Annotated in this window: 797 protein-coding genes, 10 tRNA genes, 3 rRNA genes, 3 other RNA genes and 29 pseudogenes (1 of these 842 only partly in view); 419 read left to right on the top strand and 423 right to left on the bottom strand. The window is 49.9% G+C overall.

Annotation, left to right across the window (positions count from 1 at the left end; all coding sequences use genetic code 11):
* A protein-coding gene (locus tag P4D80_RS17295) for a DUF3352 domain-containing protein (protein WP_421655253.1) crosses the window boundary here: on the top strand, positions 1–1603 show its 3' portion. Its footprint begins 236 nt before the window's first position; the window shows 1603 of its 1839 coding nt (coding positions 237–1839); its start codon lies beyond the left edge, outside the window; the stop codon is at positions 1601–1603.
* On the opposite strand, the gene P4D80_RS17290 is transcribed toward P4D80_RS17295, so the two are convergent.
* From P4D80_RS17290 to P4D80_RS17265, 6 genes and pseudogenes are all read right to left on the bottom strand, one after another.
* Positions 1600–2286: a HEAT repeat domain-containing protein gene (locus P4D80_RS17290; RefSeq protein ID WP_421655252.1), complete on the bottom strand. Its 687-nt coding sequence runs from the start codon at positions 2284–2286 to the stop codon at positions 1600–1602. The two genes, P4D80_RS17295 and P4D80_RS17290, sit on opposite strands and share 4 nt — an antisense overlap.
* An 85-nt stretch (positions 2287–2371) precedes the next feature.
* On the bottom strand, positions 2372–3871 hold the full coding sequence (locus P4D80_RS17285) for a site-2 protease family protein (RefSeq protein WP_421655251.1): 1500 nt from the start codon (positions 3869–3871) through the stop codon (positions 2372–2374).
* Positions 3872–4673: 802 nt separating this feature from the next.
* A pseudogene (gene tsf, locus P4D80_RS17280) lies at positions 4674–5330 on the bottom strand (translation elongation factor Ts); the annotation flags it as partial.
* A 111-nt stretch (positions 5331–5441) separates the two neighbouring features.
* Positions 5442–6236, bottom strand: a complete 795-nt coding sequence (rpsB, locus tag P4D80_RS17275) for a 30S ribosomal protein S2 (protein ID WP_421655250.1) — start codon at positions 6234–6236, stop codon at positions 5442–5444.
* Positions 6237–6574: 338 nt separating this feature from the next.
* On the bottom strand, positions 6575–9028 hold the full coding sequence (locus P4D80_RS17270) for an HD family phosphohydrolase (protein WP_421655249.1): 2454 nt from the start codon (positions 9026–9028) through the stop codon (positions 6575–6577).
* Between the two features lie 148 nt (positions 9029–9176).
* A complete protein-coding gene (locus tag P4D80_RS17265; protein ID WP_421655248.1) occupies positions 9177–10217 on the bottom strand; it encodes an ADP-ribosylglycohydrolase family protein in 1041 nt (346 codons plus the stop codon).
* Between the two features lie 473 nt (positions 10218–10690).
* Between P4D80_RS17265 and P4D80_RS17260 the strand changes: the two genes are divergently transcribed.
* From P4D80_RS17260 to P4D80_RS17250, 3 genes are all read left to right on the top strand, one after another.
* Positions 10691–11512 carry a peptidoglycan-binding domain-containing protein gene (locus P4D80_RS17260; RefSeq protein ID WP_421655247.1) on the top strand — a complete coding sequence of 274 codons (822 nt, stop codon included), beginning with the start codon at positions 10691–10693 and terminating at the stop codon, positions 11510–11512.
* A 276-nt stretch (positions 11513–11788) separates the two neighbouring features.
* On the top strand, positions 11789–13924 hold the full coding sequence (locus P4D80_RS17255; RefSeq protein ID WP_421655246.1) for an ATP-binding protein: 2136 nt from the start codon (positions 11789–11791) through the stop codon (positions 13922–13924).
* A gap of 9 nt (positions 13925–13933) precedes the next feature.
* The gene (locus P4D80_RS17250; protein WP_421655245.1) at positions 13934–14404 is read left to right on the top strand and encodes a response regulator; all 471 of its coding nucleotides are present in this window, start codon (positions 13934–13936) and stop codon (positions 14402–14404) included.
* A gap of 196 nt (positions 14405–14600) precedes the next feature.
* Here the strand turns inward: P4D80_RS17250 and P4D80_RS17245 are convergent, their stop codons facing one another.
* The 5 genes from P4D80_RS17245 to P4D80_RS17225 all read right to left on the bottom strand — a co-directional run bounded on the left by P4D80_RS17245 (position 14601) and on the right by P4D80_RS17225 (position 17437).
* Positions 14601–15038 (bottom strand): hypothetical protein, encoded by a 438-nt coding sequence (locus P4D80_RS17245; protein ID WP_421655244.1) that lies wholly within the window; start codon positions 15036–15038, stop codon positions 14601–14603.
* Positions 15010–15627 (bottom strand): hypothetical protein, encoded by a 618-nt coding sequence (locus tag P4D80_RS17240; protein WP_421655243.1) that lies wholly within the window; start codon positions 15625–15627, stop codon positions 15010–15012. Before P4D80_RS17240 ends, P4D80_RS17245 begins: the two co-directional genes overlap by 29 nt.
* A gap of 36 nt (positions 15628–15663) precedes the next feature.
* Positions 15664–15954, bottom strand: a complete 291-nt coding sequence (gatC, locus tag P4D80_RS17235; RefSeq protein WP_421655242.1) for an Asp-tRNA(Asn)/Glu-tRNA(Gln) amidotransferase subunit GatC — start codon at positions 15952–15954, stop codon at positions 15664–15666.
* A 12-nt stretch (positions 15955–15966) separates the two neighbouring features.
* Positions 15967–16488, bottom strand: coding sequence for a photosystem I assembly protein Ycf3 (locus tag P4D80_RS17230; protein WP_421655241.1), 522 nt, complete (start codon positions 16486–16488; stop codon positions 15967–15969).
* Between the two features lie 823 nt (positions 16489–17311).
* Positions 17312–17437 (bottom strand): hypothetical protein, encoded by a 126-nt coding sequence (locus tag P4D80_RS17225; protein ID WP_421655240.1) that lies wholly within the window; start codon positions 17435–17437, stop codon positions 17312–17314.
* Positions 17438–17696: 259 nt separating this feature from the next.
* Between P4D80_RS17225 and P4D80_RS17220 the strand changes: the two genes are divergently transcribed.
* Positions 17697–22430, top strand: coding sequence for a CHAT domain-containing protein (locus P4D80_RS17220; protein ID WP_421655239.1), 4734 nt, complete (start codon positions 17697–17699; stop codon positions 22428–22430).
* A 201-nt stretch (positions 22431–22631) separates the two neighbouring features.
* On the opposite strand, the gene P4D80_RS17215 is transcribed toward P4D80_RS17220, so the two are convergent.
* Complete coding sequence (locus P4D80_RS17215; protein ID WP_421659554.1) at positions 22632–22769, bottom strand: DUF433 domain-containing protein; 138 nt, start codon at positions 22767–22769, stop codon at positions 22632–22634.
* 6 nt (positions 22770–22775) lie between these two features.
* Positions 22776–22904, bottom strand: a pseudogene (locus tag P4D80_RS17210) (IS982 family transposase); the annotation flags it as partial.
* A 207-nt stretch (positions 22905–23111) separates the two neighbouring features.
* Between P4D80_RS17210 and P4D80_RS17205 the strand changes: the two are divergent.
* Entirely contained in the window at positions 23112–23510 is a 399-nt protein-coding gene (locus tag P4D80_RS17205; protein ID WP_421655238.1) for a response regulator, read from the top strand.
* A 95-nt stretch (positions 23511–23605) separates the two neighbouring features.
* On the opposite strand, the gene P4D80_RS17200 is transcribed toward P4D80_RS17205, so the two are convergent.
* Positions 23606–23788 (bottom strand): hypothetical protein, encoded by a 183-nt coding sequence (locus tag P4D80_RS17200; RefSeq protein WP_421655237.1) that lies wholly within the window; start codon positions 23786–23788, stop codon positions 23606–23608.
* A 307-nt stretch (positions 23789–24095) separates the two neighbouring features.
* A complete protein-coding gene (locus P4D80_RS17195) occupies positions 24096–24353 on the bottom strand; it encodes a hypothetical protein (protein WP_421655236.1) in 258 nt (85 codons plus the stop codon).
* A gap of 313 nt (positions 24354–24666) precedes the next feature.
* Here P4D80_RS17195 and P4D80_RS17190 point away from each other — a divergent pair, with 313 nt between their 5' ends.
* Positions 24667–25197, top strand: coding sequence for a DUF2854 domain-containing protein (locus P4D80_RS17190; protein WP_421655235.1), 531 nt, complete (start codon positions 24667–24669; stop codon positions 25195–25197).
* A 94-nt stretch (positions 25198–25291) separates the two neighbouring features.
* Here the strand turns inward: P4D80_RS17190 and P4D80_RS17185 are convergent, their stop codons facing one another.
* Complete coding sequence (locus P4D80_RS17185; RefSeq protein ID WP_421655234.1) at positions 25292–25549, bottom strand: chlororespiratory reduction protein 7; 258 nt, start codon at positions 25547–25549, stop codon at positions 25292–25294.
* A 190-nt stretch (positions 25550–25739) separates the two neighbouring features.
* Between P4D80_RS17185 and dusB the strand changes: the two genes are divergently transcribed.
* Positions 25740–26810 (top strand): tRNA dihydrouridine synthase DusB, encoded by a 1071-nt coding sequence (dusB, locus tag P4D80_RS17180; protein WP_421655233.1) that lies wholly within the window; start codon positions 25740–25742, stop codon positions 26808–26810.
* Positions 26811–27564: 754 nt separating this feature from the next.
* Here the strand turns inward: dusB and P4D80_RS17175 are convergent.
* From P4D80_RS17175 to P4D80_RS17130, 10 genes are all read right to left on the bottom strand, one after another.
* A complete protein-coding gene (locus P4D80_RS17175) occupies positions 27565–29745 on the bottom strand; it encodes an ATP-binding protein (RefSeq protein ID WP_421655232.1) in 2181 nt (726 codons plus the stop codon).
* A 150-nt stretch (positions 29746–29895) separates the two neighbouring features.
* Positions 29896–30453, bottom strand: a complete 558-nt coding sequence (locus P4D80_RS17170) for an SET domain-containing protein (protein WP_421655231.1) — start codon at positions 30451–30453, stop codon at positions 29896–29898.
* A gap of 846 nt (positions 30454–31299) precedes the next feature.
* The gene (locus P4D80_RS17165; RefSeq protein WP_421655230.1) at positions 31300–32253 is read right to left on the bottom strand and encodes a PRC-barrel domain-containing protein; all 954 of its coding nucleotides are present in this window, start codon (positions 32251–32253) and stop codon (positions 31300–31302) included.
* A gap of 46 nt (positions 32254–32299) precedes the next feature.
* On the bottom strand, positions 32300–35983 hold the full coding sequence (smc, locus tag P4D80_RS17160; RefSeq protein WP_421655229.1) for a chromosome segregation protein SMC: 3684 nt from the start codon (positions 35981–35983) through the stop codon (positions 32300–32302).
* Between the two features lie 191 nt (positions 35984–36174).
* Positions 36175–37353: a sugar phosphate nucleotidyltransferase gene (locus tag P4D80_RS17155; protein ID WP_421655228.1), complete on the bottom strand. Its 1179-nt coding sequence runs from the start codon at positions 37351–37353 to the stop codon at positions 36175–36177.
* A 438-nt stretch (positions 37354–37791) separates the two neighbouring features.
* Positions 37792–38637, bottom strand: a complete 846-nt coding sequence (locus P4D80_RS17150) for a segregation/condensation protein A (protein ID WP_421655227.1) — start codon at positions 38635–38637, stop codon at positions 37792–37794.
* A 144-nt stretch (positions 38638–38781) separates the two neighbouring features.
* On the bottom strand, positions 38782–39147 hold the full coding sequence (locus P4D80_RS17145; RefSeq protein WP_421655226.1) for a LapA family protein: 366 nt from the start codon (positions 39145–39147) through the stop codon (positions 38782–38784).
* 291 nt (positions 39148–39438) lie between these two features.
* A complete protein-coding gene (locus P4D80_RS17140; protein ID WP_421655225.1) occupies positions 39439–40521 on the bottom strand; it encodes an AI-2E family transporter in 1083 nt (360 codons plus the stop codon).
* A 209-nt stretch (positions 40522–40730) separates the two neighbouring features.
* Positions 40731–41687: a DUF3153 domain-containing protein gene (locus P4D80_RS17135; RefSeq protein ID WP_421655224.1), complete on the bottom strand. Its 957-nt coding sequence runs from the start codon at positions 41685–41687 to the stop codon at positions 40731–40733.
* A gap of 73 nt (positions 41688–41760) precedes the next feature.
* A complete protein-coding gene (locus tag P4D80_RS17130) occupies positions 41761–42297 on the bottom strand; it encodes a hypothetical protein (RefSeq protein WP_421655223.1) in 537 nt (178 codons plus the stop codon).
* 428 nt (positions 42298–42725) lie between these two features.
* Here P4D80_RS17130 and P4D80_RS17125 point away from each other — a divergent pair, with 428 nt between their 5' ends.
* On the top strand, positions 42726–43280 hold the full coding sequence (locus P4D80_RS17125; RefSeq protein ID WP_421655222.1) for a hypothetical protein: 555 nt from the start codon (positions 42726–42728) through the stop codon (positions 43278–43280).
* 6 nt (positions 43281–43286) lie between these two features.
* Here P4D80_RS17125 and P4D80_RS17120 read toward each other — a convergent pair whose 3' ends face one another.
* Both P4D80_RS17120 and P4D80_RS17115 read right to left on the bottom strand, forming a co-directional pair.
* Positions 43287–44258: a DNA polymerase III subunit delta' gene (locus P4D80_RS17120; protein WP_421655221.1), complete on the bottom strand. Its 972-nt coding sequence runs from the start codon at positions 44256–44258 to the stop codon at positions 43287–43289.
* 5 nt (positions 44259–44263) lie between these two features.
* On the bottom strand, positions 44264–45598 hold the full coding sequence (locus P4D80_RS17115) for a dihydroorotase (RefSeq protein ID WP_421655220.1): 1335 nt from the start codon (positions 45596–45598) through the stop codon (positions 44264–44266).
* 184 nt (positions 45599–45782) lie between these two features.
* Between P4D80_RS17115 and lepB the strand changes: the two genes are divergently transcribed.
* Positions 45783–46376 carry a signal peptidase I gene (gene lepB / locus P4D80_RS17110; protein WP_421655219.1) on the top strand — a complete coding sequence of 198 codons (594 nt, stop codon included), beginning with the start codon at positions 45783–45785 and terminating at the stop codon, positions 46374–46376.
* Between the two features lie 121 nt (positions 46377–46497).
* On the opposite strand, the gene P4D80_RS17105 is transcribed toward lepB, so the two are convergent.
* Positions 46498–46719 carry a hypothetical protein gene (locus P4D80_RS17105; protein WP_421655218.1) on the bottom strand — a complete coding sequence of 74 codons (222 nt, stop codon included), beginning with the start codon at positions 46717–46719 and terminating at the stop codon, positions 46498–46500.
* A 168-nt stretch (positions 46720–46887) separates the two neighbouring features.
* Positions 46888–47013, bottom strand: coding sequence for a hypothetical protein (locus P4D80_RS17100; RefSeq protein WP_421655217.1), 126 nt, complete (start codon positions 47011–47013; stop codon positions 46888–46890).
* A 634-nt stretch (positions 47014–47647) separates the two neighbouring features.
* Here P4D80_RS17100 and P4D80_RS17095 point away from each other — a divergent pair.
* The 5 genes from P4D80_RS17095 (at position 47648) to P4D80_RS17075 (ending at position 56386) form a co-directional block, all read left to right on the top strand.
* Positions 47648–48625: a trypsin-like serine peptidase gene (locus tag P4D80_RS17095; RefSeq protein ID WP_421655216.1), complete on the top strand. Its 978-nt coding sequence runs from the start codon at positions 47648–47650 to the stop codon at positions 48623–48625.
* Positions 48626–48631: 6 nt separating this feature from the next.
* Entirely contained in the window at positions 48632–48802 is a 171-nt protein-coding gene (locus P4D80_RS17090; RefSeq protein ID WP_421655215.1) for a hypothetical protein, read from the top strand.
* Between the two features lie 111 nt (positions 48803–48913).
* Complete coding sequence (locus P4D80_RS17085) at positions 48914–49180, top strand: Uma2 family endonuclease (protein ID WP_421659553.1); 267 nt, start codon at positions 48914–48916, stop codon at positions 49178–49180.
* Between the two features lie 241 nt (positions 49181–49421).
* The gene (locus P4D80_RS17080) at positions 49422–51923 is read left to right on the top strand and encodes a tetratricopeptide repeat protein (RefSeq protein ID WP_421655214.1); all 2502 of its coding nucleotides are present in this window, start codon (positions 49422–49424) and stop codon (positions 51921–51923) included.
* On the top strand, positions 51845–56386 hold the full coding sequence (locus tag P4D80_RS17075; protein ID WP_421655213.1) for a tetratricopeptide repeat protein: 4542 nt from the start codon (positions 51845–51847) through the stop codon (positions 56384–56386). The genes P4D80_RS17080 and P4D80_RS17075 overlap by 79 nt, the downstream gene beginning before the upstream one ends.
* Before the next feature lie 332 nt (positions 56387–56718).
* On the opposite strand, the gene P4D80_RS17070 is transcribed toward P4D80_RS17075, so the two are convergent.
* Entirely contained in the window at positions 56719–57549 is an 831-nt protein-coding gene (locus P4D80_RS17070; protein ID WP_421655212.1) for a Uma2 family endonuclease, read from the bottom strand.
* A gap of 125 nt (positions 57550–57674) precedes the next feature.
* On the opposite strand from P4D80_RS17070, the gene P4D80_RS17065 reads away from it, so the two are divergent.
* Together P4D80_RS17065 and serS are read left to right on the top strand one after the other, a co-directional pair.
* Positions 57675–58430, top strand: coding sequence for a Uma2 family endonuclease (locus tag P4D80_RS17065; protein WP_421655211.1), 756 nt, complete (start codon positions 57675–57677; stop codon positions 58428–58430).
* Between the two features lie 64 nt (positions 58431–58494).
* A complete protein-coding gene (gene serS / locus P4D80_RS17060) occupies positions 58495–59772 on the top strand; it encodes a serine--tRNA ligase (RefSeq protein WP_421655210.1) in 1278 nt (425 codons plus the stop codon).
* Between the two features lie 6 nt (positions 59773–59778).
* Here the strand turns inward: serS and P4D80_RS17055 are convergent, their stop codons facing one another.
* Both P4D80_RS17055 and P4D80_RS17050 read right to left on the bottom strand, forming a co-directional pair.
* Positions 59779–59958, bottom strand: a complete 180-nt coding sequence (locus tag P4D80_RS17055; protein WP_421655209.1) for a hypothetical protein — start codon at positions 59956–59958, stop codon at positions 59779–59781.
* Between the two features lie 149 nt (positions 59959–60107).
* Positions 60108–60350, bottom strand: a complete 243-nt coding sequence (locus tag P4D80_RS17050; protein WP_421655208.1) for a hypothetical protein — start codon at positions 60348–60350, stop codon at positions 60108–60110.
* Between the two features lie 79 nt (positions 60351–60429).
* Between P4D80_RS17050 and rseP the strand changes: the two genes are divergently transcribed.
* The 3 genes from rseP (at position 60430) to rpsN (ending at position 63027) form a co-directional block, all read left to right on the top strand.
* The gene (gene rseP / locus P4D80_RS17045; RefSeq protein ID WP_421655207.1) at positions 60430–61530 is read left to right on the top strand and encodes an RIP metalloprotease RseP; all 1101 of its coding nucleotides are present in this window, start codon (positions 60430–60432) and stop codon (positions 61528–61530) included.
* Positions 61531–61712: 182 nt separating this feature from the next.
* A complete protein-coding gene (gene nth / locus P4D80_RS17040; protein ID WP_421655206.1) occupies positions 61713–62450 on the top strand; it encodes an endonuclease III in 738 nt (245 codons plus the stop codon).
* A gap of 274 nt (positions 62451–62724) precedes the next feature.
* A complete protein-coding gene (rpsN, locus tag P4D80_RS17035) occupies positions 62725–63027 on the top strand; it encodes a 30S ribosomal protein S14 (RefSeq protein WP_421655205.1) in 303 nt (100 codons plus the stop codon).
* A gap of 5 nt (positions 63028–63032) precedes the next feature.
* On the opposite strand, the gene P4D80_RS17030 is transcribed toward rpsN, so the two are convergent.
* Complete coding sequence (locus P4D80_RS17030; RefSeq protein ID WP_421655204.1) at positions 63033–63362, bottom strand: hypothetical protein; 330 nt, start codon at positions 63360–63362, stop codon at positions 63033–63035.
* A gap of 256 nt (positions 63363–63618) precedes the next feature.
* Here P4D80_RS17030 and aat point away from each other — a divergent pair, with 256 nt between their 5' ends.
* Positions 63619–64239 (top strand): leucyl/phenylalanyl-tRNA--protein transferase, encoded by a 621-nt coding sequence (gene aat / locus P4D80_RS17025; protein WP_421655203.1) that lies wholly within the window; start codon positions 63619–63621, stop codon positions 64237–64239.
* Positions 64240–64307: 68 nt separating this feature from the next.
* Here aat and P4D80_RS17020 read toward each other — a convergent pair whose 3' ends face one another.
* The 4 genes from P4D80_RS17020 to P4D80_RS17005 form a co-directional block, all read right to left on the bottom strand.
* Positions 64308–65123, bottom strand: coding sequence for a DUF3598 family protein (locus P4D80_RS17020; RefSeq protein ID WP_421655202.1), 816 nt, complete (start codon positions 65121–65123; stop codon positions 64308–64310).
* Positions 65124–65220: 97 nt separating this feature from the next.
* Positions 65221–66123: a cell division protein FtsX gene (locus P4D80_RS17015; protein WP_421655201.1), complete on the bottom strand. Its 903-nt coding sequence runs from the start codon at positions 66121–66123 to the stop codon at positions 65221–65223.
* A 265-nt stretch (positions 66124–66388) separates the two neighbouring features.
* A complete protein-coding gene (locus P4D80_RS17010) occupies positions 66389–67180 on the bottom strand; it encodes a dienelactone hydrolase family protein (RefSeq protein WP_421655200.1) in 792 nt (263 codons plus the stop codon).
* 309 nt (positions 67181–67489) lie between these two features.
* Complete coding sequence (locus P4D80_RS17005) at positions 67490–69094, bottom strand: NAD(P)H-quinone oxidoreductase subunit 4 (RefSeq protein WP_421655199.1); 1605 nt, start codon at positions 69092–69094, stop codon at positions 67490–67492.
* A gap of 661 nt (positions 69095–69755) precedes the next feature.
* Between P4D80_RS17005 and P4D80_RS17000 the strand changes: the two genes are divergently transcribed.
* Positions 69756–70271 (top strand): hypothetical protein, encoded by a 516-nt coding sequence (locus P4D80_RS17000; protein ID WP_421655198.1) that lies wholly within the window; start codon positions 69756–69758, stop codon positions 70269–70271.
* Positions 70272–70312: 41 nt separating this feature from the next.
* Positions 70313–71368 (top strand): YgfZ/GcvT domain-containing protein, encoded by a 1056-nt coding sequence (locus P4D80_RS16995; RefSeq protein ID WP_421655197.1) that lies wholly within the window; start codon positions 70313–70315, stop codon positions 71366–71368.
* 148 nt (positions 71369–71516) lie between these two features.
* Here P4D80_RS16995 and P4D80_RS16990 read toward each other — a convergent pair whose 3' ends face one another.
* On the bottom strand, positions 71517–71840 hold the full coding sequence (locus P4D80_RS16990; protein ID WP_421655196.1) for a (2Fe-2S) ferredoxin domain-containing protein: 324 nt from the start codon (positions 71838–71840) through the stop codon (positions 71517–71519).
* Between the two features lie 93 nt (positions 71841–71933).
* On the opposite strand from P4D80_RS16990, the gene P4D80_RS16985 reads away from it, so the two are divergent.
* The 8 genes from P4D80_RS16985 to dnaA all read left to right on the top strand — a co-directional run bounded on the left by P4D80_RS16985 (position 71934) and on the right by dnaA (position 81281).
* Positions 71934–74072, top strand: a complete 2139-nt coding sequence (locus P4D80_RS16985; RefSeq protein ID WP_421655195.1) for a hypothetical protein — start codon at positions 71934–71936, stop codon at positions 74070–74072.
* A 9-nt stretch (positions 74073–74081) separates the two neighbouring features.
* Positions 74082–74900 carry a 3D domain-containing protein gene (locus tag P4D80_RS16980; protein ID WP_421655194.1) on the top strand — a complete coding sequence of 273 codons (819 nt, stop codon included), beginning with the start codon at positions 74082–74084 and terminating at the stop codon, positions 74898–74900.
* Between the two features lie 231 nt (positions 74901–75131).
* Positions 75132–75401: a GlsB/YeaQ/YmgE family stress response membrane protein gene (locus P4D80_RS16975; RefSeq protein WP_421655193.1), complete on the top strand. Its 270-nt coding sequence runs from the start codon at positions 75132–75134 to the stop codon at positions 75399–75401.
* Positions 75368–76072, top strand: coding sequence for a chromophore lyase CpcT/CpeT (locus P4D80_RS16970; protein ID WP_421655192.1), 705 nt, complete (start codon positions 75368–75370; stop codon positions 76070–76072). The genes P4D80_RS16975 and P4D80_RS16970 overlap by 34 nt, the downstream gene beginning before the upstream one ends.
* A 29-nt stretch (positions 76073–76101) precedes the next feature.
* Complete coding sequence (locus P4D80_RS16965) at positions 76102–76851, top strand: PTPA-CTERM sorting domain-containing protein (protein WP_421655191.1); 750 nt, start codon at positions 76102–76104, stop codon at positions 76849–76851.
* Positions 76852–77198: 347 nt separating this feature from the next.
* On the top strand, positions 77199–78896 hold the full coding sequence (locus tag P4D80_RS16960) for a SpoIIE family protein phosphatase (protein WP_421655190.1): 1698 nt from the start codon (positions 77199–77201) through the stop codon (positions 78894–78896).
* A 3-nt stretch (positions 78897–78899) separates the two neighbouring features.
* Complete coding sequence (locus P4D80_RS16955; protein ID WP_421655189.1) at positions 78900–79361, top strand: ATP-binding protein; 462 nt, start codon at positions 78900–78902, stop codon at positions 79359–79361.
* Between the two features lie 516 nt (positions 79362–79877).
* On the top strand, positions 79878–81281 hold the full coding sequence (gene dnaA / locus P4D80_RS16950) for a chromosomal replication initiator protein DnaA (protein ID WP_421655188.1): 1404 nt from the start codon (positions 79878–79880) through the stop codon (positions 81279–81281).
* A gap of 119 nt (positions 81282–81400) precedes the next feature.
* On the opposite strand, the gene P4D80_RS16945 is transcribed toward dnaA, so the two are convergent.
* Complete coding sequence (locus P4D80_RS16945; RefSeq protein ID WP_421655187.1) at positions 81401–81859, bottom strand: IS1 family transposase; 459 nt, start codon at positions 81857–81859, stop codon at positions 81401–81403.
* A 4-nt stretch (positions 81860–81863) separates the two neighbouring features.
* The gene (locus P4D80_RS16940) at positions 81864–82097 is read right to left on the bottom strand and encodes an IS1-like element transposase (protein ID WP_421659509.1); all 234 of its coding nucleotides are present in this window, start codon (positions 82095–82097) and stop codon (positions 81864–81866) included.
* Between P4D80_RS16940 and P4D80_RS16935 the strand changes: the two genes are divergently transcribed.
* The 3 genes from P4D80_RS16935 to P4D80_RS16925 all read left to right on the top strand — a co-directional run bounded on the left by P4D80_RS16935 (position 82026) and on the right by P4D80_RS16925 (position 84672).
* Positions 82026–82214 (top strand): hypothetical protein, encoded by a 189-nt coding sequence (locus P4D80_RS16935; protein WP_421659616.1) that lies wholly within the window; start codon positions 82026–82028, stop codon positions 82212–82214. The two genes, P4D80_RS16940 and P4D80_RS16935, sit on opposite strands and share 72 nt — an antisense overlap.
* A gap of 755 nt (positions 82215–82969) precedes the next feature.
* Positions 82970–84181, top strand: a complete 1212-nt coding sequence (dnaN, locus tag P4D80_RS16930; protein WP_421655186.1) for a DNA polymerase III subunit beta — start codon at positions 82970–82972, stop codon at positions 84179–84181.
* Positions 84182–84486: 305 nt separating this feature from the next.
* Positions 84487–84672, top strand: a complete 186-nt coding sequence (locus tag P4D80_RS16925; protein WP_421655185.1) for a hypothetical protein — start codon at positions 84487–84489, stop codon at positions 84670–84672.
* A 332-nt stretch (positions 84673–85004) separates the two neighbouring features.
* On the opposite strand, the gene P4D80_RS16920 is transcribed toward P4D80_RS16925, so the two are convergent.
* Positions 85005–85286: a transposase gene (locus tag P4D80_RS16920; RefSeq protein WP_421655184.1), complete on the bottom strand. Its 282-nt coding sequence runs from the start codon at positions 85284–85286 to the stop codon at positions 85005–85007.
* 392 nt (positions 85287–85678) lie between these two features.
* On the opposite strand from P4D80_RS16920, the gene P4D80_RS16915 reads away from it, so the two are divergent.
* The 4 genes and pseudogenes from P4D80_RS16915 to P4D80_RS16900 all read left to right on the top strand — a co-directional run.
* Complete coding sequence (locus tag P4D80_RS16915) at positions 85679–85945, top strand: hypothetical protein (protein ID WP_421655183.1); 267 nt, start codon at positions 85679–85681, stop codon at positions 85943–85945.
* A gap of 169 nt (positions 85946–86114) precedes the next feature.
* Positions 86115–86465 (top strand): annotated as a pseudogene (locus tag P4D80_RS16910) (transposase); the annotation flags it as partial.
* A gap of 248 nt (positions 86466–86713) precedes the next feature.
* Positions 86714–86893, top strand: a pseudogene (locus tag P4D80_RS16905) (transposase); the annotation flags it as partial.
* 14 nt (positions 86894–86907) lie between these two features.
* Positions 86908–87216 (top strand): annotated as a pseudogene (locus tag P4D80_RS16900) (transposase); the annotation flags it as partial.
* A 41-nt stretch (positions 87217–87257) separates the two neighbouring features.
* Here the strand turns inward: P4D80_RS16900 and P4D80_RS16895 are convergent.
* Together P4D80_RS16895 and cobU are read right to left on the bottom strand one after the other, a co-directional pair.
* On the bottom strand, positions 87258–87683 hold the full coding sequence (locus tag P4D80_RS16895; RefSeq protein WP_421655182.1) for a hypothetical protein: 426 nt from the start codon (positions 87681–87683) through the stop codon (positions 87258–87260).
* Positions 87684–87961: 278 nt separating this feature from the next.
* Positions 87962–88516, bottom strand: coding sequence for a bifunctional adenosylcobinamide kinase/adenosylcobinamide-phosphate guanylyltransferase (gene cobU / locus P4D80_RS16890; RefSeq protein WP_421655181.1), 555 nt, complete (start codon positions 88514–88516; stop codon positions 87962–87964).
* Positions 88517–88627: 111 nt separating this feature from the next.
* Here cobU and P4D80_RS16885 point away from each other — a divergent pair, with 111 nt between their 5' ends.
* The 4 genes from P4D80_RS16885 to rsfS all read left to right on the top strand — a co-directional run bounded on the left by P4D80_RS16885 (position 88628) and on the right by rsfS (position 92787).
* Positions 88628–89458, top strand: coding sequence for a hypothetical protein (locus tag P4D80_RS16885; RefSeq protein WP_421655180.1), 831 nt, complete (start codon positions 88628–88630; stop codon positions 89456–89458).
* A gap of 342 nt (positions 89459–89800) precedes the next feature.
* A complete protein-coding gene (locus P4D80_RS16880; protein ID WP_421655179.1) occupies positions 89801–91294 on the top strand; it encodes a type IV pilus twitching motility protein PilT in 1494 nt (497 codons plus the stop codon).
* 139 nt (positions 91295–91433) lie between these two features.
* Positions 91434–92126, top strand: a complete 693-nt coding sequence (yqeK, locus tag P4D80_RS16875) for a bis(5'-nucleosyl)-tetraphosphatase (symmetrical) YqeK (RefSeq protein WP_421655178.1) — start codon at positions 91434–91436, stop codon at positions 92124–92126.
* Positions 92127–92349: 223 nt separating this feature from the next.
* Positions 92350–92787: a ribosome silencing factor gene (gene rsfS, locus P4D80_RS16870; RefSeq protein WP_421655177.1), complete on the top strand. Its 438-nt coding sequence runs from the start codon at positions 92350–92352 to the stop codon at positions 92785–92787.
* Positions 92788–92968: 181 nt separating this feature from the next.
* On the opposite strand, the gene P4D80_RS16865 is transcribed toward rsfS, so the two are convergent.
* Positions 92969–93883, bottom strand: a complete 915-nt coding sequence (locus P4D80_RS16865) for a carbohydrate ABC transporter permease (protein ID WP_421655176.1) — start codon at positions 93881–93883, stop codon at positions 92969–92971.
* A 125-nt stretch (positions 93884–94008) separates the two neighbouring features.
* Here P4D80_RS16865 and P4D80_RS16860 point away from each other — a divergent pair, with 125 nt between their 5' ends.
* Genes P4D80_RS16860 through P4D80_RS16850 form a run of 3 tightly spaced genes read left to right on the top strand, consistent with a single transcriptional unit; the run spans position 94009 to position 95559 of the window.
* The gene (locus P4D80_RS16860; protein WP_421655175.1) at positions 94009–94920 is read left to right on the top strand and encodes a type IV pilin-like G/H family protein; all 912 of its coding nucleotides are present in this window, start codon (positions 94009–94011) and stop codon (positions 94918–94920) included.
* 52 nt (positions 94921–94972) lie between these two features.
* On the top strand, positions 94973–95356 hold the full coding sequence (locus P4D80_RS16855) for a hypothetical protein (protein WP_421655174.1): 384 nt from the start codon (positions 94973–94975) through the stop codon (positions 95354–95356).
* Positions 95347–95559: a hypothetical protein gene (locus P4D80_RS16850; protein WP_421655173.1), complete on the top strand. Its 213-nt coding sequence runs from the start codon at positions 95347–95349 to the stop codon at positions 95557–95559. The genes P4D80_RS16855 and P4D80_RS16850 overlap by 10 nt, the downstream gene beginning before the upstream one ends.
* Positions 95560–95694: 135 nt before the next feature.
* On the opposite strand, the gene P4D80_RS16845 is transcribed toward P4D80_RS16850, so the two are convergent.
* Positions 95695–95871 carry a hypothetical protein gene (locus tag P4D80_RS16845; protein ID WP_421655172.1) on the bottom strand — a complete coding sequence of 59 codons (177 nt, stop codon included), beginning with the start codon at positions 95869–95871 and terminating at the stop codon, positions 95695–95697.
* On the opposite strand from P4D80_RS16845, the gene P4D80_RS16840 reads away from it, so the two are divergent.
* Both P4D80_RS16840 and purN read left to right on the top strand, forming a co-directional pair.
* Complete coding sequence (locus P4D80_RS16840; RefSeq protein WP_421655171.1) at positions 95870–96664, top strand: type IV pilin-like G/H family protein; 795 nt, start codon at positions 95870–95872, stop codon at positions 96662–96664. The two genes, P4D80_RS16845 and P4D80_RS16840, sit on opposite strands and share 2 nt — an antisense overlap.
* A 7-nt stretch (positions 96665–96671) precedes the next feature.
* Positions 96672–97355, top strand: coding sequence for a phosphoribosylglycinamide formyltransferase (purN, locus tag P4D80_RS16835; RefSeq protein ID WP_421655170.1), 684 nt, complete (start codon positions 96672–96674; stop codon positions 97353–97355).
* On the opposite strand, the gene rnc is transcribed toward purN, so the two are convergent.
* From rnc to corA, 5 genes are all read right to left on the bottom strand, one after another.
* Positions 97337–98053 (bottom strand): ribonuclease III, encoded by a 717-nt coding sequence (gene rnc, locus P4D80_RS16830; RefSeq protein WP_421655169.1) that lies wholly within the window; start codon positions 98051–98053, stop codon positions 97337–97339. The two genes, purN and rnc, sit on opposite strands and share 19 nt — an antisense overlap.
* A gap of 41 nt (positions 98054–98094) precedes the next feature.
* Entirely contained in the window at positions 98095–98739 is a 645-nt protein-coding gene (locus P4D80_RS16825; RefSeq protein ID WP_421655168.1) for a hypothetical protein, read from the bottom strand.
* Between the two features lie 145 nt (positions 98740–98884).
* An RNA gene (gene rnpB, locus P4D80_RS16820) (RNase P RNA component class A) lies at positions 98885–99348 on the bottom strand.
* 99 nt (positions 99349–99447) lie between these two features.
* Entirely contained in the window at positions 99448–100146 is a 699-nt protein-coding gene (locus tag P4D80_RS16815) for a hypothetical protein (protein ID WP_421655167.1), read from the bottom strand.
* Positions 100143–101522, bottom strand: coding sequence for a magnesium/cobalt transporter CorA (gene corA / locus P4D80_RS16810; RefSeq protein ID WP_421655166.1), 1380 nt, complete (start codon positions 101520–101522; stop codon positions 100143–100145). The genes P4D80_RS16815 and corA overlap by 4 nt, the downstream gene beginning before the upstream one ends.
* A gap of 160 nt (positions 101523–101682) precedes the next feature.
* On the opposite strand from corA, the gene P4D80_RS16805 reads away from it, so the two are divergent.
* Complete coding sequence (locus P4D80_RS16805) at positions 101683–102270, top strand: hypothetical protein (protein WP_421655165.1); 588 nt, start codon at positions 101683–101685, stop codon at positions 102268–102270.
* A 58-nt stretch (positions 102271–102328) separates the two neighbouring features.
* On the opposite strand, the gene bchB is transcribed toward P4D80_RS16805, so the two are convergent.
* Both bchB and rph read right to left on the bottom strand, forming a co-directional pair.
* Positions 102329–103855 (bottom strand): ferredoxin:protochlorophyllide reductase (ATP-dependent) subunit B, encoded by a 1527-nt coding sequence (bchB, locus tag P4D80_RS16800; RefSeq protein WP_421655164.1) that lies wholly within the window; start codon positions 103853–103855, stop codon positions 102329–102331.
* Positions 103856–104163: 308 nt separating this feature from the next.
* Positions 104164–104892: a ribonuclease PH gene (rph, locus tag P4D80_RS16795; RefSeq protein WP_421655163.1), complete on the bottom strand. Its 729-nt coding sequence runs from the start codon at positions 104890–104892 to the stop codon at positions 104164–104166.
* A 467-nt stretch (positions 104893–105359) separates the two neighbouring features.
* On the opposite strand from rph, the gene P4D80_RS16790 reads away from it, so the two are divergent.
* Positions 105360–105896 (top strand): P-loop NTPase family protein, encoded by a 537-nt coding sequence (locus P4D80_RS16790; protein WP_421655162.1) that lies wholly within the window; start codon positions 105360–105362, stop codon positions 105894–105896.
* 666 nt (positions 105897–106562) lie between these two features.
* On the opposite strand, the gene dcd is transcribed toward P4D80_RS16790, so the two are convergent.
* Positions 106563–107144, bottom strand: coding sequence for a dCTP deaminase (dcd, locus tag P4D80_RS16785; RefSeq protein ID WP_421659552.1), 582 nt, complete (start codon positions 107142–107144; stop codon positions 106563–106565).
* Positions 107145–107382: 238 nt separating this feature from the next.
* On the opposite strand from dcd, the gene P4D80_RS16780 reads away from it, so the two are divergent.
* Entirely contained in the window at positions 107383–108588 is a 1206-nt protein-coding gene (locus P4D80_RS16780; protein ID WP_421655161.1) for a GNAT family N-acetyltransferase, read from the top strand.
* Between the two features lie 143 nt (positions 108589–108731).
* Here P4D80_RS16780 and petA read toward each other — a convergent pair whose 3' ends face one another.
* On the bottom strand, positions 108732–109712 hold the full coding sequence (petA, locus tag P4D80_RS16775; protein WP_421655160.1) for a cytochrome f: 981 nt from the start codon (positions 109710–109712) through the stop codon (positions 108732–108734).
* A 133-nt stretch (positions 109713–109845) separates the two neighbouring features.
* On the bottom strand, positions 109846–110385 hold the full coding sequence (petC, locus tag P4D80_RS16770; protein ID WP_421655159.1) for a cytochrome b6-f complex iron-sulfur subunit: 540 nt from the start codon (positions 110383–110385) through the stop codon (positions 109846–109848).
* A gap of 657 nt (positions 110386–111042) precedes the next feature.
* Here petC and P4D80_RS16765 point away from each other — a divergent pair.
* Positions 111043–111261 carry a DUF3067 family protein gene (locus tag P4D80_RS16765; protein WP_421655158.1) on the top strand — a complete coding sequence of 73 codons (219 nt, stop codon included), beginning with the start codon at positions 111043–111045 and terminating at the stop codon, positions 111259–111261.
* Positions 111262–111800: 539 nt separating this feature from the next.
* Here P4D80_RS16765 and rdgB read toward each other — a convergent pair.
* Together rdgB and P4D80_RS16755 are read right to left on the bottom strand one after the other, a co-directional pair.
* Positions 111801–112382 (bottom strand): RdgB/HAM1 family non-canonical purine NTP pyrophosphatase, encoded by a 582-nt coding sequence (gene rdgB / locus P4D80_RS16760; RefSeq protein WP_421655157.1) that lies wholly within the window; start codon positions 112380–112382, stop codon positions 111801–111803.
* A 10-nt stretch (positions 112383–112392) separates the two neighbouring features.
* Positions 112393–113127 carry a GDSL-type esterase/lipase family protein gene (locus P4D80_RS16755; protein WP_421655156.1) on the bottom strand — a complete coding sequence of 245 codons (735 nt, stop codon included), beginning with the start codon at positions 113125–113127 and terminating at the stop codon, positions 112393–112395.
* A gap of 164 nt (positions 113128–113291) precedes the next feature.
* Here P4D80_RS16755 and P4D80_RS16750 point away from each other — a divergent pair, with 164 nt between their 5' ends.
* The 5 genes from P4D80_RS16750 (at position 113292) to P4D80_RS16730 (ending at position 115076) form a co-directional block, all read left to right on the top strand.
* On the top strand, positions 113292–113519 hold the full coding sequence (locus P4D80_RS16750; RefSeq protein WP_421655155.1) for a DNA-directed RNA polymerase subunit omega: 228 nt from the start codon (positions 113292–113294) through the stop codon (positions 113517–113519).
* 72 nt (positions 113520–113591) lie between these two features.
* Positions 113592–114065, top strand: coding sequence for a hypothetical protein (locus tag P4D80_RS16745; protein WP_421655154.1), 474 nt, complete (start codon positions 113592–113594; stop codon positions 114063–114065).
* A 3-nt stretch (positions 114066–114068) separates the two neighbouring features.
* Positions 114069–114434: a DUF1818 family protein gene (locus P4D80_RS16740; RefSeq protein WP_421655153.1), complete on the top strand. Its 366-nt coding sequence runs from the start codon at positions 114069–114071 to the stop codon at positions 114432–114434.
* Positions 114435–114551: 117 nt separating this feature from the next.
* Positions 114552–114625: transfer RNA gene (locus P4D80_RS16735), tRNA-Pro, on the top strand.
* Between the two features lie 217 nt (positions 114626–114842).
* Positions 114843–115076: an Arm DNA-binding domain-containing protein gene (locus P4D80_RS16730; RefSeq protein ID WP_421655152.1), complete on the top strand. Its 234-nt coding sequence runs from the start codon at positions 114843–114845 to the stop codon at positions 115074–115076.
* Between the two features lie 163 nt (positions 115077–115239).
* On the opposite strand, the gene P4D80_RS16725 is transcribed toward P4D80_RS16730, so the two are convergent.
* The 3 genes from P4D80_RS16725 to P4D80_RS16715 all read right to left on the bottom strand — a co-directional run bounded on the left by P4D80_RS16725 (position 115240) and on the right by P4D80_RS16715 (position 120771).
* Positions 115240–117510 carry a transglycosylase domain-containing protein gene (locus P4D80_RS16725; RefSeq protein WP_421655151.1) on the bottom strand — a complete coding sequence of 757 codons (2271 nt, stop codon included), beginning with the start codon at positions 117508–117510 and terminating at the stop codon, positions 115240–115242.
* A 442-nt stretch (positions 117511–117952) separates the two neighbouring features.
* On the bottom strand, positions 117953–118843 hold the full coding sequence (locus P4D80_RS16720; protein WP_421655150.1) for an ABC transporter permease: 891 nt from the start codon (positions 118841–118843) through the stop codon (positions 117953–117955).
* 374 nt (positions 118844–119217) lie between these two features.
* A complete protein-coding gene (locus P4D80_RS16715; protein ID WP_421655149.1) occupies positions 119218–120771 on the bottom strand; it encodes a rhomboid family intramembrane serine protease in 1554 nt (517 codons plus the stop codon).
* 529 nt (positions 120772–121300) lie between these two features.
* On the opposite strand from P4D80_RS16715, the gene P4D80_RS16710 reads away from it, so the two are divergent.
* On the top strand, positions 121301–122599 hold the full coding sequence (locus tag P4D80_RS16710) for a tetratricopeptide repeat protein (RefSeq protein ID WP_421655148.1): 1299 nt from the start codon (positions 121301–121303) through the stop codon (positions 122597–122599).
* A gap of 68 nt (positions 122600–122667) precedes the next feature.
* Here P4D80_RS16710 and ylqF read toward each other — a convergent pair whose 3' ends face one another.
* Entirely contained in the window at positions 122668–123510 is an 843-nt protein-coding gene (gene ylqF, locus P4D80_RS16705; protein ID WP_421655147.1) for a ribosome biogenesis GTPase YlqF, read from the bottom strand.
* 2 nt (positions 123511–123512) lie between these two features.
* Entirely contained in the window at positions 123513–123938 is a 426-nt protein-coding gene (locus P4D80_RS16700) for a universal stress protein (protein ID WP_421655146.1), read from the bottom strand.
* 128 nt (positions 123939–124066) lie between these two features.
* Between P4D80_RS16700 and P4D80_RS16695 the strand changes: the two genes are divergently transcribed.
* Entirely contained in the window at positions 124067–125287 is a 1221-nt protein-coding gene (locus P4D80_RS16695; protein WP_421655145.1) for a phosphoglycerate kinase, read from the top strand.
* Positions 125288–125571: 284 nt separating this feature from the next.
* Here the strand turns inward: P4D80_RS16695 and P4D80_RS16690 are convergent, their stop codons facing one another.
* The gene (locus tag P4D80_RS16690) at positions 125572–126117 is read right to left on the bottom strand and encodes a nuclear transport factor 2 family protein (RefSeq protein WP_421655144.1); all 546 of its coding nucleotides are present in this window, start codon (positions 126115–126117) and stop codon (positions 125572–125574) included.
* Positions 126118–126315: 198 nt separating this feature from the next.
* On the opposite strand from P4D80_RS16690, the gene P4D80_RS16685 reads away from it, so the two are divergent.
* From P4D80_RS16685 to P4D80_RS16655, 7 genes and pseudogenes are all read left to right on the top strand, one after another.
* Positions 126316–126582, top strand: coding sequence for a hypothetical protein (locus P4D80_RS16685; protein WP_421655143.1), 267 nt, complete (start codon positions 126316–126318; stop codon positions 126580–126582).
* A gap of 58 nt (positions 126583–126640) precedes the next feature.
* The gene (locus tag P4D80_RS16680) at positions 126641–127222 is read left to right on the top strand and encodes a sigma factor (protein WP_421655142.1); all 582 of its coding nucleotides are present in this window, start codon (positions 126641–126643) and stop codon (positions 127220–127222) included.
* A complete protein-coding gene (locus tag P4D80_RS16675) occupies positions 127219–128298 on the top strand; it encodes a DUF1822 family protein (protein ID WP_421655141.1) in 1080 nt (359 codons plus the stop codon). Before P4D80_RS16680 ends, P4D80_RS16675 begins: the two co-directional genes overlap by 4 nt.
* Positions 128299–128330: 32 nt before the next feature.
* Positions 128331–129725 carry a serine/threonine protein kinase gene (locus P4D80_RS16670; RefSeq protein ID WP_421655140.1) on the top strand — a complete coding sequence of 465 codons (1395 nt, stop codon included), beginning with the start codon at positions 128331–128333 and terminating at the stop codon, positions 129723–129725.
* Between the two features lie 293 nt (positions 129726–130018).
* Positions 130019–130480, top strand: a complete 462-nt coding sequence (locus P4D80_RS16665) for a hypothetical protein (RefSeq protein ID WP_421655139.1) — start codon at positions 130019–130021, stop codon at positions 130478–130480.
* A gap of 155 nt (positions 130481–130635) precedes the next feature.
* The gene (locus P4D80_RS16660; protein ID WP_421655138.1) at positions 130636–133041 is read left to right on the top strand and encodes an ABC transporter substrate-binding protein; all 2406 of its coding nucleotides are present in this window, start codon (positions 130636–130638) and stop codon (positions 133039–133041) included.
* Between the two features lie 261 nt (positions 133042–133302).
* Positions 133303–133524: pseudogene (locus P4D80_RS16655) on the top strand (transposase); the annotation flags it as partial.
* A 15-nt stretch (positions 133525–133539) separates the two neighbouring features.
* On the opposite strand, the gene P4D80_RS16650 reads toward P4D80_RS16655, so the two are convergent.
* Positions 133540–134532: a sigma-70 family RNA polymerase sigma factor gene (locus tag P4D80_RS16650; RefSeq protein ID WP_421655136.1), complete on the bottom strand. Its 993-nt coding sequence runs from the start codon at positions 134530–134532 to the stop codon at positions 133540–133542.
* A gap of 872 nt (positions 134533–135404) precedes the next feature.
* Here P4D80_RS16650 and P4D80_RS16645 point away from each other — a divergent pair.
* Together P4D80_RS16645 and P4D80_RS16640 are read left to right on the top strand one after the other, a co-directional pair.
* A complete protein-coding gene (locus P4D80_RS16645) occupies positions 135405–136382 on the top strand; it encodes a WD40 repeat domain-containing protein (protein ID WP_421655134.1) in 978 nt (325 codons plus the stop codon).
* A gap of 209 nt (positions 136383–136591) precedes the next feature.
* A complete protein-coding gene (locus P4D80_RS16640) occupies positions 136592–136837 on the top strand; it encodes a hypothetical protein (RefSeq protein ID WP_421655133.1) in 246 nt (81 codons plus the stop codon).
* A gap of 336 nt (positions 136838–137173) precedes the next feature.
* On the opposite strand, the gene P4D80_RS16635 is transcribed toward P4D80_RS16640, so the two are convergent.
* The 3 genes from P4D80_RS16635 to P4D80_RS16625 form a co-directional block, all read right to left on the bottom strand.
* Entirely contained in the window at positions 137174–140164 is a 2991-nt protein-coding gene (locus P4D80_RS16635; RefSeq protein ID WP_421655132.1) for a pre-peptidase C-terminal domain-containing protein, read from the bottom strand.
* A gap of 565 nt (positions 140165–140729) precedes the next feature.
* On the bottom strand, positions 140730–142637 hold the full coding sequence (gene dnaK / locus P4D80_RS16630; protein WP_421655131.1) for a molecular chaperone DnaK: 1908 nt from the start codon (positions 142635–142637) through the stop codon (positions 140730–140732).
* 771 nt (positions 142638–143408) lie between these two features.
* Positions 143409–143966, bottom strand: a complete 558-nt coding sequence (locus P4D80_RS16625) for an Hsp20/alpha crystallin family protein (protein WP_421655130.1) — start codon at positions 143964–143966, stop codon at positions 143409–143411.
* Between the two features lie 500 nt (positions 143967–144466).
* On the opposite strand from P4D80_RS16625, the gene P4D80_RS16620 reads away from it, so the two are divergent.
* Positions 144467–144808, top strand: coding sequence for a helix-turn-helix domain-containing protein (locus tag P4D80_RS16620; protein ID WP_421655129.1), 342 nt, complete (start codon positions 144467–144469; stop codon positions 144806–144808).
* Positions 144805–145431, top strand: a complete 627-nt coding sequence (locus P4D80_RS16615) for a transposase (RefSeq protein ID WP_421655128.1) — start codon at positions 144805–144807, stop codon at positions 145429–145431. Before P4D80_RS16620 ends, P4D80_RS16615 begins: the two co-directional genes overlap by 4 nt.
* 41 nt (positions 145432–145472) lie before the next feature.
* On the opposite strand, the gene P4D80_RS16610 is transcribed toward P4D80_RS16615, so the two are convergent.
* Positions 145473–145982 (bottom strand): TIGR00725 family protein, encoded by a 510-nt coding sequence (locus tag P4D80_RS16610; RefSeq protein ID WP_421655126.1) that lies wholly within the window; start codon positions 145980–145982, stop codon positions 145473–145475.
* Between the two features lie 353 nt (positions 145983–146335).
* On the opposite strand from P4D80_RS16610, the gene P4D80_RS16605 reads away from it, so the two are divergent.
* Entirely contained in the window at positions 146336–146566 is a 231-nt protein-coding gene (locus P4D80_RS16605) for a hypothetical protein (protein WP_421655124.1), read from the top strand.
* Between the two features lie 4 nt (positions 146567–146570).
* Here P4D80_RS16605 and P4D80_RS16600 read toward each other — a convergent pair whose 3' ends face one another.
* Positions 146571–147614 (bottom strand): C39 family peptidase, encoded by a 1044-nt coding sequence (locus P4D80_RS16600; RefSeq protein ID WP_421655123.1) that lies wholly within the window; start codon positions 147612–147614, stop codon positions 146571–146573.
* A gap of 191 nt (positions 147615–147805) precedes the next feature.
* On the opposite strand from P4D80_RS16600, the gene P4D80_RS16595 reads away from it, so the two are divergent.
* Both P4D80_RS16595 and P4D80_RS16590 read left to right on the top strand, forming a co-directional pair.
* Positions 147806–148000 carry a hypothetical protein gene (locus P4D80_RS16595; protein WP_421655122.1) on the top strand — a complete coding sequence of 65 codons (195 nt, stop codon included), beginning with the start codon at positions 147806–147808 and terminating at the stop codon, positions 147998–148000.
* 132 nt (positions 148001–148132) lie between these two features.
* A complete protein-coding gene (locus P4D80_RS16590) occupies positions 148133–149377 on the top strand; it encodes a class I SAM-dependent methyltransferase (protein WP_421655121.1) in 1245 nt (414 codons plus the stop codon).
* A gap of 3 nt (positions 149378–149380) precedes the next feature.
* Here P4D80_RS16590 and P4D80_RS16585 read toward each other — a convergent pair whose 3' ends face one another.
* Positions 149381–150499, bottom strand: coding sequence for a septal ring lytic transglycosylase RlpA family protein (locus tag P4D80_RS16585; RefSeq protein WP_421655119.1), 1119 nt, complete (start codon positions 150497–150499; stop codon positions 149381–149383).
* 509 nt (positions 150500–151008) lie between these two features.
* On the opposite strand from P4D80_RS16585, the gene purM reads away from it, so the two are divergent.
* Genes purM through ispE form a run of 3 tightly spaced genes read left to right on the top strand, consistent with a single transcriptional unit; the run spans position 151009 to position 153788 of the window.
* Positions 151009–152037 (top strand): phosphoribosylformylglycinamidine cyclo-ligase, encoded by a 1029-nt coding sequence (purM, locus tag P4D80_RS16580; RefSeq protein WP_421655118.1) that lies wholly within the window; start codon positions 151009–151011, stop codon positions 152035–152037.
* A 4-nt stretch (positions 152038–152041) separates the two neighbouring features.
* Positions 152042–152884: a 16S rRNA (adenine(1518)-N(6)/adenine(1519)-N(6))-dimethyltransferase RsmA gene (gene rsmA, locus P4D80_RS16575; protein ID WP_421655117.1), complete on the top strand. Its 843-nt coding sequence runs from the start codon at positions 152042–152044 to the stop codon at positions 152882–152884.
* Positions 152838–153788 carry a 4-(cytidine 5'-diphospho)-2-C-methyl-D-erythritol kinase gene (gene ispE / locus P4D80_RS16570; RefSeq protein ID WP_421655116.1) on the top strand — a complete coding sequence of 317 codons (951 nt, stop codon included), beginning with the start codon at positions 152838–152840 and terminating at the stop codon, positions 153786–153788. The genes rsmA and ispE overlap by 47 nt, the downstream gene beginning before the upstream one ends.
* A gap of 179 nt (positions 153789–153967) precedes the next feature.
* On the opposite strand, the gene fabG is transcribed toward ispE, so the two are convergent.
* From fabG to P4D80_RS16535, 7 genes and pseudogenes are all read right to left on the bottom strand, one after another.
* Positions 153968–154663, bottom strand: a complete 696-nt coding sequence (gene fabG, locus P4D80_RS16565) for a 3-oxoacyl-ACP reductase FabG (RefSeq protein WP_421655115.1) — start codon at positions 154661–154663, stop codon at positions 153968–153970.
* A gap of 111 nt (positions 154664–154774) precedes the next feature.
* Positions 154775–154981, bottom strand: a complete 207-nt coding sequence (locus tag P4D80_RS16560; RefSeq protein ID WP_421655114.1) for a hypothetical protein — start codon at positions 154979–154981, stop codon at positions 154775–154777.
* Positions 154982–155013: 32 nt separating this feature from the next.
* On the bottom strand, positions 155014–155709 hold the full coding sequence (locus P4D80_RS16555) for a response regulator transcription factor (protein WP_421655113.1): 696 nt from the start codon (positions 155707–155709) through the stop codon (positions 155014–155016).
* A 388-nt stretch (positions 155710–156097) separates the two neighbouring features.
* Entirely contained in the window at positions 156098–156268 is a 171-nt protein-coding gene (locus P4D80_RS16550) for a hypothetical protein (protein ID WP_421655111.1), read from the bottom strand.
* A gap of 240 nt (positions 156269–156508) precedes the next feature.
* Positions 156509–157065, bottom strand: a pseudogene (locus tag P4D80_RS16545) (IS1634 family transposase); the annotation flags it as partial.
* A gap of 122 nt (positions 157066–157187) precedes the next feature.
* Positions 157188–157426: pseudogene (locus P4D80_RS16540) on the bottom strand (IS1 family transposase); the annotation flags it as partial.
* A 74-nt stretch (positions 157427–157500) separates the two neighbouring features.
* Positions 157501–158757: an aminotransferase class I/II-fold pyridoxal phosphate-dependent enzyme gene (locus P4D80_RS16535; protein WP_421655109.1), complete on the bottom strand. Its 1257-nt coding sequence runs from the start codon at positions 158755–158757 to the stop codon at positions 157501–157503.
* Positions 158758–158872: 115 nt separating this feature from the next.
* Between P4D80_RS16535 and P4D80_RS16530 the strand changes: the two genes are divergently transcribed.
* Positions 158873–159691 carry an acyl-CoA desaturase gene (locus P4D80_RS16530; protein ID WP_421655108.1) on the top strand — a complete coding sequence of 273 codons (819 nt, stop codon included), beginning with the start codon at positions 158873–158875 and terminating at the stop codon, positions 159689–159691.
* A gap of 5 nt (positions 159692–159696) precedes the next feature.
* Here the strand turns inward: P4D80_RS16530 and P4D80_RS16525 are convergent, their stop codons facing one another.
* The 3 genes from P4D80_RS16525 to P4D80_RS16515 form a co-directional block, all read right to left on the bottom strand.
* Complete coding sequence (locus P4D80_RS16525; RefSeq protein ID WP_421655107.1) at positions 159697–160962, bottom strand: glutamate-5-semialdehyde dehydrogenase; 1266 nt, start codon at positions 160960–160962, stop codon at positions 159697–159699.
* Between the two features lie 4 nt (positions 160963–160966).
* Positions 160967–161374: a hypothetical protein gene (locus P4D80_RS16520; RefSeq protein ID WP_421655106.1), complete on the bottom strand. Its 408-nt coding sequence runs from the start codon at positions 161372–161374 to the stop codon at positions 160967–160969.
* A gap of 406 nt (positions 161375–161780) precedes the next feature.
* Positions 161781–161852, bottom strand: a tRNA-Gly gene (locus P4D80_RS16515).
* A gap of 122 nt (positions 161853–161974) precedes the next feature.
* On the opposite strand from P4D80_RS16515, the gene folB reads away from it, so the two are divergent.
* The 5 genes from folB (at position 161975) to P4D80_RS16490 (ending at position 168216) form a co-directional block, all read left to right on the top strand.
* On the top strand, positions 161975–162379 hold the full coding sequence (folB, locus tag P4D80_RS16510; RefSeq protein WP_421655105.1) for a dihydroneopterin aldolase: 405 nt from the start codon (positions 161975–161977) through the stop codon (positions 162377–162379).
* Positions 162380–162882: 503 nt separating this feature from the next.
* A complete protein-coding gene (locus P4D80_RS16505; protein WP_421655104.1) occupies positions 162883–165051 on the top strand; it encodes a CHASE2 domain-containing protein in 2169 nt (722 codons plus the stop codon).
* 323 nt (positions 165052–165374) lie between these two features.
* A complete protein-coding gene (locus P4D80_RS16500; protein WP_421655103.1) occupies positions 165375–165959 on the top strand; it encodes an LptA/OstA family protein in 585 nt (194 codons plus the stop codon).
* Positions 165960–166142: 183 nt separating this feature from the next.
* The gene (gene lptB / locus P4D80_RS16495) at positions 166143–166871 is read left to right on the top strand and encodes an LPS export ABC transporter ATP-binding protein (RefSeq protein ID WP_421655102.1); all 729 of its coding nucleotides are present in this window, start codon (positions 166143–166145) and stop codon (positions 166869–166871) included.
* A gap of 154 nt (positions 166872–167025) precedes the next feature.
* The gene (locus P4D80_RS16490; protein ID WP_421655100.1) at positions 167026–168216 is read left to right on the top strand and encodes an LptF/LptG family permease; all 1191 of its coding nucleotides are present in this window, start codon (positions 167026–167028) and stop codon (positions 168214–168216) included.
* Between the two features lie 243 nt (positions 168217–168459).
* Here the strand turns inward: P4D80_RS16490 and P4D80_RS16485 are convergent, their stop codons facing one another.
* Positions 168460–169881, bottom strand: a complete 1422-nt coding sequence (locus P4D80_RS16485; protein ID WP_421659551.1) for an NADP-dependent isocitrate dehydrogenase — start codon at positions 169879–169881, stop codon at positions 168460–168462.
* 794 nt (positions 169882–170675) lie between these two features.
* Here P4D80_RS16485 and P4D80_RS16480 point away from each other — a divergent pair.
* Both P4D80_RS16480 and P4D80_RS16475 read left to right on the top strand, forming a co-directional pair.
* The gene (locus P4D80_RS16480) at positions 170676–171371 is read left to right on the top strand and encodes a response regulator transcription factor (protein ID WP_421655098.1); all 696 of its coding nucleotides are present in this window, start codon (positions 170676–170678) and stop codon (positions 171369–171371) included.
* A 222-nt stretch (positions 171372–171593) separates the two neighbouring features.
* The gene (locus P4D80_RS16475; protein WP_421655097.1) at positions 171594–172964 is read left to right on the top strand and encodes a peptidoglycan recognition family protein; all 1371 of its coding nucleotides are present in this window, start codon (positions 171594–171596) and stop codon (positions 172962–172964) included.
* Positions 172965–172991: 27 nt separating this feature from the next.
* On the opposite strand, the gene P4D80_RS16470 is transcribed toward P4D80_RS16475, so the two are convergent.
* Positions 172992–174350 carry an SH3 domain-containing protein gene (locus tag P4D80_RS16470; protein ID WP_421655095.1) on the bottom strand — a complete coding sequence of 453 codons (1359 nt, stop codon included), beginning with the start codon at positions 174348–174350 and terminating at the stop codon, positions 172992–172994.
* Between the two features lie 9 nt (positions 174351–174359).
* Positions 174360–174734, bottom strand: coding sequence for a phage holin family protein (locus P4D80_RS16465; RefSeq protein ID WP_421655093.1), 375 nt, complete (start codon positions 174732–174734; stop codon positions 174360–174362).
* A 372-nt stretch (positions 174735–175106) separates the two neighbouring features.
* Here P4D80_RS16465 and P4D80_RS16460 point away from each other — a divergent pair, with 372 nt between their 5' ends.
* Positions 175107–176033, top strand: coding sequence for a GlcNAc-transferase family protein (locus P4D80_RS16460; RefSeq protein WP_421655092.1), 927 nt, complete (start codon positions 175107–175109; stop codon positions 176031–176033).
* Positions 176034–176640: 607 nt separating this feature from the next.
* Here P4D80_RS16460 and P4D80_RS16455 read toward each other — a convergent pair.
* A tRNA-Thr gene (locus P4D80_RS16455) sits at positions 176641–176712 on the bottom strand.
* A gap of 417 nt (positions 176713–177129) precedes the next feature.
* Here P4D80_RS16455 and P4D80_RS16450 point away from each other — a divergent pair.
* From P4D80_RS16450 to dnaK (P4D80_RS16440), 3 genes are all read left to right on the top strand, one after another.
* Positions 177130–177270 carry a hypothetical protein gene (locus tag P4D80_RS16450; RefSeq protein WP_421655091.1) on the top strand — a complete coding sequence of 47 codons (141 nt, stop codon included), beginning with the start codon at positions 177130–177132 and terminating at the stop codon, positions 177268–177270.
* A gap of 141 nt (positions 177271–177411) precedes the next feature.
* Positions 177412–179001, top strand: a complete 1590-nt coding sequence (locus P4D80_RS16445; RefSeq protein WP_421655089.1) for a hypothetical protein — start codon at positions 177412–177414, stop codon at positions 178999–179001.
* A gap of 163 nt (positions 179002–179164) precedes the next feature.
* The gene (gene dnaK / locus P4D80_RS16440) at positions 179165–181069 is read left to right on the top strand and encodes a molecular chaperone DnaK (RefSeq protein WP_421655088.1); all 1905 of its coding nucleotides are present in this window, start codon (positions 179165–179167) and stop codon (positions 181067–181069) included.
* A 236-nt stretch (positions 181070–181305) separates the two neighbouring features.
* Here the strand turns inward: dnaK (P4D80_RS16440) and P4D80_RS16435 are convergent.
* The 3 genes from P4D80_RS16435 to P4D80_RS16425 all read right to left on the bottom strand — a co-directional run bounded on the left by P4D80_RS16435 (position 181306) and on the right by P4D80_RS16425 (position 183111).
* A protein-coding gene (locus P4D80_RS16435) for an IS3 family transposase (protein ID WP_421655087.1) occupies positions 181306–182438 on the bottom strand; the annotation gives its coding sequence in 2 pieces (ribosomal slippage) (positions 181306–182183 and positions 182183–182438; 1134 coding nt in all).
* 61 nt (positions 182439–182499) lie between these two features.
* Positions 182500–182679, bottom strand: a complete 180-nt coding sequence (locus tag P4D80_RS16430) for a hypothetical protein (protein ID WP_421655086.1) — start codon at positions 182677–182679, stop codon at positions 182500–182502.
* Positions 182680–182922: 243 nt separating this feature from the next.
* Positions 182923–183111: a hypothetical protein gene (locus P4D80_RS16425; RefSeq protein WP_421655085.1), complete on the bottom strand. Its 189-nt coding sequence runs from the start codon at positions 183109–183111 to the stop codon at positions 182923–182925.
* Positions 183112–183512: 401 nt separating this feature from the next.
* Here P4D80_RS16425 and P4D80_RS16420 point away from each other — a divergent pair, with 401 nt between their 5' ends.
* From P4D80_RS16420 to cutA, 3 genes are all read left to right on the top strand, one after another.
* On the top strand, positions 183513–185780 hold the full coding sequence (locus P4D80_RS16420) for a ComEC/Rec2 family competence protein (protein ID WP_421655084.1): 2268 nt from the start codon (positions 183513–183515) through the stop codon (positions 185778–185780).
* A gap of 63 nt (positions 185781–185843) precedes the next feature.
* Positions 185844–185928 (top strand) — tRNA-Ser (locus P4D80_RS16415).
* Between the two features lie 288 nt (positions 185929–186216).
* Positions 186217–186564, top strand: a complete 348-nt coding sequence (gene cutA, locus P4D80_RS16410; protein WP_421655083.1) for a divalent-cation tolerance protein CutA — start codon at positions 186217–186219, stop codon at positions 186562–186564.
* A 513-nt stretch (positions 186565–187077) separates the two neighbouring features.
* Here the strand turns inward: cutA and P4D80_RS16405 are convergent.
* Both P4D80_RS16405 and P4D80_RS16400 read right to left on the bottom strand, forming a co-directional pair.
* The gene (locus P4D80_RS16405; RefSeq protein ID WP_421655082.1) at positions 187078–187809 is read right to left on the bottom strand and encodes an HAD family hydrolase; all 732 of its coding nucleotides are present in this window, start codon (positions 187807–187809) and stop codon (positions 187078–187080) included.
* A gap of 290 nt (positions 187810–188099) precedes the next feature.
* A complete protein-coding gene (locus P4D80_RS16400) occupies positions 188100–188402 on the bottom strand; it encodes a transposase (protein ID WP_421655081.1) in 303 nt (100 codons plus the stop codon).
* On the opposite strand from P4D80_RS16400, the gene P4D80_RS16395 reads away from it, so the two are divergent.
* From P4D80_RS16395 to ebsA, 5 genes are all read left to right on the top strand, one after another.
* Positions 188395–188661 (top strand): transposase, encoded by a 267-nt coding sequence (locus P4D80_RS16395; protein ID WP_421655080.1) that lies wholly within the window; start codon positions 188395–188397, stop codon positions 188659–188661. The two genes, P4D80_RS16400 and P4D80_RS16395, sit on opposite strands and share 8 nt — an antisense overlap.
* 23 nt (positions 188662–188684) lie before the next feature.
* On the top strand, positions 188685–189185 hold the full coding sequence (locus P4D80_RS16390; protein ID WP_421655078.1) for a hypothetical protein: 501 nt from the start codon (positions 188685–188687) through the stop codon (positions 189183–189185).
* A 291-nt stretch (positions 189186–189476) separates the two neighbouring features.
* Positions 189477–191423 (top strand): CHASE2 domain-containing protein, encoded by a 1947-nt coding sequence (locus P4D80_RS16385; protein ID WP_421655076.1) that lies wholly within the window; start codon positions 189477–189479, stop codon positions 191421–191423.
* Between the two features lie 268 nt (positions 191424–191691).
* Positions 191692–192384, top strand: coding sequence for a DUF928 domain-containing protein (locus P4D80_RS16380; RefSeq protein WP_421655075.1), 693 nt, complete (start codon positions 191692–191694; stop codon positions 192382–192384).
* A gap of 274 nt (positions 192385–192658) precedes the next feature.
* On the top strand, positions 192659–193036 hold the full coding sequence (ebsA, locus tag P4D80_RS16375; RefSeq protein ID WP_421655074.1) for a type IV pilus biogenesis protein EbsA: 378 nt from the start codon (positions 192659–192661) through the stop codon (positions 193034–193036).
* Here the strand turns inward: ebsA and truB are convergent.
* Both truB and P4D80_RS16365 read right to left on the bottom strand, forming a co-directional pair.
* Positions 193025–193978 carry a tRNA pseudouridine(55) synthase TruB gene (truB, locus tag P4D80_RS16370; protein ID WP_421655073.1) on the bottom strand — a complete coding sequence of 318 codons (954 nt, stop codon included), beginning with the start codon at positions 193976–193978 and terminating at the stop codon, positions 193025–193027. The genes ebsA and truB overlap by 12 nt on opposite strands.
* 6 nt (positions 193979–193984) lie before the next feature.
* Positions 193985–194908, bottom strand: a complete 924-nt coding sequence (locus tag P4D80_RS16365; RefSeq protein WP_421659550.1) for a methyltransferase domain-containing protein — start codon at positions 194906–194908, stop codon at positions 193985–193987.
* Positions 194909–195211: 303 nt separating this feature from the next.
* On the opposite strand from P4D80_RS16365, the gene P4D80_RS16360 reads away from it, so the two are divergent.
* Positions 195212–195349: a hypothetical protein gene (locus P4D80_RS16360; protein WP_421655071.1), complete on the top strand. Its 138-nt coding sequence runs from the start codon at positions 195212–195214 to the stop codon at positions 195347–195349.
* On the opposite strand, the gene tnpA is transcribed toward P4D80_RS16360, so the two are convergent.
* Positions 195335–195739, bottom strand: coding sequence for an IS200/IS605 family transposase (gene tnpA, locus P4D80_RS16355; RefSeq protein WP_421655069.1), 405 nt, complete (start codon positions 195737–195739; stop codon positions 195335–195337). The two genes, P4D80_RS16360 and tnpA, sit on opposite strands and share 15 nt — an antisense overlap.
* A gap of 597 nt (positions 195740–196336) precedes the next feature.
* On the opposite strand from tnpA, the gene P4D80_RS16350 reads away from it, so the two are divergent.
* From P4D80_RS16350 to P4D80_RS16330, 5 genes are all read left to right on the top strand, one after another.
* The gene (locus tag P4D80_RS16350) at positions 196337–196513 is read left to right on the top strand and encodes an NblA/ycf18 family protein (RefSeq protein WP_421655068.1); all 177 of its coding nucleotides are present in this window, start codon (positions 196337–196339) and stop codon (positions 196511–196513) included.
* Positions 196514–196916: 403 nt separating this feature from the next.
* The gene (locus P4D80_RS16345; protein ID WP_421655066.1) at positions 196917–197132 is read left to right on the top strand and encodes a hypothetical protein; all 216 of its coding nucleotides are present in this window, start codon (positions 196917–196919) and stop codon (positions 197130–197132) included.
* A 39-nt stretch (positions 197133–197171) separates the two neighbouring features.
* Positions 197172–197471 carry a hypothetical protein gene (locus P4D80_RS16340; protein ID WP_421655065.1) on the top strand — a complete coding sequence of 100 codons (300 nt, stop codon included), beginning with the start codon at positions 197172–197174 and terminating at the stop codon, positions 197469–197471.
* A 136-nt stretch (positions 197472–197607) separates the two neighbouring features.
* Complete coding sequence (locus P4D80_RS16335; protein WP_421655064.1) at positions 197608–198771, top strand: pyridoxal phosphate-dependent aminotransferase; 1164 nt, start codon at positions 197608–197610, stop codon at positions 198769–198771.
* A gap of 201 nt (positions 198772–198972) precedes the next feature.
* Positions 198973–199335, top strand: coding sequence for a DUF4342 domain-containing protein (locus P4D80_RS16330; protein ID WP_421655063.1), 363 nt, complete (start codon positions 198973–198975; stop codon positions 199333–199335).
* A 10-nt stretch (positions 199336–199345) separates the two neighbouring features.
* Here P4D80_RS16330 and mutL read toward each other — a convergent pair whose 3' ends face one another.
* From mutL to psb34, 4 genes are all read right to left on the bottom strand, one after another.
* Complete coding sequence (gene mutL, locus P4D80_RS16325; protein ID WP_421655062.1) at positions 199346–201043, bottom strand: DNA mismatch repair endonuclease MutL; 1698 nt, start codon at positions 201041–201043, stop codon at positions 199346–199348.
* Between the two features lie 41 nt (positions 201044–201084).
* A complete protein-coding gene (locus P4D80_RS16320) occupies positions 201085–202323 on the bottom strand; it encodes a geranylgeranyl reductase family protein (RefSeq protein ID WP_421655061.1) in 1239 nt (412 codons plus the stop codon).
* 91 nt (positions 202324–202414) lie between these two features.
* Positions 202415–202612 carry a cyclic electron transport protein PGR5 gene (gene pgr5, locus P4D80_RS16315; protein WP_421655060.1) on the bottom strand — a complete coding sequence of 66 codons (198 nt, stop codon included), beginning with the start codon at positions 202610–202612 and terminating at the stop codon, positions 202415–202417.
* A 127-nt stretch (positions 202613–202739) separates the two neighbouring features.
* A complete protein-coding gene (psb34, locus tag P4D80_RS16310) occupies positions 202740–202904 on the bottom strand; it encodes a photosystem II assembly protein Psb34 (protein WP_421655059.1) in 165 nt (54 codons plus the stop codon).
* Positions 202905–203347: 443 nt separating this feature from the next.
* Here psb34 and P4D80_RS16305 point away from each other — a divergent pair, with 443 nt between their 5' ends.
* The 3 genes from P4D80_RS16305 (at position 203348) to P4D80_RS16295 (ending at position 204677) form a co-directional block, all read left to right on the top strand.
* Positions 203348–204010 (top strand): SOS response-associated peptidase, encoded by a 663-nt coding sequence (locus tag P4D80_RS16305; RefSeq protein WP_421655058.1) that lies wholly within the window; start codon positions 203348–203350, stop codon positions 204008–204010.
* A 43-nt stretch (positions 204011–204053) separates the two neighbouring features.
* Complete coding sequence (locus P4D80_RS16300; protein ID WP_421655056.1) at positions 204054–204272, top strand: hypothetical protein; 219 nt, start codon at positions 204054–204056, stop codon at positions 204270–204272.
* Positions 204273–204521: 249 nt separating this feature from the next.
* A complete protein-coding gene (locus P4D80_RS16295) occupies positions 204522–204677 on the top strand; it encodes a hypothetical protein (protein ID WP_421655055.1) in 156 nt (51 codons plus the stop codon).
* On the opposite strand, the gene P4D80_RS16290 is transcribed toward P4D80_RS16295, so the two are convergent.
* A complete protein-coding gene (locus tag P4D80_RS16290; protein ID WP_421655053.1) occupies positions 204650–205243 on the bottom strand; it encodes a Uma2 family endonuclease in 594 nt (197 codons plus the stop codon). The two genes, P4D80_RS16295 and P4D80_RS16290, sit on opposite strands and share 28 nt — an antisense overlap.
* Before the next feature lie 359 nt (positions 205244–205602).
* On the opposite strand from P4D80_RS16290, the gene P4D80_RS16285 reads away from it, so the two are divergent.
* From P4D80_RS16285 to P4D80_RS16275, 3 genes are all read left to right on the top strand, one after another.
* Positions 205603–207087: an ABC transporter ATP-binding protein gene (locus P4D80_RS16285; protein ID WP_421655052.1), complete on the top strand. Its 1485-nt coding sequence runs from the start codon at positions 205603–205605 to the stop codon at positions 207085–207087.
* Between the two features lie 41 nt (positions 207088–207128).
* Complete coding sequence (locus tag P4D80_RS16280; RefSeq protein ID WP_421655051.1) at positions 207129–208208, top strand: ABC transporter permease; 1080 nt, start codon at positions 207129–207131, stop codon at positions 208206–208208.
* A 162-nt stretch (positions 208209–208370) separates the two neighbouring features.
* Positions 208371–209351, top strand: a complete 981-nt coding sequence (locus P4D80_RS16275; RefSeq protein WP_421655050.1) for an ABC transporter permease — start codon at positions 208371–208373, stop codon at positions 209349–209351.
* Positions 209352–209357: 6 nt separating this feature from the next.
* Here P4D80_RS16275 and P4D80_RS16270 read toward each other — a convergent pair whose 3' ends face one another.
* The gene (locus P4D80_RS16270) at positions 209358–209888 is read right to left on the bottom strand and encodes a pentapeptide repeat-containing protein (RefSeq protein ID WP_421655049.1); all 531 of its coding nucleotides are present in this window, start codon (positions 209886–209888) and stop codon (positions 209358–209360) included.
* Positions 209889–210206: 318 nt separating this feature from the next.
* Between P4D80_RS16270 and P4D80_RS16265 the strand changes: the two genes are divergently transcribed.
* On the top strand, positions 210207–210893 hold the full coding sequence (locus tag P4D80_RS16265) for an FHA domain-containing protein (RefSeq protein WP_421655048.1): 687 nt from the start codon (positions 210207–210209) through the stop codon (positions 210891–210893).
* A 103-nt stretch (positions 210894–210996) separates the two neighbouring features.
* On the opposite strand, the gene P4D80_RS16260 is transcribed toward P4D80_RS16265, so the two are convergent.
* Both P4D80_RS16260 and P4D80_RS16255 read right to left on the bottom strand, forming a co-directional pair.
* Entirely contained in the window at positions 210997–212451 is a 1455-nt protein-coding gene (locus tag P4D80_RS16260; RefSeq protein ID WP_421655047.1) for a CoA-acylating methylmalonate-semialdehyde dehydrogenase, read from the bottom strand.
* A 94-nt stretch (positions 212452–212545) separates the two neighbouring features.
* On the bottom strand, positions 212546–212674 hold the full coding sequence (locus tag P4D80_RS16255) for a hypothetical protein (protein ID WP_421655046.1): 129 nt from the start codon (positions 212672–212674) through the stop codon (positions 212546–212548).
* 83 nt (positions 212675–212757) lie between these two features.
* On the opposite strand from P4D80_RS16255, the gene P4D80_RS16250 reads away from it, so the two are divergent.
* Positions 212758–214113, top strand: coding sequence for an amidohydrolase family protein (locus tag P4D80_RS16250; RefSeq protein ID WP_421655044.1), 1356 nt, complete (start codon positions 212758–212760; stop codon positions 214111–214113).
* Here P4D80_RS16250 and P4D80_RS16245 read toward each other — a convergent pair.
* Positions 214106–215368, bottom strand: a complete 1263-nt coding sequence (locus P4D80_RS16245) for a glycosyltransferase (protein ID WP_421655043.1) — start codon at positions 215366–215368, stop codon at positions 214106–214108. The two genes, P4D80_RS16250 and P4D80_RS16245, sit on opposite strands and share 8 nt — an antisense overlap.
* A gap of 303 nt (positions 215369–215671) precedes the next feature.
* On the opposite strand from P4D80_RS16245, the gene glyS reads away from it, so the two are divergent.
* A complete protein-coding gene (gene glyS, locus P4D80_RS16240) occupies positions 215672–217825 on the top strand; it encodes a glycine--tRNA ligase subunit beta (protein WP_421655042.1) in 2154 nt (717 codons plus the stop codon).
* Positions 217826–217836: 11 nt separating this feature from the next.
* Here the strand turns inward: glyS and glcD are convergent, their stop codons facing one another.
* Positions 217837–219306 (bottom strand): glycolate oxidase subunit GlcD, encoded by a 1470-nt coding sequence (gene glcD, locus P4D80_RS16235; protein WP_421655041.1) that lies wholly within the window; start codon positions 219304–219306, stop codon positions 217837–217839.
* 869 nt (positions 219307–220175) lie between these two features.
* Here glcD and P4D80_RS16230 point away from each other — a divergent pair.
* The 3 genes from P4D80_RS16230 (at position 220176) to P4D80_RS16220 (ending at position 225785) form a co-directional block, all read left to right on the top strand.
* The gene (locus tag P4D80_RS16230) at positions 220176–223418 is read left to right on the top strand and encodes an ABC transporter transmembrane domain-containing protein (protein ID WP_421655040.1); all 3243 of its coding nucleotides are present in this window, start codon (positions 220176–220178) and stop codon (positions 223416–223418) included.
* A gap of 466 nt (positions 223419–223884) precedes the next feature.
* Complete coding sequence (locus P4D80_RS16225; RefSeq protein ID WP_421655039.1) at positions 223885–225219, top strand: HlyD family type I secretion periplasmic adaptor subunit; 1335 nt, start codon at positions 223885–223887, stop codon at positions 225217–225219.
* A gap of 107 nt (positions 225220–225326) precedes the next feature.
* Entirely contained in the window at positions 225327–225785 is a 459-nt protein-coding gene (locus tag P4D80_RS16220) for a HetP family heterocyst commitment protein (protein ID WP_421655038.1), read from the top strand.
* A gap of 491 nt (positions 225786–226276) precedes the next feature.
* On the opposite strand, the gene opcA is transcribed toward P4D80_RS16220, so the two are convergent.
* The 4 genes from opcA to fbp all read right to left on the bottom strand — a co-directional run bounded on the left by opcA (position 226277) and on the right by fbp (position 231708).
* Positions 226277–227629 (bottom strand): glucose-6-phosphate dehydrogenase assembly protein OpcA, encoded by a 1353-nt coding sequence (gene opcA, locus P4D80_RS16215; RefSeq protein ID WP_421655037.1) that lies wholly within the window; start codon positions 227627–227629, stop codon positions 226277–226279.
* Positions 227630–227748: 119 nt separating this feature from the next.
* The gene (zwf, locus tag P4D80_RS16210; protein WP_421655036.1) at positions 227749–229278 is read right to left on the bottom strand and encodes a glucose-6-phosphate dehydrogenase; all 1530 of its coding nucleotides are present in this window, start codon (positions 229276–229278) and stop codon (positions 227749–227751) included.
* A gap of 43 nt (positions 229279–229321) precedes the next feature.
* The gene (tal, locus tag P4D80_RS16205; protein WP_421655035.1) at positions 229322–230464 is read right to left on the bottom strand and encodes a transaldolase; all 1143 of its coding nucleotides are present in this window, start codon (positions 230462–230464) and stop codon (positions 229322–229324) included.
* Positions 230465–230643: 179 nt separating this feature from the next.
* Positions 230644–231708: a class 1 fructose-bisphosphatase gene (gene fbp / locus P4D80_RS16200; RefSeq protein ID WP_421655034.1), complete on the bottom strand. Its 1065-nt coding sequence runs from the start codon at positions 231706–231708 to the stop codon at positions 230644–230646.
* Positions 231709–233265: 1557 nt separating this feature from the next.
* Here fbp and P4D80_RS16195 point away from each other — a divergent pair.
* The 5 genes from P4D80_RS16195 (at position 233266) to P4D80_RS16175 (ending at position 242234) form a co-directional block, all read left to right on the top strand.
* On the top strand, positions 233266–234060 hold the full coding sequence (locus P4D80_RS16195; RefSeq protein WP_421655033.1) for a phosphate ABC transporter permease: 795 nt from the start codon (positions 233266–233268) through the stop codon (positions 234058–234060).
* Positions 234061–234695: 635 nt separating this feature from the next.
* Positions 234696–237134, top strand: a complete 2439-nt coding sequence (locus P4D80_RS16190) for a phosphoketolase family protein (protein WP_421655032.1) — start codon at positions 234696–234698, stop codon at positions 237132–237134.
* Between the two features lie 256 nt (positions 237135–237390).
* The gene (locus P4D80_RS16185; RefSeq protein ID WP_421655031.1) at positions 237391–238425 is read left to right on the top strand and encodes a 2-hydroxyacid dehydrogenase; all 1035 of its coding nucleotides are present in this window, start codon (positions 237391–237393) and stop codon (positions 238423–238425) included.
* A 116-nt stretch (positions 238426–238541) separates the two neighbouring features.
* Positions 238542–240176 carry an alpha-D-glucose phosphate-specific phosphoglucomutase gene (locus P4D80_RS16180; RefSeq protein WP_421655030.1) on the top strand — a complete coding sequence of 545 codons (1635 nt, stop codon included), beginning with the start codon at positions 238542–238544 and terminating at the stop codon, positions 240174–240176.
* A 120-nt stretch (positions 240177–240296) separates the two neighbouring features.
* On the top strand, positions 240297–242234 hold the full coding sequence (locus P4D80_RS16175; protein WP_421655029.1) for a GTPase family protein: 1938 nt from the start codon (positions 240297–240299) through the stop codon (positions 242232–242234).
* A 151-nt stretch (positions 242235–242385) separates the two neighbouring features.
* Here P4D80_RS16175 and P4D80_RS16170 read toward each other — a convergent pair whose 3' ends face one another.
* The 3 genes from P4D80_RS16170 to P4D80_RS16160 form a co-directional block, all read right to left on the bottom strand.
* Positions 242386–244092, bottom strand: coding sequence for an ATP-binding protein (locus tag P4D80_RS16170; protein ID WP_421655028.1), 1707 nt, complete (start codon positions 244090–244092; stop codon positions 242386–242388).
* A gap of 188 nt (positions 244093–244280) precedes the next feature.
* Positions 244281–244736, bottom strand: coding sequence for a response regulator (locus tag P4D80_RS16165; RefSeq protein WP_421655027.1), 456 nt, complete (start codon positions 244734–244736; stop codon positions 244281–244283).
* Between the two features lie 197 nt (positions 244737–244933).
* Positions 244934–247231, bottom strand: coding sequence for an ATP-binding protein (locus tag P4D80_RS16160; protein WP_421655026.1), 2298 nt, complete (start codon positions 247229–247231; stop codon positions 244934–244936).
* 276 nt (positions 247232–247507) lie between these two features.
* Here P4D80_RS16160 and P4D80_RS16155 point away from each other — a divergent pair, with 276 nt between their 5' ends.
* The 5 genes from P4D80_RS16155 (at position 247508) to P4D80_RS16135 (ending at position 252011) form a co-directional block, all read left to right on the top strand.
* Positions 247508–247780 carry a hypothetical protein gene (locus P4D80_RS16155; RefSeq protein ID WP_421655025.1) on the top strand — a complete coding sequence of 91 codons (273 nt, stop codon included), beginning with the start codon at positions 247508–247510 and terminating at the stop codon, positions 247778–247780.
* A gap of 171 nt (positions 247781–247951) precedes the next feature.
* A complete protein-coding gene (locus P4D80_RS16150; RefSeq protein WP_421655024.1) occupies positions 247952–248596 on the top strand; it encodes an NYN domain-containing protein in 645 nt (214 codons plus the stop codon).
* Positions 248597–248694: 98 nt separating this feature from the next.
* Positions 248695–248838 (top strand): hypothetical protein, encoded by a 144-nt coding sequence (locus tag P4D80_RS16145; protein WP_421655023.1) that lies wholly within the window; start codon positions 248695–248697, stop codon positions 248836–248838.
* A 189-nt stretch (positions 248839–249027) separates the two neighbouring features.
* The gene (locus P4D80_RS16140) at positions 249028–250359 is read left to right on the top strand and encodes an efflux RND transporter periplasmic adaptor subunit (RefSeq protein ID WP_421655022.1); all 1332 of its coding nucleotides are present in this window, start codon (positions 249028–249030) and stop codon (positions 250357–250359) included.
* Between the two features lie 434 nt (positions 250360–250793).
* A complete protein-coding gene (locus P4D80_RS16135) occupies positions 250794–252011 on the top strand; it encodes an ABC transporter permease (protein ID WP_421655021.1) in 1218 nt (405 codons plus the stop codon).
* Here P4D80_RS16135 and P4D80_RS16130 read toward each other — a convergent pair whose 3' ends face one another.
* Entirely contained in the window at positions 252012–252836 is an 825-nt protein-coding gene (locus P4D80_RS16130; RefSeq protein ID WP_421655020.1) for a DNA adenine methylase, read from the bottom strand.
* A 629-nt stretch (positions 252837–253465) separates the two neighbouring features.
* On the opposite strand from P4D80_RS16130, the gene P4D80_RS16125 reads away from it, so the two are divergent.
* The 3 genes from P4D80_RS16125 to P4D80_RS16115 all read left to right on the top strand — a co-directional run bounded on the left by P4D80_RS16125 (position 253466) and on the right by P4D80_RS16115 (position 256704).
* A complete protein-coding gene (locus tag P4D80_RS16125; protein ID WP_421655019.1) occupies positions 253466–254104 on the top strand; it encodes a TVP38/TMEM64 family protein in 639 nt (212 codons plus the stop codon).
* Positions 254105–254694: 590 nt separating this feature from the next.
* Positions 254695–255729: a chlorophyll a/b binding light-harvesting protein gene (locus P4D80_RS16120; protein ID WP_421659549.1), complete on the top strand. Its 1035-nt coding sequence runs from the start codon at positions 254695–254697 to the stop codon at positions 255727–255729.
* 243 nt (positions 255730–255972) lie between these two features.
* A complete protein-coding gene (locus tag P4D80_RS16115) occupies positions 255973–256704 on the top strand; it encodes an alpha/beta fold hydrolase (RefSeq protein WP_421655018.1) in 732 nt (243 codons plus the stop codon).
* Here P4D80_RS16115 and P4D80_RS16110 read toward each other — a convergent pair.
* The 4 genes and pseudogenes from P4D80_RS16110 to P4D80_RS16095 all read right to left on the bottom strand — a co-directional run.
* Positions 256623–257360, bottom strand: coding sequence for a lipid-A-disaccharide synthase-related protein (locus tag P4D80_RS16110; RefSeq protein ID WP_421655017.1), 738 nt, complete (start codon positions 257358–257360; stop codon positions 256623–256625). The genes P4D80_RS16115 and P4D80_RS16110 overlap by 82 nt on opposite strands.
* A gap of 1 nt (position 257361) precedes the next feature.
* A complete protein-coding gene (locus tag P4D80_RS16105; RefSeq protein ID WP_421655016.1) occupies positions 257362–257985 on the bottom strand; it encodes a hypothetical protein in 624 nt (207 codons plus the stop codon).
* 183 nt (positions 257986–258168) lie between these two features.
* Positions 258169–259587, bottom strand: coding sequence for an adenylate/guanylate cyclase domain-containing protein (locus tag P4D80_RS16100; RefSeq protein ID WP_421655015.1), 1419 nt, complete (start codon positions 259585–259587; stop codon positions 258169–258171).
* Between the two features lie 544 nt (positions 259588–260131).
* Positions 260132–260422, bottom strand: a pseudogene (locus P4D80_RS16095) (ISKra4 family transposase); the annotation flags it as partial.
* Between the two features lie 162 nt (positions 260423–260584).
* Here P4D80_RS16095 and P4D80_RS16090 point away from each other — a divergent pair.
* Genes P4D80_RS16090 through P4D80_RS16080 form a run of 3 tightly spaced genes read left to right on the top strand, consistent with a single transcriptional unit; the run spans position 260585 to position 262158 of the window.
* Entirely contained in the window at positions 260585–261127 is a 543-nt protein-coding gene (locus P4D80_RS16090; RefSeq protein WP_421655014.1) for an AAA family ATPase, read from the top strand.
* Between the two features lie 9 nt (positions 261128–261136).
* The gene (gene map, locus P4D80_RS16085) at positions 261137–261925 is read left to right on the top strand and encodes a type I methionyl aminopeptidase (RefSeq protein ID WP_421655013.1); all 789 of its coding nucleotides are present in this window, start codon (positions 261137–261139) and stop codon (positions 261923–261925) included.
* Between the two features lie 11 nt (positions 261926–261936).
* Complete coding sequence (locus P4D80_RS16080; RefSeq protein ID WP_421655012.1) at positions 261937–262158, top strand: hypothetical protein; 222 nt, start codon at positions 261937–261939, stop codon at positions 262156–262158.
* On the opposite strand, the gene P4D80_RS16075 is transcribed toward P4D80_RS16080, so the two are convergent.
* Together P4D80_RS16075 and P4D80_RS16070 are read right to left on the bottom strand one after the other, a co-directional pair.
* Positions 262155–262430: a ferredoxin-thioredoxin reductase variable chain gene (locus P4D80_RS16075; RefSeq protein WP_421655011.1), complete on the bottom strand. Its 276-nt coding sequence runs from the start codon at positions 262428–262430 to the stop codon at positions 262155–262157. The genes P4D80_RS16080 and P4D80_RS16075 overlap by 4 nt on opposite strands.
* A 75-nt stretch (positions 262431–262505) precedes the next feature.
* Positions 262506–264515 carry a PP2C family protein-serine/threonine phosphatase gene (locus tag P4D80_RS16070; RefSeq protein ID WP_421655010.1) on the bottom strand — a complete coding sequence of 670 codons (2010 nt, stop codon included), beginning with the start codon at positions 264513–264515 and terminating at the stop codon, positions 262506–262508.
* A 177-nt stretch (positions 264516–264692) separates the two neighbouring features.
* Here P4D80_RS16070 and P4D80_RS16065 point away from each other — a divergent pair, with 177 nt between their 5' ends.
* On the top strand, positions 264693–264962 hold the full coding sequence (locus P4D80_RS16065; RefSeq protein ID WP_421655009.1) for an NfeD family protein: 270 nt from the start codon (positions 264693–264695) through the stop codon (positions 264960–264962).
* 273 nt (positions 264963–265235) lie between these two features.
* Here the strand turns inward: P4D80_RS16065 and P4D80_RS16060 are convergent, their stop codons facing one another.
* From P4D80_RS16060 to P4D80_RS16050, 3 genes are all read right to left on the bottom strand, one after another.
* Positions 265236–267485 carry a glycoside hydrolase gene (locus P4D80_RS16060; RefSeq protein WP_421655008.1) on the bottom strand — a complete coding sequence of 750 codons (2250 nt, stop codon included), beginning with the start codon at positions 267483–267485 and terminating at the stop codon, positions 265236–265238.
* 83 nt (positions 267486–267568) lie between these two features.
* Positions 267569–267799, bottom strand: coding sequence for a NifU family protein (locus P4D80_RS16055; protein WP_421659548.1), 231 nt, complete (start codon positions 267797–267799; stop codon positions 267569–267571).
* Between the two features lie 534 nt (positions 267800–268333).
* Positions 268334–268987: a DUF3386 domain-containing protein gene (locus tag P4D80_RS16050; RefSeq protein WP_421655007.1), complete on the bottom strand. Its 654-nt coding sequence runs from the start codon at positions 268985–268987 to the stop codon at positions 268334–268336.
* Between the two features lie 232 nt (positions 268988–269219).
* Between P4D80_RS16050 and P4D80_RS16045 the strand changes: the two genes are divergently transcribed.
* Positions 269220–269636 (top strand): acyl-CoA thioesterase, encoded by a 417-nt coding sequence (locus P4D80_RS16045; RefSeq protein ID WP_421655005.1) that lies wholly within the window; start codon positions 269220–269222, stop codon positions 269634–269636.
* Positions 269637–269701: 65 nt separating this feature from the next.
* Here P4D80_RS16045 and P4D80_RS16040 read toward each other — a convergent pair whose 3' ends face one another.
* From P4D80_RS16040 to menA, 3 genes are read right to left on the bottom strand one after another with little or no spacing between them, the layout of a single operon-like run.
* Positions 269702–271171, bottom strand: coding sequence for a 2-succinylbenzoate--CoA ligase (locus tag P4D80_RS16040; protein ID WP_421655004.1), 1470 nt, complete (start codon positions 271169–271171; stop codon positions 269702–269704).
* Positions 271156–272172: an o-succinylbenzoate synthase gene (locus P4D80_RS16035; RefSeq protein ID WP_421655003.1), complete on the bottom strand. Its 1017-nt coding sequence runs from the start codon at positions 272170–272172 to the stop codon at positions 271156–271158. Before P4D80_RS16035 ends, P4D80_RS16040 begins: the two co-directional genes overlap by 16 nt.
* An 11-nt stretch (positions 272173–272183) precedes the next feature.
* A complete protein-coding gene (gene menA / locus P4D80_RS16030; protein ID WP_421655002.1) occupies positions 272184–273098 on the bottom strand; it encodes a 2-carboxy-1,4-naphthoquinone phytyltransferase in 915 nt (304 codons plus the stop codon).
* 355 nt (positions 273099–273453) lie between these two features.
* On the opposite strand from menA, the gene P4D80_RS16025 reads away from it, so the two are divergent.
* On the top strand, positions 273454–274920 hold the full coding sequence (locus tag P4D80_RS16025; RefSeq protein ID WP_421655001.1) for an isochorismate synthase: 1467 nt from the start codon (positions 273454–273456) through the stop codon (positions 274918–274920).
* Positions 274921–275008: 88 nt separating this feature from the next.
* Here the strand turns inward: P4D80_RS16025 and P4D80_RS16020 are convergent, their stop codons facing one another.
* Together P4D80_RS16020 and P4D80_RS16015 are read right to left on the bottom strand one after the other, a co-directional pair.
* On the bottom strand, positions 275009–276580 hold the full coding sequence (locus tag P4D80_RS16020; RefSeq protein ID WP_421655000.1) for a metallophosphoesterase: 1572 nt from the start codon (positions 276578–276580) through the stop codon (positions 275009–275011).
* Positions 276581–276972: 392 nt separating this feature from the next.
* Positions 276973–277872, bottom strand: coding sequence for a cation diffusion facilitator family transporter (locus P4D80_RS16015; protein ID WP_421654999.1), 900 nt, complete (start codon positions 277870–277872; stop codon positions 276973–276975).
* Positions 277873–278357: 485 nt separating this feature from the next.
* On the opposite strand from P4D80_RS16015, the gene P4D80_RS16010 reads away from it, so the two are divergent.
* Positions 278358–278708: a hypothetical protein gene (locus P4D80_RS16010; protein ID WP_421654998.1), complete on the top strand. Its 351-nt coding sequence runs from the start codon at positions 278358–278360 to the stop codon at positions 278706–278708.
* 190 nt (positions 278709–278898) lie between these two features.
* Positions 278899–279288: a hypothetical protein gene (locus P4D80_RS16005; RefSeq protein ID WP_421654997.1), complete on the top strand. Its 390-nt coding sequence runs from the start codon at positions 278899–278901 to the stop codon at positions 279286–279288.
* A gap of 170 nt (positions 279289–279458) precedes the next feature.
* Here P4D80_RS16005 and P4D80_RS16000 read toward each other — a convergent pair whose 3' ends face one another.
* Positions 279459–279680 carry a DUF4327 family protein gene (locus tag P4D80_RS16000; protein WP_421654996.1) on the bottom strand — a complete coding sequence of 74 codons (222 nt, stop codon included), beginning with the start codon at positions 279678–279680 and terminating at the stop codon, positions 279459–279461.
* Positions 279681–280045: 365 nt separating this feature from the next.
* A complete protein-coding gene (gene pdxA, locus P4D80_RS15995; protein WP_421654995.1) occupies positions 280046–281212 on the bottom strand; it encodes a 4-hydroxythreonine-4-phosphate dehydrogenase PdxA in 1167 nt (388 codons plus the stop codon).
* A gap of 218 nt (positions 281213–281430) precedes the next feature.
* On the opposite strand from pdxA, the gene P4D80_RS15990 reads away from it, so the two are divergent.
* A complete protein-coding gene (locus P4D80_RS15990; RefSeq protein WP_421654994.1) occupies positions 281431–281535 on the top strand; it encodes a PetM family cytochrome b6-f complex subunit 7 in 105 nt (34 codons plus the stop codon).
* Between the two features lie 205 nt (positions 281536–281740).
* On the opposite strand, the gene P4D80_RS15985 is transcribed toward P4D80_RS15990, so the two are convergent.
* Positions 281741–282160, bottom strand: a complete 420-nt coding sequence (locus P4D80_RS15985) for an ArsR/SmtB family transcription factor (RefSeq protein ID WP_421654993.1) — start codon at positions 282158–282160, stop codon at positions 281741–281743.
* Between the two features lie 286 nt (positions 282161–282446).
* On the opposite strand from P4D80_RS15985, the gene P4D80_RS15980 reads away from it, so the two are divergent.
* From P4D80_RS15980 to P4D80_RS15965, 4 genes are all read left to right on the top strand, one after another.
* The gene (locus P4D80_RS15980; RefSeq protein WP_421654992.1) at positions 282447–283415 is read left to right on the top strand and encodes an SDR family oxidoreductase; all 969 of its coding nucleotides are present in this window, start codon (positions 282447–282449) and stop codon (positions 283413–283415) included.
* A gap of 112 nt (positions 283416–283527) precedes the next feature.
* Entirely contained in the window at positions 283528–284469 is a 942-nt protein-coding gene (locus P4D80_RS15975; protein WP_421654991.1) for an NAD(+) kinase, read from the top strand.
* Positions 284470–284608: 139 nt separating this feature from the next.
* Positions 284609–285304 carry a response regulator transcription factor NblR gene (gene nblR, locus P4D80_RS15970; protein ID WP_421654990.1) on the top strand — a complete coding sequence of 232 codons (696 nt, stop codon included), beginning with the start codon at positions 284609–284611 and terminating at the stop codon, positions 285302–285304.
* A gap of 143 nt (positions 285305–285447) precedes the next feature.
* On the top strand, positions 285448–286161 hold the full coding sequence (locus tag P4D80_RS15965) for a DUF3318 domain-containing protein (RefSeq protein WP_421654989.1): 714 nt from the start codon (positions 285448–285450) through the stop codon (positions 286159–286161).
* A 57-nt stretch (positions 286162–286218) separates the two neighbouring features.
* On the opposite strand, the gene P4D80_RS15960 is transcribed toward P4D80_RS15965, so the two are convergent.
* On the bottom strand, positions 286219–286896 hold the full coding sequence (locus P4D80_RS15960; protein ID WP_421654988.1) for a zinc metallopeptidase: 678 nt from the start codon (positions 286894–286896) through the stop codon (positions 286219–286221).
* Positions 286897–287520: 624 nt separating this feature from the next.
* On the opposite strand from P4D80_RS15960, the gene P4D80_RS15955 reads away from it, so the two are divergent.
* From P4D80_RS15955 to P4D80_RS15945, 3 genes are all read left to right on the top strand, one after another.
* Entirely contained in the window at positions 287521–288072 is a 552-nt protein-coding gene (locus P4D80_RS15955) for a peroxiredoxin (RefSeq protein ID WP_421654987.1), read from the top strand.
* A gap of 77 nt (positions 288073–288149) precedes the next feature.
* Positions 288150–289028, top strand: a complete 879-nt coding sequence (locus P4D80_RS15950) for an alpha/beta fold hydrolase (RefSeq protein WP_421654986.1) — start codon at positions 288150–288152, stop codon at positions 289026–289028.
* Between the two features lie 25 nt (positions 289029–289053).
* A complete protein-coding gene (locus P4D80_RS15945) occupies positions 289054–289692 on the top strand; it encodes a LysE family translocator (RefSeq protein ID WP_421654985.1) in 639 nt (212 codons plus the stop codon).
* A gap of 121 nt (positions 289693–289813) precedes the next feature.
* On the opposite strand, the gene lipB is transcribed toward P4D80_RS15945, so the two are convergent.
* Positions 289814–290479, bottom strand: coding sequence for a lipoyl(octanoyl) transferase LipB (gene lipB, locus P4D80_RS15940; RefSeq protein WP_421654984.1), 666 nt, complete (start codon positions 290477–290479; stop codon positions 289814–289816).
* 338 nt (positions 290480–290817) lie between these two features.
* On the opposite strand from lipB, the gene hpf reads away from it, so the two are divergent.
* Positions 290818–291489 carry a ribosome hibernation-promoting factor, HPF/YfiA family gene (gene hpf / locus P4D80_RS15935; RefSeq protein ID WP_421654983.1) on the top strand — a complete coding sequence of 224 codons (672 nt, stop codon included), beginning with the start codon at positions 290818–290820 and terminating at the stop codon, positions 291487–291489.
* Positions 291490–291723: 234 nt separating this feature from the next.
* Here hpf and P4D80_RS15930 read toward each other — a convergent pair whose 3' ends face one another.
* The 3 genes and pseudogenes from P4D80_RS15930 to P4D80_RS15920 all read right to left on the bottom strand — a co-directional run bounded on the left by P4D80_RS15930 (position 291724) and on the right by P4D80_RS15920 (position 294750).
* Positions 291724–292620 carry a metal ABC transporter permease gene (locus P4D80_RS15930; protein WP_421654982.1) on the bottom strand — a complete coding sequence of 299 codons (897 nt, stop codon included), beginning with the start codon at positions 292618–292620 and terminating at the stop codon, positions 291724–291726.
* Between the two features lie 226 nt (positions 292621–292846).
* Positions 292847–293689 carry a metal ABC transporter ATP-binding protein gene (locus P4D80_RS15925; RefSeq protein WP_421654981.1) on the bottom strand — a complete coding sequence of 281 codons (843 nt, stop codon included), beginning with the start codon at positions 293687–293689 and terminating at the stop codon, positions 292847–292849.
* Between the two features lie 296 nt (positions 293690–293985).
* Positions 293986–294750, bottom strand: a pseudogene (locus P4D80_RS15920) (manganese catalase family protein).
* 68 nt (positions 294751–294818) lie between these two features.
* Here P4D80_RS15920 and P4D80_RS15915 point away from each other — a divergent pair.
* The 3 genes from P4D80_RS15915 to P4D80_RS15905 all read left to right on the top strand — a co-directional run bounded on the left by P4D80_RS15915 (position 294819) and on the right by P4D80_RS15905 (position 297826).
* Positions 294819–295373 carry a nickel-binding protein gene (locus P4D80_RS15915; RefSeq protein ID WP_421654980.1) on the top strand — a complete coding sequence of 185 codons (555 nt, stop codon included), beginning with the start codon at positions 294819–294821 and terminating at the stop codon, positions 295371–295373.
* Between the two features lie 734 nt (positions 295374–296107).
* Positions 296108–296776, top strand: a complete 669-nt coding sequence (locus tag P4D80_RS15910; RefSeq protein WP_421654979.1) for a GNAT family N-acetyltransferase — start codon at positions 296108–296110, stop codon at positions 296774–296776.
* 114 nt (positions 296777–296890) lie between these two features.
* Positions 296891–297826 carry a hypothetical protein gene (locus tag P4D80_RS15905; protein WP_421654978.1) on the top strand — a complete coding sequence of 312 codons (936 nt, stop codon included), beginning with the start codon at positions 296891–296893 and terminating at the stop codon, positions 297824–297826.
* A gap of 382 nt (positions 297827–298208) precedes the next feature.
* Here the strand turns inward: P4D80_RS15905 and P4D80_RS15900 are convergent, their stop codons facing one another.
* Complete coding sequence (locus P4D80_RS15900) at positions 298209–298457, bottom strand: hypothetical protein (protein WP_421654977.1); 249 nt, start codon at positions 298455–298457, stop codon at positions 298209–298211.
* A 74-nt stretch (positions 298458–298531) separates the two neighbouring features.
* Positions 298532–299740: a glycosyltransferase family 4 protein gene (locus tag P4D80_RS15895; protein WP_421654975.1), complete on the bottom strand. Its 1209-nt coding sequence runs from the start codon at positions 299738–299740 to the stop codon at positions 298532–298534.
* Between the two features lie 288 nt (positions 299741–300028).
* On the opposite strand from P4D80_RS15895, the gene P4D80_RS15890 reads away from it, so the two are divergent.
* Positions 300029–301102 (top strand): universal stress protein, encoded by a 1074-nt coding sequence (locus P4D80_RS15890; RefSeq protein WP_421654974.1) that lies wholly within the window; start codon positions 300029–300031, stop codon positions 301100–301102.
* 124 nt (positions 301103–301226) lie between these two features.
* The gene (locus P4D80_RS15885) at positions 301227–302552 is read left to right on the top strand and encodes a histidine kinase (protein ID WP_421654973.1); all 1326 of its coding nucleotides are present in this window, start codon (positions 301227–301229) and stop codon (positions 302550–302552) included.
* Here the strand turns inward: P4D80_RS15885 and P4D80_RS15880 are convergent.
* Complete coding sequence (locus P4D80_RS15880) at positions 302542–303189, bottom strand: YqiA/YcfP family alpha/beta fold hydrolase (protein WP_421654972.1); 648 nt, start codon at positions 303187–303189, stop codon at positions 302542–302544. The genes P4D80_RS15885 and P4D80_RS15880 overlap by 11 nt on opposite strands.
* Positions 303190–303403: 214 nt before the next feature.
* On the opposite strand from P4D80_RS15880, the gene P4D80_RS15875 reads away from it, so the two are divergent.
* The 7 genes from P4D80_RS15875 to P4D80_RS15845 all read left to right on the top strand — a co-directional run bounded on the left by P4D80_RS15875 (position 303404) and on the right by P4D80_RS15845 (position 313361).
* On the top strand, positions 303404–304474 hold the full coding sequence (locus P4D80_RS15875; protein ID WP_421654971.1) for a glycosyltransferase family 2 protein: 1071 nt from the start codon (positions 303404–303406) through the stop codon (positions 304472–304474).
* Between the two features lie 40 nt (positions 304475–304514).
* Positions 304515–306023, top strand: a complete 1509-nt coding sequence (locus P4D80_RS15870; protein ID WP_421654970.1) for an NAD(P)/FAD-dependent oxidoreductase — start codon at positions 304515–304517, stop codon at positions 306021–306023.
* Between the two features lie 62 nt (positions 306024–306085).
* Complete coding sequence (locus P4D80_RS15865) at positions 306086–307531, top strand: lipopolysaccharide biosynthesis protein (protein WP_421654969.1); 1446 nt, start codon at positions 306086–306088, stop codon at positions 307529–307531.
* 4 nt (positions 307532–307535) lie between these two features.
* A complete protein-coding gene (locus P4D80_RS15860) occupies positions 307536–308459 on the top strand; it encodes a glycosyltransferase (RefSeq protein WP_421654968.1) in 924 nt (307 codons plus the stop codon).
* 245 nt (positions 308460–308704) lie between these two features.
* Positions 308705–311791 (top strand): HAD-IIIC family phosphatase, encoded by a 3087-nt coding sequence (locus P4D80_RS15855; RefSeq protein ID WP_421654967.1) that lies wholly within the window; start codon positions 308705–308707, stop codon positions 311789–311791.
* 97 nt (positions 311792–311888) lie between these two features.
* Positions 311889–312917 carry a glycosyltransferase family 2 protein gene (locus P4D80_RS15850; protein ID WP_421654966.1) on the top strand — a complete coding sequence of 343 codons (1029 nt, stop codon included), beginning with the start codon at positions 311889–311891 and terminating at the stop codon, positions 312915–312917.
* A gap of 99 nt (positions 312918–313016) precedes the next feature.
* Positions 313017–313361: a hypothetical protein gene (locus tag P4D80_RS15845; protein WP_421654965.1), complete on the top strand. Its 345-nt coding sequence runs from the start codon at positions 313017–313019 to the stop codon at positions 313359–313361.
* Here P4D80_RS15845 and P4D80_RS15840 read toward each other — a convergent pair.
* From P4D80_RS15840 to P4D80_RS15830, 3 genes are all read right to left on the bottom strand, one after another.
* Positions 313351–313767, bottom strand: coding sequence for an acyl-CoA thioesterase (locus tag P4D80_RS15840; RefSeq protein ID WP_421654964.1), 417 nt, complete (start codon positions 313765–313767; stop codon positions 313351–313353). The genes P4D80_RS15845 and P4D80_RS15840 overlap by 11 nt on opposite strands.
* A gap of 86 nt (positions 313768–313853) precedes the next feature.
* Complete coding sequence (locus tag P4D80_RS15835) at positions 313854–314273, bottom strand: nuclear transport factor 2 family protein (RefSeq protein WP_421654963.1); 420 nt, start codon at positions 314271–314273, stop codon at positions 313854–313856.
* Positions 314274–314275: 2 nt separating this feature from the next.
* A complete protein-coding gene (locus P4D80_RS15830; protein ID WP_421654962.1) occupies positions 314276–315337 on the bottom strand; it encodes a threo-3-hydroxy-L-aspartate ammonia-lyase in 1062 nt (353 codons plus the stop codon).
* A 162-nt stretch (positions 315338–315499) separates the two neighbouring features.
* Between P4D80_RS15830 and P4D80_RS15825 the strand changes: the two genes are divergently transcribed.
* Together P4D80_RS15825 and P4D80_RS15820 are read left to right on the top strand one after the other, a co-directional pair.
* The gene (locus tag P4D80_RS15825; protein ID WP_421654961.1) at positions 315500–315652 is read left to right on the top strand and encodes a hypothetical protein; all 153 of its coding nucleotides are present in this window, start codon (positions 315500–315502) and stop codon (positions 315650–315652) included.
* Between the two features lie 145 nt (positions 315653–315797).
* Positions 315798–316007 carry a hypothetical protein gene (locus P4D80_RS15820; RefSeq protein WP_421654960.1) on the top strand — a complete coding sequence of 70 codons (210 nt, stop codon included), beginning with the start codon at positions 315798–315800 and terminating at the stop codon, positions 316005–316007.
* A gap of 240 nt (positions 316008–316247) precedes the next feature.
* On the opposite strand, the gene ssrA is transcribed toward P4D80_RS15820, so the two are convergent.
* Positions 316248–316636, bottom strand: a transfer-messenger RNA (tmRNA) gene (gene ssrA / locus P4D80_RS15815).
* Between the two features lie 80 nt (positions 316637–316716).
* Positions 316717–318015: an ABC transporter ATP-binding protein gene (locus P4D80_RS15810; RefSeq protein WP_421654959.1), complete on the bottom strand. Its 1299-nt coding sequence runs from the start codon at positions 318013–318015 to the stop codon at positions 316717–316719.
* Positions 318016–318405: 390 nt separating this feature from the next.
* Between P4D80_RS15810 and P4D80_RS15805 the strand changes: the two genes are divergently transcribed.
* The gene (locus P4D80_RS15805) at positions 318406–318813 is read left to right on the top strand and encodes a hypothetical protein (RefSeq protein WP_421654958.1); all 408 of its coding nucleotides are present in this window, start codon (positions 318406–318408) and stop codon (positions 318811–318813) included.
* Positions 318814–318867: 54 nt separating this feature from the next.
* On the opposite strand, the gene P4D80_RS15800 is transcribed toward P4D80_RS15805, so the two are convergent.
* Positions 318868–320006 (bottom strand): IS3 family transposase gene (locus tag P4D80_RS15800; protein WP_421654957.1). Its coding sequence is split into 2 segments (ribosomal slippage): positions 318868–319751 and positions 319751–320006, totalling 1140 coding nucleotides; the frame shifts between segments, so codons are not numbered across the junction.
* Positions 320007–320077: 71 nt separating this feature from the next.
* Here P4D80_RS15800 and P4D80_RS15795 point away from each other — a divergent pair.
* Genes P4D80_RS15795 through P4D80_RS15785 form a run of 3 tightly spaced genes read left to right on the top strand, consistent with a single transcriptional unit; the run spans position 320078 to position 323123 of the window.
* Positions 320078–320353, top strand: coding sequence for a hypothetical protein (locus P4D80_RS15795; protein ID WP_421654956.1), 276 nt, complete (start codon positions 320078–320080; stop codon positions 320351–320353).
* 44 nt (positions 320354–320397) lie between these two features.
* Positions 320398–321789 (top strand): flotillin family protein, encoded by a 1392-nt coding sequence (locus P4D80_RS15790; protein WP_421654955.1) that lies wholly within the window; start codon positions 320398–320400, stop codon positions 321787–321789.
* Positions 321790–321827: 38 nt separating this feature from the next.
* Positions 321828–323123 carry a flotillin family protein gene (locus tag P4D80_RS15785; protein ID WP_421654954.1) on the top strand — a complete coding sequence of 432 codons (1296 nt, stop codon included), beginning with the start codon at positions 321828–321830 and terminating at the stop codon, positions 323121–323123.
* Positions 323124–323182: 59 nt separating this feature from the next.
* Here the strand turns inward: P4D80_RS15785 and P4D80_RS15780 are convergent, their stop codons facing one another.
* Together P4D80_RS15780 and P4D80_RS15775 are read right to left on the bottom strand one after the other, a co-directional pair.
* Positions 323183–323410, bottom strand: coding sequence for an ISAzo13-like element transposase-related protein (locus P4D80_RS15780; RefSeq protein ID WP_421659547.1), 228 nt, complete (start codon positions 323408–323410; stop codon positions 323183–323185).
* 82 nt (positions 323411–323492) lie between these two features.
* Positions 323493–323678, bottom strand: a pseudogene (locus P4D80_RS15775) (transposase); the annotation flags it as partial.
* 272 nt (positions 323679–323950) lie between these two features.
* Between P4D80_RS15775 and P4D80_RS15770 the strand changes: the two are divergent.
* From P4D80_RS15770 to P4D80_RS15755, 4 genes and pseudogenes are all read left to right on the top strand, one after another.
* Positions 323951–324121, top strand: a pseudogene (locus tag P4D80_RS15770) (IS1634 family transposase); the annotation flags it as partial.
* A gap of 479 nt (positions 324122–324600) precedes the next feature.
* The gene (locus tag P4D80_RS15765) at positions 324601–325383 is read left to right on the top strand and encodes an HAD family hydrolase (RefSeq protein ID WP_421654953.1); all 783 of its coding nucleotides are present in this window, start codon (positions 324601–324603) and stop codon (positions 325381–325383) included.
* A gap of 497 nt (positions 325384–325880) precedes the next feature.
* A pseudogene (locus tag P4D80_RS15760) lies at positions 325881–326154 on the top strand (IS1 family transposase); the annotation flags it as partial.
* Between the two features lie 126 nt (positions 326155–326280).
* Positions 326281–327068: pseudogene (locus P4D80_RS15755) on the top strand (IS1 family transposase).
* 11 nt (positions 327069–327079) lie between these two features.
* Here P4D80_RS15755 and P4D80_RS15750 read toward each other — a convergent pair.
* Positions 327080–327661, bottom strand: coding sequence for an EfeM/EfeO family lipoprotein (locus P4D80_RS15750; RefSeq protein WP_421654952.1), 582 nt, complete (start codon positions 327659–327661; stop codon positions 327080–327082).
* Positions 327662–328045: 384 nt separating this feature from the next.
* Here P4D80_RS15750 and P4D80_RS15745 point away from each other — a divergent pair, with 384 nt between their 5' ends.
* Positions 328046–328240, top strand: coding sequence for a hypothetical protein (locus P4D80_RS15745; RefSeq protein WP_421654951.1), 195 nt, complete (start codon positions 328046–328048; stop codon positions 328238–328240).
* Positions 328241–328366: 126 nt separating this feature from the next.
* Here P4D80_RS15745 and P4D80_RS15740 read toward each other — a convergent pair whose 3' ends face one another.
* Entirely contained in the window at positions 328367–328510 is a 144-nt protein-coding gene (locus P4D80_RS15740; protein ID WP_421654950.1) for a hypothetical protein, read from the bottom strand.
* A 232-nt stretch (positions 328511–328742) separates the two neighbouring features.
* Here P4D80_RS15740 and P4D80_RS15735 point away from each other — a divergent pair, with 232 nt between their 5' ends.
* On the top strand, positions 328743–328874 hold the full coding sequence (locus tag P4D80_RS15735; RefSeq protein WP_421654949.1) for a hypothetical protein: 132 nt from the start codon (positions 328743–328745) through the stop codon (positions 328872–328874).
* Between the two features lie 70 nt (positions 328875–328944).
* Here P4D80_RS15735 and P4D80_RS15730 read toward each other — a convergent pair whose 3' ends face one another.
* Positions 328945–329079 carry a transposase gene (locus P4D80_RS15730; RefSeq protein ID WP_421659546.1) on the bottom strand — a complete coding sequence of 45 codons (135 nt, stop codon included), beginning with the start codon at positions 329077–329079 and terminating at the stop codon, positions 328945–328947.
* A gap of 323 nt (positions 329080–329402) precedes the next feature.
* Positions 329403–329624 carry a hypothetical protein gene (locus tag P4D80_RS15725; protein ID WP_421654948.1) on the bottom strand — a complete coding sequence of 74 codons (222 nt, stop codon included), beginning with the start codon at positions 329622–329624 and terminating at the stop codon, positions 329403–329405.
* 108 nt (positions 329625–329732) lie between these two features.
* Between P4D80_RS15725 and P4D80_RS15720 the strand changes: the two genes are divergently transcribed.
* Entirely contained in the window at positions 329733–329852 is a 120-nt protein-coding gene (locus P4D80_RS15720) for a transposase (protein ID WP_421654947.1), read from the top strand.
* 164 nt (positions 329853–330016) lie between these two features.
* Here the strand turns inward: P4D80_RS15720 and murA are convergent, their stop codons facing one another.
* Positions 330017–331378: a UDP-N-acetylglucosamine 1-carboxyvinyltransferase gene (gene murA / locus P4D80_RS15715; protein WP_421659545.1), complete on the bottom strand. Its 1362-nt coding sequence runs from the start codon at positions 331376–331378 to the stop codon at positions 330017–330019.
* Between the two features lie 215 nt (positions 331379–331593).
* Between murA and P4D80_RS15710 the strand changes: the two genes are divergently transcribed.
* Positions 331594–331677: transfer RNA gene (locus P4D80_RS15710), tRNA-Leu, on the top strand.
* 181 nt (positions 331678–331858) lie between these two features.
* A complete protein-coding gene (locus tag P4D80_RS15705; RefSeq protein ID WP_421654946.1) occupies positions 331859–332635 on the top strand; it encodes a TrmH family RNA methyltransferase in 777 nt (258 codons plus the stop codon).
* Between the two features lie 50 nt (positions 332636–332685).
* Here P4D80_RS15705 and P4D80_RS15700 read toward each other — a convergent pair whose 3' ends face one another.
* Complete coding sequence (locus P4D80_RS15700) at positions 332686–332937, bottom strand: hypothetical protein (RefSeq protein WP_421654945.1); 252 nt, start codon at positions 332935–332937, stop codon at positions 332686–332688.
* A gap of 270 nt (positions 332938–333207) precedes the next feature.
* Here P4D80_RS15700 and lpdA point away from each other — a divergent pair, with 270 nt between their 5' ends.
* The 5 genes and pseudogenes from lpdA (at position 333208) to P4D80_RS15675 (ending at position 339021) form a co-directional block, all read left to right on the top strand.
* Positions 333208–334641, top strand: a complete 1434-nt coding sequence (gene lpdA, locus P4D80_RS15695) for a dihydrolipoyl dehydrogenase (RefSeq protein WP_421654944.1) — start codon at positions 333208–333210, stop codon at positions 334639–334641.
* A gap of 148 nt (positions 334642–334789) precedes the next feature.
* Positions 334790–335689, top strand: a pseudogene (gene trpC / locus P4D80_RS15690) (indole-3-glycerol phosphate synthase TrpC).
* 92 nt (positions 335690–335781) lie between these two features.
* Positions 335782–336063 carry a DUF5340 domain-containing protein gene (locus P4D80_RS15685; protein ID WP_421654943.1) on the top strand — a complete coding sequence of 94 codons (282 nt, stop codon included), beginning with the start codon at positions 335782–335784 and terminating at the stop codon, positions 336061–336063.
* Positions 336064–336343: 280 nt separating this feature from the next.
* Positions 336344–337765 (top strand): hypothetical protein, encoded by a 1422-nt coding sequence (locus P4D80_RS15680; RefSeq protein ID WP_421654942.1) that lies wholly within the window; start codon positions 336344–336346, stop codon positions 337763–337765.
* 101 nt (positions 337766–337866) lie between these two features.
* The gene (locus P4D80_RS15675; RefSeq protein WP_421654941.1) at positions 337867–339021 is read left to right on the top strand and encodes a pyridoxal-phosphate-dependent aminotransferase family protein; all 1155 of its coding nucleotides are present in this window, start codon (positions 337867–337869) and stop codon (positions 339019–339021) included.
* Positions 339022–339200: 179 nt separating this feature from the next.
* Here the strand turns inward: P4D80_RS15675 and P4D80_RS15670 are convergent, their stop codons facing one another.
* The 9 genes and pseudogenes from P4D80_RS15670 to P4D80_RS15630 form a co-directional block, all read right to left on the bottom strand.
* Positions 339201–339395 carry a DUF2949 domain-containing protein gene (locus P4D80_RS15670; protein WP_421654940.1) on the bottom strand — a complete coding sequence of 65 codons (195 nt, stop codon included), beginning with the start codon at positions 339393–339395 and terminating at the stop codon, positions 339201–339203.
* A gap of 605 nt (positions 339396–340000) precedes the next feature.
* Complete coding sequence (locus tag P4D80_RS15665) at positions 340001–340567, bottom strand: DUF192 domain-containing protein (RefSeq protein ID WP_421654939.1); 567 nt, start codon at positions 340565–340567, stop codon at positions 340001–340003.
* Positions 340568–340672: 105 nt separating this feature from the next.
* A complete protein-coding gene (locus tag P4D80_RS15660) occupies positions 340673–340879 on the bottom strand; it encodes a hypothetical protein (protein WP_421654938.1) in 207 nt (68 codons plus the stop codon).
* A 33-nt stretch (positions 340880–340912) separates the two neighbouring features.
* Entirely contained in the window at positions 340913–341065 is a 153-nt protein-coding gene (locus P4D80_RS15655) for a Uma2 family endonuclease (RefSeq protein ID WP_421659544.1), read from the bottom strand.
* 384 nt (positions 341066–341449) lie between these two features.
* Entirely contained in the window at positions 341450–342016 is a 567-nt protein-coding gene (locus P4D80_RS15650; protein WP_421654937.1) for a hypothetical protein, read from the bottom strand.
* A gap of 3 nt (positions 342017–342019) precedes the next feature.
* The gene (locus P4D80_RS15645) at positions 342020–342385 is read right to left on the bottom strand and encodes a nucleoside transporter C-terminal domain-containing protein (protein WP_421654935.1); all 366 of its coding nucleotides are present in this window, start codon (positions 342383–342385) and stop codon (positions 342020–342022) included.
* Between the two features lie 106 nt (positions 342386–342491).
* A pseudogene (locus P4D80_RS15640) lies at positions 342492–343370 on the bottom strand (nucleoside transporter C-terminal domain-containing protein); the annotation flags it as partial.
* 430 nt (positions 343371–343800) lie between these two features.
* Positions 343801–345453 (bottom strand): DUF2079 domain-containing protein, encoded by a 1653-nt coding sequence (locus tag P4D80_RS15635; RefSeq protein WP_421654934.1) that lies wholly within the window; start codon positions 345451–345453, stop codon positions 343801–343803.
* Positions 345454–345674: 221 nt separating this feature from the next.
* On the bottom strand, positions 345675–347432 hold the full coding sequence (locus tag P4D80_RS15630; RefSeq protein ID WP_421654933.1) for a nucleoside transporter C-terminal domain-containing protein: 1758 nt from the start codon (positions 347430–347432) through the stop codon (positions 345675–345677).
* A 291-nt stretch (positions 347433–347723) separates the two neighbouring features.
* Between P4D80_RS15630 and P4D80_RS15625 the strand changes: the two genes are divergently transcribed.
* On the top strand, positions 347724–348014 hold the full coding sequence (locus tag P4D80_RS15625; RefSeq protein WP_421654932.1) for a hypothetical protein: 291 nt from the start codon (positions 347724–347726) through the stop codon (positions 348012–348014).
* A gap of 325 nt (positions 348015–348339) precedes the next feature.
* On the opposite strand, the gene P4D80_RS15620 is transcribed toward P4D80_RS15625, so the two are convergent.
* Complete coding sequence (locus tag P4D80_RS15620; RefSeq protein ID WP_421654931.1) at positions 348340–350256, bottom strand: ABC transporter ATP-binding protein; 1917 nt, start codon at positions 350254–350256, stop codon at positions 348340–348342.
* A 274-nt stretch (positions 350257–350530) separates the two neighbouring features.
* On the opposite strand from P4D80_RS15620, the gene P4D80_RS15615 reads away from it, so the two are divergent.
* The 4 genes from P4D80_RS15615 to P4D80_RS15600 all read left to right on the top strand — a co-directional run bounded on the left by P4D80_RS15615 (position 350531) and on the right by P4D80_RS15600 (position 355059).
* Positions 350531–350737 carry a hypothetical protein gene (locus tag P4D80_RS15615; RefSeq protein ID WP_421654930.1) on the top strand — a complete coding sequence of 69 codons (207 nt, stop codon included), beginning with the start codon at positions 350531–350533 and terminating at the stop codon, positions 350735–350737.
* 165 nt (positions 350738–350902) lie between these two features.
* Positions 350903–353131, top strand: a complete 2229-nt coding sequence (locus tag P4D80_RS15610; RefSeq protein WP_421654929.1) for a peptidase domain-containing ABC transporter — start codon at positions 350903–350905, stop codon at positions 353129–353131.
* 186 nt (positions 353132–353317) lie between these two features.
* Positions 353318–354388 carry a DUF3326 domain-containing protein gene (locus P4D80_RS15605; RefSeq protein WP_421654928.1) on the top strand — a complete coding sequence of 357 codons (1071 nt, stop codon included), beginning with the start codon at positions 353318–353320 and terminating at the stop codon, positions 354386–354388.
* 74 nt (positions 354389–354462) lie between these two features.
* Positions 354463–355059 carry a CPBP family intramembrane glutamic endopeptidase gene (locus P4D80_RS15600; RefSeq protein WP_421654927.1) on the top strand — a complete coding sequence of 199 codons (597 nt, stop codon included), beginning with the start codon at positions 354463–354465 and terminating at the stop codon, positions 355057–355059.
* 42 nt (positions 355060–355101) lie between these two features.
* Here the strand turns inward: P4D80_RS15600 and P4D80_RS15595 are convergent, their stop codons facing one another.
* Positions 355102–355332: a hypothetical protein gene (locus tag P4D80_RS15595; RefSeq protein ID WP_421654926.1), complete on the bottom strand. Its 231-nt coding sequence runs from the start codon at positions 355330–355332 to the stop codon at positions 355102–355104.
* Between the two features lie 823 nt (positions 355333–356155).
* Between P4D80_RS15595 and P4D80_RS15590 the strand changes: the two genes are divergently transcribed.
* The 7 genes from P4D80_RS15590 (at position 356156) to dnaB (ending at position 364141) form a co-directional block, all read left to right on the top strand.
* Positions 356156–357310, top strand: a complete 1155-nt coding sequence (locus P4D80_RS15590) for an HlyD family secretion protein (RefSeq protein ID WP_421654925.1) — start codon at positions 356156–356158, stop codon at positions 357308–357310.
* Between the two features lie 73 nt (positions 357311–357383).
* On the top strand, positions 357384–358013 hold the full coding sequence (locus tag P4D80_RS15585; RefSeq protein ID WP_421654924.1) for a hypothetical protein: 630 nt from the start codon (positions 357384–357386) through the stop codon (positions 358011–358013).
* 126 nt (positions 358014–358139) lie between these two features.
* Positions 358140–360338: a protein kinase domain-containing protein gene (locus P4D80_RS15580; RefSeq protein WP_421654923.1), complete on the top strand. Its 2199-nt coding sequence runs from the start codon at positions 358140–358142 to the stop codon at positions 360336–360338.
* A 196-nt stretch (positions 360339–360534) separates the two neighbouring features.
* On the top strand, positions 360535–361008 hold the full coding sequence (locus P4D80_RS15575) for a helix-turn-helix domain-containing protein (RefSeq protein ID WP_421654922.1): 474 nt from the start codon (positions 360535–360537) through the stop codon (positions 361006–361008).
* Between the two features lie 216 nt (positions 361009–361224).
* Positions 361225–361350, top strand: a complete 126-nt coding sequence (locus tag P4D80_RS15570; protein ID WP_421654921.1) for a hypothetical protein — start codon at positions 361225–361227, stop codon at positions 361348–361350.
* A 17-nt stretch (positions 361351–361367) separates the two neighbouring features.
* Positions 361368–361907, top strand: coding sequence for a COP23 domain-containing protein (locus tag P4D80_RS15565; RefSeq protein WP_421654920.1), 540 nt, complete (start codon positions 361368–361370; stop codon positions 361905–361907).
* 878 nt (positions 361908–362785) lie between these two features.
* Positions 362786–364141 (top strand): replicative DNA helicase, encoded by a 1356-nt coding sequence (dnaB, locus tag P4D80_RS15560; RefSeq protein ID WP_421654919.1) that lies wholly within the window; start codon positions 362786–362788, stop codon positions 364139–364141.
* On the opposite strand, the gene P4D80_RS15555 is transcribed toward dnaB, so the two are convergent.
* Positions 364138–364698, bottom strand: a complete 561-nt coding sequence (locus P4D80_RS15555) for an FKBP-type peptidyl-prolyl cis-trans isomerase (RefSeq protein ID WP_421654918.1) — start codon at positions 364696–364698, stop codon at positions 364138–364140. The two genes, dnaB and P4D80_RS15555, sit on opposite strands and share 4 nt — an antisense overlap.
* A gap of 334 nt (positions 364699–365032) precedes the next feature.
* On the opposite strand from P4D80_RS15555, the gene P4D80_RS15550 reads away from it, so the two are divergent.
* The 3 genes from P4D80_RS15550 to P4D80_RS15540 all read left to right on the top strand — a co-directional run bounded on the left by P4D80_RS15550 (position 365033) and on the right by P4D80_RS15540 (position 368186).
* Positions 365033–366796: a protein kinase domain-containing protein gene (locus P4D80_RS15550; RefSeq protein WP_421654916.1), complete on the top strand. Its 1764-nt coding sequence runs from the start codon at positions 365033–365035 to the stop codon at positions 366794–366796.
* A gap of 46 nt (positions 366797–366842) precedes the next feature.
* The gene (locus P4D80_RS15545; protein WP_421654915.1) at positions 366843–367031 is read left to right on the top strand and encodes a hypothetical protein; all 189 of its coding nucleotides are present in this window, start codon (positions 366843–366845) and stop codon (positions 367029–367031) included.
* 99 nt (positions 367032–367130) lie between these two features.
* Positions 367131–368186, top strand: coding sequence for a PPC domain-containing protein (locus tag P4D80_RS15540; protein ID WP_421654914.1), 1056 nt, complete (start codon positions 367131–367133; stop codon positions 368184–368186).
* 135 nt (positions 368187–368321) lie between these two features.
* On the opposite strand, the gene P4D80_RS15535 is transcribed toward P4D80_RS15540, so the two are convergent.
* The 3 genes from P4D80_RS15535 to ntcA all read right to left on the bottom strand — a co-directional run bounded on the left by P4D80_RS15535 (position 368322) and on the right by ntcA (position 370891).
* Complete coding sequence (locus P4D80_RS15535) at positions 368322–368759, bottom strand: pre-16S rRNA-processing nuclease YqgF (RefSeq protein WP_421654913.1); 438 nt, start codon at positions 368757–368759, stop codon at positions 368322–368324.
* A 33-nt stretch (positions 368760–368792) separates the two neighbouring features.
* The gene (locus P4D80_RS15530; protein ID WP_421654912.1) at positions 368793–370100 is read right to left on the bottom strand and encodes a DUF3084 domain-containing protein; all 1308 of its coding nucleotides are present in this window, start codon (positions 370098–370100) and stop codon (positions 368793–368795) included.
* A gap of 119 nt (positions 370101–370219) precedes the next feature.
* Entirely contained in the window at positions 370220–370891 is a 672-nt protein-coding gene (gene ntcA / locus P4D80_RS15525; protein WP_421654911.1) for a global nitrogen regulator NtcA, read from the bottom strand.
* 396 nt (positions 370892–371287) lie between these two features.
* Between ntcA and P4D80_RS15520 the strand changes: the two genes are divergently transcribed.
* Positions 371288–371818 carry an SDR family oxidoreductase gene (locus P4D80_RS15520; RefSeq protein WP_421654910.1) on the top strand — a complete coding sequence of 177 codons (531 nt, stop codon included), beginning with the start codon at positions 371288–371290 and terminating at the stop codon, positions 371816–371818.
* The gene (locus P4D80_RS15515) at positions 371739–372080 is read left to right on the top strand and encodes an SDR family oxidoreductase (RefSeq protein WP_421654909.1); all 342 of its coding nucleotides are present in this window, start codon (positions 371739–371741) and stop codon (positions 372078–372080) included. The genes P4D80_RS15520 and P4D80_RS15515 overlap by 80 nt, the downstream gene beginning before the upstream one ends.
* 175 nt (positions 372081–372255) lie before the next feature.
* Here the strand turns inward: P4D80_RS15515 and thrC are convergent, their stop codons facing one another.
* On the bottom strand, positions 372256–373296 hold the full coding sequence (gene thrC, locus P4D80_RS15510; RefSeq protein WP_421659543.1) for a threonine synthase: 1041 nt from the start codon (positions 373294–373296) through the stop codon (positions 372256–372258).
* A gap of 435 nt (positions 373297–373731) precedes the next feature.
* On the opposite strand from thrC, the gene P4D80_RS15505 reads away from it, so the two are divergent.
* From P4D80_RS15505 to P4D80_RS15480, 6 genes are all read left to right on the top strand, one after another.
* Positions 373732–373992, top strand: a complete 261-nt coding sequence (locus tag P4D80_RS15505) for a hypothetical protein (protein ID WP_421654908.1) — start codon at positions 373732–373734, stop codon at positions 373990–373992.
* A gap of 264 nt (positions 373993–374256) precedes the next feature.
* Positions 374257–375132, top strand: coding sequence for a low-complexity tail membrane protein (locus P4D80_RS15500; RefSeq protein WP_421654907.1), 876 nt, complete (start codon positions 374257–374259; stop codon positions 375130–375132).
* A gap of 3 nt (positions 375133–375135) precedes the next feature.
* Positions 375136–375663: an RDD family protein gene (locus P4D80_RS15495; RefSeq protein WP_421654906.1), complete on the top strand. Its 528-nt coding sequence runs from the start codon at positions 375136–375138 to the stop codon at positions 375661–375663.
* Positions 375664–375709: 46 nt separating this feature from the next.
* Entirely contained in the window at positions 375710–375904 is a 195-nt protein-coding gene (rpmG, locus tag P4D80_RS15490; RefSeq protein WP_421654905.1) for a 50S ribosomal protein L33, read from the top strand.
* A 215-nt stretch (positions 375905–376119) separates the two neighbouring features.
* Positions 376120–376335, top strand: coding sequence for a 30S ribosomal protein S18 (gene rpsR / locus P4D80_RS15485; protein WP_223047631.1), 216 nt, complete (start codon positions 376120–376122; stop codon positions 376333–376335).
* A 504-nt stretch (positions 376336–376839) separates the two neighbouring features.
* Positions 376840–378621: a ribonuclease catalytic domain-containing protein gene (locus P4D80_RS15480; protein ID WP_421654904.1), complete on the top strand. Its 1782-nt coding sequence runs from the start codon at positions 376840–376842 to the stop codon at positions 378619–378621.
* Between the two features lie 75 nt (positions 378622–378696).
* Here the strand turns inward: P4D80_RS15480 and P4D80_RS15475 are convergent, their stop codons facing one another.
* From P4D80_RS15475 to argS, 3 genes are all read right to left on the bottom strand, one after another.
* On the bottom strand, positions 378697–378951 hold the full coding sequence (locus P4D80_RS15475) for a hypothetical protein (RefSeq protein WP_421654903.1): 255 nt from the start codon (positions 378949–378951) through the stop codon (positions 378697–378699).
* A gap of 95 nt (positions 378952–379046) precedes the next feature.
* Positions 379047–379487 (bottom strand): hypothetical protein, encoded by a 441-nt coding sequence (locus tag P4D80_RS15470; protein WP_421654902.1) that lies wholly within the window; start codon positions 379485–379487, stop codon positions 379047–379049.
* 103 nt (positions 379488–379590) lie between these two features.
* The gene (gene argS, locus P4D80_RS15465) at positions 379591–381351 is read right to left on the bottom strand and encodes an arginine--tRNA ligase (RefSeq protein ID WP_421654901.1); all 1761 of its coding nucleotides are present in this window, start codon (positions 381349–381351) and stop codon (positions 379591–379593) included.
* Between the two features lie 189 nt (positions 381352–381540).
* On the opposite strand from argS, the gene P4D80_RS15460 reads away from it, so the two are divergent.
* On the top strand, positions 381541–382317 hold the full coding sequence (locus P4D80_RS15460; RefSeq protein WP_421654900.1) for a C39 family peptidase: 777 nt from the start codon (positions 381541–381543) through the stop codon (positions 382315–382317).
* A gap of 261 nt (positions 382318–382578) precedes the next feature.
* Here P4D80_RS15460 and nadC read toward each other — a convergent pair whose 3' ends face one another.
* On the bottom strand, positions 382579–383445 hold the full coding sequence (nadC, locus tag P4D80_RS15455; RefSeq protein WP_421654899.1) for a carboxylating nicotinate-nucleotide diphosphorylase: 867 nt from the start codon (positions 383443–383445) through the stop codon (positions 382579–382581).
* A gap of 12 nt (positions 383446–383457) precedes the next feature.
* Here nadC and P4D80_RS15450 point away from each other — a divergent pair, with 12 nt between their 5' ends.
* From P4D80_RS15450 to P4D80_RS15375, 16 genes are all read left to right on the top strand, one after another.
* Positions 383458–383607, top strand: coding sequence for a hypothetical protein (locus tag P4D80_RS15450; protein ID WP_421654898.1), 150 nt, complete (start codon positions 383458–383460; stop codon positions 383605–383607).
* Entirely contained in the window at positions 383553–383729 is a 177-nt protein-coding gene (locus P4D80_RS15445; RefSeq protein ID WP_421659615.1) for a hypothetical protein, read from the top strand. Before P4D80_RS15450 ends, P4D80_RS15445 begins: the two co-directional genes overlap by 55 nt.
* A gap of 15 nt (positions 383730–383744) precedes the next feature.
* Positions 383745–383993 (top strand): methylated-DNA--[protein]-cysteine S-methyltransferase, encoded by a 249-nt coding sequence (locus tag P4D80_RS15440; protein ID WP_421659542.1) that lies wholly within the window; start codon positions 383745–383747, stop codon positions 383991–383993.
* Between the two features lie 456 nt (positions 383994–384449).
* Positions 384450–385939 (top strand): 16S ribosomal RNA (locus tag P4D80_RS15435).
* 118 nt (positions 385940–386057) lie between these two features.
* Positions 386058–386131 (top strand) — tRNA-Ile (locus P4D80_RS15430).
* Positions 386132–386255: 124 nt separating this feature from the next.
* Positions 386256–386328 (top strand) — tRNA-Ala (locus P4D80_RS15425).
* Positions 386329–386594: 266 nt separating this feature from the next.
* Positions 386595–389470 (top strand): 23S ribosomal RNA (locus P4D80_RS15420).
* Positions 389471–389661: 191 nt separating this feature from the next.
* Positions 389662–389778: ribosomal RNA gene (gene rrf / locus P4D80_RS15415) — 5S ribosomal RNA — on the top strand.
* Together the 16S, 23S and 5S rRNA genes with 2 tRNA genes alongside form the textbook arrangement of a ribosomal RNA operon.
* 292 nt (positions 389779–390070) lie before the next feature.
* Positions 390071–390298 (top strand): hypothetical protein, encoded by a 228-nt coding sequence (locus P4D80_RS15410; RefSeq protein ID WP_421654897.1) that lies wholly within the window; start codon positions 390071–390073, stop codon positions 390296–390298.
* Between the two features lie 116 nt (positions 390299–390414).
* Positions 390415–390681 (top strand): hypothetical protein, encoded by a 267-nt coding sequence (locus P4D80_RS15405; RefSeq protein WP_421654896.1) that lies wholly within the window; start codon positions 390415–390417, stop codon positions 390679–390681.
* 213 nt (positions 390682–390894) lie between these two features.
* On the top strand, positions 390895–391095 hold the full coding sequence (locus P4D80_RS15400; protein WP_421654895.1) for a hypothetical protein: 201 nt from the start codon (positions 390895–390897) through the stop codon (positions 391093–391095).
* Between the two features lie 650 nt (positions 391096–391745).
* Positions 391746–391958 carry a hypothetical protein gene (locus P4D80_RS15395; protein WP_421654894.1) on the top strand — a complete coding sequence of 71 codons (213 nt, stop codon included), beginning with the start codon at positions 391746–391748 and terminating at the stop codon, positions 391956–391958.
* A gap of 155 nt (positions 391959–392113) precedes the next feature.
* Entirely contained in the window at positions 392114–392434 is a 321-nt protein-coding gene (locus P4D80_RS15390; RefSeq protein ID WP_421654893.1) for a hypothetical protein, read from the top strand.
* A 386-nt stretch (positions 392435–392820) separates the two neighbouring features.
* Entirely contained in the window at positions 392821–393612 is a 792-nt protein-coding gene (locus tag P4D80_RS15385) for a peptidylprolyl isomerase (RefSeq protein WP_421654892.1), read from the top strand.
* A gap of 59 nt (positions 393613–393671) precedes the next feature.
* Positions 393672–394436, top strand: coding sequence for a hypothetical protein (locus P4D80_RS15380; RefSeq protein ID WP_421654891.1), 765 nt, complete (start codon positions 393672–393674; stop codon positions 394434–394436).
* Between the two features lie 59 nt (positions 394437–394495).
* Complete coding sequence (locus tag P4D80_RS15375) at positions 394496–394696, top strand: hypothetical protein (RefSeq protein ID WP_421654890.1); 201 nt, start codon at positions 394496–394498, stop codon at positions 394694–394696.
* Positions 394697–394712: 16 nt separating this feature from the next.
* Here P4D80_RS15375 and P4D80_RS15370 read toward each other — a convergent pair whose 3' ends face one another.
* From P4D80_RS15370 to miaA, 3 genes are all read right to left on the bottom strand, one after another.
* A complete protein-coding gene (locus tag P4D80_RS15370) occupies positions 394713–395531 on the bottom strand; it encodes a PEP-CTERM sorting domain-containing protein (protein WP_421654888.1) in 819 nt (272 codons plus the stop codon).
* 1223 nt (positions 395532–396754) lie between these two features.
* Positions 396755–398467, bottom strand: a complete 1713-nt coding sequence (locus tag P4D80_RS15365; RefSeq protein WP_421654887.1) for an ArnT family glycosyltransferase — start codon at positions 398465–398467, stop codon at positions 396755–396757.
* A 16-nt stretch (positions 398468–398483) separates the two neighbouring features.
* Positions 398484–399611 (bottom strand): tRNA (adenosine(37)-N6)-dimethylallyltransferase MiaA, encoded by a 1128-nt coding sequence (miaA, locus tag P4D80_RS15360; RefSeq protein ID WP_421654886.1) that lies wholly within the window; start codon positions 399609–399611, stop codon positions 398484–398486.
* Between the two features lie 152 nt (positions 399612–399763).
* Here miaA and gyrB point away from each other — a divergent pair, with 152 nt between their 5' ends.
* Positions 399764–401704 (top strand): DNA topoisomerase (ATP-hydrolyzing) subunit B, encoded by a 1941-nt coding sequence (gene gyrB, locus P4D80_RS15355; protein ID WP_421654885.1) that lies wholly within the window; start codon positions 399764–399766, stop codon positions 401702–401704.
* Positions 401705–401773: 69 nt separating this feature from the next.
* Here gyrB and P4D80_RS15350 read toward each other — a convergent pair whose 3' ends face one another.
* From P4D80_RS15350 to P4D80_RS15335, 4 genes are all read right to left on the bottom strand, one after another.
* Positions 401774–402205: a DUF6335 family protein gene (locus P4D80_RS15350; protein WP_421654884.1), complete on the bottom strand. Its 432-nt coding sequence runs from the start codon at positions 402203–402205 to the stop codon at positions 401774–401776.
* Positions 402206–402273: 68 nt separating this feature from the next.
* The gene (locus P4D80_RS15345; protein ID WP_421654882.1) at positions 402274–402840 is read right to left on the bottom strand and encodes an HPF/RaiA family ribosome-associated protein; all 567 of its coding nucleotides are present in this window, start codon (positions 402838–402840) and stop codon (positions 402274–402276) included.
* Positions 402841–402977: 137 nt separating this feature from the next.
* Positions 402978–403100 carry a hypothetical protein gene (locus P4D80_RS15340; RefSeq protein WP_421654881.1) on the bottom strand — a complete coding sequence of 41 codons (123 nt, stop codon included), beginning with the start codon at positions 403098–403100 and terminating at the stop codon, positions 402978–402980.
* A gap of 135 nt (positions 403101–403235) precedes the next feature.
* On the bottom strand, positions 403236–403439 hold the full coding sequence (locus tag P4D80_RS15335; protein ID WP_421654880.1) for a hypothetical protein: 204 nt from the start codon (positions 403437–403439) through the stop codon (positions 403236–403238).
* A 430-nt stretch (positions 403440–403869) separates the two neighbouring features.
* Here P4D80_RS15335 and P4D80_RS15330 point away from each other — a divergent pair, with 430 nt between their 5' ends.
* Together P4D80_RS15330 and P4D80_RS15325 are read left to right on the top strand one after the other, a co-directional pair.
* Positions 403870–404223, top strand: a complete 354-nt coding sequence (locus P4D80_RS15330; protein WP_421654878.1) for a DUF4168 domain-containing protein — start codon at positions 403870–403872, stop codon at positions 404221–404223.
* 115 nt (positions 404224–404338) lie between these two features.
* Positions 404339–405445 carry a hypothetical protein gene (locus tag P4D80_RS15325; protein ID WP_421654877.1) on the top strand — a complete coding sequence of 369 codons (1107 nt, stop codon included), beginning with the start codon at positions 404339–404341 and terminating at the stop codon, positions 405443–405445.
* A 48-nt stretch (positions 405446–405493) separates the two neighbouring features.
* Here the strand turns inward: P4D80_RS15325 and P4D80_RS15320 are convergent, their stop codons facing one another.
* The 10 genes from P4D80_RS15320 to P4D80_RS15275 all read right to left on the bottom strand — a co-directional run bounded on the left by P4D80_RS15320 (position 405494) and on the right by P4D80_RS15275 (position 414582).
* A complete protein-coding gene (locus P4D80_RS15320; RefSeq protein ID WP_421654876.1) occupies positions 405494–405796 on the bottom strand; it encodes a hypothetical protein in 303 nt (100 codons plus the stop codon).
* A 177-nt stretch (positions 405797–405973) separates the two neighbouring features.
* Complete coding sequence (locus P4D80_RS15315) at positions 405974–406393, bottom strand: RusA family crossover junction endodeoxyribonuclease (protein WP_421654875.1); 420 nt, start codon at positions 406391–406393, stop codon at positions 405974–405976.
* 419 nt (positions 406394–406812) lie between these two features.
* On the bottom strand, positions 406813–406971 hold the full coding sequence (locus P4D80_RS15310; RefSeq protein ID WP_421654873.1) for a hypothetical protein: 159 nt from the start codon (positions 406969–406971) through the stop codon (positions 406813–406815).
* A 27-nt stretch (positions 406972–406998) separates the two neighbouring features.
* Complete coding sequence (locus P4D80_RS15305; RefSeq protein WP_421654872.1) at positions 406999–408339, bottom strand: hemolysin family protein; 1341 nt, start codon at positions 408337–408339, stop codon at positions 406999–407001.
* A gap of 40 nt (positions 408340–408379) precedes the next feature.
* Complete coding sequence (locus tag P4D80_RS15300) at positions 408380–409069, bottom strand: N-acetylmannosamine-6-phosphate 2-epimerase (protein WP_421654870.1); 690 nt, start codon at positions 409067–409069, stop codon at positions 408380–408382.
* Between the two features lie 190 nt (positions 409070–409259).
* Complete coding sequence (locus P4D80_RS15295; protein ID WP_421654868.1) at positions 409260–410018, bottom strand: ABC transporter ATP-binding protein; 759 nt, start codon at positions 410016–410018, stop codon at positions 409260–409262.
* Between the two features lie 197 nt (positions 410019–410215).
* The gene (locus P4D80_RS15290; protein ID WP_421654867.1) at positions 410216–411484 is read right to left on the bottom strand and encodes an FtsX-like permease family protein; all 1269 of its coding nucleotides are present in this window, start codon (positions 411482–411484) and stop codon (positions 410216–410218) included.
* Between the two features lie 168 nt (positions 411485–411652).
* Entirely contained in the window at positions 411653–413059 is a 1407-nt protein-coding gene (locus P4D80_RS15285) for an amidohydrolase family protein (protein WP_421654866.1), read from the bottom strand.
* A 336-nt stretch (positions 413060–413395) separates the two neighbouring features.
* Positions 413396–413725, bottom strand: a complete 330-nt coding sequence (locus tag P4D80_RS15280) for an Mpo1-like protein (protein ID WP_421654864.1) — start codon at positions 413723–413725, stop codon at positions 413396–413398.
* Between the two features lie 359 nt (positions 413726–414084).
* A complete protein-coding gene (locus tag P4D80_RS15275) occupies positions 414085–414582 on the bottom strand; it encodes a sterol desaturase family protein (RefSeq protein WP_421654863.1) in 498 nt (165 codons plus the stop codon).
* A gap of 551 nt (positions 414583–415133) precedes the next feature.
* On the opposite strand from P4D80_RS15275, the gene P4D80_RS15270 reads away from it, so the two are divergent.
* Complete coding sequence (locus P4D80_RS15270; RefSeq protein WP_421654861.1) at positions 415134–416411, top strand: aminotransferase class I/II-fold pyridoxal phosphate-dependent enzyme; 1278 nt, start codon at positions 415134–415136, stop codon at positions 416409–416411.
* A gap of 687 nt (positions 416412–417098) precedes the next feature.
* On the opposite strand, the gene P4D80_RS15265 is transcribed toward P4D80_RS15270, so the two are convergent.
* From P4D80_RS15265 to P4D80_RS15250, 4 genes are all read right to left on the bottom strand, one after another.
* A complete protein-coding gene (locus tag P4D80_RS15265) occupies positions 417099–417353 on the bottom strand; it encodes an Ig-like domain-containing protein (RefSeq protein WP_421654859.1) in 255 nt (84 codons plus the stop codon).
* 11 nt (positions 417354–417364) lie between these two features.
* Positions 417365–417598: a hypothetical protein gene (locus P4D80_RS15260; RefSeq protein WP_421654858.1), complete on the bottom strand. Its 234-nt coding sequence runs from the start codon at positions 417596–417598 to the stop codon at positions 417365–417367.
* 65 nt (positions 417599–417663) lie between these two features.
* A complete protein-coding gene (locus tag P4D80_RS15255) occupies positions 417664–419919 on the bottom strand; it encodes an ATP-dependent helicase (protein WP_421654857.1) in 2256 nt (751 codons plus the stop codon).
* Positions 419920–420449: 530 nt separating this feature from the next.
* Complete coding sequence (locus P4D80_RS15250) at positions 420450–420866, bottom strand: DUF1824 family protein (protein ID WP_421654856.1); 417 nt, start codon at positions 420864–420866, stop codon at positions 420450–420452.
* 541 nt (positions 420867–421407) lie between these two features.
* On the opposite strand from P4D80_RS15250, the gene P4D80_RS15245 reads away from it, so the two are divergent.
* On the top strand, positions 421408–421653 hold the full coding sequence (locus tag P4D80_RS15245; RefSeq protein WP_421654855.1) for an Asr1405/Asl0597 family protein: 246 nt from the start codon (positions 421408–421410) through the stop codon (positions 421651–421653).
* A 446-nt stretch (positions 421654–422099) separates the two neighbouring features.
* Entirely contained in the window at positions 422100–422708 is a 609-nt protein-coding gene (locus tag P4D80_RS15240; RefSeq protein WP_421654854.1) for a (2Fe-2S) ferredoxin domain-containing protein, read from the top strand.
* 122 nt (positions 422709–422830) lie between these two features.
* Here P4D80_RS15240 and P4D80_RS15235 read toward each other — a convergent pair whose 3' ends face one another.
* Entirely contained in the window at positions 422831–423271 is a 441-nt protein-coding gene (locus tag P4D80_RS15235) for a CAAD domain-containing protein (protein WP_421654853.1), read from the bottom strand.
* A gap of 388 nt (positions 423272–423659) precedes the next feature.
* Here P4D80_RS15235 and P4D80_RS15230 point away from each other — a divergent pair, with 388 nt between their 5' ends.
* A complete protein-coding gene (locus P4D80_RS15230; RefSeq protein ID WP_421654852.1) occupies positions 423660–425417 on the top strand; it encodes a putative bifunctional diguanylate cyclase/phosphodiesterase in 1758 nt (585 codons plus the stop codon).
* 11 nt (positions 425418–425428) lie between these two features.
* On the opposite strand, the gene P4D80_RS15225 is transcribed toward P4D80_RS15230, so the two are convergent.
* From P4D80_RS15225 to psaA, 7 genes are all read right to left on the bottom strand, one after another.
* Positions 425429–425785, bottom strand: coding sequence for a hypothetical protein (locus P4D80_RS15225; RefSeq protein ID WP_421654851.1), 357 nt, complete (start codon positions 425783–425785; stop codon positions 425429–425431).
* A 1067-nt stretch (positions 425786–426852) separates the two neighbouring features.
* A complete protein-coding gene (locus P4D80_RS15220; protein WP_421654850.1) occupies positions 426853–427272 on the bottom strand; it encodes a photosystem I reaction center subunit II PsaD in 420 nt (139 codons plus the stop codon).
* Between the two features lie 142 nt (positions 427273–427414).
* Complete coding sequence (locus P4D80_RS15215; RefSeq protein WP_421654849.1) at positions 427415–429442, bottom strand: DICT sensory domain-containing protein; 2028 nt, start codon at positions 429440–429442, stop codon at positions 427415–427417.
* Positions 429443–429541: 99 nt separating this feature from the next.
* A complete protein-coding gene (locus P4D80_RS15210) occupies positions 429542–431992 on the bottom strand; it encodes a putative PEP-binding protein (protein ID WP_421654848.1) in 2451 nt (816 codons plus the stop codon).
* 98 nt (positions 431993–432090) lie between these two features.
* Entirely contained in the window at positions 432091–432618 is a 528-nt protein-coding gene (locus P4D80_RS15205) for a pentapeptide repeat-containing protein (RefSeq protein ID WP_421654847.1), read from the bottom strand.
* A 257-nt stretch (positions 432619–432875) separates the two neighbouring features.
* Positions 432876–435101 (bottom strand): photosystem I core protein PsaB, encoded by a 2226-nt coding sequence (gene psaB / locus P4D80_RS15200; RefSeq protein WP_421654846.1) that lies wholly within the window; start codon positions 435099–435101, stop codon positions 432876–432878.
* A gap of 22 nt (positions 435102–435123) precedes the next feature.
* Positions 435124–437364 (bottom strand): photosystem I core protein PsaA, encoded by a 2241-nt coding sequence (gene psaA / locus P4D80_RS15195; protein WP_421654844.1) that lies wholly within the window; start codon positions 437362–437364, stop codon positions 435124–435126.
* 609 nt (positions 437365–437973) lie between these two features.
* Between psaA and P4D80_RS15190 the strand changes: the two genes are divergently transcribed.
* The gene (locus P4D80_RS15190; protein WP_421654843.1) at positions 437974–439089 is read left to right on the top strand and encodes a HAMP domain-containing protein; all 1116 of its coding nucleotides are present in this window, start codon (positions 437974–437976) and stop codon (positions 439087–439089) included.
* Between the two features lie 180 nt (positions 439090–439269).
* Positions 439270–441531, top strand: a complete 2262-nt coding sequence (locus P4D80_RS15185) for a hypothetical protein (RefSeq protein ID WP_421654842.1) — start codon at positions 439270–439272, stop codon at positions 441529–441531.
* A gap of 23 nt (positions 441532–441554) precedes the next feature.
* Here P4D80_RS15185 and P4D80_RS15180 read toward each other — a convergent pair whose 3' ends face one another.
* Positions 441555–442226, bottom strand: coding sequence for a hypothetical protein (locus tag P4D80_RS15180; protein ID WP_421654841.1), 672 nt, complete (start codon positions 442224–442226; stop codon positions 441555–441557).
* 400 nt (positions 442227–442626) lie between these two features.
* Positions 442627–443025, bottom strand: coding sequence for a response regulator (locus P4D80_RS15175; RefSeq protein ID WP_421654840.1), 399 nt, complete (start codon positions 443023–443025; stop codon positions 442627–442629).
* Positions 443026–443187: 162 nt separating this feature from the next.
* Here P4D80_RS15175 and P4D80_RS15170 point away from each other — a divergent pair, with 162 nt between their 5' ends.
* From P4D80_RS15170 to P4D80_RS15155, 4 genes and pseudogenes are all read left to right on the top strand, one after another.
* Complete coding sequence (locus P4D80_RS15170) at positions 443188–445788, top strand: DNA gyrase/topoisomerase IV subunit A (protein ID WP_421654839.1); 2601 nt, start codon at positions 443188–443190, stop codon at positions 445786–445788.
* 381 nt (positions 445789–446169) lie between these two features.
* Positions 446170–447048: a methylated-DNA--[protein]-cysteine S-methyltransferase gene (locus P4D80_RS15165; protein ID WP_421654838.1), complete on the top strand. Its 879-nt coding sequence runs from the start codon at positions 446170–446172 to the stop codon at positions 447046–447048.
* A 56-nt stretch (positions 447049–447104) separates the two neighbouring features.
* Positions 447105–447440 (top strand): annotated as a pseudogene (locus tag P4D80_RS15160) (EamA family transporter); the annotation flags it as partial.
* A complete protein-coding gene (locus tag P4D80_RS15155; protein ID WP_421659541.1) occupies positions 447441–447947 on the top strand; it encodes a DMT family transporter in 507 nt (168 codons plus the stop codon).
* Between the two features lie 400 nt (positions 447948–448347).
* Here the strand turns inward: P4D80_RS15155 and P4D80_RS15150 are convergent, their stop codons facing one another.
* The gene (locus tag P4D80_RS15150) at positions 448348–448857 is read right to left on the bottom strand and encodes a glycosyltransferase (protein ID WP_421659540.1); all 510 of its coding nucleotides are present in this window, start codon (positions 448855–448857) and stop codon (positions 448348–448350) included.
* Between the two features lie 1201 nt (positions 448858–450058).
* On the opposite strand from P4D80_RS15150, the gene P4D80_RS15145 reads away from it, so the two are divergent.
* The 6 genes and pseudogenes from P4D80_RS15145 (at position 450059) to P4D80_RS15120 (ending at position 455863) form a co-directional block, all read left to right on the top strand.
* Positions 450059–450694, top strand: a complete 636-nt coding sequence (locus P4D80_RS15145; protein WP_421654637.1) for a transposase — start codon at positions 450059–450061, stop codon at positions 450692–450694.
* Positions 450691–451119, top strand: coding sequence for a hypothetical protein (locus P4D80_RS15140; RefSeq protein ID WP_421654837.1), 429 nt, complete (start codon positions 450691–450693; stop codon positions 451117–451119). The genes P4D80_RS15145 and P4D80_RS15140 overlap by 4 nt, the downstream gene beginning before the upstream one ends.
* 277 nt (positions 451120–451396) lie before the next feature.
* Positions 451397–452404 (top strand): NAD-dependent epimerase, encoded by a 1008-nt coding sequence (locus tag P4D80_RS15135; protein WP_421654836.1) that lies wholly within the window; start codon positions 451397–451399, stop codon positions 452402–452404.
* 924 nt (positions 452405–453328) lie between these two features.
* The gene (locus tag P4D80_RS15130; protein ID WP_421654637.1) at positions 453329–453964 is read left to right on the top strand and encodes a transposase; all 636 of its coding nucleotides are present in this window, start codon (positions 453329–453331) and stop codon (positions 453962–453964) included.
* Between the two features lie 67 nt (positions 453965–454031).
* Positions 454032–454388 (top strand): hypothetical protein, encoded by a 357-nt coding sequence (locus P4D80_RS15125; protein WP_421654835.1) that lies wholly within the window; start codon positions 454032–454034, stop codon positions 454386–454388.
* Positions 454389–455155: 767 nt separating this feature from the next.
* Positions 455156–455863 (top strand): annotated as a pseudogene (locus tag P4D80_RS15120) (IS1 family transposase).
* Between the two features lie 117 nt (positions 455864–455980).
* On the opposite strand, the gene P4D80_RS15115 reads toward P4D80_RS15120, so the two are convergent.
* Entirely contained in the window at positions 455981–456184 is a 204-nt protein-coding gene (locus P4D80_RS15115; protein ID WP_421654834.1) for a hypothetical protein, read from the bottom strand.
* Between the two features lie 98 nt (positions 456185–456282).
* Positions 456283–456432: a hypothetical protein gene (locus P4D80_RS15110; protein ID WP_421654833.1), complete on the bottom strand. Its 150-nt coding sequence runs from the start codon at positions 456430–456432 to the stop codon at positions 456283–456285.
* A 129-nt stretch (positions 456433–456561) separates the two neighbouring features.
* On the opposite strand from P4D80_RS15110, the gene P4D80_RS15105 reads away from it, so the two are divergent.
* Both P4D80_RS15105 and P4D80_RS15100 read left to right on the top strand, forming a co-directional pair.
* A complete protein-coding gene (locus P4D80_RS15105) occupies positions 456562–457089 on the top strand; it encodes a phytoene desaturase family protein (RefSeq protein ID WP_421654832.1) in 528 nt (175 codons plus the stop codon).
* A gap of 59 nt (positions 457090–457148) precedes the next feature.
* Positions 457149–458252 carry a saccharopine dehydrogenase family protein gene (locus tag P4D80_RS15100; protein ID WP_421654831.1) on the top strand — a complete coding sequence of 368 codons (1104 nt, stop codon included), beginning with the start codon at positions 457149–457151 and terminating at the stop codon, positions 458250–458252.
* Between the two features lie 118 nt (positions 458253–458370).
* Here the strand turns inward: P4D80_RS15100 and P4D80_RS15095 are convergent, their stop codons facing one another.
* The 3 genes from P4D80_RS15095 to P4D80_RS15085 form a co-directional block, all read right to left on the bottom strand.
* A complete protein-coding gene (locus P4D80_RS15095) occupies positions 458371–459333 on the bottom strand; it encodes a protochlorophyllide reductase (protein ID WP_421654830.1) in 963 nt (320 codons plus the stop codon).
* A 335-nt stretch (positions 459334–459668) separates the two neighbouring features.
* Positions 459669–460478: a sterol desaturase family protein gene (locus tag P4D80_RS15090; RefSeq protein ID WP_421654829.1), complete on the bottom strand. Its 810-nt coding sequence runs from the start codon at positions 460476–460478 to the stop codon at positions 459669–459671.
* 3 nt (positions 460479–460481) lie between these two features.
* On the bottom strand, positions 460482–463328 hold the full coding sequence (locus P4D80_RS15085) for a DUF4912 domain-containing protein (protein WP_421654828.1): 2847 nt from the start codon (positions 463326–463328) through the stop codon (positions 460482–460484).
* A gap of 136 nt (positions 463329–463464) precedes the next feature.
* Here P4D80_RS15085 and P4D80_RS15080 point away from each other — a divergent pair, with 136 nt between their 5' ends.
* Positions 463465–469836, top strand: a complete 6372-nt coding sequence (locus P4D80_RS15080) for a PAS domain S-box protein (RefSeq protein WP_421654827.1) — start codon at positions 463465–463467, stop codon at positions 469834–469836.
* A 258-nt stretch (positions 469837–470094) separates the two neighbouring features.
* Here P4D80_RS15080 and P4D80_RS15075 read toward each other — a convergent pair whose 3' ends face one another.
* Positions 470095–470250, bottom strand: coding sequence for a hypothetical protein (locus P4D80_RS15075; RefSeq protein WP_421654826.1), 156 nt, complete (start codon positions 470248–470250; stop codon positions 470095–470097).
* Positions 470251–470431: 181 nt separating this feature from the next.
* Positions 470432–470827: a peptidoglycan-binding domain-containing protein gene (locus P4D80_RS15070; RefSeq protein WP_421654825.1), complete on the bottom strand. Its 396-nt coding sequence runs from the start codon at positions 470825–470827 to the stop codon at positions 470432–470434.
* A 325-nt stretch (positions 470828–471152) separates the two neighbouring features.
* On the opposite strand from P4D80_RS15070, the gene P4D80_RS15065 reads away from it, so the two are divergent.
* The 5 genes and pseudogenes from P4D80_RS15065 to P4D80_RS15045 all read left to right on the top strand — a co-directional run bounded on the left by P4D80_RS15065 (position 471153) and on the right by P4D80_RS15045 (position 477186).
* Positions 471153–472334 (top strand): response regulator, encoded by a 1182-nt coding sequence (locus tag P4D80_RS15065; RefSeq protein ID WP_421654824.1) that lies wholly within the window; start codon positions 471153–471155, stop codon positions 472332–472334.
* Positions 472322–472759 (top strand): sensor histidine kinase, encoded by a 438-nt coding sequence (locus P4D80_RS15060; protein WP_421659539.1) that lies wholly within the window; start codon positions 472322–472324, stop codon positions 472757–472759. Before P4D80_RS15065 ends, P4D80_RS15060 begins: the two co-directional genes overlap by 13 nt.
* A 388-nt stretch (positions 472760–473147) precedes the next feature.
* The gene (locus P4D80_RS15055) at positions 473148–473555 is read left to right on the top strand and encodes a response regulator (protein WP_421654823.1); all 408 of its coding nucleotides are present in this window, start codon (positions 473148–473150) and stop codon (positions 473553–473555) included.
* Between the two features lie 211 nt (positions 473556–473766).
* Positions 473767–473994 (top strand): annotated as a pseudogene (locus P4D80_RS15050) (IS5/IS1182 family transposase); the annotation flags it as partial.
* A gap of 261 nt (positions 473995–474255) precedes the next feature.
* On the top strand, positions 474256–477186 hold the full coding sequence (locus P4D80_RS15045) for a GH116 family glycosyl hydrolase (RefSeq protein WP_421654822.1): 2931 nt from the start codon (positions 474256–474258) through the stop codon (positions 477184–477186).
* 119 nt (positions 477187–477305) lie between these two features.
* Here P4D80_RS15045 and P4D80_RS15040 read toward each other — a convergent pair whose 3' ends face one another.
* On the bottom strand, positions 477306–478634 hold the full coding sequence (locus P4D80_RS15040) for a homoserine dehydrogenase (protein WP_421654821.1): 1329 nt from the start codon (positions 478632–478634) through the stop codon (positions 477306–477308).
* 27 nt (positions 478635–478661) lie between these two features.
* Entirely contained in the window at positions 478662–478943 is a 282-nt protein-coding gene (purS, locus tag P4D80_RS15035; RefSeq protein ID WP_421654820.1) for a phosphoribosylformylglycinamidine synthase subunit PurS, read from the bottom strand.
* A 235-nt stretch (positions 478944–479178) separates the two neighbouring features.
* On the opposite strand from purS, the gene P4D80_RS15030 reads away from it, so the two are divergent.
* Together P4D80_RS15030 and P4D80_RS15025 are read left to right on the top strand one after the other, a co-directional pair.
* Positions 479179–479592, top strand: coding sequence for a Fur family transcriptional regulator (locus P4D80_RS15030; protein WP_421654819.1), 414 nt, complete (start codon positions 479179–479181; stop codon positions 479590–479592).
* Positions 479593–480906, top strand: a complete 1314-nt coding sequence (locus tag P4D80_RS15025; protein WP_421654818.1) for an ATP-binding protein — start codon at positions 479593–479595, stop codon at positions 480904–480906. It abuts the gene before it with no gap.
* Between the two features lie 91 nt (positions 480907–480997).
* Here P4D80_RS15025 and P4D80_RS15020 read toward each other — a convergent pair whose 3' ends face one another.
* From P4D80_RS15020 to P4D80_RS15010, 3 genes are all read right to left on the bottom strand, one after another.
* Positions 480998–481327: a hypothetical protein gene (locus tag P4D80_RS15020; protein WP_421654817.1), complete on the bottom strand. Its 330-nt coding sequence runs from the start codon at positions 481325–481327 to the stop codon at positions 480998–481000.
* A 209-nt stretch (positions 481328–481536) separates the two neighbouring features.
* Positions 481537–482085, bottom strand: coding sequence for a DUF3082 domain-containing protein (locus P4D80_RS15015; RefSeq protein ID WP_421654816.1), 549 nt, complete (start codon positions 482083–482085; stop codon positions 481537–481539).
* A 260-nt stretch (positions 482086–482345) separates the two neighbouring features.
* On the bottom strand, positions 482346–483017 hold the full coding sequence (locus tag P4D80_RS15010; RefSeq protein ID WP_421654815.1) for a ComF family protein: 672 nt from the start codon (positions 483015–483017) through the stop codon (positions 482346–482348).
* A 127-nt stretch (positions 483018–483144) separates the two neighbouring features.
* Here P4D80_RS15010 and P4D80_RS15005 point away from each other — a divergent pair, with 127 nt between their 5' ends.
* A complete protein-coding gene (locus P4D80_RS15005; RefSeq protein ID WP_421654814.1) occupies positions 483145–485991 on the top strand; it encodes a PAS domain S-box protein in 2847 nt (948 codons plus the stop codon).
* A gap of 236 nt (positions 485992–486227) precedes the next feature.
* Here P4D80_RS15005 and P4D80_RS15000 read toward each other — a convergent pair whose 3' ends face one another.
* The 3 genes from P4D80_RS15000 to P4D80_RS14990 all read right to left on the bottom strand — a co-directional run bounded on the left by P4D80_RS15000 (position 486228) and on the right by P4D80_RS14990 (position 489267).
* The gene (locus P4D80_RS15000) at positions 486228–486434 is read right to left on the bottom strand and encodes an RNA-binding S4 domain-containing protein (RefSeq protein WP_421654813.1); all 207 of its coding nucleotides are present in this window, start codon (positions 486432–486434) and stop codon (positions 486228–486230) included.
* 250 nt (positions 486435–486684) lie between these two features.
* On the bottom strand, positions 486685–488196 hold the full coding sequence (locus P4D80_RS14995) for an ABC transporter ATP-binding protein (RefSeq protein WP_421654812.1): 1512 nt from the start codon (positions 488194–488196) through the stop codon (positions 486685–486687).
* A 6-nt stretch (positions 488197–488202) separates the two neighbouring features.
* Complete coding sequence (locus tag P4D80_RS14990) at positions 488203–489267, bottom strand: BMP family protein (RefSeq protein ID WP_421654811.1); 1065 nt, start codon at positions 489265–489267, stop codon at positions 488203–488205.
* Positions 489268–489500: 233 nt separating this feature from the next.
* On the opposite strand from P4D80_RS14990, the gene P4D80_RS14985 reads away from it, so the two are divergent.
* From P4D80_RS14985 to P4D80_RS14975, 3 genes are all read left to right on the top strand, one after another.
* The gene (locus P4D80_RS14985; protein ID WP_421654810.1) at positions 489501–489656 is read left to right on the top strand and encodes a hypothetical protein; all 156 of its coding nucleotides are present in this window, start codon (positions 489501–489503) and stop codon (positions 489654–489656) included.
* A gap of 105 nt (positions 489657–489761) precedes the next feature.
* Positions 489762–490337, top strand: a complete 576-nt coding sequence (locus P4D80_RS14980) for a thioredoxin family protein (RefSeq protein ID WP_421654809.1) — start codon at positions 489762–489764, stop codon at positions 490335–490337.
* A 48-nt stretch (positions 490338–490385) separates the two neighbouring features.
* The gene (locus tag P4D80_RS14975) at positions 490386–491537 is read left to right on the top strand and encodes an AI-2E family transporter (protein ID WP_421654808.1); all 1152 of its coding nucleotides are present in this window, start codon (positions 490386–490388) and stop codon (positions 491535–491537) included.
* Here P4D80_RS14975 and P4D80_RS14970 read toward each other — a convergent pair.
* On the bottom strand, positions 491523–492170 hold the full coding sequence (locus P4D80_RS14970) for a zinc-binding dehydrogenase (protein ID WP_421654807.1): 648 nt from the start codon (positions 492168–492170) through the stop codon (positions 491523–491525). The two genes, P4D80_RS14975 and P4D80_RS14970, sit on opposite strands and share 15 nt — an antisense overlap.
* Before the next feature lie 21 nt (positions 492171–492191).
* Positions 492192–492533, bottom strand: a complete 342-nt coding sequence (locus tag P4D80_RS14965) for an alcohol dehydrogenase catalytic domain-containing protein (RefSeq protein ID WP_421654806.1) — start codon at positions 492531–492533, stop codon at positions 492192–492194.
* Positions 492534–492800: 267 nt separating this feature from the next.
* On the opposite strand from P4D80_RS14965, the gene P4D80_RS14960 reads away from it, so the two are divergent.
* Together P4D80_RS14960 and P4D80_RS14955 are read left to right on the top strand one after the other, a co-directional pair.
* The gene (locus P4D80_RS14960) at positions 492801–492998 is read left to right on the top strand and encodes a hypothetical protein (protein WP_421654805.1); all 198 of its coding nucleotides are present in this window, start codon (positions 492801–492803) and stop codon (positions 492996–492998) included.
* A gap of 405 nt (positions 492999–493403) precedes the next feature.
* A complete protein-coding gene (locus P4D80_RS14955; RefSeq protein ID WP_421654804.1) occupies positions 493404–493958 on the top strand; it encodes a hypothetical protein in 555 nt (184 codons plus the stop codon).
* A gap of 89 nt (positions 493959–494047) precedes the next feature.
* Here the strand turns inward: P4D80_RS14955 and P4D80_RS14950 are convergent, their stop codons facing one another.
* The 3 genes from P4D80_RS14950 to P4D80_RS14940 form a co-directional block, all read right to left on the bottom strand.
* A complete protein-coding gene (locus P4D80_RS14950) occupies positions 494048–496306 on the bottom strand; it encodes a Tex family protein (RefSeq protein WP_421654802.1) in 2259 nt (752 codons plus the stop codon).
* 217 nt (positions 496307–496523) lie between these two features.
* Positions 496524–497885 carry a ribosome biogenesis GTPase Der gene (gene der, locus P4D80_RS14945; RefSeq protein ID WP_421654801.1) on the bottom strand — a complete coding sequence of 454 codons (1362 nt, stop codon included), beginning with the start codon at positions 497883–497885 and terminating at the stop codon, positions 496524–496526.
* Positions 497886–498210: 325 nt separating this feature from the next.
* Entirely contained in the window at positions 498211–498714 is a 504-nt protein-coding gene (locus tag P4D80_RS14940) for a DNA recombination-mediator protein A (RefSeq protein WP_421654799.1), read from the bottom strand.
* Between the two features lie 473 nt (positions 498715–499187).
* On the opposite strand from P4D80_RS14940, the gene P4D80_RS14935 reads away from it, so the two are divergent.
* From P4D80_RS14935 to P4D80_RS14920, 4 genes are all read left to right on the top strand, one after another.
* Positions 499188–500624 (top strand): carotenoid oxygenase family protein, encoded by a 1437-nt coding sequence (locus P4D80_RS14935; RefSeq protein ID WP_421654798.1) that lies wholly within the window; start codon positions 499188–499190, stop codon positions 500622–500624.
* A gap of 48 nt (positions 500625–500672) precedes the next feature.
* Positions 500673–501095, top strand: coding sequence for a 2TM domain-containing protein (locus P4D80_RS14930; RefSeq protein WP_421654797.1), 423 nt, complete (start codon positions 500673–500675; stop codon positions 501093–501095).
* Between the two features lie 220 nt (positions 501096–501315).
* The gene (locus P4D80_RS14925) at positions 501316–501582 is read left to right on the top strand and encodes a Mo-dependent nitrogenase C-terminal domain-containing protein (protein WP_421654796.1); all 267 of its coding nucleotides are present in this window, start codon (positions 501316–501318) and stop codon (positions 501580–501582) included.
* Positions 501583–501610: 28 nt separating this feature from the next.
* Positions 501611–501844 carry a hypothetical protein gene (locus P4D80_RS14920; RefSeq protein WP_421654795.1) on the top strand — a complete coding sequence of 78 codons (234 nt, stop codon included), beginning with the start codon at positions 501611–501613 and terminating at the stop codon, positions 501842–501844.
* Between the two features lie 39 nt (positions 501845–501883).
* Here P4D80_RS14920 and P4D80_RS14915 read toward each other — a convergent pair whose 3' ends face one another.
* From P4D80_RS14915 to P4D80_RS14895, 5 genes are all read right to left on the bottom strand, one after another.
* The gene (locus tag P4D80_RS14915) at positions 501884–502546 is read right to left on the bottom strand and encodes a response regulator (RefSeq protein ID WP_421654794.1); all 663 of its coding nucleotides are present in this window, start codon (positions 502544–502546) and stop codon (positions 501884–501886) included.
* On the bottom strand, positions 502543–503781 hold the full coding sequence (locus P4D80_RS14910) for a sensor histidine kinase (RefSeq protein WP_421654793.1): 1239 nt from the start codon (positions 503779–503781) through the stop codon (positions 502543–502545). Before P4D80_RS14910 ends, P4D80_RS14915 begins: the two co-directional genes overlap by 4 nt.
* 258 nt (positions 503782–504039) lie before the next feature.
* Positions 504040–505203, bottom strand: a complete 1164-nt coding sequence (locus P4D80_RS14905; RefSeq protein ID WP_421654792.1) for a biotin/lipoyl-binding protein — start codon at positions 505201–505203, stop codon at positions 504040–504042.
* Positions 505204–506014: 811 nt separating this feature from the next.
* On the bottom strand, positions 506015–507445 hold the full coding sequence (locus tag P4D80_RS14900; protein ID WP_421654791.1) for a peptidase domain-containing ABC transporter: 1431 nt from the start codon (positions 507443–507445) through the stop codon (positions 506015–506017).
* A gap of 33 nt (positions 507446–507478) precedes the next feature.
* Positions 507479–509020, bottom strand: coding sequence for a cysteine peptidase family C39 domain-containing protein (locus tag P4D80_RS14895; RefSeq protein ID WP_421654790.1), 1542 nt, complete (start codon positions 509018–509020; stop codon positions 507479–507481).
* 1301 nt (positions 509021–510321) lie between these two features.
* Between P4D80_RS14895 and P4D80_RS14890 the strand changes: the two genes are divergently transcribed.
* The 3 genes from P4D80_RS14890 to P4D80_RS14880 all read left to right on the top strand — a co-directional run bounded on the left by P4D80_RS14890 (position 510322) and on the right by P4D80_RS14880 (position 511760).
* A complete protein-coding gene (locus P4D80_RS14890; protein ID WP_421654789.1) occupies positions 510322–510711 on the top strand; it encodes a hypothetical protein in 390 nt (129 codons plus the stop codon).
* A gap of 105 nt (positions 510712–510816) precedes the next feature.
* Positions 510817–511224 carry a Spy/CpxP family protein refolding chaperone gene (locus P4D80_RS14885; RefSeq protein ID WP_421654788.1) on the top strand — a complete coding sequence of 136 codons (408 nt, stop codon included), beginning with the start codon at positions 510817–510819 and terminating at the stop codon, positions 511222–511224.
* Between the two features lie 26 nt (positions 511225–511250).
* Positions 511251–511760: a Coq4 family protein gene (locus P4D80_RS14880; RefSeq protein WP_421654787.1), complete on the top strand. Its 510-nt coding sequence runs from the start codon at positions 511251–511253 to the stop codon at positions 511758–511760.
* Between the two features lie 128 nt (positions 511761–511888).
* Here P4D80_RS14880 and P4D80_RS14875 read toward each other — a convergent pair whose 3' ends face one another.
* Positions 511889–512065 carry a response regulator transcription factor gene (locus tag P4D80_RS14875; RefSeq protein WP_421659538.1) on the bottom strand — a complete coding sequence of 59 codons (177 nt, stop codon included), beginning with the start codon at positions 512063–512065 and terminating at the stop codon, positions 511889–511891.
* 352 nt (positions 512066–512417) lie between these two features.
* Here P4D80_RS14875 and P4D80_RS14870 point away from each other — a divergent pair, with 352 nt between their 5' ends.
* The gene (locus P4D80_RS14870; protein WP_421654786.1) at positions 512418–512636 is read left to right on the top strand and encodes a hypothetical protein; all 219 of its coding nucleotides are present in this window, start codon (positions 512418–512420) and stop codon (positions 512634–512636) included.
* A 162-nt stretch (positions 512637–512798) separates the two neighbouring features.
* Here P4D80_RS14870 and P4D80_RS14865 read toward each other — a convergent pair whose 3' ends face one another.
* The 3 genes from P4D80_RS14865 to cobJ form a co-directional block, all read right to left on the bottom strand.
* Positions 512799–513977 carry a 5-(carboxyamino)imidazole ribonucleotide synthase gene (locus P4D80_RS14865; RefSeq protein WP_421654785.1) on the bottom strand — a complete coding sequence of 393 codons (1179 nt, stop codon included), beginning with the start codon at positions 513975–513977 and terminating at the stop codon, positions 512799–512801.
* 106 nt (positions 513978–514083) lie between these two features.
* Positions 514084–514557 (bottom strand): pentapeptide repeat-containing protein, encoded by a 474-nt coding sequence (locus P4D80_RS14860; protein ID WP_421654784.1) that lies wholly within the window; start codon positions 514555–514557, stop codon positions 514084–514086.
* Between the two features lie 135 nt (positions 514558–514692).
* Positions 514693–516741, bottom strand: a complete 2049-nt coding sequence (gene cobJ / locus P4D80_RS14855; RefSeq protein WP_421654783.1) for a precorrin-3B C(17)-methyltransferase — start codon at positions 516739–516741, stop codon at positions 514693–514695.
* Between the two features lie 381 nt (positions 516742–517122).
* Between cobJ and P4D80_RS14850 the strand changes: the two genes are divergently transcribed.
* The 4 genes from P4D80_RS14850 to P4D80_RS14835 all read left to right on the top strand — a co-directional run bounded on the left by P4D80_RS14850 (position 517123) and on the right by P4D80_RS14835 (position 521445).
* Positions 517123–518208 (top strand): Gfo/Idh/MocA family protein, encoded by a 1086-nt coding sequence (locus P4D80_RS14850; RefSeq protein WP_421654782.1) that lies wholly within the window; start codon positions 517123–517125, stop codon positions 518206–518208.
* Positions 518209–518594: 386 nt separating this feature from the next.
* Positions 518595–519914, top strand: coding sequence for a M16 family metallopeptidase (locus P4D80_RS14845; protein WP_421654781.1), 1320 nt, complete (start codon positions 518595–518597; stop codon positions 519912–519914).
* Positions 519915–520054: 140 nt separating this feature from the next.
* On the top strand, positions 520055–520564 hold the full coding sequence (locus tag P4D80_RS14840; protein WP_421654780.1) for an MliC family protein: 510 nt from the start codon (positions 520055–520057) through the stop codon (positions 520562–520564).
* 5 nt (positions 520565–520569) lie between these two features.
* Complete coding sequence (locus P4D80_RS14835) at positions 520570–521445, top strand: fructosamine kinase family protein (RefSeq protein ID WP_421654779.1); 876 nt, start codon at positions 520570–520572, stop codon at positions 521443–521445.
* A 186-nt stretch (positions 521446–521631) separates the two neighbouring features.
* Here P4D80_RS14835 and P4D80_RS14830 read toward each other — a convergent pair whose 3' ends face one another.
* Together P4D80_RS14830 and P4D80_RS14825 are read right to left on the bottom strand one after the other, a co-directional pair.
* Complete coding sequence (locus tag P4D80_RS14830) at positions 521632–522105, bottom strand: hypothetical protein (RefSeq protein WP_421654778.1); 474 nt, start codon at positions 522103–522105, stop codon at positions 521632–521634.
* A gap of 443 nt (positions 522106–522548) precedes the next feature.
* Positions 522549–523382 carry a hypothetical protein gene (locus P4D80_RS14825; protein WP_421654777.1) on the bottom strand — a complete coding sequence of 278 codons (834 nt, stop codon included), beginning with the start codon at positions 523380–523382 and terminating at the stop codon, positions 522549–522551.
* Between the two features lie 317 nt (positions 523383–523699).
* Between P4D80_RS14825 and P4D80_RS14820 the strand changes: the two genes are divergently transcribed.
* A complete protein-coding gene (locus P4D80_RS14820) occupies positions 523700–523867 on the top strand; it encodes a hypothetical protein (RefSeq protein ID WP_421654776.1) in 168 nt (55 codons plus the stop codon).
* A gap of 173 nt (positions 523868–524040) precedes the next feature.
* Here P4D80_RS14820 and P4D80_RS14815 read toward each other — a convergent pair whose 3' ends face one another.
* Complete coding sequence (locus P4D80_RS14815) at positions 524041–524418, bottom strand: STAS domain-containing protein (RefSeq protein ID WP_421654775.1); 378 nt, start codon at positions 524416–524418, stop codon at positions 524041–524043.
* Between the two features lie 636 nt (positions 524419–525054).
* Here P4D80_RS14815 and P4D80_RS14810 point away from each other — a divergent pair.
* Both P4D80_RS14810 and P4D80_RS14805 read left to right on the top strand, forming a co-directional pair.
* The gene (locus P4D80_RS14810) at positions 525055–525717 is read left to right on the top strand and encodes a DedA family protein (protein ID WP_421654774.1); all 663 of its coding nucleotides are present in this window, start codon (positions 525055–525057) and stop codon (positions 525715–525717) included.
* A gap of 15 nt (positions 525718–525732) precedes the next feature.
* A complete protein-coding gene (locus tag P4D80_RS14805) occupies positions 525733–527124 on the top strand; it encodes a UDP-N-acetylmuramoyl-tripeptide--D-alanyl-D-alanine ligase (RefSeq protein WP_421654773.1) in 1392 nt (463 codons plus the stop codon).
* Here P4D80_RS14805 and P4D80_RS14800 read toward each other — a convergent pair.
* Complete coding sequence (locus P4D80_RS14800; protein ID WP_421654772.1) at positions 527108–528028, bottom strand: thermonuclease family protein; 921 nt, start codon at positions 528026–528028, stop codon at positions 527108–527110. The two genes, P4D80_RS14805 and P4D80_RS14800, sit on opposite strands and share 17 nt — an antisense overlap.
* 83 nt (positions 528029–528111) lie before the next feature.
* Positions 528112–529641 (bottom strand): tetratricopeptide repeat protein, encoded by a 1530-nt coding sequence (locus P4D80_RS14795; protein ID WP_421654771.1) that lies wholly within the window; start codon positions 529639–529641, stop codon positions 528112–528114.
* A gap of 154 nt (positions 529642–529795) precedes the next feature.
* Here P4D80_RS14795 and P4D80_RS14790 point away from each other — a divergent pair, with 154 nt between their 5' ends.
* Together P4D80_RS14790 and P4D80_RS14785 are read left to right on the top strand one after the other, a co-directional pair.
* On the top strand, positions 529796–530383 hold the full coding sequence (locus tag P4D80_RS14790) for an antibiotic biosynthesis monooxygenase (RefSeq protein ID WP_421654770.1): 588 nt from the start codon (positions 529796–529798) through the stop codon (positions 530381–530383).
* Between the two features lie 68 nt (positions 530384–530451).
* Positions 530452–531147: a serine/threonine protein kinase gene (locus P4D80_RS14785; RefSeq protein WP_421654769.1), complete on the top strand. Its 696-nt coding sequence runs from the start codon at positions 530452–530454 to the stop codon at positions 531145–531147.
* Between the two features lie 220 nt (positions 531148–531367).
* Here the strand turns inward: P4D80_RS14785 and P4D80_RS14780 are convergent, their stop codons facing one another.
* The 10 genes from P4D80_RS14780 to P4D80_RS14735 form a co-directional block, all read right to left on the bottom strand.
* Entirely contained in the window at positions 531368–531550 is a 183-nt protein-coding gene (locus P4D80_RS14780) for a hypothetical protein (RefSeq protein WP_421654768.1), read from the bottom strand.
* 3 nt (positions 531551–531553) lie between these two features.
* Positions 531554–532753 carry a tryptophanase gene (locus tag P4D80_RS14775; protein ID WP_421654767.1) on the bottom strand — a complete coding sequence of 400 codons (1200 nt, stop codon included), beginning with the start codon at positions 532751–532753 and terminating at the stop codon, positions 531554–531556.
* Between the two features lie 10 nt (positions 532754–532763).
* Complete coding sequence (locus P4D80_RS14770) at positions 532764–532931, bottom strand: hypothetical protein (protein ID WP_421654766.1); 168 nt, start codon at positions 532929–532931, stop codon at positions 532764–532766.
* 216 nt (positions 532932–533147) lie between these two features.
* Complete coding sequence (locus P4D80_RS14765) at positions 533148–533405, bottom strand: hypothetical protein (protein ID WP_421659537.1); 258 nt, start codon at positions 533403–533405, stop codon at positions 533148–533150.
* A gap of 15 nt (positions 533406–533420) precedes the next feature.
* Positions 533421–533774, bottom strand: a complete 354-nt coding sequence (locus tag P4D80_RS14760; RefSeq protein ID WP_421654765.1) for a hypothetical protein — start codon at positions 533772–533774, stop codon at positions 533421–533423.
* Positions 533752–534789 carry a hypothetical protein gene (locus tag P4D80_RS14755; protein WP_421654764.1) on the bottom strand — a complete coding sequence of 346 codons (1038 nt, stop codon included), beginning with the start codon at positions 534787–534789 and terminating at the stop codon, positions 533752–533754. Before P4D80_RS14755 ends, P4D80_RS14760 begins: the two co-directional genes overlap by 23 nt.
* A gap of 74 nt (positions 534790–534863) precedes the next feature.
* Complete coding sequence (kbl, locus tag P4D80_RS14750) at positions 534864–536051, bottom strand: glycine C-acetyltransferase (protein WP_421654763.1); 1188 nt, start codon at positions 536049–536051, stop codon at positions 534864–534866.
* A gap of 36 nt (positions 536052–536087) precedes the next feature.
* Positions 536088–537062 (bottom strand): NAD-dependent epimerase/dehydratase family protein, encoded by a 975-nt coding sequence (locus P4D80_RS14745; protein ID WP_421654762.1) that lies wholly within the window; start codon positions 537060–537062, stop codon positions 536088–536090.
* 14 nt (positions 537063–537076) lie between these two features.
* Positions 537077–538351, bottom strand: a complete 1275-nt coding sequence (locus P4D80_RS14740; RefSeq protein WP_421654761.1) for a cysteine desulfurase-like protein — start codon at positions 538349–538351, stop codon at positions 537077–537079.
* A 204-nt stretch (positions 538352–538555) separates the two neighbouring features.
* Entirely contained in the window at positions 538556–539236 is a 681-nt protein-coding gene (locus P4D80_RS14735) for a 2OG-Fe dioxygenase family protein (RefSeq protein WP_421654760.1), read from the bottom strand.
* Between the two features lie 974 nt (positions 539237–540210).
* On the opposite strand from P4D80_RS14735, the gene P4D80_RS14730 reads away from it, so the two are divergent.
* From P4D80_RS14730 to P4D80_RS14710, 5 genes and pseudogenes are all read left to right on the top strand, one after another.
* Entirely contained in the window at positions 540211–541020 is an 810-nt protein-coding gene (locus tag P4D80_RS14730; protein WP_421654759.1) for a DUF1338 domain-containing protein, read from the top strand.
* A 176-nt stretch (positions 541021–541196) separates the two neighbouring features.
* A complete protein-coding gene (locus P4D80_RS14725) occupies positions 541197–541538 on the top strand; it encodes a phycobiliprotein lyase (protein ID WP_421654758.1) in 342 nt (113 codons plus the stop codon).
* Between the two features lie 46 nt (positions 541539–541584).
* On the top strand, positions 541585–541809 hold the full coding sequence (locus P4D80_RS14720) for a transposase-like zinc-binding domain-containing protein (protein ID WP_421654756.1): 225 nt from the start codon (positions 541585–541587) through the stop codon (positions 541807–541809).
* A gap of 117 nt (positions 541810–541926) precedes the next feature.
* Complete coding sequence (locus P4D80_RS14715; RefSeq protein ID WP_421654754.1) at positions 541927–542193, top strand: hypothetical protein; 267 nt, start codon at positions 541927–541929, stop codon at positions 542191–542193.
* Between the two features lie 84 nt (positions 542194–542277).
* Positions 542278–542546 (top strand): annotated as a pseudogene (locus P4D80_RS14710) (IS1 family transposase); the annotation flags it as partial.
* A 470-nt stretch (positions 542547–543016) separates the two neighbouring features.
* Here the strand turns inward: P4D80_RS14710 and gap are convergent.
* Entirely contained in the window at positions 543017–544066 is a 1050-nt protein-coding gene (gene gap / locus P4D80_RS14705; RefSeq protein WP_421654753.1) for a type I glyceraldehyde-3-phosphate dehydrogenase, read from the bottom strand.
* A 303-nt stretch (positions 544067–544369) separates the two neighbouring features.
* Between gap and P4D80_RS14700 the strand changes: the two genes are divergently transcribed.
* Positions 544370–547162 (top strand): cation-translocating P-type ATPase, encoded by a 2793-nt coding sequence (locus P4D80_RS14700; RefSeq protein WP_421654752.1) that lies wholly within the window; start codon positions 544370–544372, stop codon positions 547160–547162.
* Positions 547163–547286: 124 nt separating this feature from the next.
* Here P4D80_RS14700 and P4D80_RS14695 read toward each other — a convergent pair whose 3' ends face one another.
* The 11 genes from P4D80_RS14695 to P4D80_RS14645 form a co-directional block, all read right to left on the bottom strand.
* Positions 547287–549176: an aminopeptidase P family protein gene (locus tag P4D80_RS14695; RefSeq protein WP_421654751.1), complete on the bottom strand. Its 1890-nt coding sequence runs from the start codon at positions 549174–549176 to the stop codon at positions 547287–547289.
* A gap of 200 nt (positions 549177–549376) precedes the next feature.
* On the bottom strand, positions 549377–549709 hold the full coding sequence (locus P4D80_RS14690; protein WP_421654750.1) for a DUF565 domain-containing protein: 333 nt from the start codon (positions 549707–549709) through the stop codon (positions 549377–549379).
* Between the two features lie 141 nt (positions 549710–549850).
* On the bottom strand, positions 549851–550306 hold the full coding sequence (locus tag P4D80_RS14685; RefSeq protein WP_421654749.1) for a hypothetical protein: 456 nt from the start codon (positions 550304–550306) through the stop codon (positions 549851–549853).
* 334 nt (positions 550307–550640) lie between these two features.
* A complete protein-coding gene (locus P4D80_RS14680; protein ID WP_421654747.1) occupies positions 550641–551885 on the bottom strand; it encodes a Zn-dependent hydrolase in 1245 nt (414 codons plus the stop codon).
* A gap of 385 nt (positions 551886–552270) precedes the next feature.
* Positions 552271–553062, bottom strand: a complete 792-nt coding sequence (locus tag P4D80_RS14675) for a DUF928 domain-containing protein (RefSeq protein WP_421654746.1) — start codon at positions 553060–553062, stop codon at positions 552271–552273.
* Positions 553063–553088: 26 nt separating this feature from the next.
* Positions 553089–555266 carry a CHASE2 domain-containing protein gene (locus tag P4D80_RS14670; RefSeq protein WP_421654745.1) on the bottom strand — a complete coding sequence of 726 codons (2178 nt, stop codon included), beginning with the start codon at positions 555264–555266 and terminating at the stop codon, positions 553089–553091.
* The gene (locus tag P4D80_RS14665; RefSeq protein WP_421654744.1) at positions 555232–555441 is read right to left on the bottom strand and encodes a hypothetical protein; all 210 of its coding nucleotides are present in this window, start codon (positions 555439–555441) and stop codon (positions 555232–555234) included. The genes P4D80_RS14670 and P4D80_RS14665 overlap by 35 nt, the downstream gene beginning before the upstream one ends.
* Before the next feature lie 169 nt (positions 555442–555610).
* Complete coding sequence (locus tag P4D80_RS14660) at positions 555611–556543, bottom strand: DUF1822 family protein (protein WP_421654743.1); 933 nt, start codon at positions 556541–556543, stop codon at positions 555611–555613.
* Positions 556544–556565: 22 nt separating this feature from the next.
* Positions 556566–557216, bottom strand: a complete 651-nt coding sequence (locus P4D80_RS14655; RefSeq protein ID WP_421654742.1) for a sigma-70 family RNA polymerase sigma factor — start codon at positions 557214–557216, stop codon at positions 556566–556568.
* Positions 557209–558201, bottom strand: coding sequence for a GDSL-type esterase/lipase family protein (locus P4D80_RS14650; protein WP_421654741.1), 993 nt, complete (start codon positions 558199–558201; stop codon positions 557209–557211). Before P4D80_RS14650 ends, P4D80_RS14655 begins: the two co-directional genes overlap by 8 nt.
* A gap of 89 nt (positions 558202–558290) precedes the next feature.
* The gene (locus P4D80_RS14645) at positions 558291–558869 is read right to left on the bottom strand and encodes a class I SAM-dependent methyltransferase (protein ID WP_421654740.1); all 579 of its coding nucleotides are present in this window, start codon (positions 558867–558869) and stop codon (positions 558291–558293) included.
* A 358-nt stretch (positions 558870–559227) separates the two neighbouring features.
* Between P4D80_RS14645 and P4D80_RS14640 the strand changes: the two genes are divergently transcribed.
* On the top strand, positions 559228–564078 hold the full coding sequence (locus tag P4D80_RS14640) for a CHAT domain-containing protein (protein ID WP_421654739.1): 4851 nt from the start codon (positions 559228–559230) through the stop codon (positions 564076–564078).
* 7 nt (positions 564079–564085) lie between these two features.
* Here the strand turns inward: P4D80_RS14640 and cpdA are convergent, their stop codons facing one another.
* Entirely contained in the window at positions 564086–564883 is a 798-nt protein-coding gene (gene cpdA / locus P4D80_RS14635; RefSeq protein WP_421654738.1) for a 3',5'-cyclic-AMP phosphodiesterase, read from the bottom strand.
* Positions 564884–565448: 565 nt separating this feature from the next.
* On the opposite strand from cpdA, the gene P4D80_RS14630 reads away from it, so the two are divergent.
* Positions 565449–565519: transfer RNA gene (locus P4D80_RS14630), tRNA-Cys, on the top strand.
* 478 nt (positions 565520–565997) lie between these two features.
* On the opposite strand, the gene P4D80_RS14625 is transcribed toward P4D80_RS14630, so the two are convergent.
* On the bottom strand, positions 565998–567533 hold the full coding sequence (locus P4D80_RS14625; protein WP_421654737.1) for a hypothetical protein: 1536 nt from the start codon (positions 567531–567533) through the stop codon (positions 565998–566000).
* 93 nt (positions 567534–567626) lie between these two features.
* Between P4D80_RS14625 and P4D80_RS14620 the strand changes: the two genes are divergently transcribed.
* Positions 567627–568148: a prolyl hydroxylase family protein gene (locus P4D80_RS14620; RefSeq protein ID WP_421654736.1), complete on the top strand. Its 522-nt coding sequence runs from the start codon at positions 567627–567629 to the stop codon at positions 568146–568148.
* A 207-nt stretch (positions 568149–568355) separates the two neighbouring features.
* Here P4D80_RS14620 and P4D80_RS14615 read toward each other — a convergent pair whose 3' ends face one another.
* On the bottom strand, positions 568356–569192 hold the full coding sequence (locus P4D80_RS14615; protein WP_421654735.1) for a carbonic anhydrase: 837 nt from the start codon (positions 569190–569192) through the stop codon (positions 568356–568358).
* A gap of 313 nt (positions 569193–569505) precedes the next feature.
* Here P4D80_RS14615 and ppk1 (P4D80_RS14610) point away from each other — a divergent pair, with 313 nt between their 5' ends.
* A complete protein-coding gene (gene ppk1 / locus P4D80_RS14610; RefSeq protein ID WP_421654734.1) occupies positions 569506–571656 on the top strand; it encodes a polyphosphate kinase 1 in 2151 nt (716 codons plus the stop codon).
* A 163-nt stretch (positions 571657–571819) separates the two neighbouring features.
* Entirely contained in the window at positions 571820–572347 is a 528-nt protein-coding gene (locus tag P4D80_RS14605) for a peptidoglycan-binding domain-containing protein (protein ID WP_421654733.1), read from the top strand.
* A 1-nt stretch (position 572348) separates the two neighbouring features.
* Here P4D80_RS14605 and P4D80_RS14600 read toward each other — a convergent pair whose 3' ends face one another.
* Positions 572349–573056 carry a hypothetical protein gene (locus tag P4D80_RS14600; RefSeq protein WP_421654732.1) on the bottom strand — a complete coding sequence of 236 codons (708 nt, stop codon included), beginning with the start codon at positions 573054–573056 and terminating at the stop codon, positions 572349–572351.
* Between the two features lie 262 nt (positions 573057–573318).
* Here P4D80_RS14600 and P4D80_RS14595 point away from each other — a divergent pair.
* Positions 573319–573688: pseudogene (locus tag P4D80_RS14595) on the top strand (transposase); the annotation flags it as partial.
* Positions 573689–574283: 595 nt separating this feature from the next.
* Here the strand turns inward: P4D80_RS14595 and P4D80_RS14590 are convergent.
* The 4 genes from P4D80_RS14590 to P4D80_RS14575 all read right to left on the bottom strand — a co-directional run bounded on the left by P4D80_RS14590 (position 574284) and on the right by P4D80_RS14575 (position 580843).
* Complete coding sequence (locus tag P4D80_RS14590; protein WP_421654731.1) at positions 574284–575510, bottom strand: lysophospholipid acyltransferase family protein; 1227 nt, start codon at positions 575508–575510, stop codon at positions 574284–574286.
* 654 nt (positions 575511–576164) lie between these two features.
* Positions 576165–577307: a CO2 hydration protein gene (locus tag P4D80_RS14585; protein WP_421654730.1), complete on the bottom strand. Its 1143-nt coding sequence runs from the start codon at positions 577305–577307 to the stop codon at positions 576165–576167.
* Between the two features lie 148 nt (positions 577308–577455).
* Positions 577456–578982 carry an NADH-quinone oxidoreductase subunit M gene (locus P4D80_RS14580; RefSeq protein WP_421654728.1) on the bottom strand — a complete coding sequence of 509 codons (1527 nt, stop codon included), beginning with the start codon at positions 578980–578982 and terminating at the stop codon, positions 577456–577458.
* A gap of 25 nt (positions 578983–579007) precedes the next feature.
* Entirely contained in the window at positions 579008–580843 is a 1836-nt protein-coding gene (locus P4D80_RS14575) for an NAD(P)H-quinone oxidoreductase subunit F (protein WP_421654727.1), read from the bottom strand.
* 665 nt (positions 580844–581508) lie between these two features.
* On the opposite strand from P4D80_RS14575, the gene P4D80_RS14570 reads away from it, so the two are divergent.
* The 6 genes from P4D80_RS14570 (at position 581509) to P4D80_RS14545 (ending at position 586962) form a co-directional block, all read left to right on the top strand.
* Positions 581509–581817 carry a carbon dioxide-concentrating mechanism protein CcmK gene (locus tag P4D80_RS14570; RefSeq protein ID WP_421654726.1) on the top strand — a complete coding sequence of 103 codons (309 nt, stop codon included), beginning with the start codon at positions 581509–581511 and terminating at the stop codon, positions 581815–581817.
* Positions 581818–581913: 96 nt separating this feature from the next.
* The gene (locus tag P4D80_RS14565) at positions 581914–582255 is read left to right on the top strand and encodes a carbon dioxide-concentrating mechanism protein CcmK (protein ID WP_223050155.1); all 342 of its coding nucleotides are present in this window, start codon (positions 581914–581916) and stop codon (positions 582253–582255) included.
* Positions 582256–582264: 9 nt separating this feature from the next.
* Positions 582265–582564: a EutN/CcmL family microcompartment protein gene (locus P4D80_RS14560; protein WP_421654725.1), complete on the top strand. Its 300-nt coding sequence runs from the start codon at positions 582265–582267 to the stop codon at positions 582562–582564.
* Positions 582565–582702: 138 nt separating this feature from the next.
* Entirely contained in the window at positions 582703–584742 is a 2040-nt protein-coding gene (locus P4D80_RS14555) for a ribulose bisphosphate carboxylase small subunit (protein WP_421654724.1), read from the top strand.
* A 155-nt stretch (positions 584743–584897) separates the two neighbouring features.
* Complete coding sequence (locus P4D80_RS14550; RefSeq protein WP_421654723.1) at positions 584898–585542, top strand: hypothetical protein; 645 nt, start codon at positions 584898–584900, stop codon at positions 585540–585542.
* A 481-nt stretch (positions 585543–586023) separates the two neighbouring features.
* Complete coding sequence (locus P4D80_RS14545; protein ID WP_421654722.1) at positions 586024–586962, top strand: carbon dioxide-concentrating mechanism protein CcmK; 939 nt, start codon at positions 586024–586026, stop codon at positions 586960–586962.
* 6 nt (positions 586963–586968) lie between these two features.
* On the opposite strand, the gene P4D80_RS14540 is transcribed toward P4D80_RS14545, so the two are convergent.
* Entirely contained in the window at positions 586969–588066 is a 1098-nt protein-coding gene (locus P4D80_RS14540; RefSeq protein WP_421654721.1) for a hybrid sensor histidine kinase/response regulator, read from the bottom strand.
* A 411-nt stretch (positions 588067–588477) separates the two neighbouring features.
* Here P4D80_RS14540 and P4D80_RS14535 point away from each other — a divergent pair, with 411 nt between their 5' ends.
* The 3 genes from P4D80_RS14535 to P4D80_RS14525 all read left to right on the top strand — a co-directional run bounded on the left by P4D80_RS14535 (position 588478) and on the right by P4D80_RS14525 (position 592495).
* On the top strand, positions 588478–589842 hold the full coding sequence (locus tag P4D80_RS14535; protein WP_421654720.1) for an FAD-binding oxidoreductase: 1365 nt from the start codon (positions 588478–588480) through the stop codon (positions 589840–589842).
* Between the two features lie 3 nt (positions 589843–589845).
* A complete protein-coding gene (locus P4D80_RS14530; RefSeq protein ID WP_421654719.1) occupies positions 589846–591246 on the top strand; it encodes a (Fe-S)-binding protein in 1401 nt (466 codons plus the stop codon).
* Positions 591247–591379: 133 nt separating this feature from the next.
* Positions 591380–592495, top strand: a complete 1116-nt coding sequence (locus P4D80_RS14525; protein WP_421654718.1) for an N-acetylmuramoyl-L-alanine amidase — start codon at positions 591380–591382, stop codon at positions 592493–592495.
* Positions 592496–592524: 29 nt separating this feature from the next.
* Here the strand turns inward: P4D80_RS14525 and P4D80_RS14520 are convergent, their stop codons facing one another.
* Entirely contained in the window at positions 592525–593784 is a 1260-nt protein-coding gene (locus P4D80_RS14520; RefSeq protein ID WP_421654717.1) for a dicarboxylate/amino acid:cation symporter, read from the bottom strand.
* A gap of 174 nt (positions 593785–593958) precedes the next feature.
* Here P4D80_RS14520 and P4D80_RS14515 point away from each other — a divergent pair, with 174 nt between their 5' ends.
* The 11 genes from P4D80_RS14515 (at position 593959) to P4D80_RS14465 (ending at position 609488) form a co-directional block, all read left to right on the top strand.
* Positions 593959–595386: a 16S rRNA (cytosine(967)-C(5))-methyltransferase gene (locus tag P4D80_RS14515; RefSeq protein WP_421654716.1), complete on the top strand. Its 1428-nt coding sequence runs from the start codon at positions 593959–593961 to the stop codon at positions 595384–595386.
* A gap of 66 nt (positions 595387–595452) precedes the next feature.
* Positions 595453–595875: a TerB family tellurite resistance protein gene (locus P4D80_RS14510; protein ID WP_421654715.1), complete on the top strand. Its 423-nt coding sequence runs from the start codon at positions 595453–595455 to the stop codon at positions 595873–595875.
* 74 nt (positions 595876–595949) lie between these two features.
* Positions 595950–596733, top strand: a protein-coding gene (locus P4D80_RS14505) for an IS1 family transposase (RefSeq protein WP_421659536.1) whose coding sequence is annotated in 2 segments (ribosomal slippage) — positions 595950–596249 and positions 596251–596733 — 783 coding nt in all. Because the reading frame shifts where the segments join, the coding sequence is not laid out codon by codon here.
* Between the two features lie 579 nt (positions 596734–597312).
* The gene (locus P4D80_RS14500) at positions 597313–599784 is read left to right on the top strand and encodes a DEAD/DEAH box helicase (RefSeq protein ID WP_421654714.1); all 2472 of its coding nucleotides are present in this window, start codon (positions 597313–597315) and stop codon (positions 599782–599784) included.
* A 48-nt stretch (positions 599785–599832) separates the two neighbouring features.
* Complete coding sequence (locus tag P4D80_RS14495) at positions 599833–600489, top strand: hypothetical protein (protein ID WP_421654713.1); 657 nt, start codon at positions 599833–599835, stop codon at positions 600487–600489.
* Positions 600407–600934 (top strand): DUF3883 domain-containing protein, encoded by a 528-nt coding sequence (locus P4D80_RS14490; RefSeq protein WP_421654712.1) that lies wholly within the window; start codon positions 600407–600409, stop codon positions 600932–600934. The genes P4D80_RS14495 and P4D80_RS14490 overlap by 83 nt, the downstream gene beginning before the upstream one ends.
* Before the next feature lie 60 nt (positions 600935–600994).
* On the top strand, positions 600995–601378 hold the full coding sequence (locus P4D80_RS14485; protein ID WP_421654711.1) for a GxxExxY protein: 384 nt from the start codon (positions 600995–600997) through the stop codon (positions 601376–601378).
* 12 nt (positions 601379–601390) lie between these two features.
* Positions 601391–602830, top strand: coding sequence for a DUF1156 domain-containing protein (locus tag P4D80_RS14480; RefSeq protein ID WP_421654710.1), 1440 nt, complete (start codon positions 601391–601393; stop codon positions 602828–602830).
* A gap of 1927 nt (positions 602831–604757) precedes the next feature.
* Positions 604758–605330: a Uma2 family endonuclease gene (locus tag P4D80_RS14475; RefSeq protein WP_421654709.1), complete on the top strand. Its 573-nt coding sequence runs from the start codon at positions 604758–604760 to the stop codon at positions 605328–605330.
* 4 nt (positions 605331–605334) lie between these two features.
* Complete coding sequence (locus tag P4D80_RS14470; RefSeq protein ID WP_421654708.1) at positions 605335–605973, top strand: Uma2 family endonuclease; 639 nt, start codon at positions 605335–605337, stop codon at positions 605971–605973.
* A 74-nt stretch (positions 605974–606047) separates the two neighbouring features.
* Positions 606048–609488: a Swt1 family HEPN domain-containing protein gene (locus P4D80_RS14465; RefSeq protein WP_421654707.1), complete on the top strand. Its 3441-nt coding sequence runs from the start codon at positions 606048–606050 to the stop codon at positions 609486–609488.
* A gap of 707 nt (positions 609489–610195) precedes the next feature.
* On the opposite strand, the gene P4D80_RS14460 is transcribed toward P4D80_RS14465, so the two are convergent.
* Positions 610196–610267, bottom strand: a tRNA-Val gene (locus P4D80_RS14460).
* Positions 610268–610515: 248 nt separating this feature from the next.
* Between P4D80_RS14460 and P4D80_RS14455 the strand changes: the two genes are divergently transcribed.
* Positions 610516–610797, top strand: coding sequence for an HU family DNA-binding protein (locus tag P4D80_RS14455; protein ID WP_421654706.1), 282 nt, complete (start codon positions 610516–610518; stop codon positions 610795–610797).
* 455 nt (positions 610798–611252) lie between these two features.
* Here P4D80_RS14455 and P4D80_RS14450 read toward each other — a convergent pair whose 3' ends face one another.
* The 3 genes from P4D80_RS14450 to P4D80_RS14440 form a co-directional block, all read right to left on the bottom strand.
* Positions 611253–612035, bottom strand: a complete 783-nt coding sequence (locus P4D80_RS14450; protein WP_421654705.1) for a cytochrome c biogenesis CcdA family protein — start codon at positions 612033–612035, stop codon at positions 611253–611255.
* Entirely contained in the window at positions 612036–612578 is a 543-nt protein-coding gene (locus tag P4D80_RS14445; protein WP_421654704.1) for a hypothetical protein, read from the bottom strand.
* 303 nt (positions 612579–612881) lie between these two features.
* Positions 612882–613784 carry an SDH family Clp fold serine proteinase gene (locus tag P4D80_RS14440; protein WP_421654703.1) on the bottom strand — a complete coding sequence of 301 codons (903 nt, stop codon included), beginning with the start codon at positions 613782–613784 and terminating at the stop codon, positions 612882–612884.
* Between the two features lie 604 nt (positions 613785–614388).
* On the opposite strand from P4D80_RS14440, the gene P4D80_RS14435 reads away from it, so the two are divergent.
* Positions 614389–615414, top strand: coding sequence for a hypothetical protein (locus P4D80_RS14435; RefSeq protein WP_421654701.1), 1026 nt, complete (start codon positions 614389–614391; stop codon positions 615412–615414).
* Between the two features lie 198 nt (positions 615415–615612).
* Here the strand turns inward: P4D80_RS14435 and P4D80_RS14430 are convergent, their stop codons facing one another.
* From P4D80_RS14430 to P4D80_RS14420, 3 genes are read right to left on the bottom strand one after another with little or no spacing between them, the layout of a single operon-like run.
* Positions 615613–615849, bottom strand: coding sequence for a hypothetical protein (locus P4D80_RS14430; RefSeq protein ID WP_421654700.1), 237 nt, complete (start codon positions 615847–615849; stop codon positions 615613–615615).
* A 24-nt stretch (positions 615850–615873) separates the two neighbouring features.
* Positions 615874–616329: a molybdopterin-dependent oxidoreductase gene (locus P4D80_RS14425; protein ID WP_421654698.1), complete on the bottom strand. Its 456-nt coding sequence runs from the start codon at positions 616327–616329 to the stop codon at positions 615874–615876.
* Between the two features lie 2 nt (positions 616330–616331).
* Positions 616332–616655, bottom strand: a complete 324-nt coding sequence (locus P4D80_RS14420) for a hypothetical protein (RefSeq protein ID WP_421654697.1) — start codon at positions 616653–616655, stop codon at positions 616332–616334.
* A 237-nt stretch (positions 616656–616892) separates the two neighbouring features.
* Here P4D80_RS14420 and P4D80_RS14415 point away from each other — a divergent pair, with 237 nt between their 5' ends.
* Entirely contained in the window at positions 616893–617765 is an 873-nt protein-coding gene (locus tag P4D80_RS14415; protein ID WP_421654696.1) for a tetratricopeptide repeat protein, read from the top strand.
* 188 nt (positions 617766–617953) lie between these two features.
* Here P4D80_RS14415 and psaC read toward each other — a convergent pair whose 3' ends face one another.
* A complete protein-coding gene (gene psaC, locus P4D80_RS14410) occupies positions 617954–618199 on the bottom strand; it encodes a photosystem I iron-sulfur center protein PsaC (protein WP_106255483.1) in 246 nt (81 codons plus the stop codon).
* A 537-nt stretch (positions 618200–618736) separates the two neighbouring features.
* Here psaC and P4D80_RS14405 point away from each other — a divergent pair.
* Positions 618737–620095: a hypothetical protein gene (locus tag P4D80_RS14405; RefSeq protein ID WP_421654695.1), complete on the top strand. Its 1359-nt coding sequence runs from the start codon at positions 618737–618739 to the stop codon at positions 620093–620095.
* Between the two features lie 82 nt (positions 620096–620177).
* Here the strand turns inward: P4D80_RS14405 and P4D80_RS14400 are convergent, their stop codons facing one another.
* From P4D80_RS14400 to P4D80_RS14375, 6 genes are all read right to left on the bottom strand, one after another.
* Entirely contained in the window at positions 620178–621437 is a 1260-nt protein-coding gene (locus tag P4D80_RS14400) for a GNAT family N-acetyltransferase (protein ID WP_421654694.1), read from the bottom strand.
* A 33-nt stretch (positions 621438–621470) separates the two neighbouring features.
* The gene (gene aroF / locus P4D80_RS14395; protein ID WP_421654693.1) at positions 621471–622532 is read right to left on the bottom strand and encodes a 3-deoxy-7-phosphoheptulonate synthase; all 1062 of its coding nucleotides are present in this window, start codon (positions 622530–622532) and stop codon (positions 621471–621473) included.
* 12 nt (positions 622533–622544) lie between these two features.
* Positions 622545–623057 carry a PAM68 family protein gene (locus tag P4D80_RS14390; RefSeq protein WP_421654692.1) on the bottom strand — a complete coding sequence of 171 codons (513 nt, stop codon included), beginning with the start codon at positions 623055–623057 and terminating at the stop codon, positions 622545–622547.
* A 15-nt stretch (positions 623058–623072) separates the two neighbouring features.
* A complete protein-coding gene (gene rpsO, locus P4D80_RS14385) occupies positions 623073–623342 on the bottom strand; it encodes a 30S ribosomal protein S15 (RefSeq protein ID WP_421654691.1) in 270 nt (89 codons plus the stop codon).
* Positions 623343–623489: 147 nt separating this feature from the next.
* Positions 623490–623879 (bottom strand): alpha amylase C-terminal domain-containing protein, encoded by a 390-nt coding sequence (locus P4D80_RS14380; RefSeq protein ID WP_421654690.1) that lies wholly within the window; start codon positions 623877–623879, stop codon positions 623490–623492.
* A complete protein-coding gene (locus P4D80_RS14375; protein WP_421654689.1) occupies positions 623836–625194 on the bottom strand; it encodes an alpha-amylase family glycosyl hydrolase in 1359 nt (452 codons plus the stop codon). Before P4D80_RS14375 ends, P4D80_RS14380 begins: the two co-directional genes overlap by 44 nt.
* A gap of 137 nt (positions 625195–625331) precedes the next feature.
* On the opposite strand from P4D80_RS14375, the gene dacB reads away from it, so the two are divergent.
* Both dacB and P4D80_RS14365 read left to right on the top strand, forming a co-directional pair.
* Complete coding sequence (gene dacB, locus P4D80_RS14370; protein ID WP_421654688.1) at positions 625332–626861, top strand: D-alanyl-D-alanine carboxypeptidase/D-alanyl-D-alanine endopeptidase; 1530 nt, start codon at positions 625332–625334, stop codon at positions 626859–626861.
* 683 nt (positions 626862–627544) lie between these two features.
* Positions 627545–630394 carry a TIR domain-containing protein gene (locus P4D80_RS14365; RefSeq protein ID WP_421654687.1) on the top strand — a complete coding sequence of 950 codons (2850 nt, stop codon included), beginning with the start codon at positions 627545–627547 and terminating at the stop codon, positions 630392–630394.
* Here P4D80_RS14365 and P4D80_RS14360 read toward each other — a convergent pair.
* Both P4D80_RS14360 and P4D80_RS14355 read right to left on the bottom strand, forming a co-directional pair.
* A complete protein-coding gene (locus P4D80_RS14360; protein ID WP_421654686.1) occupies positions 630348–631181 on the bottom strand; it encodes an Rpn family recombination-promoting nuclease/putative transposase in 834 nt (277 codons plus the stop codon). The genes P4D80_RS14365 and P4D80_RS14360 overlap by 47 nt on opposite strands.
* Before the next feature lie 246 nt (positions 631182–631427).
* Entirely contained in the window at positions 631428–633131 is a 1704-nt protein-coding gene (locus tag P4D80_RS14355) for a S8 family serine peptidase (RefSeq protein ID WP_421654685.1), read from the bottom strand.
* Between the two features lie 134 nt (positions 633132–633265).
* Here P4D80_RS14355 and rpe point away from each other — a divergent pair, with 134 nt between their 5' ends.
* Complete coding sequence (rpe, locus tag P4D80_RS14350) at positions 633266–633976, top strand: ribulose-phosphate 3-epimerase (RefSeq protein ID WP_421654684.1); 711 nt, start codon at positions 633266–633268, stop codon at positions 633974–633976.
* Positions 633977–634070: 94 nt separating this feature from the next.
* Here rpe and P4D80_RS14345 read toward each other — a convergent pair whose 3' ends face one another.
* Together P4D80_RS14345 and P4D80_RS14340 are read right to left on the bottom strand one after the other, a co-directional pair.
* Entirely contained in the window at positions 634071–634670 is a 600-nt protein-coding gene (locus tag P4D80_RS14345) for a biopolymer transporter ExbD (protein WP_421654683.1), read from the bottom strand.
* A 71-nt stretch (positions 634671–634741) separates the two neighbouring features.
* Positions 634742–635395, bottom strand: coding sequence for a MotA/TolQ/ExbB proton channel family protein (locus P4D80_RS14340; RefSeq protein WP_421654682.1), 654 nt, complete (start codon positions 635393–635395; stop codon positions 634742–634744).
* 488 nt (positions 635396–635883) lie between these two features.
* Between P4D80_RS14340 and P4D80_RS14335 the strand changes: the two genes are divergently transcribed.
* Both P4D80_RS14335 and P4D80_RS14330 read left to right on the top strand, forming a co-directional pair.
* Positions 635884–636225, top strand: a complete 342-nt coding sequence (locus P4D80_RS14335) for a YkvA family protein (RefSeq protein WP_421654681.1) — start codon at positions 635884–635886, stop codon at positions 636223–636225.
* Between the two features lie 229 nt (positions 636226–636454).
* Positions 636455–637261 (top strand): hypothetical protein, encoded by an 807-nt coding sequence (locus P4D80_RS14330; RefSeq protein ID WP_421654680.1) that lies wholly within the window; start codon positions 636455–636457, stop codon positions 637259–637261.
* Positions 637262–637593: 332 nt separating this feature from the next.
* Here the strand turns inward: P4D80_RS14330 and P4D80_RS14325 are convergent, their stop codons facing one another.
* The gene (locus P4D80_RS14325; protein ID WP_421654679.1) at positions 637594–638772 is read right to left on the bottom strand and encodes an esterase-like activity of phytase family protein; all 1179 of its coding nucleotides are present in this window, start codon (positions 638770–638772) and stop codon (positions 637594–637596) included.
* Positions 638773–638980: 208 nt separating this feature from the next.
* On the opposite strand from P4D80_RS14325, the gene glgA reads away from it, so the two are divergent.
* The gene (gene glgA / locus P4D80_RS14320; protein ID WP_421654678.1) at positions 638981–640459 is read left to right on the top strand and encodes a glycogen synthase GlgA; all 1479 of its coding nucleotides are present in this window, start codon (positions 638981–638983) and stop codon (positions 640457–640459) included.
* Positions 640460–640721: 262 nt separating this feature from the next.
* On the opposite strand, the gene cruG is transcribed toward glgA, so the two are convergent.
* The 3 genes from cruG to P4D80_RS14305 all read right to left on the bottom strand — a co-directional run bounded on the left by cruG (position 640722) and on the right by P4D80_RS14305 (position 644888).
* On the bottom strand, positions 640722–641930 hold the full coding sequence (cruG, locus tag P4D80_RS14315; protein ID WP_421654677.1) for a 2'-O-glycosyltransferase CruG: 1209 nt from the start codon (positions 641928–641930) through the stop codon (positions 640722–640724).
* A gap of 12 nt (positions 641931–641942) precedes the next feature.
* Positions 641943–642875: a gamma-carotene 1'-hydroxylase CruF gene (gene cruF, locus P4D80_RS14310; RefSeq protein ID WP_421654676.1), complete on the bottom strand. Its 933-nt coding sequence runs from the start codon at positions 642873–642875 to the stop codon at positions 641943–641945.
* A gap of 198 nt (positions 642876–643073) precedes the next feature.
* Positions 643074–644888, bottom strand: a complete 1815-nt coding sequence (locus P4D80_RS14305; protein ID WP_421654675.1) for a ShlB/FhaC/HecB family hemolysin secretion/activation protein — start codon at positions 644886–644888, stop codon at positions 643074–643076.
* Between the two features lie 267 nt (positions 644889–645155).
* On the opposite strand from P4D80_RS14305, the gene P4D80_RS14300 reads away from it, so the two are divergent.
* Positions 645156–648038: a CHAT domain-containing protein gene (locus P4D80_RS14300; protein WP_421654674.1), complete on the top strand. Its 2883-nt coding sequence runs from the start codon at positions 645156–645158 to the stop codon at positions 648036–648038.
* Positions 648039–648162: 124 nt separating this feature from the next.
* On the opposite strand, the gene P4D80_RS14295 is transcribed toward P4D80_RS14300, so the two are convergent.
* A complete protein-coding gene (locus P4D80_RS14295; protein ID WP_421654673.1) occupies positions 648163–651444 on the bottom strand; it encodes a hypothetical protein in 3282 nt (1093 codons plus the stop codon).
* A gap of 348 nt (positions 651445–651792) precedes the next feature.
* Between P4D80_RS14295 and P4D80_RS14290 the strand changes: the two genes are divergently transcribed.
* The 5 genes from P4D80_RS14290 (at position 651793) to P4D80_RS14270 (ending at position 658195) form a co-directional block, all read left to right on the top strand.
* Positions 651793–652038, top strand: coding sequence for a hypothetical protein (locus tag P4D80_RS14290; RefSeq protein WP_421654672.1), 246 nt, complete (start codon positions 651793–651795; stop codon positions 652036–652038).
* A gap of 101 nt (positions 652039–652139) precedes the next feature.
* Positions 652140–655259: a phosphoenolpyruvate carboxylase gene (ppc, locus tag P4D80_RS14285; RefSeq protein ID WP_421654671.1), complete on the top strand. Its 3120-nt coding sequence runs from the start codon at positions 652140–652142 to the stop codon at positions 655257–655259.
* A gap of 571 nt (positions 655260–655830) precedes the next feature.
* Positions 655831–656010 (top strand): hypothetical protein, encoded by a 180-nt coding sequence (locus P4D80_RS14280; protein ID WP_421654670.1) that lies wholly within the window; start codon positions 655831–655833, stop codon positions 656008–656010.
* Positions 656011–656212: 202 nt separating this feature from the next.
* Positions 656213–657547, top strand: coding sequence for a hypothetical protein (locus tag P4D80_RS14275; RefSeq protein ID WP_421654669.1), 1335 nt, complete (start codon positions 656213–656215; stop codon positions 657545–657547).
* Positions 657548–657589: 42 nt separating this feature from the next.
* The gene (locus P4D80_RS14270) at positions 657590–658195 is read left to right on the top strand and encodes a Uma2 family endonuclease (protein WP_421654668.1); all 606 of its coding nucleotides are present in this window, start codon (positions 657590–657592) and stop codon (positions 658193–658195) included.
* A 183-nt stretch (positions 658196–658378) separates the two neighbouring features.
* Here the strand turns inward: P4D80_RS14270 and P4D80_RS14265 are convergent, their stop codons facing one another.
* Together P4D80_RS14265 and P4D80_RS14260 are read right to left on the bottom strand one after the other, a co-directional pair.
* Complete coding sequence (locus P4D80_RS14265) at positions 658379–659236, bottom strand: alpha/beta fold hydrolase (protein ID WP_421654667.1); 858 nt, start codon at positions 659234–659236, stop codon at positions 658379–658381.
* The gene (locus P4D80_RS14260; RefSeq protein ID WP_421654666.1) at positions 659226–660107 is read right to left on the bottom strand and encodes a polyphosphate kinase 2 family protein; all 882 of its coding nucleotides are present in this window, start codon (positions 660105–660107) and stop codon (positions 659226–659228) included. The genes P4D80_RS14265 and P4D80_RS14260 overlap by 11 nt, the downstream gene beginning before the upstream one ends.
* Positions 660108–660232: 125 nt before the next feature.
* Here P4D80_RS14260 and P4D80_RS14255 point away from each other — a divergent pair, with 125 nt between their 5' ends.
* Positions 660233–660448, top strand: coding sequence for a hypothetical protein (locus P4D80_RS14255; protein ID WP_421654665.1), 216 nt, complete (start codon positions 660233–660235; stop codon positions 660446–660448).
* Between the two features lie 235 nt (positions 660449–660683).
* Here the strand turns inward: P4D80_RS14255 and P4D80_RS14250 are convergent, their stop codons facing one another.
* Both P4D80_RS14250 and P4D80_RS14245 read right to left on the bottom strand, forming a co-directional pair.
* Positions 660684–662195 (bottom strand): UbiD family decarboxylase, encoded by a 1512-nt coding sequence (locus tag P4D80_RS14250; protein ID WP_421654664.1) that lies wholly within the window; start codon positions 662193–662195, stop codon positions 660684–660686.
* 51 nt (positions 662196–662246) lie between these two features.
* Positions 662247–662762, bottom strand: a complete 516-nt coding sequence (locus tag P4D80_RS14245) for a DUF4333 domain-containing protein (protein ID WP_421654663.1) — start codon at positions 662760–662762, stop codon at positions 662247–662249.
* 434 nt (positions 662763–663196) lie between these two features.
* Between P4D80_RS14245 and P4D80_RS14240 the strand changes: the two genes are divergently transcribed.
* A complete protein-coding gene (locus P4D80_RS14240) occupies positions 663197–664279 on the top strand; it encodes a glycosyltransferase family 4 protein (protein WP_421654662.1) in 1083 nt (360 codons plus the stop codon).
* A gap of 349 nt (positions 664280–664628) precedes the next feature.
* On the opposite strand, the gene P4D80_RS14235 is transcribed toward P4D80_RS14240, so the two are convergent.
* From P4D80_RS14235 to P4D80_RS14150, 18 genes are all read right to left on the bottom strand, one after another.
* Entirely contained in the window at positions 664629–664934 is a 306-nt protein-coding gene (locus tag P4D80_RS14235) for a hypothetical protein (protein WP_421654661.1), read from the bottom strand.
* A gap of 340 nt (positions 664935–665274) precedes the next feature.
* Entirely contained in the window at positions 665275–665949 is a 675-nt protein-coding gene (locus P4D80_RS14230) for a phosphoribosylanthranilate isomerase (protein WP_421654660.1), read from the bottom strand.
* Between the two features lie 488 nt (positions 665950–666437).
* The gene (locus P4D80_RS14225; RefSeq protein WP_421654659.1) at positions 666438–668135 is read right to left on the bottom strand and encodes a peroxidase family protein; all 1698 of its coding nucleotides are present in this window, start codon (positions 668133–668135) and stop codon (positions 666438–666440) included.
* 481 nt (positions 668136–668616) lie between these two features.
* A complete protein-coding gene (locus tag P4D80_RS14220) occupies positions 668617–670578 on the bottom strand; it encodes a PA14 domain-containing protein (RefSeq protein WP_421654658.1) in 1962 nt (653 codons plus the stop codon).
* Positions 670579–670951: 373 nt separating this feature from the next.
* A complete protein-coding gene (locus P4D80_RS14215; protein WP_421654657.1) occupies positions 670952–672049 on the bottom strand; it encodes an acyltransferase in 1098 nt (365 codons plus the stop codon).
* A 171-nt stretch (positions 672050–672220) separates the two neighbouring features.
* The gene (locus P4D80_RS14210; RefSeq protein ID WP_421654656.1) at positions 672221–673276 is read right to left on the bottom strand and encodes a glycosyltransferase family 4 protein; all 1056 of its coding nucleotides are present in this window, start codon (positions 673274–673276) and stop codon (positions 672221–672223) included.
* A gap of 186 nt (positions 673277–673462) precedes the next feature.
* Complete coding sequence (locus tag P4D80_RS14205; protein WP_421654655.1) at positions 673463–674641, bottom strand: glycosyltransferase; 1179 nt, start codon at positions 674639–674641, stop codon at positions 673463–673465.
* A gap of 157 nt (positions 674642–674798) precedes the next feature.
* The gene (locus P4D80_RS14200) at positions 674799–676004 is read right to left on the bottom strand and encodes a glycosyltransferase (RefSeq protein WP_421654654.1); all 1206 of its coding nucleotides are present in this window, start codon (positions 676002–676004) and stop codon (positions 674799–674801) included.
* Positions 675943–677448: an O-antigen ligase domain-containing protein gene (locus tag P4D80_RS14195; RefSeq protein WP_421654653.1), complete on the bottom strand. Its 1506-nt coding sequence runs from the start codon at positions 677446–677448 to the stop codon at positions 675943–675945. Before P4D80_RS14195 ends, P4D80_RS14200 begins: the two co-directional genes overlap by 62 nt.
* 74 nt (positions 677449–677522) lie before the next feature.
* Positions 677523–678359: a glycosyltransferase family 2 protein gene (locus P4D80_RS14190; RefSeq protein WP_421654652.1), complete on the bottom strand. Its 837-nt coding sequence runs from the start codon at positions 678357–678359 to the stop codon at positions 677523–677525.
* A complete protein-coding gene (locus tag P4D80_RS14185) occupies positions 678328–679497 on the bottom strand; it encodes a glycosyltransferase family 4 protein (protein WP_421654651.1) in 1170 nt (389 codons plus the stop codon). The genes P4D80_RS14190 and P4D80_RS14185 overlap by 32 nt, the downstream gene beginning before the upstream one ends.
* 163 nt (positions 679498–679660) lie before the next feature.
* Complete coding sequence (locus tag P4D80_RS14180; protein WP_421654650.1) at positions 679661–682183, bottom strand: glycosyltransferase; 2523 nt, start codon at positions 682181–682183, stop codon at positions 679661–679663.
* Positions 682184–682190: 7 nt separating this feature from the next.
* The gene (locus tag P4D80_RS14175) at positions 682191–683501 is read right to left on the bottom strand and encodes a glycosyltransferase (protein WP_421654649.1); all 1311 of its coding nucleotides are present in this window, start codon (positions 683499–683501) and stop codon (positions 682191–682193) included.
* 165 nt (positions 683502–683666) lie between these two features.
* Entirely contained in the window at positions 683667–684677 is a 1011-nt protein-coding gene (locus tag P4D80_RS14170) for a glycosyltransferase (RefSeq protein WP_421654648.1), read from the bottom strand.
* Between the two features lie 68 nt (positions 684678–684745).
* Positions 684746–686596: a heterocyst formation ABC transporter subunit HepA gene (gene hepA / locus P4D80_RS14165; protein ID WP_421654647.1), complete on the bottom strand. Its 1851-nt coding sequence runs from the start codon at positions 686594–686596 to the stop codon at positions 684746–684748.
* A 35-nt stretch (positions 686597–686631) separates the two neighbouring features.
* On the bottom strand, positions 686632–687558 hold the full coding sequence (gene hepC, locus P4D80_RS14160; protein WP_421654646.1) for a heterocyst development glycosyltransferase HepC: 927 nt from the start codon (positions 687556–687558) through the stop codon (positions 686632–686634).
* Positions 687559–687621: 63 nt separating this feature from the next.
* Positions 687622–689820: a GumC family protein gene (locus P4D80_RS14155; RefSeq protein ID WP_421654645.1), complete on the bottom strand. Its 2199-nt coding sequence runs from the start codon at positions 689818–689820 to the stop codon at positions 687622–687624.
* Between the two features lie 34 nt (positions 689821–689854).
* A complete protein-coding gene (locus tag P4D80_RS14150; protein WP_421654644.1) occupies positions 689855–690961 on the bottom strand; it encodes a glycosyltransferase in 1107 nt (368 codons plus the stop codon).
* 1215 nt (positions 690962–692176) lie between these two features.
* Here P4D80_RS14150 and P4D80_RS14145 point away from each other — a divergent pair.
* The gene (locus tag P4D80_RS14145; protein WP_421654643.1) at positions 692177–693640 is read left to right on the top strand and encodes an SLBB domain-containing protein; all 1464 of its coding nucleotides are present in this window, start codon (positions 692177–692179) and stop codon (positions 693638–693640) included.
* A gap of 325 nt (positions 693641–693965) precedes the next feature.
* Positions 693966–694295 carry a hypothetical protein gene (locus P4D80_RS14140; protein WP_421654642.1) on the top strand — a complete coding sequence of 110 codons (330 nt, stop codon included), beginning with the start codon at positions 693966–693968 and terminating at the stop codon, positions 694293–694295.
* Between the two features lie 178 nt (positions 694296–694473).
* Here the strand turns inward: P4D80_RS14140 and P4D80_RS14135 are convergent, their stop codons facing one another.
* A complete protein-coding gene (locus tag P4D80_RS14135) occupies positions 694474–694611 on the bottom strand; it encodes a hypothetical protein (RefSeq protein ID WP_421654641.1) in 138 nt (45 codons plus the stop codon).
* Between the two features lie 79 nt (positions 694612–694690).
* Between P4D80_RS14135 and P4D80_RS14130 the strand changes: the two genes are divergently transcribed.
* Complete coding sequence (locus P4D80_RS14130) at positions 694691–695284, top strand: hypothetical protein (RefSeq protein WP_421654640.1); 594 nt, start codon at positions 694691–694693, stop codon at positions 695282–695284.
* A gap of 48 nt (positions 695285–695332) precedes the next feature.
* Here P4D80_RS14130 and P4D80_RS14125 read toward each other — a convergent pair whose 3' ends face one another.
* On the bottom strand, positions 695333–697609 hold the full coding sequence (locus P4D80_RS14125) for an EAL domain-containing protein (RefSeq protein WP_421654639.1): 2277 nt from the start codon (positions 697607–697609) through the stop codon (positions 695333–695335).
* 210 nt (positions 697610–697819) lie between these two features.
* Between P4D80_RS14125 and P4D80_RS14120 the strand changes: the two genes are divergently transcribed.
* The 4 genes from P4D80_RS14120 to P4D80_RS14105 all read left to right on the top strand — a co-directional run bounded on the left by P4D80_RS14120 (position 697820) and on the right by P4D80_RS14105 (position 702043).
* Positions 697820–699703, top strand: a complete 1884-nt coding sequence (locus tag P4D80_RS14120; RefSeq protein ID WP_421654638.1) for a protein kinase domain-containing protein — start codon at positions 697820–697822, stop codon at positions 699701–699703.
* Between the two features lie 439 nt (positions 699704–700142).
* Entirely contained in the window at positions 700143–700778 is a 636-nt protein-coding gene (locus P4D80_RS14115) for a transposase (protein WP_421654637.1), read from the top strand.
* Positions 700779–700845: 67 nt separating this feature from the next.
* Positions 700846–701202, top strand: coding sequence for a hypothetical protein (locus tag P4D80_RS14110; RefSeq protein ID WP_421654636.1), 357 nt, complete (start codon positions 700846–700848; stop codon positions 701200–701202).
* 193 nt (positions 701203–701395) lie between these two features.
* The gene (locus tag P4D80_RS14105) at positions 701396–702043 is read left to right on the top strand and encodes a tyrosine-type recombinase/integrase (protein ID WP_421654635.1); all 648 of its coding nucleotides are present in this window, start codon (positions 701396–701398) and stop codon (positions 702041–702043) included.
* A 92-nt stretch (positions 702044–702135) separates the two neighbouring features.
* Here the strand turns inward: P4D80_RS14105 and P4D80_RS14100 are convergent, their stop codons facing one another.
* Positions 702136–702465, bottom strand: coding sequence for a hypothetical protein (locus tag P4D80_RS14100; protein WP_421654634.1), 330 nt, complete (start codon positions 702463–702465; stop codon positions 702136–702138).
* A gap of 238 nt (positions 702466–702703) precedes the next feature.
* Here P4D80_RS14100 and P4D80_RS14095 point away from each other — a divergent pair, with 238 nt between their 5' ends.
* Both P4D80_RS14095 and P4D80_RS14090 read left to right on the top strand, forming a co-directional pair.
* On the top strand, positions 702704–702907 hold the full coding sequence (locus tag P4D80_RS14095; RefSeq protein WP_421654633.1) for a hypothetical protein: 204 nt from the start codon (positions 702704–702706) through the stop codon (positions 702905–702907).
* A 318-nt stretch (positions 702908–703225) separates the two neighbouring features.
* On the top strand, positions 703226–703462 hold the full coding sequence (locus P4D80_RS14090; protein ID WP_421654632.1) for a hypothetical protein: 237 nt from the start codon (positions 703226–703228) through the stop codon (positions 703460–703462).
* 153 nt (positions 703463–703615) lie between these two features.
* Here P4D80_RS14090 and P4D80_RS14085 read toward each other — a convergent pair whose 3' ends face one another.
* From P4D80_RS14085 to P4D80_RS14060, 6 genes and pseudogenes are all read right to left on the bottom strand, one after another.
* On the bottom strand, positions 703616–704878 hold the full coding sequence (locus P4D80_RS14085; protein ID WP_421654631.1) for a PrsW family intramembrane metalloprotease: 1263 nt from the start codon (positions 704876–704878) through the stop codon (positions 703616–703618).
* A 156-nt stretch (positions 704879–705034) separates the two neighbouring features.
* Positions 705035–706471 (bottom strand): annotated as a pseudogene (locus P4D80_RS14080) (amidase family protein).
* A 796-nt stretch (positions 706472–707267) separates the two neighbouring features.
* Positions 707268–707600 carry a phospholipid-binding protein gene (locus P4D80_RS14075; protein ID WP_421654630.1) on the bottom strand — a complete coding sequence of 111 codons (333 nt, stop codon included), beginning with the start codon at positions 707598–707600 and terminating at the stop codon, positions 707268–707270.
* A 39-nt stretch (positions 707601–707639) separates the two neighbouring features.
* Complete coding sequence (locus tag P4D80_RS14070) at positions 707640–708203, bottom strand: hypothetical protein (RefSeq protein ID WP_421654629.1); 564 nt, start codon at positions 708201–708203, stop codon at positions 707640–707642.
* Positions 708181–708483 (bottom strand): hypothetical protein, encoded by a 303-nt coding sequence (locus tag P4D80_RS14065; RefSeq protein ID WP_421654628.1) that lies wholly within the window; start codon positions 708481–708483, stop codon positions 708181–708183. The genes P4D80_RS14070 and P4D80_RS14065 overlap by 23 nt, the downstream gene beginning before the upstream one ends.
* A 171-nt stretch (positions 708484–708654) precedes the next feature.
* The gene (locus P4D80_RS14060; RefSeq protein WP_421654627.1) at positions 708655–709293 is read right to left on the bottom strand and encodes a hypothetical protein; all 639 of its coding nucleotides are present in this window, start codon (positions 709291–709293) and stop codon (positions 708655–708657) included.
* A gap of 668 nt (positions 709294–709961) precedes the next feature.
* On the opposite strand from P4D80_RS14060, the pseudogene P4D80_RS14055 reads away from it, so the two are divergent.
* The 4 genes and pseudogenes from P4D80_RS14055 to P4D80_RS14040 all read left to right on the top strand — a co-directional run.
* Positions 709962–711338 (top strand): annotated as a pseudogene (locus tag P4D80_RS14055) (AAA-like domain-containing protein).
* Between the two features lie 6 nt (positions 711339–711344).
* Positions 711345–711518 (top strand): hypothetical protein, encoded by a 174-nt coding sequence (locus P4D80_RS14050; protein ID WP_421654626.1) that lies wholly within the window; start codon positions 711345–711347, stop codon positions 711516–711518.
* 36 nt (positions 711519–711554) lie between these two features.
* Complete coding sequence (locus P4D80_RS14045; protein ID WP_421654625.1) at positions 711555–711731, top strand: hypothetical protein; 177 nt, start codon at positions 711555–711557, stop codon at positions 711729–711731.
* A gap of 236 nt (positions 711732–711967) precedes the next feature.
* A pseudogene (locus tag P4D80_RS14040) lies at positions 711968–712084 on the top strand (PRC-barrel domain-containing protein); the annotation flags it as partial.
* 200 nt (positions 712085–712284) lie between these two features.
* Here P4D80_RS14040 and P4D80_RS14035 read toward each other — a convergent pair.
* Positions 712285–713070: an SDR family NAD(P)-dependent oxidoreductase gene (locus P4D80_RS14035; RefSeq protein WP_421654624.1), complete on the bottom strand. Its 786-nt coding sequence runs from the start codon at positions 713068–713070 to the stop codon at positions 712285–712287.
* Between the two features lie 100 nt (positions 713071–713170).
* Here P4D80_RS14035 and P4D80_RS14030 point away from each other — a divergent pair, with 100 nt between their 5' ends.
* Positions 713171–713728, top strand: coding sequence for a DoxX family protein (locus P4D80_RS14030; protein ID WP_421654623.1), 558 nt, complete (start codon positions 713171–713173; stop codon positions 713726–713728).
* A gap of 223 nt (positions 713729–713951) precedes the next feature.
* On the opposite strand, the gene P4D80_RS14025 is transcribed toward P4D80_RS14030, so the two are convergent.
* On the bottom strand, positions 713952–715349 hold the full coding sequence (locus P4D80_RS14025; protein WP_421654622.1) for an SGNH/GDSL hydrolase family protein: 1398 nt from the start codon (positions 715347–715349) through the stop codon (positions 713952–713954).
* A gap of 367 nt (positions 715350–715716) precedes the next feature.
* Here P4D80_RS14025 and P4D80_RS14020 point away from each other — a divergent pair, with 367 nt between their 5' ends.
* The 3 genes from P4D80_RS14020 to P4D80_RS14010 all read left to right on the top strand — a co-directional run bounded on the left by P4D80_RS14020 (position 715717) and on the right by P4D80_RS14010 (position 721204).
* Positions 715717–717285, top strand: a complete 1569-nt coding sequence (locus P4D80_RS14020) for a hydroxysqualene dehydroxylase (protein ID WP_421654621.1) — start codon at positions 715717–715719, stop codon at positions 717283–717285.
* Between the two features lie 354 nt (positions 717286–717639).
* A complete protein-coding gene (locus P4D80_RS14015) occupies positions 717640–720237 on the top strand; it encodes a tetratricopeptide repeat protein (protein ID WP_421654620.1) in 2598 nt (865 codons plus the stop codon).
* Positions 720238–720379: 142 nt separating this feature from the next.
* Positions 720380–721204 carry a hypothetical protein gene (locus P4D80_RS14010; RefSeq protein WP_421654619.1) on the top strand — a complete coding sequence of 275 codons (825 nt, stop codon included), beginning with the start codon at positions 720380–720382 and terminating at the stop codon, positions 721202–721204.
* 86 nt (positions 721205–721290) lie between these two features.
* On the opposite strand, the gene P4D80_RS14005 is transcribed toward P4D80_RS14010, so the two are convergent.
* The 3 genes from P4D80_RS14005 to P4D80_RS13995 form a co-directional block, all read right to left on the bottom strand.
* Entirely contained in the window at positions 721291–722442 is a 1152-nt protein-coding gene (locus tag P4D80_RS14005; RefSeq protein WP_421654618.1) for a JmjC domain-containing protein, read from the bottom strand.
* A gap of 287 nt (positions 722443–722729) precedes the next feature.
* Complete coding sequence (locus tag P4D80_RS14000; RefSeq protein WP_421654617.1) at positions 722730–723053, bottom strand: hypothetical protein; 324 nt, start codon at positions 723051–723053, stop codon at positions 722730–722732.
* Between the two features lie 419 nt (positions 723054–723472).
* Entirely contained in the window at positions 723473–724246 is a 774-nt protein-coding gene (locus P4D80_RS13995) for a 5-formyltetrahydrofolate cyclo-ligase (protein ID WP_421654616.1), read from the bottom strand.
* A gap of 516 nt (positions 724247–724762) precedes the next feature.
* Here P4D80_RS13995 and P4D80_RS13990 point away from each other — a divergent pair.
* From P4D80_RS13990 to P4D80_RS13970, 5 genes are all read left to right on the top strand, one after another.
* On the top strand, positions 724763–726088 hold the full coding sequence (locus P4D80_RS13990; protein WP_421654615.1) for an NAD(P)/FAD-dependent oxidoreductase: 1326 nt from the start codon (positions 724763–724765) through the stop codon (positions 726086–726088).
* A 228-nt stretch (positions 726089–726316) separates the two neighbouring features.
* Positions 726317–726778 carry a DoxX family protein gene (locus tag P4D80_RS13985; RefSeq protein ID WP_421654614.1) on the top strand — a complete coding sequence of 154 codons (462 nt, stop codon included), beginning with the start codon at positions 726317–726319 and terminating at the stop codon, positions 726776–726778.
* A 347-nt stretch (positions 726779–727125) separates the two neighbouring features.
* Positions 727126–729216, top strand: coding sequence for a glycosyltransferase family 2 protein (locus P4D80_RS13980; protein ID WP_421654613.1), 2091 nt, complete (start codon positions 727126–727128; stop codon positions 729214–729216).
* A gap of 51 nt (positions 729217–729267) precedes the next feature.
* The gene (locus tag P4D80_RS13975; RefSeq protein WP_421654612.1) at positions 729268–730116 is read left to right on the top strand and encodes a DUF547 domain-containing protein; all 849 of its coding nucleotides are present in this window, start codon (positions 729268–729270) and stop codon (positions 730114–730116) included.
* Between the two features lie 391 nt (positions 730117–730507).
* Positions 730508–731743: a nif11-class peptide radical SAM maturase 3 gene (locus tag P4D80_RS13970; protein WP_421654611.1), complete on the top strand. Its 1236-nt coding sequence runs from the start codon at positions 730508–730510 to the stop codon at positions 731741–731743.
* Between the two features lie 491 nt (positions 731744–732234).
* On the opposite strand, the gene arsC is transcribed toward P4D80_RS13970, so the two are convergent.
* The gene (arsC, locus tag P4D80_RS13965; protein WP_421654610.1) at positions 732235–732687 is read right to left on the bottom strand and encodes an arsenate reductase, glutathione/glutaredoxin type; all 453 of its coding nucleotides are present in this window, start codon (positions 732685–732687) and stop codon (positions 732235–732237) included.
* A gap of 852 nt (positions 732688–733539) precedes the next feature.
* Here arsC and P4D80_RS13960 point away from each other — a divergent pair.
* Positions 733540–734304 carry a lipase family protein gene (locus P4D80_RS13960; RefSeq protein WP_421654609.1) on the top strand — a complete coding sequence of 255 codons (765 nt, stop codon included), beginning with the start codon at positions 733540–733542 and terminating at the stop codon, positions 734302–734304.
* 8 nt (positions 734305–734312) lie between these two features.
* On the opposite strand, the gene P4D80_RS13955 is transcribed toward P4D80_RS13960, so the two are convergent.
* From P4D80_RS13955 to P4D80_RS13940, 4 genes and pseudogenes are all read right to left on the bottom strand, one after another.
* Complete coding sequence (locus P4D80_RS13955) at positions 734313–735809, bottom strand: DEAD/DEAH box helicase family protein (RefSeq protein ID WP_421654608.1); 1497 nt, start codon at positions 735807–735809, stop codon at positions 734313–734315.
* Positions 735810–735825: 16 nt separating this feature from the next.
* Entirely contained in the window at positions 735826–737286 is a 1461-nt protein-coding gene (locus tag P4D80_RS13950) for a class I SAM-dependent methyltransferase (RefSeq protein ID WP_421654607.1), read from the bottom strand.
* 22 nt (positions 737287–737308) lie between these two features.
* On the bottom strand, positions 737309–737998 hold the full coding sequence (locus tag P4D80_RS13945; protein ID WP_421659535.1) for a LysR substrate-binding domain-containing protein: 690 nt from the start codon (positions 737996–737998) through the stop codon (positions 737309–737311).
* A 69-nt stretch (positions 737999–738067) separates the two neighbouring features.
* A pseudogene (locus P4D80_RS13940) lies at positions 738068–738223 on the bottom strand (LysR family transcriptional regulator); the annotation flags it as partial.
* 731 nt (positions 738224–738954) lie between these two features.
* On the opposite strand from P4D80_RS13940, the gene P4D80_RS13935 reads away from it, so the two are divergent.
* Entirely contained in the window at positions 738955–739227 is a 273-nt protein-coding gene (locus tag P4D80_RS13935; protein WP_421654606.1) for a hypothetical protein, read from the top strand.
* On the opposite strand, the gene P4D80_RS13930 is transcribed toward P4D80_RS13935, so the two are convergent.
* The 8 genes from P4D80_RS13930 to P4D80_RS13895 form a co-directional block, all read right to left on the bottom strand.
* Entirely contained in the window at positions 739201–740073 is an 873-nt protein-coding gene (locus P4D80_RS13930; RefSeq protein WP_421654605.1) for an ABC transporter substrate-binding protein, read from the bottom strand. The two genes, P4D80_RS13935 and P4D80_RS13930, sit on opposite strands and share 27 nt — an antisense overlap.
* 204 nt (positions 740074–740277) lie before the next feature.
* Positions 740278–740460, bottom strand: coding sequence for a hypothetical protein (locus P4D80_RS13925; protein ID WP_421654604.1), 183 nt, complete (start codon positions 740458–740460; stop codon positions 740278–740280).
* The gene (locus P4D80_RS13920) at positions 740423–742666 is read right to left on the bottom strand and encodes a TonB-dependent hemoglobin/transferrin/lactoferrin family receptor (protein WP_421654603.1); all 2244 of its coding nucleotides are present in this window, start codon (positions 742664–742666) and stop codon (positions 740423–740425) included. Before P4D80_RS13920 ends, P4D80_RS13925 begins: the two co-directional genes overlap by 38 nt.
* Positions 742667–742822: 156 nt before the next feature.
* A complete protein-coding gene (locus P4D80_RS13915; RefSeq protein ID WP_421654602.1) occupies positions 742823–743716 on the bottom strand; it encodes an ABC transporter ATP-binding protein in 894 nt (297 codons plus the stop codon).
* Positions 743717–743906: 190 nt separating this feature from the next.
* Entirely contained in the window at positions 743907–744935 is a 1029-nt protein-coding gene (locus P4D80_RS13910) for a FecCD family ABC transporter permease (RefSeq protein WP_421654601.1), read from the bottom strand.
* An 8-nt stretch (positions 744936–744943) separates the two neighbouring features.
* The gene (locus tag P4D80_RS13905) at positions 744944–746128 is read right to left on the bottom strand and encodes an energy transducer TonB family protein (RefSeq protein WP_421654600.1); all 1185 of its coding nucleotides are present in this window, start codon (positions 746126–746128) and stop codon (positions 744944–744946) included.
* A 182-nt stretch (positions 746129–746310) separates the two neighbouring features.
* Positions 746311–746721 carry an ExbD/TolR family protein gene (locus tag P4D80_RS13900; RefSeq protein ID WP_421654599.1) on the bottom strand — a complete coding sequence of 137 codons (411 nt, stop codon included), beginning with the start codon at positions 746719–746721 and terminating at the stop codon, positions 746311–746313.
* Positions 746699–747361 (bottom strand): MotA/TolQ/ExbB proton channel family protein, encoded by a 663-nt coding sequence (locus P4D80_RS13895; protein WP_421654598.1) that lies wholly within the window; start codon positions 747359–747361, stop codon positions 746699–746701. Before P4D80_RS13895 ends, P4D80_RS13900 begins: the two co-directional genes overlap by 23 nt.
* Before the next feature lie 513 nt (positions 747362–747874).
* Between P4D80_RS13895 and P4D80_RS13890 the strand changes: the two genes are divergently transcribed.
* The 6 genes and pseudogenes from P4D80_RS13890 to P4D80_RS13865 all read left to right on the top strand — a co-directional run bounded on the left by P4D80_RS13890 (position 747875) and on the right by P4D80_RS13865 (position 755542).
* A complete protein-coding gene (locus P4D80_RS13890; RefSeq protein WP_421654597.1) occupies positions 747875–750508 on the top strand; it encodes a TonB-dependent siderophore receptor in 2634 nt (877 codons plus the stop codon).
* A gap of 27 nt (positions 750509–750535) precedes the next feature.
* Positions 750536–751642 carry a PepSY-associated TM helix domain-containing protein gene (locus P4D80_RS13885; protein WP_421654596.1) on the top strand — a complete coding sequence of 369 codons (1107 nt, stop codon included), beginning with the start codon at positions 750536–750538 and terminating at the stop codon, positions 751640–751642.
* Positions 751643–751703: 61 nt separating this feature from the next.
* Positions 751704–752063: a hypothetical protein gene (locus P4D80_RS13880; protein ID WP_421654595.1), complete on the top strand. Its 360-nt coding sequence runs from the start codon at positions 751704–751706 to the stop codon at positions 752061–752063.
* 12 nt (positions 752064–752075) lie between these two features.
* A pseudogene (locus P4D80_RS13875) lies at positions 752076–752465 on the top strand (histidine phosphatase family protein); the annotation flags it as partial.
* 390 nt (positions 752466–752855) lie between these two features.
* On the top strand, positions 752856–753260 hold the full coding sequence (locus tag P4D80_RS13870; protein ID WP_421654594.1) for a hypothetical protein: 405 nt from the start codon (positions 752856–752858) through the stop codon (positions 753258–753260).
* Positions 753261–753460: 200 nt separating this feature from the next.
* Positions 753461–755542, top strand: coding sequence for a TonB-dependent receptor plug domain-containing protein (locus P4D80_RS13865; RefSeq protein ID WP_421654593.1), 2082 nt, complete (start codon positions 753461–753463; stop codon positions 755540–755542).
* Here the strand turns inward: P4D80_RS13865 and P4D80_RS13860 are convergent.
* From P4D80_RS13860 to P4D80_RS13800, 13 genes and pseudogenes are all read right to left on the bottom strand, one after another.
* Positions 755539–756195 carry a hypothetical protein gene (locus tag P4D80_RS13860; protein ID WP_421654592.1) on the bottom strand — a complete coding sequence of 219 codons (657 nt, stop codon included), beginning with the start codon at positions 756193–756195 and terminating at the stop codon, positions 755539–755541. The genes P4D80_RS13865 and P4D80_RS13860 overlap by 4 nt on opposite strands.
* Positions 756196–756821: 626 nt before the next feature.
* A pseudogene (locus P4D80_RS13855) lies at positions 756822–757172 on the bottom strand (DinB family protein); the annotation flags it as partial.
* Positions 757173–757377: 205 nt separating this feature from the next.
* A complete protein-coding gene (locus P4D80_RS13850) occupies positions 757378–758949 on the bottom strand; it encodes an iron uptake porin (RefSeq protein WP_421654591.1) in 1572 nt (523 codons plus the stop codon).
* A gap of 231 nt (positions 758950–759180) precedes the next feature.
* Positions 759181–759609 (bottom strand): lactoylglutathione lyase, encoded by a 429-nt coding sequence (gene gloA / locus P4D80_RS13845; RefSeq protein ID WP_421654590.1) that lies wholly within the window; start codon positions 759607–759609, stop codon positions 759181–759183.
* A gap of 35 nt (positions 759610–759644) precedes the next feature.
* On the bottom strand, positions 759645–760568 hold the full coding sequence (locus P4D80_RS13840) for a hypothetical protein (protein ID WP_421654589.1): 924 nt from the start codon (positions 760566–760568) through the stop codon (positions 759645–759647).
* Positions 760569–761289: 721 nt separating this feature from the next.
* On the bottom strand, positions 761290–761808 hold the full coding sequence (locus tag P4D80_RS13835) for a hypothetical protein (protein ID WP_421654588.1): 519 nt from the start codon (positions 761806–761808) through the stop codon (positions 761290–761292).
* 101 nt (positions 761809–761909) lie between these two features.
* A complete protein-coding gene (locus P4D80_RS13830) occupies positions 761910–762233 on the bottom strand; it encodes a pentapeptide repeat-containing protein (RefSeq protein WP_421654587.1) in 324 nt (107 codons plus the stop codon).
* 114 nt (positions 762234–762347) lie between these two features.
* A complete protein-coding gene (gene rpsU, locus P4D80_RS13825; protein ID WP_421654586.1) occupies positions 762348–762536 on the bottom strand; it encodes a 30S ribosomal protein S21 in 189 nt (62 codons plus the stop codon).
* Positions 762537–762969: 433 nt separating this feature from the next.
* A complete protein-coding gene (locus P4D80_RS13820) occupies positions 762970–763272 on the bottom strand; it encodes an RNA recognition motif domain-containing protein (RefSeq protein ID WP_421654585.1) in 303 nt (100 codons plus the stop codon).
* 471 nt (positions 763273–763743) lie between these two features.
* A complete protein-coding gene (locus P4D80_RS13815) occupies positions 763744–763971 on the bottom strand; it encodes a hypothetical protein (RefSeq protein WP_421654584.1) in 228 nt (75 codons plus the stop codon).
* A gap of 41 nt (positions 763972–764012) precedes the next feature.
* Positions 764013–765497 carry a glutamate synthase small subunit gene (gltD, locus tag P4D80_RS13810; protein WP_421654583.1) on the bottom strand — a complete coding sequence of 495 codons (1485 nt, stop codon included), beginning with the start codon at positions 765495–765497 and terminating at the stop codon, positions 764013–764015.
* A 458-nt stretch (positions 765498–765955) separates the two neighbouring features.
* A complete protein-coding gene (gene gltB / locus P4D80_RS13805; protein WP_421654582.1) occupies positions 765956–770587 on the bottom strand; it encodes a glutamate synthase large subunit in 4632 nt (1543 codons plus the stop codon).
* An 877-nt stretch (positions 770588–771464) separates the two neighbouring features.
* A complete protein-coding gene (locus P4D80_RS13800) occupies positions 771465–772448 on the bottom strand; it encodes an alpha/beta hydrolase family protein (protein ID WP_421654581.1) in 984 nt (327 codons plus the stop codon).
* A gap of 410 nt (positions 772449–772858) precedes the next feature.
* On the opposite strand from P4D80_RS13800, the gene P4D80_RS13795 reads away from it, so the two are divergent.
* The 4 genes and pseudogenes from P4D80_RS13795 to P4D80_RS13780 form a co-directional block, all read left to right on the top strand.
* The gene (locus tag P4D80_RS13795) at positions 772859–772987 is read left to right on the top strand and encodes a hypothetical protein (RefSeq protein WP_421654580.1); all 129 of its coding nucleotides are present in this window, start codon (positions 772859–772861) and stop codon (positions 772985–772987) included.
* A complete protein-coding gene (locus P4D80_RS13790; protein ID WP_421654579.1) occupies positions 772984–773514 on the top strand; it encodes an IS630 family transposase in 531 nt (176 codons plus the stop codon). Before P4D80_RS13795 ends, P4D80_RS13790 begins: the two co-directional genes overlap by 4 nt.
* Before the next feature lie 214 nt (positions 773515–773728).
* The gene (locus P4D80_RS13785; protein ID WP_421654578.1) at positions 773729–773875 is read left to right on the top strand and encodes an integrase core domain-containing protein; all 147 of its coding nucleotides are present in this window, start codon (positions 773729–773731) and stop codon (positions 773873–773875) included.
* A 74-nt stretch (positions 773876–773949) separates the two neighbouring features.
* A pseudogene (locus P4D80_RS13780) lies at positions 773950–774093 on the top strand (IS5/IS1182 family transposase); the annotation flags it as partial.
* A gap of 399 nt (positions 774094–774492) precedes the next feature.
* Here P4D80_RS13780 and P4D80_RS13775 read toward each other — a convergent pair.
* On the bottom strand, positions 774493–774636 hold the full coding sequence (locus tag P4D80_RS13775; protein ID WP_421654577.1) for a hypothetical protein: 144 nt from the start codon (positions 774634–774636) through the stop codon (positions 774493–774495).
* Positions 774637–774849: 213 nt separating this feature from the next.
* Between P4D80_RS13775 and P4D80_RS13770 the strand changes: the two genes are divergently transcribed.
* Positions 774850–774972 carry a hypothetical protein gene (locus P4D80_RS13770; RefSeq protein WP_421654576.1) on the top strand — a complete coding sequence of 41 codons (123 nt, stop codon included), beginning with the start codon at positions 774850–774852 and terminating at the stop codon, positions 774970–774972.
* A gap of 141 nt (positions 774973–775113) precedes the next feature.
* On the top strand, positions 775114–776898 hold the full coding sequence (locus P4D80_RS13765; RefSeq protein ID WP_421654575.1) for a YncE family protein: 1785 nt from the start codon (positions 775114–775116) through the stop codon (positions 776896–776898).
* A 163-nt stretch (positions 776899–777061) separates the two neighbouring features.
* On the opposite strand, the gene petD is transcribed toward P4D80_RS13765, so the two are convergent.
* The 3 genes from petD to P4D80_RS13750 all read right to left on the bottom strand — a co-directional run bounded on the left by petD (position 777062) and on the right by P4D80_RS13750 (position 779222).
* On the bottom strand, positions 777062–777544 hold the full coding sequence (petD, locus tag P4D80_RS13760; protein WP_421654573.1) for a cytochrome b6-f complex subunit IV: 483 nt from the start codon (positions 777542–777544) through the stop codon (positions 777062–777064).
* A gap of 114 nt (positions 777545–777658) precedes the next feature.
* The gene (gene petB, locus P4D80_RS13755) at positions 777659–778327 is read right to left on the bottom strand and encodes a cytochrome b6 (RefSeq protein WP_421654571.1); all 669 of its coding nucleotides are present in this window, start codon (positions 778325–778327) and stop codon (positions 777659–777661) included.
* 481 nt (positions 778328–778808) lie between these two features.
* Positions 778809–779222: a hypothetical protein gene (locus tag P4D80_RS13750; protein WP_421654570.1), complete on the bottom strand. Its 414-nt coding sequence runs from the start codon at positions 779220–779222 to the stop codon at positions 778809–778811.
* Positions 779223–779630: 408 nt separating this feature from the next.
* On the opposite strand from P4D80_RS13750, the gene ctpA reads away from it, so the two are divergent.
* Together ctpA and P4D80_RS13740 are read left to right on the top strand one after the other, a co-directional pair.
* Positions 779631–780890: a carboxyl-terminal processing protease CtpA gene (gene ctpA, locus P4D80_RS13745; protein ID WP_421654569.1), complete on the top strand. Its 1260-nt coding sequence runs from the start codon at positions 779631–779633 to the stop codon at positions 780888–780890.
* The gene (locus tag P4D80_RS13740) at positions 780880–782190 is read left to right on the top strand and encodes an HD domain-containing protein (protein ID WP_421654568.1); all 1311 of its coding nucleotides are present in this window, start codon (positions 780880–780882) and stop codon (positions 782188–782190) included. The genes ctpA and P4D80_RS13740 overlap by 11 nt, the downstream gene beginning before the upstream one ends.
* Positions 782191–782320: 130 nt before the next feature.
* Here the strand turns inward: P4D80_RS13740 and ppk1 (P4D80_RS13735) are convergent, their stop codons facing one another.
* Positions 782321–784465, bottom strand: a complete 2145-nt coding sequence (gene ppk1 / locus P4D80_RS13735; protein WP_421654567.1) for a polyphosphate kinase 1 — start codon at positions 784463–784465, stop codon at positions 782321–782323.
* A 1551-nt stretch (positions 784466–786016) separates the two neighbouring features.
* On the opposite strand from ppk1 (P4D80_RS13735), the gene P4D80_RS13730 reads away from it, so the two are divergent.
* The 7 genes from P4D80_RS13730 (at position 786017) to pyk (ending at position 800954) form a co-directional block, all read left to right on the top strand.
* Positions 786017–788452, top strand: a complete 2436-nt coding sequence (locus tag P4D80_RS13730; protein ID WP_421654566.1) for a phosphoketolase family protein — start codon at positions 786017–786019, stop codon at positions 788450–788452.
* A gap of 606 nt (positions 788453–789058) precedes the next feature.
* The gene (locus P4D80_RS13725) at positions 789059–789523 is read left to right on the top strand and encodes an EF-hand domain-containing protein (RefSeq protein ID WP_421654565.1); all 465 of its coding nucleotides are present in this window, start codon (positions 789059–789061) and stop codon (positions 789521–789523) included.
* 1 nt (position 789524) lies between these two features.
* A complete protein-coding gene (glgP, locus tag P4D80_RS13720; protein WP_421654564.1) occupies positions 789525–793340 on the top strand; it encodes a glycogen/starch/alpha-glucan family phosphorylase in 3816 nt (1271 codons plus the stop codon).
* Positions 793341–793428: 88 nt separating this feature from the next.
* Positions 793429–793824, top strand: coding sequence for a hypothetical protein (locus tag P4D80_RS13715; protein ID WP_421654563.1), 396 nt, complete (start codon positions 793429–793431; stop codon positions 793822–793824).
* 195 nt (positions 793825–794019) lie between these two features.
* The gene (locus P4D80_RS13710; protein WP_421654562.1) at positions 794020–796530 is read left to right on the top strand and encodes a DUF4912 domain-containing protein; all 2511 of its coding nucleotides are present in this window, start codon (positions 794020–794022) and stop codon (positions 796528–796530) included.
* 245 nt (positions 796531–796775) lie between these two features.
* A complete protein-coding gene (locus P4D80_RS13705; protein WP_421654561.1) occupies positions 796776–799301 on the top strand; it encodes a glycogen/starch/alpha-glucan phosphorylase in 2526 nt (841 codons plus the stop codon).
* Between the two features lie 210 nt (positions 799302–799511).
* Positions 799512–800954, top strand: coding sequence for a pyruvate kinase (pyk, locus tag P4D80_RS13700; protein ID WP_421654560.1), 1443 nt, complete (start codon positions 799512–799514; stop codon positions 800952–800954).
* Between the two features lie 17 nt (positions 800955–800971).
* Here pyk and P4D80_RS13695 read toward each other — a convergent pair whose 3' ends face one another.
* Positions 800972–803671 (bottom strand): Ycf66 family protein, encoded by a 2700-nt coding sequence (locus P4D80_RS13695; RefSeq protein ID WP_421654559.1) that lies wholly within the window; start codon positions 803669–803671, stop codon positions 800972–800974.
* A gap of 429 nt (positions 803672–804100) precedes the next feature.
* Here P4D80_RS13695 and gndA point away from each other — a divergent pair, with 429 nt between their 5' ends.
* The 3 genes from gndA (at position 804101) to P4D80_RS13680 (ending at position 806510) form a co-directional block, all read left to right on the top strand.
* Positions 804101–805546 carry an NADP-dependent phosphogluconate dehydrogenase gene (gndA, locus tag P4D80_RS13690; protein WP_421654558.1) on the top strand — a complete coding sequence of 482 codons (1446 nt, stop codon included), beginning with the start codon at positions 804101–804103 and terminating at the stop codon, positions 805544–805546.
* Between the two features lie 567 nt (positions 805547–806113).
* Entirely contained in the window at positions 806114–806395 is a 282-nt protein-coding gene (locus tag P4D80_RS13685; RefSeq protein ID WP_421659534.1) for a glutathione S-transferase family protein, read from the top strand.
* Positions 806355–806510 carry a hypothetical protein gene (locus tag P4D80_RS13680; protein WP_421654557.1) on the top strand — a complete coding sequence of 52 codons (156 nt, stop codon included), beginning with the start codon at positions 806355–806357 and terminating at the stop codon, positions 806508–806510. The genes P4D80_RS13685 and P4D80_RS13680 overlap by 41 nt, the downstream gene beginning before the upstream one ends.
* Here P4D80_RS13680 and P4D80_RS13675 read toward each other — a convergent pair.
* On the bottom strand, positions 806481–808076 hold the full coding sequence (locus tag P4D80_RS13675; RefSeq protein WP_421654556.1) for an HD domain-containing protein: 1596 nt from the start codon (positions 808074–808076) through the stop codon (positions 806481–806483). The two genes, P4D80_RS13680 and P4D80_RS13675, sit on opposite strands and share 30 nt — an antisense overlap.
* 421 nt (positions 808077–808497) lie before the next feature.
* On the opposite strand from P4D80_RS13675, the gene P4D80_RS13670 reads away from it, so the two are divergent.
* Positions 808498–809340: a sensor histidine kinase gene (locus P4D80_RS13670; RefSeq protein ID WP_421654555.1), complete on the top strand. Its 843-nt coding sequence runs from the start codon at positions 808498–808500 to the stop codon at positions 809338–809340.
* 394 nt (positions 809341–809734) lie between these two features.
* On the opposite strand, the gene P4D80_RS13665 is transcribed toward P4D80_RS13670, so the two are convergent.
* On the bottom strand, positions 809735–811504 hold the full coding sequence (locus P4D80_RS13665; protein WP_421654554.1) for a trypsin-like peptidase domain-containing protein: 1770 nt from the start codon (positions 811502–811504) through the stop codon (positions 809735–809737).
* Positions 811505–812357: 853 nt separating this feature from the next.
* Here P4D80_RS13665 and bchL point away from each other — a divergent pair.
* From bchL to P4D80_RS13635, 6 genes are all read left to right on the top strand, one after another.
* Positions 812358–813224: a ferredoxin:protochlorophyllide reductase (ATP-dependent) iron-sulfur ATP-binding protein gene (gene bchL / locus P4D80_RS13660; protein WP_421654553.1), complete on the top strand. Its 867-nt coding sequence runs from the start codon at positions 812358–812360 to the stop codon at positions 813222–813224.
* Positions 813225–813364: 140 nt separating this feature from the next.
* Complete coding sequence (locus tag P4D80_RS13655) at positions 813365–813826, top strand: DUF5331 domain-containing protein (protein ID WP_421654552.1); 462 nt, start codon at positions 813365–813367, stop codon at positions 813824–813826.
* 54 nt (positions 813827–813880) lie between these two features.
* Entirely contained in the window at positions 813881–815287 is a 1407-nt protein-coding gene (locus P4D80_RS13650; RefSeq protein WP_421654551.1) for a ferredoxin:protochlorophyllide reductase (ATP-dependent) subunit N, read from the top strand.
* Positions 815288–815375: 88 nt separating this feature from the next.
* A complete protein-coding gene (locus tag P4D80_RS13645; protein ID WP_421654550.1) occupies positions 815376–815954 on the top strand; it encodes a hypothetical protein in 579 nt (192 codons plus the stop codon).
* A 185-nt stretch (positions 815955–816139) separates the two neighbouring features.
* Complete coding sequence (locus P4D80_RS13640) at positions 816140–816574, top strand: hypothetical protein (RefSeq protein ID WP_421654549.1); 435 nt, start codon at positions 816140–816142, stop codon at positions 816572–816574.
* A 255-nt stretch (positions 816575–816829) separates the two neighbouring features.
* On the top strand, positions 816830–817252 hold the full coding sequence (locus P4D80_RS13635; protein ID WP_421654548.1) for a hypothetical protein: 423 nt from the start codon (positions 816830–816832) through the stop codon (positions 817250–817252).
* A 572-nt stretch (positions 817253–817824) separates the two neighbouring features.
* Here the strand turns inward: P4D80_RS13635 and cax are convergent.
* Positions 817825–818934 (bottom strand): calcium/proton exchanger, encoded by a 1110-nt coding sequence (gene cax / locus P4D80_RS13630; protein ID WP_421654547.1) that lies wholly within the window; start codon positions 818932–818934, stop codon positions 817825–817827.
* Positions 818935–819290: 356 nt separating this feature from the next.
* On the opposite strand from cax, the gene P4D80_RS13625 reads away from it, so the two are divergent.
* The 7 genes from P4D80_RS13625 to mgsA all read left to right on the top strand — a co-directional run bounded on the left by P4D80_RS13625 (position 819291) and on the right by mgsA (position 824272).
* Complete coding sequence (locus P4D80_RS13625; RefSeq protein ID WP_421654546.1) at positions 819291–819716, top strand: hypothetical protein; 426 nt, start codon at positions 819291–819293, stop codon at positions 819714–819716.
* 10 nt (positions 819717–819726) lie between these two features.
* Positions 819727–819951 carry a hypothetical protein gene (locus tag P4D80_RS13620; protein ID WP_421654545.1) on the top strand — a complete coding sequence of 75 codons (225 nt, stop codon included), beginning with the start codon at positions 819727–819729 and terminating at the stop codon, positions 819949–819951.
* A gap of 75 nt (positions 819952–820026) precedes the next feature.
* Positions 820027–820224 (top strand): hypothetical protein, encoded by a 198-nt coding sequence (locus P4D80_RS13615; RefSeq protein ID WP_421654544.1) that lies wholly within the window; start codon positions 820027–820029, stop codon positions 820222–820224.
* 33 nt (positions 820225–820257) lie between these two features.
* The gene (locus P4D80_RS13610) at positions 820258–821223 is read left to right on the top strand and encodes a hypothetical protein (RefSeq protein WP_421654543.1); all 966 of its coding nucleotides are present in this window, start codon (positions 820258–820260) and stop codon (positions 821221–821223) included.
* 12 nt (positions 821224–821235) lie between these two features.
* Positions 821236–822033: a hypothetical protein gene (locus P4D80_RS13605; protein WP_421654542.1), complete on the top strand. Its 798-nt coding sequence runs from the start codon at positions 821236–821238 to the stop codon at positions 822031–822033.
* A 57-nt stretch (positions 822034–822090) separates the two neighbouring features.
* Entirely contained in the window at positions 822091–822993 is a 903-nt protein-coding gene (locus P4D80_RS13600; protein ID WP_421654541.1) for a hypothetical protein, read from the top strand.
* Position 822994: 1 nt separating this feature from the next.
* The gene (gene mgsA, locus P4D80_RS13595; RefSeq protein ID WP_421654540.1) at positions 822995–824272 is read left to right on the top strand and encodes a methylglyoxal synthase; all 1278 of its coding nucleotides are present in this window, start codon (positions 822995–822997) and stop codon (positions 824270–824272) included.
* On the opposite strand, the gene P4D80_RS13590 is transcribed toward mgsA, so the two are convergent.
* Complete coding sequence (locus tag P4D80_RS13590; RefSeq protein ID WP_421654539.1) at positions 824262–824408, bottom strand: hypothetical protein; 147 nt, start codon at positions 824406–824408, stop codon at positions 824262–824264. The genes mgsA and P4D80_RS13590 overlap by 11 nt on opposite strands.
* A 324-nt stretch (positions 824409–824732) precedes the next feature.
* On the opposite strand from P4D80_RS13590, the gene P4D80_RS13585 reads away from it, so the two are divergent.
* Positions 824733–825542: an FkbM family methyltransferase gene (locus P4D80_RS13585; RefSeq protein WP_421654538.1), complete on the top strand. Its 810-nt coding sequence runs from the start codon at positions 824733–824735 to the stop codon at positions 825540–825542.
* A 136-nt stretch (positions 825543–825678) separates the two neighbouring features.
* Here the strand turns inward: P4D80_RS13585 and P4D80_RS13580 are convergent, their stop codons facing one another.
* A complete protein-coding gene (locus P4D80_RS13580; protein ID WP_421654537.1) occupies positions 825679–826269 on the bottom strand; it encodes a transposase family protein in 591 nt (196 codons plus the stop codon).
* A gap of 66 nt (positions 826270–826335) precedes the next feature.
* A complete protein-coding gene (locus tag P4D80_RS13575; protein WP_421654536.1) occupies positions 826336–826530 on the bottom strand; it encodes a hypothetical protein in 195 nt (64 codons plus the stop codon).
* Positions 826531–826664: 134 nt separating this feature from the next.
* Here P4D80_RS13575 and P4D80_RS13570 point away from each other — a divergent pair, with 134 nt between their 5' ends.
* The 3 genes from P4D80_RS13570 (at position 826665) to P4D80_RS13560 (ending at position 830211) form a co-directional block, all read left to right on the top strand.
* A complete protein-coding gene (locus P4D80_RS13570; protein ID WP_421654535.1) occupies positions 826665–826865 on the top strand; it encodes a hypothetical protein in 201 nt (66 codons plus the stop codon).
* A gap of 164 nt (positions 826866–827029) precedes the next feature.
* Positions 827030–828940, top strand: coding sequence for an ATP-dependent zinc metalloprotease FtsH (ftsH, locus tag P4D80_RS13565; RefSeq protein ID WP_421654534.1), 1911 nt, complete (start codon positions 827030–827032; stop codon positions 828938–828940).
* Between the two features lie 8 nt (positions 828941–828948).
* On the top strand, positions 828949–830211 hold the full coding sequence (locus P4D80_RS13560; RefSeq protein WP_421654532.1) for a metallophosphoesterase family protein: 1263 nt from the start codon (positions 828949–828951) through the stop codon (positions 830209–830211).
* A 309-nt stretch (positions 830212–830520) separates the two neighbouring features.
* On the opposite strand, the gene P4D80_RS13555 is transcribed toward P4D80_RS13560, so the two are convergent.
* The 8 genes from P4D80_RS13555 to P4D80_RS13520 all read right to left on the bottom strand — a co-directional run bounded on the left by P4D80_RS13555 (position 830521) and on the right by P4D80_RS13520 (position 838223).
* Positions 830521–830760: a hypothetical protein gene (locus P4D80_RS13555; RefSeq protein ID WP_421654531.1), complete on the bottom strand. Its 240-nt coding sequence runs from the start codon at positions 830758–830760 to the stop codon at positions 830521–830523.
* 289 nt (positions 830761–831049) lie between these two features.
* Positions 831050–831727 (bottom strand): hypothetical protein, encoded by a 678-nt coding sequence (locus tag P4D80_RS13550; RefSeq protein ID WP_421654530.1) that lies wholly within the window; start codon positions 831725–831727, stop codon positions 831050–831052.
* A 244-nt stretch (positions 831728–831971) separates the two neighbouring features.
* On the bottom strand, positions 831972–832667 hold the full coding sequence (locus tag P4D80_RS13545; protein WP_421654529.1) for a hypothetical protein: 696 nt from the start codon (positions 832665–832667) through the stop codon (positions 831972–831974).
* 81 nt (positions 832668–832748) lie between these two features.
* Positions 832749–834191 (bottom strand): dihydrolipoyl dehydrogenase family protein, encoded by a 1443-nt coding sequence (locus tag P4D80_RS13540; RefSeq protein ID WP_421654528.1) that lies wholly within the window; start codon positions 834189–834191, stop codon positions 832749–832751.
* A gap of 221 nt (positions 834192–834412) precedes the next feature.
* Positions 834413–835507: a threonine-phosphate decarboxylase CobD gene (cobD, locus tag P4D80_RS13535; RefSeq protein WP_421654527.1), complete on the bottom strand. Its 1095-nt coding sequence runs from the start codon at positions 835505–835507 to the stop codon at positions 834413–834415.
* 10 nt (positions 835508–835517) lie between these two features.
* Complete coding sequence (locus P4D80_RS13530; protein WP_421654526.1) at positions 835518–835817, bottom strand: HU family DNA-binding protein; 300 nt, start codon at positions 835815–835817, stop codon at positions 835518–835520.
* A 251-nt stretch (positions 835818–836068) separates the two neighbouring features.
* Positions 836069–838033: a polyphosphate kinase 1 gene (ppk1, locus tag P4D80_RS13525; protein WP_421654525.1), complete on the bottom strand. Its 1965-nt coding sequence runs from the start codon at positions 838031–838033 to the stop codon at positions 836069–836071.
* Entirely contained in the window at positions 837984–838223 is a 240-nt protein-coding gene (locus P4D80_RS13520; RefSeq protein WP_421654524.1) for a hypothetical protein, read from the bottom strand. Before P4D80_RS13520 ends, ppk1 (P4D80_RS13525) begins: the two co-directional genes overlap by 50 nt.
* Positions 838224–838589: 366 nt before the next feature.
* Here P4D80_RS13520 and P4D80_RS13515 point away from each other — a divergent pair, with 366 nt between their 5' ends.
* Positions 838590–838730 carry a hypothetical protein gene (locus tag P4D80_RS13515; RefSeq protein WP_421654523.1) on the top strand — a complete coding sequence of 47 codons (141 nt, stop codon included), beginning with the start codon at positions 838590–838592 and terminating at the stop codon, positions 838728–838730.
* A 514-nt stretch (positions 838731–839244) separates the two neighbouring features.
* Here the strand turns inward: P4D80_RS13515 and tatA are convergent.
* From tatA to gmd, 3 genes are all read right to left on the bottom strand, one after another.
* Positions 839245–839454: a twin-arginine translocase TatA/TatE family subunit gene (gene tatA / locus P4D80_RS13510; RefSeq protein WP_421654522.1), complete on the bottom strand. Its 210-nt coding sequence runs from the start codon at positions 839452–839454 to the stop codon at positions 839245–839247.
* Between the two features lie 74 nt (positions 839455–839528).
* A complete protein-coding gene (locus P4D80_RS13505) occupies positions 839529–840119 on the bottom strand; it encodes a 5-formyltetrahydrofolate cyclo-ligase (RefSeq protein ID WP_421654521.1) in 591 nt (196 codons plus the stop codon).
* Entirely contained in the window at positions 840119–841198 is a 1080-nt protein-coding gene (gmd, locus tag P4D80_RS13500) for a GDP-mannose 4,6-dehydratase (RefSeq protein WP_421654520.1), read from the bottom strand. The genes P4D80_RS13505 and gmd overlap by 1 nt, the downstream gene beginning before the upstream one ends.
* 270 nt (positions 841199–841468) lie before the next feature.
* Here gmd and P4D80_RS13495 point away from each other — a divergent pair, with 270 nt between their 5' ends.
* Complete coding sequence (locus tag P4D80_RS13495) at positions 841469–842590, top strand: hypothetical protein (RefSeq protein WP_421654519.1); 1122 nt, start codon at positions 841469–841471, stop codon at positions 842588–842590.
* A 199-nt stretch (positions 842591–842789) separates the two neighbouring features.
* Positions 842790–843341 carry a phycobiliprotein lyase gene (locus P4D80_RS13490; RefSeq protein WP_421654518.1) on the top strand — a complete coding sequence of 184 codons (552 nt, stop codon included), beginning with the start codon at positions 842790–842792 and terminating at the stop codon, positions 843339–843341.
* A gap of 610 nt (positions 843342–843951) precedes the next feature.
* Here P4D80_RS13490 and P4D80_RS13485 read toward each other — a convergent pair.
* From P4D80_RS13485 to P4D80_RS13470, 4 genes are all read right to left on the bottom strand, one after another.
* Positions 843952–844725, bottom strand: coding sequence for a hypothetical protein (locus tag P4D80_RS13485; protein WP_421654517.1), 774 nt, complete (start codon positions 844723–844725; stop codon positions 843952–843954).
* Between the two features lie 149 nt (positions 844726–844874).
* Entirely contained in the window at positions 844875–847478 is a 2604-nt protein-coding gene (locus P4D80_RS13480; RefSeq protein WP_421654515.1) for a DUF3769 domain-containing protein, read from the bottom strand.
* A gap of 232 nt (positions 847479–847710) precedes the next feature.
* Positions 847711–847827 (bottom strand): photosystem II reaction center protein I, encoded by a 117-nt coding sequence (locus tag P4D80_RS13475; protein WP_421654514.1) that lies wholly within the window; start codon positions 847825–847827, stop codon positions 847711–847713.
* 109 nt (positions 847828–847936) lie between these two features.
* Complete coding sequence (locus P4D80_RS13470) at positions 847937–849280, bottom strand: hypothetical protein (RefSeq protein ID WP_421654513.1); 1344 nt, start codon at positions 849278–849280, stop codon at positions 847937–847939.
* 428 nt (positions 849281–849708) lie between these two features.
* On the opposite strand from P4D80_RS13470, the gene P4D80_RS13465 reads away from it, so the two are divergent.
* Both P4D80_RS13465 and P4D80_RS13460 read left to right on the top strand, forming a co-directional pair.
* On the top strand, positions 849709–850350 hold the full coding sequence (locus P4D80_RS13465) for a hypothetical protein (RefSeq protein ID WP_421654512.1): 642 nt from the start codon (positions 849709–849711) through the stop codon (positions 850348–850350).
* A 4-nt stretch (positions 850351–850354) separates the two neighbouring features.
* Positions 850355–851242 carry a pentapeptide repeat-containing protein gene (locus P4D80_RS13460; RefSeq protein ID WP_421654511.1) on the top strand — a complete coding sequence of 296 codons (888 nt, stop codon included), beginning with the start codon at positions 850355–850357 and terminating at the stop codon, positions 851240–851242.
* Here the strand turns inward: P4D80_RS13460 and P4D80_RS13455 are convergent.
* The gene (locus P4D80_RS13455) at positions 851235–851534 is read right to left on the bottom strand and encodes a hypothetical protein (RefSeq protein ID WP_421654510.1); all 300 of its coding nucleotides are present in this window, start codon (positions 851532–851534) and stop codon (positions 851235–851237) included. The two genes, P4D80_RS13460 and P4D80_RS13455, sit on opposite strands and share 8 nt — an antisense overlap.
* A gap of 421 nt (positions 851535–851955) precedes the next feature.
* Between P4D80_RS13455 and P4D80_RS13450 the strand changes: the two genes are divergently transcribed.
* Together P4D80_RS13450 and P4D80_RS13445 are read left to right on the top strand one after the other, a co-directional pair.
* Positions 851956–853185, top strand: a complete 1230-nt coding sequence (locus P4D80_RS13450) for a DUF4336 domain-containing protein (RefSeq protein ID WP_421654509.1) — start codon at positions 851956–851958, stop codon at positions 853183–853185.
* 124 nt (positions 853186–853309) lie between these two features.
* Positions 853310–853687 carry a hypothetical protein gene (locus P4D80_RS13445; RefSeq protein WP_421654508.1) on the top strand — a complete coding sequence of 126 codons (378 nt, stop codon included), beginning with the start codon at positions 853310–853312 and terminating at the stop codon, positions 853685–853687.
* A 390-nt stretch (positions 853688–854077) separates the two neighbouring features.
* Here P4D80_RS13445 and P4D80_RS13440 read toward each other — a convergent pair whose 3' ends face one another.
* The 3 genes and pseudogenes from P4D80_RS13440 to P4D80_RS13430 all read right to left on the bottom strand — a co-directional run bounded on the left by P4D80_RS13440 (position 854078) and on the right by P4D80_RS13430 (position 855454).
* Positions 854078–854206, bottom strand: a complete 129-nt coding sequence (locus tag P4D80_RS13440; RefSeq protein ID WP_421654507.1) for a hypothetical protein — start codon at positions 854204–854206, stop codon at positions 854078–854080.
* Between the two features lie 194 nt (positions 854207–854400).
* Positions 854401–855266, bottom strand: a pseudogene (locus P4D80_RS13435) (uroporphyrinogen decarboxylase family protein); the annotation flags it as partial.
* Positions 855267–855313: 47 nt separating this feature from the next.
* On the bottom strand, positions 855314–855454 hold the full coding sequence (locus P4D80_RS13430; RefSeq protein ID WP_421654506.1) for a hypothetical protein: 141 nt from the start codon (positions 855452–855454) through the stop codon (positions 855314–855316).
* 16 nt (positions 855455–855470) lie between these two features.
* Between P4D80_RS13430 and P4D80_RS13425 the strand changes: the two genes are divergently transcribed.
* On the top strand, positions 855471–856280 hold the full coding sequence (locus P4D80_RS13425) for a SulP family inorganic anion transporter (RefSeq protein ID WP_421654505.1): 810 nt from the start codon (positions 855471–855473) through the stop codon (positions 856278–856280).
* Between the two features lie 375 nt (positions 856281–856655).
* Here P4D80_RS13425 and P4D80_RS13420 read toward each other — a convergent pair whose 3' ends face one another.
* Together P4D80_RS13420 and P4D80_RS13415 are read right to left on the bottom strand one after the other, a co-directional pair.
* The gene (locus tag P4D80_RS13420; protein ID WP_421654504.1) at positions 856656–856907 is read right to left on the bottom strand and encodes a hypothetical protein; all 252 of its coding nucleotides are present in this window, start codon (positions 856905–856907) and stop codon (positions 856656–856658) included.
* A gap of 41 nt (positions 856908–856948) precedes the next feature.
* Positions 856949–860146: a filamentous hemagglutinin N-terminal domain-containing protein gene (locus P4D80_RS13415; protein ID WP_421654503.1), complete on the bottom strand. Its 3198-nt coding sequence runs from the start codon at positions 860144–860146 to the stop codon at positions 856949–856951.
* A gap of 464 nt (positions 860147–860610) precedes the next feature.
* Between P4D80_RS13415 and pds the strand changes: the two genes are divergently transcribed.
* Positions 860611–862050 carry a 15-cis-phytoene desaturase gene (gene pds, locus P4D80_RS13410; protein ID WP_421654502.1) on the top strand — a complete coding sequence of 480 codons (1440 nt, stop codon included), beginning with the start codon at positions 860611–860613 and terminating at the stop codon, positions 862048–862050.
* Between the two features lie 55 nt (positions 862051–862105).
* Entirely contained in the window at positions 862106–863149 is a 1044-nt protein-coding gene (crtB, locus tag P4D80_RS13405; protein ID WP_421654500.1) for a 15-cis-phytoene synthase CrtB, read from the top strand.
* Between the two features lie 253 nt (positions 863150–863402).
* Here the strand turns inward: crtB and P4D80_RS13400 are convergent, their stop codons facing one another.
* From P4D80_RS13400 to P4D80_RS13390, 3 genes are read right to left on the bottom strand one after another with little or no spacing between them, the layout of a single operon-like run.
* On the bottom strand, positions 863403–864395 hold the full coding sequence (locus tag P4D80_RS13400) for a CHAT domain-containing protein (protein ID WP_421654499.1): 993 nt from the start codon (positions 864393–864395) through the stop codon (positions 863403–863405).
* On the bottom strand, positions 864325–866016 hold the full coding sequence (locus tag P4D80_RS13395) for a tetratricopeptide repeat protein (RefSeq protein WP_421654498.1): 1692 nt from the start codon (positions 866014–866016) through the stop codon (positions 864325–864327). Before P4D80_RS13395 ends, P4D80_RS13400 begins: the two co-directional genes overlap by 71 nt.
* Positions 865982–866419, bottom strand: a complete 438-nt coding sequence (locus P4D80_RS13390) for a hypothetical protein (RefSeq protein WP_421654496.1) — start codon at positions 866417–866419, stop codon at positions 865982–865984. Before P4D80_RS13390 ends, P4D80_RS13395 begins: the two co-directional genes overlap by 35 nt.
* A 394-nt stretch (positions 866420–866813) precedes the next feature.
* Between P4D80_RS13390 and rlmN the strand changes: the two genes are divergently transcribed.
* On the top strand, positions 866814–867917 hold the full coding sequence (rlmN, locus tag P4D80_RS13385) for a 23S rRNA (adenine(2503)-C(2))-methyltransferase RlmN (protein ID WP_421654494.1): 1104 nt from the start codon (positions 866814–866816) through the stop codon (positions 867915–867917).
* 162 nt (positions 867918–868079) lie between these two features.
* On the opposite strand, the gene P4D80_RS13380 is transcribed toward rlmN, so the two are convergent.
* From P4D80_RS13380 to sufR, 6 genes are all read right to left on the bottom strand, one after another.
* Positions 868080–868313: a replication restart DNA helicase PriA gene (locus tag P4D80_RS13380; protein WP_421654492.1), complete on the bottom strand. Its 234-nt coding sequence runs from the start codon at positions 868311–868313 to the stop codon at positions 868080–868082.
* Positions 868314–869261: 948 nt separating this feature from the next.
* On the bottom strand, positions 869262–870482 hold the full coding sequence (locus P4D80_RS13375; RefSeq protein ID WP_421654490.1) for a glycosyltransferase: 1221 nt from the start codon (positions 870480–870482) through the stop codon (positions 869262–869264).
* Positions 870483–870954: 472 nt separating this feature from the next.
* Positions 870955–871935 carry a hydroxymethylbilane synthase gene (gene hemC, locus P4D80_RS13370; RefSeq protein WP_421654488.1) on the bottom strand — a complete coding sequence of 327 codons (981 nt, stop codon included), beginning with the start codon at positions 871933–871935 and terminating at the stop codon, positions 870955–870957.
* A gap of 211 nt (positions 871936–872146) precedes the next feature.
* Positions 872147–872278 (bottom strand): hypothetical protein, encoded by a 132-nt coding sequence (locus P4D80_RS13365; protein WP_421654487.1) that lies wholly within the window; start codon positions 872276–872278, stop codon positions 872147–872149.
* Complete coding sequence (locus tag P4D80_RS13360; protein WP_421654486.1) at positions 872271–872630, bottom strand: hypothetical protein; 360 nt, start codon at positions 872628–872630, stop codon at positions 872271–872273. The genes P4D80_RS13365 and P4D80_RS13360 overlap by 8 nt, the downstream gene beginning before the upstream one ends.
* Positions 872631–872909: 279 nt before the next feature.
* Positions 872910–873566: an iron-sulfur cluster biosynthesis transcriptional regulator SufR gene (gene sufR / locus P4D80_RS13355; RefSeq protein ID WP_421654485.1), complete on the bottom strand. Its 657-nt coding sequence runs from the start codon at positions 873564–873566 to the stop codon at positions 872910–872912.
* Positions 873567–873743: 177 nt separating this feature from the next.
* On the opposite strand from sufR, the gene P4D80_RS13350 reads away from it, so the two are divergent.
* The 7 genes from P4D80_RS13350 (at position 873744) to P4D80_RS13320 (ending at position 880313) form a co-directional block, all read left to right on the top strand.
* On the top strand, positions 873744–874106 hold the full coding sequence (locus P4D80_RS13350; RefSeq protein WP_421654484.1) for a ferredoxin thioredoxin reductase catalytic beta subunit: 363 nt from the start codon (positions 873744–873746) through the stop codon (positions 874104–874106).
* A gap of 95 nt (positions 874107–874201) precedes the next feature.
* Positions 874202–875638 carry a Fe-S cluster assembly protein SufB gene (sufB, locus tag P4D80_RS13345; protein WP_421654483.1) on the top strand — a complete coding sequence of 479 codons (1437 nt, stop codon included), beginning with the start codon at positions 874202–874204 and terminating at the stop codon, positions 875636–875638.
* A 46-nt stretch (positions 875639–875684) separates the two neighbouring features.
* Entirely contained in the window at positions 875685–875987 is a 303-nt protein-coding gene (locus tag P4D80_RS13340; protein WP_421654482.1) for a hypothetical protein, read from the top strand.
* Positions 875988–876091: 104 nt separating this feature from the next.
* The gene (gene sufC / locus P4D80_RS13335) at positions 876092–876877 is read left to right on the top strand and encodes a Fe-S cluster assembly ATPase SufC (RefSeq protein ID WP_421654481.1); all 786 of its coding nucleotides are present in this window, start codon (positions 876092–876094) and stop codon (positions 876875–876877) included.
* Positions 876874–878220 (top strand): Fe-S cluster assembly protein SufD, encoded by a 1347-nt coding sequence (gene sufD / locus P4D80_RS13330; protein WP_421654480.1) that lies wholly within the window; start codon positions 876874–876876, stop codon positions 878218–878220. The genes sufC and sufD overlap by 4 nt, the downstream gene beginning before the upstream one ends.
* 6 nt (positions 878221–878226) lie before the next feature.
* On the top strand, positions 878227–879489 hold the full coding sequence (locus P4D80_RS13325) for a SufS family cysteine desulfurase (protein ID WP_421654479.1): 1263 nt from the start codon (positions 878227–878229) through the stop codon (positions 879487–879489).
* 17 nt (positions 879490–879506) lie between these two features.
* Positions 879507–880313 (top strand): ion transporter, encoded by an 807-nt coding sequence (locus P4D80_RS13320; protein WP_421654478.1) that lies wholly within the window; start codon positions 879507–879509, stop codon positions 880311–880313.
* 381 nt (positions 880314–880694) lie between these two features.
* On the opposite strand, the gene P4D80_RS13315 is transcribed toward P4D80_RS13320, so the two are convergent.
* Positions 880695–881246: a PTPA-CTERM sorting domain-containing protein gene (locus P4D80_RS13315; RefSeq protein WP_421654477.1), complete on the bottom strand. Its 552-nt coding sequence runs from the start codon at positions 881244–881246 to the stop codon at positions 880695–880697.
* A 250-nt stretch (positions 881247–881496) separates the two neighbouring features.
* Here P4D80_RS13315 and P4D80_RS13310 point away from each other — a divergent pair, with 250 nt between their 5' ends.
* The 4 genes from P4D80_RS13310 to P4D80_RS13295 all read left to right on the top strand — a co-directional run bounded on the left by P4D80_RS13310 (position 881497) and on the right by P4D80_RS13295 (position 884335).
* Positions 881497–882756: an alpha/beta hydrolase fold domain-containing protein gene (locus P4D80_RS13310; protein ID WP_421654476.1), complete on the top strand. Its 1260-nt coding sequence runs from the start codon at positions 881497–881499 to the stop codon at positions 882754–882756.
* Positions 882757–883013: 257 nt separating this feature from the next.
* An RNA gene (ffs, locus tag P4D80_RS13305) (signal recognition particle sRNA small type) lies at positions 883014–883110 on the top strand.
* 293 nt (positions 883111–883403) lie between these two features.
* Positions 883404–883775 carry a phasin family protein gene (locus P4D80_RS13300; protein WP_421654475.1) on the top strand — a complete coding sequence of 124 codons (372 nt, stop codon included), beginning with the start codon at positions 883404–883406 and terminating at the stop codon, positions 883773–883775.
* Between the two features lie 146 nt (positions 883776–883921).
* Complete coding sequence (locus P4D80_RS13295; protein WP_421654473.1) at positions 883922–884335, top strand: hypothetical protein; 414 nt, start codon at positions 883922–883924, stop codon at positions 884333–884335.
* Positions 884336–884356: 21 nt separating this feature from the next.
* Here P4D80_RS13295 and thiD read toward each other — a convergent pair whose 3' ends face one another.
* Positions 884357–885163 carry a bifunctional hydroxymethylpyrimidine kinase/phosphomethylpyrimidine kinase gene (gene thiD / locus P4D80_RS13290; protein ID WP_421654472.1) on the bottom strand — a complete coding sequence of 269 codons (807 nt, stop codon included), beginning with the start codon at positions 885161–885163 and terminating at the stop codon, positions 884357–884359.
* 42 nt (positions 885164–885205) lie between these two features.
* On the opposite strand from thiD, the gene P4D80_RS13285 reads away from it, so the two are divergent.
* A complete protein-coding gene (locus P4D80_RS13285; protein WP_421654471.1) occupies positions 885206–885991 on the top strand; it encodes an MBL fold metallo-hydrolase in 786 nt (261 codons plus the stop codon).
* 120 nt (positions 885992–886111) lie between these two features.
* On the opposite strand, the gene ftsZ is transcribed toward P4D80_RS13285, so the two are convergent.
* The 10 genes from ftsZ to P4D80_RS13235 all read right to left on the bottom strand — a co-directional run bounded on the left by ftsZ (position 886112) and on the right by P4D80_RS13235 (position 896416).
* Complete coding sequence (gene ftsZ / locus P4D80_RS13280) at positions 886112–887242, bottom strand: cell division protein FtsZ (protein WP_421659533.1); 1131 nt, start codon at positions 887240–887242, stop codon at positions 886112–886114.
* A 379-nt stretch (positions 887243–887621) separates the two neighbouring features.
* Positions 887622–888473 carry a cell division protein FtsQ/DivIB gene (locus tag P4D80_RS13275; protein WP_421654470.1) on the bottom strand — a complete coding sequence of 284 codons (852 nt, stop codon included), beginning with the start codon at positions 888471–888473 and terminating at the stop codon, positions 887622–887624.
* A gap of 294 nt (positions 888474–888767) precedes the next feature.
* A complete protein-coding gene (gene pstS, locus P4D80_RS13270) occupies positions 888768–889850 on the bottom strand; it encodes a phosphate ABC transporter substrate-binding protein PstS (RefSeq protein WP_421654469.1) in 1083 nt (360 codons plus the stop codon).
* A 170-nt stretch (positions 889851–890020) separates the two neighbouring features.
* On the bottom strand, positions 890021–891241 hold the full coding sequence (locus P4D80_RS13265) for a metallophosphoesterase family protein (protein ID WP_421654468.1): 1221 nt from the start codon (positions 891239–891241) through the stop codon (positions 890021–890023).
* A 259-nt stretch (positions 891242–891500) separates the two neighbouring features.
* Complete coding sequence (locus P4D80_RS13260; RefSeq protein ID WP_421654467.1) at positions 891501–892574, bottom strand: WG repeat-containing protein; 1074 nt, start codon at positions 892572–892574, stop codon at positions 891501–891503.
* A gap of 124 nt (positions 892575–892698) precedes the next feature.
* The gene (locus tag P4D80_RS13255) at positions 892699–893820 is read right to left on the bottom strand and encodes an NAD(P)/FAD-dependent oxidoreductase (RefSeq protein ID WP_421654466.1); all 1122 of its coding nucleotides are present in this window, start codon (positions 893818–893820) and stop codon (positions 892699–892701) included.
* Positions 893821–893878: 58 nt separating this feature from the next.
* Positions 893879–894346, bottom strand: coding sequence for a photosystem II protein PsbQ (gene psbQ / locus P4D80_RS13250; RefSeq protein WP_421654465.1), 468 nt, complete (start codon positions 894344–894346; stop codon positions 893879–893881).
* 233 nt (positions 894347–894579) lie between these two features.
* Positions 894580–894993, bottom strand: coding sequence for a DoxX family protein (locus tag P4D80_RS13245; RefSeq protein WP_421654464.1), 414 nt, complete (start codon positions 894991–894993; stop codon positions 894580–894582).
* A 324-nt stretch (positions 894994–895317) separates the two neighbouring features.
* Entirely contained in the window at positions 895318–895824 is a 507-nt protein-coding gene (gene lspA, locus P4D80_RS13240; protein WP_421654463.1) for a signal peptidase II, read from the bottom strand.
* Positions 895825–895831: 7 nt separating this feature from the next.
* Positions 895832–896416 carry a biotin transporter BioY gene (locus P4D80_RS13235; RefSeq protein WP_421654462.1) on the bottom strand — a complete coding sequence of 195 codons (585 nt, stop codon included), beginning with the start codon at positions 896414–896416 and terminating at the stop codon, positions 895832–895834.
* A gap of 1 nt (position 896417) precedes the next feature.
* Between P4D80_RS13235 and P4D80_RS13230 the strand changes: the two genes are divergently transcribed.
* Entirely contained in the window at positions 896418–898046 is a 1629-nt protein-coding gene (locus P4D80_RS13230) for a glycosyltransferase family 4 protein (RefSeq protein WP_421654461.1), read from the top strand.
* On the opposite strand, the gene P4D80_RS13225 is transcribed toward P4D80_RS13230, so the two are convergent.
* Both P4D80_RS13225 and P4D80_RS13220 read right to left on the bottom strand, forming a co-directional pair.
* Positions 898043–898759, bottom strand: a complete 717-nt coding sequence (locus P4D80_RS13225; RefSeq protein ID WP_421654460.1) for a DUF928 domain-containing protein — start codon at positions 898757–898759, stop codon at positions 898043–898045. The two genes, P4D80_RS13230 and P4D80_RS13225, sit on opposite strands and share 4 nt — an antisense overlap.
* Positions 898760–899125: 366 nt before the next feature.
* Positions 899126–900223 carry an ABC transporter ATP-binding protein gene (locus tag P4D80_RS13220; protein ID WP_421654459.1) on the bottom strand — a complete coding sequence of 366 codons (1098 nt, stop codon included), beginning with the start codon at positions 900221–900223 and terminating at the stop codon, positions 899126–899128.
* A 342-nt stretch (positions 900224–900565) separates the two neighbouring features.
* Here P4D80_RS13220 and P4D80_RS13215 point away from each other — a divergent pair, with 342 nt between their 5' ends.
* Positions 900566–900916, top strand: a complete 351-nt coding sequence (locus P4D80_RS13215) for an STAS domain-containing protein (RefSeq protein ID WP_421654458.1) — start codon at positions 900566–900568, stop codon at positions 900914–900916.
* 377 nt (positions 900917–901293) lie between these two features.
* Positions 901294–901803, top strand: coding sequence for a DUF4330 domain-containing protein (locus tag P4D80_RS13210; RefSeq protein WP_421654457.1), 510 nt, complete (start codon positions 901294–901296; stop codon positions 901801–901803).
* 70 nt (positions 901804–901873) lie between these two features.
* Here P4D80_RS13210 and P4D80_RS13205 read toward each other — a convergent pair.
* Positions 901874–901946, bottom strand: a tRNA-Ile gene (locus P4D80_RS13205).
* A gap of 440 nt (positions 901947–902386) precedes the next feature.
* Between P4D80_RS13205 and P4D80_RS13200 the strand changes: the two genes are divergently transcribed.
* Positions 902387–903043, top strand: a complete 657-nt coding sequence (locus P4D80_RS13200; RefSeq protein WP_421654456.1) for a hypothetical protein — start codon at positions 902387–902389, stop codon at positions 903041–903043.
* 50 nt (positions 903044–903093) lie between these two features.
* Positions 903094–904578: a hemolysin family protein gene (locus tag P4D80_RS13195; RefSeq protein ID WP_421654455.1), complete on the top strand. Its 1485-nt coding sequence runs from the start codon at positions 903094–903096 to the stop codon at positions 904576–904578.
* Positions 904579–904714: 136 nt separating this feature from the next.
* Here the strand turns inward: P4D80_RS13195 and P4D80_RS13190 are convergent, their stop codons facing one another.
* The 5 genes from P4D80_RS13190 to P4D80_RS13170 all read right to left on the bottom strand — a co-directional run bounded on the left by P4D80_RS13190 (position 904715) and on the right by P4D80_RS13170 (position 908821).
* Entirely contained in the window at positions 904715–905983 is a 1269-nt protein-coding gene (locus tag P4D80_RS13190) for an MFS transporter (protein ID WP_421654454.1), read from the bottom strand.
* 233 nt (positions 905984–906216) lie between these two features.
* Positions 906217–906486, bottom strand: a complete 270-nt coding sequence (locus tag P4D80_RS13185) for a hypothetical protein (protein WP_421654453.1) — start codon at positions 906484–906486, stop codon at positions 906217–906219.
* A gap of 743 nt (positions 906487–907229) precedes the next feature.
* The gene (locus P4D80_RS13180; RefSeq protein WP_421654452.1) at positions 907230–907388 is read right to left on the bottom strand and encodes a hypothetical protein; all 159 of its coding nucleotides are present in this window, start codon (positions 907386–907388) and stop codon (positions 907230–907232) included.
* Positions 907389–907511: 123 nt separating this feature from the next.
* Positions 907512–908087, bottom strand: a complete 576-nt coding sequence (locus P4D80_RS13175; protein WP_421654451.1) for an Npun_F5749 family FMN-dependent PPOX-type flavoprotein — start codon at positions 908085–908087, stop codon at positions 907512–907514.
* Positions 908088–908110: 23 nt separating this feature from the next.
* Entirely contained in the window at positions 908111–908821 is a 711-nt protein-coding gene (locus P4D80_RS13170) for a M48 family metallopeptidase (RefSeq protein WP_421654449.1), read from the bottom strand.
* A gap of 358 nt (positions 908822–909179) precedes the next feature.
* Between P4D80_RS13170 and P4D80_RS13165 the strand changes: the two genes are divergently transcribed.
* The 3 genes from P4D80_RS13165 to wecB all read left to right on the top strand — a co-directional run bounded on the left by P4D80_RS13165 (position 909180) and on the right by wecB (position 912218).
* Complete coding sequence (locus tag P4D80_RS13165; protein WP_421654447.1) at positions 909180–909836, top strand: GNAT family N-acetyltransferase; 657 nt, start codon at positions 909180–909182, stop codon at positions 909834–909836.
* Positions 909837–910547: 711 nt separating this feature from the next.
* Complete coding sequence (locus tag P4D80_RS13160; protein ID WP_421654446.1) at positions 910548–910796, top strand: hypothetical protein; 249 nt, start codon at positions 910548–910550, stop codon at positions 910794–910796.
* A gap of 306 nt (positions 910797–911102) precedes the next feature.
* The gene (wecB, locus tag P4D80_RS13155; protein ID WP_421654445.1) at positions 911103–912218 is read left to right on the top strand and encodes a non-hydrolyzing UDP-N-acetylglucosamine 2-epimerase; all 1116 of its coding nucleotides are present in this window, start codon (positions 911103–911105) and stop codon (positions 912216–912218) included.
* 2 nt (positions 912219–912220) lie between these two features.
* Here wecB and P4D80_RS13150 read toward each other — a convergent pair whose 3' ends face one another.
* Together P4D80_RS13150 and P4D80_RS13145 are read right to left on the bottom strand one after the other, a co-directional pair.
* Complete coding sequence (locus P4D80_RS13150) at positions 912221–912508, bottom strand: DUF7219 family protein (RefSeq protein WP_421654444.1); 288 nt, start codon at positions 912506–912508, stop codon at positions 912221–912223.
* Positions 912509–913040: 532 nt separating this feature from the next.
* Positions 913041–913244, bottom strand: a complete 204-nt coding sequence (locus P4D80_RS13145) for a helix-turn-helix domain-containing protein (protein WP_421654443.1) — start codon at positions 913242–913244, stop codon at positions 913041–913043.
* A 786-nt stretch (positions 913245–914030) separates the two neighbouring features.
* Between P4D80_RS13145 and P4D80_RS13140 the strand changes: the two genes are divergently transcribed.
* Positions 914031–915014 carry a nucleoside hydrolase gene (locus P4D80_RS13140; protein WP_421654442.1) on the top strand — a complete coding sequence of 328 codons (984 nt, stop codon included), beginning with the start codon at positions 914031–914033 and terminating at the stop codon, positions 915012–915014.
* A 41-nt stretch (positions 915015–915055) separates the two neighbouring features.
* On the opposite strand, the gene P4D80_RS13135 is transcribed toward P4D80_RS13140, so the two are convergent.
* The gene (locus tag P4D80_RS13135; RefSeq protein ID WP_421654441.1) at positions 915056–915943 is read right to left on the bottom strand and encodes a LysR family transcriptional regulator; all 888 of its coding nucleotides are present in this window, start codon (positions 915941–915943) and stop codon (positions 915056–915058) included.
* A 217-nt stretch (positions 915944–916160) separates the two neighbouring features.
* Here P4D80_RS13135 and P4D80_RS13130 point away from each other — a divergent pair, with 217 nt between their 5' ends.
* Both P4D80_RS13130 and P4D80_RS13125 read left to right on the top strand, forming a co-directional pair.
* The gene (locus P4D80_RS13130) at positions 916161–916865 is read left to right on the top strand and encodes a pirin family protein (RefSeq protein WP_421654440.1); all 705 of its coding nucleotides are present in this window, start codon (positions 916161–916163) and stop codon (positions 916863–916865) included.
* A 567-nt stretch (positions 916866–917432) separates the two neighbouring features.
* Positions 917433–918113, top strand: a complete 681-nt coding sequence (locus P4D80_RS13125) for a potassium channel family protein (RefSeq protein ID WP_421654439.1) — start codon at positions 917433–917435, stop codon at positions 918111–918113.
* 75 nt (positions 918114–918188) lie between these two features.
* Here P4D80_RS13125 and P4D80_RS13120 read toward each other — a convergent pair whose 3' ends face one another.
* Positions 918189–918329, bottom strand: coding sequence for a hypothetical protein (locus P4D80_RS13120; RefSeq protein ID WP_421654438.1), 141 nt, complete (start codon positions 918327–918329; stop codon positions 918189–918191).
* 48 nt (positions 918330–918377) lie between these two features.
* On the opposite strand from P4D80_RS13120, the gene P4D80_RS13115 reads away from it, so the two are divergent.
* On the top strand, positions 918378–918530 hold the full coding sequence (locus tag P4D80_RS13115) for a hypothetical protein (protein ID WP_421654437.1): 153 nt from the start codon (positions 918378–918380) through the stop codon (positions 918528–918530).
* Positions 918531–918560: 30 nt separating this feature from the next.
* Here P4D80_RS13115 and P4D80_RS13110 read toward each other — a convergent pair whose 3' ends face one another.
* Positions 918561–919334, bottom strand: a complete 774-nt coding sequence (locus tag P4D80_RS13110) for a tetratricopeptide repeat protein (RefSeq protein ID WP_421654436.1) — start codon at positions 919332–919334, stop codon at positions 918561–918563.
* Positions 919335–919662: 328 nt separating this feature from the next.
* Between P4D80_RS13110 and P4D80_RS13105 the strand changes: the two genes are divergently transcribed.
* Complete coding sequence (locus tag P4D80_RS13105; RefSeq protein ID WP_421654435.1) at positions 919663–919977, top strand: YdeI/OmpD-associated family protein; 315 nt, start codon at positions 919663–919665, stop codon at positions 919975–919977.
* A gap of 19 nt (positions 919978–919996) precedes the next feature.
* Here P4D80_RS13105 and P4D80_RS13100 read toward each other — a convergent pair whose 3' ends face one another.
* The 3 genes from P4D80_RS13100 to P4D80_RS13090 all read right to left on the bottom strand — a co-directional run bounded on the left by P4D80_RS13100 (position 919997) and on the right by P4D80_RS13090 (position 922305).
* Complete coding sequence (locus tag P4D80_RS13100; RefSeq protein ID WP_421654434.1) at positions 919997–920548, bottom strand: protein-tyrosine phosphatase family protein; 552 nt, start codon at positions 920546–920548, stop codon at positions 919997–919999.
* Complete coding sequence (locus tag P4D80_RS13095) at positions 920545–921546, bottom strand: hypothetical protein (RefSeq protein WP_421654433.1); 1002 nt, start codon at positions 921544–921546, stop codon at positions 920545–920547. The genes P4D80_RS13100 and P4D80_RS13095 overlap by 4 nt, the downstream gene beginning before the upstream one ends.
* Positions 921547–921618: 72 nt before the next feature.
* Positions 921619–922305, bottom strand: coding sequence for a Rieske (2Fe-2S) protein (locus P4D80_RS13090; protein ID WP_421654432.1), 687 nt, complete (start codon positions 922303–922305; stop codon positions 921619–921621).
* Positions 922306–922746: the final 441 nt, after the last annotated feature.

Genomic DNA, 922746 nt, shown 5'->3' with positions numbered 1-922746 from the left:
AGAGCGGCGGCAGGCAAGGGCAGAGTTAGCTCAGTTACAGCAAGGCTTGCTGGCCAATACGGGTTTGAGTTATAAGCAGGATATCCAGCCCTGGCTGGGTAAGGAAATCACTCTGGCAGTCACCACCCTCGATATTGACCGCGATGCAGCGAATGGACGGCAACCGGGTTATCTGCTGGCGATCGCCACTCAGGATCCAGAGCGCTCCCGTGAATTTCTACAACTCTTCTGGCAAAAGCGGGCGATCGCGGGCACTGACCTGGTGTTTGAGCAGTACAAGGGCGTGAAGTTGTTGTATGGCAGCCAGGCTGAACAGGTCAGGAGCCTGGATTCTGGAGCCAAAGGCAAAAAAAGCTCAACCCTCCAATCTCAGCTTTCAACCCTTTCCTATTCCTCTCCCTCCCTTGCCAGTGCAGCGGTGGGCGATCGCTTCATTCTGTTTGCCAACCACCCCAAGGTATTGCGAGATGCAATCAATAACGTACAGGCTCCGGACCTTAGCCTGCGCAGTGCCAGCTTTTATGAACAGGCGTTAGAAACCCTGACCAAACCCCGAATTGGGCTATCTTTCATTAATTTGCCCGGACTGGCAGCGTGGCTGGCGGAGGAAACAGCGGTTCCTGGAAAAGACCCGACAAAGAGCGCCACCGTAAAACCAGAAACCACCCCTGCCTACCAGACGATGGCGATCGCCCTGGAACTGGATCGGCGCGGATTGGTGGCGGAAACCGCATTGTCGGGTGGTAAGAAAAGTTCGGTGGCTGCCTCACTGACACAACCAGTGGGGGCTTTGCAATACCTTCCTGCCAGGAGTGCTCTGGCTGCATCGGGAATTAATCTTGACCGACTCTGGGCAGGGCTTTCCAGTGATCTGAAAAGTTATGAGACGGCTTCTAAACTGCTGAACCAACCCCTAGCAGAGCTTCAGAAGCGATGGAAGATCGATCTGCCCAGAGATGTGTTTAGTTGGGTGAAGGGGGAGTATGCATTAGGACTGGTTCCCAGTTCTGGAACCCAGGCGGAACAGCGAGAAAAGAAAAAAACAAACGCTTCCCTCTCCACTCCTCCCGCTGTGGGTGACTGGATCTTTATAGCTCAGCGTTCAGACGTGGGTCTGGCGAAGCAGGGAATTGACCGATTGGATGCGATCGCCAAAGAGCAGGGATTAAGCGTGGGCCCCATTAAACTAGGTGACCAGACCGTTTCTGCCTGGACTCATCTAACCACGGAAGCGGGTAAAAAAGACAGTGCGTCCCTGGCATTGCAGGCAGAGGTGCGTGGAGTGCATGCCACAGTCGGCAATTACGAAGTGTTTACCAGTTCGATCGCCTCCATGGATCGAGTCCTGCGGGGAACGGACAATTCACTGATGAAAGATTCTCGATTTCAGCAGGCGATCGCCCCCCTGCTGCAGCCGAACAACGGCTATCTATACCTGGATTGGGCAACCAGCCAACCAATCCTGAAAAGCCAGTTTCCGCTGCTGAAACTGGTCGAGTTAACGGGTAAACCGCTATTTGACCATCTCCGATCCGTTACCCTCAGCAGCTATGGTAGCCAGGCTGGGGTGCAGCGGGGTGGGATGTTTCTTCAGTTGGGTTAACTTTCGGACGAATCTTGCGATTCTTCTAAGCGTTGCAGGGCAAGGGTTGCTGCCTGGGCAACATGGGGATGGCTATCCTTCGCCAGGTACTTCAAGGCAGAAATGCTCTTGGGTGTCGGCATATTACCCAGTGCTTCCGCTAACCGCTGGCGCACCAGCCAATCCTCAGACTGGGCAAAGCGAAGAATGTGATCGACTGCTTCGACAACTTTGATTTCACCCAGGGCCGCGATCGCCGCCTGCTGCAAAACTACTTCTTCACTATCTAACGCCTGGATAAGGACTTCATAGGCGCGGGGGTCCTGCAAATTTCCTAACGAAACCGCAGCGCTAAAGCGCACAAGCCAGTCGGTGTCTTCGTAAAATGCCCGTACCAGCGGCTCAAACGCCCGCGGATCCTGGAGATATCCCATCGCTCCAGCCGCATCAGCCCTGGCTCCATAGTCCTGGTCGTTTACCAGCAGATCCAATAGCAGCGGAAACGACTCTTCCGTTGGCTTAATGCCCAGGGCAAAGATTGCCATCGAGCGAATTTGAATACTTTCGTCGTGCAATACTTTCTTGATCAAAGGCACTGCGTCAGCGGGGGGCACATCCCTCAAAGAAGCGAGTGCCAGCATGCGATCGCGGGTGCTTTTGCTTTCAAGCTGAGCCGAAATTTGGTTTAGGTTTGATGAGTTCACGTTACAAAAATTCATGTCACATTTCCTCGATTATAAGGAAAGTCAGAGGTCTTTCCCAGAAATAGAGGAGGGGAGATAGCCGAACCTAAGTACCAATCCCCAAACGCCCTGCCAGACCTGGAGTGAGTGGTAGCAGGGTGGCTACCATCAAAAACAGTGCGAGCAGTCCCAGGGCGGCTCTGGCATCATCGGGTTCAGTGAGGTCATTCAGACAGGGACGCTCTAGTTCGCGTTGTAAGAATAACACCACGATCGCCCAATACAGCGCCAGTGGGTTGAAGATAGCAAACAGACCCAGCACAATAATGCTTCCAACCGTCGTGCGTCCGGCAATTTTTCGTCCATAAATGGCCTGGACAATCCGCCCCCCATCCAGTTGACCGGCAGGCAGTAAATTTAAGGCAGTAATCACTAACCCCAGCCAGCCCAAAATTACCAGTGGGTGAAGATCCACCAGAGGTTGTTGCAGCGATTCCCGCAGGGCAAGTCGGGCCAGAGTTCCTACCAGGATCGATCCCTTAAAAAACTCAGTTGGCAGTTGAAACAAGCTCCCCTGGTGAGAAAGTACCAGACCCGTTACCAGCATTCCCAGGGAAAGCAACCCACCAGCAGCCGGTCCTGCAAAGGCAATATCAAATAAAACGGTGCGGTTCGGAAGCAACGACTCAAACCGGGTCAGGGCTCCAAATGAACCAATCTGCCAGGTTGGGATAAAAAATGGCAGACTCAAACGAATGTTGTAACGCTGTGCCATGACCCAGTGCCCCAATTCATGCACCGCCAGAATACTGAGGATACCAAGGGCTAAGGGTAACACCTCCATAAACCGATTGGGGGTGCTGAAGAAGTCAAAGTTGCGCATCAGCCCGGCACTTTCAAGGCTGGCTGCAAAGGTTACCAGCAGCAGGACAACCGCAATCACCTTTTGAAACACGGTCATCGGTTTGGGGTCGCGGCTGCTTGGCAGAACAATCACAACGGGTTTATTGTTCTGATCCTCAACCAGAAACAGACGATATTGCTCGCCCAACCGCTCCTGCAAGTTCGCCGATAGCTTGGCATAGGTTTCTGCGGGCTCCCCCCGCAGGTTTCCCCGAAAAACGGCTCCTTCCTGGTAGGGAATGGTTTCGGTGGTAAAGAAGGTGTCGATCCCAAAAATGCCCTGAATGGCGCGCAAGTCTTCTGCAGGAATGGGAACAGCCCCGGTTTCTGCAACGATCCCCTCAGGCTGGACAGTGGTTGTCTCACTGTCAGTTGTGTCTTCGGCTTTAGTTTCAGATGGATTGGTGTTCTGAGAGTTGGCGATCGCCGAAGCACGCCGGGACAAAATGGCATCCTGTCCCAAAGCTCTCAATCGGTTACCGAGATAGATGTAAATCCCTGTAGACAGGACAAACATGAATAGCACTGCCACCAGGTTCAGGTAAATGCCCACGGCTGTCAGGCTGAACGCCAGAATCCAGGGAGCCATCAATACCACCGACTGTAACCAGGCCAGCAGCCCCAACTTGCCAAACGGTCTGGCACGATAGAAACCCCACCCCAAAAAGATCAGCGCCAGCAGCACAGTGATTGCAGTAATCATTCCCAATTTCCAAAATCAACCTGGAACCTATCAACACTTCCCCGTTTTCCCTGAAGGAAAGCAAAAGATGAACGGAATCCGATTTTTTTAGTCTTTTGTAACGAGGAAACCGCATTATAGCTGTCGCCAGGTTGCTCAGGACATTGGGTTTAAGGGGGGGGGTGGGGACTGTGTTCCAGCCAGGGGTTCCACCCCTGCACCCTGTTCCTAAGCTTAGTGACTATAGCTATAAGATCTAATTTACCTGAATCAGCGCTGCACAAACTTGTCTGTGAAAATAGGAAGCCGGATAGATTGCCTCTAGTGGTTTGTCAGTATTAATTTGCGTTCTAGATAAATCAAAATGGTTATTTTGTGAGTTAAAAACTCACAAAATATTGCTGTCGTCAGGTTAATCAGGACATTGGCTTTCAAGGGGGGTAGGGGCGCAGCCCCCAGAGAAAGGCCCCCTCTACCCCCCTTGAAAACTTTTGTTTTGCTCTACTAGGGCCAGATATTGCCAAAAAGGAGCCGCGATCGCCAGGTAGCATCAGTTGCACAACGCTACCCTCTTCTAAAGCACTGATCTTATTTTTTTCTTCTTCTTGCCATCTTTCTTGGCATCTTTCTTGGTTTCTTTCTTTTCAGGCTCCTCAGCGACAGGTTCGCTAACAACAGGCTCCTCAACAGCGGTTGCGGCAGCGACAGGCTCTTCAGTGACAGGTTCGCTAACAGCAGGTTCCTCAACAACGGTTGCGGCAGCGACAGGCTCCTCAGCAACAGATTCCTCAGCGGCTGGCTTCTCGGCTGGCCTAGTTTCCTGTTTCGCACCCATCTGGGCAGCGACCTCCGCGACAAAGTTAGTCTCTTCTTTTTCAATGCCTTCGCCCAGCACAAATCTGACAAAACGACGCACCTGGATATTTTCACCTAGTTGCGCGATATGCTGCTTCACCAGCTCTTCAACCGTAATATTTTGATCGCGGATATAGGGTTGATCGAGCAAACAAAGTTCTTTCAGGCGTTTTTCAATCCGCCCCTGAACAATTTTTTCCTTGATGTTGTCTGGCTTGCCTGCCAGGTCATCCTTCCCCATTTCGATCGCCTTTTCCTTTTCAACGATCTCTGCGGGAATGTCAGCCACCTTCACGTACTCAACTTGAGAATTGGCCGCCACTTGCTTGGCAATATCCTGCACCAGCTTCTTGAAGGACTCGTTGCGGGCAACAAAGTCGGTCTGGCAGTTAACCTCAACCAGTACGCCAATCCGACTGCCCGTGTGGATGTAGCTATCGACCAAACCTTCAGCCGCCGTTTTCCCGGATTTTTTCTCAGCAGAAGCAATCCCCTTCTTGCGCAGCCATTCCGTCGCTTTTTCAAGATCCCCGTTGTTCTCGGTCAGTGCCTTTTTGCAATCCATCATGCCTGCACCTGTCTTTTGGCGCAGTTCGCTCACTAACTTTGCGGTAATTTCTGCCATGTCCCTTTAGTCCCTGCTCTGAAATAGTTTTGAGTTTTTGAGTTTTAAGTTATGAGTTATGAATTTGATTCAAGTCAAAACTCATCACTCATAACTCAGCATCAGCATTTATTACTCTTCTGACTCCTCGTCATCCTCTGGAAGGAAGGAGAGGTCGTTGTCTTCGTAATCAAACTCTTCTTCAGCGCCTTCATAGTCATCGTAATCATCTTCGACTTCAAGCTGACCGTGACGACCTTCATAGATCGCATCTGACAGCTTACCCACTATTAGCTTAATCGACCGGATGGCATCATCGTTCGCAGGAATGGGGACATCCACCACGTCAGGGTCGCAGTTGGTATCTAGCAAAGACACAATAGGAATTCCCAGCTTCTGGCATTCCTGAACGGCGTTGTATTCTCGCCGCTGATCGACAATGACGACCACATCGGGCACTTTCCGCATCATTTTAATGCCACCCAAATATTTCTGAAGCTTTTCCAGTTCCCGGCGCAGCACGGAAGCTTCTTTTTTGGGGAGCAGATCTAGCGCTCCAGTTTCTTCTCGACGTTCTAACTCTTTTAGACGCTCAACCCGCGTCTTAATCGTGACCCAGTTGGTGAGCATTCCACCCAACCAGCGCTGGTTGACGTAGTAAGCACCACAGCGGGCTGCTTCTTGAGCCACAATTCCGGCAGCCTGACGCTTGGTGCCAATAAATAGAAAACGCTTGCCTTGCTCAGAGGCATTGCGGACGTAGTGGTAGGCTTCATCCATCAACTTGGCGGTTTGCACCAGGTCGATGATGTGAACACCATTTCGAGAAGTGTAGATGAACGGCTCCATCTTGGGGTTCCAGCGACGGGTTTGATGCCCAAAGTGAACCCCTGACTCCAACAGTTGAGCCAATGAAACGACTGGCATATTTTACTCCTGTATTCGGGTTAATCCTCCACCCAGGAGCATCTTTGAAAGCGATTGCTTAGCTGCTAGTTGTTAATTATTTAGATCGTGAACTTTCTAAAAACTAACAACTAATCACTAACAACTTTCTTCAGACACCCGAAATCCTGAGTGTGCGGTTTTTGACAACTCCTCTAAGGTAACACAGTCATGCAGGCTATGGAACCTGGCCCATCTTGTATAGCAAGAGGGCAGGGGCGAGGTTCAGAAGTCTGGATGGCGGGGGATGGGGAAATGGAGTACTCTTTATTCCCTCACTCCCCCTTCTGTCTTCCGTTTTCTGTCTTCTGTCTTCTGTATTACTTCACAGCCGTGGGGCTCTGTTCTTCCTGCAACACAGGCTGGGGTAGAACAGCTACTTTGGGATAGGCAATCCGCTGGTGATTGAACTGTTGCCAGACTTCGACAAAAATGGTGGCGATTTTAGACATTTCTTCGCGAGTTAGTCCAGAATTCACCAACTGTTTGTCCTGCCAGCGGGCGCGCAGGATTTTGTTGATCATGGAGAGGGCTTCGTCGTAGGTGGCTTCTTTGAGCGATCGCAGTGCCGCCTCACAGGAATCGGCCAGCATGACAATTCCCGTTTCCCGCGACTGGGGAATGGGTCCGTCGTAACGAAAATCGGCTTCCCGCACTTCGAGCAGAGTCCCATTCGGTTTTGGGTGTTGCTGCGCCCACTGCTGAGCCTGATGGTAGAAGTAGGCAATCAGCATGGTGCCCTGGTGCTCTGGAATAAATGCCTGGACTGCTTTGGGTAACCGGCATTTGCGAGCCATCACCAGTCCTTCAGAAACGTGCTTCTTGATAATTTCGGCGCTTTTCCAGGGATTGTTGATCAGGTCATGTTTGTTGGGGCCGCCCATCTGGTTTTCGATAAAACCCAGCGGATCGTGCATTTTGCCAATGTCGTGATATAGCGTTCCCGTCCGTACCAGCTCTACATTGCAGCCAAGGGCGCGGGCAGCCGCTTCTGCCAGGGTAGCTACAAACAGGGTGTGCTGGAAGGTACCGGGGGTTTTGGCGGCAAGTTGCTTCAGCAGGTAGCAGTTGGGGTTGGCCAGTTCCACCAGGCGGATGGTGGTCACCAGGTCAAACAACTGCTCCAGGTAGGGGCTGCTGCCGATCGCCACAATGCACCAGGCCAGACCCAACAGGGCATGAATCGCGGCTGACCCCAGCAAGGTGTACCAGACCATGCCAGACGCCACATTGAATACCAGGTAAAGGCTTCCCTGCAAAATGCCAACGCCGATTCCCAGAAGTGCCAGTTCTTCCCGCGATCGCAACCGACCCGCCATCCAGCCACCCAGTAATCCGGCTCCTGTACTGGAAAGCAACTGACTCCAGGGAATGGACATGCCAAAGGGTAAAATCACAGCCAGGATGCCAGTCACCGCAATTCCCAAAGGTGAGCCATAAAAACTGCCTACCAGCAGCCCAATGGCAGGCAGGTTGGTGGAGGGCACCCGGAGAACAATCAGTAGCGGGGTTGTCAGGCTCAAGAGCCAGATCAACAGGCGATCGCGGCGACGCATCCCCGGATTAAACTTGCGCTCCACAAACCAGAAGACCCCAACCGCACCACCGACTAAGACCCCAAACCCAATCAGCCCAGACCAGTTGATTTCCCGGCGGCTCAGCCCGAAGTGGTCTAGCAGCGCAAAGTCACCCGTGGTGATCTCTTCCCCTGTGCGAACAATGACCTCCCCCTCTCGAATGGAAACCATTTCCGGCTCAACCTGCTGAGCCGCCTGCTCCGCCCGCAGTCGGGTCTGTGCCTCATCCCGCACCAGGTTGGGTTGGAGTGAAGCTAAGAGGATCTTGATTCCCGTCTCTTCAGCAGCGGCTGGAAGGGTGCCCCTAACCCGGAGACGAACGGCACTTTCTAGAATCGCTTCGGTCAAACCCGGAGCAATCCCCTGGGCCAATATTTGCTCGGCCAATTGGGGGATCTTCACCCTGGTTTGCTGCCAGTCTGCGGCGCTAAGATCGAGCAGAGTTGCGTCGTAAATGGATTCCCCATCTGAAGGGGTGGAGCTAGAAAGGGAGCTTACCGTGGCAGCGTAAAGGGAACGGGCTTCTGCGATCGCCTCCAGCAGCGCAATATAGTCTCTGGAATCAGCCGTGCGGGGATAGGCTAGCAGTTCAGCCGCTGCCCGTCGCTGCTGGTCATTGGCCAGGTCAGACAACTTTAACCGAGAACGGGCAGTGGTAGTGCGAGGAAAAGACGCCGTTGGGTCGGCAACGCTTAGCAGCTTTTGCCATTCTGCCTCGCTGGCTTTGCGCAAATAGGACTGGGTTCCCAGCGAGAGAATAGACGTTTTGGTAAAGGGAAAGGGACCCGCCAATCGCCTCAATTCATTACCCTCATCCAGTAGCCGCTGCACATTGTCGCGGATCTGCTGGTTAACAGCCTGATCCAGCATCAGGACTGAAATGGCACTGGTTCGAGCAGCTTTCTGCTTTTCTTCAGTCGCTTTTTTATCTTCGATTGTCGCGTCCCTGGGGGCATAGATCGTTTGGGGAGCCGCCTTGCCTACATCCAGTTTGGGCGCATTATAGAAGCGGTGGCCCATCGCACTGGCCAGGGAAATCACTGCCAGGGCTGATATGACATAGGAACGAGTGACTTTGCCCGATTCAGGCAACGGCTGTAATTTCCGCCAGCCCCCAGTCAGGCCTTGATAGAGCCGTCCTCCATAACGCCGACAGGGTTGCTTAAGCTTTTGCACCAGTGGCTGAAACCGTTTCATAATGACCTGCGATCGCACGGTTGACTGGAAAAACGGGGTAGCAGTCAGGAAAAAATGGCGCCGCCAGCGTAGCCTTTCTATTATATGGAGCCACTTTCAATCACGGGAGTGGTGATTGCCCCCCGCTCAAACTGCCACCTGCTGCTAATTAAGACAGACGAATTACTCCTGGGGCGGCGATCGCGGGGACCTGTTCTGGAAAGTCTACTGAGTTGTATACTCCAGACCAAACGGCCAGTAATCGAGTCGCCAGTTGCTCAATCTTCGCACCCGACACTCCCCCCACCTGCTGGCTGGAATAGTGAGCATCTGCCATTCTCCACACCAGCGGAATTCCAACCCAACTGTTGTAGGCACCCATTAAAGCACCTGTTAGTCCACACACCTGAGGAGCATTACCGGATCGAGCTGCCCGAATCAACGCCAGCCGGAAATCTTCAGGCGTGCTTAAACTGCAATAGAGTGCCAGACAAATCATTTCAGAACTTGATCCAACTTGCTGGGACGACAGGAGACTGACCCTAGCAGCACCCAGATCTCTCCCTTCTTGAAGCAAGGTCTGGGTCTGCTCCAGTTTTGAAATGAAATCATGAAGGGTATCCTCTCGACTAAACTCATCCGATTGCAATTGGGTGACGATTTGGGGAATGAGATGGCGCGGAGAGAGTTGTTCTTTCAAAGCAGCGGCGATCGCACCAGTGAATGCCCATGCCTCCTGCCACGCACCCGGCTTAGCTTTAAACTGACTGGCAACCTCCTCCAAAGCCTGCCGACGCTTGAACTCATTGTCATGAAAGAATAGCGCAACAGGTAGGGTTGCGATCGCCAGATCGGCTCCTGTTACCCCTGGACTGGCAACGAAGGTAGCCTCTTTCCCGTCAGTCAATGCCGGGAGCCCAATCTGCTCTAAATCAAGCCCCTGCCAGCCACCTTTCAGAATCAGTTTTTCAGTCAAATAGAGAGCAACCTTTCCCCAGCCGGATGGCATTGATTGGCTCAGTGAAACCTCCTCCCTATCCGAGCCTGGATGCCAGGTAAATAGGTCAATATGCCCCATCTCTGCTGAATGTTTTGCTGGGAATGACCTCCTCTGTTGTAATTTTTGTTTCCAAAAATAGGAACCTAACTCTTCTCCCAGCGCTGCCCCTAACAGCACTCCTTGAAAGCGACTCAATAACGAGTAGCGCATCGATTTGTGGCCTGTGGTTACGCTCTCCATACTAACTGAGGATTGGATTAGGGAGAGGAGGGAGGTGTGAAAAGGGAAAGAAAAAAGAAGAAGTAAAGAAGAAAGAAAAGGGAGGATAGGAGCTGGAAGGGGGGGCTAAAAACGGGGCTCTAACTCCTTGAAACCCTGATTCCCTCGACCCCCTTTCCAGGATTGCCACAAAAGAACTGACAAACCCGCTGGAAGGGAACTCACTCTTGCACTCATTTCGCCTTTCTCTCGGCCTCTCTTTTCCTGTTTTTCCTTTTTTCTATGCTTCTCCCCATCTCCCTAACAAAATTTAAGAAATCCGATGGTCAAATCTGCCATTCCTCACTTATAGTAGCTCTACAGTATCTTAGATAGATTTGACCGCTACGGATAGGGTTGTCTCTGCTTACCTCTGGTATTTCTGGTATTAAAGTTATTTACTCTGTTGCCTAAGGATTCCTAAAATGCGTGCTTATCTAAAGCCAGGTTCCCTGCGATCGCTCACTCTGACTTTTGCTATGAGCTTTGCTGTGATAGGGATTTCCACGGCGGCTGGGTTGAGCCAGCAGTCGGGAGCGCCTGCTGCGGGTGGTGTTGATGGCACTGCGACTGAAGCTGTTAGTCGCTCAACACTCAAGCCAGGCAGCAAAGGAAATGATGTCACGGAGTTACAGGCGACGCTAAAGCTGCTTGGCTTTTATAACGGAGCGGTGGATGGGGTTTATGGACAAACCACCGTCAATGCGGTGTATTCCTTCCAACAAGCAGCCGGGTTAGATGCAGACGGTATTGCTGGTCCTGCTACCTGGGGACGGCTTTTTCCTACCACCCCCGTTGCGGCGCCCCCCCCTTCGTCTCTGGTGAGCCGTCCATCATCTTCTAAGCCAGCCAGTGCAGCGGCTACCAGCCCCAACCCCAACCACTCCGCTACCGCAAAACCTGCGAATCCAACTCTGGGTTCCTCGCCAGCAAAAGTAGCTCATGTCTCGCCTGCCCCCGCTGGTTCAACCGCGATCGCAGCGGCTAAAAAGCCAGCACACTCGATTGAGGGAGCTAACTCTACTCCTAGTTCAGAAGTGGCTTTGCCGATCTTAAGAGTAGGTATGAAAGGCCCAGCAGTCAGTGGGTTGCAGCAGCGGTTGCGGGCGATCGGCGTCTTAAAGAGTTCCGCTGATGGAGTGTTTGGCCCCGAAACGCAGGAAGCGGTAAAGGCTGCCCAACGCAAATTTAATCTTGAAGCAGATGGGGTCGTAGGTCCGGCAACCTGGAGTCAACTGTTGCAGTAGTTATCCTCACCTCTTGTTCACATTTCTTAACGCTTTGCAATCAATCAAAAGACTTTGTTGCAGGCTGCTCTATGATTAGACAGTAGTAGCTTTTGTTTTGCCGAATTTTTCTATAGCTGTCGCCAGGTTGCCCGAGACTTTGGGTTGAAGGGGGTGTGTAAGCTACGCCCCAGCCAGGGGTAGAACCCCTGCACCCCGTCCTAAACCTGGTGACTATCACTATGTTTCCTGTTTACTCAATCGTTTGCGGCGTTAGCACTGTCAGAGGTACTAGCCATGCCCAAGAAAAGCCGAGAGCTTACGGTCGATACTGAGCCGACTGAAGGCGCTCTGCTAAACCGGATGACGAATCGAATCCGCAAGTCTCTAGAGCTTCAGGAGGTACTCTCTGCCGCTGTTGCAGAAATCCGGTCATTTCTAGGAACAGACCGAGTCAAGATTTATCGGTTTGAACCGGATGGTTCTGGTCAGGTAATTGCGGAGTCTATCTATAAGCAGCGTCTCCCTTCACTGTTGGGATTGCATTTCCCAGCTGGTGACATCCCTCCCTCTGCGAGGGAATTGTTTGTTAAAGCCCGGCAACGGGTAATTGTGGATATTCCCAGCCAGATCACAACGCTGAGTCGGCTAGAAACCGCTTTAACAACAGCTGATCTGACGGTTGAGGATGTCTCCAATTTGCCACTGGAAGAAATTCTGCAACGCCCGGTGGATCCCTGCCACGTCGAATATCTGACTGCAATGGGTGTGCAGTCGTCTCTGGTGATTCCCCTGCTACACCAGCAAAAACTCTGGGGATTACTGGTGTCGCACCATGCAGAGCCTAAGAAGTTTTCTAAAAAGAAAATACAGACTGTCCAACTTCTGGCAGACCAGGTAACCATTGCGATCGCCCAGGCATCTCTTCTTCGGGATGCGCGAGAACGGGCCCACCGCGAAGCCATCGTCAACCAGATTACGACCCTGCTCCACTCGCCGTTACCCATCCCCGAAATCCTGCGCATTGTTCTGGAATGCATAGTGAAAGTCGTTGAGGGTTCGGCTGGCAGGCTCTACCTGTTTGGGTATCGAGCGGATGCTGCCGCCGATCTCTATACCTTTGGTAAACAGCCAATACTGCCTAACGATCAGGTGCTTGAAACATCTCGCTTCTGGCAGCATCTGTTGACGCAGAAGAGTGATCCATTCCAGCCTCTTGAAGAGTTATTTAAAACCTCAGAATTGCTGTCTGGCGAAGATCTTGAACGAAATACGCTATCTCTCAAAATTTACCGGCGTTTCAACCCGTATGCTGTTTCAGACATTTATCAAGAGCCCCAGTTAGAAGATGTGTTGCCCGCCTTTCACTCGAAACCAATTCGCAGTCTGCTGGTCATGCCATTGAGCTATGGAGAGGAGCCTCTGGGTTTTCTCACCATTTTTCGGGATGAAATTGACACCGACATTGTTTGGGCAGGCAGGTACAGTCCGGATAATCGCAACGACCGGGTGCGCGAGTCCTTTGCCGCCTGGCGCGAATTGAAGAAGGGGCAGGCGCGGGAGTGGACATCGGAGGAAATTGACCTGGTGCGATCGCTGGGTACCCACCTGACTATGGCCGTAATGCAAAATCGCCTCTACCAGTGTGAACGGGAACAGCGCATGATTGTTGAAATGCGTAACCAGGAACTGAATATTGCCCGCTCGGCAGCGGAAGAAGCCAGCCGTCTCAAGTCCGATTTTCTATCTTCCACCAGCCACGAATTGAGAACGCCCCTCGCCTCAACCCTGAATTATTTGAAACTGCTCAAAGAGGGGTTTTACGACAATCCTGAAGAGCTTCAGGAATATATTAACGTCGCTTACAACGCTGCCGAAAATCTGGTTGCTATCATCAATGATGTTCTTGATATTGCCAAGATCGAAGCAGGGCGCATGCATGTGCAGCTAGAATCGGTGAATCTACCAGAGATGCTGCGCGAAGAAGAAAACCTGTTTAGACCAGAAAGCCGCCAGAAAGGAATTTCTTTGATTATCGATTGTCAAGTGAATGAAGTACAGGCAGATGGCACTAAATTAAGGCAGGTATTGACCAATTTGTTAGCTAATGCCTTTAAATTTACTGACTCTGGCGAGGTGCGGGTGCGCGTCATCCAGCGGATGCAGGAGACGAACGGTTCCCTTCAACCTGTAGTTGAAATTTCAGTCGCCGATACAGGCATTGGAATTGATAATGAAAAAGGGGATCTTTTATTTGAGCCTTTCGTTCAAGCAGATGGTTCGATTAAGCGTCGTTATGGCGGTACAGGGCTGGGACTGACTATTTGTAAACGCTTAGTTGAGCTCATGGGGGGGCAAATTTGGCTAGAAAGCTCTGGCAAAGGGCAGGGAACAACTGTAACTTTTACGCTCCCCAATCCACCTAATCCTTAGGAAGAGACCTTGAATATTCTTCTTGTTGATGACGATGAAATCCTGGCGAAAGGTACTGCTAAGCTAATCTACCGTCTGGGCCATCATCAAGTCTCGATTACGGATGACCCCAGCGAGATTTTTCGCCTTTGCCAGACAGGAGAAGTTGATCTGGTGTTGATGGATGTCAACATTCCCGGTGCGGAATGGGAAGGACGGGAAGTTAGTGGGACTGACTTGGCTCGCGCGCTCAAAAATCATCCGCAAACGGCTCACATTCCGATTATTTTGATTACGGCCTACGCTATGCTAAGCGAGCGCAAAGCCCTGATGGAAGCTTCTCAGGCTGATGGCTTCTGCGCTAAACCTGTAACTGATTATAATGCTCTGCTAGAGATGATCGATCGCCTCGGCCAGAGGTCTACCAGTGGCCTGATCAATCACAATTCTGGTAAGGAGGGGGGGGTAGGGGTAGGGAATCAGGGGAGCAGGATGGAGTGATGAGGTGGATGAATGGATGAGTGGATGAATAACAACTAACAACTAACTATAGTAAATAGTAGAGTAAGTAATAGCTACCAGGTTTAGGACAGGGTGCAGGAGTTCTCCCCTTGGCTGAAGGCTAAGCGCCCCTAAGTCAATGCCCTAAACAACCTGGCGACAGCTATAACAACACGTCTCGCCTACTCCACAATGTCTATCGGGAACTATATTCCTCAATCCGGTGGTACCCTACTTCTTCGTAAGCGGCTAGCTGGAGCTTGAGGAACTGATTCTGATCTTCAATTTCCTTCAGTTCGGCCATTTTCTCAGCGATCGCCCGCGTAAAGTTGTCTGCGTTGGGAAGCTGGTCAGCAATCCAGGAGGTGTCGATTTCAATCTCGATCATCCTCAGAGTGCGGCGGTACTCCCGCATCAGACGGGCGTTGTTCGCAATTTGCTGCTTCAAGATCCCGATGGCACTGGTTGAGCGGTAGATGCGAACGGAATACAGGTCGCGATCGACATCCAGCATCTTGTGCTTTAACGCTTCTAGCTGGTCAATCAAAAACTGGGTGGACTTGCACTCATGATTCAATTCATCTAATCGATGCTCCAGTTTTGCTTTATGCACCAGAAGCTTCTGATCCGTCATTAAACGAGCCCCTTCCCGACCACAGGTTTCCAAAGCAGGGGGTAGAAAGCTGGGCGGTATCAGTCATTTTCAGCAGTAGCAAAACTCCCACTGCGCTAACCGCAGACACTAGAAACAGGTTAACTCCAACAACAAAGGAGCCAAGTAACAGTCCCAGCACAACAGTACCCAATGTGATCTTGATGTAACTGGCGCTGGGGATTGGGTTGGGTGGAACGTACTGTTTACCGGTCGTGTGGTTGGTAATCACCACCAGCTTCTTCATCAGGTAACCCTGCAGGGTATAAAGGGCTGAAACGATATCGCCGAGCTGGACGGGCAGATTATCTATTTTACCCGGCACGGAAAACTGGAGTAATTTCAGGTTGCGATCGGCGGTTGTGATTTGAAGGGTGTAATGGCGGCGATAGAAGGTTGGGAGTTTGGAGGAAAAATGGAGCAGCGTTTCGTAAATGGATGTTCGCCGCGACAGTTTGCCATAAACCACGCCAAACCTGGTTTTGCAGAAGACGCAGGTAACGCGAGAAGCCGTGTGGCTCAAGTCAGCGATCGGGCGGGAGCAGGTCGGGCATTGCAGCGACGGTTTCATCAAGCAAACTCCCAGGGCAATAGGGCGTAAGGCTTTCTATTCGGGGTTGATAATCTTCGGCACCTTAAAGAAATCGCCCTCCCGATCCGGCGCACAGTCTAAAATCGCGTCCCGATTGGGATAAGGCTGTAAAACATCAGCACGCGTGACATTGCTGACATCGATCGCCCGTGTTGTTGGCTGAACATCGCTCGTATCCAACTCGCTCAACTGCTGAAAATAGTCGAGAATATCACTCAATTGAGTCGTAAACGTCTCTTCCTCTTCTGGAGTCAGTTCCAGACGAGCCAGATAGGCCACTTTACGAACCTGGTCGCGATCGAGCATGAACTTAACCACTTAGAAATACACATCCATCTGAGATCGACCCGTGGTTTTAAGCCAGTTTTGGGCTTCGATGTAATTGTTGGGGGCAAGGCGAATCGCCCGCTTCCAGTAATCGGCAGCTTTGTCGTAGTAGGCATCTGCTTCATCATCATTGCCCGCTTCTTTTTCGCGCTCACCCAGGTAGTGGAAGATCACCGCAATGTTGTTAAGGGCCTGAGGCATGCGAGGGTTCAAATCCAGCGCTTGGTGGTAGTAATCCAGTGCGACGTTATGTTCGCCGTTGCTGGCGTGGATAAGCCCAATGTTGTAAAGAATGTAGCTACGGTCATAGGGGTCTTCTTCCAGCTTTAGCGCTTCGTTGTAGTTTTCCAGCGCTTCGGCGTACTCGCCGTCGGCCTGAGCAGACATCCCATCCCGGTAATAGGCAAAGGCTTCCTTTGCTTTTTTATTAGCAGGCAAGAGCTTCAGAATCATATCGGCCATGACGGTGAAGCTCTTGTCGATGAAGTTGTCGTTGCGTTGTGTTCTTGGCATAGGTCAACTCGGCGATCGCGCTCAAGAAGTGTAACCAGATGGTTCCAAAGTTTTACAGATGTTTATTAGTCTAACGCTGACGCGGAACTCTGGATAGTTTGAGAAATGTGAAGGAAATCCCCGTAATTTTACAGAATTGAGCTTCAAGTCGGCTAAAACAGCCTGAACCGCTTCAGAGAACTTACGGAAATTTGTCAGTGATATAGCTCTACGCGGGTGCATTAAGACATTGGAGCGGGTGCATTAGGACATTGGAATTATAGAGGGGGAGTGGGGGCTTTGCCCCCAGCCAGGGGTTCCACCCCCTGCACCCCGTCCTAACCATAATGACTACCGCTATAAGAGTCACCCGATCAGGTGAAGGTGGTCAGTAACCATCCTGCATCTGAATCATCCGGTAACAAGACAATCTTCACAGACTGTTAACAGCCCTATCACCCTGACGGGTTAAGAAATCGGGCGTTGCTGAATTTGGGTATGAAATAGGTGCTGTATGCTCGACTTCGTTTCGATTCATGCTGCTTTTCAGCAACACCGGCCAGAGAAAGCAGGCACCAATGTCTGCAATCAGGCTAACAGAATCCGTCAGCGCGGCAATTGAGATATCGCCCCAAAACCAGTCGAAGCGATCGTAAGGATGAATTTTTGTAGGCGTTTAAAAAAACACCACCAGGCTTCTGCTTTGGGTTTCAGGCGATTGCGCTACTTTTCCAGGTCTACCGTCGTAGCAATCAGTTTGCCATAATTCTGTAATCGCTCATCGAGGTGAATCAGTTTCAGTAGACCCGAAGTAGCCTCCTGAGGCAGGTCTGCTAAGGCTGATTCAACTATCCTGTGCCGCCAGAAGGTCGAGAATCTGTTCGGCTGAGGGCTTGGGAGTTGCCCGCTCCAGGTTGGCAAGTCTGGCGGCGTAGGTTTGCAGGGCGGCATCTAACCTGGGGGAATTCATGGGGGCGGTGCGTTTTACGGTGTTTCTTAGATCCGACAGCTACAGTCGTGTGGATTCGGGTAATGGGTACGAAGTGGGGTGAATGTCAATAAAAACGGCTGTAAGCGTTAAATTATTCAGGAGCTCTACATCAGTGATGACATATTGGCTGGGTTAGTGGGAGTGGCGTTAGCACTGGTGGCTGAATGACTTCTCTCACTAGCAAGTGTGAGCCGGGTCATGGTGGTCGTAGGATGCCTTGCATTTGGAGGGAATCGGCGTGACATTGGTTTCTCTGGTCATCACGGTTTATAACCGGGAACATTATCTGGGTGCAGCGATTGAAAGTGTGCTGGCTCAAACCTATTCAGATTTTGAACTGGTTGTTTGGGATGATGGTTCAACGGATCGCTCCCTGGAGATTGCGCAGGAGTATGCCCGCTGCGATCGCCGGGTGCGTGTGATTGCCGCTCCCCATGCAGGAAGGGTACCCGCTCTCCAGGCGGCGATCGCGAATACCACAGGTACTTATTTGGGTTGGGTAGACAGTGATGACCTGCTGGATCCCAAAGCTCTGGAAGAAACCGTAGCCATCCTCAATGCCCACCGGAATGTGGGGATGGTTTACACCGACTACCTGGATATGAATGAGTCCGGGCAGATGCTGGGCTATGGCTACCGCTGCCAGATCCCCTATTCCAGAGATCGTCTGCTACTAGATTTTATGACTTTCCACTTTCGCCTGATCCGGCGATCGGTGTTTGACCAGGTGGGAGGCATTGATGGCTCTTTGGACTATGTTGAGGATTATGACCTCTGCCTGCGCTTGTCCGAAGTGACCCGGGTAAGCCATGTCCGCAAGCCGCTTTACTACTACCGCCACCATGGGGGCAATGCTTCCCATGAATGGCGGATTGAACAGGTGCTGCGATCGCGCGCCATCATTCGTCAGGCTCTGAAGCGACGGGGACTGTCTGACCAGTGGGAAATTCACATCCAGTTCCCGGAGGGGCGCTTTGTCCTGCGTCGCAAGCAAGTGGGGCTCCGTCCATCTCCCGCCTGCGGCACGGGGACTGAGATGAGGAAAAAGCGAGCAGCCTTTCTGGTGCCCCTGTTTAGGGAAGGATGGAGGCAGCCGCTTTCCCCGCCGAAATTCTGCGTCGTCCCCCTCTTGCTGGCCCTGCCGCTGGCTACCCTCAGTCCTGCTGGAACGGTCCGCGCCCAATCCATTACGCCTACCCCTAACGGCACCAACACTATTGTTACGCCCACTGGCGATCGCCTCGATATCACCGGCGGTACCCAGGCTGGAGCCAATCTGTTCCATAGCTTTCAGCGGTTTGGGCTGGATGCGGGGCAAATCGCCAATTTTCTCTCCAATCCGTCTGTCCAAAATATTTTGGGACGGGTCACGGGGGGAGATGCCTCGATCATTAACGGGCTGATCCAGGTCACGGGCAGTAATGCCAACCTGTACTTAATGAACCCGGCAGGCATTGTTTTTGGTCCCAATGCCCGATTGAATGTGCCAGGGTCATTTATAGCCACCACCGCTAATGGGATTGGGTTTGGCTGTGCAGGACCGGGGGTGAGGTGCGCAGGCTGGTTCAATGCGGTGGGAACCAATGACTACACAGCTCTGGTTGGCACTCCTGACACCTTCGCCTTTACAATGGCGCAACCGGGGGCGATCGTCAATGCCGGGAATCTGGCGGTTGAGGATGAGCGATCGCTCATCCTCTTAGGCGGCACCGTCCTCAACGCCGGGCAACTTTCTGCACCGGGCGGACAGGTAACTCTCGCCGCTGTTCCAGGCAGCAACCTGGTGCGGTTGAGCCAGCAAGACAGTCTCCTGAATCTGGAATTTATCCCCACCACCACTCCTTCTCTGTCCTCTGGAGCTTCTCCGGCCCCCCTTCCCTTCACTCCCCTCACCCTGCCCCAACTGCTGACGGGTGGAAATCTGACCAGTGCAACGGGAGTTACGGTCAACCCGGATGGCACGATTCAATTGGGCGGATCGAGCCTGCGAGTTTCGACCAATCCGGGGACGGCCATTGTTTCTGGTAGCATTACCACCTCCAATGCCTCCCTCAGCCCCATTCCCGACTCTCCACTGCCAACGCCGCTCCTGGTGAATGTTTTGGGAACCCAGGTGGGGTTAATTGGAGCCACTATCAATGCTTCCGGGCTGACCGGAGGGGAAACCGTTCGGATTGGCGGAGACTATCAGGGGCGCGGTCCGGTGCCCAATGCCCAAAGTACCTTTGTAGACGCCAGTTCCACCATCAATGCAGATAGCTTGCGGAATGGAAATGGGGGCCGCGTCATCCTGTGGGCAGACCAAATTACCCGCTTCTATGGCAACATCAGCGCACGGGGTGGAGCCCTTTCAGGAGATGGTGGTTTTGTTGAGGTGTCGGGTAAGCAAGACCTGGTTTATCAGGGATTTGCGGATGTTTCTGCGCCTGCGGGCAACCCTGGCACTCTGCTCCTCGACCCGACCAATATCACCATTGTGGCGGGAGCCTATGGCTACGGTACGGGTGACACGGCCTTACCGGATATTTTCAGCACCGATTTTCCCGGCGCGTCCATCACCGTTTCTGAAGGAGCGTTAGAAGGATTTGGCTACGGCAATATCATCCTGGAAGCGACCAACGACATCACAGTGGCTTCCCTGGCGGATGGGGTGCTGAACCTGTTCAACTCCTCATCCGTTACCTTTAGAGCTGATGCAGATGGAGATGGGGCGGGTTCGTTCATTATGGGGGCTGGATATGGTCTGGTTGCCAATGGTCAGAATTTGACCATCTCTGGAGCCAATCTGATCCTGGGGAACATTGACACTTCCAGCCCAGAGTTTGGCAATGGTGGGGATGTGAATCTGGATGCAGCAGGCAATATCACGGTTGGCAACATTAACACCAGCAGTTTTACCGGATTGGGATATCGGGCTGGCAACGTGGATATCGCCAGTGCCAGTGGGGCGATCGCCACGGGCAATATCTTCACCAACAGCGATGTTCAGGCGGGAGCTGTGACACTCTCGGCCCCTGGCAGTAACAGTGACGTAACCTTTGGCAGCATCAGTGCTGTTGGAACTGGAGCTGGTTCAGCCGGGGCACCCGTATCGATTACCGCAGGTCGGTTTGTGCGAGGAACTGGCTTTATCGATGGCGCCACTACCCCAACCATTGATAGCAGTGGCGCAGGAACCTCTGGCTCTATCCGGATTGAGCATGGTGGTGGATTGGCCGATGTTCAGTTTGTAGTTGGAGATGCCGCCATCAACGGCACAGCAGGTCGATTGGTCACTGGAACGGCTGCCGCACCCAGCACCATTGAACCTATCCGCTCTTTCCCTGGCAGTTTCTCAACCACAGGGATTGATATCATCACGACGACTTCCCCACCCCCTCCGCCCCCCATTGATCCCGGTGATGGCGGTGGAGATGGCAATCAGGGGAGGCCAGACATTCCACTGGATGACCAGGAAGAGATTTCCTCTGACCTTGCCGATACATCTGAAGAGGACCTATTCCTGGATCTGCCGGATGGGGATGGCTCCTTTCTGGATGAGCCGGGCGACTCAGACGTAGCCAGTCTGGAAGAGGATGCCAACCTTGAGTTTGAAGAGTACTTAGATATTCCAGATGATCTTCCAACGCTGAATGCGGGTGATGCCGAGAACATCCTTGATCGCATCAGACTGGAAACCGGGGTCAAACCCGCCCTGGTCTACGCGTCCTTCATTCCGGCCAGTGTTGCCACGGAAAGAGGAAAACCCACAAAATTTCCTGCAAAAATGGCCTGGGCAAACGCCTATTCTGGTAGCAAAAACAGGGCAGATCCACCTTCACCCGGTCAATCATTCGTCAACAATCCAATTGGACAGCCCAATACCCAGCCAGGGAAGGTTGCCCAGAAGCAGCGATCGCAAACACTGCGACAGAAACTTCCCCCCAGTGACCAGGATCAGTTAGAACTGGTGGTCGTAACGGCTGAGGGAAAACCGATTCGGAAGCTGGTTGCTGGAGCGACCAGAGGCCAGGTACTCAAAATGGCCCGACGCTTTATTAACGAAGTTACCGATCCCCGCAAAGTACGCACCACTAGCTATCTGAACGCAGCCCAGCAGCTTTATCGCTGGATGGTGGCTCCGATTGAGTCAGAGCTACAGGCGCGAGGAATTGGCAACCTGGCCTACATCTCAGATACGGGCTTGCGGTTTATTCCAATGGTGGCGCTGCATGATGGTAAACAGTTTTTGGTGGAGAAGTACAGTTTTGGGTTAATGCCCAGCTTCAGCCTCACCGATACCCGCTACACCAGTCTCAAGAACGCGACGGTGCTAGCAATGGGGGCGTCGGAGTTTGCCGACCAGCCGCCCCTGCCTGCTGTACCGACGGAACTGAAAGTGATTACTAAAGACCTGTGGCGGGGAAGTTCCTTCCTCAACCAGGACTTTACCCTGGCCAACCTGAGAGCCCAGCGAACCGAGGAACCCTATCAAATCATTCACCTGGCAACCCATGGTGAGTTTCAGCCAGGTGCCCTGAGCAATTCTTACATTCAGCTCTGGGATACCCGTTTGCAGCTTGACCAGCTTCGTCAATTGGGCTGGAGCAACCCGCCAGTAGAGTTACTGGTTCTGAGTACCTGCCGTACTGCTTTGGGCAGCGATGATGCTGAACTGGGCTTTGCTGGATTTGCGGTGCAAGCTGGGGCTAAAACGGCTCTGGCCAGCCTGTGGAGTGTCAGTGATGAGGGCACCCTGGCGCTGATGACCGAGTTTTACCGCCAGCTACAAACCGCTCCGATTAAGGCGGAGGCTCTCAGACAGGCGCAAATTGCCATGCTGAAAGGGGAGGTACAGATTGATGGTGATCAGTTGCGTGGCTCACGGGGAGGAGGACTGGTGCTGCCTGCCACTTTAGTAGTGGGGAGTAAGCGCACATTAAACCATCCCTACTACTGGGCGTCGTTTACTCTGATTGGTAGTCCATGGTAAGCATCCTAACCACAATGCCTACCACTATAGCAATCTTATCTGGATAACCTTGAGCACCTAACAGACAAATTCACCGTTCTTTTTCCCTGACCATCCCATCTCGACAACTGTGTGTACTTCGTAATCGGCAAGCTCACGCTTTAAAGGACGTGGGGCACATTCATCAAGCAGGATTCGCATCGGCTGTCAACATTTCCTTTACTAATTCAAGAGCTGCGATCGCCTGTTCTCACTAACACCAGGAAAATGATCTAGAAATATCTCTAATGAATCACCAGCTTCAAGATAATCAAGCAGGGTTTTCATTGGTACACGAGTTCGATTACTAAGTAACGTCAGTTTGGGTTAAGCAGAAGCAGGCAAAGCAGTATCAATAATGAGTGAAGGCTTCTTCGGCTGATGACAGTAGGCAATCAAACCGCAGACTAAGTTGACCAAGCAGTTAACTGGAGAACGGAGACGAGAATGTTCAATCCCCCTTTCGTCTTACTCCCTTGCTCCCTTGGCCACTCCTGTTTCCTGACTTCTTTCTTCTTCCTGGCCACTCACCCGCCTTCTGTCTAGGCAGAAACGCGGATTGAATTAATTCGTATGGTAGAGGCGTTATTGAACTCTCTCCTACTAAGCTTGGTATTGACTCTTTCTGGAGAGTCGATCCTTCAGTAGCTGGCAGAATACCGAATGTTAACCTGGGACAAATCAAAAGTTCGTGTTCTAGTGGTGGATGATCACGAACTCACTCGATTTAGCTTAAGTCTGGCTTTACGCAACCAGCGAGACATTGAACTGGTCGGGTTGGCGAGTAATGGGATGGAAGCGATCGAACTGGTGAAACAACATCACCCAGATGTGATCATTCTAGATTTGCAAATGCCCGTCATGAATGGACTCAGCGCCTCCACCCACATCAAAGCAGCTTACCCAGACATTCAAATTCTTGCCTATTCCTCACTAGAGGATCCTCAAACTGAGGTCATGATTCAAACCGCAAACTTTGACGCCTTTTGTACAAAAGACACCGCAACCAGTGATCTGATTAGAATGGTCAGGCAGCTTAGCCAACAAGTTCCCGGCAGTTAAGCCAGAAAGCCAAAAATTAAAACCAGAACCCCCAACTTTATTAATACAACCTTTTGGCTTATGGGCTAAGGCCAATTCAGAAGTTAGGGATCTAATTAGTTCAAATCCAGATCGGGAAAAGTTTGCTTAAACTCCTCCAGCAAGTCATCCATTTCTTCAATTGCCTGATTGACATCAATTCTTAACGTACCCAGGTCTGGCTGTTCCAAAAGGCGTATTAATGCTTCACGCTTGCCCTTAATTACAGAAACTCTCTCTTGAATTGTTTCAGGTTCCATAATAACCAACTCCCTCCCTCAGGACAGCAAATTTCAAGTATTTATTCTATAGCGATCCTATCTGGATTTTGAAAAGGGATTTCGGCGGAATCCCTTTTCAAAAAGCCTTTTCACTTCACGAAACCATTTAGGACTGCTATACAACAGGGGGCAGGCGTTATACCAATTCAATATGAGGATACATAGAATTAGAACCCTCTGTAGTCCCCCTTGGTAAGGGGGACGGCGACAGCCGGGAGTTGATAATATACAGCTTCATAAAGCATTGGTATTTAGGTGGAAGAGGGGAAAGATGGTCGGATCCAACTTACCGCAAAAAAGGTGGGCGCTTTACATCAACAGGTTTACTTTTCACTACTTCATCAATGAACCGCTTAAGCGCCTGTTCCCGGTTCTTCATAAATGAGGCCCAAAACCCTGGCTGATATTCATCCATTGTTTTCGCTAACGCCCAAATATCAACTGCCAGAATGTTGTAAAGCATCTCATCCTCTCGTTTGAGTGAGTTGAGCTGCTCAACCAAGGAGCTTTTGCAAACGGCGGGCTGATCGTTATTTTTGATCATAAGGAGAGCCAACTGAGGAAGATGCAGCAGAGATTAATAGCATACTGACATATTTCTGTTTTTTTGTTACAGGCAACCAATCTGCAATATCGTGAGAGCTTCATTAGTGAGAGCTTCATTGAGAAAGGCACAGCAACTAAAAGCTATTCTCCTTTCACTAATTCTTCCCATCCATCTCAGCCTCTAACACCCAAATAGGTTTGGAATAAATGTGGCATTCGTAAATCGCCAGAGAGCGAGATAATGAATTGAGAATGACTTGTTGTAAACCTGAACAAAACCTTCCTCTATGTTACGTCAAACCTCTCTTGGTATGTTGGGTCTAAGCGTGGGGAGCCTCCTTACGCTGGTTGGTTTTGTGGCTTATTTTACAAACAACCCTACGTTAAATCTGGCTGGCTTTTTCTATGGCATCCCCCTTCTACTAGGTGGGCTGGCTCTCAAAGCCGCAGAATTGAAGCCTGTTTCTTTCAGCCAACCAACACCTGAACACGTACTGGCTTTACGCGAGCAGCAAGCCACGGCGACTCAAAATCAGATCCGTAATGATGTGATGCGCTACCGTTACGGTCAAAAAGCTCATTTTGAGAGCGCGTTGAATTACCTGGGGTTGAGCCCTACTGATGAAGAGCGACCGGACCTGATCGGTATTCGAGAAGAGGAGCGAGAGGGTTGCTATGCGCTGGTTTTAGAATTTGAATCACCCCAGATTCCTTTAGCCACCTGGCAGCAGAAACAGGAGAAGATGACCAGCTTCTTTGCGCCAGGAGTTAGAGTGGAGGTGAGCCAGCCTGAGGGCGATCGCATTGACCTGGCACTGGTTGCAACAGGTGAAAAGAAGTGAGTGGGGATCACTTCCTACTCCTCGCTCCCTGTTAAGAGTGAAAAGAAATACGAGAATATGTGCGAGAACCTAATTCTCTACTTTGCCTTTTGTCTCACTTCTCCAACCGTACCGCATACCACTGCAAAAACTGCCCCGGTTCTACCTCCAGTTCACAGGATGTTTCTAGCAAATACTTGGCCTGCTCCTGAACTGAAGAAAATTTTTGCAAGTCTCTAGGCAATTCATCCTGAAGTTCCGCCAAAACCTTTTGGAGCCTTTCTAGCATCTCTGAAGTTGAAAAAAACCGTTCTGCTTGACCCGGCTCTAACAGAACATAGGTATCACTTTCATAAAGTCGAGGGTCTGGCATCACAGTCTCCATTGGAGTGAACTCACTTCCATTCTGGCACCTTACTCTTCACCGCTCTCAAACATTATTTCGCTTTTTCCTTTCTGGCTCCTGACTTCTGGCTTCTAGCTCCTGCCCCCACTCTCACTCGCCACTGCAATCCCTGTAGCTACTGCTATACAATGGCAATTTGGGCTGTTGGTTGATGATTATGGTTACACTCTCCCCTGCTTTAAAGGAGCACCTTGCTAGACCGCTGAAGATCGGCAACTTTGAGGTTCAAAGCCGGGTGTTGCAGTCGCCATTATCAGGTGTAACCGATCTGGTATTTCGGCGGTTGGTGCGTCGCTATGCACCAGATTCCATGATGTATACGGAGATGGTCAATGCAACTGGGCTGCATTACGTGAGACAGTTGCCCCAAATTATGGAGGTTGACCCGCAAGAACGCCCAATTAGCATCCAGCTTTTTGATTGCCGTCCAGATTTTTTGGCAGAAGCAGCCCAAATGGCTGTCGAGGAAGGGGCAGATACAGTCGATATTAATATGGGCTGCCCAGTGAACAAGATTACTAAAAACGGGGGTGGCTCCTCCCTGTTGCGGGAGCCGGAAACAGCGGAGGCGATTGTCCGGGCGGTAGTGCAGGCAGTGAATGTACCTGTGACTGTCAAAACTCGAATTGGCTGGACGGATAAGGAAATCAACATTTTGGATTTTGCCAGACGAATGCAAGATGCTGGAGCGCAGATGATTACGGTGCATGGGCGTACCCGTGCCCAGGGGTATAATGGCCCGGCTAAGTGGGAATGGATTGGTAAAGTGAAGGAAATCCTTTCTATTCCTGTTATTGCCAATGGAGACATTTTCTCCGTTGAAGCGGCTGTGAAGTGCCTGGAGATGACTGGCGCAGATGGAGTCATGTGTTCACGGGGAACACTGGGTTACCCATTTCTGGTCGGTGAAGTGGATCATTTTCTGAAAACTGGGGAGGAAAAAGCGGCACCAACCCCTGTGGAGCGTTTGCAGTGTGCCCGTGAGCATTTGTGGATGCTCTGGGAATACAAGGGCGATCGCGGCGTCCGTCAGGCCCGCAAACATATGACCTGGTATTCCAAAGGTTTTATGGGAGCGGCTGAACTGCGTGGACAACTGAGCACGATTGAAAATGTGCAGCAGGGAATCGACCTATTGGATAAGGCGATTGACCGCCTACTCCAGCATGAAAGTTTTGAAATGAATGCAGAGCAGAATATTGAAACTGATCAATTTGTGATGATTTGAGCGCGATCGCCAGCAAGGATATTCCCTAGAGCGTCACTTTAGGAAAGTAAAGTATAGCGATCCTATTCGGCTTGTGAGCAAAAATTCTTGCAGAACTCTTGCCCACAAGCCTCTCCATCTCACAACTGATTTAGGACTGCGATAGCGTTCACAAACTATTTGTGAACAAGGGGAGTGGGGGCTGCACCCCCGAGCAAGGGTGGAACCTCTACATCTCGTTCAAATTTCAAGAAGGATCGCTATATTTAATTTTGCGTTGAGAATATCAATTTTTCGATGGAGAACTTAGTCCTTTCTTTCGACAAACCGTCTACTTCAGCCACTATTGTTGAAATTAACAAACTATTGTTGAAATTAACAAATGGATATCCAGCCTCTAGTCCTGGATTGCTGGAAGTTTAGGGTGTTTCTTAATCCGATTTCTTTGTTTATATTTTGGTTTATATTTTGACGAGTTTAACTATTTTATAGCGGTAGTCATTATGGTTAGGACGGGGTGCAGGGGTTCCACCCCTGGTTGGGGGCGAAGCCCCCACTCCCTCTCTCATTCCAATGTCCTAACGCACCCGCGTAGAGTTATAATGCGGCTAATTTTGATGATCGCAGTTATCCTAACCGTAAAATTGATCGAAGACGTAATACGCCTCAAATTCCAGGTGTAAACTATTCCAATTCGCTACAGCCCAATTCAGTCGGTCCTCACCATGAAGGTATGGCCCAGCGGGACCATCCCCAGCCTCTTTCATTTAGAAAGTTACATCTTTCTCTGCGCCCTATGGCGAACTGGGATTTGAATCAAAAACTCTGCTCCTTGCCTCGGTTCAGAAACACATTTGAGTACACCCTGGTGCTTTTCAACCACAATTTGATAGCTGATCGATAGCCCTAAACCCGTTCCCTTGCCGATGGGTTTAGTAGTGAAGAACGGGTCAAACAGTTTACTCTGATACTCCTTCGGGATACCCGGACCGTTATCCTGAATGCGAATGCAGACCATTGGCACTTTTTCCGGCTCATCCTCTTCGCGAATAACGGTAGATCCAGATACCCGACCATGTAGTAATTCTGTTTGAATCGTAATGGTTGCGGGATTTGCGGCAATTTCTTCAGGCGATCGCCGCTGATTAAACTGATCCAACGCATCGATCGCATTACTCAAAATATTCATAAAGACCTGATTCAGTTGCCCGGCATAGCACTCCACCAGTGGTAGGTTACCGTATTGCTTCACAATCTGGATGGCCGGGTGTCCCGGACTTTCCTTCAGCTTGTTTTGCAAGATCAGTAGCGTGCTATCAATTCCTTCATGGATATTGACCCGTTTCATCTCAGCCTCATCCAGGCGAGAAAAGTTGCGCAGCGACAGCACAATTTCCCGAATCCGGTCTGCTCCAATGCTCATAGAGTCCAGCATCTTTTGCAAATCCCGCACTAGAAAATCCAGGTCAATTTCCTTACGGTATTCTTCGATCTCCGGATCCCTGGTTCCATACTTCTGATCGTACAGTTTAATCAGCTTCAGCAAATCTTGCGTATAATTTGCGGCATGGGGCAAATTACCGTAGATAAAGTTGATGGGATTGTTGATTTCGTGGGCAACCCCCGCCACCATCTGTCCCAGGCTCGACATTTTTTCGGTTTGAATCAGTTGCGCCTGGGTTTGCTGGAGGGCTTGCAATGCTTTTTCAGACTTTGCCATCTCCTGCCGCAAACGCCGCTCATTCACTGTCACCTGCCCCAGTAAAGCGTAAAACGAAATGGTCAGACGGCCCAGTTCATCTTCCCGGTTCATCAATTCTTCGCTCTTAGCACTTGTTTCTGCCAGACGGTTACACTCATCCATAATGGGCTGCAACCGCCGGTTTAAGTGCCGGACAAACATCGCCACCACGATTGCCAATAGGATAGAAGCACCCACCACAGACCCCAACGCCCCCAGAGTTGTAAACCGCACAACCGGCCCCAGAACCACCGACTCCGGAACTACTGCCATTAAGACCCAGTTGTTATTTGGAATGAGTTCATAAGCCCAAAATTCCCGCTTACCCGTCTCATCGGTCCAGTGCAGAATCCCTTCTTTCTCCCCTGCCTTTAACCTTTGCTGAATCTGATGCCACAGCTCGCTGTAGTTGTTGAGGTGGGGAAAGGGCTTTAGGGCTAAGGCCTCCTGAGGAGCAGGAGGGTAGGCGATCAAGTTACCTTTGGCACTGACCAGAATAAAGTTCCCGTCATCCCGCATGACTTTCACCCCCAGCTTTTGGCTGAGGAACCCCAACTCTAAATCCTGGCTGAGGACTCCGAGCAGCTCTTTCTTCTTGCTGTAGAGCGGCATGGAATAGGCGGTACTGACGAGGCGCTTGGGTGGATTTAACGTTGTTTCCAGATAGGATTCTGGCTCCAGCCAAACAGGTTTGCCTGCCGCGATGGGCAGTTTGAAATAGTCCGCCTCAAAATCTTCCTGGTTGGATTCTCCGCCTTTAGCAATGACTTTTCCACTCTGCTCACGCACGGCGTAAGGGTAGGCATACTTACGTTTGGGAATAATGAGCCGCTGGTTAGGTGGTTGCCCAAAACCCAGACCAGTCCCCAAGGGAGAGGTTTGCAAAGAGCGGTTGATGAGATTAACGTAGACCTGCTCCCGTCGCTCTCCAGCTTCGTACAGGGTTTCTACGGCATCGCCAACTAGTCTCGTGGAATACTCAAAGGTCTTCAGGTCTCCTTCTAGACTCTCTGCTTTGACCTGTAAATTGGAAAGAAGTTCTGCTTCAGATTGCCGGGCCAGTTCCCGGTAAGACAGAAACGAGGTACTTGCCAGACCCACCAGCGAACCCGCTAAAACTGAGAGAAAAAGTCGGGAACCAACTGATCGCAAAAGTGATGTTCCCCGCTTACGACGCGGTGGGCTAGACTCCGCAGCGGTGGAAAACGTGTTCATGGCCCCAGGTTACCCAAATAGATTGTCAGAAGAATCACGGAGTGACCAGTGTCCTATCAGCAAGATTTTGTTGGACCGAAGATTTTCAAAACTTAATCCAAATCAACTCATAAAGCTTGCTCTACCCGTCAGATTGAGCTTGACAGACCATTAGCTAACGGCTTTCATCGTAGCAGAGCGATCGTAGTAGCACAAAAGAATTGAGTCCATTCTCTCCTTACCAAGTGCAATTGCATTCACTTTATCAATAAATTTATGTTCAATCAGATGTTTCAGAGGTTGCTCAACCCGGTTAAAGTAGCGCATGGCATCTGCCGCCTTCTGATCCCACTCCTTGTAGTAGCGCAGAATGTCGTTGGGCATAACCCTGGTACGCGAACAACCAGGCTCTGGAAAACAGTAGAAGGGCCTATCTAGATTAAAGTAGCCATAGTCATCCGTTAATTCTTCTCCAGGATAAATGTCTCTGGCCGCCACCTCGAATTTGTAAGGGGTTGCAATGCAACTGGAATTAAAGCTGTGGTTCACATAGCGGGCAATGTCCCAGCAAAGAATATATTTTCCCTCGTTGTCCCGGTAGCAATACTTGATGAGTCGCTCCTGTAAAAGGGGATCCAGGGAAAAGACGTAGGACTCATCAAACTTCTGGTCTAATTCATCCAAAACCCAGGTGATAGTTCCCTTAGGAATCAGTTTTGTAGCAAACACACCATATCCAATTGATTCGTTGATGAATCGGAGTTCTGTGTGTGGATGCATCATTATAGTCAAAACAGTATTCAGGCTAAAAAATTACTCAGTAAAACCGAATCGGTTCCCTTAAGAGTCTAGAGATAAGCAGCGCTTATTACCAGAGCACTCATCAACCCTATGGAGGCAATAGACTTTTCAAGGATAAGGACTTTACCATCCAGGCAATATTGAAATTCTGGGAGGTCTATAGCTATAGTCACCAGCTATAGTCACCAGGCGCGAGGCAGAGCACGCGGTTCTAGCTGGAAGCGCCCCCCCTTAAATCAGTGTTCTAAGTAATCTGGCGACAGCTTAGGATTATCCTCTTTCACCAAATAGCTGGGAAAGCAAGATTAACAAAAAATGAAAGAGTAGTTTACCTGTTCTTTCACCTTTGATGAATTAGAAAGCCACCAACTCCAAGCACTTTAGAAAGTGGCTAATAGTTCAATAATAAAAGCCTAGCAGGCGTGTGGGGAAGCTTCCTCTGAATTGATACTGAATTCGGCAAGAAAAGCAACCCTGTACTGAAGATTCTTTCGTTCCAAAACCCAAGCAAGGTTCCACCCCTACACCCCCAACCAAACTTTCGTTTTGCTATACCAGTGGTCTGTCAAGACTATTTTGAGGGTTTTCAACTCCTCAAAATATCCTGGAAATAGCTTTTATAGAAAATTTAAGATATTTCTCAAATTTATCCTGACGGACTAGGGTTGAGAAATGAGAAGTCTAATAAGGGGGCAGGTTCGAAATCTGACTCTACTAGAGAGGAGCAAAAAAAGAGCTGTGAATTGGGCAATATTGACTTAAATAGAAGGAGGTTTAGTAACCTTCTTCCTCATATTCTGGTGCTTTCTGCTTTTCAGGAATGTTCATTTTGGGAGGTTGGTAAGCCTTTTCTTCCTGGTCTTTCCAGTAATCGTCTTCGTACTCGTCTTCATACTCATCTACCGGGTAGGACTGGGGCTCGACGTACTTGTCGTACTTTTCTTCGTACAGATTGGTTGGACTGGCTTCTTTCCAGTTTTCTTCCTCATCTTCGTAGAGTGGCTCTGCCCGTCTTTGTTGCTGACGCAATTGTCTGGGTTCGTTGCCCCAATTATCGTCATCCCAAGTTTGTTGCACTGGTTCTCTGGTCTTTACGGGGGTAGAGATGGGTGTACGGACCCCGCTCGGAAGCTGGTTGTCAGGTCGGACGGTGGGAACGTAGCCTTCATCGTACTCATCTCGTTCCCAGGGTGCTTTGCCAATGCCGAGCCGCTCCAGCACGCCAACAGAAAGCTGAACTAACCGTTCTTCTGCCCCTTCAAATACGATCAGGCGATCGGGTCCGCTGCTGACAATTTCCTCAACTGGCAGTTCGTAAGTGCTGACAACCTGATCGGGAATCAGGGGAACTCCCAAGGAAGCAATAATCAGCGAAGTGAGTCTGCCGTCATCCACATCAAACTTGTAACCCCGAACCTTGCCAAGCAACTCGCCAGTTTCGGTGATGACTTCGCAGCCAATCAGAGTATTGTAGGATTCGACATCGATGTCCTCAATCACATTCTCATCGTCAACTAGAATGACGTCACCAATCTGCCGAATGCTGCTTAGAAGCATAGGCTGGGGAGTGCCGTAGAACAGGTTTGGACGCAGGCTCAGTGCAACTACTTCTCGCTGGTCGATATCGACCCAGAGTTGACTGACTACTCCCAGCTTTTTGCCCGTGTCACGGGTGATAACAAGGGTTCCAAGGAGGTCAGAGCGTTGGCGGATTTCTTCAGATGCCATTTTTAATTGCCGAATTTTGATTCGCGAATCCTAAATCAATATCAAATCACATAGAGGCGCTTTGGGGCAGCAGGCTAATTCCTAAAACTTGAGTATAGGCTCCTCGTGCCTGGGTAACCCCGATGGTACGTTGAGCTGACTCAATCATTGGACGTCGGAGGCTGACGACAATAAATTGCGCTTGTTGCGCCTGCTGTTTGATCATTCTAGCTAATCGCTCTACATTTGCCCCGTCCAGGAACATATCGACTTCATCGAAAGCGTAAAACGGCGATGGGCGGTAGCGTTGGAGGGCAAAGATAAAGCTGAGGGCAGTCAGGGATTTTTCTCCTCCAGACATTGAGGCAAGGCGCTGAACGGGCTTGCCTTTGGGGTGGGCAACCAGATTCAGGCCGCCATTAAATGGGTCTTGAGAATCTTCTAATTGTAGGTGACCGTCGCCATCGGAAAGTGTAGCGAAGATTGCCTGAAAGTTCTTGTTGACGGCATCGAAGGCTTCTTTGAATGCTCGCTGGCGGAGGGTGGTAAAGTTTTCAATCCGTAACAGAAGTTCGGTTCGCTCTTCTTCCAGGGTTTTGAGTTTGTCGGTGAGTTCTTTCAGGCGTTTTTGGGTGCGATCGTACTCTTCGAGGGCTAGCATGTTGACGGGTTCCATTGCCTGGATGCGTTTCTGTAGGGATCGCAGTTCGTGCTGTAGGGATGAAAGATCTTGAATTTCTACATCAGGGGGCAGGTCTGGGATGGGATGGGGGAGTTCCTGGCGTTCAGTTTCCAGTTGGGCCTGGAGGGTGGAAAGTTCTTCGCGGCGGGTTTGTTGGGTTTCCTGAAGTTTTTGCCGCTGCCACTCCAGTTGCTGCTGACGGGTCTGGTGTTCGCGGAGTTGGCGATCGCAGCGATCGCGTTCCTGCTTTTCTGTGCCCAACCGGCGATCGAGTTCTGCGAGGGCTGCCTGGGTTTCCTCGATTTGATGGGTAACGGCTGACTGCTGCTGGCTGAGCGCTGATTGTTGATTCAGTTGGGCCGTTTGCTGAGTGCGGTAGTCTTGTAGGCGTTCCTGCCCCTGCTGGATTTTCTCTTGAATCCGCTGGCATTGGTTTTCCAGGTCTTGCAGCCGCTGCTCCAGGGTACGGACTGCCAGTTCTCGATGGTTCAGTTCAGCTTCCTGGGTACGCAGGGTTGCCTGGATCTGCTGCCATTCGCTGTGGGTCTGGGAAGCTTCGAGGGTTGTCAGTTCTTGCCGCAAGTGGCGTAGCTGGCATTCCTGAGCGGGAATTTCGGACTCCAGAGTTTGCAGACGATCGCGGGCACCTACCAATTCCTGGGAATTGGAATCAAGCTGAGCTTGAATCTGGAGCAGTGAAGCCTCCAGGGTTTGCCGTTCTTTTCCTAGCTGCTCTAACTGAAGTTGGGCTTCCCGATGTTGCTGGCGGGCTTCTGCTAAACCCTGGGTATGTTCTTTAACAAGTTGACTGGCGCGATGGATGCTGTTCTCGCAGTATTCCAGGATTTGCTCAATTTCGCGCAGGCGATCGCGCAGTTCCGTCACCTCTACTGACTCTGCTGGGTCTACGGTACCAAAGTGAATGGACTGGCGTGGGCTGGTGCTGCCTCCAGTCATAGCACCGCTTGTTTCCAGCAGTTCCCCCTCCAGAGTGACGATACGATACTCACCCAGATGACGGCGGGCATCTTTCAGGGTTTCAAAGACAACGGTGCTGCCGAAGACGTAAGCAAAGACATCGCGGTAGCGGGGCTCGAAGTCAACCAGATTAATGGCATAGTCGATGCAGCCGGACAGCGATCGCACTCCCTGCCCTCCCGGAATACGCCCTGGTTGCAACTTATTGAGCGGCAGAAAGGTTGCCCGTCCTGCTTTCCGCTGCTTTAAGAGTTCAATTCCAGCGGCGGCGATCGCGTCATCTTCCACAACCAGATAGCCCAGTCGAGCACCAGCGGCTATTTCGAGGGCTAATTGATAGCGGGGATCAACTCGCCCCAGTTGGGCAACCAGGCCACAGATTCCAGGCAAGTTAGATTTCAGGATCAATTGGGCGGCATGGGTTCCCTGGGCTTCTTGCATTGCCTGGGTTTGGGCTTCCAGCTTGTCGAGTCGGCGCTGTTTATCTCGCTGTTCGTTCAGAAGGCGGCTCTGGGTTTCCTGCTGGATCTGCAACTCCTGTTCAGCAGCGGCTAGCCCTTCTGCAAGGGTCTGCTCCTGCTGCTGGGCAGTTGCCTGTAAAGTTTCTACCATTGTGGTTTGTTGGCGTTTCGCTTCAATTTGCTCTTGGAGAGCGTGGTAGGTCTGAGTTTGTTCCTGGATCTGGCGTTCTAATTGCCGAATGCGTTCCTGTAATTGAGCCTGCTCAGTCCGCTGAGGTTCCAGGGTGTTTAGCAGGGCTTCTATTTGACGATGGAGGGCGGCCTGCTCCTGCACTGAGGTCTCGGCAGTGGCGGCGATCGCATCAGCAGTCTCCCGTGTTTGTTGCAACTGCTGGCGGGCGCGATCGCGATCATCTCGCAGGGAAGCAGCGCGTTGCACCTCTAACCTCTGTTCCTGGATGAGGGACTCTAGATTCTGTCGTTGTTCTTGAATATCTTGTTGGGTCTGTACCAGGCGAGTGGCAAGTTCCCGGTTGGCGGCTTGCAGATCCTGCTCCTGGCGTTGAAGCTGGCGCAATTCTGCTTCGTGGGTAGCGAGGGTGGATTGAAGGGCAAGCTGTTCCTCTTCACCCAGAGCTCGAACGCGAGCATTCCGTTGCTCCAATTCAACTGTTGCCTGACGAATTTCTGTCATTAGGGTGGCGAGCTGTTCAGTGATTTCAGCCAATTCGCGATCGCCCGCTTCAATCTGCTGCCGAATTTTTTCCACAGCACAAGCAGACTGACGGTAGCGAATGATAATTTCCCACTGCTCCTTAGTTTGCAGTTCTTCCCGTAATTTTTGGTACTTTTCCGCTTTGATGCGGTCCTGGGCGAGGCGATCGCGCTGGTCGATCAACTCTCGCTCAACAATGTGATAGCGGTCTTCCCGTTCCTTGACGGCATCCAGTTTCTCCTTAGCCTGGTTGATTTTGCGGTCAAACGTAGCAACCCCCGCCAGTTCATCAATAATTTCCCGCCGTTCCCGGGGGTTCATCGAAATAATCCGGGTTACGTCTCCTTGCAGTACAACGTTGTAGCCCTCCGGATAGATCCGTAGCCGGTTCAACTCTTCATGCAGTTCAGTGAGGGTACAGGGAGTCCCATTAATGTAGTAGTTTGAGGTGTAAGTTCCCTGCTGGGTTACTCGTAGCTTACGCGTAACGCTCCATTCTTTGAAAACAGGTGCCTTACCATTTTCATTCTCCACCTGTTTGCTTAAATCAGCCGTGCTGTTGGTAGAACCATTATTAGCCTCTACTTTCAGCACTTTTCCGTTTCCACTCACCTGCCGCTCGATCACATCATCCAGCAGTTCAGGCTCATCGGAGAGGTCGAAGGTTACAGTCACACTGGCTTCCACAGCCGAACGATTGCGGCTAATTTGATTGTGGTTGACCAGGTCGGGGAGCCGTTCCGCCCGCATTCCTTTAGACCCGGCCAGCCCCAGGCAAAATAGCAGGGCATCAATGAGATTGGATTTTCCCGAACCATTGGGGCCGGAAATCACAGTAAAGCCGGGCAGCAACGGGATTGGCGTTGTGCCACCAAAAGACTTAAAGTTCGTGAGTTCCAGGCGTTTAATGTACACAGCCTGCCCAAATTAGAAGGGAAAGATCAGAGTTCAGTGTAACGGTTAGATGCCTGCTTGAGCAGAAATATCGCTACTTCCCAATTCATAGCACTTTTAGAACAGTTGTTCTGCATAAATTAAAATTTTTTCTGCCTCGCTCTCCCCCTGATCCCCTCCTTTCTCTTCTGACTCCTGGCTCCTGATTTCGCCTAGACCTCAATGGTTTTATTTTCAGTCCCCAGTAGTTCAGCGATCGCCTGTCGTTCTAGAGGCGGTTGGGCGGGTAATACCTGCCGGGCATCGGTAATTAACCAGTCTAGAGAAGCAGCCTGAACATCGATGGTGGCACCCGTTTTGTCTACACAGTAGCGGCCAAACACCAACTTATCCACCAGACGAACACCCGGACCCAATCGGGAATGTTCAAAGATGACACTGTTATCAACTACGGCACCACTACAGACCCAGCAGTTGGGGCCAATCATTGTCGGTCCAATAATCGTCGCGCCATCCTCAATCCGGGTCATTCCACCAATGTAAACGGGTCCCTGAACGTTGATTTTGTCCCAGTTCACAGCCACATTGAGTCCGGTGTAAATTCCTGGAGCCACTTGGTGACCGGGGATCTGGACATTTTTGATTTCGCGGGTCAGCACACCTCGAATTGCATGCCAGTAGTCGGGCACCTTACCGATATCCACCCATTCAAAGTCCATGGCAATGCCGTAAAAAGGCGCGCTTACCTCAACCAGCTTGGGGAAAAGCTGGCTACCGATATCGTATTCCACTCCAGAGGGAATGAAATTGAAGATTTCGGGCTCAAAAATATAAATTCCGGTATTAATGCAGGTGCTGAGGGCTTCTTCGACAGAGGGTTTTTCCTGAAAGGCTTTGATTCTACCGTCTTCGTCAGTCACCACTACACCATAGCTGGAGACATCCTCACGGGGAACCTCGCGCATGACGATGGTAGCGATCGCCCCTTTCTCCCGATGCCACTTGACTGCTGCCGTTAAGTCAAGATCAATCAGGGCATCTCCACAGAGCACGACGAACGTATCGTCGAAGAAGGGAGAAAAATCCTGGATCTTGCGCATCCCTCCAGCTGAGCCGAGTGCTTCTCCAACCAGTTCCCCATCCACAATCCGCCCTTCAAAGGAATAGGCGATTTGCACACCAAACCGTTGCCCATCCCGGAAGTAGCTCTCAATTTCATGGGCCAGATGGCTGACGTTGACCATAATCTCGGTAAACCCATGCTGGCGGAGCAACTCCAGCAGGAACTCCATCACTGGCTTTTGCAGGATGGGAATCATGGGTTTGGGAATAGTGTAAGTGATTGGACGAACCCGAGTTCCCTTACCGGCTGCCAGAATCATGGCTTTCATAGATGTTTATCTCCCCAACCCTTAGCCACAGATAATAATCAACTACAAGATCTCACCAGACTTCATCTCACCAGACTTCATCTCACCAGACTTCGGTAGACGACTGCCTTTCAAACTTCCCAGAATTGACCGAGATGCTTGGATGGCTTTAGTCTGAGCCACAAATCCACAATCAAACAATCCAGATGCTAGAAGATTCTCAGGACAGGCAGTAATTAAACATTGGACTCTTCGTCATTTTCTGCTTGAACCCAAGCATTTCTTCACAGCATCTACATCTAAACACCTATCCAAGTCTATTGGAAACTTCCCTCCTGCGATACAGCAAATCCTGCACAGGAGGGTATCGATCGCGGGAGTTGCAGGCAGCACGCATTACACATAGTTTCAACTCATACAACTTCAAATCCGTATTTGGTCACAGAAACTCCTCTTGAACTAATAATCAGGGGATGCACGGGTAGCCCAACTGGTTAAATCGGTTACCGACTGATCGGTGAGCTGGCGAATTTTCAGATCCCGGTAGAATTCTTCCTGGGCCAATTCGACTTTGGATTGAGACGTGAGCAACAGGAGCGCCCAGAAGATCCCAACCCGGTCGTGATTGGGTGAATGTTCCGTCGAGTCCGAAGCCACAGAGGAGGTTTGGAGCTGTTTCCAGAACGCTACCAGAAGTTCAAAGTCCAGCCACTCCTTATCCTGGGAAATTTCTGCCCAGTTATTCTGGAAAAATTCTTCCAGGGCGATCGCCATCTCCGATAAATTTTCCTGATGAGCCAGTTGGGCGATCGAGCGTACTGCCTGACTGCGAGATTGTGGGCGAGGGCGACGAACCCGCGTGCGTGGTGTTTTGTCTTCTAAGGCCGCTGCGATCGTCCGCAACTGGTCAATCAGCTCTTTCAGAGTTACCCTCCGCCGTTTAGGCGGCTGCGCAACTGCCCGACGGCTCAATCGCCGCTCCAAAAATGGAGGTAGAGCAGCCCCGTCAAAATCCAGTGCTTCTAGAAACTCGCCGTCGTCTTGTAGCTCAGGGTTCTCGACCTCCTCTTCGGCCTGGGATAAACTCTCTGCCTTCAGCAGCACCAGCATGGAAGCATACAAAAACGCCTGTCCTGATTGAGAAAGAGTCGCTTCATAGGGTTTCCCTTGAGTTATCACAGGAGCCAGATCACTCAGAAAGCGATCAATCACATCAATCACCTTGACATCCCAGGGGTCAATTTCTCCCCGTTCTGCCAGATCAATGAGAAAGGCGATCGCATCCTGTGCAAGGGAAATGGCCATGCAAAAACACTATCGGATAGGAGTCCGGGCAAAATAGATTGCAGCCAGAAGAATCAACCCTAGAAGCAGCAGAGGCACCCAAAGGCTCCAGAGACTGAGGGGGTTCACAAAATCAGACCACTCCATTCTCTGTATGCTAGCTCACTACTGCGCCGTTATAACCTCTGCTTCCGATTCTTCCGTCGTTTGTTGGGAAGCAGGCAACAGGCGTTGTTGCTCCTGAATCTCCGCCCGATAACGTTCAATGTCTTCTTCTAGCTGTTGGATGCGAGTATCCTTAACCCGAATTTCCTTACTTGTCTCTAACAGTTTTTGAACTGAAGTCCAGACGCTAAACACCCATGCCAAAACAGCCCCAATTCCCATCGCCAGAATCAACTCAATTGAAAGGGGGGCCTGTAGCTGAATGCCTTTGACAATATGAATTACCGCAGGCTCAGTATTCTCAATTCCAAATAGAACAAGGGCCAGACAGATGACGAAGATGATGACGAAATTAATTTGTCGCATACCAATTCCTACCTTTGCAGGTAACTTTTTGCGGCTCTCCTAACTTGCCGGTGAAAGAGTAACATAGATGCTCCTCCATACCAAACAAAATTCTCAAGATAGAGATTTTGTTGTAGTAATAAGCCTTACTTATTACTAAACTCTCAGAAGATTCCTTTCTTTTGTTTCTAGGGAGGGCTGAATTAAAATTAGCCCTTTCCAGACATACTGATCAAATTTTTAGCAGAGGGAGGGGGTAAATGTGGAATGTCTGGGGAAGGTTTTGGAATTGGGAAATGAAGTAAAAACCGATTATTCCTCCACTGTCGGCTCTTTAGACGCCGCTTCCTTCATCACCTGGGATTGCGCTCCTAAAATGGCATCCAGGGTGCCCTTAATCGTGCCAGCAACGGGAACCGCGATCACAACTCCAAGGAATCCAGCGATCTTCAGCCCTACTAGGAGTGCAATCACAATCCAAATAGGATTTAGCCCGGTAAAGTCACCCATCATCCGGGGAGCCAGAACATTATCTCGAATCTGGTGTAGAACAGTGGCAACAACCCCCACCTGAATGCCCAGCCCCACGTCTTGCAGCATCACCAACAGGGCAACCAGGCTGATCCCCAACGCTGCACCAATGAAGGGAATAAGCTCTGAAATGCCAATCACAATCGTAAATAGCAGGGCAAACGGTACCTGCATCCAGACAAAGATCGGAATCAACACCATCACCATAAAGATGGCCAGCAGAATCTGGCTGATGAAAAAGTTCTGGAAGTTGAGCCGCAGAGATTCGCTGAGGGGAATCCCAATCTGAGGGGGGAGGAGATTGATTAAACCCTGCCAGAGGCGACCGCCATAAAGCAGCATGTAGAATGCCAGCACCAAAACCAGAATACTGTCTATAACTCCGCTGAGGGTGCCCAGGGCTAACCCAACAGCCTGGCTTGCCAGTGTTTGTAGCTGGCTCTCAATTTGGGTATTAATTCGACCACTGAACCCCCTCAGATCGAGTGGGAGGTTATGCCTTTTTGCCCAGGCATCCAGGGCATCAAAATTCTGGCGGCTAGCTTCTAACCATTCAGGAATTTTGTTGACAAGCTGGGTAGTTTGCTCCGTTACGAGTGGTACCAGGGTCAACCCTATGAGAATGAGCAAGGCCAGAGTAATCAGTAACACCAGGGTTACTGATTGTGTCCTGCTCATGCGAATGTATTGAAACAACCGAACCAGATAGTTCAGCAAAAACGCCAGGATGGCGGCAACAATGAGTAATGTAATCAGATGCTCAAAATACCGGAAGACCTGGGTTAGCAGCCAAACGTTTAAAGCCACAATGGGACCGCTCAGACCAAAAATTAATAGGCGTTGGAGGTTGACTGAACGGTGCATCTTTCAACGCTGGGGCAAGGTTCTTAGTGATTGGTGACAGGTGAGGGGTTGAGGGAGAGGGACTGGGAATTAGAGGCTGGGGACCAGGAGAGGGGAAGGGCGAAAAGGTATTAGAAGCCAGGAGCCAGCCGCCAGAATTAACCAAGCCTAAATATAGGTCAATTTCACCTAAATATAGGTCAATTTCAAGTTAGGGAAAGTGAAGGGGGTTATGTAGCTGTATCGGGATGAGAGTCCGGCGATCGCGCCACTGAACTGTTTTTTTGCCCAAATCGTTGGGGATATTTCAGGTAGGTACCAAGGAAGACAAGAAGCACAATTATCAGGGTACCAATTCCAAGCGGGTTGGCTAGCCAGAACACGGCCTCTAAATGGTTCAATTCGCCAGGTACTAGCTGCCAGACCAACTCCTTACCGCTCCGATGGATCTCAGGTTTAGCAGATTTTGGTGTCAAACTGCGGCCACCCCAGGGAGTGGTGAGCCCAAACTCCAGATTTATCAGGTCACCGGGGCTGAGGAGCAGGTCGCCGCTGGAGGAGAGTACGCCCAGCGATCGCAAATCCAGGTCGTAGCGTAAGTGATTCCGCTCTACGAGTAAAAAGTTGCTGCGGGTCAACTCAAGGTGTGAGCTAATTTCGGGCAAGTCTGCAATAGCCCCTGTAGCAAATGAGCCGTCTTTTTCCGAAGAGCTGAAAAATTGGTTGAACTTCGCTTCCAGGTCGGTGTGATTGCTGAAGGGAATCGTTACGATGATTTCCTGATTGGGAAGACGCTCGACCTGTCCTCCCAGATTACGGCTCCGCTGAGCGATCGCGTCTAACCATTGCTGGGTTGTGGAGCCGCTCAGAGTTTGCAGCCGTTCTGCCAGATGAATATGCTGCACAATTTGGCCATGGCTTGGGCTCTGAAACTGAAGCTCGATATCATATTCCACACACCCCGAAAGCAGTAGCGCCACGAATAAGATGATCCCCAGAAGAGAAAAATCTTTGAGCAGGCCCTTATGGGTAGCAGCTACGGCAGGTGCATGGGAAGAACAGGCAAAAACCGATGGGTCAGTTTGCCCAGCCTGTTGATCTGTAAAGCGTTGCCAAAGGTCAACGGCACAGCGAGTAAGGTTTGAAATTCGGAAACCTAAAAAACGGAGAAATAGGAGTGGGCGCATGTCAACCCTCAGTTCGACTCCATCAGGAAATAATAGCCTCTGGTTAATTAGCCTCTAGTTCAAATATCATCCCCTATCCCCGACCCGATAGCCACCACAAAGTTCCCAGTACGAAGGCGGCTACTACTAATGCAACCCAAATGAAGCGATTACCTTGACTATTCACATGGTTGGGATCAACGGGTTCTAACTGAAATGCTGGCTTTTCCAAGTGAGATCGTTGGGCGACTGGAGCAGACGATCCCTTCCGGTCTTGAGCATTGCTGTCTGTAAGATTGGTCAAATCAGGAATTTGAGTCAGCCATTCGGGGCGGCTCCTCAGTTTAGGAGCTTCCAGAATATAGAGCAATCGCTTGCCCTGCTTGCGTGTGCTTAAGTCGGGATGACGACTGACTTGACGGCAAAGGGCGATCGCTTCGGTCCTTTGCCCTGCTGCCTCGTAGGCAGTCACCAACCAGGTTTGGATCTCGCCCCCCAATCGCGTTCCAGCCTCAACCAGAGCGTTGGCCGCTTCCAGATGTTGTACTGATTTTCGGTATTCACCCCGCTCAAAGGCTGTTCTACCAGCCCGGTACTCAGTTTCGATGATTTTAAGGTCGTCTGAACTCACAGTAAAAATTTGGGAAATACACACCTTCTGCCCATCCATCATAAAGGAGCCCAACTTTCATTGCTGACACTCATCGGGCAGATTTTCCAGCTTTATTGAAACACGTTAATCTGGAAGTTATAGCTATAGCCACCAGGTTTAGGACGGGGTGCAGGGGTGGAACCCCTGGTTGGGGCGCAGCCCACACACCCCCCTAAAACCAATATCCTAAGAAACCTGGCGACAGCTATAAACTCGAAATGACAGGGGGGCGAATCATATTCCCCTTTGGAATCGCCAATGGATGCGGGAATGAACATTCATTAAAAGTCAAAAAATTTAGAAGTGGTTGCCAGACGGTTGCCCATTCTTAACTTTGTAGTTTTGAAGCGTTCATTGTCCCAGGAGGATTGCACTTGCCAGTGTTTTCTTAACAAGTGGAAAAACCTATGAACCAACTAAACCTATGTTCCCAAAACCACTTAGCTGGGTGGGCTTCGTCTCTGACGCTGGTAGCGATCGCGGTCAGCCTTTCGTCTTCTCCAGTCAACGCCCGACCCGCCAATCTTGAATACCGCACCCATTCAAACTTCAGTCAGGCGGATTATGGAACGACCGTTTACGGTGGCTCAACCTCCTACGGGTCATACAACTCCGGTGGTTTTGGCGTTCGCATCGACGGCTATTCCAGAGAATATCCCTACACCTACCCCTCCTTCTACCACCCTAGCTACTCAACAGGGACTGTGGTCACTCAACCGATTTATCCCCACTACCCGGCTTATCCACACTATCCAGCAGGCTTTAACAAACCTGTACTGATCAATCCAACGGTTATCAATGGCCACTTCTACAAACCAACGCTGGTCAACCCAACCATTATTGGTACACCCCGATCAGTGGGTAGCCGTTCCTGGAGCCGGACGACCGTCATTCGCTATCCGGTTCCCTATGGGGCCTCTGGCGTCACCATTCAATTTGCCCCTCGTCGGGTCTATCCTTAACCCTCACTAAGAAACCATTCTTAGCAGGGTCACCTCCCAAACCAGGCGAGGCTGAACGTATCGCCGCAGATGTTCACGGGCACGCTCTAAATGCTGCAACGGTGCTAGGTTGGGTAGAGCTTGCGTTGAAAACCTTGCCTGGAGTTGCTGCCAGTAATGGTGTTGCAGGTAACTGATCAGCCAGAGTTGGGCTTCCGTATCAATTGCTTTATCGATTTGGCGGGCGAGATTAAGAGCATCCCGATGGGATCTGGGCAATTGGATCACAGCCTCCAGCAGATCGGGCGGGATTTCCTGGAGCTGCTGCCAATGGGCGATCGCCTCGCCCGGACTGCCCTCGGCCAGTTGTAACACCTGGGGATGGGCCAAAATTTCTGCCTGCCCCACTTGTTGCAATACGGCTGCAACTGCTTCATTCGTTAATCGGTAGAAGGGAATTCGTTGACAGCGGGAAACCAGCGTTGGCATCAGAGATTCTCCCCCTGGCGCAATCAAAATTAGAGTTGCCTGACCCGGTTCCTCCAGGGTTTTCAGCAACCCATTGGCCGGTGCCTCTGCCATCGCTTCTGCACATTCAATCACCACCAGCGATCGCGGAGCCTCCAGTGGCGCCCGCGAAAGAAATTGAGAAATTTCCCGCACCTGCTCCAGTCGGATTAACGGTGGTGCCTTTCGTTTGACCCCCGCTGCTGCTGCTTCTGTTGCCGTTAGCCGCTTACCCTGATACAGATACGTCGGTTCCACCCAGAGCAAGTCAGGATGGTTTCGCTGACGAATTCGACTCCGCAGAACCGCTCCTGACTTTTCAGACGTTGTTTTGCTAAACAACAGTTCTGCAAAACACTCCGCTGCCAAACTCCGCCCTACCCCAACCGGCCCCGAAAACAAGTAGGCAGGGGCAACCCGCTCCCTAACAACAGCCTGGGTCAACAGTTCAACAGCCTGAGGTTGTCCAATTAGAGCAGCAAAAGGAGACATAGGGACTACCCATCGAATCTCAAGGCGCGTCCACGGATGTCTGTATGCAGTTTGCCCCGCGCATAAACAATGTTTCCCCCCACAATGGTGTAAACTGCCCAGCCGGTTAATTTCCAACCTTCAAAGGGACTCCAGCCGCATTTGGTCAGCAGTTCTTCTCTCAAGACAGGGCGGTAGGTATTCAGATCGACCAGAACTAGGTCGGCGTCGTAGCCAGGAGCGATCGCGCCCTTATTGGGAATTCGATAGGCTTTAGCAACTGCGGTAGACATCCAATGGGCTACCTGGGCAACCGTACAGCGCCCCTGCATGGCCTGAGTCAACATCAGTGCCAGGGAGGTTTCTACCCCTGGCATCCCAGAAGGACTGTTGGGATAGGGTTGCGCTTTTTCTTCCAGGGTATGGGGGGCGTGGTCTGTGGCAATGAAATCAATTACACCATCCAGCAGTGCCTGCCAGAGGATATCGTTATCGTGGGGCGATCGCAACGGCGGGTTCATCTGTGCCAGGGTGCCAATCTTCTCATAGACACTGGTATTCAGAAGCAAATGCTGGGGAGTGACTTCGGCTGTCACCCAGGCGGGTTTATCCTGGCGCAGCAATTCTACTTCTTCTGCCGTGGACAGATGCAAAATGTGCAGCCGCCGTTGGTATTGTTTGGCAAGTCGAAGCGCTAGCTGCGTGGCGTTTAGCGCTGCCTGATTATCTTGAATGGTGGAATGAATAGCCGGATCGGTGATGCCAGCAAACTGCTGTCGCCGTTGCATGATGCGAGCCTGATCTTCAGCATGGACGGCAATCAAGCGATCGCCCTGGGCAAAGATCTTTTCCAGCAGTGCATCCTGATCGACCAGTAAAGGACCATGCATGGAACCCATAAAAATTTTAATGCCTGGGGCGGGCGCAGCTTCCAGTAAGTCAGGTAGCACCTCCGCAGTAGCCCCAATGAAGAAACCATAATTCACCAGACACTTTTGGGCAGCGCGTTGCAATTTATCGTCCAGTGCCGCCTGGGTGGTAGTCAGGGGACGAGTATTTGGCATTTCCAGGAAGGAAGTCACCCCCCCTCTGGCGCAGGCACAACTTGCAGTAAATAAATCTTCCTTATGCTCCAGACCAGGTTCACGAAAATGAACCTGGGGATCAATCACCCCCGGCAACAAAGTCAGCCCAGTTGCGTCTATTTCAGTAACGGAATCTTCCGGGAAAGGAGGCGCAATCTCGGGGGTAACCTGTACAATGACCCCATTCTGCACTAACACATCCCCTATCATAAACTCTCTATCAGGCTGGAGAATTCGTGCATGCCGGATCAACAAGGATGAATTTAATGCCATCATTTTGTCATGCAGGATTTGGAATCCTGGAGTAGTTTAGAAATGAATTCTTGTTTTCGGAAGTGAGTAAGGCTTATACAGTAGATGTTGGTAGATGTTGCTGCAATGACTTAACCAACCCGATCTTTTATTCGTGATCATTACCTTAGATTTACCAGAATTAGCGAGCACCTGACAGTTGAACCCTATGACGCGCGTACAGAGCAAAGTATCGGATGATAATTCTCCTAAGCAGCAAAAAACTGCTGAAAACCCCTGGATGGAGGGGCTCAAGACGATTGGCTTGAGCGCTGTTTTGGCGTTCGGCATTCGAACCTTTGTTGCCGAGGCTCGCTACATTCCATCGGGTTCAATGCTACCAACCCTCCAGGTCAACGATCGCCTCATCGTAGACAAATTGGGCTACTACTTCAAGAGCCCTCAACGGGGGGATATCGTCGTTTTCTCCCCCACTGATGCACTTCAGAAACAAAACTTCCACGACGCATTCATTAAGCGCGTAATTGGTCTACCAGGTGAAAAGGTTGAGGTGAAAGGCGGACGGGTTTACATCAACGACAAGCCCTTGAAAGAAAACTACATTGCTGATGCGCCTCAATATCAGTGGGGGCCGAAGGTGGTGCCCGAAGGGTCATACCTGGTGCTGGGCGACAACCGCAACAATAGCTATGACAGCCACTACTGGGGCTTTGTCCCGCGTGACAAGATTATTGGCCGGGCAGTGGTTCGTTTCTGGCCCCCGGATCGCGTAGGTGAAATTAAGCCAGACCCGACTTACTAAGTAGGTAGTCATCATTAATTTGTAAACGAGGGGAGTGGGGGCTGTGCCACCAAGCAGGGGATTTCACTCCCTCCACCCCCAAAATTATCCTTAATTTAATTGCGCCTGGCTACTTAATCCCTCAACCTGAGTAGGCAGCCATTTTTAACGCTCTGAGGTTGGGTATGCCATTGGCTTTGCTCGTAATGCCGTAACGGAGCGCAAGATTGCCTATTTGTTGGAGCTGCCCGCTTGCAGTGCCTCCAAACAGGGAAAAAGCGCGTCTAAACATCGCATCAAAGAACTCAAGCTGGACATTCAAGCCGACCGTCTCAATTGCCCTTACCGATAACTGGAGCCGCATAAAGATGCCCATCATCCCCCGCAACAAATAACCCTCGAACTCAACCAGTAACCTCTAAATGGTTGGGTCATAGGCGTTTTTAGCCTGCTGGTAAACACCACGCTACTACACACCCTGAACATAACGATCCTCCTGATAAATGCGCAAAGCGTATCTCCCTGTAACTGTTCACCGCAGGATTTGAATCTGTTCCACCATTTCATCAGGAAGTTGGTTCAATTTAGGAAAGCATCTACCATATTCAGGCGGCACTACTCCTGGAGCCAATAAACTGGCAAATGCTAAATCTGCCACTGAAAAGCAATCTCCTACCAGATACCTACATCCATACTGAGAGACGATCGCTCACCATGTTAAACATCTGTTGAGCTCGACGGTGTGCAGCCAGGGCACTTTCACGATGAACGTTGTAACTAGAATGGACTAAATATCGGGTCAAAGGAGGCGTCGCTGAATTTGGGTATGAAATAGGTGCTCTGTGCTTGAAACTTCGTTGCTTGAAACTTCGTTTCGATTCATACTGCTCTTCAGCAACGCCCTCCTAATGAGGTACGCATAGCCCTATGCTTGTTTACACCTTTTCTCTTGAAATACTGAAAGCGATCGCGTTCTAACCTACGCTTTCCGCAAACCCCAAATTTCCATAGTCTCAAACGTTAAGCTCAACTGATGATTTAACTTCTCACCGAAGAGTGAACAGAACTGTCCTTACCCAAAAACTATCGGTCTAACTCTTGCATAAGCTGATTTCTGGTAGAGCTAAGTAGCTGTGTGGCAATAAGAGGCGGGTGTTATAGCCAGTGAACGATTTTGAGGAAGGGAAGGCACTTTTCCCTTCAATGGACGGAGTGTGGATGAGGAGACGGTATGGCTTAACATCCAAATCAAGGTCAGCGTAGGATGTTTATTCACATTTTATCTCTTAGCTATGAAGTCAATCCGCAGAAATTTTCAGGTCCTTGGAACTGGAATTTTGAGCACGCTGTTTTTTGGCAGTCTGGTTGCTGTTAATGACCAGCTTGATTCAATGGCAACAGAGCATTCAGAAAAGAGGGTTGTTTCTCAGGTAAGGCGGGTCAACGATCCAGCAGAATTTCGTTTTAATACTGGTAGTAAACCTTTTTTTCCGCGATCGCTCGGAGTCTCTGACAATCCTTTTCCTTTCCGCACCATTATCGGGCAGGATGATCGGGTGCCGATGGTGAGCCGCAAGTTTCCCTGGTCTGCGATCGGTAGAATTGAAGGAGTTGCAGCCGAAGGTAAGCGCTATAGCTGCACCGGAACCCTGATTGCCAAAAACATTGTGTTGACCAATGCCCACTGTGTTGTGAATCCAAACACTCATAGAGTGAGCCGATCGCTCAAGTTCAAACCCAACCTGATCAACGGCGTTTTGCAAGATGAAGCCGACGTGGGCATTGTCCAGGCCTATTATTACGCCACAGACTTCAAGGGAGAAGCCGATGTAGTTGATGTCAACGACTGGGCTGTGCTGAAGCTTGATAAACCCCTGGGTCAAAAATACGGCTTTTTGGGTTGGAAGACGGCTCCATCCACCGAATTCATGAAAGTCTCTAAAAAGCTTGCCCTGGTCGGCTACTCCGCTGACTTTCCCAAAGCGCCCAAAAGCTATTCCGGGCTGGAACTGACCGCTGGACCTGGGCTAACCGCAGGGGTTCATCAGGGATGCAGCATTATAGGCGAAAAAGGAGGTCTACTGTTGCATGATTGTGACTCTAAAGGAGGAGCATCGGGTGGTCCGATTCTGACTAAGATTGATGGAGATTACTACGTGATTGCCCTCCATGCAGGCTGGCGAAAAGTCGATGGCAAGATCACCAACTACGCTGTGAAAATGTCTCAAATTGAGGACTGGCTAAATCGTTCCGCACAAAAGAACCAGTGAGGTGCAATGCAGAATACCCGTGAGGTTATTGGCATAAATCTGAAGCTAGAAGATGCTGTGCAACCAAGTTTGGAAAAGCAACGGTTCCTCCTTTCAGGGGTGACCTGGGAACAGTACGAAACCCTGCGAACCACGCTGGACAACTTTCTAGGTTTGCGGATGACCTACCTTGAGTGAATGCTAGAACTGTTTATGCTGTCTGAAGAGCATGAAGAGATTGAGACCACAATCGCCCGGCTACTGGAGTTATACGCCATCGAGCGAAATATCCGCCTCTAAGGCTATGCTCTGCGACTTAGGCTATGCTCTGGGACTTACCGTGAAAAAGCACGACAACCAGGGCTTGAACCCGATGAGTGCTATTACTTGGCAACCAAGAAAGAGTTTCCTGACATTGCGATTGAAGTGGTTGTTACCAGCGATTTGCTAGACAAGTTAGAAGTTTACCGGGGCCTGGAAGTGCCAGAGGTTTGGGTGTGGCAGGACAATCATCTTACCGTTTACCGACTTCGCCAGAATGGGTATGACCCATTCCCCATAGTGAGTTTTTGCTAGAGCTAGACCTGGATTTCCTGGATTTATTGATGCAATGTGTATTAATGCCTGATCAACAGGATGCCGTAATCGCATTTCGAGAGGCTTTACAGCAGGTCAACGGGAATTAGACCCTGGCACTCTATTGAAGGCATCAAGGGAATCAGGGGGTAGGGGAAGCTAGGTGTGATTCTGGGAAAGGGTGGGTAAAATAAGTCTGCCAGAAAGAGTATGACGCTCCCCCAGTCATAGGTATTCATTGATGATAGCCACACCGGATAGTCTGAAACTTGCTCTGCAACATCAGCGAGAAGGCCGGGCCAATGAAGCTGAACAGGTTTACCGTCAGATTCTTGAGCAACAGCCCGACTCCGTTGACGCTCTGAATTTACTCGGCGCGCTCGCTTACCAGCAGGGCAGGTTTCAGGAAGCGGTTGCTTGCTTTGAGAAGGTTCTGACCCTGCAACCCGACAATCCGGATTCCTATAACAGCATTGGTGTGGTGCTGAAGGGGCAGGGCAGAGCAGAAGAGGCCGTAAGCTATTACCGGCAGGCGTTGAAGTTGCGCCCAGACCACCCGGAAGTCCACAACAATCTGGGGAATGCGCTACGACAGACTGGCGAAATTGAAGCGGCGATCGCCGCCTATCAGCAAGCCATTGCCCTCAAACCGAACTATCCAGAAGCCCACAACAACCTGGGAGTTGCCCTGAAAGACCGGGGCCAGTTCGAGGAAGCGATTCCCCATTACCAGCAGGCGATCGCCCTCCGCCCCCATTATGCCGAAGCCTACCAGAATTTGGGAGTCGCTTTTCAGCGATCGGGCAGGCTGGAGGAAGCAACTCAGGCATACCAGCAGGCGATCAATCTGCGCCCCAACTATCCAGAGGTTTATAACAGTTTGGGTAACCTGCTCCAGCAGCAGGGACGGTTTGAAGAAGCGGTGGTTCAGCATCAACGGGCGATCGCCCTCAAACCCAACTATCCAGAAGCTCACCACAGTCTGGCAAACGCCTTTCAGCAGCAGAAAAAGCTGGAGGAAGCGATCGCCGAGTACAGACAGGCTTTAACCTTGCGCCCCGACTACCCAGAGGCGTGCAGTAATCTGGGCAACGCCTTACAAGAGCAGGGCAGGCTGGAGGAGGCGATCGCCCAATATCGACGAGCCCTGGAATTGCGCCCCAATTTTGCCGAAGCCCATAGCAATTTAGGAGCCGCCCTCAAAGAACAGCACAAACTGGAGGAAGCGATCGCTCATTTTCAAGAAGCGATCGCCCTGCGGCCCGACTATGCCGAGGTTTATAACAACCTGGGCAACGTCTACCAGGAGCAAAACCGGGTGGAAGAGGCGATCGCCTGCTACCGGAAAGCCCTGGAAATCAAACCCGACTTTGCTGAAATTCATAGTAATTTGGGCAATATCCTCCAGCAGGAGGGGCAGTTTAAGGAAGCATTTGACCATTTTCAACGGGCGATCGCCATTCAGCCCAACTATGCCGGAGCCTACAATAACTTAGGCATTGCCCTGCGGAATCAGGGTCGGATTCAGGAAGCGTCTGAAGCGTATGAGCAGGCGATTGCGATCGATCCCAATTTTGTAGAAGCCCACTGGAACAAAGCCCTCAATCAGTTGCTCGTCGGAAATTTTCGGGAAGGCTTCGCAGGCTATGAGTGGCGTTTCCAGTGGAGCCGCTTTCAAAAGCAAACGCCTCCCCGTTCCTATCCCCAACCCCGCTGGGATGGCTCGCCATTCGAAGGTAAAACCCTCCTCCTCTACGCCGAGCAGGGGATGGGCGACACCATCCAGTTCATCCGCTTTGCCTCCCTGGCTGCCGAACGGGGGGGGCGCGTGATTGTTGAGTGCCATCCTCCCTTAGTCGAACTGTTGAGAGTGGTCCCCGGTATCGCGCAAATCATCCCCTATGGCAGTCCCCTTCCCCCCTTTGATGTCCATGCCCCATTGCTGAGCCTGCCCTACATTCTCGGCACCACCTTAGACACCCTTCCTGCCAATGTTCCCTACCTCCCCCTCACCCCATCCCCCTATCACTCATCCACCTCTCTCCTCCTCTTCCCTCCCCCCGCCTCTCTCAAAATTGGCCTCGTCTGGTCCGGCAACCCCGAAAATCCCTATAACCGCGCCCGGACGTTTCCGTTAGAGCGACTGCTGACTCTGACAGATATTCCTGGCGTCTGGTTTTGTAGTTTGCAGAAAGAGCCGTCTGCCAGCGATCGCCCTCTGCTCCAGGCCCATCCCGAAGTACAGGATTTGCGGGAACACCTCACCAGTTTTATCGCTACTGCCACCTTCATCAACCAGCTCGATCTGGTAATTTCAGTCGATACGGCTGTTACCCACCTGACTGGAGCCATGGGCAAACCCGTCTGGTTGCTGCTGCCCTACGCTGCCGACTGGCGCTGGATGCTGGATCGAGAAGACAGCCCCTGGTATCCCACGATGCGCATTTTCCGGCAACCCTCGTTTGGAGATTGGGAAAGCGTCCTGGAACAGGTGCGTCAGGCTTTAGTCGAACAAATTGGAGGAATTGAAGCTGGGATACAGGAACACGTAGTAGCCCCAGCGAGCAACCTCCATCCACCACTCACCCCCCCATTCCCCCATTCCCCCATCCCCCCATCCCAGAGGAACTCAAGATCGCCATCCGCCATCAACAGGCCGGACGGTTGCGAGAAGCAGAACAGGTCTGCCATCAGATTCTTCAGCAGCAGGACCATCCAGAGGTCTGGCATCTGCTGGGACTGATTGCCCACCGGGAGCGCCGCTATGATGAGGCGATCGCTCACTACCGTCAGGTCTTAACCCGCGAACCCAACCATCAGGATGTGTGCAACAACCTGGCAGTGGCATTACACGAACAGGGAAAACTGGATGAGGCGATCGCCCAATACCAGCAGGCCCTCCGGCTCAAACCCGACTATCCAGATGCTCACAACAACTATGCCAACGCTCTACGAGCCAAAGGTCTGGTGGAAGAGGCGATTCATCACTACCGCATGGCCATTGCCTACAACCCTGGCTATGCCGATGCCTATAACAATTTAGGACTGGCTCTCTATGCCCAGGGAGAATTTAGTCAGGCAGCGGATTGTTACCGGCAGGCGGTTACGCTTCGTCCCAACTATCCCCAGGCCCATAATCACCTGGGCAATGCATTAAAGGAACTGGGCGATTTCAAACAGGCAGTAGAGCATTATCGGCAGGCGATCGCCCTGAAACCTGACTACGCCAAAGCCTACAACAACTGGGGCAACATCTTTCGGGATGAGGGCGACCTGGCAACGGCGATTCAGTACTACGACCAGGCGATCGCGATCGAACCCGAATTTGCCGAAGCCCACTGGAACAAAGCCCTTACCCTCCTGATTGGCGGCAATCTCCAGCAGGGCTTTGCCGAATACGAATGGCGCTGGCGGGTGAAGTTGCCATCCTTCCACCCCATGCGGTCTTTCCCGGCCCCCCTCTGGGACGGTTCTCCCCTTCAGGGCAAAACCATCTTCCTGCATGCCGAACAGGGGATGGGCGATATCATTCAATTTGTCCGCTATACTACCCTGGTTGCCGAACGGGGTGGAAACATCCTGTTGGAATGCCATCCCCCCCCCCTCGTCAACCTGCTCAAGCGCATTCCTCACATTCAACAGGTCATTCCCTACGGCAGCAGCACACCACCCTTTGATGTGCATGCCCCTTTGATGAGCCTGGCTTACATCCTGGGCACCACCCTGGAAACCATTCCGGCAACCGTTCCCTATCTAACCGCACCCTCCGAACCGGCCCTCCCCTTACCGGGGCAGGATCGCGATCGCGCCCTCCCCCCTCCCCCTCCCTCTCTTAAAGTTGGCCTTGTCTGGTCCGGCAACCCCGAAAATCCCTACAACCGATTTCGCACGATTCCCCTGACCCATCTCTTGCCCCTGGCCGAAATACCCGGTATTCATCTCTACAACTTACAAAAAGACCCTTCACCTGCTGATCTAGAACTGTTGGCTGCCCACCCAGAAATCTGGGATTTGCGAGAACAATTGACCGATTTTGTCCACACCGCAGCTCTGATTAATCAGCTTGATCTGGTGATTTCAGTTGATACCGCCATTACCCATCTGGCTGGGGCACTGGGTAAACCCGTATGGTTGTTGCTGCCCTATGCTCCTGATTGGCGCTGGATGCTAAAGCGGCAGGATAGTCCCTGGTATCCCACCCTGCGCCTGTTTCGCCAACCGTCCCAGGGAGACTGGGCTAGTGTGATGGAGCAGGTTAAGGGGGCATTGCTAACACAACTAGGGGCTGAAAAGCCTGGTCCGATTAGTTTTTCCCGACCTGTAGAATCTGGAATTCCCCAATCTGTTACTGCAGAGCCGACTGGCTTTAGAAAATCTCAGAAGCAAGAAACCAGGGGCAAGAAAAAACGAGAAAGGAAAGATGTCCCTTCACCGGCTGTCCTCTATCCCCTGCTCGAAACCGCTTTCCAGCAGTACACCTGCAATCAGCTTTTGGAGGCTGAGCGGACTTGCCGTCAAATTCTGGAACAGCACCCCGCCCAGGTTGAAACCCTTCATCTACTGGGAGTGATCCTATGCCGCAGCGGTCAGACGGAAGCTGCGATCGCCCAATTCCAGCAAGTACTACAGCAACAACCCGATTTTGCCGATGCCTGGTGCAACCTGGGCAGTGCACTCCGAGAACAGGGGCAAGTGGAAGAAGCGATCGTCCACTATCGCCGAGCGATCGCTCTCAACCCCAACCATGCCGATGCTCACTACAACCTGGGGATAGCCCTCCAGGATCAGGATGATTTAGAAGAAGCTCTTACCCACTGCCAGCAAGCCGCTGTTCTGAAACCCGATTTTGTCGATGCTTATTACAGTCTGGGGTTTGTGCTGCGCCGTCTGGGACGATTGGAGGAAGCGATCGCCAGCTACCGTCGAGCAATTCAGCTTGCCCCCAATTACCCCGAAGCCCACAAGAACCTCGGCCATGCCCTGTTACTGAAAGGCGACCTAGCAACTGGTTTTGCTGAATACGAATGGCGCTGGCAACAAAAAAACTGGTGCCCCCGCCCCTTCTCTCAGCCAGTGTGGGATGGCTCTTCCCTAAGCGGCAAAACCATCCTCCTGCATGCCGAACAGGGAATCGGAGACACCCTCCAATTCATTCGCTACGTCCCCTTAGTCAAACGCTACGGAGGGAAGGTCATTGTCGAATGCCAGCCCTCACTCCTGCGGCTGCTAAAAACAGTTGCAGACATTGACGATTTGATTCCCCAGGGTTCTCCCCTTCCCCCTTTCGATGTTCACGCTCCCCTGCTAAGCCTGCCTCACATTCTCGGCACAACCCTAGACACCATTCCTGCCAGCGTTCCCTACCTTCATCCCCCCCTTTCCCCCTCACCCCTTACTCCCTGTTTCAAGAGTAACAACCAACCACTAACCACTGATCTTCACCCTATCCTCCCATCACTCATCCCCCCATCCCCCCATCTCCCCTCTCCCCTCAAAATTGGCCTCGTCTGGGCAGGCAATCCCGCTCACAAAAACGATCGCCACCGATCCTGCAAACTGGAGTTATTTCAGCCCCTGTTAGACCTGCCGGGAATCTGCTTTTATAGCTTGCAGAAAGGGGAAGCCGCTGCCGATTTGCGACGCTTCCAATTTCCCATTCACGATCTCAGTACTGGGCTGGACGACTTTGCCGATACTGCCATGGCAATCGCCCAACTGGACTTGATCATCAGCGTGGATACAGCCGTTGCCCACCTGGCTGGGGCACTGGGCAAACCTGTCTGGCTGCTGCTATCCCATTCGCCCGACTGGCGCTGGATGCTGAATCGGCAGGATAGTCCCTGGTATCCCACTCTGCGCCTGTTCCGCCAGAAGCACCCCGGCGATTGGCAAAGTGTGTTTGAACAACTCCGAGAAGCCCTCCAGGAATGGAAGGAGGCAAATACAGCAAGTGGATTGGAGCCAGAAATTTCTTCTCCCCGCAAAACTCAAATTACAATCACCTGGCAACCAGAACTTATCTCCAGCACGGGTGTTTACGGACTTTACCTGACCCTTCAGCTTCTCAAGCATCCCACCTATGAACCAATAATCTCTGAAGCCACAGACATTCAGTCACTCACCCCTCTTTATCGGGAACTCCTGCGTCCGGCTCTTGCCAGAACTAAAAATTATTCAACAGAATCCGTTAGTCAGGTAGCCATTCACATTTGGCTAGATTCCCTTCCAGACGCTCCCTTACCAGAACCCATCAACAGCGACCATTCCGTGGGACTATTCCTGGCAACCAATACGCACCTTACGCCCGCTGCGATCGCCCATGCCAGAACCTATACCCAACTCCTGACAGGCTCAACCTGGAGTACCGAAATTCTCCAAAGTCAGGGACTCCATCCAATCCAGATTCCTTTGCAGGGGATTGACCCTACCCTGTTCTACCCTGGTTCAAAGGCGAATCTGTTTGGCGATCGCTTTGTCCTCTTTGCGGGTGGTGAACTCACCTACGTTACAGGAGCGGATATTGTTATTTCTGCCTTCAAAGCCTTTCAGAGTCGCCATCCAGAAGCCCTCCTCGTCACGGCCTGGTACCAGACAGGTGCCGCCCCAGCAGACAATCATCTCTTGCAGCATAGTGAGTGGATGGGTAGATGGGTGGATGGGTGGGTGGGTGCGATCGCCCCAGAAAACAGCCATCTTCTGCACCTGCCAGATAAGACTCAGAATAAGCAGGGGCAGTTCAGCCGATGGCTTGCAAAAGAACTCCCTCCAGATTCCTTCATCGATCTTGGAGCGGTGCCCTATCCCCAACTGGGTCAAATTTTGCGTGAAGTTGATGCCGCACTCTTTCCCAGTCGGTGTGAAGTAGGCATGAATCCGATTGCGATCGCCAGTTTGGCCTGCGGAGTCCCTACGCTCCTTTCTGCCAACACCGGGCATCTCGATCTCATCCGCCATAACCTCGGCTACCCACTCCGCTCTCAACGAACTATCGTTCCCCCCACCTCCATGGGTGCTACGACAGGTTGGGGCGAATCGGATTTTGAAGAAATCGTTGAAACCCTGGAATGGATTTACACTAATCCTCAGGAAGCAGCCTATCGGGGCACTGCTGCCGCTGACTTTGTCCAAGCATGGACCTGGGAAAAACAGATTCAGGCGTTGATGGATGCAATTACGAAGTCGAACTTCAAAATGGCGAAAAACTAATCCTTCCAGACTCAATTGCTGAGAAAATTGGTGCTGGACGTTGGCTTATTACGATTGAACCTGTGTCAGAGGATTCCGCAAAACCAATTCGTAGCCATAGTGCTTTCCTAAATGGCTATGCAACTGATATAGCGGTAGTCATTATGGTTAGGACGGGGTGCAGGGGTGGAACCCTGGCTGGGGGCAAAGCTCCCACCCCCCTTTAAAACCAATTTCCTAAGCAACCTGGTGACAGCTACACAAGCGGGGTTAGGCTAAAAAAACGTCCGGTACTGATTCTCTGGCTTGATGACAATAAAGAACATCACAAAATAGAAAACATTCCATTTCTGCTATGGCAACTCATCTGGATTAATTCCCGCCTCCTGTAGTTTCTGGAGCAAAGTCTCCAATTTGGCTTCAGCCTGTTCAGCCCGTAGACGTTCAGCTTCAGCCTGCTGTTGGGCTGCTTCAGCCCGTAGACGTTCAGCTTCAGCCTGCTGTTGGGCTGCTTCAGCATCAGTTGGCAGCCATTCACCCCGGGCATCGTACCAGCGCAGCCACAGCCGCTCTATCCCCTGATAACTGCCGTGCCACAACCCCAGGCCAATGTTTAAGTCTGGCATCCAGATTTTGGGTTCTGGCAACGTCAGTTCTTCGTAGTGACTTCCTTTCAGCACAAAGGCTTTGAGATGGTTGGTGTAGCGATCAAAAATCACATAGTAGGGCACACGCAGAATTTGTTCATACACTTCCCATTTGGTGGGAGGTTGGTCTTCGCCTCGTTCGGTCTGTCCCAGGTCTTCCTTCTCAGTTCCAGGGGACAACAACTCCACAACCACAATAGGAGCAATCCCTTCCTGCCAGATGACGTAGCTCAGGCGTAAATCAACCTCATCATACAAGCGAGGCACACCAACAACAGCGAACCAATCCGGGCGTTTGTGCCATAGAGGATGACGGATATCATAATAGAGGTTCATATCCGTGCCAGTGAAGATCTGATTGGGCAAATAATCAATCAGTCGGAATGTGGCACTGAGCAGTTGCGGCTGCAAATCATGAAACTCATCCGGCAAACCAGGCTCCTCCGGATCTTCGCTGGGTAGATCATACATGGTTGGCAGCGTTTCTCTGGGGGAACGCGGCGGGTCGGTTTGCTCAACGGGATACTTGAAGTTCAACACGATAACTTGAGGTCAATGAATGTGCTTAACGTTTATCATATGCTGCCCGATTTGAAAGCATGATCCCCCTTGCTATGCTAGGTTTAACCATTCCAAATCACGGTATCTGCGAGGCTACACCTATGGTTTCCCAACTGCCAGCAGTCTCTTCAACGGAGGTCATCTACCCCGAAAGTGACGGCAAGCCAATGGCTGATAACACCAAGCAGTTTCGCTGGATTGTTGTGATTCAGCAGAACCTGGATTGGCAATTTGCTAATGATCCCAATGTATTTGTGGCAGGAGACTTACTCTGGTACCCGGTTGAGGGAAAACCCAATATCGTTACAGCCCCCGACGTGATGGTGGTATTTGGCAGACCCAAAGGTGATAGGGGCTCTTACCAACAGTGGAAAGAAGCAGGGATTGCTCCTCAGGTCGTGTTTGAAGTACTTTCTCCCAGCAACACCCGAACTGAAATGGAGAAGAAACTTCTGTTTTACGATCGCTACGGAGTTGAAGAATACTACATCTACGACCCAGATACCAATGAACTGCGTGGCTGGTTGCGGGGAGAAGATGGCTTGGCAGTCATCGAATCAATGACTGACTGGGTCAGTCCTCAATTAGGAATTCGATTTGATCTATCCGGTGAAGTTCTCCAGATTTACCATCCCGATAGTAGCCCCTTCTTGAGCTACACCGAAATTGCTGAACAGGCCGAGCAGGAACGTCAACGGGCCGAGCAGGAACGTCAACGGGCCGAACAGGAACGTCAACGGGCCGAACAGGCAGAAGTTGAATTGGAGCGGGAACGACAGCGATCGCAAACTCTGATCGAGCGACTTCGAGCCATGGGCATTGATCCAGAAGGAATCGACCCGAATCAACCAATCTAGTACTCTAGAGTGAGATTTATTTGTTTCTATCTATTCACCAAGATCAAAATCGGCAAAACTACCTGTGCTTGACTTGAAGCTGATTCGAGAAAAACCTGATTTTGTGCAGGAGCGGCTGAACCTGCGCAACGGCGACTATGATATTCAACCTATCTTGCAGCTTGATGAACAGTGGCGCAAGTTGGAGAGCGATCGCTCTCAGCTCCAGGCACGCAGCAATGAAGTCGGCAAACTGGTCGGCCAAAAAATGAAATCGGGCAGTAAGCCCAACGATCCTGAAATTCTGGCCCTTAAAGAAGAAGGCAACCAGATCAAGGCAAAGTTGAGTGATCTGGAACCGCAGGAGAAAGATCTCAAAGCCCAGATTGACGCCTTGCTATTAACCCTACCCAATCTGCCCCATCCCTCTACTCCCATCGGCAAGAACGAAGCAGAGAATGTGCAGGTTCGGCAATGGGGCGATGAGTACAAACCAAAGACTGAAGTCCTCCCCCATTGGGAAATCGGAGAAAAACTCGGCATTCTCAATACTGAGCGAGCCACCAAAGTTGCCCAGACCCGCTTTGTCATGCTGTTGGGCGCGGGGGCAGCCCTGGAGCGGGCACTGATCCAATTCATGCTGGATCAGCAAATTACCGCTGGTTACCTGGAGGTGTTACCTCCATTTCTGATCAATACCCAGTCACTGACTGCAACCGGTCAACTGCCGAAGTTTGCGGAGGAAAGCTTCAAGTGTAGTGAGGATGATCTATGGTTAGCCCCAACCGCAGAAGTTCCCGTTACTAACCTCTATCGGGATGAAATTTTGTCTGCGGATCAGCTTCCCATTTACCACTGTGCCTATACCCCCTGTTTTCGGCGAGAAGCAGGGAGTTACGGGCGGGATACCCGTGGGCTGATCCGACTGCATCAATTCAACAAGATTGAGTTGGTCAAACTGGTTCATCCCAACACTTCCGAGCAGGAGCACCAGACACTCGTGCAAAACGCAGAGGCAATTTTGCAGGCGCTAAAGCTGCCCTATCGGATAGTTGAACTTTGTACGGGCGATTTAGGCTTTGGTGCTGCCAAATGCTATGACCTGGAGGTGTGGCTCCCTTCGGCAGGCACTTATCGGGAAATTTCGAGTTGCTCAAATTTCTGGGACTTCCAGGCAAGGCGGGGGAATATCCGGTTTAAGGAAGCAGGTCAGAAGGGAACTCAGTTTGTCCACACGCTGAATGGGTCTGGTTTGGCAGTGGGTCGCACAATGGCGGCCATCCTGGAGAATTACCAGCAATCGGATGGAACAGTGAAGGTGCCAGAAGCGTTGCAACCTTATTTAAACCGAGCAGTATTATAGGGCTCCTCAATTGGCAGAGCGTTCGGCACCAGGTTCATCCAGAGTCTGGGTGAAATCCATGTTTTCATACAGATCGGCGATCGCCCCCCGGAAATTGACACTTGCCAGATAAACCTCTTGCCCTTCTCGGTAAACATATTGGACCCAAAGTCCTTCGGCATTGCGCCGAAAGCATTCAATTCTCATTCGTGTTTGACTGATAAGCAAGTAGCCAGGCGCAATTAAATTAAGGATAATTTCGGGGGTGGAGGGGGTGAAACCCCCTGCCTGGGGGCGCAGCCCTCATTCCTTCTTCTTATCATTCCTTCTTCTTACAATTAATTGGGTGGAGCTACTTAATAGATGTTCAACGCTTGAATATGGCCTTCATATCCGACGAATAAATCAAACAGCCACTTCCCCCTGAGATAGCTGTTTAGCGCTGAAACCAGATTGATGCCAATCCGCACATGGGCATCGCTACCAACCACCATGGCGTAGGTCAGCCCATTTCTGTATTCGTGCCGAACTGAGCTGGTCAATTCTGTTTCCAGATATGCCTCTGGAAAGAGATGGGTTGGTGAGAGATCTGCATTCACAGCCTTGTTCCCGCCACCCTTCTACCGTAGCCTCTAGAATAGATAGAACATCTAACAAAATATTTCAGATTCTTTACCTATGTCAGTTTTGGCAGCGATCGCCGTCCTTGCAGTTCTGATCGTGGTTCACGAACTGGGGCACTTCATGGCAGCCCGACTCCAGGGCATTTATGCAAACCGCTTTTCCATTGGCTTTGGTCCCATCCTCTGGAAATATCAGGGTTCAGAAACAGAATATGCTGTTCGGGCATTTCCCCTCGGTGGGTTTGTGGGCTTTCCAGACGATGACCCGGAAGAAAATGGCATCGATCCCAGAGATCCCAATCTGCTCAGAAATCGTCCAATTCTGGATCGGGCGATTGTCATCAGTGCAGGGGTGATTGCCAACCTGATCTTCGCCTACTTTCTGCTCGCGATTCAGGTCGGTACGGTTGGTGTACAGAACTTCAACCCCCTGCCCGGCGTTGTCGTCCCCGAAGTCAGGTCCGAGTTGAGTTCGGCAGCAGCCAAGGCCGGTATCAAGCCCGGTGACATTATCCTAGCAGTGGATGGTAAAGAATTGGCCGCCTCTCCAGAGTCCACCAGGGTTTTGATGGAAGCCATCCAATCCAGCGCCAACCAACCAATTGAGTTGAAGGTGCAGCGCAATGGCAAGGAATTGCCAGAACCGCTTATTGTGACACCACAGGTTTCCGAAGACGGAAAAGCCCGGATTGGCGTTCAGCTTGCTCCCAATGGCACAATTGAACGTCGCCGTGTAACCAGCCCTGTGGAAATTTTGAGCCTGGCGGCAGGGGAGTTCCAGCGGATTACGGTGCTGACCCTGCAAGGCTTTGGTCAACTGATTACCAACTTTGGACAGGTTGCTGACCAGCTTTCTGGTCCAGTGCGGATTGTGGATGAAGGTGCCAAACTTGCCCGTTCCGATGCTGCCAGTTTGTTCAGCTTTGGAGCGCTGATCAGCATTAACTTGGCGATCATCAATATCCTGCCCCTGCCCGCGCTGGATGGTGGGCACCTGGCCTTTCTGTTGATTGAAGGACTGCGTGGTAAACCTCTCCCCACCCGAATCCAGGATGGAGTGATGCAGACCGGTTTAATGCTGCTCCTGGGCCTGGGAATTTTCCTGATTGTTCGTGATACGAGCCAGTTAGAGTCTATTCAGAAATTGTTTCGATAGTCTAAGAAGCCAGAAGCCAGGAGCCAGGAGCCAGAATACTGACTTCTGGCTTCTAGCTTTAATTTTTTTCTTCTTTTCCCCTTCGCCTTGGGGTGGAAAGGCTCCTGCACCTACCAATCCACTCTACTCCTCCTCCCACTCCCCACTCCTAAATCCCCTGCCCCCTATCCCATCCCTGCCCTATGAGCATTACCCGCAAACTCGCATCCAAAAAGCAACGGGCGATTGAAATCCTGCTTCGGTTGAAGCAACTCTATCCCGATGCCACCTGTTCACTAAATCATGAAACGCCGGTTCAACTGCTGGTCGCGACCATTCTGTCTGCCCAATGTACAGACGAACGGGTGAATATGGTAACGCCAGAACTATTCCGGCGATTTCCGGATGCTGCTGCGATCGCCGCTGCCGATCCGGCTGAAATCGAATCACTGGTTAAATCCACCGGGTTCTACCGCAACAAAGCGAAAAATATCCAGGCCGCCTGCCGCATGATCGTGACAGAATTTGGTGGTGAAGTCCCCCGGTTAATGGAAGACTTGTTGCGCTTACCAGGGGTTGCCCGCAAAACCGCCAATGTGGTGCTGGCCAATGCCTTTGGAATCAATATGGGCGTCACCGTTGATACCCATGTCAAGCGGCTGAGCTACCGTCTTGGGCTAACTCAACATACCGATCCAATACGGATTGAACGGGATTTGATGAAACTACTGCCCCAACCGGATTGGGAAAACTGGTCGATTCGGCTGATTTACCATGGTCGTGCGGTGTGTAATGCCCGTAAGCCCCTGTGCGATCGCTGCCTCCTTGCCGATCTTTGCCCCTCTGCGATTCTGCCGCAAAAACCGCTTGCCACTAAACCTGAGATAACAACAGAAACCCCAGATGATGCCCCCTTAGAAGTCGAAGAAGCACTTAAGTAGGTAGCCATCATTAATTGGAAATTGGAAAGGAGGGAGTGGGGGCTGCGCCCCCAAGCAGGGGTTCACCCCCTCCACCCCCTTGGCAGACTACTGTACAGCACGGCAGGAATACGGATACCATTCTGGCTCCCTCCGACTCCCCACTCCCCAACCCAATGGTTATTGGACTTATGCTATCGTCCACTAGCTACTTAAATAAAAATCAAATCACCAACTGCGATTCAAATTTGCTAACATACAAAATTGTGTCTTTAATTGAGCAACGGGACGGTACATGGCTAAGAAAAGCATGGTTGAGCGGGAAAAGAAACGGGCAAAGCTCGTTGAGAAGTATGCGAAGAAGCGCGAAGAACTGAAAGAGCAGTTTGCTAACGCCACTTCTCAGCAGGAGAAATTGGCAATTCATCGGCAGATTCAGCAACTTCCCCGCAACAGTGCACCAAACCGGAAGCGCAATCGCTGCTGGGCCACCGGGCGTCCCAGAGGGGTTTATCGCGATTTTGGATTATCTCGAAATGCTTTGCGGGAAATGGCCCATCAGGGGCTGTTGCCTGGTGTCGTGAAATCAAGCTGGTAAATTACCTACTGTCCACAACAGTGATCAATTCCAAGGCTATCTAGCAGCAAATCACTGACTGCGTTAGCCACGGCAAATTCACTGAAGAAGCTTTCGGAGAAGTCAAAGCTTTCCATCTCGGTGACGATCGCCATTACCAGTGAACCAAGGTCATTTTCTCCCTCCATACGCTGCCGGATAAAAATCTGGGCAACTCGTTCTGCTATTTGTTGATTGACCTGCTCTGGAATAAATTCGTAATCCAGCCAGCCAAGTAAAGCAAGGCGCAACCATTCTCCCTCTTGTTGAGGATTGCGGGCGGGGGGCAAGGTAATTGGCGGAATCGGTTCGGCCATTAGCTCACAGGATCTTTTCCCATCTGCTGTTTTGTACCATCTCTGGCACTGAACATCTTTCACCTGGATAGCTACAATTTTCCCACATTCGTTTGCTATAAAGCATCTAGAGGTCTATTAAGTAGGTAGCCATCATTAATCGTAAAGGGGGAAGTGGGGGCTGCGTCCCCAGGCAGGGGGTTTCACCTCCTCCACTCCAAAATTATCCTTAATTTAATTGCACCTAGCTACTTACTTATATAGTGAGCAATAGTTAGTGAGCAATAGTGAGCAGAGTTATAATTCCCCATTGAGCGATCGCGGCTATGATATTGCTTCCATCATCCAGGGATACGCCCAGGGTTACTTTTTGATGGCAGACGAGACGAATGGTGGAATTGGATGGTATTCCAGTCGTCAACGAACGTTAATCCCCCTGGATGAACGATTTCGCTACCCACGATCGCTGCGACGGATTTTGAACCAGAACCGTTTCACCGTTGCCGTCAACCGGGACTTCACCGCCGTGGTCGAAGGTTGTGCCAACCGGGAAGTCACCTGGATTTCCAATGAACTGAAAGAAATCTACCATGCGTTACATGAAACTGGTTGGGCCCATAGCTTTGAAACCTGGCAGGGCGATCGCCTCGCTGGTGGCATCCTGGGAATTGTTATTGGCGGTGCTTTTATCGGGGAGTCGATGTTCTTTCAGATCCCCGACGGCTCAAAAGTAGCCCTGGTGAAGTTAGTAGAGCGCCTGCGGGAACGACAGTTTATCCTCTTTGACGCCCAGATGATGAACCCCCACTTAGCGCGATTTGGTGCTTACATCATTGGTAACCAGCAATACAAAGATCTGCTGAGGCAGGCTCTGGAGTGCCAGTGTTCGTTGGAGTAAGGGGGAAGGAGATGGATGGATGGGTAAGTAGCTAATAGCATGTGGCAGGTGGTAGGTGACAGGTCCCCTCACACTTTGCGTTCGGTAACGAGCGTCAAGCTGACCCACTCCCCTTTGCTGTTGTAGCTGCGAACGATTCGCTGGCGCAAATCCGGTTGCAACAGCCAGCCCATTTCCAAAAAGATGGGTTGTCGGGGCTGAATCTGGAGCGGGCACATGGAAGAAGCGCCATCCGGCAAGAGCAGAACCCGATTTTTCTGAATACCTGCTTCAAAGTCGAGAATGGCACCATTGATTTGAGCGGTGGAGGTAATGGTGCGATCGCCGCCATAGAACAATTGCTGAAGCAGGCGATCGCCCTCCCGTTGTAGCTGGAGTTTTGTAGCGTAGGTATCGGGATTACGCCAATCAGGGTACAAAGTAATGGCTTCCCCTTGCCATTCGCCGATCAGGTCATCCAGTTTTAGGGGCGGACGCTCCAGGGAATCCGTACCTGCTAGCTTTTCGCGAATGAGGGTTAGTTGATCCAACCGACTTTCCTGGTTGAAAAGCTGAACCAGCCGGAGGCGACGATTTCCATCAATCAACCCAAATTCTGCCCCAAATTCTGAGAACGGGCCAAACTGAATCGACCCTTGAGAAAAAGCACCATTTTCAAAAAACAGAATACTGCGGCTAAGGGAGCGATATTCCAGCACCCGCTCCTCTGAACCCGGAATCAGCCGTTTCACAACCTGACGAATCATCTGGTTATTGTCCAACCCCTCCAGGGAAACCACCGTCGGAATATCCTCCAGCAGTTCACCTTGAGGCGAAACTCGGGTAAATGACCCCTGCCACTCTCCTAAATTCTCCAGTAAGCACTCCCATTGGGATTTCATCATTTTGAACGTTCAATCCTTTCGCCCTTAATCTCTCTCCTTTCACCCCATCCCCCCCTTTCGCCTCAGATGCAAAACTCAGAATTCATCCACCCATCTTTCATCGGAGTGCGATTCGCCGCACGGCAAACAAACTTCCCATCACCCCAACTGAACTGCCGAAACCAAGCAACACAAGGGGTAGGAGGATAGTTCTCAGTGGGCTGAGTTGCAGTCCATTTGCCAGAAATTGAACAAATTCGGGTTGCTGGGTGAGCAGGTTGGTCAAAAAGTGCTGGATGCCAGCGATTAAGCCCCAGGAAATAGCTGCTCCTGCCAGTCCAAATACCACACCCTGCAAAATAAAGGGTAGATAGATCCAGCTTGTGGTTGCGCCTACCAGTTGCATCACTTCGATTTCCCTGCGACGGGCCATTACAATCAGCCGGATGGTGGTAGTGATGACGGCGATCGCTGTCAAGGTCAACAGAGTAATAACTGTCAGGCTAATCCAGCTTAAACCCTGGTTGAGTTGGGCTACTCGCTTCACGGCCTCATCCACATACTGCACCTCATCCACTCCCTGCATTTGCTCCAGTTTTTGAGCGAGAGCAGGAACTTCCTCAGATGATTTTGCTTTGACCTTCAACTCATCCACCAGGGGATTGCCCTCCAGTTGCTTGGTAGCCCCATTGATATCGGATACCCCCAGATCTTTGATCAGGTTTGCCCATGCCTCTTCCTTCGGAATTGCTCGAACTTCCGCCACTTCTGGCATTGCCGCCACCACAGACTTGAGGTCGGTTGCCTGCACTCCCGTATCCAGGTAAGCAGACACTTCTAACTGACTACCAAATCGATTCAGTAGCCCCTCCAGGTGCCAGGAGGTTTGCAGGCTGACTCCAAACAGAAACAGCAATACCGTTACCGTGCTGACAGCAGCCCAGTTCATCCAACCACCCCGCCGCAATCCCAGGAGGGTTTCGCGCAACAGGTAGTCCAGTTTGGTCAGAAATTGAAACACAGGCACATCTCCAATGGCATTCAGTCTGATTGAGGCTTATTGAAGGGGCGTCGCTGCTGAATTTGGGTATGAAACAGGTGCTGTATGCTCGAAACCTCGTTTCGAGGTAGACCTAACAAGGTAATGATGTGCAACTAGCGCCGTACATCATTACCTACTCAAAAACCATTACGATTTGGGCACCCCACCCGTTTCGATTCATACTGCTTTTCAGCAACGCCTATTGAGGAAGGGAAGAGGGTGGAGGCGATCGCCACTCTTAACCCTACGGCTGGAAAAGTTCGTTAAAGAACTGTTGCATCGCTGCAAATGATCGCCGATCTGCCGTTGCATTATACGCAGATCCTTTAGATGGGTCATTCCCTGCTTCGGGATTCGTAAAGCTATGAACAACGCCGCCATAGGAAATCAGTTGCCAGTCTACCTGAGCATTATTCATCTCTTTTTTGAAAGCTGCCACTTGCTCAGGAGGTACGTAAGGGTCGATCGCCCCATGCAGAACCAGCACCTTGGCCTTGATATTCCTGGCATCAGCTGGATTGGGAGTATCTAAGTTGCCATGAAAGCTCACCACACCTGCAACAGGGGCACCGCTGCGGGCCAGTTCCAGCACAGTACCTCCCCCAAAGCAGTAGCCAATCGCCGCAATTTTCTCAGCATTCGTCAGCGGATTCTTTTGGAGTACCGACAGGCCAGCCGTGACGCGATCGCGCATCAATTTCCGGTCTTTCCGGTAAATGCCTGCCTGTGCTGCCGCATCTTTCGGATTGTCAGGGCGGATTCCTTTCCCGTACATATCTACAGCAAAGGCTACATAGCCCAACTTCGCCAGTTGTTCTGCCCGCTCCTTCACATAGGTCCCCAATCCCGTCCACTCGTGGACAATCAGCACTCCCGGACGGTTACCCTGAAAGGAATCATCATAGGCTAGATAGCCCTCCAGAATGGCACTTCCGTGTTTGTAATCGACTAACTGAGTTTTTAATTCTGCTTGAGCGGCGATCGCCATCAACACAGAAGCCACGGGAGCCACAAGCGTAGCCAGCAAAACCTTCATCCCAAACACCTCTAACGAAATCTTCCTACACAAACTTTACCGGGCGATTTGAATTCTAACCCCACGAGGAAGGGGAGAAAAGTGGATGGATGGGTGGATGAGTGGATAAGTGGATGAGCAATAGGGTGATGGGGTGATAGGGTGGTTGTTCTTTACTCCCCCACTCCCTCTCTAAATTCCAATGTCCTAACGCATCCGCGTAGAGCTATAACTAACAACCAACAACTAAAAAAAGCCCGGATAAAAAAGCCCGGACACCCAACGGCATCCAGGCTACCAGACTAAGGAAAATTTGAACCGATGCAAAACCTACTTCACAATCCCCAATAGCTCGCCTGATGTAACGGAGTTCAGCGTAGGAGCCTTAGAAACCTGGGAGAACAGTTGCAAAGGTTGCTGAGCCACTGTGGAAACAGCCATCCGGGCATGGTTAGCTACCTGCACAGTTTTTACATCATAGGTCTGGGTGAACAGCTTGGGATATAGACCTATTCCGATGATGGGAATCAGCAAACAAGCTGTGACGAACACCTCACGGGGCTTGGCATCCAGTAGCACAACTCCCTTAAACTCTATGTTCTCCTTGCCATAAAACATTTCTCGCAGCATTGAAAGCAGGTAAATGGGAGTCAGAATCAGACCGACCGCAGATAGCAACACAACCACTACTTTGAAAGCAGAAGTATAGGAATCGCTGGTTGCAAAACCAATGAATACTGCCAGTTCACCAACGAAGCCACTCATACCGGGGAGTGCCAGAGACGCCATTGAACCGATGGTGAACAGAGCAAATACTGTCGGCATTGACCTGCCCAAACCACCCATCTTATCGAGCATCAGGGTGTGGGTGCGCTCATAGGTGACACCAGATAGATAGAACAGGGCAGCAGCAATCAGCCCGTGGGAGATCATTTGTAACACTGCACCGCTTAATCCCAATTCGGTGTAGGAGGCGATACCCAGAAGCACGAACCCCATGTGGGAAACAGAAGAGTAAGCCATCCGGCGCTTCAAATTTCGCTGAGCAAAGGAAACCAGCGCCCCGTAAACAATGTTGACCACTCCCAGAATGGCTAAAGCTGGAGCGAAGTAAAAGTTGGCATCCGTCAACATTTCCACATTCATGCGGATGATGGCATACCCCCCCATCTTCAGCAGAACGCCTGCCAGGATCATGGAAACAGGAGCCGAAGCTTCCCCGTGAGCATCGGGTAACCAGGTATGGAGTGGGAAGATGGGCAGTTTCACCCCGTAGGCAATGATTAGGGCGGCGTAGACTAACAGTTCAAAGGTGAGCGAGTAGTCTTTCATGCCCAGCTCACGCATATCAAAGGTGACGTTGCCACCGTAGAAGGCCATCGCCAGGGCAGCGACCAGGATGAAGATAGACCCGATCGCCGTATACAGAATAAATTTTGTAGCGGCGTATAGCCGTTTGGGGCCACCCCAGATAGAAATCAGGATGTAAACCGGAACTAATTCCAGTTCCCACATCAGGAAGAAGAGCAGGATATCTTGAGCGCAGAACACCCCAATCTGGGCGCTATACATCGCCAGCATCAGAAAGTAGAAGAGGCGAGGTTTGTGAGTCACCTGCCAGCCAGCCAGCATTGAGAGTGTTGTGACGAGGCTGGCCAGCAGCACCAGCGGCATGGAAATGCCATCCACTGCAAGGGTCCAGTACAGTCCTAACTGGGGCAACCAGGCATAGGTTTCAACCAGTTGAAAGTCTGGATTCTGAAAATCGTAGTGGTACCAGAATGCGTAGACAATTAGAGCAAAATCTATCAGACCAACCGCAAGAGAGTACCAGCGGACTGTTTTGCCGTACTTATTGGGAAGAACCGGAATCAGGAGAGAAGCTACCAGAGGTAGTAATGTGATCGTCGTTAACCAAGGAAAGTTAGTACTCATCTTGACAACACAAGGGTCGTGGGAATTAAAAGCGTTGGGTTTGCCAGATGATGCTTATGCAACCCATGCTTAATCCGCAAAGAAGCCCACCTATCCCAAGTGGAGGACTGGAAATGAACCAGACGCGCTTGCATTTGATAACTGAGCAAAAGGGATAGCCAGCCAACATTACCAGGACAATGTGAGGCAATGACGATGAACTGATCCCATAGGTTTTCCTTGACAGACTAAGCAAACATTTAAGGCTTATCGCCTGTGAATAATTACCTATTAGATATGTTACCCCACTTTATTAAGAAAGTTTAAGCTATCTGCCCACCTTATGACACTTTTTGAATAGATATTTCTAAAATTCGACATTTATATAAACCTACAAGAGGGCTGAAACCTTTTCCTGAAATGGGTTTTATCCATAGATGTTGTCTGGAGCGATCGCCCCACCAGAGTGACAGTTTTTGTTCTTTTGTTTCAAGACCTTGAGAAAACGACTGTTTTTAGATAACTTAATATATTCGACAGCTATCTGACTTGAAAATAGAAGCCAGGAGCCAGGAGTCAAAATCTTTCTCTTTTGCCTCCTGACTTGAAATAGCTAATGGCCAACTACCTCTGCACATCCAACAAAACTTTCGTTTTGCTGTACTAGATAGGTTGAATCCCCATGCCGAAGTTCCAGGATATTACCACCTGGCAACAGGCAGAAATCCTGATGCAGCCATCTTTCATTCGGCTGATTGACAATATCCGCAAGCAGCTTGATCAATCCTCCTGGCACGGTAGCTATGTGGAAACAGCAATCTGGCCAGAGGGCACCAGCGAAGAAATTAAGTTTAAGGTGAATCAGCTTCAAGCAGAATTGGAGGCGGTTTCACCGGAGCAAGCTGACGAAATTGAAGAGGCACTCGCTGAACTGCCATCGCCCCTCCCCAGATACCAGCTTTGTCTTAAGCATCAGGACCACGAAATATATATCGATTTATGGGAGTTGTGTTATCGAATCTGTTTCCATAACTATGACCCCAGTAGCGGAACTTCCCACATCTCTAACGATGCCAATCAAGATGGGGTCGAGGTAGATACCAGCCTGCTGGATGAAACTGGAGAGGTGGACTGGAATCGGCTGGATGAAAAGACTCACACGATCGTGGCAGAAATATTTACCGGCTTGCCAAGTTAATCAAGCCGAGTTGATCAATTCCAACAATTTATTTGACGGCGATGGTTGAAAGCTTACAGACGTTACAGGAAAAAAGCGGTGCGGTCTTTGAAGCGAACTTAGCAGTCCCTGTTTGCTTTGGAAATGAGGCTGAGGCGGTTCGAGCGGCTAGAGAGGGTGTAGTGGTGTGCGATCGCTCCCACTGGGGTCGCCTTCAAATCACCGATGCCGATCGCCTCACCTTTTTGCACAACCAGAGTACGAACGACTTCAACCGCCTGAAACCGGGAGAAGGCTGTGACACAATTTTTGTCACTTCCACCGCTCGCACCCTAGATCTGGCAACGGCATATGTGCTGGAAGATGAAGTTCTGGTAATCGTTTCGCCCAATCGGCGTGAAAAACTGGTGACCTGGCTGGATCGCTATATTTTCTTTGGCGATAAGGTAAAACTGGCCGATATCACTGCTCAAACGGCTATGTTTAGCCTGATTGGACCTGGAAGCGATCGCGTTTTAGAGCAATTGGGCGCAGACGTACTTGTCAATCAACCCTATGCCAGCCACCAGCTTTTCAACCTTGCAGGTCAGGAAGTTCGAGTTGCAGTTGGGAGTGGGCTAGCACTGCCGGGGTATACCCTGGTGATGGGGCGGGAAGGAGCCGCAGCCCTCTGGCAGGCGCTGACGGAGGTAGGAACGGTGCCGATGGGCGATCGTACCTGGGAGCAACTTCGCATTGAGCAGGGCCGCCCAGCCCCCGACCATGAACTCACCGAAGACTATAATGCAGTCGAAGCTTCCCTCTGGGAGGCTATTTCACTGAACAAGGGATGCTACATCGGGCAGGAAACCATTGCCCGCCTCGATACTTACAAAGGCGTTAAACAGCAAATTTGGGGCATCCGGCTGAGTCGCCCCGTTGAAGTAGGAGCAACTATTACCTTAGATGAGGAAAAAATCGGTATCCTCACCAGCCTGACCGAAACTGAACAGGGACCCTTTGGGTTAGGTTATGTGCGCACAAAAGCAGGCGGCAAAGGACTGAAGGTAAAGATTGGTGACAGTGAAGGGGAACTGGTAGAAGTGCCCTTCTTGCAGCGCGATCGCCTGACTGATTGACGGGAGGGGACAGGAGGCGGGAGTCAGTAGTCAGAGACTAGGGACTGGGAGTTCGGGATCTGGTCTTGGGGCAACTCAGGAGGTATATAGGAAAAAATATCCCCGATGTCCTGGTTACAAAGTTGGAACTTTGTAGTCCACTACCCGATTACGAGTGAAATTTTGGATAAAGCATTGCTTTGACGGGTTTTCCTTCCAGTAAATGATGCTGAATGATCGATGGAACTTCCTCTGGCAGTACCTGGCTATACCAGATTTCTTCCGGCACGATCCGCACCATGGGTCCACTTCCACACTGCCCCATACAACCTGTGCCAAGCACGACGTAATCAGCGATTGGTTCTGCCTGAAAAGCAGCCAGTACTGCTGCTCCCTGCTTCAAGCAAGTGCGGTTTTGGCACACCAGCACATATCCCACAATCCTTGAGGTTTCAACAGGGGACAGGGAGGAGGATGGCATTTTAGAAACCATTGCGATAAATTTGGTTTTTCGGAGTTTGAAGAGTAGGATGTCAACTGTGTTGGTTCGAGGAGTTTGTACGGCACTGCCGTTCCCTTTGAGCGTATGACTAGAGATCCGGGAATTCCAGAACATCAAACCCCTGGCAACCCTTCAAGACCAGGAGGGGATCAGCGTCGGGGTAACCCCGTGTCTCGAAGGACTCCAGGTGTTCCCAAAAATGGGGCTTCCAGGCCGCGATCGCCCCGTCCGCCCCTGCCGACTGATCGAGAGTTGGTTACCCCAAATCGTGCAGAACCTCGTCCGAACCAGGGAGCCCGGTACGAATTTCAACCTCCTCAACACCGTATTCCCAGATCTGCCCAGCCTGATAGAAAGCGGCAGACAACGGTGCCATTGTCACACCAGCAGCCAGAAAGAGCGGAGCAACCCATCCCTAAAGACCAATCTTATTGGTTGAAATGGTTTTATAACTGGAAGCTGTGGCTCATTGCAACCCTGGTGCTCTTTGGTGGTTCAGGTATGGTGGCGGCTATGTTGCTATTCCAGATTCCGGGTTTACCGAATTGTCCAGCCATTTTCTGGCCCCTGGCTTCTGCATCGCTGCGCTTTGAGTGCGCCCGTTTGGCAGCCAGCAAGCAAACGGCTAAAGACTTGCTGGAAGCGATCGCCCTGGTTGACTCTCTCCCCCCCGACCATCCTATGCGAGAAGAGGCCAACCGCCTGGTGGAAGAGTGGTCCCAGGATGTTTTGCGGTTGGCTGAGGAAGATTTCAATGCAGGTAAGCTGGGAGATGCGATCGCCTCTGCTCGCCGGATTCCCAGTAAGGTCACAGCCTACAAACTGATTGAAGAACGAATCAAGCGCTGGCAGTCCATCTGGTCAGAGGCAGAAGAAATTTATAAAAAATCTGAAGAGCTTTTGCGGAAGCAGGACTTTCGCCAGGCATTTTCCAATGCGGTTCGCTTGCTGGATGTGGAAAATGAGTACTGGCGGACGACTAAATTTGAGGAGCTGAGCAACCGAATCACCGTTACCCGGAATGACGGCAACAAATTGGGCCGGGCCTATCGGCTGGCAGATGCAGGTGGGCTGAACAACGTGTTGCAGGCAATCAAATTAGTCGAATCCATTCGCCCTGAAAGCTACCTTTACCAGGCAGCCCAGCAGGCAATTCCTAAATTTGGACGGCAGATGCTGGAAATGGCACAGGCCGCCCTTGATCGGCGCAACTTGAGAGAAGCATTGGATATCCTTGACAAAATTCCTGAGAAGGCTTACTTGAAGGATGAAGTCAGGGATTATACGATTCTTGTTAACGCCCAATCCCAGGTTTGGCAGAATACAGTTCCTGCCGTGGAAGAGGCCATTTCCCAGGCTCAGCGAATTGGTACCAAGAGTCCGCTCTATCGCAAAGCCCAGCAACTGATTACCCGCTGGCAACTGGAAATTGAGGCGATCGCTCAGCTAGAAAAAGCACGACTCATTGCTCAGTCGGGTTCAGTGGATGACCTCAATGCCGGGATTGCCGAAGCTAATTTAATCGGACGAGCTAACCCTCGCTGGGACGAGGCTCAGCAGCAAATTCGACGCTGGAGGGCCCAGATCGAAACCATTCAAGACCGCCCCATTCTGGAGCAGGCAGACCAGCTTGCCAGTGGTGGAGATCTGCCCTCCCTTCAGGCGGCGATCGCTCAGGCGAAGCAGGTAGGGCGGGGTCGAGCGCTCTCCAGGGAAGCCCTCAACAAGATTCAAAAATGGACGGCTGAAATCCAACGAATTCAGGATGAACCTATCTTGTTACAGGCACGGGAGTACGCGAATGCAGGTGATTTGCGAGGGGCAACTAGTCTAGCCCAGCAGATCCGGTCCGGGCGATCGCTCTACAACGAAGCACAGGCTGATGTTCGTCGCTGGCAGGATCGAATTCAGGAAGAAACCGTTAAAGCCCAGGCTATTGCCACCATGCAGGAGGCCCGTCAGCTAGCCAATTCCGGTTCTCCTAATAACCTGGCAACAGCTATTCAGGTTGCTGACCGGGTACCTGCGGCCAGTTCGTTACGTGGGGAGGCAGCCAGCGCCATCAATGAATGGAGTCAACAACTTCTGCAAGTCGCCAAGACTCAGGCTAGCTACGACCTGCCGGGGGCCATTGCGATCGCCCAAAAGATCCCATCCCGTGCCCCTGTTTATGCGGAAGCCCAGCAACTGATTGAGTCATGGAAGCGTACTTTAGGGCTTTAGGTGAGATTTATGCAATCCCCTCTCTCACCCATCACCCTGCTGCCGTGTTTTCTTTTACTGCCATCCCCCACCTTGGCAGCGGTTATTTCCCAATCGAGCCCAGAGCCATTCCCCAAACATCAGGTCAAAAGCTCTGTTGCCCGCTGGCAGGGTGACTGGCTACGGATCGATCGGGTGCCAGCCCGCGGTATTCCCCTGACTCTGTGGGCAACTTTTTACTACGTCCACCAGGCCCAGAGCATTCCCTACGGGCTACCGCTTCTAGACCCAACAGGCAATCCTCTAGGTCCCAGCCTTTCGCGATGGGACTGGTGCCACGCCGCCCTGCAAGGTACGGTACTCATCCATGAAGGGCGTGGGCGATCGACAACCTATAACTTTGCCGGACGCAGTCCCACCCCCCAGGTGGATTGTTCCCCCTTTTTCTCCAGTCTTTCCTGGGAGGCGATCGCCAAAGTTAACCGGGTTCGCTTCCAGGTCGCAACTGCTCCCTACGGCTACGGTACAGCAGGTTTCAACCTGGTTCCCTATCGCACAGTCGCCGTTGATCGCACCCAAATTCCTCTTGGTTCAGTCCTTTACATTCCCCAGGCGCGGGGCACAACAGTCACCCTACCTTCCGGTCAGCGAGCAATTCACGATGGTTACTTCTTTGCCGCAGACACCGGCAGCGCCATCCACGGGAACCACATTGACGTTTTCATCGGAACAGCCGAGCGCAACCCATTTTCTTTTATCACCAGCCGCTCGAATGGAATATTTCAGGCATTTTTTATCCAGGATACCGATATTGCCCAGGCACTCCAGGCAATGCATCAGAGGCGGTAAGTCCTATTCCAACGGCATCACCAAAAACTCCTCTGGTAATACCGCAGGGATTACAGAATATGTAGCGGTAGTCATTAATGGTTAGGACGGGATGCAGGGATGGATATGCCCTCTGCATTTCTGCCGCCTATGCCTTAAGCAGCATTTTGGTTATTTCTTTCGGTAGAAGAAAGCGCTGGCCCGCCGTTGATATGTTGAAACTGTTAAAAAACAGCGTTTGGTTAGCGAACTATGAATATCATTGCTTGGGTAATCTTGGGTCTACTTGCTGGGGCGATCGCAAAAGCTATCTACCCTGGCGGCCCCGGTGGCATTCTCGGCACAATTCTGTTGGGAATTATTGGTGCCTTTGTGGGCGGTAGTCTATTTAGTTTTCTACAAACGGGTAGCCTCCAACTCGTTGCCGCCGGGTTCAGTCTTCCTGGTCTTTTTGTAGCCGTCATCGGTGCCATTATCGCTATCTTCTTATGGAGTTTGTTGGCTCGTACCAGCGCAATGTAAATCTTCGGCGCTCCCTTGCGCTGGTAGCTTGCTGGTTGACCATCGCCAACCCGATTCTGGCAAGCCCTGCACCGCTGACGCTGAATCAGCAAGTTGAAGAAGTAGTCTCCTATCTGGAAGGGACGATGGATACTACTCAGCAAGCGGCAGCCAACTCCAGAGCCCCCAGCGTCAGGATGACTACTTGCCGAATTTCAGTCTCAAATGCGCCCTCGGAAACTCCCGGCGCGTCTGTTTTTCTGTATCAGGAACAGGCCCTTACTAAAGACTTGACCAAACCTTATCGACAGCGATTCTTACAGATTAAGCCCAGCCCTTTGAGTCAGAGCGTGCGATCGCTCTCTTTCAGACCCATCAATCCGGCGGCATGGTCTGGTTTCTGCAATAAATCACTCGCCAACCGGGTAATTCAGCCAAAAGACTTGGGCACTCCCGTTTGTAGTGTGTTCCTGAAGCGATCGGGGGAAGGCTACGTGGGCAACACTCCCGTTGATGGGTGCCCTGCCAATGTCAGAGGTGCAGTCCGCATCACCAATCACATCGTCCTCCATCCAATGGGAATGGATACCTGGGATCGGGGCTTCGATGCGGATGGAAAGCAAGTTTGGGGTGCAAAAACAGAATCCTATCAATTTCGCCGGATAAAATTGGAAACTGGGCGAAAAGAGTAGTTATAACTGTGCACTAGGGCTGGTGACCTATGACTCTACACTCCAGGAAAGGTTTACCAGAAGTGGTAATGGCTTTTGGAGTGGCGATCGCATCGCCAATTCTATTCACCGAGTCAGCTCTTTCCCTTTCCCTTTCCCTGGGCGGCAATTCAGTAGAAGGGGAGGGGATTATCTCTGCCGTTCCGGGAGCGACAACCATTCGCTTCAATACTCTCATCAACGCCACCAGTCAAACTGAAGCGAACGTCCATGGTTATTCCGATGGTCTGGCAACCTACCACACTCCGCCTCCAGCTCGGGCAGCGGTAGTCTCAGGTTCTGTCCTGGGACGCTTCCTGACCCCACCGAATAACGAATCTGCCTACCTCACCATCGGCTCCTCCCAGGAACCCGGTCCGGTCACTATTTCCTTCAATCAACCCCTGGACTACTTTGGTCTGTACTGGGGTTCTGTCGATTTTTACAACGAAATCACTTTTTACAACAACAATCTTGAGATCGGCCATTTCACTGGACGCCACATTTATCAATTTGACAGCACCCTGGTGATCAGCGAAGAGGACTTCCCAGAATCCCGCTTCATTAACTTTACAGCTACTGGATCCCACGAGTTTTTTAATCGAATTGTGCTCAGCTCGACCTGGCCAGCGTTTGAAACTGATAATCACGCCTATCGTGCAGCCAATGTCCCACCCCCTCCTCCCTTTCCTGCCGTTCCCACGCCAGCCTTGCTACCCAGTTTGCTTGGATTAGCCTGGGGTGTGTTTCGCAAACGGTAATAGTGAGTCATTTCAAAACCTTGGAGGTTCTTTAAACCTCCGAGGTTTGCGTATAAGCCCTATTTGCAAAAATCCATCATCGGCTTCCGTACCATCTCCTGTAGGCTGTTAGAGATAACACATTGTTGGGTACCTTACTTTACAGAGAGTTGTTATAGCGATAGCCACCAGACTTGGGACGGGTGCACGGGTGGAACTCCTGGCTGGGGGCAAAGCCCCCACACCCCTCTAAAGCCAATGTCTTCAGCAACCTGGCAATAGCTATAGCAACAAACAGCGGGTACAGGCAATTTGAAGCTACGTTAGACTTCAGGAGAAAACTCAGCCCTCAGGACGCGGAGCATCACATGAGTCAGGGAACGAGTAGTAAGCTCAAATTGATGGTCGTCGATGACGAACCTGATAACCTGGATTTGCTGTATCGCACTTTCCGACGCGATTTTGACGTGATTCAGGCCGATAGCGCGATCGCTGCCCTCGACATTCTGGAGCAACAGGGCGAAATGGCGATCATCATCTCAGACCAGCGCATGCCAGAAATGCTGGGAACGGAATTTCTCAGTAAAACAGTTGATCGTTTCCCTGACACGATTCGGATCGTCCTTACCGGCTATACCGATGTTGAGGATCTGGTGGAAGCCATCAATGCCGGCAAAGTTTTTAAATATATCACAAAACCCTGGAATCCAGACCAGCTGAAGGGTGTTGTCCAGCAAGCTGCTGATACCTATCGGGTTGTCAAACAGCGCACCTATGAACTGCAACGTGCTCTGCGCCGTGAATCACTTTTCAACACTGTTACAACGGCGATTCGCGAGTCTCTCGATTACCATAGTATATTGCAAACCATTGCTGATACCCTGGGGCGAACGTTTGCAGCAGACCGCTGTGTGCTGTATCCAATTGAGGGCGATCGCCTGATTCCAGAAGCCTTTATTTATTCTGCCACCAATTCCGAAACCCAGGAACCCCTGAGTAGCATTCTTAAAAACGCCGAAACCGCTCCACTGATTCAATCAGTTATACAGCACCGCTGCATCCAGGCCAGTCAGGAATCCGATGCCATCCCTCAGCTAGTTGTTCCCCTCATCTATCAACAAGACTTTCTGGCCATCCTGGCGTTACAACAGTTAAGCAGCCAGAATCAGTGGTCGAGGGAAGACATGGAACTGATCCAGGGAGTCGCAGAACAGGCCGCTCTCGCCATTTCACAGGCCAAACTCTACCGTCGCACTCAGGAACAGGCCGAGCAGATGCGGGCAGAACTGGAGGTAGCCCGCCAGATCCAGGGCAACTTGCTGCGGCAAAGTCTACCCGAACTTGATGGCATGAAAGTGCAGGCCTGTTGCTATCCTGCGCGGGAAGTTGGAGGCGACTTTTTTGAGGTTTATGCCCATCCCCAGGGAGATATCTGGCTGGCAGTAGGTGATGTATCGGGCAAAGGGGTACCTGCTGCCCTGTTCATGGCCAGTGCTATCTCAGTCCTGCGGCGAGAGCTATCTCAAGAAGTGCCTCCAGAGCCGCATGTTGTGATGCAGAACCTGAACCGGAGCCTGTCTGAAGACCTGATTAGCGCCAACTGTTTTATCACAATGGTTCTGGCACGTTATACCCCCTCCACGCGCCAGCTGGTCTATGCCAATGCCGGACACATCTACCCCCTTGTCTGGTCGAACCGGGCGATCGCAACTCAGGTGGCAGCCCCCAGTCCATCCGCGGTAGAACCTAACTACCTCAAGGTGAGAGGAGTTCCATTGGGCATCTTACCCAACTGGAAAGCCGCATCTGGCAGCATGGAACTCAACCCAGGGGAGGTACTACTGCTGACCAGCGATGGCATCACCGAAGCCACCGTCCCCAGTGGCAACGGCAACGGTAACGGAAGCCAGAAAGCTTCCCGTTCCATGCTGCAACAGACAGGGCTGTGGCAGCTTTTAATTCAGGAGCAGAAACCTCTGGACTTATCTAACCTGCTCTCCCGGATTCGATCGCAAAATACAATTCAGGAAGACGACCAAACTATACTCTCTCTGGAGGTTCTGTAGGGAATGAGAACTGAGCTTCATGTACCCAGCGACCTGAAGTTTTTGTCCATCGTCGAGAACTGGCTGTTGGGCAGCTTGGAAGTTGAGGTGGGCGACCATGTGGATTGGCCCCGCCAGTCAAACCGCCTCCGGCTCGTTTTGGTGGAAGCCTACTCCAACGTCGTTCGCCACGCTCACAAGGATCAGCCGAACTTACCTGTTCTTATTCGCCTTGAACTGCGCGATCGAGACATTGAGCTAGAAATTTGGGATCAGGGCAAGGGCTATGATCTCGAAACCTACATGCCACCTACTCCAGAAGCGAAACAAGAAAGCGGCTATGGCTGGTTAATTCTGAACCGGCTGATGGACAGTGTTGAATATCGTTTGCAGTTGGATGGCCGCAACTGCCTGAAGATGCAGGCCAGTCTTCCAGAAGCAGCCCTCACAGGAGAGCAAGTGGGGAACGCGAACGGCATGAGGTGAGGGAACAGGGGAGAAGGAATCCAATCCTAAAGAAGGTCAAATCTTATCACCAGCCTGTGGAAAAATCAGATAAACTGCTTCTGGCAAAGTTTTCAGGGGTTTTGGATTATCCTTAATCCCTTAAATACGATTGCTCAAAAGCATAGCCATAGCCATCAGGCTTAGGACAGGGTGCGTGGGGTTCACCCCTGGCAGGGCCAAAACCCCACATCTCCTTAAACCCAGTGCCCTAAACACCCTGGCAACAGCTATAACTGCCGAGTTGGGACGTGGATGAGTAAGTGGGTGGATGGAGGGTTGATTTCAAATACTGACCTGATACACTATGCGTAGCATAGATGAGCGAGTCTAAGCGCTACGAATAGTAGTTGCGCCCTATTTTTGATTTGCTGCCGGGTCCCTTTTCAACGGAGCGAGTTCGCTTTTATCCCTCATTTGGGAGGCAGCAATGTTTTCTTTGTAATTTCTTTGTAAATTGTTGAACATTAGCCATCCTCACTATGAGGATTAGGGGTTGTGGTGGAAGTAACGCTTGAAAATGTTTGGTCAGAGGTATTAGAGCGCTTGCAGCAACTGCTCAACCGCCCTACTTTCGAGACCTGGATTAAAACAGCCAGCGTTGAGCAGCTGGAGGACGGATGCTTAGTTATCCGTACCCCTCACCCTTTCGCCCGCAATTGGCTCCAGAAATACTACATGAAAACCATCACTGAAGTGGTGCAAGAGGTTGTTGGTAGACCGATTGATATTCATATCTCAATCGCCCAGGGAGACGATGCCGCCCTCAACGGCCTTGATATGTTTTGGCCCCACCCAATGCTGGATGAGGCACCTCCGCCTCTCACCTCCAATCCGCAACAAGCTACTGCTAAGAGTCAGGGAGGCAATCGCAGCGACCTTAATCCCAAGTATGTGTTCTCCCGGCTGGTTGTCGGTTCCAACAACCGTATGGCCCACGCCGCATCCCTGGCAGTGGCAGAGTCACCGGGGCGAGAGTTTAATCCTCTGTTTCTCTGTGGGGGGGTCGGGTTAGGAAAAACTCACTTGATGCAAGCGATCGGACATTACCGCCTGGACATCTCTCCTTCTTCACGCGTGTTTTACGTCTCTACAGAGCAATTTACCAACGACCTGATTGCTGCTATCCGTAAAGACAGTATGCAGAGCTTTCGGGAACACTATCGGGCAGCGGATGTGTTGCTGGTAGACGATATTCAGTTTATTGAAGGGAAAGAATACACACAGGAAGAATTTTTCCATACCTTTAATACCCTGCATGAAGCCGGAAAGCAGGTCGTTCTGGCGTCGGATCGCCCCCCTAACCAGATTCCCCGCCTGCAAGAACGTCTCTGTTCCCGGTTCTCCATGGGGCTGATTGCCGATATTCAACCGCCTGATCTGGAAACCCGGATGGCAATTTTGCAGAAGAAGGCAGAGTACGAAAACATGCGTCTGCCCCGTGAGGTAATAGAGTACATTGCCTCCAGTTACACTTCCAACATTCGAGAACTGGAGGGGGCACTAATTCGCGCGGTTGCCTATATTTCCATCTCTGGGCTGCCGATGACAGTGGAAAACATTGCCCCAGTGCTAAATCCGCCTGTTGAAAAGGTAGAAGCGTCGCCAGAGTCAATAATTTTAATCATAGCAGAAGCTTTCGATGTTTCCGTGGAGGACTTGAAGGGTAACTCCCGACGGCGCGAAATTAGTCTGGCACGACAAATTGGCATGTACCTGATGCGTCAGCATACTGATCTTAGCCTGCCCAAAATTGGGGAGGAATTTGGGGGTAAAGACCACACAACTGTTTTGTATAGCTGCGAAAAAATTTCGCAGCTGAAAGATTCCGATCCATCCATAGCTCAAACATTGAGACAGTTGAGCGATCGCATCAACATGACCAGCCAGGGATCAAAGTAATCTGGCATTAAGGGGCAGGAGGTAGGAGCCAGAAGGGGGGATGGGGAGTGGGAATGGGATGGAAACGGAGTGATGGAGTATTGGATATGGTAATGTTCTAGACATGGGGATCGATGAAGTCAAACAGCCCACCCAAACTCGTAGCGATTGATGAACAATCCAATCACGATGTCATGCAGCCATTCGGACTTGGAGAAGCAGATGGTTTTGCGAGCTAATCGCTTAATTCGCGTTCGTAACGTTAAGTGTTTGCGCTCGATTTTTTGGGTATTCCACTTGCCAACGACGTGCTGGTCTTCATCCACCAAACGGGCATACGCTCCCCATCCATCGGTGTAAAACGTTTGAACGCCAAACGGCTCTAACAATGCTTTTAACTCAACGAGCGCCTGGTCTGTATGATCGGCCAGCACATAGGCCAACACGTACCCGGTTTGATGATCAATTGCGTGCCGTAACCAACGCTCCTGCTGCTTCGAGTGAACAAAACTCCCCATCTCGTCAGCTTCCGCTTCCTCAATGTGTTTGACGACTATCGCAGAGGTCGGCTTAAGTTGTTCTAACAAGGGTCGGTTCACGTGTTCAAGATGACGATCTTTTTTTTAATTCTTCAAGGACGGTGGTTGGGCTAATCTTGAGTACCCGCGCAGTATTGCGAATCCCGCCGCCGTTGAGCGCCATCTCGCAAATCTGTTGTTTCACAGTAGGCAAGTAGCCTCGGTAAGAATACTCCCGAACAAAGCTATGACGAGTGCATTCAGGATTACGGCATTTATACCGTTGCTTACCCTCGGCGGTTTTACCATGCTTGACGATATTCGTGCTCTCACAGGTGGGGCACAATGCACAGGTTCAAATACCATCGTAGTTGTTTGGGAGAATTTAACGGGTTCGAGTGCTCCGATTTTCCCTGACTCCTATCCCCATGTCTAGAACATTACCTGGATATAAAGAGATAGCACTCATCCACCTTCCTTGTCGCGCCCGTAGCGCCGCCTGTAGCAGAACTCGAAAATCATCTCCCTGTCGTTTTTTAGGTTAGCTTCAAGCCAGGGGGTGGTTTATCTATGGTTGGAAGTTATGATCGCCCTTCATCGATCACATTGGCTTATTGATCGTCAGTTTTAAGTGAAGAACTATTGCGATTCTTTTTATTTTATTAGTAGTTTATCAGTTTTTTAACTTTCAAAAATTCTAGTGATCAAGAGTGACTAAGCTAAATATTTAGTTGTGGAAAATCTTCCTATTTTCTGTGGAAAACTGTGGGGAAAATCTGTAAATAACTGCTGGGCGATCGTGGAAAAGATCGGCAAGTATTTATACCTTGTGAGTAAACCCCTATCTTTTCCACAGGTTTTCCACAGGCTTAAAGATCGTTTGAAGGTCAGTTAGACAATACTCCACACCTTTTTCCACATTTTCCACAGCCCCTACTACTACTCTTTAAATAAGAATTTCTTAAGTAGAGATCGATTCGAACTATCTGGACAAAACTCGGAAGTTGCCTCTAGATCGATCAGAACAGGGGTGATAACATACCGGAGCAACACTCCAAACACTAGGGGTAGAGTCTGCCGAATTCTCAAATCGCTAGTGATGGGTGTCCCTTTCTGGTCTCTGTCCAGCCTCCACTTCTATTTCTTCTCGCCCAAGCACTTCTATTTCTTCTCGCCCAAGGTTGAAGTTCTATGAAACTGGTTTGCTCTCAAAACAGCCTCGCCACCAATCTTTCCCTGGCTAGCCGTGCGGTTTCTTCCCGACCCAATCATCCGGTTTTAGCCAATGTACTGCTAGTTGCAGATGAAGAGTCTCAGCAGGTGAAGTTGAGCGCATTTGATCTTAGCCTGGGCATTCAGACCAGCTTTCCAGCGGAGGTAGAAGAAGGGGGTAGGTTGACTCTACCTGCCAAATTGCTGAACGATATCGTATCTCGCTTACCTGAGGGGGATATTTTGCTGGAGGAAGGGACTGCTGATAACACTACTGATGCCAGCCATGTGGTGACATTAACCTGCGCCTCTGGTCGTTACCAGGTTCGAGGGATGGGAGCAGAGGAATTTCCTGCATTGCCTCTTGTTGAAGATGGAGAGGCAATTCAACTGTCGGTGGAGAGTTTGATTGAAGGGTTGCGTAGTTCTCTGTTTGCGGCTAGCAGTGACGATACTAAGCAAGTTTTGACGGGAGTTCATCTGACTATTCAGACAGATGGGTTGGAGTTTGCAGCAACGGATGGACATCGGTTAGCAGTCGTGCAGACGACAAATGCTGAAGATGGAGCTGAAGTTTCTAAACCTGCTAAGGGCAAGGGCAAGGCCGCAGCGAAGGAATCTCCAGTCAAAGAATCAGCTGAGGCTCTGGATGTGACGATTCCAGCAAAGGCTTTGCAAGAATTGACCAAAATGTTAGAGCGACAAATGGGCGATTCGGTTACCGTCAAGTTTGACCAGAGCCAGGTGGTGTTTGAATGGACCGATCAACGCCTTACCAGTCGATTACTGGAAGGGCAGTATCCAAATTACAACCAGTTAGTGCCTCGCCAGTTTGCCCGCCAAATGGCCTGCGATCGCCGTCTGCTATTGAGTGCCCTCGAACGCATCGCCGTTCTGGCAGATCAAAAAAACAACATCGTCAAAATCACCCTGGACGGGGTGAATCAGCAACTTACCCTCTCAGTCGATGCTCAAGATGTTGGTAGCGGGAAGGAGACGATTCCGGCTCAAATTACAGGGGATGAACTGGATATTGCTTTTAATGTGAAATACCTGATGGATGGCTTGAAGGTCATCACAACATCCGAAGTTCAGATGCAATTGAATAGTGCAACAAGTCCGGCAATTTTGACGCCCCTTGGGGGTGTAAAGATGACGTATTTGGTGATGCCCGTCCAAATCAGGAATTAGTTTTGAAAATAATTTACGTCTAATCTGAATCAGACAAAGGAACGGGAGAGGATGAGAATCAAAGTACCATCAATGAAACTCATCTCTCCTATGACTAGCCTAGACTTTGCCGAGCTGATGATGGGTATCGTTTTCGTATTGATTGACGATTGGTATCAAGGCCAAATTGCCCCTTAAAATGGCTCATCCCGGTGTCCGCCCTCAATTCAGTGATAGCGAAATGCTACCCCTGACTTTGCTGATAGACTACTTGCCCTTTCCGGGGGAAACCCAATTCCTTGGCTTTATTCGCGCCAACTTACTAGTTGGTTTCCGCAACTCTTAGACCAGAGCAGTTCAGCCGTCGCTTAAGACAACTCGATGGGACGCTAGAGCGGTTGCGGCGCAGTTGGGTTGTGGAGTTAGGTGGGGTGGATGAAACGCACTTGCTAATTGATATAGCGGTAGTCATTGTGGTTAGGACGGGGTGCAGGGGGTCCACTCCTGGCTAGGGGCGAAGCCCCCATTCCCTCTCTAAAGTTCGCGCCTGAATCCCCCTGGTCTACCCAAATCTTCTTTAATCGCGATAATTTATTTCTTTCTTCTGACAAGATAAATATGGCTGCCAATCACTCAGACGTATTCGCTTCAGTCACGATAACCCCAATTACAAATACTTGCGAGTCAAAAACGATATGCGTTTACGCCCTTTAACCTCCTTGTCACTATCATAGTCGTAGATCTCCCTTTTTTTCTGTTTCGCAACCAATTGAGATCGGTAATAGCAACGGCTGAATCAGCGTCTCACCCCATCTTATTTGTTCTCAATGGATGTCGGATTTTGTCATGAATGTCCTGCAAATGCCTTTGCATTGCCATTTAGAGAAATAACTATAGACTGTGGAGTAAGGCGGACAATCATGAGGCAGTATCTCCCACTAACACCCTGTTCGCTGGCCGTAATAAAGATGGCATTGAGAATTTCTCTGAGATTGACGGTTCGGGGATGTCCAAACCCTTTGGGTTGAGGCAATAATGGTTGGATTAATTGCCATGCTGCATCACTGAGGTCACTCGGGTGGGGTTGGCGCAAGGGGGGGGGCTCGATTTCGGCTAAATGACTCATGATGAAAGGTGAACAAACGATATATGGTCAATCTAGAGGCTTTTGAGAGGATACTCACTGATCTTTAAAATCATACTTAAAGATCAGTTCTTATGCCCAAACCCACTTGTTTGTAACCAACGGTAATTCATTCTGCTTAACCACTCCTGTGTCTACTCCGCTACAGCAAGCCCTACCAGGTTCAAATTTGGGAGTGTTCAAAAAACTGGGTTTCACCAGGATGAAGCCCTTGAATCCCCGTTCCCATGACCTGGATTTACACAAAAAATCTAAACGCTCCCCAAATTTGGAGCGAGATCGAATGGGTTGAGGATCTAGGGTGGGAAGATTATACCAATTCTATTTTTATCTGCTACAGATAGAAAAAGGAAGTCATCAGGAAAGGAATCATCATGGTCGGGGTGTGCAAAATCGAGATCCCTGAAAGCGAAGCAGAACTAAAAGAACTGCTGCGAGACCAGAAAACAGCGAGCAGCAAAGAGCGAGTCCATCTATCGGCTCCAAGCCAAGTTGAAGAAGGTGCCTCGTCCGCGCAGTATTGGGCAACAACCACAGCAGATGACAACTTTAAAGAAACCTTTGCTACTCGTTTAGCGCTGATGCGGTTGGTCAACCGGGCGACCCATGTGCGCTACTGGTGCGAGGATGAATCTCGCTGAGGGTGAAAACCCCACCATGTCGCCAGATTACCGCCAAAGATGTTAAGCCTATGGGGCAGGGGCAACGGGAAGCGTTTCCTCTCTATGGCATCGTTGAACCCAAAACGGGGGAGAGCTTGTTCTACGAGTTCTCCCATTTCAGTTCTACGAGTTCTCCCATTTCAATAGTGCGTGCTTTGAGGGTTATCTGAAGTTGGTATCTGAGCAATTTCCCCATTCTCTCAACATCATTCAACTCGATAATGCCTTCGCTCATCCTGCCAAGTCTTTGCAGGTGCATGACAACATCTTGTTAGGTTTTCAACCGGCTCATGCTCCAAAACTCAATCCAATTGAGCGGCTCTGGCAGCACCTCAAGGCAGCCTTTGCTTGGCAAAATTATGAGGAATTTCAACCAACTGCGCAAAGCACTGGCACAGGAGGTGCAGAAACTAGAGTCACAGACGATTGCATCACTGACCGAATGGGATTTCATCCTCGATGCACTATCTGTAGCGGGTATTTCTTGAATTGGTATTAAAGTATTCCACAGTGAAAACATTCCACAGTGAAAACAGGCTTTGTTGCACGAATAGGAGGAAGAAGCGAAAATAGTCGAATCTAACTGTAGTTTGAGCGGTTGTCGATATGTCCAAATCAAACTCCGAGTACCAGTACCACATCCGCAATTGGTCTGAGTATGATGCTGCCTTGAAGCAACGGGGGAGTTTGACCTTTTGGGTCAGCGAGGCGGTAATTGAGGCATAGTTCAATCGGGAGAAAACTGGGCGCAAAGGAGCCTCAAACACTAATAGTGACTTGGCAATTGAGTTGATGGCAACCCTGCAATCGTTGGTTGGTTTGACGGAACGGCAAACCGAAGGGTTCGTGGAATCGCTGTTTGCTCTGATGGGAGTAGCGATGCGGGTGCCTGACCATAGGACCTTGTCGCGCCGAAGGGAGAATTGAGCATTGACGAAGCCATTCATGTCGTGGTGGATTCTACCGGAGTCAAGGTCTGGGGGGAAGGCGAGTGGAAAACCCGACAACACGGAGTGGGCAAACGCCGCACTTGGCGCAAACTGCCTGTAGGGATCAATGAGGCAACGGGAGAGGTGGTCAGTGCTTTGGTAAGTACCAACGATGTCAGTAACGATGAGGCATTTGAGGGGTGGCTTGACCAAGTGGAGAGTGAAATTGAACAGGTATATGGCGATGCTCACTATTGCTGCAATTCTTTTTTGACTCTAGGCTTTAAAATACGCCCTAGGGCCTTAAAGCTATTCATGTAACAAAGCCTCTTTAAAGACAGAGGTTACTGCAAAGACAGAAGTTACTGCCCACTTGCCTGACGCAGACGATCGCGAATGTGAAGTAGCAATGCCTGGCTATCAACAGGAGCACGAGGCTGGGGAATTTCACTGTTGGGCCAATCGGGCAGATCAAAACAGGGGCATTCAGAGGATGCAGATACACCTACCGTCCTAATCGGAACCGGCATAGAACAACGACTGCATGGATTAACTTCCCAGACAGGAGATAACAACTCAGCAATGGTTTGATTCGTGCCTTCCAAGTAAGCAGTACTTGCATTGGTAGAGCGTATTTTCTGCCAACAGCTTTCAAACTCCTGACTGTAATGATTGCCCTGGATCACAGGACGGGGGAGCAAAGCTTCCTCACCACCTTGGATGAGAACTCGTTTGCCAAGTTGAAACCAGTAAGCGAGATACTGCCTAACCTGTTGTTCAGATGCCATAGGTTTGTAGGAATTCAAAAACGCGATCGCTGTCTCTATTTGAATTAGAGGATTGTCGCCTCTTCCAATAGCTCCATGCTACTGTGCGCAACCCCTGTACTAATGAATCGAAATCTGTAACTAAAATTAAGTTCTACTAAAGAGCAGACTCTAGAGAGATTTCTTGAAAAGACCTGTCGTTGATTTAGCAGGCTCAGCATATCGCGGATTACAGAGGTTGAACTTCTGCCTTTTGTAAGAAATCAACCTGTACAACGGAGGTGAAAATGTAGCTTTACCTATTCCTCTAATCTCCCCTGCAAAGGAATGCCAATGCATTTCAGGTTCAGGGCATAACCCGCTGTAACCAGATAGACAGCATTGGCGATCGCTCCAATTTGTCGAGTTAAGGAGCCGAGGCGATCGCGAAACCTTCGCCCTGTTGGATAGGCCGGAACAACCCCCCATCCCGCTTCCTCAGCAACTATAATAATGTGGCACCCAGTCTTGCTTAAACTCTTCACAAGCTCAAATACTGTTGTGTTCCAGGTATCATCGTCCTGCTCCAGACAGTTTGTTAACCAGGTACCCAATGAATCGACCAGCAGACAGGTGTCCTGGGGCACTGAGAGAATCGTTGCCGTCAATTCAACAGGAACATTGAGGGTTTTCCAATTTGTCGGTCGGCGCTGCTGGTGGCGCTCAATGCGGGCCTGCCATTCATGATCCGTTGGGTCAACCTGGGCTGTGGCAACATAAATCACGCTCTTTCCAGAGTGAGCCGCCAATTTTTCAGCCCATTCGCTCTTACCACAGCGAGCCGGACCGGTGACTAGAATTAACCTCTTACCCATTTCAAGAAATCTGAAACATAATTGCCTCGCCGCAATAGAATACTAGGGCATTGTCGGCTTAGAGTAACATTCCGACCGCTTCACAATTACATTGTTTGAGGATAGACCGAAATGAAACAAAACTTGAAACGGATTGAAGCTGCATTACATCAGCTAGCAACCAAACGTTCCGATCTATTAGAGGCTTCCATTCCGTCTCGAATTGATTCAGATCAAGTACTGACTGTTTCCACCAGTTCTTCTAGCTCACCCAATTCTGTAAAAGCGAGTTTGCCGACACTGCCGATTCTACCTGTTGTGGAGTTGAAAGACTCCTCGACTGAAACGAGTCATGTCCCGAAAGAGGGGACGGTTGAGCCTTTATCAACCAGTCTGAGCGAGGTTAAAACTCCAGCCTTACCAAGGCTAAAAACGCCCAGCTTTAGCAGCCATCGTAATGCCGCTAACCCAACGCTGGCAATGGGTTTGCTCAAGGAAATGGAAACAATCGTTGCTGGTTGGCAGGAAGAACTCCAGCAAGTGCTCCGGCAAATTCAAGACCTCTATCTGGAAGGGCCGATTGTCGATGGCTGGCTGGAGTCCTATGCCCACCAGGATGGAGAAGCTCCAGAGTTTCGCCATGCCGATGTGGATTGCCTGATGGATTATGTTGAAAAGATGCGGGCTCATTCTCAAAAGGAGCCCCTGCCGACATCCACCAGCCCCTATGGCGAAAAACTGCAATCAGAGGCAAATGCTGCTGGATACCGCCTGTGTGGGTTGAATGAAGATGGGCAACTCTGGTTTCGTCATTGTCCGGCAGAGCAGGTGCCTGCGGTTGGGATGGCGATCGCTCGCTACCAGCGACTCCGGCTGCTACTTTCCCGCAAGCAATATCTGGAGACTCGTCTGGAGCAACTGGCTGAAACACTGGTTATGGTTCATAGCCGACTCAATGCGTAAGTGGCACCCAGTTTTATAAAGAATTGATACGATTTGTGCCATTGCCGCTGAGGTTCTTTGAATTTCAAGTGTATTTAGAAGCAAATGGCAGGATGTTTTCTATCTTTTCGTTTTATATTTATATTTTTATTGTTTCTCAATCTGGCTTCTCCGGGGTTGCAACTTGAATTTGCGGTAAATTCGGTTGCACCTATCTGACTCAGTCCAGTTAAATAGTTTTACTCCTGATCGAGTTTCTGGAACTGCCTTCAGCCAATGCATCTATCCATTTCCTCCGGGGTGAGGGGGTTGAGGCCCTTCTACCCGTATTCAAGTTCCTAGTCACACTGGAAACGATTTTCTATGACCGCAACTAAGGCTTCAGAAGAACACACAGCGTTTGATGCGTCTACCTCAATCCGATTCATTATCCAGGATGCCTATGACCGGGGTGCTACAGCGCTGTATCTTCAGCCGGGACGGCCACCCTTCTATCGCTTGAGTGGCAAGCTACTTCCTCAAGATCACATTGCTCCTCTGACGCCAGAACAATTTCGCCAGTACCTGCACGAGGTTTTGTCGCCCAAGCAGCTAAAGTACTACCTGGAACATCGCAAACTCGACGCAGATGCCCGTATTCCTGGGTTCATGCAGTGCCGTGTGAATTGCGGACCTACTGCCCAGGGAACTGAGGCAATGAGCCTGAACTCCATCGCCATTGATGGTCCTGGCTTAGAAATTCAGAGACAGGGGACGGTTCGCGCCCTGGTTGAAGACGCCTTTTCCAAAGGAGCTTCTGATATTCACCTCCAGGTTGGAGAGCCTCCCCGCTTCCGGATCCAGGGCAAGATGACACCACAGGCGTCCTATGGTCGAATCACGGCTCGCCAGTTTGATGATTTTCTGGAGGAAGTGCTGTCCTCCACGCAGTTGGAGCAGTTCCGGGCGCGGCAGGAGCTAGACACGGCCATTTTGTACGAAGGACTGGTGCGGTGCCGGGTGAATTGTGCCCAGTCCATTATGGGTGGTTCGATGGTGTTGCGTTTGATTTCGCTCAAGGTACCTTCTCTGGAGGAACTGGGTCTGCCAGACATTTTGGGTTATCTGGTGGAGGAGAAACAGGGGTTGATTCTGGTTACGGGGCCGGTCAATTCGGGTAAATCCACAACTCTGGCAGCCATGCTGCGGCATCTTAACGATACTTTACCGCGCAAAATTGTCACCATTGAAGATCCGATTGAGTACGTACATACGTCAAACCAGTGTTTACTGACTCAACGGGAAGTGGGTTTACATACCCAGGAGTTTAAAGACGCATTGCGGGCATCCTTACGGCAGGATCCGGATGTGATTTTGATTGGGGAAATGCGCGATCGCGAAACGGTTGATACTGCCATTCGAGCCGCTATGACCGGGCACCTGGTCCTGGGTACCTTGCATACAAAGGGGGCGGTCAACGCTTTCAAGCGCCTGCTTAATTTCTATAGTCCAGAAGAGCAGGATACGGTTCGGATTCAAATTGTAGATGCTTTACGGGCGGTGATTGCTCAGACGTTAGTGCCTACCGTTTTGGGTGGGCGAACCGCAGCGCTCGAAATTATGTTGAACACGGATGCCATTCGAGATTATTTGCTCAAGGGAAATACAGAAGAGATTTACCTGCTGATGGAGGAAGGAAATAATGGCAGCCAGACAATGAACCAGGCATTGTTTGACCTGTATGAAGCAGGGGTAATTAATGCTAATGATGCGATCGCGGCCTCTCTCGCTCCTGAAGATTTGCACTATATGCTGAAGAATCACACTCGCCGCTCAAGCCGCTCCGGTTTGATGTCATCGGAGTATTTCAGTCGATAGCTGAACCGGCTAAATTTCTTTAATGAAATTAAAATATTTGAAATCTCTAAGCTAAAATAGGGACACATTGATTCTCATCTCTACAGAGCGCCTATAGATGCTGATTTTGTCTTGGCACAAGCAAGGAGTTTCTTTCTGAATGCGTGAATCTTTCAGTGTTCTGCATTCAATCCCTTCTCAAACTGTCAGGCCTTTGCAGACAGTCTGCCAACCTGAAAGCCTGCCTCCAAGTCAAGCAACGCTGCCTGAGATTGAGCGCGATCGAGTTTTAAACTGGTTAAGTAAGAATGTCCCGGATGCTCGCCTGCAACACATTTTAAGAGTTGAAAGGATGGCAACCGAGCTGGCTCGTCATCATGGGTTAGATGAGGAGCGAGCAGCCCAGGCAGGATTGTTGCATGATTTAGCGAAATTTTTCAAACCCAAACGCCTTTTAGAAATAGCTCAAGCGGAAGGTTTGGAGCTAGACCCTGTAGAAGAAGCGAATCCTCATCTACTGCATGCAGAGGTGGGGGCGATCGTTGCTCGCAACGAGTTTGGCGTTCACGACGACGAAGTGCTTGAGGCAATTCGTAATCACACCCTGGGACGTCCTGGAATGAGCCCTCTGAGCTGTGTGGTCTTTTTAGCAGACAGCCTTGAACCGGGACGGGGTGACACTCCAGAGCTTGAGCATTTACGCCAATTGAGCCTGCAAAACCTTTACTGTGCAGTTTGGCAAACTTGCGATTACTCCATCCAGCAATTGCTGGCTTCCCGGCATCTCATCCATCCCAGAACTGTGCTGACTCGTAACTGGGCGATGGAGAAGGTAAGAGAGAAAAGGGGCTAGGAGAGTTTTGAGTTATGAGTTTTGAGTTATGAGTTTTGAGTTCTAAATGACACCTTCATTCCTATACCGCTCCAAAAACTTTCCCCTTAATCTCTCTTGGATCATCTTTAAATTTCTTTGTGAGGAGTCATGTCCATGTTCATTGAATTTTTTAATTCCCTAACTATTGATGATTGCTTGATGATTGTTCATTTGAAAAATCGCGTAAGGAACTAAAAATTGCATGCCAAATTATTCTCAAGTACCATCTTTTGTCTCTAATGTCGTGACTTCTGGGAAAGGCAATCAGCCTATTGATTTAACAGATCCCAGTTTGCGGTTAGCAATGGCGATCGCCCATGCGGCAGAAGAGCGTAAGGGAGCAGATGTCGCCATTTTGCGGGTAGCAGATGTGTCTCCTCTGGCAGACTACTTTGTCATTGTGACAGGGTTTTCAAAGGTACAGGTGCGGGCGATCGCGCGCTCCATTGAGGAAAAAGTCGAAGAAGATTTACAGCGCGCCCCAGCTCACATTGAAGGCCAGGCAGAGGGCACGTGGATTTTGCTGGATTACGAAGATGTCATCGTTCACACCATGCTGTCCCAGGAACGAGACTTCTATAATCTGGAAGCGTTCTGGGGACATGCGGAACGGGTTAACCTAGAAGCCCTGGCCAGTTGAGGATTAGAGGCTGAGAGGTGTTATCCTCACACCTCTCCCCTCACTAAGTAGCTCCACCCAATTACATTGTAAGAAGAAGGAATGGGGGGCTTCGCCCCCAGGCAGGGGATTCCACCCCCTCCACCCCCCGAATCTATCTTCAATTTAATTTTGTCAAGTTGCTTATTACTTACTTTGGCTCCTACCCATCTTCCTCCCAAATCCGAAGCTGGAAGTAAATCAGTACCAGGGTTGCTGCCAGTAACAAGGTCGCGGCGGCGGCGGCGTAGCCAAAGTCGAATTGGGCAAATGCCTGGTCATAGATGTAGTAGACCAGCAGATTGGTGGAATTTAACGGTCCACCGCCTGTAATCACATACACCTGCTCAAAACTACGCAGGGTGAAGATAGCGGTGGTTACGGTGACGAACACCAATGTTGGGCGCAAACCGGGAAGGGTAATGTGCCAGAATTTCTGCCAGGCTCCAGCCCCATCTAATTCAGCGGCTTCGTATCGAGTGGTGGGAATGGTTTGCAGCCCTGCCAGAAAGACCACCATGTTGAAGCCCAGTTGTTTCCAGAGGCTGAGCAAGATCAGTACCGGCATTGCCCAGGTTGTACTGCTGAGCCAGGGAACAGGAGCCATTCCCAGGGAACCCAACCAGTGATTGACGGGACCATCTGTTTGAAATAGCCAACGGAAACCTAAGCCAACGGCCACTAGAGAGGTAACCGAGGGAATGAAGTAGACAGTTCGCAGTAGATCTCGCAGGGCGAAGGTGTGATCGAGTAATACCGCCAAGCCCAGAGGAATGATCAGACTGGGAATGACGGTTGCCACAGTGAAATAGACGGTATTGCCCAGCACCTGCCAGAAATCAGGGCTGAGGACGAGCCGCCAGTAGTTACGCAAACCTGCCCAGTGAATGCCCGACCGGGTAAAGCTACCCGTTGTAAAGCTGAGGTAGAATAGGTAGCCAATCGGATATAGAACAAAAATACTTAGCAGAATTAAGGCAGGAGCTAGAAAAAACCAGGCTGCGATCGCCTCGTTGTCTAAATATTGAGAAGGCAGGTCTCTGATGGAGGATGGGTGAGAGGGCTGATCGGCAGACATAGAATTTACATTTGTTAAAAATTAGGACGTGCTGTTTCTATCGGTTGCTAGGATAGGCTGACGAAATCTGAAGCCTTCTCCAAATGGATCTTACTGGTTTGAAACAGTTCTGTTTTGAAACATCCATGAGAGTTCTGCTGGCATTGGGATTGCTCCTGGGTGCAGGGGGCTGGGAGACGCTCTCGCGGGAAAACTCCATCACCCCCTTCCCTGCCATTGCTAAAGATGCGCAGACTTCCCCCGAAGAAACAGATCTAGTCATTCAGAAACTGATTGGGCAATGGCAAACCATCCGACCACCTGCTGCCGAGGTGAGTAATGCTATCTTTACCTTCACTTCAGAGGGCAAACTGTTTATTTTAATGGCTGGCGCTTCAGGAGAAACAGCCGTTGCCAGTATGGCATATCAAATTGATTCAAAACGTCAACCCATGCATCTGGATCTCACCCTTTCAAACCGCTCGGATGACCAGATTAAGACGATTTTTGATTTCACAGAGGAGGGGTTGCTGCGGCTGCAACTGTCTGGCATCAATCCGTCTACTCCAAGACCGTCTGCGTTCTCGGATCCACCGTTGAAAAAGATTTCTAACAGCCCAACGATTCAACCGGATGTGAAGGACATTGCTCAAAAAGTGAGGGGCAAAAGTAAGGAAATGGAGGGCAGGTTGTATGTCAGTTCCTTGATTCAGGCGGAGCTTGCCTACTATCTGGAAAATAGTCAGTATGCTAGCGCAATTGACCAGTTGGGGGCTGGGTTTCAGCAAGAAACTGAAAATTACCGCTATGAGATTGTCTCAGGAGAAAAGAACCAATGGGTGGGGGTTCGAGGGGTGGCGAAGCGGCTTGGGCTCAAGAGTTTTGTGGGTGCAGTGTTTACAGCAACTGGAAAAGAAGGCCCTTTCACCCTAATAGCAGCCATCTGTCAGACAAAAGAGCCCACTCGCTTACCTCCCCGCCTGCCAGATCTGATTACGAATGAAGCTGGAGCAGAACCTAGAATTCGATGCCGTGAAGATACTCAGCCTTTTCCCTAATGCCGATCGCCCAACCTATCCTCTCAATCCATTCTGCTTATGACCTTTCAATTTGTCAATTCTGATTGCCAATTCTGACGAATTCTCCAAAAGAAGTGGCTGGTTAATCGCTACTCGCTTATCTGTTGGGTTTCTAAGTATAGTTTGCCTGGTTGCACTCCTGTCGCCCTGGGAAACTGCCAGTGCAAATCCAGTCATCCTGGCTCAAACAGCAAAACCCGGAATTCCTGCTCAGGCGGACGCGATCGCGCAAAAAATGTTGGGGCAATGGCTAACGAAGGAGCTTCTAGCAGGAGACATGGTGATGTTTGTGTTTGCACCCAATGGCAAAGCGTTTTTAATCTCTGGCAAAGCTCCCGATGGCAAACCGCTTGCTCGTGCGATTCAGTACAGTATCAATTCCAAAGCCAGACCCATGCATCTCCCATGCATCTGAATGTGATCTTGAGTCAAGATTCAACCGTTCAAACGGTGTTTGAGTTCACACCTGCTGGGGACCTGCGCATCCAGATGCTGGAAACCTACCCCAGCAAGCCCCGGCCCACTGCCCTGAACACTGATGCTACTGTCTTTCAACAGATTTCTGACTCCACAACCTTACCGCCAAATACCGTCTTGATGAATCCCAGCAGCCTATAGCGATCCTTTTTTGAAATTTGAACGGGGTGCAGGGGTTCTACCCCTTCCTGGGGGCTGCGCCCCCACTCCCCCCTTGACAATCAATGATGGCTACCTACTTACATCAGTAAGAGAGAGCAAAATTTGTGGAGACTGCTAATTTAGCAAGGATTCTGGCAGAATCAGGAGGTGGTATCTGCTGCCAATGAAATGAGTCGGTCTGTTGTAAACATCGATTGTAGTAAAACAAGAATCTGTATCCTGCCCTGGGTACTGCTGTTTGGGTTGGTGGGGGTAGGAGCAGTGGGGGGCGATCGCGACTTCTTCGACCATGGCTCAACCTGCCAGTCCGTCCCAAACCATTCCTGCCAGTCCGTCCCAAACCATTTCAATCACGCAACGGTTATTGGGAAAGTGGCAGCAACAAGGTACACCCCCTGGAGAGACGTTTGCGATCGTGTTCGGATCTGATAGCAAGGCAGCGTTCTTCATATCCACTCCAGAGTGGACAATCGCTTTTCACTCGGGGTACAAGGTTGATGCAAACGCTCAGCCAATGCGTCTGAATTTTTCCCACGCTAGCAACTCAGACGCAAAGGTTTTTGACTTTACGACTGATGGTCAGCTCCGGCTTCAAGGGATTGGTCAGGTTCAACCTTCTGGGTTTTCCGTCTTTAAGAAAATATCCACTAAACCCACTCTGCTACTGGAGCCGCAGATTGTGGCACGGCCAGCACAGGCAAATCCATCACCAGAGTCAGAAGGCAGGCTGTATACCAGTTCGATGCATCAGGCACAGCAAGCCTATTACTTAAAAAATTCAGCATTTGCCAGCACAATAGCTCAGTTAGGGCTAGATCTGAAGCCAGAAACCGAAAACTATCACTATCAGATTGAGTTGCCAGGGAATGCAGGTGAACAAGTCCGGGTGATTGGTCGTGCCAAACGCCCAGAGCTAAAAAGTTTTACGGGAGCCGTATTCAAAACCCAGGTGGACAATCGATACAATATTTTGTTGGGAGTGGTTTGCCAAACAGAACGTCCTTCCCTCACTCCACCCGCTATGCCTTTTTTGGACGGTACTCGCCCACAATGCCCTGCTGGCTCTCAACCTGCTATCTACTGAACCGTTCATGAGTACTGATTTTCCTTGCGTTGAAGCGTCTTCTAGCTTGATTGCACCAGAATTTCCGCCCAATCTACGTCAAGATTTGCCCCAGATCCGGTTGGGGGTGATGGCATCGGGAAGCGGCAGTAACTTCGAGGCGATCGCTCAGGCCATTGCCGACCAGCAACTCAATGCCAGAATTCAGGTGTTGATTTACAACAACCCTGGAGCCAAAGCTGCTATCCGGGCTGAGCGGTGGGGAATTCCGGCAATCTTGTTGAACCATCGTGAATTTGAGAGCCGGGAAGCGCTCGACCAGGCGATTGTCAAAACCTTGTGTGGATACGATGTGGAGTGGGTCATCATGGCCGGTTGGATGCGAATTGTCACCCCCACGCTCATTACCGCCTTCCCAAACCGGATTCTGAACATCCACCCCAGCCTTCTGCCCAGTTTCAAGGGAGCCCACGCCGTAGAGCAAGCACTGGCAGCAGGGGTCAAGATTACGGGTTGCACCGTTCATTACGTAGTGACTGAAGTGGATAGCGGAGCCATTGTGATGCAGGCCGCGGTTCCTGTGATGCCCGATGACACGCCAGAAACCTTGCACAATCGCATTCATATTCAAGAACACCGAATCTTTCCATGGGCGATCGCCCTGGCAGCCGCTCAACAATCGGTTGTTTACAATCATTCCAAAGGCTCTTGAATTGCCAGGAACGCGGCTTTGGCTGCGGCTTGCTCTGCGGCTTTAATCGAGCGTCCACTTCCCTGACCGAGCCGTTGTCCCCGTAACCAGACTTCTGCTAAAAAACGGTCTTCAGCACCGTGTTTTGCCTCCACTTCACTGACTTTATACTCTGGTAGCGTTTTATAATGAGCCTGGCTCCATTCCTGGAGGGCGGCTTTATAGTTTTTACGGGCAGGATCTCGAAGAATCTCTTCCACCAGTTCGTGCAGGTGGGCATCTAACCAGGGATGTACCAGTTCTAATGTATGGGTACTGAGGTAAAGCGCCGCCAGCATTGCTTCAAATGCCTGAGCCATACGGGACTCCTGCCCTAGCTTATCTCTCTGAGCGCTATCGGAGACCAGGAGATAGCGTTCCAGGTTATAGCAGGTTGCAATTTGCGCCAGGGCGCGATCGCTTACCAGGATGGAGCGGACTGCCGCAAACTCTCCAACGGGCAAATCGGGATAGTTTTTGTACAGAAACTCAGCGGCTGCCAACCGAATCACCGCATCTCCAACAAACTCAAGCTGTTCATAATTGTCGGTGCTAGAAATGGTGGCATGGGTTAGAGCCAGATCAAGGAGATGCCATTGAACAGGAGCACTCTCTGGCAGTCCAAGTTTCTGAATCAGGCTCTTAAGCTGTTTTTGGCGATGGGGATACTGGAGTGACATCACTGCCAGTCTATCAGGTCTAAATATCAATTCTCCAGTCTTCAGGCTGAGCAGGGAAGGTTATAGAGCTTCTCAACATAGTTTGCAGAAATGCTGGTAGGCATGTATCCTTCCCGAAATGACTGGAGCGTTTGAGGATTTAAAGCCGTTACATTGGGTCCTGTTTCGGATGAATTTGTGGAACCCAGAGGGTGGTGTTGGGAACGGGCGATCGCGATCGTCTGAGGCAAAACCCCAGCCAGCAGTCCCAACACTTCATCCGATAAACTTGCCAGCACTTGGTTACCAAAAAACGCCTCAAAGCCAGAAAAGAGCTTTTCTACGCGCTGAATGGGATCGGAGTGGTCAGTAATTTTTTGAATCCAGCGAATCCATTGAATTCTACGGCTATAAGCACGCTGGCGCTCTTCGTAGGAGGCAAGCTCAACAATTTCGGGAGAGCCAATGGCAATAATTGCGATACAGTTCTGATCTACAAGTGTGCCCACTGCCGCTCCGGGGCCAGCAAATTCTGCATGATGGGTCTGGCACAAAATCAGACCGCTCCGTTTGTGCTCGCTAACAGCTAATAGTAGGTAGGATTCCAGCAAAGTCACCGATTTGTCTACCGTTAAAACGTGAGAGGTCAAAGTATCCACACGCTCACCTACGAAGTTTTGCATGTGCTCTAGAGTAAGAATACTCATCCGTGTATCAATCCTAGTGCAGGTTCAAAATTCTGTGCTGATTCGCTGGAGCAGCTTTGTTGAATCTATATATTCGTTGAACCAATCAAAAAAATTCGATAAAACGATGACTTGAACGTTGATTGGACAGTTTGAGCGGGAATAGGGAAAGAGCAGGACATAAGCCGGGTTCTGTTCTTCTGAATGCGCTGCACCAGAAGGGCAGTTATCTATCTGGGACGCTTGTTACCAAACGCCTCTAGCGGACTGGCAGAAGGGGAATCCCCTCCTGCACGGAACTGGTAAAAGACCAACCGTAGTTCCTTCTGCCTTGCTTCCAACCGGGGTTTACCGAGCCAGCACCTCTCGATGCTGCTGGTGCGCTCTTACCGCACCTTTGCACCCTTACCTGAGTAGGATGTGGGGTGTAGGGTATGGGGCGTAGGGTTTTTCCCTATTCCCTATTCCCTGTGCCCTGTGCCCTATCTTTCGGCGGTATGTTTCTGTGGCACTATCCTCACGGTCACCCGCACTGGGCGTTACCCAGCAGGTCTGGTCTTTAGGAAGCCCGGACTTTCCTCAAGCTGTTGGGAATATTCTCAACAACCTGTAACTGCCTGCGCCTACTCTTCCCAAATCCAGTCTAGTACAGCAAAACAAAAGTTTTGTTGGGTACAGGGGTGGAACCCCTGTACCCCGTTCTGAGCCTGGTGGTCATTGCTATAATCGCTATTCCTTGGGGTTCCAGGGCAGTCCTACAGTCCAGGGATACTTTTTGAGGATGAACCGGCACAGGACGTAGAACCGATCTCCTCCCAGAGAATTTCTGGGACCGACTAAGCGAAAGGCCAGATCTAGGAAGAATTCCAATTCAATTGCCCGTTTCATAAATTTTTCGTACTTCTTTTTATCAGCTTTAAAGTCAATCAGGGGCTTGCTGACTTCGTACTCCAGATTGAGGGGAGAGTCTTTTTCTGGTTTCTTTTTGCGTTGCAATAAGTCTTCGGCAGTAATGTTTTCTTTAAGGGTTGTATTTGGAGCTACGGTGCTGAATACCTGGTTTTGAAACAGGTCAGTGGTGGTTCCTGGCATGAGGCGGGTGACCCGACGCGATCGCCCCCCCAAATCTGTTAACGCACTATAATCCCAGTCCACATAAATAGAATGATCACTTGATTTGTTGCTAATGCTAATCGAAAGTTGCTTCAATTTATCGAACTCATAGCGCTTATCGAAGCTAAAGCTGATGCCAATCACGTCATCCAAATTTTTTTCATCATTGACACTTTTCTCTGTCAGCGATTGCCTTAAGGCATCTTCATCCAACTGAATGCTGAACTCATCGTTGAATGATTTAATAATTCGAGAAATAAAGTAAGCAATACACAGTAAGTACGCCGTGAGAATGATGGGGTCGGCAGGATTCATTTACAACGCAAGACTTGAATAAATTTTTTTACAGAACCTTCTTTATACTCTTCTTTCACCGTCATTGTAGAAAGGTTTTCAAACCATCCTCTGCGCCAAAAAAAGAAAACCAGAAAGATTCCTATCACAGCCATGACTGCAAGACAGAGCGGGTAGCCCCAATACCAATTCAGTTCAGGCATGTTGAAAGGTGATTTTTCGGGATTAAAGTTCATTCCATACACCCCTGCAATAAAGGTTAAGGGAATGAAGATAGATGACATAACTGTCAAGAACTTCATGACTTCATTCATTTTGTTACTGACAGAAGACAAGTAGACATCCATCAAACTGGATGATAATTCTCGGTACGTTTCCACCATGTCTAGAACTTGAATGGTGTGGTCGTAACAGTCTCGCAGATAGACGCGAACATCGTTACTAATTAAAGCGCTACCGTCGCGAATCAGAGCGTTAATAGCATCTCGTTGAGGCCAGATTGCGCGTCTTAAGGATAATAACTCGCGTTTAAGCTCGTGAATTCGTTCTAAGGTTTTGCGGGTGGGGTTAGAGACAACCTCATCCTCCAACTCTTCAATTTGTTCTCCATAGATTTCTAAAACAGGAAAGAAACCGTCCACAATAGAGTCAATCAGGGCATAGGTCAGGTAGTCTGGGCCATGTCTGCGGATAGAAGCTTTATTGAGTCGTATTCGCTCCCGAATCGGTCCAAAGGAGTCATACTCGGGTTCTTCTTGAACTGTTAGTAAATAGCTTTTCCCTAAAATAAAACTTACCTGCTCACTAATGAAGCCGGTTCCCGTTTTGTCCAGAGTCACCATACGAGCAATGAAAAGAAGTTGATCATCGTATTCTTCTACTTTTGGGCGTTGAGGAACGTTGACAATATCCTCCAGTACGAGGGGATGGAGATCAAAGACGTTCCCCAATCGTTGCAACACATCTTCGCTGCCTAATCCTTTAACGTCTACCCAGGAAACCGATTCAGTATCTAAGTAGGGAGCGCATTCTTCGGGAGTGCTAATTTCGATGCGAATGGCTTTGGCTTCGTTATAGTCGATCAATACGATGATGGGAGGTTCGGCATCGGAGGGAATGGTCAGGGTTCCAGGGGCACTGCCGGGTTCATCATAGAAATAATCGACGTAGGACTCATCGTCTTCAAATTGGTCTTCGAGTTCATCTGCCGGTGTGAGTGTGCCGGGCACAAAGGAGCGATTCTCTACCATCCAGACTTGACCTCGTTGTTTGCTAAAGGAGTGCTTCCACCAATGTAATCGAGAAACTCCGGCTTTCTCGAATTTCTTGACAGAAGCGATCGCCCAGAAGATTTTGCGACTGGAATTCGTTGTCTTGTACGATAATTTTGCTTGCAATGAAAGTGAAAATGCTAGTAGGTGCAATGGCTTTTGGAATGATCCCTCTGATGCTTGATGATTCAATCCAGGGGAAGAGGAAAAGGATGTAGATCAACTGGCAGTTTAAGTATAGAAAACTCACTCACATCGGTATTCAAATTTTTTGAGGCAAGAAGGGATGAGGGCAATACAGCGCTATAGGGAGCAACAAACCGCAATTGCAAAGTCTCCCACAGAAGCCCAGATGGAGGAAGAGCGGATGCGCGATATCTTGTTGTTGCTTGACAGCCTCTTTAGACGGGAGGAAACAACAGCAAAGCTAATTCTGAACTGCCTCTATGATATTGGTTCGGTCAATTGGGTTAACAATAAGTTTCGCACTCGTCCTGCGAATTGGTTGATGAAGTGGATCGCACGCCTGACTAAACCCGCATTCAGGATGTTTGCGCTGCGATGGATGAAGCAGAATTGCCCGGAACTGATTGCTAAATGGATGCATTCAAAGGTTACGTTTGAACAGCCTCAGAATACCCCAGAGGCGGCTGTAGTTGAGGCTGAGACAGCTCAGGAAAATACCTCCCAAGATCTGGAATCGTGTACGCGAGAGATCGTGCGATTGCGATCGCAGGTTAGAACGCTAACCGCTCTATTAATTGGAATGACCGTTTCCCTTGGTAGTGCTGTTGCCTGGACGGTTTGGAAAGACCAGAGCAAGTTGCAATCAGTTACTCACCCGCGGAGTGTAATTACTAAGCGTGCTGAGTAATCGTTGAAATAGTGTACTGTAGCCTCAACCTGTACCTCCTCATGATTCAAATTTCCTATTAAGCTCCGACAGCTTCTTTCGCAGCGTACATCACTTCGAGCGTGATTTCGGTGATGCCGCGATCGCGGGCAAATTTTTCCGTATTCCGCTTCACTTTGCCCCGCACAAAGCCGGGAACTTTGTTGAGTTCGGCTTTAGCGTCTTTTGTCCAGTTCATCTCGGAGTCGGCCGTCAATGCTTTAGTAACCACTTCTTTCGTGTCATGCCCACCGAAGATCTCCAGCAGGTGGTCTTCCATACCCAGGGTGAAGGAGTTGTAGATCAAATCCACAATTTGATTGGTACCTTCGTAACCAACGAAGGGCTTGTAGCCAATGGGGAAGTTTTGAATATGGATGGGGGCGGAGATGACACCGCAGGGAATATCCAGGCGCTTGCCGACGTGACGTTCCATCTGGGTGCCGAAAATGGCAGCGGGTTCGACGCGGGCGATCGCATCCCCCACCTGGGTATGGTCATCGGTTATCAGCACCTCATCACAGTATTCGCTAACCTGCTGCTGGAACCAGTCAGCATCATATTTGCAGTAGGTGCCTGCCCAGACGACATGGATGCCCATTTCTCGGGACAGGATTTTGGTAATGGCAGCGGCATGAGTGTTGTCCCCATAGACAACGGCTTTTTTGCCTGTCAAATTCTGGCAATCAATCGAGCGGGAGAACCAGGCTGCTTGAGAGACGTGCAGAGTTTGCTCGTTGATGTAGTCTTCGTAGTTTACATCCACCCCGTTCTCATTCAGGATCTTCTGGATGGCACGGAGGCAGCGAGCAGTTTCAACCACGCCCATAGGAGTAATATCTACGTAAGGCATGCCGAACTCCGCTTGCAGATAGTTTGCTGCCATCATGCCCAGTTCCCGGTAGGGCACCAGGTTAAACCAGGCGCGGGGCAGGTTCTTCAAATTGTGAACGGAGGCACCTTCGGGAAGGATTTCATTGATTTCAATCCCCAAGTCTGCCATGAGACGCTTTAGCTCGGTGCAGTCGTGGTTGTTGTGGAAGCCGAGGGTGGAAATGCCGATGATATTCACTGAAGGTTTTGCGGTCTTACTCTCCGGCAACTCGCCTGTCTTGCGGGCTTTCTCAATATAGTACTGAACCACCTGATGCAGGGTACGATCGGCCGCTTGCAGTTCGTTGACCCGGTAGTGGTTGACATCCGCCAGCATCACGTCGCCTTTGGCTTCTAACTGGGCGCGATCGCAAAAATTCTGCAAATCTTCTTGCAAAATGCTGGAGGTGCAGGTGGGGGTGAGGATGATCAGGTCGGGGTGTTCTTCGGCATCCTTGCGGGTGATGTTATCGACGACTTTTTCCTGGGACCCCCGTGCCAACACGTTGCGATCAACAATGCTGGCCGTCACAGGGGTAAAGTCCCGCTCCCGTTCCAGCATGGAACGCATCACATTAAAATAATCGTCGCCGAGGGGCGCGTGCATAATGGCGTGGACGTTCTTAAACGAGCTGGCAATGCGAAGGGTGCCAATGTGAGCAGGTCCTGCGTACATCCAGTAAGCCAGTTTCATAGGGTGTCTCTCTTAAGGGGTGAGATGTGAGGGATGAGGGGTGAAGGGATGACCTCTGAAAACCTATTCCCTGCTTAAGTTGGTGATTTTAACGCCTATCGATTGTCTCAAACATTGTGTTGCTATGATGCAGCAGGTAAAAGTTGTTTGAGCTGCTTAACAACTCGCAAGAATCCCTAAAAGCCTGATTTAGAATCAATTAGAGCTATTGGCAGCGATGGGTTAGAGCTCCGATCGTTTATGATTCTTGTTGATTTGTAATAATTTGAAAAGTTGTGACTGAAGGTTGGCCTGGACATGGGTTATCCCTATCCTCCGGGATGTTGGAATGCCTGAGACTGGGCTTCTAGCAATTCCTTAATTCCCTTTTCGGCAACGTCCAGGATGCGATCAAGCTGTTTGCGGCTGAAGCTCCCATCCTCAGCGGTGCCCTGGATTTCAATTAAATCCAGCTTTTCGTTCATCACCACATTGAAGTCAATTTCGGCGGCGACATCTTCTAGATAGTTAAGGTCAAGAAAGGGTTCGTTGTGCAGCAAGCCAACGGAAATCGCCGCGACCTGATGGCGCAGGGGCGATCGCTCCAGTTCTCCACTTGCCACCAGCTTATCAATTGCGTCCTTGAGCGCCACAAAACCACCTGTAATCGAGGTTGTGCGCGTCCCAGCATCGGCCTGTAACACATCTGCATCTACGATGATAGTGCGTTCTCCCAGCGCTTCCATATCGAGGGTCGATCGCAGACTGCGCCCAATCAACCGCTGAATTTCTTGAGTTCGGCCTGAAAGCTTCATGAACTCGCGTTCTTGGCGATCGGGGGTTGCTCCCGGTAACATGCGATATTCGGCAGTCAGCCAACCCTGTCCCTTCCCTTCCAGAAATTTGGGCACCTTGGGTTGAATGGAGACATTGCAGAGAACCTGAGTATCACCAGCCTTTGCCAAAACGGATGCGGTTGCAAAACGGGTGAAGTTGCGAATAAAGCTTACAGGGCGCAGTTGGTCTGGTTGCCGACCGTCTGGACGTTGCCAAGTCATTGGATCTGCCTCAATTACTAAAAGGATGATTTTTATCTAATAACCATCAACTAACAACCAACATCCCCCATTCTTTAATTTCTACTCCCAATTTCTTTAGAATTTTCTGCCTGTCTAGGGATGAGGAGTAAGAGGTGAGGAGAGTTGTGAATTCTGAATTTTGAGTTTTGAGTTATCAAAATTCTTTCGTCCATTGCCTCTCGTCCCCCAATAGACCTGACTCTTACCCCCTCACCCCTACCTCCCTATTGACGGATCAATACATATGGTGTTTCATATGGGAGCAATGTCGGTGAAATACGCTATATTTTGCCTATCTATACTGGATGTAAGGCCCAGTTGAACGAAGGCAATCGTGCCTCTGTAATGTTTAGCTTTAATGTTTAGCTTTGATCATCCAAAGTTAGAGTCGGGGTAAAACCTTGCGACTGATCCCGCGCGTTGCTCGTCTATACAGGCATTTGCTCATGGTTTCACAGGTAGAAGCTCCAACCGTTAGTTCCAGCCAGCCCCTTACGCGTCGAATTGAAGGGTTGGTCCAAGTATTTACCTGCTCTCACCGCAGCTTCTTTACCAGCGTCATGGCCCAGGCGTTGAGAATTGCAGGCCAGGGAACCCCCGTTCTGGTCATCCAGTTTCTAAAGGGCGGAATTGGTCAGGGATTTGAGCATCCGGTGCAGTTAGGACAAAATTTGGATTGGGTCCGGTGCAATTTACCTCGATGTATTGATACGCCCCATTTGAGTCAGGAGGAGGCGCGATCGCTGGTTGCACTCTGGGATCACACGCAAGAAGTTGTAATGCAGGGGAATTATGAGTTGGTTGTACTGGATGAATTAAGCCTTGCCATTCACTTTGGGTTGATTTCAGAAACCGAAGTGCTGGCGTTTCTAAACAAACGTCCCCGGCATGTCGATATCATTCTCACAGGACCAGAGATGCCCCAATCGCTTCTGGATATTGCTGACCAGATCACCGAACTTCGCCGCAGTCATCAACCGTAGCAATTCAGGTAGCGCCTGGTTTCTTGTTCTCATTCAATAAAAAAGATTATTTGGCAGATGACGGTGGAGATAAGTCTACAGCCAGGAGCGGCAGTCATAATCGAGACAGCAGGGTTTGTGCAGTTTCCTAAATCCAGGTTTGGTCATATAGTTCCAAAAGTATCACTTTTACAGTATGGTTTGTCGAACATTTCTTCAAAAATAGATCCTGGCTACTATGGAAAACTCTCGATTACGGTTTTAATTTGGACAAAAGAAATATTTTTCTTAGGAAAGCACAGAAGTTTTGTACGATGTATGTTTTGAATATTCAAGATGATGTCATTCCTTACAACAAGGGTTCCAAAAAAATTGCGGGCAATTCTCAAACAGGAATCATAGCCAGAATCAAAGATTTTATTGAAGCGAACCAATTTATTGAAGCGAACCAAGCATTTCTTACGGCTATACTTATTTTTCTAACTACTATTTAGACAGCACTTCAAGTTGCTTAACTTTCACAACAGTTAACACAAAATAAAAGAGCAGTGATTCAAGAGATGAAGTCACCATAACCAGTGAGGATTAAGCAGAAGTTATGAAATAAAGCTCCATCAAAATTCACAAACCTTCTTAGATTTTTTTCTATAGATTTTTTTCTAAGATTCTTAAATCTATTCAGAAATTCTAGACTTTAGCAATAGTCACAGCTTGAGGTTGATTCTGATATTTCCCAAATCTATCTGCATAGGTGGTTTGGCAAGGCTCTCCTTCGAGAAAAAGAAGTTGTAAGACTCCTTCATTCGCATAGATTCGGCAATCAGCACTAGAAGCATTGCTGAACTCTAGAGTCAAATAACCTTCCCATGAAGCTTCAGCAGGGGTTATATTCGCGATGATCCCACAACGAGCCATTGTTGATTTCCCAATGCAGATAACTGTAATGTTTGGAGGAATCCGCAATCTCTCCAGTGAAACGCCTAAAGCATATGAATTTGCTGGAATAATAAAAAACGATCCATCTTCATCAGTCTGCAATGGAATACTTTCCAAGTTTTCAGGATTAAACCGCTTGGGATTAACGACAGTTCCTGGAATGTGTCTAAAAACTCGGAAGTCTGTTGGTGCAAGTCTCAAATCATAGCCGTAGCTAGATAAACCATAACTGATGACTCGCTTGCCATCTACCTCCCGCACCAGAGAGGTTTCAAACGGCTCGATCATTCCCAAATGAGCTTGTGCAATAATCCACTTATCGTTTTTCAGCATCTTCAAATTTTGCTCTAGAAATTGAATCATAAGAATATAGCAACTACTAGACTCAAACCACAATGTAAGTAATCCGCCATCTATAGGGAAAACGAGTGTAAACTCTGTTAACTACTACTACCTATAGTGTTTCTCTGGTTAGTATAAGCATTGATAGCTACTTTAGTACAGGTAAGTATTCTCTTCATCAGCCTTTCCTCACAGACTATCTAGTCCTGGCGGAGATCTATTACGCTGTATGAAGTGTTCGACGCTGGCTATGGTGGAACAACTTAAACCGCGTTATTCGATCGCCTGGATTAATCGAATGGCAGAAATCCCGCAGGCGGAGTGGGATGCTCTGGCAATGCCGCTGAAGACCCCATTCTTTGAATGGGAATGGTTGAACAATATGGAAACGTCTGGTAGTGCTACGGCACGGTCGGGCTGGTTGCCGAACCATTTAACGGTCTGGCGCGATCGCTCCCTGATTGCGGCAGCTCCCCTTTATGTGAAAGGGCACAGCTACGGTGAATTTGTGTTTGACCATCAGTGGGCGGATCTGGCAACCCGGTTGGGGATCGAGTACTACCCCAAGCTGCTGGGGATGTCGCCCTTCACTCCAGCGGAAGGATACCGATTTTTAATTGCACCGGGTGAGGATGAGGATGAACTGACGGCCATGATGGTAAATGCGATTGACCATTTTTGCGATCGCAACCAAATCTCTGGCTGTAACTTTCTTTACATCGATCCAGAGTGGCGGCCTGTCATTGAGCGTCATGGCTTTAGCAGTTGGCTACATCACAGCTTCATCTGGCAGAATCAAGGCTTTCAAACCTTTGATGACTATTTAAATTTGTTCAATGCTAACCAGAGGCGCAATGTCAAACGGGAACGGAAAGCTGTTGAAAAGGCAGGGTTGTCTTTACGTGCTTTAACGGGTGAAGCGATCCCAAAGTCGCTATTTCCTCTGATGTACGCTTTTTACAGTGATACCTGCGATAAGTTTGGCTGGTGGGGTAGCAAATATTTAACCCGTAAGTTTTTCGAACAGCTTTATCCCCGCTATTGCCATCGAGTTTTGTTTATTGCCGCTTACAATGAACAGGATCCGTCCCATCCCATCGGAATGTCATTTTGTCTCACAAAGGGTGACCATCTCTATGGACGTTATTGGGGTGCGTCTCAGGATATTGACTGTCTTCATTTTGATGCTTGCTACTACACTCCAATTGAGTGGGCAATTTCTCAGGGAATTCAGATTTTTGATCCCGGCGCAGGTGGACAACACAAAAAACGTCGCGGCTTCCCGGCCACTCCGAACTATTCCGTTCATCGGTTCTACCACCCGCGTCTGGCGCAGATTTTCCGTTCTTACATCAATGAGGTGAACGAGATGGAGCAGCGTGAGATCGATGCAATTAACAAGGTTTTGCCGTTCAAGCAAGAGATAAACAATTAAGGTAGGGGCGGTTTTTGTTATCTAACTTTCGCTCTGTTCAGATTTTTTCCCAAAACCTACCCATATCAATTTAGAGGGACAGGTATACCTGTCCCTCTAAATTGATTGTTCAATGATTGTTCAAAGCTGTCAGAAGTTATGGATTAGAAGTTCATTTCAGCCGCTTGCACTCGTTCTACCTGCTTCTTCTTGAGAATCAGGAAGATTTGGAACAACATAGTAATCGCAAAGAAAGCTAGCAGACCTTTGATGCGATCGGGGTTCTGAAGGACGATTTCCGTGTCAGCTTGACCAAATCCGCCCACATTCGGATTTTCGGTTAGTGCTTCACCCGACTTCACTTCTTGCCCCTCAGATACGATCAAGGCTGGGCCTGGAGGAATGGTGTCAACTACGGTACTGCCATTTTCTGCTTGAATCGTGACCTGGTAGCCACCATCTTCGGGCTTGGCAATTTTGGTCACCAATCCAGCTGCAGAAGCGGTGTAGACCGTATTGTTACTTTTTTCACCATTTGGGTAGACCTGCCCACGACCACGGTTGCCACCGACATGAATAGCGTACTTACCAAAGTGGATGGATTGATTAGTTTTTGGATCGGGAGATAGAACTGGAAAGACAATCTCCTGATACTGCTCACCAGGTAGCGGTCCAATTACTACGATATTTTCCTTGTCTTCACTGTAGGGCTGGAAGTAAAGGTCTTGAACCTTTTCCTTCATTTCCTCAGGAATTCGATCTTCGGGCGCAATTTTGAAACCCTCTGGCAGCATCAGTACGGCACCCACATTTAGGGGTCCCTTTTCGCCGTTGCCCAGCACCTGTTGCGCCGTCTTATCGTAGGGAATTTTCACCACAGCTTCAAATACCGTATCAGGTAGTACCGACTGAGGCACTTCAACCTGAGTTGGTTTAGCGGCCAGGTGACAGTTTGCACATACAATCCGTCCGGTTGCTTCCCGCGGGTTGCTGTAGGCTTGCTGCGCAAAGATTGGATAGGCATTGGCTGCCTGGGGCATGATGAGGTTTCCAGCCAGAAGAAGGGCGATCGCAGTAATCACCAGAGTCGCCCGCTTCAGCAGCCCCATACCGAATAACGATCTCTCTAAAGAAACGGTTTTCATTTGTAATGCCAGTCGCAAAAAGAACATTTACAAGAAGCAACGCCTGGGAACGGAATCCCTTTATTCCAGAGAGGTGAGGGTGAATCTTTACCAGATCCCTGAGCCCTCCCTGTCTCCCAATGAATGGCGGATCCTATGCCCACCAGGGCTCTTCACCCGTGCGGAAGTCGGTCTCTGTCCAGGGGGTAAAGGAAATTTTGTCATTTTCAACGGTGGCATGGGCCAGTGCCAGCGATAGAGGTGCGGGACCCCGGACAACCTTACCGTTGCTGTCGTACTGGGAGCCGTGGCAAGGGCAAATAAATTTATTTTCGTTCGCGTTCCAGGGCACAACGCATCCAAGGTGAGTGCAGACTGCATTAATGCCAAAGTCAGCGATCGATTTATCTTCTCTAACAACAATATAGGTTGGGTCACCCTTCAGACCTTGAGCCAAAACGTGGTCACCAGGAGCGTGAGTTGCCAGGAAGTTGCTAACCAAAATGTCATTACCCAATGCATCTTTGGCAATTGCACCGCCACTACTGCCCCCGGCGGAGGGCGGAATAAAATACTTGATGAACGGATAAGCCATGCCCAGTGCGACGACCGTTCCTGTGCCAAAGGTTAGCAGATTCATAAATTGGCGACGCCCCATATCAGGTACGTCGGAAGATCCAGAGAGTTGTGCCATGAGTACGCTTAATTCTATCGAGAAAAGGAAATCGGCAGAGTCGTAGGGATTTGAGCCAATAAACCCAAATTCATTGACTTAATAAACTGCAACCTGCACTTTTCCGGATGGGTTTCGCTAGCAGGAAGCAACTGTCACCTCAAGTTATCACCTCAATCATTGGCTGATAGTGATTTTGAGGTATCAGATCAAGGATATTACATTTCTTGACATTAGCATCATATCGAAGTAAGGGAACGCCAGTTTTATACGAAATGTTAAGTGGGTTATGCTAACTTCCGAGAACTCAATAAGTAGCTGGGCACAATTAAATTAAGGATAGTTTTGGGGGGTGGAGGGGTGAAACCCTCTGCCTGGGGGCGCAGCCCCCACTCCCCTCCTTTACAAATTAATTATGACTACCTATTTACTTGGCTATCCCTGTCCCTCAACCTAATTCTATTTCGCTGGCTAAAACCTTCGGTAGAGCTCTCGTTTCTCACCTGCGGTAATCTGAAAGTGCTCTCGCGATGTATTCACTCAAGCAACCAGCACCCTTTAGGAGACTTCATTACCCAATGACAGGAGAGGATCTGCGCCAGATTTTGTTGAACAAGTGGGGGGCGCTCCTATGACATTCAACTGCGACGCACCCAGGGCAAAATTTTTGTTCTGGTGATGTGGAAATATCTGGAACAAGCCTCTTTTCCATTGACAGAGGGGGAATACCTGGCGCATCTGGACACTGTTGCCACTTACCTCCGAGCATGGGGCAGTACCGGGCAGGTTCAGGCATTTATCGAGCGAACTCATGATCGCCCTCGGCTTGGAAAGGCTGTCAGTATCCCTCTAGAATTGGGCGATCGCGCCTCTGAATGGATTCTAGAAGATTTTTAAGTTGAATAGTTTAGGGCTTACGCAAACAGGGGAGTCAAAATACAGAGGTTTTCGGTTCAGTTAGCCACGGTCTTTAAGGGACTAGTGGTCTATCAAGACTGTTTTGATGGGTTGAAAACCCTCAAAACACCTGAGAAGTAGGTTTTGTAGATTTGAGTTATCCCTCAAATCTATCCTGACGGACTACTAGGGGTTAGGGGCTAGAGGCTAAAGAGTGATAAGTATAGCGGTAGTCATTATGGTTAGGACGGGGTGCAGGGGTAGAACCCCTGGCTGGGGGCAAAGCCCCCACTCCCTCTCTAATTCCAATGTCCTAACGCACCCGCGTAGAGCTATAACTGGACAAAATTAAATTGAAGATAGATTCGGGGATGGAGGGGGTGGAACCCCCTGCCTGGAGGCAAAGCCCCCACCCCTCTTTAATTCCAATGTCCTAACGCACCCGCGTAGAGCTGTACATTTGAAACTGGCCCTAAAAACTGGCTTCTGTCTCCTGATTTCTCAAGTCCTTTCTGTCCGATGCAACAAGCAAATTGGCATCAGGTGTCAAGGGTGAGAGCTTTTAGCTGGGGTAGTAGGGCTTGAAAGGCTCTGCCCCTGTGGCTGATCGCATGCTTTAGTTCTGCGGGCATTTCGGCAAAGGTCTGGCTGTACTCAGGGACATAAAAGATGGGGTCATAGCCGAATCCGCCCGTACCGCGAGGAGTGTGCAAAATTCTGCCGGGGCAGGCTCCTTCCGCTTGTAGTGCGATCGCCCCGTTGGGTCGAGCAAGGGCAATCACACAAACAAACTGAGCGTCCCGATTGAGTTCATTGCCCAATTCGTTCAATAAGCGTTCAATCCGTTCGCTGTCAGTGCTGCCGTAGCGGGCCGAAAAGACACCCGGAGCCCCATCCAGCGCATCTACCTCTAAACCGGAGTCATCGGCGATCGCCCATTGCCCTGTCATCCTGGCGACTTCAGAGGCTTTCAAACAGGCATTTTCTGCAAACGTACTGCCCGTTTCTTCTATCTCCAAATCCTCAGGTTTGAGAATTAACTCCCAATTCAAATCGGCCAGGTAAGCCTGCATTTCCTGCAACTTCCCTGGATTTCCCGTCGCGACTACCAGAATTGTCATTGATTAAAACCTATCCATCCTCTAGCAAGCCTGAAAGCTCTCCTGACACAAATTCCCCTACTTGCTCTGTAAAGGGGCGCCACTGAAGCAAATCCTCCAGAAGTGCCTGGTAGCCAGAAACATTAGGATGGAGGCCATCGGGAGACAATTGGGACCTGCACCACCCATCTCCCCGCTCCAGCCAGAGATCAAAAATATCGAGGTAGGGAATATGAAGTTCTTTACAAGCCAGACGAGTTGCCTCTTTGTAGCGATGTTGATCGATGTGGTTGTAATAGAAGCAGTCCAAAAACGGCATTTTCGATTCATCAACCGGAACCATGCCGACAAACAAAACTGGACAAAGACGCCGGGCTCGCCCCAGCAACCCTCTCATCTCGTTCCAGAACACGTCAAAATCTGTGAAGTTACGCCCATCAGGACGAGACAACCGGGCCGAATCGTTAACCCCGACCGACAGAATAATTAAGTCGGGAACCCGGTTGCGCAATTCGCCTCGAAAGCGATACTCATGCTCTAACCGAGAAGATACCTGCTTCACCCCATCGCCGCGAATGCCAAGGTTGTAGAGGGCATGACCAGGGCTACCTGGATGCATCCAGCTTCGTCGTAAGCGCTCTACCCACCCACCCCCAACTGGATCACCAAACCCATAAATGAGACTATCTCCCAGGGCAACAACCTTCAGAGGTTGAGAAACGGGCTTCAGGTGCGACGAATAAGAGGGAACAGCAACTGCCTGCATGAGTCTTGAAATAATTTCTTCCAGACAAATTCAACCTGGACTCTAGCATCTCGCCAAATCCATTGCAAATTTTCATTAAGGGACGGTGAAGATGTCAAGCTATCGGCAGAAGTTCTAAAGTCTTGATAAACTGAGTGTGAATGTTTCAATCTTCTTTAGGTTCTATGCACAAGCGTCCTACATTCGATAGCACTCAGTTGATGCGCCGGGCTGATGACCTGATCTCGGCTGCTTCTAACCGCTACCGAATTACGGTTCAGGTGGCAAATCGGGCAAAACGCCGTCGGTTTGAGGATTTTGACAGCGTGGATGACCCCACCATGAAGCCGGTGATGCGGGCGATTATTGAAATGTCGGATGAGTTAACTCAGCCTGAAATTATTGGCGAGTAAGGACTGTTAGGGGTGAGAAAGCGTCCAGGTTGCCAATGTGTAGGTGTTATTCTTACAGTTGCCGCTTTCCCAGTGTTTCTTTTTGCAGGGGGAATTTTGCTTTTCCCTCCCCTGGAAAATCAAGTTGCGGTTGCACAGCGGGTCCGTCCTGATGGGGTCTGGCAAACGATCTATGAGAAGTTGCCTGAGTTGCCTTTAGAAAATCAATACATTAGTAAGGAAACTAAACAACCTGCTACGGACAATACGCTGGTCGGGCGCTTAATTCGTTACCATATCTATGTAAAAGGCCGTCCTCCTTTCTTTCGTCTGGACTGGAAAGTTACCCTGGCAGATTATCTGGGTGTGACTGGGGCAATGGATCCATCTACCTATCCCAGTGCTAACACGTTGCGAACCAATCCCCTGGAAGGAGATATTGCTGCTATCCGACGATTGAGTCGGCAACAGCGGGACGCATTAGTTCAAGCCTTGGTTGATGCCTTCGCATCCCAATCAACGAGTACGTTACAACCTGGTTCTGCTCCAACCCCTTCTAATCCTTAGCCAATGGCTCGAATTGTAAAAAGCGGACCGGGTTGGCAAATTGGTTGGGATGCGGATGCTGAGGTCTTTAAAGGGCTGGTGGGAACGGATGATTGGGCACTGGAGTTGACTGAAACGGAATTAAACGACTTTTGCCGCTTGCTGAACCAACTGGCGGAAACCATGACACAAATGGCTTCTGAGTTGATGGATGAGGAAGCGATCGCCTGTGAAGCTGAAAGCGATCACCTCTGGTTAGAAGTTGAAGGTTACCCTCATAATTATAGTTTGCATCTAATTCTACTTACAGGGCGGCGTGGCGAGGGCCGCTGGTCTGCAACTGTTGTTCCTGAACTGATCCAGGCCATTCAATCATTCCAGGTTTTCTAGCTTCCTGGTGGTTTGTCCCAATCTACACTACTTTGTCCCAATTTACGCTACAGTGTTGTCGTCTTTCTTTTCCCTCATTCAATGCCCTGTCACAGTATGCTATATTTGTTGAGCTAACGGGGCGTAGCGCAGCTTGGTAGCGCACCACTTTGGGGTAGTGGGGGTCGTGGGTTCAAATCCCGCCGCTCCGATAGAATGAAACCCTCTCATTAAGAGGGTTTCGTCGTTTTAAGAAAAGCTGGATCTGGAGCAGCCATTCTCAATAAAGTATCTCAACCTTACACATCCTGACACCGTTTGACGCATTGATTGAGATAGGATTGCGATACTGAAATCCTCATGTAGCAATCCTTAGAGAAGCTGGATGGGTCAAGCCGTCTGTCGCGATCACAAGAAGCTGAATCTCAATTGAGTAAACGGAAGAAAGCTCCGAAAGGAACCGTTTCTGTGCAGGTGTTCAAAGGACGACTAAGACTGTGCTGGAGCTGCCGGGGTAAATGGTACTTTCTTTACCTGAAATTACCGGATGGTAAGACGAACCGGATTATGGCGGAGGTAAAGGTAAAGCAGATCGAAGGAGATATTGCGACAGGCAATTTCGATCCCACTCTGGCAAAATGTAGCTCTACGCAGTTGCGTTAGGACATTGGAATTAGAAAGGGAGTGGGGGCGAAGCTCTCACACCTCCTTAAAGCGAATGTCCTAATGCAACCGCGAGAGCTATATCAAATCATCGCAAGTGAGGAATAACCATCCCTTTCAGATAGATCCGGGCACTATCCGGAGTTTGATTTTTCCAGTTTGCTTACCGAACGACTTTACCCATATAGGTTCCCCACAGTTGCGCTGCCTGGGCACTGCTACCAGAGGTGGGGGAGTTGTCGTCGTTTCCAAGCCAGATGCCCGTAACCAGACTATCGGGAATGTATCCGACAAACCATAAATCGCGGTTATCGTTCGTGGTACCAGTCTTTCCCACTTCGCCCTGCCCGATCGCTGCCGCCTGTCCAGTTCCATTCGTCACGACCCCCCGCAGCAGCTCGGTCATCAACGCTGCAATTTCGGGTTGGAGGACGGGCTGGTTCATTTCCTTGTCGGGTTCCGCCGGGTAAATTACGCGACAAGATTTGTACTGGTTGCGGTCTTTGCAGTCGCCGCCATCCAGAATCCGTCGAATCGCGTGGGGACGGTTGCGCACCCCCCGGTTTGCCAACACGCTAAACGCCCCTGTCAGTTCCAAAGGGCTCACCTCGCTTTGACCCAGGGTCAGGCCGGGCACTGGATTTAGCTTTGACTGGATTCCCATCCGTTGAGCGATGGCTACCACCCTGCCCAGCCCAACTTCCTGGGCAATTCGCAGGGCAATTACATTTTCAGACAGGGCCAGCCCCGTGTACATGTCCATACTGCCACTCCCCGAACGGCAGCCTTCAAAAAATTGCCCCTCCCAGTTCAGTGGAGCACAGGAATAGGCTGTTGAGGGGGAAATGTTTTGCTCTAAAGCGGCGGTGTAGGGAAAAATTTTGAATGTGGAACCCGGCTGGCGGAGTGCCTGGTAAGCCCGGTTGAACTGGCTTTTTTTATAATCAGTACCTCCGGCCAGGGCCAGAATTTCACCCGTTTTAGAGTCGATGGTGACGATCGCCCCCTGGGAAAACCCAGAATTCGCTCCGGTGCTGTTGACAGTATCTCGCAGCGAGGCTTCGGCGGCTTCCTGAATGGACAAATCCAGGGCGGTTTCAATCACGAAGTTTCCTTCCTCCGCTAGTTGCTCCCCCAACAGTTGGCGCAACTCATCCATGACGTAGCCGTAGTAATAGGGGGCACGGGTGCTTTCCAGTTCTTCTCGCGCCTTAGGGTTGACTTCAATCCGCGATCGCCGCGCCCGTTGAGCCTCCTCCGCACTGACCATGTTCAGGTCTACCATCCGATTGAGGACGCGATCGCGGAGTTCGACCGCCTTCTGATAATCCCGCACTGGGTTGAAACTATTAGGACCTGGCAAAATTGCTGCCAGTGTTGCAGCTTCCGAAAGGTTCAAATCCTTAGCGGATTTACCCAGGTAGAACTGAGCCGCGTCTTCAAAGCCATAGGTGCCGCTACCCATGTAAACCCGGTTCAGATAAGTAAGCAGCAAAAAGTCTTTACTATAAAAAGTTTCCAGCTTGAGGGCAACCGCTGCTTCTCGCAATTTGCGGCCAGCGGAGTCATCTGTCCCTACATAATCCCGAAATAGACTGCGGGCAAGCTGCTGCGTCAGCGTACTGCCTCCTTCCCGGATTGCGCCACCCTGGATATTCGTCACCAGTGCCCGCAAAGTTCCAATCGGATCGACCCCCAAGTGCCAGTAGTAGCGGCTGTCTTCGGAGGCAATTACCGCTTTGGGCAAGTAGGGTGAAAAATCCCTCAGTTGCTTCAGTTCGGTATGGGTGCGGGTTGTGATTGTATGCAGTGGGGTTTCATCTCGCGAATACACCACATTCGGTCCCTGGACGGAGATTGGCAGGGGGGTGACGGTGAACTTCTGCCACTCCAGCAACACGGCAATCACGGTCAGTACCGTTAGCCCCCCAAGGCCGTACATGCCATACTGAAAAGCCCGCACATAGGTTGGTGGCGGGTCTACATACTTAATCCGGACGGAAGCTTCCAGTTCCGGTGGGCCGAGGGTGTAGACGGCACCGTGACGCAGCAGTTCCTTACGGATACGCCGCTTTCCCCGGTAGACCCCATTGGTAGACTTTTCATCCTTGAGAACAAAAGGAGCCCGGAAGAAATAGCTGAGTTTCCCCTTGGGCTGATTGTCACGGTTGAGCGAGAGATGTACCTGGCTGACCACCGGGTTACGAACGACGATCTCGCAAGACTGGGAACTCCGCCCCAGCAGGTAGCGATCGCCTAACAACGGATACACTTCTGCCTTCTCTGCTCCGGCATTCTGCACCCACAGTTCCGGTACCCTGGCATTGGGCTTGAGCTTGAGCTTGGAGAAATTAATTTTGGCCTGGACAGTCTGCACTGCCTGGGTGATGGCACCCATAATTGTTTGCGACTTGCGGGGCGACGGCGGGGTCATGAGCGCTTACTCGTCAAGGGCAGGACAGAGAATCGAAACCAGATGTTAAGGTTTCTCCTGACCTATTCTAGTCAACCACTGTTCTCACTCAGCAAGTTTATGTAGCAGGTGAAAGAGTGGGGAGTTGTTAGTTATTAAAAGGGTGGGGAGTTGTTAGTTATTAGTTATAGCGATAGCCACCAGGCTCAGGACAGGGTGCAGGGGTTCTACCCCTGGCTGGGGGCGAAGCCCCCAGCCCCTTTAAAGCCAATGTCCTAGGCAACCTGGCGACAGCTATAAGTGAGGTATGAGGTGAAAACTCAAACTCTTTTCATCCCTCGTCTCTAGTGGGTCACTCAAGGAACTTTGCCTGGTTATCTAAACCCAGAAAAACCAATGTAGGGGGGGTAAAGGGTTTGCAAACCCTTCAAAATCTGCTTGGCGGACTACTAGTCTGTAATCCCTACTCCTCATTTCTGATGCGCAACCTGGGATTCAACCATTCATTCAACCCCTCTCCTAGCAATGACAGGCCCATCACCATCAGCATCATGGTGAGTCCGGGAAATAGGGTTGTCCACCAGATGCCACCAGTGGCAAGCCCATCCAATGCCTGACGGAGATCCTGTCCCCATTCAGGGGTTTCTTCGGGCAGACCCAACCCCAGGAAACCCAGACCGCCTAAGGTCAAAATAGCATCGGCTGCATTGAGGGTAAACAGGACTGGGACACTTTGCACTACGTTGAGGAATAAGTACCGCCTCAGAATGTGCCCGGTGGAGGCCCCCATTGCCTGGGCTGCTTCAATAAACAGCTCAGTCTTGACACTGACTGTATGGTTACGCACGACCCGGTAATACTGGGGAATGTAGGAGATGCTGAGGGCGATCGCTGCATTCACCACGCCCCGTCCAACGACAAACGCCAGCGTGACAGACAGCAGCAATCCCGGCAACGTGTAGAGGGTATCCATCAAAAATAGCAGCACCCGATCCAGTCTGCCGCCCAGGTACCCGCTAACCATACCCAGTGGCACTCCCACCATCAGGCTCAGCAGGGTTGCCAGAATCACCACTTGCAGCGCTGCCTGACTCCCAAATACAGTACGCGAAAAAACATCGTAGCCTAGGCGGGTTGTGCCAAACCAGTGATTCCAGGAAGGGGGCTGGTGGGGTGGGTTGCTTAAGAACTCGGTTGGGTCTTGCAACAGACCGATACTTTGCAATAACGGAGCCAGCACCGCTAGCGCCACAAAGAAAATGGTGATCACCAGCCCAATCTGCGTCATTTGTGTGGAGAGGCTGGGGCGATCGCTGGACTTAAAGAAACGAGAGAACGGTAGGCGTACAGTCATAATGAAATGAAAAGCACTGTACCTTATTTGGGTTGTCTGGCAGTCTTGAATTATAGCTATAGTCACTAGTAGTCTGCCAGGCAGATTTTTAAGGGTTTGCAACCCCTTAAAAACCTTGTGAATTGGTTTTTCTGGGTTTAGATAATCAGGCAAAGTTCCTTTGGTGACCCACTAGTACAGCACGGCGGGAAACCGATACCATTCTGACTCCTTCCTACTCCCCATTCCCCAAGCCAATGGTTGCTGGACTTATGCCATCGTCCACTAGTGCAGGATGGCAGACGTTTTCCGCCAGTTATTTGGATGAGCACCCATCCCCCCATCCCCATCACAACTGAGCAGTTATTTCTACCACCTGCACCGGGCATCTGTTGTCAAGATTGCTTAAGTCGATATGACAACAGGTAGCCTGCCACAAACCCGAAGCTCAACCCTGAAAGGTGTCCTACCAGGCTGGATTCTGGGATGAGCAGGTCAGAAATGATTTGCAATCCAATCAGTGCCAGGAGCCAGAGCAACTGTCTGCCAGCAACTTGAGCTTTTTCGCGTTGCCAACCGTGCAGAAAAATAGCTCCCATTGCGCCCAAAAGCCCCATAACCGCACCGGAAGCCCCAACGACAAAGATGGGAGTTTCTGCTACCATAGCTACGATCGCAACGGTAAGCATTGCTCCGACACCACTGAAGCCGTAAATCAGCAGAAACCGACCGACTCCCAGAGCGGTTTCAACGAATCGTCCCAGGATATAGAGACCCAGCATATTTGCCAGCAGGTGCAGAAAATTGAGGTGGAGAAAGTTAGCTGTGACGACACGCCACCACTCCCCTGCAAAAACAACTTCTGGAACCAGTGCGCCCAGACCATACAGGGTTTCTGGATTGTCACTACCGCCGGAGGCTATTTCCCACCCAAACATGAATAGGTTTGCTGTAATCAAGAGATAGGTCACATAAGGTTTTCGACACCTGAATACTCGCCGCAGGCTGTAGTGAGTCTCTTGCCCAGTCTCCACACGCAGTCGGATCAGGATTTTACGCGAGGAAAGGTCAAGAACCTGATCCAGATCAATCGGGGGTTGGGATAATCGCCAGGCGATCGCGGCATTTTGCAGAGGGTCAACCTGTTGTTGGAGAGAGAGAAACTGTTGGTGAGCGAATGCCCGATTCCCAGCCGCCCACTCAGCCGTTGCCAGCCAGTACTGACGAGTCAGATCAGAGTAATTGGACAGTGGCCCTTCAAACAGTTGTCGGACTTCTTCGGTTTGTCCGCAAAACGCCAGGGCAAACATCCTGCCCAGACTCAGCGATGCTATATCACCCCAGCGGCCAAATTGGTGTTCAAACCGCTCAACGGCATGTAAAAGTTCGTTGAGATCCCCCACCTCTCCCAGCGATCGCAGATAAATCAATGCAACCGAAATGTCTTTGAATGCCACCCTCTCAGAAAGGGTTTGCTGCACCCAGGCGATCGCATCTTCCCAGCGTGCGCCCATACGGTAAAGCAATGCTCTGGCCGTGTTTCCAATCGTTGTCTTTGCCTGATGCTGCTCAAACAGCCGAATGGCTTCGTCCATCTTTCCTCGCTGCCCCAATTCCAGCCCCCGCAGCATGTCTGGATACTCAAATAGTCCATCTAAGGGATGTAACCAGCGTACCCAGCTTGCCAGTTTTCGGGCCTGTCTGAACCGCTCCTGGGCAACCAGACGACCGATCATGGCGTAGCCTGTCAGGGGCACAACTATCAGCGCTGCCCACAGTCCCCCGCTTACCCAGCCCGCGATCGCCGGGGCTAAAACCATCACCCCTACCAGCACCAGTAAAATGCCCCCTGACACCAAAATCCACCCACGCGCAATCCGCCGAGCCTGAAGCAGAATCAGAGCGCACGAAAAGCAGACGAGTTGGAGCAGAAAGGTGTTAACGCTCACGGACCAGTCAAGGGGAAGCTGATAGCCGAATGGAGACTCTTCGTTAGCATAACCAACCCATCTGGACAGCGGCTAGTGTTCTGTAGTGTGAGTTCGGCAACCATTATGGTTACTGGACTGATGCCATTGTCCACTAGACTCAATTAAATTGAGGATAATTTTGGGAGTGGATGGGGTGAAAACCGCTGCCTGGGGGCGCAGCTCCCATTTCTTCTTCTTACAATTAACTGGGTGCAGCTACTTAGTTAAGATATAGCAGTCCTAAATCAGTCGTGAGATTGAGAGGCTTTGTGAGAAAGGATTCCGCAGAAAATCCTTTCTGGGGGTGTTCTAGAAACAGGTCTCTGACTCATTAAAATCCTGATTCCCTCGACCCCCTTTCCAGGATTGCCACAAAAAAATTGACAAACCCTCCTTTCTCACAATCCAAATAGGATCGCGTTGCTGAATTTGGGTATGAAATAGGTGCTGTATGCTCGAAACTTCGTTTCGATTCATACTGCTTTTCAGCAACGCCTAGGATCGCTATATGAAGCAAAAGCTCAAAGCTTATCCACCCATCCACTCATCTACCCATCTACCTCTTCGTCACTCCATCACTTCCCCGTTTATCTACTCATCCACCCATTCACCCATCACTCCACTGATGAACTTGAGTCTTTGCATGATTGTGAGAGATGAGGAAGCTTTGCTACCTCGATGCCTAAAAAGCGTCCACGGTTTTGTGGATGAAATAGTTGTTGTAGATACGGGGTCTACAGACGGGACGGTTGATATTGCTAGAGCCTTTGGAGCCAGAGTTTATTCTTTTGATTGGTGTGATGATTTTTCTGCGGCTCGGAATGAGTCGTTGAAGTATGCCAGGGGTGAGTGGATTCTGGTGCTGGATGCCGATGAGGTGCTGGTGCCGGAAATTGTTCCGACCTTGAAACAGGCGATGCAAAAACAGGATGTCCTGGTTATGACCCTTCTGCGGCAGGAAGTGGGCAACCATCCCCCATCGCTGATTTCACGGGCATTTCGAAATCGCTCTGATATTCGGTTTACCCGTCCTTATCATGAACTGGTTGATGATTCCATCACGACGATTTTGAACCAGGAACCCCACTGGCAGGTGGTAGAGCTAGCAGGAGTGGCGATTCGGCATGGGGGATATGGGGCAGCAGCGATCGCCCAACGCCGCAAATTAGATCGCGCCCGCACTATCATGGAACGCTACCTGGATGCGAACCCCCATGACTCCTATATCTGTAACAAACTGGGAGCCCTCTACATCGACTGCGGCAATCTACCAGATGGCATGGAACTCCTGCAACGGGGGCTGCAATCTTCCCAGGTAGAACCGCCTGTGCTGTATGAACTGCACTACCATCTGGCAAGCGCCTATCGCCAACTTAATCAACCTACTCAAGCCAAATACCATTACCAGAGAGCCACCGAACAACCCATTTCTGCCCATTCAAAGCTGGGTGCCTATAACAACTGGGGTAGCCTGTTGCAGGAACAAGGAAACCTACCTGGCGCAAAAGCCTGTTTTCAACAGGCTGTGGAAATCGATCCCAATTTTGCTCCAGGTCACTTCAATTTGGGACTGACTCTGAAAGCAATGGGAGATCTGGAAGGGGCGATCGCCCATTATCAACAGGCCATTCAACTCAATCCCAGCTATGCCGATGCCTACCAAAATCTGGGCGTTGCCTTATTGAAACAGGGTCAGGTGATGGCAAGTGTCCATGCCTTCCGACAGGCGATCGCTCTACACAAACAGCACGGTTCTCCTGAGGGAGAGCGATTGGAGCAGACCCTGCGAGAGATGAGGCTTTTGTAGGAGGCGTGATGGGGTAGGGATGTGAGGGGTGAGGGATGTAAAGAGAATCACTCTATCCCCCCTCCCCCCTATCCCGGTGGCCTTTCCAGGGCGATCCCTCCCAGGGTGCCTTTGCGGAAATCATTTAAGAGTTGGCGGGCAGCCCGTTCCAGATCGTTCTGGTAGCGGAGTTCTGCCAGATGGTGGAGATAGTCTTCTCCGGTTCCGGAGGTGGCATCCAGTTCGTAACGATTCTGGAGCGCGGATTCCATCTGAAGCTGTTTCAGCAGGTCTACAAGGGCGGCTGCAACTCGCTGGTTATCGTAAGCGGCTTCGCCAATATCATCACAAATGGCCAGTTTGAGCGCAGCTTGCTGATCGTCCAGGCGGGAAGGTAAGACACCGGGAGCATCCAGCAGTTCAATCTGGTCAGAAACTCTGACCCAGCGCAGTTGGCGGGTGACTCCAGCACGACGGGCACTTTCTACAACTCGACGCTTTAATAGGCGATTAATTAAGGCAGATTTGCCTACATTTGGAAAACCAATCACGACTGAGCGAACGGGACGGGGAAGCATACCGCGATCGCGCCTGCGCTGGTTCATTTGTGCTCCCGCAGCCTGAACCGCTTTTGTGACGGCCTCAATTCCCTTACCATGCTGGGCATCGGTGAAGTAGGGCGTTTCTTCCCGTGCTTTGAACCATTCAGCCCACTGATCCCGCACATCTGTCGGAATCATATCCAACCGATTCAGAACCAGGACTCGCTCTTTATTACCAATCCACTGGGCTAGCTGAGGATGTTCTGTTGCCAGGGGAATGCGGGCATCCCTCACCTCCAGCACCACATCCACGAGCTTAAGCTGTTCTCGTAATGCCTTTTCGGCTTTTGCAATGTGTCCTGGATACCACTGGATGGGAGGGGAGGTCATACCTATGGAACAATCAACACCGGGCAAGGAGAAAGATTGATCACCCGGTTTGTGACGCTGTCCGACGCTCCTTCATCCGTAAGCCCCAAACCCCGGCAACCCATGATGATCAAATCGGCTTCAACCTCATCGGCAACGTCACAGATGGTAAAGGCCGGTTTGCCTTCGCGCTCAATCGTTTCAGCTTCAATGCCTTGTTGGGTGAAGATGGCTTTGGCGCTCTCCAAAAGTTTGGCGATCGCCTCAGGCGATGTCATGATATCAGTCCCTACTTCTCCATCGGGTGCTTCCACAACCGATAGCAGGATCAGCCGACTGCCATGGGCTTTGACAACGCCTGCAACCGTCTCTGCTGCCTGCCGCGACTCGCGACTTTGATCGATTGGAAAAAGAACTGTCTTAAACATCGTTTCTGATTCTTTCGTCATTAATTATTTTAGATCCCTTTCCTACCCCTCTTTTCAACTCACAAAGGGCAAATGTAAAACTTTCCTAAGATTTATGAGAAGATGGTAATAGGTAAAAAGACTTATTGATCATCTAGGAGGTTGGTCCGGTGGCCAAAAAGACTGTAGCAAATTTATCGTCCTCTGATTTATTGGGTAAGCGTGTTTTAGTCAGGGTGGATTTTAACGTTCCGCTGGATGATCAGGGCAATATCACAGACGATACTCGCATTCGGGCTGCTCTGCCAACCATTCAAGATCTCACCTCTAAAGGCGCAAAGGTCATTTTAGCTAGCCACTTTGGGCGGCCCAAAGGGGATGATTTTGCTTCCCGTGCACAGGATAAGTTTCGTCTGACTCCAGTTGCAAAGCGGCTCTCAGAACTCTTAGGTAAGCCCGTTGCTAAGCCAAATGACTGCATTGGTGATGAAGTCAATGCCACGGTGGCTGCCATGCAAAATGGTGATGTGGTTCTGCTAGAAAATGTTCGCTTCCACCCTGGAGAAGAGAAAAACGATCCAGAATTTGCGAAGCAACTGGCTTCTGTGGCAGACCTGTATGTTAATGATGCCTTTGGCACGGCTCACCGGGCCCATGCCTCTACCGAAGGTGTAACCCATTACCTCAAGCCATCCGTGGCCGGTTTCCTGATTGAAAAGGAATTGAAGTATTTGCAGGCAGCGATCGAAAATCCCCAGCCCCCACTGGCCGCTATCATCGGTGGTTCTAAGGTTTCTAGTAAAATTACGGTGATCGAAACCCTGCTGGAAAAGGTGAACAAGCTATTGATTGGTGGCGGTATGATCTTTACTTTCTACAAAGCGCGGGGACTGAGTGTTGGCAAGTCTCTGGTAGAAGATGAGTTCCTCGATCTGGCAAAGTCACTGGAAGCGAAAGCGAGAGAGAAGGGAGTGGAGTTGTTACTGCCAACGGATGTGGTAGTTGCCGATAACTTTGCTCCGGATGCGAATACCCAGACCGTTAGTGTTGAGAACATTCCCGATGGCTGGATGGGTCTGGATATTGGTCCTGATTCCGTGAAGGTGTTTCAGCAGGCTCTGGCGGATTGCAAAACTGTGATCTGGAATGGCCCAATGGGTGTGTTTGAGTTTGATAAGTTTGCGGTCGGAACGGAAGCGATCGCCCGTACTCTGGCAGACTTGACCAAAACCGGAACTACCACCATTATTGGAGGTGGAGACTCGGTTGCCGCAGTTGAAAAAGTCGGTGTGGCCGATCAAATGAGCCACATTTCAACCGGTGGTGGTGCTAGCCTCGAATTGCTTGAAGGCAAAGAGCTTCCTGGAATTGCAGCGCTGGATGAAGCCTAGTCGCCTGCTGAATCTTCTTCCTCACACCACTCGCCCTACCCTTGTTCTCTTCTACCATGGGAGGGACTGTAATTGGGGTAGGGCATTTTTCTATCTCCCCACTCCCCATTCCTCTCTTACATAGCTCTACGCGGGTGCATTAGGACATTGGAATTAGAGAGGAAGGGGGGCTTGCTCCCAGCCAGCGGTTCCACCCCTGCACCCCGTCCTCAGCTTGGTGGCTGTCGCTATATGACTCCTGGCCTCCTGGTTACTTTTCTAGGATGCCCTCCACTAAACACTATTCATTCTGACTTAAACCCAAGCCTGGAAACGGTTTTTAAGGATGTGACCAGAATCTGTCCTTTTACAAGTTCAAATTTCATCGAGGCATCGGAGGAGGACACCAGCGTACCAGGCTGATTTTTGATGGTAATTTCCTCGTCTAAGACATAGGTGGCAATCGCAGCTTTCTTGTCAGGCATCACCTGAATTTTGAGATTGGAGTATTGCCCCCGGTAGTTTTCGGTAATGTAAAAACCCTGCTGAAGGTACTGGTAGTACTGCGATCGCGTCAGGGTCATAGTCTGTGATTTTCCCTGGGCATCAATCGTCATTTGCACCTTGGCATTAGGGGCCAGAAACTTCATGATGGCTTCAGTATCCCGTTTGTTGCTGGCCGCCTGCATCTGATCCAGAATGGCGCGAATCTGGCTCTCGCTGAGGGTGGTTGTTTTTTGATTCAGGGCAACGACGGAATGTTGGGTGGGAATTACCGCGTAAGCAGTTCCCAGAGTGAAGATTCCAGCAGAAAGACTGGTTGCGATCGCGGTTGTCCAGATTGAAGCCATAGATGGAGATTAAGTCACTTCATTTGGCAGTTTACCCAACTTGGGCTCAGGTATTACTAGAGAAGTGGAAGAGTTGGGAGTAAGGGAATAGCAGAGTGAGGGAGCCCTGGATGGAAAAATCAATCACACATCATTCACACCCCATCACTTCTGTCACCGTCTATACCACTAGAAGAAAAGATAAGAACTCTATATAAGATGACCATCACGACCAAACACTTCACCTTTGAAGAATATCTGTTTTATCAGGATGGCACCGATACCCGCTATGAACTGGTCAATGGGGAACTAATCGCAATGGGAGCTGATATACACGACAGCCGATGCGGGGAGGGCCTGGAGAGGGGACAGAGTGTGGCTATGGCTATAGGATTCAGTCCCTATTTTAAAGCAGTAAAGATTTGTAAATTTCCAGGTAAACTTCCTCAATGCACTGATAAGCCCATAGAGCAATTCAGAGATTGAGTAGATACAGCCGGTGGAAATCATGATGCCCCCCTCCGCTTTACATCAAACCAACCGTATGTGCAATGAACTAGATCAACTTGCAATAGAAGCGGGTAACTATCCACGCGGGAGCCTGGAACGGCAGCAAAAATTGACTCAGCTTGTACAGAGGGTTCAGCGATCGGGCAGTCTCTGGAGGGGGGGGAATGCACCTGGGGACTATTACGAAGAAGCCCTTCAGCAAACCTGGTTGCATATTTGCCAAAGGATTGAAACTTACGATCCTCAAAGAGCTGGCTTCATTACCTGGATCAATTTCGTGCTGAAACATAAGCTGCTAGATCTCTACAGGGAGAGCAGCCCATCCCATGATTCAGTAGAGAATTTATCAAGCCTCCCACAGCCCCCACGCTTACCTTCCCTGGCTTTGGAAAAGATTCGATTGTGGGTTCAGCAAGAAAGTTCCAGATTGCGTCGTGTTCATGTCCGAGATCGTCCCGATATCAACTGTCAGATTTTAATTCTGTATCGTCTTCCTCCTGAAAAAACCTGGGAACAGCTATCTCAGAAGTTTGGAGTGCCAATCTCCACCCTCAGCAATTTTTACTGTCGCGAATGTAAACCTCGATTGCGAGGGTTTCTTGACTCCAATGAATGATTTCCATTCCTCACGACTACCGTCCCATGCTTTATTCCACCAACCTGGTTATTTCCATTCCCATCTCTCCTGCCAATCGACAACTCGCCAGGCAATTCGCTCAAGAACAACCAACGCAGGAGAAAGTAATGCAGGTCTACCTGAATATGCTGGCAGTTCAGGCTGTAAATGTTTACCTGCAAATGATGGACATTCCGACAAACTTAGAGGCGAGTGATAGCTGGCATTATGGCGATCGCCTCTGTACAGATGTGGCTGATTTATCGATTACAGGGATTGGCAGTCTGGAATGTCGCCCAATTCAAGCAGGTGAATCCCACTGTTTGATTCCACCAGAAGTTCGGGAAGATCGAATCGGTTATGTCGTTGTCCAGATTGATGATGATCACCGCAGCGGAACGATCCTCGGCTTTGTACCCAAAGTAGAAGCCAGTATTTTGCCGATTAATCAGTTGCAATCTCTTGACGCGTTACTGATTCATCTCCAGGAATTGAATAACGCTAAAGAACAGCATGTTACACAATTAAGTCAATGGTTTAACAACATCTTTGAAACTAACTGGCAAATGGTTGAAGAACTATTTGCTAACAAGGCTCCTGCGGTTGTTTTTCTGGGTGAGTCTGATCAGGAAACTTCAAATTTAGGAGCAGCAGTAGCGGAGCTTTCCGCAGAAATGGTTCACCTGATCCAGTCCACTGATGATGAGGAAACTCGCTGGAAAGCGGCTGAAAGGTTATGGACTATTGATCCGGATAATCCGGCCAGTGGCGTAAGGCGAGTGATGGATTTAGGGATACAGCTTGCAGGAAAGGCGATCGCACTCATGGTTGCCGTTTTACGCAAACCCGATCAGACTGTTGCAATTTTGCTGCGGGTGTATCCGATGGGAAACCGGCGTTACCTTCCTCCCGGCCTGCGGCTGGCTGGACTGCAAGACAATAAATCCTTTTTGGAAACGGAATCCCGCGATCGCGATGACTATATCCAGCTAAAATTCTGCGCTGAACTGGGAGAACATTTTCAGGTTAGGGTCAGTTTGGCAGAGGCCAGCATCACTGAAAGTTTTGTCGTTTGAATTAATCAGTTGAATTAATTAGTGTGAAAGCAATGAATCATCTCATTCATCAAATTTTGCACGATCGCTACAAAATTGAATCTCTAATCGGTCGCAAAACGGGACGCAGAACCTTTCTGGCAACCGATTTAGAAACGCGATCGCTGGTTGTTATCAAACTATTGCTGTTTGGTCCTGACTTTACCTGGGATGATCTAAAACTGTTTGAGCGTGAAGCACAAACCCTCCAATCTCTTGACCATCCAGCAATTCCCCAATATCTCGACTCCTTTGAAATGGAGACTGAACTGGGCAAAGGATTTGCACTGGTGCAAAGTTATATTGAGGCACGATCGCTGCGGGAATGGGTGCAATGTGGCTGCACATTTGGTGAAGCAGAGTTAAAAGAGATTGCAACCCAGTTGTTAGAAGTTTTGGAGTACCTTCATACCCGCCAACCACCTGTGATTCATCGAGATATCAAACCCGGTAATGTGTTACTCAGAAATCGCAGTGGCAATAGTGCCGGGCAAATTTATCTGATTGACTTTGGTTCAGTCCAAACCGCACAGCAGGGTGGAACTATCACTGTTGTCGGCACTTATGGCTATATGCCACCTGAACAGTTTGGTGGGCGATCGCTCCCTGCTTCTGATTTATATAGCGTGGGTGCAACGTTGATTTATCTGGCAACGGGTCAAGATCCTGCTGATTTACCTCAGAAAGATTTACAGATCCAGTTTGAGTCATGCGCAACACTGGGTCACCCTTTCGTTCACTGGATTCAGTGGCTAACCCATCCCGACTTATCTAAGAGGCCCGCTTCAGCAACAGAAGCGCTTCAGCCCTTACACCAGGGCTTTCAGGAACGGCTAATCTATTCACCCGCTCAACCGTTTGCCGTTGGCATCGGTGATCCAGGTTCCAAAATCCAGCTTCAGAAAACACCAGAAGTCCTTAAGATCACGGTTCCCGCAAATAAGTTTGGAAGTGGGGAAATTGACAGTCGAAAAAATCAACATGGTTGTTTGAGTGGTTTGGGGTGTTCTAGTAGTGTTTTAGGTCTTTTTCTGGGTGTGGCCTACCTGGGATGGATCGGTTTTTTCCTCTGGGTGCTGGGTGTGGCGATCGCAGGATCTCTTTGTTCCAGAAGCAGTAAACCGTATACCCCATCCTACAATCTCACACTGCAACACAAGGGGCACTCAATTACGGTTGATGTCATTGCCAATCAGTCCAAAGAAGATATGAAAATTCCTCAGATGCAACTCAAAACTATTCATGCAGGGCATAACGACGTTCCTAAATACCGTTTAAGTCTTAATTGTTGTTCGGATTTCTTCTATATCACCGGCAATCGAGCAGAAATTCAATGGTTGTGTGATGAGTTAAATGAGTGGACTGGGCTTGAAATTCAATATGAAAACTACACTACATATGCGGTTTGAATCATCGTTGATTCATGTAATGCATCAGCAATCAGTGATTGATTCTAACTCAGTTTTTGTCTTCACGTTAACCTGACTCCCCAATCCCCTTCCCCACAAGGAAAGTAGAAGAATTGAAAGTCCCTCTCTGCGTCAGGGAGGGGTTGGGGAGGGGTAAGAATAGCTTGAAACACAAATTCTCAAAATCAAAAAAATGATTTGAAAAATGTTCAAACTTGTCCAAAAACTCAGGGGAAGTTTCAATGAAAAAATTTAGCCGCAGGACTTCCAACATCTTAATATCCCTGGCAACAATGTGGACCTTTCTATGGATGGGTTCTATCTGTAATCGTTTGGTTATTTGCAGTACATCTTCGCTCTATCGTCCTGTCAAATTCAAGGTGACGGATGCAATCTACAGTGATGACGGTAGCCTGGCACGCTATTGGTTAGTTGGAACCATAGAAGGACAGGAAGAACGACTGATTCCCATAGTTTCGTCAAAGACAGGCATCCATAGTTCAAAGGACTTACTCGATCAGTTTCCGAAAGGAACAGAAATTGATGCTCTTTTCAATCCTTTCATGTCTAAAGCAATCATTCAAGGAGAAGCTTTGCGGGTTCGCCATGATACAGGGCAACATTGGGAAGCTGAGCGGGTTGCCAGACAACGGCTGATTTCCATTTGGTTTATTCCTACAATAGTGATGATCACGCTGGGTAGGTTACTGCGGTACCTTTGTCAGCGTGAAGCACGTATCGATGGACAACTTTAGGCAAATGATCCTTTGAGTTCAGCATGGATTTCTGTATCCGTTCCCTGGCTATAGCGATCCTTCTTGAAATTTAAACGGGGTGCAGGGGTGGGGGCGAAGCCCCCTTTGTTCACAAACTATTTGTGACGCTATAAAAGCCCAGATGGTAAACACCTATGGCCAAGCGGGTTGTCTTCAACATCGAAGAAGGTAGTTTCGAGCAGGGGTTTCCAGTCACCATTCGAATCTGGGAAACTGCTCAGCCCCATTACCGGGAAGTGCGGGGAAAGTTTCCGCCTGCACCCCAAATCCATGAATATTACAATCAGTGGCAAGATATTTATCGCCGCCTGGGGGTCATTCAGCGCATTACTGTTCCCCCCTCTCAGATTACAAATGTTTCCAACATCGAAGAATGCGAAGCTGCGGCAAATGTGCTGGAGGTGGGTTTAAACGAGTGGTTGAATCAGCCAGCAGTGCGTAGTCTGGAGCGAAAATTACTCAGAGCGATCGGCTCATCCGAACCAGCACGGTTTATTTTGCAAACTCAAAATTCTCAGTTGCGCCGGTTTCCCTGGCATTTATGGAGCTTCTTTCAGGAGTGTTATCCCCAGACTGAAATTACCCTGTGTGCTGAAACAGAACCTTACTCTAAACGGCTGAGAAGCCCAGTCAAAATTCTGGCAATTTTAGGAAACAATGCTGACCTCAATATCAAGGAAGACTGCCAGTTGCTGGAGGCATTACCGGGAGCAGCGGTGACATTTCTGGTGGAACCTGATCGCCACCAGATTGATGACCACCTCTGGAAACAGCCCTGGGACATTCTCTTCTTTGCAGGACACAGTGAAACCCAGGGAGAACAGGGACGGATCTACATCAACGCTCAGGAAAGCCTGACACTGGATGAACTGAAAGATGCGTTGCGGCGGGCGATCGCCCATGGTTTACAACTGGCCATTTTTAATTCCTGTGATGGATTGGGATTAGCGAAATATTTGACCGATTTAAAGATTCCCTACATGATTGTGATGCGGGAACCAATTCCCGATGTGGTTGCCCAACGATTTGCCCGCCATTTTCTGGAAGCCTTTGCGCGAGGAGAACCCTTCTATACTGCGGTTCAAGTTGCTCGACTGCGGCTCAGAAAGGATATGGAACATGAGTTTCCCTGTGCTTCTTGGCTACCCGTAATTTTTCAAAACCCATTGGCCCCTGAACTAAAATATCCCCGTCCCGTTCATTGGAAGAAAGGGGTTCTGGCTGTAGCTGGTGCGGTAATTGCGGCAATCGCTGCCGGGTTCCTGGTTGATACGGTTCAGTTTCGTAACCGCCTCAGCAAGGGAGAAAAAATTTTGATTCCATCCGTCCAAACACCAGACAAAATTGCGGGTGTGCAGACCCTCTGGTGGAAAGGCTATCCGCAAGCGGTCAGCAAGTTTGAAAATTCCTTGCGCCAAAATCGCAACGATCCAGAAACGGTTATCTATCTCAACAATGCCCGAATTGGCGATCGCCCCGCTTTTGAGGTGGCAGCGGTTGTTCCTATTGGCAGTAATCTGGATGTGGCCCAGGAAATGCTGCGCGGTGTCGCCCAAGCCCAGGATGAAATTAATCTCAGAGGGGGAATTCAGGGAAAACCGCTGAAAGTGACCATTGCAAATGATGATAATCATCCTGACATCGCCAGACGCATTGCCGTCACTTTTGTCAAAAATCCACAAATGTTAGCGGTCATTGGGCACAACGCCAGTGATGCTTCCGTGGCAGCAGCTCCTGTATACAACCAGGGAGAACTGGTGATGATTACCCCCACCAGTTTTTCTGACAAGCTCTCTTCCAGCGGCAAGTACATCTTTCGCATGGTTCCCAGCATCTGGTATGTTGCCGATAAATTAGCAGAGTACATTCGCCAAGCTGTTCCGCATGCGAAAGTGGCTATCTGTTCTGATGAGGCGGCTCCGGATAACGAGTCCTTTCGGAATCAGTTCACAACTGCTCTACTGAAAAAGAAAATCACCTTTATCAATGTCAATTGCGACTTTTCTGATCCATCCTTTGAACCTAGGACTGCGATCGCCCAGATCATCAGTCGCGATGCCAATACACTGCTACTAGCACCCCATGTAGACCGGGTTCGCAAAGTGGTGGAAATGGCCCAGGCTAATCAAGGCAGGCTTCCCCTGTTTGGCAGTCCAACTCCCTACACGGCTGAAACATTATTTGGAAAAGCCGCCGTCAGCGGTTTGACCTTAGTGGTTCCCTGGCATCCTGCTGCATTACCGGAAAATCCCTTTCCTCACCTTGCTATCCAACGCTGGGGCGGCAAAGTGAACTGGCGGACAGCAATGACCTATGATGCAGTATGGGCGATCGCAACCGCCCTTCAGCAAAACCAGACGCGCCAGGGACTCAAAGATATCCTCAGAAGTCCGGACTTCTCCACGCAGGGAGCCAGTGGAACCGTTCAATTTCTTCCCTCCGGTGAACGCCAGATCGTTCCCGGAATTGGCGTTTTGGTCAGAGTTCAACCCGATGCGCAATCGCCAACAGGCTATGATTTTGTGCCATTAAATAAGTAACTAGGCGCAATTAAATTAAGAATCATTTCGGGGGTGGAGGGGGTGAACCTCCTTGCCCGGGGGCACAGCCCCTACTCCTCCCTTTACCAATTAATTATGACTATAGCGGTAGTCATTGTGGTTAGGACAGGGTGCAGGGGTGGAACCCCTGGCTGGGGGCGAAGCCCCCACTCCCTCTCTAATCCCAATGTCCTAATGCACCCGCATAGAGCTATACCTACTTAACGTGAGTTCAGGATAAGGAGGGACGGAATAGATACAGTTGATAAGCTGCTCCTGCGCCGACGGGCAGTGGTTGAGTCTGTGATTGATCAGTTGAAGAACATTTCTCAGATTGAACATTCTCGTCACCGTTCTCCAGTTAACTGCTTGGTCAACTTAGTCTGCGGTTTGATTGCCTACTGTCATCAGCCGAAGAAGCCTTCACTCATTCTTCACTCATTATTGATACTGCTTTGCCTGCTTCTGCTTAACCCGAACTGACGTTAACTTCTTCCTTTACCGAATCCAATCTTTGAGCAACGCCTGTCTACGAGGATGGCGCAGTTTACGCATGGCCTTTGCCTGAATCTGACGCACACGCTCTCGTGATAGGTGATAGAGCTCACCAATTTCGGTCAGGGTATAGTGCTGTCCATCGGCGAGTCCAAATCGGAGTTTGATGATGTCTCGTTCGCGATCGCTCAGGTGATTTAAAACGGAGTTGAGGCGATCACACAGCAATTTGTGATCCAGGTGTTCGTTGGGAGCAACGTTGTCTGAATCCTCGATCAGTTGCATCAATTCTGTATCTTCTTCCCGCCCGACCCAGGCATGGAGTGAAAGGGTGCCCTGACTTACATCCAGAACCTGTTCCAGCTTATCTTCATCCAGCTCAAGGGCAGCGGCGAGCTCCTGCTTAGTTGGTTTACGCCCCAGTTCCTGCGAAAGTACCTGACGGGCTTTGCGAATTTGGTTCAGCTTTTCAACCATGTGAACTGGTAGACGGACGGTACGAGATTGGGAAGCGATCGCACGGGTAATTCCTTGCCGAATCCACCAGTATGCGTAGGTCGAAAATTTATAGCCACGCTCGTAATCAAACTTTTCAGCGGCACGCATCAATCCCATTGCACCTTCCTGAATTAAATCGAGGAAAGGAACGCCACGGTTGAGATATTTTTTGGCGATCGAAACTACCAGTCGAAGATTTGCTCGAACTAATTTCCGTTTTGCTTGCTCTGCCCGTGGTCCCCCCTTTGCAATTTCCCGAGCCAATTCAATTTCTTGTGCCTGGGTTAACAGTGGGTAGCGTGCCATTTCGCGCAAAAATAGCCCAACGGAATCATCGGTAAGGCCCAGCCGTTCTGCTTTGGTTGGTTTATAGGAAGACTTATCTTTGACTGAATCGACCGCTTCAATGTCCTCAATTTCGGTTAAATCGATCGCGAAGTCGATATCAGCAATGGGATCCGATTCAATAACATCTGTTTTGCTCGGATCAGAAGGCAAATTGGCACTCATACTCGCTCACATACACTCTCAGGAATTGGCGTAAAATTGCCTCCAACTTTAGCAAACATTTGCGAATGTGTTCACCTTTTCTGGAAGTTTTTTTTGAATTTTTTTGTGTGTTCGGTTGAGCATTTGCAAGTTTATAACAAGTTCTTAAAATTTTGCACCATTTGCTGAAACCTGTGCAGAATTTATAGATTTATCCAATTAGAGCCTGGCTTATCGATCAGGTTTTAAAAACAGTTGGGCGATCGCATTTCTGGGAGTTTGATTTAAGTAGATAGGCATAATTAACTGTATGAAGGGGGAGTGGGGCTGCGCCCCGGCAGGGGGTGAAACTCCCTCTACCCCCGAAATCATCCTCAATTTAATTGCGTCTATAGCAGTCCTAAATCAGTTGTGAGATGGAGAGGCTTTTTGAGAAGGACTTCCTGCGGAACTTCTTCTCACAATCCAAATAGGATCGCTATAGCTAAGTAGGTAGTCATCATTAATTGGTAAAGGGGGGAGTGGGGCTGCGCCCCCACGCAGGGGTGGAACCCCTGCACCCCGTTCAAATTTCAAAAAGGATCGCTATAGCTACTTATCTGTGGAATTTGATTGAACGCGTAGAGTAGGTAGAATTGCTTTCTTTTCTCCTGGCTCTGGAGTGGTTGTTTGAAGCCTGTCTGGCGGTTAAAATCACAGAATCATGAATGAGCTGGTTCGCTTGAAAGCCTTAACTGTAGAGCATGGGAAGTGGATCAGGATGTGATTTAATAAGTACCAACTCCCCCTGGTTATGAAAAATGGCAATCCAACAATGGCTCGAAAGACTCACAAACAGCTTAGTCTTTTTGGCGTTTGCTTCAGAAGTTGCGACAGGTGGAATGATTCGCTTGATATTGTTTCAACCGTTGCAGTCTCTGCGAGCTGAGTCCCCGGCACTGGCCGCCAGTCCAAAGGCACTTCAAGTGCAATTGGCGAAGACCCTCTCTGGGCATGGCAATACGGTGAATGCAGTGGCAATCGCCCCTGACAGTAATACGCTCATTAGTGGCAGTAGCGATCGCAGCATCAAAATCTGGAACCTGGAAACAGGTGAGGTACTCAATACCCTCTCTGGTGGAAAGGTTAATGCTCTGGCGGTGAGCCCCGATGGGCAAACCATTATTCATGCTGGGACAGATAAAACGGTCAAGCTTTGGAGATTGAGTGACGGCAAATTCATCCGAACGATTGATGGGTTTACCGGAGTGGTGCGGGCAGTGGCTATCAGTCCCGATAGTAAAACTTTTGCCACAGGCTCGCTGGACAAAATGGTTCAACTTTGGGATATGTCCAGCGGCGAGCGATTAACCACCCTGACGGGGCATGGCGACTTTGTCACCTCTGTGGCTTTTAGTCCGGATGGGCAAACGCTGGTTAGCGGCGGTGGAGGAACGGACAGAACCCTTAAAATTTGGGATCTCACAACAAATCAACTACGGCAAACCATCCGGGCTCACCAAGATTGGATCCTCTCGACGGCTATCAGCCCCGATGGCCGAGTGATCGCCAGTAGCAGTGCCGATAAGACGATTCGCCTATGGGACCTCTCCACTGGAAATCGACTCCGCACGCTGACGGGTCACAAAGATTGGGTGCGATCGGTCGTCTTCAGCCCAGATAGTAAGGTGCTTTTCAGTGCCAGTAAGGATGGGACGATCAAGCTTTGGAGTGTAACTACGGGTAAGGTGTTGCATACTTTAACGGGACACAGCAAACCCATTCTGGCGATCGCCCTCAGCCCTGATGGAAAAATCCTCGCTAGTGGCAGCGAAGACCGCACGATCAAGATCTGGCAGATGGGAAAGGGGCGTATCTAGTAGATGAGTACTTATCCACACATTGATATCAACTTTGATATATAGCTTCTGTTGTGAAGCACCAGTTACCGCAGGCTTTCACGCCGGGGTTTGACGGGTTGCAAGTCGATGGTTAGCTGGCGAGTGACGACGTGGCACTGGTCTTTGTTAACGTTCACTCCCATCATCACGAGTGTGGCGTATCCATCTCTTGAAACAGTAACAGTGTAGTGACCTGGACGTTCAAAGGCTCCACCATAGATCATCTGTCCGGCGGCGGTAATGCCATTGAGTTCCAGGGTCTCCTGAAAAGAGCCGTCTCTTACCGTAACCGTTGCTTCGAGGGGTTTGTGGGTTCTGGAATCGGAAACGGTGACAGTAATGGCAGGTTCAATGCTGGGGGGTACAAGGGGTCATGGCTTGGGGCTCCGGCTGACTGGGGATGGGGGCGATCGCAGCAGCAATCAGCGACATAAGGTATTGAACGAAATTCAACATATTTAGTTCCCGGTTTCGTACCGGTTTTTTTAGAGTTGTTAAGTCGCTAGGCACGATTAAATTAAGGATAATCTTGGGGGTGGAGGGGGTGAAACCCCCTGCCTGGGGGCGTAGCCCCCACTTCCTCCTTCTGGCACCTATAGCTCTACACAGGCGCCAGAAGGAGGAAGTGGGGGTAAAGAGTGAGAAGTTTTGAGTTGTAAGTTTTCGCTTCACCTCTCACTCCTCACTCTATTGCCTGTTGTGCGTTGCCTGTCGCCTGCTACTTGACTAACAACCAACAACTAACAATTGCCCTACTCCCCTCATTCTTCCTACCTGAACAGGGATGCTCCGGAGTAGAGATTGGCAAGATCGTATTGGCGACCCAGAGTGTAGGCGCGACGGACGGCGGCATCGGCGTTGACCAGACCACTACCGAAGGTATTGTCTCGACCGGCTGTTCCCAGATCCATGGCGGTGTCAACCATGACCTGGCGCAGTTGACCGCCATCCAGGTTGCCGTTGACGCTCCAGACGAGGGAGGCAATTCCTGCCATGTTGGGGTTAGCAGCAGAGGTGCCGCCAAAGGTGCGCAGGTTACCGAATTTATCCATAGCCGGAGAGTTGGTTGCCGCCACCATGGTCAGGTTAGAACCTCGATTGGAGTAGCTGGCGAGATCGACGGCAGAAGCGTTGGTCAGGCCATTGACTGTTGCAGTTCCCGTCCGCTGCAAGGCTCCAACTGACATAACGTTACTGTGCCCGGTTTGCAGTTTAGCCACTCCGCTAACGCTGGTCAGGTAGTTGGAGTCGGACAGGTTGCCGCCGGGCCCTCCATTACCGGCTGCGATCGCGAAGAAGGCAATGTCTGAATTATCTTGAATCAGTTGCTCCAGTTGGGCCTGGGTGCCGCCGTTGGTGAGCCAGCTTTCACCCTGAATGCCACCCTGGAACACGACGCGCTGGTTACGGGCACGGGCATAGGCGATCGTATCTTGAATAGCTTGCTGCAAATTCACGCCGCTGTACACATCAGTCACATATACATTGCTGTTCCAGTTAATACCAGCCACACCAGAACTGTTGTTTGCCGTCGATGCCATCACGCTGATGGCACTGTGTCCGTGTCCATAGTTGGCGAAGTTGTCATCATCGGTGGAATCGGTGATAAGGCGACCCGTGGAAATGTCAGTAATTCCGCCTGTTGCCCCCGCTGCGGTCAAAATTCCGGTATCCAGCGAGGCCAGTAAGACATTACTGGAACCCCGGCTAAAGCGCCAGGCGCTGCTGACATCAGAGACATGCAAGTTCCACTGCTGGTTGTAGAACGTGTCATTAGGACGTACCTGCAATTCCAGCGTAGAGCCATCGCTAAAACGGAGATTTTCGATGCCCTGGAAGTAGATCTCCCGTCCGTCGGTGAGGGAGAGGTAATCAAACGCGGTGCCGCCAAAGAATGCCTGATTCCAGGTGGAATTTGTGAGTGGGTTGAAAGAAACGAGGCTGAGCCCGTTGATGCTGGCAATGCTGGAGCGAGCAATGCCTAGGTTGAGGGTATCTGTTCCACCCCGTCCTAAAAAGACTGCACCTGTTCCCGCAGCCGCTGAGTAATTCAGGGTTTCACCTGCGAAGGTGCCATTGGTTCTGGCCCAGGGCACCACTTGAATATTTTGGGTTGCGGAGATGAACTCGGTGCCGCCAGTGGTGAGGGCGACTGCCCGCAGTTGGTAGTCACCAGTTGTAATACCGGAAAAACTGGACAGATTAATGAGCCCATTGGTCAGACTGGACCCATACCATGTGCCAAGGTTGGTAACGCTGCTGCCGTTGATGGCTTCTAAACGGACACTGGCGATCGCTGCGGTTCCGGCCAAATTGTAATTGAACCGCAGTGCCCCATCCTCAAATACGCGGTAAAGGGAACCATCATTGGCCGCATCCGATACGCTAAAGCTAGCAAACTGGTTAACTGGCGTTCCCGTCAGGTTCAGGGTGTAACTAGTCGCAGCACCGCCAAACGGATAAACCCGAACAAAATAAGTGCCGTCCTCCAGCCCACTCAGGCTAATGGATTCCGAAAAACTGCTGCCCAGGGTAGAACTGGCAATCACTTCACCCACATCTACCGTGCCATTAAAGTTGGCATCTCGAATGAGTTGCACATCCGCATCGGCGCTCAAACCGCTGAGCGACAGGCTAAAGTTGCTGTCCGTACCCAGGCTAAAGCGGTAATAGTCATTGGCGTCATAGAAGTAGCTGGAATTGCCACTGACCCAACCCGAAAAACTGCGGCTACCATTCAACGTACGCAGGTTGTAAGCATTTCCCAGGGTATTGTTGGGTTCTGTCGCCCAACCCAATCCGCTATAAGCGGTCAGGCTGAGGTTATAGCTGGTGCTGCTGGTGGTGCCACTCCACTGATAAACCTGGGCAAAGTAACTGCCTGCTCCCAAACCCTGGAGGTTGATTGACTCGGCTGTGCTGCCGCCATTGGCTGAGCGGATAATCTCCTCGCCAATGTCAACGATGCCGTTGCTGTTTGCATCCCGGATGATCCGGACATCCGCATCGGCACTCAAACCATTTAATGCCAGGTTGAGGTTGCCAGTGCTGCCCAGATTAAAGCGGTATACATCAGTGGTGTTGGTGGTGCTAATGAATCCGCTGGAGTTGCTGGCAACACCCGAAGTCAACGTTCCCAGGTTTGTTTCGGTGGGCAACAGGTTGCTGGGGTAGTTGGCAGAAATGTTGAGAGTGTAGTTGGTATTGCCACTGTACTGGTAGACGCGCACATAATAGTCTCCAACAGCCAGAGACGCCCGGTTGATGGCTTCGTCACTGGTGCCTCCCTGGTAAGACCCAGCAATCAGATTGCCATCGCCATCCAGAAGCTGAACGTCAGCATCGGCGGTCATTCCAGTGAGGGACAGGTTGAACCGTGTTGTGGCGTCAAGGTGAAACCGGAAGTAATCCCGGGTATCGCTGCTACCGACAAAGTTGACAGCGGTGCGGAGTCCTTGCAGTGTGCCCAGGTTGTTTGCCCCAAAGGTGTAGTTATCCGAAAAGAAGGGATGGATAGAGATGGAATCAATCAGATCGGTGGAAATGATTGAAGTCGAGATGAAATCACTGATTCCCGGTGGGTTATTGGGCGGAGGCGCACTGGAGCGCGAAATTTGAGGAATGTCCTGAAGCGCATCGCTGAGTCCTGGCAATGCTCCAGGTTTGAGCAAAGCCGTAGCCTTAGAGCCCAGGGAACCCGCATTAGGAGTGTAAGGATTACAAACGTCGAAGCGATTCGTCGATTTATCGGGGGCAAACATGCTTTACCTGCCTTTGTCAGAGTCGGATGGATAAAACGAGCACAGGGAACCCATGGCTCCTGATGGCTCCATCGCTGGGCCTGAGAGCCGTTGAGGATTTGTCTGACTCGAAGACAGGAGTTTTGCTAAAAGTTATATATCTTTACAAAGTTGGCGATACTGGCTCTAGTGCAGGATGGCAGAAATAACTGCTCAGTTATGATGTGGATGGGTAGATGAGTGGATGGGTAAATGGATGTTCATCCAAACAACTGATGGAAAACTTCTGCCATAAAGCTCTATTGGGTTGCATCGACGGGGGCGTGGGGAATCGCTCTCTCGCCATTTCTTGAGGTCTATAGCTGTCGTCAGGTTGCTTAGGACATTGGCTTTAGGGGGGCTTCGCCTCCACCGGGAGTTTTCCACCCCCTGTACCCCGTCTTGAGCCTGGTGGCTATAGTTCAACCGCGAAACTCCCAAGGTCATCGAAATTTTTCCATAAGAAAAGGCTGATAGATCAGTATTCCTGCTTCTATCAGCCTCTTGTAATTTAAGGAGCGTTTGAAGGCTCTACCGCGAGTGGAGGTTATTTGGATTCAGTGAAGTCAGCATCGATAACGTCATCATCACTGCTACCTCTTGAAGAGGGCGGTTCATTACCAGGAGGAGGGGAGCCTGCACCGTCAGCGCCTCCGGTCTGCTGGTAAATGCTGCTGCCAATGGTGTAAAGGGTTTGCTGAAGTTCGGTCATTAGGGACTTAATCCGATCAAAGTTTTCCTGGGCGATCGCATCCCGCAGGTCTTTAATCATGCCCTCGACTTTAGTCTTGTCGGCGGCGGGCACCTTGTCTCCCAGTTCGCTCATCTGTTTTTCAGCCTGGTAAGCCAGAGAGTCTGCCTGGTTCTTCAGGTCGATTCTCTCGCGCTTTTCGCGATCAGCAGCAGCGTTCATTTCGGCTTCGCGCACCATCCGTTCAACATCCTCTTTCGGCAGGGTGGAAGCACCTGTGATGCTGATGGATTGTTCCTTACCGGTGCCCTTATCCTTTGCAGTTACATTTAGAATGCCATTGGCATCAATGTCGAAGGTAACTTCGATCTGGGGTACACCGCGGGGAGCTGGAGGAATCCCATCCAGACGGAAGGTACCCAGGCTTTTGTTATCGTTAGCCATTTCCCGCTCACCTTGCAGGACGTGAATTTCTACATTGCTTTGCCCATCTACTGCCGTTGAGAAAACTTCGGACTTTTTGGTAGGAATGGTAGTATTGCGAGGGATGATCTTGGTCATCACGCCACCCAGAGTTTCCACCCCTAGAGAGAGGGGAGTGACATCCAACAGCAGGATGTCTTTCACTTCTCCAGCCAGCACCCCAGCTTGAATCGCTGCACCCACGGCAACGACTTCATCCGGATTAACGGTCTGGTTGGGATCTTTAGCCAAGAGGCGCTTAACAAGTTGCTGTACTGCCGGGATCCGAGTTGAGCCACCCACCAGTACCACTTCATCGATCCGGCTCTTGTCTAGTTTGGCATCACGGAGTGCATTTTCAACCGGGACGCGGCAGCGATCAATTAGATCAGAGCACAGTTCTTCAAACTTCTGACGGGTCAACACCATATCCAGGTGTTTGGGGCCGTCTTGAGTAGCAGTGATAAAGGGCAAATTCACTTCTGCTTGGGTTAAGCTGGAAAGATCAATCTTGGCTTTCTCGGCGGCTTCAGTTAGGCGTTGCAGAGCTTGCCTATCCTTTCTCAGGTCAATCCCTTCTGCTTTTCTGAATTCCTCTGCTAGATAATCCACAATCTTCTTGTCGAAGTCATCACCACCTAAGTGGGTGTCACCGGAAGTCGCCAGAACTTCAAACACGCCATCGCCCACTTCCAGTACCGATACATCAAACGTACCACCACCCAGGTCAAACACTAGAATCGTTTCGTTGCTCTTCTTGTCGAGACCGTAGGCGAGAGAAGCCGCGGTGGGTTCGTTGATAATCCGCAGCACTTCAATACCCGCAATCTTACCTGCGTCTTTGGTTGCCTGACGCTGAGAGTCGTTGAAGTAAGCGGGAACGGTAATGACTGCCTGAGTTACCTGTTCACCCAGATACTTACTGGCATCATCAACCAGCTTCCGCAATACCTGGGCAGAAATTTCTTCGGGTGCAAATTGCTTGCCAACGGCAGGACACTCCAGCTTCACATTGCCATTGACATTCAAAACCTTGTAGGCGACTTCGGTTGCCTCGTGGGTGATTTCGTCGTACCGACGACCAATAAATCGCTTGACGGAGTAAAACGTATTCTCCGGGTTCATTACTGCCTGACGCTTGGCGATTTGACCGACAAGGCGATCGCCATTTTTTGCAAATGCAACGACCGAGGGCGTGGTGCGAAAACCTTCAGCATTAGCAATGACAGTGGGCTTGCCACCCTCCATCACCGCGACGCACGAGTTAGTTGTACCTAAATCAATTCCGACAACTTTTGCCATTTGTGCTTTGGCTCCATCACTACATAAGGGAAAAATTTTAAGAGGGTGGCAATCCGCCAGCAAATTCGATGCAGGGTTAAAGTAAGCCGGGTTAGAACTCAGCTAAAACCGAGACAACCCCAACATCAAGAGCAGACCTTAGAAACTGCACATAATGCGCCTACTCTCTATAGTGCGTGTGGTTGCCCAATCTGATGAAGGCGTATTTACCGTACCTGCTTGGACGGTTCGGAAAGAGAAAGTTGTTAGTCGTTAGTTGTGGCGTTGCTGAATTCGGATATGAAATAGGTGCAGTATGCTCGAAACTTCGTTTCGATGCATACTGCTTTTCAGCAACGCCTTAGTTGTTGATTGTTAATCAGGTGAGGGGTCAAGGAGTTTTGAGTTCTGAATTCAAGGCTAAAGGGGATGGAATGGAGTGATGGAGTAGGAAGTAATGGAGTAAGAGAGTAACCGAGTGAAAGCATGGCTTATGAAAGCATGGCTTACCTAATCGCCCATCCACTTATCCACTCATCATTCCATCACTCTCCCACCTATCCACTTCTCGTTTCATTAAGTAACCGGACAAAATTAAATTGAAGATAGATTCGGGAGTGGAGGGGGTGGAACCCGTGGCCTGGAGGCGAAGCCCCCAGACCCTCATGTTGCAAAATTTAGTGTTTGCAACACGAGTGGATCACCGAAGGAACTTTGCCTAGTTGTCTGAACCCGTAAAAACCAATTTAACGGGGTGAAAGGTTGGCAACCCTTCAAAATCTCCTTGGCAGACTACGAGTTCTTAGTGACTTCTGCCCACACGTCGCCTTCGGCTGGCTCAGTTACAGTCTGGGATTTACCATTGGAACTGGCTTCTAAAGCAGGTTCGGTTGCGACACCACTTAAATTAACTTTCACGACTTTGGGGCGATCAGCTTCGAATTTAGGCAGAGAAAGAGTGAGGATACCATCTTTGAGTTCGGCTTTCACCTCGTTGTTACGGATAGCAACGGGTAGTGGAATGACACGATGGAAGCTGCCATAACGAAACTCAGAACGAATAACCCGGCCTTCCTTAGATTCAGTTTTGGTCTTGTACTCGCCAGAGATAGAAACGGCTTCGCGAGATACCTGGATGTCCAGGTCTTGAGCATTGATACCAGGCAATTCAGCGCGCAGAACCAGTTCTGTATCGGTGCTCTTCAGTTCGATCGCTGGTGCCCAGGCATTTCTGTTGCCATTGCTAAAAGAGGCACCACGAGTCACGGGAACGAACTCATCAAATAGCTGGTCCATTTGTTGGCGCAAGGTTTCCATTTCTTGCCAGGGTTGCCAGCGAATGATTGCCATAGGGGGATGACCTCCAACAGTGGGTGAAATAGAAAGTGGGTGAAATAGAAAAAAGAAGCCAGATCCATTGACTTTGTGTTGATGTTTCTAATGTAAAAAAGATCGGAATAGGCCGCATTGAGGCAAACCGTAAACTTCTGGTTAGGGTTCCCGATTCGGAACTAAGTAGGTAGCCATTAAGTAGGTAGCCATAATTAATTGAAGGCGGGAGTAGGGTTTCACCCCCTCCACCCCCGAACTTAGCCCTAATTTAATTGCGCCTAATACCGCGCGGCGGAAATGGGCATATCCTGAAGGAATCGGTGTTGGAGGATTGAGTCTGATGCCTGGTCCTGCCCTTCCCGCCCTGATTGTGAGTGAATCCGAGCGTCGTGAACTAGAGCAGTTGGTGAAGCGACCAAGTACGCCCCAACAACTGGCATTGTGAGCGCAGATCATTCTGCGTGCCAGCCAGGGAGACAGCCAAGGTCAGATTGCTCGAGAGCTCGGCTGAGTTGCCAGTGTCGGAGCGCTTAGCCGATGCCCCCCGTCCCGGTGCCCCCGCCACGTTTACCTTGGAGCAAATCACTCAACTCTATGCCCTCGCTTGTGCCCCGCCCGAGCACTCTGGACGCCCCATCAGTCACTGGACCCCTCCAGAGTTAGCTGATCAACTGGTCAAACAAGGCCTTGTGGCGCGGATCAGTGGTCGCCATGTCAGGCGTTTGTTAGCCGAAGCCGAACTGAAACCGCACCAGAGTCCCTACTGGCTTCATCCCCCGACCTGGACTTTGCCACCAAAGTCCAAGACATCTGCCAGGTCTACGAACAAGCGGCTGCGCGGGCCGAACGTGGGGAGATGACCTACAGTCTTGATGAAATGACGGGCATCCAAGCCTTGGAGCGCGTGATGCCGGATATTGAGATGAAACCCGGACGCTGTGTGCGGGTGGAATTTGAGTACCAGCGTCATGGCACCCAAAGCCTGATTGCCACCTTGAATGTCGCCACTGGATGCATTGACCAGGCGACTGTGGGCGACACCCGAACCGAGCAAGATTTAGCGGCTCATCTCGACGCCCTACTCGCCCAAGTCACCGATGCCCCTAAAATTCATCTGGTCATGGACTGTCTCAACACCCACCAATCGGTAGCTCTGGTGCCACTGGCGGTCGCCCTGGAACCCGAACCACCGCCGTTAGGGCGCAAAGGCAAATCCGGCATCCTGAAATCGATGGCCACCCGGGCTGCTTTCTTGAGCAATCCACAGCACCGCCTGGTCATATATTTCACCCCAAAGCATTGCTCCTGGCTCAACCCAATCGAAATCTGGTTCTCCATTCTCAGGCGCAAGTGGCTGCGACGGGCCAGTTTCACTAGTCAAGCTCAGCTCAGCGCCAAGATTCTTGACTTCATCGACTACTTCAATCGCACCATGGCCAAACCTTTCAAGTGGAACTATACGGGCAAGCCTCTGACCTCATGACAGCTATGTGTTGTTATGCCGCTGGGTACTAGTTACTTACTCTATGCTGATGGGTTAGACTGGCGAGAAAGAAGTTGGCGGGTGAGGGCGATCGCTTCTTCTACCTCGTCGGCTATAAATATCTGATTGTTTGCTAACTGTTGAAAAAATGCCTGGCTTTCCAGACTGGGATTTAACAAAATAACAGGTTTGCCTGCTTTCAGCGCCAGAGCCACCTCAGAAGCAGTGCCTGCACCCATCCCACAGGCAATGATGACATCACTGGAAAGCACATTAATATTGTTGCGGGCACTACCCATTCCCGTGAGGATTGGAATGTCTACAGCCTTGGAGAGGTGCTGGCGATCGCTCGCTGGCAGAATACCCACAGTCAAACCATTGACACTTTTTGCGCCCTGGTTAGCGGCATCCATCACACCAGAATTGCGGCCACCGGTCAGCAAAATCCAACCAGCTAAGGCAATGTGTTTGCCGAGTTGATACGCGGCCTGGGTTTCCTGGACGGTTGCTCCTTCACCGGGTCCCATGACCCCAATGATTGTTTTACTCATGGCAGTCCACCAATCCAGTAGGGGCCATTACATTAGTATCCTTACATGCGAAACCAATATTTCTGGTACACCATCATTGGCATCATCTGCATATGGTAAGCAGACAAATTTGTTCAGGCTTCTCATCCCTGAGTGTTGCTAATGTGAAGAACCCCGATTTCCCTACTGAATCAGTCGATCCTGAGTCAGCATTAGTTAAGGAAGTCACGAATCCAGACATCCTCAATCGCTCCCAATTTGATTTCTGGAAAGATTAATCTCAGAAAAATTTTCTGGTTCTCGGGAAAGATTTTGCCTGAGTGTCGTCAGTAAGAGCGTGAAGAAGTGGAAAGATTTGGTGAGAGGAGTTTGAGATGAGAGGTGAAATTGCCCTACTAACTCTGGGAGTCTGTTTAGGCTCAATTGGTTTGAGTGATTATGGGGGGGGGCAGGCAAACCCCTCCTCAACAGCGCGAACGGTAATGGGTGTAATTGCTCAACGTCCCGCTCCTGCCCAACCCAACTATAACTGTAGAACCCGTGAGACCTGGAATTCCCAAAAACAAGCCTGGTGCCAAAAAGTAGAGAAGCTCAAGAAAAACTAATGATTCACCGTCTGGCCAGCCGGTGCAGCCAGATATAGTCTTCGCCTTCAGGCGAACATTTTGTTTGGATGAGTGAGTTGGAGTAGTGAAGGTTCGCTCCAGAAAGATCGTTTCGGTATCCAGAGGAGGTCCACTCACCATAGGGATCGTTGACAAAAAATCCGTACTGGTCGTAACCGCGCACGACAATGATGTGTCCGAAATCCGTGAAGTAACCGTGGATAATACAGGGACGGCCTTCGGCGATCGCTTTCCGAATGTCGTACAGCCTGCCCCGCTCAGTATAATCGTCCACTAATCCGTAATTACGAGCCATGGTTGCCAGATCGTAGGGATCCCAGCGGCTCAAACCGTTGTTTTCCATATATCGGTAAAGCTCATCCTCCAACTGCCCAACTCCGGTAGTTCCTCGGATTCGAAAGTAAGCCATCACCATGGCGAAGGAGGTAACATTACAGGCTCCAGAAGGATTCAAAGCATTATCCAACTGGCTCTTGTAGGGAACGTTCAGGCGAACCGTGACGGGTAAGCCACCCGGATTGGGGGTAAGGGATTGGGAAATAGGTACAGGTTGCGGTTGGCGATTGATGAATTGAAGGTGGGGAGCGTAGGCATACCAGGTGTTGCGGGGTGGGGTTCCAAGGTTATCCCACAGAAGGGCTAACTTAAGATGATTGCTACTGGCCGTGGCCCAGGATTGGAGATTGAAAATTCTCCCGGCGGCGATCGCCACTTTATCCTCAGGGGGTAACTGAGAAGCATCTGCGATGGACTGCTTAAGGACTGTGTTTTGAATCACCCGGATGCTGGGTGGCCTGATCAGTTGAATATGAGGAATATAGGCACACCAGGTATTGCGAGGTGGAGTGCCTAACGAATCCCGCAGCAGCGCCACTCGAACGTGACTTGGATCAACAACTTTCCAGGAATGAATGTCAAATACTCGACCGGCTGCAACCTCAACTTTATCTTCTGAAGGCAACTGCGAGGAGGGCTCGCTGGTGCGTTTGAAAAGGGTGGTTTGAGTGACTTTCAACTGGATGGACATTGACCTGGCTACTCAATATGTACTTTTGTAAAAAGATTTGCGGTTTAGCGGGTTAACCGCTATCTATAGTAGGTACGTTGCCAGGTAAGACTAGATATAGTGTTTTAGGAATTGACCGCACTAGTTTCACTTTTCATCTACCAACCTCCTACCTGGCGCAAGGAAACCATTAGCCACTAAAGATTAGGACAATGAACTATCAACAGCAACTCAATCCCTGGGTAATTCACAAATTATTACCGAATCTGAAGCAATTGACCGTTACACGCTTTCGGCGTCGCAACGATGCAGAAGCCTACCTCCGTGTTCTAAAACAAACCCAACCCCATGCTAAGTTTGCCATCACCTTTGATGTGGGCCAGGGCGAGGTTAGCCAGCCCAGCTAAATCATGTCATTGGTGTTTGCTGTGTTTGCGGAGTGTGGTGTTGAAAAAATTGAATAGGATTCAATGCTTAATGCGTCCAAAGCAAAAGCATGGTCTAGCAAATCAATTCTCGTTCTGCCAGGCCCTCTGCCTATGTCACAATATAAGCCGCTACGGGTGGTGGACATGGCAGCGCAGTTGGGAGGAAATTCGTCCAATTTTTCGACTCTCGGCATCCTGATCGTTCAACGGATTGCCGAGAGTCCTCGTTTCAGGATTCCCTTTTTTGAATTTATGGAACTGGCGCTGTACCATCCGCTTCACGGTTACTACGCCAGTAGTGCTTCACAAATTGGTACGCGGGGGGATTTCTTTACCTCTCCCCATTTGGGGGCAGACTTTGGAGAGCTACTGGCTGAGCAATTTGTTCAGATGTGGGAAGTCATGGGTCAGCCACACCCCTTTCTTCTGGTAGAAATGGGAGCCGGACAGGGACTTCTGGCATCCGATATTTTGGGTTACGTGCAAAAAAGCTACCCCTCATTTTTTGAATCACTGGAGTACCTCATTATCGAGCGGGCAGCGGCTTTAATGGTGGAACAGCGGCGGCAATTGAAACCTCTGGAAATGATGGGAAATCGCTTGCGATGGTGCCGGTTTGAAGATTTGCCTGCGGAATCGATTACGGGTTGCTTTTTTTCCAATGAGTTGGTGGATGCCTTGCCTGTTCATCAGGTGATTCTGGAAACGGGGCAGTTGCGAGAAGTATATGTAACGGTACAGCCAGAAGCTGAGGCAGAAGTCCCGTTTGTTGAAGTGGTGGGTGATCTGTCTACTCCATATCTGGTGAAGTACTTTGATCAGGTGGGCATTAATTTGTTTTCTGGTGCTTACCCGAATGGGTATCGAACAGAAGTAAACTTGGCCGCGCTGGATTGGATGACCACCGTGGCCGAGAAACTCAAGCGTGGTTATGTTTTAACCATTGATTATGGATATACGAGCGATCGCTATTACCACCCGATGCGATCACAGGGAACCTTGCAGTGCTATTACCGTCATAGACATCATTCCAACCCCTACATTTACGTTGGGGAGCAAGACATCACTGCCCACGTAGACTTTACAGCCTTGCAACGGCAGGGAGAGCGGTGGGGGTTGCGCACTCTTGGCTTTACAAAACAGGGTATGTTTTTGATGGCGTTGGGGTTGGGCGATCGCCTCGCTGCCCTGAGCCAATCTGAAACCAGCGATCCCCAAGCCATCGTTGAAATCCTCCGCCGTCGAGATGCCTTGCAACAGCTTGTTAATCCGGTGGGTCTGGGTAACTTTGGTGTTTTAATTCAAGGCAAAGGCGTGGAAAATAATGAACCCCTGAAAGGTCTGCGGCAGGAGTAATGCTCAGTTATCTGCCACGGTTTTGGGATCCACAATGTCCAGTCGTACCGGCGCAACCCCGGTCTGGATCAAACCCAGTACCCGTGCGGCTGCCGTAGACAGATCAATAATCCGGTTGCCGTGAAAGGGGCCGCGATCGTTGATTCGCACGATGACCGACATACCATTGTCCAGATTGGTCACCCGCACCCGGGTGCCAAAGGGTAAACTCCGGTGGGCTGCCGTCATCTTGTGTTGACTGAAAATTTCGCCGCTGGCGCTCTGGTTGCCATCAAAGCCAGGACCATACCAGGATGCCATTCCGCTCAGGGCAATTCGGAAGGGCCCGATGGAAACTTCTGTTCGACGGCGGGGTTTGCCGGTGACCTCGGATAGGGGGTCAGCGTTGCCTAATAAACGGCGGAGGCGATTGGTGGCCTGGAGGGCGTCACTCTCCAGGTTGCGGGTGGTGTCCGGCAGGATAGTGTTGGAATCAACCACAGCCAGGGTTAGATCACGGGCTTTGATGACATAGCCTGATTTTGCTTCCCAGGCCACGGTGATATTTTTGGCGTCAAACCCATCACGGTTGAGCTGATTCAACCTGGCAGCGATTTCCGATGCTCGCCACACGGCGTCTCCCTGAGTTGCCTTTACCTCTTTTGGGGGAGAAGCAGAGGAGGTTGGATTTTGGCTGGCTTCTGGAGCAGATTCGAAAGACGATTCCTGCTGATTTGAAGTAGCCAGCCCTTTGTCCTGGATCCCCAACATGGAAGTGTTGGGCTGCTGAACTCCCATTTTGACGCCTTCGGAGGCAGCTTTTGTAGAACTGAGGACGGTCAGAACGGGAATATTGCGGACATAGAGGGTTGCTGCTTTGCGCCCCGCGAGTTCATGGGCATGAACTTTGGCGATCGCCGCCCCATTGGCTTCAGTAGCTGGTTGAGACGGCTGCTCTCCTAGCTTAACCACCTCACTCGACAGGTCGAGGGCCGGGTTAGAAGATTGGTTGGAGGCTATTTTGAGATTCGTCTCAGAACGCTGGTCAACTGCTTCAGAAGAATTGGCCTTTCCTGCGAGGGGAAGACCAACGGTTGAAATCAGCAAGGTCGCAGTTAGACCACTTAGAAGTTTTTGATTCATACACTCATGTGTGAAGGGCATCTGCTGCGAGAAAGCGAGGCCGATACAACTGGGCATGACACTCAATTGGCTGGCACAGCACTAACTCGTACTCGTTCCGTGTTCACTCCGGAGTTTCAGAACTGCAACAGATTATCACGAAGTTTTTCCATTGGGGATCAGGGATCCTACAAATCCACTGTGAAGTTCATTAAACCTTCTTGAACCTAAATTAGGTTCAATCCGTTACTGAGCAAAGGTTTCACCAGTTTCTTTCATTCCAGAAACTTTACAGTAACTTTATGAAATCTTCATACTTTTTGTGCCGATTCTTTGACAGAGGCTCTGGAACGGGGAGCGGTCCTGGTTGCTATCTCCGCCTGGTTCTCGGATTGGCTCTGAGCCAAGTACAATACAACCTACGCAAATGGCTCACCGAAGCGATGGGCACCGTTTGGCTAGAGAATAGGATAAAGGTTGGGGATGCGGCAGATGCAGAAGGGGCTAGGGGTTAGAAGGGAGCAGAGGGCATGGATTACCGCGAAGCGGGGGTAGACGTTGAAGCGGGCCGGGCGTTTGTAGACCGGATTCGGCGGATGGTGAACAGTACTGTTCGACCAGAGGTTGTGGGCGGTTTGGGTGGGTTTAGTGGCCTCTTCCAACTGCCAGCGGGCTATCAAGAGCCAGTTCTTGTGTCGGGAACGGATGGAGTTGGCACAAAACTGAAACTGGCACACAGCCTTGATCGCCACGATACTGTTGGCATAGATCTGGTGGCAATGTGTGTCAATGATGTGCTAACCAGTGGCGCAGAGCCTTTGTTTTTTTTGGATTACCTGGCAACGGGACATCTCAACCCCGCTCAGCTGGAGCAGGTCATTGCAGGGATTGTGACAGGATGTCACCAGGCAGGATGTGCCCTCTTAGGTGGCGAAACGGCTGAAATGCCTGGATTCTACCAGGCTGGGGAGTATGATCTGGCGGGTTTTTGCGTTGGCATTGTGGAAAGGCGCCGACTCCTGGACGGATCTCAGGTGCAGGTGGGAGATGTAGCCGTGGGTTTAGCAAGTCAGGGTGTTCACAGTAACGGTTTCAGCTTGGTGCGGAAGATTGTCCACGATCGCGGCTTCGACTGGAGCGATCGCCCCCCAACACTGGGAGGCAAAAGCCTGGGAGAGGTTTTGCTGACTCCTACGCAAATTTATGTAAAGCCTGTCTTTGCTGCTCTCCACCAGGGGTTGGAGATTCACGGGATGGCGCACATTACGGGGGGTGGACTGCCAGAAAATCTGCCCCGTTGTCTGGGCACAGGTCAGGCTATTAAAATCAATCCTGATTCCTGGGTGGTTCTGCCAATTTTTGAATGGCTGGCAAGAGAAGGTAATGTGAGCCCTGCTGCTATGTTCAATACATTTAATATGGGAATTGGATTTGTTGTTTTAGTTCCCTCTGACCAGGTAACAGAAGCTATCCACTATTTTGAGTCTCAAAATATCCCCGCTTATGCAATTGGGCAGGTAATCTCTGGGCAGGGTGAATTAGTGGGTTTACCGGAGTAGTACAGTGCCCAAAGCTCTTAAAAAGTTTGGCCAGCACTGGCTTCGGAGTGAAAAGGCTCTAAGTAAAGTTGTTGCGGCAGCAGAGCTAACGACGGGCGATCGCGTATTAGAAATTGGCCCTGGTACTGGTATACTCACCCGCCAATTATTGCCTTTAGCTGAGTCAGTTATTGCCGTAGAAATCGACCGGGATTTGTGTGAAATTTTGACTAAAAAGTTAGGAAAAATCGAAAATTTTTTGTTGCTACAAGGGGATTTTCTCACGCTGGATCTAAATGCACTTTTACAACCCTTTCCCAAATTCCAAAACCCCAACAAAGTGGTTGCCAACATTCCCTATAACATCACAGGGCCGATTCTGGAAAAACTGCTGGGCACGATCGCCCGTCCCAATCCCCGACCCTTTGAGGCGATCGTGCTGCTGGTTCAGCGGGAAGTCGCCCATCGCCTGACGGCAAAACCCGGTTCTACCCAGTTCGGTGCGCTGTCTGTCCGGGTCCAGTATCTGGCAGAGTGTCAATTTATTTGTGAGGTTCCCGCCAAAGCCTTTCAGCCACCACCCAAAGTGGATTCGGCAGTGGTACGCCTGCATCCCCGCCCGATTGATGTACCTGCCCAGGACCCGTGTCAGATGGAAACTTTAATCAAACTTGGCTTTTCCAGTAAGCGCAAAATGCTGCGAAACAATCTGAAAAGCCTGATTGACAGTGACCAACTGAGCCACTTGCTGGAACAATTGAATGTAAACCCCCAGTCTCGTGCCGAAGATTTGAGCGTCGAGAACTGGGTCGCGCTAAGTAATGAATTTGATGCGTTCCTACTCGCTACTGGCTCCCGCCAAAATTAATCTCTACCTGGAAATTCTGGGCGATCGCCCTGATGGCTTCCATGAACTGATCATGGTACTCCAGAGTGTGGATCTGGCAGACCAGATTGAGATTTGTGCCAATGGTACGCAGACCATTCACGTCCGCTGTGACCATCCCCAGGTACCGGGTGACAGCAGTAATCTGGCCTATCGGGCAGCGGCATTAATGAGTCAACAGTTTCCAGACCATTTTGCCCGTCTAGGTGGAGTGGATATCTATATAAATAAACAAACTCCAGTAGGTGCCGGAATGGCGGGTGGCTCCAGCAATGCCGCCGCCGTTCTGGTGGGGATTGACCTGCTGTGGAATTTGGGATTGACCTACGACGAACTTCAGGACTTGGGTGCCCAGTTAGGTTCGGATGTGCCATTTTGTATTGCAGGAGGCACAGCCCTGGCAACGGGACGTGGCGAAAAGTTGGATGCCTTGCCTGGGCTGGACAATCTGTATGCAGTGCTGGCCAAGTACCGCACGCTTTCAGTGTCCACACCCTGGGCCTACAAAACCTACCGACAGAAGTTTGGCGATTCCTATTTAAAGGAGACCGCGCTTGACCAGCGGCGGCAGCAAGTTCATGCAGGTCCCATGATGGCCGCGATCGCCCACCGCGATGGAGCCCAGATTGGCAAATTGCTGTACAACGATCTGGAAAAAGTGGTGCTGCCCGAATATCCTCAGGTTTTACAACTGCGGGAAACCTTTCAGCAAATCGGTACGCTGGGCACCATGATGTCCGGTTCTGGCCCCACTGTCTTTGCCCTGGCAGAGTCGCAAGCGCAGGCAGAGCACATCAAGCAGGAAATGAGAGCAAAGATTTCCGACCCCGACTTAGACCTTTGGGTAACCCGCTTCCGGCAGGCTGGGATTCAGGTTATTGAATAAGTAGCTAGGCGCAATTAAATTAAGGATAATTTTGGAATTAAGGATAATTTTGGGGGTGGAGGGGGGGTGAAACTCCCTGCCTGGGAGCACAGCCCCCACTCCCCCGTTTACAAATTAATTATGGTTAATTATGGCTTAATTATGGCTACCTACTTAGCTGGGGAAGAATAAAGCCACCCTCAAACATTCCCATAGACGGGAACGGCTGCACCTCGTATATCACGAGCTGCTTCTGAGGCTAAAAAACAGATAACCTCTGCCAGCGATTCGGGTTTTACCCATTGGGAAGCATTTTCTGCTCCCATTGCAGCTCGATTGGCTGGAGTATCGATAACACTGGGTAGAACAACGTTGGCAGTAATGTTAGTGCCTCTGGTTTCGTCGGCGATCGCCTGTGTCAATGCCACCACTCCTGCTTTTGATGCACAATAAGCTGCCAGTTGCCCAGCGGGTTGCACTGCGCCTCGCGACCCGGTGGTCACAATTCGCCCGTAGCCATGCTCTAGCATTCTTCTGAGGCTATGTTTACAAACCAGAAAGGTCGTAGTCAGGTTTAAGTCAAAGTCCTGTTTCCATTGTTCCAGGCTGTATGCATGGGTTGGACCCATGGAAAAGCCGCCTACCAGATGAATCAGTACATCCACCTGCTCCATGCTGTCTACTAGCTGCTGCACTGCTGATTCGTCCGTCAAATCCACCGCGACAAATTGAATCCGGGTGAAGTCGGCAGGAGACAAAAAGCCTTTCAGCCGCTCCACTTCTTTAGGATTGTGATAGGGAATCGTGACCTCCGCTCCCCGTGCCAGTACAGTCGGTGTTACGCCCAGACCCAGCCCACCTGTTCCACCTGTTAATAGAACTTTCTTACCTTTCATAGATCTCCGAGTTCTGTGATGAATCGCGATCGCTTCCTACATTTTGCATGGAAGCCGGAGATCGGGAGAAATCCAGGGGAGATGAGGAGCGATCGCTGCTTGTAGCAACTACTACTCAATCAACTGAAGCCTGACATGGTTATTTAGCACGGTAGGACATCCTCCAGGCGGAGATGGAGTTGCGGAAAAAGTGGTGAAGTGAGGACCGGTTGGTTCCATGTTGATGAGTTCTCCATCCGCTAGCTCGTAGCGGGGATTGTCTTGATACTGGGAAAGAAAAGCTTCAAAGGTCAGTGATTTGGGAGAAATGAAGGCCATCCTGGCACTTTCCTAAGCGGAGTTGTTTTGGATCAATTTTTCGTCAAGCCATGTTCCAGTGCATAACGAACCAGTTCGGTGCGACTGTTGGTACCTGTTTTGCTGAACAAACGACTAACGTATTTTTCGACATTCCGAACGCTAGTATCAAGGCGACGGGCAATTTCTTTATTCATCAAGCCATCAACGACCAGTTCCAGAACGCTTTGTTCACGGGGGGTGAAGTCGATTTTGATGGGAGTGGGAGACTGGGCGATCGCGCCTTTCTGCATCAGCATTGCTCTAATTTCTGCCATTTGGCGGGCCAGTTCAGCGATATTGTGCCCCTCATCGGAAGCGGCTGCATCTCTCAATGCACTCTGTTTTTCCAACAAATTAGTGACAATCGCCACCAGTTCATCGGGATCGAAGGGTTTGGAAAGGTAAGCATCAACTCCAGCGTTGTAGCCCTGGATGCGATCGGATGTCATGCCCCGTGCTGTCAAAAACACAACGGGTAGAGTTTTAAACTGGGGTTCTTCCCGAAGCTGCTTCAAAAACTGATAGCCATCCACCTGGGGCATCATAATGTCGGTAATCACCAGATCAGGAAGCTTTTGGTGAGCCAGTTCCAGCCCTTCAGTAGCATTGCTGGCAACATCAACGGTAAATCCGCTGTCTTCAAGGTAGGCCTGCACTGCCTCACGCAGGCCCGGTTCGTCATCGACTAACAACAGTTGACCAGCCATCTGGAACCCTTTCTTCTAACTCCTTATAGACCTATTGTAACGATAGTCATTAGTGCAACTGACTAAGTTTTCTCTTTCGTTATGGTCTCAACTATACTCCGCAACATCATGCTCAACTTAGTACTACAACGAAACATCTGGCAACCGACCTTATAGTTTCAAGCGACGACAATGAGACAGGGAGGTCGGATAAGTACATCTTGGGTGGTACTGAAGCACTGCGATCGCCCAGCCAGGTTCAAAGGCTTGGCGAGGAAGCCCACAAGCGAGAAGTAAATAGACCGATGGCAAGCTCAACAATGGCATTTTTTAGAAGTTTGCATTTTAAATCCACCAAGAAGTGATGGGCAGAAATACAGAGGAGGGGCATGTGGTAATGCAATCCTTGCTAATAGCGCACTTCATAATCACCCATACCTAAGTATTGCTCGCCCGCCTCAAAGCAGGGGTCAATCGACCAACGCATCCCACTCAGGCGGATGCGGGTTGGTTCAGAGGTCTGGGTGGGGGCATTGGATAGGTCAGTTTCCATCTCCCCATCGTGGGTAAGACGCAACACAACTAGACATCATGTCCTGGTAAATCTTGACGAACCGCCCCTAAACGTAGATAGGTGAAGTTGGCGATGATGGAACCTTTGCTGCCCTCCCTTTAAACTCCTGAATCAGACCTGCAAACCGAGTTTTATAGCTCTACGCAGGTGCGTTAGGACATTGGAATTAGAGAGGGAGTGGGGGCGAAGCCCCCAGCCAGGGGTTCCACCCCTGCACCCCGTCCTAACCACAATGACTACCGCTATATCTGACTGATTCCCATCTGCTAACTCAATCAAGGCTGGAATATCTCCGTCACTCCAACACACCAGGTTCATCACAAACTGTTTCAAATCACGACGGTGGTCACGGGAGTACCTGTAGGTAATGGCGATCGACAGGGGATTCGCATCTTCAACAACGGCTGATTCTAAATAATTGCCCTCGACGGCAAACGAGGTCGCGTCGAAATAGGCCCTCTTGCGCTCCACGCCAACCTTCTTGGCTGCCTTAAGAAAATGACCGTAAACAATAGGCTCAACCCATGCAGATACAACCTATCAAGCACCCGTCCCAGCTGATCGTCATTGAGATGCTCCGCCGGCATCCCTTCCCCAAACAGATGCTCCGTTGCTTCGCCCACAAAAAATTGTTCGAATGGATACAAAGGAGCAGAAACCAGTCCCAACCCATTCAGAATCATGGCTTTCACCATCACTCCTGGACTGACCTGCTCTCGGGGGGCTTCTCCCAGTTGCTGATTGATTTGTTCAACAATCTCCAGTTGGTCTACCCATCCGGCAACAATTCCAAGATGGTCCAGGTTCTGCTAGCTTGTATCGCACCTCCTTTTGCGGTTTGATTTTAGAAAAGTATGGGCTTAAATCCTCGATGGGACACTTCAAAGGGCGGAATGTGGGATGCATTGTAGTGATGGATGAAATACTAAGTGGCACCGATGTGCTTCTCCAAGGATTTGGAAAAGGACAAGGTTTTTCGCACTAACCAAGACACTTGTTGCCGCAAGGTATTAACGTATTGTTGAATTGCTCAATTTAGCTGGCTTTTCCAGTCTCTTTGCCCACCGTTCGATGATGCTTGTTCGATAGAACTGCTTTTTCCGCTGGCCAAAAGTCAGTGTAGGCGATCGCCTATGGGCGATAAACTGCAGACAAAGATTGCCATCACAAACACCGCTTCGCCTATCCCTCCCATCTACTCAGGCGTTGCTGAAAAGGCAACGCCTACTCATTCCCCCTTACGCTAAACCGACTGCTTCAATTGCAGCCTCTAGGGCGATCGCCACATGGGTCCAGTGAGTTCCTCCCTGGCAGAAGACGATGTAGGGTTCGCGTAAAGGGCCATCGGCGGAAAATTCGGATGTACTGCCATCGATAAACGTTCCACCGGCCATCACTAGCTGACTCTCGTAACCTGGCATCTCGGCAGGAATGGGGTCCAGGTAGGAACCAATGGGCGAATGCTTTTGGATAGCGCGACAGAAGGCAATGAGTTTATCGGGAGAGCCTAGCTGGATGGCCTGAATCACATCTCTACGAGGAGCTAGCGGTAAAGGATTAACTGGATAGCCGAGCCTATCAAATACATAAGCAGTCAGATGATTGCCTTTCATTGCCTCCCCCACCATCTGAGGGGCAAGAAACAGTCCCTGGAAGAGGAGACGGTTCTGGTCAAAGGTCGCTCCGCCGGAACTACCAATGCCAGGAGCTGTGAGGCGACAGGTTGCGGATTCCACTAGATCGGTCCGCCCCGCAACATAGCCGCCTGCAGTCACAATCGTACCGCCCGGATTTTTGATCAGCGAGCCTGCCATCAGATCTGCTCCAACGGCAGCAGGTTCTAAAGTTTCAACAAACTCGCCGTAGCAGTTATCAACCAAGCAGATAGTGTTTGGGTTCTGCTGTTTCACGCTATGAATAATTTTTTTGATATCGGCGATCGCCAGGCTGGGACGCCAGGAATACCCACAGGAGCGCTGTATCAATACTAACCGGGTTTCTGGCCTGACTGCCATTTCCAAGGCATGCCAATCAATTGTGCCCGGTTCGGTGAGAGACAGTTCACGATAGGTAATCCCAAAGTCTGCTAAGGATCCCTGATTGCTTCCTCGGATACCAATGACTTCTTCTAATGTGTCATAGGGAGCACCGGCAACTGCCAGCATCTCGTCTCCGGGGCGCAGAACACCATACAGGGCACAGGCGATTGCATGAGTGCCTGAAACAAACTGAACTCTGACAGCGGCGGCTTCGGCTCCCATCACTTCGGCAAACACCTGGTCTAAAACCTGTCGCCCAAGGTCATCGTGGCCGTACCCGCTGACTCCAGCAAAGTGATGGGTCCCCACCCGATGATGGCGCAAAGCATCCAAAACTCGTTTGAGATTTATCTTGACCTGAGAGTCAATACCAGAAAAAATCTGAGATAGTGCCTGTTCTGCTTCTTTAATCAGACTTAAGCTGTCCATTGCTACTTTTTGGGCTGAAATGCTCATTAATATTTCAGATATTCCAGTCACTTACATGGCAGTGCCTGCATCTAGTTGTCTAGAATGGGCGAGGTCTATTCTCACGCAGACTGGGCACACTAATCCACATTGAGATAAATGAATGACTGTTGCAACCTCTGAAAAACTAAAACCGGACTGGGTCATTATTGCTTACATGGCAGTTCTTCACCTTGGCGCCCTGGCAGCATTTTTGCCAGGAACCTTTAGCTGGTCCGCTGTTGGCCTGATGCTTCTGTTGCACTGGGTCACAGGTGGTTTGGGCATTACGCTTGGTTTTCACCGCCTGGTTACCCACCGTAGTTTTCAGGTTCCCAAATTTTTAGAATACTTTTTTGTCTTTTGCGGGACGCTTGCCTGCCAGGGTGGCCCTATTGAATGGATTGGGATGCACCGGATCCATCATCTCTATTCGGATCAAGCAAATGATCCCCACGACTCGACTAAGGGTTTCTGGTGGAGCCACATGGGCTGGATGCTTTACCAGCTCCCAATTCGAGAAGAGATTCCCCGATTTACTCGAGATATTAACAATGACCGAGTCTATCAATTTCTAAACAGCTATTTTATTCCGATTCAAATCGTATTGGGGCTCTTACTCTACGCTCTTGGTGGCTGGCCCTTTGTGGTATGGGGGATTTTCGTCCGGATTGTGGCTGTTTTCCATTGTACCTGGCTGGTGAATAGCGCCACCCATATGTTTGGCTACCGCACCTATGAGGCGGGCGATCGCTCCACCAACTGCTGGTGGGTTGCCCTCCTGACCTATGGCGAAGGCTGGCACAATAACCACCACGCCTTTCAGCACTCTGCCCGTCATGGCCTGCGATGGTGGGAAATCGACCTGACCTGGATGACCATCTCACTGCTCCAAATCTTAGGCCTGGCAACCAGGGTGAAGCTGATTGAGAAGGAAGGATAGTAACTCTAAAACTGTCCCGTCCCCTGAATAATATGTTTCACCGTCGTTAGAGTCTCCAACCCGATGAGCCCGCGGCGGTGACCTTTTTGGCTGGACATGCCTAAAAAGATGGAGTTGCCGCGCTGGGGGTTACGGCTAAAGCGGGGAGAGGCGTTGATGTAGGCGGAGGCGCTGTTAATGCCTAGAGCAAACTGGCGGCTCTCCTGATAGGACTCAGTTACCAGGCAATCCGCGTGGCCGCTACTGTACAAATTAATCCAGGCGATCGCTGCTTCCAGGCTGTCTACCACCTTGAAGGCGATCGTCTTCGAGAGGTAAGCCTGTTTCCATTCCGCCTCTTCGACCCGCTTTAGCTCCGGGAACTCCGCCACCAGTTCAGTATCCCCCCGAACTTCAAACCCTTTCTCCCGCAGGCTGTTCAGTAGCATCGTCAGCGAAGAAGGGTTCTGGTTACGGTGAATGAGGACTTTTTCGATCGCATTCACCGGATCAGGCTCACTCTGATGGCTATCCAAAATAATCCAGCGCACCGCTTCCAGACTGCCAGAGGGTGACCAGTAGAGGTAACAATTGCCCATCGCCGACTTCAGCACAGGTGCCGTTGCCTGACGTACAATTTGCTGCACCAAGCTGGGTCGCCCATAGGGAATCACCAGATTTAGTGACTGATCCTGAGTAATTAGATCCCGTACAGAAGCTCCTTGGTCAGACGACAGAAGCTGGAATGCATCCGTGGGAAGCCCAACTTCTTCGATCGCTGAATAAATGGCCTGGGCAATTACCAGATTAGAATTGCTGGCTTCAGTGCCCCCCTTCAAAATCAAACTATTCCCGGTTTTAACACAGAGCCCAGCGGCAATTGCCCCCAGTTCAGGAAAAGCTTCGTAGATAAGCGCAATCACACCCAGAGGCATCAGTTGAGAGTGAGTTTGGCACTGATCAACTTGATGCATGGCATTCATCACTCGCCCAATTGGATCGGGTAGCTCACTTAGCCGCTCCAGTAGTTGAATCGTGGACTGAATCCGCTCACGAGTCAGTTTTAACCACTCCAGCAACAGATCAGGAACTGCCATTTCCCGGCTGGCTTCCAGATCTAGAGTATTGGCCTCTAGAATTTCGTCTTGCTGGCGCTTGAGTGCCCTTGCCATAGCCAGTACAGCCCGGCTACGCACCGTGCCCTTTGTCGTTGCCATCTCAATCGATGCCCGATGCGCACTTTGAACGGCAGCAATGGAATCAGTCGATGGACTAAAAGAATCAGGTGTCATCAGGCTAACGTCTGTATGCAAGCAGAACCATAAGCGCCGGAAGCAATGCTAGAAGCAGTAATACGATCGCCCACAGGATGATATTAGAGTTTGACGGGGACCTGAGTGCCAGGGGAAGCCCAATAATCAACATCACCAGGATGATCCCCATTGCGATGGGCAGGTAGCTCTCACCCAGCCCCGGATTGGCAACACTCCACTGATAACCGTTCCATCGCCATGCTCGCTTATAGGGATAGCTGGTAGAAAGCTGCTCCAGCATATGACCGCTGTCCTCCACAACAAAAATCTGCTGGCAGCGACTGCACCCAAACGCCTCAGTCAAAGCAATTTGAGTTAAACGCCCCCGGCGGCGACAAGGGCAGGGGTATTCCTGGGTTAAATCAATCTTGTGAGCTTTTTGAGATTGCACAGGCGGTAGAACTGAAACTTCTGGCAAAGATCATCACAGGTATCCAAGCTAGAAAAGTGCCGGTTCATTCAATATTTACTTCCAATAGCCACTAACCAGGCACCTACATTGGGTAGACCACTTGCAGAAGGAGATTTTGTAGGTCATAACGGCAGAGTCGTTTACTCAGGCAAAACTAGAATCTTTGCAGGAGGTCCAATCGAAAATAGCAACCATTGCTCAGATCGCTTGCCGTTAAAGAAATATTAGCACTCCCATCCAAAAACTGAACCCACGCTAGAGTACAGAAATTCAGGTAGCCTCAGACTCGTGGATAGAAAAGTGAGGGTCAGTGACCGGTATTTGCAACACTAGTTGTCAGTACACCCTTTGGCTATCTGAATAATCAGACCTTCAAACTTATCGAAGCGGGTAACGCGATTCGAACGCGCGACATTCACCTTGGCAAGGTGACGCTCTACCACTGAGCTATACCCGCGAAATTCGGACGATCATTAGATTCGCAGAATAGGATACAGTCTGTCAAGTCAGTTCCAAAATCTGCCTGAACTTATGATAACGAAAATTTATCTCTAAACAACTTCCCTGGTTTTGTTTCCAATGGACAGCATTCATCTTAATGGAATCCGCTGCTATGGCTATACAGGCGTTTTGCCAGAAGAACAGGTGTTGGGGCAGTGGTTTGAGGTTGACCTGACGCTGGAGCTAGACTTATCAACTGCTAGCAGGAGCGATCGCCTGGAAGATACTCTGGACTATCGATCCGTGATTGGAACTGTCCAACATATGATCAAAACTTCAAAATTTGCCCTGCTAGAAAGGATGGCAGCAGCGATCGCCGATGCCATTTTGTATCCCGATTCTCCTATCGCTTCCCCCCCCGTTCAGCGGGTTTGTGTTCGCCTATCCAAACCCGCCGCTCCCATTCCCGACTTCGGCGGCAGGATAACGATTGAGATGGTGCGATCGCGGGAGATGGGAAGAGATGGATGGGTGGATAAGTGAATGTTTACTCCTCACCCAAAAAAACAGAAACCCCATTTGACTACCGGGTAATGGCAAGACCAATGGGGCAAGAGACGCAGTTAGGAGGTATCTCACTTTTCAAAGTAACTAGAGAAATACTGAATTCCTCTATTTTTAATAAGTTCTTAAACTCTTTCGCTGGTGATAGTGTTCACACACTATTTGTGGATAGAGGGGTGGGAATGGAACCCCTGCATCCTGTTCAAATTTTAAGAAAAACCGTCATAGCAGTCCTGAGAATGGTTGAGACGTATAGCTCTACGCGGGTGCATTTAGGACATTGGAATTAGAAAGGAGTGGGGGCTTCGCCTCCAGCCAGGGGTTCCACCCCTGCACCCCGTCCTAACCATAATGACTACTACTATAACTGAAACTGATCACCGGAACAGAAGCGTTCCTTGTGCCACAATCGATAGTGGATTCGTCCATGGTTTTATTAAGTGGCGATCGCAGCCTTTTTGCTTTAGCCTGACTCCCTTTGCATGCTGGGAACCCTCCTCAACGGACGCTACAGAATTATCCGGATACTGGGCAGCGGTGGGTTTGGGCAAACCTATGTTGCAGAAGACATCCAGCACCCTGAAGGCCCCCACTGTGTAGTCAAACAATTCAAACCTTCGCGGCAAGATGACTATTTCCTTCAAATTGCCCGTCGCTTGTTTTCCAGCGAGGTCGAAACTCTGAGGAGGCTTGGCAGTCACCCCCAAATCCCTTCCCTGCTGGATGATTTTGAGGAAAATCAAGAGTTTTATCTGGTACAGGAGTATATTGAAGGGTCGCTTTTAAGCGATGAACTGGCCACAGCCAAGCGATTAGACGAGGCTAACGTTGTTGCCATGCTGCGGGATGTGCTGCATGTGCTGAAGTTTGTACACCAGAACCAGGTCATTCATCGAGATATTAAGCCCAGTAATCTGATCCGACGGCAACCGGATGGTAAGTACGTTTTGATCGACTTTGGGGCAGTTAAAGAAATTCAAACTCAGATCACCACGGTACCAGGGCAAACCAATCTTACGGTTGGCATTGGTACCCAGGGCTACGGACCCAGTGAGCAACTGATGGGGAAGCCCCGCTACAGCAGCGACCTCTACGCTCTGGGGATGACCGCGATTCATGCCTTGACTGGATTGCAGCCTGCCCAGTTACCTACCCATCCCAGCACGGGTGAAGTTATCTGGCTAGATGCTGCCGAAGTGAGCCCCAAACTGGCGGCAATTTTGACCCGGATGACGCGCTACCACTTCAGCCTGCGTTACCAATCGGCTGCGCAAGTGTTAGAAGCTCTGGACTCACCCACAGAAGTCGTCCTCGATCAGCCAACGGAAGTTCCCCCTGACGAACCCACTGAACCTTGGACTGATGCCTTAGCCGATACTACCCAGTTGCCTGAAACCCAGATGGACCGCCTGAGAATACAGCCCTTAGAGGACATTCCTGCAACTCCATCCGTGTGGGCAGGTTGCACTAAAGGTGTCTGGCGATCGCCTATATCAGTTGGTATCGCCAGCATCGTCGTCACCGCCTTTGTGCTGGGGATTCGCCAGCTAGGCTGGCTGCAACCTTTAGAACTTTCAGTCCTTGACCGCATGGTGCAGATAAGTTCTGATCCGGGCCCAGATCCACGCCTGTTGGTTGTTGGGATTACCGAAGCAGACATTCAGGCTCAAAAGCAGTTTCCTCTGCCAGATGGGGTGATCGCCCAGGCACTCAAAACCTTAAAGTCTTTTCAACCCAGAGCGATTGGGTTAGATTTACTCCGCAATCTTCCGATTGAGCCTGGCAATCAAAGTTTGCTGAATGAATTAAAGGCGCCCAATGTGATTGCCATCACTAACCTGGGAGATTCAGTCACGCCACCGCCGCCAGGAGTACCACCAGAGCGGGTTGGATTCAATGACGTTCCGCTGGACCCAGGTGACATCGTGCGGCGGAATCTGATGTTTGCCCATCTCGAGTCGGAGGATACAGATTTCTACTCTTTTTCGCTGCGACTGGCTTTGAAGTATCTGGCGGTGGAGGGAATTACCCTGAAACCCAGTTCGCTGGATGAAAATCTGGCTCAGCTTGGTCAGGCAACTTTCAAACCCCTGGAAAAGGATGCAGGTGGATATCAGGCGATCGATACCCGTGGCTACCAGATCTTATTGAAATACCGGAGCAAGAATGTGGCCCGGCAAGTCAGCCTGGGTGAGGTCTTAAGTGGGAAGGTCAAACCGGAGTGGGTCAGAGATAAAGTGGTGCTGCTGGGTACAACAGCCCCAACTGAGAAGGATCTGTTTTCCACACCTTACAGTTCTGCCACCCAGGACATCCCCAGAATGCCGGGAGTCTTGATTCATGCTCAGATGGTGAGCCAGTTTCTAGACGCTGCGTTGGAGGGGCGATCGCTCTTCTGGTTCTGGCATGAGGGAGTTGAGAGTTTGTGGATCTTGGGCTGGGCAGTGGCTGGTGCGGCGCTTGCCTGGTCCATTCGCCGCCCGGTTTTACTGGTAGCAGGTGGAACTATGCTGTTATTGCTTTTAGGGAGCGTGTGCTTTGGCCTCTTTACTCAAATGGGGTGGGTTCCTGTGGCAGCTCCCGCGATCGCCGCGATTGCGGCAGGGGGGGGTGTAATTGCAGGGAGAGGAAGTGAGGGGTCAGGTGGGTAGATCCGCTTTTCTTAACCGATTATCCAAACTCCAGTTTTCAGGCTAGCTGAAGAATTTGCAGGCGTTTTAGGATTTTTATAGCTATCGCTAAGTTGCTTACCCTAGCTTAGGGTTGTTGTAGTCATTTTTGTGTTCATTGACTGTGCTGCTTAAGAATTTTTGACTCGATAATATAGCTATACAAGAAGCTTCAATCATGACTTTTTCAAGGGGTTAGCTGGGTCCAACTGAATTTAAGTAAACTACCTAAAGGGTTGATACCTGCATACTCTTAAATTAAATCAGTTAACTAATCGTCTTCTCCTTTGCCAGGTTCACGCTCCATGACGTCTTCTCCCACACCTCCTCGCTTCCCTATCCATCGTCTGTTATCGCCAATCATTCCATTCTTGGCGATAACAGCGTTTCTTCTGTTTGATTGTTTAGCTGCCTTCACCCCAAAACACCCTGCGGAGGCACAAACCACCCAAAGCCGCGCGATGACCCTGCGCTCTGATGTTCAAGAAGCGAATGCTAAAACTGGGGTTGTCACTGCTCGTGGTAACGTACAGATTAACTACCCGGCACGACAAATTCAGGCAACCGCTGCCCAGGCGCAATACTTTAGCCGTGAACGACGGATTGTTCTGAGCGGTAATGTTTATGTTCTGCAAGAAGGAAACAGCATGCGGGGCGAAACCATTACCTATCTCATTGATGAGGGACGCTTTGTCGCACTGCCTCAACCCCCTAAACAGGTCGAATCCATTTATCTCGTTCCAGAAAACAATCCGATCGCTCCATCTCCAGCAGCATCCCCTCCTCCTTTTGGACCCCAGTCAGAATTTTCTCCCCCCGCTTCTACCCAATCTCCTGATATACAGCTAGAACCCCGGACAAATACCCCTTTACCACCCAACCAGCGTTAACCTATGGTTCTTCAGCAAGCCGGAGAAAGAGGAGCGGAAGCGCCTCTTTCATCTCAAACGAAACCCCTGGAATATTGATCTGGCTCAAGTAATAAGCAGCGTTTATTACCAGACTCTCAAGGAGAGCTATACCTATTTTGATAAGATTAGATTTTTGTAGAGCGCGCAGGCAGGAGTGGACTGTTGAGAATTGCCCTTGAAAATGTTCACAAGTCCTATGGTCAGCGCGCAATTGTCAGTCGTGTTAGCCTCTCGGTTACGCAAGGAGAGGTTGTTGGGCTTCTAGGCCCCAATGGTGCAGGCAAAACGACGACGTTTTACATCGCAACTGGTTTAGAAAAGCCAGACCAGGGAAGAGTCTGGCTTAACGATATGGAAATTACATCGTTTCCAATCCATGTTCGGGCACGATTGGGAATTGGATACCTTGCGCAGGAAGCCAGCATTTTTCGTCACTTGAGTGTGCGTGAAAATATTCTCTTGATCATGGAACAGACGAATATTCCTCGTAACGAGCGAGAAAAGCGGCTGGCCTACTTGCTGAATGAATTTCATTTGAACAAAGTTGCCCATACGCTGGCGGTCAAGATTTCGGGAGGGGAACGCCGTCGGACAGAGCTTGCGAGGGCGCTGGCAAGCGGACGCGAGGGTCCCAAGTTTTTGCTGCTGGATGAACCGTTTGCGGGAGTTGATCCAATCGCTGTCGCGGAAATCCAACAGATGATTGCCCGTCTCCGCGATCGCCAGATTGGCATACTTATTACTGACCACAATGTTCGTGAAACATTGGCGATTACGGATCGGGCCTACATCATGCGGGATGGTCAGATTCTTGCATCAGGCAGTGCCGAGGAACTCTACAGTAATCCCCTTGTAAGACAGTACTATCTGGGAGATAATTTTCAACCCTAGCGAATGGTTAGGTGAGGAGGTTTATCCCTTCTAATGCAGACTCTGCTTCCCTGGCTGAACCACTCTGATTGGTCAGAGCACTTTGATAGTTAACACCGTTTGATCTCCCATCCCCCTATCACTCCATCACCACCTCTCCCCTTGGCTCGCTCCCATGACCTCAAGCTACTCCTCCCCGACCAAGCATCCCGTCAACCCCTTCGGTTGGCTAGGGCTAGGCGTGCCCATTATGGACCGCTATATTATTGGCGAGTTGATCCCACCCTTTCTCTTCTGCGTAGGAGCCTTCTCGTCGATTGGGGTTGCGATCGGGGTATTGTTTGATTTGTCTCGCAAAATTGCAGATGCCGGGTTACCCCCAACCATTGCACTGCAAGTTCTTTTGTTAAAGCTACCCTACTTCATCAGTTTTTCATTCCCCATCTCGCTACTCATCGCCTTCCTGTTCGTCTATGATCAGCTTTCTGGAAACAGCGAACTTATTGCCCTGCGTAGCTGTGGCGTCAGTGTCTGGCGGTTAGTGGCTCCGGCTCTGGTGCTGAGCTTAATTATCACCGGCATTACTTTTGTATTTAATGAAGCGGTCGTTCCTGCGGCCAATCGCCAGGCTAGCCGCACACTTGAACTGGCGCTCAAAGGCCGGGAACCCAAATTTCGTGAGAGAGATATTCTTTACCAGGAATTCGGTAGACAAAAGCTACCATCTGGCGGAACTGAAAGAGGGTTAACCCGAATTTTCTATGCTCGCGAATTTGATGGACAACAGATGAAAGGCCTGACAATCCTGGACTTCTCTCAAAACGGTTTTAATCAAATTGTGATGGCAGAGTCAGCCATCTGGAACCCCGACCAAAAAACTTGGAACTTCTTTAACGGCACCATCTATGTAGTTGATAAAGATGGTTCTTATCGCAACATCCTCAAATTTGAACAGCAACAACTTCAGCTTCCTCGCGCTCCCCTGGATATTGCTCAAGCAACCACAGATCCTATCGAAATGAATATGGCTGATATCCGGAGATATCTTGATACAGTGGGCGAGAGGAGTAACCAGAAGGAAGTGACCCGGCTGCGGTTGCGGCTCAATCAGAAGGTTTCCTTCCCTTTCATCTGCCCAGTTTTTGGGTTAGTGGGTGCGACCCTGGGAATCCGATCGCAGCGCTCTAGTCGGCGGGCTATTCGATTCCTGGTTGGCTTATTAGTGATTCTGTTCTATTTCCTGTTCACCCAAATCTGTGACACCCTTTACCTGCTTGGAGTCCTTTCTTCACCCATTGCCGCCTGGCTTCCTAACGTGACCATCCTGGCTGCCGGGGTAGCGCTTTTGATTCGTCATAACCGATAGAAGAGGCGTGCTCGATCTGTGGTTTACCAATTGTAGAGACGTTCTATGGAACGTCTCTACAGTCCAAATCAACATTTCTATAGCTGTCGCCAGGTTGCTTAGGACCTTGGTTTTAAGGGGGTGTGGGGGCTGGCTCCCCAGCCAGGGGTTCCACTCCTGCACCCCGTCCTGAGCCTAGTGGCTATCGCTATAGAACATCACCACTCTACTTTGTGGCTTAATCACAGATTTCAGCTCTTTGGACTAGAAATGGTTGATAATGGCTTGTGCAAATTCTGAGCATTTCAGGGGGGGGTCGACAGGTGGCTCCATCAACCGAGCCAGGTCGTAAGTAACCTCACGATTTGAAATCGCTGCCCCAATTCCTTTGGTAATCAGGTCGGCGGCTTCCTGCCAGCCCATGTATTCTAGCATCATCACACCCGATAGGATGAGAGAACCTGGGTTAACTCGATCTAAGCCTGCATGTTTGGGAGCAGTCCCGTGGGTGGCTTCAAAAATGGCACACTCATCTCCAATATTGGCTCCAGGACCCATGCCCAAACCGCCTACAATCGCCGCCGCCGCATCCGAAAGGTAGTCCCCATTCAGGTTCATCGTTGCCAGGATGGAATACTCATCTGGCCGGGTCTGAATTTGCTGAAAGATGCTGTCAGCAATGCGGTCATTCACCATAATCTTGTCTTTCCACTGTCCATTACCGTGGGTATCCCAGATGGAGTCAAGTACTGCCTTCACCTCAGCACAGGTCTTTTCCCGCTTTTCAGCCGTCATCGCATCGTAGCCTGGCTCAATCTGGCGGGCATTTTCTTCCAGGCTGATATCAGGTGTTTTCTCCCGATTGCTAAGAATCCAGGACTCCCGCTCGGTGACACACTCTGCCCGAAACTCATTGGTGACCAGTTCATAACCCCAGTCTCGAAACGCGCCCTCGGTGTACTTCATAATGTTGCCTTTATGTACCAATGTCACCATCTGCTTTGACCTGGGCAGGCGCATAGCGTGTTTAATAGCGCGACGCACCAGGCGTTGAGAACCCGTTTTACTGATGGGCTTAATACCAATTCCAGAATCTAGCGGAATGCGCTTTTTGCCGTGTTCAGGCGTTGCCGGAATCAGGTCTTCGTTCAGAAGTTTAATCAGGCGATCGCCCACCTCTGACCCCTGCCTCCACTCAATCCCCAGGTAAATATCCTCTGTATTCTCTCGATAGACGATAACATCTAGCTTCTCTGGGGTGCGGTGCGGGGAAGGCGTGCCGGGGTAGTACTTACAGGGGCGAACACAGGCATATAAATCAAAGATTTGGCGGAGAGCTACATTGAGTGAGCGAATTCCGCCACCGATCGGAGTCGTCAGTGGCCCCTTAATCGCAACCCCAAACTGTTTAATCGCCTGCAAGGTATCCTCTGGCAGGTATTGATAGGTGCCATACTTCTCACAGGCTTCATCCCCAGCGTAAACTTTGAACCAGACAATCTTCCGCTTGCCACCGTAGGCTGCCTCTACCGCTGCATCAAACACTCGTTGTGAAGCTGGCCACAGGTCAATTCCGGTTCCATCTCCTCGAATATAGGGAATGATGGGGTTATCTGGGACAACGGGTTCACCGTTCTGAAAGGTAATTTGAGAACCGATGCTGGGTGGAGTGATCCGTTCATACATCATCTACAGCAACTCCTGGTAACTGACGGGGAAGCTCTTAGTAGCCATAGTGAACTGCGTTCAGCGCTACGAAAGAAAAGGGGCGATAGCTATCAGCTATTGGCTGTTAGCCGTTAGCTCTTTTCAGATCGAGCCATGAACAACCATGGAAAGAGCAGAAGATTTCCACAACTTACACTAACAGCTTCAGTCTCATTGTTTTGCAGCAATTCAAACGAGTCGCTGCTACACAGACGAAATCTGCCGTCGCAGATTGTGAAAACGCCTGATTTCCCTGAATTTGTAGTGAAAGGCTTTGTCTGAGTAGTTGAGGTTTTAACCGCTAGACATTTTTCAAACACCCTCTAGACGGTTGATTACTACTGCAAAAAGAAGACTAACCTTTGGTAAGTAACCAAATTATCTACCGCTGATAAGTAGGTAGCCATAATTAATTGCAAGGGGGAAGTAGGGGCTGCGCCTCCGGCAGGAGGTTTTACCCTCTCCACCCCCGAAATTATCAATTTAATTGCTTAATTGCGCTTGGCTATTTGGTCATACTCCACGAATTTTTTCATAAACGAATTTTTTCATAAACTCTTGAATAATTTCTCTTTTTTATAAACTCCTGGTGCCGGCTGCATTCGCTCACGTTCCCTGGGAACCCTAAAATGAAAACAACGAGCAACCCATTTAGGGGTAAATCGTTAGTTCAGGTGTGGTGTCTCACTTCCATCGCGATTTTGCTCTACCCCCAGGAGGGCTGGCTACGAACAATCTTCAGTATGCATGCTTATATACCTATGGGGACTTAAATGAAAAGGATTTTGGTGGTTGACGACGACACAACCTTACGAATGGCGTTAACTCGCTATTTGGAGAAGCGTGGGTATCTGGTTCAAGACGTGGGTTCTGGAATTGAAGCCCTCAAAGTTTTTGAAGAAAATCCTCCTGATCTGGTTGTTTCAGATGTCATGATGCCAGAAATGGATGGGTTTGAATTTTGCCGTCGTCTACGAGCAACCCGTTCCGGACAACTGGTTCCATTCATTTTTTTATCCAGCAAGGGAGAAGTTGAAGACCGGGTGCAGGGGCATTCCATCGGGGCGGATGATTACTTGATTAAACCCTTCGAACCCAGAGAATTACTGGCCAAGATTGAAGCCCAACTGGAGCGATCGCGTCGAATTCACACCGAAATTATTCGTCTACTGCAAAAAGCCGAGCTGAACGGTTCCGCCAGCAACGAAACCGCTCCCATCCATGCTCCCTCAGGCAGCGATCCCACCCCCTTCCCCCTTACTCCCGCAGAAGAAAAAGTATTTTGGGAAGTGATTCAAGGTTATACCAATAAGCAAATTGGCGATCGCCTCTTTGTCAGCCCTCGTACCGTACAAACCCACCTCAGCAACATTCTCGGCAAACTTCAGCTCGAGAACCGCTCGCAACTTGTTCGCTTTGCCTTTGAGCGGGGGTATAAGCCACCCATCGAAGAAGCAGGGCAGAACTAGTGGGTCACTTGCTACGGTTGTGCCATTATTTGTGTGTCAAAGCCAAACTGGTCGTTTAGTCAGCCACCTCAAAAATTAACAACCATCATCTCACGCCTGCATCCTTCTGCTAGTCTTGAGCAAGCTAAAAGGCTCTCCTGCAAGTTGGGTGATAAGTTACTCTTTCACCAACGAGCTGGGAGAACCGCTAAATTTTCAAGGATTGCGAGAGGTGTTCCGGTCATGCTGAAGGTCATCCTGGCTCCCCAAGGACCTGTTCAAGTGAAGCAACCGTTTTTGATCACAGGAATTGCTTCCACCAATTACGCAGGCAGAAACTTAATCCTGACTATTGACAATCAATACAATGCCACTGGACCTAAAATCGCAGCAGATGGCACCTGGCAGCTCAATTTTTTGTTTCAACAGGTGGGGGCGCGACGGTTGAAGATCGCGATCGCCAATGAAAGCGTCGAACTGGTTCTCAATGTAGTAGCAACCTTGCCCCGATTGCGCTTTACCCAATCTCCGGTGAGAACAAAAGTGGGTCAAGCCACAACCTTTGCTGGAGAAGCAGATGGTTATGCGGATGGCACTACTCTCTTGCTGCGAGCTGACCAGCGCTACGATCTGGCCCGTCCTATAGTGCAGGCAGAAAAATGGCAGGCTCCCGTTTCCTTTAACCAACCGGGCACTAAGGTCATTGAAATCATTGGCTCCGGGCCGGATAAAGCGCAAACCTCTATTGAAGTTGACCCGGCTCCACCTCGCCCACCCCGACTCAACTTTATCAATCCACCTACCCAAATCAAAGTGGAACAGGTGGTTACTTTAACCGGCACGGCAACGGATTATGATGATGGGGATCAGCTTTTGCTACGAGCAGATCAGCAATTTACACTATCGCGTCCAGTAGTGACAAACCAACGCTGGCAGGCTTCGATTCTGTTTCGCCAACCCGGTAAGCGATTAATTGAAATTTTGGGTTCTGAGCAAGACCGGGCCCAGGTGATTATTGAAGTGCAGGCAGTTCCGACCGCTGCACTGACCATTCAAGCTCGAAGTAGCTGGACCAATACCCCAACTCCATCCGATTTGCCAAACCTGACTTCCCCGAAAGGAATTACAATTCATCACACCTTCCTGGAGGGGGCTCCCCCGGCCAGTGCCACGCTGGCTCAAGAGCAAGCTCGCATGAGAACCATCTTAAGCAGCCATATCAATGGCAATGGTTGGAGCGACATTGGCTATCATTTCATCATCATGCCTAGCGGGCGTGTCTTTGCGGCACGATCTGAACGAAAGCGCGGAGCCCATGATTTAATCAACGACGGTTTGGGAGTTGCCTTTGATGGCATCTACTCCAGCAAAACCATTTCTCAACAGCAATATCAGGCAGCAGTTGCCCTCTGTACACTCCTTTGCAAACGGTACGGCATTACCGATACGGTGACTCCAGTTCCTACACTCACCGCAGACTTCGGTACCCGTAATTTGCCTCGTATTTTCGGTCACCGCGATCGCGTCGCTACCGAATGCCCTGGCTCCGAAGGTGGCAGAACCGTCAGATTGCCAGAAATTCGCCAGGCAACGAATGCCCAGTTGCGAGGGTAGGGGGGAAGGAGTGATGGGGTTTTCCCCCTACCGACACCGTCCCCTTGCCCATTCGCCATTGTATGCCAGGGAAATTTCAGAGCCTGGATTGGGGTTGCCGCCGGAACGGTCGATAACGGTGATTTGGTCGGAGGGGGAGTTGGCGATTTGTCCCTGGTAAATTGGTTGCCCTTGCTGGTTCTCTCCGGCAGGGGTGAGGTATGCGACGGAGCGATCGCGAATTCGTTGATTTCTAAACACCACTCGCCTGAACTGGTTGTCGCGTGAAAAGGCGGTAAAGGCAGTATCGCCAAAGATGGTACCGAAGCAGCGAACATTGCCATCACCGCCACTAGAGTCATCAACAAACTCGTAAAGGTAACCGTTTTGGTCTACACGGCAGTATCCATCTGCACCGCTGTCGGTAGACCAGAGGACCTTGTAGTTTCGACTCCTTTCGCGGGGGTCAATATAGACTTCAATTCTGGTACCGGGATAGGCTTGTCTGGCGCGATCGCGGCATCGTTTGAGGGCAAGCTGCCGAGGAGAAGGTCGGTCGTTGGTAACAAAGGCAAGCACCCAACCATTCCGATTAACTCGGCAGAAGCCTGATCGGCCATCGGTCGTCCACCAGTCAACCCCAAAGGTGCCATCCGCATAGGCTGAAGATCCCCGCACCTCAATGTCATACAGGGATAACCCCAACTCACGGGCAACTCGATTCTCGCAACCCCTTAGCGCTGCCTGAGGGATGGAGGAGTCTGGGCCGTTGTTGTAAGTATTGACGAATGAGACAACCCAGCCATTGCGATCAACCGTGCAGGTGCCATAGGCTCCGCTATTGGAAGACCAATTCACGACATAGCTTCCATCTGAATTGAGCCATCCCTGGGAAACCTGAATTCGCTTTCCTGGAAGTTCCGCTTCAGCCTGGCTACGACAGCGCCGTAAAGCGGTATCAGAGTTGATGGGTGTGTTGGTGTTTGGGGCCGGATTGTTGGGAGAGTTCCCTAGAAAACGGAGTAGAGTGCCGTAGACCCAACCCTGGGCGTCAGCATGATCAAAGGTGACGTAGTACCAGGTCCTGCCGTTGCTATCCTGTTGCTGCCGGGTAACGTGAACGCGATCGCCCACTGTACCGTAGTAAATGACTGGAGCTTGAGTGCTGGGCTGTGAGTGAACGTTCATCTTACTTCCTTCCGGTAACCCTGATATAACAGCAGGACGACCAGAGGGGGCTGGATCAGAGGTCGTTGGAATTGGGGTAGGAGTTTCGGTTACGTCTGGAGTCGAAACAGGAGCTTGATCCGGTTGAAGACTTTGCATAATCGCCCGTACCAGCTCACAGCCGCCAATACCCACACTCAAACTAATCCAGAGAAGAAACAGAGTAGTTTTACGTTTCATTTAGACAGATCAGGAAACGGAAACTAGCCCCACAACTCCCAGGATATAAAACAGGATGCCATTGACAATGCTGAGGGCGATCGCTCCCAGAATGGCACTCAACACCCCATTGCGCAGCCGAAAACCCTGAACCAGCCAGGCAGATAACCCAAAAATGACGGTGTTCACAATCAGCCAGAGAAATCCTAAAGTCAGAAAATTGAGAATTCTAGACCCCCCCATCCAGCCCAACAAACCGTTCAGAATTCCAAAAATAATCCCGGCAGTCAACGCTTTGCCGAAGCTATCAACCTCAACACCCAGAAAGGGGATCTTAGAGACCACAATCAAGCTGATTGCCGTGACCAATGCTGTAATCAGAAAAGCAATGAGAAAGCTGATCATCCTAAAAATCCTTCATCGCCAGACAATTTCCCCCAGTAAACGGGAGGAACTTTATCCTGTCAACCCTTCCACTTTTCCATTCCTTTCGTCACTTTGGTAGCGCTCTTCCGCTTCCTGCAGACTACTGGTCTGTCAAGACTGCTTTGATGGGTTGAAAACCCTCAAAACACCTGAGAATTGGGTTTTGTAGATTTGAGTTACCCCTCAAATCTATCCTGACGGACTACTACACTAGGCTGTAGGCGATCGCTCCTCTCAACAAAACTGCAACCACGAAAACGCCTCCGAACCCTAAAACAATGGGTCGAAGACTCCCATCAACGAGCGCAGCGAGATAACCTACCCCTCCAACTGCCAGGCAAAACTGTACCTATGACCACCATCTTTGTCCAGATCGCCAGCTATCGTGACCCTGAACTGATGCCCACGATCGCCGATGCGTTGCAAAAAGCGGTCTACCCTCAGCGCCTGTCGTTTGGCGTGGTATGGCAGGGAAAGGTGGGCAGCGATCGGCTACCGCTGGAGCGAATGGAGTGTTGCCGGGTGTTGATGGTGGATAGCGATCGCGCCCGTGGAGTTGGGTGGGCACGCTCCAAAACCCAATCCCTCTGGGAAGGTGAGACTTACACTCTGCAAATCGACAGTCATATGCGATTTGCAGCGGGTTGGGATGAAACCCTGATCACAATGCTGCATCAATGTCCCAGTATCAAACCAGTACTGACCGCCTATCCCCCTGCCTATACCCCTCCCAACATCCTTCATGCCGGAGAACCGACTCGATTGGCCGCATCTCACTTCCATGAACAGGGCAGTTTGAGTTTGATTAGTGGCACTAGCCTGGCCCATTTCAATCAACCGCAACTGGGATTATTCATTGCAGCAGGCTTCTGGTTTGCGCGATCGCAATTGATTCAAGATGTCCCCTACGATCCCCACCTCTACTTCTATGGTGAAGAAATCAACCTGACTGTACGGGCCTGGACCAACGGCTGGGATATTTACCATCCCAACCAGATTGTTTGCTTTCACGAATACAACCGCCCAGGTAAACCTCGCCATTGGGAAGATCATCCCAACTGGTGGCAACTAGACCAGATTTCCCATCAACGTCTGAATCAACTCCTCAATCCGGAATCAGGTCAGATTCCCTTGAGTCACTATGGGTTGGGCTCCCACCGTAGCCTGAGTGCTTATGAAGCATTCAGTGGGGTTAACTTCAGAACCCGCACATTAAGTGATGCAGCAAGGAGGGGAATTCCTGGTGCAGATCGAACTAAGTCGTTCCTCTTACTATAACAAATTGGGTAGAGCTAAACAGGTAAGGATGCACTGTAGTGGAGCATTGCTGAAAAGCAGTATGAATCGAAACGAAGTTTCGAGCATACAGCACTTATTCCATTCCCAAATTCAGCAACGCCTTTTTTAGCCTGGACGTTCACTTGACGGGGCAAGTTCTGATATTGTTCATTGACGTAATGCTACAACCGTGTACAACCATGGTTCTGAAATACCCACGATTCTGACAATCCCTGCTAGCAGAATCTTCTCTAACAGCAATTGATCAACTATTAGACTTAATCGGAAACAAGAAGGGGAAATCAATTCTTTGCATAAAACTGTCAATTCTCATGACTTTATCGCCTATTCTCATATCGAGCGATTTATTTCCGATAATGTCTAAAGTAAAGTTTGGGTTGCTTGGGCAATGTTTTTTCTGGGGTTTTTGCACAAACTGCCTACCGCACTCACGGCATTTTAAGGTTTTATGTACCGTTGTGGATGTTGTCGTTTTTAACGGTATGGATAGAGTTACAGGTAGGATAGACAAGCGGAGCAGTTAACATAATCCGATTGAGGGAACTTCGTTTTCTCTATCCTTTCATCTTTAAAAATACCGCTTTTAAGCCGATGGCGGGATTTGAACCCGCGACCGCTCGATTACGAATCGAGTGCTCTACCGCTGAGCCACACCGGCACGTCGATTATTCAGTATATAGCAGTCCTGAATCATTTGTGAAAAAGGAGAGTTGTGAAGAGTTGAACGAAAAAGAGCGTAGATAGACAGAAAAAGGCACACAAACTCGCGGTTATCAAACTCCTCTAAGCAGAATATAGGATTACGCGCTTGTTATCTCAGTAACTCTTCGTGCTGGCAGGATTTCTGGTGCAAAAAGCTTGTTTCGGCTCGACCGTGCCTTTTGGTCGTTCACTCAGTTGTGAGCTTTCCTAGCAAGGAAAGTCCTTTCACAATCCAACCAGGATTACTATATTTCGCTCAGTCGCCTGTTCGGCTAACGGCTGGCTATTTCTAAAAAAATACCCAGACAGTCGCAGAGCTAACACTTGCTGTTCGTCGTCTACCTTTAGAAACGCGAGCTTGCAATCCTTGTTAATGAGGAAGAATTTTGGAAGGTTGAAGGGGATGCAGTGGGGCTGGTTGATGGATGGTATTAAGCCTGACAAATTGGATCTGTTCGGTGGTTGGGTTGTGCTACTGGGAGTGGTAATTATAATGTACGTTCCCAGAAATTAACGCAACAGGAGTGATTGAATATGCTTCTATCATTTGCGGTATTTTGTTGAAGGTGTAATGTCCATTAAAAGCAGTTTCCTTTTCAAAATCCTCTGAAATTCACCCATTCTTTTTGCCCCGATTGCCTATCTTTCTCCTCCAATGAGAGACCTGTTTGCCAGAGAAGCGATCGCCCAGATTCCTAAAATCCTCACCTTACTGGATCGAAACCCCCACAGCCCTACCTACGGATGTTTCGACCGCAATTTCTGGCAGTACAAGATTATCGACTTCCCCAGTGGCATGGCCCAGGAATTTGTATTGCCCCTTGCCCTGGCTTACACCACTGATTTACCCGGCAACCCTTTTTACCACCAGCCAGTACTGCGTGATTGGGTAGCCGCCGGAATTCTCTTTGCTGCTCGCAGTGCCCATATCGATGGTTCCTGCGATGATTACTTTCCCTTTGAGCGGGCAGGCGGTGCAGCAGCCTTTTCCCTGCTTGCCTGCATCGATAGTTTCCTGTTGCTGGAATTTCAGAATGAAGAAATGCTCCGGTTCCTGGTGCAGCGGGCAGAATGGTTAGCGCACCACCATGAAAGCGGCCAGCTCACTAACCACCAGGCCCTGATTGTTCTTTGTCTAGATCTGTTGGGAGACCTGCTGCAAGCCTCCCGCTGGGAGCGAGCCCGCACCGAACGACTGGAGCAGGTTCTGGCCTGGCAAAACCCGGAGGGCTGGTTTCAGGAGTACGAAGGTTGCGATCCCGGCTATCACACGTTAACCATTTCTTGCCTCGCCAGAATTTATCAGCGCAGACCCGATCCGAGATTGAAGGAGGCTTTAGTCAGAGCCGTAGAATTGGCGACCCACTTCATTCATCCCGATGGCTCCTATGGCGGGGAATATGGTAGTCGCAACACCTATAACTTCTTTCCTCACGGTTTTGAACTGGTGGGGCAGTGGATGCCGAAAGCATTGGTTGTCAACGATCAGTTCCTGATTGGGCTAAGGAATGGCCTGACTCCCTGCTATGCTGATGATCACATTATTGGCCACCATACCTGGAACTACTTCCTGGCCTGGCGTGATTTTGTTTTAGATCGTCCTCCCCCTGCCCCGCGTCCCACAGGCCGCATCTGGCTGAAGGACGCGGGGATCTTAATTGATCGCCGCAATGATACTGAACTCTACCTTGCACTGAATAAGGGCGGTGTTTTCAAGCTATTTCGGAACTCCAGATTAATCGCCTCAGACACTCAATTCTCAGTTCAGGTAGTAGAGGGAAATCGGCTAAAAAATGCAGTTGCTCATCTGATAGATAACTATGAGCTTTACGTGGACAGGGATGAAATTTCCATTCAAGGACAGTTGGGTTGGGCAAAGCAAAAGCAGATGACCTCGCTCAACTTGATGATTCTGCGAATTGTGATGCTGACATGGGGACGTTTCTTCCCTAACCTGGTTCGCAAACTACTGCAACGGATGTTGATCACTGGCAAGGAGCCTGCTCCCTTCTACTTCCATCGCCACCTTTACTGGCAGGATGGGCACTGGCAGGTGACTGACAACCTGCAAGCCAATTCCTGGCGAAAAGTTCAAAGTGTGGGAATTGGTTGTGACCAGACTTCAATCTACGTTGTTATGAGCCGCACCTTTCAAAAGGGACAATTGCAACCCTGGCTGGACTTAACCGAAAAGGTGAGAGTGCTACCTGATAATCAATCACTCTGTCTGGAACGCCGATTTTAAGTGAAGCCGATTTTAAGTGAAGAAGCCACCTGAGCGTTCTTCTCCAGGTACGGAAATCCCTAGTTTGGGTGGACGCCCTACCGAACTTGTTTTGAAGGGCATCTCTTCTAGGCTGGATCTTAGAGATAAATGAAAAGTTCTTGATTGAGAGAGGTTTGAGGTAATGGCTAAGGTTGTTGGAATTGACCTGGGGACGACAAACTCCTGCGTCGCAGTGATGGAGGGTGGTCAGCCAGTTGTCATTGCCAATGCAGAAGGGGGACGGACGACTCCTTCGGTTGTGGCGTTTACGAAGAATGGAGATCGCCTGGTGGGTCAAATCGCCAAGCGTCAGGCAGTCATGAACCCAACGAACACGTTTTATTCCGTCAAGCGCTTCATTGGGCGGAAGTACGACGAAATTACCGAGGAAGCTAAACAGGTTTCCTATAAAGTTGAGCGCGATGGCAGCAATGTTAAATTGGACTGTCCTGCAGCTGGCAAGAAGTTTGCGCCCGAAGAAATCTCGGCTCAGGTGCTGCGGAAACTGGTTGATGACGCCAGTAAATATCTGGGTGAAAAAGTTACGCAGGCGGTTATCACCGTTCCTGCCTATTTCAACGACTCCCAGCGGCAGGCCACCAAAGACGCAGGCAAGATTGCCGGAATCGAAGTTCTCCGAATTGTTAACGAACCGACAGCGGCAGCTCTTGCTTACGGATTAGATAAAAAGACAAACGAAATCATCCTGGTGTTTGACCTGGGGGGTGGCACCTTCGACGTCTCGCTCCTGGAAGTGGGCGATGGCGTAGTCGAAGTGAAAGCTACCAGCGGTGATACTCACTTGGGAGGTGATGACTTCGACAAGAAGATTGTGGACTGGATTGCGACTGAATTTCAGCGCAATGAAGGCATCGACCTGCGTAAAGACAAGCAAGCCCTGCAACGCCTGACCGAAGCCGCAGAGAAAGCCAAGATTGAGCTTTCCAGCGCAACCCAGACCACGATTAACCTGCCCTTCATCACCGCAACATCAGAAGGTCCAAAGCACGTGGATCTGACGCTGACCCGTGCAGAGTTTGAAAAAATGTGCGCTGATCTGCTCGATCGCTGCCGTAAGCCAGTTGAACAGGCCCTGCGCGATGCCAAACTCTCTGCTTCAGATATTGATGAAGTGGTGCTGGTAGGCGGTTCTACTCGGATTCCAGCCGTGCAGGATCTGGTTCGCAAACTGACCGGCAAAGAACCCAATCAGACGGTTAACCCGGATGAAGTGGTTGCAGTTGGAGCGGCTGTGCAGGCAGGTGTCTTAAATAGCGAAGTTGAGGGTATTCTTCTGCTGGATGTCACTCCGCTGTCCCTGGGTGTGGAAACCCTGGGTGGTGTGATGACAACCATTATTCCCCGCAATACAACGATTCCCACCAAGAAATCGGAGGTCTTCTCCACGGCAGTGGATGGACAAAGCAATGTGGAAATCCATGTGCTGCAAGGTGAGCGGCAGATGGCGAGTGACAATAAGAGCCTGGGTACTTTCCATCTGGATGGCATTCCACCGGCTCCCCGTGGTGTTCCTCAGATTGAAGTTACCTTCGATATCGATGCCAATGGTATCTTGTCGGTTTCTGCAAAAGACCGGGGAACTGGCAAAGCTCAATCGATCACGATTACGGGTGCCTCAACCCTCGACAAGAGCGAAGTAGAGCGGATGGTGAAAGATGCTGAGCGTAATGCTGAAGCGGATCGTCGTCGGCGCGAACAGGTAGACATCAAAAATACCGCTGACTCCCTGACATACCAGGCAGAGAAACAGTTGCAAGACCTGAATGGTCAGGTGCCTACCGCTGAAAAAAGTCGTGTAGAAGCGTTGGTGAAGGATTTGCGTGAAGCGATCAACCAGGAAAACTACAATCGCATGAAGTCCCTGACTAATGAGCTGCAACAGGCTCTCATGCAAATGGGTCAGGCAATCTATACCAACGCTAATGGAGGTAATGCTTCCAATGGCAATTACTCCGATGGTTCCACCACTGCTAACAAAGGCAACACCGATGACGTGATTGATGCTGACTTTGTTGAGTCTAAATAAAGTTAAGTCTAGATAATGGGCGTTGCTGAAAAGCGTATGAATCGAAATGCAGTTTCGAGCATAGAGCACCTATTTCATACCCAAATTCAGCAACACCGGATAATGCAAGAGGGTGGGCGATCGCCTACCCTTTTTTTATGTAGCGATAAAACCCACAAGATATTGTCAGGCCCCTGAAGTGAACCCTTAGATTCGGACAGAAGATCGAAGACTTTAAGGAAGTTTTTTCTTTTATATCACATTCTTCTTTGTTGTTCATGCCATCTCTTTTCATATTCATCTGGTGTTAGATATCCTAATGACGAATGTATTCTCTTGTTCATATATACATTCTCCAAAAACTGCTCAATCTGTTCATACGCTTCTGTGAAATTGCGATACTCTGACAAGTCAACTTCTTCCTCTTTGATCGTTCTCATCAGTCGCTCTGCATACCCGTTCTGCCATGCCTGCCCCACTTCCGCCATGCTTAGCTTAACCCCGTGCTGTTGCAGCAATCTTACATACTCGTTTGCCGCATACTGCACGCCCTGATCGGTATGATGGATTTCCGGTCGTCCCCTCACTAGCCCCTTGTTCAAGGCAGTGATCGTTAAGCTCACATCCATGCTTCTTGCCAAATGCCAACCCCGAATGTTGCGCGTAAACACATCCATCAACACAGCCAAATACACAAACTCCTGTTGCAGCCTGATGTATGTAATATCTCCCACCCAAACCTGATCCGGTCGCTCGATCGCTAAATTCATTACCAGGTTGGGATACCGCTTGAATTCGTGGTTGCTGTTGGTGGTGCGTTTTCGCTTGACCGGAGGTTCGCCCGCCAATCCTAACTCCCGCATCAATCGAGCTACCCGCTTGTGGTTGACCTCATGTCCCTGTCGTTTCAGCATTGCGGTGATGCGACGATAGCCATATGTTGGGTGTTGCCCACAGAGCTTGACGATGGCAGTTTTGATCTCGATTTCGTCTTTTGCAGGCTGTGGTTCGTAGTAGACCTGACTGCGCGGGTAGTTCAACACCTCACATACTGTTGCAATGGGATACGTCTGGCTGAAGTGCATTACCGCCTCCCGTTTTTGTCCAGGCTCAAGTAACTCGATGCTTTTTTTGCAATCTCAAGCTGTACCGTCAACTGTCCCACCAGTCGCTCTAGCTCAGCGATCTTCTGTTCCTGCTCACTGCCCGCTTCACCCCGCTCAAAAATGCTCGGTGCTTGTTCCAGAAATTCTTTGCGCCAGCGGTTCAGTACATTCGCGTTCAATTTGTGCGCTCGACACAAATCGCTCGATGTTTTCTCGCCACTGAGCACTTGCAGGACGACTTTTGCTTTGAATTCTGCGCTGTATTGACGACGCTTTGCTGCCATAATTGCCCCTCTCAAGAACAAGGATACTACTCTTAGCCTCCTGTCCGAAAATTGGGGCATTTCACCCGGCTGTATGAGCGGAGGCATGATCGAGTTGAATGATTTTGAGACTATCAGTAAATTGCTCGGATACCAGTTTCAGATAGACCTCAAAGCAGGTACTCTCGAAATGAGAGAACTCGTAGAAAAACTGTTTCCAGTTTTGGGTTCGACGATGCCGTAGAGATATAGCTGTAGCCACCAGGCTTAGGACGGGGTGCAGGGGTTCCACCTCTGGCTGGGGGCGCAGCCTCCCCCTTAAAACCAATGTCCTGAGCAACCTGACGACAGCTATATAAGGTTTCCCGTTGCTACTGCACCGGTCCAATAGGCTTGACACCTTTGGCCGTAATCTGGCGACATGGCAGGGTTTTCAACCCTCAGCGAGATTCATCCTCGCACCATTAGCGCACATGGGTCGCCCGGTTGACCAATCGCATCAGCGCTAAACGAGTAGCAAAGGTTTCTTTAAAGTTGTCATCTGCTGCGGTTGTTGCCCAATACTGCGCGGACGAGGCACCTTCAACTTGGCTTTGAGCCGATAGATGGATCGCTCTTTGCTGCTCGCTGTTTTCTGGTCTCGCAGCAGTTCTTTTAGTTCTGCTTCGCTTTCGTGGATCTCGATTTTGCACACCCCTATCCTGAGATTGTTTTCCTGATGGCTTTTTTCCCTGTCTTAGCACATAAAAATTAAATTGGTATTAATGGCAGAGTCAAACCGATTTTGCAAAATATCGGTAATGCCGAAAACGTCATTCAAGCGCATCATACTGATCCTCTATTCCAGGAAGTACTGCTTGGCTACTATATATTGCGATCGTCTGGTTCCGCTAGTATTTACCGAAAACGAAACCAATTTTGCACGGTTGTTTGTTGTTTAATGTGTCAAATATTGCTGTAACAAATATTGCTGTAACTCATAGTTAAGACCGTGGATTCGTATTGGCCTGGACGCTAATTTTTCTTGATCCTGGGCATCCTTAACCTAGCTTCAAGCATTGCTTGGGGCTTTTTAATTGCGGTTGGGGTTGCATCATGGGTCTGGCACACGGGATTGTTTTGTGTCTAGCGTATATCCTGGGGCTGCTTTCTACTGGCGTCTGGTGGGGAGGCTGGTTGGTTCTGATCCTGGGAATTGGCTGTGCTGTAGTCATTCCCCGCTGCTGGAGAACTGCGCCTCGCGCTCGAATTTGGCTTATAGCAGGGATCGTGGGATTTTTGGCAAGCCTATATTTTCAGGTGAGAGTGCCGCAACCCACAGCCCATGATGTTAGCAAGCTGATTCCGCCAGATGGAAATAATCGAGAATTGACGGTACAGGTTCAGGGGCAGGTGGAAAGTTCGCCACGCCTGACTCGTAGCCAGAAAGTCCAGTTCTGGCTGGAGGTGCAACAGGTTCAGGTGCGGGTGGGCGACAACAACCGCTCTCCTTCCAGGTCAGTTACTGGTAAACTTTACGTGACGGTTCCCCTGTTGCAAGCCACTGGGGTTCATGTGGGGCAGCAGATCAACGTGCTCGGTACCCTTTACCAACCCAGGTCTGCAGCCAATCCAGGAGCATTTGATTTCCAGAAATACCTGGCACGGGAGGGCTGCTTTGCGGGGCTGCGGGGAAAGCAGGTTGCCCTACCAGAAACAGTTTCCGGTTGGGGATGGTGGATGGTGCAGCAGCGGATTGTGCGATCGCAAATTCGCTGGCTCGGTAGTCCTGAGGGGCCTCTCCTCAGCTCGATGGTGCTGGGTAGCCGGGGGGTTGATTTACCCTATGACCTGAAAGACCAGTTCACACGAGTTGGGCTAGCCCATGCCCTTGCTGCATCGGGGTTTCAGACCTCCCTGATTTTGGGAGTTGTCCTCACTCTGACTCGGCGCTTTTCGGGATTGGTTCAGTTTGTTCTGGGAACACTGGCACTAAGTATCTTTGTTGGCCTGACTGGACTGCAACCAGCGGTTCTGCGGGCTGCCCTGATGGGGTTTGGTAGCCTGGTAGCGCTACTGGTAAGACGTAAGATTAAACCTCTGGGGGCATTGCTGGTGGCAGCGACGCTGCTATTGCTTTTCAATCCCCTCTGGATCTGGGATTTAGGATTTCAATTCAGTTTTCTGGCAACTTTGGGACTGCTGGTAACAGTGCCGCCACTCATGAAGCGGCTGGACTGGATGCCCAGTGCGATCGCGTCCTTGGTTGCGGTTCCCATCGCCGCTTATTTGTGGACATTGCCACTTCAACTCTACACTTTCGGAGTGCTATCGCCTTACACGATTCCGGTAAATTTGGTGACAACGCCGCTGATTTCGATACTTAGTCTAGGGGGAATGGTGAGCGCACTGGCGGCTCTGGTCTGGTCTCCAGCAGGGAGTGCGGCAGCGTGGCTTTTGAAATATCCCACTCAAGGGTTGCTGGTTGTGGTCGATTGGTTTAGCCAGTTACCTGGTAATGCCTACGCTGTTGGAACGATTTCAGCATTGACGGCGATCGTGCTTTACACCTTGCTGGGGCTCACCTGGCTGCAACCCTGGTGGCGACGAAAGTGGTGGCTGGCTCTCCTGGTGGGGCTGGGGCTGGTGATTGTTCCGGCATGGCAGGCAAGGGGAACTCTGTTACGGGTTACAGTTTTGGCAACATCAGGCCAACCTGTGATGGTGATTCAAGATGCAGGACGAACAGCACTCGTAAATGGAGGAGGGGACGAGTCAACCGTCAACTTCAGCATTCTGCCATTTCTGCAAAAAGAAGGTGTGAACGAACTTCAGTGGGCCATTGCAACCGAATCTCCTTTTCCCTCGCCGGGGTGGGAAAAGGTAATGAACCATCTACCCATCCGGCTCCTTTATGCCCCTTCCCCTGGTCTAAAGGAGATTTCCAGTCATCCTTCAGCCAAACGCCTCTCTTCCTTACTACCGCTCCCAACCCAGCGAGCCGCCCAGATGGGAACCATTCAGTTCCGTCAGATCAGCATAGAGCCAGCCATCGTTGAATTCCAGGTATCAAACCAGAAATGGCTCTGGGTTGGGACGATCTCGCCAGAGCAGCAAAGGGCACTCTTAAAGACAGGAAATTTACCCCAAATTCAAGTGCTATGGTGGTCAGGGAAGTTTCTGGACCCCGCTCTGATTGCGAGGTTAAAACCGGAGGTGGCGATCGCATCCAGCAAAACCGTTCATACCAAAACAGCAGTTTATCTTCAGAGCCGGCGTATCCAGCTTTTCTGGACAGGCCGTGATGGGGCAATTGAATGGTCTCCTGCCGAGGGGTTCAGCACAATTTTGCATCCTAAAGACAATGCCCCTTCCCCCTTGTAAAATGGTTAGAGTGAATCGGAAAAGACTTGCAAAAAGTCCAGATCAAAAACTGAAGATTCCCCTGGAGAGGTGGCAGAGTGGTTGAATGCGCCTGACTCGAAATCAGGTTTGGGGCGACCCAACGGGGGTTCGAATCCCCCCCTCTCCGTATATAGAAGTCTTACATCAGTCGTAAAGTTCAGAGACTTTGTGAGAAAGGATTCCGCAGGAATCCTTTCTCACAATCCAAATAGGATTGCTATGGTTCTAGCCACAGAGTATAGCTCTAAGCGGGTGCGTTAGGACACTGGAATTAGAGAGGGAGTGGGGGGGCACCCTCTCCACCCCCTTCAAAACTTTTGTTTTGATCTACTAGTAGGTCATGGGAGGTTGCCTTGAAAGTGGTAGGTGTTTCCTTATAGATTCGTTAGAGTTAAGCAATTGACGCTGGGTTTGGATGATGAACAGCCGTGCAGAAAACGATGGCTACGGTGTAGTGCTGGTTACTGCCTCTTCAAAGGCAGAGGCGGAGGCGATCGCCCAGGCACTCGTTCAATCTCGTTTAGCCGCTTGTGTCAGCCTATTCCCGGTTCACTCTATCTACACCTGGCAGGGGACTGTTCACCAAGAGGATGAATGGCAATTGATGATTAAGTGTGACCTAGCAAAGTTTCAGGTGTTAGAAGCCAAAGTACGAGAAATTCATTCTTACGACGTGCCAGAAGTTATTGCTCTACCGATTCTGGCAGGTTCGCAACCCTATCTGAATTGGATTGGGGAACAGGTTGGGAGGGAGAGTGGATGAGAGGATGGGGGGATGGAGTAAAGAAACGAGGGTGTTCTAGAAACGGGGCTCTGACTTCTCGAAACCCTGATTTCCAACCCCCTTTCCAGGATTGCCACAAAAAATTGATAAACCCAAAGAAACCTCACCCCATCACCCCATTCCCCTATCACCCCATCACTCCACCACTTATCTACCCCTTTATCCCTCTCTAACAACCAGCCACTAACAACTGGTTCTCACCTCCCACATCACTAATCACCAACGACCAACAATTAAGAAAAGAATTTCCTTCTTTCTCCTTAAAAACTCTAAAGACGCCCTTGGGGAGCGTCATTAAAGTTAGCTGTGTCGTTGTCTCAAGGTGGAATGGGCAAGTGCCTGTTCCTGGGGGCTTGTTATCTTTATAGTCCAATGAATCGGGGGATTTACGGGTGATCACAGTCGTGTTGGGGTTGTGATAATCTTAAGGCGATCGCGTGACCGGGATATTACCGACCCGTGATCACACAGAGTGACCGGCTGTGACGACCGTCACGAATAGGCATGATCTGGCGCACTCGATAGATTACTCAGAAAGGCCCAAAGCTCTGGAGCGGCGAAGTCAGACACTACTAGTGTTGCCCCAACGGTGTAAAGTACTTTTGGGTCTTGGGTAGAGGCAATTCCAATGGTTGGAATCCCCGCGCCTACAGCGGAACGAATCCCAGAGGGAGAGTCTTCAAACGCCACTGCCTGATTGGCACGGATGCCGAGCTGCTTGAGCGCATGTAGGTATGGAGCAGGGTCAGGTTTGCCAATTCCCAATTCGTCTGCAATCACAACCGGATCAAATTGACTATCTAAACGCAGGGTTCTTAATACGTGATGGACATTTTGGGGAGGGGCATTGGTTACTACGGCTTGTTTCAGTCCCCTTACTTCTGCCCATTTCACTACCTCCGTTAGCCCTGGCAGGGGTGTCAGTTGGGGAGCCAGTTCACGAAAGCGGGCTTCTTTTTGCTCAATAAACTGCTGTTTCTCTTCAGGTGAAAGCTGGGGAAGTAAATCCTGAACGATCGCCGGATTCAACCGTCCACTAATACGGGTTTTGTAGAACTTCTCGTCAATATCAATGCCAAAGTTGTATAGCAGTTCCTTCCAGGCGCGGTAATGAAACGGGTCAGTGTTTGCCAGCGTTCCATCTAAATCAAAGAGGAAGGCTGCTAGCCGGGTTACTTTACTAGAAGTGGCAACGGTTACGGTCAGGGGAAGGGTTGATTGCACAGCCATCTCCTCTTAACTTTTCTTCATTCAAGCTATCATCCCCGGTTTATTCTCAAAACAAAACGTGAAACATTGATAGCCTGCTACACTCCTAGGAGTGTAGTACACCCAAACTCTCAAAAGGTCGATACTCCTAATTCGGGCTTGCTGAACAAGTCGGATCGTGAATCAGAGAAATGTGGGGTCATAACTTAACCAAGGTTTTCAGGTTTGATTGACTCAAATCTGAAGACAGGCAAATGAAGGTCTCCTGGCAATTGTTACAAATTTTCCCACGCTGCTTTGATGCACTACCACAAGTCAGAACCGAAAAAGTTGGAGTGAGGTAGACGGCCTTCTACTGATCCTGGAGTGATCGCCCATTGCCATTGATGAAAGTACTGCCTGGTTCGAGAGAGTGCAAAGGCATGCTTAAGCCAGAATCCAACCGCCCAAAAGACAAAAAGGAGCAGTTGGAGCAGCCGCTCCCAATTCATCACCCGGAAGGTGATTGCAATCGTACATTCAGCGGTTGGAGCCAGCTTCGCCATGACCCGACCGAGGCTAAAGCGACGCTTGCCGACCCCCAATTTGCCCTCAATCTGATTGCGCACTGATTGCGCAGCGTCGCATCTGCAAGAACCGGGTTACAATTTTCCGCCTCATTTTGTGCTTTCGGCCTGCCGAGTGGTTTATAGCTCTACGCAGGTGCAGGTCACCTTGTTAGCCGACCGAGGCTTTGAACATGCTGCCCTGGTTCGCTGGTTGAGGCAGCAGCAGTGGTCTTGGGCAATTCGGGTCAAGTCGGATCTTGCCGTTACCCTCGCCAATGGGCAAATACGCTCGGTGGAACACCTCACCCCGCCCCCTTAGGCAGGCTTACCTTATACCCTAACGTGCAGGTCTTCACTGATATTGCCTGTCATCTTGCCACTGCTCACCAAGGCGATGCGAAAGACGCTGGGGCAGTGTTGTCTGACCGTCCGCCCTCGCTGCAAACCTTGGTGCTTTATGGTCAGCGCTTTGGGGGCATTGAACCCCATTTCAAGGATTACAAGTCTGCTGCCTTTGAGGTTTTGCACTCCGGTTTGCGCAATGCTCAGGCACTGACTTGTTTATTGATGCTGCTCGACTGTGCCACCTTAATTGCAGTGATGTTAGGAATGCTGCTGCAAGCAGGACAACATACTGTCATTGATTGGCATGGAGAGCGCGGTTTGAGTTTTCTGCAATTGGGTCTGCGACAGTTGGCAGGGCTTTGCTATCAGCGCTTACCCTTGCCGTCGCTGGTGGCGTTGACCCAAACAAACCCACCTCCAGCTTGTGCTTCTCAAAAGAAACGAACCGCCTTTGATAGCCGGATCGAATTCTCTAAAGTCATTGCATTCTCATATTGAGACAATCCTGAGTTTTCTGCACTACTAAGAACCTGCAAGGCTTAATCTGCCTATGACTAATTGAAATGTGTCAGGCAGTCAACTTATCAGGATTTTAATCAACTGCATGTGTATACCTTATTGAAACAGGAAAGCGGTATTGAATAGGAAAGTGACCCCTACCAAGGGGGTCAGCTCCATTGTTAGAATTGATACAGGTGCATCACTTCATTAAAATCACCTCCGGCAAGCATCCGGAACCGCTTGGGTAGTTTGAATTTGAAAGCATCTGTATCAAGCAAAAAACTTCCAATGTGGCTCCTACGGCTCAACCCGGCGAGTTTGCCTAAGGCCATTCTGGTGCCGTTTGCCATTGGGGCAACCAGTCTTACCGTGACGGGTGGTTTAGTGGTGGCACGTCAGCTAGAGTGGCTTCAACCGCCAGAGTTGGCAGCCTATGATCAGATGATGCGGCTGCGCCAGGATGCGCCCCCTGACCCCCGCTTGCTGTTGGTTGCAATTAACGAAGCAGATATTAAAAACCAGAACCGCTGGCCTCTTTCTGACCTGACCGTGGCAAGTCTGCTGACGAAGCTGCAAAAGTATCGACCGAAAGTCATTGGGCTGGATATTTACCGGGACCTGCCGCAAGAACCGGGAAACCGTGAACTGGCCCAACAACTGAAAGCACCTAATGTAGTGGTGATTACCAAGATCAGCGATGAAGAAGATCTGGGAGTTGCCGCGCCGCCGGGTGTCCCGAAGGAACGAATTGGCTTCAATGATATTCCTCCTGATACCGATAGTGTCATCCGTCGGAGTTTGCTGTATGCCGATACGGAATCTACTACCCTGACCTCGTTTTCGCTCCAACTGGCGATCGCCTATCTCCAGAATCAGGGAATAACTCCCCAGGCGGGACAATTGAACCCTGAACATCTCCGCCTGGGCAAAGCTGAATTTGTTCCACTGGAGTCCAGTTCAGCTCTTTACCAGAATATGGATGCGGCAGGCTATCAAATCTTGCTTGACTACCGGGCACGGCAAAATCTGGCACAGCAGGTGAGTCTGACCCAGGTCCTGAACAATGAATTCGACCCTCGTTGGGTTGAAGGCAAAATTGTCATAGTTGGTACCAGTGCCCGCAGTGTTAAAGATGTCTTTTTAACACCTTACAGTGCGGCAGCCCGCGATCGCAACTGGACTATGCCAGGTGTTGTCATCCACGCTCAAATAGTGAGCCATATTTTGAGTGCTGCACTGGGTGAGCAGCATTTGTTCTGGTACTGGAGTGACTGGGTAGAAGTGCTGTGGATTGCTGCCTGGGCGACACTAGGTGGGAGCCTTGCTTGGTTTATTCGTCATCCCCTTGGGTTGATTGGGGTAACGCTGGTTGTTTTAGTAATTCTGGGTGGCATTTGCTTCTATGGCTTCTTTTTGCAGGCGGGGTGGGTACCTGTGGTTTCCCCGGCCCTGGGATTGCTGATGGCAGCAGGTTTAATGGTTGCCTACCGGGCACAGCAAGCCTATCGCCAGCAGCAGATGATGATGAAACTGCTGGGGCAAAATACCTCCCCCGAAATTGCCAATGCTCTCTGGAAAAGCCGCGATCGCCTGCTCAAATCGGGCAAATTACCTGGGCAACGGCTTTATGCCACCATGCTGTTTACCGACATCAAGGATTTCAGCACCATCTCTGAATACATGCCCCCAGAGAACCTGCTGGAGTGGTTGAACGAATACCTGAGCGCGATTACCCAGGAGGTAATCACCCGTCACGGCATCATTAACAAGTTCACTGGAGATGGCATGCTGGCAGTGTTCGGGGTTCCCATCAACCGCACAGCTCCCATCGAAGTGTCTGCGGATGCCCGCTTTGCCGTTGAGTGTGCCCTGGCCATGCGCGATCAGCTTCAGCGACTCAACGTAGACTGGCAGCGACGGGGTCTGCCAACAGCTCAAATGCGGGTTGGCATCTTCACTGGACCCATTGTTGCCGGAAGCCTCGGCGGCAAAGATCGACTGGAGTACGGCGTGATTGGCGACAGTGTTAACATCGCTGCCCGTCTGGAAAGCTACGAGAAAAGCCGCCAGAGCGACGTTTGCCGCATTCTGATCGCCAGGGAAACCCTGGTGCATCTGGAGGATCGGTTTGAGGTTGAACCCTGGGGACCCCTCGCCCTCAAGGGGAAACAACAGATGGTTGATGTTTACCGGGTTCTAGGTTATGCCACCACTATGCCAAAAGTCATGGGCTAGGCAGGAAGAAAGAAATCAGGAAAGAAAGAAACCAGGATGTAAGAGACAGGAGGCAGGAGTCCGAGATGAGCAGGAGTCCGAGACAAGAAACTGGGGGCCAAGGGCCAGGGATCTGGTATTGGGACAACTCAAAACTAGAGCTTAGAACTCAAAGCTCATCCACTCATCCACTCATTCACCCCCTTTACCCCCTGCTTAACTAGCAATTAACAGCTAATAACTTCCAATACCTATGTTTCGCAATAAACCTTTTATTTCTGTCTTATCAATGGTTTTGGGATTGGTGATTGTCAGTGTTCCACTGCTAACATTTGCCCAGGAGTATCGTCCTCCCAAACGAGGCTTACCGGGGCGGCGGGAAGGAGCGGGTACACGGGGTACCTGTATGGAAGGGCAGAAATTTTTAATGCCTCTGACCCCGATTGACGGCTTCAGCGCTACCACTTCTAACAGCCCTACCTTTTTCTGGTATGTGCCACCCACCTCGGCTCAAATGGCTGAGTTCGCCTTGCTGGATGGCAATGATAGCCAACTTTACAGAACCACGATCGCCCTGCCGGGAACGGCGGGAGTCGTCAGTTACACCGTACCCGAAAAAGTGACCACATCTGTCCTGAAAACCGGCCAGGATTTCTACTGGCAGTTCACGATTGTTTGTGACCCCGGCCAACCCTCACGCAATCCCTTTGTGGAAGGAGTTGTGCAGCGAATCCAGCCCAGTAAGGAACTGGTGAGCCAGCTCAAGAAAGCACCCACGGCCTACAGTCGCGCCACGATTTATGCTTCCTCTGGAGTCTGGCAGGATGCGATCGCTACTCTGGCCCAACAACGATGCACAAACCCCAAAGACTCCTCTTCTCTGACCAGTTGGTTCACTCTACTGCAATCCGTTCAGCTACAGGAATTTGCCACAGAACCACTCATAGCTTCTTGCTCGATCCTGAGTGAGGGGAGAAGGTAAAGGGGAAATAGGGTAATAGGAGGGTAATAGGGAGATGGGTAGATGAGCTTTGGGTTTGGCTTGTCCTAAACATTAAATCTCTGGCCTCTAGCCCCCAGTTTCTCATCTCGGACTCCTAACCCCCTGTCTCCCTACCCCCTTACACTCCTTCACCTCTATCAATCAAAATTTTCCCACTCAGTTCATTGCCGCTAAAATTTGGGGAATACTTTAGTAGAGCCATCGAGCTCTACTGACCTACTTTCATCCCGATGGATATCTAGGAAGATTAAGCATGTCCATTGACAAACTTCAACCTGCTCCGAATAATCAGGTAGGTGTTTACATCCCCTACTATCCTCAGGCAGCCAAGCGATCGCTCCTGCCTCTGGCAATCAGCCTCTACCAGAAAGGGGTTTTGGAAGGTCAGCGCAAAATTGAAGGTGGCGACAGTATTTCTTTTATTGCAACCTGGAACGTTTCAACCTTACCGGCGGATTTAACCCGGTGTCGCATTCAGTTTGACGGTAATGCAGAACTAAGCTATGAACTGATGCTGGCCAATTTTGAGTTCGTAGATTTTCTGATTGAGGTCATCATGAACTTCAAGCGTGCCCGACTGGCAGATTTTTCTCAAGCCTTTTACCGTAAGCTCCTCAGGTTAGATGATTAACCCTTCGGCATCTGCAAAAACCACTTTGGGGCTGAGGACTAAGCCAGTCGGACCACGAGTTACCTGCCCAATTCCCAAAAATTGGCTGTTCCTATGGTGAACCCGCAGAACGAGGTTAGCCGTTGAAACGGTAGTTTTTCCTGCTCCTTCAGCAGAGGGGGCAGCCCAATCAGATTCACTCACCTCAACCTTCTGCCCCTGGCACCAGCGACGGGCGGGGGAGTCAGACAAGGCGATCACGGGCAAATGCTCCAGTGCCAGTTGTGGCAAAATAGGCTGAAACCTTCCTTCCTGAACTTGAATTTCTAACTCCTCTAGAGTCAGGCTGTTCGCCAGTTCAAAGCCACTGCTGGCTGTCCGAATGAGGGCGGCAAGGGTTCCACCAGTTTTGAGAGCATTGCCCAAGTCGCGTGCGATTGCCCGAATGTAGGTACCTGAACCACAGGCGATCGCCAGATCTACTTCAGGGAATTCTCCCGATCTCCAGCCCAATACTTCAATACTGAACACCTCTACCGAACGGGGCTGGGCAGCAATAGTTTCCCCTTTCCGCGCCAGTTCATACAATCGCTTGCCCTGAATCTGAATGGCACTGTAATCCGGCGGCACTTGTTGCAGGGTTCCTTGAAAGTGCGGCAGCAGAGCTTTGACCGTTTCCAGATCCAGTTCAGGTGCAGGCTGGGCCAGCAGAGTTTCCCCTTCCAGGTCATCGGTGGTTGTCCGTATGCCAAACCGAATGGTTGCCCGGTACGCCTTATCCTGACGCAAAAATTGCAGAAGCCGGGTTGCTCGACCCAGCGCAATGGGCAGAACCCCAGTCGCTGCCGGGTCTAATGTGCCTGCGTGACCTACCCGCTTTAGCTTCAGCAACCGGCGTACTTTCGCCACACCATCATGAGAGGTGAAGCCGAAGGGTTTGTTGAGATTGAGGAAACCGTGCATTTTCCCCTACTGTGCCGCTTGCCGGGTGCTGCGTTTGGCAATGACCGGAAATTTTCTGGACAGAATTCCAGCATCAAGCTCGGCAATGCCTTTGAGGGTATTGCCCTGAACTCGGCCATTGAAAACAGCGGTCATGGTCTGCCCCTGGATGTTTTCAGTGCGGCTGAAGGTGAGGCGATCGCCCGTCAGGGCAATTTTAGGAATGTTGTATTTCTGCCCGTCCACAATCACATCGCCTTTTACCTTCTGAAACTGCTGGCTGAACCGGAGAGTATAAGGATGGCGGCGACCGGGGGCGTACTCCAGGCTCCCCTGCCAGTCGCCTTCGATGTTGGCAGGTACAATCCAGTGGTAAAGGTTTTGCTGAGACGAGCGGGAAACTGAAATGGACTTATCTGGTTTCCAGTCACCCATTGGCATTCCATGGGAGACGATGCGGGTACCTGGTTTTAAGTCTGCCAGCAACTTAGAGCGAATTTGCTGACCTTTCTCTGTGGGCAGGGAAATTGCAACAACTGTGGCTTCCCGGAGGTTTGATTGGAGGGGCTCCTGTTGTAAAAACTGGATGCGATCGCCGAACCCAGCCTCTTGAGCATTGGCCTGGCTCTGTTGGATCAGTTCGGAATTGGGGTCAATCACCACAATGCGCTTTGGCTTGTAGGTTTGGGCAGCGGCGATCGCCAACTGCCCGTCGCCTGAGCCCAAAATATATAGCACATCATCCTGGCTAACCTCTGCCAGCTTCAGCAGGCTCGTCACCACCCGTTCAGACATGGGAGAGGAGCTATCCGGTTTGACTGGCGATGGGCTGACCTCTGGACTGGGCGGTGGAGTTAATTGAGCATTGCCCGGAAGACTAACCCAGATTCCTGGCAAAATGACACCCAGGCTGGCAACACTCAGTATCCCAAAGCTTACCGTTTTCCACATCGCCACGACATTTCCTCCTAATCATTCCACTGCGGTTCTTGCAGTCTGCTATTGAAAGAGTCATGTAAGAGCTTCTTTCATCCCGAACAAAATCTCTGGACTATTGATTTTGTTTGGATGATTATTACCGAACTCTCAGGAGAACCTCCATTGACTTTTGCCGTTTTATAGACTCTGCTGGTTAAGCGTCTGTTCCCTGTCTGAGATATTAACCCAGCAATGACAAAGAGTGCGATCACGCGGTATAGTTGCCCTCTTATTCATGGAATCACTGATTGTTGCAAAGCCTGTGGGGGTTGGCTTTTGCACCCTCAATCCCATATCCAGCGAGGGGCGATCGCCCTGCAATGGATGGCAATCACGGGCGCTTGCATCCCGTTGAGCTGGGCAACTGATGGTGAAGGCGATCGCGTTGGGGATTTGGGATCAACGGGCCGCTAAGCGCTGGTCTTCTACGTAGTCCTTGAGTTGCTCGATCGTCATGCCGCGGCAGGAGGTGATGTAGTAAGTGCCGTGCCAGAATGCATCTTTACAGAAATTATCAATACAGGCCTTAAATTCCTTGCGAATCAGACGACTGGAAACGGTTTTTAGATTATTCACCAGCTTGCTTAGTTGAACTTCAGGTGGAAAGTCAATCAACAGATAAACATGATTTTCATCTCCATGGAAATCTTCTAGCAAACAACCCCATTTTTGGCAGGTCGCTGTCATGATCTCATGGAGACGCTTCAGAATCTCCGAATTAATTAGCTTGCACTGATCCTTGGTAACCAGCACTAAATAAAACTTGAGGCTGTAAACGTTGCGATAGCCCTTATTTGGGTGCATGGCACTAAGTTTTTAATGCGGATATAATATTAGGTACGATACTTTTTCACTTCTAGTATCTGCTCAATCTTTCTTAAGAGGGCGAAAGCTGTAAAGCACTGAAACATTCCCCTATTGGCGTTTCATGGCGGCGTTCTATAGGTTCGCTGAGGAATTCAATTTTAGATGAGACAAGGCGCACTTCAAATCCTACCTGCTGTGGTGGTCGAACATAGCAGGTAAGCATGGAAGATTGAGTTCATTTAATCTACACAAACGTCTGTAGGATGAGCAAAGGATCATTGCCCATGCCCATTTCAGGCAAATTCCTTTCGATGGGCACGCTTCGTTTTACTCATCCTGCGGGAATGACTTCAATATCTGACCGGGAAAATTGCAGATCTCAATCCTAGGGTTGAGGAGCCCTTATCTTTCCGCAATTCGGGATGAGCGGAGGAAATTGATTGTCATAATCCCTTACTGTCATGACGCTGGAAAACCCGCAACGAAATCTTGCGGATTGCGTAATTCCTGGTTGCAAAACCGATCTTTACTAATAAGCCAGCGATCGCGCACCCTCTCATGTTTAGAATTTTTATTTGCGGAAGGAGATCTGCGATGAATCACTCATCTTTTAGCTTAACGTTAGAACAACAATTTCAAATGAGGTTAATTGAGGAATCTGCCCAGCAAATGTCACGTGAGCAGATGCAGGAAATATTGGTGCAAATAGCACGGCAATCGATGGTGAAAGATAACGTTATCCGGGAATTGATGAAAGGTTGTTTGATTTGAAAAGAGAGGAATAGCGATGGTTAAGCAGCTATCGCTGGAGCAGATAGTTGATTGTGGTGTGGAGCAAAATACGGCTATCACCTTTTTTGCCGCAGATCAATTACTGGCTTGCTTCGCTACCTGCAACTGAATGCTGACAACAGTTCATTCAACAGATCTTGCAGCCAAAGCAGCCCTTTGCGCTTCACCAACTCCCTTATAGCGGTAGTCATTGTGGTTAGGGCAGGGTGCAGGGGTTCCACCCTTGGCTGGGGGCGAAGCCCCCACTCCCTCTCTAATTCCAATGTCCTAACGCACTTGCGTAGAGCTATATAAGGTTACATTCCTGGATTGAAATCACCTCCAACAGGGTTCGCCACCTGTCTGGATTCCGTCGGCTAAGCAGATTCAGGCAACCAATATTGTGGCGTTGATCCGAGATATTGGAGTCCATTCCTATGCGGAGCTTCATGTCTGGTTTGCCCAATACTGTGCTGAGTTCTGGCATACCATGATGCAGCGATTAGGAATTCGCTTTAGGCAAAATTACGACGAAATTGTCGATCTCTCTCGCAGGGAAAAGATTCGACGGGCGATCGCCCAGCTTCCAGAAATCAATATTAGACTTAATCGGAAATAAGAAAGGAAGTCAATTCCTTGCATAAAATTGTCAATTTTCATGGTTTTATCGCCCATTATCATATCGAGCCATTTATTTCCGATAATGCATTTATTTCCGATAATGTCTATTGATCAAGAAATTCTGGACAAAATGCAACTGCGTCGTGCCATGCAGATCTACTCCTACCCGACCTATGCCTACGTTTGGGGAGAAGCTCTTCCGGTTCAGGTACTACCCCGTAACCTGACAGTTCCCTTTTACACTCCCTTTTACACTATTGCTCAGAAGTCAGGCCGCCCGCCTGTACTATCCTATGCCTCCTATGCACTGGATAATTGGGTCTGCATTGGGGAGTAGATTCCCATTCCCTATAAAGCCCGTAGACCTAACAAGGTAATGATGTGCGGCGCTAGTCGCACATCACTATCTGCTCAAAAACCATTACGATTTGGGCACCACCATAAAGCCATAACAATTTAAGGAAAAAATGATAATGAAATTTGCAGAACGGATGAATCGTTTAGGCACGGAGTCTGCCTTTGAGGTTTTTGCCAGGGCTAAGAATCTGGAAGCTCAAGGTAAAAGTATAATCCATCTGGAAATTGGGCAACCCGATTTTCCAACTCCGGTGAATGTCTGCCAGGCTGCCTTCCAGGCGATGCAGGATGGGTATACGGGTTACGGTCCGGCAGCAGGTTTGCTGGAATTTCGCAAAGTGATTGCAAACCATGTGGCAAAAACCAGAGGGATTGAGGTTCATCCAGATGAGGTTGTGGTGACACCTGGTGCCAAACCCATCATTTTCTTCACCATTATGGCGTTAATTGATGTGGGTGATGAGGTGATTTATCCTGATCCAGGTTTCCCCGTGTATGAGTCAGTGATTAACTTTGTGGGTGCGAGAGCTGTCCCGCTACCATTACGAGAAGAGGTGGACTTTCGTTTCCGAATCGATGACTTGATTGATGCCATTTCTGATCGCACTAGGTTATTCATTCTAAACTCTCCCCAAAACCCAACGGGCGGGCTGCTGAAGGCGGAGGATTTGGAAGCGATCGCCCACCTTGCTAACCGACATGACTTCTTCATTCTCTCCGACGAAATCTACTCCGGTATTATTTACGAAGGGCAGCACACAAGTATCCTGGAGTTCCCTGGTATGAAGGAGCGTACCATCCTGCTGGATGGGCACTCAAAAACTTACTCGATGACGGGTTGGCGACTGGGCTACGGTGTGGCGCCAAAACCGATGATTGAACACATCACTCGCCTGATGATTAATTCCAATTCCTGCACCTGTTCGTTTACTCAAATCGCTGGAATTGAGGCACTCACAGGACCCCAGGATGCCGTGGAACAGATGGTCGCCGAATTTAAGCGAAGACGGGATGTGATCGTCGATGGATTGAATGCAATTGCAGGGATTCGCTGCCTCAGGCCCGCTGGCGCATTCTATGTTTTCCCAAACGTCACTCAACTGCCTCTCTCTTCCGATCAACTGGCAGATTACCTGCTAGAAGAGGCCGGAGTTGCTGCTTTATCAGGCACTGCGTTTGGCAAATTTGGAGATGGATATTTACGGCTTTCCTATGCAAACTCCTTAGAGAATATTCAAGAGGCGTTGCAACGAATTCAAATGGCAGTTTGCAACCTCTAAAAAAATGCCCCAAAAGCAGGAGGTCCAAAATTTTGAAATTAGCGACACTAGTATTGCAAGTCATAAATTTTGCAACATGGGGGAGTAGGGGCTTCATCTCCAGAAGGGGTTTTACCCCCTCCACCCCCTTCAAAACTTTTGTTTTGATCTACTAGAGTTGTAATCAGACTTGAATCATAGACGTTACAAGGAGGTCTGACGATGACCGATATGCAAGAACACAAACAAGTTCAAGACACCCTGCAAACCATTGAAGTTAAAACGACCCCTGTTGTAACCGATAGCCCTCAAGAGCCTCCCAAAGAAGATGTGCGCGTTGAAGAATTTAAGATCAGTGGGGATGCTCTGGTGAGCAAAATTAAGGAACTGATTCACCAGGGAAACATTCGTCGAATTATCCTCAAGACAGAGGAAGGGAATACGCTGATTGAAATTCCGCTAACAGTGGGGGTGGTTGGTGGGGTTCTGAGTGCAGCAATCTTTCCTGTGATTGCAGCGATCGGTGTGATTGGGGCGTTAGTTGCTCACCTTACAGTTGTGATTGAGAAAAAGGTAAGTAACTAGAAGGCCTTCCTTAAATCCCGTGACTTTTACCAATCACCCAATGGCGGCGAAAGAAGCGGGATAGGGCCGATTCTTCCAGGGTGAGACAGATGGGGCGACCGTGGGGACATGTGCGGGGGTTGCGGGTTTGCTGCCACTGGTCGAGGAGAGTTTGCATTTCTTGTAGGGTGAGTGGGGTACCATTACGGATGGCGCTGCGGCAGGCGGTGGCAACCTGTGCTGTTTGTAAATCACCTCCCAAACTCAGCTCCCAAAGAGCATCGGCACAATCATCCCTCTGAGCTAAGAGTTCTGGAGCGGTGCGTACCACCCAGGCTTGCTCACCAAAAGGCTCCATATCCATTTCCAGGCGTTGTAGTTGTTCTACCTGCGCGGTGGAAAGTTGGTTGAGAACAATGGGCGATCGCAGTGTCACTATTTGCCAGCGATCGCACAACTGTTCATACAACACTCGCTCATGGGCAATGTGTTGTTCAATCAACCATACACCCGTTGAATGTTCAGCGAGGATATACATATTGTGAACCTGGGCGATCGCACGAAGGGGTGAGGAGTGAGGTTCTAGTTCTGACTTCTGGCTCCTAGTTCCTGGCTCCTGGCTTCTACTGGCATTGTAATGACTCTGCGCTTCAGCGGTTTTTAAAACCTTACCCACCCGATCAAAGTAAAGAGTGTCGGAGAAATTAATCGAACTGAGTTGTAAGGCTTTTTCAATTGCCTTGGTCAGTTGCTCTCGCCAGTAGTCCATGTGGTGCAGGTAAACCTCTGACTTGGCAGGATGGCGATTCCAGTCGATGTGTTCGGGTGGGATATGAAAATGGGCAAAGCAAACAGGAAAGCGATCGCGCGGTAGGGTGCGTCGGAATCCCGCCAGAATGGTTTGTTCCATTTCTGGGATTTGCACAAACCGCCCATTTAATGCCACCCGAATCCAGTCGGGGCGATGGCGATGGCAGCGATCGGGCAAACCGAGAAGGAGGTAAAGGAAAGACGCGGAGGAGAGAGGAGATTCTTCGCATTCGTCCCGCCAGACGATTTCCTGCAAATCGTTCCCCTGCACATCGCGCAGAATTTGCGGAAGAATCTGTCGTGCAGTTTTGCCCATCCACAGCGTGAGCCACTCGCGCTCATTCTGCTCAACCTGCCAGGTGACCTGGGGGTGGCAAAGTGCCATTTGATGAACCACGGCCTGCACCGCCTTGAGCTGTTGAGTTATCGGTGGTAGACCTTGACGGCGAGCAGGCCAGTTGCCAAAGATGTTATCGCCAATGACAACTGTACCGGGCGCAATCGCTGCGGGTTCCACCTGGCAAACCTTTCCCTGCGCATCGTAAGCAACCCACCAGCCTTCTTGACTGTTAGCGGAGCGGCTGACAATTTCCAAATCCGCTAACTGAGCCAGGCTGTACAAGGCCTCACCTCGAAATCCCAGGCTCATAATCTTAGTCAGATCTTGGCGATCGCGGATTTTGCTGGTGGTATGGGGAGAAGCCGCCCGTTGCAGATCCTCCAGGCTCATCCCATGACCGTTGTCTGCAACCCGAACTCGCCACTGATCCGGATAAAGAGAAATAGAAATTCGACTGGCTCCTGCATCGAGAGCATTTTCTGCAAGTTCCCGCACAACAGCCGCCAGCGAGTCAATAACCTCACCCGCCGCAATCAAATGAACAACGTCTAACGGTAACGCCTCAATCCCAGATTGCATGACTCCTAGTGTAGAAGATGGAGTGGGGTTGGTAGTTGGATTCACCCTCTCACCGGAATCAACCTGCTAATCATTGAGCGGCAAACGCTACGGAGCCCCCGACCCGCAATATTGCTGAAGGTGAAATTGCCTGCCAGGAGTTGGGCAGCGGCGTGGGTTGCTTTTGGATGTTTGACGCCGTACTGGTAGCAGACGTGGGGAAAGCGATAAAAAATCTGCGCGAGCAAACGTGCAGCGTCAAAATTGGCCGCAAATTCGGCGTGAATGCGATCGCTATATGCCTGACTGTTACCTTCCGCGATGCAGCTTGCCGCGATCGCCCCACTCTTGACGGCATGCAAAATTCCGTCGCCAAAGAATGGGTTAATGAGACCAGCCGCATCTCCAGCTAGCAGAATCCGCCCATCCGTACTGTGTACCTGCTCTTTACCATTCCAAACGGGCAGCGGGTGGGCATGGAACTTCAGCTTTTCCGGATCATAGGGTAACTGAAAACTATTTAAGTAATTAAAAATTGCCTGGCGCAATCGTTCACGAACCGAGCGAGCGTTGCGGGCATCTCCACCACCGGGATGAAACACTCCGGCACCGACGTTGAGATGCTCAGCTTTTGGGAAAATCCAGGCATATCCTCGTTTAACCGCACCATATTCCAGGTGAGCAATTTCAGATTGCAGTACAGGATGCTGATTGCTCCATTGATAGGGAAACTCCACTTCCATACCCAGGGCAATCGCCCGCCTTTGCCGCAAACCTGCTGCTTTCGCCGTCACTCCATTGGCACCATCTGCACCAATCACATAATCGGCAACAACATTAAAGTCGCTCCCCTGGCTGGAAGCTCCACGATTGCCCACCATCTGGCCCCGAACCCTGACGCGATTTCCTTCAATGGTCAAAGATCGGACTGCCGCCCCGTCCAGCAACTCTGCTCCAGACCGGGTTGCCTGTCGAGCGAGGGCATCATCAAAAATCGGACGCTGCACCATCCAAATTGACAATTTCCGGTCTTTGTCAGGCAAATTGATGGGGGCAAGATAGGAGTCGCCAAAATTCCAGGTATGGCGAAAGTAGAGCACATCGGATTCTACAAAAGCGTCGGGTGCAAGGTCATAAAGGAAATCCTTCATTACCATTGGCATACCACCGCCGCAGGTTTTATGACGAGGCAGGGGAAATTTTTCAATTAACGCAACCCTTAACCCTGCCCTGGCTGCGATCGCAGCCGCTGTCGCTCCCGCCGGTCCAGCACCACAAACAATAAGATCGTAACTTTTCACTGATTTATCCCTGACTCGCTTTTGCGAGCATCCTGATAACGTTTCAACCTCAATCAGGATAACGGGTTTGTGCATCAATATCAGGTATATTTTAAGCAAGCAGACCTAAGCGCTTACCATTGTCACGAGCCAGGCGAATCATGCTCTGCCGCTGATTCCGATCCACACCAAAGCGATCACAAAACCGAGTGATGACTTGAGCATGGAGTGCGATCGCCTGACCCCGTAAGCGAATAAATTTAGCATCTCCCATCAAGCGACGAACCAGAACAACAATAGGTGCAAACATTTCAAGTCTCCTTTCGATCGTGAAGCGGGAACCCGACTGCCCGAAATAAAAAAGGCAAAGCTATCAGCGATCGACTTCACAGAAACAGGAAGTTGTCAGAGCAACTGATAGCTGGACACCTTCAGAACTAAGCCGCGAATGCTGTCAAAACCAGAGCCGTAACAAACAGAGTTGCGAGAGCTGCCTGGAATGCATAACGGCGCTGTTGCTCAGGAGAGGGATATTCAGCGTAATAAACAGGAGGTTCAACAGCGTAGTTATTGAGCAGACCCTCTTCGTTAACGGTGTACATGGCGTTTCTCCTTTTGGGAACTTCGTTTACTTCCTTATGTAAATAAATGTAAACAAAACTGTTACAAAATGTCAACAAAACTTGCAAAATAAATTTGATGATGTTAAGCATACGCTCCGCTTATTGCCTCAAAACACCCCCTGGAGCGAAAAGCTAGGATTTAGGAAGAGGGAAAGAGGCTGAGAAAAGGGGCTAAGAAAAAGGAAAAAAGAAAAGAAAAAAGAAGACAGGAGTAGAAGTAAGAAGTCGAGAGACGCCACCCATCCACCCATCTATAGCTCTACGCGGGAGCGTTAGGACATTGGAATTAGAGAGGGAGTGGGGGCGAAGCCCCCAGCCAGGAGTTCCACCCCTGCACCCCGTCCTAACCATAATGACTACCGCTATACCCCACTCCCTACCCCCTCGAGCCTCACTAATAACCAACAACTAGCAACTTCCTCATGTGCGGACGTTTTAGCCAAAGCAAAACAGCCGAAATGCTGATCAAAGCCTTTCAGCTATCCACTACTCCCAATTGGCAACCCCGTTACAACATCGCGCCAACTCAGGACGTGCCGACTGTTCTTTACATGCCTGGCCAGTCTGAACGTCAGTTCAAGCTCTTGCGTTGGGGGCTCATCCCCAGTTGGTCAAAGGATTTATCCATTGGCTCAAAACTAATTAACGCCCGCGCCGAGACTGTGGCTGAAAAACCTGCTTTTCGATCTGCCTTTAAGCGGCACCGGTGCCTGATCCTGGCAGATGGTTTTTACGAATGGCAGCGGCTCAATGGCAAAAAGCAACCCTACTACTTTCGATTGGCCGATAGTCAACCCTTTGCCTTTGCTGGGCTATGGGAGCGCTGGCAGCAGGATGAAACCACCCTTGAATCCTGTACCATCATCACGACTCAGGCTAATGAGTTGCTACAACCCATCCACGATCGCATGCCTGTCGTGCTAAAACCAGAAACTTACGATCAATGGCTCGCTCCCTCCACCTCAACTGAACATTTACAATCTCTGCTGCATCCCTACAGCGCCGAGGAAATGGAGGGCTATCCTGTCAGTTCTCTAGTCAACAGTCCATCCAATGAAAGCCCAGATTGTTTGAAGCGTCTTTAGTAAGATATAGGCAGGTTTTTCAATTCCAACTCTTTAATTCTCCATGAACAGCGAACAACTGGCCCGTTACATCGAAGAAACCGATGGAATCTCTAAACCCTGGCTACTGGTGCTACTCCGCCTAAAAAAACTGGAAGAACGCAAAAACAGTATTCCTGACACAGAATACCAGCGAGAATTAGAAGACATTCACAAGGACATGATGAATCTGGGTGAATGGTGGATTGGTATTGAGGATGAGGTTTTTGGGGACGGGATCTGAATAAAGGTGGTGGAGTAAAAGAGTAATGGGGTTGAAGCTTAGTTGTTAGTTGTTGGTTGTTATACCAATTCAATATGAGGATGCATAGAATCAGAACCCTCTGTAGTCCCCCTTGGTAGGGGGGATGGCGACAGCCGGGGGGCGATAATGTATAGATTCATAAAACATTGTTATTTAAGAGGAAGTGAGGGGTGAAGAGTAAAGGGGTGATAGAGAGATTGTATAGCTGTAGCCACCAGGCTTAGGACTATGACCTGTGTCTCAAACTTTCCGAAGCAACTGAAATCTACCATTTCCCAAAAACCCTTTATAGCAGTAGTCATTGTGGCTAGGAAGGGTGATGCCTACCCTACTGGTTGTGTCAGGCTGAGCGATCGCTACTGGCCTGCCCGGCGAATTGTCTGACGAAACTCCTGTACAGCCTCATACTGGTCATGGTAAGTGATATAGCGACAAAACACATCTAGTGGCAAATGCTTCAACAGTTCACTTTGATTGACCCGTTGATATTCCCCACCAGATAGGTGGTAAATTGCCAGCATATCATCTTCCCAAAACCACACTTCCGGTACTCCCATGCGGCGATAACCTTCCAACTTATCTACCCCGCCACTGGTAACCGTCACTTCAATCACCAGATCTGGATAGGGCTTTTTGCTACCCAGGTTATAGGATTCATCTGGTTCATTTCTGGCTTTCAGTTGCCTGTTGCTCAACGTCGGACCACCACGACCGTAAAAGTGAATTCCTGCCTCTTCCAGGTAAGCCTCTAGCAACCGCCGGATGATGACTTTGAACTCCTTATGTTCCTCACTAACTGGCATAATTTCAGCCGTTCCGTCCAGATACACCAGCTTCAGCCCAGCAATATCTTCCAGGGAGCGATCCAACTCCTCCAATTGCTCCCAGGTCAGGTGATGAATCACCTTCGCAATTCTAGGCTGAGGAGTCTGTAGCAGCGGCGGCGTCATCGGGTTTAGATTGGGATTCTGGCATTATATGCGTATTACTGGGGGGATGAGGGCGGGGGGAGTTGGGAAGTGGTCAAAACTTAAAACTCAGAACCCAAAACTCAAAACTTATCCACCTTTTACCGTTGGTGGAGGTGATCAAATTGCTTCAGTAAATACGAACAACTAATTACAAAATCACCCATAATTGGTTCGATTTGTATCGGTTTTGTAGCGGCTTCTTGCGATCAGGATAGCGACAGTCATTCTGGTTGGGATGGGGTATAGGGGGGAAACCTCTGGCTGGGACACCACATCTATCCCCTCTTTAAGCCCGATGTACTAAAGCATTTGCATAAAGCGATATTCGAGGGTTTCGGATGAAGGTTGAACTCCAAAATATTTCCAAACAGTTTGGCGCAGTTCAAGCGAATGATAACGTGTCGTTGATAGTAGAAGCGGGTAGCATCCACGGGTTGCTGGGCGAAAATGGGGCAGGCAAAAGCACGTTAGTCAAAGTGTTGAGTGGTTTCATTAGCCGTGATGCAGGGGTTGTTTTGCTGGATGGGCAATCGGTTGAAATTCGGACGCCTGCGGATGCGATCGCTGCAGGTATTGGCATGCTGCACCAGGACCCGTTAGATTTCCCGCCCCTTGCAGTGCTGGACAATTTCACCGTTGGCAGACCGGGGCCATTGCTGATTAACCGTCGTCAGGTTGCAAAGGAATTTCGCCAACTGGCGGCCCAATTCAATTTCAACCTGGATATTAACGAGTGGGTCAGTAACCTGACGGTGGGTGAGCGGCAGCAGTTAGAAATTCTACGATTGCTATCGTTGGGGGTCAGCACACTGATTCTGGATGAACCGACAACGGGTATCTCGGCATCCCAAAAAAGCGCCTTGTTCACCACTGCTAAAAAACTAGCCGCTCAGGGCAAATCCATTATTTTTGTGTCGCACAAACTGGAGGATGTGAATGAGTTGTGTGATCGCGTTACCGTTTTGCGCCAGGGTAAGGTTGTGGGCGAGCTAGAAGTTCCCTGCCCGGATGAAACGCTGATCGAGCTGATGTTTGGTCGAGAACTGGCAACTCCCATTAAGCCCAAGACACGCCAGGCTGAACTGGTTCTGAAGCTAGAAAATGTCTCCCTCACTACTGACCGTTTCACGCTTAATTTTGGAAACCTGGACGTTTATAGAGGGGAAGTGATTGGGTTAGCCGGGTTGGAGGGCAGTGGACAACAATTGCTGTTGCGGCTGTGTGCGGGTCTGTTGCGAGCAGCGAGCGGGCGCATTTATGTAAATGGCATGGACATGACCGAACAGCCCTATCAGCAATACCTGAACATGGGAGTGGGCTATTCTCCTGCTGATCGCCTGCGGGAAGGACTGATTCGGGGGCTATCGATCCATGAACATGTTTCCCTCCGCACCCCACCGAAAGGCTGGTTTGTAGACTGGAAAGACACGCTGCAAAAAACCCTGCACGCGATCGCCCTGTTCAAAATTCGCGGCAACCCTCAAACGAAGGTGGAGCGTCTTTCTGGGGGGAACCAGCAGCGCACCCAACTGGCCCTCCTGCCCACGCCCCTCAACCTGCTGTTGATGGAACACCCCACGCGTGGCCTGGATATCGAATCGGTTTTGTGGGTCTGGCAACAACTGATTGCCCGTTGCGAAGGTGGTACTGCAATTCTGTTTACCTCTTCTGATCTAGATGAAATTATGCAGTACAGCGATCGTGTCGTTGTTTTCAGCGGTGGTGATGTTTCCGAACCGATTGATGTTGAAGATTTGACTGTGGATCGATTAGGTCAAATGATTGGTGGCAAGTTTGAACGTAACCACCAGTGGTCAGTCTAGGCGGCTTGAAGGAATCCATTCTCTCAGGAATGAGGTGAAAAATGCCCAAAGCTCTCTACTATCAGGTCGTTTCTCTCTCAATAGCACTAGGATTTATTGCAGTCATCATTCTGTTAATGGGGGCTTCTCCCATCGAAGTGATCAGCAAAATGGGGACGGGTGCTTTTGGCACACCAGGGCAGTTTGCTAGAGTAATGGCAACCCTGGCTCCTCTGTTGCTTTGCACTAGTGGGTTACTGTTTACCTTCACAGCCGGGCTGTATAACCTGGGCATTGAGGGACAAGTTGTGGCAGGGGCGATTGCTACGATGGTTCCCATTCGTTTGTTTCAGGACGTTCTGCCTGCTCCTCTGGTGATTGCATTGGCAATCCTGGCCGGAGCCCTGGGAGGAGGCTTATGGGGACTATTTGCAGGCATCCTGAATGTCTATGGTCGAATTAATGAAATTTTTGCCGGATTGGGGCTTAATTTTGTCGCCGATGGTCTGGCACTCTATCTCATCTTTGGACCCTGGCAAAAGGAAGGCGTCGCTTCCATGAGTGGCACCGAGCAGTTTAAAGAATCCCTCTGGCTCCCCACCTTCGGCAATACCGAAGCCAGTCCCATTGCTCTAGGGTTAGGAGTGGTCGCCCTTATTCTCACCATTGTTGTCATGCGGGGCACCCACTTTGGCTTACAACTTCGGGCGGTAGGGCTTAATCTGCGAGCATCCTACATTTTAGGTATTCGTTCAGTCCGCCAGTTAATCAGTGCCTTTGTGATTTGCGGGGCCTTTGCTGGAATCGCCGGATCGCTACAAGTTCTGGCGATTTTCCATCGCCTCATCCCTAGTATTTCCAGTAACCTGGGCTTTCTAGCTTTACTGGTTGCCATGCTGGTCGGCTTCAACGCCTGGATGATCCTCCCCGTCGCGTTTTTCTTCAGTGCCCTTAATATTGGCAGCTTGCAACTCCCCCTGAATCTAAATCTAGAGTCGTCCTTAGCTGGAGTGATCCAGGGCATGCTTGTCCTCGCCGTTTTACTCGGTCGTGGTCTCAGCGAAGTCAATGCCCTCTCCGCTATTAAAACCTACCTCTCCTCCCTCTCCCGCAGAGGTTCGACAGCTCTGGATGAGGGATAAACTTGGTTATCGGGCAAAGGACGAAAGAGTGTGATGGAGTGATAGGGTAACGGGGTAATAGGGTAAGGTTCTTTTATTCTCTCCCCCCATCACCCTACTACTCCTCCACCTATCCACTCCTTTCCCCTTCTGGCTCCTGACTTCTTTCTTTTTCCTTCTCCCATGGATATCATCGCCATTCTCTCAGTTGCGATCGCCACCTCTACTCCCCTGGTCTTCGCCTGCATTGGAGAAACCATCACCGAACGCTCAGGCGTGATTAACCTTTCAGCCGAAGGAACCATCCTGCTGTCTGCTATGACCGGGTTTGCTGTTGCCAAAACCACTGAAGGATTGGGCACCATCCCTAGTCTGCTGCTGGGATTTGTCAGTGCAGCCCTGGTGGGGGCAGTCGTAGCGCTGGTGGTTGCTTTTGGAGCGCTGTCCTTGCGGCAGTCCCAAGTTGCCATTGGGTTTGTGCTGGCTCTGCTGTGTGCCGATCTGTCTTCGTTCTTAGGAAATCCCTATGTTCGCATTCCTGGACCGACGGTTCCCAGTTTCAAACTCCCCTTGTTGCAGGACATTCCCGTCGTTGGCCGATTGCTATTTCAAAGCGATTGGCTCGTTTATGCCAGCTTTGCCCTGATCATTCTGGTCTGGGTATATTTCTACCGCACTCGCCCTGGCCTAATGCTGAGAGCAATGGGAGAACAACCCGCTGCTGCTTTTGCCAGAGGCACCAACGTCATTCTGATGCGCTATTGCTACACGCTACTGGGGGGAGCGCTGATGGGGATTGCGGGAGCTGCGTTTTCTCTGGACTTCAAAGCGGGATGGAGCCATCGTCATACCGCCGGCTACGGGTGGATTGCACTGGCGATCGTTATCTTTGGTAGCTGGAACCCTCTACGGGTTGCGCTTAGTTGCTACCTATTCGGCATCCTGCAATCTCTGGCAAGTCAGGCGCAAAATGCTATCCCCGTGCCCACACAGGTAATTACCGTTGCTCCCTTCGCATTGATGATTTTGTTTCTGGTTCTGACTTCCAGTGAATGGCTAGAACGTTTGCTAAAGCAGCTACCACCCAGCCTCAGCCGGGCCGCAGCTCAAACAATCCACAGCACACCACCCGCCGCTCTGGGACAGGCTTTTGAGCAAGATTAAATGTGTTCAGTCTTGCCGATACCCATCAGGATAGATAGTTGTTTGATCGGTATAAGCTTTGGACAAATCTGCCTGCTGTGTGCGAAATAGGTTGGTTCCACTTAGTTTCGCGCCGGTTAGATTGGCTTTTTCCAGGTTAGCTCGCCGGAGATCGACATTAGTTAGATTGCAGTCACTTAGATCTGCACCATACAAGTCTGATCCCTGTAAATTTGCTCCACTTAGGTCAGCACCCTGGAGTTTTGCAAAGCGCAAGTTAGCCCTGGGCATATTCGCTCTCCGAAGATTGGCTTGCATCAGGTTTGCCTGATAAAGCTGAGCATCTCCCATCTCAGTTTCCTGGAGTTGGGCTTCCCTTAGGTTTGCCTGACTCAAATTTGCGTAGGGTAGATGACTATGACTAAGGTCACAACCTGAACAATCAATTCCTGGCAGGCTGGCTTCGAACAGGTCTGCCCCACTTAAATCCAGGTTTTGGAAGTCTCTTTTACCCCCGGCGTATTGAAGAAGAAGCTCTTCTGTGTTTAACCTTTGCATTTCCGTTTCAACTTAACCAGAACGAAGTACACCGTGAGGTCAAAGCTTACGGTTGGATAAATTGGTAGGTATTTATACTTTGTAGAAATGTAAAGCATTGTGAATAAATTCCATTGATTTTTAACCATTTCTTCCAGAGATTTAATTTTTTATTAACTGAAAGCCCTTTTGGCAGGGAAATACCCTCTTCTAATTCCTTCCTGCTCTTAATTTTTGTCACAAAGGCAAAAGCTAACGTTAGCAACGGGTTTTCTTAGGGGAACTCTAGCTAGCGACTGTCGTTTAGAGGTAGACCGATCGCGGTTCTGAAAACCAAGCATGAATTCAGAACTAGGCCCCACTGAACTTCTCAAAAAAGCGGCTGATGAAGTGGATATGAATGACAATCTTGGGCTTGCTTTGTCGATGGCAACATCAGCCAGTCCCCGACAGATGGATGGTTGTGGGGCTGATATTGACGACGCGTCGTTTGCTAAAGTGCAAACACTTATGATCGATCACCCAGTGGGGGAGTCTGATAGTACGACTTTTGAAGTCTCTGGTGAAATCTTTAAGTACGTCCAGGGGGTTGTTCAGGGGCAGCGCGTTTATGTGGTTACCAACCTGTTGGGAGAGTCAGAGATTCTGCTTCAGCCTCAAATGGTATGGACCATTGGGCGAAATCGGGAGGCCGCATTACCACTGAAAGATCGAGCAATATCCCGTCGGCATGCGGTGTTGCTGTATGTGCAAGAGGTGGGTTTTCAGTTGATTGACCTGAACAGTATGAACGGTTCTTTTGTCAACGGTGCCCGAATTCGGCAACGTCATTTGCTAAAGGATGGCGATCGCATCCGTCTGGGCAGCGTCAACTTCACATTCTTCGTCAGCTGGGGTTTCCGTACCCTTCATCCCATCCATCCCGAAGTACTTGCCCGTTTCAAAGACTCTGGCTCCCGTTCTGCCGATTTTATGGATTATTCTGCGCTGGAAGATCCGGAGATTTTGTTTGGAAGAAATCGGTGATAGGCGACGGGCGACAAGCAATAGGGAAAGGGGAGAGGGGTGGACCGACCCTCCCACTTATCCACCCTTCTATCCTCGTCGCCTATCCTTAAAACTTCCTCGTCTACTCCTGCCAGCGCTCGACTACGACCTTTGTTTGAGTGAAGAATTCAACTGCCTGCTGTCCCTGAGCGTGCAGATCGCCGAAGAAACTATCTTTCCAGCCGCTGAAGGGAAAGAAGGCCATGGGGGCGGCAACGCCAATATTGATCCCAAGGTTGCCCGCTTCGGCCTCATAGCGGAATTTGCGGGCAGCGGCTCCGCTGGAGGTAAACAGACAGGCCATGTTGCCATATGGTCCCCGGTTAATGAGGGCGATCGCGTCATCAATTGTTTCCAGGTGAACCAGGCTTAAAACAGGGCCAAATATCTCGGTGCGGGCAATTTCGCCGGTGGGATCAATGTTTTGCAGAATGGTGGGGCGGATAAAATAGCCCTGCTCGTAGCCTGAAATATGGGGGTACCGCCCATCCACCAGAATGTTTGCCCCTTCCTCTGCCCCTTTTTGAATCAATCCTTCAATCCGACTGAGACTTTCAGCGGTAATTACCGGACCCATCTGCACCTGTTCGTCCAGACCATAGCCAACAATGCGGGATTGGGCGGTTTCGGCGATCGCCTCTGTGAAGGTCTTCCGGGCTTCCCCGACGGTGATGGCAACGGAGGCAGCTAGACACCGTTGACCGGCACAGCCAAAAGCACTGTCTGCCATGATGCGGGTGGTCATCGGGATGTCGGCATCCGGCAAAACGATGACTGGATTTTTGGCTCCCCCCTGGCACTGGGCCCGTTTGCCATTGGTCGCAGCGCGGCTGTAAATGTATCGGGCCACTGGCGTTGAACCGACAAAGCTGATAGCTCGGATGAGTGGATGATCTAGAATGGCATCTACCGTTTCCCTGGCTCCGTTCACCAGATTGACCACCCCTTTGGGTAGACCAGTCTGATCCAGCAGGTGCATGATTTTCTGCATTGTCAGAGGCACTTTCTCAGAGGGTTTGATCAGGTAAGTGTTGCCGCAGGCGATCGCGTAGGGCATAAACCAGAAGGGGATCATCCCCGGAAAGTTGAAGGGGCAAATGGCTGCGGCTACCCCTACTGGCTGGCGAATCATAAACTCATCAATGCCACGGGCAATATCTTCCGAGTTGTAGCCCTGCATCAAAACTGGAATGCCACAGGCGACTTCCACGTTCTCAATGGCTCGCCGCATTTCGCCCCTGGATTCTGCCAGGGTTTTGCCGCATTCCTGGGTGATGGTGCCGGCCAGATCTTCCAGGTTTTCTTCTAACAGAGTTTTCAGTTTGAAGAGATACTGAATGCGATCGCCTGCTGGAGTCCGCCGCCAGTTAACAAACGCCGCTGCCGCCGCTTGAGCTGCCTGATCAACCTCCTCAGCCGTAGACAGCGGTACCTTTGCCAGAACCTTAGCCGTTGCTGGGTTGACTACATTCAAATACTCAGTTGCCCTGGAACGACTCCATTCCCCATTGATGAAGTTTTTCAACACAATTGTCATTACACCTATCACCCTGAACTCACTGTCTTCTCTCTACCCTAGAGGGGTACCCAAGTCGTAATGATTTTGAGGGGGGTATACAACCCGTAATAGCCTACACACCAAACAGTTCCTTTCCGATATACGTTACAGGAGATTGACTGGTAGATCGAGGTTTAAACTGTATGATGACGAAGGCAACCCGATCTCCGCTGCGCAGGATGCGATCGCGGCTGTTCGGCATACCGGAGCAAGCCTCTTGCTGCCACTCAAATCGTTCGCCACCCTATAGCCCCTCAGACCCCCTCACACAAAAATCAAAAACTTATGGGTTGTACTGTCATTCGCCATGCCATTGTCTTTACGGTTAATGCCGATGATGTCATCTATTCGGATGGCACAGTCGTCCTTCAGGATGATCGGATCGTGGATGTGGGTTCCAGTGAGGAGGTATTCGTTCCAGACGATGCGACCCAAACCATTGACTGCCAGGGCAGAATGGCCGTCATCCCTGGGTTGATTGATGTCCACTCCCATTCCAGTTTGCTGCGGGGTGTCACAGAAAACCTGCAACTCTTGGATTGGCTGCCTCGCTACCAGTTAGAGCATCGAGCACTGAATGAAGAAGATGCCTATTACGCGGCCCTGCTTTGCTATCTGGAAGCACTCAAGGGTGGTACGACTTGTGTGGTAGATATGTATCGGTTCATGCATCGTTGTGCTGATGCCGCAGGCGTTTTGGGCATGCGTGTTAACTTGGTGCCCTATGCCGCCGATATGCCAGGCAAGGATTTTTTTGAAACTCCAGAAACTAACCGCAAGCTAATAGAAACGCACCATCTGTCTCAGAACGGACGGGTGCGGGTGGGGGTCGGGCTGGAGCATCTCCTCTACTGCTCAAGAGATGCTTTTGCCAAAGCCAGAGCCTATTCCGAGGAGTATGGGGTTCGGATTCATACCCACAGCAGTGAACAAAAAGAAGAAGTGGAGGCCGTGGTTCAGCATTTTGGTCAGCGTCCGATCGCGCTCTTCAATGAACTGGGGATTTTGGGAGAGAAAACAGCGATCGCCCACTGTGTCTGGCTTAACGAAGATGAAATTAAACTCCTGGCAGATACGGGTACCTCTGTCGCCCACTGCCCCACTAGCAACGCCAAGCTAGCCGGTGGCATCGCCCCCATCTTGGAAATGAAACAGGCAGGAATCACCGTTGGGTTAGGGACCGATGGCAATATCTCCAATAACAATCTGGATCTGTTTGAAGAAATGAAATTTGCGTCCCTGTTGCAGAAAGTTCATCGCTATGACGCCGCGGCCCTGTCTGCCCCAGAAACCCTCCGCATGGCAACGATTGAGGGAGCAAAGCTGCTTGGCTTAGACCACGAGATTGGCTCGATCGAAGCGGGCAAAAAAGCCGACTTACTATTGGTTGATCTCTGGCAGCCCAACCTGATGCCCCTTGTTTGGGATAACAATGATACCAATGTGCTGTGGAACTTAGTCTACGCAGCTCACGGTTCTAACGTACACACCGTTTTTGTAGATGGTGAAATGGTAGTGCAGGCCGGACGCAGCACTCGTGTTAATGAAGCAGAAGTTTTAGAAGCCATTCAGGGACAAACTCTGGATCACCTGAAGCGAAGGGAATCCTTTAAATCGACTCTCAACCCTGTGGTTAGCTGATGTAAATATCGTATCGCTCTGAAGCGAAGCGGTGATTGTACAGCCATTGTCGATTAGTAGGTGAATCAAATATCCAGCGGTTCAGTAAATCTGCAAACTTGACTGGGACTTGTAACTGCTCCCAAGTAGCTTTGGAATTTGCAGAAAGCCTTTGATAGAGATCAGGGTTTGAAAGCAATGTGACAATTCGTTCTGCTAAAGCAGAGGCATTTCCCGCTCGAAAAATTAGCGCACTTTGCCCATCAATCAGTTTCCTCCGGAACATGGGGTGATCTGAGGCAACAATTGGAGTGTGGGAACATAATGCCTCGTAAATGATCATTGGGAGGCCCTCAGGGTAACTATGGTGGCTGGGAATCATGACCAGATCGGCTGCCCTCATCAACTGCACAATATTGTTGTTGGGAATGAACCCTAAAAACTCTATTTGTTGCTCAATTCCTAGTTTTTTTGCCTGTTCAATATAGCGGGCAATGTCTCCTTTGCCTGCTAACTGAACGTAAGTCGAAATATTTTTAGCGTTCAGTATTGGAACAGCTTCTAAAACATCCCCAACCCCCTTTAAATCAATGATTGAACCCACGTATAGCAGTTTGAAAGTCCCATGATGGGTTCGCAGTTGTTTCGGAGTGAAATTGTCAGGAGTGATGACATGTGGCCAGTCCCAGGGAATGATTTTGTTGGGATTGACTCCGATCGCCCGCAAAGATCGACAGGCATTAGTGCCATGATTCGCCACCCAATCTATTTGGGGATGATTCAAAAGCCTGCCCAGAAAATAATTCTTGAGCGTGCTACGTACTCCTGTAGCTTGAAACGAATCGGCCAGGAGGGCAAGGGTTTTAACTTTGTTTCGAATCGCCCACTGAACCAATTCCAGAATAGGGGTATTGATGATCAAATGGGTTGGCTTTTGTTGTTCAACCAATTTGATTAACTCTTTAACAGGTACATTCGTTGCAAAGCCGCTACCAATGGCACGCACTCTATTCTCTAGTACTTCATTGTAGGGTTCATCCGTGTGGCAAACGAGGACAGTCATTTCCTCAACCTGCTGGCTAATTTCTGCCATTGTGTTGACCGAATACCGCTGGGCATAGTACGTTTCGTTTCCCCCTTGATTCAGGTGATTGACAGCTTCACGGTAATCTCCCGCATATTGGACAAACAAAACTCGTCGTCGAGTTGAACTACGGGTTTTAGGGGGATTTTCCAGAGTTAACTGAGTGACAAAGTCCTGATTTCTCTTTTCCATAAAGCTGAAGATCCTAGATCAAAAAATTTTCTCTAATTATTTATACTGAGAAAAGCAGAAAGGAGAAGGAAAGAAGCCAGGAGCCAGAAGGGGAAAGGAGTGGATGGGTAACGGTGTAATAGGGTGAGGGAGTAAAGAAACCTCACCTTATTACGCCGTTACCCTATTACTCCCTTACTCCTCACTCCTCACCTAGCTAACAACTAACAAGCAACAACTAATAACTGCTCCCATCCCCTAACTTCACTTCTCAAACCATCAGGTAAACTGTTGGAATTGGCGCGATTAAACAGTTCAGAATTTATGGCGACGTTTTTACTGGAAGTCGGTACAGAAGAATTGCCAGCGGATTTTGTGGATGAGGCGCTGGAGCAATGGCGATCGCGCATCCCCCAGAGCCTGGCTGCTCATTATCTGAACCCGGAGAGCATTGAATTCTATGGCACTCCCCGTCGCCTTGCCGTTTTAATTTGGGGACTGCCACCGCGCCAACCAGACCAGCGAGAAGATATCAAGGGACCCCCTGCCCAGGCTGCATTCAAAGATGGTAAGCCGACCAAAGCTGCCGAAGGCTTTGCCCAGAAGCAGGGAGTAGACCTGGCTTCCCTGGAAATTCGGGCAACGGAAAAGGGGGATTTTGTCTTTGCTCGCAAGATGATTGTGGGTAAACCGACCGCAGAGATTCTGACCCAACTGGTGCCAGAGTGGATTACCAATCTGGAAGGTCGGCGATTTATGCGTTGGGCAGATGGAGACTTACGCTTCCCCCGTCCAATTCGCTGGCTGGTGACGTTATTGGACAGCGAAGTATTGCCGATTGAATTGGTAAATGGTTCCCAGAGTTGCCGGGGCGATCGCCTCTCCCAGGGGCACCGGGTTCTGCATCCCCAACCAGTTGAAATTCCCCATGCAGAAGAGTACGTCCGCGTCCTGGATGCAGCGTCTATACAGGTCAATGTTGAAAAGCGACGCAGTTTGATAGAACGTCAGGTTGAGGAAGCGGCGGCTCAAATGGGTGGGGTCGCGCTGATTAACCCAGACTTGCTGGAAGAAGTGACCAACCTGGTGGAGTATCCCACAGCAGTGGTCGGCAAGTTTGACCCGGAATTTCTGGAACTGCCGCCGGAGGTCATCATCACAGAGATGGAAAGCCACCAGCGCTACTTTCCTGTGCTGAAGCAGGTGGGTTCTTCTGACCTGTTGCCCTACTTCATCACTGTTTCTAATGGTGATCCTGACAAAGCAAACATTATCGTCGCCGGGAATGAGCGGGTCATTCGGGCACGGCTTTCGGATGGCAAATTTTTCTTTAATGCCGATCGCGCCCATCCCCTGGAAAGCTATCTGCCCAAACTGGAAACCGTCACTTTTCAAGCCGATCTGGGCTCCGTGCGGGCTAAAGTTGATCGCCTCTGCCGTGTTGCCGACCAGATTGCTGACCAACTCAAGGTGAAAAAACGGCAGGACATTCAGCGGGCAGCCCTCCTCTGCAAAGCGGATTTGGTGACGCAGATGGTGGGTGAATTTCCCGAATTGCAGGGGGTGATGGGTGAGAAGTACGCCCGTGCCAGTGGTGAATCAGAGGCGGTCGCAGTCGCCATTTTTGAACATTATTTACCGAAAGGAGCGGGGGATAGGCTACCAGAAACCCTTGCGGGTCAGGTTGTGGGGTTGGCGGATCGACTCGATACCCTGGTCAGTATTTTTGGGTTGGGTATGTTGCCGACAGGATCCTCAGACCCATTTGCCTTGCGCCGGGCAGCCAATGCGATCGTCAACATTACCTGGGCTGCTAATTTGTCATTGAACCTGAATCACTTAATCGAGCAAGTCACAACTGATTTTGCCCAATCCTTTCAAACGGTGATGAAACTATCTCTGGAAGAGTTGCGGCAACAATTGCAAGACTTTTTTCTGCAACGGATTCGAACTCTGCTTCAGGAAGACCGGGAAGTTGACTATGACCTGGTCAACGCTGTTCTGGGTGAAAATGATCCAGAATATGCCGAACGGGCATTAAATGATTTGCTGGATGTGCGCGATCGCGCCCTCTTCCTGCAATCCATCCGCAACGACGGCACCCTGGAGAAGATTTACGAAACTGTCAACCGCTCTTCTCGTCTCGCTGCTCAGGGCGATCTGAATACCACTTCCCTGGAACCCACTTCTCTGGTCAATCCCAAACTATTCCAGCAGCCCTCAGAACAAGCCTTTTACAATGCCCTGGTAAAGCTAGTCCCTCAAACCCAGATAGCCCGTGCCAAACGAGATTACCGCAAACTGGTCAATGCCCTGGCAGACATTGCGCCGACGGTCAGCCAGTTTTTCGATGGTCCCCAAAGTGTACTGGTAATGGATTCTGACCCCGATATTCGCCGCAATCGGCTCAATCTTTTAGGGTTGCTGAGAAACCATGCACGGGTGCTGGCAGATTTTGGAGCGATCGTGAAAGCCTAAAACCGTAAAGCCTAAAACCATTCAATCCCCTCAAACTGTTTCGCCGTCTCTGCCCGTGCTGCTTCTCCGCAGGTGCGGGGCGTCGGGAAAATTTTACCTGGGTTCGCAATGCCCTTGGGGTCAAACACCTGACGTACCCATTTCATCGTCTCCAGGTCTGCTTCTGTAAACATTTCGGGCATGTAACAACGCTTATCTGCCCCAATTCCGTGTTCACCCGAAATACTGCCGCCCACCTTTACGCACAGCTTGAGGATGGCTCCCCCCAGTTCTTCCACTGTTTCCAGCGCACCGGGAACGGCATTATCAAATAAAATCAGGGGATGCAGATTGCCATCTCCTGCATGGAATACATTTGCCACCCGGTAACCGTATCGTTCGCCCAGGGCCTCAATTTCCCTTAAAACGTATTCTAGTTTTGTGCGAGGAATCACCCCATCCTGCACGTAATAGTCGGGGCTAATTTTCCCCATAGCGGCAAAGGCGGCTTTCCGTCCTTTCCATAGAGTCAACCGCTCCTCCAGATCAGTGGCAATGCGGACGCTGCGGGCACCGTTCTGGTAACAAATGGCTTCTACCCGTTTGCTGTTTTCTTCGGCTTCCACTTCCAATCCATCCACTTCAACCAGCAAAACCGCTGCCGCATCACGGGGATAACAGTTGGTGAGAACCACATCTTCGACAGCATTAATGCTGAAGTTATCCATCATTTCCATGCCGCCGGGAATGATACCTGCACTGATGATGTCAGAAACTGTGGCTCCGGCTGCTTCGACGCTGGTAAAGTCTGCCAGTAAAACTCGAACTGATTCAGGCGTTTTCAGAATTTTAAGCGTAATCTCAGTGGCGATGCCCAGGGTACCTTCGGAACCGACAAATAACCCGGTCAGGTCATACCCTGGCATTTCTGGAATGGTTCCTCCCACATCCACAATGGAACCATTGGGTAACACTAGTTTTAGCCCCAGCACGTGGTTTGTGGTGACTCCGTATTTCAGGCAATGAACCCCGCCTGAATTTTCAGCGACGTTGCCACCGACAGAGCAAATGATCTGGCTGGAGGGGTCGGGGGCATAGTAAAAGCCGGCTCCACTCACAGCCTGGGTCACCCAGTTATTAATCACACCGGGCTGTACCACAATTCGCTGATTCTCCAGGTCAATCTCAAGAATACGCTTCATCAGCGCAGTCACAATCAGAACACAATCATCCGTGGGCAGGGCTCCCCCTGAAAGCCCGGTGCCAGAGCCACGGGCAACGAAGGAAATTTGATGGCGATCGCACACTTTCACCACTTCTGCCACCTCTTCGGTTGTCCGAGGCAACACCACCACAGCAGGGCGATTGCGGTAGCTGGTCAATCCATCACACTCATAAACCAGCAATTCTTCCTTACGCCGGATGACGTTAGGTTCGCCAATAATCGCCTCAAATTGCCGAATAATGGGTGACCAATCACGCTTTTTATCCTGAGTAAGCATAAAACTCTGGGGCTTGCAAGGAGTGAACTTAAAGAGTCGGTGAAGAATGGGTGAACCTTGATCAGGTTATGTTGACATTTGGGGGGAATATTGACTAAATATTAATCTTTAAGTGGTGACTTAATTTTTTTAAGAACAGCAGCACTTAAGATCCTTCTAAAGATCCAAGAGATCCTTCTAAAGATCCAAGATCCTTCTAAAGATCCACTCTAACGTTATCACCATCGGGATTTAATCAATGTCGGGGTTGATAAGTCTGGTCTGATTTGTGTTTCTGAAAACTACTCATATCTGAAAAGAGGGGGTAGAGTCATTACCAAGGTTAAACAGGAAAGTCGCTCGTTCATAGCCTGTTAATCCACTTTGTCTAATGGGCACGTGGAACAAGCCACTCCCTAAGCTGGAACTCAGGTATGCATAGAGTTATTGAGATGTGAGGATAATCTTTACAACTTAGGCTTAGCAAAAGACTGCAACTGTACCGAATACTTGCTCCTAACAAATTCGCCTGAAGGATGTTTCAAGGTCCATCAATTCCCTAATCCGTAAACATGAATAAGTATGGGATGTCCCTTGGTGTAGTTGCAATCCATTAAGCTTCAGGCGGGATGGGTTAAACTTCCCTAGTCCTATTCTAGATATAAGTCTCAGAGTTTAGGTCTCAAATTCCGGCACCGCAAGTCCGTTTCCAAATAGGACTGAAACAGTACATTACTGAAATACTGCAAATATCTGCTTTCTAAATCGTTAGACATTTCCCCTGAAACACCGGAAAGTCGTGATTTGAGCGATTTGAGAATTTCACCTTCAGAACGATTTGTCCGTATCAGTTCGGCTGCGATTCAAGGATCAATTAGGAGATCAAAGCCATGAGCCAGCGCATGAAAGTCTCGCTATCAGCAGGAAACTCAATTCCAGCTCAACCATCGAAAAAACAGGAAGCCTGGTTTAACCTGCTGTACCCGATTGAGGGAAGCGAGTTTGCCGCTCTGAAATTAGCAGAACTCTCAAAAACCCGCGAATTTCAACTGGGGGAGGCGCTTAACTTCCATAATTATTCCGATGCCAGAGAAGATTCTGTTCATTCTGAACATGCTGAACATGACACTCCCAATTTCTATCTAATTGCTCAGGGACGAGTGCGATTGCTTTGTTTTGATGCGGAACAGCAGCGCGAAGTTTCGGTCCAGGTGCTGAAAGAAACGGAAACCTTTGGCGCCGATCGCCTATTTGGCGCATCCCCCTTTCCTTACCGGGCGATTGCCGCCAGCCCAGGTCAGGTATTGCAGATTCCAGCGACAGCCCTCCTACCCTGGTTGGAACAGTTTCCCCAGCTTAACCAGCGATTGCAGCAGCAAGCTACGCAACGGCAGCGGTTGATTTTTTTCAAAACGTTGACAGCTTTGAAAACCCTCCCCAGCCATCAAATTCAGCAACTGTTGCCCTATCTAATGGAACGCACCATTCCCGCTGGGGAAACCCTGACTCAAGCCCTGGGAAATGAGGCAGGTTACTTCTGGCTGCGTCAGGGCGAAATCCAGGGGGGAGACAGTTATTCTCCTGGATTGGCTGTTGGAAGCGGGTGGAGTTACTCTGACAAAGTTTCTGAGGACTGGTCCGCTCAAACGGACGTACTGCTCTACTGCCTGCCAGCAGAACATTGGGAAACAGCAACCGCGATCGCCCCCGTTTTAGGGAATACCTCCCTGTCTGTACCCACCGCTACCCCCACCGCAGGGAACCCCTATCCTTCAACAATGGGGCAGCCTTACTCCATGCCCGCCTCTTCCTTGAGGCAGGATCACCTCCACAGGAATGGGGGGGCGATCGCGGGCGATCGAGAAATTTTGCTCATGCCCAATGGTGATGATTCAAATCGGCCAAATGAGGAGCCACCGCCCAACGTCACCTTTCCCCAGCCCCAAAAGCGGCGTCGCCCCAGGTTATGGCACCGCTACCCGTTTGTGGAACAGCAGAGTTCTTCCGATTGTGGAGTTGCCTGCCTGTCCATGATTGGCCTGTATTGGGGAAAACGCATGAGCATCAATGCCTTGCGGAATCTGGCAAACGTGGGGCGGTCTGGTACATCGCTAAAAAACCTGGCAAAAGCGGCAGAACAGGTTGGTTTCAATGCTCAGCCAGTGCGAGCGAACCTGCCCCCCCTGCTGGAACACCCTAATCCCTGGATTGCCCACTGGGAAGGCGATCACTATGTCGTTGTCTACCGAATTCGCGGTAACCCGGCTGACCCAAATTGCCGCATTTTGATTGCAGACCCTGCCCGTGGAAGACGAACACTCTCAAGGGATGACTTTCTCGCCCGTTGGACGGGGTTTGCCCTGTTGCTGGAACCCACCCATCATTTGCATGCCGTTGAATCCAATCAGGCTCAGTCGCTCTGGCATTTTGGGCGCTTGCTTACCCCTTATCGATCACTCCTCTGGCAAATCATTCTGCTTTCGTTGCTGATTCAGGTATTTGGGCTGATTACACCCCTGTTTACCCAGGTCATTCTGGACCAGATTGTGGTGCAGAAAAGCCTGCCCATGCTGCATGTGTTTGCGATCGGGCTGGTCTTGTTTAGCATCTGGCGGATTGGGCTGATGGGTGTGCGGCAATATTTGCTGGATTACTTTTCCAATCGGCTCGATCTGACACTGGTCAGCGGTTTCGTCAACCATGCTCTGCGGTTACCATTAAAGTTTTTTGAATCGCGCCAGGTGGGTGACATCATCACCCGAATTCAGGAGAACGAAAAAGTTCAGTTGTTTCTGGTGCGTCAGGCGGCATTGATCTGGCTCGATGCGCTGACGGCGATCGTTTACCTGGGGCTGATGTTTTATTACAACTGGAATTTAGCAGTTCTGGTTGTCTGCCTGATTCCACCGATTGTTGTGCTGGCACTAGCGGCCACTCCCCTGCTGAAACAGGTGTCACGGGAAATGTTTAGTGCAACGGCAGAGCAAAACTCCCTTGTCGTTGAAATGATGACGGGTATTGCAACGGTGAAATCGGTGGCGGCAGAACAGGAAGTCCGCTGGCGTTGGGAAGACCGCCTCACCGGAATGCTCAATGTGCGGTTTAAGGGACAAAAGCTGGCAAACAATCTCCAGATTACCAGCGGATTGATTAATGCCTTTGGCAGTGCCATGTTGTTGTGGTACGGTGCGACGCTGGTGATTCAAGACCAACTCACCATTGGACAATTTGTTGCCTTCAACATGATGATTGGTAGTGTTATCAATCCAGTACTGGCGGTGATTGGTGTTTGGGATGAGTTGCAGGAAGTCCTTATTTCTGTTGAACGGTTGAATGATGTCTTTTCCACTCAACCGGAAGAAAGCCCCAGTAAACCCATGCTGGTGCTCCCTCCCATTCAGGGAGAGGTTCGATTTGAGGATGTTTCGTTTAGCTATGATGCAACGGACGATCGCAACATCCTGCAAAATCTTTCCTTTGAGGTCCATGCCGGTGAAACTATTGCCATCGTTGGGCGGAGTGGTTCGGGTAAAACCACCCTGGTGAAATTACTCCAGGGTTTATATCATCCCAACCGGGGGCGCATTTTGATCGATGGGCACGATATTCGGCATGTGTCTCCACCTTCGCTGCGATCGCAGCTGGGTGTGGTACCCCAGGAAACCTTCCTGTTCTCTGGCACCATTCTGGAAAACATTCAACTCTATCGCTCAGAATTTAGCCTAGGACAGGTGATAGAGGTGGCCAAACTGGCCGAAGCCCACACCTTTATTCAAGATCTGCCCCTAGGATACAACACCAAAGTGGGTGAACGAGGTTCAAACCTTTCAGGTGGGCAGCGACAGCGCATCGCTATTGCCCGCGCCCTGCTGGATAACCCGGCGATACTGATTCTGGATGAGGCTACCAGTTCTCTCGACACCGAGTCAGAACGGCGCTTTCAAGAAAATTTGGCTCGTATCAGCCACAATCGCACCACTTTTATCATTGCCCACCGTCTTGCTACCGTTCAGCATGCAGATCGCATTCTGTTACTGGATCGAGGAGTGCTGGTTGAGCAGGGAACCCATGAGGAACTCATTGCCTTAAACGGACTGTATTATCACCTGGCTCAGCAACAGCTCAATCTTTAACCTGGCATTAATCCAGAAAACTGCCAAATTGGCAACGTTAAGCAAACTTGAAAACTACTATAGGAGAAAGTAGAAACACAAAACCTCACTAAATCAGGTTCCAGTTTAGGTCTCTGTCTAATTAATGTCTGAACTGTCAGCACTAAATATCTTTGCAACTCAGTACCAAAATTAAGACGGACATTAGATATCCAAGCAAGTAAGTGGCTACACAAGCTTTTCCACGCTTTCTCTAAATCAATAATGGCTGGCTCAACTCAATCCATAATGTGCTCACCCCATGATAATTTCCGCAGGTTCCAAAATTTCTCACAATTTTGGTTGGCGATCGCAACAATAATTCGAACAAACCAGTAGTTCGAACAAACCAGTAGTTGGTAAATGTTTGGTGGCAGGCGTTTCCCCACGCCCCACATCCCTCTCAAACAACTAACAGCTAACAATTCGCTCCCATCAGGTTATGCCTATGCTACTTGCCCCTAAAAGCAAACCTCAGAATCTTGCCTCTCAACCTCAGGTTGTTTCAACAAAAACGGACCACTGGTCACCCGCCCTGCAAACAGTCCTGGAACATCCTCCCGCAACCTTGCCCACCCGCCTGGCCCTGGGTGGAACGGCCTTTTTCCTGATTTGTGCGGCCTGGGCCTGGTTTGGGCATATTGACCAGACCGCAAAAGCTTCTGGCAAACTCATTCCTCAGGATGAGGTTTTTAAGGTTCAGCCCGTTGAGTCTGGAAAAGTGATTGCCGTTGCAGTCAAAGAAGGGCAAGCAGTCAAAGCTGGACAGGTACTGATGGAATTGGATACCGAAATTGTCAGCAAGGAAGTGGAACGCCTGCGAGAACAGTTAAATGCTCACCGCACTGAACTTGATCAGGTGCAAACGTTGTTAAACAAAACCCAACTTCAAGCCCAAACCAAAGCGGCGATCGCGGAGACAGAAATCCAGGCTCAGAAGGTAGCTGTTGCTAAAGCAGAAGCTACCGCTGACAGTAATGAAGCCTTGCTTTCCCAACTTGAGGAAGATGCTGCTGCTCAAAGGGTGCGCCTGGAGCGATTGCAATCTCTCAGGGAAGAGGGGGCTATTTCTCAGGAGAGCCTGTTTGAGGTGGAACAACGGTTGCGCGATCGCCAGCGCACCATCACCGAAAGCCAGGGCACCCTGAAACGGACCCTGGCCGAAGTAAATCGCCTGGAAGTTGGTTTAAACCAGAAGCAAACCGAGGCACAACAGGCACATCTAGAAGCCCAGCAACAAGTTCAACAACTGGCAATGCGGGTAAGCGAAATCCAATCCCAAATTAAGGAAACCCAGTTGCTGCTGGATGCCGCCAAAGCAAGACTGAAACAGCATTTCCTTTACGCGCCTGTCGATGGTGTTGTGTTATCACTCAATGTGCGTCAGAGCGGCGAAGTGGTGCAACCCAAACAAACCCTGGTTGAAATTGCACCAGAAGGTAAACCTCTGGTATTGACTGCCCTCCTCCCCAACCAGGAAGCAGGCTTTGTCAGAACAGGAATGCCTGTTCAAGTAAAGCTAGATGCTTACCCTTACCAGGATTATGGGATCGTGCCTGGGCAGGTAGCCTTCATATCACCCGACAGCAAGTTGGATAGCCAGATGGGACAGGTTTATCAGGTCAAAGTTACCCTCTCCCGCAGCAGTATTAACACACGCGGGCAAACCATTCAGTTTAAACCAGGGCAAACGGCGACAGCTGAAATCGTCACCCGTCGTCGTCGGATTGCCGATGTGCTTCTGGATCCGCTGAAAAAGCTGCGAGGTGGTATCAATCTGTAGGTTCAAATCCAGCCACAGGGTGGGCACCATCCAGCACCCTTAACTTAGTGCTATTCAGCAATAGTTTTCAAACTCAAGTCAACCTTATTCACGGAGAGGACAAGAGCATGAATCAACAGATTCTTTGTTCTGAAAGCTCCCAAAGGGGCATCGATAGAGCTATGACAGCTGAACAGTTTACTCAGGTCATTGAAGCAATTTTGGCAGGTAAGTATTCCTGGGCCTGCGTTTTGATTTTGCGATTTGCCGGGTATAATCCGCTACACTACATTCCCTACCGAACCTACAATCGCCTGGTTAAGGAAAATAACAATTTAAGAAAGCCAGAACCTCAGGGGACCGATAGAGTTGATAACCGTTTCTATACAAGTACAAATACTAATTTTGAGAAACAGCCTTCTAAAAATTGTTTAAATCAGCTTAAGGATTTAGCGTATCTAGAACTTATAAACCCCGATCCACCACAAATTCAGGAAACTGGTCAAGGGCTTTCCCAAATTCGTGGAGGTAGCTTTAGTCAATGGTTGACTCGTAGAATTTCGGATTTCTGGTCGGCCCCAAACTAATACAGCTCTACGCGGGTGCGTTAGGACACTGGAATTAGAGAGGGAGTGGGGGCTTCGCCCCCAGCCAGGGGTGGAACCCCTGCACCCTGTCCTAACTATAATGACTACCGCTATATCGATTTAAGCAATGATTTAAGCAATGTTGATGGTAAGGTCTCGATGGAGAGGCCAGGAGTCAGAATCAATCCTTCTTCTAGCTCTTGCTTCTCTGTACCCATCCCTCCGATTTTCTATAGCTCTGTTGCTAGGTCGCTTAGGACATTGGCTTTAAGCGAGTGTGAGGGTTTTGCCCCCCAGCCAGGAGGTCTACTTCTGCACCCCGCCCTAAACCTAGTAGCTAAAGCTATAGTAATTTTTTAGTGAGTTTTTTAGTGAGTCACTCGGCAGGAAGATCACCATTTTTTAAGGTGATTGCCTAATAAGATGGCTGACTAAGCGACCACTTTGGCTTCGGCAGACAAGTAATGGTTACAACCATAGCAAGTGATCTACTAGTAGAGCAAGTGATCTACTAGCCTTTCAGTTTGAGAATTTTTACCGCTACGGCCAGGCTTTCTTCGTAGAGAACTTCTCGCCCCCCAGCGCTGCAATTGCTGGCTGAGCAGAAATTCTGCTTTCTGATCATTAATGGCAGTCACCATTTCGGTACGGGCGGCCTGGGCACTCCCTCCCGCTTCCATACGCATACAGCCTATGGTCTCTGAGCAAAGAATGGTGCTGCAGTTGGCATTCTTGTTTGTAGAGGCCAGGCGTAAACCAATTAGATCACCAATGATTTCACCAGCATCGGCTATCGGAATAGCCGCCAGTTCAGCTTCAATTTCTCGCTGGTTGTGCCCTTTGAATTTGACGTGTTTAAGGTCGTAGTCTCCTCCGGTCTCCTGGTAAGAGACCGGTTCCCAATTCAAACGGCTGGCAATCCAGCTAAGGAACATGAGGGCCTGGGCAGCATTGCCTTTTTCGTAATCGATCATGACGCGATCAATTTCACCAATGTCTGCACGGCGTTCGGGCGGATCAAAGGTTTCTGCCGTCAATTCCTGCCAGGGAAGCAGGCGGTGCCAGTTGAGGTCGGCTACTGAAATGCCTCGATCAATCAGGTCCTGGATTTTGAGGAACTCTGATTCAGGATCGCTGAAATAGCTGGAATCCATGATGATGCAGTGGCAAACCTCTACAACTTTCTTGAATAGCTCCTGTTCTGGGTTTGGAGTGGCTTTCCACCAGACAAATTTGGGCAGGTTAGGAATGAACAGGGAGGTGACCAGATCGCCGACCCGGTTGAGGGCTTCTTTGGTTCCCCGCAGGGTAATGTACTCGGAACAGATGAGATTGTCTCCGGTCACTTTTTGGACCGGGCAATAGGCCGAAACCTGGGCGGTTACGCCTTTATCTTCTCCCAGAGTGGGGCAGAGGGTGATGATTCGACGCGGATTCAGGGCGGAGATCGCATCATTAATGCTGAAACCCCTCAAATTAGGGTTGGAGATTGTCATCCGTTCTGAGGGCAGTTTAGCAACCTCCTGCCGTAAGCGGGTGAGGGTTTGAGCATCTACCCGTCCTGTAATCGGTAGCCCATAGGTCTTCTGGGCTTCATTCACCGCTGCTTTCGTCAACGGCCCATGAATTCCATCAACGGGCCCCTGATAGAATCCCAGAATCGCCAGCAATTGCTGAAACTCTTCCGGTTCGTAGACAACCATGCAAAATGTGGAGGCTCTCGTAGCAATTAGAGCGGCGTTATCTCCACTCTGACTGTTCCAGATCGAATTCAGCTCTTCCTCAATCTCATGGAGGGAAATATCCTTTGGTTTTTGGAGGGCAACAACAGAAGTTGGAGTCATAGGTTTGTTGTCTCAGTTGTCAATGGTTGATTGCAGTTGTCAGTTCATGGGTTCCTTGGTCTTGGGCATTCGTCTCCAGGTGCTTGCGATCGCTGTTATCCTTGCTCAACACTTCACCACTACAGCCTGCGCCACTTACGACCATCTCGATTCAACAGCAACTCCGCCTCGACGGGTCCCCAGGTTCCGGCTTCATACAGAGGAATGGAGTCGGGAGAAGTGGGAGCATCCCACGCCTGTAGCAACGGAGTTAAGATGCGCCAGGAAGCTTCAACTTCGTCCCCTCGGGTAAATAGAGTCTGATCCCCCAACATACAGTCAACCAGAAGTCGAGCATAGGCATCGGTATTAGGTTGACCAAAGGCACTTTCATAGCGGAAGTTCATATCAACTGGGCGGGTGCGTAGTGAGTTACCAGGAGTTTTTACATCAAAGCGGAGAGAAATTCCTTCATCCGGCTGAATTCTGAGGGCCAGGACGTTGGGATTCAACTGTTGTGCCGCCGACTGAAACATCATGAACGGCACTTCCTTAAACTGAATCGCGATTTCTGAAACCTTCTTAGGCATCCGTTTGCCCGTCCGCATATAGATAGGGACTCCCTTCCAGCGCCAGTTGTCAATGTAGAGTTTTAGCGCTGCGTAGGTGGGTGTAGTCGAGGTAGGAGAAGCCCCTTCTTCTTCGCGGTAGCCTGGGATCGCTTGCCCCTTCATCCAGCCAGCGGTGTATTGTCCACGGGTTGCGGTATTGACCAAATCTTCCACATCTGCCAGGCGCGTTGCCTGCAACACCTTCACCTTTTCGCCTCGAATACTGTCAGCATCCAGAGAGTTGGGAGCCTCCATCGCCGTTAGACAAAACAATTGCATCAGGTGGTTTTGCACCATATCCCGCAGGGCTCCAGCGGTTTCATAGTAACCTGCCCGTCCTTCCAGCCCAACGGTTTCAGCAACCGTAATTTGAATGTGATCAACAAATTGGCGATTCCATAAAGGCTCAAAAATAGCATTGGCAAACCGGAACACCATCAGATTTTGGACGGTTTCTTTTCCCAGATAATGGTCGATCCGGTAAACCTGCCGCTCATCGCACACTTTGCGAACAATCCGATTAAGTGCCTGAGCAGAGTTGAGATCCCGTCCAAAGGGTTTCTCGATAACCAGTCGATGCTTTTTAGGATTGTCAATCATCCCAGCTGCCCCAAGCTGAAGAATGGCTTCCGAAAAGAACTTGGGCGCAACGGAAAGGTAGAAAACCCGATTGCCACGGGTTCCCCGCTGTTCATCCAGTGTTGCCAGAAAATTTTTCAGCTTCTGGTAGCTGTGGGGATCATCCATGTCGGCAGAGCAGTAGTAAAGCCCCCTGGCAAACTCGTTCCAAACCACTTCGGAACCCAGACCACTACCAAACTGTTCAATTCCTTCGCGCATATGCTCGCGGAAGAAGTCATGAGACCAGTCGCGCCGGGCAACACCCACAATAGTCAATTCCGGCGGTAGTCGTCGCTCTCGCTTCATCTGATAAAGTGCGGGAACAAGTTTACGCTGGGTCAGGTCACCCGATGCGCCAAAGATCACGAGAATTTGTGGTTCGGGGATGCGGTCTTGCTGTAAGCCAACGCGGAAGGGATTTTCTAGAAGTGCAACCATAGATGGGGGAGTGGAGTAAGGAGGAAGAGTCGTTAGTTGTTGGTTAAACCGTGGCTAGCTGATTGGCTTTGTCTTCCAGGGATTGCATGAGGGAGTTGAAGGGCTGAATGAATTTATCAATACCTTCGTTCAGGAGATGGTCCATGACTTGATCTAAATCGATGTTGATGGTGGGGTCTTTGAGGCTCTCGATTAATTGGTAGGCATCATCGATATTGCTTTCGATGCGGTTGGCCACATTACAGTGATCGAAACACGCTTCAATGGTAGAGGGTGGTAGCGTATTGACTGTATCAGGCCCTACCAATTCGTCAACGTACATGACATCGCTGTAATTAGGGTTTTTGGTGCTGGTGCTTGCCCAGAGGAGACGCTGAACGTTGGCACCTTTGGCGGCAAGAGCTTGCCAGCGATCGCTCTGGATGATTTCTTTATACTCCTGATAAGCAATTTTGGCGTTGGCGATCGCGACCTTGCCTTCAATCGCTCTCAGTTTGTCAGCGATTTCAGGGGAGTCAGTGTTTTTAATCTTTGCCTCGAGTATATCATCCACCATGGAGTCAATTCGGCTGAGGAAAAAGCTTGCAACCGAGGCAATTTTGTTGATACTCTCACCGTTGGCAACCCGCTTCTCTAAACCGCGAATATAGGCCCAGGCGGCCTCGACGTAGCTTTGAACCGAGAACAGCAGCGTAATGTTGACATTGATTCCTTCGCTGATGGCCTGTTCAACAGCCGGTAACCCTTCTGGTGTACCAGGAATTTTGATCATCACATTTGGGCGACCGATTTCCCGGTAGTAGCGGCGGGCTTCCCGAATGGTGGACTCGGTATCACGGGCGATATTAGGAGGGACTTCGATGCTGACGTAGCCATCTAAGCCATCAGACTCTTCATAGACCGATGCAAAAATGTCGCAGGCGTTGCGAATGTCGTCAAAGATGAGCGATTCATAGATCTCCAGCAGAGGTTTGCCTGCTTTGATTCCGGCTTCGATGTCGGCGTCGTAGATTTTGTTTCCGGCGATCGCCTTCTCAAAAATTGCTGGGTTAGAGGTGATCCCCCGCAATCCACGGGTTTCAATCATCCGCTTTAATTCACCTGATTGAATCAGGTCACGGGTCAAATTATCCATCCAGATACTCTGACCAAGGGCTTGAATTTCCTGTAAGGGATTTGCAGTCATTACCTATGCTCCGAACGGTTGTTGACGGTTAGTAGTTAGGGAAGGGCGTGGGGAATGGAGTGATGAGGGGGATGGGGGATGGAGTTTTGAGTTTCAAGTTTTGAGTTTTAAGCTCTGATACCTGGCACATGGCTCTCGGCCCGCTGCTTTAACCCCCTTTCCCCTATAACCTCTCCTGATTAACGGGATGCAGCAAACTTCTCTTCTCGTTCCCTCGCTTTGTCCTGGATAAAAGATTCCACCAGGGCAACATCATCCGTACTACCGATGATGAGTGGCGTACGGGCATGAAGTTTATCTGGAACCACATCCAAAATCTCCTGAGTTCCAGTACTAGCACGCCCACCAGCCTGTTCAATCAGGAAGGCGAGGGGAGCAGTTTCATAAAGCAACCGCAATTTGCCCTCTGGCTTTTTGAGTGTGCCGGGATAGAGAAAGACACCCCCCTGAAACAAAATGCGGTGGATATCTCCAACCAGGGCTCCGCTATACCGGGCGGTGTAGCCCTCATGACGATGGACGTAGCGGATGTAGTCTCGAATTGACTCATCCCACTGCCAGAAGTTACCTTCGTTAACACTGTAGATCGGTCCGTGCTGGGGAATTTGCACATTCTCGTTAGAAAGAATGAACTCCCCCAGACTGGGGTCCAGAGTGAAGGCATGAACACCCTTACCGATGGAATAAACCAGGATAGTGCTGGGTCCATAGAGAATGTAACCAGCCGCGATTTGCTTCCGCCCGTTTTGCAGCAAATCCCTGGCAGCGCCATCGGTATCTTCTCCTTCCTGCTGACGAATCGAAAAAATGGAGCCGACATTAAGATTGATGTCTACGTTGGAGGAACCATCGATTGGGTCATAGAGCAGGGTATAACGACCAATCGGGCAGTTTTCCGGAATGTAGTAAGGGTTTTCCATCTCTTCAGAGGCAAGACGGCAAACAAGACCGCTTTGCTTGAAGGCTGAAATAAAGACCTCATTGGCATAAACGTCCATTTTCTTCACAGACTCACCCTGGACATTGACTTCACCTGTGAAGCCAAGTACCCCTTCCATTAACCCGGCCCGGCTGAGGCGGCGGGCAATGAGTTTGCCTGCGAGGGCAATGCGATTCATCAATGCACTCAGGTCTTGCGCATCGGGACCAAAGTTTTGCAGTTGCTGGAACACATGGCGGGACAACGTGGTGCAGTCACGATCCAGAGCCAGTTCATGATCTAGAGGTTGGTAGGCATCCACCATCGTTTTCTTCTCCCTCTTTGTATCGGGCTTGACCTGCTTTTTCTCCAGGTTACTGATGCCTGAATTTGCTACCTCCTATCTTAGGTAGGCAATTTTGGAATGGCGGTTAACTTTAGGTGAACTAAAGAAACTGAAATTTTGTTAGGTATCTCAACATATCTAAAGGAGGATTCTTGTTGTAGGGAAAATCCTCAACCTGGTCATTTGCATTCACATTTGTATTCATCAGATGCTCTGGAGGCGGTCTCATCCCCAGTTTAGCGTGCTGACTCAAAGGATTGCCAATCAGTTGAACAAGCCCTCAGGGAAATTAATTCATGCCAATTTAGAGTTGCTCTTTCAAGCAGTTTCTAAGCAACAGAAAGCAGGCTTTGTTCGTGGCGTAATGATGATTATCGCTCTGATTTTCTGTCAGAAAAAACTGGTCAAAGTTTAGTGGCCAAGTGAAGCATTGAGCACACTCACTTTTGCAAAAGGGTCCATAGCAATCTTATTTGGATTGTGGGAAGTACCCTGGGGTTAATTTGTAAGAGGTCTCTATCGGCAAATTCAGAATCGTACTGAAATCATCTGCGATCGCTCCCTCATTGCTTACTACTGCGATCGCTAGTAAGGAAAAAGCAAAGGGCGGAAGGAGGGGATGGGGGGATGGGGCGGTGATGAATGTAAAGGGCTGTCACTCTATCACCCCATCACCCCTCATCACTTTATTCATCCACTCATCTACTCCTCCCCCCTTTACCCCTCCACTCCTGCCCAAGTTTATAGCCAAAAAAATTGCCTGACCCTTAATAAGCCCCCAGGATCAGGCAGTCTACCTGTAAGGACGCTTCTTAGCCGAAAAAGCTAAACAAACATAGTTGCCCCCCTATAATTGCTCAGCTCTTCCGAAAGCGTTCCTCAGATATATTTAGATTTTGGTACTTTATAGTATCCAAAACCATCCGACATAGTACTAAATTTTATTCAAAGATGGATTGAAATTTTTAGCCTTTCTTCCGTAAATTTACGTCCCTTCTTGAAGGCGTAAGATCCAGCAAAAATTCAGATAAATTCTTAACCATTAGGGTTTTGTCATCCCTGCTTCATGAAGCACTGGGTATGAACCCTTAGACGTTCCTCCCAATGCTAACCTTTTTCATATAGCGATCCTGCTTGAAATTTGAACGGAGTGCAGGGGGGCCCCTCTGCGTAGGGGCTTCGCCCCCACCCCCCTTGTTCACAAACTATGTGTGAACGCGATAGATGTTAGGCTCGTATAACAGGAGCTACCTGGCTCAGGACAATCAGGATTTAAGGGATTAGGGGCTAGGAGTCCGTCAGGAAAGATTTGAGGGATAACTCAAATCTACACAACCCAATTTTCAGGTGTTTTGAGGGTTTTCAACCCATCAAAACAGTCTTGACAGACCACTAGGAACCAGGGACTAGAAAAGCTCTGAGTGCAGAGTTGTATCTATACCTTCTAACCCCTAGCCCCTTTTGCCCCCCTAACACCTGCTATAACGTCATTTGTAACCGCTGCCCACTCAATGTACCAGTACGTCAGCCACCTCCATGCTCATCCCCCTGACGCGTAAGACCTTTGAATCTCTGATTCCCAAAGTTGCTACGGGAGCCCAATACATCTATTACTGGGGCAAACTCTCTGATTTTCTCCGGCGTTTGCTGATTTCGGTGGTGGGGGTTACTGTTCTCATTCTGGGGCTTAGCCTGATTGTTGGCCCGGAGATCGGTTTTTTTCGGTTTCTGCTAGGCATCACCGTTGGGCTTTACTGGCTGTGGGGCCCTGTTCTATGGGCAAGCCTGAAGAATCTGGAGTGTCGAAAGTTCCCCTATAGCGGATTCTGGCAAGGGGAGGTTCTGGATGTTTACGTGACAGAAGAGCTGATTGGCAAAGAAGAGACTGTCAACGACCAGGGAGACCTGGTGATTGTTGAGAATCGGGAACGCTGCCTCAATATTGAAGTGGGTGACGAAACGGGTTTCTCTACCCGACTACGCGTTCCCCTAAAACGGGAGCATCAGGCAATCGCTCCAGGGGATACGGCCCAGATGCTGGTGATGTCCAATCGGGGAGATCTGAGTCGGATTAGCAAAACCTCTGACATCTACATTCCAGATCATGACGTTTGGGTGAGCGACTATCCTTATCTGCAACGAGAGGCCTTTGTTGATGTAAGTTACCGGTTGCGTTCCCAGGAACCGTATGAACTCCGCGAAACTAGCCGAAAGCCGTATCCTTCCCCAACTCGCTACCCTGAATCAGGGGAATCTCAAAGGGCACGCCCAAATCTGCGATTGAACCGACGTCGTTCTTCTCGCAAAAAACCTATAGCGGGAGATTGGTAGTCAGCCTGGTGTACTGAACCTAACAGAGAGCAGCCCTTAAAACTTGTTAATAAACTCTGTATTTAATGGGCACTTACAATGCAAAGTGTTACTCTTAGTAGCAAATTGCATAATACCAGCTTCCACATTTAGACCATATTTAGAATTGTTTTTCAATTTCTAATTGGAGTTATTTTTTGTATCAAGAAATGGCTCATTCAACAATAGTCGCAGCTTATGCGTTGCCAGATCAACTGTTAGTAACTGGACAAAATTAAGGGATCAGCTTACAAGTAAAATCTCAGGTTAAACGGGGTGGATGGGTGGATGAAAGTAGGATGTCATTTCTCAACAAGTCCTTAAGAAATGCGCCAGCGGTTCAATTGCGCTTTTTAATGGAACATGACAATGGGATCTGAGGGTACTCCTCTTCAGGCTTTGCTACATCTGTCGATGAATTTAGCTGCAATGTTTACTTGCAAACCTGGCAGGCGTTAGCCAGGAGTGAATAATTTGTTCCTTGGTAATAGACATTCTGCTTCACCGTTAAACCTCAAATGGGAATTGCCAAGGATTGTGAATGGGCTTAAAGATTCAACTCAACTAGGCTCTGCCTCAAAAGCTTCAATCCAGTGAACCTTAAGGAATTGAAAATTATGGTAGCCACTCCTTCCAAACTGATTACGGATGATAGGTCGATTAGTGCATTTGGCAAGGCGCGATCGACGGTAGAGGGATCCCCTCTTGATGCTGAAGAATTGAGGAAGATGCACGCCTACTGGCGTGCTGCTAACTATCTGGCGGTTGGCATGATTTATCTACGCGATAATCCGCTATTAAGAGAACCCTTAAAGCCTGAACACATCAAACACCGATTGTTGGGTCATTGGGGTTCTAGCCCTGGTATTGCTTTTCTTTACACCCACCTGAACCGAATTATCAAGCAGTTTGATCAGGATATGATTTTTGTGGTGGGTCCAGGTCACGGTGCTCCTGGCTTTTTAGGTCCCTGCTACCTGGAAGGCACCTATTCCAAGTACTTCAGTCAGTGCACTGAAGACGCGGAGGGAATGCAGCGTTTCTTCAAACAATTCTCCTTTCCGGGTGGGGTTGGAAGCCACTGTACACCTGAAACGCCTGGCTCTATCCATGAAGGGGGTGAGTTGGGTTATGCGATTTCCCATGCCTTTGGCGCGGCCTTTGATCATCCTGACTTGATTGTGGTTGCGATGGCAGGGGATGGGGAAGCTGAAACGGGGCCTCTTGCAACCTCCTGGCATTCCAACAAATTTCTGAACCCGATTCGGGATGGGGCGGTGTTGCCCGTACTGCATTTGAATGGGTACAAGATTAACAACCCAACTCTTCTCTCCCGAATCAGCCATGAGGAACTGGAGTCACTGTTTCGCGGTTACGGATGGACCCCTTACTTTGTAGAAGGGTCAGATCCAGAAACTATGCATCAGGCAATGGCGGCGACGCTGGATCACTGCATTTCTGAAATTAAGCGAATCCAGCAAGAAGCTCGTAGCAGTGGCAATGCCTTCCGACCTCGCTGGCCTATGATTGTGATGCGGACTCCCAAGGGATGGACGGGACCTGACGAAGTAGATGGACATAAGGTAGAAGGTTTTTGGCGATCGCACCAAGTGCCCCTAAGCGGTATGCATAACAATGCAGAGCATCTACGCATGCTGGAAGCCTGGATGCGCAGCTATAAACCGGAGGAATTGTTTGATGAGAACGGTACACTGCGGCCAGAAATTAAGGATATGGCCCCAAGGGGCACTAAGCGACTAGGCGATACTCCCTATGCCAACGGAGGAGCATTGCGCCGCGACCTCAGGCTGCCAGACTTCCGTCAGTATGGCATCAAAGTAGAAAAGCCAGGTACGGTTGAAGCTGAAAACACGCGCTTCCTGGGCGTGTTCTTGCGGGATGTGATGAAATTTAATCCGACGAACTTCCGTATGTTTGGTCCCGATGAGAATACGTCAAACAAACTCAACGCTGTTTATGAAGCCAGCAAGAAATTCTGGATTGCTGATTACCTGCCCGAAGATGCCGATGGGGGAGAACTTTCTCCTGATGGGCGCGTGTTGGAAATGCTGAGTGAGCACACGTTGGAAGGCTGGATGGAAGGTTATTTGCTGACAGGACGGCATGCGTTCTTTTCGACCTATGAGGCGTTTGCTCACATTATTGATTCCATGGTGGGGCAACATGCGAAGTGGCTGGAAATGTGCAATCGTATTCACTGGCGACAAGAAATCTCTTCGCTGAATATTCTGATTACATCGACAGTCTGGCGGCAGGACCACAATGGCTTTACTCACCAGGATCCTGGTTTTTTGGATGTAGTGCTGAACAAAAGTCCGGAAGTGGTTCGCATTTACATGCCACCCGATGTCAATACCTTACTTTCAGTAGTGGATCATTGTTTGCGCAGCGTCAACTACATTAATGTGATTGTTTCAGACAAGCAACTCCACTTGCAGTATCACGATATGGAGGCTGCTATCCGTAATTGCACCAAAGGAATTGATATCTGGGAATGGGCAAGTAATGATGCTGGTGAGGAGCCAGATGTAGTGCTGGCGAGCGCAGGAGATATTCCCACCCAGGAGTCGCTGGCAGCCTCAGTTATACTGCGGCAGCACTTCTCTGACCTGAAGATCCGATTTGTGAATGTAATTGACTTGTTCCGATTGCAGCCAGACACAGAACATCCTCATGGATTAAGCGATCGTGACTTCGACAGTCTATTTACCCTGGACAAACCCATCATTTTCAACTTCCACGGCTACCCCTGGCTCATCCATCGCCTGACCTACCGCCGCACCAATCATAAAAACCTGCATGTGCGCGGTTATAAAGAAAAGGGCAATATCAATACCCCACTGGAACTGGCGATTCAAAATCAAATTGACCGGTTCAATATTGCGATCGATGTCATTGATCGGGTGCCAAGACTCAAAGTCGCGGGGGCTCACGTTAAAGAAATGCTTAAGGATGAAATGATCTCCTGCCGCCAGTATGCCTATGAACACGGCACTGATAAGCCCGAAATAGTTAACTGGAAGTGGCCTTACTAATTCTTGAGTTGGGGGAAGTGGGGAGATGGGTGGGAGAGAATCAGGAGTCAGAAGCCAGAAGGGAGAGCGAAAGGAGTGGATGAACGGGGTAGGGGCGTGATGGAGTACACAGAGTAACAGGGTAATGGAATACCGATGTAAAGAACAATCACCCTACTACCCTATCACTCATCCACCTATCCACCCCCTCTCTAACAATGAACAACTCTATCCCTGATTTAGATCATTTTTTCAACCAGGTTTCAGAGAGAGGTCTATGAAGGTTGCAGTCTTTAGTACTAAAGCTTACGATCGCGAATTCCTCAATGCTGCAAATATTGCTGCCCACAGCAATCATGAACTGATTTATTTCGATGCTAGGCTTGAACCTAAAACGGCTCCGCTTGCAGCTGAATGTTCTGCAATTTGTGTATTTGTGAATGATGATGTGGGAGCAGAAACCCTGATCACTCTTGCAAAGCAAGGAGTTCGCTTCGTAGTTCTCCGCAGCACTGGATTTAACAATGTTGACTTGAAGATGGCAGCAGAGTTGGGAATTAAGGTGGCGCGGGTGACAACCTATTCTCCCTTCTCGGTTGCCGAACATGCCGTAGGTTTGATTCTTATGCTCAACCGTAAGCTCTATCGGGCTTATAATCGCGTTCGAGATGATAACTTTTCCCTAGAAGGGTTATTAGGGTTTGATTTGCACGGACGCACAGTAGGGGTAGTTGGTACTGGTAAAATTGGGTCGATTTTTGCCCAAATCATGCACGGATTTGGTTGCCAACTGCTAGGTTACGATCCCTACCCTAACCCCAATTTTGAAGCCATTGGAGCATCAAGATATGTACAACTATCTGAGTTATTTGAAAATGCTGATATAATTTCGCTCCATGTTCCTCTTTTTCCAGAGACGTATCACATGATTGATGCAAATGCAATTGGACAAATGAAGCCTGGGGTGATGCTAATCAATACCAGTAGAGGTGCACTCATTGATACCAAAGCCGCTATTGAAGGAATCAAGTCTGGAAGGATTGGTTATTTGGGAATTGATGTGTATGAGCAGGAAGATGAGCTTTTTTTCCAGGATTTGTCGAACACCATCATTCAAGATGATAATTTTCAACTGTTACAATCCTTTCCCAATGTTGTGATCACCGCTCACCAAGCATTTTTTACCCGAAATGCCCTGGAAGATATTTCACGCACTACAATCAAGAACCTGACCGATTTTGAGCAGGGACGCCCCTGTTCCAACGAAGTGAAACAACCGGAAAAAATTCCGGCAACAACATCGGTAGAATGACTGGTAAACCTCCAGAGGGAATGATCAATGGCACTACCGTCATCATTTTCAACTTAACAATCATCACGATTTGGGCGCTACTGAATGACTTTAGGACTGAGAGTAGGGACTGAGCAATGAAAGAGTTGGTGGTTGCAACTCAGCCCTTTCTAGATCAAAAGCCTGGCACTTCTGGGCTGCGCAAAAAAGTTTCTGTTTTCCAGCAGCCCCATTACCTGGAAAACTTTATTCAATCCGTGTTTGACAGTTTGGAATTCTGCCGGGGGCAAACGCTCGTACTGGGTGGCGATGGGCGCTATTACAACCGACGGGCCATTCAAACTATTTTGAAAATGGCAGCCGCCAACGGGTTTGGACGGGTACTCGTTGGGCAGGGAGGGATTTTATCTACTCCAGCCGCTTCCTGTATGATTCGTAACCATCAGGCCCTTGGCGGCATCATTCTCTCTGCCAGCCACAACCCGGGTGGCCTTCAGGGGGATTTTGGTGTGAAGTTCAACATCAGCAATGGGGGACCGGCTCCAGAGAAGGTTACGGATGCCATTTTTGCCCATAGTCAAACTATTCGTCAATTCAAGATTTTGGATGCTGGAGAAATTGACCTTGATCGATTGGGACGCACTCAATTGGGTGAAACGGTTGTAGAGGTGATGGATCCGATCGCTGACTACCTCAAACTAATGCAGTCCCTGTTCGATTTTAATCGCATTCATTCACTACTCTCCGGCGGTTACTTTCGTATGATTGTGGATTCCATGCATGCTGTCACTGGACCCTATGCCCACGCCATTTTTGAGCAGTCACTAGGTGCGCCTGCCGGGACCGTGATTAACGGCACCCCTCTGGAAGATTTTGGAGGGCAACATCCTGATCCGAATCTGGTCTACGCCCACGAACTGGTGGAGCGGCTGTGGGGGAAAGAAGCCATTGATTTTGGTGCCGCATCGGATGGGGACGGCGATCGCAATATGATCCTGGGGCACAAATTTTTCGTGACTCCCAGCGACAGCCTTGCCGTTCTCACCGCTCATGCAAAACTAGTGCCAGGTTATCAGTCTGGTTTGGTGGGGGTTGCCCGCTCTATGCCCACCAGTCAGGCTGTAGACCGGGTAGCAGCCCGTTTGGGCATTGATTGCTACGAAACTCCAACCGGCTGGAAGTTTTTTGGCAATCTGCTGGATGCAGGCAAAGCCACGCTCTGCGGGGAAGAAAGTTTTGGAACGGGTTCCAATCACCTGCGCGAAAAGGATGGGCTATGGGCCGTGCTGTTTTGGCTCAACATTTTAGCCATCCGGCAGCAGCCCGTCGCGCAAATTGTTAAAGAACACTGGCAACTCTATGGACGCAACTACTACTCCCGGCACGATTACGAAGGAATGGAAAGCGATCGCGCTGCCAGCCTGATCCAACAGCTTCACCACCAAATTCCGTTACTTGCGGGTAAGAAATTTAACAACTACGAGGTCAGTTATTCAGATGACTTCACCTACCACGATCCTGTGGATCACAGCGTTAGCAACAATCAAGGTGTTCGGATTGGTTTTACTGATGGTTCCCGGATTGTGTTTCGCCTTTCTGGTACGGGAACTGAGGGCGTAACCCTACGAGTTTATTTAGAAAGTTACGAACCCAATATCGCCAGGCACAATCTCAATCCTCAAAATGCTCTTGCGGGCTTGATTGCGATCGCTGAAGACATTGCTCAAATTCGCACCTTCACAGGGATGGATCAGCCTACAGTCATCACATAAAGGGGGAAAGGCAACAGGTAAGGAGTAAGAAGTGAATGGGTAAATGGGTCTCATCCATATAAATGGCGTAAAACTTCTCCTATGAAGGATTAGACTTAAAAAAGCGCTCAGGCTCAGGCAATGGTAAGGCTCCAGCCCTGGCAATGGATTGTTCTAGCACTCCCAATCGTGGCGATCGGGGGCTTTTTGATAACCGCCGCTGGACTCCAGATTCACCAGTGGGGGGTTAACTGGATCTGGGGAATCTTTGTCGTGGTCTTTGTGGGTTGGCGTTGGCTACTCGTTACCTGGACTAAGCCTGCCCTGGCACAGGTACAGGCCGTGGTAGACGAAGTCACCGAGGAACTGGAAGCATTCCCTGGTGAACCCTCAACGGTCCCTGCCAGCAAAGCGGCTCAGGCAGCAGAGGCATCCCTCCAAAAAATTCTGGAGGAAGCTCGCAACGATCCGCCCCTGTGGGAGAGTTGGGACCAGTTCTGGCGGCGATGTCAGCAACTTGTGGAAGCGATCGCCCGTGCCTATTACCCTCAGGAAAAGCACCCTCTGCTCAACATCTATGTTCCCCAGGCCTATGGGCTACTACGAGGGACTGTTGATGATCTGGATCAGTGGATGCAAAAACTGTCTCCCGCGTTGAACCAGGTCACCATTGGACAGGCATACCAGGCATATTTGGTTTATAAGAAGCTGGAACCCTCTGCCCGCAAGATCTGGCAGGTGTGGAACTGGGCCCAGTGGCTTTTGAACCCTGCCGCGGCTGTTGCCAGGACAGCTACCCAGCGCTATAGAGACCGGGCCAATCAGCAACTGTTGGTCAACTTGAGCCAGCTTTTACGGGAAGCTGCCCTGAGAAATCTGGGCAGGCAGGCGATCGCCCTCTACGGTGGAACTACCATTCCTGAGCTGGAACTGCCAGCCTCTCCAACCCCTACCCTACCCAAAGCAGAGACCCAAACCCTGCGTGACATCCTCACCAGAGCGGAGCCACCTGAAGCTGTCGAACAAAAGCCAATTAACATTTTGCTGGTGGGACGGACAGGAGCGGGGAAAAGCAGTCTGATCAACACACTGTTCGTGGATAATCGAGCGGCAGTCGATGTGCTGCCAAGTACCGATCGCGTTCAGGACTACCACTGGCAATCAGAAACTGGAGAAACGTTGACCCTCTGGGATACTCCTGGTTATGAGCAGGTAGACCGACCCGACCTGCGACAGCAAGTGATTGACTATGCCACCAAAGCCGACCTGTTGTTGCTGGTCACTCCTGCTCTGGATCCGGCATTACAGATGGATGTGGACTTTCTCAAGCAGGTAAAGGAGCAGGTTGCCGAATTACCCACCATTGCTGTGGTGACCCAGGTAGATCGTCTGCGCCCCATCCGTGAATGGGCTCCTCCCTATGATTGGAAGTGGGGCGATCGCCCCAAAGAAATTGCCATTCGGGAAGCCACTGAATACCGCGCTAAACTGCTGGGCGACTTTTGCAACATAGTTTTACCCCTCGTCACTGGAGATAAAGCCAGCAGTCGAGAAGCCTGGGGAGACGATGACCTGTCCGTTGGTTTATTGCAGGCGATCGCACCAGCCAAACAACTTCGCCTTGCCCGTTTCCTGCGTAACCTGGAAGCCCGCACCCTCGGTTCTGCCAAAATCATCGACCACTACACTTTCCAGATGACTACCACCCAAGGGCTTACCAACCTGCTGAAGAGCCCCGTCCTCTCCTTCCTTTCCACCCTGGCAACTGGCTCGCCCACCCTGGCCTATCTGCTAACTGAAAAGATTCCGATTGAGCAACTGCCGATCGTGATTGGCAAACTTCAGATGGCCTACGACCTGTTTTCCCTTTTAAACGAAGGCGATCCCGACGCACGCAATTTTGACCTCCTCTCCCTCTGGCCACTGTTGCTGGAAAACGATTCCCCTACGGATCGGAATGCCTGGGCGTTTGGTCATGCCGTTACTGAATACCTGACTCAGTCGTTCACGACTGAGGAGCTGCGATCGCGGTTTGAGTACTACCTCAGAACCACCACCACTAAGTACACATCTCCCTAAGGAGGAACCCCTGGCTGGAGGCGAAGCTCCTACATCTCCTTAAAACCAACGCCCTGAACAACCTGGCGACAGCTATAAATCTTACTTCTGAGAATTACGTGAATTACGTCCACATACAGAATCATCTACAATCGTTAGTCATCCACAATCGTTAGGATGCTCCTAACGATTTCCGCCCCCCTTCAGTGACGGACGAGTTGTACTTAGGCAGACGAACGGTAATCTTCGTCCCTTTCCCTAATTGACTGTCTACAGCAACTTCACCGCCATGCAGATCAACGCAGGTTTTTACAATGGCTAACCCCAAACCCGAACCCGGAATGTTCCCCACATTACTTCCCCGGCTGAGGAACTGAAACAATCGCTCCTGATCCTCAGTGGGTATCCCAATTCCTTCATCCTTGACTTCAAATATCAAATGTGACTCTGTTCCAATCAAGTGAACTTCGATACTGCCACCATCGGGAGAGTATTTAATGGCATTAACTAACAAATTCACTAAAACCTGTCGTAACAGAGCCTGATCTCCCCAAAAACCACGGGTATTTCCTGTAATCTTGAATATCAACTCATGGCGCGCTGGTGAGTCTGCACCTACACTGTTGATGATTCTCCGCTGCTCTTCAATGATGTCTGAGAAAAATTGTAGAACTTCAAATGGGTAAGGCTTGAAGGAGGTTTTATCCGATTCAAATGCTTCAATCACGAGTAAGTCTTCAACCAATTGAGCCATTTGCCGGGCTTTATCTTCAATCAGTTGCAAGAACCGCAGGTACTTTGTTTCATCTAACTTGCCTTTATGAACTTTCAGAGTAGAGGCGGCAGCCAGAATGGATGACAGTAGAGTCCGATATTCACGGGATACTGTAGCTACAAATTGAGATTTGAGAGTGTTCAGTTGCTTCTCACTCTCCAACGCTGTCAACGCCTGGGCCAGTTGTTGAGATTGCTTAATGGCGATCGCCAGATGTTCTGCCAGTTCACTAAACATCTCAATTTCATCCGGATGCCAGCGTTGGTTACCTGAACTGCGGCAGGCAACCAGCAGACCCCATAATGAAGTACCCGGAGGTCGAGAAGAATTCAAGGCGATTTCTTGTTCTTTAAGCCTAAACAGAATAGGAACCAGTAAATAGACTTCAGCGTGTTTGCGTTTACGCGAAGTCAGGACAGTAGCTTTTGGTATTAGGGGATAATTCTGATTTAGAAACGAGACGAATTGCCGGTTTGGCTCTACCGAATTCTTAAGCCCGGTTTCGCATAGTTTGGTTAACTGAAACACAGAGGCTGATAGGCTCTCTTTATCTGAGGATTGGGTAGCCTGATATAGTGTAACGCGATCGCACTCCAACAACTGGTGTACTTCCGTTACTGCCATCTGTACAATTTGCTCTAGATTTAGCGTTTGGTGAATGCGAAGGGCAATTTCAGCGATTAAGTGTCGCCGTTCTTGCACTTTCTCAAACTGGCTTTGCAGATGGGACTGCTGGATGACACTACGAACACTCAGTTGCAACATGTCTGGCTCGAGGTGCTGCTTCACCAAATAATCCTGAGCACCCCGCTTCAGAGCCTGTACAGCAACGCGTTCATCGCCTTGGCCTGTCAGCATGATGACGGGAAATGGCGCCTCCCAGCCCTGATGCTTAAGTTCATCCAAGAATTCAAGACCTGTCATATCAGGCAGGCAAAAATCCAGCAGAATGGCGTCAAAATGCTGCTTTTGAAATAGAGTAAGCCCCCCCTCCGCGGAAGAGGCTTCCAGGATCTGATAAGACTGGTCAGGATCGCTGGATAAATACTCTCGATAAATCTCCCGATCCTCGGCGCAGTCATCAGCAATGAGGAGTGTCCACATAGTTGGCATGGAGAAGAAGAGGTTGCCCTTCTATGGAGAAAACCTGAGGAATGTAACGAGAATCTAAAGAATAGCTCCTTTCAATCCTCTCAATAATACCAAACTCTTACAGAGGAAACACTCAATTTCCTATCAATCCAGGGTTTGAACTATATCCAGGATTTACTTAACAAATTTGCTTAACCCACTTAGTTGTGTTCGTTAGGCGGCGGGGTATTCACTTCCAACCAGAACTCGACAAATGCCTGCACCGTTTTCTCAAGCTCTTCGGAATCTACAGGTTTGATCAGGTACCCATTTGCTCCCTTCTGATAACAAAACTCAACGTCTTTAGGATTGGAAGAGGTGGTAAAGATAACCACTGGGATTTCTTTCAGTCTCTGGTCTTGCTTGAGCTGTTCCAACACGTCGCGACCATCAGTGCCTGGCAGGTTTAGGTCGAGCAGGATAATTGAAGGACGAGGGGCAATGTCTGGATTGCTGTAGTCGCCCTCTTGATAAAGAAAGTCTAAAACTTTATCCCCATTGGTGCAGCGATAGATAGGATTTTGAATTTCCATCTGCTGCATTAACAGTTGCAGCACTTCAAAGTCTTCATCACTATCTTCGGCGATTAGCAAAGGAGTTATCTGCTGAATCGTCATAGGTGTGTTATGGAAGTCCAATATTATTTGGACATATTACAGTATCCATTACAACTTTACAAAAGTTCAACTATCCTCACTTTCTGAGGATTAAGTAATAAGATTTAGTTATCATTCAATAAAATCATTTCCCAGAATTTCTGGGTGTAATGAAAGAGTGGAGTAAGCATTCTTTCATTGGTAAGTCTGACAACCCCTTATTGTAGGGTGAAAAAGAAGGTGGAACCTTCGCCGTAGGTGGACTCTACCCAAATTTGCCCACCGTGGCGTTCGATAATTTTGCGGGCAATGGTCAATCCGGCTCCTGTGCCGCCGCCATACAAATTTTGCTCGTGTAACCGTTTGAACAGCCGAAAAACAACTTCGAGATGGCGTTCTCGGATACCAATGCCGTTGTCGCGGATGTAGAAGAGGTAGGAGGAGGGAATAGAGTCCTGGGAGTTGGAAGGGAGTCCTTCTTCTCTCCTTTTTGTTTCCAATTCCCGATTCCTTTCTATAAAGCCAATTTCAATCCACTGTTCGGCCTTGTCATTGTATTTGAAGGCATTGCTGAGCAAATTGGTCAGCACTTCATTGATAAGCACCGGGTCACAGGTTACAATAGGCAGCGATCGCGGCCTGCGAATATCGGGGTGCCTATCTGGGTGGCTGATGCACAAATCTTTAAGAACCTGATCAACTAACTGATTCAGATCGGTGGGCTGGAGGTTGAGTTCGGCCTGTCCCAAACGGGAAAATTTCAGTAAGGCGTCGATCAACGATTCCATCCTCCGAGTCAGGCGAACCAGCGTTTGTAGACGGTTTTTGCCAGGTTCGTCTAACACTTCAGCATAGTCTTTCAGCAGCAGTTTGGAATAGTTGTGAATGCCTCGCAGGGGCTCTTTCAGATCATGGGAGGCGACATAGGCAAAGGAATCGAGTTCCTGGTTGCTGCGCTCCAACTCCTGGTTAATTCGGGTCAATTCATCGGCTTTTCTAAGGACGATGCCTACGATCGCATTGCGCAGATCCAGGGCATTTTCCAATTCGTAGGACTTCCAGGGAAGGGAAGTGAGCCGGACAGTTTCTTGCCAGCGGGCAAACGACTGTCGGGGGGATAGGGCACCGCCCGCCTTCACCTGCACCGAGTCACTGGGGTTACCGGCCCAGTCTACGGTTTGCAGCACCTCTGGACGAAACCAGAGGATGTAATATTGTCGCACCCTGGAGATTTGCAGCAAGAGCAAACCACTGGCGACTTCTTTATAGGCGCTCGCATCCGGGTAAAGCTTTGGTAGTGAATCGGTATGAAATAGAGTATCCCTGATTTGGGGAGCCGCCCATTGGATTAAAGCCTTGACTTGTTCAACCGTGGGCGTTGCCCCCACCAGTACGATTTCGTCTTCCAGACAAACGGCAGATCCCTGGGCATTGACCAGTTCCAGCAAGCGGGGTTCAGGGTTTACCAAAGCTTCTTTCAGGTCGTTGACCTGGGAAATCGACTCAACAAAGGCAGACTGGAGCGATCGCAGCTTCACAATATAGTCCAATTCTTCATAGTTCACCTTGTTGCTCAGCTCGGATGTCACAAACTGTCCCAGCAGTTCACAGGCTTCCCGAATCCCGTAGGAAAGCCACTTTGGATGGTAGTGGTGGCAGGAAATCAGTCCCCAGAGGGTTTCATGCCTTACCAGCGAGATCACCAGGATGGCAGCCACCCCCATGTTCTGGTGATATTCCACGCAGCAGGGGTCAACCCCTCTAAGAGCAATGGGACTGAGGTCAAGGGACTGTTGCGTCACCGGGTTTTGAGCCGGAATCATCTCAACAGCGGGAGCGTTCAAATCGGGAATAAATCGCACCTGCCCTTGCTGGTAAAGCTGGCGCACAGGCTCTGGAATATCTGTGGCCGGGTAGTGCAAGCCCAGGTATGATGGCAGGTCGGCTTTTTTAGCCTCCGCGATGACAGCCCCTGCTCCTTGGCCATCAAACTGGTAAACCATTACCCGATCAAACCCAGTCAGGCTTCGCACTTCCTCTGCCGCCAGTTGAAGAAATTCATTCAAGCTAGATTCGCGCTTCAGTTGGGCGATCGCTCGCTTGACCTGCGCCTGAATGCTGAAGAGAGGGGTTTCAACTGGTACCAGCGCAGGCTCAAGTTCAAGCAGAATAAAATTTCTCACCCGATGAACCATCCCATTAAAGGCTCGTTTGTCTGTCGGAGTAAGGATGGGCAGGGTCAGAGAATAAAAGTCATTTGCACTCTTTAAGCTTTGCTGGAATGCCTCAAATGAGGAGGTTTCCAGTAAGACTTGAAGGGAACGATTCAACAAATCCTGGGGTGTAATCCCTAAATAGTCTTCAATATTGGCGCTGACCTGCAAAATCTTAAGATCGGAGTCATTCAGTACCAACAACAAGCCGTAGGGCTGAATTAAGCCCGAAAACTGAACGGGTTCAGCCTGAGAACCTGCCATTCTTGCAAAGTGGGGATGACCGATTTCAGGATCACTCATAATTCTTGCTTAACAACTTTCTTAAGAATTTCAGCATCTGGGTTACTTGCTGCCGCGATCGCTCTCTGCCTCCAACCCTGAAAGCCAGGCATCAAAGGAAAGGTTGACTATTCTTGCTTAATATTTCAACAGGTCGAATAGTATTTCGAATGATTAAGAGCGCCTGGGCAAAAACATGAAGGAAATATTAAATTGTTAAGCGAAAGGTAGGCATAACTTAGTGCTGATTAGAAACCTTAAAAATATATTAAATGCTTTAGGGGGAAGTTTAAAGTGATGCTCAACAATACCTCAATGCTCCGCCTGGTTTGGACTGTGGTTGAGGAAACCCCAAGCAACAAACTACTAGCCCTCTCAGATACTGCACTGGTTAAGCTGATCTTGCAGCAAATTTCCAGCCAAATTCTGCTTAGTGGCGAGGAAGTTTGTACTCTATATAGCTATATTGGCTCTAAAATATCGCTTATCCGAGATATTGCCGCATCTCGCCACATCCCAAATAACTGTTCTATAGGGCGATCGCTGGTTACTACTAAACTTTGCTCGTAGCCTACGACAGGTGTGGCAAGACCGTTCTTTAGTACATTTCGTATCCTTGCTCCTGATTAATTTGTCGTTTTATCCAGCTCTTCTCAAGTTATTTCTTAATTTGTTTCTTAAGCATTTCTTAACCAGATTCAAACAAGTTGGAGTCCATTGACTGAGGGGGTGTACCACAATATGCAATTACTTCCAAAACCGCAGAAGAGCCACGATCATCGGCAAAAGCTAGAATTTGAACCCTTTCATGAATCGCCCTCATTAACTGTTTTTAATGCTTGCGACGTACCCAGTGTCCGGGCTCCTGATGCCTCTTACACTCATCATTTCCTGCAGGAAAACTTGAACCAGCGAGTGGTTATTTTAATTGATGGCTCAAACCTGTTTTATGCCGCTTCCTATCTTGGTCTTGAAATTGATTACACGAAGTTACTGCGCTGTCTAGTTCAAGACCGACGGCTGGTGCGGGCTTACTTCTATACTGGCGTCGATCGCACCAATGAAAAGCAACAGGGATTTTTACACTGGATGCGACGCAATGGCTATCGGGTTGTGAGTAAGGATCTGATTCAATTTCCCGATGGTTCTAAAAAAGCGAATGTGGAAGTTGAGATTGCTGTGGATATGATGACCCTGGCCAACTACTGCGACACGATCGTCCTGTTGAGTGGTGACGGAAACCTGGCCTACGCGGTCAACTCGACGGCCTATCGGGGAGTGCAGGTTGAAGTGGTGAGTTTACGTTCCATGACCAGCGATAGCCTGATTAATGTCGCTGATCGCTACATCGATCTTGAATCTATCCGAGAACAGATCCAGAGATAGTGACAATAAAATACTGACAATAAAAAGGTGCCATGCCTTCAACCATTTTACGGTCAGCCCAATCAATGCCAATATAAGCAGCATATAAGTCCTGGGTCATGGTGCTTCCTCAAACTACGGTTGGTGATGCAACTGGGACAGCTACCCATGCACCGCACGAAATTGCAGAAGCCGGTCTGGTGGTGGAAGGTAGTGAGTTGTTAGTTGCTGGTTGTGAGTTGTTAGAGAGGTGTAAGGCGTGAGGGAATAGGGGAGTGAGGGAATAGCCCCTGATCACCTGATCACCCCATCACACCCCCACTCTTCCACTCATCCACTTCTTCACCTTGATTGCCTGTCGCCTTCATTTGAACCCTTTCCTCGAATAACAAGTCTAATCTGGATGTAGTCGTGTTGCTTTAGTAGATCACACCAACGTTCGGGTTGACTTGATGAAAGCGCTCAAGCAAATTCCTGGGGCCAGTTTCCCCATCAAACTTCCTCGTTCAGCGATCACGCTGGTTCTGGTGAGTTTAGTTGCTGGGGGTGGTTTGGTCGCCTTCCGTTCTCTGGAAGCGAGGAAGCCACGCCGAAATGCGGAGGCAATGACGGTGCCTGTCAAATTGCAGGATCTGAGTGTTCGGATTCAGGCCAGTGGGACAGTGACGCCAATTCAGTCAGTCAACCTCAGTCCCAAAAGTGCGGGACGGTTGGTTGAATTGCTGGTTGACCAGGGCGATCGCATCCAGGCAGGGCAAGTTGTTGCCCGGATGGAAGATCGGGATTTGCAGGCTCGCCTAGCCCAGGCAGAGGCAACCCTGGCCCAGGCAAAGGCTCGTTACCTGAAAGCCCGCAACGGCAGCCGCCCAGAAGAAATTGCTCAAGCCCAAGGAAGGGTGGATGCGGCCCTGGCAGCCGCTCAGTTAGCCAGGGAACGGAGCGCACGGAATTTGGCGCTCTACCAGGAGGGAGCTATTTCTAGAGATTCCTATGACGCAGTTCTCACTGATGAGCGCAAGACCCAGGCAGACCTGAAGGTTGCTCAGGAAAGCCTGGATCAAACTCGTAGAGGCAACCGTTCGGAGGATATTGCCGATGCGGGAGCGGCGGTTGCCCAGGCAGAGGCACAGGTGCAGCAGATTCAGGTTGAACTGAACGATACGATCATTCGCGCCCCCTTCAATGGCATCATTACTCAAAAATATGCCAGTGTAGGAGCGTTTGTAACTCCTACCACCTCCGCTTCAGCAACCTCTTCCGCCACTTCCACATCGATTGTGGCGATCGCTAGCGACCTAGAAGTAGTGGCAAAAGTACCCGAAACTAGCGTCAGCCAGATTCGTCCAGGTCAGGCCGTTGAAATTCAGGCAGATGCCTATCCCGGTAAGAGGTTTAAGGGCACGGTTCGTCTAGTGGCCCCGGAAGCCGTTGTTGATCAGAATGTAACCTCGTTTCAGGTCCGGGTCGCACTGCAAACCGGGCAGCGGGAACTGAAATCGGGAATGAATGTGAGTCTGGTGTTTATGGGCGATCGCGTCAAAAATGCCCTGGTTGTGCCTGCGGTAGCCATTGTTTCAGAAAAAGGCAAAACTGGCGTCTTAGTGGCCGATGAGGGCAAACCCCAATTTCGTCCAGTCAAAATTGGCGTTTCGCTGGGAGATCAGACCCAGGTTCTGCAAGGGCTGAAACCTGATGATAAGGTCTTTGTGTATCTGCCCAGACCCACCCAAGATCGCAACTCAGGAGGGCAACAGGGCAGGGGGCCTGTTCTCCGGTTCCGCTAGTTGGAAAATAGAGAGCCGGGGGTGGGGGTAGATGGGTGGATGGGTGATGGTCAGTTGTTAGTTGCGGTTGTTAGTTGTTAGAGAGGTGTGAGGTGTGAGGTGAAAACTCAAGACTCAAAATTCCCCACCCCATCACTCCATCACTCTTTTACTCCACTGCTCCTCTACCCGTTCACACTCACCACTCATCCACTCCTTCTCCCCTTCTAACCTACTGTGTATACATTAGTGATTTGTTTCCGCTGGAAGCCTCTTAGATCTAACCCTCACCCCTTCCCTCCAAGGGAAGGGGAGCTCTGATTCAAGCTCCGCTCCGACATGGAGAGGGGTTTGGGGAGAGGTCAAGCGAGTTGTGTATACACGGTAGCCCCTTCTAACTCCTGACTCCTTCCGCCCCCTGCCTTCTACCTCTGCAAAACACTCAACAAAAAACAATGGATATCTCTGAAAGCATCAGCATGGCGCTCAAAACCCTTTCAGCAAATCGACTGCGAAGTTTGCTGACGGTGCTGGGCATTATTATTGGCAATGCTTCAGTGATTACCATGATTGGGGTGGGTCAGGGAGCGCAGCGCTATACGACTCAGCAGTTACAGTCCCTGGGAACCAATCTGTTGTTTATTTTTCCTGCCAGTGGGGATGCTCGACGAGGTTCGCAAGGAGGTAGCAATACGTTAATGCTGGCAGATGCTCAGGCGATCGCCCAAATGATTCCAGCCGTCGAAGATGTCGCTCCCCAGATTTCCGGGCAGCAATTGGTTACCTACCAGAGCAACGCCAGGCGCACCAGCGTGATTGGCACCACTTCGTCTTACCCAACGGTGCGCAACGCGCCAGTTCGAGATGGGCGGTTTCTGACCCCGGCAGATGTGGACTCCAACAGCCTGGTTGTCGCGGTAGGGGCACAACTGGCGCAGGAATTGTTTGGCGATCGCTCCCCCATTGGCGAAAGCATTCGGATTAAAAATATCCGTTTTGAAGTGATTGGGGTGATGGCCCCAAAAGGGTCCTCTAGTGCAGGCAACCAGGATGAAGCAGCATTTGTACCGCTCACAACAATGGCAAACCTGCTGACGGGGCGCAGTTCTCCCCGCGGCATTTCAGTCAACAGTATTGCCGTCAGCGCTCGCGATGCAGCCAGTGTAGACATTGCCCAGTACCAGATCACCAATCTCCTGCGCCTGCGCCATCAACTTTCCGGTCCTGATGATTTCACCGTTCGCAATCAGCAAGACATGCTCGATGCGGCCAACAACGTCACCGGCGCGTTAACCATCCTGCTTGCCTCAACAGCAGGCATTTCCTTGCTGGTGGGTGGAATCGGAATTATGAACATCATGCTGGCATCGGTGACAGAACGCACTTCAGAAATTGGTTTACGAAAGGCGATCGGGGCATCCCAGGTCGATGTTCTGCAACAGTTCCTGATTGAAGCGGTGATTCTGGCATTAACGGGTGGCGTGATTGGGACGGTGATCGGGGTGGGGGCTGTGGTGGTTGTGGGCATATATACACCCCTGCAAACCACTGTTTCAGTGGAGGCGATCGCACTAGCGGTGGGAGTTTCTGGCAGCATAGGCTTGTTTTTTGGCGTCTTCCCTGCCCGGCGCGCTGCCCGACTGGACCCCATTGAGGCACTGCGGAGCCTGTAGTCAGCAAGTAATTAGAAGTTCGGTAATTTTGCCCCGCTTTTTGGCGTTGGAATTGATGGATCGGGCAGCCTGAATCGTGTGAATCGTAAACCCCCGGTAAAGGTCTCGAATGAAGGGACAATCTGAATTGGAAAGCATGACCTGCACCCCTCGGTTTGCAAGAACGGCAAATGTATCTCGTAAACGGATCTGGTCCTCTGAAGAGAAGGTGTAGCGGTTATAGGATGTGAACTTACTGGTTGCACTGATGGGATGGTACGGCGGGTCAAAATAAACAAAGTCTTTGGAGTTTTTGGCATAGTCTAATACCGCCTCAAACGGTTGAACTTCAATCCGCGCATTTTGCAATGCCCGGGATGCGGCTCGAAGTAATTCTGGATCGCAAATTGCCGGATTCTTGTATCTCCCGACTGGCACATTAAACTGCCCTTTTGAATTTTCGCGATAAAGGCCATTGAAGCAAGTTTTATTGAGATAAATGAGCCGTGCTGCCCGCTCAACGTTTGACACACCTATTTGAGAACGCATGGAGTAGTAATATTCAGAACAGTGGCGATCGCGATGCTGCTTCAACAATTCAATCAACCACTCAACCTCATCCCGAACACAACAAAATACATTCACTAACTCCGGGTTAATGTCCATCAGAAACGACTGGACAGGTTGTAAATAGAAAAAAATAGCTCCTCCCCCAAGAAACGGTTCATAGTAAGTTGAGAAGTATTTGGGGAAGTGAGGAATATATTGCTGAATGAGTTGACCTTTTCCCCCTGCCCATTTCAAAAAGGGACGGGGGTGAATCGATTGTAAAAGCTGACTCTGCATTTAATCATCATACGAGCGATTTTCCTAACAGAAGCTTTTTTTGATTGCGGAAAGAGGAGATGACTAACAACTAAATAGGGCTTGCTGAGGAAGCCTAGAAGGCTTATGAGAATTGATGTCCAACAGGATCAACCCTTGATAAAATGCCGGCAAAAGCACTGTAGACCGCTGAAAACCTTGCATCCCCCTCTCCGATGTCGCGTCGTTCCACCCCCGGACACCTCGCATTTGAGAACTTCTACCTGCCGTTTGGTGGCAAACTGTCTAAGGAAAACTCCATAATCAGGTTTTTACCTTTATCATACACCGGAACCTGAACCATCAGAGTCTCCAAAAGCCTTACCCTGTGGGGATTTTCCATAATAAAACGAGAAAACAGGGGTTCTGGCTGATCCGCGGATTGTGAAGGCAGGTAACGTTTCTATCAGATTTATCAGAAAAACGGTGTTGCTGAATTTGGGTATGAAATAGGTGCTGTATGCTCAAAATTTCGCTTCGACTCATACTACTTTTCAGCAACGTCCCCCTTTTTTAATTAATTTTGGCTACCTACTTAGGATCGCTATATGATGCGGGTGCTATGAGTAGCATAAGTGGTGGGTCTAATAGGAAGTGAACGCAGGATTCTCATGAAATACAACTGCTTCAAAATCCTTCGCTGGGTCTTTATTGGAGTTCTGATTGTCTTGGTCGTCTGGTTGATCCGGAAAGCAGGCATTGAACAGCTTCGGGAACAGGTGGATCGTTTTGGCATCTGGGCACCGGCGATCGTCTTTGGGCTGCGCTTCACAAGTGTGATTGTGCCTGTGCTTCCGGGTACAGCCTATGCCATATTAGCTGGTGGTTTATTTGGATTTGCTCAAGGATTGCTCGTTGTAGCGCTGGCCGATTTAGCATCGTGTACATTCAATTTCTATGTTGCTCGCCGCTATGGACGTGATCTGGTCGAACGGTTTGTTGGTCCATCTTTTATGGAAAAGGTTGATCGCCTCGGTCAGCGTCACTTGGAGCGCAACTTTTTTCTGATGACTGGTTTTTTGATGACTGGATTATTTGATTTTGTCGCCTATGCCGTTGGCCTGACGAGCACCCGCTGGCAAAGCTATGTAATGGCTCTTCTGGTCAGTATTCTAATTGCTAAACCTCTCTGGGTCGCTGCCGGAGCAGGCATTTTTGAAGGTAGTCGATTGTTTCTCGGATTTGCCCTGCTGGGAGCCTTTGGGGTTGGGATTGTGACAGCCATTGTGCAGCGGAAAACGGAACCATAGGTTGCTGGACATCATGAGCTGAAGCAGGGAACAGAAGTCGGGAGTTAAAAGCCAGAAGCCAGAATGGTTTCCGCACCTTGTTCCTGAGTCTCCAGGAGGATAGACCTGAATTTATTAAAAATAATTCTCATCTAAAAATAGCTTCAAGTAAAGAGCGATCGCCTTTCAGAAGGTTTCAAAAACAAGGGCTTCAGAGAATGCTTAAAAACTCTTACTGCCTTTACAAAACCTTTAGATCCTCCTAAAGTCTGCTTAAGCGGTCAGGGGATTCAATCCAAGCAGTCGCTTACCGATAAATTTTGAATTATTGATAAATAGTTGCATTAAGCATGGTAGAATAAACCCCAGTTCTGATTGAGAGCCATCTGGCTCCTGGTCATTCACTATTCCCCAGTTTGGCAGATTGCTCAAACCTGACGGAAGCCAATTAACGGGTATTGAAGGGGTACAACCCGTCATATCCGTGTGGCAGAATACCTGATTTTAAGCGTTTGACTCATTTCAGCGATGAACTGCGTCCTGAGTGGGCTGTTTTTGCCTGGTCAGCGCAGATTCGCTGTGCAAAAAATCTGATTCAGGAGAAAGCTATTATGCAAAGTTATGGAAACCCAGTTGTGAAATATGACTGGTGGGCAGGAAACGCCCGGTTCGCAGACCGTTCTGGGCTTTTTATCGTAGCCCATGTTGCTCAGGCGGCACTGATCATGTTTTGGGCGGGAGCGTTTACTCTATTTGAACTCACGCAATACTCTCCAGAGATGCCAATGGGCGAACAGGGGCTGATTCTCCTCCCCCACCTGGCAACACTGGGGTTTGGAGTGAGCAAGGGAGGCGAAGTTGTGGATACCTATCCCTACTTTGTGATCGGAGTCTTGCATCTCATTTCTTCCGCTGTGCTGGGTGCTGGAGCGCTATTTCACCTGTTGCGCGCGCCAGAAGATCTGGGGCAGACAAAGGGGCTGGCGCGCAAATTCCATTTTGAGTGGAACGACCCCAAACAGCTCGGACTCATTCTAGGGCATCACCTGCTCAGTTTGGGCATCGGGGCCTTTCTGCTGGTCGCCAAAGCCACGATGTTTGGCGGATTATACGATGCTACGATTCAGGATGTACGGCTGGTGACCAATCCCACCCTCGATCCCTCAATCATCTACGGCTATCAAACTCACTTTGCCAGCATTAGCAGCCTGGAAGATTTAGTCGGTGGGCACATTTATGTGGGCATCATGCTGATTGCTGGAGGAATCTGGCATATTCTGGTGCCACCCCTACCCTGGGCAAAGCGGTTTTTGATCTTTTCCGGTGAAGCGATTTTGTCCTACTCGCTGGGTGGTATTGCCCTGGCAGGGTTTGTTGCGGCATATTTCTGTGCGGTTAACACGTTAGCCTATCCGGTTGAATTTTATGGTCCCACGCTACAGGTGAAACTGGGCATTGCTCCTTATTTTGCCGATACAGTGCAGTTACCGATGGGAGAACATACTGCCCGTTGCTGGTTAGCCAATACTCACTTTTTCCTGGCATTCTTCTTCCTGCAAGGTCACCTCTGGCACGCGCTCAGAGCTATGGGTTTTGACTTCAAGCGGGTTGAGAATGCCTTGAATGCGGTAGGAAACGAAACTTAATTGCAATGATAAGGAGGGGCGATCGCCCCTCTTTCCCTGGTCATTGGTCATGAGGGGAAAATGGCCAATGACTGCCAGCTAAAGCGATAGCCACCAGGCTCAGGAAGGGGGTTGGGGGTGGAACCCCTGGCTGAGGGCGGCCCCCACAGCCCCTTTTCCTAACCAGGATGCGTAAGGCTATAAAGCTGCGTGTGGGGTGGGAGGTAAAGGGTGTGGTTCATGAAGTGAAAATCGCTAAGTTCAATGCAAGATCCATTTCAAATTCTCTGGTTAAATGCCAGTCCCAGTCTGAAGCATTTTGACATGCCTTTGCTGCGGTATCTCTCGCAACATCTTCCAGTTTCTCGCTGGGAGTATTCACAAACGCAGGATGAAGCGTGTTCGCTGGATCAGGCTGTTGTGTTGTTGCATGACTATCTTAAGTTTCGCAGTGCACCAGTTCACCTGGCAGGGCATGGAATGGGAGGCGTCGTCGGGTTAATGTATGCGCGGCGGTATCCTCGACGGGTTCGCTCCCTGACTCTGTTAGCAGTCGCTGCTCAACCTGCAACCACCTGGCATACCCATTACTATGTCCAGCGTCAGTTACTCCCATGCAGCCGGGAGCAGGTGCTGGCTCAAATGGTACGCAGCTTATTTGGTTCCCAATTTTTCTACCCGGTTCGGGATCTGGTTGCTGCGCTCAGTCGGGATCTGGAAGAGACTCCTGCTTTGCATTCCCTGTTCAAGTTAGTGAGTTTGACCAAAGGAGGGGTGTCAGCACCTTTGATGATTTGTGGGAGTGGGAGTGATCCGGTAGTGAGCCTGTCGGAATTGCATGAATGGCACCAGTGGCTAAAACCCGGCGATCGCTTGATTGAGTTTGCTGACGGGCACCACTTTTTTCATACCTTCTACCCAGAACAGGTTGGAGCAGAACTCATCGAGTTTTGGCAGACAACGGATGCTTCCATCAAGCATTGCGCAATTCGTTGAGCGGCACCGGGTTTACCCATGCGACGGCGTCCGTTTTCAGCAATGATCTGCAGGCGATCGGGATTTTGCAAGAGGGAACAAATGGCATCAGCTGTTTGCTCTGGCTTGAGAATCAGGGTGACGGAAGGGCCCAGAAGGCGAGTTTGGGCTTCGGCAAAGGCGGGGGTGAATTGGGGGCCTTTGCCAGGAATGATGATAGCGGGTTTGCCTAAGCCGATAAATTGCTCAGTTGCGGTGCCTGCCATGGCGATCGCCAGGTCTGCTCGGTGCAAGAATTCTGCGTACCGATTCTGTGCAAGTATCAACGTTGCTTGCCGTTCTCCCAGCCCGACGGTATAACAGTCTTCGGCAACCTGCTGCCAGCGAAATCCTTTGATTGTCTGATGCATCTCATCTAAATCAAGACCTGGGGCGATCGCGGCCAGCAACATCAACGGTCGCTTTATCTGTGCCAGCAATCCATTAACGGCCAGTAAAATGGTTTCCCAATTGGCATAGGCTTCCGGTGGGCGAGAGCCGGGGAGGAGGGTGATGGTGAGGGGTGCGGCGGGGGAATGGGGGAATGGGGGAATGGGGGGGAGGGAGTTGAGGGTTGAATTTTCTTTTACTGCTTCTTTTGTATTCCATTCCAACCCATCCATCATCGGGTTTCCCATGTCAAAGGCAGGTATGCCAAGGCGGCAGAGACTTTCGGCAGTGAGGCGATCGCGCGCGGGGAAAAACAGCTTTGCAACGGGGATGGCTCATAAGCCAGCGTTCCCAGGGATGGTAAATGCAGCCCGTCCAGCGCTGGAGGCGATCGCTCCACCACGATTCTCTGGGTAACCAGCCAGCTTCATCTCGAATGTAGTACTCAGACTTTGCGGTTCCCACGAAAGCATAGGGAACACCACTGAACCAGGCGAAGAGAAGCGGCACAATATCACCAACCGCAAGAATGAGGGGTGGGGGGTGGGGGGTGGGGAGTAAGTTTTGAGTTTTGAGTTTTGAGTTTTGAGTTTTGAGTGGAGGTGTTCCTGTTTCCTTTGCCCAGGTGCGAATGGCTTTCAGTTGAGCGATTGTGAGCTGGAGCAGGCCGCCTTGAATATCCCGTGCTAGCTGTTTGCCGTCCATGTAAATGAAGCCGCCAGAGGGCATGGCCTTAACTGAGCCAATCAGAGGAATTCCGGCTTGAGTGTAAGCATGTCCTTCCCCTACAATGGGCAGGGCTTCGATTTGGGGGGGCGTTGGGAAGTTGCTGGAGGGCTTGCAGAATGTGGAGGGCGATCGCATCCTCCCCATGACCGTTGCTCAGGCAAAGTAAACGCATGAAGAACCAGGCATCAAAATCTAGGTGTATTGATACACAAGGTTTTATCCGTAGGGTGCTGTTAGCGATAGCGTAACGCACCGATTAAGTGGAATAACGGCTCGTGTCATTACATCTAGGGGCTAGGATAGGGCATCTTGCATCCCCCTACAAGCTCACACTCCTATCATTTCACCAGCTCGTTGCTTGAGCCAGTAGGTTCTCATGTTACCTTTGCCCTTGATGGGGATGATGCCGCGTTCCTCAAATCGATGGGTATTTTGCAGACGGCGATAGATTGCTTCAGTCACCTGAATCTGTCCTGGCATTCCCTGGGACTCCATTCGGCTGGCGATATTCACCGTATCTCCCCAAAGGTCGTAAATAAATTTCTTGATGCCAATTACTCCCGCAACGACGGGTCCGGTGTTGATGCCAATCCGCATGCTAAAGGATTCGCCCGTCTCCTGGTTGAGTTGTTCAATCGCTTTCTGCATATCCAGTGCCATGTCAGCGATCGCCTCTGCATGGTCCGCTCGCAGATTGGGCAACCCACCAACGACCATGTAGGCATCTCCAATCGTTTTAATTTTCTCTAATCCATGTTTTTCTGCCAAAGCATCGAAGCAGGAGAAGATTTGGTTCAGTCGAGCCACTAGCTCAGTGGGTTCCATACGGTTAGTCATTTCAGTAAAGCCAACCACATCTGCAAACAGAACCGTTGCTTCGGCAAAACCATCGGCGATAGATTGGGGAGTTTGCTTCAGGCGGTCGGCGATCGCTTCCGGCAGTATGTTCAATAACAACCGTTCTGATTTTTCCTGCTCTGCTGCCAGCTTTTTAGCCATGGCCTGGGTTTCTTTCAAGGACTTCCCTAAAGCTGATAGGGTTTGCTGAAGCTTATTCACAGCCGGACGGAAGATGAGAATGCCTTCAAAGATCAGTATGGCTAAAGTTAGCCCTAGCAGTCCAAATTCTAAACGCTGTAAGTTCCCAACTCGTTCTTTCGCCTGTTTTCCATGCCAGGCAATCACCTGATCGACCCTTTGAATGTACTCTCTTTCAGCTTTCAGGAGACGCAAACCTACAGCCTTTTCGCCAGGTAGGTTGGTGGTCGCCTGAATTGCCTGTCTTCTCAATGGACGTTGTGGAGACACAATGGCTGGAGAATGAACATTTTCAAGAACATCTCTGGCCGCTGTCGTAATCTCCTGAGCGGCGTCCCCAGCTTTTTTCAAAATGGGTTGGAGTTCTGTCAACTGGGAATCGGAAAACATTGATCGCAGTTCCTGGCGAACCACCTGACGGGATGAGTCCCATTGGGTGATCGCGTCTTGCAGTTCGGCCAATCGTTCCTGCCTGGCTTCTAGAGTTTGAGCCAGTTGAACAGCAAAGGAAGCCTTGACCACCTGCTGACAGAGGGTTTGTCGATTTTGAGCAGCGCTGATGATTTGAACGTCTTTCGTCTGTTGCACTAACATCTGCTGCACTAACACCTGACCCAGGATTGCGAGACCAGCGATCGCGCTCAACGAGGCCACGTAGCGAGTAGTCAGGTTACGGGTAGAGGAAGACGGATCGGAATGAGTTGCCATAAGGATTTATAAGGGGGATTGCTGATCAATGCATCAACGATTTACTTAAAATTTTCAACAGCCAATGGACAAATCAGAATTCAGATGTGGGCGTTGCTGAATGGCAGCCTGGAAAAGTAGTGCAAACCCCTATTTCTAATTACGATAGCCCATCTCCAATTGGATGTGTCCTTTTGTGCAGCTTTATTAAGTCTCTCATTCTTCCCCAGCTCTAATTGCTTCGCTAAAATCTACATTCCTTAACTTCGCTCCTGTAAACCGGGCATCAGTAACGATCCTATTTGAATTGCCTATTTGAATTGTGAGAAAGGATTTCGCAGGACTCCTTTCTCACGAAGCCTCTCAATTTCACGACTGATTTAGGAAGGACTGCTATATAGCTGTTGCCCGATTGCTTAGGAAATTGGCTTTAAGGGGGTGTGGGGGCTTCGCCCCCAGCCAGAGGTGAAACCCCTGCACCCTGTCCTAAGCCTGGTAGCTATCGCTATGTATCAAGAAGTGTCGTAGCAGGTAGGGATGTAGTATTCACGAATGACTACCTTGCTCAATTTAACCCATTGAGATAAGCACAACGATGAGCTAGAACCTGCGGGACATTTTCGCGGTTCCATTGTGCACCTGAAAGTTGCACTCGCTGACCAATCTGTTTGGTGGCCGATTCAACGGCACCTGAACCAATCGAATACAAACCTTCCGCTTGAGAATACTCGTAGTTCACAATGCGGTGTTGATGCCTACGCAGACACTCACAAAAGTTCTTTGCCTGTTTTCGTTGACAGTTGTCAAACAGCGCAATCGCTGCTTCAACTTGACCTTGCCATAGCAACCCCTCTGCTTGCCCCTGGAGTGAAGAGGAATCCTAAGGCGATCGCATCTCCCCCCGTGCGGAACGAGGAAACTCCGATAGAGTTCTATCAATGCCGTCATTGTCAGGGTAGCAAAGGGCAGCTGATGCCAACACCTCGAGTTTTCTGTCCAAATTATTGGAGGCATGGGCATGAAGTTACCTAAGTTTCGGTCATTGAAGCGGATTGTCGTTGTTGGTACGAGTGGAGCAGGCAAAACAACACTGGCACGGCAGATTTCTCAATCTCTGGATATACCCCACATCGAGTTAGATGCCCTTCATTGGGAACCGAATTGGACTGAGGCTGCTCCTGCTGTTTTCCGAACAAGAGTGCAGGAGGCACTGAACTGCGATCGCTGGGTCGTCGATGGCAACTATAGCCAGGTTCGTGACTTTGTCTGGAGGCAGGCAGATACTCTGGTCTGGGTAGATTATTCCTTTCCAGTCGTCTTCAACCAGATTGTACGACGGACGCTATGGCGTGCGATCAGCCAGCAGGAGTTGTGGAATGGCAACCGCGAAAGCTGGTCAATTGTTCTGGGTCGGGACTCTATGATTCTCTGGGTACTGCGCACCTATTGGAAACGCCGCCAGGAATACCCTTTGCTATTTCAACAACCAGAATATGCTCACCTCAAAATTGTACGATTGTCTTCTCCAAAGGCTTCCAGGCAGTGGTTAGAAGCACTATGATAGAAACCTATGGAAACTGAAGTCATTACCCTGCTTTCAAAACGGGAAATCGAGAAAATGCGCCGGGCCGGACACCTGGCGGCTAAACTTTTGTATCACCTCTCCCATCTGGTCAAGCCAGGAGTCACCACCCTGGAATTGAACGATGAGGCAGAACGCTGGACTCGCGCCCACGGTGCTAAAAGTGCTCCTCTGGATTACAAGGGCTATCCCAAGTCTATCTGTACCAGTGTAAACGAAGTCGTTTGCCACGGCATTCCCAGCGCTAGGCAAATTCTGAAAGATGGCGACATCATCAATATTGATGTGACGTTGATTGTGGATGGCTATCACGGTGATACATCAAAAACCTTCTTTGTCGGAGAGCCTTCACCGCTTGCCCGGAAACTGGTCAAAGTCACAGAAGAGTGTCGGCGACGGGGAATTGCCGCAATCAAGCCAGGGGCTAAAATTGGCGACATCGGTGCTGCGATTCAGGAGTATGCCGAGTCTCAGGGGTTTTCAGTGGTGCGGGATTTTGTTGGGCATGGAATTGGTCGGGTGTTTCACGCTGCTCCTCAAATTCCCCATTACGGCGATCGCGGTAAAGGCAAACGGCTTCGTCCTGGCATGGTCTTTACAATTGAGCCCATGATTAACGAAGGCACCTATGAGGTCGAAATCCTCGACGATAAATGGACAGCAGTGACTAAGGATCGCAAACTTTCCGCCCAATGTGAACATACCCTTGCTGTAACCGAGGATGGAGTTGAGATTTTGACTCCCTATCCCGGTGAAGATGAAATATCGGGAATTTAAGTGGTGGCTCTATGCTTGACAATCAGCGCATTATCCCTGCACCTCAGCCCACACCTGAAGTATTCATTATCTATAAAATGACTCACGACTTTTACCAGGAGGTTAAGTATCGTGAGGCGATTGAGAGTTATTGCCAGTGGTACTGGGCGATGGCAGAAAAACACCAAAAAGAACTACAGAAAATGCAGCAAGATATCAATATTTTGGGCTGGTTTTACCGGGGGTGGCGCTAGGATAACGATACTAACTCCAATTCACTTGCCTGGAAGTGGGCTCTGAACTTATTTTCAAACTTGACTAAATAGGGCAGGTTGGCACTGATGGGTTTTCCTTGCCACTCTCTCACAATTTCAATCACCTCTCCTTCCTGCCCCTTCATATCAAAGGGTTGATTCCGGTGTTCGGGATGGTGGTAAACGATCACCGATTTTGCGACCCGGACACGACTTCCTACTGGAAAGGTTTCACCAACTTGCATAACGTGCGCTTCCTGAATAACAGCCATCTCCCCGCTACCAGTGGAAATTTCAACTATTTTCTCGACAATTCCTTATCTTGACATAAGACTGTCCCCTTATGTTCACACCCCCAGGTTTTCAAAGGTTTTGAACGGAACGATTCGCTCGCGAAACCGCTGAAATCCATTAGGGTCCAGACGCGACCAGGCAATCATTCCAATCCCTCCTCCCAGCAACAAGAGGAGGATGGTACCTAGAATGAGGGCTCCTTTTCTCTGGATGCTTCTGGAAGTCGTAGAGGTTTCGGATGGGGTAGGCGACCCAGTTTCAGCTTTTACTTTAATCTGGGACCCGGAGTTGGCAGGCGTGGAGCCCCAGCTTCGGCCTCCAGACATTGTGGGTAGGAGGAGGTCTGGTACAGGGGAAGTGACATGGCAATGCAGCAAGGCGATCGTGGCGTTATCGTAACCGTTTTGTTGATTTGCCAGGTCTAGCCAGGTTCTAACGGCTAAATCCAACGACATTCTACCAGTGAGGACGGCTATGGCTGGCTCAACCCAGGTTCGTTCAATCAACCCGTTGTCGCTAACACCATCGGAACAGAGCAGCAGCAAGCCGTTTTCCTCCAGAATGAAGCGCTGGATGGTGGGCTGAAGAAAATCTGCATCCCGCGTACCCAATGCCTGAATTAGGGCTTCCGCATCGGGGCGATGAATCGCTTCTCGGCGCAGGGCTCGCCCCATGCGTACCTCTCGTGTGATCACGTTGTCGTCCACTGTCAGAGGATGGCAATGCCGCTGCGAGATCCAGTAGGCGCGGCTGTCTCCTACATGGACCAGGTAGAGTTCATGTCCATTTTCGCTGATTGTTCCACTGGCCGTTTTCACCCGCTGGGGTATCTGAACCGCCATCACCAGAGTTGTTCCCATCCGGCGGCGTTCTTCTCTGCCCTGAGAATCGTTCTGGCTGGCAATCAGGTTATTGACTACACGCACAGCGGCTTCCAACTGTTGCATGATTGTATCAGGAGGCGCAGGTTCCTCGGCTTCAGCAATTTCGGTTAGTAGGGCCTGTACCTGGAGTTTAAGGGACTGTACCGCTAATTGGCTGGCGACTTCTCCCCCTTCGTGCCCGCCGATGCCATCGCAGACGATCGCCACATGGGGTATTAACCCATCGGTGGGGGCTGGCTGGTTGAGTGTGATGGGATAGCAGGCATCTTCGTTGTGGCTTTTCTCCGGTCCAGTATCCGTTCCTCCAGCCACTTTAAGGTGAAGTGGCAGATGGGATGCCTGTTCCAGCAATAGCTGGTTGAGTTGGGTTGCGATCGCCTCCCAATCTTCCCCGGCTTGCATCTGGTGGCAGATGTTCCGCAAAGGCTCCGCAACTTCTGGCTTTGCCCCATCTATCCAACTCAACCAGAGGTTTGATAAGTCTGCCAGGTCCAGTGCTGGTTCGGCGGTAGTGGAAGTAGCCAGTACTTCCGTATCGTGGTAAAGCTGGCACAGTCGCACCCGCCAATCTTGAACACGAATGTTATCAGCAGACAGCAGGCTAGCAGCCACTCCCAGCTCTGAGAACGGTTGCCATAATTCCAACATTTGCCATAACCAGTAAACTTGCCGTACTGCTGTCGCTTTAGGCCAGGCTTCGGCGATCGCCGGATACAGCAGACCAACTTCGTCTAACGGCACGTTCTCTAACAAAAAAATTTCTTCTGCTGCGGCATCACCCTCTAAAATGCAGAATCCATAGACCTCTGGAACATGCAACTGGTAGGGATAAAGATACAAATAGGGAGTGACCGCATCTGACCAATCGGTTGGTACATCCGGTGGCAGGCTGGGCTGAGTATCCAGCCAGATGCGCCGCGCCGTAACGTAGTACCGACCACCGACCTGACTACTGGCAGGAAACTTTTCCACGGCCTTGCCCACTGCCCACAAGTAGCGATAAATCAGTGGGGTACCACATGCTTCACAGGTTGAAGTACCCAGAGCATTCAAAGGAGCGGGACAGTTAGGGTTGGGGCAACAAATCTGGGGTTTGGGTTGGCTCATGCATTTGTAGCGTAGATTCTTACGATTTTTGAGGAATGCTAACAACAGGGCAATTGTTACAATTGCCTGCATTTCTTTGCTGATCCTCTATCAGGCGATGAAGGATGGGTAGATGCGAACGATTTTCAGGATTGGAGATCACCCATCCGAAACCCGCCTGAACAAACTGGATTCAATATTAGGTGATGAATCTCTTCTGAATCAATGAACCTGTGGAGCGGTTGATATGGCGCTAAATCCCACCATGCTATGGCTGGTAATTGGTGTTGTGCTGTGCCTGGCAGAGGTGAGTTTGCCAACGACCTTTGTGGCTTGCGTGATGGGGGCAGTGCGCTGATGGTAGCCGCGATCGCCCATCTCATTCCCTTTAACTTGCAGGTGGTGTTCTGGATGGCACTATCCCTGGCACTGGTACTCGTCTCGCGCCGCTTTGTCCGTCAGAAAGCTGCAAAAAAACTGGACGCCAAAAAAACTGGACGCCACAGAAGCCGAAACCCTTACAGAAATTCCCACCGATAAGACCGGACACGCACTCTATGAGGGCAACTCCTGGGATGCCAGGTGTGAAATGAGCAGCTAACAGTCGCCCCCTTATCAAAAAGTCTACGTGGTTGGGCGGAAAGGCTCCACTTTAATGTGATTCCAGAGAGCATCGTCCATTCCTGATGGTCTTTTAATTCCCATCCTTAACTCAAAATCCTGATCTTAAGCTCTAGGAATCTGACCCATGTGGGGCTGGTGATATTCCCCCCAGCCCTGTATCACTCGCGATAACGTTTCAATCACCGTCGATTACGGTACCCCAATCGGGATCATCCTGTTTTCAGGCAGATGGCTGCGGTAGCGCCCACCGTCTGAAAGTACGATGACGAGCTGTAATGTCCAGTCTGGTTCTATCTGCAAATCTGCCCAGGGAACTGCGATTTCCAGGCAGGTATCCAGCCCGAACTGAGCTCGACTGGCGCGGGAATGCCAGCGAAATAGTTCTCCCGCCTCCTGAAACCAGAGGGTTCCGGTCATCAGGTTCATTCCCAGATGGTGGTGGAACAGGAAGTTGAGTGGAGGTTCTTCCGGCAGATTGACTAGGGGAATGGGGCTGTTGTGCATAGTCTGGTTGGGGTAGAACCAGAGCAGATTCAACTCCGGCGGAATATCCGTACCTGGTTTGACGCCTGAGCGAAAATCCAGGCGCAGGTAAAAATTGAGGTGGTCTACTCCATACCACAGACGTTGGACTGAACTGGCGCGATGCATGGTGCCGCGGGAACCGCCAATCTCAATCCGTCCAGCTTTGTCCCAGTCTTGCTCGTCCCCCCGTCCGTCGATAGAAGGATGGATGAAGCTCTGGGGATGGCGATCGCCCTGAGCAATGTGGCTTTCAACGGGAAACGTAACCTCTGGGGGCACTGACTCATTTAAGGACTCATAAACGGCTGCCAGGTGTTCTCGAAACAACTGGTCAAAAATGGCGTCCTGATTGGAAGAGTGTCCTTCCCCAAACCACCAGAACCAATCGGAGCCCTCAGCAGCATACAAAGCTTCCCAGACTTCTGGATTCACCTCCTCAGTCGCCTCCGGGTGTCTTGCCAGGGTTTGCCTTGCTTCAAACAGGAGATCCCAGGCGCGGTTTTTGGCTGCATCCCCAATCCAGGTCGTGAAGCTGCCATCCACCCAGGAGCCACTATGCAAATTGTGAGCAGGAATTGTTTCGGTAGGCGGAAACTGGTCAATGAATTCAGAAACGGTGACGAGTTGGATTTCAGAATGGTGACTGAGGATGTAGTAAAGGAATTCCAGAAAGGGTTTGCCATCCAGGGGGTAGAATTCCCAACAATTTTCCCCATCGAGGGCAATGGTTACGAGCCAGGGATCCGTTAGGGCGCTGCTGCCATCGGGTTGGTGAGCCTTGAGGGTGCGGGCGATCGCCTCCAGATGCCCCACCAGATCGGTAGCTGCTCTCTTCGGTTCCATAGCCCCGTAGGTGAACCCAATCAGGTCAGACAATCGGTGATCTCGAAATACAATTGCCAGGTCGCCAAAGGGAGTTTCCAGCCGATAAGGCCGGTAGAGCACCTGAGGAGCTTCCACATTCCCGGTGGCATCCCGGTGGAAGAAGTGTTTCAGCGTCCAACCCAAAACCGCTTCATCGGAGCAAATCCAGCGGAAGCCCTGCTTGGCAATATCGGGTAGGATTGCCGGACTGACCGACTGCTCCGAGGGCCATAGCCCACGGGGAGCGGTGCCAAAGCGATCCAGGTAAAGATCCCAAGCCTTTTGCAGGTGGCGGGGAATGTCCTCTGCCCACTGGAAGCGGTGGTTTGGCAGAACAATATTGGGAACAGCCACCTGAGCAGAATGGGTATCTGCCAGCAGGGGCAGAATGGGATGGGTGTAGGGAGAAGTTGTAACCTCCAGTTGACCCATTTCTTGCATCTTGCGGTGTTGGGGCAGGATCCGAGCCAAAATTTCTCGCTGTTTGGAATAAATTCGTTGGCGATCGCCCAGACTAAACCCTTTCCCCTTCTCCAGCCATTGCGCAATCTCTGGATCATCCCAAAACAAGGGGTCAAACCAGGCCAGGTTATGCCAGGCCAACAAATCACTATAGTCTTGCAGATTCCAGTTATCCAGACACCAAGTCTTTCCCTTGTCCTGCCGCTGCTGAAACAGTTCAGCATAGCGGGGATGGGGATCAATCATGGTGTGATGGTTGCAATCAAAAAAATGCTCAACAATAAATTCTTTCTGCTGCTGAGAAAGTTGTTCTTCTGGCAGCAGTGCAACGGTTAGATAGGGATCAAAAGCGGTGCCTGCGATATAGTCTTCAAGTTGAAGAATCAGCGAAGGCACTAGGTTAACTGTCTGGTGAAGCCTGGGATAGTTCTCCAAAGTCAGCACCAGATCCAGATAGTCTTTGGTGCCATGCAGCCGCACCCAGGGCAATCGGTATTGCCCCTCTGCCGACCCTATCTGAACGGATCGGCTCTTGTACAACGGCTGATGCTGGTGCCAAATGAAGGCAACGTAGAGAGGATGGGACATGGTGGAGGCAAATAGGGGATTAGGAGCTAGTGAAGAGAATAGCAGTTCCAGCCCTCAGCCCCTAATCTACCGAAGTATCCTGTCTAAATAACCTGTTCAACCTCAGCAATTTCGGGAATAAACTCGCGCAGGCGACGCTCGATGCCCATTCTCAAGGTCATAGTGGAGCTGGGGCAGGCACCGCAGGCACCTTGAAGCCGCAGTTTTACAATGGGACCATCAATTTCAACCAATTCAACATTGCCACCATCCGCCATCAGGTAAGGGCGCATTTCATCCAGAACGGTTTCAACGTTTTCAACAGTAAGAGGCAGGGTTTGAGACATAGTTAACCTTCAAGTTCTGCTATTTGCTACATGGATTGATCCTAACGGGAAAAGGACTGTTATAGCAGGTCGCAATTATTCGCTTTTCAGTACAAAGAATCAAAAATAAGTAGATGGCCACAATTAACTGTAAGAAGAGGGAGTAGGGGCTACGCCAGGCAAGGGGGTTCACTCCCTCCACCCCCAAAACATCCTCAATTTAATTGCGTCTATAGCAGTCCTAAATCAGCCGCGAGATTGAGAGGTTTGGTGAGAGAGGATTTCGCAGGAATCCTCTCTCACAATCCAAATAGGATCGCTATAGCTACTTATTAATGGATTAATAGGTGGTTTTCCCGACTTGCCCATGAGAGAGTAGCGGAAACTACTCTTTCATCTCAAACAAAACCCCTGGAATATTGATTTTGTTTTGGTGATAAGCGAAGCTTATCACCAAACTCCCAGGAGAACCGACGGATTCGTTTGAGGAAAAACAATACCTGGACGGCGCGGATGGACCGTACCCCCATGCAGGGGAAGCAATTAAACAGCTATTGGCTGCAATAAAGCCACATTTGAGAAGGCAAATTCAGTTGTGACGGGCTTGCCTTCTTCCTCCGAACGAATTGCCCGACGGGTCATGATCCAGTAACCACCAATTTTTTCGTAGGTATCTTCAAATTCCTGGCGACCCCCCTTCTGCTCCCCTGTTTTGGGATCGTGGTAAACAGAGTCGTAGGTATGGGACAGGTAACCTTCACCTGTATCAATTGTGCTGAAAGTGTTGATGGTGACAACCACGTTATGAATATGCCGATGCACCAGAGTTACTTCGTTGTTACGGACCTTGTAGCGATCGCCCTCTGATTTACCACCCACCAGAATTTCGACAGCACCCATTTCATCCGTTGCACCATATTCAAAGGTGTTCTTGCCATGGGTTTCTTCAAATGGACGACGAACCCGGTGTACTGCAATTTCCCACACCTGTCCGTGGATAGCCTTCTTCGCTTCCTCGTCAGCGACATCACTAACATCAAAGCTCAGGTCAGAGTTGATCCGAATCTTGCCGCTATAGAGCTGATCCCCCATCTTCAACTGAACATCAGCCGTATAACCAGGAAAATTTTTGTCCCAGGTATAGCGATTTTCGTAAGCAGCCCGAAATAGCTCGCGTGCAGACAGTTGTGCTGTCATGAAACTCTCCTTAGTTCAGATTCCCCTCTAGTTTAGGATGTCTGAGAAGGGGTGAGGAGAGTTTTGAGGTTCAAATGATGAGTTTTGAGTGCCAGGTTACTTAGGCCACTCAATTGAAAGGATGTTTGGGGGCTCCGCTCCCAGCCGGAGAGCACCTCTACACCTCGTCGTAAACTTGGTGACGATGGCTATAAACAATCAACAATTAACAACTAACAAATTTCCTATCCTCATGCCCTTCTCATACCAGCGGATTGTTCACTTTCAAGATACTGATGCAGCAGGAGTTGTTTACTTTGCTACGGTTTTGGCGATGTGCCATGAGGCGTATGAGGCATCTCTGGCAGCAGCAGGAATTGATTTGAAGTGCTTTTTTCAAGGGCAAGAGGTGGCGGTTCCTGTTGTCCATGCCAGCGTGAATTTTTTTGCCCCTATGTTTTGTGGCGATCGCCTGACCATTCAACTGACTCCAAGGCAACTTCGCGATAGTGAATTTGAAGTGGAATATGCGATTTTCAAAGAAAAACAATTGGACTCGGCGCTCAGCACTGCTAAAACTCGTCACGTTTGCATTGCCATTTCGTCCACTAGCCGTACCCGGCGAGAGCTTTCATCTGAACTGGTGGCCTGGCTTCGGCAATGGAGCTAGATGAGTTGTTAAGTAGTAGCCATCATTCAATGTAAAGGGGGGAGTGGGGGCGCAGCCCCCATTCCTTACCTCTTCACTTCTTTACTTTTATTGAGCTGAATTAAATCCACTACCCGTTGTTGTTCAATCTTTCCTTGAGCGTTGCGGGGTAGGTGTTCGATCGCAATCCACTGTTTTGGCTGTTTGAACTTGCTCAACTTACCAGACAGCGCAATTTGCAAAGCCTGCTGAGAAACATCAGGACTGGAAGGGACATACACAGCGGTGATGATCTGGCCCCAGTGGCGATCGCTCATTCCCAGAACACACACATCCTGCACTAACCCGGTTGCCCGAATTGTTGCCTCGATCTCAGCAGGAAATACATTTTCTCCACCTGTAATGATCTTGTCGCTGGTGCGCCCAACGACGTGAAGACACCCCTGCTCGTCGAAAAAACCCAGGTCATCCGTCTGAAATTCTGGCTGGTTTGAGGAAGGTTGGAAAGAATGAAACCTGGCTATCTCTGGGGTTTCCCCTTGAAGAGGGGAACTGGCTAACCCACTGGAAGTGGCTGGTTGATTTGGGTAATAGCCCAGAGCAAGCGATTTTGCCCAGACTGTAATGATCCCTGTCTGGTGAGGACCTAGGCGATCGCCCGTTGGGCTGCAAATGGTGATTTGGGCATGGGGCAGCACCTGACCACAACCAGTTTTTCCTTCCAAAAACTCTTCGGGCTTGAGTGTCGCTACCTGGGAAGCCGTTTCGGTCATGCCATAGGTGGGAGCCAGTGGAATTCTATGCTGCCTTGCAGTTTCCAGCAGGTCGGACCAGGCGGGTGCACCTCCCACCAGAACTGTTTGAAACCGGGATAGCCAGGGAATCCGCTCTGGCTGATTCATCAAACGCTGAAGCTGGGTTGGCACCAGAGACAGAAAGAAGGTTTCAGGCTCCACATCCCCCTCTTCTCCAGCCTCAACAGCCTTAAAAGGTAGAATCACCAGTCTACCCCCAGATGTGAAGGAGCGGAGAAACTGCATCAGTCCACTGACGTGGTAAAGCGGCAAGACACAAAAGGAGTTGACCTGGGTCAGTTCAAAGTATTGCTGGAAGCCCTGAACTGATGCCATTAGAGTTTGCCAGGTGTGAATGGTGAAGCGGATTTTGCCGGAAGTGCCGCCGGTGGGGATTAGGATGGGAGCGGGAGAGCGGGGAGCGGGGAGTAGAGAGAGCGGGACAGCAGACAGAGAATAGAGAACAGTTTCTGCTGCTTGCCAGATTAGATTGGGCTGAGCAAGTTCCAACACTTGCTGCCATTCAGTTGTTGCCCAGTTGAAGTTGCCGAGAAAGAGGGGACAATTAGCAATGCAGGCAGCTATAAAGCCTGACAGAAACCGGACAGGGTTTTGCTCTGCCAGAAAAATTCGGGGTGGGGTTTCCCAGGCGGATAGTTGCTGGAGGCGTTGCTGAGTCAGGTTGGCAAATTCCTGACTGCTGTAACCAACTAACCAGGGGTAAGTGATTCGCTGGTTGAAGCAGGCTAGAGGTGTTTCCATAGTTCTTCGGCGTCGGTAGAGCGGAGAGGATCGTTGTCTGGAAACCAGTGGTCAATGCCAAAACCGATCGCCCGCCCGCTCCCTATCCCATGAGCAACCAGATCGATTGCGGCCTGTTGCCCAATAGCCGTTTCCAGGACTGAGGATACCACCCCATCGATTCCCATTTCCTGGCAGAATTGCCGCAGACGGCCTGGGGAACCGGCGATCGCAGGCTTAATCACAAAAATTCCCCGCCAACCCCGGTCATAACAGGTTTGCAGTTGTTCGAGGGTGGCAACGGACTCATCCAGGGCGATCGGAGTTACGTGGCGCTCTGCCAGCTTTAGCAAATCATCGAATTGAGCGGGGGGCAGAGGTTGTTCCAGAAATTCGATCTGACCGCAGGGAGACTGTACGGAGTCCGATGCCAGTTCAGCACTGAACTGTAACCAGGCTTCTGCTTCAGCAAAACTCAGCCCACCGTTGGCGTCTAAGCGGAGCCTGGCACCGCAAGGTAAGGCCTGGATAAGAGGGGAGACGATTTTTGTCATCTCATCCTGAATCGGATAAACTCCCAGCTTGTACTTAAATGTGCGGTAACCCTGATTCCATAAAGGAATCCAGGCTTGAACGGCAGCTTCCCCTGGAGGTAGCAGAGCACTGCAAATCGCAGAGGGGGGAAATTTCCATTGCTCTGAGGGAACTGCAAACCGGGCTTCCTTCAGCCTGGTGATCGCCGATTCAAACCCAAACTGGCAGGCTGGCAGGCTGGTTGGAAGGGGCGCGATCGCCTTAACATTCACCTTCAAAGGCAATTGGCGACAAAACTCCAGAGCCTGCTCCAGGGTTTCTGTGCCAAACCAGGGAATGGGAGCGATTTCACCAAAACCCACCGTTCCTTGATCCCCCATCAAACGTAGAATAATCCCTTCTCGCACCGACCACTCACCGTGGGTAGTTTTCAACGGGGAGCGAAAGGGACGACGGTAGGGTTTGAAGTCAAACTGGATGCTTCCCATGCCTGCTCTACTCAACTGGCAAGCACAAATCCCAATCCCAACAGCAACCCACTCCAGAAGTGAAGGGCAACGGCAATAAAGCGGCAACTAGTGAGCTTTTCTGGCTGGCTGTAGTGGCTACCTATGAAGCGGCAGAGCTTGACAGCATAGAGCAAACTACCAAACACGAGCAGAGTCCAGATGGGGAAGAGCTTGAGAATTACAAATAGAACTGTCCAGCCGTAGATACTGCCGCAAATCCAGGGGAGCAGTTGGGCAGAACGTTTACTGCCCAGGCGCACCACAGGCGATTTCTTGCCGACAGCCGCGTCATCGTTCACCTGGTTAAAGTGGGAGCAGAACAGAATCAAACTGGTGGCGATGCCAACCACAACTGAGGCGGCAAAATTAGTCGTAGACCAGGATTGGGTCTGGCTGTAGTAAGCCGCAGCAAAGGCCAGAGGGCCAAAGGCAAAGAAGCAGAGGATTTCTCCAGCCCCCTGATAACTGAGGCGGAAGGGCGGCCCCTGATAGATGTAGCCGATTGCACAACAGGTCAGAATCAGCCAGATGACGGTCAGGTCTTGCTGCCAGAAAGCGATCGCTCCAATTCCCAGCAGTCCCAATGCCAGACAGAGATTGCTCAACCAGAAGATCAACGATTTGTTGCCCGTCAGGTTGACCACGGAATTGGCTTTGTTGACATCAACGCCTGTTTCGGCATCAAACACGTCGTTGCTCAGGTTTTCCCAGGCCAGGATCAGGACCGCGGCCGCCAGGAATGTCAGGAAAATTCGGAAATCGAAGGTTTGGGTTTCAGCGAAGGCGATCGCACTTCCAACGGAGATGGGCATAATCGCAACGCTGTACATAGGTGGCTTAATGGCAGCCAGCCATAGCTTGCGCTTTGAATGGGGAATGGGAGTCTCAATGGCTTTTGTGGTCATTGGAGCATTTGAGTCGTCATTGGGTTGCCCTATGCAAAGAGCAGATGTCTTTTCAGACAGCCTCATTATTCTACGATTCTGGTGGTTCCGACATTTTGGCAACCAGTCAAGACTTTAAACTTTGCAACACAACTGGTTTTCCCGGCTTGCCGGTGAAAGAGTAGGGTAAAAGCGACTCTTTCATCTCAAACAAAACCGCTGGAATATTGATTTCGTTTTAGTGATAAGCGAAGCTCATTACCAAACTCCCAGGGGAGCTACACCACTGGCCCGGTAAGATTGGCTGGCTGTAAAGCGCTAGTCATGGGCGATCGCAGAACTATACTGGTGTATACAGTTCCATTGCTTCTGTTACATGACAGTTACACCGTACTGCAATAATCTGTTTCAAAGCCGTAGGGATCTGCACCAATTTCTCTCAGCCTGTCAGCAAGATTCATCGGAAAAGAACCATCCTAAAATTATTAGCATTTCCCTGGAAATTGAGCCAGTTGATCCATTGGTCATCTTCGACCATATTGCTGAACCCAATCAATTCAACTTCTACATTGAAAGACGAGAGCTTAACAAGAAGATTGATCTTGAAATTAATAAAAACTCTCTCTCTAAAAGTATTAGTGGAATTGCGGCAATTGGTTCCGCTATCCATCTTCAAATCGGTGGTTCCAGTCGATTTGAAGCAGCAAAAGATTTCATTCAAACAGTTCTTTCAGACACAATCATTGCTGGAGATCTTCGTCTTCCTTTATCCGGTCCCCACTTCTTTTGTGGATTTACATTTTTCGATAGCAATTATGATTCCAATTTTTTCTTTCCCTCTGCGACTATATTCTTGCCAAGGTGGCAGATTTCCTATCAAGAAAACCGCTGCACAGTGGTTGCCAATTTAGCCATTCATTCAGAGACTCCATTGGAGCCAACGATTGATGATTTGTGGCAAACACTACAAATGATCCGATCAACGAACTACGAATTGCTAAGTCCCCATCTGAATCATCGAGCACTTCTGAAAAAACGGGACGTAGCTGATACCCAGCATTTTAAACAGTCCGTTTTATCGGCGCTCAGATCTATTGAAACCAATGTCTTTAGCAAAGTTGTCCTTGCTCACGCAGTCGATATTATTTCGCCGCTGCCCTTCCATGCGGTTCATTCGCTGCATAACCTGCGTAAGCTCCATCCAGACTGTTACATTTTTGCGATCGGCAATGGTAAAGGGCAGTATTTTATTGGGGCCAGTCCAGAGCGATTGATTAGTCTGCGAAACCGGCAGCTTGTGGCCGATGCTCTGGCTGGTTCCGCCCCACGCGGCAAAACCACCTGTGAAGATGCCCATTTTGCAAATGGTTTGCTTAACAGTACGAAGGAAATGCATGAGCATCAGGTGGTGCTTGAATTCATCACTCGCCAGCTTTGCCAATTGGGGTTGACACCCCAGCCTTCACCGCTACGCCTGTTGCAACTGTCCAATATTCAGCACCTTCAAACACCCATTCAGGCACGGGTTCCGGCTGGTATTCATTTATTGGATGCGGTGGCAGAGTTGCACCCCACTCCAGCCGTGGCAGGGGTTCCCAGAAAGGTTGCCTGCGAACATATCCGCCGCTATGAAGCGTTTGAGCGATCGCTCTATGCCGCCCCGATTGGTTGGGTTGATCACCAGGGCAATGGAGAGTTTGCCGTGGGCATTCGCTCGGCACTTATTGATGGCTGCCATGCTCGTCTCTATGCAGGAGCCGGAATTGTTGCCGGATCGGATCCAGAACGGGAACTGGCAGAAGTTCAACTCAAGCTTCAGGCTCTTCTAGCCGCACTGGTCTAGTGATGTGTTAATGACTGAATCGACTAGCAGAAGGCTTTCAAGGGGGGGGAAATGGGGCGATCGCTACCCGAAGTACCGCTTTCTCAAACTATATCCAGAATGGTTCAACCTCTCGTTCAATCCACTGATGTTGAAACCGTTCTGCCACCAGCGGGCGGATCACAAATTTAGGTGGACACCCATCTTTTACATCAATTCGCAAGGCCGAGTAGGGGCGGCGTTTTTTTGAACCCTGACCAGAACGACCAATAAACATCAAAGATTTCGCCACTGTGCGAACGTCCTTTTTGCCAAAATGTTCAAATGGCTCCATCAACTCAGCTCCTTCCTGCCGCTGTCGCCTCAGACTGAAACCACTTCCACCACACACCAGCCAGTGAATGTTGGCGTCGGCATGTCCCGTATTGAGGGTACGGAGATATTCCAGACAATGGGCATGGCCGTTTAACACCAGATCGACAATAGGGCGTCCCTGTGCCAGCTCACCAATCTCTTCGGCTACAGCATCCAGCACCTGTTGCAGATGACGACGAACGGCCAACGTCTGTCCCTGATACCACTTGGTTGCTTCCGTGACGTAGGGCGGATGGTGGAAGAAAAGCACCCGCCCACGGACAGCTTCTGTCTGCCAGGACTCAATTAAGCGTTGCTGTAGCCACTCTAGCTGTTCTATGTCGATCGCTCCCTTTTCTACGGTCAATTGCTTGTCAATATCCCGTTTCGTTTCCTCCAGTTGCTCTAACTTGGCCCGCAAGTCGTCCAACTGTTCCGCATCTTCGGGGTTATCGGAATTGAGACGCATGGACGTTTCATAAATTTCTTGAATCTGTCTTTCCAATTCCGCCCGTTGTTTTTCTAGCAAACGACGAAAATTAATACCATCCATATTTTTAGGTAAAGGGGCGGGTTCGTTGAAGGTATTGGAATCCAGTGCGAAGAAATCAATGCCACCCACGCGAAAGGTGTAGTAGCGGTTGGGCAGGCGGGTAAAATGGTTGGGCTGATAGCGGAGGCAATAGCCAGTGTCAGTTTTTACCGTGTAATGTTGATCCAGATGCCGTTCTAGCTCAAAGGGAAGATTGAGAGTTCGAAGGCAGTCCAGAAACGCACAGGCATAAGCATTGCCCTGTCCCGATCCATGCCAACCTACGTCCATATCTAGTTGCGACTGAAGCAACCGACGCAGAGGAAGAGCAACCTGGGCCAGCAACCCATAAAAAAATGGCAGGTCATAGTAATCGTGGTTACCAGGGACGGGAAAGAAAGGCAAATTGAAGACCATCCGATTGAAGGCAATTTGTTTCGGGTGTTCGCCGCCCACCAAAAACTCGCGATAAGGCTCAATAAAATTTTTAGGGTAGTACTCGCTTGACCCAACCAGGTAAACCACATCTCCTGTATGGATAAGAAAGCGGCATTCATCCCGATGGAGCAACAGTTTTTCAGCAATCTGACGTTGGGGATTATGTCCGCGATGGGGGCCAGAACCACTGTCGCCAATCACCAGGAAGGAGAATTCGGGGTTATCTGCCTGTCCGTCATCCAGTACTAGCCGAGTCTGGTCAATTTCCCGGCGTAATACTAACGGGTCGCGCCAGCGCACCCGTTGTCGCATTTTGAGGATTTTAGTGGCGATCGGTGGATCAGTCACAAATGCCATTGTTGGCAGCTCCTAGCTTCGGCGTTTTGCAATATAGCTGTCTCCAGGTTGCTTAGAACATGGGTTTTAAGGGGGTGTGGGGGCTGCGCTCCAGCCAGGGGTGGAACCCCTGCACCCCGTCCTCAGCCTGGTGGCTATCGCTATAATGTCGGCTCGTGCTGATTCTACCGTTGACCTAGTCGATACAGCAGCTTCCAAGGGGGGAGAGTTTTGAGGAAGGTGACAGACGACCGGGTAAGGGGTAGAGGGGTGGATTAGTAGGAGGGTGATGGGGTGATGGAGTGGATGAGTGAACGAGTTTTGAGCTTTGAATTCCCCCTAAACCCTGGCCCCCAGTCCCTTTCTCTGGCTCCTGGCTCCTGCCTCCTACGATTCGTAACTAATATTCGTAACTAATATTCGTAACTAATGTGGTTGGACTTGCAGGCGGGTGGCTCTACATGAATCAGGATACGCGCAGGACCAAAACGCTCCTCCAGGTGGGTTTCTACTTCCTCAGTAATTTGGTGAGCTGTTTCGACATCAGGTGCATTGACGATCAGGTGCATTTCGATAAAAATTTGGCGTCCAACCACGCCCCTGGACGCGATCGCATGGCAGTTGATCACTCCTGGCACCTGCATTGCTGTTGCATGAATGGCCTCTGGCGCGATCGCCATCTCATCTACCAACCAAGGCAAATTCTCCCGAATCACAGCCCAACCGCTTAAAAACACCAGCAATGCGACGGGAAACGCCAGCACCACATCTAACCAGTGGAATCCCCAGATCCAGATACCAATAAGCCCGCCCAAAACGCTGATTGTCACCCAAATGTCACTCATTGTGTGTCTGGCATCCGCAATCAAAATTGGGCTGCCAATATGATTCCCCACACGACGCTCATAAAAAGCGACAAAAATATTTACTCCCAGCACAATAAAAAGCAGCCCCAGTTCTGAGGCGGTAATTTTCACAGGTGGATGATCTGGCGACAGAATGCGTTCAACCGCTCCCTGCAAAATCTCAAAACAGGCAATCCCTAAAAAAGCAGCAATCCCAAGGGCACCAACAGCCTCAAACTTTTGGTGTCCGTAGGGATGGTCGCGATCGGGCATCGGTGAGGAAAATCGACTGGCAACCAAGCCCAGTACATTATTGGCGCTATCCGTAATGCCATGCAATGCATCTGCCAGCAAGCTAAGAGAACCTGTCGACCAGCCTACTACTCCCTTCAACGCCATCACAAACAGATTGAGTAACAGCGTAATCAGCAAAACCTTTTGAACTTCGGCACGGTGATCAGCAGCCACAATATTCCTGCACAGACTATTTCACATCGGTATTAAGGAATGAGAGTTAAATAACTCCGAAAACCTCACCCGATCTTTGGCACCCGCTCCGAGTCAGAGAGGGGAAGGGGGAGAGGTCAGTCCACTCAAAGAATGCGGTGTTATCAAATCCATGATCCTAAGTAGCTCCACCCAATTAACCCAATTATGTAAGAAGAAGGAATGGGAGCACAGCCCCCAGGCAGGGGTTCCACCCTCTCCACATCCAAATCTATCTTCAATTTAATTTTGTCCAGTTACTTATTAATCAATTTATCGTTTCGGTTCCCAACACCAGTACCATAAAAAATATGAGGACTTTTTGGGTTCTATAGCGATCTTTCTTGAAATTTGAACGGGGTGCAGGGGTTTCCCCCCTTGCGTGGGGCTTCACTCCTACCCTCTTGTTCACAAACTATTTGTGAACGCTATATCGAAATACTGACTCTCAACGGCCAGGTTCAACAATGTCCTTCCCTCCATTAAAAATCAATCTGGTTGAAGGTTCTGCAACGTTTAGCTTTACTCCACAAGCGGCACGGGAACTCCAGGCATCTCTTTCCCAGTTGATGGAAAGCCTTAAAGCTACAGCCACAAAGACGACTCCTGGTGGCCGGGCTATTCCCCAAAAGCCGATGGAGTATCAGTATACAGGCGAGGTGTTTCTAGAAATCTTTTGCAACCCCAATATCTGGCCATCTCCCTTTGCTGCCAAGGTGCTAATTACCTTGCGAGATGAGCGAATTCGCCTGACTACTGAAGCTGAACTGAGTCGTCTCGTAGAAGATGTCACTCAGTATCTAGAACAGGTCAGCTAGAGCCAACCCATGCAGTAAAATCGATTCACTCACAGCAGTTTGGGATCAGGCGTAACTGGTAAGCTAATGATGAGCGGCCCTAGCCACCATCGTTAACAGCTCAAAAATTACTATGATTTAGGCACTACCTGAGATTATGACTGGTAATTTTAGATTGTCCCACTGTTAACGCTATGACCTCTGAATTTCCATGAACTCTGATAATTTTATTGAATTGCTCCAAAAAGGTTTTCACATCACTCTCGGCGCAACTACCTCCCTGGTCGAATCGCTTCAAGATCCCCAGAAACGAGAAGAAAACCTGGCCAAACTTCGGCTGGAATGGAACCAGCTTTCAGAAGAATGGGCAAATAAAGGCGCAGTTACCGAGCAAGAAGCTAGGCGCTTCGTTGATACGCTTCTTAACAACCGGACCAATCCAGCGACCTCAGAACCGTCTGCCAGTTCTGGCTTCTCGTCTAATACCACCACACCGATTGTCCCACCTGAGATCCAGGTTGAGCTGCAAGAGTTGACAGAACAAATTGCAGCAATGCGGGCCGAACTAGAGAAGCTACGAAACTCAGATACCTCTTCCTGAAGAGATTTGGGTTTGATTGAACAAACTTTCAAGGGATATCCGCAACAGTCAAATTCCTGACAGGTAAGCTCCACCTATGGCTATAGTGGGGGGTATGGGGCCATTGCCCTACCCGTTCCACAGCCAGATTTTACACGCGTTGCCTTATGCCTGGTTTAACTAAAACAGCCTTAGTCGTTTTCCCACTCTTCGCGACCCATCAAATCTCCAATTCGATCTCTTAAGAGAAAATTGCACCGTTCGAGTTCACATTCAATGCAGGCCCACTCACGCGGAGGAATAAACTGGCAAAGGATGTAGATGGGTTGCTGACGGCTAACGACTCCTTTACGGACGAGTTCGCGAGCTTCGTCCTGAATCATATTTAGTGAGTACTGTGCAGACTGAAGCATAATCACCCTACTGAGCTTGCTAGCGGATCTCCATCACAAACGGAAAACGTTATTTAATAACTGGCATCGCCACCGGTATGTAAAGACGATCGTCTAAAAACACCGAATTAGAGATTACTCAAAATAAATTTGTAGTCAGATATACTGTACAAATTTCATTTTCGCGTTAAACCCACTTTGATTCTATTAAGAACTTTTGAAAAAGTCATTAAACTATGACCTGAAATTTCTGGTGTGGAAAATAAAAGTCGGGAGTCAGGAGCCAGAAGGAGAAAGTTTGGAGAAGTGATGGAATGAAGAAACCTCACCCTATCACTCCATCTCTGTCCACCCTTTTACCTATCGCCTGCTGCCTTGATCAAAACTCAAAACTTTTCCACCTCCCTATTCCCAACTGGTTTCTCTGGCAGGCTGCGATTGTGCCTCTGGTAGCTGAGTTCCCTTCCAAGGTTGATAGCTGCCTTCATGCTGCTGGCATCTGCAAGTCCCTTTCCGGCAATGTCGAAGGCTGTGCCATGGTCGGGAGAAGTTCGAACAAAGGGCAACCCGATGGTTGTGTTAACAGCCCGGTCAAAGGCCATTAGCTTGACCGGAATCAGTCCCTGGTCATGGTAAAGAGCAAGATAAGCATCGGCGGGAGAAGGGGGGGGGAAGGTGTTGTTTGCTGCATCTACGCTGCCTCCAATCTGACCTGCTTTCTCCGCTCTTTCTCTCCCTGTTCCAATTCCAAACCATGCCTGTCCTGGCTTGACCCATAATGTATCTGGAGGGATAGGACCCTCCAGTTGAGTGCGAGGCAATTTGAGGCGGGTTTGTTCTAGCCAGGGAATGAGCCAATCGACTTCTTCTCGACCGAGTTGCCCCTGTTCGCCGCTGTGGGGGTTGAGTCCGGCGATCGCCACTCTGGGGGTATCAATCCCAAAGTCCTGCCACAGGCACTCCAAAAGCAACTCAAGCTTGCGGCTCAACAGTTCAGGGGTCAGTGCAGTGGGTACCTGGTGCAGGGGAATGTGGGTCGTTGCCAGAAGAGTGCGCAAGGTCCAACCTGTATAGGGCGATCGCGCCACAAACAGCATGCCAAACCGATTGACTCCTGCCCTTTCTGCTAATAATTCCGTCTGACCAGGATAAAGGTGTCCCGCCGATTTCCAGGCAGATTTGGCAATTGGACCCGTGACAATGCCCTGAAACTTTCCTACCAGTGCATGGGCGATCGCCACTTCTAGATAGCGAAAGCTGAGAGTACCGCTTGCAGCACTCTCCTGGCCTGGAGTAATTTGTCGTTCTAAAGAAGGTTCTGAAACATCCAGAACCCTTAACTGGCCTGGCTCAGCGAGAGGAAGCCTGGGGTTGAGCGATCGCAACTGATCATAGGTTTGCTCCAGCAGGGTACGACTCCCCACCACGGTAACTTCACACCCTTGTGTTACCTCAGGATCGACCAGGGCCTTAAGAATGACTTCTGGACCAATGCCCGCCGGGTCACCCAGCGTTACCACCAATTGAGGATGAAAGTCTAGTGTTCTGAGCATAGGAATTTCGAGAAGTGTGAACAATCTGGTTTAAGATGCTTAATACAGGCATTACCTGACAAGAGCAGCCTCTCCAGGAAATGCCATTAGCTAGTACAGCAAAACGAAAGTTTTGTTGGGGGTGCAGGGGTGGAACCCTTAAATTCCCAGTTGCAAAATTTAGTGTTTGCAAAACTAGAACTTTGAGTACATGCGATCGCAAGGGAGAACACAACAAAATGTCTGGTGAGATTTTTAACGCTGCTATCCTCTCTGCTGTCCTCGTTATGGTGGGTTTAGGCCTGGGCTTCCTGATGCTCAAGATTCAGGGTGGTGAAGAGTAGACAATTCCCAGTACAGCACAGCGGAAATACGGATACCATTTTGGCTCCCTCCGACTCCCCACTCCCCACCCTAATGGTTACTGGACTGATGCCATCGTTTACTAGTGGTTCACCAAAGAAACTTTGCCTGGTTATCTAAACCCGAAAAAACCAATTTAGGGGGTTTTGAAGGGTTGCAACCCTTCAAAATCTGCTTGGCAGACTACTAGTCATCAGCCTCATCGAGATGTTCCGCCACTTCTCGATAGAGGTTTAACACATGACTGTCTTTGAGATAGTAAAAAACATTTCGCCCCTGTTTACGGTAGCCCACCAACCGCATGGCTCTCAAAGCACGAAGCTGATGGGAAACAGCTGATTCACTCATTTTCACCGCAGCAGCCAGATCACAGACGCACAACTCCTGCACAGCCAATGCTGATAGAATCCGCAGACGATTAGCGTCTCCTAATAAGCTGAAAAATTCCGCCATCCGTTGAGACTTCTCAACACTCAAAATCTCCCGGTGCAACTGACGCACATGATGCAGATGAATTGGGTGTTGATCTGTGCAGCTTAACTCATCCACCACCGGAGCAGAGACTTCATGGGAGGACACAGCAGGAACTAATTTGGAATTTGTCATAAAATTTCTAGCGCTACTGACTTCTAGTCTATCCCCAGCCTAACGTGTATCTAACGTATATCCCGTATCCGAAACCCAAGTTCGGCAAGTCAAGTATTTAAGGGGAATAGGGGGCACAAAACAGAAATAATAGCCAAATTTGCATCGAACTTTACTCGATGCGCTAAGTCTGTTATCTGTAATATTTCTAAACAAAACTCCTAATTTTCCCGGTAAATCCTGGCGGATTTTCCGAGAATTTCTGATAAAATCTTGCAAAAAGTTAAGAATTTGTCACCACTCTCTAATGACCCTATTAATCGTTGGTGCTACTGGCACTTTAGGAAGACAGCTCACCCGCCGCGCTTTGGATGAAGGATATCAAGTTCGATGCCTGGTGCGTGGTTTTAAGAAGGCTTCGTTTTTGAAGGAATGGGGAGCAGAGCTGGTGCCCGGTGACCTCTGTGAGCCTGAAACGTTGAAACCTGCTTTAGAGGGGGTCACGGCTGTCATTGATGCGGCCACTACCCGACCTACCGATTCTCTAAGCATTAAGCATGTGGACTGGGAAGGAAAGGTCAATTTAATTCAGGCTGCTAAAGCAGCCAATGTAGAGCGTTTCATCTTTTTCTCGATTTTAGACGCCGAGAAATATCCAAATGTCCCTTTGATGGAGATTAAGCGCTGTACCGAAGAGTACCTGGCTCAGTCAGGGCTTAATTACACCATTCTTCGCCCATGCGGGTTTATGCAGGGGTTAATCGGTCAATACGCCATCCCGATCTTAGAAGGGCAGGCCGTGTGGGTGATGGGAGACACTTCACCGATCGCCTACATGGATACTCAGGACATTGCCAAGTTTGCCATCCGTGCCCTCAATGTGCCTGAAACCGTTAATCGGTCCTTTCCCGTGGTGGGACCTCGCGCTTGGGGAGCCTACGAAGTCATTCGCCTGTGTGAACGTCTGTCAGGCAAGGAGGCCAGGGTGTCCCGGATGCCTATTGGACTACTGAGGGGAGTTCGCAATGTAACTCGCTTTTTCCAGTGGACCTGGAATGTATCAGACCGGTTGGCCTTTGCTGAGGTGATCGGTACGGGTAAGGCACTAAAAGCTCCAATGGAAGAGGTTTACAAAACCTTTGGTTTAGACCCCAACGAGACAACCACCCTGGAAACTTACATGCAGGACTATTTCAGCCGCATTTTGAAGAAACTGAAGGAACTGGATTACGAAAAGTCTAAAAAGAAAGAGAAGCGGAAATACCCAAGGGTTTAGCAGGTGTATTGGTTGGGCATCAAAGGATCTTTAAAATCAATCTTGAGCCTCTTAAAAGGTGCGATCGCCCAGCAAAACTGCACGAAATGATATAGTCCCTATTACTGTTCATTTGCGCCCCTGCCCTATTGCCGTCGTGCCTAAAGCTGGCATTATTTACAACGATGTCAAACCCATTGCTTGTCGGACGGCTGAAGAGCTAAGGGACAAGCTGATTTCCCGTGGTTGGGAAGTCTACATGGCTACGGGAGTTGGTGGCATTCTTGGCTACTCCAGCCCTGATCGTCCCGTTTGCCATACCCCAATTGACCATCTTAATCCCCCTGGTTTTGACTCAGACATGTCATTTGCCGCCGTTTTAGGTGGAGATGGCACTGTTCTATCTGCCTGCCGCCAGGTTGCCCCCTATAGCATTCCCCTGTTGACTATCAATACCGGCCATATGGGGTTTCTGACTGAGACCTACCTGAATCAACTGCCCCAGGCGCTGGATGATGTGATCGACAAGCGCTACGAAATTGAAGAGCGAGCGATGCTGACGGTACAGGTGATTCGGGAACAGAGCCTGCTCTGGGAAGCTCTCTGTCTGAATGAAATGGTCATCCATCGTGAGCCTCTCACCAGTATGTGTCACTTTGAGGTAGAGATTGGAAAGCATGCCCCGGTTGACATCGCTGCTGATGGCATCATTATTTCAACGCCAACGGGGTCTACGGCCTACTCCCTTTCGGCAGGAGGACCAGTGGTGACACCGAATGTTCCCGTGTTGCAGTTAGTTCCAATTTGCCCTCACTCCCTGGCATCCCGTGCTCTGGTTTTTGCTGACATTGAACCCGTCACGATTTTTCCAGCCAATTCCAATCCACTGGTGATGGTAGTCGATGGCAACGCAGGATGTTACATTATGCCAGATGACCAGGTGAGGATGCAGCGATCGCCCTACACCGCCCGCTTCATTCGGTTGGGGCCACCAGAGTTTTTCCGCCTTCTCCGCGAAAAACTAGGCTGGGGGCTTCCCCATATTGCCAAACCAACCTCCGTTGAGTTGCCTTAGTGCCTGATACTTACCCCCTATCCCCTGATTTAGTTCTGGGCATGCTAAAACAAGAAAGGAAAATCAGGAATTAATACCTATTGATTTTCGGACCCTCCGTCTAGAATTAGGATACACAGGAATTTCCTTTCCTTACTCTATGAACCATGCTACTTCTGAACCCAATCCTTGCGTTTTGTTAGTAGAAACTGACGAAGCTCTTGCTAGCCACGTTAGTCTGGATCTGCGGGAATCGGGCTATGATACCGTCGTTGCTCAGGATGCGGTTAGCGGATTACGTCAGGCTTCAGAAATGCATCCCTCCCTCATTGTGGTAGACCGGATGCTGTCTGGGGAATCGGGTTTGTGGTTATGCAATCGGTTGCGATCGCTCGGTAACCATGCCCCAGTGTTGATGTTGATGGCACGTGACACTCTGGACGACCGGGTCGCCTGTCTGGAAGCGGGAGCTGACGATTACTTCCTCAAGCCTTACCGGAGTGATGATTTTCTCAGGCTAGTGCGGCTGTATCTGCAACCCGACAGCCCTAACACTGAAAAGTTACGGTTTGGTGACCTGGTTCTTGATCTATCGACTCGTCGGGCTATTCGGAACGGGCGAGCGATCGACCTGACGATGAAGGAATTTGACCTGTTGAGGTACTTGATGGAACACCCCCGCGAAGTGTTAACCCGCGAACAGATCCTGGAAAATGTTTGGGGCTATGACTTTGTCGGCGAGTCTAATGTAATTGAAGTCTATATCCGCTACCTGCGCCTCAAAATTGAAGACGAAGGTGAAAAACGCCTGATTCAAACGGTTCGTGGCGTTGGTTATGTTCTCCGTGAAGCCTAATAAATTGCCATGTCCCTTGCTAAAGGCATTGAAAACATAGGCAATAGGTGGGATGAAGTTGTCTTCCCACCGGGTGATTTATACAGCGACGAACCGCCCTTGGAAACTGAACTGCATCTGAGGCAGATGCTACTACTGATTCAGTGTTTGGATTAGTGATGGCGCGATCGCCAAGACTGTTACGTGGCTGGAAATCTGACCATCTACTAGTGATCAACAATCTCCGAGAACACCTACCCTATCTTCCATCCCCTATGGAGTCCGATTTTGAAATTCGCCGCCTGCTAGAAGTGATGCCTGCTTCTGGGCGCATGATGACTAAATTGATTAGCAAACCAGAGCAGCCTGCGGTCATCGACAGTCCGTTTCCCATGCCCTGGATGCGGGAACGCCCGATCTGGATCAATTTTGACCTGTGGGGCCGTTTGTCTAAACCTCAGCGGGATCTGCTGATCCTGCGTACCGTCAGTTGGTTGATGAATGTGAAATGGTTTCGTCCCAGCCTGTATCAGGGGTTGGTCTTAGCGGGTGTGGTAGGAACGGTTGTCGAACTGGTACAGGCAGATGCGGTCGGCGTCATTGTGGCTGGGGGATTGAGCGCGATCGCTAGTACTCAAATCTGGCGCTCCAACCGTAGCACTGAACGGGAACTGGAAGCAGATGAAGCAGCTCTCAAAGTGGCTCAGCGGCGTGGCTACAGCGAAACCGAAGCGGCCCGCCATCTCCTGACCGCCATTGAAGCTGTTGCCACCATCGAAAACCGCCCCAGTTTGAACTTTACTGAACTGCTTCGCTGTCAAAACTTAAAGGCGATCGCAGGACTATCCTCAGTCGGGGTCCCCGATCGCCTTCGATAAAACAATGTGTCCCATCTCCTACTAATCTTTTCGATGGGCACTTACTCGATACCGTATCTACTCTCGCGACATCAAGAAATACTGGATCAGTTGCAGAATCGCATATAGTGCTGTTGCCACATAGGTAAAAGCGGCTGCATTGAGAACCTTACGAGCAGCTTTGTTTTCGTCCCCCTGCAAAATACCAAATTGATTGATCAACTTTAAGGCACGGCTGGAAGCATCAAACTCAACCGGCAGCGTCACGATATGAAAAAGAATCGCCGCCACCATCAGGGCCATGCCAATCTGGATGAAAATTCCGCCCATCGCCCCCAGCACAATACCAGCAATAATTAGAATGGGACCCAGGTTAGAACCTAAGTTGGCAACGGGCACCAGAGCCGCACGGACATTCATTGGCTTATAGCCCTGAACATCCTGTAAAACGTGACCACATTCATGGGCTGCCACAGCGGCAGCAGCAAGAGATTTGGAGCTGTAGACTACTTCAGACAAGCGAACCGCTTTGGCTGTAGGGTCGTAGTGATCTGTCAATTCTCCTGCGACAGATTCAACCCGTACATTCTGCACACCCATGCGCTGCAAAATGGTTTCTGCAACTTCTGCACCAGTCATGCCCATACTGGAGTTGATTTGAGAATACTTGCGGTAGGTTCCCTGAACCCGCTGCTGTGACCAAAAAACAAGAATAATTCCTGGAATCAGGATCAGGTAAGACCAGTGAAAAAACATTTCTTGCTCCTTTGCCAATATCTCTTAGTGAAATGTGATTAACCCGGTTCTGAGCAATATGCTAGCATTTCTGTTCTGGAATGCCCTGAGTATAGGAGTTGGAGGGCGATCGCTTATATTTGATGATGATTTACTCTCATTTTGAAAACTTATATTTAATGATGATTTACTCTCATTTTGAAAACATAGAGTTAATGCTTTTGATTAGGAGAAGTTCTGGCTGAAATCTTTCACGTTTCTTCTGTCGTGTTTATTTCGCTTCTAAATACCCTGGTTTAAAAGAGCATTCAGGATCTCCTTAAACGTAAAACGGCTTGGCTCTCCTGGGAGTTTGGTGATAAGCGAAGCTTATCACCTAAACGAAATCAATATTCCAGGGTTTTGTTTGGGGCGAAAGAGTAACTTACGCTGCTTTTTCACCGGCGAGCCGGGAGAACCAACGGCTTTCACAGAGTGTTCACAGATCAAAGTAGGCTATAAACTTGTGTAAAGTAAGCGATAGGCACCAGGCTTAGGACGGGGTGCAGGGGTTTCACCCCTGGCTGGGGACGAACCTTCCCCCCCTTTAAAGCCAATGTCCTCAGTAACCTGGCAGCAGCTATAAAACTCTGCGATTAATTTTCTATGCAACGCCGTCATTTGCTAGCCACTTCACTTGTTTTCTGTTTTTCGCTGTTCGCCTTGTTGAGTTTCACCCCTGCTGCCCATGCTCTGGGTGGAACCCAGCCTTCCCTCAACCAACCGGCACCTGAGTTCACTTTGCCAACCAATACGGGTGATGGCAGTATCTCTCTGGCTAATTATCGAGGTCAATGGGTAGTGGTCTACTTCTATCCCAAAGACTTTACCTCTGGCTGCACTTTAGAAGCTCGTCGATTTCAACAGGACTTACCCAAATATTTGAGTCGAAACACCCAGATTCTGGGAATCAGCGCGGACTCTGTGGATTCTCATGCTAAGTTCTGTGATTCAGAAGGGCTGAAGTTTCCGCTTCTGGCAGATACCGATGGGTCTGTAAGTAAAGCCTATGGTTCCTGGATGGGGTTTATTTCCTTGCGGCATACCTACATCATTGACCCAGAAGGCATTCTCCGAGCAATCTTTACAGGCGTAAACCCAGCCGTCCACAGTGCAGAAGTTCTGGCAAAGCTTGATGAACTTCAGTCGGCAGGGTGATTGAGATAACAGGGAATGCCCAGGTGCTAGTCTAAAAACTATAAGAATCATGGTTCTATGACTGCACTTTCGGCTGGATGGCAACATCACTTTCTGGATGGCAACATCACTTTATTGAAACCAATCACATTCGCTTGCATTGCGTCACTGAGGGAGAGGGTGATCTGGTTGTTCTCTTGCATGGATTTCCAGAGTTCTGGTATTCCTGGCGGTTTCAGATTCCAGTTCTGGCTCGTTACTTCAAAGTAGTTGTGCCCGACCTGCGGGGCTACAATGATTCGGATAAACCTGCCAGTGGTTATGACCTAGATACCCTTTGTGGAGATATTCAGGGACTCATTGAAAGCTTTGGTTACAAGCGGGCGCATATTGTTGGGCACGATTGGGGCGGCGCGATCGCCTGGCATTTGGGGCAGAAATTTCCCCAATATCTCAACCGTCTCGCCATTTTGAACGCCGCCCCTTCCCAACGTCTGGTGCAGGAAATGGTCAGCAATCTGGATCAGCTCCGACGAAGCTGGTACGTTTTTGCTTTTCAGGTGCCCGGCATTCCCGAATGGCTGATTCAGCAGAACCTGAAAGAATTCGTCAAAAGCGTGTTCCAGGGGATGGCCGTTCGTAAAGGCGTATTCTCGGCTGATAACACTGAAATTTATCGAGATGCGCTGGCAAAGCCAGGAGTTCTTTCTGCTGCACTCAACTATTACCGGCAAATGTTTTCTCCCTGGCACTGGTTAAAAGAGTTTGGACAACTACCCAACCCAATCATGGCTCCTACGCTTGTGCTATGGGGAGAAGAAGATGCTTTGCTCAGCCAGAACTTGACCAAAGACTTGGGGCAATGGATTCTGGCTCCCTATGAATTGAAGCTCATCCCCCATTGCGGCCACTGGGTTCAGCAGGAAGCCCCCCAAACAGTGAATCGAGAACTGCTGACATTTTTGCGTCAAGGTTAATTCTGCTGATTGTAGGAGTTACTCGTTGTTTTCTTCTGAGCGGCTTTTGGGGTTTGCGATCGCCTCCATCATCTGTACCATTGCTCCCGGTCCTGATAATCTGGCAGTACTCAGCCTGGGTTTGTCTCGTGGTCAGCGTGCTGGGATGGGCTTTGCCCTGGGTTGCGGGCTTGGCTGTCTGACCCACACCACCTGGGCAACGTTGGGAGTCGCCGCTACGATTGCTGCCTCTGAAGTAGCCTTCCAAAGCTTGAAATTTGCTGGAGCTGCTTACCTGCTTTACCTCGGCTTAATGGCGTTTCGGAGCAAAGGCATGAATCTCCGTGATGTTGGGACAACCAAAGCTCAACGCCCCAGTTTTGTCCGATTCATGGTGCGTGGATTCATCGCCAATGCAATTAACCCAAAAGTCGCGCTGTTCTTCCTTGCTTTTCTACCGCAATTTGTTAACCCAACTGCCCAGGTCAGCCTGCAAATGGCAATTTTGGGCATTCTGTTTTGCCTGATTGCGACTTTTCTGTTTTTGCTTTTGGGTTACTTTTCAGGCAGCATTGGTACGTGGCTAAGAACGAGAACTCATATTGGACAATGGCTCGATCGCATCGCTGGTTGCCTCTTCATTGGCTTGGGGATTAGCCTGATTCTGTCCCAAAAGCCCATTTGAAGGAGTAAAGGAGTGGATGAGTGGATGAGTGGATAAGTGGATGGGCGACCAGTAAACAATGAACCGTGATAGTGAAATCCCGATAAATGATAACTGACCCCACTCCCCACTCCCTGATCCCTCACACCTCAAGATCAACCTGAACCAAATGAACATTGAATACTTCGGCAAAAGCGATCGCAACCTGTTCCCGAACGTCCTCTAGTTGTATTCCTGGAATAAACTGCTCCATGCTGCCAACCGGTTTATCGACAATGCCGCAGGGCACAATCCGCTCAAAGCCGCTCATATCCGGGCAAACGTTGAGCGCAAACCCATGCATGGTAATCCAGCGGCTCACCTTAATGCCGATCGCCGCCAGTTTCTTGCCTTCGACCCAAACACCTGTCAATCCTGGCACCCGCTCCCCCTGCAAGCCGTAAGCAGCCAGCACCCGAATCAGCACTTCCTCCAACTGCCGCAAATACCAGTGCAAATCTTTCTGGTAAGTGTGCAAGTTCAAAATCGGATAGCCCACCAGTTGACCAGGGCAGTGATAGGTCACCTCTCCCCCCCGCTCAACCCGCACTACTTCCCATTCAGACTGGGTAGCATCAAATTTCAGGAAATCAAGAGTTGCCCCCTGACCTAACGTATAGATGGGTGGATGCTCCAGCAGAATCAGTACATCCTCCAGGTCAGGATTCTGCCGCCGTTCAGCGACAAGCGATTGCTGCCAGGAGTGGGCGATCGCATAGGGCACCACTCCCCGCTCGTACAGATGACAAACCCGGCGTTTTGAGTTCAAGGCGAAAGGGAGAAGGAGAAAGGGAGGAGGAGTCAGGATCCAGAAGGCGAAAGTACAGGCTATGGCAACAGGCAAAAGGGTAGATGGGGAAAGGAGTGGATGGGGGAAAAGGGGCATCTACTCATCTACTCTTGATGCCTGTCGCCTGCCACCCCACACTTGCCACTATCCAAACTTATTAAAAAATCAAGAGGGATCAGACCCAAATTTTGCCCGCTAGCGAACCTCTCTAAATCAAGAATTATCAAGGCTTGCAAAACATTTTAAAAGGAGCTGTTGGCCAGAATACAAAGTGCTAGGGTGAAGTTAACACCCAAATTGATAATGGGAGGAAGCTTATGAAGCTTGTTATCCAGGGAAAAAATATCGAGATCACTGATGCACTCCATGACTACGTGACTCAGAAGATAGAAAAGGCGGTGAATCACTTTCAAAACCTGACGACTGAAGTGGATGTCCATCTGTCTGTTGCCCGCAACCCTCGGATAAACTCCAAGCAAACCGCTGAGGTAACCATCTATGTAAACGGTGCAGTTGTTCGTGCTGAAGAGAGCAGTGAGAACCTGTATGCCAGCATTGACCTGGTTGCCGATAAAATTTCTCGGAAGCTACGCAAGTACAAGGAGAAGCGGCAAGATAAGCACCATACTCCCGTGAAGACGGCTGAGGTCTTGAGTGACCAGCCAATTATTACGGAATTACCCATTGATCGCGAACCCTCCCTTCCGGCGCAAGTCGTTCGCACGAAGTACTTCGCGATGCCACCGATGACCGTCCAGGAAGCCCTGGAACAGCTAGAAATGATTGATCACGATTTCTACATGTTTCTGAATGCAGAAACGGGTGAAATTAACGTCATCTACGAGCGAAACCATGGTGGGTATGGCGTAATCATGCCTCGTAAGACCAATGGGAATCAGCAGAACGGCAAACACAAGAAGGAAGCCCTCAATGGGTACGAATCCAATGGCTATAGTGCTTCAGAACAGTCCTCTGTAAGCCACGTTTAGCGATCGCTGCCGTTGATTAAACCCAAAAGGCACATGGAGAACGAAACCCGAATTTGTATCCCCTGTGCCTTCATAGTTGCTGCCAGGTTGCTGAGGACAACGGCTTTAAGGGGGGGCTACGCTCTGCCAGGAGTGGAACCCCTGCACCCTGTCCTAAGCCTGGTGACTATAGCTATGTTGTCTGGGATAACTCCATTACCCTATCACTCCATCACATTGCCCCCTTCCCTCCTGTTACCGACTAAACCCCAGTAGACCTCTCAATTCTTTCAACAATGGGGAAGTGCCGTTCCGTGGGGAAGGGTTGGTTAAAATTCCCTGGCTGGGGCTGAAAAGAAGTGCCAGTAGAAATAACCCAGAGACGACCAGAACGATCGCTGGTCCCGAGGGTAGGTTATAGAAATAGCTCAGATACATGCCACTAACGCTGGAAACAACGCCAATGGCAGCCCCTAATATCATTACCTGATACAACCGTTTGACCAGCAGGTACGCCGTTGCGCCTGGGGTGATCAGCAGTGACAGCACCAACACCACACCCACTGACTTCATGCTGGCCACGATCGTTAGAGCAATCAACACCATCAGCCCAAAATTCAACAGGTTCACAGGTAACCCTGCGGCTTGCGCTCCTAATGGGTCGAAGGTATAGAACAGCAGTTCCTTATAGAGCAACACAACCACCAGCAGCACGATCGCCCCAATCACCGCTGTTTCAACGACCTCTTCAACCGTTACCCCCAAAATATTGCCGAACAGAAAGTGGTTCAGGTCAATCTTGTTATCCTTCTGAATTAGCGTAATCAGGGTAATGCCAAGGGCAAAGAAAGCAGAGAACACAATGCCCATAGCAGCGTCTTCTTTAATGGGCGATCGCGTCCGGATCCACGTAATCACCATTGTGCTGGTGACTCCAGCAATGAACGCACCCAAAAAGATATTGGCCCCCAGCATAAAGGCAATGGCCAGCCCTGGCAGCACTGAATGGCTGATAGCATCTCCCAGTAGCGCCAACCGCTGCACCATCAAATAACTACCAACCACGGCACAAATCAACCCCACCACGATCGCAATAATGAGCGATCGCTGCATGAATCCGTAGTGTAATGGTTCAATCAAAAAATCAAACATGAAACACCCTTTCTGGATTGGTTCTAACTTCTAAGCAAGAAACCCAATTAAAGGAAATTTTCGAACTGAGTGAGAAGCAGTACGAAAGCCAGTTGGGTGATTACCATCAACACCCAGACAAAAGCTAAGTTCGACCACACCTTGATGTTGCCGTGCAAAAGTTCTCTCACCAGGACTAAATCCAGGTGGCCAAGGCGTTACTTAACGGCAAAAATCTTGTAAGTATTCATGCGGCTTCTCCATGAAAGAACATGACCTGTTCTTCATAAGCACGGCTCAAATTTTCAGGCGTCAACACCTGTTGGCGAGAGCCACTGGCAACCAATTCCCTATTGAGCAGGATTAAATCGTCAAAATGGGTAATAGATTGCCCCAGATCGTGATTCACTACCAGCACCGTCTTGCCAGCCTGGGCCAGTTCGTGAAAGACGTCAAACATCACAGTTTGAGTTTTTTGATCAACTCCAACAAATGGTTCATCAAAACAGAGAATTTCAGCTTCCTGTGCCAGTGCCCGTGCCAGAAAAACCCGTTGCTGCTGCCCGCCAGACAGTTGCCCAATCGGGCGATTACGAAATTCACCCATGCCAACCCGTTCTAGAGCAGCGGCTGCAATGTGACGACTGGGAGTTGAAAAAGGACGAAACCAACCCGATTTCCGCACCCGCCCCATCAGTACCACGTCCCAAACGGTAGCAGGGTAAGTCCAGTCAATTTGCGATCGCTGCGGCACATAGGCAACTCGCTCCAACTGATCGACCAGTGGCTGACCTCGATACAACACACTTCCACTAGTGACCGGAATCAACCCCAGCATTGCCTTAATCAGAGTGCTTTTGCCCGCACCATTCGGACCCAAAATACCCACTATCCGCCCCGGCTTCACCACAAAGCTGACATCTCTCAGGGCTTCCAGCGATCGATACCTCACCTGCAAACAGGTGACCATAATGCTGCCCTGATCAACCAGGCCAGGTGACTTTTCAAACCGTTTTGCCGTGGAAATTAGATAAGGGTTTTCAGGATCAGCACCCAGGTCAAACATCGATGAGGAAGCGATTATCTTCATGGTTGGTCTCCTTCTTCTACACCCAAGCCCAGCTTCAGATAATTGAAAATGAAAGGAAAATGAAATCTATCATTAACAGCCTAGCTCAAAAAATGAAAGAAAAATGAAAAGGTTATAAAAATTCTTGGGAGCCCCTGGTAAACTGGTAATTCCCATGTCAAACCCGATTGAGGGGATGTAAATCTGGCAAAACCCTACCCCAACCCAGGAGTGCCTGATTCAAATCGAAGTGTTTACCCAAAATCCTCCAAGTAGTAGAGTGGGCATTACTCACCCTATCTGGATTTAAACTCTCATCAGCGCGATCGCCTAATGGGCAGACTTTTGTTTGCTAGCAGCGGATGAACTGGTTGCCTTATCGGAGGCACCAATCTCGGTAGTGGTATACAATCAGGGTTCACCCGAAGAAAGTTTAGAGACTGTCCCAAAGGTTTGGGGTTCACAACGTACTCAAACTCGCCCTTACCGTCAGGTGATGGGCCTTTCGCCCAGTGTCCCTTGCTACTTTCAGTTCCTTCCGAATTGTTCCAGAACTGGCAAGCAACTTCAGACTTCTCCAGGTCTTTTGGAAACTTGCTGGGCACTAGCGTAGTCTCCAGTCCATCAGCTTCCAGCTCTTCGATCTCTGCCAGCCATTGGTTCTGGTGCATTGTGCCATGGGCAAGCAGGAAACTAAGCGTATCCCGCACACTGCGATCACTGGTCATTTCGTACAAACGCACTGCCTGCAAGCGCCCTTGAGACTCTGCCCGCAAGTTAGAACGGAAATCGGCCAGCAAGTTACCACTTGCCGCAATAAACCGACCATTTCAGGGAAAACCTGCACTGTCAGCAGGCATCGCACCCAAGCCAGAGACAATTCCATGTTGGGGATTCATGGTCGCAGCCATAATATCCATGGTAGTTTCCCTTGGGTTTGAGTCGCCCATTACAGCCCCATTGATGGGATCTTTAGCCCTATTTTCTTGCAGTTTGATTGGAGCTTTGTTCAATAAGTGGGCAATCAAAGTTGCCATTATCTCAATGTGACCAATTTCTTCGGTGCCAATATAGCGGTACAAAGTGCTATTCAAAGTTAAAAATGATTGTTAGTAACCATACTTAACTTGTGATTTTTAATTGCAGTGTGATGGCAAGAATTATTCTCGATTGTAGTTACGCTCCACCGATAAAAGAGTTTGATTTAGAACTCCATCCCTGTTTTGTTGCTCATGGTATTACCTGGGTTCGATCATTTGTCGCTGTTGATGGCACTCGCTCTATTTGCGAATTTAAAGCACCTTATGCAGAACTTGTGCGTGATGCTTGCCGCCAAGGTGGTATTCCCTATGACCAGGTTTGGCGAGCTGAGATCTGTTTGGAGCAAAGCCAGTTTTTAAGGTTACCGGGTTCGACTCTGGTCATTACTGAAGTGGTAGATGGCAAGCCGATCGCATCTGACGAATGGATTACCATTCAAAAGACTGCTCAGACCTATTTCCAGAATCAGGACATCCAATCCGTTCTTTCTCTGGTTTCAGTGGGAGGCCGATATGCGATCGCAATCTTTACTGACACTAATATGGATGATGTGCACAAAGCTTGTTGTAATGCAAATATTCCTCTAACACGTATCTGGCGATCGCGCCTTGTCGTTCCCGGTTCACACCACAGGCAATCTAGTAGATCAAAACAAAAATTTTGAAGGTAGTGGAGGGGCATCGCCCCCCACTCCCCCATGTTGCAAAATTTATGACTTGTAACACTGGCCTTGCGTTGTATAGCTCTACGAAGGTGCGTTAGGACATTGGAATTAGAGAGGGAGTGGGGGCTTCGCCCCCAGCCAGGGGTGGAACCCCTGCACCCCGTCCTAACCACAATGACTACCGCTATAACAAAGCTTTTTTGGTTTCCAAAGCTTACTGAATAATCTCCGAATGATTTCAGGGCAACTGTCAGGCTAATGTAATATCACGCTACCAAAAATCAGCATTAGAACAAGATCCAACTAATATGCCCTACCTGTGGCGTGAAGCACGGTTGAAAGATCCAGGTGGCCATGATATTCAGCTGTGTTTTGCTGCCGATAATCGTCTAAATCCCCCTGGGAACTCAAAGGGAAACTTGCCCTTCAACCAGGGGCTGACTTCTTCTATAGGGATGCGGGTGGGCTGGATGATTTCTGGATGATTCCCGGACGGTTTCAGGACTGGGGTCTGAATAATCTGATAGCAGAACAGCAGACCAAATCCAATCTTTCAGATCCAGGGGGTGATCCCAATACGGGTGAAATGGAAAACTCTCATTGCCAAAGTTACGGTTTGGATGGTGCTTGAGCTTCTCTTAAACCTCCTGGGTCTAGATCAATTCGCTGATTACAGCGAGTTCCTATTCCATCCCTATCCAACTACTTTATCAATGTCTTGAGTGCTTGAAATTATGTCTACATTTCAACCATCTGTAGAATCTGCAAATCACTTAAATCTGGAAGCAAAGTATCATGAGCAAGCTTTTCCAACTGAGCCGCTTACTAAACAGGTTAAACCTGTTGCCTTACCTGAACAGGAGCGGGCCATTGCAACCATTGTTTTAGCATTTAGTGCCGATCCCGCAGCACGCTGGATATATCCAAATACTCAGCAATATCTGACCTATTTCCCTCAATTTGTAAGAGTATTCGGAGGCAAAGCATTTAAGCATGGCACCGCTTACTCCATTGAAGATTACTCTGGCGCAGCACTCTGGTTTCCACCAGGGGTTGAGCCGGATGAAGAGCCACTGATGGCATTGCTTCAAGAAAGCATCTTTGAATCGGATCAGGCAGATCGATTTGCTCTATTTGAGCAAATGGGGCACTACCATCCCAGGGAACCTCACTGGTACCTGCCGCTGATTGGCGTAGAACCAGTTCAACAGGGCAGGGGCTATGGTTCAGCCCTGATGCAACATGTATTGATGCAGTGCGATCGCGATCGCATCCCTGCTTACCTTGAAGCTTCAAAACCAGCGAATATTCCCTTCTATGAACGACATGGGTTCAAGGTCCTGTGCAGAATTCAAGTTGCAGCATCGCCACCCATTTTTCCCATGATGCGCCTTCCGGGCTAGTTCCCATCCAGTATTGTTGCTTGACCCTCTACATGGCAAAGTCGCTGAAACACAACCAGAAAACAGCTTTTTCAACTGTGTTCAATTTCTAAAAACTACAACAGGAGAACAAACATGACTGCGATCGCAATCAACTCCAACCAGAGCTACGCACAATCCCTGCACCGCGCTGCTAAGGTCAACTGGCGGATTGAAGATCTTATTGGTGGCGATAAACGCCTGGACTTCAGCAAACGATTTATGCCGGAAGTGCTGGCACGAGTCAATCAGATTTCTTGTCTCAACGCATCAGAAAAGCTAATTCTGAATCAAATTCGCGGTAATAGCTATTTACATCTGTTTGGTTTAGTTGAAGAATTCATTGTTCCCTGTGTTCTCGATCATGTCAAAACTACAGGTCTGACTGATATCACCGCAACTCAAGCCCTGCTGCATTTTGCTGAAGAAGAGAGTAAACATATTCGGTTATTTCGTCACTTTGCTGAAGAGTTTGAGATTGGTTTCGGTAGCCGCTGTGATGGTATTGGTCCTGTACAGGATATTGCCAATGCGGTGCTTCAGCATCGTCCGCTGGGAGTGGTATTGATCATCCTTTATATCGAATGGATGACGCAATATCATTATCTGGCTAGCATCCGTGACAATTTTGGCGAAAGCCTGGATCCGCAGTTTTGTAATCTCTTACGAAATCACTGGCTGGAAGAAGCTCAACACACCACGTTAGATACTTTGATGGTGGAGCAATTGGTGTGCCAGTTAGAACCATCTGAGGTAGAAGCTGGTGTAGAAGACTTCTTTAAGCTAATTGAATTCCTCAATGGTGGACTGATGATGCAGGTGCAACTGGATATTGAAAGCCTTGCCAGGGCAACAGGGCGCACCTTCACCGAAGCAGAAAAGCAAGAAATTCAAACCGTGCAGGAGCAATCCTATCGCTGGACTTTCATTGGCTCAGGGATTACTCATACTCAATTTGTGGAAACCTTTAAACAAATAAGTCCTGTCCAGCAGGCACGGCTGTTGGAAGTTGCTGAGATTTACTGTCAGTAATACATCTGCGATTGCCCCTACTAAACATTAGGGGCGATCGCAGCAATAGTTTTCATCTTCTTCTTATAGGAAGTTAACAACTTCAGGATCGCAGTGACGAAGAACTAGTGAAAAGATTTAGTCCAGGGAAAAAGGCGTTAAGACGATCGGGTTGATGAAATCCACGACGGTAAGTTGCCTCTTAGCTCGACTTTGTCCATTGATTAAAATTGCAGCTATTCTTAGCGATGCCTGAATTTCAGACAGATTCTCGAACTTTTTTAAGTGTTTAGCGGTCAACTAATATCAAGAAAAGTCTAGAGAATATCAAGAAAAGTCTAGAAAAAATTTGACATGCCACAATTGCTACCAGTTAGGGAGTCAGAAATTGGATAAAGTCGAGCTAAGGTGAAAGGGAACGTTGTTCCAGCAAAGCAACGAGTTTGTTGACACTTTCTGCCTGAAGGCGGGCGGTTTCCGCTTGCTGCTTGATGGAATCCGCTTGCTGCTTGATGGAATCCGCTTGTTGCTTAGCGGTTTCTGCTTGTTGCTGAATCAGGAGCTTGATTTCAGTCAGCCCTTCGGTGAGGCGACCAATTTGATCGATCAGAATATCCAGTTTGCTGTTGATCAGGCGGTCGTCAGTAGTCATTCTGATATCCGAGATATTTTTGTATTTTTGCAGATTCTAACTGGAAGAGCAGAATTTGTGGCCGCGATCGCCCTCTACTCCCAAACCGTTTGCGATCGCTCGTGAATCACGCGTCCGTAGACGGCTTCTGTTTGCTGAGACAGCTTATCCCAGCGGAAGCGGCGGTCCAGATCTTCGTAAGCATTGTCAACTAACCAGTGAGCATAATCTGGGTTTCTCAACACTTCCAAAATACCCCAGGCCAGGGAGTCCGGATTGTTTGTCCAGGTAACGATGCCCGTCTTGCCATGACGGACAACCTCTGGAAAGCCACCCGTATCGGAAACCACAACCGGTACCCGGGCCGCGAAGCTTTCTAACGCCACAATTCCGAAGGGCTCGTACAGACTGGGAAATACGGCACAGTCGGCGATCGTTTGAAACCTATCCAGATCATCTTCGGGCATAAACCCGGTAAAAAAGCATTTGTGCCAGATACCCAAATCCCAGGCCTGCCGTTTTAAATGACTGGCATTGCCGCCTCCAATCAAAACGAATTTGACATGATCCCCAATCTCCTGAATCACTTTAGGAGCCGCACTCAACAGAACAGAGACTCCTTTCTCATGGGTCATGCGCCCGACATAGTACACAATCTTCTCGTCATCTCGGGCAAAGCGACGACGAAAGTTTTGGTAATCAAAGTCCGGATCGCGCTGTTTTTTTTCAGCCCGGATGCCGTTATAGACAACATCAATCTTGTCCCAGGGAGATTGCAGGGCCCGTTCAACCTCTAAACGCATGTAGTTGGTACAAACAATGATGCGCCAGGCGTTGTAGGCCAGCAGCATTTCCTTGCCGTGAATGTAGCGCTGCTGGTCTGTATAAATGCCGTTATAGCGACCGTACTCGGTTGCGTGAATAGTAGCAACTAAGGGGGTTTTGAAGGTATGCTTGAGGGCGATCGCTGCATCTCCCACCAGCCAATCATGGGCATGGATAATGTCAAAGGGTCCTTCCTCTGTTAAAAGCTTACCGCCGTGGCGTCCCATGCTCTCATTCATGTTGACGACCCAATGGAAGAAATCATGGCTGGGTCCAATCATGACCCGATGGACATAGATTCCATCCACCACTTCGTAACGGGGTGCCTGACCAAACTCTACGGTTACTAGATGAATTTCGTGCCCGCGCTTAGCCAGTTCTGGGTAGAGTTCTGCTACATGGCGAGCGATCCCGCCTACAATGCGGGGAGGATACTCCCATGCCAGTACCAGAATTTTCATCGCCGATTGTTTAGACACTTCACTTACTTACTAATCTATACAGCCCTCCAGTGCAGGTAGGCGGAAATCAGTAAACACATGGGGGAATGAAAGAGTATCTTGTGCTATTCTTTCACCGGCCAGTCGAAACACCCTTCTCCATAGGTTAGCCCAGGAGGGGAAGTCCATTTCGATAGAGTATAGAATCTCAGTACTGGAATGATTTCTGAACTCGGGAAGATGTGCTGTTAAAAATACAGGTTGTGTGGGAGCAATTATGGGCTTCGAGTATGGAACTGGATGGTGGACTGAGTCTGGAGTAAAGTCATGCAGGAAGTAACTTCTCCAGTTCTCTTTCCACCGCTGCTATTGGCAACTGATGGCTCTTCCAGTGCCCGTCTTGCTCAAAAATGGCTTTACTTGATTGCCCAAACTCTGCCCCAACCAGAGGAGTCCAAATCCACACTGGTTATGGCTCTAATGGTGCAACCGCGACGGTCTAGCCGCTCTAACCAATTGTTGAGAAGAATCAGACGTTTACCCGAACCCCAGCCAGACGAACCACAAGACCGCCCACACTTGAGCGATTCCTCCTCTGAAAAACTGTTTTCGGAAGCCAACCTGACTGAACTGCTACATACTGATTTCCCGGCCAAATTTCCGGTTTCGGTTGAAATTCGTCGGGGCCGCCCTGCCACGGAAATACTGAGTTACGCCCGAACCATTAGGGCAGGGCTGATTGCCGTAGGGTCTCGCGGGACAGGTGGAGTGCGGGAACTGTTGCTAGGGAGTGTGTCGGCAGTGGTCGCTCGCTACTCTTCCTGTAGCGTTTTGGTCGCAAGGGGAGCGGGTGAGGTAGCTACGGAACCTAGCTTAAAGCATGTATTACTGGTGGTGGGTACTTCTCCTGCAACCGAGGCAGCAATTATTGCGACCCAGCAGTTGGTTTCTGGGGGAATCCGGCAGGTAACTCTTCTGCATGTGCAGCCATTTCTCAACGCCGATTACCTGTTTGGTCCATTTGTTGCTCCCACTCCAAGCTGGCAGTTAAACCAGTCTCTACAGAAGGCTCAGAGGGAACAGGGTGAGCAGATTTTACATCTGGCGAAGGAAGCATTGGAATCGCCCAACCTCCAGGTCGAAACCTTGCTGCAAATCAGTGAGCCGGGGCCTTTGATTTGCCAGGTTGCTCAGCAGCAGGGCGTTGATCTGGTGATTTTGGGGAGTGATCGGAAGCAGCGATCGCTGCTACCATCCCTGCCGACCCTCCGCCCAGCTAAATCACTAGAACGAAGCCAAGAAGAGCCTCGCCCCCTTCTGCGCAATACCCGCCTTGGCCCCACCGCAGACTACACTATTCATCACGCTCCCTGCCCGGTGCTGCTTTGTCGCTCAGGTTAGCCATGACAGGAGTCGGTTTAACAGAGTAGGCTATAGGGAGGATCAAAATGGATAATTGATCCGGTTTTGATCCAGCATCTATCCTGAATATCCCGAACCCATTTGTCCTAGAGGAAGTGTTGGCATGCAGGCATTTCCCGAAAAGTCTGCCGATGTTGAAATGCCATTACAGCTTTTGCTGTTTGTTGATAAGCGTCCCAGTTCAAGGGAGCAAATTCGTCATGTGCAGGAAGCGCTCAAGGACTTGCGAGCGGAATATTCGTTTGAGCTTCAGGTGGTGGATGTTGGAGAGCAGCCCTACCTGGCTGAGCACTTTCGGCTGATTGCAACCCCTGCGCTGGTTAAGATTCATCCTGAGCCTCGACAAACGCTGGCTGGTAACAACCTGATTGAGCAACTCCAACACTGGTGGCCTTACTGGCAGCGCTCAGTAGAAGACTACTTTAAAGATTTGGGCTACCTCCAATCGTCTTCAGACAATCTGGGAGAGGAAAAGCTGTCACATCCCTCAGAAAAGGGGGCGTCTGTTAAACCCGTGCATCTCACAGATTCAGATCCTCAAGCGGCAAGTGGGGGAGGAAGTGATGTGCTTGATAGAGCAGTCAAATCTGCGCCGGAACCTTCCCAACCTTCTACGATTCGTCGAGCTGTCAATTCGATCGCCCGTTCAGCCGAGCTTATTCAACTTTCAGATGAGGTCTTCCGACTCAAGCGGGAGAAGGAAGAGCTGGAGCACCAGCTTCAGTTTAAGGACCAGATTATTGCCATGCTGGCACATGACCTGCGCAATCCATTAACGGCAACCTCCATAGCGCTGGAAACCCTGGAAATGGGGCATGACCCGGTGAAGGGATGGTCTACCCGATTGACCCCCGCCCTGACGGCCCAGCTTTTGAAGCATGCCCGGACACAAACACGGGCGATCGACCGCATGATTACCGATATCCTCCAAGCCGCACGGGGTGCGAATGCCGAATTGCGGATTCAACCCCAAAAACTGGATATGGGTGTTCTATGTCTGGAAGTGCTGGAGGAACTACGCGATCGCTTCAATGCTAAATCCCAGCATGTAGAGAAGGATATTCCGTCCGATTTACCCCCTGTCCTTGCTGATCAGGAACGGGTGCGCCAGGTAATTGTCAACCTGTTGGATAACGCGATTAAATATACTCCTTTAGGGGGAACCATATCGCTGTCTATTTTGCATCGCACCACCCAAAAAGTTCAGATTAGTGTGTGTGACAATGGACCTGGCATTCCCAAAGAAAACCGGGAGCGCATCTTTGAAGATCATTTTCGACTTGCTAGGGATGAAAACAAAGAAGGTTATGGAATCGGGCTTTCCCTCTGCCAGCGGATCATTCGAGCCCACTATGGCCAGATCTGGGTAGATTCAACCCACAGCCAGGGCAGTTGTTTCCACTTCACACTACCCGTGTTCAGGGAGTAGAAACGTCCCTTAGACAAAATCTTTGAATGACTTCCCAGATTTCATCCCTGACATCGGTTAGTGCATGGTTACTGTTCAGTTCAACCAGAGTTACCCAGGGGCGAGTTTGGGCATAGTGAATGCTGGCTTCAATGGGAATCACTTCATCGTGCCTGCCGTGGAGGATGAGAGTAGGTACTGGACGCTGAAGTTGATCTTCCTGATACTGAGCGGCATCTTCAACAAACTGATAGCTGAGCGGTAGCATTCGGTCTTCACCGTAGTGATAAACCGACAAAAATCCTGTTTTTTGCCATTGCTGTACCTGAGCCTGCCCCAGTTTTGGTAGCCAATGGGAGAGGAACCCAAAGGCAGGAGCCAGCAATACTAAACGCTGAACCTGGGGGTGCTTCTGCCCCAACCAGGCCGCGGTTAGCCCACCAAAGCTGGAACCAATCAGAGTGACTGGAATTTCATTATTGGGAAGCAGTGATTCAACCTGTTGAAGTTGACGGGTGAGCGTAAGGTGGGTGAAGTCTTGTTGGTTCAAATCTGGGATCAGGAGGGGAATGTTGAGCTGAGCGAAGCGATCGCCCAGATCTCTGGCCTTAGCCGAATGTGGGCTGGAAGCGAAGCCGTGGAGGTAGATGTAATGCATGGGGGATGGAGGGATGGGTAGAAGCGTTGGTCTTACTGGTTTTCGGTTGTCCTATACTGCTGGAAGATTGGGCGTAAGAATATAGCGGTAGTCATTATGGTTAGGACGGGGTGCAGGGGTTCCACCCCTGGCTGGGGGCGAAGCCCCCACTCCCTCTCTAATTCCAATGTCCTAATGCACCCGCGTAGAGCTATACAGGGATACGAAGATCTTAATGACAATGCCAGATACCGGATTCCAGCCAGACGAGCAAACGAATTTCCATCAGTCCACTCAATCTTTTCCCACGATTTCCATTATTGTTCCAGTCCGTAATGGGGGTAACAGTTTTCGTCACTGTTTGCAGAGTCTGACAACGGTGGCCTCCAGGGTGCTAGAAATCATCGTTGTGGATGACGGTGGAACGGATGATTCCAGTTTGTGGGCAGAACAGGCGGGGGCGATCGCCCTCAGACTTTCTACCAATGGAGGCCCGGCCCGCGCCCGCAATCGAGGAGCAGAAATTGCGAAAGGCGACATCCTGTTTTTTATTGATGCAGATGTCACCCTTACGCCTGAAACGATTGAGGGAGTGATCGATGCCTTTCGCGATCGCCCCACTCTAGCCGCTCTGATTGGATCCTATGATGATGCTCCGGGTGCCCCCAATTTTCTTTCTCAATATAAGAATCTGTTTCACCATTACACCCATCAAACGGGATGTGAAGAAGCGACTACCTTTTGGGGAGCTTGCGGTGCGATCCGGCGCGAAGTGTTTTGGGCCGTCGGTGGTTTTGATGAGCGCTATCGCTATCCTTCTGTAGAAGACATTGAGCTGGGCTATCGGCTCAAGCAGGCAGGTTATCAAATTCGGCTGTGCAAAGATGTGCAGGTCAAGCATCTGAAGCACTGGAAGGTAGGTTCCCTGTTGCGGGCAGAAATCTTTTACCGGGCTATTCCCTGGACAGAATTACTCTGGCGCGATCGCCAATTCTCCAATGACCTCAACCTGAAAAATGCCAGCCGTGTTAGCTTAATCTTGACCTATGCTCTATTTGCCTGCATGATTGCAGGATATTGGTGGTCACTGGTGTGGTTTGTGGGAGTGGGAATTGGCTGTATGCTTTTGTGGCTGAATCTACCCGTATATCGGTTCTTTTACAAAAAACGAGGGTTCCTGTTCACCCTTCAGGTCATTCCCTGGCACTGGCTGTATTTTCTCTATGGCGGGCTGGCATTTGCAGTGGGTACCCTGCGCTACTACTGGCGCAATGGGCTGAAAGCAAATCCCCTGTCCCTGTCCTGAATCAAGCCCTGTCCCTAAGTAAGTCCCTGAAGGTTGAGAAATGAAACACTATCCCGTTGTTGTCATTGGTGCTGGTCCTGCCGGACTCACAGCCGCTTACGAGCTGATGAAACGAGAGACACCGGCGATCGTTTTAGAGCAGGCCGATAAGGTCGGTGGCATTTCCCGAACAGAAGTGTATAAGGGTTATCGCTTTGACATTGGTGGACATCGCTTCTTCACCAAAGTCAGTGAAGTGCAACAGATCTGGCAAGAAATTTTAGGGGATGACTTCATCAAAGTCCCCCGTCTGTCTCGCATCTATTACCGAGGAAAATTCTATAACTATCCCCTTTCCCTGCTGAATACATTCCTCAACCTGGGGGTGGTGCCCAGTGCTTTGATTGTTTTGAGTTATTTGAAGGCCAGGCTGAAAGTCAAGCTCAACCCTGGCAAAGAAGCAGAAACCTTTGAGGAATGGGTGACTGAGCGCTTTGGGGCACGGCTCTATCGTACTTTTTTCAAAACCTACACTGAAAAAGTGTGGGGTATCCCATGCAGCAAAATTCGAGCCGATTGGGCAGCCCAGCGGATTCAGGGGATGTCGCTCAAAGGAGCGGTGATCAATGCCCTGTTTGGCAGCCAAAATGCTAAGAGTCTGATCAAGGAGTTCGATTACCCTTTGCTGGGTCCCGGTATGATGTGGGAGCGTTGCCAGGAAATCCTGGAAACGAGGGGAACGCCAGTTCATCTCAATACTATGGTGACTCGTATTGAGCGGGCGGGCACCCAGATCAAGCGCATCACGGCTAGGCAAGGAAACCGTACTTTTCAGATCAGTGCGGACCACTTTATTTCCACAATGCCGGTATCTGCTTTGCTGCGTTGCCTCGACCCCTTGCCTCCGCAAGAAGTCCTACAAGCTGCACGCGGACTCCGATACCGGGACTTTCTAATTGTGGCGCTGATTATTAATCGGGAACATCTCTTTCCCGATAACTGGATCTATATTCACAGTCCAGAATTTAAGGTTGGACGCATCCAGAACTTTAAGAACTGGAGCCCGGCGATGGTGCCTGACCCCAATAAGACCTGTTTGGGGATGGAATATTTTTGCAGCGTTGGAGAACCGCTGTGGGGAATGTCGGATGCGGAGTTGATTAGACTGGCAACCCAGGAAGCGATCGCCCTTGGTTTAGGAGTAAAAAGAGGGGATGTGGAAGATGGCGTTGTCATTCGCCAGCGAAAAGCCTACCCCATCTACGATGCCGAGTATCGTCAACACCTCCAGGTGATTCAGGATTACTTGGAAACCTTTGATAACCTTCAAACTGTAGGCCGGAATGGCATGCATCGCTACAACAACCAGGATCACTCCATGCTGACGGCCATGCTGGCAGTCCGCAACCTCTTTGGTGAGGAACACAACCTCTGGACGGTCAACACCGAGCGTTCCTACTACGAGGAGTTCACCCTTGACGATGCCAGGTCTAAGCCTGTGTTGGTTCCCCCCCGCTACCCAGAAAAAGGCCCCCTCTCTCCCCATCGACCCAAAGCAACCATTTTCTAATGGAGGCTAACCTGCCCACCCCTCCCGATTCACACAAGACCCTAACTACATCGGGCCGACACATGGCGTCAGGTACGCTCCAGGTCTTTCTGGCAGAGTCCCTCCTGCTGCCAACGGGTCTGCTGACGGCGGCTTACCTGACTCGTCAATTGGGACCCGAAGGCTATGGTTTGTTGATGCTGGCAACCACAATTGTCTCCTGGCTGGGCTGGAGCATCACTTCCGCGTTCACCCGCACCACGATTAAATTCATTGGCGAGGCCGAGGATTGGCAGTCGGTCGCAGCAACGGTGCTCCAGCTCCACCTGGTGCTTGGGGTGGCGGCAGCGGCTTTGTTCTGGATTTTTTCAGAGCCCCTGGCTGGAGCATTGGGCGAACCGGAGCTGACCCCCTACCTGCGTCTGTTTGTCCTGGAAGTACCCATTTTCTGCCTCACCTATGCTCACCGCAGCGTTTTGGTGGGTCTGGGCAAATTCAGTCAACGGGCGGTTTCTACAGCAGTACGCTGGGTCTCGCGCCTGGTGTTGATTGTGGCGCTGGTCGCATCAGGACTGTGGCTCTGGGGTGCCATTCTCGGCAGTCTGCTGGCCGCCTTGATTGAGCTACTGGTATGTCGCTTCTATGTTCACCCGCCCCTGTTTTGGCGATCGCCCTTCCCACTTCAAAAACTGTGGGGATACGCCGTTCCCCTGTTTCTGCTGGCTCTGAGTCTGCGCCTGTATGAAAAGCTGGATCTGCTCATGCTTAAACTGTTGGGCGGAACCGCTGCCGATGCTGGTTTTTATGGAACGGCGCAAAATCTTTCCCTAATTCCCAGTCTGTTTACGCTGTCGTTTGTGCCGCTCTTGCTGTCTACCCTGACGCGCACACTGCACTCAGCCGACCTGGAGAAGGCAAAACGCCTGAGCCGAGATGCTATGCGGTTGGTGCTGCTAATGCTGCCGTTTGCAGGGTTGGGGGCAGGAGCCTCAGCAGAAATTATTCAATTGCTTTTCAGTTCAACATTTCTGCCCGCCGCTCCTTTATTTTCAGTGTTAACTTTTGGAGCTGTTGCCCTGGCAATGATTGCTGTGACAACGGCCATTCTCACGGCAGCAAGCAAACCCAACTGGACGATCGCTCTTACTGGCCCGATGGTGCTTCTGGCAATCATTGGTCATTTATGGGTGATTCCAAAATTTGGCCCGATCGGAGCGGCGAGTGTCACAACCCTCGTTGCCAGCCTGGATGCGGTGGCACTCATTCTCGCCATCTACCTCCTCTGGCAAATCTTGCCCCCTTTTCTTTCCCTGGCACGCAGCCTGTTTCTGAGTGGGATAATGTACGGACTTGCTAGCCTGTGGGTCGTGTCAGGCTGGCTGCTGGTGGGCAAATTGCTGGTTCTAAGTACCCTGACTCTAGTGGGGTTTTTGCTTATGGGAGAATTGAGCGATCGCGAATTTGAGCTGGTACGATCAGGCATTCGTTCAACCGTTGGATATTTCTCTGGTAAACACCGTTCCAGCTAGGTGCATGACTCAATCCTCGTTCCCCTTCGTCTCTGTGATCGTTCCCGTCTTCAACGATGCGATTCGGTTGAAACAATGCCTGCTTGCGCTCGAACAACAAACCTATCCCCACCATCGTTATGAAGTGGTGGTGGTTGATAATGGCTCAGATGCGGATCAGCACATGGGGGAACTGGTGCTGCCATTTGAGCAAGCCACCCTTGTTTACGAAAGCCAGCCGGGTTCTTATGCAGCCCGTAACCGGGGGATTGCCGTTGCCAAGGGAACGGTAATTGCCTTCACCGATGCAGATTGTACTCCCGCCTTCGATTGGATCGAGCAAGGTGTCAGAGCCCTGTTAGTAACCCCTAATTGTGGATTTGTGGCAGGAAAAATTGAACCGTCCTTTCTAGACAAAGCTCACCCCACGCCCATCGAACTCTACGAAAGCCTGTGGTATGCCCTGCCCCAGCAGGAATTCGTTGAGAAACACCACTTTGGGGCAACGGCCAATATGTTTACCTTCGCCAGGGTCATCCAGCAGGTGGGAGCCTTTGACGGATCGCTGAAATCCAATGGAGACAGGGAATGGGGACAGCGGGTACATGCCGCTGGCTACCAGCCTGTTTATGCCGAAACGGTCTGCGTTACCCATCCCGCCCGCCACTCTTTTCAGCAACTCTATGCCAGAGCCCGTCGGATTACAGGTGGTCGTTATGACTTACAGAGAAAACATTCGTTTTTAAAGCGTAACAGTCTTTTTGTCTTTAATCTGGTGAAATATTTAATTGCCCCCATTTTGATGGTCGGGTTTAATCTATTCCTGGATAGACGTTTGAAAACTGTTCAGCAAAAGATCCAGGTTTCGCTGGTCATGTTTTTTGTTTCCTATGTTTATGTGATAGAGATGTTACGCCTCAAATGCGGTGGAACCTCCTATCGAGGCTAACTGCAAGATCAGGCCAGCGATCGCTCAGTTGAGCCAGTTGCTCTGACGGTTACCCCATTACTCCACCTCCCCCTTTACTCAAATTTCATGAGCGTTCGGGAGGATTTCCCGCAGCGGTTGAAGAGTATATAAAGTTCTGCCTAGGAAGTCGTCGGCTGCCTGGAGATTATTGTTTGATACAGGTGAATACTAGGCTATAGTGCCATCTTTGTGCTGACTTTTATCTCGTAGAACCCACTCAAACTATGCAAACGGTTGCTGAATCTCCAGTTCTTTCAAATCAGGGATATCAACAGGCGATCGCCATTGCAGCCACCTTCACCGCCGAGCCCATCGAAGCATCCCTCGCTTTCTGGGTAAAGGAATTGGATCTGCCGCTGTCCATTCGGATCGCACCCTACAACCAGGTTTTTCAAGAACTGCTGAATCCCACTAGCCTATTATCACAAAACCAGGGAGTCAATGTAATTCTGCTACGGTTTGAAGATTGGCGGCGCGATCAGGTAACTGGGGATGAAGCAGTTCTGATGAAAAAAGTGGAGCAAAATCTGCAAGACCTGATAGCTGCTATTCAAACCACAGTTACCCACTCTTCAACTCCCCATCTCCTCTGTCTGTGCCCGGATTCACCCACCGCCTTGGCTGTTCCTGGATGGGCTCAGTTCTGTCAGCGGCTAGAAGCGCAGATGGTTACCCAGTTGACGCAGATCAATGGTTTGTATCTGGTCACTTCCAAAGATTTTGCCCTCTATCCGGTTGAGGATTACTACGACCCTCAGCGGGACAAGTTAGGACATATTCCTTTCACGCCTCTGTTTTTCACAGCTCTCAGCACCGTACTGGCACGCAAAATCTACACCCTTAAAAGCGCTCCCTACAAAGTCATTGTGCTTGACTGTGACAATACCCTCTGGAAAGGGGTCGTGGGGGAAGATGGGGTCATGGGCATTCAGATTCCGCCAGCCTGGAAGACCCTACAGGAATTCATGGTGGCTCAACAACAGGCCGGAATGCTAATTTGCCTGTGCAGCAAGAATGTGGAACACGATGTTCTGGAGGTTTTTCAGCAGCGTTCAGAGATGCCGTTAAAGCTGGAAAATATTGTTTCCTGGCGGATCAACTGGCTACCGAAGTCTGAAAATATTCGCTCACTGGCCCAGGAGCTTAATCTGGGATTGGACAGCTTCATTTTCATGGATGACAATCCGGTGGAATGCGCTGAGATGCGGGCAAGCTGTCCAGAGGTCCTGACGCTTCAGCTACCGGGTGAGTCTGACATCCCCCGGTTTTTACAGCACGTTTGGGCGTTTGACCACCTGAAGGTGACGGAGGAAGATCGGCAACGGACAACCCTGTATAAGCAAAATATCGAACGCGATCGCTTCCAGCAGGAGGCATTGACAATTGAAGATTTCCTCGCCGGGCTGGAACTGAAAATTGAAATCTCGGAGCCATCCCCAGACCAGATCCAGCGAGTGGCTCAGTTGACTCAACGCACCAACCAGTTCAATTTCACCACCATCCGCCGCTCGGAAAGCGAAATTCAGCAGCTAGCTCAAGCAGGATTAGAGTGCTGCTGTGTCGAGGTGCGCGATCGCTTTGGAGACTACGGCCTAGTGGGCGTCATGATCTTTGGCAAAGACGCTACGGCTCTAAACATTGACACGTTTCTGTTGAGCTGTCGGGTCTTGGGGCGGGGCGTTGAACACGCCATGCTCATCCATCTGGCTAAAATTGCCCAGCAGGAGGGGCTCTCGCTGGTCAATGCCCCTTTCATTCCAACCAAAAAGAACCAGCCCGCTCTCAACTTTCTGGAAAGTGTTGCGGCTGATTACAAACAGGAAACCGAAACGGGCTTTAACTTTAGTCTGCCAACCGATGTGGCAGCGGCGGTCGCCTATTCACCCCATACAGGCGGAGCAGAGCCAGCGGCTGAAAAACCAAAGCAAGGAGCGATCGCTCCCTCAGTAGCAGAGTCACAGGTGAGCAAGTCAGAACGCTTTACGCGGATTGCAAACGAGCTATTTACACCCACTCAAGTTCTGGCACAATCCCAGTCCCAATGGCACAATGCCCGTCCCTCACTCGATCAGCCCTTCGTCGTGCCCCGCACTGAAACTGAACGATCACTGGCGGTGCTCTGGTCAGAACTGCTCCACATCGACCCTGTTGGAGTTCAGGACAACTACTTTGACCTGGGTGGCACGTCTCTTCTGGCGGTCGAACTGTTTGTCCGAATTGAAAAAGAATTTGGCAAAAAGTTTCCGCTCACCACACTGCTTGAGGCCCCCACTGTCGAACAACTCGCCAGACTGATCACAGGTACATCCAGCCTCCGTGATTCCCTGGTTCTGATTCGGGATGGGGGTTTAAAGCCTCCCGTATTCCTGGTTCATGATGGGGATGGCGAAACGATGCTTTACCGCAACCTGGCCTACCGCCTTGATCGGGCCCACAAGGTTTATGGACTCCAACCCTATGCCCAGGAAGGTTGCCCCATCCTGCATACGCGCATTCCAGAGATGGCCTCTTACTACATCGAAAAAATTCGCAGCGTCCAGCCCAAAGGACCTTACCTGTTGGGAGGAATGTGTGCTGGGGGAGTGATTGCCTTTGAAATGGCCCGTCAGTTGCAATCGCAGGGGGAGGCGATCGGCATGGTTGCCTTAATTGATGCGGCGGATGTGGAAGCACCAAAGCGAGTTGGTCGAATTGTCAGTCACCGACTGAAGCGGTTCTCTTCCATTTTTGAGCAGAAACAAACAATCAACCCTGTGGCTAAATTCCTTACTATCTTGAACAAAGTTGGACAGAAAGTGACCAATTTGCTGACCTACGAAGTTCAATCAAGGGCGACCAGAGTCTGGAATCAGTTCCGAATGAAACAGTTTAGAGCGTGTTTAGATAAGGGGGTTCCCATTCCTTCCTACCTTCACAATCTTTCGGTGCGAACGGTGTATACATATGCTGAAGCTGATTACATTCCTGAGAGTTTGCATCAGGGAGATGTACTCTTACTGAGGGCAACCGCTGGAGAGGGGACAGATGAACCCTGGATCGAGGTTTATAGTGATCCTTTCTTTGGCTGGGAGAAACGAATTACTGGAACCGTTTGCGTCTATGACATTCCAGGTGGGCACTCCAGTATGCTGCAAGAACCCAATGTAGAAGTGATGGCTGAAGTCATGCAGGACTACATTAACCGTGCCTTAACCCCTGAGTTCTCAGATGCGCCAGCACTAGTACAGCAAAACGAAAGTTGTGTTGGGGGTGCAGGGGCTCTACCCCTGCCTGGAGGCGAAGCCCCCAAACCCCCATGTTGCAAAATTTAGTGTTTGCAACACTAACAGTAGGTCGAGAATAGTCTGCTGTTTTGAAAAGAATTTTTAACCCGTTTGCCCATTTGATTTAATTCACCCTGCCTACCCTATGAATGAAGCCGTTCAGTCCAGCGAAAAGTGTCCGTTGCTGATTGTGATTGTGAACTACCGCACCGCAGACCTGACGATTAATTGTCTGCGATCGCTGGTGGAAGAGGTAAAGTCCCTACCCGGTACTCAGGTAGTAGTGGTGGATAACCCATCGGGAGATAATTCCGTTGAAAAGATTGGACGGGCGATCGCCACGGAAGGTTGGGAAGGTTGGGCATCTTTGATCGCGGCGGAACACAACGGCGGTTATGCCTCTGGTAACAACTTAGCCATTCGTCCAGCTCTGCAATCGCCAAATCCACCGGACTATTACTGGCTATTGAATCCAGATACGGTCGTTCGGCCTGGAGCATTGAAAGCACTGGTGGACTTTATTGCCCAGCGTCCTGAGGTTGGCATTGTAGGCAGCAGCTTTGAAGAAGCCGATGGCGAACCCTGGCCGATCGCGTTTCGCTTCCCAAATGTGTTGAGTGAATTAGACTCTGGTTTGCGTTTAGGCATTGTGACAAAGCTGCTCTCTCGCTGGGTAGTGGTTCAGCAAATGGGCAATGAACCAGCCCCGATTGACTGGATTCCGGGGGCCAGTATGCTTATCCGACGGGAGGTGTTTGAAGCGATCGGGTTGATGGATGAGGGGTATTTCCTTTATTTCGAAGAAACGGATTTTTGTTTGCAGGCGAAACGGGCGGGTTGGTCTTGCTGGTACGTTCCCCAAAGCCGAATCATGCATATTGCGGGACAAAGTACAGGAGTGACTGTCAGAAATGCTCGCCCAAAGCGATTGCCCCAGTATTGGTTTGATTCCCGCCGTCGCTACTTCATGAAAAACCATGGCTGGCTTTACACAGCACTGGCTGACGCCGCATGGATTGCGGGCTATTCTCTGTGGCGGTTCCGGCAACTCATTCAACAAAAACCAGATATGGATCCCCCCTATTTGTTTCAGGACTTTCTACGCAACACCGTTTTCATCAAACCGGGCATGCCTGAGTCGGACCAACCATCTAAGTTAGCAGTCAACCCATGAAGCTGCTTAACAGAGTTTTGCGAAGGCGGGCGATCGCAAACGATTTTCAATAAAATTGTTACTCCAAACTTTTTATTGGAAATGGTTTGGAGAATTCGCATGGAATTTACGTTTGAAATTTTGGGCGTTTCGCCGGTGCTGCAGTTCTTTAACTATCAGCAGGAAGTTCTAGATCACAAGCCTCAAACAGGCGTAGCCTATTTAGGGTCTTACAAGTGCACCCTGGATGCTCTGCTTGAGTCAGCCGAAACTGTGACTCCCAGTCGAGAGTGGGAACCTGAGCAGGTGGTAGAAGCGGTGATCAGTTTCTGGATGAATAATGTTGAAGCGGTGCGTCACTGGCGGCAGCAGTTAGAAAACACTGATGGGCAAAACATTCTCGTTTCGCGGTTAGCTGACTTAAAGTCGCTTCGGCTTGAGTTTGAGCGGCTGCTCAACTGTTAGAAGAGAGGGCATTAAAGGCTGCAATCATCTCTTTGGGAATGGGCTGGGGGCGCATTGTGGCGGCGTTTATCCAAACCCAGGTTGCTTCAGCGGTGACAAGCAGATCCTCCTCATCCTGACGTCGAATTTCATAGCGGCGAATGGCACGGGGGCCACGCATCTTTTCAACCCAGGTGGCAACTTCCAGCGTGTCTCCGGCAATTGCTGGACGCAGGTATTCAATTTCAATGCGACGCAAAACATAGACACCCCCCAGTTCCCGATAGCGCTCCAGGGTGAAGCCGCAGTGCTCAGAATGCTCAATCGCCGCCTGCTCCAGATAATGCTGATACACTGCATTATTCACATGGCCAAGGGGGTCCATCTCGTGATAACGGACCCGGATTTTGGTTTTGAAGGGCTGCATAGCGAGGGCATGAAGTAGAGAGTAAGAAGGGGAAGATTGTGAATGCAAATGAGAACTGCTAGATTTCCTGAGGTGAAGGAGGTGATTCAGGACGACGGCTGCGCAATTGTTTTGAAGCGTTCATTTGCGTTGTGGTCCATGACGAACACAATTTTCCAGCAACCCTGATATTTTCTAACAATATAGGTGGTGTCAAAGGAAATGATTTCGTCACCTGCTGCGGTTTCAAGTTTCCAGGTAAGGTCAGCGATCGCATGACCAGATTCATATTCACGGATTGCCAGGGTTTTGATTACAGCTTTACCAAAACCATCACTACGGTATTTTTCAAACAGAGCATCCATATGTCTGGCAGCCTGACGCAGCGAAGGAAAGTTAACCAGAAAATCAGGACTGGAGATTTGAAAAGGCTCAATATAAAATCTGCAAATGCGGGCTGTATCGCAGGCCGACAGAGCATCCCGATACTCAGCAAGGAAGCGCCGTATTTCTTCTATTTGTGACATCTCTAACTTAGTTCCCTTGCCCAGGGCACTTTCGGTTGTAATTTAGACGGTTTGTTGACTTTTACCAGTAACTTTCCTACCTGCTTTAAGTTCACATTGCCGCCACTAATGATGACCCCAATACGAGCGTTGGGTATTGATATAATTCCCTCCAACAGAGCTGAGGCTGCCACGGCTCCAGTAGGTTCTACCACAATTTTTAACCGTTCCCAGAGAAAGAACATGGTGCGAAGAATGGCGGCTTCAGAAACAGTGACCATATCGTTGACATAGTGCAACACCAGGGGAAAGGTGTACTTCCCCAGAGAAGGAGTGCGAGCACCATCTGCGACCGTATTTGGGTTGTGGACGGTTTGTAAGGTGCGACTGTGAAACGATCTCGTTGCATCATCTGCCCGCCTGGGCTCTACTCCAATCACCTGACAGGAGGGAATAAGGGCTTTTGCAGCGATTGCACACCCTGATAGCAATCCACCTCCCCCACAGCATACAAGCAATGCATCCAGGTCGCCCACCTCTTCGATCAACTCTTTCACGACGGTTCCCTGTCCTGCAATCACATGGGGATGGTCGTAGGGAGGAATCAGGGTCAACCCGCGATCGCGTGCTAGCTTTTCACCCAGTTCTTCCCGTGTTTGAATTTGACGGTTGTAAAGAATCACTTCTGCTCCATACTCACGCGTCGCTGCCAGCTTCACCGCAGGTGCATCCTCTGGCATCACGATGATGGTAGGAATGCTGAGCAACTGACCCGCCAGGGCGATCGCCTGGGCATGATTGCCTGAAGAATAGGTCAACACCCCCCGCCGCCGCTGCTCAGGTGACAGTTGCACCAGCGCATTCATTGCTCCGCGAAACTTAAAAGATCCCGTTCGTTGAAAGTTTTCGCACTTAAAAAACACCTGGCTTTGGGTCATGCGGTCAACCGTAGTGCTGGTGATGACCGGCGTGCGATGCACCTGATTCTGCGATCGGCGTGCCGCTGCTTCTACATCTATAAAAGATACAGCCAATGCAGCATCCATCGAACTATCGGCATGGGCAGGGACACTTGGGTTGGTCATTGGGAAACGAGTAAATCTCTATTTTATTTAAGGCGGTTTATTTAAGTTTATTTAAGGCGGTTTATTTAAGGCGGACTTACTGAACGTTTCGTATCATTCGTTAACCATAATTTCCCACGTTTAAGTTGAAATGACTGAACATAAAGGAGAGGGAAAGTGTCTATGCCAACCGATTCCCATCTCGGCAAATCTCGCTGTTTAGTCACGTTCTTTTGCCACCCTAATGAGGATGCCGCGATCGCCTGTCACCCACCTGCCAGAGTTGCGAGTAACCAGCCCTGTATCCACCCATTTCTGCTGGAGACTATTTGTTGAATCGGTTACAGGCGACCTATTGAAACAGAATGTCAAATTCATCCAATCGGGTGAAACAGACCTATCCATTTGGATGGCGAAATAGTACTGCCTTTCAGGCGAATCTAGAAGCATCGTCAAGCCCCATTTGCGGATGCATTACGCTATGAAGACCAGCAACAGTAATCCTCACTCTCAACTGACAATTAGGCAAATCCTCAACCGCGTCCTTGCAACGGGTAAGATCACTCGGGCCGATGAAATGTTTTTCTTAAGGATGCTAGCCAGTGGCGCATCGCTCGATGAACGTGAGATGGATATGGTCAGCGATGTTTTAGATCGCCTGCAAATGGGTTTATTGAAAGTTGCAGACTAGTAGTCCGTCAAGATAAATTTGAGGATAACTCAAATCTACAAAACCCAATTCTCAGGTGTTTTGAAGGTCTTCAACCCATCAAAACAGTCCTGAAAGACCACTAGTAGTGTTGCAAACACTAAATTTTGCACATGGAGGTTTGGGAGCGAAGCCCCCAAACAGGGGTGAAACCCCTGCACCCCGATGCTTTGCTGTACCAGTAAAAGTTGTAACCAGCAACTCTAGATGTTAATAAATGTAAAGTGGAGCTGACGGGAGTCGAACCCGTGTCCGTCCTGGGTATTAGTACACCGCTCATTCACAGGTTTAGCTTCTCTTACCCTCGAAGCGGGAACCGTCCCTTATCCCGGACGGTGGGATGCTCTGGTAAAGTCTTAGCCAGATACCGACCAGAGGCGGTGGTCTAGCGCATCCGTTGGGGGTTGGTCTGTAATCCTTAACGGAGTCAGATTACAGACGCTCGAACCAAATTAGAGGTTGTTAGGCAACTGCAACAGCAGCTTGCTTACGAGCAAAAGGAACGATGTTGTTTGCATCTATTTTTTTGAGCCTGTATTTACGAGAGGTACTCACTCTCGACCTGCATCACGGGGTATCGTTCGCCAGAACGTCGAAACCGGTACAGCCCCATGTTTCTTCTCATTATAGCGCTAGCGCTTTGCGAAAGGGTAGATGAGTGGGGCTTATCCCTCTTGCGCCTCTTCAGCCCCTATTTGGGAGCAAGTGTCTGTCCGGTTTCGCTATCGAACAGATGGATCTTATCGGGTGCCAGGGAGAGCCACAGTTGTTCGCCCATGCGGATGGGGCGATCGCTCTCAATCCGGGCTTGCAAGGAAGGAAGAGTTGGATCGGCCCCAGCCAGCCGAACAAATAAATAGGTTTCGCTGCCAAGCGCTTCGACCAGCTCTACTTGAACAGGTAAATTTTTAGGCGCAGGTGGACTGATATTGAGGTGTTCTGGACGAATACCAAGGGTTAATGTCCGCCCATCGTAACGTTGGAGAGACACAGCCCAGGTTTCGGGTAAGGTCAGGCGAAATTGGGGATGGGTAATAAGCAGGGGAGACTTAAATTGAACTGGCAGAAAGTTCATGGGTGGGGAACCAATGAATTCAGCAACAAAGCGATTGGCTGGACGGTTGTATAGTTCCAGCGGAGAAGCAATTTGCTGGATTTGCCCTGCATTCATGACGGCAATACGATCGCCCATCGTCATGGCTTCTGTCTGGTCGTGGGTGACATAAATGGTGGTAGTTCCCAGACGCCGCTGGAGCTTGACGATTTGCGATCGCGTTTCTGCCCGCAGCTTGGCATCCAGGTTAGACAGCGGCTCATCCATCAGAAATACCTGGGGGTAGCGGGCCATCGCTCGTCCCAGGGCTACCCGCTGTTTCTGTCCTCCCGAAAGCTGTTTTGGCAGTCGGTTCAAAAACGGTTCAATCTGAAGAATTTGAGCCACCTCTCGCACCCGCTGCTCAATCACCTTTTCTCGGTCTGACTGGTACCGCAGTCCCTTGGGTAATTTGCGAGTAGAAACAATCAACAGATTTTCAGCCCAGAGGGGAAGTGAGGGGTGAGGGGTATTCTGACTCCTTTCACCTTTCGCCTTTTGACTCTCCCCTTCTGGTTCTTGGCTCCCTTTCATTGTTCTCCGTAGCCCAAAGGCCAGGTTGTCGTACACAGTCATGTGGGGATAGAGCGCGTAATTTTGAAACACCATGGCGATATCACGCTCTTTGGGCGGCAGGTCATTAATCAGGCGATCGCCGACGTAGATATTGCCCCCCGTGAGTTCTTCTAGCCCTGCAATTAACCGCAACAGGGTACTTTTTCCGCAGCCAGAAGGGCCCACCAGCACCATGAATTCCCCATCCTGAACTGTGAGGTTAATGGCGCGTAATACAGCCGTGGGATGGGAACCAGAAGAGACGCCAGCTCGATTGTCGTCTGACTCTCGACTCCCACGCTGAAAACTTTTGTAGACGTTTTCTAGAACAACCTGTGCCACGGCAATTAATTTGACGCTATTGATGGGGAGTATGAAGTAGGGAGTGGGGAGTAATGGAGTGATGGAGTGATGGAGTAATGGATGTAAAGAGCAACCACCCCTTCACTCCTCTACCCAATCGGAGTTGCTGAATTTGGGTATGAAATAGGTGCTGTATGCTCGAAACTTCGTTTCGATTCATGCTGCTTTTCAGCAACGCCACCCAATCACCCGATCACCCCTCACTTCTCTCTAATAACTCACTATCAGATGATTAGCTTACTACTGTTTCTCTCAAATCGGGGGGATGTAAGTTAACAATCATTCCAAATTGTAACAATCATTCCAAATTGGAGCCACTTGGCTGTATGTACGCCTAAGATTGGAATGTTTTGGCTGGATTCTCTCTGAATGCTGTCAATTTATTGGTTCTGTTTTGCCATTGGTGGGGGGGGTGTCCTGCTTGCGGTTCTGGGTGGGCTGGATGGAGCCGATTATGATATTCATTTTGATACTGACTTCGACACGTCGATTGACTCAGATGTTGAACTGACCGATCCGGGCGATCGCAAAGATGCGAATCCTTGGCTCCTCAAACCCCATCGGTCAAGTGTCTGGCTGTTTTTCATTGGCATTCTCAAAAGCCTCAAGTTCTGGACGTTTGGTCTTTGCTTCTTTGGTCTGACGGGGCTGGTATTATCCCAATTTTTCCTGTCAGGCTTGTTGGTGGCGATCGCCGCTGCCGGAATGGGCATTCTTTGTGGAGCATTAATTTCAGGAATCCTTCAGGCACTCCGACAGCGACAGGTGAATAGCTGAAGTGAACCCTTAGATTCGGACAGAAGATCGAAGACTTTAAGGAAGTTTTTTCTTTTATATCACATTCTTCTTTTGTTGTTCATGCCATCTCTTTTCATATTCATCTGGTGTTAGATATCCTAATGACGAATGTATTCTCTTGTTCATATATACATTCTCCAAAAACTGCTCAATCTGTTCATACGCTTCTGTGAAATTGCGATACTCTGACAAGTCAACTTCTTCCTCTTTGATCGTTCTCATCAGTCGCTCTGCATACCCGTTCTGCCATGCCTGCCCCACTTCCGCCATGCTTAGCTTAACCCCGTGCTGTTGCAGCAATCTTACATACTCGTTTGCCGCATACTGCACGCCCTGATCGGTATGATGGATTTCCGGTCGTCCCCTCACTAGCCCCTTGTTCAAGGCAGTGATCGTTAAGCTCACATCCATGCTTCTTGCCAAATGCCAACCCCGAATGTTGCGCGTAAACACATCCATCAACACAGCCAAATACACAAACTCCTGTTGCAGCCTGATGTATGTAATATCTCCCACCCAAACCTGATCCGGTCGCTCGATCGCTAAATTCATTACCAGGTTGGGATACCGCTTGAATTCGTGGTTGCTGTTGGTGGTGCGTTTTCGCTTGACCGGAGGTTCGCCCGCCAATCCTAACTCCCGCATCAATCGAGCTACCCGCTTGTGGTTGACCTCATGTCCCTGTCGTTTCAGCATTGCGGTGATGCGACGATAGCCATATGTTGGGTGTTGCCCACAGAGCTTGACGATGGCAGTTTTGATCTCGATTTCGTCTTTTGCAGGCTGTGGTTCGTAGTAGACCTGACTGCGCGGGTAGTTCAACACCTCACATACTGTTGCAATGGGATACGTCTGGCTGAAGTGCATTACCGCCTCCCGTTTTTGTCCAGGCTCAAGTAACTCGATGCTTTTTTTGCAATCTCAAGCTGTACCGTCAACTGTCCCACCAGTCGCTCTAGCTCAGCGATCTTCTGTTCCTGCTCACTGCCCGCTTCACCCCGCTCAAAAATGCTCGGTGCTTGTTCCAGAAATTCTTTGCGCCAGCGGTTCAGTACATTCGCGTTCAATTTGTGCGCTCGACACAAATCGCTCGATGTTTTCTCGCCACTGAGCACTTGCAGGACGACTTTTGCTTTGAATTCTGCGCTGTATTGACGACGCTTTGCTGCCATAATTGCCCCTCTCAAGAACAAGGATACTACTCTTAGCCTCCTGTCCGAAAATTGGGGGCATTTCAAGCCTAGTGCGGGCCAGCGACCTGGTAGGGTTGACTGGAACGGTTGAACTTCCCTTTGATGCGACGAGTCGAGGCAAAGTGCGGCTCCTGGTGAAGGGCACAATGGTAAATTTTACTGCCTACACCGATGAGGCAAAGGAGTTCGGTTTGGGTGAGCAGGTACTGGTTGTTAGCACAGAGCAAAATCGCCTCTGGGTTGTCTCGACTGATAATCTCGACCAATCCTCAGAGGTTTCCAGGGAAAACCGATCTCAACGTTTGAAGGAAGAGCGTGAGTCATGAGGCTCGTCGTAATAGGAGTTTTTCTCAAATTCCTTGATATTGATATGAATAACTCAACGATCAAAACAGAACCCAAGTTTATTAGCCGACTCGAACAAGATGGCGTAGTGGTTCAGATAGCCCAGGTGAGCGCTGAGCCATATCCTCCCGTCCAAAAAATGGATGTGGGGTCGTTTGCGGCCGCCCTGCCCTTTGCCCTTACCTTCTTCGGATTGGTGTTACTCATCTGGTTCATCAACAGCTTCATGCAAATTTGTAACCCTAATGAGATCATGATTTTGTCGGGACGCAAACATCGAACTAAAGATGGCCAGGAGGTAGGGTATCGGGTCATTTTTGGCGGGCGCACAATTGTGATTCCCATTCTGGAAACGGTGGAACGGATGGATCTGACCACGATGCCCGTTCCGGTAGAGGTCAAAAACGCTTATTCCAAAGGCGGCACGCCCCTCCATATTCAGGCGATCGCGAATGTCAAAATCTCCAGCGATCCAGAAATTGTGGGTAATGCGATTGAACGATTTTTGGGACGCGATCGTTCCGAGATTGCCGCTGTGGCACGGGAAACGCTGGAAGGCAACCTGCGCGGCGTCGTGGCGCTCCTTACACCTGAACAGGTTAACGAAGACCGGCTTCAGTTTGCCGAACGCATCGCCCAGGATGTCTCTCGTGACCTCGCCAAACTCGGCTTGCAACTGGATACCCTCAAAATTCAAAGCGTCACAGACGATATGGACTACCTCCGCTCCATCGGACGGAAGCGCATCGCCCAGATCGTGCGAGATGCAGAAATTGCGGAAGCTGAAGCCCTGAGTCAGGCTGAAAAAATTGTGTCCGAGTGTCAGCAACAGGCGGAGGTTGCGAAGTCTCAGGCACTGGCCATCATTCAGCAAAAGCAAAACGAACTTCGCAAAATCAAAGCCGAACTGGAACAACAGGCCCGTTCAGAAGAAGAACGCACCATCGCTGCTGAAAAAGAAGCTAGAGCCAAAGCTGAACAACAACTCCAGACCGTGCGGGCAGAGCTAGAACGCCTGCGTTTGGAAGCGGATAAGGTGTTACCCGCAGAGGCCGACAAACAGGCGAAAACCCTTCAGGCAAGAGGATCGGCAGCAATCCTGGCAGAAAATGCCAAAGCCGCTGCAATGGTGAACGATATGCTATCTAAAGTCTGGCAAAAGACAGGGGTGGATGCTTCGGAACTGTTTTTGATCCAGCAAATTGAGATGGTACTTCAGGAAGCGGCGAAGATTCCCAAACGCATGAATTTAGAGCAGGTGAATGTGATTGACACCGGCAATGGCAAATCACTGACAACGCTAGTCAACGTTTACCCCGAAATTGTTCGTCAGTTTCTGCAACATGTGGATCAAACCCTGGGCATTGATGTGGCGGCAACGTTGAACCGCCGAAACGAACATCAGGATAGTCATTAACGGATTTTTTTCAAGTAAGAAAAGGGTTTGGAGGCATTATGATTGAGGCGATCGTGGCTTTATTAGCCATTTTGGGAGTAGGTACCGGTGCAGGCGTTTTTGTTATCCGCAACCTGTACTACATTTGTCAGCCCAATGAGATTCTGATTTTTGCTGGAGGTTCCCGCGAATTGGCGGACGGTCGCCGGGTGGGATACCGTCTGGTGAAAGGAGGGAGTGGCGTTCGCATCCCGTTGCTGGAGCGGGCATTGCGCATGGATTTAAGCAACATGATTATCAACCTGAAGGTGGCGAACGCCTACTCGAAGGGCGGCATTCCCCTGACGGTTGAAGGGGTAGCCAATATCAAAATTGCCGGGGAAGAACCGGCCATTCACAACGCGATCGAGCGTCTGCTCGGCAAAAGCCGTCAGGAAATTGAACAGATGGCCAAAGAAACCCTGGAGGGAAATCTACGGGGTGTGCTTGCCAGCCTCACGCCAGAGCAGGTTAATGAAGATAAAATTGCCTTTGCCAAAAGTCTGCTGGATGAAGCCGAAGACGATCTGGAAAAGCTGGGGTTAGTGTTAGACACCCTCCAGATTCAGAACATTTCCGATGATGTTCGTTATCTCGACTCTATTGGGCGCAAGCAGCAAGCCGATTTGCTCAGAGACGCCCGCATCGCCGAAGCCAAAGCCAAGGCCGAATCTGCCATCCAAACCGCAGAAAACCAGAAGATTACTGAACTCAGTCGCCTTGATCGCGATATTGGCATTTCCCGCGCCGAGGCCGATCGCCGCATCAAAGATGCTATGACGAAACGAGATGCTGTCATTGCCGAAGCGATCGCTGAAATCGCTTCTGAACTTGCCCGTATTCAGGCCGAAGTGCCCGTTCAGCAAGAACGGATTAAGCAGGTCGAGCAACAACTTCAGGCGGATGTAATTGCCCCTGCGGAAGCCGACTGCAAGCAAGCGATCGCCCGTGCCCAGGGGAACGCTGCCCGCATTATTGAGGATGGCAAAGCCCGCGCCGAAGGAACGCTGCGTCTGGCGGAATCCTGGAAAACGGCGGGTGCCAATGCTCGTGATATCTTCCTGCTCCAACGCCTGGAAACATTACTGCGGACCCTCACCTCCGCCGTCCCCGATATTACCGTTCACAATGTCACTGTAGTCGATACCAACCAGGGGAATAATGCTGTCAAAGCCGCCAGCTTCATTGAGCAATTGAAGCAAACTACGGGGATTGATCTGGCTCAGGTTGTCCAGAACCTATCGGATACCTCATACAAACAATTACCAGCCCCAACTCAAAATCTGAATGATAACCAGGAAGACTCTCAGAGTTAGGACTCTTACAAAAAGAACTTGAGTAACTAAGCAGGCCTTCTCGGCACAATTCGATAGTTTCATTCACCATGAAATTGACACCGCTCAATGACAATGGCATCGAATTGCTTATCGGTAACCTCAATGCCTGTGGGATAGTGATTGTCATCGAGTTGAGCATGAACCTCTAAGCCTGCTTGAGTCATAGTGTTGCTCGTCCAGTCAATCACCGTTTCTAAATCGATAAATCGATCAAGGGTCGTCCTTGCCAGTTGGGGCGTGATGTGACAGAACAAGCGGTGTTCAATTTGATACCAATTTCAATAGGATTACAGATAGGGCATCGAGAATGAAAGCGTATCCTGTGACAGAAGCAACGATTTCACATGTTCACGCAGCTAGCAATTGGTCAACTTTGTCTTGGCGTGGGTCAAGGGTTTTGAATGCAGCCCACTTGAGATCAACCCTGTAGTTTTCCCACAGGCGTTCAATCGGATTGAACTCTGGAGAGTAAGGCGGTTGCAACAACAAAATGACATTGTCTGGGACCACAAGATCTTGGCGGGTGTGAAACCGTCCATTATCGACTTCAAGAAGGTTGAGCCTATTGGGATTAGCTTAGAAAACGCCTCTAAAAACCACTGGTAAAACCGGGTATCGACATGAGAAAATTGCAACCAGGAAATCTCTCCGCTACCAAATTTAACCGTTCCATAGAGCAAAATGCTTGGAATAATCGCTGCTATGGTCCAATCGGCTTCACCCCCCCAGTTGTAATCCCTCGTCCAATTAGGGTTTTGAGTCCAAAGCGACTCTCATCTTGAACAAAAGTAGCCCAGATCCAGCCGAATCCACTAGGGCAAGGGACGCAACAACCCACTTTACGCTGGATTTTCCAGTGTTTTATGGCCGTCCACTATGTGAGACTGAATGGGGTGAAGCAAGGGGTGAATTTAACGGATGAGCGGAGTTGGATTCTCCAGTTTTTGGGTTCTACCTGTCGGTATTACTACTTGCTCTTGTTCCTCTTGTGCCAGCTCTTGTTCCTCTTGTGCCAGTTGGAAATGTGGAATGTGGGGTGAATCATTACTTGTGTAGCACTGCCCATAGCCCTTTTGGGTCACAAGCAATCTAGAGATTTGTCAAAACACCTTGGAAATGGATCTTATGGATTTGAGCTACCCTTCAAATCTATCCTGACAGAATACTAGACTAACAGAATACTAGACCAGCTAGTGATGAAGTTGGGAGGTGGTGGTGTCACCGAATTGGGGAATACCCCCTCACTCTTACTTACTCCCCATCCCGCTCCCCTTTTCCAGACCAACCCTATTCGATTTCTCTTGCTTACGGTAGGTTAGTAGCAGCGTCCATTCATTATTATAGCGGTAGTCATTATGGTTAGGATGGGGTGCAGGGGTGGAACCCCTGGCTGGGGGCGAAGCCCCTACTCCCTCTCTAATTCCAATGTCCTAATGCACCCGCGTAGAGCTATACCATGTCAGTCAGTCTTCCAACTGTCCTTGCACTTGATTTTGATGGAGTTCTTTGCGATGGGTTGAAAGAGTATTTTCAAACGGCGTGGCAAGCTTACAGAAACCTCTGGCATTTAGGTGATCAACCACCTCCTGAGGGGGTAGCGGAGCGATTTTATCGCCTGCGTCCAGTGGTGGAGACTGGATGGGAAATGCCAGTCGTATTACGAGCAATAGAGTTAGGCATTTCGGATGAGGACGTTTTGCAGAATTGGGGAGCCATTGCTCAGAAAATTGTGCAGAAGGAGAATTTGGAGCCTGCCCGGTTAGCGAGTGAGGTTGATGGGGTGCGCGATCGCTGGATAGCTTCCAATCTGGATAGCTGGCTAGCAGAGCACCGCTGCTATCCCGGTGTGATTGATCGCCTCAAGATCGTACTATCCAACCCAATTCATACCATCATCATCAGCACTAAAGAAAAGAGATTCATCGAAAAACTCTTACACCAGCAAGGTGTAGATCTGACTCATCTCCGCATTTATGGCAAAGAAATGCAGCGTCCAAAGCATCAGATTTTGCGAGAACTGATGTTGGAATACGGCAGGGATGAAGTTTTCTGGTTTGTTGAAGATCGACTCAAAACATTGCAGGCTATTCAAAAACAATCCGACTTGCAGGGAGTGCTTCTATTCCTGGCTGACTGGGGCTACAACACGCCAACGGATCGAGAAGTTGCAGAAGGAGATCCAACTATCCATCGAATCTCGATAGAGCAATTTAGCCAGGACTTTGATACCTGGCTGTGAAATTCAACAGTTTCTTTCGTGCTGTAGGTTTATTCTAGATGGAAGGATAAGCAACGGCGATACTACCTTCGCCCAAAACTTCATCTGTGAATCCGTACTTTCTCCCTGGTGAACTCATCGACTCAGTGAGTACCAATTGATGAGTTTTTCGAACGATCGTGATAATCCCAGGTAAACTCCAGCACCTGACCTATGGCAATCTCCTTCCGGGTTTGAGATTGCCTTTATCATCATAGATATATAGGTGTAAGTGCGATTGGATAACAACTGGTTATTGATGCCTGTTTGATAATTGAGTCGATTGCCATTGGCATCATACTGATAACTGTCCTGATAACTGTCATCTGTGAGAGTTGAATGGTCTGTTCCAGTACTCCACCTGATGCGCAAATACCATTTGAAAAGATTTATGAGTGGTTGCAGTTTTCCAGCGATCACTCAACGGTTGATGCCAAAAGCAACGGAATTGGGGTTTGGAATGTTGGAGGGAGGGTCAGTGCCTCTTCTATGTCACTGATGACTGGAAGGTTTATCAGATGTTCATTGAGGAAGGCGACCCCCTTGTCAGCAAGACCTATATGACCTTAAGTGGAGGGGGAGAACACTCGGTTACGGCATTACCTGGTGCGTCTGCACCGTAAGACCTTATGTTACTCCAAATCTGTTGAGATGCTGGAATGTTCACTTCATTTACTGCTTCACTACCTGAAGTATCGAACAGTTCCTCTGCCAGCTTATTTCACTACAATTTCAGCGATGCTTCGTTCGTAAGTCAAAGAGATCTCCTCAGGGCATGAGAAATCTGAGGTAGTGCCCTTTTATAAAGGGCAGAGAAAATTAGGAGTGGCTATCGTAGATGAACCCTAATTGTGCACCTACTGATAGACCGGATCCATCATGAAGCCGTATCTCCTGTGCCAGACCTGCGGTTCCGATGACATCATGAAAAACGGTACTACCCGTCGAGGCAAACAGAACTACAAGTGTCGCGATTGGGGTCGTCAGTTTGTGGAGAATCCCCAATGGCAACCGAAAGATAAAGACACCTGTGCGTTGATCGACCGACTGTTGCTCGATCAACGCATTCCCCTAGCAGGGATTGCACGAGTGCTGCAATTGTCCGAGAGTTGGTTGCAACAGTAGGTGAATGATTGCTACGCCAAGGTACCTCAGCAAGCAAAAGTAGTGGCCAAACCAACGACTCGACCGGTAGTGCAGATGGATGAGTTGTGGTCATTGGTGGATGAAAAAGGCAATAAGCAGTGGGTCTGGCTCGCGATGGATCGAGCAAGTCGTGAAATCATTGGGTGTCATGTGGGCGATCGTTCTACTGAATCAGCACCAGTGTTGTGGCAGTCTCTGCCCCGCCACTACCGGCAATATGCACGGATTTACACGGACCATTGGGAGGCCTATGGGAGTGTACTGCCGAGTAAACGGCATTTTGCCGTGGATAAAGATTCGGGTTTAACCAGTCATATTGAACGATGGAATAACACGTTGCGTCAGCGCACTCGCAGTTAGTGCGACGGAGTTTGTCATTCTCAAAGAAACAGGAAAAATTCTCAAAGAAACGGGAAAATCACATTGGTGCGATTTGGAACTTCATCCATCCCTACAATCAGACGATTCAGGAGAAATTACAACGAGAGCAAAGGGCTGACTTTTCTCCATCCCTTACCTAATGGCACTACCGTTACGCAGGATCGGGAATCCTCAGGGCAGTTTTAGCCTTCAAAAGAGCATCTCGATAACGATAGCTAGCCCTGACAATGGCTCCACGCTGTTCAACCGTTAACGAACTGTAAGGTGTAGCAGCCACCTGTCCCGCGCGGAAGAAAGGTTCTACCGTTTGCAAACAAGCTGTGTAAGCAGACTCTACTTCATCAGCAATAGCTCTATCAAGAATCGCTTCGTAAGGCTTGAACTGACTATGGATGCCAATCCAATTATGTTTAAAGATAAGTAAACTTTGATCAGACCAAGTTTCTTCTTCGCTAGAAATTTTTTTGGCAGGAATTTCTGTTGCCAAACTGAGCATTCCTTTGAAATTCAAAGGCGCACTGAAGTTCTCAGGCTTATTGAGTTCTGCAATCAGAGATTTCACACTTTCAACCAGTTGCTCACCGTAAGGTACTGCTGCATCAAGGTCGCCATCCCGATAGATGAGTGCTTCAATACGATGAAAGCCCTTGAACTCAGGCGAAGTCTCACCTCCATCAATAGCGTAGGGACGAGCATCTATATCTGCATCTTCCTTTTCGAAACTAGCTGCCAATACTTCAATTTCTTCATAAGGGGGGGGCGAGACTTAACGTAAGCATCCTTTGCTAAACTCACATCCCCACTCTTTAATGCTGATAGCAGATTTTCAGCTAGAAGAAGCTGTTCATTGGCAAGTTGACGAAAGTATGTTACCCCGGCATTTACTTGAGCGTTGTAGGGGTTTGGCTGAGCAGCCAAAGGCCTTGCAAATAGAAGTAATAGAATCAATGATATCACCATCATATATCGCACGCTAATCCTCATGATTTCCTTTACCTAATAGCCTTGCAGCACCAATTATGCCATTAGTTGACTAAATTAATGCAACTTATTCTTAATAAGCTTGCACTGTTCTTGTGCACATCTCCTGCATAACGACTAAGGTCAGCGGTTGCCAATGAACTGGAACGCAGCACCGATCGCCCCCTCCAATCCGCTGCACTGCCATGTTAGCTGGAGCACTCACCGATCTCCTCTCAACTCCGCCTCACCAACAATCTCCTGGATGTCTTCGGACTCGCTGATCGCCTCTCAACTAATGCCCTCACCCAATACCCTTCTGGGTGCTTCCGGGCATCCCAGACAAAACTGAAACCACTGCCGCAACAGACCATCTTCTGAGCGCTTTCGAACTGACAAATGACCTCAAACAATGAGAGCAAGGGGCTTTGTTGCATGAATAGCTTTAAGGCCTTAGCTTCCCGTCTCAAACTGCAAACTAGATTTCTAGCTTATAACTGTCAGGCTTACCATTTTGAATCATGCGATTAAGAGCCGCACATTGGAGGAATAGTTCAACGGCCTGATGGTCAAAACTGCGTCGTCGCAATTTTCCACCAAAGATGGTTTTGCAGCGAAACATGAAGGTTTCAGCCAGGGAGCGCCGATGGTATCGACTCTACTGCTGCCACTTTTTATGCCCTCTTTTGCGAATCTATCTCAGTTTCTCATCTCTGGAATGAGGGGGGCCTTTATCATCACTGACATCGTTGGTATAGCTCTACGCAGGTGCGTTACGAAATTGGAATTAGAGAGGGAGTGGGGGCTTCGCCCCCAGCCAGGGATTTCCACCCCTGCACCTCGTCCTAACCACAATGACTACCGCTATACTTACCAAAGCACTGACCACCTCTCCTGTTGCCTCATCGATCCCTACAGGCAGTTTGCGCCAAGTGCGGCGTTTGCCCACTCCGTGTTGTCGGGTTTTCCACTCTCCTTCCCCCTAGACCTTGACTCCGGTAGAATCCACCACGACGTGGATAGCTTCTGAAGCAGGTACAATCGGGATGTCAATGCTCAATTCTCCCTTCGGCGCGACAAGGTTCTATGGTCAGGCACCCGCATCGCTACTCCCATCAGAGCAAACAGCAATTCCACGAACCCTTTGGTTTGACGGAACGGCAAACCAACCAACGATTGCAGGGTTGCCATCAACTCAATTGCCAAGTCACTATTAGTGTTTGAGGCTCTTTTGCGTCCGGTTTTCTCCCGATTGAACTACGCCTCAATTACCGCCTCGCTGATCCAAAAGGTCAAAGGCGTTGCTGAATTTGGGTATGAAATAGGTACTGTATGCTCGAGATTTCGTTTCGATTCATACTGCTTTTCAGCAATGCCCCACGCGGATCTGTCACCGTCAACTGATTGTCCCTGGCATCATAGGTGTAAGTTGTCTTAGGTGACTGGAGAGGACCACTGTCATCTGGATCCGCTCCAGTTACCTCCAACAGTCTGTTTGTATTTAACTCATAAGTTTAGACTGTGCGGTTGCCATTCTCATCAATCTGGGGCGTTTGATTGCCCACCGCATCATACCCAAACCATTGAGTCGCCTGTTCAGCCGTGCCTTTTGCCACAGTGATGCTGCGTAACTGCCCATTGGGATTCAACAGTGGAATGGACTGACCGTTGATCCAGATGGTCATCGGACTGGTGCTGTAGTTATAACGAGTCACCCGTCCCAGTGCGTCAGTCATCGTCTCTATCCGACCTTCCACCATATAGTGTTGTGGTGCATCTCTAAAACTAGACACTTAAAAAGTCAGTTTTTTTAGAGATGCATTACACCTGAGTAAATATCGGGAATGAGCTTACAAGGCGTGCTCAACGCAATTTATTATCGTGCCGATAACGGCATCAAATGGCGCAACTTGTCCTGTGATTTTCTAGCGTGGCAGACGGTCTATGGGTGCTTCCAGTTGTAGGTCAAACTAGGTTTTGGGAGCAAATCAATAGCGCTTTGGTGGAAAAAGTGCAGGTAAGTAAGGGGGGCGAGGCTCAAGCCAATTTGGCCATCATTAATAGCCAGTTCGTTAAACTCGAACAAAAGGGGTGAGGAGCTTTCACCTCCTCACCCCTTTTTCACCCCTTATCCCACTTTTGTTGGAGCGAGTAGTTCATCGGTTTCTGCATTGCCATAAACTCTCTGAATTCGGGCTCCCAGCTTTTTTAGTTTGGTGTCCAGGTTTTCATAGCCGCGATCAAGGTGATGGAGCCCCTGGATTATGGTTTTTCCATGGGCTGCTAGACCTGCGAGCACCAGAGCAGCAGAAGCGCGGAGGTCAGTTGCCACAACTGGTGCGCCTGACAATACGGGAACTCCTCGGATAATGGCATGATTTCCTTTTACCCGGATGTCTGCCCCCATCCGGCTGAGTTCCGCTACGTGGCGCAAGCGGTTTTCAAACACGGTTTCGGTAATCACACTGTCCCCTTCGCTCAGGGTCAGAAGTGCCATAAATTGTGCTTGCATATCCGTTGGGAAGCCTGGATAGGGAAGAGTTTCAATATCGGTTGCAATATGGCGATGAGTAGAAACAACCCGCAACCGATTGGGACCTTCAGAGAGCACCTGAACGCCAATGGCTTGCAGCTTGGCAATCACGGCTGCCAGGTGGTTGGGCAAAACGGGGGACAGGCTAATTTCAGAGTGGGTAATGGCACCCGCAACTAGGAAGGTGCCCGCTTCGACCCGGTCAGGAATGATGGAGTAGTCCGTTGAATGCAGACTAGGCACACCGGAAATGATAATGGTATTGGTGCCCGCGCCCCTGATTTTGGCTCCCATCGCTCGACAGAAATTTGCCAGGTCAACCACCTCTGGCTCCTGGGCAGCATTTTCGATGATGGTTTCTCCATCGGCCAGAGTAGCTGCCATCATCAGCGTTTCAGTAGCTCCAACGCTGGGGTAATCCAGATAAATGCGGGCTCCCTGAAGTCGGTTGCTGGTTCCTCGAATGTTGGCGTAGACCATACCGTGGTCAATTTGTACATCTGCCCCCATCGCCTGTAATCCACGCACGTGCAGGTCAACCGGGCGGGCTCCAATCGCACAACCTCCTGGTAACGGAATCCTGGCGACTCCCAGACGTGCCAACAGGGGACCAATCACAAAAAAACTGGCACGCAACTGGCTGACTAGCTCGTAGGGCGCTTTTGATTGGGATATGTGGGAAGCATCAATGTTCAGGCAGTCTGCTTGCTGCTGTAGCTTGACCCCAAGCGATGCCAGGATCTCGCCCATGCGAGTCACATCCACCAGGGAAGGAACGTTGCGAATTCGACATTCCTGGGGACAGAGTAAAGCGCCAGCCATAATGACCAGAGCAGAATTCTTGGCTCCGCTGATGGTTACGTGCCCACTCAATGGGGCACCACCCCAAATATGTAGAACGGGGTTGCTTTCTTCTGGAGAAGCCGGAGAGTTGGGTAGGGTCGATGAAAGAGTAATTGGTCTATCCTCCGCAATCGATAACGAAATAAAACTTGGAAAGTTTTGGTTTAGATTCTACAGGAAAGATTAAGTTTGTCCAGGAATTCCTGGAATGGGCGATCGCCCCTAGTCAGGTTATCACCCCTGAGGATCGGCAACCTTATAAACTAAAATAGATTGACACGGGCATCAATTTAGTGAATGATTAAGAGTCACGGCTTCGTTGTTCACGAGCGGAACTGGCGGAATTGGCAGACGCGCTAGATTCAGGTTCTAGTGTCCGCAAGGACTTCCGGGTTCAAGTCCCGGGTTCCGCATATTATTCATTTAGGCAATTGGGCAGGCTTGGGCAAAGGTCTGCCCAATTGTTTTTTTAGTCTTATTAAGACTTGTTTATACCTTTGCTGTAATTTGTAACAAGATTTCAATAGGTCGGGAGGAGTAAAAGACAGGACAGTTTTGGGTTACGAATTTTGACTTTTGAATTCAAGGCCAAATATGCTCACCAGTCTTCAAAACCCTCTGGTTAAGCAGATGCGGAAGTTGCATCAGGCAAAGGAGCGCCATCGGCAACAACTTTTCTTGCTGGAGGGGACTCATTTACTGGAGGCAGCTTTGACTGCCCGATGTCCGTTAATCACCGTCTGCTGTACGGTCGAATGGCAGACTCGTTATCCTAAGCTTTGGGAGCAGGCAAGTCAGCAAGCCCAACGGGTAGAGGTTGTCAGTCCAGAAGTGATGCGGGCGATCGCGACCACCGTCGAACCTGATGGTGTGGCAGCCACAGTTGAACGAACCGTCACCCCCAGTCCCACCTTCACAAGTTTGGGGCTAATCCTGGAAACTATCCAGGATCCCGGTAACCTGGGCACCATGATTCGCACAGCGGCAGCCGTTGGAGTAGATGGGCTGTTGCTCAGTGCTGATAGCGTTGATCCCGACCATCCCAAGGTACTGCGAGCTTCAGCAGGGGAGTGGTTTCGGGTACCAATGGCATCCAGCCAGGATTTAGCAAAGGAGTTATCCCACTATCAACGGCAGGGGATGCAGATTATTGCAACTTTGCCGACCGCTCCACAAATCTATTGGCATCTCGACCTGCGGAGACCGACCCTGATCTTGCTGGGCAATGAAGGAGCAGGTCTTTCTCCCAAACTGGCTGCATTAGCTGATGAAACCTGCAAAATTCCCCTGAGTCCAGGGGTGGAATCACTCAATGTGGCGATCGCCGCTGCTCTCATCTTGTACGAAGCCAAACGGCAGCGGGAGCAGTAGCGGGGAAGGGGGTAAGAAGAGCCCCTTTCACCCATCTACACTTCCACTCCCTAACAACTCTCTCCTTCCCCCTGCTTCTGGTTCTCGATAAACGCTTCAATGTCGGCCACAGCCTGTTCAAAGGTGTTGAGGTCAAATTGAAGTAGTGGGGTTGCTTTCAGTCCTTTGGGTTGGGCGGTATCTGGCTCTGGCTGAGCAGGCTGAGTTTCCGGTGACTGGAGTGTATTGTGCAGTTGGTCAAGGGATTCCATAAAAGCCCTGGCTGCGGCACGACGCAATTCTCGCTGACGCTGGTTCATCATAGTGCTCAACTCCAAAAAAGTTAGGGATTCCAAAAGCCAGGCTGTATTTTTAGTGGATTTTCACACGTCTGGATCAAAACCAGAAGGCTAATTGTGACACTCTAAAATGAATGGCCTCGGGTTAGGGAGAGGGGTATGCGCCTAAACCTGTGATCTAGAATGCCCAATCTTGACCTGATGACTGCATCTTAAATGAGGCGATCGCAAGCCAGAGGTTGTCCAATCACCCCTTTCCAACCGAAAATAGGGAAGAATTAACGGGAGAAAGCTGTGAGCCAGTCATTCGATTACGATTTGGTTATTGTTGGAGCCGGTGTGGGGGGACATGGAGCCGCACTTCACGCCGTTAGTTGTGGATTGAAGACTGCCATTGTTGAAGCAGCAGACATGGGCGGAACCTGCGTCAATCGCGGCTGTATTCCGTCAAAGGCACTGCTGGCCGCATCAGGGAAGGTGCGAGAACTACGCAATGCCGAACATCTAAAAGCATTGGGAGTCCAGGTTGGAGACGTGAAGTTTGATCGGCAGGCGATCGCGGATCATGCAAACAACATTGTCACGAAACAGCGAGAGGCACTGGTGGCTAGTTTAAAGCGCCTCGGTGTGGATGTGATTCATGGTTGGGCCAGGGTTGCCGGGGTTCAGAAAGTGACTGTCACAACGGCGGCGGGTGAAAAGACCATCACCGCAAAGGACATTATTCTGGCTCCCGGTTCGGTTCCCTCTGTGCCGCCTGGAGTCGAGATTGATCACAAAACGGTCTTTACCAGCGATGATGCGGTTCGCTTAGAGTCGCTGCCGCCATGGATTGCGATCGTTGGCAGTGGCTACATTGGTTTGGAGTTTGCCGATGTCTATTCAGCGCTGGGTTGCGAAATTACACTAATTGAGGCACTCGATCAACTCATGCCGGGCTTCGACCCAGACATTGCCAAACTGGCACAGCGGGTATTGATTACGCCCCGTGATATTGAGACCAAAGTGGGCGTTCTGGCGAAGAAAGTAACCCCCGGTTCACCTGTAGTGATTGAACTGGCCGATGCCAAAACGAAGGAAACCATAGAAGTCCTGGAGGTGGATGCTTGTTTGATTGCAACCGGGCGCATTCCCTTCACAAAAGATCTGGGGCTGGACTCAGTTGGTGTAGAAATGGATCGGCGTGGGTTTATTCCCATCAATGATCATCTTGCCGTGCTGGCTGGGGGGGAGCCGGTTCCTCATCTGTGGGCCATTGGAGATGCAACCGGCAAAATGATGCTGGCACACACCGCTTCGGCTCAAGGAATCGCTGCTGTCGAAAATATCTGCGGAAGACCCCAAACCGTTGATTACCAGAGTATTCCAGCCGCCGCATTTACCCACCCTGAAATTGGCTTTGTGGGGATGACGGAACCTGCCGCCCAGGAGAAGGGAAAGGCGGAAGGATTTGAGGTGGCGTCGGTGCGAACTTACTTTAAGGGGAATGCGAAGGCGATCGCCGAAGGCGAAACCGAGGGCATTGCCAAGGTCATTTATCGCAAAGACACCGGGGAGGTTTTGGGCGTTCACATCTTCGGTCTGCATGCTTCAGATTTGATTAGCGAAGCCGCCAGCGCCATTGCCCAGCGCCAATCCGTTCACTCTCTTGCCTTTCTCGTTCACACCCATCCCACCCTATCGGAGGTCCTGGATGAAGCCTACAAGCGAGCGATCGGGGTGCATTAACGAACTCTTTGGCACCTGTAAATTCTTCCTGTTGCGTTACGCTATCAAATAGCTTTGATGGTAATCCCTTTGGAAAGGTCAGTTTTCCAGCGACCGTTATATTCACCCATCCTAACTCAAGTCCGGCTAGCAAAGTTAAACAAGGTTAATGGAGATCCGTCGTCGTCCCCCCAATCCAGTCGTTTCGGTTGAGGAAGCACGCTACCAAGTGAAAGTTCCCGGTAGCGATCCCCAGCATATTCTGGAGGAAATCGTCTGGCACAAAGAAGGTGAAGTTGAGCGGATGCGGGAGTTCCTGCCGTTAGTTGAACTTCAAAAGAAGGTGCGCGATCTTCCTCCCCCCGAGAACTTTTTAGAAGCATTGAAACACGGTAAAACTCGACCTGCTGTAATTGCGGAGGTCAAAAAAGCTTCCCCCAGTAAAGGCATAATTCGGGCAGATTTCGATCCGGTGGCGATCGCCTAGGCCTATGAGCGAGGGGGAGCAACCTGCCTTTCCGTTCTGACCGATCAAAAATTCTTCCAGGGTAGCTTTGATAACCTCTCCAAAATTCGGGCTGTCACCAATCTTCCCCTACTATGTAAAGATTTCATCCTTTATCCCTACCAGATGTATCTGGCGCGAGCCAACGGTGCCGACGCGGTGTTGCTCATTGCAGCCATTCTTACCAATAAAGACTTGCAGTACTTCCTCAAAATTGCCAAAACGCTGGAGATGACGGCACTGGTTGAAGTTCACACCCTGGAAGAACTGGATCGGGTTCTTTCTCTGGACGGGGTTACGCTTGTGGGGATTAACAACCGCAACCTGCAAAATTTTTCAGTTAGTTTACAAACCACCTGCGACCTTCTGGCACAGCGGCAGGAGCAGCTACAAGCCCGTGAAATTCTGGTGGTCAGCGAGTCAGGGTTGCATACGCCTGCCGATCTGCAGTTGGTGGCAAACGCAGGGGCGGAGGCTGTGCTGGTGGGTGAATCCCTCATGCGACATCCTGACCCTGCTGAAGCTTTAACTCAACTTCTGTCAGCTTCTGTTGCTCTTTCTTAAACTTCGACCGTTTGCGATCGCTCGTTATCTCTGGTTCATTACCCCCTTGTTTAGCCCGGTTGTTCATTAATCCATCAAAATAGGTCGCCTGCATGGAACCCATCCCCTTCCCGTCCCACATTCATTACGAATTACTACTTCAGCTTTTAGAACGTCAGACAATGTTCGCTGCCAATTCTAAGCCTGTTGTACAGGATCAGGTGCATCAACTCATCATCACCCTCCGTAAAGCACTGGCCCAGCAAAAACAGTTGGAAGAGAGTTGCCAACATCACAAGCTGCCAATCGAATATCGCTGGTCTCTCAATGACCTGCATCTGGAGCAACCTGCTACACAAACCATTGCTAGCGTGTCTCAAGAAAGCACGCCCTAAAAAAGGACTCAAAATTCCCGACTTTTTTCTGAAACGTTACTGGTTGGAGTTAACCCTGCTCAAGAAGTTGCGGATCCAGTACCCATGGAACTTCAATAGCCATGATCTGACTCAAATTTCTCAAACTTTGTAAAAAAATGGGGTTTCTGAGGGAACGAAGTTCAGAAAAGTTTCAATTAGATTTAATCTACAATATCGGCATTCTTCTACGGAGTCTACTAATGTAGATCAGGTTTGGTTGTGGAAGGGGTGAGCCAGCCAGCATTCCGGGAGGTCCTGAGTGTCTGAGCCGAACATTGTTCATGATTCCTGGACGGCAGAGGGGAACCCATGCTCTGACCGAAGAACTGTTGTGGGAGAGATGGCGATCGCCCCCCAGGCCCCAGCCCAACTAGAACTTTGCTTCGATCTCCTACTGGATACCGATTCCAGGGAGTTAGACCCGGCGGCTCAGGCAATTATTCAAAAATTGAAGCAACAGGCAACGGAGGAATTAGAGCGGCAGCGGCAGGTGTGGGAAAAAGAACAGGCCGTGCTGCTGGCAGAGTTGGTGCAGGTGCGATCGCTCTCCCACAGGCAGGTTGAGCGCATCCACCACCTAGAGCAGGCGCTCGATCAATCCCAGGCCTGCTTAAACGAAATGCGCCTTCAGATGATTGACCAGCAGTTTCTGGAGACCCAGCTTGCTTCGACTGAAGAAATTGCCAACATTCAGCAGCAAGCAATTGTCCGGCTCAAGCGGCAGCTTGCGGAGCAGCAAGAAACGCTGGAACACCAGAAGACGGACCATCAGGAACGAGATCGCAACCTGCAAGAGTTGCTGACTATGATGGAAACCCTGGCTCAGACCCAGCAGGCTGAGCTCGAAAATCTTCGCAACCAGATTGCCCGCGATCGCGCGGAAGGGCAAATTTATCAACAATCCTTAGAACATCAACTGGCGGAGTACAAATCGGCCTTTGGCACCCAACAACAACGACTTCTGGAGTTGGAAACTGCCTCCCTCTCTGCCCGAACGCGAATGGCTGAGCTAGAAGTGCAGCTAGAACAGGCCCAGGCGCAGGTAAAGGAGCTGACCCAAACGTTGAGCGACCGCCAGGCAACCCTCGACCAGTTAGAAGCAGAGTTAAAACAAGCCCGGAAGCATTTAGAAGACCAGCCAACGCTGATTGTGGACGGTCCCCAGTCAACCCATCACACTCACCAGAAAAAGGCCAATTCTGAGACTGAACGGGAATTGGCGATCGCCCAGACAAAGGTCGAAGAATTGGAAACCGAAATCGCCCGCCAATTAACCACCCAGGCCATGCTTCAGCACGCCTGCCAGGAGTTGGAAAAAGAGCGGGAGCTTCAGCAGACTCGTATCATTGCTCTGGAGCGGCAGACGCACGAAATGCAGGAGCAGATTTTGCGCCAGGCCCAGCAAGCCAGTGAATATGAAACAGCGGTGCAGCACTGGAAAGACCGCTATGTCAATAACCAGAACCGGGCATTGCAACTTAAAGACCTGCTGGAACAGGCATTTTCCAACCTCCCAGTGGAAATTGCCGAATTGCTGGCTGCTATGCAAACATCGACTGGTGGCATCTCCGAACCTGCCAGCCCGGCTCAGTTGACATCTCCCAGTTTGGCTCCCTCTCCCAAGGTAGACCTGCCGGAATTTTTGATGCGTCGCCGCAGCTACAAAACAAAGCGATCATAACCCTTAAAGAATCAGCGATCGCCCCAATCATTACGGCTGAATTGTGTAATCCTGGATCTGGCACAACTTGATGGAACCTTTTTGAGACAAGGGGCAGACTAATGGACGACAAGCTGATGTTGATGATTCCCGGTCCCACACCCGTACCGGAACAGGTTTTGCTGGCTATGGCAAAGCACCCAATTGGGCACCGTAGCGGCGATTTCTCCAAAATCATGGAGGAGGTGACCCAGAATCTAAAGTGGCTGCACCAGACCCAGAACGATGTGCTGATTCTAACAGCAAGTGGTACGGGAGCGATGGAGGCGGGCATCATTAACTTTCTCAGTCCAGGCGATCGCGTGTTGGTGGGAACCAATGGTAAGTTTGGCGATCGCTGGGCCCAGGTTTGCAAAGCTTACGGAGTCCAGACAGAAGTCATTTCCGCAGAGTGGGGCCAGGCCCTTGACCCAGAACAGTTCCGCTCACGGCTGGAAGCAGACAAGGAAAAGACCATCAAGGCTGTGATCATGACTCACAGCGAAACTTCAACAGGTGTTTTGAACGACCTGGAAACGATTAATCGTTATGTCAAAGCCCACGGTGAAGCACTGATGATAGTGGATACCGTCACCAGCCTGGGGGCTTACAATATACCCGTTGATGAGTGGGGGTTGGATGTGGTTGCCTCCGGTTCTCAAAAGGGCTACATGATTCCCCCCGGTTTGGGGTTTGTGGTCGTCAGCCCTAAAGCGTGGAAAGCTTACGAAACTGCTAAACTGCCCCGCTTTTATTTAGATCTGGGCAAGTACAAGAAAGATGCTGCCAAAAACACGACGCCCTTTACCCCACCAGTCAATTTGTTCTTCGCACTGCAAGCCGCCCTGCAGATGATGAAAGCAGAAGGGCTGGAGAACATTTTTGCCCGTCACATCCGCCTCACCCAGGCAACTCGCGCCGCAATCAAAGCCATTGGTTTACCCCTGTTTGCGGCTGATAATGCTGCCAGTACAGCCATTACAGCAGTTGCTCCCGATAAGGTTGATGCTGAACAGGTTCGCGCTGTGATGAAAAAGCGGTTTGATATTGCCCTGGCAGGTGGGCAGGATCATCTGAAGGGGAAGATTTTCCGTATCGGTCATCTAGGGTTTGTTAGCGATCGCGATATTCTCTCTGCCATCAGTGCCCTGGAGGTGACTCTGCAAGAACTGGGTTACGAAAACTTTACCCCAGGGGCAGGTATCACAGCCGCAGCCAGGGTAATTGCCAGGTCTTAATGAGGCGAAATTGAGATTAAAAAGAGCGGGCTGAACTCAACCCGCTCTTTTGATAATTCAGTTGCCAGAACTCGTCGTTTACAGAGAATCTGATTACACTTTAAGCCCGTACTGGCCTGCCATTGATTCATTCATTCATTGCCTCCTGGATCGACAGCATCCTATACCTGGATACCTCTTCAAGCAGTCTTTTCCAACCAGTCATAGATTTGGTCAAGCTGTTCCAGTGTAATCAAACCATATTGCCAGAGGATCATTGGCAATGGTCCAGGATCTTGCTCATTATGACGAAGGGCGATCGCAATCGAAGATGCCGAAAGTGCCAGGTCTTCTTGTAAGAAACGAATAAACCGACTGTACCTTGTAGGTGCCATGAACTGTTCACCTCCTTAATAGGACACCATTTTGAAATCGTTAAATTGTTTGATTTTAAGCGACAGTGACAGTCTTTATTCTGTCCGCTTGTGGTGTGTCAAAATAATAACAGCTGCAAGACTGCTGGTTCCGCATCAGAGCTATTGCTAATTAAGCAAACTCGATAAACCACCGCATCTGCAAATCTACAGATCATAAAGCCTGAACCGTAGATAGCTTCAGCTTTTCTACCTGAGTTCTAGTGGTCTGTCAAATTTCGTGAAAGTTGTGATATTCTCTTTGCCTCACACCATTATTGACGTGCCTATTGACTCGCTTTTCACCTTCTGTGATCAAGATCAGGGCAATCCCAGTCACCTATAGCGCTCACAACTATTTGTGAAAAAAGGGAGAGGGCGAAACTCCCATGCAGAGATGGAACCCCTGTACCCCGTTCAAACTTCAAGAAGGAGCGCTCTAACAGGAAGAACTTAGCGGATCAGGCAGGATAGAAGAGTTCCGAGACCCGAAACTCTACCTCCCGAAAGATTACCGCATCTGTATATAAATAAGGTTAAAGAGTAATGCGAAATTATGTAAATTTCAGAACAATTCTTACGGGCGGCTATAAATACTTCACAACCAGGCGATCGCCTACCTTTAATCCCAATTCGTCGGCTCGACCGCCCCTGAGTTCGATCACTTGATCGATGGGGACACCGGGACCATAAGTTGGGCAGGGCTCTTTTGTGCAGGGTGGCACGTCCATGGAAATGGCCTCCACTTTTCCATCCCGCAGAAACACCATATCCAGGTTAATCAGGCAATTCTTCATCCAAAACCCTACCAGCCGAGGTGAGTCAAAGGGAAACAGCATCCCCCGGTTATCTGCCAGTTCCTTCCGGTACATTAACCCAATCGCTTGTTGTTCCAGTGTTTTAGCCACCTCAAGTTGAATCACCTGATCACCAATTTTGACCTCTGCTTCAATGGGCAATTCCTGGCCTAAAGCTGTCGAAAGCGGTTGCTCCGTAGAGGGTAGAGCCTGAGAAGGTTGCGCCGATTCTGTGGGAGATACAGCAGGAACAGGAGGCGTGCAGCCAATCAGAAGAATTTGCAAGACAAGCAGGCTCATCAGGTATTTCTGATAAGTTCCCTGGAAGGTCATTCTGTAAAACACAGGCTGCTTCATATTTTCAATTCAATCGATGCTCAAAACGTAACGGTGGAAATGGGATACCCATAGAAACATCCATAGAACATAGCCTATAGAGAATTAACCACAGGTTTAGCAAACTTAAACTTGCCCGTTTTCGTTAGCTGGCAATTCACCGAAATGCTCTCGATAGCGAGCAAGGAGCGCTTCTGCCTGTTCTAACTGGGCTTCTGCTTCTTGCACTTTTCTCTGCTCTGCTAAAGCAAATTCTTCTGGGGTTGGTACCAGTTCTCCCTCTGCCGTAAAGAAACGCAATTTTTGACTATGAACGCCCAGATAAAGTTCCAATTGCTGGCTCCAGAGCCACCCCTGGGGAATAGGCTATAGATCCTGATATTGCCCTCTCAACAGTTCAAAGCCTTTAAGTTCAAGGCTTTCAGGATCAAACCAGAAATATTCAGGTGTGCGGAAGATGTCTTGATAAATTTGCTTTTTCAGCCCTTGATCGGTTGTAGCCGTTTTCGAAGAGAGAATTTCAACAATGATATTGGGGTATTTGCCATCTTCCTTCCAGACAACTCAACTTTTTCGCAGTTTGCGTTTTGTGTTTAAGACCACAAAAAAATCTGGCCCTCGAAAATCTCCAGATTTGCGTTGATGCGAGCACTATAGCTCTAAGCGGATGCGTCAGGACATGGAATTAGAGAGAGAGGGGGCTTCGCCCCCAGCCAGGGGTTTCCCCCCTGCACCCCGTTCCAATCTAAGGAGTATTGCTCTACTCTATCAAAGTGCTTGCAAACTGTTGGCAAGGGCAGACACCGCTGCGGGAACCTGTTCGCTTCCGGTTTGAGTCGCCGCAATCAACAAAAGCAAAATGTGGTTTTGGGAAGGGCGGACGAGGATAACGCCACCAACGGGCTAGGAACGCCCTCCAACGGTCAAGCTGCCCGTCCAATTAATCACAATTCCGCCGCCCGCTTTAAGTAGGGTTGGTCCGGGTTGAAATCCTTCGCCTCGCTGAAATACGGTAGTTGCAACTCTCGCCAGGCTTTCACTATCCAGTTCGGGGTTGAGGCCAAGCGGGTTCCCATCAGGTTGAGATTGGGCAGTTACCGTATAGGCCAGATGACCATCGGGTGATTTAACCAGGACAGACCCCGCCACTGGACTCACTTTGTACCCTGCCAAAATTCCAACTTTGAATCGGCCTGCCGGGTCGCGGTAGTCCCCATTCAGAGGAAGAGGAGGAGCCGTGGAGGCAGGGGGAATGGGGGGTGGAGTCAGGGTGGGCGGGATCTGAGGTGGAGAAGTGGGAGAGGGGAGGGGGGAGGGGGGTGGAGAAGGAGAGGAAGGGGGGAGAGGGGAAGGAGAGGGCGCGGGGGGGGATTGGGAGAAACTGGGACTGGGGGAAAGAATGGGATTGGCTGCGATCGCCACCACCACCACGATTCCCAAAATTATCAACCCATATTGTCTTGTTTTCATACCTTATTTCCCAATAATGGCAGGGTTCCCCAGGTCAAACAGTCCAGCAACGGCACCAATCATCATGGTTGCCAGAGTAGCTCCCCAGAGAGCTTTCCAACCCAGTTCAGTAATGTCCTTGCGGCGAGAGGGAACAAGCCCCACCAAACCGCCCACAAAAATGCCGACCGAGGCCAGGTGAGCAAAACCGCAAAGGGCATAGCTAACCACCAGGAGGGCGCGATCGCCAATCAATCCCTGATCTGCTAATGCCGCAAGTTGGAGGTAGGACGGAATTTCCGTTTCCAGAAGGCGCTGGCCGATGAGGCGAGATGCCTGCCACAGTTCCTGCGGGTTGAGGGAAACACCCGTGAGAAATGTCAGTGGCATGAACAGCACCCCCACAATATATGAACAGCACCCCCACAATATTCTGTAGCGTGACGACCTGAAATACTTGACCAATGCTCCGCAGTACAGGGTTCTGGCTGAGGGATAGGGAGGCCAGGTTGGCAAAGAACAGGTTGATGATCGCTACTAAACCCAAAATTGCAATCAACAGGGCAGCGATCGCGACTGCCAGCTTCGCCCCATCCAGCGCCCCCACTACCAGGCTTTCCATCGGACTGAGCCAGGAAGATTTAGCTGTATCCGAAAGTTCTCCATCTGGATTGATTAGTTCAGTTTTCTCCTCAATCACGGTGCCAAGGATCTTTGGAACCTCCGTTTCTGGAACCAGAATTTTGGAGATGACGAAGCAAGCCGGAATCGCCATGATTGAAGCAGACACCAGATGCCCGGTGATATTGGGAAAGGCAGGGCGCAAAAATCCCGCATAGGCAGCCAGAACCGTTGAGGCAATGCTGCCAAAACAAGAAGTCAGAATGGCACAAAGTTCACTACGAGTCATTTCGGCCAGATAAGGGCGCACTACCAGCGTGGCTTCAATGCCCACAAAAATATTGGCTGCCCCACTGAGGGACTCTGCTCCACTCAGGTTCATGGTGCGGCGAAAGAGGTGGGCAAACAGGTTGACAATCGGTTGAATCAGCCCCAAGGCGTAACAGATCGCCATCAGTGCCGAGAAAAAGATGACACTGGGCAATGCCCGAAACGCCAGGATGTAACCGAGATTGATGTTTTCGAGGCCGAGATAGTCTCCTGGAACGGGTACATAGGGCGGTGTAATGGCCCGTGCAATCCACCGTCCTGCTAGAACGGGGCCGGGTACACTGGTGCGATCGGGTACCAGAACCGAACCAAACACAAATCGGGCTCCCTTTTCCGTTGCATCCAGCACTGTATTGGCCACATCATTCAACACCACGATCGCATCCCGCGTAAACGGTACCCAAAAAACCAGAAACCCCAACACCAGTTGCAGCCCAATTCCCCAGAAAATCACTTTCCAGGGAACTGTCTAGCCGTTCTCAGACCCTAACCAGGCAATTCCACAAAAGGCAAAAATTCCAACCAGAGAAAGCAGATTGAGCCAGGGCATTTTTGTTAGTTGTTGGTTGTTATAGCTCTACGCGGGTGCATTAGGACATTGGAATTAGAGAGGGAGTGGGGGTTTCGCCCCCAGCCAGGGGTTCCACCCCTGCACCCCGTCCTAACCACAATGACTACCGCTATAAGTGAGGAGTGAGGGGCGGATGGGGAGATGGGGAGGTGGGGGGATGGGGAGAGGGAATGTCAATTTTTTTGTGGCAATCCTGGAAAGGGGGGCGAGGGAATCAGGGTTTCGAGGAGTCGGAGCCCCGTTTCTAGAACAGCCTCTCCCCCACTCCACTCCCTCCCCTCCATCATTCACTGCTTTTCAGCAGTACCTCGTACTCTTGGCGAAGCTTTGTCCAGGTTTGGAGGAATTCGGGTGAGGTGGCAACCCCTTTTTTCATCAAAATCACCCTGTCTTCCAGACCCAGAATTCCATATTTGTTCTGGCTGAGTAGGGTGTCAATTAAAGGCACAATTTGGGCGAAATGGTCACGTTCTAAGGGAAAGGCAATTCGATAGCGCTCTAACTGCCACAGATCGGCAATCAAATAATCCACGTCAACCACTTCTTGCTGGTCATTGCGAACTTGCAGAAAGGGCATTCGCAACATTTCGCGACGGCTGGCGAGGTGGGGCACAATGTAAGTCGTTGCAGAAACACTAGCATCGGGGGGAATCTGGTTGACCAGAGTACGGATGTGGCTGGCGTGCTCCCACTGGCGCGGTAGGGAAACATAAATCCAGGGTTGAAATGAGGTGGGAATTGCAAAGTAGAAGACCTGATGGGGGTTGTAGGGAATCGCAATCAGAATCGAGATTGCAATACAGGCAATCCAGAAGCGGCGAAATCCGGCTTTAAACCGTTCTGTGTGCTGAGACCACCAGAGAATGGTGCCGTAGAAAAGTCCAGGTACCAGGGTGATGGCGTAGCGAATGTGGATGGCGAGGGGAGACTCTCCCTGTTGCAAAAATAGCTGGAGCAGGGGAAAACCGGCGATCGCCCATGAGTAGGGAGCCACAAACGGCACAAACGCCAGTGGCAGGGTTTGTACCAGCAAGTAGAAGAATTTCACATCGGGCTTACGCAGAAGGTTGGCCACTAACCGGATGGGATTGCTGACAATGGCCCAGAGGATGTCCAATGTTGTGGCGCGATCGCCCGTTACATATTGCCCAAACCGTTCCAGCATGAAGCGGCGAGAAATGTCTTCCGAAAACATCGGCATGAACACGTTGGTCGCTGTCACCACATAGCTAAAACCCAGAACACACATGGCCAGCCCCGCCTTCGGAAAGCGACGACTAATTACCATGTAAACGCCAACCCCAAACAGACCCACGCCTGCATCTTGCCGCACGAGCAGGGTTAGCCCTGCCATCAGCCAGACCAGCCACCAGATGCGCTTTTCCAGTGCCAGCAAGAGGGTGAAGATGAACAGAGGAATCTGGCAGAGGTCGTGAAAGTTAGAAAAAACCGGACCAATGACGGCATTTGCCCCGTAATATCCTGCCATCAGCATGAACGACAGCTTTGCTGGCAAATAATGCCGCGCCAGGGCATAGAGCACCACCCCTCCTGCCGTAATCAGGCTGACCTGAATCACGACCAGTGTGGCCGCATTGGGAGCCAGCGCATAAATGGGCAGCCACAACAGCAGTGCAGGCGTAAAATGCTGACCCAAACGGCGATAGGCCACATCAGGCACCTGCCCATCATGAACCACATTGGTCGAAAGAACGGAAGACAGTGAACTCTGGAAGAATCGCCCGTGCAGATTATTCCAGAACACCTGGTTAAAGATGCCCTGATCGTAGGAAGCAAAGAAGGTGAAATAGCGGTGCAGCCCAAACACCAGCGTAATAGTGAAAAAAAGAGCCGCCAGCAGAATCACCATTCTGGTTTCAGGCGAAAGGTTGCGCAGGGAAAGGTGTTTGAAGGCGGGCACTTTGAGATGGCTCATGCAATAGCGGGTGATGGGGTGTTAGTTGGTAGAGAGGGGTTAGAGAGGGGAAGTTTTGAGTTCTGAGTGCAGAGGAAGGCGAGCAGCGGGCAAAAGAGTGGGGGTTGAAGGGATAGATGAGTAGGAGAGTAATGAGTCGATGGCGAGAGGGGTTGAATCCCATCTACTCGTCTACTCATTCACCCATCCACTCTCTCACCCTATCACCTCACTTTTCTTATTTAGGGAGCAGGCGATCGCGTAGGAGTTGGTTTGGGAGTCTGAGCAGGAATGGGCTTGACGGTGTTTTGAAGCGCCGGCTCGGTTGTGGTGGGGGAAGGAATCGGTCGAGGGGATGGGGTTGCAGTGGGGGAAGTGGTCGGGCTGGCAGTGGGAGAGACTGTTGGTGAAGGAGCGGTTGGTACCGAGGTGGGGCTAGTCACAGGCACAGGAGGAGCTTTCTCTCCTAAAATGCTGGGGTTGCCGTTGTCATACAACCCTGCGATGCAGGCAATCATGATCGTTGCCAGAGTGCCAACAAATAGGGCTTTCCAACCCAGTTGGGAAATATCCTTGCGACGGGAGGGGGCGAGGGCAATGGTGCCCCCTACGAAAATGCCTACCGAAGCGATGTGAGCAAAACCAGAAAGGGCATAGCTGATGATGAGAACGGCGCGATCGCTCAGCTCTCCTGCTGCGGCAGCCCGACCCAACTCCTGATAGGGCGGAATCGCTGTTTCAAACAATCGCCGTCCAATAATCACTGAAGACTTCCAAAGCTCATTGGGGTCGAGAGAAACCCCAGTCAAAAAGGTGACGGGTACGAACAGGAAGCCGAGAATATTTTGCAGGGTAACGACCTTAAAGAACTCACCGATGGGACCGGGCAGTCCTGCCAGTCCTCCAAAAAGCTGATTAATCAGAGATACCAGGCCCAAAATCAAAATCAGCACGGCAGCAATGGATACGGCCATCTTCACCCCATCCAGTGCCCCCAATATGGCCGCATCCATTGGGCTGACCCGTTCAATCGGCTCCCCACCCACCGTTTCCTTCGGCCCCTCATAGGTTGAATCGTCCTCGTCTGACTGAATTTTGGTTTGGGGGTAGCGCTCTTCAACTTTTTCAGCAATATTCTCCCGTCGCTCCGCCTCTTCCACCGCTTCAAGTTCGGTTCCGCGGACCGGTTTTTTCTCCTCCGGGATGCCACCTATCGTCTCTGGTACACTGGTTTCTGGCACCAGAATTTTAGACAAAACAAAACAGGCGGGAATTGCCATGATCGAAGCTGAAACCAGATGTCCCAGAATGTTTGGGAAGACCGGCCTGAGGTAGCTGACGTAGATGGCCAGGGTAGATGAGGCCGCTGTTCCAAAACAACAGGCCAGAATGGCACACAGTTCGCTGCGGGTCATTTTTGGAATGTACGGCTTGACGGCGATCGCCGCCTCAATTCCCACAAAGATATTAGCTGCCCCACTCAAAGACTCCGCGCCACTCAGACGCATTGCTCGATAAAACACCTTGGCAAATACGTTGGTAATCGCCTGGATGACACCCAGGTTATACAACAGAGACATTAAACCAGAGAAAAAGATCACTGCTGGTAATGCTCGAAACGCCAGAATATAGTTCAGCTTATCCGTACCACAGTAGCCTGGGATAAACGGAACCTGAGGCGGTGGACAGGCCGCAGCACCGGGAGGCAAAGGACGAACGATCAATGGGTCCTGCCCCGGTAACGGAACGAGATTTGGACCAAACACAAACCGGGCACCCGCATCCGCCGCAGTAAAGATGCTGTCGAGTAAGCCACTGAATATCCTTAAAAGCTCCCTGGTTGCCGGAAATTGAAATACAAGGAAGCCCAAAATTAACTGCAATCCTATGCCACCAATAATAACCCGCCAGGGAATAACCCTCCGGTCTTCCGAAAATGCCCAGGCAATCAGGCATAGACCTAAAATGCCGAAGAAGGAAATGGCGTTGAGGTATGTCATGGATGAAGTATCCTCAGCATGGAGCAATTTCCGGGCAAGCACCTCACAGGACACTTCCTGATTTAGCGGATGCCATCAAGACAATAACCAGAGTACGCGACATCAGCCCACTTCCAGCCACACATTATCTGTTAAATTTTCATAACAAGGAGGAGGGACTAGGGAACAGATAGCTCCCAGCCCCCAGTCCCTCAAACTACATCACAATTGAGCAGCGTGCACTGAATTTCTGAAAGAGATTAGCCCCCAGCCCCAACCCCTAGTCCCTCAAGTCCCCTTTTCCTGAAATCCATGGAAGCCTTTAACCCAACTCCACCTGAATGGACTAAGTCTGCTATTCACGCGAAGGAATTCAATTGTCCCACCTGTCGCCTGTCTGCTCAATCGGCTCAGCGAGTCTGGATTAACCGGCGATCGCCCGTTTTTACCGAAGATCATCGCCGCAAATGGCAAGAGTTTTACCTGTGTGAATGTGGGAGTTCCTGGTGGGCCTGGAGCAGCGATCGCCCCCCTTCCGAACTAGCAAACCAGGAACGCGAAGTACCTCCACCCCCGGGAGATTGGTTTAATCCATTTAACTAATGATTCTAATGGTTCACAAAGGAACTTTGCCTGGTTATAGCTCTACGCGGGTGCGTTAGGACATTGGAATTAGAGAGGGAGTAGGGGCTTCGCCCCCAGCCAGGGGTTCTACCCCCGCACCCCGTCCTAACCATAATGACTACCGCTATATCTAAACCCGGAAAAACCAATTTAGGGGGGGTGAAGGGTTGCAAACCCTTCAAAATCTGCGGGGCAGACTACTCGTGTTGCAAACACTAAATTTTACAACCTGGGGGCTTGGGGGCTTCGCTCCCAGAAGGGGGTGAAACCCCCTCGACCCCCTTCAAACTTTTGTTTTGATCTACTAGCTTACCGAGATTCCCCGCTGGGCCTGTCGTTCACGAATTCGATCTAAGCTGCCAACTGGAATTGCTGAGATGAGTTGCTGCGTGTAGGTTTTTTGCGGTTCGCGGTAGATTCGTTCTGAGGGACCGATCTCTTCAATTTCCCCCTTATTCATCACCATGATGCGATCGCTCATAAACTTCACAACACTCAGATCGTGGGAAATAAAGATATAGGTAAGATTAAACTCACTCTGAAGCTCCTTCAGCAAATTAAGTACCTGTGCCTGTACTGACACATCCAGGGCTGAAACCGATTCATCGCAAATGATGAACTTGGGATTGAGCGCAAGGGCACGGGCAATGCAAATTCGCTGCCGCTGCCCGCCGGAAAACTCATGGGGATACCGGTTTAAGGCATCAGCCGCTAAACCCACCCGTTCCAACAGGTAAATAGCTCGTTCCCGCTGTTCCCGGTGGTTCCCTGGCTTTCGATGAATTTGCATCGGCTCCATAATAGCGGCCCCTACCGAAATGCGGGGATCCAGTGCACCAAAGGGATTCTGGAAGATGATTTGCATTTCCCGCCGCAATAGCCGCAGATGATCGGGTGAGAGAGCCGTGACATCATCGCCATCAAAGATTACCTGACCTCCAGTGGGTTTGATCAAATGCAAAACGGCTCGTGCCAGGGTGGATTTGCCGCAACCGGATTCACCCACCAGCCCCAGGGTTTCGCCCGGATAAACATCAAAGCTGACACCGTTAACCGCCATCAAATACCGTCGGGTTTGGCCAAAAACACCCCGGATTGGGAATGCCACCTGTAAATTGCATACAGACAACAGCGGATTTTTTTTCTGGAGCAATGACAATCGCTGCTCCATGTCGGCAGCACTCACCTCTTCTGCCAGGCTCAGCGCCCGCCCCACATCGGTTTCCCGCTCCTCAATCAAGACCTCTCCAGAAGGAGTCACGCTAACCTGCATAAAGTCAGACACGGTAGGCAAGCGACGCAGGCGACGGTTGGGCTGCGGACGACAGGTGAGTAACCCTTTGGTGTAGGGATGCTGGGGGTTGGAAAAGATTTGCCAGACGGGACCTGCCTCCACAATTTTTCCCTGATACATGACAGCGACAGAATCTGCAATTTCAGCAATGATGCCCAGGTCGTGGGTGATGAAAATGATGGACATGCCACGCCGATCACGCAGATCCCGCAACAAATCCAGAATAGTAGCCTGCACGGTCACATCCAGCGCTGTGGTTGGTTCATCGGCGATTAACAGAGCCGGATCACAGGCGATCGCCATCGCAATCATCACCCGCTGCATTTGTCCCCCGGATAGTTCATGGGGATAGCGGTTGAGAAAGGCGGTTTTTTGACGATTGATCTGGCGTTCAATTTCGCGATCGCCAGGCAAAGGGCTATCGGGCTTCGTCTGGCGAAACTCATCGACCAGCCGCTGCCGCATTTCACTATCGCTGGGCAACAGGCGTACTTCCTGGAGCCGGGCGATCGCTTCCCGTTCTGCCTCGGCATTCGTTAATCGCTTATGGAGTTGAATGGCCTCCACCAGTTGAAACCCAATTGTAAAAACAGGGTTGAGGGAACTCATTGGTTCCTGGAAAATCATCGAAATTTCGCCGCCCCGGTAATCTTCCATCTGGCGGTTCGGCAATTTCAGCAAATCAACAGGTTGCCCCCCTTCCGCCCCCCAAAACAGCGCTTCCCCACTTGCAATTCTGCCGGGAGGGGGTACCAACCGCATGACAGACAGCGCCGTTACCGACTTACCAGACCCTGATTCCCCCACAATTCCTAACGTTTGCCCACGTTTGACTTCAAAAGAAATGCCATCAACAGCACGAATCAGTTTTTCGTCGGTTAGAAATTGAACTTCCAGGTCTTTAACGCGAAGAACGGTATCACTCATGGGGGTCAGGAACGAAGTTTTTAGCGATCTTAACAGCCTTATCCCAGAGTTAACACGCGTTGACAGGAATGGAAGGCGATTTACCCTACCTCTTCGTCATTTTTCCCATTTGTTGTTCTTGCTTTCTAACCTTTTCAGGTTCAAACATTTCCGAATTGTCCGGATAGGATAAATAGCCTTGGGAATATGGAGTACATAACCCTAAAACAATGGGTTCAAGATTTACCTCGCAAGTTCGGCAGCTTGTATCCATTCACTACTCAAGGAGTCTATCATGGAAGTTGCAGCTAAGGACACAGAAAACAAAGAGCTTTTCACCGATTTGACTGAAGAAGAATCTTCAACTGTTTCTGGTGGTCATTACTACTATGGTTGCAGACGGTATTATGGCTATCGCCCCGTTTACTACTACCACAGACCTTACTACGGCTACTACAGACCCCGCTATCGCCATGTCGCTTACTACGTTCACTACTGGTAAGAAGTAGGTCATGGACAGTTGCTGACCATTGACTTCAGTTGGTTCTTGAAACCTTAGTTTAAGCAGAACACCCGCAAATTTGCGGGTGTTTTTTTCGGAAGAGAGCGGAGTGAAGTTGAAGGTTGGTTTTATGGCAATCCATGTAGGATTGTGGGAGGTTGCCCAATGAAACAGGTTTTCAATTCGCTCTCTAAATTCGTCAGTAATTTGGGGTTGCAGTATCTACCAAGGAAACAAAATAAACGAATGAAATATGCGGTGTTCCTACAGCAGAATGAGGAGGATTGTGGGGCAGCCTGTTTAGGGTCGATCGCCAAACACTATGGACTCACGCTCACCCTTACCCGATTGCGAGAAGCCGTTGGCACGGGGCAACAGGGCACAACCTTGCTGGGGCTAAAACGGGGAGCGGAAAAATTGGGCTTTAATGCCCGTTCGGTGCGTGCCTCCGCCCAAATTCTGGAGCAGATCAATGAAGCGCCGCTGCCCGCCATTATTCACTGGATGGGAAATCACTGGGTTGTCCTCTACGGGCAGGAAAAGCAGAAGTATGTGATTGTTGACCCGGCCATAGGAGAGCGTTACCTCTCAGAAGAAGAGCTACGGGAGGGATGGATAGATTGGACAATGCTACTGCTGGAGCCTGATCCTGCCCGTTTTTTTGCCCAATCTTCGGATGAGCCGACTCGGGGAATTAGCAGCTTTGTGCAGCGGATATGGCTGTATCGCTCGCTGCTGGCAGAGGTGCTGCTGATTAATGGGCTGTTGGGGTTATTGTCGATCGCCACTCCCTTTCTAATTCAGATTCTTACCGATGATGTGTTGATTCGAGGCGATCTGCGGCTACTGAATGGACTGGCGATCGGGGTAATTGTGCTTAACTTATTTAGCAGTGGGTTGGAGTTGGTGCAAGCCAATTTGATTGCCTACTTTGCCCAACGGTTGGAACTGGGATTGGTGCTGGAGTTTGGGCGATCGATTTTGCGCCTGCCCCTAAATTATTACGAAACCCGTCGCAGTGGGGAGGTGGTCAGCCGTTTACGCGATATTCAAGACCTGAACCAACTGGTTTCGCAGGTGGTGGTCAGTCTACCCAGCCAGATTTTTATTGCGATTGTTTCCCTGATGCTGATGCTGATTTTTAGCTGGAAGTTGACCCTTGTGGCTCTTTTCATTGCCCTCCTGATGACAATTTCTACCGTAGTTTTTCTGCCAACTTTGCAGCAAAAGACTCGTAGCCTACTTGTGTTGGAAGCCGAAAATCAAGGTGTGCTGGTAGAAACGTTTAAGGGTGCGCTGACTCTAAAAACAACGACAGCAACAAATCAATTTTGGGAAGAATTTCAGAGTCGGTTTGGTCGGTTAGCCAATCTGGCCCTGCGCACTACCCAGATTGGCATCATTAACAATACCTTTTCCGATCTGGTCTCTGCGATTGGTGCAGTTGTACTATTATGGTTTGGTAGCAGTCTGGTGATTAGCCAGGAATTATCGATTGGTCAGTTACTGGCTTTTGCCAGCTTTAATACGAATGTCACTACTTTAATTGGTACGGTGGTCAAATTTACAGATGAGTTTGCCCGTGTTAGAACGGCAAGCCAACGTTTGAATGAGGTAATTGAACACCCCACTGAAACCCAGGGGGATGCTGCCAAACCCTTCGTCCGAATTCCACCCGATGCGGAAATCGAGTGCGATCGCCTCACCTTTCACTACCCTGGTCGCGTCGATCTGCTGGATGATTTTTCATTGCGGTTACCAGGAGGAGGGGTGATTGCGCTAATTGGCAAATCGGGATGTGGCAAAAGTACACTGGCAAAACTGATTGCCGGACTGTATATGCTTCAATCTGGCAACATCCGAATTGGTGGCTACAATCTTCAGGATCTATCTCTTGAATGCCTGCGGCGGCAGGTTGTGCTGGTACCCCAGGATGCCCACTTCTGGAGCCGCTCAATTCTGGAAAACTTTCGCCTGGGTACGCCAGATGTTTCCTTTGAAGAAATTGTTCACGTTTGCCAGGTGACGGGAGCCGATGAATTTATCAGCCGTTTGCCTGAAAAATATCAGACAATACTGGGTGAGTTTGGAGCTAATCTATCGGGTGGCCAGCGGCAGCGATTGGCGATCGCCCGTGCCCTGATCAACGATCCCCCCATCTTGATTTTGGACGAATCAACCGCTGGGTTAGATCCCGTCAGTGAAGCCGAAGTTCTGGATCAGTTGCTCTACTACCGCCAGGGCAGAACTACAATCCTGATCAGCCACCGTCCCAGGGTCATTAATCGCGCCGATTGGATTGTGCTGTTGGATCAGGGAAAACTGGTGACTCAGGGTAGTCTCAAAGATCTACAGTCCCAACTCGGCGAACACCTGGACTTTTTGACTCCATAGTGAAAGGGCGAAAGGAGTGGAAGAGTGAGGGAGTGGAGGAGTGGGAGGGTGAATGGATGATGGAGAGGCTGTTCTAGAAATGGTGCTCTAACTCCTTGAAACCCTGATTCCCTCGCCCCCCTTTCCAGAATTGCCACAAAAAATTAGCATTCCCTTTCCCCTTCCCTTGTTCCCCCGACTATATGTATGTCCAAACGTCCCTACACAGTATTGCTCATTGTGCCAACTGGCATTGGAGCGGCCATTGGGGGGTATGCGGGTGATGCGTTGCCAGTGGCGCGGGCGATCGCTCAGATTGCCGACTGCCTCATTACCCATCCCAACGTACTCAACGGTGCCCAGCTTTACTGGAATTTGCCCAATGCCCTCTACGTAGAAGGGTACGGGTTGGACCAGTTTGCGGCTGGAAACTGGGGGCTGCGTCCAGTCCACCAAAACCGGGTGGGTTTGTTGCTGGATCAGGGAATTGAGCCGGAGTTGCGCCAGCGGCAGCTTCAGGCAGCCGATGCCACCCGCGCTACCCTAGGATTGAACCTGACCGAATACGTCGTCACCGATACTCCCCTGGGAGTGAGTTTAAAGACGGCAGCATCGGGGGCAACCTGGGGCACCATTCAACATCCAGACAGTCTGTTGCGGGCAGCGGAACAGTTGATCCAAAGGGCTGGGGCAGAAGCGATCGCGGTGGTTGCCCGCTTCCCCGACGACCCCGGCAGTGAGGCGTTGCAAAACTACCGCCATGGTCAGGGGGTCGATCCCTTAGCCGGGGCAGAAGCCGTCATCAGCCATCTGGTGGTGCGAGAGTTTCAGATTCCCTGCGCCCATGCACCTGCTCTATTACCCCTGCCGCTTGACTCTGAGCTATCGCCGCGATCGGCAGCCGAAGAGTTGGGTTATACCTTTCTGCCCTGTGTGTTAGTAGGGCTGAGTCGGGCTCCTCAGTTTATCCCACGTTCTTGTTCAAACTTCCATCCTCAAATGGGTGATATCTGGGCAGAGCAGGTGGATGCTGTAGTAGTCCCGGCAACGGCCTGTGGTGGCAGCGCTGTGATGAGTTTAAGTCAGACAAATGCCTGCATTGTTACAGTGAATGAAAACACAACAACGATGCAGATTGCGCCAGAATCCTTGAAGATTTCTGCACTGCGGGTCAACTCCTACCTTGAAGCCATTGGCTTTCTGGTCGCCCACCGGGCAGGTATCACTTCAGCAGCCCTCAAGCCAGTCATAATTGCCCTAAACCAGATGGATAGGTGATAGGTGGATAAGTCTAGCTAGGCAGTCTGGAAGACTGGTAGGATCGAAAGACTGTATGTTTCTTTGGCTTTTTCGTGGCAGAACAACTTCCCGACAATCCTGAATTTGAACCTCTCAGTCGCACTCAAGTCCTGATTGCGATGGGAGTAACGGCGATTGTGTTGCTCCTTATCGCCAGGCTCTGGATGCAGTTTGGTGCGGTTTCTCTGCTATCTTTCCACTGGTCTGGGCTGGCAGTGCTCCAGGGATTAGGTTTGGGAATTGCCATTACGGCTGCCAGTTCCCTGGTCTATTACACCTGGTCGGCTTACCGCCAAAGTGCCGACTATTATTTGGAACTGGTGTTGAAGCCCCTGGTCTGGCCTGATTTAATCTGGTTAGGACTACTGCCAGGTTTGAGCGAAGAACTGCTGTTTCGCGGTGTGATGCTGCCTGCCTTTGGGTTGGATAATGAAGGACTGGTGCTGTCCAGCCTGTGCTTTGGGGTGCTGCATCTTAGCAGCCTAAGACAGTGGCCCTATGTTGTTTGGGCCACTGTGATTGGTGGGGCACTGGGGGCAGGCGCGATCGCAACCGGCAATTTGCTCGTGCCCATCGTAGCTCACATTTCCACCAACTTGATTTCAAGTAGTCTCTGGAAATGGGGCGAACGTAATCGCAGTAAAGGATAGTAGGGAGCGAAAGGAAGGGGTTGGGGGTAGATGCTGGTCGCCTTAGTGGTAATAGTAGTAAGCATAACTCGGAACAACGTAGCTGTAGCCTGAAACATAGCTATAGCCATAGCCATAGCTGTCGTAATTGGTGCCGTAGTAGTAGGGGTTGTAGCAAGAGGTGTGGCAAGAGGTGTAGCAAGGTCTGTAGTGGTAGCGTCTACCACCATTAATCTGAGCCGATTCTTCAGCAGTTATTTCAGTAAACAGATTGTCTTTTTCGTGAGTTTGCATAGGTGTCTCCTTCATTCAGTTGTTCAACGGTAAAAATGGCTCTCCTGGAAATTTGTTTGAGTTGAAGGAGTAACGTAAGCTACTCTTTCAGCAGCAGGTCGGTAGAACCATAGGAATTTATAGCCATAGCCACCAGGCTTAGGACGGGGTGCAGGAGCTCCACCCCTGGCTGGGTGTGCAGCCCCAACCCCCCTTAAAACCAATGTCCTCAGCAACCTGGGGACAGCTATAGAAGGTTGTGCTTAAAAATGGTGTTTGCGTCTCTAAGGACTTTCCATGAAACGTCCTGCAAGCCGCCAACCGCAGGTTTAACCCACAACAGATGTAGAAGTCTCCAAATGATGGCGCTGGCTGCCTCTAAAATCTGATTCAATCTCCCACAAAGATGATTATTGTCCGGACGAATTAATTCAGGTTTAGGATTCTTTATGCAAGCAAACCCGATTCAGTGGGGTAAGGGGTGATGGAGTAATAGGGGGAGGGTGTGGATGAGTGATGGAGTGATGAGCTCTGTTGCATTATTACAATTTGCGGATTTTGGTGTGGAGTCCTTGAAGAGATATAGAAATTCTCTAAATTCGAAATTCTCTAAATTCGATTGATGCTATCTAGGGGCACAAGCCCTGCGCCTGTACATTTGTTTGTTCAGCCATAGCCACCAGGCTTAGGATGGGGTGCACGGGTAAAACCGCTGGCTGGGGCAGCCCCCATACTCCCTTAAGACCAATGTCTTCAGCAACCTCGGGACAGCTATGATCCGATTTTTGAGAACTGGTATTAGTTGATATCTGGTTCACCTACGATGTCTAATCCTCTTACGAGAATGTTTGGTTCATCTGCTACGCCGAGTACTCTTGGAACGCCGGGTCCTTCTGGGGCATCAGCCCCCCTTGCCCTACCTGATGCACCGGATTCCGATATCCCCCCGCTTCAGAGCGAAGAATTTCTCCCACCTGTGAGCCGTTGGACAACGCTGGGGGGATATTTGATGGCGGGCACGTTGTGCGGCGCGATCGCCCTGGCATCTGTAGTGAGGTACAACGTGAAGGTGCAGGCCTCTGCCAGTGTGCGCCCGGTTGGAGAATTGAATGTTGTACAGTCGGCGATTGATGGAACGGTGAGTGCTGTGAAGGTACAGCCTAATCAGGTAGTACGGGAAGGGGATGTGATCGTTGAGATTGCAGTCGATCGCAATCGGCTAAGGGTTCTGCAAGCGAAAAAGAACACGCTGGAAGGATACATTCGCCAGTATCAGGACAAATTGGCAAACGTTAATAACCAGCTTCGCTCGGTAGAGCGAGAAATTTTAGCCAAAGCGAAGGTCACTCCCGTTCCTTCCAATAACCAATCCCAGACTGGAGACCAGTCAAAAACCCTGGTTGCAGGGGCACTGGAGACTTTAGGTAAATCAGGGGCAACATTGTCAAATCGGCGCGATCGCCTGTTGCAACAGCGCCTTGCTCTGGAAAATCAAATCCAATACGATGGCGAATCTTTACGAGCAGTTACCGCCGAAATTAATAAGCAAATTGTTAAAGCACCGACCGATGGCAAACTCCTGAAACTGGATGTTAACTACCCGGGACAGCCATTGCGGATGGGCGACCCCATCGCTCGAATTGTGCCGCAAAATGCTCCCCTGGTTGTAAAAGGGCAGGTGGAAACGCAAGACATCAGTAAAGTTGCTATTGGACAGCCGGTGCAGATGCGGGTTACAGCCTACCCCTATCCTGACTATGGCGTATTGCCAGGAAAAGTGCAGGCGATCGCCCCCGATGTTACAACCGTTCGGGATGGAAGTGGCAGTGGAATGTCCTATTACGAAGTCACCATTCAACCAGACCAACCCTACCTGACTAAAAATAGCCGCCAGTATCCCCTGCAGGCGGGAATGGAAGTGCGGGCGGATATTATTTCTCGGCAGGAAACCTTACTCCAGTTCCTTCTCCGCAAAGCTCGATTGTGGACAGATTTGTGAGCATTTTTTTCATCAGTCCTGTATAACAGTAGGGTCAAACGAAAAGCCTTCGTTTTCCTAGGGATGAGCTGTTATGAACATCCGCTTTTTGAAGATTCTGACTGGAGTGACTGGTTTTGCGATCGCTCCCCTGATTCTGGTATCTAAACCCGTTGATGCCCAACCCAACAATCAACCCTACGGAATGAGCGGCAGCTACCTGGGTGTCACCGTAGACCCCAGTAATGCCTTTGGACTGAGCCAGGACTACCTGCAACAGACGGGTTCTCCAGCCAAATGGTTTATTGATCAGGCCCTGCAAGGATCTCAATCCACACCCGATGCGACCGATACTTCCCAGGCTGGGGCTTCCAGCAGCAGAGGCTTCCAGGGGCGGATCGATCTGAATCATGTGCCTTTTTCAATTCGAGGTAAGGTAACGCTTAACGAAGACGCCAATGTGGTGCAACCTATTATTTCCTACGACCTGGCGATCGCCCGTAATGCCAATATTTACGCAGGTGCAGGCTATTCGTTTGTGAACTCAAAAAATAAAACCCAGGCCCCTGAGGACCAAAATGCATTTTTTGTAACCGCCGGAGCAGAAGCCGCCATTAGCGACAAAGTAGTCGTCTATGGTGACGCTCAATACCCCCTCGACCAGGGAAACTTCAACATCACTGCTCCAGTCAAGGTGCAAGTAGGCATTGGTTTTCGTTTTTAACGCCTTTTTCCTGCCTATAAAGCAATCAACTTTTCGTGGGGTATCCGGAGATGGGCCAAGGTTGGCGAAAGAGTTAATACAGCAAAACTCTATCAATCTTTAAGCTTTATACCGAAAGAAAGACCCATGACAAACTTGCTATCGCAGGATGGGATACCCTGCCTGGAACTGGAAGCACTGTTAGATGGGCGGTACCGAGTTATTCAGGTGCTGAATACTGAGGTATGGGGACAAACTTATTTAGCGCAGGACACTCGCCGCCCCAGTCAGCCTCAGTGCATCATTCAGCATATTAAACCAATTCATGTCGAACCCGAATATCAGGATGCAATTAGACACCTATTCGTCCGGGAAGCAGCCATTCTAGAAAAGCTAGCAGACCACGATCAGATTCCCCAGTTGTTAGCTTGCTTTGAAGACGAAGAAGGATTCTATCTGGTACAGGAATTTGTGCACGGATACCCCCTGAGTCTGGAAATTCAGCCAGAGCACCCCTGGATTGCAAGCGAAGTGGTGCAGCTATTGCTGGACAGTCTGGAGCCGCTTGCCTTTGCCCATAACCAGGGTATCCGCCATGGCAATCTGACTCCTGAGCATCTGGTTCGACGAGCGCACAATGGCAAAATCGTGCTGGTCAGTTTTGATAGCGTCAGGCAGCTTTATCTGTCTTTGCTTTCGCTCCACGGCCAATCAATTCTGACCACTAATGGGAATGAACAGAGCTATCAACCTCCAGAGCAACTGCAAGGAATGCCCTGTCTGGCCAGTGATGTTTATGCGATTGGAATGATCGCTATTCAAGCATTGACAGGTACCCATCCTGGCTCATTTTTGGCAACCTCAAACACTGAGAAAAACCACTGGTCAGCCCTGATTTCAGCCACTGAGTTTCCTGCCCACGAAGAATTGGTTGCAATTTTGACTCGAATGGTACACCCGGATTGCAACCAGCGCTATGCCTCAGCGGTAGAGGCGTTGGAAGCAGTTCATCAACTCATTCGCGCCATTCCAGTTCAACCTGTGAGCGAAATGGCTCTTCCGATCGCAGGAAGGCCTGGTACAATTCTCTACCCCACTGCCCAGGCAGAGCTCGCCCCAGACCATTCCCCAACCAAAAGGCTCTCTCCAGCTGAACGGCACGGGATGACTTTGATGGTGGGCCTGGGGATTGGTACAGTCGTAACCGCGACGACGGTTGGCTATGCCTTTCTGGTAAATCCCCCAGACCAGTTGGATCGCGGCCCGCAAATTCTGGAGCAGGCTAGAAATCAATACCAGGATGGTAAGTTACCGCAGGCGATTAGTCTGGCGGAGTCGATTCCCATCACCAGTCAGGCTTATGCCTCAGCACGAGATACGGTGAATGCCTGGAAACAAGACTGGAAGGAAGCAACTTCGATCTACCAGAAAATGGTGGATGCCCTCAAACAAAACCGATGGCAGGAGGTTTTGCAGGAAGCCAAAGCCTTACCCCAAAATGCTTACTGGAAAGAGCGCACAGCTGATCTTGTTACCCAGGCAAATCGACTGGCTGAGGATAAGGCGACCCAGTTAATGGTGAAAGCTTACAGTGCCGCGATCGCCAAAGACTTCACAGATGCCCTTAAAATCCTGAAGCAAGTCCCAGAAGACTCGACGCTGTACTCCATAGCACAGGAGAAAATCGGCGAATACACTCAGAAGCGAGAAGTACAGGCAATCGCACTGCTCCAAAAAAGTTATAACCGCGCTGCTGTGCGTGACTTTGAAGGAGCAATCGCTTACCTCAAACAAATCCATCCAGAAACCTCGATTTTCAATAAAGCAGAGAAAAAAATTCAGGAGTACAACAGAAAACAAGAAATTCGCCTCAAGGCACTGTTAGAGGCGGCAGATAGACAGGCCAGTGAAAGCAACTATCTGGCAGCCATCACTTCTCTGGAAAAAATTCCTGCCGATATAACCCTGGCTCCTGAAGTTCAGGAAAAAACCACCGAATATATCGACAAGTTCTACGTTTGGGCCGATTCCCTAGTAGAAAAGGCCAACCAGGAGGCAACCGAGCAAGATTATTCAAGCGCCCTCGCACTACTGAAAAAAGTTCCATTGGGCACGCCTTCCTATGGCGAAGCCCGAGAAAAAATTCAGGAGTATGCTCGTCTGCAACGTCAGCAAGAAGACGGAACTCCGCAAACCGTAGAGCCAATTGCCCTCACGTCTGAAGCAGAATCGGTGGGTACCGCATTCGATACAACCGGTTATCCTTTCAGCACTGTAACCACTCCCGTTTCTCGCCTTCAGGACCTCAACCCCGGCAATTACCTGCGGGAAATCAGCCCAAATTAACACTCCTAAAACGGAAGTTTTACGCACTGACCATGGTTTTATCCGGAGATTTTCCAAAACTCTAGATAAATAGAACGTAACCTGGCCAGCACCATTCACTCTGTGATGAAGCGGCTCCCTACCCCCTCGCCCCTCCACTTGTTTCTAATGGATTCACCCATCGGGGCGATTTATCTGATTCGTTGATCTTGAGGGCATGCCACCAAAAGCCCATCTATTCCCCCATCTAACCGCTGATGAACTCAAGCGACTCTATCGACAGGCTCAGGATACCACTGAGGCTCGTCGATGGCACCTCCTCTATCTGGTTGCCCAGCAATGGACGATTAAACAGGCAGCCCATGTGGTGGGTTTGAATTACGACTACGCTAAAGAAATTGTGCGGCGCTATAACCGGGAAGGCCCCACGGCAATTAAAAACCGCAGTCAAAAGCGGCAACCCTCTCCGCGATCGCTCCTCACCCCAGAACAGCAACAAGAACTGCGAAAAGCGCTGAAAAGCCCTCCACCAGAAGGGGGCAACTGGTCCGGCCCCAAAGTTGCCCGCTGGATCGCTGAAAGAATTGGCAGGCAAGTCTATCCCCAAAGAGGTTGGGACTACTTGAAGCGCCTGCGGGATGAGAATGGGATAAAAATTAAAGACTCTTACGGTTTGTCGGTGAAAGAGTAATACTCATTCCTGGGATTGTTGATTGTAAAGAGAGCGTGAAGAGAGGCGGATCTTTGTCCCGTTTCTCCTTTTTTTTTCTTCGCTACCGAGATTAATGAAGCGAGGGTTACTGATGAGGATGCTGTGCGACTTCTTTATGGGACAGCCTCCATTTAGTCATTTAGTAGCGCTCAGATCCCATTCAATGCGAGACAACGATCCTATGAAACTCCAACCATGCTTGAAACTGGGCTTGAAACTGGGGGCTTTGGGGGCGTTTGCTTTTGGCGCGATCGCCCCTATCCATCAATCCGCTGCGGCCAGCCCAGCAAACGCTTCAACTCCGACCTGTCCCCACTCTAACGACCGCCTAACCACTGTTGTTCCACCCCATCCGGTTTCCACCACTCCGGTTAGCTACCCACCCATACCGATGGAATGTATGGAGGAAGAGAAGGGTTTGCCAGCCAGCGGCGATCCCTCCTCCTCCAGTCATTTCCGATAGCTTCTTTTACCAGCCAGATCATCGGGGCAGGCCAACCACCTTTATTGCCACCCCCACTGGGATTTATCCCCTGATCAATTGGGTTTCCCACTACTTTTCTCGCTCTAGTTTCGACCCAGAAGTCCGCTGTCAAGAGGTTTCTAATCGGTTTGACCGCTACTACCGGGAAGGGAGGCTAAACTACATCACCACTGGCATCATTAATCGGCAACCAGTAGTCTGTGTAGCAACCGAAATTGGGGGCCCCTGCACGGGGCTTCTATTTACGTTGAAACCCAACGAAAACGCCAGTCAGGTCATCCAGCAACTTTTCAACGTGCGGGCAAGCATTCCTGGCTCTCTATACGTCAGCGAATCTCGACAGTACCTGGATGTCAGGCATTATATCCAGGCTGCTAAAACACCCCAATTGTAGGATATTGGTTCTCTCTGAACCTGGCTTCTGACTTTAACGAATCCCGATGTCCTTGAAAGACATTGGGGTTTTAAGTCCTGACCACGATCACTACTGCTATACAACTCATGTTCCCAGGTGATCGCATTTCTGCTCAAATTTGGAGACTGGCTTCAATCCTACAGAAGCCAGCCTCGCTTGTGATCAAGCCGACTGCCCCCATTGTGAAGTCAGTAATGCTTCAAAGTAAAATATAGCTGGCTGCGCACTCAGTGAGGCAAACTGCGTTGCAGCTAGCCGTGGCTTCATTTAGAAGGACGTTAACTCAGTTTGAAATGCAGCCAGCCTGGTTAAAAATGCAGCCAGCTTCCTAAACTGAAAAGCCAGCTTCATCCACACCTCAGTAGGGTAGGCCAATGCCCACTTTACAGCCCCCAGAAAGGCCTCAATATTCCAGCACGTGCTCGTTAAAGATGGATGTTGAAATGCGGAAAAGCTCCTTTCTTTACTGATAGACAAAATTTGTTCCAATCCTTCAAACCCTTATTCTTTCGTTGCTAGCGCCTGGAATTTGGTAGTACAAACGATTACCTTGACAGGGCTGAGCTTCGCTCTCACACTTCCTTAAACCCAGTGTCCTAAGCAACCTGGCGACAGCCATAAAGCATTCATCGCCAGCCTATTGAGATTGTGAACTGCCAGTAAACCTTGTTACTATAGTACAAAAGTACGATTTATATGAAATAAGGGTTGCTGCAGAAGTAAGCTGCGCTAAATCTAGTGCTTAAATTTTGAGATTTAACCGAAAACTCTAGATATAGTGTAGGATTGTACGGCTTAACCTTCTCAAGGGTTGAGTAGAAACCTCAGGTTTGGCAGTTGCCAGAAGAATTAGGATCATGGTTCAGGAACTAAATTTTCAGGCATACAGCGATCGCCTCCCTCCCCAAAATATTGATGCAGAGGAGGCGATTTTGGGTGGTATCTTGCTAGACCCGGAAGCCATTAACCGGGTTGCTGACCTGCTGCGGCCAGAGGCGTTTTATTTAAGTGCCCATCAGGAGATTTATCGAGCCGCCCTGGTTTTACAGAGTCAGGGAAATCCCACCGACCTGATGAGTATTACTTCCTGGCTGCGCGATCGGGGAATGCTGGAAAAGGTTGGTGGGCAAAGTAAACTGGTACAACTGGTTGACCGGACTGTGAGTGCGGTCAACATTGATCAATACGCGGCGCTGGTGATGGACAAGTACATGCGCCGCAGGCTTATTCGGGCGGGTAACGAAATTGCTTATCTGGGGCATGATTCTTCCACCGATTTAGAACATGTTCTGGATGAGGCGGAGCAGAAGATTTTTGGTATTACTCAAGAGCGCCCTCAGCAGGGGTTGATGGCAACTGCGGATATTTTGACTCATACATTTACCGATATTGAGAGCCGTTCACTGGGGATAGTGCTGCCGGGTTTATCCTGTGGTTTCTACGACCTGGATGCCATGACTCAGGGGTTTCAACGCTCAGACCTGATTATTGTGGCAGGTCGTCCATCTATGGGTAAGACGAGTTTCGTCCTCAACATTGCCCGCAATATCGCCGCCTTTCATAAACTGCCCGTTGCTGTGTTTAGCCTGGAAATGTCAAAGGAACAGTTGGTGCAGCGACTGCTGGCCAGTGAAGTCAGGATTGAGAGCGGGCGGCTGCGGGCAGGGCGGATCAGTCAGAATGAGTGGGAGCCTCTTGGCCATGCTATCAGTACCCTTTCCCAGCTACCAATTTTTATCGATGACACGCCCAATATCAGCATTACTGAGATGCGCTCAAAAGCACGGCGGCTTCAGGCTGAACAGGGAGGTGTTTTGGGTCTGGTTGTGCTGGACTACTTACAACTAATGGAAGGGGGGGGAGACAACCGGGTACAGGAGTTGTCGAAGGTGACACGGGCGCTTAAGAGTCTAGCACGGGAATTGAGTGTTCCGGTAATGGCCCTATCGCAGTTGAGCCGTAGTGTGGAGTCACGCACCAATAAACGCCCAATGATGAGTGATTTGAGAGAATCGGGCGCGATCGAGCAGGACGCAGACCTGATCATGATGCTTTATCGGGATGAATACTACAATCCTGACACCCCCGATCGCGGCATTTCAGAAGTGATCATCTCCAAACATCGCAATGGGCCCACCGGAACTGTCAAGCTGCTATTTGAGTCCCAATTTACCCAGTTCCGCAACCTGGCAACCCCAAATCGGAATTATTAGCCAACCCCTAATAACTCAACATCAAAGATCAGGGTTGAGTTGGGGGGGATGGGGCCAATCCCACGCGCACCATATCCCAGATCGGGAGGGATGATTAGCTGACGCCGTCCACCAACTTTCATGGTGCCAACTCCTTCATCCCAGCCTTTGATCACCTGGCCTATGCCAATTTTGAATTGGAATGGCTGGCCGCGATCGCGGGAGCTATCAAACTTCTTTCCATTTTCTAATGTGCCTGTGTAATGCACTTCAACCATTTGCCCTGATTTAGGAGAAGCCCCCGTTCCTTCCACTAAATCCACATACTTTAGACCCGAAGGGGTTGTAATCACTGGTTTATCTCCCGCTTGAGCTTGAACTGAAGTTGTCGCCTCGGCAACAGGTGTTGGCGTACTAACGTTAGCCCCTGAGCTGTCCGTAATGGTTGCGATCGCTTGAGGTTCGGTTTTAGATAGTTCGCCAGCAATGGCTTGCCCCCGATTCCCACCAATTTGAGACACCACCAGCAGCAGGAAACAGACAACCATTACCCCCAGACTGATCAAAATTTCCTTCACAACAACCCTCCATTTCCAATGGGAAAAGCAGCGAATCGATAATTTTAGGTAGCCGTGGCTGACCAGTGTTATTGTACCGGAATCTCTCAGGGGAACGAGGGAACATTGATAGTTGTGCACAAAGCCCTTTTCTGAATTCTGGCTCCTGGGATTTAGATGTGTTGCGACGAGTGAGAACCGCTATATTTACTCAAAAGGGGCCTGCAATTCATAGAACTAAGCTGCAAGTCGCCTGGTAATCGCAGCCTCCCTTTAGGGAGGAAATATACTCACAGCGCAACAAAAATTCTTGAGAGCCCGTCTGTTACCCTGTCTAACTGGTTATTGAACTGCAATGCGCCTGCTGACTGGCAAATTACTCGCCCGCCGCTACCGAATCATTCGCACTCTGGCCAGGGGTGGGTTCGGGCAAACTTACATTGCCGAAGATACCCAGCGCCCAGGTAACCCTAAATGTCTCGTCAAGCAATTGAGATCGGAGCGCAGCGATTCAGGTTCTCTAGGAGAGGTGAAACGGTTGTTTCAAACCGAAGCCGAAGTGTTGGAAGCCCTTGGACGGCATGATCAAATTCCCCAATTGCTGGCATTTTTTGATGAGAACCGGGAGTTCTTTCTGATCCAGGAACTGATTGAAGGAACTCCTTTGTCTGCCGAACTGAAACTCCGGAAACCCTGGTCCGAAGCTGAGGTATGCCGGTTGCTTTACGAGGTTTTGATGATTTTGGTATTTATTCATGGCTATCGCGATCGCGGCCATGAAGGCATCATCCATCGCGATATTAAACCCGATAACATCATTCGCCGCAACCGCGATCGCAAACCCGTTCTGGTTGACTTTGGCTCAGTCAAGCAAATCCGGGCGCAATCGGCTCAAGAGCAGAGCGGCATGACTATCAACATTGGTACCCCTGGCTACATGCCTGCTGAACAGGCCAGGGGGTCTCCTCGCCTCAACAGTGACATTTATGCTTTAGGCATTATCGGCATTCAGGCAAGTACAGGGCTGGTTCCCAACCAGCTTCAGGAAGATCGGGAAACGGGAGAGTTGGTCTGGCGATCGCACGCTGCGATAAGCAATGAACTCGCAGCCATTCTGACCCAGATGACCCGTTACTCCTTCAGAGACCGTTATCAATCGGCGCAGGAGGTAATTCGCGACCTTGAACCCCTGTTGCAAAAGTATGGAATTCCCGTTTCACCGATTGAGTCTCTCTCGACTACGGCATCGATTGTAGAGGAGACCTCAGCTAAATCCGAAATTCCTCCGGAGACAATTCCTCCCCCTCAACCAACCCTCGCCTCTCCATCCCCTTCTGCTATTATAGCCAGACCCGCAACGGCCAAGTCTGAGCAACAAGAGGAGAGTCAGTCAACTCTGATTGCGCCTCTCATGCCGGGGCGATCGCAACCTTCGATTCCATCAGAACCTTCTCCTTCCCCATTTCCATTGAGCAACAGACGGGTTTGGTGGGGAGGGGCGATCGGAGCGGTTACCCTGCTTGCCGTTTTGACAATTTCGGCTCTGCAACGCCAGCCTTCTCCTCCTCCAACTCCCAGCCCTGACCCACTTAGTCAAGACCAGGAAATCTTTAATCAAGCCGTTCAAATGGCTAAAAAAGGTGGTGCCAGTCTAGAAACGGCAATTCAAACAGCCCGTACCATCCCCCCAGATTCCCCCCTTTACAGCCAGGCACAGAAGCAAATCTTTGACTGGCAAGCCATTGTTTTACAAAAATTTTTACAGACCGAAGTACCCAAGCAATCTCAGGAACTGGCAGACGTCATCGCTACCATTAAGCCTAAAGTTGAGAGAATCGATGCCCAGCAAATTGCGATCAGCTATGACGGTTCAAGCAACGTCAGGCTAGTAAGCGAAGAAGGGCTAAGAATATTGACCGCCGCGGTAATGCAGCGATTGAGAGGCAATCAAAACGAGAAGATTCTTCCTAAATACAAAAACTTCCATCAACTGATTGTGTTCCCTCAAAACGAGAAGCGGCAGGCGATTTTGGCTGCCAGTGACTGGGACAGCTTTGTCAGCAGTGGAGCAAAGGAAAGATTTAAGATCTATCAGAAAGTTCAAATCAAAGGAAGATAACAGAAAGTTCAAATCAAAGAAAGATAAGTAGGTAGTCATAATTAATTTGTATTTGTCAAGGGAGGAGTGGGGGCTGCGCCTCCAGGCAGGGGATTTCACCCCCTCCACTCCCGAAATTATCCTTCATTTAATTGCGCCTGGTACAGCACGGCGGGAATACGGATACCATTCTGGCTCCCTCCGACTCCCCACTCCCCAACTCAATGGTTACTGGACTTATGCCATTGTTCACTAGCTACTTAGATACGGCAGGTGACAGGAACACTGTGGCACTCACAACGTCCAGAAATCTGGTTTTCGCTTTCAAGCAACTTGCAGTATCTCTCCACGAACTATGGCTGGCACCCCTAGAAAAGATGGTCACATCCTCATCCATCGTCTGCTGGCTTGTCTAACCAGTACAGGTCTGATCCTGGTTCAGGCTCTCCCGATCGCCGCATCCAGCATTGATCAGGATGCGGCCAGTTTGATTAAGAAAGAGCAACCAGCTGAACCAGCCTCTCCGCCGCCACCCCGGCAGCAAGATCCCCCACCCACGCCGCCACCTCCACCCGCGGCTTCAGGGGCCAGTGATGGAAGTGCTATCCCTGCATCAACTCAACCATCTACTCCATCTACTCCTGCTACTTCAGCCGAACTGGGTGGTGGTTCCAGTTCATCCCAACCACCGTCATCCGCGGCTCCGACATCACGCCCAGCCTCTCGGAAAGCAACCGTTAAACGCCTCAATTTTGTTGATGTGGAGTTTGGGGTTCTGGCCAAGGGAGACCCGGTAGCGAGCGATCGCTACTACCACACCTATTATTTTGAGGGTAAGAAAGACCAAGCCATTGCCATTCGACTGGTGGGTAGCCGAGATCCTCGCCTGAATCTGAACCCTGCCATGTTTCTTTATGGACCTGATGGGCAGGAACCGATCGCCCGTCGATTTGGAGGAGAAAGCACTGAAAAGAGTGCCTTTCTTCAGATCCGCCTGCCCGAAGACGGAACCTATTCCATTGTGGTAACCAGCCGGGAACCCCGAAAAGAAGGACGCTATAGTCTGGCCCTGCGGGATGACCGAATCTCCTATCTCTTAGACAAAACTGGCGACCTGACAGATGAAAGTCCGAAGCTAAAACAGGATGGAAGCTCCTTTCAGTCCTACGAATTTCAGGGCAAGCGGGGACAGTATGTAAACATTCGGGCGGATAGTCTGCGGGCTGAATTTTCACCCTCGGTTTATTTGCTCAACTCGAAGCGGGAGATCATTGCCACCAGCAGCGACATGAATTACATTTACTCAGCATTGATTGAACGAACTCAACTCCCAGAGGATGACACTTACTACATTGTGGTCAATTCGATGAATCCTACTGGACGGGGGCGATTTCGGGTGAGTGTGTATTGAACTGAGGGGTGGAAGAAATTTTAAGTGCAAGGCGAAGGGCGAAAGGGTGAGGTGGCTATAGAGGTCGTAAGCCTTTCATCCCCTTAAATCCAGTGTCCTAAGCAACCTGGCGACAGCTATATCCATGATCCTGAGCTAATGAACCAGGCGCTCTAAGTAGCGTTCAATCAGCAAGATAGCGACAATGTCGTCGATTGGACGGGGAATGCGACGTAGTGCCTTGGGGATCAGACGGTAAATGCCTTTTGGGGGATACATTTTCCAGTAGCGATCGCGCGCTTCCAGGCTGCTATGGCGCTCATCCACTAACACAACGCGCAGCGGGTCTTCAAGCTCAGTCGTTAGCCGCTGCTTCCAATCCTTGGCGGTGGTTTGGTCACCCATAACGACTATCGAGATTGGAAACTGCTGTCGTAGAGTTTGGATGGTAGCGATCGCCGACTCTGTAACCACAACCTCGTGATAACGTAATGTGCGGTCAACTCCCATAACCGCTAGACCGCACTTGCGGCGACCAGGGTCGAATCCCAGAATAACAGGCTGATCAGACGTTGGGTGAGAACTAGGGTACATGGGACCAAAATGTATCAAACAGGTTCACGACTCTTAATTAACGGTACCTGTATCTGGATGATTTGTTCTAAACAAGACCTTGCCATCCTGCGTTGCCAATAAATCAATTTTGAGGGGGCCAGAAACGTTAGTGACCTCCGCTGCAACAGCTTTCAAATCCACCATCTGGTTATATTGCTTCAGTTGGCTGATAAAGATAATCACATCCTGAATTCGACCAATTTCAACAGAATCGGTCAAAATTCCTAGGCTGCGAGCCCGAAAATTAGCGGCGGCAATTAGCAAATTAATGCGCTGTTGAATCTGCTCATCCGTCATCCGGGAGGGATCGATGGTAGTGGCGGCCACCACATCGCCTGCCAGAAAGATAGACCGATTGGGCACTGCGTCTGCAAAAACTTGGATGGGGGTTTCGCCCACCAGGTAGTTGGCAGCCGAAAAGATTCTGACTACATAGTCTTTTCCGTCGTCAATCCGACTGATCAACTGTTCCACCTCTGGTCTGGTAATTTGGATGATCTGTCCGCTGGTGCCGGGCCGTGTCAATCGGATCGCCGTCCGATTGGCTTCGGTTAAGAGCTGATCAACGGCCTGTTTCGCTGTTGAAGTTGATGGAATCCGCACAACCGCGGAAGCCAGAATCTGGCCGCGCTGAATTGCCACATTGCCCTGGCGTAGACCCTGACGCTCTAGTTCTAATTCTTGAATTTCTCTGGCCAGGAAGGCTTGCTGGGCTTCCAGTTTCTTGACTTGAGCTTCCTTGTCCCTGATTTCTGCGTCTCTTTGGGCAATAAGCCGATTCTTTTCTACTTGCAGCTGGCGAATCTCAGCCCGCAGTTGGTTCTGAATCCGATTTAATTCTGCTTCAGCGCGAACGGTTTCCGCCCGGGCTCGGGTACGTTCTGCGATCGCCCCCCTGAGCGCCCGGTCTGCTTCAGTAAGTTGTTGCTGTGCTCCCGTGAGCTGTTCTCTGCTGCCCGCCAGTTGCTTCTGCGCCAATACCCGATCAGCCCGCGCTTTTGCTAGTTCCTCCTCAGCCTGGTTTTTCTGAATCTGCGTTTGGTATAGATCCCGCCGAGTTCGCCTGATGGTTTCCTGCAGCGAGTCAATTTCAAACAACCATTTGCGCAGGTACTCACTGGTGGCAAACAAAACCCCCAGAGTGGAAGCCGAGATCACAGTGCCGGTAAGAATGGTGACGAGCGTCGCAGTTTTACGGGGACGGAGATTAAACAGGCTGAGGCGAGCTTTGCCAACGCGGGTTCCCAGGCGATCGCCCACCGTGGCAATGACCCCCCCCAGCACCAGCACTGCCAGAATCAAAATATATCCGGTGGACATTCACACTCCAAAGCGCCCTGCACTCCCGGCCACGCCTGCACAAGCACACCAAAGCAAACGCAATCACAGCGAACTCAACTACAGCCTACCTCAATGTTTCTACCAGTGGGTGTTGCTGATCAGGTAAATTGTTGGCTCAAAGTGACCGGATTGTGGACGGTAATCTTTTTCTTGTGAATGGAAATCATCTTATCCTGGCGCAGATCCCCCAAAAGACGGGTTACCGTGACACGAGTAGAGCCAATTGCCTCTGCGATCGCCTGATGGGACAACTTCAGGTCAATGGTGATGCCATCATTGCTGGGCACACCAAAATCACGACAGAGAATCAGCAAAAAACTCACCAATCGGGAACCCATATCCCGGTGTGCCAGAGTTTCAATCATCATCTCAGTCTGCAAAATCCGGGATGATAAGCCTCGCAGCAGTACCATCGACAGGTCCGGGTTATCCTTTAACGCCTTTTCCACCTGTTCAATGGGAACCGAAAGCAACTCAACTGGTGTAAAGGCTACTGCGTGATAGAAGCGATCGGACTTGTGCCCAGTGATTAAGGAAAGAACCCCAAACACGCTATTCTCCCGTAGCAGCGCAACGGTAATTTCTTCCCCAGCCTCATAGACCCTGGACAGCTTGACTGCTCCTTTAAGAAGAAAGTAGACACGTTCTGCCGGGTCACCCGGAAAGAAGATTGTTTTGCCCCGCTCAAAGGTTTCAACAATGGGTGGAAATGCTCCACCCCCCATCTGACGGAACACAGATGCGAGTGGTTTATCTTGCGTTACTACCATATCCCCTACCTGGTGCCCAAAGAATTGCCCAGCTAACTAACAGGTGAAATCCCTAAGTTAAGTGAACTCATTAAAAGATCTGTAACTTAGGACACTTAAACTTACTCAACCGCACGTTTTTGTGCCTGATGTTACATATTGGTTGGCTATAACCCTTGACTAACCGATTCCATAACCCAGGTTTAGCCTGCTCAATCACTGCTTAAATCACGATTTCCAGCAGTTTAAGACTATATTAGCTAGAGTGAATCGATTTGCTTACCTGCAATTTATTCGAAATCACGATTATTGGAACAGAATGATTGAACGGACTGATAAAAATAGGTGCTACCCGTTTCCATCTTTGAGTATTCTCATAAAGCAGTCCTAAGTAGTTGCTCTTAAAGATAGAGAGTTATGTTGAATTTGACTGGAAAAAATGCCCTGGTGACTGGCATTGCCAACAATCGTTCAATTGCCTGGGGCATTGCCCAACAACTCCACAAAGCAGGGGCAAATATTGGAGTTACCTACCTGCCCGATGAAGAACGCCGCGTCAAAAAACTTGCTGAACTGGTAGAACCCGTTCAACCATCCCTATTTCTTCCCTGTAACGTTCAACATGATGCTCAAATTCAAGCTACCTTCGATGCAGTCAAAGACAAATGGGGTCGGTTGGATATCTTGATTCACTGTTTAGCCTTCGCCAATAAAGAAGATTTATCTGGTAGTTTTGTAAACACTTCACGAGAAGGATTTGCGGCTGCCCTGGATATTAGTGCCTACTCATTAATTAAGCTGTGCGCTGCCGCCCAACCCCCTAATGACCGAAGGGGGCAGCGTTCTTACCCTGACCTACCTGGGGGGAGTGAAAGTAATTCCCAATTACAACGTGATGGGAATTGCCAAGGCTGCTCTGGAGATGAATGTACGCTATCTCGCCTCTGAATTAGGTCCCCAAAACATTCGGGTCAACGCCATTTCTGCTGGTCCCATTCGTACCTTAGCATCCTCGGCAGTCGGCGGCATCCTGGACATGATCCACCATGTTGAAACCGTCGCCCCCCTCCGGCGAACTGTTACCCAGCTTGAAGTGGGCAACACCGCTGCCTTTCTCTGTAGTGACCTTGCAAGTGGCATCACCGGACAAATCGTCTACGTTGATGCAGGCTACGAGATTATGGGAATGACGGAAGGGCGAAAGGAGTAGATGGGTGGATGAGTGGATGAGTGGATGGGTGAGGGAGTAATGGAGTGGGGGAAGTGATGGAGTGGGGAAGTGATGGAGTCAAGAAACCTCGCTCTATTATCCCGTTACCCTGGCACTCCCTTCCCCCTCTCTCCTCGCTTCACTAACAACGAATAACCAACAACTAACAACTCCTCTAAAATCCCATTGCCTGGGCAACAGATTTCAAGCTGGGTTCGATGCCCTGTTTGAACTGGCTGCTGCTGTGTTTGATGGCACAATCGGGGTCCTTCAACCCGTTTCCGGTGAGGACACAAACCACAGTGGCACCGGGCGGAACCTGGTCTTTGACTTTGAGGAGTCCGGCTACGGAAGCCGCGCTGGCAGGTTCACAGAAGATCCCTTCACGGGACGCCAGAAGACGGTAGGCATTCAGGATCTCGTCATCAGTAACGGCATTAAAGGTGCCCTGGCTGGCTTCCTGGACGGCGATCGCCCGTTCCCAATTGGCAGGATTACCAATTCGGATGGCGGTTGCCAGCGTCTCTGGGTGTTCCACCGCTTTGCCCGAAATCAGGGGGGCTGCTCCTGCGGCCTGAAAGCCCATCATGCGGGGAAGCTTGCTACAAAGTTGATGCTGGTGATACTCACAAAACCCCATCCAGTAGGCGGTAATATTTCCAGCGTTGCCAACGGGAATGCACAGCCAATCGGGCGCATCTCCCAATACATCGACCACCTCAAATGCTGCAGTCTTTTGTCCTTCTAACCGGTAAGGATTGACCGAGTTGACTAGAGTGACCGGATAACTGGCCGATATTTCCCGCACAATTTCAAGCGCTCGATCAAAATTGCCTTGAATTGCCAGCACCTCAGCTCCGTAAAGTAATGCCTGGGCCAATTTGCCCATCGCAACATAGCCATCAGGGATCAGCACAAAAGCCCGCATTCCTCCTCGCCCCGCATAGGCAGCGGCAGAAGCAGAGGTATTACCTGTACTGGCACAGATTACCGCCTGTGCTCCAGCTTCTTTGGCTTTCGAGAGCGCCAGGGTCATACCCCGGTCTTTGAAACTGCCAGTTGGGTTCAACCCATCAAACTTGACCAGGACTTGCACCTGTTTGCCAACGATTTCGGAGATCGCCGGCACTGGGATCAAGGGCGTGTTACCTTCACGAAGAGTAATGACTGGAGTTTGCTCAGTTACAGGCAAGTATTGCCGATAAGCCTCAATCAATCCAGGCCAGCCCTGGTAGGAAGAGGTTAATTGGGTATTGGGTTCGGTAGAAAAGGTATGGGAAGCAGATAAGGTTACAGCCACGGTTTTTAGCGATCGCTTTAAATCAAGGAACCCTATTCCACCATTTGCCGACTAAAATGCTGTGTTGGATATCGGAATCTAATGCGGAATACTCCATAGTTAGAATCCGGAGCTCCTTCACCTGAACTTTACATCTTTGTGGTGAGATAGGTTTTGTGGTGAGATAGGTACGTTAAGTGTACCTCGATCCTTGTCCAATGCCTCTCAGTTCAATGTCCTGTAATACAGAAGCCTTTTTCGGATTAACCAGTTTCAAAAGTGGCCAGTCCTGATTTATTCTTTTGTAACAGAGGGTTACATTCTCTCGTAAAGTTCAGGTTAAGATACTTTTTGTGGTGTAAGTGAGTAAAAATGACCAGTCAAACATTAACAGCAGACCGTTCCATCTCTGCATCTGTCGCTACAGCACTGGTTTCTATTCCTGAAGCGGCTTCCTCTGTTGATCCTCGACAGTCTCGCCTGCTAGAGGCGATGAAAACCCAGTATCGCCTTGACCAGCAGGTGAAGTTTCTGCACCTGCAAGCAGAGACAGAATCCCTGCTTCAGCAGCTAAAAGCAATTAAACAGCAGCGTCAGGCGTCAGAACCCCCCTCTGACACGGCTGATAAATAGCACCCAGTGAATCAAGGTTTTGTAGCTATAGTCACCAGATTTAGGACGGGGTGTAGGGGTGTCCCCAACCCCTCTAAAGCCAATGTCTTAAGCAACCTGGCGACAGTTATAAATAGCTCATTCTCTGGTCTTTGGGGAACCTGGTCTTTGGGGGATCTGGCCTGAACCTGAACAAACGGGATGGCTTCTCATCACTAAAAAACAATTTCTGGGAGAAGTCTAAGCTCTATACTTGGCATGGGCTTCATCCGTCGGTCTTTGGTTATGCGCTCTTTCTGGTCTGATCCTTACCTTTGGATTCATCTGGCTGGCTTAGCAGCAGTTCCAATTTTTCTGGAGCTGTGTTTGCTTGGTTTTGCAGTCGGTGATCCAGTCCTGCCGGTCTGGCTTGAACTGTTTTTGGTATCGGCAATTGGGATTGTTCCCATTCTCTGGATGCAGTGGCAGCGTCCGTTTTACATCTTCAGTCTGGTCGCAGTGGCGCTCAAGCCAGAACGTCTGACCGATGACCAACGCCGTCTGTTAACCCTGTTTAAATCCCAGCGCAATCAAATCCTGGCAGGGGTAGTATCTATCCCACTGATTTTTGTACTGCATCAGGTTTACCAAATTGCCCCCATTGCTACTCCAGTGGCTCATTTCCCAACTGAATGGAGGTTTTTGGGATTGATGCTGGCCGGGGTTGCTTTTCTGGCCGCCAACCTGTTTACTCAGGTTCCAGTAAGTGTTTTGGGAGTCATGCTGCATTCGGATGCAGTATTTGCAGCGACGGATCCCTATCCTCTGGAACAAATTGGATCCAGCTTTTCCCTGGTTGGCATAAAGGTTGCGCAAATTTTGCCTCCAATTGTTCTGGAAACGCCGCCCGCACCCGTGGTTGCATCTTCGGTTACAGTAGTCGAAACGTCAACCCAAGAGTTAGAAACGTCAAACCAGGAGCTAATCGACACAATAGGCCCTGAATTGGTTAAAACAGAAGAACCCGTAGTTGATCTAGCTTATGCTAAAGAGGTAAATCACTCCGAAACTTCAATTCAAACCTCAAAGCAAAACCTGCCTGAGTCCGACTCAGAGACATCCTCCAATGGGAACTCGACGAGTTCTGAAGTTTCTTCCGAGGAAGACGTTTGGGATCTGTAAGCCATGCGCGGTGGATTTAGGCCGCCTCGACATTACCCCAGGGTACCTCTGGGGCGGCGAGTAGCTGCCTTTGTCACTGATTTTGGGGCTGTTTCGTTCCTCAGCTTGTTTGGTGGAGGAAATCTTTATATTCCTCTGTTTATTTTCTTTTGGTTAGGGTTGCGTGTGGTGGTCGTAGCGAGGAATCAGGGTCAAAGTCTGGGGTGCTGGGCATTTGATATGAGACTCCTTGATCTCCGGTACGGGGCGACTCCAGGGTTAATGGAACTGGTCAAGCGGGAGGCGATCGCCGGATTTGCTAGCTTGCTGGTTTTCATTGGGCTGGTTAACCTCAGTCCAACGAATGGATTCATTCTTGTCGCTCCCATTCCCCTGCTGATTGACTGCGGACTCGCTCTTTTGGACGCAGAGAATCGGCAGGCGTTTCACGATCGCTTTGCCCGCACCATGCTAGTTCAAACCAGCCGGGGCTACTCATTGGATATTAAGCTGAAAAAAATGTTTGCGCAACATCATCATCGTATGAAATAATGGATGTTTGCGTCTATGCTTTCCAGTTTGTTGACTTTGTAGGATTATGGCTAAGAATAAAGGCGTTCGCATCATTATTACGCTGGAATGTACCGAGTGTCGCACCAACCCTAATAAGCGATCGCCCGGCGTCTCCCGCTATACAACCATGAAAAACCGTCGTAATACCACAGCACGGCTAGAGCTTAAAAAGTTTTGCCCGCACTGTAATAAGCACACGGTGCATAAAGAAATTAAATAAGGGATAGTTGAACAATCAGCGCTCCGGGAGTCAGAAGTTACTGGCCCCGTTGCCGATCTATCCGTTGTCGATCCCTTAATAAAAGGGGGAATTTGACAGATCTCATCGCTTAACCAAGAGGCGTCACCCTTCCTTTCCCTGCCACCAACCACCGGATACCATCCCTAACGTTTACTACTGCCCGCTGAGTAACTGACTACACTGAATCACTGACTATGACCTACTTTCGTCGCCGCGTATCTCCCATTAAGCCAGAGGACCCCATCGATTACAAAGACGTTGACCTGCTGCGTAAGTTTATTACAGAACGGGGTAAAATTTTGCCTCGTCGAATTACGGGTCTAACCGCTAAGCAACAGCGTGACCTGACCCAGGCAATTAAACGTGCTCGAATTCTTGCCCTCTTACCCTTCATCAATCAGGAAGGCTAGTGTTGCAAACACTAAACTTTGCACATGGGGGTTGGGGGCTCCGCCCCCAGGCAGGGCTGGAACCCCTAACCTCCAACAAAACTTTCGTTTTGCTGTACTAGTGGTTTGTCAAGACTGTATTTTGCGGATGAAAACTCCAAAAACATCTGGAAATTGGGTTTTGTTGGTTTTAAGTAAGTAGCTAGTACAGCACGGCGGGAATACGGATACCATTCTGGCTCCCTCCGACTCCCCACTCCCCAACCCAATGGTTACTGGACTTATGCCATCGTCCACCAGGCGTAATTAAATGAAGGGTAGTTTCGGGGGTGGAGGGGGTGAAACCCCTTGCCGGGGGGCGCAGCTCCCACTCCCCCTTTACAATTAATTATGGCTACCTGACTTATGCCTAAAATTAATTCTGACTGACTACTAGGTTCCCTACGATGGTTGGTTAAGCTCCTGGACCCTGGGTGATTGAAGGAGCTTTGAAGCCCTCTATCCCCTTACCCCCTCGTATGCCAAATGGAGAAGGGAACGCTTGTTGAATTTCGTCTCAATGGTGAGCGTCGCCTTGCGGTTGCAGAACGTCCAGAGGGCAAAAAGCACTGGATTGTTTTAGATGAGCGTGGCCAATCCCATACTCTTCATCCCCGGCAAGTTACCTATGAGGTCGGGGATGGTTATAAGCCTTCCGATATTCCCCAGTTTCTTAAAGCAACCCAGGCAAATCTAGATCCTTCTAGCCTTGAGGTAGCGTGGGAACTTTTGGTGGAAGAAGGCGAAACCGTTGATCCGGCAGAAATGGCACTGTTGCTCTTCTCAGATCAAAGTCCCGTTTTTTGCTACACGGCCCACTGCCTATTATCTGAAGATCGGCTGTATTTTAAGCAGAAGGGTGAACGGTATGAACCCCGCCCCAAAGCTCAGGTGGCTGAACTGAAGCACCAGCTGGAGATGGAGGCCCAGCGACAACTGGAATGGGATGGGTTTTTATCCCGGGTAGCCCAGGCATTAACCGGGCAGGCAGTTGAGTGGCAGAGTAGCGATCGCCCCCGTCTGGAGGCACTGGAACGATTTGCTACTCTGGGAGAGGATGCAACCCACCGGACACCTGCCCTGGAAACCCTGTTACACTTGAAACGACCTGAGACCCCTGAAGCGGCCTTCCAACTGCTGGTTGATCTGGGACTGTGGAGTCCCCATGAAAACCTGTTTTTGCGTCGCAGTCAGATCCCGGTTCAGTTTCCCTCAAAGGTACTGGAAGTGGTACATCAACGTTTGCTCTCTCCACCACCTGACTTGAATTCAGACCGTTTGGATCTGACCCATTTGAAGGTGTATACGATTGATGACGAAAGCACGCGTGAGATTGACGATGGGTTGAGTCTTGAGTACCTGCCGGATGGAACGCAACGGTTATGGATTCACATTGCTGACCCCAGTCGCTGGCTTGAACCAGGAGATGAGTTAGATTTAGAAGCCCGGCGACGGAGTACAACGCTCTACCTGCCAACGGGTATGGTGCCTATGTTTCCAGCAGAACTGGCAACCGGACCCATGAGCCTTGTACAAGGAAAAGTTTGCTGTGCGCTGAGTTTTGGGGTGATTCTAGACCCAGCTGGCGCTATTCAGGACTATCGCATTCACCCCAGTCTGATCAAAGCTACCTACCGACTGACCTACGAAGATGTGGATGAAATGCTGGAGTTGGGAGTAACAGCAGAGTCAGAGTTAGAGGCGATCGCCCAGTGGGCCAAGCGCAGACAGGAATGGCGACAGTCCCAGGGCGCAATCAGCATTCATATGCCAGAATCTTCCATCAAAGTGTCTGACGATGAAATTATCATCCAGGTTCTGAACGACTCCCCGGCACGCCAACTGGTTGCCGAAATGATGATTCTGGCAGGGGAAGTGGCTGCCCGCTATGGGCAGACCCACAACTTACCCCTCCCCTTCCGTTACCAACCCCAGCCCGAACTTCCGCCGGAAGAAGAATTGCTCCTGCTTCCGGCAGGCCCGGTGCGTGCCTGTGCCATTCGTCGTTGTATGCCGCGCAGCGAGATGGGTATTACTCCAGCCCGGCACGCCAGCCTGGGCCTGGATACCTATACCCAGGTCACCTCTCCTATCCGGCGTTACAGTGATTTGTTGGCCCATTTTCAAATCAAAGCCCACCTGCGTGGGGAAACCCTTCCCTTTTCCGTCGAGGAAATGAAGGAGTTAACCATGAGTATCAGCACCACCGTCCAGGAAGCGACGCTCGTGGAACGACAGACCAACAAATATTGGGGATTAGAGTTTTGACGGCGCAATGCCCATGAAGTCTGGCAGGCACTAATGTTGCGCTGGTTAAGAGAACACGAGAATTTAGGACTGATTTTACTGGAAGATTTGGGCATTGAGTTGCCCATGCGGTTTAGCCGCCCCGTTTCGCCGGGCGATCGCCTGGAAATTAAAGTCCTTCACGCCAACCCCCGCCAGGACTTCATTCAATTCCAGGAAATGATTCATCAGGAACCACAACCCGCCACTAACACTAATTAGTGCGCCATGCAAAAGCCTGTAGCCGGTAACGTAATCGTAATAGAGGGCATTACTGAAAAGCAGTATGAATCGAAACGAAGTTTTGAGCATACAGTACCTATTCCATACCCAAATTCAGCAACGCCCTTCATCACGCCGTCGCTCGGTGTGATGAAGGGCGAGACTCAAGAGGGATCACCCATTCACTAAAGACGAACTCCCCGACCGTTGGGACTCTCATTTGGATAAGGACTGTTCTGAATCGAAGGGTAGGGGCTGACGGGAATGTCATTTTGACCATTGCCATTCTGGCTAGCTGGGCTGACTAAACCCACGGCTCTAAAGTGACCAAAAACCTTAACTGCTGTATCTACGTTGCTTAATTGATCAGACATCCAGACGGTTCTGCCCGTTCGCCGAGAAGTACAAAATTGCCCCTTCAAGCTGTGCTGGCTCACAACCTGGTTAACCAACTGCATCCGCTCGTCATTACTGGCTTCGATAATGACAACCGTATTTCCTTTGCCCAGTTGACGGCAGGGCCCAACTTGCTGAGACCTGGCTGGACTGGAAAACTCTATCCACACGGTACTAGCAAAGACCGCAAGGCACAAACCCTTTAACAGAGGACGTTTGGAATGGTTCATAGCGCTGCTCTTTCATCAATGAGGGGATACCGATGGTGACCGCCACCATGATAGTCGCGAACCTTTTGAGTGGCACGAAAGCACGAAAATATACAAGACCCAATTACATCCGCTCTAACACCTCAATTCCAAGCAAGGATAGACCAAGCTTCAAGGTGCGGGCTGTGAGGTCACAGAGAATAAGTCGAGAGGTGCGGAGAGGCTCTTCAGCCTGGAGGACGGGGCAGCGATCGTAGAACTGATTAAATTTTTGACTGAGTTCAAACAAATATTGACAGAGTCGATTTGGCAAAAGATCCTGAGCCACTTCTGCCAGCGTCTCACTCAGTTGCAGTAAATGTTTTGCCAGGACCAGTTCGGGCTCTTCTTTTAAAGACACCTGGGCATCTGACCCCAAATGTTCAAAATCAATTTGACCTTTACGGCTAATCCCTTGCACACGCACGTAGGCGTAAAGCATGTAGGGAGCTGTGTTTCCTTGCAAAGCTAGCATCTTGTCATAGCTAAAGATGTAGTTGCTGGTGCGGTTCTGGCTCAGGTCAGCGTATTTGACTGCACCAATGCCCACAACACGAGCGACGTTCTCAATAAATGTTTCACTCTCCTGGCGGCCTTCTTCCTGAATCCGGGTTTCCAGATCCGTTCGGGCGCGGGCGATCGCTTCCTCCAATAATTCTTTTAGGGGAATCGCCTCTCCCGAACGAGTTTTCAATTTCTGCCCATCTTCTCCCAACACCAACCCAAAGGGAGCATGAATAAACTCCACCTCATCCGTAATCCACCCGGCGCGTTTTCCAACTTGAAAGATCTGAGCGAAATGATTGGTTTGCTCCGCACCCACTGGATAAATCACACGTTGGGCTTTGTCTACCTGCACCCGGTAACGAATGGCCGCAAGATCAGTTGTAGCGTAGTTGTAGCCACCATCAGATTTCTGCACAATCAAAGGCAAAGGTTTACCATCCTTATTCGTAAACCCTTCCAAAAAGACGCACTTGGCTCCGGCATCTTCTACCAACAAACCCTGCTGCTCAAGTTCCTTCACCACGTCAGGCAGGAAGGGGTTATAAAACGATTCTCCTCGCTCAATAAAGGGCAAAATTCCCATCAGGTCATAAATTTTTCGATAAGAGCGGCTCGATAGTTCGCAGACAATCCTCCAGGCACGCAGGGTTTCTTCGTCGCCAGCCTGGAGCTGCACCACAGACTGCCGCGCGACCTCCCGAAATTCTGCATCCGTATCAAACCGTTTCTTAGCTTCCCGGTAGAAGGTAGACAGATCACCCAAATCCAGGTTTTCGGTACTGCTGAGTGCTTCAGGGTAGGCTGTGCGCAGATGGGCAATCAACATGCCAAACGGAGTGCCCCAGTCTCCCACGTGGCTTATTCGCTGGACATCATGCCCAACAAATTCTAGAATCCGAGCGATACAGTCCCCAATGACGGCAGGGCGTAAATGCCCCACATGCATTTCCTTGGCAATATTGGGGCTGGGATAGTCTACTATTACTCGTTTGGGGTGACTGACGGGTGCCACACCTAAACGGGGGTCTGATTGAATTGAATTAAGCTGGGTTTCCAGATATTCTGGCTTCAAGGTCAGGTTGATAAAGCCAGGTCCGGCAATTTCGGGTGGTTGACACAGATCGGCAACATCCAGATGCTGCACCAGTTGTTCTGCGATCGCCCGTGGGGATTTCCCTAGCTTTTTGGTGAGCGACATCGCCACATTAGACTGATAATCCCCAAATCTGGGGTTGCTGGCAGGCACCAAAATGGGGTCAATCTCTGCAAACTCTGAACCAAATGCTGCGACCAGAGCATTTTCGAACTGGGTTTTCAGTTGGGTGATCGTAGAAATCATGAGAATAGGTGAGGTGCCTGAAAAGAAGATCTAGCCACAATCTAGCAATATGGCCTCTTTAATTTAACAACCAAGTCAACCCTTTAATAAGGTGGGACAACAAGCAAACAGCGTGTATCGATTGTTGAACAACTCCCGCTTTAGCTATTTTTTTCTGGCTAAAATGACCAAAAGTTACAGGATGCAACGATGCCAATAGTTCTCAAAACCCTCAACGTAACTACGCTTAAGAAGAAGCCCATTCAGTCTTCCCAACTGCCTGAAGAGCAAAAACAGCCACTCGAATCAAATCAGCAATTTGAGGTTAGCTCCTTTGCAATTGAGCGAGATCATGTCAGAGTTGCATTTGCTAAAGACTCATTCAAAGGTTTTAATACCTGGTATGCCTTTAGCGGACATATTCAGATTATTAAAGATGGAACCGTTGTGTTCCCAAAACCCAGGCCCAGAACAGTTAAATTAGCAATTCCCTATAAATCTCAGCTAGATAACGAGGAGAATCCAACGGGTTCTTGCAATGTCACTTCTCTAGCCATGTGTCTGGAGTTTTTGGGAGCCAGGCGTAAAACAACAATGGGGCAGTTTGAGGATGAGCTTTACCGCTATGCCATTAATCAGGGGCTGAGCCGACATGACCCCCACGATTTGGCCATTATTGTGGAGAATTATGGTTGCCGTGACGACTTTCGTACCAACGCCACCATTGAGCAGGTGCAAGCCTGGCTAGCCGATGGTAAACCCGCTGTGACCCACGGTTATTTCACCTCCTTCGGTCACATTGTAGTCCTCGCTGGTTTTGACGAGAGGAGTTTTCTGGTTCATGATCCCTACGGGGAGTGGACGCCCAGTGGCTACCGAACTGATTTAAGTGGTAAGTATGTGAACTATTCCTACACAATGATTAGAAACCTTTGCATCCCCGACGGTAGTTTCTGGGTTCACTTTATTTCAAAGAAAGCAGGATAGTAATTTTCCCTGTTCCGGTTTTGATCCACTCATTACCCTGTAAGGTTCATTACCCTGCAAGGTTTTGAATTCTCTGTGGCGATCGCTTTAAGAACAGCGACGCTCTACAGGAGAATCCCCTATCCCATTGTTCGTCAAGCCCTGGCAAATTTTCTCCAAATAGATTACGAACTCTGTTCCAAATCTCCACAACAGGATCTTTGGTAGAAGGACTATATAAAGGGGACGTCACTGTGGGGGTACTGAAATAGCATATAGCAATTATTCGATGCGCATACTTAAATCCAACCATGTCGCTCGTGTAACGGGAGCGCTACTCGAAATATAGTCAACCCCGGTCTTTGCTACTGAGCGAATCGTCTCTAACGTAATATTGCCAGAGGCTTCAATCTTAATCCGCTCATTTGCTTGACGAATCATTTTAACAGCCTGTTTCATCATTTCTGGTAGCATGTTGTCCAGCATAATAATGTCCGCTCCATACTTTATAGCCTCCTCCACCATATCTAGGTTTTCAGTTTCTACTTCAATCGTGAGTGGGTAAGGGATATGGGCGCGAATTTGAGCGATTGCCTTCCCAATTCCCCCGGCTGCTGCGATGTGGTTATCCTTAATCATCACTGCATCATCCAACCCCATCCGGTGATTCATCGCTCCCCCCACCTGTGTTGCGTATTTCTCCAACAATCTCAAACCGGGGGTTGTCTTACGGGTATCTACTAATTGAGCGGGTAAATCCTTAATCAGGTCTACATACTGGCGCGTCATCGTCGCAATTCCGCTCAACCGCATAGTCAGATTCAACGCAGTCCGCTCCCCCATTAGCAGTGCTTCCAGAGAACCTTCCAGGTATGCGATCGCTTGTCCCCGTTCACAAACCTCTCCCTCGGCGATCTTTGAGATCAGCGTCAACTGCGGATCGAGAAGCTGAAACACACGGGCTGCAATTGGCAATCCAGCCACAATTCCAGTTTCTCTGGCAATCCATTTCGCTTGCCCAACTTTATTAGCCGGAAGAGCAAGGGGCTGAGTGGTGCGATCGCCTCGCCCGATATCCTCCATTAGCCAGCCTTGCAATAATTGATCCAGTACCAAAAACGGCGGTAACACAGCGGTTGAATTGCTCATCACTCAACATTTATGACCAAACTACTGGTTGACACAATCAATTCCCAAATCGGGCGTATTCTAATCGTGACTGATAGCGAACATCTCTGCATGCTCGATTTTGCAGCTTGCGAAGCGCGTATAATGCACTTTCTTCAGAGGCGCTATCAACATTTGATCTAATTGCAACCAGCAATCCTCAAGGCTTCAGCCAACGCATTCAAGCCTACCTTACAGGCAATTACCACAGCATTGACGAGATTCCTGTCAACCCCGGCGGTACTCCCTTCCAACAGCAAGTCTAGTCGGCCCTCCGCACCATCCCACCTGGGATTACCCTTTCCTACAGGGAACTGGAAGCCAGAATTGATAAACCCACTGCCTATCGCGCAGTTGGCATGGCAAATTCTCAGAATCCAGTCGCGATCCTCCTACCCTGCCATCGTGTCGTAGGTACAGATGGTAGCTTAACAGGCTACACCGGAGGCATTGAACGCAAACGCTGGCTACTTCAACATGAGGGAGTCGATTGCTCAAAATTCAATAACCAGGATTCAGTCAGGTTATAGATCCAGTCTCTAACTGAATCAACTCCTGATTGATTACCCCATTGATTACCCCAGGCTCTACAACCACCGCATATTATTTTTGAAAACGCTAGCTATAGTGCACATCTTGTGATGCGTAACGTATCTCAAAATACTTTCTCTCTTAGAGGTTCAACTCCTTGGTGTGATAGAGTCCTTGATTAGCAGAGGTTTGAGCAATCGCTTCAAAAAACTTTCAGATTTTTTTCAGAAAAACAGTTGACACTCCATCTAGAGTTCGCTACATTAAATAAGCACGGTGAAGCAAACGACGCGAGAGCGGCGCTAGCAAGCCGTCCGAACCTAGACAAGAGAATAGTTTGAAAGCCAGAATAGCACCGAAACCTCGTCAAGGAAATAGGGAATAAGCGTATAGCTTATTTCGAAGGAACGAGAACCGGAGACTGAGAAGTTTCTGGAGCCAAGGAACTCAAGAGTAACATGGAGAGTTTGATCCTGGCTCAGGATGAACGCTGGCGGTATGCTTAACACATGCAAGTCGAACGGGCACCTTCGGGTGCTAGTGGCGGACGGGTGAGTAACGCGTGAGAATCTGCCTTCAGGTCGGGGACAACAGCTGGAAACGGCTGCTAATACCGGATGAGCCGAGAGGTAAAAGCTTTAGTGCCTGAAGATGAGCTCGCGTCTGATTAGCTAGTTGGTGGGGTAAGAGCCTACCAAGGCGACGATCAGTAGCTGGTCTGAGAGGATGATCAGCCACACTGGGACTGAGACACGGCCCAGACTCCTACGGGAGGCAGCAGTGGGGAATTTTCCGCAATGGGCGCAAGCCTGACGGAGCAATACCGCGTGAGGGAGGAAGGCCCTTGGGTTGTAAACCTCTTTTGTCAGGGAAGAAGGTCTGACGGTACCTGACGAATCAGCATCGGCTAACTCCGTGCCAGCAGCCGCGGTAATACGGAGGATGCAAGCGTTATCCGGATTTATTGGGCGTAAAGGGTCCGCAGGTGGTTTTTCAAGTCTGCTGTCAAAGCGCGGAGCTTAACTCCGTACAGGCGGTGGAAACTGAGGAACTAGAGTCTGGTAGGGGTCGCGGGAATTCCCAGTGTAGCGGTGAAATGCGTAGATATTGGGAAGAACACCGGCGGCGAAAGCGCGCGACTGGACCGGAACTGACACTGAGGGACGAAAGCTAGGGGAGCGAAAGGGATTAGATACCCCTGTAGTCCTAGCCGTAAACGATGGAGACTAGGTGTTGCCCGTATCGACCCGGGCAGTGCCGTAGCTAACGCGTTAAGTCTCCCGCCTGGGGAGTACGCACGCAAGTGTGAAACTCAAAGGAATTGACGGGGGCCCGCACAAGCGGTGGAGTATGTGGTTTAATTCGATGCAACGCGAAGAACCTTACCAGGGCTTGACATGTCGCGAACCCTCTTGAAAGGGAGGGGTGCCTTCGGGAGCGCGAACACAGGTGGTGCATGGCTGTCGTCAGCTCGTGTCGTGAGATGTTGGGTTAAGTCCCGCAACGAGCGCAACCCTCGTTTCTAGTTGCCATCATTGAGTTGGGCACTCTGGAGAGACTGCCGGTGACAAACCGGAGGAAGGTGGGGATGACGTCAAGTCAGCATGCCCCTTACGTCCTGGGCTACACACGTACTACAATGCTGTGGACAAAGAGCGGCGAGTCGGCGACGGCAAGCAAATCTCGGAAACCACGGCTCAGTTCAGATTGCAGGCTGCAACTCGCCTGCATGAAGGCGGAATCGCTAGTAATCGCAGGTCAGCATACTGCGGTGAATACGTTCCCGGGCCTTGTACACACCGCCCGTCACACCATGGGAGTTGGCCACGCCCGAAGTCGTTACTCCAACCGTTCGCGGAGGAGGACGCCGAAGGCAGGGCTGATGACTGGGGTGAAGTCGTAACAAGGTAGCCGTACCGGAAGGTGTGGCTGGATCACCTCCTTTATAGGGAGACCTACCCACTCTAATTCCGAAAGCACAGTGCAAATAGGAAAGAGTTGGTCATCCCAAGGTCGGTCGAGGACACGGTGTTGGCTTTCAAACTATGGCAGGTTCGGACAATGGGCTATTAGCTCAGGTGGTTAGAGCGCACCCCTGATAAGGGTGAGGTCCCTGGTTCGAGTCCAGGATGGCCCACCTTTGAAAGCGGGAAGAAAGAAGAAAGCTGAAAGTGAGAAGAATGAAGAGGAAAGTTTTCTACTTTTGACTTTTCTTTTTTGTTATTTCTTTTTTACTGTTCATCTTTTATCTTTCACCTAAGGGGGGTTTAGCTCAGTTGGTAGAGCGCCTGCTTTGCAAGCAGGATGTCAGGAGTTCGAGTCTCCTAACCTCCACTGGAGAATTGCTTAGGGTGATTGTCCAAGAGGAAAAGTCTTCAGCAACTCGACTAAAGAACTCAACCAGTTGCCTATACGGCTGCGTAGTGGGGTAAATTAGAGAGCCTGCTGGAGTCGAATCCAGCCAGAACCTTGAAAACTGCATAGAACTTGTCAGGTAGATGAGGAGTTGGTGACGTGGGAGTAGAGGGTAGGGATTGCCCTAACTTCTAAGACCCTAGTCCTAACACCTTTCATCACAGACACCAATGAACTTGTTAAGTGGTCAAGCTAATAAGGGCTAACGGTGGATACCTAGGCACACAGAGGCGAAGAAGGACGCGGTTACCGGCGATACGCCCCGGGGAGTTGGAAGCGAGCAGTGATCCGGGGATGTCCGAATGGGGCAACCCCTCAATACTACCCACTGAATCCATAGGTGGGAAAGAGCGAACGCAGCGAACTGAAACATCTTAGTAGCTGTAGGAAAAGAAAACAAACGTGATTCCCTTAGTAGCGGCGAGCGAAGCGGGAAGAGCCTAAACCAGTGTGCATGCACGCTGGGGTTGTGGGACAGCAACAAGGAATCTGGAGACTAGACGAAGCATTGGGATGATGCACCAGAGAAAGTGAGAGTCTTGTAGTCGAAAGTCAAAGGATACGAGCTGAATCCCGAGTAGCCTGGAGCACGTGGAATTCCGGGTGAATCAGCGAGGACCACCTCGTAAGGCTAAATACTCCTGTGTGACCGATAGTGAACCAGTACCGCGAGGGAACGGTGAAAAGAACCCCGGGAGGGGAGTGAAATAGAACATGAAACCGTTAGCCTACAAGCAGTCGGAGCCCGATTAAACGGGTGACGGCGTGCCTGTTGAAGAATGAGCCGGCGACTTATAGGCACTGGCAGATTAAGCCGGAAATGGCGAAGTCAAAGCGAAAGCGAGTCTGAATAGGGCGAAGCGTCAGTGTTTATAGACCCGAACCCGGGTGATCTAACCATGTCCAGGATGAAGCTTGGGTAACACCAAGTGGAGGTCCGAACCGACCGATGTTGAAAAATCGGCGGATGAGGTGTGGTTAGGGGTGAAATGCCAATCGAACCCGGAGCTAGCTGGTTCTCCCCGAAATGTGTTGAGGCGCAGCGGTGGACGTTATAGCTGGGGGGTAAAGCACTGATTCGGTGCGGGCTGCGAGAGCGGTACCAAATCGAGTCAAACTCTGAATACCCAGTGCACAGTCCGCCAGTGAGACGGTGGGGGGATAAGCTTCATCGTCAAGAGGGAAACAGCCCAGACCACCAGCTAAGGTCCCCAAATCACGGCTAAGTGAGAAAGGAGGTGGGAGTGCATAGACAACCAGGAGGTTTGCCTAGAAGCAGCCATCCTTAAAAGAGTGCGTAATAGCTCACTGGTCAAGCGCTCCTGCGCCGAAAATGAACGGGGCTAAGCCGTGTACCGAAGCTGTGGATTCGAAAGAATGGTAGGGGAGCGTTCTGCGGTAGTGAGAAGCATTAGCGAAAGCAGGTGTGGACGAAGCAGAAGTGAGAATGTCGGCTTGAGTAGCGCAAACATTGGTGAGAATCCAATGCCCTGAAATCCCAAGGGTTCCTCCGGAAGGCTCGTCCGCGGAGGGTTAGTCGGGACCTAAGGCGAGGCCGAAAGGCGTAGTCGATGGCGAATCGGTTAATATTCCGATACCGACTTTGGTTTGTACCGGGGGACGGAGAAGGCTAAACCAGCCAGGAGTTGGTTACTGGTTCAAGTATCCGAGGTAATGAGGAGCGGCGAAAACGCTCTGAGCTAAGGTGCGAGTACGAGGAGCTACGGCTCCGAAGTGGTTGAGGTCACGCTTCCAAGAAAAGCCCGAAGTACGTTAAGCCAAAGTTGCCCGTACCCGAAACCGACACAGGTGGGAAGGTTGAGAATACCCAAGGGCGCGAGATAACTCTCTCTAAGGAACTCGGCAAAATGGCCCCGTAACTTCGGAAGAAGGGGTGCCTCCTGCAAGGGGGGTCGCAGTAAAGAGGCCCAGGCGACTGTTTACCAAAAACACAGGTCTCCGCAAAGTCGAAAGACGAGGTATGGGGGCTGACGCCTGCCCAGTGCCGGAAGGTTAAGGAAGTCGGTCAGCGCAAGCGAAGCTGGCGACCGAAGCCCCGGTGAACGGCGGCCGTAACTATAACGGTCCTAAGGTAGCGAAATTCCTTGTCGGGTAAGTTCCGACCCGCACGAAAGGCGTAACGATCTGGGCGCTGTCTCGGAGAGAGGCTCGGCGAAATAGGAGTGTCTGTGAAGATACGGACTACCTGCACCTGGACAGAAAGACCCTATGAAGCTTTACTGTAGCCTGGAATTGGGTTCGGGCCTTGCATGCGCAGGATAGGTGGGAGGCTAAGAAGTCATCCTTGTGGGGGTGATGGAGCCGCCAGTGAGATACCACTCTTGTGAGGCTAGAATTTAACCTTCAGCCGTGAACCGGCGAAGGAACCGTTTCAGGTGGGCAGTTTGACTGGGGCGGTCGCCTCCTAAAAGGTAACGGAGGCGCGCAAAGGTGCTCTCAGGCTGGTTGGAAATCAGCCGTAGAGTGTAAAGGCATAAGAGCGCTTGACTGTGAGACTCACACGTCGAACAGGGACGAAAGTCGGCCTTAGTGATCCGACGGCACTGAGTGGAAGGGCCGTCGCTAAACGGATAAAAGTTACTCTAGGGATAACAGGCTGATCTCCCCCAAGAGTTCACATCGACGGGGAGGTTTGGCACCTCGATGTCGGCTCATCGCAACCTGGGGCGGTAGTACGTCCCAAGGGTTGGGCTGTTCGCCCATTAAAGCGGTACGTGAGCTGGGTTCAGAACGTCGTGAGACAGTTCGGTCCATATCCGGTGCAGGCGTAAGAGCATTGAGAGGAGCCTTCCTTAGTACGAGAGGACCGGGAAGGACGCACCGCTGGTGTACCGGTTATCGTGCCAACGGTAAACGCCGGGTAGCTATGTGCGGAGCGGATAACCGCTGAAAGCATCTAAGTGGGAAGCCCACCTCAAGATGAGTGCTCTCATGGCATCAGCCAGTAAGGTCACGGGTAGAACACCCGTTGATAGGCGGTAGATGGAAGTGTAGTAATACATGAAGTCGAGCCGTACTAATAGACCGAGGGCTTGACCTCACATTCATTGGGTTGGGGGTGAAGTCTCAGGAGAGCCGGTCACAGTGCTTGCTCTGAGCGAATCATCCTGATTAATATGACAAGTTACTATGCAGCCTTCAGGGTTCTGAGGGGGAAAGGGGTCAGGATAACGCCTGAGTCTGATGATTCGGTCTCCCCGTCCTGACTCGCTCCCCTCATTCCAAAGCTTTCCTGGTGTCTATGGCGGTGTGGCACCACCCTCATCCATCCCGAACTGAGGTGTGAAACGCATCTGCGGCGAAGATAGTTGGACGGCTGCGTCCCGCAAAAATAGCTCGATGCCAGGGTAATTGTGTTAAAAAGATCGCTTTCCAATTTAGAAAGCGATCTTTTTTTATTTCTTTTTATCTTTCTCTTTAATTCCAATGTCCTAACGTACCCCGCGTAAAGCTATATTTTGATGCAACTTCATATAAGCTTTATATTGCTTAGATTAATTGTGAATTTCAGAAAAAACTACTCACTCTAGTTTTTAATATCTGCCAAGTTGGCAACCTCACTCTTTTGATTCTGGCTAAATTACATTTGTCAACTATCAAGAGTTGTCAAATCCAAAGAATCACTTTGAGGGAAAAACACATGATTATTGCCGACTTGAATTATCTGGAAACCGCTTCTGAAAAATCCAACATTGTTGGTGCTGGTTGGTGGAAAAAACCTTTTGTTCCTGTCGCTAAGGCAGATGCGATTGCAACTTCAACCGCGATCGGTTTCAAAGCCCAATCTTACACTTACACTGATACACAAGCTGTTGCTGGTTTATTTGCTAGTTCTACATCGGCGTCTTCTGCAACTGCAGTAGGTTAGTAAGTGCATGCTGATTTGAAGTAATGGAAGGACAAAAATCGCTGAAAGTAAAAGTATAAAGTCTTTCAGCGATTTCCCTTCTTTAATTGCAACATGTTTTTACCAGGAGAAATATCATGGGTCAATTAGTCATCAATGATCTCAATTTTTTTGAATCAGCTATTTTTCGTGACCAGGTAAAAGGAGGGGCGATCGCTCCTAGAATTTCTACTGCTCTGCAAACAGACATTGACACTCGTTTGGTTGCCCAGCAAAGGATATCTGGTGATCTTGAAAATGGATTCAGAATCGATATCGTTGCGGTTGGTAGTGCTGCTGCCGCTGCTGCTGCTGCTGCCTCGGTTGGAGGGAGCACAATTGTGATTGCACGAGCCAGAGCATAAAAGTTTTACCCACTCTATTAGGGTATTTGATTCTCTTAGAAGTTTAGTGATAGGCATCACTAATGTCAAAATGGGTCGTCATTTCAAGAATTTATCTTGGAATGAAAGAGTATCTGTGCTACTCCTTCACTGGCAAGCCACAAAAGTGAGCGTTTCTGAAATGAAATGCATTGATTACGACCGGAAAATTGTTTTAATTTGAGGGGAAAGCTGATGATCATTTCTGACTTAATGTACTTGGAAGTAATTTCTGAGTCGCCCTACATCATACAGGGCGGAGTTAGTGCTCAAATCAATATTCTCACTGGCAAACAAAAGTCTCTTGCCCTTGCAAAATCTCTTGCCTTCTTTGGCAATGCCCGTGCGGAAGCCGATGCTGCTAGCGATCTTTTTTATAAGGGGATTCGTATCTAACCGGATCGTTAGAATCAAGTCAGAAACTGCCAGGAGCATAGGGGGTTACAGGAACCACTAAACTCCTGGTAGTTTTTTGTAGAATTAACTGGATTTTTGTAAGTTAAGTAGCCACCATAAGCTGCATACAGCGTCACGAATGAAAATGGGCGACAGCTACTGGCTGTTAGTTATAAGTAGGTAGTCATCATTAATTGTCAAGGGGGGAGTGAGGGCTGCGCCTCCAGGCAGGGGGTTTCACCCCCGAAACTATCCTTAATTTAATTGCGTCTAGCTACTTAGCTCTACGCGGGTGCGTTAGGACATTGGAATTAGAGAGGGAGTGGGGGCAAAGCCCCCAGCCAGGGGTTCCCCCCTGCCCCCGTTCAAATTTCAAGAAGGATCGCTATAGCAGTCCTGAATCAATTGTGAAAAAAAGAATTGCGAAAAGACTTTCCCACAAGGGAACGCTTTTCACAATCCAGATAGGATTGCTATGGATGATCTGGTTTTTATAAAACTATTGGTATAGATAGAGACAGACTGTTAGGAAAAATCTGTTGATTTATCTGCCAATTTGGCAACATTCACATTGGTTAACTCACTATATTTCTAATGACAACTGCATTCAGTTGTTCATTCTAACCAACCTTACTTAAAGGAGAGAAGCAATGGTTATTTCTGACTTGAGCTACTTGGAAACTCTGTCCGAGACCACCGATATTCAAGGTGGCTATTTCTTCAAGAAGGTTTACCAGTCTAACTACAGCAACATTGAGCAGTATGCCTACTCTAAGGCAGAAGCTAAAGCCTTCTACGATGATGCATACGCAAAGTCAACTGCTTACAATGTTGCATACGTTGGCCAGTTCAACTATAACTAATGGCAAATTCCTACTGCTAGTAGTTTGAGATTCTGTATCACAGATTGATCTGTATTACAGATTGAGAATTTGACACAGAAAAACCGCTGAAAGTTTAATATCAATAAAAGATGGTGATACTTTCAGCGGTTTTTATTTATTTAGGAGATGGTACTATGGCTTCATTACTTGTCAACGATTTAGATTTCTTTCAAAGTCTCAAAAACCATGAGAGGAGTAACCTTAAGGGTGGAATAGTAATTCTTCTTGGTTCTGCTACTTTACCGCTCGAAAATTTAGGGCTTGGGAACTCACTTGGGACTAACTTGCAACCTGGAGTACTCGCTAATTTACAGCCTGGAACAGCGGTAACAGCAAGTTCTGCTGCCACTTCTAGTAGCGGTGGTTATGGGATTGCTGCCATGGCTACGGCTGCAACCACTGCAGGAGAAAGTGGAATTTCCTACTATTTATCGACTTCGGTCAGCCTTTTATAGAAATACAAAATGAAGGGTGTTTTACCAATTGTAATCTTGCGGTTATGGTCCAGGCGCAATGGAAAAAATCCGAATTTAATGAGTTTTAGTCATTGATAGAAACAGTAAAGCGAAGTTGTGACTAGAAACTAGATAATCAGCAAGGTTTATAGCTGGTTGACAATAATTCTTTGAATTGCAGGTTGGTTTGAGTCACAAAACTAACATCGGCATAGGTTGCGCTTTGTCAACCCACTCTATGAATTTTCAGGATTGTCAAAAGTTTAGCCCGCCAAGCAGAGCTTCTAGTGTTTCTTTACTACGGTAACAATCTGCTTTGGCATTCATTGAAAAAACTGTTGTAAGTACTATTGCTCACCGGGTAAATATGTATCAGTCTTCTCATCATGACCAGATTGATTGAGCCTTATCAAATTCGGGATAGAATGATTAGTTTTTCGGGGATCGATGTCGATCCAGAGGAAATTATTTATTTCTTAAGGAAAAGTATTTCTTTGAGAGATATTTGCCAAAAGATTTTCTATCAGAGAGTCATAGAACAAGCTGCTCAAGAGCGGGGAGTTGTTGTTACTGCCGATGCAATCCAGGCAGAGGCAGATTGCTTACGCCGGCAGAAACGACTGGAGCGCGCAAGTGATACCCTGGCTTGGCTTGACGAGCAGATGATTACAGCGGAGGACTGGGAGGCAGGAATTCGCGATCGCCTATTAGCCCAGGCATTAGCTGAACGAATTTTTGGCAACGAAGTTGAGCGATATTTTGCTGAAAATCGACTTGATTTTGAACAGATTGTACTTTACCGCATTGTTGTTCCTTATGAGCCAGTTGCTCAAGAACTGTTTTATCAAATTGAGGAGAACGAAATCAGTTTCTACGAAGTTGCTCATTTGTATGATATTGATCCCCAACGGAGGCTGATGTGCGGATATGAGGGAAGGTTTCATCGGTGGGGTTTGAAACCTGAAATTGCTGCCGTTGTTTTTGGGGCCAGGATTGGTCAAGTTTTGGGACCCTTTGCCTCTGAGCAGGGGTATGAGCTTCTTCGGGTTGAGGAGTTTATTGAAGCGAGATTAACGCCCGAAATTCACCAGCAAATTGTTGGCCAGTTGTTTAAGGAATGGCTTGAGAATGAGCTTAATTTCCTAATTAATAGTCAGAGTTCTGAATCAGACCTTTAATACAAGTTTTTCTGTATTTCGTTACTTCCTGTGCCAGTTATTACAGAAGGGTTTTGCTCATGATAAAGAAAACTCATTTGCTGCCAGTTCGTCCATTCCTGGCTCAATATGCGGTCTATTCGAGTTTGGTCGTGCTCTGGGGAACGGCGATCGCCCATTCTGCCAATGCCAATCCTGCCCCTGCCAGGTTCATTCAAAGCCCCCATGGCTTGACCATTATCCGTGTTCCGATTTCACATTCTGGTGTCCCTGATGCAGGTGGAAATGTTAGCAGCAGCAGTTATTCCAGTACGTTTGTCAATAATAGCGGTGCGGGTGCCAGCAGCGGTGCTACCGTGACTTCTCCTGCCGGAACAACCAGTAGTAACAAAACCGTGTTTACGCCTGGAGCAACCTCTGCCAGTGCCAGTGCTACGGCTACTGCCTCAACGACTGGGCCTAACCTGGTGAACATTACAGCCAACACATCAAGTACAGCGCAGCCTGTTCCATTGACTATTCCATCTTTCAATACCATTCAAAATAGTGGAAATCCGGGACCAGAAAACCCTACAACTGCAATTTCAACCTTGAATACTTTACAGAATCCGCCATCCATTGCTTTACCGACCGTCCCACTCTCTTTATCGGTCAATGGAACTCCCAATGTTGTCGAAAATGGCTTGGTGACAGTACCTGCAAGTTCTTCATCTCCAGCCACATTTATCCAATCTTTTGCTAAACCAATCTCGCCGCCTGCTGTCACCTCAGGTCCCTATCGAGTTGTTGGATTGCCCAGTCGAGTATTTCCTGGTCTGGGTCTACGGTATGTTCCTGAAGATTAGGTACTCGATGGGTGCGAGTTGAATAATTTGAGCAAATGATTCGATTAAGGAAGTCAAGTATGCGCTACTCAAAAGTTCTGGAACAACGAATTGTTTCGGCAGATGGTCGGGCGATCGCAGAAGCCAGAAGCGAGGTAATCACTTCTGGCAATACTTGTAGCGTCATTCACCAGTCTGTTACCGTCAGCGCAGCTTCAGACAGCACAACTGTTGCCTCTAGTGCCAGCAGTTCTAGCAGCACTGCTCATTCGGATGGTTAGAGCTAAGAGCGGGAGATCAGTTAGAAGAAGAACGGCGACGGAGCTTTAACACTGCACCAGCAGCACCACTGAGTGCGATCGCAAAAATTGTGGTTGGCTCTGGAACTGCTGCAACTGTTGCCTGATTTCCTTTTCCTTCAACCAGGGTAATAAAAAGCGAATCCTGAAAACGACGACGGTAGGAACCTTCAACCTGTGCAAAAGCAGATTCACTGTTTCCGCCAAAAGAGGAGTTAAAGATGGAGTTCGAAGATAGGGTAATATTCGGACTTGTTTGGAAATCCAGAAAATCGTCATTGCCAGGGGTATTGATCTGACCAGCTACAAAAAACAGGTCAAGCAGCCTGGGATTGTTCTCATCCGTTGTATCAAAAAGTTGAAAAAACAATCCACCTCCTGCGGTTGCACTTTCAAAGGACGAATTATCAATCTCAGTTCTCAGGTCTAATAGTGCGGTAAAGTTGAACGCAAACTCATTTTCAACAAAAAAGCGCCCAACTACATTCGCTTCACTTTGTGCAAGGCCCGAATATTCCTGCCCTGCCCCCGATCCCTGGCTAACGGAAAAGTTGAAGACACCAGGTGGCTCAAAAACAAAATTAGCATCAGCATCGGCATTGGTGTTAACAACACCGTCTGGTGCGATGGCAACGGTATCTGTGTCAGTGAATGTCTCAGCAGCGGTAGACACTGCATTGAAGTCAAACAAATTAACTTGACTTCCAGAAAACGAAAAGGTTACCGCTTGAGCAGGAGAAATTGCAACTGCTGAACTTGCAACAACAGGAGCCACAAGTTGAATCAACCTCTGGGCAATCCCAAACGTTACTTTCATAGAATTTTCCTTCTGATAAAGGGCATCACAGATCTGATTGGTTGAGTTTGCACAGCCATGAGAAGCTATCCTGACCAGAGGGGAGCCAGGGAAATTACGGAGCAATCCGTAAAGTAAATTTCATTACACGCTAAATCTCAGTAAGATCCTAGCTTAGAGTTAGTAAAGAATACGTGTTTATACTGCTTTAATTTGATTAAGTTAGTATAAATACGTACTTTATCTCATTCTTTTAGCTCCTGAAAAATTAGTACGAGCAATTGCGCTGAATAAATGAGCGTCTCGCTATGCGTAGCATGAGCAATGGGCAATGATTAATAGCTAGAACGCTTAACTGCCAAAACCAGTGATGCAGAGCCTTTTGTGCAAAGCCTTTTAGAGTGATTTTCTGGTAAAAAGAACTGATCCATCATTTTGAATCGGTCTGGGTTATGCTGGCACCAACCTGGCCTACGATGGCTGTCTTTCATGCTCCCAACCTGACTTCGCAATAGTCTCCTTGACTCCCCTGACTCTCTCTTTCAGCCGTAGCACTGGATACAGTTCGTAGCCACTAGTGGGTCACTTGCTAGGTTGTAGCCATTACTTGTCTACCGAAGCCAAAGTGGCCGCTTAGTCAGCCATCTCAAAAATGGCTCCATCTCAAAAATGGCTATATTCGAGGCAAATGACCCACTAGCTAGCAAAGCTTCTTGATGGCGGAAAAAGCACCCCTGGAAGCAGCGCGGCAATAATGGGAAGGTAGTTCAACCCTATAGTCATAGCCACTACTGGTCTGTCAAGACTGTTTTGAGGGGTTTCAACTCCTCAAAACACCCTGGAAATGGATTTTATTTTAATAGATTTGAGCTACCCCTCAAATCTATCCTGACGGATTACTATGCTTAGGACGGGGTGCAAGGGTAGAACCCCTGGCTGGGGGCTTCGCCCCCACACCCCCTTAAACCCAGTGTCCTAAGCAACCTGGCGATACTATAAATCAAACTCGTATTTCTACAGAGATGCTAGCCCAGAGCAAATAAAAAACTGGTAAATCAACTTGGGAAATGAGGTGAAATTTATATGAACTTACAGTCTTTGGATAAAGAAAATAGCAGAGAAGAATTGGGATGATTGATAATTGCGCCTAGCTACTTATAACCATCTTTCTTGAAATTTGAATGGGGTGCAGAGGGTCCACTCCTGCGTGGAGGCTTCTCCCCCCAAGTCTCCTTGTTCACAAACTATTTGTGAACGTTCTCAGCAGATTTTCTGCGGTAAAGTTTCACTTCATCATCTTCCTTTTCAAGAAAATAATCGCGTTTAAGCCAATGATTTAATTCTGAATAGAATAGTCGATTATGCTTACCTTCCTTGCTGATTGTACTCATGACTATATAAAGAGGGCGCTTGCTCATCAGAGAAGATAGTTCTTGAATGGAGTTAACACCTGCTACCTTGGGCAAATTATCTCCGATTAAGAAAAATGGATAAGCATATTTGGTTGGAATTTTAGTATTGGAAAGGAAATATACAACTGGGTCATAATCGGCTATATAAATATATTCGTGGGGATTCACACGCAGTTGAAGGTACTTAGCAACTTCGGCAGGTTTATCCTGGTAATCAGGAACTCCTTTGACATAGCGAAAGTAGAAAAACCTAATACTTTTTCTAAAATCGGGAGTGGCATAAAAGCCAATGAATAGAATGGCTACTAATAGCCATAGAAAGCATGGTTGATAGCTTTCCAGGGAGCTGATATGAGTCTCAGAGATTGGATTCTGAGTTGCAATTAATCTTTTACTCTGCTTACCGGTGCCTTTGTTGAAATTATTTCTACCTGGAAATAAGTTCTTCAAGAAGGTCTGTCGCCAAAATACTCTAGTCAGGAAGAATGCGGTAACAAGGCTGAGGGGGGGGAGCAGGGGTAGAAAGTAGTGGGCATAAAAACGAACTCTAAAGGTTAGGAAAATTCCGGTCAGGGGAATCAGAATCCAAAGAAGCAAAAGAAGTAGTAGCGTTCGTTCGATGGATAAAATTCTTCTGGAGAATTTAGAAATCAGTGTTAGATAAGTTAAGCCAAAACAGAGCCAAAGTGGAAAATTACTTAACAAATGGGATAGAAAAGCTTTCGCAACTACGGTTGCAGAAAAGCCGCGATCGATTGTTCGGATTTTGTTAGCTGTGAAGTTTGCATAGAAAAAATCTGAGAAATATCCATTAAAGATAAAAACACTTGCCATTAGTAAAAATGGCAGCAGGAACCCGAACAGTAGAAGTGTAAGGATAATCAAATTATCAAAATGCTGCCTTCCATTAAAAGAGGATCTAAAGAACGGTTGAAGAATCGTAAGTAATAAGATGGCTATCAGGTCATAGATAACGATGTATTTAATGATAAAGGCTACCCCAAGTAAGAGACCAATAATTGAGAAAGTCCATTTTTTTCGCTTTAGATTCTGATTGGTTTGAAGCCACTCAAGAAATATCAAATAATAGGCGGTTGCTACAAAGGGTATAAAAAATATTTCAGTGTTGGCGGCAGTTCCTTCGTTTTGGAGGGAAGAAGCGACATAAATAAGTGCAGCAAATAATCCGATCGCCCGACCATCTTTACCAACATCTTTACCAAAAAGCCGACCCAAATAGTACAAAACGTAACAGGTGGTTGCGATCGCCAAACAAGATAGTAGCCTGATGGCAAAAATCGATTTCCCAAAGAGCGAAAAGGCGATTACGTATAGCACATAGATGCCAATGGGTTTATTGTCCCAGACTTCGATGTAAGGAAGGTTTCCATTCAGCATGCTCTGCGAAACCAGGGTGTAAAGGCTTTCATCCCAATCCAACCCTGACTGAAAAAACGTCCAGAACCGGAATAGAATCCCCACTCCCAGAAAACCGAAGAATATCCCAATCTTTTTTGGGGCTTGACCTGGTAAAGAGAAGTTCATAGATCAGGCAATGAAATCAATGCTGGTAAAAGAGTATTTTCTCAATGAAAGGTTCAATCCTTTTACCTACGTTTTCTACAAGATTGGGATCTTCCGAATCGAACCACTCAATGTTGGGATCAGCCCGAAACCAGGTACGCTGACGTTTGGCGAACTGACGAGTGTGCAATACAGTGAGTGCTTTGGCTTCATTTAAGGAGATCTCACCGACCAGATATTGCTTGAACTCGGCATAACCCAGAGTGTTGAGCAACGGTAAATCTACTCCATATTTTTGACATAGGCACTCAACCTCCTCCACTAGACCAGACTCTACCATTTGCTCCGTGCGCTGCTTAATTCGATGTTGGAGTGCTGCCGAGTCACAGTCCAAGCCAATTTGCAGGATGGGATAGGTTGGAGGAGCCTCCCCCTGTTGTTCTGAGATAGGGTAGCCCGTAGTGTAAAAGACTTCCAGCGATCGCAGGGTCCTGACTGTATCATTTGGATGAATTTTGGCGGCTGAAGTAGGGTCAACCTGCTGAAGCATGGCGTAGCACTGGTGCTGACCCAGGGATTGAAGTTGCGATCGCAATTCCGGTTGGGGCGGCACCCGCGGAATCTTCATCCCTCTCACAATGGATTTAATGTAAAGTCCAGTTCCACCAACAAGGAGGGGGAAGGGAGTAATGGAGTGATGGGGTGAGGGTGATGGCGTTTTGGGTTTTGAGTTTTGAGTTCTGAATGAAGGCAACAGGTGACGGGCAACAGGCAACAGGCATTCCTCCTGTTTCCCGGCTCCTTCTGACGCCTGGCTCCCGACCTCTGACTCCTGCCCCCTGACTTCTGGCTTAGCCCCCAACCCTTTCTCAATCAATTCCTGAGCTTGCTGCTGATATTCTGCTACGGTTAACGTCTCCGTAGGATTACAGATATCAATTAAGTAGTGGGGAACTTCTTGCTGCTGAGACAGGGAGGGTTTTGCAGTGCCAATGTTAAATTCTCGATATACTTGACGCGAATCGGCGCTAAGAATGACAGAATGCAACCGCTTTGCTAAAGCGATCGCCAGTCCTGATTTACCCGTTGCGGTAGGGCCACAGACGACGATCAAGCCTGGTACTAACGTATTATTTTTCGCTGTAATGTTATTAAGACCTGACATAAAATGAAGATAACGATCCATCCCCATTAAAAATTACTCAGGAGACAGTTCTAGAATCGCTTATAACCCTTTTGTGTTAGAATTTTGAACAGTTTTGGTCTTTTTTGCTAAAGACAGCTTGAGACCGTTTATTGGTTGGAGCGCTGAAATCCATGACGAATAACTACGGTGCGGAACAGATTCAAGTCCTGGAAGGAATTGAGCACGTTCGGAAGCGTCCAGGAATGTACATTGGCAGCACCGGACCCAGAGGACTTCACCATCTAGTTTACGAGGTTGTAGACAATTCTGTTGATGAGGCACTGGCTGGCTACTGTAAGAATATTGATGTGACGCTGAATGCCGACGGTTCTGTCACGGTTGTGGACGATGGGCGTGGAATTCCGACGGATATTCATCCGAGAACTGGTAAGTCGGCGCTGGAGACCGTCTTAACCAAGCTGGGAGCGGGGGGTAAGTTTGGTGAAGGCGGCGGTTACAAGGTTTCAGGGGGGCTGCATGGAGTCGGGATCTCTGTGGTCAACGCTTTATCTGAGTGGGTTGAGGTGACCGTTTGGCGCGATCGCAAGGTGCATACCCAACGATTTCAGCGAGGGATTCCGCAGACTGAATTACAGGTCAAGCCAGGAACTGATGATCGGACGGGGACCTCTGTCACTTTTCTGCCTGATATCACGATCTTCACCACTGGGATTATTTTTGACTACGCAACACTGGCGGGGCGTTTGCGGGAATTGGCTTTTCTGAATGGTGGTGTCAAGATTACCTTTACGGATAATCGGCTGGAGTATCTCAATCTGGAGGAACCCCACGTTGAGGTTTACTTCTACGAGGGTGGCATCCGGGAATACGTCAGCTACATGAATGCAGATAAGCAACCCTTGAATGAAGAGGTGATTCACATTCAGGGAGAGCGTAACAATGTACAGGTTGAGGTGGCATTGCAGTGGTGTACCGATGCTTACACAGATAACCTGCTTGGGTTTGCCAACAACATCCGCACTATTGATGGCGGTACTCATCTGGAAGGGCTCAAGGCGGTGCTGACCCGGACGATGAACGCGATCGCCCGTAAGCGCAACAAACTGAAGGAAAATGACTCGAATCTGGCAGGTGAAAATATCCGCGAAGGTTTAACGGGCGTGATTTCAGTGAAGGTGCCCGACCCGGAGTTTGAAGGCCAGACCAAGACGAAACTGGGTAACACTGAAGTCCGAGGGATTGTGGATTCAATCGTCGGTGAGGTGTTGACGGAATACCTGGAATTCCATCCCAGTGTTGCCGATTCTATCCTGGAGAAGGCGATTCAGGCGTTTAATGCGGCAGAGGCGGCTCGTAAAGCACGGGAACTGGTGCGGCGCAAATCGGTGCTGGAGTCTTCTACGTTGCCGGGTAAGCTGGCGGATTGCAGCAGTCGAGATCCTTCCGAGTCAGAGATATTTATTGTAGAGGGTGATTCGGCCGGGGGCAGTGCCAAGCAAGGGCGCGATCGCCGCTTCCAGGCCATCCTTCCCCTGCGAGGCAAGATTTTGAATATCGAGAAAACCGATGACGCCAAAATCTACAAAAACACCGAGATTCAGGCGCTCATCACAGCTCTCGGCCTTGGTATTAAAGGCGAAGAATTTGATTCTTCCCAACTTCGCTACCATCGAATTGTGATTATGACTGATGCAGATGTCGATGGAGCCCACATTCGGACGCTGCTGCTGACGTTCTTTTACCGCTATCAGCGGGCCATGGTAGATCAGGGCTTTGTTTACATTGCCTGCCCACCGCTGTACAAGATTGAGCGGGGACGCAATCACTACTATTGCTACAGCGATCGCGAACGGGATCAGATTATTGCGGGCTTTGGCGAGAATGCCAAGTACGAGATCCAGCGGTTTAAGGGCCTGGGTGAAATGATGCCCGATCAGCTCTGGGACACTACCATGAATCCAGAAACTCGCACTCTGAAGCAGGTGGAAATTGAGGATGCAGCTGAGGCAGACCGGGTGTTCACCGTATTGATGGGCGATCGCGTCGCCCCCCGGCGTGAATTTATTGAAACCTACGGCCCTAAACTCAATTTGACGGATCTGGATATTTAGAGGTTGTTAAGGAATAATTTCACACTTTCTCGTGGCGAAGTTCCAACTTCGTCTGCTAGACTATCGGTTCTAATCTCGTTCCTGGTAATCTTCGGCAGACTCCGGATTGAGTTCCCAGCGGCGGCGATCGCGCGACTCTAGCTTGTCTTGCGTATGCACTGACTCTCCATCTACCATCGGGATTCCGGCTGAGCGCAGTAAATCTTCGGTGACGTTTTGGTCAGGGGTGGGGTTTTCTCCACCCACCGCTTCTTCCCCCACAACCTCAGCCTGATACCAGTCATCGTCCGGGTCTCCTCCTGTCGTATCCGAGTCACGGTGTTGGGGCATTCTCAGGGTGAATAACCTGGGTTCGGTTGCCCCATCAAAATCAAACACCCCTTCTCCGGTAGGGTTAAGGTCATCGGTATTGACCAGTTCAGATAGTAAAACTTCTTCTGGCGGAGTATCCCGTTGAGATTCAGATGCGTTCGTTTCACCAAATTCATTAACACTTGCCATACAATTTACCTCCCTTTCCTAACGGTTTTCCCGCAACCAGAAGAGTTCAGTTCTGGTTTGAGGGTTGCTCAATCCGGTAGGGGATGCTTCCCAATGGCTCTAACAGAGCTAGCTTGGGGGCCCTTTTCCCCCAACTCCTCAACAAATCGCACACTACTACCGACTTGCAAATCGCGGAAACCTCCATTCAAAACGCTATTGGCATGGAAATAAATCTCGCGGCCATCGGGGGTTTCAATAAAACCGTAATCATCCTCCGGCAACAGGTTAATGACACGGCCATGGGGGGACATTTCGTGGACTTTTACTTCATGTCGGTGTATGTCCGCATAGTCTTTGAGTTTTCGTTCTGCGGCGGCAAAAGCATCTCGCATTGCAACCTCAGTATCTTCGTGGGGCTGATGTTGTTCCGGGTTTCGATTAATCACCAACTGTCCATTAGGCATCGTTAAATCAATCTGGACATGGTAAAGTTTGCCCTTGTGGTGATGCTGATGGGGAACTTCAACAATGACCCGACAGTTAGTAATTCGGTTGTAAAATTTACTGAGTTTCTCAACCCGTTGACGGATTCTGGCTTCGATCGCATCCGAAGGCTCAAAATTGCGAAACATGATTTGAAGCGGTAGTTGCATAGTTCCTCCTGAAGAATCAAATGACCTGTGCACTACCTAAACTTGTATCCCCGATAACTCTATGTTCCCTCAATAATGACGGGTTGGAGTAGGGACGATAAAAAACGAAAAGTGGAGACGACCCATATAAATGAAATTTATGGCGATTCTGAGGGAGGTTGAATTTCACCAGTTCTCACGCGATCGCGGGGTAATTCTAACTCTCGACTGATTTCTGCTTCTATTTGCTCAGGTTCATTCACCAGAAACTCAAATTGCATTCCTTTAGGAGTTAAGTGGACTGTCTTTACACTTTTGCAAGCCCTTGTTTCTGGTCCATTCCAATGGAAATGGATTCAACTACCTTGGATGGCTTTTTCCCCTGGCGCTTTTTGATCTCAAGCGGGTTGGTTATTTCATAGACCCGACTCAACATTTGATCCGTTAAAAAAAACGCTACCTAGCCAAAAGGCAACCCCCAGGACAGGCAATAGAAGCCAGAACTCTAATCCCAGCGAACGAAAAACTTTGAGCCAAGGCGATCGCATCATAGGACGGCTTGTCAGCAACTCCACCCGACTCTCCTGAAGGTTTGGTGATAGGCGAAGCTTATCACTCAAACAAAATCGCTATCCAGAGATTTTGTTTGGAATATTGGAATATAGCGATCGCCACTAGGCTGAGAATGGGGTGCAGGGGTGAAACTCCTAACTGGGGGCGAAGCCCCTCCACCCCTATGTTGCTGAATTTAAGTAGCTTGACTCAATTAACATTGATAAATTGAGGATAATTTCGGGGGAGTGGGGACACAGCCCCCACTCCCCCTTCTTAAGGTTAATTAAGGCTATCTACATTAGTATTGCAAACCTAGATTCAGCAATGCCCGAACAAATTAAATGCCCGAACAAATTACTATTAGAAATTGCTATTAGATTGTAGAGGGAGGCATGATGTATTGTGCAACGACAGCTTCATTCAATCTGGAAACCTTTTTGGCTTGCCTTCATAGCGCTTTTACTATGGTTACTTCCCCATTTCAATGCAGCAAGTTTGGCACAGGAGCCATCATCCTCTACTACCAGCCTAAATTCTCTACCTGAACAGATCATTACTAATCGGTTTGGACTCGATCCCAACAATATTCCTTCTGAAAAGGTCAGTCAGTTTGTGCATGCCTGTTTGCAAGTAGTCGCCCTAATTGAACGACGTGAGGGAGAACTTCAGGGAGCAGAAACTGAGTCAGAATCACAGCGAATTGAACAGGAAATTGAAGCGGAGGCGCTGGCAATCATTGAAAAGGCCGGATTGACCCGTCAGGAGTATCTCCAGCTGTTGGGTTTAGCAAACACGGATCCAGAATTTGGAGAGCGTATTGCCATTCAACTTCAGGAGGCAATGAGTTGAGGAAGGTGTGTCTGTAGAGGGTATGAGATCATTTCCTCCCACCCCATGCTAGATTGAAGCACTAAGGCGGCAACTGTATCGTACTTGTCTGTTTATGCTGCCTTGGAGGTGCTTCATGACCCAAGATCAGCCATCATCAGACTTACCAAATCACGAACTACAGGGAATGCCTGAACCCTCTCCTGATGCTCCTGAGCGGGCAACAGAAGAGGTTGGCGAAACCCCTCCAGTTCCGCTTGAGCAGACGGTTAAAGACTCTAAACACTTGTCTGAAAGGACAGAGCCATCTTTTTCCCACAACCTTCAGGATTATTGGGATCAAACCCGTCCATTGCTTAAAGCTCAGACAATTAAGGCTTTAAAAGCAATGATTCACATCCTGGAGAAAGTGGTTGAAAAGTTAGAAAAGCCAGAGCCAGAGCCCCTTTCAGTTTCTGATTCGGGTATTACTCCAGATGAAAGTTCCGCTCCCATTTTGAGCAATGGTTTGTGGGAGAAGATTCGCTCTGCCTGGCTTCAGTTTCAGGACTTTTGGAAACAACTTTTGGTGTGGGTCAGGGCACTTTTGCCGGAGGTCTGGAATGAGAAGTTATCAGACCGGGGGCTAACAGGGGCGATCGCCGGAGTTCTCATCTTGCTCCTCTGGGTAACCTCTGGTTTATTCTCCAGCAAGCCCAAACCCATCACCGTTGCTGTGTCTCCTGCGCCTAAAGAAACAAACTCCTCACCTCAGGTGAGCGTGCCTCCTGTTAAACCAACTGCCGCTCCAAAAATCAAAGGATCGGAGCCTGCCCAGCCCTCTGCGCCAAAATCAACTGAAGAGAAGCCTGTCACTCAAAAGCCTTTTACCCCAATGAGTCCTACTCCAGTGGCTAAGCCTGCACCACCCCCCCTGAAGTTAACACCGGAGCAGAAGTTAATTGCCCGGATTCAGGACCAGGTTGCCGAGGTGAGTAATCAATACGTCAATGGCTTGATTCAGGCTGTGCAGGCAAACTTCCGTAGTAGTCGTTTGATTGTTAAGGTTGGGCCAGGCTGGTATGGTTTAAGTTTGGTTCAGCAGAACAAGTTAGCCGATGAAATGCTAGGGCGGGCAAGACAATTGAACTTTAGCAAGCTAGAGATTACCGATTCTGAGGGGATTCTGCTGGCCCGAAGTCCGGTGATTGGATCTGAAATGCTTATCTTAAAGCGGGAAAATAGCTCTCCAGAGGCGGCTTGAATTTAAAGGGGCTAGGTACCAGAGATAAAACAACAGCAAAGATTTTCTCTAATCACGGGGATTAGTAATCACTAACTCAAATTCCCAGCCAGGCATCTGGCGGACCAGATCAGTCATCAAGCGGAGATCCTTAGGACCATTGAGGGTCAAATTTTCTCGGGATCGCACTTCAACCACGATCGTCTTCCCTTCACCTTTTGCAATTAGATCGAAGGGACATTGAGAAAGCGTTGGAGGCAGGTCTACGGACGAGGGATGAATCGTAACTGCATACCCCTTATGCCTGTATTCCCTCGCCACTTTCAATAGTCGCTGATGTTCCAGTTCAGTTTGATAGTCTGGCTTTGTCATACTATAAAATATATCCCCAAATTCTATGAGCCGCCAGAGAAAATGAGAACGTTTATTCAATTGAGACAATGAAGTAGGTGGCAATAATAACTTTAAAGAGGGGGTTTGGGGGCGCAGCCCCAAACCCCTTCCCTCCCCGAAATTATTCTTAATTTAATTTAATTACGTCTAGCTACATTAGTTTAACTCTGATGGGTCAGGGGCAGCCTCTATGCGAATATGTAAAAACTCCTGTCCACTACAAAATCCTTCTGCCAATATGGGAGACATTCCCTTAACCCGAAATGAACCGTTGAGACTGCGACGACGGCTGACGAAATCAGTTACCTGGTAGTCATCCACATAGATGAGCCCATTTAAGGCATCTCTAACAGGTTTCACAATGTTATCGCTATCAGGAACACCACTTTCGCCTCCAGGTTCTGCCTCATAGTAATGGGTAATCACAACTCTGACCGGTGCACCTATGGGTGCACCTGATTTCCAGCAGGCTTCAGCAGTGCTACGAACCACTGTTTTCCAGGCCTGAAGGCGCTTCCGATCCTTAGTTTGGTGGGAAATTGGCTTCCCAATCACGACAAATTCGAAGGGGAGCACTGGTGGAGTCCTAAGTGGCAGAACTTATAAATCGTTAATTCAACAGGTGTAGTGGTAGAGCCCCCATGGAGATTTTATTTTGTGTATAAAAACCTAAATTTGGAAAATGTCGAATCCCTATCCAGAGTGGGAGAAGTTGGCATCTGCCTGTTCTACAGGTTTAAGATTAATTGCGGTTGTCACTAGTCAAATTTAAGGATTGAGTCAGTATCCAGTATTTCAATTCCATGGTAATTCTGTTCTACCCTATGGTTTGACGATCAGGGGTAGGGGGAAAGTTGCAGGTGATTTGTCTAGTTCTTATAGCTCTACGCGGGTGCGTTAGGATATTGGAATTAGAGAGGGCTTCGCCCCCAGCCAGGGGGGCCGCCCCTGCACCCTGTCCTAAGCTTGGTGGCCATAGCTATATTTGTCTAAGTTCAGCTATTGACCTTCGTCAGGTTTAGGATGAAGAGGTAGCAGTACTCGATCTGCCGATTGCAAACATTAACAACCGATCGCCCAGCCAGGATATTCAGCCAGCCAGGATATTCAGAGTGTAGAACAATGGGTAGAACAGACGGGCAATTACGAAACAACGTCTTTCCAGATTTGTTTCACTTCAATTAATCATCCGCTTCGCTGTTCTCTTCTGGTTCTGAATCAACTGGCTCAATTGGCGTTACCATAACCTTATCCACACGGGTACCGTCCATATCAACGACTTCAAAACGGAACCTGCCTGCTTCAAAACTGTCACCCGACCTTGGAATCCGTTCTAAAGTTGCCATTACAAATCCACCCAGGGTTAAATAGTGTCCTGTTTGTTCATTGGGTAAGGTTTCACACTGCAAGAGTTCCTTCAGCTCATCAACCGACAACAGTCCGTCCAGCAACCAGGAACCGTCTTCCCTTAGAATTACTGCTGGCTCCTCCATATCTTCGTGGTTTGGCAATTCACCCACAATTGCTTCTACCAGATCGTTCAAAGTCACTAATCCTTCAATCCCACCGTACTCATCAGTAACTAGAGCAATATGGGTGCCTGATTCCTTAAACGTTTCCAAAACATTAAGGGCACGGGTATTTTCTGGAATGAACAGAGGGGGTTTTACAAGTTTCCTAAGATCAACAGGCTGTCCCGACAGATAAGTAGTTAGAAGGTCTTTCATACGTACAATGCCAAGATAGTTATCAAGGCTTCCCTGCCCCACTGGAAAGTAGGAATGAGGATATTCCATCATCTCACGCTGATTTTCTTCCATCGATGCATTTACGTCTAGCCAGGCGATCGCTGTTCGGGGAGTCATTAAGGTTTTAATTGGGCGATCGCCCAGCCGAAAAACTCTGGAGACCATTTCCTGTTCTGCTTCTTCAAACATCCCTGCCTGAGTGCCCTGCTGAATTAACCCCTTAATCTCCTCTTCGGTTACCATCGGTTCTTCCGATGCTTGAATGCCCAATAGCTTAAGTAGCCAATCCGTCGAAATGCTTAAAAAATGAACCAGCGGAGCGGCGAGGGTCGCTAGCGATCGCATTGGACCGGCTACCCGACAGGCAATCTGCTCAGGATTACTGAGCGCAATTCGTTTAGGGACAAGCTCACCAATCACCAGCGAAAGGTAGGTAATGGTTGCTACAACAATGAAAATACTGAGGGGTTGGCTATAGGGAGCAAGGGGAGAAATAGTGGCAAAGAACGCTCTAAGCCGTTCAGCAACTGTTGCACCACCCACAGCACCGCTCAAAATCCCAATTAGGGTAATCCCAATTTGAACCGTTGATAAAAAGTTATTGGGAGAGTTTGCCAGTTTTAAAGCTAGCCGCGCTCTACTACTTCCCTTCTTTGCTAGCTGCTCCAATCTAACTTTTCGGGCAGAGATAACTGCGATTTCAGACCCAGAGAAAATACCATTCGCAATAATCAGCAGGACGATTAGCAAAATTTCAAAGGTTATGGAGGTCATTTTTTAAGTTGTTTAAATCCAGGATTAGCTGCCTATGCTTTTAGCATAAGCCTATCTCTAGAGCTGACTGATAAGCCTTGACCTGAAGATCGATCCCAGTAATTGCCGTACCGACGACTACAGCATGAGCGCCCAGGTCGATTGCCTGTCGGGCCATTGCGGGCGAACTGATTCCTCCTTCGCAAAGGATAGGGGTGCTCAATTGCTTAGCTATTTGGGTCAAAAGGGCAAAGCCTGGTGGGGTGAATTGCCGGGTTTCTGCCGTGTAACCGTAGAGAGTTGTACCAATCAGGTCGGCTCCAGCGCTGGCCGCTGCGATCGCCGCTTCCAGCGTATCCACATCTGCCATCACCAGCTTGCCTAATTGGGTATGAATTTGCTGAATTAGAGATTCCACAGTTTCACCACCTGGACGTTCTCTCAGGGTGGCATCAATCGCGATGATATCTGCCCCAGCTTCGGCGATCGCAGCCGCATGATGAAACTGGGGTGTAATGTAAACCTCTGATCCCGGAATCTGTTGCTTCCACAGCCCGATGATGGGCGCAGACAGCCGTTGCCGCACAGCCCGAACATGGGCAGGAGTGTCAATCCGAACACCAACCGCACCCTGCTTCACCGATGCCTCTGCCATTGCTGCAATCACGAATGGTTCATGCATGGGTGAATCAGCCGGAGCCTGACAGGAAACAACAAGTCCGCCTTTGAGGGTCTGGAGCAGAGTTTTCATAAGGGGGATGGGGGGAGTGAGGGGTTGGGGGGGAGTGGGGAATACCCTATGACTTCCTCATTCTTTACCGCTTTCTAATAACCAGGCGTTACTGAATTTGGGTATGAAACAGGTAGTGTATGCTCGAAACTTCGTTTCGATTCATACTGCTTTTCAGCAACGCCCTAACAACCAACAACTAACAACTACCCTAACTCCGCAATATCCCGTCTTCCAGATAGGCAACCCGGTCGGCAACATCAATCAGGCGCGGATCATGGGTCACAATGAGAACCGTGCGATTCGACTCTTTTGCCAGTTGGCGTAGAAGTTCAATGACAGCGTGACCATTATGGGAGTCGAGGGAAGCGGTGGGCTCGTCTGCCATGATGAGTTGGGGATCACCGGCCAGGGCACGGGCGATCGCCACCCGCTGCTTTTGACCGCCTGATAAATCCCTGGGAAGCTGATTGGCCTTATCGGACAGCTTCACCTGATCCAGGAGATCCAATGCCTTCTGACGAGCGGTGGCCCCTTTAAACCCCTTCACCTTGAGGGCCACTTCCACATTCTCGGCAGCGGTTAGCGCCGGGAAAAGGTTAAACCCCTGAAAGATGAAACCAATATTTTCTAACCGGAACCGGGAAAGGCGATCGCGCCCCATGTTCGTAATCTCCTGCCCCAGCAGCCAGACATTTCCAGCCGTCGGCGTCAAAATCCCTGCTAGGATTGAAAGCAGCGTCGTTTTACCAGAGCCCGATGGCCCCATCAGGAGCTGGATATCTCCCTGCTGAATCTCAAGATCGATCCCATGCAGCACTGGGTAAAGCTCTGAACCCGCACGGAATACCATTTCAACCCCATGGGCAACAACCGCCTTAGAGACGAATCGCTCACCGGTGATTGGAGATGGAAGATCCTGCACAGGTTTCTGGACACTGGTTACAAATTTGGTTTTGAAAGCAGCCATTCGTTTTTACAGTACATAGGGTGGGTCAAATGGCGAGGAGAAAACAAAAACAACGTGTGCTGAGCTGAAGCTAAGCAGGAAATGATTTTAGGTCCACGGAGATCGCTCCTGATCCGAACATAGTCGGTGATCACTTTACATATCGTAAAGAAGTATACCGATTATCAACCTCCTCCGGTCAGGTGCAATGAATGCAATTACGCTTTAAACACAATTGCTGGATCAATATGGGTCACTTTTTGAATTGCAAACAGAGCAGAGCCAACACACATAATTATTGTCAGACCAAACACGCCAAAGGCTGTTGTGGGGGTAATTAAAATCATGATTCCCCGCGTTGCCACCGTCCAAGCACTCAACCCAATGCAAAGAACAATACTCGGTACGTAACCAAGCACTGCCATCCACAGGGCCTGTTCAGTGATAACGCGATAGATCACCCAATCCGATGCGCCCATTGCTTTCAAGGTACCAAATTCTTTGAGATGGTCTGATATCGAGGAATAAAGGATCTGACTGACCACGACAATCCCTACAACAAAACCTACGACCGCTCCTAATCCCAGGATAAAACCTACCCCAGTTCGTTTTTGCCAGTAGGTACGGGTAAGATCAACCATTTCCTGGGTGGTGTAGGCGCGGGTATCCGGCAGAGCCGCTTCTAAATTTTTTCGCAGTTTCTGGATGTCTTGTCCCGGCGCTGCCTTGACCAGAATATATGTGATGGGGTCTGATAGGTTCAACCGTCGCGGTGGCTTAGGCTCAAAAACTTTGGAAGTGGATTTAGAGTCAGCCTCAAACTCGTTGAGGCACTGAAGGTCGCCTGCCACCACTTTGCAATTGACTTTGGCGGAGAGCCCACCGAACAGATAAGCGTTTGCCGATTCCAAAGACGCGTACACGTAAGGACTGGATGCCATCGATTGGGTGTTTCGGCTGAGGCCAACCAGCTTTGCTGGCAGGGAAGAGATTTCTCCTGTTTCTCCAATCTGTTTCAGCCCCAGATTGTTGATATTCGATTTGTCCGTAATCAGGGTGTAAGGGGTTTTGAGACTGCTAATTTGTCCCTGAGTCATCTCCCAATGGCCGAATAATTGTCCGTCAGGGTTAAAGCCAAAGATGCGGACATTATCAATGTGTCCATTAGGAGCACGCCAGCGGGTTCCATGAATCGACAGTGCTTCTGCAGATTCCACCCCTTTCACGCCTGGACGCTCTTTTTCCCCCCGCACTTTAAGAAGTTGCTCAATGGATAGGGAAGAGGTTAATTCCAGGTATTCCATTGACTTATGAGCAACCCAAAGATCAGCAGTGGATTGCTCAATCAGGCGAACAGTGGAATGGGTAAAGCCATCTAAAATTCCCTTCTGGATAGTTATGAGACTGACAGCAAACATGATGCCTGCCTGGGCAACCAGAAACCGGGGAACATCCTCAAACAAATTCTTGCGGGCGATGGAAGCCATTTCTATGAATTTGAAACCACATGTCCTTCCATCTTAGAGATTTTCAAGGATTTATTCACTTTGTTAGAGAAATCGGGGAGAGAGTAGGGGATTGTGAGAAAGGATTCCACAGGAAGCCTTTCTCACAATCCAAATAGGATCGCTATAACAATCAACAACTCACCACTACTACCGACTGGCACTACTGAGGCTGGGAGAGGTGGCGACATAGGCGGGGAGGGATTGGCGCAGGCGATCGCCATACAGGGCAATAGCGTTTCCACCGAGCAACAGGCTGAGGTGGTCGCGATCGTAGTTAGAGACGGAAGCAGCATCTCTAACGCAGCCTCTCAAGACTCCATCCCAATGTCCATAGTCACCAGAGAAACAGGCGACGTGTTTACCCACTTCTCCCATACCAACAGGCAGGTAAGCAGGGCTGGGGTCATCAGATTCAAAGGAAACAAAGATCTGTCCCCGCTCAAAGTACTCCATAGGGTCACGGTGACGAATTTCAAAATGCTCGTAGAGGCTGGAGTCATTGATCTTGGTGGGGTCTTTGTCTGCTGTCCAGAGCAGGTCAAACAGGTTTTTTGCCTGGCTGATGATATTGGTGCTGCTGTGGGTTCCTCGCTCCTGAATCATCAGCTTAGTGAACTCCATCAGCGGAGGACGGTAGGGATTTTGAGGATCAAAGTCGCGAATGCGTTTCTCCCAATGTTCGTGCATGGCATGGGCCAGGTCAGGGAGCCAGCCACATCCCCCTTCTAGAAAACCAACTCGGAGGGTGGGGAATTGTTCAAAGGCACCATCAAACACCATGCGAGCCAAGGCGTGCTGCTGCTGGTTGCGCTGGACAAAAATGTGGCTGAGGACGAAGGTTTCCATGTGGTCAGCGATTCCACTCATCATGAAGCTACCGGGACTGCCGTGGATACCGAGAGCGATGTCTAGATCGACGGCAGCCTGAAGGATGGGGCGGAAGTCGGGGTGGCTGATGGCTTTACAGGTACGGATTTTGGGAAATGCTTGGGGTGCATCAGGATGGGGAATGGGCAGGTTGGGTGGAACGGCAACGCCAATCAGGCCCAGTTCGTTGATACAGCGGTGCATTTCCTTGACGGCTTCTTCCACATCTTGCAGGGGGAGGACTCCAATCCCTTTGAGCCGATTGTCATAGCCCCGGCAGTCGTCAGCGATGTAGTTGTTGTAGGCGCGGCAGAGGGCGATCGCCAGATCCCTATCCAAAATGCTGGGAAAAATCAGGTTCAGGGTGCCGTAAATGACATGGATATCGATTCCTTCCTGATCCATATGCTCAATCCGCACTCGATTGAACATGGCTCCCATCGAGGTTTCTGGATGTAAGCCACGGAATACGCCAAGGTTCGTTCCGCGGGGCCGGGGAAACATTTGCACCAGATCGTTTTTCCCGGTCTCCGGGTTATAGTCCAGAATCCTTGCTCGCTGATCGCCCCGTTCATCAACAACCAGTCCCACCCGGTTGCGATATTCTGGCTCGACGTAGTCTCGCAGCACCAGGGGATTTTCGATTTTGTGGGCATCGGCATCGATCACTAACAAACCGTCGTACATGATTTCTCCTTGATGGAATTTTAGCCATTCTCATTTATGTCCAATACGTTCTGTTGGGAGGGAAGATGGAGTAGGGGGCAGGGGACTAGGGGAGTTTCCAACACCCATCACTCCAACCCAACCTCTACCTTCCTGTCACCTGCTATGGTTGTCGCCAACTTGCCTAGAACACCGGATTAAGGGGGCGCCCCTAGCCAGTTCCACCTCTTCACCCGGTGTTGCTGAATTTGGGTATGAAAATAGGTGCTGTATGCTCGAAACTTCGTTTCGATTCATACTGCTTTTCAGCAACGCCCTTCACCCTGTCCCAAGCCTGTGGCTATGGCGATAACTCTCCTACCCGCGATTCTCCTCAGACCGGTGTGTGAAATAGGCTAATGCCTGACGCAGCCCAAACCAATGGTCAAGTGACCAGGAAAGGGATGCCAAGATTGTGATACCACCTGGATATTTGACAAAGGCTGGTTCATTTTTTCCAAAAAAGATGTGACCTCCGATCGCAAATATTTGGGTAAACACCAGGCAGATCAGGGTGATTCGCCAGTCAAGAAACAGAAAGATGACAGCGGCGATCGCCAGAAGGTTCGTCAGATGATGCAACGCTTGATTAACCGGATTTTGGTGAGCCGCAACAAAATGGGCTTTTGCTTCCTGGAAGTAGCTCAAAACTTCTCCTTGTGGTAATACCTGCAATCTTTTCTGGAACGATACCACAGGAGAGAAATGGAGGAAGGGGGAGCGATCAAATGTTTTTGGAATTGTGATCAGTTGTTTGTAAAGTGAGGGTAGGAGGGTGAATGAGTGGATGGGTGGATGAGTGATAAAGTGAAGATCAGTTGTTAGTTGTTGGTTGTTGACACTGCTGAAAAAAAATATGAATCGAAACGAAGTTTCGGGCGACAGCACCTATTTCATACCCGAATTCAGCAACGCCGTTGTTAGTCAATTGAGAGGTGCGAGAAAAGCTCTAAACTCATCTACTCATCCACCCATCCACTCATTCACCCTCCCATCCCATCACCCCATCACCACCACCGGAGTTGCCAGTAGTTGCGATGGGACTGTCTTTTCTCTTCTTCGGTGGGCCATTCAACAGGTTTGTAGGTTTTGAAAATGTGGTCCCACCAATCCACTCCTAAGCCAAAATTGTGGTGCCACATGTTGTGCTTATGGTGGACATAGTGAACGGGCATCTTCATCCAGAAACACCTGGTAGGATTGTCGTGTTGCAGTTGGTGGGCATAGGAGGAAAAAGCGGCATAAACAACTCCACCTGAGGTCCAACCGATGCCTGCTTCCAGGGAGACCAGGAACATGGGCACCATGATGATGAAGGTGCCTTTTACATAGTCCAGAAATTCCCAGAGAACGCCCTGCCCTTCGTTGCGACGGTGGTGATCTCGGTGGCGTTCGCCCAAACGGGGGGAGGCGTGCATTAGGCGGTGTACCCAGTATTCCACCAGACTTGCCAGAACGAAGGCGATCGCAAAGCACCCCATCCCTACCAGAAACTTTGCCAGCACAGACTTTCTCCTTCCTTTACACACACTTTTGAATAGTTCTCCTGGCTTACCAATGAAAGAATAGCGTGAGCGACTCTTCTTAACAAATCCCTGGAATATTAGTTTTACTCTGTCGAGGAAATTATCCACCAACTTCCAGGAGAGCTACTTGCACTGAGGAGGGTAACGGATATTTTTGGATTTTGTCATCTCTGTGGAGGGTTTGAGGTATAAATTTGAGGTTCGAGATTTGAGGGTTGAAGTCATACTATTTGATCTTCATCCAACGGGCTACGAATCCTCTATCTGGCTTTTGTAATGAAAAGTTAAGTGCTATGATTCACTCCAAGTTCAGTATGGGTTGATGTTAATAGAGTCACACGGCATATGCTAGTTGCTGGTCTGTCCCAGGCAGTTGGGGCACAAAGAGTAATCGGGCCGTCACATTTCCTATGACGCGCTTCGTTCGGAGACTTTGTCGTTCTAGATAGCAAATAGTCCAGATAGGCAAATATACTGTTGAGCGTGAGACGATTGGCTATCTAAGCAAATAATGGTGAGAGGAGTTAATTGTGCAAGTTGTCAAGGAGTACGTCCAGCGCTGGTACGAGAGTGGGCTTGATCCAGATGAGTATATCTGCCATCGCAAGCAGAAAAATATTGTAGAAATTGAAGAAGCCGCGACTGGCAAGCGCCGAGTGGTTCTGACCTTCTGTACAAACGATGTGTTGGGGCTGACTCAGGAAGAGTCAGTGAAGCAGGCGGCTATCAATTCCATCATGCAGTATGGAACATCGAACAGTTCCTGCTCCGTTCTCAGTGGTCGGATTGATTTGCACCGACAGCTTGAGGATGAAATTTCCGAATTTAAGCATTTACCCCATACTCAGCTTTTTATCAATGCCTGGATGGCAATGCAGGCACTGATGGATGCGTTTTGTCACCTTGCCATTCCTGTTCCTGGTTTCCAGAACACCCGTGAAACCCTGATTCTAACCGACGTTTTGAACCACGGCTGTATTGTTTCGGCGGTTGCAAATGCTGGAACCCGCTCTGGAAAGCTGTTTGGTCATAGCCCACGGGTGCGGGTACGGGCGTACCGTCACTGTGATGTGGAAGATCTGGCCCGCAAGCTTCAGCGCCATGCCCGACCGGAGGATCGCATCTTAGTCGTTTCTGATGCTGTCTTTTCGATGGATGGGGACATTGCTCCTCTGCCTGACATGATTGAGGTGATGAGCCAGTATGAGGGCAGTGTTTTAGTCATGGATGAGGCCCATGCCAGTGGCGCGATCGGGGAGACTGGACGCGGTATCTATGAGTATTTTGGCTTGCTGCCGCAGCAGGCGATCGAGCGGGGGGTGGTGCCGCTGATTATGACAACCTTTTCCAAATTTGCGGCATCGGCTGGAGCGGCAATCAGCACCCATGTGGCGGAGTTGAAGCCCTTGCTTAATGTCTCGCCTACATCGATTGGTACCATTTCGCTGGCTCCTCCTCTGACTGCTGCGGCGCTGGAAAGTATTCGTCTGGTACGCCGTTTTCCAGAACGGGTGAAGCGTTTACAGGAGAATACTCGATATTTGCGATCTCGCCTCGCAGCCCATGATTTCCTGGCGATCGGTGAAACCAACGTGATTCCAGTTGTTCTGCCACCAGAAATTAACCCTAAACTCTATGCCAGAGAACTGCTCGACTATGGAATTTGGGTTTCCCCCATTTGGTTCATTGCGAAACCTCGAATTCGCATTACGGTGAACGCTCTCCATACTAAGGAAGAAATGGACAGTCTTGTCGCAGCAATGGTGAAGGCACGGGATTTGTTATATGAGCCGACGATCAGTGCTTAGGATCATAGATTTAATAACACCGCATTCTTAAGTGAACTGACTTCATCGTTATTTAACTCTCATTCCTGAGGGAAGTTGTTAGTGGTTGATGGTGCTGAACAGCAGTATGAATTGGAACACAGTTTCAATTCATAAGTAGATAATCATAATTTCATAAGTAGTAAGTAGTCATAAGTAGTAGGTAGTCATAATTAATTGGTAAAGGGGAGAAGTGGGGGCGAAGCCCCCAGCCAGGGGTTCCACCCCTGCACCCCGTCCTAACCACAATGACTACGGCTATAACACCTGGTCAAACTCAATCCCTGGGTCAGAACTGGTGACTGGAGTGATGGTGTGCAGTGGTAAGGGTTAACCGCCATTGTCTGGCACGATTGGATAGGGTGCCTCCACATCGCTCAGGTATCCTGCACCAAGCCATTGAGGTGGTGCCTAACTTCCCGGCAATGCCGTCAATCAAGTGGGTAGATCCAGTGCAGGGGGAGTGTGGTCTAATTTGAACATCACGGATCGCTCTGTTAACTGGTCGGTTTCCGTTAAGAGTTGCAAGCGCAAGGTAGGTAGACATCAAGAGGTAATGATGAACGGCGTTAGTCGCCATCATTTCAAACTGAAAAATCATTATGATTTGGGCACTATCAGCGGCGATCGCGAGGGTATGAATGCCTTCTGGAAGATTGGTGGAGATGTCTACACTCCAGTGCCATTAGCATCGGCGATCGCGCTTCCTAACAGTTGTTGCTCTCGGTATAGTGTCACGGTGGCTCCGGCTTCGGCCATGTCAGTCACGGTGGGCGTGCGATCATTCATTACATTGTCCGTGCTACTCACTCCACTATCGGTAGCGGCACTCAATCGCAGCTCCGAAGGATCTGCTGAAACGAGGGTGTGATAGTCCGAGTCAGGGGAATCTGATGCTGCACGAGTATTGCCTGCTAGATCCACCGCTTTTGCACTCAGGCGGTGGCCACCGTTCCGTAGTTGGCTGATGGTGCCCGGACGTTATTTCTTGGCTTCTGTATAGAGAATTGATTCAAGCGAGCCATAATGACTCGGGTAGCTTGAGAAGGGTTTCTCTTTGAAAGATGCCGTGTGGGTATCAATTTTGAGTAAAGCTTCTCCCAGTTCAGGGAAAAAGGCGTTAAGGCGATCGCCCCACCATGCAAGAAGGTTAGCGGAACGTAACCCATCACTCCCTCTCCCTCATCCCTTATTTCCTTCGACCCCTATTTCCTTCGACCCCTGGCTTCTCTTTCTAACTCTTCGCCCACGGAAATTGCTCGATTAACGCCGGAATGACTGGGCAGAACTTACGTTCATCCAAATTATCGGGTTTATTCCAGGTGAAGGGTGCTTTTTGTGCGGCTGACATCCACAGGAGACGTTTTGCCCGCGTCATGGCAACGTAGAGCAAACGAAACTCTTCTGCTGTTTTGAGATACTTCGCCCGCTCCCAGGCGGTTTGGGTGTCTGGTAGAGGAAACTGATTGTGAACACTGGCGCGAATCTGAGCGCGGGCAACTTCCGCTAGGGTAAATTCGCCCAGAAACTGGGACTGGGGCGGAATCCATTGAGTTCCTGGAATGGTGTTTTCGTGTAGAAAGGGAAGAAAAACGAAGTCCCAGTCTAAACCCTTTGCTTTGTGCATGGTAATCACGGTCAACTGTCCGGCACGGACGTAGCGATCCTCCGGGTCTTCTGCATCAACGGGCTCAAACTGCTCTGCAGAAACAATCTCACTCAGTACCCTCAAAATCGTAGCGAGGGAATTGTCACCTGCGGATTGCTGACTGACTCGCTCTGCCAGCTTGTCCGCTGTAGCCAGTTCAGACTGGTCATAGTTAAGGGAGAGGGCCAGGAAAGGAATGAGCTGGTAAGGGGGCAGTTCTAACCGGGCATGGAGCAGGTTAGTGCAGAAATGCCGTGCCTGAATTACAGGTTCTGTTCCAGGCGGATCGAGGGGACCGGGATAGAGAAATTGCTCTGGCAGACTGACCAGGGCATTGAGGTCTTGAGTGGGAATTAGCTTGCGTTCAACTAGGGTAGTTAGAGCGGCTTTCAAGTAATCGGGAGAGTGGGGACGGTCGAGAAATCGCAGCAGGGTCAGAAGTTCGTCAGGAACGTGGGACTGGCGATCGCGCTGCCCCACCTCATAAACCTGCAATTTACCTCCATACCAGCGCTCGAGTTCCTTGACCACAAATCGTCCCTGTTCATTCGTCCGCACCAGGACGGCGGCCCGGCTGTCGGGGTTCTCTTTGAACAGGGCGATCGCCCGTTTCCCAATCCATTCAACCGTCTGATACACATCCTCTGGCCTGTAAATCTCCAACCCTTTCCCTTCAGCAGGCGGGTTCGCATTGGGCTGTGGGTCGTCCGGTGGAACGGGCTGAATCTGCTGAAACCGAAACGGTTGCTCGCTGCCAGCAATCCGGGATTGATTAGCCCACTGAAGCACGAAATTAGCTGCGTCAATAATTCGGCGATTGCTACGACCCGCCTGGGTCATCGTTGCCAGTCGTCCCTTTTGCTCACACGCTGCACAGAATTCGCAGAAGAAGACCGGGTCAGCCGGAGTAAAGGTTGAGTTAATTGCCTGATTGGGATCCCCGACCCGAACCAGGTTAGCCTGGTCAGGATTTTCGGGGTCGGCAGGTGCAGCCGCCAGAATTTCCAGCAACCGGGTCTGGAGTGGACTGGAGTCTTGAGCTTCGTCTTCAAATACTGCAAACACCTGCCTCTGCCAGGTTTCGCGCACCACTGGATCGTCCAGTACTCGTAGCGCTCCCAGGATCATTTCGTCGTAGTCAATCAGGTTCCGGAAGCGAAGCTGCATCTGGTAAAACTCGTACAATCCCGCCGCGATCGCCAGTACCGAGTATTCATCATTCACTTCCTGGCTCTGCCGACGCAAATCTTCCGGCATCAAGCCAGAACTCTTTGCTTCATGAATAACAGTGGATGCCAGCGCTGGAAGTACCTCCGTTCGCAGCACAGACTGACGCCGCAGACGCTCAGTTTCTTCCCCGTCAAACTGTTGTCCCTCAATTAAGGTTTGATAGTGACGGGCATTGGCCGAAATCCACTGCTCCACACAGGTGCGAATCAACCGATGGTTCTGGTTTGGCGTCACCAGCACACAGTCCTGATTCAACCCCGACAGTTCCGGGTAGGCGCGGGCGATCGACCAGGCCAGTCCATGTAGCGTTTGAACCGTAAAGCCGTTGGCGGGTAGTCCCAAATCCTTTAGGTAGCCTTTGATCTTGGCTTTGATATTGGCTGCTGCCGATCGCGTAAATGTCACCACCACCAACTGATGCCGGATATTCAACTGATAGCGAGCAATGGCGATCGCCGCTGCCGCCGCCATCCCTGTGGACTTACCCGACCCTGGCACCGCTGATACTGCCAGTGGCCCCCCCTGCCAGTCCGCAATCTCCCGCTGCCCCAACCGCAACGAATCCCGGAGTTGCTGAAGAGAGAGAGTTTCAAGGGAAGTAGGAGTAAGCATGGGCGAGTGGAGGAGTGGAGGAGTAATGGAGGAGGGAGTAAACAAACTTCACCCTTTACCTCTCACTGGCGTTGCTGAAAAGTAGTATGAATCGAAACGAAGTTTCGAGCATACAGCACCCATTTCGTACCCAAATTCAGCAATGCTCCTCTCACTTGACTAACAAGTAACAACTGAACCAACAACTAACAACTAACCATTACCCTATCACTCATCTACCCATCTACCCCCTCCTACCCTCACTTTAAAAACAACTATAGCTTTATGCGGGTGCTTTAGGACATTGGGTTAGAACATTGGAATTAGAGAGAGTGTGGGGGCGAAGCCCCCAGCCAGGGGTTCCACCCCTGCACCCCGTCCTAACCATAAGGCCTATCACTATAACAACCAACAACTAACCCTCCCTCCCTCATCCCCCTTCACCCTATTCCCTTCATCCAAAACTCAAAGCCTGGTGTTGTAAACACTAAATTTTGCAACGTAGGGAGTGGAGGGGGTGAACCCCCCTTCAAAACTTTTGTTTTGATCTACTAGTCCCACAAATCTAATGGCAAATGTCCAAACGTCTCGTTCACATCTCCATCGTAAGCAGACTGGCATGAAACCAGCACACCGCGATGACCGCCTGTATACGTGTCGGCATGGCAGCGACCTGTTTTGGGGTTGAACTTGACGTAAACGGGCCCCTCCTGGGCGGAAACCTCTGGCATCTGCTCATAACCCAAGGCCTTGAGGTAATTCATGAGAGCAATAGCAGCCTGGTCACTGCTATCAGCACAGATGCCAAAAATCTGGTAGTCCGAATGGTTGGCGACAAGTAGAAGCGCTTGACGCACTAGAGCCTTATCAGGAGCAAGTTCGCCTGTTGTCTGGTCAAGGGAGATAAAACGCCTCAGTACTTTTTGAGCAGATTCCAGTGTGAGGTGATCGGCATTCAGGGTAGACATAAGTAGCCAGGCGCAATTCAATTAAGGATATTTTGGGGAAGTGGGGCTGCGCCCCACTTCCCCCTTTACAAATTAATTATGCCTACCTAGCTTAGCTGGCAGAGCAGTAGAAAACGTGTCTCGATAGAAATAATGAGCATGCTGTAAGGATTCTAGCTCCTGAAGTCCAAATCATTCTCAACGGGAAAAGCTTATTGAGAATAATTTGCAGGTGTTAATTTTTGATGTAGGATGATCAATATATCTATTGATTGGTTTTTTCAATAAGAGCAGAAATAAAAGCAGAACTTCCTTCGTTTGATTAGGAAATTTTATTGGTTAAGGTGTATGAGTGAATAAGAGCTTTTGATTAGCCAGTTGAGGTTCTGGGCAACTTGAAATTAAGCAGGTTCTCTTCTGGCAGGATTATGTGTCTTCCAGGGCTATTCAAAACGAATGGAAACGCTCAGCTTCAAAGCAGAAGTAGGGTTTGTGCTGATACCTCTACCCATTTCACATAAGAATTAATCTCATTTAATTAGTTTGAACCCGATTGAACCCGATGAATCATTCCCAGCTTGAATCTCTGACCGTTCAGGTATTTTCCGTTTCCCGTTGCGATCGCTGGCAAGCCCGTGAACGCCTCCAAGCCCTCTCTATCCCCTGTCATTGCACAGCCGATGGTTGTCTGGTTGTCGAAATCAATAGCCCCCTGGCTGTCATCCAGCTAAAAAGTGTAGTTCAGCAACTAACCGCTTCTCGCGCGGAACTCGTAAATTGGTTAGAGAATTGTTGGGAAATGGACTAGTGGTTTACCAAAGGAACTTTGCCTGGTTATCTAAACCCGGAAAAACCATTTACGGGGTTTTGAAAAGGGTTTGCAACCCTTCAAAATCTGCCAAACAGATTACTAGTGGTCTGTCAAGACTTATTTTTGAGTTGAGAACTCAGAAAATAACCACTCCTACTCAAGCCGGAGATACAAGGAGATACAAAATTAAAACTGAATTAAAACTGACAAATCACTAGAAGATAAGAGCTAGAAGATCGGGGCTGGACTGGGAGTCAGGAGCCAGAATAAGTGAGGAGTGAGGGGTGAAGTGTCAGGGGCTAGAACTCAGGAGAAACGCCCTGTTGACTTTAGCCTTTATCGGAACTCAAAACTTATCCGCCTGTCCACTCATCCACCCTTTTGCCTGTAGCCTTCGTTAAAACTCACAATTCTTCCCCTCACCTAAAAAACGAGATAAACCGATGAGCAAAAAAGACAAGCAGGTATCGCTGTTCAATCTGGAGGGACGTTTCCTCGGTTTCATTATCGAAGATGGGTACAAGATTAAACGCCTGCGGCTGGAAACAGTAGAAGGTGAATACTGTATCAAGCTATCCAAGGAATCCCGTGCCTCCGTTGGCAGAGTGCTGATGCACGGGGACTGGCTCCAGGTTTGGGGCGAAAAGACGACTAAAGATGAGGGTGAGGTTAAGTTTAAAGCTTACCGAATTAGCGTCATTACCCCCAGTCAATCTTCGTCGATCGCCCCGTACCCAACTCCTCCTCAGGAAAAAGCTCATAAGGCAGCAAAAGCAGCAATTATGGTTTGCCAGAAATCAGACTGCATGAAACGAGGGGGAAGAGCTGTTTGTAAGGCACTGGAAAGCGCATTGAGCGATCGCGGCTTAACCGATCAGGTAACAATCCGGGGAACTGGCTGCATGAAGCACTGTAAAGCAGGCCCCAATCTTGTTTTCATGCCAGACAAGACTCGCTATAGCCAGGTTTCTGCTGCCGAGATTCCTACACTGGTTGATCGCCATTTCCCCATCCAAACCGAGCAAACTCACCCCACTTCATTACTTCATTAGAAAATGGATCGACTGCTGATGGGGGAAAATCTGGCGCGTCTCTGATTGTCAGATAGGAAATACTGATTGCCGAAAAATAGAGACGCAACCCTACATCTCTATCTCTGAGTTATGCCAATGCCCTACTGAGGACCCCCTTTCCCCAAAACTTCATCTTTAAGGGCATTAAAGTCGTTCACCAGTTCGCTACGGCTACTTGCCTTCCAGAGATAGCGATAGATAAACCAGACGCTATAGCCGATCCCAATCAGCTCAAAGGTTGGTGCTAGCAGGGGAATGTCGTTGATCGCATCTAAAAGCGCTAGCGTCAATTTCACTGAGACAATTGAGGCAAAAATGAGCCCAAGCGTCACCAGAGGACGCTTATACTCTCCAAAAAAGTCTGATAGATACTCGGGCAAACCCGATAGTACTTCGTAAATACGATCCCAAATCTGTTTCATTTGCTGCTTAGATTGACTCAGCGTGGAATTATCAACTTTAACCAGAGGGGCCTCAGCTTCGACTTTAAAATCTGGAGAGTTGACATCGACGAATTCGTTTTCCTTAATTTCGGGGTTCATATGCATGACCTGAAGACTTTACAACCTGAATAATCGTGAGGAGAGAGAGATAACGACCGAAGGTTAACAGAGTTTCAAAACTATTTTGGCTATTTTTCCAACATATCGACATTTATGCGAGATGGTATCACCGGTAAGAAAGATATTGGCTGGATCTACCTGTTTCCTTAAATGTCGCTAAAAGCCCAGTATAAAAGCATTTGACGCAACGAGAGGAGACAAAAGCAAATTTATACTAAGCGATTGGATTATATACGGATTGAGCTGCCATTCAACAAGACTCAAGTTAATCTTCCCAAAGGGAAGGGAATTCTGGGTCTAGATTCCCTGCGTAGTGCCTTCAAGGCATTGATATTTGAAGTTCTTATAGTCGAGTAGCTATTCACGCATGACTCAGATCCTCGTGATCGAGGACGATCCAAACGTCCGTACTCTTATCCTCAAACTACTTCAGGCGGAGGGTTTTGATACCCTTAGCGCTGAAGATGGGCGCACAGGGGTTCAACTGGCAACTATCTACGAGCCCGATCTGATCATTTGTGACATTATGATGTCCGAGTTGAATGGCTATGAGGTTCTTAGCCAACTGCGTCAAGATTCTAGGACCGATGCCATTCCGTTTATTTTTTTGAGCGCAAAGTCAGAACGAGTTGACCTGCGTCAGGGAATGGAACTGGGAGCAGACGATTATTTAACAAAACCGTTTAAGCGAACGGAGCTGTTGGGAGCGATTTCGGCGCGGCTGGCGAAGCAGGCAAGGCTGACTCAACCCTACATTGCTGAAATGAAGCGGGCGGCCCAAAACTTGAATCATTTAGCCTATCGGGACCCACTCACCAATCTACCCAACCGAATTTTGCTCCACCACAAGTTACAGGAGGCGATCGCACAAACATCCCGCCTGGAAAAATCGACACTTGCCCCTCAACGGCTAATTGCTGTTTTGTGCATTAGTCTGAACCGCTTTAAGGCCATCAGCACCAATCTCGGCTACGCCAACGGAGATTTACTGCTCAAGAGGGTCGCAGAACGTTTGGAGCAAACCTTTGGACAACGAGGAATGGCAGCCCGCCTGGGGGGAGACGAATTTAGCCTGCTGTTGAACAATCTGACCAGTCGCCAGGAGGCTGCGGATACCGCCGAAAAAGTGTTGAAAGCGTTAACTAAACCCTACAACCTGGATGGATACTATGTTCAGATTGAGAGTAGCATTGGCATTGCCCTATATCCAGACAACAGTGATAACCCAGATCGGCTGATCAATCAAGCCGATATAGCAATGCGCTCTGTCAAAACCAGAGGGGGCGGGTATCGATTTCATACCCAGGAAATAGATGCCCTGGCAGTGGAGCAACAACAAATGGAAAGTAAGCTGAATGCAGCCCTGGCAAATCAGGAGTTTCAGCTCTACTACCAGCCCCAGGTGAATCTGGTTACAGGACGAATTATCGGTGCTGAGGCACTACTCCGTTGGCGCAATCCAGAACTGGGAATGGTTCAGCCAGACAAGTTTATTGCGATCGCAGAAGATACGGATTTGATTATTCCCATTGGAGAGTGGGTGTTGAAGACAGCCTGCGCCCAGGCAAAAGCTTGGCAAAGTGCCAACCATTTATCTTTCCAGATTTCGGTCAACCTATCTGCACGACAATTTCGGCAGGAAAACCTGGTCGAAAAAGTAGCTAGTGCATTAAAGGAAACTGGATTAAGTGCCAATGTTCTGGTTTTAGAACTGACAGAAACCATCTTTATGGAAGATGTAGAAATTACCATTCCAATTTTGAAGGATCTGAAGGAGATGGGAATTGGGATTTCAATTGATGATTTTGGAACAGGATATTCATCCCTAAATTATTTGAAGCGGTTCCCCATTGACAAACTAAAAATTGATCGATCTTTTGTTCAAAAAATTACAACCGATCCCAATGATGCAGCGATCTCGAAAGCTATTATTGCTATGGCGCAGAGCCTGCAACTAAAAGTCATTGCTGAAGGGGTCGAAACTGAAGGGCAGTTTAACTTTCTGCGGCAAAGTGGTTGCCATGCCATGCAGGGCTATCTGTTTAGCCCACCACTTCCAGCCGAAGAGTTTGAAAAATTACTACTGGCGGACAAGCGTTTGATTTTTGCGCTGAGAACGGAGTGAACCGATGCCTATCAACCAAACCAGTGGGAAGGGGCTAACCCCGGATCATCCACTTCTGGAATGTGCTTGGTAATGGTTTCAGAGTGGCGATCAAAAATGCACCGAATTCCCTCATGAACCCATGCCTTGAGCAACTGTTTTTCTTCAAAAGACAACTGCAGTCGACAGGCATCGAGGGGTAGCTTTTCCATGTCCTCAAGTACGATATAGCTACCGGGTGTATGGCTGAGAACATAAGCAATCAACTCCTGACGCAAATCAGGAATAGAAAACGCTTGTTGAAAAGGATGGTCAGCGTAAGTACCCAGGACTTCCTCGACTTCTCTAGCAACCAGGGAGGTCCACAGGTTCACAATGGTTTTGGTCATGGGAGTATTTCTTAATGAGTACTTAATGAGTATCTTCTTGATGAGAGATGTGGGATAGATTCCCCTGTCTTAACCGTCCTGGTAGTAGTGTCTCTCCTGAGAGTTTGGTGATAAACCTCGCTTATCACCAAAACACAAGATCGAGATTCCAGGAATTTTGGTTGAGATGAAAGAAGTAGCTTACGCTACTTTTTCACCGACAGGCCGGAAGAATTGCGGCTGTTATACTCCTTCACACCACATAAAATCCGGGAACTCAGGTGAGGAAAGGGAAGAACCGGCTTTTGTGATACTTTCTGCGAGGCTTCAATGCAAAAATTTAAAGGTCAAATGAGGCTTTTCTTTAACCATCACTTTAATCATCAAATGTTGATTTGGTTTTAGTGATAATCGGCAATTATCGCAAGACTCTCATCAGAGCCAGATATGAGATTTTTTAGTGATAGCAATCCTAAAGGGAAAAAAAGTTCATACCAGGAAAGCCTTTCACAACTTTCGCTTTTCACCAATTTTCACCCTTTCAATTTTCACCCTTTTATGAATCAGGTGGAATTTTATGAATCAGGTGAAAGTAGTAAGTATTCACGAACAGTATATGGGCAGGAAGCAGGGGTTTTGCTCCAATGAGAGGCGGAATCTCTAAAACCCGTTGAGGTCTCGGGAAAGGAGACTTTGCATAGCAGTCCTATTTAGATCGTGATGAAGGATTCCTGATAAAGGATTCTTACAGGATTTTTTCTCTCAAAGGTTCCCCAACAATCTAATGATAAGTGATGCCTTTCATCGAAAGAAAATTGATCTTCTATGATTTTTATTGGGCTCAAAGAGCAATGTAGGCTACTTTTTCACCGACAAGTCGGGAGAACCCTCACAAAGATTTTTAATCTCACGACTGGTTTAGGATTGCTATAAGTGTAAAATCTTTTGAAACTAAAAAGCAATCTTCTACTTCTATTTCAGCATTTATTTAGAAAATTTCAACCTTTGCAACGTTGATTTTTGTAAAGAAGAAAATCGCCCCAGAGACGAATCTCTGAGGCGATCGCGGAAGGCTTAGATACTAATGACTAGGCTTCATAAGTAGTTGTGCCTGTAAACTTAAGTTTTGCAGGCTCTGGATTTTCACCAATGCGGCGATCCTTCGTGTTGACCATTGCTCTTCCTTGATTCACCTTTTCAGGGAAGACCCCATCCTTCGGATGCAGGTACTCAATATCCCCGTTTGGATAAATCCGGTAGATTTTATAGTCTGTGATTTTCAGTGGACGTAACTGCCGCCCACCTAGTGCGATACATTGCTCTTTACGAGCCAGATAAAGTAGGTTTTCACCTTGGCGCATCACCGCTGCACCACCTGTCGGCATCTCAAAGACTTGCTCTTTGGGGCTTGTCCAGGTGATTGCGTATTTTTCTTCAACTTGAGCTTTGGTGAGCAGTCCGCCAGTACTCCCACCAAACAAAGGAGGTTGTCCAGAAAGTTCTGTCATTTGGATTTCTCTCGCAATGTTTTACGGGAATCCTACCATTCGATATGGCCCTCCCTGCGCACTTCTTTGGGAACTGTAACAGTTATTAGCAATTGAGATAGGGGGAGTGGGGGTAGGGGGTGGGATGGATGGGTAGTCTTCTCTAAACTCGACTTTTTGCCGCTTTCCCCTTTGGCTTTTTTGCGGGTGTGGCTGGGGGACGGTTGGATTCACTTTGAAAGATGGGGATGGTGAGGTGAAATTGGCTGCCTTGATCTTTACCACCGGACTCTGCCCAGATGCGACCGCCTAAACCATGGATAATCTGACGACAGATGGCCAGCCCCAGGCCTGTGCCGCCTGCGGTTCGTCGGAGGGCACCTTCTTCCTGGTAGAAGCGATCGAACACCGCTTCGAGGCGGTTTGGCTCAATCCCGCGCCCGGTGTCAGAAATGGTGATTTCTAACATCTGGCCGCCATTTTCATGGGCTTCGATAGTGACTCGACCATCGGGATCTGTAAATTTGCAGGCGTTGTCTAATAGTTTTGAGAGGACTTCGACTAGCCATTCCCCGTCGGTTTGCACGAGGGGGAGTTCTGGTGACACTTGGGCAGTAATTTTGGGAAGGCGATCGTTGTGGAGTTGACGGGCGCGGACGCTACTCAGAGCCAGGTCAACACACTCTCTTAGGGGAAGGGGTTCCAGGTGCCACTTTACTCGCCCACTTTCTAACTCAGATAGGGTCAAAAAGTCCTGAATCAGCTTGCGCATCCGCTCAGCATCCGATAGGGCAGACCGCAGCATGATCTGTCTCAGTTCGGTGGGCATGTCAGGTTCACTGGCAAGACTTTCTAAACAGACCTGAATGGTAGAAAGGGGGGTGCGTAGTTCGTGCCCTGTGATGGCAATTAGATTGCTGCGGGTGCGATCGAGGGCTTCGAGCTGCTGGTTTAGGTCTTCCAGGTTGGCATAAGCTTCTGCCTGAATCAGGGCAACTCCAATTTGGGTGGCGATCGCCTCTACTAAGCTCAGTTCGGATTCTGCCCATTCGTACAGGGTGGTGCAGCAACGATGCAATTCCACAATCCCTAAAAGCCGATTTTGATGAATCACGGGTACCATGAGCCAGGATTGGATTTGCCAGCGCTGTACCGGAGATGCTCCATTGGAGCGATCGCCCAAGCTGGGGGGAGAAACCTCTGAACCGTTGTTAAGTACCCAGGGCGTTGCCTGAGCATCATCGACAAATACGGCTTCCTGCTGTTGCGCGACCGCCTGGAATAGCGGGTTATCTCGTAAATTCCATTCTTTGCCCACCAGAGATTCTACCGCTGCTCCCAGATACTCATGCTGGATGATGACGTGGGTATCTGTTTCTTTGCAGCGATAGATCAAACAGCGGCAGACCTTTAACGCCTGCCCCAACTCTTGCACGGCAATTTTGAAAATTTCATTGGGGTCGAGGGAGTGGCGAATGGCGGCTGTAATCGAGTTAACCAGGCGTTCCTTGCGTTCCTGTGCTGCGATCGACCGATAAGCTTTAATCAGCTTGTACTGTCCTGCTTGCAGGTAAGTTACCAGTCGTTCTGCAAAAGGTTCTGGGTCAAGGTTATTAAAGCCAGTGCGGGTTTCGGTCGAAAGCTCTGCCTTAACTTTGCCAACTTTACCGGCCAGTTCCGGTCGGTAAAGAAGGATGCGATCTAGTAACAGTTCAGCCGCTTTATAGACGGTGCGGCGGTCAAAGGTCCAAATTCCTTCAAATCGGCGGGATTGATCGCCAGCAGGCTGAATTGTCGATTTTTCTGAGGTAGCCTGGCGTTCTTTGCAGACCAGGCAGGCGGCATAACGGGGCCCCACAACAACCAGGTGCCACTCCTGGGCCAGCGCATCGGTTGGTTCAAAGGCGATCGTTTCATAATGCTCGGTACGGCTGGCGAAATTGGTTTCGGGAGCGGCCAGAACGTAAACCTGATCCGCCCGTTCAGAAATGCGGAGATAGCGATGAGCTTCCTGGCGATAGAAACGCTCGCGCTGAAAGCTAGCAATCACCAGCGTGCTGTTGACCCCAGCCAAAATCTGGTCTTCCATTGCATGAGACAGCGCAGTCAGAGAAGACTTGAAGTAGATTTGAGTCCTCAGGTCCGGTAGGGCTTGCAGCAGAGCTTCCAGGATGGAAGTGGAATTGCTCATCGAGGTGAACTCACTCGTTGACGCAGGGGAAAGCACTTAAGCCCACTATACCGTTTTGGTAAAGAGATTCGACAGTTCTATGGTTGCTGACAAACAGTTCTATGGTTGTTGACGAGCAGTTTCGAGCAGGAGGCGGCGTTCGGCGCGGGCGATTGCCCAGTAGGTGGTTTCTACGGCTTCTGGCTCTACAGAAATTGAGTCGATGCCCCAACGGATGAGGTCTGCTATGAGTTCTGGGTGTCGAACGGGGGCCTGGCCACAAATGGAGCAGGGAATGCCCGCCTGATGAGCCTGCTGAATGAGTTGGGCGATCGCAGCCTTGACGGCAGGGTGGCGTTCATCGAAAGCAGATGACAGCAGAGTATTGTCCCGATCAATGCCTAAAAGGAGCTGACTCAAGTCGTTGGAGCCGATGGAAATGCCTTTCACACCCGCTTTCACATACTCTGGCAGCAGAAACAGCACCGAGGGAACTTCTGCCATGATCCAGATCTGGAAATTGGGGTTGTGCATCAAGCCTGTTCGTTCAACCCGTTGTCGGCAAAATTCAAACTCCTCAACAGCCCGCACAAACGGCAACAACAAGTGGATATTGCGATTGCCTGTTTGTTGAGTGGCGGCCAATGCTGCGAGTTCCAGTTCAAACAGAGTTGGGTACAGAGTATAGCGAAAGGTGCCTCGCATCCCTAACACAGGATTGCCCCCAGGGGCGGTCGCCTCTCCGCCGCCGAGATCCCCAAACTCGTGGGAGCGTAAATCGAGCGAACGATAAAACACTGGACGCGGTGCCAGGGCTGAAGCGAATTGGCAGAGGGCATCTGTCAATCGCTCTACAAATTCCGCATGGTGTTCGGGTTGCAGCCAGTAGTGGGGAGGTTGGTTGTTGAGGAGGGCGATCGCCAGCAATTCTGACCGTAGCAACCCGACCCCGTCTATTGGCAAATCCGCAATTAGATCCAGAGAACTGAGCTGGCTCACATTCACCATCAACTGGGTCCCGATCGGTGGCCGTTCCAGAGAATCAGAAACTGGGAGAACATCAGATAGAGGGCGGGGAGGCGTTGATTGGAGAGCTTCCACATCTGCATGCCCCTGTCCCATAATGGGAGGGCTGGTCTCCTGTGCCCCATTTGGTTCAATGCGATAGATTCTTCCTCGGCTTCCATCTACCATTACTAGGTCGCCGGTTTGAATATGGGCCGTAGCATTGGTTGCACCCATCACGGCAGGGACCCCCACTTCCCTGGCAACAATCGCACCGTGGCTGGTCATGCTGCCTTGTTCGGTCACAATCGCCGCCGCCTGTTGAATCAGAGGCAACCACTGGGGCGGCAGCGAGGGGGCAACCAGCACTGTCCCTGGCAAAATTCCGATCGCGGCTTTTTGGGGGTCAGCAATCACGCTGGCACGAGCGATCGCTCGCCCCTGGGAAACCGCCAACCCAGTTAACAGGGGACGCCAATTGGAATTCATTACAGGCTCTTCATGGAGGGAGGATAACGGTTCCCAGTCACCCAAGTTGGTTGGTGACCAACTAGCTCTAACCAACTGGGGAATTACCTGAGTCAGATACACCTGGGGTTGGGAATTTGTTGCACAGGAAAGAACCCACTCTAGCTCCATCGGTGGGGCACAATCAACCAGGAGTCGTTGAACCAGGTGAATTAATTCTTCCAGTTGCCAATCCTCTATAGCATTGCTTGCCTGTCGAGTCTCATCGAGAAACCGCAGGGACAGATGCAAAGAGCTACCCTTAAGGTCGGCAGGTTCGGCAACAGGGTCATAAACGATGGTCTTTTTTCCCAGGTGTCGGGAAAGAATAGCCCCACTCTTGGTATGAATCTGATAACAGTCTGGAATCGTCTCACCCCAGGTGATCGCCATCCCTAATCCTGGAGTTGCTTGCACCTGAAAGTAGCTATCGTTCGCCTGCACTGTTCCTGCTGCGATCGCCGACCACAAAGGCTGCACCAGAACAGCCAGACAAATTTGCTGCAAGGGAATGCCGGTGCGCTGCCAGTAGAACAAACTTTTTGCCCCAAACAACTGTGCCCATAGCTGCTTTAATCCTTCGATCAGGCTTTCTTCCGTCATCCCGCAGGTCTGGATGTTGAAGAGTGCCGAACTTCGGCCATCTATCACTGGCTCAAACCTTGATGCATCAATTTTCCAGGAAGTTTTTCGTAGGGCTAACGAGGGACGCAGAATAACCACGGGTGAACCGAGCTGACTAACGGCAGATTTGACCTCTGAAACCCACTCAGTTAGCAAAGGAGCTATTGTAATAGCCTGCCGAATCTGGCGGGCTATTGCCTGAAGCTGTTGAGGGTTGTCAATATCCAACCGCAATGAAGAATGGGGCAAATCCGCAAACAGTGGCTCAGGCCAATTAACGGTTTCCAAAAATTCCCAGAACATCTGAGCTGAAATGACAAAGCCCGGTACGACTGGATACCCAGTTTGCAGCAGACGAGCCAGATGAAACGCTTTATTCCCTACAAGAGATTGATGCTCAGGCTGGATGCGATCGAGCCAGTAAAGATTAGCCACTGGGACAACCGATTCTTAACACAAATCAATCGTAGGAGGACTTTCGCATTAAGTATTCTTTCCTAAAGAATGAATGCATAATCGGATAGCCTGGCCGACTACTGATGCATTTTGCCATTGGGCATAATCGTTCGGGTCAAAATCGCTTCATCCAGATTGGCCCCCTTCAAATCCGCCTCCGTTAAATTGGCCTCCCACATAAAGGCTACTTTCAAATTCGACCCACTCAAATCAGCCCCACAAAGATTCGCTTTGGCCAGGTTCGCCCCCTGTAAAAGGCTACCGCTGAGATCAGCAAAAGCCAGGTTGGCCTCGCTCAAATAGGCCCGGTGGAGATTCGCACCGCTCAGATTCGCACCGCATAGATTCGCCTGGTGGAGGTTCGCTCCTTTCAAATTCACCCCGCTCAAATTACACCCACTTAAGTCAACCCCTCTCAAGAGAACCCCTCGAAAATCACGTTCTCCGGATGCATACTTTGCCAGTAATTCATCCACACCCATGCCAACTGACATTGACCGTCCAACAGAAATTTTGATGTCTTTCTGCTCGCTAACCATTCCATTTCGTTGAGGGATAGGCATAAGCACTTTCTGAATCTGGTCGATTTGGAGTTCATCAACCAAAAAGATGCTCCTTAATATAACGTTACAATTTTACATAAGTATTTTTACTCAGTCAACCTCTGGTTACTGAATGGCTATAGAGCGATCGCCACCAGGCTGAGGACAGGATGCAGGGGTGGAACCCCTAGCTGGGGGCAAAGCCCCCACACTCTCTTCAAACCAATGTCCTAAATAACCTGCGACAGCTATAAAATAATCCCCCGCCACTGGCGGGGGATACCCGATAGCCACCTCCAGGTAGCTTTAGCGCCTGAGCGCTATGGGAATTTGGCTGCCGTAGAGGCAATAACAAAGGCGGCGTAGGTCAGAACATAGCCAGCCGCAAAGTGAGTCAGACCGACCAGACGAGCCTGGACGATAGACAAAGCAACCGGCTTATCCTTCCAACGAACCAGGTTAGCCAGCGGAGTGCGCTCGTGAGCCCAAACCAGAGTCTCGATCAACTCCTGCCAGTAACCTCTCCAGGAAATCAGGAACATGAAACCCACTGCCCAGCACAGGTGTGCCAGCAGGAAGATCCAGGACCAGATCGCCAGGTTATTGACACCGTAGGGGTTATAACCGTTGATTAGTGGACCAGAGTACAGCCACAGATAATCACGGAACCAACCCATCAGGTAGGTGGAACTCTCATTGAATTGAGACACGTTGCCCTGCCAGATACCAAGGTGCTTCCAGTGCCAGTAGAAGGTAACCCAGCCCAGGGTGTTCAGCATCCAGAACATGGCCAGGTAGAAGGCGTCCCAAGCAGAGATATCGCAGGTGCCGCCCCGGCCTGGACCATCACAGGGGAAGCTATAGCCGAAATCTTTCTTGTCCGGCATTAGCTTAGAACCGCGAGCATCCAGGGCACCCTTGACCAGAATCAGGGTGGTGGTGTGCAGACCCAGGGCGATCGCATGGTGCACCAGAAAATCGCCAGGACCAATGGTCAGGAACAGAGAGTTGGTGCCGCTGTTGATAGCATCCAACCAACCAGGTAGCCAGACGTTACCATAGTTGGGCCAAGCCGTCGCTGCAATGCTGTCTGGGTTAGACAACAGCGTGTTCATGCCATACAACACCTTTCCAGAAGCAGCTTGAACGAACTGACCAAAGACCGGTTCAATCAAGATTTGCTTCTCAGGCGTGCCGAAAGCCACCACAACATCGTTGTGAACATACAGGCCCAACGTGTGGAATCCGAGGAAAAGGGAGACCCAGCTCAAGTGAGAGATGAGGGCTTCCTTATGCTCAATCATCCGCGCCAGCACGTTCCCCTTGTTCTGGTCGGGGTCATAATCCCGCACCCAGAAGATCGCACCGTGGGCAAAAGCACCCACCATCAAGAATCCAGCGATGTATTCGTGATGGGTAAACAGAGCGGCCTGGGTGGTGAAATCCTGCGCAATGAAGGCATAGGGAGGCATGGCATACATGTGTTGCGCCACCACCGAGGTAATCACACCCAGACAAGCTAGGTGCCAGCCGAGCTGGAAGTGCAAGGAGTTGTTGTAGGTCTCATAAATGCCCTGGTGAGGCATGTTGAAAGGACCTTCGACTGAGGTGCCGAAGAAGGTCTTGGAGTCCATCATCTCCTTGATGCTGTGGCCGATACCGAAGTTGGTGCGGTACATATGGCCGGCCACAATAAACAGAACGGCGATCGCCAGATGGTGATGAGCAATATCCGTCAACCAGAGAGACTGAGTCTGAGGATGGAAGCCACCCAGGAAAGTCAGAATCGCCGTACCAGCTCCATCAGCGGTGCCAAACACATGCTGAGCCGTGTCTGGATTCTCTGCATACACTCCCCAGTTGCCAGTAAAGAACGGCAGCAAGCCAGCCGGGTGAGGAGGAGTAGACAGGAAGTTATTCCAGCCCACATGCTGACCCCGAGACTCAGGAATGGCTACGTGGATCAGGTGACCAGCCCAGGCCAGAGAGCTAACCCCGAACAAACCAGCCAGGTGGTGGTTCAGGCGAGATTCAGCATTCTTAAACCAGGCGAGGCTGGGGCGGAACTTAGGCTGCAAGTGCAGCCAGCCAGCAAACAGGAACAGACCAGCCAGAATCAGAAGGAAAATTGAACCCTGGTAAAGATCACCATTGGTTCGCATTCCTTGGGTGTACCACCAGTGATAAACACCCGAATAAGAAATATCCACCGGATAGGAAGCGCCTGCTTGAGTAAACGCTTCAACCGCGGGTTTACCGAATTGAGGGTCCCAAATCGCGTGAGCAATGGGACGGATATGCAGCGGGTCTTTGATCCACTGCTCGAAGTTGCCTTGCCAGGCTACGTGGAACAGGAGTCCAGAAGTCCACAGGAAAATGATTGCAATGTGACCAAAATGGGAAGCAAAAATCTTTTGATAAAGATTCTCTTCCGTCATTCCGTCATGGCTCTCAAAGTCGTGAGCTGTGGCAATCCCGTACCAGATCCGACGTGTAGTCGGATCTGCAGCGAGGTCCTGGCTAAATTTTGGAAATTTAGTCGCCATATTTACTGTGTTCTCCTCGCGCTCATCCAAGTGACAGTGTGCGAGCCAGGAAGAATGCCCAGGTCGTGGCAATTCCTCCCAGGAGGTAGTGAGCAACCCCCACAGCTCGACCTTGAATAATGCTCAGCGCACGCGGCTGAATGGACGGAGCAACTTTCAGCTTATTATGTGCCCACACAATGGACTCAATCAGCTCCTGCCAATAACCACGACCACTGAACAGGAACATGAGGCTGAATGCCCAGACGAAGTGAGCACCCAGGAACAGCAAGCCATAAGCAGACAGCGCTGAACCGTAGGAAGTAATCACTTGAGTCGCCTGTGCCCACAGGAAGTCACGCAACCAACCATTGATGGTGATGGCGCTCTGAGCAAAGTTTCCAGCCGTAATGTGGGCGACTGACCCATCGGGGTTAACCGTTCCCCAAACATCCGACTGCATTTTCCAACTGAAATGGAAGATCACAATCGAGATGGAATTGTACATCCAGAACAGACCAAGGAAGACATGGTCCCAACCAGAAACCTGGCAGGTACCACCCCGACCCGGACCGTCGCAGGGGAAACGGAAGCCCAGGTTAGCCTTGTCTGGGATCAAACGAGAGCTACGGGCAAACAATACACCTTTAAGCAGGATCAACACCGTCACATGGATCGTGAAAGCGTGGATGTGGTGAATCAGGAAGTCTGCGGTACCCAGAGGAATACCGGAGATGGCAACCTTTCCACCCACAGCCAGCACGTCACCACCGAAAGCCAGGCTCGCAGGAGCGAGTGCATTGGGAGCGGTGTTGCCAGGAGCTGCAAAGTGCAGGCTCTGGATCCACTGAGCAAAGATGGGTTGAAGCTGGATGCCCGTATCCGAGAACATATCTTGAGGACGACCAAATGCTCGCATCGTGTCGTTATGCACGTACAGACCGAAGCTATGGAAGCCCAGGAAGATACAGACCCAGTTCAGGTGAGAGATGACGGCATCACGGTGACGAATGAACCGATCCAGGACGTTGTTCTGGTTGAGGGCAGGGTCGTAGTCACGCACCATGAAGATGGCAGCGTGAGCCGCGGCACCCACAATCAGAAAGCCACCAATCCACATGTGATGAGTAAAGATGGACAACTGGGTGGCGTAGTCCGTTGCCAGATAGGGGTAAGGCGGCATGGCATACATGTGCTGAGCCACAATGATGCTCAAAGAACCCATTCCAGCTAAGTTCCAGGCCAGCTCAATATGCCAGGAGGTAGTGAAGGTCTCGTAGATACCCTTATGACCTTCGCCAGTAAAGGGACCCTTGTGAGCTTCGTAAATTTCCTTCATGCTGTGGCCAATGCCCCAGTTGGTGCGGTACATGTGACCCGCAATGATGAACAGAACTGCGATCGCCAGGTGGTGATGCGCGTTATCCGTTAGCCACAAACTACCAGTAACGGGGTTAACACCGCCCTTGAAGGTCAGGAAGTCGGAGTACTCAGCCCAGTTCAATGTAAAAAATGGAGTGAGACCCTTCGCAAAGCTGGGGAACAAATCTGCCATCAGCTTGGAATTCAAAATGAACTCGTGAGGCAGGGGAATGTCCTTCACAGCCACTCCAGAGTCAAGCAGGGCATTGGTGGGCAATGCCACGTGAATGATATGCCCAGCCCAACCCAATGAACCACAACCCAACAGAACTGAGAGGTGGTGATTCAGCATGGATTCAGCATTCTGGAACCACTCCAGCTTCGGTGCTCGCTTGTGGTAGTGGAACCAGCCAGCAAACAGCATTAAGGCTGCCATAACCAATGCACCGATGGCTGTGCAATAAAGCTGGAAGCTGTTGGTGAAACCTTCACCCCTCCACATGTAAAACAGACCTGAGGTGATCTGAATCCCGTGGAAGCCGCCACCAACATCTGCATTCAAAATTTCTTGACCGAAGATAGGCCAGACGACTTGAGCACTGGGTTTGACACCAGTGGGGTTTGCCATCCAGGCTTCAAAATTTGAAAACTTAGCGCCATGAAAATACATGCCACTCAGCCAGATAAAAATTACGGCCAGGTGACCAAAGTGAGCGCTAAAGATTTTTCGGGATACGTCTTCTAAGTCACTAGTATGGCTATCAAAATCATGGGCGTTAGCGTGAAGGTTCCAAATCCAGGTAGTGGTTTTGGGCCCTTTCGCCAAGGTGCGATCGAAGTGACCAGGCTGTGCCCACTTCTCAAAGGAAGTGGGTACTGGATCCTTATCGACGACAACTTTCGCCCGTGGGGTAGTTGTCATTGAGACTCTCCTCTCTCTAGACAAGGAACGAGCAATACTCTTGCGCCAGGCACTACTCCGCACTTTTGAAAAACCACTGTCTTTGGTTAAAAACAGTCGCTGTACGACTCGGAAAAATGAAGCCAAGAGTCCCAAACAGGCTCGTACAGCGCGAGGTATGGCTATTTACCTCAGGTCAGAGAACGGAGCAGACACTGCCATCAGAACTGAAAAAGCCCATGAGGCAATGAAATCAGCCTGGTAAGAGTTCTCAACGTGTCATTATAGGTCTTGCTCTACATCGTGTCTGGGAGCCGTTAACAATAATTCAAAATCGTTCAATTGAAGTTCTGGACTGATTTGTAAATCCATGCGCCCTTCTAAAAGTCAAGAGGTGTTTGCATTACAGTTATAAAACGAAACAATAGAAAATCTCTATTGATCGACCGTCCTGAAACCCTTTTCATCTTCGATGATTGATAAATGTCTATGTTTTTTGGTGAGAATTTCTATGAGTAGGTGCTAACAATATTTGTAATCTTCACGACACTTTTTAACCAGATTTAAGAATTAATAATTTTAAGTCATTCGCATTCTTTGACACTTTTTGGATAGCGTGCGCAGGTTCACATGAAAAGGCTGCCCTCCCGGTTTTATGACTTTCTGCGTCTCTTTCAGAGTCGTCTATCACTTCGGATTGTTTTCTGGATTTTTCTCAGTATTGCTGTGATTGAGACGATCTTGTTGGTTCCTTCTGTGGAGCGGCGGAAACAGGAAGTCCTAGCCCGAATAGTGGAGGTGTCTTCAGGTAAAATGAACTGGATCTTTGCTACCTATCCGGAGGCAACGGGAGCAGAATTATTGGAACATACCAGGCAACTCTATGCCAACCCTATGCTCCGAATGATTGTGGGCGGTGCAGTTTATAAGCCGAATGGAAATCTGGTGGGAACCTTTGGAGAACCGCCTGTGATGACATTTGTTGAAGCCCAGAGGGAAAGCCGAATTTACCTTCAAGGGCAGGGAGGCGATCGCTACGAGGTTGCCTGGAAAACGCCTCAGGCAGATGGAGAGCATGCCATTGTAATTCGACACAATGCAGAGATTATGCGAAGCGAGATCTACGCTTATATCCTTCGCATTCTGGGGCTAGTCTTCATTATCTCGGCATTTGTGACCCTGGTGATGCTGATTACTCTAGGTCCTCTGGTAATTACTCCTATCCTGACTCTACGACGTGACCTGCTGCGGGCAGGGGAAGACGTTCGCCATGATCAGTTAATGCCAGGTTTTGGCTCAAGTACCATTAAACGACGGGACGAGTTAGGGGAAGTGATCACTGCTTTTCAGCGCATGTTTGCCCAGATTTGCCAGGCCATAAGTGAACGCAAGCAGGCGGAAAAGGAGTTGCTGCAAGCCAATCAACAAATGGAGCAATACATTCAACAGGCAAGCCGAGTCACCACGGCTGCTGCGGAAGTAGAAAAGGGCATTTTTCAGCCCGAAAGTTTAACGGAGATTGCCCTACGGAATGATGAGTTAGGGCAGTTAGCACGTGTCTTCCAGCGAATGGCCAGTGAAGTAAAGCAACGGGAAACTCAACTGAAGCAACAGATTGCCGACCTGAAAATTGAAATAGATCAGCACCGACGAGAGCAAGAAGTGGCTCAGGTTGTGCAAAGTGGCTATTTTAAGGAGCTTCAGCAGGAAGTTGACCAGATGAATTTGGATGAATTCTGGAGTTGAGCAACGCTATTTGGGCGCATAGGCGATTGGGTCAAAGGCCACGGGAAAAACCTCCCGCGCCCACCTTGCTTCTGTGGAATCAAGTCCACCAACCAGCGATCTAAAAATTATGAATTGTTAGGGGATCGATTCCGCTATAGTTCCCTATGGCGGACGCAACAAAAATCAGGAGTTTGTTTGGTGCTTGGGATGAATCATGGGCGATCGCTGCTCAAAATTTTGTTTGCCGTATTCCTGGTGACTCTGCTGGCCTTGAGTTCAGTGGGCACTCCGGGTGCTGTGGCCGCAGGGAAGGCAAAAATGCCAAAAACTGAGAAATCGAAAGCCACAGGTAAAGTCACGGGAACCTTAGCAGAAACTCCACCCCCCCCTACCATTCAGGATTTGCGGAAAGCATTAGAGAATTACCAGCCACAGGTCACGATTCTCAACCCGAAACCCAATGAGGTCTTGTCAGACAATACGGTTTCCGTCCGCTTCCAGGTCAAAGATCTGCCCATTTTTAAGAATGAAAAGCTGGGGTTAGGTCCACACCTCCATGTTTTATTGGACAATCGCACCTATCAGGCAGTTTACGACCTCAGCAAACCGCTGGTATTTGATCAGCTTGAGCCCGGCACTCATACCATTCGGGCCTTTGCTTCCCGCCCCTGGCACGAAAGCTTCAAAAACGAAGGAGCGTACACTCAAGTCACCTTCCACGTCTTTACAAAAACTGGAGAAAATAGCCCCAACCCCGATCTGCCGTTGCTGACCTATAGTCGCCCTCAAGGCACCTACGGGGCAGAACCGATCATGCTCGACTTTTATTTGACCAATGCTCCTTTACACCTGGTTGCCCAAGAGAGTAGCAAGGATGACATTGTTGATTGGCGCATCCGCTGCACGATTAACGGGGAAAGCTTTATTTTGGACCAATGGCAACCGATTTATCTCAAAGGCTTTAAGCCTGGCAAGAATTGGGTCCAACTGGAATTTCTGGACGAGAATGGTAACCCAGTTAACAACGTATTTAACAACACAGCACGGGTTATTACTTACGAACCCAATGGCCAGGATGCCCTTTCGCGGCTGGTGCGGGGAGATCTTTCTGCGGCAGAAGCCCGTAGTATTATAGACCCCAATTACGTGCCAGAAAAACCAGTGATTACTCCGCTTCCCAGCTCTAGCCCCTCTCCTAAACCTGCGGTAGAAGCTACCCCCAGCCCAGTTCCCGTTGTTCCACTGGTTCGCCCCACCCCCAGTCCAACCCCATCACCGGCGACCAGAGCAAAACCAGCCACAAAAGCGAAACCGTCTCCGAAGCCAACAACCAGTCCTGTGGCGCCTGCCAAACCGAAAACAACGGCTCCCTCCCCTGCACCCGCGCCTTTCAGCCCAGAGCCTTCTCCTCGCTTAGACAAAGGAGAGCCTGTAGAACCCTCTAAGACTGAGAAACCGCTTGAGAAACCGCTTGAGAAGCCAATAGCACCGAAGTTAGAGGCTCCGAAACCCGAAGTTTCTAAACCAGACGTTTCTAAACCTCAGGTTCCTAAATCAGAGACGCCCAAACCCGAAATTTCTAAACCGGAAACTCCCAAACTAGAGACGCCCAAACCGGAAGTCCCCAAACCCTCAGAACTAGAGGCGAAGCAGTCGAAGCAAGAACCCGGTTTACCTGGTTTTCTCAATCGGTTCCGTTCCACGCTCAAGTCGGTAGTGCCCTCACCTAAACCAGCACGCCCGGTTCCTGGTTCAGGGTTGCCATCTCCCAGTCCAACCCCTGCGGAAGAAGGGAAACCGATCCAACCTCCGTCTCAAGCAACGGAGGCTCCTAAACCGTCGCCAGTGCCAGCCCAGAGTGCACCCGCCCCTGAAACTACCCCGCTCAAGGAGCGTAAACCTGTTCAACCTTCACCCAGGGCGATCGCCCCTTCAAAACCCCAATCTCCAAAATCACCGGAATCATCCCCCAGTCCCAGCGAGTCTCCTGTCAGGAGTGAATCTCCTGCAAAGGTGCTTCAGCCAGCTCCTAAACTCCCAACGCCAACACCCAAACCGATTCCGCAGCGGCTAGAGCAACAGCCTTCTTCCCCCAGCCCGATCGCACCATCTCCTACTCCGGCTCCAGCGAAGGCGATCGCCCCTGCCAAACCTCCTGTGGCACCCCAGGCTCCTAAACCGCAACCATCGGCTTCCCCTACGGTGGCTCCGAACCGTTCTTATACTCCCAAACCAGAGGCTACCCAGCCAGAGAGCAAGGTGTCTGAAGATACCAAGCCGTCACCTGACAGTTCAAAACCAATCAAAAACCCAACTGCCAGTGACTTTTATGAGCACCTGCGACGCGCCAGAACCAGTCCAACGGCTTCCCCCTCTCCGCTTCCTCCAGCTACTCCCTCAACTGGAGAACCTGCGCCCCTGGCAAAACCTGCTGTGCCTGGAGGGACAGCCAATCCATAAAGTTGAAAGTTGAAAGTTGATTGTTACCAAGCCGCTTCTACGGCATCTCCCCCATAATCTGGATCTCCAGTATCGGCATCGCTAATTCCTCCATTGTCTGGATAGTTGTCATCTGGATACCCATCATCGGGTGGATAACTGCCGTCCGGGTAATCTCCGTTAGGGGGAGGATACCCCCCGCTCCAATAGTCATCATCGTCGGGTGGGTAGCGATCGCCCCAGTTGCCACCATCGCCCGGTCTATTTCCCCAATAGCCAGGTACACATAGTCCCAGGGTTGGTCTTAAATCTCCGTCAACGGCACTACGAGCCTGGGCGGGCATAAAACCAATATCGGGATTATTCACCCCGTAGGGAACGGCAACCTGGATGTACAATTCTCCATCAGGTCCCCGCGTTGCTGAGCCCTGAATCAATCTCACTCTTTGCCCTTCGTAAAGATAGCGGATTTCTTCGCCGTAGCTATCCGCGCTGGTGAAGAGAGGATACCTGCCCCCAATCACTCGCCGACAGTCTGAGCCAGTCGCCACCTCAACCAGGGAACCCGCAGGCAATGGAATGGCAGCCTGTAGCCGCACTGAGGGAGAAACAGAGGCTTTGGAGTTCAACATTGCGAGGGCTGAAACATAGCTGCCGATTGAGGCTGCCAGGATCAACAAAGCAACGGCAATACCCTGGCTAGCCAGCCCTTTCATTTCCTACCCCCGAAACACTACTCAGTACAAAAATACTTAATTCTAATAGTAGCGGTAGGTTAAGGACGATATACGCTATGAAGAGATTTTGCTGAAGATCAAGGAAATGCCCAGAATTTCTGCGAAAATAGTACTGAAGTACTTATAAAGTAATAGAAAAGTCCAATAGATTTCTTATCACATGCTGCTTCCAGTACACGGAATTAGTTCCTGTGCGGTAGTCTGGAAATCAAAGTCGCTACCACCGATGCCTTATCGTGACTGTATGGTGATCGCAGTTATCGTTCGAATGAGGCGAATGTTATAGGATTTACTGTCTTGTCTACCAGTGTTGTAAACACTAAATTTTGCAACACGGGGGTGTAGGAGCTTCGCCCCCAGGCACAATCTTGACAGACCACTAGGTTTCCGGTAAGAGTGCCATGATCTGGTCTACAAATGCTTGATGGTCAACCACAGGTTTAGAAATATAACCATCGGCACCACTTTGCCGCAGAAAGCTCTCGCGATCGCCCTCCATTGCGTGAGCTGTCACCAGAATAACAGGAAGGCTCGCCGTTTTGGGGTCTTCCTTCAGCATCTGGGTAATTTTGATACCATCCACAGGTTTACCCTGATAAACGCTGCGAGCCAGCGACACATCCATCAAAATCACGTCGGCTTCCCTTGCCTTAGCAATTCGTATGACTTCTTCCACGTTTTCAGTATGCTTAACTGCCAGACCACCGCGGTTAGTCAGAATCTTAGAAAAAACCAGTGCATTGGCGACATCGTCTTCCACAATCAAAACGGTTTTCATAGTCCCTTCCTTGCAACGTGACCCAGCATAATGCAGCAAATAACTGGCGTGATCTTACAGTGAAATCAGGCAATAACCGGCAGGGGGAGATGCCACTATGCTAGTCGTGCCAGACTCAAAATACATCAGGTTTTGTGAATTCAGGAATAAGGAACGACACTCATGGCTAGACAGTTAAACATGCTCTCAGCGGGACAGGTGATCACCACTGCCCTGCATACCGAGATGCAACAGTCCTACCTTGAATATGCCATGAGTGTGATCGTCGGGCGAGCGTTGCCCGATGTCCGTGATGGGTTAAAACCCGTACATCGGCGAATTCTCTATGCTATGCACGAGTTGGGCTTAACTCCGGATCGCCCCTATCGTAAGTGCGCCCGTGTTGTGGGGGATGTATTGGGTAAATACCACCCCCACGGAGATCAGGCCGTATATGATGCTCTGGTACGCATGGTGCAGGACTTTTCCAGTCGTTACCCGCTACTGGCCGGTCATGGCAACTTTGGTTCTGTGGATGACGACCCTCCAGCGGCCATGCGGTATACCGAGACCCGGCTAGCCGCCATCAGTAACGAGGGCCTGTTGAGTGAAATCGGCGATGCTACCGTCGGTTTCATTGGCAACTTCGACAACTCGCAGCAAGAGCCCATTGTTTTACCGGCTCAACTCCCCTTTTTGCTGCTGAATGGGAGTTCGGGCATTGCTGTAGGGATGGCAACAAATATTCCACCTCACAACTTGAATGAAGTGGTTGATGGCTTAATTGCGTTGATTGACTCTCCTACCCTGTCTGATGAAAAGTTGTTTGAACTCATTCCCGGACCGGACTTTCCCACCGGTGGCGAGATTGTGGGAACCGATGGCATTTGGGAAGCCTATACGACAGGTCGGGGCAGTATTCCGATTCGGGGGGTGGCTCAAATTGAGGAAATTCAGACTGGGCGTGGAAAGCACCGCCGTACAGCGATTGTGGTGACCGAGCTGCCCTATCAGGTCAACAAAGCTGGCTGGATTGAAAAAGTAGCGGATCTGGTCTCCCAGGGGAAAGTGGATGGAATCTCGGACCTTCGCGATGAGAGCGATCGCGAAGGCATTCGGGTTGTGATTGAGCTGCGGCGGGAAGCCAATCCCCACAAGATTCTCAACTTTCTCTATCGCCAAACGGCCCTTCAGACGAACTTTGGCGTCATTATGCTGGCACTGGATAACGGCCAGCCCCGCCAGTTATCCCTGCGAGATCTACTGCAAAGCTTCCTCAATTTTCGGGAAGAAACCCTCAGTCGCCGTTACCGCCACGAACTGGAAAAGGCTGAAAATCGGCTCGAAATTCTGGATGGCCTGCTGACCGCATTAGAAAACCTGGATGATGTGATTGAAATCCTCCGCAATGCACCCGATGGCACCACGGCCAAGCAAACCTTTCGGGAGGAATTTGAGTTCAGCGATCGTCAGTCCGATGCCATCCTGGCTATGCCTCTGCGTCGCCTAATGGCAACCGAGCAGGAGAGCCTGCAACAGGAATTTGATGAACTGGAAACCCGTGTAGAAGAATTACAGAAACTGCTGGGCGATCGGCGCGAACTGCTGAAAGCCCTCAAAAAAGATCTGCGAGCCTTAAAGAAGAAGTACGGCGATGAGAGAAGGACACGGATTGTCGCCGCTAACGGACAAGCCAATGGCAATGGGAAGGAATCCGCCGGAACTGGAAGCCCGGAACCGGAAGACTCCTTACCCCTCACCCCTCACCCCTCACTCTTCGAAGAAGAAGAGCAGGAAGTGGTTCTGGAAATTACTCAACGGGGCTATATCCGGCGAGTCACCCCGAAAACCTACCAACGCAGTCGTAGCCGCATGGCTGAAAAGCCCACCCTCGTATTGGAGGAAGGGGATGATTTTGTTGAGCAAACCCTGTTGACGAACACCCGCAAAACGCTGGTGGTGCTGACCAGGACTGGAAAGGCGTTCCCTATCAACATTAGCGACATTCCGCAGGCCACTGGAAGAAATGCCAAAGGTGTTCCGCTGTTAACCCTATTGCCACCTTCAGCCCAGGGCGATCGCAACGGGATTGTCAGCAGCTTTATTCTTCCTGACTCCCTGGAAGAAACTCATATGCTACTGGTGACTGCCGGAGGGCGGGTGAAACGTCTTCCCCTGACCGAATTTGCCGACCTGACGGGGCGTGGGCTCGTCGTCATCAAGTTTAAGGACGAGGATCACCTGGTTTACGTCAAACTGGTGGAACCGGATGAGCAACTCGTCCTGGCAAGTTCCGGTGGACGGCTATTACGACTGGAAGTGAACGACGACAGCCTGCCCGTGATGAGCCGTACCGCCCAGGGCAACCGGGGCATGCGGCTGCGCAAGCAGGATCGGTTAGTGGGGTGCGCCACTGTGTTTGAGGATGAAGAACTTTTACTCATCACCGAAGAAGGCTACACCAAACGGTTACTTGTCGATGAACTACGGCTTTCCAGTGCAGGCGAACTGGGGACTCAAGTTCGGTTCGCAACGAAAACTGACACCCTTGCTGGCATGATCAATGCCACTGCGGGCAGCGAAGTGGTGTTGCTGACCAGTGCCAACCGCATGAGCCGGATGGAGGTGGACTCAGCTCCCCTGGAAACCAAAGATGGGATGGGCGATCGCCTGTTTCAACTTAACCTGGATGAAAAGATTGTCACAGTAACTGAGATCGTCGATGATTCAATCAGACCGCTGGAGGACACTACCGAAACCAATTTAGAATCAGGGCGTTGCTGAATTTAGGTATGAAATAGGTACTGTATGCTCGAAATTTCGTTTCGATTCATACTGCTTTTCAGCAACGCCGCAAATCTTGAGAAAGGAGTAGAAAAGAGTCAAGGAAATCAAGATTTTAAGAAACCAGACCAACGTTGTAAGTAGCTAGGCGCAATTAAATTAAGGATAATTCCAGGGGTGGAAGGGGTGAAATCCCCTGACTGGGGGCACAGCCCCCACTCCTCTCTTTACCAATTAATGATGTTTACCAATTAATGATGACTACCTGCTTACTGCTGTCCGAATGAGATGACTTGATAGACAGCAAGAAACGGGTGGCGTTGAACCTCTGCTCTCGGTACATTGAGGAGTGCATGATGGACAGATGCTGAAACCAGTCCTATGAATTCCCCGGTAGAAACCAGCACGTATGATAGCGAAACTTATGAGCGTATTGCCAGGGCGATCTCGTTCATGCGTCAAAATCATCTGAATCAACCTGATCTCGCGACGATCTCACAGCATGTGCATCTGAGCGAGTATCACTTTCAGCGACTCTTCACGAGATGGGCAGGCATCAGCCCCAAACGGTTCTTGCAATATCTGACTGTGGAATATGCAAAATCAAAAATCGCTGAGACAGCTAACCTGTTAGATCTCACTGTAGATACTGGTTTATCTAGTCCAGGGCGGTTACACGATCTGTTTGTAAAGTTGGAAGCGATGTCGCCGGGTGAGTTTAAGGCAGGGGGTAGAGGGCTACAAATTGGGTATGGAATCCATCCAACCCCTTTTGGTGAATGCTTGATTGCAATTACTTCCCGTGGCATCTGTAATCTTCATTTCCTGGATACAACCCGTAAAGATGCTGCTGATATCCTTCGCTTGGAGTGGTTTAATGCTGACATCATCCAGGATCAGCAAGTAACCAAAGAGATCTGCGATCGTGTCTTCACACCAGTTGCCACGAACAGCAAACCTTTGATTCTTTCTGTCAAAGGAACCAATTTTCAAATTCAAGTTTGGCGAGCACTGTTGAGAGTTCCGTTTGCAGGAATCACAACCTATCAGGGGCTAGCGGAAGCGATGGGTCGTCCCACTGCTGCGAGATCCGTCGGCAACGCATTAGGTCGTAATCCAGTTGGGTACTTAATTCCCTGCCATCGAGTGATCCGGGAATCGGGTGAGTTGGGCGGTTTCCGGTGGGGCTTGGATCGCAAAACGGTTCTGCTGGGTTGGGAAGCAAGTCAAAATCAAGCAATTGGACAGGAGTTGACATGAAAGGTTTAGAGATTGCAGAACTTTTGCTGCTTGCTGCATTGTGAGGTGGCTCATTTCTATTTATGCGGATTGCAGCACCCGTCCTCGGTCCAATTTGGCTGATTGAGTTGCGCGTCCTACTAGCGGGTTTAGCACTGTTACCGATTTTAGTCCGCTTAAATCTCTGGCAACCAGTGCGACGGAATTGGATTTCACTTTTTATTGTAGGCTGTCTCAATTCTGCGATTCCATTTGCATTACTTGCCTTTTCATCCATGTCGCTATCTGCCGGATTCACGTCTATCTTGAATGCGACAGCGCCATTGTTTGGCACCATAGTTGCTTCTGTCTGGCTCAAGGAGAAATTCACCATCCCTCGAATGATTGGGCTCATTCTGGGATTCGTGGGTGTGATGATTTTGGTGGGTTGGAAAACAATCGTTGCAACGCCTGCTTTTGTCATGGCGGTATCGGCTGGATTGGTAGCAGCATTTATGTATGCGATCGCGGCTCCTTACATCAGACAAAAATTAGCGGGCGTTCCTTCATTAGTTGTGGCAACTGGAAGTCAGCTAGGTGCAGCATTCTTCCTTCTACCCGCATTGCCTTTTACAATCCCACAACAAGCACCTACGACAATCATCGTCGCTTCAGTACTGAGCCTCGCTCTATTGTCAACTGCACTTGCCTATATTTTGTACTTCCGCCTCATTCAAAATATTGGTTCTACAAAATCATTGACCGTTACTTATCTAATTCCCCTGTTTGCAATGCTTTGGGGTGCAGTGCTTCTAAAGGAAGCCGTAACGACATCGATGATTGTGGGATGTAGTTTGATTTTGCTAGGAACGGCGATCGCAAATGGTGTATTCAAGATGAAGCTCGGTGACAGAGTGAACAATAGACTTAATCGGAAATAAGAAAGAAAATCAATTCCTTGCATAAAATTGTCAATTCTCATGGCTTTACCGCCCATTCTCATATTGATCGATTTATTTCCGATAATGTCTAATGAGTAGCAACTCAACATTTACAGCGGTTTTCAGCTGAATAAGCCACAGTGAGCGAACCAGCCAAGGGCATCCTCATCGGAAATGCACTCATTGATAATCTGGATTAACACTTGATATCAAGTATTTCTGTGGTTCGAGTTTTAGCCGATCGCAGAAGTTGTTTGAGTTTTGACCAACATGATGCAATGGGTGAAAGAATAAGGGGGAGTGGGGGCGATGCTTCCACAGCATGGATTTCCCCTCTACACCTCATCACCATCCAAAGGCTGACTGCTATATCAATCATTAAACAAACTAAGAAACTGGCCTAAATTAGCTTCTGCTGTAAATTGATTAAGCCAGGATGCTGGAACAAATTTTTTTCACCGTCTAAAATTCGTACAATTGCTTCTGCGAGGAGATCGCTCTGTTCACACGGCAAGAGTTCGCCATACTCGCCGCCATTCAGAATTTCGGCTGGACCGTGGGGACAGTCAGTCGAGACAACAGGTACCCCCATTGCCATAGCCTCAATCAGCACGGTGGGCAAACCTTCATAAAGCGAAGATAAGGCAAAAACAGCACTGCGAGCCATGTAGGCATAAGGATTTCTAACAGCACCCAAAAAAGCAACATCCTCGTGCACGTCAAGAACCCGCGTTAAGTTCTCCAGCTCTGACATTTCATTGCCCCAACCCAAAATAACAAGGCGAGCCTCTCGTACCTTGCGAACTTTGGCAAATGCTCGAATCAGATTTGGGAAATCTTTTTGCTTCTCTAACCGCCCAACCCCCAAAATGACAGGAGGCTGACCTTCAGAAAACCAGGGGTGTTCTATCGGTTCCTTCCCCTTTTGAAAAACATCAGGTGTAAGTATTGGATTGTAGATGACACTGATTCGTTCGGAAGGTAAACCAGAAAAGTTCGCTAAATCGTGAGTAACCCCTTTTGAAACCGCTGCGATTTTGTTCGCGTATTAGTACAAAAATCGTGTACAGAATAGTGTAAGTAATCGATTGATTGGCCGGTGATCTATTTTAAGTTCTTGAGTGACGGTATTTTGTAAAGAGACAATTGCTCGATAAGAGTTTTGAGTTAGTAACTTTGTGAGTAAGTTAATAGTATCTGTAGAATAGAGAGTTGATATAACAATAGCAGGCTGTTCAGAACGAACATAACGGATAAAATCTTGAAGACTGCCGAAAAATCCTGAAGAGTCTAAGTTGAATACTCTTACTCCCTCAGGAATGAGATCCCTATGTTGTTCGAGCAGAAAATTAAAAACCAAATCAACTTGATAGCCTTTTTTAACAAGCCCGTCGGCTAACTGTAACATGGCACGATGAGCACCACTGACCGTAACATATCGCACAAAAACCGCTATATGGAATCTATTATCAAATCATAAATAGTCCTGCAAAAAATAAATCAAGAATATATTCTCTTATTTTCAGCTTTTTGCAAAAACTAATTTAAGGATCTTGAAACTATTGGTAGTGCTCAAATCATAATGATTTTTCAGTTTGAAATGTTGGTGGCCAGCACCACTCATCATTATCTCTTGAGGTCTACCAAACTATTAAGGGAATCAAAGTCCTTTTTGTAAAAGATGATTTTTCAAATATTTATGCAACTACTTTACTTTTTATACGCTTAATCTGACTATATGCAGAATTTTTGGTCTGAACGAAACTTACATAAGTATTGCCACCCAGCAATGCCAAACCGTAGTAGAAAAGATACTTTAAGTTGAATACATCAGCTCGCCAGCTCGCTAGTACCCAGCGGCATAACAACACATAGCTGTCATGAGGTCAGAGGCTTGCTCGCTGGTTGACTGACAAAATGAGAGGGACATGAAATAAAAGCTAGGAGGGAAGTAGAGCCTGATTTAAGCTGATGAGTGACCACACAAATCAATTAAATCAATGCCTCCGACTTTTCGTCTTTATGATGCGCTGTCGCGCTATTAGAGTCAACGTGAGATTCATTGGCAAGATGCCCGCCACCTGCAAACCCTGTGTTGGATAATCATCGGAATGATCCAGAGTCAGAACGTGCATCTGAATGGGTTTGGCGTGTATGTCAGAAGCCGTGCCCAAGTTGCCCAGTCGCACCAACGACGGTTTCGTCGATGGTTGTCCAATCGACGGATTCATGTCGTTAGGGCTCATCACAGCCTCATCGGGCACGCCTTGTCCCAGTGGAGCAGTGAACGATTGTACCTCAGCCTCGACACGACCATCGTATGGAATCGTTTTTGCATCGTCTGGGTAGGCGTGGTGTATCGGGGCAGAACCGTTCCTGTGGCGTGGCGAGTAGTGGCACAATCTAGCAATAGCGTCAGGTTGTGGACGATTCAAAGGGTGTTGCGGCAAGCGCAAAGGCTCCTGCCCACTGATGTAGCCATTGTCCTTTTGGCAGACCGAGGGTTTGCCGATGGGAAGTTGATGAAATACCTCCGGGAAAATCTGGGCTGGCATTTTCGGATTCGGATTCAACGTTCGTTTCAGTTTCAGCACCAGGACCAATGGCGCAAAGTATCGTCGATACAGTTACAGCCCGGACAGGTTTACTTCCCAGAGGCGGTATCAGTCGGCAGAACAAACCCCTACCCCAAGGTTACCTGGCGTTTGCTCACGACAAGCAAAGGGGTGAGGACTGGACGATTGTGAGCGACGAACCGACGAACTTGCCAACCTTTGCTCAATACCGACTCCGGTTTTGTGTGGAGGAGTCGTTTTTGGATTTGAAGTCCAACGGATTTAATCTCGAAGCTTCCAGGCTGGGTGACCAGTTTGCCCTTTCCCAGTTGTGCGGAGTGATTGCTTTAACAATGCTGTTTCTGGTGCTCCAGGGAGTGCAGGTCGTTGCTTCAGGCAATGGCCGCCGAGTCGATGCCCACTGGAACCGGGGGATGAGTTATCTCAAGCTGGGTTGGAATTGGATTCGTCTTGCCATTACCCAGCAATGGAAGATTCAGGTGTATCCGTTTCTCTCAAGTCTGCCTGATCCTCAACCTGCCATTGCATCCAAGCAACAACAGAATGATTCCTTTAAGCGTGAATTTACTGTCCTCAGTCGCTTTCCAGCTTCTTAGTTTTGTCAGTCAAGCAGGGGCTATCACTCTTTTCCAGTGACAACTGTTTCGTCAATATTTATTATTGTTTATACAAAATAATAAGCAAGCTGCGCTGCTTATCACCAGTGCTTATACTTAAACTTCATTGAAAAAACATAGAACCTGTTGCAATGGGGTTTCACAACTTAGTAGTACCTTGTGTAAGATTTGGTAGTACCTTGTGTAAGATTTGAAGGAACAGAAAAATGGCTTATCAATGATCAGGTGTCTCAGTTACCTCAGTTACAACTGAACTATGAAAATCCTAATCACTGGCGCTGCTGGTTTCATCGGTTATCATTTGGCACGACGCCTTTTAGGAGAGGGGGAACAAATCTATGGCGTTGACAACTTAACGGAGTACTATGATGTCAGCCTTAAAAAGGCGCGATTAGCACAATTACAAGCAGAATCTAATTTTACGTTCCAATTTCTCGATTTGAGCGATCGCGTCGCAACCCAACATCTTTTTCAAGACTCCCAGTTTGATGTAGTCATTCACTTAGCAGCTCAGGCAGGGGTTCGGTATTCTCTACAAAACCCCTGGACTTATATTGACAGCAATATTGCTGGCTTTGTTAATCTGCTCGAGGGGTGTCGCCAGCAGGATATTCAGCATCTAGTTTTTGCCTCCTCTAGCTCTGTTTACGGCGCCAATACCAAAGTTCCCTTTGCGGTAACAGATAACGTTGACTATCCTGTTTCTCTTTATGCTGCCAGTAAGCGAGCTAGTGAATTAATTGCCCACACCTACAGTCATCTCTATGGTATTCCTACCACTGGGTTGCGCTTTTTCACAGTTTATGGCCCCTGGGGACGTCCAGATATGGCTTATTTCAAGTTTGTGAAGGCGATCTTTGAAGGCAAGCCCATTGAAGTTTACAATTTCGGCCAAATGCGACGAGACTTTACGTACATTGATGACATTGTTGAAGGCATTGTCCGTGTCATGCACAAACCACCTCAGAAAACCCTCTCTGAGCAGAGGCAAGGGCCAAATACACCAAATAGCAATGCTCGCTACCGCCTATACAACATTGGTAACAATCAACCTGTTGAACTTCTGCACTTTATTGAAGTGATTGAGGCTGCGCTTGGCAAAGTATCTGAAAAGTGTCTGCTCCCAATTCAACCGGGTGATGTGCCCGCAACCTATGCGGATGTAGATGACTTGATACGAGATGTTGGATTTCGTCCATCAACCTCCATTGAACAAGGAATTTCGCACTTTGTTCGCTGGTACCGCAATTATTATGGGCTTTGAGAGTGTCTGGTCATTCTGTAGAGGCTTTGCTTCCCGTATCAAATATTCCTGTAAATCGTCCAGCATCTACTGTAAACACAAGAACTTATTATTCTGTGGCGGAGATTTTCTTAAAGAAGTGATGAAGTAGCTGGTCCATCTATTTGGATAGATTTACGGATAATCTACAATTCTTCAGCGTGTCTAGCTTTTACCTCATCAATATGGCCGAATGCCGTCTTCCCGTGACTAAACTATGTTCCCATAGGGACTATATTCCCATAGGGGGAATTAACTAGGGCATCTGGTTTTAGCCCTGTCGATCACTTAAGGCTGTGATTCTGTTGTTAAGTTCTTTAATTGAAGCTATCCGCCAATGAAGTTCATTTCAAAATTGTTGTATGTTTTTCCATCAAAATCAATAGTATTACTCCCATGGTTTCTTGTATTTGTTCTGTCCTCTGTTTTAGAAGTAGTTGGTATTGGAATTATTGGTCCCTTCATCGGCTTGGCAAGTAACCCTGATCTCATCTATAAAAATCCCTGGCTAAACCAAACCAAATTTATTCATTTCTAAATCTTGGCAAAGTTAACTATTTTATTATTTTTATTGGTTTTCTAGTGGTCACAATTTTTTGTATTAAATCGTTAATTAGTTGGTATGTTCAAGCCAGTATTTTTAAATTTACTTATCTCCAAAAGGAGAAGCTAATTTCTCGATTGATGTATGGGTACCTGGTTGACTGACAAAATGAGAGGGACATGAAATAAAAGCTAGGAGGGAAGTAGAGCCTGATTTAAGCTGATGAGTGACCACACAAATCAATTAAATCAATGCCTCCGACTTTTCGTCTTTATGATGCGCTGTCGCGCTATTAGAGTCAACGTGAGATTCATTGGCAAGATGCCCGCCACCTGCAAACCCTGTGTTGGATGATCATCGGAATGATCCAGAGTCAGAACGTGCATCTGAATGGGTTTGGCGTGTATGTCAGAAGCCGTGCCCAAGTTGCCCAGTCGCACCAACGACGGTTTCGTCGATGGTTGTCCAATCGACGGATTCATGTCGTTAGGGCTCATCACAGCCTCATCGGGCACGCCTTGTCCCAGTGGAGCAGTGAACGATTGTACCTCAGCCTCGACACGACCATCGTATGGAATCGTTTTTGCATCGTCTGGGTAGGCGTGGTGTATCGGGGCAGAACCGTTCCTGTGGCGTGGCGAGTAGTGGCACAATCTAGCAATAGCGTCAGGTTGTGGACGATTCAAAGGGTGTTGCGGCAAGCGCAAAGGCTCCTGCCCACTGATGTAGCCATTGTCCTTTTGGCAGACCGAGGGTTTGCCGATGGGAAGTTGATGAAATACCTCCGGGAAAATCTGGGCTGGCATTTTCGGATTCGGATTCAACGTTCGTTTCAGTTTCAGCACCAGGACCAATGGCGCAAAGTATCGTCGATACAGTTACAGCCCGGACAGGTTTACTTCCCAGAGGCGGTATCAGTCGGCAGAACAAACCCCTACCCCAAGGTTACCTGGCGTTTGCTCACGACAAGCAAAGGGGTGAGGACTGGACGATTGTGAGCGACGAACCGACGAACTTGCCAACCTTTGCTCAATACCGACTCCGGTTTTGTGTGGAGGAGTCGTTTTGGATTTGAAGTCCAACGGATTTAATCTCGAAGCTTCCAGGCTGGGTGACCAGTTTGCCCTTTCCCAGTTGTGCGGAGTGATTGCTTTAACAATACTGTTTCTGGTGCTCCAGGGAGTGCAGGTCGTTGCTTCAGGCAATGGCCGCCGAGTCGATGCCCACTGGAACCGGGGGATGAGTTATCTCAAGCTGGGTTGGAATTGGATTCGTCTTGCCATTACCCAGCAATGGAAGATTCAGGTGTATCCGTTTCTCTCAAGTCTGCCTGATCCTCAACCTGCCATTGCATCCAAGCAACAACAGAATGATTCCTTTAAGCGTGAATTTACTGTCCTCAGTCGCTTTCCAGCTTCTTAGTTTTGTCAGTCAAGCAGGTGATCAAGTCTATCTTATGGAGAAGGGCCAAATTGTTAAATCGGGCAGTTATCAAAACGTTGTTTTAGGGGGATGAGAGTTTGTAAAATTGGCTAATCCAACTGATTGACAGACAAAATTTGAAAAGGAGGGAGGCTAAGCCCTTGGTAAAACGGCACTCGCAGATTAGTGTGAAAGTTACCACCCAAACACAACTGAACCATGCGAACCTCCCCAGCTATGGGACCTTCTGGGTCAATCCACTTGATGCCATCTTTGCTAGCAAGCCCCACTTTTTCAAGAATCTTTGACCATGTTCGATCAGAGAAGTTACTTTCGACCATTGCTTTTCCTGTAGGGGACGGAAAAACCAAGTCATCGGGCCCGAAATCTTCAGGTCTGATCTTTTGTAACAACTCTTTGGGTCGTTGAGGACAGCTAAACCATCGCTTCACCGCAGTCTTATCCTCATACCGTCGCTAAAGCCTTCCTGACACCTCAACGATACTTTCGCAAAAGTGGACTCCGCTACAATCGGGCGAGACATTTCCCCACCGTAAGCCGATTGCTTCACACGGGCGACACCCCGTCCAGAACAAAAACTTTATGAAGGGAGCATAATGCCGATAATTGATGCCAGGTCGGGTATCGTTCTCAAAAGCTGTGATGATGCGATCTCGCTCCTCAATAGAGAATGCTACGGGAGGTGCTGGTTGGTAGTGCTCAAGATGTAATGATAAGGAGGTAGAGCTTCCGCCTGATGACCTACCATGTCTACCTGCCCAACTGGTGCATCGGCCCACACGGTTAAGAACGGTCGCATCCATAACGGCAAACGACGGTTCAAGTGTCGCGACTGTGGACGACAGTTCATTGAGCAACCCACGAAAAAAGTGGTTGACCAAAGCACACGGGACCTAGTTGACCGATTACTTCTGGAACGAATTTCATTGGCTGGAATTGCTCGTGCTGTCCAGGTTTCAGGGTAATGCTTGCAAAGCTACGTCAATGAGAAATACGCTGGGGTGCCTTGCTAAGTTCAGGTGACACCCAAAAACAGGGGCGCTTAACAATGCAGTGTGACGAACTCGGGTCATTCGTAGCCAACAAGGGGAATAAACAGTGGGTTTGGTTAGCCCTCGATGCCGACACTCGTGAGATGGTCGGGGTGTACATCGGCGCACGAGATGAGGCTGCCGCAGTGCAATTGTGGGCATTACTACCACCGGTCTATCGTCAGTGTGCCGTTGCCTATAGCGATTTCTGGGCAGCCTATGGAGCAGTGTTTCCCAGCAAGCGCCATCAAGCGGTCGGCCAAGAAACCGGGTTGACCCTACGTTGAACAATTCAACAACACCTTGTGCCAGAGGTTTGCTCGATTAGTGCGGAAAACCTTGTCGTTTTCCAAGTCACTGGAGAATCACATTGACGCAATTTGGTACTTTATCCATCATTACAATGCATCATTACTTCTGTAGCACTACCAGTCAGAGATTCAGTGCAAATCAATTGCGATGTGATGCCGTCGTTTGCAGATTTTTGGTGGGATGCGGCTTTGCAAAGCCGCATTCACTTGCGCTTCGCATGCTCCCATGTCATTGAGTTTCTCCAAAACGGATGCCATTGCCGCTCGGCGCTCCTTCCAGGCTACGCACCGTCTGCTCAATACTGTCACCTCGACTGGCTGCCCGCACCAAGATTTCAAACACCTCTGGCACTGTGTAGTTGCCGTTTATCTCCAACGGCAGGTGTTCCATTAAACACTCAATCGTACACTCCAAGGTGCTTTCATCACTCAAGGCAGGTGTGTCGCATAATAAAGTGGGGTAGGTAGTATGGCTATTTTGGTAAATTTTGGGTTAGCCTGACTCTACTCCTTCCTTAAAGGATTTTCGATCTACTTAATCTGGTTGATAAGAGTAATCTGGAGGCTGCTGACCTCTACCTGCGCGATCGCCTGGAACGACGCATTGTCAACAACAACGAAACCATCCTCAAAATTGACTGTGCCCTGTCCGAGCCTCTGCGTTTCGAGAACTACAACCATCAGGATGATTACCTGATTGGCTCGGTCCTGATTGCTGACTCAGTCAAGCAGGTTGAAATTGCTCACTCGGAACCCAGCATTGGCAGAATTCCAGACGCCGATCCTTCCATGTACGTTGTCATGCCAACTATGCTTGACCCGTCTATGGCTCCAGAGGGCAAACATACCCTGTGGATTGAATTCTTTGCTCCCTATCAGGTTGAAAATGCTGAAGGAACTGGCTTACATGGCACTGGCTGGACCGATGAATTGAAAAGCAAAGTGGCCGATCGCGTCATCGACAAACTGGCTGAATATGCCCCCAATGTGAAAAATGCCATTATCGCCCGTCGGGTTGAAAGCCCTGCTGAGCTAGGCGAACGATTGGGAGCACTTAAAGGAAAGTACTACCACATCGACATGAGCCTGGAGCAGATGGTTTTCTTCCGCCCCTTGCCAGAAATTGCCAACTACAAAACCCCCATTGAAGGATTGTTTTTGACCGGAGCGGGCACCCACCCCGGTGGCTCCATTTCGGGAATGCCCGGTCGAAACTGCGCCCGCGTTTTCTTACATACCCAGCGTCCCATCGCCCAAACACTCAAAGAAGCGCGAGACTCGATGAAGCAAACCGCCGAGTCGGTATTTAGAGTATTTCAGAATACCGAACTATCGTAGGATGGATCAGCGAAGCGTAACTGTGTGGCTCCAGGTATCGATACGCTTTAAGGAAAACAATGGTTAGTCGGGTTCTGGTATTGGGCGGACGGGGACGAATTGGGCGGGGAGTGGTTACTGATCTGTTGGCTCACAGCCAGGCTGAAATCACGATTACTGGAAGAACCAATCAAGCGGCTGGTGATCTGAAAGACTATCCAACAGAGCGAGTGCAGTTTCAAACGCTTGATCTGGCGGAGCAGCAACGTGTGACAGCGGCGATCGCCACCCACGATCTCGTCGTCCACTGCGCCGGACCTTTTCGCTATCGAGATGCGTCCGTTCTGAAAGCCTGTATTGAGCATGGCACTCATTACATTGATGTGAGCGACGATCGCAATTTCACCCGCACGGCTTTGAGTTGCCGGGCTGAGGCGCAGGCGGCAGGAATTACCGCAGTCATTAACACTGGCGTCTTTCCCGGCATTTCTAATAGCATGGCTCGTCTGGGAATTGAGCAATTAGAGGTGCCGGAGGAAGTTCATTTGAGTTATGCGGTAGCAGGGTCTGGAGGAGCCGGGGAAGCCGTCATGCAAACCACGTTTCTAACCCTCCAGCATCCGTTTAAGGTCTGGTTGCAGGGTCAGTGGCAGGAAGTGAAACCCTACACGGGGCGGGAAGTCGTTGAATTTCCAGAGCCGTTTGGTCGGACAGGTGTTTACTGGTTTGATATGCCAGAGTCGTTCACCCTGGCCGAGAATTTTCCTGTACAGACCGTGACCGTTAAGTTTGGCACCGTTCCCGACCTCTACAATCACCTCACATGGCTGGTTGCCAACTGGTTTCCGGGAGCCGTCATCCGACATCCCACAGCCATTCACCTCCTGTCACAGGTCAGCCGGATGATGACCGCGGTGAGCGATCGCTTCAGTGGTACAGGAGTTGCGATGCAGGCAGAGGTTAAGGGGCAAAAAGATGGAAAGCCTGCCCACTATCGTGCCACCTTTACCCATTCCGATGCCGCAACAGCAACAGGATTAGGAGCAGGCAGCATCGCCCAATTTATTCTCTCTGGCGATTTGAACCAGCCAGGAGTCTGGACCGTTGAGCAGGCTTTCCCAACCCATCTGTTTCAGCAAGCCATGCAAATTCGGCAAATCACAATTCAGCAGGAGTGGCGGTGATTACCAAAACCAATCACAACAGGCGTGTACATCACCAAAAATGAAACAGGGTCAGAAGCCAGAAATCAGCAGGAAAGAGAATTCTGGCTCCTGGCTCCTGGCTCATGACTTCTTTCCATCAGGCAAGTCCAACCAGCTTTGCACTCAACTCCCACATCCGCTCACCCTTTGCATCATCACGAGCCTGGCGAGAAACCTTTTGAACAAAAGCCTTACGACCTTCCTTCTGTCGGTTCCCCCAGCTAAAGTAAGCTCCCGATTGACGATACTCCGGATCGGCAACTACCGCTGCTACCCGTTCGCCAGCGAGGTCTTGAGAAACATAACCTCCTGTAATGTACTTCTGGAACAGGGGAAATAGTTTTTGAAACAGGGGGTAGTGATTGCGAAACAGGGGTGTGTCGGCAACGCACCCTGGATAGAGAGAACTGAATGTGATGCCCGTTGATTCGTGGTAGCGTCGATGCAGTTCGCGCATTGTCAACACGTTGCAAACCTTACTATCCTTATAGGCTTTGACGGGCTCAAACTTTTTGCCATCCACCATAGAGATGGGGTCTTTGAAACCGGCCTCAAACCCTTCAAAATTGCCGAGATCTGGACGTGGGTAAACCTTTCCACCCAACTCTTCGGGATTGTGCGTCACGGTGCCCAGAATCACCAGCCGCTTATCTCCAGGAGGTGAATTCTGCAAATCCTCCAGCATCAGATTACACAACAGGAAATGACCCAGGTGATTGGTGGTCATGGTTAATTCATACCCTTCTGGGCTCCGCAAGGGTTCCTTCAGCAAGGGCATGTAAATGGCTGCATTGCATACCAGGGCATAGAGAGGTCTACCACTGGCTCTAAATTCGCGAGCAAACCGCCGCACACTTTCCAGGTCTCCCAGATCGATGTGCATGAGCGTGAAAGTGCCCTGCGGAATACCGATCGCCTGAGCCGCTTCCCCCCCCTTGCGCACATCCCGGCAAGCCATAACCACATGCCAGCCTCTTTTGACCAGGGCCTTTGTAGCGTGTAAGCCCACTCCAGAGGAAGCACCCGTAATAACAACTGTTTTCTTTTGATCTTGTGCCATTTTCTTAAAGCCGCGTTAATCACCGTTGACCGTATTCATGATCTCATACCCAGTGCAAAGCGATCCTAGTTTTATCGCTCGATTCGACCCAGAGGTTTATCTATTACCTTTATCCATTAGAGCCAATATAGCGGTAGTCATTATGGTTAGGATGGGGTACAGGGGTGGAACCCCTGGCTGGGGGCGAAGCCCCCACTCCCTCTCTAATTCCAATGTCCTAATGCACCCGCGTAGAGCTATATCTGAGAAGAGAGGGATTAGGGAGGCAAGGGGAGAGGGGTGGATAAGGGGATGAGAGGATGAGTCACCCATTGACCCATCCCCCCAACGAACAACTAATGACTAATAAAACTGTTCCACCATTCGGTAAAGGGAGAAAAGCTGGCTTTCCAGAGGTTAGTTATTTTCTCACCGGAATGAAGTCCAGTTTCGGGGAACTCGCCGGGTTTGGGTGGGCAGTAACTTCCAAAAAGAATGTCCCAGATGGGGAAGTAGGCTGCAAAGTTTTTGTCGGCATGTTCTGGATGAATGGAGTGGTGGATGCGATGGAGTTGGGGACCGACGACGACCGGGGTGAGAATTCCCAATTGCAGCTTCCAGTTGGCATGAATGAAAAAAGCCCAAGCGTTAAAGACCGTTGCAACGATCCCCACGGCGACGGGCTGGATATCAAAGATGAGCCCCATGGGAATGGCAATCAGGAAGACACGGGCAGGTTCTTCCAACCAGTGATGGCGGCTTGAGGTTGTGACGTTAAGGGAAACATCGCTGTGATGTAGTTTGTGAATTGACCACAGGGCTGGAGTTGTGTGCTGGAAGCGATGAAACCAGTAGTAAAAGAAATCAAAAATTAGAAAATAAACGATGCCATTGGCAATTTGACTGGGAAGGTCGGTACCAAAGGTGAATGACATCCTGGGGATTGGGACAACGGCTTTTGCAACACCAACTAATTGATTGAGGGGAAAAATGAGCAAAATCGTGAGAAACCAGAACAGAAAAAACCAGAGCAGGTTGAAAACCAAATCCCGCACTGGCTGTTTCCGTTGCGCCGGAAAAATTTTTTCAATCACAAAAAATCCTGCATAAATTGGCAGGATAAATTGGGTGATTGCCAAAAACTGCCCGGTAATCGCGTTTAGCAAGCTCTAATATTCCTCCTCCTGAGCTTCCTCTTTTGTATTGGTCTGGCGGAAAGGGGTTTCCCGCACAAATTTCATGTGAATTGAGCGGTTTTGTTCGCCATCGGCAGCCACGGCCATGATCGGGAAGTCGAGCAGGCCATCCTGGAAAGACATCTGGAAGCGGAAGGTGCCATCGGGGTTGAGCTGAATTGGACGACCGGCAATCGTCACGGTGGCATCGGGCTCAGTCGCCCCGTAAATAATCAATTCGGCATCCGCTACTAACCAAAACTTGCGGGCGCGAATGGGCGGCATGGAGGCTGAGAAGCCAACCCCAGACATGGTTAATCCAGACAGGGTGGGCACTCCAGGTACCACTCCCACGCCAGAGGAGAAGACATAGGAACTGATGGCAGCTCCAGAGGCCATTTGCATGGAACCAAAGACTGAACCTGGAACGTGCTGCATGGAGCCGAAAAGGGAACCCGCAACGCGCATCGCCTCGGCAGATTCTGCCATACCAAAAATCTGATCGTAGATGGGGTTGCCGGTAGCTACCCGACGACCGGGAGGAATCAGCGTAGCAAAGGTTTTGCCGCGCAGGTCCTCATTCCAATCGATGGTGGCAAAGTGGTCTTCATACCAGTCGGAGGGAAAGACCGGCGGAATGCGGCAGGGGCTGGAACGCGCCAGCATGAGCCAGCGACCATCGGCTGTGAGGTAGCCAATTTCGGCAATGTAGTCGCGATCGCTCACCGGAATGGGCACATACCAGTCCCGTGCCATTTCATCACAGTCATACTGCTGCAAACTGTGGGGAGCTTGGTAACTCAGGTCAATATCGGTGACATCGTAAATTCGCAGGGCCAGCTTTTGCCCACCCTGACGCCGCACTTCCTCCTTGTGTTCATTGGGGGTGTCCCAGTAGGCATAGGCCCATTGCGGATCGCGAGGCATCAAAACAATCCGGCTCTCACCATAGCCATCGGGCAGGTCCGCAAGACCTTTATCCACAGAAGCCAGTTCTTCACTGCTGAGGTCCGTTTGTCCCACATCAAACTTCGCCGCTTCCACATTGGACTGATCATCACTGTCGCGTGCTGCCATTGCAATCGCTCCCGCTCCGGCGGCCAGAGTTGCCCCTGCCAGTGCCGGATCGATTTTGGGCGCATCGACCACTACCTCCTCGTCGGAATAGGTGGGGGGAGCGACCCGGACTGAGTTCGATCGCGCCATCGACAGCCAGCGACCATCCGCGGTCAGATAACCAACTTCCGCCACGTAGTCCCGGTTGTATTCTGGAATGGGCAGGTTCCGGTCCCAGGACCAATCGGCCACGTCGAACTCTTCAGTACTGTGGGGAGTGCGAGTTTCTGGATCTAAACCCGTGACATCGTAGAGGCGTAACATCAGGTTCTCGCCACCCTGGGCCTGGATTTCGGCTTTATGGTCATCGGTTAATTCCCAATGGGCATAGGCTTGATGATGGCCGCGGGGAGTCAACGTGATTTGGCTACGAGCGGCGGATTTGTCGCCTACCAGTCCGGCGGTTGCCGCCGCTCCGGCGCCCGCGGCAACCGCTCCAGCCGCCAACCCCATGTCGATTCCACCAGGCCTGGTTGGTACTGTTGCATCTGGTACAGCACCGACGGTAGCTTCCGGTGGGGTCACTCCTGGTACAGGGGAGACGGGCGGAGTTTCTGCGGGGGATGGCACAACGGGAGGCACTACTTCTGGAGGCGCGGGAGGAACTGCTGGTGGAGTGGCGGCTTCCAATGGCGGAGGAAGGGTACCATCGGCCATGCGTCTCCCTTTACTGCGTAAACCAAGCCAGCCCAAAAGTAACAGGGGCAGGAGCAACAGCCAGAGCCAGGGAGAAACGGAACCATCGGTAAAGTGACTGATGCTGCCCCAGTTGGTTCGCAGAAGGGCGGGGTCTGCGGGCTCGGTGGGTGCCGTAGCGGGTTCAGTGGGCGGTTCGGGGCTTACAGGAGCAGAAGTGGCATCAGGAGAAGGCGTGGCTTGGGCGATCGCCCCCTCTTCCCTCGCTTCCTCAATCGCCAGATCGTTTTCAGGGGCACCTGCAACCAGCAAAAATTGACGCACCGCTGGCGAAGATGCATCTTTATAAACGTAAACGAGGGGTTGAGAGAAGGGATAGCGGGGGTCATCGGGTAGGGTTTTGTGCATCGGTAGCACTCGCACACCCGGCTGGTCAACGACCTGATCAGCAATGGCGTAGCTGATACCATCGCTGCCTAATTCTTTGAGAATGGCTTCCGTGCTATCTTCTTCAACCTTGACAGCATCAGGTGTGACTTCAAAGGAAGCCGACTTGAACACAGGATAATTCTGAAATGCCTGGCGAGTGTCGCTTTCTTCGGGTCGGTCAATGAAGCGAATGGGACCGGGCGTGCCCCCCACCTGCGACCAATCGGTAATTTCGCCCCGGAAAATTTGGGCAAATTGTCGGTCTTCCAGACTGCCGCTAAATGGATTGTCCGGACCCACCACTATGGCAATTTTGTGGCGGGTGACAACGACTTGCTTCAGCCCCTGTGCTTTTTCGGCATCGGTCAGCGCCCGTCCGATCGCAGCCAGATCCGCCTTCCCATTCAGCAGAGCCTGGATCGCGGCAGGAGTTCCACTATAAGTAAATTCAACCGCTGTTCCAGGGTACTTGGCTTCGTACTTCTCTTTCAGCACCTGGTTGATGGTTTTCATGCTGGTTGAACCATCGACCCTCACCATCTGATTTTGAGGAGTGACCGGGGGCACACTCAAAGACGGCGTAGGAGACTGAGCTAACGCTGGGTTAGTTGAGAAAAACGATTGAACAAAGGGTTCAAAAGCCGCAGTAAGAGCAAGCAATAAAGCGAAAGGAAGGACGAAATCGTCTTTTTTTGACACTATCATATTAAAAGCACCGCAGCCAGTCCTATTTGACGTTAATTTTTGCAAAAGACTCCCGAATTGTATAGCCCTCTGTCCACGAAAGGAAGCCCACATGGACACTGCCCCCGTTGATCCGGCTCATCCCTTGCAACCCACTCTGAGCAAGATGGAGATAACGCTGGAAGCGATCGCGGACGCCATTGTCTGGACCGATGCTCAGCAATGCATTGAGTGGTACAATTCCGCCTTCGATCGCCTGGTTAACCATCCCTCCCCCTCCCTGATTGGTTCCAGACTGGCCGATTTATTGCCGTTGGCTCAGGCAGGGCAAGGGCTTACTGCCACCGCCTATCCCGATGCCAGGGCACGCCGGGGAGAATACCAGACAACCGAGTATGAGTATAGGCAGGGCGAACAGTCCCACCTGCTGGAAATTTCAGCCACCTGTGTCAATGCTGACAATGGTCAATCGGTAGTACTGGTGCTGCGGGACATCACCCAGGCCAGGCGGGTGGCGGCGGAGCATCAGCGGGTTGAACAGGAGCAGAAACAAACCCTTTCCCTCCTGAAGGCCACCCTAGAATCCACTGCAGACGGCATTCTGGTGGTGACCCACGATCGCAACACCCCCATCTATAACCAGAAGTTTCTGCAAATGTGGGGACTGCCAGAAACCTTAATGCAGCCCGGTCACGCCGATGAACGGTTGCAAGTATTAGCCGACCAGACGAAAGATCCAGAGGGCTTTACCGCCAGAGTTTGGGAGCTATTTCGCGATCGCCCTGAAGAAACAACCCTGGAATTACTGGAGTTCAAAGATGGACGGATCTTTGAGCGCTACTCCCAACCCCTACGCCAAGGAGATCGAATCATTGGGCGCGTCTGGAGCTTTCGGGATATTGGCGAACGCCAGCGCAATGAACAGGCCCTGCAACAGCAAGCCATTGCTATCAAGACCTCAATAGACGGCATCGCCATCCTGGATGCGAACGAAACTTACCTTTATTTGAACGAGTCTCACGCCCGCATTTACGGGTACGACAATCCCCAGGAATTAATCGGCAAAAACTGGCGGGCCCTCTACGACGAAGTAGAATTGCTCCGATTCGAGCAAGAAATCTTCCCAGAGTTTCACCGCACCGGTCACTGGCAGGGAGAAGCAATGGGTGTGCGGCGCGATGGAAGCCGATTTCCCCAGGAAGTTTCCCTCTCAGCAACCCAAAACGGTGGTTTTGTCTGCGTTGTGCGCGATATCAGCAGCCGTAAACAGGCAGAGGCCGCTCTCGGAGAAGCCGAAGAACGCTACCGTAGCATCTTTGAAAATGCTGTTGTTGGGATTTACCAGACGACTCCCGATGGACACTACCTTAACGTCAACCCAACCCTGGCTCACATGCACGGTTACGACTCTCCCGCTGAAATGATGCAGGCATTGACGGATATTGCCCAGCAACTTTACGTCAACCGCGATCGCCGCGAAGAATTCAAACAGTTACTGGCAGAAAATGAAACCGTCACCGACTTTGAAGCCCAGGTTTACTGCAAAGATGGCAGCATCATCTGGGTGTCTGAAAACGCCCGCACGGTGCGCGATCGCAATGGCACCATTCTCTATTACGAAGGTAGCAGCATCGACATCACCGAACGTAAACAAGCAGAACAGGCATTGCGAGACAGTGAAGAACGACTGCGGCTCGCTCTGGAAGCGGGACGCATGGGCATCTGGGACTGGAACATCCTCACCGGCGAGGTGAAATGGTCCGACAATCTGGAAGAGGTGCACGGCATGGAACGGGGCAGCTTTGGCGGCACCTTTGCTGAATTTCTTCAGATCATCCACCCCCAGGACCGGGAATGGGTCAGCCAGGAAATTGCCCGCTCCGTTGAAACAGGAGAAAAATACGACATCGAATTTCGCATTCTTTGGGCCGATGGCAGCATTCACTGGATCGCGGGTAAAGGGCAAACCTTCCGTGACAACACCGGCAACCCCATCCGCATGATTGGCACTGGGATGGATGTGACTGATCGCAAACAGGCCGAAGCAGCCCTGCGCCAGTCCGAATCCCGCTTTCGCATGCTTTATGAGGCAACGGGTCTGGCTGTGATGCTGCTGGACGAACATGGATTTTTTGATTGCAACCAGGCCGCTGTTAATCTGCTTGGCTATTCCCGACAGGACATTATCGGCAAGTTTCCCAGCGAAATTTCTCCTCCCTTTCAGATGGGTGGGCAGGACTCTGACAGCCTCGCCAGACAACTGATTGATATTACCCTTGAGCAGGGCAGCAACCGCTTTGAATGGACTCATCGCCGCCCCGATGGCAGTGAGATTCCGGTGGAAGTTTGCCTGACAAAAGTGGAAGGGGGCAGCGCCCTTGAACCATCCCTGCGCGATCGCGTCTTCATCCAGGCCATCCTGCAAGACCTGACCGAGCGCAAGCAAGTAGAAGCCGCCCTGGCAGAACAGGCCAGCCTGGAAGCCTTCCGGGCCGATGTAGACAATGCCCTCGCCCAGAGCGATACCATGCCCATCATGCTGCAACGTTGCGCAGCAGCGGTGGTCGTTCATCTCAATGCGGCCTTTGCCCGCATCTGGACGGTGAACCCCGAAGAGAATGTACTGGAACTGAAAGCCAGTGCTGGCATGTACACCCGGCTAGATGGGTCTTACAGCCGCATACCCATGGGAAGCCTCAAAATTGGGGCAATCGCCCAAAATCACCAGCCCTTCATTACCAACACAGTGCAGGTGAGCCCTAGTCCATTCAATCAGGAATGGGCAAAGCAAGAGGGGTTAGTGGCCTTTGCAGGCTATCCTCTGATGCTAGGGAATCAGTTCCTGGGCGTAATTGCCATGTTTTCGCGCAAACCTATTACCGATTCCATTGCTGAAGCGCTGGGATTTGCCGCCAGTGAAATTGCCCTCGGCATCGGACGCAAGCGAGCCGAAGCGGCATTACGGGAGAGCGAAATCAAGTTCCGCACAATTGTAGAAAATGCCAATGATGTGATTTTCGCCCTTACACCGGAAGGGGAAATTTCCTACATTTCTCCCAATGTGTTCTACACCCACGGATATGCCCCATCAGAATTGGAAGGCAAACCGTTTGCGAATTATGTTCATCCCGATGATTTACCGAAAAATATAGAAGCGCTCAACCAGGCAGTCACAACGGGTGAAAAACAATCAGGGATTGAGTACCGTTCCCGACACAGAGATGGACACTGGCTCTGGCAAATTGCCAATGTTTCCGTTTCTCAGGATCAGGATGGTCGTCCGTTAATTGTTGGAGTGGCACGGGACATTACCGAACGCAAGCAAGCCGAAGAACGGCTGCAAGAAAGCTTTAATCTGCTCAATGGGGTAATTAACGGCACCAATGACTTCATTTTTGTGAAGAACTTCCAGGGGCAATACATTCTGGTAAACCGTGAATTTACTGAAGCGTTTGGGCGATCAGCAGAGGAAATTATTGGCAGGGATGACTTTGCCATCTTTCCGCCGGAAACCGCACAGCAAATTCAAGACATTGATGCGGATGTCTATGCAGGCGGAACCTTCAGAACCTTTGAAGAAAAAATTCCCATCCACGGGAACCTGCGCACATTCCTAACCACCAAAACTCCTTACCGGGACGTGCAGGGTAAGATTATTGGATTGATTGGCATTGCCCGCGACATCAGCGATCGCAAACAGGCCGAAGAAGCCCTCCGACGCAGCGAATTGAAATATCGCAACATCTTTGAAAACTCCCATGTGGGGATCGGACGCACCCGCCTGTCAGATGGCCTGTTTCTGGAAGTCAATCAGCGCTATGCCGAAATTATGGGCTTTAGCGCCCCCTCCGATCTGGTGGGCAGACGGTTTACCCGTGAGTTCTACGCCAACCCAGAAGACCGCGATCGCCTTCTGAAAGCCCTGGAAGCCGAAGGCGAAGTACGCAACTTTGAAGAAAAACTGCTCCGTCCTGATGGCACCATTGCCTGGGGGCTGCTGTCGCTACAGCTGAACCGGGAAGAAAATTGCATTGACTTTGTGATTGCCGATATCAGCGATCGCAAACGCCTGGAAGAAGAATTGCGTCAGTCTCAACAGTTTCTCGACAGCATCATCAACAACATCCCCCTCGCCCTGTTCACAAAAGATATTCGCAACGATTTCCGTTACGTACTGATCAACCAGAACTCAGACCGGATTCTGGGATTTCCACGGGAAGGGGCGATCGGCAAAAACGATTATGACCTGCTGCCCAAAGAACTGGCAGACATCTACCGGGAACAGGATGAAACGGCGATCGCCCTGGGGACGGTCTACGAAATTCCCGAACATTTAATTCAAAGCAGCGATCAAACCATCCTGGCTCGCTCCCTCAAACTGCCCCTGTTTGACAGCAACGGCAACCCCACCTACCTGCTCTGCATTTCCGAAGACATCACCGAACGCAAACGGCAGGAAGAAGCCCTCCGGCTAATTGTGGAAGGAACCGCCTCCAAAACAGGCGAAGAATTCTTCCGTAGCTGCGTCCGTTACCTGGCAGAGGTCCTGCAAGTTCACTGTGCCTTTGTCACCGAGTGGGCCAACGAAAAACGCACCAAAGCCCGGATTCTGGCGATCTGGATGGGTGGCGAGTTCAGGAATAACTTTGAAATTGACCTCTATGGCACTCCCTGTGAACACGTCGTTGCAGATAAGCAGGTTTACTTCTATCCCAAAGATGTTCCCGCCCACTTCCCCAACGACCCCTACATTCACGTCTTAAAAGCAGAAAGCTACCTGGGCATTCCACTGCTTGGCTCATCAGGCAATCTGCTGGGCTATCTGGCCGTCACCGATATCAAGCCGATGCAACCCGACCCTGGACGGGAACTGATTCTGAAGATCTTTGCTGCCCGCGCCGGGGCTGAGCTGGAGCGGCAACATGCAGAAACCGCCCTCATGGTTGCAAAAGAAGCGGCTGAAACTGCCAACCGTGCCAAGAGTACTTTCCTGGCAAACATGAGCCATGAACTGCGAACTCCGCTGAACTCCATCCTCGGTTTTACACAACTAATGGTGCGCGATTCTACCCTGGCACCTCAGCAGCGTAATTTCTTAGAAACGATTAACCGTAGCGGCGAACATCTTCTCACCTTGATCAACGATGTGTTGGAGATGTCCAAAATTGAGGCGGGTAAAACCGTACTCAAACCTGAACCCTTCGATCTCCATTTGCTGTTGCAAACCGTGTATGAAATGTTCCATGTACGGGCAGAAAATAAGCGGCTATCGCTTCAGTTTAACCTGGCCCCAGACCTGCCCCAGCATATCGTCACCGACGAAGGCAAACTCCGGCAGGTGTTGATTAATTTATTAAGTAACGCCATTAAGTTCACCCAGACTGGAGGAGTGATCCTACGCGTGGAGCGGGGCAGTGGAAATGACGAAGATGGGAAAAACCAGAAATTACAGGATCAGAGTTCCTCGTCTTCTCACCCCTCCCTACTCCCTTACTCCCTCATCCTCCAATTTGAAGTAGAAGATACTGGCATTGGCATCGCCCCCGATGAGTTAACCGATCTCTTCCAGCCATTTTTCCAAACCACAAGCAGCAGCCAGCATCGTGAGGGAACCGGGTTAGGATTGGCAATCAGTCGCCAGTTTGTGCAGCTCATGGGAGGAAGCATTGGCGTCACCAGTACCCTGGGACAGGGTTCAATCTTCAGCTTCGATATCCCTGTTACCCTTGCCGATCCAGCAGAAATTCTGCCATCCAGTCATCATGGGCGTGTGATTGGCCTGGCTCCCAACCAACCCACTTACCGCATTCTGGTGGTGGACGATCGCCCCGAAAATCGCGACCTGATTGCCCAACTTCTCCTGACTGTCGGCTTTGCGGTGCAAACTGCAAACCACGGACGGGAGGCGATCGCTCAATGGCAAACCTGGCATCCCCACCTGATCTGGATGGATATGCGAATGCCCGTCATGGATGGCTATGAAGCAACCCGACACATTCGCGACATCGAATCCCGCGCCCTCGTGTGTGTGCAAAACACCACTAAAATCATTGCCCTGACCGCCAGTGCCTTTGACGAACAGCAATCAACTATCCTGACTGCTGGTTGCGATGATTTAGTCATCAAACCCTTCCGGGAAGAAGTGATTTTTGAAAAGATGGCAACCCATCTGGGCGTGCAGTACATCTATGCCGAAGAACCAGCCCCCCACGAACCCCCAGACACTCCAAAACCTGGCGATACAGACATCTCCCCACTTCCCACTCCCCACCCCCCACTTTCCATCACCCTCACCTCCATGCCCCCTGAATGGCTCGCCCAGCTCCATCAAGCCGCCCTTGCCGTCGATGCCGATCAGATTTTACAACTGGTTGAGCAAATTCCTGAAGGCGATCGCGCCCTGGCAGAAGCCCTCAAAGACCTCGTGCAACGGTTCAGCTTTGATGAGATCCTTGAGCTAACGCAGCAGGAGTCGGGTGGGTAGGCTGTCAGTTATTAGTTGTTGGTTGTTAGTTATAGCGATAGCCATCAGGCTAAGGACGGGGTGTAGGGGTAAAACCCCTGGCTGGGGGCGCAGCCCCCACTCCCTCTCTAATTCCAGTGTCCTAATGCACCCGCGTAGAGCTATATAAGTGAGGAGAGAGGTGTGAGGTGTAAGAGGACGAAACTCAGAACTCATCCACCCTCCTATCCAATCACTCCGTCACTCCATCACTTTCCGACTCATCCCCCCATCCCCCCTTCAGGGTATTTGCCTCGTAGTCACCATAAGTGACGAACCATGGGTGCTGGTTGTCGGATTATCTGCTGAAACGGTGTTGGGGGTGGTGTTTGCGATCGCCAGTAGTGCCAGAGTCGCTCCCACAGCGGTTCCCAATCTGTAGATTGTATTCATCATGGCGACAGCTCCTTACAGATATAGCAATAGCCATCAGGCTTAGGACAGGTGCAGGGGTGGAACCCCTGGCTGGGGGCGAAGCCCCCACACCCCTTTAAATCCAATGTCCTAAGCAACCTGGCGACAGCTGTAGACGATGATCAGGAAGAAAAAGGCTATTTTCAACCAAAGGTTCGTTTGCTTACAATTTCTGGTGCCAGCGACGATCAAATTCATCCAGTGTTTGGGTAGGAATTTGATCTTGTAGCCATTGCAGAGCTTCAGTCTGGTGAGGAAAATCCAGAGGCTTATAAAACAGGCACACATCCTCTAGTCGAATCGGCGGTTTGCCTTTGCACAACTCTCTCCAGACAACCGAGCCAATCGTTCCATCAGGAATCAGCCCATGCTGTTGCTGAAACAGGATTACAGCTGCTTTTGTCATAGGGCCCCAAAAAAAAACATCTATCGGCAAATTGGCTCCTTTTGCATTTAAGAGCTTTTGCTGTTCAACCACTGCCGGACCAAAATCTCCTTCATAGAGTGCTGGATTCGCAATGGCTGAAACAATCTCGGCAGGGAACTCATTAGGAACCACTCATTGGATTAAACCCCTTTGGTGAAGCAAATAGCCTATGGTTCCTAAGTTAGAGAGCGATAGGGAAGAACTGGGGAAGAAAAGCGATTATATAGTGTTCACAAATAGTTTTTGAAAAGGGGGGGAGGGCTTCGCTCCCACGCAGGGGTGGAACCCCTGCACCCCGTCCTAACCACAATAACTACCGCTACAAGGAAAAATAGGCAGCCAAAATCAGCAACCTATCAGCAACCTAAAAAATTTGCTGCAACTGTAAAACGCCACTCCAGACAAGCGTTAGGATGACACCAAACCCATCCTGAATACCCAATGCCCTCTTGTTGCAATGGCCCCGTCTGCATCCAACTTTCCCAGAGCCGATATCTTGGTCATCGACGACACACCTGATAATCTCAATCTGCTGTCTGCTATGCTGACTGACCAGGGCTACAAAGTCCGGAGTGTGACCAAAGGCTCTACGGGTTTGCGGGGTGCCCAGGTCGCCCCACCCGATCTCATCTTGCTGGACATCAATATGCCTGAAATGAATGGCTATGAGGTGTGTCAGCAGTTAAAAGCCAGCGATCGCACCCGCGAAATTCCCGTTATTTTTATCAGCGCTCTGGAAGATGTACTGGATAAAGTAAAAGCCTTTTCTGTCGGCGGCGTAGACTACATCACCAAACCCTTCCATATCGAAGAAGTTCTGGCCAGAATAGAAACTCATCTGACCATTCGTAATCTCCAAAAACAACTTCAGGAACAAAATTCTCAGCTTCAGCAAGAAATCCGCGAACGCCAGCAGGCCCAGGAAAAATTCACCAAAGCCTTTCGCTCCAGCCCCGCCCCGATCGCCATCTCCACTCTGGCTGAAGGGCGTTTTATTGATGTCAACCCAAGCTTTCTTAGAATGAGCGGCTATTCCTGGCAAGAAGTCATTGGGCACACCTCAGCCGAACTGAAACTGGGAATCGACCAGGAAACTTATAACCAAGCCATACAAGAACTGCGAGAAACTGGAACCCTCTTCAACCAGGAATGTGAATTTCGCACCAAGTCTGGTGAAACCAGAGCAGTACTGATTTGCATTGAATTAATTGAATTGAACGGTGTTGAATGCACCCTCAACATCATCACTGATATTACTGAACGCAAACGTCTGGAGAACGAATTCATTTCCCTAGTCAGCCATGAACTGCGCACTCCTTTAACCTCTATGATGGGAGCATTAGACATTCTTAGCGCAGGCAAGTTAGGCACCCTCACCGAGCAGGGGCACAACATTCTCAGCATTGCCACAACAAACGCCGAACGACTCATTCGCCTAATCAACGACATCCTTGACCTAGAGCGGATAAAATCCGGCAAAATTACGATGCAGAAGACGAAATGCAATGTGGTTACCCTGTTTACCCAGACAACGGAAGTGATGCAGGCCATGGCTGACCAGGCAAACATTACGCTGGTCACTAACCCCCCCTTAATCTCGATCTCTGGGCAGATCCCGATCGCCTTCTGCAAACCCTGACCAATCTGCTCAGTAACGCCATCAAGTTTTCAGAACCGGGAGGAACGGTGTGGCTTAGCGCGGAGGAAGTCTCAGGTAAAGAGAGAGGGGGGCAGGAGTTAGCAGTCAGGAGTCAGGAGGGTTTAGGGACCAGGGTCTGGGAGCCATCCCCCCATCCCCCCACCACTCCATCCCCCCATCATTCTGCTCTCCTAATCACTGTTAAAGATCAAGGTCGCGGCATTCCTGCGGACAAGTTGCAAACTATCTTTGAGCGCTTTCAGCAAGTCGATGCATCTGACTCTCGCAAAAAAGGAGGAACTGGCTTAGGACTTGCCATCTGCCGCAATATCATAGAGCAGCATGATGGCAAAATCTGGGTAGAAAGCACACCTGGCGAAGGCAGCACATTCTATGTGTTACTACCCCTCATGCTTCCTGAGTAGAGGAAAGCTCCCCGAATTCTTGAATTGAAGTGTTGACTGTGCTCACTCAATCTGATTTATAGTCATCGCCACCAGGCTTAGGACGGGGTGCAAGGGGAACCCTGAAACCCACACACCCTCAAATCCAATGTTCCAAGCAATCTGGCGACAGCTATAGAAATTGGAGAACTACAAAAAAAGTAGTGAATAAAATAATAAATTGTAGTGAATAAATTTTCAAGAAAGCGTTAATCTTCCAGCATTGCTGAAAAGCAGTATGAATCGAAACGAAGTTTCGAGCATACAGCATCTATATTCATACCCAAATTCAGCAACGCCATCTTCCCGACTTTTTCCCGATTGAGTGTTAAGGTCACCACAAAGTCTGGGCAGTAACAGAAGGATGACAATGAGCAAAACGGTCTTGATCGTGGATGATGAAGAAGATGTACGGGCGATCGCTAAACTGGGATTAGAAATGGGAGCCAGTTGGAACGTTTTAACCGCGAGTTCTGGTCAGGAAGCGTTAGCTGTAGCCGCTACTTACCAGCCCGATGTCATCTTGCTAGACATGATGATGCCAGAAATGGATGGGCGAGCAACCTTTCAGCAATTACAGGCAAACCCCACTACCAAACCAATTCCAGTCATCCTGGTTACGGCCAAAGCTCAGCAATTCGATCAGAACAGCTTTGTAGATATGGGAGTCGCCGCCGTCTTTGCCAAACCCTTCCGTCCCCTAAAACTGGCTGAGCAGATCAAAGAAGCCCTGGGTTGGGGGGAAGGGGGGATGAGTAGTGAGTGGATGAGTGGATGAATTTTGAGTTCTGTCTCCTCACACCTCTCTCCTCACATTTCTCTAACAACTAACAACTCACTACTCAAGGGTTGCTGATTCTGGGTATGAATTCGGGCTTGCTGAGGAAGCCTAGAAGGCTTATGAGAATTGGCGTCCAACAGGATCAATCCTTGATAAAATGCCGGCAAAAGCACTGTAAACCGCTGAAAACCTTGCATCCCCCTCTCCGATGTCGCGTCGTTCTCCCCCCGGACACCTTGCATTTGAGAACTTCTACCTGCCGTTTGGTGGCAAACTGTCTGGGGAAAACCGCTGGGTCAAGCCAGCGGCGCAGATGCCGTGGGAGCCATTTGAAACGGAGTATGCAAGGCAACTGAGTGAGAGCATGGGTGCCCCCGCCAAATCATTTCGGATGGTCTTGGAAGCGTTGATCATCAAAGAACGCCTCGGTATAGCTCTACGCAGGTGCGTTAGGACATTCAAATTAGAAAGGGAGTGGGGGCTTCGCCCTCAGCCAGGGGTGGAACTCCTGCACCCTGTCCTAACCATAATGACTACTGCTATACCACTACTTTTTCTAAAGTAAAGTGCTCGTAAATTCCTGAGAGAGCAGGAGAATGATGGTTTTAGCGATCGCTCGATTCTCTTTCATCCAGCTCGTTACCAAGCTCCAGCCTGGTAATGTAGCGATCGCGTCGCTACCCTCTAAAATCAGGGAATGCAGAATCAGAAACAACTCCCCCAAATCCCTGCCTGTGCCTGGAAACGTGCGATCGGTCTGGGCTGGGAAAAGCCTTATACCGTCCGCTATGCCAGCAATCTGGATGATGGTCCCTTTCATGGCATGCCATTGGGTGGCTTTGGTGCAGGGTGCATCGGGCGATCACACCGGGGCGACTTTAACCTCTGGCACATCGACGGTGGCGAGCATGTGTTCAAATCCATCCCTGCCTGCCAGTTCAGCGTATTTGAGCAAATTGGGGAAGCGTCGCAGTCCTATGCGCTGTGCACAGAAGCACCTGAAGATGGCAGTTTGAGCAGTTGGAGGTGGTATCCGGTAACAGAAACCAGGAGTCAGGAGCCAGGAGCTGCTCACAACACACGACACACTGGCACCTATCACGCCCTCTATCCTCGAAGCTGGTTTGTCTACGAAAACGTGTTTCAAGCTGCATTGGCCTGTGAGCAGTTTTCGCCCATCATCGCCCACAACTATCGGGAAACCAGTTATCCCGTCGCCATCTTTGAGTGGACAACGCACAATCCAACCAGCGAACCCATCACTCTCAGCATCATGCTGACCTGGCAGAATATGGTCGGCTGGTTCACGAATGGGTTGAAGTCATCGGAGGTTAGGATCCGCGATGATGGCAGTCCTGTGTATGAATACCAACCACGTTTGGGAGAAAGCGTTGGAAATTTTAATTCCTTAACCAGAGACGAACATCAGCTTGGAATTGTGATGGGTCGTCAGGAGACAGGGGAGCAGGGAAAGGAAAGAAGAAAGAAGGCGGAAAGAGGAAAGGAAACCAGAAGGCAGGAGACAGGGATTGGGGACTGGGAACTGGGGGACAGGGGTCAGGTCTTGGGACAACTCAGAACTCAACATTTATCTACCCATCCACCCATCTACTCATCTATCTCTTCTTTAAGAACTAACAACCAATCATTAACAACTGATCCACCCCCTGCCGAAGGTGACGGTCAATGGTCAATCGCAACTCTGCTGAATCCCGATCTTTATGAAGTCTTCTATCATACTCGCTGGAATCCGGTGGGTGATGGAGCTGATCTGTGGCGATCGTTTGCGGCAGATGGTTCACTGCCCGATATAGATGATGAAACTCCTGCTGTTGAGGGAGAGCAGATTGGAGGGGCGATCGCTGTTCGCTTCACCCTTCAACCGGGACAGACGCGCAAAATTCCCTTTGTCCTGAGTTGGGACTTTCCCGTGACTGAATTTGCCCAGGGTGTAGAATACTTGCGCCGCTATACCGATTTCTTTGGTCGAAATGGACAGAATGGGTGGGCGATCGGGCGCACTGCCTTGAAGCACTATCCCACCTGGCGCGAACAGATCCAGACCTGGCAGCAGCCCATTCTGGACCGGAAAGACCTGCCGGATTGGTTCAAGATGGCACTGCTGAACGAACTCTACAACCTCACCGATGGCGGAACGCTCTGGAGTGCGGCGGATGAGCGTGATCCGGTGGGGCAGTTTGCAGTGCTGGAGTGTATTGACTACCGCTGGTACGAAAGTCTGGATGTACGACTGTATGGCTCCTTTGCGCTGCTACACCTGTTTCCTGAGTTAGAAAAAGCGGTGATGCGGGCGTTTGCAAGGGCAATTCCGGCTAGGGACGATCGCACCCGCGTCATTGGCTACTACACCACCATTGGCGCAGAAAGTCCAAAAGCAATCCGTAAAGTTGCCGGAGCCACCCCCCACGACCTGGGCGCACCCAATGAACACGTTTGGGAAAAGACCAACTACACCAGCTATCAGGATTGCAACCTGTGGAAAGATCTGCCCTGTGATTTTGTGTTGCAAGTCTACCGGGATTATTTGCTCACCGGCGCAACTGATGGGGAATTTCTGGTCGAGTGCTGGGATGCGATTGTGCAAACCCTCACCTATCTGAAAACGTTTGACCAGGATGGGGATGGCATCCCCGAAAATTCGGGTGCTCCTGACCAGACGTTTGACGATTGGAAATTGCAGGGCATTAGTGCCTATTGTGGTGGACTGTGGCTGGCGGCATTAGAGGCGGCGATCGCGATCGGGCACCTTTTAGAAAGAGAAACTTCCAGTTCTGAATCCAACCCAACTCAAAATTCAAAACTCAAAACTCAAATCTCCCAATTTCAGTCCTGGCTCGAACAATCTCGCCCCATCTATCAAGAAACCCTCTGGAATGGGCAATACTATCGCATCGACAGCAACAGCGGTTCCAACATTGTGATGGCAGACCAACTCTGCGGACAGTTTTATGCCCGTTTGCTCAAACTACCAGACATTATTCCAGAGGAATGCGCTCAAATGGCTCTAAGGACGGTTTATGACACCTGCTTCCTCAAATTCAATCAATATTTAATGTCCGGTGCCCTCAAAGCTCAGACTTTCACCTCTGTTCAGGAAGCCAGAGTTGCAGAGGAGCAGGAAGAAGAAAGAGGAAAGCAGGAAAAAAAAAGAGGAAAAGAGGAAGAAGTCAAGAGACAGGAAATAGGGATTGGGGGCTGGGGGCTAGGAGTCAGGGATCAGGCATTGGGGCAACTTACAACTCATCCACCCATCCACCCATCCACCTCTTCTTTAAGAACTAAAAGCCAAACACTCACAACTGCCCTTGGCGCAGCCAATGGTGTTCGCCCAGATGGTTCTCCCGAAAATCCCAATGCTACCCATCCCCTTGAGGTTTGGACAGGCATTAACTTTGGCGTTGCTGCCTTTTTAATGCAAATGGGTATGGGGGAGGAGGCATTTACCCTGACAAAATCGGTGGTACAGCAAATTTATGAGAATGGATTGCAGTTTCGGACTCCAGAAGCAATCACTGCCAGCGGTACGTTTCGAGCCTGTCACTATTTAAGAGCTACAGCAATTTGGGCGATCTATCAGGTGCTAATCTTGCAAGAGCGATCGCCCTAGTGGACGATGGCACCAGTGCAGTAACCATTGGGTTGGGAAGTGAGGAGTAGGAGGGAGCCAGAATGGTATCCGTGGAGTCATTTGGTGGAGTTGTGAGTTGGAGATCAGGTTGTCTTCTGTCAAAGAACTCTCAAAGTGCTTGCTACACTGCTGACTGCTTCCATCGCATGAATTTCGTCCAGTGCTTTGCGAAAATTGCCTTCACGCACATCATGGGTGACCACTACAATTTCTGCCCGATCGCCGCGTACATCCGTTTGGACCACTGACTCTAAGCTAACGTTGTGGTTGCCGAAGCTGGTTCCGAGCTTGCCAATCACACCGGGAGTGTCGTTCGTGATAAAGCGAGCATAAAAGCGGGTAATTAGTTCATCCATGGGGGCGATCGCACAATAGTGCTGGTGGGAACAGGCCAGGAGTGGATCGAGTAGTGGAGTGCCATCGGATCGGGTAACTCCGCCTCGTTCGACTTTCAGTAGGGCCGCAATGTTCAAAATATCCGCCACCACTGCGCTGGCGGTGGGACCAGAGCCCGCCCCCCGCCCAAAAAACATGACCTGCCCAACGGGTTCCCCCTCAATCAAAATCGCGTTATAGACATCATTCACACTGGCGAGGGGGTGGGCTTTGGGCACCAGAGTCGGGTGGACGCGAATTTGCAACTGCTCTGGTTCCTCCGGCGAAGCCTGAGGGGTGCGCCTTGCCACTGCCAGCAGCTTAATGACAAACCCCAATTTTTCTGCGTAGGCGATATCCGCCGCGCTGACCTGACGGATGCCTTCGCAATGAACTTCTGAGAGTTTGATGCGTCCACCAAAGGCCAGCGATGCCAGAATGGCAATTTTGTCAGCCGCATCGAATCCATCCAAATCGGCAGTAGGGTCTGCTTCGGCATAGCCCAGACGTTGGGCATCTGCCAGCACATCAGCAAAATCTGCCCCTTCTAGCTGCATCCGGGTGAGGATGTAGTTAGTGGTGCCGTTGATAATGCCAGTGACAGTGTGAATCCGATTGGAGCAAAGGGACTGCTTCAACGGCTCAATGACCGGAATGCCTCCTCCCACTGCGGCTTCCAGCAAGACATAAACCCCCGCTTCAGAAGCCGCATCAAAAATTTCCTCGCCAAAGCGGGCGATCGCTGCTTTGTTGGCGGTCACCACATGCTTGCCGTGGGCAATGGCCTTGAGGATGAGCGATCGCGCCGGTTCCAATCCGCCAATCACTTCCACCACAATATCCACATTGGGGTCAGTGACAATCGATTCCAGGTCAGTGGTGAATAAACTGGTGGGCAGGGCAACGCTACGGGGTTTGTCGAGCGATCTCACCCCCACCCGATAAATTTCCAACTCCCGTAACAGCGGATGGCGTTGCGCCGGGTCCAGCAAAATTTCAACCGTCCCTGTGCCAACCGTCCCCAGCCCCAACAGCCCAATCTTGAACGCCACCTTCAACCCCCAAATAACACCAACAGCCTAAACCCCTGCCCTTACCGACGCAGGCAATTCTTGAAGTTCAAACCGATAATTTTCAATCACTGGGTTTGCCAGTAGTTGATCACAGGCACGGTCAAGCTGTTCACGGGCAGCCTCCTCACTGTCTGCAACCAATGTCATCTCGATGTACTTGCCAATTCTGACCTGTTCGACGTTTTCATAGCCCATATGTTTTAGCCCAGATTGCACCGCCGTTCCAGCAGGATCTAGAACAGACGGTCGAAGAGTAACATAGATTTGAGCCTGATACTTGCAAGCCACAACGTTGTTCCCATAATTAACAAACCCAGCAAACCCAGCTTAACAGGTGTTAGGTGTCGGGAGTTGTTAGTTGCTGGTTGTTTAGAGAGGAGGTAGATGGGTGGATGGGTGGATGGGTGGATGAGTTATGAGTTTTCCCAATGTCTTATCCCTGGCCCCCAGCCCCCAATCCCTGTCTCCTGTTTTCTCTCTTTTTCTTCCTTCCTCCGCTCACTTCTTTGACCCAAGAGCCGTTATGAAAACCCACCGTACCCGCAGTCAAGAGAAAATCCTGAATATCCTGAAAACCCTCAAACGGGCAATTTCGGCGCAGGATCTCTACATAGAGTTGCGAAATCGTGACCAGGCAATGGGGCTGGCTACTGTTTACCGGGCTTTGGAGGCATTGAAACTGGAGGGAGTGGTGCAGGTGCGGACAATCTCAGGCGGTGGTGAGGCACTCTATAGTCTTATCCAGGAAGATAAACACCACCTGACCTGCCTGCGATGCGGGGGAACGACCCCCATTGATGGCTGTCCGGTGCATGAACTGGAAGCCCAGTTGAACAAGTCTTACCAGTTCAAAATTTACTACCATATGCTGGAATTCTTTGGGCTGTGTACTCAGTGTCAAATGGCGAATGCTGCTAGCAGTGACCCTACAAACTAAATGGATGCTCAGATTGTTCATTCGGTTCAAATACTACTGCGCCAGGCTGCTTCTTTGCTGATTTATCAGTCGGTGCTGCATGGGGAAGCCGGGCAGGCGTTTTTGGAGCTGTTGCAGGCAATCCGTTATGCAGAGCGCAACGTGGCGGCTGAAAGTCTGGATTGCCTCCAGGCTTACGGTCGCTGGTTTATTTCATTGGCAGCGGCTCAACAAAGCTGGCAAGACTATTTGCTGAAGCGAATTTTACGAGATGACAATCCGTTTACACGTTTGGTGCAAGGGAGGGAGATTGCCGATCTATCCCCAGCGCTGATTGCAGCAGTCCGGCATGACCTCCAGATTTTGCAAAGTTTCTATAAGTGTAGTGGAGAACAGCTAAGCCAGTGGGTCAAGGCGGCGTCCCACCTGGCGATCGCCCCTCCCGTCTGGAGTGTAATGGATTCTCCAGAGCTGAACGAGCTGAAGCTGGGGTTGGGGTCGGCAAACTGGGCAGACGGGTTGGAACGATTGAGCGCTGTTTACCGCCAGAATGGGGTAGGACTGCTGGCGGAGTACCGCGCGTTTCGGTGGCAGGCGGGTGCATTGGTGGGGATTGCCCACCCCGATCCGGTGAGGGTAGCGGATTTGGTGGGGTATGAGGCACAACGGGCTGCCCTGTTAAAAAATACTGAATTTCTGCTACGCGGCTACCCAGCACTGAACGTATTGCTCTATGGCAGTCGCGGGTCTGGCAAGTCTTCCCTGGTCAAAGGACTGCTGCATGAGTATGGGGACAGTGCTTTGCGACTGGTTGAGGTTGCCAAGTCTGACTTAAAGGATTTGCCTGCGATCGCCGAACACCTGCGAGACCGGCCCCAGAAGTTTATCCTCTTCGTGGATGACCTGTCCTTTGAAGAAGAGGAAGATACCTTTAAGGCATTGAAGGTGGTTTTGGAGGGCAGTTTAACCGCCCGTCCGCAAAATGTGGTGGTGTATGCGACTTCCAACCGCCGCCATTTGATTCGGGAATTTTTCGGCGATCGCCCCCGTCCCAGAGACAACGAAGAAGTCCATGCCTGGGACACGGTTCAAGAAAAGCTTTCGTTTAGCGATCGCTTCGGCTTAACCCTGACCTTTGAACCTGCCGACCAGAAAACCTATTTGAATATGGTTCACCATCTGGCCTCGCAGGCAGGCATTACCCTTGAGCCAGACGAGTTGGAACATCGAGCACTCCAGTGGGCAACCCGCCATAATGGACGCTCCGGACGCACCGCCCGCCAATTTGTAGATTTTTTGATAGGGGAACTAGCCATCATAAAGGGAGAAGAGTGAGGTGAAAATTCAAAACTTAGAACTCAAAACTTACCTACTCATCCACCCCTCCACTCCCGCTTTCTAACCAGTAAGCGAAGGACAGGCACCTCTAACCACCTAACTCTTCACTGGCCCGACTATGAACGGTTTCTTGAAGGTGTTCAGCGTGTTGCCGCCCCTCTGCCGCCAATTTTCTGGCTTCTTCCTGAATGTGATCGGCAGTGTCTTGGAGAGCTTCAGTTGCGCGACTGAGGACGTTTTCATGCAAATTTTCTGCCTGCTGCCGTCCCTCTGCTGCCAGTTCGCGGGCTTCCTTCTGAATGGTTTCGGCTGACGCTTGCAGTGTTTCAGATGCCCGGCTCAAAACGTTTTCCTCAAGATTTTCTGCACTCTGGCGAGCTTCCGTTGCCAGCTCTCTGGCTTGCTCATTTGTGTTCATAATCAATTTCCTATCGTCGTTTTCAATCGTTCCACCCTCACTCTTGCACGATTCAATCGCTGGGTTAGGAACTACTGACAGAATGATATAGCTCTACGCGGGTGCGTTAGGACATTGGAATTAGAGAGGGAGTGGGGGGCTGCGCCCCCAGGCAGGGGGTTCCACCCCTGCACCCCGTCCTAACCATCATGACTACCGCTATAAAAAATTTAGTTCTTTGAAATAAAGCCCTTATGAGGTGATAGGGGAGATTTTGTTACCCCATCACTCTCCCACCCTCTCACTTCCCCCTCCCCCTTCTGGCTTCTGACTTCTGAGTTGTCCCATGCCTGATTCCCAGCCCCCAATCCCTCTCTCCTGTCTCCTGGTTTCTTTCTTTTTTCTTCTTCCTTCTTTCTCCTTTCTATCCCCCTCTCTTCCTGCCCTTTCAAGCGCTGAACTCCAAGCTGGATGCCTAACCCAAACAGACCCAGGGAAGCAAATCCAAAGACACCCGTCCCCAGGGTGCTCATGCCAATAACCAGCGTGCGCACGGCGGCGGCAATGCGATGGACGATGTAGTTATTGCTGTGGATGGGTTTGGCCGCAAAGGTATGGGCAATGGATGAAGTCATCTGGTAAAGGGCGATCGCAATCACACCTGCAACCACCGCACCCAGAAAACAGCGCCATGGACCGAGTTGCTTTTTGTCAGTATCAGAGGCTGAGGAGAGTTCTGATTGAACCTCTGATTCGGAAGATTGAGAAATTTCGCTCATGAAGAAAATTGGGGTGAACCACTGGATCAATTCTAGAGGGGAGAGGGGGAGAAGGGTGGATGGGTGGGAGGGTGAGGGAGGGAGGGAGGTGAAAACTCAAAGGGTTTGTCAATTTTTTGTGGCAATCCTGGAAAGGGGGTCGAGGGAATCAGGGTTTCGAGGAGTGAGAGCACTATTTCTGAGACATACCCAACTCAGAACTCAAAACTCCATCACCCCCTCACTCCTCACCCCTCTCTCTTCTTTCTAACAACCAACAACTAACAACTTTCTCTCAAGGCCCTTGCTACAACTACGATTCCATGAACGCGGATTCCATGTCGCCTCAGGGTTTGGGCAGCGGAGCGGGTGGTTGCGCCGGTAGTGTAGATGTCGTCTATCAACAGCACAGGGGTAGAGGGAGGTTTTTTGCAAAAGGTTTTTCCCAGGCTGAAGGCCCTGGCCAGGTTTTGTTCCCGTTCGGCTGGGGAAAGGGCAAACTGGGCGGTGGTTTCTTGCGATCGCTCCAGTCCCTCCAATACCAGTGGCAGTCGAGTGAATTCGCAAAAATGCTTTGCTAACAGATCCGCCTGGTTATATCCTCGTTGCTGGCGCTTGCGGGCATGAATCGGGATGGGAACCACGGTTAGCGAAGTAGCTTGATTTGCAACCAACCAAGAAGACGCAAGTTGCTGGGCGAGGAGACGGGCGACTTGGGGCTGATTGTGGTACTTAAGAGCCGCGATCGCCTGTTTCAGGGCTCCACGGTAGTTTCCCCAGGCAAACACTCGAGGCTGCCCCGCTTGAACGCGATCGCCTTCCGGTAACTGGCAACGCAGCACTCGCCGCTGACAGTCTTGGCAAAACTCGTGCGGAGTGGAGCGCTGACATAGCAGACAATTGGCTTCCAAAACGAATCCTGCCAGTTCCCGGAGCCACCCAAAGCTTTTCATAGAGATTTTTATCCAGGCTATCATGTCAAGAATGTGCACTCTTAGAGAGAGTGCCCAAATGTAGACGGGTGAAGCCACCTGGAGGATGTCATCAGTGCCCGCCTGGATCAATGTTCGTTTTCCAAAAATGCCTTCTCACTCGGCACTCCGAACAGTGGTACAGCCTGAACACTCCCGGCTAGTGCGGTATGGCGTAGCGGTTCTGGCGGTGCTTCTAGGACTGGGGCTGATGTTGCTGCTGGACCCCTGGATTTCGATGAAGGGGTCGCCCTTTGTGGTATTCTTTGCGGCGGTCATGATCAGCGCCTGGTACGGTGGCCTGGGGCCTGGAATACTGGCAACCCTCCTGTCTACCCTGGCGGCAAAGTATTTTTTTATTTCATTGATTCATGCCTGGCAGGTTGCAAATTTAGCGGACCTGGCGCGGTTAATTTTGTTTGTCCTGGTGTCGCTGATGGTAAGTTCCCTCAGTGCAGTGCGGCGACAGTTGGTTAAAGCTCTGCGAACAGAACGTGACCTGGTATCAGCGGTGGTCAGTACGGCGGGCAGCTTGATTGTGGTGCTGGATCGCCAGGGTCGGATTGTGGAGTTCAACCGTGCCTGTGAACGCACCACTGGTTACAGCTTTGAAGAAGTGAGGGGGAAGCATCCGTGGGATCTGCTGTTGCCAATGGAGTCGGTGGAATTCAGCAAGGAAGCTTTTCAAAAGCTGCGGGCAGGTTTTTTCCCCAGTGAGTATGAAGGTGTCTGGATTACTCGCCAGGGCGATCGCCGCTTTATTGCCTGGTCTAATACCGTTCTGTTGGATGATTGGGGTTTCGCTCGGTTCATCGTCAGTACAGGCATTGATATAACTGAACGCAAGCAGGCAGAACAGAACCTGCAAGAAACAAACCAGACGTTGCAAACACTAGTGCAATCCTCTCCGCTGGCGATCGCAGTCCTGGACCGGGTAGGTCGGGTCAAACTTTGGAATCCTGCATCGGAGCGAATGTTTGGCTGGAGTCAGGAAGAAGTACAGGGCCAGGTTATCCCCATCGTTGCCGATGATCAATGGGCCGAGTTTCAGACTAATCTGGAATCGACTTTGCGGGGTGAAGTTTTGAATGGGGTTGAAATTCACCGCCAACGGAAGGATCGTTCTCCGATTGCAATTGGTCTGTGGACGGCTATGCTGCGCGGTAGTCGGGCTCAGGATGACAGCATTCTGGCCATCATGGCGGATTTGAGCGATCGCAAACAGGCAGAAGCTGCCCTCAAGCTGAGTCAGGAACGTCTTACCAGCTTTTTTGAAAGCAATATCATCGGCATTGTGTTTGCCGATATCAACGGGGGCATTGAACAGGCAAACGATGCGTTTCTGCGAATGGTTGGATACACTCAGGCAGATATTGAATCCGGCTGCCTCCGCTGGAATGACATTACCCCGCCAGAATCCCTGGAAATCGATGCCTGGCACATTGCCGAAGCCCGGCAGCGGGGTGCCTGTACCCCTTACGAGAAAGAGTTTATTCATAAAAATGGCAGCCGGGTGCCGGTTCTGGTTGGTTTTACCCTGTTAGGTGAAGACCGGACACAGGCGATCTCCTTTGTGCTTGACCTAACTGAGCGTAAACGCCTGGAGCGCACCTTGCGGCGTCAAACCGAAAAGCTGGCAGAAGCCAACCGCATGAAAGACGAGTTCCTTGCCGTTCTTTCTCACGAGCTGCGAACCCCACTTAACTCCATGTTGGGCTGGTCACGGCTGTTACGCACTCGCCAACTGGATGCCGCAACCACTGCTCGTGCTCTGGAAACGATTGAGCGGAATGCCCGCCTGCAAGCCCAACTGATTGAAGACATTCTGGATGTTTCCAAAATGATTCGGGGGAAGTTGCGCCTGCAACCCCGACCAGCGAGACTGGAGCCCGTCCTGATAGCGGCAGTTGACGCCATGCGCCCAGCGGCAGAGGCTAAAAAAGTTCAGTTGCAATGCTCATTTGACTCCGGGATTGGAAACGTTTTAGGTGATCCAGATCGGTTGCAGCAGGTATTCTGGAATTTACTCTCCAATGCCATCAAGTTTACCCCTGAGGGAGGACAGGTACAGGTTCGGTTAACGAAAATCAGAGCGACTAAGCCATCAACCGAAAGCCGCCATCCCCTTTCATCGATTGACTATGCCCAGGTTCAGGTAATAGATACGGGCAAGGGCATCAGTGCCGACTTCTTACCATTTGTGTTTGATCGCTTTCGGCAGGCGGATTCTTCTATTACCCGACCCGATGGGGGACTGGGATTAGGGCTATCCATCGTTCGCCATTTAATTGAATTGCACGGTGGCAGCGTTTGGGCAGAGAGCCCCGGTCTGGGGCAGGGGGCGACATTTACGGTGAGACTTCCTCTGTTGGGCGATCGCACCCCCCACATGCCAGAGCAATCCATCACTGGCATTGACTCTCACGGAATTGACGAACGGGCCCGTGAAGAAAACCACGCTATCCTCAGTTCAGCCCAATCCCTGATTCCTACCTCCCACTTCGCCCAAGGGGAATCGTCATCCTCAGGAATACTGGCAGGTTTACGCATCCTTCTGGTGGACGATGAAGCCGATGTGCGTGATATTTTGCGCGCCGCGATGGAACATCATGGAGCCACCGTTGCAGTCGCCACCTCCGCCACCGAAGCTTTTAACTTGATTGCTTCTGGGGAAGAAAATGATGCACCAGAATCCTGGAAGCCTGATGTTTTAGTGAGTGATATCGCTATGCCCTTCGAGGACGGCTGTTCCCTGATTCGAAAGGTACGAGATTTGCAGGCAACCCGTGGCACGTTTACCCCTGCGCTGGCACTCACCGCCTTCGCCCGTCGGGAAAACCTGGATGAATCACTGGAGAACGGATTTCAATTATGTCTGTCCAAACCCATTGACCCTAATTCTCTGGTGACTGCCATTGCTGACTTGATGGGGCGATCAGGAGAAGTGGATGATTAATCGTTTGTCAGGGGTATAGCAGTTTTCATTTCAATGAGGTATGGGATTGTGAAGTACAGTGAGAATGTAGGGGTTCCACCTCTGGCTGGAGGCTGGCCCCCCACCTCCCTTGAAATCAGTGTTCTAAGCAACCTAGCGACAGCTATATTGCTGAAAAGCGGGATGAATCGAAACGAAGTGTCGAGCATACAGCATCCATTTCATTCCATTTCATATCGAGATTCAGCAATGCCTTGTCAGGCTTGGGGAAGCTGGACGGTAAAGGTTTCGCCGACTGTAGAGACGCGATCGCCCGCTACCAGCTTTCGTCCCCGGCGAGTTTCAACCGTTCCATTCACCTTTACTTCGCCTGCCTGAATCAGGAGCTTCGCCTCTCCACCCGTCTGCACCACGCCAACCAGTTTCAGAAATTGATCGAGCTTTATCGTATTTGTATCAATCATCAGCTATGGTATGAAATTAACGCTTTACTACAGACAGTAGGAAATTTAAAGCATCTTCTTACTTACAGCTAGTTTCAAATGCAAACTACTCTTTAGTCCTAGTCCCTAACCCCTAGTGGACAATGGCATAGATCCAGTAACCATTGGGTTGGGGAGTAGGGAGTAGGAGAGAGCCAGAACGATCTGGATTCCCCCCCTTTACCAATTAATTATTGACTACCTACTTAGTCCCTTAAAAAATGTGGCTAACTCAACTGGAAAACCCTGTACCTCCCGTCATAAGCAATCCTACATGTTCAGTTGTAGCCTTGCGGGTATCGAGAACATCGGCAAACTGACCTTCATACATCACGGCGATGCGATCGCTCATCGCCATCACCTCTTCCAGCTCAGTTGAAATGTAGAGAATCGCAGCTCCCCGCGATCGCTCTGCCAGCAGTGCCTTTTGCACATACTCAGTTGCCCCCACATCCAACCCCCGTGTGGGCTGCATGGCGATGATCAGTGCAGGTTTACCCGACAGTTCCCGCGCCAGAACAACCTTTTGCTGATTACCCCCAGAAAGCTGATTGACTCGCAGTTTGCCACTGGTTGCCCGGATATCAAAGGCTTGAATGGCATGGTTGGCATGCGTGTCGATAACCGTGTCGCGTAACAACCAGCGGCGGCAGAAGGGGAGTTGCTTAAAGACTTTCAAAATCAAGTTGCGGGCAATGGTAAAGCGCATCACGAGTCCCATCTTTTGCCGATCTTCGGGAATGTAGCCCAACTTCAGATGTTTGACTCGGTGCTGGGGAGACCAGTGGGTAATATCCTGTCCATTTAGATAAATAGTGCCATCGACCACTGAGCGTAGTCCAGCGATCGCATCTGCCAGTTCCCGTTGTCCGTTGCCATCCACTCCGGCAATTCCCAAAATTTCTCCAGCCCGCAGTTGAAAGGAAATGCCTCGTAGAGCGAGCAGGTTGCGATCGTCCCGTACCTGCAAATTCTGCACCTCCAAAACCACCGCTCCGGCTGGCTGTTCTATTTTGTCTGGCTGAAACAGCACCTCCCTGCCTACCATCAGCCGTGCCAGTTCCTGTCGGGTTGCCTCTTGCGTCGGTACTGTAGCTACCACCTGCCCCCGTCGCAGCACGGTCACCCGATCGCACAGATTCAAAACCTCTTCCAATTTATGGCTGATAAAAATAATTGTGTGATCCTGAGCCGCTAACCGACGCAGAACGTTAAAGAAACTATCCACTTCCAGCGGCGTCAGCACTGCTGTTGGCTCATCCAAAATCAGCAGCCTGGCCTTCCGGTAAAGTGCTTTCAGGATCTCGACTCGCTGCTGGCTGCCCACAGGCAAATCGTCAACCCTGGCCAGGGGGTCCACGGACAACCCATAGGCTTCAGCCATGGTTGCGATCGCCTTCGCCTTCTGGCGCAGGTTCAAATGCAGAGAGGACTCCGTTCCTAAAATGATGTTTTCAGTGACCGACAGTTGAGGCACCAGCATAAAGTGCTGATGGATCATCCCGATGCCATGCTGAATCGCCTCCCCAGGGGAAGAAATCTGCACTGGCTTGCCATTCAAATAAATCTGCCCCGCATCCGGCTGGTAAAGTCCCGACAGGATATTCATCAGGGTAGTTTTACCCGCCCCATTTTCACCCAACAATGCATGGATAGAGCCCGCCTGAACTTCCAGGTTGATAGCGTCATTGGCAACAAAGGAGCCAAAACGCTTGATAATGCCCTCCAGGCGAAGGTAAGCCATGAGAAATTAAGCGGCTCCCTTGACGCAACGGGTTTCTTTGCCACCTTCAGTACAGGCTTCAAAGGTAATTTTCCTGGCAAGAATCGCATCCTTGGTGGTATTTACCTTATCCTGAAGAGGTTTGGGAACAGCGGCGTTAAACTGGCCCAGGTAAAGAATTTCGGCCTCTTCCAGACCCAATGCATAGACCTGACCTTTGAGCTCGTTTTTAGAAGTCAGTTCCGCAAGTTTCGCGATCGCCAGGTCAATCCGCTTCACAGCACTGGTCAGAACCGCTTTAGGAGCAACCTCTAACTGGTCGGCAGTGTTCCCAAAAGCATAAACGCCCTTATCAGCACAGGTTTGAAGCACCGTTGGCGAAGCATTATCCAACCACTGATAGATCACATCAGCCCCTGCAGAAATGAGCGTCTCCGCTGCTTCCTTTGCCCTGGCAGCATCATTCCAATCACCTATAAAAGTAGAACTCACCTGAATATCTGGCTTAACAGACCTGGCACCCAGGATGAAGCCACGCAGCTCCTCCTGTGTCGCCTGAAACTCCTGCCCAGCAATGTACGCCATTTTTCCAGACTTGCTCATTGTTGCGCCAATAATGCCACAAAGATAACTGGCTTGAAGGTTTTCAATTAAAAGAGAGGCATGATTGGTGCCCGTAGCAGCCCCGTTCACCCCCACAAAGAAGGTGTTGGGAAATTGAGGTGCAACCTGTTTAATGGATGCATCAAATTGCCCACCGTGGGCATAGATCAAATTAAAACCTCGTCGGGCAAAATCTGAAAGGGCTTCCACCTGATCCGCCTGTCCCACTTTCTCAACATAGGCGACTTCAGCCTCCAGCCTGGATTTAATTTCGTTGAGTCCTTTGTAACCAGCCTGGTTCCACGCTTTGTCGGTAATGATTCCCGGTAGGACGATCGCAGCCTTCAACCCAGCAGCAGGTGTTGTGGGAGAGGCTGCGGGTGAGGTACCCGTTGTGGGAGAGGAGTTACTACAGGCTTTCAGCAATAAGCTTCCACCCACTGCGGCTGAACCATAGATGAAATGACGCCGACTGTACCTTCCCACCATGTTTTTCACTCCTCTCCTTAGCACTAACTACCTTGTGAAAAAGGGGGCGTTGCTGAATTTGGGTATGAAACAGATACTGTATGCTCGAAACTTCGTTTCGATTCATACTGCTTTTTAGCAATGCCTGAAAAAGGGGTACTAAGGAGTCATTAAAGAGCTTCTACAGCAGCAAGTCGTATTTTCGGACACATTTCGTTGCGTAATCATCTATGGGAAGGGGTTGGGAGTGAGGGGTGGAGTCAATCATTGCCTATGTTGTGGCTTCGGCGATCGCCTACATTTCTGCCAATGCCCCAACCGGAATTTCCCTTTTTGATGTCGCTCCCTTAAATGGAGTCGTTGTAGGTGCCGTTCTTTATATCCTTTTATCAAAGGCAACTCGGCAGTAGAGAGGGGTTGAGAGTTGGGAGTGAACCGTTAACAATAGAAGAGTAGAAAGGTGTTTTCTAACTCCAGGTTCCATGACTCTTGATTGACCCTATTCCCTCGAACCTATGGCTCTGACCCCCTCAACCATGCTGGCGCTTGGAACTCCTGCGCCAGATTTTTCGTTACCGGATGTTGTCTCTGGAAAAACCGTATCCCTATCCACCTTTGCCGATCAGCAGGCGCTACTAGTGATGTTTATTTGCCAGCATTGCCCCTATGTCAAACACGTGAAGGAGGAACTAGCAAAGATTGGGAAAGACTATCAGCACAGTGGACTGGGGATTGTGGCGATCAGTGCCAATGACGTTGCCAATTATCCCGATGATGCACCCCACAAGCTGAAGGAAATGGCGATCGCCCTCGGTTTCACCTTTCCGTTTTGCTACGACGAGAACCAGGAGACTGCAAGGGCATACACCGCTGCCTGCACCCCCGATTTCTTTCTTTTTGATGGCGATCGCAAACTGGTCTATCGGGGCCAACTGGACGATAGCCGTCCTGGCAATGGATTGCCCGTCACCGGGAAAGATCTGCGAGCGGCGATCGATGCAGCCCTGGCAGGACAGGCAATCGACCCTGAACAAAAACCCAGCATCGGCTGCAATATTAAATGGAAACCAGGAAATGAGCCGAGATATTAAAATAGGGGTGTTTTATGGCATCACCTGTTGTCCCCCCCTGGCGACTCTATGTTTGAAAATCTAAGCAAACTCCCTCGCCAATTTACAATTGGGCTTACGTTCCCCATCATTTTTCTGAATGTGTGGCTGCTGCTGGTGCTGGTTGAGCAGTTGCAGCCACTCGTCAGCATTTTGATTGTGGCAACGCTGATTGCATTTTTGCTGGACTATCCGATTCGCTTTTTGCAGCAGCTTGGGCTGAGGCGCATTTTTTCTGTTGGCATCGTGTTTCTGCTGGCGTTGCTGATTGTGGCCGTTTTAGTGTTGATATTGGGTCCGCTGATCTTGCAACAGGCGAATGAATTAATCATCCGTTTGCCAGATTGGCTACGCTCCGGTCAGCAGCAGTTAACCAGCCTTGAAGACTGGGCCGTGGCGCAACAGTTACCGATTGATCTGCGGGCTACCATCAACCAACTGATAGAACGGTTAACCAGTTTGCTGCGTTCTCTGACACGAGAACTCATCAGTCTGGCTTTCAGTGCGATCGGCAGCATTGTGAATGTGTTTTTGACAGTAGTATTTGCGGTCTTCCTGGTACTGAGAGGAGAAAGCCTCTGGCAGGGTGTTTTGAGCTGGTTACCAGCAGAGTGGGGCAGCCGGGTTCGGCTTTATTTGCCACAAAACTTTGAACGCTACATCGTTGGCCAGGTGACAATGGCCTCTATTCTGGCAATCATTCAATCCACAGCGCTGTTTATCCTGGGTTCGCCCCTGGCGTTGTTATTTGGCTTCATGATTGGCATTGGCAGCATCGTTCCCTTTGGTGGCTTAACGACCATTATTTTGGTCAGTTTGTTGGTTGCCTTGCAAAACTTCTGGTTAGGCGTAAAGGTGCTGGCAGTTGCAGTGGTGATTTCCCAAATCTGTGAAAACGTCCTTGCGCCTCGTATTGTGGGTGACTTAATCGGGTTAAACCCTGCCTGGATGCTGATTTCCCTGTTTATCGGGGTCAAGCTGGGTGGGGTGGTTGGACTGGTTGTTACCGTTCCCATTGCCAGCTTTATCAAAGGTACGTTTGACTCTATCCGTGCTAGAGGAGGGTTTGGTTCACCGTTGATGACGTTGGCACAAACGGCGACTGAGCAATCCATAAGCTCTGATGCGAACACTAGTTTAGAGGAGCGTGAGCAAAGAGTTAGTCAATCAGGGGTTTCCTGAGTCAGTGGTGGGAACCACAACGACCCGTCCAACGCTTTGCCCCTGTAGAACACGGTCAATCTGTTCTGGGAGTTGGGATAAATCAATCATCTGAGCCATATTTTTCAGATTGGCGGGTTTCCAATCTGTTGCCAGCTTGTGCCATAGTGCCAGGCGGGGCGGCATCGGGCAGTTGGCGGAGTCAATTCCTTGCAAGCAAACGCCCCGCAAAATGAAGGGATAAACCGTTGTGGATAATTCGGCTCCGCCCACCAGTCCACAGGCGGTAACGCATCCTCCGCGCGTGGACTTGAGTACCGTTGCCAGCATGGCACTACCGACCGTATCTATCACTCCGGCCCAGCGCTCCTTGAGCAATGGTTTGCCACTCAGGTCGATCGCCGCTTCTCTGGAAAGAATGGAGGTGGCTCCGAGCGATCGCAAGTATCCATGATGCTGCGCCACCTTCCCCGTCACCGCTGTAACCGAATAGCCCAACTTTGCCAGAATAGCGACAGCAAGACTGCCCACACTCCCCGTTGAACCCGTAACCAGCACATCACCCCCACTGATACCTCTGTGAATCAATGCGTCGATGCAGAGGGCTGCTGTCAAACCTGCGGTACCCAGGATCATGCTTTCTTTCAATGTCATCCCCTGGGGGAGCGGTACCACCTAGGCTGCTGGAACCCGAACATACTCGGCAAATCCACCCCAGGTATTCATACCTAAATCAAATCCAGTGACAATGACAGCATCATCGGCTTGAAACGCGGGAACAGTACTGGAAACCACGGTTCCGGCGGCATCAATTCCGGGGATGTGGGGGAAGATTTTAGTGACGCCGGAATGCCCGGTCACAGACAGTGCATCTTTATAGTTCAGGGAAGAGTAACTCACCCGAATTAAAACCTCACCCGCAGGCAATGTTTCAATTGGCTGTTGTACAACACGGCGGGTTACTTGAGCATCGCCTGTCTTCTCAACCAGTAGAGCTTTGAAAGTGTTAGAGAGCATGACAGTGGGTTGCTTAGTTGGAAAATGAGGAGTTGGGTATGGCTCAAACTTCACCCGATCAGGTGAACAGCTCAGGTGAGGGATTACGACAACCGTTGTGATTACTATCGAAGAGTTTGTGTTTCATCAACAAAGGAGGCGAAGCCATGCAGCCAATCGACGGCATCGCTTATGCATTTGTCAATTCAGCCGCCACTGGAACCGCTAACGTTTCCCTCAATTCGTGGTTCCGTGGACTGACCCAGTTCACCTGCGAGAGTCCCAGTCATGTTTTACATCACTTTTTTGCGTCGCACCTCTTCCAATCCAGAGAGTAATTCCCATTTCTCGGCTGCCCAGCCTCCATTGGAGGATGAACGGACCGAAGCTGCTGCGGTTCAAAGCCTCAATCAAACCCGGCGATCGCAGGAAACACTGAACCAATTCCGACAAACCTACACCCTGGAGCGGCGGTTATTTCTTTAGTAATCTATAAGCCCTGTTCCAGGGTGTAAAGAGGTACAGTGGGTTGCAGAGCACCTTCACTGTACCTCACACTCCCGTACCTCATTCAAATGAAAGCCGCTATATAGCAGTCCTAAATCCCATCATCAGCTAGATTGATGCTTACGCTACAGCTAACTTTTCAGTTTTTGCCCTTAAAGTGGAAGCAGGGGAATGTGAGTCTAAGTAGCAAGGCGTAATTCAATTAAGGATAATTTCGGGGGTGGAGGGGGTGAAACCCCCTGCCTGGGGAGCAGCTCCCATTCCTCCCTTTATAGTTAATTATGACTACCTACTTATTAATCTGGAATCATGCGCTGGTGTCGCGGCTGATTTCAGAACGGGTGCAATGAAATTCCAAACCCATTTACTTTTGGTAGCGAAACGATGTCGATCGGTCGAACTTTCCTCCTGCTGAGCGTTCCGCTAACGTTAATTGCTGGCAGTTATTTCTTTCATACAGCAAAAGCAACGGGCTCTAAACCCATTGAGACGATTAAGACCTTTCAGCGAGTCGAACAAACGGTTCGATCAGGGGTGAGCCCGGCGCATTATCCTCACCTGGTTGCTGAGGTGAACGAAGCGATCGCTCAACTCCCCGCAGATACGCCTCCTCGCGTTATTGAGTTGCTGCAAGGATCTTCCACGGCCTATGCACTGGCGTTCAAATATTGGAAGTGCGATCAACAACCGACTGGCAGCAGCCAATCAGAATGCCGCGATCGCAAGTTGGAAAAGGTAATTACTCAGTTTCCCCTGATCAAACGCAACATTACCCGCAGGCTAGAGCTACGCACCAACCCACCTACCTACCTCAGTTCATCCATTACTACCATAAACATGCTGCAACTGCTTCTAATGCAGGCAGAACTGAACCGGGTAGATGCGCACCTGATTTTGACTGGGGGCAAATACGATGGAGTTTACTCCAGTCAGGGCTAGGGAAATCTTTTCCCCGGTTCTTCCCGAATCAGGCGATATTTTCTGAATTGAAACCCTGGAGGGTTTGGCAGGATGCGTAAGTTCTGAAATTAAATTCGTTTGCCAAACTTTGCCTTCAGGTCCTCCAGAGTAGCTGATTGGGATTGAGGCTTTTTATCTTTGGCTTTGCGGTTCTGGGCTTCTGGTGGTTGATGATTGGCAGAACGCATAGAAAGGCTGATTCGTTTCAAGCCTTCGTTTACCTCCAGTACGCGTACCTTCACTACCTGTCCTACTTTCACCACCTGCTTTGGGTCGCTGACAAATCGATCAGCCAATTGGGAAATGTGAACCAGCCCATCCTGATGCACCCCAATATCAACGAAGGCACCGAAGTTGGCAACATTGGTCACAACGCCTTCCAGTTCCATCCCCACTTTCAAGTCTGAAATCTCTTTGATACCTTCCTTAAAGGTGGCGTATTTGAATTCAGCACGGGGATCTCTGCCGGGTTTTTCCAGTTCATTCAGGATATCGCGCAGGGTTGGTTCACCAACGGTGTCAGTCACGTACTTCTTCAAGCCAGCGGATTTGAGCCGGGCGGCAATTTCCGTAATTTGGGTCAGGGAAAGTTTCAGATCGGCGGCGATCGCCTCCACTACACCGTAACTCTCCGGATGCACCGCAGTATTATCCAGAGGATTGTTACCATCCCGAATGCGCAGAAATCCAGCAGCCTGCTCAAATGCTTTGGGTCCCAGTTTGGACACTTTGAGCAATTGGCGGCGATCGCGAAAGGCTCCATTCTCGTTTCGGTAGGCCACGATGTTGTTGGCAATGGTTGGGGTGATACCAGAAACGAAGGTCAATAGTTCCTTTGAAGCGGTATTAAGATCAACGCCAACGTAGTTCACGCAGCTTTCTACGGTTTCATCCAATTTCTTTTTCAGCAATTTCTGATCTACATCATGCTGATACTGTCCGACCCCAATGGATTTTGGGTCAATTTTCACCAGTTCGGCCAGCGGGTCCTGCAGGCGGCGACCGATGCTGATGGCCCCCCGCACTGTCACATCCTGGTCGGGGAATTCGGCGATCGCCACCGCACTGGCCGAGTAGACCGAAGCTCCGGCTTCATTCACCATCACTTTGATTGGCTTCCGTTCCAGCGAATTCAGCACTTCTGCCACAAATTCATCCGTTTCTCGACCCGCCGTGCCATTGCCAATCGCAATCAATTCAACCGCATATTTCTGAATCAGATGTGTCAGGATACGGGCTGCCTCACTTCGCTGATTGGCTGACTGATGCGGAAAGATTGTCTGATATTCCAGAAACTTGCCGGTCTGATCCAGCACCGCAACCTTACAACCGGTGCGAAATCCGGGGTCGATCGCCAGGGTTGGTTTCATTCCTGCTGGGGCCGCCAGCAGCAACTCTCGCAGATTGGCTTCAAAGGTTTTGATCGACTCAATATCAGCTTCCAGCTTTTTGGCATTCCGCACTTCGCTGATCAGGGACGTTTTCATCAAACGGTTGAACGCATCTTTGAGCATCTCCCGATAAAACTGACGAATCGCCGGAATCTTTGTGCGCACTTCGTGGGACTCTAGGTAAGCCAGAACCGCTTCCTCATCAAACTCCAGTTCCACCTCCAGAATGCCTTCCGCCTCGCCCCGGTAGAGTGCCAGCAGGTTGTGGGAAGGGATCGTTTTCACCCTGGCCCGATAGGAACGGTACATCTCAAACTTGGTCGAGCCTTCGGGGTGTTCCCCTCTGACTCTGGAGGACAGCATGCCCGACTCCATGAAGTAATCTCGCAGGTAGGCGCGATGCTCTGCCCGGTCTGCCACTTCCTCGGCCAGGATATCGGCAGCTCCTTTCAAGGCATCTTCAACCGTGGCAACTCCCTTCTCCTCGGAAATATATTTCGCCGCTTCCTCGTCCAGCGATCTGGCTGCGGCGTTAGGAAGATTTAGTGATTGAATGAATTCCGCCAGCGGTTCCAGCCCCTTTTCCCGTGCGATGGTTGCCCGTGTGCGCCGCTTAGGACGGTAGGGCAGGTAGAGGTCTTCGAGTTCGTTTTTTTGCAGACAGCCTTCGATCTGCTCCTGAAGTGCGGGGGTGAGTTTGCCCTGCTGGGCGATCGCCTGCAAAATTGTCTGTTTGCGCTCTTCCAGCTCAGTCAGGTAGGCGTAGCGGTCAAAGAGCTCGCGTAACTGGGTTTCGGTCATTTCTCCCGTGCGCTCTTTGCGGTAACGGGCAATAAAAGGCACCGTCGCCCCCTCTGCCAGCAATTCCAGGGCATTGGTCACCTGAAAGGGTTTGAGCGACAGTTCATTAGCCAGAAGTTGAGGAATGTTGAGCATTGCAATGATTTCAAAAAACAGTGGACCTCAGAGGGTTAAGGATGAGTAGCACTAGTAGATCAAAACAAAAGTTTTGAAGGGGTGGAGGGGGTGAACCCCCCTTCTGGGGGCGCAGCCCCCACTCCCCCCAGGTTGCAAAATTTAGTGTTTGCAACACTAGCCACCATCATTAACAACTAAAAATCATTACGATTTGGGCAAATATCCAGAAAACAAATCACACTTTTGTTGCCCGGTTGACACTGCCACGCTCCAGATCCCGGACTTTCTTACCGCGCCATAGCAGACGGATGGGGGTGCCGGTGAAGCCAAGGGACTGGCGGAACTGTCGTTCAATGTAGCGCCGATAGTTGTCATTGAACAGGTCGGGATCGTTAACAAACAGGGCGATCGCCGGGGGGCGAGTGCTGACCTGGGTGCCGTAGTAAATCTTACCCTGCCGTCCCTGCCGGGTGGTGGGCGGGGTGTGCCAGCGAACCGCTTCTTCCAGCACTTCGTTAATCACAGAGGTGGAAACTCGCCGCTGGTGCTGTTCAGCCGCAATATTGACCAGATCCAAAATCTTTTCAACCCGCTGCCCGGTCCTGGCACTGATAAAGATGATTTCTGCCCAATCCAGGAAGTGGAGGCGATCGCGCACTACTTTCTCGTAGTCATAAATTGTGTAGGAGTCTTTCTCCACCGCATCCCATTTGTTCACCACCAGGACGCAGCCACGCCCCTCATCGGCAATCCTGCCAGCCAGCTTTTGATCCTGGTCGGTCACGCCATCCAGGGCATCAATCACCAGCAATACCACATCTGCCCGACCGATCGCCTTGAACGCCCGGTTGATGCCAAAAAATTCAGGTCCGTATTCAACGTTTTTCTTCTTGCGAATGCCTGCGGTATCAATCAGGCGATAGGTGCGCCCCTCCCGCTCGACCAGCATATCGATCGCGTCCCGTGTGGTACCAGAAATGGGGCTGACAATGGAGCGATTTTCCCCGACAAACGCATTTAGCAAACTGGATTTGCCCACATTGGGACGACCGGCGATCGCCACCCGAATTTCTTCCTCCTCCGTCACTTCTTCCACAGGTGGCAGGTAGGTAATCAGTTGGTCCAGCAAGTCTCCCGTGCCATTACCGTGAATCCCCGAAATGGGATAGGGTTCTCCCAGCCCCAGTTGCCAGAACTCGGCAGCCTGGATCACCCCCTGATCGACTGACTCACACTTATTCACTGCCAGCAGAACGGGGACGGGCTGCTGCCTCAACCAACTGGCAATTTCTTCATCCGCTGAGGTCAGCCCTGCCTGCCCATCCACAACAAAAATTGCAACACTTGACTCCGCCAGGGCCGCCATTGCCTGTTCCCGAATCAGAGGCAAAAACTCGGTATCATCATCAAACACCAGCCCGCCTGTATCCACCACCTGAAATTCGCGATCGCCCCAAAATGCCCGTTTGTAGACGCGATCGCGGGTCACGCCCGGTTCATCATAGACGATCGCATCCTGCACCCCTGCCAATCGGTTGACAACGGTAGACTTACCCACGTTGGGGCGACCAATGATAGCGACGATGGGAAGCGGCATGGTGAGGAGAAGGAGGATAAATGGCTGTATTGAAGCGCAAATTTTGCCTCAACCTATCAATAGTTTTTTATTGTAGCGAACTGACTACGCACAAAGTCGCTGCATGCATCAGAAGTCATCAGTCAGAGCAGAATACGTTTTAGAGTAGTGGGTACATTAGACAACGTCAGGCACCCAAACCTTAGAATTAGAGGTGAGTGCGTGAGGGCAACCCGATGCACACCTGCGAGATCGGGGTTGGCTGTGATTATCGTCAGCGATACCTCTGCCCTCTCTAATCTTGCCATTATTAATCATCTCTGGTTGCTAGAAGCCATACCAGAGGCTAATCGAAATAAAACAATGTCACAATCTTTCGCTGCTCTTCAGCTTCACGACAGGTGTTGAGCAGAGTCTGGCTGTCGTGAAAGGCAAAACAAATCAACTGCTGGCAGCGGGAGACAATTTCGGCATTACACAACGCACTGGCCTCTGCCAGAGAAAGGGTGTCATTACTGGGATTTTCGACCAGGTGCATCACCTGTTCTAGCTGATCACGGGATTCTCGCGGTTGCCGCTCCAGACTTTGGGGGAGAATCACCGTTAACAGCGTCGGATCTGCCCTGAGTGCACCCCGGATCGCAGCAAAATTTGTTCCTGTCGCACCAGAAGTGATGAGCCGATTTCCTTCCAGAACAAGGGCATAGCTCATCATCTCAATCAGGTTTTGGTGGGTAATCGGAACATGGCGGGAACCCAGCAACGCAATGCGCTTGGAGCTAGTTTGCTGAATCGTCGCAAATTCCTGGAGAAGCTCGTCTACCCTGGGTATATCTATCGATTGACTCAACGGACAGCATCTGACTGAACAACCCAAATATCTTATCAGACAGAATACATTCTTTAGACGTTTATTGCGCGGCAAAGGGCGGGGGATAGGGGAATGGGGATGAGTATTGAGTTTTAAATGAAAGCAACAGGTCACGGACAACAAGCGACAGGCATTCCTTCTGACTTCTGACTCCTGGCGCCTGGTTCCCGATACAAGATAATCACTATGTTGAATATACAATCAGTTTAATATAATATGAGTTGTAGAGATTCTCTTCTTTCAGGAGCAACTCATAATGGCTTTGATTTCCGTCACCCGATTACGGTTGCGATCGCCCCTATTTCTGCCACCGTTTCTGGTCTATGCGGTATTAAAACAACACCTGGCCACCCGCGGTCGTACAGCCTGATTACCCCATCCTTCCCCGGCCCATGCCGCAGGAGCCCCCCTTCCTGATCATGCATTGTGACAAATGAATAACGGAGGCTTCCATGACAAGTACAATTCAACCCGCTCGAACTCAAGATTGGGCGAAGTGCGTCCTTCATACTGCTCAGGGGTTTGAACCCACGCCATTGCCAGTTCTTGCCGGGGCAATTCCAGCCGGGCTACTCGGTTCTCTCTACCGTAACGGGCCTGCCCGACTAGAACGTAGCGGTCAACGGGTTGCCCACTGGTTTGATGGAGATGGTGCCGTTCTGGGTATCCATTTTTCCCAGAATGGCGCAACTGGAGTCTATCGTTACGTGAAAACAGAAGCGTATCTGGTGGAAGAGAAAGCCGATCGCTTTCTGTTTTGGGGCTATGGGATGAAGCCCACCGGTTCCTGGATCGAACGGTTTACCCGTGATGTCAAGAATGCCGCCAATACTTCTGTGCTGGCTCTACCCGATAGGGTTCTGGCATTGTGGGAAGGGGGACCACCCCACGCACTTACCCTTGACACACTAAACACCCTGGGAATTGATGAACTGCAAGGGTTACACAGGTTACCCTATTCAGCTCATCCAAAACGAGATCCACTCACAGGGGAAATTTTCAACTTTGGGATCAGTCCCGGCAAGAATGCGACCCTGCATGTTTACCGGAGCGACTCCACAGGCAAGATTCAAAAGAAAGGAGCGATCGCCCTGCAAGGGGTTCCCCCTATCCATGACTTCGTTCTGGCTGGCAAGTACCTGATCTTTTGCATTCCCCCCGTGCGGCTAAGCCCATTGCCTGTTCTGATTCGGCTCAAGAGCTACAGCGATGGGTTAGAGTGGCATCCCGAACTGGGAACCCAAATTTTGATCATCGACCGGGATACGCTGGAAGTAGTCAACTCCATCGAAGCCGATTCCTGGTATCAGTGGCACTTTGCCAATGGGTATGAACAGCCCGCTGGTTCAGTGTTCATTAGCCTGGTACGTTATGCTGACTTTCAAACGAATCAGAACTTGAAAGAAGTCGCCAGCGGGCAGATCAAAACTCCAGGAAAAGGGACATTATGGGAACTACGGCTAGATCCAGCTTCTGGCAAAATGCTAGAAATGACTGAAGTGATGAACCGTGGCTGTGAATTTCCCACTGTAAACAGTCAGGAGGTGGGGCAGGCGTGGCGGTATTCCTACCTGTCAGTGCGGCATCGGGATAAGGCTGATGATGACGATGATTTGTTTGGTGCGATCGCCCGCTTCGATCACCAGACGGGAACCTTCACCGAAACCAACATCGGCAACCACTTCTACCCCAGCGAACCAATTTATGCTGCCGATACCGATAAGCCCGATCAGGGATGGCTGTTAACTGTTGTTTACGACGCGATCCAGGACAGGAGTGAAGTCTGGATTTACAATTCAAACCGTCTGGAGGATGCACCCGTCTGTCGTTTAGGCTTACCAGAAGTCATTCCCTTAGGTTTCCACGGTACCTGGAAGCCCGGGAGGTGAGGGGTAACACCCGATTCGTCAACCAAAGCACAGTGGAGAAGAATTGCTATGACTTACGGAACCGATGATGTGCAGCAAATTCTACAACGCGCCCTGACCCGTCAACAACAAGGCGAATTTTCACGAGAACAACTGGTTGAAATGGCGACGGAGCTTGGTATCTCACCTGAAACCTTACAGGCAGCTGAGCAAGACTGGTTGGCGAATCGAGACCAGGAAAAAGAGCGGCAGGCGTTTAATACTTACCTGCGGAAAAGCTTTAAAGCACACCTGATTCCTTACCTGGCAGTCAATACATTTTTAATTTTGATCAATCTGACCACCAGCCCAGGTTATTTGTGGGCAGTCTATCCCATCTTAGGCTGGGGATTGGGACTGTTTTTCCACGGTTGGGGAGCCTACCATACTGAGGGGCCAGCCTACGAAAAGATGTTTCAAAAGTGGTGCAAGCTACGTGCAAAGTATGGTTAACTTCCGTCCCCGAACTTTGCCGAGGATTAAGCAGAAGTTATATCATATAAATGATAATTATATTTTTAGCGTATTTGAATTTGTCAAATTTATAATTAAGCTATAGACATCGGTTGTTAGCCAGACCCATTCAGACGCACTTAAACGCATTATGTGGCATTTTGGATTAACCCTGATCAAGTACATTCATGGATTCACCAGGTTTTCAACGAACTCGCAAATGTCTCTCCGCGACAGTTTGTACCCTATTCGCCAATGGTTGAATCAACTGGAGGTTCGCAACGCTGCACTGGCCCATTTAATCTGCCGCCTAATTCCTGTGCAGTGCCCTTTTAAGCGAGATATTTGTCTATTTGGTCGCACACTTGTGCGTATTCCGCCGCTGTGCAAATTGAATCCATTGTATGAGGAAGTCATGAGTTTGAGGTTTCGAGCACTCTGCTATTTAGCCGATGAGTGTGGCGAAGATGTCCGTTACTATTGCTAAAGATATACCTCTGTTGAGGGCCAAAATCATGAATAGAGCTCCTGGTCAACTACGAACAGCTATCAGTGATGGCTGGGTAATTCACATCTATGGCGGCGATCGCCGTCTTCTTTGTTCCCTTTATCCGTCTCATGGTTGGGCATTTCTAACTGGAATCGGTTTGGGTTTCATCTTGGCACTGCTAAGCTTAGATAGCCAAATCATCGCTCAATCTTCTCCATCTGTTTCCACTCCCGTGAGTGCTCCACTCAATCTAGAGTAGTATCGAAGGATAATGGTTCCTGTGAGGAGGTGTAGAGAATCAGAGGAACCAACCATTTTGCAGAGCAACGATCGCCGCCTGGGTGCGATCGCGCACATTCAATCGGCTCAAGATATTCGTAACATGATTTCTGACCGTCTTTTCTGAAATGAACAAAGTATCAGCAATTTCTCGATTACTGGCACCCTGAGCAATCAGGCGTAAAATCTCAAGTTCTCTAGAGGTAAGTTCTGGGAATCCTCTGGGTTGGGAAATGACTGCTGGAGGATCGGCAATCACTTTACTGCCAAGTCCGGGACCAATTTGCATGTATCCTCGATAAACAAAGCGAATCGCCTGCACCAATTCGTCAAATGGAGTGTCTTTGAGTAAGTAACCAGAGGCTCCATTTCGGATTGCCTGAGCCACATACTCATCATCATCAAACGTGGTTAACACCAATACTTTGATTTGTGGAAAAGTTTGACAAATTTCTCGCGTGGCCGCCACTCCATCCATAATGGGCATACGGATATCCATCAACACCACATCCGGCTGTAACGATTCAGTTGTGCTGGTAGCGTAAGCCTGTTGGATAAAACGGATGGCTTCCTGCCCATTTTCGGCTTCGCCCACCACCTGTAACTCATCATCAGCCTTCAGCAAGGCTTTCATGCCGCGCCGGATCAGACTTTGATCATCCACCAGCAGTAACCGAATCATAGAGACGTGTCACCTGTTGTTGGGGAGTGAAGTTTGTAAGGGAATTGAACCATGATCTGACAACCATTTCCAGGGGAAGTCAAAATCTGCAAATTGCCACCCAGTGTAGCAGTCCGCTCTCGCATTCCCTGTAAGCCAAAACCCGTTGTAGTTTGATTGAGATCAAAGCCCTTACCATTGTCTCGGACGATTACCCGTACCTCATCCGGGGTTGTGGCGAGGGTAATGGCAACTTCTGTTGCGGCTGCATATTTACAAATGTTGGTAACTGCCTCCTGCACAATTCGATAGATAGCTGTTTTGATCTCTACTGGAATGGAGCAATTGATATCTATTTGAACCCTGGGGACAATTCCGGTAGACCGTTGAAAGTCATTCAGGACAGTGGAAATGGCTTCATCTAGCGATCGCCCTTCCAGGGGGTGAGATCGCAACACAGAAACCGATTGCCGCACTTCCTGTAAAGTCTTTGAGCCAATCTGCTTGGCTTCCATCAATAACTCCTTTGCCTCTGCTGGATTCGACTGCAACAATCGCAATGCCGCCTCCAGATGGAGATTAAAAACAGTCAACGAATGTCCCAAAGAATCATGAATTTCACGGGCAATGCGGTTCCGTTCTTGCAGCGTCGCCACATCTTCAATTCGGAGGGCGTACTGACGTAACTGCTCATGCGCGGTTGCCAGTTGCTCTCGACTGCGCCGCTCTGATAGCACGGCATTCACCAGCATTTGTAAAACAACCACCACCAAACCAAACAAAACTGCAAAGCTGAATCCTAAAGCGCCAATTCGTTCATCCATCAGGAATGGTGAGAAAGCAGCAGAGGATTTTAATCGGTGGATAATCGTCAATACACAGAATAGGAAAGCAATCCCAGCCACCATTGAACGTGTCTGCCGTTCAAAAATCAAGCAATTGCGAAGTACCAGCACAATGTAGAGAAAGGGAAATAGACGAATTCCACCGACGAGGGATGTGCTCACCAGAATAAAAAACTCAACAATTGTGTAAGCAATTTTTGCCGATTGGCGGGTTGGCAACCGCAACCCCATGAAGGTAAAGATACCGAGCCCCACGAGGTTCAGCAGGGGTCGTCGCGGCAAGGGGTAGAACCGGAAGCCAAAAATTTCACTAAACGCCACGATCGCCAATAAAACCCACTCTAAATAGAGCAGGAACTTAAGCGAATGACGGGTTTGCTGGGAAGCATTCATGAAGGTGGAGAAAGGCATTATTCTGATCAAAGCCTTTTCGGTGGGGCAAGCGCAAGGGGAAAAATTCCCATCTAGAGTTGGGACAATTGTCCTGACTCAATGCCCTGGTTGACTGACAAATCTTGTCTCCTCATTCCCTAACCCCTTCGCCCCTTGTGGGCTACCGTGTATACACAAATCGCTTGACTTCTTCCCAAACCCCTCTCCGACACGGAGAGGGGTGCCAAAGGCGGGGTGAGGTTTTCGGAGTTATTTAACTCTCATTCCTTAGTGTGATTAAGCACTTAGTATATAATTCAGTTCAGTTGTCAACCATTCGTTAAACAGCCGGGTTAGAATTTCCTGATACCGTTCCACTGTTAATTCGGCGGGAATTAACAATTGCTGAATTCTCTGCTGTGACTGTAACTGAGCATTGTGAGCTTCTGCATATTTACGAGTTAGCTCTGCCTGCTGCCGTTTGAATTCTGCAAATACCTGCTCCAGATCTGCCCGCAGACGTCTGGATTCTACGAGAGTTTGTTGAATGTCACCAATTTGCTGGGTAATGGTACGCTGACGCTCAGACAACTGTTGTTGTGCTTGAAAGAGTTGATCCCTGGCCAGCGCTCCCTCAGTAAACAGATACTCAAATCGAGAAATTCTTTCCCGTTGAATGGCTGCATCGGTTCGCAGTTGACAGAGCAGCGTTTGACCTGTGGCTGCTTGTTCTACCGTCTGATGAATAGCCGCCCTCTGGCTATCGATTTTTGCTTGAACTTGAGCGATCGCAGCTTGTTGAGCGCGTATTTCTGCCTGGGCGATCGCCAGGCGAGTTTGAGCTTCCAGCCGAATTTTATCAATCAATAACTCAATTTGAAGCAATTCCTTTTCGGAACTTTCACGCTGCTGGGTTGACCATTCAACCCGATTCAGGGCAATTTCATCGTCTAACTTTGCAATCACCTGACCGGCTTTCACTGACTGGCTTTCATTCACATAAACCTGTGCAACCTTGCCAGATAAAGCAGGTTGAACTTTGTAGGTTTCTCCTTGCGGAACGAGTCTTCCTTGAGCTCGACCCACTTCATCCATCTGCCCAACAGCAGCCCAGGCTGCAAAAGCAGCACAAAACATCACTCCTCCAACAACCAGATGGTTTGGAAGTGATGCAGGGGGACGATCCAACACAGCTTGCAGTGAAGTGGACCAGTTGTTTACGGGGGGAGTTGCTGATTTAGAGAATTCTGGTACAAATCCATACGCTGAGTCAGCAGAGGGCTGAGAGGTAGCAGCCATGGAAGCGCTGGTTCCTCCATAGAGAAGGGCAATCTCAGGCAAAACATCAGGATCTGCCTCCCATCGTAAATCGTGGGAATGGAAAACGAAAAGCTCAGCTTCTGGTGGGGCAATCGACTGGTTACAGTCTTCAGAGAACAACGACTCAATACGAATAGACATGATAGTGCTCTAACGCTACGGTTGGATTCGCGGATCGGTAGAGCTGACCCTAATTGATTTGAACAAGCTAAATAGGTGGAACAAATCAGACATAAAATGACTGAAGTATGGGTTACACTGCCGCTAACCCATACTGGCCAGGAGTTTGATGTATTAAAACTACATCTGACACCCCAAGGTTAATTTGCCTACCTACTTAACAACAAAACAGTAAAGCGAAATTTTGTTAGAAAACACTTAAAGGCTGTTTCCTTAAACTCTCTTTTGGAGTTAGTTTTGAACATCTGATCGTTCAGATAAGTTGTTTAGATTTGCTAAGCAGGTAGCCACAATTAATTGTCAAGGGGGGAATGGGGGCTGCGCCCCCAGGCAAGGGGTTTCACCTCATCTACCCCCAAAATTATCCTTAATTTAATTGTGCCCAGCCACTTATTTTTTTGAGTTTCAGTTTTGTCCTGTTTTGAAGAATTATCAAAAGGTTTCCCATTGTTATTCATCTCCATCATATAGAATATTTCAGTTATTGATAGGGAATAGACTGCCAAATTGGCAGCCATCTTCTGGTGCAATGTGATACTAGTGTTGTAAACACTAAATTTTGCAACATGGGGTTTGGGGGGCTTGGCCCCCAGGCGGGGGTGAAACCTCTGTACCCCCAACAAAACTTTCGTTTTGCTGTACTAGATGTCAAGCTGTTGTTGAGCCAATTGTGCATAGAGTCCCTGCTTTTCCATAAGTTGTTTGTGAGTACCCTGCTCTACAACAATTCCGTGATCCAAAACTAGAATCCGATCTGCATTACGGACGGTAGTCAGGCGATGGGCAATGATGAAGGTGGTGCGATTGTGGCAAATGTGCTGTAGATTCTTTTGAAACCGCCGTTCCGATTCAGTATCCAGCGAGCTGGTTGCTTCATCCAAAAAAGGATACGTGGATCGCATAGCAGGGCGCGGGCGATCGCGATCCGCTGCCGTTGCCCGCCGGATAACGTTGACCCTCGCTCTCCCACCCTGGTGTAGTACCCCAACGGTAAGCTCTGAATAAAGGTATGGGCTTCCGCCAGTTTTGCAACTTCAATTACAGCGTTTAGCTTGTATTCGGGACGATAGAGCGTGATATTGTCTAAAATCGTGCCTGAAAAAAGAAAGCATTCTTGCGGAACCACACCCAATTGTTGGCGCAGGGATGGCGGAGAAACATGCCGTAAGTCATAACCATCAATTGCAATACGACCTGTGGTGGGATGATACAACCCTTGCAACAGATTGATGAGTGTCGTTTTTCCAGAACCACTACGACCTACGATCGCAATGGTCTCACCAGCACGGGTTGCGAAGGAAATATTTTGCAGAATATTGCGATCGTCATCAGGGTTATAGCGAAACGTGACATTATCAAAACACACCTCACCTTTGAGTGGTGGAAGAGTCAACAGAGGCTTGTCAAGGCTTTCTTCTGGTTGAGTATTAAAAATATCTTCAAGTCGCTCAACAGACACCATCACTTCTTGCAGCTCATCCCAAAGCCCGACCAGCGACAGGACTGGACCAATAACACTACCAATCATCATGTTGAAAGCAACTAACTGACCAATGCTGAGTTGATCTTTAATCACAAGCGTTGCACCATACCACAACAATGCGGTGCTACCCAGGGTATTAATCAACCCGCTAATACCTTGCAAACCATTGGCTAATTTTTGACCTCGAAACTGAGCATTGAATTGGCTTGTTAAATGGTCTTCCCATTGCCAGCGCATATCCCGCTCTGAAGCGGTGGCTTTCACTGTCGCCACTCCAGTCAAGACTTCTACCAGTGCGGAATTTTGTTTAGCTGATTCATGGAATACTTGCCGTGATACGCGGCGTAGAAAGGGACTGGCGATTACCGTCAAAGCAATAATTGGCGGTAGCAGTCCGAGAATTAGTAGAGTCAGGTGCTGATTGTAGTACAGCATCAACCCCACATAGACAAAAGCCATGGTTGCATCTAAGCCAGCGGTAATGGCTTGTCGGGTTAGAAACAGTTGGACTTTATGATTCTCCTGAACCCGAGTCACAATATCACCAACATGACGGGCTGCAAAAAATTGCAGAGGCAGGCTCAAAGTGTGGCTGATGAAGCCACTAATCAACGTTAAATCGACCTGATTAGAGAAGTAGTCCAATAAGTACTGCCTAACCCACGTTAAACCCACTCGCCAAAAGCCTGACAGCAGCAACCCAATGATAAAAACATTCAAGGTAAGCAAGCTTTTATGGGCAAACAACCTTATCTAGAATGATCTGAGTAAATAAAGGTGTGACCAATCCAAAAATTTGCAATAAAACGGATGCCAGCATAACAGGCACCAGCATGGAGCGATACGGCGAGAATGCCCCCAAAATCGTCCTAAGGAGAGCTTAGAAGATGGCATAGCCTGTAGTAGCTCGGTGGGGGTTAACAGCAATGCATAGCCCGTCCAACTGGTTTGAAAGTCTGGAATACTGAGCGATTGCCGCCCCACTGCCGGATCTGCCAGAATCACTCGATTTCGCTTGACACGATAAACAACCACATAATGATCACCCTGCCAGTAAGCAATCCAGGGAGTAGTTTGTTCAGCCAACCGACTGAAGCTCGATCGCACCGGGCGTGATAAAAATCCGATGCTTTCTGCTGCCCTGGCAAGGTTCTTGAGAGAAGCCCCCGAACGTCCAACCCCCGCCAAATTCCGCAGCATGTTCAAACTCAATCGCTTCCCCCAATATTGGGCAATCATTGCCAGACAGGCTGCTCCACAATCTGAACTGCTCTGCTGCTGGATGAAAGGATAGCCCTTCCAGAACCAGGGTTGATGCCATTTTTGCGGCTTAGGTCTGGCAAAGCGAATCGGTGACGATTGTGAATGAGGCGGTAAAACCTGTTGGGGTTTGGTAAAGGCTACAGGGTGATTCGCAGGTTGGCTGATCACTTGTGGGTTAGCAAACCTCCGCTCAGGAGATACGTGACTTGCTTGAGATAACTGCGTGTTTAAGGCAGGAACCAGGACCTGGATCATTTCCCAGTGATCACCTGGAAGTTGGTATACCTGTAAGTCGGTTGCCGCAACCCAATCGGGTGGAACCGGGTCAGGATACCCCCAACTATTTCCAACTTCGGGAGGTGAACTGGACTGGCTATGAATTTGCCCGCTATATAGCCAGAAGCGACCGGCAGTAGCAGGTGTCGCTTGAGTCAAATTAGTTCCCGCAGGCAAATGAACTAGATTCAGGTAAGGTAACAATCGTTTCAGCGTGTGGCTGGATTGCGATCGCAGTTCTGTTGCAACTTTCAAGAAAATTAATTGTTGTCGAGTTAAAGTGACGTTGTGGAGGTAATCGTGCAGTTGAGGATGAGACTGCAACCACTGCGGTAGTTGGTTGCTCGCCATAACAGCAATCAACGCAGAACCTGCGGCAATCGCTCGATAGGGGAATGGGCGATCGCAGAATTGCTCATCAGCACCCCACATATCTCCCACTTCAAGTAGTCCGACAGGCACCGCTTGTTGATGAGTTGCATCAGAACATATCAGGCGAATAGAGCCCTGACAAACAATATATACATCTCTACATCCCTGGCATGCTTGAATCGAGTTTTCTAAAGAATTCGTATCGCTGGAAGTACTCGGCTCATCACCTAACTGAATCTCCTGAATTTCAAAAGCCTGGCTGAAGGCTATAACCCATTGATTGTCTGTTGGAAATCGAGCCAACAGAATTTCAGCGAGTAATTCATAAGCATTGGTAGATAGTGCTGGAAAACCATTTTTTCCAACATCTGCAATCCGTTTCATCTTTTTATAAGGCTCGTATAGTGGCCCTCCTGAGAGTTTGATAATCAGCGTCGCTGATTACCAAAACAAAATCAATGTTCCAGGGACATTACTTTAGGTGAAAGAGTAGCGTAACTACTTTTTCATCGGCAAACCGGGAGAACTGTGTGGTTATGAAGCGGGAAAGAACCACTGTCAGCCAGCTAGCTATCACACTTTATCAACCATAGGAGATTTCCAGATAAGGAAACAGACTCTACTTTGCAAGATAGGTTACGCTTCGCTAAACCCATGTCACTAAGTGTTGGTATTTTCTTTTGTGGAAATCGCCTACATAATAACCTTTGTTAAGTACTCAGACAAGCACTTTATCATGTATAAACTAGTTTGACAGCCTGGTAAATGCACGGTTGGTAGATGAACCTTCGGGTAAAACTTGCTACTTGCTCAGAGTTCCTTATCCTGATAGTTTGATAGGATTTACTCTGCATTGAGATTCAGACTTTAATTTTATTTCTATGCTATAGGGAGTAACATCGGAAGACTTAGAAAACCCGTATAAATTTACATTTCTTTATTGGTATTTGAATCGCCTTCGTGCATTCATAAGTTAAGAAATTTGATGAATGTAAACTATTTTCTGATATAGCGATCCTGCTTGAAATTTGAACGGGGTGCAGGGGTGGAACTCCTGCGTGGGGGCGAAGCTCCAACCCCCTCTTATTCACAAATAGTTTATGAACGCTATAGATATAGATGCAAAAGTGTTCCTACTCATGTCTCTTATATTCAAGAACTTAGCATCACCATCACACCTTTACAGGTACCCCTGAGGGTACTTCAAAGAAGTTCTGGAGCCTCTCCTGAGAGTTTGGTAATCAACTTCGCCGATCCCCAAAACACAATCAATATTCCAGGGATTTTGTCTGAAATGCAAGAGTTTAGCTATCGCCAGGTTGCTTAGGACATTCGTTTTGAGGGGGTGTAAGGGGTTCCACCCCTGCACCCCGTCCTAAGCCTGGTGGCTATCGCTATACATAAGCAACTCTTGTATCAGCAAGCGGGGAGAACTGGTCTGATATAGCGATCCTATCTGGATTGTGAAAAGGGATTCCGCAGGAATCCCTTTTCACAAAGCCCTTTCATTTCACGAATCATTTAGGACTGCTATTAGGAGAAAGCTTCCGGTTCCATTTGGGACAATTGTCCCGCTCAGATGAGGACACCTGCCTCAGGCGGGTAGGGCAATGCCAAATCTAGGATAAAGACGACGAATTCAATCCGGTGAATTCGACACCCATTTCACAAAGGAGAGATTGAGCATGCAAGTTCGTCGTCTGAGTTTGATTGCGATCGCGACCCTCGGCTTTGGAGTTGCCTTCAGCCCCATTGCCCAGGCGGGTGAACTCATTTACACAGGTCCCAACGGACGTACAACCACCGTCAATACCAATCGCCAGAAAACTGAAAACGGCGCAACCTTTCAGCGCACAACCACCTACCCTAATGGGCAAACCAGTTCTGCCTCTGGCGGTTTTACTAGAACTGGCAATGGGGGCTATCAGCGGAACGTGACCTATACCGGACCAAACGGTAATCAGTCCACTGTCTATGGTTCAGGCTCCTACCAAAATGGGGCCGTCAATGGAAGCCGTACCATTGTCTATCCCAATGGACAGTCTCGCACAGGAACGTTTCAATTCACCCGTTAACTGTTCGTCATGATTGATTCAGACATCGGGTTTCTTTGATTGCTTAGACAGAAACCCGATGTCTTGAGAAGGATTTTTTTAGAATTGAATTAGGAAAGCTTACCCATGAAACTGAAGTTTGTCTCAATCGTGGCAAGTGGTGTCTTTTTGCTAACTCCGTTCGCTGCGGCAACCGCCTGGGCACAAAACAATCCAGCAAATTCCTTGCCAATCATGACAGGAGTTAATTTGACACCTCAGCAAGAAAACCAACTGTCTCAAATTCGCAATCAAGCTCGTAGTCAAATTCAATCTATCTTGACGCTAGAGCAACGGAATCAATTTATTACCGCATTGCAAAAAGGGCAAAGTTTTCGAGCCGCGATCGCAGCTATGAATCTTTCTTCCAGTCAACAAACTCAACTCCGCACCGTCTTCCAATCGGCTCGTAAACAAATGGGGGATGTGTTAACACCGCAACAAAAACAGCAATTCATGCAAAATGTGCGATCTCGTCTGATGCAGTCTTTCTAACCATATAAGCAGGATTCTGAAAAACCATGACATCTTCCACTACGGTGCCCAATGGCAAATTCGTTCAGCACTTTCTGGCGATCGCTGATCAGATCGGAGAAGTGTTTAGGGCTAACGTTCCGCCCTTTGTGGATCTGGAAACATTACAGCACTTTCCTGAAGGAACACTCGGACGCACTCTGGCAGATTTCTTAGAGCACTACAATCTATCTCCACTCACCAGCGGTCCCCGGCGCAAGCAACTACACGATAGCGTTCACGTTCTCACCGGATACGGGACAGATCCTATCGGCGAAGCAGAAGTGCAGGCATTCTTACTGGGAGCCAAATTCAGCCCGATTCAAATCTTTCTGGGGCTGGGCCTGCTGCATATGATTCGGCGACAATCCCCAGATCGGCAGCACGAAGTTCAACAAAGGCTGCGGCAAGCCTACAGGCGAGGTCGTGCTTCCCACTTTGATGTCGATACCTGGCGACCAGAGGAACAATGGCATCTACCCCTCACTCAGGTGCGAGCGATGTTTCGCATATGTTGATTGATCAGTAAGTAGTCATCATTAATTGGTAAGGGGGGAGTGGGGACTGCGCCCCCAGGCAGGGGGGTTCACCCCCTTCACCCCCAAAACTATCCTTACTTAAATTGCGCCTCGCTACTTACGAAGCTTCAGGAATCTCGATTAATCAGACGTTTTTGGAGGTGCACGATCGCCGCCTGAGTGCGATCGTGCACCTCCAGTTTTTGCAGAATGGCATGCGCATGCACCCGAACAGTTCCCGGTGTGATGTAAAGAATTTCAGCAACTTCTTGATTTGATTTGCCTGATGCAATCAGGGCCAGAATTTCCTGCTCTCTAGTGCATTTTCAGGAGACCTTTTTTGCTAGGGGTTCTAGCAAGGGACAATCAAAATAGTCACAGACTCTGATCTTAACTTCTTGTGCGCTCAGTATAGCGGTAGTCATTATGGTTAGGACGGGGTGCAGGGGGTGGAACCCCCTGCCGGGGGGCGCATCCTCCACTTCCTCTCTAATTCCAGTGTCCTAACGCACCCGCGTAGAGCTAATAATTCCCAGACTTCACGGCAAGGGAGAACGAAAGTTGGGGGGCTGGTGGCGTTGACCGGGTGATCCAGCAAGCCATCCTGCAAGTGCTCACACCCATCTTTGACCCGGAATTTTCCGAGTCGAGTTTTGGATGTCGACCGAAACGCTCTGCTCACGGGGCTATCCGGCAGGTAAAGATGTTAAAGTGGGGTATCGGTATGTGGTTGACCTGGATCTAGAGAAATTCTTTGATCCGGTCAATCCCGATGGACTGATGTCGCGCATTGCCCGCAAAGTAACTGACAAAGTGCGTTTGCGGCTCATCCGTCGTGAATTGAGAGCAAGGGGGATTGGTCGATGGCACGATTGAGGCGACCAATTGGGGTACACTGCAAGGGGCGCCCCTATCGCCTTTATGATCCAATAACTTGTTGGATGACCTTGATCCTGTGATCTCAGCAATTTCACTACTGCTTCCTGAAGAAAAGTTATGGCAATAGTTAGACTTTGAATGCAGATGTATGATTCTGAGCTACTGCCCTACTGAGGGTTTAGCAGCATAATAGCTCTTTCCCGCGCCGTACCAGATGGATTCAATCCTCTGGGCGATCAACTCTCTCTCCTGCCTCCCTTCTTCCGCTTCTAGCAAGACAGTGACATGTCCAAGTTTGCGTCCGGGGCGGGATTCGGTTTTGCCGTACCAGTGAACTTGAGCATGGGGAATGGCAGCAATCTGCTGACGTTGCTCTAGGTAGCTACTGGTAGAGTGCTCATAACCCAGCAGGTTGACCATCACTGCTGCCGGTGCCTTCATGGCTGGGCTACCCAGAGAAAGCCCACAAACGGCTCTCAGGTGTTGCTCGAACTGAGAAGTTTCGCAGGCATCAAGAGTAAAGTGCCCGGAATTATGGACGCGAGGCGCAATTTCATTGACAAGGACATGACCGTCTTGAGTCAGGAACAGTTCAATGCCAAAAACACCGACCACTTGCAGGTGGTTCAGAAGGGTGCGGGCGATCGCGTTGATCTGGCCTCTCACAGCAGGACTGATTTCCGCGGGGGCAAATACACGGCGACAGACTTGCTGCTCTTGCTGGGTTTCAACGATGGGATAGATAGAGATGTCACCATTTACCGAACGGGCGGCGATCGCGGCCAGTTCCCGCTCAAACGGGATAAACTCCTCTACCAGCAACGGAACATTCTTTAACCGTTCCAGAATCGCGGTTAACTCCGGCAAATTTTTGATGATAAAGGTTCCCTGACCATCGTAGCCGTGGCGGCGGGTCTTGAGAACGAGTGGAAAGTAGGGTGGGGGATGGGGGTTGGGGAATGGAGGGAGTTCAAAAAAATTGGGAGTGGGTAAACCCAGATCGCGCAAATAGCAACGCTGATGATATTTGTTCAGTAAGGGCCTTAGCGCTTGTAGGCCAGGACGGAAACAAATACCCTGACTTTCCAGGAGTGAAAGAGCTTCCAGATCGACAAATTCATTTTCAAACGTAATCACGTCGCATTGGGTAGCCAGTTGCGCTGTGGCGGTTGCATCGGCGACCGGGGCAAAAATTGCATCGGCAGCGATCGTCACCGCCGGGTCGCATTTTGAAGGGGTTTGCACCACCAGTTCAACGCCCAACGTCTTCGCTGCCTCTGCCATCATCCAGGCTAGCTGCCCACCCCCAATCACCCCAACCCGCTTCACATCACCCATCTCAATTACTCACCTATCCCCGGAAAAATTCAAATTCAGCATGTAGGCACTGCCCCATCCACCCATCCACCCATCTATCCCTCACTAACAACCAACAACCTTACCCTCACTCCTGGCAGCCCAAAGACTCTTTCGTTTCTACCCCTGTTTTTGGGTTAGTTCCGTCTGCGATCGCGCATAACTGTCTGACTTGAGCACCGTCTAACAGAGCATTGGTGAAGTCGGCCCCTGTAATATTGACATCTTCAAAAGTTGATCGCAGTAGAATGGCATCCTCTAAAATCGCATCGCTCAGGTCAACGCGAATGAAGGGAATTTGATCCAGCATGGACTGGGCTAAGTCGGCTCCGTGCAAATTGGTTTCTGTCATGGTTGAAGCACTGAAGACAGCTCCCCGTAGATCGGCATTGGCAAAATTTGCCTGATACAGGTTAGCATTGGCAAACTCTGCAACCTCTAAGATTTGACCAGAGAAATCCTTCCCTGACAGATCTGCATTGCTATACGACAAAGGCGGCGCGTACTGTTTGGTATAGGGCAACCCAGCTGGTGATTGAGCCAGAGCAGGCAATGGAACCATCAGAAATAGCAGGGCAAGCCCTATAAGTAATAGGTGTTTCAAATTTCCCTTTAGGGCTTGAAGTTTAGATGCAGATGGGGGAGTGGTCATAAGCGTTGCCAGAATGCTTACCCTTTCCAGTGTAATGAGAAGTGATTATTCTGCATCAAAACCCAGGTAACCGCGGGGAGTAATCATCCAACGATTGTGAGTGCGGCTGCTCTGATTGCCAATTAGAACCAGGGTCAGCATATCAACAGGACATTGGAGAAATTCTGCCAGGGTAGTGATGGTTACCTGTTCATCTGGTCGGTAGGCAGAACGGACGATCGCAACAGGCGTTTCCCGATCCCGGTACTTCAAGAAAACTTGCTGGGCAGTCTCGATCTGATGAGTGCGGGTCTGGGATTTGGGATTGTACAGGGCAACTACAAAATCGGCCTGAGCAGCAGCAATCAGACGCTTTTCAATTACATCCCAGGGGGTGAGCAGGTCACTGAGACTGATGGCACAGAAGTCGTGCATCAGTGGTGCTCCCACCCGTGCGGCCGCAGCTTGCAGAGCAGTAATTCCAGGAAAGACCTGCACCTCTGGGGTGTGGCCATCCCAACCCTGGGTGTGTAACTGTTCCAGCACCAGTCCGGCCATGCCATAGATGCCGCAGTCGCCAGAGGAAATGACTGCAACTGTTAACCCCCAGTGGGCGAGGGCGATCGCCCGTTCCGCTCGCTGCCGCTCCTGGTTGATGGACAGAGCTTCCACAATTTGCCCCGGACGCAACAGGGGTTTGACCAGATCGATGTAGAGGGAATAACCAATGACCGCATCTGCCTGGGCGATCGCCGTTTGAGCTGCCGGGGTAATCTGGTCAAGCTGACCCGGTCCCGTGCCAACCAGCCAGAGTTTTCCACAGCGTCCCGTGTATTCCTGTTGAGCCTGGGCAACCGCAATGGTCACTGCTCCCGGTTCTCCCGCCTGTCGAATGATGTTTTTGGGCACTCGGAGGCATACTGCTGCTGGCGGCTTCGATGAAGTATCCAGAACAGGCACCTGACTTGCCCCCAAGAGGGCAGCAGCTTCGGCAACACTGGGGGTACCTACCTCAGTCTCAACGATCGCAGACGGATTGGGCACAGGGACAGTACGCAAAGCTTCTGCCGAAAAGCAATGCAAAGGCCAGTGGTGTGCGCGGCAAAACTCTACCAGCCCCATCTCATCTGCTTTCAGGTCAATGGTGGCGATGCCCGCGATCGCCTGCTGCGCGAGACGGTGCGATCGAAATACCTGCTGAAAGGCATGTTGAATCAGGGGTTTAGAAGTTCCCCGTTCGCAGCCGATCCCAACCCAGAGAACTCTAGGGTGCCAGCAGGCTTCAGGAATAGGGGGAGGGGTAAGGGGTGAGGGGTGAGGGGTGAGGGGTAAGCGGCCAGAGGAGTCAGAGGAAGAGGGAAGGGGAATCTGCTCAGTAGGGGTGATCCAGACTCTTGCCTGCGGCGATTCCTGGTTCCCGTTCGCCGTTCGCCGTTCGCCTGCTACCTGAAATTGGAATGGATGTCCGTCTGGCAGGTGTTTCTGCCAGAGGGTAGAACCGGCTTCTTGAATGATTTGAACTGGGGCATGGCGAGCGATCGCCGCACTCACCCCAGTCCAGTCGCCTTCTCCTTTCTGCCAGCCAAAGGGAATGCCCAAAACATCAATTCCCGGTAAGGCAGCTCGGTTAGCGGCTCCGGTGAGTACTGGCGTTGCCCCAAGCTGGAGGGCAATCAGACGGGCGAGTTGATCCGCCCCTGCCTGGTGCCCACCACAAAGACTGATAACAAACCGCCCAGTTTCATCAATAACCACCACTGCCGGGTCAGAGGCTTTGTCTTGCAATAGAGGAGCAATCAAGCGGACAACGGCTCCTGTTGCCAGGCAAAAGACAAAGCTGCGATGGGTACTCCAAAGCGTGGCAAGGTGAGTTTTGAGAGAACCCGTGTAGGTGTTGAAATTTGAGCGTTGAGCGTTGAGCGTGGGGTTTGTATTCAGTAGGGAATCGGGTAGCCAAAAGGAGATGGCATGAGATTGGGCAAATTTTAGAAGCTGGCTGGCTCCGGTGGGGGTGGTAGCGATCGCCGCAATTGGCTGAAAATCTTGAAAGATCAAGTCAGAAACTCTGGGTAAAGACTGAAACCAATTCTCCGACTTCCTGGCTGAATCATTCAATTCTGGGCTGGTCAGTTATAGCGCTCGCACCAGGCTTAGGACGGGGTGCAGGGGTTCCACCCCTCTTTAAAGCCAATGTCCTGAGCACCCTGGCGACAACTATATAAGAAGTCGGAGATCTGGAGGCATCATACCGTCATTCATGAAACCCAGAGCTCCGAACTTCTGGGCTGAACCATTCAACCTTGGTCTCATACCGTCCAAGAAATCGGAGATCTGGGTAGATTAAGATATTCTCAAATTAGCATATTTTAGCCGAGTAACCATTACTCCAATCATTAGAAACAAATCCTGAACTCTTCCCACCCCCTGGACAGAAAGACACGCCTCTACCCATCCACCCATCCACGTATCCATCCACCCATCCACCCATCCACTCCAATGAATCAACCCTCAATTGGTGTTGCCATTGTTGGCACAGGCTTTGGTCAAAAAGTTCATATCCCTGCGTTTCAGGTGCATCATCGAACTCATGTTGTAGCCGTCTACCATCGGGATCTGGCAAAGGCACAGGCGATCGCCCAGGCCCACAGCATTCCCCATGCCTGTCAGACAGTGGAAGAAATCGTTGCCCTACCGGAGGTGCAGGGTGTCAGCATTTCGACACCTCCTTTCCTCCACTATGCAATGGCAAAAACAGTATTGCAGGCAGGCAAGCACCTTCTATTAGAAAAGCCGACCACTCTGGTCGCCTCAGAAGCCAGGGAATTGCTTGACCTGGCAGAATCGAAAGGGCTTGTGACGACTGTTAACTTTGAGTTTCGCTGTGTTCCGACCTGGTTGCGACTGGCTGAATTGCTGGCAGAAGGCTATGTCGGAAACCTGCGGCTGGTAAAAATTGACTGGCTGGTCTCCAGTCGGGCAGATGCCTCTCGCCCCTGGAACTGGTATGCCCGCAAAGATCAGGGCGGCGGGGCACTGGGGGCTCTCGGTTCCCACTCATTTGACTATGTAGCCTGGTTATTTGGCGAGGTGAAGCAACTGTGTGCCCGGTTACATGTTTCAGTACCAGAGCGCCCTGATCCGGAGAGTGGACAACTGAAGCCAGTGGATGCCGATGATGTTTGTACGATTTTGCTGGAGTTGGCGGATGGAACCCCCTGTCAGATTTGCATCAGTGCGGCAACTTACCAGGGGCGGGGGCATTGGGTGGAGGTCTATGGCGATCGCGGTACCCTAATCCTGGGCAGCAACAATCAAAAAGACTATGTTCACGGATTCAAACTGTGGGGCAGCCAGAAAGGAGAACCGCTGACAGAAATTGATATTCCAGCCCATCTAGAATTTCCCCGTACCTTTGAGGATGGGCGAATTGCTCCCTTTATCCGAATTGTGGATCGCTGGGTCCAGGGTATCGACCGGGGCAAATCGCTGGCACCTTCGCTGCAAGAAGGTCTGTATTCTCAGTTATTGATGGACCTGACCCACCAATCAAACAAGACAGGAAGTTGGGTAAAGATGCCATAAAATAGAGCAGGTATCAGGTGTTAAAGGGGCAGGCATCAGAAGGCAAAGGGGAGAAACTAGAAGACAGGAGCCAGGAGGCAGGAGGGGCGGGGGCGGGAAAATAAGGTGTTGGGGACAACTCAAAACTCAGAGCTGGATATGTCTCAGAATATGGTGCTCTCACCCCTTGAAACCCTGACTCCCTCGACCCCCTTTCCAGGATTTCCAAAAAAAATTGACAAACCCCTCAAAACTCAGAAACCCATCCCTCCATCCCCCATCACCTCTCCCTCATCCTGTCGCCTGAATCAGGGGTAGAAACCCTGGTCTTATGGCTACTACTATAGGCAATTGCGGGGTTTAGCAGTTTAAGATAGGTAAAGATCCTGTCATCGCAAGGGCACTCCATGACTCAAACCCTGCTGAAGTTTCCGAATGTTCATCCTCTCAATGCACCAACTATCCATCGCCTCTCTAACGGACTAACCATCATCACTGAGCAGATTCCGGTTGAAGCGGTGAGTCTCAATATTTGGCTTAGTGTAGGATCAGCCGTTGAACCGGATAATATCAACGGGATGGCACATTTTCTGGAACACATGATTTTCAAGGGAACTCAGCAGCTCCAGAGTGGTGAATTTGAACGGCGGATAGAAGAACGGGGAGCCATCACCAATGCGGCCACCAGTCAGGACTATACTCACTATTACATCACCACGGCTCCTCGGGATTTTGCCGAACTGGCTCCTTTGCAGATTGATGTGGTGATGAATGCCAGCATCCCAGATGATGGGTTTGAGCGTGAACGCCATGTGGTGCTGGAAGAGATTCGGAGATCGCAGGATAACCCACGCCGTCGCACCTTTCAGCATGCTACAGAAATAACTTTTGAGCGTCTTCCTTACCGCCGTCAGGTGTTGGGGCCTGCCTCAGTCATTGAGCAATTGACCCCCCAACAGATGCGCGACTTTCATGCTCACTGGTACCAGCCGCAATCGATTACTGCTGTCGCTGTGGGAAATTTGCCCGTTGAGCAACTAATCGAGATCGTGGAAGCAGGATTTAGGCAGGCCATCAGCCATCGGCAACCGACAACCGATATTTCTGCTTCTTTACTCTCTACTCTATACCCCCTCTCCTTCACCCAGGAAGACCCGTTTCAGCAAATTATCCGCCGCGAGTTAACCGATCCCACCTTGCAGCAAGCTAGGTTAGTGATGACCTGGCGCGTGCCAGGCATGAATGATTTGAACCAGACTTATGCGCTGGATGTGTTGGCCTCCGTCCTGGGGCATGGGCGCACCTCACGACTGATCCAGGATTTGCGAGAACAGCGGGGGCTGGTTTCCAGCATTTCTGCCAGCAACATGACTTACCAGTATCAAGGGGTGTTTTACATTTCAGTCCATTTACCTGAAGAAAATGTAGCTGCGGTGGAAGCGGCGATCGCCCAGCACATCCGCACAATTCAAGAAGATTTGATTACCGAATCTGAAATCGCACGGGTGCGCACGCGAATTGCCAATCATTTTGTCTTTGGTAACGAGACGCCCAGCGATCGCTCCGGCCTTTATGGTTATTACCAGTCCCTGGTGGGTGATCTGTCCTCGGCACTAAACTACCCCAGCTTGATTCAATCAATCCATGCGGAGCAGTTGAGAGATGCCGCCCGTCAGTATCTTTCTCCAGATGCCTATGGGGTGGTCGTCATTCGCCCTGGTCAGTAAGGATTGCTCCAGATCCAATGTCTTCGTAGATAATTTCAGAAGCAAGCAGGCTCTCCCAGTTTGTCGGTGAAAGCGTTGCTGATCACCCCATTCTTTGGAAAGCCGCAAACCGATCTGATTTGTCTTTGAGGAACCCGGATATGAAACAAGTTTTAGCCCCCCTGACGATCACCCTGGCACTTACCACTGGTGCAATGGTCTCCTGGGCGGCGATCGCCCAGCAACCAACCCCTGAACCGTCTCCCCAACCAACATCTGAGCCTGCTCCCACCAACACGCCTGAACCGTCTCCCCAACCAACGCCTGTCCCCCCCTCGCCAGATGCTTCAGAGCCTTCCGTAATCAATAGTGTCAGGTATAAATGTGAAGCGGGCAAAGGCTTCACAGCCGATTACCTGACCAATAACACAGTGCGGGCCACCTTCGGCAGTAAGGTGCTGGTGTTGCCGCAGGTGGTTTCGGGATCGGGCATTCGTTACAGTGATGGCAACGTTACCCTGAGGTCAAAGGGGGACCAGGCGATGGTTGAAGTTGGCAATAAATTACTTTTCAAAAACTGTATGGCTGTCCAGGCGGTAGAAGGTCGGAGTTTGGCAGAGGAGCCTGGGGAAGAGCAGGCCGAGACGCAGGCGATTGAAGGGTTGTGGTAAGAACAATGGTTCAGTGGGAGCAGATTGCTGCACACATCAGCCAGGTTACTGGGAAGCCCTTTGAGCCGGATGATCGCCGCTCGGTTGGCGGTGGCTGCATTAACCAGGGGTACCGTCTGTCCGAGGGCGATCGCGCCTATTTTATAAAACTTAACCAGGCCAGCCAGATTGCCATGTTTGAGGCAGAAGCCGCCGGGTTACAGGATATGCAGAAAACCCGCACGATTCGGGTGCCAACTCCTATCTGCTGCGGAACAGACGGGTCCACTGGCTATCTGGTGCTGGAGTGGATTGATCTGGGACGTAGCAGTGGCCAGTCCTGGGAAGAGATGGGACGCCAACTCGCCGCCATGCATAAAACAACCAGCCGTAGTGGCTTTGGCTGGCAGCGCAGTAACACCATCGGTTCCACTCCTCAGATGAATCCCTGGACAACGAACTGGACGGAGTTCTGGGTTGAGCATCGAATTGGGTTTCAGCTTCGTCTGGCAAAACGGCGCGGTGGTCACTTTCCCCAGGCAGAACGCTTGCTCAAGGCGATCCCTGACCTGCTGGCAGACCACCACCCTCAGCCTTCCCTGGTGCATGGGGATCTCTGGTCAGGTAATGCCGCCATCAGCCGCTCAGGAGAGCCAGTCATTTTTGACCCCGCTACCTACTATGGCGATCGCGAAGTCGATATTGCGATGACAGAACTATTTGGCGGGTTTCCGTCGGAGTTCTACCACGGCTACAACCAGGCATGGCCGCTTGACTCCGGCTACCAGCAACGCAAAAATCTCTACAACCTTTACCACATCCTCAACCACTTCAACTTGTTTGGCAGTGGGTACGAGTCCCAGGCAAACCGAATGATTGAACAGCTATTGAATTCACTGTAGAGTAATCCTGCTATGTAGAGTAATCCTGCTATAGCGATCCTATCTGGATGGTGAAAAAGGCTTCCTAGCGATCCTACTTGAAATTTGAACGGGGTGAGGGGGGTTGCACCCCTACCTGGGAGCGCAGCCCCCTGGTTCACAAACGATTTGTAAACGCTGTAGCTCTAATGCCAGGTGGATCGGGGATTAAATCGACTGCAACATTTTTTCTGAGGTCAGGCAACTTTCTGATTGGTTCAGAAAGGGCGCATTCAACAGTAAATTGAACTGTTCGGGATCGTTCTGATACTGGATAAGGAGTTCCTTATCAATGTCGCTCAAATCGGGATCGCGATCGCTCTCCATCTCATGAAGGGTTGCTTCCACCAATTCAACCTGCTCTTCAGCTTCGCTTAAGGCCTCGTGGAATTCCGATTGCAGCAAAATCTCGAGCGGTTTCAGTTCCTCATATTTCAGCGTAGTTTCCTGGAGTTTTTCTTCCAGGGTTTGCTTTTCCTGGCTAAGTTGTTCCACCAGTTGTTTGTAAGTCTTCAGTGCCTTAATTAAGGGAACAACTTTACCTCTTAATGTCATGTACTCAACATCCAGCTTTTGGAACTTGTCAGAGAGCTTGATATAAGCATGACAGAGACGAGTGATGCGTTCAGCAGTTTGACTCATAAAAGACTCTCAAGTAATGGCTAATGGTTTCAGTAATCTTGTTATAGCGATAGCCACTGGGCTCAGAACAGGCACAGGGGCCCTACCCCTGGCTGGGGCCTTTGCCCCCCCTTAAAACCAATGTTCTAAGCCACCTGACGACAGCTATTAGGTGCAATTTTGAAAAAAGAGTTTCAGTCGCAATGCAGGCTCTTCAAAATTGCCAATTCAGCAACATAACTATTGATAAGTTTACACTGCAAATTGAACTGGCAATCAACTGGAAAAGAGAACTCCTGTATTCATATTAGGAAATCGATCAACATTAAAAATGTAATCAAAAGCACACCAGAAATGTCAATCAGAAAAAATGTCAGGGGATCGCCCAGACCAGTTTTGCGATCGCCTTAGGATTGCTTCTTTAACCCACCAGGATCATCTTATCCACCCTGGGAGAGCATCGCTCACTCTCCATTAATTGAATCCGGTAGAATGCGACTGACCTTAGCTGGGCAGAGAACGGTTTCGCCCTGTCGGTAGCCAACAAACCTGATATAGACCCAGTCTCCAGGCTGAATGTCAGTTGTATCGGGCTGGTGCAAGTGGGGATCGTAGACAACTTTGCTCCAGATTGGCCCAATGGTTTCATAACCCCAATCTTTAAGCAAATTCTCCAGGGGCGTAAACATCACAGCCAAGCTTTTGGCTGGTAGATGTGGCCTGGCATGGGCAATTTTCATGGCCGTGGGGTAGCTTACCAGCAAACTCTGTAGCTGCTTAAAGGTAGCCTGGTGCAACTCGTTTGCCAGTATGGCCTGTTGGTGTTGCAACTCTTGCTGCAGGTGAGTATATTCCTCAATCAATTGCACCTTCTGTTGTTCCAATTCTTGCTGGAGGCGAATGCTATCTTGATTAAGCTGGGCTTTTTGATGCTCAAATTCGTGCACCAGTTGATCCCGCTCGTGGATCAGGCGATCGCGCTCCTGCATCAGACGGTTACATTCCTCTACCAGCTTCTCCTCCTGTTGCTTCCACTCCTGCTGCCGCTGGAGGTGTTCCTGCATCAACTGGTCATTCTGTTTTTGTAACTCCTGCCGCAGACGTGTGCATTCCTGCCCTAACCTGGTTTTCTGCTGCTGAAGCTCCTGCTGACTCCGATGATAATCCTTTTTAAGCTGAGTAATCTTTCCCCATAAGCGATCGCCCGTTTCGGAAGCCGGGCGAACCAGCCACAGAATCAGCAAGACAAAACCTACTTCCAGAAACAACCCAAACCAAAACAGGTTGACTTCCTCCATTGCCCTGCCTCCAATACTCAGACCACCATCCTTATACGATTGGAGCAACAGATATAGTGATTCTGTTTGGATTGTGAGAAAGGATTCCTGCGGAATTCCTTTTTCACAAAGCCTCTCAATCTCACGACTGATTTAGGACTGCTATAGTAGGCGTTGGTTTTCGTTTGTAACCAGACCTGCGACTCTGCTGTCCCCAATTCATTTTTCGATTATACGCTTCTAATAACTTCTCTCTTAAAATGCCATACTGGTCTCATCCCAGCCAGGCTGATGGTGGTAAGTAGCTAGACGCAGTTAAATTCAGGATCACTTCGGGAGTGGGGAGGGAAAATCCCCTATTTGGAGGCGCAGCCACCATATTATTACTATTATTACAGTTAATTACGGCTACCTATTTAGAAGCCACTGAAGGATTCAAACCCATGCCCATCATCAATCCAGCAAAGATGGGACAGCGATCGCGATTAGAAATCTGTGAAAAATGAAGCGTTTGCCCCAATAATGGGCAAGCTAGGATACTCAGTGCTCAGTTATCGGCTCAGTATCTTGAAAGAGTGAGGCCTGTGATGATAGCTCTAAATTGCTGATGAACCAGCAGAAATTGACCAAGAATTCTAAACCCCATCTCCATCTATCTACCCACCTACGGGCACTGTCCCTATGCAGCAACAGGTTTAGCGGTAGGCCAGGAGCCCTGGTCGGAACCCTGTAGAACTTCTGCGGTTGCTTCCGAAAAGGTATCAAATAGCTCGAATACTGAGTCTAACTGAGTAATTTCGAAGATTAACCGGACTGAGGGACGCACGTTGCAAAATACCAGACGGCAGTTTTTCCGATTGGCCGCATTTAATCCACTGACCAAAGATAAAAGACCTGCACTGTCAATAAAGTCTACCTGAGCCAAGTCAACGATACACAGATTAAACCGTTCTGGTTCAATGGCCAGCACCTGCTGTTTGAGATTCATTCCTGCATGGGCATTGAGTTGCCCCTGGGGTTGAAGCAAAACGAACCTGTTCTCATGTACGAATTTCATATTCATATAACCCAGTACGTAGTGTTATTGACAGTAACTAGCAAAATCTCAAACATAGGCAGTGATGGCACAAGCCAATTCCTAGAATAGCCAGACTTGAGATTACTGAGCCCACAGGGAATAATTCGGAAGTTATTGAAGTGCTTAGTTATCTAAGTAGAATCACAGTGATTTCAACAAAATATAGAACTTACTTCGCTGAAAACAGTGTGCTTCTCGGTAACTTTACGCAATCTTTAATTTCTGCTCAGATAAGACTCTAATCCATCTGCTTTTAATAAACTTCATACTTTCGACAGAAAACCGTATTCCTCGACACTTAGTTCTTGAACAGAGGATTTTTAGGACCGAAATTCAGTGGGGGCTGACTGCAAAAACCTGAAATACAGTCATTTTCGGGTGCTTTGTAGTTATAGCTGTCGCCAGGTAGTTACTAGGACATCGAGTTCAGGGGAGTGGGGGCTTCGCCTCCAACCAGGATTTTCACACCTGTACCCCGTCCTGAGTCTAGTGGCTATGGCGACATAACAATTCCTTTAACAAGTCAATCAGCAGAGATTCCGCACGATTGACAGATTTTGTAAGATCACGCCAAGATTGAGACGGGATGATAACGTTTTGTAAAAGCCTTTCTGCATGTCTGAACTGCTATCGCTAGAGAGAATAGAAGAGATTGCCCAGCAGTATGGTTACTGGGCAGTGTTTTTGGGGATTTTGCTAGAAAATGTTGGACTTCCCATTCCTGGAGAAACGGTGACACTGGCAGGCGGCTTTTTGGCCGGGAGCGATCAACTGAACTACTGGATCGTTTTAGGTGATGCGGTGCTGGGTGCAACTCTGGGTGGTAATTTGGGTTACTGGGTAGGCCGATATGGGGGATGGCCGATGCTGGTGGGGATCGGTCGGATCTTTCGGGTTCAGGAAACCCAGTTGGTATCGCTCAAAAATCAGTTCAGTCAGAATGCGGCGAAGGCGATTTTTTTGGGGCGCTTTGTGGCCCTGCTGCGAATTTTTGCCAGTCCACTGGCGGGGATTGCTGAAATGCCCTACCCAAAGTTTATGCTCTATAATGTTCTGGGGGCGATCGCCTGGGCATCTGTAATGGTGACCCTCGCTTATTTCGCCGGGCAAATTGTTCCTTTAGAGAAGCTGGTTGAGTGGGCTAGTCGATTTGCGCTGTTAACTTTGCTGATTGTGGCTGCATGGATTGTGGTTCCAATCTGGTTGGAGTCTCGTAAGGCGAAGGGAATTGCGGTAGAAAACCAACCATCTGAGGATCAGGCGGTTGAAGGACAGTAGGACGGTAAATCAGTAATGCCCTGTCGTGCGACGCTAGCTCAGTTGACCGCCGTTCTTAATGCCACGCCAGTGAACCTATCGGCAGCCGCTCTGGCTAAGCAAGCGGAGGGGATCACAACCGATACTCGTAGTCTGGCTCCGGGTGAAGTCTTCCTGGCCTTGAAGGGAGAGACCTTTGACGGACATGAGTTTGTTACTGAGGCAATGCAGCGGGGTGCGATCGCCGCGATCGTGAGTGTGGATTCAGCTTTCAGTGCCCTGCGATCCAAAATGCTACCGACCACTCCATTTCTGACAGTGGCTGATACCCTGGTAGCCTATCAGGCGATCGCCCGCTGGTGGCGTGACCAGTTTACAGTCCCTGTGATTGCCGTAACAGGCTCCGTCGGCAAAACCACCACCAAAGAACTGATTGCTGCTGTTCTATCCCACTCCGCATCCCCCATCGCCTTACTTAAGAGTCAGGCAAACTACAACAACGAGGTTGGTGTTCCTAAAACTCTGTTAGAACTGGGACCGGAGCATCACTATGCTGTGATTGAAATGGGAATGCGGGGTCCAGGAGAGATTGCCTTATTAACCCGGATTGCTTCTCCGGATATTGCAGTCATTACCAACGTGGGTACGGCTCACATTGGGCGGTTGGGATCAGAGGAGGCGATCGCCCAGGCCAAATGTGAACTGCTGGCGGAAATGCCCCGCACGGGTACGGCCATTCTTAACCATGACAATCCGCTGTTGCTGAAAACCGCAGCATCCGTCTGGCAGGGAACAACAATTACCTATGGACTGGAGGAAGGGGATGTCCGTGGTCAATTGATCAGTCAGGGAACGTTGCTGGTGGAAGGGCTGGAGTTACCCTTACCCCTCCCCGGTCGGCATAATGCTCTAAATTATCTGGCCGCGATCGCCGTTGCAAAAGCCCTGGGAATTGATTGGTCACCATTGGCTCACGGGCTAACCGTTGATCTGCCAGCTGGACGGGCGCAACGCCATGAATTACCGGAGGACATTGTGCTTCTAGACGAGACCTATAACGCGGGACTGGAGTCAATGCTGGCGTCCCTGGAGCTACTTGCCCAAACCCCTGGCAAACGGCGAATTGCCGTGTTAGGAACCATGAAAGAACTGGGGGAGCGATCGCCAGAATTCCATGAACGGGTAGGGTTCGCTGTCAGGCAACTTAATCTGGATCGATTGCTGATTTTGGCTGAAGAACCCGAAGCCAGTGCCCTGACAGCAGGAGCCACCCCCTTACCCACGGAACGGTTTACCACCCATGAAGCACTCACAGCTCGCTTACAGGAGATTGTAAAACCGGGCGATCGCTTGCTGTTCAAAGCATCCCGTGCGGTTGGCCTTGATCAAGTGGTCGAAGCACTGCGTAACCCTAAGGCTGGTCAGTGATCTGGTCGATGGATGTCACCTTTAATTGAACAATGGGTGGTAAATCCTGGCGATTCTGGAACAATTGCAGAGCACCCGTGACATAGGCATAGTTACGTCGTGGATGGGTAACATCGTCAGATAAATAGCGGTTAACCAACAATTCCATCACCTGCTGGCTGTTTTCGCGCTCCAGGTCAGCAATGAAAACCTGGAAGGGTTGTTGCTCAGAGCCAATATCAATAATCAGATGATTGCCGCGAATTCTCTTAAAACTCCTGAGTTCTGTGAACACAGTTGCCTTCTTCTTATCCTTTGCCAGTTCAATGAGCCTGGCATAGTCTAAACGGGTATTCAGTATAGTGGGCATCGTCACCTTGAGCGATCGATACTCATCAATGACCGCAGCCCGAAGATGCCACCAGGTTGTCAACAAAGCGTAATTGTTAATTTCTGAGCCATTCGCTTGAATCTGATCCCAAATGCCCCGCCGTTCAGATTGGGCTTCACGTTCTGCCTGAATATAGCGCTGATGGTATTCTGGAAAATTAACATTACCGTATTTCACGAAGTAAGGACTATACCCCTCCAGAATCATGTGTTCCTGGTAGTCCTTACCATCTTTATGTACAAAAACCAGTAATCGACCATAGTTGTCGCGGTACTTTTCCAGGCAAACCTCTAGCGGTTCGGATCCAGCAAACTCCAGAGTAATTTGCGAGTTGATTGGGAAAAACTTTTGAGCCGCCTGCTTTGCTGCTTTACCGTGGGGAGTTACAGGTTTTGTACTGCTGCCACGATTTGATTCCTCAGTATCCAGAGCTGAGATGCGGAGGGATTCCTCTTTACCATCAAGTCGAACCCGTAGAGTATCACCATCCACTACACGCAAAACTGTAGCATTGACTGTTGTTCCATAAGTCATAGGGTCATCCCCATACATGGGCAAATTTGCACTTCCATATTGAACGGGGTTTTCCTAAGATGGTATTCCCCATCCGGGTACTTTTAGGAGGAAAGTCGGCGTAGCTCCTGAGCAACCTGATCACAAACTACAGTCCAGGCATTACGGTGAGGTTGACGAAACAACCGGGCGCTGGGATACCAGGGGCTATCTTCTCGGTACATCAACCAGCGCCAGTCGGGAGTAAAGGCAAGCAGTATCCAGACCGGTTTTCCCAGGGCCCCGGCCAGGTGGGCCACTGATGTGTCGACAGAGATAACTAGATCGAGTTGGGTGATCGCCGCTGCCGTATCTGCAAAGTCATTCAGTTGCGGTCCCAAATCCTGGATGGGCAATTCTTCGATTTCCGCCAACTCAGTGCTGTGGGGTCCTTTCTGAAGGCTATAGAAAACAATCTCCCTGGTGGTTAAAAACCGCCGAAATTCCTGAACCGGGCAGGAGCGATCGCGGTCATGCCGATGGTTTGGATCGCCACCCCAGACAATGCCAACTTTGAGGTGGGGCGATTCAGGCAGGGGAAACAGGGAAATCGAAGGCGGAGATAGGTAGGGAATGGAGGCGGGAATTGTTTCTAAAGTGGTGCCAAAGATGAAGGGAAGACTCAGGATGGATGCTTGCACATCAAAGGAAGGGAGGGAACTGTCCGTTGCAATCACGGTTTCAATCCCTGGAATGGACTGAAACAATCGCACGAGGGCTGGCTGGCACTCCAGAATGACTCGCCCACCTCGCTGGGCAACCAGGGGTGCGTAGCGAATGAACTGGATGGTGTCGCCTATACCTGCTCCGGTTTCGGTGTAGAGCAAAATGGATTGGCCATTCAAATTAGAACCATCCCAGGTCGGTTGGGAAAATGTCCGGCTGGATAAGCTCAAACGCCAAGGATCATATTCGGCAAATCCCTCACCCAGGTTGCCTGAAATGAGTTTTGCTCGAATGCGGCTTCCTTGCAGCTTGATGTGATTTGGAAACTGATTGATCGCCCCATCCAGTAATGCGATCGCCTCATCAATGCGTCCCTGTTCTTGCAAAGCATCACCTAAATCTCGGTAGGCTTCGGGATTATTCGGTGTAAGCTGCAAAGCAGTTTGATAGTGGGAGGTGGCCTGCTCTAACTCGCCCCGCTCTTTCAGAGCATGAGCCAGATTGCTGTAAGCCTCTGGCAAATTTGGGTTGAGGCGAATGGCTTTCTGGTAACGGGCGATCGCTGCTTCCAGTTTTCCCTGCTGTTGAAGTGTCACACCCAGGTTGATGTTGGCATTGGGATTATCCGGCTTAATTCGCAGAGTTGCCTGGTAGTGAGCAATCGCCGCGGCTAAATTTCCCTGCTGCTGAAAAGCTGCCCCCAGATTATTATGAGCCTCGGCAAAGTTGGGTTGGGAGGCAATGGCTTGCTGATAAAGGGCGATCGCCCCGTCCAGATTCCCCATTTGATGGGCAATCAATCCCAACAGGTACAGCGCATTTGGGTGATTGGGTTGTTGCTGCAACACCTGACGGTAGAGATGTTCAGCTTCCTGCAACTGCCCTGCCTGGTGATGTTGCATTGCAGTGGTAAGCAGATCAGCAATCATTGAAGGCAAGAAAGTGGTTGGCCATTATTGTAAGTGGTAAGCGTCCGGTGATCGATCCGATATCGGAATAAGTAAAAGGTTTTCGGTTAAGCGCTTATTGCTTAAACCAACATTTTATCTGAGCATAGGAATGGCTTATCCCATTCCCTGACTCATGCCGAACACCCAACAATCCTCAGAACCCATCACCCTCGTTATCTCAGAAATCGTTGAGCCCCATCGCATTCAAGAATATGAAGCCTGGACTGCGGGAATTAACCGGGCTGCCCAGCAGTGGGAGGGATTTCTTGGGGTCGAAATCATTCGTCCACGGGATCATGATTATCCCGAATACGTCATTATTGTGAAATTCGACGCCTATCCCCATTTCAGAAACTGGGTGGCGTCACCAACCTACCGAAAATGGATGGAAAAATCACGGGATTTAGTCTCGCGGCGATCGCTGCAACAGCTACCCAGCAGTCTGGAACTATGGTTCACCCTGCCAAAAAGTATGCAGCGCAAAATGCCCCAGCCCGCCTATCATAAAAAGGTTATTTTGGGCGTACTGGCTGTATACCCCTTGATTTTGATTGCTAATGCATTACTGGGTCCGTTCCTGAAAGTTTTTCATCCACTGATCGATTTACTGATCTCAGTCACCTTTGTATCTGCTCTGTTGACTTACCCAGTTATGCCCTGGTTAACAAAGTTGCTTAATTTCTGGCTGTATCCCTCGTCAACAAAATCACATCTCAAGTGAAATGTTGCCAGTGGGTTAGCTGCTGAGTTACCTTTGTGTCTTCTCCATTCCTGCACAGAAGGTTTTGCATGAATCGGCTGATCGAGAGCATCCATCAAGAACTCCTGCCTGGACTCCAGATTGAGAGCCTTGATCCTCATAATCCAGTAGTAGTTCATCAATTTCCCCCTCCCTGGCAATTACTCGGAACCGGCAATTATGCCGCTGTTTTCTACCATCCCGATTACCCCGATCTGGTTGTGAAAATTTATGCTCCTGGGCGTCCGGGTTTTGAGGAAGAACGGGAGGTCTACTGTCGCCTGGGGTCTCATCCTGCTTTCTCGGAGTGTGTGTATTCTGGAGAAGGCTTTTTAGTGCTGAAGCGGTTGCGTGGAGTTACCCTCTACGACTGTCTGCATCTGGGAAAGCGCATTCCAAAGCAAGTCATTCAGGATATCGACCAGGCATTAGACTATGCTCGCAGCCGTGGCCTTTATCCCCATGATGTTCATGGACGCAATGTCATGATGTTTGAAGGTCGGGGACTGGTGGTGGATATTTCAGACTTTCTGCATGAGGAAACCTGCTCCAAGTGGGATAACTTGAAGCGGGCTTATTACTGGCTGTATCTGCCAATCCTCTCACCACTGCGACTGCGAGTGCCCTACTTTCTTCTCGATATTGTTCGCTGGGGCTATCGGTTTTACTGCCGCTTAACAGAACGGCGATCGCGCTCTCAAACACTCAAACAATCTGATTCTCCCGGCTTGCCAGTGAAAGAGTAGCTGACGCTAAGAGCTATACCAATGTTTTATGAAGCTGTACATTATCAACCTCCGGCTGTCGCCGTCCCCCTTACCAAGGGGGACTACAGAGGGTTCTGATTCTACGCATCCTCATATTGAATTGGTATAGCGGTAGTCATTATGGTTAGGACGGGGTGCAGGGGTGGAACCCCTGGCTGGGGGCGAAGCCCCCACTCCCCCTTTTACCAATTAATGATGACTACCTACTTACTCCTTCATCCCAATCAAATTGGGCACTGAAATGTCTCAAGTAGGGCGGTTCACTCACAATTTTGAGTCCACGAATCGATTCACGGTTTTGCCAGACCTGGGCGATCGCCTCAATCACATAATCCATATGGGATTGGGTATAAACCCGGCGGGGAATGGCGAGCCGCAGCAAATCCTATTTTGCAGGATGTTCCATTCCAGTATGGGCATCCCGGCCAAACATCACCGTTCCCACCTCTACGCCACGAATTCCAGCTTCCAGGTACAGTTCCACCGCCAGAGCCTGCCCAGGATATTGGAGTGGTTCAATATGAGGCAAAAATCGACGGGCATCAATGTAAACGGCGTGCCCTCCAGCGGGACGAACGGTAGGAATGCCCAATTCATGTAATTGATCCGCCACGTATTTTGTGGAACAGATGCGGTAACGGAGATAGTCTTCATCTAACACTTCATGCAACCCGACGGCGATCGCTTCCAGGTCCCGTCCCGCTAACCCACCATAGGTCGGAAACCCTTCCGTCAAAATTAACAATCGCCGCAGTTCTTCTGCCAGCGATTCATTACGGGTACATAAAAAGCCGCCAATATTCGCAAAGGCATCTTTCTTCGCCGACATCAAACATCCATCGGCATAGCTGAACATTTCTTGCACAATTTCACGCACCGACATAGCATCATAGCCGGACTCACGCTGTTGAATGAAATAAGCATTTTCAGCGAACCGACAGGCATCAATGTAAAGGGGAATCCCATGAAAATGAGCCAATTTACTCACTGCCCGAATGTTCGCCATCGAAACGGGTTGTCCGCCACCGGAATTGTTTGTGACTGTCAGGAGAATCACGGGAATGTTTTCGGCTCTAACTTCTGCAATCAATCTTTCCAGTGCAGCCACATTCATATCTCCCTTGAAAGGAGACTCCATTGTCAGATCACTCGCTTCGGAACAGGGAAGATCGATCGCCCTCCCCCCTGCTGCCTCGATATTGGCGCGGGTTGTGTCAAAGTGCGTGTTGTTGGGAACGCTCATTCCTGGCTGAATCAGCACACTGGTAAACAAGCGCTCTGCGGCTCGTCCCTGATGGGTGGGAATGACCTGCGGAAATCCAAAAATCTGCTGCACGGTGGCTTCAAAGCGATACCAGCTTCTGGCTCCAGCATAGGATTCATCCCCCCGCATCAGTGCGGCCCACGCCTCGGCTGACATGGCTCCCGTACCGGAGTCGGTGAGCAGGTCAATCATTACATCTTCAGCTCGCAAGCGAAACAGGTTGAGTCCTGCGGCCTGCAAAGCCTGTTCCCGTTCAAAGCGATTGGTGAACCGGATTGGTTCAACCATTTTGATCCTGAAGGGCTCAATGACTGTTTTCATTGTTCAAATTTCATTGTTCAAATTTGATCTTGAATTGATGGGCTAAAATTGCTAGAGCAGTGGCCAGGAGTGAAGCTAACATGGCTGTGAAGGTTTGCTGGACGGTTGGGGCAGTCGGAGCGATCGCAATTGCCCAGGCTGTCAGCAGGATGGCGATCGCGATTAAGCTCTGCTTCAACCAGGTTTCGGTTTGATGAGCTTGTTGGCAGGAATGGCAGAGGTAGGTGTGGCGGATGTGGCGATCGCTGAGTAACTCCGGATCGGTGGACGGTTCTACAACAAGCTTCGCCGTGGCATAGCCCTGATAAAACGGAAGTGTTCTACCGAACCGATCCAGCCACTTCGGTACTCAATAGCAAATAAATCCAATGTTTTGAGGGACAGATAGAGGTCTTTAAGATAACTGCCGGTATGGGCGACCTGTTCTTGCTGACCCATAAATCAGAAACAAATCCTGCTCAAAGGTTTTATTCATCTTCAGATGAGTTAGCCAGCGGGGTTTGAATATCCATTTCCAGAGTGCAACATTGTGATAACCTCGAACAAGCACACGACATCGCCCTTTGTCCACTGGCAGTGAATAAAAGGTTAAGCCAACCCGCCAACCAAGCTTGCCAAGATTAAAGGTATAATTCACCATATTGGGGGCAATAAACTCAACGGAGTGTCACGGTTCATTCCCATTTCGGGTATACCGCCATCGCCCCTGAATTCCTTGCAGGTTACTCTGGATCACTTCCATTTCCAGCGGTTGAGCGTGTTCCCGTTTCCCCTGGGTGCCATGATGGCTGATATCTGCATGGGCCGGGTCAATTACGTTTTCAATCAAATAGGTCTGGTCGTAGGGCAAATCAATCATAAAGTCGGTGTAGACCCAACCCGGTTGGTCTAAAACGACCAGGTTGGGGATCTGTTGTTCATCGGCAGTTTCTGCTTCCCCAGCCCAGATCCAAACAATGCCCTGTCGTTCACGGGCAACCAGCGATCGCACACGGGCATTACGAGGAATCGCTGTTTCCACTGGTAACTGAGGAATGTGAACATACCGTCCCTCTCCGTCGAATTGCCAGCCGTTTCCGGCGGTTGTAGGGTTGCCGCACAATACTCTTCCACGTTTCTGTAATATGATGTTCAAACCGAACTAAATTTTCCAAACCCAATTCTTTGCGGAATTGAGCAGTAATTTCAATCATTTCGTTGTCAACCGAGTTGCTCCAGTTAAAACCTACAAGCGGTGTACTACCGTCCTCTCTGGCGAATAATTGAGCTCCCAACAGTGTCCACAGGGCGGAGTAGGGATTGTCATTTCCCATAAACACGGAAATCTTAAATTCAACATCAATCCCCAGGCGATAAAGCAGATAGCCAAGCAGGACGGTGCCAGGATTCAGGTTTAAAACCTGCCGGATGCCGTAGTGGGTGTAGTAGTAGAGATATTCATCCAGCCATTGGAGAGCGTGTTCGTTGGGCTGGCCGACTCCCCTAAAATAGCCGGTAATGGTTTCAGGTCCGCCTAAATGTAAATTGGAGCCATCCGTTCCTTTGGTGTCTAAAGTAACGACAAAACTGGCACCAATGATTTCTATGGCAGCAGCGATCGCAGGTAGATCTCCATCCATTTCCTGCTCTTTCATCTTGCGCACCTGAATGAAGCGTCCCGGCATGAGAGAACGCTGGGCGATCGCTCGTTTGGCAATGGCAATCACCCAGGGAAAGTATTGACAGGCGCTAATTTCCAGCGTTACAGCTAACTCATCGGTAAAGGTCTGGCGATCGACATTTTCTCCCAAGACCTGACGGCGATAATCGGCAATACTAATGAACGCTCCGGCCTTAGCCTGATCCTTCAACCAGAGCAGATCGGTAAAATAGTCCGGTCGAGTTTGCTCAACCCGTCGCAGCAGTTTTGAAAGCTCCACTGCCTGTTGTGCCTTTTCATTGATCTCTTCTGGAGTACCATATTTTGCAACAACATTCAGCAGATCATTAACTGCCCTCAGATCGGGTTTGATTAAAACCTGATTGATAACATCCAATCGTTCAGGTGAAATTGTAAGTCGTTCCTGAAGATGTTTTAATTTTTAACTTTGCATTTTTAATTTTGAATTTTCTAGATAATTTCATATTGTTTTCCAATGTGCGTAAACGCTTCCACACACCGATCCAGTTGTTCTCTTGTATGAGCCGCCGAAAGCTGAACCCGAATTCTGGCAAGACCTTCAGGTACAACGGGATAGCTAAATCCAATCACGTAGATCCCTTCATCCAGCAAATCCCCTGCCATTTCCTTTGCCGTCTGGGCATCGTAGAGCATGATGGGCACAATCGGGTGAATGCCGGGTTTAATGTCGAAGCCGCGATCGCCCAGTTGCTTCCGGAAGTAACGAGTATTCTCCATCAGGCGATCGCGCAGTTCACTGGTTTCATCCAGCATATTCAGCACTTTGAGACTGGTATGGGCAATCATCGGTGCCAGCGTATTGGAGAAGAGATAGGTGTGCGATCGCTGCCGCAGCAGATTAATAATGTCCTGACGTGCCGCAGTAAAACCGCCGGATGCTCCACCCAGAGCTTTTCCTAAAGTACTGGTAATAATATCAACTCGCCCTATCACCCCCCAATGTTCAATTGACCCACGCCCCGCTCTACCCAATACCCCCGTTGCATGGCTATCATCCACCATCACTAGGGCATCATACTTTTCAGCCAGATCGCAAATTTGCTTGAGATTAGCAATATCCCCATCCATGCTGAAAACACCATCCGTAGCAATTAATCGGATTCTTGCCGATTGAGATTCCTGTAACGCATGTTCCAATTCCTGCATATCACCATGGGCAAACCGATAGCGCTTGGCTTTGCATAGCCGGATGCCGTCGATGATGCTGGCATGATTCAGAGCATCACTGATCACGGCACAATCCGCATCCAAAAGCGTTTCAAATAGCCCGGCATTCGCATCAAAACAGGATGTGTAGAGAATGGCATCATCCGTGCCAAGAAACTGAGCAATTTTTTTTTCCAGTTCTTTGTGTACCGTTTGTGTTCCACAAATAAAGCGCACCGAAGATAACCCATAACCGTACCTGGCAATCCCCTCCTGCGCGGCTGCAATAATTGCCGGATGGTTAGCGAGTCCGAGATAGTTGTTAGCACAGAAGTTAATCACCTCCTGCCCACTCTGAAGCCTGATCTCAGCCCCTTGGGGAGAGGCTAACACTCGCTCCTCTTTAAACAAACCCAATTGGCGAATCTCATCCAGCGTTTTCTGAAAAGGAGAAGGAGTGGTAGTTAGCATGGTTGGAACTCCGAGTTAGTTGTTAGTTGTTAGCTGCTAGAGAGGGGTGGATGAGTGGATGAGTGGATGAATGGATGAGTGATGGAGTGGATGGAGTTTCGTTAGCATGTCTTCCACGATCGCTGCTAAATCGTAACGATGTTTCCAGCCCCAATCGGCCCTTGCTTTGGAATCATCAATGACTGAAGGCCAGGAGTCGGCGATCGCCTGCCGGAAATCGGGTCTGTAGTCACAAATGAAATCAGGCAGATGGTTTTGAATTTCTTTCACCAGTTCTTCTGCTGAAAAACTGACGGCTGCGACGTTGTAACTGGAGCGAATGGTGATGGTTGTGGAGTCTGCTTGCATCAGCATGAGAATCGCTGCGATCGCATCCGGCACATACATCATTGGAAGCCGGGTTTCGGGGCGAACAAAGCAGGTGTAGTGACCATATCGGAGAGCGCGATCGAAAATTTCGACGGCGAAATCGGTGGTTCCTCCTCCTGGCGGAGCGCTATAGCTAATAATGCCGGGTAGGCGAAGGCTGCGAACATCTACTCCCCAACGGTAGGCGTAATAGTGACAGAGGAGTTCCCCCGTTACTTTGGTAATGCCGTACAAAGTGGATGGATCTTCTACGGTGATTTGAGGAGTATCCAGCTTGGGCGTATGGGGACCGAATACGGCAATGGAACTGGGAAAGAAAACTTTTATGCCATAGGATTTCGCGATTTCCAGAACATTTCTCAAACCATTGATATTAATATCCCAACATTGGTCTGGATGATGTTCACCTTTAGCCGACAGTAAGCTTGCCAGGTGATAGATAGTGTCGATTTGGTAGCGTTTGACTATGGCTTCAAGTTGGGGTTGATTAGTTACATCCAAAACTTCATAGAGAAAGGAATCTCCTTGCAAATGGGAACGCCCACTTTCAATCACCTGATCATCCCCATAATGTTGACGCAGAGCCACTATAAGGTCACTTCCAAGCTGACCTCTGGCTCCCGTCACTAAAATTCTGTTCATTCCGGTCGTTCCTTTTAATGAGTAAGGGATGCAGTGGTTTTCACTCGATTAGCCAATGCATCTAATTCGTTGAGTAGTCGATCAATTTCTTCAACGGTGTTGTAGTGAACGCATCCAATTCGCAGCAGTCCGCCACGGGATTCAATGCCTAAAGTTTCTGTTAGTCCCAGGGCATAAAAGTTACCATTCCAGGTGAAAATGCCACGATCGCCCAGTGCTTCCGCAGCCTCTCGTGGAGTATACCCATCGATTTGGATGCCAACAGTGGGAGTTCGCCAATCGAAGCGATCGCGATCAGTGATGCCGTATACTCTGATTCCAGGAATTTCTAACAGCCCAGGAATTAACCGCTGGCTCAACTCTTGTTCATAGGTGCGAATGGCATTCATCCCGGCTATCAAGGCTGCACGACGGCTGGAAACCCCTGGCGATACCTGGCGACCAATTTCAGCCAGGTATTGAATAGTCTCTATCAAACCCGCCATTCCTTCGTAATTTTGCGTTCCTGTCTCCCACCGGTACGGCACCTCATCGGGGGCAGGTTGCACTTTGTAAGGACGTAACTGCGCTAGATGTTCACGCTTGCCATACAGAATGCCAATGTGGGGACCAAAGAATTTGTAAGCAGAACAGGTGAGAAAGTCACAGTCCAGCGATCGCATATCCATCACGCCATGAGGAGCATAATGCACCGCATCGACAAACACCATCGCATCAACCTGGTGAGCTAACTGAACAACTCTAGCAACATCATTGATCGTACCTACCGCGTTCGATGCGTACCCGACCGCTACTACGCGAGTCCGCTCATTTAGAAGGCGTTCTAGATCAGTCAGATTGAGAGTACAATCTTCAACCTGAATATCCATAGCATGAACCACAACCCCCCGTTCTTCCAGCACTTGCCAGGGAGATACATTGGCATAGTGATCCAGTTTGGTCACAATGATTTCGTCACCCGCTTGCAGTTCCCGTGCGATCGCCCGACTCATAGAAAAAGCGAGGGTGGTCATGTTTGGACCAAACACGACTTCATTACCCTCGCATCCCAGGAAGTCCGCAACTGCCTGCCGCGCGGAAGTAATTAATGCATCCGTTTGCACACTGGTTGCAAATGCTCCATGGGCATTGGCATTGGCATGAATTAAGTAATCACCCATGGCCTCAATGACTGTGCCGGGTACCTGGGTTCCACCGGGTCCATCCAGGAACATCGCTGGTTGCCCATGAATTTCCTGAGCCAACGCGGGAAACTGATTACGGATCCAGCCAAGATCAAGGTCAGCCATAAGGGAGTCCTGTTAAATGAGTGCGGGGTGAGGGAGTAGGAAGAGGAAAGGGGAAAGAGGAAAGAAGACAGGAGGCAGGGATTGGGGACTGGGGGTTAGAGATTAGGAAACGAGAATTGGGACAACTCAGAACTCAAAACTCAGAACCCATCCACCCATCCACCCCTTCACCCCACTTCTCGCTTAACTAAATAACCATCAACTTTATCGATCCTCTGAGGGAAACAGGCCGGGGCAGGTGAATACAAATACATCTCTCACGCCCTGTTCTACTCCACTGGTGGTGACAGGAGAGGTGTAGTGGAAGTACTGATCATCGCGGAATACCAGGAACTCGCCGGGGTGGAGAACTTTGCTGATGACAGGGCGTCCATTTTTTTCTTTATAAAGGTGAGTTTCGCCCCCTTCAATTCCTTCCCGATTGCAGGAAAAGATGCCAACTAAATCTACTCCATCTCTGTGAATACCTTCAGGCGCCGGGTTGCCGATTTGTTGGGAGGTTGCTGTTGTTCTGATTTGGTGTACAGCGACTTCATTGTGCTTGGTACAGAGTTGACAGAACTGGAAGAATTCCCAGATTACTTTTTGAAAATCCTCCAGTTCAATTAAACCGTCTTCCAATTCTTCGTATTCCCTCACCACGTCACCCAGTATGGGGTTATATTCTTTAGATTGAAATAAGCGTCGGTGGGGAAGCTTGATTAAGCGATCGCCAGAAATTTGAAAGTGAGAAAGTCGCCGAAAGCGATAGTTACCTTTCAGGTAGGGATCAACTGGAAGATTGTTAAAGAACAGCTTGAACTGATCAACATTCATTTCAGTCAGCATTTCTAAAACATAACTAGCCAGGCAATTGAATTCTTTCGGCTTGGATAAACTCAACATACTTTATCTTCCTCAACTTAAATCAACATCAGCAGAAAGGGTTGCTTGAATATTGGGGCAAACTGCACTTGTATTCAAACAGAATGAATACTCTACAGGTTTTATCAGCAGCAAAGAAGTACTTTATCCTACACTTTTATCGCCAAGTAAAATAAGTAACCCAAAGAGAGGACACGGAGAGAAATAATGAACTCCTAGAAAAATAACATTGTCGGAAACATGAGCCAGGCCAAGTAGTAGCTTCTCTCGAACGTGAGAGGCATCTCTAATTTGTTGATCAGTAGCGACAATAACTGTTAGCTCTTTTCAAGTCAGGTAAATCAGATTGGACTTTACATTGCAACATTCCTCAAAAAGTGAAACTTTATAACTACCACTCGATCTCTATAGCCCTCAGGTTCTATAACCAGTAGGGAAGACAGAAACCATTGTGGTAGAAAGTACCTTTTATCCATTGGTTCAAATAAAGCTGGCGATGCCTCAGGTGTTATGCGATCGCTTAAGTGACAACTTTATTTTGAGTTTCCACTGATTTAATTGTAGTTATATTTTTTAGGGTTGTCGATCCCCGGCAGATTAGAGTCAGGTTTTTACAGATTCTTTATTATTTCCCATCCTCAACTCAAAATCCTGGAGGCTTTTCTGCAAAGGCAAATCCTGGGTAAATGCTCATCTTTTCTATCAATTTGTTAACAATTAACCTTTTTAGAAATAGTTATAACAGGGCTATCTCCTCTCTGATTTGTAGTAGTCGGATTGAAGGAGATGCTTTGAAGAAGCTTAAGAAAAATAGGAGAGAATGTCTAACACCAGGCGAAAGGTTTGAAGAAAAATTGACTTGCTTCTGTCAAGTTTGTTTCTCTATCCAGAGGAGTAACACTTTAAAAAAAGATACGGTAGCTTTACACAAAAGCTACGATAAGGGGTTAGTTCTTTTTTGAGAAATTATCTTAAAACCTTGCTGGAGCGAACTTATGAATCCAGCCACTTTTTTCAGCCATCTCTGGCAAGACTATGTTCAGCTGGCACCCCAAGCAGCACGAATTCAACAGGTATTTCGCGATCGCGGCGAACCCATCGTCAACGATCATGTCACAATTCGCACTCTTAATCTGGAACCCATTTCCTTGGCTGCCTTGGAACCTCATCTATTGGCTGTGGACTATCAACAATTTGAACCCTATCAGTTTCCAGACAAAAAATTTGATGCCTGGAGCTATATACCACCAGATGAAACTCTCCCCCGCATCTTCCTAAGCGAACTGGACTGTGCAGCACTGGCCCCAGCATCACAATCCATCCTTCAGCAAATTTGTCTCCAGTCCAACCCGGAACAGGTCAACAATATTGCCATATTTTGGGCTGGGCGTTTGTGGCAACCAATTTCCTGGAGTGACTACCAGACCCTGCTACAAGAGAGTGAATATGCTGCCTGGGTAGCTGCTTTAGGTTTGCACGCCAACCACTTTACACTCAGCGTGAATCATCTGCGGCAGGTTTCAACGTTGGAATCTGTCTTACAGATCATTGACGAGCTGGGGATTCCACTTAATGAAGCAGGTGGACGAATTAAAGGCTCTCCGGCAGTCCTGCTAGAGCAGGCTTCTACTCTGGCTGATCAACTCCCAGTTGAGTTTGCAGATGGAGAAATACACTCAATTCCAACCTGTTATTACGAGTTTGCCTGCCGCTATCCGATTGCTGATGGCAAGCTCTATCAGGGGTTTGTCACCACCAGCGCCGATCGCATCTTTGAATCTACCCATGTAAACCCACCTAAATAAAAAAATACCCCCTGGAGGTAATGGCAGATTGAGTAAGCGTACTTCAAATTAGAGATCAGTAGCTCTGAATAAGTAGAAGAAGAAAGAAGCGGATGAGTAAATGGGTGGGATCACCCCCTCCCCTTTATCCGTCCACCCATCCACCCGCTCCTCTCTCTACCATTGAGGTCAATCCCATGACTTTACTCTTAACTGAACCCACATCTGATTCGCTCAAGCATCAAAATAATCACTTTCATAACTTGATGCAGCAGGCTGTAGGAACCTGGCAAAGCAATCGAGTTTATGAATCTGTAAAAACTGGTAAAGTTGTTCAGGTTTCGAGCCTGTTTACGGTTACTTTCAATGAAACCGAGCAAGCTTTTCTGGCTGAATTGCACAACCTTGATAGCAACACTTTTCCCCACTTGATGCAGGTAGAGTGGAAAAGTCATGATGTTCTTACAGGACAGGCATTGAGTGAAGGCAAAATGCTGATGGGTTATCACGATGGACTGCTCGGTTGTGCGTCAGGTTAATGTGGGATTGGTAGAGTAGAAAAGAACCTTGACTAGAAGCAAAGCGATGGAATGCCCTCTATGCGGTCATAGTAAAGCTCATAAACATGGCAAGATGCCCAATGGTCATCAACGGTATCTTGGTCCTGCTTGCCGCCAAACCTTTTGTGAGGGGTTTGACAGTCTCTACTACCGTCGCCATGTCAGTCCTGAACAGATTCGCCAGGTTCTGCAAATGCATAGTGAGGGCAGTAGTTTACGAGGCATCAGTCGCACCAATGGACTTGCCTAGTGGACTTGCCTACAATACCGTCGTTAGCATCGTGCGCTCTGCCAGCCAAAAAGCACAATTGGTGCATAACCAGGAGGTTCAATCCGTCAAGACGGAAGAAGTTTGTGCCGATGAGATGTGGTCATTCGTCTCAAACAACAGAAGCAATGCGCTAGCGAGGAATTGAAACGGGGAGACAGTTGGATTGGGTTGAGCCTTGCTCAATCTAGCAGCTTGATGCTCACCGCCTGCGTGGGTAAACACACCGATGAATTCATTGAGCAGTTAGTTGTGAACACTGAAGGAAAAACGGATTGCAAACAATTCAACACCGATGATTGGGGCAGATACGAACGAGTTTTACCGTCAGAGATCGGCCATTATAGCGGTAGTCATTATGGTTAGGACGGGGTGCAGGGGTTCCACCTAGCTGGGGCGAAGCCCCACTCCTCTCTAATTCCAATGTCCTAACGCACCCGCGTAAAGTTATATATTGGCAAAGATAAAACACAGCGGTTAGAGCGGACAAATGGAACGTTAAGACAACAAACCGGACAATGGCATCGACGACAGACTAAGTTTAGCTTAAGTTTAGCAAGGTCTGGGAACAAACTAAAGTAACCATACGGTTAGGCGTGAGTTATTTCAACTGGATTTGGCAGCATAGCCACTTCAAAACCAACGCTGCTCAGCGGGCGGGATTGACAACCCGATTTGGGAATTGGCACGACATTACTATATATCCCACATTAATCTGACGCACTATCCCAATTTTGTTTGCCCTGAAGATCTGCCAACGTTTGAGACAAAATGGTCCCAGATGAATCAGCAAAACCGGGTTGAATTCTCGGTTCGTCTTCAAAACCGCCCGAATAGCTTCTTCTATGCCGCTCTAACGACTAATGTAATTCGAAAGCAGAAAGGGGAAGTGCTTCATTTACAGTGGCTTTTACGGGATATAGCGGTAGTCATTGTGGTTAAGACGGGGTGCAAGGGTGGAACCTCTGGCTGGAGGCGAAGCCTCCACTCCCTCTCTAATTCCAATGTCCTAACGCACCTGCGTAGAGCTATATAACAGAACGCAAGCGAGCAGAAGCTGCCCTGGAAAATCCTAACTATAATCCCTGTCTCGATCTCCCTCTGTTTCATTTCAACAAGGGAGAAACGGTACTTTTGAACGTCAATCTGTTTGGTTAGCGTCGGAAGGGGTTGTGATATATACCTGAGCTTATCGAGTCGCTGCCAGTGCTTTCTCCGAAATTCCGTCTTTCTTTGCCATCTCTAACAGTAGATCAATCACCCGGCAGGAATAACCCCACTCATTGTCATACCAGGAGACCACCTTAAAGAAGTTTGAATTTAGCTCAATCCCGGCTTTGGCATCAAAAATGCTGGAACGCGGGTCTGTGCGGAAATCCATCGATACCACTTCTTCATCGGTGTAGCCCAAAATGCCAGAGAGATCACCTTCTGAAGCATCCTTCATTGCAGCACAAATTTCTTGATAGCTAGTGGATTTGACTGTCTTAAAGGTCAGGTCTACCACCGATACATCTGGTGTTCCAACCCGGAATGCCATGCCTGTGAGTTTACCTTTCAGTTCTGGTAACACCAGAGCAACCGCTTTTGCTGCCCCTGTAGAAGAAGGAATAATATTTTGCACAGCGCCGCGCCCACCTCGCCAGTCTTTTTTGCTGGGGCCGTCAACGGTGGGTTGAGTGGCAGTCATCGCGTGAACTGTGGTCATCAGTCCTTCGGCAATACCAAAGGTTGAATGGAGTACTTTTGCGACGGGTGCAAGGCAATTGGTGGTACAGCTTGCATTAGAAACAATCACATCCTTTGCGGGATCATACTCATGATGGTTGACCCCCATAACAAAGGTGCGAACCTTGTCTGGATCTTTGGTAGGAGCTGAGATTACCACCCGTTTTGCGCCTGCCTTGAGGTGATTTTCTGCCCCTTCGTAGCCCGTGAATAGACCTGTTGATTCAACTACATAATCAACGCCCAGCTTGCCCCAGGGTAGTTCTGCCGGGTTTTTGACAGACATGCAGGGAATAAACCGCCCATCCACCACCATCCCGTCTTCGCGGGTATCAACAGAGCCTTTGTACATACCGTGAGTCGAGTCGTACTTGAAGAGATAGGCGAGGTTGTCCGGTGGTACCAGGTCGTTAATTCCAACAAATTCAATATCGGGGTGGGTAATCCCGGCACGCATCACCAGGCGTCCGATCCGACCAAATCCGTTAATACCAATCTTTAAAGTGGACATCGCTAATACTCCTATCAAAATCGAATCTATTGGAGAGGTAAGCGTAGAGCCGAGATATTTTCTGCCAGAACTACCTAAAGGGTATCGCCACAAATCCTGGCTTTCCACGCCTCTTAGTCTCTTTTAAGGATTGGGAAGGATGGGAGGAGAAGGGAAGCCAGGAGTTAGATGGGGGGATGAGGAGCTGGGAGACGGGGAGACTCATCCACCCCATCTCCCTTCAACAACTAACAGCCAATTACTAGTTGAATCTGGTATGGTTTAATCTTTGTGACTGATTTGAGCGATCGCCCCCCCCTTCTCATGAATAACTGGTACCGCCTTGAAGCTGCTGAAGTTCTGCGTCAACTGGGAACGAACCAAGACACCGGGTTAAGTTTTGCAGAAGCTGAGCAACGGCTGTCGCAGTATGGCAAGAACGAGTTGAGGGAGCGCCCGCCGAAAAGTCCCTGGCTAATGCTATGGGAGCAGTTTACCGCAACAACTGTGTTGGTGTTGATCGCGGCGGCTGTCGTTTCTGCCATTTGGGGTGACCTTAAAGACGCGGCGGCAATTATGGCGATCGTGGTTTTCAATGGCGTGCTTGGTTTTACCCAGGAGTACCGGGCTGGCAAAGAGTTTGCCGCGCTCAGAAAAATGGCCGTGCCCAAAGCCCGTGTCTGGCGGGAGGGCGAATGGCAACAGGTGGTGGCAAGCGAACTGGTGCCGGGAGACATTATTCAACTTGAGGATGGTGATCAGGTGCCCGCCGATGCCCGGTTGCTGGAAAGTACCAATTTACGAACTCAAGAATCTGCTTTTACTGGCGAGTCGGAGTCGGTTGAGAAAAGTACCGCCCCTATTGCTGGAGAAAGTCTGCCTCTGGGCGATCGCACCAATATGGTGTTTATGGGGACCATCATTACCTATGGGCGGGGGCGGGCAGTCGTCACCGAAACAGGGATGAGCACTGAGTTGGGCAAAATTGCTGACTCGATGCAATCCGTTGAGCAAGAGCAGACCCCCCTGCAACGTCGCCTGGATCAACTGGGACGCCGTCTGGCATTAATGGCACTGGCCCTTGTCGCGGTGATTTTTGCCTTTGGTATTGTGCGTGGTGAACGCTTTGAAGACATGTTTCTCACAGCGGTTAGCCTAGCGGTTGCTATCATCCCGGAGGGGTTGCCTGCCGTTGTCACGATCGCGCTGGCATTGGGTTCCCGGCGGATGTTGAAGCGTAAAGTATTGATCCGCAAACTGCCTGCCGTTGAAACTCTGGGCTCTGTCACCACCATTTGTTCTGACAAAACGGGCACTTTGACCGAAAATCGGATGACCGTCACCATTCTGTCCCTTGCAGGCCAGCGAGTTGATTTGCGAGAAACCTTTGCCGAAATTACATCCCGACTGGATGGCAAAAAGTCGATTTTCACGCCCGGTGAGGGAACAGTCCTACCCCCTCCCATGGCCTTCACACTGATAGGTAGTGCCCTCTGTAATAATGCCCTGGTACCGGACGATGACGAGGTGGAAGCTGCCGAAGATAGACCTGACTCGGAGGTTCCCAAAGCCATGGGGGATCCAACAGAGATTGCCCTGGTAGTCGCAGCCGATCGCCTTGGATTGGACAAAGACGAACTGGAAGATCTGTTTCCCCGACGGGCAGAGGCTCCCTTTGACTCCGATCGCAAGCGGATGACCACCATCCACCAGATTGAGCGGGAAGGCGATCGGTGGAAGTATGACAACCCTTCTTCACAACTCCTGCCGCCTGTCCCAACACTGCCAGATACCCCCTACGTTGCCTTTACCAAAGGATCGGTGGATGGGCTGTTGCAAATTTGCAGCCACGTCTGGCTGGATGACAAAACAGAACCCCTGAACGAGGAATGGGACCAGCAGATTCGCGATCGCAACGATCGCCTCGCCAGTTCAGGTACCCGCGTTTTAGGTGTTGCCTTCCGCCCTCTGGAAACAGTGCCAGAACCTGGAAAGGAAATCAATGTCGAGCAGGACTTGATTTTTGCCGGGTTGGTAGGAATGCTTGATCCCGCTCGCCCAGAAGCCAAAGCAGCAGTTCAGACCTGTAACCAGGCAGGCATTCGCACAGTCATGATTACAGGCGACCATCCTTTGATGGCAAAGCACATTGCAGAAGAACTGGAGATTTCCAAAAACGGGCGCTACCTGACAGGGCAAGACCTGAACAGACTTTCCTTGCCCGAACTGGAACAACAGGTTGAAGGCGTTTCGGTCTACGCCCGCGTCTCCCCTCAACAAAAGCTGTCGATTGTGGAAGCCTTGAAAAACCGGGGGCACATCGTCTCAATGACCGGAGATGGAGTCAACGATGCGCCTGCTCTCAGTAAGGCTGATATTGGCGTAGCCATGGGTATTACAGGGACTGATGTTGCCAAAGAAGCAGCAGACATGGTGTTGTTGAACGACAACTTTGCCACCATCGTTGCTGCCGTCGAAGAAGGTCGGGTAATTTACGACAACATCCGCAAATTCATTCGCTATAACCTGACTGGCAACACCAGTGGTGTCGTGATCATGCTACTCGCGCCGCTACTCGCCATGCCTCTGCCATTGAAGCCAACCCAAATCCTCTGGATCAACCTCCTGGCAGACGGATTGCTGGCACTGGCACTCAGCGTTGAGCCTGCCGAAAGTGACGTGATGCGCCGCCCTCCCTATCCACCCAATGAAAGTGTATTCAGCCGGGGCGTAGGGAGAGATATTATTTGGGTTGGGCTACTAATGGGAATTGTATTTCTGTTGATGGGTTACTACTTCTGGTCAAATGAGTGGTCTGATTGGCAAACAATGGTATTTTCAACCCTGGCGTTTTCACGCATGAGTTTAGCACTGGCGATGCGGTCTGAGCGCGATTTGTTATGGAAGAAAGGGCTGCTGTCAAACAAACCGATGCTGGGTGCCGTCCTGTTAACATTTGCTCTCCAGATGGCAGTCATTTATGTTCCCTGGTTTCAAGGCATTTTTGAAACAAAAGAGCTATCGGGTCAGGAACTGGGAATTAGTCTGGCAGTGAGTACTGTTGGCTTTTGGGTAGTGGAGTTTCAAAAGCTTTTCCTCCGCGCCCGTGGAAGATAATGGAGCTATAGCTGTCACCAGGTTACTTAGAACACTGGTTTTAAGGATTCGCCCAGCCATAGAACCCCTGCCCCCCGTCCTCAGCCTGGTGACTATAGCTATAATTCGTGTCAAGTGCCTATCTTCATAAACCGCATCTGTCCTTTAACCAGCGCACTTCTTTCTCATTCAGCAGGGGGGATAGCTTTTCGACAACGGTTTGATGGTAGGTTTCTAACCATTGACGTTGAGGATCATTGAGCTGTTGTAAATCAATCAGTCGCGTATCGAAAGGGATGTAGGTCAATGATTCAAACCCGTACCAAACTTTGGGTGGCTCACCCCCTTCTTCCTGGGGTGGGGTCAGATCTTTAACCACATAGAGGTTTTCAATCCGAATGCCACCCCAACCAGGTTCGTAGAAGCCAGGCTCAATGCTGGTGATCATGCCCGGTTCCAGTGGTTCACTCACCCGCTTGCTGATGCCATTGGGACCTTCGTGGACGTTAAGGAATGCGCCAACCCCATGTCCTGTACCGTGTCCATAGTCCAGTTCAGCATGCCAGAGGGTCGATCGCGCAATTCCATCCAACTGTGCCCCAGTCGCACCCTTTGGAAAGCGCTGCATGGCACAGTTGATATGAGCTTTCAAAACTTCTGTATAGCGTTCGATTTGGGCGGGTGTGGGATCGCCAATGATTACAGTACGGGTGTCATCTGTTGTACCAGAAGTATACTGAGCGCCAGAGTCTAGCAATAACAACTCTCCAGCATTCAATACTCGCTCTGAATTGGGGGTGCCGTAGTGAACGATTGAACTATTGGCACCTGCTCCCGCAATTGTATTAAAGCTCAAACCCTGAAAGCCCTCTTCTGCGGCATAGAATCGTTCTACCGTGGCTGCCACATCTGCTTCTGTGATTGGATTTCCTCGCTCTACCTGCTCCCATAGCCACTTCAGGGTAAGAGTTTTAGCGCGGCTGGCTTTCAGATTTGCCTGCTGCATCTGGGCTAACTCAACTGCATTCTTGCGGGCTTTCATGCCCTCAATCGGGTTATTGGTTTCCAGGATCTTGCAGCGGTTAGGGTGGTCTTTGAGGAGGGTGTAGGTGCCCATTGTGCTATGTTTGGGGTCGAGCAATACCCGGCAAGGCGTGGTCTGGGAAAGGAGCGATCGCAATGTCGCCGCGTACTCTTCATAGGGCAGTAGTGTCACGCTGGATTGAAGATGGCTTCGTATGAGAGGTTGAATGCGTTCCAGATTGGTGAATAGCAACGCTTTGTTGAGGGTAATGATGGCGTAGGCGATAAACACCGGGTTGTAGGGCACATCCCAACCCCGCAGGTTAAACAGCCAGGCAATTTGATCCAGTTTGGTGACGGGCAGAATCTGGATATTTTTTTTCTCCATCTCTTCCCGGACTCGCTTCAGCTTCTGCTGGATGGATTCCCCCGTCAAAGTATCAGGCAGGGAGAACAGTTTGGATGTAGCAAACGCTGGAAGGGGCTCAATTTCTGCCCAGATAGGGAGCGATCGCACTTTGTCCACCAAATTTTCCAGCAGGGGCACCAGAACTACACCACAGGGCTCAATCCGCTTCTCAAAATCCCGGTACTGGTTCACCGCTAGCGTGAAGGGATCAAACCCCAGCCGAAATTCTTTTCCCTGCTGGTTGGCTTCTCGTCCCAATTCTTCCAGCGTTTCCTCCAGAGTTTTGTGCCCTTCCAGCCCCACTTTTGAAATTTGAATCAGGGTGGAATCAACTTCCAACTCTGCCTGCTCGTAATAGCGGGAATCGACGTACAACCATGCTTGCCGACGCCCTACCAGAAGGTCTCCAGCCGAACCACTAAAGCCACTGATCCAGGGGCGGCGCTGTCTCGCTTCTGGCAAATATTCATTCAAATGCTCATCGGCAGAGGGAATCAGGTAAGCATCAATCTGGTGGGCGGTGAGGAGCGATCGCAAATCCTCCAACTTTGCACGCACGGTCGCAACCGTCGGTTGAACTGATAGAAGATGAGTAGAAGCCATCAGGGTAGAGAGTAAGAGATAAGAGTAAGAGGATAAAGACGAAGAATCCCGATTCAGGAATTTCCAATACCTGTAGAAGTTATAACGATTTTTTGCTGCAATTTGCTCTTTAAGGGGATGCCCTGGAAATAGTGTCCTTGGGGCTCCCGTTTCAAAAATTGAAACAAAAATTTGATAGGCCCATTCCTCAAATGCTCTGGTTATGAGCCAAGCTTAAACGCTTCCAGAAATAGCGCATAGGTTAGTCCAATTTTTAACCCGTTGGCGATCTCAATCAGGAGCGATCGCGTCCTTTCAGGCTTACTTCGATACGTAATTAAATCAATGAACTCAACTGTGGCAACCAGAATTACCGCGATCACAACATCCTGTGAACCCCGTTGACCGGAGATGGCTGCGATCGCGATGCCCAAAAAATTGCCTAGCAGAACACTAATAATGATTACAGACAGTCTTCGCCAGGGATTTCGCAACCAGCTTCCTAACCGCTCAGTCGTAGCCCCAAACAAGGTGTTAAGACGGGTGTTTTGCACAGCTCAAAATCCCCAAAAAAACTCGTCTTTTGCTTCCATCCCTCTAATTTCCTCTGGTAGAAGTTTATTTGAAAACCTGACTAATAGTGATAGTCTACATTTAGAGGTTGTCTGAGAAGGGCATGCTTTTAAGTGGGTCTGCTAATTACAACCTACCACTGAAGCTGTGTAAGAGTTACCAACAGCAGAAAGTCCACCAACAAACAGATTCACCTGGTAGGGGTTAGCATTCAAACGGGGTGAGCCTGTAATTCGATAGGAGCGGTTTTGTGGTAACTTGAGTGTCTGGTCAAACACTTTATCGGCAGAATTATCATTGTATTTTAACGACACTTGAACAGTGTACTCACCTCCATTCTTTGGCAGGATGGTTGCAATGTATCGCCTGAACGAGGCTGTGCTGGGTACAGCAAAATCGGTATTCCAGTTATTGCGAACAATTTCAGCACCGGGGGGCGAAACGGTTTTCTGAATCTGAGTTCCTGTCCCGCCAACAACTTTTAAGGGGGTGCAGGTCTGTGCCCTGACAGATAACGTAACAGGTAGTGCAGCAAAAGTGACTGCACTCGCAACAGTCAAACTCTTCCATAAATTCATAGTTAAATCTCCTTTTTAAGGGGCTCTCACCAAAATCGTACTTACCCAATCGTTGTAGACATCTGGCATGGGGTAGATATTTGGCTATAGCTATCAGGATGAGAACGGGGTGCAGGGGGGGAACCCCTGGCTGGGACTTTGCCCCCAGCCGCCTTTAAAGCCAATATCCTGAGCAAACTGGCGACAGCTATATCTCAAGCATCAGGAGTTCAAAAATTTTTCATTCTGCATCAGTCAGGTTGCTTAAATAGCTCATGGTGATTGGATTATCAGGACACGAACACCTTAGAGGGTGATTGTTAAAGATGTCAGATCGGCTCTGTACACCATAGATCTATACACCATAGATCTTGTCCAGTTCCAAAAACGTTTGTAACAGGACATTCCCTCCCTGAGTGCATTCTTCTGGAGAAGTATATTCATCCTCAGAATGGCTGATTCCATTGCGGCTGGGAACAAAGATCATCCCCATATCGGTGAAACGCCCAATCTCCTGGGCATCGTGCCCTGCTCGACTGGGAAGACGGGTATATGGTAAATCTAACCGTTCACAAACCTCCTGAATAACCGCTTTGATTGGGTCAGCCGCAAGCGTTGGCATGATCTGAAGAGTTTGGCGCATGGTAATTTCAGTTTGACTAGCAGTGGCGATCGCATCCAACTCTTTTTTCAAGAGAGCCAATAAATATTCCAAATGGTTTTGAGACAGGTCCCGCAGGTCGATCCTTAAATCCACTTTTCCAGGAACTGTATTCGTTGCATTAGGTGAAACGGTGAAATAACCTACAGTAGCCACCTGGTCACCCGGTATTTCCACGGCAATTCTGTTTACAGCCAGAACAATTTGGGCGGCTGCCACCAGGGCATCTTTGCGCAGGTGCATGGGAGTTGTTCCAGCATGGTTCATGCGTCCAATCACCGTCACTGCGAAGCGGTACTGCCCCACAATTCCATCCACGACGCCAATTGGAATACCCAGATGCTCTAAAACTCCCCCCTGCTCCACATGTAACTCAACAAAGGCTGCAATGTCAGAACGATAGCGTTTTGCTGATCGAATTTTTGACCAGTCACCCCCAATCTTCTCCAGGCAAGGTTGGATTGGTGTCCCATCCAGACGAACATAGTACTCTGGTCCTTCCCTGATTTCGCCAGCCATTGCTTTGCTCCCAATCACCGAGCGTTCTTCATCGGTGAACACAATCACTTCAAGCGGATGGCGCAACCGAATTTTGTTCTCATTCAACACCCGCACCATCTCCACCCCGGCCACAACGCCTAAACAGCCGTCGTAACGACCGGCAACAGGAACCGTGTCAATATGGGAGCCAGTTGCAAGGGCCGGTGCACCTTCGCATTGCCCGGCATACCTGCCAATGATATTTCCGGCTGCATCAATGAAAACCGTCATGCCAGCCTCTACCATCCAGGACTGAACCAGTTGCCGCGCTAGCAGATCTTCCGTAGTAAAGGCAACCCGACTCACACCGCCATTGGGCAGTTTGCCAATTTCTGCCAGTTGATAAAGGCTACGGTTGAGGCGATCGCCATTCACCGTAAGCATTGGAAAAACTGCCATAATGAGTCTTCTCCCTGTGGGTTGTCTACACCATAGACAATTACCAGATGAATTGGCTTTTGATTGTTTATGGGGAGCACAACAGTGGATACAGGTTTGTTAAGCCATTTCATCGGTATACATTTGCAAACTCCGGCAACCCAACGTTTATACGGTCTCTTTTATACAGTCTCTTTCTTCTGTCGCCTGTTACCTCCTGGTTTCTTCTTTCTCTTTTTTTCTTCTTGGTGTTGCCGAATTTGGGTATGAAATAGGTGCTGTGTGCTCGAAACCTCGTTTCGATTCATACTGCTTTTCAGCAACGCTTTTTTCTTCTTCTTTCTTCCTTCTTCTTTCTTCCTACCCTTCCCCCCTTCCCCCTTACTAACAACTAACAACCAACAACCTATTTGGGTTGGCAGCACTTAATCAACGGAGCCAGCGCCACATCCTTGAGGCCAATTGACTGAAGCAAGCTGGTCCAATTGGCGGTTAGGGTGGGATCGGTAGGTTTGGAGTAACGCAGGTTTGCCAGCGTTGTTACCGTGTCATACCAGATGCCTTTTTGGGCATAAAAGTCTGCTTTCGCAAGAGAATCGATAGGCTCAATCTGTTGAGTATCTGCATTCCCCAAACTGACTCGCTGCACCATGCCTTCTACAAAAATGGGAGCATCCTTTTTGTTCTGGTTGCAGTAGATTTTGAAAAACCAGTGGTAGGGTTTGTTCAATTCCAGGGCAGGGGCGGTGGAGGGCATCTGAACGCTGACAATTCCTGAGCGGTCGGATAATGCGATCGCACTCCGATAAACATCAACCTCATCTTCATCTTGTAGAACGAATTCTGCCAAATAGGTAGATCCATTTTCGTAGGGTACATAAAACCAGAACGTTGGATGCTCAGAAACCGTCAGTCCCCAAACATTGATAATGGGCTCCCCTTGCTCTTTAAAGGCTAACTTTTGCTCAAAGGGAACCAGGGCTGTGAGCGGCAACTCTACCTGGGGACAGGAGCCACGGCTGGCTCCTCCCCGGTAGCGACCGATGGGGGTGCCTCTAGAGGGTGGACTGGGCATTTTGAACTGAAGCGAATTGATTGCTCGCCCCTGAGCAACTAGCAGCGACGGAAAGTAAAGGGTGTTGAATAAGGCCAGTACAGTGGCTGTAATAAGTCTCATGGATTGACGGGGGCATTTCATAGCGCAACTCCTGATGAAGGGGAAACTTAAGTCAATCGCTGGCTGCGAAAGCTGTGGTGAAGGCTGACCGTGCCGGCAGCGGCAGCGATCGCCAGCATGGCTGGCACCAATGGAACCCAACCTCCCTGGGTTAAGATACCAGAGCAGATCAGACAGAGCGCACCTGAAGCAGTAATCACTGTCAGCACAACCCAGATCATTGTTTGCTTAGACGATTGGCGACGACTATAGATCCACCAGGTCACCATTCCACCTACCAGGGACCAGACTCCAATCCAGGCAATTTCCATTTCCTGCGACCAGACCCACAGCAGAGGACGCTGGTTGAGAACGGTGCTGAGAATTTGACTCGTCATTTCAGCCTGTACCACGACGCCCGCCATCTTTTCTGCCGGACCCGATCCATAGGGGGTAGACCAGTAGTCGCTGTAGCTTCTGGCCGTTACCCCAATCAGCACAATTCGGTCTTTGACTGCACTGGCGTTGATTTGCCCACTCAAGACCTGGCTGAGGCTCACCTGGGCAACGGGTCGGCGGGTCGCCCGGTAGTTCAACAAAATCTGGCTACCCCAGGCATCAATTCCCTGGTAGCCACCTGTACGGGAATGAATAGACTGAAAGACGGTTTTGCCAAGCTGTAGGTTTCCCTCCGGAGTGAAACGGGGTTCGATACCTTCGGCGGCCAGGTAGCGAGATGCCAGTTGCAGGCTAAATGAGTAGGGCGTGTTGCAGAGCGAATCGGGCGGCACATCCATGAACAGCAATTGGCGGCGGAGAACCCCATCCGGGTCTTCTAAAAAGTCACTGAAGCCGACGCGATCGCCCGGCACTTCTGGCGGTGGAGCAATGCCTGCTACCTTGCTCTCTGTATCGCTCACTTTGCAGGTGACCACCAGCCTGCCATCCTGCTTCAATCGGCTGGCCAGGGTTTTCTGTCCTGGCTCAACTGGACGATCCCGGTAAATATCTAACCCAATCACACGCGGTTGATAGGGATCCAGCGTTTCCAGCAGTTGGCTCAATGCCCCATCTGAAAGCGAACCCTGCCCTTTCTGCGGCTGTGTCTGAATGTCGCTGTCGTCAATCGTCACCACCAGCAGGCGGGCATCGGTTCCCTCTTCTGGGCGTAGGCGTAGTAGTTGGTCAAAGGCATGAAGTTCGATGGGTTGGAGCATTCCCAGGTAGCGAATACCGGAGAGGAGGGCGGTGATGGTGAGGCTGAGGGCGATCGCCCAGTGGAGACGGAGGGGAGGGCGAGGAAGGGGGGTGGAGGGTGGTTGGGTGGTTGGGTCTACTTCGATCCCTTTTAGCTCTTGCCAGGTCGGTGGTTGTTCCGCGGGATTCTGGTAGATCACTGGCAGCCAGGTGGCGCAGGGGAACTGATCTTCCAGGGCTTGCAAACGCTCCCGTGCCTGGCGAACCGCGAGATAGAGCGGCTCACCGCTAGAAAAGGCTTGCAGAAAGTATTTCAGAAAGGCTTGGGCAATCGGGTCGGGGACAGGTTCACGCATGACAATGACCTGGGGGATGTGCAGGTCAGCTAGTTCTCGCGCTAAACCCAAACCGTCGCAAGAGTTAAAGATGGCCAGCTTTAAGCCCCGCTCCGTTGATTTTTTAAGAGCGTACTTGAGCTGGTTGATGGTCAGGCTGTCAGTCTGGTTGATGTAAATTTTTCCGGTCTCTCCATCCCCCTGGCTGGAACTGTGCCCGGCAAAAAACAGGATATCCCAGGGATGTTCCCAGAGGCGATCGCTCAAGTCCTGATGAGAGGGCTCCACCAGCAGCTTTACCTCAGCATCAGCCAGCTTCTCCAGCAATGCGCGGTCTGCTTTTGTGTCAATTCCTTTGCTATTACCTAAAATTGCCAGCACACTCACTTGACCGGGCGGCGTCGAGTGGTGGGATACCTGATCATAAGCAGGCGCACTGAGAGCAATTTCGGCCTGGGGATAGCGTTCCAGGACTTCCCACAGATGCCAGGGCAGTTTTTGCAGCAGGGGGTCTTCCGTCTGCACAATCACGCGGATGGTGTCAGAGGGGTGAAGTTTTTCCAGCCACTTTTCCCGAATGGGGCGAAATGGTTCAGTCTGGAGCCAGGCATTGAGGCGATCGCGCAACAACGCCGATGTCTTACCGCAGTCCTGCAACAGCGAAACATTTTTCACCTGCTCATCGGGAGCCGAAAGTCGAGAATGCAGCCCCAACCCCCCGGTACGTCACCTGCCACTGCTGATAAAGACCCGGCAACTCCTGATCTGGCAACAGTTTCCCCGTCACCTCCGTTGCGGGGCGGGCACCCTCTTCCCCAACCTGAAACGTCACAGGGAACCCCTGCTCAAAACTACCTTCACCGATTTTCAGGACAATCAGTTTATTCACAAATTCCTCCAGAAGAGGGGAGGGGTGGGAGGGGGGAGTAGGGGAGGGGGCCAAAACTCATCCACCCGTCCACCCATCTACCCGTCTACCCCTTCACCCCTCACCCTTTTAGATCACAAACCCTTCCATTACCCGTATTGCTCCTAAAGCAACCTGGACGCTAAAGGCTTCACCAGGGGGTGCCGCTAAACCGTAACTGAATGTAGTTGTCGGTATCTCTAGATTCGGCTTCCAGGAAGACGGTTCCAGAATCATCCAGCACAATCAGTTGCACGCCGGAAGGTAGCTGGGGCTGGCTGATGGGATGCACCTGCAAGAGGATGTTGGTTTGGGGAGGGGTGGTGGATGGGTTGGGTTGAATTGTCACAATTAGGACAACGGACATGATGCCAGGTTGCCCACCCAGATGTAGCAGTTTCAGGCGTCGAATGCCGGTTTCCAGATCGCCGAAGGCCACGGCTTCCTCGCCTCTAAAGGCGTAAGCGGGAGCCAGTTCTGGCTGGTTCAGCAACCAGTCCACGGTTTGCCAGCCTGCTTCAATCACACCTTCAAACCACTGGCTCAAGTTAATGCGAGGGCTGGGGGCTGGTGCAGTTTCAGGTTGAATGGCTGCTGCCTGTCTCAGTTGAAACAGGTGGTCGAGCAGGTTCTCCGGCGATCGCAACTGGTTGAGGGGCAACTCTTCCACCGCCGCGGTGGGTACAAACCCCAGCAATGTGGCTTCAGACAGGCGATCGTCCAGTTGCACCACGGCATAGCCTATCCGGTCTTCCCAAACTTCGGGCGGCACCGGGCAGGTGTGGGCTTCGGCTCTGATAGGGCGGCACTCCAAACGTCCGGCACCCGGTATTTCTAAATCGGCCACATCGGCACAGAGTCGCATGACGGGATTCCAACTATCGCTGGCCTCCCGGCTGGTGGGAATGCCCATCATTTGCAGGTAGTCATTTACTACCCATACCGCCAGGGTGTTGAGGCGGACCTGTTCTGCTTTTTCGGGGGTGGGTTGCTCCCGGGCAAATCGATTTGCGACCTCATGGGCAGCCTGGGCGATCGGTAATGGTAGAGCAAACCCGTCAATCTCATAGGTACGGTAGGTCATAGTCGGGAGTCCTTCCTGTTGTTCATATATATCCTTGTGACTCACCAAATTTACGCAACCGGGGAAGGCATTGACGTTGATAGAAACTGCTCAGGGTTGACACAGGTAACCCAAATTCCTGGGAAAGCTCCCTCCAGCTTGTTTCCGGTGGTAATCGTCGCAGAATCAGTTCTCGGCAAGTGATGTGGGGATGCTCTTCAATGTGAATCCGTCGCAGTTCGCCGCTTTCATCTGCCTCTGCCCAGGTTCGTACCTCATCCAGAATGGGTGGAATGTCGGGATCGGAGGGTAAGGTATCAACCGGGTTCACGACCTCATCGGGCTCGCCGGAGCGTGATGTTTTCACCTGAACCGAAGCTGTCCGGGTAAGCTGTTTTTGCGTCTCGATGTAAAAGTCCTGTAACCGCCGCCGCAGGTAGTAGTTGAGCCAGGTGGTTACCGTGCTGCGGCTGGGATTGTAGCGATCGCCCGTGGTCGCTTCACACAGATTTTGGCAAAAGAACACCCACGTCTGTTGTAGCGCATCCTGATAGTAGGACACAGGCTCCTTCCAGAGTTTGCCGGATACCAACCGAATGATTTGGGTCAGGCGTTTCTGGCGATCAGGGCTACCGGGGGGATGCTGGCACGCTTCCTCCACGAGCTGGCGTAGCTGGTTATCCAGGTCACTCACGTTGGTTTCTAAGAGCAATAGCCGATTTGTCGTAAGTATTACGCTTACGGGCGCTTTTGAGAACCCCCATAGCGATCCACTGGTCAGCCTGAAGCAATGCCGTCTGCCAGGTTGCGTAGCCTTTTGCGTTCAGGTGGATTCCGTCGGTTGTCAGGTTGGGGTGCAGGTTACCTTCAGTGTCTGCCATATAGGGGTAGAGATCCAGGAAAAAGGCATTCTCCTGTTGGGCGATCGCCTCCAGTTTCTGATTGAGTTGAAGAATTCGTTCATTGGAAAACTGGGCAGAGCGGGTCGGCAGAATAGACTGCACCACAATCTGTGCCGACGGGTGGGACTGCTGCAACCGTCGCACAATTTGACGTAAGTTCCACAAAACCTGATTGTCGCTGGCTCCTTTTTTCAAATCATTGATGCCCGCCATCAGATAAATGACACTGGGGCGCGTTTCGGCAAAAAATGAAAGACGACGCAGAATGTGGGCAGTGGTGTCACCTGAAAGCGACTGATTCAGCCAGAACTGTTTTTGGGGCAGACCTTCTCCCGGAAACCAGAGGCTGAGCGAGTCTCCCAACAGCACATTCAGGCGATTGCTTCCCTGCCCTCTGGCTGCTGCCCTGGCTTCTTTGGCCAAAAGAATTCGCCATTCCTTGTAACTGGGTTGTTTTCTGGCTCGGCTCCAGACGGCCCGATAGCTATCAGACGACAACCGGGTGTAAAGATGGCCTGCTTTCAGTGCCACCAGCCGCTGCCGATAAAGCTGGCTACCAGAACGGGGTGCCAGGCTCGAAGGTTGAGAAAATTCAACCGGGGTGAAACTGGAATCCGGTCGAATATCCGTCTGTAACCGTTGGCTCATCAAACGCAGGGGTTTCAGCTCTGAAATGGTTGCCTGGCAATGCTGAATGGGCGGAGTTGGTTGAAGCGGCGGGATTTCAGAGGGGGTTTGAGCCAGTACGGTTGCAGCAAAGGTCAGCGGGTCAGTCATTAGATAGACAGGGAAACTCTGAATCAATATTCCCGACCCCTTCACGCCCCCGTCAGGAAAATTGTTATCAAGTTTCTTAAACAATTTCCTCAAATCAACATGATTTCGATGTGGGGTGCAGCGATGAGTTCCTGTCTAGGTTCCCGAATTGGTTTGATGGTATGCATTTCCACGATCATTTCTTTCACAATATTGCGATAGGTATCAATTTCATACAGGATTTGCTCAGCGGTTTTTCCCTGGTGTCGTTGAGCTTCAACCAGAAGGGTGATTTTGTCGGTGGACCAGTCCCCCCGGTAGCCATAATCGGCTTTGAAATAGAACGGTTGAGAGAAGAAACCAAACGATCGCAAAAAGTAAAGCCGAACATGAGTAGGGTCTTCAAACGCATCATCACTTGCACCATAGGGAAGGCGAAAGGTGGCCTTTGCCCCAGGTTTGGCAATGCGATGCAGTTCTTCCATGAAGGGCAGGGGATGGTGAAGATGCTCCAGTAAATGGCTGGCTAAAAATTCATCCACACTGTTATCTGAAAAAGGTAGCGGGGTGTTCTGGCAATCATCCAGGTCCGCGATGACATCAACGCCCTTCTGGAAGACTTTATCCAGGTTGATCCAGCCTTTGAGAATGTTTCTACCACAGCCTAAGTTGAGTTTCTGAGTATTCAAATAGACCATCTGCTCTAATAAATTTTTAAGCAACTGACCCAAAAGGGGGTGATGAGGTCATCATATAGCCCTTTTCAAGGGTGTGAAGTACAGTGAGGGTGCACTGCACCCTCACTGTACTTCACAATCCCGTACCTCATTTAAATGAAAACCGCTATAGACTCCGGCCACGGAAACGCTACCTATTCACGGATCGGAACATGTCATGGTGAATAAGGGGTTAGAAGGTGTCCCCTCTTAAATGGGCGATCGCAACTGGAAATGTCGTCGCAAATCCCAGAGGTAGAGCGTTATCCTACCCTGGTCATTCACCTGCTGGCGCAATAGGGCAAAGGGTCAAGTTTTTTGGGAGTCCGCTATGTCACCATTGGTTTCGATGTCGCCGTTGGTTTCGATTGTTATCACCAACCACAACCGGGAGCGCTTTCTGTCCGCGGCCATTGAAAGCGTTTTGACCCAGACCTACCCCCACTTCGAGCTATTAATCTGGGACGACGGTTCAACCGACCAATCGCTTGAAATTGCTCATTACCATGCCAGGCGAGATCAGCGGATTCGAGTGGTTGCAGCTTCCCACCAGGGCAGGGTTCGTGCCCTCAAGCAGGCGTTTGCGGCAACCACGGGAAATTATCTCTGTTGTGTAGACAGCGATGACCTGCTGGCACCCACTGCCCTGGCTGATACCGTTGCCATCCTCGCAGCTCAGCCTGAAATTGGCTGGGTTTACACCGACTACCTGGATATTCAGGAAAATGGGCAGATCCTGGGATACGGAAGTCGGTGCGGAATCCCCTATTCCCGCGATCGCCTCCTGGTCGATTTCATGACCTTCCAGTTTCGGCTGATGCGCCGCAGGGTGTTTGAGCAGGCAGGGGGCATTGATGCATCAATGGAGTATGCGGAGGATTACGACCTCTGTTTGCGACTATCAGAAGTGGCGCGGGTTGAGCGACTCCGGAAACCGCTTTACTACTACCGTCACCATGCCCAGACCATTTCTCAACAGAATCGGCTTAGTCAAATTCTGGCTTCCCAACGGGCGATCGCCCATGCCCTGAAGCGACGAGGTATGGCTGATCGTTATGCGATCGAGGTCAGCCTTCCCGAAGGACAATTTTCTCTACGTCGTAAAATCCATCCTGTCCAGTCCGCTAAACTGATTCCGTTGCTGGCGAGTTTTCCACTGGCAGGGGTAATGGGGATGGGGATTGCCCAGGCCCAATCCATTGTTCCAGCAGGGGACGGTACGAATACTATCGTGGTTCCGAGTGGCGATCGCCTCGATATCAGTGGCGGTCAGCTATCCGGTGACGGAGCCAATCTATTTCACAGCTTCCAGCGGTTTGGTCTCAACCAGGGACAAATTGTCAACTTCCTCTCCAACTCTCAGATTCAAAATATTCTGGGTCGCGTTGTGGGAGGGGATGCTTCCGTCATCAACGGGTTGATTCAGGTGACAGGTGGATCCAGCAACCTTTACCTGATGAACCCTGCTGGCATTGTTTTTGGTCCAAACGCCAGTCTGAACGTCCCCGCCTCTTTTACAGCCACCACCGCCAGCGGCATTGGCTTCAACAATGGCTGGTTCAATGCCTTTGGTGCAACCGATTACGCTGCTTTAACCGGCAACCCCAACCGTTTCGCCTCTGCCACAAACCAACCCGGCAGTCTGATTAATGCGGGCAACCTTACCGTAGGAGTGGGGCAAAACCTGACCCTGATAGGCGGTACCCTTCTAAACATTGGGCAACTAACCGCACCCGAAGGGCAGATTATTCTGACAGCGGTGCCGGGAGAAAATTTGGTGCGCCTGAACCAATCCGGCAGTGTATTGAGTCTGGAGTTTTCACCCCTTTCTCCCCCAACCGCTCCTCCCCCTTTACCCTTTACCCCACCCTCTTTACCCCAACTCCTGACGGGTGGCAGTTTGGGTAACGCAACCGGGCTGACGGTAAACTCCAACGGAACTATCCAGTTGCAGGGTTCTCAGTTGCAGATTCCGACGGCTCCAGGCATCGCGATCGCCTCCGGCAGATTGGACACCTCCGGCCAAACGGGAGGACAGGTCAGCATTCTGGGTTCACAGGTAGGTGTCGTTGGGGCCACCATCAATGCCTCCGGTATGACCAGTGGCGGCACCATCCTGATCGGAGGCGATTACCAGGGCCGGGGAACCGTTCCCAATGCGACCCAAACGTTTGTAGATCCAAACTCAGTCATCAATGCCAACAGCCTGGTTCGTGGCAACGGTGGTCGGGTGATTGTCTGGGCAGACAACGCGACGCAGTTCTGGGGAACCATCAATGCCCAGGGCGGTGCTCAGGGCGGCGATGGTGGATTTGTAGAAGTGTCCGGCAAAGAATTTCTCGCCTTTCAGGGAAATGTCAACGTCCTGGCTGCAAACGGTAATGCAGGCACCCTCCTGCTTGACCCCTCCACCCTGACCATTATTGATGCTCCAACTGGAGGCGATTTAGATGGCTCCCTGCCGAACATCCTGTTTGCCACGCCGGATGTGGGGGCGAACACCGTTTCCTGGGGGGCGATCGCGGCAGCGGGTGCAAACGTCTTCCTGCAAGCCACCGGAGACATCACCATTAACCCAATTGTGGGAACTACTCCCGGTGTCACCACCCCCGGTGTCGCCAGCTTAAACCTGGGACCCACTGGCAGCTTCACCCTCACCTCCAGTGCTGGAGCGGTCAGATTTGTGAATGCCACAGACACCATTCGAACCGACCGGGGCTCCGTCAGCATTTCGGGCACCAGCCTTTTTCTGGGCAACATTGACACTCGCCGCTTCTCTGATTTTGCGCCCGGAAATGGCGGCAATGTTAACCTGACAGCTTCCAGCGGAACCCTGGCGGTCGGCAATATCAACACATCCGCCGGTGGATTCGGTTCCTTCGGCAACGGCGGCAACATTACCTTAAACGCCAGTGGCACTATTACCGCCGGTGAATTGATTGGCAATGGCTATAGTAGCTTTGGGCCACTTGCAACAGCGGGGGCAATTACCGTCACCAGCGCCACTGGAGCCATCACTGTTGGCAATATTGCCGCAACGGGTGTGCCTTTTGATCGAGCATCCGGGAACACCGTAACCCTGACAACCACCAGCAATGGAGGAGCTATCAGCTTTGGCAGTATTGATACGCGGGGTAATGGATTTGGCTATGGCCCACCTACCGACGGAGGCAACGTAACGATTACGGCCAGAGGGCAGGTGCGGGGAACGGGGCAAATCGCTGCGACCTCCAACACGATCGCAACTAATAGTCTCAATGACGGAACAAACGGCACCGTCACGATTCAGCATGATGGTGGACCCGATAATGTTCCCTTTAATGTTGGGGATGCTTCAGTCACTATTATTAGCGGCAATGGGCTATTTGGAGCCATTGATACGGGTGCTGAAACAGTTACAGCACAGTCGTTTCCGTTTTCCCCCAGTCCATTTGTTTCTCCGGGGGGAACTATCCAGATTACCTTCCTCAATACTGGACCAACCCTGACGGTCAACTCCCCCTTAGTGGGTGCTCAACAGGATAAACCGTTTAACTTTACCTCTGCGGCGCTAAATCCCGTGCGCTTTGACGCCAACGATGACAACCCAACTTCCATCTTTGTGACTGCCATCGCAGTCGGTTCTGTTTTACGCATTAACGGCAGTGTGGCCACCCCAGGGGATGTTCTGCCTCCAAGTGCTAATCTGGAATTTGTTCCTCCAGCCGGGTTCCAGGGAACGTTGAACAGTGCTTTTGTTCTCAGTGCAACCGATGGCATTGAAACAGTGAACCAGGCGATCGCGATTCAAGTGGACCCCAAAGTGCCTCCACCACCGAATATTGACAGTCCCTGTATCCTGACCAAATGTGCCAATCCCAATAATCAGCCACCCAACTGGGTGCAAACTCCCACCGTCACGCTGGATGTCACTCCCACCCCTGAGGAGGATTTTACCCGTGAGTATGAGGGGTACCTGGGATTGGCACCGGTTCGTATTCGTTCCCTGGATGAATTGAAGGACATTGCCCAGCAAATAGAAAAAGAAACGGGAGCCAAACCCGCCTTTGTTTATGTCAGCTTCATTCCAGCTGAAATTCCACCCAGGATTACCGTTCAAACCAAATCTCGGGAACCCCAGGGCAACGGACAGAAGCGGCCCACCGATGAGTTAGAGGTGGTTGCCGTGACAAGCAGAGGCAATCCGATTCGCAAACGCATCCCGCAAGCAACGCGGGAAAAGGTAATGGCCGTTGCTCAGCAGTTCCGTTCCGAGGTGGCTGATCCTAGAAAAACGCGCAGCAAAACTTATTTGCAACCCGCTCAACAATTTTACCAGTGGATCATCGCTCCCCTTCAAGCCGATCTGGAAGCGCGGGGTATCGATAATCTGGTGTTTATGATGGAATCGGGTTTGCGATCGCTCCCTGTTGCCGCCCTCCATGATGGGCAGCGCTTCCTGATTGAAAAATACAGTATGGGCACCATGCCCAGCCTCAGCCTCACCGATACCCGCTACCAGGACATCAAAGACTCCCAAATCCTTGGCCTGGGAATTTCTGAAAGTACCCAGGGACAGCCCCCCTTACCCGCGGTACCCGTTGAAATGACGGAGGTAAGTCAATTTTGGGCCGGTCGATTGGTGTTCAACACCAACGCAACGCTGAACAACCTGATTGCCCTGAGACAACAACAGCCTTTCGGTATCATTCACCTGGCGACCCATGCCGATTTTCAACCGGGTACAGTGAGCAATTCCTACATTCAATTCTGGGACGATAAGCTGCGGCTTAATCAGGTGCGCGACCTGGGCTGGAACAATCCCCAGGTAGAACTACTGGTACTGAGTGCCTGCGCCACCGCATTGGGCGATCGCGAAGCCGAACTGGGATTTGGTGGTCTCGCCGTCCAGACTGGAGTCAAAACCGCTGTTGCCAGTCTCTGGTATGTCAGTGATGCCGCTACAGCGGCCCTCATGACCGGATTCTATCGGGATTTGCGCACCGCCCGCATCAAAGCTGAAGCCCTGCAGAAAGCCCAACTGGCAATGGCGAGAGGTCAGGTTTATGTTGAAAATAACCGTCTGCAGGGTGTCGGAATTAGAGATGGCATCCTCTTACCAGAAGGCGTGACTGTTCGCGATCGCCAGCTTTCCCACCCCTTCTACTGGTCAGCCTTTACTATGATTGGTAGCCCGTGGTAGCGAACAACTAGTACCCCTTCGCTGCCAGGTCCAACTGATGCGAGTAACTTGTCCGTTTAACCACGGTCCACCAGCTTCCATCCGGGTAGAGATGGAGCAACCTGAACCCTGGGCGCTCGTCCCCCAATGCAAAATCCTCACTACCTGGCTCAAACTGAATGCAAGTAGATGGCGTTCCCAGATACTGCACCTGTCGCCGCTGCTGGCTATATTCCTGGTGAATATGACCAAACAACACCACCTTCACCTGGGAGTGGCGATCAAGGACTGCAAACAAATCCTCTGGATTCTGGAGAGTGCTCCCATCCAGCCAATCGGAACCCACCATGAACGGCGGATGGTGAAGCCCTACCAGGGTTGGACGGTCCCTAGACATTTTTAACTGTTGATCAAGCCAGTTTAAAGTTTCGCGTGTCAGATACCCATGTACACAGCCCAACACCTGGGAGTTAAGCAACAGAAAATGCCATCCCCCGACCTCAAATGATTTTTCCTGAGAAATCATCCCATCATCTAGAACCTGTTCCATTGCGGGCAAAAAATCATGATTACCCGGCAACCAGTAGGTTGGAATATTGAGCGGGGTCAGCCATCTTTGCAACTTTTGGTAAGACTCCGGCGTACCATCCTGAGATAGATCTCCAGTGAGTAGGATTAAATCAGGTTTACATTTCAATAAGTTGACCTGACTCAAAACCGCTTGAAAGGATTCCATCGTTGGCAAACCTAACAATCGCTGGCTTCCATCAGCAAACAGGTGAACATCTGTAATCTGAACAACACGCAGTGGAGAAAGCGAAGTCATAACGGCTGCCTGAAGAAATTCAAACGAAATCTCTGATAAGTTTTGAGATTGGAGTGGGATAGCCACTAGTAGTCTGCCAAGCAGATTTTGAAGGGTTTACAACCCTTCAAAACCTCCTAAGTTGGTTTTTCCGGGTTTAGATAACTAGGCAAAGTTCCTTTGGTGAACCACTAGCACCTGGCTATCATTAGAGGCAAGATGAAACTTCCACCAGACTCATGTGCTTGCCCTATCTTCTTCCAGGTGTCAGCAGGTTTTAACCAGTACGTATCAAATAGAATTTTTTCATTCACAGATTAAAATCTGTATAGTCACGTTTATCTCTATAAATAATTACACTACCCTTCCAAAGGCTTTCAGTGTGCGATCATTTACAACTAAGCGAGTGATCTCTGTCACACTCATTCGAGGATTGCCAGCAAGTATCCGGTCAAAAGTGAAAAAACTTTAACTCCACCCTCCAGAAATCTGAGCTTGTCTTCTGGTCCTCTTAGAGCGATATAGACTCTCTAGCGACTAAGAAGCAAAATTTGATATATGCTAAATCTTGAGCATTTTGCTCAGGGGCGGCATAGCCAAGTGGTAAGGCAGAGGTCTGCAAAACCTTCATCCCCAGTTCGAATCTGGGTGCCGCCTTAGAAAGATTTGGCTTCAGTTTCAGCTGTGACTGGGTGTACGTTTTCAGAAAACATGGCGCGGCTTTCAAATTCGTGGCGCATAGCTCAATTTGGTAGTCCTGTTTAGGAAAGGATAGAGGTTAAGACAGGGAGAGGGAGATGGTGAAAGGATGGGCGTTTTACACACTTCCCCCCTCTCACCATCCTTTTCTCTAGGACACTACCCATATTCCCTCGTTACTTCAAAGGCCGCATTATACTCAGACCAATTGCGGATGCGGTACTAGGCTTGGAGCTTGATTTGGACATATCGATGGCTGCTCACACTACGCTTCGATTCGACGACTCTCAATTCTTCCTCAGCGTTGCTGAAAAGCAGTATGAATCGAAACGAAGTTTCGAGCATACAGACCTATTGCATACCCAAATTCAGCAACGCCCAATTCTTCCTCCTATGCATGCAACAAAGCTATTAGCAGCTAACAACTACTCCTTACTTAAGGGAGCCAGCGGGGGCGGATGCCAGAGAAAGGAAGGGGTTCGGGCATGGGGTTGGTTGTGGGAGCCTCGGGATTGATTGGCAGGAGCCAGAGGCGGCTGTTGGCGATCGCTTTGCCGGAGCTGTCTTGCAGCGGTTCTTTGGTGGTTGCACTGGCTGTGGTTGTGTGAGTGGTCTGGTCAAACAAAATGGCCAGCCCATCGGGTGATAGGCTGATCTGAACGTCACGCTGATCGGGGAGCAAAATCAGGGGAGAAAGTTTGCTGGTCTTGAGGTCAATAGCGGCCAGGTAAGGTTCTTCCCGGTAAAGATCATTATCGGTTTTTAGTTCGGTGAGTAAACAATAGAGAATCTGGTTGGTGGGGTCAAATTGGGTGTTGAGGATTGAGCCGGTAGTCCGCAGCAGTTCTTTTTGAGTGCCCTGGTTGCTGACAAGAAAGAGCGATCGCGTCCGGTCGGTGTTGAACTTAATCATCGTAGCCAGAGAACCATCTCTGGAAAAACCTAGCACAGTACCGAATTTGGGTAGAAAATCCAGGGGCTTGGCATCGGGTTCTAAGGGTAAAATAGCTAGTCCCTGTCCCTGGGCGATCGCAAGGGAACTGCTGTCAGGTGTGATGAGAAAGTCACCACCTGGTTCACCCTTTAGTGGTGTGGGGGGGGTTCCCTGCCGCACAATCCAGGGACCAAAATCGGCAGGATCGTTGCGGTTCACCCGCTGCACCACAATTACTTGACCGTCAGCAGACAGATCAAATTTGAGGTTCTGGTGGGTGCTGCTATCCAACACCAGTTCAACTTTGCCGGCAGGTTCCGGTTTTGGTAGAACCACTGGTACTTCTGATGCCTGGGGGGTAATTTGTTCTGGGGGGTGGATCTGAATTCCTGTAGTTACGGTAAAAAGCTGCTGTTCTAGTAAACCCTGGGGTTGGGCGGTACGTTGGGTAGCGGCAAAGAGAATGCGATCGCCCAGGGGATAGGGTTTGAACTCCATCACCACCAGGTCTTTGGGAGTCAGCGCCAGTTTCTCCTGGCGGGTGAAATTGTAAAGTATCAAGCGTCCTTCTTCTTCCCCTTCAACCCCAATGTAGGCGAAGGCGCGATCGCGAGTACGAAAATGGCCCACAAAGGGTTGAATACTGGCCCCTTTGCCTTGACTAAACCGATCCTTTGCACCTTCAAGTCGGACCTCAAATTCTGTACCATAGGGCGCAGGCATCGACAATGTATAGGCCATCCGTCGCCCCGCCCAACTGCTCTTGCCAGGAAGCGGTGGGTTAATTTTCAAATTAGACTCCACGCTAGCGGAATCCATAGGGCGGCTAAAGTTGAGAATAAATGCCGTATCTTCTGCCCCAATGTGCCGGTCTTGCCAGCTAAAGCTGCGGACGTGAGCCGACGCTCGCTCTCCACCCCAAAGCAACACTCCAATTACAACACTCAGGGTTACCATGAGAGCTATGGCAACACGATCAAGAGCTAGTGGAAACGGAGTGCGTGGAGTCTTGGGGAATTGGCGCGTATTTTTGGGCATTCTCAATAGGACGTACTAGGTGCTGTTGTGGGATACGAATTCAAAGATCTTGGATCGGAAATTCTTCTTGTAGAGGGTTTGCTGGAGCCCTCAATGTGTGAGCATATCATTCAGATTGCAGAGTGTTGCCAGTTTAAACCATCCAGCATCCTGGTCAACGTTGTGGACACTGACGTCCGCAGCAGTGGGATTTTACCATTGGGAGATAAGGAAGGGGCGCTTCAGGGCTCAACCAACCAGTTGCTGTTGAAAAAAATTCAGGTCATTCAGGAGATGCTGTTTAAACGTTACGGCATTAAATTTCCCCATGCCGAAATGTGTTCCATCCTGCGTTACCTGCCGGGACAAAACTATAAGCGACACGTTGACAATTTGCTATTAGCAAGCCGTTTTGTTGAGGTTGCCAATGGAATTCCTACACGGGACATCAGTATTGTTGGCTATTTAAATGACAACTTTGAAGGGGGTGAAACCTTTTTCGATCGCCAAAACCTGAAAGTTAAACCCCAACGAGGTGCCGTGCTGGTTTTCCCATCCTATTACACCCATCCGCATCAATCCTTACCCGTCATCCGTGGCAAAAAGTACTCATTTACCAGTTGGCTATTTCATTAAGAGTTTGTCGCTGTTTGCTTGAAAGGCTTTAATTACAGGTTGGGTTGAGGTACAAAACCGACTGAGGAAAGATTCGGAGTTGAAGGATCGTAGGACGAAGCATAGTATATGGCGGTCCTAAATAATTCGTGAAATGAAAAGGTTTTGTGAAAAGGGATTCTACAGGAATCCCTTTTCACAATCCCGATAGGATCGCTATATGAAAGTTCATCTTCTTGAAACCGTACCTCGATAGATGCGTTCTGCCTGTTCTGGAGATAACCACGGCAATGCATCTTGTTCTCCAGGTTCTGGGGTCCGGTTGCCATGGTCTACAATAGCAACCTCCTCAACTTGTAATGGAGGAACTTCACAGGCGACGGGGGGAGCCATTGTACTGATGAGCCTGGTGGGGATAGAGCTATCTTTGGAGTACTCTGTAATCTGGCTCTGAGGCGGCATGTAGGAGTGAGTTTCAGGGTCGTAGGCCAGTACTTCGCCCGTTTCAATGTGATAGATCCAGGCGTAAATTCTGAGTTTACCTTGATAGAGTTTGGAGTGAATGACTGGGTACGTTTTCAGGTTTTCAATCTGGGTCAGCACGTTTTCGGCGATCGCAATCTCTAGCAATTCCTCGCCCGAATAACTAGCATAGTTTTCCTTCACCAGACGTCGTGTCGCTTCTGCATGTTTCAGCCAGTCGTAGACCAGGGGCATTTCCTCCTGAAGTTTATTCAATTGCAATAGCCCTTTCATCGCGCCGCAGTGGGAATGCCCACAAACCACAATTTGATCAATCCCCAGAGCGTGAATCGCATATTCCACCGATGCCCCTTCACCGCCGTTGGCAGCTCCGTAGGGGGGAATAATATTTCCGGCGTTGCGAATTACAAACAATTCACCCAGATCCGTTTGTGTAATTAAATTAGGTACAATTCGCGAATCTGAGCAGGTAATAAACAGCACTCTAGGTTTCTGCCCATGGGAAAGCTGTTCTAACAAATCCCGATGAGTTGCTACGTAACTAGCCTTGAACTCGCGCAGTCCCTTAATCAGTTTTTTCATCAAAGACCCCCTTCATGGTGGGAGCGATCGCAACTTCTGAATCATCGTCTCCCAGAAGCTTACCCCACCGTTAACTTACTCCAAAAAGTTCAGGAAACTCAAATTATCTTTGTTGATGAAAACAATCAGTTTTGCTCAACTACACAGCCTTTGATGTATACCTCCAAAAGAAGAATTAGGAGCCAGATTTAAGTGGGAAAAAAGTATAAGGTGTGAGGAGCAAAAAATCCTAAGAAGTGTGCTGTTCTCTAGCGCACTTTACGACTTCTCGCTAAGTTTGGGAGTATCTTTAACACTCACCATCGCTAAATCTATGCCAAGAGCAAAAGAAGCCGCATCCGAAATTGACCTGAACAATCCTCAGTACTATTTCAACCGAGAGTTGAGCTGGTTAGAATTCAACCGTCGTGTTCTACATGAAGCGTTGGATCCCCGCACCCCACTTTTGGAGCGGGTCAAATTCGCTGCCATCTTTGCTTCAAACCTGGATGAGTTTTTCATGGTGCGGGTTGCTGTTCTAAAGGAACAGGTAATTGCCGAAGTCAACGAGCGAACCCCGGATGGCCGCACTGCTCAACAGCAACTGGATGAGATTAGCCAGTTGCTGCATCCGATGGTGGCTCAAGTTCAGCAATGCCTTGAACAAGAATTAATTCCCCAACTGGCCGAGGAAGGTGTTTACCTGCTCCACTACACCGACCTGGATAAAGATCAGCGTCTTTACCTGCAACGCTTTTTTGAAGAGCGAGTCTTTCCTGTGTTGACGCCGCTGGCCGTAGATCCCGCCCATCCCTTTCCTGTTATGTCAAACCTGAGCTTGAACCTGGCGGTGGTTGTGAAAGATCCGAGCAACGGGCAGGAATCTTTTGCCAGGGTGAAAGTACCTGTTGGGGTGCTGCCTCGATTTATTCAGTTTCCTTCAGAATTGCACCTGCACAGGGGAAAACCCTGCATTTGGGCAGGCGTTCCACTGGAAGAGGTGATTGCGCACAATCTAGAAGCGCTGTTTCCTGGCATGACCATTCAAGAACATCATGTTTTTCGGGTCACACGGGATGCTGATCTGGAACTACGCGAAGACGAAGCTGAAGACCTGTTGCTGGCAATTCAGCAAGAGCTACGCAAGCGACGTTTTGGTGGTTCTGTGGTACGCTTACAGATTCCAGAATCCATTTCTGACTTTGTGCGGCAGACCTTAATGAAAGGAATGCACCTGACAGAGAAGGATGTTTATATGATGAACGGGACAATGGGATTAAGGGACCTCTTTTCTTTGCTGGGAGTGCCTCTGCCCCATCTTAAAGATCCTCCCTTCACTCCAGTCATTCCTCCCCGTTTGCGGAAGTTACCTGCCTTTGCGGAAAGTGAATTAGAGGTTGAGGAGGGAAGCAATATTTTCAGTATCATCCGGGAGGGGGATTTGCTGGTGCATCATCCCTACGAATCGTTTACGGCATCGGTGGAGCATTTTGTCACCTACGCGGCCAATGACCCGGATGTACTGGCTATTAAGATGACGCTTTACCGCACTTCAGGCGACTCTCCCATCATTAAGGCGCTCATTGCCGCCGCAGAAAATGGGAAACAGGTGGCAGCTTTAGTGGAACTGAAAGCCCGCTTCGATGAGGAAAGCAACATTACCTGGGCGAGAGAGCTTGAAAATGCGGGTGTGCATGTGGTCTATGGTGTTATCGGGCTTAAGACTCACACCAAGATTGTGTTGGTTGTGCGCCAGGAAAATGAGCGGATTCACCGCTATGTCCACATTGGGACAGGCAATTACAATCCAAAAACCGCTAAGGTTTATACAGATCTGGGCTTACTAAGCTGTCGGGAAGCGTTGGGGGCAGACCTGACCGATTTATTTAATTTCTTGACGGGTTTTTCTAAACAAAAGTCTTATCGCAAGCTGTTGGTGGCTCCAGTGACGTTGCGCGATCGCATCATTGCCCTCATCCGCCGCGAAGCCGAACACAGCAAAAATGGCAAACCAGGGCACATCATCGCCAAGATGAATGCCCTGGTTGATCCCCAAATCATTCGCACCCTCTACGAAGCTTCCCAGGCAGGTGTACAAATTGATTTGATTATTCGCGGCATCTGCTGTCTGCGTCCTGGCATTGCAGGCGTCAGTGAAAACATTCGCGTTATCAGTATCGTCGGTCGATATCTAGAGCATTCCCGGATCTTCTGGTTTCAGAATAACAGAAAGCCAGAAGTCTTTATTGGCAGTGCTGATTGGATGCCCCGCAACCTGGATCGCCGGGTTGAAGCCGTCACCCCCATTGAAGATCCAGAAATTGCCACAAAACTTAAGACATGCCTGGATATTTTTCTGGCTGATAACCGTCAGGCATGGGATCTGCAATCAGATGGTTCCTACATCCAGCGCCATCCCACCGAAGATTCTCCAGAGCGGAGCGCTCAAACAATTTTAATGGAAATGGCACAACAAACCGCTTAGCTGGAAAATAGAAAGTGGGGGGTGAGAAAGTTTTGAATTCTGATGCAGGCTATGAGTGTTTCTCCTGCCTTCTGGCTTCTGCCTCCAGCCTTCTGGTTCCTGATCCCCTAATTACATAAGTGCTGCTACACATAGTTCATTGCGGCTAGACGGGATGATGTCAATGGATACTCAACCTGAAATGGTGCCTGGTATGAGCCCTGCTGCATTGGCAGGCCCAACAATCTATCCATGGGATACAGGACCTGCTGTAGCTGAGCTTCAGGAACTGCTGAATGCCCACGGCTTTAAGCTGAGAATTGATGGTGACTTTGGCTATATCACCGAAGCAGCAGTTAAAGAATTTCAGCGGCAGCAGGGGTTAAGAATTGACGGTATTGTTGGCCCCAAAACTCGTGCGGCACTCAAAATTTCGATCCAGCCTGGAAGCCGTATCCTTCGCTTAGGACACAAAGGCTCTGATGTTTGTGAACTCCAGGGATTACTGCGAGTCTGCGGTTATAACGTCCAGCGAAACGGAATTTTTGACAAAGAAACCAAAAAAGCAGTTATTGCTTTTCAACAAAAACACAAACTGAAAGCCAATGGAATTGTTGATTCGATTACATGGCGTATGTTGCGTGGTAAGCCATTACCACCCGCCCCCCCCAGTAATAAACGGTGGTTTTTAGATGTCCGCAAGTGGTGGTAACTCAATCATCTCTAAAGGCAGGGTCATTTTGAAGCCGCGCTTTAGAAGGGGAGTAACCCGAATTAGGTGAAATACTTATGGGACTTGAGGGCGCTGATCTGGGGGGAGTCACCGCTACTGGGGGTTGGGAATTTTGAGTCGTTCCTGCAGCTGGGGTTCCACTCTGGGGAGAAGCCGGAACTGGGAGAGGAGGTGTTGTACTAGGAACAAGCAATTGAGGAGCTGAAGGATCTGCTGGAAGAACTTCGGTGCCTGGAAGAGACTCTACAGGAGCAGGCGGTTGGGGAATTGGGGGACTGGGAGGTTTGCGATACCCCAACAGTGCAACAGAGAAGTTGTTGAAGTAGGTCGTCCAGGATTGAATTTTAGGATTTTTTTTCCAGTTGATACGGGAAACGGTTGAAAACAGGAGGGGCACTTCCTGACCGTTACGCTCTCCCAAAACGGTGACGGAAACTTCTGTCACTTTTGGCTCTTTGGCAAAGGTTTGTCTTACCAACCTTTCAGCGACGGCTTCTGCTCGCTCCATCAGTTCTGTAAAGGTTTGATCTTTGGCTGGACGGAGGGTGGAGCGAATTTGCTTAGTTTCTGCTAAAGCAGACGGGCTGAAAATGTTAAAGATGATGAGGCTAGCGAGGAGAACTGATGGAATTTGGAGGCGATCGCCCAACCACCTCCAAAAGATTTTTTTTCCCTGGGCATTATGCATTGAAACTGAACGATTTTGAAACGACCTCAACTTCTCCATCCTAAGGGGAATGGTTTGACTACCCGTGTTTTCCAGAAAACATAGCTGACAGTAGAAACGCTTTATGGAACGCCCCTACTATCAGGGCTTATACGCTATCGATTACTTGCACTAGGCTTTGTCGATTACATCTTTTGTCGTATCTTTGATATCTTCTACTACCCTTGATAAAATGCCGGCAAAAGCACTGTAAACCGCTGAAAACCTTGCATCCCCCTCTCCGATGTCGCGTCGTTCTCCCCCCAGACACCTTGCATTTGAGAACTTCTACCTGCCGTTTGGTGGCAAACTGTCTGGGGAAAACCGCTGGGTCAAGCTAGCGGCGTAGATGCCGTGGGAGCCATTTGAAACGGAGTATGCAGGGCAACTAAGTGAGAGCATAGGTGCCCCCGCCAAATCATTTCGGATGGCCTTAGGAGCGTTGATCATCAAAGAACGTCTCGGTACCAGTGATGCAGAAACGGTCGAACAGATTCGCGAAAATCCGTACTTACAGTACTTTCTAGGCTTGTCGGAATACCGTGATAGGGCACCGTTTGACAGTGCGATGCTAGTGCATTGTCGCAAACGGTTGACGTTAGAGTTGGTGGAGCGAATCAATGAAGCCATCGTCCTAGACACTGATGAGTCGTGCCAAGCTCAAGCTTAGATTGATGCAGATGAGCGTGAGCAGGAGGAGGATGACGATGCAGATCCTCCTCCCAATCAAGGACGATTAATCATCGATGCAAGTTGTGCGCCTGCGGACATTTGACCTGCCCGCTCAGATTGAGCGGTTTCAGCAACGCTTTGGACACTATCCCAAGTCCGTTCATGCTGACCAAATCTATCGCTCTCGGCCCAATCGGACCTACTGTCGCGAGTGGGGCATTCGACTCAGTGGTATAGCGATAGTCATTATGGTTAGGATGGGGTGCAGGGGTGGAACCCCTGGCTGGGGGCGAAGTCCCTACTCCCTCTTTAATTCCAATGTCCTAACGCGCCCGCGTAGAGTTATAACATCTTCAAACCGTGGCGTTACCTCATCAAAATCAGTCAGAATCTGACCATCGTATAATCCTCTAACATATTTTCTTTCCATCAATCAGGTAGACCTCAAGAGTTAATGATGAGCGGCGCTGGCCACTATCATTTCAAACTGAAAAATCATTATGATTTGAGCACTACCAACAATTCATAAACCCATGCTTAGCTCAATTGGTTGAGATTGGTTTGAACAGTTTGTTGAATGTTTGCTACCAGTTGGTTGATGATGTGATTGCGATTTTGCTGGTATTCCTCAAAAAAGTCTTTCAGGTTAAGAGGTTCACCGATTTTTACTCTGGCCTGACGATGCCCTTTGGGAGAGGGTTGATCAATGGCAAATACTTCTCGCTCCAGTCGGGTCAGAGTGTCCAAAAAACGTTCTGGAGTTGGGTTTTCTGCAACGTAGCCGTCGTGGATCGCATCAAAGTTAAGCAGGCGAAACATAGCTTTTTGAACCGTGGCTGGGGTCCAGCTATTCTCTGACTGCGGTTCCTGATTATCCCGAATGTTGGTTTCCTGAAGTTCGTCACTGGTTTGTAGAACATACTGGATGCGGTAAACCCGCTCTCGAATCGGCTCGCCGGGAGTTGACTTTATCGACAGGTATTGCTCGCATTCCTGTAAAACGTGGGATTTCAGAATGGCGATTCGATCATTCCAGGGCTGGTGCGTCGTTTGTGAAGTATGAAGCCCGTATTCTTTTTCAAGATTGACCAGAACCTGTTTAGCGATCGCCCGCAACCGCTCATAATGGTTGCCAGTCCCCGGTAAACCGAGCTGGGTTTCTAACTGATGCAGGCTTGCCTGAATGGCGGGGGTCATATCCTGGGTATAGCGGTATTTGATACTCACTGGCACCACATAAAAATTAGGAATGTCTTCGCCCCGCCTGGAAAATCGGCTGAGTACCTGAAACGCCAGTTGGACTCCGCCGACTCTGAAGGGCATCACCGTATCGTTTTGGAAGGAACAACCCCCCTCCGGGAAAATCACCAGACAACAATCGGATTGGGTCATTAAATCCAGGGTGTAGGCGATACTGGGGCGATCGGCTATACCGCGCCGGATGGAATAAACGCCCACACTCTGCAAAAAACGCCCCAGCAGCCCTTTAAACGTCTCATAGGCGGCCAGGTAGTAAAAAGTCTGGCGTAATTTTGCAGACAGCAGAAAAATCACGATGGGATCCTGGAAGGTCGGATGATTCGGCAGAAGCAGCCGCCGATGCCCCTTCAAAGCTCTTAACTGCTCCAGATCTTCCAGTTCGACCTGGAGGTCAATCTTATATCGCCACTGGGTAGCAAACAGAGAGAGCGTTTGGGCAAACCAGACCAGGAACGGGTTTAGCCGGATGGGATAGAAGCCAGGGGTTTCAGTAGTCGCGGACATCAGAATATTGACTTAAGCGTGGGGCGTATATATTTTGATCTTTCCTGGTTTTTACTGTCGCTGCCTAAAGTTTTGAAAAGCAATTTTAAAGAGCGATGTGAAAAATCGAACAAAGGATTGCTGAGTTAAACGTCTCCGAAGAAATGAAGCCCTATGCCCAGGCAGCTGTCCAGTGGGCCAAGGCATATTTGAGATTCATCTAAGCTGGACTTATGCCATTGTCCACTAGTAGTCTGCCAAGCAGATTTTGAAGGGTTTCAAACCCTTCAAAATCTCCTAAGGAGCATGGATTAAATAACATCTGATTTTTCCACATCCTCAACCTCTCCCCCGTCCCCTCTCCGGCTCGGAAAGAGGTGCCGAAGGCGGGGTGAGGTTCCAGAGATTATTTAGTTTTCGCTCCTAAATTGGTTTTTCCGGGTTTAGATAACCAGGCAAAGTTCCTTTGGTGAACTACTAGATTTTTCGGAAGACAGTCTGCAAGAGGTAGAGCGAATTCTGGAGCGACTGAGCGATCGCTGCCCCACAGGATCTCAGACAAAACAACTCCAAAATCATTACGATTTGCGCACTACCCGGGGGTGGAGGGGATGAAACCCCCACTCCCCCCTTTCCAATTAAGGATGGCTACCTTCTTACTTATAAGAAACTGAACTAAACTTCACAGACCTGAACAGTAAGCAGTCGCGACTCCAGCAGGCGATCCATCCAGTTCTCCAGGTAGGCACGGTTCTTTTTCTGCTGTTCTAGATCTGGAGTGTCTACCGGAAACGGCATCAATCCCAGAATAGCGGCTGTAGTTACGCAGAACATCGACTTTTGAAAGCTGATGCAGATTTTAACGCGCAGATCCGTTTCACCCCTGGGTGTGCGTTGATAAAACCGATGCAGGTAGTCAGGAATAAAGTGAGTCATGTCCTGCATCAATAGGGTGGGGGGAATGCCTGCACCGCCAACCGGCAGCGGATCTGCGTAGAGTGCGCCGTAGGAGAATCGTTCTTGCTCTGGGGGAATTTGCCGGGCCTGGGCATTGTAAGAAATTGTGCCCATGAAGGGGAAAGATCGGAAGAAAACAGCTTCTACATAAGGTACCGCTGCATCCATCAGAAACGTTAACCCAGCGGATTTGGGCACCAGTTCGTATTCCTGCCCGCGAATGTTAACCGCATAGGTAATGGGTTTATCGGCAGCGCTCACCAGCCCCTGAAGCACATGGTTGACAACATCGGGAATGGATTTGACCTCTCCCCGATCGTAGCGATCGGACAGGGTCAGAAACATGGGGCTCATAACTCGCCAGAACTGCCCCAACGTACTGTAATAGGCCATTTGCCGCACCTGCTCGAGCAGAAAGTCAGGAAAGGCTTTTGAGACTCCTTGCAGCAGGGGGTTACCGCGCAACTTTGCCTGAATGGCTTGCTGGGCCCGATCGCAAAACTCCTGCGAATCCAGATAGGCATCCAGCTTGCCGCCTCCATGCCAGAGCATCGCTTTCATACAATATTCGGCAAATTCATAATTGATGCGATCATGCCACCAGTGACGCAACAACTTTCCAATCGAAAATTCGCCATTAAAGTATTTGAAAAAAGGAAACAGTACCAAAAATTGATGCTCAGAAATGTAGATCAAATTGCGCCAGTAGGCATCCAGGACAACGCCATAGCTTTTGAGAATTCCCACAACCTCCATCACGTTCTCCGGAGAGTCTGGTAGCAGCGCGCCGCCATTCTCCAAGCGGTAGATGATGTCTGCCAGAGGGTGAGTAGATGGGAGTTTATTGCTAGTGCTGACCATAGGAGGGATTAGGTGTCAGGAGTAGGAGGTGGAGGGTAGGAGGTGGAGGGTAGGAGATGGGGAGTGGGGGGTAGGGGGTAGGATGCGGTCCTTAAGTCCTTAGTCCTCGGTACTCAAACCGCTTCCACTCCATCACCATACCTATCCTCTATCCCTTGTCTTTTTGAGCCAAACTGTGGTTCACTGCACCAATGGTGGGATAGGAGATGAGCATGGCAGTGGTGGTGGTTTCAGTCCATTGCACGAGCCAACTGGGCTGTAATCCCAAAAATACAATCATTGTGGCAAGAAGAAAACCAGGAATGCGCTCTGACCACTGGACTGGGGGCAGATTTGAAAACTGAACGGGTAAGCGACCAAAAAAGCTGCGGTTGACCAGTAGCAAGAAGTAAACCGAGGTTAAGCCAGTGCCCACCATGCAGAGAAGTGTTTGTACTGGAAACACTGAAAAACTGCCACGAAAGATGATGAATTCTGAAATAAAACCCATCATGCCAGGAATTCCAGCACTGGCCATGACACCCACGATCATCAAGCTGCCAATGATGGGTAAGCCCCTTTCTGGGGTCAGCAGCCCATGCAGGATGTTGATATCGCGGGTGCCGGTTTTTTTATAAACGACGCCAACCAGCAGAAACAGGAGGGCAGAGATCAGCCCGTGGCTGATCATTTGAAAAACAGTGCCGAGAGTGCTGAGGGGGGTTGCCGCCGCCGCCCCCAGCAGAATGTAGCCCATGTGGGCAATGGAGCTGTAGGCAACCATTTTTTTCATATCGCTCTGGGCGATCGCCGTAAATGCCCCGTATAGCACACTGACAACTGCCCAAGTTGCCAGCCAGGGTGACAGCACTGACCAGGCTTCTGGGAACAAACCCAGCCCAAACCGTAGCAACCCATAAGTACCCAGCTTCAGCAAAACTCCCGCCAGGAGGACTGAGATGGGAGTTGAAGCCTCAACGTGGGCATCGGGCAACCAGGTATGGAGAGGAAACAGAGGAATCTTAATACCAAAGCCAATCAGCAAAGTGCCCAACAGAATAAACTGGGTTGCTAGAGGTAGAAATTGGCTGCGGCTGGGGTCATATTCAAAAGAGGACGTTCCGCTTAACCAGATTAGCCCCAGAAATGCAGCCAGAATTAGAACCCCCGAAATGGCGGTATAAATCAAAAACTTAGTGGCGGCATAACCCCGTTGGGCACCACCCCAAATGGCAATTAAAAAATAAAGCGGAATCAGCTCAATTTCGTAGAAGAGGAAGAAAAGGAGTAAATCCTGGGCTAGAAAAGCGCCTGCGACTCCCCCATTCAGCAACAAGATAAGCATGTAATAGAGGCGAGGACGCTGGAGCGATTCGTCGGTGCTATAAATGGCAATCCAGGTCAGGAGGGCATTGATCACAAGGAGGGGTAATGACAGACCATCCAAACCCAGCCGGTAGGTCAGACCAAGGGCACCGATCCAGGGCAGGTTCTCCACAAACTGCAGATGGGCAATGCTGGTGTCAAACTTAAACCCTAAGAGGATTGACCAGAAGACTGCCAGCGTCACGGACAGAAGCGCGATCGCACGGGAATAATCGGGCACCTCTGCACCTGTTTGCGAAGGACTGACACGGGGCAACAGTCCGATCAAGATGGCCCCCAACAAGGGGATGACAATCAGGGCACTGAGCATAGGGCAAGGAATTTAGGTGAAGAAATTACCAGGCAAAGTAAGTGAGGAGAGCGCCCAGAATGCTGACGCCGATCAGAATCGTCAGCAGGTAAAACTGGGACTGACCAGAGACGCTGTATTTCAGGCTCTCTCCACTGAAGATGGAGGCAAGGCCAACAAAATTTACTACCCCATCGAGAACGTAGCGATCAAACCAGGCGTTAAAGCGCGAAACTCGGTCAACCAGCCAGACCACCGTTACCTTATAAAGCTGATCGATATAGAAATCGTAGGCCAGTAAATCCTGGGCAAACTTAAGGGGAATTTGAATCGGTCTGGCCCAGGTTCGGTTCAGGTTGATCGTTGCGCCTAAACCAAAACCAACCGCTCCCGATAGCATGAGTAGCAGCACAACGGACCAGTTGAGGTATGTCCAGTCGGGCAGCAAGTAAAGGCGCTGGAGGATCGCAGGAACCAGTAGTGTGGTCACCGTCAGATACACCATTGGTACAGCCATTGTCCAGGGAACCTCCGGAGCACGACGAGTCTTGGGCTGAGGTGGCCCCAGGAAAACCAGGCGAAAGACGCGAGTTAAATTAAAAGCTGACAGGGCATTGACGATTAACAGCACAACCACTAACCAGGGCTGTCCATACCAGTAGGTATCGACTCCCTCATACAGGGCCCAGAACCCACCCAGGGGCAATAACCCAACCAGCCCAGCCGCTCCTACTACAAAAGCCGTTGAGGTAGCAGGCATACGCGACCATAGCCCCCCCATTTCAGTGATGTCTTGACTACTGGTGGTGAGAATGACCGAGCCAATGCTCATAAATAAAAGGGCTTTGGCGATCGCGTGGGTAAACAGAACAAACAGCGCCACATCCGTCCACTGAGTGCCCACGGCAATGAAGACCAGACCCAGGTAGGCACTGGTGGAGTGGGAAAGCGTCCGTTTGATATCAATTTGAGCGATCGCCACCAAGGAAGCCCCAATAGCAGTCATGGTCCCCAACACAATGAGGGCGATCGAGGCCACAGGCGATAACACCAAAATTGGCTGGAGCTTGATCAACACATAGGCTCCACAGGCCACCACCACTGAATTTCGCAGGATGGACGCTGGATTAGGCCCCTCCATCGCCTCATCTAACCAGAGATGGAGGGGAAACTGAGCACACTTTCCAATCGGTCCGGCAATCAGTGCCAGACCCAGTAACGTTGATACAGTCGGCGACAATTCTGCCGTTTCAGCCCATTCATACAGATCTGGGAAATTGAGCGTACCCGATAGGGTTGCCAGAGCCACCACTCCCATAAGCAGCAATACGTCCCCCACCCGTTTTGTCAAAAAAGCATCACGGGCCGCTGTAACAACTAACGGCTGGGCATACCAGAAACCGACCAGCAGATAAGTCGATAGGGTCAGCATTTCCAGCAGGGCATAGCTCAGGAACAGCGATTCACTCAAGGCTAAACCGCTCATGGCCCCTTCAAAGAAACCCATCAGGGCAAAGAAGCGCGCCAGTGCCCAATCCTTCTCCATATAACCTAGAGCAAAAAGCTGGGCCAGCAGGCTCAAGGTTGTTATCAGTTCAACCGCACCCATGCCAATGGAAGAAACATCCAGCATAAGCGTCAGGTCTAAATCGTCGGCTGTAAACCAGTGGACGACCAGAGGTTGGGGGTCTTCTCCCAAAGTGATGCGGAATACCAGAAACCCATGCACCAGGGAAATGATAGTCATTAACAGATTAAAATAAGCAGCCGGTCGAGGCCCGGTGCGGCGAATAATTCCCACTGCCCAGGGCAGCGTCAGGATTGCACCAACAACTCCGTAACAGGGAATCCACCAACTGTTCTGGAGGAGAAACTGTTCCATCGAAATCGCCCTTAAAACTTTAATGATTATCGTGTTTTAAGCGTTATCTAGTTAGCTTAAAGCGCCTCCAATCTGAACTGAATCAGTTTCGGAGAACGCGCCTGTATTTCTGTATCGCAACTTAATGCTACTAAAAAAATCTTAACCCGGCTTTCAGCTTAACCCTCAAATTGCTCAAAAAATAGAATGTTGCCATTAGAAAAACATTCGTGGAGAAACACTAACTTTTATATATAACTGTAACTTATATTTTATCAAGAATTCAATTATACAGATTGAAAAAAGTCTATGATGATTGAGGCGCATATGCTGAGGGCGATCGCCAAGGACTAATTCCCACAAACTCAACCTGGAATCCTGTTCTGGCAAGAGTTTTATGTTTTGAGTCTGAATTTTAGATCGTCATTTAGTGCGCTTAAAACGGTAAAGGCACAGCAGAAATACCGCTTTCGCTTTGCCTGTTCCTGTTTTTGCTCACCTATAACTCTCAGTAATGACTCAAATTTATAACTATCATTGGTCTTTATATTGTCAAGAGTCATCGGCCACCCTATTCTTAGGTTAGGCACAGTAAAAACCCTCGATAAGGCTTGAAATAATGGCGTTTCCGTCTAATTTTTCATCCCTTGTTTTTACTATTAGTTTCACTTATCAGGAGACCAACAATGCCAATCGCAGTGGGAATGATTGAGACCAGAGGCTTTCCTGCCGTTGTGGAAGCGGCTGATGCCATGGTGAAGGCAGCTCGTGTAACCCTGGTGGGCTACGAAAAGATCGGCAGCGGTCGAGTTACCGTCATCGTGCGGGGAGACGTATCTGAAGTTCAAGCTTCTGTCGCGGCTGGAATTGAGTCTGCCAAGCGGGTGAATGGTGGTGAGGTACTTTCAACCCACATCATTGCCCGTCCTCACGAGAACCTGGAGTATGTACTGCCCATCCGCTACACCGAAGCAGTTGAGCAGTTCCGAACGTGACGGCAGTGACTGACAGCAAACAGCGGTTAGGGACTTCAAGTCATGTAATTCGACCAAGATTTGACCGATAACAGTTCATGGAAGGGAGTAACAAAAATGGCAATTGCAGTTGGAATGGTTGAGACGCTAGGGTTTCCAGCAGTTGTGGAAGCGGCTGACGCCATGGTAAAGGCAGCTCGCGTAACCCTGGTTGGTTATGAAAAGATTGGCAGCGGGCGCGTTACCGTAATTGTGCGTGGCGACGTTTCTGAAGTGCAGGCTTCTGTCGCCGCCGGGATTGAGAATGTGAAGCGCGTTAATGGTGGGCAGGTACTTTCCACCCACATCATTGCCCGCCCCCACGAAAACCTGGAATATGTTCTGCCGATTCGCTACACCGAGGCAGTAGAGCCCTTCCGTGAGAGTGTGAGTGGCATTCGTCCCCTGAACCGCTCGTAGTAGAAACTAATGCAGATTGCCAGAGTTCGTGGCACCGTCACCAGCACCCAAAAAGAACCGAGCCTGAGAGGGATTAAGTTTCTGGTGGTGCAGTTGATGGATGACGAAGGTCAGCCACTACCTGAGTATGAGGTGGCTGCTGACAGTGTAGGTGCAGGGGTTGGTGAATGGGTCTTGGTCAGCCGGGGTAGTGCAGCCCGGCAGGTTCCAGGCAGTGAGCAACGCCCGCTTGATGCTGCGGTGATTGCGATTATCGATACGGTGAGTGTGGATAATCGTTTGCTCTATAGCAAGAAAGATCAATATTGAGGGAGAGAATTCAGAAGCCGGAATTCAGAGACTGGAATCGCCATTTTGAACTTTTCATTCTGACTCCTGGCTCCTGATTTCTAGCTCCTTCTACCTGCTCACCGCTGCCTGCATTGCGTTTTTATTGGAGAGTATTTTATGGCGGTCCGTAGCAGTGCGGCTCCTCCTACTCCCTGGTCGAGAAATTTAGCCGAACCCCAAATTCATGAGTCGGCCTACGTCCATTCTTTCTCGAACTTGATTGGAGACGTTCGCATTGGTGCCAACGTTTTAATTGCGCCGGGAACGTCGATCCGTGCAGATGAAGGAGCCCCCTTTCGGATTGGTGATGGAACGAATGTTCAAGATGGCGTTGTTATTCATGGTCTGGAGAGAGGCCGTGTGATTGGGGATGATGGCAATTCCTACTCTGTGTGGATTGGGAATAGCACGTCTGTTACCCATATGGCTTTGATTCACGGTCCTGCCTACATTGGGAACAACTGCTTCATTGGTTTTCGGTCCACGGTGTTTAATGCACGAGTGGGAGATGGTTGCATCATTATGATGCACGTTCTGATTCAGGATGTGGAGATTCCACCAGGACGGTATGTTCCTTCTGGGTCGGTCATCACCAGCCAGGAACAGGCGGATCGATTGCCGAGTGTGAAGGAGTCAGATATTCAGTTTGCGACCCATGTGGTCGGTGTTAATCATGCGTTGCGATCGGGCTATCAGTGTGCGGAAAATGTTGCCTGCATCACTTCCGTTCGCAATGAACAAAGTCAATCCAGTACTTCCGGTTGGTCAGAAATGAATACCTATTCTTACAGCCAGGCGAACGGTAGTTTAGATGCCCATGTCATCAACCATGTGCGGCAATTGCTGGCGCAGGGCTACCGCATCGGTACCGAATATGCGGATGAGCGACGCTTTCAAACAAGTTCCTGGAAGAGTTGTGCTCCTATCCAATCTAACCGTGAGGCAGATGTGCTGGCAGATTTGCAAGCGTGTCTGTCTGAGCATAGTGGTCAATATGTGCGCCTGATTGGGATTGATCCGAAAGCGAAGAAGCGGGTGCTGGAGACTATTATTCAGCGTCCGGGTGGGAAGCCTGTGCAGTCGCCCGACAACGGTTCTGGCCACCGGGCTGCTTCACCCCAATCGAGTTATCGTCCGGCAGTGACTGCTGCTTCCAATGGGCAGGTTGCCCAGGGGCGGTTGCCGGGAGAGGCGGTGGATCTGGTGCGCCATCTTTTAGCTCAGGGTGCTCGAATTGGAACTGAACATGCAGATGCGCGCCGGTTTCAAACGTCTTCCTGGCATAGCTGTTCTCCGATTCAATCTACTCGAGAGGCAGAGGTGCTGTCTGCGCTGGAAGGCTGTATGGCTGAACATACAGGCGAGTATGTGCGCATGTTTGGGATTGACCCGAGGGCAAAGCGCCGACTAGGTGAAATGATTATTCAACGCCCAAATGGGAAGACGGTGGTGCAGCATAGGGGTGGAGCTACTCAGTCTTACACTGCTCCCAGCTCGTCGGTACCCGCTGGCTATGCGTCCACAAGTCGTTTGACTCCGGATGTAGTGCAACAGGTGAGTCAGTTGATCGCTCAAGGTTTGCAGATCGGGTTAGAGTATGCGGATGAGCGTCGATTCAGGACGAGTTCTTGGAATAGTGCGGCTCCTCTACAGGTGAGGCGGGAGTCGGAGGCGATCGCAGCCCTGGAATCCTTCTTGGCTGAACACAGCCGAGACTATGTGCGATTAGTTGGCATTGACCCTAAACCCAGGCGGCGGGTGGTTGAACTGATCATCCATCGGCCTAATGGCAAGCAGGTTGGCGGTGTTTCCAGGCAATCATTGACGGCGGCTCCTACTTCATCCAGCTCTTTCAACATCAGGGTTGCTGGTGGAGTCCAGGTTTGGGATAGCAAAATTGCAGACCAGGTGCGTCAATTGTTGGCCCAGAGTTACCGAGTTGGGGTTGAGTATGCCGATCAACGCCGGTATAAGACCAGTTCCTGGCAAACGGGAACGATCCAGGGAAGTCGAGAATCGGATCTCGTATCGTCTCTGCAAGCTTTCCTGAGTGAGCATCCCAATGACTATGTGCGATTGATTGGGATTGACCCTAAATCCAAGCGGCGGGTGGTGGAAACCATCATTCACAAGCCAGGGGAAGTGGTTGCTCGTTAGGAAAATCGGCTGACCTTTTGTAGTCGTAACGTTTGGTTACGAGAACGCAACTAGCTTAAAGAACGTTTGCAGGAGGTCTCGTTTTTAGATTGGGTTTCGAGTTTAGAGGGCTGAGGGAGTATTCTCAGGTCAATGCTCTAAGCTCTGATCCCGCAATGGTTGAAGAGGTTTTGCCGATGTCTTTGCCGCCGCTCCGGTTGCGACCAATCAGTACCTCCCACTATTACATCAGTGGGAATGTGACGATTCAGGATGGGGCTGCGATCGCCCCTGGAGTTCTGCTTCAGGCAGATCCGAATTGTTGCGTCATCATCAAAACTGGGGCCTGTATTGGTATTGGGTCCATTCTTCATGCCAGCAATGGCACCATCGAAGTGGGAGAGGGGGCCAATATTGGTGCAGAAGTGCTGCTGATCGGGAATGTGACGGTTGGGGCGAAAGCCTGTATTGGGTCTGCTACCACCATTCTCAATAGTTCGGTGGAGTGGGGGCAGATTATTCCCCCTGGTTCCCTGATTGGCGACACCAGCCGCTGCATCGACCCCAACGAACTGCAAGCAATCGATACCGTAACCTATCCTGCCCCGGAACCTCAGAAAAACAAGCAGACGACTCCTGCGACTTCCCCCAATGGGGAAATCGAGGCTGTTCAACCCGCTGAAAGCTCTGGCGTCAATGTTTACGGGCGGGTCTATGTCAATCAACTGCTGGTCAAAATGTTTCCCCATAGCCGAAGAGGTTCTGAATCGCCACCCAAATCGGAGAAACTGGCAACTTCTGACGACCCCTGGGAGGACTAACAAATGGCTCTCATTTAGTGATGGCAAATGTCCACACCCGACTATATCCGTGCCCATCGACATTCGATGCACCATCGTAAGGAATTGCTTGCAAGCCAGCAATGCGGTTGTTTTTATTGTTGCTTTATTTTCCCTCCATCCGAGATTTGTGAGTGGATTGACCACTGGGAGTCCATTGGACAGACAGCATTATGTCCCCAATGCGGCATTGATTCAGTAATTGGTTCCGAGTCTGGTTATCCAATTACAAAGGAGTTTTTGATGGAAATAAAAGCTTACTGGTTTTAAGGGGGCGGAAGAGTGGCGAAGCGGTACAAGGCTGGTGTGACAGTTAGGATAGTAGTAAGTAGCCACAATTAATTGTCAAGGGAGGAGTGGGACCGTGCCCCCAGGCAGGGGGTTCACTCCCTCCACCCCCGAAATTATCCTTAATTAATTGGGCCTAGCTACTTACTGAAGCAAACCACGGTTTCTGAAATCAATGAGTCGCCGAGAAGACTTTACAGATACTGCGCTGGGGCTTGTCTCCGCCCAAAGCTTTCCTGCCATTGTGGGGATTGCTGACCACATGCTGAAGTCGTCTGGAGTGACGCTGGTTGGGTATGAAAAGATTGGTGGAGGACACTGTACGGCGATCGTCCGGGGTGGGGTTGCCGATGTGCGGCTGGCAGTTCAGGAAGGTGCTGAACGGGCCGCCCAATTTGGGCAACAACTCTCAACCCTGGTGATTCCGCGCCCAATGCCCAATCTGGAAGCGGTTCTGCCGATTGGCAATCGCCTGGCTCAACTTGCCACGGGTCGGGGACACAGCAAACTCAGTAATCAGGCTGTGGGTTTGCTAGAAACGCGAGGGTTTCCTGCGATGGTTGGTGCTGCCGATGCCATGTTGAAAGCTGCGGATGTGGTGCTGGCTGCCTATGAAACGATTGGGGCGGGATTATGTACGGCCATTGTTCGGGGTTCGGTGGCAAACGTGGCAGTGGCACTGGATGTGGGCATGGTTGAAGCGGAGCGGATTGGTGAACTGCACGCTGTGATGTTGGTACCCCGTCCTTTGGATGATTTGGATCAAACCCTGCCTCTGGCAAGCTGCTGGATCGAAGAGCTACAGCCGCTCCGTCTTCCTATTACTGCAAAGGAAACGGAGAAGGAGCTGGTTGCATTACCCGATCTCAAACAACAGCAAAAAACGCTGGCAATGGCAGAGCAACCTGTGGTGAAGAAGGTTGAGGTATTACCAATGGAGCCTGTTTCAGATCCGGCAAGTTCTAATGCACAGGTTGATACTAACGTTACTCCAGCTTTTTCTGAACCTTCTGCGCCTGAATTGTCGATGAATTTAAATGATGATGATTCAGATTCCCAATCTTCTCAGACTGCGAAGGGAACTGGTAAACTGAGGCGAAAGCCGAGAACGTAGGGGCTTTTATGGAGTTAGGTTGGAGAGGGTGATTTTAACGGTTGTTTGGACACCGGGGGTACTTTCAATCGACAGGCTCCCCTGGTGCAGTTCAACTAGCCGTTTGGCGATCGCAAACCCCAACCCAGATCCTTGTTGCTCATAAAATTTGCGCTCAAACTGCATATAAGCTCCCAGGCGGGCAATCTGTTCCACGGTCAAGCCGCGCCCGCGATCGCGGATCCACAGGGTGAATCCTTCATCACTTACTGTTGCTGTCAAATGAACTGGGGTGCCTGCCCTGGAAAACTTAAATGCGTTATCCGTCAGTTCCTCTACCACTTTATTCAGTTTTAGATCCGCAATTTGAACGGTCGTATTTTGCAAATTGAGGTGGAGGTCTGCCTCCCGACCATAGCGTTTGGCGACCTGGGTAGCGACGTTGGCAATCAGGACTTTGGGATAGTGGGTGACTGCACTGCGAAAGAAGCGAATCCGTTCAGTATCTTTGGCGGCCAGTTCAAGCTCGACATAGAGCAAATAGTTTTGGATTAACCGATGGAGGCGATCGGCAGCAGCGTAAATGCCCTCTGCCACCTCCAGCACTTCGCGCCGGTCAATCTGCTCATAATCCTCAATTAACAATTCTGTCAAACCCAAGATGCCGTGCAGTGGTGTTTGCAGTTCGTGCGGTAGCGATAGAGCAATGCTATTGCGCAGCTCATCCAACTGCTGCTGAGACTGACTGGCGAGAATGGCTTGCTTCTCAAAGCGGCTGGCGATCGCTCCCAACAACTCTTCCATTGTAAAGGGCTTGGTGAGGTAATCATCAGCCCCCAGTTGCATTCCCTGTCGAATGTTTTCTTTGGCACCCATAGCCGTCAAGAAAATGAACGGAATAGTGGCGGTCGCAGGGTGATGACGCAAGGCAGATAAAACTTCATAGCCATTCGGTTGGGGCATCACTACATCACACAAAATCAAATCGGGCAGGTGCTCCTGCGCCTTTTGAATGCCAATACTGCCATCTTCTGCACTGATGGTTTGAAAGCCCTCCTTTTCTAGCAATTCGAGAATCATTTCTCGAATTGAACGTTCATCCTCAATAATCAGGATTTTCTTCATCGATTGCTACTATGTGGGCTTAATGGCTTGATCAGGTGAAAATAGTCGCCAAGCTGATTTTCAGCAATTTCAGATCCATCGTCAACGAAATTAATACCAGGTATAGCTGTCACCAGGTTGCTTAGGACATCGATTTTAAGAAGGTGTAGGGCTTCACCCTTAGTCAGGGGGGAACCCCTGTACCCCCATCCTAAGCCTGGTGGCCATAGCTATGAGGTATCGCAATTTTCATATAGAGGGACGCCGATCCTGATCAGGGAAGGCATGAGAGGCGAGGTGGATCTCAATACCTGCTCTAGTATGCCCTCAGCCTTCGAGGAATTTCCTATGACCCTGGTGCAGCCGAGAAACCGTATGATGGATGATTAAGCCATCAGGGCAATCCGCAACGTAAGGAGTCGCGATTGAGGAATGGGAGGGAGTTTTGCTAACGAAGATCTTGACCTCCAGGCAATTGAAAAACTCCTTGGAGCTTCTGCTGTTTTTGACTGGGAAACGCTGAATTCTGGGTGGCAGGTAGCGCTGCAAGGGGCAGTGGCTCCCGGTTCAACCGTCTGTGGTGTTGTGTTTCCGGGCACTCAAACCGAGCTGGCAGAGGTAATGACCCATGCCAGCCATCAGCGGTGGACAGTTCTTCCTGTGGGGTGCGGCAGCAAGCTGCATTGGGGCGGATTGGTCCGCGGGGGGCAGGGGGAAGCGCGATCGCCTCTGATCGCCATCAGTACCGGGCGAATGAATCGTTTAATTGATCATGCGGTGGGAGACCTGACGGTGACGGTGGAAGCGGGAATGGGCTTTGCTGATTTGCAAGCCACCCTGGCAAAAGCCGGGCAGTTTCTGGCGATCGACCCGGCCTTCCCCGAACGAGCCACCATTGGCGGAATTGTGGCAACGGCGGATACAGGTTCTCTGCGGCACCGCTACAACAGTGTGCGGGATATGCTGCTGGGGCTGTCTTTGGTGCGGGCAGATGGGCAGCTCGCCAGGGCAGGCGGACGGGTGGTCAAGAATGTGGCGGGTTATGACCTGATGAAGCTGTTTACGGGGTCCTATGGCACGCTGGGGGTGATCACTCAAGTCACATTTCGGGTCTATCCACTTCCAGAAACATCCCAAACGGTTGTACTGGCCGGGAAGGCAGAATTGATTGCCCAGGCCACCGCCGCCCTGTTAAGTTCGGCACTGACTCCGGTATCGGTTGACCTGCTTTCGGCCCAAACCGTTCAGGCACTGGATTTAGGATGCGTAAAGGGAATGGCGATCGCCGTTCGCTTCCAGGGAATTCAGCCCAGTGTGGAACAGCAGGTAAACCGCATACTGGAATTGGGACAATCCTTGGGCCTGGCCAGTGTTTCTGAAACTGAAGTAGATGAGGCTCTATGGGAACGCCTCCGAAAACACATGACAGCAGAAGGACAGGAGCGGGCGATCGCCTGCAAAATAGGAATAAGCCCGTCAGAAGCGGTTTCTGTGATAGAGCAAATGGACTCAATTGAGTTGCCCGAAACGGTCTGGTACGGACAGATTCATGCGGCCAGTGGATTGGGGAGGCTGGTTTTTCCGGATTCGGTCTCACTGGAGTCTTTGTTGAAGCTGCGATCGCGGCTTCAAACCCGCTGTGGATTTTTGTCCATTCTGCAAGCTCCCGTTTCCTTGAAACAACAGATAGATGTTTGGGGCTACTCTGGCAATGCCCTTGATCTCATGCGGAAGCTAAAGCAACAATTCGACCCCAACTACCGTTTAAGCCCCCATCGGTTTGTGGGGGGAATTTAACTGATGAATACCCAATCCAAAGAAACAGTAGACCTTGAAAGAGCAACCCACGCAGCGATGGCAGAAGAGGCACCCCCCTCGTCTTCCCTTCCCCCTTTTCCCCGCTTCGATTCCCACAATCCTCCCGACCCCAAGCTGATTGATGCCTGTGTTCACTGCGGCTTCTGCCTTTCTACCTGTCCTAGTTACCGGGTCATCGGCAAGGAAACCGATTCTCCCAGAGGCCGAATTTACTTAATGGATGGGGTGAACGAGGGGCAGATCCCCCTCTCTCCAGCAACAGTTCAGCACTTTGATTCCTGCCTGGGATGTCTGGCCTGCGTCACCACCTGCCCCTCTGGAGTGCGATACGACAAATTAATTGAGGCCACCCGACAGCAGGTTGAACGAAACCATCCCCGATCGCTCCCCGAAAAGCTGCTGCGCCAGCTCATTTTCTCTACCTTTCCCTATCCTAACCGGATGCGCTGGTTACTCCGGCCTCTGGGGATTTACCAGAAATCGGGATTACAGAAATGGGTGCGATCGCTCAACTTCCTGAAAGCCCTTTCGCCCCAACTGGCTGCGATGGAGGCCATGTTGCCAACCATCTCCCCGCAGGCATTTCAGGACACCCTGCCAGAAATTGTGCCCCCCCAGGGAACACCCCGTTACCGGGTTGGGCTGATTCTGGGATGCGTTCAGCGCCTATTTAACCCGGAAGTGAACGACGCCACAGTACGCGTTTTGGCTGCTAATGGCTGCGAAGTAGTCATGCCCAGGTCACAAGGTTGCTGTGCAGCCCTCACCCACCACCAGGGACAGGAAGCACAAACCAAAACCCTCGCTCGCCATTTGATTGATAGCTTTGCAGATACGGGCGTGGATTACGTGCTGGTAAATGCCTCCGGTTGTGGGCACACCCTGAAGGAATACGGCAACATCCTGAGCGATGATCCGCAATACCGGGAAAAAGCCAGGGATTTTGCTAGCAGGGTTAAAGACGTGCAGGAGTTTCTGGCAACAGTCGGATTGACCGCCCCCCTCTCACCCCTGCAAGACGAACCACTAACGCTGGTGTATCAGGACGCCTGCCATATGTTGCATGGGCAAAAAATTAGCGTCCAGCCCCGTCAGCTTCTACGGCAAATTCCTGGAGTGCGCCTGCGTGAACCTGTAGATGCAGCCTTGTGCTGTGGTAGTGCTGGTGTTTACAACATTCTGCAACCAGAGGTGGCCGCGGAACTGGGGCGGCAAAAGGTCGAAAACCTGACCAATACGGGAGCCTCCGTGATTGTTTCAGCCAATATTGGCTGCTTCGTCCAAATCAGCCGACATCTCAAATTGCAAGGAAAGGATCTGCCCGTTCTACATCCTATGCAGCTACTGGACTCTTCTATCCGTAAGTCCAGCTTTGGCAAGTGATAGGAGTCGATACAGCTCATCCTGTATAATTTTTAACCTTAGGGAATGTCATCCATCCGGCAACTATTTGCGATGAATGACGTCTTGGGAGGATTGTGACATGAAACCCTGAGACAGTTAGGCAGGTAGGATTGTGAAATTAAACTGGTTTCTGCCCGCTCTAGTGGGTACGGTTTTGATGGCTACCGCTGTGGAAGCGGCTACCCTGGAGCAATGGCGGTTTGACCAGGGGCAAAACCAGCTAGAAATTAAGACCGATCAGCAAGTTCAGCCACGGGCCAAGTTGCTTTCCAAACCCACCCGCCTGGTTATTGATTTGCCGGGAATCATTTTGGGGCGTCCGCGTCAAAGCCAATCGGTGGGTGGAGCCATTCGCAGTTTGCGTGTGGGGCAGTTTGATCGCAGCACCACCCGGATTGTGGTGGAACTGGCTCCGGGCTATACGCTGGATCCAAAGCAGGTGCGGTTTCGGGGGGTATATGCCAATCAATGGATCGTTCAGCTTCCCGAACCCCAATTAGTTCCCCCCTCTGAGCCAAATGATCCTGATGGGGATATCATCGTCGGTCAGCGTCCGCTTGAAGTTCCGCTGGAAACGGTTATTCTGGTGCCCTTTCCAGAACAAAGGCGGACTTCCCCTACTGCTACCCCAAGGCCGATCGCACCTGCCCCCCGCACTGGCTTACCTCCTTTACGCACACCAAACAGCCGCCCGATTGTGGTTGTCGATCCAGGTCACGGTGGTCCCGATCCAGGGGCGATCGGTATTGGGGGATTGCGGGAGATAGATGTGGCAACCCCGATCGCCTTCCGGGTTGCAGAGTTACTTCGCAAAGAAGGTGTCGAAGCAGTTCTGACCCGTGAAGATGACCGGGATCTGGGGCTGGAACCCCGCGTTCAACTCGCTAATCGGCTGAACGCGAATGTATTTGTCAGCATTCATGCTAATGCTATCAGTCTGGCTCGGACTGACATCAGCGGGGTAGAAACCTATTACTACGACTCCGGCAAGGAACTGGCTGAAACTATTCACCGCAGTATTCTAGAAAGCACTGGAGTGCGCGATCGCCGCGTCAGGCAAGCCCGATTTTACGTTCTGCGGCGAACCCGGATGCCCGCTGTCCTGGTCGAAGTCGGCTTTGTCACCGGTGCAGAAGACGCCCCCAGGCTAAGGGATCCAGCCTTTCAGAATCGAATGGCCGAAGCGATCGCGCGTGGGGTTTTACGCTACCTGCGACTGGAACGATAGGTGGTAGGGTGGATGGCTAGAGGGATCACTCATCCACCCATCCACCCATCCACCCCCTCACCCCCTTCTCCTCTTTCTTCAAGAGAAGCTTCTGGATTCTCCCAGCGGCTAAGTAGAATGGCGTTTACGATGTTGCCGGTGATGTTTACGATGGTCTTAAAACCATCAGTGAGGCGATCAACGCCTGCAACAATCGCAACTCCTTCGAGGGGGAGTCCTGCCGCCGAGAGTACGGTGGTCATCATGATGATGCCTGAACCAGGGACTCCGGCGGTGCTGAAGGATACGAGTAGGGTGCTGAGGGCGATCGCCACCAGCAAATCGGTCGTCAGTGGAATGTGGTAAATCTGGGCGATGAACAATGCATTAAAAGCCTGGTAAATAGCTGAGCCATCCCGCTTGAGGACGGTTCCCAGGGGAATGGCAAAGCTGGCGATTGCTGCACTCATGCCATAGCGTTCCTGCGCATCCTGGAGCGTCACGGGTAAAACTGCATTGGTGCTGGCTGTTCCAAAACCGAGCGAGAAGGTGGGAAAGAAGGATTGGAAGAACTTGATCGGCTTTGCTTTTAGGACAAGTAGAATCAGCACATACAGACCCATCATGATGGCAAACGCCAGAAGCATGCCCAGGATGTAATAAAGAAGTCGGGCAATCAATCCAAACCCCTGGGTGGCAATAACTGAACTGATTAAGGCAAAAACACCAACCGGAGCGGTGTACAGGATGACAGACAAAACTTTTTCAAAGATGGCGTAGATGCTGTCAATGAAACTGACAAAGCTGGCTGATTTATCTCCCGCCAGTTGAATGCCCGTCACAATCAGTGCTGCGGAGAAGATAGTTTGGAGCAAATTGCTGGTTGCCAGTGCTTCCAGGGGGTTGACCGGCACCAGGTTCACCAACCAATCAATTAAAGAGGAACGATGGGTTGTACTGGCAACTGCATTAATGGATAAACCCGTCATACCCACTCCCGGTTGCAAAATCAGGGCGATCGCCATTCCCAGGAAAACGGCGGTCGCTGCCGTCATGACATACCCTGTAAACAGTTTGAGCAAATACCGCCCAACCTGAGAGGTATCCTGTACCTTCGTCAACCCCAGCACTAGGGATGAAAAAACGATGGGCACCACCACAAACTGAATCAGGCGGAGAAAGCTATTGCCTAAAGGAGTGAGAAGATAGTGATCCAGTGGTGCGATCGCCTCCGGAAAGAAGCCATTCAACAAAGCACCAAAAACAATTCCCACGCCCAGAGAACCGAGAATGAGCGTCGATAAATTCATAACCCTGCCTGCATCCTACCCAAACCGCACTCGATCAATCTACCATCGCTGGTGGTTTGTCAAATTAAATTTGACAGGTGGCTCAGGTTGAATGGTTTGATTTGAGTTAAATTCTGAGGGGCTTTAACCCATCAAAATTTTCCTGACGAATACCAGTCCCCCTCCGCCCTGCTAATGTCCCTTCTCCCCCGCCAACTGGCTTTTCTGACTTTGCGTGCTATCCATCGCGATGCCTTTGCAGACGTAGCCTTAGACCGGGTACTGAACCAGAACGATTTGCTACCCCCGGATCGCCGCTTGTTAACCGAACTGGTGTACGGCAGTATCCGGCGGCAACGAACTCTGGACGCGATGATTGACCATTTAGCCAGGAAGAAAGCGCACCAGCAACCATCAGATCTGCGGACAATCCTGCACCTGGGGCTGTATCAACTTTGCTATCTTAACCACATCCCCGCCTCTGCAGCGGTCAACACAACTGTGGATCTGGCCAAGCAAAATGGACTGGCAGGACTGGCCGGGTTTGTCAATGGCGTGCTGCGGCAGTTCATTCGCCTGGTAGAACAGGAAAAGGAAACCGGGAAATCGGGAAGCGACGAAAAGTTATCTTCCAGCCCTTGTCTAGATCCAGCAGGGCACGTTTCCAACCCAAGGCTCTCCTTTCTTCTGTCGCCTTCCCTTTCTCCCATTGAGCGTTTGGGCATTCTGCACAGCTATCCTGACTGGATCGTTGCTGTTTGGCTGGAGCAGCTAGGACTACAAGAAACTGAAGCCCTGTGTGAATGGATGAACCAGCCTCCGCATATCGATTTGCGAGTAAACACGCTGCAAGCAACGGTGGAATCGGTAGAGGCGGCGATGCAGGCAGCGAACGTTGTGGTTGGGCGAGTACCCTACTTACCCCAGGCATTGAGGTTGCTGGAACCTGCAGGGGCAGTACAACAGCTACCCGGTTTTCATGAGGGGCAGTGGATGGTTCAGGACAGCAGTGCCCAACTGGTTGGCTATCTGGTCGATCCGCAACCGGGAGAGGTCGTGGCAGACGCCTGTGCCGCACCGGGGGGCAAAACCATGCATCTGGCAGAGTTGATGCAGGATAAAGGAACGGTTTGGGCTTGCGATCGCACCCCCTCCCGGCTCAAAAAACTTCAGCAAAATGCAGAGCGTCTCGGTTTGCATTCGATCCAAACAGTGGCGGGAGATAGCCGTGACATGCCGCAGTTGAGGGAACAGTGCGATCGCGTCCTGGTAGACGCTCCTTGCTCTGGCCTCGGCACCCTCCACCGCCATGCCGATGCCCGCTGGCGGCAAACCCCTGAATCGGTTCAGGAACTGGCGACCTTGCAAACTCAACTTTTGGAGCAAGCGGCTACCTGGGTCAAACCAGCGGGCATCCTGGTCTATGCCACCTGTACCCTCCATCCGGCTGAAAATGAAACCGTGATTCAAACCTTTCTGACCCATCACCCCCAGTGGCGAATTGAACCGCCCACGCCCGGTTCTCCTCCTGCGGCCTTCACCACTCCGGCTGGCTGGGTCAAAGTGTGGCCCCATCGTCATGATATGGATGGGTTTTTCATGACTCGGCTAAAGAAGAGTTAAAGAAGTGGAGGGGTCTGAAGCGGAGGGTGTAGGGTACAGGTACGGACACATCACCAACCCAAAGCTATGACAGCAGATCCTAAGCTCAAAACCCTCATCAAAATTCTGATTGGTACTGCCTGGTTGGATGGACAAATCCAGCCGGAAGAGCGGGAATACCTGCATCGGGTGGTCAAAGAAAAAGGCATGGCGGATGAGCCGGATATCCAACCCCTCCTCTACGAATTTAGACCCGTCAAGCCTGAGGAATGCTATGGATGGGTAAAGGAATTTCTGGGCAACCAGCCTACCACCGAAAGCTGTCAGCAGCTCATTGAAGCCATTAGTGGTCTGATTTACAGCGATGGTACCGTCGCCAATGAAGAAGCGCGGCTCCTGACCAACCTGCAATTGCTGGACCCTGCCCACGAATCTTCAGAGCCTAAAGAAAGTACCATCTTGAAGACTGTGCGCGACCTCTATCGACGCTGGATATCTAACCTGGGTTAGCCGGGAATCGCTGGGTAGATGAATAGAGAGGATATCCAGGTAATGTTCTGACATGGGGATAGGAGTCAGGGAAAATCGGAGCACTCGAACCCGTTAAATTCTCCCAAACAACTACGACGGTACTTGAACCTGTGCATTGCCCCACCTGTGAGAGCACGAATATCGTCAAGCATGGTAAAACTGCCGAGGGTAAGCAACGGTATAAATGCCATAATCCTGAATGCACTCGTCATAGCTTTGTTCGGGAGTATTCTTACCGAGGCTACTTGCCTACTGTGAAACAACAGATTTGTGAGATGGCGCTCAACGGCATCGGGATTCGCGATACTGCGCGGGTACTCAAGATTAGCCCAACCACCGTCCTTGAAGAATTAAAAAAAAGATCGTCATCTTGAACACGTGAACCGACCCTTGTTAGAACAACTTAAGCCGACCTCTGCGATAGTCGTCAAACACATTAAGGAAGCGGAAGCTGACGAGATGGGGAGTTTTGTTCACTCGAAGCAGCAGGAGCGTTGGTTACGGCACGCAATTGATCATCAAACCGGGTACGTGTTGGCCTATGTGCTGGCCGATCATACAGACCAGGCGCTCGTTGAGTTAAAAGCATTGTTAGAGCCGTTTGGCGTTCAAACGTTTTACACCGATGGATGGGGAGCGTATGCCCGTTTGGTGGATGAAGACCAGTACGTCGTTGGCAAGTGGAATACCCAAAAAATCGAGCGCAAACACTTAACGTTACGAACGCGAATTAAGCGATTAGCTCGCAAAACCATCTGCTTCTCCAAGTCCGAATGGCTGCATGACATCGTGATTGGATTGTTCATCAATCGCTACGAGTTTGGGCGGGCTGTTTGACTTCATCGATCCCCATGTCTAGAACATTAGCCTCGCACAGTAACAGCTCCCTTAGTTGGCTTAAACGAACTCCGAATAGGTTCAGCACACATTGGCAACCCTGAGCTGGAACCTGCTTTTCAGTTGATGGGAGTGGCAGCAGTTCCCGAAATACCAAGACTGGCATGGAATCTTTGCGTTGATGCCGTTGCAAAGTGTCTATGTTCAATTTCCAATTCCCTGTAACCATAATCGGCAATCTAACAATTGCGGTGCAGCGGATTGAAGAAAGCCGCTGGTGCTGAGTTAGGATTCTGACAAAAATAACTTGAGTAACTTCTAAAACATGTTGCCTGCCTACAAGGCTTTCTAAGTTTTGGGAGTGCAATTTAAATTTGTAAGGATCCTTAGAGATTACTAGCAACCGCTGACCGCAACCGTTATCCCTACCGACGCTGTGAGTTAGTTAGGCGTGTTCCTCCCGCTGTCAGGATATTGAACTATAAAAGGACAGAATATATCTATGCTGTGAGAAATGCTGTGAGAAATGGTGAGCAGCGTACTTTTCACGGCGACCCTATTCCCGAAAACTCTTAGTCTATGGCGAACCTCGAAGATCTCACCCGTGGTACTACCGTCAAAGGCATCCTGCCGACTCAGAACGTTACCGTCATTGATGCAAAGTGGCATGGGAGTGACGTTGTTGAGTTGACCTATAAAGACGCGAACGGTCAACCTCACACTGAGATCCTGTTTCGCGATCGCGAGCCAACCTTAGAAATTGTTACCGCAGGACGACCGTGGAGCTTTGATGGGGATGGTGCGTTGCTGCGGTTAGTTTCCGAAGCCCATCGCATTCGGCTGGCTCACTTATTTGATCCGCTGCTAGCGGTTCATACCTCGTTGGTGGAACCCCTGCCCCACCAGATCACGGCGGTGTATGGCGAGATGCTGACCCGTCAACCGCTGCGGTTCCTCTTGGCTGACGATCCGGGAGCCGGAAAAACCATCATGGCCGGACTGTTTATCCGGGAGTTGCTGATTCGGGGAGACTTACAACGGTGCTTGATCGTTTGTCCGGGCAGTCTGGCCGTACAGTGGCAGGATGAGCTGTTTCAAAAGTTTCATCTGCCCTTTGAGATTCTGACCAATGACCGGATCGAAGCGGCTCGCACTGGGAACGCCTTTGCGGAAATGCCGCTGGTCATCGTTCGACTGGACAAGCTCAGTCGCAGTGAAGACCTGCAAGCCAAGCTTGGGCAAACCGATTGGGATCTGGTGGTGGTGGATGAGGCTCACAAAATGTCTGCCTCATTTTTTGGCGGTGAAATCAAGGAAACCAAGCGTTATAAGCTCGGTAAGCTGCTGTCAACACTGACCCGCCATTTTCTGTTGATGACGGCAACGCCCCACAACGGGAAAGAAGAAGACTTCCAGCTTTTCCTGGCGCTACTGGATGGCGATCGCTTTGAAGGGCGCTTCCGAGACGGGGTACATACCTGTGATGTGTCGGATTTAATGCGGCGACTGGTCAAGGAAGATCTGCTCAAGTTTGATGGCAAACCGCTCTTTCCTGAACGTCGGGCACACACGGTCAAGTATGTCCTGTCCGATCTGGAGGCCATTCTTTACAAGCAAGTTACCGATTACGTCAGAGAAGAATTTAACCGAGCCGAAGCCTTAGCCAATGATGGCCGCCGCCAAGGAACCGTTGGCTTTGCCTTGACCATTTTGCAACGTCGCCTTGCCTCTTCTCCCGAAGCCATCTATCAATCCCTGCAACGACGGCGGGAACGGCTACAGAAGCGGCTTCGAGAGGAAGAACTCTTGAAACGAGGGCCATCAGCGGAGATCGACTTTGGCCCCACCATTGACCCCGATGATTGGGACGATGATTTTGAGGATTCCTCTAGTGATGAGCGCGAGCGTCAAGAAGAAGAGGTAGTTGACCAGGCCACGGCAGCTCGCACGATCGCCGAACTCAAAGCCGAGATCGATCAGCTCAGTAAACTGGAAGATTTAGCCTTGCGGGTGCGACGCAGTGGCAAGGATCGCAAGTGGGACGAGCTATCTAAGCTGTTACAGAATAGCGCTGAGATGTTTGATGCCGGGGGGCATCGGCGCAAACTGGTGATCTTTACCGAACATCGGGATACCCTGAACTATCTGGTCAGTCAAATTACGACCCTCATCGGGCGACCTGAGGCAGTGGTCACAATCCACGGTGGCATGGGACGAGAAGAGCGCAAGAAGGCAGAGGAAGCCTTTAAGCAAGATGTCATGGTGCAAGTTTTGATCGCCACGGATGCGGCGGGGGAAGGGATTAACCTGCAACGGGCACATTTAATGGTGAACTACGATCTGCCGTGGAACCCGAATCGACTGGAGCAGCGATTTGGGCGAATTCACCGGATTGGACAAACGGAAGTCTGCCATCTTTGGAACCTAGTGGCAGAGGAAACCCGCGAGGGGGATGTGTATCTCTCGCTGCTCAAAAAGCTGGAGATCGAGCAAAAGGCGCTCGGTGGCAAGGTCTTTGATGTGTTGGGCAAAGCGATCGCCGGTAAGGAACTGCGAGAATTGCTGATTGAAGCGATCCGCTACGGCGATCGCCCAGAAGTTAAAGCGAAGCTTGACCAGGTGGTTGCCGATCGCCTCGACCAAAGTCGGTTTCGAGAGTTGCTAGAGGAACGTGCCTTGGCACGAGACTCCATGGACGCGACCAAGGTGCAGCAGGTTTGCCAGGAGATGGAGCGAGCGGAAGCCCGAAAACTCCAGCCCCATTTCATTGCCTCCTTTTTCTTGGAAGCATTCCAGCGATTGGGCGGTACGATTCGGCAGCGGGAACCCAAGCGGTACGAGATTACCCATGTTCCGGCGGCGATCCGCAATCGCGATCGGGGGATTGGAGTGGGTGAGGCCATCTTAAAACGGTATGAGCGGATCTGTTTTGAGAAGGAACTCATCAGCGTTCCTGGAAAACCCCCGGCTGATTTTGTCTGCCCTGGCCATCCCCTCCTCGATGCCACCCTAGATTTGATCTTGGAGCGGCATCGGGCGCTGCTCCGGTAGGGTGCCATTCTGGTAGACGAAAACGATCTGGGAGAAGAAGTCCGTGCTTTGGTGTATTTGGAACATTCCATTCAGGATGCGCGAACCGAGCGGGAGGGTCGGCGACGGGTCGTCTCGCGTCGGATGCAGTATGTGGAGATTTTGGAACCACAAAGGCACGAAGGACACAAAGAAGAAGAAGTCGCTGTGAGAAATGCGGGGTATGCGTCTTACCTGGACTACCGATCGCTCACCCCAGACGAACAGGCTCTCCTCGCTGATCCTTTGTGTTCTTTGTGCCTTCGTGGTTCAAATCTAGAAGATCAAGCCACCACCTACGCCATCACCCATCTCGTCTCTCAACACCTCCAAGAAGTCCGGGAACAGAAGGAAGCGTTGATTGAGAAGACCCGGCGGGCGGTGAAGGATCGCCTGACGAAGGAAATTAACTATTGGGATCGTCGGGCAGCGGATCTGCGCTTGCAGGAGCAAGTCGGTAAGCCGAATGCCAAGCTCAATTCTGCCAAAGCCCAGCAACGGGCAGATGAGTTAGCCGCACGGTTGCAAAAACGCCTATCTGAGTTGGAGCAGGAACGCCAACTTTCGCCTCTGCCCCCCTGTTGTGGTTGGCGGTGCTTTAGTCGTGCCGATCGGTCTCTTGCAACGGCTACAGGGAAAACGAGAAGCGGCGACCAGTACCTTCGCCAGAGAAACCAAGCGCATTGAGCGAGCCGCAATGGAAGCAGTCATGGCCGCAGAACGGGCGTTGGGGTATGAACCACGGGATGTCAGCGCGCAGAAGTGTGGTTATGACATTGAATCGGTGATACCGGAGACTGGGCAATTGCGATTTATTGAGGTGAAAGGCAGGGTAGAGGGGGCCGAAACGGTTACAGTTACGAAAAACGAAATTCTAACGGCACTGAATAAGCCGAATAATTTTATCTTGGCCTTGGTGCAGGTTCCTGCGGATCGGGATTTCCCAGAGGGGGATGCGTTTGCGGTGCGCGAGTCTGGTGGGGATTATCGAGTGTCGAGGGGAAACTGTAACATCCGCTATGTTGAGGAACCATTTCAACGGGAGCCAGATTTTGGGGCGAGTAGCGTGAATTATGCGTGGCGGGAGTTATGGGAGCGAGGGGATGAACCACAAAGGCACGAAGGACACTAAGAGCTTTGTGAACTTTGTGTCTTCGTGGTTCACTTTATTCAAACCACAAAGACACGAAGGATGAGTCGAGAGGAGGCCAATCGGTTATCGAATCTGATTATTGGGGCAGCCATTCAGGTGCATCGGGAGTTGGGTCCTGGTTTATTGGAGTCTGCCTATGAAGCTTGTCTGAAGTACGAGCTATCCCAACAAGGGTTGCGAGTTGAGAGCCAGGTGCCCCAGCCCGTAATTTACAAGGGCATCCACCTAGATTGCGGCTATCGTTTAGATCTGTTGGTGGAAGATCTGGTAATTGTGGAACTCAAAACAGTTGAAATCCTACAACCCATCCACACCGCCCAACTCCTCACCTACCTTAAACTCAAAAAACTCTGGCTGGGACTCCTGATAAACTTCAATGTCCCCATCCTCAAAAACGGTATCAAACGCCTCGTCAACCATTAACCTTCGTGTCCTTTGTGCCTTTGTGGTTCCCATGAAAAAAAGCTCATCGAAGTCGCCCTGCCCCTAGAAGCTATCAATATAGAGTCAGCGCGGGAAAAATCCATCCGCCACGGTCATCCCTCCACGCTGCATTTGTGGTGGGCGCGCCGACCGTTAGCGGCATGTCGAGCGGTGTTGTGGGCTTCGTTGGTGGATGATCCCTCCAGTTGGCCAGACAGATTCCCGACGGAGGAAGACCAAACGCGGGAACGACAGCGGCTGTTTGACATCTTGGGTCGAATTACCCTGGAAACGGATACAAAGGGCAAAACCAAGCAGGTCGTGCGCGGTCTGGTGTCTTGGGATGATGTGAATGACCCAAAATCCAAGGTACTGGAGGCAGCACAACGAGAAATTGCGCGATGCTTGGCTTGGAATCGAGGAGAAGAACCTCCGACAGAACCAGATGCTGTGCGGGAATATATTGCTAAGTATGCGCCACCGGTCTATGACCCGTTTGCCGGCGGGGGTTCGATTCCGTTGGAAGCGCAGCGGTTGGGGTTGGAGGCTCACGCCAGCGATTTGAATCCGGTGGCAGTGTTGATTAATAAGGCGTTGATTGAGATTCCGCCGAAGTTTAAGGATCAGGCTCCGGTAAATCCTGACGATCGCGCCAAGAAAAATATTTCATCCTGGCGGGGGGCGCAGGGGTTGGCGGCGGATGTGCGGTTTTATGGGGCTTGGATGCGCGATCGCGCATTTGAGCGGATTGGGCATTTGTATCCAAAGGTGAAGATTAACCACGAAGGCACGGAGGGCACGGAGGCAACGGTAATTGCTTGGCTGTGGGCGCGGACGGTGAAATGCCCAAACCCGGCTTGTGGATGCCAGATGCCGTTGGTGCGGAGTTTTCAGCTTTCGACGAAGAAGGGGAAGCAGGCTTGGGTAGAGCCGGAGGTGATTAACCACGAAGGCACAAAGGACACGAAGCCAGACGATCCTTTGTGTTCTCCGTGTCTTAGTGGTTCTAATTCGCCTCAAATCCGGTTTGTGGTGAAGTCGGGAGAGGGCAAAGCACCGGCGGGAACCGTAGAACGAAAGGGGGCGCGGTGTATTGCCTGCGAAACGCCCGTGCCGTTGGAGTATGTGCGGAGTGAGGGCAGAGCCGGACGCATGGGGGCGCAGTTGATGGCGATCGTGGCTGAAGGAGAAAATGGACGGGTTTATCTATCGCCTCAACAAGAACACGTTGAAATTGCTGATTCAGCAAAACCCACTTGGAAACCATCGGGAGAACTCCAAGGAAATGCCGTGTTAGTGTCCCACTGTATGGGATGGCAACTTTTGCCGATCTCTTCACGCCGCGTCAACTGGTTGCCCTCACCACCTTCAGCGATTTGGTGGGCGAAGCACGGGAAAAGGCGACTCAGGATGCCATTGCGGCGGGGCTACCGGATGATGATGTGCCGTTGAGGGATGGCGGGACGGGGGCTAGGGCTTATGGAGAGGCGATCGCAACATACTTGGGATTTGGAGTGGATCGATTAGCAGATAGGTGCTCAACTATTTGCAGTTGGGATACAGGATATGTAAAAGTTCGAAATACTTTTGCTAGACAAGCAGTTCCAATGACGTGGGATTTTGCAGAAGCCAATCCAATGAGTGACTCTACAGGAAACTTTAACGGCGCTATTGAGTGGATTGTGAAAGTTCTTGAGGTTGCTTTTCCCAATTCTCAATCGAAAGTCCACCAACACGACGCGATCGCCCCTCACCCCAACGACACCACCCCAAAACTCATCTCCACCGACCCGCCCTATTTCGACAATATCGGGTATGCAGATTTGTCAGATTTTTTCTATGTTTGGCTGCGGCGTTCCCTGGGTTCTGTTTATCCCAACATTTGCAGCACCCTCTTAGTCCCCAAAGCCCAAGAATTGGTTGCTACACCCTACCGATTTGGCGGCAGCAAACAAAAAGCCAAAGAATTTTTTGAAGAAGGACTGAGCAAAACTTTTGAGCGTCTCAATAAAGTTGTTCACTCAGACTATCCGCTAACGGTTTACTACGCCTTCAAACAAGAAGAAACCGATCAAAAAGGTCAAGATGATGAGTCTGTAGCCTCCACGGGTTGGGAAACCATTCTGGAAGGATTGATTCAATCTAATTTCAGCATTCATGGCACTTGGCCAATGCGTAGCGAACTGAGTAACCGCATGGTGGCATCAGGAACCAACGCCCTCGCTTCCTCCATCGTCCTCGTCTGCCGCCCCCGCCCCGCCGACGCGCCCAAAATCACCCGTCGCCAATTCCTCACCGAACTCAAACGCGACCTTCCCCCCGCCCTCAAAACCCTCCAACAAGGCAACATCGCTCCTGTGGATCTTGCTCAAGCCAGCATCGGCCCCGGCATGGCGGTTTATTCCAAATATGCAGCAGTGTTAGAAAACGATGGCTCCCCCATGCGGGTGCGTACCGCCCTGCAACTGATTAATCAAATCCTCGACGAATTCCTCACCGAACAAGAAGGCGAATTTGACAGCGATACCCGTTGGGCGCTCACCTGGTTCGAGCAATATCAGTTCAACGAAGGGCAATACGGCGATGCCGAAACCCTCAGCAAAGCCAAAAACACCAGCGTTAGCGGCATGGTCGAAGCGGGCATCCTAGAAGCCAAGGGCGGCAAGGTGCGCTTGCTCAAACGCAGCGAGCTAAAACCGGACTGGGATCCCAGCAGCGACAATCGAATAACCGACTGGGAAATTGCTCAGTATCTCATCCACGAACTCGATCAAAAGGGTGAAATGGGAGCCGCCGCACTGCTGGCTAAACTGGGAAGTAGAGGCGAAATGGCCCGCGATCTGGCCTATCGGCTCTATAGCCTGTGCGACAGAAAGAGTTGGACGCAGGAAGCCATTGCCTACAACAGCCTGGTCATCTCCTGGCCCGAAATCACTCGGTTAGCATCAGAAGTGAAGCCCAACGAACCCACCCAAACCAGTTTGTTATGACTCTCCGTGCCCTTCGTGCCTTTGTGGTGAATAAAAACCACGGAGACACAGAAAACACAGAGAAATCCTAAAAAACACAGAGAAATCCTAAAGGAGTTAAGCCATGAACACCCGGTTAGTCGAATCTGTCATTTAGCTTATCCGTTCGCTCTCCCCACAGGAGCAAGCCATCTTAGAAGAAAAGCTTTTCTTTGATTTTGCTCACCCATCTAGCCCAGATCTCGTCACCCTCGCCCTACGAGGTGGTAGTTTCGAGTTCTTGAATGACGAACTCGACCTCTATAGCCTGGAGGATGGAGAACCCATTCCATGTCCTTAGCGAAAGGCGATGTTGTGTTGGTTCCCTTTCCCTTTACCGATTGACGTGTAATCCCCACAAAGAAACTCCCATGATTGCCCTTAATCTGCGCCCCACTCTCCAACTGACTGATGAAGTCTTTGCCCAACTCTGCCAACAGAACCCCGAGTTGCGCCTCGAACGCACCGCCCAAGGAGAACTGATCGTCATGTCCCCCGCCGGCAGTGAAAGTGGTCGTCAAAATTTGAGCCTGAGCGCCCAACTTTGGTACTGGAACCAACAAGCCAAACTCGGAGTAGCCTTTGATTCTTCCGCCGGTTTCACCCTCCCCAACGGAGCCATCCGCTCCCCCGATGCCGCCTGGATTGAACAAACTCGCTGGGATAACCTATCCCCCGAGCAACGGCGCAAATTTGCCCCCCTTTGTCCCGACTTCGTCCTAGAACTCAAATCCCCCACCGACGAATTATCCATTCTCCAAGCCAAGCTACAAGAATATATGAACAATGGCGCACAACTGGGTTGGTTGATTGTTCCCGAAACCCAGCAAGTTTTTGTGTACCTTCTTGGGCAAGATGTTCGGGTGTTTTACCGCCCCAACACCCTCACTGGCGATCCGGTACTTCCCGGTTTTGCGATGGATTTAATCCCTATCTGGGAATAAGACCATGGTCATGGTACAACTACGCCAACTTTCGGTTCCACCCGGTCAACGCCTGTTGATTCGCGACTTAGATTGGTCAAAATTTGCAGCCTTTCTCGATGAACTCGGCGAAAAACGCGCCAGCCGCATCGCCTACTGCGATGGAATTTTGGAAATTAGGATGCCATTACCCGAACAGAGAGTTGATAAGGAACTGATTGGCGATCTAGTTAAGATATTGCTGGAAGAGCTAGAAATCGATTGTGAATGCTTTGGTTCAACTACCTTCAAAAAAAAGGAAGCTAATAGTGGGCTTGAACCTGATCGGTGCTTTTACATCAAAAACCATCAACAGATGCGCGGCAAACGTCAATTGAATCTGGCGATCGATCCGCCTCCCGATCTCGCCATTGAAGTTGATGTCACCTCCAAAACCCAAATCGATGCCTACACCCGCTTAGGCGTTCCCGAACTGTGGGTTTACGAAGGGACTGAGCTAAAAATTTACCGCCTGGAAGCAGGGCAATATCAGAGTTCCACGACCAGCTCAACGTTTCCGAAGCTACCGATTTTGGCGTGGGTTGCAGAAGTATTAGAGCAAAGTCGAGCGATCGGTAGAAGCCCTGCTTTACGAGCTTTTCGTCAAAAGATCCGATCCCTTTGATTTCCATAAAACCTTAGTGCCCTTAGTGCCTTTGTGGTTCCTTATCCTCATCTCACCCTCACCCAATCACTCCTATGGCCATCAGCAATCACGAACGAGTCGGACGCGCCCTGAATCTACTCCGCGATGGGCTCTACCCCTTTGTTGAGCGGGAGATGAAGGCCATACATGGCGATCGCTGGATTGTCGCCGCCTCAGCCTGTTTACCCGATAGCTATGTCAAGTATAAAAAAGCCCAGGATGTTCTTCAGGAAGATGTCTCCGCCTTACTGATTGTGATGTGGGAGCAATGGAACAATGTTTTTAAGAACCCTTTAGGACAATCCGAACGAACCCTGGTTAGCGAACTCCGCACAACTCGCAACAACTGGGCGCACAAAACCACCTTCACCACCGATGATGCCTATCGCGCTTTGGATACCATCGCTCGTCTCCTCACTGCCGTCTCTGCTCCAGAAGCCGATCAAGTCGAAAAACAGAAACAAGAACTGCTGCGGGTGCGTTTTGAAGACCAAGCTCGGCGGGAAACTCGAAAAGCCGCAGTTGCACCAACGGAAGGCCAACCGATGACGGGGCTAAAACCCTGGCGCGAAATTGCTACCCCTCACCCCGATGTTGCTTCTGGCAATTTCCAACAAGCCGAATTTGCCGCCGACCTCTGGCAGGTCTATCTGGATGAAGGCTCCGATGAGTACCGCGACCCCACCGAATTCTATCGCCGCACTTACCTGACCGAAGGACTGAAACAACTCCTCACCAATGCCCTGCGGCGGCTGAGTGGTCAAGGCGGCGATCCCGTCATCCAACTGCAAACCAACTTCGGGGGTGGGAAAACCCATGCGATGCTCGCCCTGTATCACTTGTGCAACGCCAGGGAAATTTCCGACCTGCCCGGCATGGAATCTCTCTTCCAGGCAACTGGCCTCGATAAACCACCCCAAAATGTCAACGTGGCTGTCTTGGTTGGCAATAAGCTCCAACCCAGTGGAATTGTCCCCTACAAACCCGAACATGACAAGCAAAAACGTCCCCCGATCAAAACGCTTTGGGGAGAACTTGCTTGGCAACTGGGGGGAGCCGAGGGCTACGAACTGGTGCGCCGAGCCGATGAAACCTCAACTAATCCCGGCGATACCTTGACCCAACTGTTTAACCGCTATTCTCCCTGTTTGATTCTGATTGATGAATGGGTTGCCTATGCGCGGCAGTTACACGAACAGAGCGACCTAGCGGGTGGTAGCTTCGATACCCAATTCACCTTTGCCCAGACCCTCAGCGAATCGGCAAAGAATGCAGACCGAACCCTCTTGGCCGTTAGCATCCCCGCCTCTGAAACCCAAGATTCCAAAACAGGACAAACCCGAAGTACCGATATTGAAACCGGAGGAGAACGCGGCAAAGAAGCCCTAGACAGACTCAGAAATGCGATCGGTCGGGTGGAATCCCCTTGGCGACCCGCCAGCGCGGAAGAAAGTTTTGAAATTGTGCGACGGCGCTTGTTCCAACCCATCACTGACCCACAACTATTTGTCCAGCGGGATGCGGTTGTCAAAGCCTTTGCTGATCTGTACCGCAACCAAAGCCAAGAGTTTCCGAGCGAATGTAAGGAAGCTGACTACGAGCGGCGAATGCGAGATGCCTACCCCATCCATCCCGAATTGTTCGATCGCCTTTATTCGGATTGGTCTACCCTCGACAAATTTCAGCGGACTCGCGGCGTGCTGCGGCTGATGGCAAAGGTGATTCACTCTCTCTGGGAACGCGACGACAAAAGCTTGATGATCCTGCCTGCCCATGTGCCCATGGACGATCCGCAGGTGCAGTCCGAACTCGCCCGTTATCTGGAGGACAACTGGATTCCCGTGATCGACAAGGATGTGGATGGAGCCAATTCCCTCCCCCTTGCCCTCGATCGCAACAATCCGAATCTGGGGCGTTACTCGGCCTGTCGCCGCGTCACCCGCACCGTCTTTATGGGTTCTGCGCCTACCTTGCGAGCAGCCAATCGCGGCTTAGACGATCGCAGAGTCAAACTAGGCTGCGTTCAACCGGGGGAAAGTGCGTCCACCTTTGGCGATGCCCTGCGCCGACTGACAGATCAGGCCACCTACCTCTACGTTGATGAGAGCAAGCGCTATTGGGTGTCTACCCAGCCCAATGTCAACCGCACCGCCCAAGAACGGGCAGAACAACTGTTGGGCGATCGCTACCCGGTCTGGGAAGAAATCATCAAACGCCTCAAGTCCGATAAAAACCGGGGCGAGTTCAGTGCCGTCCATGTCGCGCCCGACTCCACCGCCGACATCCCTGACGATCCAAACTTGGGAGTTCGGTTGGTGGTACTCGATCCCCAACATCCCCATAGCAAAGGCACCGAAGACAGCGCTGCTCGCCAGTGGGTCGAGGATGCCCTGAATCATAGAGGCAGCAGCCCCCGCTATTACAAAAACACCCTGCTGTTCCTGGCACCGGATAAAACCAAAATTGAAAACCTAGGACGCTATGTCGCCCAATACCTAGCCTGGAAATCTGTTCTGGCTGACGATAAGAAGCAGACCCTGAATCTGGATAACTTTCAACGCAGTCAAGCTGAAACCAAATGCGATAGCACCAACAAAGACGTTGATAATATCCTCTGTGAGACCTATCAGTGGCTGCTGATACCGAATCAACCCAAAGCTCAGGGTGGTATTGAGTGGAAGGAAACTCGACTGCAAGAGCAGGGTTCACCCATCCTGCGTGCCAGTTGCAAAGCAGTCTATGAAGGCGATCTGCTTGCCACCTATGCGGCTACCAATCTGCGACTCGAAGCACTGGATAAATTTCTCTGGCGAGACACGAATCACATCGATCTCAAACGGCTTTGGGAATATCTCACCCAGTACCTCTATCTCCCGCGCTTGAAGGATCAATCGGTTCTTTTGCAAGCCGTGCAAGATGGTGTGACTTCAACGGTGTGGGCTGATAACTTTGCCTATGCGGAAGGCTTTGATGACGCAAAAGGGAGGTATCTCGGTCTTCAGGTAGGCACAGGTATCAACCCCAGCATTAGCCCCCAAAGCCTGTTGGTTAAGCCAGAAGTTGCTCAGCAGCAATTTAATGCTGAAGCCGCTCAGGCAATCACAATTAACACTGGAGAGGCTATAACCATTCCCGTGGACGGAACAACTGGTGGCAGTACACCCTCTGTTCGCGCTAGTGGCGACTTGTCGCATGGTTCTGGTGATAATGCTACAAAGAATGGTGAGCAGGGCGGGGCAGGAGGAACTCAAGCACCTATCCTCCGTAGATTTTATGGAAATGTGGATATTGATGCGATGCGAATTAACCGAGATGTTTCGGCGATCGCGAACGAGGTCATTCAACATCTAACCACTTTGCCTGGCGCAACGGTCAAAATGACGCTAGAGATTGAAGCTGAAATTCCTGAGGGAGTACCGGATGATGTAGCACGTACCGTCATGGAAAATTGCCGAACGCTCAAGTTCAACAGTCAATCATTTGAGCAGAAGTAATGTGAGAGTAGCAGTAGAACCTCAAGAGGTAATGATGAACGGTGCTAGTCGCCACTAATTTCAAACTGTAGTAATGGACTTATATATTTAGACATTACCGGAAATCACACATTACCGGAAATCAATCGCTCGATATGAGAATGGGCGATAAAGTCATGAAAATTGACAGTTTTATGCAAGACAGTTTTATGCAAAGAAGTTTTATGCAAAGAATTGATTTCCTTTCTTGCTTCCGATTGAGTCTCTTGGTTAAGAAGCTATTAAACTTTTTCAGGAAAGGATGCCTGAGCTTATACGCTTAGCACTTCCCCTTTTAGGGAATGCTGCTTAGAGAATGCTGCCGAACAGCGATGATCAATTGGATATCAGATCTTCGTCCCGTCAAACTTTTTCTGACGGAACATCGGGTCTCAAAAAGTCAATCTTAATAAAAAGTCAATCTTAATAACTTGTATAGCTCTAAGCGGGTGCCATTAGGACATTGGAATTAGAGAGGAGTGGGGCGAAGCCCCAGCCAGGGGTGGAACCCCTGCGCCCCGTCCTAACCACAATGACTACCGCTGTACTACTGAGAATCCTCTGGTTTCAGTAGTTAAAGGCCAGCCAAATCAAGACTATCAAATCAAGACTATAGAGCTTGTATAGCTTGGGTTTTCTACTTTTTATCTTTTCTACTTTTTCATTTATCTTTATCTAATCATCTAATATGGGCGATACTGGATTCGAACCAGTGACCCCTTCCGTGTGAAGGAAGTGCGCTACCACTGTGCTAATCGCCCCAGAGCCGTTTTCAACCTTTGCGAAATTGCTTGCTGACTGTTTTCCCGGCTACTTGCGATCTCTAATCTTATCCTTACACAAGGATGCTGGCAACTACATGCTTTTTATTGGGGCCTTTTATCAGGTCAAAAAAAAAGAGGCTTTTGGGAAACATCCTCCAGTTTTCAGGCAACGGAAAGACGGCTGTGTTCTTGAACTCTTGAGCACTGTGGAATACAATCACACCGATTCACTTGAGGAATTTGAGATGAATAAGGGCGAACTGGTTGACAAAATCGCTGAGAAAGCCAATGTCACCAAAAAAGAGGCTGATGCCATTCTGACAGCCGCGCTAGATGTGATTACAGAAACCGTTGCTACAGGTGAAAAGGTCACTCTGGTTGGGTTTGGAACTTTTGAGTCAAGGGATCGGCAGGCCCGTGAGGGCCGCAACCCGTCTACGGGGAAACCCATTCAAATTCCAGCCACAAGAGTACCTGCTTTTAGTGCTGGCAAGCAGTTTAAGGATAAGGTGGTGAATCTTCATTAGAGTTGATTGAAAAGGAGTAGGAAATAGGGAACAGGGGACGTTGCTGAAAAGCAATATGAATCGAAACGAAGTTTCGAGCATGCTACACCTATTTCGTACTCAAATTCAGCAACGCCGAACGGGCTGATGGAGTGGATGGTTGGACGGGTGCATAGGGGCCAGGAGCTGGAGGTTAGGGATGAGAGTAAGTTGCTCCCCTTCCTCCCCCCTTACTCCCCCGCTCCCCTTTTCACCTCACTCCTCTCTAACAACTAACAACCAACAACTATAGCGTCCACAAATAGTTTGTGAACAAGGGGGGTGGGGGCGAGTCCCCCACGCAGGGGTTCCACCCCTGCACCCCGTTCAAATTGCAAGAAGGATCGCTATACCAGCTTCCTAATTACCAGCGGTTAGGAACCACTGAATTCCATTTAGGATGTAGGAGCAGCCAATTATCAGCATGGCGATCGCCGCTATCGTGGAAATTCTTTGAGTGTAGGGGGGGAGAGCTTTCGTACCTGTTTTGCAAGTCCAGTAAAAACTCCTGCTAGAAAAATAAGTCCGGTATAACCCAACGCATAGGCAAAAAGCATTGCAGCTCCCTGAATTGCGGAACGGGTGGCAGCAGCCATTGCCAAAACAGAAAAGAGGATTGGGCTGGCACAGGGAGTAATGACCAGTGCAAAAGACATCCCGACACCATAGGGGCCAGTAATGCTTGACCGAATTCTTTCCGCAATTGAGTTCGAGCTTCTTTGTAAAAAAGACAAATTCAATCGGCGGGAAAACGAGAACAGCAAGTTCAATCCCATACTAAGCATCAACAGCCCGATCGCAAGATAGATATAACCCTGGTAATCGATCAGAACAAAACCCTGAAAACCAGACAAGAGTCCAAGTAAAGTCAGAACTGTTGCCGTTCCCAGAACAAAAAGAAAGGACTTTTTGAAGGCATCTATGTGGGAGGTAAATTCCTGCGTTCCAATATAGGTCAGGTTAACGGGTAGCAGGGATAAGGTGCAGGGAGAAATGCTGACCACCAATCCTCCAATGAAGCAGGGAATCATAAGCAGCAAAGGATTGGAAGCATGAAAAGACTGCAACCAACTCCGGTAAGCCATTTGAAGATCGACCAGAATATCGACAACAGGTTGCGAATTTCCCAGAAAGAGGGTTATGAAAAAGGCTGCGATCGCTAGCATTGATCCCAAAACAAACTGGGTAGAATGCCCCGTCATCTCAGGGAGTTTTTTCATTTAAAGATTCCCCAAATTGCCAGAGGTCTGAGTATTGCTGGATGAGCTGAAACCGGAAATTGCCGCCAGCTCCTCTAAAGGCAGAATCGTTGGATAACGTTTACCACCAATCTCCCAGGTTGGAAAAATGCGAATTCCGATCTGTCTACACTCCGGGTAGGGATTGTTCCAGGGGCCACAGTTAACAACCCGTAGCTGTTGAAAAGCAACAGGGCCAAAAAACCTTTGCTGCTTTTTGCAATAGGTGCAATCTTCGGCGTCATAAAGAATTGCTCCCATCTGCTTTAAGTGAGAAGCAAGCGCAACTTCTGGAGACTGGGGAGATGTTTCGGGAGATGGCAGTTCCAAAACTCGATCATCTGCTGGGGTACTGCTCTGGACGTTATTTTGTTGTTCTTCTTGTTGATGAACGGGATTTTGAGTGCTATCTGAGGTATTGCGACCGTTGTCTTGAACATCCCCGTAGTTATTTCCATATCCGGGAACGCCGGAGCAACCTGCAAGAAAAGCGATCGCCATCACAGAGAGGAATTGGACTTTCATAGGAATCTCCGAGAAAACCAAGTATGGCGGTAGTCATTATGGTTAGGACGGGGTGCAGGGGTGGAACCCCTGGCTGGGGGCGAAGCCCCTACTCCCTCTCTCATTCCAATGTCCTAATACACCCGCGTAGAGTTACATCTGGGCCACCGACTCGACTTCAATAGACTACCAAGGTACAATTGTACTACCAATAGTCCACTTCCGCTCTGAGGAAAAGCTCAAATTAAGATTTTGCTCAATTCAAATTAAGACTTGGCTCAATGCTGAAAGTCATTGAGCCAAGTGAGTATTATAGTTAATGCATTACCATGATTTGTGATTTGCTGAAGCCCCTTCTGGTAAAGGTCTACCTTTGGGTTCGGGTAAGCTTGGGCGGCGATCGTAGGGGAGTGGAATGTACTGGACTGAAGGTCTTCCACCCTGGGGTTGGGGGTATAGTTCCATCAAGTTATAAATTGCGTTGGGTAGCCCTACAGTGATGGGTAATCCAATTTCGGTAGCTTCTTCAACCGTAATTGGATAATCGTGTGTGACTTGTCCTGTTGTTAGCGTTTGAATAATCGATTCAACTTTTTCCGGGTCAATCTTTGGTTGGGGGATGGTATCTTGCAACAACGTTCTGACAAATCGCTGTACCTGTCGAATCGCTTTACGAGACAGGTCTGCCATAATTAATGTTTCATCATCAATTTCACTGATCGGTTTATCTTCAACCACTTTCAAAACGCTGGCTGCCGGGAAATTACCGAGTTGTGGATCGACAGGACCAAGAACCGCATTGGCATCCATCACAATTTCATCAGAAGCTAAAGCAAGCATTGTACCACCGCTCATGGCATAGTGGGGGACGAACACAGTAACTTTAGCGGGATGGCGAATAAGCGCACGAGCAATTTGTTCCGTTGCCAGAACCAATCCCCCCGGCGTATGCAAGATGAGATCAATAGGTACATCGGGAGGAGTTAGACGAATGGCCCGCAGTATCTGTTCGGAGTCTTCAATCGTGATATAGCGAGAAAGGGGAATTCCCAACAGGCTGATGGATTCTTGCCGATGGATGAGTAAAATAACACGGCTTTGTCGTCGTCGCTCAAAATCTTTTATGGCTTTAATTCGCCGAAATTCTAGTTGACGACGCTGCCATACCGGTTGCAGCGATGAGATGACAAGAAAAATCCAGAAGAGATCAAAAAAGTTAAAGTTCACGGGAAGTAGTTTCCAAAATTACGAGGATGAGTAACACAGCAAATCAGTAGGATGATCATAGAAATAACACCTTAAGTATTAAGTAGCCAGGTGTAATTAAATTACAGGTGTAATTAAATTAAGATAATTTCATTAAGATAATTTCAAGGGCAATAAGATAATTTCAAGGGCAAAAGAAGTAAAACGTCTTGTCTGAAGGCGCAGCCCCACTCCCTCTGTACGACTAATGCCTCTGTACGACTAATGTACGATTAATGATAGTTACCTGTTTAGCTGAGATATATTCTCTCATTTCTGCCTTAAATCATTATCTACCTAGGGAATTATTGTGTAACTGTCTAGGTGAGTGTTGGTAACCACGTTTGCTGGAATTTGGCGATCGCCTCTTTTTTAACCTGACCTCTACCTCGATTCATGGCGCATTTCTGTAAGCAGTGAGCATATCAAAAATGACGCCACTGTGTTTGGGATCGTTAAATGCATCCTATCCATTGGAAATGTGAGCAAACTGCCATTCGGGTATTGGCCAGGTTAAAGCCTCTATTTTGTGACTGTAGTGATCAATGGTATAGTGTGGTACAAAGTAATACAAGTATACTTATCTATGACCTCCTCCTATACCATTGGTCATCGTTTGTCTGCTCGGCGGCCTGCTCGGCGAGTGAAGAGGTCTCAGCAGAATACTTCACGATTTGAGGCAAATCGATGGGTTCTCTTGATGCAGGCCGGTTGGGTTGCTATTGGGTTAATTGCGGTTGCTTCCTTTCCAGACATCAAATCTCTTTCTGCCAATCCCTTCATCCCACCCCAAACCGCTTTAACCTATCCCCTCAAGGCAACAGCCATTGTGGCGGATCCTGCCCTGCTGTTTGCCAATGGATCTGAATCACTCATCGCCCGCACGATTGGTCATGCCGAAGGCACCCGCGCTCCAGATGGCACCCGTACTCCAGCCTATTTTGGACATACAGATTCTGGTAATGGTGTCTGGAATTTGGGTAGCTTTTCCTTTCAGCATTGTCGTGAACTGCGCTATCGGTGTTCTACGCCTGAACAGGCCGATGCCTTTCAACTTCAGCGGTTAAAAACCCAGGCAGATTATCTGCGGCAGCGATCGCTCACCCTGAACTTAAAGATCAATCTGGAGGAGGAACTCAATGCCATTGATTTAGCTAATCAGGCACCGCTGGCCGCACTTGGTAAACCCGGTTATCCAGACTACCTGCAACAAGCAAAAAACCGGGGAAAGAAGGGTCAGGATGCGATTTTGGAAGCGCGGGTCTGGAGTTTTTGGAATCCTGAAACGAAACGTTGGGACGCGCCCGGATTGGGAAATACGGAAGCCAGCATTCGCCATGATCAAAAGCGTCGTATGCTGGCGATCGCGCGGGTGTTAGCCATTTATCAACCCCAGACCATTGCCCAATCTGCTCCTCAACGGCATACAAACGGGTTAGCCTCTAACAAACAAGCTTTAGAAAATCCCTACTCGTTCCAGACACAGCAAACTCAGTATCTCTGGTGGGATGCAGGTTATTGGGATGCAAAACTAGGGCGTGGACGTCAGGTGCCAGAAGGATTTGAGGTTACTTATGATGCAGGCTTCAGACAGGCAATGATGTTGCAATAGCTGATTGGGAGTTAGGAGTCAGGAGTCAGGAGTTATAGGAGGTAGGAGGCAGGAGACAGAAGAGAAAAGGATTCCAGATACGATTTTCTAACGGGAGGTGCTTTCGTTCTATTTTGGCGTTGGCGATAATCAATAAGGCTAGTTTGTGTCTAGTGACTGGCTTTTGTATCTAGTAACTGACTAAGGTAACTTCAATCCTCAACACTCCAGCACTACCATCTCTGCCATTTGGGTCATCCAGTGGTTGCACCTGCCGGGTAGACTCGGCGCGGGCCAGTATTGTGTATTTTCCTGGCTGATCGGGTTTCCACAGGTGCCGCCAGAGTGTCCACTCATGGGGGGAATCGGGATGATTTTGCTCTGCTGCTTGCCAGGTTTCCCCCCATCGGTACTGACCTGGACCTGCTGAATAGGGCTCGATTGGTCTAACGCCACCCCGGCAATGAGGATGCCCTGCTCCTATCCGGCTTCGCCCGATCTGGTTAGGGTCACCTGGCGATCGCCATTCCAGACCCGATGCTTTTGCACCTGGCGAGTCAGCGCATGGGTGGGAATAGTGGCTGTGTTAGACCAACCCTGCCGCTCCCAATAGCCGTATTTTTCTTGAGTTATAGCTTCCAGCTTAACCAGCCATTTCGGCTGCTTTTGCCCAAAGTAACCGGGAATAATGATTCGTACTGGAAAGCCGTGTTCTTTCTTCAGCGGAGCCTGGTTCATCCGGTACACCAGCCGCACATCGGGGCACTGAAGTTCGGCCACCGGCAGGGTGGTTTCGTAATAATCGGCTCCATGCATCATGAACTGGACCGCTTCTGGCTTCACCCCTGCCCGCTGTAGAAATGGCAGGAGGGGAGTGCCCGTCCATAAAGCATTCCCAATCAGGTTACCACCTGTGGGGTTGCCGATGCACTCCATGGTTAGGTAAAAATCTTCCTGGGGAGCCGCCAGGATTTCCTGAAAAGCAGGATTTCCTGAAAAGAGAGTTTGAAGGGGTTTTCAACTGCACCCTCAATTGCCAACTGCCAGCGGTTCTCATCCAGTTCAGGCGGTAGCGCATAGGACTGGACATAGAATTCATCCAGGCGGGTAATCAGGTGTTGAGGCAGGGGTTCTAGAGAGGCGATCGCGTCAAACTGAAACAATGGATTGGGCGAAGCTTTGCCACAGGCCGGGATAAAAGTAGCGGCGATTAAACCACCAGAGGCTTGCAGGAGACGTGTGAGGGCTTTGCGGCGTTTCATAGTAATGTTGAAGAACTGCAACGATTTTGAAGCAAACAGGGCGGTTTGGTTGCGAAATCAGAATTTTGCGCTATGCTTTCTCATTTGAGACGGCGTCAAAGACGGATTAAAGACGGATTAGATGTTATAGCAGTAGCCATCCGCTAACCCCTAGCCCATCCTGCCTGCTATAACTCTGTTTTCCTTTAGCTTCCTGAATTTGTCGTTAAGATGGCATTAGAGTTTCGAGGCAAGCCTGTGACTACTGAAAAGCGCAATCGCTGGATGATTAATGTGGTTCTGATTTTGGCGGTGATCTCCTTCATTGGGTTTTCCATCATCCCATTGATTGAAGGGGCTTTGACTGCTAGCCAAACGCCAAAGGCGAGTCCTTCACCAAGCCAGACCGCCAGTTCAATTCCCAATCGGGAGCAGTTACAAAAACAGGCAGAGGGATATGAACTTGTCTTGCAACGGGAACCCGATAACCAGACTGCGCTACGAGGGCTATTAGAAGCCCGTCTGGGCATGGGCGACGTCAAAGGCTCGATCGCCCCCCTAGAGAAACTGGTAAAACTTAACCCCAATCAAACCGATTACGCCATTCTGCTGGCCCAGGCCAAACAACAGCTTAACGATCTGGAAGGGGCGGCCCAAACCTACCGCGATATTTTGAAGGTAAAACAAGGCAACATTAAGGCCCTGGATGGTCTGACTACCCTGCTCTTACAGCAGAAGCGCCCAGAAGCTGCCATTGGTCTACTGCAAGATACTTTGAAGACTGCCCCGAAAGCCAACCAGATTGAAGCAGGTAGTGTGGATGTGCCATCGGTTCAACTCTTACTGGGACGGGTCTACGCTGAGCAGAAACGGTACGATGAAGCGATCGCCATGTATGACGAAGCTGCCAAGAGTGACGAGAATGACTTCCGTCCAGTTCTGGCAAAGGCGATCGTGCTGAAGGCTCAGGGCAAGACCGACGAAGCCAAACCCCTATTTAATAGTGCAGCTAACCTGGCCCCTGCCCAATACAAAGATCAAATTAACGAGTTGGCCAGTAGCTCAACTTCCATAACCACCACACCCCCATCAACGGCCCCCACCCCGACCTCCGTTCCAGCATCGCCGTAAAAGCCATTACAACTGTCGCCAGGTTGCTTAGGACATTGGCTTTAAGAGCGTGGCTCCTGTCCTAAGGTTGGTGATTATAGTTAAAAAAAGGAGGAGATGAATCTCCTCCTTAATCTTTGAACCCACATGGAAAAATTGAATGCGTATAATTGCACTTTCTTAATCAGCCAGACTTACATCAGGCAGACTTAATAAGCCAGACCCATGCTGCGGGTTGTTTCGGCACCCAGGTAAACCCGGATGCTCAGAAAATCAGTAGGGCAGGCAGTTTCGCACCGCTTGCAACCTACACAGTCCTCAGTTCTGGGAGATGAGGCAATTTGACCCGCCTTACATCCATTCCAGGGAACCATCTCTAGAACATCAGTGGGGCAGGCACGAACGCATTGGGTGCAACCAATGCAGGTGTCATAGATTTTGACCGTATGAGACATGTTATGAAGGGCTCCAAATGATCGCTTGACACTATTGCAGTATCTATCGCCAGTAGCTTCAGCAGTAAAAACTTACTGCTAAAGCTTTAGAGTCAAGGCTTAGTTTACATCACCGTCTGAACCCTATTAGACGAAAGGCTGTAAAACTTCAAAGATTGTAATACTCTAGGCAGAAAGGGGGCTCCTGACTTTCCAGTGAAAGAGTTGTTTGATGCTCCTCGTTCCTCTCAAACAAAATTCCTGGAATATGGTTTTGTTTTGGTGACAGGCTTCACTTGTTCATCAACTCTTTAGGGAGAGTTTTTTAGAAACGGGGCTCTGATTCACTGAAACCCTGATTTCCTCGACCCCTTTTCCAGGATTGCCACAGAAAAATTGACAAATCTCCTTTAGAAAAACCGAAGGAAGTACCAGTGAACAAGAAGTAAAGATCTAGTCATGCAACTGCTATCTTCTTTAAAAGAGGCTAAATCTTATACATTATAAGTCGATAGGGGTGCAACATCCCAACACTACACACCAAGCTCAACAACCCCTATGGTGTTCTCATCTGGCGATCAGACAGATTTACAGGCAGCAAGTTCGGCAAATTCTGTCGTTCCGGGAAAGCCAAGAACAGACTGGGCTAGCTACCTGGATGTCGAACAGGTCTTTCGACTGATTGATAGTATTCTTCCCTTTGAAGCATGCCTCTATCATCAAATTCTGCCCCTTGGGTTGGAGGGAAGCCGTCTGAGGCTGGGTATGGTTAACCTGGAAGACACTTCAGCCCTCGATTATGTCCGCCGAATTCTGGCATATATGAACTGCTCTCTGGTGCCTCAAACAATTGCCTCGGACATTCACCATGCTACGCTTTCAGCCTATCTAAACTACACTGGCAACCAGAAGAAACCTGTTAGCCCACGTACCAGTTCCCCATCGCAGTCTGTTGCCCACTGCATCGAGCAGAAGCTGGAGCAGAAAGCGACAAAATCCGATACTCCTGTAATCGGCCAAAACAAGAAAGATGAAGACTCGGCTATCCGAGATCCCCATTCCCACCCCACGTTGCTGGTAGACAGCCCGGAGGATTTAAATTTTCAGGATCTCGACGTTTCAGATCCCCAGGCTCCACCGCCCGCAGTTCTGTCCAATGAAGATGGCTCTCAACAACTTGAACCGTTTAACGACCATCTCAACGGGCAACAGACTACCTTCATTCTAAAATCTGATCCACCACCTGCTGAAGCACCGCCCAAAGTTCCATCTCCCGTTGATTCTTTACCGAGTTTAGAGATTCATACCAAACACTTGTCTGATCCTATCGAAGTTTTGGCAAAACTGCCCCCCTCTGAACTGCTTCAGGAAATTTTGGGGCGTGTTCTTCTGAGCGGGATCGGACGCCTGTACCTGGAACGTCAGCCAAGCAACGCTCGCATTCTATGGAGTCAAAATGGAGTCTTGCAATCGGTTCTTGAAAATCTCCCTGTAGAAACCTTTCAGGGTGTTATTAACGAATTGAAGCTCCTGACTCGGTTGCCTTTGCTTCCAGTCCAGAAACCCAAACAGGTTGAAATTGAGCGACTCTACCAGCGCCATCGGCTGTTGTTGCGTTTTCGGGTGATGCCTGGTAACTATGGCGAAGAAGCCACTGTGCAGGTGCTGCGTGGTGCGGCGCTTAAGTTTTACCAGCAGCAACAGTTAGCCAATCTTAGCCGGGATGCACTCAATATCGCCCAGGACCTTCAGCAAAAGGTTAATGAGATCCGTGTGCGGACACGCTTCTACCCTATGCTGACGGCTGATCAGTTGAGCATTCTGCCTGCTTTAGACAAAGTTCTTAAGAGTGTAGAGCAGCAGTTGGATGCCCTCAAAGCTCTGCAACTGGCGGAAGCTCAGAGAGAAGAGGAATGAGAATGACGATAGCGATCCTTTTTGAAATTTGAACGGGGTGCAGGGGTGGAGGGCCTTTCTGGTCTTAGGCGATCATATTCCCTCAGAAGAAGTCCCAACAAAAGGGTGGGGTGGCCTGCCATGCGGTGTCAAGTTTCTGGAGTAGGGTAGGGTCGCCTTCGTACTCGATTTCGCCCATCCAGAGTAGGTCTGTTGCCCGTCGAACTCCAAAAAATAGCTCAGTCAGGTGTTCGATTGAAGTTTTGAGGGTGTTGACTGGTGATTCCTTGAGGTTGATTATGCGGTTGTTGGCAAATTCTGCGGCGATCGCCCGCTCCCCAAATACCGGATCGGTTACCTGAAAAGACAGGGCAAAGGTTGCCCCTGGGCGAATTGAGCGCAACTCAAAAGCTCGCTCCAGATCGACGAGCCGCCACATAAAGCCGCCACCAATCTCTCCAAAGCGATGGGTAATCCCAAATTCAAAGGATGTAGAGGGTAGGGCCGGGTCCCGTCGCTGTTCCTTTAGCAGGTGGGGAAAAATGTCTTCGGGAAAGGTGTTCCAAACCACGGTTGAAACTTGATCGCGTAAGGATCCCAGAAATCCCAAAATTCCTCGATAAGCAGAGGCCGTCAGAGCAATCCATTCCTGCACAACCACGGCTAGCACTTTGTAGGGGGGTTCCAGGTAGGCAAATTGGAGGATAAGGTAGCCCTGTAGCTCGCCTGCTTCGCTGTAGCTGTAGATTTCCCGTCCGTTGCCCGTTTTTAGCTTATCTTCCCACTGCCAGGGGCGGCGTTGAAACCATCCATTGTGCTGGGCAGCGGCTTTTTCGTAAACCGATTGCAGTGCTTGCTGCTGGGAGGGGTTATAGGGAAGGATGTTAGTTCTTTCCTTAAAGGCTGGAATGTGATGGGTAGACACCCGGTATTGATAGGTTCGTTCAACCCAGGCCCAGCCTAACTTGCGGTAAAAGCCATGCTGGAAGGGATAGAGCGTCATGAGTGGCAGATGTTGCTCTTTTCCTATCTTTAACGCATGTTCCAGCATCAGCCGGGCAACTCGCTGCCCTCTGCGGTGTGGGGCAACGGCGACTGCGGCAAGTCCCATAGCCGGAAAGGTTTGCCCCTCAAACCAGATGTCAAAGTCAATTTGAGCATAGCCGCCCACTCCCTGCCCGGTTGTGTCGTCAACCGCCAGGAAAAGTTTGCGGCCAGGAAGGGCGATCGCTCCATGAAACCAATCCCGCTCAATCTCCTCATTCGAACTCAAAGGCGAAAAGGCGAGTCTGTCAAGATTGACAATCTGAGACAGGTCACCGTCTTGAGCCGGGCGAAGAGTAACTCCGGGTAATTGAGCCATAGTGATCTGATAGTTAGACGGGTAATCTGATAGTTAGACGGCCGCGATCGCAGGTTCTTCTGCCCAGCGACCCACCGCTTTACCAATCACCGCCATCTCTACCATCAGCGAATCAAACCGTTCTGGTGTAAGCGATTGCGGACCATCCGATAACGCTTTCTTGGGGTTGGGATGCACTTCAATCATAAGGGAGTCGGCTCCAGCCGCGATGGAAGCCAGCGCCATTGACGGTACATATTCCCACTTCCCGGTACCGTGGCTGGGATCAATCATGATCGGTAAATGAGTGAGGGCACGCAGCACTGGAATTGCAGCCAGATCCAGGGTATTACGGGTGTACTTGCTATCAAACGTGCGAATCCCTCGTTCACACAAAATCACATTTGGATTTCCAGCAGCAAGGATATACTCTGCGGCCATCAGCCACTCTTCAATCGTGGCAGACATGCCCCGCTTTAATAAAATTGGCTTGTCCTGCGCACCCACTTTCTTCAACAGCGAAAAGTTCTGCATGTTGCGGGCACCAATCTGGATCACATCGGCAATCTCTGCCAGGGGTTCCAAGTCTGCGGCATCCATCAGTTCGGTAATGATGCCTAATCCGGTTGCTTCTCTGGCGGCTGCTAGCAAATTCAGCGCGCTTTCCCCATGTCCCTGAAAGGCATAGGGAGAGGTTCGGGGCTTGAAGGCACCCCCCCTCAAAAATTTCGCTCCGGCGGCTTGAACACGCCGTGCGGTTTCCACAATCATCTCCTCGTTTTCCACCGAGCAGGGACCAGCTACAACAATGAGGGGATGATGCTCACCAAAAGCAACCAAACCATTGGGAGTAGGAACCAGGACTTCACTGGCTTCCCCATTGCGATACTCCCGGCTGGCCCGCTTGTAAGGTTTCTCAACCCGCAGTACTTCCTCAATCCAGGGGCTGGCTTCTTGAATTTGCAAAGGGTCCAGTTCAGCCGTTTCGCCTACCAGGCCAATCACCACTTTGTGCCGACCCACAATTTTTTCAGGAACAAGTCCCCAGGCTTTGAATTCGCCCATGAGGCGGTTTACTTCGTCCTCAGGAGAGCCAACCTTCATAACCACAATCATGGCGAATCCTTTTTAAGAATCAGGTTTTTCCTTAGTAGAGCGCCAAGAAGTCGTCAGACGGGCAAAATTTGTTCTAAATTCCTGCCAACCGAACCAGGAACCAAGGCGGTCTTCATCCCAGGAAGCTGATAGTGCCCCATAGCTTAATCCCAGAACACCCAGGCCAAAGAACCCCATGTTGATCAACAGAACGGCGACATGGGGCAATTTGTACCAGTGCTGCGAAATCACGATGTAGCTAATCACCAGGGTCAGCATCCCCAAAGATGTAGGGATGCCGCAGAAAAATGCCATCCGACGAGCCATCCGGCGACTGATCACTTCGGGAATAGCTGCCGCTTTTCTAGCCACTGATTTCGCATCCGATGAGTCGTCTTTGGCGTTTATGGTGACAGTGGAAGCCGCTTTCTTAGGAGGCTTTTTGCGATTTTGAGCTGGCTCAAAGGGTAACCGCTTTTCAGATGCCGGTTCATTAGCAGAGGCTTTGCCGTCACGCTTTGGCTCTTTTGAGGACTTCGCGGACATATGCTTGCCTTCTCCTTAACCGCGAATGCCTAACCGGGTGATCAATGCTCGATAACGGTCCTGGTCATGCTTCTGAATGTAGGCCAGAAGGCGCTTCCGTTGACCTATCATCCGCAGCAGACCCTGACGGGAGGCGTGATCCTTTTTGTTCGATCGCAGATGTTCACTTAGCTTATTAATGCGTTCGGTCAGCATGGCAACCTGAACGTCAGCCGAGCCGGTGTCGGTTTCGTGAATCTGATACTCAGAGATGATTTCTTGTTTGCGCTGTTGCAGCAGAGCCATTGGATGGTTTTGATTGTGTCAATAATTTTGTTAGCAGTCTACAATCTTACCACAGGCAAGAGGAGGCGGGGAGGTTTTAGTTGTTAGTTGTTGGTTGTTAGTTGTCAGAGAAAGGGGATGGGTTAGGGCTCCATTACCCCATCACTCCTACTGCCAGACAAACACCTTGGCTTCCCATTCGCCTAGGTCGGTCATCAGGTTACCGTCCACTGCATCTACGTCGTAGTTGCCCGTCCATTCGTGCCAGGTGCCGTTGGTGGGGAAGTTGGGGATGGTGTAGCTTGCCAGGAAGTTGTCGGAGAAGTTGGCAACTACCACGACACGGGAACCTTCGTCATTCCAGCGGGTGTAGGCGAGGACTCTGGCTTCGGGGTTTTCGTGAAAGAATTCGATGTTTTCGGTGTAGAAGGCGTGGTTGTTTTTCCGCAGATGGATCAAGCCTTTGTAGTATTCAAGCAGGTTGCGATTCAGGTCGCCATCGAGCAGGGTCCAGTCAATTTTTGCCTGGTCTGGGGTTTTTGTACTTGTATTCGCCAAATTCTTCGCCCATCCAGATCAGGGGAACACCCATCGTGGTCATCACCAGGGCTGCACCCAGTTTGCGGCGACGGAAGGCGGCTTCGCCTAAAATGCCGCGATCGCCCAGTTCTGCCATGACATGATTGTGGTCGTGATTGGTCAGATAGTTCACGACATTGGTGACACCCATAAACCCCTGCCGTTTGGCATCCAGCACATCTTTTAGCTGTTCCAGATCGAAGGTTTCGCCAATAATGTGGGCCAGGACGCAGTGATAGAAACTGTCATGCCAGCAACCGTCCATAGGGCCATCCACATTGGTAATGCTGGGGGTTTCGGGGATGTGTTCGGCAATGTTGTAGAACGGCTTATTGCCTGCGGTCTTCTTGGCTTCCTGAACGATCCAGTGCATAAAGTCATGATTCGCAATTTGCCGAGCGGCGTCGTAGCGAATGCCATCAATGTGAAACTCTTCAATCCAATAGCGGACGGTGTCACCAATAAAGCGGCGGGCTGGGTAGGTGTCCAGATTTTCGTCGTAGTGTTCGTAGTTGAATTCTGGCCCCCAGTTATTATCGGGATCGCGGGGCTCGTGATGGTAGCAGTAGTCGTGGTCAATCTGGGTCAGAGGAGATGAGGCTTCGGAGTGGTTGTAGATCCCATCCATAAACATGCGAATACCGCGAGCGTGGCACTCATCAATTAACTGTTTTAGTTCGGCGGTGGTGCCGTAGCTGGTTTCAGTGGCAAAGAAATACCGGGGATTGTAACCCCAGCTATAGTCGCCGGGGTATTCTTTGACAGGCATCAGTTCGATCGCGTTAATCCCCAGTTCGCACAGGTAATCCAGCTTTTCAATTACATGCTTGTATCGGCCTCGTGGTTTTGGGTCATCCTCACCGCCAGAGAAGTCTGCTACGTGCAATTCATAAATCACCAGAGCATGATCGGGAGGCAGCGGTTTGTCATTGTTCTGCCAGACATAGGTATCGACAATCCGTTGCCCGTCCTTAATGCGAACAATCCCGTTTTCTTCAGAGCGACTGCCATCAATGTCAGTCGTGTAGGGATCGGTAATACTCACCCACCGATCAGGCTCAAAGAACCAGCTTTTGGACTGAACCCGAAACTTATATTGATAAACACCGTCTTCTAAATCGACTGTGGTTCGGAAAAACCCTTCTTTGTCTTTTTTCATCGGGATGTCTTCCCAATTGGAGAAATCTCCAATCAGGGTTGCGCCTTCGTTATAAGGAGCAAATAACTTGAATTCTATAGGGCTTGCTATATTACTCCTGGGAACGTAAGTTGGGTGAGAAGTAGATGGTTGCATTGTCTATTTTTTGTCGCGGCAGGGCATCTCGCTAATGAGAGAACCTTTTATTGTTTAAAGTACTTGTCCATGCCTTGAGGCGTAAAACTTCAGGAAGGGGTTGGCTGATTTCATGTGCTTTTCAACACGGTCAAGAAATGAATGATGGATTTACCCGGGTTCTTGCTTTTACGATCGCCGTTCTCTTACCGGGACAATACACGGTGCCCAATCGGGCAAATGCCAGCGTCGAAAATCCTCCCAACTCAGAGCAGGTACTTGCCCAGGCAAGGCAGAGTCCGGGGATTTGTCCAGCCCAGTTAACGGGAGCGATCGCCCCTATTCTCAACCGATCTGCCGTTAGAAGCGCTCGTTGGAGCATTCTGGTTCAGACGCGATCAGCCGATGCAGGCAACCGTCAAACACTGTTTGCTCGCAACCCATCCACTCTGCTGATTCCTGCCTCCAATATCAAGCTGTTTACCACAGCAGCGGCATTAGCAAAGTTGGGGCAACATTACCAGATCCGGACTTCAGTTACTGGAAATCCGACTGATTCTTCCCTGGAAACCCTCAGAATTGTTGGTCGCGGCGACCCCAGCCTGACTACTGCTCAGCTCAATACGCTGGCACAGCAGTTAAGCCAGAAAGGAATTCGGCAGGTCAACCAACTAATTGGTGACGACACTTATTTTCGTGGAGATGCGGTGAACCCCAACTGGGACCGGGAAGATACCCTGGCAGGCTATGGTGCCGCGGTGAATAGCCTGATTTTGAACCAGAATGCGATCGGCTTTACGCTCTTTCCCCAACGGGTTGGACAACCCCTGCGAATTCAATGGGATGATCTCAACGATGCCCGCCAGTGGCGTGTGGATAATCGCTCAATCACCGTTTCCGCTAATGGTGAAGAATACGTCGATGCTTACCGAATTGGCAACCAGTTTGCCATGCGGATTGATGCCCAACTGCGGGCAGGTTCGGAGCCAGAACCAACTTCTGTTTCTGTGCCCAACCCCGGCAACTATCTGGTGCAGAAGTTTCGCACGGCACTTGCTAATGCTGGAATTGACGTAACAAACTCGACGCTGGTAAGAACAACGGTGACGCGATCGCCCGAAACCGAACTGGCATTTGTCGAGTCCCCGTTGCTCCGCGATCTGCTAATTGAAACCAACCAGGAGAGCAATAACATCTATGCCGAAGCGTTGCTGAAAACCCTGGGTAAAATACAGAATCCCAATCACTCCAATGCAACTGAGAGCGGAATTGCAGCAGTGAAAGCAGTTTTAACACAAATGAGAGTAACTCCCAAAGGTTACAGCATGGTAGATGGCTCCGGTCTGGCAAGCCGTAACCGGGCAAGCGCCGAAGCACTGGTACAGACCCTCCAGGCCATGACCCAGTATCCAGAGGATTCTCAAGCATTCCGCAACTCACTGCCAGTTGCTGGAGAAAACGGCACATTGAAAAAGCGCTTCCGCAATACGCCTGCCCAGGGGAGATTGGTGGCTAAAACAGGATACATTTCAGGCGTGGTTTCCCTCTCTGGATACCTGGCTCCCCCCAACTACACGCCACTGGTGTTGAGCATGATTGTGAATCAATCGGGAGGTTCGGTATCAGCGATGCGGGGTGCGGTAGACGATATTGTGTTGGTGCTGACTCGCTTAAGAGAGTGCCAGTAGATCAGCCGAACTTACGCATCGAAACTGCACTAAGCTAAACTCAATACGGCTCAATTTTTTTGAATCATGTTGCCTTTCTCCTCAGACGCAATACAAGCTTATCAAGCCCATTTCAGGCAGCGCCAGATTCGAGATGCTCTCATGCAACATGATTCCGTTAGTGCAACCTGCCCATAGTCCCGAACTCAACCTATTGAACGGTTTCGGCAATGGCTGAAACAACTGCTGAAAAATCAGCTATTTCCTTCCTTGCAAGCGTTACGAGAATGAGTTCAAGACCTGTTTGATCAACTGACGATGGAACAAGTAATGTCGGTTTTGTTCTACAGCTTTATTTTAGAAGCACTTTTCTATGTAGCTTCACATTATTTCTATGTAGCTTCACATTAAATTAGTATCAGAAATTCAACAATGGAAATCGCTCAACCCGAATTAGAACTTGACAGTAGCAATCAATTCATTCTGGGCGTGGTTCATATTGTTGTTTTCGTTTGTAGGAACGTTCCATGAAACACCTGTACAGAATCCTATCTACAGATTTAGAACATCATTTAATTCCGAACTGAACGATCGCCCCTTACCCTCAAGGGTTAAATCAATCGCACAATAACCTCTTGACTCCGGACAATTTGGTTTACTAGCTGAAGACACTATTGTCCTCTTTGCCCCCGGAGGAAGGTTCTATGTCAGAGGTGTTCATCTCCTACTCGCGTCGAGACAAAGACTTTGTCAAAGCGCTCCATGCAAAGCTGACCCATCAGAATCGGGATACCTGGGTTGACTGGGAAGACATTCCGATTACGTCGGATTGGTGGCAAGAAATTGAAGCAGGTATCGAGGCCACCGATACCTTTGTGTTTGTCATCAGCCCCGACTCTGTTGCCTCTCAGGTTTGTAATAATGAGCTGAAGCACGCTCTTAACAACCATAAACGGTTAGTCCCCATTCTGCGGCGAGATGGGTTTGATCATAATCTGCTGCACCCGGATCTCAAGCGGCACAACTGGCTGCTGTTTCAGGAAAGCGATGACTTTGACCAGTCCTTTCAACTGCTGCTCAAGGCGATTGATACGGATCTGGATTACGTGCGGCAGCATACGCGGGTTCTGGTGAAAGCGATCGAGTGGAGGGGCAGTGATCGCAACCCCGACCTGTTGCTGCGCGGTAGTGATCTGGATGCAGTTTTACAATGGCTGACCCAGAACACTGAAAAGGAACCCAAATCAACCGAACTGCAACGGGAATTTATCAACGAGAGCCGCAAAGCAGAAGTTGAACGCTACGAAGCCGAAATTCAGCGAGAAAAAACCGTTCGCAAGTGGATCACTTTTGCCCTCTTTGCAGCCGTTGGTGGCTTTGTGATCACTACTGGCCTGGGTCTGGTAGCATTCAGCCAGTTTCAAACGGCAGAATCTCGCCGCAGACAGGCTGAGATGAATGAAATCAACGCTATCAGCCTTTCTTCAGAAGTGCTGTTTAACTCGAATAAAGAGTTTGAAGCCCTGATTGAAGGGCTCAAAGCTGGAAGGAAGCTGAAAACCGCTACCTGGGCCAAGGATAATCCTGACGTTCAGGAACAGGTGGAAACCATGCTCCAACAGGCGATTTACTCGATTAAAGAACGGAATCGTCTGGAAGGGCATGCAGGTGGCATTTACCAGATCCGTTACAGTCCCGATGGTAAGACCCTCGCCACTTCCAGTGCGGACCAAACGGTCAAACTCTGGAACCTTCAGGGTAAAGTGCTGCAAACCCTTCAGGGACATCAGAGCCGGGTTCTGGATATCAGCTTCAGCCCAGATGGACAACTCATCGCCACCGCCAGCGCGGACAAAACCGTCAAACTCTGGAACCGCCAGGGTAAACTCCTGCACACCCTGAATGGTCACAGCAATAATGTGAACAGTGTCAGCTTTAGCCCGGATGGACAACGGATTGCCAGTGCTAGCAGCGATCGCACCGTCATTCTCTGGAATCGCGATGGCCAACTTCTGCAAACCTTAAAGGGGCACGGCAACGAAGTCAAACGGGTCGTCTTCAGTCCCAATGGGCAATCGCTTGCCACGGCCAGTACTGACCAGACGGTGAAGCTCTGGACTCTCGATGGCAAACGCTTGAAAACTCTAGTGGGGCATCAGCGAGGGGTGTGGGATGTCACCTTTAGCCCCGATGGCAATTTGCTTGCCACTGCCAGCGATGACAAAACTGCCCGCATCTGGAAGTTGGATGGTACCCTGCTGCATACGCTGAGTGGTCATGCCGATGGTGTGCTGTGCGTTAGCTTTAGCCCCGATGGGCAAACCCTGGCTAGCTCTGGCTATGACCAGACGGTGAAACTCTGGAATCTGGATGGAATCTTGCTCAGCACCCTTAAGGGACATACGGACCTGGTATACAGTCTTCAGTTCAGCCCCGATGGAGAAACTCTGGCAACCGCCAGCTTTGATCAAACAGCAAAAATCTGGCGAGTTCGCAGCGATCGCCTCCATACCCTTTCAGGACATCGCAATTGGGTATTCGATGTTGCTTTTAGTCCAGATGGACAGGCGATCGCCACCGCCAGCCGGGACAAAACGGTCAAACTGTGGAATCGCTTTGGTAACTATCTCCGCACTCTTGATAATAAAGATGCAGTATTTAGTGTCAGCTTTAGCCCCGATAGCCAGACCATTGCCGCCGCCAGTAATGATTTCACCGTCAAACTCTGGAACCGGGACGGTCGGCTGATCAATACCTTAACCGGGCATCAAAGTGGCGTGTGGTCAGTTACCTTCAGCCCCGATAGCCAGTTCATTGCCACTGCCAGTGCGGACAAGACGGTAAAACTTTGGAAAGCAGACGGTACCTTCCTGAAAACGCTGAACGGGCATAAAGATAGCGTCAATAGTGTCAGCTTTAGCCCTGATGGCAACGCCCTTGCCACGGCCAGTGCAGACAGTACCGTGAAACTCTGGAACCGCGAAGGTCAATTGCTTAAAACGATTAAGGGACATGATGGAGGTATTTGGGATGTCAGCTTCAGCCCCGATGGCAACACCCTTGTTACCGCCAGTTCCGATAAAACCGTCAAGCTCTGGAGCCGGGATGGTAAACTGCTGCGCTTGTTAAAAGGTCACACCCAGGATGCCAGAAGTGTCCGCTTTAGCCCCAATGGTCAAATCCTTGCCTCTGCCAGTTTTGACAAAACTATCCGGCTGTGGAGTTTGGATGGCAGGTTGCTTAAAATTTTGCAAGGTCACACGGATTCGCTGGCCAATATTGCCTTTAGTCCCGATGGCAGAACGCTGGCATCGACTGGCACAGACAATACCGGGGTTCTCTGGAATCTGGAATATCTGGGTAATCTGGACAGCCTGATTACCTATAGCTGTCACTGGTTGCAGGATTACTTGACCTACAATCCCACTGTGCAGGGGAGCGATCGCACTATGTGCAGCGGAATTGTCCGCGATGAAAAACCATCCAAATTGGGAGCAATCGCCCCTCTCACTGCTCCAACCAATCCACCAAATCTGATACTTGAGAGAAGTTGAGTAAGGCGACTGCCAGTGATTCAAGTTGGGGTAAGTCTAGAGTGGAGATGCGATCGCGCAACTCATCTGGCAATTGTCCCACACGCCGTTCTAACAACAGCAGTACCAGGGATAATCCTTCTTCCTGTCTGCCTTCCTGTTTGCCTCCCTGCCTGCCTTCCTGTCTGCCTTCCTGCTTACCTTCTTGAAAAATTTCTTGATAGACAACAGACTCCCGCATAACTCCCTCCAAAAAGACTTGTCGAATCAATTGTCTGTCAAATTTCAGACCTGCCAGTAGTTGAGCGTAGCCAGAGACTTCCTGCCGTTCCTGATTTGATTCTATCTCACTCACCACTTGGGCTACTTGTTGAAGCAGTTGCACAGGGTCAGAGGTTGCGGCCAGGGAGGCAAACGGTAGTAATGCTGCATCAGTGAGAAAAATCTCTGGATTTTGCTCCCAAAGCCTGAGCACCTGGTACTCATGGCGGGTAGATTCAACGCTGAAGGTCGTTTCAATTTCTGCTAAATCTGACGGTGGTAACAGAAGAACGACAATCTGGGTAATAGGCAAGCGATACAGCCGATACAACCTGACCCAGTAATCCAACATTCTGAGGGGGAGTGGGGGATTGGACTCAATTCGGGTTTGAAATTCCAGATGAACAATCCGCTGATCGGTTTGTAACAGCGTTACGGAATCGGCGCGAATCGGTTCGATGCTCAATTCAGTTTTGAGCACATTCACCGAGGCAGGAGTTTCCCTTAAAAGCCAGTTTACGAAGCGATCGGGGTACTTTTCTGCCAAAAGCTTGCAGAGATTGTCGAAGGATATAAGGGATCAGCGTACAAATAAAATCCCAAGTTGAACGGGGTGGATGGGTGGATGGGTGGATGGAAGTGGGATGTTATTTCTCGGCGAGTCCCTAAGTAGGTAGCCACAATTAATTGTAAAGGGGGGAGTGGTGGCTGCGCCCCCAAGCAGGGAGTTTCACCCCCTCCACCCCCGAAATTATCCTTAATTTAATTGCGCCCAGCTACTTACTATGAAACGTTAATTTGCAGGCCTGGTCCACCAGGCAAGGGCATAGGGCTGATTGGGTTCATTTACCCGTTGCTGATAGACAACTCGAATCTTATAGCGTTCCGTTTCGGGAATCTGGTGGAAGATGTGCTCTACGCTATCGACTTCGCTAATGGATGACCAGACGCTTTTGCGCACGTCCTCGTCTTCTGCCCGCATCAGGTAGAGGTCGAGATTGTTCAGTCCGCGATCGCGGAAGCTTTCGCCTATATCAAATTCACCATTTTTATTCTTATCCACTAATTCCACCAGCCGACCCCAGACCAGCGTAATGGAGACAAAACTTCCCTTCTGCAAAGGCTTTTCCAGCACATAGTCTCTACTATTCTCGCGTTTTGCTTTCTGCTGCCCTTTTTCCGCTTCGCCCGACTCCTTTCCCCCTTCTCCCCTATCCGGCTGTCCCAGATTCACCGTGCCATAATCCCACCCGATCGCGGGTACAGGTGTCTTCGGACTCCACTGTCCGGAGCTGAACTGCTGATAGGCGCGAAATGCATTTAACTGCCCCGTCCCCATTTGCACATTGAGCGGAATGCGAGGATTTTTGAAGGCATCTGACTCCAGCCAGGTATGATTGTTCTTATCCAGAATGGTGCGGCTCATACCAAGATGGAATCCCCTACCATCGTCCTTAATCTTATCCGTTGAGTTGAGCAGAACCGCTTTCATCACTTCATAGCGGCGGGCATCCAGGCTCCAGGGAAGGGTGCAGCCAGAAGGTTTTTTGCAGCTTGAACGGAGCTGGCGATCGCCATATTCCTGAAGTAAGGCAGCAGTCGCCGTCACATGAGGAGCCGCAAAACTGGTGCCGCTAGAAGTGGTCAAATTTCCATTCAACGAAACCATGGTAATTTCATTCCCTGGCGCCACTAGCCCAATTGCCCGCCGGGGGCCCACATTACTTTCCACCCCTTCAATCATTGCGCCTACCCCAGTAGGATCACCCAGATTGGCAAAATCAACCTTTCTAAAAACTCCTTCCAGACGATTGGTAAACGCCACATTGATACCGTTGTAATTGTCCGTTGGAATGGAGATACCGCCTTTCCCCTGATTGCCTGCCACTACATACAAGACGTTATGGACTCTGGCAGACCAATCTACACACTGGGTCAGAAGGGCATTACCATCCAGAAGCGGTTTGGGGCGGGGATCTTGCCGCAGCGCCTCCCCAAAGCTAAAGTTGATGGCTCGCACATCGCCCCCGTTCTGCATCGCAATATGTTGAGCTGACAGACACTCCTCTGGTTGTCCATAGCGTTTAGGCGTTCCCGCTGCTGAGGAGTATAACCTTGCTCCTGGTGCAACACCTCGCATAGCCTTTGCTGAACTAATCATAATGCTGGCAACATTTTGAGCGTGCCCGTCCACGTTTGTGTTAATTCGCGCTGGAGCATTGCGGTAAAACACCCGGTGCAACGACATCACCCGATTTTGAGCAACAGCTTTATCAATCCCAAACTGACCAGGACGACCAATCTCTACCTGCCCGATCGCAATCTTTCGTCCCGTTAAGTTATAGGGAGAATTGTGTAACCGGATAGCATCGATCCCCGCTTCACCAATTGAGCTTGAGCGGAATGGATCACCTTCTGCCAGAGCTTTTCCAACCCAAATGGTTGCTAAAACTCCTGTTACCCATATCAACCTGCCAAGAATTTGCTGCCGCGCCACAAATGCCTCTCCATAAAGGGTTTATACCAACGGGTGCAGAGGGCAGGGATCAAAACCTGAGAAGACTCAGGGACTTTCATCACATTTTGTTAAAATAATTACCATCAAAGCGCCGTTAGGAGACACAGCCCGCTATGAACCAGATGCCATCCAGAAAACCCGTTGTTGTTGCTCCGTCTATTCTATCAGCCGATTTTAGTCGCCTGGGAGATGAAGTTCGTGCAGTTGATGCCGCTGGGGCAGATTGGATTCACGTTGATGTCATGGATGGTCGGTTTGTCCCCAACATCACCATTGGTCCTCTGATTGTAGAAGCGCTACGCCCGGTTACTCAAAAGCCTCTAGATGTTCACCTGATGATTGTGGAGCCAGAGAAATACGTTGCCGATTTTGCCAAAGCCGGGGCTGACCACATTCTGGTTCATGCCGAATCCAGTTCCACAATTCACATACACCGCGTATTGGGGCAAATCAAGGAACTGGGTAAGAAGGCGGGTGCTGTTCTCAACCCCGGCAGTCCGCTGGATCTGATCGAGTATGTCCTGGAACTGTGTGACATTGTCCTGATTATGAGTGTCAACCCTGGCTTTGGAGGGCAGAGTTTTATTGAATCCGCTGTACCCAAAATTCGCCAGTTGCGTCAGATGTGCGACGAACGAGGACTGGACCCCTGGATTGAAGTCGATGGCGGCCTGAAAGCAAACAACACCTGGAAAGTACTGGAAGTAGGGGCAAACGCGATCGTGGCCGGGTCGGCTGTGTTCAAAGCTAAGGACTACGCCGCGGAGATTGAAGGAATCCGTAACAGCAAACGCCCAACCCCTGAATTGGCTAAGGTTTCATAGCCGCAGAGCACCCTATCACTCATCTACCCATCCACCCTCTTACCCCTCTCCCATCACTAACAACACCGACAACTACCCACTAAATCTACCTTCTTTATGGCAAAGTTTTGGGAGCCGGTGTAGCATCTGGGCTGCCGCTGCCAGGAGTTTGTCCACTTGTGGGAGGCAGTTGATAGGGTTGCGCTGGATTGAAAGTTGGTAGGGGACTAGGGGAGCCAAAGGGATTGTATGGAGTAATTGTTGGGCTGATAGTGGGGGGAAGGTTGTTACCCGGAGAGGGCGTGGGGGAGGTTGTGGGTAGGGTTGCCAGGGCAACGCGATCGCCCCCCACTTGCCGCATCAGGTCTAAGACTTGCACCACATCGTTATAAAACGCAGTTTGTGAGGCGTACAACACCAGCAAGCCATCCGGGTTCTTTTCCCGGTAGGATTGCAATGCCTGATAAAGCTGATTGCGATCGACAAACTGGCGATCAATAAACGTTTGCCCGGTGGCATTGATGGTCACAATCAGCATGTCACGCATCTGAGTTACCCCTGTACTTGCCTTAGGCAAATCAATATTGATTGCCTGCTGGCGAGTTAACTGCAATGCTGCCAAGATAAAGAACGTCAGAATACAGAAGATTACATCAATTAGCGGAATTAGCTGAATCTGAACTTCATCGGTGGGGGAATCGACGTTAACTTTCATCGTGCCAATTTTGTTAGGTAGCGATTATGAATTATTGGGGAGCCTGGACTGGCCGATCGGCGATTCAGTTGTCAGGGGCTGGTTCCTTCTGGTGTGGAAGCAATCACTTCCCCCGGCTTCTTGAGGGAATCACCCCCATTTTCGTGAGCCCAGTGCTGACGATAGAGAAGTTCCAACTCGTTTCCAGCTTTCCGAAAAACCTTTGCTTGAAAAAAAAGAAACCCTTGAAACAGACGGTAGAACGCCAGACTAAAAATTGCCACAATCAGCCCACTCGCCGTACTGATTAGCGCTTCACCAATCCCAGCGGTGACGCCTGCGGTCGAAGCCGTACCAATGTCACCAATCCGAATCGATCGCAGGGAAATAATCAATCCAATGACTGTTCCCAGTAGACCCAGCAAAGGCGATAAAGCAATCACTGCTTCCAAAATTTTGTCTCCCCGGCGCATAGATGCCAGTTCATCCTCTGCGGTTGCTTCCAGGGCCAGTCGGAACATCTCTGGATCAGCATTCTTAAGCTGCAAGGGACTATAGAGGAAACGTCCAATCGGCTGGTCGTAGGCTTGTCTGGCGAGTTCAGTAGCTAAAACCCAATCTCGCCGCGCCGCATCCAGCACACGATTGACAGTTTCACGCTCCTTCGTCAATACACTCGACCAGAACCACAGCCGTTCAATGATGACGCTCAGAGCCAGGATTGAGAGAAGCAGCAGGGGAAACATTGTTACCCCACCCTTCTGAAAAAGTTCTCCAACGTTCACAATCTACCTATTCCTCCATATACCTCTGGTTCGATGAACCCAAACTTTGAACTCTAGACTCCAGATAGAGGTAAAAGTTTCAAACTTAAACGTTAGCAGGAGAAGGCGTTTTAAGCCCAATATTGAGAGTCAAAGGTTGACTATAGCTGTTGCCAGGTTACTTAGAACACTGGGTTTAAGGAGGGGCTTCCGCCCCTAACCAAGGAGTTCCACTCCTGCGCCCCATCCTAAGTCTGATGACTATGGCTATGTTTCGTACCAAAATCTGAGCATTTCAATTTTAGAGACTCAGACTCTCTTTCAATCAGATGAACAGAATTTCAGTTCTAATTGCGCCTCCCATTCCTGATTCCTGATGGTACAGTTTACTCCCCCACTACGGACAGGATATCCACACTGGAGGTCTATTAAGTAACTTGCAACTATGAAAGTAAATAGAGGGCTAAACGATGAGCATTACAGAACCTGGCCAAAAAATGAATTTTGTTGAATCAATCTACAACTGGTATCGTAGCGTCATTCGCAATCCTAAGTATCGCTGGTGGATTATTGCAGGTACGCTGGTTTACTTGCTGAGTCCGATTGATATTGCCCCTGATTTTTTACCCATTATCGGATGGATTGACGATGGTATCATCGCTTCGCTGTTGGTAGCAGAGCTGTCACAGTTTTTGCTTGAACGCCTGAAGGCTGGTAAGGGAAATACTCCAGATCAGGGGATTTATTCGGCGAATGCGAGTGCCACCTCGAACCCGGATATAGTTGACGTAAATGCCATCAAAATGGACTAGTACGGCAAAACGAAAGTTTTGTTGGGGGTGAAGGGTTCCACCCCTTCACCCTATTCAAATTTCAAGAAAGACGCTGTATGGCGACACTGTATGGGTTTGTAGAACACAGAAATTGTAGGGACATGGAGTGATTCGTGTCCCCATTTCATTAATTTCCTTGCAGGTAAGTACTTCATTTTGCTTGACATGAGTAAAATCGGTGTAACGGTTCATCCGCCTGAGGGGTTTTATGGAGAACCATCCACAATCGCACGAAGAAACACCGCCTGTGCCGTCTATCTCTGATCGTGAAGCTAGCTTGCAAGGGGCGAAGAAGCTGAACATGGAATATGTGTATCAGCTGGTAGAGTCCCATCCTTTGCTGTTTTGGGGTGGGACATGGGTAGCAGTGCTGTTGGTAGCTGCGATCGCGATGGGTGGCCTGCTGAGTCCTGGGTTACCGGCTCGTCGCACTTCCAGTGCTTCCTTTGGCTCTAGTCCGGGTTCAGAAGAAATTCAAACTGCTGGGCGGCAGGGGCGGAGTGTGCCGTTCTGGTTATTTGGGGCGATCGCCATCACCTGTACGGCAGGTTCTATTCTGGTTTCAAAACGTCTGGCACAGGTTGAGCGTCCCCACCACAGGTTATCCAGACCGAAACGTCCGGTGCAATACTCCAGTAAAGTGCGACGTCCAGGGCCGTCAAATCGCCCACGTGCTCCTCAGGGCAGGCGTCTAAAATCTTTCTCAGAAGGTGAGTTTCCTCTATCAGGCACTTATTCGTCTTACCCCCCGCCACCCCCCTCTACGTCCACATCTACCTCATTCAAGCTACCTCCAGCAATCAAAAGTAAGGCCAAATTAGCTTCTGGGCATTCGGCTCCTAAATACGCTCCCCAGAAACCATCTGTTCCTGAATCAGTTCCTCAAAAAAACGTGGCTCCTGTTCCAGTTACAGTAGTTCCATCGGAGGAGAGCCACCCCCTCGATTGGGGAGATCCCAGCCTGGCAGATCTGATGGATATTCGTAAACGGCGATCGCTCTCTTCCTGGATATAAGCCTGGAAGTATAACGATGGCCACCAAATTCAGCAACGCCGTTCAGGACGAGGTGCAGGGATTCCACCCCTAGCTGGGGGCTGCGCCCTCACCTACCTTTAAAATAAGGTCCTAACTAAGCAACCTGGCGACAGCTATAACGGCAAGGCAAGAAGGTAGTGCTTATTTGATGTGTGTTTCTATCGCGCTGACCTTGCCTTTGAGTTGCGTCCGAGAGCTAAGTAGCGCATTAGCCAGCAGCCCAATACTGTGTTGGTTCGGATAGTTACAGAGGTTATCGGCGAGAGTTCGAGTTTGTCTGCCGCCGAACAACTTCACCGTTGGTCATCTCTTCATCCCTTCAGGCGAAATAGCAAAAGCTGCGTGACTTGCTGTGGACTGAAGTTGTCGTCGCTAATCAACACCAGACTCTGACTACCATCAGGCAGTCGTGGCCCCAAGGTCATCCCTTCCAGGTTGTCCAGCTGAATTCCCAGTTGGGTCAGGTCAAGAACCAATTTTTTGTGGATGGGTTGAACACCTTTTGGAGTTCCTTTCAGGCTGGCAATCGCTGCCGTATCGGTCGCTCCACCCGTTGCCAATTGAAACATTTTGACTGTGAAGCCATTTAACCCAAAAGAACGTTCCAGGCTGAGGAAATGCCCACCTTGGTCGATCGCCAGTAACTCGGTTAGTCCGTGATATTGCGTCCCTTCGGGAGGTGGCTCCATTTTGTAAAGATGTTCTGAAACCAACAGGGTTCTCCCATCTTCAACGATGTAATGGAGCATCCGGTTCTTAGTGGCTCCCTGTTCGGAAGCACCGAAATCATTGTCTGCAACGAGTGCTGATTCCGTAGCTGTAAACAGGCGAAACGGTTCAAGTACCGTATTGCCATATCCGCCAGGGCTGGGGGTGAGGGACTCAAAACCCAGGTTATCTCGCACTCCCTGGATCTGCTGGTTGCCTTCAAAAGCTGGGATGTAGCGATCAGGAATGGGCAGGCTACGCTTCATTTGCCCAGTCCTCAGATCAAATTCACGCACAAAAGGGGGAATGCGGTCACGGGTAACCCCCTCACTGGAGATAAAAACCGTTCCCGCGGGAGACAGGGCAATTCCCTCTGGGTCAACGGAACCTTTGGGATAGGGTTGACCATCTTCGCCCGTGATGAATGTCACCTGTTCAATTTCAATCCCCTTAATCTGGGGGGAAGGAGAAGAGGTCGGATCGAGGTTTAGTTTGAAGGTGTAGAAGCGAGCGGGAGCAAAATCGCTGCGGTCATCTGAGAGAACGTAGAAGCGATCGCGCCTCCTGTCATAGGTAATTGCAGACAATCCACCTACAGGCGTTTCCTCAAACCTGGTTTTTGGCAACTGATACTCATCCAGAAAATCCAGTGACAGGTTCAGGAATAGGCGATCCTCGGCACTAACCTGGGGCAGATCACACGCGGTCAGTAGACCTGTCAGCGAAAGAACCAGAACCAGTAGCCAATTTGAAAATCTATGACTCCACCAATTACAACTCACCCGATTACTCCGCAAACATCACAATCACAGAAACTGGCTTCACTGTAGCAGGTTAGAAAAGGGCGTGCTGCCATAAAGCCCTGGCAGCGGAACCCTGTCAAAATGTAAACGGATATTCCCCCATTACCTGCTTGCTTGTGAAACGATAAATTGTATACTTTCGTAAAGATAAGGAAAAATACTTATTTGAAAGAATGAGGTCTTAAGCATGTACGTCGTGCAAATTGCTTCTGAGTGCGCTCCTGTCATCAAGGCTGGTGGCTTAGGTGATGTGGTTTATGGACTCAGTCGGGAATTGGAGACACGGGGCCACACCGTTGAAATCATCCTTCCCATGTACGATTGCATGCGCTATGACCACATTTGGGGACTGCACGACGCCTACCGCGACCTGTGGGTACCCTGGTATGGGGGTGCTGTTCACTGTTCAGTCTTTTGTGGCTGGGTGCATGGACGGCTGTGCTTTTTCATCCAACCCCACTCTAGTGATAACTTTTTTAACCGGGGGTATTACTACGGTGCTAATGACGACGACATGCGGTTTGCATTCTTTAGTAAAGCCGCGATGGAATTTTTGTTTGTGAGTAATAAACGCCCCGACGTCATTCATTGTCATGATTGGCAAACAGGCTTAGTCCCCGTTTTGCTGTTTGAGATTTACAAGTGGCATGGAATGTGGAATCAGCGAGTGCTCTACACCATCCATAACTTCAAACATCAAGGAATTACTGGAGTCAATACTCTTTGGGCAACAGGGCTCAATAACGAAAGCTATTATTTCGATTACGATCGCCTGCGCGATAACTTTAACCCCTTTGCCCTTAATCTGATGAAGGGAGGCATCGTCTACTCAAACCACATCAATACCGTTTCTCCGCACCACGCCTGGGAAGCACACCACGGGAACGAAGGCTACGGCCTGGGGCATACGCTGCACTTAAAGCAGTATAAATTTAGCGGAATCCTCAACGGGATTGATTACGATATCTGGAACCCGGAGGTGGATCGTTACATCCCCTTCAAATACAACAAAGAAACCCTGGAAGACAAAGCAAAGAATAAAAAAGCTCTGCGAGAAAAGCTTTTACTGAAAGATGACCCCGAAAAGCCCATCATCTGCTATGTCGGACGGCTGGATGATCAGAAAGGGGTACATCTGGTTCACCATGCTATTTACTACGCTTTAGGCCGAGGAGCACAGTTTGTTTTACTGGGTTCGGCTACGGAGCCAGGTATCAACTCCTGGTTCTGGCATGAAAAGAATTTCCTCAGCAGTAACCCCGATGCCCATCTCGAATTGGGTTTTAACGAGGAACTATCACACCTGATTTATGCTGGAGCCGACATGATTGTGGTGCCCAGCAACTTTGAACCCTGCGGCCTGACGCAGATGATTGGCTTGAAGTATGGTACGGTACCCATCGTGCGCGGAGTGGGCGGATTGCTAGATACCGTATTTGATCGGGATTACGACGAAAACCATCTGCCGGAGGAGCGTAATGGCTATGTCTTTTACCAGACCGATCACCAGGCTCTGGAGTCTGCGATGGATCGGGCGATCGGTTTGTGGAAGTACTACCCCGAAGAGTTTGAGAAGTTGGTGATTCAGGGAATGAGTTACGACTATTCCTGGAACCATCCTGGTCAGAAGTATCTGGATCTGTATGAAAAGATCCGGCACAAGTGATTGTAGTAAGGGGTAAGGGGTAGATGGGGGGATGGATAGATGGGCGGGTGGATCACTCATCCACTTGTATGCTCTATCTAATCCTTCTGGCAAGAGTGTTCTAGAAACGGGGCTCTGAATCCTCGAAACCCTGATTCCCTCGACCCTCTTTCTAGGACTGCCACAAAAAAATTGACAAACCCCTTCTGACTCCTGGCTCCTGGCTTTTTCCCTCTCTTTTCTTTCCTCTTTCTTTTTCCTAATTCCTATTCCCCCTCCTCCCTTACTCCTCCCTCCTCCCCCCTTTGCCATAGCTGCGCCCTCTCCACTGTTTTGGCTGGTGAATGGAGGATAAAAAAATGCGCAGGACGGCCAGCGGATCGGCGAAAGGAGAAAGCCAGAATAGCCAGGAGGCTTTTGCCTGGGTGAAATCGTAGGAGGGCGCGATCGCCCCATTTAGCCCAAACCGGATCAGCACCAGCAGGGAATTCAACCCCAACAGTGCCAGAGTTACTCTAGTCAAGTTTCCCCTACCTACTTCAGCCAAAATCAGAAGTAGTAGAGGAATGGGCAATCCCTGAACGGTCAACAGCAGTAACCAATCGCCCCAAATTTGAGCGGGGTTACTGGCATCTTTAAGGTCGAGCGATCGCCCCCACTCGCGCCAGGTTTCAGCCGCCCCCTCGTACATGCGCACGCTCAACACTTGAGCTCCGTCCAAAAAGCCAACCTTCCCGCCCTGGACAGCAACGTACCGGGCCAGGGTGACATCATCACAAAATGAGTGACGCGCCTGGATATAACCTCCCACACTGGCTAGAACAGAACGGCGGCAGAAAAAGCATTGACCGTTTGCCATCACCCGCTGCGGCGAATTTGCCCTTTCTCCAGCCGCCCCAAATCGATAAATTAACGTCATCAACAGGGCTGGTTGTAGCCAGATTTCACCGGGATATTTGAGGATGAATCGGGGGGAGAGGGTAATCAAATCATAGCCTTCTGCTAAAGCTGTTTCTAAAAGGGTGGCAGCCATTCCAGGAACGGGTTGAGTATCGGCATCGATTCCCAAAATCCAATCGCTTCTTTCTGAACTGGCGAGAAATCCATTGTGAAGAGCCCAGGGCCGCCCCACCCATCCTTCAGGTAGCGGCGCATCATTCATCAGACGAAAGCGGGGATCGTTTTGCTGAGCCGCCTTGACCAGATCGGGGGTGCCATCCTGGGAATTGCTGTCAACCACAATGATTTCCCGGACTTCGTAACTCTGCCGACTCAAACCATCTAAGCAAGGAGAAATCCGCTTCGCCTCGTTTAGAGTCGGCACAACCACACTGACAGTTCCTAAAAACTCTGGTCTGGAAGCTTTGGGTTGCAGAGGAGGACGGCGAAAGGCACCTGGAAGTAGACGGGCAAGCAAAATGGCTGTGGCCGGAACCTGGGCCAGCAATAGTCCCAGGAAAAGGGCATTTTTTAGAAGGTCAACCGTAGACATCGTTCCCGTCCACTATTCAGGCAGAACTGGGACAGGAATAGTCGTTGTTTCAGGGACTGCTGGAACATTGTCCGAAATAACGGGGGGATGGTTTGAGTTCATAGGGTTAGCAATCCACCACAGGGCGATCGCTGGAACTACCCCCAGCAAAACGCTGATTGCCGTCGGAATCCAAAAGCGGGCATCCAGTTGGGCAATGGTAATCACAGCGCCAAACCCGAAATTGACCAGGTAAATGACCAGGGGAACCCATAATTGGGAACGGGTCAGGTGCATCTCACCCCTTTGCCAGAAGAGAGTTGCCACCGACATAAACAAGGCACCCGTTCCCAGCCAGCCAGTCAAGTTCCGGTAGGGCATTCCAAAAAACTGGCCCGCATCTTGAAATTCCCAGAAGGGATAAGGGGTCTGGCTCATGGCCGGGTCTAGGACAAAATCCCAGGCTGTCAGAAGCACAGCACCGAGGGCGATCGCTCCTGCATTTTTCATCCAACCCTTCAGCCCTCTGGCTTCCAGACCTGCCTTCGCCAGCACGTAGGCAGACATACCCAGGTAAAACCAGGAGAGCGGAATTGTAAACGGCACCAACCCCCCAATCTTGTACCCCAACCCGCTGAGATAGTGATAGTGACCGAAAGGAAACCCTGTACTCGTGCCCATCAACTCACTACCCAGGGAAAGAAAGACAGCAGGCAGCATAAACCCCAGCCAGTTGCGCCAGCCCAGGTTCCGGTAGGCGTAGAGCGCAACTGTAGCTGCCCCTAGCAAGATATAAACCACTCCACCGCCTATCATGCTCCAGCCGAACAGCATTTGCCCAAAAGGAGGCAGATTGCCAATAAATTCGGGGTTGGGCAAAACCAGAATCAATCCTGCCAGTCCAAATACCAGCGCCAGAACATGCCCTGTTAAACAAAAGCGCTCAACAACTACCATCGCCCGCATAGAAGTACCTCGACAACAGACACGCATCAGTCTCCTATTAGTTTACAAATGTTTATAAAATTTTGTGGAGGCGCATTGATCTGCCCCATCTATAGCTGTCGCCAGGTTGCTTAGGACATTAGCTTAAAGGGAGAGTGTGAATCCCCCACTCTTCCTTTTAAGACTTGTGGCTACCTGTTTAGACTTGTAGTTACCTGTTTAGAACGGCTGGATGCGAATTGAGAAGTAAATGCCATTGTCTTGCAGGGTGTTGCCCTGATTGCCAATCGGATTGAGGCGAGCGCCATAGTCCAGACGAGCAGAAAAGTAGGGATCAAACTGCCAGCGTAAACCTACTCCGACACTAATCAGAGTACGGGGACTGGGAATCTCAATATCGCGGCTATTCCAGATGGTGCCGATGTCGAAAAACGGGGCTAGCTGGATAACACCAATCCCTTCTGGATCGCGGACAATAGGAAGGCGAATTTCCAGGGAGCCGGTGATGCCGTTATCGCCAACCCGCTGATTCTGACGGTAGCCGCGGACTGAATCTACCCCACCAATACTGAACTGTTCCAGGGGCAATAGGGAATCCGGGGTGAGTTGGGCGGCAATCCGGGCGATGGAAATAATGTCGCTCCCTAGCGCCTGTACCCACTGAAACTGTCCAACCCAACTAAAAAAGCGACCATCGGTGCCCGTGTCATTGACGGTGGCGTTAAAAATAGGTAGCCCAAAGCTCAGCTGCGATCGTGCCGCCAACACCCGCTGGGGATTGCGACTAATCCAATCCTGGCTAAACCGAAGAACGGTAACCCGTGACAGCCCATTTTCTGGGCCCAGCGAAAACGAGAAGGGAATGTCTTCCAGCAAGAAGGTCTGACTGCGACGCACATCAAGAGATAACCCCAGGGTAAACTCAGTGGTAGGAGTGCGGTAAAGCGGCTGGCGAAATCCAATTGAAAACGTCTCGCTGTTACTGTTAATGCCCAGCACCGAGAAAGGCGCTTCCACAATTTTGCTGTCGTTGCGGGTGTAGTACAGATTCAGCACACCATCACGGGGATTGAGGGGAAGGGCGTAGCTAAATTCGTACCGCTGGATGCCTTCGGTTAATTCGTATTCAAAACTAAAGCGATCGCCAAATCCCAGTAAATTGCCATGGCTCAGAAAAAATGTGCCTCCTATGGTCCCCACACTGGGTGACTCCCGGTTTTCCACCAGCAAGCCACCGTGGAGGGCACGCGCTTCCTTCAGCCTGACGGTAAGAACACTCCGTCCTGGAGTTGTCCCGGCTCGCAGTTGTGCCTGCACTGAGGTAAACAGGGGATCAAGCTGGAGGAGTTGCAATCCGGTTTCCAGTTTGTTGATGTTGACTGGGGCTCTACCCGCTAGAGCAAGCCGTTTACGAACGTAGTTTTGCCGCACCCGCCGTAGCCCCTGGATTTCAATTTGCTCCAGTTCTCCCTCCACCACCTGAATTTTGACCACTCCGCTTGCCAAGTTATCCTGGGGGGGCAGAAACGCGCCAGAAGTCGTGTAGCCGCGATCCGTGTAAAGTTTGGTCACGGCTGTTCGAATTTCCAGCAGTTGCTCAAAGGTCAGGTCCCGGTTTTCAAACGGCTTGACTACTCTATCCAGCTCTTTTTGTGAAAAAACTGTACTGCCCAACACCTCCACCCGTTCAACTCGCACAGTGGCTTCAGGGGTAGGAGTGGGAGACGGGGGAACCGGGGGGGGTTGTTTCAGTTGGGGGTCTGGGGGCGGGGCTGGTTTGATTTCGGGTAGGGGCTGAATATTGGGACGGGGAGGAAGCAGTGGGTTTTCTGGAGTGGGGGTACTGCGATCGTCCGGCAGCGAAAGGTTGGAGGGAATTGTCTCAGGAGTCTGGGCAAAAAAGAATTGGCAATCCCCCCCTGCTTTAACTCTCCTCCCCTGGCATCTGGAACCAAGCCATAAAGAAGTCTCCCTAGGTGTAATTGGAGTTTGTAACCCAACTGCCGTTGAAAGTAACGTGGCAAAAGAAGGCAACGGGGTTAAACCAACAAAACTAGCGCTCAAGCAAAGAACATTCCAACGCGCTACCAGGGATAGGAGCTTCATAAATCCTGCGTTTGCATCTGTCCTATTTTCACCATTGGGATAGTTACCAAAATCACTCGCTTAGGCTATTTATAAAGTATTTTTATACATCTATAGTTGTGTCAGGGTGCTAAAGAGCTGCTTCCGGCTTTTGTTATCGTAGGGCTGTAGAACTGGAAATAAGCGTATACACTGAGCCGCCGCTGGATAGGTGAAATGTCCTGGTTTTCTCGACGGTTTGTTCACCGAATTTTGTTATTCATTGTGGGGGCCAGTCTCTGCATCTTTGCTGCGGTCGTTGAAGCAGAAATGCCGGGACTGGTTGCGGCTCAGTCCGTCTCCTATGGGCAACTGGTTGACCAGGGGGTACAGAGCTATCAAGCAGGGAAGTATCCGGAGGCGATCGCTACTTGGGAACAGGCTCTCAGACAACCCCTCAGCCCCAGCGATCGGGCGACGGTGCAAAGCAACCTGGGGCAGGCTTATCGGCAAGTAGGTCAACCGGACAAGGCGATCGCTCAGTGGGAACAGGCCATTCAGTTTTACAAGAAACAGGGGGATGGCAGCAACCAGCAAGCCCTTGCCCAATTGCTCACCGAGCAGGCACAGGCATACAGCGACTTGGGCCAGCACAAGACAGCGATTGACCGATTGCAGGCGGCGATCGAACTGGCCCAGAAAAACCAGGATGATCTGACTGAAGCGGCGGCCCAGGGCGCTCTGGGAAATGCCCATTGGGCTCTGGGTGCCTACGAGGACGCCCTCACTGCCCACCAGAAAAGCCTGGAGCTTGCCTGTCGGTTAGATAATCAGAGCTATATTACGACAGCCCTCAACAACCTGGGGAACGTTTTTGTCAGCCGTTCTAAGCGTTTTCGCTATCAATCAACCGCTGCCAGCCTGGAAGGGGACAGCACCACCGAACAGCAACTGACTCGTCAGGCAAACCACGATAACCGGGTGGCCCTGGCCGCCTATCTGCGAAGTGCCGAGATCAGTCGCTCTGTTAGCAACCTAGCAGAGGCAAAGGCACTCCTTAACCTGAATCGACTGTTGGATCAACTGCCCGTCGCATCTCCCGTGTCTATGCCAGAACTGGCCTGTGAGACGCTAAACTTTAAGGCATTGCTATCCCCTTCGGAAAAATCCCTACCCTCCCCATCGGCAACCTCAAATCGGGAGTTGATGGCACAAAACCGCACTCGCATTCTGGCTTTACTGGAGCTAGAGCCAGATTCGCAAGATAAAGCCTATGGCTATATCAACTTAGCAAATAGCCACTTCCACCGCGCTAATGGTACCATCCAGGAACCCGTTAATCTTGCTGAAGTCAATCCCATTTTGCAAAAGGCACTGACCACTGCAAGAAACATCGGCGATGCACGGGCAGAGTCCTATGCGCTGGGGACTTTGGGTGAAGCGTATGAATCGAATCGCCAGTATGACGAGGCTATGTCCCTCAGTCGGCAGGCCCAATTTACTGCTCAACGGATGGGAGCGAACGATAGCCTTTACCGCTGGCAGTGGCAAATGGGGCGGATTTTGAAAACGCTTGGGCAAACCGAGCGGGCGATCGCCTCCTATGAACAGGCTGTCGCTACCCTTCAAAGTATCCGGGATGATATCGTCATTACCAACCAGGACCTGCAATTTGACTTTCGAGATTCGGTCGAACCTGTCTATCGGCAATTGATTGGCCTGTTGTTGAGCCAGGAGGCAGGGAGCAGTGGGCAGTGGAAGCTAGGGGCTAGGGGCTGGGGAGAAGAAGAAAGAGGGGAAGAAGGACGAGGAAAGAAGAAAGAAGAAAGAAATGAAGCCAGGAGTCAGGAGTTGACTCAAAACTCAAAACTCAAAACTCAAGACTCAGAACTCAAAACTTCCCTCAATCCAAATACGCGCAATATCAGCAAGGTTCTGGATCTCCTGGAACTGTTAAAACTGGCGGAATTGCAAAACTTCTTTGGGGACGACTGTGTACAGCTTGCGAGGGATGCGGCGATCGCAGAACAACCGCTCCCTCCCGACCGCAACGGCCAGGAACCTATCTATGGGCTGATCGATCCAAAAGCTGCTGTCGTTTACTCGGTGATTCTGGAAGATAGAGCTTACATGATTTTGCGGCTACCGAACGGAACCCTGAAAGAATACCCAGTTCAGATTCGTGCTGCCGAGGTTGGGGCTGGAGCCAAATCCCTCAGTACCCAATTCCTGGGAGAAACCCAACTCCAAGCCAGGATTGACCAGTTGCGGCTAATGCTGGAGAAGCGAGCAACGGAGGAATACTTGACCGAAGCCCAGGCTGTTTATGATGCCCTCATTCGCCCGATGGAAGCAGATCTGGAAGAGGCCAAACCTACCACGCTGGTTTTTGTTAACGATGGCGTACTGCGGAAGGTACCGATGTCGGCGCTTCATGATGGCAAACAGTTTTTGATCGAAAAGTATCCAATTGCAACAACTCCCAGCCTCAGTCTCACCACTCGCCGACCATTCGAGCGCCGTAACCTGCAAGCACTTATCCTGGGTTTGACCATAGAGCAGGAACCCTTTGGAGCCTTACCCAACGTGCGTGAGGAAGTAGCAGAGGTTGAGAAGATTTTGGGCGGTACCAAATTGCTGGATCAGGCATTCACCCTCAGGAGTATGCAGCAGCGGTTGCAGAAAAACAGTTACCGCATTATTCATATGGCAACCCACGGGAAATTTGGTGCTGATGCAAACAGCACCTATCTTCAGGCTTATCAAGACCGGATTACGATTAATCAACTGGATGATGTATTGCGATCGCGCCAGAGCCAGGAACCAGTCGAATTGCTGACTCTGAGCGCCTGCCAGACTGCTGCCGGAGATAACCGCTCTGCTCTAGGAATTGCAGGTGTTGCCGTCCGTGCAGGTGTCAAAAGTGCCGTCGCTACCCTCTGGTTTATTAATGACGAAGCAACCGTCCCCCTGATTGAAGAGTTTTACACCCAACTGCTGCAACCCAATATCACCAAAGCAGAAGCCTTGAGAAAGGCCCAGTTGAAGTTAATTGGCGAGCGAGAATACAATCACCCAGCAGTCTGGTCTCCTTTCATTCTGATTGGCAACTGGCTCTAACAACTAAGTAGATAGTCATCATTAATTTGTAAAAGGGGGAAGTGGAGGCTGCGCCCCCAGGCAGGGGGTTTCACCCCCTCCACCCCCCAAATTATCCTTAATTGATTGAATTGCGCCTGGCTACTTATCTGGTCTTTTGCCACGGAATCATGATATCTTCAGCAAGTCGACGGGAGACGTTGTAGGCTCCGTAACGGTTTAAGTGGCTGGGGTCAGAGAAATAATCAGGCTGGTCTGCTAAGACGAGGCTGAGATCGCGATAGGTGAAACCATACTGGCTGGCCAGTTGCAGCATATATTGCTGAAATATTTCTTCGTAACGTTTGCGGATGGGATCGAGGTAATCGCTAGTCAGTGGCAGGTTGACAAAGACAAAGGGGACCTGATGGGTTTGGGCAAACTGGGCGATCGCAATCATCGACTCCGTTTGCCTACCTTCCATGCTGAATGACTCGTAGTCAGAGTCGTAATCGCCAGAGACGCGGGCGTATTTTTGGTAGTAGGTGACCGGATTGAAGCGATTTGGTAAGGGCAGGAAACCATTCACATCAGCCGTACCTCCTTCGGTCAAGATGGAAGGGGGAGAATTCAATGCGGATGCGGCTGGACTGGTTGCATCACTCAGTTCACCCGGAGACATTCTTTGGCCAAAGGCGATGAAGGAATCCGACTTTGGCAGCAAACCTGCCAACTGTTCACTGAGTACAGATTTGAGGCGATCGCGCTGAGCGTAAAGCTGGGAGAGTGCCCCTAATCGCTTATCCAACTCCCGGTTGATGGCTTGATAAACATTTGATAAGGAGTTCGATGATTCCTCAGTCACGGAGGCTGGCTCACTGAGATTCGGTTTTGCCAACCCCCTGGCCGCCTGAGCCAGGGTGCCAGGAATTGGAGGTTTCCCCGCTATCAGCATCCGGTAGCCCTCGGAGGCAACGATGCCATTGTAGGTAATGTCTAATCGACCGCTGTTAAACGCCCGTGCCCCATCGGCAAACAGAATCAATTTGGGCAATTTCTCCTGAGGTAGCAACTGCCGCAGGATCAAATCCACCACCTGGGCTGTGGCTCCATTGATACCAAAATTAAAGACTTTGACTCCGGGGTAGCCCTGCTCCGCCAGAAATTTTTCCAGGGCAACCGGGTCAACCCCACGCAGCGCCCTGGAACTACCAACAACTAAAACGTCGGGAGGTCCATTTTCTTCAACATAACGTTGATACAGCGTTACTTTTTCATCCAGTTGACGGCTATTAAAGGTTGGAAAAGCATTTTTGTTAAGGTTTGCTTTGGGTTGGAGGGGTGAGGCCGGGAGGTTAGTCGAACTGATGGGAGGCGCTTCACTTGAATCAGGGCGATCGCTCGGTTGCGGAGAAGGGACAACGACGACCTGCCCAGGTTGGGTAAAACCGGAGGAATTGAAGGCGGATGGATCGGCAGAGGGGGTCTTCTTAAGGGTGATTTGGGGCAATGGCGATGCACTGGGGAGGGGTTTGGCAATGGAGGTGGGAGAGGCAGAGGGAGCGGGAGTCGCTGGCCTAGGAGGAGTGGGTCGCAGAAGTTGCCCCAATATCCAATCGGCTTGAACGACTAATAGCAGCCCAACAGTCCCCCAAATGATCGCTACTTTGGTACCCCGGTAGTAGGTCGGGTCTATCGAGGTTTGGGGAACGGGTAGCAGCTCGGAACTGAGATCGGCGGTTTCAAGGGGGGCAAAGAGTTGAGACTGAATCAGCGATCGCTGCACTTGGTGAACCATGCCTTCCAGCCAGCGGCTCAAAATAGAACGCACGTCATTGGGTGGCAGATCGGACCGCAAGACAAGCGCTCCCGGCGGCTCCAGCAAATCATTCACGTAGGCATCGGAAGCGGCAAACTCTGGGGTTGCTTCGGGCACTAATCGGTTGCGCGCGGTAAAGTCGGTTCCATAACTCCAGAGGGGTTGCTTTTGGCCGGCGCGGCGACCATAAACCCGAATTCCTGCCACGCCAGCGATCGGTAATGGTTTTAAGAAACGATTAATTTCGGGACCCACCTGACTCTGGCTGGGACAGGTAGGAGCATCGGTCATGATGTGGAGCAGATCTCCCTTTTGCCGGATCTGCACACGAATTCCTCCCGTTGCCAGCATCCGATCCAGATTGGGGTTCAGCAGGCGGGTCAGCAGAAACCCGATGGCTTTTAGATTCGCTGCTTGAGCCAGTTCTAGCGGAGATTTTGCCAATTCTGGCTGTTCGGTAGCGGGCAGGTTGAGCCAGTGAACCCAGTGGGGAGAAGCCGCAGGGGAAACGGGGAAGTTAGGTGAGAGGGGAAGGGAAGAGTCCCCCGGTTCTGTATGGCAAACTCCATAGATGGCTACTGCTCGAATTCCCTGGGGAGCAAGGGATTTCAATGCGGGTGTAATAGCGGCGATCGCCGTCAGTTTGTCGGGAACAGTTGACCGGGTGCTCTCGCAGGTCAGGTGCAGCGTGGAATCCTTAAGCAGAGCTGAAACTTGAATGCCCTCAGGATGCAAAAGTCGGTTTAGCAACCGGGCGATCGCCTGCACATCCCCCCAGCGTGCCCACTCCTGCAAAATTTCGTCGGTTGGGGTCAAATCAACCCGCAACACCCATTCGGGCTGGGCTTCTCCCCTCACCTGACCAAACACGGCAGCATCCCGAAAACCCTGTAGCTCCAGTGATCGCAGCCGTTGAGAAATGGGTTCAGCCAGGATCAATGGATCAGGACTATAGGCAGACTCACAAACAATAAATAAACGCTTGAACGAAGCAACCTGAGGTTTGGGCTTCTGAACCTGGGAGGGGGAAATTTCTGCTGTTTCCGCAACACCCTCTCTTTCTCCCTCGCCTGCTGCCTTCCCCAGTTTTCCAATCACCTCAACTCTGGCTTTCACGGCTACCTCCATACCACTGAAGGCATGGCTCAGGTAGCGAGCGATCGCATCGGGCTGTCCTAAACGAGCCAACTCAGCCAGAGAAACCAGAGAACTAGACTCGTTCTGAGGGACAGAATCGACTTCCGACAGCGGACTAGTAGAGGCTGACTTCTGTTCTCGACTCTGAGTTGGTTTCGTGAGATAGAATGACTGAGTCCAGGCAGGTTTGGTCTCGTTCGTCTGCCGACCGTAAAGGATAACCCGGTAGATTTGAGGAGTGTCGGGGAGCAGCAGACGATTGAGCGGAACAGCGGCCAGCGCTTGAGAGAGTTTTGGGACAACCAGGGCGGCATCGGGGCAGGGGTTGCTTTCGAGCAGAATGTGTAGGTTATTTCCTCGCAAACGGCTACTAACCCGCCCTTGATTGATGCCAGCGTTTTGGTATATCCATTGGGTCAGGGATACACCATTCACCTTCGACGAAGAATTTCTACGCGCGGCAGATGGGTTATGTCCATGAATGTCTGCCATGAGAACCGGAGCACCTGCTAAGTTTCAGACAATAAGGTTTTAGACAAAAGGATTTCAAGACAATGGAGTAAATCGAGTCACTTTGTTGCCCAATAGAGATAGCACACTCTGAGAATATTGAGCAAAGTTTATGCGAAACTTCGGATTAAGGCATTTGAACAACGGTTGAGGGAATTGGCTAAACAGGCACTTTGAAGGGTTGAAAAAGTGGTTGTTTTCAGCAGGTAAGGCCTTTCAATGCTCACCCACAGCCTGAGGGCTTGTGTTGACAAACTACAGAACTTAAGCACTTCAGCTCAGTAATACTTTGTACAGGTTGATTTACAAAATTTTAGGGATTGAGAGAGTATGGATTCGTTTGACAGGCAATTGTCCCAGTCGGGAAATAAATGGATGGATTTCATTGCTCCGGAGATACTGATTAGTTTAGCAACGGGGCCGTTGTTGCTGGGTCTTGTAGGCGGTAAAGCTCTACTGGTTGGGCTTCGAGAGGTTGGAGAATTGAGTGAGGAAATCTTTCGGGGCGATCGCCTTCCACTGCTCAACTTTCCGGTTACCTCCGACTCCGATCCGGACAGTTCCACGACGAATTAATTTGTTAGAAGAGTTTGGCGAAAGATTGGTACATCCAGCAACTCCAAAAGGAGAGATTAACCCCTAGAATTATTGAAATATCTTTGACAAGAGCAGACTCCATGAGTTCGATAAGACCTTCGTCAGATGATGGGCTGTGCTCTGGAACGGCGACAGAGTCTAGAGCGTCCGATGCAATGGCTATCACTTCTAACACATCCGACTTGTTTTTACGTCATCGGCTCAAAATTATTGAAGACCTGTGGGAAGCTATTTTGCAGCAGGAATGCGGTCAGGAACTGGTTGATCTCTTGAACCGTCTGCGAGATATGTGCTCTCCTGAGGGGCAGGCACCGACCGCGATTGAATCGGAAGTTCTGAAGGTCATTGAAAAACTGGATCTGAACGAAGCCATTCGAGCCGCCCGTGCTTTTGCGCTCTATTTTCAGCTGATCAATATTGTTGAGCAACACTATGAGCAGCGGGATCAGCAGCAGCAATATCGGGCTGGTCGGGATACGGCTTCTTCAACGGCGATCGCCCGGACCAAGACTCATTCCGCTCCCCTCGAAATCAATGGCGAGTCTTCCACTCCCCACGGCAGGCTGGAAGCAGACCTTTTAGAAAAGAGTTTGCAGGATCCCGAAGCCCGTAAGGAAATGGGCACCTTCCACTGGTTGTTTCCCAAGCTCTACAGTCTGAATGTGCCACCCCAACACATCCAGAAGCTGATCCACCAGCTCGATATCCGTCTAGTGTTCACCGCCCACCCGACGGAAATCGTCCGCCACACAATTCGGGATAAACAGCGCCGAATTGCCAGAATTTTGCGTCAGTTGGATCAGGTTGAAGAACGCCTGCTTGCCCTGGGGTTACCTTCTGCTTCCTGGGATGCGGATGTCCTGCGGGATCAGTTGATGGAGGAGATTCGCCTCTGGTGGCGAACTGATGAATTGCACCAGTTTAAGCCCACCGTTTTGGATGAGGTAGATTATGCCCTCCACTACTTCCAGGAGGTGTTGTTTGATGCCATTCCCCAACTCTACCAGCGGCTAAAACAGTCGATGCAGACAGCCTTTCCTGGTATGAAGCCGCCCCGCTATAACTTCTGCAAGTTTGGTTCCTGGGTTGGTGCTGACCGGGATGGTAACCCTTCAGTCACGCCCCAAATCACCTGGCAGACGGCCTGCTATCAACGCAGCCTGGTGCTGGAGAAGTATATCCAGTCGGTTCGCCGCCTGATTGATCTCCTCAGTCTCTCTCTGCACTGGAGCGATGTGCTGCCCGACCTGCTGGAATCCCTGGAGCAGGACCAGTCCCAAATGCCGGAAGTGTACGACCGGCTTGCCATTCGTTACCGCCAGGAGCCTTACCGACTGAAGCTATCCTACATTCAGCAGCGGTTGGAGAATACACGCGATCGCAACTCCCAGCTTTACAACACCGACCATCTGCAACTGGACTTCACCGAACCCAGTTCGGCCACTGTCTACCGTTCTGGTGAAGATTTTCTGGCAGAATTACGGCTGATTCAGCGCAATTTGAAGGAAACCGGGCTAAGTTGCCGCGATCTGGATGCTCTCATCTGCCAGGTGGAGATCTTTGGGTTTAATCTGGCTCATCTGGATATTCGTCAGGAGAGTACGCGCCATGCCGATGCTCTGAATGAAATTGCTGAATACCTGCAAGTTCTGCCCAAACCCTATAACGAATTGTCCGAATCGGAGCGATCGCTGTGGCTGGCAACCGAACTCCAAACTCGTCGTCCCCTGATCCCGGCAGAACTGCCCTTTTCTGACAAAACCCGCGAAACCATTCAAACCCTCCGCACCGTTCGCAAGCTTCAGCAGGAGTTTGGAGTAGAGATTTGCTCTACCTACATCATCAGCATGAGCCACGATGTCAGTGACCTGCTGGAAGTGTTGTTGCTGGCGAAGGAAGCAGGGCTCTACGACCCAGCCACCGGGATCAGTACGCTTCAAGTCGTGCCGCTATTTGAGACCGTAGATGACCTGCAAAAGGCCCCCTCCATTCTCACCAATCTGTTTGAACTGCCGTTCTATCGAGCGATGTTGGCAGGGGGCTATCTAGCCCATCGCGGAGAAGCCGACCCTCCAACTTCTTCGCTAACGCCCAACCTGCAAGAGGTGATGTTGGGATATTCTGACAGCAACAAGGATTCCGGCTTCCTCAGCAGCAACTGGGAAATTCACAAAGCTCAGCAAGCCCTTCAGCGGATTGCCGAAAATTATGGGATTGAACTGCGCATCTTTCACGGTCGGGGCGGTTCCGTAGGGCGAGGGGGGGGGCCCGCCTACGAAGCAATCCTGGCCCAACCAGGGCGCAGCGTCAATGGGCGGATCAAGATTACGGAGCAGGGCGAAGTGCTGGCATCCAAATATTCCTTGCCCGAACTGGCCCTTTATAACCTGGAAACCATCACAGCGGCAGTTATCCAGACAAGTTTGTTGCGTACCGGGTTTGATGATATCCAGCCCTGGCACGAAATCATGGAAGAACTGGCGGCCAAGTCTCGCTCCCATTACCGTGCCCTGATCTACGAACAGCCGGACTTTATCGATTTCTTTTTGCAGGTCACTCCGATTGAAGAAATCAGTCAGCTTCAAATTAGTTCCCGCCCGGCCCGACGCAACAGTGGCAAGAAAGACCTCAGCAGTCTGCGGGCTATCCCCTGGGTGTTTAGCTGGACTCAGAGCCGCTTTCTGTTACCAGCTTGGTATGGGGTGGGAACCGCCCTGCGTGACTTTCTGACAGAGCATCCAGAGGAGCATCTCAAGCTCTTGCGCTACTTCTATTTCAAGTGGCCCTTTTTCAAGGTGGTTATTTCTAAAGTGGAGATGACACTGTCGAAGGTGGACTTGCAGATTGCCGGGCACTATGTCCATGAATTATCTCGCCCAGAAGACCGGGAGCGATTCAAGCCACTGTTTGAGCAGATTTCAAACGAGTATTATCTGACACGGGACATGGTGCTAACGATTACTGGCAACAAGAGACTGCTGGATGGGGATCCGGACCTCCAACGGTCGGTGCAGCTTCGCAATGGCACGATCGTCCCGCTGGGCTTTTTGCAAGTTTCGTTGTTGAAGCGCCTGCGCCAGCATAAGACTGAGACGGCCATTACAGGAGCGGTGCGATCGCGCTATAGCAAAGGTGAACTCCTGCGGGGTGCCTTGCTCACCATCAACGGCATCGCTGCCGGAATGCGGAATACAGGTTGAGGTGATGGAAAACATTGAATGAAATTTGTGAATGAATTTGTCAACTTTAATTTGTTAACTTTATAAACACACTTTAGCTGGAGTGTAAAATGATTTCCTCAGAATTGATTTCAACATTGAAGGGGCTAAGCCGTTCGGACAAATTCTGACAAATTCTATAATTATGCAACTTCTGATTTCAGAACTAGCACAGCAAGAAGCAGATCTGATTAAACCCGATCAGGCTTATCCAGTATAGTCGCCCTACGATGCAGTTGAGGCAGCAGATACGATGTTACAGATACGATGTTGAAAGTGCTGCATGCTGCCAAAGCCCAAGATCATGCATAACAGTGAGCGATTTCCATTTGTCTCTAGTGACCCAACACTAGGTGCAGCCAGTTTCCGCCCGTACTTGCATTTCACCTTAATTCACCAACAAATTTCTGCCACAGCATCAGGTTTGTTGGATACTGAAGCAAGTGTCAACGTGCTGCCATATTTGGTTGGGGTTGAGCTTGGGTATGACTGGGAACGGCAAACAACGGCACTAAGTTTGACAGGAAATTTGTCTTAATACGAGGCGCGGGTTGTGCTTGCTCAAGCGGTCATTGGGCAGTTTAAGCCTGTGCAACTGGTATTTGCCTGGACACAAGCTAACAATATGCCGCTTATCTTGGGTCAGGTGAACTTCTTTATTGAGTTTGATGCTTGCTTTTATTGTTCACAGCTAGAGTTTGCAATCAGCCCTAAAGCTGTTGTTGCGGGGTAGGTTGGTGCTTTTCAGCCGCCTAACACTGGGTGGCTGCGGACGGTCGAAAACCGCTTGTGTTGAGTCTGAGGTAATCTGCCACCACTACACTTCACCGATAGACTTCATTGCTTAAACTTTTGGGTAGTGTATTCTCTTATTTCAGGCGATTTACCAATCTGATAGCAACAACGCTTCCCAGGGAGGCGATGGAGGACAAGTTGTGGACACGATCTTAAACCGGGCAAGGGAACTGAAGCAGGCATTAACTGACTTTGTGCTGGATGCGGAAGGAGAACTGGCAACAGCACTTGAAGCCTTTTCGGCAGAACAGTTGGCTAAGGTCCCGCAGCAGGGCATTCAGCAGCAAAATCTGGTCATTGATCGCTTCCTGACTGAAGGCGAAGCCGGGGGCAAGACAACGATCGCATGGTTTATTGAAAGTCAGGGAAAGAAGCTTTCGGAGAGCGATCGCGCCCTTTTGCAAAGCTGGCACCGGACTTTCATGGGCTTGTTTGCGGTTGAGCAAATCCTGCCCGACGGCTATCAAGTGATGAACTGGTTAACCGCAAAGCACTACCAGGTGAAACCCAGCGATCCGACAAACGCGAAGGAACTGGAGCGGGTCAAACTGGGTGAAATTATTCAGGGGCGAATTGCGCCTGTAACGGAAGAATACTGGACGTTCTCCGGCCCATTGATGCTGATGGGGAATTTAGGCAAGCCCAAGCTGGCGGTGGCGATCGGGAACTTCAAGCAACACTACAAGCCCTTTCTTTACAGCGATGCCCCCGACCTGCTGGAAGAAGCTTGGCTCTCCGTCGAACGCTATCATCAAGACTTTCTCGACTTCTTTGGCAGCGATGAAATCACAATGTCTGGCTATCAACTTGGCAAGAAAATTGCCGAATTCCAGGAAGTTCTCGCCAAAAAACAACTAGAAAAGGCTGGAATCGACGAATCGAAATCCCTGGCAGATCTGGCAGAAGAAGCCGGAATGGAGGATGAGGATATTGAAGCCGTTGCCGAGACGATGGGGGTTGATGCAAAGACCCTTTCCACCGCGTTGAAGAGCAAAGAGGCCGTAACCAAGATGGTGACGCCCAAGGTCGAACTGCCACCAGAGATCAAGAAAGCAGAGAGCGTCACCGTTCTGGCCCATCCCCGCTGGGGCCAGATGATTCTACCCACTTACACCCAGTTCAAAACGCTACTAGAGACCGAAGACTGGCAAAGCGTAAAAGGAGCCGAAAACCTGGTACGAAAATACCTGGAAGATCCGACCATCAATGCCTATGTCTGGCAGAAGCTGGTAGCGGAGTATCCAGAACCGTTGGAGAACATTTTACAAACTGTTCTCGACCGTCCTGACTTTGGCCTTCAGAAAGATTTGGGTGCCCTGTTGCGGGAGTACAACAAACCTTTGGAACCAGAGTTGCCAGAAATTGCCAGTGTACCTCTGCATTTGCATGAACTGTTTCAAGAAGCGCTGGCCGAGGTGAATAAGTCAAAATCAAAGGCGAAGGGAAATCCGAAACCTAAAAAGGGATTTCAGTAATTTGCTAAAGCTAGACTGAAGACAATGAAGCAATGGTGAGCTATGGCGATCGCAACCATCCCCGCAGGTTCTGATCAACGAATCGTTCTTCCAGATCGTACCTGGGAACAGTTCAAACTAATCCAGAAAGGGTTTGAAGATTCTCCAGGGGTGCGCCTGTTTTATTTTGACGGCACGATCGAAATTCTTATGCCGGGACGTGAACATGAAGTGTTCAAAAGCATCATTGCTCTACTGCTGAGTATTTACTTTGAAGAGAATGAGATTGAGTTTGAGCCAACTGGCTCTATGACCCAGGAACAGGAGGGAGTTGCCTCAGCTCAAGCAGACGAGTCTTACTGCATTGGGTCATCCAAGCCCACTCCCGATCTATCCATTGAAGTCGTTGTTACTAGTGGTGGACCCAATAAGCTGCGACGTTATCAGGTCTTGGGGGTACCTGAGGTATGGTTCTGGCAAGATGGAGCGTTTGCGCTATACCGATTGTGTGAAGGCGAATATGAACAAGTCGCTCAGAGTCAAATTCCCGAACTGGCATCTCTCAACTTTGAATTGCTAACCCGTTGTGTGTTGATAGGCGAAACATCCAGGCTGGAGGCAATGCGCGAGTTTCGCAAGGGGTGTAGGGGTGCGCAAGAGAACACTTGAATGAGTGGATGAGAAAAGGAATGTTCACTATAAAGTGCTCTGGTTAAGTAGTTAGGCGCAATTAAATGAAAGATGATTTCGGGGGTGGAGGGAGTGAAACCCCCTGCCTGGGGGCGCAGCCCCCATTCCTTCTGCTGACAATTAATTGGGTGGAGCTACTTACTTAATACGCAACCTACTTACTTAATACGCAACATCGAGTTGAAGATGGGAATGAAAAAATCTCAGAATCAGCGATGCCAGTTCGGATGCGTGATTTTGAGGCAAAGCGTGGTCAGCACCCGGAATGATTTCTAATTGAGCATTGGGGATTTCCCGCGCGTAGGTTTCTGAGTGCCATAGGGGGATGGTTTCGTCGCGATCGCCCGTAATCACCAGCACCGGCATCTGCAATTGGTGAATTGCCTTCTCTACAGTATCAATGGCGTCTTCTGGTCGAATGCGATCGCGGAGAAAAGAACAGGCTGCTGGATTTGCTATTAACTCCTGGCGGAAGTGGGCGATCGTTTGTAGGGTAGAAGCCTGGCCCAATAGACCTGCAACCGATTTCGCCAAACCCAGTCCCCAATCGATAATGGGGGTTTCCCAGAGCAACGGACGCAAATGATCATAGCGACCACAGAAACTATCATCCCGAATACCCGCTGCCGCTGCCAATACCAGGCTATTGACCGACTCTGGATAGGCCAGGGCATAGGCCGCCGCTACCCATCCTCCAAAGGAATGGCCCAAAATTGCACAGGGCTCCAATTTCAGTGTTTGGATAAAAGCACGGACAAACGCAACTTCCTTGGCAACGTCGTAGCGAATCATTGGTTTCGGGGACTCTCCAAACCCTAGAAGATCGAGGCTGACACAGCGGAAGTCAGTTTGCAATTTCTCAATCAACGGCATCCAGCACAGGCCAGTTCCCAGAAAGCCATGCAGCATCAGCAGAGTAGGACCTGAACCTGCCTCACGATAGGCAGCGGACAGCGGAACAGGAGGTTGGGCATCGAAGTGGACATTTAAGGTCAGCCGTCCCAGTCCATCACTTTTCATTTTCCAGGGCATCCTTTGCTTTCAAAAGCTCCTGCACATGCTCTGCACTAACGGTTGGATAGGCCAGATTGAGACTTTGCAGCTGCCTGGAAATGATGGTTGCAACGGCAAAACGGGTAAACCACTTGTAGTCGGCTGGAATAATGTACCAGGGTGCCCACTCCGTACTGGTGTAATTAAACACATCTTCATAGGCTTTCATGTAATCGTCCCAATGGCCCCGTTCCTTGACATCACTGAGTGAAAACTTCCAATTCTTTTCAGGCTGTTCGATGCGTTTTAAGAAGCGCCTTTTCTGTTCTTCCTTTGAAACATTCAAGAAAAACTTGAGAATGATAATCCCATTACTAACCAGATATTTTTCAAAGTGATTAATTTCCTCAAACCGCCGATTCCAGATCTCTTTCCCTTTAGCTTCAGGAGGAAGTTGCTGTCGTTCCAAAATTTCGGGATGGACCCGGACAACCAGCACTTCTTCGTAGTAAGAACGGTTAAAAATTCCAATCCGTCCTCGTTCTGGCAGAGCTTTGAAATACCGCCACAAATAGTCATGATCTAGCTCTTCTGCTGAGGGAACTTTGAAGCTAAACACCTGGCACCCTTGTGGGTTGATTCCAGACATGACGTGCTTGATGGTACTATCCTTACCCGCAGCATCCATTGCCTGCAACACAATCAACAGTGCATAAGTATTTTGGGCATAGAGAATATCTTGATATTTTGCAAGCTGCTGGATGCCTTCCTGCAATATCTGTTGAGCATCTTCTTTTTTTAAGAAATCTGCTTTGTAAGCTGGATCGTAATCCTTCTTCAAGGATATCTTCTGCTTGGGCGGAACGATAAATGACTGAATGAGTTTATCAAATTCCATAGCAACCTCTTTCAAAGATCCTTATGGATTATTCTGACTTCTAATTTTTACATCTGAGGAATGACGTGAGGCTAAGAAAAATCTATAAGAATAGAAACCAATAGAACTTTTTTCTGAATAAACCGATGACAACAGGCAAGCCTGAAACTCAAAAAACGGTGTTTAATACTCTCAATCCTACCGAACTTAAGCAGGCAACAAGGGAAGATCCGATTCACAAACGAGAGGGTAGCCATGAAGCGGATGTAGGTGACAATCCCAAGGAAGAAGGTGCAGGACAACTCGGAGCACAAACTGGGGTGGACACAGCTCAGAGTCAAATCGTGAATGCCAATTTATAGCGGTAGTCATTGTGGTTAGGACGGGGTGCAGGGGTTCCACCCCTGGCTGGGGGCGAAGCCCCAACTCCCTCTCTAATTCCAATGTCCTAACGCACCTGCGTAGAGCTATATCAGGGCACTATTAAATCAAAACGAAAGTTTTGTTGGGGGTGCAGGGGTGGAATCCTTGCTTGAGGGCGGAGCCTCCAAACCCCTATGTTGCAAAGTTTAGTGTTTACGAGACCAGTAGTACATGTTAGTACATTTCATAGCCAAATAGATTGGGATTTACTGCTTCCAGGTTTAAATCTGCCAATCCATATTCTGCCCAGCGGCGATCGACTATGGCTGCGGTTTCTGGATCAGGCTTCAATGGTTCACTCCAGGGGCGATCGCTCTCTGGATAAATCTTAGTGGTAGCATCAATGCCCATCCGGCTCCCCAGTCCGGGCTTTTCGGTGGCAAAGTCAAGCGAATCAAAGGGATTGTCAGGCAAGATGAATACATCCCTGATCGGATCGACCTTGGATGTAATTGCCCAAACCACTGCCCGCGGGTCACGAATGTTGATATCTTGATCGACCACCACCACAAACTTGGTGTAGTTGAATTGGGGAAGGGCGCTCCAAAAGGCTAAAGCGGCGCGGCGGGCGTGCCCCGGATAGGCTTTCTCAATTGAGAGAACGGCAATTTTGTAAGACAGCCCCTCCATCGGCAGAAAGAAATCCACAATTTCTGGAACTTGCTGGCGCAGGATAGGGGTGTAAATCCGATTGAGCGCCAGGGCCATCATGGCGTCTTCCTTGGGTGGGCGACCGCTGAATGTGGTCAGATAAATCGGGTCTTTGCGATGGGTCATGCAATGAAAACGAATCAAGGGAGCGTTTTCGTTTACGCCCCCATAAAAGCCCATGTGGTCACCCGCTGGACCATCAACCCCAACCTCACCGGGAGTAATCGTTCCTTCTAACACTATTTCAGAGTCTGCCGGAACTTCCAGATCCACTGTTTTGCACCTAGCAAGGTGAATTCCAGAACCAGCGTAAAGCCCGGCAAACAGCCATTCAGATAAATCAACTGGGAGGGGAGTGGCAGCGGCCATGATAATCAGTGGATCAACGCCAAGGGCGATCGCCACTTCCAGCTTCTGCCCTCGTTCCGTCGCCTTTCGCAGATGGCGAGTGGCTCCCCGCACTGAAAGCCACTGCACCGTCATTGTATTTTTGGACTGCAATTGCAAGCGATAGACGCCCACATTGGGAATTTTCGTCTCCGGGTCTTTCGTAATCATCAATCCCAGCGTGATTACCTTATTCGCATCCCCTGGATAAACCCGCAGCAAGGGGAGCTGGTTCAGGTTTACCTCTTCACCCTTCAAAACGACTTGCTGGCAGGGAGGCAACAAATCCCGCGCCGGTTTCGCTTTAATCACATCAAACAATGCCTTCCCCAGCTCAACTGCTTGCGAAATCTTTTTGGGCGGACGGGGTTGATACAGGAGAGCGAGTTTTTTGCCTAAATCTTCCAACTCTTCGGGTCTTTCCAGATTCATGGCCCAGCAGATGCGCTCCACCGTACCCATCAGGTTGATTGCAACGGGATAGGGAGAGCCTTTCACATTCTCAAACAGCAGGCCGGGGCCGCCGCACTGTAACATGCGATTGGCAATCTCAGCAATTTCCAGATTGGGGTCAACAGGAGCACTGATTCGTCGCAGTTGTCCCCGTTGTTCCAGCCGTTTGATGAATCCGCGCAGGTCTCTCGCCATAGTGAAGGAATGTAAAGCATCTGTCTTCATTATGAAGCGAGATGCTGTTTGTTAGAGCTTCCACTTGGCATCCACTTTACCCTCTTCACTAATCACAGTGATTGTAGCGGTTCCAGTTTTACCGTCGGATTGGGTGAGTTTGCACTGAACGCGTTCTCCAATTCGCTTAAATGGTTTGACCTTACCGCCGCAATTTGCCTTAATGTCAATTCCCTCCCGCTTTTTGATTGACTGCTGAAGCTGGGTTTCGGCTTCTGAAAGCAGCAGGATACGTCGGGTTCTAAAGTTAAGCGTGCCTTGAGCATCCTTGACGGTTACTTTGACAGGGAAGTTGCCCTGGGGAATTTGGGCTTTGCAATCAAATACTTTCCCTGTTTCCAAAGCAATCTCATCTGGACAGGAGACAGACTGGATGGGAACTCCAATTTCCTTCGGAAGGTTGTGGGCGATCGCCTGCTCCACCTGTTCCGTTGCTTTCAAAGGTTCGTTGCTGGTTACAGAAGCTCCCGTTACGCCGGGCGAATCAACTTTCGTTACAGTTTCCACCTGAGTTAACGGGCGAACCAAATTACTACAACCAGAAGTTAAACCAGTGATGAGAACGGTTAAGAGTACTCCAACCGAAATAGGCCTGAGGATGAGGTCTGTGGAGAGCATCTCTCTCTGTAGTTGGTATGCAGGGCTGATTCTAGCTCACATGATGGTGGCAGTGTTCGGCGCTGGCGTAATTTTGCAGAAAGTCCTTGACGGGCTGGGATCGGCCAAAATCAAACGATTCTGTTTCTTTATCCCAAAGCGCAAGTAGGGATAACCCTATATGGAGGTAGTAATTCCCCTACCTGACAAGAGCGGTTAAAATTTATTACCTTTTGTGTAAATTTTCGAGGGAAAATATTGCGAACTTTACACAACAATGCATTCAGCTTTATAAGTGAAGCAGGTGTTTCCGACTAGATATTTATACCTATTTATTCCCCTATTTAACATTTGGAGGTTAAACTATGCGGATTGCCCAAATTGCCCCTCTCTGGGAGCGAGTCCCTCCCCCAGCTTATGGCGGCACTGAACTGGTCGTTAGTCTGTTGACCGAGGAGCTGGTGCGCCAGGGGCATGAGGTTACGCTGTTCGCATCAGGAGATTCGATTACACAAGCAACTCTGGAGGCGGTGCATCCTCGTGCTTTGCGGTTAGACAATTCAGTCAAAGAATATGGCATCTACGAGATGTTACAGTTGAGCCAGGTTTACCAGCGAGCAGACGAATTTGATATCATCCACTCCCATATGGGCTGTTCCGCATTGTCCTATGCTCCGTTAGTGAAGACGCCAACTGTTCATACATTGCATGGTATTTTCACTCCCGACAATGAAAAGATGTTCATGCATGCACGTAAGCAGCCTTATGTGAGCATCTCGAACGCTCAACGGGAACCACGGCTGGGGCTAAATTGCGTCGCAACAGTCTATAACGGGATTGATCTTTCCACCTATACCTTCTTTCCAAAACCCAGTGACCCGCCGTACCTGGCATTTCTGGGACGAATTTCGCCGGAGAAGGGAACTCACCATGCCATTGAAATTGCCAAGCGTTCTGGCTGGCACTTGAAAATCGCTGGTAAGGTAGACGTGGTGGATGTGGAGTATTACGAGAATGAAATTAAGCCCCACATTGACGGTAAGCAGATTGAGTATCTGGGCGAAGCTAATCACGTTCAGAAAAATATTTTGATGGGGAACGCCTACGCCACCCTATTCCCGATTACCTGGCGTGAACCATTTGGTCTGGTGATGATTGAGTCGATGGCATCGGGTACTCCCGTAATTGCCATTGAGATGGGTTCAACCAAAGAGGTCATCGCCCACGGCAAAACAGGCTTCCTCTGCAAAGACGTGGAGGAATGTATCGCCGCGATTGACAAAGTGGCTAGTTTAAACCGTCAAACTTGTCGGGATCATGTAGAAGCAAATTTCAGTGTCCGACGCATGGCAGAAGGTTACCTGGAGGTGTATCAGCAAATCCTGGCAAAACGGTTTGCCTGCAATGGACATGCAAAAGGCATGGCACAAATTAGCAACCAGCTGTAATCTGAAACTAGTGTTGCAAACACTAAATTTTGCACCATGAGGGAGTGGGGTTGAAGTCTTCAGAAAGAAGTTTCACCCTCTCCAATCCTCTTAAAGAAATTACAAATGGTATTGGCAGAAAACTGCTGCCTATGTTCAAACCTTTGGCGGGGAAGTTTGGAGTTCTCTCAGACCTAACCTCCAGTTCTTCCCTTGGAGCGAAGAGGAGCTCTGATTCAAGCCCCTCTCCGTGGCGGAGAGGAGTTTGGGGAGAAGTCAAGCATTTGTGCATACAATGTAACTGCGTCCGGGAGGAGTGGAGAGGGGGCAGAGAGGCTTCAAACACAGAATTGCTCAGAATCAGAAGCCTCTAACTTCCGTAATAGAAGCGTTCGTGAACGACTTTGCCATCTTTCCACTTTTGAACAGAACCCTGATCGTAAGTACGATCATAAGTACGCTTGCCGTAATCGGCATGGGTGTAGTCCAGGAACCATTTGGAAATGATCACATCATCACCAAAGGCAACGGTTTTCACTTCAGCGCCTCGGAACTCGATTAGTTTTGAGAAGAATTCCAGTTCTCGCTGGCGATTTGCATCCTTTCCAACCGTTGCGGGATTTTCGTTCTCCTGGATTACCATGTCATTGGCGTAGTATTTCTCAAATACCTCCATTGCTTTGCCCTGAAAACCAGGTTTTTGATGTCTTCAAAGGCCGCTTTCAGATCAAAATCCGTCTTCAGATCTGTAGTCATGGCTGTCTCCTGTAAGTGTTTCAGAGGTGTGATTCGTAATGAAGGTTAAACACATTTGCCCATTCCACCCAAACCATTCCACCCAAATTAGCCAGCAATTGGGAAGAGCTAGAGGAAAAGGGCCATCAGAAATGTTCTAGTTCAATTTGTTTCATCGATAAAACTTTGAACTTAAATATTTTTTAAGATAGATATAGCACATAATTGTTTGTATGCAAATATTTCAGGATGAAATATTCAACAGGTCTGGGCAGATACCTCTAGCGGCCCATTTGCTCAATGCCTGGCTTTGACAGTTCTCTGAAAAGCCGCTCAACCTTCTCTAAATCCTTATCTCCGGGCGATCGCTCCACACTGCTAGACAGGTCAACCCCATCAGGAGCCACCTGCTCCAGGGCATCCAGAATGTTATCGGGAGTCAGACCACCAGCCAGAAGCCAGGGAAAGGGTGGGCGAAATTGGTGCAGCGATCGCCAGTTCAATGTCTTTCCAGTTCCCCCCGGCAGGTTGGGATGGTAGGCATCTAGCAAAAGCGCATCAATCACTCCTTCATAGCGGGTGACTTCCTCAAGCACTGCAATGGTGCGGACTCGCAACGCTTTAATGATTTCAATCGTGGGCAGAACTGCACGAAGTTGCTGACAAAATTCAGGCGATTCATCTCCATGCAGTTGAACCCCACTCAAATGACCGATCGCAACCGTTTTACCAATCTCCTCGATACTGGCATTGACGAAAACCCCAATGCGATCGCACCTCACCATTCCCTCTAGATTCACCGGCAACCCTGCCACAATCGCCCCAATTTGTTCTGGCAAAACGTACCGGGGGGACTGTCTGGCGCAGATGAATCCCAGAGCGGTGGCTCCCATCTCTGCGATCGCCCTTCCCTGCTCCACCTTCGTAATCCCACAAATCTTAACTCGCAAACCCATTACCTCTCCCCCTGTCGCTCTACACAGGTGCGTTAGTACCCTGGAATTAGAGAGGGAGTGGGGACTTTGCCCCAACCCCCCCTGTTCACAAACTAATTGTGAACGCTAAATAACCCTGGTTGGGGCAAAACAACACGAGCCCATCGCAAAATCAACCCAAAGATATCCGTTCCATAGCGATTCTACTTGGATTGTGGGAAGGAGTTCCTGCGATTCGTTCTCACAAAGCCTCTCCATCTCACAACTGATTTATAGATGTCGCCTTTATAGCTGTCGCCAGGTTGCTCAGAACGTTGGTTTTAGGGAATGTAGGGGCTTTATCTTCAGTCAAAGGGGCCAACCCCCTGCACCCCGTCCTAAGCCTGGTAACTATAGCTATAGGCTACTATAGCGGTTTCCATTTGAATAAGGTACGGGAGTGTGAGGTACAGTGAGGCTCTGCACCCCACTGTACCTCACACCCTTGAAAAGGGCTATATATGCTGGTGCTACCGATAAAACGTCACCTTATAGGATTTACCATTCTGAGGGGTATTGCGGTTCACCAGATCAGAAAGCGTATTCGTGCTATGAATCACCTCCCAGCCAACTGGGGAAAAAGTCTCTGGCTTGAAAATACTCTCCGCTAGCAAAGGATTTGTCAAAGCTTGAGAAAAGGCATCAATTCCAACCAGTCGCCCGATGAGAGGGGCCAGTGCTGAGTTTTCTCGCACATCTTCAGCATATAGTCCAACATAAAACTCAAGCTTGTCTACATCCCCGTAGAGGTTCTTTAACTTTTCCTGGGCGTCTGGATCACTGGTAATTTGATTAAAATCCGTCACCCGCGGGTACTTACACATCTCACGGTAATCGTTGTAGCTAGCCATCTGAGACTTCCGCCCTAAATCAATACTGGCTAACTCCACTGGCAGCAGGAAATCGGCGGTATTGAATAACCCAATGCGGGCGGCTGGTTGAGAAGAGGTTTCCTCAAACAAGGTTCCCAACCCCTGATCAATTAGCATCTGGTTGTTCCATAAGCTGGCTTGCATGGAAATCTCTTGCCCGGCATAGATGAGGGTGCTGGGAAGGGCGCTGTGCCAGCGGTAAACTAGGCTAAATTCCATCGTCATCCAGTTGGTGCGATACCATCTTTCATTGGTAAAGGAGGAGGGATCGACAAAGAATTTGAAGTGATAGGGGGTGATGTGATTGATGTATTCTTCTAATACGATTTTCATAATCACAACCAGCAAGATGTTTCTCGCCGTTTGAAAGAGGCGCTCATCATCCCAGGTTGGATAATTCTTTGCCAGTAAATCGCAGAGTCGATTGTGCTCCCGTAGGCAAAGCACATTTAGCATCACATACCCAATTTGTACGTTTGCCCGTTCAACTCCCATGGCAAACAGTTTGGCTTTTTTCGCGGGCTCTAGCTTTCTCTCATCACTGAGTGGTTCATAAAGTCCTTCAAACTCTGGTTTCACGACCCCTTTTTCAGGATCTTCATAATAAAACAGAGGGTATTCTTCACCATTCAAAATCTGGCTTTTGAGTTTACCTCCCTTAAAGGCTCTGAGCATAGCAGTTTTGCTTGCGTTCAACCCGTAGACCGGACATAGATCGATGTGGTGATTGGAGGTATTCTTAAACCATTCGACCTGATCCTTCTTGCGCAGAAAACCATCGGTAAACCACTGTACCCAGTAGGGAAATAACAGCGTAGACTTTTCTGAATAAATGGTGACGGGTTTACCATTCAGTTCTTTCTTCTTGAAGAGAACCGCAAGTTCTTCAAGGGCAGGTAAATTTCCGGGTTTATTAAGTTCTGGATCAGGAGGGAGATGACGTCCTGTATAGGTGCGATCAATGAGCGACTCCCAGGAAGTGTAGGTATCTGTTTTCTTGGGGAGCCCTTTTCCCGGAACATATCCTTCAATCACCTGGAATCTGTCGTCAGCCGTCCCTGGAATGAATGGATCCAGTGTCATCAAACTAAACGCATAGGGACGGGTTGGGGCTTTGTAGATGGCATTGTTAATTAGAAATTTATTAACTTTGCGTTTAAGGGTATCGTTACTTTGGATGAAATCCCAAAGACCTTTAAAGTTAGTTAAAAGTAAAGTTTGAAGTTTGTTATCAATACCGTCCCTGGAGGTATCTCTTTTTTGAGCCATTGTGGAGGTATCTCTTTTTTGAGCCATTGTGGAGGTATCTCTTTTGAGCCATTGTGGAGGTATCTCTTTTTTGAGCCATTGTGGAGGTATCTCTTTTTTGAGCCATTGGATTATTTCCTCTTAGCAGTTCTCCATAATGTCCCTCAACCCAAAAGATTTCGGAGGCTGACAAGTCCTTTTTGCAAGCTTCAAGGATCCTCTGAGTTGGTATTCGTATGAATCAGGCGATCGCGATCGCCTGGATGATCCAGATGATTCTACCAGTGTGATTGTTACAGTCAGCTCAGCTTTAGCATAGTGTTACGGGTTTGATGGGGTGTACTCACGTGATGCTAACTGGTAATTTCTCAAACTGCATAACCTCATTCGGGTGAGAAGGGTTTTGCTCTTTGAGTGGGTTGATGTAGGAAGAAGTAGAGGGTTGGTAGGGGGTAGAGGGGATGGGGGGGAAGTTCCATGGAACATCTCTAGAAGAGACTAACTCCAACACGACTGGGGTAAGATTTTGCTACAAGGCACTAACTAAATTAGGCGATAGTTTCACAATCAGGGGAGAATCTGGCACGGTTAGCGTTAACTGAGTCGGGGTGGAATATTGACCAACTGGTGCAGCCGAACTATTGGATAAATAGGTGGTGGCCTGGGCGATCGCAGTATTCAGCGTTAGATTCACCGTCTGGCTACTCGCCTGGTCGGTGCTGGGAACTTCAAGCCAGAGCACCAGGTAAAAACTGCCATCACTTTTCTGTAATAAGGTGGTGCGAACATTCTGGGTGTTACCGCTGAGAGAATAATCCAGCGTTCCCGGTGTGAATGGAAGTGCGGTATCGTTCAATATCCCAATCAGATTTTGCAATGCAGTGTACGCGGGTTTGGGAGTGCCATCATAGCGCACGATGCCATAGTTATATTCACTGTTATTAGGGTTAGGGAATTGATCTATAAATTCGTAGGAGAATGTTCGAACTACGCCACTGTTGAAATTTTCCAGGAACATTCTGGGAATATATTTACCCTGCACAACTTCAGAAACGGGGCGATCGGACAGAGGGCTACCTGTGGAATAGCCAATTTCCGTGACAACGGTCGGACGGTTAGCAGTTGGTCTGGAACGATTTGCCAGATCCCGAAGCAGATTGCCATTACCGGGATGCAATGGATTACTGTAGGGGTGAGCATTTCCATAGTCAACCCACGGGCTTAAATCACCCACTAAGGTGCTGGAGTCGGGATACACAAAGGAGGGACCAATCACAGCAACGTTTTGAGTGACTGGATCACCGTTAAGGGCGTTGTAGGTATCTTGCGTGAAGTTGCGCAGGTAAGTGATCCAGTTTGCATCGGTTACAGGCTGACCATTGTAAAAATAGCCATTGTTCCGTGTGATATCGAACTCATTTAAGATTTCAATGGCTTCCACACTCGCAGGCACCAGATTTTTGACCAGCGTGAGAACATCATAACCGGGAGGGTTCATATTGTAAGATGCTGTTGGACCTGTCCCAATAAATGGATCAATCACAATGGTTGAGCGAATTCCTGATGTGCCTAACTCATTGGTATGTTGAATCCAGAGTGGATCGCTCCCCCCATCTCGAATGTGACGGATCCCTAATTCAAGCAATCGCTGTCGGATGAGGGGGTAATTTCCGTAGGCGGTGTCATAGTAACGCAGATGGGTATTAAATCCAATGGAATCAATAAAAGAGTAGGCAGGTCTGGCCTGAGCCGTCACGATCGCCCCTGCGTTTAACCCATCCGTACTGGGAAAAAGATAGGTTTGCGGGATAATTTCTTTGCTTTGACTGGGGCTTGACCACAAAAGTTGGGCGGTTGCTACACCCATGAGGTCGTAATACTCCAGTTGAATGTCATAGTTCTGTCCCGCTGCTAGGGTAATGGTGCCCACATTTTCAGTGAGGGAATGGCTTGTCCAGTTGTCAATAATGAGTTGCCCATTCACCCACAACCGCACCCCTTCATCAGTGTTGGTGTAGAACGTATAGGTTTCGGAGTATTGCGGCTGAATTTTTCCAGTCCAGCGAACGGAAAAAGCATCGGAGGGCAAAGTGACCGAGGGTGAACCTTCGCCCCAGTTAAAGTTGACTACTGGATCAATACGAGTCTCTCTCAGATTTGTCAGGTCGAGTTCTTCATAGTACTGAGCCAGTAATCCATTATTGACTGCAGTAGTGATGGATTGACTCGCAACTGGATTGCTAGCAGCAGCAACCGGGCCAGAGGCTCTGGCACCTGAATTATTGGAACTGGTATCGACTTCAGCAACTCCGGTAACAGTTTCGCTGGTTGATGAGGCCCTTGCCTGTAGCAGCAGTCTTTGCTGTGCTGACGGTTTCATTCGCAATGGTGCGATCGCTATATCGAATGAATTGGAATCAATGGGGGCAGTTCGTAGGCTTTTAACTGGATGGCCAGGATCGCTCAGGTTGTTGAATGCTAAATCTAACACCTTGTCTCTTCCTATTATTAGAGTTGGCAGAACCAAACTATAAGACACGATAAAAAGAAGCTAGTACAGCAAAACGAAAGTTTTGTTGGGGGTGCAGGGGTTCCACCCCTGCTTGGGGGCGAAGCCCTCAAACCCCCATGTTGCAAAATTTAGTGTTGCCAACACTAGTAGCGATTAGCTAATCGCTATCCGCTCTTTTCAAACCAGGATTACTCACAGGATGAATAGCTGGGCTGAGCCATAACACATCAAGCCTATAGTTGGAATGGTTCAAGCAGTTGCTGACCGATCTTACGGCAATTCTGTATTTGATTCTTCTTGCCGACTCAATGAGGGACTCAACAGAAAACCAACGACTGATGAAGTTCAAAAATCAAACAAAGCCTCTCAAAATCCTAATTCTTTTGAAGGCGAGGGTTAGAACAAATGAGCCTAATAATGCTACCAGAAATCGAGCTAAAGGTCCTGCTCCTGGAATAAATTCTGAGAGGGATTCTAGAAAATAGGTGTGGTCTGTAAAGAATGTATGAAGCCCATAAATTCCTAAAGAACAACCAGCGAGAAAAGTGATAATTCGAGGGGGTTTTTGGTTTGAAAGTAAAGCGAGATACAAGAGAAGCCAGGAACCAAAGATGAGAGAAAGCCGTGAGTACTGAGGAAACCTTTCAAAGAAATACCATTCCAGCACCGTAAAAGTTAGAAATAGTATCAGTAAAATCCATAACTTGAGTTTAAGTATTCCCCTCGGTTTTCTCAGTTTTCCTCCTTTAAAGTCTTGTACAGCGATCGCCGCTGTAAAGACGTAGGGCAGAAAACTGAGAGGATTTTGAATTTGAGTCAGTACTTCCCGATCTTGACTAATGACTGAATCAATGATTGGGAAAGAGATAACCAAAATACATGAAACGAGAAGAAGGTAATAAAGAATTCTTTTCAATAATTTCTCTTTTAACTGGTTAAAGATTGGAGTCAGGATTTCAGCCACAGCCGTCAAGAAAATGAGGGAGAAGAAGAAGTAGAAAGGTGAGTAGCCACCACTGATGATAAAGCTAACAAAGTTGCCAGTTGAAGAAAGTCCATACTCAACTTTGGGCACTTTTCCGGCCAGAACAAAGTCAAAGATCAGCTTTGCAATTGACCAGAAGAGGTAAAGGGCTACAAGTCTGGGTAAGCGTTTTTTCACAAAATAGGTTCGCCCCTCCTGCTCGCTCCTGAGAAAAAACAGAAAAAGCGCGATTTGAAAGAAAACTGGTACTGCCAGATAACCAATATTGGCATTTAAAACATCAGCGACAGGTTTAAGCCCCAATTTACCAGTCAATACCACAAAAAGGTTGGCATGCAACATCACCACCATCGCTGCAAAGATAGCGCGGAGAAAATCGAATCCTGCAAATCTGTCTGGCTGCACTTTACGCGCGCGATCGCAGTCCCGATCAAGACGGGCAGCACTCATTGATGGAGCAGCCATTCAACAACCTCCGTTGTATTCACTTCTAAAGGTAGATAGGCGACATAAAGGTAGATAGGCGACAGGGAACACAGAGGAGTTAGAAAGAAGAAAGAAGAAAGAAGAAAGAAGAGGAGGGTAGAGGGGCAACTCCAAACTCCAAACTTCTTCTCACACCTCGCACTTCATCCCTCACTTAATTAACAATTCTCGATAAACCGCTAAAGTTTCACTATGAACTCGTGCAACACTGAGCCATTCCAGATTTTGCTGAGCTCGGTGTTTCCAGGCGTTTAACTGATCGGAACTTTTAAGCAATTGAGTGATGGCATTGGCCAGTGTTTTTGAATCTGCTGGAGGTACCAGAATGCCTGCTTTACCATCATCAAGAGCTTCAGGAATGCCATCGATGTCGCTGGCAATGATAGCACACCCCATTTCCCGTGCTTCAGATAGAACCAGCCCAAAGGGTTCTCGGTGGGAGGCTAGCACAAAAATATCCGTAGACTGAAGGTAGCGTTGGGGTTCTGGCTGAAATCCTTCGAAATGGATGCGATCGCCAGCGGAACTGCGTTGAGCCTGGGCTTCAAACGTGGGGCGATCGGGACCATCCCCAATCAGATAAAGATGGGCTTCTGGAAATTCGGGAGCAATTTGCTCAAATGCAGTAATTAATTCGGAAATTCCTTTGCGATGGTACATTCCAGCAACTGTTGCGATCGCCGGACGGCACAGGGATACAGGCTGTTCAGTAACTCCATGGCGCGGACTGCCTACCGTACCATTCCGAACTACATGCAATTTTTCAATGGGAATACCCCGACGTTGCATGGATTCCATCACGGCATGGCTGACGGCAATGACGCGATCGGCTAAACCCATCAAGATTGCGCTCCGTTGAAACTCATTATGGACTGTGGAAACTAATCTGTAGTGAAATGATCTTCTCAATGCCCATGCCAGCAACACTCCTGTCATCATGTGGGCATGGACAATTGCTGGCTGAAATGATTGAATCAGCCGGTGATAGCTTCTGGCTGCATTGATCAAATTCAGTGGTCGTTTGCTCTGATCTAAATGAAAATGCTTCACTCCATATTGAGCCAGGAGTGCTTCGTATTCTCCCCCGACTGAGGCGATCGCAACATTATGCCCCGCTTTTGCCTGTAAACACGCCAGATCAACGGCGACATTAATAATGCCGTTGCCCAGTTCACGAATGTCATTAAGAATATGAAGGATGTGCATGGTGGGCAGAGATAAGAAGTAGGGAGTGGGGAGGTTCAAGGGTGAGGGGCTAGGGGCTAGGGGACTAATGGCTAAAAGCTAATAGTCTATTTCCATCCGTGATGCTATAGCGTTCACAAACTATTTGTGAACAAGGGGAGGTGGGGGCGAAGTTTCCACGCGGGGGTTCTTTACCCTGTTCAAATTTCAAGCAGGATCGCTATATACGCAGTGAGTTCTAACAGTTTGCAAACCCTCCTTTTCCAAAAGCCTGTGCAGGACGTTGATGTATTGATTAACAACACAATCAAGGGAAAATGCCTGGGCACGTTGCTTCAGAACCTCAGGATTGGTGGGGTGATCGAGAGTGGTGGCGATCGCGTCGGCCAGAGCTCTGGCATCACCAACAGGGACTAACTTTCCGTACTTGCCATCCATCAAAATTTCTGCTGGTCCACTTTCACAATCCGTTGAAACAATGGATGTTCCAGTTGCCATCGCTTCGGCTACGACATTGCCAAATCCTTCAAAAATTGAGGAGAGGGCAAACACCTGGGCATGGGCCATGTAGGCATAGGGATTTTCCACAAATCCGGGCAATGCCACGTCCTGTTCCAGTCCCAATTGACGAATTTGTGCCTCCAGTTGAGGACGGTCTTCCCCTTCACCCAAAATCATCAGTCGGACTGCTCGCTGCTGCCGTAATTGGGCGAAGGCATCAATCAACGTTGGAAAATCTTTTTGGCTGACTAAGCGCCCAACTCCCAGAATGACCGGCGGTTCACCGGGTGCAAACCAGGGGTGATTGATCCGGGCTTGCATGTTCTGCAAGACTTCGGGGGTAACAACGGGATTATAAATCACCTGGATGCGATCAATGGGAACGCCAGTCATTTCAGATACATCTTCTGCAACCCCTCTGGAGGCAGCCACGATCGCATCTGCCCAGGGGTAAAACCAGCGTACCAGAAGGGGCCTGACCTTTCCCATCGTGTTAGGTTGATGGTTACGAAATTGGCGCGAGAGATGGGTTTGCACACACATCACAATCCGGGTAGAAACGCCTGCCAACCGTTGTGCCCATATCGCTGAACTGAGAATGTCCAGAGCAGAAAACAGGACGGCTGGCTGCTCCTGCTGTAAATAGCGTCGAAGAGCGATGGTTTTAGACACAACCACGGGAGAACGAGACTTTAAATCCACCACTCGTACAGAAGCGGATACATGGGATAAGTAGTCTCCCTCTGCTTTAGCCAGCACCAGATCGGTTGGAAAGCCTCTTTCAGCCAGTCCCTGCGCCAGGTGCAGCATTGCCCGTTCTGCGCCGCCACCTGCCAGGGCTGGCAGAAAGAAACTGATTCTGGGGTTTGGGAATGGGGTATTCATCAAAATGACTCCATGAGTGATAAGTAGATGGTCATAATTAACTGTAAGAAGGGGGAGTGGGGGCTGCGCCCCCAGGCAGGGGGTTTCACCCCCTCCACCCCCGAAATTATCCTTAATTTAATTGTGCCTAGCGACTTAACGTCTTTAGATCTATCAGCTACAGGCGTGTGGATTGAGTATGAGGAGTAGGGTGTGGGGAGTAGGAAATATAGTGGCGATCGCGGTTGCAGACCTGCTCCAATAATTGAGCTACTTGCTGATTAATGACATCCCGGTGAAACCGCTGCTGAGACTGGATTCGAGCTTGATGGGCAAAGGTCTGCGTCCACTCCTGTTGTGTTTGATAAAGGCAGATGACTGCCGCTAACTGCTCCGGATCTCCCGGTGGCACCAGCCAGTCCACAACGCCTAGTTGAACCAGTTCAACAACACCTCCAGCCTGGGCAGCAATGACAGGGCGCTGGCACAACATCGCTTCCACAACCACGCGCCCAAATGGTTCTGGTGCAATCGAGGTATGGGCGATCGCATCACAGGCACACATCAATGGCACAATATCAGAGCGAAACCCCAAAAATCGGACACGTTCTTGTAATCCCAGTTCTATCACCCGCTTTTGCAGCATTTCTGCATAGTCCTGTTCGCCATAGAGGGCATCGCCCACAAAGATGGTAGTAATGTTTTCTGGACAACGTTGCAGCGCTTCCAGCAGAATGTGTTGTCCTTTCCAGGGAGACAGGCGGCTGAAATGTCCAATCAGAAATTTGCCTGGGAATTCTAATTGTTGTCGGACTTGTTCAATTTGGATGCGATCGCACTCATACTGAGTAGGATCAAAACCGTTATACACAACATGGGTAATTTCTGGACGGCCACCCGCTTCCACAAAGGCCGTGCGAGCTGCTTCAGAGGTGGCAAATACCTGTGATGCAAAGCGATTTGCCAGTGTGACTGCCAATGAAAGATTGGTTGAGCTAAAGTGTTCGGCTGAAAGGATATCGTGTAGATGGAAAACGAGCGGGCGTTGGCTGAGAAAACTGGCAAGGGCTCCAACGACCAGCGCTTTTTGCGTATTGGCGTAAATCACATCAAACTGTTTGCTTAGTTGTACGACTCTGGCAACCAGGGGCAGCAGTTGCCCCAAACTTTTGATACCTGTGATCCAGCCGCTATCCTTACGGACTTGCAGGGGGCGATTCGCCAGTACTTCTACCGGAATCTGTTCCTGTTCAAGGAGCTGCTTGAACGGACCATCGCTAAACAAGCCTACCAGACAGCGATCGCGGTAAGGTTTCGCAATCTCAATCAGGCAAAGTTCCGCGCCACCGGGTTGTCCGCTCTGATCCAGAAACAGGATTTTCATGATTAACCACCCTTTCAAGCTGAGAACTAATCGACTGTGCCGAAATGGCTTTCATCCGCTGGTAGTTGTAATACTTCTGAGCCGCCAGTGCAACTCCAGCAAATGACCACATCACAATTCCAGACAATGCGGCTGTCGCACTACCCAGACCCACCTGAGCAAACACCCCTAAACTAATCGCACGGGCCGCACTCATGAATGAGTCAGAGCGCCCAACCGTACTTTGAAATAAGCTGAAGAACATTAAAGCAATCCCGCTGAGATAGGGAATCGTACCAAACCAGCCCAGGTAGAAAAACATGCTCAAAATACCACTGTCATTGGCTCCCAGGCTGTCGCTTTTGATGAAATATCCCAGACCTTCACCGGGAACTTCTGCCAGGGCTTCTCCCAAAATTTCGGTGTAGCCAGTGATGCGATCGTTATAACTGACATCCTTGCTGGCATTGGTAAAGGTCTGGAGGCGGGCAGAAATTGTACTGGCAAATGGCTCTAAATTGATCACTGGAATCACACAAATTGCCATCACCATGACCGTAATCACAAGCCGGACCTGGAGCCTGGGCTTGAGGGATGGAATGAACGTCAGGACGCCAACCACCCAACCTAACCAGGCAGAACGGACCATGGATAAAAGAAAAGACAGATAGCCAACCGCAACTGCTGGAAACCGGATAATACTTTGACTACTAAACAGCAACAGTAACCCTGCCATCATCACGGTCGCAAATGGCCCCGGTGAATTCATGGTGCTAAACACCCGCATGCCAAGGGGTTCTGGTCTGCCAAATGCCAATAAACCTGTATTCACCAGCCAGAAACGATCCCACTGGGGTGCAACCAGATATTGAAACACTCCATAGGCTCCTGTAACCAGTACACCCCAAATAAATACCCGTTGCAGATTCTGGCGATAGCGAGGGTAGTCTCGCCAGTGAACCAGCAGGTGGAAAGCCAGCAGGATGGGAGCCAGCCAGTTCAGGAGGGCAACGGTTGCGGAGGTGGGATTTTGTTTAAGAATGCCAACCAGGTAGCCGTAGGTCACTCCCATCATGGAAAGCACAAGTGGCAATCCACCAATTTGCGCTGCTCGTGGCAGTTTTCTGATCAGAGTCAATGTCGTTACCATGATCACTAAAAACGGTGCTAGCAGCACAGGGCTGGGGTCTACCCAACCACTCTGGTAATCCACTAAACGGCGAATTAAGGGAGATAGAAATGCCACCCACCAGGTAAAACCCAAGTAAAGAATGGGGTAGCGAACATACAGAAATGCACCCACTAGAAATGCCCCTGCAGGGTAAGCCAGACGTAAAATGCCACCCGCCTGCGCCAGAATACACAGAGCCGTAAAGCCAAACAATCCCAAAATAGCAGTCCATGCCAGGGTTGGTTGTAGACTGATGGGGCTTTTGAATTTAGAAGGGGCAGTTTGGCTCAACATGGAGGGAACGCTAGAAATGGGTGCTGTGGCTGAGTTAGGGTTCGGTCATTCGTGATGAATTAACGATTAATTGATCAATTTATTGGGTTACGAATTGCTGGAGTTGAAGATTTACTGGCTTTCCAGGTGATTTCGTAAAGCTTAATTTCTTTTAGAAAAATGTAGTAGCTCCAGAGAACAGCCAGTGAAAAACCGGCCAGCCCCTGTCGAAACAGGCCGTACCAAAAATATTGCTGAACAAATTTTGCAGGTGGTTTGAGCAAGAGGCGAAGCAGTCTGAAGCGTTGACCGTTGCGATAGGCCTGTTTGGCATCCAGATCGGTGTAGCGGTTGAAGCGAATGACCAGATCGCTAATGTCGCGGAAACCGTAATGCCAGATGACGCCGGGTAATTTAACAACTGGAGCATCTCTGAGATCCGGTCCTTCATGAACGAGAACATCTTTGATGCGAAACACCTGCTTGTTATACAAACGGGTGTGATATTCCGGGCGGCTGTCTAACCATTTGTCCCAAAAGTCACCAATTCGCATGGCTGAAAAAGCGTTGGCTTCCAGGATGGGCGATCGCTTCCAGCTCAATAAGTTCGATGCCAGTTTGGGATCAACCACCTCATCCGCATCAACGAAAAATATCCAGTCGTTCAATGCCTGATCGGCTCCAAAATTGCGTTGATTCGCATACCCAGGCCAAGGATTGTAGTAAACCTGACAACCCAACTCCTGGGCGATGTGAGGGGTTTCATCCTGACTGCCGCCATCAACGACTACAATTTCATCGGCAAACGGTTGACAGGAATGAATGGCATTCGCAAGGCATTCCTGTTCGTTTTGAGCGATGATAACAACCGAAATTTGACGAAATTGGGTCGGGGCTTGATTACTTACTGGCGACGGGCTGGAGACAGTCATGGCTGGTTCCTCTTAACTGACGAGCTTTTTCATAAAGTTCAAGATTATGCCGGGCAACACGAGACCAACTGTAATTCTGGGCAGTCCGGTAAGCGTTGCGGCGTAACTGCTCTAGGTAGGAATGGTTTGTCAATAGCTGATTCAATGCCTGCTCAATTGCCTGGCTATCTCGACAGGGAATTACGATCGCATCCTGCCTATCCTGGACAATTTCGAGGGGCCCTGGAGTTGCCGTTGTGATCGGAGCCAGCCCACAGGCCATCGCCTCAACCAGGGCCACTCCAAAGCCTTCGGAAATCGTGGGAAATAACTTGATATGGTGGCCTTTAAGGAGGAAAGGCAACGTCTCATGGGCATAGCGGGGAATGACATGGACGCGATCGCGCACTCCTGGATCAAAATCTGCGTAAACCTTTTTCTCTTCACATTCGGTGCCAAAGAAGCTGACTTCTACATTGGGGTAGCGGTTCAAAATGGCATTCAGAGCGGGACTACCGTAGTGCACTCCCTTACGAATGATGTAGGTACTTACCTGCGCAATTCGGATGGGTTCATTCTCTGCTAATGGCTCAAACGGCTGACTGAGAAAGGTTTCGGGAATTCCATTAGCAACGATATGGGCTCGTTCAGAATACACCCCCAATCTGTTAATGGCGTATTCGCGATCGCGTCGATTCAGCAGTAGCACCAGATCGGCATAACGCATGGAAGCCGCCGCTTCCCACAGCCGGATGCTACCGCGATAGAGGGGATACTTCCAGCTAAAGCGCAAATTTCCCCGTTGCACTTCTTCCACATATTCCTCATGCTCAATGTGCTCTAACCCATGACAACGGGCAATGATGAGCGGACGGTTCTGCCGTTTCCGGTTCAGCATTGCCCACAGCCAGCCATCGCCGGTAGAGGCATCAATCACATCTAAACTGCCCTGTCGCTCCAGCGAGGCTGCATGGTTTGCCACAAATTCTGGGAACAATGCGACTTTGGCTAGGGGATGTAGTGGTTGCGGCAGGCTGTCGTAGGAATAATACTTGACCTGATGTCCCAGGCGTTCGTACTGCTGACCCAGTCGCCAGGTGACACCCGCCGCTCCCGCGTTGATGTTGAAGTTGTAGTGACAGGTGAACAGGACTTTCATGGGTGGAGGGGTGAAGGGGTGGGAGAGTTCTGAATTTAAGACGAAAGGCGAAGTGGGTAGGGTGGGCAATGGTCACCTACAGCGTTTTTCAGTTGAGTTCACAATCGTTAAGGGGCTAGGGGCCAGGGAGCTGGGGACTAAAGAGTGGTTTATGCATTTGAAACTAGCTGCAAGCGATGGCGATGTTAGTTTTCGGGTACGCTCTTAGAGCAACTTTGTGGAACAGGGATTCTAGTATCTGAAAATTGGTGTGGGCGTTGAATTTTTGCTCTGCGATTTTGCGTCCTTTCATTCCCATGGTTTGGCCCAGGGCGGGATTGTTCATGAGGGTGCGAATGCTTTTGGCCAGGGAATGGCGATCGCCCGGTTCGACTAAGAAACCTGTTTCCCCATGGGTCACAATTTCGGGAATGGCACTGATGCGGGTGGCAATAATCGGTAAACCAGCCGCCATCGCTTCAATGAAGACCCAACCGAATGGTTCCGCATAGGTTGGCATCACAAAGACATCGGCTTGCTGGTAAAGGCTCAACCACTCTGGCGTGTAAGCAGTGATATTCCGGTAGATGTGAATATTGGGATGAGAACAGGTAATGTCGGCCTTGGTCACTAAATGTAGCTCTGCCTGATCCGCTAATGTTTCCAGAAAGACTGTCAGCAAATCCTGCCCGCCTTTTCGTTCAAAGTCGCCACCCACAAACAAAATGCGGTAGGGAGTTTGATTGGAGGGCTTTTCAGCGGGAGTGATTTTCGTCAGATCCACACCTGGATAAATGACTCTTACTTTGTCGGGATCAATGCTGTAATCTTCAATTACCGATTGGCGGGCTGCTTGAGAGAATGTCACCATGCTTGCCGCAGTTTCATAAATTCGCTTCTCCAGATGTAAGTTGGGGGCGTAAGTCCAGCGCAGGTTGGGAGCGGTTTTTATTCTGGATGCCTGAGCTGCGGTCATATCGAGGCTAATGACGGTCGGATGTTTTCTGATTAAATCCAGTGAAGCTAGGGCCAGGGCCTGGGTATGGAAATGTAGGACAGAGTAATGGGTCTGTTTCAGTTTTCGGAGGGCTAATCGTCTGGCCAGGTAGCTAAAGCCGTATTGAATTCGAAACCAGCGAAAATCCAGGTTTTGGGTTTGCACCCAGTGATTTGGAATGCAGAGGCTGAGCAGGCGATTGATCAGGCGAGTTGTAAATTCACGCTCGTCGTTGTACCAGTAAAGCTCGGTTTGGCAGGAAGTGCTTTGGCTAAAGTAATTTTTCATTAGATCACCATAGGTGCGATGACCTAAATAACTTTCAATGATTGAGAGGATTTGGGGGCAATATGTCTCTTTAAGGCTATCGGGTGTAGAGATCTTAGCTTCGTTGGAGGCTGGCTCCGGAGGACTTCCCCCCGCCCCCCCGCTATTTGGGGGCCTCACTCCCCCCAACCCCCCGAAAGGTTCTGGCAGCGGAATTTCCAATCCAGCGCGACGAGAATCGGTCGAGACTCCTCCACACACTCCAACAGGTGTTCCAACTTTCGTCTCCTCACTTTTCGGGTCAGAAAGGGGGAACGAATGTTGCATAGAGGATCGATTCGACGGGTGCAGGTCCAAACTGGGAATTAGATTTTGAGAATAATCTTGTGGATTTTCAGATCGAGTGAAATCCCAGGGTAGCCCGTACTCTGCAATCAGTTGGCGAGCAAGTTGATCTCTTCCCAAGTAAGGGTAGAGCCGATCGCGACTGATACGATTCAGCGCTTTTTTGATGAGATAAAGGGGATAGGTTGTGATCAGAGCAGTAAGGTAATTGAAAGCCTGGGGGATGGATTGGGATTTTCTAGTAGCCCGGAACAGTGAACAGGCATGCTCATTTTGTAAGTCTGCCAGGATCTGGCTGTCATCTAATGGTTTCTTTAATTTCTGACTACTTTTGCTGTGTTTGAAGAGGGCAAGATTTTTTTGCGCGATCGCCAGCAAGTCTTCAGTCACATGGGGCATCATGGCGTCGTCCGTTGCCTGCCCCTCATATACGCGCCAGGTTGCCAGCCGTTTGGGAATGTAGAGAGTATCGGTGTAGAGTCCCAAACGCATGGTCCAGTCGTAGTCTCCAATGACGCCGTAATCGCTGGAAAATCCTTCCAGCTTTGGGATCAGGCTACGGCGAAAAACAAGCGACGTGATGGTTTGATACAACGCCCGGTAGACAAAATGCATCATGAATTCGGTCAGCCCTGAACGGCGATGGGTTGTCTGATTTGCATTGGAATAGATGCCAAATGCTTTCTGTACCAGGGCTTGATGGGGGATGATAACGGTTCCTGCTGCATCAATCAGATCGAAGGGGAAGTGGCAGGCGTCAATATCGGGGTGGGAGTCGAGGGCTGCGATCGCCGTTGAGGCCAGTTCAGGAAAACAGGTATCATCACTGGTCAAAAAGTAGAAATATTCCGTTTCTAAATGCCTCAAACATTCATTCCAGTCAGCGTACATTCCCTGGCGCGTTCCCCGCAGTAAAAGGAAGCGAGGATCGGCAGCATACTGCTGCACGTATTCCCAACTGCCATCGGTAGAGTAACCATCCACCAACACACAACGCCAATTTGAATAATCCTGCGCCAGAATGCTGTCAATGCAAGCTGGCAAATACTTCGCCTTATTCAAATTGGGAATGCAGAAGGTAAATCTTGAATCGCTCATGATGCCCTCAATCAAGATTGGTTACGGGGTGGGTGGATGAGTGGATGGGTCGGTGGGTGGATGAGTAAATGGGCGTTTCTAAAGGTAGGGTGTCGGGTTCAGCTAATTCCAAAAATTCTTTGACGGCTGCCCAGCGAGCATCAAAGGTGTAACAGGTGCGAAACAGAGTCAGCGCATTCTGCCGTAGGCGCTCAATTTCACCGGGTTGTTTATAGAGGTTTACCAGCGCTTTGGCCATTAAATCGGGACGGTAGCGGGGCACGATGATGCCATTGAAATGACTTTGAATAATTTCTCTAGGCCCCAGAATGTCAAATGTGATAGGGATACAGCTGGTTGCCATCGCTTCCAGGGGTGGTAAGGGACCTCCCTCACCCCAGAGGGGATCTTTTCCTAAATTCATGGTGAGAAACACGGTGCAGGTCTGCATTCCGGCAAGAATGTCCGCTTCCAGTCCTTTTAGCTGGAAAAGTTCCAGATTCAAACCCTGTGATAGGGTAGTGTCCCGAATGATATCGAGATAGCGTTCTGTGTGTGGTCCTTCATCCATGTAGCCGACTCGTAACGACTTACGTTTCGCTTCATCGGGAGTCCACAGTCCGTCATCTACCAGATTGGGAAGTAATGTACAGGGTTTGCTGAAATAGGCCATGTGCCAGGCTTGAATGGTGCGAGAAATTCCCGCTGTGTTCCTGATTTTGGTGCGGTACAGATTGGCGAGGAGTGGGAAATGTTCGTTTTCACTGAAGCAGAGATCCATATCCCAGTAATAAACCTGGTCACATTCCTGGAGAAACGGTTCTGCCTCTGCCCAGGAAGTGATACAGCGAATATGGGGATGAGATTGCCGCATCACCCGAAACTCTGCCAGGGAAATATGGGGTTGATGGTCAATCAACCAGGGTTCATAAGTACCGTCATAGGTGACAATGTAAGCTTCGTATCCCCGTTGTCTTAGCAGCTTGACCAGACAATTAAATTCTTTGATGCCACCGTTGTATTTCCAGCCGCCACCTTCATCCGGACTCATACAGGCGGAGATGAAAATCACGGGTTTGGGAGCATCCAGAGAGTGAATTTCCTGCCGGAGTCGTTGCTGAAATTCAGCGATCGCCGCTGCTCCCCAGTCTTTCTGGGCAATGACCCCGGAATCATAGGCCACTTTTTTGAAGAGAGTGTGCAATCCCAGGAAGCGAGAGGTAAAACGTGCCCCATCAATGATAAGGTCGCGCAAATCGCCTTTAGCTAATTGCAGAAATCGCCCAAAACTGAGTCTCATTCGATTGATGCCACTGGGGATACGCCAGTATTTCATCATGGTTTACCTGGTTAGAGAATAGGGAGGGGGAAAGGGGAGAGAAGACAGGAGACAGGAGTTAGGAGTCAGGGATTGGGAACTGGGGATTAGGGATTGGGGGCTACTAGGGAGCAGGGACTGGAGCAATTCAGAACTCAAAACTCATCCACCCATCCACTCATCTACTCATCCACTCCCCCCTTTACCGCTTCCATTCGTCACGGCTGTGTAAAGAGTGTTTTTGATTTTCTGCTTCACTCTGGTTAAAAAGCTGGGTTGTTCTTGCCTGAAGAATTGCTCTAACATCTCCCGGTTCCGGTTCAGGGCTGCCAGAGCCAGTTCTTGCTCATTGCTTGTGACCATACCGGGTACATTCATAATTTGATTGGTTTGTTCACTGGCAATAATTTGTGCGATCGCTTCCCGGTGCCATTCTTTAATGAATCCGATATTGCGTTTTTCCAGTTCTTGCAGCCTGAAATCTGGCTTTTTGCGGGTAGTGCCCCAGCTCACGTCTGATTGATAGCGAACACCAAACACGGCATTCTGGTAACCTGCTTGAGCGCAGCGGATGGAGTACTCAAAGTCATCACACATGTAGGGGGCCAGCTTTTCTTCTAACAACCCGACGGTGCGAATCAGTTCAAAAGGGATACAGACCGGGCTTTTAATCGCGATCGTGCGGTAAGCTAGTTGACCTGGCAATAATACGTGGGCAGTTGGAATTCCATGCCCATAGGCATTCTCAACATAATCGGCAAAGGGCTGCACAGAATCCGACGTGAGCATGTCTTGAGCAAGATTGGCACCATGCCGGAATGAAATGAATCCCAATTGGGCTCCTGCCCACTCATAAAGTTGAGTAATCTGTTCTTGCAAGCTGAACTCATGCAACAGAACATCATCCTGCAAGATGATGTTGTAGCCCTCACCTTCCTGGTTAGCGGCCTTTAACCCAGCATTAATGGCGCGAATTTCATGAACATCTGGTGTGTAGACCTTTGTAATTGGCACATGGGCAAAAGTTTTGAGCAGGTCATCCACGATCGCTTCCGTGCCGTCCGTACAGCCATCTAAAACCGGGTAAACATGGCTGTTATCCCGACAACCAATCAGGACACAGATCAAAACCTCTCGGATCAAATCTTCTTTGTTATGAATCGTGATGATGTAGTTAAACTGGGGTGTTTGAGACATATTAGGAAGTTGTTAGTGTTGGTTGTTAGTTGTTAGTGAAGTGAGGAGAGAGGGGGCCCATCCACTCCCTACCCCACCTGACCTAACTCATGCTGAATCTGGTGATATTTCCAGAGCTTGCCCCGGTTATCAAGTAGCTGTTGATAGGTTCCCTGTTCCACAATGCGTCCCTGCTCCAGCACCACGACCTTGTCGGCGCGAACAATCGTCGAAAGGCGATGGGCGATCGCAATCACCGTCCGTCCCCTGGACAATTTTTCCAATGATTCCTGAATCAACCGTTCTGAAATGGAGTCCAGAGCGCTGGTAGCCTCATCCAGAATCAGAATTTCTGGATCTTTTAACAGGGCACGGGCAATAGCGATTCGCTGCCGCTGGCCACCGGAAAGACGGACTCCGCGATCGCCCAGCAGAGTATCTAATCCCTGGGGCATTTCCAGAATGAAATCCAGCGCATTCGCTAATCGAGCGGCTTCCAGGATGGCTGCTTCACTGGCGTTTGGAGTTCCGTAGGCGATGTTGTCACGTACAGAAGCATTGAAAATGAAGGTATCCTGGCTGACAACGGCCATCCGGCGACGCAGGGAGTGAATCTGGAATTCCCTTAAATCGATGCCATCCAGTAAAATTCGGCCTTCAGTGGGGTCATAGAAACGGGGAATTAGATCCACCAGTGTGGTTTTACCAGCGCCCGAAGAGCCAACTACTGCGGTCATTTCACCTCGATTAATGGTGAGGGTGATATTGTGCAGCACGGGTAGATCCGGGTCATAGCCAAAATCAATGGATTCAAATGCGATCGCCCGCTGCAATCCGCTGAAGGAGCGATCGCCATCCTTTAAATAGGGTTTGTTGTCGGTTCTTAGTAATTCTCGAATATTGTCAAAGGCGCCCCAGGCGGTGTTCAGCATGGCCCGGTTGCCATTGATTTCATGCACCGCCGGAACCAGGCGAAACAGAATAAACAAAAACGTTAACAAGGAAGCAATTTGCAACGTGCCATTGGCAACAAATAGCGTCAGGGCAATGACAATCATGGCAATCAGAATCGTGGTGGCCAATCCTTCGGCCATGGGACGAACGATCGCCCATCCCCTTACTGCTTTCATCGTGGCCTCCAGCACCCCTGAGCTGGCCTGGTAAAACCGTTTCCGTTCAAACTCCTGCGTACCAAACGCCCGCACCGTGCGAATTCCACTGATAAATTCCATGGCTCGTGTCGTAAACCGACCACTGGCGATGGAAACATCAAAACTGGCCTCTCGCACCCGCGCATTTAAGGTAGAAAGTCCTACGGCCAGCAAACTAAATAACGCCACCGAAATCAATGTCAGTTGCCAGGAAAGCTGAAACATAAGTAACAGATAAACAACCAGCGTCAACCCTTTGGTAATGATGAATGCGAGCAGTCCAAAGGCCGCTTGCAGCCTGCTGATTTCGCCCGTCAGGGTATTAATCAGTTCACCGGAATTGGTTTTTGAGAAGAAACCTAAACCCACGGCTTGCAGTTGCTCAAAGATTCGTCGGCGCAGACGATCTACCAGTTTTTGCTGGGTCAGTTCTGTATAAACCTGCGTCAGGTAGTTAAACAGGGCACGGGTCCAGGTTGCCGTTAAGATCAGTGCGGAAACCCGATAAAGCCGGTTGATAGCGGGTTCCTGAATTCCCAAGATCCAGATATCGAACCAATCCACTCCGGTCTTAAAGGGAGCTGCATCGGGACTAACCAGGCTTTGCAAAAATGCCAGTAAAAACCCGAACCCGAACCCTTCAAAACCCGCCGCCGCCAGAGCAAACGCGATCGCCAGAAAAGCCGGGAGTGGGAAATACTTGAACTCGCGCAGAATTAAACCATAATTCTGCCAGAAGCTCGTCAACTTCAGGGCTTTGCGAATAAACGGAGGAAGTCTCAGGCGCATCAGTGTAGTGAATTAATGAGTTTCATTTGATCGAATTAATAGGCACCAAATCCCGAAAGAACTTTAGGAATTGTCAGCAACAGAATCTTTAAGTCCTGTCTGAATGACCAATCACCCAGGTAGCCCAGGTCAATCCGATTGACCGCATCCAGATCTCGCAAAGTGGCCCGGCGGGTAATCTGCCAGATCCCGGTGATTCCTGGTAATGCGTTTAACCGATGGCGAACCTCCGGACTCAATCGCACGGCATCATACAACGCCCAGGGGCGCGGTCCGACCAGACTCATTTCACCCCGCAGCACATTGATCAACTGGGGCAGTTCATCCAGGCTATATTTCCGCATCCATGCTCCCAGCGGCGTAATGCGGGGATCATCTTCGCACTTGTGCAATCCCAACTGATTGCCCATCACCTGGTGATGGAGATGTTCTGCCCCTACCACCATCGTGCGGAATTTAAAAATTCGGAACAGCTTACCCCGCTCGCCCACTCGCCATTGGGTAAATAAAACGGGACCGGGTGAACTTACCCAAATCAGCCAGGCCAAAAGCAGCATCAATGGACTGAGAATAAGCAACATCAGAGCTGCAATCAGCCACTCGGTCCACCGTTTGACCCACCATTTGATGCGATTCCGTTTCTTGGGTAAGGCTGCCATACTGGGCACTTGTAGAAAGATAGACTTTCCTGCCCTGGCACAGGCATTGGCCCAAAACTCCAATTCAGGTTCAGGGAAATCAGTTGGCAGTTTGACCAGCCGGACGGGCGATCGCAGCAGACATTCACTCAACCACTGCTGTTTCGTCAGCGGTGGAAAACCGGGAATATTTGAATCTTGGTTGATCTTTACCAAAAGCTGTTTCTGTCGCCATTGGAGAGTGTAGCGATTAACGGGATCCAGTGGTGGTTTCAATTCGGGAACTTCGGTCTTAACTTCGGTCGGAATGGAAAGCATTGTCATAGCACGTTCGGGGGGGGTAAGTGTGCATCAAACAAATTTAAAGTCGGGCAAAGCGGCCTCAACTTAGGGAACTGTTGACTGTAGCTTTCTCTCGTAAGAAAAGTAGGGATTGGTTGCCGGGCTGGCACCGTTGGCAACAATTCCAATCACGTTCAATTTGCTCAATATGGCTGTTGCCTGGTTCAATTCGCTGCGGGTCACCTGTCCAATGCGACCCACAAACACGGTGCCATCACAAAACGATGCGGCTAAAAGAGCATCGACAATTCCTAAAATGGGTGGAGCATCCAGCAGAATCAGGTCATAGGATCGCTCAAAGGTTGCAATCAGCTCAGCCATCCGCTGGGAACTTAAAAGTTTTGCAGGATCGGCAGGTGTCGGTCCTGCGGTCAAAACGGAGAGGGGAAGATCCCGATAGCGGCAGGTAATTTGAATATCCCTTTTATCCGCAATGGAATTTCCCTGGGCAAGCAGGGTTGAAAGTCCTTTTTCGTTGGGCAACCCCAGTTGCTTATGTAAGCTGGGGCGACGTAAATCTGCATCAATTAACAAAACCCGTTTATGTAAGCGGGCTGCACTGATTGCCAAACCTAACGCCAGAGTCGATTTACCTTCCCCTGCCAGGGATGAGGTAATGACCAGCGATCGCAAGCCATCTGCGGTCGGCATCAGTTGAATATTTTTGTAAATCAAGTCAACCGATTCTCGAAATGGCTGCCAGTAAATCACCTGCATCATGGAAGGTGCTAACAAATCCCCATTTCCCAAATTCAGTTTGGGTAGGGGCGAGGCAGTGCCCGATAGTTTGGGGATCATGCCCAGCAGGGGAAAGCTGGTCTGTTTTTTCAGATCGTCAGGATCATGGACTGAGTCATCCATCCCTTCCCGAACAAAGGCAGCCACACTGCCCAGCATGAGTCCGGCGATCGCCCCTAACATTAAATTGCGAGAAAGGTTGGGACCTATTTGCACACCCAACTTGGGTTCCTCAACCACCTGCCAGTCAAACCCACCTCTGGCGATTTCCAGCGCAATTTCCTGTCTGGCTTTTAGCAATTGCTGCAACGTCTCTCGCCGCAGTTGAACCTGGGGTTGCAGACGATTGTACTCTGCCAGCAAACCAGGAAATCGCCGCAGTTCTGCCTTCATCGATTGTTCAGCATCTACAAGGCTCTGGGAACGGGCATTGAGAGAAACAAGATTCACCTGAGCTTCCACCATCTCATTGATTAACTTGATGTCAGTCTCACCCAGTTGTCCCTGAGTCAACAGCGAACTTGCCCCAGCAACAGACTGATCCGAAAACCCATTACCCAAAATCCGCCCTACCTCTTCCGACAGCAGAGATAACTGTCGCTGCCGTTGATCAACCACCTGCTGCACAAAAGGAGACTTATCTTTGAATCGAACCTGCTGCTGAACAAGAGATAATTCTGTTTTCTGAATTTCGTTCAGCAATGACTGGAAGCGAGAAGACTGGCTGAGGCGCGTGGCAACCAGGGCCTGTTGGGGAGACTGATTGACCCGCTGCCGCAGTTCCATAAATCGCGCCTGAGCTTGTTGAATCTCAGCCCGATTCAATTGCCGTTCCCGCTGCACACTGGTCAAAGCATCAACAATTGCCCTGGACTGCACCTCCGGATCAACCACATTCTGGCTTTTACGGAACCGCTCCAACGCTTTTTCTGCCTCTTCTACCTGTTCTTCAACAACCGGCAACTGTTCATTGACAAATGAAAGTCCACGGGTCAACCGCTGCTTCTGCTGCTCCCGGTTGTAGTCTTGATAAACCTTTTGAATCGCTTGCAAAACCTTCTGGGCTTTGATTGGATCATCACTGGTGTAAACAGCTTGAAAAATTTTGGTTTTGACCTTGTCCTCTTCCAACTGAAGCAGAACTAATGAACTCTGGAGCTCTTCAGTCGTCAACCGGGGATAGTCCTTCTTAAGTATGACAACCGCCCTCTGAAGAAGCTGGGAGCTCCGCATTTGAGCCAGTTGCGTGGAGTTATCAATTTCCACATTGGAATCCGCAAACTGGGTCTCCGCGTTCGAATCTTTCTTGCCCTGGTAATTGGGCTCGACCAGAAGCTGCATTGAACTCTGATAGATGGGCTTTTTCGAGAGCGTCCAGAATGCGGATGCAGACAAAACGGCAAAGAATACAGCCAGCAAAACAAAACGTCGTCGCCAGAGAACAGCAGCCAGTTGTCCATATCCCGGATCTGATTCCACAGGTCCGCTGTAAGTGTCTACCGTCACAGTGCTTACTCCTCACTCTCGAAAACCGAATGGATTAGTTTGCGGTTACAAAAGGCCCATCAGTCATAAACCTCCCAAATACGTGATCAACTTTTCTAAAAAAAGCCTCTTCAGAAAAATGTCTGAGTGCGTGTTCTCGAATCTTGCGGTGATTCCAATTAATCTTGTTTGCCTTTAACAGAGCTGCTTGCAGCGATTCGGGCGTTTGGCGGTTAAATAGAATTCCGGTTTCTTCAGCAATCTGGGTATCCAGTACCCCACCGGCACCATAGGCAATCACCGGTGTGCCGCTGGCATTCGCTTCAACTGGCACCAGACCATAGTCTTCCAGAGCCGCTACAACAACTGCACGGGTCTTCGACATGAGTTGAGTTCGCTCTTCGTCGCTGACGTGCCCCAGGAATTGAATGTTCCCCATCGCCTGCGCTTCTAAACGCTGACGTTCTGGGCCGTTCCCCATAATCAAAAGGGGTAACCCTAACCAGTTAAAGGCTTCAATCACGATGTCAATTCGCTTGTAGCTGATCAATCGTGTTGATACGAGATAGTAGTCCTCTTTCTGCTCCGAAAACACAAATTGATTGCTGTCAATCGGGTAGTTGATGACGACGACTGGTTTGTTGTAAGTCTTCTGAATGCGATGGGCAACCACACTGGAATTCGCAATATAGAGATCGGGTTCCTGGGAATACTTCAAATCCATTTGCCGCATCCACTGAAAGACTTGATTGAGGAGCGGATAGAATCTGCGGTAGGTGCTGAATTCCCGGAGATAGGTTTGGGTATCCCAGAGAAAGCGCGTGATATTGTGACAAAAGCAGATATGGTGGGCATCAGCTCGCTTGCGAACCGCTTTAGCGAAACTGCTACTGCTGCTGATGATCAGGTCGTAATCTTGCAGATCAAGGTTGCGAAACACCGGAAAGTAAAGAGGAGCCAGTAGCCTGAAATGTTTTGTAGCTCCGGGAATGTTTTGCAGAATTGAGGTTTGTACGAGGCGATCGCCCAGATCGATTGTGCGCTCTGCATCGTACAAAGAGGTAAAAACATCCGCTTCAGAATAATGCTTGCAAAGCAGTTCAAATACTCGTTCTGCTCCGCCACATTGGGTCAGATAATCATGAACTAATGCAATTTTCATGGCTAGAAAAGTTGAAAAACACCCGCTTCAATCGAAAGCACATACTCAACTATTAGCCTTCATCCGCATGTTTAAATACCGAAGCTGCTTAAAGTACAGGAAGAACTGTACCTTAATTTACAGGACAGGGAAGCTTTAACTCAGCGAAACGGGAGACCGGAATCAACTCAATTCCCATTTCAAGCTCTTAAACAAATACGCGCCGGAAATGAAGTAGGTTTCATATGGCAGAACACCTCTCTTGGTCAGGAACTCTAAAACGCGATCGCAGCAAGGAATTACTCAAACTCAATCATGAAGCGTTGAATGAGGCACTATTTTCGATTTAAGACTCAAACAATTTAACGAAGGTTAATAAATTTGTCAAGCTCGAACATCTTCCGCAGGAAAGAGATAATTGATTCTACCTAAACAACCCAAAAGTGAACATCAATTTTCAAATTTAGGTGGACATGAAATGTTTTCAACCCGTAAGAAATAGAGTCTTTCCGTATAAACAACAAAAGCAGAAGTTTAGATTGAAAATAGCAATCGAGTATCGATTGGCACTTTGCATATCAAAAATCCAACCAGGTAGCTGGGAGGCAGATATTAATGAGAATTTGATGCAAATGCCCTGAGCAGGGCGGATTGGGTAAGTTAATGATTGATCGTTCAATTTAAGTGTTCAAATAGAATAATCTCCGTAGTCGTTGAAGGAAGTGTTAAAAACTCCTCAGCAAAATTTTTGTTGATATTAACCTCGTCATCAAATCACTTGTAAAAACTTTAACCACCGCTTTTACTGAGCATTTTTATTGTCTGTACAGATAGCTAATCACCAAAATGTATAGGATGCTGCAATTTTGATTTTGATCTCTATCTAAAGAGGTATTTAGCTCAGATCCATTTTCCGGTATCCTGCCGGGGCAATTTAGAGCTTTAGAGAATATAGCGATCCTATTTGGATTGTGAAGAGGGATTCCGCAGGAATCCTTTCTCACAAAGCCCTTTCATTTCACGAATTATTCAGGACTGCTATAAGTAGCTAGGCGCAATTAAATTAAGGATAATTTCGGGGTGGAGGGGGTGAAACCCCTTGCCTGGGGGCGCAGCCCCCACTCCCCCCTTGACAATCAATGATGGCTACCTACTTATAAGTAGGGATTGTGGATTAAATAGAGGAAAAAGTTATTTAATTCGCTAATCTGCAATTTAAGAGTTTGTGACCACACAATGCCTTCAATCAAGCTTCAAGTCATTTCAAACCTTCCATCAGTGACAACCCGGCTGCTACTGACTGGCTTGCTGGGGGTTATTCCTCTGTCCCCGCTTGCACTGGCAGGCGTACCAGAAAAGACTATGCCATCCCCGCAGAATTTAACTCCTGCGGGAACAGAGGACGGTTACTTATTAGGACCGGGCGATCGCGTGAAAATTGATTTTTTTAGCGTGCCAGAATACACGGGTGAATATCAGGTTTTACCCAATGGCACTGTTAATTTGCCCCAAATTGGTGCAGTTGCCGTGCAGGGCCAAACACTGAAGCAAGCTTCCGAGGCAATCGCCTCCCAATATCGGGATTATCTGACTCGCCCCATCATTACTATTAGCTTGCTCGCAGCCCGTCCGATTACGATCGCGATCGCAGGCGAAGTTAACCGCCCCGGTTCCTATACCGTTCCGGCAACGGCAACAGGTGACAATACCAACGTTCCAATTGTGACGCGCCTGATCAAACTGGCAGGCGGTACGACTCAAGCCGCCGACATTCGTCAGGTAGAAATTCGCCGTCAACGACCTATCAATTCAGGTGGCAATGAAACCATCAAAGTTGATCTGGTTCAACTAATCCAGTCAGGTGATATTCAACAAGATCTACGATTACGGGATGGTGATAGCATCTTTATTCCATCCACTACCAGCGCCAATTTAGATGAAGCACGCCAATTAGCCTCTACGAATTTTGCCGTCGTCACCAACCGTCCCTTGCGAATTGCCGTTGTGGGAGAGGTGAATCGCCCCGGTCCTTACACACTCACCGAGAAACCAGAAGAACCTGTAGCAGGGGCTGGCTCTGGAGCACCCAATGTTCAAATTCCTACAGTAACGCAGGCGATTCAAACCGCAGGTGGAATCACTCAATCGGCTGACATTCGCAACATCCAGGTGCGGCGAATGACCAAAACAGGCCCAGAACAATCTATCAAGATCGACTTCTGGCAATTGCTTCAGTCTGGTGATTTGCGCCAGGATTTGCCCCTTCAGGATGGGGATACAATTGTGATCCCAACCGCTACCGCGCTAAGCCCCAGTGAAGCTACGAAACTTGCTTCAGCCAGTTTTGCCCCCGGCAAAATTACAGTAAATGTGGTTGGTGAAGTGGTGAAGCCAGGCCCCGTTGAAGTTCCACCGAATACACCACTCAATCAAGCACTGTTAGCCGCTGGTGGATTTAATGCCCGTGCCAGAAAGCAGTCTGTCACATTTATTCGTCTCAATCCCAACGGCACCGTATCTCAACGGGCGATCGGCGTTGACTTCTCCAAAGGCATTAACGACGAAACAAATCCAGCACTGCGCAACAATGACACAATCATTGTAGGCAAATCAACCATCGCAGGAATTACAGATACCCTCGGTAGCTTTCTTTCTCCAGTTACCGGAGTATTGGGTTTGATCAGGCTATTAGGCTTTTAGATTTAGGGGTAGAGAAGCGGAAGTGATGGAGTGATGGAATGGAAGGGTGGATGAGTGGGAGGGTGGATGGGTAGATGGGTTTTGACTGTTTACCTCACACTTCATTAATAACTAACAACCAGTCCCCTACTAACAACTGACTTTCACCCTATCACTCCATCACTCATCCACTCATCTACCGCTCTACCCCTCCACCCTTCACTCTGTTGCCTGCCTCAAACCCCATCCACTCCTCTGTCATGTCAAAGTGATTCTAAAGCGATGAACCAACCTTTGATAAGGTTGTCATAATAGACGTAAAAGAAGAGTTGTCAGGAGTACCATTATGCATCGAGCATTTGCGATCGTGGGTACCATTGCATTTCTGATCAGTTTGCCTGCTGCCAGGTTTGCTCAGTCAACTCCAATTGGTTCATCTGCTGACCTGGGAGGATTGCAGGAACGGTCGATTCAAACTTCCGAGTCTAACACTGCTCCTGATTCACCAACTGGTGTGATTAGCGGTTCTCCAACAACCAATGAAAACAGAATACAGATTGATCGGAATGTTGAACTGTTGGTTAGACCGGAGAGAAGCAGTCCGCCATCAGGGGTTTATCCAGTTGATGATACCTCTAGTGGAAATCAGGTACAGGTTCTCTACCAATTAGACTAGTCACAGTAAACTTCAAGCTCAACTCGAAGCGCAAGTCATTGCCTTCACCCAAATTCTATTTCCAGACCATACAGACAACAATCTATATAGATATAGAGGAGGCGCAGCGGTTGGGTTGTGGTAAAAACTTACTTCTTACAGAGGGTAAATCAACACCATGGATTTGTAAGCTCTGGCTCTACATCTCTACCGCGATCGCATCCAACCAATTTGGCACATCAACAGGTGGCCGGGTGAGACAAAAACGTGAGACAAAATCGGTCGCTTTAAACCCAGTTTGAACTTTGTTGAACTTCTGTTTGTAATAAAGTGACAACAGCAACTAAAAATCAGCTTCACTTTGGAGTTTAAAGCATAGAATTAAACAAGTACTTTTCATCACTAAGTGAACTCCGATGGCAGCAACAACACGCAAGCGCCCTAAATCAACTCTCGTGAAACAAGAAACGGTTGGTCATGCGATTGCCTTCCTGCAAGACTTACCCGAAAAAACTAAAGAAGACCTATCCTTGCGAGAAGCCGTTGAACAGATGCGGGAACCCATCAGAGCCGCCCTTGCAAAGGGTTACAGCTATGATGATGTTGCCAAGATGCTCTCAGATAAGGGCATTAAAATTAGCGCTCTGACGCTGAAAAATTATGCTCCTTCTGGTCGGCGGCAGGCAGGCAAAACCACAACCAGACGGCCCCGGCGATCAACTAAATCAGCGGCGGCGGACCAATCTTCATCCTCCAATAACGCAAAAGGTGAAGATGATTCGGAAGCCAAATCTTCTGCGATCACCACCCCAGAACTGACAGAAACCGCCACTAATGGAGTAGAGCCCGCCCCGACCAAGCCAAGACGAGGAAGAAGAAAATCGGTTGCAGCCGATGCTCAACCCGAAAGCACGACCCGTGCAGGATTAACCCGTACTCGTAAATCATCATCTGAAAAGCCGACGGCTTCTACAACAACAAGAAGACGGAGACGGTCGAAATCTGAGTAAGCAGAACAGTTAGCACTTGCAATGTGATGGGAAAGAGGCGCCTTGGTGTCAGCGTTGAGAACCCAAACCTGCCTCTTGTTCCAGAAAGACTGTGGCTGCATCGCCCGTTAAAGGTCGTGAAAATAAATACCCCTGAGCCAGGTCGCACTTTAGCAACTTGAGCTGAGACATTTGTCGTTTCGTTTCAATGCCCTCAGCCACGACATCAATCCCTAAATTCCATGCCAGCGAGATGACTGTGCGAATAATTTCGACCTTCTCAAGGTCTGTGTCTGCCTTGTGCACGAAAGAAGGATCGATCTTCAACGTATCAATTGGAAATAGGTGAAGATGGCTTAAAGAAGAGTACCCCGTCCCAAAGTCATCCATCACTAACTGAACACCGAGCGTCTTGATCTCCTTCATCAAATTGGTTGCCAAAACTGTGTCCTCCATAATGGCGCTCTCAGTGATTTCTAGCTTCAAACAGCGAGGTTCCAGCCTGGTTTCCTGCAAAATCTTCTCAATCTGTTGAATCAGATCGGGTTGGGAAAACTGCCTCCGGGAAATGTTAACGCTAATTGTTAAGGGCGGATTGAAGGGATATTGCTGTTGCCACAGCTTCATCTGTTTACAGGATTCGTGCAGCACCCACTGACCGATGGGTAGGATCAGCCCTGTTTCTTCAGCAACCGGAATAAATTCAGTCGGAGAAATTAACCCCCGCTCAGGATGTTGCCAGCGGACCAGCGCCTCAAACCCGGTGATTTTGCCTGTTCGTAGCTCAACAACAGGTTGGTAGTGCACCAAGAATTCTTGCCGCTCAATGGCTTTTCGCAGGTTGGTTTCTAATTGCAAGAGCGATACGGCATGTTCGTGCATTTCTTGAGTAAAAACTTCATAACGCCCTCTCCCCTTTGCTTTAGCCCGATACATTGCTGTATCCGCATCTCGAATCACATCCTCAGGTTTTTCGTAGTTGGCGGTGCTGAGAATAATACCTATGCTGGCGTTGGCAAAAATTTCCTGTCCATTCAAGGCAAATGGCGTTTTCAATACCTGCTGCATTCGTTCAACTACTTTGATGACTTCTGTGCCGTCTTGAACATATTCCAGCAAAATGGCAAACTCGTCTCCTCCCAGACGAGCGCAGGTGTCGCTGGAACGAAAGCATCCTTTGATGCGATGAGCAATTGTAATCAGGAGTTGATCTCCGGCAATGTGCCCCAGGCTGTCGTTAATGACCTTAAACCGATCTAGATCCAGGAAAACAACCGCAAACCGATAGGTTCCATGTCGTTTCGAGAGGGCGATCGCATGCTGTAGCCGTTCCATAAACAGCGTGCGGTTCGCTAACCCCGTTAAACCATCGTGTAGAGCATTGAAGAGTAGCTGCTCTTCACCAATTTTGTGAGCCGTAATATCGGTTTGTGAGCCCACTAAACGGTAAGCTTTTCCTGAAATGTCTCGAATTGCCAACCCCCGGCTCAGCATCCAACGGTAGGTTCCATCTTGGTGTAACAGGCGATACTGGCTTTCAAAACAGGAGGTGAACTCTTCACAGTGACGCCTCACCTCCTGCTTAACCAGGTCGCGGTCCTCCGGATGCAGGCGATAGAACCAATCCTCCACCCGGTTTCCAACATCGCCCTCCTGATAGCCGAGCATGGCTTTCCAGCGAGAAGAGAAATAAACTTCGTTAGTTTCTAGGTTCCAGTCCCAAACGCCATCATTGGCGGCATTGGCAATGACTGCATAGCGCTCTTCGCTCTGGCGCAGAACCGCTTCCACACGGCTAAGTCTGAGGACCTCAGCTTCTAACTCCCGCTGAGTTTGCCTGGCAGCCTCTGCCTGCTGTTGCTGAAGCGATGCTGCAACCAGATTGGCAACGGCTTGAACAAATAAGATCTCTTCTTCCGTGAAGCAGCGCTGGGTCATGGAGTAGATGTTGAGAATGCCAGACGGTTTGGCTCCATTGGGAATCAATACGCTGAGGCTGCTGACAATGCCGCGATCGCGAAGCCTTTTAGCCGGTAAGAAGCGGGTTTCCTGCCCCAGGTTTTCAATTACTACTGGCTCAAGGGTTTGAAGGAGGTACTCCACCTGCGATCCAGGCTCAATGGCTATCTGCTCTACCCCATTGATTGCGGCTCTTTCCCCTGGTTCTGATGTCACATCGTCTGGAACTGTCTCCAGAACTTCCACGGAATCTACCTTCAAAGTGTCAGTAACGCCTGTGACAACAGTATCCAGGAACGAAGAGAGATTTGCTTCAACGAAAGCCTGCTGCCCTAATTCAGCAATGGCTTTAGCGAATCGATGATCGTTCTGGGGAAATAAAACCATTTGAAACCATGGAAATTTCGCTGGGGGTCATTTTTTTAGAATGCCCAGCGCAAAGGAAATTAGCAACAATTCTGCCCAATTGCAACACAAGCGGCGTATTATTCAACACTATCATTAGAATTATCGTGGGCAGCTTTAGTTTCATCTACCTGAATATTAATCAGAGGTTTATCGCGTTATCTTATAGAGCTGGAATGGATCAACCGAGCAATGAACCCCTTGTTTGAAGAGGACAATTCAACCCGTATCGTTGGTAAACGGTACAAACTTGTTAACCAGCTAGGGGTTGGCGGGTTTGGTCAATCATTTCTGGCACAGGATCTGCACCTGCCAGGATGCCCTCGCTGTGTGGTCAAGCGGTTGCTGGCTAAGACCCACGATCCAAAGCATTTGAAAACGGCAAGACGCCTATTTGATACGGAAGCGAGGGTCCTTTATCAGTTGGGGAAGCATGACCAAATCCCAACACTGTATGCCCACTTTGAGGAAAATCAAGAATTTTATCTTGTTCAGGAGTTTATTGAAGGAGAACCGCTCACCTGGCAGATTGTAAAGGGTAAGCCCTGGGCAGAAGAGCGCGTTATCGCTTTAATCTACGACATTCTGGAGATTATGGCGTTTGTCCATCAACAAAATGTGATTCACCGCGACATTAAGCCTGCCAATCTCATTCGTCGTCAGAAGGATAACAGGCTGGTGCTGATTGACTTTGGGGCGGTGAAGCAAGTGAGTTTGCAAATGGCAGACCCCGACTCTGAAATCGCTGATTCTACCATCGCCGTTGGTACCCATGGTTATATCTCGAATGAGCAATTGGCGGGTAAGCCTCGCTTTTGTAGTGATGTCTATGCCATTGGTATGGTGGGAATTCAGGCATTGACTGGGGTGTTACCCAAACAACTGGATGAAGATGCGGCAACCGGCGAACTGGATTGGCGAGTGCATGCCCCAAATGTCAGTCCTGAATTTGCCGAAGTGCTCGATCACATGGTCTATTATGACTTTCGTGATCGCTTTCCAACCGCCGTCGAAGCCCTGGAAGCTCTACAAAACCTGCCACCCAGGCTACTTGCGTTAGTAGAGGCGTCAAAGGCCGCCGATGCTGACTCAGCAGAACAGGCAAAATCAATGGTGCTGGAAACGGACTCGACTCAGAGGGAAATGGGCACCACCAATCTGACGGGTGATATGGTGGCCACCTACCCACAGGCTGAAACGCTGATGTATGGCGAAGAAATTTCTTCTGTCCATGCGGTAGATCAGAAGCAGGGGGGGCAGAAATCAGGCTGGTCAATGCTCAAGGGGCAGGGCTTTAAATGGCTGGAAAAGTTCCCTGGACGAGGGGTTGCCCTGGTGAGTGGTTTAGCGATCGCAGGGGTTGCTGTGCTATTGAACAAACCCAATTTAGTCCAGAATCCAGTACAAAAGCCTTCTGAAGCGCCCAAAGTCCCCTCTCGTTCATCTCTTAAGGGCTCAGTGACGCCCAAACCTTCAGTTTCTCCGTCCACTCTCCCCCTCTCTCCTGAACAGAAAACCGCCACATTGCTGAAAGAGGCTGAGCGGCTGCGGCAACAAAAGCAATATCAGCAGGCATTGAATCATTACAAACAGGTGATTCAACTGCAACCCAATAATGCCCAGGCTTACTGGGGACAATGTGAGAGTCTGAATGGATTGAAACAACCAGATGCAGCAGTTGTTGCCTGTAATGATGCCCTTGACCTGAATCCCGATTATGCCGAGGCTCTGTGGAGTAAGGGAAAGGCACTCCGACAGCAAGAGCAAATCCTGGAGGCTTTGCGACTGTTTGAGGAGGCAACGGTTCTGAAACCTGATTTTGCCGCTGCCTGGTTAGATTGGGGCAGTGCCCTTCAGGAAGTGGGGCGATCAGTGGAAGCAATTGATGCGTTGGATCAGGCGATCGCCCTTAACCGCAACTCTGCCGAAGCCTGGAGTATCCGGGGGGCAGCCCTGTGGAACCTGGGACGGTTTGACCAGGCAATCTCATCTTTAGATAAAGCTCTGCAAATTCAGCCCAATGCTACAAATGCCCGTGCTTTACGGCAACAGGCAAGGGAAGAGTTGGGATATTAATCCGGTTCGAACCCAACCAAGTAGCTCCACCCAATTAATTGTAAGAAGAAGGAATGGGGGCTTTGCCCCCAGCCGGGGGTGGAACCCCTGCACCCCATCCTAACCACAATGACTACCGCTATATCATGCAATCGGCGAATATGCTGATCGGCTTGTAAAAGTTGACGTTGTTTTTCCTGCGATCGCAACAGGATAATCAACCAGCTTCATAGTTTTTGAGGTTGCTCAGCTGGTTGACTGACAAAATGAGAGGGACATGAAATAAAAGCTAGGAGGGAAGTAGAGCCTGATTTAAGCTGATGAGTGACCACACAAATCAATTAAATCAATGCCTCCGACTTTTCGTCTTTATGATGCGCTGTCGCGCTATTAGAGTCAACGTGAGATTCATTGGCAAGATGCCCGCCACCTGCAAACCCTGTGTTGGATGATCATCGGAATGATCCAGAGTCAGAACGTGCATCTGAATGGGTTTGGCGTGTATGTCAGAAGCCGTGCCCAAGTTGCCCAGTCGCACCAACGACGGTTTCGTCGATGGTTGTCCAATCGACGGATTCATGTCGTTAGGGCTCATCACAGCCTCATCGGGCACGCCTTGTCCCAGTGGAGCAGTGAACGATTGTACCTCAGCCTCGACACGACCATCGTATGGAATCGTTTTTGCATCGTCTGGGTAGGCGTGGTGTATCGGGGCAGAACCGTTCCTGTGGCGTGGCGAGTAGTGGCACAATCTAGCAATAGCGTCAGGTTGTGGACGATTCAAAGGGTGTTGCGGCAAGCGCAAAGGCTCCTGCCCACTGATGTAGCCATTGTCCTTTTGGCAGACCGAGGGTTTGCCGATGGGAAGTTGATGAAATACCTCCGGGAAAATCTGGGCTGGCATTTTCGGATTCGGATTCAACGTTCGTTTCAGTTTCAGCACCAGGACCAATGGCGCAAAGTATCGTCGATACAGTTACAGCCCGGACAGGTTTACTTCCCAGAGGCGGTATCAGTCGGCAGAACAAACCCCTACCCCAAGGTTACCTGGCGTTTGCTCACGACAAGCAAAGGGGTGAGGACTGGACGATTGTGAGCGACGAACCGACGAACTTGCCAACCTTTGCTCAATACCGACTCCGGTTTTGTGTGGAGGAGTCGTTTTGGATTTGAAGTCCAACGGATTTAATCTCGAAGCTTCCAGGCTGGGTGACCAGTTTGCCCTTTCCCAGTTGTGCGGAGTGATTGCTTTAACAATACTGTTTCTGGTGCTCCAGGGAGTGCAGGTCGTTGCTTCAGGCAATGGCCGCCGAGTCGATGCCCACTGGAACCGGGGGATGAGTTATCTCAAGCTGGGTTGGAATTGGATTCGTCTTGCCATTACCCAGCAATGGAAGATTCAGGTGTATCCGTTTCTCTCAAGTCTGCCTGACCCTCAACCTGCCATTGCATCCAAGCAACAACAGAATGATTCCTTTGAGCGTGAATTTACTGTCCTCAGTCGCTTTCCAGCTTCTTAGTTTTGTCAGTCAAGCAGGAGGCTCCCCACTCAGTTGCTGATGAATCTAAAAAGTGGCTAAATTGGCCAGAATATCTCGCCTGTGTGGAATTTTTAAAGAAAGATTGCGCCCTGCTTACCTCAGATGGGGAACCCCGAACTGAGCGATCGCTCGCAGTTATGAGCGTTATTTGATCGCGGCCCTTTTGGCTTATGTGCCACCAGATCGGCAACGAACTTTCCGAGAACTAGTAGAGGGCAAAACCCTGGTTAGAGGCGTGATCAGGAATGGTAATTTTTCTCCTCACCCAGAGGGTTTGTTTCATATCAAATTGGAGGCTGACGATTATAAAACTGGCAAAATTTATGGACAGCACGTTTTACCAATTCCGGAGTTTCTCCATCCAGAATTGGAAGCTTGGTTGAATCATTGGCGGGGAGTTTTGAACCCAAACCATAATTTTGTGTTCACCCAACTGAATGGTAACCCATTGATCAGAGAGACGCTCTACACCCTCTTCCGCCATGCCATTTACAGAGCCAGCGTTGTTCTATTTGGTGAGGGCCGAGTCCCCAATCCCCATTTAGTGAGAGATATGTTGGTAACCTACATGTATGAGGAGGAAGCTTCGGATGCAGTGATGGATGGGTTAGCGTTAGCGATGAAGCACAGTCGCAAAACACAGAAGACGCTTTATGACCGCTGCACTTCTAGTAAGAAGATGGAGCCTGCTTTAAATGCCATGGCCCAGCTCAAGCCTGTTGAGATTCCCAAATCGCAGCTTAAGATTTTTCCAATAAACCCTGAAGACCCATCGAGGAAAACAGGTGATGCTGCATCTTGCAGCAAAATAGTTCCTTAGCTTGAGCCAGGAACCTGGCACCAGGTTAACTTTTACTTTCTGCCTAGATCTTGATCTGTCAAGTTCTAGGCAGAAACAGCCGAGCAATCAGCTTAATTCCTATTGTTGGTTAAGCTCTTAAACAGGGTAGAACAATAATGCGATCCGAAGTCATCTAAGAATGCAGGGTTCAGGGGAATTTTTTTACCCGCTAACAGTGTCCCCGCTTCAATCCAGTTGAACAAACTGAGAAAGAACAGCCGGACTGTTGCATCAGCTTCGCTCCAACCTGGTGCATCATCCCAAAATTGAAGTGATTGAATCAACTGGTGATGCAGCAGCGCGATCGCCCCAGCCTCGCTCTGGCTACAGACCGACCCCTTGTCCCAACAGTTTGGTAATCTTGGCTGTTGTCTGTTAAGCCGCTGAGTTGTTGATAACACGACTTATCAATACTCTATCGCCAGAACAAAAGAGTGATCCACCCTCGATGAGGCAATTGCCTATTCTCTTCCACAAACGAGATCGCTCCTTCTTTTCCCAAAAAGAGCGATCTTTGGCCTAGTTAAGGTTAAGAAATTGCTATTTCCTCATGTAGAATTGGCTGAACACCCGTACTGCTTCAGCCGTGAAAGTCAACCGTCATAACCAGGCTAAGATCCTCTCGCCACAGGAGATTGCTTGGTTGTTGATGGCAAAGTGGTGTTGGTTTCAGATCTGAAGTTGTTTCGGTTGCTGGTTTGGGTTGGAAAAGGAGAAGAGATGGAGGCGATCACCTCTCTCAGCAATGAAAGCTTTGCTTTAGGCTGCCTCGTCAATGGGTGGAGCGTGTCTCTTATGCCAGCTACTTTGGCTGAACTAGAGCCAAAGACAGTCAATGAATAGCTGCTCCGCGCGGCAACTAGGCAACAATGGAATCAGGCTTCTAGCTTCTAAAAAAGCTGGAAAAACAGCGGGTGTACTACCAATTTTCAAGTAGTACGCAGTCCAACAGTAGTCCAAAGCTGTACTACTGTTGAGCGGCAATTAATCTGGGCTCTTCCCAGCTTTTGGTGATCTGGGTTCTACAAGCTTTGATATTGCGTAGCTAAAATTGGCGATCGTCTCAATTTTCACCAAAAGCTGGGAAGAGCCCAACCCGCTTGACATTTAATACACCCTGATTACCTGACTCAGGAGTTGGAGAAGATATATCCTCAAATCATGACAAAGATCCGATTTGAGCGTTCGGCGAAGCCTTCTAAACAAGAGAAAGCTGAGCAAGGAAAATCAGGATTTGTTCCTGCCATTGCTCGCTGGGTGATTGAACGGTCGAATGCCTGGATGGAACGCTGCAAAATTTTGACGAAGAACTTTGAGCGTACTTTATCTCACGCCAAGGCCGAAATCGATCTTTGCTTCATCCGGCTAATGCTGAAGAGGCTCTCAGCCCCTTCTTAAGATATCAAATGGGTTCTATAAAGTATCAAATGGGTTCTATAAAGCATGGCAGCACCCATCACGGTCGTGTAGATCAGTGCAGCTACGACAGCAACTTTAGGTTTTGAGAATGATGCACGCTCCTTGATAGGGTTGTCCTAAGAGGATTGTGTCTTATCCTGCGATTGCCTCTTGCCTGCCTCGCAAATGACCTAATGTATCCCGCCAGGATGCCACCAGTGCATCGGCATTCACATCCTGCCCTTGCTGCTCCACTCGCCATTTGCGAAACGCCAGTTCATTCTGTGCTCTGACGATCGCGGTAGAGGTGCGGCGATCGTAGCCCGGAATACGGCGGGTTTTGAAGATGCGATCGCGCTTCACGCCTTCGTATTCTGCCGACGTAATCACGGGTTCCGACTCATCTGCCAATTCTTCGCGAATCACGCGTCGCTCCCAGACCCCACTACGCCACAGCAAGAACCCGACCAGCAGCAAAAATAGCCAAAACTTGACAACATAAGCGCCACTAATGAATACCCAATTGATCCAAAAAGGCACCCCGTCAGGGTTTAGTCCAGGGGGTGGGGTTTCCACTGCTGACACTGCCGCGCCAGATGCCCGTTGCTCCAACACCCCCAGCAACATCCCTATATTCTGCGAGAAGTGAGCCGAGAAGCCCAACAACCAGCCCACCATAGGAGCCAAGTAACGCCACCAGGTGCGCGTAGTTTGCCGAGACCACCCCAAAAAGAGACCAAAAATTCCGGTGTAGAGTGCGTGCCCAGTCAAGCCAAACAAAGCGTGCCGTCCGCCAATATGGAGCAGCCAGGGGGCATAACCCCACTTGGCATACTCACTGACGATGTAATGCACCGATTCGAGAAAGTTGAACCCTGCCCCAATCAAGGCACCATAGATAAAGCCATCGCGGGCATCGTCAAACTCGGATTTCAGCAGCATAAACAACAGCAACACGCCTGCCCCTTTGGTGATCTCTTCCACGAGTGGACCCGCGATCGGAGCGGCAATTTTGAAGCCAGCGTTGGCTCCCAAGTAGTCTTTCACAGCTGGATGGGCGTTGACCCAATCCGCAATGGTAGAGATGATGATCTGGTTAAACGGGAGAGCAATACCCGTGGCAATGAATGCACCCCATAAAAAAGCAATGGCATAAAGCCAGCGAGATTCAGGTTCGCGCCGATCCAGGAACCAGAGAATGACGATCGTTCCTGTAGAAAATAGAGCTGACCAAAAAAAGGCAGTCGCCAACACTTGTAACCCAGCCGGTGAGGTGACTTTTTCCTGAAACGAGGTGAACAACGTATAGCTACTGATTAATACCAAGACGAGTAATACTGCGATCGTGAATTTCGCAGTGCGGGGTTGGGCTAACGGCGACCCATAGAGAATTCGTTTGATCTCAGATGATGTCATAGATGCTTCGGGGGAGTAATTTCAATGGTGTGGTCAAGCTAAAATCGGCAATTGATCGAACGAGGCAATGTGCCCTCAACCAAACATCAAACCTGCAATGCTACGGGCTTTTTGGAACGGCATGATTTAACCGCCTAAAAGTTGCCAGCGTGGTCTCTAAATTCGGAGCCTGACGTGCCCGAGTCCCTGCTCGATCGCATAGCCCACTGCCAGCAAATCCGGTTCACCCAGGTGTTTGCCGATCAACGTCACACCCTGTGGCTCCCCCGCTTCTGAGACTCCGATCGGGACAGTCATCGCCGGATAGCCTGCTGCCGCGTAAATCTGAGTTGGTGCGATTAGCACGTCGATTTTTGCTGAGGTAAAGAACAGGTCGAGAATCTTGCGGGAGTTGGTTTGATGTATTTGGCGCAGCTTTGTGTACTCCGCTGAGGGGCTATCGGCTCGTACAGAAATTTGGAGATGCCTCTGCCCATAGGGAATCCGGTTGTCAGGGTCAGCATAGTTGAACGCAAGCACATCAATCAGGGCGGGAATCGGGGGACGGGGTAGTGTCGCTAGAAAAGCATTGAGAGACGCTTTGAAGCCAAGCCGGAGAGCTTCATTACCGTCGGGTGGCGGAGGCACCATTCTCCCATCAATTTCCACAAAGGGAATTTGCTGCTGGGTGAAGGTGGCGATCGCTCGTTGCGCGGCTTGATTCTGCGCCTTGAGTGTGTTCAACGCTTTCCGCACCTGCTCGACGGACAAGTCGGGGGGAGGATTGGCGATCGCCTGTTGCAACGTCGCTAGAAACGTATCGGGATAAATCGCAATGCCCACCCGCCGTTGTCGGGCGGTCTCCAAGTTCAAAAATCGGGTGAAGTCGGTGCCTTGCAGTTTTGCCACGGCGGGATCAGGATTTTCTTCAGCCCCCTCAGCGGTGTTCGTAAGCGCCGTCAGCACCGTCGCCACATCGACCACAGTCCGCCCCAGTGGTCCCGGCACGTCCATCCAATCCACCAGGGGAATGACGCGATCTCCGCTGACCAGCCCGTGGGTGGGTTTCAGCCCGACTACCCCATTGGTGGCAGCAGGTGCCACAATCGAACCCTGTGTCTCACTGCCGACACTGACTGCGGTCAAATTAGCCGCCACGGACACCGCCAAACCGGAACTGGAGCCGAGGGGATCAAAGGGCCCGTAGGGATGACGGGTCTGTCATCCCAGGGCGCTAAACCCACTGGGCATGGCGGGATCTACGTAGTTCGCCCATTCCGACAGATTGGCTTTACCCAGAATCACGGCTCCCGCATTCCGCAGGTTTTTGACTAACTGAGCATCTCGATCGCCCCGCCAGTTCCTGAGTACAGCAGCCCCCGCTGTGGTGTGCATGCGATCGCCCGTAATGATGTTGTCTTTAATCAACACGGGAATGCCATGCATTGCACCCCACAGGTTGCCCTGTTTCCGCTCCTCGTCCAGCTTGCGGGAGATCGCCAGTTCCTCTGGGTTTAGCTCCATCACCGAATTCAACTGGTTCACGTCATAGCGGCAGATGCGATCGACGTAATAGACCACCAGTTCTTCGGCAGTCACCTCTCCCTGCTGCATGAGCTCCTGCAACTTGGGCACGGTGGCTTCCAGCAGTTTTCCATCCAGCACCCTGCGCCGCTCCGAGGAGAACTTTGCCAGGGCAGAGTCAAACGGGCTGAAATCGCGGAGTCGTTTACTGGTGTAATTGGGTTCGGAGATGGGAAACTCGGTGGGGTAGCTCCGGGCTGGTCCTTCCGGCGGGGGCGGGACGGAGTGAACCTGGGTCGTCAAGGTAAGGGCGATCGCAGCCAGGGAAATCAACAAGAAAGATTTCACACGTTTCATCGTCATATCACGCGGCTCACATAATCAACTAGCGGCAGACGATTCATCTTCGCAGCCAATTGAGCTAGACCTTTAGCATTTTCGTAAGATAGAGTTGTACAAATAACGCGGACACAACAAAAGCCATTGTACCCGGCTTGCAGAACAATCTTGGTTATCGTCTGATAAACTGTGAAGAAATCATCTGAGGAATCGAGTTGCATCTTATCCAAGGATAATCAAAACTGATGAAAAATTGTTTTTCCCGACTCAATTCAGACTCAATCAAGTGGCTCTTGAATTAACTAATTGATCAACAGTCAATAAATTAATAATCAACTAATCAAGCACTAAGGGAGGCGGATTAAATTAGATTAATCATTTTGCTTTTGTACAAGCGATAGCTCGCCTGTACAAAAAAGATCAAACTGATGAAAGTCTTAGGTGATTTCCAAGAAATAACTTACCGCGTAACTCAAATTTCAGCGGTAAGGGCGAGTATTCACTCGCCCCTTCACGGGTAACGTCTTTGGCAGAAATCTCCTAATTCCTAAGAATTTGGCACTGTTTGCACTTCCGTTGCGCCTTCTACCGAGCTTGCAACCTGTTTCGCTTGGGCCAAGACCCCTTCCGCATCCGGATTGTATTTCAACACCACGACACTGCCAGTCTGGGCAACCCACAGACCCACATGATCGGAAATGTTGGCATCATCTAGCGCTTTAGCGACCCGCTTGGCCAGACCGCTCTCATCAAAGTTGCCATCTAGACCGACCTTTTCTGGTGGGATCGAGTTTTTGGTTGCTTCCTGCACAGAAACTTGAGGTGCAGCCGCCGCTTTTTCCTCTTCTTTTTTGCCAAACAATTTGCTTAAAAAGCCCATAACGATGTCTCCTGAAAGTAAATAAAGATTAGGCAAGGACTACCGACGGTTACAGTCTCGGTCTGCGGTGTAGACGATCGCCCCATAGCGCCCCTCGGTCGTCCGAATGGCGACGCAGTTTCCGGTGCCTCGCTCCATCCAGTAGGTGACACTGCTGTCGGCAACCTGTCTGCTATTGCGCAATTCATAACCCCGTTGGATGACCGCCTGTTCCGCCTGTCCGGCTCTAGCACCCACCAGATCGTTCAATCCCGGTACGGGATCACCCGCTTGGGCAGTGGTGTTAGATGGGGGCGGGTTAGAGGGGGTGGTGGGTCGGGTGGTGGCGGCTCGATAAGGTTCGATATCGGAAGAAAATACCCAGCCTTTAAATTGCGGATTATCCCGATAGGTCACCTCACACCAGGTTGGTGTGCGCGTAGACTGACAACCCAGGTTCTGCAAAACCGTCCCTTTGGGCACGTTACCCTTAACGACTTTAGAGAAAATTCCCGGCTTCTCTCTGAATCTGGTTTGGTTTTTTGCTACCCAAAATTCTGGATCCTGACCCGTAGTAGTGCTGCCACTATTGCCGCCAGCATTACCACCCAGGGTGACGGACAACACAGTACAACACAGTATTATCAATCGTATTGATTCGACATTCTGCCGTTTGCCCAGTTTGGCTGTTCCGCGTGAACAGCGTTCTGGCACCACTTTCAGCACTAACAGGACCCGCGCTCACGAACATTACATCGCGAGTTGCAACGACCATCTTTTCCGCCGTTCTTTGAATACAGGCATTTCGGGTTGTAGAAGACACCGATTGAGCGATCGCAGGAGAGACGATCAGAAGCGAGACGGCTGCGATCGCGCTAGTTCCAACCACAGATTTTAAGTTCATCAAACTATCAAACTCCTCAAAAAATTAACCATCAGTCCATAACCCGCAACCGTTTCACATGAAGCCCTTAGTTGCCGCTATCAGCAAAAACAATGATGCACAATTCAGATCTCCAACTTTTACAAGAGTCAGAGATCTGAGGTATAAAATGCTGCAACTTAGAACCAGAGTTTATAACTTCCCTTCGTTGGCAGTGGAAAAGAAGTAGTTGTAAAATTCTGTGCCCGTGACCTTGTTAATCACGACCACGCGGCTGGTGTCTTTGTCGTACATCACCCGCACTTGACGGTCTTCTCCAACAAACTTGTTGCCAGAGGTTCTGATTAAGGGTCCCCGAAATTTGAATTCCCCTTCGGTGATTTGGGTCATGATCACATTAGACCCTTGGGGTGTCATATAAGTGAGCGGGGTGGGCGATTTTGCCGTCGTGGTGGTCGCAGGCTGAGCACTCTGCTGAGTATAGGGTGCCGAATCCCAATAAACAAAGATAGACTCGTTGGCGAGGCGGAAGATTTGCCCCTGGTCACCCAATCCCGCCTGTCGATAAGCCGCTTTGCCATTTTGATCGCGATAGTTTCCAGGATTATTGCCTACTGGAACCAGATCATAGCGCTTGCCATTTTGCAACTGAATCCCAACTGCCCCCTGACGCTGTGAAAAGGTGCAAGCCCCCGAATAAGTAGCGAGATCGCTCCCTTTGGGATAAACATCACAGCGAGCTTGTACCGTGTCGGCTTTGGCACTGACGGCAAGACTAAGCGAGGAGATCGCGAGAGTAGCGGCTAAAAAAGATCTTGAAACATTCATCATAAGAAATCATTGTAAGGAGAGGAAAATACAACCGAAGAATCATGAACTTGCAAGGTGCTGCCCCCACTGACTCTGCCTGTCCTGGCAGAATTTGATGGATAATCTGAAGCCAACTTTAGAGATAACAAAACTGAAAACCCAAATTCCATCTGTTCTTACCAGCTCTAGAAGTTAGGAGTGTAAATCAACACCCAGTTTTTAACCGCGGCAGTGGAATCAGACTCACATCTCATGATGGATTGACAAAGTGTATTATAAACTAATATTTGAACAAAATCTTATGTGCCAATCCCGGAATTTAATGGTTTAAGGTCACTTAAGTCAGATAGCAAGCGGGGTTTTAGAACCAAGTAAACCATTGACTCAGTTAAGCCAGAAAAATGAATTAAAGGGCTGACTTGAAATCAAATATCTGAAAATAAACTAATTAAATGATCTTAAAGAAAATCTTTAATTTTTCAGGATGGTCCCTAAACGAAATGTTGAAGTTAACCGAAGACAGTCCATTTGGGTGTTTAGGAACCCATCAATTAAGTCAGTTAGGGGACGGGTGCAATGGCAAGATTCCGGTCATTCAGATAACAGAACGATTCTGGTTAAAATTCTTTTAATGATTCCCTGGTTCCTGTTCGGTCTTATCCCTAGCAGACATCCCCCTGTCTCAGCCCATGAATGCCAACCCTCACTCTCCTGCCAAACGGAAACGTGGCGTTGCACTGACTGCCAGCGGATTGCGGCGACTGAGTCAGGCGATTCAATCAGCAGAAGCCACTGAAAACGAGGGAAAGCGGTTTACGGCGGAAGAGCTGAGTCAACGCTGCGGCATTTCCACCAGTACCCTCAGTCGCTTGTGGTCATCTCGATCTGGAGTCGATCGCCGCACGCTTCACCTATTATTTAGCGCATTTAAGCTCGATCTTCTGGAGAGCGACTTGCAACAGTGTCCAGAGGATACGGAAGTCACTCCATCTCAACCCTGGGGAGAGCCAACCTCCAGTTCATTGTCGATGCCTTACCCGAGTGGTCCTGTTCCGCTGGGTTCTGAGTACTACATTCACCGCCCAGAGGTAGACGATCGCGCCTTGCAGGAAATTTTGCAACCCGGTTGTGTGATTCGGATTAAAGCCCCCAGTGGGTTTGGGAAAACGTCTTTGCTGTTGCGGTTATTACACTAGGCGAAACAACACGGTTACAACACTGTTGCCATTGATCTTCAACAAGCCGATACCGAAACCTTGAGCCAGTCCCATGCCTTTTTGCGCTGGTTTTGTGTTGTGTTGTGTCGAAAATTGGAGTATGAAACGAGTCTCGATCAGTACTGGGATGATTTGCTAGGGAGCAAACTCAGCACCACCTTGTACGTGTGGGAAGCCATTTTGTCCGGTTTGGATCGTCCACTGGTGCTGGTATTTAATGAAGTAGAACGAGTCTTTGAACATTCTGAGACTGCCAGAAGTTTATTACCTCTGCTGCGGTCGTGGCATGAAGAGGCACAGCATGATGAAGTCTGGAAACGGCTCCGATTGGTCGTTTCCTATTCTACTGACGCTTACTTACCCCTCGACATCAATCAATCGCCGTTTAATGTGGGGTTGCCCTTAACCCTTCCACCGTTTACCCGCGAACAAGTGGAGGCACTTGCCCAGGCATACGCCGTAATCTGGGAGGATGCGGATTGCGATCGCCTGCTGGATTTACTTGGTGGTAACCCCACCTTAATTAATCTGGCGTTTTACCATCTGCATCAAGGCATGTCGGCGGATGAATTACTGAGATCGGTAGCTTCATCGGGAGGCATTTATCGGAATCATTTACAACGATTACTGGCGCAAATTAATACGAATCCGCAATGGATAGAACAGATCCAGGCACTCGTCTGCAATGACGCAATAAACTCGGCGGATGAGTGCCCCAAAATCAGGCTAGATCCCATTCTGGCTTATAAATTAGAGGGACTGGGATTGATTCAGCCGACCCCCAATGGCTGGCAGTTGAGTTGCAAACTCTACCAGGAGTATTTTCAAACGTATTTATTTAACGCATAGCGCCCTATGAACTCGTTTCGCTATAAAGTCGGTGGATGCTTGCAGGCGGATGCGCCGACCTATATCGTGCGGCAGGCAGACTGGGATCTGTATCAGGCATTGCAAGCGGGTGAATTTTGTTATGTGTTCAACGCTCGTCAGATGGGCAAGTCGTCCTTGCTGGTGCGGGTGAAACAGTAACTTCAGGATGAGGGGGCGCAGTGTGCGTATTTGGATATGACTCGCCTGGGCAGCGATCTCCTCACTCCCCAGCAGTGGTATCGCGGCATGATGGTCAGCCTGCTTCAAAGTTTTCAACTCCTGGGAAAAGTCAATTACCGTGAATGGTTTAATAACCATTCTGATTTGCCTCCGATCCAGTGCTTAACGGTTGTTTCTCTCAAGTCTGCCTGACCCTCAACCTGCCATTGCATCCAAGCAACAACAGAATGATTCCTTTAAGCGTGAATTTACTGTCCTCAGTCGCTTTCCAGCTTCTTAGTTTTGTCAGTCAAGCAGGGTTGCTCAGTTTGTTGAAAGAATGTTGGTATTGCCCAAATCATAATGATTTTTCAGTTTGAAATAATGGCGGTTAGTGCCACTCATCATTACCTCTTGAGGTCTATCTATTCAGATATCAACAACGAAAAATTGGCTCTGTCTACCATTTGTTAGTGGATGAGCATGGGCAGTTCCATTACTTCATTGTTAATTCAGGATTGTGGGGATTTGGCAAAAAAGTCATGCTTCCCGTAGGACGGATTCAAATCGATAACGATGGGCGACACATGCGGGCTCTGGGATTTACTAAAGAACAGACTGAAAACCTGTCTGAATTCAATGACAGTCTGAAAATCGATCACAACTATGAAGAAAGGGTGATACTAACCGTTTTTAAGGGCACTTTTGAGTCAAAAACTGCCCACTGGTTTTTGGCTTTTGATTCCCCAGGGACAGGTGCGATCGCTTACCACGGTAATCGACTGCCATCCCAGGAGAAAAACTGTCCGTTATCTTCTGGCCGTAGATGTTCAATTACCTTTAACAACTGGGTCACAGTTCGTTCCACCGAAAATAGCTTTTCTGAAGGAACATTCCGTTGAAATGGTTTTGATAGACGAGTGTCGGTCGTGCCAGGATGAAGCATCACCACGGTAGTTTTGGGACTTTTGCGAGTGTATTCAATTGCCACTGTGCGCATCAACATATTGAGCGCTGCTTTTGAGGCACGATAACCATACCAGCCGCCTAACTGGTTATCGCCAATGCTGCCCACTTTTGCAGAAATACTGGCAAATACGCTGCGATCGCTATGTTTGAGTAGTGGCAGAATGTGTTTCGCTAACAACACTGCCCCAATGCTATTGACCTGGAAATAGCGCAACAGGTGATCGGCCTGAAGCTGCTGCAAACTTTTCTCTGGTTGAATCTCGCCCTCGTGAAGGAAACCGACGCAATATAACACCAGATGCAATCGCCCAACTTGAGCTTGCAGTTGAGCTATCCCTTGAGCAATTTGTGCCTCATCTGTGACATCCATAGGAATTAAACCCAGTCGTTCTGGATGTTGAGCCACCAATGCTTCCAGATTGGCGGAGGGGGTTCGGTAAGTGGCATAGATGCGGCCAATGGGTGGCCAACCTTCTGGTAAGCGATCGTCTGCCAACAGATGTTGAACAAATCCCAATCCGATTCCCTGTCCTCCGCCAACAACCAGTCCGTTAATCGGGTCAGTTCCCTCAAATACTGTCATTGAAAGCCAAATTCAATTAAAATTCCTTTACAGATCTTAAAGAAATTAGTTAGATTTTTTAATAGGAACTTTTGAAATCACTTCTATTCAGGCTGGAACAATGACTGCTTCTACTTTTTTGACGGCTCTCTTCAAACCCAATCTCAATCCCAATTTCTGGTCTCAAACAACTTGGGCAATTCTGCGGGCGGTTGTGGGCATCATGATGATTCACAACGGGTTAGATAAGTTGGGTAACATTGAAAGCTTTTCGCAAGCCTACGTTGAGGTAATTGGGCTCCCCTTTCCGCTCTTTTTCAGTTATGTGGCGGCACTGACCGAAATGGTGGGCGCGCCGCTGGTGGCGATCGGATTTTTGACTCGGCCAGCCGCTTTGGGCTTGTTTGGAACAATGAGTGTTGCGATGTACCACCACATTCTGGTTTCAGGCTTAAACCTGCCCTACCTAGAATTGTCTGCTATCTACGCGGCTTGTTTTCTTCTGTTTGCCATCAATGGTGCCGGATTGTTCTCTACCGATGCCCTAATCGCTAACTGGCTGGATGCCAATGCTCTCTCTGCACAAGCAAAGCGTCTGATGCGTTTAGAGCGGGCTTTTCAGGCGTCCAGCGCAGAAAAGGATGCAGAAAAGGATGCTATTGATATTGGCATTCGCTAGTCAAGTGAAGATTGGCTCTACATCTCATACCGGTTTAAACAATTTTGAATTTTGACGACAGATACCTTAATGGAAGAAGCTAAAAACCAGGAGGCAGAATAAATTTGACTTCTGGTCCCGGCTTCTGGCTTCTCAAATCTTTAATCTGTCGCATTTAACAATCAAATTGCTATCAGTTAAGGAGGCGATCGCACCTCTGACGAAAACTTTCCACCTTCATTCATCATGGAGGGGAAGCAGTTCCACTATATAGCCTGGGTTGAACCAGGAGTTGTTTCGCGATCGCCTCATACAGACGCTCTGCCAGCACTGTATTCCCCTCATCGGTGAGGTGAATCGTATCCTGAAACGCCTCACCTGCAAAGCCAGAGTAAGCATCATTCAGATTGAGCGTCACCACCCCTTTGGGAAACTCCTTCTTCACCTGTTCAATCGAGCCCTGAAGTTTACCATAGCCCGTTTTCACCTGCTGCGGATAAGTTGAACCCAACTGCCTTAAAATTTCCTTTTCTTTCGGAGACAGGTTCTTAGCATTCCGGCTTGTGATTTCGGGTTGCAACGCCAGAATCAGTGGAATTTTTGCTGAAGTGGTTAACCGGGCGATCTGTTGCAGGTTGTAATAGTAACGGGTTGCCCGACGCTCTAGCTCCTGGGTATCGGTTGTAAGATGATGGGACAGGGTATTCTGGTTGTCCATTGGTGGAATGTATTGCTGGAGAGAATCATGGGGGCGTAACACCCAGTATTGAAATCCTCGAACCAGGTATAACTGATAGATCCAATCCTTTAAGGATTGGTTGAAATTGGCAAAGAAGTGCCTGGGAGCATGGGTGAGTAAAGTATCCGCACCGGGAATATCAGCCCCTTCCTGCGTACTGGGCACCAGCAGATCACCGTAGCCATTTACCAGCACAATAAAGTCGGGCTTATAGGCCATCACTTGCAGGGATAGCTGAGCCAATTCATTGCTGGAAATAAAACCAGGAACAGCTGCATTCACCACACGATATCGGCTTTCCCGAATACGCGGCGGCAGCGCCATGGCTTTGGCTAATTCGTCGGCATAGTAGGGCAATACATTGGGGCGAAACTTTTTGGGGTTGCTTTTTTGCGTGGCAACCTGCTGATTTAGAAGTATTTCCAGCTTACTGGCAAACGTAGTCTGGTTGCTGGAGCTCATCTGCCCAAAGGCAGTAGAGCCTCCCAGGACAAAAATCCGCACTTCATCGCTGGCTTTTTCGGGGGAGATCGCCTGCTCTGCCCGAAACCCCTGCTCATTAATCTTCCAAAAATTGCTCTGCTGATTACCGACCAACCGATAGCCCATCAGAGGGCTGTGTTTCACGGCTAACCGTCCCTGGTTGGGTAGTCCGTCGTAAGGCTCACCAGAGGAATTGAGAAATTTCAGCCGATAGCCTGTAATCGGGAGGGGTTCTCCCTGATAAGCTTCTAGCTCCGTCGCTTTGCCAGTAAACCCCGTCACCACTCGCATCAGTAACTCCAGAACAAGGAGGGCCAAAGGAATACTGACCAGAATGACCCAGAGCCACGGGAAAGGACGTTTCTTACGCCTGTTGAGTCCGTAGCTGGAGCGATACGGTCTGCGGCTAGATTTCAACATCAGGGATTCCTCAAACAACCGACTAAATACTTTCAGTGCTTCATCAAAACCCTTCTCAAGGGAATAAAGTTGTTCGGGGCAAGTTTAAACTTCATTTAGAGAATATGCTTTTTACCAAGAAGCTCAAAAGCCTATGCAGGTTCCAATTAAGCACTCTGAATCCTTAACAAGAGGGGATAAGTGTTCAAAACAAAGGGAATTTCTAACGGCAACCGCTGATAGGTTCTGCATATTACTACTAAAATGTCCATTTTGGACAGCGCAAAAAATGTTAGGTTTTTGAGTTTATCCATAAAAAGCCGTCCAGGAAGTGACAGAATCAACATCTTGCCGTTCAAGAAATTGAACTTATCTGGAATCCAAATTCATGGCAAAAGATTCACAGCATCTACGCGTGATTGTGGTTGGGGCAGGCTGGGCCGGGCTGGGAGCTACCTACCACCTGGCGAGGCAAGGCTATGACGTGACTCTGCTGGAAGCGGGAGCCTATCCCGGAGGACTCGTTGCCGGGTGGAAAACGGCTCAGGGACGTTCAATTGAAGCTGGAATTCATGGTTTCTGGTACCCTTACCGCAATATTTTTTCTCTGGTTGATGAGCTTGGCCTGCAACCGTTCACCGATTGGACCCGTTCTGCCCAATACTCCCCTGCCGGGTTGGAGGTGGAGTCGCCCATTTTCCAGAACGAACTGCCATTGCCAACTCCCCTGGGAACCTTTCTGTATCCTCGCTTTCAGCGATTGCCGTTGAGCGATCGCTTCTCGGCCTTACCCCTCCTGTATGCGCTCATTGACTTTGACAATTCTGATGCGGCCTGGCGACGCTACGACTCTGTAACGGCCCGCGAACTCTTCAAACAGTATGGGGTTTCTGCTCGCCTTTATCGGGATGCCTTTGAGCCCATGCTGCTGGTCGGGCTGTTTGCCCCTGGAGAACAATGTTCCGCCGCGGCTGCCCTAGGGATGCTCTACTACTTCATCCTGGCCCACCAGCCCAATTTCGATGTGGTCTGGTGTCGCGGCACAGTAGGCGAGATGATTTTTCGCCCCTGGGTTGAGCGAATTGAGCAGGCAGGCGGACGGGTGTTGACGAATCGACGGGTAACAGAGGTGCTGGTGAGAAGCCAGGAGCCAGGAGGCAGCAGTCAAAACTCAAAGTTCAAAACTCAAAATTCAAAAGTGACTCCCTCTGTCGCTGGTGTGGTCTGTGGAGAGGACGTGTTTGAGGCGGATGCGGTCATTTTTGCCGTTGGCGTGACGGGGATGCAGAAAATTGTCAGTGCCAGTAAAAATCTGCGTCAGTTCCCAGAATTTTGTCAATTGATGAATTTGGGGGCGATCGATGTGCTGGCTACCCGGTTATGGTTCGATCGCAAAATTTCCGTTCCCCTTCCCTCCAATGCCTGCTTTGGATTTGATCGCACCACCGGCTGGACATTTTTTGACCTGAATACCCTCCATGACGAATGGCAGTCTGAGCCAGGCAGCGTTATCGAAGCCGATTTTTACCATGCCAACCAATTGCTGCCGATGGACGATGAGCAGATTGTGGCCAAGGTACAGCGGGATCTGGCAACCTGTGTTCCCGCATTTGGCACAGCAAAGGTGGTGGATAGCAGTGTTGTGCGGTTACCAAAGGCTGTGACCCATTTCGCACCAGGAAGCTACCCATTCATGCTGCCCGGAGAAACAAGCATCCAAAATCTGTTTATGAGCGGGGATTGGATTGTTAACCGCCACGGCTCCTGGTCGCAGGAAAAAGCTTATGTCACAGGTCTGGAAGCGGCTAACCGGGTAATTGCCCAATTCGGACAAGGATTGCCTGCTCCGATTATTCCGGTTGAACCTGATGAGGCACATATTCAGGTGGCGCGATCGCTCAACCAAACCCTGAGACAATTTGCAGCCAGTATCCTGCCTGATATCTGGCTACCATGAGAGTGGAAGGAGGGATAGAGTAGAGAAACCTCACCGAGGGTGTTTTAGAAACGAGGCTCTGACTTCTCGAAACGAGAGTGTTCTGGAAACGGGGTTCTAACTCCTTGAAACCCTCATTCTCGACCCCCTTTCCAGAATTGCCACAAAAAATTTGACAAACCCCTCGAAACCCTAATTCCCTCGACCCCCTTTCCAGGATTGCCACAAAAAATTGACACCCCCCTCTCCCCCTCTCCCCATTCCCCCTCTGTCTTCTGCCAGCCTTCTCTGTCTAAGAATTTCTGGCTTAAACCATTGTTGCTTCTAAACTAGAGAAAGGTCTGATCCCGTTCAGTAAGCAAAAGGGGTAGTGCCTTGAAGATTAGAAGCAGCCTTCTACTCGGTATTTTTCTGCTGTCAGCCACTTCTGTCAGTGCTCAGTCCAGTAAGCCTCGCACCTCGCCAGCACTCACTTCAGTAATTTCAGCACAGGAGCGGCAAGAACTGGAGCAACTGCGGTCAGATTTGCAGGCTCAGCAGCAAACCCAGGCAGAGGCAAGCCGCGCCCTGAGTCAGACTGCGACGATGTTCAATATCTTGCTGGGTATCATGGTGTTGCTGCTGGCACTGGGCATTGTCGGGTTATGGCGCATCCGGCGGGCAGTGATTAATGAAATTGCCGGGGTGGTCAAAGCTCAACTGGATGAGGTGGCAGACTTAGAAGGGGAAGTGGCGCGGGCCAGTCGGGAAATTGAAGCCATCCTTCAGCAGGCGGATGACCTGAGCGGTGATTTGAACCAGGAGGCCGATGAGTTTCAGGCAGACCTGAAGAGTAAGCAAGAACGGTTGGCCGCACTGGTGACAGAGCTTTCCCAACTGAAGCAGCAACGGGTGACTGAGCTGGAGTCTGACCTGGAAGGGGCTCGAAAACGACTGGAACAGTTTGAGGCCGATTTCACCACTACACTGGCAGATTTGCAGGGGAATGTGCGATCGCAACAAGCTGCTACCCTGGCAACTCTCAAAACTGCTGAAACCGAGTTTGGGTCTCAGTTAAACCACCTTCAGTTAGAAGCACGGGGACGCAAGGATCAGTTCTTTGAGCAGATTGATACGCTGGAAGCGGGGGTTACTCCCCAGTTAGAGCAATTTCAAAAGGATGTGCAGGCAAAGGCACAGGAGCAATTCACTGCCATTTTAGACAGTCTCAAAAAGCTGGAGGCTGAGTTTATCAACCAGTTGGTAGAGCTACGGACGGGCGTTTTTGGGCGGAAAGATGAGTTTTTGCAAACGCTGACCAGTCTGGAAGCAGGATTTTCTAGACAACTGAGGCAACTCCAGGCGGGGGCCCAGCAGCAGCGAGAACAATTGCTCGAATACCTGCGCCAATTGAAAACCGAGTTGGATAGCCAGATGACCAGCCTGCGATTGCAGACGGAAACTCAGAAGAGTACTATTCAGCAAACCGTTCAGGCGTTAAGGGCAGAAGCCGACGCTCGCATGACCGAATTACAAGCCATCACTCAGCCGCAAAAAGACGCCATCCGTCAAACCCTGGAGCGATTAGAGGCTGATTTTAGAGTTCAACTGGCCGCGCTTCAGTCCGATGCCCAGGCTCGCAGCAGTCGAACCAGTGAGGCTCTAGAGAAAGCCGAGGCGGAGATCACCACCGAACTGGCAGAACTGAAATCAGAAATTCAAACCCAGCGTGAACAGCTACGCCAGGAAATGGCCGCGTTGGAGGCGCTGGTGGGCGATCGCCTCTCTGAGATACAGACCAGCGCGGATGAGCAGAAAAGACAAACGCTGGAAAATTTGCGACGGCTGGAAGCGGAATTAGCCGAGCGGCTGGAGGCAATTGAAACCAATGCGCAAGTTCGCAAGGATGCGATTTTGCGGAAGCTGGCCCTGGTTTCGCCCCAATTTGTCTCTAACTCTTTTGTGGCAGATGCCCAGACGAAGCTTCAGGTATTGGGGGTTAATCTGAAACGCCTGAAAGCCAATCACCCCGAACTGTTTCTGGACACGGTTAGTCTGATTGAAGAGGGTGATTCGCTTCGGGCGACGGGACGGTTTGAGGAGGCGATCGCGCAATACGACAAAGCCCTGGAAATCCAACCCAACAATCCCACAATCTGGTTAAATCGAGGATTGGCACTGGAGGAATTAAAACGGCATGAAGATGCCATCGCCTCTTTTGACAAAGTACTGGAGCACAAGCCCGATGATGTAGATGCCTGGCTTAACCGGGGGCTGACGTTGAAACAGATGCAGCGCTATGAGGGGGCGATCGCCGCCTTTGAGCGAGTCACCCAAATTCAACCCAGCCATGCCGTTGCCTGGTTTAACCGGGGGCTGGTACTGGCCCGGCAAAAACGGTGGAATGATGCGATCAAATCCTACGACAAGGCTGTTGAGTTGCAACCCGATTTTCATCAAGCCTGGTGCGATCGCGGCGTTGCCCTGGGTCTGTTGCGCAAACCTGAAGAAGCCTTTCAATCCTTTGACAAAGCCACTCAGGTCAAACCCGATGATGGCGTTGCCTGGTTCAACCGGGGTCTGGCCCTGCAAGAATTAGAGCGGTACGAAGAGGCGCTGGAATCTTTTGATAAAGCGCTGGAATTGAACCCGGCTTCTTTCAAAGCCTGGGATAGGCGGGGTTATATCCTCGTTCAGTTGGGGCGGGATGACGAAGCCATCGAAAGTTTCAACAAAGCGCTGGAACTCAATCCCGAATTCGCCAGCGCTTACTACAACAAAGCGGCCTGCTATGCCCTGCAACGCCAGACGGACTCGGCCATCGAGAACTTGCGGAAGGCGATTAAGCTGAATCCCAAATATCGCCAGGAAGTTCAAACCAATATCGATTTTGATGATATCCGGGGCGATCGCCGCTTCAGACGCCTGGTAGAAGGACAATCGGCAGGGATGATTTCGCCGCAAGATGTCCGTGTAATCAATGTTGAAAGTTAAGTAGCCACAATGAACTGCGTACATCGCCACGAATGAAAAGGAGGGAACATTTCTAGAACACCCTCGGTGAGGTTTCTCCACTCCCTCACTCCCTTACCCTATCACCCCGTCACCTCCTCCCTCTCTCATCCCCCCATTTCCTATGTGTCCCATTCGTAAGCTTGGTTGTCTGTTAGAGGTGGATGCTGAAGGTTATCTGATCAATGCCTGTGATTGGGGCAACATTCAGTCTCCCTGGTTGGAGTTAGTTCATGACTTGAAAGCAGGATGTATCGATGCACTCGGCGATTGCTTGCACAGTCTTTACCTGCGAGGTTCGGTTCCCCGTGGGGCGGCGATCGCTGGGATTTCAGATCTGGATAGTATTGTGATTCTGAAAAATGCAGTTTCTTCAGAGCTTGAGGGGTGGAGCAAAGCCTTCCGGCTTAATTTGGAGCAACGTTACCCATTCTGCACGAAGGTTGAACTGCTGCTAATCTTCTACCCAGAAATCTGGCATTCCGAATCGTCCTGGCAATTTGTGCTGCAAACCCAAAGTCTTTGTATTTATGGCGACGACGTGCGATCGCAATTACCCCGGTTCAAGCCAGGAATTACACTGGTTCGCCACGCCTTTGACCTGAAAGATGACTTGGCTGAAACTCAGTCAGGCTTGCGACAACTGTCGCCCAACCATCCCCAGTTTGAGGAGCAGGTGAAAGAGTGGTGCGGCTGGATTACCCGACGAATGGTACGCACCGGGTTTGAGCTGGTGATGGAAGTAGAGGGAGCGTTTACCCGTGATTTATACCCTTGCTATGAATGTTTCTCACGCCATTTTCCAGCCCAGGAACCCAGGATGCGGAAAGCATTGGAGTTAGCAATTCAGCCCTCCAGTAATCGAAATGGGTTACTTTTGTTTTTAAGCGATTTTGGGCATTGGCTGGTGGAGCAGAGCGATCGCACCTTTACTAGCCAAACTAAGTAGCCAGGCGCAATTCAATTAAGGATAATTTTAGGGGCGGAGGGGGCTCCACCCCTGAATCTATTTTCAATTTAATTTTGTCCAGTTACTTAATGGACAAACAATACCCCAGTCGTAACCAGTTGAGTCAGCAATGGTACAACATCCGCCTCCAGGTCGAGGTCAGGTGCCCAATCTGCCATATCTAAGATCGTGAAGCTGTTTCGGTTAAACAGATTTTTAACCAGTTGGTCAGGCACATGTTTGATCAACACCTGCTTAGAACCTACCGTAACTTGATACTCATCATCACCTGATGTTTCAATCTGCACGGGTTGGGTAGAGTCGCGATAAAACCGGGTTTCCAAACCATGATCAAAAATGCCAGAACCCAGTTGAAATGGTAACGAGAAAGGAGCAACCGGCTGTGCCTGACTGGTGAGATACCGGACATATTTTTGCTGCCATTCGGGTTGAATGATCTGGTTCGCCAGGTTTTGACTTAATTTTTCCAATCGCTTCTGAACTGCCTGAACATCTCCATTCAGAATCAGTGGCAGATTTTGTCGCCACTCTGGTTGATTTTGAAGTTCCCTCAGTAACCAATCCAGCCAGTCCAATCCGATCTGGCAGTCGATACCCAGGGTGAGATGGAGTGAAGGGCGATCGCGGGCGATCGCATAATGCCAGTGTCCCCGTGGAATGTACAGCACATCTCCTGGCTGTAAAACACTCTTTAAGTAGGGCGGTTCATCAGGGGGAAGCTGGTCGGGCGAACGGATATCGGCAATTGGGTAGGGAATTGTTTCGCCAAAAACAAACCACTCTTTTTCGCCATCGATTTGTAAAACCAATACGTCGTGAGTATCGTAGTGGCAGTCAAAGCCCTGCTGCTCTGCCGGAGAGCAATACAAATTCACCTGAGCCCGATGCCCGGTTTCATAGCGAATCCCGGCAACTAAGGAGGCCACTTCAGGAACAAGCTCATGAATGCTATCGATAATCATCGTTGCGCCCTGTTGCAAGCGATCGCGCCATTCCCGACGCTCAATTGCCGGAAGCGTTTTTTCATCCAGAGTAAAGCGCAAATCGGGATAGCTCAGCCGATGAAAATTTAGCAAATGGTTTAGCGTTTTCCAGGAAAACAGAGTTTGAAATTTTTGCGGATTTTTGGCTGGAATGTGAACCCCCTGCTGAGTCCAGTTTTGCACCAGAAATTGATCAACAGGATAAGGCGCAAGCAGGGATTTAAGCGTTTCCATGAGGTCTACTCCAATCCGATCCCTCCAATCTTCAGGCTGAAGAGCGGGCAAAGGGGCATTCCCTTATCTATCTCAGCATAGACTCCTTGCAATGAGCAGACGTTACCTTGCTCGAACCTGTGGTGTTGCAGCGATGGTCTGTCAGTAATTTGTGACCATCAATAGCAGATTTTAATTAGAGGAACATAATCAAACCTCGCGTGTGTAGGATGAGTTAGCGTAGTGTAACCCATCCGGGCGTTGGGTTTCATACTTCACCCAACTTACAAATAATTGGGTGGAACTACTTAGAACCAGAAAATGGGAGGGCGAAATCCGCGCCCAGAGTCGGCATCAAATTCACGCTGCCGCTGATCATAGTTCCGACGTTGATCAAAATTTCGACGTTGATCGAAGTTGATCCTCTGATCAAAATTCCTCCAATTCAAGTCATTGTTCTCAAGCTTGACTCGTCCCTTGGGAGGAAGCCGATTCAGGTCAATAACCTGGACCTCAACAGAAGGGCGAACGTTGATCCTGCGTGGTCTGGCGGCTGCGGGTTCGATAGTGAATGGAGCCAGAATTGCAGCATGAGCCCCTAAAAGTAAACTCAGTAAAAGTTTTGGTCTCATTAGTAACCTCCAGGTGAATAACAGTTGAGGCGTGATCAGTACATTGGTCAGGTGATTGACCAGTGGAACCCTTATGAATAGAGCAAGCGCGCCATCCTACCTGTAACCAATGGATTTTGAGTCACGAGTTCTTCCATCTCACCAGAATGAGATTTTCCTGGTAAAACAGGCACTCACTAGAGATTAGACGGCAAGAGATTAGACGGCAACCATCGCCAATTGGTTCAATTGATTTAGTCAAAATTGATTTAGTCAAAAACAGAAATTTGAGTATAGCGGTAGTCATTATGGTTAAGACAGGGTGCAGGGGTGGAACCCCTGGCTGGGGGCGAGGCCCCCACTCCCTCTCTAATTCCAATGTCCTAACGTACCCGCGTAGAGCTATAACAATCACCCTAAAACCTACTTGAACGGACCTACTAGGGCTCAGAACAGTCAAATCGCTCCCTCAGCTTGCGCAAAATTGGAATTTTCTGGTACTGGTCAGGACGAATGGCTTCCCAATCGAGTCCATCCGGTTGGGAATAGGGAGTCTGGGTTTCGATCACTTCTTCTGGGGTAACGATCCAATTCAATGGCCAGTCGTGCGATCGCATCGGCAGTTGCATATCCTCGACCACCTGTAAGGAATGAACTGTGGTAGCAATGGGGGTATTTGCCTCAACTTTCCCAAACTGTTTGAGCATCGCCAACTCCAAATCGGCGAATCCTGCTCCTTTCCCGGTGCGACCGCCATTACGAGATACTGCCACGCAGCCTGCAATGACCAGATCAATCGGTTCCATTTCCTCAAAAGACACTAATTTTCCATAGATCAGGGCTCCCCGTATGGTTGCCGCTTCTTTCAGAGGAATGTTGCGTGAGTGTAAGTCTTCTGCCGTTAATTCTACAAAACAGCGAGTACTGGTCAGGCGAGGAACAGCCATATAGAGACGTTTGCCATCCTGTAGAGCGCGTAACCGGACGGGTTTCTGGGGTGAATCAGGATTGCATTTAATCACTGTTGCCCGTTGCCAGATAGGTAGTTGAGCAAGTCGCTCAGCCGCCTGTTCCGCCCCAATAAAGTTTGGAATATGCCCAAAGGGATCTCGGCGTGCAGCTCTTTTTTCCTTCAGCAATGACCAGATTTCAGTCCTGAGCTTGTCTTTGGTGGGGTCGCGATCGCTCCATTCAGGGTTGCTTTCCTCAGCCATTGCATTTCACAGTTGTTCCACCATTGAACGTTTTCTATCCCAGAAGGATCTAAGCAGGTAGCCATAACTAATTGTAAAGGGGGTGTGGGGTCTGCGCCCCCAGGCAGGGGGTTTCACCCCTCCACCCCCGAAATTATCCTTAATTCAATTGCGCCCAGCTACTTAAGGATCGTGGATTGAATAACTTCGGTGCTCGGATGCTCTTCCAGTCTCTTTCCCCCCAACCCCTCTTCCACTTCCAACTTTGGGAGCGGGGGCAGGGGGTGTGAAGGTTGTACAAATCTTCCAGATTATTGAATGCTTGTTTCTAACATGTTTCTAAAGATATGGAATCCAACAAAAATCTGGACTATATTGCAAATATATATTAACCTTTTATATAAAGACAGTTTGCTTAAGAACTATTTGGACCGATCGTTTTTAGGGCAATGAGTGGAATCAGTTGTGGAGGGGCTGACGACAGCGTACAACACCCCCTGCCTCCCTCCCTTGACCTCTGTTTTCTTAAGGAAAGGTATGGTCAAACGTCCTCGTGTAGTCATTGTAGGTGCAGGATTTGGCGGTTTGCAGGCTGCTCAGTCTCTGGCGGGTGCGGGTGCCGATGTGTTGCTAATTGACCGCAATAACTATCACACCTTTGTCCCGCTGCTCTATCAGGTGGCAACGGCTCAACTGGCCCCAGAACAGGTGGTTTATCCCGTTCGCACAATTTTGCGGAAAGCTTCTAATATCCAGTTTCGGCTGGCTGAAGTGCAGCGAGTGGATTTTTCAGCCCAGTTTGTTGAGACTGAAGATGCGGTCATTCCTTACGATTACCTGGTTCTGGCAACGGGAAGTCAGACTCAGTTTTTGGGTGTTCCTGGGGCAACGGAGCATGCCTTTTCGATGAAAACCCTGGAAGAAGCGGTGGCCCTGCGAAATCATATTTTTGCTTGCTTCGAGCAGGCGGCGCATGAATCGGATGCGTTAAGGCGGCAACAACTCCTGACAATTGTAATTGTGGGTGGCGGTCCGACGGGAGTGGAGATGGCAGGTGCCCTGGTCGAAGTGTTGCGCGGGCGTTTGCGGCAGGATTATCCAACCCTCGATTGGCGGCAGGTGAGATTAGTTTTAGTGCAGGCGGGCGATCGCCCCCTGGCGGATTTACCCAAAAAACTGGGAGTCTATACCTGCCAGCGCTTATGTCAGCTTGGGGTTGAAGTCTATTTGCAAACAAGAGTTAAACGCGTAACTCCAGGAGCCGTTCATTTGCAGGATCAGACTATCCTCACAGAAACCGTGATCTGGACAGCAGGGTTAGAAGCCAGTCCGCCTGAAACCTCGGATGAATTATCAAGAGCAACGAAAGGAAAGCTGTTAGTTCGTCCAACGCTGCAATTGCTGGAACAATCCAATGTGTATGCGATTGGAGATCTGGCCTACGTTCGGCAAAATGGGGTTCCCTTAACGGGTGTCGCACCAGAAGCCCTGCAACAGGGTGTTACCGTTGCGCGGAATATCCGGCTTCAACTCCAGGGTAGGGCTCCCAAACCCTTCAATTACTTCAATAAGGGCAGGTTGGCCATCATCGGTTGCTTTTCAGGGGTTGGAAAAATTGGAGTGTTTGCGTTTACAGGTTTTCTACCCTGGTTGATGTGGTTAGGAGTGCATCTGGTCTATCTTCCTGGCTACCGCAACCGTTTGCTGGTGTTCATCACTTGGCTTCATTCTTACTTGTTGGGCGATCGCGCCATTCCTATCATTTTCGCACCTTCCAGGACAGCAGTACGAAAGCGTGTAACCCTTCAAGAAGCAATGTTAGATACAGCAGGCGACAGGCAGAAGGGGGGGGATGAGGGATGAGGGATGGGGGGGTGAGTTCTAAGTTTTGAGTTCTGAGTTGTACTTGCTCCCTAACCCCTAATCCCCTAACCCCCCAGTCCCTGGCTCCTGGCTCCTGGCTCCCGTCTTCTCCCTTTCGCCCTGAACTCAAAACTCTAGAGGTATCAACAATGACTGAAAGCAAAATTCCTTTGGGTTTAAGACTGAGAGATGTTGCGATCGCATACCTGTTGTTGCGAATTCTCATTGGTGTCAATTTTTTTCAATCATGGATTTACCCGCATCTTTAATGTTCCAGGATTTGTAGAAGACACCGTTAAAACGCTGGCAAATTCTTACTTTCCGGAATTTCTGGTCAGACTTAATTCTTACCTGGTTCCACCCGTTGAGTTGATTGTTGGCATTCTGATTACGATTGGGCTGGCAACGCGAGGAGCTTTGATTGCAACTTTCATTTTGATGATCATCCTGAAATTAGGGGTCACGTCTATTCAAAACTGGCAGGCAGCCACTTCTATGCTTTCCTACGGTCTGGTGCTGTTCATTCTACTGGCAGGGGTTGGTTTCAATACCTACTCGATTGACCACTGGCTGAGCCGGAGACGTGTCATTGCAAATCAAACTGGGCAGGGCATGTTCAGTTTTGCCAATATCCTCTGGTCAAAGCGCCGTCGTCGCAGGCCGTTACCAACATCTATCGGTCATCGGTAAAAGGGCAGTGATTGAAGCCCCCGACTTCTGGGCTGATGCTAGCTTAGGATTGCTGATTTAGCCCAGAAATCGGGGAATTGGTGGCATCAGACTCTTATTCAGCAACTCTAAGTAAGCGGGTCAAATTAAATTGAACATGGAATCAACGGATGCCGAACGGGCAATGCAGGCAGAGGCAAACTCCGGCAGGTGGCGTTGAATTTGTTGCAACAGGGAATGACGATAGAGCAGGTTGCTCAGTTGACCGGCCTACCGGTGGAGCAGGTTCAGGTGATTGGGAAAACTTTATAAATCCGAACTACGGTTGACACTCGTATGTGAGTTGTTGTGCACCTGGCTGTTCCTTTATGACGATTATTGCCCCTCCGGCGATCGCGGAGCCGCTTAACCTCGACCGGGTTTTCGTCATCATTCCTGCTCTCAATGAAGAAGCTACGATCGCCAGTGTTATCCAGGATTTGCAGTCCCAGGGATTGACTCAGATCCGAGTGGTGGACAATGGCAGTACTGATCGAACCTGCGAAAAAGCTCAGGCGGCAGGGGCGGAGGTCATTCAAGAACCGATCACGGGTTATGGTCGCGCTTGCTGGCGAGGGTTGCAGCACCTTCCACCTGAAGTGGATTGGATTTTGTTCTGTGATGGGGATGGCAGTGACGACCTCAGCCAGCTTCCTCAGTTTTTTGCCGGATGCAGCCAGTTTGATTTGATTCTTGGCGATCGCCGGGCAACAGAAGCCGGACGCGCTGCCCTCACCCCAGTTCAAAATTTTGGCAACTGGCTGGCAACGTTCCTGATTCAACTGGGCTGGGGTTACCAATATCAGGATTTAGGACCACTGCGGCTGATCCGTCGTGCTGCTCTGGAACAGTTGCAAATGGGCGATCGCGGGTTTGGCTGGACAGTAGAAATGCAGGTCCGCGCGATCAAGTGCGGGTTGCGAATCTGCGAATTGCCGGTCAACTATCACCCCCGGCGGGGAGGAAAGTCCAAAATTTCAGGTACGCTGTCCGGTTCCTTCAAAGCAGGAACGGTGATATTAGGAACACTGGGGCGACTGTACTTTTGTCAGAAGCAACAACGCGAGACCGAAGAACACGGCGCTCTGGAGCTTTGGGGAAACCGCATTCAACAAGCTGGCGTCTTCAATCCGCCAAAACTGCTCTGGCTCACCGCTATTCTTCTGGTACTTGGCAGTCTTTTGCTTCTCCCCTATGGTGATCTCCGTTCGGCTCACTTCTGGGTGGGAGTTGCAGTCATGGGATGCGGATTTGCATTGTCCTGGATACTGCCTTCAGTGTCAGCCCTTTGGTTTTGGGGCGTAACGATCCTGACCCGCCTGATTCTGTTGCCAATGTATCCAGGCGATGACGTGTGGCGATACCTGTGGGAAGGATACATCCAGAACCAGGGATTTAGCCCCTACCATTTTGCACCCGATGCCCCCGAACTTGCTAATTACCGCACCCTCTGGTGGGAGGCAATCAATCATCCCAATGTCACAGCAATCTATCCACCGATTGCACAGATGGGCTTTCGGTTGCTGGCAGCGATTTCGCCGTCTGTGATGGTGTTCAAAATGGGCTTTGTCCTGGCAGATTTAGGGGTTTGCTGGTTACTCAGCCGTCGATTTAGTTATCAACAAACGACCCTGTATGCCTGGAATCCGTTGATTATTTACTCCTTTGCCGGTGGTGCCCATTACGATAGCTGGTTTATTCTACCCCTGGTGGCTGCACGGCTGATCTTCGATACGTCTCGCTTTGCTGCCCGCTGGGTCTGGAGTGCCTTGCTAGTTGGAGTCAGCATCGGCATGAAATGGATGTCATTGCCAGTATTGGGGTTTCTGGTGTGGAGTGCATTGCGGAAATGGAGAATTGAGCTGGCTGTTGCTGTTCTGCTGGTCGGGTGTTTACCCTTCGTATTGACTGCTCTGCCGTTTTGCTACAGCGGCACCTGCCCTCTCATTCCGGTCAGTTCTACTTTCGTCAGGCATGGCCGCAGTGCAGAATTCATTCCCTACCTGGTTCGACAGGTTTGGCTGCCTTCCCTGCAAGCCAACTGGCTCTATGCCATTCCCCTGGGAATGGTGGTGATCGGGTTACTGTGGCGTGCCCGCAGTTTTTACCTATTTACGGAATGGTATTTATTTGCGCTGCTGTTGTTATCCCCCATTGTGCATGCCTGGTACTTTACCTGGATGATTCCGTTTGCGATCGCCACTGGCAATTTAGGTGTGCGATTGGTGAGCCTCAGTGCGTTTGTCTATTTCGTTCTACCGCATCGCCTGGTCAATGGTAATTTCGACTGGCACTTATCTGAGGGGGAACGTTGGCTGCTCTGGTTGCCATTGGTGTTGGGCTGGTTATGGACTGTGGGGCAGCAGGAGAAGTTGTGGGGCGTGAGGGCATGGGGTGCGGGGCACAGGGGCAGTCAATGAGGACGAATCACGAACATTTTTCTAAAACTCATTTCAGTCAAAGGTTGAACCATGATTAAAATTCATTATTGGAGTGTGCTGGTGGCTGCGATCGCCCTTCTCTCCAGTTGCACCAGTTCTCGCCCGTTTGCCCAATCTCAGAGCGGAGAATCTCCTGCTCAGGTATCCACGATTGCGGCATCGACCCCATTCAACGATACCTCCTATGCCACCGTGTTAAAAACCTATGTCAATGAACAAGGGTTGGTGAATTACTCGGCGTTGCAGGCAAACCCTGGCTTGCTGAAAACCTTCAATACATCTCTCGGAACGGTTTCTCCCAGCACTTACCAGACCTGGAGTGAAGCCGAAAAAATTGCTTTTTTGATCAATGCTTACAATGCATTTACGCTGGAGTCCATTATTGACCAGAAACCACTCAAGAAAAGCATTCGAGAGATTCCAGGGGTATGGAAAGGGAGAAGATTTTTAATTGTGGGCGAATCCAGGACGCTGGATGAAATTGAACATCAAATTTTGCGAAAAGAGTTCAATGAACCCCGGATTCATGCAGCTTTAGTCTGCGCTGCCATTAGTTGCCCACCCCTTCGCACAGAACCTTACACAGGCGAAAAACTGAATTCGCAACTGGACGATCAGGTGCAGAAATGGCTTTCCAGTCATGGCTTAAAGATCGATCGCGCCCAAAATCGGATTGAGATTTCCGCTATCTTCAAATGGTTTGGGGAGGATTGGCAGAAAACCTATGCCGTAAAGAACAAATTCACCGGCAACGAAAAGGAACGAGCTATATTGAATTTTGTCAGTCGCTACGTGAACCCTGACGACCGTAACTACCTTGCCCAGGGCAACTATAAAATTGCCTACTTAGATTACAATTGGGCACTCAATTCCCAATGAGCTTGCACAATCCAATAATTAGTGCCAATGGTAGTGTTCTGTTTGCTGGTGACTATCTTGGTCCCTCCCTCAAAGTCGAGGCAAGAGGAGATATCACGTTTACGGGAAGTATAGCTCTACGCGGGAGCATTAGGACATTGGAATTAGAGAGGGAGTGGGGGCTTCGCCCCCAGCCAGGGGTTCCACCCCTGCACCTGTCCTAACCATAATGACTACCGCTGTATCACCATTAATGCTACAGATATTACAGCAGTCGATGCAAATGCTGCCGATCAGGGGTTGTTGCGCGGTAGACGGGCCTTAATTCTGCGGGCAGGTCGTTCTGCCCTGGACAATCCTTCCAATGTTCTAGCCCTGGGGTTTAATGATCCCGGTGGAGGAGCGATGTGTAGTGTTGTTATCGGGGAAGCGATCGCGACAGCACCACTGTGGTTCCAGAGCTGGCCAGTCACGCGTAAGGGAACTTTCGACTGAGGAAGCTCTGGATCTGGTTCAACAGATGGCAGATGTGGGAATTAAGGAAGTGACCTTAATTGGAGGTGAGGCATTCCTGCGACCAGACTGGTTGCAAATTGCCGCTGCCATTAATCAGGCAGGCATGTTGTGCAGCATGACCACGGGCGGATTTGGAATTTCCCTGGAAACAGCGCAGCGCATGAAAGCCGCAGGAATTAAAACCGTCTCGGTGTCGGTAGACGGTTCAGAATCGACTCACGATCGCCTACGCGGCAAAAAGGGTTCCTGGCAGCATGCTTTCAAAACGATGAGCCACCTCCGGCAGGCAGGTATCCAGTTTGGCTGCAACACTCAAATTAATCGCCTGTCTGCACCCGAATTTCCCTGTATTTATGAACATATTCGGGATGCGGGGGCGAAGGTATGGCAGATTCAGTTAACAGTACCTATGGGTCATGCAGCAGACCACGCCGAAATTTTGCTCCAGCCCTATGAGCTACTGGATATATACCCAATGTTGGCGCGGGTAGCCCGCCGAGCCGCTTTAGAGGGTGTGCGTTTGCAACCTGGAAATAACATTGGCTATTACGGACCTTACGAACGGTTGTTACGCGGTGGTGGGGAAGAGTGGGGTTTCTGGCAAGGCTGTGCTGCCGGACTTTCAACTCTGGGGATTGAGGCAGATGGGGCAATTAAGGGATGTCCTTCCCTGCCTACTGCGGCTTATACGGGCGGAAATATTCGCGATCGCTCCCTGCGCGAAATCGTAGAACAAACTGACGAACTGCGCTTCAATCTGGTGGCTGGAACGACTCAGGGTACTGAGCATCTGTGGGGCTTTTGCAAAACCTGCGAATTTGCTGAGTTGTGTCGGGGGGGATGTACCTGGACGGCTCATGTATTCTTTGATCGGCGGGGCAATAATCCCTACTGCCACCACCGGGCGTTAGCTCAAGCCAGCCGTGGCATTCGAGAACGAGTTGTTCTCAAGAAGCAGGCAAGTGGGCTTCCTTTTGACAATGGTGAGTTTACCTTAGTGGAAGAATCGATTCACGCTCCCTTACCGGAAAACGATCCGCTCCGTCTCACGGCTGATCGAATTCAATGGTCCGATAGCTGGGGCGATCGCTGGTGGGACGAAATGATTTCCCATGAAGCGATCGCTCCTTAAGGAATGAGAGTTAAATAACTCCGAAAACCTCACCCCGCCTTTGGCACCCTCTCCGAGTCGGAGAAGGAAGGGGGAGAGGTCAGTTCACTCAAAGAATGCGGTGTTATTAAATCCATGATCCTAAGGAAGATCAGGAGAGACTGAACGATCCTATCTGGATTGTGAAAAGGGACTCCGTAGAAATCCCTTTTCATAAACACATTTCATTTCACGAATCATTCAGGTATAGGAAAATCATGAATCATTCAGGTATAGGAAAAATAGAGGGGGTGATATGTCAAACAACAATTCAACTGACTTGGAAGCACTTTCAATGGTTGAGTCATCGGATGTTCCAACAAAGCAAGACGCTGAAGAGATGATTCTTCCTCGCAGCGCCTGGCGGAATGAACTGTCCTATTTGAAAGCAATAATGAAAGCCAAGTTAGCTTTAGACCGGATTGAACACGCTCACTTTAGGTCCACCAACTGCTAACAGCCAGGAAGTGCAGTCAGAACGTCGCAGGCCGCCCGGCTGTGAGGGTTTGAATTAGTTTCTCTACCCGTACTTTAATTTCATCACGGACACAGCGAAAGGTCGCCATTGATTGTCCTTCAGGATCTTCCAGTTGCCAATCTTCAAAGACTTCTCGTAAAAGCCAATCGGTAGGCAATTTGACGCCACAGCTACACAAAGAAATAACTGCATCATAGTCTTCTGGGGCAAAGTCACGTAATCGCTTAGACGTTTGGTTGCGAATTTCAATCCCAACTTCAGCCATTGCCTGAATCGTCATGGGATCGACCTGACTGATCTCTAACCCTGCACTGGTCACTTCAATGCGCTCACCCGCGATCGCCCGAGCAAAACCCTCCGCCATCTGGGAACGGCGAGCGTTATGAGTACAGACAAACATAATCCGTTTCATGATCAGGTAAAGGAGATAAGGGAAAGTCGGACTCATAGCCGAGGATCTCTCAGAGTCGCTGTAGCTGGAGCCATATCTTCATAAGATAAATTCAACTCCAGAACAGCGATATAGCAATCCCATAGCAGTCCTAAATCAGTCGTGAGATTGAGAGGCTTTGTGAGAAGGAGTTCCGCAGAAACTTCTTCTCACAATCCAAATAGGATCGCCATATCTGGATTGTGAAAGGTTTTCCCATTCAGGAAAGCCCTTTCACAACTCTCATTGTTCGCAAATGACTCAGGATTGCTATAAGTAATTACGAGGATGAAGTTCATTTGGATGAATATAGCGATTCTTCTTGAAATTTGAACGGAGTGCAGGGGGGGAACCCCTGCGTGGGGGCAAAGCCCCCACCCCTCCTTGTTCACAAATCGTTTGTGAACGCTATAGCGATCCTATCTGGATTGTGAAAAGAGATTCCTGCGAAATCTCTTTTCACAGAACCCTTTCATTTCACGAATCATTTACAGCAGTCCTAAATCAGTCGTGAGATTGAGAGGCTTTGTGAGAAGGAGTTCCGCAGAAACTTCTTTTCACAATCCAAATAGGATCGCTATAGAAACTGTTTGTAAATAAATTATGAAACAAAGTGTCATAAGGATGAGCAATACCTGAGCAATTCATCTCCCTGCCCTTGAGACAATGAGCCAATCCTTTTACGACATCCTTTTACGACAATGACGTGACCGATGAAGAATTAATGTTGATTTTGTTTTGTTGATAAGCTTTGTTTATCAACAAGCTCTCAGGAGAGCCATGGCGGTGGGTTATGTTAGACATCATCTGGTGTAAAGCTTTAACATCGATCCACTGATTTAACAGATTTTTTTAGCAGAGAGAAGCGTTATGATTGTTGATTATTCCAGAGCAGCAAAATATGCCGTTTTCTGTCAGGAAGTTTATCAGGACTTTTCTGGTATCCAGTTTGAGGGATTAGCTGAAAGTCCGACGCTAATTGAACAGGCTACAACTGATACTCAGTGTGCCATTCTCCCCGAAGGGACAGGGATCACAATTGTATTTCGGGGTAGTACGAGTTCTGCTGATTGGGAGAACAACCTGGATACTCAACAGGCACGGGCAGAATTTGATCAGCAGGTAATTCAGGGAGAGATTGTGGCCAACCGGGAAATGGTTTATCCCTATAGTGGCAAGAGTAGTTCTGGCGCAATGATGCATCAGGGTTTTATCAATGCCTACTTCTCTGTCCGCGATCGCATCCATGACTACATGAAAAATCATGAGGTTTCTAGCGTTGTTACCACCGGGCATAGCTTGGGGGGAGCGCTGGCAACCCTGTGTGTAGTGGATATTCAGTACAACTTTTCCAACAAGGTGCAGAAGCTAGAAGCCTTTACTTATGGTTCTCCTAAGGTTGGGAACGAGGGATTTCGAGATTCGTTTAATGAACGGGTTCCCAACAGCTATCGATTTGTTCATGGAATGGATATTGTGGCAGAGTTACCCCGCTGGTGGCAGGGAGGGTATCACCACGTCGATAAGGAGTACTGCATCGGTCGGCGATTCAGTCTCAACTTCCTCTCAGCGCGATTCAAGGATCACGAAATTGGTAAGTATATCGAAGTCCTTAAGAAAATGGCAGGAGGTTGAATAGGGAATTAGCGATCGCCCCCTTCGTCAACGTCCCAATCTCCCGGTGATTCTGCTACACGGGGGAGCACATCGGGGCTGACCGTGTAGAGTTTGGGGGCAGGTGTCAGTTCCAACTGACGCTGCTGAGGAGTCGTTGTGGTGGGGCGGCGGCGGCGGGAAACATTTTCTTCGCTGGTGTCTTCAGCAATCACTTCGTAGAGAATGGCCTGCTTACCCGGATCGCTGCCCTTACGCAGAACCCGCCCCAATCGCTGAATATATTCGCGGGTTGAGCCTGTGCCAGAGAGAACAATCGCCACACTGGCATCGGGCACATCGACTCCCTCATTCAGCACGCGCGAGGCTACCAGCGTGCGATAGTCTCCCTGCCGGAAGTGGGTGAGAATTTCGTGGCGCTCTTTTACGCTGGTTTGATGGGTAATGGCAGGAATTAGAAATTCCTGGGAAATTCGATAGACCGTGGCGTTATCGTCTGTAAAAATGAGTGTCTTTTCCGGGTAATGGTTGGCCAACAGGTCTGCCAGGACGCGCAGTTTGCCTTCAGTGCCAAAAGCGATCGCCCGCGCTTCCCGATGGGCCAGCATTGCCCGCCGCCCGGCTTTTGACTGTGCACTTGCCTGGACAAATCGTTGCCAGCCCTGCACACTGCCCAGGAAAATGTTAGCATCCTGCAGAAACTGATTGCGGACGCAGATCAGGTCATCGTAGCGATCACGCTCCTTCTGCGACAACCGCACCCTGATTTGAACTACTTTATGCCTGGCCAGTGCTGTTCCTGAAAGTTCTTCCGCACTTTTGCGATAAACTTCCGGCCCAATCAAAATCTGTAAGTCTTCGTGTCTGCCATCAGTGCGTTCGGGGGTGGCGGTTAAACCGAGACGGTAGGGGGCGATCGCATACTCCGCAATCACCCGGTTAAAGTCGCTCGGCAAATGGTGACACTCATCAAACACCAGCAATGCGTAGCAATTTCCCAGCGTTTCGGCATTGATCGCCGCACTGTCGTAGGTAGCTATCAGAATCGGAGTCCGGTCCTTTGAACCCCCACCCAACAGCCCCACCTCTCCATCGGGAAAGGCCGCTACCAGATGGGCGAACCACTGATGCATTAAATCCAGCGTTGGCACTATAATCAAGGTACTGCGCTGGGTTGCCTGCATAGCCATTTGGGCAAGATAGGTTTTTCCAGCCGCCGTCGGCAGCACTACCACTCCCGTGCATCCAGCCCGTTTCCAGGCTTCCAGGGCTTCCTGCTGATGGGGATAGGGCTCCATTTCCAGGCTAGGCACCAGTTCCACTTCCCGAAATTCCCTGGCCCGGTCCTCCAGATCGGTACCCGCTTGCCTCAATGCCATGACCAGATTGCGGTACTGAATCGCAGGAATGCGGAAGCGCTCGACGCGATCGTCCCAGGTAGCATAGTCCATCCAATCCTTACCGCGAGGGGGAGGATGAAGAATCAGAGTACCGCGATCATAAGACAGGGTGGGAATCCGGGGCATTAATAGGAATGCTCTATTAGTCTGCTATTTTCTCTACGATTACCTGGTGAGATTGGTGAATCAGACGTAGTTTGCTGCTAAATGCACTCATAAATGCATCAATGCCAATGTAAGTATCGTCTTCGGGAGCGTTTTCAAAGTGAAAGTCATAATCATCAAAAACGATAATGGCTCCCACTCTGGCGAGTCCCCAGCTCAAGGCGGCGTCTTCTAAGGCATCAGCAGCGAAGTGAGAACCATCAATGTAAATCAGGTCGTAGGAGTTGAGTGGGAGCGATCGCAGCATCTCCCGTGAAGTTCCTACCTTCTTAATCACTGTGGCTGGGCTACCCGTGCGGGAAATATTGTGATCAAACCGAGCCTCTATGATATCCCGATTATCTGAACCACTGAAATCAGCACCACCCCCCCCAGCAAACGTATCAATACAGGTAATTGTAGAAGATGGCTGAGTTAGCAAATTTTCCAGGAACCAGCAGGCAGAACGACCCTCCCAACTACCAATCTCCAGAACATTGAGGTTAGGACGGTGAGCCAGATGCATCAAATGCTCTTCCCAAAGAAACACATTGCGGCCAAACCAGTCCCCTGAAAATTGATACCCTTTGGGAGCATTCTGCAAATGGTAGTTCACCCGGGAAAGTTGCAACTGAATGTTTGGAAAGGTGGGGTCCATTTCCTTGACTACCTGAAAATGGTCTCTGGCTTCGGCAAATTCTCCTTGCTTAAATAAACAAATCCCCAGGTTGAAGTGGGCTACAGCAAAATTACCCTCGGTAAGTTTTTCTCCTAAAGACAGCGCATCTCTAAACTTATGGTTGGCTTCATCATCTCTCCCCTGTTGAAGCAAATGAGCCCCTGCCTGAGCATAGATTTGAGACAAACGATTAAAAATCTGCCGATCCGGATCATTGAGCCGATCGCCTGCCTCAAACAAAGCGGAGAAGAAAGGATGGTTCGGGTTAATCTCCGCCAGGGCATTCATCACGCTCAGTACTTGCTCAGGTTCTACTTCTAAAGGTTGCTGAGTCGAGAGGATTTGGGTTGCTTCAGTGAGGGCTGGTTCGGCATAGGTTGCCAGATCATTGAGTTGGGCGGCCAGTAGAACGATCGCCAGCAAGTTGTTGAAATGGGTTGGCGCAAATTCCCGTCCATACTGCCGGATTAGCCAAGCTGCCTGAAACTCTCCCTGGGCTTCCTGTTGCGCTGCCGCCGTTAGCAAAATTTCGACCAGATCTGCGGTCCATGCTTCAACTTGCTCCGGCTCACCCTGGGAGAGGGCTGACAGCCAGGTCATTTGGGCTTCTGTTTCTTGCCCCTGTAATAACAGGGCTAAACCGGCATACCAGTAACTGGACATGGTAGTCGGCTCTGCCTGAATCAGTTGTTCGTAGAGTAGAGCGGCTTCGCTGTATTTCCGCTGACGCAGGCATTCTGCTGCTTGCTGCTGGAGATTATTTACTAGAGGCATTGCCATTTAGAACTTTCCTGATGGGGACTTAGAACCTTCCTTGACTAAGGATGCCCTGAAATGAGGTTTGCTCTGCAACGGTTTTTCCTTCGTTCAACAAGTATTCAAAGAAGGCCTGGGCAATGATAGAAAGTTGTTTTCCGGCGGGATAAACGACATACCAGTAACGTTGAATGGGAAATCCTTCCACGTCCAGGATGGTAAGTGGACTGTTAGGTCCTTCCAGGGCCAGGGTATGGATGGAAAGCACTGAGATCCCCAACCCACCTGCGATCGCCTGTTTGATGGCCTCGTTGCTCCCCAGGTCCAGCTTCACTTTCAGCTCCAATCCCTGGTCATCGAACAATTTTTGCACAGCTTTGCGCGTCCCCGATCCCGGCTCCCGCATGATGAAGGGTTCTTCCGACATACGCTTAAGCGGAATGGCCTTCTCCTTAGCCAGAGGATGGTTACGCCAGGCCAGAACCACCAGGGGATTTTCTAGAAATGGATGAATAGTAACATCCAGATCATCGGGAGGCTGGCTCATGATGTAGAGGTCATCCCGATTATCAATGAGACTATCGATGATGCGCTCGTGGTTGTCCACCGTCAGAGAAACATCGATTCCGGGATAGCGTTGACAAAAAGGACCCAGGAGGCGAGGAATTACGTACTTAGCCGTGGTCACGACCGCCAGGCGCAGCGTTCCCTGTTTTAGCCCTTTAAGATTCGCGATCGAGATTTCAAATTGGGCCAGCCGGTCAAAAAGTTCGCGACAGGTTGTGTAGAGTTCCTTGCCCGCTTCTGTTAAGTAGAGCCGCTTGCCAACCTGTTCAAACAGCGGCAATCCTACCGCTTTTGACAACTGTTTGACCTGCATGGAAACTGTGGGCTGGGTCAAGAACAATTCTTCAGCCGCACGGGTAAAGCTATTGTGGCGGGCAACGGCTTCAAAGACTTTTAGTTGGTGGAGGGTTGCGTTTTTTCAAGCCTTTCTCCTTGTAAACCGGATATAGAAAATTATCTATCCTGAAGGCTTCAAATCCATTTTTTTTTCTATAGTTTTTATCAATACTTCCTTTTGCCCACAATCTATGCCTCTTCCTCAAAAAGAGAAGGAGTAGGCAAAGTTTTTTCCTGGAATCAGTTTGATAGGAGATGCTTGTCGAGCATAGGTTGTAAACCTTGCATCTCTCAGTTGTCCTGGGCTTTTTGGCAGAAGTTTACACTAGTGGACGATGGCATCAGTCCAGTAACCATTGGGTTGGGGAGTGGGGAGTAGGAGGGAGCCAGAATGGTATCCGTATTCCCGCCGTGCTGTACTAGCAAATTAGATGAGGGAGTAGGGGATGGAAGAGTATTCAGCTATCCATCCACCCATCTACGTCCCATACCCATAGCAGTCCTGAATCATTTACGAAAAAGGAGGGTTGTGAAAGGGCTTTCCTATTGTGAAAGGCTTTTCCCAATCCAGATAGGATTGCTATAGCGATCCTAAATCATTTTAAGAATGCGGGGGGGGCGATCGCATCCTTTTGTATCAGGTTAATCATTTCACCCTATAGCTGGCCATCCCAGGAGTACTGATTTAGAGCTGCTATAGAGATTCTGTTTGGGGTGCAAGGGTATCTTGCGCGACCCTCCTGCCGACCAACCGGGAGAGTTCTATAATTTGGATAGGAGGAAAACACTATGCAAGAACCTACTCTGGGCGACATTGCTCAACAACTGAGCGAAATTAAACATGATATCCAGAGTTTAGAGAAGCGTTTCGACGGTCTGGAAGAGGAGGTAAAGCGTTGGGATGAGCGCTTTTTTCAACTGACTCGTGATAACCTCAACACCGCCCGGACGATTATCATCACCGCCGGTGCAGCGGTCATTCTTTCTCCGGTGCTTCAAGCATTTGCACCCGCCATTCAGTCGATTGTATCGCGGCTATCGGGGGCTGGCACTGGAACGTGATTGGGTGGCAAAGACCTGTTTTAGTTGCTGGCAGGCTTTCTCAATCGCATCAATACTGCCGGGGTTGATCAAGCCGTAGTAATCGAAGACATAGACGCGATCGCTGGAAACAGCTTTCAACTTATTCCAGAACGGAGCAGACCTGAGCTTTTCAACGGTTCCATCACCAGGGTCAACCAGAATCAAAATATCCGGGTTGGCTTCCAGCACCTTTTCGGGAGAAAGGGTCACGTATCCCCGTATCGAGCTTTGCCCTTGCAAATCTGCAATCACGTTATTGACTCGAAATTGAGTCAGCAAATCACCGGCCCAACTGGTTTTATTGGGTGCAAGGATGGGTTGATTACTGACCAGAACGAGAGTGGAAGCTGTTTGATCGGGTTTAGGAGTCAAAAAGGACTGATAGGTCTGAAGCAGGGGGGTGGGATCGGCCTGTAGTTCGGCAGCGAGGGTTTTAGTCAGGTCTTCCAGCGATCGCCAGGTATTTACCTGCGTCGTCAACGTCCGAATTCCCATTGATTTCAACCTTCCCAGCACCTGATCATGGAAACCGGCAGCTCCAATCACCAGATCGGGTTTCAATACTGCAATTTTTTCCAGATTGGGGGGCGTTTGCCCTTCACTGACCTGAGGAAGCTTTGCTAATTCGGGATCCTGGCGCAGTAATCGACTACCGGGAATGCCCACTAATTTATCGGGATCCAGGTTATGAACAATGTCAGCAGAGAGCGATGTGAGGGCGACCACTCTGGAAACAGTGGCTGGAGTAGTTTGAGTGGTCGTCGGTGGTAAAGAAGAAGATTGTTGAATGGTAGAAGGATTGCAGGCCCGCCAGCAGGGCTGCAATAGTCAGGGTGGTGAGGCTGAGTTTTAGCGATCGCAGCATAGGGCATCCATTTGAGTGGTGAATGGTTATAGCTGTTGCCAGGTTGCTCAGGACATTGGTTTTAAGGAGGTGGGGGGCTGCGCCCCCACTCTCCCCCTTTACCAATTAAAGATGACTACTTACTTAGCCACTCACACCAAAAACCATCAAAAAACCATCAATTGTCAGAATCGCCAGGTTAATCCAGCTCGCAGGCTGAGACCAGGTTGGGCAAAGCGACCAATATCGGCAGGGGTGGGAGATTCAATCAAGGGGCGGACATCGGAGTAGAGGAAGTACTGGTTATTAAACAGGTTAAAGAGACCGATGTTAAAGGTCAGTAAAGGGGGTGATGTTGTAGTAACCAATCAGGTCAACGACGGTGTAGCCTTCCGGGGTGTAGGAGCCAGCAGGACGATCATCCCGCAGGCGGGGTTTGCTGGCAAAGGTTGCGATCAGATCCGTGCCCCAGCGATTTTCTGGCGCACGGTAGCGAAGTCCCAGCACCGCTTTGAAGGGGTCAACGCTTTCTAAGGGCTGGTTGGCAGTCAGGTCGTCGCCTCTGGTTAAACCCAATGCCGCAATGAAGCTGAACCCGTGAGGCTCTGGACTGAATCGATATTCCCCACTGAGTTCAAACCCGTAGGTGCGTGCCCGTGCCACGTTTTGAGATTGAAACAGGTTAACGGGAAATCCAGGCACAATTGTAAAGTCGATGCCCGCTGGGGCGAAGGTTTCAATAAAGTTGTCATAGTTGTTGTAGAAACTGGTGAGATTGAAACTGAACTGGCGGAAGCGTCCTCTCAAGCCCAACTCAAAGGTGTCGCTGGTTTCGGGTTTTAAGTCGGGGTTGGAGAGGGTTTTGTAGCGAAAGAATGGGCTGGTGAGGTTGGTGAATCCGGCGTTGATTTCGCTGTAGAGCGGGGCACGAAAGCCACGGGCATAACGACCCGTCAGTGCCAGTTCCGGGATCATTTGCCAGACAAAGCCAATGTTGGGAGATAGGGCGGAGTCATTAAAATCTGCGGCGGTTGCACCTGGATTACGGAAATAAAGGGCATCCGGATAGGTCGTTAATTTATAGATGTCAAAACGCAAGCCAGGGATGAGGGTAAAGGTTTCCCCCAGGGACATTTCATCCTGAACATAGATGCCAAAGCGAAACGTATCGGAGTCGGGAAAATCTTTTACCGGGAAGTTGTCAGCCCCCACGACATTAGTTCTGAGAATCGGCACACCAGCCGCATTGAACCGGGTTTCGATACCGTTGCGTACCCGCTCATTGCGGGTGTTGGAAATATCTGCGCCGTAGGTCAATTTGTTTGTGATCGCCCCAATGTTGAACCTGCTTTGTAATTGAATTTCTCCCCCAATCAGTCGATCCAAAAAGTTATTTTCCAGGTTGCGGAAGCGACGGCGATCGGCACCCGCTCCAGTCCGAACGAAGTCCTGGGTGCGAAATTCATCGACTCTGGCGTCCTGATAGTAAAACTGAATCCGGGCACCGCTGAGGAAACCAGTACTTTTGGGATCGTCGAAGGTGTAGGAGAGACTGACGCGATCGCGCCTGACCTTGTTTTCCAGGGTTTCCCCCCGCCCCCGAAATCCAGCCGGTCCAATCAGATTTCTGGCAATGAGATCCGCGACAGCAAAATCATCTTCGTTCCTGAAAACTTCTGTGGTGAATGCGATGCTACTGGTTTCACTCAAGTGATAAACCAGCTTGCCCAGCCAGTTATTACGGGCGTTGTAGCGAGAATCAACAAACTCGTTATCTTTGGGAACACGGGATTCATAGCCATCTCGTCGCGTGTAACCCAGCAAAGCTTCAAAGGCTCCCACACGGAAGGCCGTAATCCCCGTTGTGACCCAACTGCGATCGCTACTTTCAAAATTGGTGGAAAGACTGGTAATGGAGTCTTGCCGATTGAAACGCTCTAATAAATAGGAGGGATCAACCGTTTTAAAACTGACCACCCCTCCCAGAGCATCACTGCCGTAAAGAGCAGAAGCCGGACCCCGAATCACCTCTACCCGTTGCAGCGATTCAATATCCACATAGTCCCGACCGAGGGAAGGCGTTCCAAACTGAAACTGAGTGGGAATGCGAATGCCATCGTTGAGAATCAGTACCCGGTTGCCCCCCAGACCCCGAATGTTGATGTCCTGCAATCCATAGCGGCGATCGTTCCCAACGGAAACGTTTGGCTCATAGCGAAACAGATCACGCAGATCCCGGATCAGGAATTCGTCAATTTCCTCATTGTCAATAACCGTGATGGAAGCCGGTGAGAGGCGGGTGGGACGAGGAGTGCGGGTTCCGGTAATGGTGATTTCTTCTTCCTCAACATCATCAAAGGAAGCGTCCAGTTGATTCTCCGTTGGAAGAGGTTCAAGAGGGGAAGGTTCCTGCGTCAGCAAGGTAGCATCGGTGTGGGGACGGGGAAGGTCTCGCAGGTAGGGAATGGAGGAAGAATGGGAAGAGGCATCTGGTAAACCTGGCTCTGCGATCGCGATCGGTGCAACCACCAGAGTCAACAGAACACTGTTGAACAAAGAACAATTAGGTTTCATACTGTTAAACGTTGATAATGACCGGGGCAAGTTGGCGCTTGCCCTTTTTTTTGGTGTTAGTTGCTAAAGAAAGTGAGGAGTGATAGGGGGTATGAGTGGATGAGTGGGGGGGATGGGTTATCGCTCTTTACATCTAGGACCCCTGTACTCCCTTACCTATCCACCCATCCGCTCCTTTGGCTTCTTCTCAGGTCCATCCCGACTGTGAGAATGCTGCACGTCTGATGAGAGGGGGCAAATTTGGAGGCCGACCGGAGTTTGTAGAATGGCAGCTTGAACGCCAAATACATCGGCAAGATTGGCTGGGGTCAGTACGTCTTCTGGATGGCCGATCGCAGCGATCACGCCCTGTTTCAGCATAGCGATGCGATCGCTATAACGGGCCGCCAGGTTGATATCATGCAGTACCGTAATGATGGTCAAATGGTGCTGGCGATTCAGGTCTTTCAGTAATTCCAGCAATTCCAACTGGTAACGCAAATCCAGGAAAGTGGTGGGTTCATCCAGCAACAACACCTGTGGATCTTGAGCCAGTGCCAGCGCCAGAAAAGCCCGTTGCCGTTCGCCGCCAGAAAGATGCTCAATGGGGCGATCGCTCAAAGCTTTCAGGCGGGTTTGGGCGATCGCCTGATCAACCTTCTGTCGATCTGCAAAACTCAACTCCCATTGCCACCAGGGTTGGTGGGGTGTGCGTCCCAGGCTAACCAACTGCCGCACGGATAACCCCGCCGGAACTGTTTGCTGTTGGGGCAAAATAGCAAGCCTTTGAGCAACCCAATGAGCTGGTTGTTCGTGAATCACTTTACCGTCCAGCCAGACTTTTCCTCGTTGTGGTAGCAGGATACGGCTCAACAAGCGTAACAGGGTTGATTTTCCCGATCCATTGGCACCCACAAGACTGAGCCATTCTCCAGGTTGAAGAGTAAAATCAATGCCTCGAATAACCGATTCACTGGTATAGCCGCCAGAGAGATCGTAAACCTCAAGTAGGGAAGGAGATGTTTTGAGTTCTGAGTTTTGAGTTTTAAGTTTTGAGTTCTGCCTGTACATCGCTTCCTGACTCCTAGCTTCTTCCTTCCTCTGCCTCTTTCTTCTTCTTTCTTCCAGCCCCCACCCCTTCTGACTCCTGGTTTCTGGCTTCTCTAAACCCTTCTGGCTCCCGACTCCTGGTTCCTGGCTCTTCTCCCTTCTCCCTTGAATTCAAAACTCAAAACTCATCCCCCCCCCACTTATCCCCCATCTACCCCTCACTTCCTCTCTTACCCCGGCGATATAGTAACCAGATGAATAGCGGAGAACCCAGCAGGGCCGTCACTGCTCCGACGGGAAGTTCAATGGCTCCCAAACGGGAAAGCAAGTCGGAAAAAACCAGCACCCAGGCTCCTCCCAGAGCAGAAAACGGTAGGACCCAGCGGTAATCGTAACCAACCAGCAAACGAATTCCGTGGGGAACGACCAGGCCAACAAATCCAATCAGGCCCGCCATACTGACGGCACTGGCCGCCAGTAGACTGGCAATAGCACCAATTAACAGGCGCGATCGCAGCATGGAAGCTCCTAACCCCACGGCCAGATCCTCTCCCAGGGTCAGCAGGTTCAAATCCCGTGCCAGCAAACAGCCCCCCAATAGGGCGATCGCCACATAGGGACCCGCCATCGCTACTTCTGGCCAACCTCGTCCGTTTAAGCTGCCGATCAGCCAGTTAAGGGCAGCTTGAATACGGCCATCATCTGCCAACAGCAGTAAGGTTGTTTGAATGGCCCCAAACAAGGAACTGACGGCAACACCTGCCAGAATCAACCGTTCAATGGCAATGCTCCGTCCGACCAGACCCAACCCATACACCAGGGCAGCCGTCAGCAGTGCGCCAAACCAGGCTCCCAATGGCACCCAGGTTTGCAATACATTCAGCGTCAGGAGGGCGATCGCCACCAACCCCGCTCCCGCCGAAATTCCTAATACAAAGGGATCGGCCAGCCCATTGCGTAACATGCCTTGCAACAAGGTTCCTGACATTCCCAGGGCAGCTCCAACCACCAGCGCCGCCACAATTCGAGGCAGACGCAATTCCCAGACAATGGTTTGATGCAAAGAGTCACCCCGGTGCATCAATGCCTGCCACACCTCCATTGGACTCAGGGGGATGGCTCCCTGACAGAGGGAGATGAGGAGCGTCAGGAGCAACCCACCCATCAACAAGAGAACGGCTGGTAAGGTGCGATCGCCCATCTGCCAATAGTTCTGGAGTCTGGAGAGTTGAACAACCATTCCTTACCTCAATTACCAGAGGGTGCAGGAGCCGCCTCCACAGGGGCAGGCGGAGGAGGCGCAACTGGAGCTGGTTCAGCCACAGGTGGTTCTGGGGCAGGTGGTTCCGGGGCAGGGGGTGGGGCAGGTTCAGCAACTGGAGCGAGTTGCTCAATCACCGCAGGGGGCTCTGAAGCTGCGGGAACGGGGGTAGCAGGGGAAGCAGCGGGTTTGATTGTCTCCGGAGTTTCCACAGCAGTAGCGGGTGCTCGCTGGCGCTCTTCTGCCTGTCGCCGTTCTTCCTCTGCCAGGCGACGACGTTCTGCTTCCTGGCGGCGTTCTGCCTCCCGTCGTCGCCGTTCTTCGTTTTGCCGCTGAAAACTGGAACCCTCTTCTTCGTAGGTGACCCGCACCCGTTTCCGTACCCCTTCCGAGGGAACCGTTTGGGGATCAAACCGCCACTTACTCATTGTTTCCAGTGTTTCGCGGTCCAGGTCGGGATTGCCACTTGATTTCCGCAACCGAACCTGGACGCTTCCATCGGGCAAAATTTTCATATCCACGCGGGGGCTTGCTTCCCTTCCCTGATACCTGGGTTTGGGACAACTGACGCAAACAGGATCCTTCGGTTTCGCAGGTTTTGCAGGCGGAGCTGTCCGAATAGCCGTCCCCCCTAGCTTGCCTTTGGGATCGCCATCCGGTTTACACAGGGGATTGAATCCGGTGGGGCGATCGCCCGTCCCAAAGCCTGTCCCTAACCCAAATGGTTTGAAAATCGGTCCCCCCCCAACCTTCAGATTGGTATCTCCCGCATTGTTGGTCATCGGTTGGGCAGAGTCGGGGGAAGCAGGCAAGGGCTTGTCACTGGGGGCATCTTCGCCCTTCTCAACGGGAGCCTGATTTTCAGGAGCCAGGGGCGGCGGTGGAGCAAGCTCTGGGGCAAAGGTCACCTCTTCCGGTATCTCCTCCGGGGGGGGCTCTACCTCTGCCAGAACTTCTTCCGGGATGGGTTCTTCCGGTGGAGTTTCTTCCACCACCAGTTCCATCTCATCATTTTCTGGAACTTCAGGAATCACGCTCCAGAAATTCCCAACTTTGAACGTCATCGCAGCCGCATGAAGTGCCAGTGATCCGATCAAACTACTGATCAGAAAGATTTTTAGCGCTCTTCCTTCCTTTTGCCGTTGTTGAACGACTGATTCTGAACTGTTCATGGGAGAAGTTTTGAATTTTGCGGTAGGTAACGGACGACAAGAGTGGATGAGTGAGGGAGTGAGGAAGTAAGGGAGTGGATGAGTGGATGAGTGGAAGGGTGATTGGGCGATCAGGTGATGAGGTGCTATTCCCTCACTCCCCTATTCCCTCACCCCTCACATCTCACTCAACGAACAAGCTCCTACTCCTTCCGCTTCGTCGCGATCGCCATCTTTGCTCCGTCCACCTGGCGAATTTGATCCATGACGGCAACGACGCGATCATGGGTGACTGAGCCATCGGCATTGAGCACAACCACCAGATCTTTGCCCGGTTCGTTTAGCTGGCGGACTGCATTTGACAACGCCTCAACCGGAGTGGGGGTCTTGTTCAGGTAGAGGTTTCCTTGCCTGTCCAGGGTGACGGTGGCTCGAATGGTCTTTTGGGGTTTGGCCGATTGGGCTTTAGGAAGGCTGACCGTCAATCCTTCAAACCGTCCCAGAAACAGGGTAGACATGATGAAAAAAGTGAGAATCGCAAAGATGATGTCGATCATCGGTACGATGTTGATCTGGGGCGGAACTTCGGGTTCAGCGATCGCGCGTCGTCGCATAGGAAACCTCCAAAACTTTCTTGTAACGACGACGGTGGAGCAGTTCCAGCTCGGCAACATGTTCCTGAATCAGCGCCAGTTGCCGCAAATAAAAGCCTCGAAATGTGTTTGCAAAAAACAGGGTCACGACTGCTACGATCAAGCCGAATGCAGTTGAGACTAAGGCTTCGCTAATTCCACTGGTGACGCCAACGGCATTTCCGCCACCGATGTCACCCAAATTGAGCGAAGAAAACGAGCGAATCAGCCCCAGCACTGTGCCCAACAGGCCCAACAGTGGTGACAGGGTGACGATCGTATCAAACACATTATTGAACCGCTTGAGGGTTGGGATTTCTGCCTGAATCGCACCATCGATCGCCAGGGCTAGCTCATCGGGCTCCGCATCTTCTAGCGATAGCGCTTCCAGAAAAATCCGAGCCATCGGCAGATCCACATTACGCTCTAGCTTTTCTACAGCCAGCGAAGGATCTTCCCGATACAGTGCCAGGGCTTCATTGACGACCTTCTCCTGGCGGCGGTTGATGCGGTACCAGAAAACGACACGCTCAACAATCAGCGCGATCGCCACAATTGAAAACAGCAGCAGGGGTATCGCTACAATTCCCGCTACTATCAGAATTTCTCCAAGTCTTTGCATGTAACTCCCCTGAGTATTGGAAGCCAGCTCTGGCAGTTTTATGTCAGCCAGCCAGCCGAGACAAGTAATCAACAGAACTATAAAACTTAATGAGAATCTATATCAAGTACTATTTCAAATAATCTGCTCGATTCTATTCCAGATTTTGCTGATGGCTACCAGCTAAATTTCTGAGGTGAAATCAGTAGGTAAACGATACGATTCTCAAATACTTTTGGCTGGCCGTTAAGGAAATCTATACATTTCACAAGATTAATGCTATATCGAATCAAGATAAAAGTCCTGACAGATAAGACTTTTATTAATCTGAATATTCCTCACATAGCTATTAACCTGCAGTTTTAATGCTTGACTTTCGAACTCCGGGCATCATAACTTTTTGATCGTTACTAAAACTAACTCTCAATAAGTAGGGTCCACCTCTGGCGAGACAAGTTCACTTCTGCAAAAGCATCTGCCGGAGTGTAGGAGGATTTTTGCGGAAAAATTATCATCGGCATGTGAGGAAGTACTGTGAATCGATGGCATCTAGGGTTGGGGATTGCGATCGCGAGCATCCTGTCAGTGAACATTGAGCCTGGCATTGGTAGAGAGGTGGCAGGGAAAGGAGAAAGGAAAGAACGGGATGGGACCTTAGAGAGCAGTTCTGAGTTAAGCCATTCAACTCAAAACTCAAAACTTAAAACTCAAAACTCCATCACCCCTGTCTTCCGCACTCTTGATCTGAGACGTCCTGCCACAACAGTTAAAGATTGGCTTGCTCAAATTCAACAAAGGGAGAGTGAATCACCTGTGCAGGTAACAGGTGTGCGGCTTAATTCCACCGAAAAGGGTTTGGAAATTGTGCTGGAAACCGAGGGGGGGCGATCACTGCAAATCGATGCCACTAAATTCAGATCCGAAGGTAATTCCCTGATTGCTGACATTCCCAATGCAACACTAGTGCTAAGCGATACTCAGGAATTCAGCGCCGACAATCCAACAAAGGAAATTGCCAATGTTCGCGTCACCCAAATCGATTCCGCCAATATTCAGGTGAGGGTGATAGGTGAGAAGACACTGCCAAGAGAGGAAGTCATCTTGAGAGCGGGAGCGTTGGCATACAGCCTCAACCCAGAAGGGGAAGAACCCGATGAGGAGATTGTGGTCACGGGCGAAGGACAGCGAGGGTATTTCGTTCCCGACACCTCAACCGCCACCCGAACGGACACCCCCATTCGCGATATTCCAGCATCCATCCAGATCATTCCAGAACAAATTTTGGAAGATCAGCGAGCCACTGGACTGCGGGATGCACTTCGCAACGTCAGTGGTGTGGTAGAAGGTGGAAACTTTGGGGGCACCCTGGACTCTTTTATTATTCGCGGATTTAGCGCAACTGTGTTGCGCAATGGCTTACGAGGGACATCCTTTGGGGCGTTTGCGTTTGAGAACGCCCTGAACGATATTGCCAACCTCGATCGCATCGAAGTACTCAAAGGTCCCGCGTCTATCCTTTATGGCAATGCAGAACCGGGTGGAATCATCAACCTGGTTTCGAAACAGCCACTCAGTCAGCCCTATTACTCATTTGACTTACAAGTCGGTAGCTTCGGCTTTGTGCGGCCAGCAGTGGATCTCTCCGGTCCCCTCACATCCGACAAATCAGTCCTATACCGTTTCAATGCTGCATTTCAAAGCCAGGATGGATTTCGCGACTTTGATCAAGAGTTTCAGCGTCGCTTTTTCAGCCCTGTTCTTACCTGGAAAATTAGTGAAAAAACAACCCTGACGGCTGAACTGGCATACCTGTGGGATGAACGCCCAATGGATCGGGGGCTGGTTGCCTTCGGTCGGGGAGTGGCAGATATTCCCATTACGCGCAATCTGGGTGAGTTGGATGATGTTTATCGAGTGGAGGAGTTAGCAATTCGTTATCAATTTGAACACCAGTTCAGTAACAGTTTGAAGCTGCGAAATTCATTTCAATACCTGGTGGTTGATGGCTTTGACTACAAAACCCAGGCAGGGACATTAGATGAGCAAACCGGCATCATGTTCGGGCGTGAATTCGACTCAAATAACGACGTTTACAGAGCCTATAGTTTGCAAACTGACCTCACAGCTAAGTTTGCAACGGGTTCTGTCCAACACACACTGATAGTCGGTGTGGATCTGGGTCGGCAAGACGCCCAGGGCACCAATCGTGGGGTTCCCGATGGAGAAACCCCTGACATCAATATCTTTGATCCGGTCTATCGTGGCAAGCCTGATCGCTCGACGTTCACCAACTTGCGACGAGATAGTAAGGTGCGGGCAGATGGATTAGGGATCTTTTTGCAGGATCAAATCACCTTACTGGATAACCTGAAGCTGCTAATCGGTGGTCGGTTTGACCTGGTAGATCAGAAGAACGACGATCGCCTGGCAGGAACAGTCACCACCCAGTTTGATCAAGCATTTACTCCTCGCGTTGGTCTGGTCTATCAACCCATTCCGCCCATTTCTCTGTATGCCAGCTATGGGCGATCGTTTAACCCAAACTTTGCCACCGGGGTTGATGGTTCGATTTTGGAACCAGAAAGAGGCAACCAACTAGAAGTGGGGGTCAAGGCAGAGTTGAACAAGCGCCTCTCGGCAACCCTGGCAGCCTACCGATTGACCAAAACTAACATTGCGACGACCGATCCAGCGAACCCAGATTTTTCTGTTCCCATTGGTGAAATTAGAAGTCGTGGGATCGAATTCGATATTGCAGGCGAAATTCTGCCGGGATGGAACATTATTGCTGGTTACGCCTTGAGTGACAGCGTTGTCACGGAAAGCAATGACACTCCAACAGGACTGCGGACTGCACTCGTTCCCTACAATGCGGCCAGTTTGTGGACTACATATGAAATTCAAACTGGTGATTTAAAGGGATTAGGCTTTGGTTTGGGCTTATTTTACGTCGGTGACAGACCAGGTGACTTTGATAATTCCTATGAATTGCCAGCATATCTCCGAACCGATGCTGCCATCTATTACAAACACAACAATTGGCGAGCTGCGATCAATATCAAGAACCTGGCAAATGTGAGGTATTTCGAGTCGGTGAACTTCGGCAGATCGACGATTCAACCCGGTGCCCCGCTAACGGTTGTGGGGAGCTTTGCGATCGAATTTTGAGAATTGTGCAGTCAAGAGGCAGTTTTCATGAGGTCTTTCAAACTTCGTCAAGTGGCATTTCAATTTCATCGCTATGTTGGGCTATCTGTTGGATTGATTCTGGTCATCGTTGGGTTAACGGGTAGCTTGCTGGTTTTTGAGCATGAAATGGATCAGAGGATTATTCAATATCGATTTGGTCAGGTCATACCCCAGGAACAACGATTGCCTTTGAGCAAAATTGCTGAAATTGTAACAACTGCTTACCGCGATCGCCCCGAATTTAAGCTGGCTCAGTTTGATATCCCGCCCAATACCGAAACTTATAAACTTCGGTTGAGGAACAGCAAGAATGAAGATTTAGAGGTGTTTGTCAACCCTTATACAGGAAAGATATTGGGCGATCGCTCCCGTGAAGGTGCTTTCTTCAGCCGCGTCGTGGAACTGCACTACACCCTATTTGCCAAGGAGGTGGGGAGAGTGGTGGTTGGGATTGTTGCCTTCCTGCTATGCCTCCTGAGTGTGACTGGACTGCTTCTCTGGCCTGGTTGGAGGAAGCTAGTTACTGGGTTTCGGATCAAGTGGGATGCCCATCCCAAACGATTGAACTTTGACCTTCACAAAGTTGCCGGAATTACTTCGGTCATGTTCCTGTTAATGATTGCAGTCAGCGGTTTTTGTTGGAACTTTTATGAGTATGCAGAACCAGCCATCTATGCCCTCACTCTGACGCCCAAACCACCAGAACTCAAATCTACAGTGCTAGCAGGGAATCCTCGTTTATCAATTGATGAGATTGCTCAGCAGGCCGATGCCGCATTACCTGGAGCCATTACCACCTTCATTTCTATACCAACTAAACCCGATGGGGTGTTCTATTTCTACAAGAAACAACCGCAAGATGCCCAAAACTACGCCAATGTTGTTCAACTGGATCAGTACAGCGGCAGAGTTTTGCGTGTGGTGAATAGCCAAACAGCAACACTGGGCGATCGCATCTTAAATGCCTTTGTCCCTATGCACTACGGTACCTTTTGGGGATTACCCTCTCGCATCCTTTATGTTTTTGTTGGGCTTGCTCCATTGCTTCTATCCATCACAGGGTTTGTGATGTGGCGGTATCGCAAAAAGCATAACGAGGTCATGGAGAGATGAGTCTTGTGCAATTAAGCTTATGCATTTTTAGTGTTCACCTGATTTAACTAGAGGAGTTGAAATGAATTACGAAACTAAAATTTGGCTTGGAGTGGTTGCTTTCCTATTCACCAGTGTGAATTCACCGATGGAAGCAAATGCCAATCTTTTAACCAATCTGATTTCTGATTCTAAAGAAGTCATCCATACAAAAGGATTGAACCCCTTAAATCATTTCCTGATTGGTCAGGGTGGGGAAGGTGGAGAAACTAAACCACCGTTCCAAGATAAGTTAAGCGGCACACAGTTGCTAAACACGCTTCAAAAAGGAGGGTATGTCATTTTCTTAAGGCATGTCAAAACTGAGGTTGATTATGCAGATCAAGTCTTTGCAAGAATGGGGTACTGTACAACCCAACGAGTTTTAGGTGAAGAGGGATAGCAACAGGCAAGAAAAATTGGTCAGGCATTTCAGGCATTAAAAATTCCAGTTAGCAAAGTTTACTCCAGTGAGTATTGTCGAGCGTGGCAAACAGCCGATCTTGCTTTTGGTCGCTATGAAAAGGTACCAGGGTTAAATTTTGCACCTGCTGAGGAGTATACCGAAGCACAAGTGGCTCAGATGCGAGAAGGTATCAAACCGTTACTGACTACGGTTCCAGCAGGGGGAACCAATACTGTGATCGTAGGCCACGATGATGTGTTTGAGGCCGCAACTGGAATTTACCCTGAGCCACAGGGGACTGCCTACATCTTAAAACCTGATGGCAAGGGAGGTTTTGAGATTGTGGCTAATATGGAACCAGAAGAATGGGGAACTCTGTTGAGAACGCCCTCTAGGTAAGTTGCTGGATATGTCTTAGAAATGGTGCTCTCACTCCTTGAAACCCTGACTCCCTTTCCAGGTTTTACACAAAAAATTGACAGGCCCAATTTATTTTATTAACTTAAGTTTAGTGAATTACGCATTGGCTCGTACATCCTCAGATCTGAGGTGATCAAACAATTGCCTCATAATCTCGCTCAAACTCAGAGTGTGAGGGAGGACACCTTTTTCCAAAGGTGGAATGAACTGTTGGGGATCGGAAGTGGTAGTCATTGGTGCTTTTTCAGCCATACTCCAGTTTAATTCGCCCCGTCTAATCCAACTTAGATTGAAAAACCTGTGCTTGTCACATTCTTATTGCTTTTTCTTGGCACTTTCTTAATAGTAGAAGCGAAGTAAGGATTATCAATGACGATGAAACATATATCTGCTCTAGGGTTTTTGATGGCAACCTGCTTGCCCATTGTCAACCTGGCAACCTCCGTTTACGCTCAAACTCGAATTCGAGATCTACCACAAACCACATCCGGATTTTCCATTACTGGCCGAGTAATCAGTGTGGTTGGGAACAGTTTTGTCCTGGATGATGGCAGTGGACGAATTATTGTTGATGCCGGTCCTCGTTGGTGGCAACCGATTGATGTCTCAGTTGATGAGCGAGTAAGCGTTACCGGGAAACTGGGGCGTTCGGGTGAATTCGATGCCTTTTCTATTACCCGGCAAAATGGCACTGTGCTTAACATCCGCCCAGCAGAGGGACCACCCCCTTGGGCAAGAGGCCCCCATCGGTTGGCTCCACGCTCTCCTCGCTAACGAGAACCTTTGGGCAATTTCTAATTGCGTGCTCTTCCCCTTTTTCCTTATTCCAGATTTACCCAATTCGACAGCCTGTCTTTTGACACTCATTCATTCCTCATCCAAAATTAATGTGGTTTTTTCAATCGGCTTCTATGCTCTGATGTGTCTTGCATTGGAGGAGAGGCCATTTTGGTGTGAGGATGGTGTCAACCCCAATGAAATTAAAATGGTGCATCATTAGCTGGCTGCTTTTGGGCTGTTATACAGGGGTAGACGCGATCGCTATCCTGAAGCCCGTTGATGCAGAAACTCAACCAGCTAAAATTTTGCATCTGAACGAGATAGAGCGCCCCAAGACTCGCGCCAGCTTTTTGTTGGGGCAAGCCTCGTCGGAACCAGCGCGTCCAAGCGTGAATCCCCCTCTATTGACGGACGATCCATCCGACGACGAAGATGAGGAGGAACTAATTGTTGAAGGCGAGAGAACGCCTACGCCCTCTGCGCCTGCCTACGTCATTACCAGCGATGAAATTCAGCAGCAGGGTTCGCGCAGTGTTACCGAGGTGTTGCGGGGCTTACCGGGATTTGCGGTCAACGATACTGGCTTTGGTGCAGATATTCATACTGGGCTTTACTACCGGGGCACAACGCTCAATCAAAATGTGTTTCTGCTCAATGGCAGGCCGATTGGCAGCAATGTCAGCACCTATCACGGTGCAACTGACCTGAACAGTTTGTTGGTGGGAGACATCGATCGCATCGAACTCTCCAGCGGTACCGCTTCCACCCTCTATGGCTCGAATGCCTTTGGTGGTGTGGTCGATATCATTACAAAAGATTATGAGGGCCCATTAAAGGTCAATGCCCTGGCACAATTTGGTTCCTACGGTCAGCAAAACTACCGCGCGGGCATTGCTGGTTCTATTAATACCCTCAGCTACGCTTTTGGATATGAGCGTTTTCAAGCAGACAACGACTATCGGGTGCCTGTGGGAGCGGCCAACCGCGGACCGGATGGACGACTATTTAACGGTGATGTTAAGTTTGAGAACTACTACGGCAAGTTAGCATTGCGAATCGATCCTCGCAATACGCTGAGTCTGGATGCCTACAAAATCACTAGTCGTAAGGGATTGCTTTACTTTGGCTTTCCGTTACAGCGCGATCGCCTCAACCATGATGCCTACAATATTGGCCTGACGTGGAAAGGAATGGTTGGAGCAAATAACGACTCCTTTATCACCGCTTTCCTTGCTTTCAACCGGGATTACTTCGATACATTCGGTCCCACCCGCAACATCTTCTTTCGCGAGGGTCAGCTTGACTCCCGTGGGCTGACTGGTCGAATAGAACACAACTGGCAGGTAGCTCCAGCTCTCAATCTGCGCTACGGAGTGGATCTACAAAGCGATTTCTTAAAGGGCAATACGCTCAGTAATGTGCCCCGGTTCATCCGATTTAACGAGGTTGAAGAGCGCGATCGCTTCAATGCCGCCCTCTTTCTACTTAACACCTGGAAAATTACCGACACCCTGCAAGCAGAATTTGGCCTGCGACAAAACTTCAACACAGAGTTTGGCAACTCCCTCAACCCCAGTACAGGTCTGCGCTGGGATGTAGCCCCAACCATTGCCCTGCGCGGAAGTTGGGTGTCTGTACGACGCAACCCTGGATTAGACCAGCTCTATCTTTACGACACCGTTCATAACTGGCTTCCCAACCCCGACCTGGAACCCGAAAGAGGCTCTGCCTGGAATGCTGGAATCGATGTTCGGCTGGCTCCTGCTGTGTCTGCCCAACTCACCTACTTTGGCAATCGATTAAAAGACCGGATTGGCATTGTCGCCGGTCGTTGGGAGAATATTGCACTCGTTAATACCCACGGCTTTGAAACAGCTCTCCGATGGAACATTACTCCTCAATTTTCAACCTTTGTCAACTACACCTATACGGATGCCCGCATTGCCGCAGGGCCAGAAAAGGGGCTGCAATTGAGTACAATTCCCTACTCTGTTGGGCAATTCGGGATTGGATATAACTCCCAGGGCTGGCAACTGAACCTCTATGCCAACTACTTCAGTGGGGCCCGACGAGCCCTGTTTGCCGAATCGGGAGTCAGCACACGGGAATTTTCTCCATCCTGGCTGAGTTTTGATTTAAGCGCTCAGGTTCCCCTGTTTCGTAACGTCAGTTTACTGGTTTACCTGGAGAATTTGGGAAACCGTAGTTACGAAAAAGTGAACCGGATCTATCAGCCCGGGTTAACATTTCGCCTGGGTCTAAATGCAAGCTTCTAATAAATTGTCTTCCATGCGGCTACAGTGCCTTTCCCAATCTCGCTGTCTACGGTTTCACCACCTTCCAATACCATTCGAATGTCCACATTCTGGGTTGGGAGGTTCTTTAAAGCGGTAGCGATTTCATCGTTTACGGTAAATGCATTATTCTGGCCTTCCAGTTCCAGCACCTTCTCGCCTGCTCTAATCAAAAGCTTCTGGATTTCTCTGGGAGTATTGATCCCAACACAGACTGATCCATAGGGGTAATAGGGGTAATCGTAAAACAGGCTGGTAACACGACGATAGGGGAAGAGTCCGTAGGAACCTAAAAAGCCAGTGTTATAGGCGATGGTGCAACGCCCCTGCTGGGTAATCAGCAAAACTCGGATGGAGTCGCGACTCCAGAGGCTGACCAGTTTGCCGGAACCGTAGCCCAAATCGCGGTGGCTGATGTCATTGCGATCAAACACGCCCAGAAACGATCCTTCAAACGGATCTGTAATTCTGACAGTCCTGGACCAGGGAATATTCAAATTGGGGTGCAACCTGACAGATTTGACCACCGGGTACCCGGCAGCAGTCTGGGCAGCAAGAATCTGCCCCTCTTTTTGAGCAGCATAAGAGCCAGGGGAGGCAAGGACACCCCCACCACCGGCTAGAGCAATAGCCACTCCAAGGAAAACACTCAATTGCCACATAAAACCGCCCCTACTATAAATAGATGGAAGTCTATTTCTCTAATCAAAAATAGCGATTTTTATTTATAGATTTCGCGATTATCATCTCTTATTAAGAGAGTCTATTCTCCCTTCCATGAGGCGTTGCACATTTCAGAATTTCCCTTCTCCGATGTGCAACGCTTTTTCTATAGCCACCATAAACTATAGCGATCCTTCTTGAAATTTGAGCGGAGTGCAAGGGTTCCCCCTGTGTGGAGGCTTGGCCCCCCCTGTTCACAAATAGTTTGTGAACGCTATGTATACAGCTATAAGGGGAAGCAGGTTATGAGCTACTAGCTGCTGGCTGTTTTCAAGTCAGGAATCCTCTTTAGATTGTGAAGGTATTTTCCCGCAGAAAAGTGTTTTTACAACTCCTCACATTTGCCAAACACTTAGAACCGCTATACTTAGAACCGCTATAAGTAGGTAGCCATCCTTAATTGTAAAGGGGGAAGTGGGGGTTGCGCTCCTGGACAGAGGGTTTCACCCCCTCCACCCCAGAAATTATCCTTAATTAATTGCGTCTAGCTACTTATCTCAAGTTATAGCGCTTAGAATCAGGGATGCAATGGGTTGATTCAGTCAACTCCTGACCTCTTTCGACAGGATTGAGAAAGATCGCTACTTAATTGCTCACTCCAAAACTCAAAGACTTCATCTAGCCACTCTTGAGAACACCCTTGCGAGTCCTGAATCAGTTTTTTGTCAAAGGTAAACCGGGCAGCCTTTAAGTCCCTATAGTTTGGATAAGGGATGACATTAAGGTCCATCTTGGGTAGAGCTTTCGTGTAAATAAAAGAGTGAATGGTTTGATCAACTGAAATAATATGATTTAGTGTCTTAAAAATTGAACCAAAGAACATTCCTCTGTCACAACTGAGTTGCTCAATTGCTAATTGATCGCATATTCCAAAGAGACTTTTATTCTGCCACTTGTTGTATAGCCCTACGCAGGTGCGTTAGGACATTGGAATTAGAGAGGGAGTGGGGGCTGCGCCCCAGCCAAGGGTTCCACCCCTGCACCCCGTCTTAACCATAATGACTACCGCTATACAAAGCCATCGTTTCTAAAAACTTTGAAGTAATCATGACCTTGCAGACCTTTTCAAACAACCGAACAATGGGTCGATGCAACTAAAAGGAAAACATGATCCGTACATAAAACTCCCAGATGGTGCTGGCACGCTGGTTATTGGGGTTTGTCACAATCAATAGACCGGGCGTTATTCCGATGTTTTCATTAATTAAAAAGCTATAAAACCCTTCAAAGTTGGTCTGGGTTGTATTGCCCAAATCACCTGTGACAAATGGTTGACCGATCGCCAAACCTGCGCTGGAGTCGGGGATGACGATGTTACGAACAATGGTACCAATGGCCCAGGATTGGGGCGTCAAGTCCAGGTCTTGGCCCAGGATGGAGTTAAAGCCCCGGTAAGAACCAATGCCATAGCGCCCAAAAACGGCAAGCTGCTTGTTCCAAGTCCATTCAACGTTGATGCCACCAGCGTGGATATCCACACCATTGATTTTAGAGCGGGTGAACTGAAGCCGGGATATCAGGTCTTTGTTGAAGGCATATTCCAGTTCCAGACTGCCCTGATAGCGATCACCCAATAGCCCCCCTTTAGAATCACCTGCCTGGGGATTTTCTGCATCGGCAGCGGCATAGAGTGCCTTAATTGTGAGCGCAGATTTCCCTGGATTCCAGGCGATCGCAGCTCCCGCTCCACCTGAGCGATCGACCTGGCTCTGGACGATGAGTGGGTTGTTCATGAAGAAGCTGGAGGAAAAATTCTTATCTGAACTATTGGCGAAGCGGTTGTAATCAATAAAATCTCTGGGATTCAGACGCGGTCCCAGGGTCAATTGCAAATCCGCCACGGGTTGGAACGTATAGTGCAGCTTACTAACCCGTACTGCCCGACTAACCCCGACATAATCCAGTCCACCACCGTCTGCCAGCACCCCATCCGTGCCAAGCAGATTCAGTCTGCGGCTCTGGGCCCGGCTGATCGCATCCCCCCCATTATTTCCAGCTTCCAGTTGCGTCAATAACAAATCATTTCCTGTGAAACTGGTACGCAGATCAAGCCGGATCCGAGTCACACTCGTCATGGGCGCTTTTGATCCATCGGTAAAGATCTGGATCGTCTGCCCCGACAGCTTGGTGGTGGTAGAAAATTGCCGAGTTTCCCGATTGCCCAGTCGCTGATCTAGCGTGTTCAGCCGTGCATTGAGATTACGGGATATGCCCCCATAGGACTCCTGAAGCCGCCGCAGGGTGGAAAAGTCTTCTCGAATTTTGGCAATTTCCCCGGTTGCAAAAACTTCTTCAAGCCGGGTAAAGACCTGATTCAGTACGGCGGCAAATTCGTTTCGCGTCAGCGGTTGGTTGCCTCGAAATTTGGCATCGGGATAGCCCGTCAATACGTCGTAGCGTTCAATCAATACCTTCAACGCCTGATAAGCCCAGTCGCCTGGGCGAATATCATCCAGCTCAGCAGCTGATCTCACCTGTGCCATCGAGTTGTCTGTCTGGTCTTCCCAATCAGGGCAACCAATTGGGGGGCGATCGCCTGGAAGCAATTGGAGTTCGGAGGGGCAGTTTTCTAAGCCTTGACTGGATTGACTGTTCTCCTCCAATGCGATTGTGGATGGGTTTGGCACCGCTTCAGCCAGCAAAAAAGATGTCTGGGAGAGAACCATCAAACAACCCAGTCCCCCAGACAGCCAATTTACTCTCCTCACACCACGCTCCCGACGAAGTTGTCAATCAAACAATCCTAAATATCCAAACGCCTCAAACCGAACCCTATCAGGAACTCCTAAAGCAAGCGGTTAACACTCGCAACACTGACACTCTTCCCCATGACTAAACCCATCCACCCATCCACTCCCCCCATCACTCAAGTGGCGTATTGAGCTACACCAACCCTACTAGACCGCCGCCTCCTGTGCAGATTCTGCTCTGGTCGAATGGTGGGTGTTCAATTGAATCAGCTCAACCTTATACCCATCAGGATCTTCAACAAAGGCAATTACCGTAGAACCATGCTTCATAGGGCCGGGTTCGCGGGTTACCTTGCCGCCACGAGCTTTAATGGCTTCACAGGTTGCATAAATATCCTCAACCCCAATGGCAATGTGACCGTAGGCATCCCCCAAATTGTACTTATCTTTGCCCCAGTTGTAGGTCAGTTCGAGCACCGTATGGTCTGCCTCATCTCCATAGCCTACAAACGCCAGCGTAAATTCGCCACCTGGATAATCCTTCTGACGCAGTAATTTCATACCCAGGACATCGCAGTAAAACTTGAGAGATTCTTCCAGGTTGCCGACGCGCAACATTGTATGAAGTAGTCGCATAAGTTACTCAGAACGCTACAGATACATTTTGACAACTACAGTGGACCGATGGCGAGGGTTTTAACAGGTTTGGCACCTGCGCGAGGTGGAGCTTGAAAGGTGCTGGCGTTCACAGAGGGATTGGCTACCCGACGAAGAATGCGTTCCGTAATCACCACATCAAACTCCTCCGATTTCCCAGCTAAAACGACCTGTTGCAGGGTAGCGGTTTTGGGTTCGACAAAAGCGCGGACTGAAAAGCCTTCTTTATCGGTGTATTCGTACAAGTAAAGTTCTTGCCCATCAACGGTTTGAGCCATCCCTTTGACTGGCAGATCGCCAGATAGCCCAAGCTCGGCCTGGACTTTTGGGTCCGATAGGGCGCCCTCGGCGATCGGCTTTCTGGCATCTGGGGGAATCTCTAGAAACCAGAGGGAGGACATTCCCACCCAGTAGTTGTCGTCAATTTGGTCAAACTTCTGGTAAGGAGTGACGGCGTATTGCTTTAAACCAGGACGGAAAATCCAGACCTGCTTACCATCTGAAACCACAATGCTATCAGGCTTTTGAGGATTTCCTGAATCGGGGAAAAAGATCTCAGCCCGAAATTTATTGGGGGTCTGCACAATCGTTGTTGCTCTGGCGGTTGAGGTCAGGCTGGTGCTGCCAGAGGTGGCTTTGACCTGAATTTCTGACTCAGTGCGATAGCGATCGCTTTGCAAAAACACCGCACTGGCTTTTGCCAGCAGAGTCAGGTCAATCTTGTCACTCAACTGGCTGAGGAGTGCGGGCAAATCACCTTTCCCACCTGGAAACCTGGACAGGGTTAGGGGGTTCCTGGGGCTGGAAGCAGCGATCGCCGGGTTCGGTTGAAGCCATGCCGCTTTATCAGGAGATTGCGAAGCACTGAAAAGTGAAAAGCCGACCCCAAAGACTGTGGTTCCCCCCAAAATAGCAGCAATTCTAACAATAACGTTCATAGGCTGGTTCATAGATTCAGGTACGATATTAATCCTTAAATGAATCCTTCATTAAGGAATTAAAAATGGGTGCTTAGCCTGTATTTTGTGGGAATTACGGAATTAGCTGGAAAACTGTGTCAATTATTGCCATCGCTTAATGAGCTTTAAGATATGTTAAGGGATTGTCATTAACTAGCAAAGACTCGGTGTGGATTGATAGCTGGGAAATTTTTTCCAAGCACTGATGGAGAGGAAACGTGACCTCCGAAAGCACTCTTGCGCTTTGGACCGCCCTGGAACATAGCCCTCATGGCATCTTTGTTTTGTCGGCGGTGCTGAATTTGGGTATGAAATAGGTGCTGTATGCTCGAAACTCCGTTTTGATTCATGCTGCTTTTCAGCAACACCGTTTTGTCAATTACTCCAGATGGAAATGGAGCCAGTTCAAAAGCTAATTTTCGCGTGGTGGCAATCAATGTTATGCTGTGGCGGATACTCCAATGTGGCGGATACTCCAACTCCTCCTTATCCTAACCAGAATGCGTAAGGCTATAACAGCATTAACAAAAAATGCCGGCGGGAAAATATGGCGTGAAGCGAAGCCTATAGGCGTGAGGTGAAGCCTATACAGGAAGCAGAACAACTAATTGGAGCAGTAAAACAGGAAAGTACTGTAGTACTTAATCTTCGAGACTTAGGATTGACGGAGGTGCCTAACTCTATTTGTCAACGCGTAAACTTACAAAATTGGATTAAGGATCTGCTGGGAGAGTTTATTGCTGGCCTTTTGAGTTCGGGTATTGCGAAAAGACTGGGTAGTGGAGGACCTGGAGTCTAAGGGATGAGGCGGTTCTGGAACTAACGCCGTGGAACTTGTATCGTAGGACTGGATCAGGATAACGATCCAGGGAAGAAAATCCAGGATTTCCTCAGGCAGCAGGATAAGCTCAAAATACCAGCTTTGATTGATCTCTTGACCGCTCTTCTTTTGCCTTGTAATGGCAACCATATCCCCTCCCTTATTCACTACCAACCGCAGGGTTAGAGGACGATCAGGCACTAACTCATCCGGTGCTGTGTGGGCATAAACACACATATAGTTCAACCGCTGTTGCGCATCAATCCAGGATGCGATTGAAAGATTGTTTGAATGGGAGTTTCGATTAGTAATCTTCACTGGAACTTCCATCGCTGTCGCAAAGAGTGAATAAAACTCCTGTCTCAACTGAGAAAGAATACGAATAGATTCTGGAGTCATTAAAAATAAACCGTTCTAAATTATTCACGAATACGATCGCTGCCCATCACTAAATGGTCTTCGGTTATAGACACCACAGCCCTGCCAGGATTGCTATTCACCTACCAGGTCGCACCTGATAAACTGGCTCCCCGCATATAGGACTGACTGAGATTTGCCTGGCTCAGGTCAACATCACTTAAGTTTGCATTGCACAAGTTTGCCTTCGTCAGGTTGGTTTCCTTTAGCTTTGCTTTCGTCAAATTGGTACCCGTCAAATTTGCATAGCTGAGATTTGTTCGGGTTAAATTTGCGCCACTTAAATTAGCACCACTCAGGTTTGCGCCACTTAAGTTCAAATTTTTTAGATCAATGGCAATCAAGTTCAAATTCCTGAAATCTCGTTGCCCAGCTCTGTACCGACTGATCAGTTCCTGAATGTTCATTGTCTTAAGTTAATTTAGGGACTTTTGCATTTGATAGCAATGTTTGGATACTCTCTTTCACAGAGTGAATAAAGTCAATTCAGGTGTTGCTTTTGCTGACAACACCACTTGGATTCAGGTACGAAATCCTCTGCGACGCCGTTTCTGCCTGGCAATGGCTTTGCGCTTCCGTTTTTCGATTGGGGTTTCAAAATGACGATACTTCCTCATATCGGGAAAAATGCCCGCATGGGAAACCTTCCGCTTAAAACGGCGGAGGGCTGACTCAATACCTTCGTCTTCGCCAAGGATTACCTGTGCCATATTATCTCCTAACAGTTTCCTTCTATAGCGGCCGCTAAGTTGCTTAGAACACTAGGCTTAAGAAGATGTAGGGAACGCACACCTAACCAGGAGTGGAACCTCCGCAACCTCTCCCAAGTCTAGTGGCTATGGCTATAGCTTTTTATTTCATGGGTGTTGTTGCACACATTACATGATGGTTACTTAAGCAAAAAGGGTAGACGCCTTGTCTACCCTCAAGACTTCAATCATTCAATACTATCTTCAAAGGCATTGCTAATCCTGGGTATGAATCAGAGTTTGTATGAATCGAAACTTTCAATTCATCGTTCTATAGTGATCCTGTTTGAAATTTAAACAGGGTGCAGGTGTTCCACTCCTGCGTGGAGAATTCGCCCCACCCTTGTTCACAAACGATTTGTGAACGTTATATTCAGAATCACCGTCTACAACTTTAATACCGGTTATAAGACCGATTACCACTCGACCAGTTTGCTCTAGAGGAACCTCTGTTTTCCCGTGGTCTGGCTTTATTGACTTTGAGGTCACGTCCCATCCACTCAGCACCATCTAGTGCTTCGATCGCAGATTGCTCTTCAGCCTCCGTTGACATTTCTACAAAGGCAAAGCCACGTACCCGCCCCGTGTCCCGATCAGTGGGCAACTGAACCCGCTTAACAGTTCCGTATTCTGCAAAGGTCTGGGATATACCGTCCTCTGTCACTTCATAGGACAAATTTCCGACATAAATCGACATAAAAGTTCTCCGAATTAAAGTTTTGTGGAGAGTTAAATTCGGAGAAACGCCTATAGGACGGATTACACAACCGAAAATAAATTTCCAAACTGCTCTCAGTTTAACATGATATTTCTAAAAAGAAAGTCTCTGGCAAGAGATAGGGAGTAAGAATGGAGAATAGGGGACAGGGGCAGTGAGGAGAAAGATGTGATCTCCTTACTGCCTATTCCTTATCATCTGACTGCCAATCAGCCCCTAATAACTAGCGACTTCTATACAGAATAGAGCGATCCTGCTTGAAAATTGAACGGGTGCAGGGGTGGAACTCCTGGCTGGGGCCAAAAAAGCCCCCCCTTAAAGCCAATGCCCTAAGCAACCTGGCGATAGCTATAGATGATTCGTGAAATGAAAGGATTGTGAAAAGGATTTCGCAGGAATCTCTTTTCACAATCCAGATAGGATTGCTATATCTCCTCTCCCCCCATTTAATTAGTAGCTGTCATCTTTGCCGACGGTGTTCATTTCGAGCAGATGGTTAGCATGGATAAGGCGATCGGCGATCGCCTGTCGCCACCGAAGACTAACCCGTAAGTCCGCCAACAACTCTTGAGCTTGTTGCCGATAAAATGCGCTTTTGACTACATCAACCTGTTCTAATTGATTGAGATTGTCATATACCGTTTCAGGAGAAACTGGGTTAGGAGAAGTTTGAGTCATAGATTTTTTATGGGTTTGTGATTGATTACCTGACTGATTGATTAAGGCAGATCGCTATAGCCCATGAGGTAGCGATCGCACTCACGGGCGGCTTCTCGCCCTTCATTAAGGGCCCAAACCACGAGGCTTTGTCCTCGACGACAATCTCCCGCTGCGAAGACCCCCGGAATGCTGGTTGTGTATTTGCCGTAGTCAGCTTTGATGTTACTGCGGGAATCGCGATCAATTCCCAGAGCATCCAACAGAGGTTGTTCTGGCCCCAAAAAACCCATGGCCAATAATACCAGTTGGGTGGAAATGACTTTTTCTGTCCCTGGAATTGGCTTGGGAATAAACTGACCTTTCTCGTTGTGCTGCCACTCCACCTGGACGGTGTGAACCGCTTTCACATGTCCGGTTTCATCTCCCTCAAACCGGGTGGCAGTGGTGGTGTAAACGCGAGGGTCATTCCCAAATATGGCAGCGGCTTCTTCCTGACCATAATCCATCCGGTAAATTTTGGGCCATTCGGGCCAGGGATTATCCGCTGCGCGAGTTTTCGGTGGTTTAGGCATAATTTCTAACTGCATGAGGTTGGTGCAGCCGTGACGAATAGAGGTGCCGACGCAATCGGTTCCCGTGTCGCCCCCACCGATAATCACTACATCTCTGCCAGCAGCAGAAATGTAGTTTTTGCCCGGATGCCCATCCAGAATAGCTTTTGTATTGGCGGTGAGAAAATCCATGGCAAAGTGGATGCCTTTCAGGTCGCGTCCTTCAATGGGCAAATCACGAGGTTTGGTGGCTCCAGTACAGAGGATAACGGCATCAAAGTCATTCAGCAGGGTTTCAACGGGCAGGTCTTTGCCAATTTCGGTGTTGCAGACGAAGGTGACTCCTTCTGCTTCCAACACATTGATGCGGCGCAGAACCACTTTTTCCTTGTCTAGCTTCATGTTGGGAATGCCGTACATCAGTAAGCCGCCAGGGCGATCGCTCCGTTCATATACCGTCACCCAATGTCCCGCTGTATTCAATTGAGCGGCGGCAGCCAGCCCGGCTGGTCCAGAACCGACGATGGCCACTTTTTTCCCGGTACGTTTGCTGGGGGGATTGGGGGTAATCCAGCCTTTTTCCCATCCTTTCTCGGCAATGGAATATTCAATATTTTTGATGGTGACGGGGGGATTGTGGATACCGAGAACACAGGAGCCTTCGCAGGGTGCGGGGCAAATGCGACCCGTAAATTCAGGGAAGTTGTTGGTTTTGTGCAGGCGAGCAAGGGCTTCTTTCCACAGGCCATGGTAGACTAAATCATTCCATTCGGGAATCAGATTGTTAATTGGACAGCCACTGGCCATTCCACTGATGAGGGTGCCTGTATGGCAGAAGGGGGTACCGCAATCCATGCAGCGAGCACCTTGAGTTCGCAGCTTTTCCTCTGGCATTGGCAGATGAAATTCGTCCCAGTTGCGGATGCGATCGCTGGGTGCGATTTCAGATGCAACTTCACGCAGGTATTCAATAAAGCCAGTTGGTTTTCCCATAGGTGATCTCTCGATTTCAGGCTTAAGTTAGGTATAGGAGAAGGTAGAAAGAAAGTTATGACAATGCAGATACCAGAGGATCCAAGTAACAACAAGCAAATATTCGAGATATCTTGATTCAGTTGCGAGAGGAAGTGAACCAGCTAAATAAAAGACATTATCGGAAATAAATCACTCGATATGAGAATGGGCGATAAAGCCATGAAAATTGACAATTTTATGCAAAGAACTGATTTCCTTTCTTGTTTCCGATTAAGTCTAAAGAGTTGAAAAACTCGACTATGGGTTTTCCCCTTACCAAAAGGGCACAGATGGGATGGCGAGAATGTCTGTTTTTTTCATATCGCGCAAAAACTCTCAGTAGTTGCTATGAAAATATCTACCTTGCCAGATCTCCGACTTCTAAATTCAATTCGGCATCATATCGCCCATTAAACAAGAAGTCGAAGATCTAAACATTAACTTCCCCCAATACGAGCGACATCGCGGGCATTTTCTTCAAACGCAGCCGATAGGGCATCATCACCACTCAGACCTGATGCCAGCGCATTTTGTATAGCTTGCAAAACACGCTTATAGTCTTTCGGCATGACTTTGACAAACTGTGGCAACATCGTTTCCCAATTCGCCAACACTTCGGCTGCTTTTTCGCTACCTGTGTAGTCCAAATGACGCTGAATCATTTGACGCAGATCCTCAATTTCCTCCGGTTCTTCCAGGGATTCCAGACCAACCATCTGAGTATTGCAACGCGTTGCAAAATCTCCCATCTCATCCAGAATGTAGGCGACTCCACCACTCATTCCAGCCGCAAAGTTGCGTCCGGTTTCGCCTAAGACAACCACTTTGCCACCTGTCATATACTCACAACCGTGATCACCCACAGCTTCGACAACGGCGTTGACACCGGAATTGCGAACACAGAAACGTTCCCCTGCCATACCGCAAATGTAGGCTTCGCCACTCGTTGCTCCGTAGAAGGCAACATTACCTGTGATGATGTTTTCTTCGGCTACAAAGGTGGAACCAGCAGGTGGGTAGAGAATGATTTTGCCACCGCTGAGTCCCTTACCCAGGTAGTCGTTAGCATCCCCTTCCAGTTCCAGGGTGACGCCTTTGGGTACAAAGGCTGCAAAACTCTGACCCGCACTGCCCTGGAAATGCAGATGAACTGTATCTTCGGGCAATCCATCCCAGTGGCGTTTGGTGATTTCGTTGCCGAGGATAGTGCCTACAACGCGGTTAATGTTTTTGATTGGTAGGGTTGCTTTGACCCTTTCCCCGTTCTCGATTGCAGGCTTACACAGATCTAACAACACGGTCATATCGAGAGATTTATCGAGTCCGTGGTTTTGGGGAATCTGGCAATAACGGCCCACTTCGGGATCGACTTCAGGTTGATAGAGAATTTTGGAGAGGTCAATTCCTTTTGCTTTCCAGTGATCAACTGCTTGCCTGGCTTCCAGAACATCAGTGCGACCGACCATTTCGTTTAGGGTACGGAAACCCAGTTGGGCCATCAATTCCCGCACCTCTTGGGCAACAAATCGCATAAAGTTGACGGTGTGTTCGGGCTTGCCAACAAAGCTCTGACGGAGATAGGGATCCTGAGTTGCGATCCCGGCAGGGCAGGTGTTCATGTGGCAGACGCGCATCATGATGCAGCCAAGCGTCACCAGGGGAGCAGTAGAGAAGCCAAATTCTTCGGCTCCCAGGAGGGTGGCAATTACCACATCGCGCCCCGTTTTCATCTGACCATCGGTTTCCACAGCAATGCGCGATCGCAAATTGTTCAACACCAGGGTCTGATGGGTTTCGGCCAACCCCAGTTCCCAGGGCAATCCGGCATGTTTGATCGAAGTTTGGGGCGATGCACCGGTCCCACCATCAAAGCCAGAGATCAACACCACATCCGCGTGGGCTTTGGCGACGCCAGCGGCGATCGTGCCAACTCCCACCTCAGATACCAGCTTGACACTGATGCGTGCTTCCCGGTTGGCATTCTTCAGGTCGTGAATTAGCTCGGCCAGGTCTTCAATTGAGTAAATGTCGTGGTGGGGTGGCGGCGAAATCAGCCCTACACCGGGGGTTGAGTGGCGCACTTTAGCAATCCAGGGATATACTTTCTTGCCAGGAAGTTGACCGCCTTCTCCGGGTTTTGCGCCCTGGGCCATTTTGATTTGAATTTCCTGCGCCTGGGACAGGTACAGACTGGTGACGCCAAATCGACCGGATGCCACCTGTTTGATAGCACTGTTTTTGGAATCGCCTTGTTCATTGGTCCAGGTGTAGCGCTCTGGGTCTTCGCCGCCTTCACCCGTATTGGATTTGCCGCCAATGCGATTCATGGCGATCGCCAGCGTTTCATGGGCCTCCTTCGAGATCGAGCCGTAACTCATGGCTCCCGTCTTGAACCGCTTCATAATGGCCTCAACGGGTTCCACCTCTTCCAGGGGCACTGGCTCACGGGGTTTGAATTGCAGCAGTCCACGCAGGGTAAAGTGCTTCTGGTTTTGTTCGTTGACAAGTTTGGCGTAGTGCTGGTAAGTTTCGTAGCTGCCAGTCCGAACGGCTTTTTGCAAGGAGTGGATGGTTTCAGGACTGAACAGGTGTGCTTCACCCTCTTTCCGCCATTGATACTCGCCACCCACATCCAGAGTGTGACCATTAACATCCCGATCAGGAAAGGCGTGGTGATGCCGCAGCACTGCTTCTTTGGCGATGACTTCTAAATCGGCTCCTTCAATGCGCGATGCAGTCCAGGTGAAGTAGCGATCAATAACGGAACGATTTAACCCGATCGCTTCAAAAATTTGGGCTCCACGATAGCTTTGCAGTGTCGAAATGCCGATCTTGGATGCCACTTTGATCACACCCCTGGTGACGGCTTTAACGTAATTTTTGCAGGCGGTTTTGTAATCCACATTCACCAGCAAACCCTGCTGGATCATGTCCTCAATGGTTTCAAAGGCGAGGTAGGGATTGATTGCCTCGCAGCCATAACCAATTAACGCTGCAAAATGATGCACTTCCCGTGGTTCACCGGATTCCAGCACAAGGCCAACCCGTATGCGGGTGCCTTCTCGAATCAGATGATGATGCAATCCCGAAACCGCTAACAGGGCTGGGATGGGGGCACGCTCCGGGTTGATTTCGCGATCGCTGAGGATGAGAATACTAACGCCATTGGCGATCGCCTGATCCGCTGTGGCACAGATTTCATCCATGGCGGCTTCCAGTCCCCGCACACCCTCCTTCGGGTTGAACAAAATTGGCAGAGTGAGCGACCGAAAATCGTCCTGGTTCAGATGCTTGAGCCTTGCCAGTTCTGCATTGCTGAGAACGGGAGTTTTGAGTTTGATCAAATGGCAACTTTCGGGTTCCGGGTTTAAGAGATTTCGTTCAGCACCGATAGTCGTTTCTGCCGAGGTAACAATTTCTTCCCGAATTGAATCAATCGGTGGATTAGTGACCTGGGCAAAGAGTTGCTGGAAATAGTCGTATAGCAGTTTGGGGCGATCGGAAAGAACCGCCAGCGGAGTATCGGAGCCCATAGAGCCGACCGCTTCCACCCCATCCCGCGCCATTGGAGTCAACAGAATCCGCAAATCTTCAAAGGTGTAGCCAAAGGCCATTTGTCGTGTAATCAGGGATGGGGGTGGAGTGCTGTGGAGTGTTTGCCCATTGCCCATTATTGCCCACTGCCCCTTCCCTTCCCCTTTCGGTGCATTTAACTGATCCAGTCCCACTAAATGCTGATTCAACCATTCCCGATAGGGTTGTGCAGTAGCAATCTGATTTTTAATTTCCTCATCGGCAATAATGCGCCCCTGTTCCATATCGACCAGAAACATTCGCCCCGGTTGCAGTCGTCCTTTCAGCGCCACCCGTTCGGGAGCCACGGGTAAAACCCCCGCCTCTGATGCCATGATGACAAGATTATCTTTGGTGACGTAGTAGCGAGAAGGACGCAAGCCGTTGCGATCAAGCACAGCACCCATGACTGTGCCATCGGTGAAAGCGATGGATGCTGGACCATCCCACGGTTCCATCAGGCAGGAATGGTATTCGTAAAAAGCTTTTTTCTCGTCACTCATGGATTCATGGTTTGTCCATGGTTCCGGGATCATCATCATCACCGCATGGGGCAGCGATCGCCCCGCCAGAGTCAGCAATTCCAGCGCATTATCAAAAATGAGGGAATCACTGCCATCAATATTGATAACTGGACGAATTTTCTGAATGTCATCGCCAAATAGCTCAGACTCAAACAGAGATTGGCGGGCATGCATCCAGTTGATATTGCCGCGCAGGGTATTAATTTCGCCATTGTGAGCAATGTAGCGGTAAGGGTGCGATCGCTCCCAACTGGGAAAAGTATTGGTGCTGAAGCGAGAATGCACCAGTGCCAGGGCACTTTCCATATCGGGATCGTGCAAATCAAGGTAGTACTGACCCAGTTGCACAGGCATCAGCATGCCCTTGTAAACCACTGTGCGGCTGGAAAGGCTAGACAGATACCAGTAGGGATCAATCCCACTGGCGCGAATGGCATTGTGCGAAAGCTTGCGAATCACATACAGCTTGCGTTCAAACGCTAGGTCATCAGTAAGATTGGGCGATCGCTGAATAAACACCTGCTGCATAAACGGCTCACTCGATTTCGCCGTATCGCCCAACATTGAGTTATCAGTTGGCACATCACGCCAGCCCAGCACCTGCAACCCTTCATTGGCCACAACCTGTTCAAAAATCTGGCGGCTTTGCTCTCGCTGGCGGCGATCGGGCGAGGCATAGATCATACCAACGCCATACTGCCCGGCTTCCGGCAACACAATTCCAATCTCGTCTGCCACTTTCTTGAAAAACTTGTGCGGCACTTGCAATAGGATCCCTGCTCCATCGCCGGTATTGACTTCGGCACCCACCGCTCCCCGGTGGTCGAGGTTCAAAAGGATTGTCAGGGCATTGTCTACAATCTCATGGGATTTCTTTCCCTGCATGTGAACGATAAACCCAACACCACAGGCATCGTGCTCATAGCGTGGATCATACAAACCCTGTTGTAATGGCATTTTATTTGTATTCATTACTGCTGCCCGAAACTGGCATGGTACCTTTAGAAAATAACAAAACAAAGCAATTGTCTGGATTTTCTAATAAGAATAGGGGCAAGTTCTAAGTCTTAAGGAAAATGTCAGATCTCCCTTTGATCCCGCTTTTTTCTTTACAGAATTCGGAGCTGCAATCATTTCATCTAGGTTCTAGAACCACATTCTGAAGAGGGTTTGAGAAAGATGGATTCTTCTTCTCGGTTTGTTACATTTCTTCTATGAATTGTGATCAACCCATGACATTTATTGATTAGTAAGTAGACATATATAGCACTCCAAAATCAGTTGTGAGAGCTCTCCTGGGAGTTTGGTGATAAGCGAAGCTTACCACCAAAAACAAAATCAATATTCCAGAGGTTTTGTTTCGGGTGAAAGAGTAGCGTAAGCTACTCTTTCACCAGCAAGTCGGGAGAAACGTTGTGAGATGGAGAGGCTTTATGAGAAAGGATTCCAACGGAATCCTTTCTCACAATCCAAATAGGATCGCTATAGCTACTGGTTTGTCAGTTTTAATTTTGTACCTCCGGATTAAGTCAGAGTGGTTATTTTGTGAGTTTTCAATTCACAAAATATAGCGGTAGTCATTATGGTTAGGACGGGGTGTAGGGGTGGAACCCCTGGCTGGGGGCGAAGCCCCCACTCCCTCTCTAATTCCAGTGTCCTAAGCCTGGTGGCTATTGCTATACAAATGAATGATTTCAAACGCTTTGTTAAAAAATAAAGCATTTGGTAAATTATCCATTTCAGAAAACCTTGATTTTTGAAGGAAGCTGGGATTCTAAGGAGTTTATTCTTTCAGTTCAAATCGACGGGATTCAATTTACCCGCATGGGTGACGCAATAAGGGAAATTGCTATTTCCGTTCAAACAATGCGACTAGAGGATTTCCAAATCCCATCAGTTGATTGAGGTCCTTAACAGCGGTTGGTTGATGGCGAACATAGGCATCGATAAATAAACCGATCGCTGCTGCCACTAATTCTCGAATCGTTTCGTTTGGTTGGGTGGCTGGGAAGTCTAGAAAAGCCCGTCCGGTTGTGGCATCAAAGGGATGGACAACTGAAAAATGGTTGGCTCCTTCTAACAGAACCAGGTAACAGTCACCCCGGTTAGCGGCGATCGCTTCTCGAAAAGTCCGCTCTACTGGGGTTGTGGCTGTTTCCCAGGCAACCCCATAGCGATCGCTGCTGCCAGCAATCACGCCATCCCGTGTGCCTCCCATGAGCAGTATGGGAAGAGCATGGGGCAGAGGCAAAAAGGTACCTGGTTGGTATCCCATCTGCACAATCCCTGCTGAGTGAGCCGCATAGGCAAACGCTGCCACCACCTGGGAGAAAAATTTTGGATCGGCACTTTCAAGCGCAACCCTTCCCCCAGCAGAATGTCCTCCTAAAACGATCCGTTGCAAGTCCAGCAAGCCAGCTAAAACTCCCTGAACTTGTAGCTTCTCTAATGCTTGCAAAATTGCAGGTAAAGCCGAAGCGGTTGGCCCTGTGCCATAGGTGTTTGGAGCTAAGCGCATCACATCAACTCCTGGGGTCAAGCCAATTAACCCTGGTATGTTTTCAGCAACCCAGGAAAAGGTAACAACCACCAACCCCCGTTCTGCCAGTTGAACCGCCAGCCATTGATAAACTTCTGGACCGCAATTAATTCCATTGAAAAAAATGACGACTGGAAAAGGAGCCTGCTGAATATTAGCTGAAACAACTCCCATATCCTTTTCCTGATTGCTGCCCGACATTTGTGCCGGGTAAAAAACTTTGAAGTGAATGGTGTCATAGGGAGAAGCGGTATTCTCCACTTTGGCTGCCTGATAGAGGGCTCGAATGCTCATAGGTCAGCTCCAATTTACGACATGGTTATTCTAATGGTTTATCTTAGTAAACCTCGTCATTGAAGGGGGGCGGAAATCGTTAGGCTCATGATGAAAGTTGTGGATGACCTATGCGTGGACGGATTTCTAACATCAAAATCAGCCTGAGTAAAGAACAACGTGAGAGCTTGAAAAGCTTGCTGCGCCGCAGAAGACTCCTGTTGGGTTGGCAAAACGTGCCCGTGCCATGTTGCTGTTAGCCCAGGTGGAGCGGTTCAAGTAAACATCCCAGCGAGTCGGACTGGGAGAACACCATCTGCATAAGTAGGCAAGACGCTTGATCGAGCAGGGAGTCGAGGGTTTGCAAGAGCGACCGCGACCGGGCAGAGTTCCGGTTTTGCCCCCCTCAATTCGCGTTGTACTTGGTCAAGATGGCGTGTGAACTCCCTGATACTCAAAAGTGGTCTTTGTGCCAATGGGATTGCACCGAGTTAGCTCGACAGGTGGTGGCAGCAGGACTGGTTAGCAGCATTTCTGCCTCTACCGGCGTCGAATATTGAAAAACCGCCAGTTGAAACCTTGGCGACATCATTTGTGGTTATCCCCCAAAGTTCCACGAGACAAAGCTTTTGTCAAATCGATTCGAGCTATTAGCCAACTCTATACCCGCAAGCTCAAAACGCATGAGATGGTGCTTTGCCTTGATGAGAAAACCTCTTTGCAATCTCATCCCCGCGCAGCAGCAACCTTAGATGCCAAACCCCAGTCCACCCTGAAAGTTGAGCATGAGTATAAACGCAAAGGGGCGCTCAATCTGTTTGCTGCTTTTGATACTCGTACTGGGAAAGTTTGGGGGCAAACCTATGACCGCAAACGGCCAGTTGAGTTGATTGTGTTTTTGGAGTATCTCGACCAACAAATTCCGGCCACCATTACCCAGATTCATGTGGTACTTGACAATCTCAGGATGCACGAGGGCAAGCAGGTGCAAGCCTGGTTAGCCCAACATCCCCGATTTGTTTTTCATTTTCCACCGGTACATTGCTCTTGGATGAATCAGGTGGAGCAGTGGTTTAGTATTCTGTAACGCAAGCGCCTGAAAATTACCAACTTTAAGGACAAGAAAGCTTTAGCAGAACGTCTGTTAGCGTTTATTGCCGAGTGGAATGCTGAGGTAGTCCCCAAAAATTGGACAGGGGGTTAAGCTCTGAACGACACCCAAGATGAGTCGAGGACGATGTCATGACAACATCTTGATTGAACGTCTATGGCGTTCATTGAAATACGAATTGATTTAGCTGATGGCGTTTGAGGATGGAATTCATTTGAACAAGGAAGTACAACGATGGTTTCATTGGTATAATCAAGAACGTCCACATCAAGCTTTGAAGTATCGCACGCCAGAAATGGTGTATTGGGAAATGCAACCGCTCTCTAAAGAAGCTTGAAATGGACATGGAGATCTCTCATTTCAGAGCTTAGAGATCCCTCGGAATTGTCCAACCGATTGGGTCCACCTCAGGCTGATCGACAGCGCAACTGCATTGAACGCACAATCAATCGCTTCAATTCAAACAGTTTCGACGGATTGCTACCCGATATGGAAAAACGGACACAGAACTATCTGGCGATGCTCACCCTTGCTGCAATTCTTTTGTGGCTCTAGGCTTTAAAGCCCGCCCTAAGCAACCTGGCGACAGCTATGATAATCATCCCTGTGACAACGAAGCAAAAAGGGCAAAGTTCTCCGCCCCCTGATTATTCATTATGTTATTCATTATGAATAAAATGAACAGATCTGTGATTTGATTCTGCTATCGCTACTAGTAGTCTGCCAATTAGGCTTTAAAGTTTATTTAAAGGGTTTACAAACCTTCAAAACCCCGTAAGTTTGATTTTCTGGGTTTAGATAAACAGGCAACGTTCCTTTGGTGAACCACTAGTGCAGACTGACAGAAATAAGCCGTCAGGTTTAGAGTGATGGGGTGATAGAGTACTCCAGATCATTACTCCATTACTCCGTCACTCCTCCCCAATACTGGTGGAGATCTTCTGCCATGAAGCACTAACCGCCGATCGCATAGGCAGAATTTAGCGCCCACAGAATCAGGAGGGCGATACTACCCAAAACCAAAATTGCAGAGATGGTGACGGCCTTCGGGCTATCAGCACCGTCGAACTTCATGATTCCCCGATTCAAGTCTGACACGGCTTTCTCCTCTCCTTGTCAAATCGATTAAATACCAGTTACACGAAAAACAAAGTATTGTAGATCACTCGGCAGTAGAGCCAGCATCCGCTTCAATTCTATCCGCTTCAAAGAAGATTTCTGGTCAATATTAAGTTTTCTATCGTTCGCATCAAGATTTGCTGATGATTCGAGCTATAGCTATCGCCACCAGGCTGAGGACGGGGTGCAGGAGTGGAACTCCAGCCAGGGGTTGAAGCCCCTGCCCCCCTTAAAACCAATGTTCTAAGCAATCTGGCGATCGCTATGAAAAAGCAGTCAGCGGTGTTGCCAATCCAGAATTGTGATATTTTCTAGAACAAATGTTTTATAGAACGGTTTTAATTCACGCTTACCTCTCACCCATCTCACCCGTTACGATTCCCTTGCGAATTTTCTTTCATCAATTTTGGGAAGTTCGGCTATCCTGACTCCAGTATTGCCTGTATTTCTCGCTACATGACACAGTCCAACCTTATTCAGCTTGCTCAGGCAGGCGATGCAAACGCGATCGCTGCCTTAATGAACTCTGCCCTACAGGCGATCGGTGTCACTGCCAGGGCCGTAATTCGAGAAGGTGATCTCCACATCCTCTTAGAGTCGGAACACGCTTTAGCTGAAAGCTCTTGCATCGAGTTTATTCAGCGGGGAATTACCCGACTTGGGTTGGCCTGGCTTTCGTCGGCCATTGTTTACAGTCGGGTCAGGGGGCAGCAGGTGCCTGTTTGGGTGCAAAAAATCGATCTGGGCAATTCTGAACTGGCTAATCCCTTCGTGCTGTCGCCGGAAGTGCCCCTTGATGTAGAAGGAGCCATCCTGCGTCGGTTGCCATCCTCAGCACCGAGGCGGGTTCGTCTGTTCGATCTGCTGCTGCTGGGTTTTCCACTGCTGGTTGTGTTTAGCAGCATCCAGATTTGGGGTAGGTACCTGTCCAGCACCACTTCGGGGGCCGTATCCTCGACTGCCTCGTCAGAGTTAAGTAAGAGTCAATCGACAACCTCTCCACCCAAGACTCAAGAATCTGCAAAACCCGATCCTTACCATCTGGCAATTAATCAAGCCAGTAAAGCAGTAAAACAGGGCGAACAGGCAAAAACACGGCAGGATTGGCGCAAGGCTGCAGAAGAGTGGTGGCAGGCGATCGCTCTGATGAAAAAAGTGCCTGCCGCTCACCCAAAGTATGCGATCGCTCAACAAAAGCTTGCCCAGTACGAGCGCAACCTGGAAATAGTAGCCAAAGACCGCCTCAGCTTAGCTGGGATGGAGTTGAAAAAAGTAATTTCTGGTGGCGTTTCACCCAAATCAGTTGTCTACTCTGGGGATGATCTGTTCTTTGCCCAGAACATGATGTACAGCCACACCATAACGGTTTACGATCGGGAATACCGCCTCGTCAAAACCATTTCCGATACTGTCAAGCTATCTGACTTTGGCTATCCCCAGTACCCCGGCTCCCACAAAGGGGCCCCTGTTGAGGCAGCTTTTTCCCAGGATGGGCAAATCGCTTGGGTATCTAACTATCAGATGTATGGAGCGGGATTTAACAGTTCTGCTGACGATGACTGTAGCCCTTCTGGTAACAATGACCCCAGTTTCCTGTACCGCATTAGTACAGGCGCCTTAAAGATCGACCATGTTGTTCAGGTTGGCTCAGTCCCTAAATTTGTAGCTACAACGCCCAACAACCGTTATGTTCTCGTCAGTAATTGGTGCAGTTGGGATCTCAGCGTCGTTGATACTCAGAAAAACAAGGAAGTGCGACGCATCCAGCTAGGACCCTATCCACGTGGCATTGCGGTGGATGCCAAATCCGAAAAAGCCTACGTTGCGGTGATGGGCTCCTACGATATTGCCGTCGTAAACTTAAAAAACTTCTCTGTGAAATGGTTACAGGGGGTTGGTCATTCTCCCCGACACCTCAACATTGACCCCAATGGTAAATACCTCTACACCACCCTGAATGGAGAAGGACAGGTCGCCAAGATTGACCTCTCTACTGGCAAAGTCGTCCGTAAAGTCGCCACCGGAAACGCCCCTCGCAGTATGGCAATTTCGGGAGATGGACAATTTCTCTACGTGGTCAACTACAACTCCGATACGGTGAGCAAAGTCCGCACCCGTGATATGCGGGTTGTTCAAACCGCCAGCGTCAACCCGGCCCCTATTGGTGTGACCTACGATTCTAAAACTAATCAAGTGTGGGTTGCCTGCTATTCAGGTAGCATCCTGGTATTTCAGGATTAACTGGTACTGCAGGATTAAAAAACAAATACCTATCGATTCAGCAGCAAGTTAAGGTATTACTAGCAGAAAAGCTACTCGCTCAGAGCCGGTAACTTCTCTTCTAACACCACCTTAATGCTGATGAGACCGACAGGTAGTTTGACTTAAGCGAATTTAAGCGCGATTAAAATAATCCCCAGGTCAAAGATTTCTCGATGGGGAAAGTTGCACCCACACCTAACCAGATCGTAACCAGAGTACCAAACAGGAAAAGTGCCGTGGCAACTGGACGACGGAAGGGATTCTGAAACTTGTTGACGCTCTCAATAAACGGAACCAGAATCAGCCCTAAGGGGACAGCTGACATCAGCATCACACCCAGGAGTTTGTTGGGTACAGAGCGGAGAATCTGAAATACTGGATAGAGATACCATTCAGGCAGAATCTCTAAGGGAGTTGCAAAGGGGTCAGCAGGTTCCCCGACCATTGCCGGGTCAAGGACTGCCAAACCCACACAGAGGGCGATCGTCCCAAAAATGACTACTGGAAAAACATACAGCAGATCATTGGGCCAAGCAGGTTCGCCGTAATAATTATGCCCCATGCCTTTTGCCAATTTGGCACGCAGTTGGGGATCACTGAGATCTGGCTTCTTAAGCGTTGCCATAGTTAATGTGTTCCTTTATCTCTGAAGTCGGCAGATCGGGGTTGCAAGCAAGAATGGCAGAATTTGGATATTCACATCATAATGGCCTAACCCGCGGAGCAGGTCAACAACCACTTAGAGAGGACCTGAAATTCCTTGCTTACGGATCATGAGGAAGTGGAGCAGCATGAAGACTGCAATTAACCAGGGAAGAACAAAGGTGTGAGCGCTGTAGTAGCGAGTCAGGGTTGCCTGACCGACACTGGAACCACCCCGCAGCAAATCGGCAATCAACGTTCCAACGACGGGAATCGCTTCGGGTACATTGGACACAATCTTGACGGCCCAGTAGCCAACCTGATCCCAGGGTAGGGAGTAGCCAGTGACGCCAAAAGAAACGGTGATGACAGCCAGGATGACGCCTGTTACCCAGGTCAACTCGCGAGGCTTCTTGAAACCACCAGTCAGGTAAACCCGAAAAACATGCAGAATCATCATCAGCACCATCATGCTGGCAGACCAGCGATGGATGGAGCGAATCAACCAACCAAAGTTTACCTCTGTCATGATGTACTGGACGGAGTTAAAGGCTTCGGCAACGGTGGGTCTATAGTAAAAGGTCATGGCAAATCCGGTGGCAAACTGGATCAGGAAACAGACCAGGGTAATACCACCGAGACAGTAAAAGATGTTGACGTGGGGGGGAACGTACTTGCTGGAGATGTCATCTGCGATCGCCTGAATTTCCAGCCGCTCCTGAAACCACTGAAACGCTTTGGAATCGGTTACCTGCTTGGTAAACATGAAGGGAGAAATTCCTAAGTTATGTATTGCTGTTCATAAAGAATGTAACACAGTCCCTGCGCGTTTTTCACATTGAATCGGATTGTCAAGAAAGCGGTACCCTTCGCCATTGCTAGTTTTTTCCGGGGATTTTGGAAGAAGATAACAAGCCAGAACAATCCTTAAGCTAAGACAAAGTTTTTTGAACAAACCCCCAATTTATATTGGGGCATCCATCCCAATCCAAACGGTCACTTGCAATCCAAATGGTCACTTGATTGTCTACTACTTCTGTTCCACCAATCACACCTCATAAATCAGACAGGCTGGCAAAGTCAAGTAGTGCTTCACCCAGGGTTTCCAGTTAAGCAAAGGACAATTGGTTGATTCGCGTCGCGCAGAATCAGGAACCGAGCCAAACCGACGAGTCAGCAGGCGCAGAACGAGCGATTAGGTTTCTACTTCAGCACCCTGCTGAATCCCTTCCTGTCTTGCTTCCTGTCTAGTCTTTGTCTTTCCATTCCAGGTAAGCCTGTGATAAAGCAGTCATTAGTTCACGCTCCTCATTTTCCATTGAGCTACCAAGTTCTAGCATGATGCGCCAACTCACTAATAATTCTAAGATCCTGGAGCGGCGTGGATCATTAGAGGGTAAGGACAGAATCTCTGTGATGGCTTGCTTTTGGGTTTCATCCCGACCTAAGATCCTTAGCCAGAGAGTTTCTTCTATAACTGGCAATTCCTGAATAGCGACGATCGCCGTCTTGAGAATCTCTAGCAGAAAATAAACACCTGGTAACCAGTCGGAACGCACCTGTCTACCAACTCTAGTAATGACAGGTCTAGTATCTACCAACTTCAGCAATGACAGGTCTAGTAATTGTTGCTGCCAGAATCCATAACCTTTGTAAGTCACTGTCCAGTAGAGCCCCCCTCTTGTTTAGCCCTACGACGAGTATCTTCCTGAATCCACAGCAACTTAAGCAAACAGCTCCTGATTTCCTGGCGACTGGGTGGATGACGGAATGGTTCAAGTAAACATGGGGTTTTGGCAATTCGACTGAGTAGCCCAAAATTATCTGCGGGTTCAGCCGGAGAGACTGCTGGAGTAAACCAAACATCGACAAACAGATTCTCCTAAGACTTCTAAATTTTGCTGGACAACCCCAAGAGGCTCCAGGAATCCTTCCAGATACTGCTTTGCCAATTGATCAAACGGAATTTGCGTCATGTTCAAAATAGAATACTTGGGAGGGATGAAGTTCTGACGGTTGACTTACTCCTACTGGCATGGACTGATTGACTAACGTTAAGATTAGTTTCTATGAGAAAACAGATCCCCTCGATTAAGCGACTGATTATTTTGCTGGTCTGGATTGTGGTTGGGCTGGGAACACTTGCATCCCCAGCTCTAGCTTTGACCGATGAACAAAAGTTTTTATCAGAAGTTTGGCGGGTGGTAGACCGCGCCTATATTGATGACACGTTCAACCATCAGAACTGGTGGCTGGTACGCGAGAAACTCCTGAAGAAACCGTTGGAGAATCGAGAACAAACCTATGAGGTCATTCAGCAGATGCTTACCAGCCTGGATGACCCCTTTACCCGCCTGCTCAAGCCTGATCAGTACCGGACCTTGCAGACAAGTACTTCTGGAGAACTGACAGGGGTTGGCTTGCAAATTGCTCTGGATGGAGAAAAGGGTAAGCTGCGAGTGATCGCCCCGATCGCTGGCTCTCCCGCAGACAAAGCAGGCATTCAACCAGCAGACACCATCTCGAAAATCGATGGTGTTTCCACTGAAGGGCTGTCCCTTGATGAAGCGGCTGACCGAATGCGAGGACCAGTTGGCAGTCGGGTAATCCTCACGGTGGAGCGTGAAGGCAGAGCACCTTCGGACTTTTTAGTGGTGCGCGATCGCATTGCGCTCAACCCAGTTATTGCCGATTTGCGAACCGTCAATAAACCTGGTAGTGGAGAACCTGTGAAGATTGGCTATATCCGCCTAAGCCAGTTCAATGCCAATGCAACCACTGAAGTGGCCCATGCCATTAGCCGCCTGGAAGAGCAGGGGGCGGAAGCTTACATTCTAGATTTGCGCAGCAATCCAGGGGGATTGTTGCAGGCAGGAATTGACATCGCTCGCTTTTGGTTAGACCAGGGCACCATTGTCTACACTGTTAACCGTCAGGGAGTCATTGGTAGCTTTGAAGCCATGGGGCAGGCTCTAACCTCCGATCCACTGATCGTATTGGTGAATCAGGGGACTGCCAGTGCCAGTGAAATTCTGGCAGGGGCGCTGAAAGATAACAAACGCGCCACTCTTGTTGGTGAGAGGACCTTTGGTAAGGGCTTGATTCAGTCCTTATTTGACCTATCAGATGGCTCTGGGTTGGCTGTGACCGTCGCGAAGTATGAAACCCCTAATCATACAGATATCAATAAGCTGGGAATTAACCCTGATGTAACCATTCCCCTCGATTCCATTCGAAGTGACGAGGTGGGCACTCAGGCTGATCGACAATATGCAACAGCCGTGGAACTTTTAACTACAGACTCAATGGTGGCTGCCGGTGCTCCCTAACACTGAGCGAATTTATCACGACCCGCTGCACGGTGCGATCGCCCTCAGTAACGGAGATCCCACAGAAGCTCTGTTAATTCGGCTAATTGACACGCCTGCCTTTCAAAGGCTACGCCGGATCCGACAATTGGGGCCTGCTAGTCTGACCTTCCACGGTGCTGAAAGCTCTCGCTTTACCCATTCTCTGGGAGTGATGGCGATTGCTCGTCGTGCCTTTGATCGAATCGCCGCTAGCTATCCCCAACTTTGTCCTTACCGTCCGGTAGTACTCTGTGCTGCTTTGCTGCACGATCTGGGGCACGGACCCTTCAGCCATACGGGAGAAGAAATTTTTGGCAACAACCACGAATACTGGACTCGCCGTATCCTGCAAGAGCACGCCCCCATCCGGGAAGCTCTGGATTCCTTTCAGCCAGACTTGCCAGAGCAAATCATTCAGGTGTATTTGAAAAAGCATCCTATTCCACTCGTCTGGCAACTGGTTTCCAGCCAGCTTGACTGCGATCGGCTAGACTACTTGATGCGCGACAGCTACTTTACCGGAGCTTCCTACGGCAAGATTGACCTGGATCGGATTTTGATGGCATTGCGCTACGACCCGGTGAGCCAGCAGTTAGTAGTTGCCCTCAAAGGCATGGCGGCAATTGAACATTACCTGATCGTCCGCTATTTCATGTATGCCCAGGTCTACAACCATCCCAAAAACATTGCCGCTTCCTGGATTTTGGAGAAGGCGATGGAGCGCGCTCGCCAGTTGCTCCAGATGGGTCAACTGGAAGCTGATAACACCGTAACCGCCTGGCTCACTGTAGCAGCGGGTGGTATTCGCGAAACAACTTCATGGAATTTTGGCCCATCAGCGGAAACTCCCCTCTCCCTTAATCGTTATCTTGCCGCCGATGATGGGGTGTTCATCTACCACATACAGCGCTGGCAAAACAGTTCTGACCCTGTTCTCGCCGATCTTTGTCGCCGTTTCATTGATCGTGACCTGTTAAAAGCTGTGGATGTGACTCACCTGGCTGAAAAAGAGCAAACTATTTTGCTGCAAAAAACCCATTATTGGCTTGCTGCTGCTGGATTTGATGCACCCTATTACACTGGTTTGCGAATCTCTTTCAGTCGGGGCTACACCCTTTATCAAAAAGGAATCAAGTTGCAAACAAATACGGGCTTAGAAGAAATTAGCAATCTGTCTTCCCTGGTGCGTACCCTAACCAATCCCTATCAGAGAACCTGGCTGATTTATCCTCATGAGGTTGAAGCCGAGTTAATGCTGGCGGAAAAGGAAAGTCGGTGAAAAAGTAATGGGGTGGGAAAGGGCTATCGGCCCTCGCTCTGTTATCCGTGTGACAACCATACTTGCCAGTACCGCGGTAGCATCAAGCACCTTATGTTGGAGAATGGATGCTTCCGAAGGCAGATCCTCTTTACAAACTGGAGTTTAGGCTTCGTTCCATTAAAACGTTTTGAGCACTATATTCCGGCTCATCACCAGTTGGGTGCCGCTGGATATAAGAACCGTCCGATTGTAGTTCCCATGCCTGACGATTATCTTTCAACAAAATACCCAGGATTTCCTTTAATTCTTTAGCGCAGTCGGGATTCTCAACCGGGGTAACAGCTTCAACCCGGCGGTCAAGGTTTCGTTGCATCCAGTCAGCACTACCAATGTAGACCTCTTCCCTGCCATTGTTATGGAAATGGAAAATGCGAGAGTGTTCCAGATAGCGACCTACGATGCTAATAACCCGAATGTTTTCGCTAACGTCTGGAACACCGGGACGCAAACAACACATCCCACGCACGATCAGATCAATCTGCACTCCCGCCTGAGATGCCTCATACAAAGTTCTAATAATGCCAGGGTCAATTAGAGCATTCATCTTAGCGATGATGCGTCCAGGATTACCGTCTTCGCAGTGGTCAATCTCACGCTGAATCAGGGCAACCATACGATCGCGCAACGTTACGGGAGCTACCAGCAATTTGCGAAACGATTTTTGTTTGGAGAAACCTGTTAAGTAGTTAAACAAATCCGTCAGGTCTGCCCCCAAATCTTCCTGGCAACTAAACAAACCCAAGTCTGTGTAGATTTTGGCAGTCTTAGCATTGTAATTGCCGGTTCCAATATGCATGTAGCGACGCATATCCTCACCTTCCTTCCGCACGACCAGCAACACTTTGGTGTGGGTTTTCAGTCCCATTACTCCATAAACAACATGCACTCCGGCATCTTCTAATGCCCGTGCCCAACTAATATTGCTGGCTTCATCAAACCGGGCTTTAATTTCCACCAAAGCAACCACCTGCTTACCGTTTTGAGCAGCAGTAATCAGCGCGTTGATGATAGGGGAGTCACTAGAAGTCCGATAAAGCGTTATCTTAATCGCCTGTACGGCCGAATCCTGTGCTGCATGGGTGATGAAATGTTCAACCGATGCAGTGAATGACTCATAGGGATGATGCACCAGTAAATCACCCTGACGAATGATATGGAAAATATCTCCGCCCGTGTCTCCGTCGGTTGCTAATTCTTGATGCATGTGGCGTAAGCGCTGAGGAATAACAGGGTTCCACGGTTTATCTTTCAAGTGGGGTAACGGCAACGACATGAAATACATTAAATCCCGCATTCCCAGCCAGCCCTGAGTGACATAGAGGTCGTTGGGGTCTACATTCATGCCTTTAATCAGGGTTTGCTTGACAAACTCGGACATAGTTGGGGCAAATTGGAATCGCACCACCGAACCAGCAAAACGGCGACGGCTTAATTCCTGGGCGATCGCTTCTGCCAGATCATCTGCGGCTTCTTCCTGCACAGCCAGATCGGCATCGCGAGTGACCCGGAAAAGATGGTGTTCCAAAATGGTCATACCCGGAAACAGCATATCCAGGTTGTCAGCAATGATTTGCTCCAAAGAAACACCCGCCCAAACAACAGGGCGATCGCTGCGAGGATAAACCTCTGGCGGCAATGGTATAAAACGGGGAAGGCTATCTGGCACTTTAACTCTGGCAAAACTCTCCTCACCTGTTTCCGCATCCTTTAGCACAACGGCTAAATTCAAACTTAGATTTGACATCACGGGGAAGGGGTGAGTCGGGTTAACAGCCAACGGAATTAGAATTGGAAATACTTGCTTCTCAAAATATTGCTGCAAATAACGACGCTGGCTTTGATCCAGTTCGCTATATTTTAAGACGTGTACCCCTTCAGCCATCAGTTGAGGCCACAAATCGGTTTCAAGCAATTCCTGCAACTGGTCAACCATTGGACGTAGTCGCTGGCTAATCTCATTCAATTGCTGTTGTGGAGTTCGTCCATCTGGCGTGAGAACATCGACCTGGGCTTCTACCTGGCGCTGTAAACTGGCTACCCGCACCATGAAAAACTCATCTAAGTTAGAACCAAAGATTGCTGCAAATTTAACTCGCTCCAGAAGAGGGGTACGAGGATCAATTGCCTCCTGCAAAACTCGACGGTTAAATTCCAACCAACTCAGTTCACGGTTGAGGTAGTAACGAGGATGATTTAAATCAATAAATTTATCCACTTTCTTTGTTCTAGACATTGCACTTCTTAGAAATTAGGAATTGCTATAGAGATCCTTCTTGAAATTTGAATAGGGCATAGGGGTGGAACCACCGCATAGGGGCTTTCCCCCTTGTCCACAGACTATTTGTGAACGCTATATTTCAAGGAGCTTGGGTAGACCTGTCAGCTTCGAGCCAAAGGTAACACTTAATCAAACACTATGCGTTAAGTAAATCAAATACTATGCCTTAAGTAAAGCTTAAGTATTAGGCTGAGTACCATGATTAAATCTAAAACACTTGGGATGTGTTAACGAAAATTAACCCATACAAGTCTCGGATTTTGTATTTCAATTCAACCTATAAATAACTGAGTGGAGCTACTTAACTTAAATCATGATTTTGTCAGACTATGCTTGCCGGATTAAGTCAGATATATGAACTTTAAAATTAAAATATATGAACATTAAAATAAATTCTTTTTTGAAAGTGAGTTGCTGCCTATTAAGCAGGCAATACAGACTCCATATTTCGCAAAGCCATTAATTCAATTTTTGCTATCAATGCAATAATATATATCATATCAGTCCCGCATCCTTTATGAAAAGTCCTTTATGAAAAGGTAGAGTTGCAAAAACTTTCCTTTGCGAAAAACCTTTCATTAAGTGCTTAAGCCCTCCTTTACCTTTTACTAATTTTCAATTAATCTGGTCTTTCTTGATTCTTATTTCTTTCATATATTTTAGAGATAGGCTATTCCGGTAATTTAAAATAAGCGAGTTTTGAATATTAAGCAAGTTTTGAACATTGGAGTGTGGAGGGTACGGCTGGAAAGTAGCTATTTGTAGGTTTTGTGCAGTTTTTCTGTGAATCTGTTCAGATTTGCTCTCTCAAGATGCACCTGGCTTAACTACTGCTAGAAATGGTGTCCTGCTTAACAACAGAAAAACTATCAAGGAAACTCACTGAAAAAAAGAAAAGAAACTCACTGAAAAAAGAAAATCAGAGAAAACTCAGAGATGCTGTCCAAGATGTTAGGACAGCTAGGTCATCTTAAATTTAAACACTCGGAAATTTAAACACTCGGATTTATGTAAGCAAATAGCCATAATTAAGGTAGGAGAAGGGGTAGGGGATGCGCTCCTAGGTGGGAGGTTTCACCCCATCCATCTCGAAAATCATTCTCAATTCAATCGCGTCTATAGCAGTCCTAGACTAGATCAGTTGTGAGAATAAGAGACTTTCTGAGAAGGAGTTCTAAGGGAACTCTTTTTCGGAATCTAAATAGGAGCGCTATACATTTTTCAGAATAAGCCTGTCGCAATAAGAAGGAGCAAATGCCACTGAGGTATCCTTTGACTATTTAATCTTTTTGTAATTTATTGAATTTGGAGTCAATGATACACTCCACTTAAGAAAAGCTTGTTATTGTTCTCGATCGGATAGTTGAATAATCTTTTCATTATTCAACCTTTAATTTAGCTTACACTAACGGTTGTTTTTTTGATAAAAGTCTGATCAAAAAGAGTGTTTAGTTCGCCTGAAACCGGAATTTCTAATCAAGGACATTTCTAATCAAGGACAGTTGTATGGTTGCAACACCACCGAAGCCAACACAGGATAGCTCTATTAGTGCCTATGGACAGGCGCGATCAACTGTGGAAGGGGCACCGTTGAGTGCGGAAGAGTTGCGAAAGCTTCATGCTTTCTGGCGAGCCAGCAATTATCTGGCAGTTGGGATGATCTATTTACGAGACAACCCCTTGCTTAAGGAACCCCTTAAGCCTGAACACATTAAACAGCGACTGCTCGGTCACTGGGGTTCCAGTCCTGGGATCAGCTTCCTCTACACCCATCTAAATCGAGTAATTAAAAAGTTTGACCAGGATATGTTGTTTATGGTGGGACCAGGGCATGGGGCACCAGGCTTTCTGGGTCCCTGCTACCTCGAAGGCAGCTATTCCCGTTTCTATTCTGAATGCTGTGAGAACGAAGCTGGAATGAAGCAGTTCTTCAAGCAATTCTCTTTCCCTGGCGGAGTTGGTAGCCACTGCACTCCTGAAACACCAGGTTCTATCCATGAGGGTGGTGAACTGGGGTATAGCCTTTCCCATGCCTTTGGTGCTGCTTTTGATAATCCCAATTTAATTGTGGTGTCTATGCCCGGTGATGGAGAGGCGGAAACAGGACCTCTGGCAACTTCCTGGCACTCCAACAAGTTTATCAACCCTGTTCGGGATGGTGCAGTCCTGCCAGTGCTGCACCTGAACGGTTACAAGATTAACAATCCAACTATTCTCTCTCGCATTAGCCATCGAGAGTTAAAGGCATTGTTCGAAGGCTATGGATACGAGCCTTATTTTGTTGAAGGTTCTGATCCTGAGTCGATGCATCAGGCGATGGCAGCAACCCTGGATCATTGCATTGCCAAGATTCATAGCATTCAGCAGGAAGCTCGTTCTAACGGTGTTGTGACCCGACCTATCTGGCCTATGATTGTGCTGCGATCGCCTAAAGGGTGGACAGGGCCAGATTATGTAGATGGTCACAAAGTTGAAGGGTTTTGGCGATCGCACCAGGTACCAATGGGCGGCATGCACAACAATCCTGAGCATGTAAAGCTGTTGGAAGAATGGATGAGGAGTTACAGGCCAGAAGAGCTGTTTGATGCTAATGGCACTCTGTTTCCTGAAATTAAAGAAATAGCACCACTTGGTGACAAGCGACTCGGCTCAACTCCCTATGCCAATGGCGGGTTGTTACTGCATGAGTTGAATATGCCTGATTTTCGGCAATATGGGGTGCAGGTTGAGCGACCCGGTGTGATTGAGGCTGGAAACACTGCACCACTGGGTGTGTTCTTGCGGGATGTGATGAAGAATAACATGACGAATTTCCGGGTGTTTGGGCCGGACGAGAATACATCGAACAAGTTGGGTGCGGTTTATGAAGTCAGCAAAAAATTCTGGATCGCGGAATACCTACCAGAGGATGAAGATGGTGGTGAGCTTGCTCCTGATGGTCGTGTTATGGAGATGTTGAGTGAGCATACGCTGCAAGGCTGGTTAGAAGGCTATTTACTAACTGGACGGCATGGGTTCTTCTCCACCTATGAGGCATTTGCCCATGTGATTGATTCCATGTTTAATCAGCACGCTAAATGGTTAGATATTTGCAATCACATTCACTGGCGAGAAGAGATTGCATCCCTTAACCTGCTGATTACTTCGACAGTTTGGCGACAGGATCATAATGGATTTACCCATCAAGATCCTGGCTTCATTGACGTGGTGCTGAATAAAAGTCCGGATGTGGTCCGCATTTACATGCCGCCAGATGTCAACACTCTGCTGTCAGTGGCAAATCACTGCTTACGTAGCAAGAATTACATTAATGTAATCGTGTCTGACAAGCAGATGCACTTGCAGTATCACAACATGGAATCGGCAATTAAGAACTGCACTAAGGGGATCGATATCTGGGAGTGGGCAAGTAATGATCAGGGAGTTGAGCCGGATGTGGTTCTGGCGACAGCGGGTGATATTCCTACAAAGGAATCACTGGCGGCAAACTGGATGTTGCGAGAGCATTTCCCCGATTTAAAGATTCGCTTTGTCAATGTGATTGATCTATTCAAATTACAGCCTGAATCAGAACATCCTCATGGGTTAAGCGATCGCGACTTTGATAGTCTCTTTACGCCTGATAAGCCAGTCATCTTCAACTTCCACGGCTATCCCTGGTTGATTCATCGACTCACCTACCGTCGTACCAACCACCACAACATCCATGTGCGCGGTTATAAGGAAAAGGGAAACATTAACACCCCACTCGATCTGGCAATCCGGAACCAGATTGATCGCTTCAGTATCGCGATCGATGTCATTGATCGGGTTCCTAAACTGATGGTGGCGGGTGCCCACGTGAAAGAGATGCTTAGAGATGAGCAAATTGATTGCACAAACTACGCCTACGAACACGGGATCGATCGCCCCGATGTTCTGAATTGGAAGTGGCCTTACTAGTGGACGATGGCATAAGTCCAGTAACTATTGGGTTGGAGAGTGGGGAGTAGGAAGGAGCCAGAATGGTATTCGTATTCCCGCTGTGCTGTACTAGTTGTTTAGTAAGACGTCGGGAGTTTAGAAATCCCATCTAAACTTCCGATGGCGTGACCGATTGTCCTGAAGTCTATGCTGACCAAACTGTATTGAGACTGAAGGAGAATGTTTTGTGAGAAGTTATCCAATTTTGCCCCAACTGTTTTCCGAGCAGAAGCTCAGAATGAAGCTCAGAATATTGAAAATATGCAGGTCTGTTCTGGTTGTTCAGCTTTCTCACCGTCTGAAGAACTTTGAGCTGACAGGCATCAAACAACAATCATCGTGATTCAACTGAGAAGGGCACAAGAGATGGGTGCCCTTTATTGCTCTAAGCAAATCTGGTGAAATCTATGAGCGCAATATTCAAACTATTTATGTGAGGAAAATTCTGGATTCTTGCGGTAGTCCAACCAGGAATATCAGCCTTTAAGGCAAAACTGGCTATTGTGATTTCTGCTTTCAAAATACCTGAGCCATTGAAAGGGAATTTGCACCTATCCTTACAGACGTGATTGAGAGAATGGATATATGAATATTCGTGAATCAAAAGTTGAAGTATTGGAAGACATTAAAGCACTAATCCCTGATGATAGATTGACATCGATTTTCAATGCATTTGCACGACTTGACTCAAACCAGGATGGCAAAATCGATATTGATGAATATCTCAGCTTTGCCCTGGCAAAGGAAAAGATTCGACAAACAAAAACATTTGAGGCTCTGGATAGCGATAAGGATGGGTGTATTGAGTTTGAGGAGTTCGTTGTTGCCGCTGAACCAACTTTCCCAATATTAAAGAGGTTTCGTGAACTGGACCTTGATCGAAATGGACTGCTTTCGCTTGAGGAAGCACTTGATATAGCAGATCGATTGGTCCTACCTCTTAGTAGATCACAAATTCAAACCATCATGGCTGAAGTTGATCGGGACAGGGATGGACAAATCACCTACTACGAATATCTAGGGGCGATCGCCCACATTGGATTTCAGTAATGTGTTTGAGATTGCCTGGAAACCTGAAACCTTTCCTACAGAATGTAAGCGGAACGGTTTTCTGCAACAGCCAAACTGTGAATTGACTCTGAACCCACACAAAATGCGTATGCTCCAGCAACTGACCTGCACCCTTAAAATTGCCCTGTTGATTTTCTTTGTCTTGCCTCCGTGGCTGACTCAAGTCGCGATCGCAGCTCCTGCTCCATCCTCCGAACTACCGATATTTCAGTTGCCCATCGACGTTGATAAACAAACAACAGTGAGAATCGATGGCGACAGCAGTATGGTTGTGATTAATCAGCTTTTGAAGGAACAATACCAGCAGCAATTTCCTGGCACTGAAGTAGAAATTGATACCCAGGGAACTGATACGGCTCTGCAAAGATTACTCAAGGATGAAATTGATCTGGCCGCGATCGGGCGACCATTGACCGCTTCTGAAAAAGCAAAAGGGTTGATCGAGATTCCCCTCAGCCAGGAGCGAATTGCCGTCATTGTCGGACGAGACAACCCGTTTAAGGGGAATTTAACGGTTGAGCAGTTTATCAAGATTGTTCGCGGTGAAATTACCGATTGGGCAGAAGTTGGAGGTGCGCCTAGTGCGATTCGCTTCATTGACCGCCCCACCAATAGCGACACCCGAATTGCTCTGAGCCGCTATGGCATTTTTCAGGATGGCGGTTTTACCACTGGAGCTAATGCCGTTCAAATGGAAAGCGATGATACGGCTGCAATCATTCAGCAATTAGGGAGAGACGGTATCGGATACGCGATCGCCAGTCAACTGGTCAACCAGAACAAAGCCCGCATTGTCAAGCTTGTTGTCATGCATGAGGCATTACCGGATGACCCGCTCTATCCCTATGCTCAACCTCGTGGTTATGCCTATAAAAAATCACCTGATTTAGCTGCCAGTTCTTTCCTCGGTCTGGCAACCGCAGAACCTGGAAAGGTGGCGATTAATACCGCCAAAACTACAGAAGCTAAGGCTGTCAGCAGTGCCCTGAAGCCAATTTCTAAAATCTCTATTATTCAGATGCCAGAGCCTGAAACCTCTGCATTTTCTCAAACCCTGAAAGTAATTCCCCTCTGGTTACGGCTGGTTTTACCTCTGACTCTGGTGGGATTGATTTTGCAGTGGGTTCTCAAATGGCTGGAGAGAAAACCCGCGTCATCAACCTCTGTTGTGGTTCCGCAATCCTTAGAAGATGAACCGATCGGCGATCGCGGCTCGACCATGAAGGCGGAAATTATTGAGGCCAATTCTGTTGTTGAAGAATTGGCTGCAAATGTGTCTGAACCCATGACTGAACCTGAAGCGATTGTTACTGAACCCGCAACCCTAGTAACGGCTCCACAATCTGCTGTTCCTCAATCGCCTGGCACAGTTAACGCAATCGCCAGTGTAGTCCCGGTTGGAGATGTCCATACAGGTTATTCAGTAGAAACATTCAAGCAAGCATTCCGCGACAATATGCTGCGATTTCGGGATAAAACTTTAGAGCAGGCAACACCGCAAGATTACTACACGGTGCTGGCGTACATGGTGCGCGATCGCCTGCTGCAATTTAATACGCCTGAAACCTACCTGAATTGCCCCAATGTTCGGTGGGTAGGCGAGCTTTCCCCTGAATATATGCCAGGTCCACACCTGATGAACAACCTGATTAATTTAGGGATTATGGATACGGTGCAGCAAGGCATACAGGAGTTGGGTCAGGATCTAACGGTTATTAGCGACCAGGAAGAAGAGCCGGGGCTTGGCAAAGGCGGCCTGGGACGATTGATGGTTTGCTATCTCGATTCTCTCTCAACTCAAGGGATTCCGGCGATCGGCTATGGTCTTCGCTACGAATATGGCATCTTTGATCAACAAATTCAGAATGGTTGGCAGGTCGAAGTCCCCGACACCTGGCTGCAATTCGGTAATCCCTGGGAAATTGAGCGCCCCGAAGGAATGCAGGAAGTGAAATTTGGTGGACGCACCGAAGCCTATCTGGATGAACAAGGTCGTTATCGGGTGCGCTGGATTCCTCAGGGAGTGATTAAAGGGTTTCCCTACGACACGCCAATTCTGGGTTATCGAGCCAGCACAGTCAACCTGCTGCGACTGTGGCGGGCAGAAACCGCAGATAACCTCTGTAAAACTCTCTACCCAGTTGATGGGGATGATCAGGGGCGGGCGGTACGCCTGAAACAACAGTTTTTCCTGATCTCCTGCTCATTGCAGGACGCCATCCGATTACACCTCCAGGCAGGGCACCCGATCGCCCAATTGCATGAGCGGTTTAATCTACAACTGAATGATACAGATTCGGCACTGGCCGTTGTGGAACTGCTGCGCCTACTGCTTGATGAACAGGGTATTGGGTGGGAGCAGGCATGGGAGATAACCCGCAACACCCTGTCCTATACAAACCATAGCCTCATGCCTGAAACTCTGGATGATTTGTGGTCAGTGGGTCTGTTGGGTTCCGTTTTACCCCGGCATCTGGAAATTGTACTGGAGATTAATACCCGTTTTCTAGAAGAGGTTCGCAGTCAATATCCGAATGATGACAACCGAATTCGTCATCTGTCGTTGATTAGTGAAGTGGGCGATCGCTACCTCCGCCTGACTAATCTTGCCTGTGTTGGCAGTCATGCCATTAATGGTGTTTCTACTCTACACACCAAACTGCTGGAACAAAAGACCCTGCCAGATTTCTACACTCTATACCCAGGCAAATTTAGCAACAAAACCAACGGCATTTCCCCCCGCCGCTTCCTGCTGTTGAGCAATCCAGCCCTATCTGATCTGATCACTCGTCGGATTGGAGGTGGCTGGATCACCAACCTGGATGAGTTGCAGCAATTAACGGTAGCTGCTGATGACTGGAGTTTCCGGCAGGAATGGCGAAATGTGAAACAGTCTGCCAAACAGTCGCTCATGACTGAAATTCAGAAACGGACTGGAATTCAAGTGGACACCAGTTCCTTATTTGATGAGCAGGCAATGATCATGCACGAATACAAGCGGCAGCACCTGAATGTTTTGCACATTCTGACCCTGTACAACCGGATCAAGAACAATCCTTACATCGACATTACTCCATGCACTTTTATCTTCAGTGGCAAAGCGGCTCCCGACTACTTCATCGCAAAGCTGATGATCAAACTCATCCATTCTGTAGCGGATGTCATTAATCATGACTCGGATGTGCTGGGGCGATTGAAGGTTGTTTTCCTACCTGACTTCACAATCAAGCTGGCTCAACGCATTTATCCTGCGATCGAATTATCAGAACATATTTCCACCGCGGGAACCGAAGCGGCCGACACCGGTAACATGATTGCCGCCCTCAACGGAGCGTTGATCATTGGCACTCCGGACGGTTCTAATCTGGAAATTCGAGATGCCATTGGTGGAGAAAACTTCTTTCAGTTTGGCAAGGATGCTCAGGAGGTAGAAGACCTGCGATCGCAAAATTACAACCCCTATGAGATATATAACAGCAATCCCGAACTAAAAGGTGCGATCGACTTGTTAACGTCCGGTGTTTTGTCAAATGGCGACACAGAGTTGTTCAGACCACTGGTGCACCTGCTGCTGTCCAACGATTATTATCTGCTGCTGGCAGATTATGCCTCCTACATCTCCTGCCAGGAGCGAGTCAGCCAAGCTTACCGTAATTCCGATAACTGGACGCGGATGTCTATTCTCAGCACATCCCGAATTGGCAAATTTTCCAGCGATCGCGCTGTTCGTGAATACAACCAGACCATCTGGCACGTTAAACCTGTAACTGAGTTGCGGGAATATGTCCAGGCATAGGCAGAAAATCTGCTGATGTTAGTTAATCCAGCAAATCTCAATTCACTAAACAATCATCAATTCACTAAACAAGCAAGTGAGGTACAAAATGGAAGGCTGCGTTGTGACCGATTTGAGAGTTCATAGCAAACATAATTGCTACGTACTACCGTCAGAAGTGATGCAAAAAATTGAGAATGAGATTTCCGTTTCTACCAGGCTGGAACCAGGAATCAACATCATCAAGATTCGGAGTGGGTCGTTTGACTATATTGAGAGCGATCGCCAGATTGGTGAACCGCTTGTACTGCTCTGGATCTACGGGGGCAAATTCATCAACAAGAAAACGGGAGTTGAAGTGGGTGCAACCTGGTCATCTTTGAATGGTTACGACGATACCCTCACCCTTGAAGTTTTGGAACCTGCCACCCTCAGCGCTTTCTTTTTCGACACCCATATCGATGACAACGAAGGAGAAGTTCATCTCTCCGTTGTCCGAATTTAAGTTGTCTGGATTTAACCGGATATTTGAAAAGGTATGGCCCGTGGTGTTGCATTTGACTGACTCATAAGAGCAAGCATTCGACCACCCACTGACCTCACAGACAGCTACAGAATGCTTGCTCTCCCAGCCTCTTTCTTTGAGAAGGTTTTTGCCCCTTGTTTATCAACAGTTGAGTCTCACAAGGAACAGGATCTCATGTTGCAGCCATCCCAGAAACTCATCCAGCTTTCAGCCTTGTTGTTAACAGTCGGTGCTATATTCAGGCCATTTCTAGAAACTCTCGCGGTTCCAGCCCAGGCACAGTCTACCAGTCCTAATGCCACATTTCCCTTGCCGACTTCATTGCCTGGCGGTGCCATTGTAGAGGTAGATGGTTCCAGTAGTATGGCAATCATCAACGAGTTGTTAAAAAAGCGGTTTACTGAAAAGTTTCCCGGCACGACCGTTAATTTCGCAGAAAATGGTAGCGATGAGGCAGTGAAAGCCCTGCTGGATGGTCGGGCGAACCTGGCAGCCATAGGACGACCGCTGACTGCACAGGAAAAAGCTAAAGGCCTAATTCTGGCACCTGTTAGCCGAGAGAAAATTGCTATTATTGTGGGTGCTGATAATCCCTTTAAGGGCAATGTCACCTTTGAGCAATTTGCCAGGATGTTCCGGGGTGAAATTACTGATTGGTCGCAGGCGGGTGGACAACCTGGAAGAATTCGGTTTATTGATCGCCCTGAAACCAGCGATACTCGCCGTTCCCTCAGCAACTACAAGGTATTTCAATCGGCTCCCTTTGAAAATGGTGCAACCACAACCCGCCTCACCCAGGATGATACCGCTTCCGTTGTGAAGGAACTGGGAACCGATGGGATTGGCTATGCGATCGCAGATCATGTCAAAGCACTACCAGGAGTAAGGGTTTTAGAAATGCACGGTACCTTGCCTGACGATCCCCGTTACCCCTACTCTCAACCGCGTGGATACGTCTATAAACAGGGTGTTACGGACCCTGCAACTCTGGCATTTTTGGGCTTTGTCACATCCAAACCTGGACAGGAAATTTTGCAAGAAGCGAAACAACAGGAAGTGGAACAACAGGGAGCGGAACAACAGGGAGCGATCGCCACCAGCCCTGAAGCAACCCTATCTCCCAGCCCTACACCAACAACCGCAACAGCCCTTGCCCCTGCAACAACAGCAACGGTCGCAACTGAAACCAAACAGGGGTTTCCCTGGTGGCTCTGGCTGCTAGGCATTCCCCTCCTGGGCGGATTGTTTTGGTGGTTACTGAAGGGACGCGGAGGAGAGGTCGCTCCAGTGGCGACAACCGCTCGCCCAGTGCCTTCTCCTGCCCCTGTTCCCACGCCTGTCCCCATTGCCAAACCCTCCGCAAATCGCATAGTCCTGACACCCCGCAATTGTAGAGATGCTTATGCTTACTGGGAAGTCTCTGATCAACGCAAAGCAGAACTACGGCGGCAGGGTGGACGTAACCTGGCATTACGCCTCTATGACGTGACCGGAATTGACCTGGATCTCCAGCGACCACACAGTGTTCGAGAGTTTGAATGTCAGGAAACAGAAACCGATCGCCATCTCCCAATTGAGCATGATGACCGTGATTATCTGGTTGACCTGGGCTACGTTACGGATGATGGCCGCTGGCTGAGACTTGCCCGTTCAGCCCAGGTGCATGTACCTGCCTGCCTCCCGACAGCAGTTTCTCCAAATATTGGTGGAGTAGCAGCCCTGGCAGGAGGAGCCGCAGCCGTTGGAGCTGGAATGGTTGCCCGATCGCAATCCGCTGATCGGCCTCGTAAACAGGTTGAAACTGGCAGTCGAATTATTCTGACCCCACGCAACAGCAAGGATGCCTATGCCTATTGGGAAGCTAATGAAGCCGACAGGTCGGTTCTCAGACGCCAGGGCGGCAAGAAAATGATGTTGCGCCTTTATGATGTTACTGACATCAACATGGATGACCAGTACCCCCACAGCGTTCAACAATTTGATGTGAGTGAGGCAGACCAGGACAAACACCTGCCCATTCCTGTTAGCGATCGCGACTACATCGTTGAGGTTGGATATGTCACCGAAGAAGGACGTTGGCTAAAACTGGCACGCTCAAACCATGTTCGTGTTCCGGCGGAGGTTGTTCTGAGTGGACTCGGTGCCATCGCAGGGGGGACGGCATTGGTTGGGGCAGGAATCGCAACCCAATCTGCTGCAACAGATAGCCCTTCCCCGAAAAATATCGTCAGCGACACCTCAGTTGTGCCATCCTCTCCCACTATGGAAGGAAAGTGTGCAATTCAGGAATTGACTGTTCACAGCCGCAAGAATTGCTACTTGCTTAATGCCGACCAAATGCGGCAACTGGAGAATAATATCTCCGTACCCAAAAGCCTTGCCTCCGGCAGCTATATTGTGCGACTGAAAAGTGGAACATTCAGCTATCACGTAGAGGGAGCCCTGAGAGGGGAGCCTCTGGTTTTGCTATGGATTCATGGTGGGCGGTTCATCAATCAGAAAACGAATGTTCCCGTAAATGCCACCTGGTCAACATTGAACGGATACGACGAAACCCTTTGTTTAGAGGTGTTAGAACCAGCAACATTGCATGCTTTCTTCTTTGATACTTACATTGAAGACAATACTAGCGAAGTGATCGTTTCTGTGATTCAACATTCATCGACTTATAGCGTTCACAAATAGTTTATGAACAAAGAAGAGGGGGCTTTGCCCCAAGGCAGGGGTGAAACCCCTTGCACTGCGTTCAAATTTCAAGAAAGATCGATTTAGCAATTTCTAATCGGGTTAACTAAGCTCCGGCAATAGGGTTTTGGTAAGAACTGGAGAAGATCAGCTATCGACTCCAGCAAAAGTGAATATTTAGGGAGAAAGTAAACCCAACACTCATTACCTGGCAATATCAACAACCAACAGGAGTAGCGATTACTATGGTTGATGTCATTTCCAACAACATTCAAATTGAAGACGATCGCACTGGGATTAGTATCGAAACGCTGAAGCGGGCATTTCTAGATAACCTGTTCTACATTCAGGCAAAGTTTCCCAAAATCTCAACTAAAAATGATTACTACATGGCATTAGCGTATACGGTGCGCGATCGCCTGCTCAATCGGTGGCTCCAGACTACCCAGACCTACCTAGAAAAGGCACCCCGGATGGTTGCCTACCTGTCTGCCGAGTTTCTTATGGGACCTCATTTAGGCAACAATCTGATCAACCTGGGACTTTACGACGTAGTGAAACAGGCAATGGAGGAACTGGGACTCAACCTGACCGATTTGCTGGAACAAGAAGAAGAACCCGGATTAGGTAATGGTGGTTTAGGTCGTCTGGCCGCTTGCTACATCGACTCTCTGGCAACGCTGGAAATTCCTGCGATCAGCTACGGCATCCGTTACGAATATGGCATCTTTGATCAGGAAATTAAAGACGGCTGGCAAGTTGAAATCACAGATAAATGGCTGCGATATGGCAATCCCTGGGAAGTTGCTCGTCCAGAAGCAGAGTTAGAAGTTAAGTTTGGTGGACGCACTGAAGCTTATACTGACGAGCATGGCCGCTACCGTATCCGTTGGGTTCCCTACAAAGTCGTCAAAGGTGTTCCTTACGATACGCCAATTCTGGGTTTCCAAACCAATACTGCCAATACCTTGCGCCTGTGGAAAGCAGAAGCCCCAGAATCGTTCGACTTTGAAGCCTTTAATAAAGGTGATTACTTCGGAGCGGTTCACGAGAAAAGTGAATGCGAAAACATCACCAAAGTTCTTTATCCCAACGATGAATCCTATCAAGGTAAGCAACTGCGACTGGAGCAACAGTACTTCTTTGTCTCCTGTTCTTTGCAGGATATGATCCGCATGATGAAGATACAAAATATTGCTCTGGATCGATTCCACGAACACTATGCGATTCAGTTAAATGATACCCATCCAACCATTGCTGTTGCTGAGTTGATGCGACTCTTACTTGACGAGCATGGATTTGATTGGGATAAAGCCTGGAACATTACTACTAGGACCTTCGCCTACACGAACCATACGTTGCTGCCAGAAGCACTGGAGCGCTGGCCTCTGGGTATGTTTGGCAGCCTGTTACCCCGTCATCTGGAACTGATTTACGAAATTAATCGCCGTTTCCTGGATGACGTTCGGATTAGATTCCCAGATGATTTTGATCGCATCCGTCGCATGTCGATTATTGACGAGAGTGGTGAGCGATATGTTCGTATGGCTAATCTTGCCTGTGTAGGTAGCTATGCTGTCAACGGAGTTGCAGAGCTGCACAGTGAATTATTGAAGCAGACTGTATTACGTGACTTCTACGAAATGTATCCAGAAAAGTTTACTAATGTCACCAACGGAGTCACGCCCCGTCGCTTTATGGTGTTAAGTAACCCCCGGCTAGCCAATCTCATCACCAGCAAGATTGGAGATGGCTGGATCAAGAATCTGGATGAACTGCGGAAACTAGAGAACTTCATTTACGATCCAGGTTTTCGTGACGAATTCCGTCAGGTAAAACAAGCTGTTAAGCAAGATCTGGCGAATTATATTCGAGCAAACTACAACATTGATATTGATCCAAATTCGCTATTCGATATTCAGGCAAAACGCATCCATGAATACAAACGGCAACACCTGAATGCACTCTATATCATCACACTCTACAACCGGATAAAAGCCAATCCTGATCTGGATATTACAGCGCGCACCTTCCTGTTTGGTGGTAAAGCGGCTCCTGGTTATTACATGGCGAAGCTGATTATTAAATTGATCAATTCGATCGCTGAGGTCATCAATCATGACCCGGATATGCGCGGTCGGCTCAAAGTTGTTTTCATGAAGGATTACAATGTCAAGTTTGCCCAGCGCGTCTATCCTGCTGCCGATCTCTCCGAGCAAATTTCTACTGCCGGTAAGGAAGCCTCTGGCACAGGCAATATGAAGTTCTCCATGAACGGCGCTCTCACAATCGGAACCCTCGACGGAGCAAATATCGAAATTCGAGAGGCAGTAGGTGCTGATAACTTCTTCCTGTTTGGCTTGACGGCTGAAGAAGTGCTTGCTAAGAAAGCAACTGGGTACAATCCCTGGGATTACTACAATAGCAACAATGAATTGAAGCTGGTCATTGATCGCATCTCTTCCGGGTTCTTCTCCCACGGTGACCCCAACCTGTTCAAGCCATTGTTAGACTCACTGCTGTACCGCGACGAATATCTCCTGCTGGCAGACTATCAGTCCTATGTAGAATGTCAGGATCGAGTAAGTAAGGCATACCGCGATCGGGATCACTGGATTCGGATGTCCATTTTGAATATAGCGCGGATGGGCAAATTCTCCAGCGATCGCTCCATTCGTGATTATCTCCAGAAAATCTGGAAAGTCCCTTCTGTTCAGGTAGACGTACCCGAATACAGCCAATCAAACAGTGATCTGAAGCTCAACGTTTAAGAGAAGGCGTTGCTGAGAAGCGAGATGAATTGAAACGAAGTTTCAAGCATCCAGCACCTTTTTCATCCCTAGAAGCAATGCCTAAGAGCGTAGAAGAATAAAGTGGTGGGAGGGTGAAAGACGGCCTTCACTACCCCATCGCCCTCATACTCTTCGGGCAGGCTTCGCTACCCTACCCTCTCACCTACCACCTGTTCCCCTCCCACCCTAATGAAACCATTGATCCATCGCACCAAAATTGTGGCAACAATTGGTCCAGCAAGCGATTCTCCCGAAATGATTCGCAAACTGATGCTGGCAGGAATGAATGTGGCGCGGCTCAACTTTTCCCACGGTAACTATGAGGATCACGCTAAACGGATCAAACGATTGCGAGATATTTCTGAAGAACTGGACTTGCCGTTGATGCTCCTGCAAGACCTTCAGGGACCAAAGATCCGGGTGGGTGACTTGCCTGCTGAAGGGATAATCTTGAATGAAGGAGACAGCCTCACTCTAGTTCCAATCGCTGACTACACAGGACAACCCAATACTGTTGGCATCGACTATCCCTACGTGGCAGAGGAAGCAGAACCGGGAACGCAGGTTTTGTTGGATGATGGCTTGTTGGAATTGCGAGTCGAAAAAATCGATGGCAATGTGGTTCAGTGCAAAGTGGTGGAGGGAGGAGTTCTCAAAAGCCGCAAGGGTGTTAACTTTCCAACACTGAATCTACGCCTGCCCTCCATGACTGAAAAGGACCAGCGTGACTTGGACTTTGGCATTGAGCAAGGAGTAGACATCATTTCCCTCAGCTTTGTCCGTAAACCGGAGGATATTCAAACGCTTAAGGCTTTGCTGAAGGAGAAAAAAGTGGACATTCCTGTGATGGCAAAGCTGGAGAGGCCCCAGGCGATCGCTAACCTGGAAGCGATTGTCGATGAGTGCAATGCCATCATGGTGGCACGAGGCGATCTAGGTGTGGAAATGAGTCCGGAGAAGGTGCCCTTGATTCAGAAGCGGATCATCCAACTGTGCAACCGAAAGGGCATTCCGGTGATTACAGCAACTCAAATGTTGGACAGCATGATTCATAATCCTCGTCCTACCCGTGCGGAGGCCAGTGATGTAGCGAACGCAATTATGGATGGTACCGATGCTGTCATGCTCTCTGGCGAGTCGGCTGTAGGCAATTACCCGGTAGAGTCAGTCAAGATGTTGGCGCGGATTGCGACCGAAGTTGAACCTGCGGTCCAATTTGTCAACTATCCAGCCAATCATCCTGATGATGCCAATGCCATCAGTGAGGCTTTACATGCGATCGATGACACCGTCAATCTGCAATGTATTGTCGCCTTTACAGAGACAGGCTACACCGCTGAACTTGCATCAGCAGAACGACCAAAGGCTCCCATCGTTGCCTATACACCAAACCCCAGAGTCTATCGCCGTCTCAGCTTAAACTGGGGTGTTAGACCCGTCTTGTCAAAAGCCTTTGAAGGCACCTTGACCGATGTTTTATCGCAAGTGGAGGCAGACTTGATTCAGCGCAACTTTGCAGCGCCTGGCGATAAGGTGCTGGTTATGGGTGGAATTCCATTTGGCAAGGCAGGCGGTACTAACTTCCTCAAAATTCACACGATCTCATCTAAGGGCTGTCAGGAAAGGGGCTGAGAGCCAGATCTGAGCAATTACCCCTCACCCTCAGGCTTTCTATCCGAGTCTTTAAAGGCGTCTTCAAGGCTAAGGTCAAAATTCTCTGTATTTTCTGGAAACAGATTCTCAACGTCCAGGCCAGCACCTTCGGCAGAGACATCGTCAAACAACCCTTCCAGATTATTCAGATCAATCGTGCCCTCTGGCTCAAACTGAATCTCAATGTCTACCCCTTGGACGGCATCCTCAGCAACTGTCTCACTAGGGAGCCTCCCTTCCAGATTAAAGTCTTCGAGCGGGGCAGATTCTTCTGCCAGCAAATCGGTTGTTAAAATCGGTTGCTCTGCGATCGCCTCTGCAAATGGATTTTCCAGACCCATGGGCAAATGAGATTTGTTTTGTTCCTCAAAGAAGGCATCAATATCTGATGTAACCTCTTCAACCAGATTGGAGGAAGACTCCAGGCTAAAGTCAGCAGCCTTCTCAGATTGTTCCTGAAAGAGTCCATCAATATTCGGGAACAATGCTTCTTCTGTCACGGGTGAGGAAGATTCTGAGGAAAGATCTGGAATGGCTTCAGATTCCTCTTGAAGAAGGGCTTCTCTTTCTGAAGAAGATATATCTTCACCATCGGAAGAAACCATTTCAGTCGCTGGAGGAGTGTCCTCAGCTTCATTGAAGGAATCATCCCAGTTTGTATCGGGAGTTATTCCAGACAATTCTCCAATTCCAGGCGATTCTTCAAACAGTGAATCGCCATCAGAAACTTCATCTACAGAACCTTCCTCAAGGTTGGCTAAGGCTATCTCCAGGTTCAAATCTGGACTTATTTCCAGCGGTTCCTCCAACGGTTTCTGGAAGAGGGAGTTCACTTCAGGGGGTGCTGTTTCACCAGTATCGAAAGGCATGTCCAGATCGCTGTCGAGATCCGCTTCAGCCAATTCCTTCAGAATCTCATCCTCACCTGAAGCACTCTCTTCCACAATCTCAGAAGTCTCCAGGTTTGCGGCTGGAGTTTCTTCTGAGGCAAAGGAAAAATCGAAGCCTGTTTCTGAAGTGACTTCAGATTGTTCCTGAGATTGTTCCTGGAAAAGCCCGGTTATCTCAGCAGAAGATATGGTTTCAGTCTCAAAGGAAGGGATATCGGACCCCATATCTAAAATTGCTTCAGACTGTGCCTCAAAAGATGTATCTATATTGGCAAGCAAATTTTCGGAAATCGTTGCCTCTGGAGCTTCTTCCAGGTTGGAATCAACTGCTGATTCTGGTTCGAATTGAAGCGTTTCTTCCACCACTAAAGTTTCTTCAATAGTAGGCTCTTCTTGAAAAAGTCCCGCGATCGCCGCATCAGCAGAACCGAGTTCATCAGATTGATTCGCTAAGGACAATTCCTCAGTAACTGGCTCTTCTTGAAAAAGCCCCGCGATCGCCGCATCAGCAGAACCGAGTTCATCAGATTGATCCGCTAAGGACAACTCCTCAGTAACTGGCTCTTCTTGAAAAAGCCCCGCGATTGCCGCATCAGCAGAACCGGGTTCATCAGATTGATCCGCTAAGGACAACTCCTCAGTAACTGGCTCTTTTTCTTGAAGGAGTCCTTCAATTAGAGCATCCGTAGAATCAATTTCACTTGTTTGGTTAGCTGGAGTTTCTGCTTCAAACAATTCTTCAACAGATGGAAAAGATTCTTTCTCGGTCACTTTTTCCATCACTTCTGTCACTTCTGTAGCGATAGTTTCTGCGATCGCTGCATCGGCAATTCCTTCTACAATCGTCTCTTCATTAACTAATTCGGCATGGATTGTAGCGGGCTCATCCAATCCCTCTGGGGAAACCTTTTGCTCAAGAACAACTTCCCCGGTGGATTGGCGAAACTGCTTTCTGACATAGGTTGGCTTGCTCTCTTTCTTCTTGAACAGGCCCCTTGCCACATCACTAAAGATCGCAAACACACTGGTTGCTTTTTCTTTCAGAGGTGGAACTGATTTTGTTGTATTTTCAGCCGCAGCATAGGCTGCTTCCTTGACATCTCTGGCGGCTTTGCTAGAACCAATACCGATTTGCTCAGAAACCTCATGAACCTGATCTGAAGCTTCCTCGGTCAAGGTTTCAAACGCTTCACCTGGCGTCATCTCTGAGGATGGTGCTTGCTCAACGGCATCGGCGATCGCCTCCTCAACATGGGCGATCGTCTCTTCAGTGTCAATGTCTATATCTACATCCACTGGGGCTTCAACCATTGGCTTGCGGCGAGCCGATGCGAAATCTTCTGGAGTGAGAGGTATGTAGGGTTCATCTAGCTCAGGTTTTACTACAACCTTGGGCTTACCCACACTGCCAGTCAAGTCCTGAATTTGGTTTCTCAACTTTTCAAATTGACTGACAACTTGCCCAGACAGCTTGGAGAAGGTTTCAGGCTTGGACAAATTCGACAGTATTCCCTTCAATTCATCGGAACTGGGAAGTGCCGTTTGTTCCTCTAGTGGAGTGACTTGCCGCCGCATCATCAACGTTTGCCAGCCCAACCAACCCAGCAAAGCCACACTTGCTGTTTGCCCTAACAGCAACCCTCCCCGAATACGTTCAGCACAAACCCACAACACCAAAGCATAGAACAACCCGACCCCGCTCCAAATAAAATCATTTTTGCGGTGTATCTCTGGGAAAAAAAAGGCAGCCATATAAAGGGCGAAACTGCCTAAGCCAACGACCAGTGCCAGAAGATATGCCAGCATAATTGCCGCTCCAACCGTGCCTGAGGACTACCTATTAACTTTACTCCGCCAAAGAGGGATGAGATTTAAGTTTTAAGAGAATATGTTAAGAAACCTAAAGATCTCTTCCACTTTTGATTCCTCAAATAAAGAATTTGATTCCTTCAGATAAAGAAACATTTGCAGGACATTGGACAATCGCGATCAGGAAAGATTTGTTTGCGTTTCCTCACCTCGCTAAAACCGCCCCATTTCCGTTTCTATTGAGGCTCCCTTCTTTCTATCCCTTTCCTCTTTTGCGTTCCCCTCCATGTTTCCCCTGTTTTTCCTTTCTCTAACAGGGCTAATTGCGTCACAGCTTAATCTTATTTTCCAAGCTTTCCTGATGGGATCGGGCTACGCTGGGAGGAATAGACAGCCCCAGCATTTGCAGAGTTCTCAGGAAAATCTATGGCACAAAGCTTTGGTGTGATTGGTCTTGCCGTGATGGGTGAAAACCTGGCGCTCAACGTAGAACGTAATGGGTTTCCCGTTGCTGTATATAACCGTAGCCGTGAAAAAACAGATACATTCATGGCAACGCGGGCACAGGGTAAGAATTTTGTTGCGGCGTATACCCTAGAAGAGTTTGTTGCCGCCCTGGAACGCCCCCGCAAAATCCTGATTATGGTAAAAGCGGGTGCTCCGGTCGATGCAATGATTGAACAACTGAAGCCCCTCCTGGATGAAGGAGACATTCTAATTGATGGCGGTAACTCACTGTTTACGGATACTCAGCGTCGTGCTGCTGACCTGGAATCGGCTAAGTTCACCTTCATTGGCATGGGGGTGAGTGGCGGTGAAGAGGGTGCTTTGAATGGTCCCAGTCTGATGCCTGGGGGTACTCAGCAAGCCTATCATCACCTGGAACCTATCCTGACCAAAATTGCAGCTCAGGTTGATGATGGTCCCTGTGTCACCTATATTGGACCTGGTGGTGCTGGGCACTATGTCAAGATGGTGCATAACGGAATTGAATATGGCGACATGCAGCTAATTGCTGAAGCCTATGACCTGCTCAGAAATGTTCTGGGCTTGAACGCTCAACGGTTGCATGAAGTGTTCGCTGAGTGGAATACGACCGATGAACTCAACTCCTATCTAATTGAGATCACGGCAGACATTTTTAAGGTGATAGACCCCGAAACGGGTAAGCCTCTAGTCGATATGATTATGGATGCTGCTGGGCAGAAGGGTACCGGGCGCTGGACTGTTACTGATGCCCTGGAAATTGGCGTTGCCATTCCCACAATCATCGCAGCTGTGACTGCTCGCATCATGTCTTCTTATAAGCAAGAGCGGGTTGCAGCGTCTAAGCAATTGACAGGTCCCAGTGCCAATTTTGATGGCGATACCCAGGAGTTTATTACCAAGGTACGAGATGCCTTGTACTGCTCTAAGATGTGTTCCTACGCGCAAGGGATGGCCTTACTAAGTAAGGCATCAGAGGTGTATGGTTTTAACCTCAACCTGGGTGAATGCGCTCGCATCTGGAAAGGGGGGTGCATTATTCGAGCTGGCTTTTTGAACAAGATCAAGCATGCGTTTGATGAAAACCCCGGCCTGCCGAATCTGCTGCTGGCACCGGAGTTTAAGCAAACGATTCTGGATCGGCAGATGGCCTGGCGAGAGGTGGTAGCCGTTGCCGCAACAGTGGGTATCCCGGTACCAGCATTTAGTGCATCGCTAGATTACTTTGATAGTTATCGGCGCGATCGCTTGCCTCAAAACCTTACCCAGGCGCAGCGCGACTACTTTGGTGCTCATACCTACGAGCGTGTGGACAAACCTGGCGCTTATCATACCGATTGGGTTAACATTGCAGACCAGACGCCCGAACCAGCAATGGTTAAGTAATACCTGATTTCAATTAACAATTTTGTAGGGGTAGGATATTTCCTACCCCTTTTTAGTATTTTATTCTACCCCTTTTTAGTATTTTATTGTAGTAGTCATTATGGTTAGGACGGGGTGCAAAGGTTGGGTTTGTCAATTTTGGTTGGGTTTGTCAATTTTTTGTGGCAATCCTGGAAAGGGGGGCGAGGGAATTAGGGTTTCGAGGAGTTAGAACCCCGTTTCTAGAACACTCTCTAGAGGTTTCAACCCCTAGCTGGGGGCGAAGCCCCCACTCCCTCTTTAATTTCAATGTCCTAACGCACCTGTTTAGAGCTATATTTGTTATTTCCCTCACCGAGGCAAGCGTTCAGAGTTGGCATAATGACTATCGCTATAGAAAAGAGCTTGCTCCTTCGATGTGAACGGATCTTCTGTAGCAATTTAAATGTGATGCGCTTTATTCACAGCAGCGGCCTCTTAAATAAAGAAGCATTCAATCCCAAGTAATCACCGATGTTGCAGTTTTACTATGCTTCAATTTTTTACTATGCTTCAATTTCTGTAAATGCTCGCTGAGTTTGGGTTGCGCTGCTGAAAAAACAAATTCCATTTGGATTTGAACTAGTTCCGCTCAATCTAGATGGGGAGCAAGTTCAACCTGAATTTACCGAAATCAATCCGTTACAACGAGTTCCAGTCATTATCGAAGATGAATTTCGCGTTGTGGAATCACTGGCCATTCTGGACTGTTTAGTTAGAAGCAAATTAGTTAGAAGCAAATTAGTTAGAAGCAAATTAGTTAGAAGCCAAATATCCATCTCCACCCCTGATGCCAAAGGGAGCAGAGGCGATCGCGATCGTCATGAATGATGTAGATGATTGCTCTCAACGAATTTCAGCCCGCAACCATTTCACTGAAAAAATGTGCCATCGCCCCCTCAACAACTGTGATGCCTCAATGAACGGATTCCAAAACGGGTACTAACCTGAGCCCAAATTCAGTTTCAAATGCATCTTTCTTGTAATTGAGGCTCCAGAGCTCAAGGGCACAGTCATCACCGACGCGGGCTGCTTCTAGCAGTAAATGGAATTCGCTTTTGTCGGGTAGATGCTTGCAGGTGACTTGCTTAATCGCGCCGATTTGGCGGCGATCGAGGGCAACGGCAAGGCGCAACAATGCACTGAGCTGATCCACAATACGGCGGTGTCGCTTGCTGGTCAAACAGCGATAATTTTCGTGCTTTTTCTTGGGCAGGCTTTTGCGGTGGTAGCGGGCCAGGTTGGCAATCGTTTCCACCTCCGTTTCGGTGTAACCTAGCAAATCGCCATTGCGGATCAGGTAATAGGAATGTTTGTGATGCGCATCGTGGCTGACATGATGGCCACAGTTGTGGAGGATAGCCGCTGCCCAGAGCAGTTCCCGTTCTTCCTCGCCCCATTCGTGCAAAATTCCCTGGGTCTGGTCAAACAGGCTGAGGGCAAAATGGGCAACCCGCTCGCTGTAGGGCAGGTTAACGCGATATTTTTGAGCTGTTTTAATCACACTGCGCTGGCGAACGGAACTCTGGTAGCGCAGACGGTCTTCAATCAGCCCGTGGGTCAACATCCAATCAACAATGACCCCTTCCCGCAGCGATCGCTCACAGATGACAATCGACTCCGCCCCCAGGAGCGTCATTGCTTCCTGTAGAATCAGGGCTCCTGCCAGGATAATTTCGGCGCGGCGATCGTTGATGCCAGGAATTTGCGATCGCTCAGCCAGGTTTAACCGACGTAAACGGTTAACTATATCCCGCAAATCCCCCAGCGTAAGGCTATAGCCATTCAGGGGATTGGGAACTATCCCCTGAGTTTCGCGGGCGTGCATTGTGGCCAGGGTTTCAATCGTGCCCGAAGTCCCAACCAGACGGGGGCGTTCTCCCGGTCGGAGGTGCGCCTGAAGTTCCTCCACAGATCGTTCCAGCATTCCCCGAATGTATGCCTGAAGCGATTGAAACTCGACGTTACTGATGGGATCTGTGGTGATGTGTTCCGCTGTTAAACGGACGGCTCCAACCTTGGTACTGCTTAGAGTGCGTGGTTCATGCCCATCCCCCAGGATGAGTTCTGTAGATCCTCCGCCGATGTCGATAATGACATGCGGTTGCTGGCTGAACTCCATCCCTGATAGGACACCAAGGTAAATGCGGCGGGCTTCCTCCGTACCTGAAATCAGATTAATCCAAAGTCCCAATTCCTCCCCCACCCGATTGAGAAACTCTCGTCCATTGGGGGCTTCTCGCACAGCACTAGTGGCAACCGCAAGAATTTGTTCCGCATTCAGGGTTTTAGAGATCTCAATACAGCGTCGAAGAGCCTCCATCGCCCGCTCCATGGCTCCTGGCGTCAGGTTGCCCGTCTGCTTGTCGCGATCGCCCAACCGAACTGTCGTTTTCTCCTTAGAGACGATGGTGAAGGCAGGCAGGGTCGGCTGCACCCGGACAACAACCATATGAATGGAATTTGTGCCTACATCAATCGCAGCCAAAACCCGCTCATGGTCTACAGCCATCGTAGAGATACTCACCAATGCATTTCTAGTTTTTGAAATAGAGCCAACCATCCAATTTACAGAGCCAACTGCCCTGCCCAACTTCGCACGCTTATTCTTGCCCATCCCTATTTGTACACCTCAGTGGGTTCATTCAGGTATCAATTTCTATCAACAACCCCGAGGGGAGAGGATCAGGAAGAGAAAAAGGTTGAATTGAGTGGATAGGTGGATGGGAGCGGGAGTCTTGCCTGTCGCCTGATGAGCAACCAACAACTTCAGAAAGGTGAGTCGGAAAATGTAAAAATATGTAAAATGTTCTAAGTAAGGGTTGTGAAAGAATGAGCAGATTTGCCGCAATTGGGTGGCGGAGGCATTCATTCCAGTTGTGTGGAGTTGATTTCAGATTGCTGATTGCTGCTTACGTATTTAGGGCTGTCTCATGTCATTCTCGTTCAACAATGAGCCGCTTCTTCCATGGTCAAGCTCACTGGAACCTGACCTGATTGACTACGCAGATCCCGAACTGATAAAAGCACTGATGGAGAACCAGGCACTCAAGGAACAAATTGCCAGTCAAACCCAATTTATGCATTTGATGACTCACCAGTTGGCTACTCCACTAACTTCGCTGAGTGGGTCAGTTGATCTCTTAGCAGAACCTGGGCTCGACGCAGAGCATCGCCAGGAATTCCTTAACGTAGTGAAGCAGCAGGTTCATCGGTTACAAGATCTATTGAACGACCTCACAACCATTCGCAACCTTGAAACTGGTGCATTGAAGACTCATCCAGCCAGTTTCAGCTTACCGGCATTGCTAGAAGAAGTTATTGAGGCATATCGTCCATACCCCATAGCTCATCAGTGGGATGCTAACTTACCGCTGGTCTGGGGCGATCGCTGGCAGATTTCTCAGGTTTTGATCAATCTGATATCCAATGCCATCAAGTATTCCCCCAATGGCACTCCCGTCGAGGTGGGTGTTAACCCGTTGCCATCGGGCTGGGTTGAAGTCTGGGTTCGCGATCGCGGGTTAGGGATTCCCATTACAGATCAGCCCCATGTGTTTGAGCGGTTTTACCGGGTGAAGCATCGCGATCGCCACAATATCCAAGGAACTGGGTTAGGGCTCTCCCTATGCAAGCTACTGGTTGAGAACCAGGGCGGCCAGATGGGTTTTGAGTCTGTTCACGGGCAGGGTAGTCGTTTCTATTTCACTCTGCCAGTGGAACGGGAAATGGAGAATGGGGAGTGGGGAGTGGGGAGTGGAAAGGTGGGTAGCTGAATGAATGCGTAGGAGTTTTGAGTTTTCACTTCACATTTCACCCCTCTCTAACAACTATAGCTGTCGCCAGTTTGCTTAGGACCTTAGGTTTAAGGCTTCGCCCCTAGGCTAGGGGCTCCTCCCTGCACCTCGACCTAAGCCTGGTGGCTATCGCTACAATAACTAACAATTAATAACTAACCTTCACCCCATCCACTCATTCACCCCTCTCTAACAACTAACAAACAACAAACAACTGACGGTTGTGCGTTAAATATGTGCGTTAAATAAATGTGGAAAAATCTGCAACAGTTGCTGAACCTTATTTAGACGTACCTTTTCAAACAAAAAACTAACAAGGCTGAAACCCTTTATAAATTAGCTCCCACATTTCTTTGAGTCATAACCCAACTGACTAAGCCCGATGCCCATCGCTGGTGCCATTCATTTGAAAGCTGGATGACTGGCTGCGGCCAGGATTGGAATAGGTCAAAATCACCTGGTTGCGAGCATCTTGTCCGGTCTGGAGCTGGTCTCCGTCCTTGAGCAAATATCCTTCCTGGGTTGTGACAGGGGTGTTATTGATCAAAATTCCATTGGTGCTGGGGTTCTGGCGATCGCCGTCATAGATCCGGTAATCATCCCCTTCCCGTTCAAAAACGGCATGGCGTCTGGAAATCACTTCCCATCCGCCCTCAAGGATGTAAAGATCAGCCCAGCCGCGATCTCGTCCCAGGTAGTGGCGGTCTCGATGCAGGTAAAACCGCTTTACCTTACCATCCTGGTTTTTCAACTCCACAAAGGGCTGGAGTCCAATTACCGTTGCCGGGCTCGAAACATTTCCGCTGATTTGAGTAACTGCCGCTTGCCCAGAAACATATTCTGGAGAAGCGGAATCTCTGTCTGCTTCAACTGAAGGTTTTGGCCAATCAACCCCCAACTCCTTAGCAGTAGCTTCATCCGGCTTCAAGGAAGGATTGGGCAGGGAGGCAGCAAAAGACGGTGTTACTCTCCGCAATCTGCTGTGCTTGCGCTTGAGGAGCCAATAGCCAGCCAAAATGACTCCCCCTAAAACCCCAGCACCGGCCAGCAAGAAGGTGAGCCGGGTCTTCTCCTTTGCCTCTGCTAACCCGCGATCGCTCTCATCGATGAGAAAATACACCTCCGAATGGTAAGGAAAAAGGTCCCTCAACTTTTCAAAGTTAGCCTTTGCTCCTTTAAAATCTCCTTTTTGCAGAAGTCCAAGCCCTTCCCGGTACAGGTGATTGGTGGGGTTATCCTTCCGGGTGCCATTAAATTCCTTGATAAAGGGAAGAAGGGTCTGGTTGAGTACCGCAGAGGTAATATTACCGCCAGCGTCTTCACTACCCAGCGTTATCATACCAATCGCTTCCCCCTTACTGTTGAGCAGCGGGCTTCCAGAAATTCCGATTGAAAACCGGGAATTCAGTTGCAAAAATGAGCGACGGCTTCCTCCTAACTTACTGGAGTCCAAAATCTGACCATTCAACACCTCCACCCTACCCAGGGGTTGATTAGAGGGCAAATCCCCCGAAAGGAGGGGTGAAAAAAAGGAGCTGGTTTCTCCCCGCAATGGGTAGGTAACAACCGTAACTGGGTCTTGAGGTTTGGGATCGCTGGAATCTGCGAATTGAATCGTTGGAGCGTTCGTCAGTTGAATCTTGATGATTGCAATATCCTCACTATCTCCTCCTAAGGACTTACCCATTTTCTTCGTTTCAAAGGGAAAAGAATCGCCATTGGGCAGAATAACCCGCGTAAAGTAATCAATATTATTGGCAATCCGGATACTGTTTCTGAGCTCAGCCTTGGTTTGCCCAGAAATACTTTCAGAGCTGCTTCTGCCATTAATTCGCTCAGCCAGATTATCAATCACATAGTCCTCGCAACCTTCCCTGGCCGTAGGACGCAACAGATGGGCATTCGTTGCAATGTAACCGTTGGGATTAATGAAGAAACCCGAGCCCACTTCTCCGACAGCAAAGGAATATTCAATGCTGCCGTAGGAATATTTGCCAGAGCAACCTGCTACAACGCGAACTACGGCTGGCCTGGCGGCTGCGCTCACCTGAGGATCAAGGTTGGTTTGCGCGTTCTGAAACGTGGGTAGCTGAGCCGGAATGAGTGTAGGTGCAATCAGTGATATTGCAAACTGTCTGAGCAACTTGATATCCTCCTATGGCTGCGATTGCCCAGGAGGCTAACTCGCAACCTGGCATCTTCCAAAATTTTACAGAGCCGTTTTACCCAGCAGATAAAGCGTTTTTTCAGTCATCAATTCGACCAGTTGGTAAGCGCTTCTCCTCAAAAGCACGGCAAACACAAAGGATACGTACCCTGACAATAAAATTTATAGCTTAGATACTACTATCTGCAATCCCAGAGGCCCTGGCTCCCATCCCACCTCTGCTTTATTCAATCTTTAAGCAAAAGCACCTTCCAGCAATCAATATACAAAATACTACTAAAGAAATTAACGGAAATTTACCCAAGCCGCTATTCGGAACCCCAATCGGCAAAATTTTAATATTCTTAACAAATTGGCAACTGAACATTGCTCCAATGGAGGATATTCCATAGAACGCCCTACGAGTACATCTTACTTTTGCGAGGTTGCCGCCTCATCCTTTTGCGAGGTTGCCGCCTCATCAAATGGTCACTCTAATCACGCTAAACTCCTGCAACACTTGAATCTCAGAGATTTAGAAATTTTGTCTTTATTCCCCTTTTTATAAAAAGCGGTTTATAAAATTTTATTTTTCAGGTTAAAAGGGACTGAAAGGGACTGATACTTTACAGGTAGGTATTGATATCCTCTTTCGTCCTTTTAGTCCCTATTTCTGGCTTTCTTGTTTTCGATGGCCCTTTCCATTGCTCAGAAGTTCAACAATAATGCTGTTACTGACCGATTGAAGGGAACAACAGAGGTCCACTGGAACGGTAGGCAGTCTTACGGTTCTAACGACTCCAGCGCTCCTTCCCACCTGGTTGAAATGAAACTATAGGAGACGACTAGCGTGAAACTTGCAGTTTACGGAAAAGGTGGAATCGGCAAATCCACGACGAGTTGTAATATCTCGGTGGCTTTAGCCCGGCGTGGAAAAAAAGTTTTGCAAATTGGTTGCGACCCCAAACACGATAGTACGTTTACGCTGACTGGCTTTCTAATTCCCACCATTATTGACACCCTTCAGGCAAAAGACTATCACTACGAGGATGTATGGCCCGAAGATGTGATTTATAAGGGCTATGGCGGCGTGGACTGTGTGGAGGCAGGTGGCCCTCCCGCCGGTGCCGGTTGTGGTGGCTATGTCGTAGGTGAAACGGTCAAGCTGCTGAAGGAGCTGAATGCCTTCGATGAGTACGATGTCATCCTGTTTGATGTCCTGGGAGATGTGGTCTGTGGCGGTTTTGCGGCTCCCCTCAACTATGCCGATTATTGTTTAATCGTTACAGATAACGGCTTCGATGCCTTGTTTGCCGCCAACCGGATTGCGGCTTCCGTCCGGGAAAAGGCTCGTACCCATCCCCTGCGTCTTGCCGGATTGATTGGTAACCGTACAGCCAAGCGGGATCTGATTGAAAAGTATGTCGAAGCAGTGCCCATGCCTGTGCTGGAAGTGTTGCCGTTAATTGAAGATATCCGCGTTTCCCGTGTGAAAGGTAAGACACTGTTTGAAATGGCAGAATCGGATCCTTCCCTCAATTATGTTTGTGATTATTACCTCAACATTGCCGACCAGATTTTGGCCCGTCCAGAGGGGGTAGTGCCCAATGATGCACCGGATCGCGATCTGTTCTCCCTCCTGTCTGATTTCTACCTAAACCCTCAGAAGCCAAAAGTGCAGACTCAGGAAGAAGAGCTAGATCTAATGATGGTCTAAAGAAAGAGGATGAGTTTTAAGTTATGAGTTATGAGTGAATCAAGGATTGAACTGATAATGCATTCGCTAACGAGTACCGAATGACATTCTGTCATCCTTAACTTAAAACTCAAGACTCAAAACTCAAAATTCTCTTCGTCGTGAACACTGAACAACTACGTCAATCGGTACGGGAAAAATGGTTGAGCTATTACGAGGACAACCGCGAATGGCTGAGCCGTTTGGGGGTCTGGGTCAACTGTGAAGGAGAACGACGTCCTTCCTCGGGCTTTATCCTGGCAACGCTCTCTGTTTTAGAGCCGCGCCTGACTCAACTGTTGCCCTTAATTGTGGATCTCAGCAGCAATCCGGATCGCATTATGGTTGCGCTGGGTCTTAACTTTAACCCGGAAGATTATTTGATGGAGCAGGGCAGTACAGATAAAGCTCTTTCAAAGGATCGAGAAACTTCCAACAAGATTGGAGAAGGTCAAATCAAAATGCTGCCATCATTCAACAATACAGAAGTGAAGCTGCCTTCTGCTAAAGAGGTTGTCAGGGTTCACTCCAGACAGGATGAGTATTGCCAGGGTTCCCGCCCCGATCAGAGAGAGAAAGATTGACAAGTCCACTAAAACATCACTCCATCATTTTCTATAACTGAGAGGAATCGATTCATGACTCTTGCCGATACCCAACCCCAGGCGTTGAATTTTGAGTGCGAGACTGGGAACTATCATACTTTTTGTCCGATTAGCTGCGTGGCGTGGCTATACCAGAAGATTGAAGACAGTTTCTTTCTGGTAATTGGGACCAAGACCTGCGGTTATTTCCTGCAAAATGCAATGGGTGTGATGATTTTTGCTGAGCCCCGTTATGCCATGGCTGAGCTGGAGGAAGGGGATATTTCTGCCCAGTTGAATGATTACGAAGAACTGAAGCGGTTGTGTTTGCATATTAAGCGCGATCGCAACCCTTCTGTGATTGTTTGGATTGGCACCTGCACCACTGAAATCATCAAGATGGATCTGGAAGGCATGGCTCCCAAACTAGAAGGTGAGATTGGAATTCCCATTGTGGTGGCCCGTGCCAATGGATTGGACTATGCTTTCACCCAGGGAGAAGACACCGTACTGGCGGCCATGGTAAACCGCTGCCCTGATAAAGCGCCCGTTGCTGAAACTGAGAAGGAAGAACGCAACGCGATTTCTAAGCTGCTCAACTTCGGTCGCAAACAAGAAGAGGTTAAAGCAGAAGAGTCGGAGTACGCCAATCATCCACCCTTCGTTCTGTTTGGCTCCTTACCTGACCCGGTTGTCACTCAATTGACCCTGGAACTGAAGAAGCAGGGAATTAAGGTTTCAGGGTGGCTACCGGCCAAGCGCTACACTGAACTACCTGTGATCGAGGAAGGCTACTATGTGGCAGGTGTAAACCCCTTCCTCAGCCGCACGGCTACCACTTTCATGCGCCGCCGCAAGTGTAAACTCATTGGGGCTCCCTTCCCGATTGGACCGGATGGCACCCGTGCCTGGATCGAGAAAATTTGTTCAGTATTTGGAATTGAGCCATCAGGTCTGGCAGAACGGGAAGCTCAGATCTGGGAAAGCCTGGAAGAGTATGTGAAACTAATTCGGGGTAAGTCCGTCTTTTTCATGGGGGATAATCTGCTAGAAATCTCTCTGGCACGCTTTCTGATTCGCTGCGGCATGACTTGCCCTGAAATTGGCATTCCCTACATGGATAAGCGCTATCAGGGAGCCGAATTGGCTCTACTGGAGAAGACTTGCCAGGAGATGAGGGTTCCGTTACCCAAAATCGTAGAAAAGCCCGACAATTACAATCAGATTCAGCGGATTAAAGAATTACAGCCGGATCTGGTGATTACAGGAATGGCTCACGCCAATCCACTGGAAGCCCGTGGCATCAATACCAAGTGGTCGGTTGAGTTTACATTTGCCCAAATCCATGGATTCACTAATGCCCGCGACGTTCTGGAACTGGTGACTCGCCCTCTGCGCCGTAACAACAATCTCAAGGATTTGGGTTGGGATAAGCTGGTGAAGGAAGAAGCAAAGGTTTAGTGTTTGCAACACTCAATTTTGCAACATAGGGGTGTAGAGGCTTCGCCCCCAGCCAGGGGTTCCACCCCTGCACCCCGTCCTAACCATAATGACTACCGCTATAACTGAAGATGCAGCCAAGTTATATCAGCGTCGCGAAGCTCTCAGTCGGATTGATGGTGTAGTCGGTCCAGAGACAAAACGGGCGATCGAAAATGACCTTAGTGCTGCCCGTCCCATTGATGGCTTAGGAGTATACTGCCGCTTAACCCGCACCGATGCAGATGCCTATGAAGGATTAGAGTTGTGCAAGCTTCAGTTTGTTGATCCCAATAAAGGCGTGGTTGATTTTTTAAATGTTGTTTCAGGACTGGCAGGTGCACAACGGTTTTTATCCTGGAATCACCCTGATAGTGTTCCAGGAAATTTGGCTCCCATTCCACAAGATCGTTATTACATTGGTGACATTGATTGGGCTGGTGGCAAGGATAACTACAGCGTATCTCACACAAAATCTGGTATTGGCCCAGTCTGGGTACCATCATCAAACTTGAAAATCGTCCCCGTAATTGCAGCCATTCGGGTTGCCGAGACGCTTTTGGTTTCCATGCCGACTGGAATTGGATTCAAAGCAAATCCAACCCAGGTAGTGAAGGCTGTGTTTGTCCAACAACGGTTGATGATTTGAAGAAGTTGGTCAGTTTGCTGCGGCAATACGATCCACGCTGGCTCATTGTGGATTGGGGTGTGTAATTCCGTATCAGAATTAACGCGATAGCATAATTGGCCAGAGCAAAGTTAATTAGTGCGTTACGGCTTTGCCTAACACACCCCACGCACCTTGCCTCTTCCACTTCAAAAGGAGTTAAACGCATGGTTCAAGACACGTCGCAGCAGGAGACTACAATTGTTAAAGGCTCAAACATATCTAAACTTCGATCGGGACGGTGGGTAAGAGGTGTGCTTTCTTCGACTGTGTTGGTGACTCTTCTAACACCCGGAGAAATTATTCATAACATTACGACTGCATTCCTAAACCGTCTTCCTCCAATCGAGGTGTTGAATCCTGGCTCTTTAGGGAATTTTCGAGTAACGCAAACAGTCTTTCAGGATGAAGACTGCATCCAACCGAGTAAGTTTGCCAATTTTAATTCGCCATCAAAAGAACTAACTGTTGATTCAGCATTGTGTTCTTTAAGCAATTGCGTTGCACTCTTCATAAAAGGTCCTCGCTTTCCCAACGGAACTTATCAATTTGTGCCGATCAAATCTGCTCAAACGAATGCTTTCGTCGATTTTTGGGTGTAAAAGGCTGTAACGGAAGCTGCGCCTGCCCATTCATCTATTGCTGCAATCACTCAAGCCCAAACAATGTATGCCTCAACCGTAATTTGTCAGAAGCAACTGGATGGTGGTTTATTGTGCCGCCGCATCAGAAATAATGATGGCAGTTGTACGGATGAAATGATCGATTTGCTTACAGGAAACGTCACCAAACGGGAGAAAGCAGCCTCTTGTACTAGTGATTGCTCATGAACATTAGCTAGCCATGCACAGTGTTAAATGCCTATTTCCAAACAGGGACTCTACCAATCCATTCACCCTATTTGGAGTTCTTCAATTCATGTTCAATCTCAAGCAAGTTTCCATTTCGTTAGCGGCGATCGCTGCCATTCTGACCATATAGCACCCTTGACTCAACTAAAGCCCAGGCAGCCATCATCAGCGGACAGGTTACTGGCACCTGGCAATATGACTACACTGGTGCAGGTGGCTTCAATGTTGGTGATGCATTTACATGCAGAGTACACCTACGACAGCGACAGTGTTACGTCCTATGATTATTCCGACCCTACTCACTGGAGTCGCTATCTGATTAGCACCGTTCCGTTGCTGAGCTTGGTGCTGAGTTCTGGTACGGTCAACCATACTTTTGATCTCAGCACTGCTTCCAACGCCTTGCAATGGTATGACATTCAGGCTTAACCCACTTATTACGGTCAATACGGTTATAAACAAACCTACCTCTATGTTTATGAGTACTCAGCACCCGAATACAACTATTTCAGCGCCTCCAGTCTATTAGGTCAGTATTCCGACAGCTCTCTCTGGTTACAATTCTATGGTCAAGCTCTAATACCAATGTTTTATGAAGCTGTACATTATCAACCCCCGGCTGTCGCCGTCCCCCTTACCAAGGGGGACTACAGAGGGTTCTGATTCTACGCATCCTCATATTGAATTGGTATAGGTTTAAAACTCACAAAATAAGTCTTGACAGACCACCAGGCGCAATTAAATTAAAGATAATTTTTGGGTGGAGGGGTGAAAACCCCTGCCTGGGGCGCAGCCCCCACTCCCCCTTTTACAATTAATGATGGCTAACTACTGACCATTTTTTGAATTTTGAGGCGTTACTGAAAAGCAGTATGAATCGAAACGAAGTTTCGAGCATGCAGCACCTATTTCATACCTAAATTCAGCAACGCCTTTTGAAGACGCTCCTAGTTTGCTACAGGCTAGGACTTTTCAAACATCCGCTTAAACCACACCTTACCTCAAGCCGGATGGTAATAAAATGCCACTCCCAGTAATAAATAGGTTGCTAGAAGTAGAGCGCCATCAAGCCAATTGGAGCGTCCACTGGAACTGATGAGGTTTGTTACAGATACAGCGATCGCCATAGCAGCTACCTCAAATGGATTAAAGTTGAGGTCAATCGGTTGACCGATGAATTGGCCAACGAAAACCAGAACAGGCGCAACAAACAACGCCACCAGGAGGCTATCTCCGGTAGCAGTTGCCACGGTTAAATCCATCTGGTTTTTGATTGCCAGCCGGGTCACAGTGACAAACCCCGCAACATCACTAATAAACGGGATTAAAATAACACCTGTAAATAAAGGGGTTAATCCAATGCGCTGAATTTCTTGCTCAACCACTCCGACAAACAAATCAGATTCAAAAGCAACGGCGATCGTCGATAGTAGTAACACAATCACCCAGAACATTAATTTTGAAATCTTTGGATTTTGAGTAGAGGATTGGTTTGAGCTTTCTTCTGCCGAACTAACGAGGTTTTCTTCAACCAGCCCAACCTCATACAAGTAACTGTGAGTTTTGAGAGAAAACAGAAGCGTCAGGCCGTAAACCACCATCAACACAGTTGCAGTAGCAATAGAAATGTTGGGAATATCCACCACGTCAAACTGGCCGGAGGTGTTAATGACCAGCGTCGGGAGGGCGATCGCAACCACTGCCAGCGTAATGGATGAGCCATTCACTTTGGTTAAAATGGGCTTAAATTGCTGTTCTTTGTAGCGCAAACCACCCGCCAGCATCGCCAGTCCCATCAACACCAGCAGATCACTCAAAATGGTGCCTGTAATGCTGGCTTGCACAATGTCAATCAACCCGGCCTTCAAAGCAACCAGGGCAATCACCAGTTCGGTTGCGTTACCAAAAAAAGCGTTAACTAACCCACCAATGGAAGGACCTGTAAATACGGCAATTTTTTCAGTCGCCGTGCTGAGCCATATCGAGAGGGGAATGATCGCCAGGCTGGAAGTAACAAAAACCACCGTAGAGCCCCATTCCAGAAAGTCAGCCGCAACGGAGATGGGAACAAAAACAAGGAGAATGAGCGGAATCAGATCCTTCGCTTTCATTACACGCAGAAACCCACTGAAGCTGTAAGAGTGGGTCAGGTAGCCCGCTCATAGAGGTAGCTGGCCGATAATGCCATAGCGATCCTATTGGGATTGTGAGAAAGGATGCCGCAGGAATCCTTTCTTACAAAGCTTCTCAATCTCACGACTGATTTAGGACTGCTGTATAGAGCATTATCTCACACTTGAAGGGTCCTAAATTAGAGCTGGTGGGCGGTTTCTACCCTACGATGTGTTTATAGACAGTAAGACTTCTCAAACATCCTCTTACAGTTGTCCTGTATAAAGTAATTTGGATAGTACTTTGCCTTGTTGCTTATCCCAAAGCGGGGTCATCTGTGAATTAAAGGGGTGTAATGGAGACGGCACTGGATCGATTTTGGGACCTGGTGAGGGGAGCAATTACCCTCGATGCGGTAGCATTTCAGCAAATTCAAACCCTCCCTCTAGGGGCGATCGCTGCCACTGGTGTAGTATTACTGGCCGGGTTTTCCCAGGCCGTTGGGCAGGGGATTATTCTGTTTGCGAACCGGGTTAAGCCGTTGCGCTTTATCCTGAGCCTGGTGATTGGGGCGATTTTGTTTGCGATCGGGGTCTGGTTCTGGAGTGTGAGCACCTGGCTGGTGACTGAATTTGTCATGGGCCAGCAAGACTCCTTTTTAACCGTCGTCAGAACCGTCGAGTTGGCCTACGCCCCGCAGCTTTTCAGCACTTTCATTGCCCTTCCCTATCTGGGAATACCGATTTCTATCCTCCTGTCGGTGTGGAGCTTTTTGTCCTAATTTAACCGGCATGAAAGCTGTCCTGGGATTTACCATCTGGCAAGCATTCTGGTCTGGCGCTTTAGGCTGGGCTGTGTTACAGGCCACTCAGCGAACCGTCGGTCGCTCGGTCACAAAGTTTGGGCGCTGGCTTTCAAACAGCGTTGCTGGAGTGAACCTGGTAACCGATTTAAAGAATCTGGAAAAACGTATGGAAAGCAGTATAGAAACAAAGCTCCCACCTCCTGACTCCTGATTCCTGACATGACAAACCGCAAAGGACAAAAAAATCGCTCGCTATCTGGGAATTGCAGTTGTTGCTTTTCTGGGTATGCTGGCGTTTGTTCAGGTGCGGATACTTCTGTGGGATATGTTCGTAGGAATGGATACGACCTGGCAACTCACATTCGAGCTGGCCTGGATCGGGTTGGTAGGTGTTATCTTTGCTGGATTGCTGGCTCCTCTGGAGGCGTTAGGCTGGTGGGCGGGCTGGTATGGGGATGAAATTGATATGACGTTAAACCCTTGAACTCTGGCAGAGCCTTTTCCGGTTGATGGAGAGGTGAGTCAGTATGTGATTTACCTGGATGGTATTTCCCAGGCACAGTATGAGTATTTGCCAGAGGTGGAGCGGTTTTTGGAGGAATTGGCGATCGCCCTTCCCGATGACATTGTGCTGATTAAAGGCATTATGCCTTACTCAGTGCTGAATTATCCTTTGACAGAAAATCGCCTGTTGTCCTGGTTCTGGCGTTTCGCCGATCGCTTTCAAATGAGCGCATCTGGTGGCATTGTAGGGGCACTGATCGGGGCCACCATTAATATTCGCAACCTCTTGATTGTCAGCGTTTCTGCCGACCAGCGCTATGGCCCCATTTACAACCACGGAACTGCTCAGGTCATTTACAACAGTCTAATGAATCACGGTTACCAGCTGGAAAGTGGCACTCCAATTACGCTTTTGGGCTACAGCGGTGGGGCGCAGATAGCCGTTGGCGCAGCTCCCTACCTGAAGCGGACTCTCCAGGCACCTATTGAAGTCATTTCCCTGTCCGGGGTGGTCAGCGGTAATCAGAACGTTCTGCTCCTGGAACACCTCTATCACATTGTGGGGGACAACGATTTCGTTGAAAAAGAAGGCCCCGTCCTGTTTCCCCGCCGATGGCCATTCTTCTTTCTGTCGTACTGGAATCGGGCAAAGAAGCGGGGCAAGATCAGTTTCGTTTCCCTTGGTCCCGTTGGGCATAATGGCTGTCAGGGTCCCTACGGCGCAGAGGCTCACCTCCCCGATGGGCGGACCCACCTGCAACAGACGGTAGACATCATTGCCGGTATTATCCAAGGGAAGTCGTCACTCAATCGGAGAATTCTCTGGGGTGAAGCTGGCAATTACGATCGCTACATTCAGGCCGAATTCAACCAGCCCAGCTACTATCCACTTAATCAAAAGGTCGATCCAGTGCTTTACCGTCCAATTTCGCCCTGGATGGGACGGTTGATTTTGCCTGCAAAAGAGCAACGGCGGTAGGTCAGGGGAGCTTTGTTTGAAGTCCACCATACCCCCCCTGGTTATGAGTACCTGATTGGTCAGGTTGTACCCCTGCGCTGGAGCACAGCCCCTGGAGTCCAGGGGTTTGTCCGCTCTGTGAGGAAAAATGTACACTTCAGCGCGGAGGCGATCTACAGCCAGCAGCAGGGCTATGTCCATCCATTCCGGCTCAACCACTGGCAGCAGGTGGGGCCGCTAGAATCACTGGCAGGTGCCCATCCCGTAGATGATGTGATTGTGATGCTGAGTGAGCCAGTGGAAATGACGGAGGGAGAAGTCGGAAGTCGAGAGTCGGGAATCGGGAGCCAGGAGCCGGGAGTCGGGAGTCGGGTGGTGGAAACTCAAAATTCAACTCATCCATCCATCCACCCCATCACCCCATCACTCCATCACTCCATCACCCTCCATATCCGCAGCGAGCCTGTACAGATTACGGGGCGGTACTATGCCTTGGTGAAAATTTTGGGCCCAGCAAAAGCCACAACCAGCGAGGTAGGAAACCAGATCACTTCTTGTTCCGATCGCTTCCGGGTCGTCCACTTCAATCCCATTTCTCGCCAGTTTGATGGAGTGGAGGAAGTGGTTCGCATTCCGCAGGTAGTTGCCGATATGAATGGAATTTTTCCATCCAGTAATCGGGATATAGACAAGTCTCCCCCCAATGAATGGGGCTGGTACATCTACGGTGCCAAGAATGGGGCGGGAGTATTTGTAGTGCAGGCGATCGCGCCACGGGCACTCCTGCGCCTGCAACCGGATGAATTTATTGTTGGTAGATCGGCGACCTGAAAGTATCTAAAACAACAGGCATGGAAGCTGGAAGGGCAAAAGGGACGCACAAAGTCGGTGCTTCTTAGCCCAAAGGAGTCCGATTTGCAGGCGGTACTGGCCCAGTGGAAGGAGGGCGATCGGGCCCTGCTGATGCACGTCTATGGAGGCATTGGTGGCAAAAAGCGGGAACCACCGGCTAAAGGACCTGTCTTTTTTGGCCATTTTGCCTACGGTGTGGCACAGGTTATTCGGGAGCCCCTGACCGATGAGTTGATGTTTGATATCACCTATTACCAGGTCTATACCCATAACGTAGATGGTATTATTACCGGAAAGTCGGCCTGGCACCGTTTTATGGGCGATCGCCAGTTTGGCTGGATGGGGACCCGTCCGGTGGTCGATATTCTGATTAAGCTAGGTGCTTTTACTGATGACTTTGATCTAAAGGGAGTGCGGCGATCAGTATTGGACGCTCTACTTGAGCAACTGGAAGAAATGGTGGCCCGTTACCGGATTGGCGACGGTACAGGGGGTACCTATGTCGGCCCAGCTCACAATTATTGCGCTCAGGATTCTAATCAGGCCCTCTATGGGGCACTGAAACGGTTGTATGATGCCTCCCGATCCAATCCCCAACTCCAGGAATGGATGCAGGATGATCCTGGTGAAGCCGAGCGCTATAAACAACTGGTTAACCTGGCTAAACATATTCGACGAGAACTCCTGCCTCTGGGTGCCGCCCGTGCTGACTGGTTGGAAAACAAAAAAACACTGGGAATCAGCCCTGAGGAGGATTTCGTGCAAGGATTGCTGATAGGATTGGCAACCTGGCGCACCTTGCTCCCCCGTCTGGCTAGTGAGGCTATTGCCAAACAATTTCTCAAGCAAGGAGCGCTCGTCTGGATCCTGCGTACCAGTCAAATGGGGGGGGATGATCCAGATATAGAACCCATTGCCCCGACCCCTATTGGCTGGTGATATGCCTACGACGATCGCCCTCATTGCCCACGACGCGAAGAAAGATGACATTGTACAGTTTGCCTCGCAATATTCCCCAGTGTTAGGGCGTTATCGGCTAATTGCAACCGGCACAACTGGCCAGCGCATTCAAGACTTAACGAGTTTGTCGGTTGAACGCAAATTACCGGGACCGGAGGGAGGCGATGTCCAAATTGCTGCTGAAGTGGCTGAAGGCAATGTCGCTGCCGTTATTTTTCTGGTCGATCCACTCTATGCCCAGCCCCACGAACCTGATGTGCAATCACTTCTGCGGATTTGCAATGTCCATAACGTTCCGCTGGCGACCAACCTGGCAACCGCAGAGGCGATCGCGACTCAATTTGCTAAAACCCTGGTCGCCCATCTCATCTTCAACCCCATTGCGGGGCAGGGCAATGCGGAGCAAGATCTGGATTTGATTCGCCAATTGCTGGAACCTCACCTGCATCTGAAGGTTTGCCAGACGACACTGGATACTGACTCTGCCCAACTGGCGCGGGATGCGATCGCCTCTGGAGCTGACATCATCATTGCCTCCGGTGGAGATGGCACTGTGTCCTCCGTTGCAGGAGAACTAATCAGCACTGGGATTCCCCTTGGCATTATTCCCAGGGGAACCGCCAACGCCTTTTCAGTGGCCCTGGGCATTCCCCAGTTTCTCCCCATCCGCAATGCCTGTCAGGTCATTCTGGCAGGCAAGACCCGCACCGTCGATGTTGCCTGCTGTAACGGTCTTCCAATGATTTTGTTAGCTGGTGTGGGCTACGAAGCCGAAACCGTCGAACGGGCCAGTCGGGAACTTAAAGATCAATGGGGGGCAATGGCCTATTTGATGGCAGGCTGGCAGTTATTGGATGAGCGCGGGCTGTTTGAAGCCGTAATTGGGGCAGAAGGAGAAACCCATCAGTTGCAAGCCCACGCTATTACTGTTGCCAATGCAGCTCCACCGACATCTGTATTAGCGCAGGGAGCCGGAGAAGTGATTATGGATGATGGATTACTGGATGTCACCATTGCTACCGCTGAAACCAAACTTCAGGCAATCACCACCATGCTCAGAATGTTGGGGGCTGCCCTGGTCAAAGCTGGAGGGCTTCAGCAGCAGAAAAACGTGATTCACGGTCGCACTCGACGAATTAAGATAACAACCGATCCGCCACAAAAGGTTGTAGTCGATGGTGAAATAATTGGCACAACCCCAATTGAGGTGGAATGTATTCCTGATGGGTTAACGGTTTTAGTCCCTGTTAATAGTTAATTTGGGCTATATATCGGGCTACATAGCGCTCCTTCTTGAAATCTGAACGGGATGCAGGGGTAGAACTTCTGCGTGGGGACACTTCGCCCCCCTTGTTGGCACTGGACTTCTGACGAATGATTATAGCGGTAGTCATTATGGTTAGGACGGGGTGCAGGGGGGGAACCCCTGGCTGGGGGCGAAGCCCCCACTCCCTCTCTAATTCCAATGTCCTAAAGCTCCCGCGTAGAGCCATACCAGTTTGTCGCACATATGGATCGCCATTTGGCAGATGTTTCACGAAGCACCCTCCATTAGCAGCCCAGTGCACCCTTGTTCATAAATAGTTTGTAGACGCTATAGAAGAAAGGCTGTAGAATTAGCAAAAAATCATTACCTTGCCGTTTTGCAATTAAGCCAGTTTTTGTTAGTCAATCGGATTTCTGCCATTAATTTCTGCCATTAGATGATGTATTATTGAATGCTCAGTAAGTTGCAGAAAAAAATTACTAGAACTTTGCAAAAGTCTCAAAGACTCTACAACGATTTGTTGAATTGTCGAGTCATCCGGATCAATCGTTATCACGGGCTAAATGTTCTCGATGATATCAGGACTAGAACAACCAGTGATCTCAATACTATTTTTGATGTTGGTGCTAATGTTGGGCAATCAGCCAAGATGTATTCTAAAAAATTGCCCCACGCTCAGATCTATTGCTTTGAACCAGTTCACGAAACCTTTAAGGAATTACAGGCGAAATTTTCAGAATCTAAAAACGTTCACTGTTTTCAGTTGGCATTTGGATCTGAGGAAAAACAAGTTGAAATCACTCTTCAGAAGTACTCAATTGAGAACTCTCTGTTGAATCCATCAAATAATCACTCAAATATAGAAATTAGTGAATCTGGAGTTGCCAGAACTGAAATGATTCAGGTAACCACCATTCCAGACTTTTGCCAGAAGCATGACATTAAGCAGATTGATTTTTTAAAGATTGATACTGAAGGTTATGATTTAGAGGTTCTCAAGGGCACTAAATCTTTGTTAGAGGATCACAAAATAACTTACGTACAAGTTGAGGCGGGCATGAACTATAACAATAAAAAGCATGTCCCTATTCAGGAGTTTATTCAATATCTTGAGCCGCTAGGTTATGTTCTATTTGGGATCTATGACCAGATGGCATGGTTTCAGAATAAAGCGAGATTAAGGTTCTGTAATCCTGTGTTTATATCTGAAAAGGAAGTTGAGGATAGAAGCAGGGAAGGGATAGATCAGTTAATGTACTGATCAAGTATTGTAACTGTTCTAAATTGTTGGTGAACAGGGAGGGTTGTGAAAGCCTTTCCCTGACAGGAATTTTTTTTAGAGTTGTTGGGAAATAAAATTTACTTTGGGACAAGGTTTTCCCATTTCTTTGCTCAATTTATGCTGCATCCAAATACCAGTTCCATAAACCAGCAGCGTTTAGCATTAAGCGGTCATCAAAATCAGGCACACGATTGCGATAAACATCTGTGACCGAACGATAACGTTTGATGCCTGCATGGGCATGTTCACACACTACTCGTTGACGGCTGAACTCGCGGTTTTCCTGCTTCTGTTGTTCGCTTAATTTCTTGCCCTTTGGTTTCTTGTGGGGCAAATGAACGTTCTCAAATTCGTTTTGTAATCCTTGAAATCCTAAGGCTCCTTCTATCACAACTTCATCGGGAATGTTGCCCACCAAGTCTGCTTCGTCAAGTTGTCGTTTGTCATGAACAGTGCCTGCTCTTGCCTTCGTCAGCAGGATCACTCGCTTTTTTCGCGTACTGCCTGTGATGTGCTTACGGGTATGGCGTTTCTTCTTGCTGGAGTAATGCTCTTTTTGTTTGTCGGAGTCTTTGGGACGTTGCACGGGACGCTCTGTCCCATCGAAAATCACTTCTTTAACCTCTGGAAAGCGTTCTAGAAATTCCTCCATGCTCCGCACCTTGCGCTCCGGCAGTGCCTGTTTGTGCCCTAACGTTTGCTCCAAAACAGGCAGCAGATGATGAACTCAGTCCCACGCACAGGAGCGGTCAAAGCCAAACAACACACTCATTCAGTCGAATGTGGGATAGCATTTGCAGTCCAACAAAATGGAGAACAACTTGTCACGGTTTGTCCGTAGAGTTGCTTTGCGTCCCCCTCCAACTGCACGTTTGCGCTCTACCCCAGGTTTTATCTGATTCTGCTGATAAGCCTCACTAAAGCTGGGCAGGAGTTTCTCAAATGCTTTGCGGTTGAGTCCTGTCATTGCCCTCAAAAGGCGGTCATTCTGGAGAATGCCTTCCAAGTTCAGTATTGTTAGAGCATTTTGCAACTGCCAAACATGATCCCTTATTTTCCAGCAGGTCTAGTAATCAGACCAGGCTTTACGCCAGTATGGGAGTGCCAGAATTTTGGTGGTTTAATGGGCGAGAGTGGAAAATCTCGGCTCTTGAGGCTGGGGAGTATGTAGAGTGCGATCGCTCCCCCACGTTCCCAATGATTGAGAAAACAAATTTATACCAATTTTTGGAAGCCGCATTTCTGGATGAGGTTTCAGCCGAAATCGCCTTTCGGCAATGGGTACGGCAACAGATTCAATAATCAAAGCTTTTGTAACCTTCAGCCATACGGGTTCGCTAGGATAGGGAGAGGTTAGGATAGACTTTTGAAAAGACCCCCTACTTCTGATGTTGGCTGGGCAGTTTGAGCAGTCAGCCAGTCTCGGCCAGTCAGAGTAATCCACTAATCGACGAAGGGCATTCCGTATGAAATCTTCCCAGACCGATGCAATGAAAAGACTACAACCACGAACCAATTCCACCGCTACAGGATTCATTGCTGCCTGGGTGATTGCTCAAGGGCTCATGCTGGGGGCGCCAGCCCTGGCAGACAGTAGCCGTAACACGATGTCCTATACGGAACTGTTGCAAAAAATAGATGCTGGACAGGTCACTAAGGTCAGAATTGACCCTACCCGAAATGTGGCCGAAGTTACATTGGAAGGCCAGAAGAAAGGAGAACCCGAAAGGGAAGTTCCGATTTTTGAGGGTGGGAACCCTGAGCTGGTTGAAAAACTGCGGGCTAATAAAGTTGATTTTGATAATCAACCCTCGCCTGATAATGGTGCTTTGATGAGCGTGCTGGCAAATCTGCTGCTGTTCTTCCTGCTGATTGGCGGATTGCTGCTGATTATTCGCCGTTCCAGCAATGCGCCCGGTGGCCCAGGGCAGGCGATGAATTTTGGCAAGTCCCGCGCCCGGTTCCAGATGGAAGCCAAGACGGGGGTAACGTTTGATGATGTGGCGGGTATTGAGGAAGCAAAGGAAGAACTTCAGGAAGTGGTGACTTTCCTCAAGAAGCCGGAGCGCTTTACCGCTGTGGGGGCTCGCATTCCCAAAGGTGTGTTGCTAGTCGGTCCGCCAGGAACGGGTAAGACGCTGCTGGCAAAGGCGATCGCTGGTGAAGCGGGAGTTCCCTTCTTCAGCATCTCCGGTTCTGAGTTTGTGGAGATGTTTGTTGGGGTGGGTGCCTCACGGGTTCGTGACCTGTTTAAGAAGGCCAAAGAAAATGCTCCCTGTCTAGTTTTTATCGATGAAATTGACGCGGTGGGTCGTCAGCGGGGTGCGGGCATTGGCGGTGGCAACGATGAACGGGAGCAAACCCTGAACCAGTTGCTTACCGAAATGGATGGGTTTGAGGGCAATACGGGCATCATCATCATTGCGGCCACCAACCGTCCCGATGTGCTGGACTCTGCTCTGCTCCGCCCCGGGCGGTTTGACCGCCAGGTGACGGTCGATCTGCCCAGCTTTAAGGGCCGTTTGGGAATTCTGAAAGTCCATGCCCGTAATAAAAAGCTAGATCCGGATGTGTCGCTGGAGGCGATCGCCCGCCGCACTCCTGGCTTTTCGGGGGCAGACCTGGCCAACCTGTTGAATGAGGCTGCCATTCTCACCGCCCGTCGCCGCAAAGAAGCGATCACCATGCTGGAGATTGATGACGCGATCGATCGGGTAACAATTGGGCTTTCGCTGACTCCCCTACTCGACAGCAAGAAGAAGCGGCTGATTGCTTACCACGAAGTGGGCCACGCGCTGTTGATGACGATGCTGAAAAACTCTGACCCGCTCAATAAAGTCACTATCATTCCCCGTTCGGGTGGGGTGGGTGGCTTTGCTCAGCAGTCTTTCAACGAGGAAATGATTGACAGTGGACTTTACACCAAAGCCTGGCTGACCGATCGCATCACCATTGCCCTGGGTGGACGCGCTGCTGAACAGGAAGTCTTTGGAGATTCTGAGATTACGGCTGGAGCCAGCAGCGACATTAAGGCTGTGGCTGACCTGGCGCGGGAAATGGTCACCCGCTATGGCATGTCCGATCTGGGGCTGGTTGCCCTGGAGGGTTCGGGTAATGAAGTATTCCTTGGTCGCAACTGGATTCCTCGGGCTGAATATTCTGAGGAAGTCGCCACCCAAATTGACCGCCAGATCCGGGATATTGCCATGCACTGCTATCAGGAAGCTCGTCGCATTATCCGAGATAATCGGGCATTGGTGGATAAGTTAGTTGATCTACTGCTTGACCAGGAAACGATTGAAGGTGACGACTTCCGCAAGATTGTGGAAGAGTATACTGGACGAACCGTAACCACTGCGGCTGTCCAGTCATCATAACCCGTTCTATGCCTCGCTTCCTTCATCTCGCTGATATTCATTTAGGGTTCGATCGCTACGACAGCAAGGAGCGATCGCTCGATTTCTACTACGCTTTCAAAGATGTGCTGGAGAAATACGCGATCGCTGCCCAGGTTGATTTCGTATTAATTGCTGGCGACCTGTTTGAGCACCGAACCATCCAGCCCAATGTTCTGAACCAGGTTCAGCTTTGCCTGCGCGATTTAAAGGAGGCAGGTATTCCGGTACTGGCGATTGAAGGCAATCACGACAATCGCCCTTACGGTACGAAAACGAGCTGGCTGCGTTACCTGGCCGATTGGGATTTACTGATTCTGCTGGAACCCGACCATGCCCCAACGGGCGAAGTTATCTATGAGCACTGGAGTCCAGAGAATAGACGCGGTGGATATCTTGATCTGGAATGTGGAGTGCGGGTCTTGGGTTCCTACTGGTATGGAGCTTCCGCGCCAAGGGCGATCGCAGCCCTGGCAGAAGCAATTCAGCAACTTCCTCCCGGCCCACAACACTCCATTCTCATGTTTCACCACGGGGTAGAGGGACAAATCGCCCGCTACCAGGGAGCTTTGCGCTACAGTGATTTGCTACCTCTAAAGCAGGCTAGAATTGACTACCTTGCATTGGGGCATATTCATAAGAATTATGCGATCGAAGGTTGGGTCTTCAACCCCGGCTCCTTAGAAGCCAATAGTGTGGAAGAAAGCCAATTTGAACGAGGTGCCTACCTGGTTGAAATAGACTCAACTGGAATCCGGGCAGAACTGAAACAGGATTACTATCAACGCCCAATTGTACGCTTGAAAGTCGTAGCTAAGGGACAGGAAAGCGTGGAAGAACTTGAAGAAGCGGCCACCGCAGTTGTTCAGCAAGCACTCCAAAATGGCAGTCTTGCCCCAGAAACCGCACCCATTGTGGAACTGCGAATCGAGGGACAGGTGGGGTTCGATCGCCCGGAACTCAATGCCCAAAAGCTCCAACAACGGCTCCAGCAGTTGAGCGGAGCGCTAATCTTTCTCCTGAAATACAATGTTGATGCGGTTACCTATGCCTCTCCCATCGCTGAGGAAGCCAGCCGCCTTCAGGTTGAATATGAAGTGTTTACCGATCTGTTGGCAGCTAACAATAGTTACAAAAAGCAGGCAGTAGAACTGGCCCAGGGATTGATTGACCTGAAAGATTTGCAACTTCAGGGACACTCAGAGGAAAGTCTATACCAGTTCGCGCAGAGCCTCCTGCTGCCACCAGAATGAAGAATAAGCACCTGGGTGCCTGCCCAGGGCGTGCCTGCTATTCTGTGACACCAATTTAATTGCTATAGCGATAGCTACCAGGCTTAGGACCAGGGTGCAGGGGTTCTAACCCTAGCTGGGGGCGAAACCCTCACTCCCTATCCAATTCCAATGTCCTAACGCACCCGCGTAGAGATATAAATGCAACAGAAAAAGGCTTTGAAAAGCTAGGAGCCAGAAATAGCATTAATTCTGTCTCCTAGCTCCTAGCTTCCTCCATCAGGCATCCGCCGTCAAAATTATTTAAATCGGTATGACTTTTTGTGACTTCTATTCCTGATTGAGCAGCTTTTCCTTAGAGTCTCCCCAGTACGCACTATAAGTCCAAACTTCGTTGTTCCCTTTCACCTCCATCGACCAGCGATAGATGGCAGATTTGGGGTCAACTCCAATCTCAATCAACTTTGCGCCCATGTAGTACTCCATCTGACGTTTGGTCATATCTTTGAGTCCAGTGGGCTTGCTTTTGTCAATTGTTCGAGATAGATGGGCTTGGGTGTGTTTCGCCATGGGGTTCCAACAAATTCCTTCCCCTCTAGGATAAGGGGTTTAGGGAGGGAGAGGAAAGGTGGATAGGGTGGATGGAGACGGAGTCTGGAAAGAGGGAAGAGGGAAGAATTCAGGAGACAGGAGTTAGGAGTCAGGGATTGGGGACTGGGGGCTAGGAATCAGGTATGTCTCAGAAATGGTGCTCTCACTCCTCGAAACCCTGATTCCCTCGACCCCTTTCCAGGATTGCCACAAAAAAATTGACAAACCCCAAAACCATCCACCCATCCACCCATCCACCTATCCACTCCTAACGGAGTGCCAGACTGGAGGTTAATCTCAATGTAAGGTCAGTTTCTGGGTTGATCACAATCACTTCTGAACGTCTTTTACCCAGCAACAGACCACCGAGTGCTCCTACACCCGCACCTGCCAGAACTTTGCCAAAGTTAATTCGACGGTTCCCAGTAACTCCAAATAAAATGGCTGCGGCACCTGCTCCTACGGCTGCGCCAGTGGCGATCGCAGTTCCATTAACCCGGCTCACCTCTTCTCTCCTGGTTACAACGCGAGACTCAGCGTTGATGGGATAGGAGTTGCCATCCGGTAAGATCAGGGTTTCTGCGATGAACTGGGAGCCACCACCCACGGGCACCAGCTTGCCTCGAACTTCGCTACCGGCGGGTACCAGGAGAACGCCGGAAGTATTGCGGAGGTTGCGGGCCACTCTCAGGTTTACAGGAGCGGTTTCATTGGGTGCCACCACAATTTTCTCTGCTTCGTCGTAGCGAACGGGGATACGGGTGCCAGCAGGGATAGTTTGATAGCGGTAGGAATCGCCGGATGGAGGAAACAGCTGAGCCACCCTGGAGGGAGCGGGGTTGGCGGAAACAGATGCTGGAACAGTGAGGGGAGTGATCGTGCTGGATACCATTCCGAGTGCAACAATCAGGACAGGACCAGCCTGCCAGCGGTGAAGGTTCAACATAACTTGATTACTCAGCAATACGGGGGGTAATACATCGTAGATCGATGGCTTCTGGAAAAAGTTCCCCCAACTGAATAGACCTTTGCTAAAGGTTAATGGGCTTTTCAGCCCTATCAAAATATAGCGGTAGTCATTATGGGCGGGCCAGGGATGCAGGGGTGGAACCCCTGGCTGAGGGCAAAGCCCCCACTCCTCTCTAATTCCAATGTCCTAATGCACCCACGTAGAGCGATAAAACTCCAGGTTAATTCATCCTCCCTTGAATCTTCACCGCATTCTCTCGCAACTGCACACTTTGAATCCCTACCTGGTCTAAAGGAATCAGACGAATGAGGTTTTCTTGCAGTGCGCTTTCTGAAATACCCAACCGATGAGCGACCTCGGTAACGGATAAGTTGAGGTTACCAATCCGGAGGCGAGTGCCGTCGAGCTTGAGTTGTCCGTCCGCGACAGATGGAGTTCCTTCAATCCCCACATAAACTTCTCTTTCCGATAGTCCTGGAAATGCCTTTACCAATTTGACGATCGCATTCTGTTTGGTTTGAGTCAGTGCATCCGCTGGCAAATTTCTTAAATTGATGACAGCACCGCTCTCAATTCTGCCATCAGCGATATTGGTGCTAATTCGCTTCACGGCGGGTTTCAGGTTCTGGGTCTCAGCTACACGGGCAACTTCTGAAGCAAACAACGCATTCAGTTCTGAATCCGTTAATTCCACTTCAGTACTGCCATCAGTCGCGGGTTGAATGCTGGAAAGTTTTTGATCCACAGTCTGCCGTGCCTGCTGAATGGCTGTGCGATCGCTCAAATCGAGCGTATTTGCGGCAACGGTGCGATCGTGATACCACTCTGGTAAACGAGTGACCTGATACCAGAAATAAAGCGGACTACTAATTAGACCCACAGCAATGCACACAAGGATGATCCAAATTCTCTTCATGGCGATTCCTCGTTTCACCTGTATTCAGAGCGGACTTCTTCAAGTTGCTGGGTAGTAATACAGTAAATTTTTTCTAACTTCCTAAAGTTGCAAACGTCTGAAATCGAAAAAGCCTTCTAAACAATCCTGAAGTCTACGACTTCGTTCCAGGCACAGGCGATTCCATTGCTGGGCAGTTTGACTAATGATTTCGGCAAAGGTGACCGAGGGATAAACCACTTTTGCAAGGGTTTGAATGTTGAGATGGCGTTGCATGGCAAGGGCGATCGCTCCAATCATTTCACCTGCCTGGGCCCCCACGATCTGGGCACCTAAAATCTTTCCATTCCGACGCAGGATAAATTTGCAGAAGCCCGTTGTTTCTCCCCGAATCTGAGCTCTAGTTAGTGTTTGGAAAGATTGCCTCAGAATCACCACCTCTTTGCCGTACTGTTTTATTGCCTGGTGTTCAGTCAGCCCCACTCGTGCCAGTTCTGGATTGGTATGGACGACCACAGGAATGTTGTGATCATTCATAGTTGAAATAGGAAAAAATAGGGCGTTTTTAAGTGCAACTCTGGCCTGGGCAACGGCAAGGTGAGGGATGTAATGGCGATCGCTCAGCCCTGTACAGGCATAGATACGAGGATTACTGGTTTGAAGCTTTGGATTAACCTGAATTCCCAGAGAATTGGGGCGAAGATCAACCGCTTCCAGATTGAGGGACGAAACATCTGGCTCCCATCCAGTTGCCAGCAAGATTTCATCGGTTTCAATCGCCTGATTGCCAGCCTGCACCCATTTTTTTTCCTGAATTTGCCTGACTTGAGTCACACTGGTTTGAGTGAACACCCGAATGCCTTCTGCCTCTAGCTGGGCTTGAATCAGTTGCGCGGTTTCTATGTCTTCATTGGGTAAAACATGAGTGGCAGGAGTGACGATGGTGACCTGCACTCTGAAACGTGTAAAGGTCTGAGCCAGTTCGACCCCCACTGGATCCGTGCCAATTATAACCAGGCTGCTAGACGGCTTGACAGTATGGGATTCTTGTAGAACCACCTCGGCAGTCAGATAGCTGAGCGTCTCTAAACCAGCAATTTCTGGAATAATCGGACGGCAACCAATGGCGAGGAGATAGGCGCGCGATCGCAAATACCGCCCGTTGACAATAAATCCAGGCTTTGGTTTGCGGCAAAACCCACCCTGTCCTTCAATGACTTCGATTCCCAATGAAGAGAGTCCTGCTGGGGAATAAAGAGTTTCGATGGTTTCGGATACGCCCTTCGCCCATTGACTGGCTGACTCTAACCACCTGGATTGTGGAGAACCTGAAGAACTCCAGAACCCAATGTGTTCAGCCTGTCGGGTTTGCCAGAGAAACTGCCCGATCTCCTGAAAAACATGAGTGTTAAGCAATTCTGAGCCACTCAAGGTGGAATTTTGCGTGATCAAAGCAACACGAGCTTTTAGGCGGGCAGCTCCGATCGCGGCACAAATTCCGGCATGGCTGTTGCCAATCACAATCAGGTCGTAGTCAGCGGGCATGGAGAAGAGTTAAGAAGGAAGCAGAAAGGAAGAAAGAAGAAGAAAAGAGCCAGAGGCCAGAAGGAAAGGTGAATATCAAAATCTAGTGTCGTAAACACTAGATTTTGCAATATGGGGTTTGGGGGCTCCGCCCCCAGGCAAGGGGTTTCGCCCCCTCCAACCCCGAGATTATCCTTAATTTATTTGCACCGGGCTACTTATTTGTGACTTATTTGTGAACGTTATAGGGGTAAAATTTCAGCCAATCCGGTCAGGAGGCGGTGGTTTTCGGGTTCAGAACGGACAGCAACTCGGAAGTAGCGATCGCCCAGTTCTGGGAAGCTCAAACAGTCTCGAATCAGAATTTGGTGATGTTTTAGGAGAGCCGACTGAAGTTCCGTAACGGAATGGTCTGATTGCACCAACAGAAAGTTCGCTGCACCGGGGAAGGGGGTGAGTCCGGGTAGTTGGGCCAGTCCCTGGTACAGGAGTGGCTTTGCTTTCGACAACCAGTTCCAGGTTTGCTGCTGAAATTCATTATCCTGGACGACGACTTCGCCCACAGCGGCGGCTAAAGTATTGACTGACCAGGGATCGCGCCACTGTTGCCAGCGTTGCAGGCGATCCGGGTGGGCGATCGCATACCCCAATCGTAACCCTGGCAGGCTGTAGAACTTGGTGAGCGATCGCAAAACCACCAGATTGGGATGTTTCTGGATTTGATCAATGACACTCTGCTGCTGCTCTGGCAACAGAAAGTCCATAAACGCCTCATCTACGACCACCAAGGCCCATCGAGCCAGTTGGGATAGCAGCGCTTCTTTGCTAAAGAGTATTCCTGTTGGGTTATGGGGGTTATTCAATAGGAGCCCGGCACGACTCAAAACAGGAGGTTCGAAATTCTGAAAAGCCAATTCAAAATCTGCTGTCTGTTGCTCAAAGTCCTGCAACGAACAGGGCAAAACCCTGGCACTAAAGGCTTTGAGCGCACGCCAGTAATCATTAAAAGCTGGGGTGAGCAGGGCAGTGAAATCCAGTGCTGATAAGTCCCGACAGGCCCAAGTCAACAGTTCGGCAGCTCCGTTACCTGGCAGTATCCAATCGGCAGGAAGACCGTGAAACTCACTAAGGGCAGACCGTAGCTGATGATATTGGGGATCAGGGTAGGCTTTCAGGGTGGTCAGGTGGGTTTGGAGGGTAGCGATCGCCGACTCCGGTGGTCCCAGGGGATTGATACTGGCCGAAAAATCCAAAATAGCAGAGGGGGAACAGTTCGCCAGCGAGGCTGCCCAAACTAAATTCCCCCCATGTAAAGGACGTTCAAAGGGTCGTTTCACGAAGTACTGACTACTTTTTCTTACCGTTGCTAGCCACAGGAGCCACTTTTTCTCTAAACAATTTTCCAGCGGAAAATGCAGGCACTTTAGTCGCTGGAATATTCATCTTAGCGCCAGTTTTGGGATTGCGTCCCTCACGGGCTTTGCGTTCCCTCGACTCGAAAGAACCAAAGCCAACCAGCGTGACTTTATCCCCCCCACTCACCGCCTCAACAATTGCCTCAAGGGCAGCAGTTAAAACAGCATCCGCCTGCTTCTTTGTTACGCTGGCTTTGTCTGCTACAGCATCAACCAATTCGCCTTTGTTCATAGGGTCTCCTTGTTGCTATCGGACACGAAACACGGTCAATTCTGCTCTCAAACTGAGATTTCGGTGCACTAACCTGAGGAGAATTCTGGATGGAACGGCTGAAACTCCCTCAGAATCGTTCTTTCAATGCTTTATTCTAAAGTCTCTTTTTAATTCTGGATCTACGAAACCTTTAAGATATATGGCTTTTGAGACTTTTTTCCTAATTTTAAAGTTGCAAAACCATAAGCAACCCCTATGAATAGGGCATTTCAGCCATGCTGGTGCGCCAGTTCCATCAAAATTCGTTGTGAACTTTGCTCTGGACTATCCCCAGTGGGGCGGCGTTGAACATAGCGACCATCAGGCTGGAGATCCCACGCCTGACGGTTATCCGCCAGCATGATGCCCAGAATTTCCTGGAGGTCTTTGGCGATCGCACTATCCTGAACCGGCACCACAGCTTCTACTCGACGGTCCAGATTACGCGGCATCCAGTCCGCACTGCCAATCAACACCTCTTCCTGCCCCTTGTTGTGAAAGTAAAAGATGCGGGAGTGTTCTAGAAACCGCCCAACAATACTAATCACCCGGATGTTGTCGCTCACACCAGGTACCTGCGGGCGCAGACAGCACATGCCCCGTACAATCAGGTCAATTTGGACCCCTGCCTGCGACGCTTCATAAAGCGTCGCAATAATGTAGGGATCAATCAGAGCATTCATTTTGGCAACAATACGGGCATGGCAACCTTCTCTGGCGTGGGCTGTTTCGCGGCGGATAAGGGTAAGCATGCGATCGCGCAAATTCACCGGGGCCACTAACAACTGACGGTAGGATTGTTGCCGGGAATACCCTGTTAAATAATTGAACAAATCAGTTAAATCGGCTCCCAACTCTTCCCGGCAACTCAGCAGCCCCACATCGGTGTAAAGACGAGCCGTTTTGGGATTGTAGTTTCCTGTACCAATATGAACGTAGCGGCGAATCCGTCCTTCTTCCCGACGCACCACCAGCACAACTTTGGTGTGGGTTTTTAGTCCAACCAAACCATAAACTACGTGAACGCCGACACTTTCCAGTTTCCGGGCCCAGTTAATATTGTTTTCCTCATCAAACCGTGCCTTCAATTCCACCAGGGCAGACACCTGCTTGCCATTTTCGGCAGCGGCAATCAACGCATTGACAATGGGCGAATCGCCAGAGGTGCGATAGAGGGTCATCTTAATTGCCAGCACATCCGGGTCGTAGGCGGCCTGAGTAATAAATCGCTGCACTGTATTCGAGAACGAATGATAGGGATGATGCACCATCACATCATGTTTCCGAATAACGGCAAAAAAATCCTCTTCAAGCTCAATCGGACCATCCTTCAGCAAAGAATCCCCGTTCTTTCGTAACCGGCTTGGCACCGTAGAAGTCCACACAGGGTCACGCAGTTCGGGGATGGAAAGGTCTGCCAATGTAAACAGGTCTCGCAGGCAGAGGATACCTTCCGCTTCGTAAACGTCGTTTTCACTCAAGTCCATTTCCTGACGCAACATTTCCCGCACCGTTTCGGGCATAGAAGAATGCACCTCAAGGCGGACAATCGAACCACCAAAACGACGCTTCCGTAACTCTTGCTCGATAGCCAACAGCAAATCATCGGCCTCATCCTCTTCCAACTCCAGATCCGTATCGCGAGTAATGCGGAAGGGATAGTACTCCTGAATGTTCATGCCGGGGAAAAGGGTTTCCAGGTTATGGGCAATGACTTGCTCCAGGGGAACCGCCGTCCAGATCGCTGGTATATCCTTCTGTTGAACCCGTAATTCTTCTGGTAGCTGTAAAAAGCGCGGCAGAATATTGGGAACCTTAACCCGTGCATACAAATCTTCCTCCGTTACTGGATCTTTAATCACCACTGCCAGGTTGAGGCTGAGGTTGGAAATGTAGGGAAATGGATGACCTGGATCAATCGCCAGCGGTGTCAACACCGGAAAAATTTGCTCATCAAAATAGTGTTGCAAATAAGTCCGTTGCTCCTGGTTAAGGTCAATATAGTCCAGCAAATAAATGCCCTGGGTTGCCAGTAGAGGTCGCAAAGCTTGCTGAAAGTGTTTGTGCTGCTGCATCACCATAGGACGCAAGCGCTGACTGATCAGGTCAAGTTGCTCCTGGGGCGATCGCCCATCGGGAGTCAGTTTAGTGACCTGTGCCTCCACCTGCTGCTTTAGCGCCGCCACCCGCACCATAAAAAAACTCATCCAAATTGGAGCTAAAAATAGCGAGAAACTTCAATCGTTCTAGCAGCGGCGTGCGCGGGTCAAACGCTTCGTGCAATACCCGATTGTTAAACTCCAACCAGCTTGCTTCCCGGTTGAAGTAATACTGCGGGTCAGTCAGATTGATTTCCGTAACCGTGGGTTTTTTGCGGCGGGGCATAGAAGGAAGGAAGAAGGAAGAAGTCAGAATCCAGAAGTCAGGGGCCAGGAGAAGGGGAAGGGCGTGAGGGAGTGGATGAGTGGGGAGTGAATAAGTAATGGAGTGAAAGGGTGAATGAGTAATGGAGTGAAAGGGTGAATGAGTGATGGAGGAAGGGTGAATGAGTGAATGAGTGATAGATGTAAAGAGCAATAACTTCATCACGGGACTGGTTAACCTGAGCAGGTAGGTCGCCCCATCTGCTTGACTTCAAAATCGGACTTCCCCATTTCCGTGCATTCGGCTTCTCTCCAACTTGGTTGTTTGTTAACAATACCAGTTTCGATAGTTATCGCTGTTGCAGGTATCTGGTTGTTGGCAGTGACGATGCAACAGTGCCAGGTTTTGGCGACGATGATTATTGTAATTACCATCTTGATTATGGAGTTTAATCAGATCGCCTGGCAAAAAGCTGAGTCCACAATAAGTGCTTTTCTCCTCCTGCCGTTTAAGCAAGTCAGCACGTAATGTCGGCAATTCTGGGTAAGACGGGTTTATCAATTTTTTTTGCAATCTCTGGAAAGAGGGTCGAGGGAATCAGGGTTTCAAGGAGTCAGAGCCCCGTTTCTAGAACACCCTCATTGCCCCAAGTGATGTTTCTGGCTGTACTGGCTCGGCTTAATCAACGTCTTGGTTTTGAGCCGTATTTGCCCGTCTAGTATTGCCGCATTGAGAAGCCCAAAAAGAGCGTTACCTCAAGCATTCGCTTTTTATAGCTCTACGCGGGTGCATTAGGACATTGGAATTAGAGAGGGAGTGGGGGCGAAGCCCCCAGCCAGGGGTGGAACCCCTGCACCCTGTCCTAACCATAATGACTACCGCTATACACATTCCCAATCTCATTATTCATCATGTAATTAGCACCAACTCCGAAAGCTCCACCCTACTACCCCATCACTCCATTACCTCTGCCTCCTAACTCTTGTTTTCTGATTTTTTCCTCTTTACTTCTTCTTCGCCCTCCCCCTAGCCCCTAGCCTCGTTAGTCTTCATCCTGTTCGTGTTCGTCCTCCGCCTTATTAAGGCCTTCTTTGAAACCACGTAGGGTTTTACCCAATGTGCTACCAAGTTCTGGAATTTTCTTGGGACCAAAAATTAGAATTACAACCACGATGATAATTGCGACTTCGGGCCACCCCAAACCAAACATACTGCCTCCTGTTTTGTGATATTTATAGCAGGAATATTCCATGAAACGTTCCTACTTTATTCCACACCATCTTACGGTTCAGCAGTGCCACCCATAACCGTAGAGGGATGTTTAGTCTAATAGCCAGGTGAGAAAAATAAACCGAATTCAGTGCAAACTGCGGACAGGGGTTTGTCCCAGGGGTCGTTTGGTAGGCAGGTTAAGCGAGCGGAGTCGAACACAATACCGATCGCCCATTTATTGGCCCATTCAGGTTGGCTTAACAGGCGATCGTAAATTCCCCCCCCGTAGCCCAACCGATAGCCCCGTTCGTCACAGGCAACTGCGGGCACAAGCAGCAAATCAATCTGTTCTACGGATAGGGTTGGGGCGTTGGGATGGGGCTCCTGAATGCCATAGGCTCCTACCTGTAGAGGCAGAGGATGGTGAGGTGTCCAGGTATGCCAGAGCAGTGATTTCTCTACGCAGCGCGGAAAACCCCAGACCTTATTTTCTACAAATAGGGGGCTGAGGTCAGGTTCCTGACGGAAGCTGAAGTAGGCAAGAACGGTATGAGCCTGAGTAAACAGGGAGGATTGCCGGAGTTTGGTACAGAGACGATCGCTCTTCTCTCGCCAAACTTCAATGGGCATTGCCTGGCGAGCGGCGAGGAGTGATTTTCGGAGCAATCGTTTATCTAAACCTCTAGCCTTTGTAGGTTCTGTCATCAGGGCATTACAGTTCCCACACTCTGGCGGATGGTTGCCACATCCTTAATGTGCTGCACCACACCGCCATTGAGCGGTACCAGACCCATCGTCTTCAGGTCTGCTTCCACCATCAGAAACACCAACTGCTCAAACGTCACTGACGGCTCCCAGCCCAGCTTCGCCTTCGCCTTCGCTGGGTCCCCAATCAACAACTCCACCTCCGCCGGTCGTAAATACCGCTCATCAAACTCCACATACTTCTGCCAGTCTAGGTTCACATACCCAAACGCCAGATCCAAAAACTCCCGTACCGAATGCATCTCCCCTGTCGCCACCACATAGTCATCCGGCGCTTCCTGTTGTAACATTAGCCACATTGCTCGCACATAGTCCTTCGCGTAGCCCCAGTCCCGCTGAGCATCGAGATTGCCCAGGTACAGCTTCTTCTGCTGCCCGGCGATGATACGAGCTAGGGCGCGGGTAATTTTGCGGGTGACAAAGGTCTCTCCTCGCCGCGGCGACTCGTGGTTGAACAAAATGCCATTGCAGGCAAACAAGCCATAGGACTCGCGGTAGTTGACCGTTTGCCAGTGGGCATAGACCTTGGCGCAGGCATAGGGACTGCGGGGATAGAAGGGGGTGCTTTCTTTCTGCGGGATTTCCTGCACTTTGCCGAACATCTCAGACGAACCGGCCTGGTAGAAGCGGACCTGGATGCCCGTGCGCTGCTGGTAGTCGCGAATGGCTTCCAGCAGGCGCAGGGTGCCCATGCCGACGGAATCAACCGTGTATTCGGGGGCATCGAAGCTGACGCGGACGTGGGATTGGGCACCGAGGTTGTAGATTTCAACGGGTTTGACTTCTTCCAGAATGCGGCGCAGGGTGGTGCCGTCGGTGAGGTCGCCGTAGTGGAGGAAGAGGCGGGCATCGAGCTGGTGGGGGTCTTCGTAGATGTGGTCGATGCGGTCGGTGTTGAAGGTGGAGGTACGGCGGATGATGCCGTGCACTTCGTAGCCTTTCTCCAGCAAGAACTCGCTCAAGTAGGAGCCGTCTTGCCCTGTGATTCCGGTGATGAGTGCTCGTTTTCTCTGTGTCATCTAGCTGCCCGCAAGGTTTTCAAATAGAACATTCAGAATTTTCTTCCGCCATCAGGTTGAAAATGGTAAAGAATCTGTAACATTTTTAGGGAGGTTGCGAAGTATTTGCAACCTGTCTGGCAGAGGTGGTTGGTGCTACAGTTTTTCCTTAGGCTTCCTATGGGAGTTCGATTTCTGCTTAACAGAAACCGATTTTCTAATCCCCAAACTTTAACATTGATTTAAGAAGTCCTCTGCTTCTCCCTGGAAAGATGACTTATGCGATCGCCAATGGGTTCCTCTTCCACAGAATTCACACCTCCATCACAGCTCCAACAATTCCTGATTCTTCCCTTTAATCGGCTTAGATTCACTATTCTGTTTGTAATTGCAACGGGTTTAGGCGGAGTATTGGTGGAGAGTATTCTGGGTCCACTACAAAAAACTGGTCTACCAGCGTTCTGGCAATCCCAGGGAATGCTGGGGACGTTTGTTAGTGGTCTGGTTTTTGGGTTAATTGTAGGTGCAGTCCAGTGGTTGGTTTTACGCCAGTATGTAGCAGAGCCACTCTGGATCCTGGCTAACACTGTGGGTTACGTGCTTTTTTTAACGACTTCTCAGGGTTGGAACAACTTGATCGGGCGGATGATGATGATTAAGTCAATCCCTGTGGGGCAGAACGATCTTCCGGTTCAACTCGTCTTTTTTGCGATGAGTGGATTTGGGGTCATTCTGGCGGCAATCTCTGCTATCTGGTTGGGGCTAGCTCAATGGTTGGTTCTGCGTCAGTATGCCAGGTCAGGCTGGGGGTGGGTGTTTGTGCCTCCAATCGCGCAGGTATTATCCTTTATACTGCTGTCCAGCAGTTTTTTGTTGTCGATGCTGCAAATTCCTTTATTCCCCCATACAGGAGTACTGAGGGCAGGGGTACTGGGAACTGTTGAGGCGATCGCCCTCTGCGCTTTGAGCAAAAAGTTCTATCAACCACCTGATGTTGACAGTGCAGGACTGGCATCCACCCCTGAATTGCTTGACTATAGGCGGGTTCAAAGTCTCGCTAATCAGCTAAAGCGACAGCTAAACTATACCTGGAATGGGGAAATGAACTGCGATCGCCCCCTTACCTACCTGGTGGGCGTGAACGAGGCCGGTGCGATCGCCGCCTATGAAGCCATGAATCAACCAGCCCAGGATAACGTCAACCAGACTCCGCTCCCGAATTTGCTCACAGTTTTGCCCGAAAGGAGTGAGACCGATCCACCCCAACCCCTGGCAAAATTTCAGGTTGCCTTTCTGCCATCGGGTAGCCTGGAAGTGATTTCCTGGAGGGGAATTCCCCTGTTGTGGATTGGCCTGGGAATGTTGGTAGCAGTCTATGGAGTAAGTGCGATCGTGGGCTTTTGGGGGCTCTAATCTACGGGGCTGTTGAAAGCCAATGTCCTAACGCACCTGCATAGAGCTATATCAGTGAGGGATGAGGGGGGAAGTTAAACTCAAAACTCAAATTACACCCAACCCCTCATCCACTTCAGGTAGGGTTGGGCTGTAGCTGGTCTCCACTTAGAATTGATCAGAATTCATCAAGCGTTGATCGAGAGGATCGCTTCAAACAATGGATATTGTGGAGTTTTTTCAACTCAGTAGTGGGAAATGGTTTTCCCACCGCACCAGTCACCTGCTGTCAACCAACCAATCAGAGGGCGGCAAGTCAGAAGTTCAAATTGAGATGTTAGCGAATACAGACTCTGAGGTGACCCGGCTCTGTGAGCAATACAAGATTGCCCCTGAAATGGTCACCTGTGGTATTCGGGTACGCTGGAATGGTGGGTTAGAAGGTCAGGGAAAGCAATCGGGGACTACGGTGCTGGTGGCGATCGCAGACCCCGAAAAGCCTAATCAAGGCAAACTGCTGCGCCAAACTGAAGATGCCAATCACCTGTCCCCAGGGCGATATATCGTCGGTGAAGACGATGCTCTAACTCTAATTACTGAAGATGGACCTATTTTGTCAGAAGAGCGGCTGTGGTTCGCCAGCCCCAACCTCCGGCTGCGGGCTGGTATTGTGAAGCAAGCTAACGGCTTCAGCGCCGCTTCTTTTTTGCTCAGAAATTCGGATGGGAGTGACAAAACCCGCGCAGTAGAAGGCAAGAGGGGTAAGGAGTGAAGGAGTGGGAGGGTGGAGGGGTAGGGAGTAGATGGGTGGAGGGGTGATGGGGAAAACTTGGGGGCTACCCTCTCACTCATCTACCCATCGGCCCGTCCGGCGTTGCTGAATTTGGGTATGAAATAGGGTACTGTATGCTCGAAACCTCGTTTCGATTCATATAGCGGTAGTCATTGTGGTTAGGACGGGGTGCAGGGGTGGAAGGTTTATACTCCCGTCCACATCCACGTAAAATCCTGGTAGTCATTGTGGTTAGGACGGGGTGCAGGGGTGGAACCCCTGGCTGGGGGCTTCGCCCCCACTCCCTCCCTAATTCCAATGTCCTAACGCACCTGCGTAGAGCTATACTGCTTTTCAGCAACGCCCCCCGTCCCCCCCCTCACTTCCCAAAGAGTGGGCAACGGCTTTGAGCTTGGTATAAAAGTCTGAGGTTTCGGAGAGGGGGGTGAACTGGTGAATAGGGTGTTTACTGGCGGAACTGACTAACCAGTTGGGCTGGTAGAGAGTGGTCAGATGTAGTCTCAATTTGGGTTTCAGGGATTTGTTGGATAATCCCAGACAGGGAAGCAGAACTTTGGGATTGGAGAAGTCAGCAAGTTGTTGAAGGCGTTCAATTTTGGTTTGCCCCCTGGCATGGCGAATCGGTTGAATTAGGGAGCTGATTCCCATTTGCAATGGGAGTGGCTAAATCGACGGTGTCAACAGGATCAGGTGGGGTTTGGATCGTACTTTCTACATGGGCAACTTTAGCTGTATCTGTTGGGGGTTGAGGGGAGGAAGCCGTTTTTGTAAGGGGGGCGATCGCTTCCAGTAAACTACCAGAACTACTTTGAGCAAATTGAGTATTTTCAGGAGTTCCATCGCCAGAGGCCGATTGAGGAGATGATGGATCATCCGTAGCAGGCTGGACTGGCTGCATAGAAACGGAGCGCTCTTCAGCGACAGGTTGAGGAGACTCTGCTGAGTGAGGCTGAGAAAAAGGAAGGATTGGTTCAACAGGCTGAAATGGGATCCGTTGGTACAGTAAGCCAGGATTCAGTGAGGAAGATGACTGGCTGTCATCCTCACTCGAAGACAGCAGATTACGGGGAAAGCGATCGCAAACCAACCGTTCAAATTCGTGATTAAAGTGGTACAGCGGTTGCCCCCGGCGTTGCCAGAGTGCCAGAATCTGCCCCACGGAGATAGCCTTATAGCGTCCCTGGTAAAGAGCTTCGACGATCGCCAACCGCACCCAGTTAATCGAATAACGCTTTAACCACTGAGCCAGCAGTTGTTCAATCGTTTCATGTTCCAGTTCAAAGCCATAGTGCCGCAGCAAATTAACTGCATAAACGGTCGCAGTGTTATCTGGCCCTGTGGAGCCTTTTACCAGTTCTGTCATAAGTCCTCCCTACGACAGAGTAAGGATTCCGCACTCAACCTTCAAAACCTTCTAGCAGTGATACAAAACAGCTCAGTGTCTACCCCCAAGTTTAGTTCAATCTTTTGAGGGCGATGAACCCTGTTGCATCTGTTTAATTAAGTTTGGCATTAGTCACGAATGCGGCGGATTCCCGTTTCGACTGGCTCCACATCTGACCCAGCAAATGGTTCGGTGCCACCTACCCAGTTAAAGTCGCTGATACGCAAACCCAGGGAACCGATTTCCAGTATTGGGTTATATCGGAGGATAATGCCGTAAGCCCGACGGCTGTATTCCAGAATAAAGTCGGTGCTGATCTCGCTGCGGGTGTTGAGGTTGATAGCAGTCTGTACGGTGAAACGAATTGGTCCATAGATTTGCTGGGTGATGCCTCCCAGCAGAACCTGATCATCGACGACACGATCAAACAGAAAGGGGGATTGCCCGCGCCCAACCACCTGGATATAGGTCAAGCTAAAGGCAGTGTAATCAAAGAAGGGTCTTGAAAAGTGCCCAAACTGACCATAGAGACCAACGCTACCGATCAGATTATTTTGATTGTCTCCGTTGGTGTAGACACCTGTAACGCCTGTTAAACTAACCCCGGCGCTAATGTAGGGCACGATGGGAACTGGGGAATACTTTAGCCCTGCTTCTGGGGTTGCTGGGAGGGGTTTCCCTTGCCAGAGATTGAAGCCACGACTGAGGGCCACACTGGCTTGAAAACGGCCCAAATCCGTCCGGTTGTTGTCACGAATGGGTTCAAGCAGATCCAGGCGATCGGTGTCGGCGTTAATGTACTGAAACCCTGCCTGGTAGGTCATAACGATACCAGTATTGCCCAGGTTGATGCGAGGAGACAGCAGCAGTGCTCCCAAACTGGTTTGAACGGTTTGGAATCCCAGCGAGCCATTGAACAGGCGATCGCGATAGCTATACTCCAACGCCAGGGTGTGGTCACCAACAAACTGGCTGGCGCGAATGCTGGCCCGCAACTCATCCCCAAACTTCTTGACATCCAGGCTGGTTAACGAGGCAAACCCTCTCAGGGTAGTCCTTGGGCCAATCGTATAGGTCAGCCGACCAATCACCCCAAAGTTATCTGGGTCAACCAGGCTATCACTGTCAAACACCATTCGTTGAAGGTAAATTTGGGGGGTGACGGTCAGCCGCAGTTGCGGGGTTGCGATGACTTCGGAGGGGCGCTGTATAAACAAACCACCCCGTTCTTCTTCATCAAAGCCAAACTGCACCAGGGGAGGCTGCCGCTCACTGCGGTCAATGATGGTGCGGGAAAGAGGGATGGGAATGGTGACCCGCTGGTCGAATATTAAGCGAGGACGGGTTGCTCGCAATTCATCCCGTAAGGGGGAAAGCCGAGTCAGAGTTGCCTGATCTGCCTTCAGGAGCAGTTGGGGTGGCGAAAAGGGGTCATTGGTGATCTGGATATTTCTGGCAACCCACCCTTCTGGGGTAAAGTCAATTTGCTCGGCTTCAAACCGCAAGCGCCTGACCTGTCCACCGCGGGGAATGGCTCCGGGTACTCGCCCAACGTCTCGCCCGACCCCAATTCCCACCGAAGCTCCACCCGCGCCTTGAACCTGTAGGGGCTGGGCCTGGGTGATGCGATCGCTAACCGGACGCCCCAGAGGTGTGGCGGCTCCCACATCACTGGGGGCAGCGGTCGCAAAATCAGTACTGGAAGACTCAATATTGATCTCGCCGCGGGCGTTTTGAATTGTTCCCACTCCTTGAACGAAGTTGTACTCCATCCGCTGTCCGCGCAATACCTGTCCACCCCGTGTCAGGGCAACGTTTCCTTCTGCAACGGCAATGCGGTTGCCCAGGTTGACCTGTAATCGATCTGCGTCTAGTAAGCCGTTCTCAAACCGCATCGTAACCTTGCCTTCAGCCGTAAAGATGCGGCGATTCTGGTCATATTCCTGGCGATCAGCGGTAAGCTCAATCACTCTCGGCTTTTTTCCATCTGGGGGTGGAGCCCCACCAGGAACCTCATCGGGTCGTTTTCTGTCAGGTACCGTTTGGGGAAAGGAAAAAACAGGCCCTGTATCTTCCGACGTGGGGCGGCGATCGCGATCCGGAATCGGTAAAATAAATGGCTCGGAGGGTTCAGCCCGCTGTGACTGAAGGTCCAGCTTCATCAGACGGGTATCAATCGTGAGGCTAGAGGAACCCAGATCATCTGAAAGTTTGTCTGCCACGATAGATTCGCTCAAGCCGTTCATTATATCGACTTCATGCCTGGCAGATGGCCTCTGGGTTAAACCGGATAGGGAGTAGAAGCTGGGTGCTGCGGACGCTTTCCGCACCTCAACGTTGGAACTAGCCAGAACAGGCTGCGAAATTTTGCTATTGGGATCAAATTTGATAGCAGTTTTGGGGTGAGGGGCGATCGCTGCCGGCAACGATTCTGTTTTTGTTACCGGCTGAGCAGTTCTCAAATAACCAGCGGCAGTTGCTTCCCCCAACAGTTCGGCACGGGACTCTCCCCCCTGTTTGACAAAATCATCTTTTAGCAGAGGAGCCGCCGAAAATTCAGGAGCAATTTCAGGAGTCTCAAGCGTTGGCAGGTTACCTATGCCTGGCTTCAGAGGCTGATAAGGAGCGGCTTCAGAAGCTGTCACAGGTGAAGCGTTAGAATGGCTGACATCCTCAGCAAAAGGAGTAACAACTGTTGGAGGGGGTCCGGGTGGCGAAGCCAAATAGGGCATAGATTAGCGAAATAACACGAACAGACAGCCTGCGGTAGATGCAATTCCAGGAGCGGCAATGCCTCATGACGATATAGAGGCAGCAGAATGCTGCTGCCCCCTGTTCTAGCATCAAAAGATTCTAGTAGTTTGTCACCTTTTAAGTTGATGGATAGGACTTGGTTGGAGAAGTTAATTTTTTAAGAGATTACATCTCTTAAAAAAAGATTGACAGACCACTAGCCGCTTCTGCCTATTCCAGATCTCTCCGCTTGGGATTTCTAGCAGGGTCATTTGAAAGAAATCCAAAAACAAAGAGGGCAACAAAAAAGGTAATCACAAGATAGACAACGATTTTGAGCGTAAGCATACCGAATATCTCCAGAAGTATCAAAAAGTTAGGGAATTGCCGGGAGGACAAATCACTCTCGGATGGCTCTCCTAATCATACAGAAATGCTGTTCCGTTTTTGACGGCCCTTATGGCTCCTTATTCAGCCAATTCAGCAGCCAGTTCCAGAGGATCGTCACCCACTTCTCTAGCCAGAGCAAGAATCGATCCAACCATCTCATCACTTTTTCCAGCGGACTCAGGGCATAACCAATTGGGATCGCATCAGCTTCCAGATAGTCTGGGAATTCATCTCCTTGAAGAAATTGGGTGGGGTTGAAGGATGGTGAAACTTCGCCCGGCACTTTGAGAGAGGGGAGGGAAGCAAAAGGATTGGATAATGCGGTTGACAGATTGAAGGGTAAGGAGGCCGACATGGATGCCAACGCTCCGCCGGGGAAAAGTGAATTGAAATCTGGACCCAGCGAATTTTGAAATGGGAGGGCAGGTAAAACCGGTGCAGCAGGTAAGGATACAGCTTTTCGGCGTTCCTGTGCCATTGCAAGGGAGGCTTCCTGGAACAGGTTGGTGGCGATCGCGATCGGGCTGAACTGCACCCACGCCATCAACTTCTGGAATAAACGGACGGGCAGCAGTACATGGGGATTATCTGAAGTTGGGCGGCTGCGCAGCATCTGCCGGGTTGCCTGCCGCAAACGTAGATAGCGCCCATAGTGGGCCGTTTCCCAGGCAATCTTCTGGCGAAGCTGAACTTGCTGTTCCGAAGTCAAAACATCTAGCACCTGATTTTGATTTGTAACCAGTACCAGCGCTTGACTCTCCAACAGACTAGCAATTCCCCGCACAAAAACCTTAGTCTGGGTGATTGCTGCCGCCGCCGGATGAGAAAGCGGCCCCCGACTGGTTGTTGTCAACTCCGCTGATGCAACCGTCAACTCCCCTCCCAGGTCTGCTTTGGGTTGCCTGCCTGCTAACTTCAACAACCAGGAACGCAGAGTCGTTACAACCAGACGTTTCATTGAACGAAAGCCCAATGGAGACGTGGACGGCTCCTCCAGACGAGATTCTGTCAATGTCTCCTTCGGTTCCACCAGCACAGGTAAATCCACTGGCAACGAGAAATTGCTGACTGTTAGCAGAGCTTGTTGAATCGGAGTTTCTGCTGTTAGCGATGTTGAAGGCTGAAGGGCTGTTTTTTCAAAATTTTGAGATTTCCGGATAGGGGCATAATCTAACGCCCATGCTTGCAAAGTTGGCAGGCCCAATCCCACTGCTTGCTGAATTTGAGTACCAACCAACCGAATTGACTGAAAGACAAAGTAAACCGGATAGAGGGCCACCTGAACTGTCCAGATTGTAGAAACCTTGAAACGCCTTAGCGCCGTACTCGCTCGATCAATCCACTGTCTGGTTTGCCGCAAAATACCGCTGAGAACTTGGCTTTGATAGGGACCCGGCTGTTGAAGAGACATGGCAGTTTTGGGCATCAAAACGAATTTGAGATTATTCTACAGGAGAAGGGGGGTGAGGGATCAGGGGAGTCAGGAATGAAGAGAGATGGGAGGATGGGGTGAATGGGGTGGTAGGGTGATGGCGTAGATGAGTAGACGGGAAAGAGGTTCAGATCATGGCTGATCAAGAGGCTATTCTTGCAATGAGGGCAATGAGGCTCTGACTCCTTGAAACCCTGATTCCTTCGACCCCCTTGCCAGGATTACCACAAAAAATTTGACAAACCCCTGATCAACCCTCCCCCGCGGCTCTTTCCTCTTTCGTCTCAATTCCCCAGATCCTCCTGCCCCCTGGCTTCCCCCCACTCTCCAATCTCCTTCTAAAGTTCCTGGCCACTGAACAACACGAAAGCGTATACTAGTCTAGCTTTCCAGCAAAAAGAATCATTTTGGGTATTGATCTCCGTAGCTACGTTTATATTGACCGGCTTCAACCGCAGCATGCTGCCTATTTAGGAACTGTTGCGATCGGGTTTTTGCCCCTTCCTGGCGATGCTTCCCTATGGATAGAAGTTTCTCCAGGGATTGAAATCAACCGAATTACGGATGTCGCCCTCAAAGCTGCCGTAGTGCGTCCGGGGGTGCTGGTGGTTGAGCGGCTTTATGGATTGCTCGAAATCCATTCCAGTAACCAGGGAGAAACGCAGGCAGCGGGGCGGGCCATTCTGGCGGCGTTGGGAGTCCGTCGCCAGGATTGTCGTAAGCCGAAGGTTCTTTCCAGCCAGATCATCCGTAACATTGATCCCCACCATGCTCAGTTAATCAACCGCAATCGACGGGGACAGATGATCACCTCAGGACAAACCCTTTATGTGTTTGAGGTTGAACCTGCTGCCTACGCATCGCTGGCGGCTAATGAAGCCGAAAAAGCTGCCATGATCAACATTCTCCAAATCTCAGCTGTTGGTAGCTTTGGGCGACTTTACCTGGGTGGGGAAGAACGGGATATCATTGCAGCATCCAGGGCAGTTCTGGAAACAATGGAAATGGCACCCGGTCGAGATGATGGTTTAGACATCCGCAGGGAATAGAGACATGGCAAAGATAGAGCATCTTGCACTGCTACAGCAGGGTGCCCTTCAGTGGAAGGAGTGGCGATCTGCAAACTCATCGATACAACCTGACCTCAGCCAGGCTGACTTGAGTCGAATGGACTTGTCGGGTTTTGATTTGAGCCATGCCAACCTGCGGGAAGCGAATCTTTGGGAAGCCCAGCTTGTGGGTACAGATTTGACAGGGGCGATGCTGCAAAAGGTGAATTTGAGCCATGCGAATTTGACCGATGCGATTCTGAACCAGGCTGAACTTGCTCATGCCATGCTTGCCTGGGCTGATTTGACGGGAGCTGAACTGTGCGATACCCGTTTGATTGGGGCTGATTTACGGAGAGTCAGTCTGCGTGAAGCCAATCTTTGCCGTGCCAATCTGGTTGGAACTGAAATTTGGGGAGTGAATTTGCAGGAAGCAGATTTATGTGGCGCTGATTTGCGGCGAACCAACCTCAGTAGAGCAGTGCTGATTGCTGCAAATTTGAGCGATGCCAATTGCGATCGCACCAACTTTTACCAGGCAGAACTCAACCAGGCTCATCTCTACTGCACAGTTTTACATGGAGCCAATTTGCAAGAAGCAAATTGCACCGGAGCCTATCTCTACAATGCCGATCTCAGCGAGGCAATCCTTTCCGAGGCAAACTTCTCCTGGGCCAACCTGACCCAGGCCAACCTGACCCAGGCAGAGTTACGAGCCACAAACCTACGTGGTGCAAAACTGAGGCGAGCAGACTTGAGTAAAGCCGACTTAACCGATGCCAACCTGCGCGGAGCCGATCTTAACAAAGCGAATCTGACCGCCACCATTCTTACCAATGCCGAGTTAAGCGACACTAACTTGAGGCAGCCGCTTCCTGAGAAGATTACCTGATCGGAATAAAAGGGAAAAATGTCTTAATAAATTTACGCAGGCGAAGTAAGCCGATATTTCGCCTGATTCTAGGGGAAAGCTCAATTTTTTCTGGAGGCGCAGCAGATAATTCTGCCTGAAGTTGGGCGTATTCTGTAGCAGTTAGGGGACTGCCATCGATGGGCGATCGCGCCCCTGTGATGATCTCTGCCCGCAGCACTTCCTCTGGAATGTCCTCTCGGGCTGGCAATGCTTCAGCGGAGGCCATTCCCAACCAAAACACACCCATTGACAGCGAGAAAATTTTGATCATGGTAAGTAGGTGGCCGTAATTAATTGTCAAGGGGGGAGTGGGGGCTGCGACCCCAGGCAGGGGATTTCACCCCCTCCACCCCCGAAATTATCCTTAATTTAATTGCGCCTAGCTACTTAGAACTTCGATAGGGGCAGACCAGGATGCCGGGTGAAGTAGACCTGGATAGTTCTCCCAGCTTGCCGGTGAAAGAGCTGCGCAGGCAACTCTTTCACCCCAAACAGAATCCCTGAAGTATTGATCTTGTTTTAGTAATAAGCTTTTTCTATTACCAAAATTTCAGGAGAGCCAGATTAAGGACTATATTAGGCTCTGCTGAAAAACAGTATGAATCGAAACGAAGTTTCGAGCATACAGCATCCATTTCATACCCAGATTCAGCAATGCCCCATATTAATCAATTATTAGGTCGGCAGTGGATATGAACTCGGTGAGTGATCAGGTGCAAGGGCGACAAAATATTAATCACAGGGACTTTTCATGGCATTTTTGGCCGCTTCTGCCCCTCTACCCCTTTGGTAAGCGGCAAACCCTTCGTCAGGAAGTGGTCAAGGGGACAATCTGGACATTTGAGCAGGTTCAAGGAATTTTGTATGTCGTTGTCCCCATTCGCATGACGGTAGTGAAGCTGGATGCAGGAGGGTTGCTGGTCTATTCGCCGGTTGCGCCAACTCCAGAATGCATCCGGCTAGTTAACGAGTTGGTTGAAGTCCATGGGGATGTGAAGTACATCATCCTGCCGACCATTTCAGGCCTGGAACATAAGGTTTTCGTAGGCCCCTTTGCCAGAAGCTTTCCCAAAGCCCAGGTTTTTGTTGCGCCAAACCAGTGGAGTTTCCCGCTTCAGTTGCCGCTGAGCTGGTTGGGTTTTCCGTTGGGACGCACCCACATACTACCGGAAGACAGTACCCAGGCTCCTTTTGGGGATGAGTTTGACTATGCAATGCTGGGGCCCATCCATTTAGGACCGGGAACATTTGAAGAAATTGTCTTTTTCCATCGGCGATCGCGCACACTGCTGGTGACCGACTCCGTGGTCTCAGTGCCTGAGGAACCACCTCAAATTGTGCAACTGGATCCCTACCCCCTACTCTTTCACGCAAAGGATGAAGTGTTTGATCAGGTCGAAGATAGCAAAGCAAGCCGCAGGAAAGGGTGGCAACGTATTTCCCTGTTTGCGCTTTACTTTCGTCCCAGTGCTGTGGAAACCATTCCATTAAGTCAGGCGTTTCGCGATGCTCAGAATGCCCCAGATCGTTCTAAAAGAGCTTATTTTGGATTGTTTCCATTTAAGTGGAAAAAGAACTGGCACCTATCGTTTGAAGCGCTGCGTGGCGGTGGCCGCCTTTTTGTTGCCCCCATTTTACAAACCTTGATCTTGAACCGGGCTCCCCAGGAGACTCTGGACTGGGCGTATCACGTTGCAACCTGGAATTTTCATCGCATTATCCCCTGCCATTTCGATGCCCCGATTGAAGCAACCCCGCAACAGTTTCGTCAGGCATTTTCCTTCCTTCAAAAGAAAGAATCTGGAGACGGACCAGGCAATATTAATTTTCCTCTGCCAGAGGAAGACTTTGAGTTATTGAAGGAAATCGACGAGAAACTAAATCGCCGGGGCGTCGTACCGCCACCTAAGGAAAAAGTGTAATTCCTTGTCAAAGAAATCTAACAAAACATGTTTTTTGTAGCTTTAACTACAGAAAAGATTTTATAGTGAGAAAAGTAAGCAGTTGGTCAATGACGATTATTTCTATTTATTTCTAAAATGAACTATGCCTAGTGCATTTCACATTGATGATTTTGAGGCAAGGCATCAGGCAAATATGGTTACCTCGCTAAGGCATCGCCTGGAAGTTGCCAGAAACACCAATAATTTCCAATTGGTTGCTTTATTGGAGCGAGAGAAGAAGCAAATTGAAGCCGATGCGGTAGGTCAGGTAATGGTTTCTCCACGCTCCCGGTTGCAAAATTGGTGGAATAAATTGGTTGCAGCGATCGCCCACATCAGCGACTTACAAATCTGGCAAACCACCGATCGCTCTGGAGTAACCTGGTGGCACGCTCTTGATCCACGCACGGGTAAAGAAGTTTGCACTGATTCAGAAACTGAAATGCGGATCTGGATCGAAGAGAATTACTGGGAAGAATGAAAAGCGATTGGGCTATTGGTCAGTAGCCAGGGCGTAGAGGTTTTTTGATCAGCAGTTTACCTCTGCCTTCCATCTGTTTTTATAGCCTCAAGCATTCTGGTCAGGACAAGCGAGGGCGGGGGCGGTGCCCTCACAGCAGAGGTTTCACCCCTGGGCCTCATCACAATCCAAGTGCTTACTGCTATAAAACTTAGAGTTCAATTCCCCAACTTTTTCAGGAGGACTACCGCTCTTGAAAAAGTTGGGGAATCTTTTGCTGGAGAATTTTTTTAGGAACCGGGAGTACTGAAGCGTTTACTGACCCAACTAATGACCCCGCTGAGAATGGCACCTGCCATGAAGATGCCGATCGCGGGTGTAAAAACCGGCTCCCAAAGTTGGTACCAGAGGTCAAGACCAAGGGGGCACTCCAGCGCTACGACCAATGAGGGCAATCGCCAGCCAGAAAAAGCTAAGCAGCACCAAAAACAAATCTACCATCAAAGCCAGGTTCAACCACTGAAGAAGCTTATCTTTCATGATCAAATATTCATTACCGATAATTTAGCTAGAAACATTTTTGGCTCCTCTTCGTTTAAGAATTGTCCCATACCAATTTAACCAATTTTGACGGCAGATGCCTGATTGAGGGAGCCAGGCTGGTTGATGGATGCGGCTATTGAGCAACCAGCGACTGAAACGGCGTGGATGGCTTTGGGCGAATTTTGCTCGACTTCTCCTAGCTGTTTACGGGCATGTGCCATATCGATTGGCCAATCGACATACCAATCGACATAAATAATATCTGCCCCAGATTGGGACATCAGATGCAGGACACTAGCAGCACTGTCATGGACGCACAGAGCCAAGGGGGACATTGGGGTAAGTTGCTTTAATTTGCTGAACGACTTGTTGTTGGTAGGGCAAGGCAAACATTTCGTAATCTTCAGGCGTTAGGCGACCTGCCCAGGAATCGAAGATTTGAATCACCTGTGCACCACAATTAATTTGGTACTTGGCATAGGTAGCGATCGCCTCTGCCAGCTTCTTTAAGAACTGATGCAGCAGCGCAGGTTCCCGGAAGGCCATACTTTTGATCAAGCTATAGTCGACCGAATTTTTTCCTCCACGGCATAGGTTGCTAGCGTCCAGGGATCGCCCACACAGCCTAAAACGGTTGCCTGTCTTTTACTTCTCGACGCAAAGTGCTTAAAATTTGGCGGACAAACGGCAAGGTAATATCAGGATCCAACGGTGTTAAAGCATCGACTTGAGCTTGGGAAAGAATCGGTTGTCGGAGAATGGGACTTTGGCTTTCAATAATCTCGAAAGGAATGCCGATCCCAGGTAAGGGAGTGAGGATGTCAGAGAACATAATCACCCCATCGGGTTTGAAAGCATGGAAGGTTTGGAGAGAAATTTCCACTGTCAAATCAGGTGTTTTAGAACATTCCTGAAAAGATAGGTATTTCTGACGTGAATCACGATCAGCTTTCAGGTAGCGTTCCACCTGCCGCATAATCCGGGCTGGCAGATGCTCAGCGGATTCATTTCTAGCCGCTCGTAATAGGCGATCTCTGTTACTGGTCCGGAAACCCAATCAAGCAAGAGAGGATGTCAAGGTCACACAATTTCATTCAATAGGACTTATTCCAACTTTTCTAAGGCATCTCGCACATCAACCAGATGATTGTTAAATACCTCCAGGGCGGCATCCAAAGTCTTAAAAATGGCAGGGTCACGAATCGAGTAGAACACAAAGTTCCATTGCTTACGGCTAGTAACCAAGTTTCGGCTCCGTAATATGGCTAACTGCTGGGATATGGATGAGGGTTCGACTTCCGTGCGATCGGGTGGCAAAACTCGACTATCGGGTGTAATTCATGGGCTTGCCCTCGCAGTGATTGTGCTTACCTTAGCTCCCTTAGCAGCTCAAGTGCCTCTGGCAGCGCTAGCAGGCATTTCGATGGTGACGAGTGTTCGGATGATTGAATGGGAAGCGATCGGACTGTTGGTCAGAGCAACCTATTCTGACTTTGCAGTCATGATTCTTACCTGGGTAGTCACTATTTTCTTTGACTTGGTACTTGCGGTAGAAATTGGACTGATTGCGGCAGGAGCATTATTCATTAAACGGATGAGCGATCTCAATTTGGCTCGAATTCCTGAAACCGAAGTATTTCCACCGGGTGTGCCGCTTGAACTCAGTAAACAAATTGCAGTTTATCGGGTGGATGGACCCGTATTTTTTGGAGCTGCTGAGCGATTTGTCACCTTTCTGCGTGATGAGCCTGAAGTGAAGTATCTGATTTTGCGGATGCGATTTGTGCCCAACATGGACACGACTGGATTGGTTGCCTTGGAGGATATTTATCATGATTTGAAGCGACATGGATGTCGTCTCATTTTCACTGGGCTGCAACCTGAAGTACAAGCGTTGCTAGACCGGAGCGGATTGCTGGACAAGATTGGTAGAGAAAATTGCTTTGAGACGACAGATGCAGCTATTCGTGCCTTAATGCCAACAGCAATCAATTGTCCGCTTCCTCCAATTTCGACAAGTCCATCTGTTTCGTTTAGCCTATCAGAAAGATTTGTGGGCGCCAAAGATTAATTGTTATAGCTCTACGCGGGTGCATTAGGACATTGGAATTAGAGAGAGAGTGGGAGCTTCGCCCCCAGCCAGGGGTTCCACCCCTGCACCCCGTCCTAAGCCTGATGGCTATCGCTATATATCCCCAACTTCCTCGATGGGAAAAGAGGCGACTGGCTCCAGCGGACTCCCTCCCGGTTCCCGCCGTTTGGGGCCTAACTCCCCCAAATCCCCTGAAAGAGTCTAGCAATGGGTCTTCCAATCCAGCGCGACGAGAATCGGTCGAGCTTTCCTCCACTCCCCCAAGGTTCAGGTTCAAATTCTCACCGTAACAATGAAGTTTCGAGCATACAGCGCCTTTTCATACCCAGAATCAGCAACGCTATCTCTACGGTGTCAAACATAGAAGGATTCTTTGCCTGAGTGGCAACCGTATTTCTTGACCAGTGCTTTCAGATCCGTAGAGCGATCGAGCGAGATCCAGTCATTAACGGAACCTAGAAAACACCAGCGTTTAACGACAAATTCTCTGGTTTGGGCAGCCTGCAGCACAAATTGCATCATGGGAGAGTAGGAAAGGGATTGAGCGATCGCTTCTCGTATCCTGGCGGAATCTCTATCGGGGACAGATGACGCAATTTCCATCAAGGTGTCTATTTATTTGTACAAAACTCAAGGCAGGAATCGCTCTAGCGGACAGTCAATTGACGACAGGTATTAATTGGAAAAGAGGATGAAGAGACCAGCCAGATGTCTCCATTTCCATTCTGAATCCAACCTTGAGCTTCAATGATTGGGGAATTTGGAATTTGGGATTGAGTTGAATCGCTTGCCTGAGAACTGGAAACCGGGAACTGAGAACTGTTTCCGGCTTCCCTCTCTTCCCCTTCCAGTGTGATCCAATCCGCTACGATCGCTTCTCCCTGAAGCACAGCCATCGGGCTGGGTGGCAACCCTTCCCTTCCAGTCGCCACAAAAGAACTGGTAGACTGCGTGCCTCCCGGTCGGCAACCCTGAGCAATTTGGGTGGTTGGATCAACCAGATTGACCGGCAGAGGAGCCAGCCCCCGACTGGGATCCACATCAGGAGTATTGAGGGTAACCGTGCCACTGACGCCGAATTCAGAACTGGCAGTAATATCACTCAGGGGTGACAACCGCGGACGAAATTGCAATCCAAAGATTCCCTGAGCTGTTATCTCTACCCTGCCACCCCTCCCTGTGAAGGCATTTGCCGAGATGTCGCTGTTTTCTGAGGGAACCGCCACAATGAAGGGGGCATTAATGATAACATTGCCGCCATTGCCGCCTGCCTGATTGATTCCCGCCGTTGTGGAAATCTGGCTACTGTGCCTGAGGAGGAGCAAATTTTGTAACTGTAGTGTTATGTTTCCACCCTGGTTACTGGCCGTTTCGGCTGAAATGACGCCCCGATTATTCAGGGTCAGACTGCCTGCCTGAATTTGAATACTGCCACCCTGTCCACTTCCCTGGCTATCTACCGTAACCCTTGCCCCATCACGAATGGTCATTGTTACCGGGTTAATAAAGATACTGCCACCGTTGCCTGTCGAACCAGCGGTTGTGTTGGCGTACAGTCCACTGGCGGCCCCTTCATTTTCAAGGATATTGGTACCCAAGCGGGCGCGTCGCTCCTCATAGGTGGGGTCACTACCCGCCAGCAGGATCTGATCTGCAACATTCAGGACAATGTTGCCTGCCTGTCCACCGCTGCGAGTCGTTGTAATCACCTGTCCACCATTCACCCCTTCAAACTGATTGGCCTGGATGGTGACATTACCGCCCTTGTTGAAATTGAAGGTCTGGGTGTTGACTACCGCTCCATTCGCAACCCGGAAGAAATCAGTATTGACGGTAATTTCTCCTCCCCGTCCGGTTGCCTGACTCTCCGCATCGGTAAACAGTCCACTGGGTTCACCACCGGGAAATAATCTAATTGATACTCCGGTACCGTCTAAAGAGATTGATGCTCCGGTACCGTCTAAAGAGACCTGATCGCGAGCATCAACCAGGATATTGCCCGCATTCCCTTGTCCTGAAGTACTGGCGGATAAGCGAGAACCATTTGTGATGGACAACGACCTGGTGAACACCTGAATGTTCCCCCCTTCACCAACCCCATCGAGTGTGTTAACACCGCTAATTGCAGTGCCGTAGCGATCGAAGTGAACGCGATCGCTGGCGCGAATCACAATATTTGCGGCATCTCCCTGTCCGCGCGTGATAGTACCGATAGAAGCCCCATCGGTTACCAGCAGAGTCCCGGCGGTAATTTCAATATCTCCGGCCTTACCTGTGGCTCCTGGCAACACAATGCTCTGCGCTCCACCAAAACTATCGAAGCGAACCGTATTATCAACTCGAATGGTGATACCACCTGCATTGCCCTGCCCATTGGTACTTGCGACCAGTTGAGCATTGTTGATTAGAGACAGCGATCGCCCGGTAATCGTAATTCTGCCGCCATCTCCTACCCCTCCCGGAGAGACATTGGTGGAAACACCTGTAGTCCCGTTGAGAAGACTATCCCCTCTGTCAAACAAGACGGCATCGGTTGCTTGAATGATGATATCGCCTGCTCTTCCCTGTCCAAACGTATTGGTTCCCAAAAAAGAACTACTGGTTACCGATACCGATCGCGCCGTCACCGTAATTTTGCCACTATCCCCCACTGCACCAGAAGCCACTCCACTGATAGCGCTTCCCCTTTCACTAAACACGGCTGCATCGGTTGCCTGAATCGTGATATCGCCTGCCTTTCCCTGTCCAAACGTTGTAGTGGACAGACTACTGTTGCTGATAGAAAAGGATCCGCTGGTGATGGTGATGTGGCCACCCTTGCCAACTGATTCGCCTCCTACCGTATTGAGGATGAGACTGTCGGCGATCGCAACAGCCCCAGTTCCATTCAGATCAACATTTCCTGCCTGACTACCGACCATTCCCGAACCGGGTTCAATTCCCGCTAACACCTGGCTTTCTGAAATATTTAAATTTCCAGCATGGACTGCCAGACTGCCACCATCCCCAGCACTCACCGAAATTCGTGACCCGCTGGTAATCGAGACATTGGCGCGGGCGACACCCCCAGGAAACTGCAACCGCAAAGAATCGCCATTTACAATCAATCCCACTGTTCCAGATTTAGCCAGCCCACCCAATTCCACCCGGCGACCCGATGTTTGGAGTCGAATACCCTCCAGCGCCACATTGCCACCTACCAGCAGAAAGTCACCAAAGTCATTGGTTTGTCCGGCCAGGAGAAGGGAAGACTGTACAAGAATGCTTCTCGGCACGCCCGTAAAGCCCAGCCCAACTGGGGCTGTGACCGTCAGCAGGGGAGGAGTTTGGGGATTCGTTGCCCTGAACTGCGTGCCATCGGCAAAATTCAAGCTATTGGCAGTACTTGCCAGAAACGATCCACCAATGCTCAGGGCGGCATTCGGACCCATGATGATGCCGTTGGGATTCAGCAAAAATAAATTAGCGTTACCATTGGCGGCAATCAAACCATTAATGTGAGAGATAGAGGAGCCAGTTACACGGGTGATAATGGTTTGAATATTGGCTGCATTATTGAAGAAAGCGACCTGCCCGGTGGAAACGGAAAATTGCTCAAAACTGTGAAACAGATTGGTGCCCCGTCGCGCTCCCCCACTAATCACATCAATCGCAACTCCCGGAAAATTGAGGCGATTCACCGTCGAACTTTCAGCACCCAGGGTAGTGTCCTGGACAACCTGAGCGATCGTTCCCTTTCCACAAGAAATGCACCCGATTGCTAAAACCACCGCTAGCCCCAACCGCCGCTGCCATTGATAGCCCCACACCATGTTGGTCACCCTGCCACCTGGACTTTCAATCATCCTACTAGCAGAGCAAACAGATGGGATCAACGATTGATGTATTCCTTACGCACCACTCCTTCGAGGTGATACGTTACCACCTAAGCATTCGGAGTTAGGCGTTGCTGAAAAGTAGTATGAATCGAAACGAAGTTTCGAGCATACAGCACCTATTTCATACCAAATTCAGCAACGCCGAGGTATGGGAGTGTGGGGGTAAAACCCCTGGCTTGGGGGCACTGCCCTCCCCCCCCTTGAAGCCCAATCTACTCAATCTACTAATGCGTTTGCGTAGAACTATATTTAATAATGTTTCCGCCAGTTCTCATGTTTGAATGAACCTGAACTTTTCTATTCGTACAGCAAAGTTACTAGCTCCTGCTTCAAGCCAGTATTCGGAGAAGCCAACCAGGTCCTGGAAAATGTAACGGATTGCAACGTATAATGAGAGTACTGCAATTTTGAAGAAAAGATAAAAAGACGACATGCGTGTTGCGATCGCCGGAGGCGGACTGGCTGGTCTGGCCTGTGCCAAATACCTTGTGGATGCGGGTCATACTCCGATTGTTCTGGAAAGTCGGGACGTTTTGGGGGGACTGGTCGCTGCCTGGAAAGATGAGGATGGAGACTGGTACGAGACCGGACTGCATGTGTTCTTTGGTGCCTATCCCAACATGCTCCAGTTATTGAAGGAACTGGGTATTGAAGACCGCCTCCAGTGGAAAGAACACACCCTCATTTTCAACCAGCCGGAGAAGCCAGGGGTATTGTCCCGCTTTGATGTGCCCGATATTCCGGCTCCCATCAATGTGATTGTGTCCATTCTCCGCAACAATGACATGCTGACCTGGGAGCAGAAGATCCGGTTTGCGATCGGGCTGCTGCCGGCCATTGTGCGAGGGCAGAACTACGTCGAAAAAATGGATCAATACTCCCTGCTGGAATGGCTACGCCTGCAAGGAGTGGATGAGGGAGTCAATACTGATATTTTCATCGCAGCCTCCAAGGCACTCACCTTCATTAATCCGGAAGATGTGTCGGCCACCGTTCCGCTCACCGCGCTCAATCGCTTCTTACAGGAACGTTACGGTTCCAAAATTGCCTTTCTGGATGGTTCACCCACTGAGCGGCTATGCCAACCGATGGTGGATTACATCACTGGCGGTGGCGGCGAAGTTCACCTCAAAAAGCCTCTGAAGCAGATTTTGCTGAATGAGGACAACAGCGTGCGCGGCTTTTTGATTCGCGGACTAGAGGGGGCACCCGATCAGGTCGTGACAGCAGATGCTTATGTTTCGGCCATGCCAGTGGATGTGATGAAGGTGCTGATGCCAGAGCCCTGGAAGCAGATTGAATTCTTCCAGAAGCTGGAGGGGTTGGAAGGGGTGCCCGTGATCAACCTGCACCTGTGGTTTGATCGCAAGTTGACCGATGTGGATCAGCTTTTGTTTTCGCGATCGCCCCTCTTGAGCGTATACGCCGACATGAGCAACACCTGCAAGGAATACGCCAACCCCGATCGCTCAATGCTGGAGTTAGTCCTGGCTCCTGCCAAAGATTGGATTGACAAATCGGAAGCGGAGATCTTGGCAGCAACCATGAAAGAGTTAGAAAAACTTTTTCCCCAGCACTTCACGGGTGACCAGCCCGCCAGATTGCTGAAATACAAGGTGGTGAAGACGCCCCGCTCCGTTTACACGGCCTCTCCAGGGCGACAGGCCCACCGTCCCAGCCAGGAAACTCCGGTGCCCAATTTCTTTTTGGCAGGCAGTTATACCATGCAACGCTACCTGGGCAGTATGGAAGGTGCCGTGCTTTCTGGTAAGCTGACAGCGCAGGCGATCGCAAGCAGTCACAAACTCGCGACTGTTTTACCCCCTGTTAGTTCCACGAGTCAACCGACACCCGTTGGTTCGCAGGCATAAGTGTTCTATTTCACCCACATCGACACGCCAATTCCTGACACATGAACTGACGCTGATGGTTGCAAGTGAAAAGGCTAACAATGTTCAAGGCACAAGCAGTCTACCTTCGAGAAAGGCAGATGCGCTGGTACAGTCACCGCGCCTGCAATCCCCGTCATGCGTTCCGAGAAACATGCTGGAATTGCCTGAATCCTGTGGTGTGAGAAACCTGGCGTCCTTAGAGGATGCCTACGAGCGGTGCCGTCAAATTACGGCAAAGTACTCCAAGACGTTTTACATCGGCACCCTGCTGATGCCCCCCGCCAAACGACGAGCTATCTGGGCCATTTACGTCTGGTGTCGCCGCACTGATGAACTGGTGGATGGCCCCGCCGCTGACCTGACGACCACTGAAACCCTGGATCAGTGGGAGCGACATCTGGAGTCCGTGTTTGCCGGACATCCCATCGACGACCTGGACGTGGCACTGGTCGATACCCTGGAGCGCTTTCCCATCAGTATCCAGCCCTTTCGTGACATGATCGAGGGGCAACGGATGGATTTGTACCGCTCTCGCTATGAAACGTTTGAAGAGTTGGAACTTTACTGTTACCGAGTGGCCGGGACGGTGGGATTGATGACCACTCCAGTGATGGGCATTGACACTACCCCCCGCACCGCTCCCTGGGATCGGGGCGAAGTGGAAGACCCCACCAAAGAAGCGATCGCCCTCGGCATTGCCAACCAGCTCACCAACATTCTGCGCGACGTGGGGGAAGATGCCCGCCGGGGCAGAATCTACATTCCCCAGCAGGAGTTAGCCCTGTTCAACTACACAGAAGAGGATTTGTTCAACGGGGTGGTGGACGATCGCTGGCGAGAGTTGATGCGCTTTCAGATTCAGCGAGCCCGCAAATTCTTTGCCAGCGCCGAAAGGGGCATTAGCCTGCTCAGCCGCGACGCTCGCTTCCCTGTCTGGGCTGCACTCATGCTATATCGCGGCATCCTGGACGAGATCGAACGCAACGGTTACGATGTTTTTCGCCGCAGAGCCTACGTTTCAGGACCCCGCAAGCTCACCTACATTCCCATCGCCCGACTGCGGGCAGCAGTTTTATAGGAGTCAAGGGTCAAGGGAAGTGAGGAGGGAGGGGAAAATTCTAGAAACGGGGCTCTGACCCCTCGAAACCCTGATTCCTTCGACTCCCTTTCCAGGATTGCAACAAAAAAATTGACAAACCCTGGAAGCCCAAAACTTAAAACTCAAAACTCCATCACTCCACTACTCATCCCCCCTCCCACTCATCCCCCCTCAATCCCCACTCCCCGTTCTTTCTCCCCTCTTTCTTCCTTCTTCTTTCCTCTTTCCTCTTTCATTCACCAGCCCCAATCAGGGTAAAGCCTGCCCAGGCGATCGGGTTGGGATGCTGCTGCTTTGTGATTAGCATGGCCTGTCGCAATGCCTGGGCCTTGTCTGGGTTGTTCTGCCATTGGCGATAAAACTCAGTCATGAGGGAAGCGGTGGGTGAATCTGGAATCGACCAGAGCGATACAATCACGCTGGGTACCCCCGCCGAAAGGATAGAACGAGACAGCCCGATCACCCCGTCTCCGGTAATTCTGCCGCGCCCGGTATCACAGGCACTCAGAACCACCAGTTCTGCCTGTAACTTCATAGTTAGAATTTCATCAGCAGTCAGCAACCCATTATCTTGCTGGGGAGCGAGGGCGATGGAACTCCCAATCCCCCGCATCTCATCGAACAGTCCGTGGGTTGCCAGGTGAATCAGTCGAGCCTTGGGCATCTGTTGCAGGACAGCCGCTTTGGTTGCCTGGCTGCCAATTAAGGCAGGAGCTTTGAGGAAGGCTGCGATCGCCTTTGCCTCCTGCTCTGCGCCCGGTAAAGGTGCCAGAGGTCTGGCAGGTTCCCCTGGCTCGAATACAACCTCTGGCATCACGGGATTGCCGACAATGAGCGCAGATTCAGGGGACATTTTCTCACTCCTTACTCCGCTCCCCTTCCTGGTTAGCCCCATCACCTGAATTGAGGGTGCGGTCAAAATCGTGTGCTTTTCCAGTAAGTACTTGCCATCCTTATCTTGTAAGGCCGCAAAGGGGACGAGAAACAAAGGTCCCTGAGGCACAAACGTCACGTGATGATTGGGGGCATCTGGCAGTAAATCGGCGATGGGTTCAATTAAAATTTGATGCAGTCGCTGGAGTTGTGCCTTCATCAAAGGGCGGGCGGGATTGGCTTCAAAATCCAGTGGGTGGGTTGGTTGGGGACTACCAGCTTCAGAAGTGGGAACGACCGCTAAACCACCTGTGCGGAAATAGCTGCGGGTAGCCGTAATGATTTCCGTCAAACTCGCATTTGAGGTTTGCCTCTGACGGGGATCTGAAACAGCACCAGCCCTGGTTTGAGCGAGTTGAGTTGGAGACAGTTTCACCTGGCGGAAGGCGATCGCCCCCGTCGGTTGAATCACCCAAATGAAAAGCTCTGTGGGTGAGGCAATTGAATACTCGACGATTGTAGAGTTTTGCTGTTTGGCAATTTGCTGGATATCCCCCAGCGTGGGGGGCGATATTTCTAATTGAGGAGTACCTGAGTCCCCATAAATTCGTTGTGCCAGCAGGTCTACAAATGCACGGGTGCGCCCCTCGCTCGGCAATTTCCAGGGCCGCTTCAGGGCGGTTTTGAGCAATCAAAACCTGCTGCAAGTTGGCATAAGCATCCGACTGGATGTCAAAAAGCGAAACTTTGTATCGGTCTTCTAACCCGGCGCGTAGGGATTCATAGATCTGCATAGCCTGCCGCAGGGAGCGTTCTGCTTCTTCAGGGCGATCGGAGAAGTTGAATGCAATTCCCAGGGAAACCAGGAAACTTGCTTCAAATCGACGGTTATCCTGAACTTTCTGGCCGATCGCCAATCCTTGCTCAAGCACCTTAATTGCTTCAGGATACCTGCCTTGCTGCAAATAAACCAAACCAATACTCCCCAACAGTCGCCCTTCCGCCACACGCTTTTTCTGTTTCCGGTCGATCTGCAAACCCTGCTGGTAGTACTCCAATGCCCTGGAGAGTTGATTCAGTTGGGAGTAGACGATGCCTAAATCATTCAAGTTCGTGATTTGCCAGTGATAGTCTTTGAATTTCTGGGCGATCGCCAGGCTCTGTTGGCGATACTCAATCGACTTTTCGTAGTTTCCCGATATCCGGTAGATGGCTCCCAAGAGATTGAGTAATCGTCCCTCTGTATGGCGATCGTTCAGGTATCGACTGATCCGGAGCGCCCGCTGATAGGACTGCCATGCCTGCTGATAATCGCCCAGATAGTGATAGATCTCGCCCATTGTGCCCAGCACATCCAACTCAAGCTCAGGATGTTGGATTTTTTGAGCGATCGCCAGACTCTGCTGGAAGTACTTGAGAGCCCGGGTATACTCGTACATAGAAAAATAAGCTTTACCCAAATTGTTCAAGCCCCTTGCCTGCTCTAGCTCATTACGAAGTTCCTGGGCAAAGGTCAGAGCTTCTTGAAAGTATTCAATCGACTTACGGTATTCACCTGAGTTCCGGTACGCCACCCCCAGATTGTTCAAAGCGATTTCTTGGGCAGAGGCATCCTTCAGCTCACGGGCAATGCTCAAACTGTGCTGAAAGGCGGCGATCGCTCTGGCATATCGGTCGGGGTCCGATCTCAAGCTGGCATCGCCGGGTCCCAGAGACAGATAGCACAGCCCAATTCCCTCCGAAGCCTGCCCTTCTGCCCGCCGATCGCCAAGTTCCTGGGCGATCGCCAGGGCTTGCTGATAGCTGGCGATGGCTTTTTCTCGCTGGCCCTGATCCAGGTAAACGATGCCCAGACTTCCCCAAGTTCGCATTTCCAGATGGCGATCCGGCAATTCTCGCGTTAATTTGAGTGCCCGCTGCAAGCTTTCAATGGCCTGGTCATAGTTCCGCTGACGAACGTAAACCTGCTGCAATTCTGTGAGAATGGCGAACTCGGTCTTTGGATCGGGAAGGGTCCGAGTAATCGCGATGCTTTGTTGATATATAGTGAATCGCCTGACTGTCCCTACCAAGCCAGCGATAGGTTTTTGCCAGATCCCAGAGAATCTGCCGCTCAATGGAGCGATCGCGGTTCTTCGACTGCCGGTAATGGGCCAGTGTCTGCTCACACGGTTTGATATTGGATTCAATCACAAAAACAAGCAGTTCTCCCTTTTCTGACTTCCGTCTGGTCAATAAATTACACACCTTACGGAGATCTTCAGGGATTGGAAGGGCTGTTGTTTGGGCGACGGCCAGGGGCAGAGAGCCAGCCAGGGACGGGGCAAAGGCAAGAGCCAGCGTGAGGCGCAGCCATGACTTGAAATGCGGAAACATTCATAGCCTCCTCGTTAAAAATAAGCCCCGATCCTGCTTTTAATTTATGTCTTCTGCGGGGGGAAATATGCAGATTCCGACAGCTTGTAGAAAGTTTGGTTCTCCTGGCTTGCCGGTGAAAGAGTAGCGCAAGTTACTCTTTCATCTCAAATAAGTAGCCAGGCGCAATTAAATTAAATTAAGGATAATTTTGGAAGTGGAGGGGGTGAAACCCTCTGCCTGGGGCCGCAGCTCCCACTTCCCCCTTTACAAATTAGTTATGACTACCTACTTAAAACCCCTGGACTGTTGATTTTGTTTTGGTGATAAGCGTCGCTTTCACCAAACTCTCAGGAGAGTCGAAAGTCTTTAAGATGGAAGTTGCGAATAAATTAAATGATTGCGATCGCCCCCCATGTCTTCTATTACAACTTCCTCACCCAATCTGGCCGCTTCGGTAAGCCCCCTGCTGGGTCAATCCCTGGCTGAACTGACGGATTGGGTTCAGCAACAGGGGCAACCCGCCTATCGCGGCAAGCAACTCCACGAGTGGCTCTACCAGAAAGGGGCGCGATCGCTGTCTGAAATTTCCGTCTTTCCCAAGCAGTGGCGGGCGGAACTGGCTGAAGTCCAGATTGGACGCTCCACCATCCACCACCGCGCTCCTGCCCCAGATGGCACTGTCAAATTTCTCCTGCAGCTTTCCGATGGTCAGATTATTGAAACCGTTGGCATTCCCTCCTACTCTTCCCACCCCGCACCCCACACCCTCTCCCGCCTCACTGTTTGTGTCTCTTCCCAGGTGGGTTGCCCCATGGCCTGTGACTTTTGCGCGACGGGCAAAGGCGGATTTCTGCGTAACCTGGCAACCCATGAAATTGTGGATCAGGTGCTGACAGTACAGGAAGATTTTCAGCAGCGCGTCAGCAACATTGTGTTCATGGGTATGGGCGAACCCCTGCTCAATACCGACAATGTTCTGGCAGCGGTCAGATGTTTGAATCAGGACGTGGGGATTGGCCAACGCCTGATCACCCTTTCAACCGTTGGCATTCCTGGACATATTCGCCGCCTGGCAGAACACCAGCTCCAGGTAACTCTGGCGGTCAGCCTGCACGCTTCTAATCAAAAATTGCGGGAACAGCTCATTCCCTCGGCTCGACGCTACCCGCTAGAAACCCTGCTGAATGAATGCCGGGAGTACGTTCAGATCACGGGGCGTCGGGTGACCTTTGAATACATTCTGCTGGCCGGATTGAATGACTGCCCGGAGCACGCGATCGAACTGGCAAACCATTTGCGCGGCTTTCAAAGCCACGTCAACCTGATCCCCTACAACCCAATTCAGGAAGTAGACTACAAACGCCCAGATAGCCGCCGAATCCAATCGTTTGTTGATGCTTTGAAGGCTCACCATATTGCAGTCAGCGTTCGCCGTTCCCGTGGGCTGCAAGCAGATGCAGCCTGTGGTCAGTTGCGTGCTTCCGCCATCTCACAGGATGTGCCGAGTGGGGTGTAGGGAATGGAGAATATTCAAACACCCATCACTTCTCTCAAATTACTAGCATTGCAAACACTAGATTTTGCAACATGAGGATTTGGAGGCAGAGCCCCCCAAGCAGGGGTGGAACCCCTGCACCCCCAACAAAACTTTTTTGTTGTACCAGCGGGCGTTGTTGTACTAGCGGGCGAAGATGCCGGGAGCATAGGCTTCAATCACCTTACCTGTCTGAGAGCAGGTAATCATTAAATAATCGCAGGTCGGACATTGAGTTCTAATCAAGTGCTCCGACTCAAGGTGGTGGCGTTCAGCACAACTGCCACAATTAGGGCAGCAAACTTCAATTACCGTAGCGGCATCAACAACGTGAGTACTAAACATTTTCGTATCAACTAAGTTTTGCAGGGTTTTCATCAGAGCTCTTTACAATTCGAAATTAAAAGTGACAAAAAGTATCAGAATTAACTAAATGAACGCAATTTATGCGTGGAACAGTCGCCAAAGTTGAACTTCCATTATGTCGGTATTTATGCGGGTTGGCAATGAATTTTTGGATAGAAACCCTATGATTTTTATGAAATCCTGTTAGGGATCAAGGCTATAAATGATTCCTTCAATTTGAAATAGTTTGCTCGCCTGGAAAGGCTCAAAGAATAATGGGTCAAAGGTTACAAATAGATTTGATAAGTCTTAAAAAGTTGTTAAATTTTTCGATATGGCGCTGCTATCTGGATTGTGAAAAGGGATTCCGCCGGAATCCCTTTTCACAGGGCCCTTTCATTTCACGAATCATTTAGGACTGCTATAAGTAGCTGGGCGCAATTAAATTTAAATTAAGGATAGTTTTGGGGGTGGAGGGGGTGAAATGTCTGGGGCGCAGCCCCCCACTCCTCCCCTTTACAAATTAATTATGACTACCTACTTAGCGATCCTATTTAGATTGTGAGAAAGGACTTTGCAGGAATCCTTTCTCACAAAGCCTCTCAATCTCACGACTGATTTAGGACTGCTATTTCAGATTTCTTGATTGAACGTGCTGAATGAAAAGCCGACTCGGAGAGGGGAAGGGGGAGAGGTCAGTTCACTCAAAGAATGCGGTGTTATTAAATCCATGATCCTTAGCGTTCACAAATTATTTGTGAACAAGGGGGGTGAGGGCGAAACCCCGACGCAGGGGCTCCACCCTGCACCCCGTTCAAATTTCACAAGAAGGATCGCTATAGGAGACCATAACAATCTGCTCGGATTGAAGGAGTTGCCTTGGGGGAAGGCTCTTTCCTAACTCCCTTTTTTAGCTCATGGCCAACATCGGCGCTAACTTCCGAGGTTTTGGCAAAATGCGTAAGTCCTGTTGATGATTCTTCATCCTTTCCCAAAAGGACTATCCAACTTTTGAAACCATTCAACCAGCTTCTGGGCTTCCGTCTGCACGTTATGATGCAGAGCGACCCGGCGAGCGCCTTCCTTGCCCATGCGTTCCAATGTTTCCAGAGGGGTTTGCATTGCTATGCGCATCGCCTCTGCCAGAGCTTCGGAAGAGCCAGAGGGAACTAACCAGCCACACTGACCCGATTCAACCAGTTCTGGAATTCCGGCAATGTAAGTGCTGATCACGGGACGACCCAGGGCAAGCGCTTCCATAATGCCCACTGGCAAACCCTCAGCGAAGCTGGGTAGTACCATTACCTGGGCCTTCAAGATTTGCTGCTGAACTTCGGCGTTGGTTGCCCAGCCTGTTATCTCTACATGGTCTTTCAACCCCAGTTGGGAAATCATCGTTTCAATTTGTTGACGGAGCGGTCCATCCCCAACCAGAACAAGCTTGAACTTGAACCCTTTTGCTGCAAGCTGACTGGCCGCCTCAATCAAAGTAAGATGCCCCTTCTGCTCGCTCAGACGGGCTACACAAACGAACTGAGGCTGGGCTGGAAGAGAAACATAGGGCTGGGTTAGAAAGGCACTATCTACTCCGCAGTGAACGACATGAATCTTTGCCCATTGGTGATAGGTGCACCAGCGGAAGAGTTGGCTCTTGCCGAAGGAACAAACCGCCACCACAAAAGCCGCCCGCTGAATTTTTTCGGAGAGGGCGATCGCCGCTGGCTTATCAAATTCCTCCGGGCCATGCACTGTAAAGCTGTAGGAAGGGCCTCCTAAAGCCTGACACAACATGGCAACCGTTGTGGAGTTCGTACCAAAGTGGGCGTGAACGTGGTCAATCTCTGCTTCAGAAAACCAGTTCAGCAGCACACAGGCTTCTGCCAGGTAGGCCAGATGGATCACCAGCCCTCGTTCTGATTTCCAGCCAACTTTAAAGGTAAGGCGAGCTGCATTCAAAAACTGCCGGGGTTTGAACAGAGCAACACGCACCAGGTGAGTCAGTAAACCGATCGCTCCCACCTTCAGGACAAAGCGAGTTTTCTCAAATTCCTGTTTGTCTGCGTCATCCACCAGTTCTGCATCCAGCGATCGGATGGAAAAACGAGAAACCCTCACTCCCTCTGCTTCAACTGCAAGAATTTCCCGACGAATAAAGCTGTGGCTGACCTTAGGATATTGATTCACTAAATAGGCAATATTCATAGGAGTTGTTAATTGTTGATTGTTAGTTGTTATACCAATTTGATTTGAAAACAGTGCAAATCCGACCCCCTCCTGACCTCCCCTTGCCAAGGGGAGGTGCCGAAGGCGGTGGGGTGATGTGCAAGGTTCATCATTTAAATCGGTATTAGTAAGGTGTGAGGTAAGTAACTGGACAAAATTAAATTGAAGATAGATTTGGGGGTGGAGGGGGTGGAACCCCCTGCCTGGGGGCGCAGCCCCCATTCTTTCTTCTGATAATTAATTGGGTGGAGCTGCTTATGAGGTGAGAAGGGTAGGGGTAGTTGCAGATGACACGGGCACAACAAATAGAGCCAGCTTGCCAAAGTGGACAACCCACTCAGGTATTCTGGCTCAAGTTTGTTAACTTTTTGGGTAATCCTGAACCTTTATCAACGCTTTATATCAGCGCAAAGAGGAAGTATTCCGGGGTAATTCCTGATTTAGAACTCTACTACCCTCTCTGGATGGTTGCCAGGATTTCGTCCAAAATCGCTTGCGCTCCTTGCTGGCGGAGACGCTGGGCAAGTTCGGTACCAAGCCGTTCAGCATCAGTCATGGGGCCAGTGATGGTGTCTTTTACCAGCTTTTGCCCATCCAAGCTTGCCACAATTCCTGACAGCGTGAGATTATCTCCATCTAAAACGGTATTCACGCCAATGGGTACCTGGCACCCTCCCTCCAACTCCCGCAGGAAGGCTCTTTCTGCATAGCAACGGTAGGCGGTAGGGAGATGCTCCAATGCCTTTAGCAGGTCTAACACTTCTGTATCGTCGGCGCGACACTCAATTCCCAGTGCTCCCTGACCTACTGCGTGGAGGGAGATTTCCGCTGGAATCACCTGATGAATGCGATCGCCCATACCGAGCCGCTGCAAACCCGCAACGGCCAAAATGAGTGCGTCGTACTCCCCAGCATCGAGCTTGGAAAGGCGAGTGTTGAGATTGCCCCGCACATCCTTAAAGCTGAAGTGGGGGTAGTAATGCCGCAGTTGTGCCAACCGTCGCAGGGAGGAGGTGCCAATGACTGCACCGGGGGGGAGGGTATCGAGTTGTTTATCTTTGTGCTTTTCATGCACAACCAGAGCATCTGCCGGATTTTCGCGCTCAGTGACACAACCAAGAACCAGCCCTTCTGGCAGGCGCGTTGGCAGGTCTTTGAGGGAGTGAACGGCAAAATCGATGTCGCCATTCAACATGCCAAGTTCCAGTTCTTTGGTGAAGAGCCCCTTATCGCCAATCTTTGCCAGAGCCACATCCAGGATTTTATCCCCCTGGGTACTCATAGTCTGGACTTCAAAGGTGCGATCGGGAAAAGCCTTCTGCAAGTGCTCCTGCACCCAATGAGTCTGAATCAGGGCTAATTGGCTTTTGCGAGAGCCAATCCGGATGGTGCGCTTAGAGCTGGAAACAGTCGGCGATGCAGACAGTGTCATAAATTCAGGAATTGAAACGGGAGAAGTCACTCTTTTCAGAGTACCGCAGTGTGCAGCCGTATCTGTAAAGGACGCAGGAATTAAATATTACAGATAGTTAAGAATAGATAGTAATCGCCCCCATGCAGGGTCCCAACCCTGCACCCCGTTCCAATTTCAAGAAGGAGCGTTATGCTTGTAACCTTCTCTTTTGAGTTAGCTGGTTTTTGGGTTAGCTGGTTACAGTGGGTTTGAGCAGTTCTAGAACACCATCGGCCAGCAGTTGCACGGCGATCGCCAGAATTAAAAATTCCAGGATGGGATTGAAAGCACCCATACCAGTTGGTCCAAACTTTTCAATCAAAGTCTTTCCTAAACCAGGAAATAACTTGGGGAATGGCTAAATCTTCCACCCTTACTCCAAATTCTTGAGCAATGAGTTTGAGCGGGGTCAGGGATGAGCTGACCAACTTGGAAAAGAATTGCTTGAATTGACGATCGCTCCCTCCCTGTAAGCTCTCATCCTGATACACCCAGTCTTCAATCTGTTCGGATGTCAGAGCGTCAATGGTGGTTTGATGCTGTTGAGCAATTTGCTTGAGCGATCGCAGGGCATAAATTGCCACCCGTACAGTAAATTTGTCATGGGAAGTCAGCAGTGCCTTATCCACTTCAGCACATTCCTCAGCCGTCAAAAATTCTGTATAGGGTTGCATGGGAATCTTTAGAACTCAACCGTTCGCGATCACCGTCCTACTGTAATTGGAAAAACCCCATTTCCTATGGAAAAGGATTTTTCAACGCCCCTGATTGACCAATGGTGTAGGACTGCTTTACTCAGATTAGCGCACTGGTATTTAAGCAGTCCTATCTGGATTGTAAAAGTGCTTTCCCTGCGTCCTCTTTATCGGAGGACTGCGATAGGGTGCAATTTAGCGTTCACACATCGTTTGTGAACAAGGGGAGGGGGGCTCTAACAACTAACCTCACCCTTCTCAATTCCTGGCTCTAATCAGATATCCACAGCGGTGTTCGCCGTCTACGAGCCAATGGGTACGTTCAACGTCGCAATCCAGAGCGATCGCAAACATCTCCAACTCATGCCCACACACACTGGGATAGGATTCTGCAATTTGAGAAATGGCGCAGTTATACTCTGTTAAAATAAAAGAAGTACCATCTGCTTGTTGAGCTCCCTTCTCATCGACAGGGTAATACTCTGCCATGTAGCCCTCTTCCCGTCGCATCCCGACCAGACTTTTCACCCGCTCCTCCAGGGAGCCATTCCCCAACCGTTGGCGGTACTCCAGTGCTTTCCGCTCCCATTGCTTCCGCAGAATAGAGCCCACCTGGTCTGGACCAACCGTTTCGGTCAGGGTATCTAGCAGAGAAATCGCAAATTCGTCATGGCGATGGGGAAACTGATTGCGCCCCTCCCGGCTGAGGGCATAAACGTAATTGGGGCGACCCATCCCCTCATTGGTCACCTGATGGACAATCAACCCTGCCGTTTCTAAGTCTTTCAAGTGCCGACGAATCGCCTGGGCGCTGATTTGTAAATGTTCAGCTAACTCTTGTGCTGTTGCCTGTCCCTGCTTCAAAAGAAGATGCAGGATGTCCTGTTTAGTAGAGTTCTGCTGAGTGGCTGTCATTCTCTTCCCGGGGGTTAGAACTTGCGCCATAGGCTGCAAGGCAGATTTGAGTGCGATCGCACGATTTCAGATCTACTTTGACAACAAAGGTGTTGCTAAAGTACCCTACAATGTAGTTAAGCAACAAACATGTTGTTTTAATTATAGAATCGATCCGTCGTCTTGTCGCGCTGCCTCATGAATACAGAAGCCAACCCCCCAAAAGCCTCAGACAAAAGCCTCGAAGCCATGAGGCACTTCTCAGAAACCTATGCCAAACGTACAAACACTTACTTCTGCGTTGATCCTGGGGTGACAGCGGTTGTGATTGAAGGTCTGGCTCGGCATAAGGATGAGCTAGGCTCGCCCCTTTGCCCCTGTCGTCACTATGAAGATAAGGAGGCTGAGGTCGCTGCTGCCTACTGGAACTGTCCCTGCGTCCCCATGCGCGAACGCAAAGAGTGCCACTGTATGCTCTTCCTGACGCCTGACAATGATTTTGCTGGCGATAAGCAGGAAATTACCTTCGAAGAGATTAGAGCCATTACGGGTCAATACTGAACCACAATGAGTTTTGCACTACGAGTTCTCGGTCATTGAACTCAAACTCAAAACTCAAAACTCAAAACTCAAAACTGTTGTAGAGAGACACCCTGATGAGTGCGATCGTCCAAAACCTGGTCAACCAACCCTACAAGTACGGATTCGTCACCCATATCGAATCTGACACTATTCCCCGCGGGTTGAACGAAGACATTATCCGCCTGATTTCGGCCAAGAAAGAAGAGCCAGAATTCATGCTGGAATTTCGTTTGCGCTCCTATCGCCAGTGGCTCAAAATGACCGAGCCCACCTGGCAAAATGCCAGCTATCCCCCTATCGACTATCAGAACATCATCTACTATTCCGCTCCCAGGCAGAAAGAAAAGAAGAAGAGTTTAGAAGACGTTGACCCAGAACTGCTAGAGACGTTTGAGAAATTAGGTATTCCTCTTTCAGAACAAAAACGGCTGGCCAACGTTGCGGTCGATGCCATTTTTGATAGCGTTTCCGTCGCAACCACCTTTAAGGAAAAGCTGGCGGAAAAAGGCATAATTTTCTGCTCTATCTCCGAAGCTATCCGGGAGTATCCTGAGTTGGTGCAGAAGTATTTAGGCAGTGTCGTGCCACCCGCCGACAACTACTTTGCAGCGCTCAACTCGGCAGTTTTCAGCGATGGTTCCTTTGTTTATATTCCCAAGGGCGTTCACTGCCCAATGGAACTGTCTACCTACTTCCGGATTAACAACGGAGATACCGGACAGTTCGAGCGGACACTGATCATTGCCGATGAAAGCAGCTACGTTAGCTATCTGGAGGGCTGCACCGCTCCCATGTATGACACCAACCAGCTTCATGCGGCTGTCGTGGAACTGGTTGCGCTGGACAATGCCGAAATTAAATATTCCACCGTACAAAACTGGTACGCCGGAGATGCCAGCGGTAAGGGCGGTATCTATAACTTTGTGACCAAACGGGGTCTGTGCCAGGGGGTTAACTCCAAAATCTCCTGGACTCAGGTAGAAACGGGTTCGGCCATTACCTGGAAGTATCCCAGTTGTGTCCTGGTGGGTGATAACTCCGTCGGTGAGTTTTATTCCGTTGCCCTTACCAATCACTACCAGCAAGCCGATACGGGCACCAAGATGATTCACATTGGTAAGAACACCCGCAGCACGATTATTTCCAAGGGAATTTCGGCGGGGCGATCGAAAAATAGCTATCGCGGTTTGGTCAAGATCGGTCCTAAGGCAACGGGTGCACGTAACTACTCCCAGTGTGACTCAATGTTGATTGGTGACAACGCTCAGGCGAATACCTTCCCCTACATTCAGGTGCAGAACAACACTGGTAAAGTCGAACACGAAGCTTCGACCTCCAAAATTGGCGAAGATCAGCTGTTTTACTTTACCCAGCGGGGTATCTCCGCAGAAGATGCCATTTCTATGATGATCAGCGGCTTCTGTAAGGATGTGTTTAACCAATTGCCGATGGAGTTTGCGGTTGAAGCTGATCGCCTCCTCAGTCTGAAACTGGAAGGTAGCGTTGGCTAATTACAATTACCTTCGCAGGAAGGTTTGTTCAATAAACATCGCAAACATGGGAATTACCTACGCAGATATTGAATTGATTAATAGACTGGATCTAGCAGGCAACATTCAAGAGGGTGAAGTCAAACACACTCAAGTCAGAACTTTAGTGGACGGCGGGGTATCACTGCTAGCCATTCCAGAGTCGATTCGAGATCAGTTAGATTTGCAAACAGTGGATGAACAGCAAGCTGAATTGGCCGATGAGTCTGTCATCATCGTCGATCTGGTCAGTCCCGTTGAGATCGACTTTATGAATCGCAAAGCAATTGCTGCTGCACAGTTAGTTACTATGCACATCCAGGATCTTTGAAATTCGGAACCCTGGAAACGAGCTTTATAAAGTTTAAGTTCTGGCAATCCTGAAACGCATTGGGCAGCTATAGCAATTCGTCAGTAGTTTAGAGGGATTAGAAAGTGATTCGTAATGACAGTGAAATCATTCTTTCGGTGCAGGATTTAACTGCTGAAGTCGATGGGGTTCAAATTCTGAAGGGATTGAATCTGGAGGTGAAAGCGGGTGAAATTCACGCCATTATGGGGCCAAATGGTTCTGGTAAAAGCACCTTTTCAAAAGTACTGGCAGGGCACCCGGACTACACCGTCACCGGAGGCACGGTTACCTTCCTGGGACAGGACTTGCTGGAAATGGAACCGGAAGACCGGGCTCGTTCCGGTGTGTTTTTGGCGTTTCAGTACCCAATTGAAATTCCCGGGGTCAGTAATCTGGACTTTTTGCGGGTGTCCTACAACTCGAAGCGAAAGCACCAGGGACTGGATGAACTGGATGCGTTTGATTTTGATGAGTTGGTTCAACAAAAGCTGGATGTGGTGAAAATGGACCCGGCGTTTCTGAGCCGCAGTGTGAATGAAGGGTTTTCTGGCGGTGAGAAGAAGCGGAATGAGATTCTGCAAATGGCATTGCTGGAGCCGAAACTGTCGATTCTGGATGAAACCGATTCGGGTCTGGATATTGATGCGCTCAAGATTGTGGCTAATGGTGTGAATCAGTTGACGACGCCGGAGAATGCGATCATTCTGATTACCCATTACCAGCGTCTGCTCAATTACATCGAGCCGGATTATGTACATGTGATGGAAGGTGGACGCATTGTGACCACTGGTGGCAAAGAATTGGCGTTAGAGCTTGAGGAGCGTGGTTACGATTGGGTGCGTGAAGAGGAGGTCGTGGGGGCAAAATGACGATTCAAGTGTCTACCGTTTCTGATGTAAAAACGACCAATGGGAAGGGGAGCGATCGCGCCGCTTACCTGATGGAGTTGCTCGATTTGTGCCCCCAGCTTGATCGCCCTGCAGCCAGGTTACAGGAAATTCGCGATCGCGCCGCTGCCAGAGTCCAGGAGTTGGCTATTCCCTCGACCAAAGATGAGGAATGGCGATTTACTGATTTATCTCCATTGCTCCAAACCCATTTTCAAGCCGCCCAACCTCAACCATCGGCTATCAGCCCCACTGAGATTGCCGCTTTCATCTTTCCAGAGCCCGCTTACCGTTTCGTGTTTATTGACGGAACATTCGCCCCATCCCTATCAAATGCACCTGTGATTTCAACCTGTTTGATTGCAGGCAATCTGGACGCCGTTCAGCAAAGCTCTCTGCGGGATCGACTGCCCGATTATCTGGCAAAGCAACAGGGAGCGGACGAGGTTTTCACGGCACTGAACTCCGCCAGTTTGAGGGACGTGGCGATCGCCTGCGTGCCTAAAAACCAAACCCCGGAAGTCCCAATTCATCTCCTGTTTATCTCCACAACGGCTGAACAGGCATTCATTAGCCATCCCCGCGCACTGGTGATGGCTGAACCGAATAGCCGTCTGACTTTGATTGAGGACTATGTCTCACTAGGGGAAGGGGTGTATTTCACGAATTCAGTGACGGAAATCTGGGTTGAAGCCAGTGCTGAGGTGCATCATACTAGAATTCAGAGGGATGCTGAGGCCGCGTTCCACATTGGTAAAACTGCGGTTTCTCAAGCACGGGACTCGCGCTACACCTGCAACGCCATCAGCTACGGTGCCCGGCTTTCCCGGCACCACCTGGAGATTTACCAGACTGGAGAGCAGACGGAAACCACACTGAATGGGTTAACTCTGATTGCGGGTGAACAGGTGGCGGATACTCATAGTGCGATCGCTTTCACCAAACCCTACGGTACCAGTCACCAAATCCATAAATGCATCGTGGACGACCGCGCCCATGCAGTATTTAATGGCAAGATTTTTGTTCCCAAACCTGCCCAACTGACTAATGCTGGACAGGTCAGTCGGACTTTGCTACTTTCGCCTAAAGCGCGTGTAGACACCAAACCTCAACTGGAAATTACAGCCGATAACGTCAAGTGTGCCCACGGAGCTACCGTCAGCCAGTTAGAAAACGACGAAGTTTTCTACCTGCAAAGTCGCGGCATTGATGCAGAAACAGCCCGCCGACTACTGACCTATGCCTTTGCCTACGATGTGATTCGTGAAATTCCTGTTCCATCCCTTCAAGATACGCTTACCCAATTTGTTAGAGAACACTTCTAAACTGCAATGACATTCACTCAAGAGAAAACAATCGCGGCCAAAGTTCGTTCAGACTTTCCAATTCTGAATGAAAAAATCCATGGAAAGCCCTTAGTTTACCTAGACAATGCAGCCACCTCTCAAAAACCGATCGCGGTTCTTCATGCCATCCAACACTATTACGAACACGATAATGCCAATGTCCATCGGGGCGTGCATACGTTAAGTACGCGGGCAACGGATGCTTATGAAGGGGCACGGGATAAGATTGCAGCATTCATCAACGCCGCTTCCCGCCAGGAAATTGTTTACACTCGTAACGCCAGTGAGGCCGTTAATTTAGTGGCTTATTCCTGGGGTTTAGCGAATCTACAAGCGGGTGATGAAATCATCCTGACAGTGATGGAGCATCACAGTAACCTGATTCCCTGGCAACTAATTGCCCAGCGAACGGGGGCTGTTCTGAAATTTGTTGAATTAACGGAAACGGAAGAGTTTGACTTTGAGCACTTTAAATCTCTACTGTCGGATCAAACAAAACTCGTCGCGGTTGTCCATATCTCTAACACCCTGGGCTGCATTAATCCAGTCAAGGAGATTTGTGCTGAGGCCCACCGTTATGGAGCCGGAGTGCTAATCGATGCGTCTCAATCGGTTCCTCATTTGCCGATTGATGTACAAGCTATCGATTGTGATTGGCTCGTTGCCACTGGTCACAAAATGTGCGGTCCTACAGGAATTGGGTTCCTTTATGGCAAGCTGGATTTACTACGCTCCATGCCGCCATTTTTGGGGGGTGGAGAGATGATTGCAGATGTGTTCCTGGATCATTCGACCTATGCCGATCTGCCCCATAAATTTGAGGCGGGAACACCTGCTATTGCGGAAGCAATCGCCCTTGGTGCGGCTGTGGATTATCTCACCAACATTGGGATGGACAAAATCCATGCTTATGAGGAAGAACTCACCGCTTATCTATTTCAGCAGCTTGAGCAAATTCCCGAAGTGAGAACCTATGGTCCAAAGCCAAAGGCCGACGGTAGTGGACGGGCTGCTTTAGTCGCCTTTACCGCAGGTGGCACCCATCCCCACGATCTTTCTACCATTCTAGATCAGGCAGGTGTTGCAATTCGGGCTGGGCACCACTGTACCCAACCGCTGCATCGTTATCTGGGAGCACAATCCACTGCACGGGCCAGCCTCTACTTTTACAACACCCGTGAAGAAATTGATGTGTTTATCGCAGCGTTAAAAGAGGCGATCGAATTCTTTGGCAGTCTGTTTGGCTAGAAAACATTTCATCACCAATGCAGTTGCGCAAAACGATCGGTTTCTACCTGGAAGACGTTGAAACCCCCGTTGGTAAGATCGTTAACCTGGGAATTATCGGGTTGGTGCTACTCTCTTCAGCCATTTTTGTGGCCCAGACCTATCCAATTCCCGATGGGTTGCGGGCGGAGTTGAACGCGATCGATAAGGGCATCCTGATTATTTTCGCGATCGAATATCTACTCCGTTTGTGGGTCGCTGACAATAAGCTTCGCTACTTCTTCAGCCTTTATTCCATTATTGACTTATTTGCTGTCTTTCCCTTTCTGATTGGAATTTTCAATATCAGTTTCATCCGGGTCTTTCGTTGGTTTCGGATTTTACGCCTGATCCGGTTTATCGAAGGTAAAACGATTGTTGGCTACATCACTCGTGAAGATAGTGCAATTTTTGCTCGCATCTTATTGACGTTATTTATTATTATCTTTGTCTACGCTGGTCTCATCTACCAGGTCGAGCACCCCAAAAGTCCCACCATCTTTGGCACCTTTTTGGATGCCGTTTACTTCTCCGTTGCCACTATGACCACCGTTGGCTTTGGCGATGTTACACCCCTTTCCCAAACAGGTCGTCTGTTGACAATTCTGATGATCCTGACGGGAGTGGTCATCATTCCCTGGCAGTTGGGTGACCTGGTGCGCCGACTGGTAAAAACCGCCAACCAGATAGCAACCCCATGCCCCACCTGCCATCTGGCACTCCATGATATGGACGCCCAGTTTTGCAAGAACTGCGGCACGAGGTTGCCAAACGCCGCCTGCCCGGTAGATGGAATGAAGAAATAGACATTGTTAAGTGAATGGGTATGAAATATAGCAGTAGTCATGATGGTTAGGACGGGGTACAGGGGTGGAACCCCTGGCTGGGGGCGAAGCCCCCACTCCCTCTCTAATTCCAATGTCCTAAGGATCCTTGCAATTTAAATTGCACTCCCAAAACTTAGAAAGCCTTGTAGGCAGGCAACATGTTTTAGAAGTTACTCAAGTTATTTTTGTAAGGATCCTAACGCACCCGCGTAGAGCTATAGAAGAAAGAAAGCACCAACTGAAATGTTGGTGCTGGACGTCGTTGAACAACTGTACACCTGCCGTGGTTCTGGTTTTTAACCAGAAAACCAGGTAGAGAAACACCCAAATATTGTGAGAAACACCCTATCGGCTTTTGGCTTAAGCTTGCTTGGCTTTTTCAGCCTGACGCTTACGCAGTGTTGCAATGCTCATGCCTAACCCAACCAACCCTGGTAACAAAGCCGGAGTTGGGATTGCAGTGGGTTCACTGAAGGCAACGGAACCGATACCGCCTGCACTGGTGAACACCTGGTTCGTAAAGGGAACCAGCAAAGCCTGGGTTCCTGGAGCTAATTCGAAGTCAAACAGCAAACCTGCGATCGCTCCATTGTTGAAAAAGAGTGCAGGTAAGACAGGAAAGGCAGCCGATGAACTTTCTGTAAATGTGTTGCCTAGCAAGTTGAGATTTAAACTCAACAGCCCTTCTACAGGATTGACAACATCCAACCCGATCGCAGATACGAAATCAGAGTCGAACGTAACAGTCCCTGTACCAGTTTCAGTACCCGTTCCAACGGGTACTGAAACTGTGAACGGAGCCGTTAGAATAGCCGCCTGAGCTGGGGAAGCTTCCAAGCTGGCTATTCCTAATGCAATGCACGCTGCGCCAGCCGCAGCAACCGATAACTTCTTCATGACTGAGGTCGTCATCGTTGATTCCTCCAAAAAAAATGAACGTTGGGTGGTAGAGTCCCCTTTTTTTGGAAGTGAAATCAGCAAATCCTCAAGATTTCATCAATCGATAGCTGCAAATCCCAAAAACAAGGTAGTAGTTGAAACTTTAGGGTTGTTCTATTGTTGTACCAGCTTACGGATTGTCATCTTTGGTTTAATGATTGAAATCGTTTTAATACGGTTGTTGCTGTACCAGCTTTAGAACTGTCATTTTGGCAATATCTCGATGCCTTCTCCAATCCACACTAACCGTAGACAAAAGCACCCCAGCAAACGAATGATAGCTTTGCTGGTTGCTTTTACAATTTCTCTCTTCATTCCCGTTCTTTTGAGTGTAGTTGGGCTTTTCCTCAGTCTCTGGATTGTGGTTCCGGCTCCTACATTTTCGCTCTTGCCCCTGGGAATTGGTGCGCCAGAGGTAAGTCCGTGGCTGATAGCGGTGAATGCGATCGCACTCCTGCTTGCTATTTTGGGACTTTCCAAAAGCTGGATATACACTATTGCCCTCAGCTTTAGTCTGGTTGGTTTAATTCTCAGCAGTTTGCCGTTGGTACAGTTTCCTGCAACCCAGGCCCGCTTTGCTGCCGAGATGCAAACGGTTTTGGGAGTGAATTATCTGGAAAGGATCCCTATGACGATGCGGGCCAGAATGCGTCCTCAGCCATTCGTCCTGGCTGCCACCTTTCGGGGAATTCCCATAGCAGATGTTCGCGTGATCAAGCGAATTCCATTTGCGGCACCGGATGGAGTGACGTTAAGGCTGAATGCCTATCAGCCTTTGTCCGTTGGAAAGTACCCGACAATTATCATCATTTATGGCGGAGCGTGGCAGGGGGGCAGTCCTGATAATGATGAGATGTTTAGTCGGTACATGGCAGCTCAGGGCTATACCGTTGTGACATTGGATTACCGCCATGCGCCGCAATACCACTATCCAGCCCAGATAGAAGATGTCAAAACGGCGATCGCTTACATCCAAAAACACGCCGATGAATTGGAAGTTGATGTCACGCGAATCGCACTCATGGGGCGATCGGCAGGTGCCCATCTGGCAATGCTGGCCGCCTATCAGCCCGATGCTCCCCCTGTGCGAGCGGTGGTCAACTACTACGGTCCCGTTGATCTGGTTGAAGGCTACAATGACCTCCCCGTTCCCGATCCCATCAATACCCGCTTTGTTTTAAGAACATTTCTGGGTGGTACGCCGGATGAGCTGCCCGATCTGTATCGTCAAGCGTCTCCGATTACTTACGTCCGGCGATCGCTGCCACCGACTTTACTGGTGTATGGCGATCGAGACCATCTCGTTCAGGCAAAGTTTGGGCAAACCCTTTACCGTCAGTTACAGCAAACCAACAACTTTGCCCTCTGGCTCAACATTCCCTGGGCCGAGCACGCCTTTGATACCGTCTTCAATGGCGTTAGCAATCAATTGGCTCTCTACTACACGGAGCGCTTTCTGGCCTGGGCAATGGGCATGGAGTGAGGGGTGAGGAGGGGGGATGGGGGGATGGGGGACTCATCTACTCTCCCACTCATCCACTCTTACGCTCGTCCACTCACCTACCCTTTCGCCTTTATAGCTTTACGCGGGTGCATTAGGACATTGGAATTAGAGAGGGAGTGGGGGCTTCGCCCCCAGCCAGGGTTTCCACCCCTGCACCCCGTCCTAACCATAATGACTACCGCTATAATTCAGAACTCAACTCACTTCCCCTGAACAGATGATGCTATGCTTGAGTTGATCCGGACCCATGCGATCGCAACGCCTTAACCTTGTCAGGACCGGAAGGTAGCAGCAATACGGGATGCTTGTGATAGGCGTGGACTCCGGGTCGTTTTATTGAGCGGATCTCGCTTCATCAGAGCTCACTGCGATCATTCAAGCTACCTCGATCTCCAACTTCTAAATTTCCGACTTCTTGATTGAAATCTTGGATCGGCTAAATCCGACTCAGGAGTCGGAGATCTTACCAGAGTCGTGATTAACGAAACCTCAGGTACGGATTTCATCCAGCAGCGATCGTGACAGTTCCCTAGCTTTCTTCCTATGCTGGAGTCGTAATCCGTGCCGGCTCTTGAAGCATTTGGGGTAAGCTGGAGCGTTGAAATCAAATAGGAGTTATTGCTGTTATGGGTTTGGGAGATTTAGTTCAAAAAGCGGTTTATCTGGGGATTGGGGTCGCCTCCTATGCTGGTGAAAAAGCAAGTGAAAAACTGTCTGAGCTGAGGGTTCAGGTACAAAAGCTGGCCGATGAAATGGTCGAGCGAGGAGAAATGACGGCTGAAGAGGCTCGCAAGTTTGTGGATGAGATGCTTAACAAAGCTCAACAGTCTCCTGTTGAGTCTCCTGCTCCCGAAAAACCTGCTGAGCCGCGTCGTATTGAAATTATTACAGATGATGAAGAACCTGCTCGCCCATCTTCCAGCCAAACTGAGGAGTTGCGTCGCCGGGTGATGGAACTGCAGGAAGAGTTGAGGCGTTTGAAGAAAGATAAGCTTTAACTCAGCCATCTACCTTAACAGATACAATTTGATAGAGTAAAGCGATCCCCGTAGAAATTCCACAATTCTTCGGAGAAATGTTACGTCTGTATCCTTATCAATTGATTAGTGGATAGATTCTTTAAAGGCGTATGGAAGGTTGGTCATTGAATTTCTTCGAAGTGATGGAAGCGATGGTTAAGGAAGTTGAGCAGGTTTTCACCGAAATTGCCAAAGACGTTGGCGAAATGATAGATGCGTTTGTGGATGCCTCTGAAGAGATGGTTGAACAGATGCAAATCACCTTTGAGACCGAGATTGAACCTCGCCTCAACGAGTTTATTGATCCGATTCTGGAAGCCTATTTGGGGTTTGAAATCATTGTCGAGGAAACGACCCAACCCGTTACCCATACAGTGGAACCCTTTTTGAATGATCATCCCGCCTGTGTAGGTTGTCGCCATTATCACGGTCAGGTATACGGGGGGACGATGCTGGTTTGCGGCATGCATCCCTACGGTTGGGAAGGCGAAAAGTGCCCAGATTGGGAATCGGTGTGGAAGGAAGACCATTCGTCGTAAGAACAATTGTGTGGCAGGCTGCTATAGCAGTGGAAAAAAGTGTCCAACGGGTCCCTGTCCCTGACCAATTCTGAGGGAATGTTTGAGGGCGGTGGTGACGTAGTTTTTGGCGAGGTAAGTGGCAGTTAGTGGCTCCCTGCCAAGGGCCAGATTGGCCGCGATCGCAGCAGACAAAGTACAACCTGTTCCGTGGGTGTCTGTCGTTGCAACCGTCTCAGTCGTAAGCGTCTCCATTTGCTGCCCATCAAACCAGACATCTACCCCCCGCAGGTCTCCCCCCATGCCTCCCCCTTTCACCAGCACCGCTTTGGCTCCTAGTTGGTGAATTTGTCGTGCGGCGATTTGCATATCCTCCAATGTATGGATTTCCATGCCTACCAGAATTTGAGCCTCATAGCGGTTGGGCGTCAGCACCGTTGCCAGGGGAATGAGGGAAGAACGGAGAGTCGCGATCGCCCCATCATCAATCAACTGTGCTCCCGTCCGCGATACCATAACCGGATCAAGCACCAGATTGCCCAGACCCAGGGCTTTAACCTGTTCAGCCACGATCGCCATAATTTCCTGATTTAGCAGCATTCCCGTTTTTGTAGCCTGCACTCCAATGTCCTTAACCACTGCCTCCATCTGAGCTGCCACTGCTTCCGGTGGAAGGGCGTCAACCCGCGTGACGCCCAGAGTGTTTTGCGCTGTGATACAGGTGAGGGCACTGGTACCATGCACCCTATGGAATGCAAACGTGCGCAAATCTGCTTGAATACCGGCTCCACCGCCGCTGTCTGAACCGGCGATGGTCATGGCAACAGGAATAGTTGCAAGGGTCGTCATAGTAAAATGAGAATAGATCTTTAAGAAAAATTACGGATTCCCATGAGGCTGACCCGGATTGACCTGAATAGCTGGATTTTTCAGATTGCCGAAAAGACTATCCTGGTTGATCCCTGGTTAGTTGACCCGCTGGAGTTCTACGGATTGCCCTGGCTGTATACGGCATATCACAATACTCCTCTGGCGTTTACTCCCGATACCTTACCAGGAATTGATCTAATTCTGCTTTCCCAGGGAGTGGATGATCACTGCCATAAGCCAACATTGCAGAGGCTAGACCATTCCATTCCGGTGGTGGCTTCGCCGACGGCTGCAAAAGTGGTGCGGTCATTGGGCTACCAGTCTGTAACTGAGCTTTCCCACTGGCAGAAAGTTGAATTCGACCAAACGCTTCAAATTACCAGCGTTTTAGGAGCCGAGATTCAACCTGGGCAGGTCGAAAACGGCTATCTATTGCGGGATCTGGTCACAGGCGCAACCCTCTACTATGAACCGCATCAGGCTCCTATGCAGGAACTTGCTGCAAAAATTGGGTCGGTGGATGTGGCGATCGCCCCCGTCATCGGTCAAATCTTCCCTCTTCTGGGGCAGGTAATTATGGGTCCCGAACAAGCGATACAGTTGGTTGAAACGGTCAAGCCACGCTATTTTTTGCCCACCACGATGGGAGATATCCGCACGAGCGGCCTTCTGCCTATGTTGATCAAGTCCGTTGGCAGTGTGGAGGAGTTTCGCGATCGCCTTTCTACTTCAGGCCTATCAACCCAACTCATCGTCCCATTCCCCGGAGAAACCCTGGAGTTAACCTTCTCCCAACAACAAGGGTAAAAGAGAGGATGGGTAGATGAGTTTCGAGTTCTGACTTTCCCCCAATCCTTTATCCCTGGCCCCCAGTCCCTTTTGACTCCTCCCCCCTCACCGTAACTAGCAACCAACAACTCTTCTCTCTTACCGTGGTGGCCGCCGTCGCTGAAGGAACTCAGGAATATCCAATCCGCCAGAAGGTTTGTTACGAGGTTCGGGGGGCGGTGGGGAAGGAGGGTTACCAACATGGGGAGAGGTGACTGGACGACGCAAGCCTGTGGGTTTAGACATCATGGGTTGTTTCCCCACCCCGGTGAAGCCCGTAGCAATCACGGTGATCCGAATTTCACCCTGCATCCGTTCATCAATCACGGCACCAAAGATAATATTGGCTTCAGGATCAACCACTTCGTAGATGATTTCTGCTGCAGCATTTACCTCATGTAATGTCAAATCCGAACCACCCGTAATATTGAAGACAACCCCCCTAGCTCCCTCAATTGAAGACTCCAGCAATGGCGAAGAAATTGACGCCATGGCGGCTTCCCTGGCTCTAGATTTGCCCGAACCTACCCCAATTCCCATCAATGCCGAGCCTGCATCTGCCATCACGGCCCGCACATCGGCAAAATCTACATTGACTAAGCCCGGAATGGTGATGATATCAGAAATGCCTTGAACCCCCTGCCGCAGAACATCATCTGCAACCCGAAAGGCTTCTTGAACCGGGGTCTGCTCCGAAATGACGGACAACAGTTTGTCGTTGGGAATAATGATGAGTGTATCTACCCGACTCTGTAGCGCAGCAATCCCCTCTTCTGCCTGGTTGGTACGGCGTTTACCTTCAAACGTAAAAGGACGGGTGACAACGCCAACGGTCAACGCTCCTACTTCCTTAGCAACCTCAGCTACAATCGGAGCTGCTCCAGTACCTGTACCGCCACCCATGCCTGCGGTAATGAACACCAGGTCAGCATTTTCTAGGGCAGTGGCGATCTCATCACGAGACTCTTCTGCAGCCTTTTGACCAATCGCCGGGTTCCCACCGGCCCCCAGCCCTCGGGTCAACTTCTGTCCCATCTGAAGTCGATGGGGAGCTGAGGCATGGGTCAATGCCTGAGCATCAGTATTAATCGACCAGAACTCCACTCCCGAAACATCACTTGCAATCATGCGGTTGACCGCATTACCGCCACCACCACCGACACCAATGACTTTGATCTTGGCTACGCTACTTGGCACAATTTCACCACTCCTTGATTCTTCCCCAGGCATACCTCTTGCCTTAGCAGATTGACTTAAGTGTAGTCCGGAGTTGCCAAAGGAGTTCGAAGCGTTCATTGCCAGCGAATTATCTGATTGTTCTTCGGTGTGAGAGCCGTCGTGGGCGTGATCTAAATTATTATTAAGCGTCATTGGAATAGCAGCCTGTTTACTATTTAAGTGTCGTTAGTATCCAAGCGTCTTTAGAATTGCAATGAGTGTTTCGACCTCTCAACTCTAGACCTTGTCAACTATAGGGTAAGTTATTCAAAAAACCAACAATAGGGGCAGATTTGCAACAGCTTGAAACGTCTATTTTAATCTGACTAATCGAAGCAACGAGATCCAGCCATCTACTTGGTCAGCTTCTAATGTTCTCATACATCCAAACCTAAGGAGTGCCTGATTTTACAAGGTCTTTAGATTTCTCCAATTGAGCAATTGGGTTGTCTGGATTTCGCAGATCAATGTAGGCAATCTGGCTAAAACTGGGATGGGAAGGAAGTTTTCGCATTTCGTCTAGTTTTTCGAGTTGATAGGTGAATTGAGAACTGTAGGGACCTAGATGAACAACGCCCAGTTCTGTTTTCAGGATTAGATTAGCCGGGTCTCGCCAATCAATCTCCGAAATTTTTACCGGGCTACGGCTAATTTCTCGATACAGTTTTGCCCAGGCAGGTCGATATTGCTGAAAATTACCAACGATCTTTAGAGTAGGCAACTTCAGAGACTGATCCAGGGAAGTATACAGCTCAATTGGAATCCAAAGTCCCTTTTCGTCCAGTAATCCAATATTGGATACGGATCTCTGGTTTTTTACACTCTTTTGAAGCAGCAGTGGGGTATCGGCAGCCGTCTGGAAAGCAATTGCCACCGGAAATCGCTCCTTTACCTGCACTACCAACCCCGGTGGAACCAGGCGGCGGCTCACCACGACTTCTGCGATTGGTGCTTTTGCCTTAAGGGTATCCGTAATCTTTTGCGGCTCTACCCGCAACAGGGATTGTGGATAGGAAATGGGCAGTAAAGCCCGGATGGTCTGATCAGGCAGATAGTGGTTCCCCTCAATTGCAACCTGCTCAGGGCGGCGAATGACCCAGTCAGGAAGGGTGGTGACCCAAAACAGCCCACCTGCCAGCCCACTGACTGCCAGTATTCGCCAGGCTGTTTGAAGAAACTTTATTCGACGACGAAGCCGTAACTTCTGCCGCCGCTGGGCTAACTCTGTTCGTGAAACTGACACGATGCTAGTCATCCAGATTTCTCAAGTTCCGAGTCTAAGTCTATAGATTAGCTAACCTACCATACCTGACTTTCGACAAACTATAGCGATCCTATTTGAATTGTGAGAGGAGTTCCGCAGGAACTCCTTCTCACAAAGCCTCTCCATCTCATTTAGGACTGCTAACTAAGTAGGTAGTCATCACGAATTGGTAAAGGGGGAGGAGTAGGAGCTGTGCCCTAAGGCAGAGGTGGAACCCCTGCACCCCTGCCTTAGTCTGGTGGTTAGGCTCGTTAACAACTAAAAGCCTCCCCCTCAGCCACCCTCAATCTGTGCCAGTGCGGCGATTGCTTTTTGGGTGACATCCTCTGGGAGGGCGACATAGCCAAGTTCGGCAGCGAACTTTTGCCCCTCTGTCAGCCCCCACTGAAGGACATCTTTCAGGGCTTTGGCTTTTTGTGGATCGTCGTAGCGTTTATAGGCGAGTGTCCAACTGTAGGTCACAATGGGATAGGCGGCAGGATTATCAGGGTCGGGAACGGAACCGCGTAGATCATCTGAGAGTTGGATGGATGCCAGCCCTTTAGAGACCGATTCTTCTGTCAGGGGAATGTACTGTTCAGCTTTGTTTTGGAGGGTGGCGATCGCTAACCCCAGCTGTTTGGCAAAGGCATATTCCACATAGCCAATGGTGCCTGCGACTTGTTGAATTTGGGCTGCAATTCCCGAATTATCTTTAATCCCAACGCCAGCAACCCAGGCAACATTCAATCCAGTGCCGACCTTTTCCTTCCACTCCGAGCTAATCGCACTCAGGTGAGCGGTGAAGGCAGCCGTTGTGCCGCTACCATCTGAGCGATGGATCAGCAAAATCTTTTCATCGGGCAATTTTATATCCGGATTCAGAGCAACAATCTGGGGATCATTCCAGCGAGTAATCTGGCCCAGAAAAATTGCTGGAAGTACCTGGCGCGAGAGTTTGAGCCCACTTTCAATTCCTGGCAGGTTGTAAACCACCGCAATACTCCCAGCGGTGGTGGGTATCGACACAGTTCCCCGGCTGACTTTAGCCAGTTCAGCATCCGTTAACGTCACCTCGCTGGCTCCAAAATCCACTGTATTTGTAATGAATTGCTGAATCCCAGCAGCACTCCCGACTGGTTGATAACTGATCTGGATATTGGGATGCTGGCGGTTGTAATCGCTAAACCAGCGCAGGTAAAGAAACGATGGGAAGGTTGCGCCTGCTCCATAAAGCGAAATAGGAGTTCCATTCACCGTTGGGGCAGGCGAGGATTGGGGGGACCGAGTCTGTGATTGACAGGCTTTGATACCCAAAGCAAAAGCAGCTAAAGAAACCAGGAATCTTCGGCGGGAAGTGATGAGTCGGGTAACCACGAGAACCTCGATGAAACAGGGAAAGGGGTAGATGAGGGGATGGGGGGATGAGTTCTGAATTAACTCCTGACTCCTTTATTACCGACATGGTAGAAGCTGGTCCCCGGTGAGTTCTGAATTAACTCCTGGCTTCTGGCTCCTAGCTCCTGAATCCAGCTTTTTCTTTGCTTCTATGCCGTACAAAGGCTGCTGCCCAACTTGCTGATACAGGATGCTTTCTCTTCGGTTGTCAGTGCATTCCACTCTACGTCTCGGCGCAGGACGATACCGTTATGTCCGGTAAGAAACCGGGGCAGTTGCTTGTACTCAATTAATTGAAGGGTTTGAATATCGTAGGTGGTGTAGGTAGTCAGTTCAGGGGAGTCAAATTTGACATCTAAAACAGTGAGGGCTTTGCGGGAAGGGGTTCCGTCTACCAGTGGGCGAGGACCAGCACCCAAAATGCCCATATGCAGCAGTTGCAATTTGCCCCGGTGGCCAGGGTAGTAGGCGTGATGGTGTCCGCTCACATAGGTGTGAACATTGTACTTCTCCAGCATTGCCCGCAGTTGATCAGCGTTTTCCATTACTTCGGCGGGTTCGTTCCGACCGATCGCCACCGCATAGAGGGGCAGGTGTCCCAGTAGAATTCGCATTTTGGCACTTTGTGCCTTTTCACTCGATAGCGCTTTCTCTACCCAATTCAGCTTCTCTTTGGGAATGTGGTTGGATGAACCATCCCAGACGAGAAAGAAGATGTCCTTAAACTCGAAGGTGAAGTAGAAGGGATACTCCTTCCTATCGATAAACTGCACACCGGGATCGTGTGCCGGATCTTTCCAGTACTCCGCAGCGATATTTCGCTCCCGTTCAAACAGAAATTTGCCAGTTACCCCCAGAGCACTGGAGGCATCGTGGTTGCCAATTGTAAACCCATAGGGCAGACCAGCTTTACGAAGGGGAGCGGCCACATGATCATCAAATGCCTGCCACATTGCTCGCAGCCGTTCATTGGTGAGGGTTGGGTCTTGTCCGGCAACCATGTCTCCGCTACAAAGCACCATATCGGGCTTCCAGAAGGGAATCAGGGTAATGCCTTTATCCACTTCTGGCGGGTAGTCGGTGGAACCGTAGACATCATTTAGATCGCTGATTACGACAAACCGGACATCACCACGGGGTGGATCGAACAGTCCGTTTGGTCCAGCCGTCGCTGCGATCGCCGCTGTTTCTGGCGGTAGGGGTGAAGCATCTGTTTGGGGAGCGACCTGGGCTGGCGGAGTAGCGGCTTGCTCAGTAGCAGTCAGTGTCTGGGATGTATTAATAGATTGACATGCATGCAGCGTGATAGCCAGGCAAAGTCCGATAATGCCTGCAAATAGAAAGCGGGAGAGCGATCGCTGGGAACGCATAGAAGGTAACGCATCCAGGGTGAGTTTCCATGGATTACATTACCTTATAAACGCGATGTTCGATTGATGAATTAAATGAGCGACAGGATGTGGGAAGGAGTCAAAAGCCAGGAGTCAGGAATCAGGAGGGACTGGGGACTGGAGATTGGGGGCGAAGGATGAGGGGTTGGAGAAAACTTCAGAACTCAGAACTCAAAACTCTTCCACCCATCTAACCCTTCACTCTCTTGCCTGCCACCTCCTGCTATCTGCTACCTCTTCACCCTGCTGGTTTTGCCTTCAGTGGGTGTCGAATATAACCACAACTCCGGAGCCTGGGACAGACGAGCGCTAATCCTTCAGAGAATTTGCGGGCTGAGACAAATTGGGGGTGAATTACAATCTGTCCTTGTGGATTAATGTAGCCCCAGCGATTGCCCACCATGACAGGTGCTAATTCTTCAGAAAAATTAAGTGCCTTTACAAACTGGGGCTGAATTACAATCTGTCCCTGCTTGTCGATGTAGCCATATTTGTTTTCGACCTGAATTTGCGCCAGTCCTTCAGAAAAATCCTGGGCAATCGAAAACTGAGGCCGAATCACAAGTTGTCCCCACTTGTCGATATAGCCAAATTTGTCAAAGATCTTGACTCGTGCCCGTCCCTCATGGAATACACCTACAGAATAGGGAGTTTGAATGACCAACTCCCCTTGTCGATTGATGTAGCCTTCCTTACTTTTCGTCTTAACCCAGGCGAGACCGTCGTGGAAACCAGAAGTTTCCAGAAATTGAGGGGTAATAATTACTTCTCCACGGTTATTGATATAGCCCCACCGACTGCTCATTTTTACCGCCGCCAGTCCTTCAGAGAAGTTTTTGAAGACAACAAACTGTGGAGGAATGACCATCTGCCCCCGTTTGTTGACAAATCCCCAGCGATCGCCCTGCCGAACGGCTGCCAGTCCCTCAGAAAACTCTCTAGCTTCAGCAAACTGAGGCTTGATAGCTATTTTTCCTTGTTTGTTGAGATACCCCCACCGACCACCCTGCAAGAACCTGCGTAACCCTTCAGAAAACGGATACTCCTGGTTGAACTGGAGTGCCAGCATCTGCCCCTGGCGGTTGATGTAGCGAATTTTTTTGGACTTGTAGACCATGGCCATTCCGTCAGAAAAATCGCTGCCATCGTGGAACTGGGGTGGAATGGCAAAATTGATGGCGTGGCCAGATAACTCCATAGCGGGAGTCGGTTTCGAGGCAGAGGGCTGTTTACAGGCAGAGAGTATTGCGGCACTCAGGGATACAACTCCAACAGCCATGAGCGATCGCGCCTCGATCAGCTTTCCAAGCATCACGGGAAATTTGAGTGGGGGCATTCAGTGACTACAATGCAACAGTTCAATTTTTCGAGGCAACTGCCCGTCAGCTTTTTTTAGCACCATCCTCCCTCACCCGGTTGCTTGTCACCTGTTGCCTTCATCCCAATTTATCCCCTTCCCCCTCACCAACCACCATCTGCCGGATCTGCTCAGCCGTTGCAGGAGCCAGAAGCATTCCATTTCGGTAGTGCCCGGTTGCCAGGAGAACATTTTGAAAGCCGGAAAGCTTTTCAACCAGAGGGGCAGGTTGTCCTTCTGGCCGGGGGCGCAACCCAGACCATGTTCGAATAATAGTTGCTTCTAATAGAGCGGGGCAAAATGCGATCGCTCGCTGCATTAAAGCTTCTAATGCCGCTCCATCTGGGATCGGTTCAGAAGGAAAAGCAGGAAACTCTACTGTCGCCCCGACCCAGTAGTGGCCATTCCCCAGAGGCACAAAGTGGGTATCTTCTGCCGTAATGATGGGCTGAAAAGTCGGATTTCCCAAAGATTCTTTCAACTGAACATGAACCGCCTGTCCCAGGACAGGCCGGATATCAACTGCATGCCCCAGAGCAGCGGTTAGAGGGGTTGACCCCAGACCTGCTGCAATTACCAGCCAATCTGTTGAAAATGAGTTGTTCTGGGTGTAAATCTGCTGGCAATTCTGTAATCCAGTTGAAGACAGGGCCGTATCAGCCCCCGTAACTGTTTGATCGAATTTCAATTGGGCACCATTCTGCTCTGCTGCCTGAACCAGAGCCAGAGTGAGGGCAGTTGGATCAACCTGACGATCTTGAGGAGAATAGACGGCACCGATCGCACGCTCCAGGTTGAGATGGGGGCAGTGGGATGACACCCAGGCGCGATCGCAAATCTCCAACAACCAACCCTGTTGCTGACGCAACTCTGCCAGGGTTTTCCAAAAATTCAGATCATCGTTCTCCAGGCAAAGGCGCAGGATTCCCTGGCGGTTAAAAAGAATTCTGCGTCCTGTCACAGCCTCCAGTTCAGGTATCCAGTCGTTATAGCGTTGAATACTAGTCAACCGTCTTTGCAGGTTGTAGCCCTTTCGTTTCTGGCTGATAGCGCCCATCAAAACACCGAGAGCAGCACCCGTTGCCCCCTGGGCAGGCAGTTGGTGATCTAAAACCGTAATGGCCAGCTCTGGCACCTGACTTAACTCATAGGCGATCGCCGCCCCAATCACTCCGCACCCAACGATTACAACTCTGGCCATAGAAAGCTGCTAGCCCTTCGCTGTAACTAGCATAATCAGGCAAACAGCAGTCAGACCATTATCCCGGCAGCAAATTCAGGAAGTTGTCAAAGTCGCGGATGGTTTCCGCATAGTTGCGGATAGCCAGTTTGTAGTCTCTATTCTGGGCCGCCTGGTCAATAGCTACCAGATTGTCAAACACCGCCTTCGCAACCGTGCGGGCCTGTTTCTGGTCATCTCCTAACAGATTCTGAGCAGCGTACAGCATCTTGGCCCGGAGTTCACCCAGCGGACCGTGGATAAAATTGCGAACAAAAACCCAATCCTGCTTTTGAATGAGATCTGCCAGTTCAGGCATGCGATCGCGGAGGGCAGACAATTCCGCAGCATATTCCTGAACCTGGGCGATTTGCTCGCTGGTATAGGAAAGGGGTTTTGCGGCCCGTTTGGCTTCTGCCACATTGCCCAGGTTTAGCAAAACTACCATCACAACAGCCAAAACCGCAGTAAAAATTGATTGATACTTCACCATACTTTGCTTACTCACTCACAAGGTTTACAGCTCCACGAGCCAATGATTTACGACAGTTGCCTGTTACCAGGTTCTGTCATCTGCTATAGCACTCCTGCATCATTTGTGAAAAAAAGGCTTTCCCCATTAGAAAGGTCCCTTCACAAGCCAGATAGGATTGCTATGCAAATGCCCGTCAAAAACTGTATCGCAAAATTTGACCAGAATTTTGCATCTGCCAGAGACTGTAGCAAATGATTGCAATCGCATTACATTTCAGTCGTTGAGCGCGATCGCCCATTCCACTTCTTACGGGCGTCCACACTCAGCGCTCCCGGCTCTGTACCAATCAGCATCAAAAGTCCACCAATAATCGCCAGGTTCTTGAGAAACTGAATTTGCTGCATTCGTTCAGCAAAGTTGGTGTGAAAGATCAGCGTGGTCGGAATCAGAAAAACAAGGAGGGCGATCGCCCCCCACTCAGTCTTATACCCTAGCAACACCGATAATCCACCCAACAATTCAATCAAAATCGTTGGAGGCAACAGCAAGCCAGGAAACGGAAGCCCCGCTGATGCCATAAACTGTAGAGTTCCTTCATAGCCAACAATCTTGTCAAAGCCAGACTTAAAGAAAATAGCCGACAGGCAAATCCTGGCAATCAGTAGTATCCATTTCTGCATAACACCCCCTTGGTTTATTCACGCGAAATACGACATCAATCTATCAACATTTTCTGCTCCTAATAGCGATCCTATCTGGATTGTGAGAAGGAATTCTGTGAAATTCCTTCTCACAAAACCTCTCCATCTCACAGCTGATTATAGATGAGTGAGAAGGTGGATAAGTTCTGATAAAGGCGATAGACAACAGGCAAGAGTGTGAAGGGTTAGATGGGTGGAAGAGTTTTGAGTTCTAAGTTCTGAAGTTTTCTCCAACCCCTCATCCCTGGCCCCCAGTCTCCAGTCCCTTCTGACTCCTAACTTCTGACTCCTGGCTCCTTCCTCCTAACCCCTCTCCCCGCCCGACTCCTTCTCAGCATTTGAGCGGCTTCTGGGTTCTTTTGTAAAGGTGGCAATCAGCAAGCAGATGATTCCAACATTAATGAATACGTCTGCCAGATTGAAGATGGGGAAATTGATCAGCCGAAATTCTAAAAAATCAACTACTTCATTCAGAAGAAACCGATCTATGCCGTTCCCCAACGCCCCGGCCAGGACAAACCCATAGCCCGCTTGCTCCCACCGATTTAGCACGGGACCAAACCAGGCCAGGGCCATCAAACCAATGCTAACCCCCAGTGACAGCCAGCGCAGCCAGCTTGCCCCCTGGGGAAACAGGCTAAATGCTGCGCCAGAGTTCAAGGCGTAGGTGAAGTGAAAAACTCCCGGAATCACAGGAATTGTTGTGTTTAAAACGGGCGGAAAAATGTAGACGACAAACAGGATTTTGGTCAGGCGATCGAGGGCCAGACCGATCAGGGCAGCAACCCAAAAAAAGCGATTTTTGAACATTGGCAAACTAATAAAACATGATGTGGCGCAGGGTAAAAGCAATCAATGTCACTGCGCAAATGACGGCAAATTGCCCTGGCAATGGATAGAGGGAGTATTTCAGGAGTGCTTGCTGCAAAGGAATCTGTGCTTTGCCGAGCCAACCAGAAGAATAGGACAGGACTAAGTACAGAATGCCAGTGAGGTGAATGGTTAGCAAGCCAGAGAGACAGCTAAAGACAAGAGATTCCAATCGCGGCAGGGCTTTGAATGCCAGAAACCCACAAACCCAGGCACCGGGGATAAAGCCAAGGATGTAGCCAAAGCTGGGTTCCTTGATGTAGCTCATGCCTCCCCCTTGGGCAAAGATCGGAAACCAGGTCAGCCCCAGTAGAACGTAGGCGATTTGGGAAAGAACAGCGGCATTTCTTCCACCCAAACAGCCCACGAGCAGAACGGCTCCAATTTGGTAAGTAACGCCGAGGGAATGGGTTTGCAGGCTATTGGTACCCCACTGCCAGGTGGGTGTGGCGACGAAGGCTTCCAAAAAGGTGCCGCCAATGGTCAGCAGCAACCCAATAAAAGCCCACAACAATTCAGTGGAAATCGCCATTTTGAATCGCATATCTGGTCAGCCAACGTCTGCTGGCTGGCAGACAGAGAATCGCACTGGTATAGAGGAAATCTCTGGTGTTTGGACTCCGATCGCGATCACTCACGAGCAGAGTGATGGCATTCTAACACTTGACCCAAACACCGACTTGCCGACAATGAACCGCATAAATCCCCCCCCCATAATCATGATTGACGGTATCTTCTTCCAACTTCACAAAACCGGAATTGCCCGCGTTTGGCAGTCGCTCTTACAGGAATGGTCGAGCCAGGAGGTTGCCCAGCATTTGCTGGTACTCGACCGCAACGGAACCGCTCCCAGATTGCCAAATATTCGCTATCTTCCCTTTCCTCCCTATGTTTACGAAAACCTGGATGAAGATCGGGAAATGCTGCAACAGGTCTGTGACCAGGAGGGGGCCAGTCTGTTTATCTCAACTTATTTCACAGTCCCCCTTTCGACCCCTTCTGTGTTGATGGTGCATGACATGATTCCAGAGGCGTTAGGAGCAGATTTGGCTGTACCGGAGTGGCAGGAAAAGCATTACTGCATCAAACAGGCATCGGCTTACATTACCATTTCTCATAATACGGCACGGGATCTGGTTCGGTTCTTTCCGGAGATCGCTTCTCGCCCCATTACTGTCGCTCATCCCGGTGTTTCACCCAGTCTTTTCTTTCCGGCGGCGCTCGAAGAAATTTGTCGCTTCAAAACCCGTTACGGCATTAGCAAACCCTATTTTCTTCTGTCAGCCGTAAACAAAAACTATAAAAATAATCGTTTATTCTTTGTTGCCTTTGCACAACTGTGCAGCCGTCATGGGTTTGAAATAGTCTGTACGGGGAGTGATGCCATACTGAACCCGGAATTTAGAGCCGCAACAGCGGGGTGTGTTGTTCACCTGCTTTCCCTAACAGACGAAGAACTGAGGGCTGCCTATTCTGGAGCCGTTGCCCTGGTTTATCCTTCGCTTTATGAGGGGTTTGGGCTACCCGTGTTGGAAGCAATGGCCTGCGGTTGTCCAGTCATTACCTGCCCTAATGCGTCTCTACCGGAAGTGGCAGGAGAAGCCGCCCTTTACGTTTCTGCCCAGGATATTGACGGGATGGCAAATGCCCTCTGCGAAGTGCAAAAGCCCTCTGTGCGCCAGGGATTGGTTGTCGCAGGGCTGGAGCGATCGCAGTTCTTCTCCTGGTCAACGATGGCGGCGATCGTCCAGTTAGCGCTAGTCGAAGCCACCCTCCTGCCCCTCCAACTGCGGGCTATTAATCTGATTGTGTTTCCAGACTGGCAACAGCCAGAAACGATTCTCCTTCGGAATTTAGAAATAGCTATCAGGACTGTGCTGACCTATCCAGACCGGGAACAGCTAACGCTGCTCGTCTATGCCGGAAATGTAAACAGTGAAACCGCCAATCTCGCCCTCTCTGAGGTCACCCTGAACCTTTTGATGACAGCAGAACTGGAGGGGGAAACCCTGCCAGAGGTTTCCCTGGTACCAGTTCTTTCGGAAATGCAGTGGAAAGTCTTGCTACCACGCATCCAGGCACGACTTGAGCTAGAGCATGAGGACGAAGGCGCGATCGCCCAGGTTGGTGCAGATAGGTTGGAGAGGCGATCGCTGAGTTAGAACAGCGGTGCACCCGCAACCTCTTTCAATCCAACGGCTTTTAGCAAATCACTCCAGGTGGTTCCTACGATTGAATCATCCGGTCGAGTACGGCGCAGTTCAGCCGCGGTTAAAAGAGCGTCATACCAGAGACCGGCATTGATATAAAGAATCAGCCGCTGTGCAAACGGAGCCTGGGCAATTTGACTGGCAAGGGAAGGAGCTAACTCAGTCTTGGTAATCCATCCATTGAAAGACGGGTTCTGATCGGGCGATTCAGCGCTGCAAACCACCGAAAAGGTCCACTCATAGCGTTTGCCCATTATCAGAGCTGGTGAAGCATCTACAGGCAAGCTGACGCTGTTAATAGCATTGCTTTTCAGGGCAAAGTCAGCTTTGTAAACAATCTGATTGCTTTTATTCTTGAGGCTAAACCGACCCTGCCTCGCCTTTGTTGGGGGAACGTGAACAAGAAAAGTTGGATACATGGCAACAGTTACCCCATCCCTGGGGGAGAGGGAATACAAGTGATTTTCCCCCAAACAATCCGGAACGCGGGAACCGCCCGGAGAGCGACCTCCCGGTCCACCCTTACCGCCCACCTTGGGCACAACACCCGGCTCGATACCGGTTAATTTTGCCTGTACAGGCAGGGAACTCCCCAGCAGAGAAACCCCAATCACTGAGGCAACCCCCAGGCTTACGATGGCTTTACAAGTCTTCGTCTGGTACATGCGTTCGTTTTCACAAATTCAAAGACAGCAACCGAATCAGCAACAGGTACGAGCTTGAAGCCCTGACTGAACCGCCCAAATAGTGAACACAAAAGATTGGCAGTAGTCAGTAAGTTCCATCAGCCAGAGATGGGTATAGCTATATTGGTCTCTGGCCGCTTGGCATTCTTTCCAGGATGAGTGGAGGATCAATGCCTGAATTGGAAGACTTCATAAAATCTTTACGGAAAAAAGTTTGAGCATCCGGAAATTTTTAAAGAAAAACTCTGGATTCTGAGGACGGATCTCTTTTGGGAATTTTCAGATGAAGGCGCGGTGTTTGTAGGGAGGCGTTTCACCCCTACAGGGTCTGGCCACACACTGGCTTTAGCCGGCGGGATAGAGGGTTTCTCCGGTTGTAGGGTTAAACACGAACAAATGTTCAAAATTGAGCTGGAGGGGGAGGCGATCGCCCAAATGAATTTGCCGTTCGGCTTCCACCTGAATATTCAAAACCTGCTGCCTGAAATTGTCCTGGCCTGGCAACACCGTCCGAACTAAAGTTTCTCTGCCCAGGGGCTCCACCACAATAGCTTCAACGTTAAGAAAACTTCCCTCTGAGCCAATTTTTATATGCTCCGGGCGAATCCCTAGATCAAACCACTGCCCCTGGTCTGGTTGAAGACGAGTTTTGATCGGCTCCGGGCAGGAAAGGCTCTGTCCATTCACTTGAAAAGCCGAACCATCATACATCGCTTGCAGAATATTCATGGATGGGTTGCCCAGGAAGGTGGCAACCATACGGTTAGCAGGATAGTTATAGATTGTTTGCGGGGTTCCTATCTGCTGAATGCGTCCCTGGTTAAGCACCACGATTTGATCAGCCAGGGTCATGGCTTCTATCTGGTCATGGGTAACGTAAATGGTGGTAATGCCCACTTGCTGATGGAGTTGCTTCAATTCGGCACGGGTGTCATCCCGCAATTGAGCATCCAGGTTTGAGAGGGGTTCATCCAACAGGAACACCTGGGGTTGACGCGCGATCGCCCGTCCCAGTGCCACGCGCTGCTGTTGCCCACCGGAAAGCTGACGCGGTTTGCGCTCCAGAAGATGTTCAATGTTCAACATACGGGCAACTGTTTCAACCCGCTCCCGAATCGTTTTGGAATTTGCCTTCCGCATCTGGAGCCCAAAGGCCAGATTCTCGGCCACACTCATGTGCGGGTAGAGTGCATAGTTCTGGAACACCATCGCCACATCCCGTTGGCGGGCAGGAATCTGGTTGACCAGGCGATCGCCAATATACAAATCACCTGAGGTTGCTGCCTCCAGTCCGGCAATGGTTCGCAGAATCGTAGACTTACCACAACCCGATGGCCCCACCAGGACCCAAAATTCGCCATCAGGCACCTCAAAGGTGATGTCTTCAATGGCGATCGCGCCATCATACTGTCTTGTAATTCCCCAGAGTTGAACCTTCGCCATCTGAATTACTCACCGTGGTTGGGTGGAATCACTATAAAACTCCAAAGCATCCGCAGGCTACGCTAGAAAAAACCGAAAAGAGCTTAAATTAGCTAACACAATCTCGACTCGACTTAAGCGTATTTTTACGTATAACCTCTAATAACCTCTAATTCTTATACTTCCGTAAAGAGCTACAGAAAGTGATTGCTCGCCAAACACCCAGTTTTTAAACTACTTATTGATGTATCAAAAACAACCAAAAATTTACCCGATCTACGGAATTTGTCCAGGGTATTTACACGTCTCAACAATTGGCGATCACTCAAAAGCCATCACATCCCCATCACCGGAGTTCTCGACATGTCTACCACGAATAACTATAAAGTGATTCAGCCCGCTGGAATTCTTACAGTGATGACTGCATCCCAACTTATTCAGGAATTCAAAGATTGCCTAGACGCGGGTGTTAAAAATATTCTGGTTAATCTCCAAAATGTTGATTTTATCGACAGCTCTGGCCTGGGCATCCTGGTTTCAATCCATACCAAGCTGAGGCTGGCCGGAGGTCAACTTTACCTTTGCTCTCCTAAAGATCAGGCCCGCAGCCTATTCGATATCTCCGACCTGGACCGCATTTTCGAAATCTACTCCAGTCAAGAAGAATTCCATCAACGCATCACCAAACAAAATCTGGCAGTATTGGTGCAATAGCTGCTGCATTGGTAGAAGCAGGAGCAGAAGCCAGAATTCAGAAGATCCTTTTATAATTCTGGCCCTTGACTTCTAGCTCCCAATTACGACAGCAAGCAGCAGGCAAAAGGGCAAAAGGGTGAATTTGAGTTTTGAGTTTTCCCCAATACCTCATCCTTAAGCCCCTAGTCTCCAGTCTCTCCTGACTCCTTCCCACCTCATCCCTAACCCCCAGTCCCCAGTCCATCCTGACTCCCAACTCCTAACCAAGGATTTTCAATCCCACAAAGTATTCTTCCGGGTACTATGATAATCTGGCACAGAGCTGCTCAAGATAAATTCTTTTAGAGAGGATTTTGGGTGGCTCATTCTTGTGAGAACTGTCAGGGCTAGGTTTCATGGCAATTGTTGATTCCCAAGGTCGCTTATTTGGTAAGGTTAGCATCCTGGACGTTGGTGCAGCACTAGTCATCTTGCTGGTGATTATTGGCGTTCTCCTTCCCAGCACCATGGGTATTGCTCAGGTTGGCTCCAGTACCAAACCGCTCGAAGTCGATGTAATCGTGAGAAGTGTTGCTTCCAGTGATCTTTTGAGATCGGGAGACACTACTAAAATCATTATTCGTAACCAGCCCTTTGGCGAAGTTAAGATTGCCAAGGTAGAAGAGTTACCCAGAAACGTTCCAGTTCCCCAACCGGATGGCTCTGTCAAGGCACTTCCCGATCCCAGACCGGAAGCAGGGCTGACAAGAGACTACTGGGTCACTCTGGTAGGAAATGCTCAAATCACAAAAGATGGTCCCGTTTTAGGGAACAACAAAATCAAATCGGGGACCAAAATTGAGCTGGAAGGACTGACTTACAATTTTCCGGATTTGAATGTTCTGAATGTCAGGGTGAAAGAGTAGGTAGCGCTCAACAGATTGAGCACTCCAGGATAACACCCTATCAACCCAGTAATGTTTATCCACTGGTGAATCCAGGGTGCAGGGGTCGAACCTGCCTGAGGCGAATTATGAGTTCGCTGCCTAAACCGCTCGGCCAACCCTGGCTGTGACAACCATTGTATCCCGATTCTCTGCTTAAACCTGTGTATCAATAGAGCGGATTTAGTAAGATCACCGGGTGGAGGATTATTAACTGCGATCGCAGCTATAGCGATCCTATTTGGTTTGTAAGAAGGGATTCCCCAGGAATCTTTTCTCACAAAGCCTCTCAATCTCACGACTGATTTAGGACTGCTATAAGTAGCTAGACGCAATTAAATTGAGGATGATTTCGGGGGTGGAGGGGGTGCCCCCCACTCCTCCTTTCTACAGTTAATGACGGCTATCTACTTGGCATGAGCCATTTTTCTAGGTAAACGGAGCGATTGAGCGATCGCCAGAAAATTTTGTGTTGAACAGAAGTATCCTATCTAGAATTGGAGCAATTAAAAGTGATCTTTTGTCTCAATTAAAATATCTGGAAGCATTCATTGCAGGATGACCGATGAAACTGAATTCGACTGTGGCATTGACTCTGGTGCTCCTGACGCTGATGGTAGGGGCGGGGGTGGTCAGTGCCATCTGGGGCATTGCTCTGGGACGAGAGGCACTTAAAGGCGTTACCCAGCCCGATACTCGCCCAGCTAATAATCTGGCAAAGCGGGGAATAACATCCCGCCGTGATGAATTCACAATTCTTCGGGAAGAAGATATTATTGCGAGTGTTAAATCCCGCATTAATGGGATCTCTAAAGGCAACAAAGCCAACACTGCTTCCAATGCCAAAAAGGTTGCTAACGCCGATGCCAACAAGTCCATGTTCCCCATGGTGGCTCAGAGTGAAAATGTGGTGCTGGAGGTCAATGCTGTTCAGAGACAGGGAGATTCTCTGGTGATGCAGGTCAATATGCGGAATAGTGGCGATAAACCTATCCGGTTCCTCTATACTTTCTTAAGTGTCACAGATGATAATGGTCAGGAATTGAGTGCTAGTGCTGATGGTTTGCCGTCTGAGTTGCCCTCTTCGAGTGACACCTTTTCTGGCACGATTAGCGTACCCATCAGCCTCTTGGAAGGGGTTGAAACACTTTCACTAACACTGACTGACTATCCAGACCAAAACCTGGAACTATCCCTGAATGGCATTCCAGTTCCCCGTTAGAAGAATAATATGCAGCCCTTCTGCCAGCTTTGCCACGAACGGTGCCGCAGATGATAACCTTCTCTTTGGGATTGCTGGTAGCGAGTATTGGGTTGGAAACATTTCCTTCGCACTTTACCTGGTCTGAGATTGCACTGCGAATCTGGTCAGTGCTGCTGCTGATTGCAATTAATGCGTTTTTTGTGGCAGCGGAGTTTTCTATTGTTTCCGTGCGGCGATCGCGCATCAATCAACTGGTGGATGCTGGCGATATCCAGGCGCGTACCGTTCAAGATTTACAGCAAAGCATCGATCGCCTGCTTTCAACCACCCAATTGGGGATTACCCTCTCCAGTCTGGCTCTGGGTTGGATTGGGGAAAGCGCAATGGCGGTCATCATTGAGGATTGGCTCAGTCAATTGCCCTTGCCAGTGGGTTATCGACCTGCGATCGCCCATTCCCTGGCCATTTCCCTTGCCTTTTTCCTGATTGCCTATCTGCAAATTGTTTTGGGTGAGCTATGCCCTAAAGCGGTAGCGTTGATTTATTCAGAACAACTGGCACGCATACTGGCGGCTCCCAGTCTCGCGATCGCCCGCTTCTTCAACCCCTTCATCTGGATTTTGAATCAGTCAACCCGCTGGTTGTTACGACTGGTTGGGGTACAGTACACGAGTGAAAGCTGGTGGTACAACCAGGTGACCCCAGAGGAACTTCAACGAATTATCACCACCACTACCGAGTCTACCGGGCTGGAGGCGGAAGAACGGGAACTGTTGCGCAACGTGTTTGAATTTGGCGAAGTCACTGCCGGAGAAGTGATGGTACCCCGCACCAGCATTGCAGCGATTGACAGCGATGCGACCTTCAAGATGTTGCTGGAAGAGGTCGCGTCTTCCGGTCATTCTCGCTACCCGGTGATTGGGGAATCGCTGGATGATGTTAGGGGCATCATTCAATTCCGGGAGTTAGCAGAACCTCTAGCCCGGAGTGCCCTTTCCCTGGATGACCCGATTACAGAGTGGGTCCGTCCAGTCCGGTTTGTCCCAGAACACATGCCTTTGAGTGAACTGCTGCCATTGATGCAGCGATCTCGCCAGCCGATGGTGATGGTGTTTGATGAATATGGGGGAACGGCTGGACTAATCACGATTCAAGATCTGGTCGCCGAGATTTTGGGTAACACCGCTGAACCCGCCAGCACCGAAGAATTGAGCATTCAGATTCTGGATGATCAGACCTTTCTGGTGCAGGCACAGATGGATCTGGAAGAGGTCAACGAACTGCTGAACCTGGACTTACCGTTAACCGATGACTATCAAACCCTGGGAGGGTTTATCCTGTTCCATCTACAAAAAATTCCCCAACCCGGAGAAAGGATGCGTTTTCGTGACTACGAGTTTACGGTTATTTCCGCTGAAGGTCCTCGACTGGATCAAATTCAGGTGCATCGACAGGAAATTACCGAAAAAATGGTTGATGAAGAAATACCACCACCAATTGAAAACGAGGAAGCGAGCGATCTCCCTCCAATTCAGGATGGACCTGGTCTATAGTCATCTATTGCTGTCATCAGCTATAGCGGTAGTCATTGTGGTTAGGACGGGGTGCCAGGGTGGAACCCCTGGTTGGGGGCGAAGCCCCCACTCCCTCTCTCATTCCAATCTCCTAACGCACCCGCGTAGAGCTATATCACCGTTCACTGGCTCGCGGTAGAGCATACAGATCCCGCCCCCGCCCCAGAGCAAACTTGATTGAGTGGGAAAGATCCTTGCTGCACTGGCTGACAAAAATCACCATCGCCAGGAATGCCAGAATGCCAGCCTGTTTAAATAACTCGCGGTAGCCGATCTGGTCTGCAAAGTAGCCCAGGATAGGACCTGCGATCGCCATCCCTAGGTCGAACCCCGCCATACATAACCCAAACACCCGTCCCCGTTCCTGCGGTTCTGAACGGTCAGCCACCAGCGTAATCATCATGGGAATCAGGATTCCAGCACCTGCCCCTTCAATCAGCCCCGCCAGCAGGAAAGCCGTGGCACTTTGGGCACTCCAGATCAGCAGCATTGCAGCCGTGTAGAACCCCAAACTAATGGTGATGAATAACCCCCGCCCGTGGCGATCGGATGCCCTTCCTGTTGGCAACCGCACAGCAAAGCTCGAAACCGCAGCCGCAGTATAAAACAGCCCAGCATTAAAATTCACCCTGGTTTCCTGGATAAAAAGTGGCACAAAGGTGCTTAGCGTACCAAAAGCCAGCCCAATCAGCAGCATGACCAGGGTAGGAATTCGTAACCGGGGGCTTGTGATTAACTGCCAGAACCTTTCATTCGTCGCTGGCTTTGAGAATTTTCTCCCCGATTCTATTCCCTCTGCCCCATGGCTAACCGAGGGTGCAACAACCCGACAGGCACATACCAGTCCTGCTACCCCCAATCCAGCCGCTAGCAGAAAAAGAGGAGTGTACCCTGCCCACTCCTGCAAAAAACCTCCCAAAGCAGGGCCAATCGCCACTCCAATCGGATTCACCAGACTCATGTATCCAATTAATTCACCCCGGTTCTGCTCCGGTGATAGATCGACTACCAGGGCACTGTAGGCCGTTGTGAATGCGGCGATACTGAGTCCATGAAAAGCGCGAACTGCCATGAGTAGAGGTATGGATTGGGTCAGCAGGTAACCAACAGGTGCGATCGCCACGGCCATTAATCCAATCAGCAATACAATCTTGCGACCCTGCCGATCTGCTAACCGCCCAACCCACGGACGGAACAATACCAGCCCAACAGCAAACGAGCCCATCACAATTCCAACCTGGTGGTTGGTACCGCCAACGTGTTTGATATAAAGCGAGAGAGTGGGCAGTAAGGCTGCCAGACTCGACCAAAAGAATAAGCCTGACGCAAACAAAACCAGCAAATTTCGGCGGCAGGCTGGTTCTAAGTAACTAAAAACGTTCAATGGCAGAGTCCCATATCCAAACGGCAAAGAGGCATCATGGTTTCACCCAAAAGCTCCCCTTCTATGATGAAGACTTCTTCACAATCTGGCCATAGGATATGCTGTGTAAACCAATCGCGAAAAAGGACTTTCCCACCAGGGTAAGCCTTTCACCCTCTCCTTTTTCGCACACAAATAGCTTGGGACCACTAGCCCCCTCTTGTTCACAAATAGTTTGTAAACGCTATAGCTAATCATGTCAAAACAAAATGCATGAGCGAATCAACAATGCTGACGTATTCGTGGTTTTTAACTGTACCCACTTCCAGCCATTCATTCACCACATCCAATACTGCTCTAACAGCGAGATCCCTTTGAATTAATCCCACAACCGCATCCCAAGCATATTCTGCAGTCGGGAAGTAGCCAATTCCAACCTCTCCTGATTCATGGGACCAAATACCAACCCAACCAGGTTCTTCTTCAATCAATTCGATCTGCTGTCCAAGGTAGTAGTTCATCATAACGTTTACCGACAGAGCGGCAGTTGAGGTGGTTGACCTTACGCTACTGCTTGCAGACCCCACCTGAGTGTATTCAGCATATACAAAATGGGCTTTCTATCTCCTCTATCTTTCTATCTCCTCTATTAAAGTGAGTAAAGTGAGGAATCACTAACTTCCCTGTTCTCTATCTACAAGTGAATGTGTGTAACATTCTTCAGGCTGAGTCACTGAGTGTATCTCACTTTTGCAGGGTTGCCCCTCATCTCCTGCCCCCTTCTTCCCACGGGAGAAGGAGAACCAGAATTTCAAAGTCCCTCTCACCGCGGGAAAGGGAGCTAGTGGGCGATGGTATAAGTCCAATAACCATTGAGTTGGGGAGTAGGGAGTAGGAGGGAGCCAGAATAGTATCCGTATTCCCGCCGTGCTGCACCAGAGTGAGGGCTGCAAAATCGGGATACACTCAAGTCCCTCTCGTTAGATGGGTATGGAGTGTGCTTTGTATAGCAGTAGTCATTATGGTTAGGACGGGGTGCAGGGGTGGAACCCCTGGCTGGGGGCGAAGCCCCCACTCCCTCTCTAATTCCAATGTCCTAATGCACCCGCGTAGAGCTATACAAGTAAAAATCACTAATTGTAAAAGCTACTAACTAAAGCTACTAACTAACGGATAACTGCACCTAACGATTATCTGAATAATCATTAAGTGCGGTTACGTGAAGATAATTTTGCAGAACAACCAGTAAGGTATTAATGCCGGAGGTTTAGCTATCAGAATCGTCTTCTTCACCAGAAGACTGCTCTTCCTGGCTGTCCTTTGCCTCAAGCTCACGCTCAAGATTTTGAAATGCCTTTGCCAACCAAAGTTTTGATAGTTCTAATGTGCTGATTTTATCCGGTACCTCAACGGGTGTATTAAACATATCTAAGCATTCCTAACTACTCCTGACTCTAGGATAACGGGCATAGTTGGGCTATTCATGAAGATATATACCTATTGGAATAAGAAGTGAGGGAGATGGGTGGCGACAAAAGGGCCTTTATTTCTATGGGTTAATTTCCTGAACAGTCCAATTTTGCTTGCTCCGCTGATAGCTCCACCGATTTTGGGGATCGCCTCGCAGTTCCAGATGGTCAACCTGCTCAGGTTCCAGGAGTAGGAGGCAAAAGTGAGGGAGGGGAGAAATTGGGTCGGGAGGGGTAGCATTAAATACTTCATCCCGTGCTCTGACCTTCCCTGGATGAGCCCAGGTAAATTGAGTACGAGCAGCATCTGAGAGCTCCTGCCAGACCATTTGTCGAGCTTTTTGCAGGGGTAGATTGGTGTCGTTTTCGTTGACCAGAATCAGCTTGCCTGCAAGACGAAACTGTTCTCGTGTTTTGGCAAAATACCAGCAGGCTTCTCCCCAGGAACAGTGGAGAATTTGCTCCACTTTTTCACTACGGGCATCGGTAACAAATTTTAATTGGTCAGTCCCATCCAAAAATCCCCGAAACACAACAGTGCGGTTTGCAGGCCGTCCATCTGCCCTGATGGTTGCCAGTTGCAAAAAGCGTACATCGGCAAGGGATCGGTTTCGGTGAAGGGCACGGGTTAGGGGCGATCGCCACGGTGCAAGCATCAGCAAAAACATGGATTGTAATTTTACACCTCCATCCAGAGCGGCACATAGCAGCGAGCATCCTTCAAGTTGGCATCAAGCTGCGAATAGTCGGGCTCATAGCTATTTACCAGTGCCCAAAATCGAGGTGAATGGTTGAGATGAATGGTGTGACACAACTCATGGACAAACACATACTGCACCAGTGAGCGGGGAAGAAACAGGAGCTTACAGTTAAGACTGATGGTTTTGGAAGAAGAGCAACTTCCCCAACGAGTTTTTTGCTTACGCACCAGAGCCCGCTCAAAGGGAAGTTCAAGTTCCCGACTGACCACTTGCAGCCAGGGAACTAGATGGATCCAGGCTTTGCGAATAACCCAGCGTTGCAAAGCGGCTTTACACAGTTCCTGATCGGTAATACTGCCAAACAGGGTAAGGCGGGAGTTTGCCAGCTCACTCACCCGAACACCAGGTAGTTGCGTGAACTGGTAGTCAACCTGCCAGGTCTCGGCGATCGCCCGCAGTGTGATTTTTTCAGGCAATGCATCGCTGGTTGCTTCTCCAGCCAGCGCCTGCCGATTCTCCATCCGTCGGGTCACCCGCTCAATCCATTGCTGCTTGCGTTGCACTATCGCGGGAATATGGTTTTGATCAAAACCCTGGGGAACAATAACTTCTAGCCTGCCCGAAACCGAAATTTTGAGGGAAACGTGTTTTGCCTTGCGGCTTTCTCGAACTGTATAACTAGGTAACATTACCGGGATATCAACTTGCTATCACATCCCTATTAATGCACAGTCTTCCAGTATCAGGGCTCACTTTTTAGGTTGAATTCGATCATTTGTAGCTATATCCACCAGGCTTAAAACGGGGTGTGGAACCCCTGGCTGGGGGTTAGCCCACACACCCCCTTAAAGCCAATGTCCTAAGCAACCTGGCGACAGCTTTGGAACTGAATAAAATGGATTTTTCCAAAAAGCCTTACCAGAACAGCAATAATTAAGCAATACTCCTAAGGAGTACCTGAGAGCGTCTTACATTCCTTACCTGTTCCCCTTTTTGAATAGTCTTTTAGACTAATTAAAGAAATTAATCGCAAGTCCTGCTGCCTCCATGAGTTTTCACTCAACTGCCCATTTACCCAAGATTCAGAATGTTACCCTACGCCCAGCGATCGCAGCTGATGCTGATTGGGCAGTCCCTCTACTGTTTGCAACAGGCCCAGCACTATTTTGTTATGTGTTTGCCTCCCCCTCAGAGCAGGCAATAGATGTCCTGCAACGAGCTTTTGTCCGTCCACAGCATGCCTTTAGCTATGAATACACTCAGGTTGTAGAGGTGCAAAATCAACCAGTTGGGTTGATGCTCAGTTACCCCGGTTCCTTAAAGCGCCAGGCGGATGAAAAGGTACAACAGATAATGGTAGGTATTCTACCGTTGCGCAAACTGCCAAAAATTTTAGTCAACCTGGCAGACCTGACCCGCATTAAACAAGACGTTGCCCCCCAGGAGTACTACATCTTAGGTGTCAGTATCTTGCCAGAATTCCGCAACCAGGGGTTAGGCAGCTACCTCCTCAATCAGGCGGAAATTCAGTCTCGTCTGTACGACTGCTCTTCTCTCTGTCTGGATGTTGCTTACACAAACACTGGAGCTAAAGCTCTATTTGAACGAATCGGCTATCGGATTATTTGCAGCAAAACAACTTCCCGGTTTGAACAGCTAACCCGATCAGGGGGCATCCATCGCATGATCAAAAACTTAACTTAAAGAGGCAGTTCAGGTTAGGTTCCAAACCTGTGGATAAAAATCTGTAAAGACATTCTATAGCAGTCCTAAATCAGTCGTGAGATTGAAAGACTTTTGTAAGAAAAGATTCCTACGGCATCCTTTCTTACAATCCAAATAGGATCGCTATATCTAGGGTGAAGCTCTTTAGATACTGGATTAAATTGACACTGATCAATTGTCTAAGCGATCAGTATGGGTGATGCTAAACAAACACCCAATATTGACTATAGCCAGGAATACGAGGAAGCCTCTACCAATTCACAGGTAACACTGAACGCCTGATTATAGCGTGATTATAATTTCTTAATCTTTATAAATAAACCTACATTTCTAGTCTAGAAATCAGAAGAGTCAGCCAGGTAAAGGGTAAGCTTCGCCAAGATCTGAACTGATGAGGATAATCCAAAGTGAACAATCCACAACGACTGTAAATTTATCCAACAAAGCCTCATCTTCCTTAAGTAATTTCCCTATACTTAATGGAACAAACCCGATCCCACATTGGGGATCGCTAGAAAGCATTCTGTTTAAAATTGATTATCTAATTCCCCAGGAGGCAGAGGCATGGCATTATCTCAAAGCCAGAGCTTTAGAAAATTCTATTACTTGTTGATGCTCAGGAGCTTTCTCATTTGGACATTTATATTGGCAGTTTGCTTGCTAGTAATAGGTTTTCCTCTAGTCATTTTAATGGTTACGATTGGTTCGTTATTGGCAGTTATTTTACAGTCTGTTCTGCCCGTAAGTGCGGTTTTGGTAGTTGCAGGTAGCATCCTTGGCCTGAATCTTTTAGCAGTGATTGTAGGAGCAGCGGCTCTGACACTGAAAGGAGTTCATCCCCAGGAGGTCAGTTGGCTACGCTGGTTGAATGGTGAGGATGATCCGCACCATACCTCTGTATATGCGTCTTGCCCTCTAACCTGTGAAGTTAGGCGCTAAACTTATTCGTTTTCTTCTTAGCCCGACATCTGCCGGGCTTTTTAATGATTACTGTATTGACATACAAGGTTGTACCTGTGGTGCTGCTAGCGATAGCGTAATGCACCGATTAATGAGAATAATATGGTAGACCTCAAGAAGTAATGATGAGCGGCGTTAGCCGCCATCATTTCCAACTGAAAAATCATTATGATTTGGGCACTACCAATAATATCTCGTGTCGTTACAATCAACAGCGAGTATTACAGGTCTCAGAAGGGGCTAGGATAGATTGGATTCCTGGCCCTTTCTCATTACTTTGACTCAATGCTGCATACCCCGATTCCAATCAACATTATTCTGGGAACCCGTCCGGAGGCCATCAAACTGGCACCCGTGATTCAAAAATTTAAGTCATCCCCTGACTTTGATACCCAGGTTATTTTGACAGGACAGCATCGGGAAATGGTTGACCAGGTCATGCAACTGTTTGAGTTGTCGGCAGATCAGGATCTTGCCATCATGCAACTAAATCAGACTCTAACGGACATTACTTGCTGGAGTTTGCGAGGGCTGGAAGATTTATTTCAACAGTTACAACCTCGGATGGTGCTTGTGCAAGGGGATACAACCACTGCCTTTGCGGCAACTCTGGCTGCGTTTTACCAAAAAATTCCAGTTGGACACGTTGAGGCTGGTTTACGCACAGATGATATTTACAACCCTTACCCTGAAGAGGCCAATCGAAGATTAATTTCCCAACTTGCTCAACTGCATTTTGCACCTACCTCGCTTGCGGTTGAACATCTACACCGTTCGGGAGTTTTGGGGGAGATTTATCAAACTGGAAATACGGTCATTGATGCTCTACTGGCTGTAGCAGAGCGTAAACCTGATTGTTCTATCCCTGGGTTGGACTGGAATAACTACCGCGTGATTCTGTCAACCGTACATCGGCGGGAAAATTGGGGACAACCGCTACAGGGCATCGCTCAGGGTTTTCTGCAAATTCTGGATAAGTTTCCTGATACCGCTTTACTGCTGCCATTGCACCGAAACCCTACAGTACGCGAACCTCTCAGGGCAATCTTAGAAAAACACCCCAGGGTGTTTTTGACTGAACCTTTAGATTACACCGATCTGGTTGGTGCGATTCAACGTTGCTATTTGTTACTAACTGATTCTGGTGGACTTCAGGAAGAAGCTCCCAGTCTGGGTAAACCTGTACTGGTTTTGCGAGAAACAACGGAACGACCGGAAGCTGTGATGGCGGGTACGGCTAAACTGGTAGGTACTGATCCGAACCAAATTCTAAAGACGGCGGCTGAATTGTTGAGCAATTCAGATGCTTACCAGGAAATGGCAAATGCGGTGAACCCGTTTGGAGATGGTTACGCTAGCGATCGCATCCTGCAAATTGTAAAAGACTACTTCCAGTCTTAGATTTAGATGTCGTTATCTTCGGGTAAATCTGGCCTCGGGTAATCGTTCTGATCAAGTAACTCCTGCTTCGACTTCTTAAGCTGATGCCAGAGTTGTTTAATTTCCTTATAGGCGTCCTGGGAGGAAATTTTTCCGCCAGTCTCCAGGCCACAGATAATTGAAACTCGTTGGGCAAATTCTTGAAGATTGGCATTAAACGCTAAGTGTTCTGGCGTAAATTCACCCCGATAGCTGCCAATTGGGTAGAAGAACCGATCTTTCTCTTTGCTGGTATCTTGACTATCTGTCACGGCAATTGACCCATAGAGAACCTACAACCAGGCGAGATGCCATTTCGTTAAACTTAACATCTTACCCTTTTAATCTTATTCTTCTATCCCGAGATCAGCTAGTTTTGTGCAAAACCTTACTAAAAGGATCTGTAAGGATCTTTATTAAATCCAATGTGTTGTGCAATACATTTAACCATTCACTTGTTGGCTAAACGTCGCTCGACACTTATCAGGAGAACTCTAGCTGGGAAATTTACATTTATAGCGGTAGTCATTGCGGTTAGGACGGGGGTAGGGGTGGAACCCCTGGCTGGAGGCGAAGCCCCTACTCCCCTTCCAATTCCAATATCCTAACGCACCTGCGTAGAGCTATACAAAAACTTCGGAGGTTTTAACCTAAAACTGCACCTCATGAACCACCTTGGCGCTTAAACCTCCGAGGTTTTAGCAAAATGTGGACAAATTAAAGAGGATTAGCATGGAGCACCTGTCGCAATTGGGCGCGCTTGTCCTCATCCAAGGTGGGTTTGACCGTTTTAGGACGACTCGATCAGGCGTGCAAACAAGCTAACCCCTGCTGCTCGAAGGCACGAATCACCTTGCCAACAGTTTGGACATTACCACCGACCGTGGTGGCAATGTCTCTGGGCTGGATACGTCTAGCCCTAGCCAGCAAGATTTGGCAGCGCCGCAGGGTAAAAGCATCTTTGCAGCGTAGTCCCTGTTCGAGGGCAGCTTGTTGGGTTTCACTCAAGGGGACGCATGTATAGAGGGGGAAGCATCAGGGTTATGAGCCAGTGGAAAGTGTCTCCTCTAAAGGATCTTTGACTCCTGCTAATTGGATAATCGATGCGCTGAAGTCGCACTAGGTGAGGATGTTCGAACGCCTCTGAGCAATGACTATTCTCCTCAAACTAAGAGACTATTTGAAAAGTCCTGGAGAGGTTAAAAGGTCCTGGAGAGGAATGTTTTTTGACAATCTTTTGTAGTTCAAAATTTGTAAATAGGGCAATCTTCAGTGCTAGCAATTAGATCTGGTTAACTGGATTTAACGTGATTGCCATAAGATTATTAAACTGCAATGCTGGAATCTCTTTGATCACGCAGAAGTAGACATCCTCTAGGTTAGGTTCGACTAGCTAAAGGCAAGGGGACTCCTGTGAGGAAGTGTTTGGAGGAAGCTAGCGGCAAACCGACGATCCGACGAACAGAAACGTCATAGAAGGCGAAGCCCCCTGGATGATGAGTTGGCCTAACACAACGAAACCAATGGTTCAAGGGGCCTCGTAAATGAGGCGATCGTTGTGCAACACGCTGTAGGTTGAAATCTGCTGAGCGATTATTCTATGAGAAGTTATAGCTCTACGCGTGTGCGTAAGGACATTGGAATTAGAGAGAGAGTGAGGGCTTCGCCCCTAGCCAGGGGTTACACCCCTGCACCCCCTCCTAACCATAATGACTACCGCTATAACACTGTTACCCACCCTCAACTGAGCTAGAAAGTAGGGCGACTTAGTGATAAGAGTGCTACAAAATCGATATGTCAATTCAAACAACAATCCCTAAAATCATTCTCGACACTGATCCAGGTGGAGACGATATTTATGCGATTTTATGGCTTCAGAGCCTGGTTAAACAGGGATTTGCTGAACTGGTGGCGGTCACATCTGCCGATGGCAACGTGGCTGTGCAGAAAACATTCTCCAGTGCCAGTCAAATTCTGAGCCTGGGTGGATTGCAGCATATTGAAGTCGGTCGTGGAGTACCCCTGAAAGTCGAATTCAAAGAAAATGCTGCCTATATCCATGGAACGGATGGGATGGGTAATTTGTCTACAACCCTACCTGCAGCTATTCATAACTATGAAACAGCTCGATATTCTGATGAGATTATTATCGAAAGGTTAAATGCAGAACCAGGGAAGATTACGATTGTGGCGATCGGTCCATTGACTAACCTGGCGACTGCAGAGGAAAAAAGCCCCGGCATCCTTAGAAAAGCAAAAGAAATTGTGGTGATGGCAGGTGCCTTCTATTGCTCTGGAAATGTCACCCCCCATGCAGAGTTCAATGTCTGGTTCAATCCCAAAGCCACTCAAACAGTATTGGACAGTCGAAACGATCTTGTGGTGATGCCATTGGATGTCACCAGACATTTGATTTTTACTCAAGAAATGGCTCATTCGGTTAGTCAGGTTAAGCCAGAGAGCGATCTTGCTAGATTTCTTAATGCCCTTTGCCAATTTATGATTGGAACATCTCTCAGTTACCGGGAAACTGAGGGTGTAAATGGTTTTCTAGTCCACGATGCAGCAACACTTGGCTATTTGTTTTATCCTGAGCTATTCATGTTGCGAAGAGCCAGGGTGAGGGTTGAAACCCAGGGTAGATGGACACAGGGAAAAACCCTGATTGATGATCGTCTTTTGCCAAAAACGGGGATGAATGCCTGGGTTGCGCTACAGGTTGACACGGCTAGATTTTTTACAAATTTGATTGAGGATTTGAAAGTTTTAATGAAGTAAGTTAATGAAGTAAGGAAGTAGTCATATTCCATCAGTGCCATTCAATCACTAAACCGTTCCTGGAGAAAGTCAATCAGTAGCCGAACCTTGGTCGAGAGATGACGATTGACTGGATAAATCACGGAAATCGAGAGTTCGGGTGGATGATAATTGGGCAATACAATTTGCAGCGTCCCCTGTTGTAGTGCCTGTCCCACAATAAAAGTTGGCAGCAGCGTAATTCCTAATCCACGAACGGCAGCATCTCTAAGGACTTCGCCATTGTTAGAACACAATACTCCATTCACAGCAATGGTGTATTCTCCATCAGGTCCAATCAGTGTCCAATGATTTTCAATGGCAAGTTGACCGTAGTGTAAACAGGAATGGTGATACAGTTCATCCGGGCAAGTTGGATTTCCATTCATCTCTAGATAACTGGGAGCCGCACACAGCACTCGCTGAGCGGACATTAACGGATGCACAATCAAACTGGCACTTTCCTGGGGTTTAGCAATTCGCACAGTGACATCAAAGCCTTCTTCAATGGGGTCAATGAAGCGATCGCTCAAGGTAAGTTGCACCTGAAGATCGGGATATTGCACCAGAAAATCAGCCAGGGCAGGAGCTAAGTGCATCGTGCCAAACGACATGGGTGCATTGACCCGCAATCTGCCTCTTGGTTCTACCTGAAGTCGGGTAACTGATTGCTCCGCTTCCTCCAGACTGGCCAGAATTTCCACACAACGCTCATGAAACGCCAACCCCGTTTCCGTTGGAGTGACCACTCGTGTACTGCGATGCAACAATTGCACCCCCAGCTCATTTTCGAGGGCTATCACCAGCTTATTAACCTGCGATCGCGACATTCCCATCTCCCGCGCCGCCGCCGCAAAGCCTCCCGCATTGACCACCTGAGTAAAGGCACGAATACTTTCAAACTTATCCATCTCTAAAGATTGTATCCTATTTGACGACAATATGTTTGCAATGTATTATATTGTCTTTTTTCTGGATTCATTCCATAATAAATAGTGTCCCGGAAAAGAGTAGATAGGTGGATGGGCGAAAGTCAATTGTTACTCCATCACCCATCACCCCATTACTTCCTCACTCCCCATTCTTTCCTCTTTTTTCTTTCCTCTTATTCCCCACCGGAGGTCCCACATGATTACTCTTCGACCTGCTCAAGAACGAGGTTCTGCTTACTTTGGTTGGCTTAATAGTCGTCATACCTTTTCCTTTGGTGAGTATTACGACCCGAATCACATGGGGTTTGCCGATCTGCGAGTCATTAATGAAGACAAGGTGGCTCCTGGGCAAGGTTTTGTAACTCATGGACACCGCGATATGGAAATCGTCTCCTACGTCCTAGAAGGTGCGTTAGAGCATAAAGACAGCCTCGGTACCGGATCAGTGATCCGCCCCGGAGAGGTACAACGAATATCTGCCGGAACAGGCATCATGCACAGTGAATACAATGCCTCTAAAACTGAACCTGTCCATTTTCTGCAAATCTGGATTCTGCCAGAACAGAAAGGAATTCAACCAGGTTATGAACAGAAAACCTTCGCTGATGCTGAAAAGCGCGGTAAATTACGCCTGGTTGGTTCTCGCGATGGTCGGGATGGGTCTATCACGATCCATCAGGATGTCAACCTTTACGCGGCCTTGCTAAATGAGGAGGATGAAGTCAGTCATCCTCTTGCCAGCAAGCGGGTTGCCTGGTTGCAAGTGGCGCGAGGTGCAGTGCAACTCAATGGTCAAACGCTCACAGCAGGTGATGGGGCTGCCATTTCCAATGAGTCCGATATCACCCTCCGTGGGGCGGCTAAGGATGCCGAAGTGTTGCTGTTTGATATGGCGGCGTAGGTATAGCTCTACGCGGGTGCGTTAGGACATTGGAATTTAGAGAGGGAGTAGGGGCTTCGCCCCAGCCAGGGGTGGAACCCCTGCACCCTGTCCTAACCACAATGACTGCCGCTTAAATGCCGTATAGCGCTTACCTGTGTTAGGTCGCCTGAGCCAGGTGGTTACCGCTTAGAAAGTAATAATGCTCAGCGTCCAGCAATCATCAGTCAACTGACCTCTCCCCCAACCCCTCTCCGACACAGAGAGGGACTTGAATCAGAGCTCCCCTTCCCTTGGAGGGAAGGGATTGGGGGTTAGGTCTGAGAGGCTTCAAAACGCAGAGAGGGGAACCAGATCTAATGTCAATCTCCTTTTACCTCCTGCATCCTTGGTTTAGCAGCATTTGAGGAAGTGACTATAATTTAGCTCAGACTGTTACCCCCTTAGAATCACTCGATGAGTACCTCCATTACCGTAGAAATAGAAGTAGGGGTGAGTGCTATGCCCGCTAAAGATCTCTACCACAATGCGGTAAAAACAGCCTTGATTAATCTGGGCACTTAGACAATTACCCCACGGAGATTGCTGATGTACGTATTGATTGGTGGTGCAGGATTGGTTGGTTTGGGTCTGGCGCAACGATTGATTGACCTGGGTCACACAGCTGCGATTGTTGATGTAGATCCGGTTGCTTGTCGCTATGCCCGTGAACGGCTGGGGGTGATGGCATTTGAGGGCAGCGCAGTTAGTACAGAGGTATTGCTGGAGGCTGGCATTCGCAAGGCTGATGCGCTGGCAGCCGTGCTTCGGGATGACGCCCTCAACCTGGCGATGGTAACATTAGGCAAACATTATGGGGTACCCCACATTCTGGTTCGGATGCGCCATCGGGACTTTGCCGAACCTTACCGGATTGCGGGGGCGACACGAGTGATAAATGCGATCGACCTAGCGGTGTCAACGATGGCGAATGCAATTGAGTATCCCCAGGTCGAGTCGATGATGCATTTTGAGCAGGGGCAAATTGAGGTGCTGAAGCTTGCCATTCCTGAAAATTGCAATGTTTCTGGGCGTAGTGTTGCAGAAATTGCTCAGGACCCAGACTTTCCCTCTGGATCTTTGATCATTGGTTATCAGCCCCATCCCTATATGGATTTAGCTATTCCCAATGGCAACACAGTTCTGGAACCGGGTTCAACGGTGTTGATTGTAACAAAGCCTGGCTCCATGCACGAGATGATTGATTTTATTGAAGGATGCAGGAGGTAGGGGGCGGGTCCACCTGCCAGATTTGTATAGAACAAATCGATCTGAAAACCCACCCATACAGGAGCTTATACTGGTTTAAACAATTTTGACGGCAGATGCCTTAATGGAAGAAGCCAGAGCCAGAATAAATCTAACTTCTGGCTCCCGGCTCCTGCCTCCCGCCTCCTGTCTCCTGTCTCCTGTCTCCTCAAATCCTTGATCTGTCGCATTGAACAATCAAATTGCTATTAAACTCTTCGCACGATAAAGAAGCAGTGACTATATTTGGTGCTGTTTGCCAATGTCCAGTTACCGGAAAATGGTTTCACGGAGCGATCGCCCCCTGACTTGACCACCACCGCATACTCACCGGGTGTTAAGGTGTATTGCCCGATTGGCCCCTTTGCTGGGCAGGAGGTTGGTCCTCTGCCAATATAGTCTTGACAGTTTTTGCAGGGGGGCAGCTCTTCAAAACGGGGGAGTGGGACCGCTGAATACAATTCGCATTGGTTCCCGTGAATCATTTTGAATGCGCACGATGGTAGATCCGTCACCTGTGTTACCGCTGCGCCCTGGTGGTGGAATGTATAAAGCACCCTTTGCTCTGGCATCAGCAACATAGGTCTGCGCCAATTCTGTTTTTACCGTTGCAGCCAGGGTGTGTTTGGGGTAGCGATCTAAAAATTGCTCGTATAGGGCGATCGCGTTAGCAAAGTTTTGATTAGCAACGTAGGTTTGTCCACAGGCATGGAAGAACAGAGCAGCCTTTGGTTCGGGAATCAGTTGAGCGGTAGCCATCCGTTCTATTTGATTACATACCTGAGGTTGGGCCAGATCAGGCAACGGTGCTTGGTGAAATAAATCGGTTGTACGTTCACGAGTGAAACGGATCAGCGCACTCGCAGGATAACGGGTCGCAAATTGAGTGTAAGCAATCAGTGCCGCTGCTTCATTTTGTTGACGGGTTGCGGTTTGAAATACCTTACACTCCACCTTTTTTGCTCGGGCACTCGCCGTCCGGTCATCTTTTTGGTTTCCAGCAGTAATGTGTTTGAAATGGTTGATCGCCGTTGAGCAATTTCCCTGTTGATAAGCCCGCATTCCCTGGCTGTAGTGGTACTGGGTCAACAAATACCGTCCAACACTTCCGCCAACCACCAGCGCAATAATGGCGATCGTCAACTTCAGACCCCATTTGGGATTCGGTTGAGTGGGAGGGTTTGCAACAGAATTCTGGGGCATAATAAACTCCTATTGAAAGTGGCTGAGGTCATCCAGTTTCAATAGAAACTACCTCCAGACTGTAGGATGTTATGCAGTTACCTGACATTCAATCCATCCAAAAACCCGTGCAGAATGGCGAACCTGGCTGGAACAGAACCATACCCGAACTCAAGGTATCTGGCTGATTAGCTACAAGAAAGCAACGGGTAAATCCCGCTTTGATTATGATGAAGCTGTAGAAGAAGCGTTGTGCTTTGGTTGGATTGACAGTAAGCCCAATAAACTGGATGAGGAGCGATCGCGGCTCTGATTTGCTCCTCGGAAAAGTGGTACTGGATGGTCAAAGTTGAACAAAGAACGGGTTGAGCATCTTCTTCAACAGGGATTGATGATGCCTGCTGGGCTGGCGAAAGTAGAAGCCGCCAAAGCAGACGGTTCTTGGAACGCATTGGATGCGATTGAAGCACTGGAAATTCCACCCGATTTAGAACAGGCGCTCACTGCCTGTGACGAAGCAAAACAAAACTTTGAAGCATTTCCCCGATCAGCTAAACGCGGCATCCTGGAATGGATTGCTTCAGCCAAAAAAACTGAAACCCGCGCCAGACGAGTCGAAGAAACCGCTCAATTAGCAGCCAAAAACATACGCGCAAATCAATAGTGGCGCTAAGTTGTAGCACTCATTTCAGCGGATCGACTTCAGGTTTTTCATAGAGTTGATGGAGTTTTGCCAGAACCTGGAATGGATTTTTACCCCGTAGGGGAGCCACAATCACTGCTTCATAGGGATTTCTACCAGTTTGCTGGACAGCCCTGATGGCTGCCTGCCGAGATAAACCTCGCCCAAATATCAACCATGCAGCAAGAACGTGTCCCGTGCGTCCGATGCCACCCGAACAGTGAACGACTGTTTTTTGTTGGCGTTGATCCGATGCTGTCAAAAACGGCAGGATTTTGTTCTGAAGGGTCGCCGGATCACAGATTTCAAAGTCTGCGATCGCTGCCCAACAAACGTTTTCACCACCAAACTCCCGCTGGTAGAAGTCTAGCAAGTTTGGGTAGCGAGCGAGTTGGTCCTCCGCCAGTAAGCAACAGATTCGTTGCATCTCCTGGGTTTTCATAAACTGAATCCAGGTTCTAATTTGCACGTTAGAGTATCCAGGTCTGCAAGCCCCAAACACAATCGATTCATGCTCCGAGGCCGCCGCGAATTTATACATCGTTAAGTTCATGATTCGCTGTCTTCAAACAAGCGATCGCCCCGATGCAGACGATACGCCATCTGATAGGTTTGCTCCTGCGATCGCATCGTGGGTGCATGGGCTGCCAGATAGCGAGCAGTTGCTACCAATACATGCACTCCCTCCGGCTCATCAGCCAACTGACTGTAGAGCCGAAAAGCGGCTTCCATAGACTGAATCACATGAAAATCCCGGTTCTCGCGTAGCATCAGTTTTGCCAGCATCGCCATCAATCGTTCAGGCTGACCACCACTGTAAAGATATTGTGCCACCAGTCGCCCCGTTTCGTTGACCTGCTGCTGGCGATCCAGGAGCTCTGGCAGGCGATCGAGCAAGGATTCAGGATCGACAACCGTGTCCTTTGATTCTGGTAAACGGGCAGGCGGCACATTCAAAAATCGACTCAGATACACACTCATGGCGGCATCGAATACGCCCCGCAGGAGTTCGATCGCAGGCACTCGTCGTAAACCCTGCTGAACTGCATTGGCAAAGGTAAAAGGATGGTGGGCACTGTTCCAATCACCGTGATCGTTGTTGGTATGAAATCGCGCAACTCTCAAAGCCGCCGCATAGGTGACGAGTTTAGCTAACTGTTCCTCAGTACAGCCTGATCGCAAAGCATCCAGCAACCCATCGGCAATGGCCTGGGCATCCTCACCTAGCAGAACGGACAACAAGCCTGGGGGCTGAGTCCACGGCCCTTGTCGCGATCGTCCAGCTTCTAAAGCCGCAGGTAATTGCTCAAACGCGGCTTCCAGAATGGCTACTAAATCCACAGGATAGCGCCATGAACTGGATTCCTCCATTCGTGTGGCATTGGCCAGGCCAGCCACCAAACTTGCCAGGACGGTTTCCGATTCCTGCCACTCCACGGCATCCAGGGCTTCCAGTGCTTTATTGATAAAATCCAGCACATGTCCGATATCGAGATAGCGATGATCGGTTGCCGCTGCAAACAACATCTCGGCAATTTGGGTACGGCTCATATCAGACTGTACGGCTGTTACCAGACACCGTTCAGCGGCTTCCCGATCGCGCTGTTCAATAAACTGGCGAAATCAGGCTTTTAAGGTGGGAAAGTCAAGGTTGGTGGTAGGTAGGGGATGGACTCGGAAATGGGGTGAAGCTCCAGCACTATCCCGTGCAACAGCAGAAAGCCCCTGATAGAGGGCATGGGGGCGATCGCTCTCCTCCAGATACGGTAGCAGATTCATCAGACAGGTCGGCATCGTCAATCCGGTATCCCATCCGGCTTTGTTGTAACGGGTACCAAAGGCTAAACCCGTTTGAAACAGTTCCATTGAGGCAAGGCCCAGATCCAGCAGCGCAATCACTGCTTTGGCAATCACCAATGAAATCCCTTGTTCCAAACCATCCTGCAATCGCTGTTGCTGATGCGCTTTGGGATTCACCCGCGGGGCGAGGTCAATCCAAATTTCGCCGTTTCGAATCTGCACCGGAAACGATCGCACATCATCGGCCCAGGAATCGAACGTACCGCCACTGGCTAAATCGAAGCGAGCATAGTGCCAGGGGCAGGTAACGATGCCGTCTTGACAGACACTGCCATGCAGGGGAAACCCCATGTGGGGGCAACGATTGTCAATCGCATAAACTCGCTCACGGCTGTAAAATAGAGTGATCGTCTGATGATTGAGATGGACGAGTAACTGCCCTTTTTCTTGAAGTTCTGCCAGGCTGGCGGCCCGAAGGAGGGATTGCGATCGCTCTGAAGTAGATGTCATCTTCTTATAAAGAAAAACTTTAGAAATATCCTGGCAGGTCTGTTTGCTTTGTAAAGCTTTTCCTTTAGTTTCTTAATAGAACCGCCTCAATCACACTATCGACAAACTTTTTCTTGCTATGCAACAACTAAAAACCAACAACTCATACCAATTTATAGCTATCGCCAGGTTCTTAGGACATTGGTTTTGAGGGGGTTTGGGGACTTGGCCCCCAGCCAGGGTTCCACCCCTGCACCCCGTCCTAAGCCGGGTAACTATAGCTATAAATTAGGATACATTACAGATAGGGCATCAAGAATGAAAGCGTATCCTGTGACGGAAGCAACGATTTCAGGTGTTCACGCAGCTAGCAATTGGTCAACTTTGTCTTGGCGTGGGTCAAGGGTTTTGAACGCTGCCTACTTGAGGTCAACCTTGTAGTCTTCCCACCTCTGGCAAGCA

It is taken from the genome of Leptothermofonsia sp. ETS-13, assembly GCF_049200465.1.
Lineage (GTDB): Bacteria > Cyanobacteriota > Cyanobacteriia > Leptolyngbyales > Leptolyngbyaceae > Leptothermofonsia.
The sequence above is the reverse complement of the archived record's forward strand: the minus strand, read 5'-3'. Positions and strand labels throughout refer to the sequence as shown.

Excerpts from the sequence above, each read along its gene's own strand:
- P4D80_RS16850 (WP_421655173.1), top strand. The coding sequence starts at position 95,347 with ATGCATCTGAATGTGATCTTGAGTCAAGATTCAACCGTTCAAACGGTG.
- P4D80_RS13800 (WP_421654581.1), bottom strand. The coding sequence starts at position 772,448 with ATGAGCATTCGAGCCCTCTATCAGGCAGCCAAAGTGGAGAATACCGCT.
- P4D80_RS14265 (WP_421654667.1), bottom strand. The coding sequence starts at position 659,236 with ATGAAAAGTGATGGACTGGGACGGCTGACCTTAAATGTCCACTTCGAT.
- P4D80_RS14785 (WP_421654769.1), top strand. The coding sequence starts at position 530,452 with ATGAATCGGCTGATCGAGAGCATCCATCAAGAACTCCTGCCTGGACTC.
- P4D80_RS16265 (WP_421655048.1), top strand. The coding sequence starts at position 210,207 with ATGAATTCAGAACTAGGCCCCACTGAACTTCTCAAAAAAGCGGCTGAT.
- P4D80_RS14650 (WP_421654741.1), bottom strand. The coding sequence starts at position 558,201 with ATGACTGACCCGCTGACCTTTGCTGCAACCGTACTGGCTCAAACCCCC.
- P4D80_RS15170 (WP_421654839.1), top strand. The coding sequence starts at position 443,188 with ATGGCTAGACAGTTAAACATGCTCTCAGCGGGACAGGTGATCACCACT.
- rpsU (WP_421654586.1), bottom strand. The coding sequence starts at position 762,536 with ATGGCACAGGTAATCCTTGGCGAAGACGAAGGTATTGAGTCAGCCCTC.
- P4D80_RS16860 (WP_421655175.1), top strand. The coding sequence starts at position 94,009 with ATGAGAGTTCTGCTGGCATTGGGATTGCTCCTGGGTGCAGGGGGCTGG.
- glcD (WP_421655041.1), bottom strand. The coding sequence starts at position 219,306 with ATGCTTACTCAGGATAAAAAGCGTGATTGGTCACCCATTATTCGGCAA.
- P4D80_RS14180 (WP_421654650.1), bottom strand. The coding sequence starts at position 682,183 with ATGAGCGATTCAAGATTTACCTTCTGCATTCCCAATTTGAATAAGGCG.
- nth (WP_421655206.1), top strand. The coding sequence starts at position 61,713 with ATGAGCATTACCCGCAAACTCGCATCCAAAAAGCAACGGGCGATTGAA.
- P4D80_RS15480 (WP_421654904.1), top strand. The coding sequence starts at position 376,840 with ATGGAGAAGGGAACGCTTGTTGAATTTCGTCTCAATGGTGAGCGTCGC.
- folB (WP_421655105.1), top strand. The coding sequence starts at position 161,975 with ATGGACAGCATTCATCTTAATGGAATCCGCTGCTATGGCTATACAGGC.
- nadC (WP_421654899.1), bottom strand. The coding sequence starts at position 383,445 with ATGAGCAATTCAACCGCTGTGTTACCGCCGTTTTTGGTACTGGATCAA.
- P4D80_RS14390 (WP_421654692.1), bottom strand. The coding sequence starts at position 623,057 with ATGTCCGCGAAGTCCTCAAAAGAGCCAAAGCGTGACGGCAAAGCCTCT.
- P4D80_RS15860 (WP_421654968.1), top strand. The coding sequence starts at position 307,536 with ATGACTCAATCCTCGTTCCCCTTCGTCTCTGTGATCGTTCCCGTCTTC.
- P4D80_RS17195 (WP_421655236.1), bottom strand. The coding sequence starts at position 24,353 with ATGATCAAAAATAACGATCAGCCCGCCGTTTGCAAAAGCTCCTTGGTT.
- P4D80_RS14345 (WP_421654683.1), bottom strand. The coding sequence starts at position 634,670 with ATGAAAGTTAACGTCGATTCCCCCACCGATGAAGTTCAGATTCAGCTA.
- P4D80_RS13650 (WP_421654551.1), top strand. The coding sequence starts at position 813,881 with ATGACTCTTGCCGATACCCAACCCCAGGCGTTGAATTTTGAGTGCGAG.
- P4D80_RS14885 (WP_421654788.1), top strand. The coding sequence starts at position 510,817 with ATGAAACTGAAGTTTGTCTCAATCGTGGCAAGTGGTGTCTTTTTGCTA.
- P4D80_RS14910 (WP_421654793.1), bottom strand. The coding sequence starts at position 503,781 with ATGCCTTTCTCCACCTTCATGAATGCTTCCCAGCAAACCCGTCATTCG.
- P4D80_RS15950 (WP_421654986.1), top strand. The coding sequence starts at position 288,150 with ATGGCAACATCACTTTCTGGATGGCAACATCACTTTATTGAAACCAAT.
- P4D80_RS14565 (WP_223050155.1), top strand. The coding sequence starts at position 581,914 with ATGGCAATTGCAGTTGGAATGGTTGAGACGCTAGGGTTTCCAGCAGTT.
- psaB (WP_421654846.1), bottom strand. The coding sequence starts at position 435,101 with ATGGCGACTAAATTTCCAAAATTTAGCCAGGACCTCGCTGCAGATCCG.
- P4D80_RS13350 (WP_421654484.1), top strand. The coding sequence starts at position 873,744 with ATGAATACAGAAGCCAACCCCCCAAAAGCCTCAGACAAAAGCCTCGAA.
- P4D80_RS14010 (WP_421654619.1), top strand. The coding sequence starts at position 720,380 with ATGTGTCCCATTCGTAAGCTTGGTTGTCTGTTAGAGGTGGATGCTGAA.
- P4D80_RS14190 (WP_421654652.1), bottom strand. The coding sequence starts at position 678,359 with ATGACTGTCTCCAGCCCGTCGCCAGTAAGTAATCAAGCCCCGACCCAA.
- P4D80_RS16805 (WP_421655165.1), top strand. The coding sequence starts at position 101,683 with ATGAGGGCAATACAGCGCTATAGGGAGCAACAAACCGCAATTGCAAAG.
- P4D80_RS13880 (WP_421654595.1), top strand. The coding sequence starts at position 751,704 with ATGAATTACGAAACTAAAATTTGGCTTGGAGTGGTTGCTTTCCTATTC.
- P4D80_RS15365 (WP_421654887.1), bottom strand. The coding sequence starts at position 398,467 with ATGAACTTCTCTTTACCAGGTCAAGCCCCAAAAAAGATTGGGATATTC.
- P4D80_RS16535 (WP_421655109.1), bottom strand. The coding sequence starts at position 158,757 with ATGAGCATTTCAGCCCAAAAAGTAGCAATGGACAGCTTAAGTCTGATT.
- P4D80_RS15535 (WP_421654913.1), bottom strand. The coding sequence starts at position 368,759 with ATGTACCCTAGTTCTCACCCAACGTCTGATCAGCCTGTTATTCTGGGA.
- opcA (WP_421655037.1), bottom strand. The coding sequence starts at position 227,629 with ATGACTCCAACTTCTGTTGTTGCCCTCCAAAAACCAAAGGATATTTCC.
- P4D80_RS16675 (WP_421655141.1), top strand. The coding sequence starts at position 127,219 with ATGATTTCCATTCCTCACGACTACCGTCCCATGCTTTATTCCACCAAC.
- P4D80_RS16660 (WP_421655138.1), top strand. The coding sequence starts at position 130,636 with ATGGCCAAGCGGGTTGTCTTCAACATCGAAGAAGGTAGTTTCGAGCAG.
- P4D80_RS13995 (WP_421654616.1), bottom strand. The coding sequence starts at position 724,246 with ATGGCTGAGGAAAGCAACCCTGAATGGAGCGATCGCGACCCCACCAAA.
- P4D80_RS17200 (WP_421655237.1), bottom strand. The coding sequence starts at position 23,788 with ATGGAACCTGAAACAATTCAAGAGAGAGTTTCTGTAATTAAGGGCAAG.
- ppk1 (WP_421654734.1), top strand. The coding sequence starts at position 569,506 with ATGCCAAGAGCAAAAGAAGCCGCATCCGAAATTGACCTGAACAATCCT.
- P4D80_RS13640 (WP_421654549.1), top strand. The coding sequence starts at position 816,140 with ATGGTTCAAGACACGTCGCAGCAGGAGACTACAATTGTTAAAGGCTCA.
- P4D80_RS14340 (WP_421654682.1), bottom strand. The coding sequence starts at position 635,395 with ATGTTTCCCCTGCTGCTTCTCTCAATCCTGGCTCTGAGCGTCATCATT.
- P4D80_RS16175 (WP_421655029.1), top strand. The coding sequence starts at position 240,297 with ATGGTAAGGCTCCAGCCCTGGCAATGGATTGTTCTAGCACTCCCAATC.
- cruG (WP_421654677.1), bottom strand. The coding sequence starts at position 641,930 with ATGTCTACGGTTGACCTTCTAAAAAATGCCCTTTTCCTGGGACTATTG.
- P4D80_RS15015 (WP_421654816.1), bottom strand. The coding sequence starts at position 482,085 with ATGAGCGAAATTTCTCAATCTTCCGAATCAGAGGTTCAATCAGAACTC.
- sufR (WP_421654485.1), bottom strand. The coding sequence starts at position 873,566 with ATGACAGCCACTCAGCAGAACTCTACTAAACAGGACATCCTGCATCTT.
- P4D80_RS13675 (WP_421654556.1), bottom strand. The coding sequence starts at position 808,076 with ATGGCTGTAGACCATGAGCGGGTTTTGGCTGCGATTGATGTAGGCACA.
- P4D80_RS14000 (WP_421654617.1), bottom strand. The coding sequence starts at position 723,053 with ATGAGACCAAAACTTTTACTGAGTTTACTTTTAGGGGCTCATGCTGCA.
- P4D80_RS14400 (WP_421654694.1), bottom strand. The coding sequence starts at position 621,437 with ATGGCTCAATTACCCGGAGTTACTCTTCGCCCGGCTCAAGACGGTGAC.
- tal (WP_421655035.1), bottom strand. The coding sequence starts at position 230,464 with ATGACTGCAAATCCCTTACAGGAAATTCAAGCCCTTGGTCAGAGTATC.
- P4D80_RS16340 (WP_421655065.1), top strand. The coding sequence starts at position 197,172 with ATGGTTTTATCGCCCATTATCATATCGAGCCATTTATTTCCGATAATG.
- P4D80_RS15625 (WP_421654932.1), top strand. The coding sequence starts at position 347,724 with ATGGAAGCCTTTAACCCAACTCCACCTGAATGGACTAAGTCTGCTATT.
- P4D80_RS13140 (WP_421654442.1), top strand. The coding sequence starts at position 914,031 with ATGTCAATTCAAACAACAATCCCTAAAATCATTCTCGACACTGATCCA.
- P4D80_RS16285 (WP_421655052.1), top strand. The coding sequence starts at position 205,603 with ATGAAGGTTGAACTCCAAAATATTTCCAAACAGTTTGGCGCAGTTCAA.
- dnaK (WP_421655131.1), bottom strand. The coding sequence starts at position 142,637 with ATGGCAAAAGTTGTCGGAATTGATTTAGGTACAACTAACTCGTGCGTC.
- P4D80_RS15190 (WP_421654843.1), top strand. The coding sequence starts at position 437,974 with ATGAAAAGGCTGCCCTCCCGGTTTTATGACTTTCTGCGTCTCTTTCAG.
- P4D80_RS14200 (WP_421654654.1), bottom strand. The coding sequence starts at position 676,004 with ATGAAAATCCTGTTTCTGGATCAGAGCGGACAACCCGGTGGCGCGGAA.
- P4D80_RS15520 (WP_421654910.1), top strand. The coding sequence starts at position 371,288 with ATGTTGAATTTGACTGGAAAAAATGCCCTGGTGACTGGCATTGCCAAC.
- P4D80_RS14920 (WP_421654795.1), top strand. The coding sequence starts at position 501,611 with ATGAATAGAGCTCCTGGTCAACTACGAACAGCTATCAGTGATGGCTGG.
- P4D80_RS16685 (WP_421655143.1), top strand. The coding sequence starts at position 126,316 with ATGACCATCACGACCAAACACTTCACCTTTGAAGAATATCTGTTTTAT.
- ftsH (WP_421654534.1), top strand. The coding sequence starts at position 827,030 with ATGAAATCTTCCCAGACCGATGCAATGAAAAGACTACAACCACGAACC.
- P4D80_RS16020 (WP_421655000.1), bottom strand. The coding sequence starts at position 276,580 with ATGGCATTTGTGACTGATCCACCGATCGCCACTAAAATCCTCAAAATG.
- P4D80_RS15910 (WP_421654979.1), top strand. The coding sequence starts at position 296,108 with ATGTCTACATTTCAACCATCTGTAGAATCTGCAAATCACTTAAATCTG.
- crtB (WP_421654500.1), top strand. The coding sequence starts at position 862,106 with ATGGTTGCAAGTGAAAAGGCTAACAATGTTCAAGGCACAAGCAGTCTA.
- petA (WP_421655160.1), bottom strand. The coding sequence starts at position 109,712 with ATGAAAACCGTTTCTTTAGAGAGATCGTTATTCGGTATGGGGCTGCTG.
- P4D80_RS14935 (WP_421654798.1), top strand. The coding sequence starts at position 499,188 with ATGACAAGTACAATTCAACCCGCTCGAACTCAAGATTGGGCGAAGTGC.
- kbl (WP_421654763.1), bottom strand. The coding sequence starts at position 536,051 with ATGCTAACTACCACTCCTTCTCCTTTTCAGAAAACGCTGGATGAGATT.
- psaC (WP_106255483.1), bottom strand. The coding sequence starts at position 618,199 with ATGTCTCATACGGTCAAAATCTATGACACCTGCATTGGTTGCACCCAA.
- P4D80_RS14850 (WP_421654782.1), top strand. The coding sequence starts at position 517,123 with ATGAATCAACCCTCAATTGGTGTTGCCATTGTTGGCACAGGCTTTGGT.
- P4D80_RS13310 (WP_421654476.1), top strand. The coding sequence starts at position 881,497 with ATGCCTTCTCCAATCCACACTAACCGTAGACAAAAGCACCCCAGCAAA.
- P4D80_RS15745 (WP_421654951.1), top strand. The coding sequence starts at position 328,046 with ATGAACTGGAACGCAGCACCGATCGCCCCCTCCAATCCGCTGCACTGC.
- P4D80_RS16525 (WP_421655107.1), bottom strand. The coding sequence starts at position 160,962 with ATGACACCTGATTCTTTTAGTCCATCGACTGATTCCATTGCTGCCGTT.
- P4D80_RS13160 (WP_421654446.1), top strand. The coding sequence starts at position 910,548 with ATGGTTACGATTGGTTCGTTATTGGCAGTTATTTTACAGTCTGTTCTG.
- P4D80_RS16330 (WP_421655063.1), top strand. The coding sequence starts at position 198,973 with ATGACCGATATGCAAGAACACAAACAAGTTCAAGACACCCTGCAAACC.
- cpdA (WP_421654738.1), bottom strand. The coding sequence starts at position 564,883 with ATGACTTCGCTTTCTCCACTGCGTGTTGTTCAGATTACAGATGTTCAC.
- P4D80_RS15080 (WP_421654827.1), top strand. The coding sequence starts at position 463,465 with ATGGACACTGCCCCCGTTGATCCGGCTCATCCCTTGCAACCCACTCTG.
- P4D80_RS16555 (WP_421655113.1), bottom strand. The coding sequence starts at position 155,709 with ATGGCTGGTCAACTGTTGTTAGTCGATGACGAACCGGGCCTGCGTGAG.
- P4D80_RS16305 (WP_421655058.1), top strand. The coding sequence starts at position 203,348 with ATGTGCGGACGTTTTAGCCAAAGCAAAACAGCCGAAATGCTGATCAAA.
- ctpA (WP_421654569.1), top strand. The coding sequence starts at position 779,631 with ATGAGAAAACAGATCCCCTCGATTAAGCGACTGATTATTTTGCTGGTC.
- P4D80_RS14270 (WP_421654668.1), top strand. The coding sequence starts at position 657,590 with ATGGCGATCGCAACCATCCCCGCAGGTTCTGATCAACGAATCGTTCTT.
- ebsA (WP_421655074.1), top strand. The coding sequence starts at position 192,659 with ATGTCCATTGACAAACTTCAACCTGCTCCGAATAATCAGGTAGGTGTT.
- P4D80_RS16275 (WP_421655050.1), top strand. The coding sequence starts at position 208,371 with ATGGATATCATCGCCATTCTCTCAGTTGCGATCGCCACCTCTACTCCC.
- P4D80_RS14735 (WP_421654760.1), bottom strand. The coding sequence starts at position 539,236 with ATGTTGAGTTTATCCAAGCCGAAAGAATTCAATTGCCTGGCTAGTTAT.
- P4D80_RS14405 (WP_421654695.1), top strand. The coding sequence starts at position 618,737 with ATGGTGTTCTCATCTGGCGATCAGACAGATTTACAGGCAGCAAGTTCG.
- P4D80_RS16010 (WP_421654998.1), top strand. The coding sequence starts at position 278,358 with ATGTCCTTCCCTCCATTAAAAATCAATCTGGTTGAAGGTTCTGCAACG.
- P4D80_RS13960 (WP_421654609.1), top strand. The coding sequence starts at position 733,540 with ATGATTGTTGATTATTCCAGAGCAGCAAAATATGCCGTTTTCTGTCAG.
- P4D80_RS13645 (WP_421654550.1), top strand. The coding sequence starts at position 815,376 with ATGACTACCGCTATAACTGAAGATGCAGCCAAGTTATATCAGCGTCGC.
- P4D80_RS16270 (WP_421655049.1), bottom strand. The coding sequence starts at position 209,888 with ATGCAAAGGTTAAACACAGAAGAGCTTCTTCTTCAATACGCCGGGGGT.
- P4D80_RS15260 (WP_421654858.1), bottom strand. The coding sequence starts at position 417,598 with ATGGGTTACGTTCCGCTAACCTTCTTGCATGGTGGGGCGATCGCCTTA.
- P4D80_RS15865 (WP_421654969.1), top strand. The coding sequence starts at position 306,086 with ATGGCGTCAGGTACGCTCCAGGTCTTTCTGGCAGAGTCCCTCCTGCTG.
- P4D80_RS14845 (WP_421654781.1), top strand. The coding sequence starts at position 518,595 with ATGACTCAAACCCTGCTGAAGTTTCCGAATGTTCATCCTCTCAATGCA.
- P4D80_RS15870 (WP_421654970.1), top strand. The coding sequence starts at position 304,515 with ATGAAACACTATCCCGTTGTTGTCATTGGTGCTGGTCCTGCCGGACTC.
- P4D80_RS14675 (WP_421654746.1), bottom strand. The coding sequence starts at position 553,062 with ATGAAATGCCCCCGTCAATCCATGAGACTTATTACAGCCACTGTACTG.
- P4D80_RS14680 (WP_421654747.1), bottom strand. The coding sequence starts at position 551,885 with ATGGCAGTTTTTCCAATGCTTACGGTGAATGGCGATCGCCTCAACCGT.
- P4D80_RS16045 (WP_421655005.1), top strand. The coding sequence starts at position 269,220 with ATGCCCTTCTCATACCAGCGGATTGTTCACTTTCAAGATACTGATGCA.
- P4D80_RS15615 (WP_421654930.1), top strand. The coding sequence starts at position 350,531 with ATGGAAGTTGCAGCTAAGGACACAGAAAACAAAGAGCTTTTCACCGAT.
- gltD (WP_421654583.1), bottom strand. The coding sequence starts at position 765,497 with ATGGGAAAACCAACTGGCTTTATTGAATACCTGCGTGAAGTTGCATCT.
- P4D80_RS13505 (WP_421654521.1), bottom strand. The coding sequence starts at position 840,119 with ATGACAGAACCTACAAAGGCTAGAGGTTTAGATAAACGATTGCTCCGA.
- P4D80_RS16155 (WP_421655025.1), top strand. The coding sequence starts at position 247,508 with ATGCTCAACAATACCTCAATGCTCCGCCTGGTTTGGACTGTGGTTGAG.
- P4D80_RS16040 (WP_421655004.1), bottom strand. The coding sequence starts at position 271,171 with ATGGAAACACCTCTAGCCTGCTTCAACCAGCGAATCACTTACCCCTGG.
- P4D80_RS14795 (WP_421654771.1), bottom strand. The coding sequence starts at position 529,641 with ATGATTGCTGATCTGCTTACCACTGCAATGCAACATCACCAGGCAGGG.
- P4D80_RS14300 (WP_421654674.1), top strand. The coding sequence starts at position 645,156 with ATGTCCTGGTTTTCTCGACGGTTTGTTCACCGAATTTTGTTATTCATT.
- psaA (WP_421654844.1), bottom strand. The coding sequence starts at position 437,364 with ATGACAACTACCCCACGGGCGAAAGTTGTCGTCGATAAGGATCCAGTA.
- P4D80_RS15835 (WP_421654963.1), bottom strand. The coding sequence starts at position 314,273 with ATGTCACAAATAGAAGAAATACGGCGCTTCCTTGCTGAGTATCGGGAT.
- P4D80_RS13225 (WP_421654460.1), bottom strand. The coding sequence starts at position 898,759 with ATGTACCAGACGAAGACTTGTAAAGCCATCGTAAGCCTGGGGGTTGCC.
- P4D80_RS14330 (WP_421654680.1), top strand. The coding sequence starts at position 636,455 with ATGGAGAACCATCCACAATCGCACGAAGAAACACCGCCTGTGCCGTCT.
- gloA (WP_421654590.1), bottom strand. The coding sequence starts at position 759,609 with ATGCGACTACTTCATACAATGTTGCGCGTCGGCAACCTGGAAGAATCT.
- P4D80_RS15010 (WP_421654815.1), bottom strand. The coding sequence starts at position 483,017 with ATGAAAAGCTTTGGGTGGCTCCGGGAACTGGCAGGATTCGTTTTGGAA.
- P4D80_RS14950 (WP_421654802.1), bottom strand. The coding sequence starts at position 496,306 with ATGCTCAACATTCCTCAACTTCTGGCTAATGAACTGTCGCTCAAACCC.
- P4D80_RS17145 (WP_421655226.1), bottom strand. The coding sequence starts at position 39,147 with ATGCGACAAATTAATTTCGTCATCATCTTCGTCATCTGTCTGGCCCTT.
- P4D80_RS17190 (WP_421655235.1), top strand. The coding sequence starts at position 24,667 with ATGTTGGGTCTAAGCGTGGGGAGCCTCCTTACGCTGGTTGGTTTTGTG.
- der (WP_421654801.1), bottom strand. The coding sequence starts at position 497,885 with ATGCCGCTTCCCATCGTCGCTATCATTGGTCGCCCCAACGTGGGTAAG.
- P4D80_RS15820 (WP_421654960.1), top strand. The coding sequence starts at position 315,798 with ATGAAGACCAGCAACAGTAATCCTCACTCTCAACTGACAATTAGGCAA.
- P4D80_RS15495 (WP_421654906.1), top strand. The coding sequence starts at position 375,136 with ATGCGCGGTGGATTTAGGCCGCCTCGACATTACCCCAGGGTACCTCTG.
- gltB (WP_421654582.1), bottom strand. The coding sequence starts at position 770,587 with ATGAATACAAATAAAATGCCATTACAACAGGGTTTGTATGATCCACGC.
- glgA (WP_421654678.1), top strand. The coding sequence starts at position 638,981 with ATGTACGTCGTGCAAATTGCTTCTGAGTGCGCTCCTGTCATCAAGGCT.
- P4D80_RS16150 (WP_421655024.1), top strand. The coding sequence starts at position 247,952 with ATGCAATTACTTCCAAAACCGCAGAAGAGCCACGATCATCGGCAAAAG.
- P4D80_RS13835 (WP_421654588.1), bottom strand. The coding sequence starts at position 761,808 with ATGACTCCAGAATCTATTCGTATTCTTTCTCAGTTGAGACAGGAGTTT.
- P4D80_RS15905 (WP_421654978.1), top strand. The coding sequence starts at position 296,891 with ATGACTGCGATCGCAATCAACTCCAACCAGAGCTACGCACAATCCCTG.
- P4D80_RS14990 (WP_421654811.1), bottom strand. The coding sequence starts at position 489,267 with ATGGTGGGAAGGTACAGTCGGCGTCATTTCATCTATGGTTCAGCCGCA.
- P4D80_RS17155 (WP_421655228.1), bottom strand. The coding sequence starts at position 37,353 with ATGAAAGCCATGATTCTGGCAGCCGGTAAGGGAACTCGGGTTCGTCCA.
- P4D80_RS16180 (WP_421655030.1), top strand. The coding sequence starts at position 238,542 with ATGAAAGAGTTGGTGGTTGCAACTCAGCCCTTTCTAGATCAAAAGCCT.
- P4D80_RS17265 (WP_421655248.1), bottom strand. The coding sequence starts at position 10,217 with ATGCGCTACTCGTTATTGAGTCGCTTTCAAGGAGTGCTGTTAGGGGCA.
- P4D80_RS13515 (WP_421654523.1), top strand. The coding sequence starts at position 838,590 with ATGCAACAGTGCCAGGTTTTGGCGACGATGATTATTGTAATTACCATC.
- P4D80_RS16385 (WP_421655076.1), top strand. The coding sequence starts at position 189,477 with ATGTGGCTCCTACGGCTCAACCCGGCGAGTTTGCCTAAGGCCATTCTG.
- P4D80_RS15155 (WP_421659541.1), top strand. The coding sequence starts at position 447,441 with ATGATTTTGGTGGGTTGGAAAACAATCGTTGCAACGCCTGCTTTTGTC.
- P4D80_RS14560 (WP_421654725.1), top strand. The coding sequence starts at position 582,265 with ATGCAGATTGCCAGAGTTCGTGGCACCGTCACCAGCACCCAAAAAGAA.
- P4D80_RS16635 (WP_421655132.1), bottom strand. The coding sequence starts at position 140,164 with ATGTTTGCCCCCGATAAATCGACGAATCGCTTCGACGTTTGTAATCCT.
- P4D80_RS15175 (WP_421654840.1), bottom strand. The coding sequence starts at position 443,025 with ATGAAAACCGTTTTGATTGTGGAAGACGATGTCGCCAATGCACTGGTT.
- P4D80_RS16865 (WP_421655176.1), bottom strand. The coding sequence starts at position 93,883 with ATGTCTGCCGATCAGCCCTCTCACCCATCCTCCATCAGAGACCTGCCT.
- P4D80_RS15610 (WP_421654929.1), top strand. The coding sequence starts at position 350,903 with ATGAAACAGGTTTTCAATTCGCTCTCTAAATTCGTCAGTAATTTGGGG.
- P4D80_RS14955 (WP_421654804.1), top strand. The coding sequence starts at position 493,404 with ATGTCGATCGGTCGAACTTTCCTCCTGCTGAGCGTTCCGCTAACGTTA.
- P4D80_RS15370 (WP_421654888.1), bottom strand. The coding sequence starts at position 395,531 with ATGAAAGTAACGTTTGGGATTGCCCAGAGGTTGATTCAACTTGTGGCT.
- P4D80_RS16260 (WP_421655047.1), bottom strand. The coding sequence starts at position 212,451 with ATGACAATTGTGTTGAAAAACTTCATCAATGGGGAATGGAGTCGTTCC.
- P4D80_RS13245 (WP_421654464.1), bottom strand. The coding sequence starts at position 894,993 with ATGCAGAAATGGATACTACTGATTGCCAGGATTTGCCTGTCGGCTATT.
- P4D80_RS14570 (WP_421654726.1), top strand. The coding sequence starts at position 581,509 with ATGCCAATCGCAGTGGGAATGATTGAGACCAGAGGCTTTCCTGCCGTT.
- P4D80_RS16970 (WP_421655192.1), top strand. The coding sequence starts at position 75,368 with ATGGAGTTTGTTGGCTCGTACCAGCGCAATGTAAATCTTCGGCGCTCC.
- P4D80_RS15475 (WP_421654903.1), bottom strand. The coding sequence starts at position 378,951 with ATGCTCAAAACTTCGTTTCGATTCATACTGCTTTTCAGTAATGCCCTC.
- P4D80_RS14830 (WP_421654778.1), bottom strand. The coding sequence starts at position 522,105 with ATGAGTCAAACTGCTGAACGCATCACTCGTCTCTGTCATGCTTATATC.
- P4D80_RS15900 (WP_421654977.1), bottom strand. The coding sequence starts at position 298,457 with ATGACTACTGACGACCGCCTGATCAACAGCAAACTGGATATTCTGATC.
- P4D80_RS14520 (WP_421654717.1), bottom strand. The coding sequence starts at position 593,784 with ATGAATTTATCGACGCTCATTCTCGGTTCTCTGGGCGTGGGAATTGTT.
- P4D80_RS15665 (WP_421654939.1), bottom strand. The coding sequence starts at position 340,567 with ATGAAGCAGCCTGTGTTTTACAGAATGACCTTCCAGGGAACTTATCAG.
- P4D80_RS15385 (WP_421654892.1), top strand. The coding sequence starts at position 392,821 with ATGACCAGATTGATTGAGCCTTATCAAATTCGGGATAGAATGATTAGT.
- P4D80_RS16280 (WP_421655051.1), top strand. The coding sequence starts at position 207,129 with ATGCCCAAAGCTCTCTACTATCAGGTCGTTTCTCTCTCAATAGCACTA.
- P4D80_RS13390 (WP_421654496.1), bottom strand. The coding sequence starts at position 866,419 with ATGTTTCCGCATTTCAAGTCATGGCTGCGCCTCACGCTGGCTCTTGCC.
- aroF (WP_421654693.1), bottom strand. The coding sequence starts at position 622,532 with ATGATTGTGGTTATGAAGGTTGGCTCTCCTGAGGACGAAGTAAACCGC.
- psb34 (WP_421655059.1), bottom strand. The coding sequence starts at position 202,904 with ATGTACACCGTTAACGAAGAGGGTCTGCTCAATAACTACGCTGTTGAA.
- P4D80_RS17125 (WP_421655222.1), top strand. The coding sequence starts at position 42,726 with ATGAACCAACTAAACCTATGTTCCCAAAACCACTTAGCTGGGTGGGCT.
- P4D80_RS15215 (WP_421654849.1), bottom strand. The coding sequence starts at position 429,442 with ATGAGCAATTCCACTTCCATCCTGGAAGCTCTGCTGCAAGCCCTACCG.
- P4D80_RS15735 (WP_421654949.1), top strand. The coding sequence starts at position 328,743 with ATGACTACCGCTATACTTACCAAAGCACTGACCACCTCTCCTGTTGCC.
- P4D80_RS16125 (WP_421655019.1), top strand. The coding sequence starts at position 253,466 with ATGAAATACAACTGCTTCAAAATCCTTCGCTGGGTCTTTATTGGAGTT.
- ppk1 (WP_421654525.1), bottom strand. The coding sequence starts at position 838,033 with ATGGTGCGGGTGGCGGCGCTAAAGCAGCAGGTGGAGGCACAGGTCACT.
- P4D80_RS13415 (WP_421654503.1), bottom strand. The coding sequence starts at position 860,146 with ATGATTGAAAGTCCAGGTGGCAGGGTGACCAACATGGTGTGGGGCTAT.
- P4D80_RS16170 (WP_421655028.1), bottom strand. The coding sequence starts at position 244,092 with ATGTGGACACTCCTCATTGCTGATGACTGCGCCGAGGATCGGGAGATT.
- P4D80_RS16105 (WP_421655016.1), bottom strand. The coding sequence starts at position 257,985 with ATGGGGAGGATGCGATCGCCCTCCACATTCTGCAAGCCCTCCAGCAAC.
- pds (WP_421654502.1), top strand. The coding sequence starts at position 860,611 with ATGCGTGTTGCGATCGCCGGAGGCGGACTGGCTGGTCTGGCCTGTGCC.
- ftsZ (WP_421659533.1), bottom strand. The coding sequence starts at position 887,242 with ATGCCTGGGGAAGAATCAAGGAGTGGTGAAATTGTGCCAAGTAGCGTA.
- P4D80_RS13210 (WP_421654457.1), top strand. The coding sequence starts at position 901,294 with ATGGCAATTGTTGATTCCCAAGGTCGCTTATTTGGTAAGGTTAGCATC.
- P4D80_RS16135 (WP_421655021.1), top strand. The coding sequence starts at position 250,794 with ATGGATATCTCTGAAAGCATCAGCATGGCGCTCAAAACCCTTTCAGCA.
- purM (WP_421655118.1), top strand. The coding sequence starts at position 151,009 with ATGGATTACCGCGAAGCGGGGGTAGACGTTGAAGCGGGCCGGGCGTTT.
- P4D80_RS14720 (WP_421654756.1), top strand. The coding sequence starts at position 541,585 with ATGGAATGCCCTCTATGCGGTCATAGTAAAGCTCATAAACATGGCAAG.
- P4D80_RS16955 (WP_421655189.1), top strand. The coding sequence starts at position 78,900 with ATGAGAACTGAGCTTCATGTACCCAGCGACCTGAAGTTTTTGTCCATC.
- P4D80_RS15675 (WP_421654941.1), top strand. The coding sequence starts at position 337,867 with ATGGACGACAAGCTGATGTTGATGATTCCCGGTCCCACACCCGTACCG.
- P4D80_RS13980 (WP_421654613.1), top strand. The coding sequence starts at position 727,126 with ATGACGATTATTGCCCCTCCGGCGATCGCGGAGCCGCTTAACCTCGAC.
- P4D80_RS14455 (WP_421654706.1), top strand. The coding sequence starts at position 610,516 with ATGAATAAGGGCGAACTGGTTGACAAAATCGCTGAGAAAGCCAATGTC.
- P4D80_RS14870 (WP_421654786.1), top strand. The coding sequence starts at position 512,418 with ATGTCGACCGAAACGCTCTGCTCACGGGGCTATCCGGCAGGTAAAGAT.
- P4D80_RS14470 (WP_421654708.1), top strand. The coding sequence starts at position 605,335 with ATGGTCATGGTACAACTACGCCAACTTTCGGTTCCACCCGGTCAACGC.
- P4D80_RS16725 (WP_421655151.1), bottom strand. The coding sequence starts at position 117,510 with ATGACCCCGCCGTCGCCCCGCAAGTCGCAAACAATTATGGGTGCCATC.
- P4D80_RS16080 (WP_421655012.1), top strand. The coding sequence starts at position 261,937 with ATGCTTGACAATCAGCGCATTATCCCTGCACCTCAGCCCACACCTGAA.
- P4D80_RS15000 (WP_421654813.1), bottom strand. The coding sequence starts at position 486,434 with ATGATTGATACAAATACGATAAAGCTCGATCAATTTCTGAAACTGGTT.
- P4D80_RS16920 (WP_421655184.1), bottom strand. The coding sequence starts at position 85,286 with ATGAGTCATTTAGCCGAAATCGAGCCCCCCCCCTTGCGCCAACCCCAC.
- P4D80_RS16880 (WP_421655179.1), top strand. The coding sequence starts at position 89,801 with ATGACCGCAACTAAGGCTTCAGAAGAACACACAGCGTTTGATGCGTCT.
- P4D80_RS16625 (WP_421655130.1), bottom strand. The coding sequence starts at position 143,966 with ATGGCAATCATTCGCTGGCAACCCTGGCAAGAAATGGAAACCTTGCGC.
- P4D80_RS15605 (WP_421654928.1), top strand. The coding sequence starts at position 353,318 with ATGTCCAAACGTCCCTACACAGTATTGCTCATTGTGCCAACTGGCATT.
- P4D80_RS15290 (WP_421654867.1), bottom strand. The coding sequence starts at position 411,484 with ATGGCTTCCATCGCCCGCAAGAATTTGTTTGAGGATGTTCCCCGGTTT.
- P4D80_RS16610 (WP_421655126.1), bottom strand. The coding sequence starts at position 145,982 with ATGAGTAAAACAATCATTGGGGTCATGGGACCCGGTGAAGGAGCAACC.
- P4D80_RS13520 (WP_421654524.1), bottom strand. The coding sequence starts at position 838,223 with ATGCCCCGCCGCAAAAAACCCACGGTTACGGAAATCAATCTGACTGAC.
- truB (WP_421655073.1), bottom strand. The coding sequence starts at position 193,978 with ATGCACGGTTTCCTCAATCTCAACAAACCCTTCGGCTTCACCTCTCAT.
- P4D80_RS15165 (WP_421654838.1), top strand. The coding sequence starts at position 446,170 with ATGAATTCCCCGGTAGAAACCAGCACGTATGATAGCGAAACTTATGAG.
- P4D80_RS15375 (WP_421654890.1), top strand. The coding sequence starts at position 394,496 with ATGCGCTACTCAAAAGTTCTGGAACAACGAATTGTTTCGGCAGATGGT.
- P4D80_RS13765 (WP_421654575.1), top strand. The coding sequence starts at position 775,114 with ATGACACAGTCCAACCTTATTCAGCTTGCTCAGGCAGGCGATGCAAAC.
- rlmN (WP_421654494.1), top strand. The coding sequence starts at position 866,814 with ATGTCTTCTATTACAACTTCCTCACCCAATCTGGCCGCTTCGGTAAGC.
- dnaB (WP_421654919.1), top strand. The coding sequence starts at position 362,786 with ATGGTTCAGGAACTAAATTTTCAGGCATACAGCGATCGCCTCCCTCCC.
- P4D80_RS14450 (WP_421654705.1), bottom strand. The coding sequence starts at position 612,035 with ATGAAAAAACTCCCTGAGATGACGGGGCATTCTACCCAGTTTGTTTTG.
- wecB (WP_421654445.1), top strand. The coding sequence starts at position 911,103 with ATGCTGCATACCCCGATTCCAATCAACATTATTCTGGGAACCCGTCCG.
- P4D80_RS14170 (WP_421654648.1), bottom strand. The coding sequence starts at position 684,677 with ATGTCTCAAACACCCCAGTTTAACTACATCATCACGATTCATAACAAA.
- P4D80_RS16670 (WP_421655140.1), top strand. The coding sequence starts at position 128,331 with ATGAATCATCTCATTCATCAAATTTTGCACGATCGCTACAAAATTGAA.
- petC (WP_421655159.1), bottom strand. The coding sequence starts at position 110,385 with ATGGCACAACTCTCTGGATCTTCCGACGTACCTGATATGGGGCGTCGC.
- P4D80_RS13360 (WP_421654486.1), bottom strand. The coding sequence starts at position 872,630 with ATGCAACCCTATACAGAATTTTTGACGGCTGAGGAATGTGCTGAAGTG.
- P4D80_RS15225 (WP_421654851.1), bottom strand. The coding sequence starts at position 425,785 with ATGACCAAAACCATTGTGAACCTGTGGACCTCCCTGGTTGCTAGAGAA.
- P4D80_RS13090 (WP_421654432.1), bottom strand. The coding sequence starts at position 922,305 with ATGACATCTACTTCAGAGCGATCGCAATCCCTCCTTCGGGCCGCCAGC.
- P4D80_RS13990 (WP_421654615.1), top strand. The coding sequence starts at position 724,763 with ATGGTCAAACGTCCTCGTGTAGTCATTGTAGGTGCAGGATTTGGCGGT.
- P4D80_RS13485 (WP_421654517.1), bottom strand. The coding sequence starts at position 844,725 with ATGACAGAACTGGTAAAAGGCTCCACAGGGCCAGATAACACTGCGACC.
- P4D80_RS13440 (WP_421654507.1), bottom strand. The coding sequence starts at position 854,206 with ATGAAAGATAAGCTTCTTCAGTGGTTGAACCTGGCTTTGATGGTAGAT.
- P4D80_RS16140 (WP_421655022.1), top strand. The coding sequence starts at position 249,028 with ATGAAAGCGCTCAAGCAAATTCCTGGGGCCAGTTTCCCCATCAAACTT.
- P4D80_RS14500 (WP_421654714.1), top strand. The coding sequence starts at position 597,313 with ATGGCGAACCTCGAAGATCTCACCCGTGGTACTACCGTCAAAGGCATC.
- P4D80_RS15700 (WP_421654945.1), bottom strand. The coding sequence starts at position 332,937 with ATGATGAACCAGCGTCAGCGAGAATTGCGTCGTGCCGCAGCCAGGGCT.
- P4D80_RS17000 (WP_421655198.1), top strand. The coding sequence starts at position 69,756 with ATGCCGAAGTTCCAGGATATTACCACCTGGCAACAGGCAGAAATCCTG.
- P4D80_RS13375 (WP_421654490.1), bottom strand. The coding sequence starts at position 870,482 with ATGAATATTGCCTATTTAGTGAATCAATATCCTAAGGTCAGCCACAGC.
- P4D80_RS16530 (WP_421655108.1), top strand. The coding sequence starts at position 158,873 with ATGACTGTTGCAACCTCTGAAAAACTAAAACCGGACTGGGTCATTATT.
- P4D80_RS13815 (WP_421654584.1), bottom strand. The coding sequence starts at position 763,971 with ATGACTCAAACTTCTCCTAACCCAGTTTCTCCTGAAACGGTATATGAC.
- P4D80_RS16335 (WP_421655064.1), top strand. The coding sequence starts at position 197,608 with ATGAAATTTGCAGAACGGATGAATCGTTTAGGCACGGAGTCTGCCTTT.
- P4D80_RS13175 (WP_421654451.1), bottom strand. The coding sequence starts at position 908,087 with ATGCTTGCACCGTGGCGATCGCCCCTAACCCGTGCCCTTCACCGAAAC.
- menA (WP_421655002.1), bottom strand. The coding sequence starts at position 273,098 with ATGACCACAAAAGCCATTGAGACTCCCATTCCCCATTCAAAGCGCAAG.
- nblR (WP_421654990.1), top strand. The coding sequence starts at position 284,609 with ATGAACCATGCTACTTCTGAACCCAATCCTTGCGTTTTGTTAGTAGAA.
- P4D80_RS17120 (WP_421655221.1), bottom strand. The coding sequence starts at position 44,258 with ATGTCTCCTTTTGCTGCTCTAATTGGACAACCTCAGGCTGTTGAACTG.
- P4D80_RS15295 (WP_421654868.1), bottom strand. The coding sequence starts at position 410,018 with ATGGCTGCTTTCAAAACCAAATTTGTAACCAGTGTCCAGAAACCTGTG.
- P4D80_RS17140 (WP_421655225.1), bottom strand. The coding sequence starts at position 40,521 with ATGCACCGTTCAGTCAACCTCCAACGCCTATTAATTTTTGGTCTGAGC.
- P4D80_RS16680 (WP_421655142.1), top strand. The coding sequence starts at position 126,641 with ATGTGCAATGAACTAGATCAACTTGCAATAGAAGCGGGTAACTATCCA.
- P4D80_RS13680 (WP_421654557.1), top strand. The coding sequence starts at position 806,355 with ATGCCAAAGGGAGCAGAGGCGATCGCGATCGTCATGAATGATGTAGAT.
- P4D80_RS14115 (WP_421654637.1), top strand. The coding sequence starts at position 700,143 with ATGATCCAGAGTCAGAACGTGCATCTGAATGGGTTTGGCGTGTATGTC.
- P4D80_RS13865 (WP_421654593.1), top strand. The coding sequence starts at position 753,461 with ATGAAATTAAAATGGTGCATCATTAGCTGGCTGCTTTTGGGCTGTTAT.
- P4D80_RS17150 (WP_421655227.1), bottom strand. The coding sequence starts at position 38,637 with ATGGCCATTTCCCTTGCACAGGATGCGATCGCCTTTCTCATTGATCTG.
- P4D80_RS13585 (WP_421654538.1), top strand. The coding sequence starts at position 824,733 with ATGCTCAGTAAGTTGCAGAAAAAAATTACTAGAACTTTGCAAAAGTCT.
- P4D80_RS16100 (WP_421655015.1), bottom strand. The coding sequence starts at position 259,587 with ATGGCAACTCATTCCGATCCGTCTTCCTCTACCCGTAACCTGACTACT.
- P4D80_RS14025 (WP_421654622.1), bottom strand. The coding sequence starts at position 715,349 with ATGTTGAAATCTAGCCGCAGACCGTATCGCTCCAGCTACGGACTCAAC.
- P4D80_RS14045 (WP_421654625.1), top strand. The coding sequence starts at position 711,555 with ATGACTCGCCTGGGCAGCGATCTCCTCACTCCCCAGCAGTGGTATCGC.
- P4D80_RS13470 (WP_421654513.1), bottom strand. The coding sequence starts at position 849,280 with ATGTCTCTTCAACAGCCGGGTCCCTATCAAAGCCAAGTTCTCAGCGGT.
- bchB (WP_421655164.1), bottom strand. The coding sequence starts at position 103,855 with ATGAAACTGGCTTACTGGATGTACGCAGGACCTGCTCACATTGGCACC.
- P4D80_RS14535 (WP_421654720.1), top strand. The coding sequence starts at position 588,478 with ATGGGAGGGAGTTTTGCTAACGAAGATCTTGACCTCCAGGCAATTGAA.
- P4D80_RS16895 (WP_421655182.1), bottom strand. The coding sequence starts at position 87,683 with ATGGCATCTGAACAACAGGTTAGGCAGTATCTCGCTTACTGGTTTCAA.
- P4D80_RS14625 (WP_421654737.1), bottom strand. The coding sequence starts at position 567,533 with ATGCCCAAAAATACGCGCCAATTCCCCAAGACTCCACGCACTCCGTTT.
- P4D80_RS13840 (WP_421654589.1), bottom strand. The coding sequence starts at position 760,568 with ATGAACGTTATTGTTAGAATTGCTGCTATTTTGGGGGGAACCACAGTC.
- P4D80_RS14215 (WP_421654657.1), bottom strand. The coding sequence starts at position 672,049 with ATGGCTGCTCCATCAATGAGTGCTGCCCGTCTTGATCGGGACTGCGAT.
- P4D80_RS17080 (WP_421655214.1), top strand. The coding sequence starts at position 49,422 with ATGATAGCCACACCGGATAGTCTGAAACTTGCTCTGCAACATCAGCGA.
- P4D80_RS13325 (WP_421654479.1), top strand. The coding sequence starts at position 878,227 with ATGACATTCACTCAAGAGAAAACAATCGCGGCCAAAGTTCGTTCAGAC.
- P4D80_RS16195 (WP_421655033.1), top strand. The coding sequence starts at position 233,266 with ATGCTCATCCCCCTGACGCGTAAGACCTTTGAATCTCTGATTCCCAAA.
- P4D80_RS13695 (WP_421654559.1), bottom strand. The coding sequence starts at position 803,671 with ATGCTGGCATATCTTCTGGCACTGGTCGTTGGCTTAGGCAGTTTCGCC.
- P4D80_RS15250 (WP_421654856.1), bottom strand. The coding sequence starts at position 420,866 with ATGTCTACCCTGAATGCCGATCACCTCACACTGGAATCTGCTCAAAAA.
- P4D80_RS15500 (WP_421654907.1), top strand. The coding sequence starts at position 374,257 with ATGCGCTCTTTCTGGTCTGATCCTTACCTTTGGATTCATCTGGCTGGC.
- P4D80_RS13560 (WP_421654532.1), top strand. The coding sequence starts at position 828,949 with ATGCCTCGCTTCCTTCATCTCGCTGATATTCATTTAGGGTTCGATCGC.
- P4D80_RS14255 (WP_421654665.1), top strand. The coding sequence starts at position 660,233 with ATGACAACAGGCAAGCCTGAAACTCAAAAAACGGTGTTTAATACTCTC.
- P4D80_RS14835 (WP_421654779.1), top strand. The coding sequence starts at position 520,570 with ATGGTTCAGTGGGAGCAGATTGCTGCACACATCAGCCAGGTTACTGGG.
- P4D80_RS14005 (WP_421654618.1), bottom strand. The coding sequence starts at position 722,442 with ATGGAAACGCTTAAATCCCTGCTTGCGCCTTATCCTGTTGATCAATTT.
- P4D80_RS16090 (WP_421655014.1), top strand. The coding sequence starts at position 260,585 with ATGAAGTTACCTAAGTTTCGGTCATTGAAGCGGATTGTCGTTGTTGGT.
- P4D80_RS14925 (WP_421654796.1), top strand. The coding sequence starts at position 501,316 with ATGTCTCTCCGCGACAGTTTGTACCCTATTCGCCAATGGTTGAATCAA.
- P4D80_RS14515 (WP_421654716.1), top strand. The coding sequence starts at position 593,959 with ATGTCCCTTCTCCCCCGCCAACTGGCTTTTCTGACTTTGCGTGCTATC.
- fbp (WP_421655034.1), bottom strand. The coding sequence starts at position 231,708 with ATGGTGGATGCCTACCAACCTCTAGATCATGAACTGGCTCTGGATCGT.
- P4D80_RS15255 (WP_421654857.1), bottom strand. The coding sequence starts at position 419,919 with ATGCTTACTCCTACTTCCCTTGAAACTCTCTCTCTTCAGCAACTCCGG.
- P4D80_RS13180 (WP_421654452.1), bottom strand. The coding sequence starts at position 907,388 with ATGTTTAATACACCCGTTGAGGTACCGGATAAAATCAGCACATTAGAA.
- P4D80_RS16780 (WP_421655161.1), top strand. The coding sequence starts at position 107,383 with ATGAAGTGTTCGACGCTGGCTATGGTGGAACAACTTAAACCGCGTTAT.
- P4D80_RS16130 (WP_421655020.1), bottom strand. The coding sequence starts at position 252,836 with ATGCAGAGTCAGCTTTTACAATCGATTCACCCCCGTCCCTTTTTGAAA.
- ppc (WP_421654671.1), top strand. The coding sequence starts at position 652,140 with ATGAGTTCGATAAGACCTTCGTCAGATGATGGGCTGTGCTCTGGAACG.
- P4D80_RS17260 (WP_421655247.1), top strand. The coding sequence starts at position 10,691 with ATGCGTGCTTATCTAAAGCCAGGTTCCCTGCGATCGCTCACTCTGACT.
- P4D80_RS13540 (WP_421654528.1), bottom strand. The coding sequence starts at position 834,191 with ATGCCCGCTGACTACGACCTGATTGTGATTGGCAACAGCCATGCCGGA.
- P4D80_RS14825 (WP_421654777.1), bottom strand. The coding sequence starts at position 523,382 with ATGGAGGAAGTCAACCTGTTTTGGTTTGGGTTGTTTCTGGAAGTAGGT.
- P4D80_RS17010 (WP_421655200.1), bottom strand. The coding sequence starts at position 67,180 with ATGAAGGTTTTGCTGGCTACGCTTGTGGCTCCCGTGGCTTCTGTGTTG.
- P4D80_RS14150 (WP_421654644.1), bottom strand. The coding sequence starts at position 690,961 with ATGAAAATTGCATTAGTTCATGATTATCTGACCCAATGTGGCGGAGCA.
- P4D80_RS15030 (WP_421654819.1), top strand. The coding sequence starts at position 479,179 with ATGAAAACCCACCGTACCCGCAGTCAAGAGAAAATCCTGAATATCCTG.
- P4D80_RS13285 (WP_421654471.1), top strand. The coding sequence starts at position 885,206 with ATGAGGCTGACCCGGATTGACCTGAATAGCTGGATTTTTCAGATTGCC.
- P4D80_RS17165 (WP_421655230.1), bottom strand. The coding sequence starts at position 32,253 with ATGGCATCTGAAGAAATCCGCCAACGCTCTGACCTCCTTGGAACCCTT.
- P4D80_RS14660 (WP_421654743.1), bottom strand. The coding sequence starts at position 556,543 with ATGACCTACCGTACCTATGAGATTGACGGGTTTGCTCTACCATTACCG.
- P4D80_RS16720 (WP_421655150.1), bottom strand. The coding sequence starts at position 118,843 with ATGACTGTACGCCTACCGTTCTCTCGTTTCTTTAAGTCCAGCGATCGC.
- P4D80_RS16165 (WP_421655027.1), bottom strand. The coding sequence starts at position 244,736 with ATGACGATTCAGCAGATAACTCCTTTGCTAATCGCCGAAGATAGTGAT.
- P4D80_RS14745 (WP_421654762.1), bottom strand. The coding sequence starts at position 537,062 with ATGAACAGAATTTTAGTGACGGGAGCCAGAGGTCAGCTTGGAAGTGAC.
- P4D80_RS15585 (WP_421654924.1), top strand. The coding sequence starts at position 357,384 with ATGAACATCCGCTTTTTGAAGATTCTGACTGGAGTGACTGGTTTTGCG.
- P4D80_RS14640 (WP_421654739.1), top strand. The coding sequence starts at position 559,228 with ATGTCACCATTGGTTTCGATGTCGCCGTTGGTTTCGATTGTTATCACC.
- P4D80_RS16755 (WP_421655156.1), bottom strand. The coding sequence starts at position 113,127 with ATGCAGGCAGTTGCTGTTCCCTCTTATTCGTCGCACCTGAAGCCCGTT.
- P4D80_RS16975 (WP_421655193.1), top strand. The coding sequence starts at position 75,132 with ATGAATATCATTGCTTGGGTAATCTTGGGTCTACTTGCTGGGGCGATC.
- rpe (WP_421654684.1), top strand. The coding sequence starts at position 633,266 with ATGAACCAGATGCCATCCAGAAAACCCGTTGTTGTTGCTCCGTCTATT.
- P4D80_RS13135 (WP_421654441.1), bottom strand. The coding sequence starts at position 915,943 with ATGGATAAGTTTGAAAGTATTCGTGCCTTTACTCAGGTGGTCAATGCG.
- P4D80_RS16185 (WP_421655031.1), top strand. The coding sequence starts at position 237,391 with ATGAAGGTTGCAGTCTTTAGTACTAAAGCTTACGATCGCGAATTCCTC.
- P4D80_RS14915 (WP_421654794.1), bottom strand. The coding sequence starts at position 502,546 with ATGATTCGGTTACTGCTGGTGGATGATCAAAGTCTGATCCGGCGCGGC.
- P4D80_RS14865 (WP_421654785.1), bottom strand. The coding sequence starts at position 513,977 with ATGGGTGATGTGAAGCGGGTTGGGGTGATTGGGGGTGGGCAGCTAGCC.
- P4D80_RS13725 (WP_421654565.1), top strand. The coding sequence starts at position 789,059 with ATGAATATTCGTGAATCAAAAGTTGAAGTATTGGAAGACATTAAAGCA.
- cutA (WP_421655083.1), top strand. The coding sequence starts at position 186,217 with ATGATGAACAGCCGTGCAGAAAACGATGGCTACGGTGTAGTGCTGGTT.
- P4D80_RS16300 (WP_421655056.1), top strand. The coding sequence starts at position 204,054 with ATGAACAGCGAACAACTGGCCCGTTACATCGAAGAAACCGATGGAATC.
- P4D80_RS15630 (WP_421654933.1), bottom strand. The coding sequence starts at position 347,432 with ATGACATACCTCAACGCCATTTCCTTCTTCGGCATTTTAGGTCTATGC.
- P4D80_RS16465 (WP_421655093.1), bottom strand. The coding sequence starts at position 174,734 with ATGATCAGCTTTCTCATTGCTTTTCTGATTACAGCATTGGTCACGGCA.
- tnpA (WP_421655069.1), bottom strand. The coding sequence starts at position 195,739 with ATGCACCCAAATAAGGGCTATCGCAACGTTTACAGCCTCAAGTTTTAT.
- P4D80_RS17270 (WP_421655249.1), bottom strand. The coding sequence starts at position 9,028 with ATGAAACGGTTTCAGCCACTGGTGCAAAAGCTTAAGCAACCCTGTCGG.
- P4D80_RS14975 (WP_421654808.1), top strand. The coding sequence starts at position 490,386 with ATGTTTGAAAATCTAAGCAAACTCCCTCGCCAATTTACAATTGGGCTT.
- P4D80_RS15460 (WP_421654900.1), top strand. The coding sequence starts at position 381,541 with ATGCCAATAGTTCTCAAAACCCTCAACGTAACTACGCTTAAGAAGAAG.
- miaA (WP_421654886.1), bottom strand. The coding sequence starts at position 399,611 with ATGTCAGGTCTTAATAACATTACAGCGAAAAATAATACGTTAGTACCA.
- P4D80_RS13730 (WP_421654566.1), top strand. The coding sequence starts at position 786,017 with ATGGTTGCAACACCACCGAAGCCAACACAGGATAGCTCTATTAGTGCC.
- P4D80_RS17205 (WP_421655238.1), top strand. The coding sequence starts at position 23,112 with ATGTTAACCTGGGACAAATCAAAAGTTCGTGTTCTAGTGGTGGATGAT.
- P4D80_RS14590 (WP_421654731.1), bottom strand. The coding sequence starts at position 575,510 with ATGTCCGCGACTACTGAAACCCCTGGCTTCTATCCCATCCGGCTAAAC.
- P4D80_RS16690 (WP_421655144.1), bottom strand. The coding sequence starts at position 126,117 with ATGGCTTCAATCTGGACAACCGCGATCGCAACCAGTCTTTCTGCTGGA.
- rpsN (WP_421655205.1), top strand. The coding sequence starts at position 62,725 with ATGGCTAAGAAAAGCATGGTTGAGCGGGAAAAGAAACGGGCAAAGCTC.
- P4D80_RS16380 (WP_421655075.1), top strand. The coding sequence starts at position 191,692 with ATGGTTTTGGGATTGGTGATTGTCAGTGTTCCACTGCTAACATTTGCC.
- P4D80_RS15685 (WP_421654943.1), top strand. The coding sequence starts at position 335,782 with ATGGAACCCATCCCCTTCCCGTCCCACATTCATTACGAATTACTACTT.
- P4D80_RS14085 (WP_421654631.1), bottom strand. The coding sequence starts at position 704,878 with ATGACATCATCTGAGATCAAACGAATTCTCTATGGGTCGCCGTTAGCC.
- P4D80_RS14195 (WP_421654653.1), bottom strand. The coding sequence starts at position 677,448 with ATGTTGAGCCAAACTGCCCCTTCTAAATTCAAAAGCCCCATCAGTCTA.
- P4D80_RS15400 (WP_421654895.1), top strand. The coding sequence starts at position 390,895 with ATGATCATTTCTGACTTAATGTACTTGGAAGTAATTTCTGAGTCGCCC.
- P4D80_RS17245 (WP_421655244.1), bottom strand. The coding sequence starts at position 15,038 with ATGACGGATCAGAAGCTTCTGGTGCATAAAGCAAAACTGGAGCATCGA.
- P4D80_RS13480 (WP_421654515.1), bottom strand. The coding sequence starts at position 847,478 with ATGCCCTATTTGGCTTCGCCACCCGGACCCCCTCCAACAGTTGTTACT.
- P4D80_RS14225 (WP_421654659.1), bottom strand. The coding sequence starts at position 668,135 with ATGGCTCAAAAAAGAGATACCTCCACAATGGCTCAAAAAAGAGATACC.
- P4D80_RS16065 (WP_421655009.1), top strand. The coding sequence starts at position 264,693 with ATGGCTGGTAATTGGTGTTGTGCTGTGCCTGGCAGAGGTGAGTTTGCC.
- P4D80_RS17230 (WP_421655241.1), bottom strand. The coding sequence starts at position 16,488 with ATGCCAAGAACACAACGCAACGACAACTTCATCGACAAGAGCTTCACC.
- rpsR (WP_223047631.1), top strand. The coding sequence starts at position 376,120 with ATGACCTACTTTCGTCGCCGCGTATCTCCCATTAAGCCAGAGGACCCC.
- P4D80_RS13445 (WP_421654508.1), top strand. The coding sequence starts at position 853,310 with ATGCCTAGTGCATTTCACATTGATGATTTTGAGGCAAGGCATCAGGCA.
- P4D80_RS14880 (WP_421654787.1), top strand. The coding sequence starts at position 511,251 with ATGACATCTTCCACTACGGTGCCCAATGGCAAATTCGTTCAGCACTTT.
- P4D80_RS16825 (WP_421655168.1), bottom strand. The coding sequence starts at position 98,739 with ATGAGTATTCTTACTCTAGAGCACATGCAAAACTTCGTAGGTGAGCGT.
- P4D80_RS15305 (WP_421654872.1), bottom strand. The coding sequence starts at position 408,339 with ATGACCTCCATAACCTTTGAAATTTTGCTAATCGTCCTGCTGATTATT.
- P4D80_RS13460 (WP_421654511.1), top strand. The coding sequence starts at position 850,355 with ATGGCAAAGATAGAGCATCTTGCACTGCTACAGCAGGGTGCCCTTCAG.
- P4D80_RS13220 (WP_421654459.1), bottom strand. The coding sequence starts at position 900,223 with ATGGCGAAGGTTCAACTCTGGGGAATTACAAGACAGTATGATGGCGCG.
- P4D80_RS14065 (WP_421654628.1), bottom strand. The coding sequence starts at position 708,483 with ATGAACTTAAAATCTGTGGTTGGAACTAGCGCGATCGCAGCCGTCTCG.
- P4D80_RS17135 (WP_421655224.1), bottom strand. The coding sequence starts at position 41,687 with ATGCGCCCACTCCTATTTCTCCGTTTTTTAGGTTTCCGAATTTCAAAC.
- P4D80_RS13215 (WP_421654458.1), top strand. The coding sequence starts at position 900,566 with ATGTCTACCACGAATAACTATAAAGTGATTCAGCCCGCTGGAATTCTT.
- P4D80_RS14030 (WP_421654623.1), top strand. The coding sequence starts at position 713,171 with ATGACTGCTTCTACTTTTTTGACGGCTCTCTTCAAACCCAATCTCAAT.
- P4D80_RS13200 (WP_421654456.1), top strand. The coding sequence starts at position 902,387 with ATGAAACTGAATTCGACTGTGGCATTGACTCTGGTGCTCCTGACGCTG.
- P4D80_RS14895 (WP_421654790.1), bottom strand. The coding sequence starts at position 509,020 with ATGAAACGGATTGCAGATGTTGGAAAAAATGGTTTTCCAGCACTATCT.
- rseP (WP_421655207.1), top strand. The coding sequence starts at position 60,430 with ATGTCAGTTTTGGCAGCGATCGCCGTCCTTGCAGTTCTGATCGTGGTT.
- P4D80_RS13885 (WP_421654596.1), top strand. The coding sequence starts at position 750,536 with ATGAGGTCTTTCAAACTTCGTCAAGTGGCATTTCAATTTCATCGCTAT.
- P4D80_RS15765 (WP_421654953.1), top strand. The coding sequence starts at position 324,601 with ATGTCAGTCAGTCTTCCAACTGTCCTTGCACTTGATTTTGATGGAGTT.
- rph (WP_421655163.1), bottom strand. The coding sequence starts at position 104,892 with ATGACTTGGCAACGTCCAGACGGTCGGCAACCAGACCAACTGCGCCCT.
- lepB (WP_421655219.1), top strand. The coding sequence starts at position 45,783 with ATGACGCGCGTACAGAGCAAAGTATCGGATGATAATTCTCCTAAGCAG.
- petD (WP_421654573.1), bottom strand. The coding sequence starts at position 777,544 with ATGGCAACGCTTAAGAAGCCAGATCTCAGTGATCCCCAACTGCGTGCC.
- P4D80_RS16470 (WP_421655095.1), bottom strand. The coding sequence starts at position 174,350 with ATGAAACGTAAAACTACTCTGTTTCTTCTCTGGATTAGTTTGAGTGTG.
- P4D80_RS14960 (WP_421654805.1), top strand. The coding sequence starts at position 492,801 with ATGTTTTACATCACTTTTTTGCGTCGCACCTCTTCCAATCCAGAGAGT.
- dusB (WP_421655233.1), top strand. The coding sequence starts at position 25,740 with ATGGTTACACTCTCCCCTGCTTTAAAGGAGCACCTTGCTAGACCGCTG.
- P4D80_RS16060 (WP_421655008.1), bottom strand. The coding sequence starts at position 267,485 with ATGTCCCATCCTCTCTACGTTGCCTTCATTTGGCACCAGCATCAGCCG.
- P4D80_RS14810 (WP_421654774.1), top strand. The coding sequence starts at position 525,055 with ATGTCTGAACTGCTATCGCTAGAGAGAATAGAAGAGATTGCCCAGCAG.
- P4D80_RS16145 (WP_421655023.1), top strand. The coding sequence starts at position 248,695 with ATGGTGCTTCCTCAAACTACGGTTGGTGATGCAACTGGGACAGCTACC.
- P4D80_RS16845 (WP_421655172.1), bottom strand. The coding sequence starts at position 95,871 with ATGGTCGAAGAAGTCGCGATCGCCCCCCACTGCTCCTACCCCCACCAA.
- ntcA (WP_421654911.1), bottom strand. The coding sequence starts at position 370,891 with ATGGTAGTAACGCAAGATAAACCACTCGCATCTGTGTTCCGTCAGATG.
- P4D80_RS14060 (WP_421654627.1), bottom strand. The coding sequence starts at position 709,293 with ATGATGAATGTTTCAAGATCTTTTTTAGCCGCTACTCTCGCGATCTCC.
- P4D80_RS13455 (WP_421654510.1), bottom strand. The coding sequence starts at position 851,534 with ATGATCAAAATTTTCTCGCTGTCAATGGGTGTGTTTTGGTTGGGAATG.
- P4D80_RS17240 (WP_421655243.1), bottom strand. The coding sequence starts at position 15,627 with ATGAAACCGTCGCTGCAATGCCCGACCTGCTCCCGCCCGATCGCTGAC.
- P4D80_RS16445 (WP_421655089.1), top strand. The coding sequence starts at position 177,412 with ATGAGAGACCTGTTTGCCAGAGAAGCGATCGCCCAGATTCCTAAAATC.
- rsfS (WP_421655177.1), top strand. The coding sequence starts at position 92,350 with ATGCCAAATTATTCTCAAGTACCATCTTTTGTCTCTAATGTCGTGACT.
- P4D80_RS13300 (WP_421654475.1), top strand. The coding sequence starts at position 883,404 with ATGGGTTTGGGAGATTTAGTTCAAAAAGCGGTTTATCTGGGGATTGGG.
- P4D80_RS16935 (WP_421659616.1), top strand. The coding sequence starts at position 82,026 with ATGACGAGTGCATTCAGGATTACGGCATTTATACCGTTGCTTACCCTC.
- P4D80_RS14740 (WP_421654761.1), bottom strand. The coding sequence starts at position 538,351 with ATGGCTGACCTTGATCTTGGCTGGATCCGTAATCAGTTTCCCGCGTTG.
- P4D80_RS14615 (WP_421654735.1), bottom strand. The coding sequence starts at position 569,192 with ATGAAAAAACTGATTAAGGGACTGCGCGAGTTCAAGGCTAGTTACGTA.
- P4D80_RS16605 (WP_421655124.1), top strand. The coding sequence starts at position 146,336 with ATGAGAGGTGAAATTGCCCTACTAACTCTGGGAGTCTGTTTAGGCTCA.
- P4D80_RS13450 (WP_421654509.1), top strand. The coding sequence starts at position 851,956 with ATGAACTCGGTGAGTGATCAGGTGCAAGGGCGACAAAATATTAATCAC.
- P4D80_RS17175 (WP_421655232.1), bottom strand. The coding sequence starts at position 29,745 with ATGAACACGTTTTCCACCGCTGCGGAGTCTAGCCCACCGCGTCGTAAG.
- P4D80_RS16710 (WP_421655148.1), top strand. The coding sequence starts at position 121,301 with ATGAAGCAAAAGCTCAAAGCTTATCCACCCATCCACTCATCTACCCAT.
- P4D80_RS15645 (WP_421654935.1), bottom strand. The coding sequence starts at position 342,385 with ATGCCACTGACATTTCTCACGGGTGTTTCCCTCAACCCGCAGGAACTG.
- cobU (WP_421655181.1), bottom strand. The coding sequence starts at position 88,516 with ATGGGTAAGAGGTTAATTCTAGTCACCGGTCCGGCTCGCTGTGGTAAG.
- P4D80_RS15930 (WP_421654982.1), bottom strand. The coding sequence starts at position 292,620 with ATGTTTGATTTTTTGATTGAACCATTACACTACGGATTCATGCAGCGA.
- P4D80_RS14485 (WP_421654711.1), top strand. The coding sequence starts at position 600,995 with ATGAGTCGAGAGGAGGCCAATCGGTTATCGAATCTGATTATTGGGGCA.
- P4D80_RS15650 (WP_421654937.1), bottom strand. The coding sequence starts at position 342,016 with ATGAAAACAAGACAATATGGGTTGATAATTTTGGGAATCGTGGTGGTG.
- P4D80_RS16765 (WP_421655158.1), top strand. The coding sequence starts at position 111,043 with ATGTGGAAATATCTGGAACAAGCCTCTTTTCCATTGACAGAGGGGGAA.
- P4D80_RS13915 (WP_421654602.1), bottom strand. The coding sequence starts at position 743,716 with ATGTACAGGCAGAACTCAAAACTTAAAACTCAAAACTCAGAACTCAAA.
- P4D80_RS15230 (WP_421654852.1), top strand. The coding sequence starts at position 423,660 with ATGACTCAGATCCTCGTGATCGAGGACGATCCAAACGTCCGTACTCTT.
- P4D80_RS15985 (WP_421654993.1), bottom strand. The coding sequence starts at position 282,160 with ATGACAAATTCCAAATTAGTTCCTGCTGTGTCCTCCCATGAAGTCTCT.
- P4D80_RS15395 (WP_421654894.1), top strand. The coding sequence starts at position 391,746 with ATGGTTATTTCTGACTTGAGCTACTTGGAAACTCTGTCCGAGACCACC.
- P4D80_RS15890 (WP_421654974.1), top strand. The coding sequence starts at position 300,029 with ATGCAGGAAGTAACTTCTCCAGTTCTCTTTCCACCGCTGCTATTGGCA.
- P4D80_RS16490 (WP_421655100.1), top strand. The coding sequence starts at position 167,026 with ATGACCTCAAGCTACTCCTCCCCGACCAAGCATCCCGTCAACCCCTTC.
- dnaK (WP_421655088.1), top strand. The coding sequence starts at position 179,165 with ATGGCTAAGGTTGTTGGAATTGACCTGGGGACGACAAACTCCTGCGTC.
- P4D80_RS13615 (WP_421654544.1), top strand. The coding sequence starts at position 820,027 with ATGCTGGCGTTTGTTCAGGTGCGGATACTTCTGTGGGATATGTTCGTA.
- tatA (WP_421654522.1), bottom strand. The coding sequence starts at position 839,454 with ATGGAATATTCCTGCTATAAATATCACAAAACAGGAGGCAGTATGTTT.
- P4D80_RS13265 (WP_421654468.1), bottom strand. The coding sequence starts at position 891,241 with ATGCGTTCCCAGCGATCGCTCTCCCGCTTTCTATTTGCAGGCATTATC.
- P4D80_RS15055 (WP_421654823.1), top strand. The coding sequence starts at position 473,148 with ATGAGCAAAACGGTCTTGATCGTGGATGATGAAGAAGATGTACGGGCG.
- P4D80_RS16590 (WP_421655121.1), top strand. The coding sequence starts at position 148,133 with ATGTCACAATATAAGCCGCTACGGGTGGTGGACATGGCAGCGCAGTTG.
- P4D80_RS14185 (WP_421654651.1), bottom strand. The coding sequence starts at position 679,497 with ATGAAAGTCCTGTTCACCTGTCACTACAACTTCAACATCAACGCGGGA.
- P4D80_RS16115 (WP_421655018.1), top strand. The coding sequence starts at position 255,973 with ATGCAAGATCCATTTCAAATTCTCTGGTTAAATGCCAGTCCCAGTCTG.
- P4D80_RS13195 (WP_421654455.1), top strand. The coding sequence starts at position 903,094 with ATGATAACCTTCTCTTTGGGATTGCTGGTAGCGAGTATTGGGTTGGAA.
- P4D80_RS16225 (WP_421655039.1), top strand. The coding sequence starts at position 223,885 with ATGCTACTTGCCCCTAAAAGCAAACCTCAGAATCTTGCCTCTCAACCT.
- P4D80_RS13320 (WP_421654478.1), top strand. The coding sequence starts at position 879,507 with ATGCAGTTGCGCAAAACGATCGGTTTCTACCTGGAAGACGTTGAAACC.
- P4D80_RS13935 (WP_421654606.1), top strand. The coding sequence starts at position 738,955 with ATGCAAGAACCTACTCTGGGCGACATTGCTCAACAACTGAGCGAAATT.
- P4D80_RS17090 (WP_421655215.1), top strand. The coding sequence starts at position 48,632 with ATGCAGAATACCCGTGAGGTTATTGGCATAAATCTGAAGCTAGAAGAT.
- P4D80_RS16160 (WP_421655026.1), bottom strand. The coding sequence starts at position 247,231 with ATGAGTGATCCTGAAATCGGTCATCCCCACTTTGCAAGAATGGCAGGT.
- rdgB (WP_421655157.1), bottom strand. The coding sequence starts at position 112,382 with ATGACAATTCTGGTAGTCGCGACGGGAAATCCAGGGAAGTTGCAGGAA.
- P4D80_RS14075 (WP_421654630.1), bottom strand. The coding sequence starts at position 707,600 with ATGGGCTTTTTAAGCAAATTGTTTGGCAAAAAAGAAGAGGAAAAAGCG.
- P4D80_RS13425 (WP_421654505.1), top strand. The coding sequence starts at position 855,471 with ATGGCTAACTGCTGGGATATGGATGAGGGTTCGACTTCCGTGCGATCG.
- P4D80_RS15730 (WP_421659546.1), bottom strand. The coding sequence starts at position 329,079 with ATGGCAACCCTGCAATCGTTGGTTGGTTTGCCGTTCCGTCAAACCAAA.
- P4D80_RS15095 (WP_421654830.1), bottom strand. The coding sequence starts at position 459,333 with ATGGCACAAGATCAAAAGAAAACAGTTGTTATTACGGGTGCTTCCTCT.
- P4D80_RS14510 (WP_421654715.1), top strand. The coding sequence starts at position 595,453 with ATGACAGCAGATCCTAAGCTCAAAACCCTCATCAAAATTCTGATTGGT.
- P4D80_RS17285 (WP_421655251.1), bottom strand. The coding sequence starts at position 3,871 with ATGATTACTGCAATCACTGTGCTGCTGGCGCTGATCTTTTTGGGGTGG.
- P4D80_RS14860 (WP_421654784.1), bottom strand. The coding sequence starts at position 514,557 with ATGGTTCCATTGCCTGCTCTGGCTCAATCACCAGCTGGGTTGCCCTAT.
- P4D80_RS16365 (WP_421659550.1), bottom strand. The coding sequence starts at position 194,908 with ATGTGGAAAACGGTAAGCTTTGGGATACTGAGTGTTGCCAGCCTGGGT.
- rnc (WP_421655169.1), bottom strand. The coding sequence starts at position 98,053 with ATGTCACTCCAGTATCCCCATCGCCAAAAACAGCTTAAGAGCCTGATT.
- P4D80_RS13170 (WP_421654449.1), bottom strand. The coding sequence starts at position 908,821 with ATGTTACCTAGTTATACAGTTCGAGAAAGCCGCAAGGCAAAACACGTT.
- P4D80_RS15980 (WP_421654992.1), top strand. The coding sequence starts at position 282,447 with ATGACCCTATTAATCGTTGGTGCTACTGGCACTTTAGGAAGACAGCTC.
- P4D80_RS17030 (WP_421655204.1), bottom strand. The coding sequence starts at position 63,362 with ATGGCCGAACCGATTCCGCCAATTACCTTGCCCCCCGCCCGCAATCCT.
- argS (WP_421654901.1), bottom strand. The coding sequence starts at position 381,351 with ATGATTTCTACGATCACCCAACTGAAAACCCAGTTCGAAAATGCTCTG.
- P4D80_RS16790 (WP_421655162.1), top strand. The coding sequence starts at position 105,360 with ATGGTTTCACAGGTAGAAGCTCCAACCGTTAGTTCCAGCCAGCCCCTT.
- P4D80_RS15075 (WP_421654826.1), bottom strand. The coding sequence starts at position 470,250 with ATGATGAATACAATCTACAGATTGGGAACCGCTGTGGGAGCGACTCTG.
- P4D80_RS14890 (WP_421654789.1), top strand. The coding sequence starts at position 510,322 with ATGCAAGTTCGTCGTCTGAGTTTGATTGCGATCGCGACCCTCGGCTTT.
- P4D80_RS14295 (WP_421654673.1), bottom strand. The coding sequence starts at position 651,444 with ATGGCAGACATTCATGGACATAACCCATCTGCCGCGCGTAGAAATTCT.
- P4D80_RS15235 (WP_421654853.1), bottom strand. The coding sequence starts at position 423,271 with ATGAACCCCGAAATTAAGGAAAACGAATTCGTCGATGTCAACTCTCCA.
- P4D80_RS16700 (WP_421655146.1), bottom strand. The coding sequence starts at position 123,938 with ATGACGAAAGAATCAGAAACGATGTTTAAGACAGTTCTTTTTCCAATC.
- P4D80_RS15005 (WP_421654814.1), top strand. The coding sequence starts at position 483,145 with ATGCCTTCTCACTCGGCACTCCGAACAGTGGTACAGCCTGAACACTCC.
- dcd (WP_421659552.1), bottom strand. The coding sequence starts at position 107,144 with ATGCTGAAAAACGATAAGTGGATTATTGCACAAGCTCATTTGGGAATG.
- P4D80_RS13130 (WP_421654440.1), top strand. The coding sequence starts at position 916,161 with ATGATTACTCTTCGACCTGCTCAAGAACGAGGTTCTGCTTACTTTGGT.
- P4D80_RS16075 (WP_421655011.1), bottom strand. The coding sequence starts at position 262,430 with ATGGCTGTTATTCAGGAAGCGCACGTTATGCAAGTTGGTGAAACCTTT.
- P4D80_RS16220 (WP_421655038.1), top strand. The coding sequence starts at position 225,327 with ATGAATCAACAGATTCTTTGTTCTGAAAGCTCCCAAAGGGGCATCGAT.
- P4D80_RS13705 (WP_421654561.1), top strand. The coding sequence starts at position 796,776 with ATGGTTGATGTCATTTCCAACAACATTCAAATTGAAGACGATCGCACT.
- P4D80_RS13795 (WP_421654580.1), top strand. The coding sequence starts at position 772,859 with ATGGCGTGTGAACTCCCTGATACTCAAAAGTGGTCTTTGTGCCAATGG.
- P4D80_RS13260 (WP_421654467.1), bottom strand. The coding sequence starts at position 892,574 with ATGCTTGGAAAGCTGATCGAGGCGCGATCGCTCATGGCTGTTGGAGTT.
- P4D80_RS16050 (WP_421655007.1), bottom strand. The coding sequence starts at position 268,987 with ATGACAGCACAACTGTCTGCACGCGAGCTATTTCGGGCTGCTTACGAA.
- P4D80_RS15840 (WP_421654964.1), bottom strand. The coding sequence starts at position 313,767 with ATGCAGCCCTTCAAAACCAAAATCCGGGTCCGTTATCACGAGATGGAC.
- cruF (WP_421654676.1), bottom strand. The coding sequence starts at position 642,875 with ATGCGGGCGATGGTAGTTGTTGAGCGCTTTTGTTTAACAGGGCATGTT.
- P4D80_RS17095 (WP_421655216.1), top strand. The coding sequence starts at position 47,648 with ATGAAGTCAATCCGCAGAAATTTTCAGGTCCTTGGAACTGGAATTTTG.
- P4D80_RS14965 (WP_421654806.1), bottom strand. The coding sequence starts at position 492,533 with ATGCTCTCTAACACTTTCAAAGCTCTACTGGTTGAGAAGACAGGCGAT.
- P4D80_RS14605 (WP_421654733.1), top strand. The coding sequence starts at position 571,820 with ATGGATACTCAACCTGAAATGGTGCCTGGTATGAGCCCTGCTGCATTG.
- ylqF (WP_421655147.1), bottom strand. The coding sequence starts at position 123,510 with ATGACCTCCCCTCCCATCCAGTGGTATCCAGGACACATTGCAAAAGCC.
- P4D80_RS16750 (WP_421655155.1), top strand. The coding sequence starts at position 113,292 with ATGCACAAGCGTCCTACATTCGATAGCACTCAGTTGATGCGCCGGGCT.
- dacB (WP_421654688.1), top strand. The coding sequence starts at position 625,332 with ATGAATGATGGATTTACCCGGGTTCTTGCTTTTACGATCGCCGTTCTC.
- P4D80_RS13110 (WP_421654436.1), bottom strand. The coding sequence starts at position 919,334 with ATGCCCCAGAATTCTGTTGCAAACCCTCCCACTCAACCGAATCCCAAA.
- P4D80_RS16025 (WP_421655001.1), top strand. The coding sequence starts at position 273,454 with ATGACAGTTACACCGTACTGCAATAATCTGTTTCAAAGCCGTAGGGAT.
- P4D80_RS15875 (WP_421654971.1), top strand. The coding sequence starts at position 303,404 with ATGACAATGCCAGATACCGGATTCCAGCCAGACGAGCAAACGAATTTC.
- P4D80_RS13165 (WP_421654447.1), top strand. The coding sequence starts at position 909,180 with ATGAGTTTTCACTCAACTGCCCATTTACCCAAGATTCAGAATGTTACC.
- P4D80_RS16000 (WP_421654996.1), bottom strand. The coding sequence starts at position 279,680 with ATGCTTCAGTCTGCACAGTACTCACTAAATATGATTCAGGACGAAGCT.
- P4D80_RS13545 (WP_421654529.1), bottom strand. The coding sequence starts at position 832,667 with ATGAAGAGAATTTGGATCATCCTTGTGTGCATTGCTGTGGGTCTAATT.
- P4D80_RS16485 (WP_421659551.1), bottom strand. The coding sequence starts at position 169,881 with ATGTATGAACGGATCACTCCACCCAGCATCGGTTCTCAAATTACCTTT.
- P4D80_RS14600 (WP_421654732.1), bottom strand. The coding sequence starts at position 573,056 with ATGCATAATGCCCAGGGAAAAAAAATCTTTTGGAGGTGGTTGGGCGAT.
- P4D80_RS14475 (WP_421654709.1), top strand. The coding sequence starts at position 604,758 with ATGATTGCCCTTAATCTGCGCCCCACTCTCCAACTGACTGATGAAGTC.
- P4D80_RS17005 (WP_421655199.1), bottom strand. The coding sequence starts at position 69,094 with ATGAGTACTAACTTTCCTTGGTTAACGACGATCACATTACTACCTCTG.
- P4D80_RS14575 (WP_421654727.1), bottom strand. The coding sequence starts at position 580,843 with ATGGAACAGTTTCTCCTCCAGAACAGTTGGTGGATTCCCTGTTACGGA.
- P4D80_RS14235 (WP_421654661.1), bottom strand. The coding sequence starts at position 664,934 with ATGGAGGTATTTGAGAAATACTACGCCAATGACATGGTAATCCAGGAG.
- thiD (WP_421654472.1), bottom strand. The coding sequence starts at position 885,163 with ATGACGACCCTTGCAACTATTCCTGTTGCCATGACCATCGCCGGTTCA.
- P4D80_RS16460 (WP_421655092.1), top strand. The coding sequence starts at position 175,107 with ATGACCACCATCTTTGTCCAGATCGCCAGCTATCGTGACCCTGAACTG.
- P4D80_RS14545 (WP_421654722.1), top strand. The coding sequence starts at position 586,024 with ATGAGTCGCCGAGAAGACTTTACAGATACTGCGCTGGGGCTTGTCTCC.
- P4D80_RS14700 (WP_421654752.1), top strand. The coding sequence starts at position 544,370 with ATGAATAACTGGTACCGCCTTGAAGCTGCTGAAGTTCTGCGTCAACTG.
- P4D80_RS14365 (WP_421654687.1), top strand. The coding sequence starts at position 627,545 with ATGTCAGAGGTGTTCATCTCCTACTCGCGTCGAGACAAAGACTTTGTC.
- P4D80_RS16960 (WP_421655190.1), top strand. The coding sequence starts at position 77,199 with ATGAGTCAGGGAACGAGTAGTAAGCTCAAATTGATGGTCGTCGATGAC.
- P4D80_RS15145 (WP_421654637.1), top strand. The coding sequence starts at position 450,059 with ATGATCCAGAGTCAGAACGTGCATCTGAATGGGTTTGGCGTGTATGTC.
- P4D80_RS15570 (WP_421654921.1), top strand. The coding sequence starts at position 361,225 with ATGCTTGAAACTGGGCTTGAAACTGGGGGCTTTGGGGGCGTTTGCTTT.
- P4D80_RS14550 (WP_421654723.1), top strand. The coding sequence starts at position 584,898 with ATGGTTGAAGAGGTTTTGCCGATGTCTTTGCCGCCGCTCCGGTTGCGA.
- P4D80_RS14840 (WP_421654780.1), top strand. The coding sequence starts at position 520,055 with ATGAAACAAGTTTTAGCCCCCCTGACGATCACCCTGGCACTTACCACT.
- hepC (WP_421654646.1), bottom strand. The coding sequence starts at position 687,558 with ATGACAATGCTTTCCATTCCGACCGAAGTTAAGACCGAAGTTCCCGAA.
- dnaN (WP_421655186.1), top strand. The coding sequence starts at position 82,970 with ATGAAACTGGTTTGCTCTCAAAACAGCCTCGCCACCAATCTTTCCCTG.
- P4D80_RS13850 (WP_421654591.1), bottom strand. The coding sequence starts at position 758,949 with ATGGTTCTCTCCCAGACATCTTTTTTGCTGGCTGAAGCGGTGCCAAAC.
- P4D80_RS15635 (WP_421654934.1), bottom strand. The coding sequence starts at position 345,453 with ATGAGCCATCTCAAAGTGCCCGCCTTCAAACACCTTTCCCTGCGCAAC.
- P4D80_RS14970 (WP_421654807.1), bottom strand. The coding sequence starts at position 492,170 with ATGACATTGAAAGAAAGCATGATCCTGGGTACCGCAGGTTTGACAGCA.
- P4D80_RS15240 (WP_421654854.1), top strand. The coding sequence starts at position 422,100 with ATGAGCAAAAAAGACAAGCAGGTATCGCTGTTCAATCTGGAGGGACGT.
- P4D80_RS15020 (WP_421654817.1), bottom strand. The coding sequence starts at position 481,327 with ATGAACACAAATGAGCAAGCCAGAGAGCTGGCAACGGAAGCTCGCCAG.
- P4D80_RS15300 (WP_421654870.1), bottom strand. The coding sequence starts at position 409,069 with ATGAAAACTCTGCTCCAGACCCTCAAAGGCGGACTTGTTGTTTCCTGT.
- P4D80_RS16595 (WP_421655122.1), top strand. The coding sequence starts at position 147,806 with ATGAACTATCAACAGCAACTCAATCCCTGGGTAATTCACAAATTATTA.
- P4D80_RS13950 (WP_421654607.1), bottom strand. The coding sequence starts at position 737,286 with ATGGCAATGCCTCTAGTAAATAATCTCCAGCAGCAAGCAGCAGAATGC.
- P4D80_RS14260 (WP_421654666.1), bottom strand. The coding sequence starts at position 660,107 with ATGGAATTTGATAAACTCATTCAGTCATTTATCGTTCCGCCCAAGCAG.
- P4D80_RS15410 (WP_421654897.1), top strand. The coding sequence starts at position 390,071 with ATGATTATTGCCGACTTGAATTATCTGGAAACCGCTTCTGAAAAATCC.
- P4D80_RS16230 (WP_421655040.1), top strand. The coding sequence starts at position 220,176 with ATGAGCCAGCGCATGAAAGTCTCGCTATCAGCAGGAAACTCAATTCCA.
- P4D80_RS15830 (WP_421654962.1), bottom strand. The coding sequence starts at position 315,337 with ATGACCAACCCAAGTGTCCCTGCCCATGCCGATAGTTCGATGGATGCT.
- cax (WP_421654547.1), bottom strand. The coding sequence starts at position 818,934 with ATGAAAGCGAAGGATCTGATTCCGCTCATTCTCCTTGTTTTTGTTCCC.
- P4D80_RS14050 (WP_421654626.1), top strand. The coding sequence starts at position 711,345 with ATGAACTCGTTTCGCTATAAAGTCGGTGGATGCTTGCAGGCGGATGCG.
- P4D80_RS15805 (WP_421654958.1), top strand. The coding sequence starts at position 318,406 with ATGCTGTCAATTTATTGGTTCTGTTTTGCCATTGGTGGGGGGGGTGTC.
- P4D80_RS14230 (WP_421654660.1), bottom strand. The coding sequence starts at position 665,949 with ATGGGTTTGCGAGTTAAGATTTGTGGGATTACGAAGGTGGAGCAGGGA.
- P4D80_RS15580 (WP_421654923.1), top strand. The coding sequence starts at position 358,140 with ATGACAAACTTGCTATCGCAGGATGGGATACCCTGCCTGGAACTGGAA.
- P4D80_RS15855 (WP_421654967.1), top strand. The coding sequence starts at position 308,705 with ATGCAAACGGTTGCTGAATCTCCAGTTCTTTCAAATCAGGGATATCAA.
- P4D80_RS15390 (WP_421654893.1), top strand. The coding sequence starts at position 392,114 with ATGGCTTCATTACTTGTCAACGATTTAGATTTCTTTCAAAGTCTCAAA.
- zwf (WP_421655036.1), bottom strand. The coding sequence starts at position 229,278 with ATGGTTGCACTTCTAGAAAATCCCTTCCGCGTTGGCTTACAGCAAGAC.
- P4D80_RS15245 (WP_421654855.1), top strand. The coding sequence starts at position 421,408 with ATGAATCATTCCCAGCTTGAATCTCTGACCGTTCAGGTATTTTCCGTT.
- P4D80_RS15885 (WP_421654973.1), top strand. The coding sequence starts at position 301,227 with ATGCAGGCATTTCCCGAAAAGTCTGCCGATGTTGAAATGCCATTACAG.
- P4D80_RS16255 (WP_421655046.1), bottom strand. The coding sequence starts at position 212,674 with ATGCCGAACAGCCGCGATCGCATCCTGCGCAGCGGAGATCGGGTTGCC.
- gyrB (WP_421654885.1), top strand. The coding sequence starts at position 399,764 with ATGACGAATAACTACGGTGCGGAACAGATTCAAGTCCTGGAAGGAATT.
- P4D80_RS13490 (WP_421654518.1), top strand. The coding sequence starts at position 842,790 with ATGGATATTGTGGAGTTTTTTCAACTCAGTAGTGGGAAATGGTTTTCC.
- P4D80_RS13670 (WP_421654555.1), top strand. The coding sequence starts at position 808,498 with ATGTCATTCTCGTTCAACAATGAGCCGCTTCTTCCATGGTCAAGCTCA.
- P4D80_RS13900 (WP_421654599.1), bottom strand. The coding sequence starts at position 746,721 with ATGCGACGACGCGCGATCGCTGAACCCGAAGTTCCGCCCCAGATCAAC.
- P4D80_RS15540 (WP_421654914.1), top strand. The coding sequence starts at position 367,131 with ATGGCTGGCACCCCTAGAAAAGATGGTCACATCCTCATCCATCGTCTG.
- P4D80_RS14435 (WP_421654701.1), top strand. The coding sequence starts at position 614,389 with ATGACCTCCTCCTATACCATTGGTCATCGTTTGTCTGCTCGGCGGCCT.
- pyk (WP_421654560.1), top strand. The coding sequence starts at position 799,512 with ATGAAACCATTGATCCATCGCACCAAAATTGTGGCAACAATTGGTCCA.
- P4D80_RS13820 (WP_421654585.1), bottom strand. The coding sequence starts at position 763,272 with ATGTCGATTTATGTCGGAAATTTGTCCTATGAAGTGACAGAGGACGGT.
- P4D80_RS15025 (WP_421654818.1), top strand. The coding sequence starts at position 479,593 with ATGGATGCTCAGATTGTTCATTCGGTTCAAATACTACTGCGCCAGGCT.
- P4D80_RS16815 (WP_421655167.1), bottom strand. The coding sequence starts at position 100,146 with ATGAATCCTGCCGACCCCATCATTCTCACGGCGTACTTACTGTGTATT.
- P4D80_RS13955 (WP_421654608.1), bottom strand. The coding sequence starts at position 735,809 with ATGCCCCGGATTCCCACCCTGTCTTATGATCGCGGTACTCTGATTCTT.
- P4D80_RS16600 (WP_421655123.1), bottom strand. The coding sequence starts at position 147,614 with ATGTCCATCCAGTTGAAAGTCACTCAAACCACCCTTTTCAAACGCACC.
- P4D80_RS14905 (WP_421654792.1), bottom strand. The coding sequence starts at position 505,203 with ATGTCTATTCGTATTGAGTCGTTGTTCTCTGAAGACTGTAACCAGTCG.
- P4D80_RS16480 (WP_421655098.1), top strand. The coding sequence starts at position 170,676 with ATGAAAAGGATTTTGGTGGTTGACGACGACACAACCTTACGAATGGCG.
- P4D80_RS13975 (WP_421654612.1), top strand. The coding sequence starts at position 729,268 with ATGATTAAAATTCATTATTGGAGTGTGCTGGTGGCTGCGATCGCCCTT.
- P4D80_RS16070 (WP_421655010.1), bottom strand. The coding sequence starts at position 264,515 with ATGCAGGCAATTGTAACAATTGCCCTGTTGTTAGCATTCCTCAAAAAT.
- P4D80_RS15180 (WP_421654841.1), bottom strand. The coding sequence starts at position 442,226 with ATGAAAGGGCTGGCTAGCCAGGGTATTGCCGTTGCTTTGTTGATCCTG.
- P4D80_RS15450 (WP_421654898.1), top strand. The coding sequence starts at position 383,458 with ATGACCAAACTACTGGTTGACACAATCAATTCCCAAATCGGGCGTATT.
- P4D80_RS14250 (WP_421654664.1), bottom strand. The coding sequence starts at position 662,195 with ATGGCGAGAGACCTGCGCGGATTCATCAAACGGCTGGAACAACGGGGA.
- P4D80_RS13920 (WP_421654603.1), bottom strand. The coding sequence starts at position 742,666 with ATGAAACCTAATTGTTCTTTGTTCAACAGTGTTCTGTTGACTCTGGTG.
- gndA (WP_421654558.1), top strand. The coding sequence starts at position 804,101 with ATGGCACAAAGCTTTGGTGTGATTGGTCTTGCCGTGATGGGTGAAAAC.
- sufB (WP_421654483.1), top strand. The coding sequence starts at position 874,202 with ATGAGTGCGATCGTCCAAAACCTGGTCAACCAACCCTACAAGTACGGA.
- P4D80_RS14695 (WP_421654751.1), bottom strand. The coding sequence starts at position 549,176 with ATGGCTTCTACTCATCTTCTATCAGTTCAACCGACGGTTGCGACCGTG.
- P4D80_RS14090 (WP_421654632.1), top strand. The coding sequence starts at position 703,226 with ATGACAAAGATCCGATTTGAGCGTTCGGCGAAGCCTTCTAAACAAGAG.
- P4D80_RS14995 (WP_421654812.1), bottom strand. The coding sequence starts at position 488,196 with ATGGCTTACCTTCGCCTGGAGGGCATTATCAAGCGTTTTGGCTCCTTT.
- P4D80_RS16005 (WP_421654997.1), top strand. The coding sequence starts at position 278,899 with ATGAACTCTGATAATTTTATTGAATTGCTCCAAAAAGGTTTTCACATC.
- P4D80_RS14585 (WP_421654730.1), bottom strand. The coding sequence starts at position 577,307 with ATGGTCAGCACTAGCAATAAACTCCCATCTACTCACCCTCTGGCAGAC.
- P4D80_RS14790 (WP_421654770.1), top strand. The coding sequence starts at position 529,796 with ATGCCGAACACCCAACAATCCTCAGAACCCATCACCCTCGTTATCTCA.
- P4D80_RS14805 (WP_421654773.1), top strand. The coding sequence starts at position 525,733 with ATGCCCTGTCGTGCGACGCTAGCTCAGTTGACCGCCGTTCTTAATGCC.
- P4D80_RS14800 (WP_421654772.1), bottom strand. The coding sequence starts at position 528,028 with ATGACTTATGGAACAACAGTCAATGCTACAGTTTTGCGTGTAGTGGAT.
- P4D80_RS16475 (WP_421655097.1), top strand. The coding sequence starts at position 171,594 with ATGCTGAAGGTCATCCTGGCTCCCCAAGGACCTGTTCAAGTGAAGCAA.
- P4D80_RS15350 (WP_421654884.1), bottom strand. The coding sequence starts at position 402,205 with ATGGCAAGTGTTAATGAATTTGGTGAAACGAACGCATCTGAATCTCAA.
- P4D80_RS17185 (WP_421655234.1), bottom strand. The coding sequence starts at position 25,549 with ATGCCAGACCCTCGACTTTATGAAAGTGATACCTATGTTCTGTTAGAG.
- gap (WP_421654753.1), bottom strand. The coding sequence starts at position 544,066 with ATGTCCACTTTAAAGATTGGTATTAACGGATTTGGTCGGATCGGACGC.
- P4D80_RS14775 (WP_421654767.1), bottom strand. The coding sequence starts at position 532,753 with ATGAAAACAGTCATTGAGCCCTTCAGGATCAAAATGGTTGAACCAATC.
- P4D80_RS13620 (WP_421654545.1), top strand. The coding sequence starts at position 819,727 with ATGAAAGCTGTCCTGGGATTTACCATCTGGCAAGCATTCTGGTCTGGC.
- P4D80_RS15790 (WP_421654955.1), top strand. The coding sequence starts at position 320,398 with ATGAATAACTCAACGATCAAAACAGAACCCAAGTTTATTAGCCGACTC.
- P4D80_RS14465 (WP_421654707.1), top strand. The coding sequence starts at position 606,048 with ATGGCCATCAGCAATCACGAACGAGTCGGACGCGCCCTGAATCTACTC.
- P4D80_RS14290 (WP_421654672.1), top strand. The coding sequence starts at position 651,793 with ATGGATTCGTTTGACAGGCAATTGTCCCAGTCGGGAAATAAATGGATG.
- P4D80_RS16915 (WP_421655183.1), top strand. The coding sequence starts at position 85,679 with ATGGTCGGGGTGTGCAAAATCGAGATCCCTGAAAGCGAAGCAGAACTA.
- P4D80_RS16740 (WP_421655153.1), top strand. The coding sequence starts at position 114,069 with ATGGCTCGAATTGTAAAAAGCGGACCGGGTTGGCAAATTGGTTGGGAT.
- P4D80_RS13785 (WP_421654578.1), top strand. The coding sequence starts at position 773,729 with ATGGCGTTTGAGGATGGAATTCATTTGAACAAGGAAGTACAACGATGG.
- P4D80_RS15045 (WP_421654822.1), top strand. The coding sequence starts at position 474,256 with ATGCAGAATCAGAAACAACTCCCCCAAATCCCTGCCTGTGCCTGGAAA.
- P4D80_RS16980 (WP_421655194.1), top strand. The coding sequence starts at position 74,082 with ATGCAATCCCCTCTCTCACCCATCACCCTGCTGCCGTGTTTTCTTTTA.
- purN (WP_421655170.1), top strand. The coding sequence starts at position 96,672 with ATGAGTACTGATTTTCCTTGCGTTGAAGCGTCTTCTAGCTTGATTGCA.
- P4D80_RS16645 (WP_421655134.1), top strand. The coding sequence starts at position 135,405 with ATGATTCGCTTGATATTGTTTCAACCGTTGCAGTCTCTGCGAGCTGAG.
- mgsA (WP_421654540.1), top strand. The coding sequence starts at position 822,995 with ATGCCTACGACGATCGCCCTCATTGCCCACGACGCGAAGAAAGATGAC.
- P4D80_RS14210 (WP_421654656.1), bottom strand. The coding sequence starts at position 673,276 with ATGCACATCCTTCATATTCTTAATGACATTCGTGAACTGGGCAACGGC.
- petB (WP_421654571.1), bottom strand. The coding sequence starts at position 778,327 with ATGTTTACCAAGCAGGTAACCGATTCCAAAGCGTTTCAGTGGTTTCAG.
- rpsO (WP_421654691.1), bottom strand. The coding sequence starts at position 623,342 with ATGGCTCTGCTGCAACAGCGCAAACAAGAAATCATCTCTGAGTATCAG.
- P4D80_RS13095 (WP_421654433.1), bottom strand. The coding sequence starts at position 921,546 with ATGAGCCGTACCCAAATTGCCGAGATGTTGTTTGCAGCGGCAACCGAT.
- P4D80_RS15345 (WP_421654882.1), bottom strand. The coding sequence starts at position 402,840 with ATGCAACTACCGCTTCAAATCATGTTTCGCAATTTTGAGCCTTCGGAT.
- P4D80_RS14205 (WP_421654655.1), bottom strand. The coding sequence starts at position 674,641 with ATGAATACCCCATTCCCAAACCCCAGAATCAGTTTCTTTCTGCCAGCC.
- P4D80_RS13185 (WP_421654453.1), bottom strand. The coding sequence starts at position 906,486 with ATGATGAACTACTACCTTGGACAGCAGATCGAATTGATTGAAGAAGAA.
- P4D80_RS15550 (WP_421654916.1), top strand. The coding sequence starts at position 365,033 with ATGCGCCTGCTGACTGGCAAATTACTCGCCCGCCGCTACCGAATCATT.
- P4D80_RS13555 (WP_421654531.1), bottom strand. The coding sequence starts at position 830,760 with ATGGCGAAACACACCCAAGCCCATCTATCTCGAACAATTGACAAAAGC.
- P4D80_RS15705 (WP_421654946.1), top strand. The coding sequence starts at position 331,859 with ATGCTCACCAGTCTTCAAAACCCTCTGGTTAAGCAGATGCGGAAGTTG.
- mutL (WP_421655062.1), bottom strand. The coding sequence starts at position 201,043 with ATGCAATCTGGGATTGAGGCGTTACCGTTAGACGTTGTTCATTTGATT.
- P4D80_RS14375 (WP_421654689.1), bottom strand. The coding sequence starts at position 625,194 with ATGCAACCATCTACTTCTCACCCAACTTACGTTCCCAGGAGTAATATA.
- yqeK (WP_421655178.1), top strand. The coding sequence starts at position 91,434 with ATGCGTGAATCTTTCAGTGTTCTGCATTCAATCCCTTCTCAAACTGTC.
- P4D80_RS15505 (WP_421654908.1), top strand. The coding sequence starts at position 373,732 with ATGACCAGTCAAACATTAACAGCAGACCGTTCCATCTCTGCATCTGTC.
- P4D80_RS13905 (WP_421654600.1), bottom strand. The coding sequence starts at position 746,128 with ATGAACAGTTCAGAATCAGTCGTTCAACAACGGCAAAAGGAAGGAAGA.
- P4D80_RS16035 (WP_421655003.1), bottom strand. The coding sequence starts at position 272,172 with ATGGGAAGCATCCAGTTTGACTTCAAACCCTACCGTCGTCCCTTTCGC.
- hepA (WP_421654647.1), bottom strand. The coding sequence starts at position 686,596 with ATGCGCCTGAGACTTCCTCCGTTTATTCGCAAAGCCCTGAAGTTGACG.
- P4D80_RS16885 (WP_421655180.1), top strand. The coding sequence starts at position 88,628 with ATGAAACAAAACTTGAAACGGATTGAAGCTGCATTACATCAGCTAGCA.
- P4D80_RS13870 (WP_421654594.1), top strand. The coding sequence starts at position 752,856 with ATGACGATGAAACATATATCTGCTCTAGGGTTTTTGATGGCAACCTGC.
- P4D80_RS13635 (WP_421654548.1), top strand. The coding sequence starts at position 816,830 with ATGCCTATTTCCAAACAGGGACTCTACCAATCCATTCACCCTATTTGG.
- P4D80_RS14730 (WP_421654759.1), top strand. The coding sequence starts at position 540,211 with ATGAATCCAGCCACTTTTTTCAGCCATCTCTGGCAAGACTATGTTCAG.
- P4D80_RS15845 (WP_421654965.1), top strand. The coding sequence starts at position 313,017 with ATGGAATTTACGTTTGAAATTTTGGGCGTTTCGCCGGTGCTGCAGTTC.
- P4D80_RS14240 (WP_421654662.1), top strand. The coding sequence starts at position 663,197 with ATGCGGATTGCCCAAATTGCCCCTCTCTGGGAGCGAGTCCCTCCCCCA.
- lspA (WP_421654463.1), bottom strand. The coding sequence starts at position 895,824 with ATGTTCAAAAATCGCTTTTTTTGGGTTGCTGCCCTGATCGGTCTGGCC.
- P4D80_RS16350 (WP_421655068.1), top strand. The coding sequence starts at position 196,337 with ATGAATCACTCATCTTTTAGCTTAACGTTAGAACAACAATTTCAAATG.
- P4D80_RS13625 (WP_421654546.1), top strand. The coding sequence starts at position 819,291 with ATGGAGACGGCACTGGATCGATTTTGGGACCTGGTGAGGGGAGCAATT.
- P4D80_RS15470 (WP_421654902.1), bottom strand. The coding sequence starts at position 379,487 with ATGAACCATTCCAAACGTCCTCTGTTAAAGGGTTTGTGCCTTGCGGTC.
- P4D80_RS14425 (WP_421654698.1), bottom strand. The coding sequence starts at position 616,329 with ATGGAGTGCATCGGCAACCCCACAGGTGGTAACCTGATTGGGAATGCT.
- P4D80_RS15955 (WP_421654987.1), top strand. The coding sequence starts at position 287,521 with ATGCAACGCCGTCATTTGCTAGCCACTTCACTTGTTTTCTGTTTTTCG.
- P4D80_RS14120 (WP_421654638.1), top strand. The coding sequence starts at position 697,820 with ATGAACCCCTTGTTTGAAGAGGACAATTCAACCCGTATCGTTGGTAAA.
- P4D80_RS16245 (WP_421655043.1), bottom strand. The coding sequence starts at position 215,368 with ATGGAAAAGAGAAATCAGGACTTTGTCACTCAGTTAACTCTGGAAAAT.
- P4D80_RS17055 (WP_421655209.1), bottom strand. The coding sequence starts at position 59,958 with ATGAGAATTGAATGCTTTCGGCGCAATGCCGAAGGACTTTGGGTCCAA.
- map (WP_421655013.1), top strand. The coding sequence starts at position 261,137 with ATGGAAACTGAAGTCATTACCCTGCTTTCAAAACGGGAAATCGAGAAA.
- P4D80_RS15595 (WP_421654926.1), bottom strand. The coding sequence starts at position 355,332 with ATGCAAACTCACGAAAAAGACAATCTGTTTACTGAAATAACTGCTGAA.
- P4D80_RS15530 (WP_421654912.1), bottom strand. The coding sequence starts at position 370,100 with ATGTCCACCGGATATATTTTGATTCTGGCAGTGCTGGTGCTGGGGGGG.
- P4D80_RS14980 (WP_421654809.1), top strand. The coding sequence starts at position 489,762 with ATGGCTCTGACCCCCTCAACCATGCTGGCGCTTGGAACTCCTGCGCCA.
- P4D80_RS15220 (WP_421654850.1), bottom strand. The coding sequence starts at position 427,272 with ATGACAGAACTTTCTGGACAACCTCCTTTGTTTGGTGGGAGTACTGGC.
- P4D80_RS14445 (WP_421654704.1), bottom strand. The coding sequence starts at position 612,578 with ATGAAAGTCCAATTCCTCTCTGTGATGGCGATCGCTTTTCTTGCAGGT.
- P4D80_RS13475 (WP_421654514.1), bottom strand. The coding sequence starts at position 847,827 with ATGCTTACGCTCAAAATCGTTGTCTATCTTGTGATTACCTTTTTTGTT.
- P4D80_RS14125 (WP_421654639.1), bottom strand. The coding sequence starts at position 697,609 with ATGGTTTTATTTCCCCAGAACGATCATCGATTCGCTAAAGCCATTGCT.
- P4D80_RS14130 (WP_421654640.1), top strand. The coding sequence starts at position 694,691 with ATGGCAGCAACAACACGCAAGCGCCCTAAATCAACTCTCGTGAAACAA.
- P4D80_RS16120 (WP_421659549.1), top strand. The coding sequence starts at position 254,695 with ATGCAAAGTTATGGAAACCCAGTTGTGAAATATGACTGGTGGGCAGGA.
- P4D80_RS14685 (WP_421654749.1), bottom strand. The coding sequence starts at position 550,306 with ATGAATTTATGGAAGAGTTTGACTGTTGCGAGTGCAGTCACTTTTGCT.
- P4D80_RS13710 (WP_421654562.1), top strand. The coding sequence starts at position 794,020 with ATGTTGCAGCCATCCCAGAAACTCATCCAGCTTTCAGCCTTGTTGTTA.
- sufD (WP_421654480.1), top strand. The coding sequence starts at position 876,874 with ATGACGATTCAAGTGTCTACCGTTTCTGATGTAAAAACGACCAATGGG.
- gatC (WP_421655242.1), bottom strand. The coding sequence starts at position 15,954 with ATGCTCGATCGCGACCAGGTTCGTAAAGTGGCCTATCTGGCTCGTCTG.
- arsC (WP_421654610.1), bottom strand. The coding sequence starts at position 732,687 with ATGAGTCCGACTTTCCCTTATCTCCTTTACCTGATCATGAAACGGATT.
- P4D80_RS13575 (WP_421654536.1), bottom strand. The coding sequence starts at position 826,530 with ATGACAGGACTCAACCGCAAAGCATTTGAGAAACTCCTGCCCAGCTTT.
- P4D80_RS15130 (WP_421654637.1), top strand. The coding sequence starts at position 453,329 with ATGATCCAGAGTCAGAACGTGCATCTGAATGGGTTTGGCGTGTATGTC.
- P4D80_RS13830 (WP_421654587.1), bottom strand. The coding sequence starts at position 762,233 with ATGAACATTCAGGAACTGATCAGTCGGTACAGAGCTGGGCAACGAGAT.
- P4D80_RS16585 (WP_421655119.1), bottom strand. The coding sequence starts at position 150,499 with ATGAATCAAAAACTTCTAAGTGGTCTAACTGCGACCTTGCTGATTTCA.
- P4D80_RS15285 (WP_421654866.1), bottom strand. The coding sequence starts at position 413,059 with ATGTACGACGGTTTGTTAGTGATCGATGCCGATGCCCACAAAATCGAA.
- P4D80_RS13125 (WP_421654439.1), top strand. The coding sequence starts at position 917,433 with ATGTACGTATTGATTGGTGGTGCAGGATTGGTTGGTTTGGGTCTGGCG.
- P4D80_RS15720 (WP_421654947.1), top strand. The coding sequence starts at position 329,733 with ATGAGCTTACAAGGCGTGCTCAACGCAATTTATTATCGTGCCGATAAC.
- P4D80_RS15825 (WP_421654961.1), top strand. The coding sequence starts at position 315,500 with ATGCCAACCGATTCCCATCTCGGCAAATCTCGCTGTTTAGTCACGTTC.
- ppk1 (WP_421654567.1), bottom strand. The coding sequence starts at position 784,465 with ATGTCTAGAACAAAGAAAGTGGATAAATTTATTGATTTAAATCATCCT.
- P4D80_RS16995 (WP_421655197.1), top strand. The coding sequence starts at position 70,313 with ATGGTTGAAAGCTTACAGACGTTACAGGAAAAAAGCGGTGCGGTCTTT.
- P4D80_RS15100 (WP_421654831.1), top strand. The coding sequence starts at position 457,149 with ATGGTTAGTCGGGTTCTGGTATTGGGCGGACGGGGACGAATTGGGCGG.
- P4D80_RS16990 (WP_421655196.1), bottom strand. The coding sequence starts at position 71,840 with ATGGTTTCTAAAATGCCATCCTCCTCCCTGTCCCCTGTTGAAACCTCA.
- P4D80_RS13910 (WP_421654601.1), bottom strand. The coding sequence starts at position 744,935 with ATGGTTGTTCAACTCTCCAGACTCCAGAACTATTGGCAGATGGGCGAT.
- P4D80_RS15880 (WP_421654972.1), bottom strand. The coding sequence starts at position 303,189 with ATGCATTACATCTACCTCCACGGCTTCGCTTCCAGCCCACATTCGGCT.
- P4D80_RS16110 (WP_421655017.1), bottom strand. The coding sequence starts at position 257,360 with ATGGGAAACCCGATGATGGATGGGTTGGAATGGAATACAAAAGAAGCA.
- P4D80_RS14335 (WP_421654681.1), top strand. The coding sequence starts at position 635,884 with ATGAGCATTACAGAACCTGGCCAAAAAATGAATTTTGTTGAATCAATC.
- P4D80_RS13340 (WP_421654482.1), top strand. The coding sequence starts at position 875,685 with ATGGGAATTACCTACGCAGATATTGAATTGATTAATAGACTGGATCTA.
- fabG (WP_421655115.1), bottom strand. The coding sequence starts at position 154,663 with ATGAAAGGTAAGAAAGTTCTATTAACAGGTGGAACAGGTGGGCTGGGT.
- rpmG (WP_421654905.1), top strand. The coding sequence starts at position 375,710 with ATGGCTAAGAATAAAGGCGTTCGCATCATTATTACGCTGGAATGTACC.
- gmd (WP_421654520.1), bottom strand. The coding sequence starts at position 841,198 with ATGACACAGAGAAAACGAGCACTCATCACCGGAATCACAGGGCAAGAC.
- P4D80_RS14020 (WP_421654621.1), top strand. The coding sequence starts at position 715,717 with ATGGCAAAAGATTCACAGCATCTACGCGTGATTGTGGTTGGGGCAGGC.
- P4D80_RS14035 (WP_421654624.1), bottom strand. The coding sequence starts at position 713,070 with ATGACAGTATTTGAGGGAACTGACCCGATTAACGGACTGGTTGTTGGC.
- P4D80_RS17225 (WP_421655240.1), bottom strand. The coding sequence starts at position 17,437 with ATGAATTCCCCCAGGTTAGATGCCGCCCTGCAAACCTACGCCGCCAGA.
- P4D80_RS15575 (WP_421654922.1), top strand. The coding sequence starts at position 360,535 with ATGCCACCAAAAGCCCATCTATTCCCCCATCTAACCGCTGATGAACTC.
- P4D80_RS15740 (WP_421654950.1), bottom strand. The coding sequence starts at position 328,510 with ATGTTTCGCTGCAAAACCATCTTTGGTGGAAAATTGCGACGACGCAGT.
- P4D80_RS13530 (WP_421654526.1), bottom strand. The coding sequence starts at position 835,817 with ATGAACAAAGGCGAATTGGTTGATGCTGTAGCAGACAAAGCCAGCGTA.
- P4D80_RS16500 (WP_421655103.1), top strand. The coding sequence starts at position 165,375 with ATGACGTCTTCTCCCACACCTCCTCGCTTCCCTATCCATCGTCTGTTA.
- P4D80_RS13550 (WP_421654530.1), bottom strand. The coding sequence starts at position 831,727 with ATGTTGAACCTTCACCGCTGGCAGGCTGGTCCTGTCCTGATTGTTGCA.
- P4D80_RS16560 (WP_421655114.1), bottom strand. The coding sequence starts at position 154,981 with ATGGCCTTCATTTCTCCCAAATCACTGACCTTTGAAGCTTTTCTTTCC.
- P4D80_RS14530 (WP_421654719.1), top strand. The coding sequence starts at position 589,846 with ATGAATACCCAATCCAAAGAAACAGTAGACCTTGAAAGAGCAACCCAC.
- P4D80_RS17105 (WP_421655218.1), bottom strand. The coding sequence starts at position 46,719 with ATGCGGCTCCAGTTATCGGTAAGGGCAATTGAGACGGTCGGCTTGAAT.
- P4D80_RS14175 (WP_421654649.1), bottom strand. The coding sequence starts at position 683,501 with ATGATGAAATACTGGCGTATCCCCAGTGGCATCAATCGAATGAGACTC.
- P4D80_RS15620 (WP_421654931.1), bottom strand. The coding sequence starts at position 350,256 with ATGAGTGATACCGTTCTTCGCGTTAAAGACCTGGAAGTTCAATTTCTA.
- P4D80_RS17065 (WP_421655211.1), top strand. The coding sequence starts at position 57,675 with ATGGTTTCCCAACTGCCAGCAGTCTCTTCAACGGAGGTCATCTACCCC.
- P4D80_RS15110 (WP_421654833.1), bottom strand. The coding sequence starts at position 456,432 with ATGGTTGTAGTTCTCGAAACGCAGAGGCTCGGACAGGGCACAGTCAAT.
- P4D80_RS15380 (WP_421654891.1), top strand. The coding sequence starts at position 393,672 with ATGATAAAGAAAACTCATTTGCTGCCAGTTCGTCCATTCCTGGCTCAA.
- P4D80_RS15105 (WP_421654832.1), top strand. The coding sequence starts at position 456,562 with ATGCTTGACCCGTCTATGGCTCCAGAGGGCAAACATACCCTGTGGATT.
- P4D80_RS15960 (WP_421654988.1), bottom strand. The coding sequence starts at position 286,896 with ATGTTTTTTCACTGGTCTTACCTGATCCTGATTCCAGGAATTATTCTT.
- P4D80_RS15785 (WP_421654954.1), top strand. The coding sequence starts at position 321,828 with ATGATTGAGGCGATCGTGGCTTTATTAGCCATTTTGGGAGTAGGTACC.
- P4D80_RS13235 (WP_421654462.1), bottom strand. The coding sequence starts at position 896,416 with ATGGCGATTTCCACTGAATTGTTGTGGGCTTTTATTGGGTTGCTGCTG.
- P4D80_RS14930 (WP_421654797.1), top strand. The coding sequence starts at position 500,673 with ATGACTTACGGAACCGATGATGTGCAGCAAATTCTACAACGCGCCCTG.
- rpsB (WP_421655250.1), bottom strand. The coding sequence starts at position 6,236 with ATGCCAGTCGTTTCATTGGCTCAACTGTTGGAGTCAGGGGTTCACTTT.
- P4D80_RS16295 (WP_421655055.1), top strand. The coding sequence starts at position 204,522 with ATGACCTGTGTCTCAAACTTTCCGAAGCAACTGAAATCTACCATTTCC.
- P4D80_RS13255 (WP_421654466.1), bottom strand. The coding sequence starts at position 893,820 with ATGGCCAGAGTTGTAATCGTTGGGTGCGGAGTGATTGGGGCGGCGATC.
- P4D80_RS13590 (WP_421654539.1), bottom strand. The coding sequence starts at position 824,408 with ATGACTACCGCTATAATCATTCGTCAGAAGTCCAGTGCCAACAAGGGG.
- P4D80_RS13715 (WP_421654563.1), top strand. The coding sequence starts at position 793,429 with ATGGAAGGCTGCGTTGTGACCGATTTGAGAGTTCATAGCAAACATAAT.
- P4D80_RS15135 (WP_421654836.1), top strand. The coding sequence starts at position 451,397 with ATGAAAATCCTAATCACTGGCGCTGCTGGTTTCATCGGTTATCATTTG.
- glyS (WP_421655042.1), top strand. The coding sequence starts at position 215,672 with ATGGCGACGTTTTTACTGGAAGTCGGTACAGAAGAATTGCCAGCGGAT.
- hpf (WP_421654983.1), top strand. The coding sequence starts at position 290,818 with ATGAAGCTTGTTATCCAGGGAAAAAATATCGAGATCACTGATGCACTC.
- ispE (WP_421655116.1), top strand. The coding sequence starts at position 152,838 with ATGAATTTGATGCGTTCCTACTCGCTACTGGCTCCCGCCAAAATTAAT.
- P4D80_RS14540 (WP_421654721.1), bottom strand. The coding sequence starts at position 588,066 with ATGAAGAAAATCCTGATTATTGAGGATGAACGTTCAATTCGAGAAATG.
- pdxA (WP_421654995.1), bottom strand. The coding sequence starts at position 281,212 with ATGCTCAGAACACTAGACTTTCATCCTCAATTGGTGGTAACGCTGGGT.
- P4D80_RS14140 (WP_421654642.1), top strand. The coding sequence starts at position 693,966 with ATGCATCGAGCATTTGCGATCGTGGGTACCATTGCATTTCTGATCAGT.
- P4D80_RS14580 (WP_421654728.1), bottom strand. The coding sequence starts at position 578,982 with ATGCTCAGTGCCCTGATTGTCATCCCCTTGTTGGGGGCCATCTTGATC.
- P4D80_RS14145 (WP_421654643.1), top strand. The coding sequence starts at position 692,177 with ATGCCTTCAATCAAGCTTCAAGTCATTTCAAACCTTCCATCAGTGACA.
- P4D80_RS16250 (WP_421655044.1), top strand. The coding sequence starts at position 212,758 with ATGGGTTGTACTGTCATTCGCCATGCCATTGTCTTTACGGTTAATGCC.
- P4D80_RS16985 (WP_421655195.1), top strand. The coding sequence starts at position 71,934 with ATGACTAGAGATCCGGGAATTCCAGAACATCAAACCCCTGGCAACCCT.
- P4D80_RS13315 (WP_421654477.1), bottom strand. The coding sequence starts at position 881,246 with ATGACGACCTCAGTCATGAAGAAGTTATCGGTTGCTGCGGCTGGCGCA.
- P4D80_RS16615 (WP_421655128.1), top strand. The coding sequence starts at position 144,805 with ATGACCTACAGTCTTGATGAAATGACGGGCATCCAAGCCTTGGAGCGC.
- P4D80_RS15320 (WP_421654876.1), bottom strand. The coding sequence starts at position 405,796 with ATGACAAAGCCAGACTATCAAACTGAACTGGAACATCAGCGACTATTG.
- P4D80_RS13495 (WP_421654519.1), top strand. The coding sequence starts at position 841,469 with ATGGGTTCCTCTTCCACAGAATTCACACCTCCATCACAGCTCCAACAA.
- P4D80_RS16190 (WP_421655032.1), top strand. The coding sequence starts at position 234,696 with ATGGTAGCCACTCCTTCCAAACTGATTACGGATGATAGGTCGATTAGT.
- P4D80_RS14620 (WP_421654736.1), top strand. The coding sequence starts at position 567,627 with ATGTGTGAGCATATCATTCAGATTGCAGAGTGTTGCCAGTTTAAACCA.
- P4D80_RS13380 (WP_421654492.1), bottom strand. The coding sequence starts at position 868,313 with ATGAAAACCCTGCAAAACTTAGTTGATACGAAAATGTTTAGTACTCAC.
- P4D80_RS17115 (WP_421655220.1), bottom strand. The coding sequence starts at position 45,598 with ATGATGGCATTAAATTCATCCTTGTTGATCCGGCATGCACGAATTCTC.
- P4D80_RS15405 (WP_421654896.1), top strand. The coding sequence starts at position 390,415 with ATGGGTCAATTAGTCATCAATGATCTCAATTTTTTTGAATCAGCTATT.
- P4D80_RS15325 (WP_421654877.1), top strand. The coding sequence starts at position 404,339 with ATGACCCAAGATCAGCCATCATCAGACTTACCAAATCACGAACTACAG.
- P4D80_RS15915 (WP_421654980.1), top strand. The coding sequence starts at position 294,819 with ATGGCAAGAATTATTCTCGATTGTAGTTACGCTCCACCGATAAAAGAG.
- P4D80_RS14555 (WP_421654724.1), top strand. The coding sequence starts at position 582,703 with ATGGCGGTCCGTAGCAGTGCGGCTCCTCCTACTCCCTGGTCGAGAAAT.
- P4D80_RS16505 (WP_421655104.1), top strand. The coding sequence starts at position 162,883 with ATGCTGGGAACCCTCCTCAACGGACGCTACAGAATTATCCGGATACTG.
- P4D80_RS14815 (WP_421654775.1), bottom strand. The coding sequence starts at position 524,418 with ATGAAATTCGTACATGAGAACAGGTTCGTTTTGCTTCAACCCCAGGGG.
- pgr5 (WP_421655060.1), bottom strand. The coding sequence starts at position 202,612 with ATGTTTGCACCTATTGTTGTTCTGGTTCGTCGCTTGATGGGAGATGCT.
- P4D80_RS17255 (WP_421655246.1), top strand. The coding sequence starts at position 11,789 with ATGCCCAAGAAAAGCCGAGAGCTTACGGTCGATACTGAGCCGACTGAA.
- P4D80_RS16965 (WP_421655191.1), top strand. The coding sequence starts at position 76,102 with ATGACTCTACACTCCAGGAAAGGTTTACCAGAAGTGGTAATGGCTTTT.
- P4D80_RS15340 (WP_421654881.1), bottom strand. The coding sequence starts at position 403,100 with ATGCAATTTGAGTTTCTGGTGAATGAACCTGAGCAAATAGAAGCAGAA.
- P4D80_RS16450 (WP_421655091.1), top strand. The coding sequence starts at position 177,130 with ATGAGGAAGAATTTTGGAAGGTTGAAGGGGATGCAGTGGGGCTGGTTG.
- P4D80_RS15725 (WP_421654948.1), bottom strand. The coding sequence starts at position 329,624 with ATGACTGACGCACTGGGACGGGTGACTCGTTATAACTACAGCACCAGT.
- P4D80_RS14420 (WP_421654697.1), bottom strand. The coding sequence starts at position 616,655 with ATGAAACGCCGCAAAGCCCTCACACGTCTCCTGCAAGCCTCTGGTGGT.
- P4D80_RS15850 (WP_421654966.1), top strand. The coding sequence starts at position 311,889 with ATGAATGAAGCCGTTCAGTCCAGCGAAAAGTGTCCGTTGCTGATTGTG.
- P4D80_RS16420 (WP_421655084.1), top strand. The coding sequence starts at position 183,513 with ATGGGTCTGGCACACGGGATTGTTTTGTGTCTAGCGTATATCCTGGGG.
- hemC (WP_421654488.1), bottom strand. The coding sequence starts at position 871,935 with ATGACACTGTCTGCATCGCCGACTGTTTCCAGCTCTAAGCGCACCATC.
- P4D80_RS15065 (WP_421654824.1), top strand. The coding sequence starts at position 471,153 with ATGGCCCCGTCTGCATCCAACTTTCCCAGAGCCGATATCTTGGTCATC.
- P4D80_RS14725 (WP_421654758.1), top strand. The coding sequence starts at position 541,197 with ATGACTTTACTCTTAACTGAACCCACATCTGATTCGCTCAAGCATCAA.
- P4D80_RS16290 (WP_421655053.1), bottom strand. The coding sequence starts at position 205,243 with ATGACGCCGCCGCTGCTACAGACTCCTCAGCCTAGAATTGCGAAGGTG.
- P4D80_RS17020 (WP_421655202.1), bottom strand. The coding sequence starts at position 65,123 with ATGATGAAATCCCAATGGGAGTGCTTACTGGAGAATTTAGGAGAGTGG.
- P4D80_RS13895 (WP_421654598.1), bottom strand. The coding sequence starts at position 747,361 with ATGCAAAGACTTGGAGAAATTCTGATAGTAGCGGGAATTGTAGCGATA.
- P4D80_RS16665 (WP_421655139.1), top strand. The coding sequence starts at position 130,019 with ATGTGGACCTTTCTATGGATGGGTTCTATCTGTAATCGTTTGGTTATT.
- P4D80_RS15670 (WP_421654940.1), bottom strand. The coding sequence starts at position 339,395 with ATGGCACCTACAAGGTACAGTCGGTTTATTCGTTTCTTACAAGAAGAC.
- P4D80_RS15590 (WP_421654925.1), top strand. The coding sequence starts at position 356,156 with ATGTTTGGTTCATCTGCTACGCCGAGTACTCTTGGAACGCCGGGTCCT.
- P4D80_RS15990 (WP_421654994.1), top strand. The coding sequence starts at position 281,431 with ATGTCTGGTGAGATTTTTAACGCTGCTATCCTCTCTGCTGTCCTCGTT.
- P4D80_RS16840 (WP_421655171.1), top strand. The coding sequence starts at position 95,870 with ATGGCTCAACCTGCCAGTCCGTCCCAAACCATTCCTGCCAGTCCGTCC.
- P4D80_RS15925 (WP_421654981.1), bottom strand. The coding sequence starts at position 293,689 with ATGAAGATAATCGCTTCCTCATCGATGTTTGACCTGGGTGCTGATCCT.
- P4D80_RS13100 (WP_421654434.1), bottom strand. The coding sequence starts at position 920,548 with ATGAACTTAACGATGTATAAATTCGCGGCGGCCTCGGAGCATGAATCG.